Source organism: Aliivibrio friggae, assembly GCF_057368515.1.
On the sequence record NZ_CM170648.1, the window covers coordinates 2,075,279 to 2,951,277 of the forward strand.

The 875,999-nt window shown below is 40.4% G+C and carries 740 protein-coding genes, 46 tRNA genes, 28 rRNA genes, 3 other RNA genes, 1 pseudogene and 1 riboswitch (1 of these 819 cut by a window edge); of the genes and pseudogenes, 289 read left to right on the forward strand and 529 right to left on the reverse strand.

Going from position 1 to position 875,999, the window contains the following annotated elements; all coding sequences use genetic code 11:
- From norR to purB, 4 genes are all read left to right on the forward strand, one after another.
- Positions 1–1,285: the 3' portion of a nitric oxide reductase transcriptional regulator NorR gene (gene norR / locus AC2INI_RS09640; protein WP_122034018.1), read on the forward strand. It extends 254 nt beyond the left edge of the window; 1,285 of the gene's 1,539 nt are visible here — the last part of the coding sequence; the start codon falls outside the window, past its left edge; it ends in the stop codon at positions 1,283–1,285.
- A gap of 116 nt (positions 1,286–1,401) precedes the next feature.
- Positions 1,402–2,526 (forward strand): tRNA 2-thiouridine(34) synthase MnmA, encoded by a 1,125-nt coding sequence (gene mnmA, locus AC2INI_RS09645; RefSeq protein ID WP_045102564.1) that lies wholly within the window; start codon positions 1,402–1,404, stop codon positions 2,524–2,526.
- A gap of 12 nt (positions 2,527–2,538) precedes the next feature.
- Positions 2,539–3,156, forward strand: a complete 618-nt coding sequence (gene hflD / locus AC2INI_RS09650; RefSeq protein WP_045102565.1) for a high frequency lysogenization protein HflD — start codon at positions 2,539–2,541, stop codon at positions 3,154–3,156.
- A 70-nt stretch (positions 3,157–3,226) separates the two neighbouring features.
- The gene (gene purB, locus AC2INI_RS09655; protein ID WP_122034020.1) at positions 3,227–4,597 is read left to right on the forward strand and encodes an adenylosuccinate lyase; all 1,371 of its coding nucleotides are present in this window, start codon (positions 3,227–3,229) and stop codon (positions 4,595–4,597) included.
- Between the two features lie 122 nt (positions 4,598–4,719).
- Here purB and AC2INI_RS09660 read toward each other — a convergent pair whose 3' ends face one another.
- Entirely contained in the window at positions 4,720–5,148 is a 429-nt protein-coding gene (locus AC2INI_RS09660) for a hypothetical protein (protein WP_486304713.1), read from the reverse strand.
- A gap of 230 nt (positions 5,149–5,378) precedes the next feature.
- Here AC2INI_RS09660 and AC2INI_RS09665 point away from each other — a divergent pair, with 230 nt between their 5' ends.
- The 5 genes from AC2INI_RS09665 to AC2INI_RS09685 all read left to right on the forward strand — a co-directional run bounded on the left by AC2INI_RS09665 (position 5,379) and on the right by AC2INI_RS09685 (position 12,225).
- Positions 5,379–7,472: a methyl-accepting chemotaxis protein gene (locus AC2INI_RS09665; RefSeq protein ID WP_486304714.1), complete on the forward strand. Its 2,094-nt coding sequence runs from the start codon at positions 5,379–5,381 to the stop codon at positions 7,470–7,472.
- A gap of 290 nt (positions 7,473–7,762) precedes the next feature.
- Positions 7,763–8,740, forward strand: a complete 978-nt coding sequence (locus AC2INI_RS09670; RefSeq protein WP_122034027.1) for a tripartite tricarboxylate transporter substrate binding protein — start codon at positions 7,763–7,765, stop codon at positions 8,738–8,740.
- Between the two features lie 120 nt (positions 8,741–8,860).
- On the forward strand, positions 8,861–9,361 hold the full coding sequence (locus AC2INI_RS09675; protein ID WP_045102570.1) for a tripartite tricarboxylate transporter TctB family protein: 501 nt from the start codon (positions 8,861–8,863) through the stop codon (positions 9,359–9,361).
- Between the two features lie 16 nt (positions 9,362–9,377).
- Positions 9,378–10,904, forward strand: a complete 1,527-nt coding sequence (locus AC2INI_RS09680) for a tripartite tricarboxylate transporter permease (RefSeq protein ID WP_045102571.1) — start codon at positions 9,378–9,380, stop codon at positions 10,902–10,904.
- Between the two features lie 124 nt (positions 10,905–11,028).
- A complete protein-coding gene (locus AC2INI_RS09685) occupies positions 11,029–12,225 on the forward strand; it encodes a DEAD/DEAH box helicase (RefSeq protein WP_122034030.1) in 1,197 nt (398 codons plus the stop codon).
- 110 nt (positions 12,226–12,335) lie between these two features.
- Here AC2INI_RS09685 and AC2INI_RS09690 read toward each other — a convergent pair whose 3' ends face one another.
- Genes AC2INI_RS09690 through AC2INI_RS09705 form a run of 4 tightly spaced genes read right to left on the reverse strand, consistent with a single transcriptional unit; the run spans position 12,336 to position 16,059 of the window.
- A complete protein-coding gene (locus AC2INI_RS09690; protein ID WP_122034032.1) occupies positions 12,336–13,220 on the reverse strand; it encodes a patatin-like phospholipase family protein in 885 nt (294 codons plus the stop codon).
- A 20-nt stretch (positions 13,221–13,240) separates the two neighbouring features.
- The gene (gene ybaK, locus AC2INI_RS09695; protein WP_486304715.1) at positions 13,241–13,711 is read right to left on the reverse strand and encodes a Cys-tRNA(Pro) deacylase; all 471 of its coding nucleotides are present in this window, start codon (positions 13,709–13,711) and stop codon (positions 13,241–13,243) included.
- 26 nt (positions 13,712–13,737) lie between these two features.
- Positions 13,738–14,412: a response regulator gene (locus tag AC2INI_RS09700; protein ID WP_122034036.1), complete on the reverse strand. Its 675-nt coding sequence runs from the start codon at positions 14,410–14,412 to the stop codon at positions 13,738–13,740.
- Between the two features lie 45 nt (positions 14,413–14,457).
- Entirely contained in the window at positions 14,458–16,059 is a 1,602-nt protein-coding gene (locus AC2INI_RS09705) for an ATP-binding protein (protein WP_486304716.1), read from the reverse strand.
- Between the two features lie 215 nt (positions 16,060–16,274).
- Here AC2INI_RS09705 and AC2INI_RS09710 point away from each other — a divergent pair, with 215 nt between their 5' ends.
- Positions 16,275–18,029, forward strand: coding sequence for a formate--tetrahydrofolate ligase (locus tag AC2INI_RS09710; protein WP_486304717.1), 1,755 nt, complete (start codon positions 16,275–16,277; stop codon positions 18,027–18,029).
- A 103-nt stretch (positions 18,030–18,132) separates the two neighbouring features.
- On the forward strand, positions 18,133–18,633 hold the full coding sequence (locus AC2INI_RS09715) for a YfbU family protein (protein WP_486304718.1): 501 nt from the start codon (positions 18,133–18,135) through the stop codon (positions 18,631–18,633).
- Positions 18,634–18,836: 203 nt separating this feature from the next.
- Here AC2INI_RS09715 and AC2INI_RS09720 read toward each other — a convergent pair whose 3' ends face one another.
- On the reverse strand, positions 18,837–19,877 hold the full coding sequence (locus AC2INI_RS09720) for a porin (RefSeq protein WP_486304719.1): 1,041 nt from the start codon (positions 19,875–19,877) through the stop codon (positions 18,837–18,839).
- 504 nt (positions 19,878–20,381) lie between these two features.
- Here AC2INI_RS09720 and rlmA point away from each other — a divergent pair.
- Both rlmA and AC2INI_RS09730 read left to right on the forward strand, forming a co-directional pair.
- Positions 20,382–21,191, forward strand: a complete 810-nt coding sequence (rlmA, locus tag AC2INI_RS09725; protein ID WP_122034044.1) for a 23S rRNA (guanine(745)-N(1))-methyltransferase — start codon at positions 20,382–20,384, stop codon at positions 21,189–21,191.
- 260 nt (positions 21,192–21,451) lie between these two features.
- Positions 21,452–22,054: an outer membrane beta-barrel protein gene (locus AC2INI_RS09730; RefSeq protein ID WP_162922510.1), complete on the forward strand. Its 603-nt coding sequence runs from the start codon at positions 21,452–21,454 to the stop codon at positions 22,052–22,054.
- Here the strand turns inward: AC2INI_RS09730 and clcA are convergent.
- Positions 22,031–23,443 (reverse strand): H(+)/Cl(-) exchange transporter ClcA, encoded by a 1,413-nt coding sequence (clcA, locus tag AC2INI_RS09735; RefSeq protein WP_486304720.1) that lies wholly within the window; start codon positions 23,441–23,443, stop codon positions 22,031–22,033. The two genes, AC2INI_RS09730 and clcA, sit on opposite strands and share 24 nt — an antisense overlap.
- A 223-nt stretch (positions 23,444–23,666) precedes the next feature.
- On the reverse strand, positions 23,667–24,608 hold the full coding sequence (gene lpxM / locus AC2INI_RS09740; RefSeq protein ID WP_122034050.1) for a lauroyl-Kdo(2)-lipid IV(A) myristoyltransferase: 942 nt from the start codon (positions 24,606–24,608) through the stop codon (positions 23,667–23,669).
- A gap of 78 nt (positions 24,609–24,686) precedes the next feature.
- On the opposite strand from lpxM, the gene AC2INI_RS09745 reads away from it, so the two are divergent.
- Entirely contained in the window at positions 24,687–25,112 is a 426-nt protein-coding gene (locus tag AC2INI_RS09745) for an HIT domain-containing protein (protein ID WP_122034053.1), read from the forward strand.
- A gap of 89 nt (positions 25,113–25,201) precedes the next feature.
- Here the strand turns inward: AC2INI_RS09745 and AC2INI_RS09750 are convergent, their stop codons facing one another.
- The gene (locus AC2INI_RS09750; protein ID WP_122034055.1) at positions 25,202–25,462 is read right to left on the reverse strand and encodes a YfcL family protein; all 261 of its coding nucleotides are present in this window, start codon (positions 25,460–25,462) and stop codon (positions 25,202–25,204) included.
- Between the two features lie 7 nt (positions 25,463–25,469).
- Complete coding sequence (locus AC2INI_RS09755) at positions 25,470–26,000, reverse strand: elongation factor P hydroxylase (protein ID WP_122034057.1); 531 nt, start codon at positions 25,998–26,000, stop codon at positions 25,470–25,472.
- A 173-nt stretch (positions 26,001–26,173) separates the two neighbouring features.
- Between AC2INI_RS09755 and AC2INI_RS09760 the strand changes: the two genes are divergently transcribed.
- Positions 26,174–26,701 (forward strand): MgtC/SapB family protein, encoded by a 528-nt coding sequence (locus AC2INI_RS09760; protein ID WP_122034059.1) that lies wholly within the window; start codon positions 26,174–26,176, stop codon positions 26,699–26,701.
- Positions 26,702–26,812: 111 nt separating this feature from the next.
- Positions 26,813–27,451 (forward strand): trimeric intracellular cation channel family protein, encoded by a 639-nt coding sequence (locus AC2INI_RS09765; RefSeq protein WP_122034061.1) that lies wholly within the window; start codon positions 26,813–26,815, stop codon positions 27,449–27,451.
- Between the two features lie 184 nt (positions 27,452–27,635).
- Here the strand turns inward: AC2INI_RS09765 and aroC are convergent, their stop codons facing one another.
- Both aroC and prmB read right to left on the reverse strand, forming a co-directional pair.
- Positions 27,636–28,721, reverse strand: coding sequence for a chorismate synthase (aroC, locus tag AC2INI_RS09770; RefSeq protein ID WP_122034063.1), 1,086 nt, complete (start codon positions 28,719–28,721; stop codon positions 27,636–27,638).
- A gap of 611 nt (positions 28,722–29,332) precedes the next feature.
- Positions 29,333–30,265 (reverse strand): 50S ribosomal protein L3 N(5)-glutamine methyltransferase, encoded by a 933-nt coding sequence (prmB, locus tag AC2INI_RS09775; RefSeq protein WP_446704373.1) that lies wholly within the window; start codon positions 30,263–30,265, stop codon positions 29,333–29,335.
- Positions 30,266–30,317: 52 nt separating this feature from the next.
- Here prmB and smrB point away from each other — a divergent pair, with 52 nt between their 5' ends.
- On the forward strand, positions 30,318–30,851 hold the full coding sequence (gene smrB, locus AC2INI_RS09780) for an endonuclease SmrB (RefSeq protein WP_122034067.1): 534 nt from the start codon (positions 30,318–30,320) through the stop codon (positions 30,849–30,851).
- Positions 30,852–30,925: 74 nt separating this feature from the next.
- Here smrB and sixA read toward each other — a convergent pair whose 3' ends face one another.
- On the reverse strand, positions 30,926–31,396 hold the full coding sequence (sixA, locus tag AC2INI_RS09785) for a phosphohistidine phosphatase SixA (protein ID WP_122034069.1): 471 nt from the start codon (positions 31,394–31,396) through the stop codon (positions 30,926–30,928).
- 154 nt (positions 31,397–31,550) lie between these two features.
- On the opposite strand from sixA, the gene AC2INI_RS09790 reads away from it, so the two are divergent.
- Positions 31,551–34,328: an insulinase family protein gene (locus tag AC2INI_RS09790; RefSeq protein WP_486317270.1), complete on the forward strand. Its 2,778-nt coding sequence runs from the start codon at positions 31,551–31,553 to the stop codon at positions 34,326–34,328.
- 111 nt (positions 34,329–34,439) lie between these two features.
- On the opposite strand, the gene fadJ is transcribed toward AC2INI_RS09790, so the two are convergent.
- Together fadJ and fadI are read right to left on the reverse strand one after the other, a co-directional pair.
- Complete coding sequence (gene fadJ, locus AC2INI_RS09795; protein WP_486304722.1) at positions 34,440–36,539, reverse strand: fatty acid oxidation complex subunit alpha FadJ; 2,100 nt, start codon at positions 36,537–36,539, stop codon at positions 34,440–34,442.
- Positions 36,539–37,867 (reverse strand): acetyl-CoA C-acyltransferase FadI, encoded by a 1,329-nt coding sequence (gene fadI, locus AC2INI_RS09800; RefSeq protein WP_122034075.1) that lies wholly within the window; start codon positions 37,865–37,867, stop codon positions 36,539–36,541. Before fadI ends, fadJ begins: the two co-directional genes overlap by 1 nt.
- Before the next feature lie 857 nt (positions 37,868–38,724).
- Here fadI and AC2INI_RS09805 point away from each other — a divergent pair.
- From AC2INI_RS09805 to AC2INI_RS09815, 3 genes are all read left to right on the forward strand, one after another.
- Positions 38,725–40,023 carry an outer membrane protein transport protein gene (locus AC2INI_RS09805; RefSeq protein WP_486304723.1) on the forward strand — a complete coding sequence of 433 codons (1,299 nt, stop codon included), beginning with the start codon at positions 38,725–38,727 and terminating at the stop codon, positions 40,021–40,023.
- Between the two features lie 563 nt (positions 40,024–40,586).
- The gene (locus AC2INI_RS09810) at positions 40,587–41,918 is read left to right on the forward strand and encodes an outer membrane protein transport protein (protein ID WP_486304724.1); all 1,332 of its coding nucleotides are present in this window, start codon (positions 40,587–40,589) and stop codon (positions 41,916–41,918) included.
- 165 nt (positions 41,919–42,083) lie between these two features.
- On the forward strand, positions 42,084–42,686 hold the full coding sequence (locus AC2INI_RS09815) for a DUF2238 domain-containing protein (protein ID WP_486304725.1): 603 nt from the start codon (positions 42,084–42,086) through the stop codon (positions 42,684–42,686).
- A 48-nt stretch (positions 42,687–42,734) separates the two neighbouring features.
- On the opposite strand, the gene AC2INI_RS09820 is transcribed toward AC2INI_RS09815, so the two are convergent.
- The 22 genes from AC2INI_RS09820 to flhA form a co-directional block, all read right to left on the reverse strand.
- The gene (locus AC2INI_RS09820) at positions 42,735–43,520 is read right to left on the reverse strand and encodes an MlaA family lipoprotein (protein ID WP_486304726.1); all 786 of its coding nucleotides are present in this window, start codon (positions 43,518–43,520) and stop codon (positions 42,735–42,737) included.
- Between the two features lie 106 nt (positions 43,521–43,626).
- Complete coding sequence (gene ccmI / locus AC2INI_RS09825; protein ID WP_486304727.1) at positions 43,627–44,841, reverse strand: c-type cytochrome biogenesis protein CcmI; 1,215 nt, start codon at positions 44,839–44,841, stop codon at positions 43,627–43,629.
- Positions 44,838–45,353: a cytochrome c-type biogenesis protein gene (locus AC2INI_RS09830; RefSeq protein WP_486304728.1), complete on the reverse strand. Its 516-nt coding sequence runs from the start codon at positions 45,351–45,353 to the stop codon at positions 44,838–44,840. Before AC2INI_RS09830 ends, ccmI begins: the two co-directional genes overlap by 4 nt.
- A complete protein-coding gene (locus tag AC2INI_RS09835; RefSeq protein WP_122034090.1) occupies positions 45,353–45,904 on the reverse strand; it encodes a DsbE family thiol:disulfide interchange protein in 552 nt (183 codons plus the stop codon). The genes AC2INI_RS09830 and AC2INI_RS09835 overlap by 1 nt, the downstream gene beginning before the upstream one ends.
- 3 nt (positions 45,905–45,907) lie before the next feature.
- The gene (locus AC2INI_RS09840) at positions 45,908–47,866 is read right to left on the reverse strand and encodes a heme lyase CcmF/NrfE family subunit (RefSeq protein ID WP_486304729.1); all 1,959 of its coding nucleotides are present in this window, start codon (positions 47,864–47,866) and stop codon (positions 45,908–45,910) included.
- Positions 47,863–48,348 (reverse strand): cytochrome c maturation protein CcmE, encoded by a 486-nt coding sequence (gene ccmE / locus AC2INI_RS09845; RefSeq protein WP_486304730.1) that lies wholly within the window; start codon positions 48,346–48,348, stop codon positions 47,863–47,865. Before ccmE ends, AC2INI_RS09840 begins: the two co-directional genes overlap by 4 nt.
- On the reverse strand, positions 48,345–48,551 hold the full coding sequence (gene ccmD, locus AC2INI_RS09850) for a heme exporter protein CcmD (RefSeq protein ID WP_005420294.1): 207 nt from the start codon (positions 48,549–48,551) through the stop codon (positions 48,345–48,347). The genes ccmE and ccmD overlap by 4 nt, the downstream gene beginning before the upstream one ends.
- On the reverse strand, positions 48,551–49,297 hold the full coding sequence (locus tag AC2INI_RS09855) for a heme ABC transporter permease (RefSeq protein WP_122034097.1): 747 nt from the start codon (positions 49,295–49,297) through the stop codon (positions 48,551–48,553). The genes ccmD and AC2INI_RS09855 overlap by 1 nt, the downstream gene beginning before the upstream one ends.
- 42 nt (positions 49,298–49,339) lie before the next feature.
- Entirely contained in the window at positions 49,340–50,008 is a 669-nt protein-coding gene (ccmB, locus tag AC2INI_RS09860) for a heme exporter protein CcmB (RefSeq protein ID WP_045102604.1), read from the reverse strand.
- Positions 50,009–50,623 (reverse strand): cytochrome c biogenesis heme-transporting ATPase CcmA, encoded by a 615-nt coding sequence (ccmA, locus tag AC2INI_RS09865; protein ID WP_045102605.1) that lies wholly within the window; start codon positions 50,621–50,623, stop codon positions 50,009–50,011.
- 275 nt (positions 50,624–50,898) lie between these two features.
- Positions 50,899–51,360 carry a DUF2802 domain-containing protein gene (locus AC2INI_RS09870; RefSeq protein ID WP_486304731.1) on the reverse strand — a complete coding sequence of 154 codons (462 nt, stop codon included), beginning with the start codon at positions 51,358–51,360 and terminating at the stop codon, positions 50,899–50,901.
- Complete coding sequence (locus AC2INI_RS09875; protein ID WP_122034102.1) at positions 51,360–51,854, reverse strand: chemotaxis protein CheW; 495 nt, start codon at positions 51,852–51,854, stop codon at positions 51,360–51,362. Before AC2INI_RS09875 ends, AC2INI_RS09870 begins: the two co-directional genes overlap by 1 nt.
- 29 nt (positions 51,855–51,883) lie before the next feature.
- On the reverse strand, positions 51,884–52,993 hold the full coding sequence (locus AC2INI_RS09880; protein ID WP_486304732.1) for a chemotaxis protein CheW: 1,110 nt from the start codon (positions 52,991–52,993) through the stop codon (positions 51,884–51,886).
- Complete coding sequence (locus AC2INI_RS09885; RefSeq protein ID WP_486304733.1) at positions 52,993–53,760, reverse strand: ParA family protein; 768 nt, start codon at positions 53,758–53,760, stop codon at positions 52,993–52,995. The genes AC2INI_RS09880 and AC2INI_RS09885 overlap by 1 nt, the downstream gene beginning before the upstream one ends.
- 9 nt (positions 53,761–53,769) lie before the next feature.
- Positions 53,770–54,906, reverse strand: coding sequence for a protein-glutamate methylesterase/protein-glutamine glutaminase (locus tag AC2INI_RS09890; protein ID WP_486304734.1), 1,137 nt, complete (start codon positions 54,904–54,906; stop codon positions 53,770–53,772).
- 15 nt (positions 54,907–54,921) lie between these two features.
- Positions 54,922–57,096 (reverse strand): chemotaxis protein CheA, encoded by a 2,175-nt coding sequence (locus AC2INI_RS09895; RefSeq protein ID WP_486304735.1) that lies wholly within the window; start codon positions 57,094–57,096, stop codon positions 54,922–54,924.
- A 9-nt stretch (positions 57,097–57,105) separates the two neighbouring features.
- On the reverse strand, positions 57,106–57,822 hold the full coding sequence (locus tag AC2INI_RS09900) for a protein phosphatase CheZ (protein WP_122034112.1): 717 nt from the start codon (positions 57,820–57,822) through the stop codon (positions 57,106–57,108).
- A 33-nt stretch (positions 57,823–57,855) separates the two neighbouring features.
- Positions 57,856–58,224 (reverse strand): chemotaxis response regulator CheY, encoded by a 369-nt coding sequence (gene cheY, locus AC2INI_RS09905; protein ID WP_011262352.1) that lies wholly within the window; start codon positions 58,222–58,224, stop codon positions 57,856–57,858.
- A gap of 48 nt (positions 58,225–58,272) precedes the next feature.
- Positions 58,273–59,004, reverse strand: a complete 732-nt coding sequence (locus tag AC2INI_RS09910) for an RNA polymerase sigma factor FliA (protein ID WP_122034114.1) — start codon at positions 59,002–59,004, stop codon at positions 58,273–58,275.
- Positions 58,997–59,887, reverse strand: coding sequence for a MinD/ParA family protein (locus tag AC2INI_RS09915; protein WP_122034117.1), 891 nt, complete (start codon positions 59,885–59,887; stop codon positions 58,997–58,999). Before AC2INI_RS09915 ends, AC2INI_RS09910 begins: the two co-directional genes overlap by 8 nt.
- The gene (gene flhF, locus AC2INI_RS09920) at positions 59,884–61,374 is read right to left on the reverse strand and encodes a flagellar biosynthesis GTPase FlhF (RefSeq protein WP_486304736.1); all 1,491 of its coding nucleotides are present in this window, start codon (positions 61,372–61,374) and stop codon (positions 59,884–59,886) included. The genes AC2INI_RS09915 and flhF overlap by 4 nt, the downstream gene beginning before the upstream one ends.
- Positions 61,375–61,407: 33 nt before the next feature.
- A complete protein-coding gene (flhA, locus tag AC2INI_RS09925) occupies positions 61,408–63,501 on the reverse strand; it encodes a flagellar biosynthesis protein FlhA (RefSeq protein ID WP_122034121.1) in 2,094 nt (697 codons plus the stop codon).
- A gap of 263 nt (positions 63,502–63,764) precedes the next feature.
- Between flhA and AC2INI_RS09930 the strand changes: the two genes are divergently transcribed.
- The gene (locus AC2INI_RS09930; RefSeq protein WP_486304737.1) at positions 63,765–64,439 is read left to right on the forward strand and encodes a flagellar brake protein; all 675 of its coding nucleotides are present in this window, start codon (positions 63,765–63,767) and stop codon (positions 64,437–64,439) included.
- Positions 64,440–64,450: 11 nt separating this feature from the next.
- Here AC2INI_RS09930 and flhB read toward each other — a convergent pair whose 3' ends face one another.
- The 41 genes from flhB to AC2INI_RS10135 form a co-directional block, all read right to left on the reverse strand.
- On the reverse strand, positions 64,451–65,581 hold the full coding sequence (flhB, locus tag AC2INI_RS09935; RefSeq protein ID WP_122034127.1) for a flagellar biosynthesis protein FlhB: 1,131 nt from the start codon (positions 65,579–65,581) through the stop codon (positions 64,451–64,453).
- A gap of 30 nt (positions 65,582–65,611) precedes the next feature.
- Positions 65,612–66,394: a flagellar biosynthetic protein FliR gene (fliR, locus tag AC2INI_RS09940; protein WP_486304738.1), complete on the reverse strand. Its 783-nt coding sequence runs from the start codon at positions 66,392–66,394 to the stop codon at positions 65,612–65,614.
- An 18-nt stretch (positions 66,395–66,412) separates the two neighbouring features.
- Positions 66,413–66,682 (reverse strand): flagellar biosynthesis protein FliQ, encoded by a 270-nt coding sequence (gene fliQ, locus AC2INI_RS09945; protein ID WP_122034131.1) that lies wholly within the window; start codon positions 66,680–66,682, stop codon positions 66,413–66,415.
- Between the two features lie 10 nt (positions 66,683–66,692).
- A complete protein-coding gene (gene fliP, locus AC2INI_RS09950; protein WP_122034133.1) occupies positions 66,693–67,562 on the reverse strand; it encodes a flagellar type III secretion system pore protein FliP in 870 nt (289 codons plus the stop codon).
- Positions 67,549–67,935, reverse strand: a complete 387-nt coding sequence (gene fliO, locus AC2INI_RS09955; protein WP_122034136.1) for a flagellar biosynthetic protein FliO — start codon at positions 67,933–67,935, stop codon at positions 67,549–67,551. Before fliO ends, fliP begins: the two co-directional genes overlap by 14 nt.
- Before the next feature lie 28 nt (positions 67,936–67,963).
- Positions 67,964–68,353 (reverse strand): flagellar motor switch protein FliN, encoded by a 390-nt coding sequence (fliN, locus tag AC2INI_RS09960; protein ID WP_122034138.1) that lies wholly within the window; start codon positions 68,351–68,353, stop codon positions 67,964–67,966.
- A 22-nt stretch (positions 68,354–68,375) separates the two neighbouring features.
- Positions 68,376–69,410: a flagellar motor switch protein FliM gene (fliM, locus tag AC2INI_RS09965; protein WP_122034140.1), complete on the reverse strand. Its 1,035-nt coding sequence runs from the start codon at positions 69,408–69,410 to the stop codon at positions 68,376–68,378.
- Between the two features lie 7 nt (positions 69,411–69,417).
- Entirely contained in the window at positions 69,418–69,903 is a 486-nt protein-coding gene (gene fliL / locus AC2INI_RS09970) for a flagellar basal body-associated protein FliL (RefSeq protein ID WP_122034142.1), read from the reverse strand.
- 70 nt (positions 69,904–69,973) lie between these two features.
- Positions 69,974–71,182 carry a flagellar hook-length control protein FliK gene (locus AC2INI_RS09975; protein ID WP_486304739.1) on the reverse strand — a complete coding sequence of 403 codons (1,209 nt, stop codon included), beginning with the start codon at positions 71,180–71,182 and terminating at the stop codon, positions 69,974–69,976.
- Positions 71,183–71,316: 134 nt separating this feature from the next.
- Positions 71,317–71,757, reverse strand: coding sequence for a flagellar export protein FliJ (gene fliJ / locus AC2INI_RS09980; protein ID WP_486304740.1), 441 nt, complete (start codon positions 71,755–71,757; stop codon positions 71,317–71,319).
- Positions 71,758–71,790: 33 nt separating this feature from the next.
- Entirely contained in the window at positions 71,791–73,110 is a 1,320-nt protein-coding gene (fliI, locus tag AC2INI_RS09985) for a flagellar protein export ATPase FliI (protein WP_122034149.1), read from the reverse strand.
- A complete protein-coding gene (gene fliH / locus AC2INI_RS09990; RefSeq protein WP_486304741.1) occupies positions 73,111–73,908 on the reverse strand; it encodes a flagellar assembly protein FliH in 798 nt (265 codons plus the stop codon). It lies immediately after the preceding gene.
- A gap of 97 nt (positions 73,909–74,005) precedes the next feature.
- Positions 74,006–75,058 carry a flagellar motor switch protein FliG gene (gene fliG, locus AC2INI_RS09995; protein ID WP_122034153.1) on the reverse strand — a complete coding sequence of 351 codons (1,053 nt, stop codon included), beginning with the start codon at positions 75,056–75,058 and terminating at the stop codon, positions 74,006–74,008.
- Positions 75,051–76,781, reverse strand: coding sequence for a flagellar basal-body MS-ring/collar protein FliF (fliF, locus tag AC2INI_RS10000; protein ID WP_122034156.1), 1,731 nt, complete (start codon positions 76,779–76,781; stop codon positions 75,051–75,053). Before fliF ends, fliG begins: the two co-directional genes overlap by 8 nt.
- 17 nt (positions 76,782–76,798) lie before the next feature.
- Entirely contained in the window at positions 76,799–77,110 is a 312-nt protein-coding gene (fliE, locus tag AC2INI_RS10005; RefSeq protein ID WP_060991566.1) for a flagellar hook-basal body complex protein FliE, read from the reverse strand.
- A 100-nt stretch (positions 77,111–77,210) separates the two neighbouring features.
- Positions 77,211–78,647, reverse strand: coding sequence for a sigma-54-dependent transcriptional regulator (locus AC2INI_RS10010; protein ID WP_486304742.1), 1,437 nt, complete (start codon positions 78,645–78,647; stop codon positions 77,211–77,213).
- Between the two features lie 2 nt (positions 78,648–78,649).
- Entirely contained in the window at positions 78,650–79,711 is a 1,062-nt protein-coding gene (locus AC2INI_RS10015) for a sensor histidine kinase (RefSeq protein WP_486304743.1), read from the reverse strand.
- A gap of 126 nt (positions 79,712–79,837) precedes the next feature.
- Entirely contained in the window at positions 79,838–81,319 is a 1,482-nt protein-coding gene (locus tag AC2INI_RS10020; protein WP_122034162.1) for a sigma-54 dependent transcriptional regulator, read from the reverse strand.
- Between the two features lie 189 nt (positions 81,320–81,508).
- Positions 81,509–81,919 (reverse strand): flagellar export chaperone FliS, encoded by a 411-nt coding sequence (fliS, locus tag AC2INI_RS10025; protein WP_122034165.1) that lies wholly within the window; start codon positions 81,917–81,919, stop codon positions 81,509–81,511.
- Positions 81,920–81,934: 15 nt separating this feature from the next.
- Complete coding sequence (locus AC2INI_RS10030) at positions 81,935–82,225, reverse strand: hypothetical protein (protein ID WP_486304744.1); 291 nt, start codon at positions 82,223–82,225, stop codon at positions 81,935–81,937.
- A 33-nt stretch (positions 82,226–82,258) separates the two neighbouring features.
- Positions 82,259–84,226: a flagellar filament capping protein FliD gene (gene fliD, locus AC2INI_RS10035; protein WP_486304745.1), complete on the reverse strand. Its 1,968-nt coding sequence runs from the start codon at positions 84,224–84,226 to the stop codon at positions 82,259–82,261.
- A 24-nt stretch (positions 84,227–84,250) separates the two neighbouring features.
- A complete protein-coding gene (locus tag AC2INI_RS10040; RefSeq protein WP_486304746.1) occupies positions 84,251–84,670 on the reverse strand; it encodes a flagellar protein FlaG in 420 nt (139 codons plus the stop codon).
- Between the two features lie 125 nt (positions 84,671–84,795).
- Positions 84,796–85,932, reverse strand: coding sequence for a flagellin (locus AC2INI_RS10045; protein ID WP_122034172.1), 1,137 nt, complete (start codon positions 85,930–85,932; stop codon positions 84,796–84,798).
- 242 nt (positions 85,933–86,174) lie between these two features.
- On the reverse strand, positions 86,175–87,302 hold the full coding sequence (locus tag AC2INI_RS10050) for a flagellin (RefSeq protein ID WP_122034174.1): 1,128 nt from the start codon (positions 87,300–87,302) through the stop codon (positions 86,175–86,177).
- Between the two features lie 438 nt (positions 87,303–87,740).
- Complete coding sequence (locus AC2INI_RS10055; RefSeq protein ID WP_122034176.1) at positions 87,741–88,874, reverse strand: flagellin; 1,134 nt, start codon at positions 88,872–88,874, stop codon at positions 87,741–87,743.
- A gap of 312 nt (positions 88,875–89,186) precedes the next feature.
- Positions 89,187–90,320: a flagellin gene (locus tag AC2INI_RS10060; protein ID WP_486304747.1), complete on the reverse strand. Its 1,134-nt coding sequence runs from the start codon at positions 90,318–90,320 to the stop codon at positions 89,187–89,189.
- A 56-nt stretch (positions 90,321–90,376) separates the two neighbouring features.
- Positions 90,377–90,757: a hypothetical protein gene (locus tag AC2INI_RS10065; protein ID WP_486304748.1), complete on the reverse strand. Its 381-nt coding sequence runs from the start codon at positions 90,755–90,757 to the stop codon at positions 90,377–90,379.
- Between the two features lie 251 nt (positions 90,758–91,008).
- Positions 91,009–92,148 carry a flagellin gene (locus AC2INI_RS10070; protein WP_122034182.1) on the reverse strand — a complete coding sequence of 380 codons (1,140 nt, stop codon included), beginning with the start codon at positions 92,146–92,148 and terminating at the stop codon, positions 91,009–91,011.
- Between the two features lie 738 nt (positions 92,149–92,886).
- Complete coding sequence (flgL, locus tag AC2INI_RS10075) at positions 92,887–94,080, reverse strand: flagellar hook-associated protein FlgL (RefSeq protein ID WP_486304749.1); 1,194 nt, start codon at positions 94,078–94,080, stop codon at positions 92,887–92,889.
- 17 nt (positions 94,081–94,097) lie between these two features.
- Positions 94,098–95,978, reverse strand: a complete 1,881-nt coding sequence (flgK, locus tag AC2INI_RS10080) for a flagellar hook-associated protein FlgK (RefSeq protein WP_486304750.1) — start codon at positions 95,976–95,978, stop codon at positions 94,098–94,100.
- Positions 95,979–96,249: 271 nt separating this feature from the next.
- Positions 96,250–97,254 (reverse strand): flagellar assembly peptidoglycan hydrolase FlgJ, encoded by a 1,005-nt coding sequence (gene flgJ, locus AC2INI_RS10085; protein ID WP_486304751.1) that lies wholly within the window; start codon positions 97,252–97,254, stop codon positions 96,250–96,252.
- A gap of 137 nt (positions 97,255–97,391) precedes the next feature.
- A complete protein-coding gene (locus AC2INI_RS10090; RefSeq protein ID WP_122034190.1) occupies positions 97,392–98,513 on the reverse strand; it encodes a flagellar basal body P-ring protein FlgI in 1,122 nt (373 codons plus the stop codon).
- Between the two features lie 2 nt (positions 98,514–98,515).
- The gene (gene flgH, locus AC2INI_RS10095; protein ID WP_122034192.1) at positions 98,516–99,307 is read right to left on the reverse strand and encodes a flagellar basal body L-ring protein FlgH; all 792 of its coding nucleotides are present in this window, start codon (positions 99,305–99,307) and stop codon (positions 98,516–98,518) included.
- A 12-nt stretch (positions 99,308–99,319) separates the two neighbouring features.
- Positions 99,320–100,108: a flagellar basal-body rod protein FlgG gene (gene flgG / locus AC2INI_RS10100; RefSeq protein ID WP_486317271.1), complete on the reverse strand. Its 789-nt coding sequence runs from the start codon at positions 100,106–100,108 to the stop codon at positions 99,320–99,322.
- A gap of 54 nt (positions 100,109–100,162) precedes the next feature.
- On the reverse strand, positions 100,163–100,912 hold the full coding sequence (locus tag AC2INI_RS10105) for a flagellar basal body rod protein FlgF (protein WP_045102651.1): 750 nt from the start codon (positions 100,910–100,912) through the stop codon (positions 100,163–100,165).
- Positions 100,913–101,125: 213 nt separating this feature from the next.
- On the reverse strand, positions 101,126–102,424 hold the full coding sequence (gene flgE, locus AC2INI_RS10110; protein ID WP_122034196.1) for a flagellar hook protein FlgE: 1,299 nt from the start codon (positions 102,422–102,424) through the stop codon (positions 101,126–101,128).
- A gap of 164 nt (positions 102,425–102,588) precedes the next feature.
- Complete coding sequence (gene flgD, locus AC2INI_RS10115; protein WP_122034198.1) at positions 102,589–103,299, reverse strand: flagellar hook assembly protein FlgD; 711 nt, start codon at positions 103,297–103,299, stop codon at positions 102,589–102,591.
- A 15-nt stretch (positions 103,300–103,314) separates the two neighbouring features.
- Entirely contained in the window at positions 103,315–103,731 is a 417-nt protein-coding gene (gene flgC, locus AC2INI_RS10120; RefSeq protein WP_005420405.1) for a flagellar basal body rod protein FlgC, read from the reverse strand.
- 2 nt (positions 103,732–103,733) lie between these two features.
- Positions 103,734–104,129: a flagellar basal body rod protein FlgB gene (flgB, locus tag AC2INI_RS10125; RefSeq protein ID WP_065593831.1), complete on the reverse strand. Its 396-nt coding sequence runs from the start codon at positions 104,127–104,129 to the stop codon at positions 103,734–103,736.
- Between the two features lie 192 nt (positions 104,130–104,321).
- Complete coding sequence (locus AC2INI_RS10130; RefSeq protein ID WP_122036092.1) at positions 104,322–105,149, reverse strand: CheR family methyltransferase; 828 nt, start codon at positions 105,147–105,149, stop codon at positions 104,322–104,324.
- Between the two features lie 86 nt (positions 105,150–105,235).
- Positions 105,236–106,156, reverse strand: a complete 921-nt coding sequence (locus AC2INI_RS10135; protein WP_122034200.1) for a chemotaxis protein CheV — start codon at positions 106,154–106,156, stop codon at positions 105,236–105,238.
- 74 nt (positions 106,157–106,230) lie between these two features.
- Between AC2INI_RS10135 and flgA the strand changes: the two genes are divergently transcribed.
- The 3 genes from flgA to AC2INI_RS10150 all read left to right on the forward strand — a co-directional run bounded on the left by flgA (position 106,231) and on the right by AC2INI_RS10150 (position 107,982).
- Positions 106,231–106,977 carry a flagellar basal body P-ring formation chaperone FlgA gene (gene flgA, locus AC2INI_RS10140; protein ID WP_486304752.1) on the forward strand — a complete coding sequence of 249 codons (747 nt, stop codon included), beginning with the start codon at positions 106,231–106,233 and terminating at the stop codon, positions 106,975–106,977.
- Positions 106,978–107,192: 215 nt separating this feature from the next.
- Positions 107,193–107,504 (forward strand): flagellar biosynthesis anti-sigma factor FlgM, encoded by a 312-nt coding sequence (flgM, locus tag AC2INI_RS10145; protein ID WP_122034204.1) that lies wholly within the window; start codon positions 107,193–107,195, stop codon positions 107,502–107,504.
- 49 nt (positions 107,505–107,553) lie between these two features.
- The gene (locus AC2INI_RS10150; protein WP_122034213.1) at positions 107,554–107,982 is read left to right on the forward strand and encodes a flagella synthesis protein FlgN; all 429 of its coding nucleotides are present in this window, start codon (positions 107,554–107,556) and stop codon (positions 107,980–107,982) included.
- A 346-nt stretch (positions 107,983–108,328) separates the two neighbouring features.
- On the opposite strand, the gene AC2INI_RS10155 is transcribed toward AC2INI_RS10150, so the two are convergent.
- Positions 108,329–108,760, reverse strand: coding sequence for an LPP20 family lipoprotein (locus AC2INI_RS10155; RefSeq protein WP_122034215.1), 432 nt, complete (start codon positions 108,758–108,760; stop codon positions 108,329–108,331).
- Positions 108,761–108,771: 11 nt separating this feature from the next.
- On the reverse strand, positions 108,772–109,407 hold the full coding sequence (locus AC2INI_RS10160) for a FlgO family outer membrane protein (protein WP_122034217.1): 636 nt from the start codon (positions 109,405–109,407) through the stop codon (positions 108,772–108,774).
- 168 nt (positions 109,408–109,575) lie between these two features.
- Between AC2INI_RS10160 and AC2INI_RS10165 the strand changes: the two genes are divergently transcribed.
- Positions 109,576–110,712, forward strand: coding sequence for a flagellar assembly protein FlgT (locus tag AC2INI_RS10165; RefSeq protein WP_122034219.1), 1,137 nt, complete (start codon positions 109,576–109,578; stop codon positions 110,710–110,712).
- Between the two features lie 142 nt (positions 110,713–110,854).
- A complete protein-coding gene (locus tag AC2INI_RS10170; protein ID WP_486304753.1) occupies positions 110,855–112,795 on the forward strand; it encodes a tetratricopeptide repeat-containing diguanylate cyclase in 1,941 nt (646 codons plus the stop codon).
- 117 nt (positions 112,796–112,912) lie between these two features.
- Here the strand turns inward: AC2INI_RS10170 and gltX are convergent, their stop codons facing one another.
- The 7 genes from gltX to zipA form a co-directional block, all read right to left on the reverse strand.
- Positions 112,913–114,340 carry a glutamate--tRNA ligase gene (gene gltX / locus AC2INI_RS10175; RefSeq protein ID WP_486304754.1) on the reverse strand — a complete coding sequence of 476 codons (1,428 nt, stop codon included), beginning with the start codon at positions 114,338–114,340 and terminating at the stop codon, positions 112,913–112,915.
- A 148-nt stretch (positions 114,341–114,488) separates the two neighbouring features.
- Positions 114,489–115,253, reverse strand: a complete 765-nt coding sequence (locus tag AC2INI_RS10180) for a YccT family protein (protein WP_486304755.1) — start codon at positions 115,251–115,253, stop codon at positions 114,489–114,491.
- 78 nt (positions 115,254–115,331) lie between these two features.
- Positions 115,332–116,426, reverse strand: coding sequence for a porin (locus AC2INI_RS10185; RefSeq protein WP_486305718.1), 1,095 nt, complete (start codon positions 116,424–116,426; stop codon positions 115,332–115,334).
- Between the two features lie 441 nt (positions 116,427–116,867).
- Complete coding sequence (locus tag AC2INI_RS10190; protein WP_486304756.1) at positions 116,868–117,647, reverse strand: YccT family protein; 780 nt, start codon at positions 117,645–117,647, stop codon at positions 116,868–116,870.
- A 78-nt stretch (positions 117,648–117,725) separates the two neighbouring features.
- On the reverse strand, positions 117,726–118,826 hold the full coding sequence (locus tag AC2INI_RS10195; RefSeq protein WP_486304757.1) for a porin: 1,101 nt from the start codon (positions 118,824–118,826) through the stop codon (positions 117,726–117,728).
- Positions 118,827–119,352: 526 nt separating this feature from the next.
- A complete protein-coding gene (ligA, locus tag AC2INI_RS10200; protein WP_486304758.1) occupies positions 119,353–121,359 on the reverse strand; it encodes an NAD-dependent DNA ligase LigA in 2,007 nt (668 codons plus the stop codon).
- A 90-nt stretch (positions 121,360–121,449) separates the two neighbouring features.
- Complete coding sequence (zipA, locus tag AC2INI_RS10205; RefSeq protein WP_486304759.1) at positions 121,450–122,412, reverse strand: cell division protein ZipA; 963 nt, start codon at positions 122,410–122,412, stop codon at positions 121,450–121,452.
- A 288-nt stretch (positions 122,413–122,700) separates the two neighbouring features.
- Between zipA and cysZ the strand changes: the two genes are divergently transcribed.
- The 5 genes from cysZ (at position 122,701) to crr (ending at position 127,499) form a co-directional block, all read left to right on the forward strand.
- Complete coding sequence (gene cysZ, locus AC2INI_RS10210; RefSeq protein ID WP_486304760.1) at positions 122,701–123,453, forward strand: sulfate transporter CysZ; 753 nt, start codon at positions 122,701–122,703, stop codon at positions 123,451–123,453.
- A 133-nt stretch (positions 123,454–123,586) separates the two neighbouring features.
- Positions 123,587–124,555 carry a cysteine synthase A gene (cysK, locus tag AC2INI_RS10215; protein ID WP_122034239.1) on the forward strand — a complete coding sequence of 323 codons (969 nt, stop codon included), beginning with the start codon at positions 123,587–123,589 and terminating at the stop codon, positions 124,553–124,555.
- 319 nt (positions 124,556–124,874) lie between these two features.
- Entirely contained in the window at positions 124,875–125,132 is a 258-nt protein-coding gene (gene ptsH / locus AC2INI_RS10220) for a phosphocarrier protein Hpr (protein WP_045102671.1), read from the forward strand.
- A gap of 56 nt (positions 125,133–125,188) precedes the next feature.
- Entirely contained in the window at positions 125,189–126,913 is a 1,725-nt protein-coding gene (ptsI, locus tag AC2INI_RS10225; RefSeq protein WP_122034241.1) for a phosphoenolpyruvate-protein phosphotransferase PtsI, read from the forward strand.
- 76 nt (positions 126,914–126,989) lie between these two features.
- Positions 126,990–127,499: a PTS glucose transporter subunit IIA gene (crr, locus tag AC2INI_RS10230; RefSeq protein WP_045102673.1), complete on the forward strand. Its 510-nt coding sequence runs from the start codon at positions 126,990–126,992 to the stop codon at positions 127,497–127,499.
- 318 nt (positions 127,500–127,817) lie between these two features.
- Here crr and AC2INI_RS10235 read toward each other — a convergent pair whose 3' ends face one another.
- The 3 genes from AC2INI_RS10235 to AC2INI_RS10245 form a co-directional block, all read right to left on the reverse strand.
- Complete coding sequence (locus AC2INI_RS10235) at positions 127,818–128,723, reverse strand: Dyp-type peroxidase (RefSeq protein WP_486304761.1); 906 nt, start codon at positions 128,721–128,723, stop codon at positions 127,818–127,820.
- An 82-nt stretch (positions 128,724–128,805) separates the two neighbouring features.
- Entirely contained in the window at positions 128,806–129,198 is a 393-nt protein-coding gene (locus AC2INI_RS10240) for a hypothetical protein (protein WP_122034246.1), read from the reverse strand.
- A gap of 13 nt (positions 129,199–129,211) precedes the next feature.
- The gene (locus AC2INI_RS10245) at positions 129,212–129,661 is read right to left on the reverse strand and encodes a DUF2919 domain-containing protein (RefSeq protein ID WP_122034248.1); all 450 of its coding nucleotides are present in this window, start codon (positions 129,659–129,661) and stop codon (positions 129,212–129,214) included.
- Positions 129,662–129,861: 200 nt separating this feature from the next.
- On the opposite strand from AC2INI_RS10245, the gene AC2INI_RS10250 reads away from it, so the two are divergent.
- The gene (locus AC2INI_RS10250) at positions 129,862–130,221 is read left to right on the forward strand and encodes a DUF2956 domain-containing protein (protein ID WP_486304762.1); all 360 of its coding nucleotides are present in this window, start codon (positions 129,862–129,864) and stop codon (positions 130,219–130,221) included.
- 78 nt (positions 130,222–130,299) lie between these two features.
- On the opposite strand, the gene AC2INI_RS10255 is transcribed toward AC2INI_RS10250, so the two are convergent.
- The 6 genes from AC2INI_RS10255 to napF form a co-directional block, all read right to left on the reverse strand.
- Complete coding sequence (locus AC2INI_RS10255) at positions 130,300–130,431, reverse strand: TIGR02808 family protein (RefSeq protein ID WP_122034252.1); 132 nt, start codon at positions 130,429–130,431, stop codon at positions 130,300–130,302.
- 9 nt (positions 130,432–130,440) lie between these two features.
- Positions 130,441–131,016 (reverse strand): NapC/NirT family cytochrome c, encoded by a 576-nt coding sequence (locus tag AC2INI_RS10260; RefSeq protein WP_060991610.1) that lies wholly within the window; start codon positions 131,014–131,016, stop codon positions 130,441–130,443.
- 32 nt (positions 131,017–131,048) lie between these two features.
- A complete protein-coding gene (locus tag AC2INI_RS10265) occupies positions 131,049–131,522 on the reverse strand; it encodes a nitrate reductase cytochrome c-type subunit (protein ID WP_122034254.1) in 474 nt (157 codons plus the stop codon).
- A 76-nt stretch (positions 131,523–131,598) separates the two neighbouring features.
- Positions 131,599–134,088 (reverse strand): periplasmic nitrate reductase subunit alpha, encoded by a 2,490-nt coding sequence (napA, locus tag AC2INI_RS10270; protein WP_122034256.1) that lies wholly within the window; start codon positions 134,086–134,088, stop codon positions 131,599–131,601.
- The gene (locus tag AC2INI_RS10275; RefSeq protein ID WP_254052651.1) at positions 134,085–134,357 is read right to left on the reverse strand and encodes a chaperone NapD; all 273 of its coding nucleotides are present in this window, start codon (positions 134,355–134,357) and stop codon (positions 134,085–134,087) included. Before AC2INI_RS10275 ends, napA begins: the two co-directional genes overlap by 4 nt.
- Before the next feature lie 11 nt (positions 134,358–134,368).
- A complete protein-coding gene (gene napF, locus AC2INI_RS10280) occupies positions 134,369–134,887 on the reverse strand; it encodes a ferredoxin-type protein NapF (RefSeq protein ID WP_486304763.1) in 519 nt (172 codons plus the stop codon).
- Between the two features lie 188 nt (positions 134,888–135,075).
- Between napF and narQ the strand changes: the two genes are divergently transcribed.
- From narQ to AC2INI_RS10295, 3 genes are read left to right on the forward strand one after another with little or no spacing between them, the layout of a single operon-like run.
- Positions 135,076–136,767: a nitrate/nitrite two-component system sensor histidine kinase NarQ gene (gene narQ, locus AC2INI_RS10285; RefSeq protein WP_122034258.1), complete on the forward strand. Its 1,692-nt coding sequence runs from the start codon at positions 135,076–135,078 to the stop codon at positions 136,765–136,767.
- Between the two features lie 20 nt (positions 136,768–136,787).
- The gene (locus AC2INI_RS10290; RefSeq protein ID WP_486304764.1) at positions 136,788–137,399 is read left to right on the forward strand and encodes a response regulator; all 612 of its coding nucleotides are present in this window, start codon (positions 136,788–136,790) and stop codon (positions 137,397–137,399) included.
- 1 nt (position 137,400) lies between these two features.
- Positions 137,401–137,730 carry a DUF4156 domain-containing protein gene (locus tag AC2INI_RS10295; RefSeq protein WP_122034262.1) on the forward strand — a complete coding sequence of 110 codons (330 nt, stop codon included), beginning with the start codon at positions 137,401–137,403 and terminating at the stop codon, positions 137,728–137,730.
- A gap of 100 nt (positions 137,731–137,830) precedes the next feature.
- On the opposite strand, the gene AC2INI_RS10300 is transcribed toward AC2INI_RS10295, so the two are convergent.
- Entirely contained in the window at positions 137,831–138,112 is a 282-nt protein-coding gene (locus AC2INI_RS10300) for a winged helix-turn-helix domain-containing protein (protein WP_122034264.1), read from the reverse strand.
- Between the two features lie 271 nt (positions 138,113–138,383).
- On the opposite strand from AC2INI_RS10300, the gene AC2INI_RS10305 reads away from it, so the two are divergent.
- The 4 genes from AC2INI_RS10305 to AC2INI_RS10320 are packed head-to-tail and all read left to right on the forward strand — an operon-like array spanning position 138,384 to position 140,845.
- On the forward strand, positions 138,384–138,731 hold the full coding sequence (locus AC2INI_RS10305; protein WP_486304765.1) for an ArsC family reductase: 348 nt from the start codon (positions 138,384–138,386) through the stop codon (positions 138,729–138,731).
- 54 nt (positions 138,732–138,785) lie between these two features.
- A complete protein-coding gene (gene dapE / locus AC2INI_RS10310; RefSeq protein WP_486304766.1) occupies positions 138,786–139,919 on the forward strand; it encodes a succinyl-diaminopimelate desuccinylase in 1,134 nt (377 codons plus the stop codon).
- A gap of 54 nt (positions 139,920–139,973) precedes the next feature.
- Positions 139,974–140,642: a M15 family metallopeptidase gene (locus AC2INI_RS10315; protein WP_486304767.1), complete on the forward strand. Its 669-nt coding sequence runs from the start codon at positions 139,974–139,976 to the stop codon at positions 140,640–140,642.
- Positions 140,643–140,644: 2 nt separating this feature from the next.
- The gene (locus tag AC2INI_RS10320; RefSeq protein WP_486304768.1) at positions 140,645–140,845 is read left to right on the forward strand and encodes a DUF2897 family protein; all 201 of its coding nucleotides are present in this window, start codon (positions 140,645–140,647) and stop codon (positions 140,843–140,845) included.
- A 36-nt stretch (positions 140,846–140,881) separates the two neighbouring features.
- Here the strand turns inward: AC2INI_RS10320 and bamC are convergent, their stop codons facing one another.
- Together bamC and dapA are read right to left on the reverse strand one after the other, a co-directional pair.
- Complete coding sequence (gene bamC, locus AC2INI_RS10325; RefSeq protein WP_486304769.1) at positions 140,882–141,934, reverse strand: outer membrane protein assembly factor BamC; 1,053 nt, start codon at positions 141,932–141,934, stop codon at positions 140,882–140,884.
- 11 nt (positions 141,935–141,945) lie between these two features.
- On the reverse strand, positions 141,946–142,827 hold the full coding sequence (gene dapA / locus AC2INI_RS10330) for a 4-hydroxy-tetrahydrodipicolinate synthase (protein WP_122034276.1): 882 nt from the start codon (positions 142,825–142,827) through the stop codon (positions 141,946–141,948).
- Positions 142,828–143,100: 273 nt separating this feature from the next.
- Between dapA and AC2INI_RS10335 the strand changes: the two genes are divergently transcribed.
- Together AC2INI_RS10335 and bcp are read left to right on the forward strand one after the other, a co-directional pair.
- Positions 143,101–143,631 (forward strand): glycine cleavage system transcriptional repressor, encoded by a 531-nt coding sequence (locus AC2INI_RS10335; RefSeq protein ID WP_486304770.1) that lies wholly within the window; start codon positions 143,101–143,103, stop codon positions 143,629–143,631.
- A gap of 27 nt (positions 143,632–143,658) precedes the next feature.
- Positions 143,659–144,126, forward strand: coding sequence for a thioredoxin-dependent thiol peroxidase (bcp, locus tag AC2INI_RS10340; RefSeq protein WP_486305719.1), 468 nt, complete (start codon positions 143,659–143,661; stop codon positions 144,124–144,126).
- 83 nt (positions 144,127–144,209) lie between these two features.
- Here the strand turns inward: bcp and AC2INI_RS10345 are convergent, their stop codons facing one another.
- Both AC2INI_RS10345 and AC2INI_RS10350 read right to left on the reverse strand, forming a co-directional pair.
- Entirely contained in the window at positions 144,210–145,280 is a 1,071-nt protein-coding gene (locus AC2INI_RS10345) for an AI-2E family transporter (RefSeq protein WP_122034282.1), read from the reverse strand.
- Positions 145,281–145,288: 8 nt separating this feature from the next.
- Complete coding sequence (locus AC2INI_RS10350) at positions 145,289–145,510, reverse strand: sulfurtransferase TusA family protein (RefSeq protein ID WP_486304771.1); 222 nt, start codon at positions 145,508–145,510, stop codon at positions 145,289–145,291.
- Positions 145,511–145,680: 170 nt separating this feature from the next.
- Between AC2INI_RS10350 and bepA the strand changes: the two genes are divergently transcribed.
- From bepA to AC2INI_RS10365, 3 genes are read left to right on the forward strand one after another with little or no spacing between them, the layout of a single operon-like run.
- Positions 145,681–147,135 (forward strand): beta-barrel assembly-enhancing protease, encoded by a 1,455-nt coding sequence (bepA, locus tag AC2INI_RS10355; RefSeq protein ID WP_486304772.1) that lies wholly within the window; start codon positions 145,681–145,683, stop codon positions 147,133–147,135.
- A gap of 15 nt (positions 147,136–147,150) precedes the next feature.
- Positions 147,151–147,501 carry an arsenate reductase (glutaredoxin) gene (gene arsC / locus AC2INI_RS10360; RefSeq protein WP_486304773.1) on the forward strand — a complete coding sequence of 117 codons (351 nt, stop codon included), beginning with the start codon at positions 147,151–147,153 and terminating at the stop codon, positions 147,499–147,501.
- A gap of 20 nt (positions 147,502–147,521) precedes the next feature.
- Complete coding sequence (locus AC2INI_RS10365; RefSeq protein ID WP_486304774.1) at positions 147,522–147,953, forward strand: DUF2069 domain-containing protein; 432 nt, start codon at positions 147,522–147,524, stop codon at positions 147,951–147,953.
- An 82-nt stretch (positions 147,954–148,035) separates the two neighbouring features.
- On the opposite strand, the gene AC2INI_RS10370 is transcribed toward AC2INI_RS10365, so the two are convergent.
- Entirely contained in the window at positions 148,036–149,202 is a 1,167-nt protein-coding gene (locus AC2INI_RS10370) for a DUF2066 domain-containing protein (protein ID WP_486304775.1), read from the reverse strand.
- A gap of 205 nt (positions 149,203–149,407) precedes the next feature.
- Here AC2INI_RS10370 and AC2INI_RS10375 point away from each other — a divergent pair, with 205 nt between their 5' ends.
- Positions 149,408–150,658 (forward strand): uracil-xanthine permease family protein, encoded by a 1,251-nt coding sequence (locus AC2INI_RS10375; protein WP_122034295.1) that lies wholly within the window; start codon positions 149,408–149,410, stop codon positions 150,656–150,658.
- 118 nt (positions 150,659–150,776) lie between these two features.
- Here AC2INI_RS10375 and upp read toward each other — a convergent pair whose 3' ends face one another.
- A complete protein-coding gene (gene upp / locus AC2INI_RS10380; RefSeq protein WP_045102702.1) occupies positions 150,777–151,403 on the reverse strand; it encodes a uracil phosphoribosyltransferase in 627 nt (208 codons plus the stop codon).
- A 225-nt stretch (positions 151,404–151,628) separates the two neighbouring features.
- Here upp and purM point away from each other — a divergent pair, with 225 nt between their 5' ends.
- Together purM and purN are read left to right on the forward strand one after the other, a co-directional pair.
- Positions 151,629–152,669 (forward strand): phosphoribosylformylglycinamidine cyclo-ligase, encoded by a 1,041-nt coding sequence (gene purM, locus AC2INI_RS10385; RefSeq protein ID WP_486304776.1) that lies wholly within the window; start codon positions 151,629–151,631, stop codon positions 152,667–152,669.
- A gap of 138 nt (positions 152,670–152,807) precedes the next feature.
- A complete protein-coding gene (purN, locus tag AC2INI_RS10390; RefSeq protein ID WP_174213445.1) occupies positions 152,808–153,446 on the forward strand; it encodes a phosphoribosylglycinamide formyltransferase in 639 nt (212 codons plus the stop codon).
- A 52-nt stretch (positions 153,447–153,498) separates the two neighbouring features.
- Here the strand turns inward: purN and AC2INI_RS10395 are convergent, their stop codons facing one another.
- Together AC2INI_RS10395 and lpcA are read right to left on the reverse strand one after the other, a co-directional pair.
- Positions 153,499–154,326, reverse strand: coding sequence for a class II glutamine amidotransferase (locus AC2INI_RS10395; protein WP_486304777.1), 828 nt, complete (start codon positions 154,324–154,326; stop codon positions 153,499–153,501).
- A 74-nt stretch (positions 154,327–154,400) separates the two neighbouring features.
- Positions 154,401–154,982 carry a D-sedoheptulose 7-phosphate isomerase gene (gene lpcA, locus AC2INI_RS10400; protein ID WP_045102705.1) on the reverse strand — a complete coding sequence of 194 codons (582 nt, stop codon included), beginning with the start codon at positions 154,980–154,982 and terminating at the stop codon, positions 154,401–154,403.
- Between the two features lie 352 nt (positions 154,983–155,334).
- Between lpcA and fadE the strand changes: the two genes are divergently transcribed.
- The gene (gene fadE, locus AC2INI_RS10405; protein WP_486304778.1) at positions 155,335–157,782 is read left to right on the forward strand and encodes an acyl-CoA dehydrogenase FadE; all 2,448 of its coding nucleotides are present in this window, start codon (positions 155,335–155,337) and stop codon (positions 157,780–157,782) included.
- A gap of 71 nt (positions 157,783–157,853) precedes the next feature.
- On the opposite strand, the gene AC2INI_RS10410 is transcribed toward fadE, so the two are convergent.
- The 3 genes from AC2INI_RS10410 to dnaQ all read right to left on the reverse strand — a co-directional run bounded on the left by AC2INI_RS10410 (position 157,854) and on the right by dnaQ (position 160,208).
- Entirely contained in the window at positions 157,854–158,033 is a 180-nt protein-coding gene (locus AC2INI_RS10410) for a hypothetical protein (RefSeq protein ID WP_122034302.1), read from the reverse strand.
- Positions 158,034–158,207: 174 nt separating this feature from the next.
- Positions 158,208–159,470: a TIGR03503 family protein gene (locus AC2INI_RS10415; protein ID WP_486304779.1), complete on the reverse strand. Its 1,263-nt coding sequence runs from the start codon at positions 159,468–159,470 to the stop codon at positions 158,208–158,210.
- A 9-nt stretch (positions 159,471–159,479) separates the two neighbouring features.
- Entirely contained in the window at positions 159,480–160,208 is a 729-nt protein-coding gene (gene dnaQ, locus AC2INI_RS10420) for a DNA polymerase III subunit epsilon (protein WP_122034306.1), read from the reverse strand.
- Positions 160,209–160,245: 37 nt separating this feature from the next.
- Between dnaQ and rnhA the strand changes: the two genes are divergently transcribed.
- The gene (gene rnhA / locus AC2INI_RS10425; protein WP_486304780.1) at positions 160,246–160,719 is read left to right on the forward strand and encodes a ribonuclease HI; all 474 of its coding nucleotides are present in this window, start codon (positions 160,246–160,248) and stop codon (positions 160,717–160,719) included.
- On the opposite strand, the gene AC2INI_RS10430 is transcribed toward rnhA, so the two are convergent.
- Positions 160,716–161,456, reverse strand: coding sequence for a methyltransferase domain-containing protein (locus AC2INI_RS10430; protein ID WP_486305720.1), 741 nt, complete (start codon positions 161,454–161,456; stop codon positions 160,716–160,718). The genes rnhA and AC2INI_RS10430 overlap by 4 nt on opposite strands.
- A gap of 51 nt (positions 161,457–161,507) precedes the next feature.
- Here AC2INI_RS10430 and gloB point away from each other — a divergent pair, with 51 nt between their 5' ends.
- The 3 genes from gloB (at position 161,508) to AC2INI_RS10445 (ending at position 164,634) form a co-directional block, all read left to right on the forward strand.
- A complete protein-coding gene (gene gloB, locus AC2INI_RS10435; protein WP_486304781.1) occupies positions 161,508–162,266 on the forward strand; it encodes a hydroxyacylglutathione hydrolase in 759 nt (252 codons plus the stop codon).
- A gap of 113 nt (positions 162,267–162,379) precedes the next feature.
- Entirely contained in the window at positions 162,380–163,945 is a 1,566-nt protein-coding gene (locus tag AC2INI_RS10440) for a LysM peptidoglycan-binding domain-containing protein (RefSeq protein WP_486304782.1), read from the forward strand.
- A complete protein-coding gene (locus AC2INI_RS10445; protein WP_486304783.1) occupies positions 163,942–164,634 on the forward strand; it encodes a YIP1 family protein in 693 nt (230 codons plus the stop codon). Before AC2INI_RS10440 ends, AC2INI_RS10445 begins: the two co-directional genes overlap by 4 nt.
- Here AC2INI_RS10445 and AC2INI_RS10450 read toward each other — a convergent pair.
- The 21 genes from AC2INI_RS10450 to rpsB form a co-directional block, all read right to left on the reverse strand.
- The gene (locus AC2INI_RS10450; RefSeq protein ID WP_486304784.1) at positions 164,615–165,481 is read right to left on the reverse strand and encodes an endonuclease/exonuclease/phosphatase family protein; all 867 of its coding nucleotides are present in this window, start codon (positions 165,479–165,481) and stop codon (positions 164,615–164,617) included. The two genes, AC2INI_RS10445 and AC2INI_RS10450, sit on opposite strands and share 20 nt — an antisense overlap.
- An 89-nt stretch (positions 165,482–165,570) precedes the next feature.
- The gene (gene glnB / locus AC2INI_RS10455) at positions 165,571–165,909 is read right to left on the reverse strand and encodes a nitrogen regulatory protein P-II (RefSeq protein WP_060991646.1); all 339 of its coding nucleotides are present in this window, start codon (positions 165,907–165,909) and stop codon (positions 165,571–165,573) included.
- A gap of 92 nt (positions 165,910–166,001) precedes the next feature.
- Positions 166,002–166,319, reverse strand: coding sequence for a c-type cytochrome (locus AC2INI_RS10460; RefSeq protein ID WP_486304785.1), 318 nt, complete (start codon positions 166,317–166,319; stop codon positions 166,002–166,004).
- A gap of 52 nt (positions 166,320–166,371) precedes the next feature.
- On the reverse strand, positions 166,372–167,715 hold the full coding sequence (gene tilS / locus AC2INI_RS10465; protein WP_486304786.1) for a tRNA lysidine(34) synthetase TilS: 1,344 nt from the start codon (positions 167,713–167,715) through the stop codon (positions 166,372–166,374).
- Between the two features lie 72 nt (positions 167,716–167,787).
- Positions 167,788–168,747, reverse strand: coding sequence for an acetyl-CoA carboxylase carboxyl transferase subunit alpha (gene accA, locus AC2INI_RS10470; RefSeq protein WP_486304787.1), 960 nt, complete (start codon positions 168,745–168,747; stop codon positions 167,788–167,790).
- A 51-nt stretch (positions 168,748–168,798) separates the two neighbouring features.
- Entirely contained in the window at positions 168,799–172,278 is a 3,480-nt protein-coding gene (dnaE, locus tag AC2INI_RS10475) for a DNA polymerase III subunit alpha (RefSeq protein ID WP_486304788.1), read from the reverse strand.
- Entirely contained in the window at positions 172,278–172,901 is a 624-nt protein-coding gene (gene rnhB, locus AC2INI_RS10480; protein ID WP_122034329.1) for a ribonuclease HII, read from the reverse strand. Before rnhB ends, dnaE begins: the two co-directional genes overlap by 1 nt.
- A gap of 4 nt (positions 172,902–172,905) precedes the next feature.
- Positions 172,906–174,057: a lipid-A-disaccharide synthase gene (lpxB, locus tag AC2INI_RS10485; protein WP_486304789.1), complete on the reverse strand. Its 1,152-nt coding sequence runs from the start codon at positions 174,055–174,057 to the stop codon at positions 172,906–172,908.
- Between the two features lie 74 nt (positions 174,058–174,131).
- Complete coding sequence (gene lpxA / locus AC2INI_RS10490; protein WP_122034333.1) at positions 174,132–174,920, reverse strand: acyl-ACP--UDP-N-acetylglucosamine O-acyltransferase; 789 nt, start codon at positions 174,918–174,920, stop codon at positions 174,132–174,134.
- A gap of 2 nt (positions 174,921–174,922) precedes the next feature.
- Positions 174,923–175,375: a 3-hydroxyacyl-ACP dehydratase FabZ gene (gene fabZ, locus AC2INI_RS10495; RefSeq protein ID WP_122034335.1), complete on the reverse strand. Its 453-nt coding sequence runs from the start codon at positions 175,373–175,375 to the stop codon at positions 174,923–174,925.
- A gap of 127 nt (positions 175,376–175,502) precedes the next feature.
- Complete coding sequence (gene lpxD / locus AC2INI_RS10500; RefSeq protein ID WP_122034338.1) at positions 175,503–176,522, reverse strand: UDP-3-O-(3-hydroxymyristoyl)glucosamine N-acyltransferase; 1,020 nt, start codon at positions 176,520–176,522, stop codon at positions 175,503–175,505.
- 8 nt (positions 176,523–176,530) lie between these two features.
- On the reverse strand, positions 176,531–177,046 hold the full coding sequence (locus AC2INI_RS10505) for an OmpH family outer membrane protein (RefSeq protein ID WP_122034340.1): 516 nt from the start codon (positions 177,044–177,046) through the stop codon (positions 176,531–176,533).
- Positions 177,047–177,119: 73 nt separating this feature from the next.
- The gene (bamA, locus tag AC2INI_RS10510; RefSeq protein WP_486304790.1) at positions 177,120–179,546 is read right to left on the reverse strand and encodes an outer membrane protein assembly factor BamA; all 2,427 of its coding nucleotides are present in this window, start codon (positions 179,544–179,546) and stop codon (positions 177,120–177,122) included.
- Positions 179,547–179,575: 29 nt separating this feature from the next.
- Complete coding sequence (rseP, locus tag AC2INI_RS10515) at positions 179,576–180,934, reverse strand: sigma E protease regulator RseP (RefSeq protein WP_486304791.1); 1,359 nt, start codon at positions 180,932–180,934, stop codon at positions 179,576–179,578.
- Positions 180,935–180,936: 2 nt separating this feature from the next.
- Positions 180,937–182,139, reverse strand: coding sequence for a 1-deoxy-D-xylulose-5-phosphate reductoisomerase (ispC, locus tag AC2INI_RS10520; protein ID WP_486304792.1), 1,203 nt, complete (start codon positions 182,137–182,139; stop codon positions 180,937–180,939).
- 272 nt (positions 182,140–182,411) lie between these two features.
- Positions 182,412–183,251, reverse strand: a complete 840-nt coding sequence (locus tag AC2INI_RS10525) for a phosphatidate cytidylyltransferase (RefSeq protein WP_486304793.1) — start codon at positions 183,249–183,251, stop codon at positions 182,412–182,414.
- 3 nt (positions 183,252–183,254) lie between these two features.
- Positions 183,255–184,028: an undecaprenyl pyrophosphate synthase gene (uppS, locus tag AC2INI_RS10530; RefSeq protein WP_122034351.1), complete on the reverse strand. Its 774-nt coding sequence runs from the start codon at positions 184,026–184,028 to the stop codon at positions 183,255–183,257.
- A gap of 123 nt (positions 184,029–184,151) precedes the next feature.
- A complete protein-coding gene (frr, locus tag AC2INI_RS10535) occupies positions 184,152–184,709 on the reverse strand; it encodes a ribosome recycling factor (RefSeq protein ID WP_122034353.1) in 558 nt (185 codons plus the stop codon).
- 35 nt (positions 184,710–184,744) lie between these two features.
- The gene (pyrH, locus tag AC2INI_RS10540) at positions 184,745–185,476 is read right to left on the reverse strand and encodes a UMP kinase (protein ID WP_122034355.1); all 732 of its coding nucleotides are present in this window, start codon (positions 185,474–185,476) and stop codon (positions 184,745–184,747) included.
- A 189-nt stretch (positions 185,477–185,665) separates the two neighbouring features.
- Entirely contained in the window at positions 185,666–186,511 is an 846-nt protein-coding gene (tsf, locus tag AC2INI_RS10545) for a translation elongation factor Ts (protein WP_122034357.1), read from the reverse strand.
- Positions 186,512–186,645: 134 nt separating this feature from the next.
- Entirely contained in the window at positions 186,646–187,374 is a 729-nt protein-coding gene (gene rpsB / locus AC2INI_RS10550; protein WP_122034359.1) for a 30S ribosomal protein S2, read from the reverse strand.
- Positions 187,375–187,730: 356 nt separating this feature from the next.
- Here rpsB and map point away from each other — a divergent pair, with 356 nt between their 5' ends.
- The 3 genes from map (at position 187,731) to AC2INI_RS10565 (ending at position 191,741) form a co-directional block, all read left to right on the forward strand.
- Positions 187,731–188,558: a type I methionyl aminopeptidase gene (map, locus tag AC2INI_RS10555; RefSeq protein WP_122034361.1), complete on the forward strand. Its 828-nt coding sequence runs from the start codon at positions 187,731–187,733 to the stop codon at positions 188,556–188,558.
- Positions 188,559–188,611: 53 nt separating this feature from the next.
- Complete coding sequence (gene glnD / locus AC2INI_RS10560; protein WP_486304794.1) at positions 188,612–191,233, forward strand: bifunctional uridylyltransferase/uridylyl-removing protein GlnD; 2,622 nt, start codon at positions 188,612–188,614, stop codon at positions 191,231–191,233.
- Positions 191,234–191,360: 127 nt separating this feature from the next.
- Complete coding sequence (locus tag AC2INI_RS10565; RefSeq protein WP_486304795.1) at positions 191,361–191,741, forward strand: DUF3461 family protein; 381 nt, start codon at positions 191,361–191,363, stop codon at positions 191,739–191,741.
- Between the two features lie 82 nt (positions 191,742–191,823).
- Here AC2INI_RS10565 and secF read toward each other — a convergent pair whose 3' ends face one another.
- The 5 genes from secF to queA form a co-directional block, all read right to left on the reverse strand.
- A complete protein-coding gene (secF, locus tag AC2INI_RS10570) occupies positions 191,824–192,774 on the reverse strand; it encodes a protein translocase subunit SecF (RefSeq protein ID WP_486304796.1) in 951 nt (316 codons plus the stop codon).
- A 13-nt stretch (positions 192,775–192,787) separates the two neighbouring features.
- The gene (gene secD / locus AC2INI_RS10575) at positions 192,788–194,644 is read right to left on the reverse strand and encodes a protein translocase subunit SecD (RefSeq protein WP_486304797.1); all 1,857 of its coding nucleotides are present in this window, start codon (positions 194,642–194,644) and stop codon (positions 192,788–192,790) included.
- A 53-nt stretch (positions 194,645–194,697) separates the two neighbouring features.
- Positions 194,698–195,030: a preprotein translocase subunit YajC gene (gene yajC / locus AC2INI_RS10580; RefSeq protein ID WP_122034371.1), complete on the reverse strand. Its 333-nt coding sequence runs from the start codon at positions 195,028–195,030 to the stop codon at positions 194,698–194,700.
- 95 nt (positions 195,031–195,125) lie between these two features.
- Entirely contained in the window at positions 195,126–196,253 is a 1,128-nt protein-coding gene (tgt, locus tag AC2INI_RS10585; RefSeq protein ID WP_486304798.1) for a tRNA guanosine(34) transglycosylase Tgt, read from the reverse strand.
- Positions 196,254–196,449: 196 nt separating this feature from the next.
- A complete protein-coding gene (gene queA, locus AC2INI_RS10590; RefSeq protein ID WP_122034376.1) occupies positions 196,450–197,502 on the reverse strand; it encodes a tRNA preQ1(34) S-adenosylmethionine ribosyltransferase-isomerase QueA in 1,053 nt (350 codons plus the stop codon).
- 244 nt (positions 197,503–197,746) lie between these two features.
- Between queA and AC2INI_RS10595 the strand changes: the two genes are divergently transcribed.
- Positions 197,747–198,190: a CBS domain-containing protein gene (locus tag AC2INI_RS10595; protein WP_486304800.1), complete on the forward strand. Its 444-nt coding sequence runs from the start codon at positions 197,747–197,749 to the stop codon at positions 198,188–198,190.
- Between the two features lie 96 nt (positions 198,191–198,286).
- On the opposite strand, the gene aceA is transcribed toward AC2INI_RS10595, so the two are convergent.
- From aceA to AC2INI_RS10610, 3 genes are all read right to left on the reverse strand, one after another.
- On the reverse strand, positions 198,287–199,615 hold the full coding sequence (gene aceA / locus AC2INI_RS10600) for an isocitrate lyase (RefSeq protein ID WP_486304801.1): 1,329 nt from the start codon (positions 199,613–199,615) through the stop codon (positions 198,287–198,289).
- Positions 199,616–199,629: 14 nt separating this feature from the next.
- Positions 199,630–201,234, reverse strand: coding sequence for a malate synthase A (aceB, locus tag AC2INI_RS10605; RefSeq protein ID WP_486304802.1), 1,605 nt, complete (start codon positions 201,232–201,234; stop codon positions 199,630–199,632).
- A gap of 573 nt (positions 201,235–201,807) precedes the next feature.
- Positions 201,808–202,707, reverse strand: a complete 900-nt coding sequence (locus AC2INI_RS10610) for a hydrogen peroxide-inducible genes activator (protein ID WP_122034385.1) — start codon at positions 202,705–202,707, stop codon at positions 201,808–201,810.
- A 148-nt stretch (positions 202,708–202,855) separates the two neighbouring features.
- On the opposite strand from AC2INI_RS10610, the gene AC2INI_RS10615 reads away from it, so the two are divergent.
- Positions 202,856–203,464: a peroxiredoxin C gene (locus AC2INI_RS10615; RefSeq protein WP_122034387.1), complete on the forward strand. Its 609-nt coding sequence runs from the start codon at positions 202,856–202,858 to the stop codon at positions 203,462–203,464.
- 250 nt (positions 203,465–203,714) lie between these two features.
- Positions 203,715–204,458 carry a copper homeostasis protein CutC gene (locus AC2INI_RS10620; protein ID WP_486304803.1) on the forward strand — a complete coding sequence of 248 codons (744 nt, stop codon included), beginning with the start codon at positions 203,715–203,717 and terminating at the stop codon, positions 204,456–204,458.
- A gap of 84 nt (positions 204,459–204,542) precedes the next feature.
- Here AC2INI_RS10620 and AC2INI_RS10625 read toward each other — a convergent pair whose 3' ends face one another.
- Both AC2INI_RS10625 and AC2INI_RS10630 read right to left on the reverse strand, forming a co-directional pair.
- Positions 204,543–204,908 (reverse strand): YgiW/YdeI family stress tolerance OB fold protein, encoded by a 366-nt coding sequence (locus AC2INI_RS10625; RefSeq protein WP_122034391.1) that lies wholly within the window; start codon positions 204,906–204,908, stop codon positions 204,543–204,545.
- Between the two features lie 44 nt (positions 204,909–204,952).
- Positions 204,953–205,591 carry an AcfA family outer membrane beta-barrel protein gene (locus AC2INI_RS10630; protein WP_486304804.1) on the reverse strand — a complete coding sequence of 213 codons (639 nt, stop codon included), beginning with the start codon at positions 205,589–205,591 and terminating at the stop codon, positions 204,953–204,955.
- 132 nt (positions 205,592–205,723) lie between these two features.
- On the opposite strand from AC2INI_RS10630, the gene AC2INI_RS10635 reads away from it, so the two are divergent.
- From AC2INI_RS10635 to AC2INI_RS10645, 3 genes are all read left to right on the forward strand, one after another.
- On the forward strand, positions 205,724–206,650 hold the full coding sequence (locus AC2INI_RS10635; RefSeq protein ID WP_486304805.1) for a LysR family transcriptional regulator: 927 nt from the start codon (positions 205,724–205,726) through the stop codon (positions 206,648–206,650).
- 184 nt (positions 206,651–206,834) lie between these two features.
- Complete coding sequence (locus tag AC2INI_RS10640) at positions 206,835–207,755, forward strand: YadA C-terminal domain-containing protein (RefSeq protein ID WP_486304806.1); 921 nt, start codon at positions 206,835–206,837, stop codon at positions 207,753–207,755.
- A 327-nt stretch (positions 207,756–208,082) separates the two neighbouring features.
- Positions 208,083–208,577 carry a hypothetical protein gene (locus tag AC2INI_RS10645; RefSeq protein ID WP_486304807.1) on the forward strand — a complete coding sequence of 165 codons (495 nt, stop codon included), beginning with the start codon at positions 208,083–208,085 and terminating at the stop codon, positions 208,575–208,577.
- Between the two features lie 89 nt (positions 208,578–208,666).
- On the opposite strand, the gene AC2INI_RS10650 is transcribed toward AC2INI_RS10645, so the two are convergent.
- The 8 genes from AC2INI_RS10650 to phoB all read right to left on the reverse strand — a co-directional run bounded on the left by AC2INI_RS10650 (position 208,667) and on the right by phoB (position 217,831).
- The gene (locus AC2INI_RS10650) at positions 208,667–209,227 is read right to left on the reverse strand and encodes a VC2662 family protein (protein WP_122034402.1); all 561 of its coding nucleotides are present in this window, start codon (positions 209,225–209,227) and stop codon (positions 208,667–208,669) included.
- Positions 209,228–209,415: 188 nt separating this feature from the next.
- Entirely contained in the window at positions 209,416–210,114 is a 699-nt protein-coding gene (phoU, locus tag AC2INI_RS10655; RefSeq protein ID WP_122034404.1) for a phosphate signaling complex protein PhoU, read from the reverse strand.
- Between the two features lie 37 nt (positions 210,115–210,151).
- The gene (gene pstB / locus AC2INI_RS10660; RefSeq protein ID WP_122034406.1) at positions 210,152–210,970 is read right to left on the reverse strand and encodes a phosphate ABC transporter ATP-binding protein PstB; all 819 of its coding nucleotides are present in this window, start codon (positions 210,968–210,970) and stop codon (positions 210,152–210,154) included.
- A 4-nt stretch (positions 210,971–210,974) separates the two neighbouring features.
- Positions 210,975–212,498: a phosphate ABC transporter permease PstA gene (gene pstA, locus AC2INI_RS10665; RefSeq protein ID WP_486304808.1), complete on the reverse strand. Its 1,524-nt coding sequence runs from the start codon at positions 212,496–212,498 to the stop codon at positions 210,975–210,977.
- 25 nt (positions 212,499–212,523) lie between these two features.
- Positions 212,524–214,737, reverse strand: coding sequence for an ABC transporter permease subunit (locus tag AC2INI_RS10670; protein WP_486304809.1), 2,214 nt, complete (start codon positions 214,735–214,737; stop codon positions 212,524–212,526).
- A 70-nt stretch (positions 214,738–214,807) separates the two neighbouring features.
- Positions 214,808–215,788 carry a PstS family phosphate ABC transporter substrate-binding protein gene (locus tag AC2INI_RS10675; RefSeq protein WP_486305721.1) on the reverse strand — a complete coding sequence of 327 codons (981 nt, stop codon included), beginning with the start codon at positions 215,786–215,788 and terminating at the stop codon, positions 214,808–214,810.
- 16 nt (positions 215,789–215,804) lie between these two features.
- Positions 215,805–217,103, reverse strand: a complete 1,299-nt coding sequence (gene phoR, locus AC2INI_RS10680; protein ID WP_486304810.1) for a phosphate regulon sensor histidine kinase PhoR — start codon at positions 217,101–217,103, stop codon at positions 215,805–215,807.
- A 35-nt stretch (positions 217,104–217,138) separates the two neighbouring features.
- A complete protein-coding gene (gene phoB, locus AC2INI_RS10685) occupies positions 217,139–217,831 on the reverse strand; it encodes a phosphate regulon transcriptional regulator PhoB (protein ID WP_130044007.1) in 693 nt (230 codons plus the stop codon).
- Between the two features lie 213 nt (positions 217,832–218,044).
- Here phoB and rdgC point away from each other — a divergent pair, with 213 nt between their 5' ends.
- The 3 genes from rdgC (at position 218,045) to AC2INI_RS10700 (ending at position 220,914) form a co-directional block, all read left to right on the forward strand.
- Entirely contained in the window at positions 218,045–218,956 is a 912-nt protein-coding gene (rdgC, locus tag AC2INI_RS10690; RefSeq protein WP_207215638.1) for a recombination-associated protein RdgC, read from the forward strand.
- A gap of 308 nt (positions 218,957–219,264) precedes the next feature.
- Positions 219,265–220,653, forward strand: coding sequence for a prephenate-dependent tRNA uridine(34) hydroxylase TrhP (trhP, locus tag AC2INI_RS10695; protein ID WP_130044005.1), 1,389 nt, complete (start codon positions 219,265–219,267; stop codon positions 220,651–220,653).
- Between the two features lie 3 nt (positions 220,654–220,656).
- Positions 220,657–220,914 carry a YfhL family 4Fe-4S dicluster ferredoxin gene (locus AC2INI_RS10700; protein ID WP_486304811.1) on the forward strand — a complete coding sequence of 86 codons (258 nt, stop codon included), beginning with the start codon at positions 220,657–220,659 and terminating at the stop codon, positions 220,912–220,914.
- A 92-nt stretch (positions 220,915–221,006) separates the two neighbouring features.
- Here AC2INI_RS10700 and AC2INI_RS10705 read toward each other — a convergent pair whose 3' ends face one another.
- From AC2INI_RS10705 to grpE, 5 genes are all read right to left on the reverse strand, one after another.
- Positions 221,007–222,101 carry a DUF3541 domain-containing protein gene (locus AC2INI_RS10705; RefSeq protein ID WP_486304812.1) on the reverse strand — a complete coding sequence of 365 codons (1,095 nt, stop codon included), beginning with the start codon at positions 222,099–222,101 and terminating at the stop codon, positions 221,007–221,009.
- 182 nt (positions 222,102–222,283) lie between these two features.
- On the reverse strand, positions 222,284–223,429 hold the full coding sequence (gene dnaJ / locus AC2INI_RS10710; protein WP_122034427.1) for a molecular chaperone DnaJ: 1,146 nt from the start codon (positions 223,427–223,429) through the stop codon (positions 222,284–222,286).
- Between the two features lie 444 nt (positions 223,430–223,873).
- A complete protein-coding gene (gene dnaK, locus AC2INI_RS10715) occupies positions 223,874–225,778 on the reverse strand; it encodes a molecular chaperone DnaK (RefSeq protein WP_060991700.1) in 1,905 nt (634 codons plus the stop codon).
- A gap of 218 nt (positions 225,779–225,996) precedes the next feature.
- Positions 225,997–226,956 (reverse strand): hypothetical protein, encoded by a 960-nt coding sequence (locus AC2INI_RS10720; RefSeq protein WP_486304813.1) that lies wholly within the window; start codon positions 226,954–226,956, stop codon positions 225,997–225,999.
- A 224-nt stretch (positions 226,957–227,180) separates the two neighbouring features.
- Positions 227,181–227,765: a nucleotide exchange factor GrpE gene (gene grpE / locus AC2INI_RS10725; protein WP_122036415.1), complete on the reverse strand. Its 585-nt coding sequence runs from the start codon at positions 227,763–227,765 to the stop codon at positions 227,181–227,183.
- 174 nt (positions 227,766–227,939) lie between these two features.
- Here grpE and nadK point away from each other — a divergent pair, with 174 nt between their 5' ends.
- The 3 genes from nadK (at position 227,940) to bamE (ending at position 231,190) form a co-directional block, all read left to right on the forward strand.
- The gene (nadK, locus tag AC2INI_RS10730) at positions 227,940–228,824 is read left to right on the forward strand and encodes an NAD(+) kinase (RefSeq protein WP_162922568.1); all 885 of its coding nucleotides are present in this window, start codon (positions 227,940–227,942) and stop codon (positions 228,822–228,824) included.
- A gap of 126 nt (positions 228,825–228,950) precedes the next feature.
- Complete coding sequence (gene recN / locus AC2INI_RS10735; RefSeq protein WP_486304814.1) at positions 228,951–230,618, forward strand: DNA repair protein RecN; 1,668 nt, start codon at positions 228,951–228,953, stop codon at positions 230,616–230,618.
- A 215-nt stretch (positions 230,619–230,833) separates the two neighbouring features.
- A complete protein-coding gene (gene bamE, locus AC2INI_RS10740; RefSeq protein WP_122036411.1) occupies positions 230,834–231,190 on the forward strand; it encodes an outer membrane protein assembly factor BamE in 357 nt (118 codons plus the stop codon).
- Positions 231,191–231,275: 85 nt separating this feature from the next.
- On the opposite strand, the gene AC2INI_RS10745 is transcribed toward bamE, so the two are convergent.
- Both AC2INI_RS10745 and AC2INI_RS10750 read right to left on the reverse strand, forming a co-directional pair.
- Positions 231,276–231,587: an RnfH family protein gene (locus AC2INI_RS10745; RefSeq protein ID WP_122036409.1), complete on the reverse strand. Its 312-nt coding sequence runs from the start codon at positions 231,585–231,587 to the stop codon at positions 231,276–231,278.
- On the reverse strand, positions 231,574–232,011 hold the full coding sequence (locus AC2INI_RS10750; RefSeq protein WP_122036407.1) for an SRPBCC family protein: 438 nt from the start codon (positions 232,009–232,011) through the stop codon (positions 231,574–231,576). Before AC2INI_RS10750 ends, AC2INI_RS10745 begins: the two co-directional genes overlap by 14 nt.
- Before the next feature lie 101 nt (positions 232,012–232,112).
- Here AC2INI_RS10750 and smpB point away from each other — a divergent pair, with 101 nt between their 5' ends.
- The 10 genes from smpB (at position 232,113) to AC2INI_RS10800 (ending at position 241,928) form a co-directional block, all read left to right on the forward strand.
- Positions 232,113–232,598: an SsrA-binding protein SmpB gene (smpB, locus tag AC2INI_RS10755; RefSeq protein ID WP_122036405.1), complete on the forward strand. Its 486-nt coding sequence runs from the start codon at positions 232,113–232,115 to the stop codon at positions 232,596–232,598.
- A 71-nt stretch (positions 232,599–232,669) separates the two neighbouring features.
- Positions 232,670–233,036, forward strand: a transfer-messenger RNA (tmRNA) gene (gene ssrA, locus AC2INI_RS10760).
- A gap of 428 nt (positions 233,037–233,464) precedes the next feature.
- Positions 233,465–234,076 carry a transcriptional regulator BetI gene (betI, locus tag AC2INI_RS10765; protein WP_486304815.1) on the forward strand — a complete coding sequence of 204 codons (612 nt, stop codon included), beginning with the start codon at positions 233,465–233,467 and terminating at the stop codon, positions 234,074–234,076.
- A 23-nt stretch (positions 234,077–234,099) separates the two neighbouring features.
- Positions 234,100–235,560, forward strand: coding sequence for a betaine-aldehyde dehydrogenase (gene betB, locus AC2INI_RS10770; protein ID WP_486304816.1), 1,461 nt, complete (start codon positions 234,100–234,102; stop codon positions 235,558–235,560).
- A gap of 59 nt (positions 235,561–235,619) precedes the next feature.
- Positions 235,620–237,320: a choline dehydrogenase gene (gene betA, locus AC2INI_RS10775; RefSeq protein WP_486304817.1), complete on the forward strand. Its 1,701-nt coding sequence runs from the start codon at positions 235,620–235,622 to the stop codon at positions 237,318–237,320.
- Between the two features lie 77 nt (positions 237,321–237,397).
- Positions 237,398–238,339: a choline ABC transporter substrate-binding protein gene (locus AC2INI_RS10780; RefSeq protein ID WP_486304818.1), complete on the forward strand. Its 942-nt coding sequence runs from the start codon at positions 237,398–237,400 to the stop codon at positions 238,337–238,339.
- Between the two features lie 45 nt (positions 238,340–238,384).
- Complete coding sequence (gene choW, locus AC2INI_RS10785; protein ID WP_486304819.1) at positions 238,385–239,227, forward strand: choline ABC transporter permease subunit; 843 nt, start codon at positions 238,385–238,387, stop codon at positions 239,225–239,227.
- A gap of 2 nt (positions 239,228–239,229) precedes the next feature.
- Positions 239,230–240,417 (forward strand): choline ABC transporter ATP-binding protein, encoded by a 1,188-nt coding sequence (choV, locus tag AC2INI_RS10790; protein WP_486304820.1) that lies wholly within the window; start codon positions 239,230–239,232, stop codon positions 240,415–240,417.
- Between the two features lie 200 nt (positions 240,418–240,617).
- Positions 240,618–241,091: a MarR family winged helix-turn-helix transcriptional regulator gene (locus AC2INI_RS10795; RefSeq protein WP_122036392.1), complete on the forward strand. Its 474-nt coding sequence runs from the start codon at positions 240,618–240,620 to the stop codon at positions 241,089–241,091.
- A 297-nt stretch (positions 241,092–241,388) separates the two neighbouring features.
- Positions 241,389–241,928, forward strand: a complete 540-nt coding sequence (locus AC2INI_RS10800) for a DUF3332 domain-containing protein (RefSeq protein WP_122036390.1) — start codon at positions 241,389–241,391, stop codon at positions 241,926–241,928.
- Positions 241,929–242,017: 89 nt separating this feature from the next.
- On the opposite strand, the gene AC2INI_RS10805 is transcribed toward AC2INI_RS10800, so the two are convergent.
- From AC2INI_RS10805 to AC2INI_RS10830, 6 genes are all read right to left on the reverse strand, one after another.
- Positions 242,018–243,478: a glutathione synthase gene (locus AC2INI_RS10805; RefSeq protein WP_486304821.1), complete on the reverse strand. Its 1,461-nt coding sequence runs from the start codon at positions 243,476–243,478 to the stop codon at positions 242,018–242,020.
- Positions 243,479–243,503: 25 nt separating this feature from the next.
- Positions 243,504–245,321: an ABC transporter ATP-binding protein gene (locus AC2INI_RS10810; protein WP_486304822.1), complete on the reverse strand. Its 1,818-nt coding sequence runs from the start codon at positions 245,319–245,321 to the stop codon at positions 243,504–243,506.
- Complete coding sequence (locus AC2INI_RS10815) at positions 245,314–247,113, reverse strand: ABC transporter ATP-binding protein (RefSeq protein ID WP_486304823.1); 1,800 nt, start codon at positions 247,111–247,113, stop codon at positions 245,314–245,316. Before AC2INI_RS10815 ends, AC2INI_RS10810 begins: the two co-directional genes overlap by 8 nt.
- 4 nt (positions 247,114–247,117) lie before the next feature.
- Positions 247,118–248,716 (reverse strand): glutamate--cysteine ligase, encoded by a 1,599-nt coding sequence (gshA, locus tag AC2INI_RS10820; protein ID WP_486304824.1) that lies wholly within the window; start codon positions 248,714–248,716, stop codon positions 247,118–247,120.
- A 152-nt stretch (positions 248,717–248,868) separates the two neighbouring features.
- Positions 248,869–249,414, reverse strand: a complete 546-nt coding sequence (gene sigZ / locus AC2INI_RS10825) for an RNA polymerase sigma factor SigZ (protein ID WP_486304825.1) — start codon at positions 249,412–249,414, stop codon at positions 248,869–248,871.
- A 209-nt stretch (positions 249,415–249,623) separates the two neighbouring features.
- Positions 249,624–250,253, reverse strand: a complete 630-nt coding sequence (locus tag AC2INI_RS10830) for a magnesium transporter (RefSeq protein WP_122036378.1) — start codon at positions 250,251–250,253, stop codon at positions 249,624–249,626.
- A gap of 407 nt (positions 250,254–250,660) precedes the next feature.
- Between AC2INI_RS10830 and AC2INI_RS10835 the strand changes: the two genes are divergently transcribed.
- Both AC2INI_RS10835 and AC2INI_RS10840 read left to right on the forward strand, forming a co-directional pair.
- Entirely contained in the window at positions 250,661–251,710 is a 1,050-nt protein-coding gene (locus tag AC2INI_RS10835; RefSeq protein WP_486304826.1) for a hypothetical protein, read from the forward strand.
- On the forward strand, positions 251,710–252,783 hold the full coding sequence (locus tag AC2INI_RS10840; protein WP_486304827.1) for a hypothetical protein: 1,074 nt from the start codon (positions 251,710–251,712) through the stop codon (positions 252,781–252,783). Before AC2INI_RS10835 ends, AC2INI_RS10840 begins: the two co-directional genes overlap by 1 nt.
- A 49-nt stretch (positions 252,784–252,832) precedes the next feature.
- Here AC2INI_RS10840 and AC2INI_RS10845 read toward each other — a convergent pair whose 3' ends face one another.
- The 4 genes from AC2INI_RS10845 to cadB all read right to left on the reverse strand — a co-directional run bounded on the left by AC2INI_RS10845 (position 252,833) and on the right by cadB (position 259,103).
- A complete protein-coding gene (locus AC2INI_RS10845) occupies positions 252,833–254,218 on the reverse strand; it encodes a cytochrome-c peroxidase (protein WP_486305722.1) in 1,386 nt (461 codons plus the stop codon).
- 348 nt (positions 254,219–254,566) lie between these two features.
- On the reverse strand, positions 254,567–255,436 hold the full coding sequence (gene pdxY / locus AC2INI_RS10850; RefSeq protein ID WP_486304828.1) for a pyridoxal kinase PdxY: 870 nt from the start codon (positions 255,434–255,436) through the stop codon (positions 254,567–254,569).
- 76 nt (positions 255,437–255,512) lie between these two features.
- Positions 255,513–257,651, reverse strand: a complete 2,139-nt coding sequence (locus AC2INI_RS10855; protein ID WP_486304829.1) for a lysine decarboxylase CadA — start codon at positions 257,649–257,651, stop codon at positions 255,513–255,515.
- A gap of 117 nt (positions 257,652–257,768) precedes the next feature.
- A complete protein-coding gene (gene cadB / locus AC2INI_RS10860; protein ID WP_122036361.1) occupies positions 257,769–259,103 on the reverse strand; it encodes a cadaverine/lysine antiporter in 1,335 nt (444 codons plus the stop codon).
- 656 nt (positions 259,104–259,759) lie between these two features.
- Between cadB and AC2INI_RS10865 the strand changes: the two genes are divergently transcribed.
- On the forward strand, positions 259,760–261,229 hold the full coding sequence (locus tag AC2INI_RS10865) for an alanine/glycine:cation symporter family protein (RefSeq protein WP_122036359.1): 1,470 nt from the start codon (positions 259,760–259,762) through the stop codon (positions 261,227–261,229).
- A gap of 94 nt (positions 261,230–261,323) precedes the next feature.
- Here the strand turns inward: AC2INI_RS10865 and cadC are convergent, their stop codons facing one another.
- A complete protein-coding gene (cadC, locus tag AC2INI_RS10870; RefSeq protein WP_486304830.1) occupies positions 261,324–262,952 on the reverse strand; it encodes a lysine decarboxylation/transport transcriptional activator CadC in 1,629 nt (542 codons plus the stop codon).
- Between the two features lie 579 nt (positions 262,953–263,531).
- On the opposite strand from cadC, the gene AC2INI_RS10875 reads away from it, so the two are divergent.
- Positions 263,532–263,951, forward strand: a complete 420-nt coding sequence (locus tag AC2INI_RS10875; protein ID WP_122036355.1) for a VOC family protein — start codon at positions 263,532–263,534, stop codon at positions 263,949–263,951.
- Positions 263,952–264,027: 76 nt separating this feature from the next.
- Here AC2INI_RS10875 and AC2INI_RS10880 read toward each other — a convergent pair whose 3' ends face one another.
- Both AC2INI_RS10880 and AC2INI_RS10885 read right to left on the reverse strand, forming a co-directional pair.
- Positions 264,028–264,459 (reverse strand): DUF6691 family protein, encoded by a 432-nt coding sequence (locus AC2INI_RS10880; RefSeq protein WP_486304831.1) that lies wholly within the window; start codon positions 264,457–264,459, stop codon positions 264,028–264,030.
- 12 nt (positions 264,460–264,471) lie between these two features.
- Entirely contained in the window at positions 264,472–264,885 is a 414-nt protein-coding gene (locus tag AC2INI_RS10885) for a YeeE/YedE family protein (RefSeq protein WP_486305723.1), read from the reverse strand.
- Positions 264,886–265,113: 228 nt separating this feature from the next.
- On the opposite strand from AC2INI_RS10885, the gene metA reads away from it, so the two are divergent.
- On the forward strand, positions 265,114–266,052 hold the full coding sequence (gene metA, locus AC2INI_RS10890) for a homoserine O-acetyltransferase MetA (RefSeq protein WP_122036350.1): 939 nt from the start codon (positions 265,114–265,116) through the stop codon (positions 266,050–266,052).
- 254 nt (positions 266,053–266,306) lie between these two features.
- The gene (locus tag AC2INI_RS10895) at positions 266,307–267,635 is read left to right on the forward strand and encodes an anaerobic C4-dicarboxylate transporter (RefSeq protein WP_122036348.1); all 1,329 of its coding nucleotides are present in this window, start codon (positions 266,307–266,309) and stop codon (positions 267,633–267,635) included.
- Positions 267,636–267,712: 77 nt separating this feature from the next.
- On the opposite strand, the gene AC2INI_RS10900 is transcribed toward AC2INI_RS10895, so the two are convergent.
- Positions 267,713–268,927 carry a NupC/NupG family nucleoside CNT transporter gene (locus AC2INI_RS10900; protein WP_122036345.1) on the reverse strand — a complete coding sequence of 405 codons (1,215 nt, stop codon included), beginning with the start codon at positions 268,925–268,927 and terminating at the stop codon, positions 267,713–267,715.
- 424 nt (positions 268,928–269,351) lie between these two features.
- Between AC2INI_RS10900 and AC2INI_RS10905 the strand changes: the two genes are divergently transcribed.
- Entirely contained in the window at positions 269,352–269,912 is a 561-nt protein-coding gene (locus tag AC2INI_RS10905; protein WP_122036343.1) for a DUF2301 domain-containing membrane protein, read from the forward strand.
- Between the two features lie 96 nt (positions 269,913–270,008).
- On the opposite strand, the gene rpoS is transcribed toward AC2INI_RS10905, so the two are convergent.
- From rpoS to rlmD, 14 genes are all read right to left on the reverse strand, one after another.
- Positions 270,009–270,974, reverse strand: a complete 966-nt coding sequence (gene rpoS, locus AC2INI_RS10910) for an RNA polymerase sigma factor RpoS (RefSeq protein WP_122036341.1) — start codon at positions 270,972–270,974, stop codon at positions 270,009–270,011.
- Between the two features lie 55 nt (positions 270,975–271,029).
- Entirely contained in the window at positions 271,030–272,013 is a 984-nt protein-coding gene (locus tag AC2INI_RS10915) for a peptidoglycan DD-metalloendopeptidase family protein (protein ID WP_162922570.1), read from the reverse strand.
- A gap of 14 nt (positions 272,014–272,027) precedes the next feature.
- Positions 272,028–272,654, reverse strand: coding sequence for a protein-L-isoaspartate(D-aspartate) O-methyltransferase (locus tag AC2INI_RS10920; protein ID WP_122036337.1), 627 nt, complete (start codon positions 272,652–272,654; stop codon positions 272,028–272,030).
- Positions 272,654–273,406, reverse strand: coding sequence for a 5'/3'-nucleotidase SurE (gene surE, locus AC2INI_RS10925; RefSeq protein WP_486305724.1), 753 nt, complete (start codon positions 273,404–273,406; stop codon positions 272,654–272,656). Before surE ends, AC2INI_RS10920 begins: the two co-directional genes overlap by 1 nt.
- 39 nt (positions 273,407–273,445) lie before the next feature.
- Positions 273,446–274,492, reverse strand: coding sequence for a tRNA pseudouridine(13) synthase TruD (truD, locus tag AC2INI_RS10930; protein WP_122036332.1), 1,047 nt, complete (start codon positions 274,490–274,492; stop codon positions 273,446–273,448).
- 15 nt (positions 274,493–274,507) lie between these two features.
- Entirely contained in the window at positions 274,508–274,987 is a 480-nt protein-coding gene (gene ispF / locus AC2INI_RS10935) for a 2-C-methyl-D-erythritol 2,4-cyclodiphosphate synthase (protein WP_122036330.1), read from the reverse strand.
- Complete coding sequence (ispD, locus tag AC2INI_RS10940) at positions 274,987–275,703, reverse strand: 2-C-methyl-D-erythritol 4-phosphate cytidylyltransferase (RefSeq protein ID WP_122036328.1); 717 nt, start codon at positions 275,701–275,703, stop codon at positions 274,987–274,989. The genes ispF and ispD overlap by 1 nt, the downstream gene beginning before the upstream one ends.
- Positions 275,704–275,706: 3 nt before the next feature.
- Entirely contained in the window at positions 275,707–275,991 is a 285-nt protein-coding gene (ftsB, locus tag AC2INI_RS10945; protein WP_122036326.1) for a cell division protein FtsB, read from the reverse strand.
- A gap of 173 nt (positions 275,992–276,164) precedes the next feature.
- Positions 276,165–277,463, reverse strand: coding sequence for a phosphopyruvate hydratase (gene eno / locus AC2INI_RS10950; protein ID WP_122036324.1), 1,299 nt, complete (start codon positions 277,461–277,463; stop codon positions 276,165–276,167).
- Positions 277,464–277,541: 78 nt separating this feature from the next.
- Positions 277,542–279,182 carry a CTP synthase gene (pyrG, locus tag AC2INI_RS10955; RefSeq protein WP_122036322.1) on the reverse strand — a complete coding sequence of 547 codons (1,641 nt, stop codon included), beginning with the start codon at positions 279,180–279,182 and terminating at the stop codon, positions 277,542–277,544.
- A 131-nt stretch (positions 279,183–279,313) separates the two neighbouring features.
- Positions 279,314–280,174 (reverse strand): nucleoside triphosphate pyrophosphohydrolase, encoded by an 861-nt coding sequence (mazG, locus tag AC2INI_RS10960; protein WP_486305725.1) that lies wholly within the window; start codon positions 280,172–280,174, stop codon positions 279,314–279,316.
- A gap of 70 nt (positions 280,175–280,244) precedes the next feature.
- Entirely contained in the window at positions 280,245–281,378 is a 1,134-nt protein-coding gene (locus AC2INI_RS10965; protein WP_122036320.1) for a flagellin, read from the reverse strand.
- 202 nt (positions 281,379–281,580) lie between these two features.
- On the reverse strand, positions 281,581–283,818 hold the full coding sequence (gene relA / locus AC2INI_RS10970; RefSeq protein WP_486304832.1) for a GTP diphosphokinase: 2,238 nt from the start codon (positions 283,816–283,818) through the stop codon (positions 281,581–281,583).
- 77 nt (positions 283,819–283,895) lie between these two features.
- The gene (gene rlmD / locus AC2INI_RS10975; RefSeq protein ID WP_486304833.1) at positions 283,896–285,212 is read right to left on the reverse strand and encodes a 23S rRNA (uracil(1939)-C(5))-methyltransferase RlmD; all 1,317 of its coding nucleotides are present in this window, start codon (positions 285,210–285,212) and stop codon (positions 283,896–283,898) included.
- 174 nt (positions 285,213–285,386) lie between these two features.
- On the opposite strand from rlmD, the gene barA reads away from it, so the two are divergent.
- Positions 285,387–288,176: a two-component sensor histidine kinase BarA gene (gene barA / locus AC2INI_RS10980; RefSeq protein WP_486304834.1), complete on the forward strand. Its 2,790-nt coding sequence runs from the start codon at positions 285,387–285,389 to the stop codon at positions 288,174–288,176.
- 6 nt (positions 288,177–288,182) lie between these two features.
- On the opposite strand, the gene acpS is transcribed toward barA, so the two are convergent.
- From acpS to rpoE, 11 genes are all read right to left on the reverse strand, one after another.
- Positions 288,183–288,563 (reverse strand): holo-ACP synthase, encoded by a 381-nt coding sequence (gene acpS, locus AC2INI_RS10985; RefSeq protein ID WP_446704626.1) that lies wholly within the window; start codon positions 288,561–288,563, stop codon positions 288,183–288,185.
- Positions 288,563–289,294, reverse strand: a complete 732-nt coding sequence (pdxJ, locus tag AC2INI_RS10990; RefSeq protein WP_122036309.1) for a pyridoxine 5'-phosphate synthase — start codon at positions 289,292–289,294, stop codon at positions 288,563–288,565. Before pdxJ ends, acpS begins: the two co-directional genes overlap by 1 nt.
- Positions 289,291–290,007 carry a DNA repair protein RecO gene (recO, locus tag AC2INI_RS10995; RefSeq protein ID WP_486304835.1) on the reverse strand — a complete coding sequence of 239 codons (717 nt, stop codon included), beginning with the start codon at positions 290,005–290,007 and terminating at the stop codon, positions 289,291–289,293. Before recO ends, pdxJ begins: the two co-directional genes overlap by 4 nt.
- A gap of 175 nt (positions 290,008–290,182) precedes the next feature.
- A complete protein-coding gene (gene era, locus AC2INI_RS11000; protein WP_122036305.1) occupies positions 290,183–291,148 on the reverse strand; it encodes a GTPase Era in 966 nt (321 codons plus the stop codon).
- Complete coding sequence (gene rnc, locus AC2INI_RS11005; RefSeq protein WP_122036303.1) at positions 291,148–291,819, reverse strand: ribonuclease III; 672 nt, start codon at positions 291,817–291,819, stop codon at positions 291,148–291,150. Before rnc ends, era begins: the two co-directional genes overlap by 1 nt.
- A 10-nt stretch (positions 291,820–291,829) precedes the next feature.
- Positions 291,830–292,732: a signal peptidase I gene (lepB, locus tag AC2INI_RS11010; protein ID WP_486304836.1), complete on the reverse strand. Its 903-nt coding sequence runs from the start codon at positions 292,730–292,732 to the stop codon at positions 291,830–291,832.
- Positions 292,733–292,850: 118 nt separating this feature from the next.
- Complete coding sequence (gene lepA / locus AC2INI_RS11015; RefSeq protein WP_061003173.1) at positions 292,851–294,644, reverse strand: translation elongation factor 4; 1,794 nt, start codon at positions 294,642–294,644, stop codon at positions 292,851–292,853.
- 89 nt (positions 294,645–294,733) lie between these two features.
- Positions 294,734–295,219, reverse strand: a complete 486-nt coding sequence (locus tag AC2INI_RS11020; RefSeq protein WP_486304837.1) for a SoxR reducing system RseC family protein — start codon at positions 295,217–295,219, stop codon at positions 294,734–294,736.
- Positions 295,220–295,224: 5 nt separating this feature from the next.
- On the reverse strand, positions 295,225–296,202 hold the full coding sequence (gene rseB, locus AC2INI_RS11025) for a sigma-E factor regulatory protein RseB (RefSeq protein WP_486304838.1): 978 nt from the start codon (positions 296,200–296,202) through the stop codon (positions 295,225–295,227).
- Positions 296,202–296,819, reverse strand: coding sequence for an RseA family anti-sigma factor (locus AC2INI_RS11030; protein WP_486304839.1), 618 nt, complete (start codon positions 296,817–296,819; stop codon positions 296,202–296,204). The genes rseB and AC2INI_RS11030 overlap by 1 nt, the downstream gene beginning before the upstream one ends.
- 30 nt (positions 296,820–296,849) lie before the next feature.
- Complete coding sequence (rpoE, locus tag AC2INI_RS11035) at positions 296,850–297,428, reverse strand: RNA polymerase sigma factor RpoE (RefSeq protein WP_122036448.1); 579 nt, start codon at positions 297,426–297,428, stop codon at positions 296,850–296,852.
- A 316-nt stretch (positions 297,429–297,744) separates the two neighbouring features.
- Here rpoE and nadB point away from each other — a divergent pair, with 316 nt between their 5' ends.
- Entirely contained in the window at positions 297,745–299,364 is a 1,620-nt protein-coding gene (gene nadB, locus AC2INI_RS11040) for an L-aspartate oxidase (protein WP_486304840.1), read from the forward strand.
- Positions 299,365–299,767: 403 nt separating this feature from the next.
- Here nadB and AC2INI_RS11045 read toward each other — a convergent pair whose 3' ends face one another.
- The gene (locus AC2INI_RS11045) at positions 299,768–300,028 is read right to left on the reverse strand and encodes an FAD assembly factor SdhE (protein WP_122036290.1); all 261 of its coding nucleotides are present in this window, start codon (positions 300,026–300,028) and stop codon (positions 299,768–299,770) included.
- 181 nt (positions 300,029–300,209) lie between these two features.
- On the opposite strand from AC2INI_RS11045, the gene ygfZ reads away from it, so the two are divergent.
- Together ygfZ and AC2INI_RS11055 are read left to right on the forward strand one after the other, a co-directional pair.
- Positions 300,210–301,166 carry a tRNA-modifying protein YgfZ gene (ygfZ, locus tag AC2INI_RS11050; RefSeq protein ID WP_122036288.1) on the forward strand — a complete coding sequence of 319 codons (957 nt, stop codon included), beginning with the start codon at positions 300,210–300,212 and terminating at the stop codon, positions 301,164–301,166.
- A gap of 456 nt (positions 301,167–301,622) precedes the next feature.
- Positions 301,623–301,826 (forward strand): DUF1107 domain-containing protein, encoded by a 204-nt coding sequence (locus AC2INI_RS11055; protein WP_122036286.1) that lies wholly within the window; start codon positions 301,623–301,625, stop codon positions 301,824–301,826.
- A gap of 72 nt (positions 301,827–301,898) precedes the next feature.
- On the opposite strand, the gene AC2INI_RS11060 is transcribed toward AC2INI_RS11055, so the two are convergent.
- The 3 genes from AC2INI_RS11060 to AC2INI_RS11070 are packed head-to-tail and all read right to left on the reverse strand — an operon-like array spanning position 301,899 to position 304,884.
- Complete coding sequence (locus AC2INI_RS11060; protein WP_486304841.1) at positions 301,899–303,113, reverse strand: FAD-dependent 2-octaprenylphenol hydroxylase; 1,215 nt, start codon at positions 303,111–303,113, stop codon at positions 301,899–301,901.
- 2 nt (positions 303,114–303,115) lie between these two features.
- On the reverse strand, positions 303,116–304,303 hold the full coding sequence (gene ubiH, locus AC2INI_RS11065; protein WP_486304842.1) for a 2-octaprenyl-6-methoxyphenyl hydroxylase: 1,188 nt from the start codon (positions 304,301–304,303) through the stop codon (positions 303,116–303,118).
- An 11-nt stretch (positions 304,304–304,314) separates the two neighbouring features.
- Positions 304,315–304,884: a YecA/YgfB family protein gene (locus AC2INI_RS11070; RefSeq protein WP_122036280.1), complete on the reverse strand. Its 570-nt coding sequence runs from the start codon at positions 304,882–304,884 to the stop codon at positions 304,315–304,317.
- A gap of 259 nt (positions 304,885–305,143) precedes the next feature.
- On the opposite strand from AC2INI_RS11070, the gene zapA reads away from it, so the two are divergent.
- The 5 genes from zapA to serA all read left to right on the forward strand — a co-directional run bounded on the left by zapA (position 305,144) and on the right by serA (position 308,570).
- The gene (gene zapA / locus AC2INI_RS11075) at positions 305,144–305,470 is read left to right on the forward strand and encodes a cell division protein ZapA (protein WP_486304843.1); all 327 of its coding nucleotides are present in this window, start codon (positions 305,144–305,146) and stop codon (positions 305,468–305,470) included.
- Between the two features lie 31 nt (positions 305,471–305,501).
- A non-coding RNA gene (gene ssrS / locus AC2INI_RS11080) (6S RNA) lies at positions 305,502–305,682 on the forward strand.
- Position 305,683: 1 nt separating this feature from the next.
- Complete coding sequence (locus AC2INI_RS11085; RefSeq protein WP_122036275.1) at positions 305,684–306,265, forward strand: 5-formyltetrahydrofolate cyclo-ligase; 582 nt, start codon at positions 305,684–305,686, stop codon at positions 306,263–306,265.
- A gap of 229 nt (positions 306,266–306,494) precedes the next feature.
- On the forward strand, positions 306,495–307,151 hold the full coding sequence (gene rpiA, locus AC2INI_RS11090) for a ribose-5-phosphate isomerase RpiA (protein ID WP_122036273.1): 657 nt from the start codon (positions 306,495–306,497) through the stop codon (positions 307,149–307,151).
- A 189-nt stretch (positions 307,152–307,340) separates the two neighbouring features.
- Positions 307,341–308,570, forward strand: a complete 1,230-nt coding sequence (gene serA, locus AC2INI_RS11095; RefSeq protein ID WP_486304844.1) for a phosphoglycerate dehydrogenase — start codon at positions 307,341–307,343, stop codon at positions 308,568–308,570.
- A 73-nt stretch (positions 308,571–308,643) separates the two neighbouring features.
- On the opposite strand, the gene AC2INI_RS11100 is transcribed toward serA, so the two are convergent.
- The 4 genes from AC2INI_RS11100 to AC2INI_RS11115 form a co-directional block, all read right to left on the reverse strand.
- Positions 308,644–309,339, reverse strand: a complete 696-nt coding sequence (locus tag AC2INI_RS11100; RefSeq protein WP_486304845.1) for an oxidative stress defense protein — start codon at positions 309,337–309,339, stop codon at positions 308,644–308,646.
- 312 nt (positions 309,340–309,651) lie between these two features.
- Positions 309,652–310,512 carry a small-conductance mechanosensitive channel MscS gene (mscS, locus tag AC2INI_RS11105; RefSeq protein ID WP_122036267.1) on the reverse strand — a complete coding sequence of 287 codons (861 nt, stop codon included), beginning with the start codon at positions 310,510–310,512 and terminating at the stop codon, positions 309,652–309,654.
- A gap of 256 nt (positions 310,513–310,768) precedes the next feature.
- Complete coding sequence (yaaA, locus tag AC2INI_RS11110) at positions 310,769–311,548, reverse strand: peroxide stress protein YaaA (RefSeq protein WP_122036265.1); 780 nt, start codon at positions 311,546–311,548, stop codon at positions 310,769–310,771.
- A 112-nt stretch (positions 311,549–311,660) separates the two neighbouring features.
- Positions 311,661–313,094, reverse strand: coding sequence for an alanine/glycine:cation symporter family protein (locus AC2INI_RS11115; protein WP_122036263.1), 1,434 nt, complete (start codon positions 313,092–313,094; stop codon positions 311,661–311,663).
- A gap of 749 nt (positions 313,095–313,843) precedes the next feature.
- Here AC2INI_RS11115 and AC2INI_RS11120 point away from each other — a divergent pair.
- Positions 313,844–314,023, forward strand: a complete 180-nt coding sequence (locus tag AC2INI_RS11120) for a DUF3545 family protein (protein WP_122036261.1) — start codon at positions 313,844–313,846, stop codon at positions 314,021–314,023.
- Between the two features lie 64 nt (positions 314,024–314,087).
- Here the strand turns inward: AC2INI_RS11120 and AC2INI_RS11125 are convergent, their stop codons facing one another.
- From AC2INI_RS11125 to nfo, 3 genes are all read right to left on the reverse strand, one after another.
- Positions 314,088–314,615 carry a hemerythrin domain-containing protein gene (locus tag AC2INI_RS11125; protein ID WP_486304846.1) on the reverse strand — a complete coding sequence of 176 codons (528 nt, stop codon included), beginning with the start codon at positions 314,613–314,615 and terminating at the stop codon, positions 314,088–314,090.
- Between the two features lie 96 nt (positions 314,616–314,711).
- Positions 314,712–315,380: a uracil-DNA glycosylase gene (ung, locus tag AC2INI_RS11130; protein WP_486304847.1), complete on the reverse strand. Its 669-nt coding sequence runs from the start codon at positions 315,378–315,380 to the stop codon at positions 314,712–314,714.
- The gene (nfo, locus tag AC2INI_RS11135) at positions 315,380–316,228 is read right to left on the reverse strand and encodes a deoxyribonuclease IV (RefSeq protein ID WP_122036255.1); all 849 of its coding nucleotides are present in this window, start codon (positions 316,226–316,228) and stop codon (positions 315,380–315,382) included. The genes ung and nfo overlap by 1 nt, the downstream gene beginning before the upstream one ends.
- A gap of 363 nt (positions 316,229–316,591) precedes the next feature.
- Here nfo and grcA point away from each other — a divergent pair, with 363 nt between their 5' ends.
- Complete coding sequence (gene grcA / locus AC2INI_RS11140; RefSeq protein WP_045102834.1) at positions 316,592–316,969, forward strand: autonomous glycyl radical cofactor GrcA; 378 nt, start codon at positions 316,592–316,594, stop codon at positions 316,967–316,969.
- Between the two features lie 168 nt (positions 316,970–317,137).
- Here grcA and thrC read toward each other — a convergent pair whose 3' ends face one another.
- The 4 genes from thrC to AC2INI_RS11160 all read right to left on the reverse strand — a co-directional run bounded on the left by thrC (position 317,138) and on the right by AC2INI_RS11160 (position 322,717).
- Positions 317,138–318,421: a threonine synthase gene (gene thrC, locus AC2INI_RS11145; RefSeq protein WP_486304848.1), complete on the reverse strand. Its 1,284-nt coding sequence runs from the start codon at positions 318,419–318,421 to the stop codon at positions 317,138–317,140.
- Complete coding sequence (gene thrB / locus AC2INI_RS11150) at positions 318,418–319,374, reverse strand: homoserine kinase (protein WP_045102836.1); 957 nt, start codon at positions 319,372–319,374, stop codon at positions 318,418–318,420. The genes thrC and thrB overlap by 4 nt, the downstream gene beginning before the upstream one ends.
- A 2-nt stretch (positions 319,375–319,376) precedes the next feature.
- Positions 319,377–321,836: a bifunctional aspartate kinase/homoserine dehydrogenase I gene (gene thrA / locus AC2INI_RS11155; RefSeq protein ID WP_122036249.1), complete on the reverse strand. Its 2,460-nt coding sequence runs from the start codon at positions 321,834–321,836 to the stop codon at positions 319,377–319,379.
- A 404-nt stretch (positions 321,837–322,240) separates the two neighbouring features.
- A complete protein-coding gene (locus tag AC2INI_RS11160; protein ID WP_122036248.1) occupies positions 322,241–322,717 on the reverse strand; it encodes a putative 4-hydroxy-4-methyl-2-oxoglutarate aldolase in 477 nt (158 codons plus the stop codon).
- Positions 322,718–323,163: 446 nt separating this feature from the next.
- On the opposite strand from AC2INI_RS11160, the gene arcA reads away from it, so the two are divergent.
- A complete protein-coding gene (gene arcA / locus AC2INI_RS11165; protein ID WP_045102839.1) occupies positions 323,164–323,883 on the forward strand; it encodes a two-component system response regulator ArcA in 720 nt (239 codons plus the stop codon).
- 92 nt (positions 323,884–323,975) lie between these two features.
- Here the strand turns inward: arcA and AC2INI_RS11170 are convergent, their stop codons facing one another.
- From AC2INI_RS11170 to mnmL, 3 genes are read right to left on the reverse strand one after another with little or no spacing between them, the layout of a single operon-like run.
- Positions 323,976–324,425 (reverse strand): membrane lipoprotein lipid attachment site-containing protein, encoded by a 450-nt coding sequence (locus AC2INI_RS11170; protein ID WP_486304849.1) that lies wholly within the window; start codon positions 324,423–324,425, stop codon positions 323,976–323,978.
- A 5-nt stretch (positions 324,426–324,430) separates the two neighbouring features.
- Positions 324,431–326,794 carry an aerobic respiration two-component sensor histidine kinase ArcB gene (arcB, locus tag AC2INI_RS11175; RefSeq protein WP_486304850.1) on the reverse strand — a complete coding sequence of 788 codons (2,364 nt, stop codon included), beginning with the start codon at positions 326,792–326,794 and terminating at the stop codon, positions 324,431–324,433.
- Between the two features lie 54 nt (positions 326,795–326,848).
- Positions 326,849–327,790 (reverse strand): tRNA modification radical SAM protein MnmL/YtqA, encoded by a 942-nt coding sequence (gene mnmL, locus AC2INI_RS11180; RefSeq protein WP_122036242.1) that lies wholly within the window; start codon positions 327,788–327,790, stop codon positions 326,849–326,851.
- A gap of 569 nt (positions 327,791–328,359) precedes the next feature.
- Here mnmL and gltB point away from each other — a divergent pair.
- The 3 genes from gltB to AC2INI_RS11195 all read left to right on the forward strand — a co-directional run bounded on the left by gltB (position 328,360) and on the right by AC2INI_RS11195 (position 334,924).
- Positions 328,360–332,907 (forward strand): glutamate synthase large subunit, encoded by a 4,548-nt coding sequence (gene gltB, locus AC2INI_RS11185; protein ID WP_486304851.1) that lies wholly within the window; start codon positions 328,360–328,362, stop codon positions 332,905–332,907.
- Positions 332,907–334,379, forward strand: coding sequence for a glutamate synthase subunit beta (locus tag AC2INI_RS11190; RefSeq protein WP_045102844.1), 1,473 nt, complete (start codon positions 332,907–332,909; stop codon positions 334,377–334,379). The genes gltB and AC2INI_RS11190 overlap by 1 nt, the downstream gene beginning before the upstream one ends.
- A gap of 113 nt (positions 334,380–334,492) precedes the next feature.
- Complete coding sequence (locus AC2INI_RS11195) at positions 334,493–334,924, forward strand: DUF1499 domain-containing protein (RefSeq protein WP_174213463.1); 432 nt, start codon at positions 334,493–334,495, stop codon at positions 334,922–334,924.
- A gap of 123 nt (positions 334,925–335,047) precedes the next feature.
- On the opposite strand, the gene AC2INI_RS11200 is transcribed toward AC2INI_RS11195, so the two are convergent.
- From AC2INI_RS11200 to AC2INI_RS11220, 5 genes are all read right to left on the reverse strand, one after another.
- Positions 335,048–335,124 (reverse strand) — tRNA-Asp (locus tag AC2INI_RS11200).
- A gap of 92 nt (positions 335,125–335,216) precedes the next feature.
- Positions 335,217–335,332 (reverse strand): 5S ribosomal RNA (gene rrf, locus AC2INI_RS11205).
- Between the two features lie 123 nt (positions 335,333–335,455).
- Positions 335,456–338,346: ribosomal RNA gene (locus tag AC2INI_RS11210) — 23S ribosomal RNA — on the reverse strand.
- Positions 338,347–338,666: 320 nt separating this feature from the next.
- Positions 338,667–338,742 (reverse strand) — tRNA-Glu (locus AC2INI_RS11215).
- 65 nt (positions 338,743–338,807) lie between these two features.
- Positions 338,808–340,365, reverse strand: a 16S ribosomal RNA gene (locus AC2INI_RS11220).
- Together the 16S, 23S and 5S rRNA genes with 2 tRNA genes alongside form the textbook arrangement of a ribosomal RNA operon.
- A 463-nt stretch (positions 340,366–340,828) precedes the next feature.
- On the opposite strand from AC2INI_RS11220, the gene mtnN reads away from it, so the two are divergent.
- The 4 genes from mtnN (at position 340,829) to shyC (ending at position 344,686) form a co-directional block, all read left to right on the forward strand.
- Positions 340,829–341,524, forward strand: coding sequence for a 5'-methylthioadenosine/S-adenosylhomocysteine nucleosidase (mtnN, locus tag AC2INI_RS11225; RefSeq protein ID WP_486304852.1), 696 nt, complete (start codon positions 340,829–340,831; stop codon positions 341,522–341,524).
- 64 nt (positions 341,525–341,588) lie between these two features.
- Complete coding sequence (locus tag AC2INI_RS11230) at positions 341,589–342,542, forward strand: cobalamin biosynthesis family protein (protein ID WP_486304853.1); 954 nt, start codon at positions 341,589–341,591, stop codon at positions 342,540–342,542.
- A 44-nt stretch (positions 342,543–342,586) separates the two neighbouring features.
- Complete coding sequence (locus tag AC2INI_RS11235) at positions 342,587–343,198, forward strand: TRIC cation channel family protein (protein WP_486304854.1); 612 nt, start codon at positions 342,587–342,589, stop codon at positions 343,196–343,198.
- Positions 343,199–343,378: 180 nt separating this feature from the next.
- Positions 343,379–344,686, forward strand: a complete 1,308-nt coding sequence (gene shyC / locus AC2INI_RS11240) for a peptidoglycan DD-endopeptidase ShyC (RefSeq protein ID WP_174213462.1) — start codon at positions 343,379–343,381, stop codon at positions 344,684–344,686.
- A gap of 62 nt (positions 344,687–344,748) precedes the next feature.
- On the opposite strand, the gene AC2INI_RS11245 is transcribed toward shyC, so the two are convergent.
- The 3 genes from AC2INI_RS11245 to erpA all read right to left on the reverse strand — a co-directional run bounded on the left by AC2INI_RS11245 (position 344,749) and on the right by erpA (position 349,447).
- On the reverse strand, positions 344,749–347,844 hold the full coding sequence (locus AC2INI_RS11245) for an efflux RND transporter permease subunit (protein WP_486304855.1): 3,096 nt from the start codon (positions 347,842–347,844) through the stop codon (positions 344,749–344,751).
- Between the two features lie 9 nt (positions 347,845–347,853).
- On the reverse strand, positions 347,854–348,966 hold the full coding sequence (locus tag AC2INI_RS11250) for an efflux RND transporter periplasmic adaptor subunit (protein ID WP_486304856.1): 1,113 nt from the start codon (positions 348,964–348,966) through the stop codon (positions 347,854–347,856).
- 139 nt (positions 348,967–349,105) lie between these two features.
- The gene (erpA, locus tag AC2INI_RS11255) at positions 349,106–349,447 is read right to left on the reverse strand and encodes an iron-sulfur cluster insertion protein ErpA (RefSeq protein ID WP_045101254.1); all 342 of its coding nucleotides are present in this window, start codon (positions 349,445–349,447) and stop codon (positions 349,106–349,108) included.
- 233 nt (positions 349,448–349,680) lie between these two features.
- Between erpA and hemL the strand changes: the two genes are divergently transcribed.
- From hemL to AC2INI_RS11325, 14 genes are all read left to right on the forward strand, one after another.
- Complete coding sequence (gene hemL, locus AC2INI_RS11260; protein WP_122036194.1) at positions 349,681–350,976, forward strand: glutamate-1-semialdehyde 2,1-aminomutase; 1,296 nt, start codon at positions 349,681–349,683, stop codon at positions 350,974–350,976.
- A 265-nt stretch (positions 350,977–351,241) separates the two neighbouring features.
- Complete coding sequence (locus AC2INI_RS11265; RefSeq protein WP_486304857.1) at positions 351,242–352,327, forward strand: AI-2E family transporter; 1,086 nt, start codon at positions 351,242–351,244, stop codon at positions 352,325–352,327.
- A 125-nt stretch (positions 352,328–352,452) separates the two neighbouring features.
- Positions 352,453–353,472, forward strand: coding sequence for a 16S rRNA (guanine(1207)-N(2))-methyltransferase RsmC (gene rsmC, locus AC2INI_RS11270; protein ID WP_486304858.1), 1,020 nt, complete (start codon positions 352,453–352,455; stop codon positions 353,470–353,472).
- Between the two features lie 163 nt (positions 353,473–353,635).
- Complete coding sequence (locus AC2INI_RS11275; RefSeq protein WP_486304859.1) at positions 353,636–357,013, forward strand: response regulator; 3,378 nt, start codon at positions 353,636–353,638, stop codon at positions 357,011–357,013.
- Positions 357,014–357,627: 614 nt separating this feature from the next.
- Positions 357,628–359,301: an ABC transporter substrate-binding protein gene (locus tag AC2INI_RS11280; protein WP_122036202.1), complete on the forward strand. Its 1,674-nt coding sequence runs from the start codon at positions 357,628–357,630 to the stop codon at positions 359,299–359,301.
- A 147-nt stretch (positions 359,302–359,448) separates the two neighbouring features.
- Positions 359,449–360,435, forward strand: coding sequence for an ABC transporter permease (locus AC2INI_RS11285; protein ID WP_122036204.1), 987 nt, complete (start codon positions 359,449–359,451; stop codon positions 360,433–360,435).
- A 2-nt stretch (positions 360,436–360,437) separates the two neighbouring features.
- Positions 360,438–361,463 (forward strand): ABC transporter permease, encoded by a 1,026-nt coding sequence (locus AC2INI_RS11290; RefSeq protein WP_122036206.1) that lies wholly within the window; start codon positions 360,438–360,440, stop codon positions 361,461–361,463.
- A 1-nt stretch (position 361,464) separates the two neighbouring features.
- Complete coding sequence (locus AC2INI_RS11295; RefSeq protein WP_060994148.1) at positions 361,465–362,448, forward strand: ABC transporter ATP-binding protein; 984 nt, start codon at positions 361,465–361,467, stop codon at positions 362,446–362,448.
- Positions 362,449–362,470: 22 nt separating this feature from the next.
- Positions 362,471–363,466: an ABC transporter ATP-binding protein gene (locus AC2INI_RS11300; protein ID WP_151656421.1), complete on the forward strand. Its 996-nt coding sequence runs from the start codon at positions 362,471–362,473 to the stop codon at positions 363,464–363,466.
- Between the two features lie 48 nt (positions 363,467–363,514).
- Positions 363,515–365,233, forward strand: coding sequence for a glycoside hydrolase family 9 protein (locus AC2INI_RS11305; protein ID WP_486304860.1), 1,719 nt, complete (start codon positions 363,515–363,517; stop codon positions 365,231–365,233).
- 2 nt (positions 365,234–365,235) lie between these two features.
- Positions 365,236–366,111, forward strand: a complete 876-nt coding sequence (locus tag AC2INI_RS11310; protein WP_122036213.1) for a glucosamine kinase nucleotide-binding domain-containing protein — start codon at positions 365,236–365,238, stop codon at positions 366,109–366,111.
- A gap of 20 nt (positions 366,112–366,131) precedes the next feature.
- On the forward strand, positions 366,132–368,033 hold the full coding sequence (locus AC2INI_RS11315) for a beta-N-acetylhexosaminidase (protein ID WP_486305726.1): 1,902 nt from the start codon (positions 366,132–366,134) through the stop codon (positions 368,031–368,033).
- 38 nt (positions 368,034–368,071) lie between these two features.
- Entirely contained in the window at positions 368,072–370,477 is a 2,406-nt protein-coding gene (locus tag AC2INI_RS11320) for a glycoside hydrolase family 94 protein (RefSeq protein ID WP_122036217.1), read from the forward strand.
- A 79-nt stretch (positions 370,478–370,556) separates the two neighbouring features.
- Positions 370,557–371,969: a phosphoglucomutase/phosphomannomutase family protein gene (locus tag AC2INI_RS11325; RefSeq protein WP_486304861.1), complete on the forward strand. Its 1,413-nt coding sequence runs from the start codon at positions 370,557–370,559 to the stop codon at positions 371,967–371,969.
- 91 nt (positions 371,970–372,060) lie between these two features.
- On the opposite strand, the gene AC2INI_RS11330 is transcribed toward AC2INI_RS11325, so the two are convergent.
- The 6 genes from AC2INI_RS11330 to AC2INI_RS11355 form a co-directional block, all read right to left on the reverse strand.
- On the reverse strand, positions 372,061–373,101 hold the full coding sequence (locus tag AC2INI_RS11330) for an ABC transporter ATP-binding protein (protein ID WP_486304862.1): 1,041 nt from the start codon (positions 373,099–373,101) through the stop codon (positions 372,061–372,063).
- On the reverse strand, positions 373,101–374,732 hold the full coding sequence (locus AC2INI_RS11335; protein WP_486304863.1) for an ABC transporter permease: 1,632 nt from the start codon (positions 374,730–374,732) through the stop codon (positions 373,101–373,103). Before AC2INI_RS11335 ends, AC2INI_RS11330 begins: the two co-directional genes overlap by 1 nt.
- 67 nt (positions 374,733–374,799) lie before the next feature.
- On the reverse strand, positions 374,800–375,813 hold the full coding sequence (locus AC2INI_RS11340) for a Fe(3+) ABC transporter substrate-binding protein (RefSeq protein ID WP_486304864.1): 1,014 nt from the start codon (positions 375,811–375,813) through the stop codon (positions 374,800–374,802).
- 174 nt (positions 375,814–375,987) lie between these two features.
- A complete protein-coding gene (locus AC2INI_RS11345; RefSeq protein WP_486304865.1) occupies positions 375,988–377,217 on the reverse strand; it encodes an ammonium transporter in 1,230 nt (409 codons plus the stop codon).
- A 17-nt stretch (positions 377,218–377,234) separates the two neighbouring features.
- Positions 377,235–377,573: a P-II family nitrogen regulator gene (locus tag AC2INI_RS11350; RefSeq protein WP_045101235.1), complete on the reverse strand. Its 339-nt coding sequence runs from the start codon at positions 377,571–377,573 to the stop codon at positions 377,235–377,237.
- 169 nt (positions 377,574–377,742) lie between these two features.
- A complete protein-coding gene (locus tag AC2INI_RS11355; protein ID WP_045101234.1) occupies positions 377,743–378,111 on the reverse strand; it encodes a YacL family protein in 369 nt (122 codons plus the stop codon).
- 137 nt (positions 378,112–378,248) lie between these two features.
- On the opposite strand from AC2INI_RS11355, the gene AC2INI_RS11360 reads away from it, so the two are divergent.
- The 3 genes from AC2INI_RS11360 (at position 378,249) to AC2INI_RS11370 (ending at position 381,939) form a co-directional block, all read left to right on the forward strand.
- A complete protein-coding gene (locus tag AC2INI_RS11360; RefSeq protein WP_486304866.1) occupies positions 378,249–379,394 on the forward strand; it encodes a sugar diacid recognition domain-containing protein in 1,146 nt (381 codons plus the stop codon).
- A gap of 127 nt (positions 379,395–379,521) precedes the next feature.
- Positions 379,522–380,787: a GntP family permease gene (locus tag AC2INI_RS11365; protein ID WP_045101232.1), complete on the forward strand. Its 1,266-nt coding sequence runs from the start codon at positions 379,522–379,524 to the stop codon at positions 380,785–380,787.
- Positions 380,788–380,799: 12 nt separating this feature from the next.
- Positions 380,800–381,939 carry a glycerate kinase gene (locus AC2INI_RS11370; protein WP_486304867.1) on the forward strand — a complete coding sequence of 380 codons (1,140 nt, stop codon included), beginning with the start codon at positions 380,800–380,802 and terminating at the stop codon, positions 381,937–381,939.
- 162 nt (positions 381,940–382,101) lie between these two features.
- Here AC2INI_RS11370 and acnB read toward each other — a convergent pair whose 3' ends face one another.
- The 6 genes from acnB to AC2INI_RS11400 form a co-directional block, all read right to left on the reverse strand.
- Positions 382,102–384,690 carry a bifunctional aconitate hydratase 2/2-methylisocitrate dehydratase gene (gene acnB / locus AC2INI_RS11375; RefSeq protein WP_486304868.1) on the reverse strand — a complete coding sequence of 863 codons (2,589 nt, stop codon included), beginning with the start codon at positions 384,688–384,690 and terminating at the stop codon, positions 382,102–382,104.
- A 220-nt stretch (positions 384,691–384,910) separates the two neighbouring features.
- Positions 384,911–387,178, reverse strand: coding sequence for a patatin-like phospholipase family protein (locus AC2INI_RS11380; RefSeq protein ID WP_122036236.1), 2,268 nt, complete (start codon positions 387,176–387,178; stop codon positions 384,911–384,913).
- Positions 387,179–387,783: 605 nt separating this feature from the next.
- Positions 387,784–387,860 (reverse strand) — tRNA-Asp (locus AC2INI_RS11385).
- 67 nt (positions 387,861–387,927) lie between these two features.
- A 5S ribosomal RNA gene (gene rrf / locus AC2INI_RS11390) occupies positions 387,928–388,043 on the reverse strand.
- Positions 388,044–388,167: 124 nt separating this feature from the next.
- Positions 388,168–391,058 (reverse strand): 23S ribosomal RNA (locus AC2INI_RS11395).
- Positions 391,059–391,419: 361 nt separating this feature from the next.
- A 16S ribosomal RNA gene (locus AC2INI_RS11400) occupies positions 391,420–392,962 on the reverse strand.
- A gap of 695 nt (positions 392,963–393,657) precedes the next feature.
- Here AC2INI_RS11400 and AC2INI_RS11405 point away from each other — a divergent pair.
- Positions 393,658–395,283, forward strand: a complete 1,626-nt coding sequence (locus AC2INI_RS11405) for a methyl-accepting chemotaxis protein (protein ID WP_486304869.1) — start codon at positions 393,658–393,660, stop codon at positions 395,281–395,283.
- A 200-nt stretch (positions 395,284–395,483) separates the two neighbouring features.
- Here AC2INI_RS11405 and AC2INI_RS11410 read toward each other — a convergent pair.
- The 5 genes from AC2INI_RS11410 to hrpB form a co-directional block, all read right to left on the reverse strand.
- A tRNA-Asn gene (locus AC2INI_RS11410) sits at positions 395,484–395,559 on the reverse strand.
- A 30-nt stretch (positions 395,560–395,589) separates the two neighbouring features.
- Positions 395,590–395,665, reverse strand: a tRNA-Thr gene (locus tag AC2INI_RS11415).
- Positions 395,666–395,720: 55 nt separating this feature from the next.
- Positions 395,721–395,796, reverse strand: a tRNA-Phe gene (locus AC2INI_RS11420).
- 200 nt (positions 395,797–395,996) lie between these two features.
- Entirely contained in the window at positions 395,997–398,372 is a 2,376-nt protein-coding gene (gene mrcB / locus AC2INI_RS11425) for a penicillin-binding protein 1B (RefSeq protein ID WP_486304870.1), read from the reverse strand.
- A 24-nt stretch (positions 398,373–398,396) separates the two neighbouring features.
- Complete coding sequence (hrpB, locus tag AC2INI_RS11430) at positions 398,397–400,862, reverse strand: ATP-dependent helicase HrpB (protein WP_486304871.1); 2,466 nt, start codon at positions 400,860–400,862, stop codon at positions 398,397–398,399.
- Between the two features lie 59 nt (positions 400,863–400,921).
- Here hrpB and sfsA point away from each other — a divergent pair, with 59 nt between their 5' ends.
- The 7 genes from sfsA to panC all read left to right on the forward strand — a co-directional run bounded on the left by sfsA (position 400,922) and on the right by panC (position 406,846).
- Complete coding sequence (sfsA, locus tag AC2INI_RS11435) at positions 400,922–401,629, forward strand: DNA/RNA nuclease SfsA (protein ID WP_486304872.1); 708 nt, start codon at positions 400,922–400,924, stop codon at positions 401,627–401,629.
- A gap of 162 nt (positions 401,630–401,791) precedes the next feature.
- Positions 401,792–402,241, forward strand: coding sequence for an RNA polymerase-binding protein DksA (dksA, locus tag AC2INI_RS11440; protein ID WP_122033641.1), 450 nt, complete (start codon positions 401,792–401,794; stop codon positions 402,239–402,241).
- Positions 402,242–402,305: 64 nt separating this feature from the next.
- Positions 402,306–403,199, forward strand: coding sequence for a tRNA glutamyl-Q(34) synthetase GluQRS (gluQRS, locus tag AC2INI_RS11445; protein ID WP_486304873.1), 894 nt, complete (start codon positions 402,306–402,308; stop codon positions 403,197–403,199).
- Between the two features lie 50 nt (positions 403,200–403,249).
- A complete protein-coding gene (pcnB, locus tag AC2INI_RS11450; protein ID WP_371413435.1) occupies positions 403,250–404,656 on the forward strand; it encodes a polynucleotide adenylyltransferase PcnB in 1,407 nt (468 codons plus the stop codon).
- Positions 404,653–405,138 (forward strand): 2-amino-4-hydroxy-6-hydroxymethyldihydropteridine diphosphokinase, encoded by a 486-nt coding sequence (gene folK, locus AC2INI_RS11455; protein ID WP_486304874.1) that lies wholly within the window; start codon positions 404,653–404,655, stop codon positions 405,136–405,138. The genes pcnB and folK (AC2INI_RS11455) overlap by 4 nt, the downstream gene beginning before the upstream one ends.
- Before the next feature lie 22 nt (positions 405,139–405,160).
- The gene (panB, locus tag AC2INI_RS11460) at positions 405,161–405,955 is read left to right on the forward strand and encodes a 3-methyl-2-oxobutanoate hydroxymethyltransferase (RefSeq protein WP_045101221.1); all 795 of its coding nucleotides are present in this window, start codon (positions 405,161–405,163) and stop codon (positions 405,953–405,955) included.
- Positions 405,956–405,964: 9 nt separating this feature from the next.
- The gene (gene panC, locus AC2INI_RS11465) at positions 405,965–406,846 is read left to right on the forward strand and encodes a pantoate--beta-alanine ligase (RefSeq protein WP_486304875.1); all 882 of its coding nucleotides are present in this window, start codon (positions 405,965–405,967) and stop codon (positions 406,844–406,846) included.
- A 73-nt stretch (positions 406,847–406,919) separates the two neighbouring features.
- Here the strand turns inward: panC and AC2INI_RS11470 are convergent, their stop codons facing one another.
- From AC2INI_RS11470 to AC2INI_RS11480, 3 genes are all read right to left on the reverse strand, one after another.
- Positions 406,920–407,690, reverse strand: coding sequence for an ABC transporter permease (locus tag AC2INI_RS11470; protein ID WP_061005759.1), 771 nt, complete (start codon positions 407,688–407,690; stop codon positions 406,920–406,922).
- On the reverse strand, positions 407,690–408,607 hold the full coding sequence (locus AC2INI_RS11475) for an ABC transporter ATP-binding protein (protein WP_486304876.1): 918 nt from the start codon (positions 408,605–408,607) through the stop codon (positions 407,690–407,692). The genes AC2INI_RS11470 and AC2INI_RS11475 overlap by 1 nt, the downstream gene beginning before the upstream one ends.
- A gap of 151 nt (positions 408,608–408,758) precedes the next feature.
- Positions 408,759–410,414: a SulP family inorganic anion transporter gene (locus AC2INI_RS11480; RefSeq protein ID WP_122033644.1), complete on the reverse strand. Its 1,656-nt coding sequence runs from the start codon at positions 410,412–410,414 to the stop codon at positions 408,759–408,761.
- Between the two features lie 291 nt (positions 410,415–410,705).
- Here AC2INI_RS11480 and can point away from each other — a divergent pair, with 291 nt between their 5' ends.
- Positions 410,706–411,365 (forward strand): carbonate dehydratase, encoded by a 660-nt coding sequence (gene can, locus AC2INI_RS11485; RefSeq protein WP_162922495.1) that lies wholly within the window; start codon positions 410,706–410,708, stop codon positions 411,363–411,365.
- A 73-nt stretch (positions 411,366–411,438) separates the two neighbouring features.
- On the opposite strand, the gene AC2INI_RS11490 is transcribed toward can, so the two are convergent.
- Positions 411,439–411,690: a DUF1127 domain-containing protein gene (locus tag AC2INI_RS11490; protein WP_122033646.1), complete on the reverse strand. Its 252-nt coding sequence runs from the start codon at positions 411,688–411,690 to the stop codon at positions 411,439–411,441.
- A 515-nt stretch (positions 411,691–412,205) separates the two neighbouring features.
- Positions 412,206–412,736: a hypoxanthine phosphoribosyltransferase gene (hpt, locus tag AC2INI_RS11495; RefSeq protein ID WP_122033647.1), complete on the reverse strand. Its 531-nt coding sequence runs from the start codon at positions 412,734–412,736 to the stop codon at positions 412,206–412,208.
- 330 nt (positions 412,737–413,066) lie between these two features.
- Here hpt and AC2INI_RS11500 point away from each other — a divergent pair, with 330 nt between their 5' ends.
- Positions 413,067–413,672 (forward strand): TetR/AcrR family transcriptional regulator, encoded by a 606-nt coding sequence (locus tag AC2INI_RS11500; RefSeq protein WP_122033648.1) that lies wholly within the window; start codon positions 413,067–413,069, stop codon positions 413,670–413,672.
- 93 nt (positions 413,673–413,765) lie between these two features.
- Here AC2INI_RS11500 and lpdA read toward each other — a convergent pair whose 3' ends face one another.
- The 5 genes from lpdA to ampD all read right to left on the reverse strand — a co-directional run bounded on the left by lpdA (position 413,766) and on the right by ampD (position 421,676).
- The gene (lpdA, locus tag AC2INI_RS11505) at positions 413,766–415,196 is read right to left on the reverse strand and encodes a dihydrolipoyl dehydrogenase (RefSeq protein ID WP_060994114.1); all 1,431 of its coding nucleotides are present in this window, start codon (positions 415,194–415,196) and stop codon (positions 413,766–413,768) included.
- Positions 415,197–415,467: 271 nt separating this feature from the next.
- A complete protein-coding gene (aceF, locus tag AC2INI_RS11510) occupies positions 415,468–417,345 on the reverse strand; it encodes a pyruvate dehydrogenase complex dihydrolipoyllysine-residue acetyltransferase (RefSeq protein ID WP_486304877.1) in 1,878 nt (625 codons plus the stop codon).
- Between the two features lie 11 nt (positions 417,346–417,356).
- The gene (gene aceE, locus AC2INI_RS11515) at positions 417,357–420,020 is read right to left on the reverse strand and encodes a pyruvate dehydrogenase (acetyl-transferring), homodimeric type (protein ID WP_061030632.1); all 2,664 of its coding nucleotides are present in this window, start codon (positions 420,018–420,020) and stop codon (positions 417,357–417,359) included.
- 55 nt (positions 420,021–420,075) lie between these two features.
- A complete protein-coding gene (gene pdhR / locus AC2INI_RS11520) occupies positions 420,076–420,846 on the reverse strand; it encodes a pyruvate dehydrogenase complex transcriptional repressor PdhR (RefSeq protein WP_122033651.1) in 771 nt (256 codons plus the stop codon).
- A 278-nt stretch (positions 420,847–421,124) separates the two neighbouring features.
- The gene (gene ampD / locus AC2INI_RS11525; RefSeq protein ID WP_122033849.1) at positions 421,125–421,676 is read right to left on the reverse strand and encodes a 1,6-anhydro-N-acetylmuramyl-L-alanine amidase AmpD; all 552 of its coding nucleotides are present in this window, start codon (positions 421,674–421,676) and stop codon (positions 421,125–421,127) included.
- A 124-nt stretch (positions 421,677–421,800) separates the two neighbouring features.
- Between ampD and nadC the strand changes: the two genes are divergently transcribed.
- The 8 genes from nadC to yacG all read left to right on the forward strand — a co-directional run bounded on the left by nadC (position 421,801) and on the right by yacG (position 428,924).
- The gene (gene nadC, locus AC2INI_RS11530) at positions 421,801–422,688 is read left to right on the forward strand and encodes a carboxylating nicotinate-nucleotide diphosphorylase (protein WP_162922496.1); all 888 of its coding nucleotides are present in this window, start codon (positions 421,801–421,803) and stop codon (positions 422,686–422,688) included.
- A gap of 338 nt (positions 422,689–423,026) precedes the next feature.
- Positions 423,027–423,443 carry a pilin gene (locus AC2INI_RS11535; RefSeq protein ID WP_122033653.1) on the forward strand — a complete coding sequence of 139 codons (417 nt, stop codon included), beginning with the start codon at positions 423,027–423,029 and terminating at the stop codon, positions 423,441–423,443.
- A 3-nt stretch (positions 423,444–423,446) separates the two neighbouring features.
- Positions 423,447–425,135 carry a type IV-A pilus assembly ATPase PilB gene (gene pilB / locus AC2INI_RS11540; RefSeq protein WP_486304878.1) on the forward strand — a complete coding sequence of 563 codons (1,689 nt, stop codon included), beginning with the start codon at positions 423,447–423,449 and terminating at the stop codon, positions 425,133–425,135.
- A 20-nt stretch (positions 425,136–425,155) separates the two neighbouring features.
- Positions 425,156–426,394 carry a type II secretion system F family protein gene (locus tag AC2INI_RS11545; protein WP_486304879.1) on the forward strand — a complete coding sequence of 413 codons (1,239 nt, stop codon included), beginning with the start codon at positions 425,156–425,158 and terminating at the stop codon, positions 426,392–426,394.
- 53 nt (positions 426,395–426,447) lie between these two features.
- The gene (locus AC2INI_RS11550; protein WP_486304880.1) at positions 426,448–427,335 is read left to right on the forward strand and encodes a prepilin peptidase; all 888 of its coding nucleotides are present in this window, start codon (positions 426,448–426,450) and stop codon (positions 427,333–427,335) included.
- The gene (gene coaE / locus AC2INI_RS11555; protein ID WP_122033657.1) at positions 427,332–427,955 is read left to right on the forward strand and encodes a dephospho-CoA kinase; all 624 of its coding nucleotides are present in this window, start codon (positions 427,332–427,334) and stop codon (positions 427,953–427,955) included. The genes AC2INI_RS11550 and coaE overlap by 4 nt, the downstream gene beginning before the upstream one ends.
- A 5-nt stretch (positions 427,956–427,960) precedes the next feature.
- Complete coding sequence (gene zapD, locus AC2INI_RS11560; RefSeq protein ID WP_122033658.1) at positions 427,961–428,707, forward strand: cell division protein ZapD; 747 nt, start codon at positions 427,961–427,963, stop codon at positions 428,705–428,707.
- Between the two features lie 7 nt (positions 428,708–428,714).
- Positions 428,715–428,924, forward strand: a complete 210-nt coding sequence (gene yacG / locus AC2INI_RS11565; protein ID WP_486304881.1) for a DNA gyrase inhibitor YacG — start codon at positions 428,715–428,717, stop codon at positions 428,922–428,924.
- A gap of 84 nt (positions 428,925–429,008) precedes the next feature.
- Here the strand turns inward: yacG and mutT are convergent, their stop codons facing one another.
- Positions 429,009–429,407, reverse strand: coding sequence for an 8-oxo-dGTP diphosphatase MutT (gene mutT, locus AC2INI_RS11570; protein WP_122033660.1), 399 nt, complete (start codon positions 429,405–429,407; stop codon positions 429,009–429,011).
- 84 nt (positions 429,408–429,491) lie between these two features.
- The gene (secA, locus tag AC2INI_RS11575; protein WP_122033661.1) at positions 429,492–432,215 is read right to left on the reverse strand and encodes a preprotein translocase subunit SecA; all 2,724 of its coding nucleotides are present in this window, start codon (positions 432,213–432,215) and stop codon (positions 429,492–429,494) included.
- Between the two features lie 335 nt (positions 432,216–432,550).
- Between secA and AC2INI_RS11580 the strand changes: the two genes are divergently transcribed.
- The gene (locus tag AC2INI_RS11580; RefSeq protein ID WP_122033662.1) at positions 432,551–433,018 is read left to right on the forward strand and encodes a DUF721 domain-containing protein; all 468 of its coding nucleotides are present in this window, start codon (positions 432,551–432,553) and stop codon (positions 433,016–433,018) included.
- Positions 433,019–433,093: 75 nt separating this feature from the next.
- Here the strand turns inward: AC2INI_RS11580 and lpxC are convergent, their stop codons facing one another.
- The 16 genes from lpxC to rsmI form a co-directional block, all read right to left on the reverse strand.
- Entirely contained in the window at positions 433,094–434,011 is a 918-nt protein-coding gene (gene lpxC / locus AC2INI_RS11585) for a UDP-3-O-acyl-N-acetylglucosamine deacetylase (protein WP_122033663.1), read from the reverse strand.
- Positions 434,012–434,116: 105 nt separating this feature from the next.
- Positions 434,117–435,355 carry a cell division protein FtsZ gene (gene ftsZ, locus AC2INI_RS11590; protein WP_486304882.1) on the reverse strand — a complete coding sequence of 413 codons (1,239 nt, stop codon included), beginning with the start codon at positions 435,353–435,355 and terminating at the stop codon, positions 434,117–434,119.
- 32 nt (positions 435,356–435,387) lie between these two features.
- The gene (gene ftsA, locus AC2INI_RS11595) at positions 435,388–436,650 is read right to left on the reverse strand and encodes a cell division protein FtsA (RefSeq protein ID WP_122033665.1); all 1,263 of its coding nucleotides are present in this window, start codon (positions 436,648–436,650) and stop codon (positions 435,388–435,390) included.
- Between the two features lie 14 nt (positions 436,651–436,664).
- A complete protein-coding gene (locus AC2INI_RS11600) occupies positions 436,665–437,405 on the reverse strand; it encodes a cell division protein FtsQ/DivIB (protein ID WP_486304883.1) in 741 nt (246 codons plus the stop codon).
- Between the two features lie 226 nt (positions 437,406–437,631).
- Positions 437,632–439,095: a UDP-N-acetylmuramate--L-alanine ligase gene (gene murC / locus AC2INI_RS11605; protein ID WP_486304884.1), complete on the reverse strand. Its 1,464-nt coding sequence runs from the start codon at positions 439,093–439,095 to the stop codon at positions 437,632–437,634.
- A gap of 17 nt (positions 439,096–439,112) precedes the next feature.
- The gene (murG, locus tag AC2INI_RS11610; RefSeq protein WP_486304885.1) at positions 439,113–440,177 is read right to left on the reverse strand and encodes an undecaprenyldiphospho-muramoylpentapeptide beta-N-acetylglucosaminyltransferase; all 1,065 of its coding nucleotides are present in this window, start codon (positions 440,175–440,177) and stop codon (positions 439,113–439,115) included.
- Positions 440,161–441,363 (reverse strand): cell division protein FtsW, encoded by a 1,203-nt coding sequence (gene ftsW, locus AC2INI_RS11615; RefSeq protein WP_122033669.1) that lies wholly within the window; start codon positions 441,361–441,363, stop codon positions 440,161–440,163. Before ftsW ends, murG begins: the two co-directional genes overlap by 17 nt.
- 2 nt (positions 441,364–441,365) lie before the next feature.
- Positions 441,366–442,691 (reverse strand): UDP-N-acetylmuramoyl-L-alanine--D-glutamate ligase, encoded by a 1,326-nt coding sequence (murD, locus tag AC2INI_RS11620; RefSeq protein WP_486304886.1) that lies wholly within the window; start codon positions 442,689–442,691, stop codon positions 441,366–441,368.
- A 1-nt stretch (position 442,692) separates the two neighbouring features.
- On the reverse strand, positions 442,693–443,775 hold the full coding sequence (mraY, locus tag AC2INI_RS11625; protein ID WP_122033671.1) for a phospho-N-acetylmuramoyl-pentapeptide-transferase: 1,083 nt from the start codon (positions 443,773–443,775) through the stop codon (positions 442,693–442,695).
- Positions 443,775–445,133 (reverse strand): UDP-N-acetylmuramoyl-tripeptide--D-alanyl-D-alanine ligase, encoded by a 1,359-nt coding sequence (locus AC2INI_RS11630; RefSeq protein ID WP_486304887.1) that lies wholly within the window; start codon positions 445,131–445,133, stop codon positions 443,775–443,777. The genes mraY and AC2INI_RS11630 overlap by 1 nt, the downstream gene beginning before the upstream one ends.
- Complete coding sequence (murE, locus tag AC2INI_RS11635; RefSeq protein ID WP_486304888.1) at positions 445,130–446,611, reverse strand: UDP-N-acetylmuramoyl-L-alanyl-D-glutamate--2,6-diaminopimelate ligase; 1,482 nt, start codon at positions 446,609–446,611, stop codon at positions 445,130–445,132. The genes AC2INI_RS11630 and murE overlap by 4 nt, the downstream gene beginning before the upstream one ends.
- Positions 446,612–446,618: 7 nt before the next feature.
- Positions 446,619–448,358, reverse strand: a complete 1,740-nt coding sequence (locus tag AC2INI_RS11640) for a penicillin-binding transpeptidase domain-containing protein (RefSeq protein WP_122033674.1) — start codon at positions 448,356–448,358, stop codon at positions 446,619–446,621.
- On the reverse strand, positions 448,355–448,681 hold the full coding sequence (gene ftsL, locus AC2INI_RS11645) for a cell division protein FtsL (RefSeq protein WP_486304889.1): 327 nt from the start codon (positions 448,679–448,681) through the stop codon (positions 448,355–448,357). The genes AC2INI_RS11640 and ftsL overlap by 4 nt, the downstream gene beginning before the upstream one ends.
- Entirely contained in the window at positions 448,678–449,628 is a 951-nt protein-coding gene (gene rsmH / locus AC2INI_RS11650) for a 16S rRNA (cytosine(1402)-N(4))-methyltransferase RsmH (RefSeq protein ID WP_486304890.1), read from the reverse strand. The genes ftsL and rsmH overlap by 4 nt, the downstream gene beginning before the upstream one ends.
- A gap of 168 nt (positions 449,629–449,796) precedes the next feature.
- An RNA gene (gene rnpB, locus AC2INI_RS11655) (RNase P RNA component class A) lies at positions 449,797–450,203 on the reverse strand.
- Between the two features lie 56 nt (positions 450,204–450,259).
- The gene (rsmI, locus tag AC2INI_RS11660) at positions 450,260–451,123 is read right to left on the reverse strand and encodes a 16S rRNA (cytidine(1402)-2'-O)-methyltransferase (protein WP_486304891.1); all 864 of its coding nucleotides are present in this window, start codon (positions 451,121–451,123) and stop codon (positions 450,260–450,262) included.
- 136 nt (positions 451,124–451,259) lie between these two features.
- Between rsmI and AC2INI_RS11665 the strand changes: the two genes are divergently transcribed.
- The 4 genes from AC2INI_RS11665 to AC2INI_RS11680 are packed head-to-tail and all read left to right on the forward strand — an operon-like array spanning position 451,260 to position 454,609.
- Positions 451,260–453,071, forward strand: a complete 1,812-nt coding sequence (locus AC2INI_RS11665; RefSeq protein WP_486304892.1) for a penicillin-binding protein activator — start codon at positions 451,260–451,262, stop codon at positions 453,069–453,071.
- A complete protein-coding gene (locus AC2INI_RS11670) occupies positions 453,052–453,423 on the forward strand; it encodes a YraN family protein (protein WP_122033679.1) in 372 nt (123 codons plus the stop codon). The genes AC2INI_RS11665 and AC2INI_RS11670 overlap by 20 nt, the downstream gene beginning before the upstream one ends.
- 3 nt (positions 453,424–453,426) lie before the next feature.
- Positions 453,427–454,017 carry a phosphoheptose isomerase gene (locus tag AC2INI_RS11675; protein ID WP_122033680.1) on the forward strand — a complete coding sequence of 197 codons (591 nt, stop codon included), beginning with the start codon at positions 453,427–453,429 and terminating at the stop codon, positions 454,015–454,017.
- Positions 454,018–454,021: 4 nt separating this feature from the next.
- Entirely contained in the window at positions 454,022–454,609 is a 588-nt protein-coding gene (locus tag AC2INI_RS11680; RefSeq protein ID WP_486304893.1) for a BON domain-containing protein, read from the forward strand.
- A gap of 84 nt (positions 454,610–454,693) precedes the next feature.
- On the opposite strand, the gene sspB is transcribed toward AC2INI_RS11680, so the two are convergent.
- The 8 genes from sspB to zapE form a co-directional block, all read right to left on the reverse strand.
- Positions 454,694–455,152, reverse strand: coding sequence for a ClpXP protease specificity-enhancing factor (gene sspB, locus AC2INI_RS11685; RefSeq protein WP_122033682.1), 459 nt, complete (start codon positions 455,150–455,152; stop codon positions 454,694–454,696).
- Positions 455,152–455,787 carry a stringent starvation protein SspA gene (gene sspA, locus AC2INI_RS11690; protein ID WP_122033683.1) on the reverse strand — a complete coding sequence of 212 codons (636 nt, stop codon included), beginning with the start codon at positions 455,785–455,787 and terminating at the stop codon, positions 455,152–455,154. Before sspA ends, sspB begins: the two co-directional genes overlap by 1 nt.
- 144 nt (positions 455,788–455,931) lie before the next feature.
- A complete protein-coding gene (locus tag AC2INI_RS11695; RefSeq protein WP_122033684.1) occupies positions 455,932–456,669 on the reverse strand; it encodes a cytochrome c1 in 738 nt (245 codons plus the stop codon).
- Positions 456,666–457,934 carry a cytochrome b gene (locus tag AC2INI_RS11700; protein WP_122033685.1) on the reverse strand — a complete coding sequence of 423 codons (1,269 nt, stop codon included), beginning with the start codon at positions 457,932–457,934 and terminating at the stop codon, positions 456,666–456,668. Before AC2INI_RS11700 ends, AC2INI_RS11695 begins: the two co-directional genes overlap by 4 nt.
- Positions 457,934–458,527 (reverse strand): ubiquinol-cytochrome c reductase iron-sulfur subunit, encoded by a 594-nt coding sequence (gene petA / locus AC2INI_RS11705; RefSeq protein WP_122033850.1) that lies wholly within the window; start codon positions 458,525–458,527, stop codon positions 457,934–457,936. The genes AC2INI_RS11700 and petA overlap by 1 nt, the downstream gene beginning before the upstream one ends.
- A gap of 396 nt (positions 458,528–458,923) precedes the next feature.
- Positions 458,924–459,316, reverse strand: a complete 393-nt coding sequence (rpsI, locus tag AC2INI_RS11710; RefSeq protein ID WP_122033686.1) for a 30S ribosomal protein S9 — start codon at positions 459,314–459,316, stop codon at positions 458,924–458,926.
- A 15-nt stretch (positions 459,317–459,331) separates the two neighbouring features.
- Positions 459,332–459,760 carry a 50S ribosomal protein L13 gene (gene rplM, locus AC2INI_RS11715; RefSeq protein ID WP_122033687.1) on the reverse strand — a complete coding sequence of 143 codons (429 nt, stop codon included), beginning with the start codon at positions 459,758–459,760 and terminating at the stop codon, positions 459,332–459,334.
- A 278-nt stretch (positions 459,761–460,038) separates the two neighbouring features.
- Positions 460,039–461,145 (reverse strand): cell division protein ZapE, encoded by a 1,107-nt coding sequence (zapE, locus tag AC2INI_RS11720; RefSeq protein WP_162922498.1) that lies wholly within the window; start codon positions 461,143–461,145, stop codon positions 460,039–460,041.
- A gap of 125 nt (positions 461,146–461,270) precedes the next feature.
- On the opposite strand from zapE, the gene zapG reads away from it, so the two are divergent.
- On the forward strand, positions 461,271–461,726 hold the full coding sequence (gene zapG, locus AC2INI_RS11725; protein ID WP_122033689.1) for a Z-ring associated protein ZapG: 456 nt from the start codon (positions 461,271–461,273) through the stop codon (positions 461,724–461,726).
- A gap of 125 nt (positions 461,727–461,851) precedes the next feature.
- Positions 461,852–462,919, forward strand: coding sequence for an outer membrane-stress sensor serine endopeptidase DegS (degS, locus tag AC2INI_RS11730; protein ID WP_122033690.1), 1,068 nt, complete (start codon positions 461,852–461,854; stop codon positions 462,917–462,919).
- Positions 462,920–463,029: 110 nt separating this feature from the next.
- Here degS and parC read toward each other — a convergent pair whose 3' ends face one another.
- The 6 genes from parC to nudF all read right to left on the reverse strand — a co-directional run bounded on the left by parC (position 463,030) and on the right by nudF (position 469,833).
- Positions 463,030–465,309: a DNA topoisomerase IV subunit A gene (gene parC / locus AC2INI_RS11735; RefSeq protein WP_122033691.1), complete on the reverse strand. Its 2,280-nt coding sequence runs from the start codon at positions 465,307–465,309 to the stop codon at positions 463,030–463,032.
- A gap of 3 nt (positions 465,310–465,312) precedes the next feature.
- Positions 465,313–467,193 (reverse strand): DNA topoisomerase IV subunit B, encoded by a 1,881-nt coding sequence (gene parE / locus AC2INI_RS11740; protein ID WP_486304894.1) that lies wholly within the window; start codon positions 467,191–467,193, stop codon positions 465,313–465,315.
- Positions 467,194–467,336: 143 nt separating this feature from the next.
- Positions 467,337–467,921 carry an esterase YqiA gene (yqiA, locus tag AC2INI_RS11745; RefSeq protein WP_486304895.1) on the reverse strand — a complete coding sequence of 195 codons (585 nt, stop codon included), beginning with the start codon at positions 467,919–467,921 and terminating at the stop codon, positions 467,337–467,339.
- Positions 467,922–468,746, reverse strand: coding sequence for a 3',5'-cyclic-AMP phosphodiesterase (gene cpdA / locus AC2INI_RS11750; protein ID WP_486304896.1), 825 nt, complete (start codon positions 468,744–468,746; stop codon positions 467,922–467,924). It abuts the gene before it with no gap.
- A gap of 15 nt (positions 468,747–468,761) precedes the next feature.
- The gene (locus AC2INI_RS11755) at positions 468,762–469,193 is read right to left on the reverse strand and encodes a DUF1249 family protein (protein ID WP_162922499.1); all 432 of its coding nucleotides are present in this window, start codon (positions 469,191–469,193) and stop codon (positions 468,762–468,764) included.
- A 1-nt stretch (position 469,194) separates the two neighbouring features.
- A complete protein-coding gene (gene nudF / locus AC2INI_RS11760; protein WP_122033696.1) occupies positions 469,195–469,833 on the reverse strand; it encodes an ADP-ribose diphosphatase in 639 nt (212 codons plus the stop codon).
- 231 nt (positions 469,834–470,064) lie between these two features.
- On the opposite strand from nudF, the gene tolC reads away from it, so the two are divergent.
- A complete protein-coding gene (gene tolC, locus AC2INI_RS11765; RefSeq protein ID WP_486304897.1) occupies positions 470,065–471,390 on the forward strand; it encodes an outer membrane channel protein TolC in 1,326 nt (441 codons plus the stop codon).
- 99 nt (positions 471,391–471,489) lie between these two features.
- On the opposite strand, the gene hldE is transcribed toward tolC, so the two are convergent.
- The 3 genes from hldE to AC2INI_RS11780 form a co-directional block, all read right to left on the reverse strand.
- On the reverse strand, positions 471,490–472,920 hold the full coding sequence (hldE, locus tag AC2INI_RS11770; protein ID WP_122033698.1) for a bifunctional D-glycero-beta-D-manno-heptose-7-phosphate kinase/D-glycero-beta-D-manno-heptose 1-phosphate adenylyltransferase HldE: 1,431 nt from the start codon (positions 472,918–472,920) through the stop codon (positions 471,490–471,492).
- A gap of 139 nt (positions 472,921–473,059) precedes the next feature.
- Positions 473,060–475,921 (reverse strand): bifunctional [glutamate--ammonia ligase]-adenylyl-L-tyrosine phosphorylase/[glutamate--ammonia-ligase] adenylyltransferase, encoded by a 2,862-nt coding sequence (gene glnE, locus AC2INI_RS11775; protein WP_486304898.1) that lies wholly within the window; start codon positions 475,919–475,921, stop codon positions 473,060–473,062.
- 135 nt (positions 475,922–476,056) lie between these two features.
- Positions 476,057–477,658: a methyl-accepting chemotaxis protein gene (locus AC2INI_RS11780; protein ID WP_122033700.1), complete on the reverse strand. Its 1,602-nt coding sequence runs from the start codon at positions 477,656–477,658 to the stop codon at positions 476,057–476,059.
- A gap of 113 nt (positions 477,659–477,771) precedes the next feature.
- Between AC2INI_RS11780 and AC2INI_RS11785 the strand changes: the two genes are divergently transcribed.
- Complete coding sequence (locus tag AC2INI_RS11785; protein ID WP_486304899.1) at positions 477,772–478,533, forward strand: potassium channel family protein; 762 nt, start codon at positions 477,772–477,774, stop codon at positions 478,531–478,533.
- A gap of 74 nt (positions 478,534–478,607) precedes the next feature.
- On the opposite strand, the gene AC2INI_RS11790 is transcribed toward AC2INI_RS11785, so the two are convergent.
- Positions 478,608–480,125, reverse strand: coding sequence for a CYTH and CHAD domain-containing protein (locus tag AC2INI_RS11790; RefSeq protein WP_486304900.1), 1,518 nt, complete (start codon positions 480,123–480,125; stop codon positions 478,608–478,610).
- Positions 480,126–480,311: 186 nt separating this feature from the next.
- Between AC2INI_RS11790 and AC2INI_RS11795 the strand changes: the two genes are divergently transcribed.
- The 3 genes from AC2INI_RS11795 to AC2INI_RS11805 all read left to right on the forward strand — a co-directional run bounded on the left by AC2INI_RS11795 (position 480,312) and on the right by AC2INI_RS11805 (position 483,090).
- Positions 480,312–480,992: a TIGR00153 family protein gene (locus tag AC2INI_RS11795; protein ID WP_065594162.1), complete on the forward strand. Its 681-nt coding sequence runs from the start codon at positions 480,312–480,314 to the stop codon at positions 480,990–480,992.
- 27 nt (positions 480,993–481,019) lie between these two features.
- The gene (locus AC2INI_RS11800; protein WP_486304901.1) at positions 481,020–482,306 is read left to right on the forward strand and encodes an inorganic phosphate transporter; all 1,287 of its coding nucleotides are present in this window, start codon (positions 481,020–481,022) and stop codon (positions 482,304–482,306) included.
- Between the two features lie 172 nt (positions 482,307–482,478).
- Positions 482,479–483,090: a TIGR04211 family SH3 domain-containing protein gene (locus AC2INI_RS11805; protein ID WP_122033704.1), complete on the forward strand. Its 612-nt coding sequence runs from the start codon at positions 482,479–482,481 to the stop codon at positions 483,088–483,090.
- 111 nt (positions 483,091–483,201) lie between these two features.
- On the opposite strand, the gene AC2INI_RS11810 is transcribed toward AC2INI_RS11805, so the two are convergent.
- Positions 483,202–483,885, reverse strand: a complete 684-nt coding sequence (locus AC2INI_RS11810; protein WP_486304902.1) for a general secretion pathway protein GspB — start codon at positions 483,883–483,885, stop codon at positions 483,202–483,204.
- Positions 483,886–485,436 (reverse strand): AAA family ATPase, encoded by a 1,551-nt coding sequence (locus AC2INI_RS11815; protein WP_486304903.1) that lies wholly within the window; start codon positions 485,434–485,436, stop codon positions 483,886–483,888.
- Between the two features lie 139 nt (positions 485,437–485,575).
- Here AC2INI_RS11815 and AC2INI_RS11820 point away from each other — a divergent pair, with 139 nt between their 5' ends.
- Positions 485,576–486,799, forward strand: a complete 1,224-nt coding sequence (locus AC2INI_RS11820) for a multifunctional CCA addition/repair protein (protein WP_486304904.1) — start codon at positions 485,576–485,578, stop codon at positions 486,797–486,799.
- Between the two features lie 199 nt (positions 486,800–486,998).
- On the opposite strand, the gene AC2INI_RS11825 is transcribed toward AC2INI_RS11820, so the two are convergent.
- The 3 genes from AC2INI_RS11825 to folB are packed head-to-tail and all read right to left on the reverse strand — an operon-like array spanning position 486,999 to position 488,650.
- Positions 486,999–487,802: an undecaprenyl-diphosphate phosphatase gene (locus AC2INI_RS11825; protein ID WP_122033708.1), complete on the reverse strand. Its 804-nt coding sequence runs from the start codon at positions 487,800–487,802 to the stop codon at positions 486,999–487,001.
- A 9-nt stretch (positions 487,803–487,811) separates the two neighbouring features.
- Positions 487,812–488,300: a 2-amino-4-hydroxy-6-hydroxymethyldihydropteridine diphosphokinase gene (gene folK / locus AC2INI_RS11830; RefSeq protein ID WP_486304905.1), complete on the reverse strand. Its 489-nt coding sequence runs from the start codon at positions 488,298–488,300 to the stop codon at positions 487,812–487,814.
- On the reverse strand, positions 488,297–488,650 hold the full coding sequence (gene folB / locus AC2INI_RS11835) for a bifunctional dihydroneopterin aldolase/7,8-dihydroneopterin epimerase (RefSeq protein WP_122033710.1): 354 nt from the start codon (positions 488,648–488,650) through the stop codon (positions 488,297–488,299). Before folB ends, folK (AC2INI_RS11830) begins: the two co-directional genes overlap by 4 nt.
- A 145-nt stretch (positions 488,651–488,795) precedes the next feature.
- Between folB and plsY the strand changes: the two genes are divergently transcribed.
- Entirely contained in the window at positions 488,796–489,392 is a 597-nt protein-coding gene (gene plsY / locus AC2INI_RS11840; protein WP_122033711.1) for a glycerol-3-phosphate 1-O-acyltransferase PlsY, read from the forward strand.
- A gap of 59 nt (positions 489,393–489,451) precedes the next feature.
- Here the strand turns inward: plsY and tsaD are convergent, their stop codons facing one another.
- Entirely contained in the window at positions 489,452–490,471 is a 1,020-nt protein-coding gene (gene tsaD / locus AC2INI_RS11845; protein ID WP_060992596.1) for a tRNA (adenosine(37)-N6)-threonylcarbamoyltransferase complex transferase subunit TsaD, read from the reverse strand.
- Between the two features lie 227 nt (positions 490,472–490,698).
- Between tsaD and rpsU the strand changes: the two genes are divergently transcribed.
- From rpsU to AC2INI_RS11870, 5 genes are all read left to right on the forward strand, one after another.
- On the forward strand, positions 490,699–490,914 hold the full coding sequence (gene rpsU, locus AC2INI_RS11850; RefSeq protein ID WP_005421025.1) for a 30S ribosomal protein S21: 216 nt from the start codon (positions 490,699–490,701) through the stop codon (positions 490,912–490,914).
- Positions 490,915–490,940: 26 nt separating this feature from the next.
- Entirely contained in the window at positions 490,941–491,384 is a 444-nt protein-coding gene (locus tag AC2INI_RS11855; RefSeq protein ID WP_122033712.1) for a GatB/YqeY domain-containing protein, read from the forward strand.
- Between the two features lie 77 nt (positions 491,385–491,461).
- Complete coding sequence (dnaG, locus tag AC2INI_RS11860) at positions 491,462–493,222, forward strand: DNA primase (RefSeq protein WP_486304906.1); 1,761 nt, start codon at positions 491,462–491,464, stop codon at positions 493,220–493,222.
- Between the two features lie 98 nt (positions 493,223–493,320).
- The gene (gene rpoD, locus AC2INI_RS11865; protein ID WP_254052620.1) at positions 493,321–495,162 is read left to right on the forward strand and encodes an RNA polymerase sigma factor RpoD; all 1,842 of its coding nucleotides are present in this window, start codon (positions 493,321–493,323) and stop codon (positions 495,160–495,162) included.
- A gap of 152 nt (positions 495,163–495,314) precedes the next feature.
- A tRNA-Ile gene (locus AC2INI_RS11870) sits at positions 495,315–495,390 on the forward strand.
- A gap of 48 nt (positions 495,391–495,438) precedes the next feature.
- Here the strand turns inward: AC2INI_RS11870 and AC2INI_RS11875 are convergent.
- Positions 495,439–495,588 carry a hypothetical protein gene (locus AC2INI_RS11875; protein ID WP_122033715.1) on the reverse strand — a complete coding sequence of 50 codons (150 nt, stop codon included), beginning with the start codon at positions 495,586–495,588 and terminating at the stop codon, positions 495,439–495,441.
- A gap of 184 nt (positions 495,589–495,772) precedes the next feature.
- Between AC2INI_RS11875 and AC2INI_RS11880 the strand changes: the two genes are divergently transcribed.
- From AC2INI_RS11880 to AC2INI_RS11900, 5 genes are all read left to right on the forward strand, one after another.
- Entirely contained in the window at positions 495,773–496,372 is a 600-nt protein-coding gene (locus AC2INI_RS11880) for a porin family protein (protein ID WP_122033716.1), read from the forward strand.
- A 146-nt stretch (positions 496,373–496,518) separates the two neighbouring features.
- Positions 496,519–498,066, forward strand: coding sequence for a long-chain-fatty-acid--CoA ligase (locus tag AC2INI_RS11885; RefSeq protein WP_122033717.1), 1,548 nt, complete (start codon positions 496,519–496,521; stop codon positions 498,064–498,066).
- A gap of 89 nt (positions 498,067–498,155) precedes the next feature.
- Entirely contained in the window at positions 498,156–498,557 is a 402-nt protein-coding gene (locus tag AC2INI_RS11890; RefSeq protein WP_486304907.1) for a hypothetical protein, read from the forward strand.
- Between the two features lie 388 nt (positions 498,558–498,945).
- Complete coding sequence (pykF, locus tag AC2INI_RS11895) at positions 498,946–500,358, forward strand: pyruvate kinase PykF (protein WP_122033719.1); 1,413 nt, start codon at positions 498,946–498,948, stop codon at positions 500,356–500,358.
- 217 nt (positions 500,359–500,575) lie between these two features.
- Positions 500,576–501,238, forward strand: a complete 663-nt coding sequence (locus AC2INI_RS11900) for a GntR family transcriptional regulator (protein WP_122033720.1) — start codon at positions 500,576–500,578, stop codon at positions 501,236–501,238.
- Between the two features lie 347 nt (positions 501,239–501,585).
- Here AC2INI_RS11900 and AC2INI_RS11905 read toward each other — a convergent pair whose 3' ends face one another.
- The 7 genes from AC2INI_RS11905 to AC2INI_RS11935 all read right to left on the reverse strand — a co-directional run bounded on the left by AC2INI_RS11905 (position 501,586) and on the right by AC2INI_RS11935 (position 513,228).
- On the reverse strand, positions 501,586–503,481 hold the full coding sequence (locus AC2INI_RS11905; RefSeq protein WP_122033722.1) for a sensor domain-containing diguanylate cyclase: 1,896 nt from the start codon (positions 503,479–503,481) through the stop codon (positions 501,586–501,588).
- A gap of 117 nt (positions 503,482–503,598) precedes the next feature.
- Positions 503,599–504,093, reverse strand: a complete 495-nt coding sequence (ilvN, locus tag AC2INI_RS11910; RefSeq protein WP_122033723.1) for an acetolactate synthase small subunit — start codon at positions 504,091–504,093, stop codon at positions 503,599–503,601.
- Positions 504,093–505,814: an acetolactate synthase 3 large subunit gene (locus AC2INI_RS11915; RefSeq protein ID WP_486304908.1), complete on the reverse strand. Its 1,722-nt coding sequence runs from the start codon at positions 505,812–505,814 to the stop codon at positions 504,093–504,095. Before AC2INI_RS11915 ends, ilvN begins: the two co-directional genes overlap by 1 nt.
- 424 nt (positions 505,815–506,238) lie before the next feature.
- Positions 506,239–508,086, reverse strand: a complete 1,848-nt coding sequence (locus AC2INI_RS11920; RefSeq protein WP_486304909.1) for an AMP-dependent synthetase/ligase — start codon at positions 508,084–508,086, stop codon at positions 506,239–506,241.
- Between the two features lie 241 nt (positions 508,087–508,327).
- Positions 508,328–509,305, reverse strand: a complete 978-nt coding sequence (gene leuO, locus AC2INI_RS11925) for a transcriptional regulator LeuO (protein ID WP_254052621.1) — start codon at positions 509,303–509,305, stop codon at positions 508,328–508,330.
- Between the two features lie 339 nt (positions 509,306–509,644).
- On the reverse strand, positions 509,645–512,062 hold the full coding sequence (locus AC2INI_RS11930) for a bifunctional aspartate kinase/homoserine dehydrogenase II (protein WP_486304910.1): 2,418 nt from the start codon (positions 512,060–512,062) through the stop codon (positions 509,645–509,647).
- Positions 512,062–513,228, reverse strand: coding sequence for an O-succinylhomoserine (thiol)-lyase (locus AC2INI_RS11935; protein WP_122033727.1), 1,167 nt, complete (start codon positions 513,226–513,228; stop codon positions 512,062–512,064). Before AC2INI_RS11935 ends, AC2INI_RS11930 begins: the two co-directional genes overlap by 1 nt.
- A 253-nt stretch (positions 513,229–513,481) precedes the next feature.
- Here AC2INI_RS11935 and metJ point away from each other — a divergent pair, with 253 nt between their 5' ends.
- From metJ to AC2INI_RS11955, 4 genes are all read left to right on the forward strand, one after another.
- On the forward strand, positions 513,482–513,802 hold the full coding sequence (gene metJ / locus AC2INI_RS11940) for a met regulon transcriptional regulator MetJ (protein WP_005421050.1): 321 nt from the start codon (positions 513,482–513,484) through the stop codon (positions 513,800–513,802).
- A gap of 128 nt (positions 513,803–513,930) precedes the next feature.
- Positions 513,931–515,940 carry an alpha-amylase family glycosyl hydrolase gene (locus AC2INI_RS11945; RefSeq protein ID WP_486305727.1) on the forward strand — a complete coding sequence of 670 codons (2,010 nt, stop codon included), beginning with the start codon at positions 513,931–513,933 and terminating at the stop codon, positions 515,938–515,940.
- 396 nt (positions 515,941–516,336) lie between these two features.
- Positions 516,337–517,680 (forward strand): carbohydrate porin, encoded by a 1,344-nt coding sequence (locus AC2INI_RS11950; protein ID WP_486305728.1) that lies wholly within the window; start codon positions 516,337–516,339, stop codon positions 517,678–517,680.
- A gap of 71 nt (positions 517,681–517,751) precedes the next feature.
- Positions 517,752–518,576, forward strand: a complete 825-nt coding sequence (locus AC2INI_RS11955) for a MalM family protein (RefSeq protein WP_486304911.1) — start codon at positions 517,752–517,754, stop codon at positions 518,574–518,576.
- 94 nt (positions 518,577–518,670) lie between these two features.
- Here the strand turns inward: AC2INI_RS11955 and AC2INI_RS11960 are convergent, their stop codons facing one another.
- Both AC2INI_RS11960 and rpmE read right to left on the reverse strand, forming a co-directional pair.
- On the reverse strand, positions 518,671–519,918 hold the full coding sequence (locus tag AC2INI_RS11960) for a malic enzyme-like NAD(P)-binding protein (RefSeq protein ID WP_122033729.1): 1,248 nt from the start codon (positions 519,916–519,918) through the stop codon (positions 518,671–518,673).
- 198 nt (positions 519,919–520,116) lie between these two features.
- Positions 520,117–520,335 (reverse strand): 50S ribosomal protein L31, encoded by a 219-nt coding sequence (rpmE, locus tag AC2INI_RS11965; RefSeq protein ID WP_122033730.1) that lies wholly within the window; start codon positions 520,333–520,335, stop codon positions 520,117–520,119.
- A 238-nt stretch (positions 520,336–520,573) separates the two neighbouring features.
- Here rpmE and priA point away from each other — a divergent pair, with 238 nt between their 5' ends.
- The 5 genes from priA to hslU all read left to right on the forward strand — a co-directional run bounded on the left by priA (position 520,574) and on the right by hslU (position 526,798).
- Positions 520,574–522,775 (forward strand): primosomal protein N', encoded by a 2,202-nt coding sequence (gene priA, locus AC2INI_RS11970; RefSeq protein ID WP_486304912.1) that lies wholly within the window; start codon positions 520,574–520,576, stop codon positions 522,773–522,775.
- A 193-nt stretch (positions 522,776–522,968) separates the two neighbouring features.
- Entirely contained in the window at positions 522,969–523,976 is a 1,008-nt protein-coding gene (gene cytR, locus AC2INI_RS11975; protein WP_122033731.1) for a DNA-binding transcriptional regulator CytR, read from the forward strand.
- Positions 523,977–524,150: 174 nt separating this feature from the next.
- Positions 524,151–524,726: an SPOR domain-containing protein gene (locus AC2INI_RS11980; protein WP_486304913.1), complete on the forward strand. Its 576-nt coding sequence runs from the start codon at positions 524,151–524,153 to the stop codon at positions 524,724–524,726.
- A gap of 190 nt (positions 524,727–524,916) precedes the next feature.
- Positions 524,917–525,441, forward strand: coding sequence for an ATP-dependent protease subunit HslV (hslV, locus tag AC2INI_RS11985; protein WP_122033733.1), 525 nt, complete (start codon positions 524,917–524,919; stop codon positions 525,439–525,441).
- Positions 525,442–525,463: 22 nt separating this feature from the next.
- Positions 525,464–526,798 (forward strand): ATP-dependent protease ATPase subunit HslU, encoded by a 1,335-nt coding sequence (gene hslU / locus AC2INI_RS11990; protein WP_122033734.1) that lies wholly within the window; start codon positions 525,464–525,466, stop codon positions 526,796–526,798.
- A gap of 86 nt (positions 526,799–526,884) precedes the next feature.
- Here hslU and AC2INI_RS11995 read toward each other — a convergent pair whose 3' ends face one another.
- The gene (locus AC2INI_RS11995) at positions 526,885–527,286 is read right to left on the reverse strand and encodes an OsmC family protein (protein ID WP_122033735.1); all 402 of its coding nucleotides are present in this window, start codon (positions 527,284–527,286) and stop codon (positions 526,885–526,887) included.
- 245 nt (positions 527,287–527,531) lie between these two features.
- Here AC2INI_RS11995 and crp point away from each other — a divergent pair, with 245 nt between their 5' ends.
- Positions 527,532–528,164 carry a cAMP-activated global transcriptional regulator CRP gene (gene crp, locus AC2INI_RS12000; protein ID WP_005421074.1) on the forward strand — a complete coding sequence of 211 codons (633 nt, stop codon included), beginning with the start codon at positions 527,532–527,534 and terminating at the stop codon, positions 528,162–528,164.
- A 69-nt stretch (positions 528,165–528,233) separates the two neighbouring features.
- Here crp and AC2INI_RS12005 read toward each other — a convergent pair whose 3' ends face one another.
- From AC2INI_RS12005 to pilM, 17 genes are all read right to left on the reverse strand, one after another.
- Positions 528,234–529,028, reverse strand: a complete 795-nt coding sequence (locus tag AC2INI_RS12005; protein WP_486304914.1) for a 2-oxoadipate dioxygenase/decarboxylase family protein — start codon at positions 529,026–529,028, stop codon at positions 528,234–528,236.
- A gap of 12 nt (positions 529,029–529,040) precedes the next feature.
- Positions 529,041–530,498 (reverse strand): succinylglutamate-semialdehyde dehydrogenase, encoded by a 1,458-nt coding sequence (gene astD / locus AC2INI_RS12010; protein ID WP_122033737.1) that lies wholly within the window; start codon positions 530,496–530,498, stop codon positions 529,041–529,043.
- Between the two features lie 12 nt (positions 530,499–530,510).
- Positions 530,511–531,527: an arginine N-succinyltransferase gene (gene astA / locus AC2INI_RS12015; RefSeq protein WP_486304915.1), complete on the reverse strand. Its 1,017-nt coding sequence runs from the start codon at positions 531,525–531,527 to the stop codon at positions 530,511–530,513.
- Positions 531,528–531,678: 151 nt separating this feature from the next.
- Positions 531,679–532,893 (reverse strand): aspartate aminotransferase family protein, encoded by a 1,215-nt coding sequence (locus tag AC2INI_RS12020; RefSeq protein WP_486304916.1) that lies wholly within the window; start codon positions 532,891–532,893, stop codon positions 531,679–531,681.
- 308 nt (positions 532,894–533,201) lie between these two features.
- Complete coding sequence (locus AC2INI_RS12025) at positions 533,202–533,780, reverse strand: aminodeoxychorismate/anthranilate synthase component II (protein ID WP_486304917.1); 579 nt, start codon at positions 533,778–533,780, stop codon at positions 533,202–533,204.
- Between the two features lie 85 nt (positions 533,781–533,865).
- Positions 533,866–534,882, reverse strand: coding sequence for a tryptophan--tRNA ligase (gene trpS, locus AC2INI_RS12030; protein WP_060992628.1), 1,017 nt, complete (start codon positions 534,880–534,882; stop codon positions 533,866–533,868).
- Positions 534,883–534,988: 106 nt separating this feature from the next.
- Positions 534,989–535,672 carry a phosphoglycolate phosphatase gene (locus tag AC2INI_RS12035; protein ID WP_122033741.1) on the reverse strand — a complete coding sequence of 228 codons (684 nt, stop codon included), beginning with the start codon at positions 535,670–535,672 and terminating at the stop codon, positions 534,989–534,991.
- Positions 535,673–535,677: 5 nt separating this feature from the next.
- A complete protein-coding gene (rpe, locus tag AC2INI_RS12040) occupies positions 535,678–536,355 on the reverse strand; it encodes a ribulose-phosphate 3-epimerase (RefSeq protein WP_486304918.1) in 678 nt (225 codons plus the stop codon).
- Between the two features lie 149 nt (positions 536,356–536,504).
- Complete coding sequence (dam, locus tag AC2INI_RS12045; protein ID WP_122033742.1) at positions 536,505–537,335, reverse strand: adenine-specific DNA-methyltransferase; 831 nt, start codon at positions 537,333–537,335, stop codon at positions 536,505–536,507.
- Positions 537,336–537,418: 83 nt separating this feature from the next.
- Positions 537,419–538,882 (reverse strand): SPOR domain-containing protein, encoded by a 1,464-nt coding sequence (locus AC2INI_RS12050; protein ID WP_486304919.1) that lies wholly within the window; start codon positions 538,880–538,882, stop codon positions 537,419–537,421.
- 3 nt (positions 538,883–538,885) lie between these two features.
- Positions 538,886–539,974, reverse strand: coding sequence for a 3-dehydroquinate synthase (gene aroB, locus AC2INI_RS12055; protein ID WP_122033744.1), 1,089 nt, complete (start codon positions 539,972–539,974; stop codon positions 538,886–538,888).
- 38 nt (positions 539,975–540,012) lie between these two features.
- Positions 540,013–540,531, reverse strand: coding sequence for a shikimate kinase AroK (gene aroK / locus AC2INI_RS12060; protein ID WP_045101110.1), 519 nt, complete (start codon positions 540,529–540,531; stop codon positions 540,013–540,015).
- A 222-nt stretch (positions 540,532–540,753) separates the two neighbouring features.
- Positions 540,754–542,475 (reverse strand): type IV pilus secretin PilQ, encoded by a 1,722-nt coding sequence (locus AC2INI_RS12065; RefSeq protein WP_486304920.1) that lies wholly within the window; start codon positions 542,473–542,475, stop codon positions 540,754–540,756.
- A gap of 26 nt (positions 542,476–542,501) precedes the next feature.
- Positions 542,502–543,023 (reverse strand): pilus assembly protein PilP, encoded by a 522-nt coding sequence (locus AC2INI_RS12070; protein ID WP_486304921.1) that lies wholly within the window; start codon positions 543,021–543,023, stop codon positions 542,502–542,504.
- On the reverse strand, positions 543,016–543,597 hold the full coding sequence (locus AC2INI_RS12075; protein ID WP_486304922.1) for a type IV pilus inner membrane component PilO: 582 nt from the start codon (positions 543,595–543,597) through the stop codon (positions 543,016–543,018). Before AC2INI_RS12075 ends, AC2INI_RS12070 begins: the two co-directional genes overlap by 8 nt.
- On the reverse strand, positions 543,594–544,160 hold the full coding sequence (locus tag AC2INI_RS12080; RefSeq protein ID WP_486304923.1) for a PilN domain-containing protein: 567 nt from the start codon (positions 544,158–544,160) through the stop codon (positions 543,594–543,596). Before AC2INI_RS12080 ends, AC2INI_RS12075 begins: the two co-directional genes overlap by 4 nt.
- Positions 544,145–545,110, reverse strand: a complete 966-nt coding sequence (gene pilM, locus AC2INI_RS12085; RefSeq protein WP_486304924.1) for a type IV pilus biogenesis protein PilM — start codon at positions 545,108–545,110, stop codon at positions 544,145–544,147. Before pilM ends, AC2INI_RS12080 begins: the two co-directional genes overlap by 16 nt.
- Before the next feature lie 138 nt (positions 545,111–545,248).
- On the opposite strand from pilM, the gene AC2INI_RS12090 reads away from it, so the two are divergent.
- Positions 545,249–547,747, forward strand: coding sequence for a penicillin-binding protein 1A (locus tag AC2INI_RS12090; RefSeq protein ID WP_486304925.1), 2,499 nt, complete (start codon positions 545,249–545,251; stop codon positions 547,745–547,747).
- Positions 547,748–547,825: 78 nt separating this feature from the next.
- Here the strand turns inward: AC2INI_RS12090 and oxyR are convergent, their stop codons facing one another.
- Positions 547,826–548,722 (reverse strand): DNA-binding transcriptional regulator OxyR, encoded by an 897-nt coding sequence (gene oxyR / locus AC2INI_RS12095; protein ID WP_122033751.1) that lies wholly within the window; start codon positions 548,720–548,722, stop codon positions 547,826–547,828.
- 180 nt (positions 548,723–548,902) lie between these two features.
- Here oxyR and AC2INI_RS12100 point away from each other — a divergent pair, with 180 nt between their 5' ends.
- From AC2INI_RS12100 to AC2INI_RS12110, 3 genes are all read left to right on the forward strand, one after another.
- Positions 548,903–549,631, forward strand: a complete 729-nt coding sequence (locus tag AC2INI_RS12100; RefSeq protein ID WP_122033752.1) for a glutathione peroxidase — start codon at positions 548,903–548,905, stop codon at positions 549,629–549,631.
- Positions 549,632–549,811: 180 nt separating this feature from the next.
- Positions 549,812–551,278 (forward strand): dihydrolipoyl dehydrogenase, encoded by a 1,467-nt coding sequence (locus AC2INI_RS12105; RefSeq protein WP_486304926.1) that lies wholly within the window; start codon positions 549,812–549,814, stop codon positions 551,276–551,278.
- 103 nt (positions 551,279–551,381) lie between these two features.
- Entirely contained in the window at positions 551,382–551,639 is a 258-nt protein-coding gene (locus tag AC2INI_RS12110) for a DUF3624 domain-containing protein (protein ID WP_486304927.1), read from the forward strand.
- Positions 551,640–551,793: 154 nt separating this feature from the next.
- On the opposite strand, the gene argH is transcribed toward AC2INI_RS12110, so the two are convergent.
- From argH to argC, 4 genes are all read right to left on the reverse strand, one after another.
- A complete protein-coding gene (argH, locus tag AC2INI_RS12115) occupies positions 551,794–553,668 on the reverse strand; it encodes an argininosuccinate lyase (RefSeq protein ID WP_122033755.1) in 1,875 nt (624 codons plus the stop codon).
- Positions 553,669–553,967: 299 nt separating this feature from the next.
- Positions 553,968–555,179: an argininosuccinate synthase gene (locus tag AC2INI_RS12120; RefSeq protein ID WP_486304928.1), complete on the reverse strand. Its 1,212-nt coding sequence runs from the start codon at positions 555,177–555,179 to the stop codon at positions 553,968–553,970.
- Between the two features lie 78 nt (positions 555,180–555,257).
- Positions 555,258–556,037: an acetylglutamate kinase gene (gene argB / locus AC2INI_RS12125; RefSeq protein ID WP_486304929.1), complete on the reverse strand. Its 780-nt coding sequence runs from the start codon at positions 556,035–556,037 to the stop codon at positions 555,258–555,260.
- 15 nt (positions 556,038–556,052) lie between these two features.
- On the reverse strand, positions 556,053–557,057 hold the full coding sequence (gene argC, locus AC2INI_RS12130; RefSeq protein WP_486304930.1) for an N-acetyl-gamma-glutamyl-phosphate reductase: 1,005 nt from the start codon (positions 557,055–557,057) through the stop codon (positions 556,053–556,055).
- A 206-nt stretch (positions 557,058–557,263) separates the two neighbouring features.
- On the opposite strand from argC, the gene argE reads away from it, so the two are divergent.
- Both argE and ppc read left to right on the forward strand, forming a co-directional pair.
- Positions 557,264–558,400 carry an acetylornithine deacetylase gene (gene argE / locus AC2INI_RS12135; RefSeq protein ID WP_486304931.1) on the forward strand — a complete coding sequence of 379 codons (1,137 nt, stop codon included), beginning with the start codon at positions 557,264–557,266 and terminating at the stop codon, positions 558,398–558,400.
- A gap of 177 nt (positions 558,401–558,577) precedes the next feature.
- Positions 558,578–561,208 carry a phosphoenolpyruvate carboxylase gene (ppc, locus tag AC2INI_RS12140; RefSeq protein ID WP_486304932.1) on the forward strand — a complete coding sequence of 877 codons (2,631 nt, stop codon included), beginning with the start codon at positions 558,578–558,580 and terminating at the stop codon, positions 561,206–561,208.
- 132 nt (positions 561,209–561,340) lie between these two features.
- Here the strand turns inward: ppc and metF are convergent, their stop codons facing one another.
- The 8 genes from metF to nsrR form a co-directional block, all read right to left on the reverse strand.
- Positions 561,341–562,231: a methylenetetrahydrofolate reductase gene (gene metF / locus AC2INI_RS12145; protein WP_122033761.1), complete on the reverse strand. Its 891-nt coding sequence runs from the start codon at positions 562,229–562,231 to the stop codon at positions 561,341–561,343.
- A gap of 272 nt (positions 562,232–562,503) precedes the next feature.
- Positions 562,504–562,953 (reverse strand): 50S ribosomal protein L9, encoded by a 450-nt coding sequence (rplI, locus tag AC2INI_RS12150; protein WP_122033762.1) that lies wholly within the window; start codon positions 562,951–562,953, stop codon positions 562,504–562,506.
- Positions 562,954–562,992: 39 nt separating this feature from the next.
- Positions 562,993–563,220: a 30S ribosomal protein S18 gene (gene rpsR / locus AC2INI_RS12155; RefSeq protein WP_005421136.1), complete on the reverse strand. Its 228-nt coding sequence runs from the start codon at positions 563,218–563,220 to the stop codon at positions 562,993–562,995.
- Between the two features lie 15 nt (positions 563,221–563,235).
- Positions 563,236–563,538 carry a primosomal replication protein N gene (priB, locus tag AC2INI_RS12160; protein WP_486304933.1) on the reverse strand — a complete coding sequence of 101 codons (303 nt, stop codon included), beginning with the start codon at positions 563,536–563,538 and terminating at the stop codon, positions 563,236–563,238.
- Between the two features lie 8 nt (positions 563,539–563,546).
- Positions 563,547–563,927: a 30S ribosomal protein S6 gene (rpsF, locus tag AC2INI_RS12165; protein ID WP_045101091.1), complete on the reverse strand. Its 381-nt coding sequence runs from the start codon at positions 563,925–563,927 to the stop codon at positions 563,547–563,549.
- Positions 563,928–564,160: 233 nt separating this feature from the next.
- Positions 564,161–564,904, reverse strand: coding sequence for a 23S rRNA (guanosine(2251)-2'-O)-methyltransferase RlmB (gene rlmB, locus AC2INI_RS12170; RefSeq protein WP_122033763.1), 744 nt, complete (start codon positions 564,902–564,904; stop codon positions 564,161–564,163).
- Between the two features lie 70 nt (positions 564,905–564,974).
- Positions 564,975–567,491, reverse strand: a complete 2,517-nt coding sequence (rnr, locus tag AC2INI_RS12175) for a ribonuclease R (RefSeq protein WP_486304934.1) — start codon at positions 567,489–567,491, stop codon at positions 564,975–564,977.
- 88 nt (positions 567,492–567,579) lie between these two features.
- Positions 567,580–568,005: a nitric oxide-sensing transcriptional repressor NsrR gene (gene nsrR / locus AC2INI_RS12180; RefSeq protein WP_122033765.1), complete on the reverse strand. Its 426-nt coding sequence runs from the start codon at positions 568,003–568,005 to the stop codon at positions 567,580–567,582.
- Between the two features lie 107 nt (positions 568,006–568,112).
- Here nsrR and hmpA point away from each other — a divergent pair, with 107 nt between their 5' ends.
- Entirely contained in the window at positions 568,113–569,297 is a 1,185-nt protein-coding gene (gene hmpA, locus AC2INI_RS12185; protein ID WP_122033766.1) for an NO-inducible flavohemoprotein, read from the forward strand.
- A gap of 113 nt (positions 569,298–569,410) precedes the next feature.
- Here hmpA and motX read toward each other — a convergent pair whose 3' ends face one another.
- From motX to tsaE, 11 genes are all read right to left on the reverse strand, one after another.
- Complete coding sequence (motX, locus tag AC2INI_RS12190) at positions 569,411–570,043, reverse strand: flagellar protein MotX (RefSeq protein ID WP_122033767.1); 633 nt, start codon at positions 570,041–570,043, stop codon at positions 569,411–569,413.
- 220 nt (positions 570,044–570,263) lie between these two features.
- Positions 570,264–571,580 (reverse strand): adenylosuccinate synthase, encoded by a 1,317-nt coding sequence (locus AC2INI_RS12195; protein WP_486304935.1) that lies wholly within the window; start codon positions 571,578–571,580, stop codon positions 570,264–570,266.
- A 178-nt stretch (positions 571,581–571,758) separates the two neighbouring features.
- On the reverse strand, positions 571,759–571,944 hold the full coding sequence (locus AC2INI_RS12200) for a DUF2065 domain-containing protein (protein WP_060992657.1): 186 nt from the start codon (positions 571,942–571,944) through the stop codon (positions 571,759–571,761).
- A gap of 88 nt (positions 571,945–572,032) precedes the next feature.
- Positions 572,033–572,917, reverse strand: a complete 885-nt coding sequence (gene hflC / locus AC2INI_RS12205) for a protease modulator HflC (protein WP_486304936.1) — start codon at positions 572,915–572,917, stop codon at positions 572,033–572,035.
- Between the two features lie 2 nt (positions 572,918–572,919).
- Positions 572,920–574,137 (reverse strand): FtsH protease activity modulator HflK, encoded by a 1,218-nt coding sequence (gene hflK, locus AC2INI_RS12210; protein WP_486304937.1) that lies wholly within the window; start codon positions 574,135–574,137, stop codon positions 572,920–572,922.
- A gap of 18 nt (positions 574,138–574,155) precedes the next feature.
- Entirely contained in the window at positions 574,156–575,475 is a 1,320-nt protein-coding gene (gene hflX, locus AC2INI_RS12215; protein ID WP_486304938.1) for a ribosome rescue GTPase HflX, read from the reverse strand.
- 44 nt (positions 575,476–575,519) lie between these two features.
- On the reverse strand, positions 575,520–575,786 hold the full coding sequence (gene hfq / locus AC2INI_RS12220; protein WP_017022675.1) for an RNA chaperone Hfq: 267 nt from the start codon (positions 575,784–575,786) through the stop codon (positions 575,520–575,522).
- A gap of 103 nt (positions 575,787–575,889) precedes the next feature.
- On the reverse strand, positions 575,890–576,822 hold the full coding sequence (gene miaA, locus AC2INI_RS12225; protein ID WP_122033772.1) for a tRNA (adenosine(37)-N6)-dimethylallyltransferase MiaA: 933 nt from the start codon (positions 576,820–576,822) through the stop codon (positions 575,890–575,892).
- Positions 576,815–578,752: a DNA mismatch repair endonuclease MutL gene (gene mutL / locus AC2INI_RS12230; protein WP_122033773.1), complete on the reverse strand. Its 1,938-nt coding sequence runs from the start codon at positions 578,750–578,752 to the stop codon at positions 576,815–576,817. Before mutL ends, miaA begins: the two co-directional genes overlap by 8 nt.
- Before the next feature lie 11 nt (positions 578,753–578,763).
- Positions 578,764–580,506 carry a LysM peptidoglycan-binding domain-containing protein gene (locus AC2INI_RS12235; protein ID WP_486305729.1) on the reverse strand — a complete coding sequence of 581 codons (1,743 nt, stop codon included), beginning with the start codon at positions 580,504–580,506 and terminating at the stop codon, positions 578,764–578,766.
- Complete coding sequence (gene tsaE, locus AC2INI_RS12240) at positions 580,500–580,964, reverse strand: tRNA (adenosine(37)-N6)-threonylcarbamoyltransferase complex ATPase subunit type 1 TsaE (RefSeq protein ID WP_122033774.1); 465 nt, start codon at positions 580,962–580,964, stop codon at positions 580,500–580,502. Before tsaE ends, AC2INI_RS12235 begins: the two co-directional genes overlap by 7 nt.
- A 206-nt stretch (positions 580,965–581,170) precedes the next feature.
- Here tsaE and queG point away from each other — a divergent pair, with 206 nt between their 5' ends.
- Positions 581,171–582,283, forward strand: coding sequence for a tRNA epoxyqueuosine(34) reductase QueG (gene queG, locus AC2INI_RS12245; RefSeq protein ID WP_486305730.1), 1,113 nt, complete (start codon positions 581,171–581,173; stop codon positions 582,281–582,283).
- A gap of 567 nt (positions 582,284–582,850) precedes the next feature.
- On the opposite strand, the gene AC2INI_RS12250 is transcribed toward queG, so the two are convergent.
- From AC2INI_RS12250 to orn, 14 genes are all read right to left on the reverse strand, one after another.
- Positions 582,851–582,926, reverse strand: a tRNA-Gly gene (locus AC2INI_RS12250).
- 34 nt (positions 582,927–582,960) lie between these two features.
- A tRNA-Met gene (locus AC2INI_RS12255) sits at positions 582,961–583,037 on the reverse strand.
- Positions 583,038–583,118: 81 nt separating this feature from the next.
- Positions 583,119–583,194, reverse strand: a tRNA-Gly gene (locus AC2INI_RS12260).
- 34 nt (positions 583,195–583,228) lie between these two features.
- Positions 583,229–583,305 (reverse strand) — tRNA-Met (locus tag AC2INI_RS12265).
- 81 nt (positions 583,306–583,386) lie between these two features.
- Positions 583,387–583,462 (reverse strand) — tRNA-Gly (locus AC2INI_RS12270).
- Between the two features lie 34 nt (positions 583,463–583,496).
- Positions 583,497–583,573 (reverse strand) — tRNA-Met (locus AC2INI_RS12275).
- An 81-nt stretch (positions 583,574–583,654) separates the two neighbouring features.
- Positions 583,655–583,730 (reverse strand) — tRNA-Gly (locus AC2INI_RS12280).
- A gap of 34 nt (positions 583,731–583,764) precedes the next feature.
- Positions 583,765–583,841: transfer RNA gene (locus tag AC2INI_RS12285), tRNA-Met, on the reverse strand.
- 81 nt (positions 583,842–583,922) lie between these two features.
- Positions 583,923–583,998: transfer RNA gene (locus AC2INI_RS12290), tRNA-Gly, on the reverse strand.
- Positions 583,999–584,031: 33 nt separating this feature from the next.
- Positions 584,032–584,108, reverse strand: a tRNA-Met gene (locus tag AC2INI_RS12295).
- Positions 584,109–584,189: 81 nt separating this feature from the next.
- A tRNA-Gly gene (locus tag AC2INI_RS12300) sits at positions 584,190–584,265 on the reverse strand.
- A 34-nt stretch (positions 584,266–584,299) separates the two neighbouring features.
- A tRNA-Met gene (locus AC2INI_RS12305) sits at positions 584,300–584,376 on the reverse strand.
- 77 nt (positions 584,377–584,453) lie between these two features.
- Positions 584,454–584,529, reverse strand: a tRNA-Gly gene (locus AC2INI_RS12310).
- A 143-nt stretch (positions 584,530–584,672) separates the two neighbouring features.
- Positions 584,673–585,218 carry an oligoribonuclease gene (gene orn / locus AC2INI_RS12315; protein WP_274442367.1) on the reverse strand — a complete coding sequence of 182 codons (546 nt, stop codon included), beginning with the start codon at positions 585,216–585,218 and terminating at the stop codon, positions 584,673–584,675.
- A gap of 98 nt (positions 585,219–585,316) precedes the next feature.
- Between orn and rsgA the strand changes: the two genes are divergently transcribed.
- The 3 genes from rsgA to AC2INI_RS12330 all read left to right on the forward strand — a co-directional run bounded on the left by rsgA (position 585,317) and on the right by AC2INI_RS12330 (position 588,316).
- The gene (gene rsgA, locus AC2INI_RS12320; RefSeq protein WP_486304939.1) at positions 585,317–586,372 is read left to right on the forward strand and encodes a small ribosomal subunit biogenesis GTPase RsgA; all 1,056 of its coding nucleotides are present in this window, start codon (positions 585,317–585,319) and stop codon (positions 586,370–586,372) included.
- A gap of 58 nt (positions 586,373–586,430) precedes the next feature.
- Complete coding sequence (gene asd, locus AC2INI_RS12325) at positions 586,431–587,294, forward strand: archaetidylserine decarboxylase (RefSeq protein ID WP_122033778.1); 864 nt, start codon at positions 586,431–586,433, stop codon at positions 587,292–587,294.
- A 134-nt stretch (positions 587,295–587,428) separates the two neighbouring features.
- Positions 587,429–588,316 (forward strand): DMT family transporter, encoded by an 888-nt coding sequence (locus AC2INI_RS12330; RefSeq protein ID WP_486304940.1) that lies wholly within the window; start codon positions 587,429–587,431, stop codon positions 588,314–588,316.
- A gap of 16 nt (positions 588,317–588,332) precedes the next feature.
- Here AC2INI_RS12330 and epmA read toward each other — a convergent pair whose 3' ends face one another.
- Complete coding sequence (epmA, locus tag AC2INI_RS12335) at positions 588,333–589,307, reverse strand: elongation factor P--(R)-beta-lysine ligase (protein ID WP_486304941.1); 975 nt, start codon at positions 589,305–589,307, stop codon at positions 588,333–588,335.
- A gap of 407 nt (positions 589,308–589,714) precedes the next feature.
- Here epmA and frdA point away from each other — a divergent pair, with 407 nt between their 5' ends.
- The 4 genes from frdA to frdD are packed head-to-tail and all read left to right on the forward strand — an operon-like array spanning position 589,715 to position 593,029.
- Positions 589,715–591,526: a fumarate reductase (quinol) flavoprotein subunit gene (gene frdA / locus AC2INI_RS12340; RefSeq protein WP_486304942.1), complete on the forward strand. Its 1,812-nt coding sequence runs from the start codon at positions 589,715–589,717 to the stop codon at positions 591,524–591,526.
- The gene (locus AC2INI_RS12345; RefSeq protein ID WP_130043849.1) at positions 591,526–592,269 is read left to right on the forward strand and encodes a succinate dehydrogenase/fumarate reductase iron-sulfur subunit; all 744 of its coding nucleotides are present in this window, start codon (positions 591,526–591,528) and stop codon (positions 592,267–592,269) included. Before frdA ends, AC2INI_RS12345 begins: the two co-directional genes overlap by 1 nt.
- A 2-nt stretch (positions 592,270–592,271) precedes the next feature.
- Positions 592,272–592,655 carry a fumarate reductase subunit FrdC gene (gene frdC / locus AC2INI_RS12350; protein ID WP_045101069.1) on the forward strand — a complete coding sequence of 128 codons (384 nt, stop codon included), beginning with the start codon at positions 592,272–592,274 and terminating at the stop codon, positions 592,653–592,655.
- A gap of 11 nt (positions 592,656–592,666) precedes the next feature.
- Positions 592,667–593,029 (forward strand): fumarate reductase subunit FrdD, encoded by a 363-nt coding sequence (gene frdD / locus AC2INI_RS12355; RefSeq protein ID WP_162922502.1) that lies wholly within the window; start codon positions 592,667–592,669, stop codon positions 593,027–593,029.
- A 166-nt stretch (positions 593,030–593,195) separates the two neighbouring features.
- On the opposite strand, the gene efp is transcribed toward frdD, so the two are convergent.
- The gene (gene efp / locus AC2INI_RS12360; protein ID WP_122033784.1) at positions 593,196–593,762 is read right to left on the reverse strand and encodes an elongation factor P; all 567 of its coding nucleotides are present in this window, start codon (positions 593,760–593,762) and stop codon (positions 593,196–593,198) included.
- Between the two features lie 32 nt (positions 593,763–593,794).
- On the opposite strand from efp, the gene epmB reads away from it, so the two are divergent.
- Entirely contained in the window at positions 593,795–594,817 is a 1,023-nt protein-coding gene (epmB, locus tag AC2INI_RS12365) for an EF-P beta-lysylation protein EpmB (RefSeq protein ID WP_486304943.1), read from the forward strand.
- 106 nt (positions 594,818–594,923) lie between these two features.
- On the opposite strand, the gene pfkA is transcribed toward epmB, so the two are convergent.
- From pfkA to AC2INI_RS12380, 3 genes are all read right to left on the reverse strand, one after another.
- The gene (gene pfkA / locus AC2INI_RS12370; protein WP_486304944.1) at positions 594,924–595,886 is read right to left on the reverse strand and encodes a 6-phosphofructokinase; all 963 of its coding nucleotides are present in this window, start codon (positions 595,884–595,886) and stop codon (positions 594,924–594,926) included.
- Positions 595,887–596,103: 217 nt separating this feature from the next.
- Complete coding sequence (gene fieF / locus AC2INI_RS12375) at positions 596,104–597,009, reverse strand: CDF family cation-efflux transporter FieF (protein WP_122033787.1); 906 nt, start codon at positions 597,007–597,009, stop codon at positions 596,104–596,106.
- A 160-nt stretch (positions 597,010–597,169) separates the two neighbouring features.
- The gene (locus AC2INI_RS12380) at positions 597,170–597,661 is read right to left on the reverse strand and encodes a CpxP family protein (RefSeq protein ID WP_122033788.1); all 492 of its coding nucleotides are present in this window, start codon (positions 597,659–597,661) and stop codon (positions 597,170–597,172) included.
- A 196-nt stretch (positions 597,662–597,857) separates the two neighbouring features.
- Here AC2INI_RS12380 and AC2INI_RS12385 point away from each other — a divergent pair, with 196 nt between their 5' ends.
- The 3 genes from AC2INI_RS12385 (at position 597,858) to AC2INI_RS12395 (ending at position 600,533) form a co-directional block, all read left to right on the forward strand.
- Positions 597,858–598,541, forward strand: a complete 684-nt coding sequence (locus AC2INI_RS12385; RefSeq protein WP_122033789.1) for a response regulator — start codon at positions 597,858–597,860, stop codon at positions 598,539–598,541.
- An 18-nt stretch (positions 598,542–598,559) separates the two neighbouring features.
- Positions 598,560–599,936: an envelope stress sensor histidine kinase CpxA gene (gene cpxA / locus AC2INI_RS12390; RefSeq protein ID WP_122033790.1), complete on the forward strand. Its 1,377-nt coding sequence runs from the start codon at positions 598,560–598,562 to the stop codon at positions 599,934–599,936.
- A gap of 117 nt (positions 599,937–600,053) precedes the next feature.
- Complete coding sequence (locus tag AC2INI_RS12395) at positions 600,054–600,533, forward strand: tRNA (cytidine(34)-2'-O)-methyltransferase (RefSeq protein WP_122033791.1); 480 nt, start codon at positions 600,054–600,056, stop codon at positions 600,531–600,533.
- 100 nt (positions 600,534–600,633) lie between these two features.
- On the opposite strand, the gene cysE is transcribed toward AC2INI_RS12395, so the two are convergent.
- The 4 genes from cysE to AC2INI_RS12415 form a co-directional block, all read right to left on the reverse strand.
- Positions 600,634–601,455: a serine O-acetyltransferase gene (gene cysE / locus AC2INI_RS12400; RefSeq protein WP_122033792.1), complete on the reverse strand. Its 822-nt coding sequence runs from the start codon at positions 601,453–601,455 to the stop codon at positions 600,634–600,636.
- Positions 601,456–601,473: 18 nt separating this feature from the next.
- On the reverse strand, positions 601,474–602,505 hold the full coding sequence (gene gpsA / locus AC2INI_RS12405) for an NAD(P)H-dependent glycerol-3-phosphate dehydrogenase (RefSeq protein WP_122033793.1): 1,032 nt from the start codon (positions 602,503–602,505) through the stop codon (positions 601,474–601,476).
- A 161-nt stretch (positions 602,506–602,666) separates the two neighbouring features.
- On the reverse strand, positions 602,667–603,137 hold the full coding sequence (gene secB / locus AC2INI_RS12410; RefSeq protein WP_065592917.1) for a protein-export chaperone SecB: 471 nt from the start codon (positions 603,135–603,137) through the stop codon (positions 602,667–602,669).
- Between the two features lie 130 nt (positions 603,138–603,267).
- Positions 603,268–603,705 (reverse strand): rhodanese-like domain-containing protein, encoded by a 438-nt coding sequence (locus AC2INI_RS12415; protein WP_122033794.1) that lies wholly within the window; start codon positions 603,703–603,705, stop codon positions 603,268–603,270.
- Between the two features lie 237 nt (positions 603,706–603,942).
- On the opposite strand from AC2INI_RS12415, the gene AC2INI_RS12420 reads away from it, so the two are divergent.
- A complete protein-coding gene (locus AC2INI_RS12420) occupies positions 603,943–605,073 on the forward strand; it encodes a murein hydrolase activator EnvC family protein (protein WP_486304945.1) in 1,131 nt (376 codons plus the stop codon).
- Positions 605,074–605,172: 99 nt separating this feature from the next.
- On the opposite strand, the gene AC2INI_RS12425 is transcribed toward AC2INI_RS12420, so the two are convergent.
- Positions 605,173–605,706: an FxsA family protein gene (locus AC2INI_RS12425; RefSeq protein WP_122033795.1), complete on the reverse strand. Its 534-nt coding sequence runs from the start codon at positions 605,704–605,706 to the stop codon at positions 605,173–605,175.
- A gap of 433 nt (positions 605,707–606,139) precedes the next feature.
- On the opposite strand from AC2INI_RS12425, the gene aspA reads away from it, so the two are divergent.
- On the forward strand, positions 606,140–607,588 hold the full coding sequence (gene aspA / locus AC2INI_RS12430) for an aspartate ammonia-lyase (RefSeq protein ID WP_060992688.1): 1,449 nt from the start codon (positions 606,140–606,142) through the stop codon (positions 607,586–607,588).
- A 167-nt stretch (positions 607,589–607,755) separates the two neighbouring features.
- Positions 607,756–609,057, forward strand: a complete 1,302-nt coding sequence (locus AC2INI_RS12435) for an anaerobic C4-dicarboxylate transporter (RefSeq protein WP_060992689.1) — start codon at positions 607,756–607,758, stop codon at positions 609,055–609,057.
- A 68-nt stretch (positions 609,058–609,125) separates the two neighbouring features.
- Here the strand turns inward: AC2INI_RS12435 and AC2INI_RS12440 are convergent, their stop codons facing one another.
- The gene (locus AC2INI_RS12440) at positions 609,126–609,551 is read right to left on the reverse strand and encodes a universal stress protein (protein ID WP_122033796.1); all 426 of its coding nucleotides are present in this window, start codon (positions 609,549–609,551) and stop codon (positions 609,126–609,128) included.
- 228 nt (positions 609,552–609,779) lie between these two features.
- Here AC2INI_RS12440 and AC2INI_RS12445 point away from each other — a divergent pair, with 228 nt between their 5' ends.
- The 5 genes from AC2INI_RS12445 (at position 609,780) to AC2INI_RS12465 (ending at position 616,959) form a co-directional block, all read left to right on the forward strand.
- Entirely contained in the window at positions 609,780–611,630 is a 1,851-nt protein-coding gene (locus tag AC2INI_RS12445; RefSeq protein WP_486304946.1) for a protein-disulfide reductase DsbD, read from the forward strand.
- A 107-nt stretch (positions 611,631–611,737) separates the two neighbouring features.
- Entirely contained in the window at positions 611,738–612,538 is an 801-nt protein-coding gene (gene nagB, locus AC2INI_RS12450) for a glucosamine-6-phosphate deaminase (RefSeq protein WP_486305731.1), read from the forward strand.
- Between the two features lie 664 nt (positions 612,539–613,202).
- Positions 613,203–615,155 carry a PTS mannitol transporter subunit IICBA gene (locus AC2INI_RS12455; RefSeq protein ID WP_045101048.1) on the forward strand — a complete coding sequence of 651 codons (1,953 nt, stop codon included), beginning with the start codon at positions 613,203–613,205 and terminating at the stop codon, positions 615,153–615,155.
- A gap of 78 nt (positions 615,156–615,233) precedes the next feature.
- Positions 615,234–616,382, forward strand: coding sequence for a mannitol-1-phosphate 5-dehydrogenase (locus AC2INI_RS12460; RefSeq protein ID WP_486304947.1), 1,149 nt, complete (start codon positions 615,234–615,236; stop codon positions 616,380–616,382).
- Between the two features lie 46 nt (positions 616,383–616,428).
- Complete coding sequence (locus AC2INI_RS12465) at positions 616,429–616,959, forward strand: MltR family transcriptional regulator (protein WP_122033799.1); 531 nt, start codon at positions 616,429–616,431, stop codon at positions 616,957–616,959.
- A gap of 21 nt (positions 616,960–616,980) precedes the next feature.
- On the opposite strand, the gene arsJ is transcribed toward AC2INI_RS12465, so the two are convergent.
- The 4 genes from arsJ to AC2INI_RS12485 all read right to left on the reverse strand — a co-directional run bounded on the left by arsJ (position 616,981) and on the right by AC2INI_RS12485 (position 620,127).
- The gene (gene arsJ / locus AC2INI_RS12470) at positions 616,981–618,183 is read right to left on the reverse strand and encodes an organoarsenical effux MFS transporter ArsJ (protein ID WP_486304948.1); all 1,203 of its coding nucleotides are present in this window, start codon (positions 618,181–618,183) and stop codon (positions 616,981–616,983) included.
- Between the two features lie 68 nt (positions 618,184–618,251).
- On the reverse strand, positions 618,252–618,749 hold the full coding sequence (locus AC2INI_RS12475) for a phosphatase domain-containing putative toxin (RefSeq protein WP_486304949.1): 498 nt from the start codon (positions 618,747–618,749) through the stop codon (positions 618,252–618,254).
- Positions 618,750–618,779: 30 nt separating this feature from the next.
- A complete protein-coding gene (locus AC2INI_RS12480) occupies positions 618,780–619,781 on the reverse strand; it encodes an ArsJ-associated glyceraldehyde-3-phosphate dehydrogenase (RefSeq protein ID WP_486304950.1) in 1,002 nt (333 codons plus the stop codon).
- Positions 619,782–619,797: 16 nt separating this feature from the next.
- On the reverse strand, positions 619,798–620,127 hold the full coding sequence (locus tag AC2INI_RS12485; RefSeq protein ID WP_122033803.1) for a metalloregulator ArsR/SmtB family transcription factor: 330 nt from the start codon (positions 620,125–620,127) through the stop codon (positions 619,798–619,800).
- 258 nt (positions 620,128–620,385) lie between these two features.
- Here AC2INI_RS12485 and AC2INI_RS12490 point away from each other — a divergent pair, with 258 nt between their 5' ends.
- Together AC2INI_RS12490 and AC2INI_RS12495 are read left to right on the forward strand one after the other, a co-directional pair.
- The gene (locus AC2INI_RS12490) at positions 620,386–621,372 is read left to right on the forward strand and encodes a sensor domain-containing diguanylate cyclase (protein ID WP_486304951.1); all 987 of its coding nucleotides are present in this window, start codon (positions 620,386–620,388) and stop codon (positions 621,370–621,372) included.
- A 200-nt stretch (positions 621,373–621,572) separates the two neighbouring features.
- A complete protein-coding gene (locus AC2INI_RS12495; protein ID WP_486304952.1) occupies positions 621,573–622,799 on the forward strand; it encodes an NAD(P)/FAD-dependent oxidoreductase in 1,227 nt (408 codons plus the stop codon).
- 117 nt (positions 622,800–622,916) lie between these two features.
- Here AC2INI_RS12495 and AC2INI_RS12500 read toward each other — a convergent pair whose 3' ends face one another.
- The 3 genes from AC2INI_RS12500 to AC2INI_RS12510 all read right to left on the reverse strand — a co-directional run bounded on the left by AC2INI_RS12500 (position 622,917) and on the right by AC2INI_RS12510 (position 626,988).
- Entirely contained in the window at positions 622,917–624,104 is a 1,188-nt protein-coding gene (locus AC2INI_RS12500; protein WP_486305732.1) for a BamA/TamA family outer membrane protein, read from the reverse strand.
- Between the two features lie 166 nt (positions 624,105–624,270).
- Positions 624,271–626,103 carry a glutamine--fructose-6-phosphate transaminase (isomerizing) gene (gene glmS, locus AC2INI_RS12505; protein ID WP_122033807.1) on the reverse strand — a complete coding sequence of 611 codons (1,833 nt, stop codon included), beginning with the start codon at positions 626,101–626,103 and terminating at the stop codon, positions 624,271–624,273.
- Between the two features lie 120 nt (positions 626,104–626,223).
- Positions 626,224–626,988: a DeoR/GlpR family DNA-binding transcription regulator gene (locus AC2INI_RS12510; RefSeq protein WP_122033808.1), complete on the reverse strand. Its 765-nt coding sequence runs from the start codon at positions 626,986–626,988 to the stop codon at positions 626,224–626,226.
- A 225-nt stretch (positions 626,989–627,213) separates the two neighbouring features.
- Here AC2INI_RS12510 and AC2INI_RS12515 point away from each other — a divergent pair, with 225 nt between their 5' ends.
- The 4 genes from AC2INI_RS12515 to AC2INI_RS12530 all read left to right on the forward strand — a co-directional run bounded on the left by AC2INI_RS12515 (position 627,214) and on the right by AC2INI_RS12530 (position 630,733).
- Positions 627,214–627,843, forward strand: coding sequence for a response regulator (locus AC2INI_RS12515; RefSeq protein ID WP_446702662.1), 630 nt, complete (start codon positions 627,214–627,216; stop codon positions 627,841–627,843).
- Between the two features lie 90 nt (positions 627,844–627,933).
- Positions 627,934–628,557, forward strand: a complete 624-nt coding sequence (locus AC2INI_RS12520) for a MarC family protein (protein WP_122033810.1) — start codon at positions 627,934–627,936, stop codon at positions 628,555–628,557.
- A 195-nt stretch (positions 628,558–628,752) separates the two neighbouring features.
- Entirely contained in the window at positions 628,753–629,019 is a 267-nt protein-coding gene (locus AC2INI_RS12525; protein ID WP_122033811.1) for a DUF4212 domain-containing protein, read from the forward strand.
- 10 nt (positions 629,020–629,029) lie between these two features.
- A complete protein-coding gene (locus AC2INI_RS12530) occupies positions 629,030–630,733 on the forward strand; it encodes a sodium:solute symporter family protein (RefSeq protein ID WP_122033812.1) in 1,704 nt (567 codons plus the stop codon).
- Positions 630,734–630,846: 113 nt separating this feature from the next.
- On the opposite strand, the gene AC2INI_RS12535 is transcribed toward AC2INI_RS12530, so the two are convergent.
- Together AC2INI_RS12535 and AC2INI_RS12540 are read right to left on the reverse strand one after the other, a co-directional pair.
- On the reverse strand, positions 630,847–634,287 hold the full coding sequence (locus AC2INI_RS12535; protein WP_486304953.1) for a PAS domain-containing hybrid sensor histidine kinase/response regulator: 3,441 nt from the start codon (positions 634,285–634,287) through the stop codon (positions 630,847–630,849).
- Positions 634,288–634,415: 128 nt separating this feature from the next.
- Complete coding sequence (locus AC2INI_RS12540; RefSeq protein WP_486304954.1) at positions 634,416–635,561, reverse strand: 3-phenylpropionate MFS transporter; 1,146 nt, start codon at positions 635,559–635,561, stop codon at positions 634,416–634,418.
- 213 nt (positions 635,562–635,774) lie between these two features.
- Here AC2INI_RS12540 and AC2INI_RS12545 point away from each other — a divergent pair, with 213 nt between their 5' ends.
- From AC2INI_RS12545 to fis, 9 genes are all read left to right on the forward strand, one after another.
- Positions 635,775–637,607: a putative nucleotidyltransferase substrate binding domain-containing protein gene (locus tag AC2INI_RS12545; protein WP_486304955.1), complete on the forward strand. Its 1,833-nt coding sequence runs from the start codon at positions 635,775–635,777 to the stop codon at positions 637,605–637,607.
- 3 nt (positions 637,608–637,610) lie between these two features.
- The gene (locus AC2INI_RS12550) at positions 637,611–638,252 is read left to right on the forward strand and encodes a 3'-5' exonuclease (RefSeq protein WP_045103088.1); all 642 of its coding nucleotides are present in this window, start codon (positions 637,611–637,613) and stop codon (positions 638,250–638,252) included.
- A 200-nt stretch (positions 638,253–638,452) separates the two neighbouring features.
- Positions 638,453–640,402 (forward strand): acetate--CoA ligase, encoded by a 1,950-nt coding sequence (gene acs / locus AC2INI_RS12555; protein ID WP_486304956.1) that lies wholly within the window; start codon positions 638,453–638,455, stop codon positions 640,400–640,402.
- A 460-nt stretch (positions 640,403–640,862) separates the two neighbouring features.
- Positions 640,863–641,312, forward strand: coding sequence for a type II 3-dehydroquinate dehydratase (gene aroQ / locus AC2INI_RS12560; RefSeq protein WP_122033818.1), 450 nt, complete (start codon positions 640,863–640,865; stop codon positions 641,310–641,312).
- Between the two features lie 31 nt (positions 641,313–641,343).
- Positions 641,344–641,799 (forward strand): acetyl-CoA carboxylase biotin carboxyl carrier protein, encoded by a 456-nt coding sequence (gene accB / locus AC2INI_RS12565; RefSeq protein ID WP_486304957.1) that lies wholly within the window; start codon positions 641,344–641,346, stop codon positions 641,797–641,799.
- 11 nt (positions 641,800–641,810) lie between these two features.
- Positions 641,811–643,154 carry an acetyl-CoA carboxylase biotin carboxylase subunit gene (gene accC, locus AC2INI_RS12570; RefSeq protein WP_486317272.1) on the forward strand — a complete coding sequence of 448 codons (1,344 nt, stop codon included), beginning with the start codon at positions 641,811–641,813 and terminating at the stop codon, positions 643,152–643,154.
- Between the two features lie 117 nt (positions 643,155–643,271).
- On the forward strand, positions 643,272–644,156 hold the full coding sequence (gene prmA, locus AC2INI_RS12575; protein ID WP_486304958.1) for a 50S ribosomal protein L11 methyltransferase: 885 nt from the start codon (positions 643,272–643,274) through the stop codon (positions 644,154–644,156).
- Positions 644,157–644,351: 195 nt separating this feature from the next.
- Positions 644,352–645,320, forward strand: a complete 969-nt coding sequence (gene dusB, locus AC2INI_RS12580; RefSeq protein WP_162922509.1) for a tRNA dihydrouridine synthase DusB — start codon at positions 644,352–644,354, stop codon at positions 645,318–645,320.
- A 22-nt stretch (positions 645,321–645,342) separates the two neighbouring features.
- Positions 645,343–645,639 carry a DNA-binding transcriptional regulator Fis gene (gene fis, locus AC2INI_RS12585; protein ID WP_005421285.1) on the forward strand — a complete coding sequence of 99 codons (297 nt, stop codon included), beginning with the start codon at positions 645,343–645,345 and terminating at the stop codon, positions 645,637–645,639.
- Positions 645,640–645,799: 160 nt separating this feature from the next.
- Here fis and AC2INI_RS12590 read toward each other — a convergent pair whose 3' ends face one another.
- Positions 645,800–646,108: a hypothetical protein gene (locus AC2INI_RS12590; protein WP_122033822.1), complete on the reverse strand. Its 309-nt coding sequence runs from the start codon at positions 646,106–646,108 to the stop codon at positions 645,800–645,802.
- An 89-nt stretch (positions 646,109–646,197) separates the two neighbouring features.
- The gene (gene zntR, locus AC2INI_RS12595; RefSeq protein WP_122033823.1) at positions 646,198–646,617 is read right to left on the reverse strand and encodes a Zn(2+)-responsive transcriptional regulator; all 420 of its coding nucleotides are present in this window, start codon (positions 646,615–646,617) and stop codon (positions 646,198–646,200) included.
- A gap of 286 nt (positions 646,618–646,903) precedes the next feature.
- Here zntR and purH point away from each other — a divergent pair, with 286 nt between their 5' ends.
- Both purH and purD read left to right on the forward strand, forming a co-directional pair.
- Entirely contained in the window at positions 646,904–648,496 is a 1,593-nt protein-coding gene (gene purH / locus AC2INI_RS12600; protein ID WP_486304959.1) for a bifunctional phosphoribosylaminoimidazolecarboxamide formyltransferase/IMP cyclohydrolase, read from the forward strand.
- Positions 648,497–648,710: 214 nt separating this feature from the next.
- A complete protein-coding gene (gene purD, locus AC2INI_RS12605) occupies positions 648,711–650,003 on the forward strand; it encodes a phosphoribosylamine--glycine ligase (RefSeq protein ID WP_486304960.1) in 1,293 nt (430 codons plus the stop codon).
- Between the two features lie 76 nt (positions 650,004–650,079).
- On the opposite strand, the gene AC2INI_RS12610 is transcribed toward purD, so the two are convergent.
- Entirely contained in the window at positions 650,080–650,784 is a 705-nt protein-coding gene (locus tag AC2INI_RS12610; RefSeq protein WP_122033825.1) for a DUF1481 domain-containing protein, read from the reverse strand.
- Positions 650,785–650,824: 40 nt separating this feature from the next.
- Complete coding sequence (locus AC2INI_RS12615; RefSeq protein ID WP_122033826.1) at positions 650,825–651,097, reverse strand: HU family DNA-binding protein; 273 nt, start codon at positions 651,095–651,097, stop codon at positions 650,825–650,827.
- A gap of 220 nt (positions 651,098–651,317) precedes the next feature.
- Here AC2INI_RS12615 and AC2INI_RS12620 point away from each other — a divergent pair, with 220 nt between their 5' ends.
- Positions 651,318–652,379, forward strand: a complete 1,062-nt coding sequence (locus AC2INI_RS12620; protein ID WP_122033827.1) for a CNNM domain-containing protein — start codon at positions 651,318–651,320, stop codon at positions 652,377–652,379.
- Between the two features lie 99 nt (positions 652,380–652,478).
- Here the strand turns inward: AC2INI_RS12620 and AC2INI_RS12625 are convergent, their stop codons facing one another.
- On the reverse strand, positions 652,479–653,072 hold the full coding sequence (locus tag AC2INI_RS12625; RefSeq protein ID WP_122033828.1) for a YjaG family protein: 594 nt from the start codon (positions 653,070–653,072) through the stop codon (positions 652,479–652,481).
- Positions 653,073–653,143: 71 nt separating this feature from the next.
- Here AC2INI_RS12625 and AC2INI_RS12630 point away from each other — a divergent pair, with 71 nt between their 5' ends.
- Entirely contained in the window at positions 653,144–654,058 is a 915-nt protein-coding gene (locus AC2INI_RS12630) for a D-2-hydroxyacid dehydrogenase (protein WP_486304961.1), read from the forward strand.
- Between the two features lie 66 nt (positions 654,059–654,124).
- Here AC2INI_RS12630 and AC2INI_RS12635 read toward each other — a convergent pair whose 3' ends face one another.
- From AC2INI_RS12635 to nudC, 3 genes are all read right to left on the reverse strand, one after another.
- Entirely contained in the window at positions 654,125–654,580 is a 456-nt protein-coding gene (locus AC2INI_RS12635; RefSeq protein WP_162922505.1) for a tellurite resistance TerB family protein, read from the reverse strand.
- 114 nt (positions 654,581–654,694) lie between these two features.
- Positions 654,695–655,762 carry a uroporphyrinogen decarboxylase gene (gene hemE, locus AC2INI_RS12640; RefSeq protein WP_045103104.1) on the reverse strand — a complete coding sequence of 356 codons (1,068 nt, stop codon included), beginning with the start codon at positions 655,760–655,762 and terminating at the stop codon, positions 654,695–654,697.
- A gap of 106 nt (positions 655,763–655,868) precedes the next feature.
- A complete protein-coding gene (nudC, locus tag AC2INI_RS12645) occupies positions 655,869–656,648 on the reverse strand; it encodes an NAD(+) diphosphatase (protein WP_486304962.1) in 780 nt (259 codons plus the stop codon).
- 160 nt (positions 656,649–656,808) lie between these two features.
- Between nudC and rsd the strand changes: the two genes are divergently transcribed.
- From rsd to AC2INI_RS12675, 6 genes are all read left to right on the forward strand, one after another.
- Positions 656,809–657,291, forward strand: a complete 483-nt coding sequence (gene rsd, locus AC2INI_RS12650) for a sigma D regulator (RefSeq protein WP_486304963.1) — start codon at positions 656,809–656,811, stop codon at positions 657,289–657,291.
- Positions 657,292–657,473: 182 nt separating this feature from the next.
- On the forward strand, positions 657,474–658,019 hold the full coding sequence (locus tag AC2INI_RS12655) for a helix-turn-helix transcriptional regulator (protein WP_486304964.1): 546 nt from the start codon (positions 657,474–657,476) through the stop codon (positions 658,017–658,019).
- Between the two features lie 127 nt (positions 658,020–658,146).
- On the forward strand, positions 658,147–658,740 hold the full coding sequence (locus AC2INI_RS12660; protein ID WP_486304965.1) for a hypothetical protein: 594 nt from the start codon (positions 658,147–658,149) through the stop codon (positions 658,738–658,740).
- Between the two features lie 62 nt (positions 658,741–658,802).
- The gene (locus AC2INI_RS12665) at positions 658,803–659,498 is read left to right on the forward strand and encodes a fimbrial biogenesis chaperone (protein ID WP_486304966.1); all 696 of its coding nucleotides are present in this window, start codon (positions 658,803–658,805) and stop codon (positions 659,496–659,498) included.
- A gap of 62 nt (positions 659,499–659,560) precedes the next feature.
- On the forward strand, positions 659,561–661,882 hold the full coding sequence (locus tag AC2INI_RS12670; protein ID WP_486304967.1) for a fimbria/pilus outer membrane usher protein: 2,322 nt from the start codon (positions 659,561–659,563) through the stop codon (positions 661,880–661,882).
- 3 nt (positions 661,883–661,885) lie between these two features.
- Entirely contained in the window at positions 661,886–662,734 is an 849-nt protein-coding gene (locus AC2INI_RS12675) for a hypothetical protein (protein ID WP_486304968.1), read from the forward strand.
- A 221-nt stretch (positions 662,735–662,955) separates the two neighbouring features.
- Here the strand turns inward: AC2INI_RS12675 and rpoC are convergent, their stop codons facing one another.
- The 12 genes from rpoC to AC2INI_RS12735 all read right to left on the reverse strand — a co-directional run bounded on the left by rpoC (position 662,956) and on the right by AC2INI_RS12735 (position 676,652).
- A complete protein-coding gene (rpoC, locus tag AC2INI_RS12680; protein ID WP_122033837.1) occupies positions 662,956–667,161 on the reverse strand; it encodes a DNA-directed RNA polymerase subunit beta' in 4,206 nt (1,401 codons plus the stop codon).
- 71 nt (positions 667,162–667,232) lie between these two features.
- On the reverse strand, positions 667,233–671,261 hold the full coding sequence (rpoB, locus tag AC2INI_RS12685) for a DNA-directed RNA polymerase subunit beta (protein ID WP_486304969.1): 4,029 nt from the start codon (positions 671,259–671,261) through the stop codon (positions 667,233–667,235).
- Between the two features lie 232 nt (positions 671,262–671,493).
- Positions 671,494–671,862, reverse strand: coding sequence for a 50S ribosomal protein L7/L12 (gene rplL, locus AC2INI_RS12690; protein WP_105053812.1), 369 nt, complete (start codon positions 671,860–671,862; stop codon positions 671,494–671,496).
- A gap of 55 nt (positions 671,863–671,917) precedes the next feature.
- Positions 671,918–672,412 carry a 50S ribosomal protein L10 gene (gene rplJ / locus AC2INI_RS12695; protein WP_122033839.1) on the reverse strand — a complete coding sequence of 165 codons (495 nt, stop codon included), beginning with the start codon at positions 672,410–672,412 and terminating at the stop codon, positions 671,918–671,920.
- A 242-nt stretch (positions 672,413–672,654) separates the two neighbouring features.
- A complete protein-coding gene (gene rplA, locus AC2INI_RS12700) occupies positions 672,655–673,359 on the reverse strand; it encodes a 50S ribosomal protein L1 (protein ID WP_122033840.1) in 705 nt (234 codons plus the stop codon).
- A 4-nt stretch (positions 673,360–673,363) separates the two neighbouring features.
- A complete protein-coding gene (gene rplK, locus AC2INI_RS12705; protein WP_122033841.1) occupies positions 673,364–673,792 on the reverse strand; it encodes a 50S ribosomal protein L11 in 429 nt (142 codons plus the stop codon).
- Between the two features lie 118 nt (positions 673,793–673,910).
- The gene (gene nusG / locus AC2INI_RS12710; protein WP_060992739.1) at positions 673,911–674,456 is read right to left on the reverse strand and encodes a transcription termination/antitermination protein NusG; all 546 of its coding nucleotides are present in this window, start codon (positions 674,454–674,456) and stop codon (positions 673,911–673,913) included.
- A 12-nt stretch (positions 674,457–674,468) separates the two neighbouring features.
- On the reverse strand, positions 674,469–674,846 hold the full coding sequence (secE, locus tag AC2INI_RS12715; protein WP_023604471.1) for a preprotein translocase subunit SecE: 378 nt from the start codon (positions 674,844–674,846) through the stop codon (positions 674,469–674,471).
- A 228-nt stretch (positions 674,847–675,074) separates the two neighbouring features.
- Entirely contained in the window at positions 675,075–676,259 is a 1,185-nt protein-coding gene (gene tuf, locus AC2INI_RS12720; RefSeq protein WP_122033842.1) for an elongation factor Tu, read from the reverse strand.
- 84 nt (positions 676,260–676,343) lie between these two features.
- Positions 676,344–676,418, reverse strand: a tRNA-Gly gene (locus AC2INI_RS12725).
- A 34-nt stretch (positions 676,419–676,452) separates the two neighbouring features.
- Positions 676,453–676,536, reverse strand: a tRNA-Tyr gene (locus AC2INI_RS12730).
- A 40-nt stretch (positions 676,537–676,576) separates the two neighbouring features.
- Positions 676,577–676,652 (reverse strand) — tRNA-Thr (locus tag AC2INI_RS12735).
- Between the two features lie 194 nt (positions 676,653–676,846).
- On the opposite strand from AC2INI_RS12735, the gene coaA reads away from it, so the two are divergent.
- A complete protein-coding gene (coaA, locus tag AC2INI_RS12740) occupies positions 676,847–677,770 on the forward strand; it encodes a type I pantothenate kinase (protein WP_122033843.1) in 924 nt (307 codons plus the stop codon).
- On the opposite strand, the gene birA is transcribed toward coaA, so the two are convergent.
- Positions 677,771–678,730 carry a bifunctional biotin--[acetyl-CoA-carboxylase] ligase/biotin operon repressor BirA gene (gene birA / locus AC2INI_RS12745; protein WP_122033844.1) on the reverse strand — a complete coding sequence of 320 codons (960 nt, stop codon included), beginning with the start codon at positions 678,728–678,730 and terminating at the stop codon, positions 677,771–677,773. It lies immediately after the preceding gene.
- Positions 678,731–679,765, reverse strand: coding sequence for a UDP-N-acetylmuramate dehydrogenase (gene murB / locus AC2INI_RS12750; protein WP_486304970.1), 1,035 nt, complete (start codon positions 679,763–679,765; stop codon positions 678,731–678,733).
- Between the two features lie 70 nt (positions 679,766–679,835).
- Between murB and AC2INI_RS12755 the strand changes: the two genes are divergently transcribed.
- Together AC2INI_RS12755 and pssA are read left to right on the forward strand one after the other, a co-directional pair.
- The gene (locus tag AC2INI_RS12755; RefSeq protein WP_122033846.1) at positions 679,836–680,258 is read left to right on the forward strand and encodes a GNAT family N-acetyltransferase; all 423 of its coding nucleotides are present in this window, start codon (positions 679,836–679,838) and stop codon (positions 680,256–680,258) included.
- A gap of 79 nt (positions 680,259–680,337) precedes the next feature.
- A complete protein-coding gene (gene pssA, locus AC2INI_RS12760; protein ID WP_486304971.1) occupies positions 680,338–681,690 on the forward strand; it encodes a CDP-diacylglycerol--serine O-phosphatidyltransferase in 1,353 nt (450 codons plus the stop codon).
- Positions 681,691–681,960: 270 nt separating this feature from the next.
- Here the strand turns inward: pssA and AC2INI_RS12765 are convergent.
- From AC2INI_RS12765 to AC2INI_RS12870, 22 genes are all read right to left on the reverse strand, one after another.
- Positions 681,961–682,037: transfer RNA gene (locus AC2INI_RS12765), tRNA-Asp, on the reverse strand.
- Positions 682,038–682,104: 67 nt separating this feature from the next.
- Positions 682,105–682,220: ribosomal RNA gene (gene rrf / locus AC2INI_RS12770) — 5S ribosomal RNA — on the reverse strand.
- 124 nt (positions 682,221–682,344) lie between these two features.
- Positions 682,345–685,235: ribosomal RNA gene (locus tag AC2INI_RS12775) — 23S ribosomal RNA — on the reverse strand.
- Positions 685,236–685,505: 270 nt separating this feature from the next.
- Positions 685,506–685,581, reverse strand: a tRNA-Ala gene (locus AC2INI_RS12780).
- Between the two features lie 39 nt (positions 685,582–685,620).
- A tRNA-Ile gene (locus tag AC2INI_RS12785) sits at positions 685,621–685,697 on the reverse strand.
- Between the two features lie 70 nt (positions 685,698–685,767).
- Positions 685,768–687,310, reverse strand: a 16S ribosomal RNA gene (locus AC2INI_RS12790).
- A 400-nt stretch (positions 687,311–687,710) separates the two neighbouring features.
- Positions 687,711–687,826 (reverse strand): 5S ribosomal RNA (gene rrf, locus AC2INI_RS12795).
- 123 nt (positions 687,827–687,949) lie between these two features.
- Positions 687,950–690,840: ribosomal RNA gene (locus AC2INI_RS12800) — 23S ribosomal RNA — on the reverse strand.
- A gap of 268 nt (positions 690,841–691,108) precedes the next feature.
- Positions 691,109–691,184, reverse strand: a tRNA-Val gene (locus tag AC2INI_RS12805).
- A 31-nt stretch (positions 691,185–691,215) separates the two neighbouring features.
- Positions 691,216–691,291, reverse strand: a tRNA-Lys gene (locus AC2INI_RS12810).
- A 2-nt stretch (positions 691,292–691,293) separates the two neighbouring features.
- Positions 691,294–691,369: transfer RNA gene (locus AC2INI_RS12815), tRNA-Glu, on the reverse strand.
- Between the two features lie 96 nt (positions 691,370–691,465).
- Positions 691,466–693,008, reverse strand: a 16S ribosomal RNA gene (locus AC2INI_RS12820).
- Positions 693,009–693,408: 400 nt separating this feature from the next.
- Positions 693,409–693,524, reverse strand: a 5S ribosomal RNA gene (gene rrf / locus AC2INI_RS12825).
- 123 nt (positions 693,525–693,647) lie between these two features.
- Positions 693,648–696,538 (reverse strand): 23S ribosomal RNA (locus AC2INI_RS12830).
- Positions 696,539–696,808: 270 nt separating this feature from the next.
- Positions 696,809–696,884 (reverse strand) — tRNA-Ala (locus AC2INI_RS12835).
- Between the two features lie 39 nt (positions 696,885–696,923).
- Positions 696,924–697,000: transfer RNA gene (locus AC2INI_RS12840), tRNA-Ile, on the reverse strand.
- A 70-nt stretch (positions 697,001–697,070) separates the two neighbouring features.
- Positions 697,071–698,613: ribosomal RNA gene (locus tag AC2INI_RS12845) — 16S ribosomal RNA — on the reverse strand.
- A gap of 399 nt (positions 698,614–699,012) precedes the next feature.
- Positions 699,013–699,128: ribosomal RNA gene (gene rrf, locus AC2INI_RS12850) — 5S ribosomal RNA — on the reverse strand.
- Positions 699,129–699,251: 123 nt separating this feature from the next.
- A 23S ribosomal RNA gene (locus AC2INI_RS12855) occupies positions 699,252–702,142 on the reverse strand.
- Between the two features lie 268 nt (positions 702,143–702,410).
- Positions 702,411–702,486 (reverse strand) — tRNA-Ala (locus AC2INI_RS12860).
- A 39-nt stretch (positions 702,487–702,525) separates the two neighbouring features.
- Positions 702,526–702,602: transfer RNA gene (locus tag AC2INI_RS12865), tRNA-Ile, on the reverse strand.
- 70 nt (positions 702,603–702,672) lie between these two features.
- Positions 702,673–704,215 (reverse strand): 16S ribosomal RNA (locus AC2INI_RS12870).
- 570 nt (positions 704,216–704,785) lie between these two features.
- On the opposite strand from AC2INI_RS12870, the gene AC2INI_RS12875 reads away from it, so the two are divergent.
- Positions 704,786–705,265: an RNA recognition motif domain-containing protein gene (locus AC2INI_RS12875; protein ID WP_122036529.1), complete on the forward strand. Its 480-nt coding sequence runs from the start codon at positions 704,786–704,788 to the stop codon at positions 705,263–705,265.
- On the opposite strand, the gene murI is transcribed toward AC2INI_RS12875, so the two are convergent.
- From murI to AC2INI_RS12890, 3 genes are all read right to left on the reverse strand, one after another.
- A complete protein-coding gene (murI, locus tag AC2INI_RS12880) occupies positions 705,228–706,016 on the reverse strand; it encodes a glutamate racemase (RefSeq protein ID WP_486304972.1) in 789 nt (262 codons plus the stop codon). The two genes, AC2INI_RS12875 and murI, sit on opposite strands and share 38 nt — an antisense overlap.
- 63 nt (positions 706,017–706,079) lie before the next feature.
- Entirely contained in the window at positions 706,080–706,751 is a 672-nt protein-coding gene (locus AC2INI_RS12885) for a Dph6-related ATP pyrophosphatase (RefSeq protein ID WP_486304973.1), read from the reverse strand.
- Positions 706,752–706,807: 56 nt separating this feature from the next.
- Positions 706,808–708,658: a TonB-dependent receptor domain-containing protein gene (locus tag AC2INI_RS12890; RefSeq protein ID WP_486304974.1), complete on the reverse strand. Its 1,851-nt coding sequence runs from the start codon at positions 708,656–708,658 to the stop codon at positions 706,808–706,810.
- Between the two features lie 40 nt (positions 708,659–708,698).
- Positions 708,699–708,922: riboswitch (cobalamin riboswitch) on the reverse strand.
- 149 nt (positions 708,923–709,071) lie between these two features.
- On the opposite strand from AC2INI_RS12890, the gene trmA reads away from it, so the two are divergent.
- The gene (gene trmA, locus AC2INI_RS12895; RefSeq protein ID WP_486304975.1) at positions 709,072–710,178 is read left to right on the forward strand and encodes a tRNA (uridine(54)-C5)-methyltransferase TrmA; all 1,107 of its coding nucleotides are present in this window, start codon (positions 709,072–709,074) and stop codon (positions 710,176–710,178) included.
- 66 nt (positions 710,179–710,244) lie between these two features.
- Here trmA and AC2INI_RS12900 read toward each other — a convergent pair whose 3' ends face one another.
- Together AC2INI_RS12900 and fabR are read right to left on the reverse strand one after the other, a co-directional pair.
- Positions 710,245–710,619 (reverse strand): YijD family membrane protein, encoded by a 375-nt coding sequence (locus AC2INI_RS12900; RefSeq protein WP_486304976.1) that lies wholly within the window; start codon positions 710,617–710,619, stop codon positions 710,245–710,247.
- Between the two features lie 51 nt (positions 710,620–710,670).
- Complete coding sequence (fabR, locus tag AC2INI_RS12905) at positions 710,671–711,348, reverse strand: HTH-type transcriptional repressor FabR (RefSeq protein WP_486304977.1); 678 nt, start codon at positions 711,346–711,348, stop codon at positions 710,671–710,673.
- Between the two features lie 234 nt (positions 711,349–711,582).
- Here fabR and sthA point away from each other — a divergent pair, with 234 nt between their 5' ends.
- Positions 711,583–712,998 (forward strand): Si-specific NAD(P)(+) transhydrogenase, encoded by a 1,416-nt coding sequence (gene sthA / locus AC2INI_RS12910; protein ID WP_486304978.1) that lies wholly within the window; start codon positions 711,583–711,585, stop codon positions 712,996–712,998.
- Positions 712,999–713,097: 99 nt separating this feature from the next.
- Here sthA and dinF read toward each other — a convergent pair whose 3' ends face one another.
- From dinF to lexA, 3 genes are all read right to left on the reverse strand, one after another.
- Entirely contained in the window at positions 713,098–714,429 is a 1,332-nt protein-coding gene (dinF, locus tag AC2INI_RS12915; RefSeq protein ID WP_486305733.1) for an MATE family efflux transporter DinF, read from the reverse strand.
- Between the two features lie 92 nt (positions 714,430–714,521).
- Complete coding sequence (locus AC2INI_RS12920) at positions 714,522–715,316, reverse strand: class I SAM-dependent methyltransferase (RefSeq protein ID WP_486304979.1); 795 nt, start codon at positions 715,314–715,316, stop codon at positions 714,522–714,524.
- 143 nt (positions 715,317–715,459) lie between these two features.
- Positions 715,460–716,080, reverse strand: coding sequence for a transcriptional repressor LexA (gene lexA / locus AC2INI_RS12925; protein WP_122036521.1), 621 nt, complete (start codon positions 716,078–716,080; stop codon positions 715,460–715,462).
- Between the two features lie 240 nt (positions 716,081–716,320).
- On the opposite strand from lexA, the gene plsB reads away from it, so the two are divergent.
- Positions 716,321–718,744 (forward strand): glycerol-3-phosphate 1-O-acyltransferase PlsB, encoded by a 2,424-nt coding sequence (plsB, locus tag AC2INI_RS12930; RefSeq protein ID WP_486304980.1) that lies wholly within the window; start codon positions 716,321–716,323, stop codon positions 718,742–718,744.
- Between the two features lie 80 nt (positions 718,745–718,824).
- Here plsB and ubiA read toward each other — a convergent pair whose 3' ends face one another.
- Complete coding sequence (gene ubiA / locus AC2INI_RS12935; RefSeq protein ID WP_122036519.1) at positions 718,825–719,682, reverse strand: 4-hydroxybenzoate octaprenyltransferase; 858 nt, start codon at positions 719,680–719,682, stop codon at positions 718,825–718,827.
- Complete coding sequence (locus AC2INI_RS12940; protein ID WP_122036518.1) at positions 719,682–720,221, reverse strand: chorismate lyase; 540 nt, start codon at positions 720,219–720,221, stop codon at positions 719,682–719,684. Before AC2INI_RS12940 ends, ubiA begins: the two co-directional genes overlap by 1 nt.
- A 121-nt stretch (positions 720,222–720,342) precedes the next feature.
- On the opposite strand from AC2INI_RS12940, the gene AC2INI_RS12945 reads away from it, so the two are divergent.
- Positions 720,343–720,753 carry a flagellar basal body-associated protein FliL gene (locus AC2INI_RS12945; protein WP_122036517.1) on the forward strand — a complete coding sequence of 137 codons (411 nt, stop codon included), beginning with the start codon at positions 720,343–720,345 and terminating at the stop codon, positions 720,751–720,753.
- A gap of 84 nt (positions 720,754–720,837) precedes the next feature.
- Here AC2INI_RS12945 and glpG read toward each other — a convergent pair whose 3' ends face one another.
- The 6 genes from glpG to ftsY all read right to left on the reverse strand — a co-directional run bounded on the left by glpG (position 720,838) and on the right by ftsY (position 726,402).
- Positions 720,838–721,677 carry a rhomboid family intramembrane serine protease GlpG gene (glpG, locus tag AC2INI_RS12950; RefSeq protein ID WP_486304981.1) on the reverse strand — a complete coding sequence of 280 codons (840 nt, stop codon included), beginning with the start codon at positions 721,675–721,677 and terminating at the stop codon, positions 720,838–720,840.
- Between the two features lie 6 nt (positions 721,678–721,683).
- Positions 721,684–722,007, reverse strand: a complete 324-nt coding sequence (gene glpE / locus AC2INI_RS12955; RefSeq protein ID WP_122036515.1) for a thiosulfate sulfurtransferase GlpE — start codon at positions 722,005–722,007, stop codon at positions 721,684–721,686.
- A gap of 440 nt (positions 722,008–722,447) precedes the next feature.
- Positions 722,448–723,308, reverse strand: a complete 861-nt coding sequence (gene rpoH, locus AC2INI_RS12960) for an RNA polymerase sigma factor RpoH (RefSeq protein ID WP_274444720.1) — start codon at positions 723,306–723,308, stop codon at positions 722,448–722,450.
- A gap of 219 nt (positions 723,309–723,527) precedes the next feature.
- Positions 723,528–724,484, reverse strand: a complete 957-nt coding sequence (gene ftsX, locus AC2INI_RS12965; RefSeq protein ID WP_486304982.1) for a permease-like cell division protein FtsX — start codon at positions 724,482–724,484, stop codon at positions 723,528–723,530.
- A complete protein-coding gene (gene ftsE / locus AC2INI_RS12970) occupies positions 724,477–725,145 on the reverse strand; it encodes a cell division ATP-binding protein FtsE (protein ID WP_005421376.1) in 669 nt (222 codons plus the stop codon). The genes ftsX and ftsE overlap by 8 nt, the downstream gene beginning before the upstream one ends.
- 3 nt (positions 725,146–725,148) lie before the next feature.
- Positions 725,149–726,402, reverse strand: a complete 1,254-nt coding sequence (ftsY, locus tag AC2INI_RS12975) for a signal recognition particle-docking protein FtsY (protein WP_486304983.1) — start codon at positions 726,400–726,402, stop codon at positions 725,149–725,151.
- A 70-nt stretch (positions 726,403–726,472) separates the two neighbouring features.
- On the opposite strand from ftsY, the gene rsmD reads away from it, so the two are divergent.
- The 3 genes from rsmD (at position 726,473) to AC2INI_RS12990 (ending at position 728,082) form a co-directional block, all read left to right on the forward strand.
- Positions 726,473–727,075, forward strand: coding sequence for a 16S rRNA (guanine(966)-N(2))-methyltransferase RsmD (gene rsmD / locus AC2INI_RS12980; RefSeq protein WP_486304984.1), 603 nt, complete (start codon positions 726,473–726,475; stop codon positions 727,073–727,075).
- The gene (locus AC2INI_RS12985) at positions 727,076–727,348 is read left to right on the forward strand and encodes a DUF1145 domain-containing protein (protein WP_122036510.1); all 273 of its coding nucleotides are present in this window, start codon (positions 727,076–727,078) and stop codon (positions 727,346–727,348) included. It abuts the gene before it with no gap.
- 140 nt (positions 727,349–727,488) lie between these two features.
- A complete protein-coding gene (locus tag AC2INI_RS12990) occupies positions 727,489–728,082 on the forward strand; it encodes a YhgN family NAAT transporter (RefSeq protein WP_122036509.1) in 594 nt (197 codons plus the stop codon).
- Positions 728,083–728,153: 71 nt separating this feature from the next.
- On the opposite strand, the gene AC2INI_RS12995 is transcribed toward AC2INI_RS12990, so the two are convergent.
- Together AC2INI_RS12995 and AC2INI_RS13000 are read right to left on the reverse strand one after the other, a co-directional pair.
- Positions 728,154–728,396: a YecH family metal-binding protein gene (locus AC2INI_RS12995; RefSeq protein WP_486304985.1), complete on the reverse strand. Its 243-nt coding sequence runs from the start codon at positions 728,394–728,396 to the stop codon at positions 728,154–728,156.
- Positions 728,397–729,243: 847 nt separating this feature from the next.
- Positions 729,244–729,609 carry a DUF4145 domain-containing protein gene (locus AC2INI_RS13000; protein ID WP_486304986.1) on the reverse strand — a complete coding sequence of 122 codons (366 nt, stop codon included), beginning with the start codon at positions 729,607–729,609 and terminating at the stop codon, positions 729,244–729,246.
- Positions 729,610–729,931: 322 nt separating this feature from the next.
- On the opposite strand from AC2INI_RS13000, the gene AC2INI_RS13005 reads away from it, so the two are divergent.
- Together AC2INI_RS13005 and recG are read left to right on the forward strand one after the other, a co-directional pair.
- A complete protein-coding gene (locus tag AC2INI_RS13005; RefSeq protein ID WP_122036507.1) occupies positions 729,932–730,264 on the forward strand; it encodes a DUF2500 domain-containing protein in 333 nt (110 codons plus the stop codon).
- Positions 730,265–730,280: 16 nt separating this feature from the next.
- Positions 730,281–732,362 carry an ATP-dependent DNA helicase RecG gene (recG, locus tag AC2INI_RS13010; RefSeq protein ID WP_486304987.1) on the forward strand — a complete coding sequence of 694 codons (2,082 nt, stop codon included), beginning with the start codon at positions 730,281–730,283 and terminating at the stop codon, positions 732,360–732,362.
- Positions 732,363–732,455: 93 nt separating this feature from the next.
- Here recG and nfuA read toward each other — a convergent pair whose 3' ends face one another.
- The 15 genes from nfuA to gspC form a co-directional block, all read right to left on the reverse strand.
- Positions 732,456–733,040: a Fe-S biogenesis protein NfuA gene (gene nfuA, locus AC2INI_RS13015; RefSeq protein WP_122036505.1), complete on the reverse strand. Its 585-nt coding sequence runs from the start codon at positions 733,038–733,040 to the stop codon at positions 732,456–732,458.
- Between the two features lie 165 nt (positions 733,041–733,205).
- Positions 733,206–734,024: a 3'(2'),5'-bisphosphate nucleotidase CysQ gene (cysQ, locus tag AC2INI_RS13020; RefSeq protein WP_122036504.1), complete on the reverse strand. Its 819-nt coding sequence runs from the start codon at positions 734,022–734,024 to the stop codon at positions 733,206–733,208.
- Positions 734,025–734,029: 5 nt separating this feature from the next.
- Positions 734,030–734,581, reverse strand: coding sequence for an ADP compounds hydrolase NudE (gene nudE / locus AC2INI_RS13025; protein WP_122036503.1), 552 nt, complete (start codon positions 734,579–734,581; stop codon positions 734,030–734,032).
- 9 nt (positions 734,582–734,590) lie between these two features.
- Positions 734,591–735,352 (reverse strand): type II secretion system protein N, encoded by a 762-nt coding sequence (locus AC2INI_RS13030; RefSeq protein WP_486304988.1) that lies wholly within the window; start codon positions 735,350–735,352, stop codon positions 734,591–734,593.
- A gap of 2 nt (positions 735,353–735,354) precedes the next feature.
- Positions 735,355–735,840: a type II secretion system protein M gene (locus AC2INI_RS13035; protein ID WP_122036501.1), complete on the reverse strand. Its 486-nt coding sequence runs from the start codon at positions 735,838–735,840 to the stop codon at positions 735,355–735,357.
- Positions 735,840–737,102 carry a type II secretion system protein GspL gene (gene gspL / locus AC2INI_RS13040; protein WP_486304989.1) on the reverse strand — a complete coding sequence of 421 codons (1,263 nt, stop codon included), beginning with the start codon at positions 737,100–737,102 and terminating at the stop codon, positions 735,840–735,842. The genes AC2INI_RS13035 and gspL overlap by 1 nt, the downstream gene beginning before the upstream one ends.
- Positions 737,071–738,111, reverse strand: a complete 1,041-nt coding sequence (gene gspK / locus AC2INI_RS13045; protein ID WP_486304990.1) for a type II secretion system minor pseudopilin GspK — start codon at positions 738,109–738,111, stop codon at positions 737,071–737,073. Before gspK ends, gspL begins: the two co-directional genes overlap by 32 nt.
- Positions 738,111–738,788 (reverse strand): type II secretion system minor pseudopilin GspJ, encoded by a 678-nt coding sequence (gene gspJ, locus AC2INI_RS13050; RefSeq protein WP_486304991.1) that lies wholly within the window; start codon positions 738,786–738,788, stop codon positions 738,111–738,113. Before gspJ ends, gspK begins: the two co-directional genes overlap by 1 nt.
- Positions 738,775–739,152, reverse strand: coding sequence for a type II secretion system minor pseudopilin GspI (gene gspI, locus AC2INI_RS13055; RefSeq protein ID WP_122036497.1), 378 nt, complete (start codon positions 739,150–739,152; stop codon positions 738,775–738,777). Before gspI ends, gspJ begins: the two co-directional genes overlap by 14 nt.
- Positions 739,142–739,741: a type II secretion system minor pseudopilin GspH gene (gene gspH / locus AC2INI_RS13060; protein WP_486305734.1), complete on the reverse strand. Its 600-nt coding sequence runs from the start codon at positions 739,739–739,741 to the stop codon at positions 739,142–739,144. Before gspH ends, gspI begins: the two co-directional genes overlap by 11 nt.
- 26 nt (positions 739,742–739,767) lie before the next feature.
- Positions 739,768–740,220, reverse strand: coding sequence for a type II secretion system major pseudopilin GspG (gene gspG / locus AC2INI_RS13065; RefSeq protein WP_122036496.1), 453 nt, complete (start codon positions 740,218–740,220; stop codon positions 739,768–739,770).
- 63 nt (positions 740,221–740,283) lie between these two features.
- Positions 740,284–741,501 carry a type II secretion system inner membrane protein GspF gene (gene gspF / locus AC2INI_RS13070; protein ID WP_486304992.1) on the reverse strand — a complete coding sequence of 406 codons (1,218 nt, stop codon included), beginning with the start codon at positions 741,499–741,501 and terminating at the stop codon, positions 740,284–740,286.
- Positions 741,502–743,001 carry a type II secretion system ATPase GspE gene (gene gspE / locus AC2INI_RS13075; protein ID WP_486304993.1) on the reverse strand — a complete coding sequence of 500 codons (1,500 nt, stop codon included), beginning with the start codon at positions 742,999–743,001 and terminating at the stop codon, positions 741,502–741,504.
- Positions 743,001–744,986 (reverse strand): type II secretion system secretin GspD, encoded by a 1,986-nt coding sequence (gene gspD / locus AC2INI_RS13080; protein WP_486305735.1) that lies wholly within the window; start codon positions 744,984–744,986, stop codon positions 743,001–743,003. Before gspD ends, gspE begins: the two co-directional genes overlap by 1 nt.
- A gap of 77 nt (positions 744,987–745,063) precedes the next feature.
- Positions 745,064–745,972: a type II secretion system protein GspC gene (gene gspC, locus AC2INI_RS13085; RefSeq protein WP_486304994.1), complete on the reverse strand. Its 909-nt coding sequence runs from the start codon at positions 745,970–745,972 to the stop codon at positions 745,064–745,066.
- A gap of 280 nt (positions 745,973–746,252) precedes the next feature.
- Here gspC and hslR point away from each other — a divergent pair, with 280 nt between their 5' ends.
- From hslR to AC2INI_RS13105, 4 genes are all read left to right on the forward strand, one after another.
- Positions 746,253–746,654, forward strand: coding sequence for a ribosome-associated heat shock protein Hsp15 (hslR, locus tag AC2INI_RS13090; RefSeq protein WP_486304995.1), 402 nt, complete (start codon positions 746,253–746,255; stop codon positions 746,652–746,654).
- A 51-nt stretch (positions 746,655–746,705) separates the two neighbouring features.
- The gene (gene hslO, locus AC2INI_RS13095; RefSeq protein WP_122036491.1) at positions 746,706–747,581 is read left to right on the forward strand and encodes an Hsp33 family molecular chaperone HslO; all 876 of its coding nucleotides are present in this window, start codon (positions 746,706–746,708) and stop codon (positions 747,579–747,581) included.
- Positions 747,582–747,919: 338 nt separating this feature from the next.
- Positions 747,920–749,545 carry a phosphoenolpyruvate carboxykinase (ATP) gene (pckA, locus tag AC2INI_RS13100; RefSeq protein WP_486304996.1) on the forward strand — a complete coding sequence of 542 codons (1,626 nt, stop codon included), beginning with the start codon at positions 747,920–747,922 and terminating at the stop codon, positions 749,543–749,545.
- A 179-nt stretch (positions 749,546–749,724) separates the two neighbouring features.
- Positions 749,725–751,701, forward strand: coding sequence for an AsmA family protein (locus AC2INI_RS13105; protein ID WP_486304997.1), 1,977 nt, complete (start codon positions 749,725–749,727; stop codon positions 751,699–751,701).
- A 93-nt stretch (positions 751,702–751,794) separates the two neighbouring features.
- On the opposite strand, the gene AC2INI_RS13110 is transcribed toward AC2INI_RS13105, so the two are convergent.
- The gene (locus tag AC2INI_RS13110) at positions 751,795–753,012 is read right to left on the reverse strand and encodes an EAL and HDOD domain-containing protein (protein ID WP_122036488.1); all 1,218 of its coding nucleotides are present in this window, start codon (positions 753,010–753,012) and stop codon (positions 751,795–751,797) included.
- 338 nt (positions 753,013–753,350) lie between these two features.
- Between AC2INI_RS13110 and AC2INI_RS13115 the strand changes: the two genes are divergently transcribed.
- Positions 753,351–754,328, forward strand: a complete 978-nt coding sequence (locus AC2INI_RS13115; protein ID WP_486304998.1) for an alpha/beta fold hydrolase — start codon at positions 753,351–753,353, stop codon at positions 754,326–754,328.
- Between the two features lie 120 nt (positions 754,329–754,448).
- Positions 754,449–755,246 carry a Cof-type HAD-IIB family hydrolase gene (locus AC2INI_RS13120; protein WP_486304999.1) on the forward strand — a complete coding sequence of 266 codons (798 nt, stop codon included), beginning with the start codon at positions 754,449–754,451 and terminating at the stop codon, positions 755,244–755,246.
- Between the two features lie 170 nt (positions 755,247–755,416).
- On the opposite strand, the gene xerC is transcribed toward AC2INI_RS13120, so the two are convergent.
- The 5 genes from xerC to lptM form a co-directional block, all read right to left on the reverse strand.
- Positions 755,417–756,328: a tyrosine recombinase XerC gene (xerC, locus tag AC2INI_RS13125; RefSeq protein ID WP_122036485.1), complete on the reverse strand. Its 912-nt coding sequence runs from the start codon at positions 756,326–756,328 to the stop codon at positions 755,417–755,419.
- Entirely contained in the window at positions 756,321–757,022 is a 702-nt protein-coding gene (locus tag AC2INI_RS13130; protein WP_486305000.1) for a DUF484 family protein, read from the reverse strand. The genes xerC and AC2INI_RS13130 overlap by 8 nt, the downstream gene beginning before the upstream one ends.
- Positions 757,019–757,849: a diaminopimelate epimerase gene (gene dapF / locus AC2INI_RS13135; protein WP_122036483.1), complete on the reverse strand. Its 831-nt coding sequence runs from the start codon at positions 757,847–757,849 to the stop codon at positions 757,019–757,021. The genes AC2INI_RS13130 and dapF overlap by 4 nt, the downstream gene beginning before the upstream one ends.
- Before the next feature lie 78 nt (positions 757,850–757,927).
- Complete coding sequence (lysA, locus tag AC2INI_RS13140) at positions 757,928–759,181, reverse strand: diaminopimelate decarboxylase (protein WP_122036482.1); 1,254 nt, start codon at positions 759,179–759,181, stop codon at positions 757,928–757,930.
- A gap of 69 nt (positions 759,182–759,250) precedes the next feature.
- Positions 759,251–759,370: an LPS translocon maturation chaperone LptM gene (gene lptM, locus AC2INI_RS13145; protein ID WP_080889821.1), complete on the reverse strand. Its 120-nt coding sequence runs from the start codon at positions 759,368–759,370 to the stop codon at positions 759,251–759,253.
- A gap of 81 nt (positions 759,371–759,451) precedes the next feature.
- On the opposite strand from lptM, the gene cyaY reads away from it, so the two are divergent.
- Positions 759,452–759,766, forward strand: a complete 315-nt coding sequence (cyaY, locus tag AC2INI_RS13150; protein WP_122036481.1) for an iron donor protein CyaY — start codon at positions 759,452–759,454, stop codon at positions 759,764–759,766.
- A 158-nt stretch (positions 759,767–759,924) separates the two neighbouring features.
- Here the strand turns inward: cyaY and prlC are convergent, their stop codons facing one another.
- On the reverse strand, positions 759,925–761,967 hold the full coding sequence (prlC, locus tag AC2INI_RS13155; RefSeq protein WP_486305001.1) for an oligopeptidase A: 2,043 nt from the start codon (positions 761,965–761,967) through the stop codon (positions 759,925–759,927).
- 152 nt (positions 761,968–762,119) lie between these two features.
- Here prlC and AC2INI_RS13160 point away from each other — a divergent pair, with 152 nt between their 5' ends.
- Together AC2INI_RS13160 and gorA are read left to right on the forward strand one after the other, a co-directional pair.
- Positions 762,120–762,959: a 23S rRNA (adenine(2030)-N(6))-methyltransferase RlmJ gene (locus AC2INI_RS13160; protein WP_486305002.1), complete on the forward strand. Its 840-nt coding sequence runs from the start codon at positions 762,120–762,122 to the stop codon at positions 762,957–762,959.
- A gap of 247 nt (positions 762,960–763,206) precedes the next feature.
- A complete protein-coding gene (gene gorA / locus AC2INI_RS13165; RefSeq protein ID WP_486305003.1) occupies positions 763,207–764,562 on the forward strand; it encodes a glutathione-disulfide reductase in 1,356 nt (451 codons plus the stop codon).
- A 102-nt stretch (positions 764,563–764,664) separates the two neighbouring features.
- Here the strand turns inward: gorA and AC2INI_RS13170 are convergent, their stop codons facing one another.
- The 4 genes from AC2INI_RS13170 to AC2INI_RS13185 all read right to left on the reverse strand — a co-directional run bounded on the left by AC2INI_RS13170 (position 764,665) and on the right by AC2INI_RS13185 (position 769,125).
- A complete protein-coding gene (locus AC2INI_RS13170) occupies positions 764,665–765,393 on the reverse strand; it encodes a DsbA family protein (RefSeq protein WP_486305004.1) in 729 nt (242 codons plus the stop codon).
- 24 nt (positions 765,394–765,417) lie between these two features.
- Positions 765,418–765,921, reverse strand: coding sequence for a protein disulfide oxidoreductase (locus tag AC2INI_RS13175; RefSeq protein ID WP_486305005.1), 504 nt, complete (start codon positions 765,919–765,921; stop codon positions 765,418–765,420).
- Positions 765,914–768,010 (reverse strand): protein-disulfide reductase DsbD family protein, encoded by a 2,097-nt coding sequence (locus AC2INI_RS13180; protein ID WP_486305006.1) that lies wholly within the window; start codon positions 768,008–768,010, stop codon positions 765,914–765,916. The genes AC2INI_RS13175 and AC2INI_RS13180 overlap by 8 nt, the downstream gene beginning before the upstream one ends.
- A gap of 524 nt (positions 768,011–768,534) precedes the next feature.
- Positions 768,535–769,125, reverse strand: coding sequence for a hypothetical protein (locus tag AC2INI_RS13185; RefSeq protein ID WP_486305007.1), 591 nt, complete (start codon positions 769,123–769,125; stop codon positions 768,535–768,537).
- A gap of 238 nt (positions 769,126–769,363) precedes the next feature.
- On the opposite strand from AC2INI_RS13185, the gene AC2INI_RS13190 reads away from it, so the two are divergent.
- From AC2INI_RS13190 to AC2INI_RS13265, 16 genes are all read left to right on the forward strand, one after another.
- The gene (locus AC2INI_RS13190) at positions 769,364–769,927 is read left to right on the forward strand and encodes an outer membrane beta-barrel protein (protein WP_486305008.1); all 564 of its coding nucleotides are present in this window, start codon (positions 769,364–769,366) and stop codon (positions 769,925–769,927) included.
- A gap of 24 nt (positions 769,928–769,951) precedes the next feature.
- A complete protein-coding gene (locus tag AC2INI_RS13195) occupies positions 769,952–771,292 on the forward strand; it encodes a serine/threonine-protein kinase (protein WP_486305009.1) in 1,341 nt (446 codons plus the stop codon).
- Between the two features lie 12 nt (positions 771,293–771,304).
- Positions 771,305–772,732: a chromosome partitioning protein ParA gene (locus AC2INI_RS13200; protein ID WP_486305736.1), complete on the forward strand. Its 1,428-nt coding sequence runs from the start codon at positions 771,305–771,307 to the stop codon at positions 772,730–772,732.
- Positions 772,732–773,298: an ECF-type sigma factor gene (locus AC2INI_RS13205; protein WP_486305010.1), complete on the forward strand. Its 567-nt coding sequence runs from the start codon at positions 772,732–772,734 to the stop codon at positions 773,296–773,298. Before AC2INI_RS13200 ends, AC2INI_RS13205 begins: the two co-directional genes overlap by 1 nt.
- 163 nt (positions 773,299–773,461) lie before the next feature.
- Positions 773,462–774,958, forward strand: a complete 1,497-nt coding sequence (locus AC2INI_RS13210; protein WP_486305011.1) for a hypothetical protein — start codon at positions 773,462–773,464, stop codon at positions 774,956–774,958.
- A 24-nt stretch (positions 774,959–774,982) separates the two neighbouring features.
- Positions 774,983–777,193 (forward strand): hypothetical protein, encoded by a 2,211-nt coding sequence (locus AC2INI_RS13215; protein ID WP_486305012.1) that lies wholly within the window; start codon positions 774,983–774,985, stop codon positions 777,191–777,193.
- Positions 777,194–777,474: 281 nt separating this feature from the next.
- Positions 777,475–779,235 carry a hypothetical protein gene (locus AC2INI_RS13220; protein WP_486305013.1) on the forward strand — a complete coding sequence of 587 codons (1,761 nt, stop codon included), beginning with the start codon at positions 777,475–777,477 and terminating at the stop codon, positions 779,233–779,235.
- A gap of 337 nt (positions 779,236–779,572) precedes the next feature.
- Positions 779,573–779,920, forward strand: a complete 348-nt coding sequence (locus AC2INI_RS13225) for a transcriptional regulator (protein WP_060994039.1) — start codon at positions 779,573–779,575, stop codon at positions 779,918–779,920.
- A 1-nt stretch (position 779,921) separates the two neighbouring features.
- Positions 779,922–780,284, forward strand: coding sequence for a glycine-rich SFCGS family protein (locus AC2INI_RS13230; protein ID WP_061005510.1), 363 nt, complete (start codon positions 779,922–779,924; stop codon positions 780,282–780,284).
- Position 780,285: 1 nt separating this feature from the next.
- Positions 780,286–780,582, forward strand: coding sequence for a DUF4312 family protein (locus AC2INI_RS13235; protein ID WP_061005512.1), 297 nt, complete (start codon positions 780,286–780,288; stop codon positions 780,580–780,582).
- 61 nt (positions 780,583–780,643) lie between these two features.
- Entirely contained in the window at positions 780,644–781,423 is a 780-nt protein-coding gene (locus tag AC2INI_RS13240) for a DUF4311 domain-containing protein (protein WP_060994042.1), read from the forward strand.
- 14 nt (positions 781,424–781,437) lie between these two features.
- Positions 781,438–782,088, forward strand: a complete 651-nt coding sequence (locus AC2INI_RS13245) for a DUF4310 family protein (RefSeq protein ID WP_060994043.1) — start codon at positions 781,438–781,440, stop codon at positions 782,086–782,088.
- 60 nt (positions 782,089–782,148) lie between these two features.
- Entirely contained in the window at positions 782,149–783,285 is a 1,137-nt protein-coding gene (locus tag AC2INI_RS13250) for an amidohydrolase/deacetylase family metallohydrolase (RefSeq protein WP_486305014.1), read from the forward strand.
- Complete coding sequence (locus AC2INI_RS13255; RefSeq protein WP_486305015.1) at positions 783,269–784,372, forward strand: DgaE family pyridoxal phosphate-dependent ammonia lyase; 1,104 nt, start codon at positions 783,269–783,271, stop codon at positions 784,370–784,372. The genes AC2INI_RS13250 and AC2INI_RS13255 overlap by 17 nt, the downstream gene beginning before the upstream one ends.
- A gap of 12 nt (positions 784,373–784,384) precedes the next feature.
- A complete protein-coding gene (gene dagF / locus AC2INI_RS13260) occupies positions 784,385–785,125 on the forward strand; it encodes a 2-dehydro-3-deoxy-phosphogluconate aldolase (RefSeq protein WP_486305016.1) in 741 nt (246 codons plus the stop codon).
- 191 nt (positions 785,126–785,316) lie between these two features.
- A complete protein-coding gene (locus AC2INI_RS13265) occupies positions 785,317–787,239 on the forward strand; it encodes a BglG family transcription antiterminator (protein WP_486305017.1) in 1,923 nt (640 codons plus the stop codon).
- Between the two features lie 69 nt (positions 787,240–787,308).
- On the opposite strand, the gene AC2INI_RS13270 is transcribed toward AC2INI_RS13265, so the two are convergent.
- The gene (locus AC2INI_RS13270) at positions 787,309–787,572 is read right to left on the reverse strand and encodes a hypothetical protein (RefSeq protein ID WP_151655712.1); all 264 of its coding nucleotides are present in this window, start codon (positions 787,570–787,572) and stop codon (positions 787,309–787,311) included.
- Positions 787,556–788,437 (reverse strand): SPOR domain-containing protein, encoded by an 882-nt coding sequence (locus AC2INI_RS13275; protein ID WP_486305018.1) that lies wholly within the window; start codon positions 788,435–788,437, stop codon positions 787,556–787,558. Before AC2INI_RS13275 ends, AC2INI_RS13270 begins: the two co-directional genes overlap by 17 nt.
- A gap of 186 nt (positions 788,438–788,623) precedes the next feature.
- Between AC2INI_RS13275 and AC2INI_RS13280 the strand changes: the two genes are divergently transcribed.
- Positions 788,624–790,504, forward strand: a complete 1,881-nt coding sequence (locus AC2INI_RS13280) for a DUF294 nucleotidyltransferase-like domain-containing protein (RefSeq protein WP_122036461.1) — start codon at positions 788,624–788,626, stop codon at positions 790,502–790,504.
- A gap of 9 nt (positions 790,505–790,513) precedes the next feature.
- Positions 790,514–791,230, forward strand: a complete 717-nt coding sequence (locus tag AC2INI_RS13285; protein ID WP_122036460.1) for a 3'-5' exonuclease — start codon at positions 790,514–790,516, stop codon at positions 791,228–791,230.
- Between the two features lie 57 nt (positions 791,231–791,287).
- On the opposite strand, the gene AC2INI_RS13290 is transcribed toward AC2INI_RS13285, so the two are convergent.
- From AC2INI_RS13290 to AC2INI_RS13335, 10 genes and pseudogenes are all read right to left on the reverse strand, one after another.
- A complete protein-coding gene (locus AC2INI_RS13290) occupies positions 791,288–792,874 on the reverse strand; it encodes a BCCT family transporter (RefSeq protein WP_122036459.1) in 1,587 nt (528 codons plus the stop codon).
- A gap of 238 nt (positions 792,875–793,112) precedes the next feature.
- A pseudogene (locus AC2INI_RS13295) lies at positions 793,113–794,054 on the reverse strand (ABC transporter permease).
- A 2-nt stretch (positions 794,055–794,056) separates the two neighbouring features.
- Entirely contained in the window at positions 794,057–795,034 is a 978-nt protein-coding gene (locus AC2INI_RS13300; RefSeq protein WP_045103187.1) for an ABC transporter permease, read from the reverse strand.
- A 141-nt stretch (positions 795,035–795,175) separates the two neighbouring features.
- The gene (locus AC2INI_RS13305; RefSeq protein ID WP_122036457.1) at positions 795,176–796,729 is read right to left on the reverse strand and encodes an ABC transporter substrate-binding protein; all 1,554 of its coding nucleotides are present in this window, start codon (positions 796,727–796,729) and stop codon (positions 795,176–795,178) included.
- Between the two features lie 64 nt (positions 796,730–796,793).
- Positions 796,794–798,509: a dipeptide ABC transporter ATP-binding protein gene (locus AC2INI_RS13310; RefSeq protein WP_486305019.1), complete on the reverse strand. Its 1,716-nt coding sequence runs from the start codon at positions 798,507–798,509 to the stop codon at positions 796,794–796,796.
- 557 nt (positions 798,510–799,066) lie between these two features.
- Positions 799,067–799,143: transfer RNA gene (locus tag AC2INI_RS13315), tRNA-Pro, on the reverse strand.
- Between the two features lie 71 nt (positions 799,144–799,214).
- Positions 799,215–799,290: transfer RNA gene (locus tag AC2INI_RS13320), tRNA-His, on the reverse strand.
- Positions 799,291–799,332: 42 nt separating this feature from the next.
- Positions 799,333–799,409 (reverse strand) — tRNA-Pro (locus tag AC2INI_RS13325).
- 84 nt (positions 799,410–799,493) lie between these two features.
- Positions 799,494–799,569, reverse strand: a tRNA-His gene (locus AC2INI_RS13330).
- Positions 799,570–799,614: 45 nt separating this feature from the next.
- A tRNA-Arg gene (locus AC2INI_RS13335) sits at positions 799,615–799,691 on the reverse strand.
- Positions 799,692–799,971: 280 nt separating this feature from the next.
- Here AC2INI_RS13335 and AC2INI_RS13340 point away from each other — a divergent pair.
- On the forward strand, positions 799,972–800,379 hold the full coding sequence (locus tag AC2INI_RS13340) for a c-type cytochrome (RefSeq protein WP_122036455.1): 408 nt from the start codon (positions 799,972–799,974) through the stop codon (positions 800,377–800,379).
- A gap of 74 nt (positions 800,380–800,453) precedes the next feature.
- Here AC2INI_RS13340 and rep read toward each other — a convergent pair whose 3' ends face one another.
- Positions 800,454–802,469 carry a DNA helicase Rep gene (gene rep, locus AC2INI_RS13345; RefSeq protein WP_486305020.1) on the reverse strand — a complete coding sequence of 672 codons (2,016 nt, stop codon included), beginning with the start codon at positions 802,467–802,469 and terminating at the stop codon, positions 800,454–800,456.
- Positions 802,470–802,655: 186 nt separating this feature from the next.
- Here rep and AC2INI_RS13350 point away from each other — a divergent pair, with 186 nt between their 5' ends.
- From AC2INI_RS13350 to ubiK, 4 genes are all read left to right on the forward strand, one after another.
- Positions 802,656–803,222 carry a TetR/AcrR family transcriptional regulator gene (locus AC2INI_RS13350; RefSeq protein WP_080889822.1) on the forward strand — a complete coding sequence of 189 codons (567 nt, stop codon included), beginning with the start codon at positions 802,656–802,658 and terminating at the stop codon, positions 803,220–803,222.
- A gap of 18 nt (positions 803,223–803,240) precedes the next feature.
- Entirely contained in the window at positions 803,241–804,347 is a 1,107-nt protein-coding gene (locus AC2INI_RS13355) for an efflux RND transporter periplasmic adaptor subunit (protein WP_045103193.1), read from the forward strand.
- 11 nt (positions 804,348–804,358) lie between these two features.
- Entirely contained in the window at positions 804,359–807,430 is a 3,072-nt protein-coding gene (locus tag AC2INI_RS13360) for a multidrug efflux RND transporter permease subunit (RefSeq protein WP_045103194.1), read from the forward strand.
- A 108-nt stretch (positions 807,431–807,538) separates the two neighbouring features.
- Positions 807,539–807,790 carry a ubiquinone biosynthesis accessory factor UbiK gene (gene ubiK / locus AC2INI_RS13365; protein WP_486305737.1) on the forward strand — a complete coding sequence of 84 codons (252 nt, stop codon included), beginning with the start codon at positions 807,539–807,541 and terminating at the stop codon, positions 807,788–807,790.
- A gap of 243 nt (positions 807,791–808,033) precedes the next feature.
- Here ubiK and ilvC read toward each other — a convergent pair whose 3' ends face one another.
- Positions 808,034–809,518, reverse strand: coding sequence for a ketol-acid reductoisomerase (ilvC, locus tag AC2INI_RS13370; RefSeq protein ID WP_122036454.1), 1,485 nt, complete (start codon positions 809,516–809,518; stop codon positions 808,034–808,036).
- Positions 809,519–809,644: 126 nt separating this feature from the next.
- Between ilvC and ilvY the strand changes: the two genes are divergently transcribed.
- Positions 809,645–810,529: an HTH-type transcriptional activator IlvY gene (ilvY, locus tag AC2INI_RS13375; protein WP_486305022.1), complete on the forward strand. Its 885-nt coding sequence runs from the start codon at positions 809,645–809,647 to the stop codon at positions 810,527–810,529.
- A 49-nt stretch (positions 810,530–810,578) separates the two neighbouring features.
- Here ilvY and rrf (AC2INI_RS13380) read toward each other — a convergent pair.
- From rrf (AC2INI_RS13380) to AC2INI_RS13465, 18 genes are all read right to left on the reverse strand, one after another.
- A 5S ribosomal RNA gene (gene rrf, locus AC2INI_RS13380) occupies positions 810,579–810,694 on the reverse strand.
- A 17-nt stretch (positions 810,695–810,711) separates the two neighbouring features.
- Positions 810,712–810,788: transfer RNA gene (locus tag AC2INI_RS13385), tRNA-Thr, on the reverse strand.
- A 63-nt stretch (positions 810,789–810,851) separates the two neighbouring features.
- Positions 810,852–810,967, reverse strand: a 5S ribosomal RNA gene (gene rrf, locus AC2INI_RS13390).
- A 124-nt stretch (positions 810,968–811,091) separates the two neighbouring features.
- Positions 811,092–813,982, reverse strand: a 23S ribosomal RNA gene (locus AC2INI_RS13395).
- A 270-nt stretch (positions 813,983–814,252) separates the two neighbouring features.
- Positions 814,253–814,328: transfer RNA gene (locus AC2INI_RS13400), tRNA-Val, on the reverse strand.
- Between the two features lie 31 nt (positions 814,329–814,359).
- A tRNA-Ala gene (locus AC2INI_RS13405) sits at positions 814,360–814,435 on the reverse strand.
- Between the two features lie 25 nt (positions 814,436–814,460).
- Positions 814,461–814,536 (reverse strand) — tRNA-Lys (locus tag AC2INI_RS13410).
- A gap of 2 nt (positions 814,537–814,538) precedes the next feature.
- Positions 814,539–814,614 (reverse strand) — tRNA-Glu (locus tag AC2INI_RS13415).
- Between the two features lie 96 nt (positions 814,615–814,710).
- Positions 814,711–816,253: ribosomal RNA gene (locus AC2INI_RS13420) — 16S ribosomal RNA — on the reverse strand.
- A 399-nt stretch (positions 816,254–816,652) separates the two neighbouring features.
- Positions 816,653–816,768 (reverse strand): 5S ribosomal RNA (gene rrf, locus AC2INI_RS13425).
- A 124-nt stretch (positions 816,769–816,892) separates the two neighbouring features.
- Positions 816,893–819,783 (reverse strand): 23S ribosomal RNA (locus tag AC2INI_RS13430).
- Between the two features lie 270 nt (positions 819,784–820,053).
- Positions 820,054–820,129: transfer RNA gene (locus AC2INI_RS13435), tRNA-Val, on the reverse strand.
- Positions 820,130–820,160: 31 nt separating this feature from the next.
- Positions 820,161–820,236: transfer RNA gene (locus AC2INI_RS13440), tRNA-Lys, on the reverse strand.
- A 2-nt stretch (positions 820,237–820,238) separates the two neighbouring features.
- Positions 820,239–820,314, reverse strand: a tRNA-Glu gene (locus tag AC2INI_RS13445).
- Between the two features lie 96 nt (positions 820,315–820,410).
- Positions 820,411–821,953, reverse strand: a 16S ribosomal RNA gene (locus tag AC2INI_RS13450).
- 399 nt (positions 821,954–822,352) lie between these two features.
- Positions 822,353–822,468 (reverse strand): 5S ribosomal RNA (gene rrf, locus AC2INI_RS13455).
- A gap of 124 nt (positions 822,469–822,592) precedes the next feature.
- Positions 822,593–825,483, reverse strand: a 23S ribosomal RNA gene (locus tag AC2INI_RS13460).
- Between the two features lie 329 nt (positions 825,484–825,812).
- Positions 825,813–827,355: ribosomal RNA gene (locus AC2INI_RS13465) — 16S ribosomal RNA — on the reverse strand.
- A gap of 512 nt (positions 827,356–827,867) precedes the next feature.
- On the opposite strand from AC2INI_RS13465, the gene AC2INI_RS13470 reads away from it, so the two are divergent.
- Positions 827,868–828,413: a gamma carbonic anhydrase family protein gene (locus AC2INI_RS13470; RefSeq protein WP_486305023.1), complete on the forward strand. Its 546-nt coding sequence runs from the start codon at positions 827,868–827,870 to the stop codon at positions 828,411–828,413.
- Here AC2INI_RS13470 and AC2INI_RS13475 read toward each other — a convergent pair.
- From AC2INI_RS13475 to tsaC, 3 genes are all read right to left on the reverse strand, one after another.
- Positions 828,406–828,669, reverse strand: coding sequence for a DUF1488 family protein (locus tag AC2INI_RS13475; RefSeq protein WP_122033479.1), 264 nt, complete (start codon positions 828,667–828,669; stop codon positions 828,406–828,408). The two genes, AC2INI_RS13470 and AC2INI_RS13475, sit on opposite strands and share 8 nt — an antisense overlap.
- Positions 828,669–829,490 carry a shikimate dehydrogenase gene (gene aroE / locus AC2INI_RS13480; RefSeq protein WP_122033478.1) on the reverse strand — a complete coding sequence of 274 codons (822 nt, stop codon included), beginning with the start codon at positions 829,488–829,490 and terminating at the stop codon, positions 828,669–828,671. The genes AC2INI_RS13475 and aroE overlap by 1 nt, the downstream gene beginning before the upstream one ends.
- Positions 829,491–829,564: 74 nt before the next feature.
- Entirely contained in the window at positions 829,565–830,122 is a 558-nt protein-coding gene (gene tsaC, locus AC2INI_RS13485; RefSeq protein WP_122033477.1) for an L-threonylcarbamoyladenylate synthase type 1 TsaC, read from the reverse strand.
- 200 nt (positions 830,123–830,322) lie between these two features.
- Between tsaC and purE the strand changes: the two genes are divergently transcribed.
- Together purE and AC2INI_RS13495 are read left to right on the forward strand one after the other, a co-directional pair.
- Entirely contained in the window at positions 830,323–830,808 is a 486-nt protein-coding gene (gene purE, locus AC2INI_RS13490) for a 5-(carboxyamino)imidazole ribonucleotide mutase (RefSeq protein WP_045103202.1), read from the forward strand.
- Positions 830,809–830,810: 2 nt separating this feature from the next.
- Entirely contained in the window at positions 830,811–831,923 is a 1,113-nt protein-coding gene (locus AC2INI_RS13495) for a 5-(carboxyamino)imidazole ribonucleotide synthase (protein ID WP_486305024.1), read from the forward strand.
- 52 nt (positions 831,924–831,975) lie between these two features.
- Here the strand turns inward: AC2INI_RS13495 and AC2INI_RS13500 are convergent, their stop codons facing one another.
- The 4 genes from AC2INI_RS13500 to AC2INI_RS13515 are packed head-to-tail and all read right to left on the reverse strand — an operon-like array spanning position 831,976 to position 835,052.
- On the reverse strand, positions 831,976–832,548 hold the full coding sequence (locus AC2INI_RS13500) for a DNA topoisomerase family protein (RefSeq protein WP_045103204.1): 573 nt from the start codon (positions 832,546–832,548) through the stop codon (positions 831,976–831,978).
- An 11-nt stretch (positions 832,549–832,559) separates the two neighbouring features.
- Positions 832,560–833,033 carry a DUF494 family protein gene (locus tag AC2INI_RS13505; RefSeq protein ID WP_045103205.1) on the reverse strand — a complete coding sequence of 158 codons (474 nt, stop codon included), beginning with the start codon at positions 833,031–833,033 and terminating at the stop codon, positions 832,560–832,562.
- A gap of 2 nt (positions 833,034–833,035) precedes the next feature.
- On the reverse strand, positions 833,036–834,145 hold the full coding sequence (dprA, locus tag AC2INI_RS13510; protein WP_486305025.1) for a DNA-processing protein DprA: 1,110 nt from the start codon (positions 834,143–834,145) through the stop codon (positions 833,036–833,038).
- On the reverse strand, positions 834,138–835,052 hold the full coding sequence (locus AC2INI_RS13515) for a LysM peptidoglycan-binding domain-containing protein (RefSeq protein ID WP_486305026.1): 915 nt from the start codon (positions 835,050–835,052) through the stop codon (positions 834,138–834,140). The genes dprA and AC2INI_RS13515 overlap by 8 nt, the downstream gene beginning before the upstream one ends.
- A gap of 117 nt (positions 835,053–835,169) precedes the next feature.
- Here AC2INI_RS13515 and def point away from each other — a divergent pair, with 117 nt between their 5' ends.
- The 5 genes from def to AC2INI_RS13540 all read left to right on the forward strand — a co-directional run bounded on the left by def (position 835,170) and on the right by AC2INI_RS13540 (position 840,926).
- Complete coding sequence (gene def, locus AC2INI_RS13520) at positions 835,170–835,679, forward strand: peptide deformylase (RefSeq protein ID WP_122033472.1); 510 nt, start codon at positions 835,170–835,172, stop codon at positions 835,677–835,679.
- Between the two features lie 65 nt (positions 835,680–835,744).
- Entirely contained in the window at positions 835,745–836,692 is a 948-nt protein-coding gene (fmt, locus tag AC2INI_RS13525; RefSeq protein ID WP_486305027.1) for a methionyl-tRNA formyltransferase, read from the forward strand.
- A gap of 104 nt (positions 836,693–836,796) precedes the next feature.
- Complete coding sequence (gene rsmB / locus AC2INI_RS13530; protein WP_045103210.1) at positions 836,797–838,077, forward strand: 16S rRNA (cytosine(967)-C(5))-methyltransferase RsmB; 1,281 nt, start codon at positions 836,797–836,799, stop codon at positions 838,075–838,077.
- Between the two features lie 24 nt (positions 838,078–838,101).
- The gene (gene trkA / locus AC2INI_RS13535; RefSeq protein WP_060993495.1) at positions 838,102–839,478 is read left to right on the forward strand and encodes a Trk system potassium transporter TrkA; all 1,377 of its coding nucleotides are present in this window, start codon (positions 838,102–838,104) and stop codon (positions 839,476–839,478) included.
- A gap of 2 nt (positions 839,479–839,480) precedes the next feature.
- Entirely contained in the window at positions 839,481–840,926 is a 1,446-nt protein-coding gene (locus AC2INI_RS13540; RefSeq protein WP_122033470.1) for a TrkH family potassium uptake protein, read from the forward strand.
- A gap of 75 nt (positions 840,927–841,001) precedes the next feature.
- Here the strand turns inward: AC2INI_RS13540 and trhA are convergent, their stop codons facing one another.
- Positions 841,002–841,649: a PAQR family membrane homeostasis protein TrhA gene (trhA, locus tag AC2INI_RS13545; protein WP_122033469.1), complete on the reverse strand. Its 648-nt coding sequence runs from the start codon at positions 841,647–841,649 to the stop codon at positions 841,002–841,004.
- A 99-nt stretch (positions 841,650–841,748) separates the two neighbouring features.
- On the reverse strand, positions 841,749–842,534 hold the full coding sequence (locus AC2INI_RS13550; protein ID WP_486305028.1) for a sporulation protein: 786 nt from the start codon (positions 842,532–842,534) through the stop codon (positions 841,749–841,751).
- Positions 842,535–842,774: 240 nt separating this feature from the next.
- Here AC2INI_RS13550 and AC2INI_RS13555 point away from each other — a divergent pair, with 240 nt between their 5' ends.
- The 5 genes from AC2INI_RS13555 (at position 842,775) to AC2INI_RS13575 (ending at position 846,616) form a co-directional block, all read left to right on the forward strand.
- A complete protein-coding gene (locus AC2INI_RS13555) occupies positions 842,775–842,942 on the forward strand; it encodes a hypothetical protein (RefSeq protein ID WP_122033467.1) in 168 nt (55 codons plus the stop codon).
- Positions 842,943–843,035: 93 nt separating this feature from the next.
- Positions 843,036–843,299: a YihD family protein gene (locus AC2INI_RS13560; protein ID WP_122033466.1), complete on the forward strand. Its 264-nt coding sequence runs from the start codon at positions 843,036–843,038 to the stop codon at positions 843,297–843,299.
- 212 nt (positions 843,300–843,511) lie between these two features.
- The gene (ccoG, locus tag AC2INI_RS13565; protein ID WP_486305029.1) at positions 843,512–844,930 is read left to right on the forward strand and encodes a cytochrome c oxidase accessory protein CcoG; all 1,419 of its coding nucleotides are present in this window, start codon (positions 843,512–843,514) and stop codon (positions 844,928–844,930) included.
- Between the two features lie 58 nt (positions 844,931–844,988).
- Positions 844,989–845,972 carry a serine/threonine protein kinase gene (locus AC2INI_RS13570; RefSeq protein ID WP_486305030.1) on the forward strand — a complete coding sequence of 328 codons (984 nt, stop codon included), beginning with the start codon at positions 844,989–844,991 and terminating at the stop codon, positions 845,970–845,972.
- Positions 845,973–846,016: 44 nt separating this feature from the next.
- The gene (locus AC2INI_RS13575) at positions 846,017–846,616 is read left to right on the forward strand and encodes a thiol:disulfide interchange protein DsbA/DsbL (protein ID WP_174213440.1); all 600 of its coding nucleotides are present in this window, start codon (positions 846,017–846,019) and stop codon (positions 846,614–846,616) included.
- 65 nt (positions 846,617–846,681) lie between these two features.
- On the opposite strand, the gene AC2INI_RS13580 is transcribed toward AC2INI_RS13575, so the two are convergent.
- Positions 846,682–847,539: an acyltransferase gene (locus tag AC2INI_RS13580; RefSeq protein ID WP_122033462.1), complete on the reverse strand. Its 858-nt coding sequence runs from the start codon at positions 847,537–847,539 to the stop codon at positions 846,682–846,684.
- Positions 847,540–847,639: 100 nt separating this feature from the next.
- The gene (locus AC2INI_RS13585) at positions 847,640–849,166 is read right to left on the reverse strand and encodes a YifB family Mg chelatase-like AAA ATPase (RefSeq protein WP_486305031.1); all 1,527 of its coding nucleotides are present in this window, start codon (positions 849,164–849,166) and stop codon (positions 847,640–847,642) included.
- Between the two features lie 405 nt (positions 849,167–849,571).
- On the opposite strand from AC2INI_RS13585, the gene ilvG reads away from it, so the two are divergent.
- The 5 genes from ilvG (at position 849,572) to cspE (ending at position 855,370) form a co-directional block, all read left to right on the forward strand.
- Positions 849,572–851,218: an acetolactate synthase 2 catalytic subunit gene (ilvG, locus tag AC2INI_RS13590; protein ID WP_486305032.1), complete on the forward strand. Its 1,647-nt coding sequence runs from the start codon at positions 849,572–849,574 to the stop codon at positions 851,216–851,218.
- Positions 851,218–851,463 carry an acetolactate synthase 2 small subunit gene (ilvM, locus tag AC2INI_RS13595; protein ID WP_045103221.1) on the forward strand — a complete coding sequence of 82 codons (246 nt, stop codon included), beginning with the start codon at positions 851,218–851,220 and terminating at the stop codon, positions 851,461–851,463. Before ilvG ends, ilvM begins: the two co-directional genes overlap by 1 nt.
- A gap of 26 nt (positions 851,464–851,489) precedes the next feature.
- The gene (ilvD, locus tag AC2INI_RS13600; RefSeq protein WP_486305033.1) at positions 851,490–853,346 is read left to right on the forward strand and encodes a dihydroxy-acid dehydratase; all 1,857 of its coding nucleotides are present in this window, start codon (positions 851,490–851,492) and stop codon (positions 853,344–853,346) included.
- A gap of 5 nt (positions 853,347–853,351) precedes the next feature.
- On the forward strand, positions 853,352–854,884 hold the full coding sequence (gene ilvA, locus AC2INI_RS13605; RefSeq protein ID WP_486305034.1) for a threonine ammonia-lyase, biosynthetic: 1,533 nt from the start codon (positions 853,352–853,354) through the stop codon (positions 854,882–854,884).
- Positions 854,885–855,160: 276 nt separating this feature from the next.
- Positions 855,161–855,370 (forward strand): transcription antiterminator/RNA stability regulator CspE, encoded by a 210-nt coding sequence (cspE, locus tag AC2INI_RS13610; protein ID WP_005421580.1) that lies wholly within the window; start codon positions 855,161–855,163, stop codon positions 855,368–855,370.
- 161 nt (positions 855,371–855,531) lie between these two features.
- On the opposite strand, the gene glmU is transcribed toward cspE, so the two are convergent.
- The 23 genes from glmU to AC2INI_RS13725 all read right to left on the reverse strand — a co-directional run bounded on the left by glmU (position 855,532) and on the right by AC2INI_RS13725 (position 875,705).
- Positions 855,532–856,890: a bifunctional UDP-N-acetylglucosamine diphosphorylase/glucosamine-1-phosphate N-acetyltransferase GlmU gene (glmU, locus tag AC2INI_RS13615; protein ID WP_486305035.1), complete on the reverse strand. Its 1,359-nt coding sequence runs from the start codon at positions 856,888–856,890 to the stop codon at positions 855,532–855,534.
- A gap of 252 nt (positions 856,891–857,142) precedes the next feature.
- The gene (locus tag AC2INI_RS13620) at positions 857,143–857,565 is read right to left on the reverse strand and encodes a F0F1 ATP synthase subunit epsilon (RefSeq protein WP_122033456.1); all 423 of its coding nucleotides are present in this window, start codon (positions 857,563–857,565) and stop codon (positions 857,143–857,145) included.
- Between the two features lie 18 nt (positions 857,566–857,583).
- Positions 857,584–858,987, reverse strand: a complete 1,404-nt coding sequence (gene atpD / locus AC2INI_RS13625) for a F0F1 ATP synthase subunit beta (RefSeq protein WP_122033455.1) — start codon at positions 858,985–858,987, stop codon at positions 857,584–857,586.
- Positions 858,988–859,020: 33 nt separating this feature from the next.
- Positions 859,021–859,887, reverse strand: coding sequence for a F0F1 ATP synthase subunit gamma (atpG, locus tag AC2INI_RS13630; RefSeq protein ID WP_122033454.1), 867 nt, complete (start codon positions 859,885–859,887; stop codon positions 859,021–859,023).
- A gap of 45 nt (positions 859,888–859,932) precedes the next feature.
- A complete protein-coding gene (atpA, locus tag AC2INI_RS13635; protein WP_486305036.1) occupies positions 859,933–861,474 on the reverse strand; it encodes a F0F1 ATP synthase subunit alpha in 1,542 nt (513 codons plus the stop codon).
- A gap of 13 nt (positions 861,475–861,487) precedes the next feature.
- Complete coding sequence (gene atpH / locus AC2INI_RS13640; RefSeq protein ID WP_486305037.1) at positions 861,488–862,021, reverse strand: F0F1 ATP synthase subunit delta; 534 nt, start codon at positions 862,019–862,021, stop codon at positions 861,488–861,490.
- 17 nt (positions 862,022–862,038) lie between these two features.
- Positions 862,039–862,509: a F0F1 ATP synthase subunit B gene (atpF, locus tag AC2INI_RS13645; protein ID WP_162922486.1), complete on the reverse strand. Its 471-nt coding sequence runs from the start codon at positions 862,507–862,509 to the stop codon at positions 862,039–862,041.
- Between the two features lie 56 nt (positions 862,510–862,565).
- On the reverse strand, positions 862,566–862,823 hold the full coding sequence (gene atpE / locus AC2INI_RS13650; protein ID WP_004411110.1) for a F0F1 ATP synthase subunit C: 258 nt from the start codon (positions 862,821–862,823) through the stop codon (positions 862,566–862,568).
- Positions 862,824–862,869: 46 nt separating this feature from the next.
- Positions 862,870–863,667 carry a F0F1 ATP synthase subunit A gene (gene atpB, locus AC2INI_RS13655; RefSeq protein ID WP_122033450.1) on the reverse strand — a complete coding sequence of 266 codons (798 nt, stop codon included), beginning with the start codon at positions 863,665–863,667 and terminating at the stop codon, positions 862,870–862,872.
- Positions 863,668–863,675: 8 nt separating this feature from the next.
- Complete coding sequence (locus tag AC2INI_RS13660; RefSeq protein ID WP_122033449.1) at positions 863,676–864,065, reverse strand: F0F1 ATP synthase subunit I; 390 nt, start codon at positions 864,063–864,065, stop codon at positions 863,676–863,678.
- A gap of 182 nt (positions 864,066–864,247) precedes the next feature.
- Entirely contained in the window at positions 864,248–865,138 is an 891-nt protein-coding gene (locus tag AC2INI_RS13665) for a ParB/RepB/Spo0J family partition protein (protein WP_122033448.1), read from the reverse strand.
- Positions 865,131–865,928, reverse strand: coding sequence for a ParA family protein (locus AC2INI_RS13670; RefSeq protein ID WP_122033447.1), 798 nt, complete (start codon positions 865,926–865,928; stop codon positions 865,131–865,133). The genes AC2INI_RS13665 and AC2INI_RS13670 overlap by 8 nt, the downstream gene beginning before the upstream one ends.
- 17 nt (positions 865,929–865,945) lie before the next feature.
- Positions 865,946–866,578 carry a 16S rRNA (guanine(527)-N(7))-methyltransferase RsmG gene (rsmG, locus tag AC2INI_RS13675; protein WP_122033446.1) on the reverse strand — a complete coding sequence of 211 codons (633 nt, stop codon included), beginning with the start codon at positions 866,576–866,578 and terminating at the stop codon, positions 865,946–865,948.
- A gap of 1 nt (position 866,579) precedes the next feature.
- Positions 866,580–868,469, reverse strand: a complete 1,890-nt coding sequence (gene mnmG, locus AC2INI_RS13680; protein WP_122033445.1) for a tRNA uridine-5-carboxymethylaminomethyl(34) synthesis enzyme MnmG — start codon at positions 868,467–868,469, stop codon at positions 866,580–866,582.
- Between the two features lie 424 nt (positions 868,470–868,893).
- Positions 868,894–869,328, reverse strand: a complete 435-nt coding sequence (gene mioC, locus AC2INI_RS13685; RefSeq protein WP_122033444.1) for an FMN-binding protein MioC — start codon at positions 869,326–869,328, stop codon at positions 868,894–868,896.
- Positions 869,329–869,388: 60 nt separating this feature from the next.
- Positions 869,389–870,756: a tRNA uridine-5-carboxymethylaminomethyl(34) synthesis GTPase MnmE gene (gene mnmE, locus AC2INI_RS13690; protein ID WP_486305038.1), complete on the reverse strand. Its 1,368-nt coding sequence runs from the start codon at positions 870,754–870,756 to the stop codon at positions 869,389–869,391.
- A gap of 98 nt (positions 870,757–870,854) precedes the next feature.
- The gene (gene yidC / locus AC2INI_RS13695; RefSeq protein WP_122033442.1) at positions 870,855–872,480 is read right to left on the reverse strand and encodes a membrane protein insertase YidC; all 1,626 of its coding nucleotides are present in this window, start codon (positions 872,478–872,480) and stop codon (positions 870,855–870,857) included.
- A 2-nt stretch (positions 872,481–872,482) separates the two neighbouring features.
- Positions 872,483–872,740 carry a membrane protein insertion efficiency factor YidD gene (gene yidD, locus AC2INI_RS13700; RefSeq protein WP_122033441.1) on the reverse strand — a complete coding sequence of 86 codons (258 nt, stop codon included), beginning with the start codon at positions 872,738–872,740 and terminating at the stop codon, positions 872,483–872,485.
- Positions 872,707–873,060, reverse strand: a complete 354-nt coding sequence (gene rnpA / locus AC2INI_RS13705) for a ribonuclease P protein component (protein WP_012548914.1) — start codon at positions 873,058–873,060, stop codon at positions 872,707–872,709. The genes yidD and rnpA overlap by 34 nt, the downstream gene beginning before the upstream one ends.
- Before the next feature lie 16 nt (positions 873,061–873,076).
- Positions 873,077–873,211, reverse strand: a complete 135-nt coding sequence (rpmH, locus tag AC2INI_RS13710) for a 50S ribosomal protein L34 (RefSeq protein ID WP_012548915.1) — start codon at positions 873,209–873,211, stop codon at positions 873,077–873,079.
- Positions 873,212–873,395: 184 nt separating this feature from the next.
- Complete coding sequence (locus tag AC2INI_RS13715) at positions 873,396–874,133, reverse strand: amino acid ABC transporter ATP-binding protein (RefSeq protein WP_122033440.1); 738 nt, start codon at positions 874,131–874,133, stop codon at positions 873,396–873,398.
- Positions 874,130–874,801 (reverse strand): amino acid ABC transporter permease, encoded by a 672-nt coding sequence (locus AC2INI_RS13720; protein ID WP_486305039.1) that lies wholly within the window; start codon positions 874,799–874,801, stop codon positions 874,130–874,132. Before AC2INI_RS13720 ends, AC2INI_RS13715 begins: the two co-directional genes overlap by 4 nt.
- A gap of 151 nt (positions 874,802–874,952) precedes the next feature.
- On the reverse strand, positions 874,953–875,705 hold the full coding sequence (locus tag AC2INI_RS13725; RefSeq protein ID WP_486305040.1) for an amino acid ABC transporter substrate-binding protein: 753 nt from the start codon (positions 875,703–875,705) through the stop codon (positions 874,953–874,955).
- Between the last annotated feature and the right edge of the window lie 294 nt (positions 875,706–875,999).

Genomic DNA, 875,999 nt, shown 5'->3' on the forward strand with positions numbered 1-875,999 from the left:
TGTTCGCTTTCCTCCAGACAGTGATTTACCCGATCCTTATGACGGATTAATTAAAAATAAAAAAGAACTCCTTCATGTGCACTCTTGTATCGGGCTGCCTTTACTTGTTAATGAACGATTGATTGGCGCAGTAACTATTGATGCATTCGATCCTGCTCAATTTAATAGTTTTACCAATAAAGAACTTAGGATCATTAGCGCCTTAGCTGCAACCAGTCTGAACACCGCTTTACTGATGGAAAAATTAGAAAATCAGTCTTCAGGGGGATCAACTGGATCATCCTTTGAAAACGCGCAGCAGAACAATGTTGAGATGATTGGTGAATCAAAAGCGATGAAAGAGTTAAAAGCCAATATCAAAGCCGTCGCCAATACCGAGCTATCCGTTTTAATCACAGGAGAAACAGGGGTTGGTAAAGAGTTAGTGGCGAGTGCTTTACATGAGCAATCGTCAAGGGCAAATCAAAACTTAGTCTACTTAAACTGTGCCGCTTTGCCCGAATCTGTCGCAGAAAGTGAACTGTTTGGTCATGTAAAAGGGGCGTTTACAGGAGCTATTAGTAACCGTAAAGGCAAATTTGAATCGGCCGATAATGGCACGCTATTTCTAGATGAAATTGGTGAGTTATCTTTAGCGCTACAAGCCAAATTATTACGCGTTTTACAATATGGCGATATTCAACGAATTGGCGATGATAATCACATTAAAGTAAACACTCGTATTATTGCAGCGACCAATAAAACGTTAAGTGAAGAAGTTAAAGAAGGCAATTTTAGAGCTGACTTGTACCACCGTTTAAGTGTCTTCCCAATTTTTGTGCCTCCACTGAGAGATCGAGGAAGTGACATTACTCTTCTTGTTGGCTACTTTGCCGAAAAAAGCCGCGTAAAACTAAGAGCATCAAGCCTACGTATTACCCCAGAGGCCATTAGCGTACTTAATGCTTATCCTTGGCCTGGTAATGTTCGTGAATTAGAACACGTCATAAGCCGAGCGGCTGTTTTATCTAGAGCACAAAGTATTGATTCAGATTTAACCCTCTCTACTTCGCATTTTTCTATTCAAAAAGAAACCGACACTAAAGAGTCTGTACCACAATCAACAGAAGAAGTAAGTTTGGAATGTAATAAAGGATTACGCTTAGCAACCGATGAGTTTCAAGCCAAACTAATCCAAAAAACGTATCAAAAACATCAACAAAATTGGGCGGCGACAGCAAGAGCATTACAAGTTGATACGGGAAATTTACATCGTTTAGCAAAACGTTTAAATCTTAAGGAATAAATCCCAAAAATCATTTTTATTTCGCAGATATAATTATGTGATTTTGCTCTCGGATCTGTCCTGAGCATATTCTTTCTGTTAGAATCTGCCTCAAGTTTTATTAGTGGTGTTAAAGAATGTCAGACAACAGCCAAAAGAAAGTCATCGTCGGTATGTCCGGTGGTGTAGATTCTTCAGTATCAGCCTATCTACTTCAGCAACAAGGATACCAAGTTGAAGGTCTTTTCATGAAAAACTGGGAAGAAGATGACAACGAGGAATATTGTACCGCTGCCGAAGATTTAGCCGATGCACAAGCGGTGTGTGACAAATTAGGTATTCACCTTCACACCATTAACTTTGCATCTGAATACTGGGACAACGTTTTTGAATATTTCTTAGAGGAATACAAAGCGGGCCGTACGCCAAATCCTGATATTTTATGTAATAAAGAAATCAAATTTAAAGCTTTCTTAGAATTTGCTGATGAAGTGCTAGATGCAGATTTCATTGCTATGGGTCACTACGTTCGTCGTACTTTCCCAAGCGCAGAAGAAATCGCAAATGGTGCAAAACCAGAAATGCTTCGTGGTTTAGATTCAAACAAAGATCAAAGCTACTTCCTATACACATTAAGCTCAGATCAAGTGTCTCGCAGCCTATTCCCTGTTGGTGAGCTTGAAAAACCTGAAGTACGCCGCATTGCTGAAGAGCAAGATTTGATCACAGCGAAGAAAAAAGATTCTACTGGTATTTGCTTTATTGGTGAACGTAAATTTACTGAATTTTTAGGCAAATACTTACCAGCACAACCAGGTAATATCGAAACCCCAGAAGGTAACATCATTGGTCAACACCAAGGTTTGATGTACCACACTCTAGGTCAACGTAAAGGGTTACACATCGGTGGCTCTAAAGGCGGCGGCGGTAACGAAGACCCATGGTTTGTTGGTGAAAAAGATTTAAAACGTAATGTGTTAATTGCCGTTCAAGGTAAAGATCACCCATTACTAAAATCTCAAGGCCTATTAGCTTCTCAATTGCACTGGGTTGATCGCACTCCGATTAAAGCCCCATTGAGCTGCACGGTGAAAACACGTTACCGTCAAACTGATATCCCTTGTACCATCATCCCTATTGATGATGAAAACATTAAAGTGATTTTTGATGAAGCACAAATTGCAGTGACTCCAGGTCAATCTGCTGTTTTCTACTCAGGTGAAATTTGCCTAGGTGGCGGCATCATCGAAGAGCGTATTTAAGGAGTTCCGAGCGTGGCTAACACTTTATTTGACAGAACCATTGCATTTGCTGGCATTTGCCAAGCGGCAAGCTTAGTACAAAAAATGGCGAAAGATGGGCACTGTGATCAAGCTGCGTTTGATACTGCTATTCAATCAATATTAGAAATCAATCCAAGTAATACGCTTGCTGTTTATGGCAATGAAGCGAACTTACGTATTGGTTTAGAATGTCTGGTTCGAGATTTTGACAATACACCATCAGGCAGTGAATTAACTCGCTACTTGATCAGTTTAATGGCGTTAGAGCGCAAACTTGCAGGCCATCGCGATGGTATGAGCAAGCTTGGTGAACGCATTAGCACTATTGAGCGTCAACTTGAACATTTTGATATTCACGATGAACAAATGCTCAGTAACATTGCCAGCATTTATTTAGATGTGATCAGCCCTATGGGCCCTCGCATCCAAGTGACTGGTACACCATCTATCTTACAGCAACCGATGACACAGCATAAAGTGCGCTCCCTGCTCCTTTCAGGTATTCGTTCCGCTGTATTATGGCGCCAAACGGGTGGCAAACGTCGCCATTTAATTTTTGGTCGTAAGAAAATGGTAGAGCAAGCAAAAATTATTTTAGCTCGAATTTAAAAAATTAAAGCCTACTTGAATCTCAGGTAGGCTTTATCCTTTAACCTTTATAGATATCTAGGAGATTCACATGGAATTGTCAGCATTAACTGCTGTTTCACCTGTAGATGGTCGCTACGGAAGTAAAACAATTTCTCTACGCAGCATCTTTAGTGAGTACGGCTTACTAAAGTACCGCACTGTTGTTGAAGTTCGTTGGCTTCAAAAATTAGCAGCTACGCAATCGATTGCGGAAGTGGCTACATTAAGCGCAGAAGCGAATCAATTCTTAGATAATATCGCAGCTAACTTCAATGAAGAAGATGCTATGCGTATCAAAGAAATTGAACGCACTACTAACCACGATGTTAAAGCTGTTGAATATTTCCTTAAAGAAAAAGTTGCAGAGGTTCCTGAACTTCACGCAATTAATGAGTTCATCCACTTTGCATGTACTTCAGAAGACATCAACAACACATCTCACGCTCTAATGCTTAAAGAAGCACGTGATACTGTGATTCTTCCTGAAATCCGTAACGTTATCGATGCAATCAAAGCATTAGCTAACGAGTACCGTGACATTCCGCTTCTTTCTCGTACACACGGTCAGCCAGCTTCTCCATCTACTATGGGTAAAGAAATGGCTAACGTTGCGTACCGTATGGAACGTCAATATAAGCAAATCGAAAACGTTGAGATCCTAGCAAAAATCAATGGTGCTGTAGGTAACTATAACGCTCACCTTTCTGCTTACCCTGATGTTGATTGGCATGCATTTAGCGAAGAGTTCATCACTGAATCTCTAGGCGTTAACTGGAACCCGTACACAACTCAAATCGAACCTCATGACTACATTGCTGAGCTATTTGATGCGATTGCACGTTTCAACACTATCCTTCTTGATTTTGACCGTGACGTTTGGGGTTACATAGCTCTTGGTCACTTCAAACAAAAAACGATTGCTGGCGAAATCGGCTCTTCAACAATGCCGCATAAAGTTAACCCAATCGATTTTGAAAACTCTGAAGGTAACCTAGGTCTTGCTAACGCTATCTTTAGCCACCTAGCACAAAAACTGCCTGTATCTCGCTGGCAGCGTGACCTAACTGACTCAACGGTTCTTCGTAACCTAGGTGTTGGTTGTGGCTACGCTATCATTGCATACACATCGACTCTAAAAGGCATTAGCAAGTTAGAGATCAATCGTGCTGCACTTGAAGCTGAGCTAGATAAAAACTGGGAAGTTCTTGCAGAACCAGTACAAACAGTAATGCGTCGTTACGGCATCGAAAAGCCATACGAAAAACTAAAAGAACTGACTCGTGGTAAACGTGTAGATGGCGAAGGTATGCGTGCATTCATCGACGGTTTAGAAATCCCTGCAGATGAGAAAGTTCGTCTAAAAGAGATGACGCCAGCAAACTACATTGGTCAAGCTATCGAGCTAACTGACAAGCTGTAATCTTTACGGTTATTTTTAACCAGACAGATTAACAAGCACTAAAAAGCCCTGTATCAAACGCCTTTAAGCGTACTGTTACAGGGCTTTTTTATTCGGCTTTTATTTATTCGAGATGATACTAATTACATCACACACTCTTGCATTTCTTTTGCGCCTTCAACACCTTTCTCAATTAAGCTCTGCGCTTCTTGGTTTGAAATCGTCGACATCACTTTATCCAATAACTTCTCTGCATTAGATTCTGATGACGCTTCCACTAAACAACTGTACGCATTAGCAATGTGCTCTTGGATTTCAACCAGTGCTTTAGGGTTGCTGTAATCTGCATTTAACGCTTCATCAATTGATTCTGCAAACTCAGATGCAGAGCTGGCTGCATCACCAAATTGTTCAATATTAATCGCTTCTAGATCTACTGATTCTAGCTTTTCTTGAGCCATATCTACGGCCTTATTTGCAGCCTCTTGCGCTTTATCAATCGCTTGACTTGCGTCATCACACCCCATTAAAACCACAGAAAACAATAAAGGAACTAATAATTTTTTGTTCATTTTTTTCTCACTATAAAATTATAAAAATAACCAAAACAGACTAACAGAAAACCAATAAAATAAGAGAGTTAGCTTGTACCTAAGTATGAATATACAAGTATAAATCATCGCTTGTGAAGCCAATGTGAACAAGGCGATTAAATAATACGATTAATATCCATATTTAACTAAGGATTACCCGCTCTGAGTCGATAAGGAGTTCTCTAAAACACACTTCTATTGGAAAGATTATGTTTAAATCGATAAAAACACGTATAGCTGTCAGTGCGGGGCTTGCTATTTTTATTACATTAAGTACCGCAATGTTTTTTACCACGGTCTCTTATAACAGTGTGAATAAAGAGATTACTCAACATGTATCTGACCAGCTTGCTGATAACATTGATTACAAATTATTGTCTATTGCTAGCCAGCAAAGTGCTGAACTAAACGGGCTTTTTTCTCCTGTTATTAGTAACTTAACTCAATTAAAATCAATATTAGAACTATCAAATCAAGAAGGCGATAGTGCAAAGCGTCTAATCCAACAATTTACAGCATCATTAAAAATGCAAAATGAAAGTGTGTTTGCGGGTTATATGGTCTGGGAAGACGAAAACTTTATTAAAGATGACTCTGAACTAACCCAAAAAGCGTTAAACAAAAATGGCATTTTATCTCCGTTTTTTTCACCAATAGACTCTAGTTTTGAAGCTCTAGGAATGGATAGCTTTAGCAATACCGCTTTAAATAGTAATGGGGAACGCGTTGATGATTGGCACTTATCGCCATTTGAAACGGGTAAACGCTTTGTTATGGAACCTTATAATTACAATGTAAGAGGAAATGAAGAATTGATCACAACGATCAGCCTGCCTCTTATGAAAGACGGAAATATTGTTGGTTCATTGGGTTTTGATTGGTCTGTTAAAAACTTCCAAGCAATCAGTACTAAAGCTGCTAATTCTACAGGAATTTCAGGCACTGCCGTTTCCATTGTTTCTTGGGATAGTCGTTTCTTAGCCTTTAGTGCCGATCCTACTCTTGTTGGTAAAAAAGTTGAAAACGAATTTGCTCAACATTGGACATCAATCCAGCAACGAATCAAAAATGAAGATGCCTTCTTAGAAGACATTGGCCGCTTTAAAGTCGCTATTGCAAAAATTGATACTGGTGCAAATCCATGGATAGTAATGGTATCAATACCAAAAGAAACCCTAGGACAAGAAATTACTGATTTTAATTTATTCAGTACCGAGCTCAGTCATGATGCGCTTTCTAATGGCCTTTTAAGTGGTTTAGTTTCTTCAATTATCGGTATTGCTATTATCTTTATTTTAGCAAGACAAATTGGGAACACATTGATGAACTTAACATCACGCTTTGAAAATATAGCTCAAGGCGATGGTGACTTAACTCAACGTATTGAAGTCACATCTAAAGATGAAATTGGTCAACTTGCTTTCTGGTTCAATACCTTTATCGAGAAAGTTCAAAATACGCTTCATAATGCAAAAGAGACGGCTGAACTCGTCTCTCAATCATCGATGAATACCATGACTGAAACTGAAAAGTCACAAATAAAACTTCAAAATCAAGTCAATGAAGTGACACAGTTGGCAACTGCAATTAATGAGATGAGTGCAACAGCCCAAGAGGTAGCATCGTCGGCATTACAAGCCGCTACTGCTGCAAGTCAGATCCAAGCAAGCAGTGAAGAAGGTCAAAAAATCATGGATAACGCAGCAGCTTCAGTAGAAGAATTAGCGTCGTTCATTAATGAAGCCCAAGAGCAAGTCGTTAACTTGGCGGCATCGAGCAATGATATTCAAAAGATCCTGCTTGAAATCGGCGGAATTGCTGAACAAACCAATCTACTGGCATTAAATGCCGCGATTGAAGCCGCTCGTGCAGGTGAGTATGGCCGTGGGTTTGCTGTTGTGGCTGATGAAGTTCGTAACCTAGCAAGCCGCACACAAAGTTCAACTCAAGAAATTAATAATATGCTTGCTGTATTACAACAAAATACTCATAGCATTGTGACGGTAATGGACAGTAGCCAAAAGCAAGCATTCGCAACTAAAGAAGAAACGCTAATTGCACAAGAAAATCTGAAAGAGATCAGTACCGCTATTCTGGTAGCCAATGACATGAATAATCAAATTGCTTCAGCCGCAGAGGAACAAAGCTCTGTCTCTGAAGAGATAAATCGCAATGTGACAAGTATTAACGAAGCCGCTGATGAAGTTCTTTCTGATATGCAAACTTCGTTAAATGATACCGCAGAGCTAACAAAAGAAAGCCATTCACTAGCTCAGAAATTAAGTGAATTTAAAACTCAATAGATTTTAAAACCTAGAATCTACATTTAATTAAGCCATGCTTTTTCTCTATTGCATGGCTTTTTTATTTATCCAAATCCGCATGAACTTTATGAACAAAATTCATTTAATGTTCTAAATAGCCATTATCATCTCTATCTAGCCAAAACCCCCTCAAGTGAATAACATTTACGTAACAACCAAGAAAAAGCAGTATATATCGAACGATAACAGCTCATAGAAGCTGTAACCCCTACTCTCAAGTTTCACACCATAACGACAGAGAAACTTGGACACATAAGGACATGTTATTCATGCTTACTTCATTTAAAAAACAAATCACAGCCTCAATGATTGCTGCAACCTTTGCACTTTCAGGTTCAGCTATTGCAGCCGAGCTTGAAAAAATCCACTTCATCATTCCAGGTGGTGCTGGTGGCGGTTGGGATATGACAGCTCGCGGTACCGGTGATGTATTGCTTAAATCAGACATCATTGAACAAGCGTCATACCAAAACCTTTCAGGGGGCGGCGGCGGTAAAGCTATTGCTCATTTAATTGAAACTGCAGAGCGCCAGCCAGATACATTAATGGTCAACTCCACGCCTATCGTGATCCGATCGTTAAGTGGTATTTTCCCGCAGTCATTTCGAGACCTAACCCCAGTTGCTGCAACTATTGCCGATTATGGTGCGATTGTCGTAAATAAAGACTCTAAATATACCAGCTGGGAGCAAGTGGTTGCTGATTTTGAAAAAGACCCTCGTTCAGTAAAAATTGCAGGCGGTTCAGCTCGAGGCAGCATGGATCACCTAGTGGTTGCGGCAGCATTTAAAGGTGAAGGCTTTGATGCAAGAAAAGTACGTTACATTGCGTACGATGCCGGTGGTAAAGCAATGGCTGCACTGCTTTCAGGCGAAACACCTCTACTTTCAACAGGGTTAGGTGAAGTGCTTGAAATGTCGAAAAGCGGTCAAGTTCGTATTCTTGCTATCACAGCACCTAAACGTTTAGAAAGTGCGCCAGAAATCCCAACACTAACTGAATACGGCAATGAAACCGTCTTTGCTAACTGGCGTGGTTTCTTCGCAGCGCCTGGTACACCACAAGCGAAAATCGATGAGTACAGAGAAGCCTTCGATAAGATGTATGAAACGGATCAATGGGCGGTAGTTCGAGATCGTAATGGTTGGATTGATAACTACAAGGCGGACAAAGACTTTTATGCTTTCCTTGAAAATCAAGAATTGCTAATGGGTAACCTAATGCGTGAGCTTGGCTTCTTAAAATAACACAATCATTTCAGCTGCCTTGAATAATTAATGACTCTCCCGGATATGGCTCATTAATGTTCCTGTTACCTCCTCCTTGCACCTTATGTTCAAGGCAGCCTTTTTCTTACTCTTTTTTAAATGGATGAATGGAGAGAACTCATGTCGTACTCTAGCTCTTCTCTACTATGCCGAGATCGCGTTGGCGCAATCATTTTTTTACTGGTCTGCTTATGCTATGGCTACCAAACCAGTTTAATTCCTTTATTTCCTGGTGATGAATACGAACCCTTCACCGCTCGAACCCTACCTTACATGCTGACCTTTGCTGGTATTTTTCTTTCATTACTTCTTATTGTCTCAGCTCAACCTGATGAAAAAAGTGGTGCCGTATTAGGCTTTAACTGGAAGCTCTTAATTGGGTTTATCATTTTAATGGTGTTGTATGGCATTGGTTTAACATGGCTCGGTTTTGTTCTAGCTACAAGCCTATTTTTACTGGCAGGGTTCTATCTTTTAGGCGAACGTCGTAAACCCATTTTATTTGGCGCCTCGTTTCCTTTCGTTACTGGATTCTGGCTACTTCTTACCAAAGGTTTGGATATCTATCTAGAACCTGGTTATCTTTTTCTTGCTTGGTAAACCCTAGGACTTAATTATGTTAGATGGAATTTTAGCAGGCTTATCAACAGCGATTATGCCAACCAACTTGATGATGGTGATGATCGGCTGTTTTGTAGGTACATTCATCGGTATGTTGCCGGGTCTTGGCCCTATTTCTGCCATTGCCTTAATGATCCCGATTAGCTACGGACTTGATCCAGCATCAGGTATGATCTTAATGGCGGGTGTTTATTATGGCGCCGTTTTTGGTGGGTCTACCTCATCAATATTGATTAATGCACCGGGCTGTTCTTCAACTGTAGTTACTGCCTTTGATGGTTATCCAATGGCACAAAAAGGTCAGGCAGGTAAAGCCCTTGCGCTTGCTGCCTACTCCTCTTTTACCGGTGGTACACTTTCAGCCATCATGCTACTGATTGCAGCTCCAGCGCTTGCCAAGGTATCTCTTAGCTTCCAATCATCAGATTACTTTGCCCTAATGTTAGTCGGCTTATCCGCTGTTGCAGCATTCGCAGGTAAAGGCCAAGTGATTAAAGCTTGGATGATGACCATTCTTGGTTTAATGCTTTCAACCGTCGGCATTGATAAAGGCATTGGTGTCGAGCGCTTTACTTTTGGCTTAACTGATTTAATGGATGGATTCAGCTTCTTATTGCTTGCAATGGCAACCTTCGCATTAGGGGAAACCTTGATGGGAATATTAAAACCAGAGCAAGACACGCGAGATGATGAACAAAATAAAATGTCTGACCTAGGCAGCATGAAAATCACCAAAGAAGAATTTAAAGAGGTTGCTCCTGTTGCTGTTCGTTCATCTATCCTTGGTTTCTTTACTGGCGTATTACCCGGCGCTGGCGCAACTATTGCGGCATTCTTAAGTTACGGAATGGAGCGAAACCTAGCACCAAAAGATAAAAAAGAAGAGTTTGGTAAAGGCAGTATCCGTGGATTAGTGGCACCTGAATCGGCAAATAACGCCGCATCAAGTGGATCATTTGTTCCCCTACTTACCTTAGGTATTCCTGGCTCTGGAACGACCGCAATCATGCTTGGTGCCTTAATCGCTTATGGTATTCAACCTGGTCCAAGACTGTTTGTCGATCACCCTGATATCTTCTGGTCAGTTATTATCTCTATGTACTTTGGTAATATCGTATTAGTGATCCTAAATTTACCGTTAATTCCATACATCTCTAAATTACTTGCTGTGCCAAGAACCGTATTGATGCCGATGGTTTTATTCTTCTCAATTACTGGGGTGTATTTAGTCTCATTTAATACCGTTGATGTATTCATCATGATCTTTATTGCGATGGTGGCAATAGCCCTGCGGCTTGCCAATTTTCCACTAGCCCCCTTACTGCTCGGATTTATATTGGGTGGCATGATGGAAGAGAATTTACGTCGAGCATTAATGATCAGTGATGGTGAGTTGAGTTTCTTGTGGGAACGTCCTATTACCTTTAGTTTCACTGCTATTGCTGCAATTGTGCTTATTCTTCCAATGCTACTGACGTTTATCAATAACGTTATCCGTCCTAAGTTTGCAGTAAAGTCATAATCTTCTAATCTAACCGTCTAATATGGACACCAATACTAAGGATAGTATTGGTGTCTATTTCCTCTGCTGCCATTTCTTTTTTTCATGCTACAATCCCCTTCTATTCATATATCTGAGATTTCACATGCCATTTTCCAAACTTGGGTTAAGCGATCCAATTTTAAAAGCCATCGACGAACTGGGTTATAAAGCCCCAACTCCAATTCAAGAAAAAGCCATTCCCGTTGCGCTTACTGGAAAAAACCTAATTGCAGCCGCGCAAACAGGTACAGGTAAAACAGCCAGTTTTGTATTACCAATTTTAGAAATCCTCAGCGAAGATCCAACTAAGGTTCGTGCTAAACGTGTTCGTGCATTAATTTTAACGCCGACACGTGAGCTAGCGATCCAAGTTGAAGACAATATTCAAAAATACAGTAAGCATATCGATATTAGTTCACTGGCTATGTACGGTGGCGTTGATTATAAAAATCAAAAAGAACGTCTGATTGAAGGGGTTGATGTATTAGTTGCCACTCCTGGCCGTCTTCTTGATATGTACACGCAACGCGCAATTCATTTCGATGAAATTGAGATTTTAGTTCTTGATGAAGCTGACCGTATGCTCGATATGGGCTTTATTGAAGACATCAATAAAATCATCGAGCGTTTACCGCTTGATCGCCAAAACATGTTGTTCTCTGCAACACTGTCTGATCAAGTACGTTTTTTAGCGAAAACAGCGGTAAATAATCCAATTGAAATTACTATTTCGCCAAAAACGACATCAGCACCACAAATTGATCAGTGGTTAACCACGGTTGATAAAGACAGAAAATCAGCACTGCTTAGTCACTTAATTACAGAAAATGAGTGGGACCAAGCACTGATCTTTATTGAGACTAAACACGGTGCGGCTAAATTAGTTAGCCAATTAGAAAAACGCGGGATCAGAGCAGAAGCTTTCCACAGTGGCCGAAGCCAAGATGCTCGTGCAAAAGTACTAAATGACTTTAAAGAAGGTAAATTACAATACCTAGTTGCTACAGGTATTGCGGCTCGTGGTATTGATATTGATGAGCTAACACGAGTGGTTAACTACGACCTACCTTTCCCTGCTGATGATTACGTTCACCGCATTGGTCGTACTGGTCGTGCTGGTGCAAAAGGTGAGGCTATCTCATTTGTTTCTAAAGATGACTTTAAAAACTTATGCATGATTGAAAAACGTCTTGGACACTTAATTGTTCGTAAAGAAATAGAAGGCTTTGCACCACGTAAAGAAGTGCCTATTTCTATTTTGAATTTTAAGCCTGCAAGAAAACCAGCACCAAAGTTCTAACCACAACTTGGTTAGATTACTAAATTAAAAAACGCCCATACTTTTTACTAGAAAGAGAAGTGAAAAGTATGGGCGTTTTTATATCTATCTGTTGATTAAGATAAGAGGATTTATAGAAGATGCTTTAAGGCATGCCCCGCTCTTTCATAACCTAAGTCTATCATTTCAGCTGTGCGTTCAAACTCAAATGTGCCACACGCATCTCTTGCTATTTCAACCGTAATATCTGGCGGATAAGCCGCAAGCTTTTGTCTCGCAATAGTGCTTTGCATCGCATCGAACGCTTGGTTTGCAATATCATACATACCTAAATCTATTCGCGATGCCTTCTCCGTTAAAGAACCAAAATAATCACTCACTTTTCGATGAAATGGCATATCTTCTTCTGGCTCTTGTGCTGAAATATCCACTTGATTGATCCCAAAGTCATCAATTTTATGGCTAATTTCACCAGCTAAGTTTACCGCAAGAGTAATATCGGAATGATCAGCAAAAGTTGGAGCAATCGGAACAGGGTTTAATACTCCGCCATCAATTAATGTTTTTCCATTAAATTCAATTGGCATTAAGTAAAGCGGTAAAGAGATAGAAGCTCGAATCGCTTGCAAAAGTGACCCTTTTTGTAACCACACCTCTTTTTCATTGCTAATGTCTGCAGCAACTGCGGTATAAGGAATTGAAAGATCTTCAATATGTAAATCTCCCAAGATATGACCAAGACGATTCATAACTTTATCGCCTTTAATTAGTCCACCTTTACCCCAATTGAAATCCATCAAAGAGACAATATCGAGCTTGGTGATAGTTCGCATCCACGCTTCAAATTCATCTAACTTTCCGGCGGCATATACCCCTCCGACAACAGTACCAATAGAGCAACCAGAGACAGATACAATCTCAAAATCATGTTCTTCTAACCAACGGATCACGCCGATATGAGCAAGGCCTCTCGCTCCACCACTTCCAAGAACAAGCGATACTGTTTTTTTCTTCATGGGGTTTCTCCCTTCCATGATCACTCTGCTTTAATATCCATAAATTGTGCGTTTAACACTTGCTGTAAAGCCTTAGGGGCTAACCCAATATCTAGCCCTCTTTTACCACCACTGACATAGATGGTTTCAAACTGCTCAGCCGTATTATCAATCACTGTTTTCAATCGTTTCTTTTGGCCAAAAGGACTAACGCCTCCCATGACGTATCCGGTCGATTTTTGAACCAAAGCAGGATCGGCCATTTTTGCTTTTTTGCCACCAGCAGCTTTAGCAATTAATTTCATACTTAAATGGGCAGCAACAGGAATAATACCAACGACTAGCTCTTTCTCATCTACTTGAACCACTAAGGTTTTAAACACCTCTTCATCAGGTAATCCCAGTTTTTCGGCCGCTTCTAATCCATACGCTTGAGCTTTTGGATCATGGTGATACTCAAGCACTTGATGTTCAATTTTTGCTTTCTTTAATAATTTCGTTGCTGGTGTCATTGCTATTAATACCTTAAAAAATAGGGTTACGCCTTAAAGTACGTCCGCTCTGGTCGCCCAACACTGCCATAAGAGAGGTCGGCACTCAATTCTCCAGAGCTAATGAGATATTCTAAATAACGACGAGCAGTAGTTCGGCTTACACCAATTAACTCACCTGCTTGATCTGCCGTTAATTGCTTTTCATTCACAAACAGTTGGCGCACTTTTTCTAATGTTACGCTATCAATGCCTTTGGGTAATCTTGCCACAGGCGTTGTCGTGGTAGAATGCAGCATGGCATCAACCATGGTTTGATCAATATCAACTCGATTAATAAATTGTTCTTTTTGACTTAAATATTTATTAATTGACTCTTCTAAGCGACTAAATATAACAGGCTTTAACAGATAATCTACCACACCACCACGCATTGCTTCTTGCAGCGTATTCACATCTCTGTCAGCGGTAATTAAGATAACATCAGGGGACGACTCTTTTTGGCGTAACTCACGCAATATATCAAGCCCGTTACCATCAGGAAGATAAATATCCAATAGCACTAAGTCTGGGTTTAACACATCAAATAACGTCGTCGCTTCTTCCTTACTGGCTGCAATTCCTATGACCTCTACATAATCTATTTTATCCAGATTACGGCGATGTATTTCTGCGATGCCAATATCATCTTCTACGATAACGATCTTGATTTTACTGCTCACACAATATCCTTTTGTTTATTCTTTATATTTATAAGATTGGTTGCTCTATGAATGCAACTCTTTTGGCAAATAAATGGTCATCAAGGTTCCTTTTCCCTCATCACTTCTGACCGTAAACTCTCCGTGATAATGATCGACTAATTGCTGAATAAGATGCAAACCAACCCCACGCCCTTGTTCCGGTTTTGTAGATACGCCTCTTTGAGTTAACTGTTTAAAGCTAAATGCCTGCGGTAAGCCGCACCCTTTATCTTCTACTTCGATAATCACTTCTTGGCCAAAATCAGTCACACTGACAATAATAGGCTCAATTACTTCTTTTGATTGATTCAAGGTTGCATCAAACGCATTGTCGATTAAATTTCCGATAATCGTCACCATATCTTCAGCACGAATATGCTCAGGTAAATGCGTTAATTGCGTCCCTTCCTCTATATCTAAAACTAAACCAAGCTCTCTCGCCCTCTCACTTTTACCAAGCAGTACCCCTGCAATCATAGGTGCAGAGATACTTTCTCGTAAAAACTCAATTAACTTTTGATAGCGTAGGCTTTCTTGTCCGATGATCTGCTGTACTTCTTCAATCTTACCTAATTGGATCAAGCCGCTAATGGTATTTAATTTATTTCGATGCTCATGAGTTTGGGATCGTAATAAATCGGCATATTGCTTAACTTGAGAAAGTTGAGTCGTCAATTCACTGATTTCATCTTTACGTCGAAAACTAGATACCGCCCCAATCACTTCACCGTCCATCTTAATCAATTCTCGGTTAGCAATAACGGCTTGGCCATTTAGTATCAACTCAATATCATGCTCTGATTGTTGGGTAACCAAAAGCTTAGTCAAATCACTGTCTGGCAAGACTTCAATAAATAACCGATTTAAAGACTGCTTAGGATCTATACCTAATATGTCACAGGCGCTTTTATTAATAGATCTAAGCTTACCATTCGCATCAATACTCAAGACCCCTTCACGTAATGTTGAGAGTGTGACTTGTTGTTCTTTATATAAACGCCCAAATGCTTCTGGCTCAAAACCAAAAATAGGCTTTTGAAAGCGCCTAGCGACAAAGTTAGCAATGAGGGTATTAACAAAAATAACCAGCACAGCCATCCCAAGAAAAAAGCTGAGAAAGTGAGAAACTTTGCTATCAATAGTGGTTAGTAAATAACCGACTGAAACCACTCCGATAATCTCACCACGATCATTTACAATCGGTGTTTTTCCGCGTACAGAGTGACCTAATGAACCTTTGGCGTATGAGATATAGGATTCGCCTAACTCTAGCGCTTGCTGGTTATCTCCCCCCTGCATCGGCTTTCCTATCCGCTCTTTAATCGGATGAGCGATTCGTATACCTTCTTTGTTCCCCACAACAATAAAAGCCGCACCAATGGATGAGCGTAATCGTTCTATTTTTTCTTCGATTAACAAGGGAGCATTTTTCTCAATGGCCATCATCACTAATGGTGACTGAGCAATAAATCGAGCAACGCCTAACGCTTTATCTCCGCTGTCTTGTGATTCCCAGTGCTTGATATATAAGAACGCACACACAGACAAAATTAAAAGCTTACCTACGCCAGAAATGGTCATTACTGTTAATAATCGACGTCTAAAATTCAAATCACGCCAAGACATTCATTTTTCCTTGTTAATCTTGCCTTAACAAAGAGTATCACAAGTCATTAACCTATTCTTAAACCTTGTTCATACTCTTGATCACACCTTATAAATATTTTCATCAATTCCATCGTAAAGTTAGGGAATTAATTCAGTATCACCCCACTTATGTGGTATAAAAAGCGCGCTTCTTTTCAGCATTTTTAACTCTTTCCCAAAAGGTTTCCGTTACTATGAAAAGCGATATTGAGATCTGTCAAACTGCGACACTTATCAGAATGAAAACGATTGCGTCAAACTTAGGGCTGCATGATGATGACATTACGCCACAAGGTCGCTATAAAGCAAAAGTCAATATTGACGCCTTAAAACACCTTGAAAACAAACCAAATGGTAAGTTAATTTTAGTCAGTGCTATCACGCCAACGCCCCTTGGTGAAGGTAAAACAGTGACGACCATTGGCCTAGCTCAAGGCTTAGCAAAATTAGGCGAATCCGTCAGTGCCTGCATTCGTCAACCTTCAATGGGACCTGTGTTTGGGGTAAAAGGCGGGGCTGCAGGTGGTGGTTATAGCCAAGTCGCTCCAATGGAAGAACTAAACCTTCATTTAACAGGCGATATTCATGCTATTACCGCGGCACATAACTTGGCCTCAGCAGCCATTGATGCTCGTATTTATCATGAGCAACGTCTAGGCTACGAACTGTTTTCTGAAAAGAACGACCTTCCCGCATTGCGAATTGATCCTGAACGAGTCGTTTGGAAACGAGTAATGGATCATAACGATCGCGCCCTTCGCATGGTCACGATTGGCAATAATGAAGAGGGAAAAACCATTAACGGTTACCAACGTGAAGATGGTTTTGATATTACCGCCGCTTCTGAATTGATGGCTATTCTGGCACTGGCGAGCGATCTTCAAGATTTACGTCAACGTATTGGTCGCATTGTTGTTGCTTATAATCTGGATGGCGAGCCCGTAACAACAGAAGATCTGCAAGTTGCTGGCGCAATGACGGTAACAATGAAATTTGCTATCAACCCAACCTTAATGCAAACGCTAGAAGGCGTACCGACTTTTGTTCACTCAGGTCCTTTTGCCAATATTGCTCATGGTAACTCTTCTATTATTGCCGACAATATCGCATTAAAACTAACTGATTATACGGTAACCGAAGGCGGTTTTGGTTCAGATATGGGATTAGAAAAAGCCTGCAATATTAAAGCGCCATTAGCAGGTAAAGCACCTGATTGTGCAGTGCTTGTTGCAACACTTCGAGGCATTAAAGCAAACTCTGGTTTATTTCCATTATCTCCAGGTCAAGCCTTACCTAAAGCCCTATTTTCTCCAAACCAAGAAGCATTAAATGCAGGTTTAAATAATTTACAATGGCATATTAATAACTGTGCTAAATATGGTTTACCTGTTGTTGTAGCGATTAACCGTTTCCCTGAAGATACTCAAGAAGAGTTGGATTTCTTACAACAATGGATTGCTGCATTGTCATCAGAAACCAATGTCGATGTTTCTATTAGTGAAGCTTTCGTTAAAGGTGGTGAAGGCGCAAAAGAGTTAGCTTCAAAAGTGATTGCAGCTTGTAAAAAAACAACTCAATTCACACCGCTATACACCAGTGACATGAGTTTATTTGATAAATTAAATGCAGTCGCAATTAAAGGTTATGGTGCTGAGCGTATTGAGCTATCAGAAAAAGCGCAGCAACAACTAGAACAGTTTGAGAAGTTAGGTTACCAATCTTTATCTGTGTGTATGGCAAAGACACCGGCTTCTATTTCAACAGATGGCAATATCAAAGGTGCACCAACAGATTTCATTGTTCCTATTCGTGAATTGAAACTGTGTGCTGGTGCCGGCTTTATTTATGCACTGTGTGGCAATGTCATGACGATGCCGGGTTTACCAGAAAAGCCAGCATTTATGAATTTAGACATTGATACAGATGGAAACATAACTGGACTTAGCTAAGATCACATAACTTAATATAGATCATATTCTATGTGCTACATTTACTGTTAATCTAGCTTCAACTTTTTATACAAATTTACTTATAATTTTTGAGGTTATCCTGATGGATATGACAAATGCTCAACGCTTAATTCTTTCTAACCAGTATTATTTGATGTCACAGATGGATCCTGCAAATGCAGAAAAATACCAACGCCAACAACTGATTGTTGAACGTGGTTATGAACTACAAATTCGTGAATTAGATAAAGACTTTGGTTGCATTACAGAAGCAGAATGTCGTGAGATCATCGACTTCATGGAGATGTACCATGCAATGCAAGAATCTTACAATATGTTGGTTCCTGAATGCCAAGCAAAAGTAGACGCTCGTCGTCTTCAGTTTTTAGGCTTTGATATTGCTACAGAAGCGCAGCAAGTGAACTATGTTCGTTTCCTAACAACTTCTGAAGGTTTATACCCTCAGTTTGATAAAGCGGATCACCACTTCAATAGCCAAATGGCAATGACTGATAAATATCGTCGCATGCTAACAACATGGCGCAACTGTCCACGTCAATACCACTTATGTTCAACAGAGATGGCGCAAATCTTTAACGCTTAATGTCTATATAGCTAAGCGCTAAACATAAACAACCAATTAAAATCCTCGCTCTGGCGGGGATTTTTTATGCCTGTGTTTATTACTATATAAATAAAAAAATCCCCACTGACGGATCAGTGAGGATTTGGCTTTCTAACCTGATTGATAGTTAACTAAGAATCCACCCTTATAGATTTAAAGCAATATCAATATTGTTGGTCAGATTAGAATTCATAGCGAAGACCTAAGTGGTAGTAATCTTCTTCTGCATCGTTCCAGCCAGACCAGATATTTGTGTTACCTGTCCCGTTATCACCATTACGCATCACATAACTTGTGTAAATAGAAGAGCGAGCTGTTAAATGGTATTGAACTTCTAGCGTTGTATCTTTGTATTCTGCTTCATCACCACCGGTGTTTTCTAATGCGCGGTAACCAGCACGAGCTGTCCAATCATCATTAATATTATATACAGCTGTTAATTCGTAGCTCTTATCTTTTGATTTACCAGCATAAACACCTTCAATTTCATCTTGGTTATACATAGCACCAAGCGTTAATGCATTTAACTTATATTGAAGACCTGCGCCCCAGAATGTGTAATCAGCATCTGGATTATCTGCATTTTCACCAGTACTGTTTGCTTGATATGCTACGATAGGAATTAATTGTCCTGCATCACCCATATCAAATGTGTAACGACCTACCGCATTATAAGAACCATCTTGATCTGATTCAGAATTGCCTAAAATATACGCAACCGACATATCAAATGCACCAAAGCTATTTTGGTACTGTAATGTGCCATCTTGACGGAAGGTTTGAGCTGCTGAGTTATCAATAAGCTCCATTTGACGTCCAATCAGAACATCCGATGCTGCAAACACATCACCTACATCAGAAAGCATAATGATGCCTGAAGCAACACGACCAAAGGTCACTTTACCCGCTTCTGAAGCATCAATACCTGCCCATACATAACGAGGGTCTAGGCCACCATCACCACGAGCTTCTGCTGCATTAACTGAATACTCAGCCCAACCAATTACAGATACTTGATCGTTAACTACTTGAGAACCACCAAGACCGATACGAGCATCAAAATTACCAACCGCATCATCAGACTGACGATCAGTTATGTTAAAACCTAAACGGCTATACATATCAATCGTTGAACCGTCTTCTGCTGTATATACTGTTGCTGCTGTTGCTGAACCAGCCATTAAAAGTGCTGGTACTGCTAACGCTAAAAGTGTCTTTTTCATAAAATCGCCCTATATATTTAAATTGGTTTAGTTCTTTAATTGAGACCATCAATATTTTTAAGACCAAACTCTCAAAATTTTGTAATCCGTTAATGTTTCTCTAAATCCGTTGAGATGAATAATGCCCTATTAATTCGCGCTGAAAAATTAAGTCCATTCAGAATTTGATCAACTTCAAAAACAGCCTGCATGAAAATATATAAATCATTTAAAAACAATAATATATATAAAAGATGTGTTTTTTTAATTTAGGTTTTATGTTGTTTATTAATGGTGAGATCACATTTTTCACAACGATAATTAACAATTAGCGTGATCATGATCTCTCTATTTTGAGAACAAAAAAGGTCTTGTTAGCTTCTATTAGGGGGGGTATTTGAAGTGAGTCACATTATTAATTTTGAGACTAAAATTAAATAGCAGCAGAGATTTTTTATTAGTGGGTCTTTTTATTCTAGAAATGAAGAAGTACACTGCAGCCCTAATCTAATTTCAGGTCTGGTTATGTCTTATCAATGCCCTTTATGCCAATGCGAGTTGCATCTTACTAGCAACCAATATCGTTGTGAAAACAACCATCAGTTTGATAACGCAAAAGAAGGTTATGTAAACCTCATGCCAGCTCATCATAAGCGTTCTAAAAACCCTGGTGACAATAAAGAGATGATGCAAGCTAGACGCGCTTTTCTAGAGGCTGGGCATTATCAACCGATGCAACAACAGGTAGCTAGCTTATGTCAGCAATATATAACGGATGATTCAGCCAACCTACTTGATATTGGTTGTGGTGAAGGTTATTACACCTCAAAAATTGCAGAGCAACTTGATGGTAAAGATGCGAACGTCTTTGGCCTCGATATTTCAAAAGTTGCTATTAAATATGCTGCAAAACGTTATCTAAATTGCCAATTTAGCGTCGCTTCAAGCCACCGCTTGCCTTTCTCTGATCTAAGTTTAGATGGCATTGTACGTATCTATGCACCATGCAAAGCACAAGAGTTGCACCGTACAATTAAAGATAACGGATACCTAATTACCGTAACGCCAGCAAGTCATCATTTATATGAATTGCGTGAAGGGGTTTATGGTGATGTTCGCCTACATGATGAAGAAGCAGAAGATATTAGTGGATTTGATCTTATTGAAGAGAAAAAATTAACTTACGATATGCACCTAAATGGTCTAGAAGCCCTGCATTTATTGGATATGACGCCGTTTGCATGGAAAGCGACAGCAGAATTTAAAGCCGAATTGGAAGAGAAAACTGCATTTGATTGTAAAGCGGACTTTATGATTAGAGTTTATAAAAAATAAACATTGAGTCTCAAAAATAAGATGCCAAATAACTATTTAATTAATAAAAGTTATTTGGCATTTTTATATCTACAACCAATAACTCTTCCATTTTGCTCTCATTTTTAATCCATTCCTGCCTACAATATAAAAACGCAGCGTAAAAACTGATCTAAATCAAAATATATCGATAGGCACCATTTTATCGAACTCCGAGAGAACAACGAGGAGAAGTATTGTTTGGTCTGATACTTACATATTAATCAATATGGATGAATCTTATGAAGTGTTTACTTATTTGTATGTTGCTGCTTATTTCTAGCCATAGTTTCGCTAAACTAGATAATATTTACCTCTCATCTGGAGTCGAGAAATCATCATTAGCATTAAGCGGGGCTGAAATTGATTTAGAAAATGGGTTATTTGTAAAGATCGGTTACCCGTTTGTATTAGCGCCAGATTATAATCTTGTTGTTGAGTTTGAGTATAGCCAGATAGGAAGCTATGAACATCATTTAACTGATAATGTTGGTTATGATAATGTAGAAATAGAGGCTAGCTCTGTAGGTATGAATTTAAAATATCAATCTTATCTTTTTGATTCTGATTTCTATTTAGCAAGTATTCTTGGAGTTCATCAATATTCTTTAGATTTAATGGTAGATAGCTTATCGCAAACGAATGCAAACGGAACAACCTTACAAACTACCATCTCTGGTGAAAAATCAATAAAAGAAGTCGGACTATCTTATGGCGTGGAAATTGGATACTCACTGCCATATTCATTAAATATAGCAGCAAGTTATACTATGGGAAGAGTGATTTCTGATGGTGTCGCTATCGACCTTTTATCAAGCCAACTAATCTTGAGCTACATCTTTTAAAGGTGGCTGATGATCCGCCCTCAACTCTTTATCTTTCAACAAAGATTGCTTTAAAAGTGCAGAATACAATGGCTGACCACCAAGCGCTTGAGCAATAAAAGTGGCTCCTAGCGTGGTCACAAGTAGAGGCAGTATCAGCTGGTAATTATTCGTCATTTCTACAACAAGAATTACCCCTGTAACAGGCGCTCGAACCGTTGCTGCAAATAACGCCCCCATTCCCGCAATAGCATAGACCCCAGGCTCTGAAACCCATTCAGGGAACCAAGCAGCCATTACCACACCAAAAGACAAACCAAGTAATGTTCCCAACGCTAACATTGGTGCAAAAATACCACCCGGAGCACCCGATGAAAAACAAGCAACTGTTACAATAACACGCAGTACAAAGAATCCAACCATGATCATCCAAGCCATTGGGCTATAGAACATCTCTGTAATAATTTCCATACCACTGCCAGAGAGCTTTGGTGCGATTAGCTGTAATAAAGCAAATGTCCCACCAAATGCAGCACCCAATAAAACAAGACGTGACAATCTATTTTGGTGGAACTTTTTAACTTTACTGGTCCCTTTTAAAATCCACTTATTAAAATTAACACCAATAATGCCAAATATAATACCTAAAATAGCGAATAAGAGCAGAGATCGAAGTGGTGGAACCTCAAAGCTTGGGATCGTCAAAAATGCTTCTTGGCCATGTAAAGAGCGCATTACAATAGTTGCAACTGCCGTTGCCAAGGTGACACATTTAATTGAAGTAATGTTATATCGAAACTGGGGACGCATTTCTTCAACAACAAACAAGATACCCGCTAAAGGCGCATTAAATGCAGCGGCTAAACCTGCCGCAGCACCAGCTGCTGTTAATATATGAGAAGAGTGACTAAAGCGTTTACCTTTAGATGCGATCATTCGTCCAACCGCACCACCAATTTGAATCGATGGTCCTTCACGGCCAAGCACCATTCCAGAACCAATGGTTAGCGTGCCTGCAATAAATTTGATCGGTAATACACGAGCCCAACGAATATCATGAGTACCATCTAATGCCCCTTCAATATGAGGGATCCCACTGCCTGCCGCTTCCGGTGCAAATTTAAAGGTAAGCCAAAAACCAAAAGCCGCCATTGCTGCACCCGCAAGTACCGCCGCAACAGGAGCTAAGTATTCAGAATAAGGAAGAGAGTCAACAAAATGAAGACGTTGCTCTGTAATTAATCGAATTGATGCTTCAAATAAAGCAACGACAGAGCCAGCAATACCACCAACAAGGGCTGATAAGAAAAGCAGTGCATAGTAATCAGTTTGTGTAGTTAAGAATTTAGGGGTTGTGCGATGCTTTAACATCCCACCTTGAAAGAAACGAAAATTGGGTGATTTTGGCATTTATCGTATCAACTTAGCACTAAAGAGCATTATGAACGTTATAGAATAGAGATCACAAATAATTATACGCTCTGCACCTAAATAGACCCTAACCATTTGTAAAAACTTAGATTGATTAAATGACCAAGATCGAACTTTGATATAAATCAACAAAATATAAGGATACAAAAAAAGCTCATTTCATGATGAAGTGAGCTTTAAAATACATAAATGTTATTTACATTTAATATAAACGGCTACCGTCAGGTCGAGAACGCAGTAAGTTTAATACCCACATATATTGCTCTGGACGCTCTGTCACTAACTGCTCAATTGCAATATTCATTGCACGTGCATCGGTTTCTTCATCGCCAGATGGAAAATCAGCAATCGCAGGTAGAGTGATAATTTCAAACTGCCCTGTTTCTGCATTATAAGATGGCAACATTGGTACCACTTTCGCCTTCGATAAGCGAGCCAATTTACCAAAGCCTTTTAATGTTGCTTTTTGAGTCGCAAAGAAAGGTACGAACACACTGTTTTGCGGTCCATGATCTTCATCTGGTAAGTAATAAGCCAAGTAACCTTCTCTAATCGCCTTGATTAATGGTTTAATACCAGCACTACGAGCATAAATTTTACCCCCATACTGCATACGCTGAACATGCATTAACCAATCGGTAATAGGGTTCTTTTGTGGCTTCATCATGGTTGTCACATGATAACCGCGAGACGCGAGCAGAATAGCAGGGAAATCAATCGCCCACGCATGTGGAGCAAGAATAATAATATTCTCTTTTTGCTCTAAAAGCGGAAACAAGTTTTCTCCACCAACAAAAATACCTCTATTCTCGTTATGCTTACGACTGCGAATAATTAACTCAGAGAACCCAAGCATAACTTGAGCGCCTGTAATATAGGTATCTTCTAGTAACTTTTGTTGCTCTTGCTCTGACTTCTCAGGAAAACAAGTCGCAATATTTAACTTAGCACGTTTAATCCCACCACTTGGCTTCTTAAGTACCAATTTAACAATCTTTGCAGCTAATTTGTCACGTAATCGAAAAGGAACAAACGCCAAAATAACAGCGAAACCAACCCCTAACCATGTAGGCCAGTATCTAGGATGTAGAAACGCCCACTGAAATGTTGGGTTATATGCATTTTTATCGACTTTTTCACTCATGAATAGATTCACTTATTCTTTATTATGAACTGTTTATGATATAACAAAGCATTGCTGATAGAAACCAAGGAAATTCGAATGGCTTTTCAATTACACTCTCGTCTACAACAAGATTGCATTATTTTAGGTAATCTTCCTTTATGCCAAATTTTAATGATTAAAGAAGATATTGGTCCTTGGTTAATTTTAGTTCCTCGTATTGAGAATTTAAAAGAAATTCACCACATGACAACAGAGCAACAAATTCAGTTTATTCAAGAGTCGAGCGCCGTTGCACAGTTATTAGAAGATAACTTTACGCCAGATAAAATTAATATCGGCGCGCTTGGTAATTTGGTTCCTCAACTGCACATCCATCACATCGCACGCTTTACCACTGATTGTGCTTGGCCAGGACCGGTATGGGGCAACACTAATGGAATAATCAGAGAGCAATCAGCTCAAACAACATTAGTTTATCAATTGCGCGATAAGCTTGATGCGATCTCTGGTTTTAAACGTTAATTTGTTGGTTAATTAAAACAATAGACATAAAAAAGGCAGCTCTTATTCAAGCTGCCTTTCTATAACTCTACATTCAATACATCTATCGGTTATGCGTTTTGAAGCTCATCCCATAGATCAGCAACAATAATGCGATCAGCAGGTGCTAATTCTGATTTTGCAGCATCAAGACTGTCATTGATGTGTGCTTTTAATACTTCGATATCACTTACACCTTGCTCTTCACATTTAGCTACAGACAGTGAAATATGACCACGTAAATAGCCACCAGCAAATAACTCATCATCCGATGCTGTTTCGATACGAGCATCAATCAGTTCAAGCATTTTTTCTTCAAATTCAATGATCATCTTTTTCCTATTGGACAATAAATTGTTCTTTAGTTAGTGGGGTGACTTGATAAAACTCACGCAACGCATTAGATAGCGCCTCTACACGCGGAGGTAATCCATTATCTAAAATCCCCATCACTTCATTATGTACTTTAGCCATGAATGCTAAACGATCTGGTTCAAAATCGCCATTTAAGTTGTCACAACTGACGTTAAATTTTAACCCCGCACTTAATGAAAGGATCCACTCATACGCTTGAGGTCGAATTTCAACTTTCTCAAACTCAGATTGAACTTGCTCTGTTCTGCCATCCGGTTCATACCAATAGCCAAAATCTTCCAATAAACGACGTTCAGGACCAGCAACACACCAATGAGCAATTTCGTGCATACCTGATTGATAAAAACCACGAGCAAAAACAATTCTATGGTAATCAAACTCACTATCTGCAGGTAAATAAATCGGTTCATCGCCCCCTAATACGAGTTTCGTATTAAAAGACTCTAAGAAAGTAGCGTTAAAAATAGAAATTAAATCGGAGTATTGATGAGACATACGAAAAGCTTAGCTATAATAAAGAAGGTAACATTCTACCTTAAGCATAAACAAAGACCTATCTAGATAAATAATTTTTATCCTCTGTTTCAAAATTATTCATTATCTGTAAAAAGAGTGTCCTGATACTCTCAATAATTATCATTTCCCTTTTGATTGGAGTTTCACCTCCCGTGAATGACATCACTTTACAACTGGCTCAATTACTTGATTTAGGGCCTTTTTCTTGGACTGCTATTTCAGCTTGTGCTTTTAACGGTTTATTAATTGGTGTTGAAAGACAAACTCGAGGAAAACCAGTAGGAATAAGAACCTCTATTTTAATCATCTCAGGCACTTATTTCTTCTTAGCAATGGCCATGTCTTTATCTGTTAATTCCCTTGACCATGCTCGAGTTCTTGGGCAAATAATTACTGGTATTGGTTTTCTTGGCGCTGGTGTAATGATGACTTTAGATGGAAAAATCCACGGCGTTACCTCTGCCGCCATTATTTGGGTTTTAGCCGCATTAGGTATGATGATAGCACTGGGGTACATTCAACAATCAATCATCATTACTTTACTCGCTCTATTTGTTTTATTAGGCATTGATAAGCTTGAAAATACCTTTAAAAGTCTCCGTCGAGGTGTGCATCAAAAATTCCTTAATATAAGAACACATAAACCGAGATCTCAAAGCCTCGATAAAACGCATAAATAAAACTAATCTGAAAAATGTCGGAATAGTTTTTTTCATTCGTCATTATAGGTTTAATTTCATAAAATCCCTGCCTTATTATTTCGCCAACATAACACGGTATGGTATTAGTAAATGTTATTAACAATTCTTTATATTATAGGGATCACCGCTGAAGCCATGACTGGCGCATTGGCGGCAGGCAAGAAAAAAATGGATTGGTTTGGCGTCATGCTAGTAGCAAGTGCTACCGCTATTGGTGGTGGTACTGTGCGTGATATTTTATTGGGTCACTACCCTGTTGGCTGGGTAAAGAATCCTCACTTTCTTGTAATTACTTGTATTGCAGGCGTATTAACCACATGGATTGGCCCATGGGTTGCTAAAAACCACCGTTTCTTTGTGGTATTAGATGCTATTGGCCTTATTGTATTTAGTATTATTGGCTCACAAGTGGCGCTAGATATGGGCCTGCATCCATTAATATGTGTGGTAGCAGCCATTGTTACCGGTGTCTTTGGTGGGTTATTACGAGATCTATTCTGTCGTCAAATGCCAATGGTATTACATAACGAACTCTACGCATCGATTTCACTGCTTTCATCAGTCTTATACATTAGTTTGTTGCACTTCGGCGTAGATGAATTAATAACAACGGTTGTAACTATCACGATTGGTTTTTCTGCGCGTATGGCGGCGGTAAAATTTGGTTGGTGTTTACCTGTTTTTCATTTAGATATTACCGAAGATCAGCCAGAAAGCGTTAAGAAGTGATGAACGTTAAAGAGACTAGGGACGAGATCTTAGGGGCTAGGAAGAGCTAAATATCAAATACAAACAGAAAGAGCCAGATCGAATGTAACTTCAATCTGGCTCTTTTTATTTATGTCTATTAATAGTAGAGGAAGGTTCTTCCGCTCTTAACTCGTCCCTAAAAACTAGTCCCTATCTCCTACCACTAAATCTTAGGCGTTTCTGTTTGTACACCGAAGTTCTGACCACGGTGACGAACTAGATGATCCATAACCACAATCGCTAACATCGCTTCAGCAATCGGAACCGCACGGATACCAACACAAGGATCATGACGTCCTTTCGTAATTAACTCTGTTTTTTCACCGCTACGAGTAATCGTTTCACCCGGAACTGTAATACTAGAAGTAGGTTTTAACGCAATGTGAGCCACAATATCTTGGCCAGATGAAATACCACCTAAAATGCCACCCGCATGGTTTGAACTAAAACCTTCAGGTGTTAATGGATCACGATGCTCTGAACCACGTTGTTGAACCACTTCAAAGCCATCACCAATCTCAACACCTTTAACCGCGTTAATTCCCATTAAAGCGTGGGCAACATCTGCATCTAAACGATCAAAAACAGGTTCACCTAAACCAACCGGTACACCTTGTGCAACGACGGTAATTTTAGCACCAATAGAGTCACCCTCTTTCTTTAACTTACGAATAAGCTCATCAAAGGCATCAACTTTACTCGCATCAGGGCAGAAAAAGGCGTTATTTTCAATTTCATTCCAATCAACAGAATCAATGGCAACATCGCCCATTTGTGATAAATAAGCGCGGATCTCAATACCAAATTCTTGCTTTAAGTATTTCTTTGCTACAGCACCTGCCGCCACACGCATCGCTGTTTCACGAGCTGATGAGCGACCGCCACCACGATAATCGCGTTGTCCATATTTCTGATGGTAAGTGTAATCTGCATGTCCCGGACGGAACTTATCTTTAATTTCTGAATAGTCTTTAGAACGTTGGTCAGTATTTTCAATCAATAAACCAATTGAAGTACCTGTTGTTTGACCTTCAAATACGCCCGATAGAATTTTTACTTCATCGGCTTCACGTCGTTGAGTAGTGTATTTTGATGTACCCGGTTTACGACGGTCTAAATCAATTTGTAGATCCGCTTCGCTCAATTCCAAACCTGGAGGGCAGCCATCCACTATACAGCCTAAAGCTAAGCCATGACTTTCACCAAACGTTGTTACTCGAAAATGTTGTCCAATAGAGTTTCCAGCCATTACTTCCTCTGTAAATAAATTGATTCGCCACTATTAACTGACTAATAATCAGTTTTCAATAAAACCATATTGTCTTGAATCTCAGTAAGAGTAAAGCCCCTAGCAATGCTTTCTCTCTAAATTAGTGGATGCACCTTTTTCTTACTCCTAATTTTCTTTGCCATAATTATGGTTTTAAAAAATAAAAGCGGCAATTTGTGACCTCGATCCCAAAAGTAATTTTAATTGATAAGACTCTCAATTTGAGGAATATCCCTTTACTGACATCGATGCTACAACGTATAATTAACACTTGATTCATTAGTGAGCCAAAAACTTAAAATAAATACAAAGATGTTGATAAAACAAGCAATTCATGGATGAAGTTTTTAACGAAAGGATAGCAAAAAATAATTGGCATCATTCCTGCTAATTACTTAATACCATTAACGATTAAGAGAAGAAAATGAAACTACTTCGTCTAGTAAAAAAAGCATTGCGTAAAAATAATATCAGCGAAAAGCAACAAACTCTTCGTAATCGTCTTGATTTTGCTATGTCACAAAGTAAAAACGCATAAAAAAGCCCAATGCGAACATTAGGCTTTTTATCATGATTTAAGTATTTCTAACTTAATCGCGGTAAAGAGAAAACTCTTCAGCACAGTCAAGAAGCTGTTGTTTAGTTAACATGAATACACCATGTCCACCTTCAGCAAACTCAATCCATGTAAATGGAATTTCTGGGTACTGATCCATCATATGAACCATAGAGTTACCCACTTCACAGATCAAGAAACCGTCATCAGTTAAGTAATCTGGTGCATTCGCTAGAATACGACGAACTAATTTAAGACCATCAGTACCTGCTGCTAAACCTAATTCAGGCTCGTGCTCAAACTCATCAGGTAAGCTGTTCATGTCTTCTTCATCCACATACGGTGGGTTTGAAACAATGAAGTTATACTGATCTTTTGGAATGTCTCGTAATAGATCAGAACGCATTGGGAACACTTGTTGCTCCATGCCGTGATCTTGAACGTTTTGCTCTGCAACCATTAGTGCGTCAGTTGAAATATCAATCGCATCTACTTCTGCATCTGGGAATGCATGAGCACACGCGATAGCGATACAACCACTACCCGTACAAAGATCCATAATGCGAGTTGGTTCTTCTTTCAACCATGGTTCAAATTGTGCTTCAATCAATTCAGCAATTGGTGAACGAGGTACAAGTACACGCTCATCAACAAAGAACTCAAGGCCACAGAACCACGCTTTATTAGTTAAATAAGCTGTTGGAATGCGTTCGTTAATACGGCGAACAACACGCTCAACAATACGTAAACGCTCTGTTGATGTTAAACGAGATTCACGCACATGAGCAGGAACATCAATAGGTAAATATAACGTAGGAAGTACGAGTTGAACCGCTTCATCCCATGCGTTATCTGTACCATGGCCATAAAAAAGACCTGCTGCATTAAAGCGGCTTACTGTCCAACGCAACATATCCTGTAACGTATGAAGCTCAGAAACGGCCTCTTCTACAAAAATCTTATCCAAAATTGCCCCCAAAACAAGTTATAATACTGCTGTTAATTATTGGAATTTAAAAATGAGCAAAAACGACCACCTATCAGATGACGAACTTTCGCTGTTCCGTGAAGCAGTACAAGGCTCTAAAAAGTTGCAACAGGATACCATAATCCATCAACCGAGTAAGAACTTTAGCGAACAACAAAAGCAAAGAAAATCGTTAAAAGAAGGGAAAAATGAAGAGTTTTTCTTTTCTGATGAATTTGTGCCGCTTTTAGACGAAGAAGGCCCAGTTCGCTACGCTAGAGATGGCGTATCAAAATACGAAGTAAAACGCCTAAGACGTGGTGTTTATGTACCTGATGTCTTTTTGGATATGCATGGTATGAAGCAAGATGAAGCCAAACGAGAGTTAGGTTCAATGATTGCTTATTGCCTTAAAGAAAATGTTTCTTGTGCTAGTGTAATGCACGGGATTGGTAAACATATCTTAAAGAAAAAAGTGCCTTTATGGCTTGCTCAACATCCTGATGTAATGGCTTTTCATCAAGCGCCTTTAGAGTTTGGTGGTGCCGGAGCAATTTTAGTCTTACTCTCAATCCCAGACAGATAGATACAAAAAAGATCCCGAAAAGCATCATAATAGCCGATGCAAAGGGATCTTTTTTAGGGTACTTAGCTATTGTTTTATGGCTGTTGCAACCATAACAGTTCACTTTTCCCTGTCGTGTGAGAATACTCAACACAAGATATCGCTGATGTAGGAAACATTGGTGGCATGATCCCAGGAACAAAATCCGCCGTTAAATATCCAACAAGAGGCAAATGAGAAACAATTAAGATATTCTCAATCTCTGCAACACTACCTAACGCTTTCACGTATTCCACCACATCATCAGAATCACCGTATGGCGTGATCTCATCAGAGGTTTCAACTTTCGCATCCACCACATTCAAAATAGGCTTAATCGTTTGCCAAGTTTGCTGAGCACGAATGTACGGACTCACTAATACATAATCGAACGTGACATTATGTGTTTTCATTAACCAATGCGCTATTTTCGCAGATTGGCTCTCACCGTGTGACGTTAAATTGCGTTCTTCATCAGAAGGGGCGTACGCTTCTGCTTCGCCGTGACGCATTATGAATACTTTCATTTATTCATTCTCAAATCATTACTAACCTCACAATAGTAGCAAGCAAAACTAAAAAGAGGAAAGAGAGAGTTTGCTAGTCTGTGGTATCAGCGCCATAATTGTTCAAATAAATAGAATAATAACGTTAGTTTTCGCCTTCAAACAGGAGCACCCTGTGCATATCAGCCCTAATGATAAAAAACATTATCGTTTCATTGAACTCGATAACAAGCTGTCCGTACTACTTATTCAAGATGATGCAGCCCCTCGCTCTTCCGCTGCACTTTCTGTCAATGTTGGTCATTTTGATGATCCTAAACATCGCCCAGGTCTTGCCCACTTTTTAGAACACATGCTGTTTCTTGGCACTGAAAAATACCCAAAGGTCGGTGACTTTCACGCCTTCATCAATCAACAAGGCGGCTCAAATAACGCATGGACCGGCACTGAGAACACAACGTTCTTCTTTGAAATAGCTCACAATGCCTTTGAAGAAGGGTTGGATCGCTTTGGGCAATTCTTTTATGCCTCTCTGTTTAATGAAGAAGCGGTAGACAAAGAGCGTCAAGCCGTCGATTCTGAATACAAATTAAAACTGAAAGACGATGTACGCCGAATTTATCAAGTTCATAAAGAAACCATCAACCAAGCGCATCCGTTTTCCAAGTTCTCCGTCGGCAGTATTGATACTTTAGCAGATACCGAGACCTCTTCGATTCGTGATGAAATGCTGGCCTTTTATCAACAACACTACTCTGCTGATTTAATGACAGCGGTGGTCCTTGGTAATCGCCCACTATGTGAACTAGAGCTATTAGCAACCCAATCTTTCGCCTCGATCCCAAACCAAAATCTTGGTCATAAAGCCATTGATGTTCCTTATGTCACCGAAAAAGAACAAGGTTGCTGGATTAATATCGAGCCACTTAAAGAAGTGCGTAAACTGAGTCTTGCTTTTCACTTACCAAATCAAGACCATTCCTATAAAACCAAACCATTGAACTACATTGGTCATCTTCTTGGTTATGAAGGTGATGGAAGCCTAATGCTGTATTTAAAAAAATTAGGTTACATCAATTCATTAACCGCAGGTGGTGGTGTCAGTGGCAGTAATTTCAGAGAGTTCACTCTATCTTATAACCTGACAGAAAAAGGGCTTTCTCACACTGATGAGATAATTAAAACCACGTTTCAATACATTGAATTAATTAAACAGCAAGGGTTTGATGAGTGGCGTTACAGCGAGAAAAAAGCGGTTTTAGAATCGGCTTTTCAGTTTCAAGAAAAGAGTAAGCCTCTTGATTTAGTTAGCCATTTAGTGATGAACTTACAGCGTTATCATGCCGAAGATGTCATGTACGCTGATTACATGATGGAAGGCTACCATGAGCAACAGATTAAAGAGTTACTGAGCTTATTTACTCCAGAAAAAATGCGCATTACTTTGGTTGCTCAAGATCTAGAATATGATCGTAAGGATAAATGGTATCAAACGCCTTACTCTGTCTCCCCTATTAGCCAAGAGCAACTTCTTGCTTGGCGTGTCAAAGAGTTACATCCAGAGTTACATCTACCAGAGCAAAACCCGTATATTTGTTACGATCTTGAGCCGCAGCAACTCGAAGAAATAACAGAATATCCAACCTTAATCGAAGACTTACCCGGTTTTCGTTTATGGCATAAACAAGAGGACGAATTTCGAGTACCAAAAGGCATGGTCTATATTGCTATCGACAGCCCTCACTCAATTTCTGACCCAAGAAAAATTGTAAAAACTCGCTTATGTGTCGAGATGCTGATGGATGCGTTAAGTGAACAGACTTACCAAGCTGAAATTGCTGGCATGGGCTACAACCTCTATTGTCATCAAGGTGGCGTAACACTCACTTTATCTGGTTTTAGTCAAAAGCAACCATTACTGCTTGATGTGATTTTAGAGCGCTTTACCACTCGTGAGTTTAGTGTTGAACGTTTTAAATTCATTAAAGATCAGTTAATCCGTCATTGGAGTAACGCATCAAAAGAACGTCCAATATCACAGCTATTTAATGCGTTATCTGGGATCTTACAACCAAATAACCCTCCATACCCTGTGCTTCTTGAAGCATTAGAAAGTATTGAAGCGGATGATCTTCCTAATTTTGTTCAAGCGATGTTTGCTGAATTACACGTAGAGATGTTTGTTTATGGCGATTGGTCAAAACAACAGGCATTTGATTTAGGTGATTCGCTTCAAAATGCCCTAAGAATGCAAAACCAAACTTACGAAGAGTCTTTCCGTCCTCTTATCATGTTAGGTAATTCTGGCACATTCCAACGTGAATTATTTTGTGATCATTCTGATTCTGCACTCTTGGTTTACTATCAATCAGAACAAGAAGATCCACGAAGTTTTGCGCTGTATACCTTAGCAAATCATTTAATGTCAGCTTCTTTCTTCCATGAGATAAGAACCAAACAACAATTGGGCTATATGGTCGGGACTGGTAATTTACCGCTAAATAAACATTCAGGATTGATCTTGTATGTTCAATCACCAATGGCACCACCAGCGCTATTATTGGATTCGATTGATGAATTTTTAAATGCCTTTTATATGGTGTTATTAGAGTTAAATGAAGAGCAATGGCAAAGCAGTAAACAAGGCTTAATTGACCAAATATCAGATCCAGACACCAACCTGCGTGGACGCGCACAACGTTTGTGGGCTTGTATTGGTAATAAAGATTTAAATTTTGATCACAAAGAACGAGTGACAGAAAATCTAGAAAGCTTAACTCGTACTGAAATGCTACGCTTTGTCGTAGGTATTTTAAAACCAAGAACGGCGAATCGTTTGATCATGCATTGCCAAGGCACAGAGCACGAACAATATGATCGTCTAGATGTGGGTCTTGAGATTGATTCTATTGATGAGTTTCAACTTAGAGCCAAAGACATCACCCTTGGGTAAGCTTTAATAATCTCGACGTTATTAAGTAAAAAAAGCCATCATACTCCTTCGACTATGATGGCTTTGTACTATTGATGACTTACTCTCGGTTAATAAGAACTACCAACTTCTTTACTGAGAAAAACGATCGCCATATTTCTCAGCGTATTGTTTCATCAATGCGGCTAATTTCTCTTCGCCAAGGCTTTCCATATAAGTAAATGGGCCACCTAAGAAAGGAGGGAAACCAATCCCGAAAATAGCACCAATATCACCGTCTCTTTCTGAGCGAATAATGCCTTCATCTAAACAACGTTTTGCTTCAGATAGCATAGGTAATACGCAACGCATCGCTATTTCATCTTTAGTTAGCTGAGATTCAGGCTTAATGTTTAATAACGAATAGACCTCTTGATCTGGCTCTTTCTTCTTACCTTTATAGACATAGAAACCACGCTTAGTTTTCTTACCTAGACGCTTATCATCAATTAAGGTTTGGAACACATCAGGGCTGCGGAATCTATCACCCAATTCAGCTTCTAATATAGGCATGATCTTAGCGCCAATATCCACACCAACTTCGTCTAGTAATGAAATTGGCCCTACAGGGAAACCAAAGTCGAGTAAAGCTTCATCAATCACTTCTATTGGTTCGCCAGCTAATAGTAATCTTGCCGCTTCATTCATGTAAGGCGCTAAAATTCGGTTTACATAAAAGCCTGCACAATCTTTAACGACTATCGGGGTTTTACCTTGTTGCTTCGCTAAAGAGACCACGGTAGAAATCGTTTCATCACTGGTGGTTTCATGAGGGATCACTTCGACCAACGGCATTTTTTCTACCGGGCTAAAATAGTGCAAGCCGATAATGTTTTCAGGCTTTTGAGCTCCTTCCGCTATTTGGCCTATTGGCAGTGAAGAGGTATTCGTAGCGAAAATAACGTCCTCTTTTCCTTGCTCTTGTACTGCTTTCACCATCTCTTGTTTTAAAGTGAGATCTTCAAAGACAGCCTCAACCACCACATCTAATTTTTTAAACCCACTAAAATCCGTCACGCCCGTTAATTGCAGCATCTGTTGCTGTAATTTGGCTTTACTGATTATTCGACGTTTTCTTAATTTATCTAGACGCTGATAATGGTATTGGTAAGCGTTTAGTAACCCATCGTTACTAATGTCTTTTATCGTGACGTTCTTTTTAGCTTTAGCAATAGAGACATGAGCAATGCCACCCCCCATTAATCCACCACCTAATACACCAACTCGATGAATAACCTTAGGTTCAGCATCACTGCCTTTCTCTTTCTTCATCTCTGTCATTGCAAAAAATAACGATCGCAGTGCGGCGGATTCTTCTGTCATGGCAAGTTTGCCAAATTGCTCGGCTTCTCGCTGTAATCCTTTTTTAATCCCTTTATCTAAGCCGTGTTCAATGCTATCTAAAATCGCGGCAATGGCCGGATAGTTACCACGAGCTTTTTTCTGAGCTTGTTTTTCCGCCTGAGAAAAAATTACATTACGACCAATAGGGTTTCTTGATATCGCCCATTCTTTCGCAGCTAATTTTGTTTTTGATTTTTTCTTGAGTGCAAATTCAGCAGCCGTTCGAGATAAAATAGTTTGTGGTACTGACGCATTAACAACGCCTAGTTTTAGGGCTTTTTTAGGTCTTAATTGCTTGCCAGTCAAAATAATATCTAAGCTTGAAAGCAAACCGATTAATCGAGGCAATCGCTGTGTTCCACCAGAACCTGGAAGCAAGCCTAATTGCACTTCAGGTAAACCTAATTTGGTTTTATTATCATCACTACAGATACGATAATCACACGCCAACGCCAACTCTAATCCCCCCCCTAAGCAGGGACCATGAATAGCGGCAACCGTGGAAAATGGCAGATCTTCAATGCGTTGAAACAGTTGCTGACCTTTTTCAGCCAATGCTTGTGCCTCTGCTGCACTTTGGCAATCCGCTATCATGCTAATGTCGGCACCCGCAATAAAGTTATCGGCTTTACCAGATTGGATTACTAAGCCTTTAATACTTGAATGCTGTGCTTCAATGTCATTTAGAACTTGAGTGACCTGCTCTGCAAACGCCGCTTTTAAGGTGTTCATTTTTTCGTTAGGTACATCAATAGTCAGCCAAGCAATGTTTGCATCATCTTTATACCAAGTAAATGCACTGGTGTTTTCTACTGCTTCAATACGATTATTGTTAATTTCTGCCGTCATTATTCTGCCTCCAAGACCATTGCTGCACCTAATCCACCGGCGGCACATGCGGTATTTAATCCAAAACCACCACCGCGGCGTTTTAATTCTCGCAGCGTTTGAATGATCATTCTTGCTCCAGTCGCTGCAAAAGGATGCCCATAAGCCAGTGAACCACCAAGCACATTGAATTTATCCATGTCTATTTCGCCAATGGCTTTATCTCGCCCTAAACATTCTTTGGCAAATTTATCAGACGCAAACATTTTTACGTTAGACAAGGTTTGAGCTGCAAAAGCTTCGTGCATATCAATAAGCGTTAAATCTGATAAAGAGATACCGGCTTTATCTAGTGCCATTGGTGTGGCATAAGATGGCCCCATTAGCATATCGTTATGTACATCGATCGCGCTAAAGGCAAAAGAGCGAATATACCCTAATGGTTCATAACCTAATTCTTTGGCACGTTTTTCACTCATCAATAAGATCGCAGCTCCCCCATCGGTTAATGGCGTACTGTTGGCTGCGGTCACTGAGCCATATTTACGATCAAACGCAGGTCGAAGCTTGGCATAACTAGCAAGCTCAGAGTCATAACGAATATTGTTATCTTGCGCTATCCACGTTTTATACGGTTCTGGAAATGCAGTCATGACTTCATCTTGTATCAGCCCGTCTTGCCACGCTTTAGCGGCTAACGAGTGTGAACGGTGCGCTAATGCATCTTGTTCTTCACGCGTAATGCCGTGACTTTTTGCCATTTGCTCTGCGGTTTGTCCCATTGAAATCCCTGTTGAGTATTCCGCTACAGCAGGAGGAACAGGGGCAATGTCTTTCATCGATAAGGTACGAAGAAGAGAAAGTTTTTGACTCATGGTTTTGGTTTTACTGAGGGCAAGCAGAGTTGCTGCCATTTTTTTTGATACCCCAATAGGCAAAACAGAAGATGAATCAGCCCCGCCAGCAATACCGATATCAATGGTTCCTGCCATGATACTTTCAACCACGTTTGCCGTTGTTTGAAAACTGGTCGCACAGGCACGAGTCACACTGTAGGCATCAGTTCCGATGTTCATTCCTGTTCCCAACACAATCTCACGAGCAATGTTTGGCGCTTCTGGCATTTGTACCACTTGCCCAAAGACAACTTGGTCAATCAACTTAGGATCGATATCTGTTTTATCCATTAGGGCTTTTACTGCAAGCTTGCCGAGATCTACCGCAGGCGTAGAAATAAAAGCGGTTGATTGCTTTGCAAATGGGGTTCGAATGCCTGAAACAACCGCAATACGATCACCTTGTCGTGTCGTTAGTGGCTGATAGGTCTTTGAAAATTTGGCGTTTGACATTGCATCTCCTTGCATAATATCAACCTAAATTAGTGGTCAGACCTCAAATTGTAACTAATTTGTTAATTTTGAAAAGTGCGTTATAGTAGAAATGTGAGCGGCGGATTATTAATCACTAAAACAGAGATACTAGGAAGATTTGTGTGATGCAGCATGGAAGCGGTCAAAATGTCATCAACTGACAATTTTGATAAAAAAAAACCACATCAGTCGATGTGGTCAGAATAAAAAACAATTAACGATATAGCCAATTGTAAAATCAGTTTCACCTGATAAGGAGAAAGTAAAGTCAGCCTTCAAAAGGAAATGTTATCTTGCTCAACGGGTTGATTGCTCAACCAGATAACGAGAGCAACTATAACGCGTCTCAGAATTCATTTATTGAAATAGATCAATTTTATGTTCTTTTCCTACTTTAAGATAAAATCTATCAATTACGCTCAATTCAATGACTATTGAAATACCTGTTACCAAAAATTAACACACCCCTTAAAAAACCTCGAAAAATAATGAACTTATCTACAATTTAGCCCACTCAAGCCCCTAATGTAGAGCATAAGCTCTAATATTCATTCAACTTTAAAAATTAACCATAAAAATCAAAGATTTAAAACAAAGCCTAACACAGTAAAATAACCACAAAACTAGAGTTTTAACTCTAGTTAATTAATTGAGGATGATATTTACGCGCAAATCACGACCAGATCACGAATTTTAATGATTTTTTAGAAGTGGTCGGATTTGTCGTCTATGCTCTGATCGTTATTATCTCGTCATCGAGATTTCAGTCTCAACTAAAATAAATCTTTTCAGTCGTAAAATTGAAAGGAAATAACAATATATGGAATATAATAATTATGAATAAGAAGCGCTTGTTTACCAAAACACTTCTAGCTGCAACAGTTACTCTTGCAACGCAACAAGCTACTGCTGCTGGTTTCCAACTAAACGCACAATCAGCAACAGGCCTAGGCCGCGCATTTGCTGGTGACGCAGTAATCGCTGATAACGCATCAGTAATGTCACGTAACGCCGCCGCTATGGCCCTTTTCGATTCATCACAGTTTTCGACTGGCGTTAACTACATCAAAACAGATATTGATGTGACTGATGTAAACCACACATATGCTCCTGCTTTAGGTGGCACTTCTCAGTCTATAGATAATACAAATAATAGTAGCGGAACGCCTGTTCCAAATATCTATTATATTCATCGTTTAAATGACCAATGGGCATTTGGTGCAGGTATTTACTCTAATTTTGGTACTACTAATGAATTTGATAGTAGCTTTGGTGGCTCAGCCAACGCAGCTCCTACAGCAAAAAGATTTGGTGGTACAACTGAAGTTAAAAGCATTAACTATGCTCTAACTGTTTCTTATCGTATTAATGAACAATTCAGCTTAGGTGGCGGTTTAGATATCGTTCAAGGTAGCGGTAAACTAAAGCGTGATACTGGATTAAACAATGATATTCCTTTACCCCCTGCAGCAGGCGGGACTCTAACCAAAAATGCACTAGATATTGAAGCTGATGGTATTGGAATCGGCTGGAATGTTGGTGCTGTTTATGAGTTAGACGAGCGTAACCGTTTTGGTTTCTCATACCACTACAGCCCAGAAATTGAAGCTGAAGGTGATATGTTCTATAACGGTGGCCAAGGTGAAAACCAAATAGATGGTCAAAAATTATTAATGCCACTACCAAGTATGGCTGAGTTCTCTGGTTATCACGAAATAAAAGACACTAAATTTGCGGTTCACTACTCTGTACAGTGGATTGGTTGGAGTGCATTTGATGAGCTAAACACTTCTGGTGGTACAACACTTAATACTTATGAGTGGCAAGACGGTATGCATTACGCGATTGGTGGTACTTACTTCCTAAACGATGCATGGACACTACGTGCAGGCTACATGTACGATACTGCTGCTCAAGACGAAAAGACATCTATTTCAGTACCAGATTCAGATCGCCAATGGTTCTCTGGTGGTTTCAGTTACCACTTCGAGAAAAAACACACAGTTGATTTCGGATTCACTTATCTAGTGGGTAAGGATGTATCTGTTACAGAAACTGATGATGTAGGTACACTAACAGCAACAACACACGCAGATGCAATTCTTGCTGGTGTACAGTACAGCTACAGCTTCTAAGATTTACTCTTAAAAGTGTAAATTCAAAAAGGTCAGCATACGCTGGCCTTTTTTGATCGTCACTTACACAAAAATAATATTATACAAACTAGAAACGATACGCTGCGCTAACTAGAACGCTTCGCTCTATAAGAGCCCCCCTCTAACTCCCCTTTCTATTTACTTTATCGATCTCAATTATTCATCAACAAAGGGAAGAACAGTATTGTGATCGCGGTGGTTACAACAAATGATGGGCAGTCCCCTCCCCTGAAACCTGCAAGCGAAGCGATCTGAACCCTGCTCTTCCTAGTCCCTAAAAACTAGTCCCTGCTTCCACCACAATTTCAGCGTACACATATACCCTCAACCACCAATTCAAACCTACACCTGTACGCTCAATTAACACATCCGACCAGATTAATACAGAAAAAACCACTATTTTTGAAGTTTTTTACAAAAAAAAGCCCTTAAAACACGAATAAATCAATTTTTTGTTTGAAGTTTTTACTCTAAAACGTATTATCCACTCCTACTTATTACCACCAATTTCAGCGTACACTTGTACCAATATGGAAAAATCAATGAACAATAATAAAAATCGCCTATCTCTTGCTATCGCACTTGGTCTATTAGGCTCAGTAGCAAGCACAAATTCTATGGCAGCAGGCTTCCAATTGGCAGAGTATTCAGCAACAGGTTTAGGCCGTGCATACGCAGGTGAAGCAGCTATCGCTGATGGCGCTGACACACAATGGCGTAACGTGGCAATGCTAACGTACTTAGAAGGTACTCAAGTTTCTGTTGGTGGTATTTATGTAAACCCAAATATTGATGTTGAGGGTGAAACCAACCATCCTCATCCTCAAGTTGGAAAAAACCATGCAAGCTCTGAAGATTTTGCAGATGCAGCTTTCATTCCTAACCTTTACGTTTCTCACCGAGTAAACCAACAGCTAGCTATTGGTTTTGCCGTTGGTACTAACTACGGTATGGAAACTAATCTAGGTGATGATTTTAAAGCTTCTCATTTTGGTAATGAAGCGAGCGTTTTAACTAAAGAAATCAACGTAAACATGGCTTATCAAATCAACAATCAATTCAGTGTTGGTGGTGGTGTTCGTTATGTAATCGGTGAAGGTAGTTTTGGGGCAACAACACCGCCTCAACTTGGTTCAACTCCTATCCCTGTTGGTCCGGGAGTTAGCCTTCCAACAGCAGGAACAACCCTAAAATATATGGAAGGAACTGATGAAGCTTGGGGTTGGCAAGTAGGTAGTGCATGGCAAATTAACGATACTAACCGTATTGGTTTTAGCTATAAATCAGAAGTTAAATTAGAATTAACAGGTCATGCTGAAGGCATTGGATTTGATCTTGCTCCAGGTCAACGTAAAAACGGTTCAATGGAGCTTGTTATGCCAGCAACTGCTGAATTAGCAAGTTATCATCAACTAACAGATAAAGTCGCTGTACACGCTAGCTTTAACTGGACCGATTGGAGTGCTTTTGAAAAACTAGAAGCTCAATTCAATGATGGTACAAGCAGCATGGTTAAAGAAGAGCACTGGGAAGATAATTATCGCCTTGCTGTCGGTGGCACTTATCAATTAAATCAAAAATTAGCTCTTCGTTCAGGTGTTGCTTACGATACATCTGCAGTTAGCGATAAAAACCGTACAATTACCATCCCTGAAACAGACCGCTTATGGTTAAGCATTGGTGCTGGTTACGATTGGTCTGAAAATCTAAGCTTAAATGCTGGCTTTACTTATATTATAGCTAAAGATGCACCAATCACAGAGTCTCGTGGTTATGAATCTGATGATGTTGCAGAAGCTGTTGGTGGTCAATTCACTGGCGAAACCACAGGTAACGTATGGTTAGTGGGTGTTCAAGCGAACTATCGCTTCTAATCAGCACTGACTGAATAGATAGAAATTGCATTAGGCCTCTTAATTGAGGCCTTTTTTATTTATAGCTGTATCTAACATTCAAAAACTAGACCTTGCCGATATAAATCATCACGCTACACTCAATCTGTAACCTCTTTTACATTCCATTATTTGGAGTCAGTACCTATGTCTTTCATCAATGCATTTAAACAACAGCCAGTATTATTGTTGCTGACACTTATCTATAGTGCCGTCTTTTTATTCGCAGGCTTTGATCCGGTTTCTCGTGCCGTTTGGTTTGCAGAAATTCTTCCGGCGCTATTAATTTTAGTCGGTATCTTTTTCATAGCATCACGCTTTGAGTTCAGTACTACGGCATTGGTTTTAATGTTTATCTGGCTTATCTTACATACCATAGGTTCTAAATATACCTTTGCTGATGTGCCTTTTGATTGGTTTAATAACCTAATTGGTTCAGAGCGAAATAACTTTGATCGCGTCGCTCATTTCTCGATTGGTTTTTATGCTTACCCTATTGCAGAATATCTGATTAAAACCAAGAAATGCTCTGCACCACTCGCGATGGCATTTGGTTTATTTACCTTAATGAGTGTAGCTGCAGGTTATGAGATTATTGAATGGTGGTATGCGGCAGTTGCCGGTGGTGAAGAAGGGATTGCCTTTTTAGGATCACAAGGGGATATTTGGGATGCGCAGAAAGATATGCTGTGTGATACCGCAGGGGCATTAAGTGCTTTATTATTAATGCTAATCCAACGTGAAAAATAGACAGAGTTCAGGAAAATGGTGAATCCTGAACTCTGATAATACTAAATATTATTCGTCTATTTCATCTAAGTAATCGTCAAGATCGCCTTCTGCATCTAAGTCTACTTCTGGTTCAACTTCTGCTTTAAAGTCTTGGCGTTGTAAATACACATCACGCGTTAATACGTATGGATCGGGTGATGCTTCTAACATAGGTTCTTGAGAAATCAATTGAACGCGAGATTCCATACCCTCTAAGCCCCACTTCCCTAGGCCTTGCCAGAAGTTTAGATAAGAGAGCGGCATGTACAGCCCATCAACAAAGTCCCCTGCTTCACGCAGCGTCCAAGGTCCATAACCCGGTAGCATGAAATAAGGACCATTACCTACGCCATAATGACCAAGCGCATCACCAAAAGATTTACTGTCTGGTTTATTAATCTCGGCTGCACTCGCAATATCAATTAAGCCAACTAAACCAAGCGTGGTGTTTAACCAGAATCGATTGAAATGCACCATAGCAACACTGCCATTACCCATGATTAAATTGTTAATCATGCTCGAAGGTTCATCTAAATTGGCTAAGAAGTTAGCTATCCCCATACGAACTGGGGTCGGAGTATAGTCAACATAAGTAACAGAGACAGGACGCACTAAATAGGGGTCTAAAATATCATAATTTAGATCCCACATGACACGGTTAAACCCCTCTAGCGGATCACCACTATGAGAGTCATCGTATTCAACCTCTACGACTTCTGTTGTTTCTAACTCTTCATTATCTTGTTTTGGGGTTTGCGAACACCCAACAATTAAGAACAATAACGAAAAAGATATCCATATTCTTTTAAACACAATACACCTTCGCCTAACTTTATTAATATTATTATAGTTTATTCAAAAAAAACGGGCAGAAGCTCAATGCTCCTGCCCGTCATAGTATGACAGTTGTTAATAGATATTAGTATTGCTTATCAATCTCAAGCGATACATTTTCACCTAATGTGCTGACTGTACTTTCACCGTACCAATCACCTTCTTTAGTCGATACGTTACCATCTTGGTCGATACGAGCTCGAACAATAAAGTTTGGCATATCAGACAGTTTACGCTGCTCAATCATATTGTTGTCATCTGACATCATGATCTTCAACGGGAAACGGCTAAGTGGTATACGAGCCGCAGCAACTGGCATTGCAGAACCATCAGCAGGATGGATCGATACAATCACAACACCTTGCGAAGGTAGCGTTACATTGCTGCCTAAATTAACAGTAATAGGTACTTGCTTACCTATGTTCGCTTCAGGGTTCATCTTAGATTGAGCACGCTCAATACTACGAGTCAACATTTCATAACGAGAATCATCAGGACCAATCAGCATTTGCATTGCTTTCCATGCTGATACTGCACCTTTATAATCTTGACGCTCAAACGAGCTGAACGCTAATAACGATAAGGCACGTAAGTTGGTTGAATCACTACGAAGTACTTGCTTAAGCATTTTCTTAGCTTGATCCGCTTTAGCATCATCACCCGAAAGCATTAACGCTTGAGCATAACCCAATTTAATCTCAACATTTGTTGGCTCTAGTGCATACGCTTTTTTCATCGCACCTACCGACGTATCGATATCACGATTCGACATACCGATACGACCTAATAGGAACCAACCCATCGCATCCTTTGGTTCATTATGTAATTTAGTACGTAATGCCAATGTTAGGTTTGTCATTTCTGAATCACTAAGAGAAACACCTTCAGGATTCATTAATTGCTTAGATAGTTCAGGTAAGCGTGCACTTACTTCTTGCCACTTTTCAATTTTATCGATATTGCCAAACTTAAAGTACAAGCCATAAGAAATTACGATAAAGATAATGATCGAAGGCAGAATAAATAATCGTGCATTCAAGTTATCTTGCTCAGTTTTTTCTTTTGCTGGAATGTCATCTAACAAAGATTGCTTTAGCTCTGTAATTAACTCATCTTGGTTATTCACAAGGCCTTCGGCATCTTCTTCTTTCAATTCAGCTAAGCGATCTTTATAGAAGGCTTTATTCAATTCATCTCGGCGGGCTTCATCATCTTGGTCTTTTGCTTTCCATAAAGGAAGAATGATAAATACCACACCAACAAAAATTAGGGCTAAGGTCGAAATCCAAAACAAAGTCATTTGTTTACCTTCCCATCTTCATTTTTATTCTCATCTAATAGTGCGTTCAAACGTTCTTCATGTTCGTTATCCCACTCTTCTGAATTATCTTCTGCTACTACTTTTGATTTACGGCTACGAAGCACAATAAAACCAAAACCAAACACAAGCACACCTAATGGCCCTAACCATAGGATCAGTGTACCTGCTGTTAGTGGCGGATCGTACGTTACAAAATTACCGTAGCGATCGATCATGTAATCCACAATTTCTTGATCTGATTTGCCTGCTTTGGTCATTTCATACACTTTATGGCGCATGTCTTGAGCAAGCTCAGCACTTGAATCAGCAATATTGTTGTTCTGACACTTAGGGCAACGCAGGGTTTGGCCTAGTTCTTTAAATTGCTGCTCTTGTTCTGGTGAATCAAACTTATACAGATCAATAGTTGCGTAACTTGCTTGCACCGCAAAGAAACTCAATGCGATAGCAGCAAAGCTACGAAGTCCCCATTTACGTAAGCGACTATTCATTATTTAGCCTCCGCAACAAGCTGCTCATACATTGGCTTTAATACTTCATTCCAATTACGATCATTGACATCACCAACGTGACGGTAACGAACGATACCATTGCTGTCGATTAAGAAGGTTTCAGGTGCGCCGTACACACCTAAATCCATGCCTAGCATGCCATCACCATCAAACAGAGTAATCAAGTAAGGGTTACCAAGCTCTCTTAGCCATTGGATTGCCCCTGCACGATCATCTTTATAGTTCATACCAATAATTTTAACGCCTTGAGTTGCAAGGGTATTTAGGTATTTGTGTTCAGCGTAACAAGTTGGACACCATGTCGCCCATACGTTAAGCAATAAAGGCTCACCTTTAAAAATGCTTTGATCGTACAGTTTGCCTTCTTCTGCTAAATCTTCTAAACGAAACTCTGGTACGTGCTTACCAACTAATACTGACTCTAGCTTAGTTGGATCATCACCATTTGAGTTACGTGTTAACTGAGTAGCGAACACGGCAACTAAAATTAAAAACAGAGCTAATGGTGCAAATAAAAACTTCTTATTCATAATTTAAGCTTCCTGTTTTTTATCTGTTTTACGGAAACGGTAGCGCTTATCAGATAATGCTAATATGCCACCAATTGCCATAAATAATGTACCAGCCCAGATCCAACGCACGAATGGTTTGTAGTAGATACGTACAGCCCATGAACGGTTGTCATCTAAACGCTCACCCATTGCAATGTATAAATCACGAGTAAAGCCACGATCAATCGCTGCCTCAGTCATCATTGAACCTGCAGTTTCATAAAAACGTTTTTCAGCATGAAGCGTATTAATCGCTTTACCATCAAGAGTGATATCAAAATCAGCGGTATAACCATCATAGTTAGGACCATCTGTATCACGCACACCAGCAAAGTAGAACTGATATCCGTTCATTTCAATATGCTCACCTGGTGCTAAACGTACATCTTTTTCGATGCTGTAGTTTTGTACCATGGCAATACCGATAATACTCACAGCTAGACCAATGTGTGCAAACATCATTGCCCAGTGACTACGACCAAGTTTAGTTAGACCTACCGCAAAAGTATGACGGTGAGTAGCACGTTCATGCAATTCAAAGCCGTGTAAGATCACTATCCAAAGAGACATCATCCAGCCAAGGTATGGCATGAATTGGAATCTATCAGCAAAGATAACCATAAAGACGGCAGCCAGTGGGATCGTAATCGCACCAGTAATCACCATACGTTTTGCTAAGTGACTTAAGTTATCACGCTTCCAACGGATCAGAGGACCAATACCCATTAAGAAAGCAAATGGGATCATTAACCATGCAAATAACATATCAAAGAATGGCGCACCGATAGAAACCGAACCCAGACCTAATTGTTTATGTACTAGTGGTAATAAGGTACCCACAAGAACGACAACTAATGCCGTCATTAATAGAATGTTGTTAGCTAATAATGCATTTTCACGAGAGAACAGTGAGAAATTACCACGAACTCGTACTGATGCGCCTCTTAGTGCAAACAGCAGTAATGAACCACCGATCACCATGACGAGGAAACCAAGAATGAACATGCCACGAGAAGGATCAGACGCAAAGGCGTGAACTGATACTAAAATGCCAGAACGAACTAGGAACGTACCTAATAAACTTAATGAGAATGCTAAAATCGCCAGTAATACAGTCCACGCTTTAAACGTACCGCGTTTCTCTGTTACTGCTAGTGAGTGCATTAATGCGGTACCAGCAAGCCAAGGCATAAATGATGCGTTTTCTACTGGATCCCAGAACCACCAGCCACCCCAGCCAAGTTCATAATATGCCCACCATGAACCTAGAGAGATACCTACTGTTAGGAATGACCATGCAGCGATTGTCCAAGGACGAGACCAACGAGCCCAAGCCGTATCTAAACGACCAGCCATTAGTGATGCGATAGCGAAAGAGAAAGCAACCGAGAAACCAACATAACCCATATATAGCATTGGTGGGTGAATGATTAGACCCGGATCTTGTAGTAACGGGTTTAAATCACGACCATCAATTGGGAAGAATGGTAGCGTACGCAAGAATGGATTTGATGTAAGAATAATGAACAGTAAGAAACCGACGTTAATCCACCCCATTACTGCTAAAACACGCGCAACCGATTCTTGTGGCATGCCACGGCTAAAGGTAGCAACAGCAACAGTCCAACCTGCTTGGATAAGAACCCAAAGCAATAAAGACCCTTCGTGAGCGCCCCAAACTGCCGTTAAACGGTAATACCAAGGAAGTAAACTGTTTGAGTTACTTGCGACGTATTGCAGTGTGAAATCATTAATGTAGAAAGCCCACATTAAAATACCGAATGATAAGCTTAGGAGTAAAAACATACCCCACGACAATGGCCTTGCACTTTGCATTAACGCTTTATTGCCACGGCTTGCGCCATATAAAGGCAATATACTCAATAGGATAGAAAGTCCTAAAGAAGCTATTAAGGCAAAATGACCGAGTTCTGCGATCATTGACCTGTTCCTTGTTTTTGTTGTTCAGTGTATTGAAGTGGTTCATGAGTCTTTTTCATTGCTTCTGCAATTTCAGGCGGCATGTATTCTTCATCATGCTTAGCCAGTACTTCATGAGCCTTAACTGTGGTTGCATCGACAAGAACACCTTGCGCTACAATACCTTGTCCTTCACGGAATAAGTCAGGAAGAATACCGTTATAAGTAACCGTAACTTCTGGACCAATATCGGCAACTTTAAATGAAACTTCTAAAGATTCGCTATCACGCCTTACAGTACCAGCGACAACCATGCCACCAATACGAAGACGTTGACCAACCTCAGGTTTAGTGCCATCAGGTTTACCGTTAACGAGTTCCGTTGGGGTATAGAATAAATCCATATTTTGATTCAATGCATAAATCATCAAGCCGACTGTTGCACTGACCCCAAAGAATAGAGCAAGGATCAATCCTAGGCGCTTTTTACGTCTTGGATTCATAATGTGTTCTCCATAGTTTTTGCTTTTTTAATTCGTTCTTCTCGTGCCATTTTTTGTTCAATCTCTTTTAGCAATTGACGACGTTTGCCTAAGCTAGAAAATAGAATCCAAAATAATGAAAGAAACGTGGCACCGAATGCGCCCCACACATAAGTGGCGTATCCACCCATGGCTAAAAAATCACTGAATGTATCAAAATGCATTACAATAATTCCTTTTTCTTAACTAACGCTCTAACCCAAGGACGGTGGCTCTCTTTTGCTAAAATTTCATTCCTAAAACGAATAAGAGTCACAGAACCAAAGAAAGTTGCAAAACCAATGATATTTAATAACAAAGGCCACAACATATCGGCAGAAATAGAAGGTTTATCAAACTTTGTGATGCTTGCACCTTGGTGAAGCGTATTCCACCACTCTACTGAGAAGTGAATAATTGGCAGGTTAATCACACCAACAATAGCCAGGATACCTGCTGCACGAGCTGCTGTGCGTTGATCATCAAATGCGTTATATAGTGCCATTACACCTAGGTATAAGAAAAGAAGAATAAGTTCAGATGTTAGACGTGCATCCCATACCCACCATGCGCCCCACATTGGTTTACCCCAAACGGCACCCGTTAATAAGGCAATAAATGTAAATACTGCACCAACAGGAGCCATTGCTGCAGCTGCCATGTCAGAAAGCTTTAACTGCCACACTAAACCAATAAATGCCGCTATCGCCATCGACATATAAGCGCCCATCGACAAAATAGCAGAAGGGACATGGATATAGATAATTCTAAAACTGTCGCCTTGCTGGTAATCAGAAGGGGCAAATGCAAGACCCCAAATCGTACCTACAGTTAAACTGAGAATAGAGATCACCGCAAACCATGGCAGCAGTGTTGTACTTAATTGATACGCTTTTTCTGGTTTAGCGTAAGGATGTAGCCATTTCCACATTGGTTTGTCTCACTTACTTAAATATTAAAATTATAATTATATTTACTGAACACTCACTCGCAGTGCCGAACTAATGGCAAATGGAGTCAATGTTGCGGAGCCCATTAAAAGAGCACCTAAAATCGCTAATTGGCCATTATAAGCCATACCTAAGCTTGCAGCATCAATTGCAGATGTCGCAAAAATTAGAACTGGAATATATAACGGAAGAATAAGAAGACTCAATAATACGCCTCCTTTTTGAAGACCAACCGTTAACGCTACCCCAACCGCACCAAGAAAGCTCAAGGTTGGTGTTCCTAGCAGCAATGTCAAAACAATGGCTAACCATGTATTAAAATCTAATGATAATAGAACCGCTAATAACGGGCTAATGATGATCAATGGCAGACCGGTTAATAACCAATGCGCGACCACTTTAGCTAGAACAAGTATAGATAATGGACTTGGCATTAGCATCATCTGCTCTAGGGATCCGTCTGCAAAGTCATCTCTAAAAAGGCGCTCTAAAGACAATAATGCCGATAACAAAGCAGCAACCCAAACAATACCCGCAGCAATACGCGCCAGTAAATTTGGCTCAGGCCCGATACTTAATGGAAATAGCGTGATCACGATAATAAAAAACCAAAGCGGATTAAGAATATCGGCTTTACGACGAAACGCGATTAATAACTCACGTCGGATAATGGTTGTCATTGAAGCAAACATCTATTCACCTAACCTGATTTTTTTAAGCTCATTACTGTCAGTAAACAGATCCTGATGCGTTGTCAGCAAGACGATCCCACCTTGTTTTGCATGGCTCATAAACAACTGTTCAAGTACTTTAACACCTTGTTTATCAATCGCGGTTAACGGTTCATCTAATACCCATAACTTATGGTTACTCAACCAAAGGCGAGCTAAAGCAACCCGACGCTGTTGACCTGCAGATAATTGCCCTGCAGCTACATCTTCTCGTCCTGCTAAACCCACACGAGCTAATGCATCCCAAATGGCTTCTTCGTTATAATTGCTGTGCATCGATTGATAAAATGCAAGGTTTTCAAATGCCGTTAATTCACGCTTAACACCAGTATGATGACCTAAGAAAAGTAAATCACTATGAAACTCTTCGCGATTTTTCTTTATCGATTCACCATTCCAATAAATATCGCCTTCATCCGCATAACCTAACCCTGCAATAATACGCAGTAATGTGGTTTTACCTGCGCCATTTTGCCCTTCTATCTGAATTAACTCACCATCAGAGATAGTAAAACTTAATTGTTCAAATAGAACGCGTTCATCTCGAATACAGGTAACGTTACGAATTTCTAGCATAAGTATCTATTGTTGAAAAATATTAGGGGCATTCTAGCACAGCAAAAACGGCGAAACTTAGATATAAAACAAATCTATTTAGATAGATAAGTAAATAAGTATGTCATTTAGTTTCAAATTCTTTAATCCCGAAATCCACTAAGAATTCATAGAGTTATAACAATAGATAACCCCTACCACCTTGTGGGTATTTCTGGTTTTTTATACCGAATTCTATAACGAAAAAAGCCCCTTATAAATAAGGAGCTTTAAAATTCATTGGCTATGAGACGCAGTTAGTCTTCGTCTTCGAACCGTAATGGTGGAATCGAGCCTTTACCGCCAGCAATTTTAGCCTGTAAAGACATCATTAACTCAGCTTCTGCTTTTGGCAGCTCACATTCTTCCATTAGCTCGTTAATGCCCGCACCCAACTGAACCAACTTATTGGCTCTTGAATACAAACGACTGTCAGCATCTGTATTTTCAAGCTCGTTTAAGCGCTCATCAAAATGTTGACTCAATTGAGTAATATCCGCAACTTTCTGACCCATATTGATCGAGGCTGTGCGAAATTCAACAAACTGCTTATTAAGCTTTTGCTGCTCATCTTGAAGTTGTTGATTCTGCTTTTGAGCGTGCGTTAATTGCGCTGCTAACTGTACATTCTTGCGTTTTAAGATAACAAAAATTACAAGAACTAAAATTACAGCAGCCGCTGCTAATAGCTCTGAGAGCTGAGTTAAAATATCAACCATTATAGGCTTGCCATGTCATCCCATTCGTCTTCAGACAAAAGTTTGTTAAGGTCTACCAAGATAAGTAATTTGCCTTCACGGTTACTAACGCCCTGAATAAACTTAGAGCTTTCTTCCGTGCCAACACTTGGCGTCGTATCAATTTCTGATGAACGTAAGTATACAACTTCAGCTACGCTATCTACAAGGATACCAATAACCTGACGCTCAGATTCTATAACGATGATACGTGTATTATCTGTGATTTCACCTTGCATTAAGCCAAAGCGTGAACGAGTGTCAATCACGGTTACTACATTACCACGAAGGTTGATAATCCCTAGAACGTAGTCTGGCGCGCCTGGTACTGGTGCGATTTCTGTGTGACGTAATACTTCACGTACTTGCATTACATTGATGCCGTAAGTTTCTTCTTCTAGTTGAAACGTTACCCACTGTAATACTTCATCATTCACTTGATCCTTGCGGATCTCTACTTCATTAATCTGAGACATTCTATTTCCTCGTACTCTTAGAGTTATTTTTACTCTATTCCCTTAATGTCCAGACCGGCATTAAGCATCGTAATCATCGCCTCAACGTGAATTAAGGCACACATCTTCTCTTTTACCATTCCTGATAGCCATGGACGCTTTCCAGCGGTTTCTCGCCAACGAATTCGATCGCTCGTAAGGGTTTCAGTTCCGGCTAACGCATTACACGCTAATCCCCATTTGCTTTCTCCAAGCATAACAAGGTATTGGTAATCTTCTTTATAACTGTCATCTTTAATGCTTTGTGGCATGACCCACTTTGCTGTATCCAAGGCATCTATTTTTGTATCACGGTTATTTTGTAAACCAAGATACCAATCAGGACGACCAATTAAATGGTTTAATTCCGTTATCTGGTGAATACCGCCTAATTGTGCCAATGGAACCGCAAATGTCACGCCCATTACTTCAAAAAAGAGAACTTGAAATTCATCATCATGCTCTGAGTTTTCCCAATCTAGTCCGCTTAACGGCGGTGCTTTACCCGTTTGCGTTTCAAGTTGGATTTCAGTCTCATCACTGGTCTCTTTTTCATTATTCGGTATCACTTCTGAACTATCAATATTGAGCTCAGATGGAAGAGTCACTGTTATTTTATCTGAGATATCCCACGCAGATAAATCGGGCTCTTCTTCTGGTTCTTCAGCAACTAACGCTTCAACAACCGTTTCGGTTTCAACGGTTGTCTGAATAACTGGTTCAACGTCAACAACAGCTTGCTCAGTTTCAATATTGTTTGATACTAAAGCATCAATTTCAATTTGAGCATCAAGTTGTGAGTTTTCTAGCTGACTCAATAAACGCTGAACATCTTCTAATTGAGGTAGCTCAAACGGATAGTCTTCAAAATCATCCGTTTTTGTTGAAAATTGTGGCTGATATTGTGGTTCTGGTGATGCCATTACCACTGACTCTGAATGCCAAGTAATTTCTGGCTCTGGCTCTGGCTCTGGCTCTGGCTCTGGCTCTGGCTCTGGCTCTGGCTCTGGCAGAACAGTATTTACTGCTTCTGAATCCAGCTCAATGGTCTCTTCATCTAACAGTGATGAAAAGTAATCATCAAGAGCCTCTTCACTGGTAAATGCTTTAAAATCAGCCATTAAGCTAATCTCTCCAAATAATTTAATAATGTTTTATAAGCAAAAACACCACGACTATTTGGCGAGACAAATGACGGCGGCATTCTTTTTAGACTGGCATCTCTAAACTTAGTATCAATCGGCACAGCTGATGCCCATACTTGATCTGAATATGTCGATTTCAGTTCCATTAGTGTCTGTAATGACGCATTAGTTCGTTTATCGTACATGGTTGGAATAATGGTAACATCGAACAAAGACGGTTTATTTCTCTGCATGATGTTTAGTGTTCTCATCATTCTCTCTAGCCCTTTCATTGCTAGAAACTCAGTCTGTACTGGAATCAAAATACGAGTGCTTGCCGCTAGTGCATTAACCATCATTACCCCTAAAATAGGAGGACAATCAATCAATACATAATCGTACTCATCTTCTAATGCTTTTAAAGCGCGTTTAAGTACTAATCCCATGCCGTTACGGTTACCCATAACACGATCTAATGTTGCAAGAGACATATGTGCAGGGATAATATCTAACCCTGGAATGTCACTTTTTAAAACAAATGGCATAACGCTTGTTTTATTGATCGTTGGCAATTGGAACAACTCAAATAAGCTGCAAGGCAAATCGTCTGAATCATAGCCTAAATACGTAGTTAACGAACCGTGAGGATCCGTATCTACCATAAGCACACGCTTACCGCGCTGAGAAAGTAAACCAGCTAAGGTAATCGTTGTTGTTGTTTTACCAACCCCACCTTTCTGGTTTGCTACGCTCCAGACAATCATTGCTATTTCCTACTTTAATCCCACTTCAACGAGCATTCTTTCTGCTACACGTTCAAGTGGTAAACTTTCTGATGATAAGCCTGCTTTATCTATCGCTTGAGGCATACCATAAACAACACAACTTTGCTCATCTTGAGACCAGATAGTCGCACCTGCCGCTTTTAGCATTCGACAGCCTTCACGACCATCAGCACCCATTCCTGTCAGGATCATAGAAAGTACTTTATCGCCATACACCTTAGCAGCAGATCCAAAAGTAACATCTACGCAGGGCTTGTAGTTCATGCGTTCACCGCCATCTAAGATCTTCAAACGAGAAGACCCGGGACGACCATCAACCATCATCTGCAAGCCACCGGGAGCAAGATAAGCACAACCAGGTTTAAGAACATCCCCATCTTGGGCTTCTTTCACTTGGATTTTACACAAGTTATTTAATCGTGCTGCAAAGGCCGCGGTAAAGGTTGCAGGCATATGCTGAACCAAAATAATCGGATGCGGATAATTAGCAGGAATAGCGGTTAGTATCTTTTGTAATGCAACAGGACCTCCCGTTGAAGTCCCGATAGCCGTTAATTGATACTTTTTGCCTGTCGCTTTAAAACGCTGACCTACAGGAGCTACTGGTGTATTTTTGACTGGCGCTGCTGATGTTAAAGCCGCAGAACGAGTCGTTGTTGCTCGTGTTGTTGGTGCTATTGCTGCTGTTGCTGTCTGCGATGCCAATAAAGGACGACGCATAAATGACTTTTTACGTGCAATTTCAGCAATACGTTTTTGCAATAAGCTTACTGCTTCGTCTCTATTGCGTGCTATATCTTCAAATTTCTTAGGTAAGAAATCCAAAGCTCCAGCATCTAAAGCATCAAGTGTTGCCTTAGCGCCATCATGAGTAAGAGAAGAAAACATCAACGTCGGCGTTGGACAGACCTTCATGATTTCTTTCACCGCAGAGATGCCATCCATTACCGGCATCTCAATATCCATGGTGATAACATCTGGCTTTAGTAATTTCGCTTTTTCTACCGCTTCTTTACCGTTAACCGCAACATCGATCACCTCAAGACGAGGATCGGCATTAATGATTTCACTAACTCTACGACGAAAAAAACTTGAATCATCAACAACTAATACTTTTATTGCCATGTTAATCCTTGTTCATTAACACATACGAACTGCGTAACGTTTTAGCAAATTTGGAACATCAAGGATCAATGCAATATGTCCATCAGATGTGATGGTCGCACCTGCCATTCCTGGCGTACCTTGCAGTAGTTCATCAAGAGGTTTAATGACCACTTCTTCTTGACCAATCAGCGTATCCACAACAAAACCAACTCGTTGTGCTCCTAATTGAATAATAACCACATGACCTAGTCCTTTACGTTCTGTTTGGCGAGAACCTTTAACTAACCAGTCTTGTAAGAAGAACAGTGGAATCGATTTTTCACGGACAATCGTCGTTAACTGACCATCAACCATGTTTGTTTTCGATAAATCAAGATGGAAAATTTCGTTTACACTAGCTAAAGGTAATGCGAATGGTTGATTCGCAACACCTACCATTAGAGTAGGAAGAATCGCTAGTGTTAGTGGCACTTTGATTACGATCTTTGTGCCTTCACCCATACTTGAATCAATATCAATAGAACCGTTTAGTTGGTTGATTGCAGTTTTAACTACATCCATGCCTACACCACGACCTGAGATATCTGAAATTTCAGTCTTAGTTGAGAAACCAGGAGCAAAAATTAAGTTATAACACTCTTTATTGGTTAATCGAGATGCTGCATCTGTATCCATTAAACCACGTGTTACGGCAATGCCACGAAGTTTATCCGCATCCATACCACCACCATCATCAATGATGCTTAATAGAATGTGATCACCTTCTTGAGAAGCAGATAAGATCACTTTACCGGTGCGATCTTTACCTGTTTTAGCTCGCACGTCTGGCATTTCAATACCATGGTCCACAGAGTTACGTACTAAGTGAATCAATGGATCAGCAAGCGCTTCAACCAAGTTTTTATCTAAATCTGTTTCTTCACCGCGCATTTCTAGCACGATGTCTTTTTTCAATGCTCGAGCTAAATCACGTACAACTCGAGGGAATCGACCAAATACTTTCTTAATTGGTTGCATACGTGTTTTCATTACTGCACCTTGTAGATCGGCAGTAACGACATCTAAATTTGAAACCGCTTTTGACATTTCTTCGTCATTGCTATTCAAACCTAAACTAACCAAACGGTTACGTACTAATACAAGCTCACCCACCATATTCATGATGTTATCTAGTGTAGATGTATCAACACGAACTGTACTCTCAGCCTGTGGCTTAGACTGTGGTTTAGCCGGCGCTTTAGCTACAGGCTTGACTTCAGGAGCTTGAGTTCTTGTTGCTACAGGAGCCGTTGTTCGTGTTGGCGCTTCTTGTGCGACAGAAGCTGGTGCTACCGAAGCCATTGCTGCCGCTGGTTTTACTGCTTGTTCAAGCTCTTCATCTGTTGGTCCCTTACCTGAACCATGTAGCTGATCTAACAGTTTTTCAAATTCATCATCGCTCATGAGATCTGAATCACCGGCTAACACTTCATCAACAGATTTTACATCTGCAGCTGGTGCTACTGGCGACTTACTTGGGCTTTGGCCTGAACCATGAAGCTCATCAAGTAAACGTTCAAATTCATCATCAGTAATATCGCCATCTGACATACTACTATTTGAGATTGATACCGTAGGTGCTGCTGGAGCTGGTGTTGCTACGACAGCTGATGGCGCAGTACCTTTTCCATGTAATTCGTCTAATAACTTTTCGAATTCGTCTTCAGTAATGTCATCCACGGAATCGTGCAAATTATTAGCTGGACTTTCAACAACCACATCTTCAACAACAGGAACTGCAATAGCTTTTTCAACGGCTAATGCCGCTTCATCTTCTGATGTAGGCTTACTTAGTCGATGTAACTCATCAAGAAGTCGCTGCTCTGCAGGTTGTAATGCTTCGCCATTCTGAACCGAAACAAACATAACATTAACGTTATCTAAGGTTTCAAGAATAGTATCCATTAACTCAGAAGTAACTTTACGCTTACCAGTTCTAAGAATATCGAACACATTTTCCGCACCATGACACGCATCAACTAACTCAGTTAATGAAAGAAAGCCTGCGCCGCCCTTTACTGTATGGAAACCACGAAAAATAGCATTTAATAGCTCAGAGTCATCAGGACGCTGCTCTAATTCAACTAATTGTTCAGAAAGAAGCTCAAGAATTTCTCCTGCTTCAATTAAGAAATCTTGCAGGATGTCTTCATCCATTTCAAAGCTCATAATATTCCTCTAAAATCCTAGACTGGCTAATAGGTCATCAACATCATCTTGTGACGCAACAGCATCTTCACGTTCATGCGGGTTTAAGATAGGGCCTTCGGCTTTAGAAGGTTTTTCTTTCCCTTCTTCCTTACCAAGCTGCTCTTCAACTTTAAATAAAGTCAAAATATCAACCAGTCGGTCTTCAACTTCTTGAACTAGCGTAATAACTCGTTTAATAATTTGTCCGGTAAGATCTTGAAAGTCTTGTGCCATTAAGATATTAGTCAATTCATTACGTAACTCTGAACTATTACCTTCAACTTGAGTTAATAATCCATCAATGTTGTGACATAAGGCTTTAAATTGAGCGAGCTCAATACGGCCTTTCATTAAACTGTTCCACTGTGGGCGAACCTGCAACAAGCCTTCATGCAACTCGTCAGCAATAGGTAATGAACGGTCCACAGCATCCATAGTTTTATTGGCGGCCATCTCCGTTTTATCAATCACATATTGCAAACGATCACGTGCATCAGGTATCTCATCATTCGCAATAGCAACCACACGATGATCAAGCTTAAAGTTCTTTAATGACTCATGAAGATCACGAGTTAAAGACCCTATCTCTTGCAACATTGGAGGTTCACTAGAAACGGCGAATGAAGCGACAAATTGATCCGCTTCTTCTTGCTTGCCTGCTTCTAATAAAGCAACAAGCTCTTTGGCATCAGTTAATGAAATCATCTTATTAGTTAATCCTTACCGAGCAACATTGACTTATAAACGTTCAAAAATCTTGTCTAATTTTTCTTTCAATGTTGCCGCTGTAAATGGTTTAACAATGTAGCCATTTACGCCAGCTTGAGCCGCTTCAATGATCTGTTCGCGTTTTGCTTCTGCTGTGATCATTAATACAGGTAAATGCTTTAATTCGTCATCGGCACGAATTGTTTTTAGCAAGTCGATCCCTTGCATCCCTGGCATGTTCCAATCTGTTACTACAAAATCGAAACCACCTTTTTTAAGCAGTGGTAATGCTGTTAAACCATCATCCGCTTCTTGAGTGTTATTAAAACCTAAGTCACGTAATAAGTTTTTTACAATACGGCGCATTGTTGAGAAATCGTCAACAATAAGGATCTTCATGTTTTTATTCAAAATCGCCTCCAGTGAGGGCAAAGTAACGGGATTTAATTATTCTACTGTCCAAGTTGATAACTTGGCCCGTAGTCGTTGCATTGATTGGCTATGTATTTGGCTAACACGAGATTCGCTTACACCAATAACGGCACCAATTTCTTTTAGGTTTAACTCTTCATCGTAGTAAAGAGATAAAACCAAAGCTTCTCTTTCTGGAAGTGTTTTAATCGCTTCCACAAGAGCCACTCTAAAGTGTTCGTCGGCAACACCTTGAAATGGAATATTATCGTCGGCTTGTTCTTCTGTTGTTATTACATCATCAGAAACACCTAAATCTTCCATGCCGACCAGTTTACCGCAATTTACATCATTAAGTATCTGATAATACTGATCTAAGGGTAATTCTAAATGCTCAGCTATCTCTTTATCGGTCGGTTCACGAGAAAGTTTAGCTTCAAGAGCTTTAATTGCTGCATTTACCATTCGACTATTTTTATGAACAGAGCGAGGAACCCAGTCTCCACGTCGAATTTCATCCAACATTGAGCCACGAATTCGGATACCGGCGTAAGTTTCAAAACTTGCGCCCTTACTGCCATCATAATTTTTCTGGGCTTCTAACAGACCGATCATGCCAGACTGAATAAGATCATCAACCAATACACTCGCAGGTAATCTGGCCATTAAATGATGGGCAATGCGTTTCACTAAATCAGAATATCTTTCTAAAAATGCTTTCTGACTGTTTACATTGCCTTTATGATCGTATGTTAAGCCATCAGACATAATCGTCCTCTACTTCACTTGATTTTTCATTTCGTAATAATTTCTCTACGAAAAACTCCAAATGGCCACTTGGAACCTTTGGTACTGGCCAAGTCACCACTTTATTTGCTAACGATTTCATCGCTAACGCTGCTGGAGAGCGAGGATAAGCATCTACAACAACTTTTTGTTTTCTAACAGATAAGCGTACTTTCTCATCCAAAGGAATACAAGCGACAAGTTCCATATTTGCAGACAAGAAGCGATCCGTAACTAAAGTTAACTTAGCAAACAATTCTCGACCTTCTCGATAGCTTCTTACCATATTCGAAACAATTTTAAAACGTTGAACATTATGTTCTCGGTTTAGCAATTTGATCAATGCATAAGCATCAGTAATAGATGTCGGCTCATCACAAACAACCACAAGTACATCTTGAGCTGCGCGTGAAAAACTTGTTACCATATCAGAGATACCAGCAGCCGTATCGATTAGTAATATATCAATTTCTTCTTCTAAACTACTAAAAGCACGAATAAGTCCTGCATGCTGCGCTGGTGTTAGCTCTGCCATCGATTTTGAACCTGAAGTAGCAGGAATTAATTTAACTCCGTATGGCCCTTCAACGATAATATCTTGTAAATCACATTCGCCATCAAGTACATGGCCTAGGTTTTTATGTGCTCGTACACCGAGCATAATATCAATATTTGCTAAACCAAGATCACCATCAAGTACCATCACTTTCTTTCCTTGCTGAGCAAGTGATAATGCTAAATTCAATGTTACGTTTGTTTTACCTACGCCGCCTTTACCACCCGTTACGGCAACCACTTTGGTCAACGTAGGTTTAGTCAATCGTCGTAATCCACTAGCCTGATCGTATATATTATTATCAATCATAAGTTGTCTGCCTCTGGCGTGTCACTATTCCAGAAATGAGGGTCCTTTTCCGTCGTCTTTTCTAGTAATTCATTTGCTTTTGCTACTAAGTATTTTGGTTGTGCAAGTACAATATCTTCCGGCACTCGTTGTCCATTAGCAATGTAGGCAATAGGCAATCCGTTTTCAATAGTTACACTAATCAGCTCACCTAAACTTAGTGATTCATCAATCTTACTTAAAATGCATCCCGATAATGGAATACGTTTAAAATGATCTATCGTTTCTTGTAAAACTCGTCGCTGCGCTGTCGCAGGCATAACTAAATAGCTGCTGATCTGTGAGCCACTGTGTTCCATTAAAGTATCTAACTGCTCAGTCAATCGAACATCTCGTTGACCCATTCCTGCTGTATCAACAAGAATTAGTCGGCGATTACGCAGTTGATATAATACTGCAGCTAATTCATCGGCATCTTTTGCGATACGTACTGGGCACCCCATAATACGACCATAAATAGCTAATTGCTCTTGAGCACCGATTCTGAAAGTATCTGTTGTAACTAGCGCAACTTGGTCTGAACCATATTCCATTGCAGCTCTTGCTGCTAGTTTTGCAATTGTCGTTGTTTTACCGACACCTGTTGGGCCTAATAACGCAACAATGCCTCCACGAGATAAGGTATCTACTTTAGAGGTTGGGATCTGCTCTGCAAGTAATTTAAGTAAAGCTGACCATGCATCTTTAGGGTCGGTATCTTCTGGAATATAGCACGCAAGCTGATCGGCTAGCTCTGCTGATAAACCCATTTTCTCTAAACGTTTAATTAGCATCGCACGCAATGGCTCACGTCTTTCAACTTCTTGCCACATTAAGCCTGAAACTTGATGCTCTAATAAACGACGAATAGACGACATTTCTGAACGCATGTTTTCTAAATCTTCATTAGAGTCATGCATAGAGCGTCGACCTTTCTCATAACGAGAAGGGTCTAATTTTGGTTGTGCTGGTGCGTTTTTTTGCCCAATTGGATCATCTGAAATTAGGTGCGCTAAATTTGGATTATTTTGAATCGCACGAGTCATTCCTGATGTATCTAATTTAGAAATTTGGGGCTTTACTGATGAATAAGATTCTGTCGGTTTATTTTGAAATTTAGACTGACGCTTTAACAAAGCCGCTAAGCTGTCTTCTTCTCGCTCAGCATTTTTAGGCTCAGATACATTTGAGTCCGAATTAGACCCCGCATTTGAACCATATTGTTTGATCATATTTGCAAAACGACGTGTCATTGACCCTTTTCCAACACTCACTTTATCCTCTTCAATACGGCGAGGGGCTTGTGTTGATAACGATCCTTGCTCTGCACTAGGATCAATCGCTGCAACGATCTCAATACCACCAGTTACTTTTTTATTTGACATAATGACAGCATCGACGCCAAGCTCTTCTTTTACTTGAACCAGAGCTGAACGCATGTCTTTTGCAAAAAATCGTTTAATTTTCAATATCGTATTCCTGCGCTAAATAAGTCGACACAATTAATTACCAACGGCTTGAACTATTCTTATTTGCTTCTCATCTGGAATTTCTTGATAAGAAAGAACTCGTAAATTAGGAATAGTATTTTTAACAAACTTCGCTAGCGTCGAACGTAACACCCCTGAAGTCAATAAGACCGCGGCTTCTCCTTTTAACTCTTGCTCTTGAGTCGCAAGTGTTAAAGAAGTTTGTAAACGCTCAGCTAATCCAGGCTCAATACCAGTGCTTTCACCGCCTGATGCCTGCATGGTTTGATGCAATATTTGTTCCAACTCAGGAATTAAGGTTATAACAGGCATTTCTGCCTCTATACCATTGATTTCTTGAACAATTAGTCGTTTCAATGAAATTCGAACTGCCGCCGTCAAAATGTCAGGTTCTTGACTTTTTGGCGCATATTCCGACAAAGTTTGGACAATGGTTCGAATATCACGAACTGGAATTGCTTCATTCAATAAATTCTGAAGCACTTTCACCACAGCACCTAATGGTAATTGTTCAGGAACTAATCCTTCTACCAGTTTAGGTGAACTTTGTGAAAGCAGCTCTAATAAATTCTGAACTTCTTCATGCCCAAGCAGTTGTGCTGCATTATTGGTTAATAACTGGCTTAAGTGTGTAGCTAATACAGTTGCAGCATCAACTACCGTATACCCTAGTGCTTGAGCGTGTTCTCTTTGCTCAGCATTAATCCACACTGCTTCTAAACCAAAAGCAGGATCAAATGTTGGTTCACCTTCAATAGCACCATACACTTGGCCAGGGTTAATCGCTAATTCTTTGTCTGGTCTAATTTCCGCCTCACCTCCCGCAACCCCCATTAAGGTTATACGGTATACGTTTGGTGGTAGTTCTAAGTTATCTCGAATATGAACCGCTGGTACTAAGAAACCAAAGTCTTGGGATAATTTTTTACGAACCCCTTTAACGCGATCAAGTAATTCACCACCTTGCTCTTTATCTACCATTGGAATTAAGCGATAGCCCACTTCAAGCCCAATAACATCAACAGGTTGAACATCATCCCATGATAGCTCTTTTGGTTTTGATGATGATATTTCCATTGGCGGAGCGGCTTTTTTATCTTCACTTTCTTGTGTTTTCTTCTTCGTTAGATAATACGCCCAACCACCAGCAAGAAGTGCAAGTAAGATAAATGGAAAATGCGGCATCCCAGGGACAATACCCATTACAAACATAATACCTGCGGTTACCATTAGTGCTTTAGGGTTATCAACGAGTTGGAATACTAATTGTTCACCCATATCTTCATCTGTGTTCTGGCGAGTAACCATGATCGCCGCACCGATAGACAGTAGTAACGATGGGATTTGAGCAACTAGACCATCACCTATGGTTAACAATGTGTAGATTTGGATTGCTTCACCAAAACCTAAATCAAATTGCGCCATACCAATAGCAAGGCCACCAATAATGTTGATAAATAGAATAAGGATACCTGCAATTGCGTCCCCTTTTACAAATTTTGAAGCACCATCCATTGAACCGTAGAAATCAGCTTCTTTCGTAACTTCAAAACGACGCGTTCTTGCTTGTTCTTGATCGATTAATCCAGCGTTCAAATCCGCATCAATCGCCATTTGTTTACCTGGTAATGCATCCAAGGTAAAACGTGCGCTTACTTCTGAAATACGACCCGCACCTTTGGTTACAACCATAAAGTTAATAATCATCAAGATAATAAATACGATCAAGCCCACGGCATAGTTACCGCCAATAACTACATTACCAAACGCATCGATTACGTTACCCGCAGCTCCAGGCCCTTCATGACCATGCAGCAATACCACACGCGTAGATGCAACGTTTAAGGCTAAACGGAGTAACGTTGACACTAGAAGAATTGTTGGAAAGGCTGCAAAATCTAGTGGACGTCGGGTATAGATAGTTACTAATAAAACAACCATTGCGAGAGCAATATTAAAAGTAAACATCAAATCGAGTAAGAATGCAGGTATTGGTAAGATCACCATAGCTAAGGTGGATAGCACCAATATTGGAGCACCTATTGGTGGTAAACGCTTACCTTGTAAGAAAGATAACTTATTTGGGAGTGGCATTTGAAATTTCATTAATTCCGCTTCTTATACTCGATTCTACTGTCAGTGTTCTAACAATAAATAACTAATCACATGAACTCGATCCCTACAAAGCAAATTTCGAGCCAGATTAATGTCACTTTTTTGGCTTTGTGGTATCACTTTTCTGACAGATATAACAGTAATCACAAAACTTAAATTAAGCACTTAATTTTTAAGGAAAAAGATCAATCTAGATTGAATATTATCGCGTCATTTGTATAATTATATTAATTATTTCTTTATCTGGTAGTAGCATGGCTGATGTATCTCTTAGTACTAATCAAAATGTACTGAATAAAATGGATATCGGCGGTAGGGTCATTATCGAAGTTACATGTCCAAATGGGCAATCAGCTCAAGCAAGTTCAATATTAGTTGGGTTTAAAAAAGGCCAATATATATTTATTGATTATCCTGCATCTCCCCCATTAGAGTTCAACAAAATCTACTTAGAAGGGGCTGAAGTTACTTTTAGGGCTGTGACTAATACGACACATCGAGATGTTATTGCATTTAGAACTCAAATCCACTCGGTGATTTACCGTCCTATGGAGATGATCTGCCTTCATGCGCCAAGCAGTATCTCAATGAGACAGATCCGAACTCATCAGCGACTTGATACAGAGTTTTCATGTAACTTAGCGGTAGGAAATCATAATCTGACTGGGCGAATGGTCGACTTTTCTGCTGGCGGGTGTGCGGTTTCACTGCCTGCAAAACTCAACGCCAACAACCTTATTAATCAAAAGGTTACAATCTCAATTGAGCTTGACGGGGTAGAGCCAATCTCGGTAAAAGGAGAGATAAAAAATGTCGAAGCAAAAGAGAACCAATCAAAACTGGGAGTAATGTTTGAGCTAAATAGCCTTAGTGAATCCGAGTTACAAACCCTTCATCACCAATGCATTCTTAAAAGCTGGTCTGTATAAAAAGAAAATCACTACTTCTTTAGTTCATCAGGTATTGTTAGCGTATCTTTATCAAGCTCAGGTCGTGTTCCGCCCTTCTTCTTGTATTGCTTCATCTGAAATATATACGCTAAAATTTGTGCTACTGCAGCAAACAACCCATCAGGAATTTGCTGCTCCACTTCCGTCGAGTGATAAAGTGCACGAGCAAGCGGTGGCGCAGGTAAGATATCAATATTATGCTCACGAGCAATTTCTCGGATCTTCATTGCGATATGATCCACCCCTTTTGCAACCACAATTGGCGCGGAGTCTTTGCTTTGATCATAACGTAATGCCACAGAATAGTGCTCAGGGTTGGTAACAATAACGTCAGCTGATGGGACATCTGCCATCATTCTTCGTTGTGTCATTTCTCGTTGAAGCATACGGATACGCCCTTTTACTTCAGGCTTACCCTCTGTTTCTTTATATTCGTCTTTAATTTCTTGTTTAGTCATTTTCAATTGATTGGCGTGTTGCCAAATTTGAAATGGAATATCAATCGCCACCACTATCAATAATGTACAACTGATCAATAAGATAAAGTTTAATAGAATATCCAAAGAGTGAAAAATATTGGCTGGATAAGTATCTAGACTTAACTGGAAAAGATCCGCTTTACTTTTATCTATCAGATAAAACGCTGTTCCCCCTACTAAAGAGACTTTTAATATCGACTTTAAAAGCTCAACCCAACTTTGCATACCAAACATACGTTTAATACCAGACATAGGGTTCATTTTTGAGGGTTTTGGCATCGCAGCTTCTGCCGAAAAACTGATCCCACCAAGCCCTGCAGCTCCAAGCAAAGCAGCAACAAATAGCGTAATAAGGATTAAGAAAACAGGGAATACAAGTGCAATTAAGGCACCGCCAACAATTTCTAATAATTTATTGGTGTCATAAATCTCTTCTCGTGAAATAGAAAAGAAACGTTCCATTATAGAAAATAATGCTTTGGCTACATCTTCACCAAACCACATTAATGCAACTGAACCACATACCAATACAGATACCGACGCCAACTCTTTTGACCTTGCAACCTGCCCTTTGTCTTTGGCCTGTTGCAAGCGTTTGGCCGTGGCGTCTTCCGTGCGTTCTTGACCGTCACTTTCAGCCATAGCTGACCTCCATACTCTTAATTATAACCATTAACAGTCTAGCCTAATCAAACTACAGATCTGCTCTTCAGCACGGATCCAGTGCAATTCATAATGATTAAATAAGCCAAGTATAATGTAAGACGTTAGTAATAAACCGACGAGTAGTGCAAAAGCAAAACCTAATGAAAATATATTTAGTTGCGGCGCGGCACGAGTCATTACACCAAAGGATAAGTTTACGGTTAATAGGGCAATAATGGCAGATAAAGACATACTGAGGCCCGCTTTCATCATGATCCCAAGCCAACTAGCCAGAGATTGATAATCTACACTTGTGAGTTTTCCAACACCAACCGGTAGCGTAGTAAAACTTATCACTGCAAAGTTAATCATTTTTAAGTGTCCATCGGTTGCTAAAAAAAATAGAATCGATAAAAACATGAATAACTGGCCTAATAACGGTGTATTCTGACCATTCGCGGGGTCAACCATGGAGGCAAAGCCTAAGCTCGATTGCATACCAATAATTTGACCTAGTAATACAAAAGTTTGAGTAACAAAGACAGTTACCATTCCCATTGCAACACCAATAATTATCTGCTCTGCTGTAGTCATAAAACCTTGAAATGACATTAGCTTAATTTCTGGGGGCATTGCTGGGATCATAGGCATCACAGCAAAAGTGATACTTAATCCTAAATAGAGCCGAATTCTAGGCGAAACAAATCGAGCCCCAAATACTGACATCACCATTAGCATGGCGGAGATGCGCGTATAAGGCCAAAAATAGGTCGCAATAAAATCTAATACTATTTGAGTTGGGTATTCCATAATGTCAATTCATGGGTTTTAATAAAGTATTGTCGGCATTCGAGCGATAATCTCATAAAAATATTCCATTAACATTCGAGTCATCCAATGCCCGAACAGCATCAATGCCAATAGTGTTACGATTAAACGCGGTAAAAAGCTTAACGTTTGTTCATTGATAGAAGTTGCGGCTTGAAAAACGGCAACCACTAAACCAATTAATAGACTCGGTATGATAATGGCACACACCATGATAAGTACCATGTAGAGTGCACCACGAAATATCTCAATCGCCATTTCAGGGGTCATATTCGTGCTCCTACGTACTAAAACTGCCAGCAAGTGTTGAAAGTATTAAATTCCAACCATCAACCAATACAAACAACATCAGCTTAAATGGCAATGAAACAATCATTGGTGAAAGCATCATCATACCCATGGCCATCAAAACAGATGCCACAACCAAGTCAATAATGAGGAAAGGCAAGAAAAGCATAAAGCCAATCTGGAACGCTGTTTTCAATTCAGAGGTAATGAACGCGGGAATAACCACTGTAATAGGCACATCTTCAGGGTTATCAACTTCTACCCCAGACATATTTACAAAGGTTTCTAAGTCTTTCACTCGCGTTTGCGCCAGCATAAACTCTTTCATTGGGATTTGAGCGCTATCAAATGCTTCACGTGCGGTAATGTCTTCATTGATATAAGGTTGAATGGCCGTTTCGTTCACCTTATCAAACACGGGAGCCATGATAAAAAAGGTTAAAAACATCGCAATACCAATAATCACTTGGTTTGAAGGCGTTTGTTGTAAACCCATGGCTTGTCGTAATATCGACATGACTACAACAATACGAGTAAATGAGGTCATCAAAATAACCATTGCTGGCAAAAAGCCCAACATGGTCATTAACGCCAGTATTTGAAGATTTACTGAATAATCTTCACCGCCACTGGCATTGCTTGTCATAGTAAACGCAGGAATACCACCACCAGAGCTGCTACCTTGAGCAATGGTTTTAGCTGCACCCGAATCTTTTTCCATCGCCGTCACAGTCATGCTTTCACCACTGGCTGCGGTAGCTGGGATGGCGCTTGCTAAATCATCTACCGCCCACGCAGAAGATGCCATGAATAAGAGTGAAAAAACCGCCAAAGTGGCGGCAATTAAATTAGTTTTTAGCATCTTTTTTCATCAGTTGGCTTAGTTGTGCAGAGAATGGCGCTAGTTTGCTCTCGCTGATTTCCAGCGGTTTCTCGAGCTTACTCAGCATATTGATATTTTGAGAAGTAATCCCGATAAGGAATTGCTCTTCTCCAACTTGAACTACAGCAATACGCTCTTTAGTTCCTACTGGCAGTTGTTTAACAATACTCATCGCACTGCCTGAACCACCAACCACACCAGGTACTCTCATTCGCTTTAATAGCCATGCAAAAAATAGAATTAATGCGATGACAAAAACAAGTGACCCTAAAGTGGCCGCTAAATCTACATTAGCTGAACCTGCGGCAAATAAAGGAAAGGGCATCAATGCCAATAACCATAGCTGTTTCATACCCTTCCTTTTATTTAATATTGCTTAATTAGCGTAGTTTTTTAATGCGCTCAGTTTGGCTGATAACGTCAGTTAAACGAATACCAAACTTGTCATTTACGACAACCACTTCACCATGAGCGATAAGTGTGCCATTAACCATAACATCTAGTGATTCACCAGCGATACGGTCAAGTTCAACCACAGAACCTTGGTTAAGTTGTAATAAATTACGAATACTAATATGTGAACGCCCTACTTCCATAGAGATAGTCACTGGAATATCTAAAATAGTATCAAGCTTACGACGTTCATCTTCATTGAACGATGGTTCTTTCGCTTCTAAATCATCCAAAGGTGCTGCTACTGCCTGAGCATCAGCACTTTCACTTAGTGCAGCTGCCCATTCGTCAGCCATCTGTTGTTCATTTGAATCCATGATCCATTACCTTCTCTATTTCTTATTCGTCGTCATCTAGATCAAATAATACGTCTTTACCTAAGAAGGCTAAATCCGTCTTCACCATATCTGGACGTTTAATTTTTTCAGTGATCTGTACTGCTAATTTGTCGTTAGATTTTCCAACTTTACCGCGGTAAGTTGGTAATTCCTCGACAAATACAGTCGCAGCTTCAGGCATTTCAACCGGAATAATATCACCTGCTTCTAAATCCATTAGATCGCGCAATGAAATTTTGCTTTCTAATAGATTAACTTTCATTTCAACTGGAATATCCATGATCTCATCGCGAAGTGCTTTACTCCAACGAACATCAGTGTCCATCTTGTCACTTTGAACACCTGCATCAAGTAATTCACGGATAGGTTCAACCATTGAGTATGGGAAAACAACGTGGAAATCACCGCCGCCGCCATCAACTTCAATATGGAATGAGCTCACAACAATCACTTCTGTTGGGCTCACTATATTCGCCATGGTTGGGTTAACTTCTGAGTCTAAATACTCAAATTCAACCCCCATTACTGGTGACCATGCTTCTTTATAATCTTCGAAGATTACTTTTAATAGTAGCTGAATAATTCGACGCTCTGTTGGCGTAAATTCTCTACCTTCAATCTTAGCGTGGAAGCGTCCGTCACCACCGAAGAAGTTTTCAACCAAAATAAAGACTAAACGCGCTTCCATCGTAACTAAAGCCGTTCCTTTCAATGGACGAAAACGCACCATATTCAAACTGGTAGGTACATATAGTGTATTTTGATATTCACCAAACTTCACCATTGATACGCCATTAATTGATACTTCAGCGGTTTTTCTTAGCATATTAAACAGGCTAATACGCATATGGCGCGCAAAGCGTTCGTTGATCAATTCCAGTGTTGGCATTCGACCACGAACGATTCGGTCTTGTGATGAGAAATCAAAGTTCTTCATTGAACCTACATTTTCATCACTACCGACAACTTCATCTTCAACGTCATCTACACCGTGGAGTAGAGCATCAATTTCATCTTGGGATAATAGATCTGTCACATTTAACCTATTGCATTACAAAGTCAGTAAATAATACTTTTTCTATTACAGGTTTCGCTGTAATTTTAGTAAAGGCATCTTGAATATCTCGTGTCGCCTGTTCACGTAGTTCTATTCGTCCACGAGGCTCTCTTAATTGCTCAACAGTCGCAGCAGCAAATGTTGACAGTAAAGCGCTTTCAACTAAAGGCGTATGTTGCTGTGCAATGGCTTCATTATCAGTACCTCGCATCATCACTTGTACTTTCAATTGAACTAATCGGTCACGTTTATCACCCGTGACATTAAAAATAAAAGGTTGAGGCAGGTTTAAATATAGCGCCGGCATTTTCGCTTCTAATGCAGCAATATCTTGCTCTGTAGGTTCTGCTGCTGGCTCACCAGATAAAAAGAACCAAGCTGCTGCACCACCGCCACTCAGTAATAATACAATCAATGCGATGATAATGATCAGTTTCTTCTTATTTTTAGGCGCGTCACCTTGCTCTGCCATTGTACTTCCTCTTAGGTAAATCGTTAATTATTATTCTAAAATCACGGCCGATAATGGCGTAGCATAAAGTTTATGCGTAAAAACTGATGCCATCATTAGGTTTTGATACTTGCACACTGACTTCATGCTCTTCAGAAGACGCTTCACTAAAACCAGAACCTTGACGAGAAGACTCTTCTTTTTGATAACCATACTGTGAAGAATCACCTGAACTTTGCTGCTGTACTGAAGTATCGGCTAATTGAATACCTTGTTGAGCAAACATTTCTCGTAGACGAGGTAAACTTTGTTCTATCGCATCACGAGCTTGTTGGTTTGACACGGTAAATTGAACCCCTGCACTATCAGCGCCCATGTTTAGGCGAATATGCATGCGTCCCATTTCTGGCGGATCAAGACGAATATCAACATGCTTTAAGTTTTTCGCCATCATCATATTGATTCGTTCAGCCACTTCATCGCTAACTTGTTCTTGGCGAATGTTCAATGGCGCCGTTGCTGGATCCGTTTTCTGAGCGGCTGCCGCTTGCTGTGTCGCCGTGGTTCCAGATGCTGTTGCTAGTTGTTGAATAAAAGAGTCTGCTGTTTTTGATTCCGTTAAACTTACCGTTTCACCATTAGTAACGGCAGTCATACCCAATGCTGATATATCCATTTTGGCTTTTTGTGCATCGGCTAATTTACCTGATTCGGCTTCTGCCTTGCCAATAAGAGCCGTTGCTGTTAACAACTCTTTAGTTGATTCTTTATTTCCTGAGGCTTCACCTTTGGTTTGAGTTTCCTCATTAGCTACTTTGGATTGTTGCCCCCATTGGATCTCTTTTACAGGATCTGATTCATCTCCTGTTGTTTTACTGCTTTCCTTTCCTGTAACTACAGCAACACTTGCTTGAGTCATTACCAACTCTGATTCTTGTTGCTCTGTTTCTTCGCCAGTATTTTCGGCTGACTTATCACTCTCTTTCTTTAACGTGCCATTAGCTTGGTCAAGGCGAGATAATAACTCAGAGCCTTCACCTACTTTATCTTCGACCGTATCTTCTTTTGTTACTTCAGCGTCTGATTTTTCTTTTTTTCCAGTTAAAACGACCTCATTTGCTGCAGTTTTCTCTTCTGCCGCTACTTTTTTGGCGTCTTCTTTTTCACTCAATCCCATCAACTCTTTTAGCTCTTCAACAAAGCCTTCAGATTCAGTTTTGTCTGCGGCAGCCGTTTTGGTATCAGGCTTTACAGGCACATTTTTATTGATACTGTTTAATGATAGGTCATGACTGCTCATAGTATATTCTCTACATTGAGTGTGGATTTTTTGACAAGAGCAATAGTAGCTCAACGTTTGATATTTTAAAGCAAATATTAAGCCACTTTTAAAAATAGTCCGTATTTATAGATGATGAGCAGATAAGATGATCACTAAGGTTTAGAGCGACGAGCAAATTGTAGGGTCGAAAATTCATCCATCATATTTTGCTCTTGTTTATCGAGCATTTTTTGACGTTCTGTTTTCTTTTTATCAATCATCCACTCATACGATCGGCGTTGTTTTCGCGTTTCTTGCCAATAGGTTTGACAATTATCCACTTGAGATGTGAAATGCGACTCTGCACTTTTTTGCTTCGTTAGGGTTTCATCTAATTGAACTAAAAATTTATTCAAATGACTGTATTGGCTGGCAGTTAACCCTTGCTGGCCACGCTGCAACAACTGATTACAGTAATCAAGACGATACTTTTCAATCTGCTTTACTTGTTCATAGAAGTTATCAAGCTCTGCTTTAGCGCTGTTTAATGCCATCACAGCTTGATTCTCTCTTTCTTGAGATTGCTCTAATAAAAAATCAAAGGTAGTACTCATGAGTTTTCCTTTTTTTCGTCCTTTGTATATTCATTAGCCACCTAACAACATCTTAAGCATATTCTTACACATGTCATACGGTACTGTTTCTTTCATGCGCTGTTGTAGATACTCATCTAAGCGTGGTTTTAAAGTAAAGGCTTGATCTATTGCAGGATCTGTTCCTGGTTTATAAGCACCAATGGAAACAAGATCTTGATTCTTTCTACAAATTGAAAGAACTTGTCTTACCGCTTTCGACATTAACATATGCTCTTCGTCGGTAATTTGTGGCATCACACGACTGACCGATTTTTCAACATCAATTGCTGGGTAATGCCCCGCATCTGCCATTTCACGTGATAGAACAATATGCCCATCCAAAATTGCTCGTGATGCATCAGCGATTGGATCTTGTAAGTCATCCCCTTCAGTTAATACTGTAAAGAAAGCCGTAATAGATCCTTGATTTTCATTACCGTTACCAGCTCGTTCAACTAAGGCTGGAAGTTTTGCAAATACAGAAGGCGGATAACCTTTTGTCGCTGGTGGCTCACCAACAGATAGCGCAATTTCACGTTGAGCCTGAGCAAAACGCGTTAATGAATCCATTAATAATAAAACATCTAAGCCTTGATCACGGAAATATTCGGCAATTGTTAATGCCGTTTGACACCCCTTTAAACGCATTAATGCTGATGAATCGGCAGGAGCGGCAACAACAACAGAACGTTGGCGACCTTCAGGACCTAAGATTTCTTCAATGAACTCTTTTACTTCTCGGCCACGCTCACCAATCAGTCCAACCACAACTACTTGAGCGGTAGTACCACGAGTCATCATCCCTAGTGTTACTGATTTACCTACACCTGAACCAGCAAATAAACCTAAACGCTGCCCTTTACCGACAGTGAGTAGTCCATTGATCGCTTTTAAGCCAACATCAAGAGGTTCTGTAATTGGCTTTCGTGCTAATGGATTGATTGGCTCAGAAGTAAAGGAGGCGGTTTTTTCAGTATATAACTCGCCAAGTCCATCAATCGGATTACCCACCCCATCAACGACTCGTCCTAACAATTCCATACCAACAGGAATACCGCTGCCACCAACGATAGGCGTCACTTTCGCCCCAGGAAGCACCCCTGAAACTTGCTCATTAGGCATTAAAAATAGATTTTCACCTGAGAAACCAACAACTTCTGCTTCAATCTCACCATTAATGGTTTCAACTAAGCATGAGCTGCCAATAGGAGCTCGACAACCTGTTGCTTCTAAGGTTAAACCAACAACTCGCACTAACTTGCCAGAAGCGATCGCTCGCGTTGTTAGTCCCGTTGTCTTATATTGAGAAAGGCGTTCAGACAATGAAAGCATTTACTGATTTCCTTGATGACGATTTACACCACAAAACTTAGCTAATACGCTTTTAATACGCTCTTCAAGTAAGTAACTCACTTTAGAATCAGACGCTTGAATTGTAATATCACCAATATTCATTGATGGTTCAGAGGTTAATGTCCACTGTTTCTGCGCTAACGTTTCTTCACCATAAGCTTCAACGACACGCTGGTGATCATCTGGGTGAAGTGAAATACTGATTTCACGCTCGGTAATCGGTAACGTTTCAACAGACTCTCTAACTGTATCAAGTAATACTTGTGGGTTGGTTTTAACCTCTACATGGATCACTTCTTTTGTCAGAGCTAATACCATATCAATCAATTGTTTTTCAACTTGTGAATCCATTAATTCTAATGGTGCAGCAAACTTATCTGCCATCTCAATTAACTGTTTAATTCGCTCTTCTATTTCAGCTTGTCCTGAAGCAATACCTTCATCATAACCGGCCTGATAGCCTTCAGGTTTACCCGCATCAAAGCCTTCTGTTTGACCTTTTTCTAATCCTTCTTTGTAGCCAAACTCTTGCCCTTGCATCAAGCCTTCATTATAAGCACCTTGTTTGATCTGCTCGATAATTTCATCGGTAAGAACAAACTCTTCAGGCTCTTCTTCTTTGGGAATTGATGGGGTCCAGCTAGGATCATAATTTAAAGCAGTTTCACGGGCTGGTTTATCTGGGTCAGAATAATCAGGCGACTCCCAAATATTGGTTTTTTGTAGTTCGCTCTCATCGGTAATGCGAATAAAGCCACGTTTTTTGCTGATACTCATGATGATAACCCGTAAAAATAAGATGATTAGAATGCATAACGGCCATTCCAATCATTGAAATAGCCGTTTAATTATAACTTAAAGAACTGACAACGTATTATACGAATTCGTCTGCGCCACCCGAAAGCATTAGATCACCAGAATCTGCCATTCGACGTGCCACTGCCAGAATTTCTTTCTGTGCAGCTTCAACATCAGCAACTCGTACTGGGCCCATTGCTTCAAGATCATCACGCATAAGTTCCGCAGCACGTTTTGACATACACTTAAACATTTTCTCTTTAAGTGCATCATCTGCGCCTTTAAGTGCTTTTTGCAACACTTCTTGCGGAACATCACGCAATAGCATTTGAATACCTTGGTCTTGTACATCGATAAGGTTTTCAAACACGAACATAAGATCTTGGATTTGAGTTGCAGTCTCTTCATCTTGGTCGCGAATTTGATCCATCAACATACCTTCGATACTGTTATCTAGGTAGTTCATGATTTCAGCCGCCGCTTTCAAGCCACCAATTTTCGCCGCTTGCGCACCAGATTGACCCGCAAATTGTTTCTCCATGATTTCATTCAGTTCAGCAAGTGCTGATGGCTGTACTTCTTCAAGGTGTGCAATACGCATCATAAGATCAAGACGTACACGCTCAGGGAACTGAGATAAAATTTCCGCTGATTGGTCAGGATCTAGATAAGATAATACAATGGTTTGGATCTGTGGATGCTCATTCATGATGATGCTTGCCACTTGACGTGGGTCCATCCATTTCAATGAATCTAAACCTTTAGAACCGCTTCCTAGTAGAATTTGATCTACTAGATTGTTTGCTTTATCTTCACCAAGCGCTGCGACTAATGCATTACGCATAAAGTCTTCACTGCCCATACCAATACTAGTGTACTTCTGAATATCTTCTAAGAAAGCACGGTGAATCGCTGACACTTTTATCTGATTTAAATCAGATACAGTTGCCATTGCTGCACCGACTTTTTGAACCTGTTTAGGCTCTAAATGACGAATAATACTTGCAGCATCCTCTTCACTTAAACTCAGTAATAATATAGCGGCACGTTCAGATCCTGATAACGAAGAGAGATCAAACTCAGGAGCTTCTTCATCTTTCTTTTCTGCTTCTACGATGTCATTAGCCATTTTCAGATACCCAATTTTGAACTACTTGTGCTGCCAATTCTGGTTCATTTGCTACCAGCGCTCGAACTGCTTTCAATAAGTCTTCGTCTTTATGTAAATTAGGAAGATCGATACCTGAACCAAATTCAAATCCATCACCATCCAAATCACTACCGATTAAGCCCATCTCACCTTCAGCACCTTCACCTTTGGCAATGGCATCATCTTCAGCTTGATTAGGGAACAGCAATTTATTCATTGCTGGTCGAACAAGGATAAGCAGTACGGCAATAATTACAATCGCTCCGGCTAACCACTTAATCCAATCGTTAAAGTTTGGATGTTCCCAAATTGGCACATCAATCATTATTGGTTGTTCTTCAATGGCAAACTTAACGCCTAGTACGTTTAATAAATCACCACGTTGCTCGTTTAAGCCAACACTACCAATAATTATTTGACGAATTGTTTCAATTTGTTCTGCTGATACAGGCGTATAAGTTACTTCACCAGTTTCAGGATTCACACTTTGACGCTCTTTTACTGCAACTGAAACTGTTTGACGAGCAACCGTTCCCGTTTGTTTACGCTCATGACTAATTGTAGTATCTAGCTCAAAGTTACGTGTCGCTTCTTTATGAACAGAGCCTTGACCTAATACCGAGCCATCTTTAAGTTCAGCAATATCTTGAGGGATAGCTGAATCTACAGGAGGCTGATTACTTAATGCACCAGGAACACCCGCAATCACATTACCGTTATTATAATCTTCTAATGTGTACTCACTTCGTGTTGATGGTGTCTGTGGATCAAATTGCTTACGTGTTTGCTCAACCGCACTAAAGTCCATAGATACATCAACTTGAGCTGTGTAATTACCTAGCCCTAAAATAGGGATAAGAATTGCATCAATTTTATCGCGTAGTGATTGTTCTTGCTTACGCTCTAATTCTTGCTCTTTACGATGAGCTGTTGCCATTGGATCTTGTGTACCAGAGCTCAATAAGCGACCATGTTGATCTGTCACCGTAACACGCGTTGGTTTCATTCCTGGAACCGCACTTGCTACCATATCGACAATTGAATCAACTTCTTCTTGCTTTAGATTTGCTCCCATACGCATTGTTAAGAATACCGTTGCCGATGCTTCTTGGTTATGACGTACAAAAACACTTTGTTTTGGCATCGCTAATAATACTTGAGCTTTGCGTATTGGACGCATTTGTTCAAACGTACTGGCTAATTGACGTTCGCGACTTAGTTTTAGACGTTCTTGCTCTAAACGTTGTGAAACCCCAAATCCCATATCTTGCAGTAAGATATCATCGCCTTCAGCTTCTGTTCGATTTAAACCAGCTCGAGAAAGATTAAGTTTCATTTTACTGAATTCAGACGCTGGAACTAAAATGGTATTACCATCCAGTTTATATTCTGATTTCTGCGCATCAAGATGATCGAGAACTTGGATAAGCTCGTCGGTTTCATACACACCAAGAGGTCGCATTTCAGGTTCTTGAACCCAAAAGAAAAGCATAACAATTAATGCTACACAGATAGACACAGATAACACTAAAATCACTTGACGTAATAAATCAAGATTACCAAGAGCTGAATCTAACTTTGACGAACTTTGCTCATCAACATCTAAATTTTGACTATCAACAGAATTATCCAGTGCCATTGCACTTCCTGCTGACATCCCATCAGATACCGTTAAGTCTGTATTTTTGTTATCTTCTGACACGCTTTAATTCCTAGAAATTATACAGGCATATTCATGAGCGCTTTATAAGCATCAACAAGCTTATTACGCACTTGAATTGTGGCATCAAATGCAACACTTGATTTATTGCGCGCTATCATAACGTCAGATAATGAAACCCCTTCATCACCTCGGTCAAAACGTACAGCCAAATCACTTGATGCTTGTTGTAAGCCATTTACGTTATTTACTGCTTTTGCAAACATTGCACTGAAGTCCGCACCGACCTCTTTGCCTGTTGCTGGACGCGTTGTATTTGACGCGTCAAGCATCATTGCTTGCATTTCGTCTTGTAAACCACCAATCTTCATTTCTATTCTCCGACCCAGTCAACTAATTGACTTAATTTTACGACCCGAAGTATATAAAGCAATTTACATACCAAAATATCAATAACTATAAGTCACTGTTTTAACTTGGGATATCAATTCCAGCATCTCGCATTTTTGCAAGCTTATAGCGGAGTGTTCTAGGACTAATACCTAATTTATCTGCCACATCTTTACGCTTTCCGTCACACGCTTTTATCGTTTCAAGAATAATTATGTACTCTTGCTCACGTAATTCACCGCCTAGACCTGTTGATGAGCTAGGACTCTCTATATTGACACTTTCTGTGCCAGCGATTAATGGTTCATTTATTGACGGTACCTGTTGTTCTGGTTTGATCATTGGAGCTTCACCACTGACAACCCGTTGCAAACTGCTTGCATCAGCCCAATCGACACCTTCAAGTAAAACGTCGTCAGCCGTAATCAAATTTGATTCCGCTAAAATAAGCGCTCGTTGCACAACATTATCCAATTCACGAACGTTACCAGGCCAAGAATAGCTTTCTAATTTTATCGTTGCTTCCTCACTGATCTTTGGCACAGGCAGGCCTTGTTTTTGACAGTGACGTTCAATTAAGTGCTGGGCAATTGGAGCAATGTCTCCTTTACGCTCTTTTAACGCTGGCCACGCAATTGGGAATACGTTTAAACGATAATATAAATCTTCTCTGAAATTGCCTTCTTCTACGTATTTTTTCAAATCACGGTTACTTGTCGCCAAAATACGAACATCTAATTTGATGCTCTTGCGGCCACCTAAGCGCTCAACTTCACGCTCTTGTAATACACGCAATAGTTTCGCTTGTAGGTTAAGATCCATTTCACTGATTTCATCCAGTAAAATAGTGCCGCCTTGCGCTTGTTCAAATTTACCCGGACACGCTTGAACGGCACCTGTAAATGCGCCTTTTTCATAACCAAATAGAGTTGCTTCTAGCATATTATCAGGGATCGCTGCACAGTTAATTGCAACAAAAGGGCCTTCACTACGCTGTGAATTGTTATGAATATAACGAGACATCACTTCTTTGCCTGAACCACTAGGACCAAGCACCATCACGTTTGCGTCAGTTCGAGCCACTTTATCTGCCAATTTAAGTAATTTGAGACTTTTTTCATCAGCAACAATGGCATCGCCGGTTTGTTCATTTTTTACTGGAGCATAGCGACTTACCATGTTTAACAGCACTTCTGGCGCAAAAGGCTTAGCCATGTAATCTATTGCGCCTTCTTTCATTGCAGAAACCGCATCTTCAATATTGGCATACGCTGTCATTAGAAGAACCGGTAAATTTGGCCAATTTAATTTGATACTACGCAGTAATGCTAAACCGCCCATTCCAGCCATTTGAACATCTGAAACTACAATATCAACAGATTCTTTTTTCAAAATTAACAAAGCAGTTTCTGCACTATCTGCTTCAACCCATTCATAACCAGCTAATTCTAAGGTGTCGATCAACGCTTCGCGTAGGCCTTCATCATCTTCTACGATCAATACTTTACTTTGCGCCATGGTTATTCTCCAGATTCTGTTTGAGTTGCGGATTCAGCATAAGTTGCTGTTAGCGGGATCGACATGGTGAAGCACGCACCATCATCCGGTTCTGAATACAATTCAAGTTGCCCTTTATGTGCTCGGCATACCATTTGTACAACCGCTAAACCAAGGCCTGTACCTTGAGAGCGCGTTGTAAAAAATGGTTCCATTATTTTATCTTGCAGTTCCAACGGAATACCGGGGCCGTTATCTTGCACCGATATTTTTAAAAATCCATTTACAGGCCTGAAAAATACATCAATTTGACACTCTTTTCCTACTGCCTGAATCGCATTCATAATCAAGTTGCTAATCGCACTGGCAATAGCATTTGCGTTACCCATTAGGATAGTATCTTCATCTTCGATCTCTAAGTGATAGTCAACTTGATTCGACTGCAAAGCGGTTTCAACCATAGGTCGATATTCAGCAACAAGATCACTGATCGTAAACGGTTTAACGACTTTATTATCACCACCTTTCGCAAAAAGCAGCATATCATTCACTTGTTTTTCAAGATCATGAAGACGATCTACTAATTTAGTTTGAAAACGTTTATGTGTTGCAGCAGGAAGGTTAGGTGACCCCAAATTAGAAGCGTACAACATGGCACTTGATAGAGGAGTTCTTACTTGATGGGCAAGGGAGGCCACCATTTTTCCTAATGAGGATAAGCGCTGTAATCCACTCACTCGAGCCTGTAATAAGCGGGTCTCTGTAAGATCGGTAATAAGAATCAATTGACCCGTTTCAGAGGCTGAGATAGCTAAACGGACTTTACGACCGTTACGCAATGAGATCTCATGCCCGTCATCTTCTCTAGGATCAAATGAACGTTGAATCACCTCAAACCAACGCTCGCCAAGTAATGGTGGCCCTAGTAATTTTATCGCTTCTGGATTGACTTCACACACCACGCCTTGGGTATCCAGTAATATCACACCTGCAGGCATTACATCGAGCACTTGCTTATAACGCGTATTCTGTTCTTCTACTGTACCAAGAGGTGAATTAATTTCATCCTCAGAATTACCATGCATAATTTTATTCCCGCCAAAACAACAAAAGGGCTAATGCATTTTACATGCCAGCCCTTTTATTTCTTACTTTCAATAACTTACAAGTTACATTCAAGTTTGACGAGTCAATTATTTGTCATTCTAGAATTAACGAATATCATCTTTATTCAGATTATATTTACGCATTTTCTCTACTAATGTGGTTCTGCGCATTCCCAGCATATCTGCGGCACGTGCAACGACACCATTTTGAGCTTCCAGTGCTTGGCAAATCATATTCACTTCAACATCAGCCAGCATTTCTTTAAGGTTTAAACCATCTTCAGGTAAATCATTTGCTGACGGACCAAAGCTTTGTGCTGATTGCTGAGGCACACCACCATCATTGAAATTAGAGAACATATCAGCCAACGCTGCTTGCTCTTGCTCTTCAATTGTCTGTTGATTATTGTTCTCTGGTTGAAATTCAGGAATATCACTGTAACGATATTTCGTTGGCAGATGATTCACATCCACAGACTCTCCAGGGAACAAAATCATCAAGCGCTCAATAAGATTCGCTAACTCACGAACATTACCAGGCCAATGATGCTCCATTAACGAATTAACCGCACGAGGAGTTAAACGAACACGGGCACTGCCTTCCGCTTCCATTCTTGCTAGTAGCTCTTGCAATAATAGAGGAATATCTTGCTTACGCTCACGCAACGCTGGCATTTCGATTGGGAACACATTCAAACGATAATATAAATCTTCACGGAATGTTGATTTGTCAATCATGTCATCAAGATTACGGTGTGTTGCCGCTACGATACGAACGTCTGCTTTAATGCTTTGATTTCCACCAACACGTTCAAAACAACGTTCTTGTAATACGCGTAATAACTTCACCTGCATTGACATTGGCATATCACCAATTTCATCTAAGAAAAGCGTACCACCCTGTGCCAATTCAAATCGACCTTTACGTGCCGTAATTGCACCGGTAAAAGCCCCTTTTTCATGACCAAAAAGCTCACTTTCAAGAAGATCAGGAGGAATAGCACCACAGTTAACAGGAACAAACGGACCTTTACGACGAGGTGAATGATAGTGAAGATTTCGAGCAACGACTTCTTTACCTGTACCTGACTCGCCTAATACAAGAACACTGGCTTCAGTGCCTGAAACTTGTTCAATTAAGTGACGTACTGTGCTGATAGCTGAACTTTGCCCAACCATACTGCGAAATAAGGTGTTTTTTCGACCAAGGTGTGGAATACCAAGACCACGGCGCCCCATAAATTCTTGACAGTGACGTAATGCATCCGTTAATTGAGGATAATTAACCGGCTGGCTTAATTCCCCTACGTAATTCGTCAGATCGTCAAGATCATGCTTTGCCCCCGCAAGCATAATCACTGGGATGTGATTATTATTAACTAACGATTGTTTAATAAGGTCTTTATTTGATCCACTAGAAATCTGCCCTAAAAAACATGCACTCCAAGGATCACTCCACTCAAAAGTAGACAATTCTGAACTTGAAATGGCATGACAATGCTCACCGATAAACTCAAGAATTACCTTAAGATTATGTCGATTCTGCTCATCATCTTCAATAATTAGTGTCTTTGCTAAACCGTGCATAGAGGTGATATGTGCCTTAATTCTTTGATTTAATTGGCCAATTCATTGAACAACAACGAAATTATAGGCCTATTTTATAGCATAAGAAAAATAAGGCAACCATGACTGCCAATAAAACGACAGCCATACCGTAAATGAGAGGTTAGTATAAAAATCAGAAAAAGTAACTTGATTTATAAAACTATTTGATTAAATACCAACTTGATCAGCGGTAAGGTTGTGAAACTCCGCTGGGATTTGATCCCATGCCGATTTAATTTCACGTAACATATCAACCACATCATCAATCGGTTGAGGTTCATTGTTTTGATTTGCGTGTGAAATTTGACGGATCATAAAGTCATACAAAGAATCAAGATTGCTTGCGATATCACCACCATCATCCATTGAAAGGCAAGTACGTAGACTAATCACGATATCTAATGCTTTACCAAGACGTTCGCCCTTTACAGCTGTATTTCCTTGCTGCATAGCTGCTTTACCTTGGATTAATCGCTCAATAGCACCAGCCATTAGCATTTGAATTACCTTATGAGGTGATGCAGCACTTAATTGGCTATCAATTGATACCTTCTTATATGCTTGTAGTGAACCTCTCATCGTATTTCCTCAGTTTTATTGAAATTTTCTATATAGCTGAACCGATTTTTTTGCATGGTTCAACTTTTGATAATCTAAAGCAAATTGCTGCCCTAATTGATTCATGTCATCAACAATTAATTGGGTTCTAGCAATTGCGGCTTGCCATTCAGTGGAATGCACTATTTCTGACACCTGCATACACTGATGCAAGAGTTGTTCCCGATTTGATAAAAAAGTCGCCAACAGTTCAAAATTAATATCATCGATTTGATATAGACTTTGTAACTCACGGTCTAATTTTTCTAATTGTTGTAATAACATCATCGAAAACACCTAATATATGGTTTTACTATTCTTTTAGCCTAATGCGTTCATCATGCCAGATAACTGAGCTTTCATTTTTCCTGTGACGTCTTGCATATTGGCAAATTTATTACGAGTACGCTCTTGCATGCTGTCCATTCGGCGATCTAAATCCACTTGCTGATCATTTAAACGATAATTTTGATCTCGCATAGTATTCATTCGAGTACGAATAGGACCAGTCACTCCTGTCATACTTTGAATAACATCTTCTATTTTTTTAGCAAACCCTTTCGAACCGCCAAAAAAAGTGTGCAATTGACCAAAGTTTTCATTCAATTGACGATCGAGCATTGTGTGGTTTATTTCTAACGTTCCCTGGCGAGTCGTCGAAATACCTAATTCTATAAGCGTTTTCACATCTTTTGGAGCGGATTCCACAGGTGCCACAAAAGCGGATTTCAAACGCGATTCAGCAGAACGAACGACACTATCTCCAGCTAATGGGCCACTTTGCCCTGTCGCAGGATCAAAACCACTCAGTGCTTGAGTCGTTTCATAAAACTGATTATAGGTAGCAACAAATTGTTCAATCGCAGCTTTTACACCATCCCTATCAAACTGCACATCTAAATCGATACGCTTGCTGTTCTCAGTTGTTGTGCCTTTTAGCGTGATATCAACGCCATGAACAGCATCTTGAATCACATTAGTATCACTGCTTATTCTAGCCACACCATCAAGAACCACTTTAGCACTGCTCGCAGTTTGAACTTCTTGAAGACCTGAATATAAAGGCTTACGTGGAGCTTCAGGCTTAATCGCTTCTACGACTTTTTCTATCGGTTCTAATTTTTCTTTCGCTATTTCTTTGATCGTTGGCGGCAGCTGTTCAATCTTTTCTTTTGCTATATCAACAAGTTCTTTTTTAGGTGCAACTTGAGGGGCTTCATAAGTGATACCTGCAGATTGAAATACAGTATCTGGAGTTTGACCTATTTCAGCTAACGCTTCTGCCGCCGATTGATCACCCTGTTTTGCCGCTTTAGCTAATTCTACTTTTTCATCTTCGCTTGGTAGCGCTGCTTGTAATGTACCAGCGGTACGCTCACTCCAGCCAGACATGCCTGATGTTGGGTCTGTTGGATCTTCAAGTGTAGATAATGCAGCCGTTGCCTCTTGTTGAACTAAAATCTCTTTTGCCGCTTTTTCTTCACGCGCAAGTTCTCTATTAGCAACATCAATTAAAGGTTTAAAGTAAGCGTATTTTTCTTCATCACTTAATTCTGGAATTTGTTCTTGAGTTAGAGGAGCTCCAACTTGTTGAGCGGCAATCTCAGGCGTATTTTGATAATTAAGAAGTGTTGGTATATCAAACTTTGTTGATACTGATGAATCAAAATTTGGATTGAACGCGAGACGATGTAGCTGATCATTATATTCTGCATCAACTTCAATTTTAACTTTATGACTTTCGCCAGGCTTATCTGAGGCGAGAATAAGACGTGATCCGCCATCGTCTTTAACGATAGAGGCTTGTACGCCAGGATTTGATGGCGCACCGTTGATCTGCTTTAACAAATCGGTAACTTTGTTATTTTTACCAATAATTTCAATAGTGAACTCTTTATCACCTAATGAAATATCAAGCTTGCCAGGACCAAATTTAGCATCATCACGAATTGGCGATGATGCTAATTTTTGTGCTTGAGCTAATTGTAAAACATCAATTGTGTATCGACCGGCCAAGGCTTCAGGTGTTGCTGTAGCACTCACCACGGCATCATCACTACTTGAAATCGTTCGTGATGCAAACGTATCTTCTTGACGAAACGTCGACATTAAGTTTTTCATGGTATCTAACGATTCTTGCAGACGGCCGTAACCACTGATATTCATATCTATATCTGAGCGCTCACGGTCAATGCGCTGCTGCTTTGGTAAGCGCTCGCTTTCAACTATTTTGCTCACCATAGAATTAATATCTAGGCCACCACCCATCCCCATCGGGCTCATACTCATGAAGCTCTTTCCTCAATTAACGTTTTATATCCTCTCAGCTATCAATCCAGAAGCACTGGCAGCTAATTCTCTAGCAACTTCCAACATTTTTTCATCAGGGATCTGACGGATGATATCACCTGAGCTAACCTCAATGACGGTAATAACCTGCCGCCCTGATTCTTCATCTAGGTGAAATGATAATCCTCGATCCATGCTTTTAACGTATTCATTCAGCTCTTTTACTGCTTTATGAAGTTCTTCTTTCTTTTTCGTTTCAAGCTTTTGTTCTGCTTCTACCACTATAGCTTGGCTTTGCGTCATTGTTTCTGACGGTTCAGTGTTTGCTGTTTTATTTACGGTATTCACAGATAATGTTGGCTGCACATTAGATCTAGCAATTTGCGTGCCGTTATTTGGGGATAGAGAGGACAGGATTGATGAAGATACAGATGATGGATTCATAGTATTTTCCTCCTAATACGAAAAAAGACAGCAGGAGAGCGGTCCGGCTGTCATATTTCAGTAAGTGGGTTGACGATGAAGCCGCCCACCTACCTATTTAAGTATTATCAATTAATCAGAGTGGATTAACGTAATAGACCTAGAGCAGCATTTGGCGCTTGCTTAGCTTGAGCTAAGATAGAAGAGCTTGCTTGCTGTAGGATTTGTGCTTTAGTCATTTCAGTTGTTTCTTTCGCGAAATCAACGTCTTTGATTTGGCTCTTAGCTGCAGAAACGTTTTCGTTAATGTTGTCTAAGTTGTTGATTGTGTGACCCATACGGTTTTGAGCTGCACCTAGCTCAGAACGGTGGCTATCAACAAATTTCATTGCTGCATCAACAACTGCGATTGCGTCTTGAGAACCAGCTACTGAAGTAACATCGATGTTACCAACAGTTTTTTGAGCTTGAATTGCATCAGACATACCAGTTTCGTTAGCTAGAGCGCCAGAGAATTCGATTTCGCCTTCAATAGTGCCTTTTGCTGCGAATACTTGCAGTTTACCGTCTTCACCAACAGAAGCGCTAACTTTGTCAGTTTGGCCGTTGATGTACGTTGCAACTTCTTCAATATCATCGCCAGCTTTAGCGTTGATTGAAACAGATTGCTCTTCACCAGACTTATCTGTGAAAGAGATTGTCATGTTTGCATCTTTACCAGCAGTCCAACCAGCAGCAACACCTTCTTTCGCAGTGAAAGATTGGCCACCCATGTTTGACTCATCTGCACGTAGGTTGTTCAGAGTAAGCATTACTGCCTCACCAGAATCAGCACCAACTTGGAAAGATTTAGTACCGAAGCTACCGTTTAGTAGACGAGTGCCACCAAAAGAAGTTGTTTCAGCGATACGGTTCATTTCATCAGAAAGAGCCGTTACTTCTTGTTGGATTGCGCTACGGTCAGCGTCAGTGTTTGAACCATTTGACGATTGCAGTGCAAGATCACGTACACGAGAAAGGATGTTTGAAGTCTCTTTCATTGCGCCTTCAGCTGTTTGCATCATAGAGATGCCGTCGTTTGCGTTACGAACCGCTACGTCTAGACCACGAGTTTGCGTGTTTAAACGGTTAGAGATTTGTAGGCCAGCAGCATCATCTTTAGCACTGTTGATCTTGTTGCCAGAAGATAGACGTTCCATTGATTGGTTAACGTCAGATGTTGCGCTGTTTAAATAACGCTGAGCTGTCATTGCTGATACGTTAGTATTTACTGTAATAGACATAAATAGATCTCCTAAGGGATAATGCAATGGCGGTGTGGTCTCATCCTCCGCACCAACCATCGTTTCTCACATATATTTAAAAGCATATCTCTATGTATTAAGTAGACTCTCACCTCTACAAAATACATCGCGAGATAGCCTAAGTTTAATTTTATAAAGTAAGTCAGACTCACTTATAACCTGTTGGGATAGAACTTTGCAGATAGCTTAGCTCTCATTCTCACAAGTGTTTACTATGCTGATTAGCCCAACAGGCCTAATGCTGCATTTGGTGCCTGCTTAGCTTGAGCAAGAATAGACGAGCTCGCTTGTTGCAGGATTTGAGATTTCGTCATAGCTGTCGTTTCTTTAGCAAAATCAACATCTTTGATTTGGCTGTTAGACGCATTCACGTTCTCATTAATATTTTCTAAGTTGTTAATGGCATGACCAAAACGGTTTTGGAAAGCACCTAAATCAGCACGATTTGAATCTACGTATTGCATTGCTGAGTCAAGAATTGCTACCGCTTTTTGTGAACCACCAACCGTTGTTACATCAATGCTTTTTACTGTATCAGTAACCTTGTTACCCATACCTAACTCGCTGCTTAATGCGCCACTGAATGCAATATCAGTTGCTTCAGCTGCTGCAAATACTTGCAGTTTACCTTCTTCTGTAACAGAGGCGTTTACGGCATCGCTTTGACCATTGATGTAAGTAGCTACTTCTTCAATGTCATCACCTGCTTTTGCATTGATTGTGATGTTTTGTTCTTGGCCATCTTTATCAACAAAATTCATTGTTAATTCAGTGTTTTCTGCACTTACTGACCAGTTTGCATCTTTGCCTTCCGTCGCAGAATAAGTGTGACCACCCATCGCTGTTGTATCAGAACGCATGTTATTCAGTGTTAGCATTACCGCTTCGCCTGAATCCGATCCAATTTGGAAAGACTTAGTTCCAAACTGGCCATTTAGTAGACGAGAGCCACCAAACGAGGTTGTTTCTGCAATACGGTTTAATTCGTCATTCAAAGCAACCACTTCTTCTTGAATCGCAGTACGGTCAGCTGTTGTGTTTGAACCGTTAGAAGATTGAAGTGATAAATCACGCATACGTTGAAGGATGTTCGTTGTTTCGTTCATCGCACCTTCAGCAGTTTGCGCCATTGAGATACCATCGTTTGCATTTCGAACTGCAACATCTAAGCCGCGAGTTTGAGAAGTAAGACGGTTTGAAATTTGTAGGCCAGCCGCATCGTCTTTTGCACTGTTAATTTTAAGACCTGAAGACAAACGCTCCATTGAGCTGTTTAGGTCGCTAGTTGCGTTGTTTAAGTAACGCTGTGCAGTCATTGCTGATACGTTTGTGTTTACATTGATAGCCATAATTTATTTCTCCACTTTGGTTCCGAATCACTCCGCTCCTGGACCGGAAACCGTATTAATCATCGTTTGATACTTAACTTAACGACCTTGTTTTAAATTACTTTAGAAAAACTTTTTATTTTTTTAAGTTTTTCTTTTGTAAGCATTTTAAAAAACCTCAGTCGTAATGCCTTGTAATTAAGTTATCGCTCGCGATCGGAAACTCTTTAGGAAAAAAGATAAAAAAAATGAAATAAATTTAAATGAAAGGTAAAACGGGAGGAAGATCGCTATAAATAGACATAAATACAATGATATCGCTTGATTTTTGCACAGTCAAAATCAAAGTTAACCCAATATACGGAACTTCATTTTAATTACTTATATAAAAAAAGCCGAGGCAAGCCTCGGCTTTGGCATAGTGTGAGAGCACTACTACCTTAGAAGTTTATATATTACCTATCTTAATAAGCCAAGTGCAGCATTAGGCGCTTGCTTAGCTTGAGCTAGAATAGACGAACTTGCTTGTTGAAGGATCTGAGCTTTTGTCATCTCTGTGGTTTCTTTTGCAAAATCGACATCTTTGATACGACTATTTGATGCAGATACATTTTCATTAATGTTATCTAAGTTAGAAATAGCATGACTAAAGCGGTTTTGGAATGCACCTAAATCAGCTCGATTCTCATCAACAAATTGCATTGCTGCATCAAGAACTGCGACTGCCTTTTGTGAGCCACCAACCGTCGTTACGTCGATGCTCTTAACAGTTTCAGCTTGTGCTGCACCCATATTTAGTTCGCCAGCCAGAGAACCACCAAAGCTCACCTCACCTTGCACCTTATCATTAGAGGTAACAATTTGTAGTTCACCATCTTCAGATACTGATGCATTAATTGAATCTGTCTGGCCATTAATATAAGTTGCCACTTGTTCAATATCATCGCCTGATTTTGCGTTGATTGTCAGTTCTTTCTCTTCGCCTGCTTTATTTAAAAATGACACGGTTAATTCTGAATTTTCAGCATTAGCAGCCCAGCCAGCATCAAGCTTAGTTTCTGCTTTATAACTTGTTCCACCCATTGAGGCTGAATCAGAACGCATGTTATTTAAGCTAAGCATTACTGCTTCACCAGAATCAGCACCGATTTGGAATGATTTAGTACCAAACTGACCGTTAAGAAGACGTGAACCACCAAATGAAGTTGTTTCTGCAATTCGGTTTAACTCGTCATTAAGCGCACCAACTTCTTGCTGAATCGCTTCACGATCAGCAGAAGTATTTGAACCATTAGAAGATTGAAGAGATAAATCACGCATACGTTGTAAGATGTTTGTCGATTCATTCATCGCACCTTCAGCCGTTTGTGCAATTGAAATACCATCATTTGCATTACGAACAGCAACTTCTAACCCACGAGATTGAGACGTTAAACGATTAGAAATCTGTAAGCCTGCTGCATCGTCTTTTGCGCTATTAATTTTAAAGCCAGAAGATAGGCGTTCCATTGATTGATTAACGCCATCCGTTGCATTGTTTAAGTAACGCTGAGCAGTCATTGCTGATACGTTAGTATTTACTGTAATCGACATAGTGGTATCTCCGTTTAGTTTTCCGATTGTTTTCCGTAGTTCGGAAAACTGAGCTTTATTATTCGACACTAAATTAGTTGCTATTAGTGCCTGATACTTAATTTAGCGACGGTTAAAAATAAACCTTTATCGATTTTCTTATAAAATCATTGATTGCTTTATGAACTATGACCACGCTTCAATTTTTTAAATCTTTGACAAAAAAACAACTAAAGTTTTTACTATTCTGTCCGAGAAAAGCACCTTCTCCTTTTCTTTAGGCAAAAAAAACCAGCTTTCGCTGGCTTCTTACTATATAAACTAACTGATGTATTAACCAAGCAACTTCAGTGCAATATCAGGCGCTTGTTTGGCTTGAGCAAGTACAGTGGAACTTACTTGTTGTAAGATTTGCGCTTTCATCATCTCAACCGTTTCTTTTGCAAAGTCGGTATCTTCAATACGACTGTTTGATGCCGAGATATTTTCATTAATATTATTTAAATTATTAATTGCATGATCAAAACGGTTCTGGAACGCACCTAATGTCGCACGCTCTTTATCGACAAATCCCATGGCTGCATCTAACGTTGCAATCGCTTTTTGAGAACCACCTACTGTCGTTAAATCTAAGTCATTCACGGTATCAAATACAGCACCACCAATGGCTAATTCAGCAGATAATGAACCGCCAAAGGTCACCGCACTTGAGACTAAATCACCCGCGGTAAATAATTGCAATTGGCCGTTCTCATCCACTGACGCTTGAACGGTATCATTTTGCCCATTGATGTAAGTTGCCAACTCCTCAATATCATCACCCGCTTTCGCTTCTATCGTGATTTCTTGAGCTTTACCATTTTCATCAGCAAATGACATTGTTAACGTTTGGCCGCCCTCAGGAACTGTCCAACCTTTGTTTAACTGGCTTTGAGAGGTGTAATGAAATCCCCCCATAGCTAAAGTATCAGATCGCATACTGCCTAGCGTTAGTTGAACAGCCTCACCCGCATTAGCACCAATCTGGAAAGTTGATGTTCCAAATTGACCATTCAATAAACGACGGCCACCAAAAGAGGTGGTTTCTGCAATACGGTTCAATTCATCATTTAAGGCATCCGCTTCTTCTTGTATTGCCTGGCGATCTTGTTGAGAGTTAGAGCCATTTGATGACTGCAGTGCTAAGTCACGCATACGCTGAAGAATGTTAGTACTTTCATTCATTGCCCCTTCTGCAGTTTGGGCAATAGAAATACCATCATTAGCATTACGCACGGCAACATCTAATCCGCTCATTTGAGCTTGTAGTCGATTGGAAATTTGCAGTCCTGCAGCATCATCTTTAGCGCTATTAATTCGCTTACCAGAAGAAAGACGTTCCATCGATTGATTTAACTGCTCTGTCGCTTGATTTAAATATCGCTGTGCCGTCATTGCAGACACATTGGTGTTTACCGTTACAGACATAACAATCTCTTAATATATTTAATCTTAATAGTTATAGCGGCCAAATTACTCAAAGCTTAACTGATATTTTGATGATGGCAGCGGCTGCTGCTTTCTATTTGATAATGATTAGGATCAATACCTTCCGACTTCAATAAGTTAATAAAAGCAGGACTTGAGCATTCTTCTCCTAAATAATGTTTTAGATCTTTTATGGCCTTACGTTTTACTTTATGAATAGGAGAATTAAAGCATTCTCCATAGCCTTTAATATGGCTATTTCTAGAATTGATGCCTTTTTCTTTAAAGTAGCGCTCAACATCTGGATCGATGCATGATTTAGCTAAAATGAATGAATCATATTTCACATAAGATACAACATCATTATTGTGCAGCTGGGCACTAAGCGTAGAAAAAGATAAAGAAGTTAATAATAAAAATCGTAAGAATGAACTCATAGCATGACCTTACTTATAGAATAGACAGTAAGTCATCGACCGAAATAAGGTTTTCTAAATTAAAAAGAGTATTTTTAGAAGGGTAGCCCCAATGAAGGGGCATAAAGCTAGGCTGGTTTTTTATGAGGAGATCTGTGAGAAGAACACAAAAAACCAGTTACCTGAAGCTTGCCAACAATCAAATGAACAAGAGGATGATGAGAGATGAGAGCACCTCTTGTTCACTAAGATGACTGTTGTTAGTTACTCAATTACTGCAGTAAAGTTAGTGCAGCGTTTGGTAACTGTTTCGCTTGAGCAAGAATAGACGTACTAGACTGCTGAAGGATTTGTGCTTTTGTCATGTTTGTTGTTTCTTTAGCAAAATCAGTATCTTTGATTCGGCTGTTAGAAGCAGACACATTCTCTTGAATGTTAGACAAGTTGTTGATGCTGTGGCCTAAACGGTTTTGTTTAGCACCTAAGTCAGCACGCTCACGGTCGATATAAGCAAGTGCAGAGTCGATAACGCCGATAGAAACTTGAGCATCACCCACTGATGTTACGTCTAGTTTATCAACTGTTGCTTTGATACCAGCACCGCCAGCTAAACCTAACTCAGACGCAAGGTTACCTGATACTGCTAACTCACCTTCGATAGATGGTTCAGCAACAAACAGTTGAAGTTTACCTTCATCACCAACAGATGCAGAGATCTTGTCTGATTGACCGTTAATGTATGTCGCTAACTCTTCAATATCGTCACCAGCTTTAGCGTTGATATCGATAGAAACAGCTTCACCTTTTTGAGTTGTAAACTCTAATTTTAGGTCATTTTTGCCAGCTTCTACATTCCAAGATGCGCCTTTACCGTTTTCAGAAACAAAACGTTGACCACCCATGCGGCTGTCATCAGCACGTACAGACGTTAATTCAATAAGGATAGCTTCACCAGCATTTGCGCCGATTTGGAATGCTGACTCACCGAACGTACCGTTAAGTAGACGACGACCACCAAAAGAGGTTGTTTCAGCAATACGGTTTAATTCATCAGACAGTGCATGTACTTCTTCTTGGATAGAAGAGCGATCTTGATCTGAGTTAGAACCGTTTGCCGCTTGTAGTGATAAATCACGCATACGTTGAAGGATGTTTGTCGATTCGTTCATCGCACCTTCAGCTGTTTGAGCGATAGAAATACCATCGTTCGCATTACGCATAGCAACATCAAGACCACGAGTCTGAGCTGTTAAGCGGTTAGAAATTTGTAGACCAGCAGCGTCATCTTTTGCGCTGTTGATTTTAGTACCTGAAGACAAACGCTCCATTGAGTTGTTTAGATCGTTCGTTGCGTTATTTAGGTAACGCTGCGCAGTCATCGCAGATACGTTAGTATTTACATTTACAGCCATCGTTGCTCTCCTTGAGTTTCGTTTTCACGAAATCTACTTTCTGCTCTATTCAGAAATATTTAAAATTCATAGTTAAATATCAGCCACAATTGGCCAATGTTTTTCAATGTCATGTAATTTACATATCAAATCTCATGCCAAGATGAGAGAAACACATACATTAATGACTGACATGCAAAAGCAAAATGATTAACTCTACTTTGCAACTGCTATGTCACTATTTACCATTGGCAAACTGTGAACGTCTCAGTCATAGTTATTAATTAGCATAAGGTGTGCCAGTTTTAAAAATTGAAAGGAAAATATCAAAAAAATAAAATACAACCAATTAAAATCAAAGACTTAAGTGACCAATCAATACTCACCCACCATACTCTAAATACTTGAAAACCAACCTTCTTGCCGCTTTTTTATAAACATTGCCGCATTGTCTCTCAGTCAATATTTAAGAACTAACCAGTAGATTACATTTTACTAAAACGTCTATCTATGGCTTAAGTACAACCAATAAGAATAAAATAGGAAAATAACTGTGATTTTCAATAATAGGCGGCAAATATTTACAATATTCAAGTGAAGCGGCAAAGCTATTCCTATTAGGGTTTTATTTTATAGTTCATATAGTTATAGAGATTTCCATAAATCACCACATTCATCTTCCCACACCGATGGTAACGATAAATAGCAGGCATAAAAAAAGCCCAACATGTCTGTTGAGCTTTCAATATTATTTAATCTCTATACGTAATTAAATAATGTTATGTCTTTTACTTTACCAAAGGCTTGCTGAGAAGCCTGAAGTGCACGTGTATTCTCACTAAATTCAATCACGGCTTGAGCATAATCCAAATCTTCAATTGAGCTTAACGATTTAGAGATTGTTAAATCAAAATCTTGGTGCTGCATTTCTTGTTGATCAAGCGTATTTTGTCTTGTTCCTACTTCAGCCTGAGCTTGGCTTAAGTGAATAAATGCGGCATGAAACTCATCAGTCACTTGATGTAACTCAGCTGTACTTGACGCATCAGATACATGGTTTAGTGCCAGTTCTTGTGCTTTTTTGAAAGAATCAAAAACGCTAATCGTTTTCTTTGGTTCAAGAGTAATCGTATCGCCTGCTTTTAGCTGGCCACGGATCTGTATATCTATCCCTTCATATTTAATCCCTTCAGCAGGATCAAACAGGGCAGTTTTTACTGCACTACCATCTTTTGATAATTGGTAATTATATTTACCATCAGCACCAGCATTAAAACTGACTTCATACGTTGCAGGATCGGTATAATTTGTATTTGTCGCTTTGGACAGTAGTAATTCAGACCCTTCTTTTAGTGAATATTGCGGGTCGTAATCACCAAATGGGTTTTTAATTTCTGTAAATAATTTACTGCCCGAGTCATTTACAGCCACTTCTATTGAACCTGATACTTTCAAACTACGCTGATATTCATCACCAGCATAAGCAACAGTTCCATCATTCGATCGGAAGAATGGTTGTGTTTTTGACTTGGTACCAGAGAATAAATAATTCCCTGATTCATCTAACATGTTAGTTAGATTTAAAAAATTATCTGCAATGCCTTTAATGTCTTGTGCATGAGCATAACGATCTTCTGGTGCAAGAGAACCGTTAATCATTTCCATAACACTACGTTTAGCATCATCAGCAAACTGTTCAGCATTAGCGATGGCTACTTCATGACGCTCTAAACGGTTACGCGCTAAAACAATAGTATCGCTGTATTGACGTAACTCTTCTTTCTTTTGCGTTAAGTTTTGTGCATATAACGCAGCAACGGGGTCGTCACCTGCAGTTAATAGCTTTTTACCTGACGCCAATTGCGCGCTGTTTTGATGAACTTTCGCTTCTTGACGAGAAATATCATTTTGAACTGATTGGTAGTTATGAAAGCTTGAAATACGATTTAACATACTCTATTGCCTCCTAATTACGATAATTGCAAAATTGAATTAAACGTCTCATCTGCCGCTTTCATGATTCGAGAAGAAGCCATGTATGCTTGTTGAAACTTCATCATGTTTGCCGCTTCTTCATCTAAGTTTACGCCAGCAACAGAAGCAACACGACTTTGTGCAGCTTCATTCTCTACACGTGAAACTTCAGATAAACGAGAGGCTGTCGCTTTTTTAAGGCCAATCTCTGTATTTACGTTCTGATATAAATCAATAACGGTTGAGCGACCTTCGTCCATCACTTTACGTGTTTGCAAGCCTTGCATTAATAGCAAGTTACCATTATCACCTTCAGATGGAACTAAGTTAGCTGCAAATTTATCATTTGCTGCGGCACCACCAGTAAGTTCAAATGTTGTACCACCCACAGTTACTGCGCCTTTTGGCGGGTAAGTTTGTGGTTCAAGCAACATTTTGCCTTTCATATCCAAAACGGCAAATTGATTTGCAGCAGGAGAAATAACAACTTGAAACTCTTTTAATTCACCCGCTTGTAATACTTTAAATTTTGCATTACCTGTTGCGAATGTCGCTGAGCTTGCATAGCTTTGTGCGGCTATTTTCTCAGCTTCATTCATTTCAAGCTTCATTTCGCCAGCCGCTATACGCGTTGGACGAAGTAATACACGTTCACCGGCACCTAGTGGTTCACGAATTTCAACTCGCATACCGTCTAGGAAAAAGGTCGATGGGTTACCGGTTGGGTCTAAACGCTGTACTTCACCTGTAGGTCGGGTCACCGTATATTGGCTGCCATCATACTTTAGGGCATAATCGCCTGCTTTTAGTTGGCTAATATCATCAATGAATACACCAACTTCAGCAGAAGAGTCCCCAGGAATAATGGCGCGGCTACGAGCTGCTTGCTCTGAGTTAACATCAGAGAAAATGTTTGCACCAATCTGTCCACGCAGATCTATTGCTTGGCTTTGTAAACGGTTAACTTCACTGCTGAAACCAACTGCCACGCGGCCTAATTCATCCATGATGGTAGGAATTGTGCTATCACGCAATTCAAATAACGCTGACATTTTACCGCCAATACTATCATGTTGAATCGCTTTCATTCCCTTACCTTCAACCATAGCTAGTCGGCGCTGTAATGGGTCAGGAGTCCCTGCTATCATTTTCAATTCACTTGAATGAGTACCAGACACTAGCATGTGTCCACCACCAATTAAGACATTGAATGCATTCTCGTTATCACGCTTAGTAATGGTAACTTTTGTGTATTGAGACAGTTCTTTAATTAACTTTTCATGACGATCCATTAGGTCATTGTGCGGACCCGGGGTCTTGACCATCATTTGGTTAATTTCTTTTAACTCTAGAGCAATACCATTCATGCGCTCTACCGTTAGATCCATCTTTTTATTTACGTCTGAGTTTTGCTGACGTACGTTCTCATAAAAGTCATTTAAGCTTTGTGAAACAAGACGTGATTTTTCTAGGACTACTTTACGTGCACCGATTTCGTTAGGGCTGTCGGCAAGAGTTTTTACGGCATCAAACCAATCATTGATGTTTTCTGGAATACGCTTAGCACCAATAGATGACATCATATTCGTTAGAACATCAAGGTTAGCTTCTGTATCCATAGAGTAGCTTAGGTTGGTTGTAGAAAGGTTCAATTCGTTAGTTGCGAACTGATCAAACGAACGTCGCACAGCGGCAACGTGCACGCCTGCGCCGAGGTTTGCACCTGACACCCAATGAGGCATATTTGTGTCTTGAACTACCGATTGACGACTAAAGCCTTCAGTATTAACGTTGTTAATATTGTGACTGGTCGTATTCAGTTGACGCTGCGCCGTAAGCACACCTTGTGTACCTAGATGTAGCAGATCAAGTCCCATGTTGCCTCCAAAAACTCTATAAAAGATGCGATAAAAAATTTCCTAACAAAACTAATATAGCAATCAGTGTGCCAACTTTTAAACTCAGCATTTTCAATGAGATAGATAAACCCACAACCTTAAAGTCTCTCTTTGCCACTAGATTTCTGTATTTATCGCCTTTCTTTGCCTCTTTTGGTTTTTAAGCGGCAATAAAGCAAAAAATCCTGCCGCTCAGTGATATGACAACACTAAGCAGCAGGATTTTAGATATTTACTAATTCAGTAAGGTTTATTTAGTTAAGCTTTCTACGGTCTTCATTACACTCATGACTTTATTAGTGTAGTTTGGATCAGTTGCATAACCAGCACTGTGGATCCCTTTAATAAAACTTTCTGAACTTTCTGTTTGTTGTAATGCGCGCTCATAACGTGGGTTTTGATTTAAGAATCGAACAAAATCACTAAAGCTCTCTTCATAGTTATCGTATGAACGGAAGGCAGCATTCTCTGTCACTGCGACATTATCGTGATATTCCAACGTATTCTTAGCTATCTTATCGCCCTGCCAGCTTCTATCGGCTTTAATGTTGAATAAGTTATGGCTAGAATCCACTGAATTTTGAATAACTTTTTTACCCCAACCAGTTTCTAGCGCGGCTTGAGCAATTAATACATTTGAGTCAATGCCTAATGCTTTTGCGGCTTTCTCAGCATACGGCTTCATGGTTTCTACAAATTGCTGAGGAGAATCAAATTTCTCAGGTTGTTGTACCGGTCTTGCTGCCAATGCTTTTTCTAGCTGTGCAATACTTGCTGATTCAGTCTGTGATGCTTGTTTAGCTTCAGAACCCTTTGGATATGAGTAATCAACCGGCAAGCGTAACGTTTCATCGGTTGCCGCTTTGCGCATTGCCATGCGAGCATCTTGCTCTAAGTTTTTGCCGTTATGCACTGGTGGCTCTTGATTCATTGATGCGCCAAGTTGTGCAACAATCATATCAGCTAAGCCTAATGAGCCTTTTTTCGACAATTCTGTCGCCATTTGATCATCACGCATTTGCTCAAAGAACTGCTGATTATCACTGCTCATCATATCTGATTTGAATGAATTATTAGCATTACGCATTGATTTAAAAAGCATTTGCGTAAAAATAGATTCAAATTGTTCAGCCGCCGCACGCAGCGCTTTGTCTTGGCTTTCTTGATCGCCATTAACCGCACTTTTACGTAAGTTATCTAGGCCACCCACATCATGGATAAAACCTACGTCTGTCATATTTACTGAATTATTCATTTTTACGCTTACTCTTTTTAATCAGGGTAATAAATCGACTGTCTCTACATTACTAACAGAGCAAGTTTAATGCCAAAAAAAACGCACTTCCGAAGAAGTGCGTTTCCTGTAATTATTTTTCTGTTTATCAAGGAACATTAAATAATGATCAATTGACCTTCAATTGCACCAGCTTGCTTCAATGCTTGTAGAATCGCCATCAAATCCGATGGTGCTGCACCTACTTCATTTACAGCTCGGACTAAATCATCAAGGGTTAGTCCCGGCTCAAACTTAAACATTTTGCCTTGCTCTTCTGTCACTTCAATATCAGAGTCAGGTACAACAACCGTTTGACCATCACTAAATGGACCCGGTTGGCTTACTTGTAAATTTTCTTTAATCGCAACCGTCATACCACCGTGAGTCACTGCGGCAGCTTTTAATTTCACGTGTTTACCGACAACAATAGTACCAGTACGAGAGTTAACAATAATTTTTGCAGAACCATCTGCTGGATCAAAATCAACATTCTCGACGGCTGATAAGAAAGCCACTCGTTGGCTGATATCACGAGGTGCACGCACACGAACAGAAGTTGCATCAACCGCTGACGCCATGTTTGGACCTAGGAAGTTGTTTACTGCATCAGCCATACGTTGAGCAGTAGTAAAATCAGACTCTAATAAATTAAAGGTGATGAAATCACCACGGCCAAATGGAGATGGGATCTCACGTTCAACCATTGCGCCACCAGAGATACGACCTACGGTTGGGTTATTACCAACAATTTTAGAACCGTCAGCCCCCGTAGCACTAAAGCCACTTACAATTAAGTTACCTTGTGCAATAGCGTAGGTCTTACCGTCCAGACCTTTCAGGAAGGTTTGTAGCAAAGTACCACCACGTAAGCTTTTTGCGGAACCTACAGAAGAAACCGTCACATCAACTACTTGACCTTGTTTTGAAAATGCAGGCAAGGTTGCGGTAACCATCACTGCCGCCACGTTTTTTGTTTTTGGCTTTGTACCTGGTGGTAATTGAATACCAAAGTTTTGCAGCATGGCATTAAAGCTTTGATCGGTAAATGGTGTTGATTCACCAGTACCTGGTAAGCCTGAAACCAAGCCATAACCAATTAATTGGTTACTACGAACCCCAGCAACTTCTGCCACGTCTTTAATACGTGCTGCTTGTGCTGTAGAGATACTTAGGCATAACCAAGTAAAGATTAAAGTAACTAGGCTTTTATTCACGTCAAAACTCCAACGATTCGTCATTATTATAGTGCTACATTAAAGAATCGTGCCAAGAATCCAGGTTCTTGCATATCTTGTTGATCACCCGTACCTGAATACTGGATACGTGCGTTTGAAATTCGGGTTGATGCAATGGTGTTATCAAAACTAATGTCATCAGGACGAATAGTGCCACTCAATCGGATATATTCATCCCCAGTATTAAGTGTTAGCCACTTCTCGCCACGGATCAATAAGTTACCGTTAGCTAAAACTTCTACTACTTCTACCGTGATCGAACCACTTAAACTGTTACTTTGGTTAGCTGAGGTGTTTCCGGTGAAGTTATTATCGTTAGATAGCTCGTAAGAGAAATTATATTGGCCACCCATCTGTAACTCTTGACCACCGACTTGCAATGGGTCCATGCTTGAATCATTTGATTTTGATAATTCAGCATCGGCACTTTTTGCCGCTTTGGTATTCTCAGCTAAAGTCACAGTAACAATGTCACCTAAACCACGAGGCTTGGTATCGTCATACATGTCTTGAGCATGATCCATATTGAACAATGAACCTGTTGCCGCAGCGTAATGCTCTGGTTTCTCTTTAGGATGAATAGGAGCCCAAGCTGGATCGCCTGAAATAGGATCATTACGACCACGAAGTGTATCAATAATGCCCCCTCCCTCTTCTTTCGCTTTATCACCTTCTACTGCATCAACATTGGTGGTAGCAGAAGTCACTTCGCTATCTTGTAAGTTCGGGTTTTGAACTAATAGCGCTTCACAACCGGTTAGAGTCGTTAGCATTAGTAAACAAAGAAGACGTTTCATCCTAATCACCAATTACAGTTGTTGGTTAACAAAGCTTGCCATTTTATCAACAGCAGAAATTACTTTTGAGTTCATTTCATAAACACGTTGTGCTTCGATCATGTTCACTAGCTCTTCAGTTACGTTTACGTTTGATGCTTCAAGCATAGATTGACGAATAGCACCTAAGCCTTCTACACCAGGAACCCCTTCCTGTGGGTCACCACTAGCACCTGTTGGTAAGTAAAGGTTTTGACCTACAGGCTCTAAACCACCTGGGTTAATGAAATCAACCGTTGTGATTTGACCAATCACTTGGTTATCTTGTTGGCCACGTAGACGAACAGACACTTCACCATCCGTACCAACAGTTACATTAATTGCATCTTCAGGAACGATAATTTCTGGTTCTAAACGGTAACCAGCGCCTGTTGTTACGATTGCGCCTTCATCATTTAACGTAAATTGACCATTACGAGAATAACCAATGTTGCCATCAGGCATAGTCACTTGGAAAAAGCCTTTGCCTTCGATCATCATATCCATGCCGTTAGACGTGGTTTGAGCATTACCGTTAGTAAATACTTTTTGTGTTGCCACAACTTTAGAACCCGCACCTAGCATTAAGCCAGTTGGTAACTCTGTGTTTTGTGTTGACTGAGCACCGGCTTGGTTTACGTTTTGGTAAAACAGATCTTCAAATACGGCACGGCTCTTTTTAAAACCAACCGTTGAGGCATTCGCCAAGTTGTTTGAGATAGTCGCAATGTTAGTTTGCTGTGCGTCTAAGCCTGTTTTACTTACCCATAATGCTGGATTCATTGTGTATTCCTCTAAATTCTTTAATGTATTAAGTTAATCAAGTTAATTGTTCAATTAACCCATACGTAATAATGAGTCTGAAGCTTTATCCATCTCTTCAGCGGTACTCATCATCTTGACTTGCATTTCAAACTGACGCTGCAAATCAATTAAATTGGTCATCTCACCTACGGCATTAACGTTACTGCCTTCTAATGCACCTTTTAGTACGGTTACACCCGCGTCTGCTTGAAATGCATTATTAGGATTTTTCGAACGGAACAAACCATTCGTGTCTTTAAATAAATCGCGATTATCGGTACGAACTAATTTAATGCGGTCAACTTCTGCCATCGCTTCAGCTGGAGCACCTTGCTCAAGAACAGAGATAGTGCCGTCCTTTGCAATTTGAATCTTTGAGATCGGAAGCGGCAACGTAATTGGCGCGTCATTCTCACCTAATACTAGGTGGCCGCTGCCATTCATTAATAAACCTGTCTCATCTATTTTTAGATTACCAGCACGAGTCAAACCTTCACGACCGGTGTTGTCCATCACTGAAATCCAGCCATCGCCTTCAATTGTTAAATCTAAATCACGGCCAGTTGTAATTACTGAACCTTGAGAAAAGCTACTTCCTGGACGCTCTGTCATATTGAACACACGAGTAGGCAAACCTTCACCATACGCTTGCATTGAACGTGCTTGCTCTAAATCAGCACGGAAACCCGTTGTACTTACGTTGGCAAGGTTGTTTGAACGCAGCTGCATAGCTTGCATGTTTTGCTTTGCGCCACTCATGGCTAAAAATAATGCGCGATCCATAATGAACTCCAATAATCTATCTGAAGTTATAATAGCAATGAGTGTGCCAAGTTTTTTTAATGTTTCATATCAAAAGGTTAGAAGTGTAACAGTGAAGAAAAAGAAGAGGCATGGTACCGGGGAGGAAAAAGATTGAAACCAAGAGGCAACAATTCTGGGTAAAAAATTGCCGTCAATGTCGACGGCAATTTGATAAATAGATACTCGTTTAAATTAACGAATTTGTAGGATATTTTGTTGCAGTTGGTTATGTACATCCAATGAACGAGAGTTCGCTTGGAAGTTACGTTGTGCAGAAATCAAATCAACCAACTCTTGAGTCATATCGATGTTTGATTGCTCTAACGTACCACTTTGAATATCACCAAATGAACCTTGGTTTGCTTCACCCCAAATTGCAGCTCCAGATGCTTGTGTCGTTGACCATTGAGTGCCACCGTTTTGAGCAAGGCCTTGTTGGTTAGTTACACGAACCATTGCTACGCGACCTAATGTCACATCTTTACCATTTGAATAAGAACCAACAATGTTACCACTCTTATCAATATCTACTTTTGATAAGTAACCTGTTGTTGCGCCATCTTCACTGAAACGACGCATTTCAAACGGTGCTGAGAACTGCGTTGGGTTATCAAACTTCATCGTTAATGTCTGAGAAGGATCAGCACCATTTAAGTTTAAACCATTCTCACCTAGCGTTGTTGTTGCAACCGGTTGACCAGCATTGATACTTTGAGTTGTACCATCATTATTAAATATAATCGAATGACCAGTTTGACCTGCCGCATTTGTCGCATCACCTGCATTGATATTTACGGGTTTTTCACCATCAATATCTGTTGATGAATAGAACACATTCCAGCGGTTTGGTTGCGTTGCATCTTTCACATAATAAGTGGTCATTTTATATGGTTGACCTAATGAATCGTACGTCGTTACCGATGTCGACTTATTGTAAGTATCAGGATCGTTCATATCAAAAAGAGCAGGATCTTTTGGTACTTCAGTCGCAGGCAAGTTCATGCCAATCTCAACGTTTTCTGTTGGTTTTGGTTTACCAAATTGGTCTGGGATCTTCAGTGCTTTTGGCTCATAAGAAGATACATTGCCTGACTCAGGATCAACTTCGTAACCTAATAAGAATTCATCATTTGATGTAGTTACATAGTTTTCATTATCTAAGTGAAATGCACCGTTACGGCTTAATTCATTCGTTGCTGGCTGTAGGCGATCTTTTGCTACCGCAAAGAAACCTTGACCAGAAATACGTAAATCCATTGGGTTGTTAGTATAAATACTTGAGCCTTCATGGAATTGCTGAGCAATTTTCGTTGTTTGTGCACCACCACCTGTTGTGGTTTTGGCATTTGAAAACAACGATGATGAATAAACATCACCAAACTCTGCACGAGACTCTTTAAAACCAAACGTATTGGCATTCGCCAAGTTGTTTGATGTTGTGTTTAGATCTTTTTGAGCAGCGGCTAGACCACTTAATGCTACGTATGACATTTGATATCTCCTATCTAGCTACGCTGATGATTTCCAATTCCATTAACGATCACAGTCAATTGGGAATGTTAAAGGAATTGGCATAGCTCTATGTTTTAATGAATTTGTTACAGTAAATGGGAGTATTCAGGCAGCGATAAACTGCTGCACTGAATATTCGCCTTTTATGCCTTACCTACTTCTAGCACTTCTGCCAGTTTCATAGGTGAAGCAAAACCAGCAAGATTAAGCAGAACATTGCCATCGCCTTTGCCTAGAAGAACACTATTTACGTTAGCGTATGTTGATACACCAAACTCTTTGTTTTCTCCATCAAGCACACCAGCAGCTTTGATATTATAGCTACCAGCAGGCATTACATTGCCTTTTTCATCCTTGCCGTCCCACTCAACACGAGTATCGCCAGCAGGTTTAGCGCCCACATTCAAAGTACGAATTAATTGGCCTTGCTCGTTTTCAACACGAACCATTAGGTTATTAATTGCCTGTGGCAATTTAACCATTGCCGCCATACTTTTATCTGCTTCTTTTAGCCCTTTAGCGCCAGGTACTAGAACATCACGGCCAACAAGCGATGATGCTTGTAATGCTTGGTTAGATGTCATTGATGAATTCAAGCTATCAAACTGTGTATTCATCTTGCCAATACCATCAACGGTTGCAAATGATGCCATTTGCGCAATCATTTGATCGTTTTCAACCGGCTTAAACGGGTCTTGCTGAGACAACTGTTTGGTTAATAATGAAAGGAAGTCTTCTTGCTTCAGTTCATTTTTGCCACCAGTAGCCTTTTCAGGCTTATTTGCCTCTTGAAGACTTTTAAGCTGGTCGATGTAGGACAAGCCGTTTTGACCAACGTTATTGATTCCAGTCATAGCTACCTCCTATCCTTATTGACCCATTCGCAGAGTACTCTGCAACATTTGTTTACTCGCATCTGCTACTTGAACATTCGTTTGGTATGAACGAGAAGCAGAAATCATGTTTGCCATTTCTTCCATCACATTAACGTTTGGCTTAAAAATATAGCCATCGTCATTTGCCATAGGGTGATCAGGATTATATTCAGCACGTAATGGTTTTTGGCTTTCAACAATACCAAGAACTTTTACAGGAACTGTATGATCTTGTTTGTATTTTGCTTTACTCAATTCCGCACCAAAGACAGCTTGGCGAGCCTTATAAGTTTCAGCAGCAGAGCTACTTACACTGTCAGCATTTGCCATGTTACTTGAAGTGGTGTTAAGACGAACTGACTCTGCACTCATCGCAGAACCTGTAACGTTAAAAACATTAAATAAGCTCATCTCTATTCCCCTTTAATTGCTTTGGTTAGGTTTTTGAATTTGCTACCTAAAAATTCCAATGATGCTTGATGACGAAGTTGGTTTTGCATAAATAAATTACGCTCCAAATCCACATCTACCGTATTGCCATCTCCCGTATCAGGTTGAGTTGGTACGCGGTATTGAATTTCCCCTGCCACTCGTGTTGAGGCATTGATGTGCCGACCATCTGTACGGCTAAGACCCATGCTTGCCTTAGATGTTGCCGACTGCATTGCTTTTTGAAAGTCCATTCCTTTTGCTTTATAGCCCGGAGTATTCGCTTGAGCGATGTTCGTCGCTAGCATTTCAGCACGTTCAGAGCGAACTCCAACCGTATACTGGTGAATACCTAGTGCATTATCAAAAGAAATTGCCATTTCAAACCCTCCACAAGAACTGACTAGCAGTATATATATTTCATATTGCAACCTGTATGCCAACTTTTCAATTCACAGAACAGATTGACGATACTACTTGCATAAAATTAGCAATATTTATGCCGACTCTAAATAACAAGCACAAAAAAAGCGACCTAAGCCGCCTTTTGTATACTAATTAATCAATTTTAATTATTTTAGCTTATAAATGATACCTGGATTACAACGAACCATTTCAAACTTATCAGTTAAACCGGTTAGTGATTCAGAAGCACCCAGTAGTAAATATCCGCCGGGGTTAAGACTTGCCGCCATCTGATTTAACACTTTGGCTTTCATATCTGGTGAAAAGTAAATCAATACATTACGGCAAAAAATGATATCGAACTTGCCTAATAAGCTGTAGCTATCCATCAAGTTTTGCGGACGGAAGTTAACCATACGTTTAATTTTATCATTAATCTTCATTTTGCCATCACCAGCATCTTCAAAGAACGCACGACGACGCTCAGGAGACAGTCCTCGGCTTAATGCTAAATTATCATAAACACCGGCTTTACATGTATCTAGCATTGTCGGTGAAATGTCCGTTCCAGTAATACTAATATTTGGAAGAAAACCAGGCTTACGCGCTTGGATTTCTGAAATAATCATCCCCATAGAATACGCTTCTTGACCTGATGAACTTGCCGCAGACCAAATTTTAAGAGGTCGACGGTTTGCCGCTAACTCCGGCAATAATTTTTCAGATAAAACGGTAAATGGGTAGCCGTCTCTAAACCATAGCGTTTCATTGGTTGTCATCGCATCAACCGCGGCAACACGTAATTCACGGTTACGACCAGAAATTACTTGTTTTAATAGATCAGATAATGAAGCTAATGAAAACTTAGCAACTAAAGGACTCAGTCGACTTCTTACTAAATATTGCTTACTGTCACCAAGGACAATGCCACATTGAGATTCAAGAAAACGGCTAAAATCACGATACTCTTGTTCGTTGATAGTTATAGTTGTCATTAACGATTTTACTTCCAAATAAAAATGAATTGCCATGTCTTACCAAAGCCATGGCTAATATATTAACTTATTGTAAAAAGCGGGAGTTACTTTTCTACCGCTCTCTTAACTGCAGCACCCAATTCATCTGGGTTAAACTTTGCAATAAACTGATTTGCACCTACACGCTCAACCATTGCTTGGTTAAATACACCACTTAAAGAAGTATGCAATATAACATGTAAGTCTTTTAATGCTGGTTCACGACGAATTTCTGCTGTTAATGTATAACCATCCATTTCTGGCATTTCAACATCAGAGATTACTAGGCCAATTTGCTCATAAATACTGCCTTCATTAGCCATATCAACGAGTTTATCTAGTGCTTCTTTACCATCTTTTACCATGATAGTTTCAAAACCGATAGATTGTACTGCACGTTGAACTTGCTTACGAGCAACACTTGAATCATCTGCAATCAGTACTTTTCGCACAATTTCAGGGCTGATTGCTGCCATTTCTTCAACCAATGTTTCATTCATGGTTTCATCAATAGGCGCAATTTCCGCTAAGATTTTTTCTACATCCAAAATTTCAACGAGTTCATCGTCAATATTTGTCACAGCAGTTAAATAGTTTGCACGTCCAGTACCTTGAGGCGGCGGTAAAATCGCCTCCCAATGCATATTAACAATACGCTCAACAGATTTAACTAAAAAACCTTGAATAGTACGGTTAAATTCCGAAATAATAATAAAGCATTTATCTATTTCTGTGGTCGGACGACCGCCAGTAGCAAGGCTTAAATCAATTACCGAGATCGTTTGGCCACGAATATGAGCTACGCCTTTTACTAAAGGATTCAAATTAGGCATTGAAGTCAATCTCGGACACTGTAATACTTCTTTTACCTTAAATACGTTAATACCATAACGTTGGCGTCCCATAAGACGAAAAGTAAGTAATTCTAAACGGTTCTGCCCTACAAGTTGTGTGCGCTGATTCACCGAATCCAGTATGCCTGTCATATGTGACTCCATCTTGTGCCATTATAAATGAATCGCGAGCCTAACATAAACCTATTAAGAACACGATATACCACATGGCATTTTATATTAAAATTATGATGATAATAGAAAAACATAGTATGAATATCACCATTTATCGACTTATAAGCGTTATCGGCATATTTATAAGTTTCTTTAGCTTGAATGTCCATGCTGCCACAGATGAGCAATTAAAGGCAATTAAACAGGCAGCAGAATCATTTATTGAACAGAAAATTGATACACCAAAAAATGGAACCTTACAAGTGGAAGCTGTGCGTATTGATAGCCGTATTTATGCGACTGATTGCCCAACCCCACTAACCACCACCTTGCCAGGAAAGCTCAATACTAGCGGAAATACTTCTGTACTTGTTGAATGCCCAACTGATAATTGGAAAGTGTATGTTCCTGTAAAATCAGAACTTATGATGCCTTTAGCTACCGCTGTAACCTCGTTATCAAAAGGACATACAATCTCGAATAGAGATATAACACTGACCTTAGTTACGAGTCGAGTCTACCGCAGAGGTGGGTATGTTAATGTAAACGACCTTATTGGTTCTCGTATTAAACGCAGTGTCAGGGCCGGTAATGTTGTTGAAAAAAACGATATCTGCATGGTATGCCGTAATGACAGCGTTATAATTAAGGCAGTAAAAGGAGAATTAAGTATCATCACAAAAGGAACCGCTTTAGGTGATGGTGCGCTTGGTGATAAGATCAATGTGAAAAATGATAAATCCAACCGTATAGTCAGTGGGATAGTAACTAATGTAGGTGTGATTAGTATTCGCTTCTAATAATACCGAATTTAGACCAATCAAAATTATTTTTTCTAAACTATCCCTGTTTACTGCCGATATGATTTTTGTGGCACTAATTATGCTTATATTATCCACAGTTTAAAAATAATGAAAAAAGCGTCAAAAAATTTCATTATTTACTTAAGTTATTTTTTTGACAGCCGATAGATAGATTAAGAGAATGTATTAACCGGCTAAAAAGGCTTGAATATATGACAAGTATTGACCAACTACGTGCTAGCCAAGCTATGGCGACATTACGTAATCAAGCTCGTGTTGATTCTGGTGATAAGTCACCTGCAAGTTCAACACCTGCTATGTCTGCGAAAATGGATGCCGTTTCTTTGAGTAATCAAGGTAAAGAAATTGGCCAAATGCACCAACAATTAGCAACAGAACCTTCGTTTAACGAAGATAAAGTTGCTGCAATTAAAGCAGCTATCGCAAATGGCTCTTACTCTGTTGATCCTGAGCGCCTAGCAGACAACATGATTAAATTTGAAGATGAATTAGCCGGCCTATAATCTTAGGCTGGTGATTTTTCTCATCATATCTATTTAATAAAGAGACACTATGGCTCAAACATTAACTGAATTATTAGATCTACAGCGTAGCGTTGCCCTCTCTCTTTCGACTGTTCTTAGTCGTGAGAAGGTTGCTATCGCCAGTAGAAAACCGGCTGAAATGGAAAGCGTTGCACATGATAAACTTGGCTTGCTAAACCAACTACGCCAATATGACCAGTTATTAGGTAGCCACGCAGAAAGACAGCTTCTTTCTGAAGATAGTGCATTAACAGAAAAAGTCACTGAAATAAAATCTATTATTCATGATTGCAAAGAAGAAAACGCCGTTAACGGTGAAGCACTTCAACGCGCACAACTTAGTTTTAATAAACTAAATAACCTGATGCAACAAAGTCGTGGTAAAAATGGCATGACTTACACCGCTGAAGGTCAAACTCGTAATATCACGACATTAGGTACTAACGTAAAAGCCTAATCTCCCCAACGCCCAAAAATCTTAAGTATCGATAATTTCTATCGATATACGGCACAGTGCTATCTGAACTTTTGTCTTTGTCTAAATATCTAGCCCCTGCCATTCCTATTTCTTACTCCCCCCCGCCTAAACTCTAGGCCTAGCTCTATCTATCCTTACTGTCCTCTAAACTCTAATTTCTGCTCTACCCATTTCTTACTCGTCCCTAACATCTAGTCCCTTTTACTCTTTCTCTTTCTCTTTCTCTGCTCAATAAAAAAGCCCCCGGAGCTAAAAACACCAAGGGCAAATATGTTGAATGAGAGTGTATTAATAAACGGTTATTAAATAACAGTCTATCCGCTATTTAGAACAGCGTGGTTTTTCTTTGTGTTGATGGTACGTCGTAAACCTGGCCTTGGTTTTTCATTCGTTCCATTTTTTTCAAATCTAATTTCAATTCAGTTACGTAGCTGTCACCAACTGGGTAAGTCCTCACGACTTCAGCTCCGCGAATGATACCATCAACACCAGCACTAGTTGTTTCTTCTCCTAGCTGTTGATCGTTCATTTCAACTTTACCGCTAATACGCATGCCATAAACTTGCTCAGCCAATTCTCTATAAGCGTCAACTTTTGAAGCGCGCATTGCTCGAATTCTCTGCTCATCTATATTTTTTCCGGCTTGCTCGCTAATACTGGCATAACCAACAGCATTTAGATGATCATCTTGTCGCATTGTTCCAAGAGGCTGACAACCGACTAGAACAAGTAGTGCTAATAGAAACCAATGTTTCATCGCAATTCTCCTTATGGACGTAGAATAATAGTATTACGCTCTGCTTTTTTCACATCAGAACGAATAAGAACACCATCTTCCATACGCATAGTATTTAAGGTATCTAAATCACGGCCAATTCGATCCGCAGGTAGGAAACCTTGTGCCGATGCCACAACAACTCGTGTTTGCATACCAATAACACGAGCATTAACTAACACACCACCATCTTGACGAAGCATGGTACCTGTTAATACATAATCAACTTGCTGCTCTTGTACTAACTCTTTCCAGTCTCGACTAAAGGCAAAATCACCTTGTTGAGTTACTCGAATGTTACCTGTCGTTTTATAGTCAATAACTTTAAAGCCACGACGTTGCAGCTGAAAGATAAACCCTTCAGTAACAGAGTTGCCTAACCAGTTTGTTTGATCCATTTGCTGTAAATCAACAAAAGACGTAATCGCAATTGGAGAACGTGCCGACAATGTCGTGTTCGATGTAACCAACTGCTCTGTTAAACTTTCAATAAAGTAATCCATTGTGTGTCGAGGAGTGTCCGCCAACATAAATGGGCTGCCATTATAAGGTTCTTTACCATTATAAATTGGTGAGTAAGCGCATGCACTAACCACCATTGACAGCAAAATTACAACTAATACTCTCATTCTATTATCTCCAGATAATGTTTTAATGTACTTACTCGCTTGATTTAAGCGTCAAATTTAAACTAGGAACAAAAATTGCAGTAGTTTATGAAACGCAATTTGTAAGTACTTTTATCAATCAACAAATAATAGTTAGCAAATTTCATACCCATTTGGCAGACAGCAGCAATGAAAAGAATATTTTTTTTACTTACATCATTATTAACAATAAGTTACGCACCATCAGCAAGTGCTGAATGGTTTGAGGTAACAGGGTCAGCGAGTGTGCTTACCAGTAAAAATGCGGCAAGATCTCATGCACTAGAAGATGCCGCTTACCAAGCTATGTTATTTTCAGGGGCTGACATTAGCCGCTTAAAAGATCTTAAAACCTTTTTAGAAAATGATGAAAAGCGTTATCAATTCAGCGGCAGTGAAATTCGCAGTATTGAAGTAGTAAAAGAGAAAAAGAAAAACGGCAAACTGTATCTTACTGCCCGTATTGATATCTATCCTTCGGCAAACAGTTGCCATATTGGTCAATACAAAAAAACCGTCATGACCAGTGAGATCACCATCGACTCTCCTCAACAAGCTGTCATGGGTAAAGTGTACAAAATGGGTGAAAGCCTTAGTACCGTATTTTCTCGTCAGCTAGATAAAGAGTCACAAAGTTTTATCTCTGTAGGAACGTCTCATTTGCGTATTGATAAACGCCAACCTGAAGTCGTTAAAATGATTGCAGAAGATCATGGTGCTCAATATATTTTCTCTGGAAACATCACAGATTTAAGTGCAACTATCGAACAAAACTTACTGCTGAAAGATACCATTAATCGTCAATTTGCTATTGAAGTTGCTGTACTGGATGGTAAAACAGGCCAAACTGTTTATAACAATAATTATCGTGAAGTGGCTCAGTGGGACTTCCCAAAAACCAGTGAAGTGGACACTCAAAGTGCTCGTTTCTGGACATCCGCTTATGGCGAGATGGTATTGCGAGTTAATCGCGATATGATGCTTGACTTAGAAAACCAATTTGCTTGTAAAATCACTCTTCCGCAAGTTGTTAGTATTCATAACAACCGTATCACGATGGATCTTGGTCGTATTCATGGAGTTAAAAAAGGCGATAAACTGGATTTATGGCACACTGGATCTTTCATTGATCAAAGTGGCTTACCTCGAAATAAGGTGGCCAAAACAAATATAACACTTACCGTTGATCGTGTTTATGAGCAGAATTCAGAACTAACTATTGATCAGCCTCAACTCATTAATAGTGTTCAAATTGGCGATGTAATGCATAAAACTGTCATTCAATAAAAATAGATGTAGATCATTAATATCTAAGAGAAACTATCAATGAAGGTAGTTTCTCTTTTTTTTATGAGCCTTGCCCTCGTTTTCCTTCTCCTCTTACGATACCCTTTACTAATAATTAGAATACTATACTTATTGAGTCATCATGCTAGGACACTTTCGACTACTTGTCGGCGCTTTTTTGCTACTGATCAGTACTTATCTATCCGCAGCTTCGGTTATGGAGGATGAGGAGTGGCAACAAAAATATCATCACAATAGGGTTTCTTCCCCAGAAAAAGCACTCGCTATGCTGCAAAGGGCCTATGACACTATAGACCCTAGTGCTGAACGTATCTATATCGCAAGTCGTATCCATGGCTTTGTTACCCGACGCGGTAATAATTATCGTCATAAAACGTCTAATAAAAGCCTAAACCCCTACGAACAAGTCGAATACTTTTCATTAATGGCAATGGATCATGATGATAGAGGGGAATACCAGAAAGTAATAGAATCAATAGAAGCCGCACTACACATTTCGAAATCACTGCATGACCCTGAATTGGATGCCGTATTATCTATTCAGCAATGCCGACTTAATTTAGATTTAGGTAATTATTATGTAGCTGAGTTTTATTGCCAATCAATCATTAAATATCTTGAAAAAACAAGCAGCCATTATATTGATAAAAAGTGGGTGTATCGCTTACTTGCAATGAGTTACCAAGGCAGCAGTAACTATGAAGCCGCATTACTAGCAAATGAGGAAGCACTTCGTCACAGCAAACCTTATGACATAAATGACACGACTTACTCAAACATTAGTCATTTATTGCTTAGTATGGGTCGATTACATAGCGCTAAAGAATTCGCTCAAAAAGCATTAGCCCTTCGTATTCAAAGAAACATCCCACAGAAAATAGCTCAGGCAAATATATTACTAGCGAGAATTCATCTTCAGTTATCACAATATGATGACGCTGAAATTCTTGCTCGCACTGCAATTGAAAACTTAAAAGAGTCAAATAACAGCTATACACGCAATATAGCCTACTTTACTCTTGGTTCTATTCTGCACAAAAAAGGCTTTCATGATGAGGCCATTGAATACTTATTGATTACATTGAATTCACAAGAAAAAGAATCAAATTCGATTTTTGTAATAAATACCTATCAAGTGCTTAGTCAGATTTATTTGCAGTATAAAAATCCAAACAAAGCGATTGAATACATTTTAATTGCCATTTCTAAATCAGAGACCTCACAAAGCCTTCAAGAACTCTCTGATTCTCTTTTGATATTGACTGATGTATATGAGTTTACTCAACAATATCAATTAGCTCTCAGCACACAAAAAAAACATCAAGCAGCAAAAAATAAAATTCATGCTCAAGATACAGCCAAGGCTTACGCTGCATTAAAGCTGAGAAATACTGTAATTCAAACGGAAAGAGAACTCATTGAAAGTCTTAAAGAGCAACAAGAACAGCAAAAAGAGCTCATTACCTCTCAACGCAATCGTGTTTATTCTCAGGTAATTATTATCGTTCTGGTTGTTTTTCTTATTTTCATTCTTCGCTCTCGCCAGAAACTAAATACATTGGCCTGTAAGGATGTACTCACAGGAGCAAACAGCAGACATCATATGTTTGAACTAATAAGAAAACGCCTTAGTGGATACCACCAACATACCGCTCTTGTTATGCTTGATATTGATAATTTTAAACAATTGAATGATAAATATGGCCACCCAAATGGTGATCTGGGCTTGAAGCATTTATATAAAACACTTGAAAGAGTAATACCGCTGCCACATCAGATTGGACGCGTTGGTGGAGAAGAATTTCTTCTGTTACTTCAAGAGGAAGGGAAAGATCACTGCCTCACCCTTATTGAGCAAGCTCGTCAAGCACTAGAGAGCTCAAGTTTTGATACGCTTGATGGGAAAAAGCTCTCTATTACAGCAAGTTTTTCTTGGATATACCTAGATAAAAATATGGATAATATTGATCAACTTTATTTCATCTTAGATGAAGGGCTATATCAAGCTAAGCAGAACGGTAAAAACTGTATCGTTAATGCGTTAGAAGACGAGATCACCTAACCCTCTTCTAATACCAACCGTAGTAAATTACTATCTAAAGTAATATTAAACTGGTATTAAAAAAGCCGCTGAATAATCACTTATTCAGCGGCCCTTGTATTTCATAATGACTAGATATTACTGAGCGTTAGCTTCACGTTCAGCAATAAATGCTAATGCCATCTTGATACGAGCAACAACACGCTCTTTACCAATGAATTGCATTACCGCGTCAACAGATGGAGATTGACCACCACCAGTAACAGCTACACGTAAAGGCATACCAATCTTGCCCATACCAATTTCAAGCTCTGCACATACTTCTTCAATCACATTGTGAAGGTTTTCAGTTGTCCACTCTTCTAGAGCTTCAACTTTAGTAAGAGCAAGCTCTAGTGGGCCTTTAGCAACGCCACGTAGGTGTTTCTTCGCTGCACCCGCTTCGAACTCTTCAAAATCTTGGTAGAAGTAGCGAGATTGCTCTGCTAATTCGATTAGCGTATTACAACGCTCACCAACTAAAGTAATTACATCAGTAATTGCTGGACCATTTTCAAGAGAGATCTCTTTTTGATCTAGGTGCCATTGTAGGTATTTTGCTACGTACTCAGGCTCTGATGTTTTAATGTAATGGTTGTTTAACCATAGAAGCTTATCAGTATTGAAAGCTGATGCTGATTTACTTACTGCATTTAAGCTGAATAAGTTAATCATCTCTTCTTGAGAGAAGATCTCTTGATCACCATGAGACCAACCTAAACGAACTAGGTAGTTGTTTAGTGCATTTGGTAGGTAACCTTCATCACGGTATTGCATTACTGATACAGCGCCATGACGCTTAGACAGTTTTGCACCATCATCACCTAGAATCATTGCACAGTGTGCAAACATTGGTACTGGAGCACCTAATGCTTCATAGATGTTAATTTGACGAGGTGTGTTGTTGATATGATCTTCACCACGGATTACTTGAGTAATACCCATATCCCAGTCATCAACCACTACTACGAAGTTATACGTAGGTGCGCCATCAGTACGACGGATGATCAAGTCATCTAATTGGCTGTTTGAGATTTCGATACAACCACGGATCTGGTCATCAAATACTACCGAACCTTCTTTAGGGTTACGGAAGCGAATAACACAAGCATCACCTTCTTTTGCTGCTGCATTAGCTTCAACAATTTTAGGGTGGTTTGCATCGTAGCGAGCCATCTCTTTGTTTTCTTCTTGCTCTGCACGAATTTCATCAAGCAGCTCTTTTGATGCGTAGCACTTGTATGCTTTATCTTCTGCAAGCAGTTGATCTACAACTTCGTTGTAACGGTCAAAACGCTTAGATTGGTAATAAGGACCTTCATCCCATTCCATACCCATCCATTGCATACCTTCTAGGATCGCATCAACCGCTTCCTGAGAGTTACGCTCAAGGTCAGTATCTTCGATACGAAGAACAAATTCGCCGCCTTGGTTTTTAGCAAAAAGCCATGAGTAAAGTGCAGTACGTGCACCACCAACGTGAAGGTAGCCTGTTGGGCTTGGAGCAAAACGAGTTTTAACCGTCATTGTTATTACCTTTTTGAAGAGGTTGCGCTGAATCTGTCAGCACCACATAATTTGTGGGCTATTTTAGCACCATAAGGTAAATCTACAATGATTGAGTGGCGTTAAGTTTCGTATTATCTAATTAACGCCTTAACAAGGATTTCATTACTTATTGTTCAAAAAGCCAAGAGATAACATTCTTCTTTTGCTCTGTGGTAGATTCATTATACCAATGCACCATCATATCTAATGCTTTAGAGTCATTTCCTTCGTCTAGATTAATGTTGTTTTTACGTGATTGGAAAGCTAATTCGGTAAACTCTTCCTTCTCTTTTCCTGATGCTTTTGAATACCAATGCTCGACCATTGCTACGGTATTAATACCACTTTCGTTCTCTACTATTTGTATAGTATCTTTATTCTCTACTTGTAATACAGCAGCTGAGACATCAGATAGTGCGATGTTGTTTTTTACATTATAACGAGCAATTTCTAATTCATAATCACGAGTAAAGCCCCCCGCACTAGGTAAAATACTTTGCTTTACAAGTAATCCAGTTTTCGCTTGTGGCTCTTTTAAGATAAATATAGGGTTCTTATTAAATATCACCGATTCTTTAACATTTTTAATATTCTTAGATGCTGATAACTGAAGATTTAAATCACTTGCATCAAATGTCATGATAACTGGAACTGAATTATATTTTTCTTTTTCGCCATATTCAGAAGTAATCAATTTTTCAATTCTTACAACAAGTTGGTTTACTCCATTTTTTAGTTCTAAATCACTATCCTTCAAAAGAGTGAAACCTAGAGATTCCCCATTTATTGCAACAACATGAATATCATTATCTAATTCCACATTCACTTCTGCCATTGCAGCTGAACATCCTAACAAAGAGGCAAGAGCTAATATTTGAACTCTTTTTTTCATCTTAAATACTCCATAAATGAAAAAAGCGAGCATCATAATCTGACGCTCGCCAATAAAATTATTTAATTACTATACTAACTAGAAGTAGTATTCAGCACCAACTAAGATTGAATTAGTCCAATCTTTGTTATCCATTTTATAGTTACGAGAATCGATATATAGGTAAGTACTTGGTAGTAAATAACCTAAACGAGCTGTAATTGCTGTATCACCCGTATCTTCTTTTTTTACTTTTGCTGTATCTTGGTCTGCATCTGTAGTCATAGAGTAACCAGCTTTGAAGACCCACTGATTATTAAGCATATATTGAGCAGTTGCTGATACTGCATCTTGACCATTAGTGCCTGTAGCTGTATCTGTTTCCATCATTTTATATGCAGCAGTTAATGTCACATCGCCTAGAAAAAAGCTACCACCGACGATTGCATAATTATTAGCATAATGAATAGTTGTTGCTCCACCTTCTACATACTCAGGGTTCGGAATAATTGAACTTCCATCAGGAGCAATAATATACTTAGGAACCTCACTAGCTAAAGATGTGTATTCTCCACGAGTATAGTAAGCAGCATGAACACTAAATAGATCTTGAGTATAAGAAGTTGCAATACTTGCAACAAGAGCATCTGTTGTTGTAGACATACCGCTTAATGTTGCTTGGAAATTAAAACCACCGAAATTAGCAGAATCAAATCTTAAGTTATTATCAGCACGATCTTCAAACGTTACGCCAAGATCATTGTTCCAATCAAATACATTACCTAAACCAGGGTTAGTGTGAGGCCAATCGACATAATTATACGCAGCTACCAGTTGACGACCAAACTTGAATGAACCAACACCATCAAAATCAAGACCTAGGAACGTATCACGAGCACCTAACTGGCCTGATTTTGCGCCGTTATTTGCATCGCCACCCTCAATTTGCCAGATTAAATCTGGACCAAAATCTTCAAACTCAACCGTACCACGAAAACCGATACGAGATTCAATAACTGCCCCAACACTATTTTCAGAGTCGCCATCACTAACAACAGTCATAAAGCCAGCAGCTTGGCCGTATACTTGAACCGCATCGCCAGCCAATTGAATAGCGGCATTTGCAGAGCCAGAAACTAATGTAGCAGCAGCAATTGCTGCACCTAAAAGTGTTTTTTTGAACATAGTCATAATTCCTTCATTTAACTAATTAAGTAATGCATAGATATTTAAGTTGGTCGCCGAAATGAACCATGCACTAGATTTGTTGTCTGAGGTGGACTATGACAATGTTTTTTCACAAAGAAAATATAGTTATGTTTTTTGAGTGACGAGCTTCAAACCTCAAGACTTATAAAAAAACATAATCAATAATAATCAACAACTTAATAAAATATATAAATAAACAACACCGATTAAAAATAAAACAAAAGAGACCGAAGTCTCAAAAATAACCCACACCAATATAAAACACACAGATCTATATCACATCACTTTTAGTAGCAATTAGATCTATTTATTTTAATTAAAAAAAAAGTGCGAACTAAGTCGCACTCATTTAGTTTATATAGATAGAAAAAGAAGGCATGAAACTAAATTTTACTTTCTTTTTTTATCTGATGTAATTAGTGTAATCTATTTCTCACGATCGAATAACCAGCTAATTATTTCTTTTTTCTCGCTATTATTTGATTCATTAAACCAATAGGCCATCATTTGTAAACTTTGTGATGATTCTGTTTTACCTATATTGATATTCGACTTTCTATTCTCAAATGCTAAGTCAGTAAATGCCGTTCTTTCACTTTCACTTGCTTTGTCATACCAATACTTGAGCATGTCTGTATTTTTTGAATCTGAATGATTTAGCTCTAACGGTTCTATTTTTTTCTGACTATCTACATTAGATATCGCAATTACTGATGTGGAATCTAGTTGAATGTTGTTTTTCTTATTAAAACGAACGATCTCTTTTTCGTAATCTCGAGTTATTCCACCAGAACTAGGAAGTACATCCTGCTGAATAATCGCAATTTCTTTATTTGTTTTAGTATTCTTTAAAATTAAGTTTGGATTTTTATCAAAAGCTGTAGATTGTTTTGTACGAGTTATTTCTTGAGGGGGAAGTAATTCGAGAGCCGAGTCTTGACTATCAAAAGTGATGATTATTGGTACGGAATTATATTTCTCTCGCTCTCCGTATTCAGAAACAACCAATTTCTCAACTCTAACAACTAATTGGTTAATACCATTATTTAGTTCTAAATCATTTTCTTTAAGAAGAGTAAAACCAAGGGACTCACCATTTACTGCTACAGGAGCAATATCACGATGAAGTTGAATATTCACATTTGCTTGAGAATACAAAGGCATTAATAATGAGGCACTAACCAAAACCTTTAACATCATTTTCATTTTATTTATTTTCCTTAAGTGAAAAAGCGAGCATCAATGATACTCGCTAATATACAACGGATTTACTCAATCTTTACACTAGAAGTAGTACTCAGCACCCACTAATACTGAAGACGTCCAATCATCTGAATTATTCATCTGATAATTACGAGAATCTACATATAAATATGTACTTGGTAGTAGGTAACCTAGACGAGCAGTTAACGCTACATCGCCAGTATCACCTTTAGCATGATCTGCTGTATCTTGGTCTGCATCAGTCGTCATAGCATAACCACCTTTAAAGACCCATTTGCTATTAAGTACATATTGAGCTGTTACAGAAAGCGCATCTTGACTATTAGTACCAGTTGCTGTGTCAGTTTCCATCATTTTATAGGCAGCAGTTAAAGTCACATCACCTAAGAATAAGTTACCACCAACAATTGCATAGTTATGCGCAAAATTAGTTTCAACAGCTCCGCCCTCTACATAATCAGGGTTCAGTATAATTGATTGACCATCAGGAGCTATAATATATTTCGGTTGTTCATCAAGTTGTGATTTATATTCTCCACGAGTGTAATAACCAGCATGTATGCTAAACATATCTTGAGAGTAAGAACCAGCAAAACTTGCAACCATGCGGTCTGTATCTTGTTCCATACCACTCAATGTAGCTTGAAAATTAAAGCCACCGAATGTTGCAGAATCAAATCTAAATGTATTATCTGCACGATCTTGGTAAGCAACACCTAAGTCATTATTCCAGTCAAATACATTACCTAAACCTGGGTTTGAGTGAGGCCAATCGACGTAGTTATACGCAGCAACTAGCTGACGACCAAACTTAAATTGACCAACACCGTCAAAATCAAGCCCCAAAAATGTATCTCGAGCACCTAACTGACCTGATTTAGCACCATTGTTCGCATCACCACCTTCGATTTGCCAAATTAAATTTGGACCAAAGTCTTCAAACTCTACCGTACCACGAAAACCGATACGAGATTCAATAACAGCACCAGCACTTTGCGATTTACTATCATCAATAACAGTCATATAACCCGCAGCTTGACCATAAAACTGTACGGCATCACCCGCTAGTGGAACGGCTGCGTTTGCTGAGCCTGCTACTGCTACTGCAGCTGTTGCGATTGCTGCACCTAAAAGAGTGCGTTTAAAAAATTTGTTTTCCATGGAATAAAACTCCTAAAAATGGATATAGCTGTGTTCGTTATTTACTGGCTTTAAGTTGGCCGCCGAAAGCAATAAATAACTCTCCTAATTCACACAATTTTTAAATAAGAAAAGGAAAATTTAAAAATTGTAATTACCTTATATTTTTTCCTGCATACACGCTGTGCATCCATGAAATAAATACTAAACCGATCAAAAAAAACATAAAACAAAAACTTAATTTTCTATAAAAAAAATATGAGCGAGCGCAAACTTCTTTCGCGTTAGTGATTAAGATCAAATTAAATAGATCAATAATCATCAAGAAACATCTTACAGAGCTAAAACAACAGGTTATAAATATAAAAAAAGACTCAATGCGACGCATATCTCGTTACTTTGAAAACAGTTGATCGTCTCATATAAATAGTTACAACGAGAATCGGTAGAAAGATTTAAGTTATACCAAACAATAAACCCATTAGTTTCAGGTGTAAAAAAAAGGAGCTCTAGGCTCCTTTTTACTTAATTAATGATTATTTAATTGTTAATTAAGTAACTCAATTAACTGTTCTTCATTCATTACTTCTATTCCAAGCTCTTCCGCTTTAGTTAATTTAGACCCTGCCGCTTCACCTGCAAAAAGAATATCGGTTTTTTTAGAGACGCTACCAGTAACCTTTGCACCTAATTCTTGCAGTGCTGCTTTGGCTTCATTACGTTTTAGTTTATGAAGCGTACCGGTAAGAACCACCACTTTTCCTGCTAATGGTTGCGGAACTGATTCATCAAGTGCTTTAATTTCAGGCCAATGAATGCCCATTGATTGTAAATCTTCGATTACGGCTTGGTTATGTGGTTCTGCAAAGAAGTTTAAAACATGTTTGGCAACGATATCGCCCACATCACTCACTTCTATTAATTGCTCAAGTGTCGCCGCCTGAACCGCTTCTAATGTTGAGAAATGCAAAGCTAAATTTGCTGCAGTAGCTTCACCCACTTCTCTGATACCTAAAGAATATAAAAATCGAGGTAAGGTTGTTGCTTTAGCTTTGTTTAATGCATCAACCACATTTTGAGCTGATTTAGGCCCCATACGCTCTAATACGGTTAATATTCCGGCTGAAAGCTTAAATAAATCAGCAGGGGTTTCTACCATTTCTTTATCAACTAGCTGTTCGACGACCTTGTCACCTAAACCATCGACATCAAGCGCTTTACGAGAGACAAAATGCTTTAGTGCTTCTTTACGTTGAGCTGGACAGACTAAACCAGCTCCACAACGAGTGACTACCTCGCCTTCCACTCTTTCAAGCTTAGAATCACAGGCTGGGCAGGTTGTAGGATAAATAATGGCTTTACTGTCTTCTGGACGACGAGCTTCAACAACTGAAACAATTTGTGGGATCACATCACCTGCACGACGAATAATCACAGTATCGCCAATATGAACGCCTAAACGTGCGATTTCATCAGCATTATGCAGTGTGGCATTACTTACGGTGACACCACCCACAAATACAGGTTCAAGTTTCGCGACAGGAGTAATAGCTCCAGTACGTCCAACTTGGAACTCAACATCATTAAGAACCGTCAGTTCTTCTTGTGCTGGAAACTTATAAGCAATCGCCCAGCGAGGAGCTCTAGCTACAAAGCCTAGTTGTTCTTGAAGTTCAATATCATCAACTTTAATCACCACGCCGTCGATTTCGTATTTCAATGCATCTCGGCGCTCAAGAATGTCTTTATAGTAGGCTTTTACTTCTGCTAAAGAGCCGCATTGCTTGGTCTCTTCACACATAGGTAAGCCCCAGCCTTTAAGCTGAACAAAACGCTGATAATGACTTGCCTCTAATTCACCACCATCAATCACACCAACGCTATAAGCATAAAAACTCAGTGGACGTGTTGCTGTGATCTTAGAATCTAATTGACGTAAACTGCCTGCTGCGGCATTTCGTGGGTTAGCGAATGGTTTTTCACCGCGCTTTAACGCTCGCTCATTTAAAGCATCAAAACCCGCTTTTGGCATAAAGACTTCACCACGCACTTCTAATCGTGTTGGCCAACCTTCACCTTGCAGTGTTAATGGAATGCAACGAATCGTTCTTACGTTTTCAGTAATATTCTCCCCCGTTGAACCATCACCACGAGTTCCTGCTTGTACTAATTTACCATTTACATAGAGTAGACTAACCGCAAGACCATCCAACTTAGGCTCACAACAGAATAGAGAAACAGGTTTAGCAATAAGACGATCGTTCATTCTTTTTTCAAAGGCTTCTAACTCTTCGTCACTGAACGCATTATCAAGAGAAAGCATTGGGATCTCATGCTGAACTTGAGTAAAACCATCCAACGCTTCACCACCCACACGTTGGCTAGGTGAGTCAACGCTCACTAACTCTGGATGTTCAGACTCTATAGATAGCAATTGTTGCATCATTCGGTCATATTCTGCATCAGGTAGCTCAGGGCTATCTTCTACATAATAACGATAAGCGTGGTAATTCAGTTGTTGTTTTAGCTCATCTAAGGTCTGTTCAATACTCATGATTCATCAACTTCTTGTTCTGTTTTCTAAAAATAAAAAAAAGGCTCCAAAAGAGCCTTTCTCATTAATACTAATTCTATAGTAGATAATCTATTTACGGCAAAAAACTTTCGCTCTTCCCTTATATTCATCTATTTTATTTGGTGTCAGCATGGCTCTTTTTTCATCGAGAACATTACCACCAAGCTCTGAGCTTACTAGCTGAGCCGTCTGTAACATCAGCTTAAAGTTATGTTCAGCATCACCAAAACAAGGTAATGGTAAGAAAAATGAAATACCTGGTGTTGAAAACTCTTCACCTTCAGGGACTTGAAAATGTCCTGGCGAAACCATATTTGCTGTACTAAATAACACTTTTCCAGATCCAGAGAGATCCGAATGGCGATGATAGATCCCCATATCACCAAACACTAATCCATTTTGTTCAAGACTATTGAACAAACGATTTCCGTTAAAGCGTTCTGTTCCCATACCATGAACATTAATTACAATAACGTCTTCTTCCGGTTCAGGCTCAGGTTCTTGCTCTGGTTTTGTTTCTATAATCGGCGCAACCACCGGCTCTTCTACTATTATTGGTTTTTCAATATGTAGCTCTGGCTGAGGCTGTTTTTCTTGAACGATAGCGGTATCATCAATTGCCGAAAAGGAGATCATTGGCTCTTCTTCGATGATTATTTCTTCTTTTACCGGTATCTCATTAACTACTGCCTCCTGTCTTTCAACAGGCTGCTCTTTAATCACTGCAATAGGCTCTTCAACCGTATTGTCTTTATGCTCAAAATCAAAAAGAGGATCCTTTGAAAAAGCCGGTTCTTCGCGTGTAAATGCAGGCTCTTTTCTTTCTTTTGGCGTATTAGCCTCTTCTTTTGCTTGATCAAAACCACGCATAGGAGCGACTTCTTCTTCATCAATGTCTGAATCAAAATCGATGTCTACTTTTTTCCCAAATTTTGAGTTTGTTTCTTTTCGACTTGTCCATAAGCCATGAAACAATAACGCCGCAATGGCCAATGCCCCAACAAGTATCAACACTAATCGCAATTCTTGCATCGCTAACTCTCTGCTCTTCTGCTTTATTGAACTCCCCTCTTTTATCGATAAAAAGAAAGAAGCTAACTTTAACTACTATATTAAAGTAGTTTAACTAATCACGTTAATCTACCACTACTTCTTGATAATGTACCAAATAATAGCCCCATTGTTGAATAACAAAATGAAAGTGGTGACATAAATCTTACATTTGAACAATTTGGACCGACTTTATTTACGGTAATTCCATTTATTTGTGCTTATTTTTGAGTATAGTGAATACATGATACACAACCGTAAATTTTGATTATGAATTCATTGAAACAAACTCAATCTGGTGTTCAGTACTTTTTTACTGGCATATCACTCGCAATGACACCAGGTATTCGTCGCTTTGTGTTTATCCCACTACTGATAAATTTTGTACTTTTAGGGGGATCGTTTTTTTATCTATTTAATCAAATTGGTGGCTGGATTGAACAGATCTTAGCTCAAATTCCAAGTTGGTTAAATTGGCTATCTTATATATTGTGGCCCCTTATTGTTATCAGTATTCTTGCCGTCTTCTCTTATTTCTTTAGTACCATTGCAAACTGGATAGCTGCACCATTCAATGGTTTATTAGCGGAACACTTAGAAGCAAAGTTAACCAATCAACCCGCTCCTGATGGTGGAGTTCTTGATGCTCTGAAAGATTTGCCACGGATCTTTACAAGAGAATGGCAAAAACTAAAATATTACCTACCAAAAGCATTAGGATTATTTATTCTATTTTTTATTCCTGCTATTGGTCAAAGTATCGCCCCTGTTTTATGGTTTTTCTTTACCGCTTGGATGATGGCAATTCAATATTGCGATTACCCATTTGATAATCACAAAGTGCCATTTGAAACTATGCGAGACGATTTAAAGACTAATCGTGGGAAATGCTTATCTTTTGGTGCTTTAGTTACCCTGTTTACTATGACTCCAATTTTAAACCTATTTGTGATGCCGATTGCGGTTTGTGGCGCGACCGCTATGTGGGTCGATGTGTATCGTAATGAACATACAAACCGTTAATCCATAACTTATAACCTTTTGATCCTTTCTCATTTAAGTAACTCTTCGTATTCTAAATAGGTAGAGTTACTCAAAAGAGTACAAAAATCATAACCCATATAATCACGCTTACCGTGAAATGAAGGAACAGATCATGACAAAGATTTACGAAGATAATTCTCAAACGATTGGTAATACACCGCTAGTTCGCCTTAATCGTGTAAGTAAAGGTAACGTATTAGCAAAAGTTGAAGCTCGTAACCCAAGCTTTAGTGTTAAGTGTCGTATTGGCGCCAACATGATTTGGGAAGCAGAAAAAGCAGGTACGTTAAAAGAAGGGATTGAGCTTGTTGAGCCGACGTCAGGTAATACGGGTGTTGCTCTTGCTTTTGTTGCTGCCGCTCGTGGTTATAAACTAACACTAACAATGCCTGCATCAATGAGTCTTGAGCGCCGTAAACTGCTTAAAGCACTAGGCGCAAACCTAGTATTAACAGAAGCACCTAAAGGTATGGGTGGCGCGATCGCAAAAGCAGAAGAAATTGTAGCAAGCGATCCAAGTAAGTACCTTCTTCTTCAACAGTTTAATAACCCTGCAAACCCTGAGATCCACGAAAAAACGACAGGACCTGAGATCTGGGAAGCAACAGAAGGTAATGTTGATGTATTCGTTGCTGGTGTTGGTACTGGTGGTACATTAACAGGTACAAGTCGCTTCCTTAAACACACTAAGAATAAAGCGGTACTTTCAGTTGCGGTTGAACCAGCTGAGTCTCCAGTGATTGCTCAAGCGCTTGCTGGTGAAGAAATCAAACCTGCTCCACATAAGATCCAAGGTATTGGTGCTGGCTTTATTCCTGGAAACCTAGATTTAGCATTAATCGATCGCGTTGAAGCCGTAACTTCAGAAGATGCTATTGAAATGGCGCGTCGACTAATGGAAGAAGAAGGCATTTTAGCTGGTATCTCTTCTGGTGCTGCTGTGGTTGCAGCGAACCGTATTGCTGAGCTTCCAGAGTTTGCAGACAAACAAATTGTAGTGGTACTACCGAGTTCAGGAGAGCGCTACCTAAGTACTGCACTTTTTGCTGGTTTGTTTACAGAACAAGAAAACGAACAATAAATCTACGTTTTTCACGTGTTCAAATCAATTTTTCCTCCAAAAAAGCCCCTTATGGGGTTTTTTTGTTGATTTCATTTCACTCCTTAGTAATAATCTAGCCACTTTATTTTTAGGTGTAAAATAATTACAATCCAAGATAAAGTATCAACATTAGACTCGTTTAATGTTACAAAATAAGAAAGAATATATAAATTACTGTCGTTAACCTATTTACTCTTAGACGGATTGTTTCTGAGGCTGTGATGTGCGAAAGTACATTCATAAACAGAATTGGTTAACGACATTAATTCAACATAAAATATAAATCGGGGTATACACAATGTATTCACAAGACGTAGTAATCACTGCAGAAAACGGCCTTCACACTCGTCCAGCGGCTCAGTTCGTTAAAGAAGCGAAAGGTTTTGATGCAAAAATCACTGTTACTTCTAACGGCAAAAGTGCAAGTGCTACTAGCCTTTTCAAACTTCAAACTTTAGGTCTAACTAAAGGTACTAACGTAACTATCTCTGCTGAAGGCGCTCAAGAGAAAGCTGCAGTAGACCACCTAGTTAAACTAATGGATGAGCTGCACTAATCAGCTTTTTCTTTATTATTCTCATTCTCTAATTTGATCAATGTTAAGGTAAAGCTATGATTTCAGGCATTCTAGCATCTCCAGGTATTGCTTTTGGTAAAGCATTATTACTTCAGGAAGATGAAATTGTCCTAAACAAAACTCCAATCTCTGAATCTCAAGTAGAAGCAGAAGTTAAATGTTTCTTTGACGCTAGAGCTAAGTCTTCTGAGCAATTAGAAGCGGTTAAAGCGAAAGCGCTAGCAACATTCGGCGAAGAAAAAGAAGCAATTTTTGAGGGGCATATAATGCTTCTTGAAGATGAAGAGCTAGAAGAAGAAATCTTAGCCCTTATCAAAGACGACAAGCTTGCTGCTGATTTTGCAATTTACTCTGTAATTGAAGAACAAGCTTGTGCTCTTGAATCTTTAGATGATGATTATCTAAAAGAGCGCGCTACAGATATCCGTGATATCGGTAGCCGCTTTGTTAAAAATGCACTAGGCATCAACATTGTTTCACTAAGTGATATCAATGAAGAAGTTATCCTAGTTGCTAACGATTTAACGCCTTCTGAAACAGCACAAATCAACCTAGACTACGTTCTTGGTTTTGCTTGTGACATCGGCGGTCGTACATCTCATACTTCTATCATGGCGCGTTCTCTTGAACTTCCTGCTATCGTTGGTACTAACGATATCACTAAGCAAGTGAAAAATGGCGACATGCTAATTCTTGATGCGGTTAACAACAAGATTGTTATCAACCCATCAGAAGCAGAGCTAGCTGAATCTAAAAAAATCCGTGACACTTTAGTTGCAGAAAAAGAAGAACTAGCAAAACTTAAAGACCTACCAGCTATCACTCTAGATGGCCACCAAGTTGAAGTTTGCGGTAACATCGGTACAGTTAAAGACTGTGACGGTATCATCCGTAACGGCGGCGAAGGTGTTGGTCTTTATCGTACAGAATTCCTATTCATGGATCGTGATGCACTTCCTACTGAAGAAGAGCAATATGTTGCTTATAAAGAAGTAGCAGAAGCGATGCATGGTGAGCCAGTGATCATCCGTACTATGGATATCGGTGGTGATAAAGATCTACCATACATGGATCTTCCTGAAGAGATGAACCCATTCTTAGGATGGCGTGCAATCCGTATCAGTTTAGACCGTCGTGAAATTCTACGTGACCAATTACGTGGTATTTTACGTGCATCTGCACACGGTAAACTGCGTATCATGTTCCCAATGATCATTTCTGTTGAAGAAATCCGTGAGCTGAAAAAAGCAATCGAAGAATACAAAGTAGAACTTCGAGCTGAAGGCCTAGCATTTGACGAAAGCATCGAAATCGGTGTAATGGTTGAAACGCCAGCAGCTGCTGCAATTGCACATCACTTAGCGAAAGAAGTTAGCTTCTTCTCTATCGGTACTAACGATTTAACACAATATACTCTTGCTGTTGACCGTGGTAACGAAATGATTTCTCACCTATACAACCCACTATCTCCAGCGGTTCTGCTTGTAATTAAGCAAGTAATCGACGCTTCTCACAAAGAAGGCAAGTGGACTGGTATGTGTGGCGAGCTAGCGGGTGATGAGCGTGCAAGTTTACTTCTTCTAGGTATGGGTTTAGACGAATTCAGCATGAGTGGTATCTCTATCCCTCTTGTTAAGAAAATCGTTCGTAACACAAACTTTGCAGCAGTAAAAGCAATGGCAGATGAAGCTCTTCAAATGCCTACAGCAGCAGAAATTGAAGCACACGTTGAAAAATTTATCGCAGAAAATACTAAGTAATAGTATAGTTGCAAAGAATTAAATATAGCCACTAAGTTTTAGTGGCTATTTAATATAAACTTTAGGGAGCTACACAATGGGTCTGTTTGACAAAATTAAAAGCGCATTTTCTTCTGAAAGCGCTGACGCTGGTGCTATCGACATCATCGCACCTCTTTCTGGTGAAATTGTAAACATCGAAGATGTGCCAGACGTAGTGTTCGCTGAAAAAATCGTTGGTGACGGTATTGCTATCAAACCTGCTGGCAACAAAATGGTTGCTCCAGTAAACGGTACAATCGGTAAAATCTTCGAAACTAACCACGCTTTCTCTATCGAATCTAACGACGGCATCGAGCTTTTCGTTCACTTCGGTATCGATACTGTTGAACTTAAAGGTCAAGGCTTTACTCGTATCGCTGAAGAAGGCCAAGAAGTTAAAGCTGGCGACACTGTAATCGAATTTGATCTTGCGTACCTAGAAGAGCACGCTAAATCAACGCTTACTCCAGTTGTTATCTCTAACATGGACGAAATCAAAGAGCTTACTAAGCTTTCTGGTGCTGTTACTGTTGGTGAATCTCCAGTTCTTAAAGTAACTAAATAACCTTTCCTAATCGATTGATTTAGTTTACACAAGACATTAAAAAGGCCGCTGTTATCTCTTAGAGAAAACAGCGGCCTTTTTGTATCTGCCCTAATATAAATAATCAAGCAAATACCATTATTTCTAATGGTACCTACTTATACCAATCGTAGTAAATAACTGATCACCCTAGCTGGTTAAAATGCTCGATAACTGCGTTGAATTTTTTGATTGTAGAATAACTACTTATCAAAAAAATTTGTCTTGTTCTCAAGCATTTTTCCTGCGCTATTTCTGATCACTTACTTACTGTGATTGGTATTAAACTTTAGAGCAAAATTATTTAACTTTTAGCTCAGCGAACATTTCTTGTGATGGTGCGAAGAAATAACCACCAGTAACAGCATCTGTAAAGCGTAGTAGTTGATCTGTTTTACCATCGATTTCACCGTACATGCTATCTAACATAACCTGGAAGTTATGAACAGAATGACAGTATGCGATGAACAATAAACCATGATCGCCAGAAACTGAGCCGTATGGCAAGCTATGACGTAAAATCTTAACGCCTTTACCATCTTCTTTAATATCTACTCGACCTACGTGAGAGGCTGCTGGAACGGCCTCTAGCTCTATTGAATCAGGCTTAGTACGACCAATAACTTTTTCTTGTGCAGATACAGATAAACGATTCCATGCCGGGATCTTGTGAATGAATCGTTGGCACATCATGTAACTGCCACCCGCAAATTCACCATCAGCAATTAATGCCACTTCTGCACGCGCTTCATTTTTTGGATTTTCAGTGCCATCAATAAAGTCGGTCATATCACGAGAATCTAAAAAACGATAACCAGACACTTCTTCTTTGATTTCAACATGCTCAGAAATCACATTCATCAGTTTACGTAAAATATAGAAGTGTAAATCGTGGCGGTTTGAGTGGATATGAATATAAACATCACCATGGGTTGCGGGAGCAATTATATCGCCTTTACCCAATTGCTTAAATTTAGCCAATTCAGAAGGCATAGGTGCGGATAATGTAGACCAGAAATCTGCGCCAAAAGAGATCGCGCTACTTAAATTTGCGTCTGGTTGCTCTTCGTTTAATTCAGAGATTAAAGATGGCAGTGATTGTAACTGCTCAAGAACAAGCTGAGGATTACTGTTAATATTTATCGTTACATATAATGCAAAGCGATCTGGTTCTGGCAGTAGTGCCGTTTGAGGGGTGTAAGACATGAACTCAGTTCCTTTCTATTTTGAATTAACTGAGTCCATTATATGTAATAAATCATGGGATTGTTTGATAATTAATAAGAGTTTATGAAGAAATCACTTCTACTGATAATTTTACGGTTTCTTTTGCTGAAGAATCAGAAACCATATAGGATTCTTGATTGTTAAGTTTAGTAATTATAGTGGGTGCACATAACACTCTCACCCGACCTTCACTCTCTTCTTCTACCACACGAAAAGCTATTTCTACATTCTCTGCGTCGATGTTCTTAATCTCAGCCCATGCTTTAACTTGAGACTGTTTATCAATTGAATTAAACACCAATGTTTCTTCACCCAATACCAATGAAGATGATGAATTTGTCATATATTGTAAATTAGGGCGATTAATCTCTAACCCAACATCTAATTGCCAATCCGCCATTGCTAACGGACTTAATAAAGCACTAAATAATAGCGCACTTGTTGATAAATCCATTGTCGACTCCTCTCTAAGTCAAACTAAAGCATATTTTTACTCTCTTACTACGAAGTAAAAAAATTAAAAACCAACTAAGAAGCAAGATAAGAACTGCACTGCTTAATTGAAACTCTCCTCGATTAATCACAACCGATTTAATTAACATTATGAGATCGATAAGTACCATCATAATAGTTAGCCATCGACCTTGCTTCCAAAGGGTGAGCATAAAAGGGCGTGTGGGCTTTTTAAAGCTGCTTAACCACATAAAAAATACAATCGGTAAGCTTAGATATAAACTTGTATACAGACTTGAATGGCTTGGATAAAACAGTGAAAGTAAATCTGCACCTTGTTCTCGACTCGCTCCTGCCATTACAAAAACAACAACAGAGCGGATTAATAGTGCCCAACCGAACCATAACCAGATCGGTGGTTTTAACCAGCCATGTTCGTCATATGCATCAAATGAATACTGCATTTTTCTACCTTAAAAATAACTATCTTCTTAGTAGACTTGTTCAGCTTACTAAAATGATTAAAAATAACGATTAGATAAAATTAAAACTTTGAGCTCACAACGGTTCAAAGATCAAAAGCAATGTTGCCATCACACTTTGCATCGCTTACTGTTTATGTATATATGCACATACTCCAAATTGTTTAAAATAAAGAATAATTATGACAAATAATAGAAAAACCAATGAGACCGTTTCAGTTGAATCCCAACAAGAAGCGATGAAGATAGCTAAAGCTACACAAAAACCGGCACAAACAAAAGAACAAACCAAATTGATTGCTCAAGGAATAGAAAAAGGAATTACTCTTTATAAGAAGCAGCAAAAAGAGAGAGCAAGAGAAGCGGATAAGTTAAAGAAAAAAACACAGCGTCAAAAGCAAAATAATTCAGCCTCTGCAACACTAGAAGAGAAGAAAATCCAGCAGGAAAATATCACCACAGAAACGAATAAAACCTTACCTTGGATTCTATTGGCTGTAAGCTGGGCAGGCTTTATTTATTATACTGTGCTTGGCATTTAACCCACTAAAAAACAATAAAAAAAGAGATGAACAATAAGCTCATCTCTTTTTTATTTTACTAATACGTAAGTAAATTAACTATTCTTTATCGGCTTTAAGTGATAACACCCAAATAGATAAAACAGCAACAGCAACAAACCCACCAAGGATAATACTAGGCATTGCAATGTAACCTAACGTATGCCAAATAACAGACTCTAATGTACTCATGCTATCTCCTTACCAACCTTCAACGCCAGACATGTCAGGCAGTTTATGAGCAATACCTTTATGACAATCTACACAGGTTTTATCGCCTGATGCTAATGCCGTTGAGTGTTGCTTCGCACTACGAGGTCCTTGCTCTGAGAAATCCATGTAGTTAAATTCATGGCAGTTACGACACTCTTGGGAGTTATTCTCTTTCATTCGGTGCCATTCTCGTTCAGCTAGATGACCACGACGTTCTTTGAATTTCTCTTCAGTATCAATCGTTTTAGTTACGTAATGCGCAAACAATTCTTTTGATGCTTGAACTTTACGTACGATTTTATCTGTCCAGTTATGAGGTACGTGACAATCAGAACAGATAGCACGAACTCCTGAACGGTTTGAGTAGTGAATCGTTTCTTGGATCTCTTTAACGATTGGTGCGTGACAGCCAGAACAGAATTCTTCTGTGTTGGTTGCTTCCATACCAGTGTTAAATGCGCCCCAGAAAAGTAAACCACCCATAAAGCCCATAAATAGGACAATACCTACTGCCGCTTTACTTGGAGATGAAAAACGCTTCCAAAATGCTTTTAATAATTTCATGTATAGCCTCTCTTAACTTTATTGGCTATCAACTAGCGCAATGAGTCCACACGTTCAAATTCATTCTCAACTAATGGTTTTGCATCAGCTTGAGGAACGTGACATTGTAGACAGAAGTAACGACGAGGCGATACATCTGAAAGTACAGCATCTTCACGATTCACATAGTGCGTAACACTGATCTTCGTTGCACCCATTTCTTTTGCATTTTTCCAGCTATGACATGATAAACATTTGTTCGCGTTTAATGACACTTCATAGTTACGAATCGTATGAGGAACTAATGGTGGCTGGTATACATAATCGCTTTCTAATGCATGATCACGAGGAAAACGTTTAAAATCATCTGCTGGACGCGTTGTTTCTAACTCAGACGCACCACGCAGTGACTCTACGCCACCGATGCCACCCGGATTATTTAACTCCGTAGTTTGTTCAGTTTCCGCTTGTACTGCGCCAGCAAACAAAAGTCCAACTGACATAAGCGCTATAATGAATTTTTTCATTCTAATTTCTCCGCCTTAAGGCAAACTCTTTGAAATAGGCTACTCACGTCTTAGTCAGTAACCTACCTATTAGTAATTAAGCAATTTTAGTGATCTTAACTGGGCACTTCTTATAATCTGTCTGTTTAGACAGAGGATCGGTAGCATCCAAAATCAATTTGTTAATTAAGATGCGAGCATCAAAGAATGGTACAAATACCAATCCTTTAGGCGGACGGTTACGACCTCGTGTTTCAACACGAACTCGAACTTCACCACGTTTATTAGAAATTAATACTTCATCGCCACGACGCAAATTACGCTCCTTCGCATCAGCAGGATGAATATAACAAAGCGCATCAGGAACAGCTTTATAAAGCTCAGGAACACGACGTGTCATAGTACCTGTATGCCAATGCTCAAGAACACGACCAGTACATAACCACATATCAAACTCATCACCAGGAACTTCTGGTGGCGCTTCATATGGTGCAGAGATAATTAATGCTTTACCATCAGGCTTTCCATAGAAGTCCCAATCAGACCCTTTTTTCGCGTATGGATCTGACCCCTCTTTAAAGCGCCATAATGTTTCTTTGCCATCAACTACAGGCCAACGTAAACCACGTACATTATGGTATGTATCATATGGTGCTAAATCGTGACCATGGCCACGACCAAACGTAGCGTATTCTTCAAATAGGCCTTTTTGTACGTAGAAACCTTGATCTTTCGCATCATCGTTTAGCTCTTGAGCTTCTGACAATGGGAAGGCATCAACATTACCGTTTTTGTAAAGTACGTCATACATAGTTTTACCACGGAATTCAGGTGCTTTAGCTAATAGCTCTTCGCCCCACACTTCTTCTACTGTGAAGCGTTTTGAGAATTCCATGATTTGCCATAAATCAGATTTAGCTTCGCCTTTTGCTTGTACTTGTTGGTACCAAGCTTGAGTACGACGTTCAGCATTACCATAAGCACCTTCTTTTTCTACCCACATTGCTGTTGGAAGAATAAGATCCGATGCTTGAGCTGTTGCAGTTGGGTATGGGTCAGAACATACAATGAAGTTTTCTGGGTTACGGTAACCTGGTAAACGTTCAGTGTTAATGTTTGGGCCCGCTTGCATGTTGTTATTACACATTACCCAATAAGCGTTAATCTTGCCGTCTTTAAGCATGCGGTCTTGAACAACGGCGTGTGCGCCTGGTTTGCCATTCAATGTACCTTCAGGTAGTTTCCAGATTTTTTCTGAAATTGCACGGTGCTTAGGATTAGCAACAACCATGTCTGCAGGTAGACGATGTGAGAATGTACCTACTTCACGAGCTGTACCACATGCTGAAGGTTGACCAGTCAATGAGAATGGGCTATTACCCGGCGTTGAAATTTTACCCGTTAACAAGTGAATGTTATAAACAAGGCTGTTCATCCAAACACCACGAGTGTGTTGGTTCATACCCATTGTCCATAAAGACATTACTTTTGTTTTTGGATCCGCATACTGCTTAGCTAGAGTGATCAGATCGTCTTCTGATACACCTGACATTTCAGATGCTTTTTTCGCTGTGTATGGTGCAACTGATGCTTTATATTCCTCAAAACTGATTGAGCTCATCGCTCCAGAGTTAGGATTTTCCGCTTTCATTTGTAGCGGATCAGTATCACGAAGACCATAACCAATGTCTGTTGTTGCTTGCTTGAAGTTCGTATGTTTATTTACGAAGTCCCAGTTTACTGCATCGTTTTGAATGATGTAGTTAGCGATGAAGTTAGCAATAGCAAGGTCAGATTGAGGTTCAAAAATATACCCTTTATCTGCTAACTCAAATGAACGGTGGTAGTAAGTAGATAATACGTTCACTTTAACGTGTGGATTACTTAAACGACGATCTGAAATACGAGTCCATAGTACTGGGTGCATTTCTGCCATGTTTGAGCCCCACAGAACAAAAGAGTCTGCGTGTTCAAAGTCATCGTAACAACCCATTGGTTCATCAATACCGAATGTACGCATAAACGCACCTACCGCTGAAGCCATACAGTGACGAGCATTTGGATCGATGTTATTTGAACGGAAGCCCGCTTTCATCAATTTAACGGCTGCGTAGCCTTCCATTACCGTCCACTGACCTGAACCAAACATACCAACACCTGTTGGACCATGTTTTTTCAGAGCGGCTTTCCACTTCTCAGCCATTGTGTCAAAAGCAACGTCCCAAGAAACAGGAGCAAAGTCACCTTCTTTATCGTATTGGCCATCAGTCATACGCAGCATTGGCGTTTGAAGACGATCTTTTCCGTACATAATTTTAGATAGGAAGTAACCTTTGATACAGTTAAGACCTTTGTTTACAGGTGCTTCTGGATCACCTTGAGTCGCAACAACGCGACCGTTTTGAGTGCCCACAAGAACTGAACAACCAGTACCACAAAAACGACAAGGCGCTTTATCCCATTTAATTTTTGTTTGGTCAGAACTAACGATTAAATTAGTTGCTGATGCTGGTAAAGTAATACCTGCTACAGCTGCAGCTGATGCTGCGGCGTTTGCTTTAACAAACGCACGTCTTGTCATTTTCATGATTCATCCTCACATTGCGAATCAAAGTGCTCGATTTGGTGGAAAACTAAAGCGACATTTAGAATCCCTTCGAAGTCATTTATTTTATCTATTGAATCTGTAATGTATCCTTGGTTTTCAGTTTCAAGAACAACAATTAATTTGCCCTCTTCACTTTCTCCATGGATCTCTGTATTCGGTAGTGCCAGTATTTTTTCTTTTGTTTGTTCTAAAAATTCAGGTTTAACATGAACCACTAAACTTGAAATATGAACTTCATTTTCAGGCAAATTTTCTAACATTATGTTTGCTCTTCCAGTGTCATGCTAATAGCAGAAGTAGGGCAAGCAGCAATACACCCCCCACAACCATTACACACATCTAAGTTAATTTGAGGCTGAGCGACATTTCCCAGCACCAATTGAAAACGTATAGCTTGTGTTTCACACATATCGCTACAACTACGACATTCAACCGATTGTTTCGCTAAACAACTTTCATTTATAAATACTTTATGAGAGAAAGCTGTAGCAACAGTTAAATCAAATAAGTTTTCAGGGCAACTTTGAGCACATCCTTCACAGAAGGTACATTCACCCTTGGTAAAGTCGACAATGGGAAAACCACCATCACCTTTAACAATTATGTTTTCTTCACAGGCAGCAATACATTTTTCACATTGAGTACATTGAGAAACAAAACTTGCTTCATTGCCTACCCAAGGTAGCCGCTGCTGTATTAAAGGATGTATCTTTTTCTTATTAGAGAAACGACTGAAAAGACCACGTTTAGAATGGTCAATTGTATTTTTTTGACTCATCTATTCACATCTCCTTTCGTCTATTCATATTTTTATATGTGGCATATTAAGTTTTGTCATATTTATTGATATACCTCATAATGGTTAAACAGTGGGTATACTTGTTCTGGATCAATTTTTAAAACAATTAAAAACAACAGAATAGGCCTAATTTGCCTTTTATTAATCATAGGTCACACATAACAAATATGAAACACAAGAAGACCTCAATTTTAACAAAAACCATTGCTCAAGTGATGTTATGGATTGTAATAATATCAATTGTGACAACTAGCCTAGCTTTGATGACGCTATCCTCCAGTATAAAAGATGCTGAGGCCGTTAATATTGCGGGGTCTTTACGTATGCAAAGCTACCGATTGGCTTTTGATATTGAAACCAACTCACCAGAACTTATAGCGCATTTAGAGAAATTTTCTGAATCGATAGAATCCCCTTCTTTTAAAACACTAGATCAATGGTTTGTTCCTGATGATATTGAAGGCTATTACGAAGATATTCGATTACAGTGGCATTCGTTGCATCCCTCGCTACTTAGTGATAATAAACAGATCTACCTTAATAAAGTCTCTAACTTTGTTGATGAAATTGATCGCTTTGTATTTCGTCTGCAAGAATTCTCAGAACGAAAATTGCAGCTTTTATCATTTATAGGTGCGCTTGGTTTATCGTTAATCGTCTTTTTAAGTGTTTTTATTATCTTCTTTACCCAACGAAAAATCGTAAGCCCACTTCATCATTTAGTTGCTGCAAGTAAAGCGATGACCAGCGGCAACTACTCTGTTCAGGTCAATTTAAAAAGTGACAATGAATTAGGTCAACTAAGTGATTCATTCAATCATATGGCAAAGCAAGTTGACCTTAGCTATAAAGAGCTAGAAAGCAGAGTTGAAGATAAAACAAAAAAACTGAGCCAAGCCAACCGTTCATTAACAACACTCTATCAGTGCTCCCAACAGCTATCCGCTTCTCAACTTGACGAACAGGTCTTTAAAAATATTTTAGATACCTTTGTTAATATCGAAGGGATTACCAGTGCTAGATTAATTGTTGAAGAAGAGTCTGGTGGAGATTGGGAAATTACGAGTGGAGAATCAAACACTTCACCTTGGAGCTTGCAAGAGCTATCTATTGATGGAGAACAACTTGGTTATTTACTGTGGCAATTTTCTCTTCCTTGTCCAGATCAAAAATTGATCATTAATATCGCAAATATTCTTGCTCGTGGCGTATTTTATAACCAAGTTCAAAAACAAACCCACCAATTAATTCTTTTAGAAGAGCGCTCAGCCATTGCTCGTGAACTGCATGATTCATTAGCACAATCTTTATCTTATTTAAAGATTCAAACCACCTTGTTGAAACGACGATTATCAGCATGCGATTGTAAAAATACAGGCAATACATTAATAGAATTAGATGAAGGGCTTAAAAGTGCCTATACTCAATTAAGAGAATTGCTTAATACCTTTAGGCTAACGATTAATAAAGCCCATTTTGGTGAGGCTTTACAAGAAATAACCACCACATTATCAGCACAAACCGAAATAAATATTAGAGTAAATAATGAGCTACCATCTTTACCCATAAATGCTCAACAGCATGTTCATTTATTACAATTAATTCGTGAAGCTACATTAAATGCCATCAAACACTCAAAAGCTGATAATATTATCATTACGTGTTTTCAAGAAGGTGAGCAAGGCTACATTAACATTGAAGACGATGGGGTAGGATTTGACCCTAGTAAAGAAAAAATAAATCATTATGGATTAAGAATAATGCAAGAGCGCGCTACCTGTGTTCGTGGCAATTTATCCATATCCTCTGAATTAGAACACGGTTGTACAGTGAACGTTACGTTTCCACTTAACCAATAAAGCAATAGAAGGTACAAATTATGTGGAATGTTGTAATCGTTGATGATCACCCGTTAATGCGTCGTGGTATTGGTCAACTACTCTCTTTTGAAGAAGAATTTACCTTAATAGGTGAAGCAAGTAATGGTACCGATGCCGTAGCTCTAATTTCTCAAGATGAACCTGACTTAGTTTTACTTGATTTAAATATGAAGGGAATGTCAGGTTTAGATACTCTTCATGCCTTAAGAAATGAAGGCGTTACTTGTCCAATCGTTATATTAACGGTTTCAGACAATAAACAAGATATCAAAACCTTAGTTAAAGCCGGTGCTGATGGCTACTTATTGAAAGACAGTGAGCCTGATGAACTGATTTCATTATTAAAAGAAGCGATGAAAGGCGGAAAAGCTTACTCTGAACAAGTAAAAGCATGTTTGGAACAAGAAAATAACGGTGATGATAAATTAGCTCACTTAACCGCTCGTGAATTAGAGATCTTACAAAATGTAGCAAAAGGGATGCGTAACAAACAAGTTGCAGACAAACTCTTTATCTCTGAAGCTACCGTTAAAGTTCACATGAAAAGTTTATTAAAAAAACTGAATGTAAAATCACGAGTTGCCGCGACATTAATTTACTTAGACTCATAATATGAAATTACTGATAACAGGACTGTTAAGTCTCTTTTTACTTAGTGGCTGCCAACTAACAACGCAACCAATGAGTGATGAATCCGAAACCATTGCACTTCATTACAATGATAATGCGGCTAAAGGCTGCACGGAAGTGGGAACAGTGACAGGAAGTGAAGGCCATTGGTATACCTTCTTCTTTATATCAAATAAAGACTTAATGATTGCTGCCGTTAATGACGTAAAAAACGAGGCTCAAACATTAGGAGCAAACACCGTAGTCCTTCAAGACCCAATGGCATTTAATACATCAGTAACCTTACTTGGCTCTGCTTATACTTGCCCATAGGTATTTTTAGTTCTAACTAAACCTCATTCATAAAAAATAAAAACGCCAACAATTATGTTGGCGTTTTTATTCAATCCTCAGCACAGTTAAAAGCACTGTGCTAATGATATAAAGTTGATGCGATCTCATCTTCTCGTGAGCATACCCAATCTGGATCATACGGCCCCCAATCTGAAAGACGATAATAACCGTCATTATGACGACGACCATCTTGCACAAACATTAACTCGATACCAATCCCAGGCAAAGCTTTCAATACATCTTGAATCGTACGACGAGGCCAACCTGTTAACTCGACAAGCTTAGGCACATTTGGCCTTTCTAAATTATGTACCAACAACGCTAAATATAAGCGCCTGGCAAATACTGGATTCAACTCCATTGATACCTCCTGATTTAATAAGAGTAATTATTAATCATTCAGTATTAATGATGTTGAGGTTGATCAACTAATTACGAAAATATACTTACAATTTCACTAATAAACACATAAATCTGCATTTCTTGTAATTAATTTTCATAACTATCATTACTCATAACCCTATAATCATCCAATATTAACCAGTAAAATACTAAATAACGCCTAGCCTCTGGCGTATTTGATCAAATCTAGTTATAAATAGACCATAATTAATAACATAATGAAGAAAGTCATGACTGCAATTTACGGAATTAAAAACTGCGACACCATTAAAAAATGCAAAAAATGGTTAGAAGCAAACGACATCAATTTTACTTATCATGATTACCGCACTGACGGTATTGATAAAGAAATGGTTACCACTTTTGTTCAACAATTAGGGTGGGAGAACGTAGTTAATAAACGTGGTACCACTTATCGTCAACTGAGTGACGAACAAAAAAACACGTTAAATGAAGAGAATGCGATTGAACTATTACTGGAAATGCCAGCAATGATCAAACGTCCTGTTCTTATTCATAATGATGTATACCATTTAGGCTTTAAGCCAGCTCAATACGAAGCGCTATTTAACGTTTAGTTTACTGTGCCATTTAACTCTATGGCCAATTTAAAAGAAGTAAAGGAATACATAATGTCAGATACCCCAACATTAGCACTTGCTAAAGATCTATTAAGCCGTCAATCCATCACTCCTGAAGATGCCGGCTGCCAAGAGCTAATGATTAAACGCTTAGAAGCACTTGGCTTTACTATTGAAATCATGGTTTTTGAAGATACAACTAACTTTTGGGCCCGCCGTGGTACAGAAGCACCCTTGTTTACTTTTGCAGGTCACACTGATGTCGTTCCTACTGGATCGTTAGATCATTGGAATACTGACCCGTTTGAACCAACGATTATTGATGGCATGCTATACGCACGTGGCGCAGCAGATATGAAGGGCTCACTGGCTTGTATGATTGTTGCCGTTGAGCGTTTTGTTGCTGAGCACCCAGACCATAAAGGTTCAATTTCTTTTTTGATCACTTCAGATGAAGAAGGTCCATTTATTAATGGCACAACTCGTGTGGTTGATACGCTAAAAGAGCGTAATGAAATTATTGATATGTGTATTGTTGGTGAGCCATCAAGCACAGATCATGTGGGTGATGTTGTGAAAAATGGCCGTCGCGGATCTCTAACTGGTAATCTAACGGTTAAGGGAATTCAAGGGCATGTTGCTTATCCGCATATTGCTCGAAATCCTATTCATCAAGCAATGCCAGTATTAACTGAATTAGCAATGACGGAGTGGGATAAAGGCAATGATTACTTCCCTCCAACCAGTTTCCAAATACCAAATATAAATGGGGGAACTGGGGCATCAAATGTGATCCCTGGCGATGTCGAAGTAATGTTTAACTTTCGCTTTAGCACAGAGTCAACAGTGGAAGGTTTGCAACAACGTGTTATTGATACATTAAATAAACACGATTTAGAGTATGACTTAAATTGGATCATCAATGGCCTGCCATTCTTAACCGATACTGGCGATCTACTTACTGCTGTTGTTGATGCTGTTGATACGGTTAATCAGCAAAAACCTCAACTATTAACCACTGGTGGCACATCTGATGGCCGTTTCATTGCACAAATGGGCTCTCAGGTTATTGAGCTTGGTCCAGTTAATGCTACGATTCATAAAGTAAATGAATGTGTAAAAGTAGATGATTTAGAAAAGCTAACGGATATGTATCAAGAAGTGCTTAATAATCTACTTGCCTAATCAATTTGGGTATATGATAAGAGGGTAACTCCTCTTATCATTGTTTGGTGATTTATGAATAATCAAGAACTTACCGGCTTATCTAGCCAACACCTCTCCTTTGTTGTGCCGCACCGTCAACTTCACCATGATTGTATTTTATCTTTCCAATCTTTAGAAAAAGCAGCATTAGAGGCTGGTTTTACCCTCACTATCGCGAGTAGTTTCCGTGATTTTGAACGCCAGTTGATGATTTGGAATAATAAGTTCAATGGTATTCGTCCAATTTCAGGTGAAGATGGTCAACCCATTGATAGCAGTAAAATGAGTGATATTGAAAAGATTCACGCCATTATGCGTTGGTCAGCACTTCCAGGTTCTAGCCGTCATCACTGGGGGACCGATCTTGATGTTTATGCCTCAAATACACTTCCAGAAGGGGTAAACCTTCAACTTGAACCTTGGGAGTACGATACCGGTCATCAAGCAACCTTCAGTCTCTGGCTAAAAGAAAACGCACCAACGCACGGTTTCTTCTTCCCTTACAATACTGACCGAAAAGGAGTGGCTATTGAACCTTGGCATATCAGTCATAGAGAGAAAAGTGCTGAGCTAATGACAATGCTAACGCCTGATGTACTTTTAAATGTTTGGAAAGACGTCGACTTGGCAGGAAAAGACACTATCATTAAACATATTGATACACTATTTGTACGCTACGTAACTAATATCAATAAGGAGTGAATATGGAATGGTTAATGAACCCTTGGGTTATCATCGTTATTGTTTTAAGTGTTGTCATTGGTAATCTTGCCGCTTTAAAAGCCACTGCGAATATGAAATTTAAGCACACCAAAAAAACGGTCACTCCTCAAGAAAAAGAGGATAAGTCAGAGCAAGAAACAACAGTACAGCAAAAAGAAGATGAAAAAAAAGACGCTCAGTAAAATGAGCGCCTTTTGCTGATATATTAACGGGTAAGTTTACTCTTCAGACTTTTCTTCTTTCGGCATATTATTTGATTTTTCGATCATCGCCGCTAGAACAGGAACCACTGAATCAAGCGTGGCTTCATCTACAGGTTTCCCTCCAGCATCGGTCACGTTAATTGAAGTACGGTTGCCTAAGTCACCCAATAGAAGATTATAAGTGCTGCCTTCAAAAGAGAGTGGTTTAGTTCCTATCTCTTGCCAGAACTCATCATCAGGTTCTTTATATTTAACTTCAATTGTTCCTTGAGAACGGTTTCTGTCTTCAATCGTTAGTCCCATCATTGGCAATAACTCACCAAGACGCTCCCAGAAGATATTATATGGTGCACGAGCAATAATGATTGGTAAACCACTTCTATCTTGCCCCATAGAGATAGGAATGCGCTTCACTAGCTCTTCCGCACGAATACGGGCTTCTTCACGTAACTGCTCATCATAAGCTGACGTCACTAAATTGGTCATTAGAATGTTATAACGAGCTTTATTGGCTTGAGTAACATCCATTTTCTTGCCATCTACTTGCCAATCAATCAGAGAAATTTGGAAACCAAAACGGTTATTCTGTTTTAATTTAACAATTTTATAGCGCGCACCAAACTCATGGTCTTCATCTTCTGAATTCCATTTTAGCCAATCGGTTTCTAATTCAGAGTCATTTTGTGTGATTAAACCAATATCACGCTTCTCAATTAAAGTTAACACCGTTTGCCAAAGCTTATCGACATCTTCTTTTTTAACAAGCCATACTGTCACCTCACCCTTTTGCTCTTCAATGCGAGCGCCAGGGATCAATTCAAGCACTTGCTGAGGCGGTCTAATATCGACATCCTTACCAATACCACCAACATACTCCCCTTTAGGGATATCATATTGAGGATAAAATTCAGGTTTTGCCTCTGCTGGTTGCTGCCACTCTTTTAAAGGTGGTGTTTCCAAGTACTTAAAATCTTGCTTAGCTTGGCGACGCTCTGTTGGACTGCTTGAACATGCTGATAAAACCGCAATCATCAATGATCCAACAACAAAGCGAGTGTTCACTTTCATTTTCAATCCTATTACTTCAACACACCTGAACGAATCAAAGCTTGCTCAACAATTGGTTGTGCTGACAGGCTTAATTCCGTAAGTGGTAAACGAATATCTGGGTGAGTAATCATACCTAAACGATGCGTAGCCCATTTTACAGGCATTGGATTCGCTTCAATGAATAAATCTTTGTGTAATGGCATTAAGCGTTGGTTAATTACTTCAGCTTCTTCAAACTTACCTTGAGCTGCTAACGCGAACATGGTTGCCATCTCTTTTGCAGCAATATTTGAGGTCACTGAAATAACACCGTGGCCACCTAATTTTACAAAATCAAGCGCCGTCGCATCATCGCCACTCAGTTGGATAAAGTTTTCACCACAAAGTTCACGAGTAAGTGCAATTCGGTCTAAATCTGCGGTCGCATCTTTTAACGCAACAATGTTTTCAAACTCTGACAGACGAGCAACGGTTTCAGGTAATAAATCAACCGCGGTACGACCTGGAACATTATAAAGAATTTGAGGAATATCTGTTGCTTCAGAGATCGCTTTATAATGTAGGAATAACCCTTCTTGTGTTGGCTTATTATAATAAGGTGTCACACTTAAACAGCCAGCAACGCCTGAGTCATGAAAAAGTTTACTAAACGTTACTGCTTCATGTGTTGCATTTGCACCAGTTCCTGCAATAACAGGAATGCGCCCATCAGCAAACTCAAGAGTCTTCATTACAAGCTTGACATGCTCTTCTACACTTAATGTCGCTGACTCACCTGTTGTACCAACAGCAACGATGCCATTTGTACCAGCATCAATATGATAATCAACAAGGTTTTTTAAACTAGTGTAATCGACTTCACCATCGGTATCGAGTGGTGTAACTAATGCGACAATGCTACCTGAGAACATATCCTTCTCCCTTTTTTCTTAGCCTGAATGTGCGAATAGATTCTGTTACTCATTAATATCATTGCAAAGAGTCATCATCCTTGACCATATAAAGCCATATGGTTTTCGTCTTCTATGCAATAAGCAGAATCATTCAATCAATATTCCTCAAGGATATTACATAAGAGCCTCTGTTGTAGAGTCTTTTTTTTGACGATTGTCCACTATTGCTTGCTTATCACACAATCACTTGCGTGTTAGTATTGGGTTATCTTTTTCAATAACGAGTTTTTTATGCCTCAACACCTTGTAATTACCGCTGTCGGCACTGACAGACCAGGTATCTCTAATAAGGTGACTCGTCTTGTCACCGACTCAAGCTGTAATATTGTTGATAGCCGTATTGCATCATTTGGTAGTGAGTTTACATTAATCATGTTGTTGTCTGGTACAGCAAATGCGATTTCTCGTATTGAAAATACCTTGCCTTTACTTGGGCAACAACACGATTTAATCACTATGATGAAGCGAACCTCTCCTCATCAAGATAGAGATATTTTTTATACCATTGATGCCTTTGTTGAATCAGAAGATCGCCCAGGCCTCACTGAGAAATTTACTGATTTTTTAGCCAATCGCGATATCGATTTAAAAACCTTAAGTGCTCAAACACTTAAAAAAGGCGAGAACCAAAACACATTTCAAATTCAAATTACCGCAGAAATTTTTAAAGAGTGCCACATCATTGAGATACAAGAGCAGTTTGAAGCGCTATGTGCCTCACTCAATGTAAGCGGTAAGATAAACTTTTATAAAACTAATTAGAAAACACAGTCAAAAGGAAATATCATGATAACGCCATTAGCTGCAGGCTCACCTGCACCCGACGTATCACTTCTTGATCAAAATGGAGAATCAATTTCTCTTTCTGATTTACAAGGAAAGAAAGTTCTATTTTATTTCTACCCAAAAGCAATGACGCCAGGATGTACCGTTCAAGCTCAAGGTCTTCGTGACATTAAAGCGGAGTTAGATGCCCATAACGTCGTTACACTTGGGGTAAGTATTGATCCTGTTAAACGTTTAGGAAAATTCATCGAACGTGATGAGCTGAACTTTACGTTGTTATCAGATGAAGATCATGCTGCTGCAGATGCCTTTGGCGTATGGGGTGAGAAGAAGTTTATGGGTAAAGTGTACGATGGATTACATCGTATTAGCTTTCTAATTAACGAAGAAGGCGTGATTGAACACGTGTTCAATAAATTCAAAACTAAGACTCATCATGAAGTCGTTTTGGATTATTTAAACAATAAATAAGCTAAACGAAAAGTAATCGTTTTTAAAAGCTCAAAACAAGAAAGGCGGTGCTCATCAAAAGCACCGCCTTTTATTTATTTACTTTATGATGCTTTATTAAATACTTCATCTGTCGCAGGTAACGCTTTCCAAACCGCTTTAACCAATGTCGCTAACGGAATAGCAAAGAAGACGCCCCAGAAACCCCACAAACCACCAAATACAAGCACCGATACAATGATCGCCACTGGGTGCAGATTAACGGCCTCTGAGAATAGGACTGGCACTAATACATTGCCATCTAATGCCTGAATGATCCCATAAGCAAGTACTAACCAATAGAAATCAGGGGTTAATCCCCATTGGAATAACGCCACAATCGCAATCGGCACAGTAACTGCAGCAGCACCTATATATGGGATAAGTACTGAGAATCCGACCATTACGGCTAATAGCAGTGAATAGCGCAAATCCATGATGAAGAAAGTAATGTAGCTCACCCCGCCAACAATGATAATTTCAACCACTTTCCCGCGAATATAATTACTGATCTGCTCATTCATCTCAACCCATACTTTGGTCGCTAAACGACGATTTTGAGGAAGGATGTTACTCATGGTTGCCACCATCTCTTCTTTATCTTTTAATAAGAAGAAAACCAGCAACGGAACAAGGATCAAATACACCCCTAACGCAGCAATACTAACTAATGATGCCAATGAGCCTTTAACCATGGTTTCACCCATACCAAGTACTTTGCCACGTAATGTATCTAATAAAGTATCAATCGATTGAGGCTGAATGAACTCAGGGTAACGTTCAGGAAGGCTTGATAAGAAATTATGCAACCCATTAAACATTGATGGCATATCATTAATTAAATTACCTATTTGATTCCAAATATTTGGCACCAATCCAAAAACAGCCATTAACATCACACTGATAAACAGAATAATCACTAACATTACAGAGAGGGTTCTTGGTATGCCAAGTTTAGTGAGCTTAACCACTGGCCATTCAAGTAAATACGCTAAAACGATGGCAACTAAAAGAGGGGCGATAAGATGGCCAAAGAAATAAATCGTAATAAAACCAACGATAAGAATGGCAACAAGGCTAACGGCGTGTGGATCTGAAAAGCGGCGTTTATACCACTTTGTAACCATATCTAACATATTAAGTTCTACTTCCTAGTAACAGTTAAAAACGAACATGAGTCTGTTTGTTCTAAATGAATATCAAATGAGTGTTGTTCAAAGTACCTCATGATATCGGCTAACGATGTTTTGTCGACGACTTTGAGTTGTAATTGTTCATCTTTACTCAAAGAGTGACTTTCTCGTTTTGCTAATAGTAATGACATTGGGCAACGATGTTGTGATAAATCTACGCTTCTGGTTTTCATTCTACGACTCTATAGATATGATAGATTCCAATTAAAAGAGTATAAATCACATAATTAAAACAAAAAAGAAACCAATTCCAAATGTGATACTCTTATATAGCTCAATTACGCTATTATTTTCTCTACGACTTATCCAGATTAGTATTGTTAAAAGGATTTGCAAAAACAACATGTTCAAACTAAAAAAAATGGCCAGCGCTTTATTGATCACATCAATACTGACAAGCACGCTTCCTGTTTATGCAAATAACGACCTTAATCTCCCTGATATTGGTACGACGGCAGCATCAACGCTGACCATAGACCAAGAGCTTATCTATGGCGATGCGTATATGCGTATGCTTCGCGCAAGCCAACCTGTTATTAATGACCCTGTTTTAGCAGAGTATGTCCAAGATCTTGGTCATCGATTAGTTGCAAATGCCAGTGATGTCAAAACACCTTTTCATTTTTTCCTAATTAATAACAGAAATATCAACGCCTTTGCTTTCTTTGGTGGTTATGTCGCGCTTCATTCTGGCTTATTTTTGCACGCGCAATCAGAAAGTGAACTTGCGTCGGTGGTTGCTCACGAAATCGCCCACATAACTCAACGTCACCTTGCTCGAAGTATGGAAGATCAGGCAAGACGTTCACCAGCAACCATGGCGGCTCTTATTGGGTCATTACTGCTCGCTATTGCCGCCCCAGAAGCAGGGATAGCCGCGATTCATGCCACTACCGCTGGTGCAATGCAAAGTTCGATTAACTACACCCGTAGTAATGAAAAAGAAGCAGATCGGTTTGGTATCGATACCTTGGCAAAGTCTGGTTTTGATGTCTCAGCAATGCCGCGTTTTTTCTCTCGCTTAGCGGATCAATATCGCTATGCAAGCACACCACCACCAATGCTGCTGACTCACCCATTGCCAACCTCTCGTATCACAGACAGCCGTGAAAGAGCGCAACAATACCCAATGCGTAGAGTGAGCACTTCATTACACTATCAACTTGCCCGTTCACGTATTGTGGCTCGTTACGCAGGAATTGATAGTAGTGCTGCTTTAGATTGGTTTTCACGTAAATCGAAAACGCATAATAGCGAGATTAAAAATGCCTTAAATTACGGTAAAGCATTAGTCTATATTGATTCAAAGCAATACGAGAAAGCACAGCCCTTACTTAGTGATTTATTAAAAAATGACCCTCTCAATGTTTTTTATATTGATGCAGCAACCGATTTAGATCTCTATACAAAAAAGAATGAGCAAGCCATTACGCGGTTAGAGAACGGCTTAGTTCAGCTACCAAATAACCCGGTATTAATCATTAACTACGCTCACGCCTTATCTGAAAGCAATAAGCCCGCAGAAGCGGTTCGTGTATTACAGCGTTATACACATGATAATCCAGACGATCCAACAGGATGGCAATTGTTGGCTAAGGCTTATCATGATAATGGCAGTGCTAATGGTGAATTAGCAGCAAGAGCAGAAGTCTACGCCCTTAAAGGTATGTGGAACAAAGCATTAAATAATTACACTCAAGCCAGTCAACTGGTTGAGTATGGAAGTTTAGATCAAGCAAGATACGACGCAAGAATCGATCAGCTTCGTCTATCAAGAGAGCGTTTCAGCGCTTTATAATCAAAAGGAAAAAGTATGTCTGTTATTATTTATCATAACCCTCGTTGCTCAAAAAGCCGTGAAACATTAGCGCTATTAGAAGCTCAAGGCGTGACCCCAAGCGTTGTGAAGTACCTAGAAGAAACACCAAGTGTTGATGCCTTAAAAACGCTATTCTCTCAATTAGAGTTCGATTCTGTTCGTAACATGATGAGAGTAAAAGAAGCTGAATATAAAGAACAAAATCTAGGAGATAGCTCAGTGACAGACGAGCAGCTCTTTGAAGCGATGGTACAAACACCAAAATTGATTGAGCGCCCTATTGTGGTTAACAACAACCAAGCAAAAATAGGTCGTCCACCAGAGCAAGTTTTAGAGATTTTATAGCATTAAGCAGGAAGCTAAACATGGATCCAGTTGAAATGAGCGCAGAAACAAAGCGCTATCGTTTTCTTGCACTATTTTGCAACTTAGCACTACTTGTCTTTGTCGCTCTTTGGCATAGTACTCTCTCTCCTCATCCGTTGATCAATCCATATGGCATTATGGTGGCATGGATTATTCCAATGCTTTTTCCACTAAAGGGGATCATTCAAGGTAAACCTTACACGCATGCATGGGCAAACTTTATTTTAATGTTCTACTTCTTGCATGGCTTAACCATACTTTGGCTTGATGAAGGGGAGCGTTATTTCGCGCTAGTTGAAGTCATCCTTACCTCAGGGGCGTTTATTGGTAACATTTATTATGCTCGCTTACGAGGCAAAGAATTAGGGTTAAAACTAAAACGCTTGTCTGAAGTAGAGAAAATAGAAAAAGCCAAATATACCGAAAAATAGTAAACTTACAGATACAAAAAAGGTGATTACATTCATTATGTAGTCACCTTTTTTATTTATATTTATCAAGGGTAGAAATGTCTTAACTTGCGCTCAATTGATACTCATGAACGACTGGCTGAACTTCTTCAGCTTCAGTTTGCATCTCTTCGCTCACGACAGGCATACCGTCGTCTACTGGGAGTTCTGCTTCTTGTGTCACTTCTTCTGTAATAACATCAGTTTTAATATCATCATCTACAGCAACAGCAATTGGCTCTTCTGGAATGAGTGAAATACGAGAGTTCTTACTTAAAAGTTCATCATTAAACTGTTGATAATCACCTAGCAAGCTTAATGTGTAAGTGACTTTATCACCTTGGATTGTATTTACCTGCACACTAGCTACTGAGTTCATTTGCTGTAATTGCTTCTCAATAGTGAAAAAAGAACGTGTTGTATGAACGCCTTTAATCGATACTGTTTCTGACTCACTAGCCACTGCAGCTAAGTTCTTAGTGTACGTTTTAGCAAAGTAATCACTCACTTCATTAACCATATCAGCTAACTGAACAGAGCCCGATGCTCGACCTTCAAGCGACTTTTTCGATGTCGTCACTAAATATTGAGGCGTAGAGTCAAATAGAGTCCATGTAGAGCTATTGCCACGTACTTTTACGACTAAAATAGCTTGTGGATTATAGCGCTCACTCGCATCAGCAATTGGTTTTTTAAAGTTACCCCATAAATCAGGGATCTCGATTGAGGTCACATCATCAAAATCCCCTACTGGGAACATGACAGGTAAGCCTCTTTCATTCGCAGCATCTTTAATTCGAGTGATTAAACTGTTGTTTGATTGCTCCCAAATAATACTTCTTTGGTAATTGTATTCATTCACAATCCAAACCAATACCGATTTACGTGGCGTCTCCCAAATACCGACTTCAGCTTGAGTTAACAAACTCAATACCATTTTCGAGTTGTACCCTAGTTTCATCGCACGTGGGGCATCATCATAATCAACAAAGCTCATTTGCGTTACGTAGCGATCACTCTGCGTTAATGCTTTTTTTATCACTTCATTATCAGCAATCGTTGGTTGCCCTGATACTTTAACTAATACATTAACTAGGCCTTCTTTTTTCGCTAAGCTTTCTGCTTTTTCAGAGCCAGTTAATTGTACTTCGGTATGATAAAGATCACTTTGCTGCTGTGCAAAAACAGGTCCTGCAATCAGACAAACAACTAAACATAAAATACGTAACATCAAACAACCTATAAATACTTTTATAATTACCGCTGATAATAAGGGCTATCCCATTATTCAGCAAGGATTCGAATTGACTCAGATCTAACTTTCAAGCTATTAGAGTGATACTTTCGTAAAAAGTTTTATTTTTTCACGAGCTAAATCAAGATATTTATTAATAAAATAGTGATAGAATCCCTCAAATTCATTACTGGAAATGGAAATGCTATACAATTTGTTCCAAGGCTTTCAAATGTTGTTCGTTGCATTTGGTGCACTCGTTCTTGTTCCCCTCCTGACAGGCTTAGATCCTAATGTTGCTCTATTTGGTGCCGGTGTTGGTACCCTTCTCTTTCAATTAGTTACTCGTCGCTCTGTCCCTATCTTTCTTGCTTCTTCTTTCGCTTTTATCGCTCCAATTATTTATGGCACCCAAACATGGGGCATTCCCGCTACGATGGGCGGACTAATGGTTGCCGGTTTAGTGTACGTTGCATTAGGCGCGGTCATTAAAGTTCGAGGGGTGGCGTTTATTCATAAATTATTACCTCCAGTGGTCGTTGGTCCTGTGATCATGGTGATTGGTCTAGGTTTAGCCCCAACCGCCGTTAACATGGCACTAGGTAAGACAGGTGATGGTGGATTCCAGCTTGTTGATGGGCAAATTGCATTTTGGATTGCTGCAGCGTCGTTATTTACCACGATTGGCGTCAGTGTTTTCTCTAAAGGATTCTTTAAATTACTGCCAATCCTTTCAGGTATCATTGTTGGCTATTCATTAAGCTTACTTTGCGGTATCGTCGATTTCACCCCAGTACATCAAGCCGCTTGGTTTGCTCTACCTAACTTTACTTACCCTGAATTTAATATCAATGCGATCTTATTTATGATCCCTGTGGCTATTGCGCCAGCAGTTGAGCACGTGGGTGATATGTTAGCGATTTCAAATGTAACTGGTAAAGACTATCTTAAAAAGCCTGGTTTACACCGCACGATCACAGGTGATGGTATTGCGACAATGGCAGCCTCTCTTATCGGCGCGCCACCAAATACGACTTACAGTGAAGTGACCGGTGCAGTAATGCTAACCAAAGCTTTTAACCCAGTTATCATGACATGGGCTGCTGTATGTGCCATTGTTCTTGCTCTGGTTGGTAAACTTGGTGCGATACTACAAACAATCCCAGTTCCTGTTATGGGTGGCATTATGATCTTGTTGTTTGGTTCTATCGCAACGGTTGGCCTAAATACACTGATTAAAAACCAAGTTGATTTACATAAAGCACGTAACCTAACGATTGTAGGTGTGACTTTAGTCTTTGGTATTGGTGGTATGGCGGTAGGTATTGGTGACTTTAACCTACAAGGCGTAAGTCTTTGCGGTATCGTTGCTATTGCACTTAATTTAATTCTTCCTGATGACCTAGGTGAAAGCCATGTTGTCGACAATGCACAGATGGAAGAAGATAAATAGCTCTAGGTTCTAGGTTCTAGGTTCTAGGTTCTAGGTAAGAAAAAAGGCTTGATGAGTATAATTCATCAAGCCTTTTTAAATTCTTAATTTTTAACTTTCTAAACTAGAAAATTATAAATTATTTAGTACCGAAGATCTTATCACCAGCATCGCCAAGACCCGGAACAATATAGCCCTTGTCATTTAGCTTCTCATCGATAGCCGCAGTATAAAGCTCAACATCAGGATGTGCTTTTTCTAGCGCTTCAATACCTTCTGGTGCAGCAACAAGTACAAGTACTTTAAAGTGCTTACAACCGTTCTCTTTTAGAAGATCTAGTGTTGCGATCATAGAACCACCCGTCGCAAGCATTGGATCAACAACAAGAGCAATACGCTCATCGATGTTAGACGCTAACTTGTTAAAGTATGGTACAGGCTCTAGTGTTTCTTCATCACGATAAACACCAACAACACTAATACGTGCACTTGGGATATGCTCAAGAACACCATCCATCATGCCAAGACCTGCACGAAGAATTGGCACTACTGTTACTTTTTTACCTTTAATTTGGTCAACTTCAACAGGGCCGTTCCAGCCATTGATAGTTACTTTTTCTGTTTCAAAATCTGATGTTGCTTCATAAGTCAGTAGGCTACCTACTTCAGTTGCTAATTCACGAAAACGCTTAGTACTGATCTCACCTTCACGCATTAAACCGATTTTATGTTTTATTAGCGGATGTTTTACTTCAACAACTTTCATTTCTGACTCCAGATATATTAATCAAACCTTTCAATTATACATGCTTTTTTCATTAAAAATAATTTCTAATAACAAAAAATGTGGTCATCTGACTAAAATAACTTACTTGCTTATTTTTAATTACAAAATTTCTTCAAATTTCCTTACGCAAACGTTTCCCTTTTTACATTGTGCTGTTAGAATGGCGCGGATTTTTGAAATCCAACCTATGGCGAGGACACCTCCGTGAGCGACAACAAAACTTCTCTTAGCTACAAAGATGCTGGTGTAGACATTGATGCTGGTAATGCACTTGTTGATCGAATTAAAGGCGTAGTAAAACGTACTCGTCGCCCTGAAGTAATGGGTGGCATTGGTGGTTTTGGTGCGTTATGTGAGCTTCCAACTAAATATAAACAACCTGTTTTAGTTTCTGGTACTGACGGCGTTGGTACTAAGTTACGTTTAGCGCTTGACCTAAATAAGCACGATACTATCGGTATCGACTTAGTGGCAATGTGTGTTAATGACCTAATTGTACAAGGTGGCGAACCTCTGTTCTTCCTTGACTATTATGCAACGGGCAAACTTGATATCGATGTGGCTGCTGAAGTAGTAACAGGTATCGGTGAAGGTTGTATTCAAGCAGGTTGTGCATTAATCGGTGGTGAAACTGCTGAGATGCCTGGCATGTACGAAGGCGAAGACTACGACGTTGCTGGCTTCTGTGTTGGTGTTGTTGAAAAAGAAGATATCATCGATGGCACAAAAGTCGCTGCTGGTGATGCACTAATTGCAGTTGGTTCAAGTGGCCCACACTCAAATGGTTATTCATTAATCCGTAAAATCCTTGAAGTTTCAAACGCGGATCTTAGCGAAGAACTAAACGGAAAAACCGTTGCTGACCATCTTATTGAACCAACAAAGATCTACATTAAATCAGGACTTAAAATGATTGCAGAGCATGATATTCATGCTATCTCTCATATTACAGGTGGTGGTTTCTGGGAAAATATCCCACGTGTACTTCCTGAAGGCACAAAAGCAGTTGTTGATGGTAAGAGCTGGGAATGGCCTGCTATCTTTAACTGGTTACAAGAAAAAGGTAACGTAGATACCTACGAAATGTACCGTACCTTTAACTGTGGTGTAGGCCTTGTTATTGCACTTCCAAAAGAACAAGCTGAACAAGCTGTTGCTCTACTAAATGCCGAAGGCGAAAACGCTTGGGTAATTGGTGAAGTCGCGGCGGCTGAACAAGGTGAAGAGCAAGTAGAGATCCGTTAATCGATTTCCACAAACTTTGAACTAGTTCATAAAGCATAAATAGAAAGGTGATCAATTATTCGATCACCTTTTTTATATCTGCCATTTGTGCTCGAATGGTTATCATTACTTAATATTAAACAAAATAAGATCATTATAATGAAGAACATTGTTGTATTAGTCTCTGGAAGTGGCAGTAATCTACAAGCGTTTATTGATGCCTGTGGTAATAATATTCCAAATGCCCGTATTGCTGCGGTCATTTCAAATAAAAGTGACGCTTATGGATTACAGCGAGCACTAAATGCAGGAATTAATGCTCACTGTCTAAGTGCTGTTGGTTATGAAAGTCGTGAACAGTATGATGAAGCCTTAGCGACACTCATTGATATCCATCAGCCAGATGTGATTATTCTCGCTGGATTCATGCGTATTTTAAGTGAAGACTTTGTTTTACGTTATCAAGGTAAGATGCTGAATATTCACCCTTCTCTTTTACCAAAATATACCGGATTGCATACGCACCAACGTGCTATTGATGCTGGAGATAAAGAGCACGGCACAAGCGTTCACTTTGTCACTCCTGAATTAGATGGTGGTCCGGTGATCCTTCAAGCAAAAGTACCTATTTTTGATAATGATAGCGCAGAAGAAGTCGCATCACGCGTGCAAGCTCAAGAGCACGTTATCTACCCTATGGTTGCCAATTGGTTAGTTGAAGAGCGATTAATCATGCAGGATGGTAAAGCCGTACTTGATGGTAATAGCTTAGGCCAATCAGGGTTAGAAACTGAATAATAAAAATGCCCATCAAGATGATATTGATGGGCATTTTTTTTATGCATAGTGCTTACGCATTAATTGGGCATTCTGATAGCGGTGGAGCCATATCAGGCACCGTATCATGATTACCTGCGGTTAATTCACCAAAATGAAACAGCGCATATTCGCCGACTTTCATTTTATGCCACTCTTCATTATCGGTTAATGGTCGAGTTACCACGACTGAAACCACATCATTCGGTGTCGTTTCTTTATGGAAATCTATCGTCACATCTTCATCAATCAATGAAGCTTGACCAAATGGCGCACGCCTTGTGATCCAATGTAAATTATTCGAACAGTAAGTCATCAGATACTCACCGTCACTCAAAAGCATATTAAACACCCCTAAGCTTCGCAGGTGATCACTACACTCAGTGACAAATTTAAACATCAGCATCATATCTTGAGGTGGCTCAGGATATTTATCTTCTAGTTGATTCAGCAACCAACAAAAAGCACGTTCACTGTCTGTTTCTCCAACAGGTCGAAAACGCCCTGTCGATAATTCATTAAAACCCGTTAATTGGCCGTTGTGAGCAAACGTCCAATACCTTCCCCATAACTCTCGTGTAAATGGATGGGTGTTCTCGAGATTAACATCACCACGGTTTGCTTGGCGGATATGGCTTATCACCGCTTTACTTTTTATTGGGTAATCTTGAACTAACTCAGCTATTTTTGAGTGACAACTTGGCTTTGGGTCTTTAAATGTGCGAAATCCTTTCCCTTCATAAAAAGTTATTCCCCAGCCATCACGATGAGGGCCAGTATTGCCACCACGTTGAACTAAGCCTTTAAAACTAAAACAAATATCGGTTGGTACATTTGCACTCATTCCGAGCAATTCACACATACTTGCGCAACTCCTTTATTCGCAATCAAACGGTTCACAACAACTAAAAATCATTACGAACCGTTTCAGATGAATTATTTTTCCATTTCTTTTTCAATTAATTGAATAACAATATGGATAATTTTAATGTGGATCTCTTGAATACGGTCAGCATATCCGAAATGAGGTACACGGATCTCAACATCAGCAAGACCCGCCATTTTACCACCATCTTTACCCGTTAGAGCGATGGTTTTCATGCCTTTCTCTTTTGCCGCTTCAATGGCTTTTAAAATGTTACCTGAGTTACCTGAAGTCGATAAACCAAACAACACATCCCCTTTAGAGCCGACAGCTTGAGTGTAACGAGAAAAAACATGGTCATAACCAAAGTCGTTACTCACACAAGATAAATGGCTAGGATCAGAAATCGCAATACCTGGGTAACCTGGACGGTTTTCACGGTAACGACCTGTTAGCTCTTCAGCAAAATGCATCGCATCACAGTGTGACCCACCGTTGCCACAAGACAATACTTTACCGCCTTGTTTAAATGAATCTGCAATAGTTTTGGCAGCTAACTCAATTTGAGCAAGGTTTTTATCGTCAGCTAAAAAGTCATTCAGTACTTGAGCGGCTTCTGTTAATTCAGAACGGATCAGATCTTGATAAGACATAGGATACTCTCTTTTATTATTTTCCCTAACTGGGGTTAATCTCAGTGTACCTATCCCGCTAAATCTTTAAAAGAGATTCACCTTATATTTCTTCTTTCTAGCGCATAAATTCTGCGATTCATCCCGGATTAAATTAGATATCGCGCACTCAAAAACAAATATTGTTTATTAATTACTCAAGCTAGATCACTTTTTAAGCATTAAGCTTATTTACTTTTTATTAACATTAGATCTACACTTAACATAACTGGTTAGACCTCTTATCAGGTTAAATTCAAAAATAACATTACGACCGAGTATCGTAACCACCTCTGTTCCTACAAACAGAGCAGCGCCGGAAAAGGAGAATCACATGGCCCTGACATTTTTAGCGACATTCATTGCACTTGCTGCATTAAGTTATCATAGACAATCCCTGCGAACCGCAACACTGGTCACCGCAGGTATTCTAGCGGTTAGTTCAGGGCTAGGTTATGCAGGCCTAATTACTTGGGGTATCTTCTTAGTCATTGCTGTGCCATTGAATATCCCTTCAATTCGACAATCTATTTTCAGTAATAAAGCACTCGCTATGTTTAAAGGCGTGATGCCTGAAATGTCGCAAACTGAAAAAGACGCGATTGAAGCTGGCACAGTATGGTGGGAAGCGGAGTTATTTAAAGGAAATCCAGATTGGAAATTTCTGCATAACATTCCAAAAAATACGTTATCAGCGGAAGAAGAGGCCTTTATGGATGGTCCAGTCGCTGAAGTATGTCGCATGGTAAATGATTACGAAGTGACGCATGAACTTGCCGATTTACCACCAGAAGTATGGCAATATTTAAAAGACCATAAATTCTTCGCCATGATCATTAAGAAAAAATACGGCGGTTTAGAGTTTTCAGCGTATGCACAATCTTCTGTTCTACAAAAACTAACTAGTGTATCAGGTGTTCTTTCTATTACCGTTGGGGTTCCTAACTCATTGGGCCCAGGTGAATTACTGCAACATTACGGTACTGAAGAACAAAAAAACCACTACTTACCTCGTCTAGCTGAAGGTAAAGAGATCCCATGTTTTGCGTTAACAAGCCCAGAAGCCGGTTCAGATGCAGGATCAATTCCTGACTTTGGTATCGTAACTAAAGGGATGTGGCAAGGCGAAGAAGTGATTGGTATGCGCCTTACATGGAATAAGCGTTACATTACCTTAGCTCCTGTTGCTACCGTTTTAGGCTTAGCGTTTAAATTACAAGATCCTGATGGCTTACTAGGTGATAAGAAAAACCTAGGTATTACTTGTGCTCTTATCCCTACAGATTTAGAAGGCGTTAAAATTGGCCGTCGTCATTTCCCATTAAATGTGCCATTCCAAAATGGTCCAACACAAGGTGACGATCTTTTTGTACCATTAGATTACATCATTGGTGGGCAAGAAATGGCAGGACACGGCTGGCGTATGTTGGTTGAATGTCTGTCTGTTGGTCGTGGTATCACTCTACCATCAAATGCAACTGGTGGTGCTAAAATGGCCGCGCTTGCAACAGGTGCTTATGCCCGAATTCGTCGTCAGTTCAAGCTTCCAATTGGTAAAATGGAAGGGATTGAAGAGCCATTAGCACGTATGGCAGGTAATGCTTACATGATGGATGCAGCAAGTGCACTGACGGTTGCTGGTATCGTTCAAGGTGAAAAACCATCAGTTATCTCTGCTATCGTGAAATACCACTGTACTCACCGAGCACAACGCATTGCTATTGATGGCATGGATATCGCTGGTGGTAAAGGGATCTGTTTAGGTAGCTCAAACTTCTTAGCACGTAGTTACCAAGGATCACCGATTGCGATTACCGTGGAAGGGGCAAACATACTGACTCGTTCAATGATCATTTATGGTCAAGGGGCTATCCGTTGTCATCCTTATGTTCTTGAAGAGATGGATGCGGCTTATTTAGAAGATAAACAAGAGTCTCTTGAGAAATTTGATGCCGCCGTTTTTGGTCACATTGGTTTTGGTATCAGTAACTTTGTACGCTCACTATGGTTTGGTTTAACCGATGGCCGTGGTTCTAAAACGCCATTCAGTGATGAAACAAAACGTTATTACCAACAAGTAAACCGCTACAGTACCAACCTTGCATTGTTATCTGATATTTCAATGGCAGTTCTAGGTGGTAGCCTAAAACGCCGCGAACGTATGTCAGCTCGTCTTGGTGATATTTTAAGTCAACTTTACTTAACTACATCGGTTCTAAAACGTTTTGATGATGAAGGTCGTCAGAAAGAAGATTTAGCATTAGTTCATTGGAGTGTTCAAGATTCACTACATCAAGCAGAGCAAGCAATTGATGGGTTACTAGCAAACTTCCCAAATCGATTTGTTGCAGGTGCTATGCGCTTTATCCTATTACCAACAGGTCTTCGTCGCCAACGCCCAAGTGATAAACTTGACCATAAACTGGCTCGTATCCTTCAAGAGCCATCAGGTGCACGTAGCCGAATTGGTCGTGGATTATTCTTAGAAGCAAGTCGATTTAATCCAGTTGGAAAAATGGAAGAAGCGCTAATTGATATCTTAACTGCCGAGCCAATTTATGATCGAGTATGTAAAGAGTCAAAACAGCGCTTACCGTTCATGCAATTAGATCGTGTCGCTAAAGTAGGGTTAGAACTAAATATCATCTCTGATAAAGAAGCACTGCTACTTCGCAAAGCAGAGAAGAGCCGCTTAGCAACCATCAGTGTAGAGGACTTCGACCCAAGTGAGCTTATCGTAAAGCCGCAAACTAATAACTTTGAGCACAGTAAAATAGCTTAAAATCACCATAAGTAGATAGCAAAAGGCCAGAGCAAATGCTCTGGCCTTTTTTAATTTAGCGATTAGGGAAATTATCTATTTAAGTTTACCACTAACTTTAAGTAAATAATTTCTTCGATGGATAAGTAATCAACGCTGTTATTATCAACACCTAGTAAGCCACAACCAATCAACTGGCTTAGTGTTACTTTCTTATTCTTCATCAGTAGATCATTAAACGTCTCTTCTAACGCCAGTCTATACTTATCCAAAATAGTCCCCCTATCAATAATTGACAGGATTATATTTAATAAAAAGATAGAATACAAACTTTATAAAAAAGCAATCGTTATCTATGTAAAAAATGTAACAAAATAAATAATTAACAATAAAAACCGCACTTATGCGGCTTTTTATACCAATGTAATTAGAATGAGAGTCTTACATTAGACTTTAGGTGGAGGTGGCATTGATAGCTTTTCTGATTTAGGCGATGCTGCTTTTTGTGCTTTAAATGCCTTTATCTTTTTCCAGCCAAAAATCCCCGCAAAAGTAAGAAGGATAATAAGTAAATTACCAACAGCAATATAAATCCAAAACCATTTACGAGCCTCAGCTCGCTCGATTTCTAATTTTTTCTGCTCTTCAATTTTACGTTGCGCCGCTTCTTCTTTAATTCTTGCTTCATAAGCCGCTTTTAAATCAATCGGCTCAGTAACACCATAATTATGCTTTCCAAGGTAAAATTGAAGCGGACGATTTGTCGCTAAGTCCGTTGCATATACCCAGCCAGACCACGTATTTTTGCCTGGTAAATAGCTATTAGGTAAATCAAAATAAAGTTTACTCTCTTCTTTCTCAGCTTGAGATTGAGTCACTGTTACAGCTTTATTTGGATCAATTTGTTCAATATGAGCGGCAAGTGAGCCCGCTTTAATCAATCCCCCCTCAGTATCAATACTCATCGAATGACTGCGATTTTCATTACGAGCCTGAGTAAAACTTGCACGAATAGGCGCAGGATAAACTAATACATCTTGCTCTACTGTTCTAAGAAAAACACCGTTACGAGATTGAATTCGAACCCAATATTTACCCGGTTTGATGTTTATTGGAAGATTAACGGTAAAAATACCATCGGCAGCAACTTCATCAAGATCTTGACCATCATCTTCAAAAGTCCCTAGAACCTCGGCTAAAGGGCGCGCCTCTTTCACTAACTCTTTTTCATTTGCAAGATAAGGTGTAAACGTGACATTCAACTTAATCCGATTTAAAAAATCACGCAATACAAGTGGTTTACCGTCTTGTAGCAAGCGAGCGGTAAACTTTAAACTTTCAGATTGGTACAGTTTTTTCGGTAGCGTATCTACATTAAGAGTCAAATTAGATAATATTTTTATTTTATTATCTGGAGTGATCTTACCTATCGCTTGCCATGGACCGGGCATTGGGTTTTCAATAGAAATGATGTCCATACCACTTTCTTCATACCAAGCAACATGTTCAGGGTGCTCCCACGCATAATACTTAGTGCCATCCGGACGAACGAGCGTTACGGCTTGAGATGCTTTCTCTCTATAAACTAAAAAAGAGACTTGTTTTATGGTTGGATCAACTCGAAAACGGTTATCCAGCCACGACATTTCAGTACTCTTTGCCCAAGAAACCATTGGGATAAACAGCACTATCATCAATAACCGCCACATATTACACTCCTAACTACGCCACAAACAGGCATCACCAACTATATCCAAACGCTTTTCATGCGCTTCTATTTCATCGGCCGTTGCACGTAAAACCTTTAATCCTTTTCTTCCTGAATTCAATCTTTTAATGCTTTCTTCAGAAGAATCTGATTGGTTTTCTGCATTAAAACTCAAACTGGTTTGCCCACCGGTCATTAGCAGATAAACATCAGCCAAAATCTCGGCATCGAGTAAAGCGCCGTGAAGTGTTCGGTGTGAGTTGTCTATTCCGTATCGGTCACAAAGAATATCCAGATTATTACGCTTGCCTGGGAAGATTTTCTTCGCCATGGCCAAGGTATCGGTAATTTTACAATACTGATCAGTCGTACCTATCAGCTTGTTTAATTTACTGAACTCATAATCCATAAAGCCGACATCGAAGGGCGCGTTATGAGCGACCAACTCAGCCCCTTTGATGAACGCTAAAAACTCATCATGGACATCTTTATATTCAGGTTTGTCATACAAAAATTCATCGGTAATACCATGTACATCAATCGCTTCAAGATCAATTAATCGATCAGGCTTGATGTACACATGGAAGTGGTTACCAGTTAACTTTCGGTTGATGATCTCGACCGCACCAATTTCAACAATACGGTGACCTTCATAAACTGGGCCGCCAGCAAAGTTCATACCGGTGGTTTCTGTATCGAGAACAATAATTCGATTCGGGGAATTGTCGCTAGTATTCATAGGCTCATTTGTGTCAGACTATTTCTAAATTCTTCTAATGATAACAGAGATAATGAAGCAGGTTGAAATTTTCACAGATGGTTCTTGCTTAGGCAATCCAGGTCCTGGTGGTTACGGTATTGTGATGCGCTATAAAGGCACAGAAAAAACCTTTGCCGAAGGGTTTAATCAAACCACCAATAATCGCATGGAAATGTTAGCGGCCGTAATTGCTCTACGTAATTTAAAAGAACCATGCTCTGTAATATTAACGACAGACAGCCAATACGTTCGTCAAGGGATCACCCAATGGATCCATGGGTGGAAAAAACGCGGTTGGATAAAAGCAGATAAAAAACCAGTAGTTAATGCTGATCTTTGGAAACAACTAGACTCAGAAGCGGAACGTCACACGATTGACTGGCGCTGGGTTAAAGGCCATGCCGGCCATCGCGAAAATGAAATGTGTGATGACCTAGCAAGAACAGCAGCTGAAAACCCGACTCAAGATGATACAGGCTATCCAGGTTAATTTGATTTAATCTTACTTTGACGTGTTTGAGCGACTGAAATAGGAGCCAATTTCGGCTTCTTTTTCCAAGCAGATTTAATCGGTCTCAATGGGTAAGTACGTTTTCTTGCTACGATAAAATAGATACCGCTGATTGGCTTAACAGAATCTCCACCTAAGTTTTCAAACCACGTCCATATTGTGCGATAGCGAGTCAAAGGCGCTAAAGCAAAGCAGTCACTGTATACCACCTCAAAATTTAATACGCTAAGCCAATCTTTAATTCGGTGAGGGGTAAACATACGCCCACTCCACGGTAAATTATTTTTTCGCCAAGGGAATAAACTCGCAATACCTATGGCACTCATAGGATTAAAGCCCGTTAAAATAATATAGCCGTCATTAATTAAAACTCGATCGACTTCCCTTAATAACTGATGTGGATCCGAGGAATAATCAAGCTGATGAGCAAGCACACACGCATCAATACTTTTCTCTAAAAAAGGTAGTTGAGGGAGCTCAGAAGTAATATTCTTTAATGAATTTTTGTTATCTAGGTTTACTTGGTGTTTAATATTACAAAAGCGACTATCAAGCTCAGCACTTAGCCCACCAATTTTAAGCATGTGGTAACCAAACAGTTTAGGGCACCATTCATCAAGACGAGACTGAATTAGCTCACCGATCCACTCACCGTGAGGGATGTCTGACCATGAATGCGGCCTTTCAATTTTTTTATCAAGCAGTGCTGGCTTAATCAATATCGTTACCTATAACTATTTATGATACAAAATTTGGAGATAAGGTTAATGCTATCAATAAAAAGCATACCTGCATTTAATGATAATTACATTTGGCTAATTCACAACACTGATAATCATTGTGTTGTGGTTGACCCAGGAGATGCAGCCCCAGTATTAGCATGTATTAAAGCACACAATTTTATTTTAGATGCTATTTTGATTACTCACCACCACCACGATCATATTGGCGGTGTTCCTGAGCTCGTACGTCAGTTTCCTAATATTAATGTGGTTGGCCCAGAAAATGAACCAATTCCAACCTTAACTCACCCTGTTAGTGACGGTGACTTCGTTGAAATATTTGACGAAAAATTCATGGTACTTGGTGTTGAAGGTCACACCAATGGCCATATTGCTTATGTCGGCGATGAAAAACTTTTTTGTGGAGATACTCTGTTTTCTGCTGGCTGCGGTCGTTTATTTGAAGGCACCGCAGAACAGATGTTTCATTCCCTACAAAAATTAGCGGCACTACCCGATGAGACAGAAGTGTACTGTGCTCATGAATATACCGCTTCAAACTTAGCATTCGCTCTCACTGTTGAGCCTGATAATGACTATTTACAGCAATACCGAGAAAAAGTTCTTAAGCTTCGCGCTAATGGTAAATCAACAATTCCATCAACAATGCAACGTGAAAAACTAATCAACCCGTTTTTAAGGACTAATGAAGCCAGTGTGAAACAGGCTGTTGCAAGTAAAGTACTTAACAATACAGAAGTTGAGACCTTTGCCGCATTAAGAAGATGGAAAGATGAGTTTTAAGTAGGAAACTTGTCTGAAGTGTGGTTGCAACGTATTATCCGTGTCCAAATAAAAAATATGAATGCCAATATCATCACTTGATGTTGGCATAAGCACACTGAAGGCACTACACAATGAAATTTAAACTCCATTGGATTGGATTAGCATTACTCGCTGGCTGTCAAACAGCTCCCCCACCTGAAGAGACTCCATCTGACAATAATTCAGGGAATTCATCAGCAGTAGTTGCCCCTTCAAAAACGGATACCACTCCTGCTAAAGTAGCCCCAGTTGAAAAACCAGCACCAACCCCTCAAGAACAGGAAGATGTTTGGCAACGAATCGCTATGCAATTGGATATGCCAATTCCTGATCATGAATCGGTTGATTACTACCGTAACTGGTACATCAAGCATCCAAGTCATTTACGTACAGTGGCAAAGCGTGCAAAACCTTTTCTATACATGATTACGGTTGAAATCGAAAAGCGCGGTTTACCAATGGAACTCGTTCTACTTCCAATTGTAGAAAGTGCGTTTGACCCATTTGCTTACTCTCATGGCAGTGCTGCTGGTTTATGGCAATTTGTTCCGGGTACTGCCGATCGTTTTAAATTAGAACGCAACTGGTGGTATGACGGTCGACGTGACGTTCCTGCAGCAACAAACGCGGCATTAGATTATATGGAATATTTTGACCGCCGTTTTGATGGTAACTGGCAGCATTCGATTGCTTCGTACAACAGTGGCGCAGGTCGAGTATCTCGCTCAATCACAAAGAATAAAAAGCTTGGTAAACCAACTGACTTTTTCTCATTAGATTTACCAAAAGAAACCAGCGGTTATGTACCGAAGTTACTGGCTTTGGCTGATGTAATTAAAAACCATGAAAAATATGGTGTTGAACTACCGCCAATTGCAAATAAACCAGTATTAGAAATGGTTAACCCAGAACAACAACTCGACCTTGCTATCGCGGCTGAGTTTGCAGGAATCACCATTACAGAGCTACAAGGCTATAACCCAGCTTATAATCAATGGGCAACCTCTCCTGATGGGCCGTATCATTTACTTTTACCAATTGAGCACGTCGCGCAATTTAAGGAAAATTTAAAGAAAAATGGCGATAAAACCATGAAAGTTGTACGTTACAAAGTACAACCAGATGACACCATTAGCCAGTTAGCAGTAAAACATAACACAACATCAAACATCATCGAACAAACCAATGATTTAAATGGTTCGAGTATTCGTGTCGGGCAATATCTATTAATCCCTACCGCTTCTCAAGGCAACAAAACGTATGCATTAAGTGCACCGCAACGCTTAAAGAAAACCCAAGAAAAAGCGAAGGGTAAATATAAGCTGAGCCATAAAGTAAAAGATGGCGAAAGTTTGTGGAGCATCGCGCGTGATAACTCTATTTCATACCGTGATTTAGCTAAATGGAATGGCATGGCACCAAAAGATTCTTTACGCGTTGGTCAAAACTTGGTGATTTGGAAAAACAGCTCAGATGGCGCAATCATCCGAACTGTACATTATCAAATCAGACAAGGTGACAACCTAAGCTCTATCGCACAGAAATTCAGTGTCTCTGTGACAGATATTATGAAATGGAATAACATCGAACGTGGCTCTTATATTAAGCCAGGACAAAAATTAAAACTTTACGTTGATGTTACTAAGGTAAACGTATGACACCTTCTTCAAATCCATTAATTTTATTGGTCGATATTTTCCGCTCTCCAGCCGATTGCTTTGCTGCATTATATGAACGTGGAAAATGGGCTTGGCTACCTTATGTTTTATTGATCTTCGCACCATTCATGTTTTGGGGAACCTATTTTGACCTCGTCAATTTTGAATGGGTTACCACTAACTTAACCGCACAAATCGAAAGCATTGGCGGACAAGTTCAAGGCGAATGGCTAACTAAAGAAATTTTATTAGCCGGTGAAGTGATTAATGATGTGATGGGCCGAACGGCAACTATTTTATTATTAGCACTATGGTTTAAGCTTGCAACCAAACAGAGCCAATATCAGCACGGTTACTTCAAATGGGTTGCAGCCAGCACTATCGTGATGTTCCCTGCGTTAATTGGCGATATTGCAAGTTATGCTAGCCTGCTACTTAATCATGCTAACATCATGCCTTATGCTGCCGATTTAAACAGCTTAAATGGGTTAATGAAGCTACCAATGACTGATCATTGGTCAGCTTATGCGAGCTCTTTCCCACTGCTTATGCCTTGGTATATCGCTTTAAGTTATGCCGCATTAGGTGCATGGACAGACTTAGAACGTTCAAAAGCGCTTATCATAGCAATCCTTCCTTGGGTTACTTGCTTTACTCTTTGGGGCTTTGTTACTGCTTTTTCAGGCTAAAACTTACCAGTAGTGGATTATGATCAGAAGCGTTACTCTTTATTGAGTGCGCTTCTTTTATTTCTAAGCCACGATAAAAAATATGATCCAAAGGCAACCCAGTAATAAAGCGCATTCTTTCATCTGGTGTAAATACCACTTCTTGTAAGTCCAGCGACTGCACTTGTTTTGTTAACTCAGTTAAGCGAGCATCACTCCAAGAATTAAAATCTCCAGCGACAATTAAAGGACCTTTATGTCCTTTCACTTCTTTAGAAAGTCCTTCAATTTGATTTTTATAATCTTCGGTTCCTAACGTAAAGTTAATCGCGTGAATATTGATTACCATCAGTTCTTCACCATTTGATAGCCGATATTCAGACAGCAACGCCGATTTAGGTAAACGAAGCCAAGGCTCTATGGCGGTATGCGCACACACTTTGGTCGCTGGCGCTTTTGCTAACGTTAATACCCCTGCGCTCGTATCAAAAATATCAAACGCACGTACTAGCTCTGCTGAATACGATTTATCAATGACAAATTGCTTTAGTTCCGGCATTAAGCTGGCTTCTTGCAATAGCACCAAGTCTGATTGAACTGATAATTTATTTAGTGCTATTTTCCAATTATCTTCTTGCTGTTTATAAATATTCCACACCAATACATTCAATTGACCATCACGATCAATTGGGGCAGAAACATCAAACTGAGCGCAGCCTGATTTATATTGAAGAGGTGTTTGTGATGAGGTATTAGAAAGCTCTATAAACTCAGGCTCTACTGGCACTGTGAAAATAATAGACTTTGCTGCTAATGTTAAACCAACAACAACTGCGGCACATGATAATAAGAGTGTTTTCTTTTTCATAAACAAAAAAGGAGTGAATAATCACTCCTTCCTTAAATAGTAATAATGCTAACTAGACTAGCAGATACTTTTGACCATTGAAATTACGATTAAATGGCATCTTCGTCTTCTTCACCCGTACGGATACGGATAACTCGACTAACATCTGTGATAAAAATTTTACCATCACCAATTTTACCCGTTTGTGCCGTTTCAATAATCGCATCCACACATTGATCAACGACATCATCAGTAACGACGATTTCTAATTTCACTTTAGGTAAAAAATCAACCATGTACTCTGCACCGCGGTATAGTTCAGTATGGCCTTTTTGACGACCAAACCCTTTCACTTCAGATACCGTCATACCTGTGATACCAACATCAGCAAGGCTTTCTCGTACATCATCAAGTTTAAATGGCTTAATAATGGCTTCGATCTTTTTCATATTAGTCCCTTAACATTCATATTTAATATCAGCCTATTATCGTTGAGCCAAAGCGAACATACAACCTAGGAATAGCATTACTTAATTGATGTTTACTTCATTGTCGAGTAATACGCCGCTAAATTCGCCATATCAGCATCATTCAACATTGCAGCCATCGGTTGCATTACTGCTGAATTACCACCACTACGTTGTTTGTTTTTATACGCTTTTAATGATGATTCAATATATTGAGCATTTTGCCCTTTTAGATTTGGGTAACCTGGGATAACAGCAATACCATCAACACCATGGCATGATGCACAAATAGCCGACTTTGCTTGGCCTGCTGCGGCGTCTCCCGCTGCAGCTGCAAATGTCGGTGCTGAGGCCAGTAATGCGATAACTGCTAATCCAATTGTTTTTTTCATTATATTGCTCCATTTATATTTTCAGTTATTTTGACAAGTTGGTCTAAAATGTCTATTTCGAGCCTGATTTCTTCCAGATCAGCTCACACTCTTTCCCTGAAAAGGTACGACAGACAAACAATCCAGCAATAGCGGCAAGCTCTTCATTATAAAAAATCATCGGTAGTCTGCTTCTTTGCCAACTCGGGATACCATACTCTTGATATAGCTTTTTCATTTTACGACGGCGTTCCCGTACCTCAGGGTGAGCTGTCAGCCCTAAAACATTGAAGCGTACTTCTATTTTTTCATCTTGATTTGGTGCTCTTAACAATAAACTTTGCTCATCATTTTTATTGTTTGAACCTATCTCTTCTACTCCCGTAGAAAAAATTAATCTACCAAGATCATCGGGCAAATCTAAGACATCACTCAGCTCTTTCTTCCAAGCCGAAAGATCTTGGTATTGAGGTAAACAATATAAATTATCTTGAAAACGCCTTAGCTGAATAGCGCCTAGCTCTAATTGTGGATTAGCGTCTTCTTTGGCTTTTGCTACTTCATTCCACAATATTTGTAATTGTACTTGGCTTGGTAAAGGGATAGCAAACTGCTTTAACCAAAGTCTTAATAACATATTACGAGCTAATTCCGATTCACTATTTAGCTGTGAAATAGAAATGCCTTGATACGCATTTTGAAACGCGATTAATTTAGGTTGAAGTAACTCACTTAGCAGACTTTCTTGTTCCGCACATAATTGAGCACTGCGTGACACAGCAGATGCAAAACTTGGCCAACGTTGTACCAAGTTAGGAACAATCTCATGACGCAAAAAATTACGATCAAATCGAGTATCCTTATTACTTTCATCTTCAACCCATTCAAGTTCATTATCTTGTGCGTATTGCTCAATTTCAGATCGAGAAATCGTGAGTAATGGTCGGCACTTATAGCCATTAGATAAAGGAATTACCGCAGGCATAGAAGATAAGCCTGCTGGTCCACTGCCTCTTTTTAATGCCAGAAATAAGGTTTCAACTTGATCATCTTGGTGCTGGCCAGTGAGTAATAAACTATTGGCTTGCATGTGCTTTTCTAAGGCTTGATAACGGGCTCTTCTTGCAACCTCTTCTAAACTGTCTTGCGCACTAACAACCAGCTGCACTCGTTCAATATAGAGCGGAATAGACAATAAATCACAATGTGCTTGGCATACAGCTTCCCAATCAAAGGCATGCTGACTCAATCCATGATTTACATGAACAGCAATGCATTCCAATTGTTTCTCTTTAGCATAAATTGAGGCAAGACGAAGCAAGACCATAGAATCAATACCACCACTTAAAGCGATTACTAGATGTGGTTTGGCTACAGGGTAAAAATCCAATTGGGATGAGAATTGAGAGTTAAGCATAACAGTATGTCCAGATAATAAAAAAGCGAGCACTTAGGCTCGCTTTCACTTTACTCTATCTGACAGAAATTATCAGCAGTAACCGTAGCTCATTAGGCGTTGGTAACGGCGATCAAGCAATGCTTCTTCGTCAAAACCTTCAAGTTCATTTAATTGTTCAATCAAACGAGCCTTAATGTTTTCAGCTGTTGCTTTATGATCACGATGCGCACCACCTAGTGGCTCATCAATGATCGTATCAATCAACTCAAGCTCTTTTAGACGAGGAGCAACAAGGCCCATCGCTTCAGCAGCTTGTGGAGCTTTATCTGAATCACGCCATAAGATTGAAGCACAACCTTCTGGAGAAATTACTGAGTAAGTAGAATATTGAAGCATGTTAACGTAGTCACCAACACCAATAGCCAATGCACCACCAGAACCACCTTCACCAACCACATTACAGATCACAGGAACACTTAGTTCTGACATGATTTTTAGGTTCATAGCGATCGCTTCAGATTGTCCACGCTCTTCTGCACCAACACCTGGGTAAGCACCAGCTGTATCGATAAAAGTAATAATAGGCATTTTAAAACGCTCTGCCATTTGCATTAAACGTTTTGCTTTACGGTAACCTTCAGGTTTTGGCATGCCAAAATTACGCAGTACTTTTTCTTTTGTACCACGGCCTTTTTGGTGACCAATGATCATCACAGGACGGCCATCTAAACGCGCCATACCACCGACTAATGCTTTATCATCAGCAAAAGCACGATCACCCGCTAGTTCATCAAACTCTGTAAACATATGTTCGATATAGTCTAGTACATATGGACGCTCTGGGTGACGAGCAAGCTGTGCAACTTCCCATGCGCCTAAGTCACTAAATGTTTTCTTTTTAAGCTCTAAACATTTATCTTCTAATTGCTTAATTTCTTTTTCTAGATCAAGCGTATTATCTCCACCACGACGAGAAATATCACGCAGTGCTTCAATTTTAGCTTCTAGTTCTGCAATTGGTTTTTCAAATTCAAGAAAATTTAGGCTCATCAAAGAATCCTTGTTAGTTCAAGGCCGCTCAAATTAGCAGCCTTAGTTATTCTAGTTAAATTCAAGCTCGACTTGCTGTTCGCCAAGCAACGACTTCAAATCATCCATCAGTTGGTCTGTTGGCGTAACTCGCCACTCTGTCCCTAAGACCAACTTAACACGAGCATCTGCTCGCTGATAATATACATTTACCGGAACAGTCCCTGCCCGATTAGGCTCTAGTATTTGACTAAAGCGCTCAAAAAATTGGTTATTAATTTGTGCTTCAGTAACAGAAACGGACAATCCACGAGCGTATTTTTCTCGTGCATCTCCCAATGACATCACTTCACGGGCAGACATTTTAAGCCCCCCGTTGAAATCATCAAAGCTGACCTGTCCAGAAACGAGCACTATTTTGTCAGTTTCTAGCAAATCGGCGTATCGATCAAGCGCATCAGAGAATAACATGACCTCCATTCGACCCGATCTGTCATCCAAAGTCATCAAACCAATACGACTGCCTCGTTTTGTTGTCATTACTCTAGCAGCAATAACTAAACCTGCAACCGTTACCGTTTGATCGCGCCTCGTAACGTGAGCATCATTCAAACGCCACGTGGTATATCGAGACAGTTCTTTAATGTACGCATTAACGGGGTGTCCAGTTAAGTAAAGCCCTAACGTTTCTCTTTCCCCTTCAAGCCAGACTTTTTCAGGCCATCTTGGAACATGAATATACGCTTGCTCTACCTCTTCTGGTGCTTGAGTTAATACCCCAAACATATCCGATTGACCAAACGATTCCGCTTGATGATGTTGCCCTGCCGCTTTCATTGCATCATCTAAAGAGGCCATTAATGCAGCGCGGTGTGGACCTAATCGATCTAATGCTCCAGAACGGATCAGTTTTTCAACCACTCGTTTATTGGCTTTCTTGGTATCAATTCGAGCACAGAAATCGAATAAATCACGGAAATGCCCGCCTTTATTTCGCGCCTCTATAATGCTTTCAATTGGGCCTTCACCCACTCCTTTGATTGCACCGATACCATAAACAATCGCGCCACTCTCATCGACATTAAAACGGTAAAGACCCGCATTAACATCAGGTGGTAACACTTTTAGTTTCATACGGAAACATTCATCAACAAGACCAATGATCTTATCGGTGTTATCCATATCTGCCGTCATTACCGCAGCCATAAACTCGGCAGGATAATGGGTTTTTAACCATAATGTCTGGTAAGAAACTAAGGCATAAGCGGCTGAGTGAGATTTGTTAAAACCGTAACCGGCAAACTTTTCCACCAAGTCGAAGATTTTCATCGACAACTCACCATCTACACCATTGGCAATCGCACCTTCTTTAAAAGTACCACGCTGCTTTGCCATCTCTTCAGGTTTTTTCTTACCCATCGCACGACGAAGCATATCTGCGCCACCTAGCGTGTAACCCGCTAAGATCTGTGCGATTTGCATTACTTGTTCTTGATACAAAATAATGCCGTAAGTTGGCTCTAGTGTTTCTTTTAATGATTCATGTTGCCATGTTGCATCAGGATAAGATACCTCTTCTCGACCATGTTTACGGTCAATAAAGTTATCTACCATGCCTGATTGCAAAGGACCCGGACGGAAGAGGGCTACGAGTGCGATAATATCTTCAAAGCTGTCCGGTTGCAGTCGTTTGATAAGATCTTTCATACCACGAGATTCCAGCTGGAATACCGCCGTTGTTTCTGAATTTTGAAGTAGCTTAAATGACGCGTGATCATCCAACGGGATCGACTCGATGCGTATTGGGTCTTTACCTTCTTTTTTCAAGCGTGGGTTAACAAGACCCAACGCCCAATCAATAATGGTTAATGTTCTTAACCCCAAGAAGTCGAACTTAACTAGACCCGCAGTTTCAACGTCATTTTTATCAAATTGTGTTACTGGAAAATTACCATCAGCATCACAATACAATGGTGCGAAATCAGTAATCGTCGTGGGTGATATAACAACACCACCGGCATGCTTACCGGCATTTCGAGTACAACCTTCCAAGATACGACACATATCAATCAAGGCTTTAACTTCTTCATCGGCCTCGTATAATTCTGGAAGTTGCGGCTCCGCTTCAAACGCCTTAGTCAGCGTCATCCCAGGATCTGGTGGTATTAATTTAGATAGGCGATCAACAAAACCATAAGGGTGACCAAGAACACGGCCAACATCACGAATTACCGCTTTTGCAGCCATGGTACCAAAGGTAATGATCTGAGATACCGCATCACGGCCATACATTTCAGCCACGTGCTCAATAACCTGATCACGTTTATCCATACAGAAATCGATATCGAAATCGGGCATAGATACACGTTCTGGGTTCAAGAATCGTTCAAACAGAAGATCATATTCAAGAGGGTCGAGATCGGTAATATCTAGTGCATAAGCAACTAATGAACCCGCACCTGACCCTCGACCTGGACCTACCGGAATATCATTATCTTTAGACCATTGGATAAATTCCATTACGATTAAGAAATAACCAGGAAAACCCATTTGGTTAACAACGTCTAATTCTATTTGTAGACGTTCATCATATTCTGGACGGCGCTCTAAGCGTACTTTTTCATCTGGAAATAAAAAGGCTAAACGTCTTTCTAGACCTTCTTGAGACTTCTTAACTAAAAAGTCTTCAATCGTCATCCCTTCGGTTGGGAAGTTCGGTAAGAAGTACTCTCCCAAGCGAACGGTAACATTACAGCGCTTCGCTATTTCAACACTGTTTTCTAACGCTTCAGGAATGTCAGCAAAAAGCTCACACATCTCTTCTTCTGAGCGTAAATATTGCTGTTCACTATAAAGCCTTGGTCTACGAGGATCGACAAGAGTAAAGCCGTCATGAATCGCTACACGAATTTCATGGGCATCAAAATCTTCTGCTTTAATAAAACGAACATCATTGGTTGCAACAACAGGCAACCCTTCTTTTTCTGCGAGATCTACAGCAAAGTGAAGATAACTCTCTTCATCAGGACGACCCGTTCGAGTTAACTCTAAATAATAATGTTCAGGAAAATGAGTTTGATAAAAATCAACACACTCAGTCGCTAACTCTTTGTTACCTTTAAGTAAGGCTTTACCTACATCACCACTTTTACCACCAGAAAGAAGTATTAACCCTTCTTTATGCTCAACTAACCACTCTTTATCCATAACGGGAGTATGTTGAACATGGCCTCGTAAATAAGCTTTAGATATTAATAATGTAAGATTTTTATACCCTTCATTATTTTTAGCTAAAACAGTTAAATTAAACAGCTCATTACCAAACTCTGCTGACTGAACTTTAAAGTCAGCACCAATGATCGGCTTAACCCCTGCTCCATGCGCTGCGTAGTAATACTTAACTAAACCACATAGGTTAGTAAAGTCCGTCAAGCCCATGGCTGGCATGTTCATTTCAGCCACTTTCTTCACTAATGGTGGAACTTTAGAAAGTCCATCTACTAATGAAAAGTCACTGTGTACTCTTAGGTGTACGAATTTAGGTTCTGACATTACTCAATTCCTAATACACGTTTCACTGGCTTAAAGCTACGTCGATGCTCTGAAATAACTCCATGCTCCTCAATCGCAGCAAAATGCGCTTTTGTCGGATAGCCTTTATGTTTAGCAAAGCCATATTGAGGAAATTCTTTATCTAGCACTTCCATTTCTCTGTCACGAGTTACTTTTGCAATAATAGATGCAGCACTGATCTCTTGAACTCGTAAATCACCTTTAACAACCGCTAAGCCATCCATAGGCAGTTCAGGAACTTTATTTCCATCTATTAAGGCAAAGTCTGGAGTTATCTTTAATCCAGCAATGGCTCTTTGCATCGCAACCATTGTAGCTTGAAGAATATTTAGTTCATCAATTTCATGCGCTTCACAGCGACCTAATGACCATGCTAGTGCTTTTTCTTGGATTTCAGGAAACAGTAAATCACGTTTTTTATCTGTTAATTTTTTAGAATCCGTTAATCCTTCAATTGGGTTATTAGGGTCTAAAATAACGGCAGCAGTCACAACTGCACCGACAAGCGGACCTCGGCCTACTTCATCAACCCCTGCAAATAACTGGTAACCTTCAGGATATTCAAATGGTGGTAATTCTTTAGCGTCTGTTTTTTTTGTCATGTGATTATTCTGCTGTTTCTTTATTAATTAGACGTAATACGGCCTGAGCAGCTTGCTTATCCGCGTCTTTTTTTATCCACTGATGCATTTCAGTGAATTTTTCAATGAGTTCGTGGTTATCGTTACTTAACACTTTTTCCATTGCGGGATAAAGAAAGTCTGAGTGACACTCTTCTTGAATAAATTCTTGAACCAATTCTTTTCCAGCTAATACGTTAGGCAAAGAAACGAATTCTGTAATAGACAACTTTTGAGCGATCCAACCCGTTAGTTTATTTACTTGATAACCAACAACCATTGGTCGCTTAACTAGCATACATTCTAGAGCAACGGTGCCAGAAGCAAGCAATACGGCATCAGCTGCTGTCATTACATTACGAGCTGTATCTTGAATAATAGTAAACTCTAATTCCGGTGCGGTTTCTTTCCAGATGGCTTCAAATTGTTCACGTCGTTTTTCATTAACTGCAGCAACGACAAAGCCCATCTCTGGATGTTGTTTATGGATGCGCTGGCAGGTTTCAATGAAGGGTTTAGCGATTAATGCCACTTCACCACCACGACTGCCCGGCAAGACAGCAAGCCATTGACGATCTTGCTCTAATCCAAGCAGTTCTCTTGCCGCTGCTTTATCACTTTGCATTGGAATAGCATCAGCAAGCGTATGACCAATAAATTCACAGGCCACATTATATTTATCATAAAATGCTTTTTCAAAAGGCAAGAACGCTAACACTAAATCAGTGGCAGCATCAATTTTAAAGATACGTTTTGGGCGCCAAGCCCATACAGAAGGGCTCACATAATGAACTGTTTTAATGCCTTTTTCTTTTAATGTTTTTTCTAAGCGTAAATTAAAATCTGGAGCATCAATACCAATAAAAACATCCGGTGGATTTTGCGTAAAATAACGTACAAGCTCAGCTTTAACTTTTAATAAGCGCGGTAAACGACCCAATACTTCCACCAACCCCATTACCGCCAGTTCTTCCATATCAAATAATGACTCACAGCCTTGAGCTATCATTTTTGGTCCACCGATCCCAACAAACTCTGCATCAGGATATTGCGCTTTAACTGACTTAATAAAGCCTTCACCTAGGGTGTCACCTGAAAGTTCGCCAGCCACAATGCCGATTCGTAATGGTTTGGTCATTTTTGCTCCAAAATAAAAAAGGCCTACATCAAGAGGCCTTTATAATATGCTTATATATTTTCTAAACGCCGTTATTAACGAATAATACCGCGCGTTGATTTCTCAAACAAATCTAAGAAGCCTTGAAGCACTGGAAATTCATCAATTTCTTTATTTATTTCTGCTTTTGCCTCTTCTAGCGTATTACCGTTACGATAAAGCGCTTTATAAGCACGGCGAATTGCATGGATTTCTGGTCTTTCAAAACCACGACGTTTTAATCCTTCGATGTTGATGCCGAAAGGTTTACAGTGGTTACCTTGCGCCATCACAAATGGAGGCACGTCTTGAACAACAACAGATGCGCCACCAATAAAGCTATGAGCACCAACTGTACAGAACTGATGAACAGGTGATAATGCAGAAACAATCGCATAATCTTCAACCGTTACATGCCCTGCTAACGTGGCATTATTACCCATGATGATATTGTCACCAAGGATACAATCGTGTGCGATATGAACATTTACACAAAGTAGATTATCACTACCAACAGTAGTCACACCACGGTCTTGAATCGTACCACGGTGAATCTGAACACTTTCACGGATAACGTTACGATCGCCAATAACGACGGTCGTAGCTTCACCACTGTATTTTTTATCTTGGCTTTCTTCACCAAGAATAGCGAATGCAAAAATACGGTTTCCTTTACCTATCGTCGTATCACCTTTGATAACTACGTGCGACATTACTTCCGTATCTTCACCAATCGTCACATTACCTGAGATATAAGTAAACGGACCAACAGAAGCATTAGCCCCAATGGTTACGTTTCCTTCAATCACAGCTGATGGATGAATTTTAGCCGTTTCATGAATCATAATTAAAACTCTCGTCTCGCACACTTAAGCTCTGCAGAACACACTACTGCACCATCAACTTTAGCCACACCATTAAATAGTGCGATACCACGACGGTCTTTAATGAATTCCACTTCAATCATTAATTGATCACCAGGAACTACTGGCTTACGGAATTTTGCTTTATCAATACTAGCAAAGTAATACAGTTCATTTTCAGCGGGTGCGCCAAATGATTTAAATGCTAGCAAACCTGTCGCTTGAGCCATCGCTTCAAGAATCAATACACCAGGAAAGATTGGCATCTGTGGAAAGTGGCCAGTAAATTGAGGTTCATTTACAGACACATTTTTGATCGCGTGTAGGTATTTTTCTTCTTCGAAATCGGTTACACGATCAATCAATAAAAAAGGGTAACGGTGAGGTAAAAGCGCTTGGATTTCTGTAATGTTTAATGTTTTATTTTCACGAGTCAAAATAATATTCCTGTAAAACAATATCGTATCTGAGTCTTAGTGTAGCTCAAATAGAGTAATAATAGATAGACAAAGGTCTGCAAAATGCAGACCAATACTTATTAATTAGAATGTGACAAAGGGATAACTAATCGACCAGTTTTCTCTCTACTGCCTTTAAGCGCTTGTTCATATCGTCAATCTTATGCACACGCGTTGCGGTTTTACGCCATTCTTTGTTGGTTTGCAGTGGGATACCTGAAGAATACATGCCCTTCTCAGCAATGCCTCTCATAACCATACCCATACCAGTAATGGTAACACCGTCGGTAATTTCAATATGACCGTTGATCACTGAACCACCACCAATAATGCAATGCTTACCAATTTTGGTACTGCCAGCAACAATTGTACCACCAGCCATCGCAGAACCTGATCCGATTTGTACGTTATGTGCTATCTGAATGTGGTTATCAATGATTACATTGCTTTCAATAACAGTATTATCAATCGCACCACGGTCAATTGCCGTATTAGCGCCGATCTCAACATTATCACCAATAATCACAGAACCTAGCTGTGGGATTTTCACCCATGTGCCACGATCATTTGCATAACCAAAGCCATCAGAACCAATGACTGTACCTGCTTGAACAAGACAAGATTCACCAATTTCGACACGATGATAAACAGATACGTTAGCCCATAACTTAGTATTTTTACCAATTTTAGCTTCTTGACCGATAAAACAGCCAGCGCCAATAATCGCACCATCTGCAATAACAGCTTTTGATTCAATAACTGCATTATGACCAATAGCAACACCTTCACCAATCACGGCATCATCAGCAATGAATGCTGACGCTGCAATGTCTTTTGCTGGTGCAGGTGTTGTATCTAACGCTTGCGCTGCTAATGCGAAACCCAAATACGGATCTTTCATTATCAATGCGTTTGATTGGCAAAATTCCACATCTGCTTCTTTAACTATCACAGCAGTGGCTTGGCAATCACCCATTTGCTTACGATATTTAGCATCAGAAAGAAACGTAATGTCCCCTTCGCCAGCTTTGCTCATCGAAGCGATAGAATGAACAACAACATCACCATTTCCGTGGACTGTTGCACCTAGTTTTTTTGCCAATTCAGCAAGCGTAATACGAGTCATGTTCAACCTTATTTAATTGCTTTAATTACTTTTTCAGATAGGTTGTCTTCTGGTTTTGCCCAAAGAAGTGTCGCTGCATCAACAACCATATCGTAACCTTCTTTATTTGCTACTTTTTCAACAGTTTGCTGCACTTGCATAATCAATTTCTGACGCTCTTCACCTTGACGACGACGGTTATCTTCATCTAATGCTTGTGCTTTTAATTTGTAATCTGATTGTAGAGAAGCGATCTCACGTTCTAGTTTAGTCTTACCAGATGCACCTAGTAGCTCACCGTCACGTTTGATTGTTTCTACTTTATCTTTGATTTTTGATTCTAAGCTGCGTAGTTCATCAATACGATCTTTAAATTCAGCACGAAGTTTTTCTGAAATAGCTTCACGCTGTGGCATCTGTTGAACGATTTGAGCCATGTTCACATAACCAATTTTAGTTGCTGCTTCTGCTGCATTAGCAAAAAAAGAACCACTTAACATTACTGCGCCTAAAGCGGCTACTTTTACTAATTTTTTCAAAATCATATCCTTACTTGATTATTATTGACCTAAATAGGTTTGTTTTACATTAACACTTTTCTATTAGAGCTATCAATACTTAGAAAGTTCGACCGATGGTGAAACTAAAGAATTCTTCATCATCACCTTCATAAATTTTCACAGGTTTCGCCACTGAGAATACCAATGGCCCCATCGGAGACATCCATTGAAGCGCGGCACCGTATGAAGAACGGAAGTTACTTGGGTCAGAATAATCATAGTAGTACTGACTACCACTTGCTATTTGACTGTCACTGTACTGAGCTTCGGTATCCCACACACTTGCCATATCAAAGAACACACTGGTTCGGATCTGACTTTGAGTTTCTTCACCGGCAAACGGAGTTGGTACAATCAATTCAACACTGGCTAGCGCTGTCGCATTACCACCGGTCGAATCATCCGTTACGATATATTCAGGGTTATTACCTCCAGCAGAACCAGAACCTTGGGCGTATACCGCTCTAGGACCTACTGAGTTTGAACCAAAACCACGTAAGGTTGTAAAACCACCTGCATAAAAGTTCTCATAGAATGGATACAGGTTATCATTACCATCGGTTTGACCGTAACCGTTACCATAGCCAGCCTTACCACGCATCAATAAAGCAAATTCATGCTTTTTAGTTAATGGGAAGTATTGGCGCACTTCATATTGTGCTTTAAAGTACTTAGCATCTGAGTTTGGCGTTGATATTTTATATGATGCACGCTGATAGTTACCTGCTGTTGGGAAGTACCCTTTATTCAGGTTATTACGCGTCCACGATAAAGTAATATCAAAGTCGTTTAAGTTTAGCTCATTGTTTTTGTCATCATAAGCATCACCAACTGATTGTTTAAACTTACTTACTTGTTCGTTCTCATCCAAGTTACCGATCTTATTATGAGTATAGCCAACACCAATCTCAAAATAATTCAGCTCATCAAATGGGAAACCCCAGGTTAAACTAGTACCATAACTTTGGTTGGTATAGTCAACAATACCTGCATCTGATGCTTCAAATTCGTTATAGAAAATCTTACCACCTAAACTGACACCATCAAGGTTCCAGTAAGGGTCTCGGTAATCTAAACTGATGTTCTTTTGGTAATCGTTCATCATTGCATTGATACCAACACGGTTACCAGAACCAATGAAGTTATCTTGCTGAAGGCCAACTTGGAAACTTACGCCTGATTCAGTACCGTAACCAACACCGAAGTTAACGCTGCCTGAGTTTGCTTCTTTTACAGAATAAACCAGATCAACTTGATCATCCGAGCCAGGAACACGAATCGTCTGTACATCTACCGTTTCAAAGAAACCAAGACGATTAAGACGATTTTTACCGGTTTCAATTGATTTTGAGTTTAACCAAGCGCTTTCCATCTGACGCATTTCACGACGTAACACTTCATCTTTAGTCGATGTATTACCAACAAACTTGATATCACGAACGTAAATACGGTTACCCGCTTCTACGTTAATGACTAATGATACCGTTTGGTTTTCATCATCAAATTCAGGCATGGTACGAACTTGAGGGTAAGCGTAACCCGCTTCACCTAAGATTCGTTTTACATTTTCTTCTAAGCGAGTAACTGCAGAGCCGTTATAAATATCACCGTCTTCAAAAGTAACTAGCTTTTTAAACTCTTCTTCTTTACCGATTAGCTCGCCTTGAAATTTTACACCACTAACCGTATAAGGAGCGCCTTCTTCAACCGTCAATGCAATATAAACGCCTTTCTTATCTGGCGATATTGATACTTGAGTTGAATCAACTTGGAACTTCAAATAACCGCGATCTAAGTAATATGAACGTAAAGCTTCAATATCACCTGCTAATACTTGTTTTTGGTATTTTTCATCCGCTAAGAAGTTCCACCAAGCAACATCAACACTTAGATTAAAGCGACCAAGCAATTGCTCATCCGTAAAAACTTCATTACCAATAAAGTTAATCTGTTGAATTTTAGCTGATACACCTTCTGTAAATACAAATTTCAAATCGGCACGGTTTCGAGGAAGTGGAGTCACTACCGCGTGTACCGTCGCATTGTATTTACCAACACTGTAATAGAAGTCCTCTAAGCCTTTTTCAATATTGCTTAGTGTCGTTCTATCTAAAGCTTCACCGACACGAATAGAAGAAGCTTCTAAGTTCTGCTGCATCTGCTCTTCTTTAATGGCTTTGTTACCAGAAAAAGAGATGTTTGCGATCGTTGGTCGTTCAGTAACTTTGATCAATAAAGCATTACCATCACGGTATACTTTTACATCTTCAAAGTTACCAGAAGCAAATAGTGCTTGAATGACTTGTGATACATCCTGCTGGCTCATTGAATCGCCAACTCGAACTGGAGTTTTAAGTAATGCGGCACCTAATGCTACACGCTGTAATCCCTCAAAGCGTATGTCATCAACCACAAAAGTTTCTGCGCTCTGCGCTGCTACACTGCTAAAGAGCAATGTAGCAATCAACAATTTTTTCATCGCCATAATACGTTTTATAATTCCCTTGCTACTACTTAAAGGCGCATAAAGTCGTTAAATAAAGCGACAGCCATTAATGACATGATCATTGCTGTACCTACTTTATAACCAATTTCCTGAACTCTTTCCGATACGGGTTTACGTGTAATGCCTTCAATAGCAAAAAAGAGTAAATGTCCGCCATCCAATACCGGAAGAGGTAATAGATTAATAATACCTAAATTAACACTAATTAAAGCTAAAAATCCTAAAAATGATACTAAACCATACTCAGCGGTGGTTCCTGCTCCTTTTGCGATAGAGATAGGGCCACTTAAGTTATTTAAAGCAACATCACCCGTGAATAATTTTTTAGTCATGGTTAATGTTAAATCAATAATACTGCCTGTTTTTTCAATCGCTTTTCCAAACGCAACAAATGGGCCGTACTGTTTTTCATAACGATAGCCTTCAGGCCATTGCTCAAAGACTGGTGAAACGCCAGCAAAGCCGATCACATCGCCTTTAGCATTTTCTTTACTATCTGGTGTTAATGCCAAAGTAGTTTCAACCCCATCACGAAGAACGGTTAATTCAATCGTTTTATTTGGGTTGGCTTGAATAGCATTCACCATCTCTTGCCACTTCGTTAACTGAGTTCCATTAATCGAAACTAAGCTATCTCCAGCAAGTAACCCTGATTTTTCAGCGGCACTGTTCGCACTAACATTCGCGATATCAAGCGTCAATTCAGGACGGTAAGGTAAAAAACCTAATGACACCATCGGTGAATCTTTTTCTGGGTCAAATGCCCACTCCGATAAATCAAGATATTTAGTAATATCTACACCAATATTATTTTTATCGCTGTAGGTTACCGTCATTGATTCATCACCGATATGAGAAACAATCGCCATGTTTACCGCTTCCCAATCGGAAGTTTTGATTCCTGAAATGGCTTTTAGTTCCACTCCTGATTCAATTCCTGCTTGAGAAAAAATAGAGTTATCATCAATATGACCGACAACAGGTTTAAGGGCTGTTACTCCGATCATAAAAGCAAGCCAGCATGCAATCACGGCAAAAATAAAGTTTGCGATTGGGCCCGCTGCAACAATAGCGCTTCTTTGCCATAGAGGGCGGTTATTAAAGGCGTGTTTTTTTAGCTCTTCAGGCACATCATCAACACGCTCATCCAGCATTTTCACATAACCACCAAGCGGGATCATTGAAATACTGTATTCAGTGCCATCTTTGCCTTTTTTACTCCAAAGTGCTTTACCGAAACCGATTGAAAACTTCTCAACAATTACACCACAACGGCGCGCAACCCAAAAGTGGCCGTATTCATGCACAGCAACAAGAATGCCTAGTGCAATAATAAATGATGCTAAATTCCATAGAAGTTCTGACATAGTTAAACCTTTTTAATTGCCTCATCGGCATAATGACGCGCCATTCTATCTAGGTCAATCAGGCTTTCCAAGCTATCTAGCTCAAGGTTTTGGAAGTTTGCACAGACTTTGTTCAAAACCAGCTCATTAATTCGAGCGATATCGGTAAATTTAATTTCACCGTTCAAAAAAGAAGCAACAGACTGTTCGTTTGCCGCATTCAAACCAGTCGTCGCATGCTGACCTAAGTAACATGCATCAATAGCTAACTTTAGACATGGATAACGAGAGAAGTCAGGAGTAATAAAACTAAACTCACCGACTTTAGTAAAGTCTAGCGGCTCAACACCCGCATTCACTCTTTCAGGATAAGACATGGTACACGCAATTGGTGTTCTCATATCTGGCAGCCCCATCTGAGCAAGCACAGAGCCATCTTTGTATTGCACCATAGAATGAATGACAGATTGTGGATGAATAACCACTTTCAACTGCTCTTTGCTCGCATTAAATAGCCAGCGAGCTTCAATATACTCTAAGCCTTTATTCATCATTGTTGCTGAATCGACTGAAATTTTAGGTCCCATCGACCAGTTTGGATGGGCAATTGCCATCTCAGGAGTGACCGTTTCAAGTTCACTTACATCGGTATAACGAAAAGGACCACCAGAGCCTGTTAATAAAATAGAGCTAATACCATTAGCATCTAAATCACAACGACCTAGCTTTGCTTGAATTGATTGAGGGAGGCATTGGAATATCGCATTATGCTCACTATCGACCGGAAGTAATTCAGCACCATACTGTTCAACGGCATCAATAAACAGTTGACCAGACATAACTAAAGCTTCTTTATTTGCCAGCAGAATACGTTTACCCGCTTTTACTGCTGACATTGTTGGTAATAGACCTGCAGCACCAACAATAGCGGCCATCACTGTATCAACTTCATCAAGCTGAGCTATATGACACAGGCCCTCTTCACCAGAGAATACTTCAGTCGTTATTTTACGCTCTTTTAGCAGCTCTTTTAGATTATCAGCAGCAGTCTTACATGCCATCGCAACGTATTTAGGCTGCCATTCACTGCAAAGTTCTAGCATCTTATCAACATTAGAACCCGCACCCAGAGCCACAATTTCAAATTGATCCACGTTCTGTTTTGCGACTGAAAGTGTACTACTGCCAATTGAGCCCGTAGCGCCTAAAATAGTTAACTTGCGCATAATAAAATTGCCATGATAAGTAAAAGATAGAAAAACGGTAGATAATAATATCTACCGTATAACTTAAAATTAATTAGGTGATATTCATTGCCGAATATCTAATGCCAGCGTATACCAATTCCATTAATTATCTGAACATTATTACTCGTTAAATCACTCGATAGTTGCGTTAAAAATTATTATTGTAGAATAACTACTTATAAGAATTTTTGCCTTACTCTTAAGTGATTTTCCTGCGTAATAAATAGAACATCTAATTAGTTACATTGGTATTAAAAGAAATATAAGAAAGCAAAAACAGGGAATGCCGCAGTTAAGCTATCGATACGATCTAAAATACCACCATGACCAGGAATGATGGTGCCGCTATCTTTAATATCAGATGCACGCTTAAACATGCTTTCTACTAAATCACCTAATACTGAGATGATTATAGTCGCTATAAATATTCCCATCATTGTTGCTGTGCTTTCAAAACGAATATCAAAGGCACTTGCTGCAGCCCAGCCAATAATAATTGCGGTGATAATGCCACCAATTAAACCTTCAATCGTTTTGTTTGGGCTTACCGCTGGTGACATTTTACGTTTACCAAAAGTTTTACCCGTAAAGTAAGCGCCACTATCAGCAGCCCACACTAGTAAACAAACTAATAAGACTAATTTCGCACCATAAAAGTTATCTAGTGCATAACTGTCTGCGCGAAGTAATAGAATACTCCACAAAAATGGGATCATGGTTAACCAACCAAAAAGGTGCTTTAAAAGGAGGTTGTTTTGCCATAATTTCTTACTGCTTGGAAACGTAAGTACGAGTCCTGACGCAACTAACCACCAAATAGTACCAATCAATAGTATCGCTTGGTGTCCATCACTTGGAATCATCAATTCAAGTGTTGATGTAGGAAGTAAAAATAAAGAGGCAGCAAGGGCTGCTACTGAAGGGATTAAAGCAACATAACGTGATTTTGATTCAGTAAACTGAGTCCACTCCCAAAAACCAACCAGAGTAATTGCAGTAATCGCAATTAAGAAGCCTTGCATTGGCAACATGAAAATGCCAGCAATGACTAGAGGGGCTAAGATAAGAGCAGTAATAATGCGCTGTTTCAAACTTTATCGATCCTTTTCGTTCATTAGAGCTTGGATTTGTTCACCCGTACAACCAAATCGTCTTTCTCGACTTACAAACCAAGCAACAGCATCTGCTAAGCTTTGTTCATTAAAGTCAGGCCAATATTGGTCGGTGAAATAGAACTCAGCATACGCCATTTGCCACAACATAAAGTTGCTAATACGACATTCACCACTGGTTCTTATCATCAAATCCACATCAGGCAAATCTGACATTGTCAGCTTAGAAGCAATCATTGCTTCATCTATATTATCTGCCTGTAAATTACCTTGCTCTACTTGATAAGCAAGACGTTTAACTGCTTGGGTAATATCCCACTTGCCGCCATAGTTTGCAGCAACATTTAACACTAAACCTGAATTTTCACAGGTTAATGCTTCAGCATCCACAATCTTCTTTTGAAGACGAGAGCTAAATTGAGAAGTATCACCTATCACACGTAATTGAATATTATTTTTATGAAGACGTTTTACCTCACGAGAAAGTACCGTGATAAACAACTCCATAAGAACGCTAACTTCTTCTTCGGGACGGCGCCAATTTTCACTACTAAAAGCAAAAAGTGTAATCGCATTGATGCCTAATTTACTCGCCGCTGATATGGTTTTTCTCACCGCGTCAACACCGGCTTTATGACCAAATACACGAGGTTTTCCCTGAGCTTTCGCCCAACGTCCATTACCATCCATAATTACCGCAATATGTTTTGGTAATACATCAAATGATAAAAACTCGCTGTTAGTTGGACTGGTCATATAACTCCCTTAAAAATAAAAGCGCTGATGTCTACACACAGCGCTTCTTATCGTGTTCATCGCCGATATCATATCATTAATTAAATGAAAAAATCAGTCTGAACAATGAGTAATAAAAGTAAATTATACTTCCATTAACTCTTTTTCTTTAACTGCAAGTACTTCATCAATGCTCTTCACTGCAATATCAGTTAGCTTTTGAATGTCGTCTTGTGTTCTGCGATCGTCATCTTCAGAGATTTCTTTATCTTTAAGAAGACCTTTAACATCACCGTTTGCATCACGACGAATATTACGAACAGCAACACGAGCACCTTCAGCTTCGCCACGTACGATCTTAACAAGATCTTTACGACGCTCTTCTGTTAGCGGTGGAAGTGGTACACGAATCACAGTACCAGCAGACATTGGGTTTAAACCAAGATCTGACATCATGATCGCTTTTTCAACAAGACCAGCAAGTTCTTTATCAAAAACAGTAATTGCAAGAGTACGTGAATCTTCAGCAATAATGTTAGCTACTTGATTGATTGGTGTTCTTGCACCGTAATACTCAACACTAAGGCCAGATAGTAGGCTTGGGTGAGCACGGCCTGTACGAATTTTTAACAGGTTATTTTTAAGTGCTTCAACACTTTTTTCCATACGCTCTTGAGCGTCTTTTTTGATTTCGTTAATCACAACTTCACCTTAATTGTTATTTTTATTTCGGACGATTATTTAGCGCTACTGATTAAAGTACCTTCAGTTTCACCCATAACAACACGACGTAATGCACCAGGTTTGTTCATATTGAACACACGAATAGGCATTTCATGGTCACGTGCCAGAGTAAATGCAGCTAAGTCCATAACTTTTAATTCTTTTTCAAGAACAGTGTTGTAATCCAGTTTATCATATAATTCTGCATCAGGGTTAGATACTGGATCTGCAGTAAACACACCATCTACTTTGGTTGCTTTTAATACTACGTCTGCTTCGATTTCAATACCACGTAAACACGCAGCTGAATCTGTCGTAAAGAATGGATTACCAGTACCTGCAGAGAAAATCACTACACGGCCTTGACGAAGCTGAGCAATAGCATCAGCCCAGTTGTAATCGTCACACACACCTTTAAGAGGAATTGCAGACATTACACGAGCATTAACGTAAGCACGGTGAAGCGCATCACGCATTGCCAAACCATTCATTACGGTTGCTAGCATACCCATGTGATCACCTACAACGCGGTTCATGCCAGCTTCAGCAAGACCTGCGCCACGGAAAAGGTTACCACCACCGATTACAACACCAACTTGTACGCCAAGTTCAATCAGTTCTTTTACTTCTTGAGCCATACGCTCAAGTGTTGCAGGGTCAATACCAAAACCCTCTTCGCCTTGAAGTGCTTCACCACTAAGTTTCAATAGAATACGCTGATATACTGGTTTCGGGTTCGTCGTCATGGTTCTTACCTTTTCACTAAGAGTTGTCGAAATAACTGTAGCCATTTGATATTAAATGTATTTCTGTAAAAGCAAATGGCTACAACTATCGTTTAATGTAATACAAGAGGCATTAAAACTAAGTTGATTCTTTATTCACAAAAAGACCGCAGCATGGCCACGGTCTTTTTTATCAACAATACGAAAGGATTAACCTTTTTGTACTGCAGCTACTTCGTCAGCAAAGCTCATTTCAGCCGCTTTCTCGATACCTTCACCAACTTCTAGACGTACGAAGTTAGATACTGATGCGCCTTTTTCTTTAAGAACTTCAGCAACAGTTTTCTTAGGTTCCATGATGAAAGCTTGACCTGTTAGAGAAACTTCGCCCGTGAATTTCTTCATACGGCCGATAACCATTTTCTCAGCGATTTCTTGAGGTTTGCCTTCGTTCATAGCGATTTCAACTTGAACAGCTTGCTCTTTTTCTACTACTTCAGCAGGTACGTCAGATGGGTTAACGTACTCAGGCTTAGAAGCAGCAACGTGCATAGCGATGTGCTTAAGTGTTTCAACTTCGCCTTCACCAGCAACAACAACACCGATTTTCTCGCCGTGACGGTAAGAAGCTAGTGCAGCACCTTCAACAAGTTGAACGCGACGGATGCTGATGTTTTCGCCAATTTTAGTAACTAGAGCGATACGAGTATCTTCAAATTTAGCTTGAAGAGCTTCGATTTCTAGACGCTCAGCTAAAGCTGCTTCAGCAACTTCGTTAGCAAATGCTAGGAAACCTGAATCTTTAGCAACGAAGTCAGTTTGACAGTTAACTTCAAGAAGAACGGCAACGCCAGCTTCTTCTTTAATAATGATTGTGCCTTCAGCAGCGATGTTGCCTGCTTTTTTAGCCGCTTTTGCTGCGCCAGATTTACGCATGTTTTCGATTGCTAGCTCGATGTCGCCTTCAGCTTCAACAAGTGCTTTCTTACATTCCATCATACCAGCAGCAGTACGTTCACGAAGTTCTTTAACTAGAGCAGCAGTTACAGTTGCCATTCTCAATTCCTCAATATAAATAGGTATAAAAGTTAAAAATCAGGGGCCAAATTGGGCCCCTGCTAACTATATTTAGTTTACTACGAAACTAAAAGACTCACTAGGAGCAAATAATAATTCGACGAGTCGAAAAATTACTCAGCTTCTACGAAACCGTCTTTTTCAGCTACAGCTGCAACGTCTTGGTTACGACCAGACTTTACAGAATCAGCAGCAGCGTTCAGGTAAAGTTGGATAGCGCGGATTGCGTCATCGTTACCTGGGATAATGTAGTCAACGCCATCTGGGTTTGAGTTAGTATCAACAACAGCAAATACTGGGATACCTAGGTTGTTTGCTTCTTTAACTGCAATGTGCTCATGGTCAGCATCGATAACAAATAACGCGTCTGGAAGACCGTTCATGTTTTTGATACCACCTAGAGATTTCTCTAGCTTTTCCATGCTACGTGTACGCATAAGCGCTTCTTTCTTAGTGATTTGCTCGAAAGTACCGTCTTGAGCTTGAACTTCAAACTCTTTTAAACGCTTGATAGACTGACGAACAGTTTTAAAGTTAGTAAGCATGCCGCCTAACCAACGGTTGTTCACGTAGTACTGGTCACTGTTGATTGCAGCTTCTTTAACAGCTTCAGATGCAGCGCGCTTAGTACCAACGAAAAGAACCTTACCTTTTTTGCTACCGATTTTAGCAAGTTCAGCTAAAGCTTCGTTGAACATAGGTACAGTTTTTTCTAAGTTGATGATATGAACTTTGTTACGAGCACCAAAGATGAATGGCTTCATTTTTGGGTTCCAGTAACGAGTTTGGTGACCGAAGTGAACACCAGCTTTAAGCATATCGCGCATTGATACAGTTGCCATTTGAGAATTCCTCTATTAAATGGGGTTAAGCCTCCACATACCCCGCTTGTAATCCGACCCTAACCATTTGATTGAAACAATCAAAAAATTGAGCACCCCGGACAGCGTGACGGTATGTGTGTGATTTAAAATTAAAGTATAGTCGGTATTGAGAACAAATTGTTCATCAATCCGGCGCGCTTTATACCATAAAAACGCCGCTAAAATCTACTATTTTCAAAAAAATCATTCTTAATTCCTTTGAAAGAAGAATTATTTTTCATTCTTCTTCATATTGAAAGATAAACACAGCCTAGGTAAACTAAGAACAATTATCGTTTAACCAGAACGATTTATTTCTAGATAGAGAAAAGCCCATGTCAGTAAATATTAAAAACGCTGCAGAAATTGAAAAAATGCGCGTTGCCGGCCAATTAGCCGCAGAAGTACTTGAAATGATTGAACCCTTCGTAAAAGCAGGGGTAACAACAGAAGAACTTGATCAAATTTGCCACAAGCATATTACTGAAGTACAAGGTGCTATTCCTGCACCACTGAACTACCATGGTTTTCCTAAATCTATTTGTACCTCAATCAATCACATTGTGTGTCACGGTATTCCAGCAACACAAGATGAGCAATACAATGGTTTTACTAAACCAGCAGTACTAAAAGATGGCGATATTCTTAATATCGACATCACAGTAATCAAAGATGGTTACCACGGCGATACTTCAAAAATGTTTTTGATTGGTGACGTTAGCTCTACAGATAAGCGTCTATGCTTAATTGCACAAGAAAGCCTGTATGTAGGTATGCGTAAAGTAAAACCTGGTGTAAAACTGGGTGAAATTGGTACTGCTATTCAAAAATACATCAAGGGAACAACACCAAAATGCTCTATCGTTCGTGATTACTGTGGTCACGGCATTGGTGCAAAATTCCATGAAGAACCACAAGTTGTTCACTATAAAAACAGCGATCGTACTGTATTAAAAGCAGGCATGACTTTCACTATCGAACCAATGATTAACCTAGGTAAATTTGGTTGTCTTCAAGATGATAACGATGGTTGGACTGTTTATACTGGTGACGGTAAAAATACCGCTCAATGGGAACATACCATTTTAGTCACTGAAACTGGTTGCGAAGTATTAACCCTTCGCGCAGAGGAAACTATTCCTCGCCATATGAAAAACAAATAATAAATATAAACAGAAGGCTTCGGTCTTCTGTTTTTTTATCAGCAGGGATTGCTATGAAATACACATCGCCTCTTGCTTTATCTGATCAGCAACTCACAATTACTGAATTAAAACAGCAACTCACTCTTTTCTCTCAACATCAAACGGATTGCTTCCATCAAAGCCTACTTGTTTCAGAGTTGGTTCTTCAGCGTGCCACCTATTTCGATCAGTTACTTTCACGTTTATGGCTATTTTTTAAATTTAATGAATCACCTAACTCCTCACTGATTGCTGTTGGTGGTTATGGCCGTAGTGAACTTCATCCTCTATCTGATATTGATATCCTTATCTTAACCAGTGACGCCACTAGCGATGATTTTTGTCAAAAAGTCAGTAACTTCGTCACGTTATTGTGGGATTTAAAACTAGAGGTTGGCCACAGCGTTCGCTCATTAGCAGAATGCATAGAGATAGGAAAAAATGATTTAACTGTAGCAACCAATCTACAGGAAGCTCGTTTAATCTGTGGTAATGAAGATCTTGCCCATCAGCTAAAATTAAACATTCATTCTGATAGTTTTTGGCCAAGCGAGGCGTTTTATCAAGCCAAAATTAAAGAACAAAAAAAACGTCACAGTCGCTACCACGACACAACCTACAATTTAGAACCAGACATAAAATCGAGTCCTGGGGGGTTGCGAGATATTCATACCCTAAGTTGGATTGCTCGACGTCATTTTGGTGCGACTTCTTTACTTGAAATGAGCCAAGCTGGTTTTTTAACCGACGCTGAATACCGAGAATTATTAGAATGCCAAGAGTTTTTATGGCGGGTAAGGTTTGCTCTGCATATCGAACTGAGACGATATGACAATCGCCTTACTTTTGGTCATCAACCACAAATTGCTGAACATTTAGGCTTTATCGGTGAAGGTAATCGTGGCGTTGAGCGCATGATGAAGGAGTTTTATCGAACTCTACGTCGCGTCGCAGAGCTCAATAGTATGCTTTTGAAAATTTTTGATCTTGCGATTATTAATCAAGGCGAGCAAGAAAAAGCCATTATTATTAATGATGATTTTCAGCGTCGTGGCCGATTCATTGAAGCAAGAAAACCTGCCTTATTTCAAGCTCGCCCTGACACCATTCTTGATATGTTCTTGCTCATGGCAAATGACTCGTCTATTGAAGGCGTTGCTCCACCCACTATGCGACAACTACGTACGGCTCGCCGACGATTAAATCGCTTTTTATGTGATATTCCAGAAGCGCGTGACAAGTTTATTCAACTAACACAGCACCCTAATGCTCTTCATAAAGCCTTTAGTTCAATGCATAAGTTAGGTGTACTTTCAGCCTACTTGCCTCAATGGAGTCACATTGTAGGGCAGATGCAATTTGATTTATTTCACGCTTATACCGTTGATGAACACAGTATCCGTTTACTGAAGCATATTAATACATTCTTAAATTCTGAAAATAGACCACAGCACCCAATTTGTTGTGAAGTTTATCCCAAGATAATCAAAAAAGAGTTATTGATCATTGCCGCCATTTTTCATGACATAGCAAAAGGCCGAGGTGGTGATCACTCTGAATTAGGTGCTGTTGATGCTTATGAATTCTGTATTACTCATGGGTTATCAAAGCCTGAAGCTAATTTAGTCTCTTGGTTAGTTAAAAGTCACTTACTAATGTCTGTGACAGCCCAACGCCGTGATATTTATGATCCTGACGTTATTACTGAATTTGCTAAACAAGTTCGAGATGAAGAGCGCTTAGATTACCTAGTTTGTCTTACTGTTGCTGACATTTGTGCTACTAACCCTGATCTTTGGAACAGTTGGAAACGATCTCTCATTGCTGATTTATACAATGCTACCCAAAGAGCGCTGCGTCGAGGATTAGAGAATCCACCTGACATGCGCGATCGTATTCGCCACAACCAATATATGGCTTCAGCACAATTACGCAGTGAAGGCTTTACTCAGTGGGAAATTGAAGATTTATGGCGCCGCTTTAAAGCCGATTACTTTTTACGCCACACTCACCAACAAATTGCATGGCACAGCAGTAATCTACTTCGTCATTCAGATAAAGAGTCATCACTCATATTGGTCAGTAAAAACGCAACTCGTGGCGGTACTGAAATTTTCATTTATAGTAAAGACCAAGCCCACTTATTTGCAACCGTTGCAGCAGAACTCGATAGACGCAGTATTACCATCTATGACGCTCAGATAATGTCGAGTAAAGATGGCTATGCTCTAGATACTTTTATGGTTCTGGATCAAAACGATGAACCAATAGATGAAGAAAGACAACAGCGCTTAATTGAACAGTTATATGCGGTTGAACTTGAAACCCAAGAAAGTCACATTAAAACCCGACGCCCACCACGTCAATTACAACATTTTACGGTCAAGACTCGTATGGAGTTCTTACCAACAAAAACAGGTAAACGTACCTTGATGGAATTTGTTGCTTTAGACACACCAGGATTATTGGCAACCGTTGGGGCGACTTTTGCACAGCTAGGCGTGAATCTTCATGCCGCAAAAATTACGACTATCGGAGAAAGAGCTGAGGATTTATTTATTCTTACCTCTGACCTAGGTGGTCGATTAGATGATGAAAAACAAGCTGAACTAAAGGCCGCATTAATTGAGAATGTCGATAATCTAATTAATTGATATTTATAAATGAAAGTGAGTGGGTCAACTAAACCGATCCACTCCACAAGTTTACCGTTCACTATTTGTGCTCATCCTTATCTTAGATAAAGATTGAAGCGACAACATAATAATAATGGAGTAAATAATGTACCCACACCTAGTTAGTCTTGGAATTTCAGAACCTGAAAAAATCGAACGTTACTCTCTACGACAAGAAGCTCAAAAAGATGTATTAAAAATTTACTTTGGCAAACAAAAAGGTGAGCTATTCGCTAAGAGCGTAAAATTCAAATATCCACGACAAATAAAGAATGTTCTAGTCGATAGCGGCAGTCATCGTTATAAAGAAACCACTGAAATTAACCGTAACCTTACGCTTATTATTGATGAGTTAAACAAGATCACACGCCCAGAAAAAGAAACAGCTGCCGATGTGAAAAAGAAAATCCTCAAAGATCTTCGTCATTTAGAAAAAGTAGTGGCAAGTAAAATTGAAGAGATTGAACGAGATCTAGATAAGCTATAACAATACCAATCTATATAAATACAGAAATAAAAATGGACCCGCGAAGGTCCATTTTTTATGAGAAAATGTTAAAGATCACCGATTAAGGCATCTCTTCAAACTCTTCCTCACCTTCTTTATCGATTGGTGTTGGCATTAGGTGCTCACGAGTGATTCCTAATTTAAGAGCCAATGCCGATGCTACGTAAATAGAAGAATACGTACCAACAGTAATACCCAATAGTAATGCAAGAGCAAAACCGTGGATCATCGCTCCACCTTGGGTAAACAATGCAATTACAACAAACAAGGTTGTCGCTGAAGTGATCAACGTACGACTTAATGTTTGAGTAACCGAATCATTCATAATATCTTCAGGCTCACCCTTACGCATCTTCAAGAAGTTTTCACGGATCCGATCAAATACAACGATGGTATCATTCAAGGAGTAACCGACTACCGTTAATAGTGCTGCGATAATCGTCAAATCCACTTCAATTTGTAGGAATGAAAAAATACCTAATGTAATTATGATATCGTGAGCCAGTGCCAATACAGCACCTGCAGCAAGACGCCATTGGAAACGCATCGAAACGTAAGCCAAGATACACAGTAAAGAAACAAGAATAGCTAAACCACCAGCTTCCGTTAGTTCGTCACCCACATTAGGGCCAACAAACTCAATACGACGCATCTCAACTTGATCACCAGTGCCTTCTTTAATCGCACTAATAATCTGGTTACCTAATTCTTCCCCTTTAATCCCTTCACGAGGTTGAAGACGAACAATAACATCACGTGCAGTACCAAAGTTTTGTACTGTTGCATCACCAAAGCCTTTTGCTTCTAGTGCACCACGAATATCGGTTAATTGAGCAGGTTGTTCAAAACCCACTTCAATTAATGTCCCACCCGTAAAATCTAAGCCCCAGTTCAACCACTTTGTTGATAGAGTAGCAATTGACGCTACAATCATCAGCATAGAGAAGAAAAAGGCAGGCTTAGACCAACGCATGAAGTCGATGGTTTTCTCTGCTTTCATTATTTGAAACATGACAAATATTCCCTTAGATCGACAGTTTGTCTACGCGCTTGCCGCCGTAAACTAAGTTAATAATACAACGAGTACCAACAATCGCAGTAAACATTGAAGTCAAAATACCAATAGACAGTGTTACCGCAAAACCTTTGATTGCACCAGTACCAACAGCAAATAGAATAATCGCAGTAATTAACGTGGTAATGTTAGCATCTGCAATCGTACTGAATGCATTCGCGTAACCTTGTTGGATCGCTTGTTGTGGATTACGTCCGTCTCTTAACTCTTCACGAATACGCTCAAAGATAAGCACGTTTGCATCCACCGCCATACCTACGGTTAATACGATACCGGCAATACCTGGCAACGTCATTGTCGCACCAGGGATCATCGACATAACACCAATAATTAATACTAGGTTAGCCCCTAGTGCTAAGTTAGCAACCAGACCAAAGCCACGGTAGTAAACCAGAGTAAACAGCATTACTGCAACCATACCCCAGATACACGCTTGAATACCCATATCGATATTTTGCTGACCCATAGATGGACCAATCGTACGCTCTTCAACAATCGAGATTGGCGCAATTAGTGCACCTGCTCGAAGTAGTAAAGCAAGATTGTGAGCTTCTGCTTGAGAGTCAATTCCTGTAATACGGAAACTACGACCCAATGCAGACTGAATCGTCGCTTGGTTAATTACTTCTTCTGTTTTAGAAAGAATAACTCGACCTTCAGGTGTACGACGACCGCTGTCTTTATACTCTGTAAATACCGTAGCCATTAGCTTGCCGATGTTTTTACGAGAGAACGCAGTCATCTTACTACCACCTTCACTATCTAGTGAGATGTTAACTTGTGGACGACCATATTCATCAGCACTTGAGCTTGCATCTGTGATACTCGCTCCGCCAAGAATAATACGTTTTTTCAGAACCACAGGACGACCATTACGATCTTCTTTAATCTCGCTACCTGCTGGTGCTCGACCATTTGCAGCTGCGGCTAAATCCGCTCTATCATCCACTTCGCGGAACTCAAGTGTTGCCGTCGCGCCTAAAATTTCTTTAGCACGAGCCGTATCTTGAACACCCGGTAATTCAACTACAATACGACTAGCGCCTTGACGTTGAACAAGAGGTTCAGCTACACCAAGTTCATTAACACGGTTACGAATAATGGTAATGTTTTGCTCAACCGCGTAGTTACGGATCTCTTGTAAACGTTGATCTGTGTACTTAGCAACTAATTTGTATTGACCATTTGATTCAGACTCAACAAATGTCATATCACGATGGATATCAGATAATACCTTTTTAGCTTCAGCTAGCTGCTCTTCGTTACGAAGAACGACTTCAACGGCATCTTTACCTGACTCACGAATCGCACGGTAACGAACTTTTGCTTCACGTAAATCAGTACGGAAGGACTCTTGCTGTTGACCAATAAGCTTACTCATTGCCGCGTCCATATCCACTTCCATTAAGAAGTGAACACCACCACGTAAATCAAGACCTAGCTTCATTGGAGCAGCACCAATAGAAGTTAGCCAATCAGGAGTTAATGCTGCAAGGTTTAGCGCCACTACGTAATCTTTACCTAGTGATTGATTGATAATATCTCGAGCACTGATTTGAGAATCAGTATCACTAAAGCGAACAAGTACACTGCCGTTTTCAAATGCAATAGACTTATAGGCAATATTATTCTTTTTTAGATTTTCAGCGACAACATCCAGCGTAGAGGTCTGAACCTCAGTACCACGGCTACCCGTGATTTGAACGGCTGGATCTTCACCATAGAGGTTTGGAAGTGCGTATAACGCGGCAATAAGTAGTACAGAGACTACCATCAAATACTTCCATAAAGGGAAACGGTTTAACACAGCGATGTCCTTAATGAAAAATACCCCCTAACCGAAATTAGAGGGCACAGTTTTTATAGTGATTTCAGAGTGCCTTTTGGCAGAACCGCTGAAACAAAATCCTTTTTAATTGTCACTTCGTTATTCGCGTTTAGCTCAATTACGATGTAATCATTTTCTTCAGATGCTTTAGTAATTTTACCTACTAAACCACCTGCAGTAAGAACTTCATCGCCCTTACCCATAGAAGACATTAGGTTTTTGTGTTCTTTTTGACGTTTCGCTTGTGGGCGATAAATCATAAAGTAGAAGATAACTGCAAACATACCAAGCATGATAAACATTTGCATACCACCGCCTTGTGGCGCCGCTTCACCAGCTGCATGAGCCTGAGAGAAAAAATTCATTTAATAACGTCCTCGTTAATCTAGTTTCTAATTTCCGGTTTCTAAAATGTGACCATACACATATCCCTTTAGATATATGGGTGATAACTCTGTTTTTAAAGGTCTTTTAATGGTGGAACTTCACGATCACGGCGTGCATAGAACTCTTCTACGAACTGCTCAAAACGTTCTTCTTCCAGTGCCTTACGAATGCTCGCCATAATACGTTGGTAATAACGTAAGTTATGAATCGTATTTAGACGCGCACCTAAAATTTCATTACAACGATCTAGGTGATGTAAGTAAGACTTGCTGTAATTCTGACAAGTATAACAATCACACTCAGGATCTAGTGGTGTTGTATCAACTTTATGTTTCGCATTACGGATCTTGATCACACCGCCAGTCACAAATAGGTGACCATTACGTGCATTTCGCGTTGGCATAACGCAGTCAAACATATCAATACCGCGACGAACACCTTCAACCAAGTCTTCTGGTTTACCAACACCCATTAGGTATCGAGGCTTATCTTCTGGTAATTGTGGACATGTGTGCTCTAAAATGCGGTGCATGTCTTCTTTTGGTTCACCTACTGCTAGGCCACCAACAGCATAACCATCAAAACCAATTTTCGTCAGCGCTTCAACAGACACATCACGTAAATCTTCGTATACACCACCTTGAACAATACCAAATAGTGCATTCGGGTTTTCTTGGCGATCAAATTCATTACGGCTACGATCAGCCCAACGGATTGAACGTTCCATTGAAATACGCGCTTCATCATGTGTTGCAGGATATGGCGTACATTCATCAAAAATCATAACCACATCAGAACCAAGATCGTACTGGATTTGCATTGATTTCTCTGCATCCATAAAGATCTTATCACCGTTTACCGGGCTACGGAAATGTACGCCTTCTTCAGTGATCTTACGTGTTTTACCAAGGCTGAATACTTGGAAACCGCCTGAATCAGTTAGGATTGGGCCTTTCCAGTTCATGAAGTCATGTAAATCACCGTGCAGTTTCATGATCTCTTGACCAGGACGCAACCATAAATGGAACGTATTACCCAGTAAGATCTCAGCACCAGTGCCTTTTACTTCTTCAGGAGTCATACCTTTAACAGTACCGTAAGTACCTACTGGCATAAATGCTGGAGTCTCAACCGTACCACGGTCAAATTGTAATTGACCACGACGTGCGCGACCTTGTTTTTTAAGTAGTTCGTATTTCACGAAACCTCCAATAAGCCAGAGAAACAATCTGACAATTTGTTTAATTTGCTCACATTAAAAGGGTAATGCAGCACCTCTGTATTACCACCTTTCGATTATAAATAATGGTGATAACACAGTCGAAAACGTCCTGTTTTCTATTTCACTGGCTCCGTGAGCGAAATCTAAATTTATCTTTGCGTTTAACGTGTCTTAATTACGCCGTTTTCTTCGTAATGAACATCGCATCACCGTAACTAAAGAAACGGTATTGATTATTTACCGCTTGATCATACGCCTTCATGGTATTTTCATAACCCGCAAAAGCACTTACAAGCATAATCAGAGTAGACTCAGGTAGATGGAAGTTTGTTACCAATGCATCCACAACTTGGAATTCGTAACCTGGGTAGATAAAAATTTCAGTGTCATCAAAAAATGGTGCTAACTCTGTACCTTGTTTTAACGCATGTTGCGCCGCACTTTCAAGTGAGCGAACCGAAGTCGTACCAACAGAAATAACACGACCACCACGAGCTTTGGTTGCTTTAATGGCATCAACTACTTCTTGAGAAACTTCCGCATATTCAGAATGCATGTGATGTTCTAAAATATTATCAACACGAACAGGTTGGAATGTACCCGCGCCAACATGAAGCGTAACGTAGGCAAATTCTACGCCTTTTGCGTTCATTTTTTCTAGAATCTCTGTATCAAAGTGTAAACCAGCGGTTGGGGCTGCAACAGCTCCCGGTTTTTCGTTGTAAACCGTTTGGTAACGCTCTTTATCTGCATCTTCATCTGGACGGTCAATATAAGGCGGTAATGGCATGTGACCAATTTCATCTAAAATATCTAATACTTTCTTTTCAGAAGTAAAACGAATTTCAAATAAAGTATCATGGCGGGCAACCATTTCTGCTTCATACTCTTGATTCTCGCCTAACCACAGTTGATTACCTGGCTTTGGTGATTTAGAGCAACGGACGTGGGCTAACACTGAATGCTCATCTAGAACACGCTCAACCAACACTTCTAGCTTACCGCCAGAGGCTTTAACACCAAACATACGAGCAGGAATAACACGCGTATTGTTGAATACAACAAGATCACCACTCTGTACTAAATCCAGTACATCAGTAAACTGACCATCATGTAATTCACCACTATTACCATTCATTTGTAATAGGCGACTTGCCGTACGCTCAGGTTGAGGGTAACGCGCAATAAGTTCATCAGGTAATTCAAAATGGAAATCGGATACTTGCATGGTTTACTTCTTCATCAAAAATGGCAGACAGAGTAGTATATTCACGCGAAGAGCAATAGCAAGGGATGAAGCAATATACCTCTCAAATTTTCAATAAATATACACTTTGCAGATTGAAATTGACTTTAAACAGAGAAAGTCCCATCAATATTTTTGTCTCTTCAAAAAATCTAGCCCGCTCGCACTTTTTTCTTTCATCTGCCTCTATATTTACTAAAGGATACATAAATCAGCAGGAGCAATTATGTTTACCATTAGCGACTTGATGACAACTCATCCTCATACTCTGCTTCGTTCTAATTCTTTAGAAGATGCCAAAGCATTAATGGACGAGCATGGTATTAGGCACGTACCTATTGTAGATACAGATCACTCATTGGTTGGATTAGTCACTCAACGAGATTTATTAGCAGCTCAGACATCATGTTTAGAAAAGCCCACCTTCGAAGATATCTCCACTCTCGATATTCCACTCAATGCAATCATGCATGAAAATATCATGAGTATTTCTCCACACGGAGGATTAAAATCAGCGGCAGTATTCATGCAAAAACACAAAGTAGGTTGCTTGCCAGTTGTTGATCATGGGAAGTTGGTAGGAATAATTACAGACTCAGATTTTGTTACCATTGCGATTAATCTATTAGAGTTGCAAGAGGAAGTCGATCCGATGGAGATCGATGAATAGCAATAATTAACAGACAAAAAGAAAGGGAGACTCCATTCTCCCTAAAACGTGATAATACGACTCTTTTTTATTATGTGGATATGGGGTTAGTATTAATTAAGCGTTGGTTTTAAATTGCTCTTCTTCTGTTGAGCCTGTTAGTGCGGTCACTGATGAATTTCCACCTTGAATGGTATTGGTCATAATATCAAAATACCCCGTACCTACTTCTTGTTGGTGCGCCACAAAAGTATAGCCCTTCGATGCCGCTTCAAACTCTTTACGTTGAACCATTTCAACATAATGACGCATTCCCTCACCTTGTGCATAAGAGTGCGCTAGTTCAAACATGTTAAACCACATGTTATGAATACCCGCAAGCGTAATGAACTGGTATTTATACCCCATGTCTGCCAGCTCTTGTTGGAACTTAGCAATGGTTTCTGAATCTAGGTTTTTTTCCCAGTTAAACGATGGTGAACAGTTATAGGCTAATAGCTGATCCGGGTATTCTGCATGAATAGCCTCTGCAAACTTACGAGCTTCTTCTAAACATGGCGTTGCGGTTTCACACCATACCAAATCAGCATAAGGTGAATACGCCAGACCACGAGAGATAGCTTGGTCAATACCTGCGGTTACTTTGTAGAAACCTTCAGCAGAGCGCTCGCCTTCAATAAATTCTTGATCATACGGATCACAATCAGAGGTCAGCAGATCTGCGGCATTAGCATCGGTTCTTGCAATAACCAATGTTGTTGTGCCTGCTACATCGGCTGCGAGTCGTGCTGCTACCAGTTTTTGAACCGCTTCTTGAGTTGGAACTAATACTTTCCCCCCCATGTGACCACATTTTTTCACTGACGCTAGCTGATCTTCAAAGTGAACCCCTGCCGCACCTGATTCAATCATATTACGCATCAACTCATAACCATTTAACACGCCACCAAAACCGGCTTCTGCATCGGCAACAATCGGTAGGAAGTAATCAATGCCCTCTTCTGGCGTTGTACCATTTGACCATTGAATCTGATCTGCTCGGCGAAAAGCATTATTAATACGTTTAACTACCGAAGGTACTGAATCTACCGGATAAAGAGATTGATCAGGATACATGGTCGATGCGGTATTGTTATCTGCGGCAACCTGCCAACCAGAAAGATAAATAGCTTCAATTCCGGCTTTTGCTTGTTGGACTGCTTGCCCACCCGTTAGCGCACCAAGACAGTTCACATAGCCTTTTTTAGATGTGCCATTCACTAGTTCCCATAATCTATCTGCACCTTTTTGAGCAATCGTATTTTCTGGTGCAAATGAGCCTCGAAGGTTGATCACCTCTTCAGCCGTGTAAGGACGAATTACGCCATCCCAACGTGGATTTTCTGCCCAATCTTTTTCTAGTGCATCAATTTGTTGTTGGCGAGTTTGCGGTTTAAATGTAGTCATAATAGTTCCCTCTCTTATAAATATTCATAGCCAGGTAGTGTTAAAAAGTCCGTTAGTTGATCACTGGTGGTTAGTTGCTCCATCAGTTTTGCAGCTTGGGTAAATTGTCCCGAGTCAAAACGCTCAGTTCCCAATTCATCCTCTATTACTTTTATTTCTTCCAATAACATGGTTCTAAACAAATCAGCCGTTACGGTTTCTCCGTTATCAAGTGATTTTCCATGTTGTATCCATTGCCAAATAGACGTTCGTGATATTTCAGCCGTTGCAGCATCTTCCATTAACCCATAAATAGGGACACATCCATTGCCAGTGATCCACGCTTCAATGTATTGAACCGCGACACGAATGTTATGACGCATTCCCTCTTCTGTTCTTTCACCTTCACAAGGTGCTAATAATTCTTCGGCGGTAATGGAGTTGTCATTTTCTCGACTGATATCTAGCTGATTGGTTCGATCGCCTAATACCTTGTCGAACTCTGCTCTCGCGGTGTCAGCTAATCTTGGATGAGCAACCCAAGTGCCATCATGTCCATTATTGGCTTCCAGTGATTTATCAGTTTGAATTTTATTCAACACCCAATCATTTTTTACCGGATCTTTCGATGGGATAAAGGCGGCCATTCCTCCCATAGCAAACGCTCCTCTTCGGTGACACGTTCTGATCAGTAATCGTGAATAGGCATTTAAAAACGGTTTTTCCATTGTCACTACTTGGCGATCAGGTAGCACGCGATCTGGATGATTTTTTAAGGTTTTAATGTAGCTAAAAATGTAATCCCATCGGCCACAATTCAATCCAACAATATGTTCTTTTAAGCTGTATAAAATTTCATCCATTTCAAATACAGCAGGCAGCGTCTCTATTAATACTGTTGCTTTAATAGTGCCTTGTTTTAAACCAAACTCACGTTCCGCAAAAGTAAATACATCACTCCACAACGCCGCTTCTTGGTAGGCTTGTAGTTTAGGAAGATAGAAATACGGACCACTGCCTTTTTTTAATGACGTCTGGTAGTTGTGATAGAAATAAAGCGCGAAATCAAACAAAGCTCCGGGAATAGCAACACCATTAAAAAGCACGTGCTTTTCTGGAAGATGCAAACCTCGAACTCGACAAATCAATACCGCTGGGTCTTGTTTAAGTTGATATACCTTTTGAGTTTGAGGGTTGGTGTATTGGATCGTGCCATTCATTGCATCTCTAAGGTTAATCTGTCCGTTTAATACCGCTTCCCATGATGGTGCTAGTGAATCTTCAAAATCTGCCATGAAGACTTTCACATTGGCATTCAATGCATTAATCACCATTTTTCGGTCCGTAGGCCCTGTGATCTCAACGCGTCTGTCTTGAAGGTCACTTGGAATACCTTGAATACTCCACTCAGACTCTCGAATAGATCGTGTCTCTGTCAAAAAGTCAGGTAGCTCTCCTGCGTCTATTTTTCGCTGTCTAGCTTGACGAGTTTCTAAAAGATCAGGCACTCGATGCGCAAATTTATCGACAAGATGAGTAAGAAAGCGAACGGCTCCAGCACTTAATACTTCGTCTACTTGGGGAAGACTAGGTCCAATAATGGATATCTCTTGTTCTTTCGTCGTCATGGTATCTGTCATGGTTTGCGCCTCCGGCAAAATTACATTTGTAACTAAAACACTACGATTTAGTATTCATGTTTCATCCTATTCATCGTTCTTACTGTTTACGTCTATTACATTCTCGAAAGAGCCAATGAATTACAACCCCTACCAAAGGCTAATATCACCTTGAATTTTCAATGAGATGTCGACATAAAACAGAAAGTTGAGTTATGAGTAAATGCTCTATAAAGATAATTGTCAAAGATTAATTTTTACATTTATTTAACACGGAAAGGTCGCTATGATCTGAAAATTACGTTATAAAATTACACAAATTAAACTTGTAAAATTGAACATGTAAAATTCACAGTTTTAATTTCACAAAGAAAACAGCGGGATAGAATAAAAAAGGGGTGATAAGTAAGCTTGTTTAGAGAGGAATAAAAAGAAAGTGGCGGTATACAACAAGAAGAAAAGAAATAAACTGGTCAGATCTGTTTGATGATAAATATAAAGAAGTGAGAATGCGGTCACTAATTGCTCTATTATTCAAAAGTAGAAAAGCGCTTATTTAAACAATAAATAAGCGCCTTAAATATGAAAATAAAATTATAAAATCTGTTTAACAACGTCTGCCAGCTGGTGAAAAGCTTGTAAACGAGATGAACTTGGACGCCAAACTAGCCCAATTTCTCGTGACGCTTCTTGACCCGGTGGCTCAACGACAACAAGATTTTGGTTATCCAACAAACCGTGCTTAATAGCCATTTGAGGAATAAATGTCGTCCCTAATCCATTAGCTACCATTTGAACTAAGGTATGTAAGCTGGTTGCAGTAAATGGATTTATTTTTTCTTTTTTAGTTAATTTACACGCTGATACCGCATGATCAGTTAAACAATGCTCTTTCTCTAGTAAAAAAACATATTCATCCGGTAGGTCATCATAACGAATAGGTGTAGAGATAGAACCCGCCTGATCTTTACTGATCACCATCTTAAACGGATCATTACCAACAACCAGACTGTCCATACCTCCAATATCAACAGGCAAGGCAAGAATAAGAACATCTAACTGTCCCTGACGTAAAGCGGCTAATAAATTGGTCGTTGTATCTTCTCTTAGTAACAAGGTCAGTTGTGGGTAGTTTTTATTGACCTCTTGTACTAAATCACACAATAAGAAAGGCGCAATAGTAGGAATACAGCCAACTCGAAGCTGCCCTTGCATAGCATCGCCTTGGCATAAAGAGCCGAGTTCGATTAAATCTTGACCTTTGGCTAGCAACTCGCGTCCTTGAGCAACGACTTTCTCTCCTATTGGAGTAAAAACTAATGTTTTTTTATCACGCTCATATAAAGGACAACCAATTAACTCTTCAAGGTTTTGTATCCCTTTACTTAAGGTTGACTGGCTAACAAAACATTTTTCTGCTGCATCACCAAAGTGACGAGTTTCATGTAGGGTAATAAAGTAGTGTAACTGTTTTAATGATGGCCACTTGTTCATCGCTTTTCTCGATTACATTAATCTATTTAATTCGCTTTTTTCTATCATACCTTTTGTACTATAGTTTGTCCTGTTGAAACAATTTATTGTTTTCAAAAACAAAGCCAAACACGAAGTTTGGGAAATCTAATTTTTAGGAGATTCAAAAATGGTACTAGTAGGTCGTCAAGCACCAGACTTTACTGCTGCAGCTGTTCTAGGTAATGGCGAAATCGTTGATAACTTCAACTTCAAAGAATTCACTAAAGGTAAGAAAGCGGTAGTATTTTTCTACCCACTAGACTTCACTTTTGTTTGTCCTTCAGAGCTCATCGCTTTTGACAACCGTCTAGCTGATTTCCAAGCTAAAGGCGCAGAAGTAATCGGTATCTCTATCGATTCACAATTCTCTCACAACGCATGGCGTAACACTGCTATCGAAGATGGCGGTATTGGCCAAGTTAAGTACCCATTAGTTGCTGACGTTAAGCACGAAATCTGTAAAGCATACGATGTTGAGCACCCAGAAGCTGGCGTTGCTTTCCGTGGTTCTTTCCTAATCGATGCTGACGGCCTTGTTCGTCACCAAGTAGTTAACGATCTTCCACTAGGTCGTAACATCGACGAAATGCTACGTATGGTTGACGCACTAAACTTCCACGAGAAGAATGGTGAAGTTTGTCCAGCACAATGGGAAGAAGGCAAAGCAGGTATGGACGCATCTCCAAAAGGCGTTGCAGCATTCCTATCTGAACACGCTGACGACCTAAGCAAGTAATTGCTGACCTAGAGTATTTACATCAAATACTCGACTGCACCTAAGCTCAACGGTGCATGTGGCTAGAATATTAAAAGCGTATAAACGCAGTAGCCTAAAATCAGAAAGTTTGCCTAATACTAAAAGCCCTGAAGTTTTCTTCAGGGCTTTTTTCTTTCTTCATAGAGCGTAATTCTGACGCCTTCTTCACACATCTAAAGATAAATATTCTTTATACTGACTAATTCTCCATTATTTCTATCTACATATCATGTCTATTAAAATTGAAGTCTGTATCGATAACTTAGAATCTCTGCATAATGCTATTAATGGTGGCGCAGATCGCATTGAACTCTGCTCTTCACTGGCGTTGGGGGGATTAACACCAAGCTTTGGTTTCATGAAAAAAGCAGCGGCTATCTCTTCTATTCCTGTTTATGCAATGATCCGTCCTCGCCAAGGAGATTTTCTGTATGACAACGACGATATCTCGGCAATGATTGAGGATATTCATGCAGCAAAATTAGCCGGCTTACAAGGGGTAGTTTTTGGCGTATTAAAAGCTAATGGCGATATTGATATGCCGCTGTCTGCACGATTAATGAAAATAGCTAATGACAATGATTTAGGTGTAACTTTTCACCGCGCTGTTGACCAATGTTCTAATTATAAAAAAGCCATTGAAAACATTGCAGAGCTAGGATGTGAACGTATTCTAACATCAGGCCTTGCAGCGAATGCTTATGATGGTATTGATGTTCTATCTGACATGGTAAAACTAGCAAATGGGCGATTTGAAATATTAGCAGGTGCTGGTGTCACCGCTGAAAATGCGAAAGAGATCATTGAAAAGACGGGTATAACTGAGATCCACTTATCCGGAAAATCAACTCGTCCAAGTAAAATGAAGTTAGTATTAGATGGCGTTAAAATGGGCGCTGGAGATTTAGATGATTTTATTGTCCCAGTGACTGACCCTAAAAAAATAGACGCAGTAAGACAACAAATTAGTTAATACGCTTTACTGTCATGACAAAAATGCCAGAGCTCATCACTCTGGCATTTCACTATAAATAACAATTAATTATTAAAATGGTTATTATTTTGCTAATTGAATAGAATTAACGTCAATCATTGTTTCAGTCCATTCTTTATCAACTTCACCATGAATTACAATTTTAGTTTCAGGTGTTGCTTCAATACCATTCCAATCTTTATGATCGATCTCTATTCTCACTTCACCTGTTTCATCTTTAAATTGGTACTCTTCATTACCTAATGAAGACGTGATGTAACCTGTCAATGTAACTGCTGCATCATCATCTGAATCTAAAGCAGCTCTAACTGTGCTCACTGACACTGAACTAGGGCCAGTAAAGCCACCTTTTACCACTTGAGTATTTTGAGCAGCAAAAGCTGTTGAAGATGCGAATACTAATGCGCTTGCTAAGATAATTTTTTTCATTTTATTGTGCCCTAAATTTATAATTAAATACTGATAACGCTATATTAGAAGTAGTAAGCTGAACTCAACATGAATGAGGTAGAATTAGCTACGCTATCTGCTTGATAACTTGCTGATGCACCTAACGCTAGGTTTGGGATCACCATGTATTCAATACCTACGCTTGCAATACCACCGAAGACACTTTCTGATTTAGATGCTCCATGTTCATAATCAGAAATTGATTCTTGATCTGTTAAATCATTTTCAATTTCTGTATATGCTGATGAGTCATATTTATACTGGGTATAAGTTAAACCTAAGCCCATTTTTAATTGTAATTTCTCATTAAAATTATGAAAATAGACTGGTTTAAACGTAAATTGACTTGCATCTAAATCGGCATTCCACTCACGTTCCGTTTCTACAGGTGGAACATAAGACAATCTCTTACTCTTCGAATCATCACTCTCAAATTTCTTATAGCCTAATTCTAGACCAAAATCGTTAAAACGATAGCCAACAAAACCACCAAAAGCTGAACTTGAGTCATCAGGAGTTAACGTTACATCTCCAGTAGTTTCTGAAAAAGTAGATGAATAATCATGACTCATGTTTGTTACGCCATATTCTAAGCCAACGTATGGAGCAGCAACCGTTGCTGTAGAAGTTGCAGCCATTAGCAAAAATAAATACTTTTTCATTATCAATTCAATCCTATAGTCATGGGGTTAAGCTTGGTCTTAATTCGTTATATAGGTACTATAGAGGGTAGTTCGTGAAGGAAGCGTGAAGAGTTATTAAATAATTCAGATTTTATAAGGAAATAATTCACCATGGCAAAAGATCTATTCGCCACATTAGATTTAAACTTATTGAGAACTTTTTTAATTCTTTCTCAAGAGTTAAATATGCGTAAAGCCTCTGAGCGATTATTTGTTTCTCAACCGGCAATCAGCCAAGCGTTACAAAAACTTCGTAACCATTTTGATGATGAGTTATTCATTAAAGTCCGTCATGGCCTGAAACCAACTCCTTTTTCTGAAGAGCTAGCCGAAAATATTCAACCCTATTTAGATGGTTTATCTTCTATCTTAAATTCATCTCAAAACTTTGAACCATACAAATTAGAAAAAACACTGACAATAGCCTTGGCACCTCAAGTATTGAGTTGTCTGTCTGGATCTCTATTTCACCAAATTCGTGAAGAAGCCCCTAGTGTTAACTTGCAGCTAGTTAATTGGTCCGAATCGACTTTTGATGATCTTATCAAAGGTAAAATAGATATCGCCGTCAATTACGAATTTAATGCCGTTCAAAAAGAGCTTATTTCGCACAAATTATTGGATATCAAAGGTTGCGTCATTGTGCGTCAAGATCATCCAATAACCAAAACACTCGCAACCCCTTATGATTTTGAAGGTTATGAAATCGCTTCTTTAATTATTCCTGGTTGGAACAATAATAAAAGCCTTGCCGCTGATGTTTTAGATGAACTTAATATAGATTATAAAGTGGGTTTTCGTTCTGAATTACCAATGGCATTAATTGATGTTGTGCAACATACGGATATGTACTTTCCGTCTACTTCTCTTTTCCCTACTCATCAATATTCATCACTTAGACGTATAGACCTAATTCTTGGTGATATTGTTTTAAATTACCCTATCTATAGCTTTTATCATCAAAGACATAAAAAGAATCCTCTCTACGTTTGGCTCAATAAATTGATTAAAGAACTCCTACTAAAAAGTAACACTTAACTTATCAATGGGGGCAGTATAAAACAGATACGATAAGGTTTGCTTATAATTAAAATAATTACAGGTGATTAGAAAGCAATCACCGAACTCAATATTATTCATTCCATCAAACGGAAACAGATTTATCGGTAAGCAAGGATGCTCATTACTGATCTAACTTATGATTAATATTGAGAGTTATAAAATGAAAAAATCTATCTTAGCACTATCCCTAACTGCCATCTTTTCTTCTTCTGTTATGGCTGAAACCATTCAGAACCCAGCAGAGCTTCCAGGAATTGACAACTCTATTCCATCTGTATCAGACCGACCAAGCCCTGATTTTGGAAGCACTCCCAACTGGGGATTAGGCCCAACTCAACCACCAATGGCAACAGAACCTGAATGGCAAGTTCCTTCAACACCGGTTGAACGTCCGCTGCCAGATACTCCTGTAGATCGACCACAACCGGCAGACCCAGACTTTGGTATTTCAGTTCCAACTCAACCACCACTTGATGACAATACACCAAACCGTCCAACTCCTGACTATGGTGATACACCTCACTGGGGAATTGGTCCAGATAAACCTGTCGATCGTCCAGAACCTGTAGACCCTGATTTTGGACAAGCGGTTCCTGAGCAACCACCAATGGATAATACTCCAGAAAGACCACAACCTCAGAAACCAACGCAACCGCCAGTTGATGATAATTCACCAGAACGTCCTCAACCTCAAGTTCCAGTGCAACCGCCAATGGATGACTCTCCTGAATGGGGGATCCCACACGTCACTGATGGTCAACGCATTACTTCATTAGAAAATGAATTCAAAGCCATGGCTGAAGAGAATAATCGTCGCTTCAATGAGCAAGACGAAAAGATTGATGGGGTTAGAGCAGGTTTGCATGCTGTAGCCAATGCTCGTCCATTTGTAACAAGTGGTGAGTTTGCAATCGGTGCAGGTGTTGGTTTCTCTGGTTCAAAAGAAGCATTAGCTCTAGGTGGGGCTTACGGTATCAATGAACAATTAAGTGTTTCTGGTACCTTCCACTATGAATCATCTGGTAACTACTCATCATCAGATGTCGCAGGTGGTGTTGGTGTTCAATACAGCTTCAAATAAATAACTCTCGCCCCGCCAAGGATTGGTAGGGCACTTTTATTTAATGCTTATACAACATAAATAATTTAATTCTACTGCAACTCTATTTCTGTCTTTGACAACTCACCATACCGGTAGTATCGCCTCTGCTCTCTCATACAGAGGCTTTTTTGTGTATTCCTTACAGTTCATCAAATCCATACCCATTAATAAGCTTTAGTTATGATTAAGATAAACACTAGTGATTAGTGAACTATGCAAGGATTTCTTACTATAGCTCCATCAAAACAATTAAAGATAAAACAAAGCACGGATGCTTTTTAAAACTATTATGAGAGAGTATCCAATATGAAAAAATCACATCTAGTTCTTGCTATTGCAACCCTATTTAGCGCAAACACTTTTGCTAATGACTTCCACCTTTCTCCTGAAATTAAAATCGGTCCTTACGGCGGCTTTGGTATTCAAGCAGGTGTGACTGATGCTCTAGGTTTTGATGCGGCATTTATCAGTTATGGACGTACTATTTATAGCAGTTCTATGTATGACGAAACTATCGATTCATACCGCTTTGGTATTCAACAGATGTTTGGCGCATCAAAAATGCATGGCATGCAGCTTGAGGTCGGTCTTGCAGATTATGATGGTAAGAAAACTAAAAGTGGTGAAACTACAAAAGAAAGTGCATTAGGTTCAAGCATTGGCGCATCTTATGTTTTCCAAGCAACGAACCATTTAGGACTAAGAGCCGGTGTTGATTTAAACTACTTCCCAATGAGCGATACTTATATTCCTTATGAGCTATCAACTAACTTTAATATCGGTATGACGTTCACTTTTTAAGTGAACCAATCACAGTAAGTGATCAGATACAAAAATGGCGCTGTTTATTTAAACAGCGCCATTTTTATTTAATATTGAATTGAATCAAATTACATCGCAAAGTTTACGATTGGGAAACAAGGTAGGAAACCATTTTCCGCACAGTTGATCAGACCAACTTGAACACCTTTGATTTCAGATGTCATGTTGAAGAAACCAACTTGAACGTGTGAATCATTTGAAAGATTAGCAACACCAACATCAACCATGGTGTAACCTTCAGAGTAGTTCACTGCAGATACGTTAGCACCTTTCACATTATTAGTGATGTTTACAAAACCTAGGTTCGCACCTAAATCATCACCCATATGCCAGTTAAACAGACCAAAAGATGCACCAGTCATGTTGCCATTAACTTTGTTCGCACCGATAAACAGTGGGAAGTTAACACCTGTTAGGTTATCACTCTCAGACATACCAAGTGCAAAATCGACACCTGTTACATCGCCAGTTTTACCATGAAGAGCTGCTAAGCGAACACCTTTTACTTCACTTGCCGCTGGTGCATTAAAACCATTCAGAGATGAAAACATCACTGGCGTACTATCCGCCATAGCGAATGATGAAACCATAGATAACGCCGCGCAAGTACCAACTAAAATCTTCTTCATAATATATTCCTTTATTACTATAATTTATGATTATTAAATGAATCTATTTTTGTATTATCAATCGCATTATGAATGCAATAGCTCATAATATACTCGTTAGTTGCGATAAATACAGCATAGCTCAAATTTTATTTGTTTGATTATTATTTTTAAGTCAAAGGCTTATTTCGAGTGAAGTATCACTCAACTTATTTAATCACATCATCAATATTTTGATCGCCGATATGACGTACATCCTTTCCTTTGACAAAATAGATAATATATTCACAAATATTCTGGCAACGATCGCCGACTCGCTCAATAGCACGAGCCGCCCACATTACCTTCATAACACTTGGAATTGAGCTAGGGTCTTCCATCATGTAGTTCATTAATTGACGAATAACCGCGTCATATTCTGCATCTATTTTATCGTCAAACTTATAAGCTTCGGTGGCCGCTTTTACATCCATACGTGCATACGCATCTAGTACTGAATGCATCATTTTTACTGATTGACGTCCAAGAGATTCAAGAGAAACTAATAAAGAATGATGTTTATTCGAAAAGTTTTCTAGCGATACTTTCGCTATTTGAGAAGCGACATCACCAATACGTTCTAAATCAGTAATCGTTTTAATGATCGCCATAACTAGGCGTAAGTCACTAGCGGTAGGCTGACGCTTTGCAATGATACGGGTGCACGCTTCATCTATTGCCACTTCCATGGCGTTCACTTTATGGTCTTCATGCATAACACGTTTTGCCAAATCGGCATCGTGATTATGTAATGCTTCTAATGCATAGGTAAGCTGCTGCTCAACCATCCCCCCCATGGTTAATACATGAGTGCGAATAGCTTCAAGTTCGGTGTTAAATTGGCCTGAAATATGTCGACCAAGTTGCATGGTATGTCCTTATTTTATCGTTAGCCTATCATAGGAATTATCCATAGCGGCCTGTAATGTAATCTTCAGTTTGCTTATGTATTGGTGATGTAAAAATCGTATTTGCATTACCGTATTCAACCAATTTACCTTGGTTGATAAAAGCGGTGTGATCGCTCACTCGTGCAGCTTGTTGCATATTATGCGTCACAATAACAACGGTATATTTACTTTTTAGCTCATAGATAAGCTCTTCAATCGTCAGAGTAGAAATAGGATCCAAGGCTGACGTTGGTTCATCTAGTAATAATACTTCTGGCTCAATAGCAATTGCTCTAGCGATAACTAAACGCTGTTGCTGACCACCAGATAATCCAAAAGCATTTTCATGCAATCTATGTTTCACTTCGTCCCATAGCGCTGCTGCTTTTAAGGCTTCTTCTACTGCTTCATCTAATACTCGCGCTTCTTTCACGCCCTGTAAACGTAAACCGTAAACAACATTCTCATATATTGACTTAGGAAACGGATTTGGCCGTTGAAACACCATTCCCACACGACGACGTAGTGAAGGTATGTCCGTATTTGGCTGATAAATATCATCACCAAATAATTTAATAGATCCTTGGATTTTGCAATTATCAACAAGATCATTCATGCGATTAATACAACGTAGCAACGTAGATTTACCACAACCAGATGGTCCAATAAACGCCGTTACTTGTCCTTTAGGGATACGCATCTCTATATTGGATAATGCGAATGTTTTATCGTATTTTAAACAAAGATTATTAATCTCTATTGCGGTATTTTCATCCGATAAATTATTTACGTCTATTGGCGATAGAAAAGAGAGATCCGGTGATAATGAATACATATAGTTATAACTCCAATGTTCGATATTTCTCTCGTAAATTATTACGAATTGCGATGGCCGTTAAATTTAATCCAATGATAACGGTTACTAATAAAAAGGCCGTTGCATACACAATAGGTCTGGCAGCTTCAACATTAGGGCTTTGAAATCCAACATCATAAATATGATAACCAAGGTGCATAAATTTTCTATCTAAATGCAAATAAGGAGCAACAGCATCCACCGGTAAAGAAGGCGCTAATTTTACCACCCCAACTAACATGAGAGGAGCAACCTCACCTGCGGCTCTTGCCACCGCTAAAATTAACCCCGTCATAATCGCAGGGCTTGCCATAGGCAAAACAATCTTCCATAAGGTTTCAAACTGAGTTGCACCTAATGCTAACGAGCCATGACGTACTGAATTAGGAATACGACTTAACCCCTCTTCGGTTGCAACAATCACAACAGGAAGAGTTAAAATAGCGAGAGTTAACGCTGACCATAACAACCCTGGTGTTCCAAACGTTGGTGTTGGTAATTCATTTGAGTAAAAAAGTTGATCAAGCGTTCCGCCCACCACATAAACAAAGAAGCCTAAACCAAAAACACCATAGACAATGGATGGTACACCCGCGAGATTTATCACCGCAATTCGAACTAACCTTGTTAACATATTAGGCTTTGCATATTCATGTAGATAAATCGCAGCAATGACACCTAATGGCATCACAATAACAGACATCAAAAGTACTAATAAAATCGTTCCGAAAATAGCTGGAAAAACGCCCCCTTCAGAGTTTGCTTCTCGTGGGTTATCAGAAATAAAGCCATACAATTCTTCAAACCAATGTTGTGTTTTCTCTTGTAATGACATCGCATTGGGAAACCATATATCAACGACATTATCACTGCTTAATTTATAAATCTCACCCTGACTATCTTTTAAAATTAAATAGCTATAGCTCAACTGGCTCGAAATCTCCTTAACTTGTTCATTAAGGCTTTCTTCTTGTTTTTTAAACTCACCATCAGTCAGTTCTGAGTTTAGTAATGCATCAAGCTGACGATACAGTTTATGTTGTTCTTGCTCTAATAAATCAATCTTAGCTTTTTCACTTCGAACCCATGATTCAACTTGCTGTCGATTAAGTTCAAGACCATTAGAGGTCTCAATAATCGTTCCAAAATATTTACCATGTTGAAGTCTATCCACCACCACAAGAGCTTTGGGCTTGCTTACTGATTTAATTTTGTTTTTATCTATATTAATAAAATCAAAACCATTAATGTCTCGATTCCCAACCTTAATCACTAACCGTTCTAATTTTTCAGTATTGGTATCATGCAACTTTTCAACATCATACAACTGTCCAATAATCACTTTTCCGTCTGTCGTGTGCCACTCTTGTAACGCCGTTGGCCAAAAATAAGATAATCCTTTCCAGCCAATCAATAATAGAATACCAAGAACCGCAATCATGCTAATACTCACAGAACCAGCTGTGAGCCATATCCAAGGTGAACCTGATTTAATCCAATGTTTCATTTATCTACCTTCATTAAGATCAAACCTACAAACTACGATACTTTTCACGTAACCCTTGGCGTATCCACTCGGCCAATGAGTTCACAAAAAAAGTAAATACGAACAGTAAGAATGCCGCTAAGAAAAGCATCCTAAAGTGAGAGCTGCCCATTTCTGATTCTGGCATTTCAATGGCAATATTTGCCGCAAGGGTTCTCATTCCCTCTAAAATATTGCCATCCATAATTGGGGTATTTCCGGTTGCCATCAATACAATCATGGTTTCACCAACCGCACGACCTAAGCCCATCATTACCGCTGAAAAAATACCAGGGCTTGCCGTCAGCAACACAACTTTGGTTAAGGTTTGCCATTGCGTTGCTCCTAATGCTAATGAGCCTTCAGATAAATGCTTTGGCACTGAAAAAATGGCGTCTTCAGCGATGGTGTAAATTGTCGGAATAATCGCCGCGCCCATGGCAATACCCACCACTAAAGCATTACGTTGATCGTAACCAACGCCTTTGTCACCAAGATAGCTGCGTAAATCGCCATGAAACAACCAACTTTCAATAATGTACCCGTATTGAAAAGTAAGGTAGCCAATCCCAATCAAAGCAGGGATAAGTAATATTGCGTGTTGCCCGCGCGGTAATTTTCGCATGATATGTGCAGGTAATATGTGCCAGATAAACGCAATAATAATCATACTTAGTGGAAAGAGTACAAATAGGCTAAATACGGCGACTAAATTATTTTCAACAATAGGAGCTAACCAAATACCCGCTAACAAACCAATAATCACCGTGGGTAACGCCTCCATTATTTCAATGGTTGGTTTGACATATCGACGAACATTGGAAGACATAAAGTAAGCGGTATAAATCGCACTGCCGATTGCAATTGGCCCCGCAAATATAAGCGCATAGAAAGCTGCCTTTAAGGTACCAAACGCCAAGGGCATTAGGCTAAATTTGGATTCAAAGTCATCATTGGCTGCAGTTGATTGCCAAATATATGCAGGATCAGGATACCCTTCATACCATATTTTACCAAAGACAGACTGCACACTCACTTCAGGGTGAGGATTGGTGACCTCAAAACATTGCCAACCTTTTTTCGTTAGCACGATAAGTTTTTCAGCATTTGGTGGTTGAGTTACTGCCAATACCTCTTCATCAAACAGATGCTGACTATAAAGCGCTTTCTCTGTTGTTGTGTGAACTAAAGATAAGTCACCTTTAGCATCAACAATCGCCACGCCTTTACGATATACCTCTGGTGCCACTTGTTTAATCTGGCCATCAACATTAAATGTACGGATTAAAGTTAAACTACGTTTCTCATTTTTAATCGTATCAAACCACTGCGATAAACTGCCATTCTCACTCTGTACTAATACCGAATGTGCACCAGATAATAACGTCAATTTTTGAGCTGATTCTTTTAATTCAATGCGTTCTCGTAAGTTGGCTTTATGATCTTTTAATGTCCAAACTTGCAGTTCATGTTGATACAAGAAATACAGAAAATCATTATTTGGCGTAATAACCATCGATAACAATTTTTTTGTCTTATCTAACGAAACCGTTTCAAATTCAATCGGGATCGCTTTCCAAACTGATTCACCTGTCATTTGGTTAATTACACTATCAAGTTCAACACCGAGTATTCTCTCATCTTGTGTTTGCGTTAAAACAACCCCTTCGACAGGAGTAAGACTTAGAGCAACTTGAGTTAAGGCTTGTTGTTTTTCATCAATTTGAATAAGAGGAAATGGCGTAAAACTTTCAACATAAGGGATAAGTTGACGCTTTCCTTGTGAATAGTTGGTTTGAAAGCCTATTTGAGCAAATTGAACTTGCCCTTTTGAATCACCAAAGGCAAACCAATCTTGGCTTTCAATGGTTGCAGCAAATGCAGTTGGGTTATCTATTATTTGAGTTTCACTGACTTGTTTCTTGCTTTGTAAATCAATGAATTGAACCTGACCTTTATCATCAATACGATAAGCCATTTTTCCTTGTTCATCAGATCCTATTGCCAATGTGACATTCTTATATGATGTAGGATATTGAGATAAAGGCTCAACCGTTACTGAGGTAAAAATAGGAGCAATGACCGCTAATAAATAGAAGCAAATAAGCATAAGAGCCGCAATGATCCCTACGCCGCTGGATTTCACCCAAATACGCATAATCAGATCTACAACATAGCGTTGTCTGTCTCGAAGTCTCTGATTAGGTTTGGCGTATGCCATGATGGGGTAACCTCTGCTCTTAAATTAATAGTAATTGGTTTTCTTTGTATTTTATTGCGTAAACAAGAGTTTAATATAACTCTAATTTAGATAATTCTTGTAAAACAAATCGTTCAGACAGGGCAATATAACCATCTTGTTCTACTCTCTTTTGACCATTCGATGAAAGCATATAACGAATAAATTCAGCTTCAAGCGGTTTCAGTTTAGCCGTCGGGGGCTTGTTAAGGTAGATATATAAGAATCGTGCTAATGGGTATTTCCCTGACGTTATATTACTTGTCGAGGGCTCAATATAATCTGCCCCTTCTACACTGATCGGTAATAATTTCACTCCAGACATTTGATAACCAACACCTGAATAACCAATGCCATTTAATGATGCTGAAACACCTTGAACTACAGAGGCTGAGCCCGGCTGTTCATTGACATTAACTTTAAAGTCACCATCACATAATGCATGCTGTTTAAAGTAGCCATATGTACCAGAGACTGAATTACGACCAAACAGTTGAATGCGATGCGTTGCCCAACGGCTAGTTATTCCTAAATCTTGCCAATGATTTACCGGCTTTAATGCACCACAACGCAACGTAGCGGAAAAGATAGAATCAATTTGAGTAAAGTTAAGCCCTTTAATTGGGTTATCCTGATGAACAAAAATTCCGAGAGCATCAATAGCGACTCGGAGTTCAGTTGGTGGATAACCAAATTGTCGTTCAAAAGCGGCTTTTTCACTTTGCCGCATCCGTCGACTCATTGGCCCAAATTGAGCAGTGCTTTCTATTAGTGCAGGAGGTGCAGTAGAAGAGCCTGATGCTTGGATTTGAATATTTACATTTGGATAAATACGTTGAAAATCTTCAGCCCATAAGGTCATCATGTTCGCTAACGTATCAGAGCCAATCGACGATAAATTACCCGAGATCCCAGCAACGCGCTCATAAGGTTCTAACTTTCCATCATAAGAAAAGGCATTTTGTATAAACCCCAGCCAAAGCAATCCCACAGAGATTAAACCCCGGATCCATCTTTGCTGCTTGCTATACATAACCTTCATGATGTCCTTATTTTAATATTAGTTTTTTTGGCAGAACAAATGAGAAAGTACTTCCTTTACCCAATTGGCTTTGTATTTCTAATTGTGAATCGTGGTGACTAAGTGCATGCTTTACTATCGCGAGTCCTAAACCACTGCCGCCAGTATCTCTTGAACGCGCCTTATCTACCCGATAAAAACGCTCTGTTAAACGAGGAATATGTTGAGGCTCAATTCCTTGCCCACTATCTGTTACTGTTAATACAGCCCCAGATCGTGCCTTTTTCCATTCAACAATAATCTCTGCGCCATCCGTAGTATGCTTAACTGCGTTATAGACTAGATTTGAAATTGCACTACGTAATTGGTCTTCATCGCCTAACACTTTAAGATCATGATCTATATTAAAGGTTACTTTGTGGTTTCTATTTCCACTTAATGCGATCGCTTCTTTTTCTAAAATATCTAACATGGATGGTACATCAACACGATCTTCTAGCATTGATGTTGCTGCGGCTTCTATTTTTGATAATGTAAGTAATTGCTCAACTAAGCCTTCCATTCGAGATAACTGCTCAGTCATCACACCATGTGCCCTATTCCACATTGGCCCAACAAGCATCTCAGGATCTTCTGACATTTCTAAATAACCACGAAGTACCGTCATTGGCGTTCGTAATTCATGAGAAACATTAGCAAAGAAATTACGACGCATACCTTCTAGTTGTTTAATTTGCGTAACATCACGTACCACCATCAAATATTCACCATCACTATACGGCACAATACGTATCTCAAGTGTCTTATCTGTGTTAATCGGTGATGGCATATCTAATGGAATATCAAAGTGTTGAGCCATTAAATATTGCACAAAATCAGGCGTTCGGATCAAATTAGTAATAGGTTGTCCTGAATCACTAGGCCAGCGAAAGCCAAGTAATGATTGGGCCAAGGTATTACACCAAACAATGTTGCCTTCATGACGAAAAACCACCACAGCATCAGGCAGAGCTTCAGCCCCTTGTCTAAAACGACGAATTAACGTGGATAGTTCTTTACGACGCTTTTTATGCCTTTTTTGCAGACGGTAAGTTTCATCAAAAATCGGTTCCCAGCTACCAGAAGCAGAGGGTGGCGTCGCTTTACGCCCTTCATGTAACCAGCGAGACATTTTAATTTGGTTATGCAAATGCCAAATCAATAATATAAACGAGGCAAGAAACAACAATGGCCATAACGCATCAAATAAATACCCAACGATAACCCAAGGTACGTAGAAAAAAGCCAATTCTCCAACGAGCTTTTTCCATGAGAGACGTTCAACCATGTATTTTACCTTTTGCTTCTATTTATATTTAAGAATTAAGACGTTTGAACAGAGAAACGATAACCCGCGCCACGAACGGTTTGCACTAAGCGATCATGCCCTTCCATTTCTAATGCCTTACGTAAACGACGAATATGAACATCAACCGTACGATCTTCTACGTATACATTCGTACCCCAAACATTATTCAATAGTTGTTCACGGCTGTATACACGCTCTTGATGAGTCATAAAGAAGTGCAGCATTTTAAATTCTGTCGGACCCATATCTAATGCTTTATCATTGGCTGTAACACGGTGTGATACTGGGTCTAATTTTAACCCTTGAACATCAATCAACTCTTCAACAGAGGTTGGAGATACTCGACGAATAACGGCCTTTAAGCGCGCCATTAACTCTTTTGGTGAAAATGGTTTGGTAATGTAATCATCTGCACCCACTTCAAGGCCGCGAACTTTATCTTCTTCTTCGCCGCGAGCTGTTAGCATAACTACTGGGATTTTTTTGGTAAATTCATCGCGCTTAAGGTGTTTGATTAAATTGATGCCTGAGCCACCTGGCAACATCCAATCCAACAAAATTAAATCAGGGTAAGGTTCGCAGAGTAAACCAAGTGCAGTGTCATAATCTTCTGCTTCTATCGGTTCATATCCTTTCTGCTCTAATACAAAACACAGCATCTCACGGATTGGCGCTTCATCTTCTACTACAAGTATCCTTCTAGACATTCTTTTTACCTAAATTAGCCAACAAAATTTATAACGCTATTATTAAAGCTAATTATGACACTTTTGTGACTATTGAAAAGAAAAGTTCATATTCTCATCAATGAAATACTATCTCAGTGTCATTTATCCAAGAACCTGAAATCTATACAAGCAATATTCAACAAAATCTCCTATCATAAGCGCACTTAAAAAAGACAGGAATTCAGCAGCATGATGTGGTTTAAAAATTGTTTAATTTATCGTTTTACTAAAGAAGTTGATCTCAACCCTGAGCAACTTGAAAAACAACTGAACGATTTCCGTTTCACACCTTGTGGTAGCCAAGATATGCAAAAGTTTGGCTGGGTAACTGCAATGGGCCGTCATGGTGATATGCTGACTCACGTCGCAAGCAAAAATATTCTTATTTGTGCAAAAAAAGAAGAAAAAATGTTACCCGCGTCAGTGATTAAAGAATCAATGAACGCAAAAATTGATGCCATGGAACTTGAACAAGGTCGCCCTCTTAAGAAAAAAGAGAAAGACTCTATCAAAGATGACATCGTTATTGATCTTCTTCCACGAGCATTTAGCAAGCACCAACAAACCTATGCATTAATTCTTCCAGAAGCTGGGTTTATTATTGTTGATGCTGGCAGTTACAAAAAAGCGGAAGACGTATTAGCGTTGCTTCGTAAATCTATCGGTAGTCTACCTGTTGTCCCTCTAACTTCAACTCAACCTATTGAAAATGCCTTAACTGAGTGGGTTAAAACAGGTACTACGCCTCAAGGTTTTGAGATGGGTGAGGAAGCGGAACTAAAAGCAATTTTAGAAGACGGCGGCGTGATCCGTTGTAAGCAGCAAGAATTAGTGTGTGATGAAATCCACGCTCATATTGATGCAAACAAAATGGTTACTAAGTTAGCGCTAACTTGGCAGGAACGCTTAGAGTTTATCCTTGCTGATGACCTATCGCTAAAACGCCTAAAGTTCAGCGATGAGATTAAAGACCAAAACGAAGACATTGGTTTTGAAGATAAAGCAGCACGTTTTGATGCAGATTTCTCTCTAATGAGTTCTGAGCTTGATGCGCTTCTTCCTGATCTATTCAAAGCACTTGGTGGCATTGAAGAGAAAGAGTAAAAGCAGGGTTCAGATCGGTCGCAAGCTCCCTTGAAGGGTTCAGAGGTGCTTGCGGCTATTTCTCAGCTCAAGAAAAATTATCTTGGATTCTTTACGTTCAGCGAATACCTCTGAAATCTGCTAGCGTAGCGATCTGAACTCTTTATCTCATATTTTCTTTGCTTTTCCCTGAAGCCTGCAAGCGAAGCGACCTGAAACCTTTCTTTATACCCTAGCACTTCTCTCACTTTACATGTAAAATCCGGCCTCCTTCATATCCTTGTGATATGACCTGACCTGAGATCAGAATACAACATTGGGAAGCAATCATGTTTAAGCCAGAACTACTTTCGCCTGCGGGCAGCCTTAAAAATATGCGTTATGCGTTTGCCTACGGTGCAGATGCCGTTTATGCAGGCCAGCCACGTTACAGCCTTCGTGTTCGTAACAACGAATTCAACCACGAAAACCTACAAATCGGTATTAATGAAGCACATGCGCAAGGTAAGAAGCTATATGTGGTATGTAATATACAACCACACAACTCAAAGCTAAAAACCTTCATTCGTGATTTAGCGCCAATCGTAGAAATGGGTCCTGACGCATTGATCATGTCAGATCCAGGTTTAATCATGATGGTTCGTGAAGCTTTCCCTGAAGTAGTTATTCACCTGTCCGTTCAAGCCAATGCGGTTAACTGGGCAACAGTGAAATTCTGGGCAACTCAAGGTGTTGAGCGTGTGATCTTATCTCGTGAATTATCACTAGAAGAAATTGAAGAGATCCGTGAGCACTGTCCTGATACTGAATTAGAAATCTTTGTACACGGTGCATTATGCATGGCGTACTCTGGTCGCTGCTTGTTATCTGGTTACATGAACAAGCGTGATCCAAACCAAGGCACATGTACGAATGCATGTCGCTGGGAATACAAAGCGGAAGAAGCAAAAGAAGACGAAAACGGTCAAATCGTTGAAGCTAACCCTACAGGTGTTGAGATCCAAGACGTTGAAGTTCAAAACGAACGTCCAGACAACACACTAGGCTTAGGTAAACCAACAGATGAGGTAGTTCTTCTTTCTGAAGCACACCGTCCAGAAGAGAAGATGGCAGCATTTGAAGACGAGCATGGTACTTACATCATGAACTCTAAAGATCTTCGTGCTATCCAACACGTAGAACGTCTAACTAAGATGGGTGTTCACTCTCTTAAAATTGAAGGTCGTACTAAGTCTTTCTACTACTGTGCACGTACTGCGCAAGTTTATCGTAAAGCGATTGATGATGCGGTTGCAGGTAAACCATTTGATGAAAGCCTAATGGGTACGCTAGAAAGCCTAGCTCACCGTGGTTACACAGAAGGTTTCCTACGTCGTCATACACACGATGCATACCAAAACTACGATTACGGTTACTCTATCTCTGATTCTCAACAATTCGTTGGTGAGTTCACAGGTAAACGCCGTGGTGATTTAGCTGAAGTTGATGTTAAGAATAAATTCTTAGTCGGTGACTCTGTAGAGATCATGACACCACAAGGTAACCTGACACTGACTCTAGATGTAATGGAAAACCGTAAGAGTGAAGCTGTTGATGAAGCAAAAGGCAATGGTCACTTTGTCTTCATTCCTGTTCCTGCAAACGTTGATCTAGAATACGGCCTGCTAATGCGTAACTTACACACGGGTGAAGATACTCGTAATCCACACGGCAAGTAAGTAATGGCGTTATTGATCAATAAAAAATGCATTAACTGCGACATGTGTGAACCTGAGTGTCCAAACGAAGCAATCAGCATGGGTGATGAGATTTACGAAATTAATCCAGATCTTTGTACTGAATGTAAAGGCCACTATGATGCGCCAACATGTCAGTCAGTTTGCCCTATCAGTAACTGCGTTATTTCAGATCCAAACAACGTAGAAACAGATGAAGAGTTATTAGAGAAATTCGTTAAGCTCCAAGGCCTAGCGAAATAATCTCTAATCACCTGATCTGATTCAAATAAAAATGCCCAGCGATATCACTATCTCTGGGCATTTTTTATTTACAGTGCAAATGGTTTACACGTTTATTTTTTCACAAGACCATACGGTTTACTTTTGAATACCTTTGGTTCATTTTGAATCGTCGGTGCGGCATGTGGCGTTTGCCAATCGAGTAACATTATCGCTAATACATTACGGTGCTCACCATCAGTTAAATCAGTACTGTTTGATGTTGATGGCACCATATTCTTCTCACGGTTAATCGCATCTTGAATGTGTTTTTGTGTTTTATAGACTACAGGGTCATCTTCTAACCCTGCCAATAAGAAGGTAATTCCTACTTCTGAAATAATGTCTTCTTTGGCTCTTTCTAAAATAGTATCAATATTATTACGCAGATAATCATATATCCATTGATGATCAGACTCTTTTAGGGGGTATTGATAATATTGAGAGTCGGCTAATAAAATATGCGTTAAGCCATAGATTTTATTGCCATACTGCTGCTTAGAAAGCGCTGCATCTTTATTATCTGGGTAGGCTAATTTGAATGCTTCAACAAACTCATCAACCACATCCTGCTCACCTAATTGACGTAACCAATAAACTTGGTTCGCTAGCTGAGCTGCCCATGCTTTAATCATCGCTTCATCAGTCGCGTATTTTTTAAAATCATAACGGCGGATAATTTCTCGCAGCTGTTTGTCATTACGATGCTTTAAACCGTATTCATTTGCACGAGCCATTGAGCCAAGTAAATCAACACCAAGATAGAGATACTCCGGCATAGTTTTAGTGGCTTGATAACGTAAAATACTACGGGTATCAGTATCATCTACGTAGGTGCTTAGCCGTTTATTGGAATACGCTTCAATCTGTTTTGGTGTATAAACTTCAGAAGAGAATTGATTAAGTCGACTTGCCACTCGTGCCATATCAGACCAAACGGCCGCTGAGTATTTAGGATCCATCGTTTGGCGATACATACGTAATCCGTAATGACCCGCTTTAAATGCCGACAGTGTATAGAGCTGGGTTTCATAGGTATGGCGAATTGAGGCGGCATCTTGCTTAAAGCTCGGGACCGTTCTCCCACCCTCCATTATTTCGGCATTGGCAGTAGTTGAACTAAGCAGTAAAACAATAAATAGCGATAACGTCCGTTTAAATAACCCCATACTCACTCTCTTCTACATTAAGAAACTAAAAACACAATTGGTTACATAATAAACGAGAAGAATAGGAAATAGTCAGCAATATGTAAATAAACGACATCTGATCATTTGTTGGCGGCATAAAAAAAGCCTAATGATATAAAATGAATATCATTAGGCTTAAATTTATTGGTTGATGGATTAACTTATTTAGTTAAATCATCAAAGAAGTTCTTAACGCCAGATAAGAAACCTTCTGATTTAGGGTTGTGCTTCATCGCATCTTTCCCATCAAATGATTCTTGGAATTCTTTAAGCAACTCTCTTTGGCGTTTGGTTAATTTAACTGGAGTTTCAACAATCAGTTTAACGATTAAGTCACCAGTGCTGTGTGTACGAACGCCTTTAACACCTTTGCCACGCATACGGAACATACGGCCCGTTTGAGTTTCTAGAGGCACTTTCAAGCTTACACGACCATCAAGAGTAGGGACTTCAACTTCACCGCCTAGTGCAGCCATAGTAAAGCTTACAGGCACTTCACAGTATAAGTTGTTACCGTCACGCTCAAAAATATTGTGCTCTTTTACATGTACTTGTACGTATAGATCGCCTGCCGGAGCGCCGTGCTCTCCCGCTTCACCTTCATTAGATAAACGAATGCGATCACCAGTATCAACACCTGCTGGGATCTTAACATTAAGCGTTTTAGTCTTTTGAACTCGACCTTCACCATGACAAGAGTTACATGGGTCTTTAATGATCTTACCTTTACCATGACAAGTAGGACAAGCCTGCTGTACAGCAAAGAAACCTTGACGCATTTGAACTTGGCCATGACCGTGACAAGTGCTACAAGTTGATGAAGAGGTACCTTTCTTAGCACCAGTGCCTTCACATGGATCACAAGAGACTAATGTTGGTACTTCAATCTCTTTATCACAACCACGAACCGCTTCTTCTAGCGTAAGTTCCATGTTGTAACGTAAATCTGAGCCGCGTTGTGCACGTTGTTGACCACCGCCACGACGGCCGCCACCAAAGATGTCACCAAACACATCACCAAAGATATCGCCAAAGTCACCTTGACCGCCGCCAAAGCCGCCGCCACCGCCCATACCACCTTGTTCAAAGGCTGCATGACCGTATTGATCGTAAGCTGAACGCTTTTGAGCATCCGTTAAGATCTCATACGCAACTTTTACTTCTTTAAACTTTTCTGGCGCTGTTTCATCGCCCTGATTACGGTCAGGGTGGAATTTCATCGCTAGACGCTTATAGGCTTTCTTAATATCACGCTCTGAAGCATCACGGCTTACGCCCAATACTTCATAGAAATCACGTTTAGACATGCTTTGGTCACCAATTCTTTTGATACTGCCGGCAGTGACACCATCAGTATGAGTTCAATCTAGATAATCAGGTTCAACGTTCGAGAATGATTATCTAGATTGACCTTAATAATATATCAACCTAAACAAGTACCGACTCATTCTTGCTTGTGAAAATTAATTATAACTTCGTTATAAATTATGTAATTAGAATACTAGTTAACACAATTTATGCCTTGTTCTAATCAATTTTTCCTACGCAATATCTGAATAGTTACTTATTCAGGTTGATATTACAAACTTGCGGGCGGTAGAGAAAACTCCAACGCCCGCAATATATTTTCTATCGAGAAACCGATAATTAATTCATTAAGTTATAAGTCGCTAGTTCAAGGAAAAAGCACGGAGTTTGCGAACGCAAATGAGTACTTTTAACGCCGAAATAGCGGCTTAAAACGACAGGAATTATTTATCCTTAACTTCTTCGAATTCAGCATCTACTACATCATCTTCTTGCTTAGGTTGCTCACCCGCTTCAGCACCTTGTTGTGCTTGAGCTTTCTGTTGAGCGATTTCCATTAGCTTTTGTGCTGCTTGCATTAGCTCTTGAGTTTTCGCATCGATTGCTTCTTTATCATCGCCTGACTTAACGTCTTCTAGAGCTTTGATTGCTGCTTCGATTTTTTCTTTCTCGTCAGCTGGAAGTGCATCGCCTGCTTCTTCGATTTGTTTTTTCGTACCGTGGATCATTTGATCCGCTTGGTTACGTGCTGTTACTAGCTCTTCGAACTTTTTGTCCGCGTCTTTGTTAGCTTCAGCTTCTTGTACCATTGCTTCGATTTCTTCGTCTGTTAGACCACCAGAAGCTTGGATTGTGATCTTCTGCTCTTTACCAGTCGATTTATCTTTTGCAGATACGTTTAGGATACCATCAGCATCTAGGTCGAATGTTACTTCGATTTGTGGCATACCACGTGGTGCTGCTTGGATACCTTCTAGGTTAAATTGACCTAGAGATTTGTTGTATGTCGCTTGCTTACGCTCACCTTGAAGTACGTGGATTGTTACCGCACTTTGGTTATCTTCAGCAGTTGAGAACGTTTGGTCCGCTTTAGTTGGGATCGTTGTGTTCTTCTCGATTAGTTTAGTCATTACACCACCCATCGTTTCGATACCGAAAGATAGAGGAGTAACATCTAGAAGAAGTACATCTTTAACGTCACCAGCTAGTACGCCACCTTGAACTGCAGCACCCATTGCTACTGCTTCATCAGGGTTTACGTCACGGCGAGCTTCTTTACCGAAGAAATCAGCAACTTTAGCTTGAACCATAGGCATACGTGTTTGGCCACCAACTAGGATTACGTCAGTGATTTCGCTTACTGATAAATCAGCATCAGCTAGAGCAACTTTTAGTGGTTCAAGAGTACGAACTACTAGGTCTTCAACTAGAGATTCTAGTTTTGCACGTGTAACTTTAACGTTCATGTGCTTAGGACCTGTTGCATCAGCAGTAACGTAAGGAAGGTTTACGTCAGTTTGTTGAGCTGAAGATAATTCAATCTTCGCTTTTTCTGCTGCTTCTTTAACACGTTGCATTGCTAGAGGATCAGTTTTAAGGTCGATGCCTTGCTCTTTCTTAAACTCATCAACTAGGAAGTTGATCATACGGTTATCGAAATCTTCACCACCTAGGTGAGTGTCGCCGTTTGTCGCAAGAACTTCGAAAGTTTGCTCGCCATCAACGTTGTCGATTTCAATGATAGAAATATCGAATGTACCACCACCAAGGTCGTATACTGCGATAGTGCGATCGCCGCCTTTTTTGTCTAGACCGTAAGCTAGCGCTGCTGCTGTTGGTTCGTTGATGATACGTTTAACATCAAGACCTGCGATACGACCAGCATCTTTCGTTGCTTGACGTTGAGCATCGTTAAAGTAAGCAGGTACAGTTACTACTGCGCCAGTTACTTCTTCGCCTAGGAAATCTTCAGCTGTTTTCTTCATTTTCTTAAGAATTTCAGCAGACACTTGAGGAGCAGCCATTTTTTGGCCTTGCGCTTCAACCCAAGCATCACCGTTGTCAGCTTTAACGATTTTGTACGGCATGATTTCGATATCACGTTGTACTTCTTCGTCTTCAAAACGACGACCAATAAGACGCTTAATCGCAAATAATGTATTTTGTGGGTTAGTAATCGCTTGACGTTTAGCTGGCTGACCTACAAGAGTTTCGCCATCTGTGTATGCAATTACCGATGCCGTTGTACGTTCACCCTCTGCATTCTCTAAAATACGTGGCGTGTCGCCATCTAAAACAGCAACACAAGAGTTAGTTGTACCTAAGTCAATACCAATGATCTTACCCATCAGGTTCTCTCCAATTATCTATTTAAACTTATCCAAAACAACTTGAATAAGGGTTGGGACTAAATCCCATAATTCATTCTATGACTAATTAATAAGGGCGCTAAATCACAATTCAAGGGAAACAATAAAAAAAAATCAATTTTATTTTCAACTGCACAAAAAAAAGCCTAACAATCATGTCAGGCTTGTCGTTCAGAATATTCTTAATCGATATCTACTTAATCAGAATCTTTGCAATTCATGACTTCAAAATCAATTGGCGGTGGATTTTGCTGCCACTCTTCTTTAGTTAAGTAGGTTTTACCACCCGATTTAATATATGGACTATTATCATCAACAATCAGTAAACCATCCGACGCAACGGTTCCCATGTAATACCATTTTGGTGTAGTGGTTAAATATTGAAAACGACTACCACCAGCACCGGGTAAATAATTGGCATTAGATAAATCACCATGAGAAACCGACGTATTCACTGTTGGGTAATAATCTGCTCCCGTACTGATTAACACTTTCGCCGTACTAATATCTTGCTTGCCTTGTGGTTTATCAGGAACCAACCATGCTTTCATTCGTACAAACGCGGCAAGGACATTTTCGCCATCAATAGCAACCTTACTGGTTCCACCATGCAATGGATAATGTTCTGAATGCAATTGATACTCTTTTAAACCATCGCTAGAGCGGCGATATGGGACATCTTCAATATATTTAATAATGTTGTGAGAGTAATAGGCAGCCCAAGAGACCGATGCTCTATTTACAGTAACATTGACCCATTCAGCCGTCAGTGGATCCATGCTTCCATCAGTCGATTGAAGTAACCACATATCAGCATCACCAATAACAACTCGAACATTTTTTGCTGTGTTTTTCTGCGCCTCAAATACCGTGAACCATTGTGTCATTCCCGTCCACGCATCAGAAGTGGTCATACTTTTATCAATGATCTCATTAGCCCAATATGACGGGGCAGCATCTCCACGAGGTATACCTTGAACAATAGTGGCTCCACGAGCCCAAGCTGAAGTCTCTGGTGCATTATATAATTTGGCATCATTTGCTAATGCCATTGAGGTATAAGTCTCAGACGCCACAACATGCTCAGCAAAACTTAACGGCGTGTAAAGACAAAGCGCGCCAACTAAAAGAGATTTAATGTTCAATTTGTTTTCCATTTATTTGTTCCTAACCATTCATCCATGATGAGTAAAATGTAGTAAAAAACAAAATAAATAACGATAGAAAAAATGATAAAATTTAAAAGCTTGAATCCCATTCCTTATTTACAACACACTTTCTAGAAAAGAAGACGGCCTATCTTAAAAGAAAGACAAAAAAAAGCGAACCCATTGCTGAATTCGCTTCATTTATCATCACTTAATTTAATTAAAAATAGTGATTATTGAGCAACCATTACCATTGCAGGACGCAGCACTTGCTCATTTAATGAGTAGCCTTTTTGCATCACAATCATCACGGTGTTTGACTCATGATCAGGGCTTGCTTGCATACCAATCGCTTGATGAAGTTCAGGGTTAAATGCTTCGCCAACTGGATTGATTACCGTTAAACCAAACTTTTCAACCGTTGAAATAAACGTTTGTAGTGTTAATTCAACACCTTCAAGCAACGCTTTTGCTGCTTCATTTTCTTTATCGCCATTCTCAAGAGCACGCTCTAGGTTATCGATAACTGGAAGTAGTTCACCAGCGAATTTTTTCAACGCATATTTACGCGCTTTATCGATATCGCCTTCCGCACGACGACGTACATTTTGCTCTTCTGCTTTTGCACGTAATACCGCATCTTGCTGATCTTTAAGTTGTGCTTGAGTAGCAAGTAATGCAGCTTCTAATTCTGCAATTTTTGCATCTTGGTTATCTTCAATAGATTCATTCCATTCAACATCACCTTCAGTGCCAACCGCTTCAATGTGATCTTCAACTACAACTTCTTCGTTTACTTTTTTCTCTTCGTTACTCATTACTGCTTCTCCAGAATGCTGATGACTAGCTATAAAGCGATCTTAATATAAACCAAGGCGTCGCTCTATACGCAAATTAAAACTTTGTCATTATTATGGGGACTAAATAAAGCGATTCAAGCATAATAGTGCTAATTGTAAAATTTGTTCCCCATTTAATGATGGATGATTGATATGAAAACCGCCTTTAACGTTATCGCAATCATTGGTAAGCCAAGAGATCCAAGCGCCGTAAAAACCCATTTAGCTCTTTATAATTGGTTAACTCAGCTTAATTATTCGGTATTACTTGATAATCGCTTACGTGAAGCTTTACCTGACATCCCTGATGATCGATTTAATCACCTCTTAAAATTAGGAGAACAAGCCGATCTCGCTATTGTCGTTGGTGGTGATGGTAATATGCTTGGCGCAGCTCGTGTTTTATCTCGTTTCGATATTTCAGTCATTGGCGTTAACAGAGGCAATCTTGGTTTTTTAACCGATCTTGATCCTGATAATTTTAAAGAGCCACTGCAAGCCGTCTTAAATGGTGAATTTGTTAAAGAAGAACGCTTTTTATTAGAAGCTGAAGTTCACCGCCATGGGCAAATAAAAAGCCACAATACCGCCTTTAATGAGGTGGTACTTCATCCGGGCCAAGTTGCCCACATGATCGAATTTGAAGTCTATATTGATGACAGCTTTGCTTTCTCTCAGCGCTCTGATGGATTGATCATTTCAACACCAACGGGATCAACTGCGTACTCTTTATCTGGTGGTGGTCCGATCCTTTCACCTAACCTGAATGCGATCTCAATTGTACCTATGTTTCCACACACCCTTTCAAGCCGTCCTCTGGTTGTTGAAGGTAAGCGTCATATCAAATTATTCATTTCACCAGAAAATCGTAGTGCATTGGAAGTGAGCTGTGACGGGCAAGTCTCATTACCTGTCAGCCCTGGTGATGAAGTGCATATTTTCCAAAGCCCTAGTCGATTAAAACTTATTCATCCTAAAGATTATAGCTACTATCATGTACTTAGAAATAAGCTTGGCTGGTCAAGCAAACTCTTCTAATCTCTAAATACAGATAAAGATAAGCCACTCACAAAAAGTTAATTTAAACTTTACTGTATAAAGAAACAGTATATACTGTTTCTTTATACAGTGTTTTTAGTGTTTAAATTTCACAGAGAATGGCTTATGTTGGCACATATCAAAATTACTCATTTCGCAATTGTAAAATCATTAGAGCTTGATTTAACCAAAGGCATGACCACCATTACCGGTGAGACAGGCGCAGGTAAATCTATTGCAATTGATGCTCTTGGTTTATGTTTAGGCGATCGCGCTGAAGCTTCTATGGTTCGCCAAGGAGAAGAGAAAGCTGAGATCACCGTACTCTTCACATTAGAAAATAATCTTAACGCCAAACGTTGGTTAGAAGATAATGAACTCTATGATGGCAATGAATGTATTTTACGCCGCGTAATCACTAAAGAAGGCCGTTCTCGTGGTTTTATTAATGGCAGCCCAGTTCCTGCGGCTCAATTAAAAACATTAGGCCATTTACTGATCAATATTCATGGTCAACACGCCCACCATGAATTAATGAAACCTGAATACCAACTAAATATGTTGGATCAATACGCAGGTCATGTATCTCTACTAAATAAGACACGCAGCCGCTACCAAGCGTGGCGCCAAGCTGATAACTCTCTTAAACAACTAATCAAAAACTCTCAGCAGAATGAAGCTCAAAAACAGCTGATCGAATATCAAATAAAAGAGTTAAATGATTTAGCACTAGGCGAAGAAGAGTTTGCTCAACTAGAAGAAGATCATAAACGTTTATCAAACTCTGGTGACTTGGTTGAATACTGCCAACAAGCCGTGTCGCTTCTTTATGAAAACGATGACGTTAACGCCCTTCAGTTACTGCAGTATGCAAATAATCATATTCAGCAACTTGGACAACTCGATCCACAGCTTGCTCCGTTATCAGAAATGCTTAATGAGGCAATGATCCAAGTAGAAGAAGCAAATCATGAAATTAAAAACTACTTAGATTGCATTGATGTTGATCCCGCACAAATTGCCTTTGTTGAGGAACGATTCAGCAAAGTTATGTCAATGGCAAAAAAACACCATGTACTTGCTGATGAATTATATGAGCACCATCAGCAGCTATTGGCAGAATACGAACGCCTTGATTGTTCCGATGAAAAACGTGAACAACGCGAGCAAGAAGTTGAAGAATTGAAACAACATTTCTTAGAAGCAGCCCATAAGCTCACGAAAAGTCGCCAGCGTTATGCTAAAGAGCTAAATAATAAGATCACCGAAAGCATGCAAACATTAAGTATGGAAAAAGCCGTATTTGATATTCAGATTGAAAGTGATGGTGTTAATAAAATTTCACCACTAGGAATTGATACCCTGTGCTTTAAAGTATCAACCAACCCTGGTCAGCCATTGCACCCAATTGCAAAAGTTGCCTCTGGTGGTGAGCTGTCTCGTATCTCTTTGGCTATTCAGGTTATTACCGCTCAGAAAGTCGATACGCCAAGTTTGATTTTTGATGAAGTTGATGTAGGTATTAGTGGGCCAACCGCTGCTGTAGTAGGAAAAATGTTGCGTACTTTAGGTGAATCAACCCAAGTGCTATGTGTTACTCACTTACCTCAAGTAGCTGGCTGTGGACACAACCAATTATTTGTCGCTAAGCACACTAACTCAGGAAAAACTGAAACCCAAATGCGAGCCTTAAGTACAGAAGAGCGCATTGAAGAGCTAGCCCGCTTACTCGGCGGGACACAAATAACAGACCATACGCTTGCTAATGCAAAAGAGCTACTAAGCGCTGCTTAATGGCTTGTAAATAGCTAAACTCACCTTTTAGTTAACGCCAATGTCGTCTTTGATGTTGGCGTTTTTATTCCCCCCTTCTTTTAAATTATGAATAGAATGCAACTTGATTCAAAATTTAGGGTCAAAACACAGCATAACAGGCTTAACCTTTTTACTTATTAGTCTAGCTTGTTTATCATCTGTTTAATTATTTTAAAGGCTAAGCTGTACGAACTATGCAATTCAAAAAATGGATCATTGCTCTACCCCTTGCTGTTGGGCTTCTGGGTGGTTGCTCGCTATTAGAACCGTTGGTATATCGAATTGATATTGCCCAAGGTAACTACGTCGAACAGGAAGCCGTCGATAAACTGCGATTTGGCATGACAAAACAACAAGTACAGTATGTTATGGGTTCTCCAATGCTTGTTGAATCAGGCTACCCAAATACTTGGTATTACGTCTACCTTTTCACTCATGGCCATGAAGAGTCGATTCAAAAGAACTTAATTGTTCACTTTGATGACAATGGTAATTTAACCAGCCTTGACGGTGTATTCCCAATGAGTGACAGTTTCTTTGAGAAAATCTAGTTTTCTTTAAGACGTTAAAACACAAAAAACCGGACATCGTTTAACGATCTCCGGTTTTTTATTATCTAACAATTCAGTAAATAAACTACTTTTTCGCCGCTTCTTTCTTCGCTTGTTCGGCTCTTTTTCGTCTAATTTCTTTTGGATCTGCAAGTAAAGGGCGATAAATTTCAATACGATCTTTATCTCTAATCGTTGCATCCAATTTTATATTACGACTAAATACACCAACTTTATTTACGTCTAAATCGATATCAGGGTATCGCTCTAGCACGCCAGATTGTTGGATAATCTCTTGTACTGTCTGTTCCGCTTTAACCGCAAGTTTAAAAACCACCTGCTCTGTTGGCAATGCGTAGACCACTTCAACATGGATCATCTCATTAATTATTGACATAAACCTGCTTCGCTCTTTGGGTAAATGAGTTCACCATATTATTAGTAAGCTCTTGAAATACTTTACCAAACGCCATTGCTACTAAGGCATTTGTAAATTCAAAATCTAACTTTAACTCCACTTTACATGCCGTTTCATCCAAAGCAGTAAAGTGCCAGCCACCAGTTAATGATTTAAATGGTCCATCAACTAAATTCATCCCAATCAATTGCGCATCAATTAGAGTATTTTTAGTCGTAAACGTCTTTTTTATGCCTGCTTTTGCTACATCAACTGACGCTACCATTGAACTTTCTGACTCTTCGATTACCTTAGAGCCAGAACACCCTGGTAAAAACTGAGGATAAGAGGCAACATCATTGACTAAATCATACATTTGCTTTGCGCTAAACGGTACTAATGCAGAACGGCTAACCTGAGGCATAAATTCTCCTTTACATAATAGAGGGTTGCATCATACCATCTTGATGTTAAGAGCCAAACTACTTCCCCTATTCTCAACTAATAACGTATAATGTGGGCATTATGGCAAAGAAAAAATCAAAAGATAAAGCGGGCAGTAATACCATTGCTATGAACAAGCAAGCTCGCCACGAATATTTCATTGAAGATGAAATCGAAGCTGGGGTTGAACTCCAAGGCTGGGAAGTTAAATCTCTTCGTTCTGGTAAAGTTAATATCGCGGAAAGCTACGTGTATGTTCGCGATGGTGAAATTTTTATTAGTGGTATGAACATCACACCACTGCAAGCCGCATCGACTCATGTTATAGCGAATCCAACACGTGTTCGTAAACTACTAATGAGCCGTAAAGAAATTGATAACCTTATTGGTCGTGTAAACCGTGAAGGTATGACACTCGTAGCAACAACAATGTACTGGGTTCGCTCTTGGGCAAAGATCAAAGTCGGCGTTGCTAAAGGTAAAAAACTGCACGATAAACGTACAGATTCAAAAGAAAAAGACTGGAATAGAGATAAAGCACGAATTATGAAGAGTAGTTTGCGTTAATTTCAACCAGTTAGACTGATACTAGCTAGACAGACGCTGTTTTTCTGTTAGTATCATCTGGTAACAACTTTGGGGCTGATTCAGGATTCGACGGGAATTTTGAAACCCGAGGAGCATGTCGTGGGGCGGTTGGCCACGTAAAAAGCCGCAAAAAAATAGTCGCAAACGACGAAAACTACGCACTAGCAGCTTAATAACCTGCTCAGAGCTCTCCTGCCCTAGCTTCCGTTTGTAAGACGGGGAATAACAGGGGATCAAACCCAAACGAACTAGAATGGATTCTCCCACCTGAGAGATGAAGTTCGAATTATAATTCAGGTTAGCCATAAGATAGCGTGTCGGTTCGCAGTTTTACGGTGAAATTAAAGATCGACTAAACATGTAGCGCCAACGGTGAACGGTTTTCGGACGGGGGTTCAAATCCCCCCAGCTCCACCAAACGTTTGGAAAAGCCCAACTTCGAAAGAGGTTGGGCTTTTTTATGTCTAATAGGTACCGTAATTTCCTCACTTCCTCTATCTTTACTCATTTTCCATCTCCCCTCCCTATTATCCTTAACATACTTAGTTACATCGAAGACCAACGTTTTTTAAATAATTTATATTCACTCAAAAAAACATTCCTTCACCTTAATAAACACTTCTGACATTCCGGTTAAATACCCATCAAATAACCATAACGACACAAATAATTACAGGTCTAACATTTAACTTAACCACAACATTAACCTCTTGTTTTAACTAAAAATAAAACTATCCATAATAAATAAAGACAACTCATAACCAAAATAATAATTTGAACTCTAACTATTTTTCTGTCATTTTATAATTAATTGAACGTTCAATAAAAAATAAAAGGACCGAAAGATGCCCAAGGTTGGGATGCCTGACATTAGAAAACCACAACTTGTAAAAGCGACTATGAAGGTCATTGATCGTGTTGGTTTGCACGCCGCTAGCATTGCTTTAATTAGTAAAGAGGCTGGTGTATCAACAGGGATCATAAATCACTATTTTGGTGGTAAGCACGGTCTACTTGAAGAAACCATGCGTGAGATCCTTCGCCAACTCTCCAATACCGTTACATCTCAATTAAAATCCTTACCTGTTGACGCTCATCAACTACGCATCAATGCCATTATCAATGGTAATTTTGAAGGCTATCAAGCAGAAAACGAAGTCGCTAAAACTTGGTTAGCATTCTGGTCTTACTCGATGCATGACGAACAACTAAAGCGTCTACAGCGTGTAAATGAAAGGCGTTTACTGTCCCACCTACGAATTGAACTAAAAGCCATGTTGAATAACCAACAAGCAGAACTCGTTGCTCACGGGATCGCATCATTAATTGATGGTGTTTGGTTGAGAGGTACATTAAACCCAGAAGGCATTAACGCTGACAAAGCACGTGCCATCATCAATGACTACCTTGAAAAGCAACTTTACTTTTATTCAAGTCAGCCAATAAATCACTCATAATAATTATTAAGTCAGATATTCAAATGGAAATTAACTCATTATATATCGATGGAAAGTCGATTCCAGCTACGTCTGGAGAAACCTTCACTAGCATTAATCCTGCTAATGGCGAACCAATTGCACAGCTAGGTCAAGCCTCTCAAGCCGATCTTGAGCTTGCTATTGAATCGGCAAAACGTGGTTTCGCGGTATGGTCTGCCATGACCGCCATTGAACGCAGTCGTATTCTTCTCAATGCGGTAAAAATACTTAGAGAACGAAACAACGACCTTGCTGCGCTTGAGGTTATGGATACCGGTAAACCGCTTCAAGAGGCATTAGAAGTTGATGTAGCCTCTGGTGCCGATGTCATTGAATACTTCGCAGGATTAGTTCCTGCAATGCAAGGTGATCAACAACCACTGGGTGAAAGCCAATTTTTTTACACTCGTCGTGAACCACTTGGTATTTGTGCAGGTATCGGTGCCTGGAACTACCCTATCCAGATCGCTATGTGGAAATCAGCACCTGCATTGGCAGCGGGTAATGCAATGATCTTCAAACCATCAGAAGAAACGCCATTAACAGCATTGAAACTGGCCGAAATATTTACCGAAGCGGGATTGCCAGATGGCGTGTTCAACGTCGTTCAAGGTGATTATCGTGTCGGTCAAATGCTGACTGCACACCCTGATATCGCAAAAGTGTCTTTCACAGGTGAAACAGGAACAGGCAAAGCAGTCATGGCTGACAGTGCAAAGACACTAAAATCTGTCACGATGGAGCTCGGAGGGAAGTCCCCAATGATCGTTTTTGATGACGCAAAATTGGATGATGCCGTATCCGCAGCGATGGTGGCAAACTTTTATACTCAAGGCGAAGTGTGCACCAATGGTACTCGTGTTTTTGTTCATGAAAATATTTATGACGAGTTCATTAGCCAACTTAAAGTTCGCACTGAAAAACTGATTATCGGTGATCCAATGGACATCGAAACCCAAGTCGGAGCTCTGATTTCAAAAGCACATTTAGCGAAAGTGCTAGAAGCAATTGAACAAGCCAAACAGTCAGGTGCAACTCTGCTTACCGGTGGCTATCAAGTGATTGATAAAGGGCTAGAAAACGGTAACTTTGTGATGCCTACCGTCTTTGTAAATTGCGAAGATGATATGCCACACGTTCAACAAGAAATCTTTGGCCCTGTTATGTCAGTCCTGAAATTCACTGACGAAGACGAGGTTATTCGCCGCGCAAACGACACTAAGTATGGGCTCGCTGCCGGTATTTTCACTCAAAACTTATCACGAGCTCACCGAGTAATTCATCAAATGCAAGCGGGTATTTGTTGGGTAAATACGTGGGGAGACTCTCCAGCAGAAATGCCAGTAGGCGGTTATAAACACTCGGGGGTTGGACGTGAAAACGGCCCTGAAACGCTACTGCATTACACGCAAACCAAAAGCATATTAATAGAGCTTGGTGATTTCGCTAGCCCTTACGCTTAATTTACCCTTCCAATAAAAACGTCTAGCCCTATGCGCTAGACGTCACGGAGAATACAGACATGGAACAACGCTACGATTATATTATCGTCGGCGCGGGTTCGGCCGGCTGTGTGTTAGCAGATAGACTAACCGAAAGCGGTCAACACAGCGTTTTATTATTAGAAGCAGGCGGGACGGATAAGAGTATTTTTATCCAAATGCCTACTGCTCTTTCTTATCCTATGAATTCTGAAAAGTACGCATGGCAGTTCGAGACTCAACAAGAATCAGGACTCGATGGACGCCAACTACACTGCCCTCGCGGCAAAGTTCTTGGTGGAAGCTCATCGATCAACGGCATGGTTTATGTTCGTGGTCACGCGTGTGATTATGACGAATGGGAAGAAAATGGCGCGACAGGTTGGAACTATCAAACCTGCTTACCTTACTTCCGTAAAGCAGAAACATGGAGTAAAGGCGCGGATCAATATCGCGGAGGCGAAGGCCCTTTAGGTACGTGTAATGGCAATAACATGACACTTAACCCTCTATATCAAGCCTTCATCAATGCAGGTAAAGACGCTGGATACCCAGAAACATCAGACTACAACGGCTATCAGCAAGAAGGTTTTGGTCCAATGCACATGACGGTAGATAAAGGCGTTAGAGCATCTACCTCAAACGCATATCTTCGTCGTGCTTTAAAGCGTCCTAACTTAACGCTAATGAAAGGAATTATCGCAAGAAAAATCCTACTTGAAGACAAGAAAGCCGTTGGTATTGAGTTTGAAAAATCAGGAAAAATCATCAATGTGCATGCGAATAAAGAAGTCATTTCAAGTGCAGGTTCAATTGGCTCAGTTCAATTACTTCAACTGTCAGGCATAGGCCCAAAAGCCGTCTTAGAAAACGCAGGCGTAAAGGTAAAACATCAACTCTCTGGTGTTGGTGAAAACCTGCAAGATCACCTTGAAATTTACTTCCAATACCACTGTAAAGAACCCATTACTCTTAACAGTAAACTGGGCTTGATAAGTAAAGGCTTAATAGGCACAGAATGGATACTAACTCGCAAAGGGTTAGGCGCAACAAACCACTTTGAATCGTGTGCTTTTATTCGCTCTCGTAAAGGTTTGAAATGGCCAAACCTTCAATATCATTTCTTACCTGCAGCGATGCGTTATGACGGACAAGCCGCGTTTGATGGTCATGGATTTCAAGTTCATGTTGGTCCAAATAAACCAGAAAGCCGCGGAACAGTATCAATAACCTCAGCGGATCCTCACGCAAAACCAAAGATCGTTTTTAACTACATTTCGACTGAACGAGATCGCCAAGATTGGCGCGATTGTATCCGCCTTACTCGTGAAATTTTATCCCAACCATCAATGGATTCATTCCGTGGTGATGAAATACAACCGGGTATCGAAATCACGTCTGATGAGGCAATTGATAAATGGGTTAAACAAAATGTAGAAAGTGCTTACCACCCTTCTTGTGGTTGCAAAATGGGTAAAGAAGAGGACCCAATGGCCGTACTTGACGAAGAGTGCCGTGTGCGTGGGATTGAAAATTTACGCGTGGTCGATTCTTCTGTGTTCCCAACGATTCCAAACGGAAACTTAAATGCTCCCACCATAATGGTTGCAGAACGTGCCGCCGATTTCATTCTTGGCAACCCTATGCTCACAGGGGAGCACGCCCCCGTTTGGATAGCACCAGAATGGGAAGAGAAACAACGAATAAACGCACCAATAAGAGAAGCAAACACGCTTTCTTAAATAATAAGAAACACAAAAAATACAGTCAGCAGCGCCGTTATACCCAATGGCGAAAGGAATCATTACAAGGAATTATTATGTCACTTACAAAAAAGACACTTGCCACATTAGCGATCAGCTCATTCGCTTTTAACGTGTATGCCAATCAATGTGAAACCGTACGTTTTGCAGATGTCGGTTGGACAGACATCACCGCAACAACCGCAGTAACCTCTGAACTACTTAAAGGCATGGGCTATAAAACCAAAACCGATCTTCTTTCTGTTCCCGTCACTTACTCTTCAATGGCAAATGGCGACATTGATGTCTTCTTAGGTAACTGGATGCCAACCATGGAAGGGGATATCGCTAAATACCGTGAAGCGGGCACAGTAGAAACCGTTCGTGCCAATTTAGAAGGCGCTAAATACACACTTGCCGTACCAAAATATGTGTACGATGCAGGTGTTACAAGCTTTGCAGATTTAGCGAAAAATGCCGACAAGTTCAAAGACCGCATCTACGGAATCGAACCGGGTAACGATGGTAACCGTATCATTCAATCAATGATTGATTCTGACGCGTTTGGTCTTAAAGAGTTTAGTGTTGTTGAATCAAGTGAAGCAGGTATGGTTTCTCAAGTATCACGCGCCGTTCGTCGCAGTCAATGGATAGTGTATTTAGGCTGGGCTCCACACCCAATGAACAGTAATGTAGAAATGGAATACTTATCAGGCGGTGATGACTTCTTTGGTGCTAACTATGGCGGTGCAAGCGTTTATACCAACGTTCGCTCTAACTACCTTTCAGAATGTAAAAATGTTGGACAGTTATTACAAAATCTAGAGTTCAGTCTTGAGATGGAGAATGAATTGATGGAAAACATTCTAAATCAAAAAATGACGCCAGAGAAAGCGGCTCAACAGTGGTTAAACAAAAATCCACAACAAGTAAAAGCATGGCTTGAGAATGTGAGATCACTGCAAGGTGACGCCGCAAATAAATCAGTAACCGAATACCTAAAACAAGTTAAAGCTTAATCAATAATGGTGGGTTTCGACCCACCTGTCATTTAAGGAAATATTGTGAATTTTATTACAGAGCACAAAATCCCTGTTGGGCAATGGATGGAAACAGGCGTTGACTGGTTAACTATCAATGCCGCTGGTTTTTTTGATGCCATTTCATTTTTTCTAGAAACTATTATCCTATTTTTAGTCGATGTATTTAAATGGATGCCTCCTGCGCTTCCTATTCTTATGACCGCTGCTATTGCGTGGTATTTACATAGAAAACCATCATTAGTGATTTTTGTCGTCATCGCATTACTCACTATTCTAAACCTTGGCTATTGGCAAGAAATGCTGGAAACCTTTGTCCTTGTTTTTGCAGCGACAACGATTTCCGTATTAATTGGCGTACCGATTGGGATCATGGCTGCGCACCGACCTTGGCTTTATACCGTGCTAAGACCGATCCTTGATTTAATGCAAACTGTACCAACTTTTGTTTACTTGATTCCAACTCTCGTTTTATTCGGTTTAGGTATTGTTCCTGGGTTAATTTCTACCATTATTTTTGCCATAGCCGCCCCTATTCGTCTTACGTATCTTGGTGTCACAAAAGTGCCGGGAGAGTTAATTGAAGCAGGCAAAGCGTTTGGTGCAAGCCGCATGAAGTTATTACTCAAAGTAGAATTACCTGCGGCACTTCCAAGCATTATGGCCGGCATCACCCAATGTATAATGTTGTCGTTATCAATGGTGGTTATTGCCGCACTTGTTGGTGCTGATGGCTTAGGTAAACCTGTTGTTCGAGCGCTTAATACCGTGAATATCTCACAAGGTTTTGAAGCAGGATTAGCCATTGTTCTTGTCGCTATTATTCTTGATCGCTTATGTAAAGCACCAAATCAGAAGGAAGTATAATCATGGATGCCATTACTATAAAAAACCTCGATGTGGTGTTTGGAAAAAAAACTAAACAAGCGTTGGAATTATTAGACCAAGGGAAAACTCGCCAAGAGATTATCGACGAGATAGGCCAAGTTGTCGGTGTTGATAATGTCTCTCTTTCAGTTAAAGAAGGCGAGATTTGCGTTCTAATGGGATTATCGGGTTCAGGGAAATCAAGTCTGCTTCGCGCCGTGAACGGGTTAAATGAAGTAAGCCGCGGTGAGCTCATGATTAAGAATGGCGACAAACTTGTTGATGTCGCTCTGTGTGATGAAGAAACTTTACGCCATTTACGTACTCAACGTGTTTCGATGGTTTTCCAAAACTTTGCATTAATGCCATGGCTTACTGTGCTTGATAACGTCGCTTTTGGTTTAGAAATGCAAGGCATCGCAAAAAACGAACGCCGAGCAAGAGCACGTGAACAAATTGAAATGGTTGGCCTTGCTGAATGGGAAATGAAATACCCTCATGAACTTTCAGGCGGTATGCAACAACGGGTTGGTTTAGCCCGTGCGTTTACGATGGATACCGACATTCTATTAATGGATGAACCATTTTCGGCACTTGATCCTCTTATTCGATCTCAGCTTCAAGATGAACTTCTTCTATTACAAACAAAGCTAAATAAAACCATTTTATTTGTTAGCCATGATTTAGATGAAGCATTAAAAATTGGCAATAACATTGCGATCATGGAATCGGGTAAATTAATTCAACACGGTAAACCAGAAGACATCGTGCTTAACCCGAAAACAGAATACGTGAAAGATTTTGTTGCTCACACAAATCCATTGAATGTATTAAAAGGCCGTTCATTAATGCAGCCTCTCGATTCACTTAAACAGGAAGATCAACGTTGGAAAATTTGTGATACTAAAAATTTATGGGTTAACCAACACCCATCGACGTTGAGTATTGAAGGGCAACCTGAGCTTACTTTAGTTAAGTGGGAGCAGACAAATAATGACTTTTCTGCAATAAATCAAACAACATTAGTTATCGCAAGCCCTGAGATCGGCATGCGAGATGCCATTAAGTTGAAACAATTAAGTAATCACCCTATCTTACTTGTCGAAGACAATCAGTTAGTCGGTATTCTTGATAATAATGAGTTTTACAGCGCCCTTATTGGTGATTTTCAATTAAATAACGCCGCATAAAAATACCGACCGCAGTGATGAGGAAAGTCCACTCCTCTTCACTGCCCCAATCAGTCGCTAGCACACAATATAGAGAAAAACTCATGATTGATGAGCCTGTAAAGTTATAAATGATTGAGAATCATCTGAACATCAGTACAATGCGGAAATCAACAACGTTGTAAACTATTCAATTTTGCATTTATACAAAGGTCTGTTACGTGGATAAACATGAAGAAGTACTGGTTGCTATTCGTCAGATAATTCGAGCTATCGATTTGCAATCGAAAAAACTGAGCAAAGAATATGGATTAACTGGTCCTCAACTTATTCTAATGCGTGCTATTCAAAGCATGCACAATGTAACGATCAAAGAACTGTCGAAACACACAAGTGTAAGCCAAGCGACAACGACAACTATTATCGATCGTTTAGAACATAATGGATATGTTCAACGTATTCGTAGTGAATCTGATCGACGAAAAGTACATGCTAATTTGACAGAAAAAGGCGAAGAATTACTTAGTAAAGCACCTCTTTCTTTACAAGATAACTTTGTAAACAAATTCCATAATTTAGAATCTTGGGAACAAAGCCTAATACTGTCTTCAATGCAACGCGTCTCTTCAATGATGAACGCTGAAGATATTGATGCGGCTCCAGTGCTGCAATTAGAAGGCATAGCAAAAAGTTAGTTTATGTAAGCTATTAGCCTACCATAGGCAAACTACTTATATTTAGAACATAAATGAAAAAGCCCAACATCAAATGACGTTGGGCTTTTTTGTGCTTATATATTGGATACTGATTTTTTATAGCAAAAAATTAAACATTCGCACTCATCTAAAGCATCATTCAATCTCATTAATTTTTTGCACTTCCGCACACAATAAAAAATAAACACTTAAAAATTAGCCACATTTCCTACTTATTGAAGAATTTACGACTATGTTAATAGTTCTAGTAAAATGCTTAATGCCAAGTGAGGGAACATGAAAAAAACATTTATTAAAGTTGTGGCAATGACCGCTGTGGCCATCAGTTTATCTGGATGTGTTGGCAGCATGGCAGTGACAGGAAAGCTAATGCAATTCAACGTTGAAGTCGTAGATAACCGATACGCTCGAGCTGGAGTAAACTTTTTATTATCACCCGTTTATGCAATTACAACCGCCGCCGATTATATCGTTTTTAACTCGCTTGAGTTCTGGACGGGGAAAAACCCAATTAATGGATCTCCACATATTTTTGATAGTAAAACAGAGACCATGCTAAATATTAATGACGATTTAGATGACTCATTAAAAACAGCACCTGTAGGACCAATCACCCTGCAAAGAACTTATGAAACAGGTCAATTTCAACAAATCGATGAAAACACAATTCAAATGGATATTACGTATTCAAACGGAGATAAAGCAACGCTTCTTGGTTTAAAAAATGACAATCAAGTAAGTTACTTTATTGATGGTGTACTTGTTGCGGAAACTACAATTGAACAACTACAAGAACTAGCAGCATCCAAAGCCTAATGCTTACTTAAATATACTCATTGATTTAATAAATAAAAAGCCCAATATTATTAGAGTGATATTGGGCTTTGTACTAATAATAAAGCTTATTAATCAATTAACACCAACGAATCTAAAATCCCTTTGCCGCTGTGGATCCCACCTTCATTTTCACTGGCAGGTTTACTGCGAATTAAATACCCTGCATAGCCTTCAAACTCTGTCACTGGTTTACCATTGTAATACGCTGTAAATAAACCAATTTCACTCACTAAATCATCCACCATAGTTTGTTCACCATCACGAACGGCAATGGTTGGCGTATCACGCTCATGTGGATATAAGCGTTGCATTAACGCCCATGCATCGTATTCTTCTGGTGCTAACTGAGTTAATTTTCCTGCGATATTCTGACCAAAGATACAATGACCACCACCTTCTCCTTGGTTTTTTAATACCCATTGATTTTGGTCTGCTTCGGTCGTAAACCAATCTATAGTTTGCGTATTAATCGGCTTCATCTCTGCCAGTACACTTTTAACTAATTGAGCCTCTTCTAACGTTAACCCCCAACGAGCATATTCAGTTTCTGGCATCATGGTTAATAACATTTGCATTGATTTACTGGTCGCTAATTGCTGACTGATCGTGGCATTCACGGCAACATGATGCTGCTCGATAAACAGTCTAATTTGACTCAATGTATGGCAGCACACTGGCTCATTTAATTCCGGTGCGAAATAATCCTCATATTGATAACCCGCACGTAAATAAACAACATCAATGGCCCCTACATTCTCAAGTAACAGTCGCTTATTCTCTCCACTAGAAAGTTGAGTACTTAACTGCTCAAAGGTGCGTCTTACGGTGCGTATTCCTTGTTTCTGCAGTTCAACTTCAAGTAAATGTTGGTCATAAACGTTATCTTCATTCTTCTGAACCACCATTAAAAACGTGGGTTTACTTTGGTCAGAAAAATCCGCTTTAATCGCTCTCGCAGTAGTTGCAATACCATAGGCCAATTGCTCCAAACCGTGGTTATCTGCAGAAATAGCTGAAGGGTCTTCAATCCATTGATTATACGTTTCTGGCCATTGGTGCTTCATAAAAGAGTGGAACTCAGCTGCTCGCTGCCCAAACGGCCCCATCCCTGCTGCGATTCCATTAAATTCAATTACCTTTGCTCCGTGCTGACGGTCATCCATAAAATCGGTACGCATCAATAATAATGGCTGACGCTCTGCGACAAGTTTATTGCCTGCATCACCATGTAATTGTTGATGCAATGACATTAACAAGCCAAAAAACGGATCGGCTTTCGCCATGCTGCTTAATGAGGCTTGAAGAAATTCATGATCTTCAGAGACGTTATTAATCAGCTTAGTTATCAATGGGGTTACCGTTAATAAATGATTATATACGTCACGCTCAATAGTCATTGGTGCGATACTAAATGGACAGTGTCGTGCTGTATTATCTGCCTGTCGAAAAGCCACACCATGCATAATCGCCCACTCACAAGCGTCTTCAATTATTTGTTGAGAAACAAACGGTTTTTTTTCTGTATTCATTTTAATTACTCTTAAATTCAATAATTCAAGCAGCGGTAATGCTAGCTAAACCAAGTGTGCTGTTCTGATGTTCATCTTCTTCTTGTGCTTTTTGTGTTAGGTACAACTCTCGATAATCTCCAGCTTGCACAATAAGTTCATCATGGCTGCCACTTTGAACCACTTTTCCTTTGTTCATTACTAATATTTGATCGGCGTTTTTAATGGTTGATAATCGATGCGCGACCATAATGACTGTTTTCCCATCTCGAATATTTTCTAATGCGGCTTTTACTGTCTCTTCCGTCTCACTATCAATGTTGGCCGTCGCCTCATCTAAAAGAAAAACACTTGGATCATGTGATAAAGCACGAGCCAGAGCTAACAGTTGTCGCTCTCCTACAGAAAATGAACCTCCACCGTGACCAGGATGATAATCATAGCCATCGGTAAGACGTTTAATAAAGTGATCAGCGTTAACTTGTTGCGCCGCTTGCATCACTTTTTCTTCGTTTGGCCTATCATGAGATAAGTCGATATTTTCTTTTATTGAACCACTAAAAATCGTTGGATCTTGAGAAACCAGACCAAATAATTTACGTAATTGGACTTCAGGTAAAGATTCAATCGGCTGACCTCCAATTAAAATAGAGCCTTGTTGCTGTTGATAGAATCGCATCAGCAAATTAATCACCGAACTTTTGCCACTGCCAGTATGACCAACTATCGCTGTAAACTGCCCTCCTTTAGCGACAAAATTCACATCAGATAAGACCAAATTACCTTCGTCATAACTTAAATCAACATGACGAAACTCAATGTCATGCGGCGCTGAGATTTCAACATGTTCTTGTGGATAGCGATTCTGTTCTGATTGCTCATCCAATAATTCAAATACACGTTTTGATGCAACCGTTGCCACCTGTAATTTACGTAGCTCCATTGAAAGTTGACGGAACGGGTCAAAGAAACGTTCGATGTAGTTCAAAAATGCGTATAACGTACCCACTTCAACCGCGGTAGTTAATGATCCATAAGCAAACCACGCCACAATTCCTGCTGCCGTTAGATTCGACACTAAACGGGTTAATGGGATCAGCATGAAGCTATCTATCGCGATTGATTTGGTTCTAAACTCAAACCAACGTTGGTTTTCTTGCTCAAATTTTTCTTTAAATGCTTTTTCTTGATTAAACGCTTGGATCAGCGCCATTCCTTGTAACGATTCATTAATCCGCCCATTGATATTGCTGATCTGCTCTCTAATCCCATTAAACACTGGCATTGAGATTTTTCGATACAAATGCATTGTTGTCAGTAATATCGGGATCAATACCAAACTCAATAGCATCAAGCGCCAATCCAAGATCGCTATCGCAATAAATATCGCAATGATGCGTAAGCTACCTTGAATGATCGTCGGTATCGTTGAAACAAACATATCGCGCATAGATTCAGTATCATTGGTAATATAAGAAACCAATTTACCGGCAGATAATTTATCAAAGCTACTGATCGAGAAATTCAACACATGATTAAACAGCTGTTTTCTCACGTCATTAATCACCAACAAGGCACTATGACGGAATGACACGGCTTGCAAATATGTAAATAACGCCGAGATCACATAAAACAACATCACCAAGCTAACAAGACCAATCAGGTGTGGCCACTCAAATTGTTGCGGTACGATTACCTCATCAAGGATAATCTTTGCTAGCCATGGAATTGCCATTTCAGCACTTATCGCTACCGTTAGCATCGTAAAGGCGACAATAAAACGTGCTTTATGAGGTAAAGAATAGGCTAATAATCGCTTAAATAAAAAGGCATCACTAGGCTGTTGTGCATTTTCTTCACGCATGAGATTCCCCCTCTGATTTTGACCCTTGAATACTCTCACTTGGGATATCTTCAATAACGGTGTTTAGCTGACTTTGTCGTTGGTAAACCATTGAATACCAACCTTGATTAGCCAATAGATCATGATGTGACCCTTGCTCTTCAATTTGCCCTTCATTTAATACAAAGATCCGATCAGCTTCGATTAAATTAGGTAAACGTTGAGTTACTAATAACATGGTTTTATGACTGTAATTTGCCTTTAGATTTCGACGAACAATCACTTCAGTTTTAATGTCTAACGCACTGAATGGATCATCCAACAACAGAATATCCGCATCAGATAGTAAAGCTCTTGCCAGTGTTAATCGCTGACGTTGCCCACCAGAAAGATTACTTCCTCCTTCTCGTAGTTGAGTATTAAACCCATCAGGCATCGCATCAATTTCGCTTTTAATTCCCGCCATCTCTGCAACATGTTTGATTTGCTCTTCTGTTGCATCCGGTTTAGCCAGTGCGATATTTTCAGCAATAGAGCCTGAAAAAAGAAATGGCTTTTGTGGAACCCACGTCATCTTGCTGCGTAATGAATGAAACGTTAATGATTCAACAGAATGACCATCAATACTTATATTTGATGAGCTTTGTAACTCGAACTGTCTTAGGATCAATTGTAATAAGGTACTCTTTCCACTGCCGGTTGGTCCGGTTATACCAACAAAACCACCTTCAGCTACCCTCATATTAATGTGCTCTAATGCTCGGCGATTCGAATTCTGGTAAGAAAATGAAGCGATATTAATATTCAGCGTTGCTTTCGCATCAGTTGGTAATATAACGGTCCCCTCTACCACTTCTTCTTTTTCTGAAAAAAGTGCTTCCAAGCGTTTCCACGACGTACTGCCACGCTGGAAAACATTAAACTGCCAACCAAATTGTAAAAACGGTCCCAATAACTGCCCAAGGTATAACGTAAACGTAGTAAACAAACCCACCGAGATCTGTCCATGGCTAATTAACCACGCCCCATAAGTCAATGAAATTACAAACGATAAGCCGTAAATTAACTGGATAGTTGGTGCAAATGCGGCATCCACTTTCGCAACGGCTAAATTTGCTTCTAATGTTTCATCCAGTGTTTTACCAAAGCGCTGCTCTTGACGCTGCCCAATACCATGAGAGCGAACGGCACGAATACCAGAAACAGTTTCACGCGCTTCTTCATTTAAATGAGCGAAACTTGCTTGCGCGCGACCAAATGTTTTATGCAGATTAGTACCATAATGTTTAGTGATATAAACCAATAACGGAAACGGTAATAGTGCAACAGCAGTAAGCTCACCACTCACAATGAATATCATGCCAAAAATAACAGTCAAACCGGCGATAAAGGAATCGACTAAAGTCATAACCCCCATTCCTGTTGCCTCTTCAACCGCATTCAAATCATTAGTGGCATGAGCCATTAAATCACCCGTACTTCGACGAGAATAAAATGACGGTGACAACCTTGAAAACTTTTTAAATAAGTCTCGACGCAGCACTTTCGCAATAGCAATAGAAGCCCCATACAATTGACTTTGCCACACATAACGTAAGCCATACATAGCAATCGCAGAGAGAGCAATACCACCAATATGAATCAATAAATACGCCATAGTTAGTTGGTTAGCACTGATACTATCGATGATCCTCCCAATTAACCAAGAAGGTATTAGACTGAGTAGCGCCACCACTTGTAATGCGATAATGGCGATAATATATTGGCGTGAAAACATCTTGATGTAACCGCGCAATTTCCACAAAATATTCATTAAATTACGCTACCGCCTCTTCTATTTCACAATCACACTGTAAATAATTTTTTTTCTGAATAAACTCATCAAAACTAATGTCTTGTTGTATTTCCATTTGCTGTTGTTTAACTAAAGACTCTGTCACTAAACGAGTTAAATTTTCCATTTCCTCTTCTTCAATCTTAGTGTCTTGATGCTGTTTAAAATGCACTATTGAGAGTCTCTGTGTTGCTCGTTTATATGAGAGTTTTTCCTCTTTCATCATTGCTAGCAGTTGTGCTGATGGCGTTAAATTACTATCTACAAACTTAGCTTTCTCACGTTCAATACCTTGTTTATGCCCTTGTGTAGCAAACGCATTATCTAGCCATGTTGCAACAGGTATCATTGCATCCAGTAATTCAGAACCAAGATCTTTAAGCTTAATACCTCCCTCTAACGTTGGTAATAATAGCCCATGTTTTCGCCCTTCTGTTGCTACTAACTCTTGACGACGGGCAATTAACTCTCGTTCATCATCGGTTAATTCTGGACTTGGTGCTAAAGCGTTGTAGGTAAGAAATGCATCAAGAAAATGACTTTGTTCTTCACTGATCCCTAATGGTAATAGTGGATTATTATCCAGACTGCGTAATTCAATGTATTGGATACCGTGATGGCACATTGCATATAAAGGACGCAATTGGTCATTAACGATTTTAGGTCTTACCGAACCATACAATTCATTTTCTAATTGTAAGACTGACCCATTTAATTGCTGCTCAGAATTTAGATGAGCATAACGTGCGCTTGGTGTTGTTAATGCATGACATAAATCAGTTAAATATTCTTGTTTACTATTAAAGCTCGTTGGATAAAGAGACTGCTCATTACTGCTATACCCCATATTGCTTAAACGCAGCGAAGTTGCCCATGGTAAATAATAAGTATCTTCGTCAAAAGTAGCTAAGGGGTGAGCTTGATCTGCTAAATAGCTTTTATCTACCGCTGGCGATGCGCCAAATAAATAAGGAATAACCCAACCGTTACGTAGAACATTACGGATCAGATGAAAGTAGCGATCTGAAATAAAATCATTTAATGGTAATTCACTACCTAGGTGTGCGTGTAATGTTGCCCAGAATGAATCGGGTAATGAAAAGTTATAATGAATGCCCGAAATTAACTGCATTCTTTTTCCATAACGATTGGCTAAGCCTTCACGGTAACGCACCTTATGTAGCCCAGTGTTCGATGACCCATACGCGGCAATCTTAATCTCATCATCATTTGGCAGTGCAGGTGGCATACTTGCCCCCCACATGATTTCATCTTCAGGCAAATGCGTCGCAACAAAATGATGTAAAGAAGCCAACGAATCAAACGTCGCTTTTCTTTCTGTCATTGCAGGGGTAACTAACTCTAATTGCGCTTCTGCAAAATCAGTCGTTATGTAAGGGTGCGTTAACGCAGAACCCAACACTTCTAGATGAGATAAGTTTGAAATACGGTTTTCAGGCGTAGTGCGGATCAACTCCCTTTCAATTCCACGTCGAATGTCATGCAACGTATTCATAGCATTGTCGTTATTTAAAAAAGAAAGCGCATTAGATTCTAGGTATTTCACATCTGTATTTTTCATTTATGTTCTTCATAAGAATATTTTTAACAACTTGAAGACGTACAAATAGAGAAAAAGACGCAAAAAAATTTAAATAAAATGAAAAAGAAAGAAAAGTAGATAAACGGAAAATAATGACTCTATTTACCGTTTATTTTAAATAGGAAATGAGACTACTTTTGATGTGGGGAGCAACTTGCTTTTTTAGGCGAATAACCCGTTACAATGCCCCCATCATTGAGTTCAAAATCACAACAGGTCATAAGATTTTCACGAAACTTTACTCGCCCACGTTGAATTCGACTTTTTGCCCCAGACAAGGATAACCCTAACTTATCAGCAATCTCTTGTTGAGGAACGCCTTCTAGTTCAGCTAAACGTAAAGGAATACTGTATTTTTCTGGAAGCTCATCAATTAGTGGACGGATACATTCAGCCATCTCTTTTCGAGCTTCCTCTACCGTATCTTCATCTTCTGCGACTAAATCTTCCGGTAGCTCATCATAAGGCAACTTATCACGGTAAAAATCCATGATGGTGTTATAGGCAATTTTATATAACCACCCTTTCAAGCTACCTTGAGATTTTAATTGGTGCAAATTGCTGCTGGCTTTTATATACACATCTTGAAGTATGTCATCTACCGCACTTGCATCATCCACTCGTTTGTAAACGTAATTACGCAATTGCGCTTTGTGATTTTGCCATTCTGACAGCATAAAAACGGAACCTCAAATAAGTGAATATGTTTAACCACTAAAGGAAAAATCATATTTTAGAACTGATACAAAATAAAATATTTACGATAGCTCATTGTAATCGATAACGCCTTATATAGGAAAAAAGCCCAACATCAAAAGTGATATTGGGCTTTTTAACGTCTTTAATCCATTCATCAATGAGCGAATATTTTAAAATAAGAGAGTGGTTAGCCTATCTCTAATACCGCAGAAGCTATCGCAAAATAAATTAATACGCCGGAAATATCGGCGATAGAGGTTATCATTGGGGCACTAGCAGAAGCGGGATCTAAATTGAGTTTATGTAAACCAAAAGGAAGTATAGTGCCAATTAAGCTACCTATAAGCACAATCGCTATCATACTTAAGCCAACCACCATCGCAATCTCATAGCCACCGCGATATAAACCTAAAAGATAAACGGCAGCAGCCATACTCAAACCAAGCCCTAGAGCGACAAATACTTCTCTGCCAAGCATTTTACCCCAGTCATTTGGTTTTACATCACCGGTAGCTAACGCTCGAACCATTAAGGTTGCAGATTGAGACCCGGCGTTACCACCGCTATCAATTAATAAAGGTAAGAAAAAAACCAACGCGACATAAGAGGTAATGATCTCTTCAAAGTAAGCGATACCTGCCCCTGAGAATACATTACCAAAAACAAGCAGCACTAACCAAAATACGCGTTTCTTATAAAGCACGCCAATTGACGCATTTTTTATGCTGATATTACTATCTTCAACACCAGAACCTTTATGCATGTTGTCTGCTGTTTTAATATGTTCGGTGTCTGTTTTTTGTTGTACAAATTCCATAATACGTCTCCAGGTCTGAAGACATATCACCCTCAGATCATCATGTAGAAAAAGAGTTAAACCACCAACTTGGGGGTTCCTGTTTACTTGTGTTCATGATGTGCTTCCTTGTATAAACAAGATGGGTTAATGGATAGCAGAAAAACTGCATTCAAAGACGGGCGGACTTTACCCAATAATAGTAAGAGATGCCATTATGGTGTGTAAGCAGGTATTGCAATAATCCCCTTCATTTACATTCAGCAATAAATACAGAAAAAATAATTAAAACGGCCATAAACTGATTAAATAATCAGCAATTAATGCGCATTGACTCATAAATGAGAACGCAATCGATATCACTATTTGCGAAAGTTAAGTTGAGCAATTACTCTATAAATATAATTACTCAAAAAGAGCCAACTCTTATGAAATTATTTTCACGTCTATTTTTATTCATTACTGCTATAACTTCTTTTTCTAGTTTGGCAGCATTAGGTGAACACCCAATAATCTTGATCCATGGCTTTCAAGCTGGTCAACTTCAAACCAAACCCAATCATGATGCGGTTGTTGCTGATGGAAAAACCTATTGGCAAGATTTTTGGTTAACTAAAGCCGATGAGCGTATCGACTGGCCTTCTCACGAACGTGTTGCAGGAAAAATTTCAAGCGATTACGTATGGCCAAAATTAAAAGCTCTTTCTGAAAATAACACCTGTCAAAATGGCTGTATTTTAGTGACTCATTCTACTGGGGATCTGGTCGCTCGCTATTTGTTAGACAATCAAGAAAACTGGCTGACCAATGCGGGGTTAGCTCCTCTTAATATTATTGCGACCTTTGATTTTGCTGGTGCAGGCGGTGGTTCTGAGCTGGGTGATATGGCGATTAATATCTCAGAAGGCAGTGGCGTATTAAATGCTCCGCTAAAATACGCAATGTCATTATGGTTAGGTGAAACACCTAGTGCAGGGAATACCGGCGTACTTAATGATTTAAAAATTACCAATGCACGCCAATTAGCCCCTTTACCTGATAACCGTATTCCTCGCATTCGCTTTGTCGGTAAAGGCAGTGACTATTTTGGATCAACCAGTGGATTTTTACCGGGTAAAGATGATGGCGTGGTATCAAGCCATTCTTCTTGTGGTTCAAGTCAATCTGGCTCATTTACAAGCTGTTCAACAACTCTCGCTTTTGATGGGAAAATAGAAAACCAGCCACAAGCGGTGACTAATTTTATGCCTTATCATTACCCACTATTGATGGGAGATGATTACAGCCATAGCGGATTAATTGGCACAAAACATCAAGGCAAAGTAACGGCAGTAAGCCAACAAAAAACACTGCTCGATGGCACAATCATTAAAGTAAGTACGACAGATTCTACTTATTGGTTAAGCGGCAATACATATCGTTACGTTGATAACTCAAAAAATGAAACCATGTCTGAACTGGTTAGTGATTTATTGTGATGAATAAGAATACTTTATTTATTGGTGCGCTGTTGATGACTTCAGCCACCACTTTTCATTGGATAATGCAGGATAACTCAGCCCCAACAATGGCAGGAGATCATTCTTCAGTAAAAGCTCACCAAAAAATAAAAACAGCTTCAGAAAGGCAATTAAAAAAAGAAGTCGTGCAAACAAAAACAGACCTTACACCTCCACAAGAACAAGATGAGATACCTCAGGCTTTCCCACAAGAGTTAACCAAACAATTTGCCTTATTATCTAAAGCTTACGCCGCAGATATTATTTATCCTTCATACTCAACGCCACTGCTTTCTAACGATAAAAGTTATCTTGAACCCAATCATTTTAGTGAAGTTAAGATCCCTGTATTAGATGGTTCTCATAAAGCTTCCCTCTCTTTAGATAAATATCGATTTTCTTACCCTGAGCCTATTACCATCACTCTTAATTCAGATCTCGCGGTTGATCATATCGAGTATGAGCTATTAGACCCAGAAACTCGCAAATCCCTCACAACTCAATACTCACAAGAGTTAATTACTGAGTTTTTACCTCAAAAAGAGTGGCCTCAAGAGATTAGAATTAAAGCGGTAATCTCTTTTTTAAATGGTGAAGATACTCTCACTACCGATATTCAATTCTCAAATCCAGTGGCTTATGTTAACTCAATAGAGCCTCCCTACTCTGCAGGAAGCGATATGATATTACCACTGAACGTTGAAGTGAAAGAGTCCGGTAACTACCGAATTAGAGCCAACTTATTTCAAAAAGATGGGAAGCCGGTTGCTTCCTTAACAAATAAAGGGAAACTCTCTCAAGGTGACGCTGTCTTTCAACTAAAAGCACATAGTTCGGTGCTTAAAAATGATGTAGCAGAGTTTGAACTGCGAAATATCACGGTGGAAAAAATGTCTAACTTTCCTGGAGAGAAAACGCGTTATGGCACAAGCCGAAAACCTGTTTTCCCAATTTCATCGTTTGATATTTCAAGCTTAAATGATGAACCCTATCAAATGTCAGAACAAGAAAAAGAGCGTCTTCAATTTTTAAATGACATCGCTCAGCAATAAAACGAAAAAAGGAGATCATATGATCTCCTTTTTATTATCAGTATTTGTTCTAATTCAGCATTTCACCATTATATTCACCGGTTAAGGTTTTTAAATAAGCACTGATATCAGCAACTTCACTCTTAGATAAGGTAACACCCACTTGGTATTGAGCCATAGCTGCAACTGCATCATCTAAAGTGTCTGCACTTCCATCGTGAAAATACGGTGCAGTTAATGCAATATTTCGTAAGGTAGGCACTTTAAAACGATTCATATCATGCGCTTTGTTGGTTACATTAAAGCGACCATTATCCACCTCAGATACATTGCCTCGCTCGCCAAAGTAATCCGCTTTTAAGCCCATAACTTCGAACGTTTGCCCACCCATTGCTTGACCAGCATGACACGTCGAGCATTTATTTTGCTTAAATAATTCATAACCGTGTTGCTCTTGCTCGTTTAACGCTAATGCATCGCCTTTTAAGAATTGGTCAAATCGGCTGTTTGGTGTAATCAAAGTTTTCTCAAATTCAGCAATCGCATCTGTAATGTTATCACCAGTGATCCCATCAGGATAAATCGCAGCAAAAGTCGCTTTCATCTCTTCATCAAGCTCAAGTTTACCTGTGATTTGATCCCATGAGGTTGATCCCATTTCAATAGGGTTCATCGGTGGCCCACCCGCTTGTTCTTGTAAATCATTCGCACGACCATCCCAGAATTGATGAATATTGTAAGATGAGTTAAACACCGTCGGCGCATTAATTGGGCCTTTTGAACCATTAATACCAGTTGAGGTGGTTAATCTATCCACCCCACCCGTTGATAATGAATGGCAGCTAGAGCAGGCTACCGTGTTATCACCAGACAGACGTTTATCATGGTATAGCGCATCACCTAATGCCACTTTTTGTTCATCTACCGTTATGTCAGCATTAATTGGTTGAACGGCTTCGTATTTAAACTCTGAGCTTGCCAATGAGTGCTTCTTCTTTTGTTCTTGCTTTATCCATGTGCGTAACGTTTGTTTTTCTTCGTTGGATAAGTTTGAGCGCCAGTGCATAGATAAATAGGCTTTTGGTGGCATAGAATTATCATTCAATACGCCACTGATCTTAGCCAATGCAACGTCTGAAATTTGATTACCCTCTTCAAAACTACTTAGTACTTCATCAAATTGAAAATGACGTAATCCACTTTCTACGTCTTTTTTCATCAATTGTTTAGCGATAGGAAGATTGGCATAAAAAGGCATTTCGCTATTTTCAGTATGGCAATAACCACAACCATTCTCTGTTAATACTTGAAACGCAGCTGAAGATATAGGGTCATCTTTAATTTGTGAGTTCGCTAGCTTTCTTTGACTCCGAGTGTCATCTGATGAGTCAACTACATAAACGGTACCAAGGTAGGCAATGACGCCAAGTCCTATAATTAATCCTATTTTTTTCATCATTCTCTCCTGCAATCTGAATATGCGCACACGATAGAGTGAAAAAAAAACGCTTTCCAAGGAAGAAATATCATCAGAATCATCGATTTAATCGATACCCCAACCTGATAACATTAAATAACCTTACTTTTCATAATGATAAATTACATCGGACTTTTATTTGTGTATTTTTTGTTAAATTACTAGCCGCTGGTTTCTTATTTTAGATCAATTTTATAAATCTTAATTTCAGGTGATGAACATAAAAAAGCCCGCTCATATTAACTACGAACGGGCTGCGCACTTTCTATCTATTATATTAGATAATCTCTTCTGTTCAGTTCTAGTTCTGTAGTGACTAGAACTTCACTAAGCGACTTTCTCTGCTTTCACTGTGATCTCTGGTGTATTAAAATGCTCTTGAGATGCGATAAGTTGCAGTTCATATGCTCCACGATTGAAGGTTTCTTGCATTACAGAATCAACCGCAGCATTGGTACGTTCAAACGCATCAATTGGAGAGTAACCCGCCATTAAGTTAGCAAGCATCACGCCACTGATTAAATCCCCAGCCCCTACTGGCTGACGCTTTGCATCAAAGTCATATAAAGGACGAGAAACGTGGTAGCTACCTTCTTTGGTGGTTAATAGCATTTCAAAGCGATCTTTTTTAATACCCGCACGACTTAAGTGTTTTACCACTACCATCTTAACGCCTTTTTCAAGCAGTTGATTATTCGCTTCAATCACTTGATCTAAGGTGTTGATCGTCATACCGGTTAAACTTTCTAACTCTAATAAGTTAGGCGCAATAATATCTGCTGATGCAAGTGCGGACTCTTTAAAAAAAGTAGTCACTTCTGGTGCAACAATGCAGCCTTTTTCAGGGTGACCCATTACTGGATCACAGAAGTAAATTGCGTTTGGATTGTCTTGTTTTATTTTCTGAACCGCAGTGATGATCTCTTCACCTTGCGCAGCTGATCCTAAGTAACCACTTAATACTGCATCACAAACGTGAGTTGCTTCAATTGCTGATAAACCACCAACCAATTCAGAAATATGACCTGCTGGCATCGCAATGCCTTTCCAGCCTTGTTGATATTGTGTGTGATTTGAAAACTGTACCGTGTTGATAGGCCACACTTCCATTCCCATTCTTCGCATTGGAAAAACCGCAGCACTATTACCTGCACAACCAAATACCACATGAGACTGAATGGAAAGAATACGTTTCATAACATCACCATAATTTAAAATAGAGTAAGGGCTTCCGTGCCCTAAAATAAACGATAATCCTTCAAAACCCTAGGGCTTAATCTTCTTTTAGTACTTTCACTGTGTAACTGCCATCTTTTTGAGCATATACACCGTGAATATCAGTTTCAAAGCCTGGGTAATGTGCGCCGATAGCACATAGCATTTCTAAGAAATCAAGTACTGGACGAGACTCTGTTGTTACCATTTCACCTGGAAGTACTAGTGGAACCCCTGGTGGGTAAGGAAGGATCATATTGGCACTTACGCGACCAACCATTTCTTCCAATTTCACTTCTTCCACATTACCGCGTAGCTCTTCTTGCCATGCTGCGTGTGGTGTTACTTTAAGCTCTGGTAATACATCAAACGCTTTAAACATCAGTTCTGGTAAACGGTATTGACGAGTTAGATCGTGAATGCCTTGTGCCAGTTCTTGAATACGCATACCTTCGTAGAAGCTTGGATCTTCGTTGTACAGTGAAGGAAGGAAGTTTTTCACTGTTAAGTTTAGATCAAAGCCACGTTTAAAGTCAGTTAATGCACGCAGTAGTTGCATTGCTTTTGATTTATCAATACCGATAGAGAATAGGAACAATAGGTTATATGGACCTGTTTTCTCTACTACGATACCGTGTTCATCTAAGTATTTAGCAACGATTGATGCAGGAATACCTGTATCACTCATTTCGCTATTTTCGTTCATCCCTGGAGTTAATAGCGTTACTTTGATTGGATCAAGGTACATGTGATCATCATCGATGTCCTTAAAGCCGTGCCATGAATCTTTAGGATCCAGTTTCCAACATTCTGTTGTATCGATGTTTTCTGGTTGCCATACATCAAAGAACCAGCTTTCACTTTCGCCTTGTAGACGTTTGATCTCTTTACGGAAACGAATAGCACGATCAATTGAATCTTGGATTAGTTTCTTACCAGTATTACCACGCATCATTGCCGCAGCGGTTTCAGTTGATGCAACAATACCGTATTGAGGTGATGTTGATGTGTGCATCATGAATGCTTCGTTAAATGACTCTTTATCAAACTCACCTTTTACGTGGATCATTGATGCTTGAGAGAACGCAGCCAATAATTTATGAGTTGATTGTGTTTCATAGAACACTTTACCTGGCATCGCTTCACCACTCATACCACATTTACCTTCGTAAATAGAGTTGAAGTTAGTGTAAGGAACCCAAGCGCTGTCGAAGTGAATGAATTTAGTGTCTAGCGTTTCTTTGATGTATTGAGTGTTGTACAACAGACCATCGTAAGTTGAGTTCGTAATAACTGCATAACCCGGCATTGTTGCGTTTGGTGTTGCTGCTACTTTTTGCTCAATCACTTCACGAGTGAATTCACTTTGTGGAATACCACCTAAAATACCGTAAGCGTTACGCGTTGGACGGAAGTAGATAGGTGTTACATCACTCATCATCATCATATGAGTCAGGGATTTATGACAGTTACGGTCAACAAGTACTGTGCTGCCTGCTGGTGCAGAGAACATACCTACAATCTTGTTTGATGTAGACGTACCGTTAGTTACGATGTAAGAGCTGTCGGCATTAAAGGTACGAGCAATGTACTCTTCAGCATCTTTATGAGGACCAGAGTGATCAAGCAATGAACCTAGTTCAGGCATTGAGATTGATACATCCGCTTTAAATGCATTTGGACCGTAGAAATCATAGAAGATGCTGCCTGCAGGACTTTTTTGGAAAGCAGTACCACCCATGTGACCCGGAGTACAGAACGTATATTTACCTTCTTCAACGTATTTGAATAACGCTTTAGTAAAAGGAGGCATGATTTGGTCTTTATACTCTTCAGTCGCTTGATTAATTTTCAACGCGATATCGTCAGCCATATCTAGGGCATATTCGAAGAAGTGAAGGTTTAGACGTAAATCAGTTAATGAAATATCTAATGTTGAATGTTGGTTTGCAAATGCGTACAAAGGCAATTTTTCATTCAAGGTATTAATTTCAGTACATAGGTCTAGTGAGTATTTATCCCAGTCAAATAACACACCACAAATACGTGGGTTCATTTCGACCATTTTGTATAAATCTTGCGCATCTACTGGGTAAACTACTTTGTAGCCTGCTTTTTCTAAAGAGGCATGTAATTCACGTACTGGCTCTTCTTTAAAGAAAACACCTGAGTGGTTTAGGATAGCAAAAATATTCATTTTATATCTCCAAGACGAAACAAGGCGCTCCCCATCTTTTTGATGGTGAGGTAGTGGAGCGCCTGAGGGTAAATTTATTAAGTTGGTAGCGTTAAGTATTCACGCTATCGAGTGATATTAATGGGCAGCAGCTTCATTGCTGATGTGTTGCTCTGATTGTTTCAAGCCCATTTTTTTTGCGTAGAACATTAAGATAACAAGTGACACGATGAAGGTTGCAGTCAGTGTTGCGCCTTCTGCACCAGCAAGAGCAATCATGCAGAACACACAAGCAATACCAGAGAAGAACATGGTGAAACCGCTGCGTGTTGTCATACCTTCGAATCGAATTAAGTTAATGCTTGAATAGAAGTAAGGAAGCATTGTTAGTAGTACGGCATCAGTCGTTAACTGATTAAATAAGTCAGCAGTATGTGCAGATTGAGAGCTAAATACAGTCAATACAACCATTAGCGCTGTCATTTTTAGCGAGGCAAGTACAAGACCTTTTTTCGCAACACCGTTTTTATCCGTTTCACCGTAGATTTTAGGGAAGTTACCATCGTGAGCGGCACGTTTACCGGCTTCACCAACTAACATCATCCAAGAACCCAGTGATGTGAAACATGCTAGGGCAGTAAATGCAGCAACAAATGGCGCTGACCAGCTACCGAAGATTTCTGTTGTCGCTAGCGCAAATGGTGCGCCTGATGCCGCCACTTCTGCTGCTGGGAACATACCGCTGATCACTTGAGTTGATAGGATATAAATCACACCCGCAATCGCAGTACCAAGCATTGTTGCTAGAGGAACGGTGCGTTTTGGATTTTTTACCATACCAGATGATACCGCTGCTGATTCAACACCAACGAATGACCATAGACAGATAAGAACCGCGCTAATAACAGCGTGACTGCTAGTACCTGAAGATACATTCCAGTTTTGGCTATATAAAGCAGGGTCGAAGTGAGTCCAGCCGACAACACCAGTACCCACAACAGGGATAAGGATAAGACCTAAACCTAAAGTACAAAGACGACTAACCCAGCTACCACCGAGTAAGTTAACTAGAGTAAATAACCATACTGATGCAATCGTCGCGGCAGCTGCAGGGATAGGGTCATTCAAAGCAGGGAAGAAAACAGATAAGTAAGAAACACCAGTAATGGCGATTGCTAAGTTACCAATCCAGTTTGCGTGGTAGTAAAGGACACCAGTTTGGAAACCAAACACCGGTGATACTTCACCAGCATAGGCAATAGGGCCACCTTCTTGCGGATTCTTAGTTGCTAAGCGGGCAAAAACAAACGCCAAACTTAATGCACCCACTAAACAAATGATCCAGCTAAAGATGGATACTGAGCCGACTGCCGCTAATGAAGAAGGTAATAGTGCAATACCACTCCCCATCATGTTGCCGGCAACAACACCCGTACAGGCAATTAAGCCAATTTTTTTTGTATTCGATTCCATAACATCTCCAGGGATTATCGAATGGGCTCTATTATTAGCCCGTTATGCGAAATTTTATTTAAGAGGGCGAGATGCTATTTAAACAGGTCATGCAAACTCTGTTGGGGTAGATAAACAACATCCCGCTCGAATGTTGAGATGAAGATTACGCCCAATGAATCGAAAAAAAATAAGGATAAAGTTATCAATAAAATAATGATAAAAAAATAAGGACATTTACTTGAATTAAAAAAACACAATATAGAAAACAACTTAATTTCAATAGGTTAAGTGATTTCATTTAGGTTTTATTTTAGATTAATAAAAAAGATAAACATCTCAAGGTGCTGTGTTTCCCCTCTTTAATTTAAATGTTTATCTCTTCTTTATAAGGAAAGAGAAAGAACAAAGACCATAATTATTTAATGGGTAATAAATATAAAAATCACAAGACTTAAATTGTAAATCTTTATACACATACGTAAAAAAAGTACGACATATTGTTTCATTATTATTGACTATACAACGCCCACTGAACTATATTAATCGCCGCAAATCCTTAGCAAACGATATTTCATACAACTTTATAACAAGGTTACTTATATTTCTTAAAGATTGGCGATTCGTTATCCATTTTTTAGGAAAAATAAATTAACGATTATTAATAAGGAAATTTCATGACAAACACAGATTCAACGCTAATTGAGTCAATGAACGAGGCATTAATGTCCGTTATTGGCGCGATCAATGGCCTTCTTTGGGGGCAAGTCCTCGTTTATCTTCTTGTTGGTGTGGGTGTGTACTTCACTGTACGCCTTGGCTTCATTCAGCTTCGCCAACTTGGTCATTCAGTTAAAATTTTACGCAGCGGTCAAGAGATCGACAGCGGAATCAGCTCTTATCAAGTATTTTGTACCTCTATGGCAGCTCGCGTGGGAACGGGCAACATGGCAGGTGTGGCAGTTGCATTAACCGTTGGTGGCCCTGGTGCTATTTTCTGGATGTGGGTGATTGCTCTATTTGGTATGGCGACAGCATTCATTGAATCAACACTAGCTCAAGTGTATAAAGTGAAAGACGTTGACGGTCAATACCGTGGCGGCCCTGCTTACTACATGGAGAAAGGTCTTGGTCAACGCTGGATGGGTACGCTTTTCTCTATCTTCCTAATCATTGCTTTTGGTTTAGTATTTAACGCCGTTCAAGCGAATACCATCACTGATGCTCTTAACCATTCATTTGGTTTTGATAAAACTATCATGGGTCTGGTTATTGTTGCTGTTTCTGGCTTCTTTATCATGGGTGGTTTACGTCGTGTTGCTAGTGCATCATCAAAAATCGTTCCTGTTATGGCAATTGGTTACCTTGCGATTGCACTGATTATTGTAGTAATGAACATTACTGAAGTTCCTGCAGTATTAACGCTTATCGTTAAGAGCGCATTTGGTTGGCAAGAAGCGGCGGCTGGTGGTGTTGCATATACTATCGCTCAAGCTATGCAATCTGGTATCGCTCGTGGTCTATTCTCGAACGAAGCGGGTATGGGTTCTGCGGCTAACATCGCGGCAAGTGCTACACCAAATCCTAACCACCCTGCATCACAAGGTTTTGTGCAAATGCTAGGTGTGTTTGTTGATACGCTAGTTATCTGTACGGCTTCTGCTGCAATGATTATGCTTTCTGGCGTAATGGATCAGCCAGATGCTGCAACAGGTATTAGCCTTCTTCAACAAGCGCTAACCAATGAGTTAGGCGGTTGGACAAGCTACTTTATGGCATTGGCTATTCTTCTATTTTGTTTCACTTCTATCATTGCGAACTACAGCTACGCTGAAACAAACGTAATGTTCTTGAATGGTAACTCTAAGAAAGGTCTGTTTGGTTTCCGTCTGTGTGTTCTAGCTATGGTTATGTTTGGCTCTGTAGCCTCACTACCAGTAGTATGGAACCTAGCTGATGCTTCTATGGGTATGATGGCATTAATCAACATCGTTGCGTTAATCCTACTCTCTAAGCTAGCTATCAAAATCATTAAAGATTACGAAACTCAACTTAAAGCGGGTAAAACGCCAGAGTTTGATCGCACTAAGTTCCCTGAGCTTGATGATTTAGACGGTGCATGGCACCCAAAGAAAAAGAAAGCATAATCTTTTTCTAGCTAACATTACTCTTAGCTAAAAACAAAAAGGCCTGTCAAACCTAGTTCGACGGGCCTTTTCTTATCTATCTATCTATCTATGACTAGATTAATCGAATACTACTTGGCTTAATCGCTTTATACATAAAATACGCAACCGTTTCGAGATCACTGTAAAACGCTAAGTTTTCACTCAACATGTATGTCTCTAACGATGTATCCATAAAAAACGCGCGACTATAAGCATCCCCTGCCAAATCTAGATTACCATTCAACTCTTCGAGTTTACCTTCTAGAATATAAGAGAAAGCCGACTCTCTACGCTTAAAAGCTAAGTTAAGATAATGCTGTGCAGCTTCTTTATTATCTTGCTTAATGGCATTCATCGCTAATGCTTCATAAATACGAGCAGGCAATCGTGCATCAGTTTCTAACCCGTATTTCTCCGTAAGGTTCTGACTTAAATTATCAATCTTAATCGTATTATCATTAAGTTCTAACGCCGGATTGAGTGCTGAAAATGCATTATAAGCAATATAAAGCTCAGCAGAAATGTAACCATTATTAGGCTCTGCTGCTGATATCTTTTCTAATAGTCTTATTCCCTGCTCAAACAATCTAGGATCTGGTTGATTAATGTAATGATTCGCTTGAATGAGCATCTCAAGTAACCCTGGCTCTTTTGGTAGCCCTACCATCAAATCATCCATCTGCTCTGTTGATACTTGCACTCCAAGTGCTTTCATCAAATCTAAAGAAGATTGACGCAATACCTGTTCAAGATTTGAGGTTGTCATTCGATACTGGCGACTGAACAATACTTTATTTGATGTATTACTGCGGTATTCAATATCTAAGTAGGTTTTATTCTGTTGCTCCTCTACCCGAACAGCAACCACTTTTCCCGGTAAAATTCCGGTGGTAAATGCTGTTTTATCTATCTGAACACGATAGTCACCAATACTGGCTAAATCTGCCATTAACTTTTGACTGATCCCATCCGCAAGAAACTCAGTTTCATCCTTTTGATTTCGACTCTCATGAAACGTAAATTCAATTAAATCAATATCAATTGCTTTGGTTATATGGGTACTGGTTTGTTGATATGTAGCCGACATGATCACTGCTATTAAAATACAGACAAGAAATGCATCAAACGCGAGTAATTTCCAGCGATAAAAAGAGTTAAAACTCGTTCCTTGTTTCTTTTTCTCGTTTTCAACATCTTTCGATATCGTTGTCATCGCACGAGTTAACGGTCCCGATGGAAAAGAGAGATCGGGCTCTGTCGATGGCTCTTTATCGTCAGTGAGTTCACTATCAATATTCTGTAATTCTATATTATTCGATACTAGTGGCTTTGTTGTTGCAGAGTGGTCGCAAGGCTTCCAAAACTCTGTATTTTCAAAATTAACAATTTGAGTTTCAGCAACCAACTTATAACCACGCTTTGGTACCGTAACTAAATATCTCGCGTTATCTAAGCGTCCATCTCTTAATATTTTTCGTAGTTCAAATATAGACTGAGTTACGACTTGATCCGTTACGAATGCTCCGTCCCAGACGTGCTTAATCAGCTCATCACGACAAAATACTTCACCTGAATGCTGAGCTAAAAACTGTAACAAGTTGACTAAACGAGGTTCGACTGAGACTTCCCTATCTTGGCGATACAACTTATTTTCCTCAACAACCAATGTCCAGTCATTAATTTGAAAACAGATCCCGACCATAAGATACTCATATTTGATTAGATATTAATATAAAACGAATGAAATAAACGCATCAAAAATAATAATCTTTAACGTGATATTTACGTCTATATATAATGAAAAATGGATTATAGATAACCCTTACTCTCTTTTATATGAGATTCCCCTTTCAAAAATGCAATCTTAGGATCCAAGTAAGAATCAGCATTAAAAAAACACCTACAAAATATCAGTAACCAAATGTTTTATAAGGCAAAAAATTACAACCTCTTAGGGTTACATCATGGGTAAACATTTGTCACTTTTTTTATCCACTAGATTAACAGAGCTGTTATTAGTATGAATAAAAGTCACCCAATATGAACACCACGTAAATAGAATATAAATAGATCAAGAAATCTCAACTCGTCATTTTCAAATCATTAAAAATAATAAGGATAAATAAAATCTAAAAAATTATTAATATATCCATCAGTTAAACGTTAATGAATTCGCCATACCTTAAAAATAAAACAAAAAATAAACTGTTGACCTAAAGTTAAGTTCAGGTTTTAGAGTGGACGGACATTAACAAAATAGACCAATGACAAGGAGTCACCTATGACACGATTTGAACACGCTAATATCACTGTACCTAATATCGATGCCGCTACTGCTTTTTTGTTAAACGCTGCGCCTGATTTTCGTATCAAGATAGATAAAACTCCTGATGGTGCTCATCGTTGGGCCCACATAGGCAATGCCAATTGCTATTTTGCTCTGCAAGAGCCACAAGAGATGAGTAATTCAAAAGACACACGCTATCCGTATAAAAATATAGGGATTAACCATATCGGCTTAATTGTTGAAGATTTAGATAAAATCCAGCAAAAATTACTGGCTTTAGGGTATGAGCAGAATGGAGATATCATGCAAGAAAAGCATGGCAGACGCCTATATTTTTATGATAAAGCGCATTTTGAATGGGAATTAGTCGAATACAGCAGTGATAAAGAAGAAGAGCGCTATTGTTATGAATAAAGAATAACTCATTAGAACTGGAGTAAATTCAAAGGAGCTAATGCTGAGATTAGCTCCTCTCTGACACTGTTTGATGTTACGTATTTTTATTAAGGATAAAGTGAGTACTTCCTAACCCTAACATCATGGCAAAGGTGAATATAACGACATCACTATTACCTAAAGCGAGACTCGATACTGCAGGTCCAGGACAAACTCCAGCAATACCCCAACCTAGCCCAAAGATCGCTGCACCTGATAGTAATTTGGTATCAATTTTTTTGCTGGTAGATAAACAAAATTCTTCAGCATTAAGTGGTTTTGTTTTTGGTTTAATTAGCAAGAAATAGGCAGGCATAAATACTAATAGCGCCCCTCCCATTACAAACATTAAGCTTGGGTCCCAGTTACCAGCGACATCTAAAAAACCAATCACTTTAGCAGGGTCAGCCATGCCTGATATTGTCATACCTAGACCAAATAGAAGACCAGAGATAAGAGCAGCTAAACGAAACAATACATTATTCATAACTACCCCTTATTAAAGTACATATAATCGAACAAACACAGTTACCGCAGCAACAAACATAAAGACCGCAGTAGCGACTATTGAGCGAATGGATAAGCGCCCAATGCCACAAATTCCATGACCACTCGTACAACCATTACCTAAGCGAGTGCCAATACCCACTAATAATCCGGCAACGATAAGCATGCTAGTGGTGGTTTCATACTCTTTTGGCACTTCAGCCCCTAAGAAATACACACCAATAGCACCACCACCAACCATACTAAGCACAAACAGCCATCGCCACGCATAATCACGTTTTTTCGGCGTCATTAACCCGGTAAGTACACCACTAATACCCGCAATTTTACCATTGAGTAAAAGTAGTAAAGTTGCAGATACACCTAATAGCATACCGCCAAATAAAGAGCTCCATGGAATAGTCATCATTCTTACTCATTAGTTTGTTTTTTGAACATATTGATAAGAATACGCACGAACCATATATTAGTCAATGCTTATTTAGCTTAAATGAAATTAGCTTTAGCTAAATTTATACTGATATAAATATAGAAAATGAATTAGACACAGTCTCGACACTCGATTCATAATAAGGTAAGTTTAGGAGTATAGACGTATAGAATGCTAGAAATTAAAATAACTTAAGGATAAGTTGTGCCGATAAAAATACCAGACCAACTCCCTGCTGCTGAAGTATTGCGTGAAGAGAATATCTTTATCATGCAAGAGTCTCGTGCCACCACACAAGCCATTCGACCTCTAAAAGTCATCATTTTAAATTTGATGCCAAAAAAGATCGAAACAGAAACTCAATTTTTACGCTTACTTTCTAATAGCCCATTACAAGTGGACGTTGAGCTATTACGCATTGACAATCGCACCAGTAAAAATACCCCGACAGAGCATTTAGATACCTTTTATCGCCAATTTGAAGGCATTAAGAATCGTAACTTTGATGGACTGATCATCACTGGCGCTCCATTAGGTTTAGTGCAATTTGAAGATGTGATTTATTGGGATCACTTACAAACCATCATGACCTGGGCAAAAGATCATGTAACCTCAAGCCTTTATGTTTGTTGGGCTGCTCAAGCGGGTTTAAAACTGCTTTATGACTTGCCAAAGCGGACACGTAAAGAAAAACTCTCTGGGGTATATCAACATAATAACCTTGATCAACACCACCCTATTTTACGTGGTTTCGATGATCAGTTTTTAGCTCCTCATTCTCGTTACGCTGATTTCTCGGCAGATTACCTGAATGAACACACTGATCTGGATATTCTAGCAACATCTGAACAAGCAGGTGTATACCTTGCTTCAACAAAAGATAAGCGAAATGTATTTGTCACAGGGCACCCAGAATACGATTCATTTACTCTGCATAATGAATATATTCGTGATTTAGGTGAAGGGATGGAACCTGTTATTCCTCTCAATTATTACCCAGATGATAACCCTGAGATCTCGCCAAAAGCAACATGGCGTAGCCACGGACATTTGCTGTTTTCTAACTGGCTTAATTACTGTGTTTACCAACAAACACCGTACGATCTTGACCACTTCTCAGAGCAAAACTTCACACGAGACTAGTCTTCTTTGGGTATTAGCGCCGAGTTAATACCCAAACCCCATCATATAATAACCAGTACAATCCGATAGATAGCGCCCATTTTTTCTTTTTTTGATAAAAAATGACCTTTCATTTAATTCAGATCAACCAAGCCTCTATTTATAAAACCAACAACAATCTAAATGAGAACTCCCTCAATTAAACCCTATGAAAAATAAGGTATTAATGCCTGTAGTTGATTTTAATTATAAATTGCATTTATGCAGGTGGTTCTATGTTGTATCTTGAATTTCTCTTTTTATTGCTCGTGCTCTATATCGGGTCTCGATTTGGCGGAATAGGTCTAGGGGTTGTCTCTGGTATTGGTTTGGTGATTGAAGTCTTTATCTTCAAAATGCCACCAACCTCTCCACCCGTCACGGTTATGTTGATCATTTTAGCCGTAGTGACCTGTGCTTCGATATTAGAAGCGGCTGGTGGTTTGAAATACATGCTACAAGTAGCAGAGCGGATCTTAAGAAAGAACCCTAAACGCGTTACTATTATTGCGCCATTTGTCACTTATGCGATGACCTTCTTATTAGGTACTGGCCATGCTGTGTATTCAATAATGCCAATCATTGGTGATGTTGCTCTTAAGAATGGTATTCGTCCTGAACGTCCAATGGCTGCGGCTTCTGTCGCTTCTCAAATTGCGATTACTGCCTCTCCACTTTCTGCTGCGGTAGTTTATTATCTAGCACAACTAGTCGATATCGACGCATCAATCACCCTAATGTCTATCTTAATGGTAACCGTGCCTTCAACTTTATTTGGTACGTTAATGCTAGCACTGTATAGCTTACGCCGTGGTAAAGAATTAGAAGATGACGAAGAGTACCAAGCTCGTTTAAAAGATCCTGTTTGGCGTGAAAAAATCTTAAATACAACCTCGACCTCTTTAGATGAACAACTACCAACAAAAGCGCGTAATGCGGTACTTATCTTTTTAGGTGCTATTGTTTCTATCGTTGTTATCGCAATGTGGCCAGAGGTTAGAACGATCACCGAAGGTGGCGCACCAATCAAAATGTCTGTTGTTATTCAAATGATGATGCTGGCGTTTGGTGGTGTCATTCTATTGGCAACGAAAACCGATCCTCGTGATGTACCTAATGGTGTGGTATTTAAATCAGGTATGGTTGCAGCAATTGCTATCTTCGGTATCGCGTGGATGTCTGATACCTATTTCCAATACGCAATGCCTCAATTTAGAGCGGGCATTGTAGACATGGTTACACTGCATCCTTGGACATTTGCTCTGGCACTTTTTATTGTCTCTGTTGTAGTAAACTCACAAGCAGCAACGGCTCGTATGATGTTACCTGTTGGCCTTGCTCTAGGATTAGAGCCTGCCTTGGTGATTGGTTTAATGCCTGCGGTATATGGTTATTTCTTCATTCCAAATTACCCATCAGACATTGCAACGGTGAACTTTGATAGCTCAGGCACGACTAAGATTGGTAAGTACTACTTTAACCACTCATTTATGTCAGTCGGTTTAATCGGGGTAATTTCTGCCTGTATGCTTGGTTATGTATTAGGCCAAATCGTGATCGGTTAATTAAAGTAGCCATTTAAAAAATAAAAAAGCCCATGCGTATTCTCATACTGCATGGGCTTTGTTTTAGCTTAAGATAATTACATCGATAAACTAAAGAATAGACCCGCTAAACATGCACTCATCAAGTTAGCTAACGTACCAGCCAGTACCGCTTTAAAGCCCATATTCGCTACTTCAGCACGACGCTCAGGAGCCATCACGCCAATAGAACCTAATTGAATCGCAATAGAACCGATGTTAGCAAAACCACATAAAGCAAAAGTAATAATCACTTGAGTATAAGCAGATAATTGGTCTTTATGTTGAACAAAGTCAATGAACGCAACAAACTCATTCAACACGACTTTTTGTCCAATGTAAGATCCTGCCATGATCATCTCATGCTTAGGTACACCTATAACCCAAGCCACTGGTGCAAATAGGTAACCAAATAGCGTTTGCAGTGTAATGCCCGCAAAACCAAACCACTCGCCAACCATTTCTAGACCACTGTTTACCATTGCGATAACACTTACAAACGCAATTAGCATAGTACCTACAGCAACAGCTACCTTCATGCCGTTCATTGCACCACTTGCTAGTGCATCTACTACATTACTTTGTTCGCTTTTATCAATCGTTAGTTCGTGTTGGTCAACTGGTGTTGATTGCTCAGGTACTAGGATCTTCGCCATTAATAGACTACCAGGAGCAGCCATGAAACTTGCCGCGATTAGGTATTTAAGCTCTACCCCTAAACCTGCATAACCACCAAGTACACTACCAGCAACCGATGCCATACCACCAGCCATTACAGCAAACAGCTCTGAACGGGTCATTTGAGCTAGGAATGGACGAATAAGAAGAGGAGATTCACCTTGAGAAAGGAAGATGTTACCAGTTGCGACGAGAGATTCTACTTTACTTGTACCGAGGAATTTTTGAATTGCACCACCAAGAACGGCGATGACTTTTTGCATGATACCTAAATAATATAGAGCAGAGATAAGAGCACTGAAGAAAATAATAATAGGGAGAACGCGAATTGCAAAAATAAAACCACTTGAAGCTAAATCACCAAATAAGAAAGCAATACCTTCATCAGCAAAACCAAGCAAACTGGCTACCCCATTACTTAATCCAGCCAGCGCAGCTTGTCCCCATGGAAAGTAAAGCACCAGAGCGGCAAAAGAAAGTTGTAATAAAAGGGCTCTAGATACGGTTTTCCAATTAATTGCTGAACGTTTCTCAGAGAATACCCATGCACAAAAAATAAGTGCACACATGCCTAATAGGCTAAATAAAATAGTCATCATTGCGCCTATGAAATTTTAGAATAAAAAGAAGAAACAAAAGGGGTTGCCATCGTAGATGACGAGATCGGTGAAGAGTGACTACACCAAGAGGAAGTGATGATAGAAATTAGTATGTTCATTGTTTACCCTTACAAGCTGTTTAACAGTAGCTGGTCCAAGTCCTTGGGGTCATTCACTGTTCCATGTGACGGCTTGTATTGGGGGAAGGAGTATACATACAGTAGATTTAAAATCACGAATTATGTGAGTTAAATCACAAAATTTTACTTATAAGAAAAGCCTTTGCAGCAAATAATCACAAATAAGAAACCAAATATCAACTAGCGTACTGAAATGACACATTCCCAACGAAATTCATACAAGGCCAACTTTATTAGACGTGCTAAAATCATAATTAAGTAATCTACATTAGGCTTAAAAAATGGCAAATCCAGAACATATCGAGAAGCTTGATCTTCTTGATAAACTCAGCGTGATCACTTATCGAGCTGGTATTACTTTATTTTCCTTGGCTTTATTTCTAAGTAGCATCGCTATTGCTGATGATATTTCACTCATTTTACTTAATGGACCAATAAAAGAGCTCGCGCTTATTTTTATTGCCCTCTCCTCAGCAATGAGTGCTGCTAACTTACATGTTTACGACAAGAAAATCAGAATGATCATTACTTGGTCTGCTTGGATAGGGTTAGTGTTATTAATTCAACTTGATAACTCTCAACTACTTTGGCTACCACTGGGCTTTCTTTTTGTGACTTTTTCAGGGATTGCGTTAAAAGAATCATTCTGTTTTAAAGTGATGGGATTAAAGTTAGTTCCTATTCTCTTATGCGTATCTACCTTTATGCTCGCGCTTGAAGTCTGGATTATTCCTATAATTTGCTTTGCTCTCTGCGGAATGATTTTTCTTTTTCTATCAATACAAAAATGGCGAATGCCACTTCATTTTGATATTGGCAATAAAGCGTATTATCAGAATTAACTGAAGCCAAAAATAGAAAAAGCCACAGGACATTATGTACTGTGGCTTTCTTATTATTTCATTATGTATATCAATCTAGGTTGATACTAATCGTGGTTAATATTCTTCAACCGCGAATAACGTTTCCATATTTAGGCCTTGTTGCGTCATTATTTCTCTTAAACGACGTAGCCCTTCGACTTGAATTTGTCTTACTCGCTCACGAGTTAATCCAATTTCTTTACCTACTTGCTCTAGTGTCGCTGTCTCATAACCCAATAGCCCAAAGCGTCGTGCTACCACTTCTTTCTGCTTAGGATTTAATTGACCAAGCCAACCAACAAGTGAAGCATTAATGTCCTCTTTCTGAGTTTCAGCTTCAGGATCAGCATGCTTAGTGTCAGGTAAGATATCAAGTAGTGCTTTATCTGATTCACCCGCAACCATTGAATCTACAGAGGCCACTCGTTCATTCAAACGTAGCATTCGACTTACATCACTAACGGGTTTGTCGAGTTTCTCTGCAATCTCTTCTGGTGTTGGCTCATGATCAAGCTTTTGTGATAACTCACGAGCGGCGCGTAGATATACATTCAATTCTTTTACAACATGGATAGGTAAACGTATGGTTCGAGTCTGATTCATGATGGCACGTTCAATCGTTTGACGGATCCACCATGTTGCATAAGTTGAAAAACGAAAGCCTCTTTCTGGGTCAAACTTTTCAACTGCTCGAATTAATCCAAGATTTCCTTCCTCAACTAAATCTAATAAGGCGAGGCCACGATGGTTATAACGACGAGCTATTTTTACCACTAATCTAAGGTTACTCTCGATCATTCGAGAACGAGCGGCTTCATCACCTTTTAATGCTAGGCGACTAAAGTACACTTCTTCTTCTGCCGTTAGTAGTGGAGAAAAACCTATCTCACCCAAGTAAAGTTGTGTTGCATCCATTACTTTTTGTGAGCTGCTTACCTCAAGACGTTCCGATTCATCTTCCACAATCGCTGATTCATTATCATTGATTGTCTCTAAATCGAATTCTTCAACTTCTTTAGTTACTGCATTGCTTTTACTCATAGCGCCTCCCCATGGCGAGCCAGCAAGACATTACAACTCAGCTATGTCATCCCTGTTAAGGTAAATACCGTTGTGGATTTACCGATTTCCCTCTAAAACGGATCTCAAAGTGTAAACGAACGCTGCTCGTACTTGAGCTGCCCATTGATGCAATTTTTTGTCCTGCACTCACACTTTGACCTTCTTTTACAAACAGTGATTCATTATGAGCATAAGCACTTAAATAGTCGTCGTTATGTTTAATAATTATTAAATTTCCATAACCTCGTAGTGCATTGCCTGCATAAACCACTTTTCCTTTTGCTGTTGAGATGATGTCTTGGCCTCGTTGACCTGCAATATCGATCCCTTTGTTTCCTTGCTCTCCTGTCGAAAACTTAGCAATAATTCGTCCTTTCGTTGGCCATAACCATGAATCTACTTTCTCTGATTTTTGTGGTACTGGTTTTGGCTTAGGAACAGGCTTTGGTTTTGGTTTAACAACCGGCTTAGGCTTAGAAGATGTTACCGATTTGTTATTATCAACATACTCCTTAGGTTTAGGGTTTTCAACCTTTTTCGTGCTTGTTTTTTGTGCTGAGGAGGTAGTAGAGCTCTTAGCTGCTGTTGATTTAGAACTACTTACCGGTTTATCAGCGACTACAGGAACAACCGCAACTGCTGTTGCAGTGGTCGTTGGGGAACCGTTCTTTTTATTTACAAGATGGCCATCATCACCATAAGCTGGGGCAACATATTTAGGTCCCCATAATTTAATTTTTTGTCCTGGATGAATTACATAAGGGGCTTTTAGCTCGTTATAAGCTATCAGTTCTTTAACATCTTTATTGGTAACATAAGAAATGAAATATAACGTATCCCCTTTTTCTACTCGATAATAACTGCCTCTATAGCTGCCGCGTTCTGCTCCTCCGTATGAAGTAGAAGAGCTATTAACACTTGATACAGGCGCAGGGCGATGTGGTCCCATAGAGCAACCAGAAAGCAATAAACTAAATATTGCAGCCATTAGCCACAAACGAGAAGAGATAACTGTCATTTTATTCATTATTATTATGCTAATTCACCTGCTACCAATGGAACGAAACGCACCTCTTCGATGGCTTCTGAGTAAAACTCATCACCCTGACGAACAATACGATATAAATGCTGTGTTTCTTCGCCAATAGGGATCACAAGTCGGCCACCCTCTTTTAATTGCCACAATAAATCATTTGGAATTGATTCAGCGGCAGCAGTAACAATAATCGCATCAAAAGGGCCTTTATTTGCCCAACCTTGCCAACCATCAGCGTGCTTAGTCGATACGTTATAAATATCCAATTGCTTTAATAAGCGCTTGGCATTCCATTGAAGCGATTTGATCCGTTCAACTGAGTTTATATGATCAAGCAATTGCGCCAACACTGCGGTTTGATAACCAGAGCCTGTACCAACTTCTAGTACATTAGAGTCACGCTGTAATCCTAATAGTTCAGTCATTTTCGCAACAATATAAGGCTGAGATATGGTTTGTCCCTCACCAATAGGCAATGCGTTATTTTGATACGCTTGATGTCCTAATGCTTCTGGAATAAAACGCTCTCGCGGCAATGCTCGAATAGCAGCCAAAACTTGCTCATCTTGAATACCTTGCTGGCGTAAAAACTGTTCAAGTAATTCAGCGCGTGAATTAGTCATTATTTGGCACTCTCTATTGATAACCAATCAGCCATCATAGTTAATGAATCATGAGCGGTTAAATCAACTTGTAACGGCGTTATTGATACCTGATTATGCTTAACGGCATAAAAATCCGTTCCTTTACCAGCGTCTTGCTTTTTGCCAGGAGGACCTAACCAATAAATGGTTTCTCCGCGAGGATCGGTGTCTTCAATCATACTTTCTGAATGATGTCTTGCACCTAAGCGGGTCACCTCCCAAGAAGAGAGTTGAGCATATTCACAATCAGGAACATTAACGTTGAGTACTCTTTTCTTTGTTAACGGTTTTTCTAAATGGTTCTTAACCAATGTTAAAGCAACTTGAGCAGCCGTATCGAAATGTGTGCGTCCAACTAAAGATATCGCTATTGCGGGTAACCCTAGAAAATGCCCTTCTGTTGCCGCCGCTACGGTACCTGAATAGAGTGTGTCATCACCTAAATTTGCACCATGATTAATGCCTGCAATAATTAGATCAGGTAAGTTATCTTTCATTAATTCATTCAACGCAAAGTGCACACAATCGGTTGGTGTTCCTTGCACTGAATGAATATTATCCGCTATTTGACGAACTCGAAGTGGTGATTCCAAAGTCAGAGAATTTGATGCTCCAGAGCGATTACGATCAGGCGCTACAATGGTAATATCGGCAATATCCGAAAGCACATTTGCAAGCGTGTTTATTCCCTCAGCAAATACTCCATCATCATTACTTAGCAATATACGCAATTTACTCACTCAACTCTCCACTTCTCATTCTAAACGGTATTAAGCGTATGTACGCTCTACTTCGATTTCTTGCAGCAATTCACGCACAATCACAGTTGCAAAACTGCCTGATGTTAAAGAGAAACTCAGCGTTAACGTATCGCCTTCAGAAGACCACGTTAAATTCTCAGGATGTAATTCAACACTGCGACGTTCATGACGCATGCGGTTACCACAGATCAGCGCCATTAAATCAGGTTCAGCATCCAACTGAGGTTGCTCAAACGTAAGTGCTTTATCTGTCGTAGGAAGTTGGTTATCACCTGCTAGTGCAGCAGAGATAGACAATTCACCATTTTGAATTTTTTGAATGCTCTCTTCTGATGTCACATTCTCATTTACAATACGATCATTTTGATCTAGTAGAATATCACCATCAACAGGTTGAGAGAAGTAACCCTCTGTTATTCTTTGAGAAACAATATGATTGAAAATCCAAGAACGAGCAGCAGACAGGTAGAAGCTACGCTTAGTATTATCACGAGTGCGCACATTTTCACGGCCCCAACGGCGTGCTTCTGTTACGTTATTACCTTCATGACCAAAACGCTGAGCACCAAAGTAGTTTGGTACACCAGTTAACTTCACTTTTTCTAAACGAGCCAATACATCTTCCATGTCAGTCACTTCAGTTGCAATTAACTGAAAGCTGTTTCCTAGAAGATCACCTGGACGTAATTTTTTGTTGTGGCGTGTCATTTCTAAAATTTCAACACCTGGGTGTGTCGCCTCAAATAAGGCAAATTTAAGATGATCGCTTTTTGGTAAGTGAACACTTAACCATTGCTCTGTCACTGCATGACGATCTTTTAAGCCAGCCCAGCTGATGTCTTTTGATTTTACACCACAAAATTTAGCTAATTCATTGGCAACATATTTGGTATTTTCACCCGTTTTACGGATCTTAACCATTAGATGTTCACCTTTACCAGTGAACGAAAAACCTAGCACTTCTTTTACAATGAAATGCTCTGGTAGTTGCTTTAATTTACCTGTTGCTACTGGTTTTCCGTATAACCACGAAAAATTAGACATGATGTCTGACATAGAATGTATCTCTAATTAATAAGATGTTTTAACTAACAGCACCACCGCTTCACAAGCGATGCCTTCTTTTCTTCCAGTAAAACCTAAACGCTCTGATGTGGTTGCTTTCACGTTTACATTGTCTACACTGGTTTCTAAATCTTCAGCAATTGCACTACACATTGCTTCTATATGCGGTGCCATTTTAGGAGCTTGAGCGATGATAGTCACATCTGCATTACCTAAAACTAATCCTTTTTCTTTTACTCTGCGGTATACATCTCTCAACAAAGCTCGGCTATCAGCCCCTTTCCACTTGTCATCGGTATCAGGAAAGTGTCGTCCGATATCGCCTTCTGCTATTGCGCCAAGTAATGCATCACACAACGCATGAAGTGCGACATCACCATCTGAATGTGCAATTAAACCTTGCTCATAAGGAACACTGACACCACCGATAATGACTGGGCCTTCGCCACCAAATTTATGTACATCAAATCCGTGTCCAATTCTCATTATTTGGTTTCCTTTTTCATTTTGTGAAGATAGAACTCAGCTAAATCAAGATCTTCAGGTTGCGTGACTTTTAAGTTATCGGCACGCCCATGAACGAGTTTAGGCTGATACCCCATTAATTCGATAGCGGAAGATTCATCAGTAATCGATAAACCTTTTTCTAATCCTGTTTTTAATGCCGAATACAACAGCTCTGTTATGAAAAGCTGCGGGGTTAATGCATGCCATAACACACTGCGGTCAATGGTGGTTTCAATGGTCGACTCTGGATTGGCTTGTTTCATTGTATCCCGTACAGGAGAAGCCAGAATGCCTCCAATATGATGAGGGATAACTTCAGTGATCAATTTTTCAATGTCATTATGTCGAATGCAAGGACGCGCAGCATCATGCACCATTACCCACTCACTGAGTTGATGTTCTTTTAAATATACTAGGCCAGAAAGTACAGAATCTGCTCGTTCTATGCCTCCTGATACACGTATTACCCGCTTATTTTTTGATATTGGCAATTCATCAAAGTAAGGGTCGGTATCACTAATAGCCACTATCACTTTATCAATACTAGGAAAAGCCAGTAATTGCTCAATGGTATGTTCTAAAATGGTTTTTCCATCAAGTAATAAATACTGTTTTGGGCGATCCGCTTTCATACGGCTCCCCACTCCAGCAGCAGGAACAATAACGCTAATTGAAAAATCAGAAATTATAGACATCAATTATCCCTCACTGTCTTCATCAATAATTCGATAAAAAGTTTCGCCTTTTTTTATCATTCCCAACTCATGCCGAGCTCGTTCTTCTATCGCTTCTGAGCCTTTTTTTAAGTCATCAATCTCAGCAAACATCTGCTCATTACGGTTTCGTAATCCTTGATTAACCTCTTCTTGTAAGGTGACATCATCAGATACTGTTGCATAATCCGACAGGCCATTCTTACCAAACCATAACGTCGATTGAAGCCAGCCTAAGGTGATCAGTAATAAAAGGGCAAAAGCGCGCATGATTGCTCCACAAAATTGGCAATGATAAAAGAAAGCTAACTATATCAACCCCTCATTAGAACTTCACTAGCTGTCTAGCGGAAATAAAAAAAACCGCCTCAAATGAGACGGTTTTTGTATCAAAATTCTAATCGAACGATTAAAGAATTAAGTCATACTCTCAAAAAATGAGATTATTGACCTTTAACTTCTTTAAGACCGTTGAATGGCGCTAGTTCACCTAGAGCTTCTTCGATACGGATAAGTTGGTTGTACTTAGCAACACGGTCAGAACGGCTCATAGAACCAGTTTTGATTTGACCTGCAGCTGTACCAACTGCTAGATCAGCAATTGTTGCATCTTCAGTTTCGCCAGAACGGTGAGAGATAACTGCTGTGAAACCAGCATCTTTAGCCATCTTGATTGCAGCTAGAGTCTCTGTAAGTGAACCGATTTGGTTGAACTTGATAAGGATTGAGTTAGTGATGCCTTCTTCGATACCACGAGCAAGAATCTTAGTGTTTGTAACGAATAGATCGTCACCAACTAGTTGAATCTTGTCACCTAGAAGTTCAGTTTGGTGCTTGAAGCCAGCCCAATCAGATTCGTCTAGACCATCTTCGATAGATACGATTGGGAATTGCTCAACAAGACCAGCTAGGTAATGGTTGAATTCTTCAGCAGTAAATTTCTTACCTTCGCCTTTAAGGTCGTAGATACCGTCTTCTTTGTTGAAGAACTCAGAAGCAGCACAGTCCATAGCAAGAGTAACGTCTTTACCTAGCTCGTAACCAGCAGCTGCAACAGCTTCTGCGATAACTTCTAGCGCTTCAGCGTTAGATTTAAGGTTAGGAGCGAAACCGCCTTCATCACCAACAGCAGTGCTGTAGCCTTTAGACTTAAGAACTTTAGCTAGGTTGTGGAAAACTTCTGCGCCGATGCGTAGAGCTTCTTTAAGCGTTTTAGCGCCAACAGGTTGAATCATGAATTCTTGGATATCAACGTTGTTATCAGCGTGCTCGCCACCGTTGATGATGTTCATCATTGGTAGAGGCATAGAGAATACGCCTGGAGTGCCGTTTAGGTCAGCGATGTGAGCGTAAAGAGGCATAGACTTAGCAGCTGCAGCCGCTTTAGCATTCGCTAGAGAAACAGCAAGGATTGCGTTAGCACCAAAGTTTGCTTTGTTTTCTGTACCATCTAAATCGATCATGATTTGGTCGATTTCAGCTTGGTTTTTCGCGTCTTTGCCGATTAGAGCTTCTGCGATTGGACCATTTACAGCTGCGATAGCTTTAAGAACACCTTTACCTAGGAAACGAGATTTGTCGCCATCACGTAGCTCAAGAGCTTCACGAGAACCTGTAGATGCGCCAGATGGAGCAGCAGCCATACCTACAAAACCACTTTCTAGGTGAACTTCAGCTTCAACTGTTGGGTTACCACGAGAATCGATGATTTCACGACCTAGAACTTTAACGATCTTAGACATTGTGTTTCCTCTACTTTATCTTTAATTTAAAAGCTAAAAATAGCTACTACAACATTGAGCAGCTATCCGTAAATCCTATTACTTTTCGAATTCACCGCGAGCATTTTCGCCTGCTGCTTTAACAAAACCTTCAAATAATGGGTGACCATCACGAGGTGTTGATGTGAATTCTGGGTGGAATTGAGCAGCCACAAACCATGGGTGGTTAGGAAGTTCAATAATTTCCACAAGCTTCTTATCAGCTGATAGACCAGAAATTTTAAGACCGGCTTTTTCAAGCTGAGGAAGTAAATTGTTATTTACTTCATAACGGTGACGGTGACGCTCTTCAACAGTTGCGTTACCGTAAAGCTCACGAGCTTTAGAGCCTTTTGCAAGGTGACATAGCTGAGAACCAAGACGCATTGTACCGCCTAAATCTGATTTCTCAGTACGCTCTTCAACATTACCTTCGCCATCAATCCACTCAGTGATTAGACCAACAACAGGGAATTTAGTGTCTTTAGAGAATTCAGAAGAGTGAGCCCCTTCCATATTAGCAACGTTACGCGCATATTCAATCAGCGCAACTTGCATACCAAGACAGATTCCTAAATATGGTACTGCATTTTCACGAGCGTATTGAGCAGCAAGGATCTTACCTTCAATACCGCGGTCACCGAAACCACCAGGAACTAGAATTGCATCTAGACCTTCTAGGATTTCAGTTCCTTTAGACTCAACATCTTGTGAGTCTACATATTTAATAGTGACGTTTAGACGATTTTTCAAGCCCGCATGTTTTAATGCTTCATTTACTGACTTGTAAGCGTCTGGTAATTCAATGTATTTACCAACCATACCGATAGTAACTTCACCAGTTGGGTTAGCTTCTTCATAAATTACTTGTTCCCACTCAGACAGATCCGCTTCTGGAGCTGTGATACCAAAGCGTTGACATACTAATTCATCAGTACCTTGCGCTCGGATTAGTTGTGGGATTTTATAGATTGAATCTACGTCTTTCATTGAGATAACAGCTTTTTCTTGTACATTACAGAAAAGAGCAATTTTCTTACGTTCGTTTGCTGGGATAACACGGTCTGAACGACAAACTAGGATATCTGGTTGGATACCAATAGAAAGTAGTTCTTTTACAGAGTGTTGAGTCGGCTTAGTTTTAAGCTCACCCGCTGCACCTAAATAAGGAACAAGAGTTAAATGCATAAACATTGTGTGTTCACGGCCTAGCTCAACAGCAAGTTGACGAATCGCTTCCATGAATGGTAGAGATTCAATATCACCAACAGTGCCACCAACTTCTACGATTGCAATATCATGGCCTTCAGCGCCAGAGATAACACGTTCTTTAATCGCATTCGTGATATGAGGGATAACTTGGATAGTTGCACCTAAATAATCGCCACGACGTTCTTTACGTAGAACATCTGCGTATACTCGACCAGCTGTAAAGTTATTACGCTTAGTCATTTTGGTGCGGATGAAGCGCTCATAGTGACCTAAGTCTAGATCTGTTTCTGCGCCGTCTTCCGTGACGAATACTTCACCGTGTTGAGTTGGGCTCATAGTGCCTGGATCAACGTTGATGTATGGGTCAAGCTTCATCATAGTGACTTTTAAGCCACGAGCTTCAAGAATAGCTGCTAATGATGCTGCTGCAATACCTTTACCTAGTGAGGATACAACCCCGCCAGTTACAAAAATGTAATTCGTCGTCATACGTTACCTGAAATTGGTGTAATGAGGAATAAAAATGGATTTCATCTGGACGGGAAGTGAATATACCAGAACCGCTTTATCGCCACAACGTGAAAAGTATCACAGTTAATTGATTTATTTTTTGCTCCAAATCAATTCCGCTCACTTCGCTTCACATTTTCCCATTCTGAGTCTAGTTCATTTAAATCACATTGCTCTATTTTTTTATTCTTTTTGGCGACGTTCGCTTCAATTTGACGAAAACGACGTTCAAATTTATCATTTGCCTTGCATAAAGCTTGTTCAGGATTTTTTCCTAAATGACGAGAAAAATTTACTGTCGCAAAAAGTAAATCACCTAATTCTTCTTCAAGCTTCTTCTCATCTCGTGGATTTTTCAGTGCTTCCTCTAGTACCTCTGCAACCTCTTCATTTACCTTATCGGCAACCGGTTGCAACTCATCCCAATCAAAACCCACCTTTGCACACTGCTTCTGGATTTTATTTGCTCGTAATAAGCCCGGTAAGGCACTAGGAATCGAATCTAAGATGCTCTGCTGTGCTTGTGACGGGCTATCTAACTCTTCTTTTACCAACCGCTCTTGTTGCTTCACTTTATCCCAATTCGCTGTTATCTCTTCTTCTGATGAGAACACTTCATCACTAAAGACATGAGGGTGCCTACGAACTAATTTTTCATTTAATGTATCAAGCACATCATTAAAATCAAACAAACCGTCCTCTTTCGCCATTTGAGCATAAAAAACAACTTGGAATAGTAAATCACCTAACTCTTCTTTTAAGTTATCCCAGTCCTTCTTATGAATGGCGTCCACCACTTCATAAGTCTCTTCTATGGTGTGAGGAATAATAGAATCAAAGGTTTGCTTTCTATCCCACGGGCAACCAGATTCTTTGTCACGTAGTTGTGTCATGATTGAAAGCAATTGTTCAAGGTTATTTGAAACTGTAATAGATTTACCTTTGATTAAAAACAAAAAAGCGATGACCATTATAGTCATCGCTTTTTCAAAATTCATATACCTTAATACTAAGGTAGCTTAACTTTTTGCTTCATAAAGCCTAGCCTAATAAGCTCATTGCCATGCTTGGCGCTTGTTTTGCTTGTGCTAGGATTGACGAACTTGATTGACTTAAAATTTGCGTCTTAGTTAAGTTCGTTGTTTCTTTAGCAAAATCTGTATCTTTAATTTGGCTATTTGAATCCGTGATGTTTTCGTTAATGTTTGTTAAGTTTTTAACTGCACTTTCAAAACGGTTTTGGAATGCACCTAATGAAGCACGATTACCATCAACGTATTCTAGAGCGGCATCAATCACATCAATTGAACGCTGTGCGCCACCAACGGTTGTAAGGTCCATAGATGCAACTGTATCGTCCGACTCGCCACCCATTTTTAATTCATTTGCTAGAGAGCCATTGAACTCTAATGGAGAAGAGATAGTTTCGCCTGACATGAACACTTGAAGTACGCCATCTTCAGTCACTGAAGCACTTAGTTCGTTCGTTTGACCATTAATGTACGTCGCTAACTCTTCAATATCATCACCTGCTTTTGCTGAGATGTTGATTTCTTGAGGATTACCGTTTTTATCATTGTATGTCACATTAAACTGCGTGTTTTCTGCACCTACTTTCCAGTTGATATCGCGACCTTCTTCAGCGAAGTAAGATTTACCACCCATTGTCGACTCATCAGCACGCATGCTGTTTAGTGTCATTGCCACTGCTTCACCTGAATCAGCACCAATTTGGAAAGATTTTGTACCAAACTCACCGTTAATTAAACGAGTACCACCAAAAGAAGTGGTTTCAGCAATACGATTCAGCTCATCAGTTAATGAACTTGCTTCTTCTTGCATCGCTTTACGGTCAGCGTCAGTATTTGAGCCATTTGAAGATTGTAGCGATAAGTCACGTAAACGTTGAAGTACGTTGGTCGTTTCTTTCATTGCGCCTTCTGCCGTTTGCGCAATTGACATACCGTCATTAGCGTTACGAACAGCAACATCTAAACCACGAGTTTGTGCTGTCATACGATTTGAAATTTGCAGACCAGAAGCATCATCAGCAGCGCTGTTGATTTTTGAACCTGAAGACAATTTCTCCATTGAATCAGTTTGAGCAGCAGTTGCATTATTCATGTAACGTTGTGCTGTCATTGCTGAGATGTTTGTATTTACTGAAATTGACATAATGTTTGCTCCGGTCGGCTTCATTTATTGTTATAGGATAGAAGCCTATAATTCATCGTTGATACATTTATTTACGGCCTGAAATTTCAGAACTTGAATTATTTTTTCAAAAAAAAAGCCAAATGTTGTAAATAACATTTGGCTTTAAAATATAATTATTATGAATCAATAATTTAGCTATATATGCTTAATAAGTACTTTATTACGATAATCGCATCGCTTCCATTACGTCTTTCACTTGCTCAACACGAGTAATTAATCGACTAAGGATATCCGCATTAAATACTTCAAGATCAAAGTCCATGATCGTCAGCTGTTTTTTATGATCATTTCGGCTCTTCATTCCTGATACTTTTACTTTTTCATTCGCAAAGAGTGTCGTGAGATCTTTTAATAGACCTGAACGATCCATTGCTGTCACTCGTAGGGTTAAGATATAAGACCCTTCAAAACCACTGCCCCACACCGTATCAATAATACGCTCTGCGGCATGATGACGTAGCTCATTAAGCTGATCACAATCACTACGGTGAACTGAGATACCACGGCCTTGAGTAATATAGCCTGCGATTGGATCACCAGGGATCGGCTGACAACAACGGGCAAGGTGTGTCATTAAGTTATCGACACCTTCTACAACAACCGCATCATTACGTTTCTTATTCTGTGCTTGAGCATGAGCTTGTGCTTTGGCTTCAGACTCTTGCAATTGTTCTAGTGCTTTTTGATCTTCTTGCTCTGCCGTTGGCTTATTGATTAACGCATTAATATGATTAATCACTTGGTTAATACGAAGATCACCACTACCTACACCAGCAAATAACTCATCGGTTGAATTAACATTAAAACGTTTTAAAGCATATCGCTCTGCGTCTTTTAATGTGCCCCCAATCTTCGCTAATTCAGTTTCTAAAATCTCTTTACCTGCATCAAGATTTTTCTCACGACTCTGCTTTCTAAACCATGCGTTGATCTTAGCGCGAGCGCGGCCTGAATTAACAAAACCAAGAGTTGGATTTAACCAATCTCGTGATGGATTCGGTTCTTTTTGGGTAATAATTTCAACTTGATCACCCATAGTTAATTGATGCGTAAATGGAACTATTCGTCCACCTACTTTCCCACCAATACAACGATGTCCCACTTCTGAGTGAATGTGATAAGCAAAATCCAACGGCGTAGCACCCATAGGTAAATCGACTACATCACCGCGTGGCGTAAAGGCATAAACTCGATCATCAAAGACTTGGCTTCGTAGCTCATCCAGCATTTCACCTGAATCAGACATCTCTTCTTGCCAATCAAGCAGCTTACGTAGCCACGTGATTTTTTCATCATAGCCACTGCGACTGCTGTTTGATGAACCTTCTTTGTATTTCCAGTGCGCGGCAACCCCTAACTCAGAGTCTTCATGCATATCCTTAGTACGGATCTGGATCTCAATAGTTTTGCCTTCAGGACCAAGAACAACGGTATGAATTGATTGATAGCCATTAGGTTTTGGGTTCGCGACATAGTCATCAAACTCACTAGGTAAGTGCTTAAATTTAGTATGCACAACCCCAAGAGCGGCATAACAATCTTGCAGTTGGTCAGCGATAATTCGTACCGCACGCACATCAAATAGCTCGTCAAATGCTAAGCTCTTTTTCTGCATCTTGCGCCAAATGCTGTAGATGTGTTTTGGACGGCCGCTCACTTCAGCATTAATGTTGTACTCTTGCATTTCATCACTGAGCCCAGTGACAAAATCCTCGATATACTGCTCACGAACAATACGTCGCTCAGATAACTGTTTAGCTATTTTTTTATAGGTATCTGGATGTTGGTAACGAAAAGAGTAATCTTCGATTTCCCACTTTAATTGACCAATACCTAGGCGGTTTGCTAATGGAGCATATAAGTTATTACACTCTTTTGCTGCAGCACGACGCACTTCATCAGGTTCATTTTTAACTTCACGTAAATTACAGATACGCTCCGCTAATTTTATGATCACACAACGAAAGTCATCCACCATCGCAAGTAGCATTCGGCGGATATTATCCACCTGAGAAGATGCCGACTCCGCATCTACAGACGCATTCAATTGACCAATGGCATCCATCTCTTCAACGCCATCAATCAATTTTTCAATTTCTTTATTGTAGTGCTCAGTTAGCGTTTCTCTGTCTAAAACACCAGAAGAAACCAAAGGGAATAACTGAGCGGCAATAAGTGTTGGCTTGTCCATGCTTAAGGTGATCAATATTTCGATCATCTCACGACCACGCCACAGCAAGAGCTGTCCTTCTTTATGAGAAGCGACTAACTCTTCACATTGCTTATACACCTCAGTCAATTTTTTTGAGGTGTTTTTATCTTGCTCAAGGCTGGTGATCCATTCACCTAACTCGAACGCTTCATTTTCCTTAAGATGTGCTCCGCGAACTGCGACCATGTTCGTTTCCTATAATCCAATTTTATAATGATTCTGTTTGGCTTCCATTTAGCGTCTTTGGTATTTTTTACTACCAGTTATCGCTCAAACAAGGCCATAGATTCTAAATGTCCTGTATGTGGGAACATGTCAAGCATTCCTAGCCTAGTCAGCTTGTAACCGTGTTGAATAAGTAATTGGCTATCGCGTGCAAGTGTTGCCGGATTGCACGATACATAAACCACGGTTTCAGGTTTCAATTTTGCCACAGTTTGCATCACTCCTGCAGCCCCTGCTCTGGCAGGATCGAGTAAAATCTTTGTAAACTTTGTTCTAGACCACACTTGATCATCAATACTTTCTTCTAAATTAGCCTGATAAAATGTGACATTCGATAATTTATTACTTTTGGCATTCTGTTGCGCGCGTTGAACCATTTCATCAACACCTTCAATACCAATGACACTTTCTACTTTTTGAGCCAAAGGTAGACTAAAATTGCCTAAGCCACAAAATAGGTCTAATACGGTGTCATTTTCTTTTAGATCTAACCAAGAAAGAGCTTGATGAACCATCTTTGTATTCACATCACCATTAACTTGAATAAAGTCTTTTGGAGTAAAGTAAATTTTAGCACCATCAATAAGGTAATATGGCTCTTCACCATAAACATGGTTTAAGACATCTGATTCCGGCATTAAATACAAGATCAAATCACGCTCTTCACAATAAGAGAGTAATGCTTGATGGTCAGTTTTATTAAAATCAACCAAATGGCGGATCAATAAGACACTGCCATTATCAGCTTGAACTAACTCTACATGTCCTAGATGCTTTTTCGATTTAAATGAATTTAATAATTCATAAAGTGACGTTAGATGTTGATCAAGTTCATTCACTAATACTGGGCAATGGCGAACATTTACAATCGCTTTGCTTTGCTTCTTACGAAACCCAAAATCAAGCTGATTCGTTTGTTTATTAAACATCAAACTAATACGAGCTCGACGGCGATAGGCTTTGTCATCACCAACAATCGGCTCAACCATCTCACAAGGTTCAACGCCTTGTTTTTGCATTAGCTCTTGCAGCTTAATATTTTTTGCGACAATTTGCTCATCGTGTTGAAGGTGCTGTAAATTGCAACCACCACACTCATGATAATACTCACAAATCGCATCTTGACGCTTTGGGCTTTTTTCCGTCAGCTTGATAAGCTTAGCTCGAGAGTATTGTTTTTTCTGTTCGATAAATTGAATAATCGCTTTTTCTTCAGGTAAAGCACCTTCAATAAATACTGGTCTCTTATCTACAAAAGCGACACCTTCGCCATTGTGATCTAATCGAACCACATCAACAGATTGATGCTTTGTGTTTACTGAAGCTTTCTTTTTAGGTTTGAAGAATTGCGCCATGATTATTGCCTGATTTACCAAAATTAGCGCCATTATACCCAAACAATATTAAGATGTAGTGCAGAATGGGCATTGATTTGTGTTTCAACTTACGATTTCTACATAGAATAATTGAGCTTACTCGTTAACTTGATTAAGCTACGCGCTCAAGGAAGTTAATAAGAACGAATCAATATGACAAAATACGGTTTACGCGCACGTGTTATTACCCTGACACTGGCGCCTACATTAATTATCGGTTTGCTACTTAGTGGCTTCTTTACCATGAATCGATACAATGATTTGGAAGCTCAGCTCATTTCGAGTGGCACCAGCATTATTGAACCGCTAGCCATCTCAAGTGAGTATGGTATGACGGGAAAAAACCGTGAAGCCGTTCGTCGTCTAATAAGCTATGCGCATCGAAAGCACTCTAAAATTGTTCGCAGTATTGCCGTATTTGATGAGCATCACGAACTGTTCGTTACTTCTAACTTCCATCCTAATTTTGAAAGCTTAACGTTTCCTAAAGATAAACCGATCCCACTATTACTTAATATTTCTTTTCAAGAAGAGTCTTTAATATTACGAACGCCTATTCTCCCTGAAGGACAGTTCTCTGCCAATTTTGACGCCTCTCATATCAATGAGCCTCTAGGCTACATCGCCATTGAACTAGACTTATCCAGTCTACGCTTACAGCAGTACCAAGAAATATTCTCTGCCTTGATTGTATTAATCCTTGGATTGAGCTTATCAGGCGTCTTTGCTTATCGTTTGATGCAAGATGTCACTCAGCCTATTTCACACATGGTCAGCGTAGTGGACCGTATTCGTCGTGGCCATTTGAATGTACGAATTGAGAATAAATTGCATGGCGAGCTAGATACCCTTAAAAATGGTATCAATGCGATGGCTATCTCTTTGTCTGAGTATCATGTTGAGATGCAGCAAAGTATCGACCAAGCGACCTCTGATTTACGTGAAACCTTAGAGCAATTAGAAATTCAAAACGTTGAATTAGATATTGCAAAAAAACGTGCTCAAGAAGCGGCGCGGGTTAAGTCAGAGTTCTTAGCAAACATGTCTCACGAGCTAAGAACCCCACTTAATGGTGTGATTGGCTTTACCCGTCAAATGCTAAAAACATCACTGTCTAATAACCAACAAGATTATTTACAAACCATTGAACGTTCAGCAAATAACTTATTAACTATCATCAACGATATTTTAGATTTCTCGAAACTGGAGGCGGGTAAGTTATTACTAGAGAACCTGCCATTTAACTTCCAAGACAGTCTAGATGAAGTGGTTAGCCTACTTGCTCCAAGTGCGCATGAAAAAGGCTTAGAAATTACATTAAAAATTGATCAACGCGTACCTTCTGGGCTTATCGGAGATCCACTTCGAATCCAACAAGTACTTAATAATCTCGTTGGTAACTCAATTAAATTTACCGAAAAAGGCAACATCGATATTTCGGTTGAACTAAAACACTTACATAACGACAGCATTGATCTTCAATTTGTGGTTCGTGATACTGGCATTGGTATTTCAGAGCGCCAACAGGCTCAATTATTCCAAGCATTTAGCCAAGCAGATGCTAGCATTTCACGCCGTTATGGTGGTACTGGTTTAGGCCTAGTTATTACTCAAAAATTAGTGGCTCAAATGGGTGGAGAGATAGGCCTTAGTAGTCGTCTTCACCAAGGTTCAACCTTTTGGTTTACTATCAAAATGAACTCAACAGATCTGCCTATGATTGATGAACGTGATGTTGCCCAATTAGATAAGAAAAAACTGTTATTAATAGAACCAAATATGCAATCAGCTTCTATTTTACAACAGCAATTTATCAATCACGGTGTCTTTGTCACTTACCGCTCAACACTGCCCGATAATATTGAACCTCATGATTTCGCTCTAATCAGCTTAAGCTCGACCGCTAAGCCAACAGCGCAATCATTACAAAAGATCTCAAATAAACTCGCGCCTTATTGCCCAACCGTAATTATCGGCTTACCAAGTACAGAGCTTGCTCTCACTGAGGAGTTAAATCAACAGACTCACATTACTTGTTTATCAAAGCCATTCGCTAAGAAAAAATTGCTTGATGCTTTACTCAACCATAAGCAATTAGAACAAATACCTACTTTACCGGATTTAATGGCCTCTCACGAAGGACCTCAGCGTTTACCGATTAAAGTGATGGCGATTGATGATAATCCAGCAAACCTCAAACTTATTTCTGCTTTATTACACGAACAAGTAGAGACAGTGGTTACCTGTAAAAATGGTATCGATGCGGTGCAACAAGCCACAGAGCAAAAGTTTGATATCATCTTAATGGATATTCAAATGCCAAAAATGGATGGCGTAATGGCATGTAAAGAGATCCGTAAAACGGTCTTAAATGCACAAACTCCTGTGGTTGCAGTTACTGCCCATGCTATGGCTGGCGAACGAGAGCGATTAATCAGCGAAGGCATGGATGACTACCTTACAAAACCAATTGAAGAGCATGTGCTTCAACAAGTCATTATTCACTGGAGTCCGTTAACCGATACGACGGATGTTGAAAAAATAGAGATCTTAGCCGACGAAATTCCTGCACTGCATGTTGAAGAAGCAAGCAGTAATAAGAATAGTAGCATTGATTGGGAAGCCGCATTAAAGCAATCGGCAGGAAAAGAAGATCTCGCTAAAGAAATGCTACAGATGCTGATTGAATTTATTCCAGAGGTCGATGATTGGATTGAAAAGGCCATTGCAGGAAACTCTTCTACTGAAGAGCTTTGTCACTATATACATAAACTGCATGGCAGCAGCTCATATTGTGGTGTTCCAAGATTAAAGCAGCTTTGTAATTTAATTGAAACGGCTCTACGACAAGATAGTTCCATTGAAGAAGTTGAACCTGAACTATTTGAGCTGCAAGACGAAATGACTAAAGTTACACAAGATGCTTCTCAATGCTTGAAATAGCTTAATTCAGGATTCAAAAATAACAGTCGCTACAGCGTAATGACGCTCATCAGAGATAGTAAGGTGAATATGAGAGACACTCTTTTGTTGTGATAAAGCAAGCGCCTTACCTGAGAGTGTTAATAGCGGCTTACCATTCTCATCATTAGAGATTGTAAAATCATGAAAGGTAACACCGTGAGCAATACCGGTACCTAACGCTTTAGAAGCGGCTTCTTTTGCTGCAAAACGTTTAGCTAAGAAACGTCCTTTTTGCTTTAATGATTGATATTTATTAAATTCAGATACACTTAAGATGCGCTCAGCGAACGCATCTCCTGAACGAGAAAGGGCTTTCTCAACCCTTTCTATTTCAGCGATATCAGTCCCTAGACCAACAATTGCCATTACTTACGAGCACCAAGCATAATACGGTGCATATCCGCGACAGCTTTTTCTAAACCATCAAACACTGCACGCCCCATAATTGAGTGGCCGATGTTTAATTCGTAGATTTCTGGCAGAGCTGCAATCGCTTCAACGTTATGATACGTCAAGCCATGACCAGCATTAACAATGAGGCCTTTAGAAGCCGCATAACTTGCGCCTGCTGCGATTTTTTTCAGCTCATCTTGCTGCGCTTCTTCTGTTTTTGCATCAGCGTAAGCACCGGTATGAAGTTCAATATATGGCGCGCCACATTCAACCGCTGCATCAATTTGCTCTTTATCTGCATCAATAAATAGAGACACTTTAATACCTGCATCAGAGAGCGTTGTCGTTGCAGCCTTCACTTTCTCAAGCTGGCCTAAGACATTTAAGCCGCCTTCAGTGGTTAACTCTTCACGCTTCTCTGGTACTAAGCAAACAAATTCAGGTTGTGTTTCAAGCGCAATACCAACCATTTCATCCGTCACTGCCATTTCTAAGTTCATTCGCGTTTGTAGCGTTTCACGCAGAATACGTACATCGCGATCATTAATATGACGACGATCTTCACGCAGATGAATAGTAATACCCGCAGCACCAGCACGCTCTGCGATTTCAGCAGCGTGTACAGGATCTGGATATTTAGTCCCTCTTGCATTTCTAAGGGTGGCTACGTGATCGATATTAACGCCAAGTAAAATTGAACTCATTTTAGAATACTCCTTGTTCTTGGAAGAAACAGTTCCCTACTTTTTAGGGGCTTGCCGCCAAGATACGGCTTTAAGGCTATGCGTGTAAAGCGTTTTGCCGCTTTTAATTGCTCTGGTGTCACAAATCGTCGCTCACTGATAGCAATCAATTCGTTTCCTTTAAAGCTCATTAAGGGATCATGACGAATAGATGCCATAAAACCTTGTTGCTCTCGATAACGATACGTCATCTCTGGAGAAACCATTTCACCACTGCCCGAACAATGTAAAAAATCTACGCCGTAGCCCATTGAAGACAACAAAGCTAATTCAAAACGTCGTAAAGCTGGTTCTGGGTTTTTGGTTTGTGCTAACTCAGTTAACGCGGTGAGGTAGTCTAAAAAAAGAGCTGGATATGGGGTTTCTTGTTCAATCACACGCACCAACAGTTCATTGATATACATGGCTGAATAGAGATTAATACCGGAAAGAGGAATAGCAAGACTGATGCTCTCAGCTTGACGCAATGTTCGCATCGAACCTTTACCCGACCATTTCATAAGTAATGGGGTAAACGCTTGCAATACACCTTTGAGGTTGGAGCGCTTACTTCGCGCACCTTTAGATATAATAGATAAACGGCCATACTCTTCGCTAAATACATCTAAAATAAGACTGCTTTCACTATATGGTCTTCGGTGCAGGACAAAACAACGTTGTAAGCCTTCTTCCACGTTTCTTACCTATAAAAAAGAATGCACTATGCGCTTCGCTAACTATAAACGCTTCGCTTCTAGATACTATAAAAGATGTATTTCGCTATAATAAAAAATCCCAAACAACTTAAATTAATTTGATTAAGTTATTCGGGATCTTGTTCTAGATCTTATCGTTTCTAGTTTCTAGAAATTATAAATCGTCGATGTAGCCTAGAGAACGAAGTGCTCGCTCATCATCAGCCCAACCAGATTTAACTTTAACCCAAAGCTCTAAATACACTTTACGGTCAAACAAGCCTTCCATATCAATACGAGCTTCACGACCAATAACCTTGATCTTCTCGCCATTCTTACCAACAACCATTTTCTTTTGACCTAAACGCTCAACAAGAATAAGACCGTTAATATGGAAGCCATCCATCTTAGGGTTGTAATCAAAACGTTCGATTTCAACAGTAACAGAATATGGCAATTCTTCACCCGTAAAACGCATTAGCTTTTCACGAATAATTTCAGACGCCATGAAACGTTGAGAACGATCAGTTACATACTCTTCAGGGAAGTGATGTACTGCTTTTGGTAAATACTGACGAACCAACTTTTGCACAAAATCAACGTTTGAACCTGATTTTGCAGAGATTGGCACAACATCTACAAAGTCCATTTTTTCAGTCATGGTTTGAAGATGCTGCATAACGTCATTTTTATCTTTAACGTTATCCACTTTATTTACTAATAAAACCGTAGGGAATTCCGCTTTTCTCAGCTTGTTCAATACCATTTCATCATCAGGAGTCCAGTGAGTACCATCAACCAAAAATAGAACCAGGTTAACATCACTCAATGATGAGCTTGCTGCACGGTTCATTAAGCGGTTAATTGCACGTTTCTCTTCAATATGAAGACCTGGAGTATCAACGTAAATAGCTTGATAGTCTCCATCCGTATCAACACCCATAATACGGTGACGAGTCGTTTGAGGCTTACGTGAAGTAATCGAAATCTTCTGTCCCAAAATTTGGTTTAGAAGTGTTGACTTACCTACGTTTGGGCGACCAACGATAGCAATAAAGCCACAGTGTTGGTTGTCGCTAGATTCTGTTTTAGCTTCTGATGAGAAGTACGCATCTAGATCAAATTCTTTTTCATCTGACATTAGTTTACTTGTCCTAATGCTATGTCAGCAGCCGACTGTTCTGCCTTGCGGCGGCTACTTCCTTTGCCGATAACAGGCTCATCCAAGCCAGCTACGATACATTCAATAGTGAACTCTTGATTATGAGCTTCACCTTTAATCTTTGTTACTGTGTACGTTGGTAACGGCTTACGACGACCTTGTAGGTACTCTTGAAGACGTGTTTTTGGATCTTTTTGTGACACACCAGGTTCAATTGAATCTAAACGAGTCTTGTACCATGCCAAAATAATCCCACGGATAACTTCAGTGTCGCTATCTAGGTAGATGCCACCAATGATCGCTTCAACCGCATCCGCTAAAATCGAATCACGACGGAAACCACCACTTTTCAATTCACCAGGGCCTAAAAATAGGTAATCACCCAACTGGAATTCACGCCCTAGTTCAGCTAACGTATGGCCACGAACTAAGGTTGCACGCATACGACTCATATCACCTTCGTCCACTTTAGGGAATCGATGATACAACTCATCAGCAATAACAAAACTCAAGATTGAATCACCAAGAAATTCTAGGCGTTCATTATGAGTGCCGTTTGCACTACGATGTGTTAACGCTAATTTTAAAAAGTTTTCATCTTTAAATTGATAGCCAATTTTCTTTTCTAAGCGTTGTAATGAAGAATTCATAATCTTTCAATCAGTCTATGCCACCGATGCGGTTAAAACGCACACCAGTAGGAATAAAGGAAGGCAGCACACTATCGCTACCACGTTCAAATTCAAAGCTGATCCAGATCCCGACCGCTTTACCCACTAAATTCGCTTCAGGAACAAAACCCCAATAACGACTGTCGGCACTGTTGTCACGATTATCGCCCATCACAAAGTAGTTACCTTCTGGTACAACCCATTCATTGTAACCTGGTCGTGGTTGGTACATAGATACACGATCAGCTCTCATAGGGTTAACCAAAATATCATGCGTTGTCTCTTTTGCTAACTGCTCGGTATATTGAACTAAGTTAGTACGATCTTGCATGAATTCACTGTCTTTCATGTTCGTTAACGGGATGATATTACACTTGCTCTCGCCTTTTGGCTTAATACACAACTGTTTTGAAGAACTGTAAATAACAGTATCACCTGGTTTACCGACTACACGTTTAATATAGTCTATATTTGGTTGTGGCGGATATTTAAAAACAACAACATCACCACGTTCAGGCTTACCCGTCTCTACAAGTTGTGAACGCCAAACTGGATCTTTAATTCCATAAGAGAATTTTTCGACCAAGATAAAATCACCGACTAAAAGCGTCGGCATCATCGAACCGGATGGGATCTGGAACGGCTCATAAATAAATGAGCGCAACACTAAAACAAGGCCAATCACTGGAAAAATAGAAACAGATTGCTCTATCCATGCAGGTTGTGGGGCAACTTTTGCGAGTGTTGCTTCATCAACTTGTCCATTCGCTTGCTCACTTGCTGCTGCAATTTTTAGTTTGCGCTTTGGTGCCCATACGAATTTATCAATAGCCCAAACAACACCCGTAAATAGTGTTACTAGAACTAATATAAGTGAAAAAGTGTTAGCCATTTCATTCCCTTAAGTTAAGTGTTGCAATAACAAAGAAAGCGAAGACCATTGATCATCGCTTTCTTTGAGCTGTAATAAAGTTTAATTTATATCACTCTGAATAATCAGAAATAAAAAACTAATCTTTACCTACATGAAGAATCGCAAGGAAAGCTTCTTGAGGTAATTCAACATTACCAATCTGCTTCATACGTTTCTTACCTTCTTTCTGCTTCTTCAACAGTTTTTTCTTACGGCTGATATCACCACCGTAACATTTTGCGATTACGTTTTTACGTAATTGCTTCACTGTTGAACGCGCAATAATGTGAGCACCAATCGCAGCTTGAATAGCAATATCAAACATTTGACGAGGGATGAATTCTTTCATCTTCTCAACCAATAAACGACCACGGCTTTGTGCATTCTCATGGTGAGTAATGATCGCTAGTGCGTCAACTCTGTCGCCATTGATTAACACATCTACACGTACCATGTTAGATACTTCATAACGCTGGAAGTTGTAATCCAGTGACGCGTAGCCACGAGAGGTTGATTTCAAACGGTCAAAGAAATCTAGAACAACTTCAGACATAGGAACATCATACGTCAGTGCAACTTGGTTACCGTGATAAACCATATCAACTTGGATACCACGTTTTTCAACACATAACGTAATTACATTACCTAAATACTCAGCTGGAACTAAAATATTACAACGAGCGATAGGTTCACGAATTTCTTCTAAGTCGTTTACAGCAGGTAGTTTTGATGGGCTATCTACATACAGTAAATCACCATTATTCAATACTACTTCATAAACTACTGTCGGTGCTGTTGTTATTAGATCAAGATCATATTCACGCTCTAAACGCTCTTGAATAATCTCCATATGCAGCATTCCAAGGAAGCCACAACGGAAACCAAACCCAAGTGCTGCAGAGCTTTCTGGTTCATAGAAAAGCGATGCATCGTTTAGACTTAACTTACCTAATGCATCACGGAAGTTTTCGTAATCATCAGAAGATACTGGGAACAGACCTGCATATACCTGTGGTTTCACTTTTTTGAAACCAGGTAGGCGTTCTTCACAACCGCCTTTAGCGTGTGTTAGCGTATCACCTACAGGTGCGCCTAGAATGTCTTTAATACCACAAACAACCCAGCCAACTTCACCGGTATTTAATCCATCAGTATCAATTTGTTTTGGTGTAAAGATACCAATGCGGTCAATACCCCAAACTTGGCCTGTGCTCATTACTTTGATTTTGTCATTTTTCTTAAGTGAGCCATGTTTAACTCGAACTAAAGAAACAACACCTAAGTAGTTATCAAACCATGAATCAATAATTAGGGCTTGTGTTGGGCCTTCAGGATCACCTTCTGGTGCTGGAATTGATTTAACGATAGTTTCAAGAACTTCATCAACACCTAAGCCTGTTTTTGCAGAACAACGCGTTGCTTCCATCGCGTCAATGCCTACGATTTCTTCAATTTCTTCTGCAACACGTTCTGGATCAGCCGCAGGTAAATCAATCTTATTTAAGATTGGAACTACTTCTAAATCCATTTCAATTGCGGTGTAACAGTTTGCTAAAGTCTGTGCTTCTACACCTTGACCTGCATCGACTACCAATAATGCGCCTTCACAAGCGGCAAGTGAACGCGATACTTCATAAGAGAAGTCAACGTGTCCTGGTGTATCGATGAAGTTTAGTTGATAGGTTTCACCGTCTTTCGCCGTATAGTCTAGAGTAACACTCTGGGCTTTAATGGTAATACCACGTTCACGTTCTAGATCCATTGAATCAAGAACTTGTGCTGCCATTTCACGGTCTGACAGGCCACCACAAACTTGGATTAGGCGGTCAGATAGTGTTGATTTACCGTGATCGATATGGGCAATAATAGAAAAATTACGAATATGCTTCATGAATGACGTGACAAACTCAATTAGTTAATGGGATTGGATCGTGAGATCAAGTAATGGGATTCTACCCAATTTCCTCGCAAGTCGCTATCTTATCCTGCAGCATTTACTGAGATAGTGTCAGAAATCGGCTCACCAAGGATACGAACGAGGCTAACTTGTTGTTCTGTGTTCTGTTCAATTCGATGAGAAAGGCGTTTCGCAATAAAATATCCTCCCCACGCTGAAAGTGCTGAAATGGCAATGGTTGTGATTTCACCAATACCAATTAATGGAGAGATTAGCCACTCCGAAAATAGTGCACCAAACAGAAGAAAAAATAACGGCACCAGATAAACAATAGCGGCAGATTGCAGTAAATTCTTTTCTGGCAATCCGATTTCAACCATTTGCCCTACCGTCAGTTTCTTATCTGTATGAAAAGCCCAGTGGTGGACTTTTCCCGGAAGCACTTTTGATACGATACCAGTACCGCAGGAATCTTTAGAAGAACAATGATTACAGCTACTCTTCTGCTGGCAGCCGACAACGACTATATCGTTTTGGATTTCAAGTACCGTTGCTAATGCGGTCATCATTATAATTACTTCGCCTCGCTGTCTACTTCTGAAGTACGAAATACAATAGATTTAGCAATACGCTTTGCCGTTATCGCAGGAATATCCCCGACGACACTAATTTCATAGTCGCCTTGAACATAACTATATAACGAACGTCTGCCTTGTTGGATCGATTGCTCTGTATGGCTAAGTTTATCCGCTTCTGAAATATAGACCGAAAAATTAAATAAGCCATCAGAATACATTTGGCTCTCAACTGAACGTTGATTCATAGCCAAACGATAACGTTTGAAATCGCTCTCTTTAAAGCCATTTGGCACCCAACTAACACTCCACATCGCTTGGTCTTGCGTTGTTGGTAATGGCGATACCACTTTAGGTAACTCAGCATCACCTAAACGTTGCTTCATATAATCCGAAATTTGATCATTGACGGTATATGACACTACGCGATATTGCTCAATGATGTCACCATCACGGCTTACTAGGTCGGTACGTAGTGGTAAGTTACTACGCTCGTCAATCCATACTATATAAGAGTAACGCGTTCCATCCTTTGACACGATCCGTATCACTTGCGCAGGTGAACCCGCCTCTCTTGCTCTTCCCATTGAAACAAAATCATAATATTTATTAAGGGGGACTATATCCTTATGCAACAAAGGAATAATTGGAGCAACAATGGACTCAGATTGTATTGAAAAAGGTTTACTGCCCTGCTCTAAATATGAAATTTCGTCATTACGGCGAATAACTTCACGCATCGAACCACTTAAATAGACCAAGTGAGATAACGTCATGTTGTCAGTATGAGAATGACGGTACATAAAAGGTTCAATGCTATTTTTCTTAACTAAAATATAAGAAAGTTCATAATTTAGTTTATGACTCGCCTCTCCCATTTGATGCAACAAAGCCTCAGCAGAAGGCGTTTCTTCCGCTGAGGCTGTTATTGGAAAGAAGCTGATCAAAGCGATAAAGCTGATCAGGATACGTTTCATTATTCTGCCAATGTTGTATTTGTCTCTAATAAATTACGATCAATAGAACCATCGTGAGCATTTAAGCGAAGTTGTAATTCATAATCTTGCAGCATCGCATTAATGCGTTTACGCTGCTCCATCACATCTGCTTCTGTTGATGTTTTCTTAACCAAAGAGTCTCGAGTTAAGCTTACTGGCTCAGCCGTTCCACTAAATGGAATTGTATCAAGGACCTGAATATCTCCACTTGATGGGATAATACTCGAATCTGCCCCATTATATTGCTGTACACCAACAATAACGACTAATGAGAAGCATGCTGCCATCGCAACTTGGCTAAACTGAGTTAACCAAGTTGGCAACGTTTTCTTTGCCTCATTAGGGGTCGGCTGCGAAGGCATAAACTCCGTCACAGTCTCATTCATTTGATGAACAGGTTCATCCTCAAGAGCAAGCGCAACACTAGCGGAAATATCCCACGCTTTAGCTTCTGGCGCTTCGCCTCTCATTACATCACCAATTAAATGGTAATTTTTCCAGGTTTCTGTATTTTCTTCACGCGACAACGATTCAATGAACGCATTGTCCATCTCTTCATTATCAATAAACGCAGAAATTTTTTCTTTATCAGTCATTGTCTTCACCGTTTGACCGTTGGAAAATAATTAACGCTGCATCAGCGGTTGGATCTTTTTCTCAACAACTTCACGAGCTCGGAAAATACGCGAACGAACCGTACCAACCGGACACTCCATTACAGCAGCAATATCTTCATAACTTAAGCCTTCTAGCTCTCGCAGTGTAATTGCTGTTTTTAAATCTTCTGGTAAACCATCAATTGTCGAAAATACAATTTGTCGTAATTCTTCAGTTAATGATAAATTTTCTGGATTAGTGACTTCTTTTAGTGCACTAGCCCCTTCATAATATTCAGCTTCTTCGGCATCAACATCCGATGCTGGCGGTCTGCGTCCTTGAGCGACAAGGTAATTCTTTGCTGTATTCACTGCAATGCGATACAACCAGGTGTAAAATGCACTGTCACCACGAAAAGTCGGTAACGCTCGATACGCTTTAATAAACGCTTCTTGCGCGACATCTGGCACATCACCACTGTTTTTTACATAACGAGCAACAAGACTACATACTTTGTTTTGGTATTTAATTACCAAATGGTTAAAGGCTTGCTTGTCACCACGCTGAACACGCTCAATTAAAACTTGATCTGTTAACTGCTCACTCATTGGAGCGGGTACTCCCATGTTATTCTTCTTAGATGCGCATAAAGTTTAGATTACGCAAATAACTGACAGTAAATCAGCTATACCACGATTAACTTGAGCACTATGTATGAGTTTCTAATCTTTAGAAAGTTCCTTTATTATTACATTTTTTTATCAATTTAATAGTTCAATGATTGATTTAAGGATATTTTTACCTCGTTTTAACCTCTCACTTTCTATTTTTTATTCTTGATATTTAAGATTCCACCTCAAAATGTGACGCTGCTGTCTAGATTCTGATAAAATGATCGGATTATCACAGGAAAATGATGAATATATGAACATAACCAATGAACACAGTTGCGACGTTTTAGTCATAGGCAGTGGTGCTGCTGGTCTTTCACTTGCACTTAGAGTCGCACCACATGGAAAGGTGATCGTTTTAAGTAAAGGCCCTCGTAATGAAGGCTCTACCTACTACGCTCAAGGTGGCATTGCTGCCGTATTTGATGAAAGTGATACCGTAGAGTCTCATGTAGATGACACCCTTATTGCAGGTGCTCATATTTGTGATAAAGATGTTGTCACCTTTATTGCTGAAAATGCGAAGCATTGCGTTCAATGGTTAATTGATGGCGGAGTTCCTTTTGATCATGATGATGAAAAAGAAACCGACATTACCGATCCAAAATTTCATTTAACTCGTGAAGGTGGTCATAGCCATCGCCGCATTCTGCACGCCGCAGATGCTACGGGTAAAGCGATGCAAAATTCACTACAAGACAACGTCCTAAACCACCCTAACATCACTATTTTTGAACGCCACAATGCGCTCGACTTAATCACTGAAGATAAAGTTGGCGGAGAAGCAGATAAAGTCGTTGGGGCTTATATTTGGAACCGTGATGCAGAACATGTTGAAACCGTTCGCGCTAAGTTTGTGGTTTTAGCAACAGGTGGCGCCTCTAAAGTTTACCAGTACACGTCTAACCCTGATGTATCTTCAGGTGATGGGATTGCGATGGCTTGGCGTGCCGGTTGTCGTGTAGCAAACTTAGAATTCAACCAATTTCACCCTACGTGCCTATTCCATCCAGATGCACGTAACTTCTTGATGACAGAAGCTCTTCGCGGTGAAGGCGCTTATCTACGTCGTCCAGATGGTACACGTTTTATGCCTGACTTTGATGATCGTGGTGAGCTTGCTCCTCGTGATGTCGTGGCTCGTGCTATCGACTTTGAAATGAAACGTTTAGGTGCTGATTGCATGTACTTAGACATTAGCCATAAACCAAAAGACTTTATTCACCATCACTTCCCTACCATTAATGAAAAACTGCTTTCATTTGGTATTGATATGACTAAAGAGCCTATTCCAATCGTGCCTGCTGCTCACTATACCTGCGGTGGTGTTATGGTTGATAAACAAGGCCAAACAGATATTGATGGTCTATTTGCGATTGGTGAGGTGAGTTATACGGGTCTTCATGGCGCAAACCGTTTAGCTTCGAACTCTCTGTTAGAGTGCGTTGTTTATGCATGGTCTGCTGCAGAAAATATTATTAAAGACATGAATAACCGAGATCTTCCACCATCATTGCCAGCATGGGATGAAAGCCAGGTTGAATGCTCTGATGAAGAAGTTGTGATTCAACACAACTGGCATGAATTGCGTTTATTTATGTGGGATTACATGGGAATTGTTCGTACTGATAAGCGTTTAGAGCGAGCGCTTCGTCGTATTCAATTATTGAAACAAGAAACCCATGATTACTATAGTAATTTCCGCGTTTCTAATAACTTGATCGAACTGCGAAATCTGCTTGATGTATCTGAATTAATGGTACGTTGCGCGATGGAGCGTAAAGAAAGCTGTGGTTTACATTACACGCTAGATTACCCTGAAGCACTTGAAGAATCAGGTCCAACAATTCTAACACCTAAAAGCTTCAACTAATCATCTCTAAATACCACACTCTACGTATTGCTAGGGTGTGGTCTATCTTAAAAGCACACTGAATTGATGCTGTTCATTTATCCCCATCGAATCCTGAAATAGATAAAAATACTGCCCTACATAATCATTATGCGCATGAATAATAATTATATTTTTACTCACCCAAAAAACACGCGTAACAATCCAATCTCGATGATAATCAGAAGGATTTCTTACAAACGTGTAATCGCCTTGTCGTTCTAGTAATTGGTGATAAATAGACGTGATATGTCGATGTATAAAATAAAACAGGAGGGGGATCAGAGGAAATAGAATTGCATCCATCAATACCATCACCCACCCGATGCAAAAATAACAACCATGCAATGTAAGGTAGGCGATAGATGAAAAGTTAAGAGTGACCTTAACGGAGCTTACTGAGGTTATGCTCAACGATCTTATCAATCATAGACGCATGAGCAAGATTATCACTGCGTCCGTGGCCCATGATCCATGTAAATAAATCAGGATCATCGCACTCTAATAATGAAACAAAGTTTTGCTGTTCAGCTTCTGTTAGCTCCTCAAAACATTCGTCAAAAAATGGCATCACTACCACATCTAATTCCAGCATCCCACGACGGCAAGCCCACTTTACTCGTGCTTTCTCTTCGACACTATACATACTGTACCTAGTTTAAAAATAGAAATAACTCACTGGAGTCTACCAGTCTCTTTCTACGACAACCATGATCTAAAGTCACAAGATGAAGAAGATGAGACATAAAACTACTTGTTTCTTTTTACTGACATTTAAAATGCAGACATTTACTATAAGGGAAATGACCTAACCAAATAAGAATGTAATGATGAGCACTTTATTCCCAGAATTATCCATTAAAAAAGACGCTACCTTACCAAGCTTTGCCATTTCAGAATTGAATAATTGGGCATTAATTACCATGGTAGGTAACGATAAAAAATCCTATCTACATGGCCAAATTACTTGCGATGTAGTGGCGTTAGCTCAAGATGAGATAACGTTTGGTGGCCACTGTGATGCTAAAGGTAAGTTATGGAGTATCTTTCAGCTTTTCCATCACAACGAAGGTTATGCCTTATTTCAACGTAAAAGTGCGATTGAAACTGAATTAACTGAAATCAAAAAATATTCAGTATTTTCTAAAGTTGATATCACTATATCTGACGATGTATTACTAGGCTTTACCGGACAAGAAGCAGAAGCTTGGATTAATGAGAATACAGATTCACAAAGCTTTGTTCGTACCTCTCAATTTGGTACTTTTGCAAAAACAGGTGAGTCACAATGGCTACTAGTGACAACAAATGAACATAAAGAAGCTCTACTATCATCATTAACTCAAGCAACCCTATGTGATGAATCCTTGTGGGAGCTTTACACTATTCAACAGGGCCTTCCTCTACTTGATAAACCATTAGTTAATGAGCATATTCCTCAAGCAATGAACTTGCAGGCTATTGGTGGCATTAGCTTTAAAAAAGGCTGCTATACCGGCCAAGAAACTGTCGCAAGAGCTAAGTACCGAGGCATAAATAAGCGAGCAATGTATCTTGTTTCTGGTCAATCAGAACAAGCTCCAGTTGCTGGCGATGCCATTGAGCGTAGTGTTGGTGAAAACTGGCGTAAAGGCGGAACGATTGTTTCTGCTTTCCGTTACGAAGATGGCCATACCCTTGCCTTAGCTATTCTTCCAAATGATCTTGATGATGACACTCAATTCAAGCTTCAAGAGTCTATTTGGGAGAAAATGTCTCTTCCATACTCTCTTGATGACGAATAAGACGATTATTTTCGTATCAAAAATAAGATTAATTTACACGATTGCATTTTATTATTGATCTTAAACGCAGATTTCAGCCAACAAATATGAATTGTTATTTATTTTTTATGAATAAGTAGCAAGTTAGTTATTCTTTAGCTATCTTTACTGTGTTCTTTTCTTACAAAAGAACGCATAAATTGTTTAACTCCAAACAATTTACTCCAATGTATCTATATATTGGAAATGCATCTGTGACTGTTTGCCCGAATTTATTCGGGCTTTTTTTTATCTTTTTCTAGCTATTGATAGTGTTTAATATTGGATAAAGATCAAATTTAAGAACATAAAAACACAAAAACTGACTTCATCATCACTCTATCCTACATTTGTAACACAACCTTCATCTGTTCTGATTTATAATATGACTAAAGCACATAAAGCGCTTTGTTGTATTAATCACTAAAGGATAATGTGATGCGATTTTTTAAGCACTATGCACCAAGCATGATTGCTAAACATATTAGTCGACTGTTTAACGGAAAGATTCATATTCATGGTATTGGAGAGTTTAGGTTTGAAGCAGGGAAATTAATTATCCCTTCTCAAGCGGAACGCGAACAATATCGAATGATAAAAGAGATTAACTTGGAAGTAGCTCGATTACGACTTTCTTACTAGACCCATATGTAAAATCGATACAAATAAAAAAGGTAGCTAACGCTACCTTTTTTATATCTATAACAATGTAAATTATGCTTTATTCTGAGCTATTTTTGGTAATCGGCCAGACACACCTAATGCTCGTTTCAAACATTCATCTTTAACGGGAGTGACTTCATTAGTCAGAGACATACCGATCCCTCTAACTAACTTTTTAATCGGATTAGAACCTGAAAACAACTCTTTAAATCCCTGCATTGAGGCAATCATCTGTGCCGCTTCTGCTTTTCTCCAGCGCTCAAAAGGGCGTAAATTCATTTTTAGTCCGATATCTTTGCCTTCTTGATGCAACTCATTAATAGTTTCAGCTAATGCCGCGGCATCAGCTAAACCCAAATTCACCCCTTGTCCTGCTAATGGGTGAATGGTATGTGCAGCATCACCCACAAGGACAACGCGTTCTTTTACAAAGTCTTTGGCGTAGCGCATTTTTAAAGGAAATGCTTGTCGTTCACCTTCAACTTTGCATAAGCCCAGTTGATTATCAAATGCGGCGGTTAGCTGCTTATTAAACTCTTCTTCTGGCATTGACACTAAATTCTCTGCATGAAGAGGATCTAATGACCATACTATTGAATTTAAATTATCTTCACCTAATGGAAGGAATGCTAATGGTCCTTCTGGTCTAAATATTTGACGGGCTGTTTTATCATGAGGCTCTACAGTTCTAATATTAGCAACTAATGCACTGTGTCCGTAATCCCAATGGGTAAGAGGGATATCAACCTGCTGGCGTAACCATGAATTAGCACCATCTGCGCCAACAACAAGCTTAGCGGTCACCGCTTTTCCTGATTCTAAATTAAGCCACGCTTCGCTTTCACCAAACATAATATTACTGCAACGCTCTGGCGCTAATAGCGTTACGTTTTCTTGTTTTGATACTTTCTCAAGTAGTGAAAGCTGAATAACACGATTTTCAACAATATGCCCTAGATTACGCTGAGCTATCTGCTCTGCTTCAAATTCAATACGAGCAAAACTGTCTTGTTCCCATACTTTCATTGAAGAATAAGGAGAGGCTCTTCGAGCAACAATCCCTTGCCATGCGCCAACATGCTCTAAAATATTTTCACTTGCTCGACTAATCGCAGACACTCGCACATCCGGTAAATCGGCCAACTCAGTGTCAGGTAATTTACTTTCAATGATGGCGATTCGTAATCCACTATTTTCTAATGCAGCAGCAACAGTCAAACCAACCATGCCACCACCAATAATCGCAATATCTACACTTTGCATCATAATTATCTATTCACTCTACCCATAGCTCGTAATGTTAAGGGCTTTAAAAAAGCACGGAAAGTATCAACAGCACACAAACTTACATTTCTTCCTATAATCATGGGAAACGCATTATTTGCAAAAATAGAGATCAGCCCTGCTGTCATGCCTATTGTTTGTTGTTGATCAGGTTGGCGACGTTTTTGATATGTTGAAAGTACAGCATATTCACCGACATCACGACCCCGCTGATTGGCTTGAGAGATACATTCAGCTAAAGAAAAAACATCTCTAATCCCTAGATTAAAGCCTTGGCCCGCAATCGGGTGAAGCGTTTGAGCGGCATTACCTATGGCAGCAAAACGATGCGATACATGCTGCTTTTGGCGACGTAACCATAGTGGATAATGTGCACGCTTACCTGTTTTAATTAACTGACCTAAACGCCACCCAAAAGCACGTTGTAGATGCTCTAAAAAAGCAGCATCATCATAAGCTAGTATCTGTTGTGACTCTTCAGGGCTTACGCACCAAACTAAAGAGCTGCGTCCTTTGGACATAGGAAGTAAAGCCAACGGCCCATGCTCAGTAAAACGTTCAAATGCTTTACCTTGAGGATGAATATCGGTCGTGATATTTGCAATAATAGCAACTTGCTGAAAATCATCATTCTGACTCTCAATATTCATACTCTTACACGTTTTAGATTCCGCGCCATCAGCCGCAATCACTAACGATGTTGAAATCACCTCGCCCGTAGATAACGTTAAGGTAGAGACTGCCATTTCACGCTCGATATTAACAACGGAGGTAGGACAAAGCAGACTGATATTTTTAGAATTAGCTAGTTTTTGATGATAAAAACGACCAACATCAGCTAACTCCACCACATAACCTAGGCCATCAACATTAAGCTCTTTAGAGGTTAATTCTGTTAATCCCATATGATGCTGATCTGACACATGAATATGATGAATGGCCGTTGAAAATAATTCGATCTCCGACCAAAGACCAATATCTTGTAATAATTGAGCGGTGCCATTTGATAAGGCGATACTTCTCGAGTCATAACCTGGATGTTGATCCAAATTTGGCTCTAACGCTTCAATTACCGCAATCGATAATGTCTCTTGATTCATTTTTTCCAAAGCTAAAGCCAAGGTTGCCCCTGCCATTGCTCCACCCACGATCACTACATCATAATGTGTCATAGCATTGCCCGTTAATGTACTGTTTTCGATGCGTCTTTATGTACTTTCTGCCCTAACTCAGCATGAATGGTTAATACACAAATACGAACATGCTCTAATACTTGTTCAAATAGGTCTTCTTGCTCTTCAAGATCATCATCTTCATCAATACCTAAGCGTGCTATCTCTTCTAAATCTAAAAGCGCTTCTTTAAGTGAATCAGAGGCGTTATCCATTTTTAGACCGACTAAACCAAGCCCTGAAATAAAGTGGTTAACCCACTCACTTAAACCGTCTGCGCGATTCATTAGCGTTTCTTTTTCATCAGGAATTAATAGCGATAACGCCATTTTTTCCGACGTCAGTTCTTCTATTGTTGATTGGAAAGCCTGAGTCCCAACTTGAATAGCACTGTCTGGCCATCCCATCCCATCATTCGTGTAATCATAAATAAGAGGTTTCCAGGTTTGATCGTCTAACGATAATCCACCGCTGATCATTCCAGTCAGTAAACCATGTAATTCTGATGGCGTAACAGCCAGTCCGCTGTCTTTTAGAACTGACTCAACAGCCAGGAATTCAGGTATTTTAATTTCGCTCATAATTAGACGATCTCTGTATTTATAATTGATAGCGCAATGCTACCACTTTGAGCATACTCAGAAAACTCACTATCTCTCGCAATTGCGTATCTTTTCATCATATTGTTGTTTTATTAAGAATATAGTTAACCACTATCAACAAAGAGAAGGGAAATGCTTGAATCTTATTACTGCATTTCTTATAGTTTCATTTACTTATCACTGATGATGCTTTCCTATCAGTGTAATCCCATAGTTTAACGATGAGTAATGTATTGTGATGACAAGCCAAGCCGTGCAAGTCCAAATTTTAGGACGAGCCATCAAGGTTAACTGCCCTGCTGGCCAAGAAGCTGCATTAAAAGAGGCCGCTAAAGATTTAGATAACCGTGTAAATGAATTATCTGAACGAACGAAAGTAACCAATACAGAGCAACTATTAACTATTACCTCGTTAAATATCTGCTATGAACTGCATGTGGCGAAAAAAGAAGCAAATAAGCATTCTTCAGATGTTTATGAGCGAATGGGATTACTTGCTAACGCATTAGAAGCGGCAATTTCTACCGTAAAGCCTAGCCAAATAGAAGAAAATACGGCAGAATAGAGCTCTCGCTAAGGATAGCAAAAGAATAAAATTTACCCTGGAGTGTTTGTAGGCGGATCTATGTCCCTGAGCCGATAAGCACAAATTAGGGTTAGTATTTATTTACTATTGAGCATGCTCGGCTTGTACTGAGAAGCCTACGGTAAATTTTGCTGATCCGCCTTGAACCTAGGGTTCAAGGGCTACGACCACTACGGCACTTTGGGGTATTCCATGACATCTCGTCGACACATTCGACAATCCATTCGCCACACTCGTAATTCATTAACTCCTCAAGAACAACATCAAGCAGCCACAGACCTTGTCTTACAGTGCGCTAATGACCCTTATATTCAAAAAGCCAAATCGGTCGCTATTTATCTCTCTGTTGATGGTGAAATCAATACCTCACTTCTCATTGACTGGCTCTGGCAACAAGGTAAATCCGTTACTCTGCCTGTGATCCATCCTTTTAGTAAAGGGCATTTACTGTTTCTTGAATACACCAAAGACACCCCTCTTATTTTAAATAAATACCAAATCTTAGAACCTAAACTAGATAAAACTCAGGTCGTTCCAGTCAACCAGTTAGATGTTATCATCACGCCTCTTGTGGCTTTTGACCATTTGGGTAATCGCTTAGGTATGGGAGGTGGCTATTACGATCGCACTCTTGTTAATTGGGAGCAAAATCAAACAGGGCCAATGCCTATTGGTATTGCTCATGCTTGCCAACAAGTTGATGCATTGCCGATTGAATCTTGGGATGTTCCTCTACCACGGATAATTACGCCAACGCAGATCTGGCATTGGTAATACTCTTATTATCGTCCCCTCTATTCTCAATATTACTTCCAAATTAACCAACAACGAAAACGTTTGCATTTATTCTCTATTTTCTCCATTTATTGACTTCTTTTTTCTGACGAAGAAAAAACAGTACGTTATAATCACGCCGATTTCATTTAATGCCAATTTAACTAAACCTTTAATCAAAGGCTTAGTTAAATTGGTATAAACACTATTATTTCATTAGGAGAATGTCATGACTCAAGACGAGATGAAAAAAGCAGCCGGTTGGGCAGCGTTAGAATACGTACAAGCTGGCAGCATTGTTGGTGTGGGTACAGGATCAACAGTTAATCATTTCATCGACGCACTTGCGACCATGAAAAAAGAAATCAAAGGTGCAGTATCAAGCTCTGTAGCATCAACTGAAAAGCTGAAAGAACTAGGCATTCCAGTCTTCGAGTGTAATGATGTTTTCAGTCTTGATGTTTATGTTGATGGCGCAGATGAAATCAACGCTAAAAACGAAATGATTAAAGGCGGCGGTGCTGCTCTTACTCGTGAAAAAATCGTTGCTGCTATTTCTGAAAAATTCATTTGTATTGTTGATGATACGAAACAAGTAGACGTACTAGGTCAATTCCCTCTGCCTGTTGAAGTTATCCCAATGGCTCGCTCTTATGTAGCTCGTGAGCTAGTTAAACTTGGTGGTGATCCTGCATACCGTGAAGGCGTAGTTACCGATAATGGCAATATGATCTTAGACGTACATAATATGCAGATCACTAACGCTAAAGAATTAGAAGATAAAATCAATAGTCTTGCTGGCGTTGTCACTGTCGGTTTATTTGCTCACCGTGGCGCAGACGTACTGTTAGTTGGCTCTCCTGACGGCGTAAAAAAATTCGATTAGACAACAAATTACCTTTTTACCTCTTAGGTTGAGAGCTGAAAATGTCATTTGATTACAAACGGTGCTCATTAGCACCGTTTTTTATTAACTATTCCGTAATTTTCTTACCCAAACTGATTATTTTTTGATACTTTATAATCATTGAACATAAACTCCCCATTTAAATTTGTTTTTAAGGATAAGAACACCATGGCAAAAGTATCTCTGGAAAAAGAAAAAATTAAAGTTCTTCTTTTAGAAGGATTGCACCCATCTTGTGTTGAAGTCTTTCAAGCTGACGGCTATACCAACATTGAATACCACAAAGGTTCATTGTCGGAAGAAGAACTTCTTGAAGCAGTGAAAGATGTTCACTTCATCGGTTTACGCTCACGCACTCAATTAACTCAAGAAGTATTCGAGGCTGCAAACAAATTAGTGGCTGTCGGTTGTTTCTGTATTGGTACAAACCAAGTTGATTTAACCGCAGCGGCAAAACGTGGTATTCCAGTTTTTAACGCACCGTTCTCAAATACACGCAGTGTCGCTGAATTAGTACTAGGACAAATTTTATTACTACTTCGTGGCATTCCAGAAAAAAATGCACAAGCTCACCGTGGCGTTTGGAAAAAAAGCGCTGACTCTTCTTTTGAAGCACGAGGCAAACGTTTGGGTATTGTAGGTTATGGACATATCGGCACACAATTAGGGATCTTAGCTGAAAACCTAGGTATGCGTGTTTATTACTATGATATTGAAAATAAATTATCTCTAGGTAACGCCACTCAGATCTCAACCATGAGTGAGTTACTAAATAAGTGTGATGTTATCTCTCTTCATGTACCAGAAACCGCTGGCACAAAAGACATGATGGGCGCTGAAGAGTTTACTCGTATGAAGCCTGGAGCTATCTTTATTAACGCCGCTCGTGGCACGGTAGTGAAGATCTCTGATTTGTGTGATGCACTTGAGTCAGGACATCTAGGAGGGGCTGCTATCGATGTATTCCCTACAGAGCCAAAAACAAATGCTGAACCGTTTGAGTCTCCATTACAGAAGTTTGATAATGTTATTCTTACGCCGCATGTTGGTGGTTCAACTCAAGAAGCTCAAGAAAATATCGGCGTTGAAGTTGCTGGTAAATTAACGAAATACTCAGATAACGGTTCAACTTTATCATCGGTTAACTTTCCTGAAGTATCTCTTCCATTGCATACAGATACCTCGCGTCTACTTCATATTCATGAAAACCGCCCAGGTATCCTAACGAGCATTAACCGTATTTTTGCTGATGAAGGCATTAATATCGCAGCACAATATCTACAAACATCTGCTGAGATGGGTTATGTAGTCATTGATGTTGAAACGGCTCGTTCAGAAGAAGCACTCGTTCAACTAAAAGCAATCGAAGGCACAATCCGAGCTCGAATCCTGCACTAATAACCGTGTTTATTCTTTTTGATATAAAAAGGGTTACCATTACGGTAACCCTTTTTTCTGTCGCTATATATCTTTAATCTTTAAGACGATAAACAACTGATACCGAATCAGAAATCACCATTTGACTGTCTTGATAACTTTCAGCCACATTAGATGCCGCATCCATTCTCATACTTTTCATCATAACAGGTTGGCTGTAGTTATTATGGTAAGAGACTTTCCAAACACCTTTGACCTGAGTTCCAAACCCCTTTGCTAATGAATTGGCTTTTTCATTTGCATCTTTAATCGCCTCTAAGCGCGCCGCTTCAATATATTCTTTTTCTTTACTGGTTTTCAACTCAATCTGGTTAATGCGATTGATGCCATCACCTAGGGCTTTATCTAGATAGCTATTTAACTTATTTAAATCCATCACTGTAACCGTAATATTGCGAATAGCTTTATACCCTACAAGCTCTGGCTTTTTTCCTTTTGGATAACGATACTCTGGCGTTAAACGAATATTGCCACTGTTAATATTTTCACGTTTCACGCCTTGAACTTCTAAACGAGCCAGAAAACTAGTCACCGCTTTATCTGCTGCTTGTTTCGCTTTCTCTGCCGTTGCTTTACTTTCAACTACATCAACAGAGAACTGAGCCATATCAGGAACAACAAATACCTCACCTTTGCCCGACACTTCAAGATGAGGGAAATCAGGTGATGACGCAAAAGCCGCTGGAGTTAAACAAGCCGATAAACATAAAGCGCTGATTATTTTTTTCATTTTAAATTTCTCAAAGTAACATCATATAGTTATGACTGTCGTTGTTATAAATAATTCCCTTAGGTACTTTATATATTGATATGCATTAAATACCTAACAAAAAAAATGCTACCCGAAGGCAGCATTTCATGTTTTGATTTAAATAATACCAATCACAGTAAGTAAGTGTTCAGAAATAGCGCAGGAAAAATGCTTGAGAACAAGACGAAATTTTTCGATAAGTAGTTATTCTACAATCAAAAATTTCAACGCAGTTATCGAGCATTTTAACCAGCTAGGATGATCAGTTATTTACTACGATTGGTATAAAGCTTAATCCGCTTTATTTAAATGAACATCCATTTGTGGGAATGGGATCTCGATACCTTCGTTATCTAGACCTTCTTTAATCGCTTGAAGCGTATCAAAGTAAACATCCCAGTATTGCTCTGTTTTACACCAAGGACGAACAACAAAGTTTACTGATGAATCAGCAAGAGCAACAACACCTACTGTTGGCGCTGGTGTTTTTAGAACACGCTCATCAGACTCAAGAACCTTAGTGATTACTTCTTTTGTTTTCTTCAGATCAGCACTGTAAGAAACACCAATTACATGATCTACACGGCGAGTAGCATGACGTGAGTAGTTTGTGATTGGGCTGCCAATAACACCACCATTTGGAACTACAACCATTTTGTTATCAGGAGTAGTTAGAATGGTTTGGAAGATCTGAATTGACTCAACAGAACCTGCAACACCACCAATCTCAACGTAATCGCCAGATTTAAATGGACGGAAAGCAACAATCAATACACCTGCTGCAAAGTTTGATAGTGAACCTTGAAGTGCAAGACCAACCGCTAAACCAGCCGCACCAATAACAGCAACCACAGAAGCGGTTTGAACGCCTACTTTACCTAAAGCTGCAATTAATACGATAATGAATAGAAGGTAACGAACTAGAGTATGAACAAAGTCGACAACCGCTTTATCCATTTTCTTCTTCTCAAGAGCCTTGCTTACACCACCTGCGATTTTCTTAACGATAATATTACCGATAAAAAGAATAGCGAGTGCTGAAATAATATTTACCCCATAAGTGATAAATAATTCTGAATTATCTGTTAGCCAATGTTCTAAATTTGCTACTCCACTAGTAGCTAAATCAGTTACAGCGCCTTGATCTGCCATTTGATTTGTCCTTTATAGTTATTCTCAGTATAAATTGAGATGATTGCCATTATGTTGACGATTTATACCAATTCTAACACTCCGAGCGTCAGCTTGATGTAAAATCCTTTTTTAAAACACACGTATTTGGTCATATTCTCTTCAATAAGAAAAGGAAAACAACCTTAATTACAATAACCTACCCAATACTATCAGATAAAATAATTATCGAAACAGTTTAGTTACATAAAAGATACATTCACTTGTGTAATTACAATTATTTCTTCTGCTCTTCTCTTTTGAATACAAGTTCGCTGCTTGATGACTCTGCATCTACAAAGTAGTAACCATCAACGGTAAAGCTTTTTAGTTCTTCTATTGTTGATATTCTATTTTCAATAATAAAACGAGCCATTAAACCTCTGGCTTTTTTTGCATAGAAGCTAATGATTTTGTATTGTCCATTTTTACAATCTTTGAAAACTGGTGTAATCACCTTAGCCGTGAGCTCTTTTGGTTTAACCGCTTTAAAATACTCATTTGATGCTAAGTTAATCAAGATATCATCACCTTGCTCTGCAATAACTTGATTTAATTTTTGAGTAATTGAACTGCCCCAGAATTGGTATAGGTTTGTTCCTCGCTTATTCGCAAGCTTGGTTCCCATCTCTAAACGATAAGGCTGCATCAAATCTAATGGCTTTAATAAACCATATAACCCTGAAAGCATACGTAAATGTGTTTGAGCATAATCAATGTCACTACTGGTTAAGCTGTTTGCGTCTAAGCCGGTATACACATCACCTTTAAAAGCAAATAAAGCCTGACGAGCATTTTCCTGAGTAAAGCTCGTTGACCACTCTTCAAATCGTACCGCATTCAGGCTTGCAATTTTATCACTCACCTTCATTAAACCCGAAATATCTAATGGCGTTAGCTGCTTACAAACTTCAATAAGCTCCGCTGAATCTGTAATAAAATCAGGCTGAGTATGGATTTGTGTTGGTAATGGAGTTTCATAATCAAGAGTTTTTGCTGGAGAAACGACGATAAGCATGAGCAAGATATCCTATGTATTTTTATATACTAAGATAGTAACTATTCAGATATAAAAAAGCCACGCTAGGTTGCGTGGCTTTATCTATTTATTTAATGGGTGAAAGCAATGACTACTTTTGCTCTTTAGTATTATCCCAGATGCCTTCTTCAAGCTGAGAATGTAGCTCTGGATAATCCTTACTATCAAACGTAGGAACTTTTCCCTCACTCAGCTGCTTATTGTAATCTTTTGCAAGCTTAATAACGGTGCCTGACAATAGAGAGATAGCAATTAAGTTAACTATTGCCATTAACCCCATTGAAACATCAGCTAAGGCCCATACTGTTGGTAATGAGGATAATGCACCGAACATTACCATGCCCAATACAACAACACGGAAAATACCAATACCTGCTTTATGGTTATGCTCTAGGAAAATCAAATTTGTTTCTGCATAAGAATAGTTAGCAATGATTGAAGTAAACGCAAAGAAGAAAATCGCTACAGCAACAAAAATACCGCCCCAATCACCCACTTGGCTAGTCAATGCTAATTGTGTTAATTCAATCCCCGTAACTTCACCATGCGGCACGTATTCACCAGACATTAAGATAATAGCGACCGTTGCAGAACAAATCACAATGGTATCCATAAATACGCCTAGCATTTGTACATAACCTTGAGATGCTGGGTGTGGTGGATATGGTGTAGCTGAAGCTGCAGCATTTGGTGCAGAGCCCATACCTGCTTCATTAGAGAACAAACCACGTTTAATACCATTAATCATCGCTTGTGCAATCGCATAGCCTAAACCACCTGCAGCCGCTTCTTGCAAACCAAAGGCACTCTTAAATATTAAGGTAATCACACCTGGTAGTTTTTCTATATTAGTAACCATGATAAATAAGGCAATAGCTAAGTAAGCAAGAGCCATCACTGGTACTACGATTTCAGCCGTACGAGCAATCGTTCTAAAACCACCAAAAATAACCACTGCAGAGATAATTACAATGGCAATACCTACATATAATGGCTCCCAACCAAAGGCTGTTTGCATTGCTCCTACAATAGAGTTTGCTTGTACTGCGTTAAATACCAAACCAAAAGCGATGATCAAAAAGACAGAGAATAATACGCCCATCCAGCGCATCCCTAATCCTTTTTCCATATAATAAGCAGGGCCACCACGGTAGTTCCCTTCATCATCTTTGGTTTTATATAACTGTGCTAATGTACTCTCAGCAAAAGAAGTTGCCATACCTAGCATTGCTATCAACCACATCCAAAAAATAGCACCTGGACCACCAGCAGTTAATGCAACAGCAACCCCTGCCATATTACCAGTACCAACACGAGCCGCGAGACTTGTACATAGCGCTTGAAATGATGATATTCCTGATGGATCTGATTTTCTGCTGTTTTTCAGTACCGAAAACATATGACCAAAATGGCGGAACTGAATAAAACCTAATCGAATAGTAAAATAGATACCAATGGCAACTAATAGATATACAAGTACTGAACCCCATAATAGGTCATTCAGTAAATTAATAAGACTTGTCACATTTCCCTCTCAGTTACATCAATAGTAATGATTGCATACGCTTATACTATAAAGCGCTCCTACTAATCTTAATTGTTATTGTTGATTAATTATTTGGGTACAGTGAAGAGTTACCGTCATGCATTGCAAATTTATTCATTTATTAACAGTAAATCTAAATATTTACTCACCCAATAAGATTAGCGCGCTGAATGATGCTCAGTATTTACTAAAAAATCAATAAAAAACAGATGTTGAACTTATGACACTTTTTCTACAACTTTAGACTTCATACTTATTTAGCCAACAGAAAAAAAACAGATTACTGACATTTAAATCAATAAAAAAACATCAACGAACAGTAATTAACCTTATCTCAGCCGATAAAGATTCAGCCATGAGTAATAGAAAACAGTAGGATATCAATCTTATTTTATCTCTTTATTTTTTCTTGGTAATTCATCACAGCTAAAAATAGTTCATAAACAATCAAATGGAGAGCAGATAGAAATAGCTATGTTAGTTAACAAAAATCAAACAAAAAATCCGTCTGTTTTTTCTATCTAAATAATAAATATGGAGCAAATTGTACTTCCTAATTCTAAATTAAGATCATTTTAGTGATCGCCATCTCACATAAAATTCATCAAAAAGAAACAAATGCGAAACAGTTCAAGGTCATAATTCTCACTCTGTGATATTTAATAACACGCTAAATAAATACTTTTACTCTTTGTAATAATTAATTAATTTATAAAAATGAGGTGCTTATGGATGGGTACACACTAAATGATTTATTAGCTACGAAAACAACAACAACCAAAAAAAAACAAAAAAAGCGTCTTTGGCGTGAGATAGAAGAGATTCAAGATCGTCGCCAATTGCTACATGAACTAAAAGAACTGGACCCCTCATTTAAAGGCAGCATTGACGCCGCTTTTTTTAAGTAGTTTTTTAAAGTTAAAACAAATAAAAAGGAGAGACTAATGCTCTCCTTTTTCATTAAATAAACTATTATCTTACTTTACCTGCTAGCTCAAGATATCTCTTATTTACTTGATGACCAAAAACTGGATCCTCTTCCTCAACCCAGTTACTTTCGAGATACTTCCAATCATCCACTGTTAAATGTGCTTTCAAAAAAGGTAAGATCTCTTTTTCTTCTAGTTCAAGATGCTGCCGAATACGATAAGTGAATGCTTTCAGTTGCTCTTTAAACCGATCTTTTGGAACGATAGCATCATTTAGAATCATATCTACCGTAATAGAGAAGCCTTCAGTATCGTCAGATAACGTATGATGCTCGAGTAATAAATTCGTCAGCCCTTCATGCTCCCCATAATGATCAATATAATATTGATAGATCATGTCTTCTTTAGGGTGATGGACTTTCTCTGCAACCAATGATAAATAATCAATACTCTCTCGGATCACATTATAATTAACGTTCTTTTCATCTTCTAATCGAGAAAGCTTACTATCCAATAATTGAATAATGCGATTTATATATCCGTGCTCTTTATAAATACTTTCTATCAGCATCCTTTCCTCCCAAAGTACCTTAATGATTTAAGATACCTTAAGTGTATATCACTGATATAAGAGCACAGGATTTAGTTCAAAAATTATACAAAAAAGTTATGCAATTGGAGTCCAATTGATCTCTGATAAATTTTTCGACTTAAGCAGCTCATTGACTTGAGAGAAATGTTTACAACCAAAAAAGCCTCGATGTGCCGAAAGCGGAGAAGGATGCGGCGCTTTTAGAACAGAATGGCGAGTACCATCAATATTCGCCCCTTTCTTTTGAGCATGAGCTCCCCAAAGTAAGAAGATAACATTTTCTTTGTTCTTATTAAGCTGTTCAATAATGCTGTCAGTAAAGGTCTCCCAACCTAATTTAGCATGGGAGTGTGCCTTTCCTTCTTCTACGGTTAATACCGTATTTAGCAATAAAACCCCTTGTTTGGCCCAGCTCTCTAAGTAGCCGTGATCTGGAATAACAAAACCGTCAATGTCTTGCGCTAACTCTTTATACATATTTCGCAAAGAAGGTGGGGTTTTAATTTCAGGTAGAACAGAAAAAGAGAGGCCATGAGCTTGACCTGCTCCATGGTAAGGATCTTGACCCAGAATAACGACTTTCACGTCATCAAAAGCAGTTAAATCAAATGCAGTAAAAATATCCTTTTCTTTAGGAAAAATGATTTTACCAAGTACTCTCTCTGCCTCTATTTTGGCATTCATCGCTTGGTAATATGTTTTTTCTTTTTCAGCCGATAAAATCGAATTCCAAGTCGTTGTCATTACTTTTTCTCGCTTAATACTCTGAGTTGGGCTATTTCATCTTTCCAAATCTCAGGATCAATGGTTTCCAGTACAAGAGGGATATTATTAAATCGCTCGTCTTGCATAATATATTCAAAGCAATCCCAACCGATGTTCCCCTCACCTAATGACTGATGACGGTCAACTCGACTGCCTAATTCAATTTTTGCGTCATTAATATGCATACCACGTAAGTATTGAAAACCAACAATGCGCTCAAATTCAGAAAACGTATGCTCACACGCTTCTTTGCTACTTAAATCGTAACCTGCAGCGAAAGTATGACAAGTATCAAGACAAATCCCTACTCGTGCTTTGTCTTCCACTTGATCGATAATTTGCGCTAGATGTTCAAACTTCCAACCTAAATTTGTGCCTTGTCCTGCTGTGTTCTCGATAACAGCAACCACATCAGGAACCGCTTGATGCGCTAAATTAATTGACTCTGCAATCAAGGCTAAACATTCATCTTCTGAAATTTTCTTTAAATGACTTCCAGGATGGAAATTAAGTAACGTTAGACCAAGCTGATTACAACGTTCCATCTCATCAATAAATGCCGCTCGAGATTTCTCTAACTTCTCTTCTTCTGGAGAACCTAAATTAATTAAGTAAGAATCATGAGGTAAAATTTGATCACTAGAAAAGCCAAAACGCTTACAGTTTGCCTTAAAATCAGAGATGACTTTTCTTGTCAGTGGTTTTGCAACCCATTGACGTTGGTTTTTAGTAAATAATGCAAATGCATTAGCTCCAATTTGATAAGCTCGTTTAGGTGCTTGATCAACACCACCCGCCGCTGATACGTGAGCCCCAATATATTTCATCTCTGTACTTTCCTTTCAAAATTAACATCACGCTATTATTGCGGTAAACACTTTATTTGTCAGTAGTTCTCTTGCTTTGCCTAGCGATTTCCTTCCATTTCCCTGATTACATAAAACACCCATTTTGTAGTAATATTACTACAAAATGGACAAGTGACAATAAAGTGGTAGACTGCACTTTTCGTGCTACAGGCTAGCTATATGGTACTTTATTGATTTAAAGCAAAGTTTATAAGATGAAATAATTAGCACTTTTTGTAGTTTTTTGACCTATATCAATATACAAAGTAAGGGTATCATGTATATAATGTGACCCATTAGATATTTACAAAATAACCACAAAGTGGACTAGGAGAAAGTAAAATGATCACAGGTATCCAAATTACTAAAGCTGCAAATGACGATCTTCTTAACTCAATCTGGCTACTAGATAGCGAGAAAAACGAAGCTCGTTGTGTTGTTGCAACTGCTGGCTTTGAAGCTGACCAAGTTATTGCTGCAAACGAACTAGGCGAATACGAAAGCCGTGACGTTGCAATTGAAAAAGCACCAAAAATTGAAGGTGGTCAGCACCTAAATGTGAACGTTCTACAACGTGATACATTAGAAGATGCTGTTAAGCACCCAGAGAACTACCCACAACTAACTATCCGTGTTTCTGGTTATGCTGTGCGTTTCAACTCTCTAACTACTGAACAACAAAAAGACGTTATCGCACGTACATTCACTGAAACTCTATAATTTTAGAGTGAATTGAATTCAATAAAAACGGCACTCATTGCTCATGAGTGCCGTTTTTTTGTGCTTAAAAAAGCCTCTTAAATAACGACTTATTTAAGAGGCTTTTTCATAAATAGCACATCAATTAATTATGATGTGCTACTTGAGTTATATTATTAATGCTTTTAGTTACTGAACTTTACGAAGTACTGCTTTTAATGCATCAAAATCGTTAGCAAGATCTTCAGATAATAGTTCCATTGCATTATGTTTAGCTAATGGAGCTGGCAGTTCAAGATCGCTACCTAGAATATCATCGACGACTTCTTTAAATTTCGCAGGATGTGCTGTACATAAGAAAAGTCCGGTCTCACCTTCATTAAGCTGCTCTTCAAGAATGCGATAAGCAATTGCACCATGTGGCTCACATAGGTAACCTTCAGCATTCATCGCTTTTAATGTTTCAGCGCTTTGCTCATCCGTCACTGCACCTTTACCAAGCGTTTCTAAGCCCCAACCTAAACGCTGACATAGCTCTTCAATTCGAGGCCAATTGTTTGGTTGGCTCACATCCATTGCATTGGAAATCGTTGGGATCGTCGTTTTTGGCTCCCACTTACCTGTTTCAAGGTAGCGCGGTACGGTGTCATTAACATTAGTTGCAGCAATAAAACGCTTCACAGGCAAGCCAAGTGATTTCGCTAATAAACCCGCTGTTAAATTACCAAAATTACCACTTGGTACAGAGATCACGACCTCATTACGCTTTTCTTTTGGCAGCTGAGATACCGCTTCAAAGTAGTAACAAATTTGCGCCATTAAGCGGCTAATATTGATTGAGTTCGCTGAATTCAACCCTACTTCTTTACGTAACTCTGCATCATCAAAAGATTGCTTAACTAACGCCTGACAGTCATCAAAGTCACCATCAACAGCAACGGTGTGAATGTTCTTACCTAACGTACAAAATAATTTCTCTTGCAGTGGGCTGATCTTACCTTTCGGATAAAGGATAACTACTTTGATATTTTCCATACCATAGAATGCATGAGCCACAGCGGCACCAGTATCACCTGATGTTGCTGTTAAAATAGTAATTTGCTCATTACCTTCAGTTACCGCTGCTAAAGATTGCGCCATAAAACGGCCACCAAAATCTTTAAACGCTAACGTTGGACCATGAAATAGCTCAAGAGCATAAACACCCTCTTTTACAGCATGGATTGGTGCAGGGAATTGAAACGCATTTTCAACCATGCTCTTCACTGTATCTTGCGATAGTTCATCACCAATAAATGCAGATAGGATCTTAGTACTACGCGGTATAAAATCTTCAGCTAGAAGCGCATCAACATCATCAAACTTAGGTAATTCTGATGGAAAAAACAGTCCTTGGTTACGACCTAGACCTTGGCGAACCGCTTGGCCAAAAGAGACCTGTTCATCATTTTCTTTTATGTTATACAACTTCATAGTTTACTTCCTGTTACTTGTGAGCCTTGCTTATCTAAACGACAAACATGGACAAATCCTTCATCATTTTGAACATAATTTTCTTGTAGCCAACGAGAGACTCTATCTGCTACGTCTTTATCTTTACAGATACTAAATAGCGTTGGCCCTGAACCAGAAATACCGGTTGTCAGCGCACCTGCTGAAGCGGCGTATTCACGCGCTTGAGCAAAATTTGGTAACAGACGCTCACGGTAAGGTTCTGCCACCACATCTTTAATCATTTTTGCAGCTAACTCTGGTTGCTTTGAATAACATGCATGAATAAAGCCTGCTAAGTTACGGCCATGAGCTATCACATCCTGACGGCGATATTGAGAAGGTAGAATCTCACGCGCTTCTGCCGTTGATACTTTAATTCCTGGGTATGCCATCACCCAATACCATTCATCAAAACACGGAACTTCTTGGCTGATAATACCTAGTTCTTCAACCATTAATTGCAGACCACCAAGATAACAAGGGGCAACATTATCATAGTGAATACCACCAGATATCTGCCCTTCCATCTCACCCATTAGCGCCAACACTTCCATGTCAGTTAATGGTTTATCATGAAATACATTCAACGCATCTAATGCAGCTACAATCGAACAGGCACTAGAACCAAGCCCAGAGCCAATTGGCATGTTCTTCTCAAGCACCATATGAATCTGTTTAAGCTCAATGCCTTTTTTGGCAAGCTCTCTTGCAAATACACGCCAGCAGTCATAAACAATATTTTCTTTTGGATCTTCAGGTAGCTTATCTACAAAGCTACCTGCCGTTGCTAAGGTGAAAGCTTCCGTTCCTAATTCAACTAAAACACGATCACCCAACAATGTGCCATCAATTGGAGATACTGCGGCACCTAATACATCAAAGCCGACGCTAACATTACCAATTGATGCTGGAGCATAAACAACCACACTCATTTTTATACTCCTAATTTCCAACCAAGGGTACGCATTAAGTCCGAGAATACGCCAGCCGCTGTTACTTCAGTACCGGCACCGTAACCACGTAATACCAATGGGATCGGTTGATAGTAACGACTATAGAAAGCTAAGGCATTTTCACCATCTTTAATTTTAAACATAGGATCATCGCCATCAACAGCCGCGATACGAACCTTACATTTGCCTTCTAGGATCTCACCGACATAACGCAGTACCTTTCCTTCAGCTGCTGCTTTTTCCGACTCTTGAGCAAAATATGCATTCGCTTCAGGAAGACGAGCCATAAACTCTTCAACCGTACCTGAATCATCAAAACCTGGTGGTAAAGCTTGTTCTACTTCAACATCATCGAGTTCAATTTCAAGACCAGATTCACGAGCAAGAATGAGAAGCTTACGAGCCACATCCATACCAGAAAGGTCATCACGAGGATCCGGCTCAGTAAAGCCATTTTGTTTCGCAACATTAGTCGCATCACTCAATGACATACCTTCATCTAACTTACCGAAAATATACGATAAAGAACCAGATAAAATACCATTAAACTTCACCAATTCATCACCAGCAGCAATCAAGTTCTGAAGGTTTTCAATTACTGGTAGACCTGCACCTACTGTTGTCTCATACATAAACTTACGACGAGTACCACGAGCAGCATTACGCAACTGATGGTAATACGCCATTGAGTCTGTATTGGCTTTCTTGTTTGGGGTAATTACATGGAAACCCGCAGATAAGAAATCAACATATTGAGCAGCTATGCCATGATCTGACGTACAATCAATAATGACAGGGTTGATAATATGGTTACGCTGCACTAAGGCAATTAAACGGGCAAGGCTAAACTCTTCTGTTGTATTATTCATACGATCACGCCAGTTATCTAACGGGATGCCTTTACTATCAAGCAGTAGTCCACGACTGTTTGCTAAACCACAAACACGGATCTCAATGCCTTTTTCTGCAAGTTTTGGTTGCTGACGTTGAATCTGATCAACTAACTCACCACCAACACCACCAACACCAACCACGAATACATCTAAGAAATGCTTACTGTTAAACAGGTTTTCATGACACGCTTTAATTGATTCTGAGATTTTATCTTCAGGAATAACGGCTGAAATCGCACGCTCAGATGAACCTTGAGCAATGGCAATAATATTAACGTTTACTTCAGTTAATGACGTAAAGAATTGAGAAGCGACGCCTTTTGATGTGCGCATACCATCACCAACTAAGGTCACAATAGCTACGTTATCAGTGAATTCTACCGGCTCTAATAAGCCATCTTTCAATTCAAGTTCAAATGCTTCTCTTAATACTTGCTCTGCTTGAGACTTATCTTCTGCTTCAATACAAAAGCTGATGCTGTACTCTGAAGAAGATTGCGTAATAAGAACAATAGAGATACCAGAAGTAGACATCGCACCAAATACACGGCTTGCCATGCCAACCATGCCTTTCATACCTGGACCACTAACATTAACCATTGTTAAGCTATTTAATGTAGTAATACCTTTAATGGCAAGATTATCTTCACCTGTATCTTGACCAATTAATGTACCTGGACCTTGAGGGTTAAAGCTGTTTTTAATTAAACAAGGAATATGGAATTGCGCGATAGGAGCGATGGTTTTTGGATGCAGAACAGACGCACCAAAATAAGAGAGCTCCATGGCTTCCTGATAGCTTAATGATTTTAATAAACGTGCATCATCAACTAAACGAGGGTCACAATTGTAAACACCATCAACGTCAGTCCAAATTTCACAGCATTCAGCTCGAAGGCAAGCAGCAAGAACCGCTGCTGAATAATCAGAACCATTACGACCTAAAGTAACCAGTTCACCTTTCGCATTACCCGCAGTAAAGCCCGGCATAATGTTTACATGACCAGAAGGTAAAGGTTCATTTTTAAAATTGAGCGTTGAGATATCGACATCAACAGCACCTTCAAGGAAGTCACCGCGAGCGTATAGATATTTAACAGGGTCAATCAGACTTGCCGGCTGGCCTTTGGCCTCAAGAACGGTTTTCATCGTAACGATTGATATGCGTTCGCCTTTACTGATGATTTTTGCGTATACGTTATCAGGACACATACCTAACAGGGTTATGCCATGAACGTACTGACGAAGTTGAGAAAGCGAATCTTTTAGTTTATTTTCAAGCGCTTTAAGATCAACTTGTGGTAAAGCGACAGCAATTCCATTAAATAACTGAACAAAAGCAGATTCCAGTTCTAAAATCTGTAATTCAGCTTCCCCATTGGTAAGAACATTATCCACCACTGAGACTAATTTATTGGTTACTTTTCCTGGTGCCGATAAAACAACAGAAACTTCTTGCTGCTGTGCATTATTGGCAATGATATCTGCGGCACGTAAAAAACGATCTGCATCGGCTAATGACGAACCACCAAACTTTAATACTCGCATTTCTATCCTCCCTAAAAACGAGTGTTACTGCAGTATCCTTACTGCTTCTTAGCATAATAACCATTTCGGTAAAGAATGAAAGAATACAGTTAAGAATTAGTAACTAAATTGCAAAAAAAAGCCCGCTCTGATTAATCAGGGCGGGCTTTTTTTAAATACTTACGCGTATCAGCCCACCCCAGCAACCATGGTGCCGGTAATTGTTGTGGTGATAATCATTGAGCTGATAGTGAACATATAATAAAAACTCTAAAATAAATGATTGCGATATACAATAATTACCTTACTTTCCTCTTACAAGTCAATGAAAACTTTATTCATTAATTTAACAAAAGAAGAATATATCGCCTCAAGTCATTGAGTATCATCTATAAAATAAGCTTTTATAATTTTAATCTTTACCGTTAAATTAGTAATTCTTTACTCATCAAAACCCCATTAAGATCGGCATAAATATAATCGCCTGGAGAAATGATCTGTGTATTAATGGTGACGGACACCTGCTGCTCTCCTGCCCCTCTTTTCTCTGTTTTAAAAGGGGAGGTACTTAACGCCTTTAATCCTAATGGCATATTCTGTATAGCGCCAACATCGCGCACCGCACCATAAACGACGACGCCTTCCCACTGGTTGTTCACCGCAAGCGTTGCAACTTGATCGCCTAGTAACGCTTTTTGGCAAGAGCCATTGCCATCAATCACTAACACTTTGCCTTTACCATTGGTTTGTAATACTTCTCTCACTAACGAGTTATCTTGGTAGCAACGTACCGTTACAATCTCACCATAAAAGCACACTTTTCCACCATAATTTTTAAACTCAACATCAATGAGCTGTACTTTGTCTTCAAATTGGTCACAAATATCAGGTAATAAATCCATTTTATTTTCTCCTTGTTTGTAAAGTTGACTCTACAATAACAACATTCGTTAAAATACTTCGCGATTATTCGCATAGTTATTTACAAATTTAATATAGCTATGTCTCTATATTTATTACTACACGCTATTGATATCGATTACTATTGACCTAAATCAATAAAATGTATGGAAATAAAAATCGCTTATTGTTAGAGTGGTGTTAAGGGATTAAAATCTCCCTTCTAATGGAGTTTCAGCTAGTAGCTCACGAAATTAGAGCTTTATCATGTTATTGGGTATATATTCAATAACAACCACCAAGGATGGCGTACCGTTTAGGTTTCTGTTCTTCTCTTAAACATTTTAGTTGAGTATTGAAGAATCTATTCCTATTTGTAAATTTTTTATTATAGAATTAACACCCTTAATTCTACTTTTGACTTTAATCAGTTAGTTAGGTACCGCCCATGCAAACCCCTCAGATCCTAATCGTTGAAGATGAACACGTAACTCGTAATACACTAAAAAGCATTTTTGAAGCCGAAGGCTACAATGTTTTTGAAGCGAGTGACGGCGAAGAAATGCACAATGTGCTTTCTGAGCAACAACTTAACCTTGTGATTATGGATATCAACCTACCAGGTAAAAATGGCCTTCTTCTTGCTCGTGAACTTCGTGAGCGTGGCGATATGGCTCTAATGTTCCTAACAGGTCGAGACAATGAAGTTGATAAGATTTTAGGTCTAGAAATTGGCGCTGATGATTACATCACTAAGCCGTTTAACCCTCGCGAACTAACTATTCGTGCGCGTAACTTATTAACTCGTTCAATGAACCAAAGCACAACAGTTGAAGATAAGAAAACTGTTGAACGTTATGCGTTCAATGGTTGGACAGTTGAAATCAATAGCCGTTCTCTTGTAAGCCCAAGCGGTGAGAGCTATAAGCTTCCTCGTTCAGAGTTCCGTGCTCTTCTTCACTTCTGTGAAAACCCAGGTAAGATCCAGACTCGTGCTGATCTTCTGAAAAAAATGACAGGTCGTGAGCTTAAGCCACACGATCGTACGGTTGATGTGACAATTCGTCGTATCCGTAAGCACTTTGAATCAGTAACTGATACTCCAGAGATCATTGCTACGATTCACGGTGAAGGTTACCGTTTCTGTGGTGATTTAGAAGAGCTATAAGCCTCTTTTAATTTACCAATAAAAAATGCCCAGCTAGTAATAGCTGGGCATTTTTAGTTTATACAAAGCAACTAGCCTCGAGTTGAGGTTGACTAGTAAACCGTGTCGATCTGAACGTCAGTTTCAACAATCCACTCATTATTTGCTTCAATTGCGATATCAACAGGCTGTGCTGCGTCTATATCGTAAAAAGATTGTCCTGCGATTTCCCAAGTATGGTTATCATGAACCCGTACTTCAAACTCTTCATCAGATAGCGGCCATGAATTATCACCTTGACGAAGAAGTACTTTATCAATAACCAACTCAGGAGCAATTACCTGTTCTGATGTTAACGCCAGAGAAAAATTAACTTTACTCTCATCTCTTTCTTCACCAATGGTAGGCATCTGGTCAACCCATACCGCTGAATTAAGCTGAATTTTAGCATCCATCACTTCAATTTTATTATCTTGCTTCCAATCAGCTTGTGGCTGAGATGTCATTTGACAACCTGATAATGCGACCATCATTACTGAGGCTAATAATACCTTTCTCATCATATCCCTTATTTATCTTGCTGCTCTAGCCAGCTTTTTAATATTTGAATATCATTTTCATATTCATTTTTGATTTCTTCAACCCAATCATCAATGTTTTCCCACCATGCAGGTAAATCTGGCGATTGTGCTTTTTGAGCGACTTGTTGAATATGCTTCAATCCAATAGAGCCCGCCGCGCCTTTCATTTTATGAGTTTCAAACACAATACCGTCTTGATCTCTTGCTGTCATGTTTGTATCTAGAATTTGAATGTATTCTTTCATGCTTTTTTCAAACATTTCAATACTAGCGTGGACAGGTTTAGTCCCTACAATATCAATGTATGACTCTAACATCTCTATATCTAATAAACGCTCAATCAGCTGTTCATTCTCTAATTGTTCCGCTGTTTTTACTGGTTGTTTTAATTTCTGTTGTACTATTTTCTTATCTGACATCGAGAATAACTCAAGCACTTCGGTTAATGCTTTCACACTAAGAGGTTTGCTTATCGCCTCATCCATGCCCTTTTCAAAGTATTCATCTTTCTCTTTTAATAAATTAGCCGTCAATGCTACTAATGGCGGTAACTCATCGAACTTCTCTCTCAATGCCTGAGCAACATCAAAACCTGTCATATCTGGCAATTGAATATCCAGTAAGGCTAGGTCGTATTTGGTTGGGTCAAATTGATTAAGAGCGTCTTCACCACACATGGCAACATCCACTGTATGCCCAAGACTTTCAAGCAATGAGCGAGCTACTGTCACATTCAACTCAATATCTTCCAACATAAAGATACGCAATGACTTAGCACTTTTCTTTTCTGGCATCGCTTCTTCTTCTTTTACAGAATCCACTAATGGCACATTAATCGTTACTGTAAATGTACTGCCAAAGCCTAGTTCACTGCTTACGGTAATATCTCCATCCATAAGGTTTATAAGCTCTTTAGATACAGCTAAGCCAATCCCTGTTCCGACGGCATGCAGATTGTCTTTGCCTTGTTTTACTTGATAGTACATTGCAAATACATTATCTAACTCTGATTCAGGGATCCCAATGCCAGTGTCTTCAATCTCAAAGGTTATTTCTGCACTGTCAGAATATATATCTGCGCCCACAGACATTACGACACTGCCTTCTTTAGTGAATTTAGTCGCATTACCAATTAAATTCCAAAGCACTTGGCGTAGGCGCGTACTATCAACACTAATATTTGCGGGTAAATCAGAGAGTCTTTCAAGATCAAAGCGCAATCCTTTCTGCTCAGCCATTAAGCCTGAAATATTTTCCATCTCAGTAACAAAGCTTATGAAATCAAGCGGCTTAGGTAGCAGTTCTAATTTACGACGATCAAATTTATCCATATCAATAATATCGTTAAAGATATTACCAAGGGTGATCGCACTGACATTAATGGTTCGCATATAGTTATGCTGTTCATCATCAAGACGGGTATCTAACAACATACGACTTAAACCAACAATGCCATTCAGTGGAGTGCGTAACTCATGGCTTATTGTAGAAATAAAGGTGGTTTTATCACGACTGGCTTTTTGTAATGCATCTTCATATTCTTTACGTTCGGTAATGTCTCGTCCAAAACCAACCAAACCAAGATGACGGCCTGACTTACTGTAGAACGGGATCTTACTTAGCTCAAAACACGCTTTACGACCATCAGGGTAATCTAACCACTGCTCATAAGTTAAGGCTTTGTCGTCTCTCAATACTTGTCTATCAGTATCAATAACTTTGGCAGCGACTTCTGCGTTATAGACGTCTTTTGGAGATAAACCGATCAACTCTTTTTCTGTTTTACCCGTAAGATCTTCCATCGCTTTATTACAGCCAGAAAAAAGACCAAGGTCATTTCGATAATAGATAATGTCTGGAGAGGTATCTAGGTAAGATCTAAGTAATGCGGTTTGTTCTGCTAATTCTAATTGCGCTTTTTCTCGTTGAAAGACTTCATTTTCAAGATCTTCCATCGCTTCTTTTCTGCCATCTTCTGCTTTTTCACGCTCTTCAATTTCTTGATTTAGCTTCTTTACGTTGCCTTGTAATTTTTTATTTAAATCTAAATCACGAGTGCGCATCTCTTCCATCTTACTGACTAATTTAGAAAGTCTTTGACGAGAGTCTTCTAAATGCTCAACGACGACGGATAAGAAAAAGACAGCCCATGGTGTAATTAATAACCCAAAGAACACTGAACGAACAATATCCAAATCATTAACTTCACCACTTAATACAAGCGTAACGCCAACTTGAACAATAACGGCCAATGCAACTAAAGCAATGGCAAGTAAGAGACTAAAACGAACGATGCCAAGTCTCACCATGAGATCGACATAAAATTGCGCGAGAATTTTTAACTGCTTCATAAACACACCCTGATAGTATTCAGCTAAATAATATCAGGGTTAGCTCTATTTGAGTTATTTTTTCAATACTGGGGCGGTATATTTGAAGGGTTGGTTAATCAAAGAGCCTTGTGCACCTTTGTTATTTAAAGCCATACCAACATTTGTTAAACCTAACCAACGCGGTTCGCACCATAATGGCGAAAGAAGGGTTGGTCTTCTTGCTGTCGCTGATACTCGGTGATACACAATCTCTGGAGGGGTTAATCGAATTAATTCACAAGCAACATCGACATAATCATCCATCTCTGGCGCTTCTATTTTTCCCGCTCGCCACGCTTTGGCCATAGTACTGCCTTCAACAATATGCAAAGGATGTAATTTAAGTCCATCCGTTCCTGTTTCAAGTACTTTAGCCAAGGTAGTGCGGTAGTCTTCCTCGGTATCGCCGGGTAAACCAATAATTAAGTGCGTACACACCTTAATCCCAAGCGCTCTTGCTTTACGAGTAATCGCATCATAACAAGCAAAGTCATGACCTCGATTAATACGTTTTAGGGTTTTATCATTGGCCGTTTGCAACCCAAGCTCTAGCCAAACTTCATAACCATCATCAACATAGCCCTTCAATAAGTCTAATACGGCATCAGGCACACAATCAGGACGAGTTCCAACGCATAGCCCTACAATATTTGCAGATTTAAGCGCTTCTTCGTACATGTTTTTAAGAACTTGAACTTCAGCAAAGGTATTCGTATAAGCCTGAAAATAAGCAAGGTACTTTTTAGCACGCTGCACTTCTCCTGCTCTATCTACCAACTGATCATGAATCGATTTGAACTGCTCTTGTTCATCAGAAAATGAAGCTACATTACAAAAGGTACACCCACCCTTTCCTATCGTTCCATCCCTGTTTGGACAACTGAATCCACCGTGAAGGGTCAGCTTATGTACTTTTTCACCATAACGGCGCTGTAAATCCTGTCCAAATGTATTTGCTAGTTCATGAAGTTGCATCGCGATAACCAATTAAGTAAATCAAACACTTAGTTCACAAATAAAAAGAAGTCTCAATTCTATTTGTGAAAGTTGCTAACTCGTTTGTAAAAAAAGACCGTAAATAATAGCGAAAACCGTCACTCGCAATTGTAATTTATATCAATAAAAGACGCATAAAGTGGCGGTTAAATGCGAAAAAAGCCGAATTATTATAAATACTTATTCATTTTGAGTAAAAAAAGTGAAAATTACGTGCAACTTTCGTTGGTATTTAATATGACAAAAATGTAGGATAGTTACATCGTAAAATAGTTTAATTTGCCATCAACATGAATGTTGTGGTGTTTCGATAGTGATATCTACCCTCAGACAACAAATACAACGGATAAAAATGTATTTGATAGATATCACAATGGATTGGGTTCGTTTGCACGTCATATTAAGTGATGCCAGCAAGCGCCAGAATGGATTCAAACTTGCTACCTCTTGAGACTAACTCACAGCAAGTTCGATTAAAATTTAGCAAAGGACTAGACAGAAACTTACGTAGAGAAGTTGTGTCTGCATAATACTGGAAGGATGTATCTATGGTAGATAGAGAGCAGAATACACAAGGCATGTATACTCCCGAGTTGGAGCATGATGCGTGTGGTATCGGTTTTGTCGCTCACCTCAAAAACCGTAAATCTCATGATGTGGTTACTCAAGCGCTTGATATGCTTGCTCGTATGGAACACCGTGGTGGTCAAGGCTGTGATCCATGCAGTGGTGACGGCGCGGGTATTCTTTTACAAAAGCCTCATGAGTTTTTATTAGAAGAAGCCGTAAAACTTGGTATTAAACTGCCATCTTTTGAGAAATACGGTGTTGGTGTTGTCTTATTCCCTAAAGATGAGCATAAACGTCAACAATGTAGAGATATTTTAGAGCGCAATGCTCAACGTCTTGATTTAGAAATCATTGGCTATCGCGTTCTTCCTGTCGATAATTCAATGCTAGGCGACGATCCACTAAGTACAGAGCCTCAATTTGAGCATGTATTTATTTCTGGTGGCCCATCAATTACCCCAGAAGAGCTTGAACGTAAATTGTATGTTCTACGTAACTACACCGTTCGAGTCTGTTTGGAAAGTATTTCTAATATTGGTGATGATTTCTACATCAACTCTCTATCGTACAAAACACTTGTTTATAAAGGCCAATTAACGACTGAGCAAGTTCCACAGTACTTCCTAGACTTACAAAATCCAACGATGGTGACGGCATTAGCGCTGGTTCACTCTCGTTTCTCTACGAATACTTTCCCTCGCTGGCGTCTAGCTCAACCATTCCGTTACATTGCCCATAATGGTGAGATCAACACAGTTCGTGGTAACTTGAACTGGATGAAAGCCCGTGAAGCGATTATAGAGTCTGATCTATTTAGCCAACAAGAAATGGATATGCTACTTCCGATTTGTCAGGAAGGCAGCTCAGATTCATCGAACTTTGATATGGCGCTAGAACTGCTTGTTCTGTCTGGCCGTAGCTTGCCACACGCATTAATGATGATGATCCCTGAAGCGTGGCAAGAAAATAAAAACATGGACCCTACCCGTCGCGCGTTCTATCAATACCACGCGAACGTAATGGAACCTTGGGATGGCCCTGCGTCTGTTTGTTTCACTGATGGTGTTCAAGTAGGTGCAACACTTGACCGTAATGGTCTGCGTCCTTCTCGTTATACCGTGACAAAAGATGACTTCCTTGTGATGGCATCTGAATCTGGTGTTGTAAAAATAGCACCAGAAAACATTGAATTCCGTGGTCGTCTACAGCCAGGTCGTATCTTTGTTGCTGACTTAGAACAAGGCCGCATTATTTCTGATGAAGAAGTAAAAGATGGTATTGCGAAATCACAACCTTATGAAAAATGGGTTGAAGAGAACCTTCTAAGCTTAAATAAACTGCCTGAAGCGACAAACCAATTCAGCCAGCCTTCTCCTGAGCGCCTACTCAATCGTCAACAAGCGTTTGGTGTTACCTCTGAAGAAGTGAATGAGATCATCCTACCATTAGCGAAAACGGCTTATGAGCCACTAACAGCAATGGGTGCCGATTGGCCACTAGCGATCCTTTCTCATCAATCTCAGCATTTATCTAACTATTTTAAGCAGTTGTTTGCCCAAGTAACTAACCCACCGATCGACCCGATCCGTGAGCGTATGGTTATGTCGCTAAACACCTACTTAGGTAAAGACCAAAACTTACTTGCTGAAACGCCTGAGCACTGTCAGAAAGTCGAACTTGAATCACCGGTTCTTTCTAACTCTGAACTAGAAAAACTGCGTGCTATTGATAACGAACATCTACAAGCAAAAACACTAGATATCGTTTTCCAAGCCAATGAAGATTCAGGAAAGCTTGAGCGTGCACTTAAACGTATCTGTCAGTATGCTGAAGATGCCGTCGTTGATGGTTACTCTATCATTCTACTAACAGACCGCGCTGTAAACTCAAACCACGCTGCTATCCCTGCAATGCTTGCGGTTGGTGCGGTTCATCATCACCTAATCCGTAAAGGGTTACGTGCTAAGTGTGACATCGTGATTGAAACGGGCGATGCTCGTGAAACTCATCACTTTGCAACCTTGGTTGGCTATGGCGCAAATGCGGTTAACCCATACCTAGTGATTGAAACTATTGTTGAACTTCAACGTGTTAAAAAGCTAGACCCGACGGTACATCCAAAAGTATTGTTTGATAACTACCGTAAAGGGGTTAATGGCGGCCTACTTAAGATTTTCTCTAAGATGGGCATTTCAACACTACAGTCATACCATGGCGCTCAAATCTTTGAAGCACTTGGTATCAGTAAATCAGTGGTTGATAAGTACTTCACAGGGACAGTTTCTCGTATCCAAGGTCTAACGATTGATGATATCGCAAAAGAAGTGTTAATCCGTCACCGTGTTGGCTATCCAACTCGTGAAATCCCAGTTCAAGTACTTGATGTGGGTGGCGTATATCAGTGGAAACAACGTGGTGAGAAGCACCTGTTTAACCCTGAGACAATTTCACTGCTTCAAGAGTCAACTCGTAATAAAGATTACGGGCAATTTAAGAAATACGCGAAGGCGGTTGATGATCAAGGTGATGATGCAGCAACATTACGTAGCCAATTAGATTTCATCAAAAATCCAGCAGGATCTATTCCTTTAGAAGAAGTAGAGCCAATTGAGAATATTCTAAAACGCTTTGCCACTGGTGCAATGTCGTTTGGTTCTATCTCACACGAAGCTCACTCAACACTTGCTGTTGCAATGAACCGTATCGGCGCTAAATCTAACTCAGGCGAAGGTGGTGAAGACCCGATTCGTTTTGAGAAAAAAGACAACGGTGACTGGGAACGTTCAGCAATCAAACAAGTGGCTTCTGGTCGTTTTGGTGTAACGTCTTACTACCTAACTAACGCTGATGAGCTACAAATTAAGATGGCTCAAGGTGCAAAACCTGGCGAAGGTGGTCAACTACCTGGTGATAAAGTCGATGATTGGATCGGTGCGACACGTCACTCAACTCCTGGAGTTGGTCTGATTTCACCACCGCCACACCATGATATTTATTCAATCGAAGATTTAGCACAACTTATTTACGATCTGAAAAACGCCAACCGTAAAGGTCGCGTTAACGTTAAGTTAGTATCTGAGGCGGGTGTTGGTACTATCGCCTCTGGTGTAGCCAAAGCAAAAGCAGACGTCGTTCTTATCGCTGGTTTTGATGGTGGTACGGGTGCATCGCCAATGTCATCTATCCGTCATACAGGCCTTCCGTGGGAACTTGGTCTAGCAGAAACACACCAAACACTACTGAAAAATGGGTTACGTAACCGTATCGTTGTTCAGTCTGATGGCCAAATGAAAACACCTCGAGATCTTGCAGTAGCAACGCTTCTTGGTGCTGAAGAATGGGGCGTAGCAACCGCAGCTCTGGTTGTTGAAGGTTGTATAATGATGCGTAAGTGTCATAAGAATACTTGCCCTGTTGGTATCGCAACACAAAATAAAACCTTGCGTGAGCGCTTTGACGGCCGCGTAGAAGACGTAGTTACGTTCTTCCAATACATGGCTGAAGGTCTACGAGAAGTGATGGCTGAACTTGGTTTCCGCTCTATCGATGAAATGGTTGGTCAATCTCATAAACTGAAAGTTCGTGATGATATCGGCCATTGGAAATACAAAAACTTAGATTTAACTCCAGTACTCCATGTTGAACAACCTCGTGCTGAAGATGGAATTTATAACCAAATTCAACAACAGCATAATCTTGAAGATGTTCTGGATCGCAAGCTTATCCAAGCTGCTATTCCTGCTCTAGAGAAAGGTGAAGCCGTTACTGCTGAGTTCGATATCCTAAATACCGACCGAAGTGTAGGTACTATGCTGTCGAATGAGATATCAAAAGTGTATAAAGACCAAGGCTTAGCACAACCGATGAACGTGAAGTTCAATGGCTCTGCTGGTCAAAGTTTAGGTGCATTCCTTGCAAAAGGCGTGAAGTTTGAAGTCGAGGGCGATGCGAATGACTATTGGGGTAAAGGTTTATCTGGCGGTACGCTAGTGCTTTATCCAAACGCAAAATCAACGATTGTCGCTGAAGATAACATTATTGTCGGTAATGTTTGTTTCTACGGCGCAACTTCTGGTGAGTCGTATATTCGTGGTATGGCTGGTGAGCGCTTCTGTGTACGTAACTCAGGTGCAAAAGTCGTTGTAGAAGGGGTTGGTGATCACGGTTGTGAATACATGACTGGTGGTGTTGCACTAATCCTTGGCTCTACAGGTCGTAACTTTGCGGCAGGTATGAGTGGTGGTGTTGCCTATGTTTGGGATAAGTCTGGTGATTTTGAATCGAAACTCAATTCTGAACTTGTTGACCTAGACCCTATTGAACAAGAAGATAAAGATCTTCTATTAGAAATGCTAACTAAGCATGTTGAATTCACAGGAAGTGAAGTTGCTCAGTCTTTCCTAGATAACTTTGAAGCAAACTTGGCCTCTCTGGCTAAAGTGATGCCGCGTGATTACAAAGCGGTTCTTCAAAAGCGTAAAGCTGAAGCACAACAGGCACAAACGGAAGAAGTGGAGGCAGTATAATGGGTAAGCCTACTGGATTTTTAGAACATGGTCGTGAGCTACCAAAGAAACTCGACCCAACAGTTCGAATTCAAGACAATAAAGAATTTGTATTGAATGATGAATTTGCTGACAAGATTGGTACACAAGCATCTCGTTGTATGGATTGTGGCGTGCCGTTTTGTCACAACGGTTGCCCTATTGGTAACATCATTCCTGAGTTTAATGATGCGGTATATCGTGATAGCTGGGAAGAAGCGTGGAAGATCTTAAGTTCAACCAATAACTTCCCAGAGTTCACAGGCCGAGTGTGTCCTGCTCCTTGTGAAAGTGCCTGTGTTCTTGGTATTAACCAAGACCCAATCACTATCTGTAATATCGAAAAAACGATTGTAGAAACCGCGTACCGTGAAGGGTACGCGCAGCCTAAAAAACCTCGTTCTCGTACAGGTAAAACAGTTGCTATTATCGGTTCAGGTCCTGCAGGTTTAGCCGCAGCAGAACAACTAAACAGTGCAGGCCACTCTGTAACTGTATACGAACGCGATGAAAAAGTCGGTGGTCTACTACGCTTTGGTATCCCTGACTTCAAGTTAGGCATGGACATCATTGATCGTAAAATCAACTTAATGGCTGATGCCGGTATCAAGTTTGAAGTTAATGCTCACATTGGTGTCGATATTAATGCACTGCAATTACGCCAAGACTTCGATGTCGTTCTACTCACTGGTGGCTCTACAGTACCAAGAGATCTACCTATTCCAGGACGTGAACTCAATGGCGTTCACTTTGCTATGGAATTCTTAGGTCAAAACAACCGTCGCGCTAATAACATGGATCTTAAAACTAAAGAGATCCATGCTAAAGGTAAGCATGTTGTTGTTATTGGTGGTGGAGATACGGGTTCTGACTGTGTAGGTACGTCGAATCGTCATGGCGCAGCAAGCATTACTCAGGTTGAGATCATGCCGATCCCACCAGAGAAACGCCCTGCAAATATGCCTTGGCCTCAATATCCAATGATCATGAAAACAACCACTTCTCACGAAGAAGGCTGTGAGCGTCATTGGAATATCTTAACCAAAGAGTTTATCTCTGATGATGCTGGTAATGTAACTGGTCTTCGTATTGCTGATATCGTTTGGCAAGACGCGAAACCAGGTGAACGTCCAGGATTTGATGAAGTCGCTGGTAGTGAGCGAGTGATCCCTTGTGATCAAGCATTCTTAGCGATGGGCTTCTTACACCCTGAACCTACAGGTGTATTAGCTCAACTAGATATTAAACTGGATGACCGTGGCAACGTAGCAACAGATGGCTATGCAACCAATCAAAAAGGTGTATTTGCTGCTGGTGATATGCGTACTGGTCAATCCCTGATTGTACGTTGTATTAATGAAGGCCGTGAATGTTCTAGAGAAGTAGATGCTTATCTTATGGGTAACTCGAATCTAGAAGCAAAAGCGGATTCGCTAATGCTATCTGCATCCTAGTTTTTGATATAGATTAATTCAGGTTTCCTTCCAAACCTTTGGCCAACATTTCGATGTTGGCCTTTTTTATTCTATACTAACAACGCCTATTCAAAATAATGAACTGACCTATGATAAAAATAATCTCCATATTTTCAATATTGCTAACACTTACCGCCTGCAGTAAAGGAATCGATAATATGCCTGATAAGTCAAAAATGATGTGTGCTGATAAACCTAACTGCATCTCGACATTAGAAACTAGAGCTGATTTCAACGCTGCCCCTTTCACACTTAATAACCCCGATACAAAAATAGAGACTATCGCTCAAATAGCAGAGCAGCTCAAAGGTGCAAAGATTGCAGTTATGAGCGAAAACTACGTCAGAATAGAATCGACAAGTACTGTCTTTCGCTTTGTTGATGATTTAGAGCTTAGAATAGAAGGGAGTAACCTTATTGTTCGTTCAGAGTCTCGTACAGGACACTCTGACTTTGGTGTAAATAAAAAGCGCGTTGAAAAATTAAGAACGATGCTACTAGAGCAAAACATAATTTCTCAATAAAAAGCTCTCCAATAGAAAGTCTAACCAACTGAACTACCACTTCACAGTGTCTATTCCGCATCATTTTACTTTTAGATAGACGTAAAAAAGCCCTAATCTTTCGATTAGGGCTTTTTCAAATAGTGGCGGAGTGGACGGGACTCGAACCCGCGACCCCCGGCGTGACAGGCCGGTATTCTAACCAACTGAACTACCACTCCGCAGTGTCTATTCAGCATAATGCTATTACTTAAATAAAACATATTATGTTTTATTCTGTTTTTATCTTTAAAAAGATAAAAACTAATTTAAAGCCTGGCGATGTCCTACTCTCACATGGGGAAACCCCACACTACCATCGGCGCTATTACGTTTCACTTCTGAGTTCGGCATGGGATCAGGTGGGTCCATAACGCTATGGTCGCCAAGCAAATTCTTTCTATCTACCTCAATAAGAGATAAATAATAATCAGGAAAGCTGGTATGTGTTCTTAATCACATTCAATACGTTTCTTGCAATTTCAAATCCGTTCAAAACCCCTTGGGTGTTGTATGGTTAAGCCTCACGGGCAATTAGTACAGGTTAGCTCAATGCCTCACAGCACTTACACACCCTGCCTATCAACGTCGTAGTCTTCAACAACCCTTTAGGATACTTAAAGTATCAGGGATGACTCATCTCAAGGCTCGCTTCACGCTTAGATGCTTTCAGCGTTTATCGATCCCGAACTTAGCTACCGGGCAATGCTACTGGCGTAACAACCCGAACACCAGAGGTTCGTCCACTCCGGTCCTCTCGTACTAGGAGCAGCCCCTTTCAATCATCCAACGCCCACGGCAGATAGGGACCGAACTGTCTCACGACGTTCTAAACCCAGCTCGCGTACCACTTTAAATGGCGAACAGCCATACCCTTGGGACCGACTTCAGCCCCAGGATGTGATGAGCCGACATCGAGGTGCCAAACACCGCCGTCGATATGAACTCTTGGGCGGTATCAGCCTGTTATCCCCGGAGTACCTTTTATCCGTTGAGCGATGGCCCTTCCATTCAGAACCACCGGATCACTATGACCTGCTTTCGCACCTGCTCGAATTGTCATTCTCGCAGTCAAGCGGGCTTATGCCATTGCACTAACCACACGATGTCCAACCGTGTTTAGCCCACCTTCGTGCTCCTCCGTTACTCTTTGGGAGGAGACCGCCCCAGTCAAACTACCCACCAGGCACTGTCCGCAATCCCGATAAGGGACCAACGTTAGAACATCAAGCATACAAGGGTGGTATTTCAAGATTGCCTCCACCAATACTAGCGTACTGGTTTCAAAGGCTCCCACCTATCCTACACATGTAGGGTCAATGTTCAGTGCCAAGCTGTAGTAAAGGTTCACGGGGTCTTTCCGTCTAGCCGCGGGTACACTGCATCTTCACAGCGATTTCAATTTCACTGAGTCTCGGGTGGAGACAGCGTGGCCATCATTACGCCATTCGTGCAGGTCGGAACTTACCCGACAAGGAATTTCGCTACCTTAGGACCGTTATAGTTACGGCCGCCGTTTACTTGGGCTTCGATCAAGAGCTTCGACCGAAGTCTAACCCCATCAATTAACCTTCAAGCACCGGGCAGGCGTCACACCGTATACGTCATCTTACGATTTAGCACAGTGCTATGTTTTTAATAAACAGTTGCAGCCACCTGGTATCTGCGACTCCCGGCAGCTTAGAGAGCAAGTCTCATCACCGCTAGGAGCGTACCTTCTCCCGAAGTTACGGTACCATTTTGCCTAGTTCCTTCACCCGAGTTCTCTCAAGCGCCTTAGTATTCTCTACTCGACCACCTGTGTCGGTTTGGGGTACGATTCCTTATAATCTGAAGCTTAGAGGCTTTTCCTGGAAGTATGGCATCAATAGCTTCACATCCGTAGATGCTCGACATCGTGTCTCAGCCTAACAAGAGTCCGGATTTACCTAAACTCTTAGCCTACGCACTTGAACTTGGACGACCGTCGCCAAGCCTACCTAGCCTTCTCCGTCCCCCCATCGCAATTATAAGAAGTACGGGAATATTAACCCGTTTCCCATCGACTACGCTTTTCAGCCTCGCCTTAGGGGTCGACTTACCCTGCCCCGATTAACGTTGGACAGGAACCCTTGGTCTTCCGGCGAGGGGGTTTTTCACCCCCTTTATCGTTACTCATGTCAGCATTCGCACTTCTGATACCTCCAGCAGCCCTTACAGACCACCTTCAACGGCTTACAGAACGCTCCCCTACCCAGCACAATAAATTGTACTGCCGCAGCTTCGGTGTATAGCTTAGCCCCGTTACATCTTCCGCGCAGGCCGACTCGACCAGTGAGCTATTACGCTTTCTTTAAATGATGGCTGCTTCTAAGCCAACATCCTGGCTGTCTGAGCCTTCCCACATCGTTTCCCACTTAGCTATAACTTTGGGACCTTAGCTGGCGGTCTGGGTTGTTTCCCTCTCCACGACGGACGTTAGCACCCGCCGTGTGTCTCCCGGATAGTACTTACTGGTATTCGGAGTTTGCAAAGGGTTGGTAAGTCGGGATGACCCCCTAGCCTTAACAGTGCTCTACCCCCAGTAGTATTCGTCCGAGGCTCTACCTAAATAGATTTCGGGGAGAACCAGCTATCTCCAAGTTTGATTGGCCTTTCACCCCTAGCCACAAGTCATCCGCTAATTTTTCAACATTAGTCGGTTCGGTCCTCCAGTTGATGTTACTCAACCTTCAACCTGCCCATGGCTAGATCACTTGGTTTCGGGTCTATATCCAGAGACTGAACGCCCAGTTAAGACTCGGTTTCCCTACGGCTCCCCTAAACGGTTAACCTTGCCACTGAATATAAGTCGCTGACCCATTATACAAAAGGTACGCAGTCACATAACAAGTATGCTCCTACTGCTTGTACGTACACGGTTTCAGGTTCTATTTCACTCCCCTCACAGGGGTTCTTTTCGCCTTTCCCTCACGGTACTGGTTCACTATCGGTCAGTCAGTAGTATTTAGCCTTGGAGGATGGTCCCCCCATATTCAGACAGGATATCACGTGTCCCGCCTTACTCGTTTTCACTGATGATGAGATGTCGGTTACAGGACTATCACCTTGTATCGCGGCACTTTCCAGAGCCTTCACCTGTCTCATTAAAAGCTTAAGGGCTAACCCAATTTCGCTCGCCGCTACTTTCGGGATCTCGGTTGATTTCTCTTCCTCGGGGTACTTAGATGTTTCAGTTCTCCCGGTTTGCCTCGCTGCGCTATGTATTCACGCAGCGATACTAGCTTATGCTAGTGGGTTTCCCCATTCAGAAATCGTAGACTCAAATGGTTTTTACTACCTAATCTACGCTTATCGCAAGTTAATACGTCTTTCATCGCCTCTGACTGCCAAGGCATCCACCGTGTACGCTTAGTCACTTAACCATACAACCCCAAGAGGTTTCGTATGGACCGTTTGCTTTCACTTTTCAAAGTGAAGACAAAACAGCAACCAAGGTTGAACTCGTCATTGCGAGTTCTGGTTTTTCGCCGGATTCAAAATACAAGAACACTTGAATGTGTTTTTAATTTGTTTATCTAAAAGATAAACAAAAGATATTAAGAACTTTTAAATTTTGATTTATCTAACTCTTAAGTTAGTTAAATCAGTCAGCTTTCCAAATTGTTAAAGAGCGATTTCACGCTAATGCGTGTAACCATTTTTAAAGACTCTTAAAGGTGTTACCTAAAAGAACGTTTAAAGATGGTATCCCGTAGGGGAGTCGAACCCCTGTTACCGCCGTGAAAGGGCGGTGTCCTAGGCCTCTAGACGAACGGGACACTGGATACTCTAAATTAAAACCTAATTAATCTGTGTGAACACTCATAAATCGCAATCTATCGTTTAAGGAGGTGATCCAGCCCCAGGTTCCCCTAGGGCTACCTTGTTACGACTTCACCCCAGTCATGAACCACAAAGTGGTGAGCGTCCTCCCGAAGGTTAAACTACCCACTTCTTTTGCAGCCCACTCCCATGGTGTGACGGGCGGTGTGTACAAGGCCCGGGAACGTATTCACCGTGACATTCTGATTCACGATTACTAGCGATTCCGACTTCACGGAGTCGAGTTGCAGACTCCGATCCGGACTACGACGCACTTTTTGGGATTCGCTCACTATCGCTAGCTTGCAGCCCTCTGTATGCGCCATTGTAGCACGTGTGTAGCCCTACTCGTAAGGGCCATGATGACTTGACGTCGTCCCCACCTTCCTCCGGTTTATCACCGGCAGTCTCCCTGGAGTTCCCACCATTACGTGCTGGCAAACAAGGATAAGGGTTGCGCTCGTTGCGGGACTTAACCCAACATTTCACAACACGAGCTGACGACAGCCATGCAGCACCTGTCTCACAGTTCCCGAAGGCACAAGTCCATCTCTGGTCTCTTCTGTGGATGTCAAGAGTAGGTAAGGTTCTTCGCGTTGCATCGAATTAAACCACATGCTCCACCGCTTGTGCGGGCCCCCGTCAATTCATTTGAGTTTTAATCTTGCGACCGTACTCCCCAGGCGGTCTACTTAACGCGTTAGCTCCGAAAGCCACGGCTCAAGGCCACAACCTCCAAGTAGACATCGTTTACGGCGTGGACTACCAGGGTATCTAATCCTGTTTGCTCCCCACGCTTTCGCATCTGAGTGTCAGTGTCTGTCCAGGGGGCCGCCTTCGCCACTGGTATTCCTTCAGATCTCTACGCATTTCACCGCTACACCTGAAATTCTACCCCCCTCTACAGCACTCTAGTTCACCAGTTTCAAATGCGGTTCCGAGGTTGAGCCCCGGGCTTTCACATCTGACTTAATGAACCACCTGCATGCGCTTTACGCCCAGTAATTCCGATTAACGCTCGCACCCTCCGTATTACCGCGGCTGCTGGCACGGAGTTAGCCGGTGCTTCTTCTGTCGCTAACGTCAAGATATGCAGCTATTAACTACACACCCTTCCTCACGACTGAAAGTACTTTACAACCCGAAGGCCTTCTTCATACACGCGGCATGGCTGCATCAGGCTTTCGCCCATTGTGCAATATTCCCCACTGCTGCCTCCCGTAGGAGTCTGGACCGTGTCTCAGTTCCAGTGTGGCTGATCATCCTCTCAGACCAGCTAGAGATCGTCGCCTTGGTGAGCTCTTACCCCACCAACTAGCTAATCTCACCTGGGCTAATCTTAGCGCGAGAGGTCCGAAGATCCCCCTCTTTGGTTCCTGTCCGTAATGAACAAAAACATTATGCGGTATTAGCTATCGTTTCCAATAGTTATCCCCCACACTAAGGCATATTCCCAGGCATTACTCACCCGTCCGCCGCTCGTCAGCAAATTAGCAAGCTAATTTCTGTTACCGCTCGACTTGCATGTGTTAGGCCTGCCGCCAGCGTTCAATCTGAGCCATGATCAAACTCTTCAATTAAAGTTTTTTGGTTGCTCTGTCTTTTCTATAAGGAGAAGCAGAAACAAAACCGGCTCAATGATTAATACTGATTGTTACATAAAAGTAATTTTGTGTAGTCACTCAGTTCATTGATTATTTTGTTTGAATTCACTTCGAAAAGTAAAAGCAAACTAGTGATTATCAACTCACAAGTGCCCACACAGATTAATAGGTTTCAAATTTTTAAAGAGCAAACTAACAAGGCATACTGTGATTTGAATCACTCGCTCCGTGTCAGTGGATGCGCAGTATAGGCAATTAAGAATTTCGTGCAAGGCTTTTTATTAAAAATAATATCGTTCGAATAATAATTAAACAATCCGAGCAAATATCAATCTAAAAACACCATTTTATACGTGATTAACCTCATTACTCTTAGCTCCTCACTCTTTAATAGCTATGTTACAATTATCATCTATTCAAACTTTATTGAGATATACACATGAAAATCGGCATTATTGGTGCAATGGAACAAGAAGTTGCCATTCTAAAAGAACAGATTGAAGGCTTAACGACAACAACAAAAGCAGGATGTACTTTCCATACAGGTACATTATCTGGCACTGATGTTGTATTGCTACAATCTGGTATTGGTAAGGTTGCTGCTGCAGTAGGTACAACATTACTTATTTCAGATCATAATGTAGATCTTGTACTAAACACAGGTTCAGCTGGTGGGTTTGATTCATCACTAAATCTTGGTGATGTCGTAATTTCAACAGAAGTACGTCACCATGATGCAGACGTAACTGCTTTTGGTTACGAAATGGGTCAAATGGCACAGCAACCAGCTGCTTTCAAAGCCGACGAGAAATTAATGTCTGTGGCAGAGCAAGCATTAACACAAATGGAAAATAAACACGCTGTACGTGGTTTAATCTGTACTGGTGATGCTTTTGTATGTACTCCGGAGCGTCAAGCATTTATCCGCACTCACTTTCCATCAGTTATCGCTGTTGAAATGGAAGCATCAGCAATTGCTCAAACTTGCCACCAGTTTGAAATTCCATTTGTTGTTGTTCGTGCAATTTCAGATGTCGCTGATAAAGAATCACCAATGAGCTTTGAGGAGTTTTTACCTCTTGCTGCGCAAAGCTCATCAGAAATGGTGACTAAAATGGTCGCATTGCTAAAATAATTGCAACGTAATTGAGCTAACAAATTAGTTAGCTCAATTCTTTCCCTCTATATAGTAAACATATATGTCTGAAAAATTATCTCTACTCATTGCTGATTACTCTCTATTGGTTTTATGGGGAGCATTATTATTTCATTTACTTCTACCGATTCCCGTACATGCACACCCAATGACTATCTGGCGGAAATTCGCTGAACTGTTAGCCACAAAAGTAAATACAGCTCGCTCTTACCAACAACGCCTTCTTTCTGGCTTTCTAGCTTGGACGTTAATGATCATTCCTGCATTTATTGTGTGTATTGCCGCTCAACCAATCGCTTGGAACCTTCCGCTATTTAATTTAGGTCTATTGCTTATTTCATTAGAATGGCGAGGGGTTGAAAAACTCTGCAAAGCAACGATTCAAGCAATTAATCAAGACAATAAGAAAGACGCAAAAAAAGCACTACAACCGTGGATCAATAGAGAGGTTGAACCTTTATCTTTATTGGGCTTAGGTAAAGCAAGTGCAGAAGCAATAATTTTAGGCTATGCAAGAACGGTTATCGGTGTTTTATTTTGGTACGGTATTGCAGGAGGAATAGGTGCATTTATCTATCGCCTATCATTAGAATTAGCAAGAGCTTGGTCTCCTTCAAGAGATTCATTCAGACCTTTTGGTAATCCCGCATTAACTATACAAACCTTTCTTGATTTTATTCCTCTCAAACTTTTTAGTTTGCTGTGCCTTATTGGAAAGCATTTCCAAATAACACTTCAAACACTCAACCAACAACGTAAGAGTTGGGCAAATACAAATAATGCGTGGCTACTTATCATTATTGGTAAAAAATTTGAGCTTTCTCTAGGCGGTCCTGTTATTTATCAAGGCAAGAAAATCAGTCGTCCAAAACTTGGAGGGAAAATTGCGCCTTCAGCGATTCATTTAGCGCAAATACATCGTTTTTTAAGTTGGAGAATCGCTATCTGGTTAATTCTTCAAAGCACCCTAATGGTTATAATCAAACATGGGTTATAACTTTTTATTTCAACGACATCATGCAGTAAGTCATAGAGGACAAGATGTTAATCTATATAATTGATATGTTTGGTACCGCCATTTTTGCTATTTCAGGAGTGTTATTAGCAGGAAGATTAAAAATGGACCCTTTTGGGGTCACTGTACTTGCTAGTGTTACCGCTATTGGCGGAGGAACGATTCGAGATATGGCGCTTGGCGCTACCCCTGTTTTCTGGATTACGGATACCAACTATTTATTAGTCATCTTTGTTACCTGCATTTTAACCATGTTAATCATCAGAAAGCCCAAACGTCTTCCTTGGTATATCCTGCCAGTATCAGATGCCATTGGTTTAGCGGTCTTCGTTGGCATTGGTGTCGAAAAGGCACTGAAATATAATGCTGACCCTATGGTTGCAGTCATAATGGGAGTAATTACTGGTTGCGGTGGCGGTATTATTCGCGATGTACTTGCTCGTGAAGTGCCTATGGTTCTTAGAAGTGAAGTCTATGCAACGGCTTGTATACTAGGAGGCATTGTACATACTTCATCATTAGCCTTTGATATTGAAGGGTCAACCTCAATGCTTTTAGGCGTAGCTACAACACTAATCATTCGACTCGCAGCCATTCGCTGGCACTTATCCTTACCGACCTTCGCTCTTAATAAATAAAACGTTAAGCCAACTCTTTTCCATTATTGAGTTGGCTTTTCTTGTTTATTTTAAATTTATTGAACTTTTTTTTATTAAAAGGTGACAAAACGATAACTTCATCACATAGCAGTTAACCTAAAAACAAGCTAAACTCCTATGTCGTTATTTTTATGAATTCTTTACCTAATTAGTCGAATGATATTATCTAAATTAACTCGCATTCCTGTTATCCATCGCATTCTTATTGGTATTTGCAGTGCTGGAATAGTTGCTGCTGTAGCGACTATCCCAGATTCTGTCGCACCAGACTCCGGTTTTTATAAATTATCCGTTGGACAAACATACCCGATTGAAATTCGCCAAGAGTCCCTTATTTCTCATGAGCAAGCCTCTAAAAATAAACAACTCTCTTGGGAAACTTATACTGTAAAGTCTGGTGAAAGTGCTTCTGTACTATTCAGCCGCGTCGGTTTAACTGCTCGTCAACTTTATAACTTAACCAGCAGCGATAAAGAGATAGAAAATCAGCTCACTCGGCTTCGCCCAGGAGACAAATTAAAATTTGGCTTCAACAAAAACCAAGAAATAATTCAACTTATCCGTCCAATCAGTAAATTTGAGACATTTCGGATCAGCAAAGTAGGTGATAGCTATCTTGGTTTATTTGAAAAACAAGATATCGAAACACAACTTAACTACACCAAAGCAACGATTACATCCAACTTCTGGAATGCTTCAATAACTGCAGGTTTAAATGCCAACCAAATTATGGAACTGGCGGGGATTTTTGGTTGGGATATCGATTTTGCATTAGATATTCGTGAAGGTGACAACTTTAAAGTTCTTTATGAAGAGCGATATGTAGAAGGCGAATACGCAGGCAAAGGTAATATCATTGCTGCTTCTTTTACCAACCGTGGAGATACTTTTACCGCTATTCGTAATGATAAAAATGGCAATTTCTACGAGCCAAATGGCAGAGCAATGAAAAAAGCCTTTTTACGCTCTCCAATTAACTTCCGTTATGTAAGTTCTAACTTTAATCCTCGTCGCTTACACCCAGTGACTGGCCAAAGAAAAGCACATAGAGGTACAGATTATGTCGCACCGGTTGGTACGCCTATTTGGGCTGCGGGTGATGGTGTCGTAGATAAGTCGGGTTACAATAGATTTAATGGTAACTATGTCTTTATTCGCCACAGTAATACCTACATTACTAAATATTTGCACATGACTAAACGTTATGTAAAAGCAGGCCAACGAGTAAAACAAGGTGATACTGTCGGTACGCTTGGTGGTACAGGCCGAGTTACTGGCCCTCACTTACATTATGAATTCTTAGTTAACGGTGTTCATAAAGACGCTAGAACAGTCTCGTTACCACAATCAAAATCATTAACAGGTAACGATAAGAAAGAGTTTGAACTTGTAGCAAAAGAACGCCTAAAGCAACTTGAGCAGTACAGCCAATTTATCGTTGGCAAGCCCCCTGTACTAACTCACTAGTAAGTTAAAGTACGATAATGCCCTACGACGTCATGATCTGATGACATCGTAAGGCATTATTTTTATCTCTCGTTTGAGTATGCTTTATCTCTGCCTAACATCAGTAAACAAGGCGTTAATACTAACGTTAATACCGTCGCAAATGCTAAGCCCCCAGCAACTGCCGTTGCTAATTGTGACCACCACTGAGTACTAGGTGCACCAAACTCCACTTTTTGACTTACCAGATCAATATTCATTTCCAGTACCATTGGCATTAAACCTAAGATCGTTGTCACCGTAGTCAATAGCACTGGTCGTAAGCGTTGAACACCGGTTTGTAATATCGCATCTACTTTTTCAAGCCCTTCTTTACGTAACGTATTGTAGGTATCAATAAGCACAATATTATTGTTTACGACGATCCCAGCCAAAGATATCACCCCTATTCCAGACATGATGATCCCAAATGGGCGCTGGAATATCAGCAAGCCAGCAAAAACACCAACGGTTGAAAATAAAACTGCGCTCAGAATAAGAAAAGCCTGATAAAAACTATTAAATTGCGTTACCAAGATAATTGCCATTACAGCCAAAGCGACAATAAAGGCATTTTGAAGAAATTTAGCTGAATTATTTTGCTCTTCATTTTGCCCTCTTAATTTAAACTCAACATCCTCAGGTAAATCTAAAGAATTCAATGCTGATTCAATCTTTGGTAACTCAATACTTAAGTTATAGCCATCACTCATATCTGCTTTAACAGTTAAGATCCGATGACCATCAATTCGATGAATCGTATCTTGTTTATGAGTCGGAATGATCCGCGCAAAATTCGTAATGGGAACCAGCCCATTTGCCGTTTTTACTCTTAACTCATCAAAGCGCCCAATATCTCGATGCTCTTCAGGGAAACGAACAAGAATATCGACTTGTTCATCATTATCATCTGGTAAGTAATCACCAATTTTGAGCCCATTCGTAACAAATTGCACCGTATTACCAACCAGTGTCGCATCAGCACCAAAGCGCGCAGCATCATCTCGACGAATATCTATTTTCCAATCAATTCCTTGTTTATTCGAGGTATCACTTACATTGGTAAAGGCTGGATTAGCGTCAATCCACTCTCTCACTTTCATGACTGATTGATTAAGCTTCTCGCCATTTCTAGCACTGAGTTCGATAACTAAATCATGCTCACTCGGAGGCCCTGCATTTGGCGTACTGAACTCTAATTCAATACCTGCAATACCCTTTGTTTGCGCCCTTAAATCACTAATGATCTCTTTTACTGGTCGACGATATTGCCAATCGACTGGGGTGATCTGTATTTGTCCAATCTCATCATCACCTCCAGTTCGAGTGTAAATACTGTCTAACTCTTTCATCCCTAGTATTTGGTCTTGCACCTCAACCATTAATTTATCTTTTTCATTAATAGAGAGATCACCATGAGAGCGCACTTTGACCGTTAAGAACGGAGGGTCAACATCAGGGAAGAAGACGACACCTAAACCGGCTTTAGCGTAAGTAAAACCAATCCCAACCGCTAGCACAATTGCCAACAGTAAAATTTTAAACGGGTGTTTTAATGCCATCGATAGCGTATGGAAGTAGAGTTTTGTAATTCCTTCAGCCTGACTATAATCTCCCTGACTCAGGGCATACAAGCTCTCTCTCTTTTGTGGCAATACTTGCTGTGGCTTCCCAAATAAGCTCCCCAAAACAGGGACAAACAGCAGAGCCATAACAAGAGATGCACTCAATGTCGCGATTAAGGTGAGAGGCAAGTACTTCATGAACTCACCCGTAATATCTGGCCAAAATAGCAAAGGAGCAAAAGCGGCTAATGTCGTTGCTGTAGAAGCGGTGATCGGCCAAGCCATTCGCTGTGCTGCTTCTCGATATGCATCAATGCGATGCGACCCTTCTTGCATTCGTCGATCAGCATACTCTGTAACTACGATCGCTCCATCAACCAACATCCCTACGGCCATAATAAGAGAAAACAACACCACGATATTGATGGTTAATCCCGACAATGCCAGCATTAATAAGCCGGTAAGAAATGATCCTGGGATCGAGATCCCTACAAGAAGTGCTGTTCTTGCTCCCAAGATTGCAATAATAACAATCACAACCAGTAAGATAGCCGAAAGAATATTATTTTGCAGATCATTAAGCATGATCTTAACGTCTTTTGATTCATCCCATGTGTATTTTACCAATAGATTATTTGGCCATGAATCAAGCTCTTGAGCACCAGCTAAAACCGCTTTTACTATCTCAACAGTTTCAATAATATTTTCGCCTGAGCGTTTTTTGATATCTAAAACAATCGCCTTTTCACCATTTAGCCGGGCGTAACTGTTTGGGTCTCTAAAGGCTTTTCGAACCGTTGCAATATCTCCAAAGGTAACAACTTGCTTACCATCCACTTTAATCGGTAGCTCAAGGACATCTTTTAATGAATCAAAAACAGAAGGCACCTTAACTGAGAATCGTCCATAACCGGTATCAACAAACCCTGCGGCTACCACTCGATTATTCAGTGCTATCAGGTTATAAATAGCGGCTTGATCTAATCCGTAACTTTCCAATAAAAGAGGATCGACAATAATTTCGACCACATCTTCCCGATCACCAGCAATATCAACTTCTAGTATTTGCTTATAGCTTTCAAGCTTATCTCGTAATTTACGAGCTATTTGTACTGTTGTTCGCTCAGGAACGGTTCCATATAAGACAACAGACAACACCGCTTGTTCTGCTGCTAAAGTAACTTCATTGACAGTTGGTTCATCACTCTCTTCTGGTAAATCTGGCTTTACCAAATCAACCGCATCCCTTACATCCATTAACGCTTTATCTAAATCAGTACCCACGTTAAATTCTAATGTCACTGAACCATGCCCTTCACCAGCAACAGCTGTCATTTCTTTAATTCCTTCAATAGAGCGTAACTCTTGCTCCATTGGACGAACTAATAAACGTTCTGAATCTTCAGACGAAATGCCTTGGTGACTCATCGACACATAAATAATAGGTATCGTGATGTCTGGATTAGATTCTTTTGGAATGACTATATACGTAGATACGCCAGCCACAAGCAGTAACACAAGTAGCATCAACATAGTTCGAGCACGGCTTAATGCCGCATTAATAATAGCTAACATATGACGTCCCTACTTACGTTGAGCGTGAATGAAATCATCATCACGGACAAATCCTTGCCCAACAGTAATAATGTCGACTTCATCACCAAGTCCTGTTAACCAAATACCATCATCTTCTGCTTTTACTAATTGGATCGGCACAAATTTTACTTTCTGATCACTCTCAGGGTTCCCTTCACTCTGAATAACCGTTTTTACTCCTAAATCCCCCGCTTCATTTAGCGCTAACATGGCAGGAGAGACTTTTAACGCCAACTGAATATCGAGGTTTATTTCTACTTCAGAACTCATGCCTGCATAGATCTCTGCTCCAACATTCGGTATTTCAACCTCAACAGAAAAAGTGTTGGTCGACAATGAGGAAACACTCGATATATAACGAACATAACCCTCAATTGAAGAACCATTAATAAAGAATACCTCTGCTTTTTGACCTTTATTAATCTGCTCAATATGCCTTTCACTGGCGTTAACTTCGATAACTAAAGGATCTAATACCACCACTTTTGCCATAGGGTCACCACGACTGACAAAGTCACCTACTTCAACAAAGAGGTGTTCAACAATGCCATCAAAGGGTGCTGTGATTGTGGTATTTTTTAAGATGAGTTCAGCATTTCTTACGCTTGCTCTGGCTTCTGCCAAAGAGGCCTCTGCCTGACTAAAAGCCACTTCTCCTTGTAGACCTTTACGACGAAGCTCTTTTGCTGCTTTAAATTCTTTCAGACGAACAGAATAGATGGCTTTAGCTTGGCTTAAACGCAAATCAAGATCTGCCATATCTAGATGAGCAATCGGTTGACCTTTTTTAACCCTAACCCCTTTTCTTACTAATAAATCTTCAACTTGAGCAGCAACTTGAGCCCCTAATATCGTTTTACGATCAGGCGCTGTTCTTCCATATAATGAAATCGTTTTATGGGTGGGGGTTGATTCGAAGCGCTCAACAATAACATTCGCTAAAGGTACTTTTAAGGCTACGTTATCTGACTTTTTTTCTGTATTTTCAGCATGAGAAGGACCGCTCATTATCCAGAGAAATAAGCTCAAAAATAAAAAAGAAGAAATAATCCAAGGGCGGTGAATAAGATAGGAGAAAAATGCAGATGTGTATTTACCCATAGCAACAATCCTTAGTGCTTAGAAGGTAGGTAAACAGTAATACATCCTGATTTACTGTAAGTTTGAGTTATCTTTTATATCGTAAGTTTATAAAAAAAGGTAAGTAGAGAGTACTCAACTTACCTTTCTATCTCAGTAGTTACACACTAAATGATGCGCCACAACCACATGTTGTTGTCGCATTTGGGTTATTAATAAAGAAGCGAGAACCCTCTAGGCCTTCTGTATAATCAACAACACCGCCAATCAAGTACTGTAAACTCATTGGGTCGACAACTAAAGTTACGCCATCATTTACTAGCGTCATATCGCCTTCGTTTACGTCTTCATCAAAAGTAAATCCGTATTGGAAACCACTACAGCCACCACCTGTAATATATACACGTAGTTTTAGATTTGGGTTTTCTTCTTCTGCTATTAACGTTTTTACTTTTGCTGCAGCAACATCAGAAAACGTTAACGGCACAGATACATCACTCATTTCAACCTCTCAGATTGGTTTCCAATTCTATTTTAATTCTGATTATCTAATACCTGACTGTTTCATTCAAGTATTCAATACATCCATCACGCTTAACAGAGCTAGTTAGCTCTCATTCAGCATAATTATTTACTTATTAGATGGGGATTAATACGATCAACTCAAGCATTCTGATTCAATTTAGGTACAATAACTGCCAACTGGTCCAATTGATTACTACGAGGATATAAGTAATGACCAAATCAGCAGAACTATTTGCAAAAGCGCAAGAGAAAATCCCTGGTGGCGTTAATTCACCTGTTCGTGCTTTTGCTGGTGTTGGTGGCTCACCAATTTTCATTGAGCGTGCCGATGGCCCATTAATTTTTGATGCCGATGGAAAAGCTTATATTGATTACGTTGGCTCTTGGGGTCCAATGATCCTTGGCCATAACCATGCTGCTATTCGTGAAGCCGTAATATCTGCTGCACAACGTGGTTTAAGTTTTGGTGCTCCTACTGAAACTGAAATCAATATGGCTGAGCTTGTCTCTGAACTAGTACCATCAATGGAACAAGTTCGTATGGTAAGTTCAGGTACGGAAGCAACAATGAGCGCAATTCGTCTTGCTCGTGGTTACACTAGCCGTGATAAGATCATGAAGTTTGAAGGCTGTTACCACGGTCATGCCGATAGCTTACTTGTAAAAGCAGGTTCTGGTGCATTAACGTTGGGTCAACCTAGCTCTCCTGGCGTACCTGCTGATTTTGCTAAGTACACACTAACTGCAACGTTTAATGACTTAGCGTCTGTTCGTGAACTCTTTGCTGCAAATAAAGGTGAGATCGCTTGTATTATTGTTGAGCCTGTTGCTGGCAACATGAACTGCATTCCACCAGTAGAAGGTTTCCATGAAGGTCTTCGTCAGATCTGTGATGAAGAAGGCGCGTTATTGATTTTTGATGAAGTAATGACGGGTTTCCGTGTTGCAGAAAACTGCGCACAAGGTTACTACAACATCAAACCGGATCTAACTTGTCTTGGTAAAGTTATTGGTGGCGGTATGCCTGTTGGCGCTTTTGGTGGCAGCAAAGAAGTAATGCAATACATTGCTCCGACGGGTCCTGTATATCAAGCGGGCACCCTTTCTGGTAATCCTGTTGCAATGGCGGCTGGTTTTGCTTGTTTAAAAGTACTAACAGAAGAAGGCAATGAAAAACGCCTTGCTACTACAACGAAGCAATTAGCACTAGGCTTAAAAGAGCTAGCAAATAAACACGGTATCCCAATGGTTGTAAATTACGTTGGTGGTATGTTTGGTTTCTTCTTTACTGAGCAAGAAACAGTAACAACCTACGAAGACGTAACTAAGTGCGACATCGAACAATTCAAACGTTTTTTCAATCTAATGCTAAAACACGGTGTTTACCTTGCTCCTTCTGCATTTGAAGCTGGATTTACTTCTTTAGCTCATGGTCCAAAAGAGATTGAAGCGACACTAGAAGCCGCTGATCGTTGTTTTGCTACAATGGCTTCAGAAGCAAAATAAATCTAAAACGATAAGAAATTAATCAATGGTCGACTCTGTATTGAGAAGGCCATTTTTATTGCCAGAAATACACCACCATTACTATTAGTCCAATCATAATTACAGGAACAACTGGTAATTTTCTTTTTTTATTACTACTGCACGTCTCTTTATCACAACAGCCCATCGTTACTCTCCATTATTCTTGCTAAGCTAACCAAGTACCTATATAACTTAACTAACTATCAGTATTTATAAATAGCTAACCGCATCATAAGGGAATAATGTGTCTCATTTCAATAAACTAAATTCTAGCCATTGGGTTTTAATTGCTGCTTTACTTGCCGCGGGTTATGCGTGTTTTCTATTAATTCAGCCGTATTTAAATCCTATTATTCTCGCCTTTATTATGTCTTTGTTATTTGCACCTCTGCATAATAAAATCAGCGAAAAACTACCGAATAGCCCAAATAGTGCGGCTATTTTATCTTGTACTGCCCTGACCTTTATTATTGCTATTCCCTTATTTTTTGTCTTTGTTGCCATTGTGCAGCAAGGAGCAACCTTCTCTAAAGACGCTTATCACTGGGTCACAGAAGGTGGCGTTCAGACTTTATTTGAACACCCGATTGTCGCGCAAATATTAGCGTTTATTAATAAGCATCTCCCTTTTGATGCTATTGACCCTGCTGAAATCACTCAAAAAGTGGCTCAACTTGCTTCTCAAGTAGGAACAAAAGTGGTTGGCGTCAGTGCTCAAATATTGGGTGATGTGACAAATGTACTCGTGAATTTCTTCTTAATGCTATTCGTTCTCTTCTTCTTATTACGAGATCAAGACAAAATTATCTCAGCATTTCGCCATGTATTGCCTCTTTCAAGAAGCCAAGAAGATCGCTTATTGAATGAAATTGAAGAGGTTTCAAAATCAGCGATTCTTGGATCATTCTTAACCGCTATAGCCCAAGGTTTAGCTGGTGGTTTTGCTATGTGGTTAGCTGGTTTCCCTGGCTTATTCTGGGGAACAATGATGGGATTTGCCTCTTTCATTCCTGTTGTTGGTACTGCTCTTATTTGGGTACCTGCAACGATTTATCTACTTTTAACGAACCAATGGGAATGGGCTATTTTCTTAACCGCGTGGGGAGTTCTGGTTGTAGGTTCGATTGATAACATCGTACGACCATTATTGATGCAAGGTAACTCAGGAATGAATACGTTACTCATTTTCTTCTCTTTATTAGGCGGTATTCACTTATATGGCTTAATTGGTTTAATTTATGGCCCTATTATTTTCGCTTTAACTTTAGTTCTTTTTAATATGTATGAGACTGAATTTAAAACATTTTTAGACCAACAAGATAAGAATTAGCACCGTAAACTTTATCAGATAGAGGCTGGATTTCTTTACTCACGTAAACAGCCTCTTACTTTTCTTTTCCTTCCCCTTTCTTTGTGGGACAATCTCGTCAGTTTTTGTATTCTTTCGAGGCCATTATGTCTTACTCAGCTCCAAGTCAAATCACTCAACGTCAACTTGCTTATTTTGAAAGCAAACACGTTCTCATTGCTGGTGAACTTACTGATGATTTCCCACTTGAGTTAGTCAAACATTGTGCTTCAACGTCAATTTTCACGACTAACTATGGCTACTATAAGCAGTTTGAAAACAATGACAGTATTGACTGCCATTTTGGTTCTGAGTTAACTGAAGATACCAATGCCGATATGATCCTACTTTATTGGCCAAAAGCAAAAGCTGAGGCTGAGTATCTACTGACTATGCTTCTAGCCAAGCTAGGTAAAGATACTGAAATCGCTGTCGTTGGTGAAAACAGAAGTGGTGTAAAAAGCATTGAAAAAATGTTTGCCGATTTTGGACCAATCACTAAATTTGATTCTGCTCGTCGTTGCAGCTTTTACTGGGGGCAATGCACTGAATCAGTACCAAGTTTCAATCAACAAGATTGGTTTAAAGAGTACCAAGTTCAATTTGAAGAGCACACTATTGAAGTAAGAAGCCTACCTGGCGTATTTAGCCATGGTGAATTTGACAAAGGTTCTGAATTACTACTACAAACACTGCCATCATTGCGTGGACACGTCCTTGATTTTGGTTGCGGTGCCGGTGTTTTAGGCTCAGTAATGAAAACATTAAATCCTAAGATTCATTTAGATATGGTTGATATCAGCGCGCTCGCTATTGCCTCATCAATTGAGACTTTAAAAGCAAACGATCTTGAAGGTAATGTCTTCGCCAGTGATGTTTATTCTAATACTAAAGAAAATTACCAATTTATTGTGAGTAACCCTCCGTTTCATGCCGGTTTGAAAACTCACTATTCTTCAACAGAAGAGTTACTAGCAAAAGCACCACAAAATTTAACCCATCATGGGCAATTAATTTTAGTGGCAAATAGCTTCTTACAATATCCTCCAATTATTGAAAAAGCCTTTGGTGAATGCACAACATTAGCTAAAAATAATAAATTTAAGATCTACTCCGCACAAAAATAATCTAGCACCCCGCCGCAACTTACTATTCTGCTGCTTGATTTTTAACGTAACTTACGTATAAGAAGCAGCAGAGTTTCTCGTTAAAATTTCACTACCAAATACTTACTGACACGTTAATTGTGTCAATTCCGCTGAATGGACAACAGTGTAAATCAGGCTTAACATGGATAAAAAACAACACTTTAAACGTCTTCAACATACGTTAATGATTGCATTTCTTGCATTGAGTATTACCCCCCTATCAATTATCGCTATCTTCTTTCTTCAATCGCACAGCCAAGATCTAGCGACTCAAAGTACAGCTCACCTTGTTTCTTTGAGAGACAATAAAGAACAGCAAGTAACAAACTACTTTAAAGCTCGAAAGTCAGAAGTTTTAGGCTTTGCACGTTCAGAATTAGCCAATGCGAGTGGTGGCCGATTTTATGGCTTAATCAGTGCGTTTCCGCATTTAGGCTCATCGATTGAGAATGCGAGAAAAAACGCACAATTAAGATATATAGAAGGGTCAGGAAATAAGATTCGCACCAGTATTTTGCCAGAATCAGATTCTTATATTGGCAGTGAACGCTATCGTCTTTTGCATAAACGATATCACTGGGCTTACCAAGAGTTACTAAAACGTTCTGATTTTACCGATATCTTATTAGTGGATATTGATGGCAATGTTGTGTACTCAACTAAAAAAGAAGACAACTACGGTACTAATTTACTCAGCGGTAAATATAAAGGCACCGCACTTGAGCATACGTACAGCAAAGTACGTAAAATGATGGATAAACCAAACAACCAAGACAATATTCCCGTTATATTCTCTGATTTCTCTTACATTAATGATGAAAGTACCGCATGGTTTGCTGCACCTATCGTTCAACAAGGGTACTTACATAGCTTTGCTTTATTTAAATTACCGAATACAGGTCTATCTACGCTGCTAGATAATAAAGAAAATAGTTCAACTAAAACCTATTTTGTTGGTGAAGATTCTTATTCTCGAATTAGCAATAACGACACGAACAAAAACTTAACTCAAAATATAATAGCGGCACTGTCAGGTAAAACTAACGTTGGCAGTTTTATAGATAAAAATGGTCAGAAAGTATTAGCTGCATTTGCTCCAATTAATATTGATAATCATGTTTGGGGGTTATCTGTTGAGTTACCTGAAAATGAAGCCTTTGCTCGTATTCAGCAATTAGAGCACATTTTTATTATTGCTATGATCATCGCTATCGTCAGTGTTGTCATCGCCTCTCATTTCTTATCTAACTCAATTACGGCTCCTTTGCTACGTCTTACTTGGGCTGCAGAACGAGTATCCGCAGGAGATTTAGATCAAGATATGATCAGTACCGATAGAAAAGATGAGATTGGCCGTCTTGCGGTAAGTTTTGCACGAATGCAACGATCAATAAGAGAAAAGATTCAACTGATCAAAGCTCAAAATAAAGAGCTAGAAGCAAACCTTGCTATTATCAAAAATAAAAACAGTGAATTAGAAGCCGCTGATAAATTAAAAGATGAATTCTTAGCAACAACCTCTCATGAGCTAAGAACCCCACTGCATGGCATGGTTGGTATTGCAGAAGCTCTTTATACTGGCGCTAATGGCCCTATATCAGCCTCTCATCGTCATCAATTAGAAATCATAATTAATAGTGGTCAACGACTCACTAACCTAGTTAATGATTTATTGGATTATCATAAAATGCGCCATGGTAATTTAGATATTCACCGTCATGTCGCTGATCTTTCTTCTGCCACAAGTCTCGTTCTTGAATTATCGCAGCATTTACTTGGTAATAAACCCATCCGTATTATTAACCAAGTTGATAAATCATTACCTTCTGTTTATGCCGATGAACAGCGCCTTGAGCAAGTTCTGTATAACTTAATTGGTAATGCGATTAAATATACTTCAGAAGGGAAAATTGTTATTTCAGCCAGTGTTGTTGACCAATTCTTGCGTGTGCAAGTGGTTGATACAGGGCATGGGATCCCAGCCGATGAATTAGAACATATTTTTGAACCTCTGATCCAAGCAGGTCATGACTCTAATCGCTACAGACAAGGCTCTGGGTTGGGTCTATCTATTAGTCGTCAACTTATTGAGTTAATGGGTGGTTCTTTATATGTAAGTAGTCAGCCAATGGTTGGTGCTACTTTTAGCTTTACTGTACCTTTAGCCAGTAAAGAACAGATACAACAACATAAATTATTAACCAAAGAAGATATCGCTCATTTCCAAAACCCTGAAAAATTAGAATACAACTTAGATGATCTGACAGAAGAACTCCCAGAGAACCCTGATGGTCCTCTGCTATTAGTTGCTGATGATGAACCTATCAACCTACAAGTATTAAGTAGCTTCCTCAAAGTTGAAGGCTATCGCGTGAAAACAGTTAATGATGGTCCTGAAACCCTGCAAGCCTTAGAAGAAGAAAAACCAGAATTGCTTCTCTTAGACGTAATGATGCCAGGAATGAGTGGCTATGAAGTTTGCCAATCAATTAGGCAAACATACAACCACTCCCAGCTGCCTATTATTATGCTCACCGCATTAAATCAAACCCAAGATAGAGTACGAGGCTTTGAATCAGGGGCCAATGACTACTTAACTAAACCATTCAATAAGCAAGAACTGGCCGCTAGAATTAAAGCTCACTTACAAGCCAGCCAAGCCGAGGGAAGGTTGACTGAAAATGACAGACTACAACAAGAGATCCGTCATCGCGAGAAAGTAGAAACCAGCTTACTTGAAACCCAAGGTCATATACTAGGACAGTTAACTCACGCACAAGAAGCCATCATTTGTGCGAAATCTGATGGCAAAATTCAATATGTGAACCAAGCGGCAGCAAAACTTTTCTTACGAACAGAAGAGCAACTGTCTCGATATTCTATTGATGAGTTAATCGCTAAACGCAGCTTAATTGAAAGTGAGCAAAATTATAGAGGTAATATTGACGTCTATATTGATGGTGCAATAAAGCAAATTAATGCTGACCTATTGCATCTTCCTGTCGCTTCAGGCTTATCTATCATGCTTGTGGTGAGCCATAAAAATGAAGCTAGCGATCAACGTATTCATGACTTAGAAAGTGCCGTAGAAGCGCTCTCTGCGTTTGCTTTTGATGGCGATAAACAGAAACTTGATTCTTTATCTATTATGGGGGGCGATATTGCTCAGTTAGCCATTAAAGCCAATGAGAATAAAGAAGATAAAGGAACGATTATGCGAGAGCTCATTGTTGATGGAATGATTTCTGCTCTTCAATATTGGGAAGACTCAACAGGACAAACTAAATTTACTCTTGCAGAGGAAAGTGGTTTATGGCGCGTTTATCTTGATAGAAGCACACTGCAAACTCGAACTTTAGATAAGTACTTACGAGTAGAGTCTTTGCCTAAAACACCGCGATGGCGAACTGTTGTGAGTACATTAGAATATATCCTTACACACTGTAGTGAGCATAACCAAGAAAGAGAAAAACTAATAAGAATAAAGGATAAACTTCAGGCTTTAATCTCATCGAGTTAATCATTAAAGTAATTAAATTAAACCCGTATTTTTATACGGGTTTTTTTATATCCATACTATTTCACAGCACAAATTAACTGCTTTTACATTCGTTAAAAACAACAAAAAATATAATAAAAAACCGTGTTTTACTCAGTGAAATCTATATTTGTCGTAAGAATGAGAAGCGAATCACAACAAACCTAACCTGATAATTTTAGCGATAAATTTACGGACCTAAGTCACACGTGATCGCAATCACTCTCTATCAAACAAGTAGGGAAACCATATACACATCATAATAAAGGGGGTAAGTACACACTAACTTTTGCCTTTACAGTACTTCATATATTGAACATGCATCACACTGGTGTTAGTGTGCGAAATATGGGCAAAACATAGGAAAACAACAATTTTAACGTAGCAAAACCCAACTTTGACGTTTTTAACGGGAATCTAAATTGACGTTTTAAGCAGAAAACGTTTTCCTATACATGCCCAAGGCCTACAGACCACTCAAAAACCATGGTAAAGGTAATTTAAAAAATGGATTTGAGGTAAGCCTAAAATGTGTGTTTATCAGATTGATAAAGACGTATATATCGTGAAACTAAAGCAAAGAGTAAGGAACAGCTATGCTTGCCAATATTAAAAAAACTACACTAGCTGCTGCAGTATTAGCAGCAACAACTGGTTTTGCTGCTACAGATGCAGCAGCTCGCAGTGAGCTAACAGTAGTACCTGATTTCTACCCTACAATGATTCAAAACTTTAACCCATACTTAGCAACTAATCTTCGTACAACAACTGATTTTGTTTACGAACCATTAGTTATCTTTAATGAGATGCATGGCAATGAACCAGTAATGCGTCTTGCGGAAGACTTCCGTATGTCTGATGACCTAATGAGTGTAACTTTTGACATTCGTAAAGGCGTTAAATGGTCTGATGGTGAAAAATTCACAGCTGACGATGTTATCTACTCTTACCAACTATTGAAGGACAAGCCAGAGCTTGACCAACGTGGTATTAATAAGTGGGTTACAAAAGTTGAACGTTTGAATGAATACCAAGTTAAATTCAGCCTATCTGAAGCTAACTCAAACGTACCTTATGAAATCTCATTGGTACCAGTAGTTGCAGAACATATTTGGTCTAAAGTTAAAAACCCAACAACATTTACCAATGAAAATCCAGTAGGTACTGGTCCTTTCACTGAAATCGATACGTTTACACCACAACTTTACATTCAGTGTCGTAACCCGAATTACTGGGACAACGATAACCTAGATGTTGACTGTTTGCGTGTTCCTCAAATTGCAAACAACGACCAACTACTTGGTAAAATCGTAAACTCTGAACTGGATTGGACTTCATCTTTCATTCCAGATATCGATCGTACTTACGCTTCAGCAAATCCTAATCACCAATACTGGTACCCGCCATCAGGTACACAAGCATTGATGGTTAACTTTAAAAACCCAGATGCAGCAAAAAATGAAGCGTTAACTAACGTTGAATTCCGTCGCGCTATGGGTATGGCACTTGACCGTCAAACTATCATCGACATCGCATTCTATGGTGGCGGTACTGTCAATGACTTCGCATCTGGCCTAGGTTATGCGTTTGAAGCTTGGTCTGATGAAGATATTCATAATAAATACAAGAAATTCAATACTTACAACGTTGAAGCAGCTAAGAAACAATTAGCTAAAGCTGGCTTTAAAGATGTAAATGGCGATGGTTATGTTGATACTCCATCTGGTAAATCATTTGAGCTTCTAATTCAATCACCAAATGGTTGGACTGATTTCAATAACACTGTACAACTTGCTGTTGAGCAATTAGATGAAGTGGGTATTAAAACAAAAGCGCGTACTCCTGAATTTGCGGTTTATAACCAAGCAATGCTAGAAGGCACATACGACTTAGCTTATACCAACTACTTCCACGGTGCTGATCCACACCTATACTGGAACAGTGCATATAACTCAGCACTACAAGAAGGCGATGGTATGCCTCGTTTCGCAATGCATTACTTCAAAGATGCGAAACTAGATGCCCTACTTGATAGCTTCTACAAAACAGCTGATAAAGACGAGCAAATCGAAATCGCTCACGGTATTCAGAAAATCATCGCTGAAAACCAAGTAACTCTTCCTATTATGTCTGGTGCTTACATGTACCAATATAATACACAACGCTTCACTGGTTGGTGGAACGAGAAGAATCCTAAGGGCCGTCCAAACATCTGGGCTGGTATTCCTGAGCGTCTTCTACACGTTCTTGACCTAAAACCTGTTAAGTAATATGTAACAACTTTTGCGGTGCATATCTTGTGCACCGCCTATTCTCCCCTTCCCTACTAGCTAAAGGATTGGCGCTTGTCGTCAGGGGATTTTGCGTCCTGATTTCCAGGTCAGGCAAATAACATCTGGATGAGTAAGGTGTGAGTTATGGGATTTTTTCTAAGACGTTTATCGTTCTATTTTATTGCGTTGGTCGTTGCTGCAACGATTAACTTTATCATTCCGCGAGCAATGCCAGGTGACCCTGTTGTCATGATGTTTGCGAATGCCACCACTCAGGTAACTCCTGAGCGTATCGAAGCTATGAAACAACTGCTAGGTTTTGTTGATGGCCCTCTTTATCAACAATACTTTATCTACATCAAAAACATTCTAACTTGGGAACTAGGTACTTCTATCAAATTCTACCCTCTAAGTGTAAACACACTATTAGGTGGCGCATTTGGTTGGTCTCTTTTCCTAGCTGGTACAGCAGTTATTCTGTCTTTCTCTCTAGGTTCAATCTTAGGTATTTTTGCTGCTTGGAAACGCGGTAGTGCATATGACACATTTATCTCTCCAGGGATGCTGGTTATTCAAGCCGTGCCGCAAGTGGTTATCGCAATGCTTGCCATGTTTACCTTTGCCGTCGGATTAAAATGGTTCCCTACAGGGTATGCGTATACTCCCGGAGTTATTCCTGACTGGACTAGTTGGGTATTCATAAAAGACGTCGCTTATCATGCCATTCTTCCATTGATCTGTGCTTCAGTTGTTCAAATTGGTGGTTTCTTAATCAACATGCGTAACAACATGATTAACCTGTTAGGTGAAGATTACATCACCATGGCAAAAGGAAAGGGATTAAGCGAAAACCGAGTTGTATTTAACTACGCAGCACGTAACGCAATGCTTCCAAGTGTTACCGCTCTATCTATGTCTCTTGGTATGGCTATTGGTGGTCAACTTATCGTTGAAATTATCTTTAACTACCCAGGCCTTGGTTCAGTATTGTTTAATGCAATTACGTCTCGTGACTACCAAGTTCTTCAAGGTCAGCTACTTATCATGACTCTGTTCATGTTGTTCTTTAACCTTCTTGCTGACATGTTATACGTTGTTCTAGACCCTCGCCTACGCAAGGGAGGAAAATAATAATGAAAGGCTTAATTAAACTTCTTTCTGGTAACCCTAAGTCACTGTTTGGTTTAGGTATCCTATTCATGTTTATCTTTGTTGCTGTGTTCGCCCCATTTCTTAGTGACCACGCTCCAGATAAACGCACAGGTAAACCACATGAATACCCAAGTTTCGTTGTAACGTCTGCACAAAACAACCCAGATGGTTGGGTTTCTGAAAACTTAGCAACTGACCGTCGTACATTATTGATGTCTAAAAAGGCAGACCACGTAATGGGAACGACACGTATGGGTCGTGATGTTTGGTCTCAACTTGCTCATGGTGCTCGTGTATCACTAGCGGTTGGCTTTAGTGCAGGTTTAGTGGTGTGTTTCTTAGCAACTGTTATCGGGATCTCTGCGGGTTACTTCGGTGGCAAGGTTGATGACATCTTAACGGCTGCAATGAACATCATGCTGGTTATTCCTCAGTATCCATTGTTGTTCGTGCTTGCTGCCTTTATTGGTGAAGCTGGCCCTATGACCATAGCCCTCATAATCGGGTGTACGTCCTGGGCTTGGGGCGCACGTGTAATACGCTCTCAGACCTTAGCATTACGTGAAAAAGAATTTGTAAGAGCTGCTGAAGTACTAGGTGAATCATCATGGCGCATCATCTTTGTTGAGATTCTGCCAAATCTTATCTCAATCGTAGGTGCAAGCTTCATTGGCTCTGTAATGTACGCAATCATGATGGAAGCAACGATTTCATTCTTAGGTCTAGGTGACCCAAGTACGATTAGCTGGGGCATCATGCTGTACAACGTACAAACGTCTTCATCTATCTTAATTGGCGCATGGTGGGAACTAATCGCTCCTTGTATGGCACTGACTCTTCTAGCTGTCGGCCTTGCAATGCTTAACTTCGCTGTTGATGAAATTGCTAACCCACAACTTCGTTCTCACAAAGGAATGAAACGTTGGAAGAAATTAGCCACTCAAGATACGAATGAACGTAAACCAGATTTAGCTAAACCAGTATTAAATTGGAACAGGGAAGATTGATATGACTGACCCACAAATTTCTATCCGCAATCTATGTGTGGATTACATTACTGAATCAGGTGATGTGCGTGCTGTAAACAATGTGAGTTTTGACATCGGTAAAGGTGAAGTCTTTGGTCTAGCTGGTGAATCAGGTTGTGGTAAATCAACTATTGCATTCTCTTTAATGCGCCTACATAAGCCGCCAGCATTCATCACCGGTGGTGAGGTTATATTTGATGGACAAGACATCTTAAAATATAGCGACCCACAAATGCAGGCTTTCCGTTGGAGTGAGATGTCAATGGTATTCCAAAGTGCCATGAACGCATTAAACCCAGTACTTCCGATGGAAGAGCAGTTTTGTGATGTAATCATGCGCCATACCACAATGACTCGTGAGCAAGCAATTACTCGCGCTCAAGGTTTATTGGAAATTGTTGATATTCATCCGAGTCGTTTAAGTGATTATCCTCACCAATTCTCTGGTGGTATGCGTCAGCGTTTGGTTATTGCAATTGCATTAGCACTAAACCCTAAAATGATCATCATGGACGAACCAACAACGGCACTAGATGTTGTGGTTCAACGTGAGATTTTACAGAAAATTTATGCGCTAAAAGAAGAGTTTGGTTTCTCTATTCTATTCATTACGCATGATTTATCACTAATGGTTGAGTTCTCAGATCGCATTGGGATCATGTACTCAGGTGAATTGATCGAGGTTGCTTCTTCAAAAGAGATCTTAACCTCTCCTTACCACCCATATACAAAAGGGCTGGGTAGTTCATTCCCACCACTAACGGGACCAAAAACCAAATTAACAGGTATCCCTGGAAACCCTCTTAATTTATTAGAGATTCCGCAAGGTTGTCGCTTCCAGTCTCGTTGTGATCGTGTACACGAAGCATGTCGTACGATTCCTACGCAGCTTCGTCAGATTGAGCCTGGTCACTTGTCAAATTGCCACCTTTACGGTGAGACAATTGCACAAGCAAAAGCATAAAACGGATTTTCTGGAGTAAATTATGAGCAAAGCATTTGGCGAACTACTGATTGAAGGCAAAAATCTAGTTAAAGATTTCCCTGTAAGTAGTAACGCACTTAAAAACCCAATGATGCGAGCAATCAACGACGTATCATTCAAGATGTACAAAAGTCGTGGTCTTTCTGTTGTAGGTGAATCTGGTTCTGGTAAATCCACCACTGCAAAAATGATCGCAAAAATGTACGCACCAACAGACGGCGTTATTGAATACAAAGGACGTGATATTCAAGATATCGTTAAGAAAAATGATCTCATGAAATATCGTGAAGGCGTACAAATGGTATGGCAAGACCCATTTGGTTCTTTAAACCCAACCCATAATATTTTCCATCATATTGCTCGACCACTTCTTATTCATAAGAAAGTCACATCTGGCAATCAAAAAGAACTTGAAGATCGTGTTTATGATCTTCTAGAGCAAGTTGGTTTGATCCCACCAAAAGAAACCGCGGCTAAGTTCCCGCACCAGCTTTCAGGTGGTCAACGTCAACGTGTCAACCTTGCTCGAAATATTGCTGTAGGTGCTGAAGTTGTTCTTGCTGATGAGCCTACATCAATGCTTGATGTTTCTATCCGTGCAGGTGTTCTTAACCTAATGGAAGAGATGAAGTTTGAGAAAGAAATGTCTCTACTTTACATCACGCACGATATCGCAACCGCTCGTTATATCGCAGAAGATCTCGCGGTAATGTACGTAGGGCACATGGTTGAATGGGGTGACACTGATGAAATCATTCACGATCCTCAGCACCCATATACACAGCTATTAGTGTCAGCGGTGCCAGATCCAAGCAAATCGATCCACACCAAGTTGAAGGGAAATAAAGGGGAGATCCCTCTTTGGACTCCAGAATCAGCAGGCTGCCCATTTGCTGGCCGTTGTACTCACGTAACAGAAAAATGTAAAGAACGTATGCCTGGCGTAACAAAACTGTCAGACAACCATTTTGTTCGTTGTTACTTATACGAAAATTAATTTCATTAGTAATATCGAACAGCAGTAATTGGTATTTTGGAGAAATAGATGCAACTGTTAACTAACCATATTGGATATGAAACAAACGGACCGAAATCAGCGGTATTATTGGCTACCACTGCCCTAGCGCAGCCAATCTCTGGTCAAATTGTTTGTACTCAAACACAACAGGTAAAACACCGTTTTTCTATTTCTTCATCAAACCAAGTTGCTCATTGGCATCAAGGTTACTTTGCTGAGATTTCATTTAATGAATTCTCAGAACAGGGAGAGTTCATTCTTGTAATCGAAGGGGCGATTTCTCATCCTTTTATTATCAAATCAAACCTATTAATGAGTCATACATTCTCTGATGTTATGCACTACTTTAAATCGCAACGTTGTGGTGGAATTTTTGATAAACAAGATAAGCAAGCTCCTGTATTAAACAGTAATGAAACCGTCGATGTTCATGGTGGTTGGTACGACGCATCTGGTGATGTAAGTAAATACTTCAGTCACCTTTCTTATGCTAATTACTTAAACCCTCAACAAATTCCAATGGTTGTTTGGAATATGCTGAAAGGGCTTGAATTAACTCAAAACCTATCGAGTTTTGCTGCATTCTCTCGCACCCGTCTCACGGAAGAGGCATTGTTTGGTGCTGACTTTTTAGTTCGAATGCAAAATCCGACAGGTTTCTTTTACATGACCGTATTTGATAAGTGGAGTAAAGATATCAATCAACGTGATATCTGTGCTTACGCGACCCAAGAGGGTCTGAAATCTGATGATTACCAAGCAGGTTTCCGTCAAGGTGGAGGAATCGCAATTGCGGCTCTTGCTTCTGCTGCTCGCTTAGATATTGATGGTGAATTTACTAGTGAAAACTATTTAGACGCAGCGGTAAAAGGTTATTGGCACCTAAAAGAACATAACCTTAATTATTTAAATAATGGCGAAGAGAATATCATTGATGAATATTGTGCTCTTCTTGCTGTTATCGAGCTATTCAAAACAACTCAAGATAATGCCTTTTTACTGGAAGCTCGTTCATGGGCAGAAAGATTATCAGCTCGCCAACAAAGTGATGAGCAGCAAAGCAACTTTTGGTCTGCAACTCAAAATGGCGAACGTCCTTATTTCCATGCAGCAGAAGCTGGTCTTCCTGCGATTGCACTATCTCAATACTTAGAAATAGAAACTGACAATAGCCGTAAAGCTCATACTCAATTAATTATCAACAAAGCTGTTGAATTTGAATTAACTATCTCTTCAGAAACATTCAATCCATTTGGTTATCCAAGACAATACGTTAAGCCGGTTAAGGGTGAAAAACGCAGTGCCTTTTTTGTCGCTCATGACAATGAGTCTGGCTACTGGTGGCAAGGAGAGAATGCTCGCCTAGGTTCGTTGGCGAGCATGAGCTATTTAGTCCTACCTCATATTACTTGTACTGATATTAAACAGAAATTAGAGATCTTTGCTCAGAATAATTTGAACTGGGTATTAGGATTAAATCCTTATGATATGTGTATGTTAGATGGTCATGGTCATAACAACCCTGATTACCTTCCTCATCTTGGTTTTTTTAATGCTAAAGGTGGTGTTTGTAATGGCATTACTGGTGGTTTTGATGATGAAGAAGATATCGCTTTCAATCCTGCACCACACGGTGAAGATATGCTACAAAACTGGCGTTGGGGTGAACAATGGATCCCTCACGGCGCATGGTATTTATTAGCAATTATGACTCAATCATCTTACCAAGCGAAACTAGGAGAATAGTCATGAGCTATTTATATGTTGGAATTGATGGTGGTGGTACTTCTTGTCGCGCTCGAATTCGCAATGCACAAGGTGATTTATTAGGTGAAGCTAAAAGCGGCAGTGCCAATATCTTATTAGGTATTGAAGTTGCAATGGATTCAATCATTACTGCGATTACCCAAGCGGCAGCACAAAGTAAATTATCACAAAATGATTTTGCCACAATGCACGTTGGCCTTGCCCTTGCTGGTGCAGAGCAAAAATCAGCTTGGCATAAATTTATGCAATTAAAACACCCTTTTGCCTCAATGACATTAAACACAGATGCTTACGGCGCATGTTTAGGTGCCCATAAAGGCAAAAATGGAGCAATCATGATAGCTGGAACTGGCTCTTGTGGTATCTACATCCAAGATGGTCAACAGCATGTTGTTGGCGGTCGAGAGTTTCCAATATCAGACCAAGGTGGTGGCGCAATTATGGGCCTTCATTTAATTCAAAATACGCTTTTGGCTTCTGATGGTATAAAACCTATGACAGCTCTAACCGAGCATGTATTAGCGCATTTTAATCATGATATCGATAGCATCGTTGATTGGTCTAAAACGGCTCGCCCATGCGATTACGGACAGTTCTCTCCAACTATCTTCGCTCTTGCGTTAAAAGGGGATGATCTTGCTATTGAGCTGTTACAACAAACAGCCAGTGATATCGAAATGTTTTTAACGGCTTTAAATAAGAAAGGCGCAACACAAATTGCGTTAATGGGAAGTATTGGTGAGCGCATTGTTGAGTGGTTATCCCCTTCTATTCGCCAATATTTAGTACAACCACAATGTGATGCGATTGAAGGTGGCATCATGATGGCAGGAAAAGCAGAACATAACCTGTTCTAGCATTTTATAAGGAAAAGATGATGGATTATCGTGTAGATCTTGTTGTTTTGTCAGAAAAAGACAATCTAAGCCGCTTTGGCTTAACGTTACACAATTTAAGCGATGTGGATCTTCATCATTGGCAGTTTCATTTTACGATTGATCGCTTCATAGCTCCGCACAGTAATACTCAAGGTACTTTAGAGCAAATCGGTAGTTTCTGTAAGCTGATTCCAAATGCTAACCAAGTACTGAAAGCAAACAACCATTACTATGTAGAATTCAGCATTGGAACGGCCCCTTTTCGTTTTATTTCTGATGGTCTTGATGATGCAGCTATATTCATTACCGATAGCGAAAAGCCTCAATTTTTAGAGGTTTCAATCTCTCCAATAGTATTAGCATCACCACACACGGAACGCACTCAAATACCAAGAGTTGCACCTGCTGAATTATCGTTAATTCCAAAACCAGAATCAGTACAACGCCTTGATGGGTTATTTAATTTAACGAACTCCTCACTTGAGATTCAAACTCATTTAGCAAAAGGCCCTGCAACATGGTTAAGTGAAGAGTTAGAGGTAATTACATCAAAAAGTCATCCTCTTAGTGATAATGGACAGATCCTATTTATTGCTAATCCAACACTAGATAGAGGGGCTTACCAAGTCTCAGTGGTGGAAGATAAAGTCACTCTTCATGCTGGTTCAAATGAAGGTTTTGCTCATGCTTGCGCTACATTACTGCAATTAATTAATGAAAACACACAACTAGTACCATGTGTAAAAATTAAGGATCAACCACGCTTTCACTACCGTGGCATGATGCTAGATTGCGCAAGACACTTCCATCCACTTGAACGAGTAAAGCGTTTAATCAATCAATTAGCTCAATACAAATTCAATGTTTTCCATTGGCACCTCACTGATGACGAAGGATGGCGCGTTGAGATCAAAGCATTTCCAGAATTAACTCAAGTTGGTGCTTGGCGTGGTTCTAACCATCTTTTAGAGCCTCAATATACGCATGTTGCTAGCTCTCATGGTGGCTTTTACTCACAAGAAGAAATTAAAGAGGTGATCGCTTACGCTGAAGTTCGTGGTATTACCGTGATCCCTGAAATTGATATCCCAGGGCATTGTCGCGCAGCTATTAAAGCACTACCTCATTTATTAGTTGATACCGACGATCACTCAAATTATCGCAGTATCCAACATTACACAGACAATGTACTTTCTCCTGCATTAGAAGGAACTTACACCTTTATTGATACGGTACTTGAAGAAGTTGCTGCACTTTTCCCTGCTCCATATATTCATATCGGAGCTGATGAAGTTCCAAAAGGCGTTTGGACAGACAGCTCAAAATGCCAAGAACTAATGGAACAACAAGGCTATAGCGATCCAGTAGAACTTCAAGGCCACTTACTTCGTCACGCTGAAACAAAATTGAAACAGCTTGGTAAAAGAATGCTTGGATGGGAAGAAGCTCAACATGGCAATAAAGTCAGTAAAGATACGGTTATTTATTCTTGGTTAAGCGAAGAAGCGGCACTTAATTGCGCTAAACAAGGCTTTGATGTGGTACTTCAACCAGGACAAACGACTTACTTAGATATGGCTCAAGATTATGCTCCTGAAGAACCGGGGGTTGATTGGGCTAATGTACTTCCTCTTGAAGATGCATATAACTATGAACCATTAGCAGAACTTGCTGATAACGACCCTATTCGTAAACGAATTCTTGGCATTCAATGCGCGCTTTGGTGTGAAATCATCAATAACCAAGCGCGTATGGACTACATGATTTTCCCACGCCTTTTAGCAATGTCTGAAGGTATGTGGACACAAAAACAACACAGAAACTGGACAGACTTTTTATCAAGGTTAAATGGACGATTACCAACCCTAACACGTCAGGGTATTAATTTCCGTCAACCATAAGTCACCCAATTATTAGTATTTTAGTTAAGGATAAAACAATGAAATACGGCTTTTTTGATAACGATAACCGTGAATATGTAATCACTCGCCCTGACGTACCAGCACCATGGACTAACTATTTAGGTACAGAGAAATTCTGTACGGTTATTTCTCACAATGCTGGCGGTTACTCTTTCTATAACTCTCCAGAGTACAACCGTGTTACTAAATTCCGTCCAAACGGCACATTTGATCGCCCTGGACACTATGTTTACTTACGTGATGATGAAACAGGCGATTACTGGTCAATCTCATGGCAACCTGTAGCAAAAAGCTTAGATGAAGCAAGCTACGAAGTTCGTCACGGCCTGTCTTACTCTAAATTCAAATGTGATTACAACGGCATTGAAGCGACTAAAACCTTATTTGTTCCAAAAGGTGAAGACGCTGAAGTGTGGGATGTGGTTATTAAGAATACTAGCGATAAGCCTCGTGTTATCTCTGCATTCTCTTTTGTTGAATTCTCATTCAGCCATATCCAATCAGATAACCAAAACCACCAAATGTCATTGTACTCTGCAGGTACTTCTTACAATGAAGGTGTGATCGAATACGATCTTTACTACAACACCAATGATTTTGAAGGTTTCTACTACTTAGCATCTACGTTTGATCCTGACTCATACGACGGTCAACGTGACAGCTTCTTAGGCGCATACCGTGACGAAGCAAACCCAATTGCGGTTGAAAAAGGTCAATGCTCTAACTCAGCACAAACCTGTTACAACCACTGTGGTTCGCTTCATAAGCAATTTACTATTCAACCTGGTGAAGAAGTTCGTTTTGCTTACGTACTTGGTCTAGGCAAAGGCAACGGTGAGCGCCTACGTCAAAAATACCAAGACGTTGCTAATGTTGATGCCGCTTTCCAAGAGATTAAAGATCACTGGAGCGAGCGTTGCGATAAGTTCCAAGTTAAATCACCAAACGAAGGTTTGGATACAATGATCAACACTTGGACACTATATCAAGCAGAAACTTGTGTGGTTTGGTCTCGTTTTGCTTCATTCATCGAAGTGGGTGGACGTACTGGGCTTGGTTACCGCGATACCGCTCAAGATGCGATCTCTGTACCTCACGCTAATCCAAAAATGACTCGTAAACGTATCGTAGACTTATTACGTGGCCAAGTAAAAGCCGGTTACGGTCTACACTTATTTGATCCTGACTGGTTCGATCCTGAAAAAGCAGACGTTGTTCCATCAAAATCACCAACAGTGGTTCCTACTCCATCGGATGACGATAAGATCCACGGCATTGAAGATACCTGTTCTGATGACCATTTATGGATTGTTCCGACGATCATCAAATATGTAATGGAAACTGGTGAACATTCTTTCTTTGACGAAGTGATCCCATACGCTGATGGCGGTGACGCAACAGTTTATGAGCACATGAAAGCGGCGTTAGATTTCTCTGCAGAATACGTTGGTCGTACTGGTATTTGTAAAGGTTTACGTGCTGACTGGAATGACTGTTTGAACTTAGGTGGTGGCGAATCATCAATGGTTTCATTCTTACATTTCTGGGCATTAGAAGAATTCTTAGATTTAGCTAAATTCCGTAACAATGATGCTGATATCTCTAAATACTCAGAAATGGCAGCTAACGTACGCGAAGCGTGTGAAACTCACCTTTGGGATGAAGAAGGCGGCTGGTACATTCGTGGTCTAACCAAAGATGGCGACAAAATTGGTACAGCACAGCAAACTGAAGGCCGTGTTCATCTTGAATCAAACACATTAGCGGTTTTATCTGGTGCGGTATCTCAAGAGCGCGGTGAGAAAGCGATGGATGCTGTTGATGAGAACTTATTCTCTGAATACGGTTTACACCTAAATTCACCTTCATTCTCAACACCAAATGATGACATTGGTTTTGTTACTCGTGTTTACCAAGGCGTAAAAGAGAATGGCGCAATCTTCTCCCACCCAAACCCATGGGCTTGGGTAGCAGAAGCAAAATTAGGTCGTGGTGACCGTGCAATGAAATTCTATGATGCATTAAATCCATATAACCAAAATGACATGATTGAAAAGCGTGTTGCAGAACCATACTCATACGTACAGTTTATCATGGGTAAAGATCATCAAGATCATGGCCGTGCTAACCACCCTTGGTTAACAGGTACTTCTGGTTGGGCTTACTTCGCGGTAACTAATTTTATTCTAGGTGTTCGTGCTGGCTTCGAAGGCTTAACGATTGATCCTTGTATTCCAACTAATTGGCCTGAGTTCTCCGTGACTCGTCAATGGCGTGGTGCTACATACAATATTCAAGTTAAGAACCCTAACTCAGTAAGTAAAGGCGTTCAATCAATCACGATTAATGGCGAAGAAGTTAATGGCGCAGTCCCTGTTCAAGCAGAAGGCAGTGTGAATAACGTTATCGTAATCATGGGTTAAGTACGTTTAATTAACGCTTAATTTAAATGATAAAAGTAAGGAGCTTATAGCAAGCTCCTTACTCTAAAAGGAATTTACAATGATTCAATTTGGTACTGGCGGATGGCGTGCTTTCATTGGTGAAGAGTTCACTAAAGACAATGTACGTCTTGTCGCACAAGCGTTATCTAATATTATGATCAATGAACAAGCGCAAGAAAAAGGCTTTGTTATTGGCTATGACCGCCGCTTTCTTTCAGATAAAGCAGGTAAATGGTTTGCTGAAGTCGTCGCGGCAAACGGTATTAAAGTTAGCTTTATTGACCGATTCGTTCCAACCCCGATTGTTATGTTTCAAGCAAAAGAGATGGGATGTATTTACTCGGCTTGTATTACTGCCTCTCACAACCCTGCAGATTACAACGGCGTTAAAGTCTTCATTGAAGGCGGACGCGATGCTGATGAAATAATCACTCAAAAAATTGAACAACAAATTGCTCATTTAACGCAGCAAGATGTAAGCAGTGTTGATTTTGAAGAAGCGCTAAACGATGGTTGTATTGAGATAATTAATCCAATGAACGCATTCGTTGATTCCATCGTTAACTTTATCGATATGGAAGCCATTAAAAAAGCGAATTTACGCGTACTGATCGACCCTATGTTTGGAGTTGCAAAAAATGCCTTACAAACCGTATTAATCAGTGCTCGCTGTGATGTTGATGTTATCAATGACGGTGAAAACCCTTCATTTGGTGGTCTAATGCCATCGCCTAACGCAGCAACATTATATCGTTTAAAACACTTGGTTGCTCATGATGGTTATGACATTGGTATTGGCACCGATGGTGATGCTGACCGTCTAGGTATCATTGATGAGAAAGGTAACTTTATTCATCCAAATGAAGTGCTATTGCTACTTTATTATTACCTACTTGAGTACAAAGGTTGGAAAGGTTCTGTTGTTCGTAATATTGCTACCACTCACCTACTAGATAAAGTCGCAGCCGATCATGGTGAAAAGAGCTTTGAGGTTCCGGTAGGCTTTAAGCATATCAGTTCACAAATGGAAGCGGATGATTCTTTACTTGGTGGTGAAAGCTCGGGTGGCTTAACTATTCGTGGTCACATTAAAGGTAAAGATGGCGTATTCGCTTCAAGTTTACTCGTTGAAATGATCAGTGTGACGGGTAAAAAACTCTCTGAAATGCTTGATGAAATTTATGCTAAATATGGTTATGCCTACACTGCCGAAGGCGACTGTACATTCAAAGCAAGTGAAAAAGAAGCGCTGTACAATAAAATTTATATTGAAAAACAACTGCCTGAATTTGAACATGAAATTGAAAAAGTGAGCTATGAAGATGGCGCTAAAGTTTATTTCAAAAATGGTGGCTGGGTAATTGCTCGATTCTCAGGAACAGAACCGTTACTAAGAATTTTTGCTGAGATGGAAGACAAATTAACAGCAGAAAAAGTATTGAATGAAATGAAAGCTTTCCTTTCTCTTTAGTTTCCAATGTATTTTTAATAAAAATACACTTCTAAAGACTTAACCCAGCTAATTCTTGAGTCGATTAGCTGGGTTCTTTTTATCTAAAAGCTTAATTATTTTCTTGAAGGAATACGATTGGACAATGAGGCTTAATCTCAACTCTTACCTTTTCACCATTAGATAAAGAGTCATTAGAAACACCAATCAATTGCGTCCCATCATCTTCAATCACATATCGGCACGTATCACCCATAAATTGTAATTCTTTAACAATAGCACAGCCTGATGCGTCTCTATATAACGTAATATTTTGTGGTCGAAGTAAAACATCGGCTTTCTTATTTGCATCTTCAGTACTACGACCACAAGAGATCAAACCAACCGCAGTTTCAATGTTTCCATCATTGCCAATCATACCTGAAACATAAGAACCACCACCTAGGAAGTCAGCAACAAAGCGGCTGTTTGGCGAATAATACAAATCATTAGCACTGCCAAATTGCTCAATTACACCATGGTTCATTACTGCCAATTTATCAGAGAAAGCGAATGCTTCTTCACGGCTATGAGTAACGAAAATAGCCGTCACACCTTGCGCTTTAAAGATACGGCGGATCTCTTTGATTAAATCGTGACGAACCTGTGTATCAATATTAGAGAATGGTTCATCTAATAACAGAAGATCAGGCTCACTGGCTAGTGCTCTTGCAATCGCGACACGCTGCTGCTGACCACCCGATAGTTGATGAGGATAACGATCACCAAAACCACTTAAGTGCACAAGATGAAGCATAGATTCTACTTTATCTATTGCTCGCTGCTTTTCCCATTTTTTTAAGCCAAACCCGATATTTTCGCTTACCGTAAGATGTGGAAACAACGCATAATCTTGAAAGATCATACCTATATTTCGCTGCTCTGGCGGCAACCATGTATGACTGCCGGTAATAACTTTACCATTAAGATTCATCTCACCTTCAGACAGAGGCAAGAGACCTGCAATCGCTTTTAGAAGAGTGGTTTTTCCGCAGCCACTCGCACCTAGCAAACAAACAATTTCACCCGATTCAACGTCTAAAGAGAGCTGAGATAAAATATCCTGATCATGATAGCGACAGGTTAAATTAGATATAGATAATGCAGAATTCATTAATGCTGTTGCTCCAAAGAACGGTTAACAATGATCAATGGGATCAATCCAACCAATACCAATAATACCGCAGGCATTGCTGCAATCTCTAATTGCTCATCAGAAGCAAAATTAAATACATAAGTGGCTAGTGTTTCAAAGTTAAATGGGCGTAATAATAAGGCCGCATTTAACTCTTTCATGGTTTCAATAAAGACTAATAACCCAGCAATCAAGCAACCCCGACGAATTAATGGAAAATGAACTCGACGTAACATAGACCACGTTCCACAACCTAAAGTGCGCGATGCCATATCCAATGACGGTGGAATTTTATTTAAATTACTTTCAATCGATCCAATAGCCACTGCTGAAAAGCGAGTCACAGATGCAAAAATTAACGCAAAGATTGAGCCTGAGAAAATTAAACCAACCATCCCAAAACCCAGTTGTTTTGAAATATCATTAACTAAATGATCCAAACCAATCATAGGTAACATTACGCCAATCGCTAGCACTGTTCCGGGAACTGCATAACCAAGTGATGCTAAGCGCATCGGGATCACACTCCACTTACTGCTAGGTTGCAGACGGTGTAAGAAATTAACCACAATTGCAATAATTACAGCAATGATCGCCGCAATAGATGAGACATATAAACTATTGACTGCATACTCTTGAAACTCTGCCGTCCAACTCTCTTCAAAGTAATGAAAAGAATAACTAATGAGCTGCAATAATGGAAAAATAAAAGCAATCGAGACTAATCCCCAGCACCAAGTAAATGCACCCCACTTTTTCCAACCATGAAGTTCATATTGAAACTCTTCGTTGGTATTAAACTTCTCTTGGAACATTTTTTGTTTACGGCGGCTATAACGCTCACCACTGATCAACAATAAAATACCCATCAACATAAACGCTGACACTTTAGCTGCGGCATTCAAATTCGAATAACCTAACCACGTATCATAAACCGCCGTCGTTAATGTATTTACTGCAAAATAGCTAACCGTACCAAAATCCCCTAACGCTTCCATCGCAACTAAAGATAAAGCAACCGCAATAGAAGGTCTTGCTAGAGGTAGCGATATGCGTTTAAAGCTCTCCCAAGGAGTACATTTTAATAATCGCGCCGACTGTAGCAAACTGATGTTTTGCTCCATAAATGCAGCACGAGCAAGTAAATATACATATGGGTATAGCACCAAAGACATTACAAGAATGGCACCAGTTAAGGTTCGAATATCTGGGAACCAATAATCACCGTAAGATTGCCATCCAGTGATATCGCGGAGTAATACTTGGATTGGTCCTGCAAAATCAAGCCAATCGGTATAGATATATCCCACAATATAAGCTGGCATAGCCAAAGGAAGAACTAAAGCCCATTGTAAAACTGACGAGGAAGGTATACGACACATGGCCATAAACCATGCAGAAGGGACCCCTAAAATTAAGGAAAAGAACATCGCACCAAAGACTAATAACACCGTATTCAGCGTATAGGTTGGTAATACGGTATTAAACAGATGAGTAAAGATATCATCTGTGTTACCTAGTGCGGTATATAGGATCGCTAAGATCGGCAAAACCAGTAGTAGAGATACACTCCAACTACTGGTTTTCCAGAATAATAATTTTTCTTTCATTGCCTAAACTGCAAGGCTCTTTTTAAAATGGTGAGGTATTGTTACCTCACCAATAGTAAATATCAAATTAAAGATCAAATTTAACTTCATCTAAAAGTTTAATCGCTTTAGTGTGGTTATCAGCAATCGCATCTAAAGATAGCGTATCTGCTTTGAAATCACCCCAAGATGCAACTAACTCAGAACGCTTAACACCAGGTTTTACTGGGTATTCGTAGTTCACTTCAGCGTACATACCTTGTGCAACATCACCCGTTAAAAACTCCATTAATTTCAAGGCATTGCCTTTATTAGGTGCGTATTTAGCCATTGCCATACCACTAACATTTACGTGAGTACCATCAGTGTTTTGGTTAGGGAAGTTAATGTATACAGACTCAGCCCATGCAACTTGCTTAGGATCATTAACCATTTTACCTAGGTAGTAACTGTTACCTAAAGCGACATCACAAAGACCTTCTTTAATTGCTTTAACTTGTGCACGGTCATTACCTTGTGGCTTACGAGCAAGATTATCTTTTACGCCTTCTAACCATGTTTTTGTTTCAGCTTCACCATGATGAGCGATCATAGATGATACAAGAGAAACATTGTAAGGGTGCTTACCGCTACGAGTACAAATTTTACCTTTCCACTCTGGGTTTGCTAAATCAGCATAATCAAAATCAGCACCTAATTTACCAACACGGTCACGAGATGAATATACGTTACGAGCACGTAGAGTTAATGCGAACCACTCATCGTCTGAATCACGATATTGAGCAGGAACGTTAGCATCAATCGTTTTGCTATCTACTGGTTGTACTAGATTTTTATTTGTTAGTTCAGCAAGACGGCTAATATCAGTTGTTAAGATAACATCAGCAGGACTTAATTCACCTTCTTGAGCTAGCTTTTCAGCCAAGCCTTTTTTAGCAAATTTCACGTTAACTTTAATACCAGTCTCTTTGGTAAACTCTTTAAACATTGGCTCAACCAAGAAAGGTTGACGGTAAGAGTAAACATTGACTTCTTCAGCAGCCATAACACTTGGTGCAAACATACCTGCGATTAGTGCAGAAACTGATAATAACTTTTTCATGATATTCCTTTAAATTTTTTCTAGTTACAAATGGTAATAAGAATACTTATCAATATCGCTATTATACAAAGCAATTATTAAATGGCAATGATCTCACGCATTATTTACTAAAAAAGCCTCAACACAGGCGGTGTTGAGGCTTCATATTTTGTAAATAAATATTAATAATGTTATTTATTTCACACTAACAAACTCTGGATAAGCATCTATTCCACAATCGTGAACATCCATCCCTTCAAGCTCTTCATCTTCTGTTACTCGGATCCCCATGGTTGCTTTTAATATTGCCCAAACCACAAGACTTGCACCAAATACCCAAGCAAAGATAACGACAGCTCCAAACAGTTGAGCGCCAAACGTTGCATCTGCATTATTTAGTGGAACTATCATCAAACCAAATAACCCACATACACCATGAACTGAAATAGCCCCCACTGGATCATCAATCTTAATTTTATCAAACCCAACAATACTAAAGACAACCAATGCACCAGCCACAGCACCGACACTCACAGCGGCCAATGGAGACGGGGATAAAGGATCCGCAGTAATCGCTACAAGCCCAGCTAATGCACCATTTAATACCATAGTTAAATCCGCTTTGCCCCACGTAGTTTTACACACGAATAACGCTGTGATGGCACCAGCTGCTGCTGCTGCATTGGTATTTAAAAAGATTTGGCCAACTGCAGTTGCATTCTCAAAGTCTGAAATCATTAATTGAGAACCGCCGTTAAATCCGAACCAACCAAACCATAAGATAAAGGTACCTAATGTTGCCAGTGGCATATTAGAACCAGGAATTGGGTAAATTTGACCTTTCTTACCGTACTTACCTTTACGAGCACCAAGTAATAGTACGCCAGCTAATGCGGCTGAAGCACCAGCCATATGAACAATACCAGAACCGGCAAAGTCACTAAATCCTGCTTCAGATAAGAAGCCACCACCCCATGTCCAATACCCTTCCATTGGATAAATAAAGGCCGTTAAAATGGCAGAGAACACAAGAAAAGACCAAAGTTTCATACGTTCAGCCACGGCACCAGATACCACTGACATCGCTGTAGCAACAAAAACCACTTGGAAAAAGAAATCCGATTCTAATGAATGATCAGCCCCTTCTGATTGAGTACCAATTAAGGCACCAATAGAAGGCATGATCCCACCCGCTGTATTATCGACATACATGATGTTATAACCGACAACTAAATAAGTTGTACAAGCAATCGCATACAAACATAAGTTCTTAGTTAAAATTTCAGTGGTATTTTTTGAGCGAACTAAACCGGCCTCTAACATGGCAAAACCTGCTGCCATCCACATGACCAAAGCACCTGACATTAAGAAGAAAAAGGTATCTAAGGCATAACGAAGTTCTGATACTGTTGTTGAAAGTTCCATAATATTGTCCTCTATCCTTAAAGTGCTTCTGTATCAGTTTCACCAGTACGAATACGCACGGCTTGCTGAAGGTCATAAACAAAAATCTTTCCGTCACCAATTTTTCCGGTATGTGCAGCTTTTGTAATCGCCTCAATAATATTGTCTACATGCTCTGCTTGAACTGCTATTTCAAGTTTTACTTTAGGTAGAAAGTCGACTTGATACTCTGCACCTCGATACAATTCAGTATGTCCCTTCTGACGTCCGAACCCTTTCACTTCCGATACTGTCATTCCATCGACGCCTGCTTCTGCGAGAGCCTCACGAACATCGTCTAATTTAAATGGCTTTATAATGGCATTGATTATTTTCATACTTCAGTCCTTGAATTATTTGTAACTTATAATTAACAATCCAATTCGTGTGCCAACTTTAAAAACATAAAAAATTCAATGCGTTAATTAATCTCCATCAAAAAAATGAAAAAAGGCTGCACTAAATAAGTGCAGCCTTTCCCTAGTATTGAGCAATAAATGGCTCAGATCAGAAGCGTCGAATAAACGCCTCCCAACTTTGGAGCATGGTTTCAAAATCTTCTAATCCGCATACAGAAATACATTCATCGTCATACATATGAATATCTTCTTCAAATTCTTCTTCTGAATTTTCAAATAATGCGTTTTCTTGGACGATAACTTCTTGATCCGTCAGAATTAGAGTCATTACCTGACCTGAGCGTTTCCATTCGTCTTGAGTATTTTTTACTGCTGCTATTTGCTGATACAGCTCCGCCAATAGTTCGGTATCTTTTGCGACATCTTCTACCAACCAACGTCCCATGGCTTCATGCCCCATAGAAAAGTTTGCATGATAAGTGCCATCGAGTGTATTTTTCTTAAATTCGTAATCCATCGGAAACCCTTACGATAATTGACGTTAGCTCACACGTTTTTAACCAAAGACAATGCTGAGCTATTTTCCTCCAGTATAATCCTATCCCTAGTATTTTTATAGTTAAGCCCTTATCCCATGATGAAAGAGATCCAACCATGCAACTAACCACCGTGATCGCAAAGCAAATCGTTGAGCGCTCAATGAAAATCATCAAGCATTCTGTCAATGTGATGGATGAATATGGCGTAATTATTGGCTCTGGCGATCCATCTCGCCTTAATTGCCGTCATGAGGGGGCTATCTTAGCCATTAATGAAAATCGTATTGTCGAGATTGATCACGCAACCGCCCAGCAATTACGAGGGGTAAAAGCTGGGATCAATCTACCAATTATCTTTCAAAATCACATTATTGGTGTGGTCGGTATTTCAGGTCAACCTGCTGAAATTCACCAATATGGAGAATTAGTTAAGATGACGGCAGAGTTGATCATTGAACAAGCCGCATTGATGACAGAGATACAGTGGTCAAAACGACACAAAGAGGAGTTAGTTTTACAGCTTATTCAACCTTCGGAGCTCAACACTCAACAACTGTATTCGATTGCTGAACGCTTAGAGCTCGATCTTCATCAACCTCGGATCGCTACCATCATTAAGGTTGATTCATTTAACGGAGAGAACCTGTCTCTTACTCACCTACAAAAGCTCGTTCATTTACTTGAATACCCTGAACGCGATAATTTGGTGGCGATCAGTTCAGTGACATTAAACGAAGTTGTGGTGTTAAAACCAATTACACTGACGGATACAGGGTGGAATAGATCTCACGAAGAAAAACGTATTCGCCAACTTTTCCAACGAATATCCCATGATGAGAAATTCACGATAAAAATAGCACTTGGTGATTACTTTCCTGATTTAAAAGGTCTTGCACAATCTTATATGACGGCAAAGGCCACCATGAATACCGCAGACTCCAAAAGCCGCATTCTTTTTTACCAAGATAATATCTTGCCTGTTTTAATTGATGGCTTACGACCTGATGCATGGCGATCGGAACAATTGGCGCTTCCGATTCAAAAGCTGATGGCCAGTGATACAAAACATATTTTAATTAAAACACTACGTGCCTTTTTTAATCATAATTGTGATTCAGCTCAAACCTGTAATGCGCTTCATATACATCGTAATACTCTCCGCTATCGACTAGACAAGATACAACAAGAAACCAACTTAAATATCAATAAGATAAACGATCGTACTTATTTATATTTAGCAATACTATCAAGCAACAAGTAAATGTGAATTTGTGCAGCTGCACAATCAAAGCTACACCCCGGCGATAAAATTTGTTCATTCGTCTAAAGCTTATTTCTACTCTTAAAGATAGATTACTGGCATCTTAATTATTAAATGGAACATTAATATGATCGAAGTATCAACTTTAGGTGCACTCGCCGCCTTGACCGTTGCAATTACACTCATTTTGAAAAAAGTACCGCCGGCTTATGGCATGATCATTGGTGCTTTAATCGGTGGTATTGTTGGTGGCGTATCACTTACCGATACCGTGAACTTAATGATAGGTGGTGCACAAGGTATCGTTACTGCTGTGCTTCGTATTCTAGCTGCTGGTGTTCTTGCTGGTGTTCTAATCGAATCAGGCGCGGCAACCTCTATTGCAGAAACCATTGTAAAGAAAGTCGGTGAAACTCGTGCTTTATTTGCTTTAGCCGTCGCGACAATGATCTTAACCGCCGTTGGGGTTTTTGTGGATGTTGCTGTTATCACCGTAGCTCCTATTGCACTTGCCATTGCTCGTCGTGCTGATCTTTCAAAAATGGCGATTCTATTAGCTATGGTTGGTGGCGGTAAAGCGGGTAACGTTATGTCTCCTAATCCAAACGCCATTGCAGCTGCTGATGCCTTTAATGTTCCTTTAACTTCGGTAATGGCAGCAGGTGTGATCCCTGGCTTATTCGGCCTAGTCTTTGCCTATTTCATCGCTAAGAAATTAGTCAATAAAGGCAGTAAAGTTCAAGAGCACGAAGTCGTGGCAGTTGATCACTCTCGTTTACCAAGTTTCGTTACTTCAATCGTCGCTCCTCTTGTTGCTATTAGCCTTCTTGCGTTACGCCCTATCGCAGGGATTAACGTTGATCCACTCATCGCACTTCCACTTGGTGGTTTATTAGGTGCTGTTGCTATGGGACGTTTTAGAGACACCAATCACTTTGCAGTATCTGGCCTTTCCCGTATGGCTCCAGTGGCGGTAATGCTACTTGGTACAGGTACTCTTGCAGGAATTATTGCGAACTCGGGACTTAAATCAGGCTTAATTGAAGTATTAACCGCATCAGGTCTTCCTTCTTATTTATTAGCGCCTATTTCAGGTGCAATGATGTCACTCGCAACGGCATCAACGACCGCGGGTACAGCAGTTGCAGCCAGTGTCTTTAGTCATACTATTTTAGAGCTTGGTGTTCCCGCTCTTGCTGGTGCTGCAATGATCCACGCAGGTGCGACAGTATTAGATCACATGCCACACGGCAGCTTCTTTCATGCAACAGGTGGCGCAGTTCACATGGACATGAAAGAACGTTTAAAACTTATCCCATATGAATCAGCGGTTGGTCTTATGATCGCAACTGTTTCAACTCTCATCTTTGGTGTCTTCGGTTTATTTGTTTAATAAGGCTTTATTATGAAAATTGTTATTGCTCCTGATTCTTACAAAGAAAGTTTAACAGCGATGGAAGTCGCTACGGCAATTGAAGCTGGATTTAAACAGGTATTACCTAACGCTGAATATATTAAATTACCGATGGCCGATGGCGGTGAAGGGACAGTTCAATCTCTAATTGACGCTACTGGTGGGTCTATAATTGAACATACGGTTACCGCTCCTCTTGGTGAGAAAGTAACTGGATTCTATGGATTACTTGGGGATGGCCAAACCGCAATTATAGAAATGGCTGCGGCATCAGGCTTACACCTTGTTGAACCCAATTTCCGCAACCCTTTACACACTACAACCTATGGTACTGGCGAGTTAATTAAAGCGGCTCTCGATAAAGGTGTAAAACATATTATTGTCGGAATTGGTGGCAGTGCGACTAATGATGGCGGCATTGGCATGGCTCAAGCACTTGGTATTAAGTTGCTGGATAACGATGGTAATGATCTTACTTTTGGTGGCGGTTCATTAGCACACCTTGCAACGATCGATACTTCAAATAAAGATCCTCGTCTTGATGATATTACGCTTGAAGTCGCGTGCGATGTTGATAACCCATTATGTGGCCCCAAAGGTGCATCTTTCGTGTTTGGCCCACAGAAAGGGGCAACACCTGAAATGGTCAAAACATTAGATTCAAACCTAAACCATTACGCTGATGTGATGAAATCACAATTGAATAAAGACGTAAAAGATACAGAAGGCGCAGGTGCTGCAGGTGGTCTTGGTGCGGCGTTACTTGGTTTATTTAATGCGACGCTTCGACCTGGTATCGAAATTGTAATGGACGCGGTTAATTTAAGTAATGTGTTATCTAAAGCAGATTTAGTGATTACAGGTGAAGGCCGAATTGATAGTCAAACCATCCATGGTAAAACGCCTATTGGTGTAGCAAGAACCGCGAAAAAGTTTGATTTACCCGTTATTGGCATTGCTGGTTGTCTATCTGATGATTGCGCTGTTGTTCATGAATATGGCATTGATGCGGTATTTAGTGTCGTACCTCGCTCTGTATCTTTAGAAATAGCCCTAAAAGAAGCTGCAATCAATGTTGAAAATACAGCAAGAAATGTCGCTGCGATTTACTCGATGAATATAAAAAAATAGCATGATTTTTTATACCAATGTAACCAATTAGGTAAGTTATTTAACCAGCAATAATGATCATATAATTAATGGAATTGGTATTATTGAATAGGTTATTAATATAAAGTTATACGCAATAAAAAAGCAGCCAATTTGGCTGCTTTTTTCATTTATAAACAAAGATTAAGCGGGTTCTTGGAAAATAACTGTGTCTGCTTTATCTGTATACTGACCCATTTTATGGAAGTTCAGGTAACGGTATGTATCTGCAGCTGTTGCATCTATCTTCTCTGCGTACTCTAAGTACTCTTCTTTTGTTGGAATGCGGCCAAGAATCGCACCAACAGCAGAAAGTTCAGCAGAAGCCAGATAAACGTTCGCACCTGTACCCAAACGGTTCGGGAAGTTACGAGTAGAGGTCGACATTACTGTCGACTTGTCAGCAACACGGGCTTGGTTACCCATACATAGTGAACAGCCAGGAGTTTCGATACGTACCCCAGCGCGACCGAAGATGCCGTAGTAGCCTTCTTCTGTCAGTTGGTCTTTATCCATCTTCGTTGGCGGAGCAACCCATAGACGAGTATTTAGTGAGCCGTTAAACTCCTCTAACATCTTACCTGCAGCACGGAAGTGGCCAATGTTCGTCATACATGAACCGATAAACACTTCTTGAATCTCAGTGCCTTGAACATCAGATAGAAGACGAGCATCATCTGGATCGTTTGGCGCACATAGGATTGGTTGGTCGATATCAGCAAGATCAATCTCGATAATATGAGCATATTCAGCATCTGAGTCAGCAGCTAACAACTCAGGGTTCGCTAACCACTCTTCCATTGCAATTATGCGACGTTCAATCGTACGAACATCACCGTAACCTTCGGCAATCATCCATTTAAGCATGACGATATTCGAGTTTAAGTACTCAGAGATAGACTCTTGAGAAAGCTTCACTGTACAACCAGCTGCCGAACGTTCAGCCGATGCATCTGAAAGCTCAAATGCTTGCTCTACTGATAGGTGGTCAACACCTTCAATTTCTAGTACACGACCAGAGAATTCATTGATCTTACCGGCTTTTTCAACGGTCAGTAGACCTTGCTTGATACCGTAAAGAGGAATTGCATGTACCAGGTCACGTAGCGTGATACCCGGCTGCATTTCACCTTTAAAGCGAACCAAGATTGATTCAGGCATATCAAGAGGCATAACACCTGTTGCTGCAGCAAATGCTACTAAGCCAGAACCCGCAGGGAATGAAATACCTAGAGGGAAACGTGTGTGTGAATCGCCACCAGTACCTACAGTATCTGGCAATAACATGCGGTTTAGCCATGAGTGGATAACACCATCACCCGGACGCAGTGAAACACCCGCACGGTTCATGATGAAATCAGGTAGCGTATGGTGAGTGTTTACATCAACTGGTTTTGGGTATGCCGATGTGTGACAGAAAGACTGCATTACAAGATCAGCAGAGAAACCAAGACATGCTAGATCTTTAAGCTCATCACGAGTCATAGGACCGGTCGTATCTTGAGAACCTACCGTTGTCATTTTCGGTTCGCAGTACTGACCAGCACGCACACCTTCAACGCCACACGCTTTACCAACCATCTTCTGAGCTAGCGTGTAGCCTTTATCAGATTCAGATGGATCGATTGGTTTAGCAAATAGATCCGTCTCAGCTAGGCCTAGAGCATCACGAGCACGGCCAGTTAAGCCACGACCAATAATCAGTGGAATACGGCCACCAGCACGCACTTCATCGAGAAGTACTTTGCTTAGCTCAAAGTTTGAAATTACAGAACCGTTCTTGTGAACAACACCTTCATAAGGGTAGATATCAATCACATCACCCATGTTCATATCTTGTACGTTCAACTCAATTGGTAGTGCACCTGAATCTTCCATTGTGTTGTAGAAGATTGGTGCAATTTTACCACCAAGACAAACACCGCCAGTACGCTTATTTGGTACGAATGGAATATCTTCGCCCATAAACCAAAGCACTGAGTTTGTTGCCGATTTACGTGAAGAACCGGTACCAACAACATCACCAACGTAAGCCAGTGGAATGCCATCTTTCTGCATTTCTTCAATTTGATTGATTGGACCAACGCTACCTTGCTCATCAGGAGTGATACCATCACGCTCCATCTTCAGCATCGCTTTTGCGTGTACTGGAATATCAGGTCGTGACCACGCATCTGGCGCAGGAGATAAGTCATCGGTGTTGGTTTCACCAGTAACTTTAAATACTTTAACGGTGATCTTTTCTGCTACTTTGTTTTTCGCTGTAAACCATTCAGCATCAGCCCAAGATTGAAGTACTTGTTGTGCAAATACATTACCAGCTTTCACTTTCTCTTCTACATCGTAGAACGCATCGAACATAAGTAGAGTATGAGACAGTGCTTTTACAGCGATAGGAGCAAGCTCAGCATCATCTAGTAGAGAAACTAGAGATTCAATGTTGTAACCACCTTGCATAGTACCAAGCAGTTCAGTCGCTTTTGCTTTGCTAACTAATGGGGACTCCACTTCACCCTTTGTAATTGCTGTTAAAAAACCAGCTTTAACATAAGCGGCTTCATCAACACCAGGGGGAATGCGATTTTCTAGTAAATCAAGAATGACCTCTTCTTCACCTTGTGGCGGATTTTTTACTAGTTCAACTAATGCTGCTACCTGTTCAGCATTTAATGGTCTTGGGACCACACCTTCAGAAGCACGTTCTTCGACGTGTTTACGATAAGCTTCAAGCACGACTTAATTCCTCACTTTCTGGTCTACTCTTAATGAGTAAACATCCTTGGAAACGATTCAGTTTATATCCATTAACTTTTTAATTCTGTTATAAATCTCAATAAAACAAGAGAATATGTATCGGTATAGACTAAAATGTGGCCAGATGATATCAAATTTAACTTAAAATTAAAATCTCACCACATCAAACAACATACGACTTATAGCGCAATTTTAAACATTATAATGTTGCACCAATGCTTAAATATACTGATTCATGATTTTGCTCTGTACGACCATAAGCTAAAATAATTGGTCCTAATGGCGAGTCTATTCCTGCGAAAATAGAACCTGAGGTATAAATAGGTGCGTCATCAAAATGCTCATCATTCCATAGCCCTCCATTTTCGACTGAAGCCCCTAAATATATAGGGGATTGAAATAATCCAAAATCGTTATCCATTAAACGATATCGATATACAAGACTAGCAAACGCCAAGTTTTGCCCTGTTAAGCTATCTTTTGGTGTGCCTGATAAGCGTAAAAATCCGCCGAGAGATTTGGGTTCTAACTGTAAATCTCCATTCTTATTTTCGACAACACCATATTCAAAATTACCGACGAAAGTATGACGAGAATAAGTCCAAGCAGCTCTGGTATTCACAGAAAACTCTATAACTGAATCTTTAGTTCCATCAATATCAATAACGCTGTCATCTACATTATCATGAGAATAAAGGTACTCTGAACGAACATAGAAACCTTTAGTTGGAAAGGTATAGTTATCTAATGTATCAAGGCGATACTGAGCAAAAACACCTTCTCGCGTGTAACTTGCATCGATACTTGAGATGCTACTAAAAGCGACGTCACCTTTAGTGTATCGCCCACCAATTCTAAAATCACTCCATAAACGACCTTGTAGCCCAAATGCAGCTTCAAAAACTAAGTCACTGTATTCCAATGGAAAATCATTATCAATTGAGCTTAATTCATTACCTGATAAAGAGAATTTTTTCTGCTCTACACTATAAGTAGACTTAAATGATGTAAATAATAGTTGGTTAATTAAAAATGGGGTGTATAGCTCTGCAGAGATTAATTTATCTGTTCCCAACTCAAAGTTAGTTCTTAATTCTGAACGGTTATCTCTAAAGCCAGTTAACTCAATATCAGTAAAATTAATCGACATCCCTAATGAATATTTACTCTGATTATCAAAGTCATCTTCTAATGCAAATCGAAAATCTAAATAATTTGGTCCCCAACTCTTTTCCTTCACTTCAACAACTAGATCATGAGTTCCAGCTTCATTCTCTTCATAGTAATAATCGACCCTCTCAAATCTATCTATCACATATAAATCTCTTACATGTTCCTCAAGCTCACTCGCGCTATACGCTTTGTTTTCTTTTAAATTCAATCGATCACGCAGCATCTTCCCTGTATATAAACTGTTGTTTTTAATTACAATTTCATTAACTTGAATAGTTTCACCACGAACAAGTTGTTCTGTTTTATGTGTTTTCTCATCTAAATATGATTTATAAGCACTTTTAGACAAGACTAACTTATCTAATGCTTTATGCTTCTCATAAGCGATATCGTAGCCTTTTTCATAGGCAAACGACATTTTATCAAACTCAGCGGTTTCCATTTTACCAACATGAGGTGAGAGCAAAATATCTTGTTCTTCTAATAATTTCTCTTGTTGAAGGGTACTGTTTTTTACAATGTAATTTGTTAATTGTCCCATTACAGATAGATAACTAGAGATATCTTTTGCTTCTAAGTAATCAGAACCGATATCTACCGCAATGATAATATCTGCTCCCATCTCCCTTGCTATATCAACAGGCATATTATTTACACTACCACCATCAACTAACAAGCGTCCTTCATATTCAACGGGTGGAAGGGCTCCAGGAACCGACATACTTGCCATCATTGCTTCAGCTAAATTGCCATGATCTAATATAACAGGCTCTAGCTTTTCTATATCGGTGGCAACGGCTCTGAATGGGATAGGAAGATCATCAAATGACTCTAAATAAGGAACATTTCCTGAGGTTGTTCTCAGAATTTTCGCCATATTCTGACCTTGAACAAATCCTTTTGGTGCTTTTAGTTCTGTGAATGAGAAGCCGATATCAGTTCCTATTTGATAACGATCTTCATATTCTTTGTCTCTAATTTGTCTTTCACTTCGTTCAACTTTATCTACAAAGCCACTATTCCAGTCAATAGAATCAATAAATACTTCAATTTCATCCGCACTTAACCCAGACGCATACAAGCCTCCAATATAAGCTCCCATACTAGTGCCTGTAATATAATCAATTGGAATATTCATTTCTTCTAATGCTTTAAGTACACCAATATGGGCAGCACCTTTTGCACCGCCTCCCGCCAATACAAGACCGATTTTAGGGCGAGCTTCAGCAGCCAGCGATGCTGACGAAAATAGATATAGAGCAATAGAAGAAAATAAGAGAGGTTTGAAATGCATGATGTCATCCTTGAAATAGCAATATTAAAAGAATACAGGATGAAAGGTGATAGAGAAAGATAAGTAGCTGAGTTTTGTTTTAATTGATTATGTTAATGAATAATTTTATACCAGTGTAAAAAACCTAGCCAACTGAATTATCACTTCGCAGTGTCTATTCTGCATCATTTTACTTTTATATAGACACAAGAAAGCCCTAATCTTCCGATTAGGGCTTTCTTGGTATAGTGGCTGAGTGGACGGGACTTTCTATTAACCTTAAAAACGACACGTCCCCCGGAGTGACAGGCCGCTAAGCTCTCCAATAAAAAGCTAACCAACTGAACTGCCACTCCACAGCGTCTAGTCTGCATCATTCAACTTTTATACAGACGTAAAAAAGCCCTAATCTTTCGATTAGGGCTTTCTTGGTATAGTGGCGGAGTGGACGGGACTTTCTATTAACCTTGAGAGCGACACGTCCCTCGGCGTGACAGGCCGCTAAGCTCTCCAATAGAAAGTCTAACCAACTGAACTACCACTTCACAGTGTCTATTCCGCATCATTTTACTTTTAGATAGACGTAAAAAAGCCCTAATCTTTCGCTTAGGGCTTTCTTGGTATAGTGGCGGAGTGGACGGGACTCGAACCCGCGACCCCCGGCGTGACAGGCCGGTATTCTAACCAACTGAACTACCACTCCGCAGTGTCTATTCAGCATAATGCTATTTTTGATTTTACTTTTTATTAAAAAGTAAAAATAAATAGGAGCCTGGCGATGTCCTACTCTCACATGGGGAAACCCCACACTACCATCGGCGCTATTACGTTTCACTTCTGAGTTCGGCATGGGATCAGGTGGGTCCATAACGCTATGGTCGCCAAGCAAATTCTTTCTATCTACCTCAATAAGAGATAAATAATAATCTGGAAAGCTGTGTATGCGTTCTTATTCACATTCAATATCGTTCTTGCAACTTCAAATCCGTTCAAAACCCCTTGGGTGTTGTATGGTTAAGCCTCACGGGCAATTAGTACAGGTTAGCTCAATGCCTCGCAGCACTTACACACCCTGCCTATCAACGTCGTAGTCTTCAACAACCCTTTAGGATACTTAAAGTATCAGGGATGACTCATCTCAAGGCTCGCTTCACGCTTAGATGCTTTCAGCGTTTATCGATCCCGAACTTAGCTACCGGGCAATGCTACTGGCGTAACAACCCGAACACCAGAGGTTCGTCCACTCCGGTCCTCTCGTACTAGGAGCAGCCCCTTTCAATCATCCAACGCCCACGGCAGATAGGGACCGAACTGTCTCACGACGTTCTAAACCCAGCTCGCGTACCACTTTAAATGGCGAACAGCCATACCCTTGGGACCGACTTCAGCCCCAGGATGTGATGAGCCGACATCGAGGTGCCAAACACCGCCGTCGATATGAACTCTTGGGCGGTATCAGCCTGTTATCCCCGGAGTACCTTTTATCCGTTGAGCGATGGCCCTTCCATTCAGAACCACCGGATCACTATGACCTGCTTTCGCACCTGCTCGAATTGTCATTCTCGCAGTCAAGCGGGCTTATGCCATTGCACTAACCACACGATGTCCAACCGTGTTTAGCCCACCTTCGTGCTCCTCCGTTACTCTTTGGGAGGAGACCGCCCCAGTCAAACTACCCACCAGGCACTGTCCGCAACCCCGATAAGGGGCCAACGTTAGAACATCAAGCATACAAGGGTGGTATTTCAAGATTGCCTCCACCAATACTAGCGTACTGGTTTCAAAGGCTCCCACCTATCCTACACATGTAGGGTCAATGTTCAGTGCCAAGCTGTAGTAAAGGTTCACGGGGTCTTTCCGTCTAGCCGCGGGTACACTGCATCTTCACAGCGATTTCAATTTCACTGAGTCTCGGGTGGAGACAGCGTGGCCATCATTACGCCATTCGTGCAGGTCGGAACTTACCCGACAAGGAATTTCGCTACCTTAGGACCGTTATAGTTACGGCCGCCGTTTACTTGGGCTTCGATCAAGAGCTTCGACCGAAGTCTAACCCCATCAATTAACCTTCAAGCACCGGGCAGGCGTCACACCGTATACGTCATCTTACGATTTAGCACAGTGCTATGTTTTTAATAAACAGTTGCAGCCACCTGGTATCTGCGACTCCCGGCAGCTTAGAGAGCAAGTCTCATCACCGCTAGGAGCGTACCTTCTCCCGAAGTTACGGTACCATTTTGCCTAGTTCCTTCACCCGAGTTCTCTCAAGCGCCTTAGTATTCTCTACTCGACCACCTGTGTCGGTTTGGGGTACGATTCCTTATAATCTGAAGCTTAGAGGCTTTTCCTGGAAGTATGGCATCAATAGCTTCACATCCGTAGATGCTCGACATCGTGTCTCAGCCTAACAAGAGTCCGGATTTACCTAAACTCTTAGCCTACGCACTTGAACTTGGACGACCGTCGCCAAGCCTACCTAGCCTTCTCCGTCCCCCCATCGCAATTATAAGAAGTACGGGAATATTAACCCGTTTCCCATCGACTACGCTTTTCAGCCTCGCCTTAGGGGTCGACTTACCCTGCCCCGATTAACGTTGGACAGGAACCCTTGGTCTTCCGGCGAGGGGGTTTTTCACCCCCTTTATCGTTACTCATGTCAGCATTCGCACTTCTGATACCTCCAGCAGCCCTTACAGACCACCTTCAACGGCTTACAGAACGCTCCCCTACCCAGTACAATAAATTGCACTGCCGCAGCTTCGGTGTATAGCTTAGCCCCGTTACATCTTCCGCGCAGGCCGACTCGACCAGTGAGCTATTACGCTTTCTTTAAATGATGGCTGCTTCTAAGCCAACATCCTGGCTGTCTGAGCCTTCCCACATCGTTTCCCACTTAGCTATAACTTTGGGACCTTAGCTGGCGGTCTGGGTTGTTTCCCTCTCCACGACGGACGTTAGCACCCGCCGTGTGTCTCCCGGATAGTACTTACTGGTATTCGGAGTTTGCAAAGGGTTGGTAAGTCGGGATGACCCCCTAGCCTTAACAGTGCTCTACCCCCAGTAGTATTCGTCCGAGGCTCTACCTAAATAGATTTCGGGGAGAACCAGCTATCTCCAAGTTTGATTGGCCTTTCACCCCTAGCCACAAGTCATCCGCTAATTTTTCAACATTAGTCGGTTCGGTCCTCCAGTTGATGTTACTCAACCTTCAACCTGCCCATGGCTAGATCACTTGGTTTCGGGTCTATATCCAGAGACTGAACGCCCAGTTAAGACTCGGTTTCCCTACGGCTCCCCTAAACGGTTAACCTTGCCACTGAATATAAGTCGCTGACCCATTATACAAAAGGTACGCAGTCACATAACAAGTATGCTCCTACTGCTTGTACGTACACGGTTTCAGGTTCTATTTCACTCCCCTCACAGGGGTTCTTTTCGCCTTTCCCTCACGGTACTGGTTCACTATCGGTCAGTCAGTAGTATTTAGCCTTGGAGGATGGTCCCCCCATATTCAGACAGGATATCACGTGTCCCGCCTTACTCGTTTTCACTGATGATGAGATGTCGGTTACAGGGCTATCACCTTGTATCGCGGCACTTTCCAGAGCCTTCACCTGTCTCATTAAAAGCTTAAGGGCTAACCCAATTTCGCTCGCCGCTACTTTCGGGATCTCGGTTGATTTCTCTTCCTCGGGGTACTTAGATGTTTCAGTTCTCCCGGTTTGCCTCGCTGCGCTATATATTCACGCAGCGATACTAGCTTATGCTAGTGGGTTTCCCCATTCAGAAATCGTAGACTCAAATGGTTTTTACTACCTAATCTACGCTTATCGCAAGTTAATACGTCTTTCATCGCCTCTGACTGCCAAGGCATCCACCGTGTACGCTTAGTCACTTAACCATACAACCCCAAGAGGTTTCGTATGGACCGTTTGCTTTCACTTTTCAAAGTGAAGACAAAACAGCAACCAAGGTTGAACTCGTCATTGCGAGTTCTGGTTTTTCGCCGGATTCAAAATACAAGAACACTTGAATGTGTTTTTAATTTGTTTATCTAAGATAAACAAAAGATATTAAGAACTTTTAAATTTTGATTTATCTAACTCGTAAGTCAGTTAAATCTGTCAGCTTTCCAAATTGTTAAAGAGCTTAAAGCAAAAAGCTTTAATCAATAATCGAAATCATTAATTAAAGCTCTGTCACTTCAACTTATTAAAACCTAATCAATCTGTGTGAACACTCATAAATCGTAATCTATCGTTTAAGGAGGTGATCCAGCCCCAGGTTCCCCTAGGGCTACCTTGTTACGACTTCACCCCAGTCATGAACCACAAAGTGGTGAGCGTCCTCCCGAAGGTTAAACTACCCACTTCTTTTGCAGCCCACTCCCATGGTGTGACGGGCGGTGTGTACAAGGCCCGGGAACGTATTCACCGTGACATTCTGATTCACGATTACTAGCGATTCCGACTTCACGGAGTCGAGTTGCAGACTCCGATCCGGACTACGACGCACTTTTTGGGATTCGCTCACTATCGCTAGCTTGCAGCCCTCTGTATGCGCCATTGTAGCACGTGTGTAGCCCTACTCGTAAGGGCCATGATGACTTGACGTCGTCCCCACCTTCCTCCGGTTTATCACCGGCAGTCTCCCTGGAGTTCCCACCATTACGTGCTGGCAAACAAGGATAAGGGTTGCGCTCGTTGCGGGACTTAACCCAACATTTCACAACACGAGCTGACGACAGCCATGCAGCACCTGTCTCACAGTTCCCGAAGGCACAAGTCCATCTCTGGTCTCTTCTGTGGATGTCAAGAGTAGGTAAGGTTCTTCGCGTTGCATCGAATTAAACCACATGCTCCACCGCTTGTGCGGGCCCCCGTCAATTCATTTGAGTTTTAATCTTGCGACCGTACTCCCCAGGCGGTCTACTTAACGCGTTAGCTCCGAAAGCCACGGCTCAAGGCCACAACCTCCAAGTAGACATCGTTTACGGCGTGGACTACCAGGGTATCTAATCCTGTTTGCTCCCCACGCTTTCGCATCTGAGTGTCAGTGTCTGTCCAGGGGGCCGCCTTCGCCACTGGTATTCCTTCAGATCTCTACGCATTTCACCGCTACACCTGAAATTCTACCCCCCTCTACAGCACTCTAGTTCACCAGTTTCAAATGCGGTTCCGAGGTTGAGCCCCGGGCTTTCACATCTGACTTAATGAACCACCTGCATGCGCTTTACGCCCAGTAATTCCGATTAACGCTCGCACCCTCCGTATTACCGCGGCTGCTGGCACGGAGTTAGCCGGTGCTTCTTCTGTCGCTAACGTCAAGATATGCAGCTATTAACTACACACCCTTCCTCACGACTGAAAGTACTTTACAACCCGAAGGCCTTCTTCATACACGCGGCATGGCTGCATCAGGCTTTCGCCCATTGTGCAATATTCCCCACTGCTGCCTCCCGTAGGAGTCTGGACCGTGTCTCAGTTCCAGTGTGGCTGATCATCCTCTCAGACCAGCTAGAGATCGTCGCCTTGGTGAGCTCTTACCCCACCAACTAGCTAATCTCACCTGGGCTAATCTTGACGCGAGAGGTCCGAAGATCCCCCTCTTTGGTCCGAAGACATTATGCGGTATTAGCTATCGTTTCCAATAGTTATCCCCCACATCAAGGCATATTCCCAGGCATTACTCACCCGTCCGCCGCTCGTCAGCAAATTAGCAAGCTAATTTCTGTTACCGCTCGACTTGCATGTGTTAGGCCTGCCGCCAGCGTTCAATCTGAGCCATGATCAAACTCTTCAATTAAAGTTTTTTGATACCTTTCAGCAGAAAGGATATCGACTCAATGATTAATACTGATTGTTACATAAAAGTAATTTTGTGTAGTCACTCAGTTCATTGATTATTTTGTTTGAATTCACTTCGAAAAGTAAAAGCAAACTAGTGATTATCAACTCACAAGTGCCCACACAGATTAATAGGTTTCAAATTGTTAAAGAGCTTTTCTTCTACTTTCAAAGCGTTTTCGCTTTTCTGTGAAGAGGACGGTCATTTTATCGATTTAAGTCTCAGTGTCAAGCACTTATTTGAAACTTAATTTCTAAACCATCTTACTAACTCTGATTGCTAACCCCTTATGGGATGGGCTCTCCGTGTCAGTGAGGTCGCATTATAGAGAGTTCGAACACATTGGCAAGGCTTTTATCTTATTATTAAATATCCATTTAAATGCACAAATAGGCATCAGATCGAACATTTATCCCCCACTTTACTACTGGAAATGTCTCATTATATGAATAAACCCTTTCAATCATCTTAAATAAAGCTAAGTCTATCTATTCTAAAATCCAATTAAATGATGATTTAGATCCATTCATTAAAAATACAAATGCTATATAAATGAAAAATCATTAACTGGTTACTTATTTATTAATCTTATATATTGTCTAGCCAATAGATAAATTACACCATAGTTACAACTATTCTTAGGATAAACTGGCATGAAGCTAAAAACACAATCTTATGTTCTCGCTACCATTATTTTATGTTCATTAATTATAATGACAGCTACTGGGCTGTGGACATTACGTATAGCAAGCACTCTTGATAATAAAGCGCGAGTAACTGAAATCTTTCAAACCACTTATAACTTGATTACCAATATGGAAGAAATGGTTAAACAAGGAAAGATTGAAGAAGCAAAAGCCAAAGAGCTTACTATTACTATCTTACGTAATAACATTTATAAAGATAATGAATACGTTTACGTAGCAGATGAGAATTTAATGTTTTTAGCCGCCCCTCTTGATCCTCAACTTCACGGAACTAGTTTCCATGAATTTCGAGACAGTGAAGGAAAAAGTGTTGGTCAAATATTAGATAATGCCATTTCTAAAAATCCAACAGGAATTGCAGAATACACTTGGTCTTTAAAAATGCCTGATGGCAGCATTGATAAAAAACTTTCTATCGCAGAAAAAACTCAGGACTGGAATTGGATTGTCGGAACAGGTATTGGCGAAACAGAAGTGAACGACCGCTTTTGGGCAACTGCTCAATGGCAATTTGGTTTAGCCTTCATCATTGCTAGTTTAATTTTCAGTATCCTAATGATATCGATGAAACGCATGATCTCATTACTTGGTGGAGAGCCTCGTGATGTCCATGCAGCAATTCAAACGGTTGCAGCTGGTGAGATCGTAACTCAGTTTGAAACAAAAGCACCTGAAGGCAGTATTTACCAAGCGGTTCAAACCATGAATATCTCATTAGCTGATCTAGTTCAGCATCTAACTCAATCGATGTTAGCGTTAAAATCAGAACTATCAGATGTGCACTCACGAGCAGGTACAGTTAGCCAACTAACAGAGAACCAACACCAATCAACAGAAATGATAGCAACGGCAATTACTGAAATGGCGTCATCAGCCAACAATGTTGCTGAGTCAGCACAAGAAACCGCAATCAATACAGACGAAGCCGACAAACAAAGTGTTCGAACTCAAGATCTCATCAATGCTACTGTTTATAATATCGAGGGACTCGCTGAACAACTAAATACAGCAAGTACCGCTGTTGCCGAGCTAGATAGTGATGTTAATAGTATCGTTAAGGTTCTTGATGTCATTGGAGATATTGCAGAGCAAACAAACCTACTTGCTTTAAACGCCGCAATTGAAGCTGCTCGAGCAGGAGAGCAAGGACGTGGTTTTGCTGTTGTAGCAGATGAAGTACGTAACCTAGCAGGAAGAACTCAAGGCAGCACTAAAGAAATACAACAAATGATATCTAACTTACAAGAAGGATCTCGTAACGCTATTTCAACAATGGTGATTTGTGCTGAGACAAGTAAAAATACCGTTTCAGAATCTAAAAATGCGTCCGATGCTCTACAACAAATCGTTACCGCTCTTGAATCGATATCAAGTATGAGTCATCAAATTGCCAGTGCTTCTGAAGAACAGAAACACGTAAGTGAAGATATCACTCAACGAGTAAATATGATTGAAGAGAGTGGTCAACAGTTGGCAAATGTTGTTGCTGAGAGTAAAGAAAGCACTCATACCCTAACTGAATTAGCTGATGATTTAGAAACTTGGTTAAACAAGTTTCGAGTGAAAAACTAGTTAACCAACATTGAATGATAAATAGCACACCTCCTTGGTGTGCTTTTTTTATAACTAAATATTTATAGCTAAACAAATGTAGCTTCTAAATAGCGATGACAAACCGGTTATTCAAATAACTTTTATGTATGAAGATGGGCATCATTTTATTATTACCAAAACGAAAAAAGCCTCGTCATTTCTGACGAGGCTTTCGTGTATGGCTCCCTTTGCTGGACTTGAACCAGCGACATACGGATTAACAGTCCGGCGTTCTACCAACTGAACTAAAAGGGAACAGGTGTTGCGTCTCACTAGGAGAATTAATGGTGCCGACTACCGGAGTCGAACTGGTGACCTACTGATTACAAGTCAGTTGCTCTACCTACTGAGCTAAGTCGGCACACTAATTTTTTATTGCTCGTGTTAATAATTTACTAAGCACTAACAATCTAATATGGTGCCCGGAGGCGGAATCGAACCACCGACACGAGGATTTTCAATCCTCTGCTCTACCGACTGAGCTATCCGGGCAACGAGGTGTATTAGAATGCTTTTCGGCATTAAGGTCAACTAATAATTACAAAAAAAAGTTTGTTTGATGAAAATATACACTGAATGCTTATTTTTATGACATTTCGTCAAACAAAACATTGATAGACAACACCAAACATCACTTTTTTTCGCAATTACTTAATTCTTATTAATCGCCATTAATGATAGAAAGTACTTATTTACAGCCCAAAAATATCAGTTAGCCAAGCTGCAGGGCTATTTTTCTTCTCACATTCAGTTTTATATTGACCGCTTTTATCCCAAATGGGTAATTTCACATTACCAGTACAATCTGTTTCTAGTGTTTTATTACTTTCTAAATCAAAACCAGCAGTAGTGATCTTATTAGGCCATGGTAATTGATAGGCTTCTGGAGTTCTCATACTTAAATAATCAGCATAAACTCTTAACGCCCCACTAGAGCCTGTTAATTTCATCGGTTTATTATCATCCCGACCAAGCCAAGTGATCGCAACCTCTCTGCCATCAATACCGGCATACCAACTGTCTCGAGAATCATTACTGGTTCCTGTTTTACCGGCTAAGGCAGCCCAACTGTATTTACTATTCAAAAATCTAGCCGTTCCTTCACTTACCGTTTTTTTCATTCCATAAATCGTCAGCCACGTCGCTTGCTCAGGAACCACACGTGACGAGCGAGGGAAATTTTCATACAGTAATTCCCCGTCTGTATTTACAACGGCTTTTAACGCAGTTAAAGGTGACTTACGTCCGCCATTACCTAATGTTTGATACATTTGAGCCACTTGATATGGCGATAAACTAATAGACCCCAGTAACATTGATGGAACCTGATTAATCTCCTGAGCATCAACACCCAACTGAACTAAAGTATCACTGACTTTACTCAGACCAACCATTAAACCTAAATTCACCGTTGGCACATTTAATGAACGAGAAAGCGCATAGTACAAAGGAACCTGACCTCTAAATTTACGATCGTAATTTCTAGGTGTCCACGTTGTTCCTTTACTGCCTTTTAATGAAATTGGTTTATCATCTAATGTTGTGGCTAATGAATATTTTTCTGGATTTTCCAATGCAGATAAATAAATAGCAGGTTTAACTAAAGACCCAATTGGGCGCTTCGCATTAATTGCCCTATTAAATCCATCAAATCCAGTTCTACTGCCACCGATCATCGCTCGAATTTCACCACTTTGGCGATCCACGATCACCATAGCAGACTCTAATCCTTTACCTGCTCGTTTCTCTAACTGAGGCACTGTTCGCTCAATGGCTTTTTCTGCTTTTTGCTGCGATAACGGATCAAGTGTCGTGAATACTCGTAATCCTTCACCTCTTTGATAAGCCTCTCCCGCCTTCTCTTTTAACTCCCACTTTAGCTGCTGAAAATAAGCAGGTTGCCTGGTGGAAATACTTGCACGCTTTTTAACATCCAATGGACGACTCGCTGCCATATCATATTGGCGAGGAGAAAGTATTTCCTCTTGCATCATTAAGCGTAATACCAAATCACGACGATCTTTTACACGATCAGGAAAACGCATAGGATTGTAATACGATGGTCCCTTCACCATACCGACTAACATAGCTAATTGATCGATCCGTAACTCTTCAATTGGACGTCCGAAATAGACCTGAGCAGCCAATCCAAAACCATGAATAGCCTCTCCACCCGTTTGTCCTAGATAGACTTCATTTAGATAAGCTTCTAATATTCTGTCTTTGCTATAACGATAATCTAAAATCAGAGCAATATACGCTTCTCGAATTTTACGCCATAACGTTCTCTCACGAGACAGGAATAGGTTTTTCGCCAATTGCTGAGTTAATGTACTCCCGCCTTGAACTGTTCTTCCTGCTTTTGCATTCACTACAACCGCACGAGCAATCGCTAAAGGTGAAACGCCATCATGTTGATAAAAGTCTCTATCTTCTGTCGCTAATAGTGCATCAACCATGACTTCTGGAAATTGCTCTCTACGTAAAAATAGACGTTGTTGATCGTCATCAGCATCCAACATACCTAAAAATTGAGGTTCAATTTGTAAAAAGCCCATTTGTTTTTTCACTGTTCTGTTCTCAATTTTTTGTAAGCCATCAGAGTTAAAGTACAACATCACATGACGATCTGGTTCTGGTCCTTGCTGAAACTCAAATGGGCGACGGATTAATTCAATTTTTGTCGACGATGACGAATACTCTCCAGATCGCTGAGGTTGACGCACTTTCTGATATTTTAATAAATCTAACTCTCTCGTTACGGTTTGTAAGCTAATATTCTGCCCAGGCGATAGCGTCAATACTCGGCTATAGACAACCGTTGGCAAGCTAAACAGCTGACCATCAAAACGCTTCTTAACCACTGTATCTAAATAGATGCCCGCGATAAGTAAGATAGCAAGCATAACAAGGCTTAATTTAAAACCTAGTATCATTAACCCTTTCCAAAAAGGACGTGGCGTTTGTACTTTTTTCTTACTCACTGATTTTCTTTTTGTTGGCGCTTTCTTCTTTGCGGTCGCCTTTTTAGGCGCAGCCTTTGCTGGTGCTTTTTTCTTTTCAGCCATGAGAGATCTTTTTTAGTTAGAGAATTAATTAAAGTGACGTTTTGTTTTTTTAGTCGCTTGATGAGTTGCAGGATCATCAGGCCAAATATGCTTTGGATAACGCCCTTTCATTTCTTTTTGTACTTCTTTATACGAACCTTGCCAAAAGCCCGCTAAATCACTGGTGGTTTGTAGTGGTCTTTGTGCTGGAGATAGCAATTCCATCACCAACTTCTTTTTTCCTTGAGCCAATAACGGAGTTTGAGCTTCGCCATACACCTCTTGCATTCTAATAGAAATCTTTGGTTCAGACTGTAACCCATAACGGATCTTTGCTTTTGTCCCTGTCGGTAATAAATAATGAGTAGGTAAATATTCATTAATACGTTTCATTTTATCCCAACCAACATAGGCCTCTAATGCATCAATAATATTGAGGTTCTTAAGTTGTTTATCATTTTTGATGCCGTTCATAAATGGCAATAACCACAGTTCTGCACACTCAAGTAATTGCACCTCCTGCATAGGAGGAAGACCTACATCTGGTAGCCACTCTTCACAACAAATAAGACGAGAATGCAAAGCTTGCACTTCTTTATTCCAATCTAAAACCATCATCCCTTTGCGCTTGAGCATACTAATCAATGCTAACGATATTTTGTCAGGATCAGGTGAACTCATCCGCTCTTTGTGAAGAATAATCTTTCCTAAATAGGTTCGTTTCTCGGCAAGCATTCTGCCCAATTTTTCATCCCAATCTACGTGCTCTTTTTCTGTTATCAAATGAGATGAAACATTCATTAAAGATGCTTTAGATAACGGTGCTGCAAGAAAAACGTAGCTGCGATTTTGACTGCCTTTTAATAAATCCACCACGACCAAACAATCACTTTGTGCTATCAATTCAACTTCATCAACTTGCACACCATGACCATTAGCTAATTGAAACTGACCTAATGCGCCTTTTGCCATTGCTAATCTATCTGGAAAACCTGCAGCTAATACTTCACCAATAAGCTCAACCGAAGCCAACGCTTTATCTAATTTTACCGAAAGCAAATAGGCTAAACGCTGAACTCTTTGTTGATAATAATTCTGTTTTGGGTATCGACCCTCAAGAAATAACGAAAGATGGTGACTAAGATCTTTCGATGAAACTGATTTCGCAGCTTCTTCTATTATTGGTAGTGCATATAACGCAGTCTGTAAGTGTGCCGCTGATTGGGTACTCGCTTGCAATAGCACCGTAGCAAGACGAGGTTCTATGGCCAATTGTTGTGATTTCTCACCGACGACAGAAAGCTGAGCATGCTTATCAATAAGCCCTAGCTGTGATAATAGGGTACGAGCTTGTTGAATATTTGCATTAGGCGGTGGAGTTAACCATTGAAGAGATTTAGGATCCGTCACTCCCCATTTTACCAATTCCAAAACTAAGGATGAAAGATCTGATGATTCTATCTCTGGTGTTTGAACAGCGGCTTGTTGCTGATACTGAGACTCACTGTATAAACGAATACAGACTCCCGGTTCTAAACGCCCAGCACGGCCTTTTCTCTGTTCCGCTGAAGATTGTGCAATCCGCTTTTTTTCTAATTTCGTAATGCCCGTTTTGGCATCAAACGTGGCTTTTTGCTCATAACCACTATCAATGACAATTCGAATACCTTCAATCGTTAAACTGGTCTCAGCTACATTGGTCGCTAATACAATTTTTCGTGTTCCCTTCAATGCAGGCTGCAACGCGTGTTGCTGCTTTTTCGCATCAAGTTGTCCATATAAAGGGGCAACTATTACGTCTGATGATAAATCCTTTAATCGCTCTTCAAGTTGCTTTATTTCACCCACTCCCGATAAAAACACAAGCATCGAGCCAGTTTCATTTAATAGCGCTCTACGAATTGCTTGTTCAGTCGCCTCAACGATTCGTTGGTTTGTTTTAAGAGGGCTATAAAACGTCGTCACCGGGAACATTCGTCCATCAGATTCAACATATGCTGCATTAGGAAGTAAATTTTGTAATGCCGTCTGATCTAATGTAGCCGACATCACCAACAACTTAAGATCATCTCTTAGCGCTTCTTGTACTTCTAAAGCAAAAGCTAATGAGGTATCGGCATGAATACTTCGCTCATGATATTCATCAAAAATGAGTAACCCAATCCCTGTCAGTTCAGGATCAGATTGGATCATTCGAGTCATAACCCCTTCAGTGACAATTTCTAATCGTGTTTGAGCGCTAACTTTAGTCTCACCTTTGATCCGAAAGCCAACTTGCCCTCCCACCTTTTCTCCCAATTGAGATGCAAGATAGCTCGCAATATTTCGAGCCGCCAATCGTCTTGGTTCTAGCATGATAATTTTGCCGTCAATCACCTTCTCTTTTAATAGCATTAAAGGCAGGTGAGTTGACTTACCTGCCCCAGTCGATGCTTTTAAAATAAGCTGAGAATAGCGTTGTAATTTATCAATCAGTGATGGGATCACTCTTTCAATCGGTAACTGTGACAATGGGTTCGCCTTGTGGCATTATCTCGAATTAAACCATTGTACAAAAAAACAGTAGTTAAATGAAATTTGAACCTGAATTAGAATCTGGAATATTAATAAAACGCTATAAACGCTTTTTAACTGACATCAAATTACCAGATAACAGCGAACGAACTATCCATTGCGCAAATACCGGAGCAATGACTGGTTGCGCTGACACTGGCAACACGGTGTTTTTTTCAACATCCAGTAACCTAAAGCGTAAATACCCTAATAGTTGGGAGCTTAGCGTCACAGAAAATGCTCATACAATATGCGTTAATACCATTCGAGCAAATCAATTGGTCGTGGAAGCGATTAACAATAAGCAGATTGATGAGTTGAATGAGTACAACACACTCAAAACAGAAGTGAAATATGGTTCAGAAAACAGTCGTATTGATATTCTACTTAGTGAAGAATCTCTACCTGACTGCTATATTGAAGTAAAGAGCGTTACTTTATTAGATAAGGAAGGTCAGGGTTATTTTCCTGACGCAGTGACCACTCGAGGACAAAAACACCTACGAGAACTGAATGAAATGGCACTAAATGGAAAAAAATCCGTTTTATTTTTCGCTGTTTTACATTCAGGTATTGAAAAAGTATCAATCGCACACCATATAGACCAACAATATAATTCTTTATTAATAGATGCGATTGAAAGTGGGGTTACGGTTCTCTGTTACCAAGCAGAGATGTCACCAAAAGAGATGAAGATCGTACGTAAGCTACCTTTTAGTATTTAGTTGCTTTAATAAGCAATCATTACATTCTTTTTAAGAAAAGTGCTACGTTCTTGCTACTAGATCTCAATTGGTGTATTCAATATTTGATTGCCCCTTTTCTTTCTGTTATAGATAGCGCCCTCATTGGCTAGTGAGAGTCAAAGACGTTTAGGAGAAGCTGTAATGCCTGAGAGCAATACAAAAAGAACGCTAGGTATTCTAGCTATCGCTGGTGTTGAACCTTACCAGGAAAAAACTGGTGAAGAGTACATGGGCCAAGCTCAAGTTGAACACTTTACTAAGATTCTAGAAGCTTGGCGTAATCAACTTAGGGACGAAGTTGAACGCACAGTAAATCACATGAAAGACGAAGCTGCGAACTTCCCAGATCCAGTAGATCGCGCAGCTCAAGAAGAAGAATTTAGTTTAGAACTGCGTAATCGTGATCGTGAACGCCGTCTAATTAAAAAAATTGAGAAAACACTAAACAAAATTGAAGACGAAGATTTCGGATTCTGTGATTCTTGTGGTGTTGAAATCGGTATTCGTCGCCTAGAAGCGCGCCCAACCGCTGACCTTTGTATTGACTGTAAAACACTTGCAGAAATCAAAGAAAAGCAAATGGCTGGCTAATACCAATCAAAATAATAAAAAGGGAGCACTGGCTCCCTTTTTTACGTTTATACAGTGATATACGATGACTACTCAATACATAGGTCGCTTTGCACCATCCCCATCAGGCCCATTGCATTTTGGCTCTCTTGTTGCCGCTTTAGGTAGTTACCTGCAAGCGAAATCACAGCAAGGTAAATGGTTGGTTCGTATTGAAGATTTAGATCCACCACGAGAAATCGCTGGAGCCTCTTCCTTAATCATCCAAACCTTAGAAGCTTATGGCTTTGAATGGGATCATGACATTGTTTACCAAAGCCAACGTCATGATATTTATCAGTCTCAAATTAACCAATGGGTTGATAAGGGTGATGCGTATTTTTGTCAATGTACTCGTAAACAAATCAAAGAAGATGGTGGGTTTTACTTAGGCCATTGTAAACATAAACACCTTTCAGAAAAAAATGCTTCTGTACGTTTAGTTATGCAGCACCCTGTTGAATCATTTTATGATATAAAGCATGGGACGATTCACATACCAACGCAGCTTGCTCAAGAAGACTTTATTATAAAACGTCGAGATGGCTTATTTGCCTATAACCTTGCCGTTGTATTGGATGATATTGACCAAGGCATTACTGAGGTGGTCCGTGGCGCTGATTTAATAGAACCGACGGGGCGTCAAATATCACTTTATCGTCAACTAAATGCAAGAGAAGTCAGTTATCTTCATTTACCACTTGCTGTTGATGAGTTAGGAAACAAATTATCCAAACAAAACTATGCGCCAGCTATTGATAACTCAAACCCAATACCAACGCTGCTTGAAGCCTTGAAGTTTTTAGGTTTTGTTTTACCAAGGGACATAGAAACCGTAACATTGAATGAAATTCTTCAATGGGCAATCAAAAATTGGCAACTAAAACAGCTTCCAACTGGGCTCGAGATCACTACCCCATTCTCAAAACCCACAATTTAAGCTATGATGCACGCCTATTTTTGACTGCTCACTTGAATATCGAGGTCATTATCTTTAATCAAGTTGCCCGTTTTTGTCGTAATTTACTCAAAAACAACAGTGATATTTGCTCTACAGAGGATTTGAAACTGAACGTAATCACACGCCAAGAACATAATATTTCACGTAAAGACCTAAGCGATAATGCGCTAAAAGTTCTTTACCGTTTAAGTAATGCTGGATACGACGCCTATCTCGTAGGTGGAGGTGTGCGCGACATTCTTCTAGGTCAAGAACCTAAAGATTTCGATATCGCAACCAACGCAACACCAGAGCAGATCAAAAAACTATTTAGAAACTGTCGATTGATTGGCCGAAGATTCCGTCTTGCTCACATTCTATTTGGCAGAGATGTCATTGAAGTCGCTACTTTTCGTGGTCACCACAAAGAAGAAGATGATGATAAATCTGAGAAGAAAAATATCTCAGCTCAGTCAAAAGAAGGCATGCTGTTACGTGATAATGTCTACGGGACTGTTGAAGAAGATGCTCAACGCCGTGACTTTACGATTAATGCGATGTATTACAATATTGCCGATTATTCAATCCACGATTACGCCAACGGTATTGAAGACTTAAACAATAAGATTGTTCGTTTAATTGGTGATCCTGAAACTCGTTATCGCGAAGATCCTGTTCGTATGCTTCGAGCAGTTCGTTTCGCAGCCAAATTAGACATGACTATTTGTGATAAAACAGCAGAACCTATGGTTGAGTTGTCTTCTTTATTACAAGATATTCCTGCCGCTCGCTTATTTGAAGAATCATTAAAATTATTGCAAGCAGGCAAAGGGCTCGATACTTATTACATGCTGCGTAAATTTAATTTATTTCAGCAACTGTTTCCTGCACTAACTCCTTACTTAACAGAAGAAGGAAATAGTTCAACAGAACAGATGATCGAATTAGTATTACGCTCAACAGATAAACGTATTAATAGTGGTAAACGAGTTAATCCAGCCTTCATGTTTGCTGCAATGCTTTGGTACCCATTAACGGTTAAAGCGCAAGAAATTCAAGATGAAAATCCAAAGTATGATCATTACGAATCCATCATGGAAGCGTCTAATATAATTCTTGATATCCAAGTGAAAAGTACTGCAATTCCACGCCGACTAACCGCGACAATTCGTGATGTTTGGCAGCTTCAATTGCGCTTACCTCGTCGCAATGGCAAAAGAGCATTTGTTCTTATTGACCAACAAAAATTCCGTGCAGCCTATGATTTCCTTGAAATGCGCGGAGCGGTAGAAGGTGGCGAAACAAAAGCACTTGCAGACTGGTGGACAGAATTTCAAGATGCACCGGCACCACATCGTAATAATATGATCCAAGCTCTACACGGTGGTCGCTCTACAGGGACACGCAAACGTCGTAGCCCATATCGTAAGAAAAAACGCACAAATAACGACTCATGATCAAAGTAATTATTGCGATTGGGAGTAATCTAGGCAACCCAGTGGAACAGGCTAATGTTGCTATTGAAGCACTCCATCACCTGCCTGACTGTAAAGTGACTGCAATTTCATCACTTTACAGTAGCTCTCCAATGGGTCCTCAAGATCAACCTGATTATATTAATGCGATTGTTGAAATTGAAACTAACCTTGAACCATTAGACCTACTTGACCTCACTCAAAAAATTGAGCTTGAGCAAGGTCGTGTGCGTAAAGATGAACGTTGGGGACCAAGAACCCTAGACCTCGATATTATTTTATTTGGCGATCAAGTGATCGACAATGAGCGATTAACAGTGCCTCATTACGGCATGAAAGAACGTGAATTTGTTCTATATCCGCTCTCAGAAATTTATAACGATTTTACCTTTCCTGATGGCACAACACTTTCTCAACTACTCACAAAAGTAGATAGAAATGGCTTAACTATCTGGCAAGCGTAATCGCTTTTAGTAAGGATGTTTTATGAAAAAAATCTCTATTAATGACTTAATGAAATGGAAGCAAGAAGGTCGTAAGTTTGCAACAGTAACCGCTTATGATGCTAGCTTCTCTCAACTATTTGAACAGCAAGAAATGCCTGTTTTACTTGTTGGTGATTCATTAGGTATGGTTTTACAAGGTAAAAATGACACCTTACCTGTAACAACCGAAGAGATCGCTTACCATACTCGCTGTGTTCGTGCAGGGAGCCCAAATAGTTTAGTGATGGCTGATATGCCATTTATGAGCTATGCAACCCCTCAACAAGCCTGTGAGAACGCTGCTAAATTAATGCAAGCTGGCGCTAACATGGTAAAAATTGAAGGCGGTGAATGGATAGCAGAAACAATTAGTATCCTTGCTGAACGCGCTGTACCTGTTTGTGCACATCTTGGTTTAACACCTCAATCAGTTAATATTTTTGGTGGTTTTAAAATCCAAGGTCGTGATCAAGAAAAAGCAGACCAAATGGTAAAAGATGCCCTAACGCTTGAAAAAGCTGGCGCTCAAATTATTTTACTAGAATGTGTTCCAGCCTCTCTTGCTGAACGTATCACTAAAGCATGTACCGTTCCGGTAATTGGTATTGGTGCAGGTAATAGCACTGACGGTCAAATCTTAGTTATGCACGACATGTTCGGTATCTCTGCAAACTACATGCCTAAATTCTCTAAGAACTTCTTAGCTGAAACTGGCGACATGCGTACTGCTGTCACTAAATATATTCAAGATGTTGAGCAAGGGGTATTCCCAGCAGCTGAACATACATTTAATTAAGGGCCCGTAATGGACATTTTTGCTGATATTCTACCATTACGTGAACAAATTAAGACTTGGAAACGCGAAGGCAAACGTATTGCTTTTGTGCCTACCATGGGTAACTTACATGAAGGTCACCTTACGCTTGTTCGCACTGCACGTGAACACGCTGATATTGTTGTTGCTAGTATTTTTGTTAATCCTATGCAATTCAATAATAATGATGACCTAAACAACTACCCTCGCACTATTGATGAAGATATTGAAAAGCTAACTGTTGAAAAAGTAGATTTAGTTTTCACTCCAACACCTGAAATTATGTATCCAGAAGGATTAGATAAGCAGACTGTTGTCGATGTTCCTGTTATTTCAACTATCTTAGAAGGCGCGTCACGCCCTGGACACTTTAAAGGTGTCTCTACGGTAGTAAACAAACTGTTCAACATCGTTCAGCCTGATGTGGCTTGTTTTGGTGAGAAAGATTTTCAACAGCTTGCTCTTATCCGCCAGATGGTGATTGATATGGCATTAGACATTGAGATTGTAGGCGTTGCTACAGTACGTGAAGCTGATAGCTTAGCAATGAGCTCACGTAATAATCTTCTAACATTAAATGAACGTCAGCGAGCTCCCGTTCTAGCGCGTACAATGCGCTGGATCAGCAGCCAAATGCGTGGCGGACGTACTGATTATGAATCGTTAATTGAAGATGCTAGTGACCAGTTGCGTGCGGCTGATTTGCAACCTGATGAAATCTTCATTCGTGATGCAAGAACGCTTCAAGAACCAACAGAAGAAACAACTCAAGCTGTAATCTTAATGGCGGCCTTTCTTGGTCAGGTACGATTAATTGATAACTTGGTTGTTGAACTTCATATTGCAGCAAGCGAAGAAGAGACAGAAGAATAATTCTGATTCTACTACCATATTAAAAAAGGGCTGATGATTATGAATCATCAGCCCTTTTTTTAAGAGTTCTACTTTAGCTTCTTAAGCCGGTTCCCTTTGAGATTAAACGCAAAGCAATAGCATATAAAGCAAGAATGAAAATAGATAACACAGCAAAAGCGGTTCCAATTCCTACATCTGACACTCCTAAAAAGCCATAACGGAATGCGTTTACCATATAAACGATTGGGTTTAGCTTAGAAACCCCTTGCCAGAATTCAGGCAATAAATTAATCGAGTAAAACACGCCACCTAAATACGTTAATGGCGTTAAAATAAAGGTAGGGATAATACTAATGTCATCAAATGTTCTCGCGAACACCGCGTTAATTAATCCACCTAAAGAGAACACAATCGATGTCATTAATACTGTTAGCATAATGACACCAAGATGGGCTATTTGAATATCAACAAAAAATAGAGATACACAAGTAACCAAAGCACCCACTAATAAACCACGAACAACACCACCACCAACAAAACCAGCAATAATGATGTAGTTAGGCACAGGAGCAACTAATAGCTCTTCTATATTTTTTTGAAACTTGGCACTAAAGAATGAAGACGCGACATTAGAATAAGAGTTAGTGATAACAGACATCATGATCAAGCCTGGAACAATATATTCCATATAGCTAAAGCCACTCATTTCCCCAATGCGAGAACCAATCAAGTTACCAAAAATAATAAAATAAAGAGTCATTGTGATCGCAGGTGGTACTAGGGTTTGTACCCAAATACGAGTAAATCGATTTATCTCTTTAGATATAAGGCTTTTAAATGCCGTCCAATATAAGTTCATCATTATTTAGCTTCTCCACTACGGACGATACTGACAAATAGCTCTTCTAATCTATTCGCTTTATTTCTCATAGAAAGTACGTTAACGCCTTGATGATTTAGTTGCTCAAAAAGATAATTTAATCCTTGAGATTTATCGATTTCAACCTCTATAGAGCCTTCTTTACTGCTTGTCACTTTCGCGCCTTCCAGTTGAGGAATAGGACTACCTTCCGCTAAATCTAAAATAAAGGTCTCTACTTGAAGTTTATTAAGCAGCAGTTTCATTGAGGTATTTTCAATGACTTCACCTTTATTAATAATACCGATATTCCGACATAGCATTTCTGCTTCTTCAAGATAATGCGTAGTAAGAATAATAGTGACGCCTTGTTCGTTGATCTGCTTTAAAAATTCCCACATAGAACGACGCAGTTCAATATCAACACCGGCGGTTGGTTCATCAAGAATTAATAGCTTTGGCTCATGCATTAATGCGCGAGCAATCATTAAACGACGTTTCATGCCACCAGATAAATTACGTGCTCGCTCATCTTTCTTACCCCAAAGATCAAGCTGCGATAAGTATTTTTTAGCTCGTTCTTTAGCAAGAGTTCGAGATACACCGTAATAACCAGCTTGTTGGATAACTATCTGCTGCACGGTTTCAAATGGATTAAAATTAAACTCTTGAGGTACTAATCCAATCTGTTGCTTTGCTTGAACCAGGTGAGTATCGATATCATAACCAAACACCTTAACTCGGCCAGAGGTTTTATTCACAAGTGAACTGATAACGCCAATCGTCGTTGATTTACCCGCTCCATTTGGTCCTAACAAGGCATAAAAATCACCTTGTTCAACCGTTAAATCTACGCCCTTTAGAGCTTCAAAGCCCCCAGCATAGGTTTTTCTTAATTGTTCTATTTCTAATGCGTACATATATTTACCCAGCACCTAGATTAAGCATCTATTAATAACAACTAGCTTATCGTTGAATGACGATTAAAGCAAATTTGAAAAACAGTAAGCCAATAAAAAACCGCAGAGTTTGTCACTCTGCGGCTTAACTTATACCTATTGAATTAATGAGTTACTCTTCACTAGGCGAAACGTATTTAATCGCAGACTTAAGTGCCTCATAACGAAATTTAAACGTATTCTCATCAGGAACTAAGTCCGTCACATGAAACTTCTCTAGTTGCTCTCTTGTTTGCTTATTTGGGCACAGTAAATACACTTTACAATTGGCATCCAATGCATCATTAATCGCATTCTCTAACGCTAATCCTACCGTGACATCAATCATAGGGACATCGGTTAAATCTAGAATCATCACTTCATAATCAGAAATACTTGTATGCTGACGAGAGATCGCTTTTGAGACACTGAAGATCATTGGGCCAGATAAGTAGAAGAACAACACTTTTCCATTCGCTTTATCCAACAAACCTCTTTCACTCTCAGTAAGAGGCACGTCATCTTCATCAGCATCACTAATCGCTTTGACTTGGCGAGCTTGCTCACGACTTAAACGTTCAATAATAATGATATTTGAAATAAAGACACCAAGACCAACCGCGACAATTAGATCAACAAACACAGTCAATAACATTACGCCATACATAATGGCCATGCCCTGAACGCTCACTTTATGCGCGCGTTGAATAAAACTCCAATCAAGAATATTAAAACCAACATAAACAGCAATACCGGCAAGTACCGCCATAGGGATAGGTTCTGTCAGTCCTCCAGCGACTAATACCACTAGAGCTAATACTGCAGCTCTAAACACACCAGACAAAGGCGATCGCGCCCCCACTTGAATATTCGTTACCGTTCCCATAGTGGCACCCGCACCAGGTAGCGCACCAAATAGACCCGAGATCATATTTGCCAACCCTTGGCCTCTAAGCTCTTTGTCTGAGTCATGCTCTTTACGTGTTAAGGAATCTCCGATAACCGCTGTTAATAGTGTATCAATACAACCTAATGTACCTAGTACCAATGCGTCGATTACCATTGTCATAAACATATCGCTATTAATCGTAGGAATAACGATAGAAGGTAAACCTGCGGGGATCTCTCCAATCCGGCGAATAGAGTCCATATCAAAAATGATGACAGAAATGAGGGTTACCGCCACTAAAGCAACTAATTGCGCTGGCACATATTTACGATAATGTTGGGGAAAAAGAAACAGAACAGCCAGAGTCAGTAAGCCCAGAAATAGTTCTTTAATATCTAGGTTACTCAACGTATCAGGTAAGGCGCTGAGCGTGCCTATTACGCCCCCAGATGGTGCAGCATGGCCCAGTAAAGGTGAGAGCTGCAAGATAATAAGAATAACGCCAATCCCAGACATAAAGCCTGAAATAACACTGTAAGGCATTAAGGTAATGTATTTACCTAGTTTTAATGTACCCAATAGAATTTGAAAAGCTCCGGCCATCATCACAACGGTAAAGGTCATTGCAATTCCAGTCTCAGGGTATTTAGCAACCATACTCGTTAAGACCGCGGTCATAATGACCGTCATTGGCCCGGTAGGCTCAGAGATAAGTGTTGAAGAACCACCAAATAGGGAAGCGAACAGCCCTACCATGATAGCTCCCCAAAGACCCGCTTCTGCCCCTGCTCCCGAAGCAACACCAAAGGCTAATGCTAAGGGTAGTGATATGATGGCTGTTGTTACCCCACCAAAAAGATCACCTTTTAAATTTATGTTTTCAAATCGTTGCCCAAACACCGTTAGCTCCTTGCTATACACATTGACTTCATTAATTTAACAAATGTTATTCTTCTCTCATAACAGTTAATTAGAACTAATCACTTCTGCTTATGTCTTATCTATCTAGTTCATGTTTCAAATCCTACTTTTAAAAGCATCTACTCGTCAGATGAGTACTTTTAACGCTAATTTTTAGCAGATTGAAATTGTAACATTGTGTATAGTAAATAGACCTGTTGACGTTTTTAACAGAAAGAAGTTTAGGGAATACCCTACCTTCTTATGCATTTAAGGGATGAAAAATTTAAAATGCCAGAAATTAAAGAGCTTTTTGAAAACAATTCTAAATGGGCAAAATCAATTAAAGCGGGACGCCCTGAATACTTTTCTCAGCTTGAGGAAGGGCAAAATCCTGGGTTTTTATGGATTGGTTGCTCTGACAGTCGAGTTCCTGCTGAACGTTTAACAGGGCTTCATTCAGGCGAATTATTTGTTCACCGTAATGTCGCCAATCAAGTTATTCATACCGACTTAAATTGCTTATCCGTATTACAATATGCCGTCGACGTATTAAAAATCAAACATATCATCGTTTGCGGCCATTACGGTTGTGGTGGTGTAAATGCTGCCATTGATAACCCCCCATTAGGGTTAATCAATAACTGGCTGCTGCACATTCGTGATTTATACCTAAAGCATCGTACTGTATTTGGTAGTTTACCTCGTGAGAAATGGGGCGATAAATTATGTGAAATCAATGTCGCAGAACAAGTATATAACGTAGGTAATTCAACCGTAATGCAAACCGCGTGGGAGCGAGGACAAGACGTTCAAGTTCACGGCGTTGTTTATGGTATGGGTGATGGTGTTTTAAATAATCTTGGTGTTAAAGGCCACAGCCGAGAATCATTAGAGATCTCATATCAAGCCGCAATGTCTGTTATAACACAGACTACTGGTGAAAAATAAAAGGGCAATAACACCCCTTTATTATAAAAATATAGCCAGAGAAAAATTCACCTCTACTTTCTCTGGCTTAATATTACGTTGCTATTCTCAAACGGACGAGTCGACGAAGATGACGAATTTGGCGTTCAGTCTTGATTGCCGGAACCTCAAGATCACTGATTGTTCGACCATCAATATGCAAACCAATATCTTTAAGTAGATATTCATTTCCCCATGGGATCTCATACTGAACTTTACGTACTTTCCGCTTCCATTCGCGCTCTTCTCGAGCAAAATCGGCTTTAATTAATAAAGTAGCTAAACGTAGATATAGTGAATGACGCATAATATTTCTCCAATAGATTAAGCTGAGAAATAGAGCGACTAATAGTATAAAGATAGGAAGTTCCCTTCTTAGGTAGCCGCAATATTCGCAGCCAAAGAAGGTTACGAATTAATTAATCGTTTCGATCGTTAATGGGTGTAAACGACATAGTGGTGGCGCAACACATTTTGTATGAATGAATAACTGTCATGTTGACCTCCTAAAACTTAAAATTAATTCTTTAAATGGGTAAGTTGTAAAATTTATTTACGGTTAAATTGTAACCACTACAGGTTAATAATCAAGCACAAATATGCAACATAAAAAAAACAAAATAAAAACCCAGTAACACTCGAACTAGATCGCCATACACTACGTAGAAATATTAGATTTATAATATAACACCGAACTTTAAGCTATATTACATAAGTGATAGATATAACAATAATAAAAAAGCCGAAGGCACAAATGCATCTTCGACTTTTTATATTTAAAATAACCTAGTTACTTTAAATTACTGTAATTCAATATTGATATTACTCTTGTGGTACCACTTTACCAATATAAGGTAAATTACGGTATTTTTGAGCGTAATCAATACCCACACCCACAACGAATTCATCAGGTATAGAAAAACCAATCCAATCCACTTTAACATCAACTTCACGTCGAGAAGGCTTATCAAGCAGTGTACAAATCGTAATTGAGTTTGGCTCACGAATAGATAAGATTTCACATACCTTGCTTAGTGTATTACCCGTATCGATAATGTCTTCCACTAATAAGATGTCTTTGCCTTTTATATCATCATCAAGATCTTTCAAAATACGAACATCACGCGTACTTTCCATACTGTTGCCATAACTTGATGCTGTCATGAAATCAACGGTCATTGGTGCTTCAATAGCGCGAGCTAAATCGGCCATAAATACAAACGAACCGCGTAGTAAACCAACCATAACTAGACCATCAGACTCTTTATAGTGTTCTGCAATCTGCTGCCCTAATTCTTTAACGCGTTGGCTAACCTCTTGCTCAGAGATCATTACTTCTACTGTATGTTTCATACCATCTCACTTAATTCATTGAACCTACCGACGGTAGGGTTTAGACCTATACAGTTTACAACAAAAACTACAAATAAAATGCGTTCAATTACAAAAGTTTTTTATACTACTTTGTGATTAACTCACAATACTTTATAAAACAGATACTGTTAAAATAAGTTTATACGGTAAATAATTGCAATTTCTAAAAATAACCTTTAACTCCGTCATATTTTTAATTGATTTGGTGAATAGTTGTTGAATATATAAGCAGCCTTATGTAAGGTTATTGAGAATAATAATAATAAAACCCTATAAAAAATAATAATTTGTTGGCAAGGATATAATAAAATGGATACGATCCAAAAAAGGCCTAGAACAAGGCTATCTCCAGAAAAGCGTAAAGAACAACTGCTTGATATTGCAATCGAGGTATTTTCACAACGTGGTATTGGCCGTGGCGGTCATGCTGATGTTGCAGAAATCGCGCAAGTATCGGTCGCAACGGTTTTTAATTACTTCCCAACAAGAGAAGATCTTGTTGATGATGTATTGAATAAAGTTGAAGAGCAGTTCCACCAATTTGTACAAAACTCAATTTCTCTAGAACTTGATGTCCGTACAAACCTTAACACCCTTTTAATGAACATTATTGATTCAGTTCATTCTGACAATAAATGGATTAAAGTTTGGTTTGAATGGAGTACATCAACACGCGAAGAAGTGTGGCCTTTATTCTTAAGTACTCATGTGAATAATCAAAAGATCATTCGTACTATGTTTGCTGAAGGTATTGAGCGAAATGAAGTATGTAACGATCATACTCCTGAGAACTTAGCAAAAATGCTTCATGGCATTTGTTACTCCGTTTTCATTCAAGCGAATCGAAGTAATTCTCCTGAAGAGTTAGAAGAAACGGCAAATTGTTTCTTAAACATGCTGTGTATTTATAAATAATATTCAGAATAAAATTCAGGAAGTGATAATAAAAAAAACCGCTGATTAATCAGCGGTTTTTTTATATTTAAACTCTAATGGTTTGAGAGAAAATTATTTTTTTCTCTTAACTGCTTTTGCATTTGGAAGGTCTGTAATAGAACCTTCATAGATTTCAGCAGCCATACCAATTGATTCGTGCAATGTTGGGTGAGCATGGATAGTTAGTGCGATATCTTCTGCATCACAACCCATTTCGATTGCAAGACCAATTTCACCAAGAAGTTCACCAGCATTAGTACCAACAATAGCACCACCGATAACACGGTTAGTGTCTTTATCAAAAAGAAGCTTAGTTAGACCATCAGCACAATCTGAAGCGATTGCACGACCTGATGCAGCCCAAGGGAAGCTTGCAGCTTCGTAGTTAATGCCTTCAGCTTTTGCTTCTTTCTCAGTTTTACCAACCCACGCGACTTCTGGTTCAGTATAAGCAATTGAAGGAATAACTTTAGGGTCGAAGTAGTGCTTCTTACCAGAAATAACTTCAGCAGCTACGTGACCTTCATGCACACCTTTGTGAGCAAGCATAGGTTGACCTACGATATCACCAATAGCGTGGATATGAGGTACGTTAGTACGCATTTGCTTATCAACATTAATGAAACCACGTTCATCAACAGCAACACCCGCTTTCTCAGCGTCTAGTAAACTACCGTTTGGAACACGACCGATTGCAACAAGAACAGCATCATAGCGCTCAGCTTCTGCTGGTGCTTTTTTGCCTTCCATTGAAACGTAGATACCATCTTCTTTCGCTTCAACTGCTGTCACTTTCGTTTCAAGCATTAGGTTAAACTTGTTTTTGATACGCTTAGTATAAACCTTAACGATATCTTTATCTGCCGCAGGGATAACTTGGTCAAACATCTCAACAACGTCAACTTGAGAACCCAGAGCATGATAAACCGTACCCATTTCTAGACCGATGATACCACCGCCCATAATAAGCAGTTTCTTAGGAACTTCTTTAAGCTCAAGCGCATCCGTTGAATCCCAAATACGTGGGTCTTCATGTGGAATGAACGGTAGCTTAATTGGACGAGAACCAGCAGCAACAATCGCATTATCAAAGTTGATTGTTGTGTTGCCATCTTCACCAGTTACTTCAATAGTATTTGCGCCAGTAAATTTACCAAGGCCATTTACTACTGTTACTTTACGCATCTTAGCCATACCGCCAAGACCGCCAGTCAGTTGAGTAACTACTTTTTCTTTCCATAAACGGATCTTATCGATGTCCGTTTGAGGCTCACCAAATACGATGCCGTGATCTGCCATCGCTTTTGCTTCTTCAATAACTTTAGCTACGTGAAGTAATGCTTTTGATGGGATACAACCAACGTTTAAACATACGCCACCAAGTGTGTTGTAACGTTCAACGATAACTGTTTCTAAACCTAAATCTGCACAACGGAATGCTGCAGAGTAACCAGCAGGACCGGCACCAAGTACCACAACTTGGGCTTTAATTTCTTTGCTCATTTTGACCTCGTTATAGTCATTTCCCTAACAGGCTGACCGATGTTCTAGTATTGTTTTCAGACTGACTTTATTTTACATATATGTTAACAGTGTGAAAGCAAGATGGGGTTAGCCTGTGAGCTAGACAACAATTCACGTTAATACACTTCATATGAAAAGTATGTAAGACCCGTAAATTGTATTTAATTCTAAAAACTGAAGTTAACCTTCAATTTATGAAGCAATAAGGCGGCTTATTTGCCACCTTATTGTTTATTTCAATTACCGCTAATTACAGTACTAAACGACGAATGTCTGATAATGCACTGTTTAAGAAAGTAATGAAACGAGCGCCTTCTGCACCATCAATCACACGGTGATCGTAAGATAGAGACAGAGGAAGCTGTAGGCGTGGAGCGAACTCTTTGCCATTCCAAACTGGTTTAATTTCAGATTTAGATACACCTAAGATACCTACTTCTGGAGCATTTACGATTGGTGTAAATGCTGTGCCACCGATACCGCCAAGGCTTGAGATTGTGAAACAACCGCCTTGCATATCAGAAGCCATTAATTTACCAGCACGTGCTTTCTTAGAAATAGCCATTAGCTCTTCAGATAGCTCGTAAATGCCTTTTTTGTTCACGTCTTTAAATACAGGAACAACAAGACCGTTTGGCGTATCAACAGCGATACCTACGTTTACATACTTCTTAAGGATGATGCTTTCGCCGTCATCAGATAAAGAAGAGTTAAACGATGGGAATGCTTCAAGTGCTTTCGCAACTGCTTTCATGATGAACACAAGTGGCGTGATCTTCATACCAGTATCATTTTTCGCTTCGATTGCATTCTGCTCTTTACGGAATGCTTCTAGCTCAGTGATATCAGCGTTGTCCCACTGTGTAACGTGCGGGATCATTACCCAGTTACGGTGCAGGTTAGCACCAGAAATTTTCTTAATCTTAGAAAGTTTCTTAACTTCTGTTTCACCAAACTTGCTGAAATCAATTTTTGGCCATGGAAGTAAACCAAGAGCTGAACCGTCACCGCCTTTACCTGATGCAGCAGCACCAGATTCAAGACGCTTAAGTGCATCTTTAACAAAGCTTTGAACATCTTCTTTTAAGATACGGTCTTTACGGCCAGTACCTTTAACTTTAGCAAGGTTTACACCAAACTCACGAGCTAGACGGCGAACAACTGGAGACGCGTGTGCGTATTCGTTGTTTGCTTCAAATTCACCCGTAGCTGCTGGAGCAGAAGCCGCTGCAACTGCTGCAGGAGCTGCTTGTGCAACTGGTGCTGCTGTCGCTTGTGCAGCAACTGGTGCTGCACCTTCAACAACAAATGTCATGATTAGAGAGCCAGTTGATACTTTATCGCCAGCTGCAATCTTAATCTCTTTGATAGTACCAGCAAAAGGAGCTGGTACTTCCATTGATGCTTTGTCGCCTTCAACAGTAATTAGAGATTGCTCTTCTTCTACTGTATCGCCAACAGCAACCATGATTTCAGTTACTTCAACTTCATCACCGCCGATATCTGGAACGTTTACTTCTTTCTCAGCAGATACTGCTGGAGCCGCTGCAACTGGTGCTGCCGCCGCTTGAGGAGCAGCTACTGGAGCAGAACCTGCAACTTCAAAGATCATAACTAAAGAGCCAGTTGACACTGAATCACCAGAAGCGATTTTGATTTCTTTAACTGTACCAGCGAATGGTGCAGGAACTTCCATTGAAGCTTTGTCGCCTTCAACAGTTAAAAGAGATTGCTCTTCTTCTACTGTATCGCCAACAGAAACCATGATTTCAGTTACTTCAACTTCATCACCGCCGATATCTGGAACATGAACTTCTTTAAGCTCAGCAACAGATGCCGCAGCAGGAGCAGCTACTGGAGCCGCTTCAACTACTGGAGCTGCAGGTGCAGCAGCACCCTCAGCTTCAAAGATCATGATTAGAGAACCAGTTGTTACTGAATCGCCTTCAGAAATTTTAATTTCTTTAACGATACCCGCTTGAGACGCAGGAACTTCCATTGAAGCTTTATCGCCTTCAACAGTGATCAGTGACTGCTCTTCTTCAACTCGGTCACCGACCTTAACTAGAATCTCAGTTACTTCAACCTCATCTGCACCGATGTCAGGTACATTAATTTCGATTGTCATTGTTTTCTACCTTATGCGTATTGCGGGTTAGTTTTTTCAGTATCGATATTGAATTTAGCAATTGCTTCTGCAACAACTGATTTCTCAATATCACCACGTTTCACAAGTTCAGTTAGAGCAGCAACAACTACGTAGCCTGCGTTAACTTCGAAGTGACGACGTAGGTTCTCACGGCTGTCTGAACGACCAAAGCCATCAGTACCAAGTACTTTGTATGATTCAGTTGGCATAAATGCACGTACTTGCTCAGCGTAGTTCTTCATGTAATCTGTCGCAGCGATTGCTGGTTCGTTACCAAGAACAGTTGTTATGTACGGTACTTTAGCTTCTGCTTCTGGGTGTAGCATGTTGTAACGCTCTGCATCTTGACCATCACGAGTTAGCTCGTTGAAAGAAGTAACAGAGAATATGTCCGACGCTACGCCGTAATCTTCACTTAGGATCTGTGCTGCCTTACGTACTTCGTTCATGATAGTACCAGAGCTCATTAACTGAACTTTAGCTTTAGAACCAGCATGAGACTCAAGCTTGTAGATACCTTTACGGATGCCTTCTTCAGCGCCTTCAGGCATTGCTGGCATTGCGTAGTTTTCGTTCATTACTGTTAAGTAGTAGTAAACGTTTTCTTGGTTCTCACCGTACATGCGACGAATACCGTCTTGCATGATTACCGCTAGCTCGTAAGCAAACGTTGGGTCATAAGAAATACAGTTAGGAACTGTGTTTGCCATGATGTGAGAGTGACCATCTTCGTGTTGTAGACCTTCACCGTTTAGCGTTGTACGACCAGCAGTAGCACCTAATAGGAAGCCACGTGCTTGTTGGTCACCCGCTAACCATGCCATGTCACCAATACGTTGGAAACCGAACATTGAGTAGTAGATGTAGAATGGGATCATTGGTAGATCGTTGGTGCTGTATGATGTTGCAGCAGCAACCCAAGACGCCATTGAGCCTAATTCGTTGATACCTTCTTGAAGAACTTGACCAGAAGTTGCTTCTTTGTAGTAAGAAACAATACCTTTATCTTCAGGAGTGTAATCTTGACCGTGTGGGTTGTAGATACCAACCTGACGGAATAGACCTTCCATACCGAATGTACGCGCTTCATCACAAATGATAGGAACGATGTTCTTACCAATGTTCTTATCTTTAAGTAAGATATTTAGTGTACGTACGTAAGCCATTGTTGTTGAGATATCACGCTTTTGCTCACCTAATAGAGGGGCAAATGCATCAAGCTCAGGCACTTTGAATTCTTGAGTAAATTTAGGCAGACGCTTAGGTGTGTAACCGTGTAGCGCATCACGACGAGCGTGTAAGTAGTTGTACTCAGCAGAACCTTCTTCTAGTTTAAGATAAGGAAGCTCTTTGATTTTTTCATCAGAAAGAATGTCTTCTAGACCTAAACGATCACGTAGGTGTTGAACATGAGTCATGTCCATTTTCTTAACACCGTGTGCAATGTTCTTACCTTCAGCAGCATCGCCCATGCCGTAACCTTTAACAGTTTTAGCTAGGATAACTGTTGGCTTACCGCCTGTTTCTTTTGCATTGTTGAATGCAGCGAACAGTTTAGATGAATCATGACCACCGCGCTTAAGAGCGAAGATTTCGTCATCAGTCATATCAGCAACAAGTGCTGCAGTCTCAGGGTATTTACCAAAGAAGTTCTCACGAACGTAAGCGCCATCTTTAGATTTGAATGTTTGGTAGTCACCATCGATAGTTTCGTTCATTAACTGAAGAAGTTTACCAGTCGTGTCTTTAGCAAGTAGTGAATCCCAGTTGCTACCCCAAATAACTTTAACAACATTCCAACCAGCACCTTTAAATAGGCCTTCTAGTTCTTGAATGATACTACCGTTACCCATAACAGGGCCGTCTAGACGCTGTAGGTTACAGTTGATTAGGAAACATAAGTTGTCCAGTTTTTCACGAGCAGCGAAAGAGATCGCACCGCGTGATTCTGGCTCATCCATCTCACCATCACCTAGGAAAGCGTATACACGCTGAGCGCCAGTCTCTTTCATGCCACGGCCTTCAAGGTACTTAAGGAAGCGCGCTTGATAGATAGCAGAAATAGGACCAAGACCCATAGATACTGTAGGGAACTGCCAGAATTCAGGCATCAGTTTAGGGTGAGGGTAAGAAGGAATACCTTTACCATCAACTTCTTGACGGAAGTTATCTAGTTGCTCTTCAGTTAAACGACCTTCAACGAAAGCACGAGAGTAGATACCAGGAGAGATGTGACCTTGGTAATAAACTAAATCACCACCGTCCGTCTCATTCGGAGCACGGAAGAAATGGTTAAAACATACTTCGTAGAATGCAGCTGCAGATTGGTAAGACGCCATGTGGCCACCAAGATCCAAATCTTTCTTCGAAGCACGTAGAACGATCATGATTGCGTTCCAACGAATAATTGAACGGATACGACGCTCAAGAGTAACATCACCTGGGTACGCAGGTTCTTGCGTTACAGGGATGGTATTGATGTAGTTAGTATTGATGCCAGTTGGCATATCAACACCATCTAAACGAGCTTTATCAAGAACTTGCTCTAATAGATACTGGGCGCGTTCAACACCCTCTTCACGTACAACTGACTCAAGAGCTTCTAACCAATCTTGAGTTTCTAGTGCATCAACGTCATGCTTCATGTCAGACATGCGAGCTATCCTTTTATTTGTTGGTTCAAATAGGGTGACAATGAAATGAATCGAATTAATCCATATCATTACTTTGTTGAATTCGACGAAGCGAGCACTCTCTGCGGCTCTCTTCTTTTGTCAATTCCAACAATGTTTCTTCAATATAGGCTAAATGAGAATGAGAGGCCAAACGTGCCTTTTCAGGCTCTCCTGACACTATCGCTTCTACCATTTCAGCTCTATGTGCTCTCACCTTTTCCACCACCGCATCACGGCGATTTAATAAGGTAAAGTTTTGTAATACATTTTGTTCAAGCAAGGGTTCTAAACTACGGACCATGTGTAGTAATACCACATTGTGCGCCGATTCAGTCACCGTGATAAGACAGTTCATAACCGCAGAAGCTTCTGCTTTTAAATCACCGTCTTGTTGTGCTTGTTGGATTAACTTATGTGACTCTTTAATCCGTTTAAAATCTTCGTCGTTACCACGTAAAGCAGCGTAATAAGCAGAAATGCCTTCTAACGCATGGCGTGATTCAAGTAAATCAAATTGAGTTTCAGGATGCGTTGCTAATAAATCTAGCAAAGGCTCTGAAAAACTTTGCCATAAACCTTTATTAACAAACGTTCCACCACCTTGGCGACGAGTTAATAGGTGCTTTGCCTCTAAACGTTGTATCGCTTCTCGTACTGATGGACGGGAAACATCAAACTGTTTTGCTAACTCTCTTTCTGCTGGTAATTTTTGCCCAGGAGAAAGGGTTCCTTCTAAAATCAGCCGTTCAAGCTCTTGCTCGATTACATCGGACAACTTCGGCTGACGTATCCTTTGATATGTCATCGTAGCTCAACCCAATTTAAGTTGATTACTTCCCACATTACCGTGAGTCATTCGTCACTTTAAATAATTGGTATTACCAATTTTATTTGAGGTGCAATTTATCATTAAAAAAGGGAATTTGTCTAGGTAAAAGTTGATTTGAATCATGGAATGGAGTCTCTTTATATTGTTAATTAACAATATATAAACATAACAAACACAATTGGTCAGACCAATTTTTATTTATATTAAATACTAATGTGCCAAATTTAAGAAATTCAGTCATATAGACTTTAAAGCTAACCTCTTAATTTATGGTATTTTTCCCAGTCAAATGACAACCCTGGATCTGTCTTTCTTAACGGCGCAATGTACTGGTGGCCAGTGATACGCTGATCAACAATCAATGGGTAAGTATCTTGTAGCACGTTTGTTACAGCAGCCAAACTATCATATTGGTCTTGAGTATAGGCTGTAAAATCAGTCCCTTCCAACTCAATACCAATACTATAATCATTACATCGAGCACGCCCTGCAAATGATGACATTCCAGCATGCCAAGCTCTAGCATTAAAAGGAACAAACTGTATGACAGTACCATCCCGACGGATCAAGCAGTGGGCTGATACTCTGAATTTATGAATCACTTTAAAAAATGGATGAGCGGTAGGATCCAATGTGCCAGTAAACAATTGTTCGATATAAGGCCCACCAAATTGCCCCGGTGGTAAACTAATATTGTGAACAACAAGCAGAGAAATATCTTCATCATCAGGACGCTCGTCATAGAACGGTGACACTAAGTGTCTTGCTTCATTAAGCCAATGATCTGTTGATAAAGTGAATTTCATCATCTATTCCTCTATGAATTAAAGTAACTTGTGTAACTTACGTATATCTTATGATGAAATTCTGCTCTAGCGCGAGTATTATTGTCGCCATAAACTTATTTCAAATCATTCAATGGACCTCACCATGATCAAAACCCATGATAGCGCCTCTCGTCTTGAATATTTAAAGCAACAACTTCCTACAGAAATCACTCGTGCCGTTTCAGATACACTACGTGAGGATTTAGGTGGAACACTAGATGTAAGTACTGACATAACAGCAAGTTTAATCGCTGAAGATACTCAATCTGTTGCAACAATCATCACGCGTGAACATGGTGTATTTTGTGGAAAGATGTGGGCCGACGAAGTCTTTAAACAGCTAGGTGGTACCGTTGCTATCGAATGGCACGTTCAAGATGGTGACAAAGTAGAGCCAAACCAAACGCTTTGCACCTTAACAGGCCCATCACGCACACTATTAACCGGTGAGCGTAATGCGATGAACTTCATTCAAACACTCTCTGGTTGTTCTACCATCACAGCAATTTACGCTGAAAAAATTGCACACACCAAATGTCGTCTACTTGATACTCGCAAAACCATTCCGGGTTTACGCAGTGCATTAAAATATGCCGTAGCTTGTGGCGGTGGTTTCAATCACCGTATTGGTGTGTTTGATGCTTATCTAATTAAAGAAAATCACATTATTGCCTGTGGCGGTATTGAAAAAGCGATTTCTACAGCCAAAGAACTTAACCCAGGAAAGCCTGTTGAAGTAGAAACAGAAAGCCTAGAAGAGCTACAACAAGCGATTGACGCTGGTGCTGACATTATTATGTTAGATAACTTCACTACCGATATGATGCGTGAAGCTGTAAAACTAAATGCTGGTCGCGCCGCATTAGAAAACTCAGGTAATGTCACTTTAGATACTATTGCAGAATTTGCTGAAACTGGAGTTGATTACATCTCTGTTGGTGCATTAACTAAGCATCTAAACGCAATGGATTTATCAATGCGCTTTAAATAAGTCATTTAAGCGAATGCTAACATTTCAAAGGGCTGGTTCTTCATCAGCCTTTTTTGTATCTATACATAAGCTTCAATTCAAATACCTCGATACTCTCCACAAATTCCGCCTCTCATTCTTCTTTTTTCTTCACTCGCTTAATAATAAGAATTGCGACTCATACTAGATAAGAAAAGTTATCTTCTTGAAGTGAACCGTAATTGAAATCCATCACTATCATTCACTTACATGAAACCTTCTAGCAACTCGAAAGCTCATTGCTTATCTCTTCTTTCTCTCTAATTTCCTTCTATGCTTCTCTTACTGAATGAACATGATAAATAGTAAAGGAGAAGATAATGAAAGAGCGTCAAAGGCAAAGAGGTTTTACCCTGATAGAGTTAATGATCGTCGTTGCCATTATTGGTGTGTTATCAGGCGTAGCTGTCCCGGCCTATAAAAATTATGTCGCTAAAAGTGAAGTCATAGCAGGATTAGCAACAATGAAAGCACTATTAGCCCCTGCTGAATTAATCTATCAGGAGAAAGGAAAGCTAGCATCAGGAACAAACTTAAATGATTTGGGTATCACAGGTACATCAAATAAACTTGGCACTATATCTATCTCAGCAGATAACAAAATCAAATTCCTTTTTAATGCTGAAAGCGCAATTAAAGATGCATATTTAACTTTTGAAAAAACAGATACCGGGTGGGCATGTCAAATAGTCTCTGGTGGCGTGAGCTCTTTTCCTTCTATTGATGGTTGTTCATAGTCAATGCATACCAATCTAGCCTCAATCCTACGTCAAGCTGAGCTAATCAGTTTGACGCAAGAAAGTGCCATCATAGAATTAATCCAAGCAAAAACACATACAGTGACTTCTGCACTTTTGACTCAAGGCATATTTAGCTCTAATGAATTACTTGATCATCTTGCACGTATTTTTGGTCTGGAGAGTGTTGATATCACTCAGCATAATTATACCGAGACATGCCAAAAGCTAGGGCTGCGAGAACTAATCATCCAATACCAAGCCCTTCCTATTTGTCATGACAACAACACGATTCGTTTAGCGATTTCAGATCCAAGCATTAGCCACATTGAAGAGGATTTTCGTTTTACTAGTGGAAAACAGATCGACATTGTTCTAGCAGATCAAGAACAGATCAACGCAGCAATTCGCCGAGTTTATGGCTGCACACTTTCTGAAAACGCTGCGCAATATAAAGAGATCACTCAAGACGAGCTTGCTTCTCTTGTCGAACTCTCTTCAGATGAAATCGAATTAACGGAGGATCTCAGTAAAGACGATGCTCCAGTCTCTCGCTTTATTAATCAAATCTTAATTGAAGCGGTTCGAAAAGGAGCATCCGATATTCATTTTGAACCCTATGAAGACAGCTATCGAGTTCGCTTTCGTTGCGATGGGATCTTAATAGAAAATAGCACCCCGTCCTCTCACTTGAGTCGACGTCTTTCTGCTCGTTTAAAGATAATGGCAAAACTTGATATAGCAGAGCGTCGCCTGCCTCAAGATGGCCGAATCAAACTCAAGTTAAATAATGACACCGCCGTTGATATGCGCGTTTCTTCTTTACCGACATTGTGGGGTGAAAAAGTAGTCTTGCGTTTATTAGATAGCAGCTCTGCATATTTAGATATCAATCAACTCGGCTACAGTAAAAAGCAACAACAACTCTACCTCTCTGCACTAAAACGCCCCCAAGGGATGATTCTAATGACGGGGCCGACAGGCAGTGGAAAAACAGTTTCCCTTTACTCTGGGCTCAATATTTTAAATACCCCAGATAAAAACATATCTACCGCTGAAGATCCCGTAGAGATAAACCTTACTGGCATTAATCAAGTCCAAGTAAATCCCAAAATAGGGTTTGATTTTTCTCATGCATTACGCTCATTCTTACGACAGGATCCTGATGTCGTGATGGTAGGTGAAATTCGAGATCTTGAGACCGCTGAAATCGCAATCAAAGCCGCCCAAACAGGGCATTTAGTGCTTTCAACGCTTCATACTAATTCAGCCGCAGAGTCCATTGTTCGTTTAGCTAATATGGGGATAGAGCAATTCAATCTTGCTTCATCTCTAAGCTTAATCATTGCACAACGTTTAGTAAGAAAACTGTGCCCACATTGTAAACACGTTGACCCTCTCAGCTCAGGTATCAGAAATAAGTATGCCATCAAATTAGAAAGTACCCTTTTTAAAGCCAACCAAAATGGCTGCAACAAATGCACTCATGGCTATTCAGGCCGCATTGGGATTTATGAAGTCATGCCTTTTAGCAAAGAATTATCCGCCGCTATTTTAAAAAGAGCCTCAGCTAATGAAATAGAGGAACTTGCCATTAAACAAGGGATGGATAGCTTAGCAACCTCAGGAATTCATCGATTAGAAGATGGAACAACAAGCTTACAAGAACTCACTCGAGTGCTCTATTTCTAACACTTTAATGGCACCAGACTATGCAGAACTCAGTAAATAAAGCCAACTTCCCTCGCTTAACACGTTTCTACTGGAGGGGCCTTAATCAGAAAGGTCAGAACGTTTCCGGCACACTATTGGTATTGAATGAGCAAGAAGTTAGAGCAAAACTAAGCACACAACAAATACGAATAAAGAAAATAAAAAAACGCCATATTTCTAGCATGGAAAGAATAAAGCATTCGATAAAAGGTAAGGACATCACTCTATTAACGCGTCAGTTAGCAACGATACTAAATGCGGGAGTACCGTTAGTTCAATCTTTGCAGCTTATCGCAGAAAGTAATCCCAAAGCAGAAATGAAATCTATATTAAATCAAATAATTTTATCCGTAGAATCAGGAGAGCCTCTTTCCAAGGCCATGCTAAGAAGTAGCCCTTTCTTTGATCCCTTTTATATTGATATGCTTGCTACTGGAGAGGAAACAGGATGCTTGCCCCAAACCTTTAAGCGTTTAGCGTCTTATAGAGAAAAAAGCGAACAATTAAGATCGAAAGTCATCAAAGCGATGATTTACCCAACCATGGTTTTACTTGTTTCCATTATCGTGGCCATTTTAATGCTTACTCTCGTCATTCCTGAATTTGAAAATATCTTTAGTGGCTTTGGCGCTGAACTTCCTTGGTTTACCCAGCAAATAATTCAAGCATCATATCTATTACAGCACTATGGCCTATGGATATTGATCCTAATGATCATCGGCAGTTTTATTTTTAAGTCTGTTCATAGGCGATCTTATACGCTGCAACTGATACTCAGTAAAAACAGTCTACGCATTCCGATTATTGGTTCTATTTTATCCAAAGCGGCTATCGCAAAATTTAGCCGTACTTTAGCAACCAGTTTTAGCTCAGGATTACCTATTTTACACAGCTTACAAACCACCAGTAAAACCGCAGGAAACCTATACTATCAACAAGCAATTTTTTTAGTGCAACAAAGCACGGCGGCAGGAATGCCTCTTTATCTTGCTATGCGTCATTCTCAAGCTTTCCCCGAGATGGTACTTCAGATGATTATGATTGGTGAAGAGTCAGGACAACTTGACGATATGCTCAATAAAATAGCGCTGATCTATGAAGAAGATATTGATAATACGGTAGATAATTTAGGCAAGTTATTAGAACCATTAATCATCATTTTCCTAGGTGGTATGATTGGTGGGTTGGTCGTTGCTATGTATCTTCCTATCTTTAATTTAATGAGTGTAATAGGATAAAATTCTGATACCATCTCTGTACTTATGCTCTTCTAATACTGGACGCTTTTTACATGGCTGTTTTTGATTACTATCCTTGGCTCTTCCCACTCTTTGCTACACTATTTGGTTTATTAGTCGGTAGCTTTCTTAATGTCGTGATCTATCGCCTTCCTATCATGATGGAAAAAGAGTGGAAAAAAGAGTGCATTGACTGTTTTCCTGATTTAGAACCAAAGAATAAAACAGCTAAGAAAGAAGAAGTCTTCAACCTTAGCGTGCCTCGTTCTCGCTGTCCGAAATGCAACACTCAAATTAAATTTTATGACAATATTCCAGTTATTAGCTGGTTGCTCTTAAAAGGAAAGTGCCGTCAATGCAGTAATCCTATTAGCTTTAGATACCCTGCTATTGAGCTTTTATCCGGCGCGATGTGTTTTGCCGTCTCTTACTTACTTCCCTTCTCATACTTTGCTGTCGCCGCCATCCTATTTACCTTAGTTCTCATCGCACTAACCTTTATCGATATTGATACGATGTTGTTACCCGATCAAATTACCTTACCATTAGTATGGTCTGGTATTTATTTGGCTTTAGTTGGATGGAGCCCTGTTAGCTTGATTGACTCTGTTATTGGTGCAATGGCTGGCTATCTTATTCTGTGGTCTATTTATTGGGGCTTTAAGTTATTAACCGGTAAAGAAGGCATGGGGTATGGTGATTTTAAATTACTGGCTGCCATTGGCGCTTGGTTAGGTTGGCAACAGCTGCCCTTAGTGGTTTTACTCTCTTCCGTTGTCGGTGCCATTATCGGCATTGCGATGTTAAGTGCACAAAAAAAAGGCTTTGATAAAGCGATCCCTTTTGGTCCGTATTTAGCCATAGCTGGCTGGATCTGCCTATTGTGGGGACAACAAATTGGCCAATGGTATTTCACTACAATTTTAGGTTTCCCACTATGAGTTATGTTGTCGCAATTACTGGCGGGATAGGCAGTGGAAAAACCACTGTTGCTGATACTTTTCAGAAAAACCATGCTATCGATATTGTGGATGCAGATATCATTGCTCGTGATGTTGTAAAACCTAATACAAAAGGCTTAACCTCTATCGCTGAACATTTTGGTCATTCCATTCTATTACCTAATGGAACTCTAAATCGAGCAGAGCTTCGACAACGCATTTTTTCAAACACCAATGAAAAAACATGGCTTAATAATTTACTTCATCCATTGATCCGTGAAGAGATGCAGCATCAACTGTCATTATCCACATCACCTTACGCACTGCTTGTTGTTCCACTTTTAGTTGAAAATCAGCTGCAATACCTAGCAAATAGAGTCCTTGTTGTTGATGTTTTGGAGCAAACTCAAATTAATCGTACCATTACCCGTGATAAAGTAGATACTGAACAAGTTAAAGCTATTCTTGCTTCGCAAGCCTCACGAGAAGAGCGACTGGCACTTGCTGATGACATAATTAAGAATGATCTCAATATTTGCGATCTCGATAATGAAATAGCTCTGCTACATAATAAATATCTGTTATTGTCTCAGGCATCTATAAATAAAGAGAATCAATAAAGACTATGAATGGATTGGGTATGCAAAAATTTGAACACCCTTTAAATGAAAGGACTCGAATTTATTTACGAATAGAATCCCTATTTCGTAAGCTTGGGCATTCTGCTGATTTAACTCAACCATTTGAGTATCAGGTATTCTTTAGTTCTCTTTTTAATATGCTCGATATTTTAGAGCAAGTTCAGGTGAAGGCCGATTTAGGCAAAGATCTAGAAAAGCTGCGTTTACAATATCGCGCTTGGATGGATATCGAAGGAGTTGACCAATCGGCTTTACTTTCTGTTTTAGAGCAAATTAGTCAAGTGCATTATAATCTAATGCAAACCACTCGACCGGGTCACTCTTTAAAAGAAGATCGCTTTCTATCTGCATTAAAACAACGATTTTTTATTCCTGGTGGCGATTGCTGCTTTGATTTACCCGCATTGCACCATTGGTTACACCTCCCTTTAGAAGTTCGATGCCGTAATACTCATAATTGGATGTCTCAGCTACTTTCGTTATCAGACGCCTTATCATTGTGGCTACGACTAACGCGAGAAACCGCTCGTTTTGAACCTCAAATTGCCCGTAATGGATTTATGCAAAGTGAAATGGAGAATTCCAATTTATTGCGCCTAGAGATCCCTATTGAGCAAGGAGTTTATCCAATGATCTCTGGGCATAAAAGTCGTTTTGCGTTACGCTTTATGTCTTTCGAAACCAACAAGAATTGTGAAAAAGACATTGAGTTTACGCTTGCTGTCTGTTGAGGAATCCATGTCAGAATCAAATAATATCCAACTAACTACGGTAAAATGTCCAACTTGCCAAGCTCCAGTTATCTGGAACGAAGAGAGTCAATTTCGTCCATTCTGTAGTAAAAAATGCCAAATGATTGATTTTGGTGAGTGGGCTGATGAAGAAAAATCCATTGCTGGCGCTCCTGATATGTCAGATTCAGATGGCTGGTCTGAAGACCAATATTAATTCGATATTATCTGCTCCAATAAAATTCAAAAAAAGCGATCATTTATGATCGCTTTTTTTATGTTCACAGACCACAGCATCAGACTAACTAAAGCATTTAAGTACTTGATTTAAAATAGGCACATTTGCTTCAGGGAATTCATAAGAAGCGAGTTCTAAAATAGGAACCCATAACCCTTGTTGTCCTTCCTTTCCATAAGGTTCACCTGCAAACTGAGTAACGGTGAAAAAATCAAAATAGAGAGATTTATCAGGGTAGTCATAATTTAACGACTCGAAAATGGTTAACTCCGTAGTTTCAATGCCAATCTCTTCATATAACTCTCTGATTAACGCCTGCTCTGCACTTTCCTCTTGCTCTACTTTCCCACCAGGAAATTCCCAGAATCCGCCCTTATGTGCTTTATCTGGGCGCTTAGTAATAAATACTTGGCTCTTATCTGCATTTAAAATAATGGCAGCAACTATATGTAATCGTTTCATTTATGGCCTTTATATCAATGATATACCTATAAAAAAGCCGCTAAAAATAGCGGCTTTCGATTATGAATCAACAGTGTATATCAACTAGATTTTACCGTGACACTGTTTGTATTTTTTACCTGAGCCACAAGGACAAACTTCATTACGCCCTACTTTTCGCTCATCGCGAACCATTGGTGTATGAGCTTCTTCTGCCGTTTCACCATCGTCTAATTGGCTTTCAGCATTTTGATGCTGCAGCTTCTGACGACGAGTCATTTCTTCCGCTTGTTGACGACGTTGCTCTTCCATGCGCTCAACATCTTCTTGTTGTTGTACACGCACTTTACTTAAAATTGAAATTACATCAAATTTTAACGTATCAAGTAAGCCTTCAAACAACTCAAACGATTCACGCTTGTATTCTTGTTTCGGGTTCTTCTGAGCATAACCACGTAAATGGATACCTTGACGAAGATGATCCATCGCCGCTAAGTGCTCTTTCCACAAACCATCAAGTGTTTGTAGCATAACTGCTTTTTCAAAGTTACGCAGAACTGATTCACCAACAGACTCTTCTTTATCTTTATAAACTTGAATCGCAGTTTCAATCACTTTTTCACGTAGATTATCTTCATGAAGTTTATCATCGCTATCTAACCACTCTTGAATTGGAATATCCAAATCAAAATCAGCACGTAGACGTGTTGTTAATCCTTCAACATCCCACATTTCTTCTAATGACTGTGCAGGAATATATTGACCAAATAGCCCTTCAAGGACATCTTGACGGTTATAAGCAATCATCTCGCTAATATCATCAACATTCATCAGCTCATCACGTAGCTCATAAACGACTTTACGTTGATCATTGGCAACATCATCGTATTCAAGCAATTGCTTACGAATATCGAAGTTACGACCTTCAACTTTACGTTGTGCATTTTCAATCGCTTTTGTTACCCAAGGATGTTCAATTGCTTCACCTTCTTCCATGCCTAACTTCTTCATCATGTTAGATACACGATCCGAAGCAAAGATACGCATTAGAGCATCTTCCATTGATAGGTAAAAGCGTGAAGAACCCGCATCACCTTGACGACCAGCACGACCACGTAATTGGTTATCGATACGACGAGACTCATGACGCTCTGTACCAATAATATGAAGACCACCAGCGGCAAGTACTGCATCGTGAGCTTCTTTCCATTTAGCTTTCGCTTCTTGGATTTGTGCATCAGTAGGTTCGTTTATTTTAGCAAGCTCTGCCTGCCAGCTACCACCAAGAACGATATCCGTACCACGGCCTGCCATGTTAGTAGCAATAGTTACCGCACTTGTTGTACCTGCATTCGCAACGATGTCTGCTTCTTTTTCATGGAATTTAGCATTAAGTACGTTGTGCTTAATTTTTGCTTTTTTCAATGCATTTGAAAGCAGTTCTGATTTTTCAATCGAAACGGTACCAACCAATACTGGCTGACCACGTTCAGAACAGCCTTTAATGTCTTCAATGATAGCTGCAAATTTTTCTGCTTCTGTCATGTAGACTAAATCACCCATATCATTACGAGTCATTGGACGGTTAGTTGGAATTACTACCGTATCAAGACCATAAATAGATTGGAATTCAAAAGCTTCCGTATCAGCAGTACCCGTCATACCTGACAGTTTGTCATATAGACGGAAGAAGTTTTGGAAAGTGATTGATGCTAATGTTTGGTTTTCGTTCTGAATTTTAACACCTTCTTTTGCTTCAACAGCTTGGTGTAGACCTTCAGACCAACGACGACCTGGCATTGTACGACCAGTATGCTCATCAACAATGATAACTTCATCGTCTTTTACAATGTAGTCCACGTCTTTTTCAAACAATACATGTGCACGTAATGCTGCATTGATGTGATGAAGTAAGCTGATGTTAGCTGGAGAATACAAGGTATCATCCGCTTCCATTAAGCCTTCATCTTTTAATAGCTGTTCAACAAACTCTTGACCGTTTTCAGTCAGGTGCGTTTGTTTTCCTTTTTCATCTAATGTGTAGTGACCTTCACCGCGATACTCTTCACTGTCTTCTTCATCTTGTTTCACAAGTTGAGGGATCAGTGTATTAATTCGCGTATAAAGCGCAGAGCTATCTTCCGCAGGACCAGAAATGATAAGAGGGGTACGAGCTTCATCGATTAAGATTGAATCCACTTCATCGATTACTGCGAAATAGCGTTCACGTTGAACACGATCTTCAGCACGGAAAGCCATGTTGTCACGTAGATAGTCAAAACCAAATTCGTTATTTGTGCCATATAAAATATCGCATAAATACGCTTGTTTTTTCTCTTGAGGTGGCATGTTTGGCACGTTGATACCAACAGTCATGCCTAAGAATTCAAATAACTCTCGGTTAGTTTCAGCATCACGCTTTGCAAGGTAGTCATTCACCGTTACGACGTGAACGCCTTTACCTGTTAATGCATTTAAATAACATGGCAGCGTTGCTGTTAATGTTTTACCTTCACCAGTGCGCATTTCTGCAATTTGGCTATCGTTCAGAACCATGCCGCCAATCATTTGAACGTCAAAGTGGCGCATACCATACAGACGCTTAGATGCTTCACGTACCGTCGCAAACGCTTCTGGCAGTAAACTATCTAAATCTTCACCTTGCTCTAAACGTGCACGGAACTCGATTGTTTTCGCTTTTAATTCTTCGTCTTGTAATGATTCGAATTGTGGTTCGAGTTTATTAATTTGATCTACGATTTTACGTAGCTTACGTAATGTACGATCATTACGGCTACCGATAACTTTTGTTAGAATTTTAGAAAACATGATTCCGTTGCTTCTCTTATCTCTATGATCATTTCTGATCGGTTTATCTGAAATGTGAATCAATCACCTAGAGAAATTACTCTAAGAAAAAAACTTCTTTATATACTTATCTTATGGGGATTCGACTTTGATTTTTCAAGGCCTATCATGATAGTTGTGTTGCTAGTCATCATAAGTAATAATTAGGAAAGTATAAGCGATAATGTAAAGCAATCCTAAGCTAAATCCGTAGAGTTTGATTTCAATTCTGAAAAATTCAGATCTAATTGGCATTTATGACTTTTTCTTTGGTGTTAGCCTATTAAATAGCACTCTATATATGAGAATTACTAACGATGCGAGACCACAGACCCCAGCCTGCGAATGATTTTTTTAATAATACTCGCTTTAAAGATATTCAAGAAAAGGCGATTATTCTATCTAAATTATCGCATGTACTAAAAGATGCGTTACCCGCGGGTTGTGAAGATCATTGCCGCGTGGCAAATTACCGCCAAGGATCTTTAGTGATCGAAGTCTCGGGTAGCGTTTGGGCAACACGAATAAACTATGAAAGATTAGCCATATTATCTGCTTTTCGCCGCCATGGATTACCTGGATTATCGAATCTAGAAATTAAAATCAATCCGGATCTTGCTCGATCTTTTGTTGGTGAAAAGCCGGCGGTGTACAAAACTGAAAAACAAGCAAAGCGAGAATTATCGGCAGCAGCAGCAAGTGCTTTGGAAATGGTCGCAGAGACTGCATCACCAAAACTTAAAAAGAGATTAGAGAGCTTAGCTGCATTAGCAAATAAGAAATAAGAAATAAGAAATAAGAAATATTACAGACAAAAAAAAAGCCAAGCACAATGCTTGGCTTTTTAATTTTATGATGGATTAAGCAAGTACCATTCCTGGCTGCATAAATGCAACTGGTGATTCTTGTTCATCTTCAATGGTTGTCCACTCCCATGCTTCTTGATCGGCAAGAACAGCACGAAGTAACTGATTATTCAGAGCGTGACCTGATTTATAAGCGCTTATTTGACCCAAGATACTATGACCACACATATATAGGTCACCCACAGCATCTAGAACTTTATGCGTTACAAATTCATTATCAAAACGTAATCCGTCTTCATTTAGAATACGGTAATCATCTAGTACGATTGCACAATCAAAGCTACCACCTAAACATAGGTTTTGCGATTGTAAGTACTCGATATCACGCATAAACCCGAAAGTACGAGCTCGTGAGATATCTTTGATGAACGATTGGCTTGAAAAATCAAACACTAACTTTTGGTCATCTGAGTCAATTGCTGGGTGATTGAAGTCAATAGTAAAATCTAAGCGGAAACCGTTATAAGGACGAATTTCTGCCCACTTATCACCATCTTCAATGCGAACAGGTTTCTTAATACGAATGAATTTCTTCGCTGTATTAAGTTCTTCAATACCCGCTGACTGTAAAAGATATACAAAAGGACTTGCACTGCCATCCATAATTGGAATTTCAGGAGCATCAACTTCGATAACTACGTTATCAATGCCCATGCCTGCCAATGCAGCATTTAAGTGTTCAACCGTTGAGATTCTTACGCCTTCATCATTAACTAACGCTGTACATAGCATTGTATCGCGTACTGACTCTGGGTCCGCAGGGAAATCAACAGGTGGGTTAAGGTCGGTACGACGATAAATAACACCTGTGTTAGCTGCTGCTGGACGAAGAGTAAGCGTGACCTTACGGCCTGAGTGCAAACCCACGCCTGTCATTTGTACGATACTTTTCAGTGTACGTTGTCTGATCATATGCTCATCTCAACTATAAATATGCTTGATTTCAAACCAATTCTAAGAACTGGTCTGATATTCTAGCACACAATTTTCTATAAAACCAAATCGTTTGATGATTAATTAGTCAGCTTGACGTCGTAAAAACGCAGGGATATCTAAATAATCTTCTTTCTGATCTGGCTTAGCTTGCGCTGCACCAGCATTCTGAACACCTGCCGCTGGCGACGTTGATGGTGTAGTTTGCGGTGCTGCTGATTTAGTTACCTGCACATTTTGTGCCGCTTTCTCAACCGTTGGCTCAACAACTGGAGCTTTCGCTTGAACTACCGGTTGTGCTGCAGGTGCTGACTGAGCCGGAGCTGTCGTTGTTTTATTTGTTACTAACGTGATTTCTGGTTTCTTTTCAGAACCAATACCCGTAGCAACAACCGTTACTCGAATTTCATCCGTCATATCAGGGTCAAGAGAAGTACCAATAACCACTGTTGCATTATCAGATGCAAAAGCTTTTACTGTGTTACCAACAGTTTCAAACTCATCAAGGCGCATATCAAGGCCAGCAGTAATGTTAACAAGAACACCACGAGCACCAGCAAGATCGATATCTTCAAGTAATGGACTTGAAATCGCTTCTTCTGCAGCTTGTTCAGCTCGGTCTTCACCGACTGCAATACCACTACCCATCATTGCATGTCCCATTTCAGACATAACTGTACGAACATCGGCGAAATCGACGTTGATCATACCTGGGCGTGTAATCAGCTCAGCAATACCTTGAACCGCATTACGAAGAACATCATTTGCTTTTGCAAATGCTTCTAATAATGTAATCCCGCGGCCAAGTACTTTTAACAGTTTCTCGTTTGGAATCGTAATTAATGAGTCAACGTGTTTAGATAACTCTTCAATACCTTGCTCAGCAAAAGCAAGACGTTTACGTCCTTCAAAACTAAACGGTTTTGTTACAACAGCAACCGTTAGAATATTTAATTCTTTTGCAACTTCAGCAATAATTGGCGCAGCACCTGTACCAGTACCACCACCCATACCAGCTGCGATAAATACCATATCGGCACCAGCTAATACTTCTTTAATTGCTTCACGATCTTCTAGCGCAGCATCACGACCAACTTGCGGGTTTGCACCTGCACCTAAGCCTTTTGTGATGTCTCCACCAATTTGAATAACTGTATTTACACTAGTCTTACGAAGAGCTTGCGCATCAGTATTTACACTAATGAATTCAACACCTTCAATTGACTCACGTACCATGTGCTCGATAGCATTACCGCCACCACCACCTACACCGACTACTTTAATTACTGCTTCGTCGGACATTTCCATCATCGGCTCAAACATCTGTTCTCTCCGTTTCTTCCTGTTCGCTCAGGTTAAAACTCTTTTAGTATCCAATTTTTAAATTTCTTCATTACAGTTGTAAAAGATTGCTGCTTATTCGGCACATAATCTTCATCGTCATGTAATTGACTTTCTTTACCGTAATGCAAAAGCCCTACCGCTGTTGCTTGATAAGGCTCTTTTACGTAATCTGTTAGGCCTGTTACCTCTAAAGGTTGGCCTATTCTAACTTGGGTCTGGAACACGCGCTCAGCACAATCTACCAAACCATTAATTTGTGATCCGCCACCAGTTAATACAATACCTGCGGCAAGATGGTGCTTTGTACCTTCAGCGCGTAATTTATCTTGAATAGCAAGAACACGCTGGTTTACAAGCCCGAGTAGCTCAGAATACCTTGGTTCAATCACTTCTGCTAGCATTCTTCGCTGTAAACTTCTAGAAGGTCGACCGCCAACACTCGGTACGTTAACCGTTTCATCACGATTAATGTGTTCACTAATGGCACTACCGTATTTTACTTTTAATTTTTCAGCATCGTTGAATGGCGTACCAAAAGCGTAAGCAATGTCACTTGTTACTGCATTTCCAGCATAAGGAAGGACCTCTGCATGGCGCAATGAACCATCGGTCCAAATCGCAATATCCATTGTTCCGGCGCCGATATCAACGACACAAACACCAAGATCTCGCTCATCTTCTGTAATAACTGCATTACTTGATGCTAAACCAGAAAAGATGATGTGTTCAACTTTTAAGCCACAACGCTCTACCGCTTTAACGATATTACGCGCCATATCATTATGGCAGGTAATAAGATGAACACTCACTTCCATTCTCATACCCGATAACCCAATAGGATTACGAATACCTTTTTGAACATCAATAGAGAATTCCTGAGGGATAACATGTAGTGTGCGTTGTTCATCACCAATCTTAACTGATTTAGCGGTATGAATTACACTATCCATATCATCTTGGGTTACTTCTTCTTCAGAAATAGATCCCATACCTTTCTCTATTTGACTAGCAATGTGTTTACCCGATAAAGAAATAAACACAGAGGTAATGGTGCACTCTGCCATCAATTCAGCTTGGTCAATCGCTCTTTGAACCGATTTAACTACCGATTCAAGATCGTTAACGCCACCTTTATCCATTCCGCGAGAGGGACATGAACCAGAGCCAATAACGCTCACTTGGCCATCAGGTAAAACTTCGCCTACTAGTGCTGAGACCTTGTTTGTACCGATGTCTAAACCAACAATAATACTGCCTTCTGGCGTTTTACTCATGTCAATTCTCTTCTTTAATCTTCTACATTATCAGGCTTCCACCCAACTGCAGCGCCAGTATCATAACGAAGATCTATATAATCTATCGAATTCTTTTTATCATCTAATTGCTTATATAAAGCAATAAAACGTTGTACTCTTTCTTCTCTAGCATCACGACCAAGCTCTAGTCTAATACCATTATCCAATACAACCTGCCACGATAAACGTTCAGTTAATGCAACACTATGCACTGTTGTATTTATTACTGTAAATTGAGCCTGTAACTGATGCCAAAAATCGAGCACCTCTTTACTATTTGCTTCTGGACCAAATAACGCAGGTTTAGGTTCTAACAAATCACTCATTGGTGCATTAAAAACTACACCTTCAGGATTAACAATGACTTTGTTATTCCATGTTGCTTCTGGCTGGTTTTCCACCACAAACACTTTTATCGTTTCTGGCCATTGCTTACGAACAGAAACCTGAGCGATCCACGGCAAAGACAATAAGGCATCTTGCAACTTATTAACATCCTGCGTCATGAAGGTACCAATAGAGTCCATTGAGTCTATCGCTTCACGAATATCATCTGCCGTAATATGCTTCAACTGCCCTTGGATAATCATATGAGATAAAGGCAATCTATCTTCATCTGTCATCCAACTTATCGTTGAGGCAATCAGCCATAATGAAATCATCACAACCAAAGAAAGAAAAAGCGCACCTGGCAGGTGTTTTCTTATTTTTTCTTTATCAAATGAAGTATTCATTTTGACCGTCTTAATCATATTATTTTCACAACAGAGCCAAAATCTCGTCATCACTTTTATATTACATAAAATGACTGCGTTTTGATGGCATTAAAATAAATTCATCTAATAACTATAGGGTGCAAAAACCCTCTATCCCAGTTTCTGATAGGATATTATTAATACAATGAGGATTCTATCTCATTATTCGTGTTTTTATTAGAAGTTCTAACTAATTAAACAATTATTACCCTAATGTTTTCATTGTTTCAATATTTAACTCTAATGAAGCTAACTGTTTTGCTAGTTTACCAACATCACCAGCACCCTGTGTCAGGACTAAATCACCTTCTTGAATGATATTAGCTAATACTGGTGGTAACGCTTCTATATTTGGCACAAAAATAGGATCAATTTTTCCACGGCCACGAATAGTTCGGCATAATGCTCGACCATCGGCACCTACAATTGGGGTTTCACCTGCAGAGTACACATCAAGCATGATAAGAACGTCTACATTATCCAATACATTCGCAAAATCATCATATAAATCACGAGTTCGGCTATAACGATGCGGTTGGAAGATCATAACTAAACGCTTATCAGCCCAACCTGCACGGGCAGCTTTTATCGTTACATCAACTTCTGTTGGATGATGACCATAATCATCCACCAACATTGCAGAACCATTACCCGTTTCAAATTCACCTAATTGGTCAAAACGACGACCTGCGCCTTCAAAATTCAACAGTGCGGATAGAATTGCTTCATCTTCTACTTCCTCTTCTGTTGCCACTGCAATCGCAGCAGTTGCATTCAAGGCGTTATGCTTTCCTGGAATATTAAGAACAATATCTAAATCAGTACGATCTTTTCTTTGTACTGTGAAGAAACTTTGTTGAGCAACTTGACGATAGTTAACTAAACGAACATCCGCATCTTCTGAAAAACCATACGTAATAACCTGACGACTGACTCGAGGTAATAGCTCTCTTACCACATCATCATCAATGCACATTACCGCTTGACCATAAAACGGCAGATTATGAAGGAAATCAATAAACGTTTGTTTTAATACTTCAAAGTCACCGCCATAGGTATCCATGTGGTCAGCTTCGATATTAGTAACAATACTAACCATTGGTTGAAGGTGCAAAAATGAAGCATCACTTTCATCGGCTTCTGCAATAAGAAAACGACTAGAACCTAAACGTGCATTTGTACCTGCATTTTTAACCAAACCACCATTAACAAACGTTGGATCCAAACCTGCTTCTGAGTAGATTTGAGTCGTTAATGCTGTAGTCGTTGTTTTCCCGTGAGTTCCGGCAACCGCAATACCATGACGGTAACGCATCAGCTCGGCCAACATTTCTGCACGGCGGATCACTGGAATACGATTTTCTTTCGCAGCTACAATTTCAGGATTCATTGGATCAATCGCGGTAGATACCACAACAACACTGGCTTTTTCTACATTGCTTGCTTGGTGACCAAAAAAGATCGTTGCGCCTTTTTGAGCTAAACGAACAGTGACTGTATTTTCAGCCATATCTGAACCACTGATGTTATAGCCTTCGTTTAAAAGTACTTCGGCAATACCACTCATGCCTGCGCCACCAATACCAACAAAGTGAATGCATTCTACACGGCGCATTTCAGGGATCATGGTTCTAATTTCAGCTAATTGCAGTTTCTGATCTTTCATCATTCTAAATCTCAATTCTTCTATTTTGCGAGGTCTTTAATCGCACTGGCAACACGTACGTCAGCATCAATAATGGCTGCCTTACGAGCATTACATGCCATTTCTAATAATTCTTTTCGCTCTAAACCATTCAGTGTATCAACCAAACCCTGAACTGTTAAATCTTGTTGTTCAATCATTTGCGCTGCGCCACACTGTACAAGGTGATCCGCATTTAATGCTTGTTGACGATCTTTGTGCATAAAGGGAATAAATACAGAGCCAACACCAGCAGCTGAAACTTCAGATACCGTTAACGCACCTGAACGGCACACCAATAAATCAGCCCATGCATAAGCCGCAGCAACATCATCAATAAACTCTGTTACGTTCGCGTCTGTCATTCCATTATCACAATATGCTTGATGAACCGTTTCTTGATTGCCTTTACCTGCTTGATGCCAAATTTCAACAGAGTGATTCAGTTTTGGCAATGCTTCTGGCAATGTCGTATTAAGAATACGAGCACCTTGACTGCCTCCCATGATTAATACACGAATAGGGCCACTACGTTCAGCAAATCGTTCGCTTGGATGAGGCAGTTGACATACATCTTCCCTTACTGGATTACCAACGACGTCTGCATTTGGAAAAGCACCCGGAAACGCTTGAAATACACGTTTAGCAATTTTAGATAACCACTGGTTGGTTAAGCCAGCAACGGCATTTTGTTCATGTAATACAACAGGGATACCAGATAACCAAGCAGCAATACCACCTGGGCCACTTACGTAGCCACCCATACCAAGTACAACATCTGGCTGCCATGCTTTGATATGCTTTTTAGCTTGAGAGATCGCGCCCAATATTTGAAACGGCGCAGCAAGCAACTTTTTAAAGCCTTGTCCACGTAAGCCTTTTACTTTGATAAAGTCGATTTCAATACCATGTTTGGGTACTAAATCCGCTTCCATTCTATCTTCTGTACCTAACCAGCGAATTTCCCATCCTTCACTTTGTAGCTGTTTTGCTACTGCTAACCCAGGAAATACATGACCGCCAGTACCACCAGCCATCACTAATAAACGTTTATTTTTGTTCTTCATTTTCGCTCCGTGGAGGCTCGTTTTCTAAAAAGACGCGACATTCATGATCAATACGAATAAGCAGAGATACTGCTACTGACATAATAATTAAACTGGAACCGCCATAACTGATAAGAGGTAACGTTAATCCTTTCGTTGGCACAATACCCGCTGCCGCACCAACATTAACTAACGTTTGAAACGCAAACCAAATGCCGATACCAAAAGCTAAAAAACCACCAAAACGCTGATCATGTTGTAGACACTTACGTCCAATAAGCAGTGCTTTTAATACTAAGGAAAAAATCAAAACAAGGACAAGAGTAACACCAACGAATCCTAACTCTTCAGCCACTACCGCAAACACAAAGTCGGTGTGAGCTTCTGGAAGATACTCTAATTTTTGAATTGAGTTACCTAATCCCTCACCAAACCAACTACCTCGACCAAATGCCATTAGCGATTGAGTTAGCTGATAACCACTGCCAAACGGATCTTGCCATGGGTCTAAGAAAGAGGTGACACGACGCATACGATAAGGTTCAGCCACAATCAATACGATAACTAATGAGATACCACTCATCACTAACGCTATAAATTGCCACAACTTAGCACCTGCAATAAATAGCATGCCGATAGTGGTAACAAACATTACGATTGTTGTCCCTAGATCGGGCTGTAGCAGTAAGAAAAAAGCAAGACCAATAAGAACGACTAACGGTTTTACAAATCCTTTAAAACTGTCTCTCACCTCACCATGGCGACGAACAAGATAACCAGAAATAAAGACAAATAAAGAGAGTTTAGCAACCTCTGCTGGTTGTAAGTTAAAGATCCCTAACGGCAACCAACGCGCTGCACCATTAACAGATTTACCCACCACTAAAACAGCAGCCAATAACAAAAAAGAAATCAATAATAGGTGACTACTGTACTTCAACCAGTCATCTAATTTAATACGCAATACTATTGATGATGCACCCAACGCCAAACATACAAACAGCATATGTCGCATCATAAAATGAAATGGCTGACCTGTTAAGCGAGTACTAATAGGGAACGATGCAGAACCTACCATAACAAGGCCGGTCAACATCAAAGCAAGAGCAATCCAAATCAACTGACGATCAAACATCACTTTAGGTGACGGGGTTAAACACCACTCTTGAACAGGAGATGTCCATTGTTTAATACGATCAATTATCAAAATTAACTCTCAGTTGAATATTGTTTTGCTAGTTGAGTGAACGCGTCACCTCTAGCCATAAAATTTGCGTACTGATCAAAACTCGCACATGCTGGAGATAACATCACCATGTCACCAGCGCCTAACGTAGGAAATAGCGTTTCAATGGCTTCATCCATTGTTTTACATAAACAAGATCGAGGATCTAACGAAATGAATTGGTTTCCATCTTCCCCAAAGCAATACATCATTACATTTAATGCTTTTAATGCTGGTGCTAGCTCTGAGAAATCAGCCCCCTTACCAACACCACCGACCAACAGATGTAATTTGCCATCAATTTTCAAACCAGATAATGCAGCCAATGTGCTTGCCACATTCGTTGCTTTAGAGTCATTGACCCAGCGAATATCTTGATTATCAGCGACAACTTGGCATCTATGTGTCAATCCATTGTAAGTTCTTAATGTTTCTAGGGTTAAATCAAGATTAATTCCAACCGCATCCAATAAAGCAATCGCAACTAAGCTATTGGCTATATTGTGTTTACCCACTAAACCCAATTCATTGGTTGCAAGAATTGTTGTTGCGCCTTTTGCTAAGTAATGAGTTTGATTTACTTCGATACAACCATAATCACCTTGATCAAAGCCAAAACTCTTAACGGTTTTATCTTGTGCGTCTGGATAGGTAGCTCTGTCATCACGATTCACAATACACACTTCTGCGTGATCAAAAATACGTAACTTAGCTTGACGATAATCGGCCATTCCTTGATATCTATCCATATGATCTTCAGATAGATTTAAGAATGCTGCCGCTTTTAGTTTTAATGATGAAGTCGTTTCGAGTTGAAAACTTGATAACTCAAGCACATAAAGATCGGCGTCTTGCTCTAAAAGATCCAGAGCAGCAAAGCCAATGTTACCACCCACAGCCGTTTTAACACCGGCAGCATTAGCCATTTCACCGGTTAAATCTGTGACGGTACTTTTACCATTTGAGCCCGTAATGGCAATCACTGGTGCCGTAACCGCCCAAGCGAACAACTCAATATCACCAACAATAGGCGTGCCTTGCTCTATCGCAGGTTGTAATTGTGATGAGGCAAGTGCGATACCAGGGTTGGTTACAATAAGATCAGCTTCTAAAAGCCACTCTTGCTGCCAACCACCGGCGTGTAACTCAACCTGTTCAGGCAATTGATCTTGGCCTGGCGGTGTATCACGAGTATCAATAACCTTTATTGTTAACGCTTCAGGTTGTCGTAGTAGATGCTTAACAACAGATAAGCCTGTCATACCTAAGCCAACAACAACAACATTTTTAACACCACCAAAACCAGTCATATTAACGTACCTTCAATGTCGCTAATGCAATAAGAACCAATAACATAGAGATAATCCAAAAACGTACAATAACACGTGGCTCTGGCCATCCTTTCAGTTCGTAATGGTGATGTATTGGAGCCATACGGAAAATACGCTGACCACGTAGTTTATATGAACCTACTTGAAGAATTACCGATAAGGTTTCAACAACGAATACACCGCCCATGATCACTAATAAGAACTCTTGACGAACAAGAACAGCAATCGTACCTAATGCACCACCTAGTGCTAATGAACCTACATCGCCCATAAATACTTGTGCTGGGTAAGTGTTAAACCATAGGAAACCAAAGCCAGCACCAACGATTGCGGCACAAACAACCACCAGTTCACTTGCTTGTGGAATGTGTGGAATGTGTAAGTAATTCGCAAACTGTACATTACCTGTTGCCCATGCAATAAAGGCAAAACCTGCAGCAACGAATACCGTTGGCATAATCGCTAAGCCATCAAGACCATCGGTTAAGTTAACCGCATTACTTGTTCCGACAATAACAAAGTAGGTTAATAGGATATAAGTCAGACCAAGCTGAGGCATGATGTCCTTAAAGAAAGGAACAACAAGCTGAGTTGCCGCAGTATCTTTACCGTAAGCGTACAGTGCAAAAGCAACAACAAGCGCGATTGCAGATTGCCAAAAATATTTCCAACGAGCGATAAGCCCATCGGTATTTTTACGTACCACTTTGCGATAATCATCAACAAAACCGACAGCGCCATAGCCTAATAACACAAACATAACCGCCCATACATAAGGGTTTGTAAGGTCTGCCCATAAGAGAACGGTTACCGAAATGGCGGTTAAAATCATGATACCGCCCATCGTTGGGGTACCACGTTTACTAAAGTGAGATTCAGGACCATCATCACGAACCACTTGACCAATTTGCAGGCTCTGTAACCATCTAATTAGTTTAGGTCCCATCCATAATGAAATAGATAATGCCGTGATAATACTTAAAATAGCTCGGAAGCTAAGGTATTCAAATAAACGAAAAAACGGAAAATATTGCTCTAGAAAGTTTGATAACCAGATGATCATTACTGACACTCCTTAAGAGCAGAAACCACTTCGCTCATACGTGAACTATTGGCACCTTTTACTAACACGGTAACCTCATTATGTTTAATTAATTGTAATTGTTGCAGTACATAGCTATTTAATGCATCACGAGACTCAAAATGATGCCCCTCACATAACTCACTAATTACCTTTGTGTCGTCGCCAAAAGTAAGTACTTGCTCAAATTGATATGGGGCAGCATATTCACCAACTTCACGATGAAGTGCAAGGCTTTCTTCTCCAAGCTCTGCCATATTTCCTAAAACAAGCCAACGATTGCCGCTAAATCCGCCTAATAAATCCACTGCCGCTTTCATAGCAGGAACACTGGCATTGTATGTATCATCAATCACCTTAAGCCCTGACGGTAAGATCTCCACAGCGACTCTACCTTTAACATTACCTAACGCTTGTAAACCTTGCTGAATATCATCCAATGTACATTTTGCTTGAATTGCTAATGCTGCTGCTGCAACGGCATTGGCAACATTATGTTTTCCAATAATCGCTAAAGAAACACTGATACTGCCAATTGGAGTATTCAATTTGAATGACGGTTCACCCAGTGCATTCACCTCTATACTACTGGCATAAAAGTCTGCTTGGTGATTGTCTTGAGAAAAACTAAATACCGTTTTACCTGCAAATAAAGCGTTCCAATCAGGTAAGCCGTTACTATCTAGATTATAAATAGCGGTACCGTTCTCTTTTAGACCTTCAAAGATCTCACCTTTTGCCTTAGCAACTCCCTCTATCGAACCAAAGCCTTCTAGATGCGCCGCCGCGATATTATTAACCAAGGCCACATTAGGTTGAACAAGCTGTGTGGTATAGGCGATTTCATTTTGATGATTAGCCCCTAATTCAATAACGGCAAAATCATTACTTGGTTGAGAGCGTAATAAGGTTAATGGAACACCAATTTCATTATTAAAATTACCCGCCGTCGCCAGTACTTCTCCTGAGAATTTCAAGATAGAGGCTAACATCTCTTTTACGGTTGTTTTTCCACAACTTCCTGTTAGCGCCAGCGTAAATGTATTGCATTGCTGATGAACGTATTGACCTAATAAGCCTAGCGCTTTTTCGGTATCATCAACGAGGATTTGAGGTAATAGAGAGTCAACCTCACGCGAAACTAATAGCGCAACGGCACCTTGTTCTTGAGCAACAGAAATAAAAGAGTGAGCATCAAAACGCTCACCAATAAGTGCAACAAACAACCCTTTTTCTGCCATATTTCGGCTGTCAGTAGACACACTTAAAATTGTGGTGTCAGAGCCAATTAAGCGCCCATGACACGCTTGAGCAATCTCATTTAATGACATTAACATCATGATGATAATCCTAATAATTTCTGGGCGGTTTCACGATCTGAGTAATGGATAGTCTCATTAGCAAGCACTTGATAATCTTCATGGCCTTTGCCTGCGAGTAAAATAATATCCTTTTCATTCGCTTGAGAAAGTGCAAACTGGCACGCATCAAATCGATGATGAATAACATGAGCGGCTTCAGGTTGCTTCAAGCCAGCTAACATATCATTGGTAATAAGCGTAGGATCTTCAGAGCGAGGATTATCATCACTTAAAATAACAACATCTGCTTGCTGCTCAGCAATAGCGGCCATCATCGGGCGTTTACCCGTATCTCTGTCTCCACCACAACCGAAAATACACCATAACTTACCATCACAATGTACTCGTAATGCTTGTAGTGCTTTCTCTAGAGCATCAGGGGTATGAGCATAATCAACAACAACTTTCGCTCTGTTTTCTGAACTAAAAAGCTCCATTCGACCAATAACTGCTGTTAACTTTGGTGCGGCTTCGGCTAGTTTTTTAATATCGTAACCAAGAGATAAAAGCGTCGCAAAAGCAACCAATATATTACTGGCATTAAATGCGCCAATTAATGGTACAGAAAGCTCTGTATTTCCCCAATCAGATACCAATGTTAATTGAATACCATCGGTAGAATACGCAACAGAGGTAGCAAATACTTTTTGACCAGAATGACCAACGAGCTGTTCTTCATTAAGTGATACACCAACAACATGAGGTAACTCTTTTAACCAAGAGAGACCAATCGCATCATCTGCATTGATAATTGAGTACTTAGGTTGATGAGCGGTAAATAATAGTTTTTTCGCTTCAGCGTAATTCTCCATAGAGCCATGATAATCAAGATGATCACGACTTAGATTGGTAAATACAGCAGCATCAAAAGACAACGCGTTAACACGACCCTGAACTAAACCATGAGAAGAGATCTCCAATGCGGTTAATTCAGCACCTACACTTTCAAGTTCACTTAATGTTTGTTGAATTTCAATTGGGCTTCCCGTGGTATTTAGCGCCGGTTTTAAATCCGTTAATAAACCATTTCCCGTTGTGCCCATTACTCCCGCTGCCGTATCTAATAAGCTAGCCCACTGTGCAATGATCTGTGAAATGGTTGTTTTACCGTTAGTTCCCGTAATACCAACCAATTGCATCTTTCGTTTATCTGCTTGATAAAAACGTCCTGCAATAGCACTTAGCTTTTCTGATAACGAATCAATATAAACCACAATAGTTTGATCTATAGTTATCACTTTTCCTGCGACATTGTCGGCATCAGCATCGGCAATTACGGCAACAGCTCCATTAGCGATTGCTGAAGAAATGAACTGTCGGCCATCAACGGCATGACCTTTAATTGCCACAAATAAACAACCCGCTGAAACTTTACGACTGTCCAATGTCATGGATGAAATTGCCACAGCTTGAGTTAACTCGCACCAAGGCAACAGTAATTCAGATAACTGCATCATCAATATCCTAATTCAATACATCAATATGTTTTACGGTACTTTCGTCCGGCGCTACGTTCAATATTTGCAGCGCATCTTTCATTACCTGACCAAAAATAGGTGCCGCAACTTGTCCGGCGTAATATTCATCGCCTTGTGGTTGGTTAACGATAGTAACTAAAGCAATTCGAGGGTTACTTACTGGTGCGACACCGGCCGTCACCGTCATGTATTCATCACTGTAACCACCACGAACCGCTTTACGAGAAGTACCAGTTTTTGCGGCGACTCTATATCCAGGGACTGCGGCTTTGGTCGCAGTGCCTCCAGGTTGAGTTACGGTTTCCATCATTTCCAATACGGCTTTAGCGTGTTGACGATTGACGACTTGTTTACCCGGAGTTGGACCTGTCGTTTTCAAAATAGACAATGGACGATATTCGCCATAAGCACCTAAGGTGGCATAAGCATGAGCCAGTTGAATTGGCGTTACCGATAAACCATAACCAAAAGCAAGTGTTGCGATCTCAAAATCAGACCAACGACGACGATCAGGGAAGATACCTGTTGCTTCACCAATCAAATTTAAACCTGATGGGTCAGCAAGACCAACTGCCGCGTACTCTGCTAGCAGTTCTTGTAATGGCATCCCTAACGCTAAATGAGCCACACCGATATTACTTGATTTCTTTAAGATGGTCGTTAAATCAGCCTTGCCGACTTTAGAGCTGTCACGCACACGACTACCACCAATTCTCATAATGCCATTACCGGTATCTACAATAGTGTTTAAGTTTGCAGAACCACCATCTAACGCTGCTAATACGACAAATGGTTTTACTGTTGAGCCAGGTTCTAACGTATCGGTAATCACGCGATTTCGCATTCTAAAGCTTTGTAACTGGCTTCTATCATTTGGGTTATATGACGGCGCATTCACCATCGCAAGCACTTCGCCCGTCTTAATATCAATCATCACAACTGAACCTGACATCGCTCGATAATCAGCAACCGCTTGTTTGATTGCACGATAAGCAATAGCCTGTAAGCGTTGATCAACACTCAGTACTAGCGGCTTACCTTCTTGCTTCTCTTTTAATGAAATATTTTCAACAACACGCCCATAACGGTCTTTACGAACGGTTCTTCTACCAGGCTCTCCCGTTAACCAACCATCATAGCTACGCTCAACACCTTCAAGACCATGGCTATCAATACCGGTCACACCAATAACGTGCGCACTGATCTCTCCCGTTGGATAATAGCGACGAGATTCCGCTTTCAACCCAATGCCGGCTAATTTTAGTTTTCGAATATATCCCGCAACTGCCGGTGAAATTTGACGTTGAAGGTAAATAAAGCGACGCTTTTTATTCTTCTCAATTTTAGAGAGTAACTCTTTGCGTTTTAGACCTAATACATCAGCAAGCGCATACCAGCGCTCAACTTCAACTAGACCGCCTGCCTTATAAATGGCAACGGGATCGGCCCAAACGGCATCCACAGGAACACTAACCGCAAGCTGTTCATCATTACGATCAGAGATAATGCCACGAGCAGAAGGAAGGGATTTGACTCGGATTGAACGCATATCGCCTTGTTTAATCAAATTATCAGGTTCAATAACTTGAATATAAGCCGCTCGTGCTATCAAAATCGCTAATGCGAGAAAAACGAAGAAAACAATAACGCCAAAGCGCCACTGAATTAGAGTCGGCGGCGCTTTGGTTATGCGTTTATTATTTTTTTTTCTATTTGGTAGTTTCATCGTAGTTTAATTATGACTTCTTTATCTGGTGCTGGTCGTTCCATATCCAACTCTTGAACGGAACGAGACTGAACTCGACTGTGCTCAGCTAATGCACTTTCTTCTAGAATCAAATTACGCCACTCACCATCTAGTATGTCCTTTTCAAGCAACAAATTTTCTCGCTTAACCGCCATTTGACGAGTGCTATGAGTTGCTAACACCACCCCGATGGCGCTGAAAAAAACACAAAATAACAAAATCGTATGAAGTCGGCCTACATTAAAAAGGTCTAGGCCAATCATTTTTGTTAAATTAGATGTTGGAGAGGTATCTTGACTCATAAGCGCTCAGCAATACGCAAAACAGAACTGCGTGAACGAACATTCACATCAACTTCGTTATCAGTCGGTTTAATTGCTTTACCAACCGCTTTCATTTTAGCACTGCCTAACGCACTAATTTGAGCTTCAGTTAGCGGTAGACCATGAGGAACTTGTGGGCCTCGGCTTTCTTTACGAATGAAGTGCTTAACCATACGGTCTTCTAACGAATGGAAGCTGATCACCGATAAACGGCCACCTTCAGCAAATACATCTAGTGCGCCATTCAATGCAGTATCAATCTCATCCAATTCACTATTAATGTAAATACGGAAAGCTTGGAAAGCTCGAGTTGCAGGGTGTTTTTTCTCTTTAAAATTCTTTGGAGCCACATCAGAAATTAGCTTAGCTAATTGACCGGTACGCGTTAATGGCTCATTTTCTTCATTTTCACGATAAGCAACAATGCCTTTTGCAATGCGCCATGCGTGTTTATCTTCACCAAACTCACGGATAACCCAAGTAATGTCTTCAACATCAGCATCTTGTAGCCATTGAGAAACAGGCATTCCAGAGGTTGGGTCCATTCGCATATCCAAAGGACCGTCTTTCATAAAGCTGAAACCACGATCGGCATCATCTAATTGTGGTGATGACACACCTAAATCCAATAAGACACCATCAATTTGTCCAACCAGACCAAGCTCTTCAACGTACCCTTTTAATCCTGAAAAAGGACCATGGATAATAGTAAAGCGTGGGTCGGTAATGGTTTTCGCTTCAGCAATCGCTTGTGGATCACGGTCAATACTGTACAAACGTCCATTATCACCTAATCGCGATAAAATTTGACGGCTGTGACCACCACGACCAAAAGTACCATCAATGTAGATACCATCAGGTTTAATAGCTAAGCCATCAATAGATTCATTAAGAAGTACAGATACGTGTTGAAATTGTTCAGACATAGTGAGTATTTACTACCGTAATTATGAGAATAAGCGACTGAATTTTAGTTTTAAAGTGTAAACTAAAAATACAGGGATGTGTGTCAAATTAGTGATAATTCTAAACCAATGTTGCAGAAAGCACAAAGCCCACCATAACACTACCGAAATAGTACTATGGTGGGCTAAGTTAGGAGCCGACATATAAGCCGGGTTCTGTCCCGCTTGCGCGGTGGTAACCATTCGTCTAGGCCTGCAATCGCTCACAGGCTCAAGCAATCTACCCGCCCCCAAACACGAGCAATGCTATGTGAGGGCCTATTTGATCTTGCTCCGGGTGGAGTTTACCTTGCAACGCACTATTACTAGACGCCCGGTGCGCTCTTACCGCACCCTTTCACCCTTACCTGTGCTTACTTCCTATCCCGAAGAATAAAGAAGATTAAGCCATCGGCGGTTTTCTCTCTGCTGCACTTGTCGTGGGCTTGCGCCCCCCAGGCGTTACCTGGCACCCTGCTCTATGGAGCCCGGACTTTCCTCCCCTCCATCAGTCTCCCGAAGGACATCAATGAAGCAGCGATTACCGAGTCAGCTCCTGAAGCGAATGATATAAGAGTCAGTAATAAGTTACCACCCCTTTTTCTCAATTCTCTTAATCTAAATGCTCTAAACCCCATTTATATAGGGCATTTTTCTTCACGCCATGAATTTCAGCCGCCATTGCTGCTGCTTTTTTAAGCGGAAGCTCTTTTACAAGGATAGAAACTGTACGAGTTGCTTCAAATGGCAATTCATCTTTCGCTTCACTTCTAAAGCCATGGATCAATAAAACCATCTCTCCACGCTTACGATTTGAGTCCTCTTTTATCCATTCAATCAGCTCACCAAGCGGTGCACCATAAATGGTTTCATAGGTTTTAGTTAATTCACGAGCAAGAACAACTTGTCGCTCAGCACCAAGAACCGTTAGCATGTCGTCTAATGAATCCATAATTCGGTGCGGTGATTCATAAAAAATACACGTACGTTCTGCTTGTGCAATTTCTTCAAATTTATCACGACGCCCTTTGCTTTTTGGCGGCAGAAAACCTTCGAAGCTAAAACGGTCTGAAGGCAGGCCCGCTGCTGATAACGCAGTAATTACCGCACAAGCACCAGGTAATGGCACAACATTGACGTTCGCTTGACGACAACGATTCACTAAATGATACCCTGGATCACTAATTAACGGCGTTCCAGCATCTGAGACAAGCGCAATAGATTTGCCTTGTTGTAATTTACTGATCAACAAGTCTGCTTTATGCTGTTCGTTATGATCATGTAACGCAAATGTTTGACTAGAAATACCAAAGTGAGACAATAACTTGCCTGTATGTCGAGTATCTTCAGCAGCAATTAAGTCAACGGATTTTAACACTTCTAAAGCGCGTTGCGTTATGTCACCTAAATTACCGATTGGGGTAGGTACAATGTACAAAGTTGCAGTCTCTACCACAGATAAATTGTGATCTGTCATTTGTTTACTATCTCTTCTGCGATTAATATAGGGAATATAGATAGACACCACTATAATCAAAATAATATTTTAGCTGTTCGGGTGATTAGCATCCATAGTAAAAACAGCCCTTTTAAGTAGGACCAGTATATTACCCATGGCAAATATGACCCTTAGAAAGAACAGTGTAACACGCCTGATAGCTCCTGTAGCCTTAGCACTAACATTGGCAGCATGTTCGAGCTCACCAAAAGCGCCTGATCATCTTGATATTACACAATCACCATCAGAAACCAGCAGTGCTTATATTTTAAAAGCAGACCAACAACAAGGTACGCTTCAGGCTGATTTTCTGATCATGGCATTAAAAGCTGCCGTGCAAGAACAGAATATAGATTTAGCAAATAAGCTATTAACACGCTTAGCAAGCATGCAACTCTCTCCAGCTCAAACCGCAGAAATGCAGCTAAGCCACGCAAACATGCTAAAAACACAGAGTAAGTATGAAGAAGCTCTTCAAGTACTCAACTTTCAAACATGGTGGAAGCTAGAAGACAGTCAGTGGATTCAATACCATAAACTACGTCATGAGCTTTACTTATTCAGTGGCGACAATCTTAACTCTGCTCGTGAGTTAATTGAATTAGACACCTTCACGCCTAACGATCAAAAAGAACAGCTTTGGGCTCAAGTGTGGACCAATGTCTCATCGCTAAATAGTACCAACCTGCAAGACGTTAAGTTAGATGAGAGTGAAACAAACTTACATGGCTGGGTACAACTGGCGACTTATTTAGATACGTTAAAACACTCTCCTGCTCGTCTTCAAGAGACATTGAATGAGTGGCTACAAGCAAATCCAAGCCATCCTGCAGCGACTTATACACCTCAAGCAATCCTCGATATTCTGGCGCTAGAAATTGTACGCCCTGATAATGTCGCACTGCTACTGCCGCTTACGGGTCGATTTGGGCCGCAAGCAATACGTGTTCGAGATGGCTTTATTAATGCCATGATGGAAGATAAAGAGCGTGGCGAATTTACCAAATTTAAAGTCATTGATACTGAAGCGACACCAATGACTGAAATTATCGCCACATTAAACCAAGAAGATATTCAATTTGTTGTTGGGCCACTTCTACGCAGTAAAATTGAAGAATTTCAATCATTAAATGAATCTGAAATTCCTCAGTTAGCACTGAATATCCCAAGTGTTATTGATACTGACAAGAACAGCTGTTATTTCACTCTTTCACCAGAACAAGAAGCTGAACAAGCGGCTATCCACCTATTTAAACTAGGTCATAAGCACCCACTATTCTTAGCACCGCAAGGCACTATGGGCGAACGTCTTAGCCAAGCATTTAGTGACAAATGGTATCAATTAACAGCCAAGAAACCATCGATCAGCTACTTTGGTAAAAAATCACAATTACAACAGAAAGTGAACAGTGTGTTTGGCCTTGAAAGCAGCCAAGCCCGTATTTATCAAATGAATGCCCTGACGAAAATAGAGCTAGAATCTCAACCTCGTAGCCGTCGTGATATTGATTCTGTTTACATGGTTGCAAGAAGCAGTGAATTAGTACTATTAAAACCTTTCATTGATGTCGCAATTAACCCAGGAATTACCGTACCAAAATTATACGCAAGTTCACGCAGTAATAGTGGTAGCCAAACTAAATTGGTAGAAATTCATGGTATTGAATTCAGTGATATTCCACTATTAATCAATGAAGATAATAAGTTTAAAGCACAATATGATGAGCTTTGGCCAAAAAGCAGTAATGGCGAAACTCGACTTCACGCATTAGGGATGGATGCTTACCAATTGATTGCCGAATTACCACAAATGAAAGCCTTAGATGATTATCATATGGAAGGTAAGACCGGCGAGTTGAGTATTAACCAAGAATGCGTTATTCAACGACAAATGAGTTGGTCTATTCATGGAGAAAAAGCAGAATAAGCGAGCAAAAGGTGAATATTATGAGTTGATGGCTCAAGGCTATTTAGAGCAACATCAACTCATATTCATTGATCGTAACTTCCATTCAAAGACAGGTGAACTCGATCTCATCATGCGAGATCGAGATAGCTTTGTATTTGTCGAAGTAAAATATCGCGCCACTTCAAATTACGGTTCCGCGCAAGAAATGGTAACATGGCAGAAACAGCGCAAATTACAGCGAACCGCTCTCTTTTGGCTCATGAAGAATGGGCTCTCTGTTGAACATACATCTTTTAGATTTGATGTAGTTGCTATCCACTCCCAAGGTAAGGAAATCAACTGGATCAAAAATGCAATTGTTGAAGGGTAAACAATGCTAGAACATATTAAAGAAAGCTTTACTGAAAGTATCCAAATCCAGATAGCAGCAGCTGAAGCGCTTCCTGACCACATTATGCACGCCTCTCAAGCGATGGTTTCTACCTTATTAAAAGGAAATAAAATCTTATCCTGCGGTAATGGTGGTTCTGCATCTAACGCTCAACAATTTGCATCCTGCCTATTAAATCGTTTTGAGACAGAACGTCCTAGCTTACCAGCTATGGCTTTAACGGCTGACACTTCAACTTTGACAGCGATTGCCAATGACTATAATTATGATGAGATTTTCTCTAAACAAGTGAGAGCTCTAGGTCAACCTGGGGATATTTTACTTGCTATCTCCACCAGTGGTAATAGCCAAGATATCTTAAAGGCGATGGAAGCTGCAGTAAGTAGAGACATGACTATCATTGCTTTAACAGGTATGGATGGTGGCGTTATGGCTGGTCTATTAGGTGAGTCTGATGTTGAAATTAGAATTCCATCTCACCGTGTTGCCCGAATTCAAGAGGTTCATCTTTTAACCTTACACTGTATTTGTGATCTTGTTGATCAAGTACTGTTCCCACAACATTCAGAGTAATACGATGAAATTAGTAAAACTAAGTGCTCTTTTACTTTCCGCCGTTTTATTACAAGGCTGTGCTGGCTTATTCATTGCTGGCGCGGCAACAACCGCTTCTGTTGTGACAGATAACCGTTCAATGAAAGAGCAGCTATCTGATAAGAATCTATCTTTAGAAGCGACAGGCCTAGTCAATAAAGCCCCTTATCAATATAACATGCGCGTAAGTGCTGTTACTTACAATGGTAAAATATTACTAATGGGGCAAGCAAAAGATGCACAACTCAATCAAAAATTTGAGCAACAAATTAAAAACATGAATGGTGTAAATACCGTTTATAACCAAATTCGAATTCGTCCTTTATTAACCTTTACTCAGATTAATAACGATAGCTGGATCACCACAAAAGTGAAGTCTTCATTGCTCGCTAAATCAGAATTGAATGGGATAAAGATCAGTGTATTCACTGAAGCACAAGAAGTCTTCCTTGTTGGTTTTGTCACAGAAGAGCAAGGTAATATTGCCGCAGAAGTCGCACGCAATATTAAAGGCGTTAAAGAAGTGATTAAGGCCTTTGAATACGGCCAAGGTGGCGATGTAGAAAAATAACCTTATTTCTATGATTTCTATTCAAAAAAAAAGCCTGCAATGATATGCAGGCTTTTTTATTATGCTGGATGTAAATAGTATAAACTACTTAACTACTCGTAAACTTGGTCGACCTGTTGGTCGTGGTGGCTCAGGCTTATCATCTGATGATGTTTCATCTTCAGATACAGAAGAAAGTGTCTCTTCAAAAATCCCTTCGTCCGTAGTCAACTCATAAGCCTCTTCTGGTTCAAACATAGTTCCAGCGCCGTTTTCACGCGCATAGATAGCTTGAATCGCATATAGAGGAAGAATAAGCGAATGTGGGCGACCACCAAAACGGGCATTAAATGTTACCGCTTCATTACCCATTTCTAAATTACCAACAGAATGTGGTGCCACGTTTAAAACGATTTGACCATCTTGAACAAAGTCTTCAGGTACTCGAACACCATTCATAGTTGCATCAACAACAAGATGGGGTGTTAGCTCGTTATCAACGATCCATTCATAAAATGCTCGTAATAAATATGGGCGACGCGGCATCATTGAACTAATATCCATTAGTTTGTTAGACGCAGTTCACGTTCAGCTTCTGTTAGCGAAGCTAGGAATGAATCACGTTCAAATACACGAGTCATATAAATTTTAAGTTCTTTAGCACCTGGGCCTGATAATTCAATTCCCATTGATGGCAAACGCCATAGCAGCGGAGCTAAATAACAGTCAACTAGGCTAAACTCATCACTCATGAAGTAAGTGTATTCAGCAAAAATTGGACCTAACATTAGTAAGTCATTACGCAGTTTTGCACGAGCAGCTTCAGATTCTTCAAAAGAACCAGACTCAACAATTTTTGCTAATGAGTACCAGTTAGTTTCAACGCGGTGCATCATTAGACGACTATTACCACGAGCGACTGGGTAAACAGGCATCAATGGAGGATGAGGAAAACGCTCATCTAAATATTCCATAATGATGTTTGAATTGTATAGAGCAAGCTCACGGTCAACTAGCGTTGGTACAGTTTTGTAAGGGTTTAATTCTACAAGTTCTGCAGGCAAGTTAGATGGTTCAACCAATTCAACTTCAACACTTACACCCTTCTCAGCAAGTACAATGCGTACTTGATGACTGTACATGTCAGAAGCGTCTGAAAAAAGCGTCATTACTGAGCGTTTGTTGGCAGCAACAGCCATTGAGCCCTCCGGTATTTATCTAGGAGCAAAAAGCACCATATTGTTGGTGCTTGTCAGCTACCATTCAATCTAGAATAATAGTGACACAAAAACAATGGAGGCTAAGCCTCCATTGCGTACAATTAACGATCTAGAATATCACGATTAGTGGACATCGCGCCAATATTCTTTCTTAAGCAGGTAGCAAACAAAGGCAAATATCACTAAAAAGCCCATCACCCACCAACCTAAACGGTGACGTTCAAGCTGTACAGGGTCACCTGAATACTCTAAAAAGTTAACTAAATCACGAACTGCCACATCGTATTCACCCGTGCTAAGTTCACCAGTACCATCAGACTCAACACCCACTACCACTTTATGCTCAACGCCATCAACTGTGGTCGTTTCATAAATAGGAGTAGTTACGCCTTGTAGCTCTTGAAATACGTGAGGCATACCAACACTTGGGAAAACCATATTATTCACACCAAATGGGCGCGTTGGATCAGCATAGAATGTACGTAAATACGTATATAACCAATCCGTGCCACGAACACGAGCAACAAGAGTTAGATCTGGTGGCGGAGCACCAAACCAGTTCGCCGCTTGTTTTTCAGGAATTGCGTTTTCCATCAAATCGCCAATTTTAGCGTTCGGATCAAAAACAAGGTTATCCATCATTAGATCAACAGGGATGCCTAAATCTTCTGCTACTCGACCATAACGTTGGTACTGAGTTGAGTGACAACCAGCACAATAGTTCATGAATAACTTAGCACCATTTTGAAGCGATGCTTGGTCACGTATATCATTGTTTGCTTTATCTAATGGAACGCCAGCCCCAGCAGCCATTGCCATTGATGGCAACAAAGCAAAAAGTACTAAAATCAACTTTCTCATTTGAATGTCACCCTCTCTGGTAATGGTTTTGTCACTTCGTTTTTGCTGTAAACAAACAAAAGAACAAAAAACATAAAGTAAGTTAAGCTGAATATTTGCGCCAGTAACGTATATAGCGCCGTTGCTGGTAATGCACCTAAAATACCAAGAGCAATAAAGCTAATAGTGAATTGTGCAATATTCAATAAATGTAACTTACTACGGTAGCGATATGAGCGTACTTTACAACGATCTAACCATGGTAGAAGGAACAGAACAACAATCGATGCACCCATTGCAGCAACACCGATTAATTTATCAGGTACCGCACGCAAAATTGCGTAGAATGGTGTGAAATACCAAACAGGGGCAATATGCTCTGGTGTTTTCAGTGGGTTTGCTGCTTCAAAGTTAGGCCCTTCAAGGAAGTAACCGCCCATTTCTGGATTAAAGAACAACACATAACAGAAGAAGAATAAGAAACCAGCCACACCGATCATATCTTTTACCGTTCCATACGGATGGAAAGGAACAGAATCAATAATGTTATATTTCTTAGTGTAGTATTCGTGAAATTTAAATTGGGTTGTATGATCGCCTTTGTCATCTTTTGCTTTTGGTATTTTAAGCTCGATACCATCAGGGTTATTTGACCCAACTTCATGTAAAGCCAGTACATGTAGTACAACCAATAGCAGCAATACAATAGGTAAAGCAATAACATGCAGAGCAAAGAAACGGTTCAGCGTTGCACCGGAAATTACATAATCACCACGGATCCACAGTGTTAAGTCATCACCAATAACAGGAATTGCACCAAACAGTGAAATGATTACTTGAGCACCCCAGTAAGACATTTGACCCCATGGTAATAAATACCCCATGAAAGCTTCAGCCATTAACACTAGGAAGATCAACATGCCAAATAGCCATAAAAGCTCACGAGGCTTCTGGTATGAACCATAAATCAAACCGCGATACATATGAAGATAAACGACAACAAAGAACGCTGACGCACCAGTGGAGTGCATATAACGCAATAGCCAGCCGTAATCAACATCACGCATAATGTATTCAACAGAAGCAAACGCACCCTCACCTGAAGGTACGTAGTTCATCGTTAGCCAAATACCAGTAATCAACTGATTAACTAAAACCAGCATTGCTAGTGAGCCAAAGAAATACCAAAAGTTAAAGTTTTTCGGCATTGGATATTCTGATAAATGCTTTTTATAAGCATTCATTGCAGGTAGACGTTTTTCTACCCAATCAAGTAATGGTTGCATTAGGCTTCCCCTCCTTCATCAACCCCAACAAGGATACGAGTATCACTAAGGTACATATGCTTAGGAACAACAAGGTTTAGTGGTGCAGGTACGCCTTGGAATACTCGGCCAGCCATATCAAATTTAGAACCATGACACGGACAAAAGAAACCAGAATTAACCCCTTCAACTTGCTCACTAAAACTGTCAGGTAAATAGGTAGGTGAACAACCAAGGTGGGTACAAATCCCAACGGCTAAAAATATCTCAGGCTTAATTGAACGGTATGCATTTTGAGCATAGTTCGGTTGTTGCTCTTCCCCTGAAGAAGGATCTCGTAGTTGACCATCAATTTCAGTTAACGATTGCAGAAGTGCCTCTGAACGACGTACAACCCATACAGGTTTACCTCGCCACTCAACACGAACCATCTGCCCATCTTCAAGCTTACTGATATCGACTTCAACCGGAGCACCTGCAGCTTTCGCTCTTGCACTCGGGTTCCAAGATTTAATAAAAGGTACGGCCACCGCTGCTGCCCCTAATCCACCAACAACTGCAGTTGTTGCGGTTAAGAAACGACGTCGACCATTACTCACTGGCGCATTGCTCATCCAACTTTCTCCCATGTGCTCTTTATATAGTTTTTATTATGTCCATACATTTTCGAGCTACGGCTAACTTTAAGGTGTGATACAACAGAGTTTTGATACCTCAAACTCTAAATAAAGCTAAAGAATTTGTTCATATTTTTAACGCTGTCGTTTTAACCCATAAATGATAAAGAAAACCTTACTTTTTGACAAGGTAAAGCTACTTTTTTGCAACATTTGTGAAGTAGGTATACTTTTTAAAGCGAGAGGGAAGAAAAGACAAGAAAAGATAAGGAAATTCAAGTGATGAAGAGTATGTGAACTCACAAAAACAAAAAAAGCCCAGCATAAAATGCTGAGCTTTTTCCACAATAACCAAAATGACTTTGAAACCAAAGCCACTTGGCAAGCGTAATATTAACGCTTAGAGAATTGTGGTTTCTTACGAGCTTTACGTAGACCAACTTTCTTACGTTCAACGCAACGAGCGTCACGCGTAACATAGCCAGCAGCACGTAGTGCAGGACGTAATGTTTCATCGAATTGCATAAGAGCACGTGTGATACCGTGACGGATCGCACCAGCTTGACCAGAAATACCACCACCAGAAACAGTGATGAATAGGTCTAGTTTATCAGTCATTTCAACTAGCTCTAGAGGTTGGTTAACAACCATACGTGCTGTTGGACGACCAAAGTAAACGTCAAGGCTGCGCTTGTTGATTACGATGTTGCCAGTACCCGGTTTGATAAAAACACGAGCTGCTGAACTTTTACGGCGACCAGTGCCGTAGTATTGATTCTCTGCCATTGCCATGATCCTCGGTTAAATGTCTAGTACTTGTGGTTGTTGAGCAGTGTGGTTATGCTCAGCGCCAGCGTAAACTTTAAGTTTACGGTACATAGCACGACCAAGAGGACCACGTGGAAGCATACCTTTAACAGCTAATTCAATAACCATTTCAGGTTTACGAACAATCAGTTTCTCGAAAGAAATAGATTTTAGTCCGCCTGGGAACTCTGAGTGGCGGTAGTAGATCTTGCCAGCTGCTTTGTTACCAGTTACGCGTACTTTCTCTGCGTTGATAACGATGATGTAATCACCAGTATCTACGTGAGGAGTGTATTCTGCTTTATGCTTGCCACGTAGGCGAGATGCGATTTCAGTTGCGATACGACCAAGAGTTTTACCTTCAGCGTCTACAACATACCAGTCACGCTTTACAGCGGCTGGTTTAGCAACGAAAGTTTTCATGCTAATGATACCCGTTTTAAAATAAATTCACTGATTAGGAGCTTTCGCTCCCACTGTATATTTTCGAGCCCAGTCATCACCCCTTCGAGTGGTTGGCACTCTTGGCTATTAAGCCAGTACAGTAACGGTGGGTCGGAGGATTATAGTGAAGCGTGAAGAAAAAATCACCTTTTTTTTGAAGATATTTCACATATTAGGGAAAAAAGATAAAAAAAATGAATTTTGAACCTCATCACATCAAATAAACCCCTTAAATTATAAAAACAAGGGGAAAATGATTAGGATAAATGTTCTTTTGCTAGGTATTCATGGCTTTGCATTTCAATCAACCGAGACTGACAACGTTTAAATTCAAACGTTAAACGCCCTTTTTCATAAATACAGGCTAAATCCACCTCTGCAGATATGATTAATTTGACGTTTCGCTCATAAAACTCATCAACCATCGCAATAAAACGACGAGCCGCATCATCATTCAACTCGCCCATCACCTTAACATTAGAAAGTAAGACCGTATGGTACAAACGAGACAACTCTATATAGTCATGTTGACTTCGTGCACTCTCGCATAATGCTGAGAATTCAAAATGAACAACCCCATCACCCTCTGCTTTTACCTGTAATTGACGATGGTTAATTTCAATAACTGTTGGTTTGTATTCACTTTCAGATGTGAGCTTTTCAAAATATGTTTTCATATTCTGCTCTGCTTTATCATCTAATGGAAAATGAAAGATCTCTGCCTGCTCTAATGTCCTTAAGCGATAATCAATACCACTATCCACATTAACAATGTCACAATGTTCTTCTATAAGGGCAATAGCAGGGAGGAAACGCGCACGCTGTAATCCATTGCGATACAAATCTTGAGGTAAAATATTTGATGTTGCCACCAACGCGATCCCTCTTTCAAATAAAGCCTCTAATAAAGTAGCTAAAATCATCGCATCGGTAATGTCAGAGACAAAAAACTCATCAAAACAGATAATGTCCGTTTCTTGTTTAAATTTGTCCGCCACAATTAATAGGGGATCAGCCTGCTGTTGCAATTCCCCCAACTCATCATGAACGCGCTGCATAAAACGATGAAAATGCACTCGCATCTTTCGCTCTGTTGGCAGTGCATCATAAAAAGTATCAACTAAATACGTTTTGCCTCGCCCTACCCCGCCCCAAAAATACAGGCCTTTTTCAGGGATTAGCTTTTCAGGCGTCGTTTTCTTAAAAAAAGTGCGCCATGATTTTTTCACTTCTGGCTGAGGAACTTTTTGAGTAGATAAGCGTCGATATAATGCATCAAGGTGCTCAACCGCATTTAATTGAGCACTGTCTTGATGAAATCCATTCTGTTGTAGGTCGAGCTGATATTTTTCTAATGGTGTCATCAGTTTTAATCTTTTCTTTTGTTGATTGACTCTCTTCATAGTAGCATGATCTCAATATACCCGATGAGTGGGCTGACTCACACTTATGCCGACTCACTCTAAATAAAAATGATAAGGAGCACTTCATGGCTTGGACCTATGCCTTAATTGGCTTAGCTGTTGGGATTATAATTGGTTTTCTAATTTCTCGCGTTACAGTGCCAGGTATAAAACACCAAAAGACACTGAAACAAGACTTAGAAAAATCAAAATACGAGCTAGAGCAATACCGACAAGAGTTGGTCGATCATTTTGCAACCAGTGCTACCATGCTAGAAGCATTAGCAAAAGACTTTAATAAAATGTACGACCATATGGCATCAACTTCAAAAGAACTCATGCCAAATCTACCTGAGCAAGATAACCCTTTCTCTGCTCGTTTAGATGAAATGACTCTTTCACCAGAGCTGAATAAAAAAGTGGCTCACATTAAAGAAGAAATTGATAGCCAGCCAAAAGATTACGCTAATGGCGCTTCAGGTTTGTTAAAGGATGAACCACTAAGTGATATAAGTGCGAATAAAGAAGAAAAAATCGCATAAGCTTACAATCAGCACTCATCGAAGCTTTAATCCTATGAGTGCTGATTTTCAATCTCTACTTTTTATTTACGTTCAATGTTATCCTAACTAATTATTGTTTTATTCATTTAAAGGTTAGGAAGGCAATGCTTTCATTCTTATTGCGCTCAGCTATTATCGGAACAGCAACCGCTGCTGTGCTGTTATTTGCATTCCCTAATCTGCGCTCTTCTATTACTACAGAACAAAATCAAACTGTTCAAGGTTCTCAGCAGATCAATAATCAGATCTCATTTAATTATGCTGTTCGTCGAGCCGCTCCTGCTGTTGTTAATATCTATAGCCGTAAATACAATGATAAAGACCGACTACGATTAGACACAGAAGGCCTTGGTTCTGGCGTTATCGTTAGTGACAAAGGGTATATCATCACAAATTACCATGTCGTTGCCGATGCTGACCAAGTCATTGTCGCTCTTCAAGATGGGCGGTTATTTAATTCTCAATTGGTCGGAAAAGACAAACGCACCGATCTCGCTGTACTACAGATAAAAGACACTAATCTTCCTGTGATCCCTTTAAATCCAAATTATCAAGCAGATATTGGTGATGTGGTATTAGCGATTGGCAATCCTTACAACTTAGGACAAACCACCACTTTTGGTATTATTTCCGCAACAGGCCGTGCGGCTTTAAGTGCTGATGGTACTCAAGGATTAATCCAAACCGATGCAGCAATTAACCGTGGTAATTCTGGAGGTGCTTTAGTTAATACTCGTGGTGAATTAGTGGGTATCAATACCGCCTCTTTCCAACAAGCCACAGAATTAGAAACCTACGGAATTTCTTTTGCAATCCCTTACGATCTCGCCGATAAAATCATGCGTCGTTTAATCGCTGATGGGCAAGTTATCCGTGGTTACATCGGCGTTGATGGCCGAGACATTAACCCTGCAATGGCTCGCCTTATGAATGCAGATAACATCAACGGTATCTTAGTATTAGGCGTTGCACCAAATAGCCCAGCAGAAAAGAGTGGCATTGTTTCACAAGATATCATTACGAGTATAAATGGTGAGAGTGTGATTAACCGCCAGAATGTCACTGACATTGTCACTGAGCTTCGCCCGGGAACTGAGGTCGATGTTGATATTATTCGTAAAGGAATAGCTCAAACAATTAAAGTTACAATAGAAGAAGCTCCAGAAAGTTAATTCTATATTCAATCATTAATAGATAAAAAAATAGCGCATGATGAATGCGCTATTTTTATATGTGTATCAAACTTAAAGAAGATACCGACTAATTCCAATCGAAATTGATATTACTCTTTTTCTTCTACTTCAACTGAAGTACTTTCACCATTAACATCAATACGAGTCACTCGCTGTAAACCTCTAGGTAATAAAGAACCACGACGGCCTCGTTCACCTCTGAAGTTATCTAAGTCACTTGGTTTCAAACCTAACTTACGCTTACCCGCATACAAGGTAATAGTTGCACCTTGTGGCAATGGCAATAAGTGAGATAAGAACTCTTCACGAGACTTAGAACGTGCTGCTGGAATGTTGATGATCTTGTTCCCTTTGCCTTTACCTAATTGTGGTAAATCTTTAATTGGGAACAGTAGCATTCTACCTTCATTTGTAATCGCTAAAATTTCATCATTCTCTAAATCAGAAACAGACTCAGGATTCATCACTAGCGAATTTTCAGGAAGCGTCAATAACGTCTTACCATTCTTATTCTTCGATAGTAAATCACTTCCCTTACAAACAAAGCCATAACCCGCATCAGAACTAATTAACCAGGCTTGATCTTCTTCACCCATAACAACATGGGTAATTTGGCTACCTGCTGTTATATTCAATCGGCCTGTAATTGGCTCACCTTGGCTTCTTGCTGAAGGCAAAGTATGTGATTCCAGTGCGTAACTGCGACCGTTACTGCCCATGAAGACGGCAGGAGCATTACTCTTACCACGCGCATGAGCTAGGTATTTATCACCCGACTTATAGTTTAACGTGGTTGGGTCAACTTCATGCCCTTTCGCATGACGGATCCAACCTTTATCAGAAAGAACAACAGTAATCGTTTCGCTTGGAATTAAATCACGCTCTGTTAATGCTTTAGCTTCTTCACGCTCAACCAATGGAGAGCGACGATCATCACCAAACTTCTCTGCATCCGCTAAGATTTCTTTCTTAATTAACGTATTTAGACGACGCTCAGAACCTAATAACTTCTCAATTTGATCTCGTTCTTTCGCTAATTCATCTTGCTCACCACGGATCTTAATCTCTTCCAGTTTTGCTAACTGGCGAAGTTTAATCTCTAAGATGGCTTCCGCTTGAATTTCAGTTAAGTCAAAGCGCGTCATTAGCTCGTGTTTTGGATCATCTTCGGTACGAATGATTTCGATAACTTCATCGATATTCAAATACGCAGCCAATAGACCATCTAAAATATGCAAACGAGCTAAGATTTTATCAAGACGATGCTGTAAACGCTTACGAACGGTCGTGCGACGGAATTCAATCCACTCATTAAGAATGCTAACTAAGCCTTTAACTTGTGGGCGTAAGTCCAAACCAATCATATTTAGGTTCACACGGAAGCTTTTTTCAAGATCCGTAGAAGCAAATAGATGATTCATTAACGGCTCAGCTTCAATACGATTTGAGCGCGGAACAATCACGATACGCGTCGGATTTTCATGATCAGATTCATCACGAAGATCGTCTACCATTGGTAACTTTTTCGCTCGCATTTGACTTGCAATTTGTTCTAATAACTTACTGCCTGACACTTGGTGTGGTAACGCAGTAATAACGATATCACTGCCTTCTTTATGCCACACTGCACGCATTTTAATGCTGCCACGGCCAGTACGATAAATTTTCTTAATATCGGTATGAGATGAAATGATTTCAGCTTCAGTTGGGTAATCAGGCCCCTGAATGAAATCCATAACTTGATCCAAATCTGCTTTTGGATTATCCAATAAATGCACTGTCGCATTCGCGACTTCACGCACATTATGAGGAGGAATATCCGTCGCCATACCAACCGCGATACCCATGATGCCATTCAGCAATATGTGAGGAAGACGAGCAGGTAAGATCTTAGGCTCTTTCATCGTACCATCAAAGTTTGGCTGCCATTCAACCGTACCTTGGCTTATTTCACCAAGTAATACATCAGCAAACTTCGATAATTTTGATTCGGTATAACGCATTGCTGCGAACGATTTCGGATCATCTGGCGCACCCCAGTTACCCTGACCATCTACCAATGGGTATCGGTAAGAGAAAGGCTGAGCCATTAGTACCATTGCTTCATAACAAGCAGAGTCACCGTGTGGGTGGTATTTACCTAATACATCACCAACCGTACGTGCCGATTTTTTGTATTTTGCATTCGCAGATAAACCAAGCTCTGACATCGCATAAATAATACGACGTTGAACAGGTTTCAGGCCATCACCGATATAAGGCAATGCGCGATCCATGATTACGTACATGGAGTAATTTAGATAAGCGTCTTCTGTAAACTTGCGCAGCGGCAGCTGTTCAACACCTTCCAAGGACATTTCTGAACTCATATCTTATACCTCTGCCTGATCGCCGTTAGATTGTAGCCAAGCACGACGATCGTCTGCACGTTTTTTGCCTAAAAGCATATCCATCATTTCATTGGTCTTTTCATCATCATCAATGGTTAATTGCACCAAGCGACGAGTATTTGGATCCATCGTTGTTTCACGAAGTTGAAGTGGGTTCATCTCACCCAATCCTTTAAATCGTTGCACGTTAATTTTTGCACGTTTATTACTTAAACGATCTAACACGCCTTCTTTTTCTGCTTCATCAAGGGCATAAAAGACCTCTTTACCACAGTCAATACGATACAGCGGTGGCATTGCCACATAGACGTGTCCAGCACGAACCAGAGAAGAGAAGTGCTTCAGGTATAACGCACATAGAAGGGTCGCAATGTGCAGACCATCTGAATCGGCATCGGCAAGGATACATACTTTACCGTAACGTAAGCCTGATAAATCATCCGAATCAGGATCAATCCCTAACGCAACAGAAATATTATGTACTTCTTGAGAGGCTAATACTTGGTCTGCAGAAACTTCCCATGTATTTAGAATTTTACCACGCAGTGGCATTACCGCTTGGAATTCACGATCACGAGCTTGTTTTGCAGAACCACCCGCCGAGTCCCCTTCCACTAAGAAAAGTTCGGTACGAGCTAAATCTTGAATTGAACAATCTGTCAATTTACCAGGCAATGTAGGACCTGACGCAATCTTCTTACGAACGACTTTCTTAGCCGCTCGCATACGACGGTGTGCATTGGCAATACACGCTTCAGCAATCAGTTCTGCGATTTGTGGTTTTTCGTTCAACCATAAACTAAAGGCATCTTTTACAACACCAGAAACAAATGCAGCACATTGACGTGAAGATAAACGTTCTTTGGTTTGGCCTGCAAACTGAGGATCTTGCATTTTAACCGACAAAACGTAAGCACAGCGATCCCAAATATCATCCGCAGTTAATTTCACACCACGTGGTAATAAGTTTCGGAACTCACAGAATTCACGCATTGCATCTAAAAGACCTTGGCGCATACCATTGACGTGCGTACCACCTTGAGCCGTAGGGATAAGGTTTACATAGCTTTCAGAAACAAGCTCTCCACCTTCAGGCAACCAAGTTACGGCCCAATCAGCGGCTTCACCTTTACCTAAGAATGCGCCCGTAAATGGGTCTTCAGGTAATAATGTATAACCACTAACGCCCTCTAATAAATAATCTTTAAGACCATCTTCATAACACCATCTATGCTCTTTATCGTTTACTTTGTCTTTAAAAACAATCTCTAAACCTGGGCATAATACGGCTTTAGCTTTTAGATTATTAATAAGACGAGTCACTGAGAACTTCGGTGAATCAAAATAGCTTGTATCAGGCCAGAAATGTACGCTAGTACCACGATTACGACGGCCACAAGTACCTACAACCGTTAAATCAGAAACCTTATCGCCATGTTCAAACGCAATTTCGTAGATCTCACCATCACGGCGAACCGTCACTTCTACACGCTTTGACAAGGCATTTACTACCGAGATACCAACCCCGTGCAAACCACCTGAGAATTCGTAGTTTTTACCTGAGAATTTACCACCAGCATGTAACTTACAAAGGATCAGTTCAACACCTGATACTTTCTCTACCGGATGGATATCAACAGGCATACCACGTCCATCATCAATCACTTCTAAAGATTGATCGGCGTGTAAAATTACTTCAACTTTTTTCGCATGTCCGGCTAAGGCTTCATCGACACTGTTATCTATAACTTCTTGCCCTAAATGGTTTGGGCGAGTAGTGTCGGTATACATACCAGGACGGCGACGAACGGGCTCAAGGCCATTTAGAACCTCTATGGCTCCTGCATTATATTGTTCAGTCATATCTCGGAAGGCTTCTTAAAATTTGTCACATAGTCTGAAAGGGAAGGAGGAAAGTCAAGTAAACGACCCTATTCCACTCTAAATATGTGGCTTTGTATTAAAGATTGTATAGATACTGTGTCTCTAGCGTAGAGAAAGCGTAACTATAAATTTAGAAATTGAATAATTTGTTCGGGGTAACGCTCAAAATCAACAAAACTGTGGTCACCCTCTTTTTCTATTGTTTGTTTACAGGCTGAATATTTGTCTACTGCTTGTCGATAATCAAGCACTTCATCGCCTTCTTGCTGTAATAACCACAAAGAACTAGGGGTATCGATCGTATCGACACGTAATGAAGAGAGCTCTTTCATGTGCTTTTCTTCAAGGAAATATTCTTCTTTTGTATACGGGTTTACTTGAGTTCCTAAATAGTCCGCAAGTAATTCATAAGGTTTTACTGCAGGGTTAACTAACACCGCTTTAAATCCATAACGATGATTTAACCACGTTGATAAATACCCTCCAAGCGAACTGCCAACTAAGCCTATTTGATATTCAGTTTGATATGTTTCAACAAGTTGAATTAAATATTGAGCGGCTTCTTTTGGATAAGAAGGCAATCGAGGTGTTATCACTTTAATGTCTGGACGTTGCGCTTCACAATAACGAGTCATGACTTGCGCTTTATGAGATAACGGAGAGCTGTTAAATCCATGAATATATAAGAGTAGGCTTGGTTTTTTCACTTAATAACCTCCAGCATCACTGTCAGCAGAAAAATCACAATTCTCTAAACGGTATACTTGCGTCTCAATTTTCCCATCAGGCAATAAGTCCAATGTTCTCCAACCTGGAGCTTGTGAGTCTAGAGCAAAATCGTCTGAATCAGGAAGAAATTGAACACAAGTTGAAGGGGTAGCAAGTAATCTGACACCATTAACAATACGATCAAGTTCTTGATGAATATGACCACAAACAATACCACTTACATTGTTATGCTGACCAACAACAGTCCAAAAGTCATCATTGTCTTTTAGCTGATGCTGATCAAGCCACGCGCTACCAGCAGGTAGTGGATGATGATGCAGTAGTATTAATGAGTGACGATCTGGATTTTGAGATAATGCGCTATCAAGTAAGTCTAATTGCTGTTGTGACAAGGCACCATGAGGCACGCCTACCACTTGACTGTCCAAGATGATTAATTGCCAATGCTGACCAATAAATAAATGTTCACAAGCTTGGATTTGAGAGGATGGCAGTACCCCACCCATACTAGGTTTATAGTCATGATTACCAGGCAACCAATAACATGGTTTAATCAATGGTTTAATTCCATCAACGAAATGCTGATATGACGGCACAGTATGATCTTGAGATATGTCGCCCGTTGCGATAATCGCATCAAAATTTGGCGTGCGTTGCTGTACCTGTTCAACAACAGTTTGAAAACTTTTTAATGTAGGTACACCAAGAAGCGCCCCATTTTCAGGCGCAAACAAATGCGTATCTGTTATCTGTAACAACCGAACTGGGCCGTTTTCGTTATTTAATAATGTTTCCGAGAGCAAAATAGCTACAACCTTTTAATTCTTTTCTAAAAAAATGGGCTCTTGGCTAATCCCATTTTTCAAACAAAACGTTAGCCAGTCACTTAAGAACTGGTTTAATTGATGCTTTTCATCTTTTTGAAGCATCTTCCCATTCGGGTAATCATATTTCGCTTTAATATACGCAAGCTGCTGGCTTGCACACACTTCTGCTACTCTGGCATCGTGATAAAGTCGAACCGTTAACTTTGGAAGTGGGTATATTGGCTGTTCATCTATTTGATAAACTTCAACTAATGTTGTATATACCGTCACCTCGAGTACCTTAATCTGATACTGCTGCTTACATACTTTATAACTTGCAAGTTCGCCAATTATTTCATTTCTTGGCAAAAGTGAAACTAATTTCGCGTAATTAGTTTCATATATACGCATCAAGCTCGATAAATCGACGTGATATTTACGCATGTTATAGTGAATTCCACTGTGATCGTAAGCGTGAAACATTCAATTCTAACCATTGAAGCGCAATAATTGAGGCCGCATTCTCAATTATGCCACGAGTGACTAGCTCATAGGCTTTCTCTCTTGTCACAACGTGTACTTTAATGTCTTCGCCTTCTTCTTCTAAACCATGAATACCTGTTGCTTTAGAAGCGTCAATACAACCAACAAATACATCTAACTGTTCTGAACACCCGCCAGATGAAGGATAAAAATGCGAGATTTTTTCTAAACAAGACACGCTAATACCGGCCTCTTCATTCGCCTCTCGAATCGCAACTTGCTCGGCAGTTTGGTCTTTATCTATCATTCCTGCCACGATTTCATATTGCCAAGGAGAATTAGAGCCTAAGGCACCAACGCGAACCTGTTCAATCAGAACGACTTGGTCTGTGATAGGGTCATAAGGCAATAAAGCCACAGCATGGCCTCGTTCAAAAAGCTCTCGCTCTATCACTTCGCTCCAGCCACCACGAAACAGTCGATGACGAAAAGCGATATTAGTCATTTTAAAAAAACCGTTATACAAAGATTCTTTCGACAAAACGTCAACATCATCAGCGGTAAATTGATTTGATAGTGCGATATTCGATGATGTTTTCATTCTTATTCCCTAAATCTTCTGTTCCGTTTTATCACTCATCATACAGAGCAACAATTTTTTAACTCGTTTTTTTTGATAATGCTTACATTTTTTTTAGAGGCTTTCCACAATATTTAGATGATACTAATCGTACAAACGTAAAAAAACGTAATCTTTACAGCCAGAGTCTAGAGAGATAAGGTACACTCTATAGACTATATTATATAAAACAATTTTGCGGGACAAACCACCATGAGAAAACTGCTTCCACTCTTTATTGGAATGGCACTAGGTAGTTTCAGCTCTTTAGCTGCTGCCGATGACCTTGCGCAAGTATACAATCAAGCTAAAGAAAACGATCCTCAATTACTAAGAGCTGCTGCAACTAAAGATGCGGCTTTTGAAGCGGTAAATTCTTCGCAAAGTTCTCTATTGCCACAGATTGATTTAACTGCGGGTTACAACATCTTACGTAGTGATGAAGATCGCCGTGATAATGATCGCTTAACAGCAGGTATTAATTTATCCCAAGAGCTATACCAACAATCAAGCTGGGTTAGTTTAGACATTGCAGAAAAAAGTGCTCGTCAAGCCGATTCTGCTTATGCAGCAGAACAACAAGGTGTAATTTTACGAGTTGCTCAAGCGTACTTTGATGTATTACGTGCTAATGATAGCCTTGAATTTGTTCGCGCAGAAAAAGCAGCGGTTGGTCGTCAACTAGAACAAACTAAACAACGTTTTGATGTGGGTTTGTCTGCAATTACCGATGTTCATGATGCTCAAGCGCAGTACGACAGCGTATTAGCTAACGAAGTATTAACTGAAAACCAATTGGTTAATAGCTACGAAGATCTTCGTGTTATCACAGGCCAAGGTCACACTAAGCTAAGTGTGTTAGATACTGAACGTTTCTCTGCAAGTCCTTCAACACAAAGTTCTGATAGCCTAATTGACGAAGCTCAACAGAAGAACTTAAGCCTATTGGCTGCTCGTATCAGTGCTGATGTAGCTAAGGATAATATCTCTCTAGCAAGCTCTGGCCACATGCCATCATTAACATTTGATGCCGGTTATAACTACACAGACCAAAGCAACTCAGGTACGCCAACACAAGATGGTAATTACGGCGATATCAATGCTGGTATTAACTTGTATATTCCATTGTATTCAGGTGGCAACACAAGTTCATTAACTAGCCAAGCTGAATTCCAATACGTTGCAGCAAGCCAAGATTTAGAAGCGACTTACCGTGATGTAACTAAAAACGTTCGCGCTTACAACAACAACATCAATGCCTCTATTGGCGCATTGAAAGCGTACGAGCAAACAGTTATCTCTGCAAAATCAGCATTAGAAGCAACAGAAGCTGGTTTTGATGTTGGTACACGTACTATTGTTGATGTATTAGATTCAACACGTCGTTTATATGATGCAAACCGTAACCTAGCAAACGCTCGTTACGACTACATCTTAAGTGTCCTTCAACTAAAACAAGCGGTTGGTACACTAAGTGAGCAAGATATCATGGATATTAATGCTGGCTTAAAAGCGAATAAAACGACTCAAGCACAATAAGCTTATTTCACCTACATTATTGTTAATGTAGGTGATAATAGAAAAAGAAAAGCCACATTAATCACTTAATGTGGCTTTTCTTTTTAGGCTTAGTAGAGGTTAACCTCTACCACCTTTAATCGCTTCAATAATACCTGTAGTTGAGCAGCCATCTTCAAAGTTCAAGACTTTTACTTCGCCACCCGCAGCAATCACCTCTGCACCACCCGCAATGTCTTCAATCGCATAATCGCCACCTTTCACCAACATCGTTGGTAATACCGCCGCGATTAAGCGTTGTGGGGTATCTTCTGAGAAAGGAACAACCCAATCAACCGCACCTAAACCAGCCAATACCGCCATACGACGATCCGTTGGGTTAATAGGGCGACCAGGGCCTTTCAAGCGCTGTACTGATTCATTCGTATTAACCGCAACAATTAAGCGGTCACCTAATTCTGCTGCATGGTTCAAATAAGAAACATGACCGGCATGTAAGATATCAAAACAACCGTTTGTCATGACAACTCGCTCACCACGCTCACGCGCTTGTTTTACTGCATTGATTAATTGGTCTTCACCAATAATGCCAAAACCAGAATCTTGACTACCGTGAATCGCTTCTGCTAATTCAATCGTTGATAATGTTGATGTACCCAGTTTACCAACCACAACACCAGCAGCAGCATTGGCTAATGCACACGCTTCATCAAGTGGTTTGCCAGTAGATACAGAAGCGGCTAATACCGAAATAACCGTATCACCCGCACCAGTAACATCAAATACTTCACGCGCTTGCGTAGGTAAATGTAACGGAGCCATATCACGGCGAAGCAAAGTCATACCGTGCTCACTACGTGTTACTAATAGCGCTTCAAAATCAAATTCTTCAATAATTTGCTGGCCTTTAGCTACTAAATCATCTTCGTCTTTTACTTTGCCAACAACCGTTTCAAACTCCAGCATGTTTGGTGTTAATAATGTAGCACCACGGTAGCGTTCAAAATCAGCCCCTTTTGGATCGATAAATACAGGAACATTGACTTTACGTGCTTCTTGGATCATTAACTGAACGTGCTCTAATGCCCCTTTGGCGTAATCCGATAATACAACCGCTTTTACTTTTGATAGCGTTGCTTGCATACGGCTGATTAACGGTTCCGCAGGTACGTCATGGAAGCTTTCTTCAAAATCCAAACGAATCAGCTGTTGACCACGGCTCATTACTCGTAATTTTGTAATTGTTGGAAACTCAGGAAGCGCCACAAAATCACAATGTACTTTTAATGATGCTAATGTCGCTGTTAATGCTTTGGCTGGTTCATCATCACCAACAAGACCAACAAGGTGAGCATCGCCGCCTAACGCTGCAATATTCATCGCTACGTTCGCTGCGCCACCTGGACGCTCTTCAATATTATTAACTTTAACCACAGGTACTGGAGCTTCTGGTGAAATACGAGTTGTTGGTCCGCCCCAATAGCGGTCAAGCATTACATCACCAACAATCAATACACCGGATTGATCGTAATTAGGAAGTGTTGGTTTCATTCTTTTCTCCGGGTAATAAACAGCAAATCATCTACCATTATTGGTTTGTGCTATCTATCAAAATCATCTGTTATAAATGGTAGCATTTACGCAAGTTCTGCGCCAACTTAGAAATAATAAACTCAAGATTAAGTAATATTTACTCACCAAACCATTGATTCCAAGCGGTAACGACTGCTTGTCGCTCTTCGATAAAACTGGCATCAGCAACATCGGCATCGAAACCCAATAAGTTACGATGATGGATCTCATTTCTCATAACACAGTAAGCATGGATCAAAGACAAAGATAACTCCTCACTCATCACATCCTGCTCAGCAAAGCTTTCAAAAATACGAACATTGTCAGACCATCGGGTTAGTTTTGGCGCTTGGTGAGCGTGATTTAACACTAAGTATTGGGCTAAAAACTCAATATCAGTAATACCACCCGCATCTTGCTTCAACATAAAGCGTCCCGTTTTCTTTCCGCCTAAATGATCTCGCATTTTTTCACGCATTTCGACAACATCTTTCTGTAGTTTCTTCTCATCTCGCTCTAAACAGAGGATCTCATGTCGCGTTGTATTAAACGCCGATTGTAACGCCGTATCACCATAGATCATACGAGCACGAACTAAAGCTTGATGTTCCCATGTCCACGCATCTTCTCGTTGGTACTCATCAAAGGCTTCGCTAGTACTGACTAACAGACCTGATGCCCCTGATGGACGTAAACGAGTATCGACTTCATACAAAATACCAGAAGAGGTACGTACAGAGAAAATATGAATAATACGTTGCGCTAATCGTAAGTAGAACTGACGGCCATCGATCTCTTTTTTACCATTGGTGTACGTATTCACATCGCAATCGTGCATAAATACGATATCAAGATCGGAGTTATACCCTAACTCCCAGCCTCCCACTTTACCGTAGCCAATCACCGCAAACCCTTTGCTATCTCGCCCCTCAAGATGAGTTGGCTCACCAAATTTTTCAGTCACTTGTAACCAAGCTTGATTAACCACCGCTTCAACGAGCGCTTCTGATAAGTAAGTTAAGTGGTCACTTACTTTCATTAAAGAAAGTCCGCCAGCAATATCTGAGGCGGCTATTCTTAATAAACAGACTTGCTTAAATTGACGTAAAGCCTCCATCTGCTGTTCCATATCATCTTCTGGAATACGGGCAAGAAACTCATTTAATTCAATTTTATATTGGCTCAACTCAATTGGGTTATAGAGTTGATTTATATCCAATAATTCATCCAAGAGTATAGGATAACGAGTCAGTTGTTCTGCCACCATAGGACTTGCAGCACACAAACGAACTAGGTGTTGTAATGCCCCATTATGCTCATCAAGCAATTCTAAATAGGTGGTTCTAGTCGCAATCGCTTGGATAAGCTTAGTTAAACGCGGTAAGGTATCACTTGCATCTTCTCGGCCAATCACAATACTGAACAATTTAGGCATTAAATGAGTGATCGCTTCACGCCCTCTTGGTCCTAATGTTTTCTTCTTCAAGTCCCCTTTGAATTCAATAATATGGCAAGTTAGTTGTTCTGCTTGGTCAGCGTTCAATTCTTGTAAAATACTCTCAAGCACTTCAGGGTTATGCGCCATGTCCCACAGCTCTACATACGACTTATCAATGCTGTTTTCGGACTCTTCTTCATCATGGCCAATTAAATTTTCAAACACAGCATGTATGGTATTCATGTGCTTTTCAATCGCACTATATAGCTCATCCCAATTAGCCATTCCCATAGCAAAAGCAAGGCGAGATTGATCTCTCTCGTCCATTGGTAATGTCTGAGTTTGCTTATCTCCAATCGCTTGTAGTAGGTTCTCTAAACGACGTAAGAAGCAATAACCCGTGGTTAAATCATCGACCTCTTGAACTGATAGCTGCCCTAACTCTTTAATTGCTACAAGTGTTTCTAATAAGCCACGCCCACGTAAAGATGGCTCTCTGCCACCACGAATAAGTTGGAATACTTGAGCGATAAATTCAACTTCTCGAATTCCACCTGAGCCAAGTTTAATATTATCGTTCAATCCACGACGACGAACTTCAGTGGTGATCATCGACTTCATACGACGCAACGCTTGAATTGCACCAAAATCAATGTAACGGCGAAAAACAAATGGGCGCAACATTTGACGAAGTTCTTGGTAATGACTGTAAGTCTCTTTCCCCATTACGCGTGCTTTGATCATTGCGTAACGTTCCCAGTCTCGACCTTGCTCTTGATAATAATCCTCTAACGCAGCGTAACTCATGACTAACGGCCCACTCTCACCAAATGGGCGTAAACGTAAATCAACGCGATAACAGAAGCCATCCAATGTCATTTGGTCTAATGCTTTAATGATCTTTTGACCTAAACGAGTAAAAAATTGAGCATTAGCAAGGCTTCGACGAGCGCCCTCAGTCTCACCATTTTCTGGATAAGTGAAAATCAAATCAATATCAGACGAAAAGTTTAACTCTCCACCACCTAGTTTACCCATACCAATAATAAGCATAGGTTGCTCTTCACCTTGAGCATTCTTAGGTGTACCCCAATCAATACACGCTTGCTTATAAAGCCATTGATACGACTCTACAATCAAGGCTTCAGCTAATAAAGAAAGATGAGACAAACTGGTTTCTAAAGACCAATCACTTGCTGGGATATGAGAAAAGGTAAAATCACGCCATGCAATGTAAGCCATTTCATGTCGTCGAAAATAGCGAAGCTCTCGCATCAACGCATTTTCATCATTGCATTGCGATAAGCGATCTTGTAATCGAGAGCGATATTCTTCACTGCGATCAATGACTTCAAACATTGATGGGAAGCTTTGGCATAACACTTCATCTTGCTGAAATGCCTCATGCAAAAAATCACTACAACCTAAAGCGATTGATAGCTGATCCTGCAATAAATTAGGCCACTGCTCAATATGAGAAAGATGAGTTAACTCTTGTTGACGACGTTCTGCTAATGACGCTAGTGAGGATGGCAAAGACATGATATTCCTTATCGAAAATTCCTTATGATCGCCAAGTACGATCAGACTCTTGATACTGTGCCAAAAATTGTTTTTCGCCGCAAACAAAAACGCCTACAACTGAGTGTAGGCGTCAATTAAAATCAAGCGAGTGATTTAAATTTTGAAGACTTTCATCTTCGCTTCTAACTCTTCTGCATTTTTTTGCATCTCTTCAGACGTTTCAGTCAATTCAGTCATAACAACCACAGAAGCCTCAACCAATTCTCTAACATTAGTTAAGTTTTGATCCATCTCTTCTGCCACTGCACTTTGTTGATCAGCAGCGCTTGCGATTTGGAAGTTCATTTCATTAATATGGTTCACTTGATTCACAATGCTGTCTAACTCAGTGCCTGCATTAGTTACAAGCTCTACGCCTTCTGCCGCCTCAACAACACTTTTTTCCATTAACTCAACAGCCTGATTCGCACTGTTTTGCAACTGAGTGATCATCTCTTGAATTTCAACCGTTGCACCTTGTGTACTCTGCGCTAAGTTTCTCACCTCATCGGCAACAACCGCAAAACCTCGCCCTGCATCACCGGCACGAGCTGCTTCAATCGCCGCATTCAACGCAAGTAAATTTGTTTGCTCAGAAATACCGCGAATCGTTTCAACAACTGAACTAATCGACATTACTCTTTCTTCAACTTGATTTACCACTTCAGCAGACGCGGCAATATCACCTGATAGCGCTTGAATTTTAACGATAGTACCTTCAACAAACTCTTGACCAACTTTCGCTTGTACTTGAGCTTGCTCTGTTCCTGTTGATGCATTACGAGCATTATCCGCTACATTTTGTACGGTTGAATTCATTTCGCTCATCGCTGTTGCTAATTGATCAATTTCAGCAAATTCTTCTTGAGCGGCTTCTTTTGTTCCTTCCATACTAATCGTCATCACTTCAGTTAAACTAGCCAACTCTTGAGACGCTGATAATTGAGTTTCCACGACTGATTTAAGCTGAAGGCGAGTTTTATTTAGCTCTCTTGCTAAATCACCAAATTCATCTTTACAGCTCATCTCTACTGGTTCAGAAAGATTTTGAGCGGCAATCTGTTTCATTGAAGTGTTTAAATACTTCATTTGACGCAACATAATGCTTGAGGCACCTAATAAAATAACCATGAAAGCGACAATCATGACTATCGTCTGCCAAATCACTTGGTATAAGTAATCTTGATAATACTGTTCTGCACCGTCTGAGCTTTGAGAGGCAACCACCACCCAGTTATGATTAGGCACTTTAACTGCAAATTCATAACGAGAATAATCATTCATCGAATACGCTTGCTGAGAAGATAAGCTACCAATAAGCTGCTTTAATGAAGCGCCATTATCTAGAGAGTCAGACAGTGAAGAGAGAGATTGAATTGATTTATGACCAAAAACGGTGCCGCTATCACGATCAATCACATAGATATAATTGCCCTGAGACCATGCTTTTGCTTGAACACTGATCGCTTCACCAGCCAATTCTTTACCATTAGGCTTATGATTTAAAATTCCATTAATCAATTCAGCGTTAGCAATGGCGGATTCTTGAGCTTTTTCTTTCTGAATAGCAATTACTGATTGGTAAAAGGTATTTGCATCCCACAGCTGCTTGGTTACTAACAGTGCAGTACTAAATACCATTAAAATGACCAATTTTGGCACTAATTTAATATCAGTGACCAGCCTTTCCCATGGCCTAAACGTTATTGCAGACATAGTCTTTCCCCACTACCTTTCAGAATCGATTTTTTTAGTGCATGATTAATAGCTTCAATCATCATTTAAACACTCTTTAATATTATATCGATGGATACCCATAAATAATTAGTATGAATCATAACAAAATTGACCTTAACCCCATGAGCTTAATGTCGCTGATACTCTCCTTTTTATCCTTAATTGTGATCTCAAGCCTGCTGTTTGTACCGCTAGATCACGCCAGTCGTACTATGTTAATCACACTCGACACCATTATCTGTGCCCTCTTTCTCTTTCAGCTCAGCCTTGATTTGTTTCGCAGTAAGCACCGTCTCCAATATTTAAAAGAACATTGGATCGATTTCGTAGCAAGTATTCCAATCATTGAACCCATTCGTTATGCACGCATTTTTCATATCTTACGTATTTTTCGCTTACTTCGCTCTAGCCAGTCTGTATTAAAGCAGATCCAATCCAATCGAAAAGAAGCCACTATTGCCTCTATTTTAGTTTTAATGGTTACTCTTATTTCTTTAGGCTCTGTTTTTATGCTGATGTTTGAAGGGTCAAATCCTGATGCCAATATACATACCGCAGGAGATGCCATATGGTGGGCCTTTGTCACTATATCAACCGTTGGTTATGGTGATCACTATCCTGTCACTGTTGCGGGAAAAGTTTTAGCGGTGTTGATTATTTTATCTGGTGTGGGGATTTTCGGTATGATCTCAGGCTTAATAACCTCAATTATTACCGAGCCGGCAAAAAATGAAGAACGCAAGAATAGAGAAAAAGAAAAGCAGTGTCGAGATGAGAAATTAAACTTACTTTTACAGCAGCAGAATGAGATCCTAAAAAGATTAGCATCCATTGAGAATAAAAAAGAGAAGTAATTACATCAGAATAATTTAATCACTTCTCTTTGTATTTAGGGTATCAACCTAAAAATGTAGGTTGGAATAAACCATTATTGCCAATAAGGGGGGTACTCTAAGCCTGCTTGGCGAGTTTGTTCCATAGCATGTAAAATAGAGCGTTCTTGTCTTAGTAACCAGCGCTCTAACTGCTCTCGCTCTTCAGCATCATCTAATAACTGAACACGAGTCCGTAAAGGCTCTAAACTCATTAAATCATCAATACCTTGTAAAAGATCAAGCCAAGGTAAGCGGAAACCTTTTCTTCGGTCATCATCATAAATAAGCGCAAAACAAGTGCCCGTCATTAAGTTACGACGTAAACGCATTTTTAATTTGAAGTAATCGGTCGGTAATAGCTGATTGGATACAGAGAAAGCCTCATCTAACGCTTCCCAAGTTCGATCCAGTAACACCCTAGAATGACTGTCTATTGATTCTTGTAATTGCTGACGCTTTTTATCATCTAAGAAAGGCTGCCAATCTCGCGTTAATATCCAACGACTCAAATCAAGCAATAACCCACAGTAACGAGATGAGACTAATAACATCAGCATCTCTTCTGTATTCGGCAGTGATTTCTCACTCTCTTTCAGGCTGGCTACCAAGAATTTACGTGCATCTAGCTTTCGTAATACATGCCCTTTTTCTTCAATTAAATAAGCTAAGTGGTCTGATTCATCAAGCCAATGCAACTCTTCTTCTAACCATTTAAGCTCTTGGCGTAATCGCTCACTAGCACGCTTTGGTACCATTTCGCCAAAAACTAGAAAAATTTGACGTAAAAATGCGATCGCAATACGAATTTCTTGTAGCGCTAATTGGTTTTGAGTATCGATGTAAATTTGTTCATGATAATGCCAATGAGAAAGTGCATACTCCAACGAATTAACAAAGCACGTCTCCACACTATCTGTTGATTCTGTTTTGACCAATGAAAGTGGTTTGACTTTATCCGCAGGTGCGTTCATTGCTAAACGGTAACCTTTTGCAGCTTTACTTTGATTGCCTAAACGCATCCCACCAGAACTGCATAAGTCTCTAGCCAGAGTAAATAACGCATCGGTCTGGCCTGATTTTAATTCTAATTCTACTTCGCAGATAGGAGTCGTTCGATCGCCTGCAATTACTTCACCTTGATCAAACGCCAGTTCAATCTCACTACCATCAGGCATTTCAATTAACCACTGCTTACGAACAAAGTTCGTTGAAAACAAAGGAGAAAGTTGTGATTGAAGATCTGCCAAAGCGATATCACTAGGCCAAGCATCTTGAGGATGTAAATACACATTAGGGACATCACAGTCATGTTCAGCATTGTATTCTGGACGCTGGTGCAACCCTGCTACCACACGACCTGCCGTTTTTAATGTTTGTGTTCGTTCATCATTAAATCGACGAATACGTAACCCAGTATCGTGTTTACGAAGATGCTGCTCTGGGGTGTCAAAATAGATGTTTCCTAAATTTAAGCAACTATGCTCAATGACTTTTGCTCCTGATATTTTGTCTATAATTGTGTCGACAAACTCAGGAAAAACAAAAAATTTTAGTTCGATTTCAGTTTCCATAATGACCTCATAACCGTTGTCTTTCCAAGGATATGGCTTAAACTGTTCGGTATCAAGCTAGAAATAACGCCCAAACCATGATCTAAAGTAGTTTTATTGATAGTGGGATTGGGTTAACATTCGCGCCTTTGTGGCCATCGTCTAACAATTCACCATTAGGTGTTTGTTTTATTAGGTTAAGAAACCATGCCAGTAAATACTATTATGGGGTTATTCGCCAAGTCCCCAATGAAACCTTTGCAGCGTCACGTTGTTTGTGTCAATGAATGCTGCTCACTTCTTGTTCCGTTTTTCGAAACGTGTGCAAAAGGTGACTGGGAAAAAGCGAGTGAACTTCGTGCGCAAATTTCTCATCTAGAGAAAGAAGCGGATGTTCTAAAACGTGAAATTCGTTTAAAACTTCCTCGTGGGTTGTTTATGCCAGTTGATCGTACCGACATGCTCGGTCTGTTAACTCAGCAAGATAAACTCGCAAACCTGGCTAAAGACATCGCAGGTCGCGTTGTTGGTCGTCAACTTGAAATTCCAAGCTCTATGCAGGATGCATTTTTAGCTTATGTTCAACGCTGTTTAGATGCGGCTAATCAAGCGCAAGAAGTAATCAGTGAATTGGATGAGCTATTGGAAACAGGCTTTAAGGGACGAGAAGTCACTTTGGTTGCTGAGATGATCAATAAGTTAGACATCATTGAAGATGATACTGACGAATTGCAAATTCAACTGCGCCAGCAACTCATGAGCATCGAGCACAAATACAACCCAATCGATGTTATGTTCCTTTATAAAATTCTTGAGTGGGTTGGTGGCATTGCTGACCAAGCACAGCGTGTAGGTTCTCGTTTAGAACTCATGCTATCTCGCTCATAAGTTTCTGATTCAGTAACAGGTAATACAATGGATATTCTTGCTAACTACGGCACGACCCTTATTTTAGTTGCGGCCTTCTTCGGCTTCCTTATGGCGATTGGTATTGGTGCAAATGATGTTGCCAATGCGATGGGCACCTCAGTTGGGTCTAAAGCACTAACAGTAAAACAAGCGATCATCATTGCAATGATCTTCGAATTTGCAGGGGCATACCTTGCAGGTGGTGAAGTTACAGATACAATTCGTAAAGGGGTAATTGATACCTCTCTTTTCGCCCATCAGCCTGAAGTATTAGTTTACGGCATGATGTCAGCGCTTCTTGCTGCAGGTACTTGGTTATTGCTTGCGTCTTACATGGGCTGGCCGGTATCAACAACTCACTCTATTATCGGTGCAATCATCGGTTTTGCGTGTGTTGCAGTAGGTACTGAAGCGGTTGATTGGAACTCAGTTCAAGGTATCGTAGGGAGCTGGTTAATCACTCCTCTCATATCCGGTATTTTTGCTTACATGATCTTTATCAGTGCTCAGCGACTGATATTTGATACTGATAAGCCATTAATGAATGCTAAGCGTTTTGTTCCGGTATACATGTTCATCACCACTATGGTTATTGCACTTGTTACTATCAAGAAAGGTCTAAAACACGTTGGTCTACATTTAAGTAATGGCGAAGCATGGGTTGCATCTGCAGGCGTATCAGCATTAGTAATGGTTGGTGGTTATCTGTATATCTCTCATAAATTTGCAAATACGGTAAATGATGAGAAAGACAGCCGTGGCTTTACTGGCGTAGAAAGTATCTTCAGTACATTAATGGTTATTACCGCGTGTGCTATGGCATTTGCTCATGGCTCTAACGATGTTGCTAATGCGATTGGTCCACTATCTGCTGTTGTTTCAACCGTTGAGCACATGGGTGAAATCACAACGAAAAGCACAATTGCTTGGTGGATTCTTCCTCTAGGTGGTATTGGTATCGTTGTTGGTCTTGCAACATTAGGCCACAAAGTAATGGCAACCGTTGGTACAGGTATTACTGAACTAACACCAAGCCGTGGCTTTGCTGCACAGTTAGCAACTGCTTCTACTGTGGTATTAGCATCAGGTACTGGTCTTCCAATCTCAACGACACAAACGTTGGTTGGTGCTGTACTAGGTGTAGGTTTTGCTCGTGGTATTGGTGCCCTAAACTTAGGTGTTGTACGTAATATCGTAGCGTCTTGGGTTGTTACCCTACCAGCAGGTGCATTGCTAGCCGTAGTTTTCTACTACGCAATGCAAGCAATCTTCGGTATCGGCGTTAGCGCATAAGCTTAATCAATTTTGAAACAATTGCACAAAGAGGAGAGTAAAATCTCCTCTTTTCTTGCATCTGGGCCCAAATATTTTTAGTATCTATACCTTCGTTTGAATCGATGATAATGCATGAATTAATAAATTGGTGTGTAACGGTTCAGGATCCATTTTTCAAAGGAATATTATTGTGAAGCATTTTATTAGCCTAATTTTACTCGCTTGGGCTATTGCTACGCCAGCGCAAGCTCAAACTCGTTATATTTCTGATAACCTGTTTACGTACATGCACTCAGGTCCAAGTAATCAATACAAGATCATTGGTAGCGTAAATGCGGGTGAACGCATTACTCTATTAAGCAGCAATAAAAACTCTGGTTTCACACAAATCGTGGATACCAAAGGCCGTAAAGGTTGGGTTGAAACTAAGTTTGTTTCTCGTCAAGCAGGTCTTGGTGAGCGTTTACCTAAAGTTGAAGCCGAACTGACGTCAGTTAAAACACAACTGGCCAATGCTCGTAAAGCGGCAAATGATGAGAAAGCAGGTTTAGCTGATAGCCTGACTCAACGTAACCAACAAATGCAAGATTTAGAGCAAAGCTACAGCGATGTTAATAACCAATTGGTTAGCTCTCAATCTGAAATTCGTGAATTACGCGCTAAGCTAGATACACAAAAAGAAGACTTATTACTTAAGTACTTCATGTACGGCGGTGGTGTTGCTGGTATTGGTCTATTATTTGGCCTTTTACTTCCTCACATGATCCCAAGCCGTAAGAAGAAACAAAACGGTTGGTCTTAATCACTCTTGATAACTAACAACTATTGATAACTAATCAATAAATGATAGATACAAAAAAGCTCAGATAATTCTGAGCTTTTTTATGCCTGCTAAACAATAATCCCTTATCCCTTATCCCTTCCATTCATACAATGCGGGAATCTCTATTTTCTGACCTTTAAACTCAATCACTACATTTCTAGGATTAATTTCTAATAGAGAAATAGACGGTGTAATGCTGCCTCCAACATTCACTTCTTTGCCATTCACCTTGATCCAGCGGCGACTTGGTTTTGAAGTATAGTTATGAGTTTGAAAATTTAACGCAGGTAAACGACCCACAAGCTGAGAACCGCTTTTCTCTAATTGAAGATAACCATCACTTTGTATTGGTTCTGGGTTTTCTTCCATTTCGTATTCTGATGGCTCACTTAAAATAGATTCAAATCGTGCCGCTAATTCTGGTGACAATCCTGATAAATCAAGGGCATCAATATCCAATAATTGCTCTGGCTCTGATGTTGAACTTTCAGAAACCTCTTTACTCTTTGGTGCTGAAGTTGCTCTAAACGACTCAATTGAATTTACTTTTTTTGGCGATTCTTTCAAACCAGTTAATGATAGTTCTTGAGCTCGTAGTGGTAACTTCACCGTTGCTAGTATTGGTAATGACAATACCGTATAGGTCGGCTTATAAGGCTCTAATTCCTGTTGAGACGCTTTATAATGAGGCAATGAAAGGTAGCTAGATATCATCAACGGAGGAAACACCACAATTGAGCCTAATACCCATAAAGGAAAGCGAGAAGACGACATTTACTTATCTCCTTGAAGCAAAGGCGCATCAATATTAACAACACTGTCTAACCACATTAAGGTACTTGATCCTACAACTCCATCAGTAGCTAACCCAAATATTTCTTGGAATTCTTTCACTTGTTGCTCTGTCTCTTGATTAAATTTGTCTGAATCACTAAACGGTTGTTCCAATGCAAAAGACAGTAAACGATTCAACTCTAGGATCGCTTTTCCTTTATCACCACGCTTCATCGCTCGTTCAGTAATGATTGGTTTTTTCCACAACTGGATATAAGCGCCATTCCAATGTTGTTCAAACCATTGATGAGAAACTTCAACATGTTTAGACGGTAAAAGTAACTCCACCCCTTTAGAGTGAACACGATAAACGAGTACTAGTAAGTCCTCACCCGTTTGTTGTTGTAACCAAGCCACCGCAGGTCTATTAATCGCTAATAAATCACTCAAACTGCCATTGCTATCTAAACAATATAGTTGCGCCCTTTTTGCATTAGTACAATTCGCTTGGAACTCATTTACTGAATAACCCCATACCGACAATAACGATTGAAAAGCCTCTGATTGCGAGGAGAACCCCTCTAATGGCACCTCAATAGCAGGCTCTATAATTGGATAATGAGCATCTAAATATCGAGGTAAAAAATGATAACTTCCCACACTCAACACTAAAGATAACCCTACCGCGATCATCGTTGGTGCCCATGATGCAGGATTTTTATGTCTTACCCCTTCACTTTCAACCTGCCAATCTAGCACTAATTCACAAGCTCGAATAACAGCTTGGTTATCTACACTCTGCTTGCCCTTTTGGTAGCTAACCCACAATGCTTTATCACACAGTAGGTTGATCACTCGAGGGATGCCATTAGAGTGACGAGCAATTTTCTTTATGGCAGAAGATGGAAACAGTGACAGCTCTCCGCCTGCAATCGTCAAACGGTGCTGTATATAAGATTCAATCTCTTGAGGTGTTAAAGGCAATAAATGATATCGTGCCGTAATACGTTGTGCGAGCTGACGTAAATTCGTTTGCTGTAACTTCTGTTGTAACTCAGGTTGGCCAATCAATAACACTTTTAATAACTTATCACGGTCTGTTTCAAAGTTAGTGAGTAAACGTAATTGCTCCAATACATCTGGGCCTAAATGCTGCGCTTCATCAATAGCAACGATAGTCTGAAAACCTTTCTCTCGCTCTGCTTTAAGAAAATAAACAATATTGTCGGTTAACTGTTTTAACGACGCCTTTTCAGAATAAGAAATCTCAAGCTCATCACAGATCGCCTCTAATAACTCTTGAGCGCTGAACATAGGGTTCAAAATTAAAGCAAGATGCACATTACTGTCTAATTGAGAGAATAGTGCGCGTGATACGGTCGTCTTACCCGTACCGACTTCTCCGGTTAATAACGCAAACCCACCGCCTTCTCCTAATCCCGACAATAAATAATTCAGCGCCTCTTTATGACGTTCACTCAAATAGAGAAAACGTGCATTAGGAGTCATTGAGAACGGAAGCTCATTAAAGCCAAAAAAATCTTGGTACATAAGAATGGTGTTTGTCCTATCAGGAAAATTCCAAGAATAAATATGGAATAAAAAGTCGAAAAGCTATGATTGCACGGTATCATTGGAACTAAGAAAGTAAAGAAAGTTCTCTTTATCTTGGCAACGAGTAGGGCAAAACGTGAATATTTATTTAGTTGGTGGTGCAGTTCGAGATTCACTTCTCAATATTGATGTAAAAGATAAAGATTGGGTTGTCGTTGGATCTAGCCCTAACGAGATGGGTTCACTTGGCTATCAAGCCGTTGGGCAAGATTTTCCTGTATTTCTACACCCGAAAACTAAAGAAGAATATGCACTAGCGAGAACTGAGCGAAAAAGTGGCCAAGGTTATAAAGGCTTTACTTGTTATGCCGAACCAGATGTCACTCTAGAAGAAGACTTGCTGCGCCGTGACCTTACCATTAATGCTATCGCTCAATCCGATAGTGGTGAATTGATTGACCCTTATAATGGGCAAGATGATGTAAATAATCGTCTACTACGCCACGTATCTGATGCCTTTATCGAAGACCCATTGCGTGTACTACGCGTCGCTCGATTTGCCGCCCGTTTTCATTATCTTGGTTTTACTATTGCACCAGAAACAATGGCATTAATGAAAACCTTAGTAGACAGCGGTGAGTTGTCTCACTTAACGCCAGAGCGTGTATGGCAAGAATGGGAGAAGTCTCTTTCGAGTCAGCACCCTGAGATCTTTCTTTCGGTATTAAAAGAGTGTGGTGCTCTCGCCGTTGTATTACCAGAACTGGATGCATTGTTTGGTGTACCTCAACCAGAAAAATGGCACCCTGAAATTGATACGGGGATTCATACTTTGATGGTAACGCAACAAGCTGCCCTATTAAGCCAAGATTTACCGACTCGCTTCGCAGCTCAAGTTCATGATTTAGGAAAAGGCGTCACGCCAGAATCAGAATGGCCAAATCATAAAATGCATTGCCATACTGGTATTAAACTGATTAAAACGCTCTGTGCACGAATTAAAGTTCCTAATGAGTACCGAGATTTAGCACTACTGGTTTGCGAACACCACACCAATATTCATCGAGCACCTGAATTACGAGCGCAAACCTTCATTAAGATATTCGATAAAATGGACGTATGGCGTAAACCAGAGCGCTTAGAGCCTATCTTACTCTGCTGCCAAGCCGATCATACGGGCCGATTAGGATTAGAGTCTGAGCCATACCCACAAAAAGCACGTTTTGAAATGGCGTTTGATGCTGCAAAAAGTGTGGAAGTGAAAGAAGTGGTTGCTGCTGGATTTAAAGGCGCTGAGATTAGAGAAGAGTTGAATAAAAGACGAGTTGAAGCAGTGAAGAGTAAGTTAGATATCAAATAAACTATACGCTACGCTAACTAGAACGCTTCGCTCTAGAAACTATAAAAGCAAAAGCTAAGGTTTCAGGTTTCAGGTTTCAGGAAGATCAAAACCGAGCACACCTGAAACCTGTAAGCGTAGCGTCCTGAAGCCTAGAAAATTGCCACTCTAGCCATACTGCTCTTATCGTTTCTAGTTTCTAGTTTCTAGTTTCTAGTTTCTAAGCAAAGCTTAACCACATAAGTAAACTCGTACCTAATAGTAAGCGATAAATAACAAACGGCGTCATTCCCATGCTTGAAATCAGCTTTAAGAAAAAGTGAATACAGATATAAGCACTAATAAAAGAAACCACCACACCAGTACTTAATAAACCAAAATTAATTGAAATATCACTCAGAGCCAATTTTAAACCAAGATAAGAACCCGCTAAGGTAATGATTGGGATAGACATTAAAAACGAAAAACGTGCAGCAGCTTCACGGGTAAAACCAAGGTAAAGTGCAGCGGTAATCGTAATACCAGAACGAGAAGTGCCCGGGATCATCGCCATTGCTTGAGCAACACCTAAAAATAACGCTTTTTTCCACGTCATCTCATATTCACCTTTGGCTAGTTCTGAGTTTTTATCAACCCACCAAAGCAATAAGCCAAATACGATCGTTGTCGTTGCAATAACCCATGCGCTGCGCAAATAGATCTCAATAAAATCTTTAAGTAACAGACCACAAAGTGCCGCTGGAATGGTTGCTAATATAATCAACCAAGCCAGTTTAGACTCTTTATTGTGTTCCTTTTTAGTAATCGAGCCTACCCACGCTGTTAATAACGTCACGACTTCTTTTCTAAAATAGATAATAACCGCCGCTAATGTTCCAACATGAACAGCGACATCAAAGGCTAAGCCTTGATCAGACCATCCAAGAACTGCAGAAGGGAGTATAAGGTGGGCAGAACTTGAAATAGGTAAAAACTCAGTAAACCCTTGCAACAAAGCAAGAAAAAAAGCTTCAAAGTACGTCATGATAGTCCATTAGAATGTTAAATTTAATAAAGCAGGTTTTAACGATTGAGAATAAGGGAACTCTGCCCATATTTCACTGATTGTACGTTCTGTACTTGGAATAATAAGATCTGGATTCAATTCCACCATAGGTAAAATAGCAAACGCGAACTTAAAAAGATCCTCTCTCGGTAACTTAGGATCTGATTCAGACACCAAATCACCATACAAAAGAATATCCAGATCTAATGTTCGATCTTGATTCTTCTGCGCATTAAGCTCTCGACCCCATTTAATTTCGATTGCACGTAATAGTGAACCTAATTCAGTCAATGAATGAGCAACGTTTAATTCCACCACTAAATTAAAAAAATTATGGCTTGAGAATCCAACAGGCTCAGCTTCATAAACCGTCGAAATCTTAGTTACGTCACCTAACGCTTTTAATTCATCAATCGCTGCTTTTACGTGTTTTTCAGGGGCAATATTGGAACCAACGCCAATATAGGTGGTGATCATTTGCTTCCTCGCTCAATCACAACCCCAACACTGTGTGCATTTACCACTGCTCCTGGTTTAGATAAATGAATGCGGATCCAAGGCACTGAAAAACGAGTCATAATAAGATCTGCGATCTCCTCTGCAACACGCTCAACTAATAAGAAGCGACCGTTTTGAATATGAGCCGTCACCGCCTCACTCACTTCTGCGTAATTTAAACAATGTTGAACATCATCAGATGCTGCTGCGGGTTTATTGTCGTGAGCCATATCAATATCTAATACGAGCTTTTGTTTAATGCCCTGTTCCCACTCATAAACGCCAATGGTTGTAATAACTTCAAGCTGTTTTATAAATACTAAATCCATCTTTGATCACACTTTTTATTAAGAGGTCGGATACCCATCAAAAGAAAAACAACGTAATATTGATATTACCTTGCTCAATATGCTGAGCAATATACTATAAAAATGATTTTTGATCGCTCCTGATCACCTAAATAAAGGCTCATTCATGACCCCTCTTGCACTAATTATGATCATCATCGCCTATCTTCTAGGATCGATCTCTAGTGCGGTTTTAATTTGTCGATTAAAAGGCTTACCCGACCCAAGAAATTCAGGCTCTCATAATCCAGGGGCAACTAATGTCTTTCGTCTTGGTGGTAAAGGAGCGGCAGGGTTAGTTCTACTTTGTGATATTTTAAAAGGCATGTTACCGGTATGGGGAGGCTACTTTCTTGAAATCAACCCTCTACTATTAGGCATCATTGCAATTTCAGCCTGCTTAGGTCACATGTACCCACTATTTTTTCACTTTAAAGGTGGCAAAGGGGTCGCAACCGCTCTTGGCGCATTAGCTCCGATAGGATTAGATCTAACGGGAATGTTATTTGGCAGTTGGGTTATCACGGTATTAGTGACTGGCTACTCTTCTTTAGCGTCAATGATCACCGCTTTACTTGCGCCTTTATTTACTTGGTTAGTCAAACCTCAGTATACCCTTCCTGTTGCTATGCTTTCTTGTTTAATCGTTCTAAAACATCACGAGAATATTCGTCGATTTTTTGCAGGTGAAGAGAAGAAAATTTGGCAAAGAAAAAGGGACTAATTTAGTCCCTTCTATACAAACCAGAAATAAAGATCATTTACGATCTTTGCTGATCACTACTATTTTGCAATTGGTTTAAGCTGATCGATAGGCCAACGTGGCTTAGCTTGAACCGCTAAATCTGTTGTCTCACCATTCTTCAAACGCTGCATACCTGCATAAGCAATCATGGCGCCGTTGTCGGTACAAAATTCAGTTCGAGGATAAAACACCTCACCACCAATTTTCTTCATCATCGCTTCTAGTTCTTGACGAAGGTAAGTATTCGCACTTACCCCACCCGCCATCACTAAACGTTTCATACCAGTTTGCTTTAATGCACGACGACATTTAATTGCTAAGGTATCCGCCACGGCTTCTTGGAAAGCAAACGCAATATCTGCACGAGTCTGCAAATCATCATCATTAGCACGAATGGTGTTTGCGGCAAATGTTTTTAGACCAGAGAAGCTAAAATCTAAACCAGGACGATCAGTCATTGGACGAGGGAATTTAAAACGACCTTTAGTGCCACTCTCTGCTAATTTTGATAGCAAAGGACCACCAGGATAATCAAGCCCCATTAATTTAGCTGTTTTATCAAACGCTTCACCTGCGGCATCATCCACAGATTCACCAAGAATTTGATATTCACCAATGCCTTTTACTTCAACCATCATGGTGTGGCCGCCTGACACAAGTAGTGCTACAAACGGAAATGCAGGAGGCTCATCTTCAAGCATTGGCGCAAGTAAATGGCCTTCCATGTGATGAACAGGAATAGCAGGAACATCCCACGCATACGCAATACTACGGCCAATAGTCGAACCAACTAATAATGCACCGACTAAACCTGGACCTGCCGTATAAGCAATACCGTCGATATCGTCTTTGGTCATGCCCGCATCATTTAATGCCGCTTGGATTAATGGAATTGTCTTTTTAACATGGTCACGAGAGGCCAATTCAGGGACAACACCACCGTAATCTGCGTGCAGTTTTACTTGGCTATAAAGTTGATGAGCTAATAGCCCTTTTTCATCATCATAAATCGCAACACCCGTTTCATCACACGAGGTTTCAATGCCTAAAATTCGCATATTTTTCTCAGTTACCTGTTAATTTAACGCCATATTACCTACATCACTAAGCTACCTCAAGCGACGTGATGACTAGAGAAGGTAAAATAAACAAAGAAATTACTCAATTCTTAATCAAGAATGCTTTACAAAACGCCTCGATCGGATTAAAATTCGGCACCAATTTGAATAATAGCTGGTTAATTATAACTACCAGCGAATTGACTAACACCTGAGGTGAAAGGCATATGCCAGTAGTTAAAGTACGTGAAAACGAACCGTTCGACGTTGCACTACGTCGTTTCAAGCGCTCTTGCGAAAAAGCAGGTATTCTTTCTGAAGTTCGCCGTCGTGAGCATTACGAAAAACCTACTACAGTACGTAAACGCGCTAAAGCAGCAGCTCAAAAGCGTCACGCTAAGAAGTTGTCTCGCGAAAACGCACGTCGCGTTCGCCTGTACTAATAACTTACCTAATTTAGGACTAAGTTATGGCTCTAATTGAAAAACTCAAAGACGAGCAAAAGTTAGCGATGAAAGCCAAGGATAAATTACGCCTTGGCACAATTCGTTTAGCTTTATCTGAAATTAAACAACGTGAAATCGATGGTCATACTACCTTGTCTGACGATGATATCATTGCTGTTTTAACGAAGATGGTTAAACAACGTCGTGATTCAGTATCGCAGTTCACTGCTGCTGGTCGTGATGATCTTGCTGAGAAAGAGAGTGCTGAAATTTTAGTACTTGATGACTTTATGCCGCAAGCACTAACTGATGAAGAAGTTGCTAAGTTATTAGACGAAGCAATTATCGAATCTGGTGCTGCAGGAATGCAAGATATGGGCAAGGTGATGGGCGTATTAAAACCTCAAATCCAAGGCCGCGCTGACATGGGTAAAGTAAGTCAATTAGTTAAATCTAAACTGGCTTAATAATACTCTATTTATAAAGCAAGCCGTGCTATCTTTGATATGCACGGCTTGTTTGTATCTACAGGAAAAGAAAAAAGATGTCTGGACATATCCCTCGCAGTTTTATTGATGAGCTTTTAAATCGACACGATATTGTCGATATCATTGACACAAGAGTAAAGCTGAAGAAACAAGGGAAGAACTACGGTGCTTGCTGTCCATTCCATAATGAAAAATCCCCTTCTTTTTCTGTTAGCCAAGAAAAACAGTTTTATCACTGCTTTGGCTGTGGTGTTCATGGTAATGCCATTGACTTCCTCATGGAGTTCGACCGTTTAGAATTCGTCGAAGCCATTGAAGAACTCGCCTCTATGCTTGGTCTTGATGTTCCTCGCGAACAACGTAGTGGCTTTAACGCCCCTTCAGGTCCAACGGCCAATTCAGAACAGAAACGAAGCCTATATGATTTAATGGGCGGTATCAGTCAATTTTATTGCTCCCAATTAAAATCTGCCACCAATATTCATGCTATCAACTACCTTAAAGATCGTGGCCTTTCTGGCGAAATAGTTCAGAAATTTGGTATCGGTTATGTGGCTGATGAGTGGGAATTAGTCAAAAATAACTTTGGCCGAGACAAAACATCACAAGATGCTTTAGTCAGCGGTGGGATGTTAATTGAAAGCGATAATGGCCGTCGTTATGACCGTTTTCGTGGTCGAGTCATGTTCCCAATTAGAGATCGTCGAGGTCGCGTTATTGGCTTTGGTGGTCGCGTAATTGGTGAAGGCACTCCCAAATATTTAAATTCACCTGAAACACCTATTTTCCATAAAGGCAAAGAGCTTTATGGTTTATATGAAGCGCTGCAAGCTTATAAAGATTTACCCCAAGCTCTCGTTGTTGAAGGCTATATGGATGTCGTAGCTTTAGCTCAGTTTGGCGTAGATTACGCTGTCGCCTCTCTAGGTACAGCAACGACAGGCGATCATATACAACTTCTCTTTCGCCAAACAAGCACTGTCGTGTGTTGTTATGATGGTGACCGAGCAGGTCGAGAGGCTGCATGGCGAGCAATGGAACAAGCACTGCCATACTTAAATGATGGCCGCCAATTAAAGTTCATGTTTTTACCTGACGGTGAAGACCCTGACACCTATATTCGCCAACACGGTAAAGTTGCCTTTGAACAAGCCGTAACTCAAGCTGAATCATTAATTGATTTTATGTTTAGAACGCTGGTCGATCAGATAGATACGAGTAGTCGAGAAGGAAAAGCGAAGTTAACAACACTTGCCGTTCCTTTAATCGATAAAGTGCCCGGTGGGACTCTGCGTCTTTATTTACGTGAGCAACTTGGCAAAACGCTCGGAATTATGGATGAAAGCCAATTACAGCAACTAATATCTAAGCAAGGTGCTCCAGAAACAAAGCGCCAAGCTCAACCAGAGATGAAACGCACAGCCATGCGTGAAGTGATCACGCTGCTGTTACAAAATCCAAATTTGGCGCAATTAGTCCCAGATTTAAGCAGTGTTCAAGACATTCCACTGCCTGGCTTAAGTTTATTTCTACAATTACTTGAAAATTGCAGACATAATCCCCATATCTCTACAGGCCAATTATTAGAACATTGGCGTGGGGATAAAAGTGAAAAACTATTATCGCGCTTGGCAGTATGGGAATTACCCATAGATCAAGACAACACCCAAGATGTATTTATGGATTCACTGGACAATGTTTTGGCCCAGTGCATCAATCAACAAATTGAAAGTTTACAGACGAAAGAAAGAACGCTTGGCTTATCAGTCGAAGAAAAGCGGGAGCTACTAGCCTTAATGCTAGAATTAAAAGCATAGAATCCCTGCATCGTCATCAACACATAAATTTGTTATTATTAATGGTTTGCATTTCGCATACTAATTCCTTCACACAGACCAGAAGTAGGATACCGTCTATGGATCAAAATCCGCAGTCACAGCTAAAATTACTTGTAATCAAAGGCAAGGAACAAGGCTATCTGACCTACGCAGAAGTTAACGATCACCTACCAGAAGAAATTGTAGATTCTGAGCAGGTTGAAGATATTATTCAAATGATCAATGACATGGGCATCAAAGTGGTAGAAACCGCACCTGATGCCGATGATATGTCATTGAATGATGATGATGCCGTAACTGATGAAGATGCAGCAGAAGCAGCTGCAGCCGCACTATCAAGTGTAGAAAGTGAAATTGGCCGTACAACGGATCCTGTTCGCATGTACATGCGTGAAATGGGTACTGTTGAACTTCTTACTCGTGAAGGCGAAATCGACATCGCTAAACGTATTGAAGAAGGCATTAATGAAGTTCAGTGTTCAGTTGCTGAATTCCCTGGCGCAATTTCATACTTATTAGAACAGTTTGATAAAGTTCAAGCCGAAGAGATTCGACTTACTGACATCATTTCTGGTTTTGTTGATCCTAATGATGATGGTTCAGCAGCACCAACAGCAACTCACATCGGTTCTGAACTGAGTGAATCTGATCTTGAAGACGAAGATAAAGAAGCTGAAGATGATGAAGACGAGGAAGAAGAAGATGTAGGTATTGACCCAGAGCTTGCTTTGGAGAAATTCACAGAACTTCGTACGTCTTACCACAACATGCAACTTGCTTTTGAAGAACATGGTCGTGATAACGCAAAAGCACGCGTAGCGATTGGCGAGTTAACGGATGTATTCCGTGAATTTAAACTGATCCCTAAACAGTTTGATTACCTAGTTCGTGAAATGCGCGGCAGCATGGATCGTGTTCGTACACAAGAACGTTTAATTATGCGTATGTGTGTTGAATACGGAAAAATGCCTAAGAAATCATTCATTTCTCTTTTCTCTGGTAATGAATCTTCTGACGAATGGTTCAACGAAATCATCGCATCTGACAAACCATACGTGGAGCGTCTAAAGCGTTACGAAGAAGATATTCGCCGTTCAATTAAGAAAATTGACAGCATTGAGAAAGAAACTGGATTACCAGTTCTAAATATCAAAGACATCAGCCGTCGCATGTCTATCGGTGAAGCAAAAGCTCGTCGTGCGAAAAAAGAAATGGTTGAAGCGAACTTACGTCTTGTTATCTCTATTGCTAAAAAATACACAAACCGTGGTCTACAATTCTTGGATCTTATTCAAGAAGGTAACATCGGTCTGATGAAGGCTGTAGATAAATTTGAATACCGTCGTGGTTACAAATTCTCTACTTATGCGACATGGTGGATCCGTCAAGCGATCACTCGTTCAATTGCCGACCAAGCACGTACAATCCGTATTCCAGTTCACATGATCGAAACGATCAACAAACTGAATCGTATTTCGCGTCAAATGCTACAAGAAATGGGCCGTGAGCCATTACCAGAAGAACTTGCTGAGCGCATGCAAATGCCTGAAGACAAGATCCGTAAGGTTCTGAAAATCGCTAAAGAGCCTATTTCAATGGAAACACCAATCGGTGATGATGAAGATTCGCACCTAGGTGATTTCATCGAGGATAATACCCTTGAACTTCCTGTTGATTCTGCAACTTCAACAAGCTTGAAATTTGCAACTAACGACGTTCTTGCAGGCCTAACTCCTCGAGAAGCAAAAGTACTTCGTATGCGTTTTGGTATCGATATGAATACCGACCATACTCTTGAAGAAGTAGGTAAGCAGTTTGATGTAACGCGTGAGCGTATTCGTCAAATCGAAGCGAAAGCACTTCGTAAATTGCGTCACCCAAGTCGTTCGGAAGTATTACGTAGCTTCTTAGACGAATAATTAAACATAATTATTTGTTAATAGAATCAAAAAGGTGAGCTTAGGCTCACCTTTTTTCGATCTAGATGCATATTTTCAATCAAGTGATTAAAAAGCAAACGCCTTATGGCTAGACACTGTTTTCATCTTCCCCTATAATCACCACCTACAACGGCCCCTTAGCTCAGTGGTTAGAGCGCACGACTCATAATCGTTCGGTCCCCAGTTCAAATCTGGGAGGGGCCACCAAATTAGAAAAGGCTGATAAGTATTTTTACTTATCAGCCTTTTTGCTTTTTAATTTATCTTTTTTTTCTTGATGATTAGTAAGTACCCAATCAGAAGTAAAAATATAGATAGCTCTATTGCCGCCCTCATCAACCCTGAAGTACATACGGCAGCAATAATTAATGCAATAACAATCGCTAACAGTCCTTTTTTATTCATATACTCCATCCTAGAAATTATTCGAATACTATTATTCAGGATCTATCGCGCAATGAAAAATAGCGAATAGCACTATCAAAGAACCAATTGCACTATCAATGGATCACAAAAAAGCATTAATAATTGGGATATTAAATAAAGCTACCTATACTAATTGATAATTATTTTGATCATGGAGCTATCAATGAAACGACTACTTTTACCCCTTCTTATCTCTAGCACCTCTTTCTATGCTCTTGCTAACGATCAACCTAAGGTTAGCGGCTTTTATGTTGGGGCAGGTTTCGGAACATTTGGTTACTCAGAGGAAGACTCTTGGAATGACAATAATAATAACCTTCTCTCAGCAGAAGCTGATGGCAACTCAACAAAAATTTATCTCGGCTATCAATTCAATAAAATTGTTGGTATTGAAGGAACATATACCGACTATGGCACAGCCAAAGCAAAAGTGGGTAGTTATTCAATGAAACCTACCTCTATTTCCTTAGCTGCCAATTTAGGTTACACCTTTGGAAATGGCCTTAGACCTTTTGGCTTAGTTGGTATGTCGAGTTTAGATTTAAATCAAAATGAAGAACAGTTAACCGACGATAACGGAGCCGCTTTTAAGGTTGGGTTCGGTGTTGAATACACACCAAAAGCATTAAGCGGGGTTCAAATTCGAGCAGCCTATGAAGTGGATATGTATGCAGTTGAATATGAGTCAACGAATGGGTTTTACTCAGAAACCAATCTCTACGCCTTAGACTCTTTATACCTTGGTGCTTCTTATAAATTTTAATGACTAAACAGAGCATTGGTACCCCAACCTTTGCTCTTATTCTTAATAAATGAGTAAAATCTTTTTTTCCTCTCAGCTTTTATATCTTTCTTGATATACACTCCCCTTGTATCCAACACTAACTAATAAAAAAATAAAGGTTATCTATGTATAATTTAGCCAATAATCTTGAGCGTAACGCAACTTTTCGTCCTAATAATATTGCCCTCATCTTTCAAGATCAGAAAATTACTTACCAAGAATTAAATCAAAAAGTAAACGCCATTGCTGATCACTTGAGTCAACTCAATATAAAACCTGATGAGAAAATTGCTCTATCTTGTCCTAACACGCCTGAATTTGTTATTGCTTATTATGCCATTCAAAAAATTGGAGCTATCGTTGTTCCTCTGAATGTAATGCTAAAAGGTGAAGAAGTTGCTTATCACCTAAAAGATTCTGATGCGGTAGCCCTGATTTCATACCAAGGTTCGGATGCAATGCCTATCGGTCAGTTTGGCTATGAGGGCTACAGTAAAGCGGACTTTTGTGAACACTTCATCCTAATTGAAACAACACCAAACTCTCAAGAAGCAGCCGTCGCTCACTCATTTAACCAATGGTTAGAAAGCGGAAGAAAGTCTTTTGAAACAGTCTATCGTTCAGCAGAAGATAGTTGTGTCATTCTATATACCTCAGGGACTACTGGTGCAGCCAAAGGGGCTGAATTAAGTCAAAGTAACATGCTGTGTAACGCACAAGCATGTCAGTCATTGACGAATCAAAAAGGGACTGACGTGAGTATTGCGATACTTCCGCTATTTCATACCTTCGGTCAATCTCTGATCATGAACACTTCGATTCTTGCTGGTAGTGCGCTCGTTCTTATTTCTCGATTCGTACCAAAAACCGTTCTTCAACAAGTTTATGAACACAAAGTGACTCATCTTGCGGGTGTTCCAACCATGTTCATTGGTTTACTGGCTTATGCTGAAAAGCATCCAGGAGAGCACCTAAAAGAGATCGCAAAAAATCTTAAAGTCGCTATTTCAGGTGGTGCATCAATGCCAGTTGAAGTGCTAAAACAATTCGAAGAAAAACTTCAAGTACCGGTTATTGAGGGCTATGGATTATCTGAATCATCCCCTGTCGCCGCATTCAACCATTTAGAGTTTGAAAGAAAGCCAGGAAGCATTGGGCAGCCTTTACCAGGTGTCACCATGAAAGTGGTAGACAAAAATGGGCATGAACTACCAACAGGACAAGAAGGTGAGCTTGTAATTCGTGGCCATAACGTAATGAAAGGCTATTACAAAAAACCACAAGAGACCGCAAAAACAATTGTAGATGGTTGGCTTCATACGGGCGATATTGTTCGCTTCGACGAGGAGGGTTATATCTATGTCGTTGATCGCTTAAAAGAACTGATCATTAGTGGCGGCTATAATGTCTATCCACGTGAAGTAGAAGAAGTATATATGAAACACCCTTCAGTACATTTAGTTGCTGTCATTGGTGTTGAGCATCCGCGTTTTGGTGAAGAAGTAAAAGCCTTTATTATTCTTAAAGAAGGCCATTCTATTTCAGAAAAAGAACTGATTAAATGGAGTAAACAACACCTCGCTGATTATAAGTGCCCTAAACATCTCGATATTGTAGAAGCATTACCAATGACAGCAACAGGCAAAATTTTAAAGCGAATGCTAAAAGCATAAAGGTAGAGTCTACCTTCTATAATTGCAGGTATATTCCCATATAAAAAATAGGTATATACTTGCGTATCACTCCCTGATGGATACCTACTATGTCAAACAAAACAAATAAAGGCATTTGGTTTGCCTATATTGCTAGCCTACTTACCCCCTTAACTTTAATGCTATCAGGCATCATAGCCATTATTTTTGCAGGCTATCAGATGAATAAAGGCACAAATGATGAAGTTGTCGATAGCCACTACTATGCGATCATCAAAAGTTTCTTTCTATTTCTTACTTTTTTCGTCGTCCTTGGTGTTACAGCCGCAACGATGAGCGGCATGGTTGCAGGTTTAGAGTATTGGGTCCACAGCTCTATTCTTGATAAAATCTATTCAGCTATACCGGTTATCGGCGCTGTCATTTCATTACTTGCTATTGGTACTTGGTTTATAAAACTGGCCAAAGGAATGCAAAAACTTAAAGCATATCAAGCAATTGAAAATCAATAATATAAAGGCACTTTAAGTGCCTTTTTTATTTCGAGTAACAAAATAAACATTTAGTAAATATCATCACAACAAGAAAGTGATCTTCATCAGTTTTACTGTTAGAATTTGCCACCAAAAGCGATAGAAACTTACAAAAAAGATCCGACTGAAACGATGTTGAGTAATGTAAATTTGTTTTTAATATTGTGATTAAAGTGCAAATTGTTTACCTGAATCAATAATCCATTACTCTTTTCAGTCTAAACTACAGGTAATTATTAAATTTATATGCTTAGCCATAAAGATTTTGAAGATAAAACTGTTGTTATATTTCAACACTTCATCCCATTTAGGCTGAGCATTACTGCGTTTATCATTTTAAATATACTCATCTGGAGAGATTTCTCACATGAAAAAGACCAAAATCGTTTGTACGATTGGCCCAAAAACTGAGTCAGTAGAAAAACTAACTGAACTTGCAAATGCTGGCATGAACGTAATGCGCCTTAACTTCTCACACGGCGATTTCGCAGAGCACGGCAACCGTATCGATAATCTTCGTCAAGTAATGAAGAACACAGATAAGCAACTTGCTATCCTTCTTGATACTAAGGGTCCTGAAATCCGTACTATCAAACTAGAAAACGGCGATGACGTTGCTCTAGTTGCTGGTCAAGACTTCACATTTACAACTGATATTTCAGTTATTGGTAACAAAGACGTTGTTGCTGTTACTTACCCAGGTTTTGCTAAAGACCTTGAAGTTGGTAACACTATCCTTGTTGATGATGGCCTAATCGAAATGGAAGTTGTTGCAACAACTGAAACTGAAGTTAAGTGTAAAGTTCTTAACAACGGTGACCTAGGCGAAAACAAAGGTGTTAACCTTCCTGGCGTTTCAGTTAAGCTTCCAGCTCTTTCTGAAAAAGATAAAGCTGACCTTAAGTTTGGTTGTGAGCAAGGCGTTGATTTCGTTGCAGCTTCTTTCATCCGTAAAGAAGAAGATGTTAAAGAAATCCGTGAACTACTTGTTGCTAATGGCGGCGAGAACATTCAAATCATCTCTAAGATTGAAAACCAAGAAGGTGTTGATAACTTCGATTCAATCCTAGAAGCTTCTGACGGTATCATGGTTGCTCGTGGCGATCTTGGTGTTGAAATCCCAGTTGAAGAAGTAATCTTCGCTCAGAAGATGATGATCGAGAAATGTAACCGCGCACGTAAAGTTGTAATCACTGCAACTCAAATGCTTGATTCTATGATCAAAAACCCACGTCCAACACGCGCAGAAGCGGGTGATGTTGCTAACGCAATCATGGATGGTACAGATGCAGTAATGCTTTCTGGTGAATCGGCTAAAGGTAAATACCCTGTTGAAGCAGTAACTATCATGGCTCAAATCTGTGCTCGTACAGATAGAGCTCTTAAAGCAGAGCTAGGTTCTCGTCTAGACAGCCCACGTCTACGTATCACTGAAGCGGTATGTAAAGGCGCTGTTGATACAGCTGAGAAACTAAACGCTCCTGTAATCGTTGTAGCAACTGAAGCTGGTAAATCTGCTCGTTCTATTCGTAAGTACTTCCCAACAGCTAAAATCATCGCTGTAACTACTAATACTAAGACAGCTGCACAGCTTTGTCTTTCTAAAGGTGTTACTCCAATGGTTGTTGATGCTATCGATAGCACTGACGCATTCTACCTACGCGGTAAAGAGCTAGCTCTTGAGTCTGGTATTGGCGCTAAAGGCGACATCGTTGTTATGGTTTCTGGTGCTCTAGTACCATCAGGCACAACAAACACAGCATCGGTACACGTATTATAATTCATCTGAATTTATAATCGGTTATACGACATTCAATAAAAGAGGGCTTAGGCCCTCTTTTTTTATGAAATTTTATTGGCAGTAAAGATACGATACGTTATACTCGAAATCATTAACAGAACTGCAGATGGTATATATCATTCTTGGTATCTAATATATTTATAAGCCAAGTTGACATCATTCATTGCAATCAAGATTTATTAAAGAGAGTAGCGAAGTGTCTAGCCCAACCCTTACAGATAAAGTATCAAAAATGATTCACCAAGATATTCTTAATGGTGATCTGCACCCAGGTCAAAAATTGGTTGTTGCCGAACTAAAAGAACGTTACAGCGTTGGCGCATCTCCAATTCGCGAAGCACTTGTTCAGTTATCTTGGAATAAATATGTAAAACTTCAACCTCAAAAAGGCTGCTGGGTTGCTGCTATTTCATCAGAAGAACTAAAAGAATTATTCGAAGGTTTATCTGTTATTGGTAAGGTTTTACTGTCAAAAGCCATCAAAAATGGCAATGAAGCATGGGAGCTAAGTGTTCTAACTACCTTCCATAAATTAAGCAAAGTAAATCTAACTGAACCGTCATTAGAAGTTATGCTTGAATGGGAAGAACGATATTCAGCATTTCATAGTACCCTTCTTGAAGGGGCTAATGCGCCAATTATGCACCAATTCCACCAAGAGTTAACAAACCAAATTAAACGCTATCACCATCTTCAAAGTAATTATAATGAAGCGTGTAAAGAATATACTGATTTCCTAAAAGAACATGAAAGCATTATGAAACTGGCATTAGCTCGCAATGAAGAGCAAGCGATTGAATTACTAGAAAAGCACTATGTCACTACAATGGATTTACTATCGGGCTCATTTGAAGCCTAACATTCATTTATGACTAAAATAGAAAACCAGACACTATCGTCTGGTTTTTTGTTTTATGCTATATCTATTTACGACTCGGCGATTACCAACCAAAAAACTCTTTATTATGAGTACCTATCAGTAATACCATTAATAAAAAATAAATCGCACTCAGTTGAAATCCTAAAATAGCCAGGCTACCTACTGTTAGTCTTACTAAAAAATCAGTAAACATAAAGACCTCGTACTATCCTCAGCCCATTCGCTTACTCCCTACTAACGTATAGCATCCTACTATAGGCTTATTTATCAATAAGAGTAAGTATAGCTAAGCTTCTACTTTAGTCTAATGAGAAGCCAATAACTAATTAGGCTAAATCTTCCAAACTGGTGCATATTGAGATCGTATTACGACCATTAGCTTTTGATTCATACAAAGCAAGATCCGCACATTTATACGCATGATCGGTAGAAATACCGATATCCGTTAAGCCGCCGCTAACCGTCACTTGATATTTTTCTATTTGAGATACCGCAACACGAAGTCTATTGACTACCATTTCTGCATCTTTCAACTCAGTATGAGGCATAATAATAGCAAACTCCTCACCACCAATACGAGCAACAAAATCGGTATCTCTGCTCCCTCCTTTCAAAACAGATGCAACTAATTTAATAACTTCATCACCAACGTCATGGCCTTTGCTGTCATTAATTCGTTTAAAAAAATCAATATCAAAAATAACTAAACAGCATTGATGTACAGGGTAATAACGCTTAGTCAGTAACGTTTGGTTCTCTAATTCAAACTCAAATTTTCGTCTATTCCAGCAATCTGACAGCGAATCTTTTTCACTTAAATAGCGCAACTCTTTTTCTAATAATTTTCGCTGAGTAATATCGATATAAGAGATAATATAATATTGAATATCTTTACGCTTATTCTTAACCGATTGAATTCTAACTAGTAAACTTAATTCTTCTTGAGCCTTACTTAATACATCGATTTCACCTTGCCAAGCACCTAACTCTTCAACTTGTTTCCAATTATTCAATCTTTTTTGCGATTGTTCACAATTTGATGCTAATACATCAAACGTACTTTTCCCTATTGCATCGGCTGATGTATAACCACAAATTGAAGTGAATGCGGTATTTACTTTAATAATTCGCTGGTGTTTATCTGTAATAACAACGGCTGACATTCCTTCCAATGCCGATTTCGCAAGTTGGCTCTCTAAGTTTGATCGATCCCATAGCGTTAATAATATTCCAAAAGGAATAACGATTAGCCCTAGCAAAAGAAAAATAATCATAGCCTCTTCAACAACCTCTATTTGCAGGTTATAAAAGAACACATCAAGTTCTGAAGCCGGATAACATAATAAAAAATAAGCATCTTTATTCGGTTCACTTTTATCAATTGAGAAACGATAAAAAGAGTAAATATTGCCATTTAGATAAGTACTTCCTACCTGCATTTCAGACATAATACTCCACAGTTCAGGCTCTTCTGCCTTGAGTGTTTTATCCGCTCGACCATTAACTAAATGACCAAATACTTCTTCTGATTTATCAGTTAGAAGATAGTATCCATCTTGGTTAATCATCGAAGGTGAAATACTAAGCGTTGGTGAAAACTTCACAACATTAACAATACTAGCGTCACTCAACTCTGCTAATACATAGCCTTTTCTTAAACCAACAACATCAATAGGAATAAAGATCTGCATCATTGGCTTATAAACACCTGAATTAGCCAATTTACGATTAAGCACAACACCTTCCGAAAAAATGTGACCTTCTGGTAATGTTGCCAACCTCTCTAGAAGTAGATCGTTAATTGAGCTCTCATTCGTAATTCGTTTTGTCGCTTTCCCTGTTTTAGCGTCATAAGTAAACAGAAATAAACTCTCCCCACTCTCATCAACTAATTCCAATTTCGAAAAGAATTTTTCTGCTTGCATAAGGCGCAGCCAAGAAAATTCAACAGCTAGCTGAACTCGCACAGAGGGGTATAAAAAGTAGTCATATAAAGGGCGGCTTTTAGAGACAAGATCTAATGTATTCGCAATACGATTTGAAAGCTCATTAAATTCATTATGGGTATAAGCTAATTGTTGAGTCGATTCATTTTGAATTTTCTCTACAACAACTGCTTTTCTTTTTTGAAAGTCATTATAAAAATACAGTGAGGCTATGATAGAAAAAAATAGATATACGCATATTGAATAAACAACTATTTTAAGTTTTTTATGGCGCATATATTCCCTCTTCAATTTGCGGATAGTCATTCTATATTTAATTTATATAACAAACAATAAAGCCCTCTTTATAAAAAGAAGGCTTTATTAAATAAATAGCTTAGACAATATGATGCTCTACACTCTTAAGGATTTTTCTCCTCGAGCGATACCAACAACACCACTTCTCGCCACTTCCACGACTTCAGTCACTTCTGCTACCGCTGTAATAAACGCGTCAAGTTTTTCAGAAGTACCTGCTAGCTGAATCGTATATAGTGAGCTTGTTACATCAACTATCTGGCCTCGGAAAATATCAGCCGTACGTTTTACTTCTGCTCTTGCAAAGCCACTTGCTTTCACTTTAATCAATAGCAATTCACGTTCAACATGCTCTGTCTCAGTAACTTCTTGAACTTTAATGACATCAATTAATTTATGCAACTGCTTCTGGATCTGCTCAAGTTCCATCGCATCACTCGCCGTTGTAATATTTAAACGAGAAAGCGTTGGATCTTCTGTTGGTGATACCGTTAGCGATTCAATATTGTAACCACGTTGAGAGAACAAGCCAACCACACGAGATAATGAACCTGATTCATTCTCTATTAATAGTGAAATAATATGTCTCATTAGGTTCTCTCCGTTTTACTTAGCCACATTTTATCCATTGCTTCCCCTTTGATCTGCATAGGGTAAACGTGCTCTGTTTCATCAACATTAATATCAACAAAAACCAAACGGTCTGTTAATGATAGTGCTTTTTCTAATCCAGCCTCTAATTCGTCAGGATGATTGATTCGAATACCTACATGCCCATAAGCTTCTGCAATCGCGGCAAAATCAGGCACTGACGTCATATAGGAATTAGAGTGGCGGCCTTGATAAATAATATCTTGCCACTGCTTAACCATTCCCAAAAAACGGTTATTCAGGTTGATAATTTTAACTGGGATATCATATTGTAGAGCAGTTGATAGCTCTTGAATATTCATTTGAATACTGCCATCACCAGTAACACAAACAACAACCTCATCAGGGTGAGTAAACTTCACGCCAAGTGCTGCTGGTAAACCAAAGCCCATGGTGCCAAGGCCACCAGAGTTAATCCAACGTCGCGGTTTATTAAACGGATAATACAATGCCGCAAACATTTGGTGCTGACCTACATCAGAGGCAACATAAGCATCACCATTGGTTAGTCGATGAAGAGTTTCAATGACTTGCTGAGGCTTAATTCGATCAGGAGATGTTTCATAAGATAGACACTTACGATCCTGCCACACTGAAATATCTTTCCACCATGCATCTAAAGCCGCTTTATCATTGCAATCACCTTGCTCAGAAAGCAACTTAAGCATTGATTCCAAAACAATTTCCGCAGAACCTACAATAGGCACATCAACTCGTACATTTTTAGATATTGATGATGGGTCAATATCAATATGCATGATGGTCGCATCTGGGCAGTATTTATCTAGGTTGTTGGTGGTACGATCATCAAAACGAACACCAACACCAAAAATAAGATCGGCATTATGCATCGCCATATTAGCTTCATAAGTACCATGCATCCCTAACATACCTAATGCATTTTTATGGGTACCAGGAAAAGCACCTAAGCCCATAAGCGTACTGACTACAGGTAAATTAAGTGATTCAGCTAATTTAATAACGTGTTGCTCGGCTGATGAGATAACAGCTCCACCACCAATATAAAGAACTGGTTTTTTTGCAGCCAAAAGAGTTTTAAGGCCTTTTTTAATCTGACCTTTATGCCCTGTTGTCGTTGGATTATACGACCGCAATGACATCGACGTAGGATATTGATAAGGGAATTTAAACGCAGGACTCATGACATCCTTTGGGATATCAATAACAACAGGTCCAGGACGACCTGTGGATGCGATATAAAATGCTTTTTTTATAATTTCAGGAATGTCTTCGGCTTTTCTAACTAAAAAGCTATGTTTAACTATCGGGCGAGAAACACCTACCATGTCACACTCTTGAAAAGCATCAGTGCCTATCATGCTGTTTGGTACGTTTCCAGAAAGCACAATCATAGGGATAGAATCCATATAGGCTGTTGCTATTCCAGTAATTGTATTTGTTGCTCCAGGGCCTGAACAAACAAGAACCACACCCGGTTTACCTGTTGCTCGAGCAAATCCATCAGCCATATGTGTTGCCGCTTGTTCATGCCTTACTAGCACATGCTGAATATCATCAGCTTTCATGTGTAGTGCATCATAAATATCCAACACAGAGCCACCAGGGTAGCCAAATATGTGTTCAACACCTTCATCAATCAGAGATTGTACAATCATCTCTGCGCCAGATAACATTTCCATATTTATCTCCAGACATAAAACCTTTAAATTAACGAAATGAATTATCGCTAAATTAGTGGTTTACATAGTTAGGGCTTATTTTTAGCCTAAACCGACATTAATCAGATTAAAATCCTATGTAGATGCTCGTCATTAGTAACAAAAACCAACATCACGAAACAACTTTAACCTTTTATTAGCACTTTGGTCTAGAGGCTATTTATTGAAACCGATAATATGTTCAACCTTAAAAGATGAAGTAGTGATTTACTCTCATTTCGAATAACAAATAAAGAATTAAAAGCTAACATTAGTCAAATAATGAAAGATAATAAATTGTTAGACAGAACCTAATTAGGTGTTTTAGATCTCACTTTAAAGGCATAAAAAAACCAGCCTATAAAAGACTGGTTTTCTGCTTATTTAAAAAAATAGAAACGTATGATTATTTATCTTTTTTCTCTTTTGTTTCTTTTTTATCGTCATACATCTCTTCAATCTCGTCTTGGTAACGCTCATTGATCACTTTACGACGTAATTTTTGTGTTGGTGTTAATTCGCCTTTATCCATCGAAAACTCTTTAGACAATAAAGTGAATTTTTTAACTTGTTCAAAACGAGCGAGTTCTTTTTGCAGATTAGCAACACGCTTCTCAAGCATCTCAACGATTTCGCTGTTTTTCACCAACTCCATACGGTCATGATAAGCAATGTTCAACTCTTTCGCATACTCTTCTAGCGCATCGTAACAAGGTACGATAAGTGCTGATACGAATTTACGAGTATCTGCAATGACAGCAATCTGCTCAATAAAATGGTCTTTACCGATAGCGCCTTCAATAACTTGTGGAGCGATGTATTTACCACCAGAGGTTTTCATTAACTCTTTAATGCGGTCGGTAATATATAAGTTACCTTCTGCATCAAACTCACCAGCATCACCTGTTTTTAAGAAACCATCTTCTGTAAAGTTCAATGCCGTTTCTTCCGGTTTATTGTAGTAGCCTTTCATAACCATTGGACCACGTACAAGGATTTCGCTGCTTTCACCAATCTTAACTTCAGCACCTGGCATTAATGTGCCAATAGAGTCAGGGTGAAACTTACCATCTTCCCAGCATGAGATCGTTGCTGTCGTTTCTGTCATGCCATAACCTAATTTTACATTAACACCTAAGGCATGGAAAAAACGTCCAATAGTCGCATCAAGCTTTGCGCCACCACATGGCATGAAATTAATATTTCCACCGAGGATCATTCTAAGCTTTGACAGCACTAATTTATCAGCCACTTTGTGTGACTGTTTAAGTAACCATGATGGTTCACGCTGCTCTTGGTGACATGCTGACATTTTTGCCCCCATGTTTACCGCCCAAGTAAACATCACTTTACGATGCGCAGGAGCACGAGATACTTTTTCATGTACGGTAGAGAAAATCTTTTCATAGAAACGAGGAACGGCACACATCACCGTAGGTTTCACTTCGGTTAGCGCTTCTTTAATTAGGTTTGTATTTGGTAGGTAGCAGTTTGTCGCCCCTTTATACAAGACATAAAAGGTCCATGCGCGTTCAAATACGTGCGATAACGGTAAGAAACACAGTGACACGTCTTTTTCTGTTAATGCCAAATTAGTGTTGTGTCCCTCTAGCTGTGAACCAACATTAACATAATCTAGCATCACACCTTTTGGCTCTCCCGTTGTACCTGAGGTATAAATCAACGTGAGTAGGTCATCCATTTGTGCACTATCTAGACGAGCTTGCAACTCATCTTTGTGCATGTCATCGGCTTTAGCAATGAAATCATTCCAAGAAATACCCGCTTGGTGATCATTTAAGTCAATATCATCACTTAATGCCACAATATGAGTCAGCTGAGGACATTGATCAAAAATAACCACAGCAGCATTGTATTGCGCCTGCTCACCAACAAATAAAATACGGATATCCGCGTCATTAAGGATATAAGCGGCTTGCTTTGGCGTGTTAGTTGGATAGATAGGTACAGGAACTGAACGCAATTGCATAGTAGCAAAATCAGCGATTGTCCAGCGAGGCATGTTATTTGAGAATATACCCACCTTTTCTTGCACATTTAACCCATGAGCCAATAGCGCTAATGATAGCGTATCCATCTGCTCTCCAAATTCACCCCAAGTAATGTCACTCCATGCAGCGCACTGAGTGTCACTCCAAGCACCACATTTACGTTCACGTAATGCTGTTGCATTGGGTTTATTTGCGATATGTTTGCGGATCTCTTTTACAATATGTAGGTTTTGAATAGTCATCTCGAATTCACCTTTAGGCTTACACTTGTAAGCTATAATCTGCACAAAGTGTACAAGTGGCAGTAAAAAAGGCAACTATTTCTCTGTATAAAATGTAAGTATTGTTGTGTGAAACTCATTTCCGCTTGCTCTATTAACAAATTGATTATTTAAAATCTACATTTTGTTTATATCGTACAGCTACCTACAAAAAAGGCAGCGTCAATTCGCTGCCTTTCTATTTATTACTTTTATTATAGCTTTAAAACATCATACCTTTGCTTGAAGCTACAACTTCTTCACCACAAATAAGCATTAGTTGATCTCTCATCCAGATATGCCCTTTGTCTTTTTGGTATGAATCATGCCAGCTTAAATAACCACTGATGCCTTTTGATTCAATCGGTAATGGAAGGATCGCAAGTTGATCACGATTAGGCATAGAATTCACCAACCATTTTGGAGCTACGGTAATTAATTCAGATTGAGAAACAACATATAAGATATTACTGATACTTGCGCCTTTATACGCTTGCTCATACAGTGAATCCATATAAATGTGATCCGCAAATCCTTTCGTATTTTCAAGACGAGCTGGCACTGCATGTTTTTCATTTGCCAATTGCTCTTTAGTAATACCGCCTTGAATACGAGGGTGATTAACTGAAGTCACAACAACAAGTTCATCCGTAAATAACTCAGTACTCATATAACCAGGTTCATCAAAGCGCACATAATCAATCACGAAATCCACTTCTTGATAACGTAGTTTTTGAGCAATTTCTGGATCATGCTCACCTGATAATTTCAGATTAATGTATGGCGATTTTTGTTGAATATCTCGCATGATGCGCGGGGCAAAACGAATATCTGATGGACTACAAATGGATAGCTTAAATTGTCTTGCTGATGTTTCAGGAGAAAAAGTAGAGCTTGGCAGCTCGTTCTTCACTAACTGCAGAGCTTGTCGCATTGGAGCAAACAGTTGACGTGCTCGCTGAGTTGGCTGAATACCTCTTCCATGACGAATAAATAGTTCGTCGTTGAACATCACTTTCAAGCGAGAAACCGCATTACTTACCGCAGGTTGCGACATCCCTAAATTTTGCGCAGCACGAGTAATATTTTGCTCCTGCATTACGGCATCAAAAACAGTTAATAAATTTAAATCAACACTGCGTAATACTTGTTCTGAACTTGCAACAGGTACGGAAATAGGGCTAGGTTCTGACATATTCATTTAATGACTCTCTCAATCGGCCAATCGGCAATTTTATTCAAATTAATAGTTAATCATGGCTGCATATTTTTATTATTATTTCGAGATATTGATCTCATATATGTTAGCCAGTTCTTAATCATCATTACTGAATAGATTTACAAAATCCATAGCACCTACAGAATTTTAATTTTAATTTATGCTTAATGAATTTAAATAACAAAATAAAACTTATGGATCAGATAATTAGCAATAAATATAAATTTATCTAAAGCCATATTGAATCCGTTTTTTCCTACAAACCAAAAAAAACCATGCAATATTGCATGGCTTAATAATAAGAAACATCAATCAATTATGTTAAAAAAGTGACGATATTCGATTTAAGTCTGATTGTATTGCACCCGCCGTTACTTCCCTACCTGCGCCAGGTCCTCTAATAACTAATGGATTATCTTTATACCATTTGCTTTCAATGGCAAAGATATTATCGCAAGGGAGTAAATTAGCTAATGCATGATGCTCTGCAAGTGCTTCGATACTCACAGTAGCGCTCCCATCTTTGTTTAAACGAGCAACATAACGCAAAACCTTTTGCTCTTTTTGTGCTTTCTCTAAACGCTCAAGCAAGGCAAGATTAATTAGCTCTCCTTTTGCGAGAAAGTCATCCAAGCTAACATCTTTTAACTCCGCAGGAACCAAAGACTCAACTTTTACTTGCGTTGGTTCAATCTTCAATCCAGCTTCACGCGCTAAGATCACCAATTTTCTCATGACATCAGAACCATCTAAATCATTTCTAGGATCCGGTTCAGTTAAGCCTTGTTGCCAAGCCAGATCGACTAACTCAGTAAAAGGGACATCACCATTATACTGTTGAAATAACCATGATAAAGTTCCAGAAAAAATGCCTGATAACGCAACTATTTCATCACCGCTTTCTCGTAAATCTCTAACGGTGTGATTAATAGGAAGACCGGCGCCTACTGTTGCATTATACAACCAGTGACGCCCTGTTTTTGCAAACGCATCCACCACTGCTTGATATTCTTCGCTTGGCGCTGAACCCGCCACTTTGTTTGCAGAAATAAGATGAATCCCCTGCTCTGCAATTTTCGTATATTGTTGTGACAGCTCGGCACTTGCGGTGACATCAAGCACGACAACATCATCGTAGCCTTGAACTAATCCAAGCTTTTCTATCCAATCAAAATTCTGATATGAAATCGCTTCATCATCAAATTTTTCAACTACTGACGTTGAATCTAGTCCATCAAAATCTAACCAATGACGATGACGGTCAATGACACCAACAAGTGAAAACTGCATACCATGACGTTTTTCAAGGTTACGTTTTTGCTCAGTAAAAAGAGACAGCCATTGAGAGCCAATATTGCCATGCCCACACAATACAAGCGCAACACGTTTTTGAGCTTGGAATAAGTGAGTATGGATATCATTAATTACTGGCGTCGTATCCACTTTACGTAATATCGCAACCAAACTTAAACCAGATTCAGATTCACACACAAACTCTAATGGGCAGTTCTTTAATTGATGGTAAAAACCATGACTATGAATCGCATTACTCGTCACGCCAGCACCAACCGCCGCAATCATCGAGTAGCCTTCTTTAAGCTTGATTTCAGCATGAACCGCAGAGTTCTGTAACACCTCTAATGCTTCATGAACGACTTCTGAGGTATAAGTAAGTAATAGCGTAAACTGATCAGCCTGCGCTTCTAATGCCAAAGGTTGAAGTTGAGAACGAGTAAGAAGAGAAAGTACCTCTTGTTTCGCACGTTCAAAATCTTGTCCACGACCAAAACCTAATTGGATCAAATACACATCTTCTAATGAGGTAACAATTTTTGCACCACGACCAGAAGCCAATACACGTTCAATACGAGTCGAGCCAGATTCTGGCTGGTAACTACAACGTAAGCTTAAATCCAATGCACTTTGAGCAACAGGTTGCAGGGTTCGGCTGTGTAATACTGGTGCTGCTAATCGAGCCAACTCACTCGCTTCATCTAAACGAAGCAAAGGCAATAAGCAAGCATCTGCCACTTTTCTAGGATCGGCACTAAATACCCCAGCGACATCACTCCAAATAGTAACGCGAGAGACTTCAGCTAATGCCCCGATCATGGTCGCTGAATAGTCAGAGCCATTACGACCAAGTAGAACGGTTTCTCCTTTTTGATCGCGAGCCATAAAGCCGGTGATCACGATTCGTCCATGAGGATGCTGAGCCATTTGCTCTTTAAATAGTGGCCACGACAGTGAACGATCTACTTCAGGTTGAGCAGCTCGCTCCGCACGTAAAAAAGTTCGAGAATCGAGTGGCGCTGCCTGTAAATCTATTTGATTTAAATACGCAGAAAGCAGTCGAGATGACCATACCTCACCATGCCCAAGAACATCAGCCTGTTGAACTTCAGTTAATGGCGCGTGCAATTGACCAATAGCAATCAGTTCTTTATGCAGTAGTTCAAGTAATGGCTCCGCATTTTCAGCGCTAAGTAATTCTGAAATCAGCTCTTGTTGGTACTTTCGTAAAGACTCCAAGACTTCATGTGCTAATCGGCCATCTTTTAATAAACCATCAAACCATTCTAAAATTCGGTTTGTGGTGTTGCCCGCAGCAGACACGACAACCAGATCATGCTCGCTTGAGTATTCTTTTAAAATAGTCGCGACACGGCGATAGCATTCTGGATCGGCAAGGCTGCTACCACCAAACTTATGTAATTGACGTGGTACTAATCCTGTCATTACTTCACCTCTGCAGCGATAACGAAGGCTTGTTTCAGATCCGCGATAAGATCACGGCTGTCTTCTAATCCAACCGAAATACGTAGCAGTGTTGGAACTAAACCCGCTTCGGCTTGTGCTTCATCTGACATTGCTCGGTGAGTCATAGTACCTGGATGCGCAATCAAACTTTCTACACCACCAAGAGATTCTGCTAAAGAGAAATATTTTAGCTCTTTCACAAACACTTTCAGCTGTTCTAGTGATCCATTTAGCTCAAAACTTAACATCGCACCAAAGCCTGCTTGCTGACGCTTTGCAATCTCATGTCCTGGATGTTCAGGTAAACTTGGGTGATAAATTGTTCCTACTAAAGCTTCTTCTTGAAGGCACTTAAGCACCTCCATTGCATTCTCTTCATGTACTCGCATACGAGCACTAAGGGTACGAATTCCACGTAAGGTTAAGTAGCTATCAAAAGCCGTTCCCGTCGCACCAATACAGTTTCCCCACCACGCAAGATCATCTGCGTGTTCTTGTGTTTTAGCGATTAATACACCGCCAACTACATCTGAATGACCGTTAATGTATTTGGTTGTCGAATGAAGGACAAAGTCAGCACCTAAAGTTAGAGGTTGCTGTAATACAGGAGAAAGGAAGGTATTGTCGACAGCGACTAAAGCGCCGACTTTTGCAGCTTTTTGACAAATCTCAGCAATATCAACCACTCGAACTAATGGATTAGAAGGGGTCTCTAATAGAATAAGCTTTGGCTTTTTAGCAATCGCAGCATCAAGTGCGTCGGTATCAGATTGGTCGACAAATAGAGTTTTGAAGTCACCTTTATTAGCACGAGTATTAAATAAACGATACGTACCGCCATAACAGTCATGAGGCGCAACAATAAGATCATCTGGGCCAAGCAGAGCTGAAACCATTAGATTAAGTGCTGAAGTTCCGCAGTTTGTAACAACCGCACCAGCACCACACTCTAAATCAGATAAAGTGGTTTCTAATTGAGTTCGGGTTGGGTTACCTGAGCGAGCATAATCGTATTTTGGTACATCACCAAATTCAGGGAAGCTGTAGTTAGTTGATAAGTAGATAGGAGGTACAACCGCATTGTGTTGTGAGTCAGTCTCAATACCGGTACGAACAGCAATAGTTGCAGGTTTTCTCTCGCTCATAATTTCCCTTCCAAACTGCTAGGCAGTGGTCTGATACCAATCACCTTAATGAGATATAAAGCGGTAATTTTCTACTCATCTATCTCAGATGACTGATATAATCTAATCCATAAGTTATATTCTTCTACTTTACCATCACAAAATGAGACGTCAATACTTCTAGACGTCTATATATCTTTGCTTATAGCCGTAAATATCGCTAGAATTAGCCTATCGTATTTTAAACAACAATAATCCAGAACGAAGGTGAACAATGGCTGATTGGAATGGTGACTATTTAAGTCCTTATGCCGAACACGGTAAGAAAAGCGAACAAGTAAAAAAAATTACTGTTTCTATTCCAACAAAGGTACTACAAATCCTTACTGATGAACGTACGCGTCGCCAAGTAAGTAACCTACGTCACGCAACGAACAGCGAATTATTATGTGAAGCATTCCTTCATGCTTACACTGGCCAACCTTTACCAACAGATGAAGACTTACGTAAAGATCGCCCAGATGATATTCCAGCAGAAGCAAAGGCCTTAATGACTGCAATGGGTATTGAGTTCGAAGCATTTGATGAAGAGTAAATAACTTTCATCTCCACCTCCTACCTCCTCCTTATTTTTTATAAATCAGGAGGATTACATTTCTACTTGCTTAATAAATAATCACAGTACCCTACTATAATTATAAAGGACTTACTGTGAAAAATAACATGGCAAAAACAGCGATAGCACTCGCTATTACCTCTCTATTGAGCGCCTGTACCTCAACCTCAGAAACAGCACAAATAACCTCAACTTATCAATGTAATCCTCAAATGATGGAAGAAAGTAATCATTTACGCATCTATCAAATCATGGTGGAAAGCTTTGTTGATGGTGATAACAGCATTGGTCATGGCACAGGTTACGGCCCGAGTCATCATAATGGTGATCTACAAGGGATCATTGATTCATTAGATTATATTCAATCATTAGGCATGAACGCCATTTGGATGACACCTATTTTTGAATCCGCACCAATTGAGGGCCAAGAGCATTGGGCTGATAAACTAGATGCTACTGGCTATTTCGCGACTGATTTCTTCAAAATTGATCCTCGCTTTGGCACATTAGAAAAAGCAAAAGAATTAGTAGAAGAAGCACATAAACGCGGAATGTATGTCTTATTTGATGGTGTATTTGGTCACCATAAAGAAGGCCTAATTAAGCCATCACCATCAGGCTTACTACCGAGTGGGAGTAATAATCCTGTTGATTACCCTGAGAGCGAAGATTTTTACTCTGAAGTAGCTGCATATTGGATCACTGAATTAAATATTGATGGTTGGCGACTAGATCAAGCTTACCAAGTACCTACTGAATCTTGGATAAACATTAGAAAAGCCGTTGATACCGCATCACAAAATACGACGTATATTAATAATAAAGGCGAACAAGTTAACCCGCTCGGTTACATGGTGGCTGAGATCTGGAATAACGAAAACTACATTACAGAAACCGGATACGGAGAGGAGAACAATCCAGCTCTTTGTTCGGCATTTGATTTTCCCTTACGCTTTCGTATTACCGAGACCTTCGCCGTCAATGAGAGTGGAATAGGAAATAAAGGAGGTGATTGGCTTAACGAGGGAATGCAAATGCATGAACTCTACCCTTCACACGCAACTCCAAATCTAATGCTAGGTAACCATGATGTGGTTCGCTTTGGTGATTTATTACAACGTGGTGATATTGCAGAACCAAGTGACAATAATTATTGGTTACGTCACAAAGCAGCCCTTTCATTTCAAGCAGCTTATAGCGGTCCTATCACTCTTTATTACGGAGATGAAATTGGCGATCAAGTTGATGGTTTCTCTAACAAAGAAAATAAAGATACCTGTGCTATTAAAGGATTATGTGATGATCATATCGCTCGCTCATCCGCCAAAATTGATGGCCTTACCGCAACACTAACACCTGACCAACTTAAGCTAAAAACCTACGTCTCAAAGCTAATGACTTTACGTATTGAAAACCCTGCATTATCGGAAGGCGTCAGAACCAATATTATCGCTAATAAGGCGGTATATGTAGATCATAAGCAAGCAGAAAATAATACGATTCTATTCATGGTTAGCACTCAAGAGCAAAGCCAAACGCTTTATCTTGAAGCTGAACAGATAGGATCAAAAGGTAATTTAGTCGATTTATTAACAAGCCAAATATTTAGCCCTAACGAAGGTGTATATACAATTCCTCTATCTAACTTTGAAAGCCGATTTTTAAAGATAGAAAAACCAAACTCTATCGGTCCTAAAGCAACAGTAAAAGAAATTGCTCTGTATGGTAGTGGTTTTATGGCCCAATGTGATAATCCGACAATACCCACCACTAACGCTCCAATCAAAGACACTCTATATCTTGTAGGTGATTTCTCAGATTCTCGCTGGGGTCATAAAGAACCTAGAGCCTATCAATACAAAGGGAACGACACCTATCAAGTTGTGATAAACGAAAAACGAGGCTCTTATAAAATGCAATACGCAACAAGAGATTGGGGAGCTCAATATACTGCTGAGGGATTATCTCCAAAATTAGGCCAATTGAATGCATTAATTAACGGTGGCTACGGCCAAGATACTGCGATCTATCTTCCTGAAGATGGTAACTATGTATGGAGTTTAAAGTTTACCCCTCAAGGAGAACCAAAATCGATGATGATTTCGAAGTGTAAATAAATGAATATAAACTGAACTACTTCTAGCTAATGAGGTCTATCATTAGCTAGATCACATTTCTGATTATTTCCTATTTTCTTTATTCCCTCCATTTTTACATTAATTCCTATTTTGAAATATCTTCGCACGTGAGCATTATCTCATTTATGCTCTGAATACATCCTACCAAGTGTGATTATTATCAACAGAAGACCTATAGCTAATTTTTCTCATCCCTAACTCTACGCCCTCTCTTTTATAAAAAGAGGAGGAGTTAAATATCGTGATTTATTTTTAATCTGTCTCTCGTTCAATAACGACGACGATGTTTACTTTTCTTCCCTACACTGCCTTAGTTGAGTAAACATTTTCAAATCAAAATATCCTTTAAAAAGGAAATAGGATTTTAAGATGAAAATGAATAAATACACATTACTTGCTGCCGCTGTTTCTACAGCATTACTTTCTGGTGCTGCATTTGCTGAAACAGAAGTTGCTTTAGATGTAATTTCTGGTGATGAAGCCGCACCTAAAGTTGAAAAAGTAAATGGAACGGATGTATTAACAGATGGTTGGGAAGTACACGGTTACGGCTCTTTTAATTATCGACTACAAGATGGTGAAACGGTTAATTCTGAATTTGGTAAAACCAATTATCATTCTGCTGGTACTTCAGGAAAAAGCACTAACCAAGTTGAATTCGTATTAAAAAAACATACAGAACATCAAAACGGTGTTTGGTCTGATTTTGTTTTAAGAACTGAGTATGGTAATGGTAATTCTTTCGCTTACAGTTCAGAAGGTTCACAAAAAAAGAATGACCAAGCACAACTTGAAGTAAAAGAAGCATTTGTTGAAATTGGTGGCTTATCTTATTTAGGTGACGACACATCAATTTGGAGTGGTCATCGTTATTTAAATCGTTCAGCGGGCCTTTTATCAGGTGAATTTTGGAACCAAACATCTGGTTTAGGTGCAGGTATACAATCTAAACTCGCAGGTCATACAACAGGATTTGCTGTTGTTTCTGCAGATATGAATGATGAAATAAATAATGATGTAAATAATGACCGTCAAACTGTTACATCTTATAACCTATACTACTATGGGGTTGAAGCGCTAGGTGGTAGCTTTAACTTCGATTTAAAATTCATGAGCCAAGCTAACCAAACTGGTGGTGAAGCTGAAACTGGAGTTGGTGGTGCAATTACATATAACCGTGATTTTTACGGTTTCGATGGTTGGTCTCAGACAGGTTTAGCATATGGGCAAGGTGTGGCAGCTAATAGAGGTGTAAACTTTGGTTCATGGAGTGGTGATGGTACATTTACTGATGACTCAAATAGCCTTTTCTTCACATCATATGGTGTAGCTAACCTTTCTAAAAACTGGCAATTAGGTACTGAATTTACCTATTGGGCTACAGAGGAAATATATGGCCAAGATGATTTTACTCGAATCATGTTTGCTGCTCGTCCATCGTATAAGATTAATGATAACCTACGTTTTGAAATGACCGGTAGTGTTTCTTCGGAAACACTAGCTGATGGACAATCTTGGGGTCGCCAAGATGATAATATGTACTACATGGCAGAAGTGGCATTACCATTTACAGTCAATGCCGACTACTTTGGTCGTCCACAAATTAAACCATATGTAACCTATTATCACACTGAAGATGAAAGTGCAGGTGGTTTAGAGTTGAATGGTAACGACGGTAGCGAATTTGTTGTTGGTATTCACACTGAAATTTGGTTCTAATTGCTTTAAAATTAAAGGCAGCCATATCGGCTGCCTTTTTGCGTTTATTTATCGAATCATGGAGAGTCTTGATGAACACCAAAAAATTATTACTTAGCTTACTTGTCGGGCTTTCTGTAACCGCGTGTACTTCAACTAAAGTCATTCAAGAACCAATAGTTCCAATTGCTTCCTCTGAAGTATGTTGCTCTGATTTTTCACAATTTCCATGGATACAACTTAGCAACACGGAAGAGTTCGACTTTCAATTAGATACTGATTCTCCTATTGGTCATTTCTCTGATGGAAATAGCTATTTTAATGCTTTTAAATTATCAGAACGTTCAGGAAAAGTGCAATTACGTCTGTCTAGTTTAATGATCAACGACTCGGTAGTTGCTCCGAAGCTAATTGCTCTTGATGACCAATTCAAAATTGTTAGTACGACAAATTTAGACCAATTTGACATTAAAACGTCTGATGCTTTTACTCGTACTCAATTTCAATTAAATTTTGACCTTGATGCTACAAAAACACCTTATTTTATTATTTATTCATCGGAAGCTTATTTAGGCCAATCAATAAAAATAAAGCACCCAGCAAGGGTCAGAGCTGAAGAACTAGGTGAAGCAATGCCAATGGTGACCGATCCGACTTATAAATATGAGCGTTTTGGAAAGCTAAAATTATCAGTAAAAACACTGTCTCTACAGGCGTATAAAGTACCAGAAAAACAAGTAAAACCTATTACTGCCTTAGCTCAACCAGAAACTCAAACATTTTATCAAAATGCCATTATTGAAGCTGTAAATACAAATAATATCACCAAAGCTCTTGCCTTATTAGAAGAGGCTAAAGCATTAGGAATTAAAAACGCTGAAACTGTTTTTGTTAACGCATTAGAGAGTAAAAAATAATTATTACTTTTTAACGAACCCCCAACAAAAAGGCTTCCTCATCAAACGATGTAGGAAGCCTTTTTTATGCTTACAAGAAAGACAAAAGCGACTTTTACGCTTCCATGTAGTTCTCTGGCATTTCAATACGTGCTACGCCTGAATCAACGGCTGCTTGTGCTACTGCTTTAGCAACGCGAGGAAGTAGACGAGGATCCATTGGTTTAGGAATGATGTAACCTTTACCAAACTCTAGCGCATCAACCCCTGCGGCTTTTAATACTTCAGCAGGTACAGGCTCTTTTGTTAACTGACGAATCGCTTCAACTGCAGCTAACTTCATCTCATCGTTAATCACGCTTGCACGAACATCTAATGCACCACGGAAAATGAATGGGAAACAAAGCACATTGTTTACTTGGTTTGGATAATCTGAACGCCCCGTACCCATGATTAAATCATCACGAACCTCATGAGCAAGTTCAGGTTTAATTTCTGGATCAGGGTTTGAACATGCAAATACAACGGGCTTGTCTGCCATTAATTTTAACGCTTCAGGTGGTAATAGGTTTGGACCTGATACCCCTAAGAATAAATCTGCACCTTCAATAACATCTTCAAGCGTGCGCTTATCCGTGTTATTAGCAAAACGTTGTTTGTATTCATTAATATCATCACGACGAGTGTGAATTACGCCTTTACGATCCAACATGTAGATCTTCTCACGCATTGCACCACACTTGATCAATTGCTCCATACACGCAACTGCAGCAGCGCCAGCACCAAGACAAACGATGATCGCATCTTCTAATTTTTTACCTTGTAGTTCAATCGCATTCAGCATGCCCGCCGCTGTTACAATCGCGGTGCCATGTTGATCATCATGGAATACAGGTACATCACAACGCTCAATCAGGCGACGTTCAATCTCAAAACAATCAGGTGCTTTGATATCTTCTAAGTTGATACCACCAAAAGTATCTGCGATGTTCGCAACCGTATCAACAAACTCATCGATAGTGCGGTGTTTTACTTCGATATCAATAGAATCCAAACCAGCAAAGCGTTTGAAAAGTAATGATTTACCTTCCATAACAGGTTTTGAAGCCAAAGGACCTAAGTTACCTAAACCAAGAATAGCAGTGCCGTTTGAGATAACTGCAACCATGTTGCCTTTTGATGTGTACTTATAAACATCGTCTGGATTCTTTGCGATTTCACGTACTGGTTCAGCAACGCCTGGGCTATACGCCAAAGCTAGATCTTCTGCAGTATTTGCAGGCTTCGTCAGTGCTATTTCAATTTTACCCGGAGTTGGATAAGCGTGATAATGGAGAGCTTGTTCGCGAAAGTCGTCAGACATGATGTTTTCCTGAATGCTAATAATTATAAGAGGATTGTTTCAAAACAGTGAATTATATAATAGTTGATCTAGTTCAAACTTCATAGTCTTGGCATACACATCGTACCAACAAGAATGAGGGATAAAATGGTCAAACGCTGTTTTACAGGCATAAAAAAAGGAGCCCTATAGGACTCCTCTTTTATCGGAAATTGGTAATTATTTCTTAGAACCAATTGCACCGAAACGTTTGTTGAAACGATCAACACGGCCGCCAGTATCTACGATACGTTGCTTACCAGTGTAGAACGGGTGACATTCGCCACATACGTCTAGGTGGATTGTGTCTTTGCCTAGCGCAGATTTGAATTCAAATTCGTTGCCGCAAGAACAAGTAGCTTGAACAGCTTTGTATTCTGGGTGGATACCTACTTTCATGGGGAAAACCTTATAGTTTAGGCCGTGTCGCCATCCGAATCTAAGCCGAACACCACACGTAGTTTAACAAAAATAGTAAGCGTAAACAGATTACACCTACTTAAGGTCGCGTATAATAATGAATCCTGAACGATCAATCAACTAATCTGTTACTTTTTTCACCGATTATTTTACTCCGTTGCGATATTCTTATCTAAGAGTAGACTATTCCCTATCTTATTCCTTACTGATGTTAGCCATGCCGTATTCAATCGCCCACATTGCACTGCCTGTTCCTCTTGACCGCACCTTTGATTATTTAATCAAACCGGGTCAAACACCTGCCATTGGCGGTCGTGTAAAGGTGCCTTTTGGTCGTCAACGTTTGATTGGCATCGTTGTGAAGCTCAGTAATGAATCTGAATTTTCTCGTGAAAAATTAAAAGGCATTGCTGCGGTACTTGATAACAGTTCATTGTGGCCTCCTCATCTTTATAAGCTACTTAATTGGAGCAGTACCTATTATCAATATCCTTTAGGGGAGACCTTAGCTAACGCAATGCCTGCATGGTTACGTAAAGGCCGAGAAGCCAGTTTTTCCGCATTAAAAGCATGGCAAGTCACTGAGCTAGGCAAAAACCAAGATCTCAATAAACTGACTCGTGCCCCTAAGCAAGCTAAAGCTCTCAATTTAGTGCGCCATCAACAATGCAGCCATGAACAAATGCTTGAGGAAGAAATTACCCCTGCCACGTTAAAAGCGGTAGCAGATAAAGGTTGGATAGAAGAGATCTCTCTTGCTCCAAAACCGAGTTATTGGCAGCGCAATGTTGAAGTTACCCAAGAGAAACCACAACTCAATGAAGAACAAGCCATTGCGATTGCAACCGTCAATGCAAGTCCTGAATTCGGCTGTTACTTATTAGATGGCGTAACAGGTTCAGGAAAAACCGAAGTTTATTTGCAATTATTAGAGCCCATTCTAAAAGCAGGTCGCCAAGCTCTGGTTTTGGTTCCTGAAATTGGCTTAACCCCACAAACGATTAATCGCTTTAAACGTCGCTTCAATGTTCCTGTCGATGTAATTCACTCAGGTCTAAATGACACTGAACGCTTAAATTCATGGTTGGCAGCACGAGACAATCACGCTGGCATTATCATAGGCACTCGCTCAGCCCTTTTCACTCCATTTAATGATCTTGGTATTATCATTGTGGATGAAGAGCACGATGCTTCTTATAAGCAACAAGACAGTATGAGATATCACGCTCGTGACTTAGCCGTAATGCGTGCCAATTTAGATAACATCCCTATTATTTTAGGTTCAGCAACGCCTGCGCTAGAGACGTTACACAACGCTAAAGTTGGAAAATATCATCACTTAACACTAACGAAACGTGCAGGTACGGCAATTCCAGCTCGTCATGGAGTATTAGACGTAAAAGGCCTGTATTTAAATAGTGGATTATCTGCACCCTTGATCGCTCAAATGAGAAAACACTTATCTGAAGGCAATCAGGTCATGCTGTTTTTAAACCGTCGAGGCTTCTCTCCTGCCTTAATGTGCCACGAATGTGGTTGGATGGCAGAATGTAAACGTTGCGATGCTTTCTACACCTTCCACCAGCACAGTAGCGAGATCCGTTGTCACCATTGCGGCTCACAACAGCCAATTATGCATCAATGCGGTGGATGTGGCTCAACTCAGTTAATCTCAGTTGGTGTCGGCACAGAGCAACTTGAAACTCAGTTAATGAACTTATTTCCTGAGTACAAGACGGTACGCATTGATAGAGACAGTACTCGTCGAAAAGGCAGCCTAGAGAATTATTTAGAAGCGATCAAAAATAATGAATATCAAATTCTGATTGGCACTCAAATGTTAGCTAAAGGCCACCACTTTCCTAATGTTACTTTGGTAGGGCTAATTGATGTCGATAGCTCGCTATTTAGTAGTGATTTTCGAGCACCAGAACGCCTAGCTCAGTTATTTATTCAAGTGGCAGGCCGTGCTGGACGTGCGAGTAAGCCAGGGGAAGTGATTTTACAGACCCACCACCCTGAACACTCCCTATTACAGAGCTTATTACATCAAGGCTATGGGCACTTTGCTGAGTATGCTTTACAAGAGCGTAAATTTGCACAATTGCCACCTTACACCCATTTGTCTCTGTTTAGAGCAGAATCAAATAACAATGAAAATGTAGAACAGTTTCTACGCCAAGTGCGTGATATTTTAGAAAGTCACCCACAGTTTCATGATGCAACTCCTGTACTCGGTCCCATTCCAGCACCTTTAGCACGACGCGCTGGAAAATACCGTTGGCAACTGCTTTTTCAAGCTCCGAATAGAACCGTTATGCAATCCATGTTACGTGGTGCAAAAACAGCGATTGAATTGCTTCCTCTCGCAAAAAAAATTCGCTGGACGCTAGATATAGAGCCACAAGACCTTAGTTAATTTAAGGAATTACATGGCGATTGTTTTTGCACAAAAAGAAAACAATCGGCCTTCATGTGAGTCAAGTCACAATATAGATGTAACTTTTGTTAAATCACCCGTATTTAAATCTTTATTTTGCACATAAAATATCTCTTAAAATAATTAGGCAATCGTTTACTTTAGATTTAATTTTAGTTGGGAGAGGAATATTATGGCGACAATGAAGGATGTTGCTTTATCGGCAGGTGTATCAACAGCTACCGTATCACGAGCGTTAATGACTCCAGAGAAGGTTTCACTATCGACCCGTAAGCGCGTTGATGATGCCATTTCAGAAACGGGATATTCTCCAACGACATTAACACGTACGTTGCGCCGTAATGAATCAAAAACAATTGTGACTATTGTTCCTGATATTTGTGACCCTTACTTCAGTGACATCTTACGAGGTATTGAAGACGCCGCAGTAGAGAATGGTTATGTCATTTTAGTTGGCGACAGCAGCCAACAACAAAAACGTGAGCAGTCTTTTGTAAATCTTGTTTACACTAAGCAAGTGGATGGAATGGTATTGCTAGGTTCCGATCTTCCTTTTAATGCCAGTCGTCAAGAACAAAAGAACTTACCTCCTCTTGTAATGGCATGTGAATATGCACCAGAACTCGAACTGCCAACCGTACATATCGATAACCTCACTGCCGCATTTGAAGCCGTAAACTACCTAACCAAATTAGGTCACAAACGAGTGGCTGAATTATCAGGCCCTGAAAGCTCTTCGTTATGTCAGTTTAGACATCAAGGTTACCAACAAGCCTTACGCCGCGCAGGTATCGCAATGAATAATGCCTATATTCATTATGGTAACTTTACTTTTGAAGCAGGCGCTGCAGCAATAACTCAACTACTCTCTCTCTCTTCACCACCAACGGCTGTTTTTTGTCACAATGACATCATGGCTATTGGCGCAATTCAAAAAGCAAAACAGATGGGCTTTCGTGTTCCACAAGATATTTCAATTATGGGTTTTGATGATATTGAATTCTCACAATACTGCGATCCGCCATTAACCACTATTTCGCAGCCTCGCTATGAAATTGGTCGTCAATCCATGCTCATGCTACTAGAGCTATTAAAAGGCAATGATGTTCGTTCAGGCTCGCGATTATTAGAATCATCTTTAGTTGTCAGAGAGAGTACCGCACCACCAAAAAATCGTTAAACTTAAGATTAAAACGATAGATAATGAGAATGATTCATTAGAAATGGTTCTTTAAAGTAATCTATTTGTCTAAATAGTGACTTTTTGCGTACTTTTTTACACAAGTACTGGTATGAGTTCATACAACTGATTACCATGAACTACTCTCTTTAAAATCTAGTAAAGTAAAGAACTGTGGCTAATAAAGATTACGTAAAACGTGGACGCTCTCCTAAGAAAGCGACAAAAAAAACAACCAAGAAAAAAGGCGCTAAGCAACCTGTATCGACAGGTTCAACGCCATGGAAAGCCGTGGCTGTTGCAGGCCTCTTAGTTGCTGTTTTTGGCTATGCACTTTACTTTTTAAACGACGCTCCAACACCAGAGAAAAAAACAACGGTAACGGAAGTCGCTCCAGTAAAAACGAAAAAGAAAACCAATAGTGAAGATATCCCTCCAATGCCAGAAGAGCAATGGAGCTATATGGATGAACTGCCAAATAAAGAAATTGAAGTCGTACAAAAAGATCTGAAAGTCTCAGAGATCCCTTACATTATGCAATGTGGTGCCTATAAATCGAGCTCGCAAGCTGAAGAACGTAAAATGGATATCGCTTTTCAGGGTTTAAGCTCAACGGTACGAAAAAAATCAGGAAGCAGCTGGTATCGTGTCGTTCTTGGCCCATACAAATTTAAACGTGATGCAGAAAAAGATCGCCATAAATTACAACGCGCTAAAATTGAGCCTTGTGCAATTTGGAAAGATCAATAATCACGTAGCATAAGAACAGCGATTAAAATCGCCAATAGCATCACACATTTAAAAAGGAGCGCATTGAGTGCTCCTTTTTTCTATCCATTCAACTTGAAAACCCTTCCCCTTCCCCCCATTACAGTAGTAATAATCATGAAGATGGTGCCATGCTTTAATTAATGACATTATCGAATAAGAGGTTTTACTCGTGACTACAATTGTTTCTGTACGCCGTGAAGGCAAAGTCGTGGTTGCTGGCGATGGCCAAGCATCTCAAGGTGATATGATCGCCAAAGGTAACGTTAAAAAAGTACGTCGCCTATACAATGATTCAGTACTTGTTGGCTTTGCAGGCAGCACTGCCGATGCCTTTATTCTGTTCGACCTGTGTGAACGTAAATTAGAAATGCACCAAGGCAACCTAACTAAAGCTGCGGTTGAGTTAGCAAAAGAGTGGCGCAGTGACCGTACTCTACGTCGTCTTGAAGCAATGTTAATCGTTGCTGATAAAACGACCTCTTTAATCATCAGTGGTACAGGTGATTTAATCAATGCTGATAATGATCTATTAACTATTGGTTCTGGTGGTTACTTTGCTCGCTCTGCAGCGACGGCATTACTAGAAAACACCGATTTAGATGCTCGTGAAATTGCCACAAAAGCACTGACTATTGCTGGCGATATTGACGTCTACACTAACCATAATCATACCGTTGAAGAACTGAACGTTTAACGACAAATAATAAGGAATACCCATGTCTGAGATGACTCCTCGTGAAATTGTACACGAATTAGATAGCCATATTATTGGTCAAGATAAAGCAAAGCGTTCAGTGGCAATCGCATTGCGTAACCGCTGGCGTCGTATGCAACTTAACCCTGAGCTTCGCTCTGAAGTAACGCCTAAAAATATTTTGATGATAGGTCCAACAGGTGTTGGTAAAACTGAAATTGCCCGCCGTTTAGCTAAATTAGCAAACGCGCCATTCATTAAAGTTGAAGCGACTAAGTTCACCGAAGTTGGCTATGTTGGCAAAGAAGTTGATAGCATCATTCGTGACTTAACTGATGTGGCAATGAAAATGACCCATCAACAAGCGGTAGAAAAAGTAAAATTCCGCGCTGAAGAGCAAGCAGAAGATCGCATCCTTGATATTTTATTACCACCAGCACGCGATGCATGGGGTAAAAATGAAGAAGGTGATAATAACTCTGGCACTCGCCAATCTTTCCGTAAGAAATTACGTGAAGGCAAACTAGACGACAAAGAAATTGAAGTTGATGTTGCAGCCCCTCAAGTTGGCGTAGAGATCATGGCTCCTCCTGGTATGGAAGAGATGACAAACCAACTTCAAGGCATGTTCCAGAATCTTTCTGGCGGCGACACCACTAAAAAGCGCAAAATGAAGATTAAAGATGCGCTTAAAGCACTGACTGAAGAAGAAGGTGTGAAGCTGGTTAATCCTGAAGAGCTAAAAGAACAAGCCATCTTCAATGTTGAAAACCATGGCATTGTCTTTATCGATGAAATTGATAAGATCTGTAAAGGCTCAAACTCTCAGTCTGGTGATGTTTCCCGTGAAGGTGTACAACGTGATTTACTTCCGTTAGTTGAAGGTAGCACAGTAAGTACTAAACACGGCATGGTAAAAACAGACCACATGCTATTTATCACATCGGGTGCTTTCCAAATGGCAAAACCATCTGATTTAATCCCAGAACTACAAGGTCGTTTACCGATCCGAGTTGAGCTTGAAGCACTTACAGCTAATGACTTTAAACGTATTCTAACAGAGCCAAATGCATCGTTAACAGAGCAATACATTGCTTTATTGGCGACAGAGAATGTGAATGTTGAATTTACTGAAGATGGGATTAGCCGTATTGCTGAATCTGCATTCCAAGTGAACGAAAGCACAGAAAATATTGGTGCTCGTCGTCTGCATACCGTGATGGAGCGTCTGATGGAAGAGATCTCTTATGACGCATCAGAAAAAGACGGTGAAAGCCTTGTGGTTGATGCAGATTATGTCACTTTGCGTTTAGGTAAATTAGTTGCAGATGAAGATTTAAGCCGCTTTATCCTGTAATAAATAATTATCACACCAAAAATAAAGCCTTACTCTATAAAATGAGTAAGGCTTTTTCTTGATTGTCATTTAATCAAAAATAGCGATTAAGCTAAAATCTCCCAAGAATGTGTCATTTCAATGCCTTCCCCCAGCATTAGACACACAGAACAATATTTTTGTAATGAATCCGCAGTCACCTTCTCAACAACTGCCTTATCAAGATCATGACCTGATACTTCGAAGTGAATATTTACATGAGTAAATATTTTTGGTGCCGTTGCTCTGCGCTCACTTGATACTTTTGCGATGCAAGCTGTGACTGCTTGATCTGCTGATTTCAAACCATCAACAACATCAACTGAACTGCAGCCACCCGCAGCCATTAGCACTAATTCCATTGGGCTTGGTGCCTTTTCTCCACCATTACCATCCATTACAACAGAGTGACCAGATTGAGATTGACCTAAGAAAGTAAATCCATCAATCCATTTAACTTCAGCGTTCATAAAAGCCTCTTTACTATATAAAAGGAAAACTCGTGATCCATTTCACGAAATTGTGCCCTTGGTCGCACATTTCATACGATCAAAGTCAAGAAATCAACGGCGAAACAGGGTATGATTTTATCAATTATCTCAACGAACATGCAGCCTTGTTCCGATAACCATATTGTATAGGCCAAACTGATATTTGGCTCAGTTATTTTAAAATGGACATCGCCTACTTGGCAAACGCAGAGGAAGTATAAAGTATGGTTCTAGGTAAACCTCAGACAGATCCAACATTAGAGTGGTTCTTATCTCATTGTCACATTCATAAGTATCCTTCAAAAAGTACTTTGATCCACGCTGGTGAAAAAGCTGAGACTCTTTACTACATCGTAAAAGGTTCTGTTGCTGTACTAATTAAAGATGAAGAAGGAAAGGAAATGATCCTTTCTTACCTTAACCAAGGTGACTTCATTGGTGAGCTTGGCTTGTTTGAAGAAGGTCAAGAACGTTCAGCATGGGTTCGTGCAAAAAGTCCTTGTGAAGTTGCTGAGATTTCATTTAAGAAATTCCGTCAACTTATCCAAGTAAACCCAGATATTCTGATGCGTCTTTCTGCTCAAATGGCAACTCGTCTACAAATCACTAGCCAAAAAGTAGGTGATTTAGCATTCCTAGACGTTACAGGCCGTATCGCTCAGACTCTATTGAATCTAGCTAAACAACCAGATGCAATGACTCACCCAGATGGCATGCAAATTAAGATCACTCGTCAAGAGATCGGTCAAATTGTAGGTTGTTCACGTGAAACTGTTGGCCGTATCTTGAAGATGCTTGAAGAGCAAAACTTGATTTCTGCACACGGTAAAACAATTGTAGTTTACGGTACTCGTTAATTTAACGCTACCTTAAACAAATAAAAACGCAGCCCTTGAGCTGCGTTTTTTTATGCCTAAATTTTAGAATTAACTGTCTGTGCTTTCAAAAATCTTATCAGCAGATGCAGCGACAAATCCTGTATATATCTTGCCATTAGGTAGCGAATAACGCTTAGCAAACTCATAAAATCCACCAGGAATTTCAAACTCACCCTCAGTAAAATTCACTTTCACTTTATCCGCCATTGTTGATGACTGCTCTAAGTAAACCTCAGGAGAGCCTTTCACTTCACCACCCACTTCGTTCATTGCAAAACCTGCATCACGTAAGTGTTGGTTCACATCAACCACTTCAGCAAAGGCTTCAAGCTGATTAACGTAAACCGTAAAGTGATTAGCGCCATAACCATGAGCCGCTAACCAAGAAGCGTACTCACTTTCCTTCGCTAATACTTGATAGTCTTCGAAACTTAATGTCCAAGGCCTACCGGAAGAAAGAAAATCACTGGTGGCAAAATAGTGGGCTGGTACTTGTTCAACCAAGCCATGAATAATGTCCTGTATTTCAGGTGATAGCTCTTCTACTAATAATTCACTAATAAAAACGAGTGGTGCATTAGGATCTGGGTGTTCAAAATGCTGCGCTTTCAGTTTTTTAGCTTCAAAGTCATAAGTCTCACACGCTTTATAGCCTATTGCTAAAAATGGTGCAGCAAGAGTCTGTAGTCCAACTTTAGGTAAATTAAACGTACGTAGCGCAATATGATCGTTAATCAGTTCATCGTTATTAGATAGTAATTGATGAACCTTCCCAGCAGATGGGGATAAGCGCGCAATATAATCTTGCCACAATGACGAAAATAAAGAGTTTACATTATTCATGTTTATCGCCTCTTATAGAGTTAAACCCGGAGAGAGTTGAGCTGGAATTTCACACGCATCTCCTTCCATTGATGCCATTGGGTATGCACAATAATCCGCAGCGTAATAAGCACTTGGTTTCATGTTTCCTGATGCACCCGGACCACCAAATGGCGCGTCACCACTTGCTCCAGTCAGTTGACGGTTACGGTTTACAATACCTGCACGAATATGCTCTACAAAATATTCCCACTCACTGTCATCCGTTGAAACAAGGCCTGCCGATAAACCATAACGAGTGTCATTAGCAAGCTCTACGGCTTCTTCTAATGTCTCGTAACGCACCACTTGCAGTAATGGTCCAAAGTATTCTTCATCTGGTAATTCAGCAACCTTAGTCGCATCAATAATACCGGGTGAAACGAAGGCATGACCTAAGCTTTTGGCTTCGAGTAAAGACTCGCCACCCAAGTCTTGTAAACTCTTCTGGGCGTTTAGAATAAATTCTGCCGCTGCGACTGATATTTGCGAGCCCATAAACGGAGCGTTATCAGCAAACGGTTGGTCAACAACGATACTTTTTGCCACTTCAACAAGGCGAACTAACAATTCATCGCCTGCTTTTCCAATAGGAACATATAAGCGACGAGCACATGTACAACGTTGACCCGCACTAATGAATGCCGATTGAATAATGGTGTAAACTGCCGCTTCTTGATCACCAAAATCTTTTGAAATAACCATCGGGTTATTGCCGCCCATTTCTAGAGCCAGCATTTTTCCTGTGTCTCCTGAGAATTGACGATGCAGGATATGTCCAGTATTCGCACTACCGGTAAATAACAGGCCATCAATACCTTTAGCGCCCGCTAACGCTTCACCTGTTGCACGAGCACCTTGTACTAGGTTAATCACACCATTTGGCAAGCCTGCTTGTTGCCATAATTTCATGATCACTTCACTGGTCCATGGCGTCTGCTCTGAAGGTTTTAGCACGACTGTGTTACCGGCAAGCAGTGCTGGAACAATATGACCATTAGGAAGGTGCCCAGGGAAGTTGTACGGCCCAAAGACAGCCATAACACCTAAAGGGCGATGTCTAAGTACAATTTTATTTCCTGCGGCTTCTCGCTCTTTATAGGGCGTTCTTTCATGATAAGCACGAATAGAAATGGCGATCTTACCAACCATCGCACCGGCTTCCGTTTTGGTTTCCCAGAATGGTTTACCGGTTTCTTTAGCAATCACTTCTGCTATTTGATCTGCATTTTCTTTTACTAACTCAGCAAAACGCTCAATGATCACTTGGCGCGCTTCAAAAGGCTGTTTTTTCCACTCAATAAAGGCATGGCGTGCCGCACCAACGGCTGACTCAACCTGTTCTTTGGTTGCGCTGTTCCCTTCCCACACCACTTCACTGTTGTACGGGCTTACTGATTGTATTGTTTCACCATTACCTGAAACCCAATCCCCTGCAATCCAATGTGTCATATCCTTTGTCCTCTATTGAGCTAATAAACGTACGTAATCATCCACTTCTACTTGCAATGCCGTTGCCGCTTCTTGTGTTAAATGAACGGTATCGGTCGCTTTATCATAAGCGGCGGTGGTTGCTGTTGCTCTGAAATTCTCAAACGATGTATTTGCAATTAAATACTGCTGCGAGCTGTTATGCTCAGTGATGATCACTTTAGCTTTAAATGAATTTCGCACTGATTCAATGCTGCGCAAATCACATTCAACCGTCGGCCCTGCATCAAAAATATCGACATAACCTCGACAGCGGAAACCTTCATTTTCTAATAGTCTTAGAGCCGGTTTAGTATTGTCATGTACCTTACCAATCACCGCTTGCGCTTCTTTACTTAATAAGCTGACATAAATCGGTAATTTAGGCATAAGATCCGCAATAAAACCTTTATAACCAATCCCCGTTAGGTAATCAGCTTCGGTAAAATCGATCGAAAAAAAGTGCTTTTGTAGCCATTTCCAAAAAGGAGATTGCCCCTCCTCATCTGAGACACCACGCATTTCAGCAAAAATGGTATCTGAGAAACGGTGCGGGTGCTCTGCCATCATTAAAAAACGCGCTTTAGACATTAAGCGGCCATTAAGACCTTCACGAAATTCGGGACGTAAGAAAAGCGTACAGATCTCTGTGCTACCAGTATAATTACTACCAAAAGTCAGTACTTTCACGACATTATTAACATTGAGCTTACGTGAGAAATGAACCACTTTACTGATGTGATAATTATAGAAAGGTGAATCCAAACCAACTGCGGCTTCTATCCCTGTCGTTCCCGTAACCTCACCGGTGACCGAATCTTCCCCAACCATAAGGTAACCTTCCGTGCCAGGGGATTGAACTTCTTTTTCAAAGCTCCCAATAGAGTGATCAATTCGATTTCGTAATTGCTCTTCATTGACAGGTAGTGAGGTAAAGCCGTGGCCAGATTCTACGGCACACTGATGAAGTGCAGGATAATCTTCCTGAGTGATAGGACGAATAACAAGCATCAATATTCCCTCCGATGCGATGTTTCATAGACTGTGCTAAGTCCAATAGATAAAACTTCAAGGCTATCTATTGGAATGAACACCTAGGTTTTAAATCTAAATAAAAAGAGGGCAACCCAAACTCCGGAGTTGCCCAAATCCCTATATGAATCTATTTATTTAATGACGCAAGTGCCTTATCTAAACGAGTAAAACCAAGCTCAACGTCTTCTTTTGTGATCACTAATGATGGTGTAAAACGAACTACATTCACGCCAGCCACAAGTACCATTAGGCCTTGTTCTCCTGCGGCAACAAGGACATCACGAGCACGACCTTGCCATGCTTCATTTAATGCTGCGCCAAGTAGTAAACCTTTGCCACGGATCTCTGCGAACATATCGTATTTTACATTTAACGCTTCTAATCCATCGCGGAACCATTGCTCACGCTCTTTTACGCCAGCCAATGTTTCTGGTTTGGATACTTCTTCAATCACAGCTTCAGCCACTGCACACGCTAATGGGTTACCACCATAGGTTGAACCGTGAGTGCCCACTTTTAAATGTTGAGCCAACTCTGTCGTTGTTAACATGGCACCAATAGGGAAACCACCACCTAACGATTTTGCTGTACTTAAAATATCAGGGGTAACACCTAGACCTTGATAAGCATAAAAGTCACCAGTACGACCATTACCGGTTTGTACTTCATCAAAAATAAGCAGCGCGTTGTATTTATCACACAGGGCTCTTACACCTTCTACAAATTCTGATGTAGGTGAGATCAGTCCACCTTCACCTTGCAATGGTTCCATCATAATTGCACAAGTCTTTTCTGACATGTGCGCTTCTAGTTCTGCAAGATTATTGTATTCAAGGTGAGAAATATCACCTGGTTTAGGCCCAAAACCATCAGAATAAGCGGCTTGACCACCAACCGTTACTGTAAAGAAAGTTCGACCGTGAAAGCCTTGTTTAAATGCGATGATTTCACTTTTCTCTGCACCATGAACATCAACTGCCCAGCGTCGAGCTAATTTCAATGCTGCTTCGTTCGCTTCTGCACCAGAATTCGCAAAAAATACTTTTTCTGCAAATGACACTTCAGTTAATTTTTTCGCTAAACGAATAGCAGGTTCATTGGTCATTACATTACTAAGATGCCACAGCTTTTGTGACTGCTCTTGCAAGGCATTAACCATGATAGGATGACAATGCCCTAAGCAACTCACGGCAATACCACCAGCAAAATCAATGTACTCTTTTCCTACTTGATCCCATATACGAGCCCCTTCCCCTTTAACTGGAATAATTTCCATTGGGTTATAACAAGGTACCATTACATCATTAAAATCGTTACGTTCGACGTTTGAATTGGTCGTCATCACACTTTCCTTCTGCGTATGCCGTTTTTCAGCATAGTATTTACAAACCATTAACCTTTTCAATAGCACAAAATTCTTTTTTTGAACTAAAAAAGTTCCATTTTATATCGACAAATGACTGAAGAGTCAGTTTATTAGAATAGTTATAATTCAAAGCTATAGTAGGTAAGTAGATAAGTAAACGAATTTATAAGAATAGAAGGCATAGCTCTTATGCATAAATCATCAGATAAAAAATATACTGAAGAGACAAAAGAAAAAGTAAGAAGGGTGAACTAGATCGCTCTAGGGAATTGAGAAGATATTAATTATTTATTAAAAAAATTAGCAAGAATATCGTGACCTTGCTCTGTCATTATCGATTCAGGGTGAAATTGTACCGCTTCTATCGGTAATGTTTTATGGCAAAATCCCATAATTTCATCCATATCTCCCGCTTCATTTTCCGTCCATGCAGTGATTTCAAAACAGCTAGGTAAGGTCTCAGCTTTAACAACAAGAGAGTGATAACGAGTAACAGTAAGAGGATTATTCAACCCTTGGAATACACTTTGATTGGTATGAATAATTGGGGAGGTTTTTCCATGCATCACTTTTTTAGCACGTACCACATCACCACCAAACACTTGAGCAATGGCTTGATGACCTAAACACACGCCAAGAATTGGTAATTTTTCTGCGAAATATTCAATGGCTTGCAAAGAAATGCCAGCCTCGTTAGGAGTACAAGGGCCGGGAGAGATAACTAAGTGAGATGGGTTAAGTGCTTCAATGCCTGCAATGTCAATTTCATCATTACGAACCACTTTTACCTCTGCACCTAACTCACAGAAATACTGATATAAGTTATAGGTAAACGAATCATAATTGTCGATCATTAACAGCATAAAAAACTACTTAGGAAGATAAATAAGAAATAAAAATTGCCCGTAAGGAAACCCTACGAGCAATCTATTTTATCAGAGCGACAGACTATGGGCGAGTAACAAAACCAACCGCTTCAAACGCTTTTTTCAATGTCACTGCTGCTCGCTCAGAGGCTTTCTCTGCACCCGCTTTCATTACAGAATCCATGTAGGCACGATCTTCTCGAATACGCTTGTATTCAGATTGAATCGGCTCAAGCATAGTCACAATTGCTTCACCAACGTCTTTCTTGAATGGACCGTACATTTCAACACCTTGGTATTGAGCTTCGATCTCTTCAAACGTTTTACCTGATGCCGCAGAGTACAGACCCATAAGGTTTGAAATACCCGCTTTATTTTCCCAATCATGAGCAATACGCGGTGGCATTTCTGCATCTGTTTGTGCTTTATTAATCTTCTTAAGAATCGACTTAGGATCTTCTAGCAGCGTAATAACGTTCTTACGGTTATCATCTGATTTAGACATTTTCTTCGTCGCATCTTGCAGGCTCATTACACGCGCATTCACTTGTGGAATGTACGGTTCTGGCACGGTAAATAATGGCGCTTCAGGGCTGTAGATATTGTTAAAACGGTTGGCAATATCACGCGCTAATTCTAAATGTTGCTTTTGATCACTACCTACAGGCACTTGATGTGCGCCATAAAGTAGAATATCTGCCGCCATTAATACTGGGTAATCAAACAAACCTACGTTAATGTCATTAGCATAACGCTTTGATTTATCTTTGAATTGAGTCATACGATTCAATTCACCCATTTGAGTGTAACAGTTAAGAAGCCAACCAAGTTGAGCATGCTCTGGTACGTGCGACTGAACAAATAGCGTGCTCTTCTTTGGATCAACACCAACCGCTAGACAAATTGCCAGTGCATCGAGTGTTGCTTCATGCAGTGCTTTAGGATCTTGGCGAACCGTAATTGCATGAAGGTCTACTACACAATACTGACAATCATAATCGTCTTGCATCTGTTGCCATTGACGTAGAGCACCCAAGTAGTTACCGATACTTAGTTCACCTGATGGTTGAACACCACTTAATACGATGGGCTTGCTCATGGTTATGATTCCTTGTTTAACTGTAAAAATTAAATGATCCACGATGGGATCATTTAATGGTTATTCTATTGTATTGATAGTCTTTATTTGTACTTATCAATGAATACTATCTTGCCACACTCATCACGGCTAATAAATGATTAAATTCATCACTTACTACATCTGGCTTACTGTCTGCTATTGGCTCGCCATGGTTATAGCCATAAGTCAGGCCAAAGCTATAACAACCCGCCGCTTGTGCCGCTTGAATATCATTTCTTGAATCACCCACCATCAACATCTCAGAAGCGCTTAATTGATGCTTATCGAGTAACCAATTTAGTGCAAATGGGTTTGGTTTTTTCTCAACGAAGGTATCGCCACCAATAACATCAACAAAAAGGTGAGCCAATTGATGTTGCTCAAGCAATTCTGGAACAAATTGCGCAGGTTTATTAGTCACTAAAGCTAAGGTGTATCCTTGCTGATGAAGTGCTTCTAGTGTCTCTTTTACCTTTGGATACAAGTGACTTAACTCATGTCCACCATCATGGTAGTGATGATCTAAACGAGCACGAGCTTGCTTAATCAATTCAGGGTCTAGTCCTTCTTGAACGGTAACACTTTGGCTTAGTGCACGAGAAACAAGAACATCAGCACCGTTACCAATCCAATGAGACGCTTGTTCTAGCGTTACTCTTGGGTAACCTACATCTTGCATAGCAAGGTCAACTGCGCGAGCTAAATCTGGAACACTATCAAGCAGCGTTCCATCTAAATCGAAAGCGATCAGTTTGATGTTTTCAAACATGAATTCTAGTTACCTTTCACTTTTGCTAATTCAGCACGCATTTCATCCATCACTTCTTTGTAGTTTGGTTGATTGAAAATAGCAGAGCCTGCAACGAACATGTCTGCACCGGCTTCAGCGATTTCACGAATGTTATCAACCTTCACACCACCATCGATTTCAAGACGAATATTACGGCCTGATTCATCGATAAGTTTACGAACTGCACGCAGTTTATCTAGAGTATGAGGAATGAATGATTGACCACCAAAACCTGGGTTTACAGACATAAGTAAGATCATATCTACTTTATCCATAATGTAATCAAGGCAAGATAATGGTGTTGCTGGGTTTAATACCACACCAGCCTGACAGCCGTTTTCTTTAATTAATTGAAGAGTGCGATCAACATGTTCTGATGCTTCTACATGGAAAGTGATCATTGTTGCGCCTGCTTTAGCGAACTCAGGAACAATGCTATCTACTGGCTTAACCATTAAATGAACATCGATAGGAGCAGTAATGCCGTAATCACGCAGTGCTTTACAGATTGGCGCGCCAAACGTTAGGTTTGGTACATAGTGGTTATCCATTACGTCGAAGTGAACGACATCGGCACCTGACGCTAATACTTTTTCAACGTCTTCACCAAGACGAGCAAAATCAGCAGAGAGAATAGATGGTGCGATCAAAAAATCTTTCATGTTGAGCCTCAGGTTAATCATTATTTAAGTACCGCTATAACGATATAGCGCAATCGATTAAATCGACGGCGCAATTCTACCTGATAATTACAAACCTGTCTTAGGCTCTGTTAACCTTTTGAACGGAATTTTGAAGGGGAATGTTCTATTTACTCAGTACATTTAGGCGCATAAAACAGAGCCATTAGCTCATCTACTTTATTTCTGCTACCGCCATTTCGACTAATAGTGCGTTTCACCTTAATCGTATTCAAGGTTGCACCATGGTACAAACGTCGTGTGAGTGTTGTATCGTGGTTAGAAATAAGAACTGGGATATCACGCTCAAATGCTGCTTTTTCAGCGATATCAGCCAATGCAGCCTGATCATCTAATGAAAAACCATTACCGGCATAAGAGGTAAAATTCGCGGTTGTTGATAATGGTGCATAAGGAGGATCACAATAAATCACGCAGCCTTTACGAGCACGCTTAAATGTTTCTACGTATCCCTCACAAACAAACGTTGCTTTCTTAGCTTTTTCAGCAAAAAAGTACATCTCTTTCTCAGGGAAATACGGCTTCTTATACGAACCAAAAGGCACATTAAAACCGCCTTTTTTATTATAACGGCATAAACCATTAAAACCATGACGATTCATGTATAGGAAAAGTAACGATCGACGATAAGTATCTGTGCATTGATTAAATTCAATACGTAGATCGAGATACACTTCTTTTTGATTGTATTCTGGTTGGAATAACGCACGAGCGTCTTCAACAAAACGTTCTGGGTCATCTTTAAGGTGATTATAAAGATTAATCAAATCAGGATTGATATCGGCAAGAAGGTATTGATCATAGTCAGTATTCAAAAAAACTGAGCCCGCACCGACAAAAGGTTCGATCAGTTTTCTAGCATCGGGAAGATGGCGTTGAATTTCTTCTACCAGGCTATATTTACCGCCAGCCCACTTGAGAAATGCACGATGCTTTTTCATACGTCTTTTACGCCCTATTACCTTGATCCAGAAAGCGGGGGATTGTACCCTATTTTTTCACTATGGTCTGTTTATCTTAGCGCTTATTTTACAGAATCAATCTCTCGATGCACCTGCACTAAAGATTTCGCCCAAGGCCCTAAGCTTTGTACTGAACTTGGTAATGTTTGCACTGCACCACGCGCTGCTGAGATTGAAGCATAATCACCAAAAGTAACGATGTACCAAATAGAACCATTCCGCAATGCTTGATAGATTCGAGCTGATTTTTCAATCTGGTGCTCAAGTAGAAACTCTTGTACTGCTTCTTCATTAGTTAACGCTGCTAGCTGTAAGATATAACGTTTTTGAGAAATACCTTTTAACTCGCTATTCGCCAAACTAAATGTGATGTTTGAACTAGCTTCCTGTTTAACTTCAGGCTCAGTTATTGACTCTTCTTTTACTGTTTCAACAGTCACGGCGCGAGGCTCATCTTTCACCGTCGCATCTTCTTGCTCTAATGCATCTTCTGAATCACCAACTAAAGAGTCGACCAACTCTGAAGGAACAACAACACGCTTACCCTCTTCAACAGTCGTCTCAGCAATGATAGGTGTATCGATCACTTCGGGAGGAATAGTATGAGTATCATCTTCTGGTAAGTTCACACTTTTTAATTCGGTACTATTAATCGCACCGCTAATTTGATTATCTAATCCAGCCGCTAGTTTTGTGTCGTGTTCTAGTGCCGTATCTACCACAGAAGATATAGGTACTGTGGTTGCTTGATTTAACCACCAATAGCCACCCGCAGCTGCCAATAATAGAACCCCTGCCACGCCTAAGATACCAATAGGAGAACTTGTCACTGAGCGAATAATAACTCGGCGTTCTTTTTTCTTTTCACCTAATGCAATTAACTCTGCAGGAAGACGATTACTTTTATCTACCAAATTACGGATACGACGCTTCTCTTCGCCATTTGCTTTAAAGCGAACCACCAACATTTCAGTAAACGTTGCGGCTTCTTCAGCGCTCAATAATTCAATATCAATATCGATAGGTTTATTATCTTGCCCATAAGACATTCTTGATAATGCTGGTATTAATTTCCCAGCCTCTGAAAAGAGCAGAACGTTGATTTGCCAATTTGGCGTTGATTGTGCTTTTTGCACTAAAAGCCAAAGTTCACTGAGTAATTCGGTAGAAAGTAAATGTGCGTCATCAATAACCAACAATAAGTTACACGTTTCGCCAGCTAACATACGACCAATACTGTCGACAACAGTATCAAACTCATTAAAAAGTGGGTCTCGGACCACTTGTTTTAAGATGATCCCACGCTGCTGTTGAATCGATTGATTTTTGTGGCACATAAGCAGAGCTTGATTGGCATCATCACTCCACTTTTCAAGATAGCGCTGAGCAAGCCATGACTTTCCAGAGCCTTTGACTCCTTCAATATGCACTAAATTAGAACCAAAACGAGACACAAATTGAATGCGTGATAACACATCAATTTGGCTTTCTAATTCCAACACAGTTAAATCATGACCAATACTCATATTTTACGCCTTACATTGCTCAATTACATCAGCAAGCACATCTTCAGAAACACCAGTTACGACTTCAGAACTGCCAATTGATGTTGGCAATACCAAACGTAACTTACCTGACAACACTTTCTTGTCACGCATCATGTGCTTCATAAATGCATCTACTGTCATCTCTTTGGGTGCTTTAAGTGGCAACTTCGCTTTTTCTAATAGAGCACAAATACGCTCTACGTCATTTTGCGAAATTAACCCTTCTTTTTGAGCTGTTACTGCCGCCATTACTGTGCCAGCAGAAACCGCTTCACCGTGAAGCCAATTACCGTAACCCATTTCAGCTTCAATCGCATGACCAAAAGTATGACCTAGGTTCAAGAGTGCACGCATCCCTGATTCTTTTTCATCTTTTGCTACAACATCTGCCTTAATTTGACAACAACGTGAAATAGCATAAACCAACGCATCATGATCCAATGCATACAGTTTATCCATGTTCTCATCAAGCCAGTCAAAGAATTCACGGTCAATAATAATGCCGTATTTAATCACCTCAGCCATCCCTGCTGCGAATTCACGCTCAGGTAATGTTTTCAGGCAATTAATATCAATAATAACGGCTTTTGGTTGATAAAATGCACCCACCATATTCTTACCAAGCGGATGATTTATTGCAGTTTTACCACCAACAGATGAATCAACTTGAGAAAGAAGTGTTGTAGGTATCTGAATAAAATCAACGCCACGTTGATAACATGCGGAAGCAAAACCAACCACATCACCAACAACTCCGCCCCCTAAGGCTACAATCGTTACGTCACGACTGTGATTTTCCTCAAGCAGAAAAGTTAGGATTTTATTGAAAGTGTCTAGATTCTTATATTGCTCACCATCGTCTAATTCCAACAATGATACTTGGCATTCAAACGTGTTTAATGTGTCGATGACTTGCTGAGCATACAACGGTGCAACCGTTACATTACTGATAACGACAACACGTTTTTTGGCAGGTATTACAGATGAAAAATGCGCCGGGTTGCAAAACAACTCGGCGCCGATAGAGATGGGATAGCTACGTTCTGCTAAATCTACATGAATCGTTTCCATGATTCGTTCCCAGTATCTGTCTTAGTAAATGACTTGAATTAACGCTCTTCAAGCATTTGGATGATTTGATTTGCAACTACTTTTGCACTTTGATCATCGGTGCGAACAACGTAATCAGACACTTCTTCATAAAGTGCGTTACGCTCTTTCGCTAGTGCTTCTAACACTTCACGAGGTTCATCAGTTTGAAGCAACGGACGTTTTTTATCGCGTTGTGTGCGAGCTAATTGCTTCTCAATTGTAGTTTCAAGATATACAACAACACCACGAGCAGATAAACGATTGCGACTCTCTTTACTAATAACAGAGCCACCACCCGTCGCAAGTACAATGCCTTGCTCTTGAGTTAAATCGTTAATTACACCTTCTTCACGTACACGGAATCCTTCTTCACCTTCCACGTCGAATACCCAAGCAATATCTGCGCCTGTGCGTTCTTCGATTACCGTGTCAGAATCAAGAAACTCCATATGAAGTTGCTGTGCTAAGTGTCTACCAATTGTACTTTTGCCGGCGCCCATTGGGCCAACAAGGAAAATATTTCGTTTTTCAGCCATTTTTTAGAAATTATGCAAAGTTCATTAACGACATTGCCAACAGTTGTCTCTTCTAGACATGCTTCTGTGGCACCATATTCCTCACAGATATTTTGTGATCAGACTAAAAATTATCTCAGTTAATAGCTAGTGATTGCAATAGCTAGATGAAAAGTTCAGCATAATAATTTTTTTTACCCCTTATTTTAATAACATTTCACACCTTAAAATAACGCTATCTTATTACTGTATAACAACTTTTGGGGTAACGAAGATTAATAATTCTTTTTTACCTATATTTTCTGAGCTACGACGAAATAGTGCTCCTAGCAGAGGAAGATCTCCTAATAAGGGAACTTTTTCTACACTATTTGATAATGAATGCTGATAGATACCACCTAAAACCACCGTCTCACCATTATCTACTAACACTTGAGTTCCAATTCGCTGAGTATCAATTGCTACCGCCTCACCTGTTCCTGTTTTGACGACCTTACCGGGTCTATCTTGCGTCACAATCAAATCAAGAACCAAGCGATTATCTGGGGTAATTTGTGGTGTCACCATTAAACTTAACACTGCTTTTCTAAAAGAGACCGATGCAGCTCCACCCGAAGAGGCTTCTAAATATGGAATTTCGGTTCCTTGCTCAATATAAGCTGGTTGTTTGTTGGTAGTGATCAGTCGAGGGCTCGAAATTATTTCAGCCTTAGACTCAGCTTGCAGCGCCGAAAGTTCCAGATCCAACAATAAGTTAGAACCTAATTTGGCGACCTGAAAAGCAATACTCGATGCTGCCGGATTGACTAAACCAAGATTTACATTTAAAAAATCATCAACAGGAAGGCCAGACTTACCACCATCATAGAGCCCAATCGTCGCTAAGTTATTTTCAATTGAACCGCCAATCGTAGTACTGCCATTAATATTCGTTACTCCCCAACGAACGCCAAGTTCATCTAAGTGACCTTCATTAATAGTGACAATTCTTGCTTCAATCTGAACTTGTTTGATGGGTACATCTAAGGTTTCAATAATATCTTTAATAACGTCAATACTTTCTGGTAAATCACGCAGTAATAGTGAGTTGGTTCGCTCATCAACGGTGATACTACCGCGCTGAGAGAGCATAGTTACCTCACCATCTCCAGTGAAAAGTTCGGCAATATCGGATGCTTTAGCATAGCTAATTGGAAGTATGACAGAAGAAAGCTCCGTTAATTCCGAGGCCATTTTTGCTTGCTCTAAACTCTTTTTCTTTTGTATATCAAACTCTGATGTTGGAGCTACCAAGACCACATTACCTTCAACGCGTTTATCCAAATGCTTGGCTTTTAGAATGATATCTAAAACTTGTTGCCACGGTACGCCATCTAAACGCAGTGTTAAATTGCCTTCAACCGAGTCTGATACCACTAAATTAAAATCATTATAATCCGCGATCAACTGCAATACATGCCGCACTGATATATCTTGGAAGTTAATCGAAATCGGTTTGTTTTTATGATTATTTAATAAGAGATCATTCGAGCCCGTTGATTTCTTAGACTTAGAAACGATAACCCTCACTTGTTTATCTATTACATCGTAATCGTATTGATAAGTGTCATTCACCTCCACCGATAATCTTGTGCTACTCCCTTCTCTAAAGGTTTCAATTCGAGAAACTACTGTAGAAAAATCGTCAACATCCAAGATAACTAACTTATCATCGCTGATCTTCGTATCATGCAACTCAATAATTAATTTACGATCTTCTTTTTTAAAATCAACCAAAGCCGATGAAGAAGCGAGATCAATAGTAATCTCCCCCTCTTTTTTCTGACCCAATTTAAAATCCACATTCAAAAGTTGATTCGTCACTATTTGATTCGCCTGAACCGCCAAACTCACCCAACTGACAATAAAAATGGCACTACATTGAATACTGAACAATTTGATACTTTCTCTGCATCCTTGCAACATGCCTAATCCCTATTTTTGTTCCGCACTTATCTTAATACCAAGGCGAACTTTCTTTTCTTCCAGCAACCCAAACCATCACTTAAGATCTCTTTGATAATGATTTTATTTGATTGAATACTGATGAACTTCCCATTGTTCTGTCCTATATATTGGCCTTTACGGACATTAACCACGTCGCCACTTGGGGTTTCTATTAAGGCAATAACATCAGACTCAAACCCCATCATTCCCTTCAATCTCAACTGTTCCAAAGAGTAGTGTTCCAGTGGATCTTTTTTCTTTCTAAGCAGTGGCTGCCAACAGTCCTTTGTCTCTAACGGTTGTGAGGTTATCTCTGTTTGATTTGGTAATGAAAAGGGAGAGCGGAGATTCGCTTTACTATATGACTCAACATCAAAAGAGATTGCGGGAGATAGGCCTTCTATTTCAGCACCTCCTTTTTGTTTCGCTTCACTATAAAAGAGATCCAGAGGTTCTTTATTCGCTTTGCAACCAATAAGAGTGAGCATAAAAATAATGAGGGTTATCAACCTAAATCGATTATTCATAAGCACTCTTAAGCTGATAGGTGTTTGCCATCACTCGGACGTGCAACATATCACTCTCTGGCGTGACTCTTTGAATATCCACCACATCTAAGCTAATCATCCGCGGCAGATCGGCAATGGCTTCTGAAAATGCACCTATGTCATGGTACTTGCCTGTTGCTTCAATATTCAGTGGTAACTTATAGAAGAAAGGCTGTTCTTCTCTCTCACCCCAATCAATTCGCGTCAAGCTTAATTGATGATTAATACCAACCTGATTAATAGACGAAAGCACACTTGCTAACTCTTTCTGTTCTGGTAATTGCCGCGCTAAAAAATCATAGCGTAAGTTCAACTCACTAAGTTGATGATTTATTTGAGGCTCCACTGCCATTTGGCTATATTTATATTCAACTGCACTTCTTAACGAGAGTTCTTCTGCTTTCAACTGCTCGATATCATCACTAAGGGGCTGCAAAAAAAACCAATATCCGGCACTTTGAACCACAAGACATAACAGTAAAATAACCAATATTTTTGGCAGCAGTGGCCACTCTGCTATTTCATCCAAATCCAACGCTAACCAGTCAGTCATAATCCCTCAAAGCCCACAAAAGGAAGTAGCGAAAATGAAACGTCAAAACGGTTAACCTCGCTATCAAATACAGATCGTTCAGAAACAATAGAGTGCATTTTCACTGATGTTATATATTGCGATTGTTCTAATTTATCTAACATACTGGCAAGGTGAGCATGACTGTCACTCACCCCATTTAGTTCCACCTTCCTTTCATGGATACGAACTCTATTAAGATAAATACCCTCTGTAATAATCTCAGGTAACGTATTCAGTAATTGAGTGGTTTTATTTTTATTCTGTTGCAGTTCTTCCACCGCCGTTAAGCGCTGTAATCTCTCTTGATACTGTTTTTTGATGGTGTTTAATTGTATTAACTCTTGTTCCAGTTTCTCTATATGCGCTTCTAGGGATCCATTTCTCTTCGCTTGCTGTGAGTACTGGCTGTGCAAATAATTAAAACCACGCCATTGGATCATTGCAGCTAAGACAATGACAACAATCAATACCAATACAAACTGGTGCTTATGCTTGGTTCGCTCTTTCTCCCTCCAAGGCAATAAGTTTATTTGGTAAGCCATTCAATTCCTCTTAATCCCAAACCTAAAGCCGAGGCATATTGATTAATAGGTGTATCTACAGAAGGCAGTGACTTACTTGATGGTTGAAATAAGGAGAGAAGATTAAATTCTAAAATCGGCAATGATATTTCATCACTCAATAAATAAGCTAAATCGGGATACAGGGAGCCACCACCAGTAATCCACACGCCTTCTACTTTGTGATCGTGAATTGAAGAATACAGAGTGATTTGACGACGAATATGTTCGGATAATTGAGCGATGTATTGCTCTCTATTATTTGTATTTTGAACCATTGATGCACCAAAAGTAACTTGCTTACTGTATAAGTGCTGATTAGGAGAGGCGATACAAAATATGAGTTGTTGATATCCAATATCGACTAACATCCAGTTATTTTTATCCGGATAGGCCATCACCCCTCGCTGCCATAACGCTAATAATGAGTGCGAATGTATTTCTGCGAGTACCGTCAGAAAGCCAGCACTTTCTATCCACTCCTGACGAGAGTGAACAATCTCTTTACGGGTAGCGAATACTTGATAATTCGTTATTTTTAAATCATCACTTTCCAACGGTTTTATCATAGAGAAATCGATATTTAATTCAGCAGAAGAGAGCGATGTTTGTTTTTCAAACGCATGAGTCAGAGTAAATTCTATTTCTTTGTCATCCAATTGGCTGTCTATCTGAATTAACTTACTCATTATGTGATGATCAGGAATAGAAAAAGCGACCCGTTTTTGATTTGATTTTACTCTTCTTTTTAATTGAGATAACTGCAGTTTTACACTTTCATTTAATAATCGACCTCCCTCAACAAATACTGACGCAGACAATGGTATTTCATGATAGCCAACCAATTCTAATTGACCTCTTTTTAACCTTACTGAGACGGCTTTAATGCTATGATGCCCTATATCTAAACCGGTAATGGTGGGATAGTTCATCTTGGGTTAACTCCAGGTAATAAATAAATATCTCAAATTTAAGCGTTTATTTGCGTTATCTTTTGTTGTGTTATATTTATACTACTCAGTTACGGGTTAGAAACGACAATACAGATTAAAGTAAACGGGAATTATCAGGTGAAGTTCATAAAGGCACTGCTTATAGCTACATTGGTTTGCATTATTCTTGGGGTCACAACAATTTTTGGTTTTTACCAATATGTGAAACCAGAATTACCAGACGTGGCAACATTGAAAGATGTACAACTACAAACACCAATGCAGGTATATAGCCGCGATGGTAAATTAATTGCTCAATTTGGCGAGAAGCGTCGTATTCCTCTTAAATTAGAAGAGATGCCTCCTCATTTACTTGAAGCGATTATTGCAACCGAAGACAGTCGCTTTTATAGCCACTATGGTTTTGACCCTATCGGTATTACTCGTGCTGCTTTTGCTGTTTTAGCTTCTGGCTCAGCAAAACAAGGGGCGAGTACCATTACTCAACAACTTGCGCGTAATTTCTTCTTATCTAATGAGAAGAAAATCATGCGTAAGATTAAAGAGATTTTTATTGCCGTTCATATCGAGCAATTACTAACAAAACAAGAAATCTTAGAACTCTATCTAAATAAGATTTATCTTGGTTACCGCTCTTATGGCGTTGGCGCAGCAGCTCATGTTTATTTTGGTAAAGAAATTGGACAGCTCACTTTAGGTGAAGTTGCCATTATTGCAGGCCTACCAAAAGCCCCATCAACTATGAATCCTATCTATTCTGTTGATCGTGCAACGACTCGTCGCAATGTTGTTTTAGCTCGTATGCTTGATGAAGGTTACATTACTAAGCAAGAATTTGACGATGCTAAAGCTGAAGTGATTATCTCTAAATACCACGGGGCAGAGATTGAACTTCAAGCACCTTACATTGCAGAAATCGCTCGTGCTTGGATGGTGAATAAGTACGGTGAAGAAGCCGCTTATACTTCTGGTATGAATATCTACACGACTGTCGATTCAAAAATGCAAGCGGCAGCAAACAAAGCATCCATTGATAATCTACTGGCTTATGACGAACGTCATGGCTTCCGTGGTGCAGTGAAAACAGTGTGGGAACCAAAAGCGACACCATTCGATGAAGATGCAATTGCTAAGCATTTAAGAAATGAACCTTCTTATGGTGATCTAATGCCCGCTGTTGTTCTTTCTGTTAAAGGAAAAACAGCAACGGTTGATATTAAAAATACAGGTATTGCAACTATCCCTTGGGACGGTTTGAAATGGGCTCGTCGCTTTAAAACAGACAAACGCCAAGGCCCTGCGCCTCGTCGTGCCGCTGATATCTTAGCTGCAGGTGAGCAAGTGTATGTTCGCCCATTAAGCCAAGAGACTACCGATGACGTAACAACAACGGTGTGGAAGCTAAGCCAAGTGCCTGCTGCAAATACCGCGTTTGTTGCTATGGACCCAACCGATGGAGCTATCACCTCTTTAGTAGGTGGTTTCAACTTTGTTCACAACAAATTTAACCGTGCTACTCAGTCTGTGCGTCAAGTTGGTTCTAGTATTAAGCCATTTATCTACTCTGCTGCTCTTTACCACGGTAAAACACTAGCAAGCTTAGTAAATGATGCTCCGATCAATACTTGGGATCAGAGTCAAGGTACAGCATGGCGACCTAAGAATTCGCCACCAACTTATGTTGGCCCTGCTCGCCTACGTATTGGTTTAGCTCAATCTAAAAACGTAATGGCTGTTCGTGTGTTACGTGAAGTCGGTTTAGATGAAACCATTGATTACCTGACTCGCTTTGGCTTTAAAAAAGAAGACATCCCACACTCTGAAACCATTGCACTAGGTGCGGGTAGCTTAACGCCAGTACAAATGGCACAAGGCTTCTCTGTATTTGCCAACAATGGTTACTACGTAGAGCCTTACTACATTGACCACATCAATGGTCCATTTGGTGATGAAGTTTATAAAGCAACGCCAAAAACCATTTGCCAAAGTGATTGTTCTCAACAAAATGATGACGACTCTCCTTATGCTAAAAAAGTTATCTCAGCGCAAAATGCATTCTTAGTTAAACAAATGATGTATAGCAATATCTGGGGTGGCGGTAGCTGGCGTAAAGGCACTGGCTGGAATGGTACTGGCTGGCGTGCACAAGTTCTAAAACGTCGTGATATTGGTGGTAAAACAGGGACAACTAATGACTCAGTTGATGCATGGTATAACGGCTATGGCCCAAATGTAGTGGCAACTGCATGGGTTGGTTTTGATAATCCATCACACCGATTAGGCTATACCACTAAAAACGACAACATGACCAAAGAAGAGATGCCTACCGGTGGCGAAGCTGGCGGTAAAACGGCTATTTACGCTTGGGTTAATTTTATGAAAGTTGCGCTTGATGGTGTTCCAGAAGAGAGCCAACGTCTTCCTGCTAATATCATCAAGGTAAAAATAGATCGCGAAACAGGTCTATTAACCAATAAAAATGATGAAACCAGTATGTGGGAATATTTTGCTGGTGGAACTGAGCCGACAGAATACGTAAAACAAGATTTCCAAGATACGCTTTATTCATCTGGTGATACGGATGGTGATGGTGAAGAAGACGAAAGTTTATTCTAAATCAGTTATCTAAAGAAAATAAAAAGGGACGCTACTTAAGCGTCCCTTTTTTATTCTTAACAGCCTAGAGTTAGAGGTTTAATTAATAACGGCTGTCATTTTATGTTCTATTTCTTTCGCTAGCGCTTCGTAACGACTTCTTAATGGCGAACCCGGACGATAAGCCAATACGATTTGACGATGCGGGATCGGCGCTTTAGCGGGTAAATAACACACCCCATCTCGCTCTTTTTCTTTTGGTACAGAAAGGTATGGCATCAATGTTATCCCACTACCCGCAGCAACCATATTACGCAAGGTTTCTAAACTAGTGGCCTTGAAGTGATCATCATCTTTAGCTCCTGCAGCAAAGCAGAATCCTAAAGCTTGATCTCGTAAGCAATGACCATCACCTAGCATTAAGACAGATTCCCCACTTAAACGCGACATATCAATTGACTCTTCAGACGCCCATTTATGATCTTTAGGAACGGCTAAAACCATTGGCTCGTCATAAACAGGGACTTCAATAAAATTATTTGTTTCATCTACAGAAGCCAATATCATGCAGTCAATTTTACCTTCTTCAAGCATCTTAACTAATTGATGAGTTTGCGCTTCATGAAGATATAAGTTTAAATCAGGAAACTGTGCTTTTAGTGTTGGAACAATCCAAGGTAAAACATAAGGCCCAACAGTAGGTATAAAACCTAGATGTAATGGCCCCGTCATTTCCTTGCCTTGTTGGTTAGCAAGTTCAGAGAAACGTTTAACTTCAATGAGGATCCGTTTAGCCTGCTCTACTAATTGTAAGCCTGCATCAGTAAATAACACCTTACGACTGGTTCTTTCCAATAAGGTTAATCCAACCTCTTCTTCTAGCTTCTTGATCTGTCCACTTAATGTCGGCTGACTAACAAAACAAGACTCTGCCGCCTTACGAAAATGTTTATGCTCAGCAAGTGCGACCAAGTACTCAAAATCACGGATATTCATGTATTACACTCCTGACAGCTTTGATTCATAATATGACAATATAGTTGATAGATTTTAACGATTGAAACGATAACACCAAACGATTAGAACTATCAAGCAAGCTTTTGCATAATAGCTACATCAACCGGGCAGACCCCGAATAAGAAATTCAAAATTAATTAAAATTTAAAGGACATCATTATGTTTACATCTAAAGAAGGTCAATCAGTTCCTCAAGTTACTTTTCCAACACGTAAAGGCGATGCTTGGGTTAACGTAACAACAGAAGAACTATTTAAAGACAAAACCGTTATCGTATTTAGCCTTCCAGGTGCATTTACTCCAACGTGTTCTTCAAGCCACCTACCTCGTTACAACGAGCTGCATTCTGTATTTAAAGAGAATGGTGTAGATGACATCTTATGTGTTTCTGTAAACGATACGTTTGTAATGAACGCATGGAAAGCAGACCAAGAAGCTGAAAACATTACTTTCATTCCAGATGGTAACGGTGAGTTCACAGATGGCATGGGTATGCTAGTTGAGAAAAATGACATCGGTTTTGGTAAGCGTTCATGGCGTTACAGCATGCTAGTTAAAAACGGCGTAGTTGAAAAAATGTTTATCGAGGAAGATGTTGCAGGCGACCCGTTCAACGTATCTGATGCTGATACTATGCTGAACTACCTAGCTCCTGAACACAAAGAGCAAGAGTCAATCACTGTATTTACAAAACCAGGTTGTCCTTTCTGTGTGAAAGCAAAACAAAACCTAATCGACAAAGGTCTTAACTACGAAGAAGTTGTATTGGGTAAAGATGCAACAACAGTAAGCTTACGTGCAATTACTGGTCGTTCTACCGTTCCTCAAGTATTCATCGGTGGCAAACACATCGGTGGCAGTGAAGAACTAGAAACGTTCCTAGGTTAATCCATTAAGATAGACCATCAACTAGCCCACCACTTTGTGGGCTAGTTAATCACTTCAAAGATTAGAAAACACAGCAACGCCAAACACTCAAACTAACCTATTATCTGACTGACTTAAAAATAATAATAAAAGTCGGAGGGGTTCGTTCACTCAAAATAAAGCGATTACGAGAGAATTATTATGAAACAAGTCAATGTAGATGTAGCTGTTATCGGTGGTGGTACAGCAGGTTTAGGCTCTTACCGTGCAGCAAAAGCACATACTGACAGTGTTGTCATGATTGAAGGCGGACCTTATGGTACCACTTGTGCTCGTGTTGGTTGCATGCCATCAAAGCTATTAATTGCAGCAGCAGAAAGCGTTCACCAAATTGAAAAAGCACCTCAATTTGGTATTCACCCTCAAGGTGAGATCGTTATTAATGGCCGTGAAGTCATGGACCGAGTAAAATTTGAACGTGACCGTTTTGTTGGCTTTGTTTTAGAAGGCGTTGATGAAATACCAGCAGAAGATAAAATCTCTGGTTACGCTAAATTTTTAGATGACAACACGTTACAAGTTGACGACCACACTATCGTCACTGCAAAACGCATTATTATCGCAACAGGCTCTCGCCCTGCTTACCCTGCAGTATGGAATGAGTTAGGTGATCGTTTGATCATCAATGATGATGTATTTAATTGGGATGATTTACCAAAATCAGTCGCGGTATTTGGCCCTGGCGTTATTGGCCTTGAGCTTGGTCAATCGCTTCACCGTTTAGGTGTTGAAACCAAGCTGTTTGGTTTAGGCGGCCAAGTTGGTCCAGTAACAGACCCTGAAGTAATGGCGTATGCAAACAAAGCCTTTAATGAAGAGTTTTATCTTGATGCTGATGTAAAAGTAGAAAGCATGAAGCGTATTACGACTGAGTCAGGTGAAGATCGTGTTGAGATTATATTCATCAACAAACAAGGTGAACTAGAAACTAATCTTGTTGAATATGTATTAGCCGCAACAGGTCGTCGCCCAAATACTGATAAATTAGGTCTAGAGAATACCTCTCTTGAACTAGATGCTCGTGGCGTACCAACCGCTGATCACTACACATTACAAACATCACAACCAACCATTTTCATTGCGGGTGATGCAAGTAATCAACTGCCACTATTACACGAAGCAGCAGACCAAGCTCGTATTGCGGGTGATAACGCCGGTCGTTTCCCCGAGATCCGTGCAGGCCTTCGCCGTTCGAAAATCTCAGCGGTTTTCTCTGACCCACAAATTGCGATGGTTGGTGAAACGTATAAAGAAATTACAACACGTTTAGGCACTTGTGGTTGTTTCGCAACAGGCGAAGTCTCTTTTGAAAACCAAGGTCGCTCACGAGTGATGCTACGTAATAAAGGGATTCTTCATGTATACGGAGAACAAGGAACAGGTCGTTTCCTAGGTGCTGAAATGATGGGCCCAAATGCGGAGCACTTAGCACACCTATTGGCTTGGGCACATCAAAATAAGATGACGATATCAGACATGCTCGATATGCCTTTCTACCACCCAGTGATTGAAGAAGGCGTTCGTACTGCCCTTCGTGATTTAAATGCTAAATTACACTTAGGCCCAGAGACGATCAAACATTGTATGGATTGTGGCCCAGGTTGTTAATCTGATTCAATAATGCCTAAAAAATAAAAGACCAATGTTTGCGCATTGGTCTTTTTGCATTTAAAGTTCAGATCATTACGTATTAGTCTAAGAATCTATCATCATGTCATGTAAAACTTGCCGTTCAGACATCTTTAAACAAAAGCTCGGTCGTTGCTCTCGTTGCATGAAACAGCTGACTTTTCTCTCTATCGGTGGCTGGCTTACCTGGCTAGAGTTCTTTCAATCAACCCCCTATCAAATAGAAGCGATTACTACTTTTATGATAAGTAGTGCTTTTACTGGGTTACTTAGTCTGCATCTATTAATGATGTTCTACTATCGATTAACATCAAAAAACACTATGACGTACAAAAAATAAAGCCCCGATATCAAAATAGATATCAGGGCCTCTTAGAATCTTTCTAAGAAAAAGCAGTATTAATAAGACTAGTATCTAATTAAAAAGTTCACCACATTTTCTTTTTTATTTTGAGTATTTAGTTAACTGTCTCGCATAACTATTGTAATACTCATTAAGCAACACTGGTTTTAATGATCACTTGTTCTTGTAGGTTAACTTCAAGTGCAACCTCATCACATGCGTGTTGACGAGGACACTGATCGCAATCTTTCAGAACTTTCTCAGGCAACAACGAGCGAGAGGTTGGAATAAAGTCTTGCTTCATAAAGAACTCAGGAACACGAGTTAGTACAAAGACTTTCTTAATCGCCATCTCACGAGCTTTCTCAACTAAGTGTTGAACAATCGCCTTACCTTGACCTTGGCTCTGCCAACCCGCTTCAACACCGAGTGAGCGAATCTCTGCTAAGCCAGAATCGTATACATATAAAGAGGCACACCCTGTAACCTCGCCATGATGCTCTGATACAGCAAACGAGCCGATATCACGCACCAATTCATTACGATTACGAGGTAAGTTCTCACCAAGGCCAGCCCAATACGCAACCATTCCTTCTAACGCATCTAAATCAGTTAAACGAGCTGGACGTACTTTCACGCCAGTTGAATCGCGCTCTTCTAAACGTTTACCTGCTTGCTCTACAGCATAAGCGACCTGCTCTGGTGCAACGCCACCAAGAGCACAACGTTTAGCTAAACAAGATTCAATGGTTAAGATCTCATATACATCGTCTTCAATTACATCAGAGAATGCTTTTAATTCTGCGATAGAAAGCTCTTCTAGTGCACAACCTTTCTCAATCGCTCCGACAACAGCTACACCGACAATATGGTGCGCTTCACGGAATGGGATACCTTTTGCTACTAAGTAATCCGCTAACTCTGTTGAGTTTGCATAGCCTTGTTTTGCCGCTTCAAGTGTACGCTCACCATTGATTTTGATGCCTTCAAAACATAAAGCGGCCATTTCGATACAATCAGACCAGCTGTCTAGGGCATCAAATAAGCCTTCTTTGTCTTCTTGCATATCCTTGTTGTAAGCCAGAGGTAGCGCCTTTACTGTCATCATCATGCCAGCCAATGCTCCGTAGACACGGCCACATTTACCACGAATCAGCTCTAATGCATCTGGGTTTTTCTTTTGTGGCATTAACGATGAACCTGACGTTACCGTATCTGCCAACTCAATGAAGTTTGATTCACCTGAGTTATAAAAAATCATATCTTCTGCAAGACGCGATAAATGAACCATTGAGATTGAAGCAATCGACATTAGCTCCATCACATGATCACGATCCGATACCGAATCTAAACTGTTACGCGTTGCACGTTGGAAACCAAGGTTACGAGCCAGTTTCTCACGATCCATTGGATAAGCAGTGCCTGCTAGCGCGCCTGACCCTAATGGACAAGTATCTAAACGATTAATCGCATCTTCAAGACGAGAGTGATCACGCTCAATCATTTCAACGTAAGCTAAACACCAATGAGCAAATGTCACCGGTTGCGCACGCTGTAAGTGTGTATAGCCCGGTAATACCGTTGCTTGATGCTCAGATGCAACATTAACTAACTGATTAAGAAGTAGATCAAGAGTACGAAGTAATTGGTGGCCTTGTTGACGACACCACAGTTTTAAATCCGTCGCGACTTGGTCGTTACGCGAACGACCTGTATGTAATTTCTTGCCTAGGTCACCAACTTTACCAATCAGTTGTGTTTCTACCCAGCTATGAATATCTTCAGCATCAGACAATAAAATCTGCTCTGGATCTTCCATCACCTCTAATTTTAATTCATTCAGTGCTAATTCAAGCTTTTGCTGCTCAAGATCATTAATAACATTGACAGAAAGTAGTGCTTTAGACCATGCAATAGAACCAACAATATCTTGTTCTGCAAGGCGATAATCGATACGAAGTGAATCGTTAAACTGTTTAAATCTTGTGTCTGCTGCTTGACTAAAACGTCCGCCCCATAATGCCATGGTGTTTCTCCTAAATGCACAGTGCTCACTGCTTTTTGCAAATATTAATTCTGATTCAATTCAGTATTTTTCTTGATGGTTCAAACTTACGGCAATTCACGACAAAAATAAAGGTTTAATTCACTTTATTTACATATTTATTCATTAAACCGTGAGGTATCTTTATTGTAATCGTTTAGACAAAAAAAATCGAAGCGCATTTAGTAACTAAATGCGCTTCGACTAGTGTAAATCAAATTGTTTAACAGTTGTTATTAATTATATTTTAGCCACTGACGTCTGTTAATGGGAACCTTAGCCTATTTACTATTTAGTGCACGAATACGGCTTGATAGTGAGTAAAGACGAATAAAGCCTTCAGCATGGCTTTGGTCATACACTTCATCTGCACCAAACGTTGCAAACTCTTCAGAGTATAAACTGTTATCAGAATGCTTCTGAGTTACTGTCGCTTGACCTTTATATAGCTTAATCACAACATCACCATTCACATCTTGTGCTAGCTCTTCAGTCGCCGCTAAGATTGATTTACATAGTGGAGTGAACCAACGGCCATCATAAACAAGATGAGACGCTTTAATGCCTAGCTCTTCACGGAACTCAAACGATGCTTTATCTAGAACCAATTGCTCAACAGCACGCAACGCTTCATTAATAATCGTACCGCCCGGAGTTTCATAACAGCCACGAGATTTCATGCCAACTAAACGGTTTTCTACGATATCAATACGACCAACACCGTGCTTGATGCCTTTCTCGTTTAGGTAAACAACCACTTCATAAGGGGTCATCGCTTTACCATCAACAGCAACAACCGCGCCTTTTTCTACTTTAATTGATACTGTTTCTGATTCATTTGGCGCTTGTTCTGGATCAACCGTCCATGCCCAGCAATCATCATTTGGCGCATTCCATGTATCTTCAAGCACACCACCTTCTGTAGAGATATGCCATGCATTCGCATCACGAGAATAAATCTTAGTTAATGATGCTGAACAAGGGATATTACGCTCAGCTAGGTAATCAAGACACTCTTCACGACTCACTAAATCCCACTCACGCCATGGCGCAATTACGTGTAGATCTGGTGCTAATGCAGCAAAGGCACCTTCAAAACGGATTTGGTCGTTACCTTTACCTGTACAACCGTGACAAAGTGCATCAGCACCCACTTGGCGCGCTACTTCTACTTGTGCTTTTGCGATAATAGGACGAGCCATTGAAGTACCTAGTAGGTACTTACCTTCATAAAGCGCACCCGTTTTTAATGTTGGGAAGATATATTCTGATACCATTTCTTCTTTTAGATCAGCGATATAACATTCAGAAGCACCCGATGCGATGGCTTTTGCTTCAATGCCTTCAAGCTCTTCTTCACCTTGACCAACATCGGCAACAAAAGCGATAACTTCACAGCCGTAGTTTTCTTTTAACCATGGAATAATTACTGACGTATCTAGACCACCAGAGTATGCAACAACAACCTTGTTTACTTCTACTTTCTTGCTCATTCTATTCTCCTTGATCCGCATACTCGCGGTGACTGTATTCTTAAAAATTTAAACTTAAAAAATGGGACTTATTGCCTATTAAGGCTGAAACTGGGTACCAATGCTGTTTCCAATAAACAACTCAGCTAATTTTTCTGGAGAGCGCCATGATGCCACTTCTATCGCTCTTCCTAATTCTTGTGCCGCTTCTAGTGCCGCACGAACTTTAACAATCATGCCATCGGTAATGACATCTTGTTGGATCAATAACTCAGCTTGCTCTGAATCCAAATGGGTGATCAGTTGTTTTTCACTATCCAAAACACCAGCCACATCCGAAAGTAAGACTAAATCAGCATCTAATGCCGCCGCAACAGCGACTGCGGCTTGATCGGCATTAACATTCATTAACTCACCTTGAGCTGTAATACCAATCGAACTAATAATAGGAGTCACTTGAGTCGCTAAAATAGCATTCAACACCGTAGCATCACCTGCGGTCGCTAAACCTACATTACCTAACTCAGGGTTCAGTTGAGTGATATGACATAAACCGCCATCAGCCAAACTAAGTCCAATTGCCTTTACACCATTCTTCATCGCTTGGCCTTGCAGCATTTTATTTGCCGTACCAGCCAGAGCACCAGTGATATAACCAATTTGATCTTTTGGTGTAACGCGTAAGCCTTCTTTTTTAATGGTTTTAAGTTGAAGTTTGTCCATCAACTCGTCCACTAAATAGCCACCACCATGAACAATCACTAATGCTCGGTTTGCTTGCTGTTGATAGTTTGAAACCGTTTTAAACAATTGTGTTAACGTTTCGGTTGATGACAATACCGCACCACCTAACTTAATCACTAAAGGACGTTGCTTCATACTAAATACCATACTTTATATTAAAGACGTTAACATTGGAAAGCCAAAACGAATATTAATGCATTGCATTGCTTGGCTTGATGCACCTTTTAATAAATTATCAATCGCAGAGACAACAATTAGATGCTCACCTTGCACTTTCCAGCCAATATCACAGAAAGGCGTTTTTTCAACAGATTGAATTTTTGGCATCTCATTACCAAGTAAACGAACCACAGGTGTTTCTGCATAGGCGCTATTAAATGCCTTTTGAATGTCTGCTTCTGTTACGCCTTTCTCTAACTTGGTTGTAATCGTCGCTAAAATGCCACGTTTGAAATTACCAAGATGAGGGGTAAAAATAACATCACAACCTAAATGCGCTGCGATTTCAGGCTGATGACGGTGATTAAAAACACCATAAGGTTGAAGGCTAACCTCACAAAAGCTGCTGACTAAATTCGCTTTACGACCCGCCCCAGTAACGCCACTGGTTGCATTAATAACAGGCCATTGATTTTTATCTAATAAGTTAGATTCTACTAATGGTTTTAGTGCTAATTGTGACGCCGTTGGATAACAACCCGGAACCGCAACCAATTGAGCTTGAGCAATCGCTTCAGCATTCCACTCAGCCAACCCATAAACGGCTTTATCTAACCACTCTTCATATTGATGCTCAAAACCATAATACTCAGAATAGAAACCTTCTTTTTTTACACGGAACGCACCAGATAAATCAAAAACGACGCAATCATGCTCTAAAAATGTCGCCGCTAAGTCGTGGCTAACTTCATGAGCAGTCGCAAGTAACACAACATCAGATTCTTTAGCAACTTGAGTTATATCCAACAACGGCTGTAATGCGTCATCGACAATACCCTTTAGTGAACCATAAAGATCACTGATCGCTTTTCCTTTATCCAAGCTATTTTCTGATACGTACAAACCCGCTAAAGAAAGGTGTGGGTGCTTAAATATCATCAGTGCCAATTCTGCACCTGTATATCCGCTTGCTCCGATGATGGTTGTTTTCAACATAATACGTCCGTTTATCTCTTCATCTATTGAAGGAAAATGCCATTCAGGGTAACTTGAGCGTTACACATATTCGATACTGACTTTCCTTTTTATAATTTAGTTTATTCATTAAAATTAAACTAAACTGTATTTCTATTCACTTTATGTGATTTAATATGTGTTTTACAGGGTTCTATCTTTTGTGTCAACAGTGGATGTATGAATAAATGAAATTTCCAGAATTTAAAGAGTATTATCAGCAACTCATTTCGACCTCATCGATCAGCTCAACTGACTCAAGTTGGGATGAAGGCAATGCCGAAGTCATCCATAAATTAGCGCAATGGTGTGAAGATTTAGGGTGTGAAGTCGAAATTGAAGAGATTGAAAAAGGCAAACTCAATCTATTGGCTAAATTAGGTTCAGGCGAAGGTGGGTTATTACTCGCAGGACATACAGATACCGTGCCTTATGACCAAGGACGTTGGAACTATGAGCCTCATGCCCTAACCGAAGCCAATGACCGATTTTATGGTTTAGGTACTGCCGATATGAAGGGCTTTTTTGCTTTCATCTTAGAGGCGATTAAAAATATCAATTGGAAAGACCAATCTAAGCCACTTTATATTCTAGCAACCTGCGATGAAGAAACGACCATGCTAGGGGCTCGTCACTTTGCCTCAAACACTCAAATCAAACCGGATTACTGCATCATTGGTGAACCGACGAGTTTAAAACCTATTCGTGGGCATAAAGGGCATGTTGCTAATGCCGTTCGAGTTACAGGAAAATCGGGGCACTCTTCTGACCCTGCTCATGGTGTGAATGCATTAGAGATCATGAATGAGATCATGTTTGCCTTAATGAACCTAAAAAACAAACTGGTTAAGGAATACCATAACCCTGGATTCTCGATTCCATACCCAACATTAAACCTAGGCCATATCCATGGCGGCGATAGCCCTAACCGTATCTGTGGCTGTTGTGAGTTGCACTATGATGTGCGTCCATTACCAGGGATCAGCCTTGATGGGTTAGACAATATGCTGCGTGATGCATTAAAAGAGGTTGAAGCTAAGTGGCCTGGTCGTATTGATATCACCCCTCTTCATGAGCCTATTCCAGGTTACGAATGTAGCGCAGACAGCCCAATTGTGACGAGTACTGCTGAGATTTGTGGACAAGAAGTAGAGACAGTGAACTATTGTACCGAAGCTCCTTTCTTACAAGATCTTTGTCCAACGCTCGTTTTAGGTCCTGGTTCAATTGAACAAGCGCACCAACCTGATGAATTTTTAGCGTTTTCTTTTATTGACCCAACGATCAATGTATTGAGCAAGTTAATGTACAAGCACTGTTTTTAGATGAAATAAATTTACAAAAACCGTCAATATCAAAATGAATATTCGATGATCTACGGCAAGATATTGTTTAAAAAGTCATCGTTTATTCTTCAATATTTGACGAAGCGCCGTAAATTCGGATAGATTGGTGGTAGAAAAAACTTAGGATGTAACAAAATTACAGTATAGGAAGTATGTATGAATGAAAAGTACGCTGCTTTAAAAAGCAATGTCAGCATGTTGGGTCACTTACTTGGAAACACGATTCGAGACGCACATGGTGAAGAGCTATTAGCAAAAGTTGAAACCATTCGTAAGCTGTCTAAAACAGCACGCGCAGGAAGCGACGATGACCGTAATGCACTGATTGAAGAAATTAAAAGTCTTCCAGATGATCAACTGACTCCAGTTGCTCGTGCATTCAGTCAGTTCCTAAATTTAACCAATATGGCAGAGCAGTACCATACGATTTCACGTCATTGTGAAGCACACGTATGCGAACCAGATACCATTAGCACCCTATTCTCTAAACTAAGCCAAAATGACGTTAGTAAGTTGGATACAGCACAAGCGGTTCGTGAATTAAACATTGAGCTTGTTTTAACGGCACATCCGACCGAAATTGCACGTCGCACTATGATCAACAAGTTGGTGAAAATCAACGAATGTTTATCAAAACTTGAGCTTGGTGATATCTCTTTCTCTGAACGTGATAAAACGGAACGTCGCCTTGAACAACTGATTGCTCAAGCGTGGCACTCTGATGTTATCCGTCAAGAACGCCCAACCCCATTAGACGAAGCAAAATGGGGCTTTGCCGTTGTTGAGAACTCTTTATGGCAAGGTATTCCGGATTTCTTACGTGAATTCGACCAACGTTTAGAAGGTCACCTTGGTGAAGGTCTTCCAATTGATGCTCGTCCTGTGCATATGTCCTCTTGGATGGGCGGTGACCGTGATGGTAACCCGTTCGTAACACACACGATCACTCGTGAAGTAATGCTTCTTTCTCGCTGGAAAGCCGCTGACCTGTACTTAAAAGATATTAACGAATTGATCAGTGAACTTTCGATGGTGAAATGTTCTGATGAAGTTCGTGAACTAGCAGGTGATCAACACGAACCTTACCGTGCGATCCTAAAACAGCTTCGCGTACTACTAGGCGACACACTTGAAAGCCTAGATGCACAAATGAAAGGTGAACGAGCGCCGAATAAAACTATTCTGACCGATGCTGACCAACTGTGGGCACCACTGTATTCGTGTTATCAATCACTGCATGCTTGCGGTATGGGTATCATTGCAGAAGGTTCACTATTAGATACATTACGTCGTGTGAAAGCGTTTGGCGCACACCTTGTTCGTTTAGATATTCGTCAAGAAAGTACTCGTCACTCAGATGTTCTATCAGAGCTGACTCGTTACTTAGGCATTGGTGATTACGATCAGTGGAGCGAGCAAGACAAAATCTCTTTCCTTGTGAACGAGCTAAGCTCTAAGCGCCCTCTTCTACCTCGTAATTGGGAGCCATCTCCTGAAGTTCAAGAAGTTATCGACACCTGTAAAGTCGTTGCTGAGCAATCTAAAGAAGCGTTAGGCTCTTATGTTATTTCAATGGCTCGAACTGCATCTGATGTATTAGCGGTTCACTTATTACTTCAAGAAGCTGGCTGTCCATTCCGTATGGATGTATGCCCACTGTTTGAAACTCTGGACGATTTGAATCGCTCAAAAGAAGTAATGGAACAGCTATTCTCTATTGATTGGTACCGTGGATTTATCCAGAACCATCAAATGGTAATGATCGGTTATTCTGATTCTGCAAAAGATGCTGGTGTAATGTCAGCAGGTTGGGCGCAATACAGCGCGATGGAAGCACTGGTTGAAGTGTGTGAGAAAGAGAGCATTGAGCTTACTTTATTCCACGGCCGTGGCGGTACTATTGGCCGTGGCGGCGCTCCAGCGCATGCAGCTCTTCTGTCTCAGCCACCGAAAAGTTTAAAAGGCGGTTTACGCGTAACAGAACAGGGGGAAATGATCCGCTTTAAATTGGGTCTACCTGAAGTTGCTGTAAACAGCTTTAACCTATACGCAAGTGCGATCCTTGAAGCTAACCTTCTGCCACCACCAGAGCCAAAACAAGATTGGCGTGATCTGATGGAAGTGCTGTCTGAAGTGTCATGTGAAGCCTACCGTAATGTGGTTCGTGGCGAAAAAGACTTTGTTCCTTACTTCCGTGCAGCAACACCGGAGTTAGAACTAGGTAAACTTCCGCTAGGATCTCGCCCTGCTAAGCGTAACCCAAATGGTGGCGTTGAAAGCTTACGTGCTATTCCATGGATCTTCTCATGGAGTCAAAACCGTTTGGTTCTTCCTGCGTGGCTAGGTGCTGGTGAAGCAATTCAATATTCAATTGATAAGGGTCATCAAGAGCTATTAGAAGAGATGTGTCGTGAATGGCCTTTCTTCTCTACGCGCCTTGGTATGCTTGAAATGGTTTACACCAAGTGTAATCCACAGATGTCTGAATACTATGACCAACGTTTAACAGATAAGTCTCTATGGCCTCTAGGTGAGCGTCTACGTAATCAATTACAAGCGGATATTAAAGCGGTATTGAACGTAGAGAACAGCGATCACTTAATGGAAAGTGACCCATGGGGTTCTGAATCAATCAAGCTACGTAACATCTATGTTGATCCACTAAACATGCTGCAAGCTGAACTGCTGTTCCGTACCCGTCAGCAAGAAGATACGTCACCAGAGCTTGAAGAAGCATTAATGGTTACGATTGCAGGTATATCTGCAGGTATGCGTAACACGGGTTAAGCCTAAGCGTTAAAACCCCCTTCCTATTATTCAAAGGTCACTTCGGTGGCCTTTTTTTTATCTTTTAGAAAGATACCGACATAAAAAAACCGCTACAGTGAGCGGTTCTTTATCAATGATTCTTAGGCAATTTTAGCCTTTAGGACGAACACCTAGTGTATGACACAGTGCGTAAGTATGTTCTGCACGGTTTAGCGTATAGAAATGGAAGTCTTTCACACCTTCACGACTTAGAATACGCGTCATATCAATCGCATGACTTGCACCAACCATTTGACGAGTCACTGGATCATCATCCAAGCCTTCAAACTGCTGTGCCATCCAACCAGGGATCTTCACATTGTTCATTTTCGCAAAACGAGAAGCTTGTTTGAAGTTTGATACAGGTAAAATACCTGGAATGATCTCAACATCGATGCCAGCAGACACACAACGGTCACGAAAACGCAGGTAACTTTCTACATCAAAGAAGAATTGAGTAATCGCACGATTCGCACCTGCATCTACTTTACGCTTTAAATTAAGTAGATCAGCTTGTGCACTTTTCGCTTCAGGATGAACTTCAGGAAATGCCGCTACTGAAATATCAAAGTCATGTTGAGACTTTAACAACTCAACCAAATCTGATGCATACATTTCTGGAGCACCGCCGCCAGCTGGAATATCACCACGTAATGCAACGATATCTTTAATGCCATTTGCCCAATAGTCATTAGCGATATCAACAAGCTCTGAACGGCTTGCATCAATACAGGTTAAATGCGGCGCTGCAATAAGACCTGTTTGTTCTTTGATTTCTTTAATGATTGAGTGAGTACGATCACGCTCGCCAGAGTTTGCACCATAAGTAACGGAGACAAATTTTGGTTTCAATGTTTTTAAGCGGTGAATCGAGTTCCACAATGTTTCTTCCATCTTCTCTGAACTTGGCGGAAAAAACTCAAAAGAGACATTGATATTACCATCAAGCTCAGCAATATTTTGATTTAGTGATTCTAGGTGGCTTGCGTGTGAATAGGCCATATCTTGCTCTCCCTGCTGTAATGCTAAACATAGTGCATTACAAAAATATATCATCCGTGTTGACATCATTTAGACGTCTATATGTCTACAGAATGTATGTTATAGCGTTCAATGTCAAGGGGCTGATTATGAATTTTTCTCAAGTTGTTATTGAGTTATTTTCAAGATAGAAAAAAGTGATAGGGAGAATAGAAAGGATATATGAATGTAATTGAAAGACAAAAAAAACGCCAGCACTAAGGCTGGCGTTTAAATTATAAGTTAGCTAGTGATTACTCAGCAGCTGTAACTTCTAATTTCAATGTAGCAAATACTTCAGAGTGAAGTTGGATGCTAACTTCGAAAGAACCAGTTGTACGTAGAGCGCCTTCAGGAAGACGAACTTCGCTTTTCGCGATTGCAACGCCAGCAGCTGTAGCAGCGTCAGCGATGTCACGAGTACCGATTGAACCGAATAGTTTACCTTCGTCACCAGATTTTGATGCGATAGTAACTTCTAGAGCGTTAACAGACTCAGCACGAACTTCAGCAGCAGCTAGTTGCTTAGCAACGTTAGCTTCTAATTCAGCACGACGAGTTTCAAACATCTCTACGTTAGCTTTAGTTGCCATAACAGCCTTACCTTGTGGGATAAGGAAGTTACGTGCGTAACCAGCTTTAACGTTAACTTGGTCGCCAAGGCCACCTAGGTTACCGATTTTATCAAGTAGAATAACTTGCATTATCTTAGTCCTCTATAAACTTATTAAACCGCTATCGACTTACAGATGCTTATCTGTGTACGGTAGAAGTGCAAGGTAACGAGAACGCTTGATAGCGCGAGCTAGCTGACGTTGGTATTTAGCACGAGTACCAGTGATACGGCTAGGTACGATTTTACCAGCTTCAGTGATGTAGTTTTTTAGAGTTGCTACGTCTTTGTAGTCAATCTCTTGTACGCCTTCTGCTGTAAAACGGCAGAATTTACGACGACGGAAGAAACGAGCCATGGGCTATCTCCAGATCTAAATTAATTTAATATGCTCAGCATGTAACACTACTCTCGCCACGCCATTTCGGCCTGTCTGATAAGTGATAAAACCACCTACCGTAACGTTACTGCTTTGAGCCAAGTTTGCAGTTAAAGCTTGAGACCCTTGTCCACTAACTACCACGCTCATTCTGCAATAGACTTCACGTGATAAGCCAGCTTCCTGTTTAATCGAACGATGCTCAATGACAAAATGACAATGAGGTATGCCCGCAGGACTAAGACTTCGAACCGGAGCCTTGGCGATAATACCGCTCAACTCCAATCGATTGGTCATCAAATCAATTACTCAGCAGCAGCTTCTTCAGCGCGTGGTGCAGCGTCTTCACGCTTAGCAGAACGCTCTTCTTTAGCTTTCATCATTACTGATGGCTCAGTGATCGCAGCTTTAGTACGCATGATCATGTTACGTAGAACAGCATCGTTGTAACGGAATGCAGTTTCTAGTTCATCAATAACAGATTGCTCAGACTCAACGTTCATAAGAACGTAGTGTGCTTTATGCAATTTGTTGATTGGGTAAGCCATTTGACGACGACCCCAATCTTCTAGACGGTGGATAGTACCACCAGCTTCTGTGATTGAACCTGTGTAACGCTCGATCATGCCAGCAACTTGCTCGCTTTGATCAGGATGCACCATGAATACGATTTCATAATGACGCATTGGTTGCTCCTTACGGATTATTCAGCTTCCACGATTGGCTCAGTCATCCAAGGGAAGCAAGGAACTAAAAAAAAGACTGAGAATTAAGAACGGCGGATAGTATAGAAAAACAGCGTTATTGGCAAGAAAAAGATATCTAAATCACAAAAATATTTTCTTTGATTCAGTTAAAAAAAAGAAGGTAATGGAATACTCATCACCCTCACTCTTAGCCACTTGTTTTTATAGACTATTTAGCCTTGTAACGAACGTTGACGTACTGCTTCAAATAAACAGACACCTGACGCTACAGAAACATTTAAACTGCTTACAGAGCCTGCCATTGGGATTTTAATTAGGTCATCACAGGTCTCGCGAGTTAGGCGACGCATACCGTCCCCTTCCGCTCCCATAACGATAGCTAATGGGCCTGTTAACTTAGCTTGGTATACATTATGTGTCGCTTCACCAGCAGTACCGACAAACCATACGCCTTTTTCTTGCAGAGCACGCATAGTACGAGCTAAGTTAGTCACACGAACCAAAGGAACCACTTCCGCAGCACCACAAGCGACTTTACTTACTGTTGCTGTCATTGATGCCGACTTATCTTTAGGAACGATAACCGCCGCTACACCAGCACCATCAGCATTACGTAGACAAGCGCCTAAGTTATGAGGATCAGTAACACCATCAAGAACTAGGAACAACGGGTTCTCAGTCTTGTTGATGATGTCATCTAAATCATGTTCATTAAGCTGCTTAGCAGGAGTAACACGAGCAATAATACCTTGGTGATTCGCACCATTTGCTTTGTCATCCAACGTTTTACGTGGAAGCTCTTGGATTTTAAACCCAAGATCAGTTAGCTCTTTGATGATAGGTAGCAAACGATCGTCTTCACGACCTTTCAATACAAATATTTCAATAAAACGGGCCGGATCACGCTCTAATACTGCTTTGGTTGCGTGGATACCAAAAAGAAATTCATTACTCATGTTATCGCTTCTTTCTATTACAAATTAGTGGTTCTAATGAGGCACGTTTGCCTCATTATCGAAGGGTTGCTTATTCCGCTTTTGGCTTAGGCTTTCTTGCGCGCACTTTTTTCTTGTGCTTAGGTTTTGGCTTTCTTTTTGCCTTAACCTCTTCAGCAGAACCGTCTGGGCGTTTTGTTGGTTCAACCATGGCTTGAGCTTTTGATTTCACTTTGCTCTTACCTTTGGATTTACGTTCACCTAATTGACCACGACCTTTTGGCTCCGCTTTATCCCCTTTTTTCTTCGCTTTGAAGTTTGGATCACGGCGCGGTTCTTTTTTGCCATCGCGTTTCTTCGCATTGTCTTTGGCAGTTTTACCGTGACCACGCGCTTTACGCATTGAACTTGTGCATTCAAAGTCAATATTGCGATCATCAAGATTTACCGCAACCACTTTAACCGTGACTTGGTCACCAAGACGGAAAACTTGACCCGAACTTTCACCCGTTAAGCGTTGACCAGCAGCATCAAACTGATAGTAATCATTCGCTAACGATGAAATATGAACCAAACCATCAATGTGTAGATCATTCAATCGAACAAAGAAACCGAAGCCGGTGACATTGGCAATCACACCTTCTAGCTCTTCACCGATATGATCTTGCATGTATTCACATTTAAGCCAATCAGCAACATCACGTGTAGCATCATCAGCGCGGCGCTCAGTCATTGAACATTGCTCACCAAATACATCCATATCATCGAATGAATAGTGGTAACCACCTGTTGGTGTCCAACGATCGTTGTTTTGACCTTTCTCTTTGGCAATGAGATATTTAATTGCACGGTGTAATAGTAGATCAGGGTAACGACGAATTGGCGACGTAAAGTGCGCATAACGCTTCAATGCGAGACCGAAGTGGCCTTGATTATCTGCGTTGTATACCGCTTGCTTCATTGAGCGTAGCAGCATAGTTTGAATCAATTCTTTGTCAGGACGATCGGCAATCAAATGCACCAATTGACCGTAATCTGTTGGTGATGGAGTTAATCCACCCGATAAGCTTAGACCAAGCTCTCCTAAGAAATCACGGAAACCTTGCAGACGTTCTTCACCTGGAGACTCATGTACACGGTACAGCGCAGGCTCTTTCGCTTTTTCTACAAAGCTTGCCGATGCGATGTTAGCTAAGATCATACACTCTTCAATGATCTTATGCGCGTCGTTACGAATAACAGGTTCAATACGATCAATTTTACGATCAGCATTAAAAATGAACTTGGTTTCAATCGTTTCAAATTCAATTGCACCACGTGCTTCACGTGCCGTTTTTAGCACCTGATACATGTTGTGTAATTCTTTAAGATGCGGAACTAATGGCTCATAACGTTGAGTCAGTTCTTCATCTCCATCTAGAATGTCACTTACTTTGTTGTAAGTTAGACGAGCGTGTGAGTTCATCACCGCTTCGTAATGTTTAAAGCCTGACAATTTACCAGATGCTGAGATGGTCATCTCACACACCATACATAAACGGTCAACTTGTGGATTCAATGAACACAGGCCATTCGATAATACTTCTGGCAACATTGGAACCACTTGCGCAGGGAAATAAACCGAGTTACCACGCTGAATCGCTTCTTTGTCTAATGCATTGTCTGGACGAACGTAATAACTAACATCGGCAATCGCAACCCATAAACGCCAGCCACCAGAGGCTTTCGCTTGACAGAATACCGCATCATCGAAATCTCGAGCATCTTCACCATCAATGGTTACTAATGGTAGTTCACGAAGATCAACACGGCCTACTTTTGCTTCTTCTGGTACTTCTTCTGCTAAGCCTTCAACTTGTTTTTCAACTGCTGTAGGCCATACATGAGGAATATTGTGAGTACGCAGTGCAATATCAATCTCCATTCCTGGCGCCATATTCTCACCAAGCACTTCAATAACCTGACCTGACATGCCACGAGCACGGCCACCACGGTCAGTAATATTAATCACAACGACATTACCCATGCGAGCACCCATTTTGTGCTCAGTAGGAATGAAGATATCTTGATTAATACGTGAATCATCAGGTACAACAAAACCTTGACCATCTTCAATAAAGAATCGACCAACAATGCCGTCATTGTGAGGTTCTAATACTCGTACTACGCGACCCTCTTTACGGCCTCGCTTATCTGTACCAGTTGGCTGAGCTAGTATCACATCACCATGAATGAGTTTCTTCATTTGGTGGAAAGGTAAAAGCACATCATTGTCTTTACCAACACTGCCTTCAGGACGGATCCAACCGAACCCATCACGGTGTCCAAGTACAACACCTTTTAATACTTCAATGCGTTCTGGTAATGCATAACACTGACGACGAGTGAAAACTAATTGTCCGTCACGCTCCATCGCTCTTAAACGACGACGTAAGCCTTCATAGTTATCTTCACCAGATAAACCTAGGGCTTCGAATAAGTCATTACGATTTAAAGGCGCTTCTGCTTTTTGGAAAAATTCAAGAATGCACTCACGGCTTGGAATTGGATTCTCGTATTTTTCTGCTTCTCGATCTTTGAAAGGATCGTTTTGAATAATCTTAGACATAGGCTGACCTGCTTAGTCGGAGGAGATAATAAGGTAATTGTACCTGAGTATAGAAACAACAGATAGGAAAGGATCTTGAATTACAAGCTTAAACTCGCTTTAACAAAATCAGTAATTCACTGTTATCTGTAAGCATATCTTGAATCGTATAGTTATCTAACTCATCCAAAAACGCTTGCTTGGCTTTAGCAAGGGCACTCTTCAATCGACATGCTGATGTAATATGACAAAAATCAGGTGCACAATTAACGACTTGTAATGGTTCAATCGAACGAATAACGTCACCAATAATGATCTGCTGAGCAGGCTTACCTAAGCAAATCCCCCCGTTCTTTCCTCGAACGGTTTTTACGTAACCTTCTTGACCCAGTTTATTGATAATCTTCACCATATGGTTACGCGAGACATCAAATGTTTCAGTCACTATTGTAATGCTAGTCAATTCATCTTTCGGTAATGATGCTAGGTATATCAAGGCTCTTAAGCCAAAATCAGTAAAATTTGTAAGTTGCATATCCTCTCCCTATCTCTTTTTTATTGTAATTCTTCTCTTGACTAAAAGATATATTTTAGATACAACTTATAACATATATAATAAATACACCTTTAAAGGTAACTACTATGCTCAACAAAAATACTATCGACATTATCAAATCAACTATTCCATTACTTGCACAAACTGGTCCTGCATTAACCGCTCATTTCTATGATCGTATGTTTACTCATAACCCTGAGTTAAAAGATATTTTCAATATGAGCAATCAGCGCAATGGCGATCAACGAGAAGCGCTATTCAATGCGATCTGTGCTTATGCCGGTAATATTGAAAACCTAGCCGTTTTACTGCCTGCGGTTGAAAAAATAGCACACAAGCACACGAGCTTTATGATCACAGCCGAGCAATACAATATTGTTGGTGGCCACTTAATTGCGACGCTTGATGAAATGTTTTCTCCAGGCCAAGAAGTATTAGATGCATGGGGCGAGGCTTATGGCGTACTTGCTAATGTATTCATTCAACGTGAAGAGCAGATCTATCAAGATAACAACGCTCTTGATGGCGGTTGGCGTGGATTGCGCGAGTTTGAATTAGTCGCCAAAGAAAAAGAGAGTGAACACATCACTAGCTTCACGTTTATGCCGACAGATGATCAACCTGTTTCACACTTCAAACCAGGTCAATACATAGGTATCTACTTAAATCCTGAAGAGTTTGAAAACCAAGAAGTTCGCCAATACAGCCTATCTTCTGCACCACAAGAAAAAACATATCGTATTTCAGTAAAACGAGAAGACGGCGGTAAAGCATCAAATTACCTACATGCATCTCTGAATATTGGCGATAAGGTAAACCTTACTGCCCCTGCTGGAGATTTCTTCTTAGAAGTTGAAGCATCAACACCTGTTACGCTTATTTCTGCTGGTGTTGGCTTAACTCCGACACTTTCTATGCTAGAAACACTTACTCAACATGAAGAAAAAGTAACGTGGTTACACGCAACGGAAAATGGCTCTCAACATGCATTTAAACAACACATTTCTGCTTTAGCTGAGAAACATGAACATATCTCTGCGTATACTTGGTATAACCAAGCACAGGAAACAGATACGCTAAATCAAGACTTCCAGTTTAACGGTCTAATTAATTTAACTGAGGTTAAAGAAGCGATCGTCTCTGATAATGGCCACTACTACTTCTGTGGTCCTGTTGGCTTTATGCAACATGTCGCTAAGCAATTGATTGAACTTGGTGTTACTGAAGATCGTATTCATTATGAGTGTTTTGGCCCTCATAAAGTTCTATAAATTAATAGAGTCTTAAATGCAAAAACGCCCAGCGATAATTTATCACTGGGCGTTTTTTTGAGCTGATGAAATTACATATCTAACAAAAACAGTTAACTATTAAACTTTAGGTTCTACCAGAAGGTATCTCGTCTTTTTGCTCTCGCAATCACATTGCCAGGCATACGCATTTCTAAACCATCTCTTAAGTTAGCAATTCGTTTATGTTTACGTCCATCGGCAGTAACCGTGTTATATAACCATCGATACGCATCTTCGTAATCTAACGGGCTACCGTAATCACTCAGAAGTAACTCAGCGAGGTGAATACGAGCGTTTACATTTCCCATTCCTGCGGCTTCGCGTAAATATGGAATTGCTCGCTCTCTATCTTGTTGCACTAATGTGCCCTTGGCATAGTATCGGCCAATTTGCTCAAGTGCCGCTGGTAAGCCTTGCCTTGCTGCATTTTCCATATAGTAAAGCCCTAGCTCTACATCACGGTCCACACATACTCCCCACGCTAACATGTCTCCATAAAGGAACTCATAAGCGGGAGAATCAATTTTAGTTGCTCGTGCAACGATATCTTCAACTAATTGACAATTGTCCACGTTCTTCACACGAGTTAACTGTGAATTAGTATCAAACAACCGGAATAATTGGTTTTCGGTGTAAATTGGGATCGGTTCCCCGATCTCTTCGCTAGAAGCATGCATGGGTACAAGGGCTACCATACAAGCTGCTACGAGATGTCGTAGTTTCATAATTCATCAACTCTTTATAACTGTATTTATTGTATCGACGTCAGCGGCAAGTTCTTTAGACAAAATTTGCCCTAAGTGGCAATTTTTTGCCCATACTTTATAAGTTGTTGATTAAATGAAATTTAGAAGCTTAATGGGGAAGAGGTAAGGGCTAGGGACTAAAACAACAGATATAAAAAAACCAGCTACATGAGCTGGTTTTTCTTCATTCTCTAAGCGATTACGCTTGGAATGGGTGTGCTTTGATGATTGTCTCGTTACGGTCAGGACCAGTAGAGATAATATCAATAGGCACGCCTGTTAACTCTTCGATGCGCTTAACATAATTTAGAGCAGCTTGTGGAAGCTCTTCAATTGTTTTCGCACCAAATGTGTTTTCAGACCAACCAGGCATAGTTTCGTATACTGGTGTTGCTTCTTCAAATGCTTCAGCAGCCATTGGAGAAACTTCTAGTACAGAACCGTTATTCATCTTGTAACCAGTACAGATTTTAAGTTCTTCTAGGCCATCTAATACGTCTAGCTTAGTTAGACACATACCAGATAGTGAGTTGATTTGAATTGCACGACGCATAGCAACGGCATCGAACCAACCAGTACGGCGTAAACGGCCTGTTGTTGCGCCAAATTCATGACCAACATCGCCTAAGTGCTTACCAACTGGGTCTTGTTTTTCTAGACCGTCATATAGCTCTGTAGGGAACGGACCTGAACCAACACGAGTACAGTATGCTTTGGTAATACCTAGGATATAACCTAAGTGACGAGGACCAAAACCAGAACCAGCAGCAACACCGCCAGCAGTCGTGTTAGAAGACGTTACATAAGGGTAAGTACCGTGGTCGATGTCTAGAAGTGTACCTTGAGCACCTTCAAACATAATCTTGTCGCCACGCTTACGTGCAGCATCAAGAGTATCAGTAACATCAATAACCATTGAAGTAAGTAGATCAGCATAGCTCATTGCTTGCTCAAGAACTTCTTCATAGCTTACAGCGTCTACTTTGTAGTAGTTAACTAATGCGAAGTTATGGTATTCCATTACTTCTTTTAGTTTCTCTGCAAAAGCAACTTTATCAAACAGATCGCCAACACGTAGGCCACGACGAGATACTTTATCTTCGTACGCAGGACCGATACCACGACCAGTTGTACCAATTGCTTTGTTACCACGTGCGATTTCACGCGCTTGGTCTAGCGCTACGTGATAAGGAAGAATTAGAGGACAAGCTTCAGAAATGAATAGGCGTTCACGAACTGGAATACCGCGCGCTTCAAGTGGCGCCATTTCTTTTAGTAAAGCATCAGGTGAAAGTACTACGCCATTACCAATAATGCATTCAACATTATTACGTAAGATACCTGATGGAATTAAGTGTAGAACGGTTTTTTCACCGTCGATAACTAGAGTATGGCCTGCATTGTGACCGCCTTGATAGCGAACCACATACTTTGCATCTTCAGTTAAAAGGTCTACTATTTTACCTTTACCTTCGTCACCCCATTGGGTGCCCAGAACGACTACGTTATTTCCCATCTTTCCAAAGTCTGCTTGTTAGTTAAAAATGGATTCTAGCATTGATAGACAAATGTTTCATTTATTTTTAAGCGAAATCTCACTTTCACAATAAAGCGCTGTCAATATAAACAAATTTATCATTTATTTTCTCAATAAAATCAAAAACAAGTTTATGACTTTACATTTATCGTAAAATTCAAAGCATCACACTACAGATAACAACACCAGCCACCACTAAACAACCGCCAATGCGTCGTAAAGTATTATCTGGTTGCTCACTCAACTGAGCCACCATATTACGCCATCCATTGGGAGCAATTAAAGGACCTAATCCTTCAACGATGAGTACACCACCAATCGCTAACCATATTGCATTACTCATCACTTATCCTTTCAATATCTATCGAGCAGAAACAAAACAAGGCCCCGAAGGACCTTGTTAATTAAGATAAATCATAATCTACAGGTGATTATTTTCCACCTTTTGGATCATTCATGTATTTGAAGAAGTCAGTCTTAGGATCAAGTACTAAGATATCACTCTTACTGTTAAACGATCTCTCATAGGCTTTTAATGAACGAATAAAGCTAAAGAACTCAGGCTCTTTATTAAACGTATCAGCATACAGTTTTGCGACTTTCGCATCGGCATCACCACGAGTAATCTGTGCTGTTTTATCTGCTTCTGCAATAATAGTTGCTACTTCAAGTTCTGATTGAGCACGAATAACTTCGGCTTTTTCACGACCTTGAGAACGTAGTTTACGAGCAACCGCTTCACGCTCTGCACGCATACGACGGTAAATCGATTCAGAGATTTCTTCTGGTAGGTTGATTTTCTTGATTCGTAAATCAATCACTTCAATACCTAAATCACCCGTACCTTCTTGAGAATCAAGAAGTACAGTTGCCATTACTTGTTCACGCTTCTCAGAAACGATCTCTTTCACGGTTTTATTACCAATCTCAGCACGTAGGCCATCAGATACACGACGTTGTAATAGTGACTCTGCTGTTAAAATATTACCACCGCCAGTCGCTAGATAGAATTGACCAAAATCTTTGATCTTCCATTTCACGTATGAATCGATAATAACGTCTTTTTTCTCAGAGGTTACGAAACGGTCTGATTGATCATCCATTGTTTGAATACGAGCATCTAACGTATTAACACGATCGAACATTGGCATTTTAAAATGCAAACCAGGTTCATAGATACGTGTAATATTATTATCATCTTTAATCAAACGACCAAATCGAGTAACAATACCGCGCTCGCCTTCTGGGATCACAAACAGTGACATTAAGAAAATAGCGATAACAACGATAAGCGTTGGGATCATTAACTTACGCATGATTAATATCTCCCTTCACGAGTTGAGTTACGACCAGTTGTATTAGTCTGTGAATCTGGCTGACCATTCTTCTCTAACTCAAAATCATAATTCTTAGACGATGATGTTGATGTTTTAGGAGATGACTTCACTGAGCCTTGCTGATTACCTGTAATTTTATCTAGTGGAAGATATAACAAGTTACCATTTGATTCAGAGTCAATCAGAACCTTACTTGTATTACCGTATACTCGTTCCATTGTATCTAGGTACAAACGAGTACGAGTAACTTCAGGTGCTCTATTGTATTCAGGCAATAGTTTTTCAAACTGTGCAATCTGACCAATCGCTTCGTTGACTGTACGCTCTGTATAACCTTGAGCCTCTTTCTTCAAACGCTCAGCACGACCTGTTGCTTTTGGAAGAATATCATTGCTGTAGGCCTCAGCTTCACGAATGAAACGCTCTTCATCTTCTCGAGCTGCAATCGCATCATCAAATGATGCTTTTACTTGCTCTGGCGGACGAGCTAGCTGGAAGTTGACATCAACAACAATTAAACCCATGTCGTATTTATCAATAATACGATTAAGTGTTTCTTGTGTACGTTGACGAATAACTTGACGACCACTGGTCAAAATATCATCCATCTTCGCATCACCAATAACGGCACGTAGTGCAGAGTCAGTTGCTTGGCGTAAGCTGTCATCTGCATTAGTTACTGTGAATAGGTATTTTCTTGCATCAGCAACACGGTACTGAACACCCATTTCAACAGTTACAACGTTCTCATCTTTCGTTAGCATTAAGCCTTTTGAGTTTAATGAGCGAATTGATTGAATGTTTACTGGCGTCACTTGGTCAATAAATGTTGGTTTCCAGTTTAGACCTGGATCAACCATACGATCATATTTACCTAAGCGTAAAACGACACCGCGCTCACTCTCACCAATAGTGTAGAAGCCTGAGAATACCCAAATACCAATAGCAACAACTGCAATAAGACCTAAGCCAATTGCGCCGCCATTGCCAAATGAAGGTAAACCGCTACCACCTTTATTGTTTCCGCCTTTATTGCCACCACCGAACTTACCGCTCAGTTTTTGGCTTAGTTTATTAAAAACTTCATCAAGATCTGGTGGACCTTGATCACGACCGCCACGATTTTTATTACCCCAAGGGTCTTTATTATCGCCGCCGCCATTATTATTGTTGTTATTTCCAGGCTCATTCCACGCCATTAGAAAACTCCAAAGTAATTATGAAGACAAAGAATTCTGTGAACTCTCATTAGTAATAATAAAATTACTTAATGGAGTCTCTTCACGTTTTTCTAACTTAGACCAATCAACTTGCTGCATACGTACATCAATCAACAAGCTGCCATCATCCTGATATTTTTCTTTTACAATGCTTTGCATTTGAAAGAACTTACTTCGAAGACGCCCAACCGACTCTGGAGGTAGCTGCAATGTATGCATTACCATCTGCCCAGCTAATCGTTCCGTTAATGCTTGAAAAAGTAATTCAATGCCTTGGCCTTCCATTGCTGAAACCCAAACACATCGAGGAACTCCCTCCTCATCACGTTCGATTCGTGGCTGTTGATCTTCTAAGCTATCAATTTTATTCATTACGAGAAGATAAGGCACCTCATGGGCATCAATCTCTTCAAGAACAATATCTACTGCTTCAATATTCTCACGAAAACGCTCATCACTGGCATCAACAACATGTAACAAGATATTTGCTTCTTGCGTTTCTTGTAATGTCGCCTTAAAAGCAGCAACAAGATCATGTGGTAAATGACGAATGAACCCTACCGTATCTGCAAGTATTGAAGTACCAACATCAGCGACATCAATCTTACGCAATGTAGGATCGAGTGTTGCAAATAATTGGTCAGCGGCGTAAACCCCAGCTTCGGTAATTCGATTAAATAACGTAGATTTCCCTGCGTTGGTGTATCCGACTAACGAAATGGTTGGAATTTCAGCTCGGAGCCTTGCTCGGCGACCTTGCTCTCGCTGCTTTGCAACTTTACCTAATCGACGTAGAATTGCTTTGATACGATCTCGCAATAATCGTCTATCGGTTTCTAATTGAGTTTCACCGGGACCACGTAAACCAATCCCGCCTTTTTGACGTTCAAGGTGTGTCCATCCGCGGATCAACCGAGTAGATATATGACGTAATTGTGCTAATTCAACCTGCAACTTACCTTCATAGGTTCGCGCACGTTGAGCAAATATATCCAGTATTAGGCCTGTACGGTCTATTACTCGACATTGACATATTTGTTCTAAATTTCGTTCTTGAGCAGGGGACAGTGCATGATTAAAAATCACGATATCCGCATTATTAGCTCGAACAGCATCGGCAATTTCTAGTGCCTTACCCTCACCTACATAATATTTAGGGAGTGGAGATTGACGGGTTCCCGTCACAACACTTAGTGTGTTTACCCCCGCAGAAGATACCAACATCTTACATTCGTCGAGATCTTCTAACTCCCCTTCATAAGTGAAGTTAATATGCACAAGAATAGCCTGTTCACCGGATTCATAACGGTCAAACAAGCATTAACTCCTTAATAGACCCTCTATTCAATAATAGAATAGGACTATTCTTCCGTTGTTTCTTGTGGACGCTCGCCTTGTGGGCGATCACTTGCAGTGTGATGGCTTACAGCACGAGCTGGAACTACAGTAGAGATCGCATGCTTATATACCATCTGGTTTACTGTGTTCTTCAATAGGATAACAAATTGATCAAATGATTCGATTTGTCCCTGTAATTTAATCCCATTCACTAAATAGATAGACACTGGAATCCTTTCACGACGCAGCGCATTCAAAAATGGGTCTTGCAAAGATTGCCCTTTAGCCATTTTTTTTTCCTTTTTGGTTTGTAATTGTAATTTTATTTAGCTATTAGTCTTTAGCTTATGACTAAATGCTCTGAAGTTAAACAACATTGATACGTTTTTGTGCTTATTTTTTCTCTAAACGATCAGAGATCATATGTAGGGCACCATCAATGTCATCACTATCCAGCCAAGTTAGTTCTTTCCAGCTACGTAGCCAGGTGATTTGTCGCTTGGCTAATTGACGAGTAGCGCACACGCCGCGGAAAATCGCGTCATCTAATGTACCCTCCCCATCAAAATAGTCCCACATTTGTCGATAACCTACGCAACGAATAGAAGGAAGGTCAGCATGAAGATCATCGCGCTCATACAAGGTACGAGCCTCTGCTTCAAAACCGGCGTCCATCATCATCTTGAAACGCAGTTCAATTCGACGGTGAATTTCCGCTCTCTCTTTCGGTGCTATCGCAAATTGATGCACTTCATAAGGTAGAGGATCACCTTTAATCTGGGTTAATTCTGTTAAAGTTTTACCCGAAATTCGAAATACTTCCAACGCTCGGGAAAGTCGTTGTGGATCATTTGGATGAATTCTCTCTGCCGATACAGGATCAATTGTTTTTAATTGATCATGCATTGCTTCCCATCCAAATTGCACCGCTTCTTGCTCAATTTGAGCTCTAATATCAGCATCCGCTGCTGGTAATGGTGAAAGACCTTCAAGTAGCGCTTTGTAGTACAACATGGTACCACCAACCAATAAAGGTATCTTTCCTTGAGCAACAATGTCATCCATTTCTTTCAGGGCATCACGACGAAAGTCAGCCACTGAATAGCTCTCTTTTGGGTCAAGAATATCAATAAGACGATGAGGAGCCTGTAAAAGTTCCTCTTCATTTGGTTTTGCCGTACCAATATCCATTCCCTTATAGATAAGGGCTGAGTCTACGCTTATCAACTCTACAGGAAAACGTTTTCGCAATTCAATTGCTAAGTTTGTCTTTCCTGATGCTGTTGGTCCCATCAAAAAGATGGCTTGAGGTAATGCTTTATTCATGACTAAATGCTTGTACCGCTTGAGTAATATCGATATTTTTTAACAGTTTTTTATTAAACTTGGGTAGTTCACTTCCCCATAACTGTTCTAATTCCATCACTAGCTGTATCGCCTGAGCGGTACTGTAACTGGCTTCTTCATGCTGAATTTGATGAGAAAGCCAAATTATCACCTGTTCAAGTGATGGGTTAATGCTATCTAGATACCTTAACAGATTCGGGATCAATTGTTGTAAATTCTGCTGTCTAATCGGCTGACAAACCGCCATAACGATTATATTTGTCTTGTTTTTTACTTTAAGATCAATACCAAGAGGTTTCAAGAATAAAGCATAATCCAATACTTTATTACAAATTTCTTCTTCTATACCAATCGAGATAGGTATTAATAACGGTTGAGCCTTCAAAGGTTCAAAATGAACACTGTTTAACTGGCCATAACTTTTTACAAATTCAGCATATCGCAAGTCCAATAATTGCAATTGCCCATCTTGCTGTAGCAAGGCAAAGACCTTCTCAACAATCGTTAATACTTTACCAAGAGGGGCCGCTTCATTTGAAGTAGCCGAAACCATAGGTACACACTTCTCAACAATCTCTGGCACAACTTGATTTAAGCGAGCTTCTTTTACCTGATTATATAACGAAGCTTTGCTTTCATTAGCAGGGCTTAATAATGCCTTATACGTGTTCAGCTCTTTTTGAGAAGGCTTATTAGAAACCCAAGAATCTGAGGGGGCTTTATTTGGATAACTTGGTGTCGAATCTACCGCCTTTCTTAATTGTTCCGTCTTATCAATACTCTCTTGATACGGTTGACGAACGTACTCTTTCATTGGCGGAAAATACGTTTCTTTGTTGTTAGGTATAACGATTTCAGATTCGACTTCATGGTCATGAGTCAATTCACTCATTGGCATATTCGACAAGCTTGCACTTTGCTGTAATGCACCATAAATCGCTTGATAGATAAAATCATGCACTAAGCGAGCTTGATGAAAACGCACTTCATGTTTTGCAGGATGAACATTCACATCGACATCATGAGGACTAATCTCAATAAATAGAATATATGCCGCATATTGATTGGCTAGTAGAGACGATTCATAACCTTGTCGAATAGCATGATTGATTAACTTATCTTTCATCATACGGCCATTCACATAACAGTATTGGATATCACCTTGTGCTCGCGCCCCTTCTGGTGCAGAAATCCAACCATGAAATTTAAGTTCACCATGCTCCAGTTCAACTTCTAATGCATGCTGTAGAAAATTAGAACCACATACCGCAGCAAGGCGCTTTTCAACTTGAACTTTCGTTTGAGCCGCTCGATATTGACGAATTTGTTTGCCGTTATGACGCAGATTGATCGTAATATCCAATCGACTCAAGGCTATTCGCTTTAATAGCTCATCAATATGAGTGAATTCCGTTTTTTCTGTTCGGAGGAATTTTCGACGAGCTGGAGTATTAAAGAAAAGATCAACCACATCGATAGTCGTACCAATTGGGTGAGCTGCTGGTTTTAACTTTACCGTCATATCTCGACCTTCAGCATACGCTGACCATGCTTCTTCTTGAGCAACGGTTCGAGAGGTTAACGTTAGGCGAGAAACTGAGCTGATCGAAGCAAGCGCTTCACCACGAAAACCAAGACTAACAATGGCTTCTAGATCATCAAGAGTGGTTATTTTTGAGGTCGCATGTCGACTTAAAGCGAGGGTTAATTCATCTTTTGCGATACCAAACCCGTTATCACGGATACGAATTAACTTACTGCCGCCTTTTTCAATCTCAATATCGATGCGAGTTGCCCCCGCATCGATACTGTTTTCTACAAGCTCTTTTACAACAGAAGCAGGGCGCTCAACAACCTCACCCGCCGCAATTTGGTTGGCTAATCGAGCTGGTAAGATTTGAATTGGCATAACCCGGTCCTTTAACTGGTTGGTATAACGAGTACCTGTCCGATTGCCAATTCATCTGAACGTAATTTATTGGCCTTTCTAAGACTGGATACAGACACTCCATATTTAGTCGCAATTTTACCTAAGAACTCACCACGTTTCACCGTATGTTTCTTAACTGGCGCAACAATACTCACTTTCAATTTTTGACCGACAAATAAGGTATCTGACTTCAATCTATTTAATGAGCGAATGCTACTGGTTGATACTTTATATCTAGATGCAATTTTTCCTAAGTATTCACCAGAGCGTACTTTATGAGTAATAATCGTGCGTGCTTGCGCTGAACTTGATGTTGTCGCTTTTGATGTCGTCGTTTTCGGAGCAACATACACAGGTTTATTACTTGGAATTATCAGCACTTGCCCTACCGCTAAACCAGTACTCTTAAGCTTATTGGCACTTTTTAGCTTAGTCGTCGTGGTACCGTACTTTTTAGCGATAACTGACAGTGATTCACCAGAGCGTACTTTGTGTTTCTGCTCCTGTCCTTTTGCTGCCAGCAAAGTACCTTGCGGAGGGTTATCTTTAAAGTAACGAGTAATAGCCCTTGAGATCGCTCGAGCAATCTTATCCTGATGAGCACGCTGGAACAGTTGCTTCTCTTCAGTAGGGTTCGACATAAAACCCGTTTCAATTAAGATTGATGGAATATCTGGTGATTTCAAGACAGCCAAACTCGCATGTGCAGGTTTAGATTTATGCAGTTTAATCACTTTACCCATTTCAGAAAGTACATTAACCGCTAATTTATAGCCTTCTTCCGTTGAGTTTTGAAACTGCATATCTAAAATAGTTTGGCTTACGTTTCTGTCTTTATTATTTTTAGATAGCACATCTCCTGCGCCTCCTAAAAGCTCTGATTGCTTCTCATGTTTCTCTACCCAGCGACCAATTTCGGTATTTGCACGACGTGTATTTAACACAAAAACAGAACCACCTCGTGGCTTTGGAGAGCTAAAACTATCGGCATGGATCGACACTAAAAAGTGAGCTCTATTTTTTCTCGCTAATTCAGTTCGTTGGTTTAAATTAACAAAGTAATCACCGCTACGAGTAAGTATTGCTCTCATGCCCGGTTGAGCATTAATTTGCGCGACCACTTTCTTTGATATAGCGAGAGTTGCATGCTTCTCATATTTTCTTGTCGGTCCAATAGAACCAGGATCTTCCCCACCATGTCCAGCATCAATGGCAATAATAATCTCACCACTTCCAATAATTTGATTGGCTTGGGAATTAATAATTGGTTTTGAAGAAGCGGTAGGTTTACTTTGAACTGGTTTTGAATTTCCTTTAGATTTATGAGGTAAATCCATTACTAAACGGTGTCCATACTGGCCACCAGGAGTTGGTGCTAATTTAAAAATCTCTGCTGTAACGGAATGTTTTAATTCAAAAACAAGTCGAGTCGTCCCTTTTGATGGCGCAGAGCTCTTTCTTATTTTTGATAACACCTTACTATCACTAACGGTAAGTGGTAGTTTTGCTTTTACATTGGTATTTTTAAGATCAACCACTAAACGATAAGGGCTACTAAGCGTAAAATAGCTATAGTTAGCTTCTGAGTTTAGATCTATAACTATGCGAGTTTCATCTGGCGATGGCCAAACTCGAATTCCCTCTAGGGTATTAGCAGACACAAAAAAGCTACTTGTTGATAAAACAACAAATAGCGCATACCAAATAACTCTAAAATATTTACCGATTAACACAAATCCAACCGCTGTACTAAACCACATCCATACTCATTATTACCCGTGATCACAACATGACGAGCTTCACCATCATAGCGAATATCAATATCAATATCAGGACTTGGTAATAACCCTTCCCCTCTTTCTGGCCACTCAACTAAACAAATTGCATCATCAGTAAAGTAATCACGGATCCCCATAAACTCGAGTTCTTCAGGATCAGCCAAACGATACAGGTCAAAATGATACACTTGCCATTTATCCAATTCATAAGGTTCAACTAAGGTATATGTTGGGCTTTTTACATTACCAACATGACCTAATGAACGAATAAAGCCTCGGCTAAAGGTTGTTTTACCAGCGCCAAGATCACCATGTAAATAGATGGTGGTTTGTTGAGTACAAGCTTGAGAGAGCTGTCTACCAAATTCAACCGTGTCGTCTTCAGTAGCTAAATTAAATTCAAAGCGTTCCATTATTCACTAATTTCACTATTTTAATTGTCTAAATTGATGGACTTGGTATCAGATTCACAATTTATTTGCTGAATATTTACACACAAGTTCGCATAGATTGCGTTGATTCAATGTCTTTTGAGTTCATTGAAGTACGTCTTATCAATCCTATATGATAAACTTTTACTCATAATACTGTAATAAAAAAATGTACTCTCTCTGTGAATATCGATTATCAAGCACTCGCAAATAACATCAAACTATGGGCACAAGAACTCGGCTTTCAAAAAGTTGGGATCTGTGACGTTGATTTATCTCAGCACGAAGCCGCTTTAGAGCAATGGCTTGATGCCGGCTATCATGGGTCTATGGACTGGATGGCTCGTCATGGCGTCATGAGAGCAAGACCCGATGAACTTCATCCTGGCACCATTAGAGTCATCAGTGCCCGTATGGATTATTTACCTCCTCAAGCGGGTTTTGCAAGCAATTTAAGCGATCCTACACAAGCTTATATCAGTCGATATGCGCTCGGTCGTGATTACCACAAACTCATTCGTAACCAACTTAAAAAACTAGGTCAAAAAATCGAGGCTGAAGTTGAGCAACTTGGTTATCGTCCCTTTGTTGATTCTGCACCAATCTTAGAGAGGCCTTTAGCAGAAAAAGCGGGACTTGGTTGGACCGGAAAACATTCGCTTCTACTTGATAAAGACGCAGGGTCTTGGTTTTTCTTAGGCGAGCTCTTAGTTGATATCCCACTGCCGGTTGATTCTCCGGTTGAGAACCAATGTGGTAAGTGCACCGCCTGTGTCACATCATGCCCAACAAATGCGATATTAGAAAATGGAGTGATTGACGCCCGTCGTTGTATTTCTTATTTAACCATAGAAAACAGCGAGGTTATTCCTGAAGAGTTTCGTTCATTGATGGGCAATCGAATTTATGGCTGTGATGACTGCCAACTCGTTTGTCCTTGGAACCGTGAAGCCGATATAACACAACAAAATGATTTTCATCGTAGAGAGTCTCTAGACAACGCTAACTTACTCTCTCTTTTTGCATGGGATGAACCTACCTTTTTAAAAAATATGGAAGGCTCTGCAATCCGTCGTATTGGTCATTACCAATGGCTGCGTAACATCGCAATCGCAATGGGTAATGCGCCACACTCTGAAATGATCATATCAGCATTACATGAGCGCCTTGGGCTTAATGACAATCTCGATATTCACCTTCTTTGGGCAATAGAGCAGCAGCAGTCTCAACAAGTAAATACAAATAGAAAAGAGCAACGTCTCATCCGAATTATCGAAAAAGGCTTACCTAGAGATGCATAAATGGCTCATGAAGCCTTATGCTGCGGTTCATTAAGTCAATAAAGTTGAAGTGTATCGAAAAAAATGTGGAAAAGATTATTAGACAGGGTAAACAATAGGAATAATCGAAAAGTTAAACACAAGACAGGAATATGATTAGGATCAAAGAAGTCAAGCAAAAAGATCTTTTAAATCACTAAGAATAATGCATGCAAAACAATAATTCCTTATTTATCATAAAGATACAGTTACACCAAAATATCTTCGATCATAAAATAGAAATAAGATCTTTATTTAAACTCTTTTTTGGAAGGCAATTTCCAAACAACTAACAGAGTTATCCACAAAAACTAATGTGTGGATAACTCTGTTAGTTATATGGTAATTAACAGATATAACTGTTCCTCTGCGGCTGTATCTAATTAAAGAGACAATAATATATGCAGATAAATAGACGGTTCGATTCTTTAATTTATAGGAATCAGAATATTCTAAAGAGCAGGGATTTTTTCGTGGGGTTAATGCTTCACAGCATTAATTTTAAAGAAAATAAAAGCGCTGAATATAATTCAGCGCTTTTATTTTGTTTGGAGCGACACACGAGGCTCGAACTCGTGACCTCAACCTTGGCAAGGTTGCGCTCTACCAGCTGAGCTAGTGTCGCATGATCAACGCTTATAAAGCATTCAATCTAAATGTGGTTGCGGGAGCAGGATTTGAACCTACGACCTTCGGGTTATGAGCCCGACGAGCTACCAAGCTGCTCCATCCCGCGTCCGGATGCATTGTTTAAGACAATGAGACTATAAACCAAACTCTCTTTTCGAGAAGAACCATTAGGCTCTTAAAGAGAAATTGGAGCGACACACGAGGCTCGAACTCGTGACCTCAACCTTGGCAAGGTTGCGCTCTACCAGCTGAGCTAGTGTCGCATGATCAACGCTTATAAAGCATTCAATCTAAATGTGGTTGCGGGAGCAGGATTTGAACCTACGACCTTCGGGTTATGAGCCCGACGAGCTACCAAGCTGCTCCATCCCGCGTCCGGATGCATTGTTTAAGACAATGAGACTATAAACCAAATTCTCTTTTCGAGAAGAACCATCAGGCTCTTAAAGAGAAATTGGAGCGACACACGAGGCTCGAACTCGTGACCTCAACCTTGGCAAGGTTGCGCTCTACCAGCTGAGCTAGTGTCGCATGATCAACGCTTATAAAGCATTCAATCTAAATGTGGTTGCGGGAGCAGGATTTGAACCTACGACCTTCGGGTTATGAGCCCGACGAGCTACCAAGCTGCTCCATCCCGCGTCCGGATGCATTGTTTAAGACAATGAGACTATAAACCAAACTCTCTTTTCGAGAAGAACCATCAGGCTCTTAAAGAGAAATTGGAGCGACACACGAGGCTCGAACTCGTGACCTCAACCTTGGCAAGGTTGCGCTCTACCAGCTGAGCTAGTGTCGCATGATCAACGCTTATAAAGCATTCAATCTAAATGTGGTTGCGGGAGCAGGATTTGAACCTACGACCTTCGGGTTATGAGCCCGACGAGCTACCAAGCTGCTCCATCCCGCGTCCGGATGCATTGTTTAAGACAATGAGACTATAAACCAAACTCTCTTTTCGAGAAGAACCATCAGGCTCTTAAAGAGAAATTGGAGCGACACACGAGGCTCGAACTCGTGACCTCAACCTTGGCAAGGTTGCGCTCTACCAGCTGAGCTAGTGTCGCATGATCAACGCTATAAAGCATTCAATCTAAATATGGTTGCGGGAGCAGGATTTGAACCTACGACCTTCGGGTTATGAGCCCGACGAGCTACCAAGCTGCTCCATCCCGCGTCCGGATGCATTGTTTAAGACAATGAGACTATAAACCAAATTCTCTTTTCGAGAAGAACCATCAGGCTCTTAAAGAGAAAATGGAGCGACACACGAGGCTCGAACTCGTGACCTCAACCTTGGCAAGGTTGCGCTCTACCAGCTGAGCTAGTGTCGCATGATCAACGCTTATAAAGCATTCAATCTAAATATGGTTGCGGGAGCAGGATTTGAACCTACGACCTTCGGGTTATGAGCCCGACGAGCTACCAAGCTGCTCCATCCCGCGTCCGGATGCATTGTTTAAGACAATGAGACTTTAACCAATTTCAATTTTCGAGAAGTATCTAAATACTAAAAAGAAATTGGAGCGACACACGAGGCTCGAACTCGTGACCTCAACCTTGGCAAGGTTGCGCTCTACCAGCTGAGCTAGTGTCGCATACTGATATTCTGATAAGGAGTAGCTCCTCGTTCAGAGGCTGCGAATTATACGAGTAAAACGTGATGATGCAAGCGGATTTTGAAAAAAAACTAAAAAATCTTTAAAATCCGCCACTTTCGCTCAACAATTCATCAAAAGAACTAGATTGTGAAAATATGTTGACGGTAATACTTCAACTCAGCAATAGATTCTCTAATATCATCCAATGCTAAATGTGTTCCTGTTTTCTCAAAGCCATCAAGAACTTCAGGTTTCCAACGACGAGTGAGCTCTTTAATCGTACTTACATCAACGTAGCGATAATGAAAATACTCTTCAAGCTTAGGCATATGCTTATATAGGAAGCGGCGATCTTGACCAATACTGTTACCGCAAATTGGGGAAATACCTTTTGGTACCCACTTTTCAAGAAAAGCGATAGTCTCTTCGATCGCAGCAGCTTCATTGTATTCACTTGCTTGTACACGAGCGACTAATCCACTATTAGTGTGTGTGTTTGTACACCAATCATCCATCTTAGCTAACTCATCTTCTGGCTGATGAATAGCAATAACCGGCCCTTCTGCTAAAATATTTAGCTGAGCATCAGTTACAATGGATGCGATTTCGATGATTTTATGAGTTTCAGGATCCAATCCTGTCATCTCCAAATCAACCCAAATCAGGTTTTGATCATTAATTGCCATAGAGAGCTGCCTATTTTGTAACTAAAAAGGGTATGATACTCGGGCCGATTTATCTTTCAACATAAAACTGAAAGCCAACCTACAAGTGAAATCATTTCGTGGCAAAAAAGACAAAGTTAACTAAAGGCCAAGTTCGCCGAGTACGTTCTAATCAAAATAAACGTATAGAAAAGATAAAGACCACCATTGAGTGGGATGAATCCTCATTAGAAGCAGCCAAAGAAGGGCTAGTAATTACTCGCTTTGGCCAACATGCGGATATCGAAGATCCAGAAAGCAAAGAAATACATCGTTGTAACTTACGTCGAGGTATTGAAAGCTTAGTGTCTGGTGATCGTGTTATTTGGCGTCCGGGTACAGAAGTACTTGCAGGTATATCTGGTGTAGTGGAAGCCGTTCAACCACGTACATCTATGTTAACTCGACCTGATTATTACGATGGCATTAAACCGGTTGCAGCCAACGTTGACCAAATGGTCATTGTCTCTTCTATCCTTCCTGAGTTGTCATTAAATATTATTGACCGCTACCTTATTGCTTCAGAGACACTAAAAATAAAACCACTTATCGTTTTAAATAAAGTGGATTTACTTTCTGAAAAAGAGTTCTCTGATGTAAAGCAGCTGCTTAGCTTGTATGAAGACATCGGCTATAAAGTTCGATACGTCAGTAAAGAGTCGGGCTACGGTGTAGAAGAGCTTGAAGCAGAGCTAAGAGACCATATCAATATTTTTGTTGGTCAATCAGGTGTGGGTAAATCAAGTTTAGTGAATGCGTTAATGCCTGAATTAGAAATAATGGAAGGTCTTGTTTCTGAAAACTCCGGACTTGGGCAGCACACAACAACCGCTGCACGTTTATACCATTTCCCTCGTGGCGGCGATCTTATTGATTCCCCTGGCGTTCGAGAGTTTGGCTTATGGCACTTAGAAAAAGATGAAGTAACGGCTTCTTTTGTTGAATTTAAAGACTTCTTAGGCGGTTGCAAATTTAGAGACTGTACGCATAAAGATGACCCAGGCTGTATTCTTCAAGAAGCGGTATCAAACGGAAAAATAGCTAAACTTCGCTTTGAAAGTTACCACCGAATTATTGAAAGTATGTCTGAGAATAAGGCTAATCGCCAATTTTCTCGTAGTAAAAAAGCGGATTAATAAACCATGTTAATATGTGGTAATATCTATCTTAAGTGATAACTAGTAGGCAAATAACGTGTCAGATAATTTAAAAATTGGGTTACAGTATTTAACCCCAAAACATGCACTTACTCGTTTGGCTGGCAAATTAGCATCAGCAAAAATGGGTTGGTTAACAACAGCGGTAATTAAGTGGTTCATCAAACAATATAAAGTTGATATGAACGAAGCTAAAAACCCAAATCCAGAAGCATATTCTACGTTCAACAACTTTTTTGTTCGCGAATTAGAAGATGGCGCTCGCCCAATTGATGACGATGTGAATGTTATTTCTCATCCAGCTGATGCATGCGTAAGCCAATTTGGCCCGATTACTGATGGTCAATTAGTTCAAGCTAAAGGTCATGTATATTCAGCTCAAGAGCTGCTTGGTGGCGATGAAGATCTAGCTGAAGAATTTATGGGTGGCGAATTCGCAACTCTATATTTATCACCACGCGACTACCACCGTGTACACATGCCTTGCGATGCTACATTACGTAAGATGGTTTACGTTCCTGGTGATCTTTTCTCTGTTAATCCATTAACAGCAGAAAATGTACCAAACCTATTTGCACGTAACGAACGTGTGGTCTGTATTTTTGATACTGAATTTGGCCCAATGGCTCAAGTTCTTGTTGGTGCAACTATCGTTGGTAGTATTGAAACAACATGGGCTGATACAGTAACGCCACCGACAGGACCAGCTGTTAAGACATGGCACTACCCATTAACCGGTGATGATGTCATTCGCTTTAAGAAAGGCGAAGAAATGGGTCGCTTTAAATTGGGCTCAACGGTTATTAATTTATTTGCACCAAACTCAGTGAAGTTTGATGCATCAATGGAAAACGGAGCTCCAACTCGTATGGGTACTCCATTTGCGCATATCGTAAAATAATTAAATCCATTAATAAATCATAAAATAGCGAACCTTGTGTTCGCTATTTTTTTATCTATTTTATTCTTTAGTTGAACAATAGCCCAGTTCAGATAATCTGGAGGGATGGGCAATTACAATCAACGGAATGATTAATGGGATATGAATGGTTAGCACTTGGCGCTGCTTGTTTATGGGCACTATCAAGTATGATATCTGTCGCTCCTGCTCGCCACCTTGGTGCATTCGCTTATAGCCGCTGGCGCATGGGCTGCGTAACAATAATGCTCTCCACGCTCGCTTGGTTTACAGGCGGCTGGCTCTCTATTGATCCTTCTCACCTTTATCCAATGATGCTTTCAGGTTTGATAGGCATTTTCATTGGCGATACCGCCTTATTTGCCTGCTTTAATCGCATGGGACCTAGACAAGCTGGGTTACTCTTCTCATGCCACGCTCTATTTTCGGCTATCCTTGGTTACTGGCTATTTAATGAAACCTTACAAGGTTGGGAGCTAGCTGGTGCTATTTCTGTTTTCTCAGGCGTCTCTATTGCCATTTTCTTTGGTAAAAAAACAGATAATCAAGGGACATGGGAAGAAGTCAGAGGCAATATTTGGATAGCCATATTTTTAGGGCTACTTGCTGCTTTTTGCCAAGCTCTTGGAGGGGTAATAGCAAAACCAGTGATGTTAACCAGTGCTGATCCTATTGCTGCATCAGCGATTCGAATGGCCTCAGCATTTGGTGCTCATAGTTTACTAAGAATGACTAATTTCCCTCTGGCACGCCCAATTACTCCGATTAACTTACGTATTCTTGGTATTGTGGCACTAAACGGATTTCTTGCGATGACCGTCGGCATGACCTTAATCTTATATGCTCTACAAAAAGGCAATGTAGGTATGGTTGCCCTACTCTCTTCAACGACTCCCATCATGATCTTGCCTTTACTGTGGCTATATACAAAAAAAGCACCTAACCGTTTTGCTTGGTTAGGTGCTTTTTTAGCGGTCATTGGTACCGGATTAATCGTCAGCTAATGAACGATCCAAATAACTAGGCTCTATCAAAAGGAAAAGCCATCACTTGATCGATGTGCTTTTCTCCCATTGCCAACATAATAAGACGATCAATCCCTAGAGCAACGCCTGCGCAATCAGGAAACCCTGCTTCTAGTGCCGCAATCAAATGATAATCAATCGGCTGTTCAATTAAGCCCATTGATTTACGTTTCGCATTGTCATCTTTAAAGCGAGTAAGCTGTTCTTTGGCATTATCTAGCTCATGAAAACCATTCGCTAGTTCAATCCCTTTAAAGTACACCTCAAAACGTTCAGCCACTCGTGGATCCGTCGGATTAATCTTAGCAAGAGCCGCTTGAGACGCCGGAAAATCATAAACAAAAGCAGGAACGTCTAAACCAATTTTCTCTTCTACACCCATACTGAATAATAACTGCAGTAATGTATCTCTATCTTCTTCAATGTCTGCAATATCTGATAGTCCCAACGGAGCTGCAACTGCTCTTAATTCATCCATAGAAGCCTCTAATGGGCAAACTCCAAGCACCTTAATAAAGGCGTCTTGATATGTCATGCGTTCAGAATCATTGCACTTTAGCACTAACATCAGCAGTTCATTCATTTCATCCATCAGTTGATGATGATCGAACATTGGTTGGTACCATTCCAGCATCGTAAATTCAGGGTTATGAAAACGCCCCGCTTCTTCATTACGAAATGCCTTATTAATTTGATAAATCGCACCACTTCCTGCCGCCAATAATCGCTTCATATGAAACTCAGGGCTGGTCATAAAATATAAGTGAGCGCCATCAGCATAACCAGGCCCAACAAAATCCGTTTGGAAAGTATGAAGATGCACGTCCGTCACAGTGGCATGGCTCATTGCAGGGGTATCCACTTCCATCACTTTTCGCTCAGAAAAGAACAAACGAATCGAAGCAAGAATATCAGCGCGTTGGTGTAATTGTTCAATTGATGCACTAGGCATCCAAGATTGGCTAGTCATAATTTTATACATTAGAAAAACTTATCCAAAATGATACCTGATAACCCATTTTAAGGTTACCTATTTTTTAACTTTATAAATACCCTTACCCATCAAGGGGATACGAAGCCGATAAGAATCATTATCACTTATAAAGCAACAACTTACCTACAACCACTGGCGAATATTAACAGCTTTAACTAGTTGACGGAGATCACATTATTCATAACAAACCACCCCATTAGTGGTACTTGCACGACAAAACTTTATCCATATCAATTTTTATTACAAAAGCTCACATAGAATAGGCATCAGAATTTTTAAGTTTTATTTGCTCTTTATTTGTCACACGAGCAGGCTAGATTCTCATAATTAATCACATTTAGGTGGTTAATTTAATTTTTTATCTTTTATCCCGGAGAATAACTGTGAAAACGATAACCACAGATATTGCAGTGATCGGCGCGGGCGGTGCAGGTCTACGTACTGCCATTGCAGCAGCAGAAGCTAACCCAGAGCTAGAAATTGCTCTAATCTCAAAAGTTTACCCAATGCGTTCGCACACTGTTGCCGCAGAAGGTGGGTCAGCAGCCGTGACCAAGGAAGAAGATACACTAGACAATCACTTCAACGATACTGTTGGTGGTGGTGATTGGCTGTGTGAACAGGATGTTGTTGAATACTTTGTAAAAAATGCATACCGCGAGATGACTCAACTAGAACAGTGGGGTTGTCCTTGGAGCCGTAAAGAAAATGGCGAAGTAAACGTTCGTCGTTTTGGTGGTATGAAAGTTGAACGTACGTGGTTTGCAGCCGATAAAACGGGCTTCCACATGCTTCACACCCTATTCCAAACTTCAATGAAGTACCCTCAAATCAATCGTTTCGACGAGTACTTTGTTGTTGATATTTTAGTTGAAGATGGCCAAGTTCAAGGTCTGATTGCTATTCATATGGCTGAAGGCGAACTTATCTGTATTAAAGCAAAATCTGTTGTTCTTGCAACGGGTGGCGCAGGTCGTGTTTACCACTGTAATACCAATGGCGGTATCGTTACTGGTGATGGTATGGCAATGGCATTCCGTCACGGTGTGCCTCTACGTGATATGGAATTCGTACAATATCACCCAACAGGTTTACCAGGTACTGGCATCTTGATGACTGAAGGTTGTCGTGGTGAAGGCGGTATCATGGTTAATAAAAATGGTTACCGTTACCTACAAGATTACGGTATGGGCCCAGAAACGCCTATCGGTGAGCCAAAGAACAAATATATGGAACTGGGTCCTCGTGACAAAGTTTCTCAAGCATTCTGGCATGAACTGCAAAAAGGCAACACTATCAAGCACCCTCTTGGTGATGTAGTGCATTTGGATCTTCGTCATCTAGGTGAAGAGTACCTAAATGAGCGCCTACCGTTTATCTGTGAACTTTCAAAAGCTTACGTTAACGTTGACCCAGCAAAAGAGCCAATTCCAATTCGTCCAACGGTTCACTACACCATGGGTGGTATTGAAACGGATAAGAACAACGAAACAAACATCAAAGGCCTATTTGCTGTTGGTGAATGTTCTTCTGTTGGTCTTCACGGTGCAAACCGTTTAGGTTCAAACTCGCTTGCTGAATTAGTCGTATTTGGTCGTCTTGCTGGTGAAAAAGCGGCTGAGCGTGCTGCTGAATTTACGGCTTGGAACGATGACGCAATCAAAGCTCAAATTGAAGAAGTTCAAGGTCGCATTGATGCACTATTAGCTCAAGAAGGCGATGAAAACTGGGCTGATATCCGTACTGAAATGGGTCACTCAATGGAAGCAGGTTGTGGTATCTACCGTAAAGAGCACGAAATGCAAGATACGGTTGATAAACTGGCTGAGCTGAAAAAACGTTACAAAAACATCAGCATCAAAGACAAAGGCAAAGTATTCAACACTGACCTATTGTACGCAATCGAAGTTGGTTACGGCCTTGAAGTTGCAGAAACAATGGCTCACTCTGCGATTCTACGTAAAGAGTCTCGCGGTGCACACCAACGTCTAGATGAAGGTTGTACTGAACGTGATGATGTGAACTTCCTAAAACACTCATTAGCGTATTACAACAAAGATGCAGCGCCGACGATTAAATACAGCGATGTAACTATCACTAAATCTCAACCAAAAGCTCGCCTATACGGTGAAGCAGCAGAAAAAGCAGCAGCGGCAGAAGCTGAAGCAGCTAAGATCCCAGAGGAGCAAGCATAATGACAGCTGGTAAGAGAGTTCAAAAAGTAAGCATTATGCGTTACGATCCAATGGTAGATGAGAAACCTTATCTACAAGCATTCGACGTGCCTTGTGATGATACAACTTCTGTTCTGGATGCAATTGGTTACATCAAAGATAACCTAGACAAAAACCTATCTTACCGTTGGTCTTGTCGTATGGCGATCTGTGGCTCTTGCGGCATGATGGTAAACAACGTACCTAAGCTTGCTTGTAAAGCGTTCTTACGTGATTACCCGAATGGCTTAACACTAGAACCATTAGCAAACTTCCCTATCGAGAAAGACTTAATTGTTGATATGACGCCGTTCATCGAACGTCTAGAAGCAATCAAGCCTTATATTCTAGGTAACGACCGTACTCCAGATCAAGGTCCTAACACTCAGACTCCTGAGCAAATGGCAAAATACAAGCAGTTCGCTGGTTGTATCAACTGTGGTCTATGTTATGCAGCGTGTCCTCAATTCGGTCTAAACCCTGAATTCATCGGTCCTGCAGCACTGACTCTTGCACACCGTTACAACCTTGATAGCCGTGATAACGGTTCTGCTGAACGTATGAAGCTTATCAATGGCGACAATGGCGCATGGGGCTGTACGTTTGTAGGTTACTGTTCTGAAGTATGTCCAAAACACGTTGACCCTGCAGCAGCAGTTAACCAAGGTAAGATCGCATCGTCTCAAGACTTTGTTATCGCAATGCTTAAACCACAGGAGGCATAAGGATGAGCAACCGTAAACCTTACGTTCGCGAAATGACACGTACTTGGTGGAAAGATCACCCTTTCTACCGCTTCTACATGGTTCGTGAAGCAACAATTTTACCGCTAATTTTCTTTACTATCTGTCTGCTTGTTGGTCTAGGTAGTTTAGTGAAAGGTCCACTAGCTTGGGCTTCTTGGTTAGATTTCATGGCAAACCCAATCGTGGTTGCTCTGAACATTGTTGCTTTAGCGGGTAGCTTATTCCATGCTCAAACTTTCTTTAGCATGATGCCGCAAGTAATGCCTATTCGTATCAGTGGTAAAACACTAGATAAGAAAGTCGTTGTTCTTGCACAATGGGCAGCTGTTGCTGCAATCACATTACTTGTACTGGTTATCGTTTAAGGAGAATAATTGTGGTAAATCTTAATCCAAAGCGTTCTGACGAACCAGTATGGTGGGGCTTATTCGGTGCCGGTGGTACTTGGTTTGCAATGCTAACACCTGTAACTATCTTAGTTCTTGGTATTTTAGTTCCACTAGGTGTGATTGGTCCTGAATCAATGAACTACCTACGTGTTGCTGGCTTTGTTACTAGCATCATTGGTGCATTATTTGTTATCGGTTCTATCTCTATGCCTATGTGGCATGCGATGCACCGTTTACATCACGGTATGCACGACCTGAAATTCCATACAGGTACAGCAGGTAAAATTGCTTGCTACACAACAGCAGCGCTATTTACTGTGCTTTCTGTTGTATTCATCTTTATGATCTAATCTAAAGTTGAAGCAATAAAAAAGGTTGGCTCTGATGCCAACCTTTTTTGTATCTACGATACCCATAATTCCTATTTCTATTCCATTAATTATCTAATAGTGTAGATAATAAAAAAGGCCACCGAAGTGACCTTTTGTATAAAGCTAATCTCAATATAAATCGAAATTACTTAACACGACCTACATATTCGCCTGTACGTGTATCAACTTTAACTACTTCACCGATAGCGATGAATAGTGGAACACGAACAACAGCACCTGTTGCTAGTGTTGCTGGTTTACCACCAGTACCTTGAGTATCACCTTTCAGACCAGGGTCTGTTTCAGTCACTTCAATCTCAACAAAGTTTGGCGGTGTCACTGTAATTGGATTATCATTCCAAAGAGTCACAGTACATGTGTTGTTTTCTACTAGCCATTTAGCCGTATCACCAACCGATTTAGCATCAGCAGCGATTTGCTCAAAGCTTACGCTGTTCATGAAATGGAAGAATTCGCCATCGCTGTACAAGTAGTCAAGTTCTACGTCGACAACATCAGCAAGCTCAAAGCTTTCACCTGATTTAAATGTTTTTTCTAGTGTTTTACCAGAAAGCAATTTGCGAAGTTTTACACGGTTGAATGCTTGGCCTTTACCAGGTTTAACATATTCATTGTCGATAATTGAGCATGGCTCGTTATCAAACATAAATTTCAAACCGCCTTTGAATTCATTGGTACTTACTGACGCCATGATTTCCTCTTAACATCGTTGAGTTATAAATAATGTCACACATAATAACCCGAAATGACGCTCCTGTTGAGCAAAACTGGCTCAAAGAGATCTCAAATGCGATCTCAGATCCTCATCAACTGCTTTCAACTCTAGGGATTGATAGCTCTCCGTGGGAGAAAGGATTAGAAGCGAAAAAGTTATTTGCGTTACGTGTGCCGACAAGTTTTGTCGATCGAATGGAGTTTGGCAACCCTTTTGATCCTTTATTACGTCAAGTATTGCCTTTAGATCAAGAATTCGAAGTACATGACGGATATTCGAACGATCCTCTCGATGAGCAAGACAACGAACAACCTGGATTACTGCATAAATACAAAAACCGTGTTTTGCTAATATTGAAAGGAGGCTGCGCTGTAAATTGCCGTTATTGCTTCCGTCGTCATTTTCCTTATCAAGATAACAAAGGCAGTAAGTCCATCTGGCAAAAATCCATTGATTATATTGCTGAACATCCAGAATTAAATGAAGTGATTCTTTCTGGTGGTGATCCACTAATGGCAAAAGATCATGAGATTGATTGGTTAATTCAACACTTAGAAGCCGTCCCTCATATTAAACGACTGCGTATTCATAGCCGTTTACCTGTGGTGATCCCCAACCGCATAACGGATACTCTATGTCAGCTATTCAAACAAACACGACTGCAAATTATTATGGTCACTCATATTAATCATGCTAATGAAATCAGTGTTGAGCTCGAAAATAAAATGACTCAGCTAAAACAAGCTAACGTCACTCTATTAAATCAAAGTGTCTTACTCAAAGACGTCAACGATACAACAAAAGCGTTAACAGATTTAAGCGAAGCCTTGTTCGATGCAGGCATCCTACCTTATTACCTTCACGTGTTAGATAAAGTGCAAGGGGCGGCTCATTTCTTTGTCTCAGATAAAGAAGCAAAGCGATTAATGGGAGAGTTAATTGAAAACGTTTCAGGTTATCTAGTGCCTACTTTAGCGCGAGAGGTGGGAGGAAGAAAAAGCAAAACCCCACTCGATCTGTATTTAGAGTAAAAAAACATCTCAATTCAACTAAATTAAAAAATACCTCATTTTTCAAACATAAAAAAACCGAAGCCTAAACTTCGGTTTTTCTTTTATAGCATTGGTCTATTCTAAATTAGAATAACTCTTCTGCTACTTTATAAAGTTCTAGTTTCTCTGGACGACGCATGTTTTCGATTGCATCGATGATATCGTGGTGAACAAGCTGTTCATTTTGAATACCAACACAACGACCACCATGACCTTCAACAAGCAGTTTAACGCCGTAGTTACCCATACGAGATGCTAAGATACGGTCAAACGCACCAGGTTGGCCGCCACGTTGAATATGACCAAGAACTGTTGCACGAGTCTCACGACCTGTTTCTGCTTCAATTTCTTTTGCTAATGCGTTCGTATCTGTCATTAACTCAGTAATCGCGATAATTGCGTGTTTCTTACCTTTCGCAATACCATCTTGAATGTTTTGAATTAACGCTTCTTTGTTTAGGCCAGTCTCTGGAGTAATTACGTACTCACAACCACCTGCAATTGCAGCCATTAATGTTAGATCGCCACAGTGACGACCCATAACTTCTACAATAGAAATACGTTGGTGAGAAGAAGACGTATCACGTAAGCGGTCAATTGCATCAATAACAGTGTTTAATGCCGTTAAGTAACCGATCGTGTAATCCGTACCTGCGATATCATTATCGATAGTACCTGAAAGACCGATACATGGGTAACCCATTTCAGTTAGCTTCTTAGCACCCATGTAAGAACCATCACCACCGATAACGATTAACGCATCAATGTCGTGTTTCTTAAGGTTTTCAATCGCTTTTTCACGAACTGCTACTTCTTTAAATTCAGGAAAACGTGCTGAACCTAGGAATGTACCGCCGCGGTTGATCATATCAGATACGCTATGGCGCTCTAATTTCTCGATACGATCTTCAACAAGACCTAAGTAGCCATCATGAATACCAAATACTTCTAGGCCTTCGGTTAATGCTGTACGAACAACACCACGAACTGCCGCATTCATACCTGGCGCATCGCCACCACTTGTTAAAACACCAATCTTCTTGACCATGGTTACCCTCTAATATGGTTGGGAATTTCAATTTCAATTTCTAATACAGCAAGTAAACTCCCTAATCTACTCACCATTAATAATCTGTAATTTTTTTTCTTATGTAAGAGTATTACCAGTTTACTGAAAAAGTTCGTTGATTCACATCAGAATCAATCACGACTATTTCATTTTTCTGTTACCAAAAAACAATAACTGCTAATAATACTACTAATTCTTACTGAAACTGTGTTTGCTCTCTGTCTGAGTCTAGCACAACTGAAAGTGGGTCTTGATGAATTATAATATCAGAATGTGGGAAAACTGTTAAAAGTTCATCTTCCACTTTATCCGCAATTCGATGCGCTTCAACTAATGGCATCTGATCTGGCAGCTCTAAATGCAATTGAATAAATCGGGTTGGGCCAGCTAAACGAGTTCGTAAGTCATGGATACCTTTAACACCATCGACACGACAGCACGCTTCTCTTATCTGCTCTAATTCTTCCTTTGGCAGTTGTCTATCAAGTAACAATTGGATTGCTTCATACGCCATTTTAAAGGCGCTAATTAAGATATACACCCCAATGACTAGAGCGAAAATAGCATCCGCTTGATGCCAACCATACCAGCTTAACCCAAGTGCTAACATAATAGCCGCATTCATAAATAAATCGGTTTTGTAGTGTAATGAATCAGCAGCAATGGCTTGGCTTCCGGTTTGTTTAACGACCCATTGTTGAACCATTACCAAACCAAAAGTTAATACAATCGCAAAACCACTAACATAAACCCCTAATTCAGGAGAAACAACATCTTGAGGGCGGAAAAAACGCTCAACCCCATTCAATAATAAGAAACAGGCAGAGCCAGAAATAAACATCGCCTGAGCTAATGCCGCTAACGACTCCGCTTTACCATGACCGAAACTATGCTCTTCATCGGCAGGTTGTAATGCGTAGCGCACCACCAAAAGATTGGTAATAGATGCCCCCATATCAAGCAGAGAATCAACTAATGACGCCAATAAACTTACAGAGCCGGTTACCCACCAAGTTCCTAATTTGAACAACATTAAAATTGTCGCAACAATGGTTGCAAGCCATGCAGCCATGGTGACTAAAGACGCATATCGTTGGGTCATCTTTTTTCCAATACTTAAAAAATCAGTCCTTAGTATAAAGCCTTAATCTAATGATCGTTATTCCATTTATTAATATATTTACAACAAAAAAAGTATAAACGAAAAAGCGGGCCTCTATTTATCATAAAGGCCCGCTTTCATTTACTACAGATACTTAAGATTATTTAGCGCAATCTGCGATGTATTTATCTTGGTTTGCTTTAAATTCTGCTTTTTGATCTGGAGTTAGAATATTCATCATTTCATGACGTTTCTTCATCATCTCAACACGGCGATCAATTTGACGCTGTGACATTTTTTCAGCCAAATCTCGTACCGCTTGCTCATCAAAGTTATCAGCTAACATTAAGTTTTGCATTGCTTCATGATCCGCTTTCATCTCAGCTGTTGGTTGACGTTTTTGACCTTTTTTCGCTTTCATTTCAGCTTTACGAGCGTCACGCATTTCATCGAATTGGTCTTCTTGAGCATCAGTAAGATCTAAATCTTTAAACGCTTTTTTATTGGCTTTCATCATGCATTTGCCACCGTGCATGCCTTCGCCTTTCATTCCGCCTTCATGATGGCTTCCACCTGCAGCAAACGCTGATGCAGAAGCTAAAGAAAGAGGAAGAACAACTGCGCCTAAAACCATTTTTTTAATCATGTTCATTGTGTTATCTCCGTTACAGAAAATTTATTTCAATCAAAGGCAGCTCGTTGCTGCTTGGTATGGGATAAGAATAGCTCAGTCAACGTAAATGTGTGTATTTTGAGCGTAAAGCAACGTAAAGGTCATTATCAAGGTTGGTATTCATTCGTTTATTTGGCGATACTATATTCAGAAAATATTACGCAGGTAAATGAGAATGGCAAAAATTTTATTGGTTGATGACGACGTCGAGCTAACCGCATTATTAAAAGATATCCTAAGTCTAGAGGGCTATCATGTTGTAGAAGCAAATAATGGTATTGAAGGCCTTGAAGCGGTTACCGATGATTTGGATCTTATCCTGCTTGATATCATGATGCCAAAAATGAATGGCATGGACATGCTACGAAAGCTACGTGAAACCAATGAAACGCCGGTACTAATGCTAACAGCAAAAGGCGAAGAGATTGACCGCGTCATTGGTTTAGAGCTCGGTGCAGACGACTATCTACCAAAGCCTTTCAGTGATAGAGAGTTACTAGCGCGTATTCGTGCCATTTTGCGCCGAACACAAAGTAAAACCAAAGAGAGCAGTAGTAGCAGTATTAAATATCAAGGAATTGAAATATTCGTAGGCAAACAAGAGGCCTACAACCATGGTGAATTACTGGATTTAACCGGCACAGAGTTTGGATTATTATCTCAATTTATTCAAAAACCTGGTGAGATCATCTCTAAAGAAGAACTCAGCCTAGAAGTACTTGGTAAACGACTTGCTCCTTTTGATCGCGCTATTGATATGCACGTATCAAATCTACGTAAAAAACTGCCTCCTTTATCAGAAGGAAAGCCTCGAATTAAAACCTTACGTGGCCGCGGCTATCTGTTTGTTGAGGAATAATCCTTGTTTAACAAGAAAATGAAATTCCCTCTTATTTCGAGCCTATATGGTCGTATCTTTGCCATATTTTGGTTTACCTTACTATTGGTTTTAATTGGGGTCGTTATCGGCCCTAATTTTGACCCACGCGCTCGCCATAATATTGCAACAGAGCATCTGACTAAGATGACGCAAATTGCAGCTTACATTACCGGTAAATATTCAGAACGCGATGATCTCAAGGCCACATTAAGAGTTATCAGTCATAAAGCGCATAAACACGACGAAAATCTAGACCTATTTTTCACCACACCAACTGGTGAAATTTTAGATAAACCAAAAGAATTACGAGGTAGAAAAAAAGCCTTACTTAATTTTTTAACTTTATCTGATGATCCAAAGCTACCACAACAAAAGCTCTACGGCAGAACTATGATGGCTGGCCCGTTTGATATTGTGATCGCTCATGAAACGGTTTACATGTACGTCGGGAGATATTGGAAAAAGCCTCCTCCTTTTATCCTTCGTATTTTAGATAAACCAATACAGCTCTTATTAGTAACTATGCTCGTTAGCACCCCATTTTTATTATGGTTAGCTTGGGCATTAAGCCAACCTGCAAGACGATTACAAAAAGCCGCGGAAAGGGTTGCCAGAGGTCAATTTGAAAAAGACGAAGCTTTAGAAAAAGGCCCTAAAGAATTCAGAAAAACAGGACAAAGCTTTAACCAAATGGTGGGGTCATTAAACACCATGATTTCAGGTCAACAGCGATTACTTTCTGACATTTCACATGAATTGCGTTCACCATTAACTCGCTTACGAATGGCCACCGCACTTGCTACCCGTAAACAAGGGGAAAGCGCTGAATTATCTCGTATTGATATGGAAGCAGATCGACTTGAGCAGATGATTTCAGAACTATTAGAGCTATCTCGTATTCAAGTGAACAGCCATCAAGAACGAGAGAAAACAGATGCCTACACACTTTGGTTTGATATTTTAGAAGACGCCAAATTTGAAGCGGAGCACATGAACAAAACACTCTCATATGTAGGGTTAACAGAAACCCCTATTTTTGGTAATCCTAATCTATTGATGAGTGCGATAGAAAATGTCATAAGAAACGCGATTAAATATGGTAATGATGTCATCACCATTCATCTCGCCGTGCATGAAAACTCCCTAATTATTCATGTTGATGACAATGGTGATGGTGTTCCAGAAGATGAACTGAATGATATTTTTAAACCTTTCTATCGTGTATCAACCGCCAGAGACAGAAGCAGTGGTGGCACCGGTTTAGGTCTTGCTATTACTGAGAGTGCAATGCACCAACATAGCGGAACCATCATTGCGAGTAAAAGCCCTCTTGGTGGATTACGAATGACGATCACCTTGCCTATCGAACAATAATGATCTCTAACAACATGGCTTACCTCAAAGTAAGCCATGTTGTTACGAGTACGCCCTACCCCGATACCAATCAATTAGATATACTGCGTTTAATTTCCGTTTATTCAAGAGTTCACTATGTTTGATATTGCGTTGTACGAACCTGAGATCGCCCCAAATACGGGTAACATCATTCGCCTGTCTGCTAACTGTGGTGCAAATCTGCATTTAATTGAACCGTTAGGATTCGATTTAGAAGAGAAAAAACTTCGCCGTGCTGGGTTAGATTATCATGAATTAACTCATGTAAAACGCCACAAAAATTACGCAGCCTTTCTTGATTATTTAGAGAATGAGAGTGAAGGTGAGCACCGTATCTTTGCCTGCACCACTAAAACCACCGGTCATCATACAACCCCAAGTTACCAAAAAGGTGATGTGCTACTATTTGGTCCAGAAACTCGTGGATTACCCGCGGATTTGATTGATGGCTTACCAATGGAGCAACGTGTTCGCATTCCTATGATGCCAGACAGCCGCAGTTTAAACTTGTCTAACTCCGTTGCTATTATTGTATTTGAAGCATGGCGTCAAATGGGATTTGAAGGCGGGTTATAATTTCTCTTTTCTCATAGTCAAAATACAAAAATAGCCACGATTAAGTGGCTATTTTTTATCGATAAAGATAAGTAATAAAATGGATTAACTGGATCTAATATTAAATACCATCACCAGAAATAAACGTCTGAGATTTCCCATTAAATTGCTGATCCATATCTAAAGACGGCATTTCAGAACTTGGACGTCCAACGATTTTTGCAGGAACTCCCGCCACTGTTGTATGAGGAGGCACCGCCTGTAAAACAACGGAACACGAACCAATCTTCGCGCCAATGCCCACTTCAATATTACCTAAAATCTTCGCACCAGCGCCAATCATAACGCCTTCACGGATCTTAGGGTGACGATCACCACACTCTTTACCTGTACCACCAAGCGTTACGTCTTGTAAAATAGAAACGTCATTTTCAACCACCGCGGTTTCACCAATAACAATGCCCGTAGCATGGTCAAACATGATCCCTTTACCAATGGTTGCCGCTGGGTGAACATCTACCTGACAAGCGACTGAAATTTCATTTTGAAGATACGTCGCAAGTGCAACACGTCCTTGCTTCCACAACCAATTTGACACACGATAACCTTGCAGAGCGTGATACCCTTTTAAATACAACAAAGGCATCGAATACATAGAAACAGCAGGATCTCGATTGACCGTCGCACAGATATCGCAAGCAGCCGCATCCGTTAAACTAGGATCTGAAGCAAATGCCTCTTCTACAACTTCTCGTACCGCCATAGCAGGCATAGATGCCGTGGCTAATTTATTAGCAAGAATATAACTTAATGCCGCAGCAAGGTTTTCATGTTTAATAATGGTGGCATGATAAAAGCTTGCAAGCATGGGTTCTTGTTCTGATTGCTCACGCGCTTCTTGAACAATACATTCCCATACTTTATGTTTCTTACATTCTTTCATTTTCATACCATCCTTGAATTATGATTCTGATTTTTTGTCGCGTGCTAATAAATCCTGCGCAGCAACTCTTGCATCTTTCCCTTGATACAATACTTGATAAATTTGCTCAACTATAGGCATTTCCACACCCATACGTTCTGCAAGTAAAAAGACTTCTTTAGTATTTCTATAACCTTCAACAACTTGGCCAATTTCTTCCTGTGCACTATCAACATCACCACCTTTACCTAACGCTAAACCAAAGCGACGGTTACGTGATTGATTATCGGTACAAGTAAGAACTAGATCACCAAGACCCGCCATGCCCATAAAGGTTTCAGCTTCAGCTCCTAACGCTACGCCTAAGCGCGTCATTTCAGCCAAACCACGAGTGATCAATGCCGTACGAGCATTAGCACCAAAACCAATACCATCAGACATACCAGCACCAATAGCGATCACGTTTTTCACCGCACCACCAAGCTGCATGCCAGTGAAATCATTGTTTGCGTATACTCGGAACGTTTTTGAACAGTGGATCTTCTCTTGAAGATCTTTTACAAATTGCTGATCAGGTGATGCAACTGCAATCGCTGTTGGCATACCAGAAGCAAGTTCTTTAGCAAAAGTAGGTCCAGAAAGTACGGCCAGTGAGTGTGATTCACCTAAAGCCTCTACTGCCACTTCTTTTAATAAACGACCTGTTTCAGGCTCTAGCCCTTTTGTCGCCCAACACACACGAGAATCTTCACGTAAGAATGGTTTCACATTACCTAACACCAAACCAAATACATGACTTGGAACCACAACAAGTAAATCACGACTTGCTTGCACTGATTTTTCAAGATCAGTAGACATGATTAATGATGGTGGGAAAGCAACACCAGGTAGAAACTCTTCATTCGCACGGTCCGCTTCTAAACGAGCCATGTGCGTCTCTTCATGTCCCCATAAAATGACTTTTGCGCCATTACGAGCAAGAGAGATAGCAAGAGAAGTTCCGTATGAACCGGCACCAAGCACGGTCATTGAAATATCAGAGTAATCAGTTTGTGTTGTCATAGTGACCATCCAAAACAAGTATCAAAAGATACTAGGTAATAAAAACAAAATGCACTTGTTATCAAAATATAGAAGCTATACAAAAATATAGGACCATATTAGATAAAAAAGTGCATTTATTCTCTACAAATTAATCAATAGCAAATACTATCAACTTATTATATTCAAGATTACGCTTGAGCTGGTGCTTCTGCGTTTTCTTGAGCTTGGTTTTGTAGGTAGTTCATGAACAATGCGTCAAAGTTAACTGGCGCAAGGTTAAGTTGTGGGAACGTACCTTTAACCACTAAGCTTGAAATAGTTTCACGAGCATATGGGAAAAGGATGTTCGGGCAGAATGCACCTAGGCAATGTGCTAGTTGAGCTTCTTCCATTTGACCAGCAGTAAAGATACCACCTTGTTGAACTTCACATAAGAATGCAGTTTCTTCTTCGTTCTTAACAGTAACTGTTAGACGAAGAATAACTTCATAAACACCTTCGCCTAGTTCACGGCTTTGAGTATCAAGATCCAGTTTAACATCTGGATTCCACTCTTTTTGGAACATAGTTGGTGAGTTAGGCGCTTCAAAAGAAACGTCTTTTAGGAAGATACGTTGAATTGCAAAGTTTTGTTGTTCTTGTTGTGCTGCTTCAGCCATGGGAAAAGTCCTTTCTATTTAAATATGTATGAACGCAGAATAACGATGTAATATTACTCTGCATTCGTGATATCTAAAAAATGAGCCAGATATCACATCAATATGAATCAGTTGCCTAGGAAATCAGCAATTACTTTTTACCTTTAACTAACGGTAGGTTAGCTTCATTCCAAGAGATTAGGCCATTCTTAAGTAATTTAACTTGCTCAAAGCCTGCAGCATGCAAATCATTTGCAGCAGTTTGAGCCGTTTGGCCTGTTTTACATACCACAATAATTGGGGTTGTTTTTGAGTTTTCAAGACCAGATAAGTTACCCGCTTTGATATCGCTTGGTAAAATGTGACGTGCATCCGTAATGTGACCTGATTTGAACTCATCTTTAGAGCGAACATCTACAACAATCGCGTCTTCACGATTCATTAAGGTTGTTGCTTGTGCAGGATCAACCTCTTGGTAGCCTGATGTTTTTTGCTTTACTACGTTCTGAATTAACGCAACAATAATACCAACCCAAACAACAGCTAAAATCATGTTGTTGGTTACAAAATCGATGATTGACGTTTCCATATTCTTTATCTCTAATGTTTTAGATAATCTGATGCGTTCACGCGATTCAGTTACCGTGGGCTCTAAAATTAAGTCGAAAGTATACCCTAGGGTTTGTTCCGAGACTAGCGAGGATAAAAAAACAGGCCGACACAACGAAAATGCTGTGATATTGGTTTTACAATTGAGACCAAACATCAACTCAGTCTAGTCAGACTCAACTCTATCTGAAATAATGCAATGATGAAAATATCCCTTATGAATACGCTTTTCTCTTGTCGTCAAATTTGTACGACGGCGTTAGTGTGCCTGACACTTACTCTTCCGATTTCAGCTCATGCTAACGACGCAGAGTTAAAAGGGATGAAACAAGAAATATCACGCCAAAACTCAGTATTAAGCAAACAAAAAAAAGAACTGACCAGTCTGCAATCGAGTCTTAAAAAACATGAACTCTCAATCGCTAACGCCTCAAAGAAAGCTCGTCGTGCCGAAAAAGATCTGGATGACGTAAAATTGTCCATTTCAAAACTAAAACAACAGCAATCTGAATTAGCTCAACAACAAATTGGGCAAATCGAGATATTAAAAGATTTACTGGTTAACTATTATCTTACTAGCCGTAACAACCAATTATCCAACGTATTGAGTGGCGACGATGTCACTAAAATAGATCGTATGACTCAATATGCACAACGAATTTCTGAAGCCAGAGTCGGCGCTATTTCTCAACTAGAATTCACAACCATGCAACTAAAAGAGAAAGAAGCGTCTCTTCTTAAACAGCAGCAGCGACAAAGTGAGTTACTTGCTCAATACAAAAAAGAGAAAACGACCCTTCAAACATCGCAAAACAAACGTAAGAGCACCGTTTCAAGTATCAAAAAACGCATTTCAAACGAAAATGGCTATTTAAATGAACTACAGCAAAATGAAAAACGCTTAAAAGTTGCCATCGCAAAAGCAAAGGCAAAAAACAACGTGCCTATGGATGGCATCGCCCGCCAAAAAGGTCGCTTACCTTGGCCTATCAGCAACCCAAAAACACTACACAGTTTTGGGACGAAACAAACTGGCCAATTAACTTGGAAAGGCATGGTGTTAGCGAGTGAATATGGCGCACCAGTAAAAGCTGTTGATTCAGGAAAAGTTGTTTTTGCTGATTGGTTACGTGGTTATGGCTTAATGGTTCTGATTGACCACGGTAAAGGTGATATGACCTTATATGGCTATAATCAAAGCTTAATGAAGAAGGAAGGCGATAAAGTACGCGCAGGTGAAACCATTGCCGTCGTTGGTGACAGTGGCGGTCAAGATAGACCTTCCCTGTACTTTGAAATCCGCCGTAACAGCAAAGCACAAAATCCTCGTTCTTGGTTAAAACGTTAGGGCTTAATTAATCAGTAAGTTCAGACAGTAAAAAAGCCGCGTTCTCAATTCATATAGAAAGAGAGCGCGGCTTTTTTAATTCAATTTATATATCGGTGATTATTTTAGGGTTTTATTCGGATCGTCTTCTTTACGCTGAAACTCACCTTCAAATACATCGCCTTGCTGATCATTGTGGTTTGCCTGATCAAATGGATTGCCTTGATTAAAAGGCCCGTTTTGGTCAAATCCACCGCCGAAACCTGCATGGAATCCACCTTGTGATGCTCCCATACCATTCACTTTTACACGACTCATTAATTGTTTTGCTAAATATGCTCTTGGTGCCGGCAATAACACCAACATACCTAATGCATCTGTCATAAAGCCAGGAACAAGCAATAACACGCCAGCAACCGCCAACATAACGCCTTCTACAATTTGTTGTGCAGGTAACTCGCCTTGTTGTAATTTTGATTGTACTGACATTAACGTTTGAATACCTTGGCTTCGCACTAATGATGCACCAACAAACGCAGTGATAATTACCAACCCAAGCGTCGGCCACATACCCAACATGCCCCCCACTTGCACAAACAGTGCAATTTCAATAATGGGAACAAAAATAAACATCAGTAATAAAATAGGAAACACAACACACCTCGATTGGATTTAAGACGATCTTTCGCTTTATATTTCTTTATTTAGTGTAGCAGGCATTAACCGCAAACCACTTTTTATCTCTCTATTATGATAGATGCGGCACTTCTGTTCAATTTTCAAGAAAGAACTCTGTAAAAGAGTGTAAACAGCCACCAAATTCATTAACTCAAGTAGCAGTTATATAACCTATAAAGTAAAGATATTAACAACTAGTGAGAGCATTATCTCAATTTGAAATATTTTGCAAAAACTAGACTTAAAAAGTGATCAACTTAACACTTTTACCCCTAAAGAGGTGTATGATGACGTTAAAACAAGGCATCAGGTACGATATTGATCACCTTCTGACGAACGGATTCTACTCGCAGATATGGTCACTTGGACAGAATCCAATAATTAAAATATAGAACCTTAAAGGCTTACTATGACTCAGATGCTTGATTTAGAAAAAACAAATACCGCTACTCGTATTGAAGAAGATTTGCTAGGTGAACGTCACGTTCCTTCAGAGGCTTACTACGGTATTCATACCCTTCGCGCTATGGAAAACTTCAACATTTCAAATGTAACTATTTCTGATGTTCCTGAGTTTGTTCGTGGCATGATCTACACTAAAAAAGCAGCCGCTTTAGCTAACAAAGAATTAGGTGCTATCCCTTCACAAGTTGGTGAGTACATCATCAAAGCATGTGATTTAATTCTTGAAACTGGCAAGTGCATGGATCAATTCCCATCAGATGTTTTCCAAGGCGGTGCTGGTACTTCAGTTAACATGAATGCTAACGAAGTTATTGCTAACGTTGCTCTTGAACTTATGGGTAAAGAGAAAGGCGAATACGATATCATTAACCCTAATGATCACGTAAACCGTTCTCAATCAACTAACTGTGCATACCCAACTGGTTTCCGTATTGCTGTATACAACAGCATGATGAAACTAATTGAAGCGATTGAATACCTAAAAGGTGCATTCGATCTTAAAGATCAAGAATTCCGTAACGTTCTGAAAATGGGTCGTACTCAGCTTCAAGACGCTGTTCCAATGACTGTTGGTCAAGAGTTCCACGCTTGGGGTGTTCTACTTCAAGAAGAAGTGAAAAACCTTAACTACACAGCGCAACTTCTTTTAGAAGTAAACATCGGCGCTACAGCAATCGGTACTGGCTTAAACGCTGCGACTGGTTACCAAGAAGCGGCAGTTCGTCACCTAGCTGAAGTTACAGGCCTAGAGTGTGTTGCTGCTGAAGACTTAATCGAAGCAACATCTGACTGTGGTGCTTACGTTATGATCCACGGTGCGCTAAAACGTACTGCGGTTAAAATGTCTAAAATCTGTAATGACTTACGTCTTCTTTCTTCTGGTCCTCGTGCTGGCCTTAATGAATTGAACTTACCTGAGCTTCAAGCTGGTTCTTCAATCATGCCTGCTAAAGTAAACCCAGTAATTCCAGAAGTTGTAAACCAAGTATGTTTCAAAGTAATTGGTAACGATACTACAGTGACTTTCGCTGCTGAAGCTGGTCAACTGCAATTAAACGTAATGGAGCCTGTTATTGGCCAAGCTCTTTTCGAATCTATCGAAATCTTGAAAAATGCATGTGTAAACCTACGTGACAAATGTATCGACGGTATTACTGTAAACAAAGAAGTATGTGAAGCTCACGTATTTAACTCTATCGGTATCGTTACTTACCTAAACCCATTCATTGGCCACCACGAAGGTGACATTGTTGGTAAGATTTGTGCTGAAACAGGCAAAAACGTTCGTGATGTAGTTCTTGAACGTGGCCTTCTAACAGAAGAACAGTTAGATGACATCTTCTCAGTAGAAAACCTGATGCACCCGCAATACAAAGCAAAACGTTACGATTAATCCGTAACACCTCAAATAGCGAGCTCACTGAAGCTCGCTTTTTTTATCTTCTCAATATTTTATTTATAAAAAGATAAGTAATCATTCATACTTTTATTGGTTTGCTGTATATAGCTGTGCAATAAAAATCTGAATAATTATTTTAAATTTAAACACTGGAGTTATCTATGATTGCTGTACAGCTTCTTGTCGTACTACTGTTCATCTATTTAGGTGCACGTATTGGCGGTATCGGTATCGGTTTTGCGGGTGGTGCGGGCGTACTTGTTCTTACCATGATCTTAGGACTAGACGCAGGTTCTATCCCTATCGACGTTATTTTAATCATCATGTCTGTAATTACTGCCATTGCTGCTATGCAAGTGGCTGGTGGTATGGATTGGTTGGTTGACCTAGCAGAGAAATTCTTACGTAAAAATCCAAAACGCATTACTTTCTACGCACCAATCGTGACTTATTTCATGACGATGCTAGCAGGTACAGGTCACACTGCATTCTCTACACTTCCTGTTATTGCAGAAGTAGCTAAAGAACAAGGTGTTCGCCCTTCTCGCCCACTTTCTATCGCTGTTGTTGCTTCTCAAATTGCAATCACTGCGTCTCCAATCTCAGCGGCGGTTGTTTTCTTCTCTGGTATCCTTGAGCCATTAGGTGTGGATTACTTAACGCTATTAGCAGTATGTATTCCATCTACATTCCTAGCGTGTATGGTTGGTGCATTCGTTGCTAACTTCCTAGGCTGTGAATTGAAAGATGACGTCGTTTATCAAGAGCGTCTTGCAAAAGGCCTAATTAAAATGAACGGCGCAGGTAAACGTGAAATCTTACCTACGGCAAAAGCATCTGTTTATATCTTCTGTGTTGCTATCGTTGCGGTTGTTGCTTATGCAACCATGATCAGTGGCAGTGTTGGTCTGATTGAACACCCAACCATTGGTCGTAACGAAGCTATTATGGCATTAATGCTAACCGCTGCTGCTGCTATCGTGACGTTCACTAAAATTGATGCATCTAAAATTGCTAACGCGGCAACATTCAAATCAGGCATGAGTGCGTGTGTGTGTGTTCTTGGTGTTGCGTGGCTTGGTGATACGTTTGTCTCTTCTCACATTGGTGAAATCAAAGAGTTCTCAGCAGAGATCCTTGCACAATACCCGTGGATGCTAGCAATTGTTTTATTCTTTGCTTCAATGCTTCTTTACTCTCAAGGCGCGACAACTACCGCTCTAATGCCTGCAGCCCTTGCGATTGGTGTTGCTCCAATTACGGCAGTTGCTTCGTTTGCTGCAGTAAGCGCACTGTTCGTTCTTCCTACTTACCCAACGCTACTTGCTGCGGTTGAAATGGATGACACCGGTTCAACACGTATTGGTAATCTTGTATTTAACCACCCATTCTTTATTCCGGGTGTTGCAACGATTTCAACGTCTGTTGCACTAGGTTTTGTATTCGGCGGTATTATTCTTTAATTAAGAAAATGCATATATACCTCCCAAAATGGCAGCTAATATTAGCTGCCATTTTTTATGCCCGTTCTTTATGAGCTGATCGGGACAACTAAAATATCGACTGGAGTATGATGAATTAACGGTCGAGAATACGAAATTATTTTACTTAAAAAGTCATGATGATGCCCACAAATCAATAAATCGATCTCATGCGCTTTCACTGCAGCTTCAACTTTATGGCTCAGATCCCCCGTCCCTACCCAAAAGCTTTCAATCGGGAAATCGGTATATTGCTGAAAGTCAGTCAACCATTTATTTGATGGTTCATTTAATGGCTTACGCTCAGGGTCAGCCTGTATATCAATTAAATCTGGATAAATCTCACCATGAGTTCCATCAATGTGAATAAAAGAAACTTTTGCATTTAATAACTCCGCCATTGAAACGGCTCTATCAATCAACACATGACTCTCTTTGGAAAGATCTAATGCAACAAGGATATGTTTGTATTTCATCACGCAGTCCTCTTATGGCTCATTCTATTAATTAATCATCGCAACAAGCATAGTTTCTAAGCAGACAAAAGAGTGTCGTAGGGATCTCGAAACCGTGACAAATAAAAAATAATTACACCAAGTACCGAAGAGAAATGAGCAGATCATTAACGTAATTGATACTATACTTGCCGAACTCTTGACCATTTCGATAGTCATATCCATATCTATTTTTATAAAGACTTTCACATGACGAACTTACTCCGTTTTCGAGCAGCCCTTTTATCATTTTTCATTCTATTCAGCTCCTTTGCTCCTCAAGCTGTCGCGTCTTTTGACCTGACTAAATTACAAGGTGAGCAAACCTCTTCTTTTGTGACAGTGAATGAAGCTTTCCCATTTAATTTCATGCAGCAAGGGGATCGTGTCTATTTAGATTGGCAAGTAATGCCTGATTACTACCTTTATCAACAACGAATTTCAGTTACTGCGAATGGCGCTGAAATTGCGAATTTAGTCATGGAAGAAGGTACACCTCATAACGATGAATTTTTTGGTAATGTAAACATATATACAGAACCGCTTACGATCACAGTTCCTCTTATCTCGGTTAGTGATAATGCAGAGTTAACCGTGCGATACCAAGGCTGTGCCAAAGCCGGATTCTGTTATCCACCTGAGATCCGTAAAATTCCACTATCCGCACTAACAGGGTTAAGTTCGTATCAAGATGAAACGGCCAACACCCATGTTGTGGCAAAAAGTGATAGCGCACCGGTTAGCGTAGAAAAGAACACATCGTTGGCTCCTGAACCAAAAGTAGTCTCTCAAACTCAACAGCAAGAACTGGCTGACAACTTGGGTGATGCTTGGTGGACTCCATTTTTATTCTTAGCGCTTGGTATTGGACTTGCGTTCACACCTTGTGTACTGCCTATGTACCCTATCTTAACGGGTATTGTTTTAGGTGGCGGTAAACTGTCTCATGGCAAAGCTTTCAAGCTCTCTTTTGTTTACGTGCAAGGCATGGCATTAACTTACACCTTACTTGGGTTGGTGGTTGCTTCGGCGGGCATGCAATTTCAAGCGGCACTACAGCATCCTTATGTATTGATTGGTTTGAGCATCATGTTTGTTCTGCTTGCCCTATCAATGTTTGGGGCTTACACCATTCAACTGCCAAGTAGCCTACAAACTAAATTAAATGACATTAGTAACCAGCAAAAAGGCGGTAACCTAGGTGGCGTTTTTGCAATGGGCGCAATCTCAGGTTTAGTCTGCTCACCATGCACCACTGCACCACTGTCTGGAGCCCTGTTGTACGTTGCCAAAAGTGGAGACTTACTAACGGGTGCTGTTGCCCTTTATGCTCTGGCTATTGGTATGGGTATCCCACTAATTCTAGCCGCTGTATTTGGTAATAAACTGCTACCAAAAGCCGGTGTTTGGATGACTCATGTAAAAACACTGTTTGGTTTTATTTTACTGGCTGTTCCTGTTTTCCTACTAGAGCGTATTCTTCCTCATAGCATCACACCATTTATTTGGTCTGCTCTTGGCGTTGCTGCGTTTGGTTGGCTCTATCATGTCAAAGCAACCATGCCTCAATCTTGGAAAACAAGTGTTGCTGGGATCATCGCGATCTTAGGTATTGTTGGCTCAGCAATTCCGGTGATTGATGCTATTTCAGGGAAAAGCAATACAGAAGTAAACACCACCACTCAAGCAGTGACGTTTAAAAAGATAAGTACGATTGAAGACTTAAACAGAGAGTTGGAAGCAGCCAAAGCCCAAGGAAAACCAGTCATGCTCGACTTTTATGCTGACTGGTGCGTCGCGTGTAAAGAGTTTGAAAAATACACCTTTCACAATGAAAAAGTAGAACCACTTTTAGGTGAGTTTATTTTACTGCAGGCAGACGTAACCAAAAATAGCCCTGAAGATATTGCACTGCTACAACAACTAAAAGTTCTTGGTTTACCAACCATCGATTTTTGGAATGAAAATGGGAATTATTTATCTGACGCTCGATTAACAGGATTTATGAAAGCAGAGCCATTTATACAGCATTTGCAGCAAAGTGTGAGCTCGGTTAAATAATTTAGGTCCTTTATTGACCAAAATCATTAGCATTACGAAGATACTTATTTTACAATGCGAATTAACGCAATTAAGCAAACTATTACATTAATTTTTTGAGGTATATGATGAGACTTATTCCATTAAACCAAGCAGAACAAGTAGGCGCATGGTCAGCACAGCACATTGTTAACCGCATCAATGAGTTTAACCCAACAGCAGATCGTCCATTCGTTCTTGGTCTTCCAACTGGTGGTACTCCTCTTAATACTTACAAAAAGCTAATCGAACTGCATAAAGCGGGTAAAGTAAGCTTTAAGAACGTAGTAACATTCAACATGGATGAGTACATCGGTCTTGATGCTAACCACCCTGAATCTTACCGTACTTTCATGTTTGAAAACTTCTTCAACCATGTAGATATCCAAGAAGAAAACATTAACCTTCTAAACGGTAACACTGATAACCACGAAGAAGAATGCCAACGTTACGAAGACAAAATTAAGTCTTACGGTCGTATTAACTTATTCATGGGTGGTGTTGGTAACGACGGTCACATTGCATTCAACGAGCCTGCTTCTTCTCTAGCATCTCGTACTCGTATCAAAACACTGACTGAAGATACCCGTATTGCTAACTCTCGTTTCTTCGATGGCGATATCAACCAAGTACCTAAGTACGCGTTAACAATCGGTGTTGGTACTCTACTTGATTCTGCTGAGATCATGATCCTAATTACTGGCCACAATAAAGCTCTTGCACTACAAGCTGCTGTTGAAGGTTCAGTAAACCACCTATGGACAGTTTCTGCGCTTCAACTTCACCCTAAATCAGTAATCGTTTGTGATGATGCATCACAACAAGAACTGAAAGTGAAAACAGTTAAGTACTTTAAAGAATTAGAAGCTGAAAACATCACTCACGTGTAATTTTTGACTTCAATTAAATAAAAAAAGGAGAACATAATGTTCTCCTTTTTTTTAATTTGATTAACCACATCGTCTCATATCCCCTAGTTAGTAAATTCATCCGCTTTTATTTTCCTACGTCCTTCTTCTATTCAGAACATTCACAGTCTTTTTAAAACCTAAATTCTTTGCTTTTGGTAAACGACACCCATGATTAACCAAGATAGACCTTAATACCCCTCACCCCTTAAGGGGTAATTATATTTGTAATAAAGTTTCACTTTAAGGTATTAACAATGAAGCCATTTAATTCGAATCGTGAAAGAAATATCAAAGTGAGATCTAGATCTTGTTGGGGTTTTATTATTTAAATATAAATTCAAAATAAGTGATTCGCATCACCTTTTTCCCTCTAGGTGGATACCAATAAATGTGACGTTGCACGATTTATTATTATTGACAATATTGCTTTTAACTATTTGTTGTAAAGTTTCATATCAATAACGTTATGGAGATCTACTTTATTTGGATTAGTTGCTGAGGTTTTGTGGAGAGAATCACGAATTTCCCGTTATCGGTTCTATTAAAAAATCTATGGTAAATTATGTCTGTACTTAGAAATTAACCAATGGCTTTGGCGAGCCATTTTAGAATATTTAATAAAACCTCAAACGGGGAATCACTTATGATATCACCAGATGCAAAGATCAAGATACAAAATTTTGGTCGTTTTTTATCAAATATGGTAATGCCTAATATCGGTGCGTTTATCGCATGGGGCTTTATCACTGCTTTATTTATCCCAACAGGTTGGATCCCTAACGAAGCATTAGCGAAACTTGTTGGCCCAATGATTACATATCTACTTCCACTACTAATCGGTTATACCGGTGGTAAATTAGTTGGCGGCGAACGTGGTGCTATCGTTGGTGCTATTACAACAATGGGTGTCATTGCCGGTACTGATATTCCAATGTTCATGGGCGCAATGATGGTTGGTCCTATGGGTGGCCTAGCGATTAAACTGTTCGATCAAAAAGTCGATGGTAAAATCAAAAGCGGCTTTGAAATGCTAGTAAACAACTTCTCAGCCGGCATTATTGGTATGCTATGTGCGATTGTTGCTTTCTACTTTATTGGTCCTTTTGTTAAAGTATTATCAGCCGGCCTTGCAGGGGGCGTAAATTTCCTAGTAGAAGCTGGTCTTCTTCCGCTGACTTCTATTTTTGTTGAACCCGCAAAAATTCTATTTCTAAATAACGCGATTAACCACGGTATTTTCTCTCCTCTTGGTATTCAACAAGCAAACGATGTTGGTCAATCTATTTTCTTCTTAATTGAGGCGAATCCAGGTCCAGGCTTAGGTATTCTTCTTGCTTACATGTTCTTTGGTAAAGGTTCTGCAAAACAAACAGCTGGTGGTGCATCAATAATCCATTTCTTTGGTGGCATCCATGAAATTTACTTCCCATACATTTTAATGAATCCACGTCTAATCCTTGCTGCTATTGCAGGTGGCATGACAGGAGTATTTGTTTTAACTCTATTTAATGCAGGTATGGTTGCTCCAGCGTCTCCAGGTTCTATCTTTGCTATTTTATTACTAACACCAAAAGCATCAGCTATCGGGGTTATCTGTTCAATTTTATCAGCAACAGCAGTTTCATTTACTGTAGCTGCACTACTAATGAAAATGCAGACAACATCAGATGAAGATGACGGTACGTCATTAGATGACGCCACTGCAGCAATGCGTGATATGAAATCAGGCTCAAAAGGCAAGGCTTCTGGCATTACTGCTGAGAAAAGTAATTCACCTAAATTAAATAATATCCAAAAAATCATCGTAGCGTGTGACGCCGGCATGGGTTCAAGTGCCATGGGTGCCGGACTTCTTCGTAAAAAAGTCCAAGCAGCAGGCCTAAACATTAGCGTAACAAACTGTGCTATCAATAACTTACCTACGGATGTCGATATTGTGATTACTCATAAAGATTTAACGGACCGTGCACGTAAGCACGCAGAAAATGCAGAGCATATTTCACTTACTAACTTCTTAGATAGCCATATCTACAACGATTTAGTTGCACGTATCATGGCATCAACTTACCCAGAAGCCGCGAACGATGATGAAATACCACAAGTCTCTCCAGTAGCAGCGAATGATGAGTTTTTTGAACCACAAAAAGCACAGCCATTTCAAATTGAAGAAAAAAATATTCACCTTGGACTAACCTTCAAAACAAAAGAAGAAGCCATTCAATACGCCGGAGAACAACTTGTATCTCTTGGCTACGCAGAACCAGAATATGTAGCAGCGATGTTTGATCGTGAAAAACTAGTACCAACCTATCTTGGTGAATCTATTGCCGTACCACATGGAACAATAGAAGCCAAAGACCGTGTAATCAAAACAGGCATCGTCATCTGTCAGTATCCATCAGGTGTTCAATTCACTGAAGACGAAGATGATGTAGCTAAATTGGTTATCGGTATCGCAGCTAAAAATGACGAGCACATACAAGTAATTACCTCTATTACCAATGCGCTTGATGAACCTGGTGCCATTGAAAAACTAACATCCACTAACAGCGTTAGTGAGATTTTAGAAATTCTTTCAGGCGAACAAGCAGCATAACAATCATATAGAAATATAGATCAGCTCTCCCCCTATAGGGTTGATCTATCTCCTAATATCAAATTGAAGGTAATTATTATGAAAGCAGTACATTTTGGCGCAGGCAATATCGGTCGTGGTTTTATTGGTAAAGTTCTTTCTGATTCAAACGTCGCTGTTACATTTGCAGACGTTGATGCTCCATTAGTTGATCAACTATCTCATGACCAATCATATAAAGTGAAAGTCGTTGGTTCTGAGTGCCAAATAGACACAGTTACACACGTAACTGCTGTAAATTCGGCAAGTGCCGATGTAATTGACCGCATTGTACATACCGATTTACTAACAACCGCGGTAGGTCCTAACGTATTAAATATTATTGCGAAAACCATCGCAAAAGGCTTAACCAAGCGTTTTGAAGCAAACAATAGCTCACCACTGAATATCATTGCTTGTGAAAATATGGTTAGAGGTACCACTCACCTTAAAAACGAAGTCTACTCTCATCTTGATGAATCTTTTCATGCCCGTTGTGATGAGCTAGTTGGTTTTGTTGATTCTGCGGTTGACCGTATTGTTCCGCCGTCAGAAGCGGCGAATGACGACTTACTTGAAGTGACTGTAGAAAGCTTCAGTGAATGGATTGTTGATGAACAACAATTCAAAGGTGGCGTACCTAATATTGCAGGAATGGAAAAAACAGACAACTTAATGGCGTTTGTTGAGCGTAAGCTTTTCACCTTAAATACAGGTCACTGTATCACCGCTTATCTTGGTGCGTTAAAGGACCATGAAACTGTACGTGATGCTATTCAAGATCCTGAAATTAGAGCTGAAGTAAAAACAGCAATGGAAGAAAGTGGCGAAGTACTTATTCGTCGCTACGGTTTTGATAAAGAATTACACGCTGCTTATATTGAAAAAATTCTAGGCCGCTTTGCGAATCCATACTTACGAGATGAGATTGATCGTGTTGCACGCCAGCCAATTCGTAAATTAGGTGAAAATGATCGCTTAATCAAACCCTTATTAGGTACAATAGAATATGGCACCAAGAACAAAACATTACTAAAAGGTATTGCCGCTGCATTTAAATATGTCAATGAAACAGACCCTCAAGCAGTTGAACTACAAGATTATCTAAAAGTGTCAGGATTAAAAGCAACATTAGCTCATTACACAGGGCTAGATGAAAACGGTATCGAAGCGATGGAAATTGAAAAAATATTCAACGCACTAAACTAATAATAAAAATAAGAGAGGCGACGGCCTCTCTTCTTATGGCTATTTTATGACAGAAGTAATTAATGAATCTTACATTATTGAGCGATTAGACAACGCCCCATCAATGCGTGGTTTTTTTATTATTGCCGTCGATATTCTAAATGAATCTATTGACGGTTTAATTCAGCGCATTTTCCAAAAAGATAACTTTGCGGTTCAATCTGTAATTGGTCCTTTACTACAAGATTCTGGCCCACTGGGTGATTTAAGTGTGCGTTTAAAGCTGCTCTTTGGCTTAGGTGTTCTACCGAATAAAACCTATCATGATATTGAAGGCATCATTAAAATACGCAATGCCCTTAATTCAGCAATGGAAGATGTACAATTCACAGATCCTCAAATAATCACCCCAATAAACAAGCTTAATTTAATTACAAGAATGGGAATGATGCAGTTAGAAATACTACCGCTAAATGATGATACTGATTTGATTTTTTATCAGATGCAAGTCGATAGACAAAAGCAAATGATCCGTTCAGGACTCTCACTTGCTATTGTAGATATTTGTTCTGAATTACAAAAAGAAAGTCCATTTTAACGGCTTTCTTTTTGCAAAAATTTATCTCTTAGGCAACTTAATCGATATCACCGTAGCCAATAGCAAGAACCCAAACGACACCCATAAACAGGCAGCTAGCCCTGCTATCTGAAATACCAATCCCGATAAAATAGTCCCAATTAAGCGTCCCATCGCATTTGCCATATAATAAAAACCAACATCCATCGACACCCCATCACCTTTGGCATAGCTGACAATTAAATAAGAATGTAGCGATGAGTTAATCGCAAACACAGCACCAAAGATTAATAATCCAATGACGATAACATATTGAGCTTGCCACCCTATTTGCACACCATAGGCAATAAGCCCAGTAACCAGAGTTAATAAGCCAGCCCACCACATTGCAGCGCGTCCATCCGGTACTTTACCTTCTGCTTTACCTGTTATTTTTGGTGCGAAGCCTTGTACAAATCCATAACCAATCACCCACAGAGCGAGAAAACCACCAACCCACGAATGGTCCCAGCCAAAGGTTGTGCCTAAGTAAATCGGTAATGCGATCACAAACCAAACATCTCTCGCACCAAATAAAAATAAGCGCGCAGCGGAAAGAATGTTGATCTCACTCGATTTAGAAAACAGCTGTGTAAATTTAGGCTTAGATTTGGCTTTACCCATATCTCCATCAAGAAAAGCTAAACTACCAATCAATACCACAAAAAGAACCACAGCCATGGCGATAACTGCCGCTTTAAATCCTATGGTAGAAAGTAGAACCCCTCCTAAGAAGAAACCCGCTCCTTTTAGTGCATTTTTAGATCCCGTTAAGATAGCAATCCACTTGTAGAGAGCTCCTTCTTGATCGCTTGGCACTAATGTTTTTATCGCACTTTTAGCACTCATTTTATTGAGATCTTTTGCGATACCAGAAAGAGCTTGAGCCGCCATTACCCAAGGGATAGTTAGCCACACAGTAGACACAGCAAGCATCAATAATGCAAATACCTGCATCCCTAAACCGACGTTCATGGTTTTATTTAACCCCAAACGTGCACCAAGCCAACCACCAATTAAGTTAGTCACCACACCAAAAAATTCATAAAACAAAAAGAGCGAAGCAATGGCTAAGGTGCTGTAACCTAAATCATGAAAATAGAGCACCACTAACATGCGTAATGCGCCATCGGTAATAGTGAAGTTCCAGTAATTGAACGTCACTATCATGTACTGTCGTACACTATGACTTAATTGAGAAAACATAAAATTCATCCGTTCAAATAAAAAAGCCCCAGAAGATAATCACTTTCTGAGGCCTTATCTAAAATTGATTATTTGCTAGCAAGCGCATCAATATATTCAATTTGTACTGGCTTCGTGAAAGCGCCTGGACGTAATGCTTGAACCTGCTGCTTAATCACATCCAGATCCCAACCTAAGTCCAACAATAAATGCCCAGCAAGCAAACCTGTGCGACCAGACCCGCCCATACAATGCATTGCTACCTTGCCATTATTTTCTAATACTTGTTGCAGCTCAGGAGTCGCTGATTTCCATTGTGCTGCAAACTCATCACCCGGTGCGCAATCGTCTTCAATTGGTAAATAAAACCATTTCATGCCTAGACGTTGCACTTCTTCACCAAGAGAGCCTACGCCTTTTTCTGTTAACTCATCTTGGTTTAATGCCGTTGCTACCGCTTCAACACCTTGTGCTTTTAATTGCTCTAATGAGGCCGTTAACTCAACCCCTTTTGTTCCCGGACACGGAGTCAAAATTAATGCGCCATTAGTGCCAGTAACCGGTAGTTCCCAAATAGGATGTGTCATTTTAGATTCCTTAAAACAATGCCATTAATATTAAGCTAAACCAACGTTACGAACCAACTCAGCAGTACGAGTTGCATAGCCCATTTCGTTGTCATACCAAGCGTAAATCTTCACCATGCGCTTACCCACAAGCATAGTAGATAGCGCATCCACAATCGTTGAGCGCTGGTCGCCTTTGTAATCAATCGATACAAGTGGACGCTCTTCGTATCCTAAAATACCGTTTAGATCACCTTGTGCTGCATCCTTTAATAACTGATTTACTTCTTCAACCGTGGTGTCTCTTTTTACTTCAAAGATAATGTCAGTCAGTGATGCATTAGCTAAAGGAACGCGTACCGCATGACCATCAATTTTATCTTTTAGCTCAGGGAAAATTTCTACAATCGCTTTAGCAGAGCCTGTTGTTGTTGGGATCAAACTCATGCCACACGCACGTGCACGGCGAAGGTCTTTATGGGGAGCATCTAAAATGGTTTGTGTATTGGTCAAATCATGAATAGTGGTAAATGCTGCATTTTCGATACCCAACCCTTTATTGATAACTTTAACAATTGGAGCGAGGCAGTTGGTTGTACAAGATGCTGCAGTCACAATTTGGTGAACAGCTGGGTCAAAAATATCGTCGTTCACACCAACTACAATGTTCGCAACGCCTTCTTCTTTGACCGGAGCAGAGACAACTACTCGCTTAACACCTTGTGCTAAGTATTTATCTAAAAATACGCGCTTACGGTGCACGCCCGTCGCTTCAATCACAACATCACAACCTGACCAATCAACCGCGTCGATGTCTTTTTCTTGCGTGGTTTTAAGCTTTTGGTCACCGATGATCATAATACTTCCATCAGTAGTCACTTCATGCCTCCAACGCCCTTGAATTGAATCAAACTCAAGTAAATGCGCCAATGTATGGGTATCTCCTGCCACATCATTGATTTGTACAAACTCCAGTTCAGGCCAATCAAATGCCGCTCTTAATGCTAAGCGTCCAATGCGGCCAAAACCGTTAATACCTACTTTAATTGTCATCGTCTTAATCCTTAATTTAGCAACACACTTTCATTGCGTTTAATTTATCAGTGTCTTTTTTGTATTGAGCTTGCAAACAATTCGATTGCTTCAAACCCTCTATAATTTTGTTTAACCAGCCTGGTAATTCGGTGCTGATTTGGTAATACACCCACTGACCTTCACGCGTATCAACCAATACACCTGATTGACGTAGCAAAGCTAAATGACGTGAGATCTTCGGTTGGCTTTCATCTAATGCTTCTGTCAGTTGATTTACGCATAAACGACTTTCACGAGCGATAAGTAACAGACAGCGCATGCGCGTTTCATCAGACAGCAGTTTGAAAAATTGATGAGGTAACATAAAAAGCCTTAAATATGGATATATGCATTTCCATATATAATAGATAAAAAATGGGAAAGATCAAGGATAGAAAACTAAGTGTCATAAAAGATTCATATAAGAAAAATAAAACAAAAAATAGCGCTTCAGCAATCACTTTCCTAAACTAAAAGATAAATAGTGTGGTTTTAAAGTTAATTCAAAGAAATTAATATTAAATAGTGATAGTTTTATAACTATATAAAGTTCAAATAATAATCGCTTTACATGGATGTGCGTATGACAGCATTTTTGACTTCTCGTTTTGATTCACAAGATAACATTATTGACCTATCAAAATGGCAAGAACTTGCAGATTTAATTGTTGATATTTTTGATGCTGATTGTGGTGCTATTATCGAATTTACAGGCCGTTCTTTTCATACTCTTGTAAGCAGTAATAATGACACAAACTTTCTTCATCAAGGCTCTCAATGGTCTAGTGACAGTAAAAGTTTTTGTCGTACGATTGTTGAAACAGGTAAAGAGCTATACGTTCCGAATGCATTAGAGAGTGAATATTGGATAAATGCACCCGCGGTTGAGAATGGCCCTGTAAGATCATATTGTGGAGTTCCCGTCTTTCACCCTGATGGTTCTATTTATGGGACTGTTTGTGCGATAGATACAAAACATACCAATTATAAAAATGCATTAATTAAACTATTACTTCACCTTTCAAAGCTCATCACTGCTGACTTAAAAATGGCATACGAAGCTGAACAACATAAACAAATGGCCCTGACCGATTCAATGACAGATCTACTTAATCGTCGCGGTTTAGACGTTTTAGGTAAGCAAAAACGAAAAGATGCAAAACGATACCAAAAAACTATTGGTATTCTTTATCTTGATATTGATAACCTAAAACAAGTAAATGATAATTTTGGTCACTCAACTGGAGATCAATGCATTCAAGTCTTGGCAGATATTCTAAAAAGCGAAGTCAGAGAGTCAGATCTTATCGCTCGTACGGGTGGCGATGAATTTATTGTCTTAACGTTATTAAATAAAGAACAAGAAACTGAATTAAATGCCCTTTCATTACGCATTCGTCAGCGTTACCAAAAGAAAACACAACACCAGCCAGGTCTAAATATCAGTAGCATCAGTATTGGCCTGCACCTTGAATCCCATAACTCAACAACCTCACTAAAAGACATGTTCATGAATGCTGATGCCTCTATGTATAAAGAAAAAGAGCAGAAAAAAAACACCATCGAATAATGTAATTCAAACAAACTGCCAACTATTACGTATTAGTAAAAGTGATTTTCTTTTTATGGCTATTATCACGGTTTAAGAAATAAATATAATGCTCACATCCAAGCAGAGTGCACTATTTAAATACTCTGTTAAATAATACATTCCGGCCTTTGCCAACGCTTTGAATTGATTTCAAAGTTTATATTATGTGAGTAAAAATTATGTCCCGAATCATTGTGGTTGGTGGTGGCGCTGCTGGCCTAGAATTATCAACCCTATTAACTAAATCAACCCGTAAACAAGATGAAATCATTTTAGTTGAACCAGAAACACATCATTATTGGAAACCTCGTTTACATGAAATCGCTGCAGGTACGTTCGATAGTGATTTAGATTCGGTCTGTTATTTTACTCACGGTGCTCACCATGGCTATCAACATTACCAAGGGGCAATGACAGATATCGATCGTGAAAATCAAACCCTCTTCGTTCGTCGCCCTGATGGTACAAAATCAGGCCTAAGTTATGATTATCTTGTGGTTGCTATTGGTGCAATCAGTAATGATTTTAATACCTTAGGCGCTCAAGATAACTGTTTATTTTTAGATTCAGCAGGACAAGCTCGCCAGGCGTGGAACCAAATTAGTCAAATATTACGTGAAGGTAAAAACAGCACTATTAATATAGTTGGTGCAGGTGCAACAGGCGTAGAGCTGTCAGCAGAATTAGCTCGAGTAAGTAAAAAACTAAAACGTTATAACGCCTCATCTTTAAACATTAATTTGATTGAAGCAGCGCATCGAGTTCTACCAAATAGTCCACAAAAAATGTCTGACAAAGTATTAAAAGAACTAGAGAAAAGCGGTGTCAATGTATTACTTGAAACTCGTATTAGTGAAGTAACGACTAATGGAATGAGAACCAATACTGATAAATTCTTGGGTGCCAATATTCAATTCTGGGCCGCTGGTGTAAAAGTACCTGATTGGCTAAATGGGATTGGGAACTTAAGCTACAACCATATGAACCAAATTAACGTAAACCAAAATCTGAGCTCAACAGAAGATCCTCGCATCTTTGCTATTGGCGATTGTGCTGCTATTCCACAATCTGATGGTTCTTTTGTACCACCAAAAGCGCAGGCGGCTAACCGTGCAGCTGTTCACTTAGCAAAAAGCTTAGGTCGTTATTTACGTGGTAAAGAGTTAACTGATTTTACCTTCCAAGACGGTGGTATGGTGGTTGCTGTAGGTCATCACTTTGCCGTTGGTACCTTTGCTCCAGGTACGCGTTTAGAAGGGAAATTAGTATTACAAGGTCGATTGATTCGTCGTTTATACGATACTATTTTCCGCCTACACCAGAGAACAGTAACGGGTATGTTTACCGTTTCACGATTAATGATAACTAAGCGATTAAAGGCTTTCTTTAAACCTGCTGGTATTTAAGTTATATCGATTCGACTTCTGATAAAAAGTGATACAAATAAAATGGCAGTCAATTATAGACTGCCATTTTATGATTATAATCTTATTACTTTCACTATTTAGCTAAAATAATGAACACTATATTCCCATCCCAACCTGGAAATAAAGCGCGGTATCTTCTTCGCTAAACGCTAAATCAATACCTGTTTTCATGCCATAGCGACGAGCAATTAAATAGCGAAATCCGACACCGTAAGCGTATTGTTCATCTTCTTTAAGTAATGAATTATGGTGTGAGGATGCGTAGCCCAATCCAGCAAATAGATTGCTTGACCAACGCGTTGTCCATTGATAATTAACTTGTCCTTCAAGCGATAGCGTCTGCTCACCTTGATATCTATTTCTTGCGATACCCCGGAGTTCAATATCAGGGTAGGCAGGAGGAGGTAACACGGTTTCATCAGTGAACAACGATTTATAGTAGCCTCTAAATGCTAAAGACCATTGTGGGCTTAACGTCCAATAATGATGACCTTTCACATTAAAAGTATCAAAGTCGTAGTCACTGCCAATATCATCCCGAAACCAAAGATATTCAACCGTGTAGTTAAGCCCTTCTGTTGGATTTAAAAAATTATTCTTACTATCATATTCCATCAAAAAACCAACACCTGATGCTGTTGGCGTTGTATTCCCTAATCGATTTAAAATTTCATCGGCTTTTGGGTAACTATTAATACTTAACTCTGGCTGAAAATATTTCTGCACGACCCCAATAAACAACGGCGTATCCTCAACTCGAAACTGAAGCTGCTGCATTCCACCGCCGCCATTCATTCCAAACTCCACACCACTATTTTCAGCAATAGGGCTAAGTGCCCCGGATTTATTATCTTGGCGATAAAACGTCATATTCATATCGCCATAAGCTAACCCTCCCGTATAACGGATAGAATCTTTATTCCACGTTCTTCTGTGCCCTATAAACCCCATCCATGTACCATTCTCTGTTGCAAAGCCACCAGCAATGGTAATCGCAGGAGTTAATAACTGAGCGCCACCGTCTAATGATGTTGCAGCTAACTGCTTACGTTTTTCTCTTTGAGCATCGGACTCATGTAAAAACACACCAGCAAAACCAAAACCATAACCAAGGGCTGGTTCCGTAATTAAAATAGGTACCGGCAGAAAACCATACGCATTTTCAGCAAGATACTCCCCCATATCGAGATTCCCATCAATGGGATCAGTAAACTCAACCGCGAGAGAAGAAAAGGAAGTCAGAAAACTAATAAGTGTGCAGTGTTTCCATGAGATAAAACGCATCATAAACATCCATATTTAAGAAGCTGAGCATAGGTAATACGGTAAGTATGGCTAAAAGTCATTCAAAAACAAAATATTAAATAAAAAATGGCGATACCCATCATTGGATATCGCCATTCGAATTATATTTTTGTATTTACCCGTTAGTGGGGTCGACTTAACAAAATTACTCTACCGTTACCGCTTTCGCTAGGTTACGAGGTTGATCGACATCCGTCCCTTTAATTAAGGCAACATGGTACGAAAGTAACTGCATCGGTACTGTGTAGTAGATAGGTGCTGTTACTTCACTTACGTGAGGCATCTTGATGATCTTCATGTTCTCATCCGCTTCAAAACCTGCTTGTTCATCAGCAAATACATAAAGTAAACCACCACGAGCACGCACTTCTTCTACGTTTGATTTTAGTTTCTCTAATAAATCATTGGTTGGTGCAACCACAACCACTGGCATGTCAGCATCAATTAATGCTAATGGGCCATGTTTTAATTCACCGGCGGCATAAGCTTCAGCGTGAATATAAGAGATTTCTTTAAGTTTCAGAGAGGCTTCAACGGCAATTGGATAAAACTCACCACGCCCTAAAAATAGCGTGTGTTGTTTGTCTGCAAAGTCTGGGGCTAACGCTTCAATCTCTTTATCAAACGATAACGCTTGTTCGATTTGAGCAGGCAATGCATGCAAGGCTTCTACGATCTCTTTTTCTTTTTCTTTTGAGATACGGTTTTGCTGTTTACCTAATGCCGTAACTAACATCAATAACGCGGCAAGTTGTGTGGTAAAGGCTTTCGTTGATGCAACGCCAATCTCAGTTCCTGCACGTGTCATGAAAGCAAAATCAGATTCACGAACCAGAGATGAGCCTGCCACGTTACATACTGTCATTGCGCCCATGTAGCCACGCTCTTTGGCTAAACGAAGTGCTGCTAAGGTATCTGCCGTTTCACCTGATTGAGATAAAGTGATCAATAAGCTATTTGGACGCGTCACAAATTTACGGTAACGGAATTCAGAGGCGATTTCGACATCACAACTCACGCCCGCCAATGATTCAAACCAATAACGAGCCGTCATGCCTGCATTGTAAGAGGTACCACAAGCAATAATTTGTACATGTTCTACTTTATTTAGTATCTCAACCGCGTTAACACCAATACTTTCAGTCACAACAGAGTCATTGGTAATGCGGCCTTCCATGGTATTAATTAACGCTTTTGGCTGCTCAAATACTTCTTTTTGCATAAAGTGACGATATTGCCCTTTATCACCCGCATCGTGCTCAGCATTTGATTCTGTTATTTCACGCTCTACTCGTTCACCGCGGGCATCGAAAACCACCACATCACGACGAGTGATCTCTGCAACATCACCTTCTTCAAGATACATAAAGCGACGAGTCACATTAAGTAAGGCAAGTTGATCAGAAGCCAAGAAGTTTTCACCAACACCACGGCCAATCACAATTGGGCTACCAGAACGAGCAACAACAAGACGTTCTGGATCACGACGATCCATAACCACAGTACCGTAAGCACCATCTAATTGTTTTGCTGTTTTTTGTACTGCTTCAATTAATGAATCTGAAGTACGTAGCTCCCATTCAACTAAATGAGCAATCACTTCAGTATCGGTTTGAGATTCAAAAACATAACCACGCTCTTGCAATAAAGAACGCAATGTTTCATGGTTTTCAATAATGCCATTATGAACAATCGTAATATCACCAGAGACATGAGGGTGCGCATTAATTTCAGAAGGCTCACCATGAGTTGCCCAACGGGTATGAGCGATGCCTGTACCGCCAACGACATGAGATTCTTCTACTGCATTCGCCAGTTCTTTTACTTTACCCAAACGACGTAAACGAGTGTAGTTACTGTCTGCATCAACAACCGCAACCCCTGCAGAATCGTAGCCGCGATATTCTAAACGACGTAATCCTTCAACTAAAATTTCAGCTACATCTCTTTGTGCAACTGCACCTACGATCCCACACATGGCAATACTCCAATTATTCTAATTTTAAATTCTAGGTTTTAAGAAGCCTCTTATTGCTTCTTAAGTTATAAATAACCGCTGATCGGCAGCAAAAATGTCAGCGGTATCGTATAAATTAAATCACTGAGCTCTGATGACTCGTACATTATGTGATTCAATTTTCTGTTGTTGTTCTTGGCTTAAATCATTATTGGTGATCAACACATCAATGCTGTCCCATGGCAATTCAACGTTAGGGATTTTTCGACCAATTTTTTCAGATTCCACCATTAAAATAACTTCACGAGCCACTTCAGACATCACGCGGCTTAAACCCACTAATTCATTAAATGTGGTTGTTCCGCGTTCCAAATCAATCCCATCAGCACCAATGAACAGCTGATCAAAATCATAGGATCTTAAAACCGATTCGGCCACTTGACCTTGAAATGAATCAGAGTGACTGTCCCATGTTCCACCTGTCATCAATAACGTTGGTTCGTTTTCAATTTCTTGCAGTGCATTAGCAACAGGTAATGAGTTGGTCATTACAACTAAGCCATTTCGTTTCGATAATTGATTAATTAATGCTGCTGTTGTACTGCCACTATCAATAATGATCCGATTATGATCTTTAATCAGTTCAACGGCGGCAGTAGCAATAGATAACTTTCGTTTCGAAACTTCTTCACAGCTATCTTCTTGAATGATATTTGATGGCATTAAAACTGCGCCGCCATATTTACGCATCAGTAACCCATTTTTTTCTAATTCTGTTAGGTCTTTTCTGATGGTAACTTCTGATATATCAAACAAATCAGAGAGAGATTCAACACTCACCTCACCTTGCTCCGTTAATAGAGAAAGGATCATATGGCGGCGTTGTTTAGTGTTTCTTTTTGACATAACAAACTCAATAAGTTTCGATTTGAAAGAAGTTTAGTTTCGTTTCATTCGATTGTCTATAGCAAGAAATTAATTCGTTTTAAATAATAAGATCCTCAATATCATTATTTTTCCTGCAAACCACTAATAAGTAAGAGAGGCAGCGCAGACTTTAGCGCCTAAAAATTGCTCAAGAGAAAGTAAGATGTTAATTTTGCTTTATAACTTATAAGGAATTTTGTAGCTATGGACGACAACTACACTATTATTATTGCGGATGACCATCCCTTATTTCGCAATGCACTTTTTCAATCTATTCATATGGCGATCAGTGGGGCTAATTTACTTGAAGCGGATTCTCTTGAAGGCTTATTCGCGGTATTAAACAAAGAGCCTGATCCTGATTTACTCCTATTGGATTTAAAAATGCCCGGCAGTAACGGAATGTCTGGATTAATACAGCTTCGCTCTCAATATCCAGATCTGCCTATTGTTGTTGTCTCGGCCAGTGAAGAAGCCAGTATTGTTTCTCAAGTCAAAAGCCATGGCGCTTTCGGTTTTATTCCTAAATCCAGTGACATGAAATCACTCATTGCGGCCTTAAACCAAATTCTTGCTGGTGATTCCTATTTTCCAGAAGGCTCAATAAAAAACTCAGCAGCTTGTGATGATTTAGCGACAAAAATAGCAGCCCTTACCCCTCAGCAATATAAGGTGCTTGGCATGCTATCTGACGGCTTACTCAATAAACAAATCGCCTATGATTTAGAAGTATCAGAAGCCACGATAAAAGCACACATGACGGCAATATTTAGAAAATTGGGCGTTAAAAATCGTACTCAAGCGGTTATTTTGTTGCAACAAACGGAAAGTTAACCTTGATATAACACTCTAGCCGTTAAAATCAGTTAGGTTACCCACTCATTATTTTAATCCCTCTGCGTAACCTAACCTCTGGGAGAACCCATGATAAGCATCCTCATCACTCAATTTGTTGTTCTTTGGGCGGTCATTGATCCTATTGGATCCGTTCCTGTCTATCTTTCACAAACTCAGCACCTAACCGCCAAGCAGCGTAAAGTAGTGGCACTTAAAGCCGTTGCGATCGCGACTGCTGTACTTTTATTTTTCCTTGTTATTGGGCAACTCCTCTTAGAAGCCATGCAAATTCCTCTACCAGCCTTTCAAGTCGCTGGTGGATTAGTTCTGTTAATCTTTGCTCTTACTATGATTTTTGGTGAGAGCAAGCCAGACCAAGAACAGAAAATGAGTGAAGAGCTAAGTCATTCAGACCTGGCTGATTTAGCCGTTTATCCTTTAGCTATTCCGTCAATTGCATCGCCTGGTGCCATGATGGCTATTGTTATGCTGACAGATAATTCTCGTTATTCTTTTTTAGATCAATCAATTACCGCTGCAGTAATGATTGTGGTTCTCGTCATTACGTTATGCTTATTACTTGGCGCAACATTTATCCATAAGATAATTGGTAACGTCGGTGCTGCTATTATTAGCCGCGTGATGGGGTTAATTCTAGCGGCGGTTGCTGTCAATAATTTACTTCTTGGGATTAAGAACTTTTACTTTTAGTCCTTTATAAAGTCTTAGACCTTGGTATTAATTAACATAATATCAACATAATAAAAAAGCTATCCACTTCACATAAAACGCTCATATTTTGGGCGTTTTTCTTTATCTGCTCGACTAAAGTTGCACTGTTTTCTTCTCTTCTCACTGCTAATCTCTTTTTGGTTACATATTTTTAACATTAAAAAGGAGCTGGCTATGGCGTTCGAAACAAAAGAACAAGCACAAGCCTATTGGAAGGAAAATCTAGGGATCATGGGCGGACTGCTCACGATCTGGTTCTTAGTCTCATATGGCGCAGGGATATTATTTGTTGATGCACTTAATGCATTTCAATTTGGAGGATTCAAATTGGGGTTCTGGTTTGCACAACAAGGTTCAATTTATACCTTTGTGGCACTGATCTTTATCTACGTTGCACGCATGAATGCACTAGATAAAAAATACAACGTACAAGAAGACTAGAGGAATTAGCATGGATATCCAAACTTGGACGTTTATATTAGTAGGTATCACTTTTACCCTTTATATCGGTATTGCGATATGGGCTCGCGCTGGATCAACCAGTGAATTCTATGTCGCGGGCGGGGGCGTTCACCCTATTGCCAATGGCATGGCAACAGCCGCTGACTGGATGTCGGCAGCATCGTTTATTTCAATGGCGGGTATCATTTCCTTTGTTGGTTATGATGGCGCTGTATATCTTATGGGTTGGACCGGCGGCTATGTGTTATTAGCGCTTTGTCTTGCGCCTTATCTACGTAAATTTGGTAAGTTCACCGTGCCAGATTTTATCGGTGAGCGTTACTATTCTCGAACTGCTCGTATGGTGGCGGTTTTCTGTGCCATCTTTGTCTCTTTCACTTATGTGGCAGGACAAATGCGTGGTGTGGGCGTTGTATTCTCTCGATTCCTAGAAGTTGATATTAATATCGGTATCATCATTGGTATGGGTATCGTATTTTTCTATGCGGTACTAGGTGGCATGAAAGGCATCACTTATACGCAGGTTGCTCAATTCTGTGTCCTCATTTTCGCCTTCCTTGTTCCTGCGGTTTTCACCTCAATCATGATGACTGGTAATGTATTCCCTCAAATAGGTATGGGCTCAACCGTTACTGGTTCAGAAGTCTACTTATTAGATAAGTTGGATGGATTAACCACTGAACTTGGCTTTACGCCATATACTGACGGCTCTAAGAGCATGGTTGATGTCTTCTTTATCTGTGCGGCTCTTATGGTAGGTACTGCGGGTCTCCCTCATGTAATCATTCGTTTTTTCACTGTACCTCGTGTTAAAGACGCACGTATCTCTGCTGGTTGGGCATTACTATTTATCTCATTCCTATACACAACTGCACCTGCGGTAGCCGCATTTGCTCGTGTAAATATGATTGAAACCATTAATGGTCCAGATAGCCAAGGGGTTGCCGCTGCTGATGCTCCAAGCTGGTATAAAAACTGGGAAGACACTGGCCTAGTCGGTTGGGAAGATAAAAACGGTGATGGCAAAATGTTCTATTCTGGTGATGAACGTAATGAAATGGACATCAACCGAGATATCATCGTTCTAGCATCACCTGAACTAGCAAATTTACCAAACTGGGTTGTTGCATTGTTGGCTGCAGGTGGCTTAGCTGCTGCATTATCAACGGCTGCTGGTCTACTACTGGTAATATCGACCTCTATCTCTCATGATTTATTGAAAAAAGGCTTTAAGCCAAATATGACAGATAAACAGGAGTTGCTCGCCGCCCGACTTGCCGCCGTTGTTGCCATCGTTGGTGCTGGTTACTTAGGGATTAATCCGCCAGGCTTTGTTGCACAGGTGGTTGCGTTCTCCTTCGGTTTAGCCGCCGCATCCTTCTTCCCTGCGATTATCTTAGGTATTTTCTATAAGAAGATGAATAAAGAAGGGGCGATTGCAGGTATGGTTTCAGGTGTCGCATTCACTACCGCTTATATCGTTTACTTTAAATTCATTAACCCTGCAGCAAGCACACCTGATAACTGGTGGTTTGGTATCAGCCCTGAAGGGATCGGTACGCTAGGTATGTGTCTGAACTTCATTGTCTCGATTGTAGTGAATAAAGTAACCGCTGAAGTACCACAAGATGTGCAAGATCTGGTTGAGTCTATTCGTTACCCTAAAGGGGCAGGTGAAGCTCACGATCATTAATATCTTATTAATTAAATAGATAACGTCAGATATTGATTAATAATCTAGGCTAGAAAAAGGGAGTTAGTGAATGCTAACTCCCTTTTTATCTACACTGGATTAAACCTAATTACTTACGCTTTTACATGCCGATTTAATACCGCCCTAAGCTTTAACGGCTTAACTGGCTTTGCTATAAATCCAAAGCCATTGCTTTTAATACTTGCCAATAAATCATCGGTTTTGTCGGCACTGATCATCACTCCTTCAAACGTATTCCCTAAACGTAAACGGCATTGTTGTAATACCTCAAGGCCCGTTCTGTCGTTATCCAATCGATAATCTGAAAAGATAACATCAGGAGTCCAACCTTCTTCCAAACACTGTAAACTGCTCATTAAATCTGTTGCCGTTTTCACTTCGCAACCCCAACGAGACACCAATGATTCCATACCGATAAGAATGTCTGGTTCATTATCCACGCATAACACGCGAACGAAACTTAATGGCAATTCAGGCTTTTGCTCTACCGTAGGCTCATTGCTCTCAAGCAATACACCTCTATCAAGCGTAACAGAAAATACCGAGCCTTGATTAAGCCATGAACGTAATGAAATCGTATGACCAAGTACATGAGAAATACCGCGAGCAATGGCAAGTCCCAACCCTAATCCTTGATCTGCTCGATTTTGATCAACACGGGTAAACTCATCAAAAATAGCCTGTTGTTTCTCTTCTGGAATACCAATACCGCTGTCCCATACGTCCACACGGATCTTGCCTTCAACTCTTCTCGCACCAAGAACTACTTTACCTTGTGGATTATATCTAAATGCATTGGTTAGAAAGTTTTGTACCACTCGGCGCAGTAATTTGGGATCAGATTCAACGATCACATTCGAATGAATAACAGAGAACTCAATGCCTTGCTGTTTTGCTAAAGCACCAAATTCGGCTTCTAAATTTGAGAACAGACTGCTCAATGAAAAACCTTGAACATGTGTCTCTAACTTACCGGCTTCTAGACGAGAAATATCTAATAAGTCACCAATCAGCTCTTCTGCTGCACCTAAAGCACTCTCAATGTGACCGGATATTTTTTTGGTTTCTGCTTCTTTTGCTACTTCACTCAATGAAGACGCAAACAAACGCGCTGCATTTAAAGGTTGCATTAAATCATGACTAACGGCGGCGAGTAGACGACTTTTTGATTGAGAAGCCAATTCTGCACTTTGGGTGGCGCTAACTAATCGCTGATTTAATTTTTCTAACTCTTTGGTTCGCTCATGAACTCGAAACTCCAAGCTCTCATTGGTTTCTTTAAGTGCTTTTTCTGCTTGTCTAAAAACGGTGATATCTGTAAAACTCATCACAAATCCACCATTAGGCATCGGGTTACCCTGTACTTCAATAACCTGTCCATCCGCTCGAATTCGAGAAGACACGTGTCGGGTCCCACGTTCTAAATGCTCAACCCGTCGCTTAACATGCACTTCAGGATCTCCGGGCCCACAAAGACCTTGCTCTGCGTTGTGTCGGATAACATCTGCAATGGGTCTTCCTACTTGAATTAACGCTGTTGGGAAGGTGAATAATTCCAAATAGCGTTGATTCCATGCAACCAACTTCATCTGCTTATCAACTACTGCAATTCCTTGGCTAATGTGCTCAATCGCCCCTTGCAATAAACCACGGCTAAAATCATACAACTCAGAGGCTTCATCAACGATTGTTGCGACCTCTTCCAATTGCATATTTCTGCCTTGCAATGCTGAAGTAAGAACTAAACGAGAAGAAGATGCGCCAAAGACTCCGGCCAATACTCGCTCAGTATGACGGATCAACGCAGAGCTCGCTTGTTGTTGTGGCAATAAGGATTCATCATGTTGGTGAGAGAACTGGCGAAAGGCTTTTTGAGCTCGGCGGCGACCAACAAATCGCGAAGCCAACATTTCCAACTCACCAACCGTCACTCGAGTTTGATAAACACTAACATCTTCATTTTCAGGTAAAGGGGCTCCAACAAAAGAGGCCGCTTGTAAGCGCTCACTTAACGATGCTCGAGTGATTGATGATACAAAAATAAATAATAGGGTATTAAGTCCTAAACTGAGCATCATACCCCAATCCGAGGTCTGCACCTCAAGCGTTTGCAACCACTGCGGCGGCGTAATAATCCATAACAAAAGATTATTTTCGGCACTGCCTGCAAGTATCTGAGTCTGGCTCATTAACGTGATTAACCACATTAAAAAACCAATCATTAAGCCTGCATATACCCCTTTCTTATTGGCATTGCGCCAATACAATCCACCAATCAAAGCGGGTGCAAATTGGGCTATCGCCGCAAAAGCTAATAAGCCAATGACCGACAGTGAATCAATTGAATCAAGCGCTTGATAAAATCCCCACGCGGCTAATAACAATAAGAGAATGAGTACGCGTCGAATAGTGACTAATAAGTTTGAAAAGTGCCCAAATGAGCGTCCTGTGGTTTTGACTCGACGTAATAATAAAGGCAGAACTAAATCATTCGATACCATAATGGCAAGTGCGATAGTAGATACGATAACCATGCCGCTGGCTGCTGAGGTTCCACCAACAAAAGCCAGTAATGCCATATTCTCAGCACCTACCGATAGCGGCACGCTAATAACAAAACTATCACTAACCTCACCAGAGAGCAGAGCTTGTCCCGCCCACGAGATAGGCAGTACAAATAGACCAATCAAAAACAAGTAGAGTGGAAATACCCAACGCGCCGTGCGTAGATCTTGCGCCTGTTCATTCTCCACTACCGTAGTATGAAATTGGCGCGGTAAACAGATTATCGCCGCCATCGTTAAGATCGTATGAAACAAAAGCGTAATGATATTTGGGGATTGGTAAGTTTCTTTGGCAATTGAAATTAAATCAACATTACTATCAGAATACGCTAAATAAAGAATGAAACCTCCGACCGCAAGAAAAGCGACCAATTTCACTATCGATTCAAACGCGACCGCCATCATCAAGCCACGGTGATGCTCTGTGGTATCAATGTGTCGAGTACCAAAAAGAATCGTAAATACCGCAAGGGCACCACCAACAAACCAAGATATATGCCCATCTTGATAGCCTAAATCCAGAGCTAAATTAGGGGCAACAAGATCGAGTCCCATCGTGATCCCTCTTAATTGCAATGCAATATAAGGAAGTATCCCGACCACCGCGATAATCGTAATAACACCAGCTAAACCTTGAGATTTTCCATATCGAGCCGCGATAAAATCAGCAATAGAGGTGATATGCTCTCGCTTTGCAATCAAGATAATTCTGGCTAAAAAACGCCATGCAAATACAAACACAAAAATGGGAGCAAGATAAATGGGAAGGAAAGACCACGGGTTACTGGTGGCTTGGCCTACGGTGCCATAAAAGGTCCATGACGTGCAGTAGACTGCAATAGAAAGACTATAAATCCACGGGCGATACTGAGCTAACCACCCTTTTTGCCTATCGCCATACCAGGCAATTAAAAATAATAATCCTAAATATGCCAGCGACACTGGCACCACTACCCATCCTTGTGTCATCACTCATCCTTGGTGATACCATTCTAGTGCCATAAAAAAACGCTAGAAGGGTACAAATACTCTGTAGCACCATTCTAGCGTTATATTGTCGCTTGTTTTTTACTCAAGCTAACAAATGTGATTAAGACCTATTTATCTTTCACTTTATCCAATTTAATCAGCAGAGCAAAGGCTCCCATCACAGCCATGAACCAGAAAATATTCGCTCCCCATGCTTCATAACCCCAACCACTTAATGTCGTCATTAGTGCAATAAATGCACCTAAAGGAATCGCATTATATAAGGCTTGCAGAGGGATCATTTTATTTTGAGGGAATCGCTGAATATATTGAATTGCCGCTAGGTGCGCCATCGCAAAAGTCACACCATGTAAAGCCTGAACGAGCACTAAAGCAAACAGTTCTGTCGTTGCTGCGGTTAACCCCCAACGGACCATGACCCCAACAGCCGCAACTTTAAATAGTGTTGATATTTTCCATCCTGCAAACAGTTTTTTACTGAAAGCAAATACCATTACCTCTGCAACAACCCCTAAACTCCATAGATAGCCAATGGTACTTTCTTGATAGCCCGACTCTTTCCAGTAGATAGAACTAAAACTGTAATACGCTGCGTGACTGCCTTGAATTAAAGAAACCAAAATAATGAATTTTAATACTGGTGCTTCACGAAGTAAGGCCAATAATTTGGGACGTGTTTGGTCTTCTTCAGAGACCGATACTGGCATTGGATTAGGGTTTCGCATCACTAAAAACAGTGCCGCTAATATCCCAGCAATCGCGGTATACACGATCATATCGGTACCAAAGCCTGACACTAAATAACCCACTACCGTAGAGCCGGCAATAAAACTCACCGAACCCCATAAACGAGTTCGACCGTAATCTAATAAATTATTCTTCGCGTAATAGTTTGTCATCGCATCAGACAATGGAACTGCAGGACCACAGGATAAATTAAAGAGCACCGTGACAAATGCCATCCACCAGAAACTTCCCCCATTAATTAAAAATAGACCAAGTGCAATTAACGAGGCGAGAGTAAGAATTCGTAACGCGGGAATTAAGTATTCAACCTTATGCAAACGAGGAGTTATTACCAAGTTCGCTACACAACGCGTCGCAAAACCTAAACCAATTAAGACTCCGATATCTCCAGCAGATACGCCTTGATCTTCAAACCACAGCGCCCAAAATGGTAAATAGACACCATAGGCGAAAAAGAACCCACCAAAGTATTGAGAGATCCAAGCAAAAGGAGAAACGCGAAACATGACAATTTCCAAAGGGAATAAAAAGAGACGCTCATTATGGCATTGTATTTGTTTATAAAAAGGGAAAACAAAAGAGAAGAAAAGTGCACCTTTTAAAATGTGACTTCGCCTTCAAATTTCACACCTTTTATGAAAACTCTAGACTAAAGTCGTCTTCATTCTTAGTTCATTTCTAGCGAGAATAGAAAAAATCGTCGATTAAAGGATGGAGTTATGCCAACTGAACTCAATTTCTCAATAGCCCCATTCAATATTCTGACAGCTGCACAACAAGAACAATTATCTCGTCATGTCGATATCGCTTACTTCCGCTCAAATGACATTATTTTGCATCAAGGGCAATCCTCAGAAAGCTTATACATTATAATAAAAGGCGTAGTTGAAGAGCGATCTAATGACAGTGGGGAGATCTATGCTCATTATACTCATGATGATATTTTTGATGTTCGTTCTCAATTAGATCACTGCGTAAAACACAATTATCACGCCCTTGAAGACACCTTATGTCACCTTATTCCTACTGAACTATTTCTCTCTATTTATCATGAGAATCCAGATTTCTCCGCTTACTTCAATGGCAGTTTAGCAAAACGAAAAGCGCTTCTAGCCCAAGCAAATCAACAACAAAATTTGGCTGAATTTATTCTCACAAAAGTTGATGATGATACGATTCACAAATCAATTACGGTAGATTGGAATACCTCATTAAAACAAGTCACTCACCTGCTTAAAGAAAATAATATTGATGCGCTTTTTGTAGCATTAAATCAGTATGACCCAAGGCATAAAGAAAGTGAAAATCCGTTACCCATCGGGATCATTACTCGTACCGATTTATTACACGCGTTGGTACTTGGTGATCATGAACAAAATCATCCTGTCGGCCCAATAGCAACCTACCCAATCGTGTATATTCAAAAACATGACTATCTATTTAATGCCATGACCCTTATGACTCGCCACCACGTAAAAAGAGTTGCAGTGTTAGAAGAAAACAAATTAATTGGTATGCTCGATATGACACAGGTATTGAGTCTTTTTTCTACTCATTCTCATGTATTAACTCTGCGTATCGCCCGCTCAAAAAGCATTGAAGAGCTAGCAATAGCAGCCAACAGTCAAACCCAACTCATTAATACTTTAATAAATAATGGCATTCGCACACGATTTATTATGGAGCTAATATCTACCGTTAATGAACAGATCATTGAAAAGGCATTTACGTTAACTATTCCAAAAAGCCTTCATGATCATTGCTGTTTACTGGTTATGGGATCAGAAGGACGTGGGGAACAAATTTTAAAAACCGATCAAGATAATGCCTTAATCATTAAAAACGGGTTGGAATGGCATCAAGTTGGTGAGCTGATGACACAATTTACCCAGACATTACTGCAACTTGGCTACCCTTTATGCAAAGGCAATGTTATGGTCAGTAACCCCCACTGGGTAAAAACAGAACAAGGGTGGCAGTATTATATTCATCAAATATGTACTGAACATAATGGCGATAATATGATGAATTTAGCCATTTTTTCTGATGCCCAAGCCATTGCTGGTAACCGAGCTTTACTCTCTCCATTAAAACAGATCCTTAGTGAGAAATTAAAAGACAACGAACTTGCATTAAGTCTTTTTACTCGACCCGCCTTACAATTCACAGTGCCACTCACTCTGTTTGGTAACGTCAAAAATAAAAAAGAAGGTATCGATATTAAACAAGGAGGGATTTTCCCTATTGTTCATGGCATTCGCGCCCTTTCTTTAGAGCAAGGAATAGAAAAAACCAACACCTTCCAACGTATTGAAGAATTAAGTTCACGCAGAGTATTAGAGCCATCAACCGCCGATAATTTAACTGAAGCATTGAAATTATTTTTTAAATGGCGACTTCGTCATCAACTGCAAGAAAGCCAAAATAGAATTTCCAATTATATTCATATTGAACAGCTCGATAGAACAGAAAGAGACTTACTGCGCCATAGCTTACATGTGGTAAAAAAGTTTAAAGAGTGGCTTGGTTACCATTATCAAATAAGGGATTAAGCGATGAATATTCTGCAACGATTATGGTGGCGATATAAATTACAAAATCATGCACACCACCCTCTCTTTTCATCCTATTCTGGTGATGAGTTAGTCTCTATTGATTGTGAAACCACCAGTCTTGACCCTAATCATGCTGAATTGGTTTCGATCGCGGCCATTAAAATTAAACATAATCGAGTATTAACCAGCCAAACAATCCATTTAAAGCTGACACCACCACAAAGTTTGAACTCTGATTCCATTAAAATTCATCAACTTAGACATCAAGATCTCACTTATGGTCTATCAGAAAAAGAAGCGCTCAATCAGTTAATTCAATTTATTGGCAATCGACCAATCGTCGGCTATCACATTCACTATGATAAAAAGATTTTAGATCGTGCTTGCTTACGCCACTTTGCTCATCCTTTACCTAATGCACTCGTTGAAGTGTGTCATATCTACCATCATAAATTAGAACGACTATTACCAAACGCCTATTACGACCTAAGCATTGAAGCTATTTCTAGACATTTAGACCTACCGCAGGCCGAACGCCATGACGCATTGGAAGATGCCATTGCCGCCGCATTAATCTATGTTCGCTTAACTCATGGTGATTTTCCTGATTTACCTAAAATAAGAAATGCACACAGTTACTGATCTACGTCTCAAAAATCAACACTCACTGCCCTGAAAATTCAGTAAACCCTTCTTTCTCTGACTAAAGTCTAATTGTTGAAAAACCATTTCTAACCGAAAGTAATATCAACCCTACCAATAAAAAAGCAGAGCCAATGACGGTGCTGCAATGAAATCCAGTCATAAATTGGATATTTGCTGTATTCACAAGGAGAAACAACATGAGTGACATTCACGTATACCCAGTCAATCAAGACATCGCAATCAATGCCCATGCCGATGAAGATAAATACCGTGAAATGTATCAGCAATCCGTGATTAATCCCGAAGGATTTTGGCGTGAACATGGACAAATTGTGGATTGGATGACTCCTTATACCAAAGTAAAAAACACCTCTTTCGATACTGGTCATGTAGACATTAAATGGTTTGAAGATGGCGAATTAAATGTCTCAGCAAACTGTATTGATCGCCACCTTGCTACTCGTGGTGACGACGTTGCAATTATCTGGGAAGGCGATGATCCTCAAGATGATGCCTCAATTACCTTCAGTGAACTTCATGAACAAGTATGTAAATTTTCAAATGCACTAAAAAGCCAAGGGGTACGCAAAGGCGATGTGGTCTGTATTTATATGCCGATGGTGGCAGAAGCCGCAGTCGCAATGCTTGCTTGTACCCGTATCGGCGCGGTCCATACCGTTGTTTTTGGCGGCTTCTCCCCTGAAGCACTAGCAGGACGAATTGTTGATTCCGATGCAAAAGTCGTGATCACGGCAGATGAAGGCGTTCGTGGCGGACGCACGGTTCCACTAAAAAATAACGTGGATGATGCTTTAAATAACCCAGCAGTTACCACGATTGAAAAAGTTGTTGTGTTCCAACGTACAGGTAATGACATTGAATGGACTGAAGGTCGTGATGTTTGGTGGCATGAAGCAACCGCGATTGCTTCTTCACATTGTGAACCTGAAGCGATGAATGCAGAAGACCCTCTATTTATTCTTTATACTTCTGGCTCAACAGGAAAACCAAAAGGCGTATTACATACCACTGGCGGCTATCTTGTTTATGCAGCAATGACCTTCAAATATATTTTTGATTACCAAGAAGGCGAAGTATTCTGGTGTACTGCCGATGTTGGTTGGATCACAGGGCACACTTATCTGATTTATGGTCCATTAGCGAATGGGGCAAAAACCATTTTATTTGAAGGCGTACCTAACTATCCAAGCACGAGCCGCATGAGCGAAGTGGTAGATAAACACAACGTAAATATTCTTTATACTGCACCTACTGCAATCAGAGCATTAATGGCTCACGGTAAAGAAGCGATAGAAGGTACATCAAGAAGCTCTCTTCGAGTGATGGGCTCGGTAGGTGAACCTATAAACCCTGAAGCATGGGAGTGGTATTACAACACTATTGGTGATGCTCGCTGTCCAATCGTTGATACATGGTGGCAAACTGAGACCGGTGGAATATTAATATCTCCACTACCTGGTGCAACGGCATTAAAACCAGGCTCAGCAACTCGTCCATTCTTTGGCGTTCAACCTGCTCTGGTTGATAACATGGGTAACCTCATTGAAGGTGCTGCCGATGGTAATTTAGTTATTACTGATTCTTGGCCGGGGCAAATGCGCACCATCTACGGTGATCATGAGCGTTTTGAACAAACTTACTTCTCAACCTTTAAAGGTATGTACTTTACCAGCGATGGCGCTCGACGTGACGAAGATGGATATTATTGGATCACTGGCCGTGTTGATGACGTATTAAATGTCTCAGGTCACCGAATGGGAACCGCTGAAGTTGAGTCAGCCTTAGTCGCTTTTGATAAAATAGCAGAAGCCGCGATTGTTGGCGTTCCTCATGATATTAAAGGGCAAGCCATTTATGCCTACATCACACTAAACTCTGGTGAAATACCAAGTGCAGAACTGCATAAAGAAGTAAAAGATTGGGTTAAAAAAGAAATAGGCCCTATCGCTACACCTGATTTTCTACACTGGACCGACTCATTACCAAAAACACGTTCAGGAAAAATCATGCGTCGTATTCTTCGTAAAATTGCCACTGGTGATACTTCAAATCTAGGAGATACCTCTACTCTTGCCGATCCAAGTGTGGTTGATAAACTGATTGAAGAACAAAGAAAAATTGCCTAAGTGAATCTATTTACCAACACCAACCTCTAGAGTAAAAACTCTGAACAAGGTATTTAGTCGCTATTAGCTATAATAGCGACTTTTTTCTTGTGACTTCTAGCTCAAATTTACAGAACTGTTAGCCCTTTCCTCATTAACTTGCTAATAAACAAAATTAAAAACTGTATAATTACTCAACAAATTAGAAAGTATTTGTTAACTAACAAGTAAAATTACGGAACTTAACTGCCCTCTTTGCTTCTTATTATCACATTTGAGTCAAAATATGTTTTATTCTCTTCTCATAAAGTGAGAACTTAGAGCTGATAAGACCAGTATTTTGCTGCGATTTGCTGTGATATTGTCTATAATTGCTTTTTATGAGTATTTGTAAGCCAATATTTGCAAAAACTCATTAGATCGAATATAAAAATTATGCTTTTTTTACTTCAATCGCAAGAACAAGGAATTTAGCATCACAATGTCGACTCAATCACGAATTTTAGTTCTCAATGGCCCGAATCTAAACTTATTAGGTCTTCGAGAGCCTGCACATTATGGCAATCAAAATTTAGAACAAATTGTTAATTCTCTAACTATTCAAGCCAATGCATTGAATATTGAACTTGAGCATTTACAGTCAAATCGTGAATATGAGTTGATTGAAGCAATTCATAATGCTTATCAAAACATTGATTTCATTATCATCAACCCAGCAGCGTTTACGCATACTAGTGTCGCTTTACGCGATGCATTGCTTGGGGTTGATATTCCTTTTATTGAAGTACATTTATCAAATGTCCATGCTCGCGAACCTTTCCGCCATCACTCTTATCTTTCAGATAAAGCGGTTGGTGTGATTTGTGGTTTAGGCGCTGATGGCTACGAATTTGCTTTGAATGCAGCAGCAAAACGCCTGCGTTCAAATTAATCACTGAATATAAAACAGAAGAGATTACACAATGGATATCCGCAAAATTAAAAAACTGATTGAACTAGTTGAAGAATCTGGCATTGCTGAACTTGAGATCTCTGAAGGTGAAGAATCAGTACGCATCAGCCGTGCTGTTGCACCAATGGCTCAATTAGCACCAATGCAAGCAGTTGCAGCTCCTGCACCTGTAGCGGCTCCAATCGCAGCACCTGCGGCAGCTCCTGTTGCTGAAGCACCAGCTGAAGTTGCTGGTCATAAAGTTTGCTCTCCAATGGTTGGTACGTTCTATGGCGCTTCAAGCCCTGACGCAAAACCATTTGTTAAAGTTGGCCAACAAGTAACTGCTGGCGATACATTATGTATCGTTGAAGCAATGAAAATGATGAACCAAATTGAAGCAGACAAATCTGGTGTTGTTACCGCGATTCTAGTTGAAGACGGTAACCCGGTTGAGTTTGATCAACCTCTTGTTATCATCGAATAATAGAGGTCTCTATGTTAGATAAATTAGTTATCGCAAACCGTGGTGAAATTGCACTACGTATCTTGCGAGCATGTAAAGAACTTGGCATCAAAACCGTTGCTGTACACTCTACAGCTGACCGTGACTTGAAACACGTTCTACTTGCTGATGAAACGATTTGTATTGGTCCTGCTCGTGGTATCGACAGCTACTTAAATATCCCTCGTATTATCAGTGCAGCTGAAGTTACTGGCGCTGTAGCGGTTCACCCTGGTTATGGCTTCCTGTCTGAAAATGCAGATTTCGCTGAACAAGTTGAACGCTCTGGCTTTATCTTTGTTGGTCCAAAAGCGGAAACTATCCGCATGATGGGTGACAAAGTGTCAGCAATCACTTCAATGAAAAAAGCTGGCGTACCTTGTGTACCTGGTTCTGACGGCCCATTAGATGATGATGCCGCTAAGAACAAAGCTCACGCAAAACGTATTGGTTTCCCTGTAATCATCAAAGCCTCTGGTGGCGGCGGTGGTCGTGGTATGCGTGTTGTTCGTGCAGAAAAAGATCTTGTTGAAGCAATTGCAATGACTCGTGCAGAAGCAAAAGCATGTTTCAATAACGACATGGTTTACATGGAAAAATTCCTTGAAAACCCTCGTCACATTGAAGTTCAAATTCTTGCTGATGGCCAAGGTAATGCTATTCACCTTGGTGAGCGTGATTGTTCTATGCAACGTCGTCACCAAAAAGTGGTTGAAGAAGCTCCGGCTCCTGGTATCACTGAAGAGATGCGTAAATACATCGGTGATCGTTGTACTCGTGCGTGTATCGAAATTGGTTACCGTGGTGCAGGTACGTTTGAATTCCTATATGAAAATGGCGAATTCTACTTCATTGAGATGAATACACGTATTCAAGTTGAGCACACGATTACTGAAATGGTAACGGGTATCGACTTAGTAAAAGAGCAACTGCGTATTGCTGCTGGCCAACCATTATCTTATACCCAAGATGATATTAAGCTACGTGGCCACTCTATTGAGTGTCGTATTAATGCTGAAGACCCAGTTAAATTCTTACCGTCTCCAGGTAAGATCACGCGATTCCATGCTTCAGGTGGTATGGGTGTTCGTTGGGAGTCTCACATCTATACTGGCTATACAGTGCCACCACACTACGATTCAATGATCGGTAAGCTAATTACTTACGGTGAGAACCGTGATGTTGCTATTGCTCGTATGAAGAACGCATTAAGTGAAATGATTATTGAAGGTATTAACGTAAATACGTCTCTTCAACTATCAATCATGAACGATGAAAACTTCCAACACGGCGGTGCTAATATTCATTATCTTGAGAAAAAATTAGGTCTTCAATAAGACGCTAATTTTATTCTTTTAAGTTAAAGAAATAAATAAAGGCCGTGAGTGATTACACTCACGGCCTTTTTCTATGATAAAATTCGCCGATATTTCCAACTAAAAAAAGTGATCCCCATGCCTTGGATTCAAGTAAAACTAAACGCAACCTCTGAAAATGCTGAACAAATCAGTGACATGCTAATGGAAGAGACCGGTGCTCTTTCTGTAACTTTTTTAGATGCTAAAGACGTACCTATTTTTGAGCCTCTTCCTGGAGAAACTCGTTTATGGGGCGAAACGGATATTGTTGCTCTTTATGATGCAGAAACCGACATGGATTTAGTGATTGCACAGTTAAAATCAAGCTCAGTACTTGATGATAATTTTGCTTATAAAGTAGAGCAATTAGAAGACAAAGACTGGGAACGCGAGTGGATGGATAACTTCCACCCTATGAAATTTGGTGAGCGTTTATGGATTTGCCCAAGCTGGCGTGAAATCCCTGAGCCTGATGCTATTAACGTAATGCTTGACCCTGGTCTAGCGTTCGGTACAGGCACACACGCAACAACCGCACTTTGCCTTGAATGGTTAGAGAGTATCGACCTAACAGGTAAAACCGTTATCGACTTTGGTTGTGGTTCTGGCATCTTAGCGATCGCGGCGATCAAACTAGGCGCAGCGAAAGTGGTTGGGATCGACATTGATCCTCAAGCGATCACCGCTTCAAAAGAGAATGCCGCTCGTAATGGCGTTGTCGACCAATTAGAATTATTCTTACCGGAAGAGCAACCAGAGAACCTTGTCGCAGACGTAGTTATTGCCAATATTCTTGCTGCTCCCCTACGTGAACTTTCAAGCATTATCACTGCTCACGTTGCCCCTGGCGGCGCTCTAGCAATGTCTGGTGTACTTGATACTCAAGCTCTCGATGTCGCTTCATATTATTCTGAGAACTTCACTCTTGATGCGATTGCAGAGCAACAAGAATGGTGCAGAATCTCAGGAATTAAGAAGTAACGTCGCCTCAGACCTACTCCTCCTAGAAAAAACTTCAATGCCTCAATACTAAATTTGAGGCATAAAACCGTCTAATTGACTGAAATATAAACAAATTGCATAAACTATTTGTAAATGCTCAAAATTTGCTCTTTTCAGGCGGACAAAAAATGCGTAAAATGCGCGCCCTTGCTGACACAAACGTGTGTGGATGTTTTGCAGATAGGTAAATATACATTAAAGAACAATCTTATCGTTGCTCCTATGGCTGGTGTAACTGATAGGCCCTTTCGTGAGTTGTGTATGCGTTACGGCGCAGGTATGGCTGTGAGCGAAATGATGTCTTCTAATCCAAAACTGTGGAAAACATCTAAGTCCCAAAATCGCATGGTACATGAAGGTGAATCTGGTATTCGCTCAGTACAAATTGCAGGGGCAGATCCAAAGTTAATGGCGGAAGCAGCGCAACACTGTGTTGAAACTGGTGCGCAAATCATCGATATCAATATGGGATGCCCTGCTAAAAAAGTGAATAAGAAGCTTGCAGGCTCAGCGCTTCTACAACGACCAGATTTGATTGAAGAGATCTTACTGGCTGTGGTGAATGCAGTTGATGTTCCTGTCACTCTGAAAACGCGCACAGGCTGGGATCCAGACAATAGAAACTGTGTTCAGGTTGCAAAAATGGCAGAACAGTGTGGCATTCAAGCTTTAGCGCTCCATGGGCGAACCAGAGCTTGTATGTACAAAGGTGATGCTGAGTACGACAACATTAAAGCGGTAAAAGAAGCGATTTCTATTCCGGTTATAGCGAACGGTGATATCGACTCGCCGGAGAAGGCTCGTTTTGTGCTTGATTACACAGGCGCTGACGCTTTAATGATCGGCCGTCCTGCACAAGGTAGGCCATGGATTTTTCAAGAAATCCAACATTATTTAGAAACGGGCGAACTTATGCCACCTCTTCCAATTGAAGAAGTGAAGGCCACTTTACTTGGCCATGTTCATGCGCTTCACCAGTTTTATGGTGAGTTTTTAGGCCCTCGCATTGCTCGTAAGCATGTGGGTTGGTATTTAAAAGAGCATGAGCAAGCAAATGAGTTCCGCCGCGGCTTTAATGCGATAGAGGACGCCTCACAGCAACTCCATCAGCTTGAAAGCTATTTCGACCACGTTGCATCATAATAACAGAAGAGCTAAACAGAATATGTTCGATCAATCTATGACTTCAGAAGCATTAACAGTTACAACAGTTACAGCACAAGACCAAATTACTCAGAAACCACTACGTGACTCTGTTAAGGCTTCGCTGAAAAACTACTTAGGCCAATTAAACGGTCAAGAAGTTAACGACTTATATGAATTAGTATTAGCTGAAGTAGAGCAACCTCTACTAGACATGATCATGCAGCATACTCGCGGCAACCAAACAAAAGCAGCAAATATGATGGGTATCAACCGTGGTACACTTCGTAAGAAACTTAAAAAATACGGCATGAACTAATATAAATTCATATCTTATTGAAAAATTTAAAGCAGTGTTAAGCAATTAACGCTGCTTTTTTTATGCCTAAAATAAACACATTCATATCTTTCTAGGGACAATAGGTATAAAAAAACCGATACTACATTTCTGTAATATCGGCTTTTAAATCTTTTACCTACTATGGCGGCCAAGCTCGTTTCTTGCCACCACCAGCCCCAGCTCCTGAGCGAATAAGCTCAACAGCTTTTGCTGTTTTCTCTTCAATTCCTTTCAAACGCTCATCAAGTTCACTTAAATCAGCAGAGGCTCCTGCAGTACTCGTACCTTGAGTAGCAACACCATCAATCATTTTACCGATCTTGGCATTCTGAGCTTCAATACGCTTAATACGAGCATCAAGCTCCATTACTGCTTTGCCTTGCTCACTGATTTTTTTATCGATAACTTTCAGAGCGGAAAGCAATTTCATTACGTATTGTTTTTCCATTAATTGGCTCTCACCTAATTTTTGCTCGTATTCTTATACATAAACTATCGACCATTTTATCAACATCTTGAGTAAACAGGCATAATAATTTACGCTTTTTTCTCTTCTAGCTCAGCCAAGGCTGAAAGAATCGAACAATGTGAGGCATCATCATCAATATGACCACAACATGCATCATTAATACTTTTTAATGCGGTACGAATATCTGTTAACTGCGCAATTTTTTCATCAATGGTATTCAACTTAGCTTGGGTGATCGATTTAACCTCAGCACAACTATGTTTAGTGGCCTCTAAACGGATCGCAAGTAATTCCTGGATCTCATCTAACGTTAACCCTAGCTGCTTTGATTTTAAAATAAACCGAATTTGAGCCAAATTTTCTTCATTATAAAGACGATAACCACTGCTACTTCTTCCTGATGGAATAAGTAAGCCATTTTTCTCGTAGAAGCGTAACGTATCACTGGTTACCTTACACAGTTTTGCCAATTCACCAATCAAATACATTTTATTTTGCCTCATCCCTCTTTATACAGGCCTATTTTTATTCTTTTTTTAGAGAAATGGCATCTTTTTTTTACCAGTGCAAACGATTGCGCGAGCTTTTTTGTTTAACTTTAGTTAGAATATGCGCCATTGCGTTGATGTGATGTTTCTAACTTCACTCTCGATTAGGGTATTTCCCAAAACTGGCCAATTACTGTTTATTACTTTTACTACTTAATAAAAGACAAACAGAACAAGTTCATTTTTGGCAAAAATCCTAACTTAATTCTAAAGGAAGAAAGTAGCAATGAATAACCCACGTCCGATCCGTCGCGCGCTAATTAGCGTATCTGATAAAACTGGTATTGTAGAATTTGCTCAAGCACTGACTGAACGTGGTGTTGATATTTTATCTACTGGCGGCACAGCTCGCCTGCTGGCAGAAAAAAATATCCCTGTAACAGAAGTATCTGATTACACAGGCTTCCCTGAAATGATGGATGGCCGCGTTAAAACTCTTCATCCTAAAGTACATGGTGGTGTTCTTGGTCGTCGCGGTCAAGATGATGACATCATGGCTCAACATGGTATCAACCCAATCGATATTGTTGTTGTTAACCTTTATCCATTCGCTGAAACCGTAGCAAAAGAAGGCTGTACTCTAGCTGATGCTGTTGAGAACATCGATATCGGTGGCCCAACAATGGTTCGCTCTGCGGCTAAAAACCATAAAGACGTTGCTATTGTCGTTAATGCTCACGATTACGATCGCGTAATTTCTGAAATGGACGCTAACGACAAATCACTGACTCAAGCAACGCGTTTTGACCTTGCGATTGCAGCATTTGAGCACACGGCCTCTTACGATGGCATGATCGCTAATTACTTCGGCACCATGGTTCCTTCTTATGGAGAGAATAAAGAAGGTGATGAAGAGAGCAAGTTCCCTCGCACCTTCAACCAACAATTCGAGAAAAAACAAGACATGCGCTACGGTGAGAACAGTCATCAAGCTGCTGCATTCTATGTTGAAGCAAATCCTGAAGAAGCGTCAGTATCAACTGCTCGTCAGATCCAAGGTAAAGCGCTTTCTTACAACAACATTGCAGATACAGATGCTGCTCTAGAGTGTGTGAAAGAATTTGACGAACCTGCATGTGTTATCGTTAAACACGCAAATCCATGTGGTGTTGCCCTAGGTAAAGATGTTCTTGAAGCTTATGACCGCGCTTTCAAAACAGACCCAACCTCTGCATTTGGCGGTATCATCGCATTTAACCGCGAACTAGATGCAGCTACAGCAACAGCAATTACTGAGCGTCAATTCGTTGAAGTTATCATTGCTCCTTCTGTTTCTGCTGAAGCAATTGAAATCGTAGCGGCTAAGAAAAACCTTCGTCTACTTGAATGTGGTGAGTGGGCGACGAAAACAACTGGCTTTGACGTGAAACGCGTTAACGGCGGTTTACTAGTTCAAGATCGCGATCAAGGCATGGTATCTGAAGATGAGCTTAAAGTGGTTTCTAAGCGCCAACCAACGGCTGAAGAATTAAAAGATGCATTGTTCTGCTGGAAAGTAGCTAAATACGTTAAATCTAACGCGATTGTTTACTCTAAAGGTGACATGACTATCGGTGTCGGCGCTGGCCAAATGAGCCGTGTTTACTCTGCAAAAATCGCAGGCATTAAAGCCGCTGACGAAGGTCTTGTAGTTGAAGGCTGTGCAATGGCATCTGATGCGTTCTTCCCATTCCGTGATGGTATTGATGCTGCAGCTGAAGCAGGTATTAAATGTGTTATCCAACCGGGTGGCTCTATGCGTGATGACGAAGTTATTGCTGCCGCTGACGAACATGGCATGGCGATGATCTTTACCGGTATGCGTCACTTCCGTCACTAATCAGAAAAGGCTCTAGGTTTTCCTAGCGCCTTTTTTATTCGTTTAACAGTTCATCAATGTTGGCTTTTTACTCATCAACATTAATAGAAGTTTTAATTTTTAGAGCAAAATCAGATTGCCTAGTTCAAGGAAAACACGCGGAGCTTATGACTATAAGTGAGCATGTTTGACGCCGAAATCGGTAATCTGATGAAGCTATCAAAGGTAAAATAAAATGAATGTATTAATTATCGGCGCAGGCGGTAGAGAGCATGCTTTAGGCTGGAAAGCGGCACAAAACCCAAACGTTGAAACGGTATTTATCGCTCCAGGTAATGCAGGTACAGCGCTTGAACCAAAATTAGAAAACGTGGCGATTGATGTTGAAGATATTACTGCTCTTGTTGCGTTTGCTAAAGAAAAAGAAATTGAACTGACTATCGTTGGTCCAGAAGGCCCATTAGTGATTGGTGTGGTTGATGCATTCCGTGAAGCCGGATTACCTATCTTTGGTCCTACGAAAGCGGCAGCACAACTAGAAGGCTCTAAAGCGTTTACTAAAGACTTCTTGGCTCGCCATGATATTCCAACAGGCTACTACGCTAACTTCACTGAAATTGAGCCAGCATTAGCTTATGTTCGTGAACAAGGTGCACCGATTGTCGTTAAAGCCGACGGCCTTGCTGCTGGTAAAGGCGTTATTGTTGCAATGACGCTTGAAGAAGCAGAAGAAGCAATTAAAGATATGCTTGCTGGTAATGCCTTTGGTGACGCCGGTAGTCGTGTCGTTATTGAAGAGTTTTTAGAAGGCGAAGAAGCAAGCTTTATTGTTATGGTTGATGGCGCAAGTGTTCTACCAATGGCGACTAGCCAAGATCACAAACGTGTAGGCGATAAAGACACTGGCCCTAACACGGGTGGAATGGGTGCATATTCTCCAGCGCCTGTTGTTACTCCTGAAATCCATAATCGTATTTTAGAAGAAGTTATCTATCCTACGGTTCGTGGAATGGATGCTGAAGGCGCGCCTTACACTGGATTTTTATATGCTGGTTTGATGATTGATGCTGATGGCACACCAAAAGTCATCGAATATAACTGTCGCTTTGGTGATCCAGAAACACAGCCTATCATGATGCGTATGGAATCAGATCTTGTTGAGCTATGCCTAATGGCGATCGATGAGAAACTGGATGAAGCTGAATCTAAATGGGATCCACGCGCTTCTATCGGTGTTGTCCTTGCTGCTGGTGGTTACCCTTCAGATTACGCAAAAGGAGATATCATCTCTCTTCCAACGACTGAAGTTGAAGGCCAGAAAATATTTCATGCTGGCACAAAAAACAACGACGCTGGTGATGTAGTTACAAATGGCGGACGTGTGTTATGTGCAACTGCATTAGGTAATACCGTCTTAGAAGCTCAGGAACGTGCATATGAGCTTACAAAGCAAGTTAGTTGGAATGGAATGTTCCACCGCAATGACATTGGTTACCGTGCCATTGCTCGCGAATTAGAAAGCAAATAAACATCACTTGTCTACAAATAGCAAAAAGGCGCTGATGATAGCGCCTTTTTTATTGTGCAATAATCGACAACTGGTATTAATCTTCAATAAGATTTGGACGTTCTACACACTTATAACTGTCATCGGTTAATAATAATAACTCCGACATTTTTAAGATTTTCTTATCTCGATTTTTCTCTTCACCTAAAAATGAAATAAAGCTATCTAAACCAGACAGTCTTGCCACGACAAAATTAGGTAAAATCTGATTAAACTCTAATTGACTGTATTGCTTCCCATCACAAGAATTAAATGTCTCGCCGTCCCACTCACCTTGAAATAAAGAAATGTTATCTTTATTTAACCCTTCAACTTTAGCAATTAGATACGTTGATTGATCTTGAAATTGAGCTAACTGGGTTGGCATTAATGGAAATATACGGCCGTTTTTACGGTAGCGTTGATACACGGCTTCTCCGTTACCGTTATAACGAACGTGCATCATGTATGGGATAAGTCCATCGGTACTATCCAGCATTTCGCCTTCACGAACCGCTTCAACCAGTATGTTTTTTTCCCAACGGTAAGTCGTTTGATACCAACCATAATCACCCATGGTCACGTAATCAGACGCATTAATAGATTGTTGTAGTCGACGGGTATACCAATAAAAACTGGTCGCATCACCTTGTATTTGACCACCCGTTAAAGTGACCGATTTGATGCGTTGCTCATCTGAAGGATTTGATGAACAGCCAAAGAGAAATAAAGAAAGAAGTAAGGTAGAGAGAATGCGCTTCATAAAAAATGCCGAGTTAAGGGTTAACTCGGCAAAGTATATCTTAGTTCACTGATTCTTTCAGTGCTTTACCTGCAACAAATGCTGGTACATTAGCCGCTTTGATTTGAATCTCATCGCCAGTCTTAGGATTGCGACCAGTACGAGCTGCACGGTGATTTACTTTAAACGTACCGAAGCCAATAAGTTGTACCTGTTCGCCATCTTTAAGTGCGCCAGTTACGCCTTCTAGAGTCGCTTCAAGAGCTGCTTTTGCTTGTGCTTTTGATAGGTCTGCTTTTTCAGCAATAGCATCAATTAACTGGGTTTTATTCATTAGGGTTTCCCTTCTATTTTTTTGAAATCTTGTTCACTCTAATGCATAAAGACCCTATCTGGCAAAGGTTTGTCACGCTTCTTGCTACAGAATGCGTGTTCTTTAGGCACAAACTGAGTAACGTCTCACAAATTGTTACTATTTTTCACTTATGAGTCATTGTATTTTGGTCAATCAGCACCCATTTTATAAGGGCTTGCTTACTTTTTTGAGATTAATAATGTTTATTTTATCCATCTATATCGCCATTTCTATTAGCGTATCTTTCATTTGTTCTGTTCTTGAGGCTATTTTACTGAGTATTAGTCCAAGTTATTTAGCCCAAATGCGTCAGGAAAATCACCCTGCAGCAGAAAGGTTAACGAAACTTAAAAATAATGTAGACCGTCCTTTAGCGTCTATTTTAACGCTAAACACTATCGCTCATACTGCGGGTGCCGCGGCATCTGGTGCTCAGGCCTCTATTGTTTTTGGTAGTGAATGGTTAGGCGTATTCTCAGCGTTCTTAACGTTCGCTATCCTATTATTCTCAGAGATCGTACCTAAGACGATTGGTGCCACTTACTGGCGTCAACTAGCACCAATGGCAGCAAGAATGCTTTATTGGATGGTTCTATTACTGACTCCTGTTGTTTGGGCTTCAGAGCAACTGACCAAACGTTTAGCTCGTGGCCACCAAGCGCCAAAATTAAGAGATGAAATTGCAGCAATGGCGACGCTTGCAAAAGAGAATGGTGAGTTCGCTGAAGGTGAATCAAAAATACTAACAAATATCTTAAACATTAAAGATATCCCTGTGACACAGATAATGACACCAAGAACAGTATTGTTTCGCGTTAATGCAGAAATGACGGTTGAAGGCTTCCTAAAGGAACACATGAATACGCCATTCTCTCGTCCTTTGATTTACAGCGAAGACAGCGACAATATCATTGGCTTTACTCACCGCTTAGAATTGTTCTCTGCAATGCATGAAGGGCAAGGAAAACGCCCTCTTGGCTCTATCATGCGCCCTATCCAGATTGTCATCAGCACATCAACCTTACCAAAGGCATTTGAACACTTGATGAAGCACAGAGCGCAGCTTGCTCTAGTCATTGATGAATATGGCACGGTTCAAGGTTTATTAACGCTAGAAGATATCTTTGAATACATGGTTGGCGAAGAGATTATTGATGAAGCTGACAAAACAACAGATATGCAGCAACTTGCTCAACAACGTTGGACAAATTGGAAAACTAAACACGGTGTTATCGATAATACAGATAAAGAAGAACACTAAGTAAATTCAAAAATAAATATAAAGGTGTTAGCAAGCCCCTTTAGATTAAAACAAAAAAACCGATGAATTATCATCGGTTTTTTTATGCAAGTAAGAGTATTAGTAGCTCAGTTCAAGTCCAATATTACTTACATTTTCATCTCGTAACTCTTGGCGTAGATCTTTAATTAAATCGATATCACGCTCTTCTGCTTCACGAAGAGGACGGAAAATAGCCCACTGGACATCCCACTCTTCACAAATCACTTCAATTTCTTTTTGATTTTCGTCTGTTACTTCTTCACCCGTTTCCGCTTCAACTAGTTGAGCAACCGTCATCACAGATAATTGACTGATCTTAAACATCGCGTCTTCTAATACATCACGATCTAAGATCCCGTGTAAGAAAGTCGATAGCGCAACACACGCATCAATAGCCGGATAAGTTAGGTAAATTGAGTCATCATCTAACTCAGGGATCATTTCTTCTAGCTTTTCTAATTGACGTTCAAAATTAATCTTGGCATTTTTAACGGTCAATAGTTCCCAAATACTATCTAGTATAACGCGATAGGTTTGAGGCTCAGCAAAGCCTGTAGCTTCACAATAATGGGCATAGTTTGGATACATACGCTCACATAAAGAAGCCATAAAAGTAATTTGTTGCCATGGTTCAAACTTTTCTAAACGAACTTGGATAGGATTGCGTAACATATACGATTCTACACTATAAAAAAATGACGCTTTAAGTGTACTTGATAACCACGAATGACAAAAGGAAGGTTATGAATAAATTACTTATCATTTCAAAAGAAAAAGAGAAATACCTCTCACTTTTCAAGCAATCGGATCTTCCTGATCTCGAAATTTGTCACGATCTTAGAAAGGCTGACATTGTTCTTGCCGACCCACCACTCATTCTGGACTTACTTAACCAATTTGAATCTATCGACTGGGTTCAATCTACCTTTGCGGGTATTGACGCTTTAACACACCCAGACTTACGACAAGACTACAATCTGACCAATGTAAAAGGGATCTTTGGTCAACAGATCTCTGAGTATATCTTGGGTTATTGCATTCAATATTTTCGTCACTTTACATTGTATGAGCAACAACAACAGCAAAAACAATGGCAACCTCATAGCTACTCATCACTCACCGATAAAGTCATGGTCATTCTAGGTACGGGATCGATTGGTTGCGCTCTTGCAAAAACGGCAAAAGCATTAGGTTTTACTACTTATGGTATTAATCGTTCAGGCATTCCACCCAAAGATTCTCCCTTTGAAAGAGTATTTCACATTACTGAAATGAGCAGCGCTTTTAAGCAAGCAGACGTGATTGTCAGTACTTTACCTAAAACAGAACAAACCGTTGGCTTACTTAATATTGATACGTTAAACGACTGTAATGGCGCATTACTATTTAACGTTGGACGTGGTGATGTCATCGATAACTATGGCTTATTGCATGCCCTAGAGTCGCAATCCCTCTCCCATGCTTTTCTCGATGTGTTTATTAACGAGCCCTTATCTCAAGAATGTCCCTATTGGCACCACCCTAACATCACAGTGACTCCACATATTGCTGCAATCAGTTTTCCTGAGCAGGTTTTTGAGCAATTTTCTGAGAATTACTTACGATGGCGTGATGGGTTTTCATTATTGAACTTGGTGGATTTTGATAAGGGTTATTAAGATCATTTAGTAAAAAACAAAGCCTGTTTATGCGCAGGCTTCAATATTCTGTTAATTAATGTTCAATTACTGATGTTTTGGTGCGGCGGCAAGTTTTGCTCGTATAAACTCTAAATGATCAAGATAGATCAAATCGGAGACTTGGCGAATAACAGCCTCTTCCATCGGTTCAATAATGCCATCGGCATACGCAACAGCCCACATCGCTTCGATTAAATCATAACGCTCATTTGGCATTAAGGCTCTCAGCTTAGTCGTAAACTCATATAAAGACGTCGACGCTTTACTTTTAGCTACCGCTTCCAGCAATAATTGCTGTGCTTGTTCTTCACTAATATCGAGCAGTTTTACCAATAACTGTAGTTTCGCGCTATCTTCACGCTCATCACTTTGATGATCAGCGCCCGATACTTCGCAAAGTAATGAGGCCATTGCTAAATGCATCGAGGTCGTATCATTTGAGCCGCTTTCTGCCGCTTCATTGATGACTTTTTTTAATAAGGTACGTAATTGTTTAAACATAACTGGCTCTTTATTGCTTTCATCTAATTTATGACAATAAAATTATAGCTCTGTTCCAATAAAAAAGGAGACTACAATGAGTCTCCTTTCTATCTAGGATCTTAAACTAAGATTTTATTTATGGTAAGGCTTAGATAAATCATGAACCGCTTCCACAAATACACCTGCATTTTCTGGCGGAACGTCTAAGTGAATACCATGACCTAAGTTAAATACGTGGCCTGTTCCTTCATTACCAAAACCTTCTAGAATAGTACCCACTTCTTGGCGAATACGTTCAGGTTGTGCGTAAAGGATTGATGGGTCCATATTACCTTGTAGAGCCACTTTATCACCAATGCGAGCTTTCGCATCTGCAATATTGATTGTCCAATCAAGGCCTACGGCATCACAGCCTGTTGCTGCAATTGACTCTAACCACATACCACCATTCTTGGTGAATAGCGTTACGGGTACACGACGACCTTCATTTTCACGAATTAAGCCATCAACGATCTTATGCATGTACTGCAAAGAGAATTCGTTGTAATCACGAGGCGTTAATACACCACCCCATGTATCAAATACCATCACTGATTGTGCACCCGCTTTAATTTGCGCGTTTAGGTATTCAATAACTGTATCAGCTAATTTATCTAGCAATAGGTGCAATGTTGCTGGCTCTGCATACATCATCTTTTTGATCTTAGTGAATGCTTTTGAGCTTCCACCTTCAACCATGTATGTCGCTAGTGTCCAAGGACTACCAGAAAAACCAATCAGTGGCACTTCGCCTTTTAGATCTTTACGGATCTGACGCACTGCATTCATTACGTATTGCAGCTCACCTTCAGGATCTGGAAGGCCAATTTTAGTTACGTCAGCTTTACAAGTAATTGGGCGTTCAAACTTAGGGCCTTCGCCTGTTTCAAAGTACAGACCTAAACCCATTGCATCAGGAATAGTCAGAATATCTGAAAATAGAATCGCTGCATCTAGAGGAAAACGACGTAAAGGCTGAAGAGTCACTTCTGAAGCAAGCTCTGCATTTTTGCACAGAGACATGAAATCACCAGCTTCTGCTCGTGTCGCCTTGTACTCTGGAAGGTATCGACCTGCTTGGCGCATCATCCAAACTGGTGTGTAATCTACTGGTTGTTTTAATAACGCACGTAAATAGCGGTCATTTTTTAATTCTGTCATGATCTTTCCTTATATTAGCTCCCGCTATTGTAGCACTCAATCTCTGGAACAAAAGCTTACCTTTGTTATCAAGATCATATTTACTTAATCTTCTACTAAATGCGAATTATTCAATTCTTTGCTGGACTTCTATTTCGTCAAAGGTCGCCTCGATTAACGAACGAGCTATTGTGCCCTTTGGTGCTAACTCTGGCAGATTATCTTGATGGTACCAATCCGCTTTTATTAACTCATTTTTATCTACTTTGATCTCTCCAGAGTCATAATCAGCCATATACCCCATCATTAAACTGGAAGGAAAGGCCCATGGCTGACTACCAAAGTAGCGAATATTAGAGATGTTAATCCCCGTTTCTTCAAACACCTCACGCGCGACAGCCATCTCTAACGTTTCGCCAACCTCAACAAAACCAGCAAGAACAGTGAATAATCCACCTTTATGTCGTTGGTGCTGTGCTAATAAGATGGTGTCATCTCGACGTACCGCAACAATAATTGAAGGAAAAATACGAGGGTAATGCAATTTTCTACATTCATTACATTGCATGGCTATTTGGTTGAGGTTTAATTGCGTTCGGCCACCACATTGAGGGCAAAAGCGAAATTCACGAGCCATGAACCCATATTGAATCGCTTTACTTATCATTAGAAATAACGGTTCTTTGATCTGTAGTAGATCTCTCAAGCTAGTATACTCAACGGTTTGCTCTATGTGTTCATCATTGATCCACATCACAGGGAAACCGTCATAATCACCAATGCATACCGCTTGCTCAAAAGGTAAATTAAGTTCAATGGCACTCCCGCAAGGAAGGTTACTGCCCTCTAGCCAAATTGCTGAATCATTTACGACACACCAGTGCGCGTTTGTATGTTGGTTTAACATCTTTATCACAACCCTCTTGCAGCCATCAATATTTACTGGCAATCTTAAAGAACATAGTAATGAGTGTATACCCAACCGATCTTCTCTGAAACTGTATTTTAATATGTTGGGTATAGATATAAGACGTTGGTTTATTGCTTGCAACTACAAGGATATCGTTATGCTTACTAAACTAAATCAATTCCAAGAACAATGGGGTGGGAATAACGATGTTATTGACCACTGGCTCTCTACTAGACAAGATTTGTTGGTTGAATACTGTAAATTAGCAGGGCTTCCTCCATTTGAAAGTTCAGCAACCTCTCTGCCTTCTTTTTCTTCCATTCAATCATTTACTCAACATCTGATTGATTACATTTCAGAAGGGCATTTTAAGATCTACAATATGGTAATGGCAAAGTGGGACGCAACAGGGTTCTCTCCAACAGAGGAAATGAGCCTCTCCTACGCAAACATCACTAAAACAACGGATCCTATCCTTAATTTTACGGATAAATACGCCAAAGAAGATGAAGATCTTCTGCTAATCAATTTTGATAACGATTTTTCCACTCTCGGTGAAATTATTGAAGCAAGATTTGAATTAGAAGATGGGCTGATAGAGCAAATTTCAAGTAGCCTAGCACATCCTCCGGGGGCGTAAGCCTTAAAATACGAGGATCTTTATTAAATGGCAGACCCAACTATACTTACTAATCAACAAACCGTTGAAAGGAATTCACTTTGTATAGTAAAGATGCCTTACGGCTATTGTTCATCACAAAAAATCAAAAACTAAGCACGTTGATTTCTGACATATTAATCGAAACGCTGCCAAGAGTAGTCATGAACTCAAGTCTTGACTACTCAATGCTGCCTAAGATATCCAACTTATCTCTCGCGATTATAGATTATAAAACAACATCGCTCTTCGTCTCTGATGTTTACACGCCAAAATCAACACCCTATCCTTGGTTAATCATCAACACTAACCAAAGCTTTGAACTTTCGACTCAATTAATAGAACAAGGATATTGTGGTGAGATTTATCAAACACAGGTCATCGAGCAAATTACCAAAGCCGTAAAATCCATCCTTTGTGGTGAGTTATGGTTTTCTCGCCATACACTATCAAAGGCCCTAAAAGAATCAGTAAAACCCGCATTTGAGAGCGCTTTTATCTGTCAAAAATATGCATGTCACTATGATTTAACTAAAAAAGAAATCCACATTTGTAAGTTACTAATTCAAAATAATACCAATGCTCAAATATCTGAACGATGCTTCATTAGTCAAAACACCGTTAAAACTCATTTATCAAATATTTACCGTAAATTAAATGTTCACTCACGAAGAGAGGTTCTAACTCTGTTTCAAGCCCTATCTCATTAAATCACCCATAAATCCCCCTATAAAGACAATAAATCTCACCCCTTGGTATGACGTGGAAAAAGCCGGCACTAACTAGACTTCTTTTGCGAACATGTGAATTCACATATGCATAGACGAGGGATTGAATATGAAAACAACATTATTAGCAGCAACCGTTGCTTTAATATTTTCGCCAGCATTAATGGCAGCCACTCTTTCAACAACAGAAGCTGAAACATTTACAGGCTCTAGTGATACTGTTGTTTTAGATATATCGGGGAACATTCCGGTTAAGTGCGTTATGACATTTATGGACTTATCTGCAGCAAGTAATTTTACATCTTTAGATTTGTCAGTGACGGGGGCTGGAAAAACACAAGTGGGTGAAGTACTCGTATGGTGTAACGATGGACACGGTAGAGCCAATATCAATGTAACATCACTAAATGATGGTCAATTAATGAATGATGATGGTGGCAGTATCGATTACTTATTCCGTTTCCATGAAAATAACAATAATACAGGGATTGTCAGTGATAAATTCTTCCCTATTGACGAACCTACCGATTTGGTTGAAAGCATTTGGACAAGCTCAAATGGATCGGCATTTGATCCAGCAGTCGTCGCGCTTTCACCTCAATCGAAAAAATTATACGTAAAACCTATTGGCTTAACCGGAATGGAAAGAGCTGGTGATTATAACGATGTCATCACTTTAACAATTTCTCCAGTAAGTCTTTAAATAGTCACTATACTTAAAGCGAACCTGTTCAGGTTCGCTTTTCTTTTGAAAGGGACTTTACTATGAAATATATTCTTTATTATCTGTTATTTTTCTTTTCTCTTAATGTTTCTGCTTTTCAAGTTGAACCCTTTGTTCAGGTTATGGAACCGATAGGTCAAAAATCCAATGCTGTTTTTAAAATAACAAATACTTCCGAAGAGTCATTACCTATAGAAACTGAACTATTAAAATCGATGTTAAATGATAATGATGTGGAACAAACGACTGTTAGCGATGATTTTTTCATCATGCCTCCTCAAGCATTAATCAAACCCAATAGCTCTCAAATATTTCGGGTTCGTTATTTAGGCGATCCAAGCATTACCTACACCTACCCTTACCGAGTAATATTCAAACAATTATCCCTCGATAAAGATGCCATCACAGGTTCTCATATTAAAGTGTTATTTAATTTTAGTGCCTTGATTTTAATCAGCCCAAAAGACGCTGAAGAAGAGTTAAAAGTCAGCATAACTCCGTCAGATAAAAACTATAAAATCACAATAGAAAATCAAGGGAACAAGTTTATAGACCTTTCTCAAAAGAAATTAAAAATAATAGGAGAGAAGAAAACCTTAACGCTAAATTGGCAAGAATTTTCAGATCTGACTCAATTCCAATTCATATTACCAAATAGAAATAAATTTTTTTTCTTAACACCTTCAGCCATACCTTCTATTGGTAACTTTCAAAATATTGAATTCATATCAATGTAACTATGCTTCGAATATTGTGTCTTCTTTTGCTCATATCACACAATGTTACCGCTAATTGGATTATGGCATTTCCAATAGAAATGAATGAGCGTAATATTTCATCGATTCAAGCAACGACAAACGGCATCACAATCATAGGGTTGGATACGTTAGAACTGAAATTGGCGCTGCATGGAATCGTCACCGATGATGTACTCGAAGACATCCGCCGTAAAGAAGGAGATTCAACAACGCTACTGTCGTTAGGAAATTATGGTATTCAAATGACATTTGATACCCAATCTCTAGTTTTAAGACTCTCTCTATCTCCACAATTAATGGCGCTTTCCCGTCTCGATTTTAATAAAAACTATCAAGTTCCAAACTATACCATTCCTGCAAATTATACGTTTCAAAATGCATTCAATCTTGTCTCTTCGTATAGCCCCGATAGCCATCAGCACTCAAACAGTTTAGAGCTTGTTGGTGCCCTAAATATAGGTGGGGTTTATGGTGCAAATCTTATTTGGAATGGCTATGTCGATTGGGAAGATGATAATCAAACGACGACAGGCCGAGGTCCCATCCAACTTTATTTTGATAATCCAGATTCACCCTATCGCTTAACTCTAGGCGAGGTTGATACCTCCTCTTCTAGTCAACTGTCCTCTTTAACCATTGCAGGTATTGAAGTATCAAGAGCAAGAAGCCAATTAAGACCTACAGAGCAAGTTACCTCATCACCAAATCAGGAATTTCAATTAACAGAAAGTGCAGATGTAACCATCACGGTTAACGGGCTCTTTATAACCAAGATTCGTTTAGCTCCAGGGCGTTATTCTCTTAATGACTTACCTGTATCCGCGGGTGCTAACGATGTCGTTCTGACACTTGAGTACTTATCAGGAAAGGAAGAAAACCTAACTTTTAGTAACTTCTTTTCTCATCAGATTTTAGCTAAAGGATTCGATGACTTTAATTTTTCTTTAGGGATAGAAACAGATTACTCTTCTACATTACAGGCAACTTATACCGAAAATATTATTGCATCTGGTAATTATCTATATGGTTTAACTAACGAAGTGACAATCGGGTTAAATAGTACTTATCATCCTAATGGACAGATCTTAGGTGGGAATATGACAGTTAATCATCCTATTGGAGTTATCACTATTCGCCCAAGTTTTGCGTATTCAGAAGGATCGATATCCTCAGTTGCAGCCATTGATTATTCGAATACTTTTTTTTCGACTCCAACCTATTCAGGAACTGATATTCGGTTCAATGTAGAGCATTTATCTAACTACTCGAGCTCACCTTGGGATGATAATGAAGCGGTCACTGTAAATCGTTATAATATGAACATTAATCAATCTATCATGCAGCAATTAAGCTTTGATTTTATTGGTAATTATGATGACTACAAGGAAAGTGACAACTATCGTATCCAAGCAGCTTTAAATTGGTCAATTCATAATATTACGTTAAAGCTTGGATCGAGTTATGAATATATTGGCGAAAACAATTTTGATGAAACGCTTTATTTTGCCAATATTCGTTGGAGGGAATCGATTCCTAATACAGAATTTCAATCACTCATAACTTATGACAGTCGGTATGACTATACTAGAGCTGAAGTAAGTAAAAATACAGATTCATATGTTGGCAGCACAGGAGGGCTAATTGCCTACAATCAATATGAAGACACCTCCAGCACAGAAGCAGAAGTCCGCCACATAGCCAATCGTTTTAGAGCATCTGCCTATTATTACCAGAACAATACTAATAAGACATCCAATGTCAGTACTAACCTATCTTCAACCTTGGCAATTGTTGATAATTCAGTTTCAATATCACCCCAACCTATTGCACCTATTGCGATAGTTTCTGTTCATCCGTCACTAAAAAGTGCTGTAAATATAAACCCCACCATTGAACGAAACATCGAAGCGATTGCAACACCTACATTGTCTTCACATATATCACTAGCACCCCATATGAAAAACCAGCTAATTACAGAGTCACCAATGGCCCCTCTTGGCTATAATTTAGGTTCTGGCTCTCATCAAATCACCCCAGGAAGCCTTACTGGTTATAAAATAATGGTGGGCTCTGACTATTCAAAAACAATTATTGGTACTCTAAAGCACATTAATGGGGAGCCAGTTATATTACAAAGTGGTATTGCGAAGAAAAATGAGCACAGTGTTTCATTTTTTACAAATAGTCAGGGCCGATTTGTTCTTGAAGGTATGAGTTCAGGGAGATATTTATTAAGCATTACGACAATGAAAAATAGTGAAGGCGAATTACTCATTCCTGACACCCCTGAGCTATTGCTTAATATAGGAGATGTGATGCTAAGGGCAAAGAACACTCCGACCCAACTTCGTAATAAGGAGTAAATTATGACGTATTTAAAAATCATGATACTACTTGTTTGTTTACCACTTTATGCCGAAGCCCAATGCAATATAAAATGGTCCATTCAACAAAAAGTAGCTCAAAAATCATCCCTGCAGAAGAATGAACACTACATACCTGTTCATATTTCCTTTCATCAGAGCTCTCTCTCTTGCGCTGATTATATTATTGTAAAAGTAACTCGCCCATTCGATTTCTCTCACATAAATTATCGAGCATCCGATTCATTATTTAATAACTCATTAAATCCTCTTAAAAAATTGCAGTCTCAGCAGTACCTACTACCTATTAGTACAAAAAACACGACTCAATTGATGGTAAAGGTTCCTAGTCAATTATTATTATCACCAAAAACTTACCGACAAAACTTAGAAATACTCGTTATGGAAAGCAATAAAGAAAGGCCTATTAAGCAGAAAAAATTAGACCTTCTTTACGTTGTTGAGCCTATCGCCACACTCAATATTCACTCAGGAATAAGCGGCAATATTTTATCGAAGCATTCCCTAGATTTTGGAGAGATAAAAGAAGGAAAAAGTAGAAAAGTTCAACTAATTGCACAAAGTAATACTAAAACAAATCTACTTATAACATCACAAAATGCAGGATTAACTCACACCCGATATAATTCGTCGAAAATTGAATACCAAATAAAAATCAAAGAAAATAAATTTATTCCGACTCAATATGAAAAGAGTAAAAAACTCTATAGATTCACTCAATTTGGGAAAATAGCCATCCCAATTGAAATTCTAATTACTGATAAAGCAAAAATACATAGAGCCGGAAATTACACCGATCAACTAACAATTAAACTTGAAGTAAAGCTATAAAATCTGATTGGTTTCTGATGCGTATTTACGAAAAATAGGATTTTTTTTGCTGTCTGAATTTGCTGGGCGCCATAACTCTTGATTTAGTCACCGGTACAGCCTCAGCAAATAACAACAATAATGCCACTATAGATCAGTATTAGATCACTAAAATTTTTAATTGTATAAAAAAAGCCCTGCATCTCTGCAGGGCTTTTTATTTAGCGATTATTAAATCTCAATTACTCTTCAGAAGAGAAACCTGCATTTAATAGTGCTGCTAAGTTGTCCGTCGCTTGCTCAGCAGATGGAGCTGCTTGCTCTGCTGTTTTTTGCTTTTGACGTTCTTGGTGGTAAGCGAAACCTGTACCCGCTGGAATTAGACGACCAACGATTACGTTTTCTTTCAGACCACGTAGTTCATCACGCTTACCAGAAACCGCAGCTTCAGTAAGTACGCGCGTCGTTTCTTGGAACGATGCAGCAGAGATGAACGACTCAGTAGCAAGAGACGCTTTAGTAATACCTAGTAGATCACGACCGAAACGTGCTGGTTGCTTGCCTTCTGCTTCAAGCAGACGGTTTGCAATCGTTACGTTAGCGAATTCTAGTTGCTCACCTTCAAGGAAAGTAGAATCACCAGAATGTGTAATCGTACACTTACGTAGCATTTGACGAACGATAGTTTCAATGTGCTTATCGTTAATCTTAACGCCTTGTAAGCGGTAAACTTCTTGAACTTCGTTAGTGATGTATTCAGTAACTGCATGGATACCACGTAAACGTAGGATATCATGTGGAGTTTCTGGACCATCAGAGATAACGTCACCACGTTCAACTTTATCACCATCAAAGATGTTAAGTTGACGGTGCTTATGAATCATTTCTTCATAAACTTCGCCGTTATCGTCACGAGTGATCAATAAGCGTACTTTACCTTTAGTTTCTTTACCAAACGCAACAATACCTGCGTGCTCAGCAAGAATTGCTGGCTCTTTAGGTTTACGAGCTTCAAATAAGTCCGCAACGCGTGGAAGACCACCGGTAATATCTTTAGTACCACTTGAAGCTTGAGGAATACGAGCTAGTGTTTCACCGATACCTACGTTACCGCCATCTGCAAGGTTAACAATCGCCTTACCAGGTAGGAAGTATTGTGCTGGCATTTCAGTGCCAGGGATCATGATGTCACGACCATTCGCATCAACAAGTTTCACTGTTGGACGCATGTCTTTACCAGCAGAAGCTCGCTCAGCCGCATCAAGGATTACAATTGAAGATAGACCAGTTAACTCATCAGTTTGAGTTGTGATCGTAACACCATCAATCATGTCCACGAATTGAACTTGACCTTGTACTTCTGTAATGATTGGCATTGTATGCGGGTCCCAAGAAGCGATCTTATCGCCTTGAACCACTGCATCACCATCTTTCTTAGAAAGAATAGTACCGTAAGATAGCTTATAGCTCTCTTTCGTACGGCCATGCTCATCAATAACTGTTAATTCAGAAGCACGAGAAGTAATAACTAAGTTACCTTCGCCATTCGTTACGTGCTTAGCATTATGAAGTTTAATCGAACCAGTCGTTTTAACTTGAATGCTGTTATCTGCTGCTGCCGTAGATGCCGCACCACCGATGTGGAACGTACGCATCGTTAGCTGTGTACCTGGTTCACCGATTGATTGAGCAGCAATAACACCTACTGCCTCACCTTGGTTTACCATATGGCCACGAGCCAAGTCACGACCGTAACAGTTTGCACAACAACCGAAGTCAGCTTCACAGCTTACTACTGAACGTACTTTAATTTGGTCAACTGAGTTATCTTCAACGATTTGACACTGCTTCTCATCAAGAAGCGTGTTACGTGGAAGAAGGATTTCATCTGTACCAGGTTTCAATACATCTTCAGCAACCACACGACCTAGAACACGCTCGTGTAAAGGTTCTTTAACATCACCACCTTCAATTAGAGGGGTCATGGTCACACCTTCGTATGTACCACAGTCATCTAAGTGAACAACTACATCTTGAGCAACGTCTACTAAACGACGAGTCAGGTAACCTGAGTTCGCTGTTTTAAGTGCTGTATCGGCAAGACCTTTACGCGCACCGTGCGTTGAGATGAAGTATTGGTTTACGTTTAGACCTTCACGGAAGTTCGCCGTGATCGGTGTTTCGATGATTGAACCATCTGGTTTCGCCATCAGACCACGCATACCTGCTAGCTGACGAATCTGAGCTGCAGAACCACGAGCACCTGAATCGGCCATCATGTAAACGCTGTTAAACGATTCTTGTTGCTCTTCTTCACCATCGCGGTTAAGCACAGTTTCTGAAGACAAGTTATCCATCATCTCTTTAGCAACTTGTTCGTTCGTTGCTGCCCAGATATCGATAACTTTGTTGTAACGTTCGCCCGCAGTTACAAGACCAGATTGGTACTGTTCTTGAATTTGCTTAACTTCTTCTTCTGCATCAGCCACTTTAGTGTACTTAGCATCAGGAATAACCATGTCGTCGATACCAACAGACGCACCAGACAATGCTGCGTATGCGAAACCTGTGTACATGATTTGGTCAGCAAAGATTACGGTCTCTTTCGAACCAAGAGTACGGTACGCTTCGTTTAGTAGGTTAGAGATTTGCTTCTTACCTAACTTCTGGTTAATGATGCTGTAAGGTAGACCTTCAGGAACGATCTGCCATAGCATTGCACGACCAACAGTCGTATCAACCAGTTTAGTTTCACGAGTTTCAATACCGTTTTCATCACGAAGTACTTCTGTGATTCGAACTTTAACGCGAGCATGCAGCTCTGCACAACCTGTACGGTATGCTTTCTCAGCTTCAGCAAAACCTTCAAGGTACATGCCTTCGCCTTTCGCGTTAATTTTGTCACGTGTCATGTAGTACAGACCTAATACAACATCCTGAGAAGGAACGATGATTGGGTCGCCTGATGCTGGCGACAGAATGTTATTCGTCGACATCATTAGGGTACGTGCTTCTAATTGAGCTTCCAGAGTTAGAGGTACGTGTACCGCCATCTGGTCACCATCGAAGTCGGCGTTATATGCCGCACACACTAGTGGGTGAAGCTGAATCGCTTTACCTTCGATTAGTACTGGTTCAAACGCTTGGATACCAAGACGGTGAAGTGTTGGTGCACGGTTAAGCAGTACTGGGTGTTCACGAATTACGTCATCTAGGATATCCCAAACGATCGCTTCTTCACGCTCTACCATTTTCTTAGCAGCTTTGATTGTCGTAGCAAGACCACGACCTTCTAGTTTGCTGTAGATAAATGGCTTAAATAGTTCAAGTGCCATCTTCTTAGGAAGACCACACTGATGTAGACGAAGGTATGGACCTACTGTAATTACAGAACGACCAGAGTAATCTACACGTTTACCAAGTAAGTTCTGACGGAAACGACCTTGTTTACCCTTGATCATATCAGCAAGAGATTTCAGAGGACGCTTGTTAGAACCTGTAATCGCACGACCACGACGACCGTTATCAAGCAGCGCATCAACAGACTCTTGCAGCATACGTTTTTCGTTACGTACGATGATGTCTGGTGCAGCTAGGTCTAAAAGACGCTTCAAACGGTTGTTACGGTTAATCACACGACGGTATAAGTCATTTAGATCAGACGTAGCAAAACGGCCGCCATCTAGTGGTACTAGAGGACGAAGATCTGGCGGAAGTACTGGTAGAACAGTTAAGATCATCCACTCTGGGTTATTACCAGATTGAACGAATGCTTCTACAAGTTTCAAACGCTTAGTCAGTTTCTTACGTTTTGTTTCAGAGTTAGTTGTTTCTAGCTCTTCACGCATGTTCTCGATTTCAGCTTGCATGTCCATAGAACCAAGCAAGTCTTTAATCGCCTCAGCACCCATTTTAGCTGTGAATTCGTCACCGAACTCTTCTAGCTTATCAAGGTACTCTTCTTCTGAAAGAAGTTGGCTGCGCTCTAAGTCAGTCATACCTGGCTCTGTAACCACATATGATTCAAAGTAAAGTACACGTTCGATATCACGTAGAGGAATGTCCATTAACAAACCAATACGAGATGGAAGTGACTTAAGGAACCAGATGTGTGCAACAGGAGACGCAAGTTCAATGTGGCCCATACGGTCACGACGAACTTTAGTTTGCGTTACTTCTACGCCACATTTTTCACAGATAACACCACGGTGCTTCAGGCGCTTATATTTACCACATAAGCACTCGTAGTCTTTAACTGGGCCAAAGATACGTGCACAGAAAAGACCGTCACGTTCTGGCTTAAAGGTACGATAGTTGATTGTTTCTGGCTTTTTAACTTCACCAAAAGACCATGAACGAATTTGGTCAGGTGAAGCAAGACCGATTTTGATTGCATCAAATTCTTCAGTCTTATGTTGTGCTTTCAGAAACTTTAATAAGTCTTTCACATTCGGCTCCTGTAAGGAGAAAAAAGGCGCTCGGCGAGCGCCTTATATTCTACCGGACAATCTCAATGAGATTATTCTTCGTCTTCTAACTCGATGTTGATACCAAGTGAACGGATCTCTTTCAACAATACGTTGAATGATTCCGGCATACCTGGTTCCATACGATGATCGCCATCTACGATGTTCTTATACATCTTAGTACGACCGTTCACGTCATCCGACTTAACGGTTAGCATTTCTTGTAGAGTATATGCAGCACCATATGCTTCAAGTGCCCATACTTCCATCTCACCGAAACGCTGACCACCGAACTGAGCTTTACCACCAAGTGGTTGCTGAGTTACAAGGCTGTAAGAGCCGGTAGAACGTGCGTGCATCTTGTCATCAACTAAGTGGTTTAGTTTTAGCATGTACATGTAACCAACAGTTACAGGACGCTCAAACGCATCACCAGTACGACCATCAAACAGTTTCAACTGACCAGATTCTGGCAGATCTACAAGTTTTAATAGTTCTTTAATTGATGCTTCTGGAGCACCATCAAAGATTGGTGTTGCGATTGGTAAACCACCGCGTAAGTTCTTAATTAATGTACGAACTTCGTCATCAGACAATGCAGCGATGTCTACTTCTTGGCGAGTTTCACCAAGATCGTATACTTTTTGTAAGAAGTTACGGAACTTATGTAGTTCTTGTTGCTCTTTAAGCATTTGGTTGATCTTATCACCAACGCCTTTCGCAGCAAGACCCATATGAACTTCAAGGATTTGACCGATGTTCATACGAGAAGGTACACCCAGTGGGTTCAGTACGATATCTACTGGCTGACCTTTTTCATCATAAGGCATGTCTTCAACAGGGTTGATCTTAGAGATTACCCCCTTGTTACCGTGACGACCCGCCATCTTATCACCAGGCTGAATACGACGTTTTACCGCTAGGTAAACTTTAACGATTTTCAGTACGCCCGGTGCAAGATCATCACCTTGAGTGATCTTACGACGTTTAGTTTCGAATTTCTTATCGAACTCTGCTTTAAGCTCATCATATTGCTCAGCAAGCTGCTCAAGTTGATTTTGTTGAGATTCATCATCAAGAGTGATTTCTAACCACTGCTTACGATCCATCGCATCAAGCTTAACTTCAGAAGTACCTGCAGCAAGTAGAAGTGTGCGAACACGTGCTAATAAGCCACCTTCAAGAATCTGGAATTCTTCAGTGATGTCTTTCTTAGCTTCTTTAAGCTGCATTTGTTCGATTTCTAGAGCACGTTTGTCTTTTTCAACACCATCACGAGTAAATACTTGTACATCAATGATAGTACCTGAAACAGAGTTTGGTACACGTAGAGAAGAATCTTTAACATCAGATGCTTTTTCACCGAAGATAGCTCGTAGTAGCTTCTCTTCAGGAGTCAGTTGAGTTTCACCTTTAGGCGTTACTTTACCAACTAGGATGTCACCACCCTTAACTTCAGCACCAATGTAAACAATACCTGATTCATCAAGTTTAGACAGTGCAGCTTCACCTACGTTAGGGATATCTGCAGTGATCTCTTCTGAACCAAGTTTAGTATCACGAGCCACACAAGATAGTTCTTGAATATGGATTGTCGTGAAACGGTCTTCCTGAACTACACGCTCAGATACAAGGATTGAATCCTCGAAGTTATAACCATTCCAAGGCATGAACGCGATACGCATGTTCTGACCAAGTGCAAGCTCACCAAGATCCGTTGAAGGACCATCAGCAAGTACATCACCACGAGTTACAGGTTCACCAGGAAGTACTGTAGGACGTTGGTTGATACACGTATTTTGGTTAGAACGAGTGTATTTAGTTAAGTTGTAGATATCGATACCAGCTTCGCCAGGTACCAATTCTTCTTCGTTCACTTTAATAACGATACGAGAAGCATCTACTGACTGAACCATACCGCCACGTTTAGCAACAGCAGTTACACCTGAGTCAACAGCTACATTACGTTCAATACCAGTACCAACTAAAGGCTTATCAGCTCTTAGTGTAGGAACGGCTTGACGTTGCATGTTCGCACCCATTAGGGCACGGTTCGCATCATCGTGTTCTAGGAACGGGATAAGCGATGCAGCTACAGATACAACTTGGTTTGTCGCGACATCCATATATTGGATGTGTTCACGTGGGTGCAGTCCAGATTCACCTTTCTGACGAGCGATGATTAATTCATCAGCGAAAGTACCTTCTTCTGTTAACACGGCATTCGCCTGTGCAATAACAAAAGTACCTTCCTCGATAGCAGACAGGTAATCAACATCTTCAGTAACAACACCATCAACAACACGACGGTATGGAGTTTCTAGGAAACCATACTCGTTACATTGTGCGAATGCTGATAATGAGTTAATTAGACCGATGTTTGGACCTTCAGGTGTTTCGATTGGACATAGGCGACCGTAGTGAGTCGCGTGTACATCACGAACTTCGAAACCAGCACGCTCACGAGTTAGACCGCCAGGACCTAATGCAGAAATACGACGCTTATGCGTAACTTCTGACAATGGGTTATTCTGATCCATAAACTGAGATAGCTGTGAAGAGCCAAAGAATTCTTTAACTGCAGCTGAAATCGGCTTAGCATTGATAAGATCTTGAGGCATAATTGCATCAAGGTCACCAAGACTTAAACGCTCACGAACAGCACGTTCTACACGAACTAGACCAACACGGAATTGGTTCTCTGCCATTTCGCCAACAGAACGAATACGACGGTTACCAAGGTGATCGATATCATCAACCTCGCCTTTACCGTTACGAATATCGATCAGCTTACGCATAACCTCGATGATATCTTTCTCATCAAGAATACCATTACCTTCGTCATTATCACGGCCAATTGAGCTATTAAACTTCATACGACCAACAGTCGATAAGTCATAGCGATCTTCAGAGAAGAATAGGCTTTCAAATAATGATTCAGCAGCTTCTTTTGTTGGTGGCTCGCCTGGGCGCATCATTCGGTAAATTTCAACTAGAGCCGATAAACGGTCAACAGTTGAATCAGCACGTAATGTGTCTGAAATGTATGCACCATGATCAAGATCATTGGTAAATAATACTTCGATCTTCTTATGGCCAGCTTGAGATAAATTAGCAAGATCTTCTAAGCTAAACTCTTGGTTAGCTGCGATAATGATCTCACCTGTGTCTTCATTCACATAATCGTGAGAAGCCACTTTACCTACGATATAATCCACTGGTACTTCGATATAATTTACTTCGTCTTTCGTCAATTGACGAATGTGACGCGCAGTAATACGACGACCGGCTTCAACATAAACCTTGCCGTTCGATTCGATATCAAATGTTGCAGTCTCACCACGTAAACGCTCAGGAAGTAATTCCATCATTAGCGTTTGATCTTTCACTTCAAATACAACTTTATCGAAGAATAGATCTAAGATTTCTTCAGTTGTCTTACGAAGTGCACGTAAGATGATCGTTGCTGGTAATTTACGACGACGGTCGATACGTACGAATAAGTTATCCTTAGGATCAAATTCGAAATCTAACCATGAACCACGGTAAGGAATTACACGTGCGTTATAAAGAACTTTACCAGATGAATGGGTTTTACCCTTATCGCTGTCGAAGAAGACACCTGGGCTGCGGTGCAGCTGGGATACGATAACCCTTTCAGTACCATTGATTACAAAAGTACCGTTGTCTGTCATAAGCGGAATTTCGCCCATGTAGACTTCTTGTTCTTTAATGTCTTTTACCGTGCCTGCAGGTGCATCTTTATCATACACAACTAAGCGTAATTTAACGCGTAGTGGTGCAGAATATGTAACACCGCGGATTTGACATTCTTTAACATCAAATTCTGGCTCACGGAGATTGTAGCTAACGTATTCTAGCTTAGAGTTGCCGTTGTAGCTCTGAATTGGAAAAACAGAACGGAAAGCAGCCTCAAGACCGTATTGCCCTTCAGGATCTTGCTCGATAAACTTAGTAAAAGAATCAAGCTGGATCGATAGCAAGTATGGTATGTCCAACACTTGTGGACGCTTACCAAAATCCTTACGGATGCGCTTTTTCTCTGTATAAGAGTAAACCATGGGGTTCCTCAGCTCGCTGATAAGTGACCCGAACCATCCGCCTTCGAAAGGTTGGGACAGTAACTAATAACACTGTTTTCTGTAGGACATAATCTCTGATTGAGACTATGTTTTTTGCTCGGATATAGGGACTTTAAACAGTGTGAAATTACCCTAAACCCTACAGCGCAAAAAGGCCGGTGGTTAATAAACCACCAGCCATTAGCCGTTAGGCTATGAAACTAAGTAATAATTACTTGATTTCAACAGTCGCACCAGCTTCTTCTAACTGTGCTTTAAGACCTTCAGCTTCAGCTTTGTCAACGCCTTCTTTTAGAGGTGCTGGAGCTGAGTCTACAAGACCTTTAGCTTCTTTCAGGCCAAGACCTGTAGCGCCACGTACAGCTTTGATTACAGAAACTTTGTTTCCGCCAACAGCAGTTAGGATAACGTCAAATTCAGTTTGCTCTTCAGCAGCGTCAGCGCCTGCAGCACCACCAGCAACTACTGCAGCAGCAGCAGTAACACCGAATTTTTCTTCCATAGCTTCGATAAGCTCAACAACTTGCATTACAGACATTTCTGCAACTGCGTCTAGGATTTGCTCGTTAGTAATAGACATAACAATTCTCTTTTAAGTCAACAATAATTTATTTTGTAATCAAATAAAGCAGGGCTTATGCCGCAGCTTCTTCTTTTTGATCACGAACAGCAGCGATAGTACGTACCAGTTTACCAGCAGAAGCTTCTTTCATGCACATCATTAGGCGTGCGATAGCTTCGTCGTAAGTTGGTAGTGTCGCTAGTACATCAGCATCAGTAACTGCGCCTTCAAATGCAGCAGCTTTAATCTCGAAGTTTTTATTCTCTTTAGCAAAATCTTTAAAAAGACGTGCTGCAGCACCTGGGTGCTCATTAGAGAATGCAAGTAGAGATGGACCAGTAAATGTGTCTTGTAGACACTCATACTGAGTACCTTCTACTGCACGACGTGCTAGTGTGTTACGAACAACTCTCATGTAAACACCCGCTTCACGCGCTTGTTTACGTAGAGAAGTCATTGCGCCAACAGTAACGCCACGAGAGTCAGCTACAACTGCAGAAAGTGCACCACTGGCTGCTTCGTTGACTTCAGCAACAATTGCTTTTTTGTCTTGAAGATTTAAAGCCATTTGGATTAACCTCTGGTTGTGATTACACCACTCACTACAAAATTGTAGGAGAGTAATTACGATGCATTCCCAGAAAACTAATATAAAAAAAGTTTTTAGTTCGGGCACCGTCTACGCAGGTTTTATTAAGCTCTTTCGAGCGCCTACGGTCTTGGACGGAGACTATTTAATTAAAAATTAAACAGCCCCAACCATAAATTTGATAAGCGAAGAATTATACACAAACTCTACGCTTTTGCAAATTAGTTTGTAGCAGTATCTAGAGTCGTTTGATCTAGAGATACGCCAGCACCCATTGTAGTTGAGATGCTTACCTTCTTCAGGAAAGTACCTTTCGCTGAAGTTGGTTTTGCTTTCTTAAGTGCAACTAGAAGAGATTCTAGGTTCTCTTTAAGTTGAGCAGCATCAAAATCCACTTTACCAATAGTAGTGTGGATGATGCCGTTTTTGTCGTTACGGTAACGAACCTGACCAGCTTTAGCATTTTTAACTGCTTGAGCAACGTTAGGAGTTACAGTACCAACTTTAGGGTTTGGCATAAGACCGCGAGGACCTAGGATTGTACCTAGTTGACCAACAACGCGCATTGCATCTGGAGAAGCAACAACAACGTCAAAGTTCATTTCGCCTTTCTTAACTAGTTCAGCAAGATCTTCCATGCCTACTAGATCAGCGCCTGCTTCTTTAGCAGCTTCTGCGTTTGCACCTTGAGTGAACACAGCAACACGGATATCACGACCAGTACCGTGAGGTAGCACAGTTGCGCCACGTACGTTTTGATCTGATTTACGTGCATCAATGCCAAGGTTGATAGCAACATCAACACTTTCATTGAATTTAGCAGTAGCTAATTCTTTAAGAAGAGCAACAGCTTCGTTGATTTCGTAGTCTTTAGTAACTTCCACTTTTTCGCGGATATTACGCATACGCTTAGTAAGTTTAGCCATTTTATTAACCCTCTACCACTAGACCCATTGAACGAGCAGTACCAGCAATTGAACGCTTCATAGCTTCAATGTCAGCACCAGTCATGTCCGCAGCTTTAGTTTCTGCGATCTCTTGTACTTGAGCGTCAGTAATAGTACCAACTTTCTCAGTGTTTGGACGACCAGAACCAGACTTAACGCCAGCAGCTTTCTTTAGAAGAACAGCAGCAGGTGGAGTCTTAGTAATAAACGTAAAAGAACGGTCGCTGTATACAGAGATAACAACTGGAGTAGGTAGACCTTTCTCAACAGATTCTGTTCTTGCGTTAAACGCTTTACAGAATTCCATGATATTCACACCGTGTTGACCTAGAGCAGGACCAACTGGTGGACTTGGGTTCGCCATACCTGCTGCAACTTGCAGTTTGATATAAGCTTCAACTTTCTTAGCCATAATATTTCCTAATTTTGGGTTCAATCGCCATCCAACTGGATTAGCTCCCCGTTAACAAAAACGCGCGAAATTATAATAATAATTCGCGCGCTTTACAATAGCTTTGATGATTTTTCGATCAGTTTTTTTCTACTTGGCTAAACTCTAGTTCAACTGGAGTTGCACGGCCGAAGATAGAAACAGATACTTTGATGCGACTCTTCTCGTAATCGACTTCTTCAACAGTACCGTTAAAGTCAGCAAATGGGCCTTCTGTAACACGAACCACTTCACCAGCTTCAAATAACGTCTTAGGACGAGGAGCTTCGCTCGCTTGTTCAAGACGATTCAAAATAGCATCAGCTTCTTTATCTGTGATAGGTGCTGGGCGATCTGAAGTACCACCAATGAATCCCATAACACGTGGAATACTACGTACCAAGTGCCATGATTCATCATTCATGATCATTTGCACTAACACGTAACCTGGGAAAAATTTACGTTCGCTTTTACGACGTTGACCGGCACGCATTTCTACCACTTCTTCAGTTGGTACAAGTACTTCGCCAAATAACTCTTCCATGTTATGAATTTTAATATGTTCGCGTAGCGATTGTGATACACGACCTTCAAAACCTGAAAAGGCTTGAACTACATACCAACGTTTCTTTGGAGCTTCACTCATGATCACTTATCCTCAAACACCTGTGATTAAGCCAATTAGTCTTACCATGATACCATCAATACCCCATAAAATAAGGGCCATAACGATACATACAGCAAGAACAATGAAAGTTGTCTGTGTTGTTTCTTGGCGTGTAGGCCAAACAACTTTACGTACTTCCATTCTTGATTCACGAGCAAATGCAATTGCAGTTTGACCTTTTGCTGTGAAAGCAGCAATACCACCAGCAGCAGCAATTAATGCAACTACACCGGCAGCTCGAATAACAACAGACAGATCAGCTAGTAAATAATTACCAATTACCGCAGCAGAAAGTAGAACTAAAACTAGTAACCACTTAATTGTATCAACTGCGCCTGAAGTTTCTGTCGTCTCAGTATTTGTTTTCATAAACCAACCTGTGACATAACTAAAATCATTTTCCATCATTAGACAGAAATTCAAAAACAAGAGTAAATATACCCTACTCTCTTCATCCTATAAACCAGCTATTTGCTAATTTGTCTGCGCTGTACTCTATATTTTCTTATTAATTTAGATGAAAAATAAAACAACACACAATACAACGCAGAAAAAGGGCATCAAATGATGCCCTTTTTACTAGTACTTCGTCAAATCTTACGCGAAGATTTTAGCAACAACACCAGCACCAACTGTACGGCCACCTTCACGGATTGCGAAGCGTAGACCTTCGTCCATAGCGATTGGAGCGATTAGCTCAACCGTCATTTGAACGTTGTCACCAGGCATTACCATTTCAACACCTTCAGGAAGTGTGATATCACCAGTTACATCCGTTGTACGGAAGTAGAACTGTGGACGGTAGCCTTTGAAGAAAGGAGTATGACGGCCGCCTTCATCTTTAGAAAGAACGTATACTTCTGACTCAAATTTAGTGTGTGGGTTGATTGAACCTTTAGCAGCAAGTACTTGGCCACGTTCAACGTCATCACGCTTAGTACCACGTAGAAGTGCACCAACGTTCTCACCAGCACGACCTTCGTCAAGCAGTTTACGGAACATTTCAACACCAGTACATGTAGAAACTGTAGTTTCTTTGATACCAATGATTTCTACTTCGTCACCTACACGTAGGATACCACGTTCGATACGACCAGTAACAACAGTACCACGACCTTGAATTGAGAATACATCTTCAATTGGAAGTAGGAAAGGCATGTCTACAGCACGCTCTGGAAGTGGAATGTAAGTATCTAGAGCTGTTGCTAGCTCAACGATTTTATCTTCCCACTCTTTTTCGCCGTTTAGAGCGCCAAGAGCTGAACCTTGAATTACTGGTAAATCATCACCTGGGTATTCGTATTCAGAAAGAAGTTCACGAACTTCCATTTCTACTAGCTCAAGAAGCTCTTCATCGTCAACCATGTCACATTTGTTCATGAATACAACGATGAAAGGGATACCAACTTGACGACCAAGTAGGATGTGCTCACGTGTTTGTGGCATTGGACCATCTGTTGCAGCAACAACTAGGATACCACCATCCATTTGAGCAGCACCAGTGATCATGTTTTTAACATAATCGGCGTGTCCAGGACAGTCAACGTGTGCATAGTGACGCTCAGGTGTATCATACTCAACGTGAGAAGTTGAGATTGTGATACCACGCTCGCGCTCTTCTGGAGCGTTATCGATTGATGCGAAATCTTTAGCAACACCACCGTACACTTTTGCAAGTGTAGTACAGATAGCAGCAGTTAGAGTTGTTTTACCGTGGTCAACGTGGCCGATAGTACCAACGTTTACGTGCGGTTTCGTACGTTCAAATTTTTCTTTAGACATGATAGTCCCTCTAGGTACGGCATTGGTGGTTATAAATGACCACGTAACCAAAAAATATATTTGAAATATAAGGAAAATAGGAGATGGAGCGTGCAGCGGGAATCGAACCCGCATCATCAGCTTGGAAGGCTGAGGTAATAGCCATTATACGATGCACGCAATGTAACTCGACAGAGCTATTTTACCTTGAAAATGGTGGAGGGGGACGGATTCGAACCATCGAAGCTTTCGCGGCAGATTTACAGTCTGCTCCCTTTGGCCACTCGGGAACCCCTCCAAATTTTATATCTATTCTTTAATATAATTTAAAAATAGAATGGTGCCGACTACCGGAGTCGAACTGGTGACCTACTGATTACAAGTCAGTTGCTCTACCTACTGAGCTAAGTCGGCACAATTGGTGCGCATTCTAGTTAATCTCTAAATATCATGCAACCGAAAAATCAAATAAAATGATTTTTTTTACCTTTTCACTCCAATTTAGCGAATTCTAATCAGTTCTATGACTGAAAAAGAGCAACTACTCTTTTTTCTTATACTTCCTTATTGTATTGTTTGCCCTTCATTAAATCCCTCTGGTAAACAATGTGAGCACTTACTTAACTTTTTCTCGTAAAGAATGGGCTGAATTACGCAATTCAACTCCTTTGACATTAAGCGAACAAGAATTAACTAGCCTGCGTGGGATAAATGAGAATATCAATATTATGGAAGTGGAAGAAATTTACTTACCATTAATTCGATTACTTCAACTTCACATAGAAAGCCATAAAGAAAAAAACATCATTTTAGAAAATTTCTTATTAAACAATACCATCAACTCACCATTCATTATCGGAATCGCTGGTAGTGTTGCTGTTGGGAAGAGTACAACCGCGAGAATCATTCAAACGTTATTACGTCAATTAATACCAAATTTAAGCACACAATTAGTGACCACTGACGGCTTTTTATATCCAAATCAGGTACTGATTGATAAGGGGATCATGCACAAGAAAGGGTTTCCTGAATCATATGATATGAAATCTCTCGTTTCATTTGTCGCTGACGTTAAAATGGGAAAACGTTCTGTTGAAGCTCCCATTTATTCGCATTTAACTTATGATATTACTGATGAGAAAAAAATTATTTCAAATCCCGACATTTTAATTATTGAAGGATTAAATGTTTTACAAAATAATTATGACTATCCAGGGCAGCAGCATAACCAATTCGTTTCTGATTTTTTAGACTTTTCTATTTATGTTGATGCTACCCAAGAACAGTTAAAACTTTGGTATACCGAGCGTTTTTTAAAACTAAGAACCAGTGCCTTTAGACAAAAAGGAGCTTATTTCTCGCACTATACTGAACTGTCTATTGATAAATCAAAAGAAAAAGCAGAGCATATTTGGGATACTATTAATGGTTTGAATTTAAGAGAAAATATACTACCAACAAAAATGCGTGCTAGTTTGATATTATCAAAAACTAAAAACCATTCAATCAATCAGGTCTCAATAAAAAAATAGTTACTCTTTCTTAATCGATATCTCACCACCAATGAAGGATAGTATCTCTCCATTAATTTCAACTAATATTGCGCCTTGTTCATCAATCCCTTTGCAAATACCCGTCACTCCATTACTGCCGGTTTGTAAAGTAATTGTTTTATCCATAAAATTATCCAACGTCTTCCATCTTTCAATAAATGGACGTAGCCCAGATATTTGAAACTCCTCCATAGTTTGATGCATTGACTTTAATAAAGTATTTGCAAGCTTATTTCGTTGGTTTTCTTTATTAAGGACCTCTTTCAAATCAGTCCATGGTTGATCTATCTCAGCATTAAAACGATCATCAAGATCTACGTTTATACCAACACCAATAACAACATGGGCGGCACCGCCTGACTGAGCCGATAACTCAATAAGTACTCCCGCTAATTTTTTCCCATTCCAGTAAATATCATTAGGCCATTTAAGTTTTAAATCTTGGCAGCCAAGTGATTCTAACGCATTAACAACAGCAATCCCGATAGCAAGGCTCAAACCCATTGCGCCGGCTAATCCGCTTTCAAGCTTCCAATATAAAGAAAAATAGATATTACTTCCGAATGGCGAAACCCAAGTACGACCGCGGCGCCCTCTTCCTGATGTCTGATATTCAGCAAAACAAGATTGTCCCGATTTCAACGTCTTCATTTCGTCGAGTAAATACTGGTTAGTAGAGTCAGTAACACCTAATAAAATAGGAATAGGCAATTTTTCATAGCCTACCTTATCAGGGGATAACAGTTCGAGGGGCTCAGATAACGAATAACCCTTACCTTTGATTTTATATATGACTAGTCCCCACTCTTGCAGAGCAGAAATATGCTTGCTGATTGCAGATCGTGAAACATTAAGACTCACACCTAGGTCTTCACCTGAATGAAAGCGTCCATCACTAAGTTGACGAAGTATCGCAAGTTTCTTTACGTGTTCTTTCACTTAAAATAACTCCGTTAAAGATGTTTCTTTTGAACCGGAATAGAATCTAACTTCATGCTCCAAGTCAATTTGATACAGATCGTATACTTTCGTTTTAATATGATTCGCTAAACTTAATATATCGCTTGAGGTCGCATTACCATTATTAACAAGAACAAGAGCCTGATCTTTATGAACCGATGCATCATTAATTTGAAATCCTTTTAATCCAGCATTATCGATAAGCCAACCTGCCGCAATCTTTTTATTCTCCCCAAACTCATACGCAGGAAGTTCCGGGTATTTCTCCTTCAAAAGACAATAATGATCATTTGAAATGATAGGATTTTTAAAAAAGCTTCCTGCATTACCTAATAATCTAGGATCCGGCAACTTATTAGACCTAATATCACAAACTTTCAAAAAAATATCTTTTGCTGTATTACTCGTAGCATTAAATTGAGAGAGTGGGCCATACGATAGAAGGGGCTGCCATATTTTAGACAAACGTAATGTTACAGCTGTGATTATGACCTGATCTTTAAGCTCTTGTTTGAAAATTGAATCTCGATAACCAAATCGACATTCAGAATGCTCAAGTTTTTTAATTGTTAGTGTATTAAGATCTAAATATTCGACAGATTCACAAATATCTTTTAACTCTAATCCATAAGCTCCAATATTTTGAATCGGTGATGAACCGACACAACCAGGAATCATTGCCAAGTTTTCGATGCCGTAGTAATCATGATCTACACACCATTCAACAAAGCTAGGCCAATCTTCACCACTTGCAACCGTAATTAAATAATCATTACCCTTTTCTTCAACTTCTTTTCCTAAAAGACGATTAAGAACAACAATCCCTTCAAATGGACCACAAAAGAGAGTATTACTCCCTCGACCTAAAGGAAGCTTTACTGATTTTGAATACTTTTCTGATGACCAAATATCAATTAAATCTTGAGTCGTTTCAGCTTCTATGATCAGTTCAGCATTTTCATCTATCGAAAAACTGTTATATGGCTTTAACATTTTTGTAGGTAAAATTTTCATATCGACTATATTTAAAAGACTAAATTAAGTACATTCTAACTTAATATTAAAAAACTATATAGAAAACCCCATGAATCTTACTGTGTCTTACCTAGAGAAATTACGACTCCCCCTTCTACATAAGCTATATAAAGATAACTACCCCTCAGGAAAACCAAAAGGGAAAGAAGACATAGTCATTCTAGAAGAGGATAAAAAAATAATCGGCTCAATCCGAATAAAAACTTATGACGACTGTCATTTCTTGACTGGAATGATGATAATAAATGAAAAAAGACAACAAAATTATGGCAGCATATTATTAAAAAACTTGCCTCAATTCTTAACTTTAGATGCAGCTTACTGCCTATGTGAACCTAGCCTAACTCCATTTTACATTAAAAATAAATTTAACTACGCTAACAGTTCTGAAGTTCCACATATTGTAAAAAACAAATATGAACGTTATACAAAAGATGGAAAACTCTTAGACATTTTAGTATATCAAGGCTGACTCTTTGATATTACTCTCGGCAATATCACTTTATTTTGCTAAAATGATTGATCTTATATTGATAATTTAATGACTTGTTATGAATACAAAACCTCTAGAAAGTAAAGAACAGCTATCTATGCTTCCAATGTTGTCTCAAAATCCTGAGAGTTTAAAGACTCTTCATACTGCAGAAGATTTTCGCTATGAGCTATTAAAGCAAATTGAGAATGCGAAACAACGGATCTATATTGTTGCGCTTTATTTAGAAAATGATGATGCTGGTCGCGAAATATTTACCGCATTATACGAAGCAAAACAGAAGCAGCCGACACTTGATATAAATGTCTTAGTTGATTGGCATAGAGCTCAACGTGGGCTTATTGGTGCTGAATCTAGCGATGGTAACGCGGCTCTTTATAGAGAGTTTTCAGAAAAATACAAACACTCAATTAATGTTTTAGGTGTTCCAGTCCGTAATAAAGAAGTGTTTGGGGTGCTACACCTTAAAGGTTTTATTTTTGATGATACTGTAGTGTATAGCGGAGCTAGCTTAAATGATGTCTATTTGGCTCATAAAGAGAAATACCGCTGCGATAGATACCATTTATTGAATAATCAATTTCTAGCAAACTCTATGGTGTCGTTAATTAAAAAAACATTAATAGCGAGCCCTGCTGTAAATTGTTTATCTCAACAAAATAGACCAAATACCAAATCATTAAAACCTGCGATCAAAGAACTTCGCAAACAACTAAGTGTAGTTAATTACCAATTTACTCCTCAAATGCGAAAGTCAGGAGAAATAGGTATAACCCCACTTATTGGTCTGGGTAGAAAAGGCAATAAGCTTAACAGTCATATTCTGCTTCTATTGGCTTCTGCTGTATCAGAAATAACAATTTGTACTCCATATTTTAATTTCCCTAAACCTATTGCTAAAGAACTTAAGAAAGCCTTACGCAGAGGTGTGAAGGTAACCGTTATTGTTGGTGATAAAACAGCTAATGACTTCTACATAGCTCCAGAAGAAGAGTTTAAAACCATTGCTGGTTTACCGTATTTATATGAGATCAACCTTCGAAATTTTGCTAAAGCGAATGAAACCTACATAGCAAATAGACAATTATCTCTTCGCCTTTGGAAGCATGAAAATAATAGTTTCCATTTAAAAGGTGTCTGGGTTGATAACGAATTCACGTTGATTACTGGTAGTAATTTAAATCCAAGAGCTTGGAAGTTAGATCTAGAAAATGGCTTGCTTCTTCAAGATCCTGAACAGCTATTACTAGGTGAGAAACAAGCCGAACTTGAAGTTATCTTAAAACATACTCAGCTTATAGCTACTTATAAGCAAGTTGATAAATTAGATAGTTATCCGCTAGAAGTTAAACGTTTGATAAAACGAATCAAACGAATCAAAGCTGATCATATTTTAAATCAAATCTTATAATTAATTTGATGCCTAGCGTGAGTTTGAAAGAACTCATGCTATTTACTGTCTTCGCCTCTTCACTGAATATCCACCTTATCTAACGCAATCGATACTAAAGGTTTGCTTAACGATAGAGATGGAAGAACAGCCCTCTATAACCGCTCACTAAGCTCTCCATAGACAGCCTAACCAACTGAGCTACCGCTTCGCTGTATCTATCCTGAGTCATTTTACTTTTAGACAGACGTAAAAAAGCCCTAATCTTTCGATTAGGGCTTTTTAAAATAGTGGCGGAGTGGACGGGACTCGAACCCGCGACCCCCGGCGTGACAGGCCGGTATTCTAACCAACTGAACTACCACTCCGCAGTGTCTATTCAGCATAATGCTATTTTTGATTTTACTTTTTATTAAAAAGTAAAAATAAATAGGAGCCTGGCGATGTCCTACTCTCACATGGGGAAACCCCACACTACCATCGGCGCTATTACGTTTCACTTCTGAGTTCGGCATGGGATCAGGTGGGTCCATAACGCTATGGTCGCCAAGCAAATTCTTTCTATCTATCTCAATAAGAGATAAATAATAATCTGGAAAGCTGTGTATGCGTTCTTAATCACATTCAATATCGTTCTTGCAATTTCAAATCCGTTCAAAACCCCTTGGGTGTTGTATGGTTAAGCCTCACGGGCAATTAGTACAGGTTAGCTCAATGCCTCGCAGCACTTACACACCCTGCCTATCAACGTCGTAGTCTTCAACAACCCTTTAGGATACTTAAAGTATCAGGGATGACTCATCTCAAGGCTCGCTTCACGCTTAGATGCTTTCAGCGTTTATCGATCCCGAACTTAGCTACCGGGCAATGCTACTGGCGTAACAACCCGAACACCAGAGGTTCGTCCACTCCGGTCCTCTCGTACTAGGAGCAGCCCCTTTCAATCATCCAACGCCCACGGCAGATAGGGACCGAACTGTCTCACGACGTTCTAAACCCAGCTCGCGTACCACTTTAAATGGCGAACAGCCATACCCTTGGGACCGACTTCAGCCCCAGGATGTGATGAGCCGACATCGAGGTGCCAAACACCGCCGTCGATATGAACTCTTGGGCGGTATCAGCCTGTTATCCCCGGAGTACCTTTTATCCGTTGAGCGATGGCCCTTCCATTCAGAACCACCGGATCACTATGACCTGCTTTCGCACCTGCTCGAATTGTCATTCTCGCAGTCAAGCGGGCTTATGCCATTGCACTAACCACACGATGTCCAACCGTGTTTAGCCCACCTTCGTGCTCCTCCGTTACTCTTTGGGAGGAGACCGCCCCAGTCAAACTACCCACCAGGCACTGTCCGCAATCCCGATAAGGGACCAACGTTAGAACATCAAGCATACAAGGGTGGTATTTCAAGATTGCCTCCACCAATACTAGCGTACTGGTTTCAAAGGCTCCCACCTATCCTACACATGTAGGGTCAATGTTCAGTGCCAAGCTGTAGTAAAGGTTCACGGGGTCTTTCCGTCTAGCCGCGGGTACACTGCATCTTCACAGCGATTTCAATTTCACTGAGTCTCGGGTGGAGACAGCGTGGCCATCATTACGCCATTCGTGCAGGTCGGAACTTACCCGACAAGGAATTTCGCTACCTTAGGACCGTTATAGTTACGGCCGCCGTTTACTTGGGCTTCGATCAAGAGCTTCGACCGAAGTCTAACCCCATCAATTAACCTTCAAGCACCGGGCAGGCGTCACACCGTATACGTCATCTTACGATTTAGCACAGTGCTATGTTTTTAATAAACAGTTGCAGCCACCTGGTATCTGCGACTCCCGGCAGCTTAGAGAGCAAGTCTCATCACCGCTAGGAGCGTACCTTCTCCCGAAGTTACGGTACCATTTTGCCTAGTTCCTTCACCCGAGTTCTCTCAAGCGCCTTAGTATTCTCTACTCGACCACCTGTGTCGGTTTGGGGTACGATTCCTTATAATCTGAAGCTTAGAGGCTTTTCCTGGAAGTATGGCATCAATAGCTTCACACCCGTAGGTGCTCGACATCGTGTCTCAGCCTAACAAGAGTCCGGATTTACCTAAACTCTTAGCCTACGCACTTGAACTTGGACGACCGTCGCCAAGCCTACCTAGCCTTCTCCGTCCCCCCATCGCAATTATAAGAAGTACGGGAATATTAACCCGTTTCCCATCGACTACGCTTTTCAGCCTCGCCTTAGGGGTCGACTTACCCTGCCCCGATTAACGTTGGACAGGAACCCTTGGTCTTCCGGCGAGGGGGTTTTTCACCCCCTTTATCGTTACTCATGTCAGCATTCGCACTTCTGATACCTCCAGCAGCCCTTACAGACCACCTTCAACGGCTTACAGAACGCTCCCCTACCCAGCACAATAAATTGCACTGCCGCAGCTTCGGTGTATAGCTTAGCCCCGTTACATCTTCCGCGCAGGCCGACTCGACCAGTGAGCTATTACGCTTTCTTTAAATGATGGCTGCTTCTAAGCCAACATCCTGGCTGTCTGAGCCTTCCCACATCGTTTCCCACTTAGCTATAACTTTGGGACCTTAGCTGGCGGTCTGGGTTGTTTCCCTCTCCACGACGGACGTTAGCACCCGCCGTGTGTCTCCCGGATAGTACTTACTGGTATTCGGAGTTTGCAAAGGGTTGGTAAGTCGGGATGACCCCCTAGCCTTAACAGTGCTCTACCCCCAGTAGTATTCGTCCGAGGCTCTACCTAAATAGATTTCGGGGAGAACCAGCTATCTCCAAGTTTGATTGGCCTTTCACCCCTAGCCACAAGTCATCCGCTAATTTTTCAACATTAGTCGGTTCGGTCCTCCAGTTGATGTTACTCAACCTTCAACCTGCCCATGGCTAGATCACTTGGTTTCGGGTCTATATCCAGAGACTGAACGCCCAGTTAAGACTCGGTTTCCCTACGGCTCCCCTAAACGGTTAACCTTGCCACTGAATATAAGTCGCTGACCCATTATACAAAAGGTACGCAGTCACATAACAAGTATGCTCCTACTGCTTGTACGTACACGGTTTCAGGTTCTATTTCACTCCCCTCACAGGGGTTCTTTTCGCCTTTCCCTCACGGTACTGGTTCACTATCGGTCAGTCAGTAGTATTTAGCCTTGGAGGATGGTCCCCCCATATTCAGACAGGATATCACGTGTCCCGCCTTACTCGTTTTCACTGATGATGAGATGTCGGTTACAGGGCTATCACCTTGTATCGCGGCACTTTCCAGAGCCTTCACCTGTCTCATTAAAAGCTTAAGGGCTAACCCAATTTCGCTCGCCGCTACTTTCGGGATCTCGGTTGATTTCTCTTCCTCGGGGTACTTAGATGTTTCAGTTCTCCCGGTTTGCTTCGCTGCGCTATGTATTCACGCAGCGATACTAGCTTATGCTAGTGGGTTTCCCCATTCAGAAATCGTAGACTCAAATGGTTTTTACTACCTAATCTACGCTTATCGCAAGTTAATACGTCTTTCATCGCCTCTGACTGCCAAGGCATCCACCGTGTACGCTTAGTCACTTAACCATACAACCCCAAGAGGTTTCGTATGGCATAAACAACCAAGGTTGAACTCGTCATTGCGAGTTCTGGTTTTTCGCCGGATTCAAAATACAAGAACACTTGAATGTGTTTTTAATTTGTTTATCTAAAAGATAAACAAAAGATATTAAGAACTTTTAAATTTTGATTTATCTAACTCGTAAGTCAGTTAAATCAGTCAGCTTTCCAAATTGTTAAAGAGCAATGTTTCTTTCGAAACCATTTTTAAAGACTCTCAAGGAGAATACTTAAAGATGGTGGAGCTATGCGGGATCGAACCGCAGACCTCCTGCGTGCAAGGCAGGCGCTCTCCCAGCTGAGCTATAGCCCCAAAATATAATGTCATCACCAATACTTACTGGAAAAGTATTGGTGGGTCTGAGTGGATTTGAACCACCGACCTCACCCTTATCAGGGGTGCGCTCTAACCAACTGAGCTACAGACCCAACATTATGTCTCTTTTATTTTTTAACCTAATCAATCTGTGTGAACACTCATAAATCGTAATCTATCGTTTAAGGAGGTGATCCAGCCCCAGGTTCCCCTAGGGCTACCTTGTTACGACTTCACCCCAGTCATGAACCACAAAGTGGTGAGCGTCCTCCCGAAGGTTAAACTACCCACTTCTTTTGCAGCCCACTCCCATGGTGTGACGGGCGGTGTGTACAAGGCCCGGGAACGTATTCACCGTGACATTCTGATTCACGATTACTAGCGATTCCGACTTCACGGAGTCGAGTTGCAGACTCCGATCCGGACTACGACGCACTTTTTGGGATTCGCTCACTATCGCTAGCTTGCAGCCCTCTGTATGCGCCATTGTAGCACGTGTGTAGCCCTACTCGTAAGGGCCATGATGACTTGACGTCGTCCCCACCTTCCTCCGGTTTATCACCGGCAGTCTCCCTGGAGTTCCCACCATTACGTGCTGGCAAACAAGGATAAGGGTTGCGCTCGTTGCGGGACTTAACCCAACATTTCACAACACGAGCTGACGACAGCCATGCAGCACCTGTCTTACAGTTCCCGAAGGCACTAAGCTATCTCTAGCGAATTCTGTAGATGTCAAGAGTAGGTAAGGTTCTTCGCGTTGCATCGAATTAAACCACATGCTCCACCGCTTGTGCGGGCCCCCGTCAATTCATTTGAGTTTTAATCTTGCGACCGTACTCCCCAGGCGGTCTACTTAACGCGTTAGCTCCGAAAGCCACGGCTCAAGGCCACAACCTCCAAGTAGACATCGTTTACGGCGTGGACTACCAGGGTATCTAATCCTGTTTGCTCCCCACGCTTTCGCATCTGAGTGTCAGTGTCTGTCCAGGGGGCCGCCTTCGCCACTGGTATTCCTTCAGATCTCTACGCATTTCACCGCTACACCTGAAATTCTACCCCCCTCTACAGCACTCTAGTTCACCAGTTTCAAATGCGGTTCCGAGGTTGAGCCCCGGGCTTTCACATCTGACTTAATGAACCACCTGCATGCGCTTTACGCCCAGTAATTCCGATTAACGCTCGCACCCTCCGTATTACCGCGGCTGCTGGCACGGAGTTAGCCGGTGCTTCTTCTGTCGCTAACGTCAAGATGTGCAGCTATTAACTACACACCCTTCCTCACGACTGAAAGTACTTTACAACCCGAAGGCCTTCTTCATACACGCGGCATGGCTGCATCAGGCTTTCGCCCATTGTGCAATATTCCCCACTGCTGCCTCCCGTAGGAGTCTGGACCGTGTCTCAGTTCCAGTGTGGCTGATCATCCTCTCAGACCAGCTAGAGATCGTTGCCTTGGTGAGCTCTTACCCCACCAACTAGCTAATCTCACCTGGGCTAATCTTGACGCGAGAGGTCCGAAGATCCCCCTCTTTGGTCCGAAGACATTATGCGGTATTAGCTATCGTTTCCAATAGTTATCCCCCACATCAAGGCATATTCCCAGGCATTACTCACCCGTCCGCCGCTCGTCAGCAAATTAGCAAGCTAATTTCTGTTACCGCTCGACTTGCATGTGTTAGGCCTGCCGCCAGCGTTCAATCTGAGCCATGATCAAACTCTTCAATTAAAGTTTTTTGGTTTGTTTCAGCAGAAACAAAACCGGCTCAATGATTAATACTGATTGTTACATAAAAGTAATTTTGTGTAGTCACTCAGTTCATTGATTATTTTTGTTTGAATTCACTTCGAAAAGTAAAAGCAAACTAGTGATTATCAACTAACAAGTGCCCACACAGATTGATTTGGTTAAATTGTTAAAGAGCTTGTCTTTCAACCACTTAGCGTTACCGCTTCGTCGCTTCAGGCTGCGTATAATACGCTTTCTGATTTGAAAGTCAAGATAATATTTTCAACTTTTTCATTTATTTATGAAAGACTTAAAAACGTTATGTTGACTTGGCTCACAGTGACAAACTGGGAGCGAAATAAAAGCCCGTTCTATTGAACGGGCACTTATTCAAATTCAAGCCTGGCGATGTCCTACTCTCACATGGGGAAACCCCACACTACCATCGGCGCTATTACGTTTCACTTCTGAGTTCGGCATGGGATCAGGTGGGTCCATAACGCTATGGTCGCCAAGCAAATTCTTTCTATCTACCTCAATAAGAGATAAATAATAATCTGGAAAGCTGGTATGTGTTCTTAATCACATTCAATACGTTTCTTGCAACTTCAAATCCGTTCAAAACCCCTTGGGTGTTGTATGGTTAAGCCTCACGGGCAATTAGTACAGGTTAGCTCAATGCCTCGCAGCACTTACACACCCTGCCTATCAACGTCGTAGTCTTCAACAACCCTTTAGGATACTTAAAGTATCAGGGATGACTCATCTCAAGGCTCGCTTCACGCTTAGATGCTTTCAGCGTTTATCGATCCCGAACTTAGCTACCGGGCAATGCTACTGGCGTAACAACCCGAACACCAGAGGTTCGTCCACTCCGGTCCTCTCGTACTAGGAGCAGCCCCTTTCAATCATCCAACGCCCACGGCAGATAGGGACCGAACTGTCTCACGACGTTCTAAACCCAGCTCGCGTACCACTTTAAATGGCGAACAGCCATACCCTTGGGACCGACTTCAGCCCCAGGATGTGATGAGCCGACATCGAGGTGCCAAACACCGCCGTCGATATGAACTCTTGGGCGGTATCAGCCTGTTATCCCCGGAGTACCTTTTATCCGTTGAGCGATGGCCCTTCCATTCAGAACCACCGGATCACTATGACCTGCTTTCGCACCTGCTCGAATTGTCATTCTCGCAGTCAAGCGGGCTTATGCCATTGCACTAACCACACGATGTCCAACCGTGTTTAGCCCACCTTCGTGCTCCTCCGTTACTCTTTGGGAGGAGACCGCCCCAGTCAAACTACCCACCAGGCACTGTCCGCAATCCCGATAAGGGACCAACGTTAGAACATCAAGCATACAAGGGTGGTATTTCAAGATTGCCTCCACCAATACTAGCGTACTGGCTTCAAAGGCTCCCACCTATCCTACACATGTAGGGTCAATGTTCAGTGCCAAGCTGTAGTAAAGGTTCACGGGGTCTTTCCGTCTAGCCGCGGGTACACTGCATCTTCACAGCGATTTCAATTTCACTGAGTCTCGGGTGGAGACAGCGTGGCCATCATTACGCCATTCGTGCAGGTCGGAACTTACCCGACAAGGAATTTCGCTACCTTAGGACCGTTATAGTTACGGCCGCCGTTTACTTGGGCTTCGATCAAGAGCTTCGACCGAAGTCTAACCCCATCAATTAACCTTCAAGCACCGGGCAGGCGTCACACCGTATACGTCATCTTACGATTTAGCACAGTGCTATGTTTTTAATAAACAGTTGCAGCCACCTGGTATCTGCGACTCCCGGCAGCTTAGAGAGCAAGTCTCATCACCGCTAGGAGCGTACCTTCTCCCGAAGTTACGGTACCATTTTGCCTAGTTCCTTCACCCGAGTTCTCTCAAGCGCCTTAGTATTCTCTACTCGACCACCTGTGTCGGTTTGGGGTACGATTCCTTATAATCTGAAGCTTAGAGGCTTTTCCTGGAAGTATGGCATCAATAGCTTCACACCCGTAGGTGCTCGACATCGTGTCTCAGCCTAACAAGAGTCCGGATTTACCTAAACTCTTAGCCTACGCACTTGAACTTGGACGACCGTCGCCAAGCCTACCTAGCCTTCTCCGTCCCCCCATCGCAATTATAAGAAGTACGGGAATATTAACCCGTTTCCCATCGACTACGCTTTTCAGCCTCGCCTTAGGGGTCGACTTACCCTGCCCCGATTAACGTTGGACAGGAACCCTTGGTCTTCCGGCGAGGGGGTTTTTCACCCCCTTTATCGTTACTCATGTCAGCATTCGCACTTCTGATACCTCCAGCAGCCCTTACAGACCACCTTCAACGGCTTACAGAACGCTCCCCTACCCAGCACAATAAATTGCACTGCCGCAGCTTCGGTGTATAGCTTAGCCCCGTTACATCTTCCGCGCAGGCCGACTCGACCAGTGAGCTATTACGCTTTCTTTAAATGATGGCTGCTTCTAAGCCAACATCCTGGCTGTCTGAGCCTTCCCACATCGTTTCCCACTTAGCTATAACTTTGGGACCTTAGCTGGCGGTCTGGGTTGTTTCCCTCTCCACGACGGACGTTAGCACCCGCCGTGTGTCTCCCGGATAGTACTTACTGGTATTCGGAGTTTGCAAAGGGTTGGTAAGTCGGGATGACCCCCTAGCCTTAACAGTGCTCTACCCCCAGTAGTATTCGTCCGAGGCTCTACCTAAATAGATTTCGGGGAGAACCAGCTATCTCCAAGTTTGATTGGCCTTTCACCCCTAGCCACAAGTCATCCGCTAATTTTTCAACATTAGTCGGTTCGGTCCTCCAGTTGATGTTACTCAACCTTCAACCTGCCCATGGCTAGATCACTTGGTTTCGGGTCTATATCCAGAGACTGAACGCCCAGTTAAGACTCGGTTTCCCTACGGCTCCCCTAAACGGTTAACCTTGCCACTGAATATAAGTCGCTGACCCATTATACAAAAGGTACGCAGTCACATAACAAGTATGCTCCTACTGCTTGTACGTACACGGTTTCAGGTTCTATTTCACTCCCCTCACAGGGGTTCTTTTCGCCTTTCCCTCACGGTACTGGTTCACTATCGGTCAGTCAGTAGTATTTAGCCTTGGAGGATGGTCCCCCCATATTCAGACAGGATATCACGTGTCCCGCCTTACTCGTTTTCACTGATGATGAGATGTCGGTTACAGGGCTATCACCTTGTATCGCGGCACTTTCCAGAGCCTTCACCTGTCTCATTAAAAGCTTAAGGGCTAACCCAATTTCGCTCGCCGCTACTTTCGGGATCTCGGTTGATTTCTCTTCCTCGGGGTACTTAGATGTTTCAGTTCTCCCGGTTTGCTTCGCTGCGCTATGTATTCACGCAGCGATACTAGCTTATGCTAGTGGGTTTCCCCATTCAGAAATCCCAGACTCAAAAGGTTTTTACTACCTAATCTGGGCTTATCGCAAGTTAATACGTCTTTCATCGCCTCTGACTGCCAAGGCATCCACCGTGTACGCTTAGTCACTTAACCATACAACCCCAAGAGGTTTCGTATGGCATAAACAACCAAGGTTGAACTCGTCATTGCGAGTTCTGGTTTTTCGCCGGATTCAAAATACAAGAACACTTGAATGTGTTTTTAATTTGCTTATCTAAGATAAACAAAAGATATTAAGAACTTTTAAATTTTGATTTATCTAACTCGTAAGTTAGTTAAATCAGTCAGCTTTCCAAATTGTTAAAGAGCAATGTTTCTTTCGAAACCATTTTTAAAGACTCTCAGGGAGAATACTTAAAGATGGTGGGCGATACCGGGCTCGAACCAGTGACCCCCTCCTTGTAAGGGAGGTGCTCTCCCAACTGAGCTAATCGCCCACGAAAGTTTTAATTCCTTCGTGAGAAAGAATGGTGGGTCGTGCAGGATTCGAACCTGCGACCAATTGATTAAAAGTCAACTGCTCTACCAACTGAGCTAACGACCCAATGGTATCCCGTAGGGGAGTCGAACCCCTGTTACCGCCGTGAAAGGGCGGTGTCCTAGGCCTCTAGACGAACGGGACACTGGATATTTGAAGGTGTTGGGCACCTTCTATTGCTTCTTTACGTTTTTAACCTAATCAATCTGTGTGAACACTCATAAATCATAATCTATCGTTTAAGGAGGTGATCCAGCCCCAGGTTCCCCTAGGGCTACCTTGTTACGACTTCACCCCAGTCATGAACCACAAAGTGGTGAGCGTCCTCCCGAAGGTTAAACTACCCACTTCTTTTGCAGCCCACTCCCATGGTGTGACGGGCGGTGTGTACAAGGCCCGGGAACGTATTCACCGTGACATTCTGATTCACGATTACTAGCGATTCCGACTTCACGGAGTCGAGTTGCAGACTCCGATCCGGACTACGACGCACTTTTTGGGATTCGCTCACTATCGCTAGCTTGCAGCCCTCTGTATGCGCCATTGTAGCACGTGTGTAGCCCTACTCGTAAGGGCCATGATGACTTGACGTCGTCCCCACCTTCCTCCGGTTTATCACCGGCAGTCTCCCTGGAGTTCCCACCATTACGTGCTGGCAAACAAGGATAAGGGTTGCGCTCGTTGCGGGACTTAACCCAACATTTCACAACACGAGCTGACGACAGCCATGCAGCACCTGTCTTACAGTTCCCGAAGGCACTAAGCTATCTCTAGCGAATTCTGTAGATGTCAAGAGTAGGTAAGGTTCTTCGCGTTGCATCGAATTAAACCACATGCTCCACCGCTTGTGCGGGCCCCCGTCAATTCATTTGAGTTTTAATCTTGCGACCGTACTCCCCAGGCGGTCTACTTAACGCGTTAGCTCCGAAAGCCACGGCTCAAGGCCACAACCTCCAAGTAGACATCGTTTACGGCGTGGACTACCAGGGTATCTAATCCTGTTTGCTCCCCACGCTTTCGCATCTGAGTGTCAGTGTCTGTCCAGGGGGCCGCCTTCGCCACTGGTATTCCTTCAGATCTCTACGCATTTCACCGCTACACCTGAAATTCTACCCCCCTCTACAGCACTCTAGTTCACCAGTTTCAAATGCGGTTCCGAGGTTGAGCCCCGGGCTTTCACATCTGACTTAATGAACCACCTGCATGCGCTTTACGCCCAGTAATTCCGATTAACGCTCGCACCCTCCGTATTACCGCGGCTGCTGGCACGGAGTTAGCCGGTGCTTCTTCTGTCGCTAACGTCAAGATATGCAGCTATTAACTACACACCCTTCCTCACGACTGAAAGTACTTTACAACCCGAAGGCCTTCTTCATACACGCGGCATGGCTGCATCAGGCTTTCGCCCATTGTGCAATATTCCCCACTGCTGCCTCCCGTAGGAGTCTGGACCGTGTCTCAGTTCCAGTGTGGCTGATCATCCTCTCAGACCAGCTAGAGATCGTTGCCTTGGTGAGCTCTTACCCCACCAACTAGCTAATCTCACCTGGGCTAATCTTGACGCGAGAGGTCCGAAGATCCCCCTCTTTGGTCCGAAGACATTATGCGGTATTAGCTATCGTTTCCAATAGTTATCCCCCACATCAAGGCATATTCCCAGGCATTACTCACCCGTCCGCCGCTCGTCAGCAAATTAGCAAGCTAATTTCTGTTACCGCTCGACTTGCATGTGTTAGGCCTGCCGCCAGCGTTCAATCTGAGCCATGATCAAACTCTTCAATTAAAGTTTTTTGGTTTGTTTCAGCAGAAACAAAACCGGCTCAATGATTAATACTGATTGTTACATAAAAGTAATTTTGTGTAGTCACTCAGTTCATTGATTATTTTTGTTTGAATTCACTTCGAAAAGTAAAAGCAAACTAGTGATTATCAACTCACAAGTGCCCACACAGATTGATTTGGTTAAATTGTTAAAGAGCTTGTCTTTCAACCACTTAGCGTTACCGCTTCGTCGCTTCAGGCTGCGTATAATACGCTTTCTGATTTGAAAGTCAAGATAATATTTTCAACTTTTTCATTTATTTATGAAAGACTTAAAAACGTTATGTTGACTTGGCTCACAGTGACAAACTGGGAGCGAAATAAAAGCCCGTTCTATTGAACGGGCACTTATTCAAATTCAAGCCTGGCGATGTCCTACTCTCACATGGGGAAACCCCACACTACCATCGGCGCTATTACGTTTCACTTCTGAGTTCGGCATGGGATCAGGTGGGTCCATAACGCTATGGTCGCCAAGCAAATTCTTTCTATCTACCTCAATAAGAGATAAATAATAATCTGGAAAGCTGGTATGTGTTCTTAATCACATTCAATACGTTTCTTGCAACTTCAAATCCGTTCAAAACCCCTTGGGTGTTGTATGGTTAAGCCTCACGGGCAATTAGTACAGGTTAGCTCAATGCCTCGCAGCACTTACACACCCTGCCTATCAACGTCGTAGTCTTCAACAACCCTTTAGGATACTTAAAGTATCAGGGATGACTCATCTCAAGGCTCGCTTCACGCTTAGATGCTTTCAGCGTTTATCGATCCCGAACTTAGCTACCGGGCAATGCTACTGGCGTAACAACCCGAACACCAGAGGTTCGTCCACTCCGGTCCTCTCGTACTAGGAGCAGCCCCTTTCAATCATCCAACGCCCACGGCAGATAGGGACCGAACTGTCTCACGACGTTCTAAACCCAGCTCGCGTACCACTTTAAATGGCGAACAGCCATACCCTTGGGACCGACTTCAGCCCCAGGATGTGATGAGCCGACATCGAGGTGCCAAACACCGCCGTCGATATGAACTCTTGGGCGGTATCAGCCTGTTATCCCCGGAGTACCTTTTATCCGTTGAGCGATGGCCCTTCCATTCAGAACCACCGGATCACTATGACCTGCTTTCGCACCTGCTCGAATTGTCATTCTCGCAGTCAAGCGGGCTTATGCCATTGCACTAACCACACGATGTCCAACCGTGTTTAGCCCACCTTCGTGCTCCTCCGTTACTCTTTGGGAGGAGACCGCCCCAGTCAAACTACCCACCAGGCACTGTCCGCAATCCCGATAAGGGACCAACGTTAGAACATCAAGCATACAAGGGTGGTATTTCAAGATTGCCTCCACCAATACTAGCGTACTGGTTTCAAAGGCTCCCACCTATCCTACACATGTAGGGTCAATGTTCAGTGCCAAGCTGTAGTAAAGGTTCACGGGGTCTTTCCGTCTAGCCGCGGGTACACTGCATCTTCACAGCGATTTCAATTTCACTGAGTCTCGGGTGGAGACAGCGTGGCCATCATTACGCCATTCGTGCAGGTCGGAACTTACCCGACAAGGAATTTCGCTACCTTAGGACCGTTATAGTTACGGCCGCCGTTTACTTGGGCTTCGATCAAGAGCTTCGACCGAAGTCTAACCCCATCAATTAACCTTCAAGCACCGGGCAGGCGTCACACCGTATACGTCATCTTACGATTTAGCACAGTGCTATGTTTTTAATAAACAGTTGCAGCCACCTGGTATCTGCGACTCCCGGCAGCTTAGAGAGCAAGTCTCATCACCGCTAGGAGCGTACCTTCTCCCGAAGTTACGGTACCATTTTGCCTAGTTCCTTCACCCGAGTTCTCTCAAGCGCCTTAGTATTCTCTACTCGACCACCTGTGTCGGTTTGGGGTACGATTCCTTATAATCTGAAGCTTAGAGGCTTTTCCTGGAAGTATGGCATCAATAGCTTCACACCCGTAGGTGCTCGACATCGTGTCTCAGCCTAACAAGAGTCCGGATTTACCTAAACTCTTAGCCTACGCACTTGAACTTGGACGACCGTCGCCAAGCCTACCTAGCCTTCTCCGTCCCCCCATCGCAATTATAAGAAGTACGGGAATATTAACCCGTTTCCCATCGACTACGCTTTTCAGCCTCGCCTTAGGGGTCGACTTACCCTGCCCCGATTAACGTTGGACAGGAACCCTTGGTCTTCCGGCGAGGGGGTTTTTCACCCCCTTTATCGTTACTCATGTCAGCATTCGCACTTCTGATACCTCCAGCAGCCCTTACAGACCACCTTCAACGGCTTACAGAACGCTCCCCTACCCAGCACAATAAATTGCACTGCCGCAGCTTCGGTGTATAGCTTAGCCCCGTTACATCTTCCGCGCAGGCCGACTCGACCAGTGAGCTATTACGCTTTCTTTAAATGATGGCTGCTTCTAAGCCAACATCCTGGCTGTCTGAGCCTTCCCACATCGTTTCCCACTTAGCTATAACTTTGGGACCTTAGCTGGCGGTCTGGGTTGTTTCCCTCTCCACGACGGACGTTAGCACCCGCCGTGTGTCTCCCGGATAGTACTTACTGGTATTCGGAGTTTGCAAAGGGTTGGTAAGTCGGGATGACCCCCTAGCCTTAACAGTGCTCTACCCCCAGTAGTATTCGTCCGAGGCTCTACCTAAATAGATTTCGGGGAGAACCAGCTATCTCCAAGTTTGATTGGCCTTTCACCCCTAGCCACAAGTCATCCGCTAATTTTTCAACATTAGTCGGTTCGGTCCTCCAGTTGATGTTACTCAACCTTCAACCTGCCCATGGCTAGATCACTTGGTTTCGGGTCTATATCCAGAGACTGAACGCCCAGTTAAGACTCGGTTTCCCTACGGCTCCCCTAAACGGTTAACCTTGCCACTGAATATAAGTCGCTGACCCATTATACAAAAGGTACGCAGTCACATAACAAGTATGCTCCTACTGCTTGTACGTACACGGTTTCAGGTTCTATTTCACTCCCCTCACAGGGGTTCTTTTCGCCTTTCCCTCACGGTACTGGTTCACTATCGGTCAGTCAGTAGTATTTAGCCTTGGAGGATGGTCCCCCCATATTCAGACAGGATATCACGTGTCCCGCCTTACTCGTTTTCACTGATGATGAGATGTCGGTTACAGGGCTATCACCTTGTATCGCGGCACTTTCCAGAGCCTTCACCTGTCTCATTAAAAGCTTAAGGGCTAACCCAATTTCGCTCGCCGCTACTTTCGGGATCTCGGTTGATTTCTCTTCCTCGGGGTACTTAGATGTTTCAGTTCTCCCGGTTTGCCTCGCTGCGCTATGTATTCACGCAGCGATACTAGCTTATGCTAGTGGGTTTCCCCATTCAGAAATCGTAGACTCAAATGGTTTTTACTACCTAATCTACGCTTATCGCAAGTTAATACGTCTTTCATCGCCTCTGACTGCCAAGGCATCCACCGTGTACGCTTAGTCACTTAACCATACAACCCCAAGAGGTTTCGTATGGCATAAACAACCAAGGTTGAACTCGTCATTGCGAGTTCTGGTTTTTCGCCGGATTCAAAATACAAGAACACTTGAATGTGTTTTTAATTTGTTTATCTAAAAGATAAACAAAAGATATTAAGAACTTTTAAATTTTGATTTATCTAACTCGTAAGTCAGTTAAATCAGTCAGCTTTCCAAATTGTTAAAGAGCAATGTTTCTTTCGAAACCATTTTTAAAGACTCTCAAGGAGAATACTTAAAGATGGTGGAGCTATGCGGGATCGAACCGCAGACCTCCTGCGTGCAAGGCAGGCGCTCTCCCAGCTGAGCTATAGCCCCAAAATATAATGTCATCACCAATACTTACTGGAAAAGTATTGGTGGGTCTGAGTGGATTTGAACCACCGACCTCACCCTTATCAGGGGTGCGCTCTAACCAACTGAGCTACAGACCCAACATTATGTCTCTTTTATTTTTTAACCTAATCAATCTGTGTGAACACTCATAAATCGTAATCTATCGTTTAAGGAGGTGATCCAGCCCCAGGTTCCCCTAGGGCTACCTTGTTACGACTTCACCCCAGTCATGAACCACAAAGTGGTGAGCGTCCTCCCGAAGGTTAAACTACCCACTTCTTTTGCAGCCCACTCCCATGGTGTGACGGGCGGTGTGTACAAGGCCCGGGAACGTATTCACCGTGACATTCTGATTCACGATTACTAGCGATTCCGACTTCACGGAGTCGAGTTGCAGACTCCGATCCGGACTACGACGCACTTTTTGGGATTCGCTCACTATCGCTAGCTTGCAGCCCTCTGTATGCGCCATTGTAGCACGTGTGTAGCCCTACTCGTAAGGGCCATGATGACTTGACGTCGTCCCCACCTTCCTCCGGTTTATCACCGGCAGTCTCCCTGGAGTTCCCACCATTACGTGCTGGCAAACAAGGATAAGGGTTGCGCTCGTTGCGGGACTTAACCCAACATTTCACAACACGAGCTGACGACAGCCATGCAGCACCTGTCTTACAGTTCCCGAAGGCACTAAGCTATCTCTAGCGAATTCTGTAGATGTCAAGAGTAGGTAAGGTTCTTCGCGTTGCATCGAATTAAACCACATGCTCCACCGCTTGTGCGGGCCCCCGTCAATTCATTTGAGTTTTAATCTTGCGACCGTACTCCCCAGGCGGTCTACTTAACGCGTTAGCTCCGAAAGCCACGGCTCAAGGCCACAACCTCCAAGTAGACATCGTTTACGGCGTGGACTACCAGGGTATCTAATCCTGTTTGCTCCCCACGCTTTCGCATCTGAGTGTCAGTGTCTGTCCAGGGGGCCGCCTTCGCCACTGGTATTCCTTCAGATCTCTACGCATTTCACCGCTACACCTGAAATTCTACCCCCCTCTACAGCACTCTAGTTCACCAGTTTCAAATGCGGTTCCGAGGTTGAGCCCCGGGCTTTCACATCTGACTTAATGAACCACCTGCATGCGCTTTACGCCCAGTAATTCCGATTAACGCTTGCACCCTCCGTATTACCGCGGCTGCTGGCACGGAGTTAGCCGGTGCTTCTTCTGTCGCTAACGTCAAGATATGCAGCTATTAACTACACACCCTTCCTCACGACTGAAAGTACTTTACAACCCGAAGGCCTTCTTCATACACGCGGCATGGCTGCATCAGGCTTTCGCCCATTGTGCAATATTCCCCACTGCTGCCTCCCGTAGGAGTCTGGACCGTGTCTCAGTTCCAGTGTGGCTGATCATCCTCTCAGACCAGCTAGAGATCGTCGCCTTGGTGAGCTCTTACCCCACCAACTAGCTAATCTCACCTGGGCTAATCTTGACGCGAGAGGTCCGAAGATCCCCCTCTTTGGTCCGAAGACATTATGCGGTATTAGCTATCGTTTCCAATAGTTATCCCCCACATCAAGGCATATTCCCAGGCATTACTCACCCGTCCGCCGCTCGTCAGCAAATTAGCAAGCTAATTTCTGTTACCGCTCGACTTGCATGTGTTAGGCCTGCCGCCAGCGTTCAATCTGAGCCATGATCAAACTCTTCAATTAAAGTTTTTTGGTTTGTTTCAGCAGAAACAAAACCGGCTCAATGATTAATACTGATTGTTACATAAAAGTAATTTTGTGTAGTCACTCAGTTCATTGATTATTTTGTTTGAATTCACTTCGAAAAGTAAAAGCAAACTAGTGATTATCAACTCACAAGTGCCCACACAGATTGATTTGGTTAAATTGTTAAAGAGCTTGTCTTTCAACCACTTAGCGTTACCGCTTCGTCGCTTCAGGCTGCGTATAATACGCTTTCTGATTTGAAAGTCAAGATAATATTTTCAACTTTTTCATTTATTTATGAAAGACTTAAAAACGTTATGTTGACTTGGCTCACAGTGACAAACTGGGAGCGAAATAAAAGCCCGTTCTATTGAACGGGCACTTATTCAAATTCAAGCCTGGCGATGTCCTACTCTCACATGGGGAAACCCCACACTACCATCGGCGCTATTACGTTTCACTTCTGAGTTCGGCATGGGATCAGGTGGGTCCATAACGCTATGGTCGCCAAGCAAATTCTTTCTATCTACCTCAATAAGAGATAAATAATAATCTGGAAAGCTGGTATGTGTTCTTAATCACATTCAATACGTTTCTTGCAACTTCAAATCCGTTCAAAACCCCTTGGGTGTTGTATGGTTAAGCCTCACGGGCAATTAGTACAGGTTAGCTCAATGCCTCGCAGCACTTACACACCCTGCCTATCAACGTCGTAGTCTTCAACAACCCTTTAGGATACTTAAAGTATCAGGGATGACTCATCTCAAGGCTCGCTTCACGCTTAGATGCTTTCAGCGTTTATCGATCCCGAACTTAGCTACCGGGCAATGCTACTGGCGTAACAACCCGAACACCAGAGGTTCGTCCACTCCGGTCCTCTCGTACTAGGAGCAGCCCCTTTCAATCATCCAACGCCCACGGCAGATAGGGACCGAACTGTCTCACGACGTTCTAAACCCAGCTCGCGTACCACTTTAAATGGCGAACAGCCATACCCTTGGGACCGACTTCAGCCCCAGGATGTGATGAGCCGACATCGAGGTGCCAAACACCGCCGTCGATATGAACTCTTGGGCGGTATCAGCCTGTTATCCCCGGAGTACCTTTTATCCGTTGAGCGATGGCCCTTCCATTCAGAACCACCGGATCACTATGACCTGCTTTCGCACCTGCTCGAATTGTCATTCTCGCAGTCAAGCGGGCTTATGCCATTGCACTAACCACACGATGTCCAACCGTGTTTAGCCCACCTTCGTGCTCCTCCGTTACTCTTTGGGAGGAGACCGCCCCAGTCAAACTACCCACCAGGCACTGTCCGCAATCCCGATAAGGGACCAACGTTAGAACATCAAGCATACAAGGGTGGTATTTCAAGATTGCCTCCACCAATACTAGCGTACTGGTTTCAAAGGCTCCCACCTATCCTACACATGTAGGGTCAATGTTCAGTGCCAAGCTGTAGTAAAGGTTCACGGGGTCTTTCCGTCTAGCCGCGGGTACACTGCATCTTCACAGCGATTTCAATTTCACTGAGTCTCGGGTGGAGACAGCGTGGCCATCATTACGCCATTCGTGCAGGTCGGAACTTACCCGACAAGGAATTTCGCTACCTTAGGACCGTTATAGTTACGGCCGCCGTTTACTTGGGCTTCGATCAAGAGCTTCGACCGAAGTCTAACCCCATCAATTAACCTTCAAGCACCGGGCAGGCGTCACACCGTATACGTCATCTTACGATTTAGCACAGTGCTATGTTTTTAATAAACAGTTGCAGCCACCTGGTATCTGCGACTCCCGGCAGCTTAGAGAGCAAGTCTCATCACCGCTAGGAGCGTACCTTCTCCCGAAGTTACGGTACCATTTTGCCTAGTTCCTTCACCCGAGTTCTCTCAAGCGCCTTAGTATTCTCTACTCGACCACCTGTGTCGGTTTGGGGTACGATTCCTTATAATCTGAAGCTTAGAGGCTTTTCCTGGAAGTATGGCATCAATAGCTTCACACCCGTAGGTGCTCGACATCGTGTCTCAGCCTAACAAGAGTCCGGATTTACCTAAACTCTTAGCCTACGCACTTGAACTTGGACGACCGTCGCCAAGCCTACCTAGCCTTCTCCGTCCCCCCATCGCAATTATAAGAAGTACGGGAATATTAACCCGTTTCCCATCGACTACGCTTTTCAGCCTCGCCTTAGGGGTCGACTTACCCTGCCCCGATTAACGTTGGACAGGAACCCTTGGTCTTCCGGCGAGGGGGTTTTTCACCCCCTTTATCGTTACTCATGTCAGCATTCGCACTTCTGATACCTCCAGCAGCCCTTACAGACCACCTTCAACGGCTTACAGAACGCTCCCCTACCCAGCACAATAAATTGCACTGCCGCAGCTTCGGTGTATAGCTTAGCCCCGTTACATCTTCCGCGCAGGCCGACTCGACCAGTGAGCTATTACGCTTTCTTTAAATGATGGCTGCTTCTAAGCCAACATCCTGGCTGTCTGAGCCTTCCCACATCGTTTCCCACTTAGCTATAACTTTGGGACCTTAGCTGGCGGTCTGGGTTGTTTCCCTCTCCACGACGGACGTTAGCACCCGCCGTGTGTCTCCCGGATAGTACTTACTGGTATTCGGAGTTTGCAAAGGGTTGGTAAGTCGGGATGACCCCCTAGCCTTAACAGTGCTCTACCCCCAGTAGTATTCGTCCGAGGCTCTACCTAAATAGATTTCGGGGAGAACCAGCTATCTCCAAGTTTGATTGGCCTTTCACCCCTAGCCACAAGTCATCCGCTAATTTTTCAACATTAGTCGGTTCGGTCCTCCAGTTGATGTTACTCAACCTTCAACCTGCCCATGGCTAGATCACTTGGTTTCGGGTCTATATCCAGAGACTGAACGCCCAGTTAAGACTCGGTTTCCCTACGGCTCCCCTAAACGGTTAACCTTGCCACTGAATATAAGTCGCTGACCCATTATACAAAAGGTACGCAGTCACATAACAAGTATGCTCCTACTGCTTGTACGTACACGGTTTCAGGTTCTATTTCACTCCCCTCACAGGGGTTCTTTTCGCCTTTCCCTCACGGTACTGGTTCACTATCGGTCAGTCAGTAGTATTTAGCCTTGGAGGATGGTCCCCCCATATTCAGACAGGATATCACGTGTCCCGCCTTACTCGTTTTCACTGATGATGAGATGTCGGTTACAGGGCTATCACCTTGTATCGCGGCACTTTCCAGAGCCTTCACCTGTCTCATTAAAAGCTTAAGGGCTAACCCAATTTCGCTCGCCGCTACTTTCGGGATCTCGGTTGATTTCTCTTCCTCGGGGTACTTAGATGTTTCAGTTCTCCCGGTTTGCCTCGCTGCGCTATGTATTCACGCAGCGATACTAGCTTATGCTAGTGGGTTTCCCCATTCAGAAATCGTAGACTCAAATGGTTTTTACTACCTAATCTACGCTTATCGCAAGTTAATACGTCTTTCATCGCCTCTGACTGCCAAGGCATCCACCGTGTACGCTTAGTCACTTAACCATACAACCCCAAGAGGTTTCGTATGGCATAAACAACCAAGGTTGAACTCGTCATTGCGAGTTCTGGTTTTTCGCCGGATTCAAAATACAAGAACACTTGAATGTGTTTTTAATTTGTTTATCTGAGATAAACAAAAGATATTAAGAACTTTTAAATTTTGATTTATCTAACTCGAAAGTTAGTTAAATCAGTCAGCTTTCCAAATTGTTAAAGAGCAATGTTTCTTTCGAAACCATTTTTAAAGACTCTCAAGGAGAATACTTAAAGATGGTGGAGCTATGCGGGATCGAACCGCAGACCTCCTGCGTGCAAGGCAGGCGCTCTCCCAGCTGAGCTATAGCCCCAAAATATAATGTTACCACCAATACTTACTGGAAAAGTATTGGTGGGTCTGAGTGGATTTGAACCACCGACCTCACCCTTATCAGGGGTGCGCTCTAACCAACTGAGCTACAGACCCAACATTATGTCTCTTTTATTTTTTAACCTAATCAATCTGTGTGAACACTCATAAATCGCAATCTATCGTTTAAGGAGGTGATCCAGCCCCAGGTTCCCCTAGGGCTACCTTGTTACGACTTCACCCCAGTCATGAACCACAAAGTGGTGAGCGTCCTCCCGAAGGTTAAACTACCCACTTCTTTTGCAGCCCACTCCCATGGTGTGACGGGCGGTGTGTACAAGGCCCGGGAACGTATTCACCGTGACATTCTGATTCACGATTACTAGCGATTCCGACTTCACGGAGTCGAGTTGCAGACTCCGATCCGGACTACGACGCACTTTTTGGGATTCGCTCACTATCGCTAGCTTGCAGCCCTCTGTATGCGCCATTGTAGCACGTGTGTAGCCCTACTCGTAAGGGCCATGATGACTTGACGTCGTCCCCACCTTCCTCCGGTTTATCACCGGCAGTCTCCCTGGAGTTCCCACCATTACGTGCTGGCAAACAAGGATAAGGGTTGCGCTCGTTGCGGGACTTAACCCAACATTTCACAACACGAGCTGACGACAGCCATGCAGCACCTGTCTCACAGTTCCCGAAGGCACAAGTCCATCTCTGGTCTCTTCTGTGGATGTCAAGAGTAGGTAAGGTTCTTCGCGTTGCATCGAATTAAACCACATGCTCCACCGCTTGTGCGGGCCCCCGTCAATTCATTTGAGTTTTAATCTTGCGACCGTACTCCCCAGGCGGTCTACTTAACGCGTTAGCTCCGAAAGCCACGGCTCAAGGCCACAACCTCCAAGTAGACATCGTTTACGGCGTGGACTACCAGGGTATCTAATCCTGTTTGCTCCCCACGCTTTCGCATCTGAGTGTCAGTGTCTGTCCAGGGGGCCGCCTTCGCCACTGGTATTCCTTCAGATCTCTACGCATTTCACCGCTACACCTGAAATTCCACCCCCCTCTACAGCACTCTAGTTCACCAGTTTCAAATGCGGTTCCGAGGTTGAGCCCCGGGCTTTCACATCTGACTTAATGAACCACCTGCATGCGCTTTACGCCCAGTAATTCCGATTAACGCTCGCACCCTCCGTATTACCGCGGCTGCTGGCACGGAGTTAGCCGGTGCTTCTTCTGTCGCTAACGTCAAGATATGCAGCTATTAACTACACACCCTTCCTCACGACTGAAAGTACTTTACAACCCGAAGGCCTTCTTCATACACGCGGCATGGCTGCATCAGGCTTTCGCCCATTGTGCAATATTCCCCACTGCTGCCTCCCGTAGGAGTCTGGACCGTGTCTCAGTTCCAGTGTGGCTGATCATCCTCTCAGACCAGCTAGAGATCGTCGCCTTGGTGAGCTCTTACCCCACCAACTAGCTAATCTCACCTGGGCTAATCTTGACGCGAGAGGTCCGAAGATCCCCCTCTTTGGTCCGAAGACATTATGCGGTATTAGCTATCGTTTCCAATAGTTATCCCCCACATCAAGGCATATTCCCAGGCATTACTCACCCGTCCGCCGCTCGTCAGCAAATTAGCAAGCTAATTTCTGTTACCGCTCGACTTGCATGTGTTAGGCCTGCCGCCAGCGTTCAATCTGAGCCATGATCAAACTCTTCAATTAAAGTTTTTTGGTTTGTTTCAGCAGAAACAAAACCGGCTCAATGATTAATACTGATTGTTACATAAAAGTAATTTTGTGTAGTCACTCAGTTCATTGATTATTTTTGTTTGAATTCACTTCGAAAAGTAAAAGCAAACTAGTGATTATCAACTAACAAGTGCCCACACAGATTGATTTGGTTAAATTGTTAAAGAGCTTGTCTTTCAACCACTTAGCGTTACCGCTTCGTCGCTTCAGGCTGCGTATAATACCGAGCCAAACTTTTAAGTCAAGTTTTATTTAAAATTAATTTAAACACCTCAAAACTTAATGTTCTCAATCGTTTCTGCTTTCGCTTTTCTCTTGGGAACGAGGCGCATTATAGGGCGCTTAAAGTTATTCGCAAGCACTTTTTGAATAATATAGTTCAAGTGATTATTTTCTACACAGATCACTTTTTTTAACACAAAACCCCTACAAGAAAAGCACAATGACTTAATTAGTTGGCAATTGATAAATAATATAAGTAGTATCAATGTGATTTTATTGTTAATTCATCACTTTCCATTTATTTACTAGACATTACTTATCATGAAATCTACTAACTCAAATATTATTATCATTGCTATTGCTGCACTAGGTGCAGGTGCAATCTCGTTTTTTCCGGTATCTCCCGCTTTTGCTTTCGCTTTTGGCGCAGTAATTACAGGTTTTACACTATTAACCATTAATAAAGCGCCAACCAAGGCAAGTACTACGGCTTCTGTTGATGATACTCAAACAACAGACCAAGCAAGTACGACTCTTTATGTTGGTAATCTTCCTTACCGAGCAAATGAATCAGATGTAAAAGATTTATTTGCAGAGTTTGGTGACGTATTTGCCGTTCGTTTAATGAAAGACAAACGAACAGGTAAAAGAAGAGGCTTTGGTTTTGTTGTTGTTGCAAGTAAAGATGCGGATAACGTTATCGAAAACTTAAACAATAACGAATTTGATCAGCGTACACTTAAAGTACGCATTGCTAATGATCCTAAAACTTCGGGTAATCCAAATATTGAAGAGGACTAAACCCTAGTTCTTGAAATGTTTTATTAAGTGCCTCTTCATTCTTTGTTGAGGCACTACAAAATACCTCTCCCTTTATAGCTTCATTTCCTTTCTCTTTATAATCCCCTAATAATTGTTTTACTCTTCTTGCTATCGCCTCACCTGAATCAATAAGCAATACATTACCATTCAATACTTTTTTAATTTCGTTTCTCAAAAATGGAAAATGAGTACAACCAAGGACAATTGTATCCACCTTATCTTGCCAAGGAGATAAAATGACTTTTAACTCTTCAAGGTCAACATCCACCCCTATCATTTTTTCTTCCGCCATTTCAACCAATCTAGTTGAACCTAATAGCTGAACATCAGAAATTGGAGCAAATGATTTAATCAAGTCATAAGTGTAGCTTCGTTTTACCGTCGCAGGAGTCGCAAGAAGTCCAATCTTAGTTGATACTAGCGCAGCTGGCTTTATCGCAGGAACCACACCAACCACTGGAATGGTTAACTTTTCTCTAAGTGTAGGCAAAACAATCGTACTTGCTGTATTACAAGCGATCACCACTATATCTATAGAAAATTTGCTAGAAAGCTGAGAAATGATATGGGCCGTTCTTTCAATTAAAACTGATTCAGTGAGTTCACCATATGGAAACGCCGCATTATCAAAAGCATAAATATACTTCGCTAGAGGTAATTGGTATTGGATCTCTTTATATACAGATAACCCACCGATACCTGAATCAAAAATCAAAATATGTTTTGGCATAACTGAAACCACAGACTCTTTTAAGTCGATATGAAGATTGGGGCTCTAATCATACCTTTAATGCTATTTTTGTAAAACAGAAGCCTGATAACGTAAATGAGTAAACCTTTCTTGTTCATCGATTCTTATATCAGATAACTCTATAGAGCCACTAAAACAAGGAGCCTCTATTACTAATGTATGAAACTCCCCGTCTTCTCCGCATGGATCAACGTGTATTGGTAACTCAGAAAGTAGCTGCGTTGTGTATTCTTGACTACAAAATTGATTATCTAATTGAGTTCCATCCGTTGTAACAAGAATGGTTTTAATTCCACAGTTAATGATTTCTTCTGCTAGCTCACGACTTGATTGCCCTACCAATGGAAAAACACACTCCCAACCGGCTGTTTCTATATAGCTTTTACGGTATTCGACAATGCCATTACAAAACATATCGCCAAAGGCTACTGCATCAAACTCAATACCACATTCCTTTAAACCAGTTACGACTAAACTTTGATATTCATTGTTGGCAGGGAACACGGTAGGTAATTCAATTGCTATTAATGATAAACCCGCTAAATCAGCCTGCATTTGAACAACTGAAAGAGGAGTAACTTGAAAAGGTACTTCATTTGCGACATGGGTTGTATATAAAGCAACAACCTCATAATCAGGATTTTGAAGTAGACGGATAAGAGTGAGTGTTGAATCTTTACCAGAAGACCAACTGATGATGACTTTCTTTTTCATAGATACCTCAGAAAAGAAAAAACCGCCGATGAAGGCGGTTTAAATGAATATACGGTTTAGAATTTGTATGTTGCTGTTCCGTAATAGCTACGTTCTTGGGTATTATAACCGCCAGCAGTTTCATATTCTTCATTAAACATATTAGCTATTCGAGCACTTACAGAGAGAGAGTCCGTTATAAAATAGGTTCCTGCAAGATCAAAAAGTGAATATGAATCAAGCATATCACCGCCAGAGTAATCTAGACGTTCACCTTGATATAAATAGCTTAAATCAAACAAGAAATCATTCACTGCATATGAACTATTCCACTTACCACTTTTTTTCGCTCTTCGTGCTAAAACTTCACCTGTTTCTTCATTTTTAGGGTCCATCCAATCAAAGCTCACTTGATGGAAAATTGGTCCCGTGTCAAAACTACTTGATATTTCTATTCCTTCAATTGTTGCTTTATCTACATTCTCACTCGGAGTGCCATACACAATTAAATCTGTAATTTTATTTTTATATGCAGCTAAACGAACAGTAGCTAAAGAATAATCAACAATAAGTGCAACTTCCATATTTTCTGATTGTTCCGGCTTTAAATTTGGGTTGCCACTATCGCCATAAATAGGATTAGTTGCATAAAGATCATTAAATGTAGGAGCTCTAAATGCAGTCCCAGAATTAAAAGTAAGTTTATAATGTTCTATAACTTGATAGCCAATACCAAATTGCCACGTTGTATTATTACCATAACGCTGATTATCATCATTTCGTAAACTAGCTTCTAATTGGAGGTCATCTTTTTGATAAACTCCCGTTACAAACCCTGCTAAATTTGTTCTTGAGGTTTCATCAAATGTTGCGGCATCTGTTGAATTAGATACATCATCTTTATACCAATCAATACCACCGCCAACATTTAACTCATTAGTTAATTGATAAAAACTATTCAAATAAATAGAGTCACGCTGAGTTTCAAAAATAGCATCAGTATAAACACCGGTCCAAGAACTGTAAGAATGCTCATCATTATGATCCTGGTTAGTAGCTACAACTAATGACGTTGCCCACTTATCCGTTTTGTATTCATTACTCAAAGCTACATTATAGTTCTTACTATCTTTAGATGACGCAGCTGGATCATAATCAACTGAACCTTCGCTATAATCTATATTGACTCTGCTAGTAAATGATTCTGAGAATTTATATGCTAATTCTAAAGATAAATTATTACTTTCAAATCCATCATTATCATTATCTTTAGTCGGGTCATAACTACTATTCGATTCACTGTATGCAGAAAACCCGTCTTCTTTTTCTTGGCTAACTGCTACTTTTACATATAAATTATCATTTACTTTTGTACTTGTTACTGCACTTAGTTGTTGATATTGATTAGAACCAAAACCACTACTAATTTCTGTATATTCATCAGTTGTTGATGTAATGATATTAATAACACCACCAATAGCATCTGCACCATAAATAGCAGTACGAGGGCCTCTAATATACTCAACCCTTTCTACACCATTTAATGAAATAGAATTAATAGCCGCAACCCCTGAAGTTGCACTACCTAATCTCACCCCATTCATTAAAATAAGTACATGATCAGATTCTGTACCACGAATAAATAAACTCGTTTTCTGACCATAACCACCATTTTTTCCAATTTGAACACCAGGAAGTCGACGTAATACTTCATCAAGAGATTTAGCTTGCATCGCTTCTATTTCTTCTTTAGTAACCACTTCAACAGGTGCAATAACATCTTTAGCTGACTGCTCAAATCGATTAGCAGTAACAACCATAGTTTCATCAGTTTCAGTTGTGGTGTTTTGGGCAAATACAGGGGAAGTATAGGCGTGAGAAAGCAGCGACACTATTGCAGTCGCAAGGGCAGTTTTTTTCATTTCCATTGTTTCCTAAAATCGCGTTAAGTCCATATAGCAATACCTTATGTATTGCATATTGCTGGCAGGTCTTCGGACTTGAGAGCAGTTAGCCTACGGTACTCACTTCCCATTCCTTCTCTTTACATCCTTTAATAAAGAAAAATAATAGTGTGGTTCGTGTACCTTCGTTCTCTCTTACCGCTGCGCGTCAGTTCTGGATTTTCACCAGATTCCCTTTTCAGGCTATTCTCAAATATGAAAATAGCGCACCAACATGGGCGAAATAGTAATGGCGTACGCTATATTTGTCTAGGTTTATGCGCTTAATATCACAACACTGAAGCAATTAGTTTCGACCAATAACACACAAAGACTGGACAACAAATCTCTATCGCATAAAATCGGCGCTCTTATTTTGAGCAGCGTGAGGCAAGACAATGACACAATCCGTCATGAACCCAGAAAATTATCAAGTACAACTAGATGAAAAAGCAGAAGCACTGTCTGCAATGTTTTCTGAATTCGACGTTCCTGAACTTGAAGTCTTCTCTTCTCCTGCTGAAAACTACCGTATGCGAGCGGAATTTCGAATTTGGCATGAAGGTGACGATATGTATTACGTCATGTTCAATCAAGAAACCAAAGAAAAATACCGCGTAGATTACTTCTTACCTGCAAGTCGCATCATTAACGATTTGATGCCGCTACTAACTGAAGCGGTAAAAGAAAGTAAAACACTGCGTTATAAAATGTTCCAAGTGGATTTTTTATCAACTCTAAGCGGTGAGATTTTAGTTTCTATGCTTTATCACCGTCAATTGGACGATGCATGGAAAGAAGAAGCAAAAGCCCTAAAGCAGCGCTTAAATGATGAAGGCTTTAACTTAAATCTTATTGGTCGTGCTCGTAAGATGAAAATCGTACTAGACCAAGAGTTTGTAATTGAAAAACTTAAAGTAAACGATGATATCCTGACTTATAAGCAAGTTGAAAACAGCTTTACTCAACCAAACGGTGTTGTCGCACAAAAAATGTTGGAGTGGGCGGTAGACTGTACTCAAAACAGTCAAGGTGATTTATTAGAACTGTACTGTGGTAATGGTAACTTTTCTTTAGCCTTAGCTAAAAACTTTGATCGCGTATTAGCTACTGAGCTAGCAAAACCCTCTGTTGAATCTGCACAATACAATATCGCAGCAAACAATATTGATAATGTTCAAATCATTCGTATGTCAGCAGAAGACTTTACCGATGCGATGGAAGGTAAACGTGAGTTTAGACGCTTAAAAGATCAAAACGTAGATTTAAAAAGCTATAACTGCAATACCATTTTTGTCGATCCACCACGCTCTGGTATGGATGAAGGCACTTGTAAAATGGTACAAGGTTATGAGCGTATTATGTACATCTCTTGTAATCCTGAAACATTGAAAGAAAACCTAGAGATTTTAGGTAAAACTCATAACATCACTCGTTTTGCTTTATTTGATCAATTCCCATATACACATCATATGGAAGCCGGTGTTTTCTTAGAAAGAAAATAATCATTAATAATAGATAGAAAAAAGGCTCAGAACACTACATTCTGAGCCTTTTCTTTTTTGAACTAATTAAACTTCTGCTGGTTCATCTTTCTTTTTTAAAAGACCCATTTTAACGCCAACCCAAAGTAACAAGCTAAGTACAACAACAATAGATAGGAAGTTACCTCCCATTTCTGGATATTGCGCTTTCACAAATGCTGAATGGCCAAATAAACCGACAAAGAAACAAGCCGCAGCAATCAAAGAAGTATCTTCACTTTCTGGTTGACGTAAATACTCTTGATATAAACCTTGAGCCGCAAGAACCAACGCTATAATTGGAAAAATTGAAAATGCAACTTCCGTCGCCGTAAACCCAACCCAAACGGCATTCAAACAAAGACCAGTCACTACGGATAGCACTAACGTCTTACGTTCATTTCTACTATTTTCATGTGTCATTTTCATTACCTCGTATAGACATTGATTCACTGCGATCAATGCATCTAAATTCTATTCTTCATTCTCTTTACGATACAAATAAGCCCCTTTGGACAACATTCGTAATTGGAATATCAATCGTTTTGACAATTCATCTCTGTGCGGTGCATCCAGATCTAGTGCTTCCGCTCCAGAACTAAAAACCAATGTTACTGATGCTTCAGCCTGAACCGACGCCTCTTCACGAGCAACTCCTGTTGTGGCAACCAAATATTCAGTTAGTTCCGCAACAAAATGTTGGATCTCACGTGCAACTGCCGCCCTAAATGCAGGAGAAGTACCTGAGCGTTCACGCAATAGCAATCTAAATACGTTTGGGCTGCCTTCAATAAATTCCATAAAGGTTTCAACCGACGTTCTGATCACACTGCCTTCAACCACTATCCGTTGACGAGCTTGACGCATCAACTGGCGTAGAATCAAACCGCCTTCATCGACTAACGTTAATCCTAATTCATCCATGTCTTTAAAATGACGATAAAATGAAGTGGGTGCTATCCCCGCCTCTCTTGTTACTTCACGCAGACTCAAACTCGTAAAGCCTCTTTCGGCACACAGTAGGCAAAAAGCAGCATCAATAATGGTTCTGCGTGTTCTCTCTTTTTGCTGCGCTCGTACGCCTTTGGCGCTTACTGGTCGTTTTACTTCAGACACTGTATTGAGATCATCAGCTTCAAATTCAGGATACATATATTTTACCGTATATTGAACAATTTAATTAAATGGGTACCACAAACTTTTCGCTAGCTCACATTATCGATTTCTCACTGGCTATGTAAATAATGAAATACATAATCGAGTACATTTCCATAAACAACGTGATCCTCTCCACTCTATCTTACTCACTTGATTTACCAAACGAATGAAAAGGTTAAGATAGTTCACTAGCAATGTTGCGAGATTGATAATAATAAGGCGTTAATAATGACTAACTCGACCCCTACACATTCGACCCATTTTGATGCCATTGTAATTGGCAGTGGCCCAGGGGGAGAAGGCGCTGCAATGGGACTCACCAAAGCAAACCTGAATGTAGCCATTATTGAAAGAGAAGCAAGTGTCGGTGGCGGCTGTACTCACTGGGGAACCATACCATCAAAAGCACTGCGCCATGCCGTTAGCCGTATTATTGAGTTTAATTCAAACCCTCTTTATTGTAAGAATAATACCAGTCTTCATTCTACTTTTTCAGATATTTTAGGCCACGCCAAAAGTGTTATTGATAAGCAAACGAGAATGCGACAAGGATTTTATGATCGTAACCAATGTTCATTGATTTTTGGTGAAGCCAGCTTTGTTGAAAAAAATACTATTGCGGTAACGACAAAAGACGGTTCTATTGAAACTTACACCGCTGACAGATTTATTATCGCAACGGGATCACGCCCTTATCGTCCTGCTGGCGTGAACTTCAATCATAGCCGAGTCTACGACAGTGATTCAATTCTATCTCTTAAGCATGACCCACGACATATCATTATTTATGGTGCAGGGGTTATTGGTAGCGAGTATGCCTCTATCTTTCGTGGATTAGGCGTTAAGGTTGACCTCGTCAACACTCGAGATCGTTTACTTTCATTCTTAGACAACGAAATGTCTGACGCCCTCTCCTACCATTTCTGGAACAGCGGTATCGTAACACGCAACGATGAAACATTTGAGAGCATTGAAGCGCATGACGAAGGCATTGTAATGTACCTAGAGTCCGGTAAGAAAATGAAAGCGGATTGCATTTTATTTGCCAATGGACGAACCGGTAATACCGATAAACTTAATTTATCCGCGGTAGGCTTGGAAGCTGACTCTCGCGGTCAACTCAAAGTAAATGGAAGCTATCAAACTATTGTTGATCATATCTATGCCGTTGGTGATGTCATTGGCTATCCGAGCCTAGCTAGCGCCGCTTATGACCAAGGACGCTTTACTGCACAAGCAATAACAAAAGGCAAAGCAGAAGCTCAATTAATTGATCATATCCCTACTGGCATTTATACCATTCCTGAAATCAGCTCAGTAGGTAAAACAGAACAAGAATTAACGGCGGCAAAAGTACCTTATGAAGTAGGAAGAGCATCCTTCAAGCATTTAGCTCGCGCTCAAATTGCGGGAATGGATATCGGTAGTTTAAAAATTCTTTTCCATCGTGAAACCAAAGAAATTTTGGGCATCCATTGCTTTGGTGAGCGTGCTGCTGAAATCATTCATATCGGTCAGGCCATTATGGAACAAAAGGGGGAAGCAAATACTATTGAGTATTTTGTTAATACCACATTTAACTACCCAACAATGGCTGAAGCTTATCGTGTTGCGGCTCTAAATGGATTGAACCGCCTCTTTTAAATCAAAAAATAGAGCTATATACATCAGCAGATAACAAAAGGGATTAAGCATGACTTAATCCCTTTTTAGTTTAACTATCAATACAATAAAGTATTTGGCCTATGATAGGAAAATTGCTTTTTTCCATTGAATAGAAAAGGTAATTGCTAAGCTGATACCACGCATCGCCATAAAAGATAACATCGCCGCCCACAAAGCATGATTGCCATAATCCTGCATGAACCACCACGTAGTAAAGAACGTCAACATAGCGATAAACATGGAATTTCTCATCTCAGAGCCCTTGGTTGCCCCAACGAAAATACCATCTAATAAGAAGCACCACATCGACACTAATGGCATAGCAACAAGCCAAGGAAGATAAATAAGTGCTGTTTGTTGTACCGCTTCAATAGAAGAAATCATCGAAATTAATTGATAGCCACCAAACCCAAAGACTAAGCTAAGTATCAAACTAATAATGAAGCTCCAAAAAGTAGTACCAATTAAAGAATCAGATAACTGAGATTTACTCTTCGCTCCGATGGCTTTTCCTACCATCGCTTCCATTGCATAGGCAAAACCGTCCATCCCATATGAAATCATCATCAAAAAACTCATCAATACGGCATTAGCTGCAACAATATCTACTCCTAATGATGCCCCTTGGAAAGTCATAAAAGTAAAACAAGCTTGTAAGCATAATGAGCGTAAGAAAATATCTCGGTTCAATTTAAATAAACGCTTAAAGCCAGAAAGAAGATCTGCAATTGGCATAATGAAACGAGGCAATTCTAATTTTTTACTTTGCTTAAGAACAAAGAACAGACCAATTACAAACGCTGAATAATCAGCAATAACAGAAGCGAATGCGGCCCCTTCTACCTTCCAGTTAAATCCGACAACAAAGAGTAAATCGAGAATAATATTAATGCTGTTCGTTATAATAACAAGCCACATAGGATAACGAGCATTCTGCGTTCCGAGTAACCAGCCCATGATAACCAAATTACTCAACGCAGCTGGTGCACTCCATATCCGAATAGAGAAATATTGCTCGGCATACAACTTAACTTCAGGTGCTGCGTCACTAAAAGAAAAAATAGCGTAAGAAAGTGGTTGATGAAAGATAAGAAGAATAAAAGAAAAACAGAGAGCTAAGAAAATACCCTGAGAAAATGTTTGGCTCAGCAGCATTTTATTTTCAGCACCATACGCTTGTGCAGATAAACCCGTGGTTGCCATACGTAAAAAGCCCAACAGCCAAAACGTCACGCTGATCATGGTACCGCCTACTGCAACCCCTCCTAAATACCATGCGTGTTCAAGATGGCCAATTACAGCTGCATCAATTAAACCTAATAATGGAATAGTGATATTTGAAAGCACCATAGGAATAGCTAGCGCTAATACCTGTCGGTGTAAAGAAAGGTTTTTTAATGCCTGTAACATGAATGGATACCAAGATTGAAAAGTAATCATATTATTACTTACTTTCTTTCAATCCAAAACCTTTGGCTTAGCTCAAGTTACTTACAGCATCATTACCAATTCATATGGATTAGCAGTGGCGTAACTCTGTGCTTAAACAGTGGGAACTTAGACAACCAACGTTGCCACGCTTTCCACCGTGTGCAGTCATGCTCAAGAGGCGATGTCACAGATAATTTTTCTATCCACGGTAGCCAACCCGTAAAATGTTGCTTTGGTTGATATAAACCATGTTGATATTCAATACTGCCAAGCTTTTTGCCTATCATGGTATTACAGCGATCCCCCGCCACCACAAACAATGCTTCTGCATGATGAAAACGACGGCCTAATAACTGAACAAATTTCGCTAACTGTCTTTCATTACATTCTAATAATGCATGCTCACAGACAATCATGACAGGTACATCATGTGGCACAGGAAGATTATCTACCCAACTTTCTTCTGTTACAGAGCCACAGCGTAAATAATAACGCTCATTAGTATGAAACAGCTTTTGTCGCCAGAGAAGATTTTCATTGATATCAAGTTCAAGCCAATGACAACGGCCATTATCTAATCGATAAAAACGCGTGTCTAACCCTGCCCCGACATTCACAACCCAACCCGATGGATTAGATTTTAAAAATAGAGAAACCTGTTGGTCACACTGAACAGTAAGAGTGGCATGGAGTAATTGCTTTTGATCGATATCTCCAGAGAGACATTCAGAAGAAAGGTGACAATGTCGACATGCAGCAGCTGCAATAGGATCGTAAATTAATCCATTATCGATCATACTTTCACGGCTTCTCAACCAAAGAGGTTGCAGTAGGCGAGAAGGAATTTTATGGCCGAGCTGTGTCATTATCATCTCCTATGAAAGAGACTAGATGATAATAACTATCATTACCACTTGTAAAGTTCTATTTAAGAAAAACAAGCGATAATGACAATTTAATAATACCCATCAATAAAATTATTTAAATGAATATTAATTATGCGTAAGTATTACATCCAAGTGGTACTGCGAATAACGCCAACAGCAAGACCTTCAATACTTAAGCTTTGTGATGTTAAATCTACTTCAATTGGCGCAAATTCTTCATTTTCGGCATGAAGAAAAACCATAGACCCTTTACGCTCTAAACGCTTAACAGTTACATCATCATCTACTCGTGCGACAACTACTTGTCCATCGCGAACATCTTGAGTCTTATGAACCGCTAATAAGTCACCATCCATAATCCCGATGTTTTTCATGCTTTCGCCATTCACGCGCAATAAGAAATCAGCTTGCGGCTTAAACATACCAGGATCCACTTGATAATGGCTCTCTACATGTTCTTGAGCAAGAATCGGCTCTCCTGCTGCAACTTGGCCAATCAAAGGAACACCAAGCTCTTCGTTCTCAGCTTCTTGCAGAAGAATACGGATACCTCGAGAGGCTCCTGGAATAATCTCAATAACCTGTTTACGAGCAAGTGCTTTTAAATGCTCTTCTGCGGCATTCGCAGAACGAAACCCCAACTCACGAGCAATCTCTGCACGTGTTGGTGGCATGCCAGTATCATCAATTTTTGCTTTGATTAACTCAAAGACTTCTTGCTGTCTTGCCGTTAGTGGCTTCATAACTCACCTGTTTGTTTATACAGTTAACTGTGAGTATATACAGCTGTGCTATTCTTTGAAAGACCTACTGATTAAAAATAAAACAAAACTGGGCACATTTATGTCATATAAGTCGTACTATTGGGGATAATCTGTTCATTCCTATTAAAAGGTTTGACCAGTTCTGCTATTCTTGCCGTGAAATTGTAAGCAACTATATAAACCGGCTGATCGGTACATAACTAAGGCGTTATTGTCATTATGTCTACAGGACAAACTATCTATCACTCTTTGCTAAAACTGCCATTGTCAGTAATGGTGAAGAGTACCTCGATTCCATCAAATCCAATTGAAGACCTTAAGATCGATCTTGAGCGTCCAATTATCTATGCACTGCCATTTCGATCACATGTTGATTTACTAACATTACAGAAAAGTGCATTAGAATTAGGATTACCCGATCCTCTTTCTCCAATAAAAATTGATGACGTTGAATACCCGCGCTACGTATTTACCTCTATCGGCCCAAAAATGTTCGATACAGATGAAGACCTACCGCAAGAATCATTAGATCTATTTAAAATAGTTCTAAAACATCACGAAGAAAACTCAGCAGCAGATTTCCAGTTGATCCCAACATCAATCCTATGGGGAAGAAAACCAGGTAAAGAAGGTACAAGTAAGCCTCATTTAATGCCGCTTAATGGTCCAGAAAAATTCATCACGTTAATTAAAGCCGGTCGTGATTCAACCGTTCGTATCAGTCCAGTCGTCTCTTTACGTTACATGGCAGATAACCACGGTGCAGATGAAGCGATTGCCCATAAGTTAGCTCGCGTTGCTAAGATCCACTTCTCTCGCCAAAAACTAGCGGCATCAGGACCTAATCTTCCTAATCGCCAAGCACTCTTTAATCGCTTATTAAAATCTCAAGCGATAGAGAAGGTGATTTTAGAAGAAGCCAAAATACGAAATGTAGATGTAGAAAAAGTGCGTAAAGAAGCCATGGGTATCATGGAAGAAATCGCAACTAACTTCTCTTACTCATTAATTAAAAACGGTAATCGCCTACTTAAATGGTTATGGAACCGTTTATACCAAGGCTTAAACATCAATAATGCGGCAACGGTGCGTAAATTAGCGCAAGAAGGTCACGAGATTGTTTATGTTCCTTGTCATCGTAGCCACATGGATTACTTGTTACTTTCTTATGTGCTTTATCATGAAGGGTTAGTGCCACCACATATTGCGGCAGGTATTAACTTAAACTTCTTCCCTGCGGGTCCTATCTTCCGTCGTGGCGGAGCCTTCTTCATTCGTCGTAGCTTTAAAGGTAATCGTCTTTACTCGACTATCTTCCGTGAATATTTAGCAGAGCTTTTTGCTAAAGGTTATTCTGTGGAATATTTCAGTGAAGGTGGGCGTTCACGTACTGGTCGCTTATTGGAAGCTAAAACCGGAATGTTAGCAATGACAGTTCAAGCGATGCTACGCGGCCTAAATCGCCCTGTTACGCTAGTCCCTGTTTACATTGGCTATGAACACGTAATGGAAGTAACCACTTACGCTAAAGAGCTTCAAGGCAAACGCAAAGAAAAAGAAAATGCAGGGCAAGTGTTACGCACACTTCGCAAACTGCGTAACTTTGGTAAAGGTTATGTCAACTTTGGTGAGCCAATTTCATTAAACCATTACTTAAATGAGCATGCGCCAAATTGGTCTGAATCAATCAATCCAATTGAACCACAAAGACCAGAATGGATGGTCCCTGTCGTTAATGGTATTGCTAATAAAATGATGACGCACATTAATGATGCGGCAGCAGCGAACGCCTTAACATTATGTGCAACTGCTTTACTTGCTGCTCGTCAGCGTGCGTTAAGTAAAGAAGATCTAACTGAACAACTGGATTGTTACTTACAGTTACTGCGAAATATCCCTTATTCTGATACAGCAACAGTCCCAACAGACAGCGCTGAAGAGTTATTGGATCATGCTATTGCTCTCGATAAATTTGTTATTGAGAAAGATACGCTTGGTGAAATCGTTTCATTAGACAGAAACCAATCGATTCTAATGACGTACTATCGCAATAATATTATCCATCTATTTGCATTGCCTTCATTGATTGCAAAATTAGTGGTTCAGCATCGTTCGATTTCTGTTGATGATATCCAACAACAAATTCAAAAAATCTATCCATTCCTCAAAGCTGAATTATTTTTACATTATGAAGAAGATGGATTGGACACTGTGGTTACTCAACATATTGATGAACTGGTTCGTCAAAAATTAATCACACTAGAAAATGGGCTTTTACAGCTTAATTCAACCAATATTCGTAAGCTTCACCTATTGGCTCACACTATTTCAGAAACACTGCAACGCTATGCCATTGCTCTTACGCACCTGCAAGCGTCACCTGAATTAGATAAAAGCGAATTAGAAGAGCAAAGCCAGATCATGGCTCAACGTCTCAGTCGTCTACATGGTATTAATGCACCTGAGTTCTTTGATAAAGGGGTTTTTGGTATCTTGTTTAATAGCTTAAAAACGGAAGGTTACCTAGACAGCGATGGCAATGCCGTACTTGAGAAAGTCGCGCCATTCGCACACGATATCTCTAAACTGTTAACGCCAGAGATTAAGTTAACCATCCAAGCGGTGATGAATAAAGAAGACTAGTTTTCTTTTGATACAAAAAAGCCAGTATGATATTTCTTATTGAAAGTCTCATACTGGCTTTTCTTTTTAATAAAGATAATTTAAATCAGAACCGTTGCGCTAATAGCAGCAAACACCAAACCACCCACATAATTATTGTTTAGAAACGCTTTAAAACACGCCTCTCTTTCGCGACCTTTAATCAACCATTGTTGATAAACAAAAAAACCTGCCGCCGCTAACACTCCCCAATAGTACACACTCGAAAGTGCTAACTGAGAACCAAGAATAATCAATAGCGTCAGGACACTTAATTGCAGTAGGCCTATGATGAGCTTATCGAAACGACCAAATAAGATCGCCGTTGATTTAATTCCTATCTTAAGGTCATCATCTCTATCTACCATGGCATATTGCGTATCATAGGCAATTGTCCATAACGCGTTAATCACAAACAATAACCACGCTTCTGGTGGTACTTGATTAGACTCTGCGGCATAAGCCATAGGAATAGCCCAGCTAAATGCTAACCCAAGAACAAATTGAGGTAAGTAAGTGACTCGCTTCATAAATGGATAAGCAACAGCAAGTACAATACCTATACCTGACAGCATAATGGTGAGCGTATTCATGGTTAATACGAGTAAAAATGAACATACAACTAAAACTGCAAAAAGCGTAAGGGCTTCTTTAGAAGAAACAAGTCCTGAAGGTAACGGGCGATTCGCGGTACGCTTAACATGGCCATCGACTTTACGATCAGCAAAATCGTTAATCACACACCCAGCAGAGCGCATAAATAAAACCCCTAATACAAATACAATCAGTACATGCCAATCAGGTAATCCATCCGCAGCTAAAAATAGAGCCCATAGTGTTGGCCATAAAAGCAATAAAGAACCAATAGGTCTATTCATGCGAGTTAATTGCCAAAACGCCAGTGCTTTTGACTTGGTCATTAATCCATTTCCTTTGAGTAAATAGGTGCGTTTGGTAAAAATAATTCCGCAACCAACATTGGCTTTTCATTCATCCATAAACGAGAGCGGCGAGCAAATAACTCTCCTCTCTCTGTCATGACTTTTGCAACTTGTAGCTTATCCCTATGTACACTCTTAGCACTAAAGACCGTAATACCTAAAGGAACATGACCTTGACGCGTTAAATCGTGTGGTTGGTCTTGAAGCGACGATAATGGGATCAAAGTACGGCCATAGACCCATGATGCTTGATCTCCTTTTAATATAACTTTTCGACGCAAGCACACCTCTCCGCTAAGAAGCGCTATTTCTTCTTCGGTTAATGCGTTTGGATTAACATGGGTATTATCTAAAACCGATACAGACAACACTTGGCAATGTTGCTCTAAACGACGTGATAATGAATCTAGTCCGAGCAGCCAATATTGCTGCCATTCATTATGACACTTGAAGGTATCGGCCTCTTGCCACTGCACTTTTTTAAGTACTGAAGCACACCAAGAATTGATATCTGACATATTCTCTATAACATCTCTCACATATATCGATTATATTGAGAGATAACGGTTAATTTTTTCTCACAACTGCCGACTATTGTAACAAGTAATAAAATAAATTGACTGACGAATGGATTAGAAAATGACAAAGAAATCATTATTTGTAGGGTTACTGCTAATTATTAGCCAACTTTTTGCCCCTACTGTTTTTGCTGAAGAAGAAGGTAGCCCTCAAATGGGATACTTTACTTTAGCTCCAGACTTAACAACAAACTTTGTTACCGCAGGAAAGAGACTCGGATACATTCAAATCCGTGTTGATATTCTAGTGGCCGATAATCGTGAATTACCTAGTTTAGAGCATCACAATCCACAGATTAGAAATGCATTAGTAGAAGTTCTAGGCCAACAGCCTGAGCAGAGAATTAAATCTCTCGCAGGTAGAGAAGAGATCAGAAAAGAGTGCTTAACAGCAATCAATGAACTCTTACTCGCTGAGACAGGAAAAACTCTTGCGGTAGATTTACTCTTCACTAAATATATCTATCAGTAATAGTGATTTGATCTCATCGCCTTAAATTAAATAGAAATAAAAATGAGCAAGACAGTTGATGTCTTGCTCATTTTTTTATGATCTCTATTTCGATGCGTTTTTCAGCTTACTGTCTATTGCCGCAATAACACAACCAGTGACTAAACCCGCTAAATGGGCGGTATTGGCTATTGCCATGAAAGGTTGTGCGTACCCTAATACTATCCATACCAACATAAAGCCGACAATCGGTTTAGATACAGATATTCCTCTCTCTGGAGCTAACCACCCAATAAACCAAGAATACCCCAGTAACGCATATACTACGCCAGACAAGCCACCAAAATTTGCCCCTTCAATCCAATACTGCCCTAAACCAGAAAACAACGCTGAGAATAAAAATAGTTGAACCAGCTTCGTTCGGCCTAAACGTAATTCAATATCCCCTCCCAATTGCCACCACCACAATAAATTAAAGATGATGTGCATAGCAGAGAAATGAAGCAGTGCATGAGAGAACCAACGCCACACTTCAACGCTCTGCGCTTGGCTTGCGGGAAAATGTAACGCTTGAAAAATCGAATTATTCCAACCTAATTGCTGCAATGCAAAAATAACAATACAAACCGCCATGATGAATAAAGTAAAGAACCCTGCTTTTGCTTTAATCATTTTCATGAGATCGGGCGAACCATAAGCAAACTTTGCCGTTCGCGTATCAGCCATATCCCATGATGCTAATTGATATTTCGTATCATTCGGATTTCTTAAAAAAGCGTGCAGTTCAGATTCAACTTCCAGCAAATAAGCATCATCAGATACCACCCATAATGCAAACTGGCCGTCTCCTTCTGGCATCATTTGAATATCTATTTGGCGCGATGCCATATAATCGATAAACGCCTGCCCAGCTCTTGGGTTAGATAATGCGATTAATCTCTGCATATAATTTTACTTCTCCACAGGTAACCCTGCTTTATGCCAACCTTCAAAGCCACCATCAACACTATAAACCTCATCATAACCTTGATTAATTAAGTATTGGGCAGCGCCTTGGCTACTATGTCCGTGATAACACATCACTAATACAGGTTGTTCAAAATCAACGGTATTCATTAATTCAACAATTGTGTCATTGGTTAAATGAAATGCATCAGTCACATGGCCACGTGAAAAGGATTGGGGATCTCGAGTATCAACGATCACCGCATTAAGATCTTTATTTTGTAGTTTTTCTTGAGCATCTACTACTGAGATATGTTGAAACTGTTCCATTTTGACTTTTCTCTCTATTTTTCTTCATTGTACTCTGGATTAATCACAAGAAAAACACAGAGTATGTAAGGGTTAAACAAAGTTATGCACAAGGTTATTATCCACATTATTTTTACGCCAAAAGAAAGGTGTCTATTTTTTAATCAGCTGTGGAAAAGCTTGTGGATTACGTTGATAAAGTAGATTAAATAAAATGGATCCACTACATGTAGTAACGATCCTTTTTAAGGTGTGGATAGTAATAGCTACTTAAACCTATACTCCACCTAGCTTTTAGATTAAATCATGAAGATCTAAACAGATAACTCCCTACTTATACACAAGATTCTATCTTGCAATTATATCAACCCATACAAGTATTCATCACTATGGGAGCAACTCTTTCAGATAAAAAAAAGGCTGACCTCTTTCGAGATCAGCCTTTCTTTTTAATTTTTTAACTAGAAAACATCACCAACGGCATCTTTTAGCTTTTTCATCGCGTTCTTTTCAAGTTGACGAATACGTTCTGCAGACACTTCATAAGTATCAGCCAATTCTTGCAAGGTTACCTTTTCATCCGCTAACCAACGAGATTGCACAATGTGCTGGCTACGATCATCTAAGGTAGCAATTGCATTTGCTAAACGATTATTAGTGTAATCTTCCCAGTTATCTTCTTCTAGAGAATGTGCAACATCAGATTGCTTATCTTCTAAATAATAAACGGGAGCAGTAAATGCCATATCACGATCATCATCTTCTGCTGGCGCTTCAAACGTTGAATCTTGCGCAGCAAGACGAGATTCCATTTCTCTAACTTCAGAAGGAGATACACCAAGATCTCTTGCTACCGCCTCAACTTCACCGTTATTAAACCAGCCAAGACGTTTTTTATTCTTTCTTAAGTTAAAAAACAATTTACGCTGTGCTTTTGTGGTTGCCACTTTCACAATACGCCAGTTTCTCAACACGTATTCATGAATTTCAGCTTTAATCCAATGCACGGCGAAAGAAACCAAACGAACACCCACTTCAGGGTTGAAACGTTTTACTGCTTTCATAAGACCGACATTACCTTCTTGGATAAGATCCGCCAAAGGTAAGCCATAACCAGAATAACCACGAGCAACATGCACGACGAAGCGAAGATGAGATAAAATTAGCTCTTTCGCAGCTTCTATTTCTTCTTTGTAGTGTAAACGCTCAGCCAGTTCACGTTCTTCTGTCACTGTTAGCATCGGATAACTATTAACAGAACGCAGATAGCTATCAATACTATCTTGTGAAACGGCTGCCATTGAATACATCTCTTTCGACATTCAAATCCCCATTTATATCTTGGTATTACTTAACTTAACCTTGCAATGATGTACTTAAAATAAACAGACTGCAAGTGAAAGGCGGAAAATTATCCACACTTTATGGACTAAATTCTGTTAACTAAGTTCAACTTTTAACAAAATGAATACAAAAAAACCGCTAATTCAATGAATTAACGGCTCATAAGATCTTAGTTCATGTAGATATGATCTTTGTTATTAAACAGGCTCTATCTCTTTTAAATGACGCAATACTGAAATACGAGCAGCTAATAAACCCAAAAATGACGATAACATTAACAATAACAAGCTTTCATCCCATGTCAGGCCAATCAATCGAAATACACTGTCGTAAAGTACAGCGACATTATCTACCGCCCCATTAAGCGTTACGGTAATGATCGCGGTTAATAGCCAAGCAACAAAGCCCCCCAGCAAACCAAACCACATTCCTGTATATAAGTATGGGCGTAAAATAAAAGTATTGGTGGCTCCAACGAGTTTCATTACTTGTATTTCATCTTTTTGCTCTAATACATTAAAGCGTAGGGTATTACCCACAATTAAGAAAACAGCAATAAACATCAAAATCGCCAAGGTAGTCGCAACCACTACCGCGACATGCTTAATCGCATCTAAACGCTGTAGCCAATCATCATCTAAGCGCACTTCACTCACATTAGATTGAAGTTTAAGACGGCTGACTAACTGATTTACATTATCTGTACTTTGCCATTCACTCTTAGGAGAGACAATCAATACCGATGGCAGTGGATTCGTATCAAGTAGTGTTAACGCTTGTTCAAATCCAGAATGCTCACTCAGCTCATTTAACCCTTCTTGTGGTGAAATATATTGAACGGCTTCAATCTCTTTCCACCCTTCAAGTTCAGATTGTAAACTCTTTACTTTTGATTCTGGTGTTTCTTGCTGTAAGTACAAACTTACTTGTGAAGGTGCTTGCCACTTAGAAGCAACCATCGTTAAGTTTTTACCGACTAAATACATACTCGATGGCAACGTTAATGACATCGCAATCACTGCTAACGTCAGCATGTTACCTAGAGGACGGCGTAATAACTCTTGAAAAGAAAGTTTAGCCTGTTTCTTATGAGTAGCCCAAAAGCCATCGCTTGATGCCCCTTGAGTATTTTTTACTTTGCTACGCTTAGCCATGATCTGCAACCTCACGTAAACACCCTTGGTGTAAATCAAAACGGCGATATTTATTACCACCAATTAATGACAAATCATGCGACGCCATTAATACACTCACACCAACGCGATTAAACTCAGCAAATAAATTAAATACTTGGCGAGATAATTGTGGGTCTAAATTACCTGTTGGTTCATCAGCTAACAACAACATTGGCTTATTTACTACCGCTCTCGCGATGCCGACACGTTGTTGCTCACCACCAGATAACTGCATTGGATAACTTTTGGCTTTATCTAATAAACCGGTTTTATCCAATGCTGCAGACACACGACGTTTAATGTCATTCTCTCTCACCGATTCAACACGCATTGGCAGTGCCACGTTGTCAAATACGGTTCGGTTCATCAATAATTTATGATCTTGAAAAACAATACCAATATTACGACGTAGAAAAGGAATGTCTTGATTAGAGATCTTAGTAATGTCATGACCATTAAATAAGATCTTTCCATCACTTGGGCGTTCAATGGCACAGATCAATTTCAGCAAAGTACTTTTACCCGCACCAGAATGACCACTTAAAAAAGCCATTTCACCTCTATTAAGGTGGAAGTTTACTTTTTGTAATGCTGGACGACCGCCACGATAGGCTTTCGACACTTGCTGAAATCGAATCACGCGTTATTCCTCACGACTAAATAATGCATCAATAAAATCTTGCGCCACAAATGGACGTAAATCATCAATTCCTTCACCAACACCAATATAACGAATTGGGATTTGAAATTGATCGGCAATAGAGAAAATAACACCACCTTTTGCTGTGCCATCTAATTTCGTTAACGTAATGCCTGTTACTGGCGCAACATCACTAAATAATTTGGCTTGGCTAATGGCATTTTGTCCCGTACCCGCATCAAGCGTTAACATCACTTCATGTGGCGCTGTTGGGTCAATCTTCTGCATTACACGAACGATTTTACGCAATTCTTCCATTAAATTGCTCTTATTTTGGAGACGACCCGCAGTATCTGCGATAACGACATCTACTTTTCGTGCTTTTGCCGCTTCAATTGCATCATAAATCACAGAAGCACTGTCTGCTCCTGTGTGTTGTGCAATCACAGGAACATCATTACGTTGACCCCATACTTGAAGTTGCTCAACCGCAGCAGCACGGAACGTATCACCCGCCGCTAAAATGACAGATTTACCATCATTCTGGAATTGTTTCGCTAGCTTACCAATTGTCGTTGTTTTACCAACGCCATTAACCCCAACCATTAAAATCACGTGAGGCATGTTTTTTTCATCGATTTCTAACGGTTTTTCTACTTTAACTAAGATCTCAGCCATTTCTTCTTTTAATAGACCGTATAAAGCTTCACCATCTTTTAAATCACGCTTGCTTGCTTTCTCGGTTAAGCTATTAATGATTTTCACTGTGGTATCCATGCCCACATCAGCAATCAATAACTGCTCTTCTAATTCTTCAAATAGATCTTCATCTATTTTTTTACCGCTGAATAAACCAAAGAAACCCGCACCGATATTTTCTTTAGTGCGTTGTAAGCTGCGCTTTAAGCGAGCAAAAAAGCTTTCTGTTGGCTTTTCCTGCACTTCTTCAATTACAGGCTCAGATTCAATCTTTGATTCAACAGGCTCTATTAGCGTGTTTTCTTTTACCTCATTAGAAGTCGTGTCACTTTCTTCTTTTTCACTCACTTCTATTGACGTTACTTCAGTCTCTTTAGACTGTTCAAGTTCAGCGTCTTCCACTACACTCTCAACAACACTGTCTTCTTGAGACGGTGCTTGAGATAAAGTATCAGTGTCTTCTTGTGCTGATTGTTGTTCTACTGTTGGTTGTTCGGCTTTTTCTTCATCACCAAAACCTAACCAAGACAATAATCCGCGTTTCTTTTTGCCTGTCATTGGGAAATCCTAGAATTAAATTGGTACAATTTTCTCGTATACTATCACTTTCTGAGCGGTCAAAATATCTATGCTTAAACGTAAACAACACTCATCTCGCACTTCTGGTACAAATGGTCGCTCTGGAAGCATTCGTATTATCAGCGGACGCTGGCGTGGACGCAAACTTCCTGTGCATGATGCAGAAGGATTAAGACCAACCACAGACCGAGTAAAAGAGACGGTTTTTAACTGGCTAGCTCCTGATATTCCACGCGCTCGCTGTTTAGATCTTTTTTCTGGTAGCGGTGGTTTAGGGTTTGAAGCGGCCTCTCGTGGTGCAGAACAAGTAATAATGCTTGAACTTAATAAGCAAGCTTATTCACAACTAAAACAAAATGCCGAAAGCTTAAAAGCCGATAATATTGAGCTTCATCATACCGATGCTCTCACTTTTTTAGATAAAACGGCAACACCCTTCGATGTGATTTTTATCGATCCTCCTTTTAGAAAAGATTTATTAGAAGCAACATTAACAAAATTAGAAAATAATGGATGGTTAGCGAAAAATGCCATGATATATATTGAAGCAGAGAAAGAGCTCAGTGCCTTGCCTGTTCCTGCTCATTGGCATTTACATCGAGATAAGACCGCTGGACAAGTTACTTTTAAATTATATGAGAGAGAAGAATAGATGAAAGGATTGATCATTCTAGCCAAAATTGCGATTGGGTTTGTTTGGCTAATACTATTACTTAACCTATTTATGCCTTTCCCTGGAACAGGCGCGATTGCACTTTATATTCTGACTGCATTTTTATTTATGATGCACGGCTTACAAATGCTTATTTTCATTGGCGCATTCGGCGATAAAATTTCAATGAGTCGATGGGAAAAATGGTCAATCCTGATATTCGGGGTTTTTGCCTTACTGGATATCAGAAAAAAACACATGATGGATAAATAGCAGATCATTACATCATTTTAATTAGGAGCAGTTATTGCTCCTTTTTTACACTTCTATATATTCCATCCCCCCGTGCCCGATAACTATCTATGTTATGATCTTCCCCCTATTTCTTACGATTTTAATTTTGGTACTCATTTATGGAAACTCTATCCGCAGCAGTCATGCTTTTTCTGATCATGGATCCAATGGGTAACTTACCTGTTTTCACCTCTATTCTTAAACATGTGGAAAAGAAAAGAAGACGTATTATTTTAATTCGAGAACTTCTTATTGCTCTTGCCATTATGATGTCCTTTCTCTTTATGGGAGAACAGATACTGAATTTCCTAAGTTTAAAAAAAGAGGCCGTCTCAATCTCAGGCGCAATTATCTTATTCCTAATTGGCTTAAAGATGATCTTTCCGCCAGAAGGGGGATTAGGCGCGAGTTTAGGTGCAGGTGATGAACCTTTAATTGTTCCTCTGGCAATACCTATGATTGCTGGTCCTTCTATTCTTGCTACTTTACTACTACTTGCTCACCAAGAGCCTGACCGCATGGTTGATTGGAGCCTAGCACTCATCGGGGCTTGGTCTGTCACGACGGTTATTTTGATGTTCTCAGAACTATTCCAACGCATCGTTGGTGAAAAAGGCCTCGCAGCCATTGAGAGATTGATGGGTATGCTACTACTGATGATTTCAGTACAAATGTTCTTAGATGGTATTACGAGCTATTTCACACACATCTAACTCATAATTCATGCTGAAATAAAAAAGGTCGCACGTCAATGCGACCTTTTTTATTATCAATACCACCATTCTTAATGATTGCAGATCCGATCAGGGTTAGCCGTTAATCCAGCCTCTAACTCAATCACTTTCTTTTTAGATAAAATAAATTCAAGCAATTCCGTTAATGTTAGTCCCTGCTGGCTACACGTATGAAAACACACGTCATGACCAAATTCACTTTCAACCATATCTTCCAATTGCGAGCGAGAAAGGGGCTTTTCAGAATCCAATAAAATATTTAATACCGTGTGACCATGAATGTCTTTTTTCATAACCTGCCTAATTTCTTTAAATGTAAAAGTAGAGGGTATCAAAGAGGATAAAATAAACATTGCGAACGATCTATTTCATTGTGATTGTTCTTTTTCATAACCATATAAAACCTCCCTTTCTCCTTCCTATAGACTCAAAACACCAAAACCGCAAGAAAACAGAGTGAGCAACATAAAAAAAACAGAATAAAAACAACAAAAAAGAAGAGTAAAAACCTTAATTAACAATGAGATAGATTAATTAAGTTATAAATTTATAGAAAAAAAACAATAAATAAACCCTACTAGATATAGGATTTAGGTGAAATTTAATAGCATTCAATGGCTTAATAACATAAACCTCAATAATAAAGCCTCTATATAACTTTATAAAAAATAGAAAACAGATAGTAGAGTGACATCTAGAGGATAAGGGGTGAAATGAGAACAAAAATAGATGGTCAATTATCAAACCATTAAAAAACAAGTAAAAATCATTAATTTCAACAACTTAAGACAAGCAATCAATAAATTAACATAATAAAGCACAATATCAACAGACAAAAGAACACCTAAACACGCGAGTAAACCGCCACTTTTGTCATAGAAAAGTTATTTTTTCAAGCTTTAGAGCATTCAGCACTTGATCAACAACTAAAAACAGTGCTATTCTATTTGTCAAGCAATGATAGAATACATTAAAGGAGAACGGTAATGATTACTTCATCGCAAAAACAAGGACTTATGATGATCGCTGTAGTTGTTGGACTAATGACTCTGCCAATGATGTATTAATCTACATTCAAATAAGTTTATATAAAAAAACGGACGCATTTGCGTCCGTTTTTTTATGCTTACAATAAATACATCAAAACAAATGCTTTATATTATCCCAATGAATCAAATAGATAGCTAAAGATGCTAATGTAGAAAGCAATACAATTGCCCCCACAAGTTTCCACAAGAAACGGTTGGCTCTAGGCGTTAATATATCCGTCATATCTTTGCATGTTGCTTTGAAGCCCGCCTTATCCTCCAACTTATACCCCTCTTCATGCACTACCTTATTTCTCATAGTTGCAATAAAGCGTAATTTTCCAATCACCTCATGAGGCAAGCGCTCCTCACAACTAGTAATAAGTTGGTGAAGTCCTTTTCCTTCAGCGTGATAATGCGTCTTTAAAAGCGATTCAATATTTCGACTTTGTTTTACAACAAGATCAATGTCAGACATCTCACTCTCCTATCCTACGTTTTGAACGTCTCTTTGTATTTATACCACTCTAACGCCCGTTTCTCTTTCCGATCCTTAAGATTATTTCTTTTTAAACCTGACTTATCTCTTAATTCCTTAACTCATAAAATAATAGGAGATATTTAATCAATAGTATTCGAGCCAGATCTCAGTTCCAAATTCATTTTATACGTAGCCAAGCAATATCTATAAGATAACGAGAAAACCCGCACAAACTGAACAAATACTCCTTATCTATCTATAGAGAGAAGATTAGAATACTTATGTTCATATGTATTACTCGCAAGTTTAAGGACAAATCATGCCTGTTACTTATATCGTTATTTTGATCGCATTTATTCTAATTGCTGCCGTACTGTTCCAGCGCTTCCAAACAAAATTTATTTTGGGAGATAACGCGCCAGAAATGAAAGCAGAAGTCACTATTTTAGATAAACAGATTATTGAAATCCCAGATACACAACCAGGAGAAGACGACCAAGAGTTTTGGATTTACGTTCAGAAAGGGAAATTTGGCCCAAAACGAGAGTTTGAAATCGGTGTGCACTATTTTCATGCTCTAAATCCAGGAGATAAAGGTATAATGACTTATCAAGGGCGTAAATTTCATCACTTTGCTTTAAAGCGAGATTAACACTAGGACAATAATTATGACCAACACAATGCTTTCTGCGATTCCATTAACCTCTCTTGCTGGTGTTGGAGCCAAAGTAGCAGAAAAGCTCGAAAAAGTTGGGTTGGTCACCATTCAAGATCTTCTTTTCCATCTTCCTCTTCGCTATGAAGACAGAACTCGTGTTTATCCAATGGCGCGAGTTCACTCCGGTTTATTTGCTGCCGTTCAAGGCAAGGTGATGTCTTGCGATATGCAATTTGGCAAACGTAAAATGTTACTGGTTAAAATTAGTGATGGTAATGGCACAATTACTTTGCGCTTTTTCAATTTCAATGCCGGTATGAAAAATAGCTTCAGTGAAGGAAAATTAGTTCACGCTTACGGCGAAATTAAACGTGGCGGAAGCGGTTTAGAAATTGTTCATCCTGAATACCAATTTCATACCCCTTCTAAAGCTTTAGATATTGAAGCAACATTAACACCGGTTTACCCAACCACTGATGGGCTTCGTCAAAATACATTACGTAGTTTGACGGATCAGGCTTTAGAGCTATTAGATAAAGCCGCCGTTAGCGAATTATTACCTCAAGGCTTGTACAACAACCAAATCACCCTTAATCAAGCACTGCATATTATTCATCGCCCTGATCCTTCTATTAATCTAGATGCGTTTGATGAAGGAAAGCATCCCGCTCAACAACGTTTAATTATGGAAGAATTGTTGGCTCAAAATCTTTCAATGCTTTCGGTACGTAGCAAAGGCCAACAAGAAGACGCACTCCCATTGGCTACTGTGACCAATCTAAAACAAAAATTATTAGACCAATTACCTTTTACCCCAACGGGAGCTCAGCAACGAGTTGTGGCAGAAATAGAACAAGACTTAGCAAAACCGCACCCGATGATGCGATTAGTTCAAGGAGATGTTGGATCAGGTAAAACTCTCGTTGCAGCCTTAGCCGCAGTACAAGCGCTCGAACATGGATATCAAGTGGTGCTAATGGCCCCAACCGAATTATTAGCAGAGCAACACGCAGTAAACTTTGGTAATTGGTTTGAAAGCATGGGAATTCCTGTTGGCTGGTTAGCAGGAAAGCTCACCGGTAAAGCAAAAGAGAAGGAATTAGCTCGTATTGCCAGTGGTGAAGCCAAGATGATAGTCGGTACTCACGCCCTATTTCAACAGCACGTTGAGTTCCACCACCTTGCTTTGGTTATTATTGATGAACAACACCGCTTTGGGGTTGATCAACGTCTAGAGCTACGAGAGAAAGGCGAGAAAGACGGTGCTTACCCACATCAGTTGATCATGACAGCAACGCCTATTCCAAGAACCTTAGCCATGACGGCGTATGCAGATCTAGAAACCTCAGTCATCGATGAGCTTCCACCAGGTCGAACGCCAATTCAAACCATTGCTTTGCCTGATACAAGACGCGATGAAATCGTCAATAAAGTAAGAAGCGCCTGTGTGAACGATGGACGACAAGCCTACTGGGTTTGTACTTTAATTGATGACTCCGAAGTACTTGAAGCTCAAGCCGCCTCAGATACGGCTGATGCGTTACGACTGCAGCTGCCCGAGCTGAATATTGGCTTAGTCCATGGTCGAATGAAATCAAAAGAAAAACAGCAGATCATGCAGGAGTTTAAAGAAGGTAAATTGCATTTGTTAGTGGCTACTACGGTTATTGAAGTCGGGGTTGATGTTCCTAACTCAAGCTTAATGATTATCGAGAACCCTGAACGTCTTGGTTTAGCCCAACTGCACCAACTACGTGGTCGAGTCGGTCGTGGCTCTGTTGCTAGTCACTGTGTACTGTTGTACCACTCTCCACTCTCTAAAACAGCTCAAAAGCGCTTGAGTGTTCTACGTGAAAGTAATGATGGCTTTGTGATTGCCCAACGAGATTTAGAGATCCGAGGCCCTGGTGAATTATTGGGGACAAAACAGACCGGATTGGCTGATTTTAAAATTGCAGACTTGGTTCGAGATCAGCATTTAATTCCTGAAGTACAACGCATTGCACGTCATTTACATGATAATTACCCTACCCATGCTAAAGCGATTATTCTTCGTTGGTTAGGTGAGCGAGACATCTACTCAAATGCATAAAAATCATGGCTTTCATGCTAGGAGCCAAGAATAACAGGCACAAAAAAGGTGAGTACCTACTCACCTTTTTAACTCGTTGATTAAGCTAAACGCTTAGTAGTAAGAGTGCTCACCACGATCATGTTCAGTTAAATCTTTAACTGCGGTTAGTTCACCTTCAAATTGAACTAACAATTCTTTTTCGATGCCTTCTTTTAGGGTCACATCTACCATTGAACAACCATTACAACCACCACCGAACTGAACAATTGCAATGCCTGCTTCAGTGATTTCCATCAGACTAACGTGACCACCGTGGCCAGCAAGCTGTGGGTTAACTTGAGTCTGAATTGCGTATTCAACACGTTCAAATAAAGGAGCATCATCGTTTACTTTACGCATTTTTGCGTTTGGTGCTTTCAATGTTAATTGAGAGCCCATCTTGTCAGTAACGTAATCGATATCAGCATCTTCAAGAAAAGGTAAGCTTAACTCATCAACATACGCTGATAATTTTTCAAATTTCAGCTCAGTATCATTCGCTTCGATTGCTTCTGGTGGACAATAAGATACGCCACACTCTGCGTTTTGAGTACCCGGATTAACCACGAATACACGGATGTTTGTCCCTTCTGGCTGTTGTACCAGAAGTTTTGCAAAATGCTCTTGAGCACTTTCAGTAATATTGATTGAAGACACAAGTAATACCTGACTAAATTAGTATGATTAAGGATTGTACTCTGAAATACAATTTTTTTCGAGTAGAATTCTTTTCGAGTCGAGTTCTTTTAAAATCAAATTGTTTAGAGCTACCTACTAGCAGTATAGCAATCTTAATAATCTATTTATCAAGATTGGCTCTAATTATTTACACGTTAAGATCGTATTCCAAGGTAAGTTTTCATCACCTAACACAATAAAATTAGGGTTCTCTAATGACTCTCTTTCGTTATAAGAGAGTGCTTCAAGTTCTGTCGATAAAATACGACCACCCGCTTCTTGAACAATGCACTGTGTTGCCGCAGTATCCCACTCACCTGTCGGACCTAAACGTAAATAACAATCCACCGCCCCTTCAGCCACAAGACAGGCTTTTAATGCCGCAGAGCCAAGAGGGACTAAATCGTAATTCCATTCAGCACTCATACAACGGGTAATATTATTAATGTTTTGACGACGACTAATTGCGATGGCTATCGGCTGTTTTTCTTCTTCATGCTTAAGGGTGCTAATACGAACGCTTTCATCCATATCTGGAATTTTCCACGCCCCTTTCCCTTCATAAGCATAATAGGTAACACCCGAAACGGGACCATAAACCACGCCCATCACAGGACGATTATTTTCAACCAAAGCGATAACCGTTGCAAAATCCCCACTGCGAGCGATAAATTCTTGAGTGCCGTCTAGAGGATCTACCAACCAATAGCGATTCCATTGTGCTCGTTGCGCTAAAGCAATATCCGCATCTTCTTCTGATAAAATAGGAATATCAGGCGTCAATTGAGCCAACTTTTCCATGATTAACTTATGTGCCGCTAAATCAGCACTGGTCACTGGTGTTTCATCTGACTTAGTAAACTCTTCAAAATCACCCTTCTCATAAATATCGAGAATAAGCTGACCTGATGCACGTGCAATATTGATCACTTCAGGAAGTAGGTGCGAAAGTGTTGAATCCATCAATATTACTCCTTAGATAAAAATTGTTGAGCAAGCAAGAGCGCACTGATGCTCCTTGCTTCTGAAAAATCAAGGTGATGTAAAAGCTCAGAGGCTTGAGCTAAAGGCCATCGAACAATATCTAATGGTTCTGGCTCATCGCCTTCCAATCTCTCAGGGTATAAACCTTGAGCGACAAATAACGTCATCTTACTTGAAAAATAAGAGGGAGCGAGAACCAACTCTTTTAATGGAGTCAACTTCTCAGAACCAAAACCAATCTCTTCTTTTAATTCACGATTTGCCGCTTCTAGCGGAGATTCCCCTTGGTCGATCAAGCCTTTTGGAAACCCTAATTCATAGCTTTCAGTTCCCACCGCGTACTCTCGCACTAACAGTAGATCGCCTTGCTCAGTAATAGGTACCATCATAACGGCATGACGACCACTCGGTTTCATTCGTTCATAGGTACGCTCAACCCCATTAGAGAAGCGTAAATCTACCGATTCAATACAAAACAACTTTGATTTTGCTTCAATGCGTTTATCTAAAATTGTCGGCAATTGTTTTTTAGCCATTGTATTTCCTTACAGACGTCCTGAATAAGTTACTTTATATTGCCCTTTTGAATCAGGCTTGCCTAGCCATTTAAGTTGGCTTCTTAAGCTAGATGGGAAGTTTTCCTCAGGTTTGAACCAACCCTTAACCTGATAAGAACGATTTGGATTAAGCACCACATCGAACTGGCTGCCCACATCTTTTGATGATTGCTTACTGATCAAGGTTATCTTGTTATCCACACAAGTGACATCAGCAATGGCAGTATTAGGATCTATGTTACCTAAAGGAGAAATAATCTTACCCGCAGACCAAACTACCTCACCCGTTGCTTGTTTACACCAAGGTTGCCCTTGTTGAACATAACTAATATTGAGTTCGGCTTGCCCTTGTAAAGACACAGGTAACGCCATTGGTACTTTATTCATAATGCTGGCGACAGGAAGTGATACCACCATATTTTCAGCATACGCCCCTTTTGATACGCTATAACCGACCGTGCCTTTACCGCGCAACTCTAATTCGCTACCACGACCAAAGCGCACCGCAAACACCGCATGCCCTTTTAGTATAGCCATTGGATCTATCTGCCATTGTAATTGCCCATAATTCACTCGTTGCCATGATAGTGAATCAACTTGGCCTTTCCACGGCGTGCCTGATAACCCCGTTAATGCCAACCCTCTGATAGTAGGTGCTTGCTCAACAACCCACTGAATTGGTATATGCAACAATGCACTGGCGGTAAAAAAGGTAGAGAAGACCGTTGCGATTAGTAATTTAAACTTCATGATCACTCTCTACTTAATTGAAGGCGGTTTACTTCAACCATACCTTCTACATCGGTTTTATTTAAATCTAAAAACTGAGCATGAATGCCTTGGGTATCTCTCAAATACGCCAACCAATTAATTAATGAATTAAAAGGCAGAGGTTTAACCCACACCTGCATTTGCTCGCCACGAGGCTGCATACGAATCAACTCAATTTGGAATTGGCGCGTACTGCTTGGGATCACTTGATTCATAGGACGGTTCGCCACTTGCGATCCTCCTGATGCTCCACCGCGAAGTGTCACAATCGTATCAGCTTTCTTTTGCACCCAAGTTAATAAACTGCGTTCACTGTTAATCCGATTCTGCGCTAATTCTGCTCGATCATTTAATGGCTTAATGCCTCCCCAATAAATAACAGCAATCAATAACGCAACACTGCCACCACTAACCAAAATTCGTTCTCTTGGTGAGATACTTTGCCACCATGTCGTAAAGGCTTTCATTATTTTCTCCTAATAACAATCGCACCAAATACTTGGTTTTGGTTTTTATTCAGTTGGCCTTGCTCAACCTCAAATTTAGCACTTAACTCTGAAGTCAATTTTTCAAAATAAGGAAAATCTGACGCACTGGCTTGCAATCGCAGTTCATCTCGTTTGCCATCAAATTTTAGGCTTTGTAATTTCACTTGAGGCACTTTTGCTAAGTATGGTGCAAGCTCTGCCATCCAAGCCAATAAATCATCCCCACCCGAACCACCTTGTAAGCGTGCTTCTTCGTTTTTCATTTGAGATTTTAAATAACTCACCGTTGGGATCTTACGTTTACCTGGGAAAATATCTCTAAAAATTCGTTCACTTTCAGTTCGAAGCGCAATACTGTGCTGCTCCAGTTTTTGTACTTCAGTAATATGTTGAGCAACAAAAGCCACCATCACTAAACCAAAAGCCAAAATTACTTTCTGCCAGATACGCCAATGCTTGCGCCATGAAGATTGAGGACGATACTTACCATTCAATACATTCACTTTAGAGTTAAGAGTCCCTTCAGCCAGTAATTGCATCACTAACTCTGGCGTCTCTTTTATATGCTTGGTATTCGCTACGTTAATTTCACAAGGCGAATAGCTATGAAGAACATAACTCTTTGAGTCTTCTACATCCTCATTATCAGTATCTTGTTCTTCCGTATCGACAACTGATTTAGCGCTATTGGTAACGAGCCCCTCCAATAGCATTGGTAGCCACTCAGATTCCGCAATCGCGCCTTGATACTCACTAAAACGCAACAACCATTGTTGATTAAACTCAACCATAGACGTTCCATCTTGGTGAAACGGCAACGCCAATACATCAGGTAAGAAACGCTTAGTTTGAATACCTGCCTCACTAAGTTGCCCTAACCATTTCACCATTTTTTGATGTTCAACAATGGCGACCTGAGCAATTTTGTTGGTTTTCTTCAAAATAACGATATGTAAATCATCGACATCTTGAGCTAAATCGTCTTCAACTATAAAAGGCAGCATCGACGAAAATTGTCGAGCCGCCCCTTCAGGTATCACCACTTCTCTCAATAACACATCACTGCTAGGCAATAGAGCTGAGACGGTACGCTGATCGCTGTATTGCGATAACGATGATAACTCTTCCGCAGAACTTAACTCTCCAGACGCTATCACTTCTTTATTTTCTGGTGACCAGACTATCCATTGAATGGGATCTGATGGCTGACTATTCAGCCTTAGTATCAGATGTTCGCTCATTCATTCCTCCATACTGGCGACGGACTACGTTCACCACCTTTTTATCACTACTGTGTAATAAAGAACGCACACGTACGCGCGAATCTTCTACTAATACTTGAGCATCTAACTCAAAAAACTGACTATCTATCGATAAATACGGTTTTGCTTGCTTGCGTGTATTGGCGTCAACTTGGCTTATTGCCCCTTCCGCTAAAAAATCATCAATACTAGCCCAGCCATCAAAAGGTCTATTTTCTAATACTTCTCGAGCATTCTCTTCGCTTAACCCAGGAGAAAACAGAGCCACTAAAATATTGGCATTTTCAGGTGCTAAGGTATTTACGTTTAAATAAAAATTACTGCTTGGTATCGCACATACCAAAGGTGAAACGGCCTCAATCACTTGCGCCGTTACCCCGTTAATTGCTCGTAACTCACTGGCATCGCCTATCCAACCATTTGGCGCTAAATAGGCAGGTTTAAACGATTGATAAGTACTGTCTTCAACACCTGAGATAGATTGAACCGTGTCGTTCTCATCCATGAACTCCCAGGTAGAATCCGCAATGACTTCTGCAAGGTAATTTTCAACCTCAACCGATTCTAATAAGTTCATCCATACTTTAACTAAAAATGGACGCTGAGATGGATCACTACTCGGTTTCACACTGCTCAATGCATTCAAATTAAAACACGCTTGTTTATCTTTCACCCCACCAAAGGCTTCGCCGTAATCAAGTGGGTAGCTCGTTTCTTCTATAGCCCATGCTTGGCTCAAATTAATGGTGTCACCATCTTTATACGCCTCTTCGATGCCCGCCTTCGCCAATGCTTCAACCCCTATTGAGTACCAATAAGCCTGCTGATGATTGACTTGATTCTGCGCCCGATGAAACTGAATAAACAAGCGCTCAGACATTTGAGCCGCAATGGTCACCATAATGGCGAGTAATAACAAAACTACGATCAGTGCAACGCCTTGCTGTTTTTTTGAGTGGCGACTTAAATGCACTTTTTTATTTCCCATTATGACTCACCTTGTTCTTGTGATGCGTCACCGTTTTGATCTGAATTTTCTTCGATTTTAAATCCTGAGGTTAAATAAATACGCTCAACATCGCCATAATCTTTAAAAGTAATAATAACCTTAGTGGCTTTAGGCAATTGGTTTTTCACATCCCATATTTTCACCCATTTTTTGCCGTCATAAAATTCAAACTTAAGCTCTTCAATCCCATCAATTAAAGGGGTAACAACGGGCTTTTGTCCTACAGGAGTATCCGGATAACGCCACCACAAACGCTCAATGGTATTTTCAACGAGACGATAACCAACTTTAGTTATCTCACCACGAGGGAAAGCCTGTTGTGGATTTTTCCATCCTAAACGTACAAATAAAATACCTTGAGATTCAGAGTCCAATAAATACTCATCGGCAGACAATAATTTATCTGACACTTTTTCACCATTGGTGCGAAATGGACGAGCAACAATTTGACGAAAGTCGTTATCTAAAAAGACCAAGCTGCGTTGAAGTTGCTTAATGCGCTCACTCTTTTCTAGGGATAATTCATTACTGCGCTGAACTTGGTTCACCACTTGATACGCTGAAAAACTCAAAGTGGCAAAAACCGCAATGGCTACCATCACTTCAATCAGCGTAAACCCTTTGACTGAGCCGCGAGAAGAGTTATGGCGCAACATACGTTCGTACCGTAATTAATGGGGATTGTTGATCTTTACTGGTCGATACCGATACATCCACTGACTTTAAAATATCAGAAGTTGTTTTTACCGGAGCAATGGTCCAATACCATGTTTGACCAGCCAACTCTGTTTCACCTTTTTTGGTCGATGTTGGTGGCTTATCTAACATCATCAATGCCATTTGATTATCTACCACCATTCCTGCGAACGTCTTTTCTTCTAAATAACCTAAGGTATTAATATGCTGAGTTACCGCTCTTAATACACTCAAGGCTGCGGTCGCAAAAATAGCAAGCGCCACTAACACTTCCAATAAGGTCATGCCTTGCTTGGTTCTTCGTAAAGAAAAGTTACTCTTCATCTCGTTCATCTCCCGGAGCAAATAAACGGATCAAACCAGACTCATCGGCTTTAACTTCCCACGTTTTATCATCGAGATTACCGCGTTCATTTTCAGGAAAAAAAGTCACTATAAAAGGCGTCACTTCGCCACTTGATAGCACCATCACCTGCGGAGGAATTGGTTTTTTGTCTTCTTCGAGATCAGCAAACATCTCTTCATCAAATAGGGAACCCGGTTCAAATAAGCGATCATCATCAGCCCATGCTGAACCACCTAGCTCCATCTCAAATTCTACGGATGAGTCTTCCATTTTTACTTCGGTAAAAAAGCGACTTTGCTCCATTGGCTGCCAACCATCGACATTTAATTGCATAAAGCGATATTCTTGTCGCTCTTGATTAAAGTAAATGCCGTAATCCATCCCATTGAGCAAAGCATCTTCATTGAGAAGCTGAACTAACTGATAAAAACGTGAGGCTTGTTCTTCCACTTGATCATCTTGACTATCAGGAAGGCTCATAATTACTGCCATCGAACTGACCGATAGCAGTACCAATACCAACATAATTTCGATTAGGGTAAACCCAACCTCACGTTTTATCTTCATCATTGTTATTATCTAGCGCTTATGACTTATTGAAAGTCTTGCATGTTCCAGTTACCAATATCAGCATTGGCACCTTCACCGCCTTCTTGACCATCTGCACCTAATGAGAAAATATCAATTGTGCCGTTATCGCCAGGGCTTAGATATTGGTACTCGTTACCCCATGGGTCATTTGGTAAACGACGAATATAACCATCAGCGCGGTAATTACGAGGCTCAGGACTTGACGTTGGTTTAGATACTAATGCTTCTAAACCTTGGTCTGTGGTTGGATAAACACTGCTATCTAACTTGTACATATCCAATGAATTTTCTAATGCCACGATATCAGTAATCGCTTTTTGTTGATCGGCTTTCTCTTTGTTACCAAGTAAATTTGGTACGACTAAACTTGCTAAAACACCAAGAATAACGATAACAACCATCACTTCTAACAGTGTGAAGCCACCTTGTTTACGTTGAGCTGAATTGACTTGCATGGAATGACTCCTGAGATTAAAAATCAATATATTAATAAAAAGAAAAAGGATAGTAACTACTTACTACCCGACTAAATTATTTAGTTCAATGATTGGCATTAATGTCGCGACAACAATAAAAAGTACGATGCCGGCCATAAAAACAATCAGTAAAGGTTCAAAAATACCCAGAGCCATATTAACCAGAGATTCAAAATCACGATCTTGGTTATCAGCTGAACGCGTTAACATTTGCTCTAATTCACCACTTTGCTCACCACTTGCGATCATATGAAGCATCATTGGTGGAAACAACTTTGTTTGTTCTAAAGAGATACGTAAGCTCGCCCCTTCACGCACATTATCTGCCGCTTCTAATACCTGCTGCTTAAAGTATTGATTACTCATTACATCTGCCGCCACTTTCATCCCATCCAATAATGGAATTGCACTTGAGGTACAGATCGATAACGTACGAGCAAAACGAGAGGTATTCAATCCACGAACCACCTTGCCAACAACAGGTAAGCGTAAGATTTTTTTATCCCACGCTAAACGCAAATGAGGCTTAGTGAGTAACCACTTCACGCCAACAATAAAGAGCACCACCACAATCACAACCAATAAACCCCAATGAACAACAAAGTTACTGGCTGCCAATAATATTTCAGTTACTGTCGGTAGGCCTTGTCCCATTTGCACAAATTGGTCAACAATTTTCGGTACTACCGTCGCAAGTAAAAAAGAGATAACCGCAATCGCAATTAACGTCAGCATGATTGGATAAATCATCGCTTGTTGTAATTTACTGCGCATCTTTTGCCGATTCTCAGCGTAATCAGCCAAGCGGTTTAACACCGTATCTAAATGGCCTGATTTTTCACCGGCAGCCACCATTGAGCAAAACAGTTCATCAAAGACATGCGGGTAATCAGCAAAGCTTTCTGCCAACGGATACCCTTCTATCACTTTAGAACGAACTCCCATCATCATGCTGCGAATGTGGGCTTTTTCACCTTGCTCTGCGACGGCTTTTAAACACTCTTCTAATGGCATTCCCGCTTGAACTAAGGTCGCTAATTGGCGAGTGATCAATGATAAATCATTAACACTAATCCCACGCTTAAAGCTTAACCCTTGAGAGGCACTCTTTTGCTGCTTTGATTTGGTTTCAATCACTTCAACCGGAATTAAGCCTTGCTCTTTTAACCGTTGGCGAACTTGACGTGCATTATCGCCTTCCATGACGCCTTTTTTCTGCTTGCCTGTTTTTTCTAATGCTTTGTATTCAAAGGCTGCCATTTACCCTTCCCGAGTGACTCGCATCACCTCTTCCAGTGTTGTGATCCCTTGTTGTACTTTTAATAAACCATCTTGCTGAATCCCACGAGTGGTACCACGAACTTCTTTTTCAATCTCTTGCTCGCCAGCCTCTTTGTGGATCAACTCTTGAACTTTCTCATTTACAACCAGTAACTCATGAATGCCGGTACGCCCACGATAGCCCTTACCATTACAGTGATCACAGCCCTTCGGTTTATAAAGAACCAAGCTATCTGAAGCGGATAAATTAAAGAGTTTTTTCTGCTCGTCATCGGCTTCATAAGGCGTTTTACACTCCTTACATAAAGTACGGACCAGACGTTGAGCAAGTACACCAAGCAGAGAGGATGAAATTAAGAAAGGTTCGATTCCCATATCACGCAGACGAGTGATCGCCCCCACAGCCGTATTGGTGTGAAGTGTCGACATCACTAAGTGGCCGGTTAATGAAGCTTGAACGGCGATTTCTGCGGTTTCTAAATCACGGATCTCACCGATCATTACCACATCTGGATCTTGACGAAGAATGGCACGTAACCCACGAGCAAACGTCATGTCTACTTTTGGATTAACTTGGGTTTGACCAATGCCATCAATATCAAATTCGATTGGATCTTCTACGGTTAGAATATTCGATTGAGAACTGTCTAACTCCCCTAAACCGGCATATAACGTGGTTGATTTACCTGAACCTGTTGGACCAGTAACCAAAATAATGCCGTGAGGACGCTTGATGATGTGCTGAAAGTTTTTATGGTTTTCAGCCGACATACCTAAGCTATTTAAGTCCAAACGAGTCGCATTTTTGTCTAATAAACGCATTACCACACGTTCGCCATGGGAAGATGGCATGGTAGAAACACGTACATCAACCGCTCGACCACCAATACGCAATGAAATACGGCCATCTTGAGGGACACGCTTCTCCGCGATATCAAGTTTCGACATCACTTTTACACGCGATACCAACAGTGGCGCCAATTTACGGCTTGGACTCAAAACATCACGCAATACACCATCAACACGGAAACGAATCGACAATATTTTTTCAAACGTCTCAATATGAATATCTGATGCACCCTCTTTAATTGCTTCACCCAACATGGCGTTGATCAATTTAATGATGGGAGCATCGTCTTCTGATTCTAATAAATCATCATTATCAGGCAGCTCTTCAGCCAGAGAGAAGAAATCATCATTATCGGCACCAATATCTTCCATCAGCTGTTGCGCTTCTGACGAGTTACGTTGATAGACTTGAGTTACCTTGGTATCAAATTCTTCTTTGGTTAATTGAATTAACGAAAAACCTGATTTACATACTCGACGAATTTCACACAGTACCATTGGCGAAGGGGTGAGCGCGTAATACAGCACCCAGCCTTCAGAACTTGCTTCAATAACTACAGAATGCCTTTTTGCAAAAGAAAAAGGCAAACGCAGCATTGCTGAAGATTCAGGAAATAACGTATCCGCCATTATTTTTCCTTATCTTCACTAAATTGTTCGAAGAACGCTTGGATCTCTGCTGGATGATTAACCTCTTTACCAAATTTAGGTAATACCGGAATATGGGCGTCATCCATCAACTTCAAACCTTTCTCAGCGTTATACAATTGCTCTGCTCGAATGTAGTTATATTTACGTTGAGTGATCCCATCAGCCGTCATGCCATCACGAATAATGGTTGGCTTGATGAACACCATTAGATTTTTCTTCTCAACTTGCGTACTGGTTGATTTAAATAGGTAACCTAAGATAGGAATATCACCCAAGAAAGGAACTTTCGATTCACTCTCTAGTGCTCTCTCATCAATCAAACCACCAAGAACAAGCATCTTGCCATCTTCAACCATCACTGACGTATTTAGCTGACGTTTAGCAAAACGCACATCAACCGCACCATTAGCACCTAATACGTTAGACACTTCTTGTTCGATATCTAAACGAACTGAGTTACCTTCGTTTATTTGTGGCACAACTTTAAGCTTGATACCGACTTCTTTACGATCAACTGTTTGGAATGGATTTTCATTATTTGAGCCTGATGTAGATCCCGTTAATACTGGAACTTCTTCACCAACAATAAATGACGCTTCACCATTATCCATTACGGTAATACTCGGTGATGACAGAATGTTAGAGTTTGAATCAGTCGATACGGCAGTAATCAATGCCGCCCAATCCCCCATCATGACACTGACTGCAGCACCTTGAACGCCTTTAAGAGCAGTAGCTAATGAGTCATAGCTACCTTTTTCAGTCGTCGTTTCATTTCGTAAAAAGTTATTATTTTCATCATAAACAGCGGTTGTTGTTGTTGTGTCTTTAGCTTTTTCTAAACCAACCATGGTGGCACCAATCGATGCTCCCGTATTGCTATATTGGATCATAGCACCCGTTTCGAGGTTACCCCATTGTACGCCAAGGTTTACGCCATCTCCTTCGGCTAATTCAACTATCAAGGCTTCAATCAAGACTTGAGCACGACGAATATCTAACTGAGCAATCACATCTTTTACTGCACGCATTACATCTGGCGGCGCAGTGATCACTAAGGCATTGGTATCAGCATGAGCAGAGATCATCACATCACTGCGATTACTTGAACCACCTTTTTGAGAACCACCTTTACTCGCGGTTAAGTTATCAGAAACCCCTTTTAGTACATCAACCAAATCTTCTGCTTTGGCATAACGTAAATAGACAACTTGGTTATTACCTTTAGTCGCCATTTCAACATCAAGCTGCTTAATTAATTTTTTAAGACGATTACGTACCTTTGGATCACCCGAAATAAGAATCGAGTTAGTGCGCTCATCTGCAACCAATTTAGGCTGTAAAAAAGCAGGGGTATTTTTCGCTTCTGTGGTTTTATTTAGCGCATCAACAATACGTACCATTTCAGCGGCAGAGGCATTTTGTAAATCCACTACTTCAATTTCTTTATCGCCAGCTTGGTCAACACGTTCAATAATTTCCGCTAAGCGATTTACCACCGCCGCACGACCTGTGATCATAATGATATTGGCAGGATCATAGTGCACAACGTTACCCGCACCGGCATTATCATTTAGCTGACGTAACAAAGGAGACAACTCACGCACAGAGACATTACGAACGGCAATAACACGAGTAATTACTGCATCACCTGTAATTTTGTCTTTTGCACCAAGTACTGGAACGGCTGAGGTTTTAGCGTCTTTATCTTTAATGACTTTTAAAATGCCACTGTCCATCTCAACAACAGCGTAGCCATACACTTCAAGTACACTTAAAAAGAACTGATAGTATTGCTCTTCATTTAATAAGTCATAGCTACGAACATCTACTTTGCCACGAACAGAGGGATCAACAATAATGGTCTTTTCTAAGTTTCGACCCACAATATTGATGAACTCTTGAATATCCGTCCCTTTGAAGCTAGCACTAAAGTCATTTGCAATAGCCGATGTCCACATCATGCTGCCCGCAAGTAATAAGGCTCCCTTGCCTATGCACTTTTTCACAATATACCCTTATTCATTTTCTTATTTATCCGTTATAAACCGATAAAAATGTCATGTAGTTGACCGTCACGCTGAACGGTTAAATTAAGCTCTGTCATTTCCGACATGTTTTTCCACAATGCACTCATTGCGGCAGGATCAGTTAAATCAATCCCATTTAAGCTGGTCGCTATATCACCTGGCTTAAGGCCAACTGAATCAAATAATTTACGGTCTTTACCTGGATTAACACGATATCCCGTGATTTTTCCATTATCAGACACTTGAGAAAGACGAATGTATTTCAATACCGATTGTGGGTTTTTCGCTATCTCTTTACGAATATTATCCAGTTCGTCTTGATTAGAATTTTGACGATTATTTCCCAACACAGTGCCAGAACTACCCGTACTATTTCTCTCTGTTGATATTTTTGTGTACTCAATGCCTTCTAACATTAAAGTTTCATCACGGCCATTATTAGAGATAATAATGCGATCCACACTGATCGCTTTTACGGTTGCACGCGTTCCATCAATCGTCTCGTCAATACCGTACGTATTCTGTTTTCCTCGATTCGCAATAACCGCCAAACTCAATGTAGGCTTAGAACTGGCAACGACACCTGCTAGGGTTAAATTTAAGCGAGTCTTAGGGGCGTCTTTCACTTCAACTATTTTTGGCTGCTCAACTTTTTTCTCTGTATTAAAATGCCCAAACACTTGGCTATTCAATAAACCAGATAAAGAGTCATCTCCATTTTTCTTTTGCGTATTAGCGACAACCACAGCTTTAGGCTGCCATTGAGAAACAGATGTTTGAGGAGCAAGCATCGACCAAAAGAGAGAGCCACAAATCCACGCAAAACAAGCAACCAACACAACAGTTAAACTTTTAGATATCGTAGATTGATATACCGACCAATATTGAGAAATTTTTTCTATTTTCATATTAGCTATCATTAGGCTCAGAGCTTCCTTTCTATGTTACAAAGTCAATTAAATAGTTGATGTCAGTATGAATTATAAAATATCACCGCATAATTACCGAGAATAATGTCGTTTTATTGAATTACTCGAAGACATATCACGTAATTAAAGAGGGGGAACTCGTTATTAGAGCATTATTTCTCATTAATGACTCTAGTTGCTTATCAATTTTGATTAATTCTCCTCAAAAGATTGAAAAAAAAATTCCTGACACCATTAAATAAGCAGAGAAGTAAGACATTAGGTAGGCATAATGAGTTCAAAATCTAATACCAACGATGGCATCAGACTCGATAAATGGCTCTGGGCTGCTCGTTTTTACAAGACTCGCTCTATTGCGAGAAATATGGTTGATGGCGGTAAAGTTCATTATAATGGCCAACGAGCTAAACCAAGTAAATTAGTCGAAGTTGGTGCGGAAGTTAAACTTCGCCAAGGCAACAACGAAGAAATCGTCGTGGTTATTGAAATCCTTTCAGATCAACGTCGCGGTGCCCCTGTTGCACAAACGCTTTATAAAGAAACAGAAAGTAGCATTAAGCATCGTGAAGAGAATGCAAAATTACGCAAACTCAATTCTCTTGGCAGCCCACATCCTGATAAACGTCCAGATAAAAAACAGCGACGTGATATCATGAGATTCAAGCAACAATAATCACTATACTGTGAGCGACAACAACCCTTAATACAATTGCTGGAGTATTTCATGGCAAATAACACATTGCATCGTTACCTATTTGAAGATTTATCTGTTCGTGGTGAACTTGTTCAATTAGACGATGCTTACCAACAAATCATTTCTAGCAAGGAATACCCTAAAGCAGTACAAAACCTTTTGGGTGAGCTATTAGTTGCAACCACACTATTAACTGCAACATTAAAATTTGAAGGCTCAATTACCCTTCAACTTCAAGGTGACGGTCCTGTTTCTCTTGTAGTAATTAATGGCGATAACGATCAAAAGGTTCGTGGTGTCGCTCGCTTTGATGGCGAAATTTCTGATGATGCCACACTGCACCAATTAATGGGTAAAGGTTATCTAGTTATTACTATCGCACCAAAAGATGGTGAGCGTTACCAAGGTGTTGTTGCACTTGACGGTAAAGATTTAGCTGCTTGTTTTGAAGGTTACTTTGAACGTTCTGAGCAATTAAAAACTCGCTTATGGTTACGCCTAGGTGAATTTGAAGGCAAACCTCACGCTGCTGGTATGCTACTGCAAGTTATGCCTGACGGCACTGGCTCTGCAGATGACTTCGAACATCTAGAACAACTGACTGATACGATTAAAAACGAAGAGCTATTTGGCCTAGAAGGCGAAGACGTTTTATATCGTTTATACAACCAAGATAAAGTGCAATTATTTGAACCTCAACATGTTGAGTTCTTCTGTGGTTGTTCTCGTGAGCGCAGCGCAGGTGCAATTGTTACGATTGAAAGAGCTGAAGTTGATGACATCGTAAAAACAGAAGGCAAAGTTTCTCTTCATTGTGATTACTGTGGCACAAGCTACGATTTTGACAGTATCGATGTTGCGAATATTTTTGAAGACGCGACAAAAGGTAATGACACCGTTCATTAATTTACCATACAGAATAAGTTACTTATTTTGTCGAAAAGCCAGCCATTAGGTTGGCTTTTTTTATAACTAAATTTGATATCAAACACCTTTTTAATTCCACTTATCCACACTTAATTTTGTTTAAATAATAATCAATTACATCTAGCGCAAACGATTTCTTTAAGAGTAGAATAGGGCTATTGCTATTTTGTGATGGTGATTAAATAACCACTACTACTTTATGGTTATTTTATGATTCATCTCCCTGTTTTCAATTTACCGCATTGTTAGCATGATTAGCAGAATACAAATAATTAGAAATATTAAAAATCCCTACAAAATTCCTTTAAGGAGCTCCTATGACTGTTATGGAACATAAAAAGGCTGCACAGCTCGATCTTACTCAACATGGTCTAACCAATGTTACTGATGTTCTCCGTAACCCAAGTTATGACCAACTGTTCGAAGAAGAAACACGTCCTGACCTAGAAGGTTATGAGCGTGGTGTAATGACAGAGCTTGGCTCAGTTGCGGTAGATACTGGTATTTTTACTGGCCGTTCACCAAAAGATAAATACATCGTAAAAGATGACACGACAAAAGATACACTGTGGTGGTCTGATCAAGGTAAAAACGACAATAAAGCTATCACACCAGCAGTTTGGGATGATCTAAAAGCCCTAGTCACAGAGCAACTTTCTGGTAAGCGCCTATTTGTTATTGACGGTTATTGTGGTGCAAACCCTGATACTCGTTTGAGTGTTCGAGTCATTACGGAAGTGGCATGGCAAGCACACTTCGTAAAAAACATGTTCATTCGACCAACAGAAGAAGAACTAGCAACGTTTGAACCCGATTTTGTGGTAATGAACGGTGCAAAAGCAACCAACCCTAATTACGTAGAACACGGATTAAATTCGGAAAACTTTGTTGCTTTCAACTTAACAGAGCGCGTACAAATCATCGGTGGTACTTGGTACGGCGGTGAAATGAAAAAAGGCATGTTCGCAATGATGAACTACCTTCTTCCACTGCAAGGCATTGCATCAATGCACTGTTCTGCAAATGTGGGTGAAGAAGGTGATGTTGCGGTATTCTTTGGTTTATCAGGTACAGGTAAAACTACGCTTTCAACCGATCCAAAACGCCAACTCATTGGTGATGATGAACACGGTTGGGATAATGACGGTATCTTCAATTTTGAAGGGGGCTGTTACGCAAAAACAATCCGCCTATCGAAAGAAGCTGAACCTGATATTTTCAATGCGATCCGCCGTGACGCTCTACTTGAGAATGTAACTGTTCGTAGTGACGGCACTATTGATTTTGATGATGGCTCTAAAACTGAAAACACTCGTGTTTCTTACCCAATTTATCACATCGATAATATTGTTAAGCCAGTATCAAAAGCAGGCCATGCAAATAAAGTTATTTTCTTAACCGCAGATGCATTTGGTGTTCTACCTCCTGTAGCAAAACTAACGCCAGAACAAACTAAGTATCACTTCCTTTCAGGTTTTACTGCTAAGTTAGCAGGTACTGAACGTGGTATTACTGAGCCGACACCAACGTTCTCAGCAGCATTTGGCGCGGCGTTCTTAACACTGCACCCAACACAATACGCCGAAGTTCTTGTAAAACGAATGGAAGCAGTTGGCGCAGAAGCATACATTGTAAATACAGGGTGGAATGGCACAGGTAAACGTATCTCTATCCAAGATACTCGTGCAATTATTGATGCGATTTTAGATGGTTCAATCGACCACGCTGAAAGCAAAAACATTCCAGTATTTAACCTAGAAGTACCAACATCATTACCAGGTGTTGATACCTCAATCTTAGATCCTCGTGATACTTACACTGACCCACTACAATGGGACAGCAAAGCGGAAGATCTAGCTCAGCGTTTCATTAAAAACTTTGCTCAATACACAGATAATGACGAAGGTAAGGCGCTAGTTAAAGCAGGTCCTCAACTTAACTAAGTTATCTAGTAAATACATCGATAAATTCAAGCCCTTCCATTGTGAAGGGCTTTTTTATGCAATCAGTTCAAACAACAGTGCAAAACAGTGATTACCTCTAAGTAAACCATCACAATAACTTGATTGCATTTGATTTTTACTCCACTCTTTCTATTCCTATTTCTCTTTTGGAGTTAACAATGTACACCACACTGAAAAGCCTTGGTTGGCTTATCTCTTTTTGCCTACTACTTGTGGTCGCATTTTTATCCCTTTTGCATACACCTTACGCACAGCCGGTATTAACCCCCCTTATCAATAAGATCACTGATCAAAAGGTCACTTTTGGTGGCATAGATTACTCTATTCAATCTCCTTTATATCTCACGCTCTCTGACGTCACGATTATTCAAGAAGATCACTTATTACAGATCCAACAGGTTGATTTTTGGCTTTCTCAACATCCAATAAAAAAAGGAAAATTGGCTTTTGATAGTATCAAAATTGATGGTTTGAGCTTACAAAACGGACTTCCAACAAATGAAGGTATTCATTGGATTTCAATAGACCAATTAAATATTTCTAACTTGGACTTTGCTAATGAAGACGTCGTGCTTCGTGACGCACAAATCCAACTCACCAATTGGTCAGTACAAGAAAATACGACAATTCCTTTTGAAGGCAGTTTTCAGTTTTCAACACAACAATTGTACTGGCAAGGCGAAGCACTTAATGACGTATTAATCGATGGCTATTACAGCGAAAATTACACCGCGTTACATGGCCTTTCTTTTATTTGGCGAGACAGTACGATTACCGCTCAAGCAGAACTAAAAGAAAATACCTTATGGGTTATCCCTCAATTTACGCTACGTAATTTTAATTTAGAATCTGATAATGCAGACATAATAGGAAAACCATTAAATTGGTTAACTCAACAAGGTTTCACCTACCAATTTGAGCGTATTGATTTACTAGACATTAATGTGGAGTTACCCCAATTTAGCGTAAACAATTTAAGTTTATCTGCTGAAAATGTACTGCTTCCTTATCATTTGTGGCAACAAAGCGAGGCTGCGATTTCCTTTAATGCCGACAGCGTGGTTTGGAATCAACATCTTATTGAAAACCCAATTGTTAATTTAACTCTTAATGGTAAAAAAGCAGACATCACTAATCTGTCTTTCGATATCTTTGATGGCAATATTCAACTTTCAGGTCAGGTGTCTCCAAATGCCATTAACCTAAAAACCTTTACGGCGGAACAAATAAAGTGGATCGTCACTGATGAGGAAGCCCAAGCGTTTAGCCAATATATAAAGCAGTTAACAGAAGTAAAAGTAGCTAAAATAGATCTCAATAATGTTCAGTTGATTCAATTAAATAGTCTTTACCCTTACCAATTATCGGGCGTAAACGTTGAAGGTAATGATCTCGATTTATTGCGTTATGCACAATGGGGGTTATGGGACGGAAAGCTTTCAATTAGCGCCTCTAATGCAAGTTTCAATTACTTGTTAAGTCAGCAATTATTGATAGAAATGAATACTGTAAATGGATTATGGTCAATTGAACGTGCACTACTTCCTTTACCTGAAGGACTTATTGGCTTTACTGGTAGCATTCAATTGATGCAAGACAGTCAACCTTGGCAACTTGAGGCGTATGGCGATGGATTACCCGTTAGTTATCTTAGCCATTTTATCTCAAATCCAATCCCTCTTGATGGACTCACTGAATTCACTTTTAATGGCAATGGATTAGCTGTAAATAGAGACAGTTTTAACTACAGTTTTAATGGTGAATTGAATGTCATCCCAAGAGAAATGCTCACAACAAAGACAGCAAAAGAATTGTGGCAATATAAGTTAGGATTAATTCCTGATAACGATCAACCTAATGCCTCTCTCGAAACTAAAGAAAAGATTCAAGAAAAAGTACCAGTAGCACAATATCCAATACATGTTGACCCGATCACGGTTACAGCAAACCGTGGGCGTATTACCATTGAGCCGATTATGATTACTGGGGAAGGTTTTAACTACAACATTGAAGGGGATTACGATTTAGTAAACCCAGAGCAGGCAGAAGCCATCACTTCAATTACACAAGAGTGCCACCAATTAAAACAAAAACTCTTTTCAAAAGAAGTTCAAATTATCAATTATTGCCAGTAATAAAAAATCATAATTCCTAAATAACAAAGCCCCATTAATCGCACACTTAAATAAGATGTACGATTAATGGGGCTTTTTTGTCTAGTTATTTAACTACTTAGCGAGAATTGATTGATACCACTGCTCTGCATCTTGATAGGTTTTCTCTACCGTTTTAGATGAAAAACCCAATAATCGACTCGTTTTATCTATCTCTTCCCAATCACCGACATCTAAACTTTCATACAGCTCTAGCATTGAACCAAGCAAACCAACACGAAGTAAAATCGCTTGTTCAATTTCGTGACTTAAAGATAACTGCTCTAAAACATCATCAAGCTTGCGATCAAGTAGTGCATCAAGCAGTGAAAATAAGCCCACAATAAAGGCTTGCTGTCCTGGCGTACCATTTTGAATACGACAGATCATTAATTCACAAAAACGCCCTTTCACTAACGACTGCTTATAAAGCTCTTTTGGTTTATTTATCGCAGCATGAGCTGTCGCAATTAAGGTTACAAACATTTTTATTTGTTCTTCACCAAGATAAACCAGTGCTTGCTTAAACGATGAAATAGGATTCTCTAATCGTGCTGACGCTGTATTTACAAATTTCAGTAATTGATAAGACAAAGAAACATCTTGCGCAATAAGCTGTTCTATTCGGACAAAGTTAACCTCTTCGCGGCACACTTCTTGAAACAGCTGCATCGTAAGGAATTCTTCTGGTTTTACAACGCGATTTTTAATGATCTCAGGCTTACTGAAGAAGTAACCTTGATAAAAATGAAAACCAGCATCAAACGCCAATTGAAACTCTTCATTAGTTTCCACTCTTTCGGCTAAGTAATGACGCTTACAGCCCTGCTGTTTTCGTTGTTTAACGTATTCACATGCGACTTCAATGCCTAATTGCATAATGTCTAGCTTAACGATATGTGAATAAGGTAAAAAACGGTCCCATGCGGTATCTAAACTAAAATCATCCAGAGCAATAATGTAACCCATTCGATGTAAATGCTTAATCGCACTAAACAGCTCATCATTAGGGGTACAAGTTTCTAATACTTCGACGACAATCTTACGTTTAGGGAAAGACGTTGGAACTAGAGATATCAATGACTCTTGGGGGAAATTAATAAAACTACGTGGCGATTCTAATGCAGGATTACAACCCGTCGACATAAAGTTTTCAACTAACAATCGACTCGTTGCTTGATTTGCTTCTATATTAGGAAACGCATTACTTTCACCATCACGGAAAAGTAGCTCGTAGCCTATCGTTTGTTTTTTCCGACTCAGGATCGGTTGTCGGGCAACGTATGCATACATAACTTAAAAGCGATATCCTGTTACAAGTACAAGTGTCATAAAGATAATTATCGGCATAATCATCCAAATCTTAAGAAAAAGAACGACAAATGGTAAGTTTATTTATACGCATCATAATCGAATAGCATAAAAAAAAACATACGTTTGGTTAATTAACAGCCAAGAAATAGTCAGAATGTGCGATTACTGCTATAGAAACTGGATTAAAAATTGCGAATAAGAGATTTTGTCCTTTTTCTTGGAGTAACAAAGAGGGATAAACCCCGAATTCTCCAACTTAACTTCACTTGGGTATATAATAACAACAACCCACTATTTACTGTTATGTTGTGAGCCTAATGAAAGAAACCACCTTTATTCAAGAATCACATTATCTTGAAACCATGAAAAATGACGTTACTCCTTTTTGGGAAAGACGCCAACACGGCTTTTATCAAGGTGAAAAATCGACACAACTGCATTGGGTAAGTTTTACCAGTCCAGCCAACCGCAAAGCTATTATGATCGTCAACGGACGCATTGAAAGTGTTCATAAATACCAAGAGCTGTTTTATGACCTTTTCTGTCAGGGTTATGATATTTATTCATTTGATCACCGCGGGCAAGGCCTGTCAGAACGACTAACAGACAATCAAGATATTGGGCATATCGAAGACTTCAATGATTATATTCTCGACCTAAACAACATGACTCAATACCTAATTACACCTGAAGACTACCAAGATTGTTATTTACTTGGTCACTCGATGGGCGGTGCAATTGCTACTCAATATGTAGAAACTCACTCACATCCATACTCCGCAATGGCATTAAGCGCACCAATGCACGGCATTCATATTCAGCCTTGGTTAAAACCAATTGCAGGCCCAATAAGTCGCTATTTAAGTCGTTGGGCTTCACAGCCTTCTTACGCTTTAGGTCAAGCTCCCTACCAGGAAAAACCGTTTTTAGATAACACATTAACCACCTGTGAAATTCGCTATCAATGGTTCCGTGAATTATACAACCTAAAGCCTGAGCTTCAGATCGGTGGACCAAGTAATCACTGGGTAAATCAAAGTTTAAAAGGGTCAAAACTTTGTGTCGAGCAAGCCGCATTTTGCTTGGTGCCTACTTTATTACTTCAGGGAGAAAACGATCGCATTGTAGATAATAATGCTCATGTCGCTTTTCAAAAAAAAGCCCCAGATTGCCAATTAATCACGATTAAAAAAGCAAAACACGAATTACTTTTTGAATCCGATAGTTGCCGTAATCAAGCACTCTCGGAGATCCTCAATTTTTTCCAACATCATAGTTCATCATCAGAAATGTGATGCCTTACTAAAGTAAAAAGAGGAAAAGCAATATTGTTATCTTTACCCTCTTTTTTCTTTATAAAGTGACGTAAACTGAACTCAGTTATTTTTAAATCTATTCTTTATTTCTGAGGCTTTATGATTACTATCGTTGCATCTGATCTTGACGGCACGCTACTGACTCCTGAACACAAAATTGCAGACTTCACAAAAAAAACACTTAATAAACTGCACCAACAAGACCTGACCTTTATTTTTGCAACGGGTCGTCACCACATTGATGTGGGCAATATTCGTAACGATGTGGGCATTCCTGCTTACATGATCACATCCAATGGTGCTCGCGTTCACGATGCTGATGACACTCTTATTTACAGTAAAAACCTGCCTGAGCATTTAGTTCCGCAAGTATTAGACCTACTAAAAAATGATGACTCTTTATCTATTCATATGTATTCCGACGATAAATGGTTTATGCATAAAGAAGATGAAAGCTTAAAAGAATTCCATGACAGTGGTTTCACTTACACTTTATTTGATGTTGAAAACCCACCGGTTGAAAACATGGCAAAAATTTTCGTGACCATGCCAGAGCATGAATATTTGGTGCAATATGAAGCTAAGCTAAAAACACAATTTGGCGATCAATTAATGGTCGCTTTTTCAACCCCTTGGTGCTTAGAAGTGATGGCTTCAGAAGTCTCTAAAGGCGCAGCATTAGAGGCTGTTGCTAAGTTACTTGGTAAGACATTAGATAACTGCATCGCGTTTGGTGATGGCATGAATGATTATGAAATGCTGCATATGGCTGGTAAAGGGATCGTGATGGGAACATCGCATGAGAAAGTAAAAAAAGCCCTACCAAATAATGAAGTTATCGGCTCATCTGCCGACGAAGCCGTTGCTCATTACTTAGAAAACCTACTGTTAAAATAAGCGTACAGACTACTTAGCCGATCATAGGCCAAATAGTTAACTGTTATTTAAAAACAAATGGTTACCTAAGTTCATAGTAAAAACAATCAAGTATAAAAAAGCCAGATACGTAATAATACGCATCTGGCTTTTTTATACTTGATATCAATCTAGATACCCCGTTGAATAAATTATTTTTTCTTCGCTCTTGGATGCGCTTGGTCATACGCTTGAGCAAGATGTTGAAAATCTAAATGGGTATAAATTTGCGTAGTAGAAATATTTTCATGCCCAAGTAACTCTTGAACGGCACGTAAATTTCCACTCGATTCAAGCATGTGGGTTGCAAATGAGTGACGTAATTTATGTGGGCTAATATGACTATTGACCCCCTGTTTCATTCCCCACTCAGCCATTCTTTTTTGCACATTTCGATGCGAAATACGAACACCCAATTTAGAGACAAATAACCCTGGCTCTTCTGGTTTTGCTAGTTGATTTCGAACTTGTAACCAATGCCCTAACCACTCTTTCGCTTGACCTGAAAAAGGAACTTTACGTTCTTTATCGCCTTTACCAATGACGCGTAATTCGCCTTGGCGTAATTGAATATCACGAACATCAATACCCACTAATTCAGCCAAACGTAAACCAGCACCATACATGAGTTCCATCATGGCACGATCACGAATCGATAATGGATCATCTTCGTTTACTTCAAGTAACTGCCCCATCTCATCCACATCGATATTTTTTGGTAATGGACGAGATTTACGAGGTGCAGAAACCCCTTTCGCAGGGTTGGCCGCTAATATGTTACGTAATACCAAAAAATCAAAAAAACTGCGCAGTGAAGATAATCGAGTGGATAAGCTACTCGCTTTCAGTCCTTCTCGCATGCCTTTACTGGTAATTTGACGCACCCAACCCGCATCGACGTCTTGCCAAGACTCTACGCCTAACTCAACCAGTTGCTCTGCAATCGTGGTGAGTTGGCGTTTATAACTGCGTTGAGTATAAATACTTAAGCCTTTTTCATTGCGTAAGAATTCATAAAAGGCATCAAGGTGTTTTGAATATTGAAGAGGAAGTACATCACTCATGAGAAGATTTCGACCATTGCATTAATAAATAATGGAAAACACTAACCAGCTGTTCTAAAAATAAGGTATCCATATTTGGTTCGAAATGCCGGCCATCACGACTAGCAAACGCCATCACACCAATAGGTTGAGATTGACCTAATGGAAGGATAGCAAACGAACCTAACTCTGCACTTGAGTGGTCAAGCCCGCCATAGGCCAATAAGCTATCACGCTCAGCCTTACGTAAGCGACCTAAATACGCAGAGTGTCCATTCAAAAACTTTTTAATAAAATTATCGAGTGCGGTTTTATCCACATGATACTTAGGATGAGCATGATCAATGATTTTAATATGCGCGGTTAAATCTAGAGAAAGTGCTTTTTGCTCGATAATTTTTGCCGCTTGAGAAAAATCCTTACACAGTAATAATTGTTTTTGTATATTAGCAAAATCATGAAATAGACGATCATTTTTTGCTGCAAGTGACATGAGTTGAGTAATTTCTTCTTCTAAGTCACCGATACGATCACGCAATTTACTGACTTGAACTTCAACTAAAGAAACCACGCCTCGCTCAGGCGTGTCTACTTTAATTCGTCCAAGTAACTCTGGATGCTGCTGAAAAAAATCAGGATGGTCCATTAAAAATTGAGCAACAACGTCTTCAGTAAGTTGAGTGGGTTGCGGCTCGATTGATGTTACGTCATTCATATTGATAATTGACCATCATAAACATGGGCTGCAGGACCAGTCATGAACAATGGGTAACCTGGACCTTTCCATGAAATCTGCAAATCACCGCCAGGCAAAGAGACTTTAACGTCTTCACCTAATAATTCTTGCATGATACCAATAGCAACCGCACCACACGCGCCACTTCCACACGCTTGAGTTTCACCAGCGCCACGCTCATAAACACGTAATTTCACTTCATTCGGTGAAATAACTTCCATAAAGCCCGCATTCACACGATCAGGAAAACGCTCATGCCCTTCGACTAACGGACCATATTTATCAACGTCATAATTATCAACATCATCAACCACGGTGACACAGTGTGGATTCCCCATACTTACCGCACCACAGAAAAGTGTTTTATCTTCTGCTCGTAGTAAATAGGTTTTCTCAGCTTGAGTGGCTTTAAATGGAATTTTATTTGGTTCAAATACTGGTTCACCCATGTTTACCGTTATTTGATCATCATCTTCCACTTTTAACGTCATTTTGCCTTTTTTGGTGCTCACTGAAATGCTGATTTTATTGGTTAAGCCTTTCATTCGAACGAAACGTGCAAAACAGCGAGCGCCGTTACCACATTGCTCTACTTCTGTACCATCGGCATTAAAAATACGATAGTGAAAATCAGTTTCAGGATCATAGGGAGCTTCAACCACCAATAGCTGATCAAAACCAATACCACGGTTACGATCCGCTAGGCGACGGATTAAATCTGGTGAAAAGAAAATATTTTGAGTTAAGCAGTCAACCACCATAAAGTCATTGCCAAGCCCGTGCATTTTAGAAAAATGAAAGTGCATAGTTGTTCTTCTTTTTTATATTTTAGGTTGAATACCAAAAGAGCAAGTAACGTTAAGCTGCTTGCTCTTTAATCTAAGTTAGTTTGGTAAGATGGATTCTAGTTCCCATAAAGAACTTAACTCTTCTCGTTTACGAACAAGATGAACTTGGTCCCCATCAACCATTATTTCTGCGGCGCGAGTGCGCGTATTATAGTTTGATGACATCACAAAACCATAGGCTCCAGACGAACGAACCGCAAGCAAGTCATCAGCTTCGAGAACTAGATCACGGTCTTTACCTAAGAAGTCACCAGTTTCGCAAATAGGCCCAACTAAATCATAGCTTTGCGCTTCACCTTCACGAGGAGCCACAGGCACGATATCTTGCCACGCTTGATATAATGCAGGACGCATCAAGTCATTCATTGCCGCATCAATAATGGCAAAGTTTTTATGCTCAGTGTGCTTTAAGAATTCAACTTTAGTCACCAAGATACCTGCATTTGCTGCAATCGCACGACCTGGTTCAAAAATCAATTCAAGATCTTCACGGCCCACTAACCGACTTAATAATGCGGTTGCGTATTCTGATGGCTGCGGCGGTAACTCATCACGATAAACCACACCTAAACCACCACCCACATCAAGGTGACGAATATTGACACCTTGTGCTTTTAAGTCATCAATCAAGGCAAGAAGACGATCTGTGGCATCAATGAATGGCGTAATATCCGTTAACTGAGAACCGATATGGCAATCAATACCTTGGATATCTAAGTTCGATAGGGTTTGTGCAAATTTGTATACTTCAGGTGCACGATCAAACGCGATACCAAATTTATTATCACGCAAGCCCGTTGAAATATATGGGTGTGTTTTCGCATCGACATCTGGATTAATACGCAGTGAAATTGGTGCAATTACCCCCATTTCAGCAGCAACCGCATTTAAGCGCTCAAGCTCTGGTTCTGATTCAACATTGAAGCATTTAATTTTTAGTTCTAGTGCTCGGCGCATTTCATCAGCCGTTTTACCAACGCCAGAAAAAACCACTTTAGTTGGATCGCCACCGGCAGCCACAACACGCTCAAGTTCACCTTGAGACACAATATCAAACCCTGAACCTAGACGGGCAAGTGCATTTAACACGCCGATATTTGAGTTCGCTTTTACGGCGTAACATACAAGATGAGGTTGTTCACCTACCGAGCTATCAAATGCATTCCAGTGGCGCTCTAATGTCGCACGAGAATATACATACAATGGCGTGCCATACTGCTCAGCTAATTGTGCAACCGGTAACTCTTCAGCCCAAAGTTGTCCATCATCCTTATAATTGAAATAATCCAATGTCGTCTTCCTTGTCTAGTTCAGTGTTTATTAGCCAGTGATTATTCAAATACACTGACTACAAATAAATTATTCTGCTACTTCTGTTTTTGGTGCGTCATCTGCAGGCATGTACAACGAACCCGTTTGACCACAACCTGCCAGCGTTAAGGCACTCAATAGCATTAACGCCATCACTCTTTTTTGCATAAGATTTTACCATTAGTGTTAATATCTGGTTATGCTCTCTATAATCGCACCACAGCCAAGAAAAGCAATAGGATAAATAAGATGAATAACACTGAATTTCACGAGTTAGTCGATGCAAAACTGCAATTAATCGAAGATATGATTGATGAATCTGGTGCCGATATTGAACCAGTTATCACGGGTAACGTTTTAACATTAGAATTTGAAAACCGCAGCCAAGTCGTGATCAACAAACAAGAACCAATGCACGAAATCTGGTTAGCGTCAAAATCTGGCGGCTTCCACTTTGCTTATACTGATGAGAAATGGACATGTTCTAAAACAGGCATGGAATTTATCGAAATGGTAAAAGAAGAGTGCCAAAAGCATGCAGATGAAGAGATTGAGTGGGCTTAAAGCAGAGTTCAGATCGGTCGCAAGCTCCCTTGAAGAGTTCAGAGGAGCTTGAGATTCAGGATTCAGGATTCAGGATTCAGGATTCAGGATTCAGGATTCAGGATTCAGGAGGATTTTATTGCTCTTCCTGAACCCTGCAAGCGAAGCGGCCTGAAACCTTAAGCTCCAATACCCGCATGACGCAGCATTGCATCTACTTGTGGCTCACGACCACGGAAGCGTTTGAACAGTTCCATTGGCTCTTCACTGCCACCCATTTCAAGAATATTATTCAAGAAACTTTGGCCTGTTTCTGTATTAAAAATGCCTTCTTCTTCAAAACGAGAGAATGCATCCGCTGATAATACTTCTGCCCATAGGTAGCTGTAATAACCCGCACCGTAGCCACCCGCAAAAATATGACCGAAGCTGTGAGAAAAACGGTTCCACTCAACACTTGGTAATACCGCTACTTTCGCTTTTACTTCAGCTAGCGTTTCTAATACTTTTGCACCTAAATCAGGATCATAATTTGTGTGCAACGTGAAATCGAACATACCGAACTCTAGCTGACGCAGGATAAACATCGCTGATTGGAAGTTTTTCGCAGCAAGCATTTTATCTAGCATCTCTTTTGGCAGTGGCTCACCCGTTTCATAGTGACCAGAAATAAACGCCAACGCTTCTTCTTCATAACACCAGTTTTCTAAGAACTGACTTGGCAATTCAACCGCATCCCAAGGCACGCCATTGATACCAGACACTGACGCCACATCAATTTGCGTTAGCATGTGGTGAATACCGTGACCAAATTCGTGGAATAAAGTAACCACTTCATCATGAGTAAATAGCGCTGGTTTACCACCAACAGGCTTATTGAAGTTACACGTTAGGTACGCCACTGGCGTTTGCAGTTCGCCATTTTCAGTAATACGACGCACACGACACTCGTCCATCCATGCGCCACCACGTTTGTGCTCACGCGCGTATAAATCTAAGTAAAAACTACCACGTAAGGTATTGGTAGAATCAAAGATATCAAAGAAACGCACTGACTCATGCCATACATCAACACCCTCACGCTCAACTACCGTCATACCAAACAAACGGTTTAATACTTCAAATAGACCAGAGACGGCTTTTGATTCAGGAAAATAAGGACGTAGCTCTTCATCAGAGATTTGGTACAGCTTTTGTTTTAGCTTTTCAGAGTAATAAGTCACATCCCACAGATCTAACTCATCAATATCAAACTCTTCTTTTACAAAGGCTTTTAACTCTTCAACTTCGCGCTCACCTTGTGGTTTCGCTTTCGCTGCTAAATCATTTAAAAAGCCCAGTACTTGAGTTGGGCTTTCTGCCATTTTGGTTGCTAATGATTTTTCACTGTAAGAAGCAAAGCCCAATAAACGTGATACTTCATGACGAAGTTGCAGTTCTTCAGAGATTAAATCGGTGTTATCCCACTTACCTGCGTTTGGACCGCGATCCGATGCACGAGTCACGAACGCTTCGTAAATTTCACGACGCAGTGGTTTATTATCAGCATAAGTCATGATTGGAATGTACGATGGCATTTCTAGTGTCAGTAACCAACCGTCTAACTCTTTCGCTTCTGCCGCGGCTTTTGCTGCTGCCATTGCAGATTCTGGTAAACCTGATAATTCAGCTTCATCGGTAATGTGTTTTGACCAACCCATGGTTGCATCAAGCACGTTGTTACTGAAGTTTGAGCTTAATTCTGAGGTACGCTTACTGATATCACCGTAACGTTTTTGTTGATCTGCCGGTAGGCCAATGCCTGATAATTCAAAATCACGCAGCTCATCAACGATGGTTTTTTGTTGAGCTTGAGACAGGGTTGCAAACGTCTCACTCTCTTTAATTGATTTATACGCTTCGTACAATCCTTTATGTTGGCCTACCCACGTGCCGTACTCAGATAACGCAGGTAAACACGCTTCGTACGCTTCACGTAAGGCTTCACTATTTTGTACAGAATTCAAATGGCTTACTGGTGACCAAATACGACTTAGGCGATCATCGGTTTCTGCCAGAGGAATAATTATGCTCTCCCAACTTGGCGCAGCATCAGACGCTAATACTTCTTCCACTTTAGCGCGACAATCAGCAATGGCTTGCTCTACCGCAGGCTGAATATGCTCAGCCTTAATTTGAGAAAATAGCGGTAAATCAGTAAAGGTTAATAACGGGTTAGACATATTCATTCCTTTTCTATTTTTCATTTTTAGGATCGGCTTATCCCTTAAAGATGGTGCTTAATGGATAAAATTTCAATGGCTGATGCAAGAGTACACACATTGAGCGATAAACTTGGGTATAATCATGTGATTCCAATAGTGAGAGTTCATCCATGCTAAGTTATCGTCACAGTTTTCATGCAGGCAACCATGCCGATGTGGTTAAACACATTGTACAAAGCCTTATCCTTAATTCATTAACACAAAAAGATAAGCCATTTGTTTATCACGACACCCACTCAGGGGTTGGTCGTTACGATTTAACGCATGAATGGTCTGAAAAGACAGGCGAATACAAGCAAGGTATCGCTCGCATCTGGGAGCAAACTGATCTTCCTGAAGAGATCACAAGCTACCTAAATGCCATCACTGAATTAAACGACGGTGAAGAACTGCGTTACTACCCAGGTTCACCTCGTGTTGGTCGTGCTCACCTGCGTCGTCAAGACCGCATGGTATTAACCGAACTTCACCCTGCCGATCACCCTCTGCTTGAGCAAGAGTTTCACCGTGATCGCCAAGTGTCTATTTATAAAGAAGACGGCTTTGCACGACTAAAAGCAAGCCTTCCACCAAAAGAGCGCCGAGGATTAGTCCTAATCGACCCACCTTATGAGCTTGCAAAAGAATACCGTGATGTTGTGACTGCAATTGCTCAAAGCCATAAACGCTGGGCAACGGGCATTTATGCAATTTGGTATCCTGTGGTTAATCGCTGTGATATCGAAGATATGATCGAAGGATTAAAAGGTCTTGGTATTCGTAATATCCTACAAATTGAATTAGGTGTTTCTGCTGATACTAACGAGCGTGGCATGACCGCATCTGGCATGATCGTCATTAATCCACCATGGAAATTAGAAAACCAAATGAAAGAAATTTTGCCTTTCTTGAAAGAAGCAATTGCACCAGCAACAGGTCACTTTAAAGTCGAGTGGATTGTTCCGGAATAAGATCTAAGAATTCAGTTCGGTCGCAAGCTCCCTTAAAGAGTTCAGAATAGGTAGCGGGAGGCGCTCACTCTCAACAAACACCTCTGAACTCTGCAAGCGAAGCGATCTGAATTCTCAAGCTTTTGAAACCTCGTAGGCCTTGAAAAAGAAAAATTTGGTCGCATTTCATACATAGTATTAAAAAAATTAACACCAATATAATTAGATAATTATTAGCATTGGTATAAAACCTATCGGAGAGAAAGTAATGGCTACGCATTTTGATTATATCTGTATCGGCGGTGGTTCTGGCGGTATCGCATCAGCAAACCGTGCGGCTATGCACGGCGCAAAAGTTGCTCTTATTGAAGCACAAGAGCTTGGCGGCACGTGTGTAAACGTGGGCTGTGTTCCTAAAAAAGTAATGTGGCACGGTGCACAAGTTGCTGAAGCAATTAATTTATACGCTGAAGATTACGGCTTTGATGTTGAACTGAAAAAATTCAACTGGAGCAAAATGGTTGAAAACCGCCAAGCGTACATTGGTCGTATTCACCAATCTTACGATCGCGTTCTTGGTAACAATAAAATAAACGTAATTAAAGGCTTTGCTAAGTTTGTTAATGCAAACACAGTTGAAGTAAATGGCGAGCACTACACAGCGGATCATATCCTTATTGCTGTTGGTGGCCGTCCATCAATCCCAAATATTCCAGGTGCTGAGCACGGTATCGATTCAAACGGTTTCTTTGAGTTAATGGAGCAACCAAAACGTGTTGCTGTTATTGGTGCAGGTTACATCGCAGTTGAAATCGCAGGTGTTCTTCACTCTCTAGGCACTGAAACTCACCTTTTCTGCCGTAAAGAATCACCATTACGTAGCTTTGATCCAATGATCATCGATACGCTAGTTGAAGTAATGAACACAGAAGGCCCTACACTTCATACTCACTCTGTACCAAAAGCAGTGGTTAAAGAAGCCGATGGTAGCCTAACACTTCACCTAGAAAATGGTGAAACACAAAACGTTGATACCCTAATTTGGGCAATTGGTCGTCACCCTGCGACTGACGCAATCAACCTAGAAAAAACAGGCGTTGCTACTAACGATCGCGGTTACATCAAAGTTGATGAATACCAAGAAACTAACGTGAAAGGCATCTACTGTGTAGGTGATATCATGGAAGGCGGCATTGAGCTAACACCTATCGCGGTTAAAGCCGGTCGTTTATTGTCTGAGCGTCTATTCAACGGTCAAACAAACGCAAAAATGGACTACACATTAGTTCCTACTGTTGTGTTTAGCCACCCACCAATTGGCACAATTGGTCTTACTGAACAAGAAGCTGATGAGCAATACGGCAAAGACAACGTGAAAGTGTACACATCAGGCTTCACAGCGATGTACACAGCGGTAACTAAGCACCGTCAGCCTTGTAAGATGAAGCTAGTATGTGCTGGTGAAGACGAGAAAGTTGTTGGCCTACACGGTATCGGTTTCACCGTTGATGAAATGATCCAAGGTTTTGCAGTAGCGATGAAGATGGGCGCAACTAAGGCTGATTTCGATGCAGTTGTCGCTATCCACCCAACAGGTTCTGAAGAATTTGTAACGATGAGATAGTCTATTTTTAGACTGTTTTGACTATAAAAAACGCCGCCAATAGTTAATATTGGCGGCGTTTTTGTTTTATTTAATCAGGTTTAATTCAATTAAATATGATGTTTACTTGCCTGACTTTTCTGCAATTTTATCTTCAACCATTGGTGCTAACTTTTCATAAGGTAAATAGCCCGGAAGAAGTTGGCCATCGATCAACATAGCAGGAGTCCCCCTTGCGCCTAAATCCGTAAATAATTGGCGGTTTTTTGCCACCATATCTTCCACTTCTTTATCCGTTGATACGTACTTTTCAGCATCATTCGCTTTTGCTACTTTCATCACAGAGCGCACATTGTGAATGCCGGGTTTACTCCATAAGGTTTCGTTAATTTTATTAAATTTTTCAGGGCTTTCTTTCCATACTCTCATTGCAAAGGTGGCAGAGTTAATCGGGTTCAAGCGCTCTTTAAGTGGTACATAAATATTTATCACTTTAAGATCATCTGGGTGCTCATCGACCAACCTCATTAACACTGGATCTAGTTTTTTACACCAAGGGCAACTTAAATCCGTTAACACCACAATAGTTAACTTAGGATCTTTGGCACCAAACGACGGAAGGTTCGGGTTGTTGTACATATAATCATGATAATCCGCTAATGTTTTTTGGTAGTTACCTTGTTGAACAATATACATAGCTAAACTTTCATGAAGACTGTCAATAATTGCAGGATTCCCTTTAAGCATCTCATTGATATCTTGAATTTTCTCCGACTGAGTCATTGCAGAAGCAAGGGGAGAAAATAAGCATGCCATTACCAGTGTTGTGATTAATTTCGTTTTAAATTTCATTTTTTATTGTCCGTATATATTTGTTTAGATAAGCCATAAGCGAGCAAGTAATCCCATCGGAGTTGTTATCCCCGTAGTGATGTTTTTTATCTCGCCTTTATCAATAATGACGATCGTTGGAGTCACTCTAATGCCCCACTCTCTTGAAATATTGCCGCGCGTATCATTAATATTTTTAAAGGTATATTCGTGGGATTTCATATAGCCGGAGACTCTTCTATCCTCTCCAGAACTCGTACTCACTCCAACAACCTGATAAGAATCACTGAACCAATTAATTGTTGGTGTTACGAATCGACACGCTGCACACCACGTCGCCCAAAAATAGACCACTACAGGTTTTTCTTGGCTCATCGCAATAACATCTATCGACTCTCCTGTAGTGCTAATCCCTGCAACTGCAGGAGTTGCATTAACAGGCATGTCTTTGGTTCTCCACATATCAACAGCAAAGCTAAGAGTAATGATCATAACCAGGTAAATAAGCGCTTCTTTACCCCAACGTTTCATTTTTTTACTCTTACCCATCACTATTCCCTCCTGCTTTTTTAATCGCATCCATAACGGCTTTTTCATTCAAAATCACAGGAAGTTCGATGCCGTTTGGCGCTCCTGGGCCATAAACCACATTAAATGGCACCCCAAATCGGCCATGATCTTGTAGGTAAGAAGTAATTTCTTCATTCGGAACCGTCCAATCTCCCTCCATAGGAACAACATTGGCTCTGTTTAACTCGCTATAAACCGGCTCTTGAAGCATCACACCAATCTTGTTTGCCTTACATGTCACACACCAATCGGCGGTAACATCAACAAAGACCACTTTTCCTTCATCGACATGTTGCTGAATAGATTCACTCGATAAAGGAACCCAATTGGGCTCGGCAGGTAAAAGATCCGTTGACGTCATGCTGTCTATCACGGTGCCAAAACCAAATGCGATAGCAAACAAAATACTCAGCCACCCCGCCGCTTTCTTACTATGCACTTGAACCGTTCGCAGCAAAATTGCACCACCTGCTATCACTGCAATGGCATAAATCCAAAGCTCTGATAAATGATTAGACAGTAAATTCAGTAACCAAATACTGGTGATAAGCATCATCGCACCAAAAAGAAACTTAACCTTACTCATCCATGGACCAGGTTTTGGTAGCGAAAGAGCAATCGATGGGAAGATCGCAACCAATATCCACGGTAAGGCCATACCAAGCGCTAACGCAGTAAAAATGCCGTACATGGTTGGGATATTTGTCGCTAAAGCAAAAGCAACCGCAGTTCCTAAGAAAGGAGCGGAGCAAGGCGTGGCAAGTAAGGTGGCAAACATACCTTGAATGAAGTGACCAAAGTAAGAGTTGTTCCCTTTTGATGCGATCCAAGTGTTGGTGTTTGATGATAATCGGATTTCAAATAAGCTCAGCATATTGGCACCAAACAACACGGTAATGAGTGTCATTGCCCCAATAAACCACGCACTCTGAAATTGAATCCCCCATCCAATTGCATTACCCGATAACTTAAGCACCACTAAGAAAGAAGCAAGAAGCCAAAACGAAAAAATAATCCCACTTGCAGAGGCTAAAAACTGCAATTTAATCTGTTTTTTCTCAAGGCCTTGGGCAGAGATAACACTACTTAATTTCATACCCAGTACAGGGAAAACACATGGCATGATATTTAAAATAAAACCACCAAATAAAGCAAACAGGACCATTTGTACAATAGATTGCATACTGCTTGCGATCATTCCATCACGAATACTTGCGGGTTGCTCAGCAATAAACGCCTTATCTTTTAAGGTAACACTGATATTTTCACCGATTAGATTAGGAGTTCCCATCCAACTGCTGACATCGAATGTTGCGGTGATATCATCACCATCCACATCAATCTTTGGACGAGAAAAGTTATCGTCCTGCATCTCATCGGAAGGACCATCAACCAATACATCGGGCGCTATCCACCCCATTTTTTTGGTTGCTGTCACCTGAAGCTGCATTTTTGTGGCATCCCACACCGCTTTCACATCACTGATCAATGCCGATTCCTTTGGAACCTGACTTAACCCTTGGGCATAAACATGCATCGCTTCTTTGGAAAGCGTTAGATCGGTAGGAGTGAACGTAAGTTCAAATGGATAGTCAGTCAGTACGCAGATAGTGGTACAAGATGACAAGGTGAGATCAGCCTTAAAGGTAACAGGCTTATTGAGATCATCAATATGAAGTGTCATAGGAAAAATAACACTTCCCTTATAGCCTAAGGTTTCAATACCAAGTAAATCGAAGCGTTTCGGATATGGCCAATACCAATCGATACTGCGAATGTTTTGAGAATCCTCCCACGTCATGCTCGGGGCAATTCCCCCTTCTCCAGGGCTTCTCCAATAGGTTTTCCAATCACCGGCAAGACGAACTTCTAAGAATCCGGCAACGGTTTGATCAACTTTATTGATTTGTCCAGTAAGAACAAAACGCGTTTCGATTGGGGTGTGGTTGGGGTTTTTAATCCATCCAGTATTTGGCGTTTCTGCATGGGCAACAGATATAAATACGCTGCACAATACCGCGAATAGCCCAAATAAGACTATACGCGCTGTCATTGCTGATTTTTGCATGTGTGTTTCCTTTAAAAATAAATATACGTCGAATGTCGATAAAACATTCGATTATTTATTCTCTAAAGACACATAACTTGAGATGAAGCCGCCTTCCTTTGTGAAGGATTGGCTCTGTAAATAGGGAGGTATAACTAAAAGATAGCAGCAACCCTATCACTAGGAGGACTGTAAATATCTGTACAATAAGTACATGCTCGCCAACTTGATGTAATTCAAAATGAACTAAATGATCTGATAATTCGCATTTATCACTTAATCCGTTTTTATCTTGCTCTACTTTTGATCCCTGCTGAACAGAAGCAGACTCCAAATCAGTTAACGGCAAAGAACATGAATTCAAGAAACCAATATTATTTGCCGCACAGACAAAGATAACCCAACATACGAGAATGAGGGGCCATCTAAAAAATTTATGTCTGTGAAACGCAGATTTCATCAACCGGTTAACTACAAATAATAAGGAACGAGTGCAATTAGGACACACGCTCCTTTAAATAGTTTCCTAGTTTACCTATTTAAATTTAATGCGAGTGATCATGACGATGGTTATGACCGCAACCACAAGTCGGGGCAGCGATCACACTTTGTAGGGGATGAAACTCCATATTTTCTTGCAGAGCTTCTGGCGTTAACGAGTTTATTAACTGCATATTTTCCATATTCACCGCATCCACATTACCCAACTCACGCTGCGCCTTAACCACTTCAATAAACTGACGGCTTAATACTTCTGGCAGTGTAAACTCTCGAACAGCGACGAGTAAATTCGTTGCACTATCTACCGCTATCATAGAAACAGATAGAGCTTTCTCTTCTGTCAGTGTGAAATAATCTTCAGGAATAGCGGCTGAGTTTAATTGCATCTCAAATGCTAGATCACCAAAACTAACCACAACCAAGCAACCCCCATTATCAGAGGTAATGACACTAAGTTGCGCGTCAGTTTGACCTAAAACCGCTTGTTCATCAGCGGTGATATTACCAAGGCCAACATAAAGCATATTTGGTAAATCATTACGGAACAACTCAAGCATTGCACCATCACCTTCTTGAAACGGGTGATCTGTAAACGTTTGTCCAACTTGAAATTGCAGAGTGTTGTGTTCAGCCATAATAATTACCTTCTATGCATTAACTCGATTTGATGAGACTAAGTGTAAGCTTTATTTGAAAAATGACTATCCCAGTAAAAAGCAAATGACTATTACGTGAGTGTAATAATGAAAGTAACACTCTAAAAATAAAGAAGTTATTCTACCCCTCAACTTTCATACAATATAGCCACCTTTAAATTGACTTACAGGCCTAAACATATAGAATGCGCCAAATTTATAAATATGCATTCCCCCAATGAATAAGTCAGCCTCTCGACTAGCCACTATCCTTATTGGATTATTAAGCACATATACTTATGCGAATAACATAGGTCATCTTTACTTTGGTGCCAGTCTTAGTGTCAATAATGAAACCAAATTAGATGGTTTTTTAGCTCCTCTTAGTGAAGCATCCGATATCGGTTACAACGCTCATTTAGGTTTTCTATTTAATGTACACGAATTAATAAACTTAGGTATTGAAGCTGAATATCGACAACTAGGACAAAGCAATTATTCAAATCTAGTGCTCTACGAAGGATCGGCCACTTTTGTAAATATAAAACCTAAATTTGTTAATTCAAATACACAACTTTATTCAGCGGTATTATTAGGAATAGGGAAAATAAACTCTAATTTTCAAACCTATGACACAACAATTAGTTATCGCAGCACTGGTTATCAATATGGTATTGAAGTTGGCTATGATTTCAAATCTGGCCTTTCTTCCTACCTTGGATATAAAGCACTAAAAATCGATGAAGAGATCATTAAATTGGCCAGTGCTGGTCCTTATGTTGGAATGAGCTACTCATTCTAATACCATAATAATAAGAAAAAACACATGGCACTAAGTAGTACCGCAACAGATATTTTCTATCAATTAATGGATTATAACTCTGTACAAAAGCAAAACTATTTACAACAACTTGAAATCACTAATCCTGCACTCTACCAAGAATTACTCCCCCTTCTGGAACAGGAAGAATCAGAACAAGTAGCTGAACTATTTAAATTTTCTATCCAAAAAACGGATTTTAATGATTGGGATTTTAGCCATCAAATAATTGATAAATACAAGCTCACCCATGAACTGGGCCGTGGCGGAATGGGAGTGGTTTATTCTGCGCATCGTGCTGACGACACCTTTGAGCAAGAATTGGCCATTAAATTCATTCAGCCAATACTAAATAACGTATTAAGTAAACATGCGCTTTTTGAAGAGGCGCAGTTATTAGCACGCCTCAACCACCCTTACATTGCCAAAGTGTTTGATGGCGGGCGATATAAAGAATACGTTTATGTGGTCATGGAAAAAATTCATGGCTCGACTTTAGATAACTATCTCATTAGTGAAGTACCCTCGAAAAAACAAAAACTGCTGCTTTTTCAGCATATTTGTAAAGCCATTGAACACGCTCACCAGCACCAAGTATTACATGCAGATTTAAAGCCTGAAAATATTTTAATTGATGAACAGAAAACACCAAAATTGATCGATTTTAACTTAACGCAAAAAGTTCAACATCAGATGGATAGTCGTAATATAAATGTACTTGCTTACAGTAAAGAATACGCTAGCCCAGAACAGAAAATTGGCGACTATTTAACCCAACAGAGTGACGTTTACTCGTTGGGTAAAATTTTAACTTTGCTGTTTCCAAATGAAATGCCTGATTCCGACATTCTTATCGTGCAACAGAAAGCAACGCGAGCAGAACTAAAGGAACGCTATATTTCTGCGCTTGAACTGCGTCAAGAAATAACAAAAATAATAGAGTCTCGACCGATCACCGGTAAAAAGTCGACTCCATTTTATACATTACACTGCTTAATAAAACGTAGACCATTGCAATCAATATTGGCTAGCGCATTAATCGTATTAAGCCTCAGTTTTTCTATTGTATTGGTCTTACAAAACCAAAAATTAGCACAAGAAAAGCAAATTGCAGAAAATATGATGTATGAAGTGACTCGCTTACTATTTCATGCGAAAGGCACAAAATCTGCACAGGTTTCTATAGGGTCCATCTTGGAACTGACTCGCCGCCGCATACTCTCAAATCCCGACTTACCGACCCATATCAAACAAAAAATGTTATTAGCGATGATGACTCCTGTGCCAAGAAGAGCTACAGAAGAAAACCAAATCACTACCAATAATGCATCATATTTAGAAGAATAAATCATGAAAAAAATGAAATGGATTCCATTTATACTATTAAGTATCACGACCATTAGTCATGCTAATTCCGAAGTAAAAACGGGCTTTTTTATTGATTCTCCCGTTACAGGGCTATATTACGAAACCAGCTCAAACCTCTCAGGTGTTACCAACAAAGGAGCCTTTGATTATCGCTCTGGTGATGTGGTGCATTTTTTCCTTGGTAAAGACAATTCTGGCTATTTGATTAGTACGATGTCTGCTCAAGAGGTGATAACTCCAACTCTAGCTAGCACTACACCAAGTAAAAGCATTAATCTTACACGCTTATTACTTTCATTAGACAGCACACCAAATAACCGTGACGAGATAATTTTAGCTAGCCGCGCTTTATCCGATACCGTGTTTCAACAACAATTAAAAAATATTGACCTATCCACGCTTGACCAATCTGCACAACAATTAAATTTAGAATTAGTGTCCATAGAAGACGCGGTAGAGCACCTCAATCAAAGCCAACAGTACATTGAAAAAAACTTCACTTCTAATGAGATTATTTACCGCCCTTTAAATAAGCGTTTAATTGCTATTTATATTCAAAAACAAGACTGGAAAGGGCGTCGTTGCTATTACGACTTAAAATACAAAGATCACCCTAAATATTCTCCCCCACTAGGGAGAATTGAATACTCCATTGGGGAAGACTACCTAACACAATATCCAAGTATTGGTGATTACTTTAAAGGCTGCCAATTAATAAAAGAAAAGGCCTTAACCCATGACCAAATTCCAATAAAAAAAGCCTTCGGCTGGGGAGGACTGATTGATTGCGCTTCATCTGGTTGTACTCGTAATGATCTTAATGGTTTTAATGTAGAAAATCGTAAAGACGACGACAGTTGGAAATACCGCTCTATCGCCATGAACTTTGATCCTGAAACTCAACTATTCATGAACAAAACACAAGGCTTGGGGAAGAACGAACATATTCAATACCTTAATAGAGGTGAGTCATTTGGTTTTGTTTATGAAAAGAAAAAAGGAAGCAGCATCGCCTTTGAAGGTATCTGGCAGCAAACCCAATACGAAGGGGTACAGATAACACAATCTTGCCTACTCATTGAAGATAAAAAAATATTTGCTACGCCGTCGAAAAAAGATATTTGCCCCACTAGCAGGGCCTCATACATGAATGATGTAACTAAACTGTATGGAGATATGTGGTGGGTGCAAAATCCGACACCTTATGCTGAATTAGAGCAAATGAATTTACTTGTTCGTTGGCATGAAAAAGGAAAAAAACCTCAATATACCTCTTGGGAATACCTTCCTGCCGGATCAACCTGGGACCAAGGTCTACTCTATCGCTACCAACAAGAGAAACATAGATACCCTAACGGAACAGAAGATATGAATACCTTCCGAATCTCAGAGTTTAGAAAAATAACAGGACAAATATAATGACAAGTTCATCTGGATTAACCCTAATAATTCATCAATGGCAATCAGGTAATAAAGAAGCAGAAAACCAACTATATCAATTTGCTTATCTACATTTGCGCCGCATCGCCAAGGAAGAGCGCCAGCGTAGTGCCAAAAAATATGGTGAGAGTAATAATGTTATTAGTGACAGCATGAACAGCACAACTGCCTTAATTCATGATGCTTATATTAAATTATCCAACTTTGATCTAGAAGACATAAGCTCACAACGTGAGTTTTTTCTCATGGTCGCTAAAATCATGCGTCAAATATTGATCGATAACGCGCGCGCTTTACAGGCAAAAAAGCGCCAACAACTCACCAATATAGAGCAAGATAGTGACCGATTTGAGCTGTTTGTCATCATGGATAAGGTGCTCGATAATTTCAGTATTCGATACCCTCGCCAATCAAACGTAATCAAACTTAAATATTTGATGGGTTTACAAAACAAAGAAATTTGTACCCTTTTAGAATGCAGCGCCAGTCTGATTGAAAAGGACCTCAAGTTCTCTCGCTGCTGGTTGCAATCAAGAATGGCGTAATGCTCATTATTCTTCTTTTTTATCTTATTGCATGTATTATTTTTAGGTCTTCAAAATGAACCTTCCTTTTTCATTATCTTCCTTCTCATGCGTTTCATTGACTATTATTTCACTCACAAGTGGCTATTTTTTTTATATGGTGCCCTTTTCAAAAACGGAGAAAATGGAAAGTAGTGTAACGCATAAAAACGATATAAATCAAAGCAATAACAATCAAAATTCAGCTTGGCCTACAGTAGGCCAAACCGATTCTAGATCAAATAAAGTAACGTCGAAAAATAAAACACAGCAAGTATTGGCGCCACTGCCGATAGTCTCTTCTACAAATAAAAAAAATAGTGACCATCCATTACCCATCTTGGTTTCAAATCATAGTCATTCATTAATCACAGCCTCAACACCGTTAAAAAACAAATTGGATTTATCACAAGAAAACCAAAGACCCAGCATAAATAGTGATACACAACAACGCCTTCAAGAGCACCTAAACAACTGGGAATTTGCTCAATCAACACCTGTAAATTATGTCTTTAATTTTAACGGATTATTTGTCGACCCTGAGAGGGACTTTATTACTACTCGCGTGAATTTTTTCTCTGAAGGTTTAAGCCTAAAAAACAGAGGGGCTCTACGCATTACCGGTATACCAAAACCAAGCGAGCACCCAAGCGTCTTCACTATCTCTGCCAGAGACGATCAACATGGTGAAAGTGAAGAAGCTTGGGTACATGCTACTTTCGAGCTTCCTATCCTCAATGGCGCCCCAATAGCAGAAAAGAGGCATCCTCTTTTGGATCAAATATGGTACCGATTAGAAAGTAGTTACTTCTTTTTAGATGAAGGGTTTGAGTATGAAACGGTTTATTGTGAAGCGTTTAAGTTTAGCGAAAATCAAGCCTATTATGCCAAAAGTACAACAAAGCAAACCTGCCCTAATGACGAACAATTGCAACAAATTGGCAGCTACCATTTAGAAGACAAAACCTTAGTAGTGTTCAGCAATCGCTCTGTATTTGATAACAATCTAACTTGGGATATCAAGCATTCATACCTTTCAAAAAAAGGCAAAGGAGAAAGTCACTTAACCACTGTATCCAGTGGTAAACATGTTGAAACATATACACTATTAAAAGATAAAACAGCAATGGAGAGTCGCTTAAACATCACTACCGGAAAAGAACAATATCAAATGGAAAAATTTGAATATCTCTTACCTATACGGAGTAACAAGGATACAACCATACAAAATAAATACACTTATTTACCAGTAACAGCAGGAATTTACATTTTTGATAATAGGAAAATTGATTCACTCTATTATCAGACAGACTCTGATCTAAATATTAATTCTCAAACTCATAATATGAAGTGTGAGGACATCACTTATTTTTATCAAAGCTCGATAATGGGAGGTCAAGGTGTATTCAGTGAGATAATTTCCACATCCTTAGATGACCACAATGGCAGTCCGATTGAATGTGAAATGAGAACCAACACAGACATTAATAAAACCTTTGCTTATCTCGATTTAGATTACGACGACTACCATGAATTTATTGAAGGAGAGGTGTACAGCTACGTTCTCAAACCAAAGGTCGAATACGCTCACATGGTGGAAGAACTTAAATTAAATTTGATCTATCACGACCCAAACAAATAATACTAATAAATAACAGAGATCCATATGATAAAAAAATACATTCTTACCGTTACTATTCTTTTCTCCTTAATAGGATGTAACGATGATGTCTTACTTGATACTGCACATCAAACCGTACCAGCAATGCCAAACGCAATTATTTTTGATGATATAAACCATGACGGCGTGCAAAACACGGATTCAGAACCAACGCTAACCACAACAGACATGAAAGGTAAATTTCGTTTACCACCAAGAACCAAACTAACGGGAGATCTCGCGGTTAAATCACAAGATAATGCATTGGTTTTACGTACCCCTAACAATGAAAAAATCATCTCATCACTTACTGATTTAGTTGTGATTGAGATGAATAAAGAGAGATTGTCGGCGAGAGTAATAAAAGAAGAAGCGGTACGAAAACACAACGCGGTAAACAAAGTTGAATCCAAGCTAGGAATCATTAGCGCTAACACAGAAAATAGTGAACTTTTCTCTCACTTTATCAATGACAAAAATAATGTGTTAACAGATACCGCAGAGTATTTAACTGCGACCAAAATCAGTGACCCAATAGCCTATGAAAAGAACTCATTACTTATTGCATCAACCGCAAGTCAGTTAGCCAATAATCCTATTAAGTGCAGTATCGCAGAACAAACCTTAAGTATAACGGCCAAAGGAGAGCGAGTATGTAATGCCCCCATAACCGTAAACCCTAGTCTTGCAGCCTATTTACAACAAAGTTTACCAAGCCCAATAAAGGGCATGGCTTTTGATGGGTTTGAAGCATCTCTTTTCAACTTATTTAATAACGATATCGACCTCGGTAGTAACAGTAACTCATCGCCAATCACTCTTCATAGTCCAACTTTATCGGCGACGGGTATTACTGCGAGTATTCTATGGGGTAGCAACCTTAAATTATCATCGACGAACCTAGTTTCTGGTGGAGGAACGCACCTTATCACCTTAACTATGGATGATATTGGTTTGAATTTAGGTACCCTTGATAACCCTAAAAGTAACTACGAAAAAGTCAGTACAACGAGCGTCATATTTGAATTAACCATTCTTCAAAATGATAACAATCTAAGTGTCAATGCTGAGAATTACGCACAACTGCAAAACACCATTAATCAGTGGGATTTGTCGGTTAATGAGCCATTTAGCGCCACACTCACGTTAAGCTCATTATTTAATGACCCCACAGATACCTTTAGTCATGTAGAACTAAAACACATTGATATTCATGGCCTTGATTCTTTTGACCAAAACACCTCATCAATGACCATCGAGGGCATACCTTTATTTGCGGCCGAAGCAGGAAAGAAGCTGATTATTTCAGGAATCGATAAACAAGGTGAGCATGTTGATGCTATTTTTTCTCTTCCCGAAGTAAAGTTAAATTACTTACCACCAGAAATAGAATACGGTACTAACCTTGAAGATTACTTTATTTATATCAAGCCCATAGAATCATTAAGAGGTGAATCAGGAAATCACCTTGGAGCTGGTGTGGTGTGTGAAATTCGCTATTTTAATTCTATTGATACAAGCCTGTATTCTTATGTTCGTATCTTAGAGAGTTATAGCCAATGCCCTGTTTTTTCTGAAGGCACAATCCCAAGTAAAAGTAATGGGTTTGAGAATTATGGTCAATATAAGCGAGATCCTATCTCAAACCGTCTTACTTTTGAGTTAGAAGAGGATGGTGAATTTATGACAATAACTTATCAAGCCCAAGAGATAACCATTGATGGTAAGACGCATTTACTTATGCATAACAGCGAAAGCATGGAAGATGAAAGTATGTATAGCCTCAATACAGGATATTCATCAACTGTAATCATTAATTCGGTGCTCTCGCAATCACTCGATACAGACATTACAAGTAAGGTGAGTTTTTTAGGTGATGATAATCAACCACAGCAATTAAGCGTGACGGCCTCTATTCCCTCTAGAGTACCAGCTGGCGAAACGGGCAATGCCGACGCTAATTTAATTTTACATAATATGAAATGCGTCCAAGCGACCAGTATCTATTCATTTACTGCTGACTATTCCATTGCGGGTAATCCGATGATGTGGGATTTAGAGACTACATATGAGGATAAAGGGGGCGATTGTCATGTAGATTTTTCAAGCCAATCACGACTCTCTTCGGCCATTCATACATTGTATGGTGAAGTAAGGACTCCATACGTGGCAAAATATGAAGACATCTCTTTTAGTTTTAATCACTTAAGAGATTAACCCACACTCACTTCATTGCTGTAACATAACAAAACCCCGATGCAATATCGGGGTTTGCTTTACGTCTTTAATTCCTTTCTCATCCCATAAAAAAATAAACTCTTTATTTAAAATAATAATAAAATTTTACGGTTTTTTCCCTATTTTTCGTATCTTGAAAGCAGATGTTATTAAGCGTAAAAACGCGCATAAATAAAAGCCAATCATTGGCTTACTTTATACAATCACATTATTAAAAAATGAGAATTGGCTAGTTCTCGTTTCAAAAAGGATCCTTGAAAATGAAAAAAATTAGTTTACTTGCAGCGTCAGTGGCATTCGCGTTAATGGGTTGTGGCGGCTCAGATGGTGGTTCATCAGATAACTCAAATACAACAGCTAAAGCTCAAAAGCCAAGCATTGCTGTACCAACAAAAGGCGAATTTATTGATGCTAAGGTTATTGGATTAGATTACGTTTCTGGTGGAACTATTGGGCAAACAGATGAAACTGGTGGCTACACTATTGATCCTAGTAATCCTGAAGTGTCTTTCTACCTTGGTGGTCAAGACGGTTTATTTGTTGGTTCAGTTTCTGGTCGTCACATCACAACCCCATTTGAAGCAGCAGGCACACATCAACGCGCAGTAAACCTAGCAAGATTGCTGCTGACAATTGATGAAGGGACAAGTACTTTAATTAACTCAGGGCAAGCAGAACTGATTACTGAAATAACGTTACCTACAGATTTCGCTGCTGCCGCTGATAAATTAAAAATAGCAATGCTTGATGATGAAGGCTCTCTCCAAGAGATTGCAACTGCTTTAGGTAAAGGAGCATTAATAACAGAAAAAGATGCCACAACACACATGGAAGCATCATTAGCAAATATTGAGCGTGGTTCTGCTGTTAACCTATCTCATTGGTCTCGTGGTTCAAACTGGACATTTGTATCGAGAGATTCAACGCAACGTATACGCAATGCCCCTTATACTGGAAACAATAACCCTGAATTCGATCTTGTTATTAATGTTGACCGCACTTTAACAGATCGAGAGGGTAACCCTCGCGATTTGTTTGAGCAAACATCAAGCATGACTTTTACCTTAGCTGATAATAATTTAATTGTGCGCAAAGGAAGTAATGATTCATCAATTAGTGGTGGATATGTTGCGGATTATTTAACTTGCTTAGATGATAACGGTACTTTCAATATCGAAGAAGATGAAAACGGAAACGACAAACGTACATGTGATGGCGAAGGAATAACACCAAACCATGATAAGTATGACTACTTTTTCAACCAAGAGAGCAAATTTCAATATTCATTCATAAACCCAATCAAAGAACAAACATCAGATGAAACTGAATCATGGGCTGAAATGGAAGAAATGGGTGGAGCATTTGAGTGTATGGCCAATAAAGACTGTACAGAACAAGCGCTAAGTAAATTTAGAGTTCTTGAAAGAGACGATTCAGATGAACAAGATGGTTCTGCTATGCAAAAAGAAACCATCTCAGGCTCTTATGACCCAATTACAGATGTCTACACAAATACAACTCAAAAAGAATACCTAGATGGGGAGCATAAAGGCCGCATTAGTGAAAGCATTTCTTTCCTATACCCAGTAGAAGCAGTAGGCCAAGATCGTTATGTTAATTTCATTGGCACATGGGAAGCTCGTGAATTATGTGGCAACGATGTTGCTGTTGCTCAGATGACATTCACTGCAACTGGCTTAACGATGACAGGTGAAGAATGTAATGGCAATGGTAGTATTTCTGAGGACTTAGATGAAACCAACTCATATAACGAGCTACCTAAAGATTTATGGTGGTTTGGTACAAATGCTGCTGGCGACTCAAAAGCAACGCTTGATCAACTAAACAGCACTGTTCGTTGGAATGATAAAGACTCTGCTGAAGAGCCTGATGACATCAAAATCAACCGCTTCACTTATATCCCTGCTGGCGCAAACTGGGATAAAGGCTTGTTGATTCGTGATACTCTAAATTTAGATGGCACTAAGAAATCGACCATCACAATGAAAAAAATTAACTAATTATTTCCCTTAACATAGTTTAAATAAAACCCCGCGTCGCGGGGTTTCTTTTATCTACGACCTGAAACCCTCACTTCCAACTCCAACAAAAAATCCAACCAAAATCACAAAACTCATCACTCTCAATTTAGCTTCCACTTTCCATTACTGCGATTTCCAGTTCATAACCCTATAATAAATAAGTGAATAAATTTAAAACTTTGAACTCATCCCACCAACGCCTTCCTATTTCCACTTCAAAGTGGAAAAACTCTCCCTGTTCACTTTTTCTTTCCACTTATATTATTAAACCATCAAGTTAAACATTAAAACTTATTATGTAGAGGGAACAACAAACGTGGATAGTCCTACTCTAGAAATTAATGAAGAGTTATTCACTGAAGAAGTAGATTCAACGTTCAATAAAGTAATTTCTATTTTAAGAGCTGAGAAAATATTTCCAGACAGTGTTCAAAAACAAATGCTTTATTCTCATTTAAAAGCAATGGTAATTAGATCTCATACTCATGAACCATTACCAGAAGTTGAAATTGACATGTTTGATGAAATCTCAAAATCATCACACAAATTAGCAGAAGATGTGGTTAATTTATTTCCAACATTAGCGTACGAAGAATCTTATTTATTATCTGTTCACTTTGAAGTGGCAAAAGAAAACGAATTAACCGAAGAATTTGGAGCATAACATGACAAATATAACAGTAGTGATTGGCGACCGTTTAGGTAAAGGGCAAAAAGTAGGTTTAGGTGTTGAAGCGGCGGGTGGCATTGTCACTGTGATCCCAGGAATGGCTGCAGACATGAAACTTGGTGACATCATGAACCAAGAACAAGCAGACTTCGGTATCTCTTTCTGTGGCAGCGGCGGCGCTGGTGCAATCACAGCTCAAAACAAATACGGTTACAAAGCAAAATATGGTATGCGTTCTGTTGAAGAAGGCGTGACCGCTATCAATGAAGGCTACAACGTTTTAGGTTTTGGCTTCATGGATAAAGAAGAACTTGGCCAAAAATTGGTTGAAGCATTCGTTAAAAAATACAGAAGCTAATATGAAAGAATCTATTACAACAACTGTAACAGTTAGTGGTGATGGAAATACAAAACAATCAGCTTTCAGTGCCGCATTAAATAATATTCAAAAAACAATTCTTAAAGATAATGAACAAGTTATTTTACGTATAGAACCTGTTGATGTGAAATTAATTACTGCGGACAAAAAAGAAAGAATAGAAAAGTTTATGTTTTTCTTTTTACCACGAAATAAAGCCACGTATTCAGTAACGTTAGATGTCACTGTTAATGTCACCATTATTAATATTGACCAGCTGGATTTTAAATCAATATAAACACCTATTCGCTTTAAATAGTAAAAAATTATTTAAGTATATAAATGGAAGGTATATATAGATGTTCTTAATTATATTAATGAAGTCTCTAATAATAGGGGCTTTAGTGGGCGTAGGCGTCGGTGTGGGTGCCGCTCGTATGTTCCACGCTCCAACCGTTCAAGGTATGGGTGCATTCCGTACTCTTGGTGAACTTAACTCTTGTGAAGGCGATCCTGCATCTCACTTTTCTTTTGGCCTTGGCTTCTTCTTTAACGCATGGGCGTCTTCTGTTGCAGCGGGTGCCTTCACTCAAGATGTTGACCATCGAATCATCCCTCACTGGGGTGCTGCGGCTCTAATGTTTAAAAATAAAAATGTTGCAGAGACAATGCATGACCCGAAAAAAATGGGTATTGCGTGTGGCATCATCGGCATGATTGTCGTGGCATTTTTAAACTCAACAGCATCTGCTGTTCCTGAAAGTCTACAAATTACCGCAGTGAAAGTACTGGTTCCAGCAGCCAACCTACTCGTAAACATTGCGATGCCAGTTATCTTCTGGTTAGCCGCTATCGAAGCAGGTCGTCGCTCTGGTTTTTGGGCAACTATTTTTGGTGGTCTTGCTCAAATGATCATGGGTAACGCTGTACCTGGCCTTGTTCTTGGCATCTTAATCGGTAAAGGCGTTGAAGATGGTGGATGGAATAAAGTAACCAAAATTATGCTGGCAGCGGTTATCACTCTGTTTGTTATGAGTGCCTTCTTCCGTGGATTCGACATTGAGCTTATCGAGTCTTTCAGACTCACCGTTCCTACTTGGTTAGAGAATGTTCATACCACCCTTAGCGGCAATCAGTAAGTCTGGAGTTGAAAATGGATGACAAATTAAAGAATAACTTTTGGTACGCAGATTGGTCTTTTCCTTTCTTCGTAGGTCTGCTGTCTTCAGGCGTGTTTGCTGGTACACACATGTACTATTTATACGGCATTGGCGCATTTAATGAAGTGGCATTCGTATCGATGTTACGCGCTGGAATGGACAGTGGTGTATATGGTGCAGTAGCAGCCTTTGGTGCAAGCTTCCTGTTTGCTCGAATCATTGAAGGTTCACTGGTTGGTATTTTAGATATAGGTGGTGCGGTTCAAACGGGTGTTGGTTTAGGTGTTCCAGCCCTGCTACTTGGTGCTGGTATTGTTTACCCATTAGAAAACTTCGTCGCTTCATTGATTGTCGGTTTCTTACTAGGCTTAGCGATTGGCTACATCATTATCTTGGCTCGTAAATATACCATTGGTCAAAGTAACTCAACTTATGGCGCTGACGTCATGATGGGTGCTGGTAATTCATCAGGTCGATTCTTAGGCCCACTGATTGTTCTGTCTGCAATTGCCGCGTCAATTCCAATTGGTATCGGTTCATTAATTGGTGCGCTTGCATTCTATCAATGGCAAAAACCAATTACTGGCGGCGCAATTATCGGTGCAATGGTATTTGGTTCTCTATTCCCAGTCGCTATTGGCTAACTCTCTCCACATTAATGCTCTTTCAATAAGAGAGAGCATTACGTAATACAGGTAAGAATTATGTATGACTTACTGATAAAAAACGGAAAACTGACAAATGGTGACATTGTTGATGTCGCTATTCTAAATGGGAAAATCGCTGAACTTGGCTCTAATATCAACGAAGTAGCGACAAAAGCAATAGATTTACAGGGTTTACACTACCTTAGTGCTGGTTGGATTGATTTACACACTCATTGCTATCCGTCATCTCCAATCTACAACGACGAACCAGATTTAATTGGTGTTAATCATGGCGTTACTACCGTGGTTGATGCTGGCAGTGTTGGTGCTGATGACGTAGATGATTTTTATCGTTTAGCTCAAAAAAGTACCACGAATGTATACAGTATTTTAAATATCTCTCGTATTGGCTTATTACGACAGGATGAACTGGCTGATATGAGCGACATTAACTTAGATGCTGCAAAAACTGCCATTACTAAGCATTCTGATTTTGTCGTTGGCATTAAAGCAAGAATGAGTGGCAGCGTTGTAAAAAATAATGGATTAGCACCATTGATTAGAGCCAAAGAAATGCAGGCTCAAAATAACAACTTACCTTTAATGGTACATGTTGGGAATAATCCACCAAATTTAGATGATATTGCCGGGCTACTAACAAAAGGCGACATCATTACACACTGTTATAACGGTAAACCAAACCGAATCTTAACTCCTGATGGTGAGTTAAAAGAGTCGATGAAAAAAGCCATTAAGCGTGGCGTTATTTTGGATGTAGGCCATGGCGGTGCAAGCTTCAGTTTTGATGTAGCTGAACAAGCGATTAAAAAAGGGATTTATCCTGACACCATTAGCTCTGATATTTATTGTAAAAATAGAATTTCAGGCCCTGTACGTAGCTTATCTCACATTATGTCTAAGTTTTTAACTATTGGCTTACCAATGGAGAAAGTGATCGAATGTGTCACCATTAATGCGGCCAATGCTCTAAAAATGGACACAAAAGGCACATTAAAAGTAGGAAAAGACGCAGATATAACGATTTTTAATGTTCTCAATGAAGCCTGCACCTTTGAGGATTCAGAACAAGGGTTTCGCCAAGGAACTGAGTCATTTTTACCTTTAGCCAGCATTGTTGCAGGCAAACTAATTGCAACACAACACGGAGAACAAGCCAATGTCTTTAATGCATGAAAAGTACGGTCTTACTGAAGTAATTAATGCGTCAGGTCGAATGACTGCATTAGGGGTATCAACGCCAAACGAAGACGTTGTTAATGCAGTGAAAGAAGGCCTTGGCCAATATTTTGATATGAAAGATCTGGTGATAAAAACCGGTGAATATATTGCAAATATTCTTAATGTCGACGCGGCAGTCGTTGTTTCTTGTGCCTCTGCGGGCATCGCTCAATCTGTTGCTGCTGTGATTGTGAAAGACAGCCAATATCGATTAGAAAACTTACATGCGCACGCCCATGATGTACCTTCTGAAATTGTTCTTCCAAAAGGTCACAATGTAAATTTTGGCGCGCCAGTCGGCACCATGGTGACATTAGGTGGCGGAACAATTAAAGAAGCAGGTTACGCTAACGAATGTTCCGCTGAGCAGCTCGAAGCAGCAATCACAAAGAATACCGCAGCTATTTTATATATAAAGTCTCACCATTGTGTTCAAAAAAGTATTTTAACCGTTGAACAAGCCGTTGTTGTCGCACAAAAGCATAACTTGCCATTAATTGTTGATGCTGCCGCTGAAGAGGATTTACACGGCTATTTTGCAATGGGGGCTGATTTAGTCATTTACAGTGGCGCTAAAGCAATTGAAGGCCCGACAAGTGGCTTAGTTGTTGGTAAAACGCAATATGTAGATTGGGTACGAAAACAATCTCAAGGTATTGGTCGAGCAATGAAAGTCGGTAAAGAAGGCATTCTAGGCTTAACCCATGCCATTACTGATTACCTGACAATTGAAAAAGAAACAGGCCAAGAGATGGTCACTAAGATGGAAAAATTCATCTTTGATATCAATACCATTAACGGCGTTAAATCTCGTGTGGTATGGGACAGCGCAGGTCGTGATATTGCAAGAGCAGAAATCGCATTTGACCATGATATTTTAAGTACCACCACCACAGATATTGTTAAACGATTAAATAACGGTAACCCAGCGATCTACTGCCGCGGTTACAAAGCCAACGAAGGCATTATCGAAATTGACGTTCGCAGTGTTAATGCAACTCAACTTAATACTATTTTCCTAAAAATTAACGCATTATTTTAAGAGAGACATCCCATGAGTTTAAAAGCTAATTTCTACAAAAATCGTGTATGCCTGAACGTATTAGCAGGCTCTGTTGATAATGCTGGTGAAATTTATGACGCTGCAGAAGGTCATGTTTTAGTTGGTGTTTTATCTAAAAACTATCCAGATGTTGATACCGCGGTTAGCGACATGAAAAAATACAGTGAAGTCACCAACAATGCCGTTTCTGTTGGCTTAGGTGCTGGTGATCCAAACCAATCAATGATGGTGTCTCTTATTTCTCAGCACGTACAACCACAACACATCAACCAAGTATTTACGGGTGTAGCCACAAGCAGAGCACTAGCTGGACAAGATAAAAGTATCGTTAATGGCTTAATCTCACCAACTGGTACTGTTGGTATGGTGAAAATCTCAACGGGTCCACTAAGCTCTCGCGCTGAAGATGCAATTGTTCCTGTTGAAACAGCCATTGCAATGCTAAAAGACATGGGCGGAAGTTCAGTAAAATACTTCCCAATGGGTGGATTAGAAACCCGTGAAGAGTTTGCTTATGTAGCCAAAGCTTGTGCAGAACAAGACTTTTGGTTAGAACCAACTGGCGGTATTGACCTTGAAAACTACGAAGAAATCATGCAAATCGCATTGGATGCAGGCGTGAGCAAAATCATCCCCCACATCTATAGCTCAATCATTGATAAAGCGACAGGAAATACCCGTCCAGCAGACGTAACAACTCTACTTGAGATGACAAAAAAATTGCTTAACTAAGTTTGCTCCTCCAAAGCCGGAACCCTGCCCCCAGGTTTCTGGCTTTTTTATTTTCTTAAAAAGAACTTATTTCGAACCAAAAAAAATAACTCAAGATAACAATCACACATTCAATAAATATTGATATCTAGTTACTTAAAACTGGTTGATATTATTGTTAATAAAAATCAACTCACTTTATCGGTTTTCTTATGATTCAATTGCCTTATCCGCGCCTTAATACCATCTTTGAAGCTCTTAGATACGAAGCTCTTCCTCAACAGGAGCTTGCACAGCGTTGTGATATTTCAACTCGAACCATTCGCACTGATATCTCTGCATTAAACGATATTTTAGCGTCTTATGGAGCTCAAATTCAGCATCAACGCGGAAAAGGCTATCACTTCGATATTTACGATGAAACACGATTCTCTGATATTGAAAAACAAACAAAAAAGATGAAAACCTCACCGCGAAACGCAAAAGATCGCGTGGTGTATTTAATTATGCGTCTTCTTTCTCAAGAGGAGGAATGCAAATTAGATGATTTAGCAAACCAGTGGTTTGTTAGCCGAACCTCTTTGCAGGCTGACATGGCTGAGATTAGAGAGATATTAGAGCAGTATAATTTAGAGATTGTCAGCAAAGCTCACCATGGATTGAAACTGTTTGGCGAAGAACAAGCCATTCGTGCATGCATTGCTCATGTCTTATTTCAATTTAAACCCAGTGATCGTACGTTTGTAGATGTATGCGAACACTTTTTCCCTGAAATAAACCTTCCTTCTTTACGAGAAGATTTATTGCATTTAATTAATCAAAATCACATAAGATTAACCGATGAGGGATTACATCATTTATTAGTGTATTGCGGTATCACCTTACATCGACTTAAATTAAATGCCATTATTCATCATGTTCATCAACCACAACTCAGCAGTGAAGCACAGAGTGCCGCATTAGATCTGAGTAAAATGATTGAAACCTTACTTGGAACTCGTCTACCTCAATCAGAGATAGATTATTTAAGTATTCAAATTGCAGCTCGTCGAGTTACAGGGGTCACTGTGATCGACACAGAAAAGCATACAGAACAGTTAGAATTAACGAATTTTTTATTGGATTACGTTAACAAGCATTATAATTACGATTTACGTAACGACGGATTACTTAAGCGTGATTTATTGTGTCATATCACGACAATGATATTACGAGTAAAATACCAAATCACCATTCCAAATCCATTAGTCGATCATATCAAACGTTATTACCCACTCGCTTATGATATGACCGTTGCTGCCATTTCTCATTGGGGAAAACATTTAATTCCTGATGGCGAGGTTGGTTATCTAGTCATGCATATTGGGGTTGGATTAGAGCGAAATTTTGCCTTAGAAGAACAGCAACCACCTAGAGCTTTATTGGTGTGTGATTCTGGTACCTCGATTATGCGCCTACTTGAATCTCAATTACTTAGATCTTTACCGCAATTAGATATCCAAAAAATAGGCTCAGTCAGAGAATATGAAACGTTAACAAAAGTAGATGCTGACTTTGTTATCTCTACAGAAAAAGTATCACAAAAAAATAAACCAACGATCGCAGTATCACCAATACCAACCAGTTTTCAGGTAGAGCAAGTAAATAAATTAATCCTGATGAATCGGTCTCATCCTTACATGCTGGATAAATTTTTTGATCATCGTTATTTTTCAGTACTCGAAAAACCAACCACACAAGCAGAGTTATTAAAAACCTTCTCTAGTCACTTAACTCAAGACAATATCACCCCGACTGAGTTTTATAATTCAGTGATCGAGCGTGAAAATATTACATCGACTATTTTAGGGGAAGGTATCGCTATTCCTCACTCTCTAGGGTTATTAGCCAATGAGACCAAGGTATACACCATTATTTCACCTCATGGTGTTGATTGGGGCAATGGAAAAATAGCGCATGTAATTTTCCTTTTTGCTATCAATAAAGACGACTATGAAGAAGCAATGAGTCTCTATGATTTATTTGTGACTTTTATGAATGGTAAAGCTGTAGATACGATTTTAGGCTGTTCATCTTATGAAGAGTTTCAATATGTGGCAAAAGAGTGCTGGTTTAATCGAAAAAAAGATTGGTAATTAAGTACATTAATATAATAAAAAATCCCAGACAGTCTGGGATTTTTTATCGATAACAGAAATAGATGATTAACCGCGAGGCTTAAACTCCAGCACCGGAGCTTTCTCACCGTCATTTACATCTTTTGGATTATTAATAACCAAAAAATCCAGCGCTCGTCCGGTTGGGCTTAATAACGCTAACTCTTCTTTATGTTCATCTTCTAAACAAATATTCAGTGTTATGTTTGATAGCGCTTTAACACCAAACTCATCTTCTAATGTCTCTAATGCTTCTTGTAAATTTTCCGCCAGAGACTTACTGTCCCAGCGACCTTTAAATTGGATTTCCAACGACTTTATCCTCTGCTTTTTTCGTACACATCACATTGAGCATGGATGCATTTTTTAATTGTCTTGTTGCACCATCTTTAAAGAGGCCTAAATCATCAGCGCCCCAATAAGGTAATAATATCGGCCATTTATCTTCTTTCATGATGTTGGAATCAATCAATATTTGCCATTGTTCTTTTGATACTAAATTCATATCTATACGCTGACAAATCTCTTGGCTACCTTTTGAGCTTGCTCGTAACCAAGGTAAGGAATCTTCCATATAAAAACCATAATCATCACTCTGAACAAATGGCACTGCAAATTGTTCGCCATTAATAATGACTTGTTTGCGAATAGTAACAGGATCAGGTGTTGGCTCAACGGCTATTTTAGGTAATTCACTTTTTTCAGCTTTAGACTCCACCTTAGGCAACGAAGCAAGAGCGACTTCTCTTAATGCTGACTGTCTAAACAGTAAATCCTTTTGTAATGCTTTTAATTGCTTTTTAGCGACCGAAAAATTGTTATATGGGCCGATTAAACAACGCTTACCTTTACTTTCTGCTTTCATGTTTATTGGTGCGTCAACTTTCGATTGAATTCGGCTCACCTTATCAGCACCAAGTGGTTTACTAAATACACCACATTGGATCCAAAACTCACTCTCACCTTGTGCCAATTTTGCGGCTTGATTACCCCAAAGTGCTTCTCCAATAGGGCAAGAATCAGGTAAATAACCCGACGTGGAACAAACAGAAGTGAGCGCACTATTATTACTCTCAAGATACTGAGTTAACTCATCAGCCGCCTTGGCTTGAGATATTGTCGCCAATAACATTAACGGCATTAATAACGTATTTGTTTTTTTAACGATTGCCATCATGGAAGTACCTTAAAGAAATGTATCTATTAATGTTAGCAAAAAGTCAGTTGAAAATCTGAGATTCTACTGTGTATTTTTGTCTATAAATCACGCTTATTTTCAAAAAATAAACACAATTCAGATAGATATCGTCATGATGATAAACTACACTAAATCCTTACTTTCTACATTACTATCGAGCCCTACATGGAAGTTGAACTGCTAGAGATCCAACACTTTTTATCCCAATACCCTCCTTTTAATTTGCTACCTGAAGAGGCGATTAAAGAAGCGGCACAAAGTGTCGAAATTTCTTATTATCGAGCAGAAAGTATGGTGATTGGTTTTGGTGATGAGATCAAAGATTTATACATGGTTCGCAGTGGTATTATCGAAGTCTACCGTCGAAACGGTGAGCTCTATAATCGATTAGATGAAGGCAGTATCTTTGGCCAAATGGGGCTATTGATGAATAATAAAGTACGTTTTCCAGCGAAGGCTTTAAACGATTCTTTATTATATTGTATTCCTGAATCGGTATTTGATGATTTCTGTGAGCGCTATGATGAATTCTCAGACTTTGTTGAAGTAGAAGATGCAACTCGCCTAAAACAAGCAGTAGAAAGTAACCATGATGATGCGAATGATTTAACCACCTCGAAAGTAAAAACCTTACTGACTCGTGAAGCGGTCATGATCACCAAATATGAAACCATTCAATCAGCCGCAAAAACGATGGCTGAAGAGAATGTCTCTGCGGTGTTAATTACCGATCCTGAAATCGATACCGACGAAGAAGATAATGACTTTGTGGGTATTATTACCGACCGAGATTTATGCACCAAGGTACTGGCGTGTGGTTTAGATTCTGAAACCCCTGTATCTGAAGTCATGTCGACAGAGCTTATTTCACTAGACCATAACGCTTACGTATTTGAAGCAATGCTGATGATGCTTCGCTACAACGTCCACCACCTTCCTGTGTTACGAAATAAACAGCCTATTGGTGTCCTTGAGGTGTCCGACATTGTTCGCTATGAGTCTCAAAACAGTCTGTTGTTTGTAAGTAGCATCTTCCAACAGCAAACCATTGAAGACTTGGTTATTCTATCGACTCAGCTTAAAGATTGCTTTATCCGAATGGTGAATGAGGATGCAAACTCACACATGGTTGGTAGTGCAATGTCTGAGATTGGGCGAAGCTTTAAACAGCGGCTATTAGAATTAGCAGAAGAAGAGCTTGGCTCACCACCAGTGCCTTATTGTTTCTTAGCACTTGGCTCTATGGCTCGTGATGAACAATTAATTGTTACCGACCAAGATAACGCAATTATTTTAGACAATGACTACAACGAAAAAGAACATGGTGAGTATTTCAAAGCGTTATCTGCTTTTGTTTGTGATGGCTTAGCTGCCTGTGGTTACACCTATTGTACTGGCGATATCATGGCAACCAACCCTGAATGGCGCAAAACTCAGTCAGAATGGGAAGAGTGCTTTGCTGATTGGATCGATAATCCAGACCCTCAAGCCTTGTTAAACAGCTCTATTTTCTTTGATTTAAATGGCGTTTATGGTCGTACAAAATGGGCAGAGCAACTTAATGGTTTTATTGTCCGTCGAGCGAAAAAGAATACTCGTTTCTTAGCCTGTTTAGCGAGAAATGGATTACGCCGAACACCGCCTCTAGGGTTCTTTAAAGACTTCGTGATGGAAAAAGATGGTCGTCATAATAACTCGATCAATCTAAAACGTCGTGGTACTGCTCCACTAGCAGATTTGATCCGTGTTCATGCTCTGGCGATTGGTTCTCAAGCTCAAAACTCATTTGAACGTTTAGATGACATCATTGAGGCGGGTATTTTACCTAAATCAAAAGGGGGCGATTTACACCATGCGATGGAATTAATCTCATTGGTACGTCTGCGTCACCAAGCACTAGATGTAGAAGCGGGGATTGAACCTGATAATAATATCGAACCTGAGAATATGTCTGATTTTGAACGTCGAAATCTAAAAGATGCATTCCAGGTACTGAGTAATGCTCAAAACTTTTTAAAATATCGCTACAGCGCGAATAAATTCTAGGAGCTAATGATGTTTCCCCATTCTCCTCAAGAAATTTTAAATTGGGCCTCTTTTTTTAAGCATAAGTTTAAGATCAGTAAAGATAAAAGACTTAAGAACTTCTATCAGTCTGGTACGTATGAAGAAGAAACCCCGCTCAGTGACATTGATTTTGTTGCCTTAGATTTTGAAACAACAGGATTAGATGCAAATCAAAACAGTATTATTAGTATTGGGTTGGTTCCATTCACATTGCAGCGTATTCGCTGTCGTGAGTCTCAACATTGGTTTGTAAAAGCACAAGACAGTTTAGAAGAAAACTCAGTAGTTATTCATGGTATCACCCATACCGATCTACAAGGGGCTCCTGATTTACGTCGTATCTTAGAAAAGGTATTAGACTCTTTAGCAGGTAAGGTAGTTGTGGTTCATTATCGTAGAATCGAGCGTGACTTCTTTGATATAAACCTACGAAATTTGATTGGTGAGGGTATTGTCTTTCCAGTTATAGATACAATGCAGATAGAGGGTGACTACCAACAAGAGCAATCAAAGGGCTTAATTAATTGGCTTAAAGGAAAGCGCCCAGAGTCAATACGCTTAGCAACAACTCGTTTACGCTATGGATTACCCGCTTATCCTCCTCACCATGCATTAACAGATGCGATTGCGACGGCGGAGCTATTTCAGGCTCAAGTCCATCACCACTTTTCACCAGATGACCCAATCAAGAAGCTGTGGTTATAAACACAAAAAAGCCGATGAAGATAATGACTCTTCATCGGCTTTTTATTTAGCTTCTATTTAGTGTGAAGAACTATTATGTTTCTCTGTTCTCATGCCCATCAGTAAGCTGACACACATTACTAATAGAATAATGGTGAATGGTAGAGCCGTTGAAATAGCACCAGCTTGCAATGCTTGAATTGCTTGAGTACCACCAACCCATAGTAGAGCTACCGCAATAGCACCTTCCATGAAGGCCCAGAATACACGCTGTGGAATTGGTGCATCCACTTTACCACCCGCAGTAATACTATCGATAACAAGTGAACCTGAATCTGATGAGGTAATAAAGAACACCAGAACAAGAACAACCGCAATCATCGAAAGAATATTACCCATAGGTAACGCATCAAACATTTGGAACATTGCTAAAGATACATCAGTTAAGCCCTCAGAGCCCAATGTACCAATATTATTCACAACTTGATCAATCGCGACGCCACCAAAGATAGACATCCACAACACAGTAAATATCGTTGGTACAATCAATACAGCAGTCAAGAATTCACGAACAGTACGACCACGCGATACACGTGCGATAAACATACCTACAAATGGAGACCATGAAATCCACCATGCCCAGTAGAACACAGTCCAACCGTGCATCCACGCTTCATCTTCACGGCCATGAGGATTACTCAATGGAATAATATTCTCAACATAACCCATGATGGTTGTTGGAATCGTCCCCATAGAAACGGCAAACGTCACCAAAGCAACAAAAGCGACCAATACAATCGCAATGATCATATTAATGTTACTGATCACTTTAACGCCGCCATCAATACCGCGCATTACCGAAATAACAGCTAATAAAGTAACAACAAAAATAATCGCAACTTGAAGCCCTAGACCACCATCAATACCAAATACATGTTGAAAACCACTTGCTGCTTGTTGAGCGCCTAGACCTAATGATGTAGCTAGGCCAAACAAGGTCGCTAACACCGCTAAGATATCAACAATGTGTCCTGGAATACCCCACGTTTTATCACCAAGAATTGGGTAGAAGATTGAACGCATTGAAAGTGGTAAACCTTTGTTGTAAGCAAAGAATGCTAACGACAAAGCAACAACACCATAAATAGCCCAAGGATGAAGACCCCAGTGGAACATGGTTGCACCTAATGCAAGCTTTGCAGCTTCTGGTGTATTTGCTTCAACCCCTAATGGCGTTTCAAACCAACCAGTAAAGTAAGCAACAGGCTCTGCAACTCCCCAGAACATAAGACCAATACCCATACCCGCAGCAAATAGCATAGAGAGCCAAGATATCATCGAATAATCAGGTTTTGCTTTATCTCCGCCAAGACGGATTTTACCAAATGGCGATACAATCAACGCCAAACAGAAAATAACAAAGATGTTTGCAGACCACATGAATAAACCATCAAACGCATTAATGATTTTCCACTTAAAACCATCTAAAACGGTTTTTGCTGCTTCAGGGTCAGTTACTGCAACAGCAACTAAGAAGAGAGCGATCAGACCTGCGCTGATGCCGAAAACGGGATTGTGTACATCGAATCCCCATTTTTGAACGTTATCCTGTCCAACAGTATAATCCGTGTTATCTATACTGTACTTGTCCTTATTTCTACTCATTATTCCTCACTTCGAACCGAAGTTCTCTGTTTTGGTTTAATTCAAATACTCACTTTAAAATATTTAAACACACTCTATGATCCTAACAACTGAGTAAATTATTACCAGTAAAAGCAGCAAATTAGTCAGAAAAACAACAAAATAAGCCTAAGATTCTTCTCTGTAATACATAAACAGTGTTTTACAAGTATAAAAAAAGCGATGAGAGAATCACCGCTTTTCTATCTATTTCTGCTTATTAACCCTTATAAATTTTCGGGTTAAATACATCTCTTAACCAATCTCCAAGTAGGTTAATTACCAAGACTAGAGTAACCAAAACTCAGCCTGGGAATGCCGTGATCCACCACGAACCAGAGAAGATATAGTTAAATCCAATACTGATTAACGAACCTAAAGAGGGTTGGTCTACCGGTAGACCTAAACCTAAGAAAGAGAGTGCCGCTTCTGACATGATAGCGTTGGCAATCTGTACTGTTGAAATAACCAAAATTGGAGATAAACAGTTAGGTAAAATATGACGGAACATGATGCGTGGAGAACGAAATCCCATCACCTTTGCCGCTTCTACATATTCTTTTTTCTTCTCTGCCAGTACTGACGCACGGATCGTACGCGCATATTGTGGCCATTCGGCAACACCAATGATCACAACCAACATAATCACCGCATATTGACTGAAGAACTCAGTGCCAAAGCTTGCTTTAAAGATCGCAGAAACAATGATCGCAACCATCATGGTCGAGAATGATAACTGCACATCCGCAAATCGCATTAAGAAGCTATCAATTTTCCCACCAAAGTAACCAGCCGATAAGCCAATAACAATACCGAGAGTCAGCTGTACTGCAACGGCTAGGAAACCAATCGTTAAAGATAAACGCGAGCCATAAAGAATGGTTGATAGTACATCTCGACCTTGGTCATCGGTACCCAGAAGAAAACGTTCATCCCCTTCTTCCATCCAAGATGGAGGCAACTCTGAATCCATAATGTCTATCGAGCTCAGATCATACGGATTACTTGGTGCAAGTACGGGAGATAAAAGTGCGCCTAAAAGAAACACCATAAAAACAGCAAAACTGAACATTGCTACTTTATCGCGTAAAAAATAATACAAAAAATCTGATGATTTAAATCGTTCCCAACGTGTTGGAACGTGGTTAGTCGTTACATCCATGATTACGCTCCTTTTCCTGTGATATCTACGGTTGGGTTAATTAGTCCATATAACAAATCAACAATGGTATTCGTTACCACAAAAATTAGACCTACAAAGATAACGTAAGCAGTAATCAGTGGTGTATCTACACGGTTAATTGCCTCTAAGAATAAGAAGCCTGTTCCCGGCCACTGGAATACAGTTTCTGTCAAAATGGTATAAGCAACCATGGTACCAATCTGAACACCACCCACGGTTAATACCGGTAACATGGTATTTTTAAGTGCATGCTGATAATAAATCTTGTTTGTTGCGATACCTTTCGCTTTTGAAAACTTAATGTATTCAGAGCTCAGCACTTCTAACATTTCAGAACGAACCAAACGAATAAACAGAGGTAACATGATTGAAGCTAATGAAATACAAGGCAATACTAAGTGAGCTAATCCATCAAGAGTAAAGAACCCTGACTCCCAGCCTAATAGATTATAGGTTTCCCCTCGTCCATAAGACGGTAACCAATTTAATTCAATGGAGAAAACATACATCAGCATTATGGCGGTTAAGAAGACGGGTACCGAAATACCAATACTACTGAATGCCATGATAGCTTTCGTGAAGAAACTTTTTGGATGAATAGCCGAATAAACACCCAGAGGTATAGAAAGAAATACAATAATAATTGCGGCTCCTAATACTAGTTCTAGGGTTGCAACAAGCTTATCAAGAATGACTTCTACCGCTGGTTTTTTGAAGAAATAAGACGTGCCCAAGTCACCTTGAACCGCATTAGTAATAAAACGTGTGTATTTTGTGATGAATGGGTCGTTTAACCCTAAATCATCTCTCAGAGCTTGACGCTCTGCTTCTGAAACTGATTGTCCAACCAATTCACGTAACGGGTCACCCAAATTATCTTGGATGGAAAACGCAACCAGACTGATCACAAACATCACTATCAGTGCCTGAAACAGGCGCTTGACCAGAAACGTAAACATTCCTTGTCCCCTCTTAATCCTAAAAATGATATAGAAAATATATCCATATCTAACAAATTGTTGGTATTACTTTTTTATCAATGAATCTCTTATGACGAACAAAGGTTGCCCTGAATATCAGGACAACCTTTTTACAGACAGTTACTTAACAACTAAATCGCCAAAGTATGGGTACTCCATTGCATTTACGATTGGTTTGATATCAATGTTAGATTTCGCGCCCCATGCAAGGTTTTGCCAATGTAGTGGAACAAACGCAGCATCGTTATACAGCGTGTCTTCTACTGTTTTTAGCATTTGGCTACGTTTCGCAGGATCAGTTTCCACATTTGCAGCTTCAACTAAACGGTCAATCTCAGGGTTTGAGTAATGACCACAGTTGTACTGGCCTTTACCTGTCTCTTCATTACGAGTCATTGTTAGGAATTCAGAGAAGTTTGCTGAATCTTCTGTATCTGAGTGCCAACCGATCATCATCATGTCCGCAGAACATAGATCAAACTCTGGCCAGTATTGCGCTTTTGGCAAGGTTTTTAGATCAACCTTAATACCAATTTTTGAAAGCATTGCTGCAGATGCTTGTGCTACTTTTGCATCATTAACGTAACGGTTATTTGGAGCCATCATGCTAAGTTTGAAGCCTTTCTCGTAACCTGCTTCTTTCATTAGCTCTTTAGCTTTTTTAAGATCGTAACGTGGAACTAGATCAGCATCGTAGCCAGAATAACCAGATGGACCTTGTTGACCAGCTGCTGTAGCAAAGCCTTTCATGATCTTCTTAACAATACCTTCATTATTGATTGCATGAACGATTGCCTGACGAACACGGACATCTTTAAGCGCTTCATTGCTGTTTTGGTTCATTTGGAAAGTAATGATACGAGTACCCGGTAGCGTAACTAAATCGATACCTTTTGTATTTTTCACTCGTTTGTGATCATTTGGAGCCACTGGAGCGATAATATCTACATCACCAGAAAGTAGAGCTGCAACACGTGTTGCATTTTCTTTGATTGGAACAAGAGTTAATTCATCTACGTTACCTGGAGAATTTTTATCCCAGTAACCATCAAAGCGATCAAAGACAACTTTTACGCCTTGCTCACGAGATTTAACGACAAATGGACCTGTACCAGAAATGTGCGTTGAAGCGAATGAATTACCGTGTTTTACGATTTCAGACTTGTCTTTACCATCTTCTGTTTTGCCAGAATAGAACTTACTGTCCATTGGGAAAAGGTATGTTGCTGTCTGTAAAACTAACGGATAAGCACCTTTAGAAACAAGTTCAACCGTGTAATCATCAATTTTAACTAGTTTTTCATACGGTTCGAAAATCGCTTTAAAATCAGGAGAGTCTTTTAAACGATCAAATGTCCATACGACATCATCAGCCGTCATTTCATTGCCTGAATGAAATTTCACACCTTTGCGTAGATTAAAACGGAAAGTTTTGTCATCAATACGCTCCCACTTTTCAGCAAGACGCGGTTCAAAGTCAAATGACTGCGTATAACGAACTAGGGGATCAAACACCATATGAGAAAGTTGTAGTGTACCGCCAGACAATTGCTCATGTGGATCAAGTGATACTGGATCGGCATCATAAGCAACAGTAATATCTGCTGCTGCTGCACTAAAACTTAGGCCTGCAGCCATAAGCGCGATAGCCAATTTGGTCTTTATGGTTTTCATTGCATAACTCCTTATGCGGGAATATATCCCTAGTTTGTTGTATTTATACTTATTATTTGACGGTTTATACCGCTGTTATATTTTCTCTTAAGCCTTTAAATTCAGGCATAAGTGAAATTAATTGCTTGCTGTATTCATTCTGAGGATTGGTATAAAGATTTTCAGTTGGAGCCACTTCCAGTAGCTTACCCATCTGCATCACACCAACTCGATCACACATTTGACGAATGACAGGTAAATCATGACTGATAAACAACATGGTTAAATTTAACTCACTTTGTAAATCTTTTAATAAGTTGAGGATTTGCGCCTGAACCGATACATCTAATGCAGAGGTTGGTTCATCACAAATTAATAGACGTGGGCGCGTTGCTAATGCACGAGCAATCGAAATACGCTGACGTTGACCACCAGAAAACTCATGCGGATACTTCAATGCCGCCATTCTCCCCAAACCTACGTGATCAAGAAGATCATTCACGATCTGTTGCGTTTCAGCTTCTGAGCCTGTTAGCTTATGAAAACGGATAGGTTCTGCGATGATATCGAAGATTTTCATACGCGGATTCATCGAAGTGTATGGGTTTTGGAAAACCATTTGCATTTGACGGCGCATTGGACGACGTTCTTTCTCTGATTTCAATGCGGTCAGATCAATACCTTCAAAAGTAACCGTTCCTTCATTTGGCGGATATAAACCAGCAATAACGCGGGCAATGGTTGATTTGCCCGAACCAGATTCTCCTACAAGGCCAAAAGTTTCACCTTCATGGATCTCAAAGCTAACATTGTTTGAGGCTTGAACGTATTCACGACGACTTTCAAACATAGAATCTTTCGTCACAAAACGAAGGCTAACGTTATCTACTTTTAATAATGGACCAGAATATTCACGATGATCTTGGCTTTGCCCTAACCAATGCGTTTTTACATCGATACATTCATGCTCAACGGCTTCTTCGATGTAACTTACCAATGGAAAGCGATCTAATTTAATATCTGAACGTGGTACTGCTGAAATTAAACTACGAGTATAAGAATGGTCAGGATCTCCTAGTACTTTTTCTGTTTTACCAAACTCGACAAGATCACCACGGAACATTACCGCCACTTTATCAGTAACGTTTGATACTACGCCCATATCATGGGTTACTAACATACAGCCTACATTTTTCTCAACGCAGAGATCTCGGATCAGAGTTAGAATTTGATCTTGAATAGAAACATCAAGTGCCGTCGTTGGTTCATCAGCAATGATAAGATCCGGTTCGCCAGCCAAAGCGATAGCGATAACTACACGCTGACGCATACCACCTGAAAATTGATGTGGGTACTGCTTAAGACGGTTTTCAGGCTGCGGTATACCTACTTGCTTCATTAGAGATAAAGCACGCTCATAGGCTTCTACAGCTGATACTTTTAAATTCGCGTGAATGGTTTCTGTAATTTGCTGTTCGACAGTAAATAGAGGATTTAGGGATGTCATTGGATCTTGGAAGATGAATCCGATTTTAGAACCTCTAACTTTACGCATCGCCTCTGTAGATAGGCCAGAGATTTTCTCTCCATCTAGAAAAACCTCTCCGCTAGCAATAACGCCTGGAGGGCTTAATAGATCAATAACAGCATTACCTACTGTTGATTTACCCGCTCCAGATTCACCAACAACCCCTACAATCTCACCACGTTCTATTGAAAACGATAATGATTTAACAGCAGCATGAACTCCATGACGAGATGGGTATTCGATACGTAAATTTTTAACTTCTAAAAGTGACATTATCAGACTCCGACTACTCGGCAGCATCCTGCCCTGTCTGCACATTGATTCCATTCGAAACAGCAAGAAACACTGCAACATGATTAGGACACCAATGTAGTCAATTATTCACATAAAAGCAACAAACAAAGAGTATAAAACTGATATATGTCATTATTCTGCATAAAAAGTCATAAAACAAGCTGTTAACAGAAATCTATGACTAATAATGACAAACACAAGATTCAAATAAAACAGTCAGTTAGTGACAAAAACATAATTAACGACTTAACTTTCAACACCTCAGAATTTAGATAAATAAACATAAATATATTTAACATTTAAAATAACGTTTTAATTGGGGTAAATGATGAAATACAGAGTTTTATGCAAGAGATCCAATAAACAACTAGTGTAAACAATCAAAATAAACATAAAACAAAGTAATAGAAACTTGAGATGAAAGATGAAATTCTAGAATAGATCACCATGTAAAATAGTGATTTTGTGATGACGGTTAGAATAATATAAAGCAGAAACGAAAAAAGCCTCGTCATTTCTGACGAGGCTTTTAAATGTGGTCGGTGAAGAGGGATTCGAACCCCCGACCCTCTGGTCCCAAACCAGATGCGCTACCAAGCTGCGCTATTCACCGAGTTTTTATTTGATTCTTGGGATGTCACTTGAATCAAAAGGGAAACTGTTTTTACAGTTGCCAAAAATTAATGGGGTGGCTAACGAGATTCGAACTCGCGACCACCGGAATCACAATCCAGGGCTCTACCAACTGAGCTATAGCCACCACTAACTTTTTATATAACCGCTATTGCGATTATTGAAATAGTGGTCGGTGAAGAGGGATTCGAACCCCCGACCCTCTGGTCCCAAACCAGATGCGCTACCAAGCTGCGCTATTCACCGACAAATTTCGTTTCGATTCTTGGGATGTTTCTTGAATCAAAACTGGAAACCTTATTTACTACGTAAAATCAGTCACCAAAATAATGGGGTGGCTAACGAGATTCGAACTCGCGACCACCGGAATCACAATCCAGGGCTCTACCAACTGAGCTATAGCCACCACTACTTTATTACGTTTTCTGTGCCTTTTAATTTCTATTCCGGATGGCACGCCCGAAAGGATTCGAACCTTCGACCTTTGGCTCCGGAGGCCAACGCTCTATCCAACTGAGCTACGGGCGTATACCCTATCGGCGGAGAAGAATAATACGGATCTGAGTCACCTTCGTCTAGTGTTTTTTTTACTTTTTTTATCGTTTGGTCTCTTTTTCGACAATTCCTTGCTATTTATCCTCATTTTCTTTGGGTCTAGTGGTTTATTGCAACAATTTAAGCAGATATAATCACTCAATATTTACACGAGATTAACGCGACTCTTTTTCTAAGTACGTTTTTTACCTCGGTAAATACAATAAAATGGGCTTTAGCCAATAATAATAACTGGGAGTGTAAAGTGAGCTTTATGGAAAAATCTATTCGTAACATCATTATTGCAACGGTTGCTGCATTAACTTTTTCAACTACCTCTTTTGCAGCAGGTAATTCTGACGATGCAATTGCTGAACGAATTAAGCCCGTTGGCCAAGTTTATCTAGCAAGTGATGTCGCTGTTGTAGAAGAACCAACAGGACCTCGTTCAGGAGATCAGGTTTACAATACTTTTTGTATTGCTTGTCACTCTACTGGTGCGGCTGGGGCTCCAAAAACACAAAATGCAGCAGATTGGGCTCCTCGTATCGCGAAAGGTATGGATGTACTAAACAATCATGCATTAAATGGCTTTAATGCTATGCCAGCTCGTGGTTCTTGTATGGACTGTTCTGATGATGAAGTACTTGCAGCGGTTGAGCATCTTATTAAAGGACTATAATTTAATTATTATCTCCCTTTAACTCAATCATAAAAAATGCCCACTGTATTATCAGTGGGCATTTTTATATCGGTTTACTTCTTCAGCATGGCTCTAAGGTTAGCAATGTTGGCTTTCCCTCTTTCCATCCTTTCTTCTTGAGTGGGTTTTGGCTTTTTCATTTCCCAATCCAGATCATCATGTGGCAGCTCTTCAAGAAAACGACTTGGCTCAGGACGAATTAACTCTCCATACTGACGACGCTCTTTACATAGGGTAAACGTCAGCTCTTTTTGTGCTCGTGTTATTCCTACATAAGTCAAACGACGCTCTTCTTCTACATTATCTTCATCAATGCTCACTTGGTGAGGTAAAATCCCCTCTTCTGCACCAATCAAGTAAACATAAGGGAACTCTAAGCCTTTTGAAGCATGCAAGGTCATTAACTGAACCTGATCTGCACCGTCCTCATCTTCTCCTCGCTCCATCATGTCACGCAAAGTAAGACGCTGAACCACTTCTTTTAATGTCTTTTCTTCTTTGTCATAGTTATCACCCTCAAGATCAGCAACAATCCATGAATATAAGTCCGAGACATTTTTCATTCTCATCTCTGCCGCTTTTGAGCTGGTAGATGTTTCATATAACCAATCTTCGTAATGAATATCTTTCACTAACGAACGAACCGCTTCAACCGTGTTACCACGCTCAGCATTTTCTGAAATAGACACAACCCAATGAGAGAAACGGCGTAAAGATTCTAACCCTCGTCCCGACAGAGTTTGCTCTAATCCCATTTCAAAACTGGCTTCAAATAAACTTTTACCACGCATATTGGCATAGGTACCGAGCTTTTCTAATGTTACAGGGCCTATTTCACGGCGCGGAGTGTTCACTACACGTAAAAAGGCATTGTCATCATCAGGATTTGTCAGCAATCGAAGATAAGCCATGATGTCTTTTATTTCAGCACGGGAGAAGAACGATGTCCCTCCAGAGATCTTATAAGGTACTCGGTTTTGCATCAGTGATTTTTCAATCAAACGAGATTGGTGATTACCGCGGTATAGCACGGCGTAATCTTTATAATCTGTTCGGTTTAAAAAGCGATGGGCAATGATCTCTCCAACAACTCGCTCTGCTTCATGCTCATCATCTTTTGCTGTTAGTACCTTAATTTGCTCACCGTCTGGAATTTCTGAAAACAGACGCTTTTCAAATACGTGAGGATTATTGGCAATCAATATATTAGCCGCACGTAAAATTCGACTGGTCGAACGGTAATTCTGCTCTAGTTTTATCACTCGTAAAGCAGGGTAGTCTTCACTCAGCAGTACAAGGTTTTGAGGTTTTGCCCCACGCCATGAGTAAATAGACTGATCATCATCACCCACCACGGTTAATCGCCCTCTTTCACCAACTAATAGCTTAACTAACTCATATTGGCTGGTATTCGTATCTTGGTATTCATCCACTAAAAGATAGCGGATCTTCATCTGCCAACGTTCACGTACGTCTTGATTGTTGCGGAGTAATAATACTGGCAATGAAATGAGATCATCAAAATCAAGGGCGTTATAGGCTTTCATTTGAGTTAGGTACATTTCATAACAAAAGGCAAATAGCTGATCTTGCTCAGAGCGAGCAAAGCCTTTGACTTGAGTTGGTGTCAGCATCTCATTTTTCCAGTTTGAGATACTGCTCAATAACTGACGTAATAAATCTTTATCACCATCGATCTGCTTTTCTGTTAATTCCTTTAGTAAAGCGAGCTGGTCCTGATCATCAAATAAAGAGAAACCCGCTTTTAATCCTAATACTTTGTACTCTCGACGAATAATATCCAGACCTAACGAGTGAAAAGTAGAGACCATTAAACCACGAGACTCTTGCTTATTCAGTGTTTGCCCTACACGCTCTTTCATTTCACGAGCGGCTTTATTGGTGAATGTCACAGCGGCAATATTTCTGGCTTTATAGCCACATTGCTGTACGAGGTAAGCTATTTTGTTGGTAATCACACGAGTCTTACCAGACCCTGCACCTGCCAATACTAAACATGGCCCAGAGACAAACTTTACTGCTTCATCTTGCTGTGGATTGAGTCTCATGAATCACCTATAAAATCGATAATGAATATTTGTGTCTATAATAAAGCTGTCGATGATGGAATACCATGTAAACCATCGATGAAAAATTGTGATCTTTACGTTTCTTGACACAAAAATAGATTACATTTTATTCATCGTAGCCTAAAATAATGAATGAACGTTCATTCATTTCATAAGGACCAATTTATGAAGGAAAAGCGTCAGCTCATTCTTGAATCTGCTGAGCAATTATTAGCTACCGATGGATTTCGTGGCTTGTCTATGCAAAAAGTAGCTAATCAAGCAGGCGTTGCTGCCGGCACGATATATCGCTACTTTGATGATAAAGAAGCCTTAATCGAAGAAATAAAACTGAATATCATGCAACGTGTTGCATTTGCCATCCAAGAGAATGTGCAAGATTCAGATCCAATTAAAGTTCGATTTCGTACTATGTGGTTAAACATTTGGTACTTTGCTATTTCAGAGAAGAATACTTTTTTGAATCGTAATCAATACGACTCTCTCCCTTCTACTGACCTAGTGAAATTTAAGGAACTAGAGGAGAAAATGTTTGCCCAAGTAAATCAACTCTTTGTCGATGGACTTGAACAAGGTGTATTTAAACCTCTTAGCGTAGAAATATTAACTGGCCTTAGCTTAGAAGCGAGTGTTTGTTTAGCTCGAAAACATGCTCAAGGTTTTTTTACTTTAACAAACGATGATCTCGATGCGGCAATTGAAGCCAGTTGGGACGCTATTATTAAACACTAATTTGGAGTTCTAATCAGAATGAAAAAGTGGACTTTCTTTATGTTACTTCTTGCACTACTTCTTTTCGGTAGTGTGATTGGTTTTAACATGTTTAAACAACAAAAAATCGCTGAATATATGGCTAACCGACCAGAACCTGAATTCCCTGTTACGGTTGAAACCATTGCCTCATCTCATTGGACTCCAACCATTGAAGCTATTGGTTTTATTGAACCTAACCAAGGCGTTACATTAACAACTGAAGTTAACGGTATTATTGATAAAATTTCATTTGATTCTGGTAGCCAAGTAAAAAAAGGCCAAGTATTGGTTTCTCTTGATTCTAAAGTAGAAAAAGCTAACTTGAAGAGTACTCAAGCTCGCTTGCCTGCAGCGGAAGCAAAATATAAGCGTTATAAGGGCCTATATAAGAAAGGTTCTATTTCAAAAGAAGCATACGATGAAGCTGAAGCAAACTACTTCTCTCTTGCTGCTGATATTGAAGGAATGAAAGCATCTATCGATCGTCGTGAGATCAAAGCACCTTTCAGTGGTGTTATCGGTATTCGTAATGTTTACCTAGGTCAATACCTACAACCAAGCACTGATATCGTTCGTCTAGAAGATACAAGTGTAATGCGCTTACGCTTTACTGTTCCTCAAACTGATATCTCGCGCATCAATATTGGACAAGAAATCGATATCTCAATTGATTCTTACCCTGCGGACATCTTCAAAGGTTCTATTAGCGCTATTGAACCTGCGGTAAACATCCAAAGTGGCTTAATCGAGGTTCAAGCTGATATCCCTAATAATGGTGGAAAATTACGTAGCGGCATGTTCGCTCGTGCTGAAATCATTCTACCGACATTAGAAAACCAAGTTGTTATTCCTCAAACATCAATCACCTATACTCTTTATGGCGATAATGTTTATCTTGTTACAGAAAAAGATGGTGTAAAACGCGTTCAACAACATGTTGTGAAAGTAGGTGAGCGCTCAGAAGCGATTGCTCATATCCTTGAAGGTGTTAAAGCTGGCGATATGGTGGTAACCACAGGTCAGGTTCGTCTAAGTAATGATGCGAAAGTTCGCATTGTGGAAAGCGATGCAACAACACCACCTGCTGAAACACCAATGCTGTAATCGGAGGAACTATGCGCTTTACTGATGTTTTTATTAAACGTCCAGTTTTAGCGGTATCAATCAGCTTTTTGATTGCTTTGCTTGGGATTCAAGCAATTTTCAAAATGCAGGTTCGTGAATACCCTGAAATGACGAATACCGTTGTAACGGTAACAACTAGCTACTACGGGGCGAGTGCTGACCTTATACAAGGTTTTATTACTCAACCCTTAGAGCAAGCCGTGGCTCAAGCCGATAATATCGACTTTATGACGTCACAATCAGTAATGGGTAAATCTACCATTACTGTAACAATGAAGTTGAATACTGACCCAAATGCAGCCTTGTCTGATATTTTGGCTAAGACAAACTCTGTTCGCTCTCAGTTACCAAAAGAATCTGAAGATCCGACAGTAACCATGTCTACAGGCTCAACAACTGCGGTACTTTATATTGGTTTTACTAGTGATGAATTAGTATCAAGCCAGATTACCGACTACTTAGAGCGAGTTATTAACCCTCAGTTATTCACTGTTAACGGTGTTTCAAAGGTAGATCTTTACGGTGGTATGAAGTACGCGTTACGTATCTGGTTAGATCCAGCACGTATGGCTGCTATAGATATGACTGCAACTGATGTTATGGGCGTGCTAAGCGCGAATAACTTCCAATCAGCAGCAGGTCAAGCTACCGGTGAGTTTGTTCTTTATAACGGCAGTGCTGATACTCAAGTATCTAATGTTGAAGAACTAGAAAATCTTGTTATCAGAACGACTAATGGGGAAATTGTTCGCCTAAGTGATATTGCGAAAGTCTCTCTTGAAAAAAGCCATGATGTCTATCGAGCAAGTGCGAATGGTAAGGAAGCCGTTGTTGCTGCAATCAATGCTGCACCAAGTGCTAACCCAATTAACATTGCCTCTGATGTTCTTGCGTTGTTGCCTCAATTAGAGAAAAACTTACCAACGAATATCAAAATGAACATCATGTATGACTCTACGATTGCGATCAACGAGTCTATTCATGAAGTAATTAAAACCATCATTGAAGCTGCATTAATCGTACTGGTTGTAATTACCTTATTCTTAGGTTCATTCCGAGCGGTAATCATTCCAATCGTTACTATTCCATTATCACTTGTTGGTGTGGCAATGGTTATGCAAGCGATGGGTTTCTCATGGAACTTGATGACACTACTCGCAATGGTACTCGCCATCGGCTTGGTAGTAGATGATGCTATCGTTGTTTTAGAAAACGTTGACCGTCATATTAAGTTAGGTGAAACACCTTTCCGAGCAGCGATTATAGGTACTCGTGAAATTGCGGTTCCTGTTATAGCAATGACATTAACGCTTGGTGCGGTATATGCTCCAATTGCAATGATGGGTGGTATTACCGGTTCTCTATTTAAAGAGTTTGCCTTAACCCTAGCTGGTGCCGTATTTGTTTCCGGTATCGTAGCATTAACACTATCTCCAATGATGTGTTCAAAAATGCTCGTTGCAAATGAAGAACCAAATCGTTTTGAGAAAAAAGTACATCATATCTTAGATAATATGAGTGATCGTTATGAGCGTATGCTAAATGCCATCATGACTCGTCGCCCTGTGATTATTGGTTTTGCTGTTATTGTTTTTGCTACTCTTCCGCTTCTGTTTAAGTTTATTCCAAGTGAACTTGCCCCATCAGAAGATAAAGGTGTAATCATGTTGATGGGTACCGCGCCTTCAACTGCAAACCTTGATTACATGCAAAACACCATGAACGATGTAAATAAGATCCTATCAAATCAACCAGAAGTTGCATTTGCACAAGTATTTACCGGTGTTCCTAATGCGAACCAAGCCTTTGGTATTGCTTCTATGGTTCCTTGGAGCCAACGAACAACAAGCCAAGCTGAGGTTGCTAAACGTGTTGGTGAACTAGTTAAAGATGTACCAGGAATGGCAGTAACGGCTTTCCAAATGCCTGAACTTCCAGGGGCTGGCTCTGGTCTTCCAATTCAATTTGTTATTACGACACCAAATAGTTTTGAAAGCTTGTTCCAAATAGCAACCGAAGTACTGACTAGTGTTAAAGGTAGCCCACTGTTTGTCTATTCTGATCTTGATTTAAATTTTGATTCAGCAACAATGAAAATCAATATAGATAAAGATAAAGCAGGCGCTTACGGTATTACCATGCAAGATATTGGTATTACACTAAGTACGATGATGGCTGATGGTTACGTAAACCGTATTGATCTTAGCGGACGCTCATATGAGGTTATTCCTCAAGTAGAACGTAAGTTCCGTCTAAACCCTGAATCAATGAATCACTATTACGTTCGTTCAACCAGTGGTGAAGCTGTTCCTCTAGGAAGCCTAATATCTATCGATGTTGTTGCTGAACCTAGATCACTGCCTCACTTCAACCAATTGAACTCAGCGACTATTGGTGCAGTACCATCACCAGGTGTTGCTATGGGTGATGCGATCATATGGTTTGAAGACTTAGCAACGAGTACATTACCAAGTGGTTATAGCCATGACTATATGGGTGAAGCTCGTCAGTACGTAACTGAGGGTAGTGCTCTATATGCTACGTTTGGTTTGGCACTCGCTATCATCTTCTTGGTTCTTGCTATTCAATTTGAATCAGTACGAGATCCATTAGTAATCATGGTATCTGTTCCGCTAGCAATTTGTGGTGCTTTAATCGCTCTTGCTTGGGGCGCTGCAACAATGAATATCTACTCTCAAGTTGGTTTGATCACACTTGTAGGCTTGATTACTAAGCATGGTATTCTTATTTGTGAAGTAGCAAAAGAAGAACAACTTCATCACCTCAAGAATCGTATGGAAGCCGTAACCGAAGCTGCTAAAGTTCGTCTACGCCCTATCCTAATGACGACTGCTGCGATGATTGCAGGTCTTGTTCCTCTAATGTATGCAAGTGGTGCAGGTGCGGCTCAACGCTTTAGTATTGGTATCGTAATCGTAGCTGGTCTAGCGATTGGTACGTTATTTACACTGTTCGTACTGCCCGTAATTTATAGTTACTTAGCAAGTGAACACAAACCATTACCTGTTTTTGAAGAAGGTAAAGAGATTAAAGAATCTTAATGGTTAATTGTTATTAAAGGCTACTTCGGTAGCCTTTTTTTTATTTCGATAGCGACAATTGGCAAGGCTTTACTTAGAATAAAGAAAATATTCAATTAAGGGTAAATGATGTTTGATCCAAAGAAACTAGAACAAGTAGCAAAACAAATTCATGACTCAATGCCTCAACCAGTAAAAGAGCTAGGTACTGATGTTGAGCAAAAAGTTCGCCAAGTTATCCAAGGCCAATTAAATAAGCTCGATGTTGTAGGTAGAGAGGAATTTGATGTTCAAACTCAAGTTCTACTACGCACTCGCCAAAAACTAACGGCAATGGAACAAAAACTGGCTGAATTAGAAGAGAAACTATTAGAAAAGTAATACCAATCACAGTAAGTAAGTGAGCAGAAATAGCGCAGGAAAATGCTTGAGAACAAGACGAAATTTTTTGATAAGTAGTTATTCTACAATCAAAAATTTCAACGCAGTTATCGAGCATTTTAACCAGCTAGGATGATCAGTTATTTACTACGATTGGTATAACTCGATAGAAACATAATTTACGCATAAAAAAATGGCTTAACCATCACTGGTTAAGCCATTTTTATATTCATTTGGTATTAATTAGCCACCAACGGCAATACGCTTCATATCACTCATATAGCTACGTAGCTCTTCACCGATATATTCTACTGGGTGGTTACGAATTGCTTCATTAACAGCGATTAACGTTGCATTATCAACTTGATTTGATGTTTCACCCAAGCCACGGCCAATTACGTTAGTCTCAACTGATGTCATAAACTTCTCACGAAGTAGTGGCGTTGCTACATTAGCAAATAAATAGTTACCATATTCAGCCGTATCAGAAATTACTACATTCATTTCATACAAACGCTTACGAGCAACTGTATTTGCAATTAGCGGTAGCTCATGCAGTGATTCGTAGTATGCAGATTCATCAACAATACCTGATGAAGTCATTGCTTCAAAGGCTAATTCAACACCAGCACGAACCATAGCAACAAGTAGAATACCGTTATCAAAATATTCTTGCTCTGAAATCTCTACGTCTGACTCAGGGTAATTTTCAAATGCAGTTTGACCTGTCTCTTCACGCCAGCCTAATAGATTCACATCATCATTAGCCCAATCAGCCATCATTGTACGAGAAAATTCACCTTGAATAATATCATCCATATGTTTGTTATATAGAGGACGCATTAACTCTTTTAGCTCTTCAGATAATTCGAATGCCTTCACTTTTGCAGGATTAGATAGACGATCCATCATGTGAGTAACACCACCGAACTTAAGTGCTTCGGTAATTGTTTCCCAACCAAACTGTAGCAATTTACCGGCATAACCAGGTTCAATGCCATCAGCGATCATTTTCTCATAAGATACAATTGAACCCGCTTGTAGCATGCCACAAAGGATTGTTTGCTCACCCATTAAATCAGATTTAACTTCAGCGACAAAAGAAGACTCAAGACAACCAGCTCTGTGACCACCAGTACCTGCAGCCCATGCTTTTGCAATATCCCAGCCTTCACCTTTTGGATCATTTTCAGGGTGAACAGCTATCAATGTAGGTACACCAAAACCACGCTTATATTCTTCACGTACTTCTGTACCAGGACATTTAGGAGCGACCATAACAACCGTTATATCTTTACGGATCTGCATCCCTTCTTCTACAACATTAAAGCCATGAGAGTAACCTAGTGCAGCGCCTTCTTTCATTAGTGGCATTACCGTTTCAACAACATTTGTATGTTGTTTATCTGGCGTCAGGTTAACAACAAGATCTGCTTGAGGGATTAGTTTTTCATAGCTAGCAACTTCAAAGCCATTTTCTTTGGCATTTTTATACGACTGACGTTGTTCATCAATCGCAGCTTGACGTAGCGCATATGCTACATCTAAGCCTGAGTCACGCATATTAAGACCTTGATTAAGACCTTGAGCACCACAACCTACAATAACCACCTTCTTTCCTTTAAGGTAATCAGCTTCTGTTGCAAATTCCTCACGGTCCATAAAGCGACAACGACCAAGTTGATCCAACTGCTCGCGTAAATTCAGTGTGTTAAAGTAATTAGCCATGATAAAACTCCATAAATATCATTTAATCCATTAGGATGATCTTGTGTATAAAAAGATAATAACGAAAGATTAACATTGTCAAAAGTGATATATTAGCAATACATGATTGCAATATAGGCAACATAAATGAACATAAAACTTCTACAAACTTTCCTACATCTTTGTGAAAGTCATAGCTTTACTCAAACATCAAAAGCGATGCATTTAAGTCCCTCAGCTTTAAGCCGACAAATTCAAAAACTAGAAGATGACGTTGGACATCCACTTTTTATTAGAGATAATCGAAGTGTTGAACTAACAACGGCGGCTAAGCAACTTATACCTATAGCCTTGAATATATGTGCGGAATGGAGTGGTTACAAAGCAAGCTCTAATACTGTGAATAATACACTTAAGGGTCAGCTTAATTTATTTTGCTCAGTGACGGCAAGCTACAGTCATTTACCTCAATTATTAAACGACTTTAAAGTTAACTATCCCCATATAGACATTAAACTATCTACCGGTGATCCAGCTCAAGCGATCAATAAGATTGAAACATCAGAAGTCGATATTGCAATATCAGCTCTTCCAGAAACCCTATCAAATAAACTCGCCTTTGAAATTATCAGTGAAATTCCACTTTCGATCATTGCTCCAATTGGTAACAATCACTTCGTCAGTGAAATTAATAAAGAAAATACAAATTGGAAGTCATTGCCTTTTATTTTGCCTGAATCAGGGACTGCGAGGAATAGAGCGAATCAATGGTTTAAGGAGCAGAAAATCAAACCCACAATTTACGCTCAAGTATCAGGGCATGAAGCAATTGTTAGTATGGTGGCGTTAGGCTGCGGTATAGGTATTGCTCCAGACGTAGTAATCAATAACAGCCCAGTTAAAGACAAAGTTCAACGCCTAAATATATCGCCTATAGCGCCTTTTAAATTAGGATTATGTTGTAAAAAATCAAAACTAAACGACTCTGTCATTCAGGCTCTTTGGCAAGTCGCAGAAAATACATTTATTTAGCGATTAAAACGAAAAAAGGCTTCCCAATGGGAAGCCTTTTAAAATTTGAGCCTAGCGATGTCCTACTCTCACATGGGGAAACCCCACACTACCATCGGCGCTATTATGTTTCACTTCTGAGTTCGGCATGGGATCAGGTGGGTCCATAATGCTATGGTCGCTAAGCAAAATCTGTCAGTAAATGGTGCTGATACCCAGACTCGAACTGGGGACCTCACCCTTACCAAGGGTGCGCTCTACCGGGCTGAGCTATATCAGCAATAAACTATTTACTTTTGTAATCGAAAAAAAGCCATCCTTTGGATGGCTTTTTAAAATTCAAGCCTGGCGATGTCCTACTCTCACATGGGGAAACCCCACACTACCATCGGCGCTATTACGTTTCACTTCTGAGTTCGGCATGGGATCAGGTGGGTCCATAACGCTATGGTCGCCAAGCAAATTCTTTCTATCTACCTCAATAAGAGATAAATAATAATCTGGAAAGCTGTGTATGCGTTCTTAATCACATTCAATATCGTTCTTGCAACTTCAAATCCGTTCAAAACCCCTTGGGTGTTGTATGGTTAAGCCTCACGGGCAATTAGTACAGGTTAGCTCAATGCCTCGCAGCACTTACACACCCTGCCTATCAACGTCGTAGTCTTCAACAACCCTTTAGGATACTTAAAGTATCAGGGATGACTCATCTCAAGGCTCGCTTCACGCTTAGATGCTTTCAGCGTTTATCGATCCCGAACTTAGCTACCGGGCAATGCTACTGGCGTAACAACCCGAACACCAGAGGTTCGTCCACTCCGGTCCTCTCGTACTAGGAGCAGCCCCTTTCAATCATCCAACGCCCACGGCAGATAGGGACCGAACTGTCTCACGACGTTCTAAACCCAGCTCGCGTACCACTTTAAATGGCGAACAGCCATACCCTTGGGACCGACTTCAGCCCCAGGATGTGATGAGCCGACATCGAGGTGCCAAACACCGCCGTCGATATGAACTCTTGGGCGGTATCAGCCTGTTATCCCCGGAGTACCTTTTATCCGTTGAGCGATGGCCCTTCCATTCAGAACCACCGGATCACTATGACCTGCTTTCGCACCTGCTCGAATTGTCATTCTCGCAGTCAAGCGGGCTTATGCCATTGCACTAACCACACGATGTCCAACCGTGTTTAGCCCACCTTCGTGCTCCTCCGTTACTCTTTGGGAGGAGACCGCCCCAGTCAAACTACCCACCAGACACTGTCCGCAATCCCGATAAGGGACCAACGTTAGAACATCAAGCATACAAGGGTGGTATTTCAAGATTGCCTCCACCAATACTAGCGTACTGGTTTCAAAGGCTCCCACCTATCCTACACATGTAGGGTCAATGTTCAGTGCCAAGCTGTAGTAAAGGTTCACGGGGTCTTTCCGTCTAGCCGCGGGTACACTGCATCTTCACAGCGATTTCAATTTCACTGAGTCTCGGGTGGAGACAGCGTGGCCATCATTACGCCATTCGTGCAGGTCGGAACTTACCCGACAAGGAATTTCGCTACCTTAGGACCGTTATAGTTACGGCCGCCGTTTACTTGGGCTTCGATCAAGAGCTTCGACCGAAGTCTAACCCCATCAATTAACCTTCAAGCACCGGGCAGGCGTCACACCGTATACGTCATCTTACGATTTAGCACAGTGCTATGTTTTTAATAAACAGTTGCAGCCACCTGGTATCTGCGACTCCCGGCAGCTTAGAGAGCAAGTCTCATCACCGCTAGGAGCGTACCTTCTCCCGAAGTTACGGTACCATTTTGCCTAGTTCCTTCACCCGAGTTCTCTCAAGCGCCTTAGTATTCTCTACTCGACCACCTGTGTCGGTTTGGGGTACGATTCCTTATAATCTGAAGCTTAGAGGCTTTTCCTGGAAGTATGGCATCAATAGCTTCACACCCGTAGGTGCTCGACATCGTGTCTCAGCCTAACAAGAGTCCGGATTTACCTAAACTCTTAGCCTACGCACTTGAACTTGGACGACCGTCGCCAAGCCTACCTAGCCTTCTCCGTCCCCCCATCGCAATTATAAGAAGTACGGGAATATTAACCCGTTTCCCATCGACTACGCTTTTCAGCCTCGCCTTAGGGGTCGACTTACCCTGCCCCGATTAACGTTGGACAGGAACCCTTGGTCTTCCGGCGAGGGGGTTTTTCACCCCCTTTATCGTTACTCATGTCAGCATTCGCACTTCTGATACCTCCAGCAGCCCTTACAGACCACCTTCAACGGCTTACAGAACGCTCCCCTACCCAGCACAATAAATTGCACTGCCGCAGCTTCGGTGTATAGCTTAGCCCCGTTACATCTTCCGCGCAGGCCGACTCGACCAGTGAGCTATTACGCTTTCTTTAAATGATGGCTGCTTCTAAGCCAACATCCTGGCTGTCTGAGCCTTCCCACATCGTTTCCCACTTAGCTATAACTTTGGGACCTTAGCTGGCGGTCTGGGTTGTTTCCCTCTCCACGACGGACGTTAGCACCCGCCGTGTGTCTCCCGGATAGTACTTACTGGTATTCGGAGTTTGCAAAGGGTTGGTAAGTCGGGATGACCCCCTAGCCTTAACAGTGCTCTACCCCCAGTAGTATTCGTCCGAGGCTCTACCTAAATAGATTTCGGGGAGAACCAGCTATCTCCAAGTTTGATTGGCCTTTCACCCCTAGCCACAAGTCATCCGCTAATTTTTCAACATTAGTCGGTTCGGTCCTCCAGTTGATGTTACTCAACCTTCAACCTGCCCATGGCTAGATCACTTGGTTTCGGGTCTATATCCAGAGACTGAACGCCCAGTTAAGACTCGGTTTCCCTACGGCTCCCCTAAACGGTTAACCTTGCCACTGAATATAAGTCGCTGACCCATTATACAAAAGGTACGCAGTCACATAACAAGTATGCTCCTACTGCTTGTACGTACACGGTTTCAGGTTCTATTTCACTCCCCTCACAGGGGTTCTTTTCGCCTTTCCCTCACGGTACTGGTTCACTATCGGTCAGTCAGTAGTATTTAGCCTTGGAGGATGGTCCCCCCATATTCAGACAGGATATCACGTGTCCCGCCTTACTCGTTTTCACTGATGATGAGATGTCGGTTACAGGGCTATCACCTTGTATCGCGGCACTTTCCAGAGCCTTCACCTGTCTCATTAAAAGCTTAAGGGCTAACCCAATTTCGCTCGCCGCTACTTTCGGGATCTCGGTTGATTTCTCTTCCTCGGGGTACTTAGATGTTTCAGTTCTCCCGGTTTGCTTCGCTGCGCTATGTATTCACGCAGCGATACTAGCTTATGCTAGTGGGTTTCCCCATTCAGAAATCGTAGACTCAAATGGTTTTTACTACCTAATCTACGCTTATCGCAAGTTAATACGTCTTTCATCGCCTCTGACTGCCAAGGCATCCACCGTGTACGCTTAGTCACTTAACCATACAACCCCAAGAGGTTTCGTATGGCATAAACAACCAAGGTTGAACTCGTCATTGCGAGTTCTGGTTTTTCGCCGGATTCAAAATACAAGAACACTTGAATGTGTTTTTAATTTGTTTATCTAAAAGATAAACAAAAGATATTAAGAACTTTTAAATTTTGATTTATCTAACTCGTAAGTCAGTTAAATCAGTCAGCTTTCCAAATTGTTAAAGAGCAATGTTTCTTTCGAAACCATTTTTAAAGACTCTCAGGGAGAATACTTAAAGATGGTGGGCGATACCGGGCTCGAACCAGTGACCCCCTCCTTGTAAGGGAGGTGCTCTCCCAACTGAGCTAATCGCCCACGAAAGTTTTAATTCCTTCGTGAGAAAGAATGGTGGAGCTATGCGGGATCGAACCGCAGACCTCCTGCGTGCAAGGCAGGCGCTCTCCCAGCTGAGCTATAGCCCCATATTTTTATTTCCTTGGGAGGAAATGGTGGGTCGTGCAGGATTCGAACCTGCGACCAATTGATTAAAAGTCAACTGCTCTACCAACTGAGCTAACGACCCAATGGTATCCCGTAGGGGAGTCGAACCCCTGTTACCGCCGTGAAAGGGCGGTGTCCTAGGCCTCTAGACGAACGGGACACTGGATATTTGAAGGTGTTGGGCACCTTCTATTGCTTCTTTACGTTTTTAACCTAATCAATCTGTGTGAACACTCATAAATCGCAATCTATCGTTTAAGGAGGTGATCCAGCCCCAGGTTCCCCTAGGGCTACCTTGTTACGACTTCACCCCAGTCATGAACCACAAAGTGGTGAGCGTCCTCCCGAAGGTTAAACTACCCACTTCTTTTGCAGCCCACTCCCATGGTGTGACGGGCGGTGTGTACAAGGCCCGGGAACGTATTCACCGTGACATTCTGATTCACGATTACTAGCGATTCCGACTTCACGGAGTCGAGTTGCAGACTCCGATCCGGACTACGACGCACTTTTTGGGATTCGCTCACTATCGCTAGCTTGCAGCCCTCTGTATGCGCCATTGTAGCACGTGTGTAGCCCTACTCGTAAGGGCCATGATGACTTGACGTCGTCCCCACCTTCCTCCGGTTTATCACCGGCAGTCTCCCTGGAGTTCCCACCATTACGTGCTGGCAAACAAGGATAAGGGTTGCGCTCGTTGCGGGACTTAACCCAACATTTCACAACACGAGCTGACGACAGCCATGCAGCACCTGTCTCACAGTTCCCGAAGGCACAAGTCCATCTCTGGTCTCTTCTGTGGATGTCAAGAGTAGGTAAGGTTCTTCGCGTTGCATCGAATTAAACCACATGCTCCACCGCTTGTGCGGGCCCCCGTCAATTCATTTGAGTTTTAATCTTGCGACCGTACTCCCCAGGCGGTCTACTTAACGCGTTAGCTCCGAAAGCCACGGCTCAAGGCCACAACCTCCAAGTAGACATCGTTTACGGCGTGGACTACCAGGGTATCTAATCCTGTTTGCTCCCCACGCTTTCGCATCTGAGTGTCAGTGTCTGTCCAGGGGGCCGCCTTCGCCACTGGTATTCCTTCAGATCTCTACGCATTTCACCGCTACACCTGAAATTCTACCCCCCTCTACAGCACTCTAGTTCACCAGTTTCAAATGCGGTTCCGAGGTTGAGCCCCGGGCTTTCACATCTGACTTAATGAACCACCTGCATGCGCTTTACGCCCAGTAATTCCGATTAACGCTCGCACCCTCCGTATTACCGCGGCTGCTGGCACGGAGTTAGCCGGTGCTTCTTCTGTCGCTAACGTCAAGATGTGCAGCTATTAACTACACACCCTTCCTCACGACTGAAAGTACTTTACAACCCGAAGGCCTTCTTCATACACGCGGCATGGCTGCATCAGGCTTTCGCCCATTGTGCAATATTCCCCACTGCTGCCTCCCGTAGGAGTCTGGACCGTGTCTCAGTTCCAGTGTGGCTGATCATCCTCTCAGACCAGCTAGAGATCGTCGCCTTGGTGAGCTCTTACCCCACCAACTAGCTAATCTCACCTGGGCTAATCTTGACGCGAGAGGTCCGAAGATCCCCCTCTTTGGTCCGAAGACATTATGCGGTATTAGCTATCGTTTCCAATAGTTATCCCCCACATCAAGGCATATTCCCAGGCATTACTCACCCGTCCGCCGCTCGTCAGCAAATTAGCAAGCTAATTTCTGTTACCGCTCGACTTGCATGTGTTAGGCCTGCCGCCAGCGTTCAATCTGAGCCATGATCAAACTCTTCAATTAAAGTTTTTTGGTTTGTTTCAGCAGAAACAAAACCGGCTCAATGATTAATACTGATTGTTACATAAAAGTAATTTTGTGTAGTCACTCAGCTCATTGATTATTTTGTTTGAATTCACTTCGAAAAGTAAAAGCAAACTAATGATTATCAACTCACAAGTGCCCACACAGATTGATTTGGTTAAATTGTTAAAGAGCTTGTCTTTCAACCACTTAGCGTTACCGCTTCGTTGCTTCAGGCTGCGTATAATACGCTTTCTGATTTGAAAGTCAAGATAATATTTTCAACTTTTTCATTTATTTATGAAAGACTTAAAAACGTTATGTTGACTTGGCTCACAGTGACAAACTGGGAGCGAAATAAAAGCCCGTTCTATTGAACGGGCACTTATTCAAATTCAAGCCTGGCGATGTCCTACTCTCACATGGGGAAACCCCACACTACCATCGGCGCTATTACGTTTCACTTCTGAGTTCGGCATGGGATCAGGTGGGTCCATAACGCTATGGTCGCCAAGCAAATTCTTTCTATCTACCTCAATAAGAGATAAATAATAATCTGGAAAGCTGTATATGCGTTCTTAATCACATTCAATATCGTTCTTGCAACTTCAAATCCGTTCAAAACCCCTTGGGTGTTGTATGGTTAAGCCTCACGGGCAATTAGTACAGGTTAGCTCAATGCCTCGCAGCACTTACACACCCTGCCTATCAACGTCGTAGTCTTCAACAACCCTTTAGGATACTTAAAGTATCAGGGATGACTCATCTCAAGGCTCGCTTCACGCTTAGATGCTTTCAGCGTTTATCGATCCCGAACTTAGCTACCGGGCAATGCTACTGGCGTAACAACCCGAACACCAGAGGTTCGTCCACTCCGGTCCTCTCGTACTAGGAGCAGCCCCTTTCAATCATCCAACGCCCACGGCAGATAGGGACCGAACTGTCTCACGACGTTCTAAACCCAGCTCGCGTACCACTTTAAATGGCGAACAGCCATACCCTTGGGACCGACTTCAGCCCCAGGATGTGATGAGCCGACATCGAGGTGCCAAACACCGCCGTCGATATGAACTCTTGGGCGGTATCAGCCTGTTATCCCCGGAGTACCTTTTATCCGTTGAGCGATGGCCCTTCCATTCAGAACCACCGGATCACTATGACCTGCTTTCGCACCTGCTCGAATTGTCATTCTCGCAGTCAAGCGGGCTTATGCCATTGCACTAACCACACGATGTCCAACCGTGTTTAGCCCACCTTCGTGCTCCTCCGTTACTCTTTGGGAGGAGACCGCCCCAGTCAAACTACCCACCAGGCACTGTCCGCAATCCCGATAAGGGACCAACGTTAGAACATCAAGCATACAAGGGTGGTATTTCAAGATTGCCTCCACCAATACTAGCGTACTGGTTTCAAAGGCTCCCACCTATCCTACACATGTAGGGTCAATGTTCAGTGCCAAGCTGTAGTAAAGGTTCACGGGGTCTTTCCGTCTAGCCGCGGGTACACTGCATCTTCACAGCGATTTCAATTTCACTGAGTCTCGGGTGGAGACAGCGTGGCCATCATTACGCCATTCGTGCAGGTCGGAACTTACCCGACAAGGAATTTCGCTACCTTAGGACCGTTATAGTTACGGCCGCCGTTTACTTGGGCTTCGATCAAGAGCTTCGACCGAAGTCTAACCCCATCAATTAACCTTCAAGCACCGGGCAGGCGTCACACCGTATACGTCATCTTACGATTTAGCACAGTGCTATGTTTTTAATAAACAGTTGCAGCCACCTGGTATCTGCGACTCCCGGCAGCTTAGAGAGCAAGTCTCATCACCGCTAGGAGCGTACCTTCTCCCGAAGTTACGGTACCATTTTGCCTAGTTCCTTCACCCGAGTTCTCTCAAGCGCCTTAGTATTCTCTACTCGACCACCTGTGTCGGTTTGGGGTACGATTCCTTATAATCTGAAGCTTAGAGGCTTTTCCTGGAAGTATGGCATCAATAGCTTCACACCCGTAGGTGCTCGACATCGTGTCTCAGCCTAACAAGAGTCCGGATTTACCTAAACTCTTAGCCTACGCACTTGAACTTGGACGACCGTCGCCAAGCCTACCTAGCCTTCTCCGTCCCCCCATCGCAATTATAAGAAGTACGGGAATATTAACCCGTTTCCCATCGACTACGCTTTTCAGCCTCGCCTTAGGGGTCGACTTACCCTGCCCCGATTAACGTTGGACAGGAACCCTTGGTCTTCCGGCGAGGGGGTTTTTCACCCCCTTTATCGTTACTCATGTCAGCATTCGCACTTCTGATACCTCCAGCAGCCCTTACAGACCACCTTCAACGGCTTACAGAACGCTCCCCTACCCAGCACAATAAATTGCACTGCCGCAGCTTCGGTGTATAGCTTAGCCCCGTTACATCTTCCGCGCAGGCCGACTCGACCAGTGAGCTATTACGCTTTCTTTAAATGATGGCTGCTTCTAAGCCAACATCCTGGCTGTCTGAGCCTTCCCACATCGTTTCCCACTTAGCTATAACTTTGGGACCTTAGCTGGCGGTCTGGGTTGTTTCCCTCTCCACGACGGACGTTAGCACCCGCCGTGTGTCTCCCGGATAGTACTTACTGGTATTCGGAGTTTGCAAAGGGTTGGTAAGTCGGGATGACCCCCTAGCCTTAACAGTGCTCTACCCCCAGTAGTATTCGTCCGAGGCTCTACCTAAATAGATTTCGGGGAGAACCAGCTATCTCCAAGTTTGATTGGCCTTTCACCCCTAGCCACAAGTCATCCGCTAATTTTTCAACATTAGTCGGTTCGGTCCTCCAGTTGATGTTACTCAACCTTCAACCTGCCCATGGCTAGATCACTTGGTTTCGGGTCTATATCCAGAGACTGAACGCCCAGTTAAGACTCGGTTTCCCTACGGCTCCCCTAAACGGTTAACCTTGCCACTGAATATAAGTCGCTGACCCATTATACAAAAGGTACGCAGTCACATAACAAGTATGCTCCTACTGCTTGTACGTACACGGTTTCAGGTTCTATTTCACTCCCCTCACAGGGGTTCTTTTCGCCTTTCCCTCACGGTACTGGTTCACTATCGGTCAGTCAGTAGTATTTAGCCTTGGAGGATGGTCCCCCCATATTCAGACAGGATATCACGTGTCCCGCCTTACTCGTTTTCACTGATGATGAGATGTCGGTTACAGGGCTATCACCTTGTATCGCGGCACTTTCCAGAGCCTTCACCTGTCTCATTAAAAGCTTAAGGGCTAACCCAATTTCGCTCGCCGCTACTTTCGGGATCTCGGTTGATTTCTCTTCCTCGGGGTACTTAGATGTTTCAGTTCTCCCGGTTTGCCTCGCTGCGCTATGTATTCACGCAGCGATACTAGCTTATGCTAGTGGGTTTCCCCATTCAGAAATCGTAGACTCAAATGGTTTTTACTACCTAATCTACGCTTATCGCAAGTTAATACGTCTTTCATCGCCTCTGACTGCCAAGGCATCCACCGTGTACGCTTAGTCACTTAACCATACAACCCCAAGAGGTTTCGTATGGCATAAACAACCAAGGTTGAACTCGTCATTGCGAGTTCTGGTTTTTCGCCGGATTCAAAATACAAGAACACTTGAATGTGTTTTTAATTTGTTTATCTAAAAGATAAACAAAAGATATTAAGAACTTTTAAATTTTGATTTATCTAACTCGTAAGTCAGTTAAATCAGTCAGCTTTCCAAATTGTTAAAGAGCAATGTTTCTTTCGAAACCATTTTTAAAGACTCTCAGGGAGAATACTTAAAGATGGTGGGCGATACCGGGCTCGAACCAGTGACCCCCTCCTTGTAAGGGAGGTGCTCTCCCAACTGAGCTAATCGCCCACGAAAGTTTTAATTCCTTCGTGAGAAAGAATGGTGGGTCGTGCAGGATTCGAACCTGCGACCAATTGATTAAAAGTCAACTGCTCTACCAACTGAGCTAACGACCCAATGGTATCCCGTAGGGGAGTCGAACCCCTGTTACCGCCGTGAAAGGGCGGTGTCCTAGGCCTCTAGACGAACGGGACACTGGATATTTGAAGGTGTTGGGCACCTTCTATTGCTTCTTTACGTTTTTAACCTAATCAATCTGTGTGAACACTCATAAATCGCAATCTATCGTTTAAGGAGGTGATCCAGCCCCAGGTTCCCCTAGGGCTACCTTGTTACGACTTCACCCCAGTCATGAACCACAAAGTGGTGAGCGTCCTCCCGAAGGTTAAACTACCCACTTCTTTTGCAGCCCACTCCCATGGTGTGACGGGCGGTGTGTACAAGGCCCGGGAACGTATTCACCGTGACATTCTGATTCACGATTACTAGCGATTCCGACTTCACGGAGTCGAGTTGCAGACTCCGATCCGGACTACGACGCACTTTTTGGGATTCGCTCACTATCGCTAGCTTGCAGCCCTCTGTATGCGCCATTGTAGCACGTGTGTAGCCCTACTCGTAAGGGCCATGATGACTTGACGTCGTCCCCACCTTCCTCCGGTTTATCACCGGCAGTCTCCCTGGAGTTCCCACCATTACGTGCTGGCAAACAAGGATAAGGGTTGCGCTCGTTGCGGGACTTAACCCAACATTTCACAACACGAGCTGACGACAGCCATGCAGCACCTGTCTCACAGTTCCCGAAGGCACAAGTCCATCTCTGGTCTCTTCTGTGGATGTCAAGAGTAGGTAAGGTTCTTCGCGTTGCATCGAATTAAACCACATGCTCCACCGCTTGTGCGGGCCCCCGTCAATTCATTTGAGTTTTAATCTTGCGACCGTACTCCCCAGGCGGTCTACTTAACGCGTTAGCTCCGAAAGCCACGGCTCAAGGCCACAACCTCCAAGTAGACATCGTTTACGGCGTGGACTACCAGGGTATCTAATCCTGTTTGCTCCCCACGCTTTCGCATCTGAGTGTCAGTGTCTGTCCAGGGGGCCGCCTTCGCCACTGGTATTCCTTCAGATCTCTACGCATTTCACCGCTACACCTGAAATTCTACCCCCCTCTACAGCACTCTAGTTCACCAGTTTCAAATGCGGTTCCGAGGTTGAGCCCCGGGCTTTCACATCTGACTTAATGAACCACCTGCATGCGCTTTACGCCCAGTAATTCCGATTAACGCTCGCACCCTCCGTATTACCGCGGCTGCTGGCACGGAGTTAGCCGGTGCTTCTTCTGTCGCTAACGTCAAGATGTGCAGCTATTAACTACACACCCTTCCTCACGACTGAAAGTACTTTACAACCCGAAGGCCTTCTTCATACACGCGGCATGGCTGCATCAGGCTTTCGCCCATTGTGCAATATTCCCCACTGCTGCCTCCCGTAGGAGTCTGGACCGTGTCTCAGTTCCAGTGTGGCTGATCATCCTCTCAGACCAGCTAGAGATCGTCGCCTTGGTGAGCTCTTACCCCACCAACTAGCTAATCTCACCTGGGCTAATCTTGACGCGAGAGGTCCGAAGATCCCCCTCTTTGGTCCGAAGACATTATGCGGTATTAGCTATCGTTTCCAATAGTTATCCCCCACATCAAGGCATATTCCCAGGCATTACTCACCCGTCCGCCGCTCGTCAGCAAATTAGCAAGCTAATTTCTGTTACCGCTCGACTTGCATGTGTTAGGCCTGCCGCCAGCGTTCAATCTGAGCCATGATCAAACTCTTCAATTAAAGTTTTTTGGTTTGTTTCAGCAGAAACAAAACCGGCTCAATGATTAATACTGATTGTTACATAAAAGTAATTTTGTGTAGTCACTCAGCTCATTGATTATTTTGTTTGAATTCACTTCGAAAAGTAAAAGCAAACTAATGATTATCAACTCACAAGTGCCCACACAGATTGATTTGGTTAAATTGTTAAAGAGCTTGTCTTTCAACCACTTAGCGTTACCGCTTCGTTGCTTCAGGCTGCGTATAATACGCTTTCTGATTTGAAAGTCAAGATAATATTTTCAACTTTTTCATTTATTTATGAAAGACTTAAAAACGTTATGTTGACTTGGCTCACAGTGACAAACTGGGAGCGAAATAAAAGCCCGTTCTATTGAACGGGCACTTATTCAAATTCAAGCCTGGCGATGTCCTACTCTCACATGGGGAAACCCCACACTACCATCGGCGCTATTACGTTTCACTTCTGAGTTCGGCATGGGATCAGGTGGGTCCATAACGCTATGGTCGCCAAGCAAATTCTTTCTATCTACCTCAATAAGAGATAAATAATAATCTGGAAAGCTGTATATGCGTTCTTAATCACATTCAATATCGTTCTTGCAACTTCAAATCCGTTCAAAACCCCTTGGGTGTTGTATGGTTAAGCCTCACGGGCAATTAGTACAGGTTAGCTCAATGCCTCGCAGCACTTACACACCCTGCCTATCAACGTCGTAGTCTTCAACAACCCTTTAGGATACTTAAAGTATCAGGGATGACTCATCTCAAGGCTCGCTTCACGCTTAGATGCTTTCAGCGTTTATCGATCCCGAACTTAGCTACCGGGCAATGCTACTGGCGTAACAACCCGAACACCAGAGGTTCGTCCACTCCGGTCCTCTCGTACTAGGAGCAGCCCCTTTCAATCATCCAACGCCCACGGCAGATAGGGACCGAACTGTCTCACGACGTTCTAAACCCAGCTCGCGTACCACTTTAAATGGCGAACAGCCATACCCTTGGGACCGACTTCAGCCCCAGGATGTGATGAGCCGACATCGAGGTGCCAAACACCGCCGTCGATATGAACTCTTGGGCGGTATCAGCCTGTTATCCCCGGAGTACCTTTTATCCGTTGAGCGATGGCCCTTCCATTCAGAACCACCGGATCACTATGACCTGCTTTCGCACCTGCTCGAATTGTCATTCTCGCAGTCAAGCGGGCTTATGCCATTGCACTAACCACACGATGTCCAACCGTGTTTAGCCCACCTTCGTGCTCCTCCGTTACTCTTTGGGAGGAGACCGCCCCAGTCAAACTACCCACCAGGCACTGTCCGCAATCCCGATAAGGGACCAACGTTAGAACATCAAGCATACAAGGGTGGTATTTCAAGATTGCCTCCACCAATACTAGCGTACTGGTTTCAAAGGCTCCCACCTATCCTACACATGTAGGGTCAATGTTCAGTGCCAAGCTGTAGTAAAGGTTCACGGGGTCTTTCCGTCTAGCCGCGGGTACACTGCATCTTCACAGCGATTTCAATTTCACTGAGTCTCGGGTGGAGACAGCGTGGCCATCATTACGCCATTCGTGCAGGTCGGAACTTACCCGACAAGGAATTTCGCTACCTTAGGACCGTTATAGTTACGGCCGCCGTTTACTTGGGCTTCGATCAAGAGCTTCGACCGAAGTCTAACCCCATCAATTAACCTTCAAGCACCGGGCAGGCGTCACACCGTATACGTCATCTTACGATTTAGCACAGTGCTATGTTTTTAATAAACAGTTGCAGCCACCTGGTATCTGCGACTCCCGGCAGCTTAGAGAGCAAGTCTCATCACCGCTAGGAGCGTACCTTCTCCCGAAGTTACGGTACCATTTTGCCTAGTTCCTTCACCCGAGTTCTCTCAAGCGCCTTAGTATTCTCTACTCGACCACCTGTGTCGGTTTGGGGTACGATTCCTTATAATCTGAAGCTTAGAGGCTTTTCCTGGAAGTATGGCATCAATAGCTTCACACCCGTAGGTGCTCGACATCGTGTCTCAGCCTAACAAGAGTCCGGATTTACCTAAACTCTTAGCCTACGCACTTGAACTTGGACGACCGTCGCCAAGCCTACCTAGCCTTCTCCGTCCCCCCATCGCAATTATAAGAAGTACGGGAATATTAACCCGTTTCCCATCGACTACGCTTTTCAGCCTCGCCTTAGGGGTCGACTTACCCTGCCCCGATTAACGTTGGACAGGAACCCTTGGTCTTCCGGCGAGGGGGTTTTTCACCCCCTTTATCGTTACTCATGTCAGCATTCGCACTTCTGATACCTCCAGCAGCCCTTACAGACCACCTTCAACGGCTTACAGAACGCTCCCCTACCCAGCACAATAAATTGCACTGCCGCAGCTTCGGTGTATAGCTTAGCCCCGTTACATCTTCCGCGCAGGCCGACTCGACCAGTGAGCTATTACGCTTTCTTTAAATGATGGCTGCTTCTAAGCCAACATCCTGGCTGTCTGAGCCTTCCCACATCGTTTCCCACTTAGCTATAACTTTGGGACCTTAGCTGGCGGTCTGGGTTGTTTCCCTCTCCACGACGGACGTTAGCACCCGCCGTGTGTCTCCCGGATAGTACTTACTGGTATTCGGAGTTTGCAAAGGGTTGGTAAGTCGGGATGACCCCCTAGCCTTAACAGTGCTCTACCCCCAGTAGTATTCGTCCGAGGCTCTACCTAAATAGATTTCGGGGAGAACCAGCTATCTCCAAGTTTGATTGGCCTTTCACCCCTAGCCACAAGTCATCCGCTAATTTTTCAACATTAGTCGGTTCGGTCCTCCAGTTGATGTTACTCAACCTTCAACCTGCCCATGGCTAGATCACTTGGTTTCGGGTCTATATCCAGAGACTGAACGCCCAGTTAAGACTCGGTTTCCCTACGGCTCCCCTAAACGGTTAACCTTGCCACTGAATATAAGTCGCTGACCCATTATACAAAAGGTACGCAGTCACATAACAAGTATGCTCCTACTGCTTGTACGTACACGGTTTCAGGTTCTATTTCACTCCCCTCACAGGGGTTCTTTTCGCCTTTCCCTCACGGTACTGGTTCACTATCGGTCAGTCAGTAGTATTTAGCCTTGGAGGATGGTCCCCCCATATTCAGACAGGATATCACGTGTCCCGCCTTACTCGTTTTCACTGATGATGAGATGTCGGTTACAGGGCTATCACCTTGTATCGCGGCACTTTCCAGAGCCTTCACCTGTCTCATTAAAAGCTTAAGGGCTAACCCAATTTCGCTCGCCGCTACTTTCGGGATCTCGGTTGATTTCTCTTCCTCGGGGTACTTAGATGTTTCAGTTCTCCCGGTTTGCTTCGCTGCGCTATGTATTCACGCAGCGATACTAGCTTATGCTAGTGGGTTTCCCCATTCAGAAATCCCAGACTCAAAAGGTTTTTACTACCTAATCTGGGCTTATCGCAAGTTAATACGTCTTTCATCGCCTCTGACTGCCAAGGCATCCACCGTGTACGCTTAGTCACTTAACCATACAACCCCAAGAGGTTTCGTATGGCATAAACAACCAAGGTTGAACTCGTCATTGCGAGTTCTGGTTTTTCGCCGGATTCAAAATACAAGAACACTTGAATGTGTTTTTAATTTGCTTATCTAAGATAAACAAAAGATATTAAGAACTTTTAAATTTTGATTTACCTAACTCGTAAGTTAGTTAAATCAGTCAGCTTTCCAAATTGTTAAAGAGCTTAAAGCAAAAAGCTTTAATCAATAATCGAAATCATTAATTAAAGCTCTGTCACTTCAACTTATTAAAACCTAATTAATCTGTGTGAACACTCATAAATCGCAATCTATCGTTTAAGGAGGTGATCCAGCCCCAGGTTCCCCTAGGGCTACCTTGTTACGACTTCACCCCAGTCATGAACCACAAAGTGGTGAGCGTCCTCCCGAAGGTTAAACTACCCACTTCTTTTGCAGCCCACTCCCATGGTGTGACGGGCGGTGTGTACAAGGCCCGGGAACGTATTCACCGTGACATTCTGATTCACGATTACTAGCGATTCCGACTTCACGGAGTCGAGTTGCAGACTCCGATCCGGACTACGACGCACTTTTTGGGATTCGCTCACTATCGCTAGCTTGCAGCCCTCTGTATGCGCCATTGTAGCACGTGTGTAGCCCTACTCGTAAGGGCCATGATGACTTGACGTCGTCCCCACCTTCCTCCGGTTTATCACCGGCAGTCTCCCTGGAGTTCCCACCATTATGTGCTGGCAAACAAGGATAAGGGTTGCGCTCGTTGCGGGACTTAACCCAACATTTCACAACACGAGCTGACGACAGCCATGCAGCACCTGTCTCACAGTTCCCGAAGGCACAAGTCCATCTCTGGTCTCTTCTGTGGATGTCAAGAGTAGGTAAGGTTCTTCGCGTTGCATCGAATTAAACCACATGCTCCACCGCTTGTGCGGGCCCCCGTCAATTCATTTGAGTTTTAATCTTGCGACCGTACTCCCCAGGCGGTCTACTTAACGCGTTAGCTCCGAAAGCCACGGCTCAAGGCCACAACCTCCAAGTAGACATCGTTTACGGCGTGGACTACCAGGGTATCTAATCCTGTTTGCTCCCCACGCTTTCGCATCTGAGTGTCAGTGTCTGTCCAGGGGGCCGCCTTCGCCACTGGTATTCCTTCAGATCTCTACGCATTTCACCGCTACACCTGAAATTCTACCCCCCTCTACAGCACTCTAGTTCACCAGTTTCAAATGCGGTTCCGAGGTTGAGCCCCGGGCTTTCACATCTGACTTAATGAACCACCTGCATGCGCTTTACGCCCAGTAATTCCGATTAACGCTCGCACCCTCCGTATTACCGCGGCTGCTGGCACGGAGTTAGCCGGTGCTTCTTCTGTCGCTAACGTCAAGATATGCAGCTATTAACTACACACCCTTCCTCACGACTGAAAGTACTTTACAACCCGAAGGCCTTCTTCATACACGCGGCATGGCTGCATCAGGCTTTCGCCCATTGTGCAATATTCCCCACTGCTGCCTCCCGTAGGAGTCTGGACCGTGTCTCAGTTCCAGTGTGGCTGATCATCCTCTCAGACCAGCTAGAGATCGTCGCCTTGGTGAGCTCTTACCCCACCAACTAGCTAATCTCACCTGGGCTAATCTTGACGCGAGAGGTCCGAAGATCCCCCTCTTTGGTCCGAAGACATTATGCGGTATTAGCTATCGTTTCCAATAGTTATCCCCCACATCAAGGCATATTCCCAGGCATTACTCACCCGTCCGCCGCTCGTCAGCAAATTAGCAAGCTAATTTCTGTTACCGCTCGACTTGCATGTGTTAGGCCTGCCGCCAGCGTTCAATCTGAGCCATGATCAAACTCTTCAATTAAAGTTTTTTGATACCTTTCAGCAGAAAGGATATCGACTCAATGATTAATACTGATTGTTACATAAAAGTAATTTTGTGTAGTCACTCAGTTCATTGATTATTTTGTTTGTATTCACTTCGAAAAGTAAAAGCAAACTAGTGATTATCAACTCACAAGTGCCCACACAGATTAATAGGTTCAAATTGTTAAAGAGCTTTTCTTCTACTTTCAAAGCGTTTTCGCTTTTCTGTGAAGAGGATGGTCATTTTATCGATTTAAGCCTCAGTGTCAAGCACTTATTTGAAACTTAATTTCTAAACCATCTTACTAACTCTGATTGCTAATCCCTTATGGGATGGGCTCTCCGTGTCAGTGAGGTCGCATTATAGAGAGTTCGATCACATTGGCAAGCTCTTTTTTAAGATTATTTGATATTTATGTTTTTATGGTTAAAGTACGTACAAATCAATGCTAAATTAGCTTTTTAGGCTCATTCTATTAACAGTAACTTATCATTTTTAAGTGAGATCATATGAAATCGTCATTACGTCGCTATAAATCGACCTTTCCTGCTATTAGTTCTAATGTTTATATAGATTCATCGAGTGTTTTAATTGGTGACATTACCATTGGTGAAGATTCAAGTGTTTGGCCGTTAGTTGTCGCTAGAGGAGATGTTAATCATATTTCAATTGGTGAGAGAACAAATATTCAAGATGGCTCTATTCTTCACGTTACTCACAAAAATACAGACAATCCAAAAGGTGCGCCTTTAATCATTGGCAATGATGTCACTATCGGTCACAAGGTTATGCTTCATGGCTGCATCATTGAAGATCGCGTACTAGTAGGTATGGGAAGTATCATTTTAGACAACGCACGAATTGAAGAAGATGTCATGATTGGGGCCGGTAGCTTAGTTCCGCCAAATAAAACATTAAAAAAAGGCTACCTTTATATAGGTAGCCCAGTAAAACAGGTTCGTCCTCTATCTATAGAGGAAATAGCATCACTTAAAAAATCAGCAATGAATTATGTCTCATTTAAGAATTACTATATAGAAGAAGAAACTATCTGATATCTATACCACCAGAAGCATTGAACTCTTCATCTTCAATCAATGCTTCTGCTTTATCTTCTATATCAAAACGCAATTGAAGAAATGCCTCTTCTGCTTGCTGACTTGTACTTACTGTCTCTCCACTTTCTTCCGTTAACCACAAGAAGGATACCGAGCACTTAATTAGACTTCCCATTTGCTGAGCAGAAAAAACCACTTGTTGCTTTTCTTTCTCTACCAATAAGTCATCAGAGAAAATAATAGATTGATTCATTACATACCTTCTAAGTTCTTTCTTAATTCTCGTAAGATTTGCTTACTTCCAGGGCGCAATCCTCTCCAAACAGTAAAGCTCTCCGCAGCTTGGCCAACTAACATACCTAAACCGTCATAAGCCTGATAAGCATTATTGTCCAATGCCCACTGACTAAAGACCGTTTTCCCTGAACCATACATCATGTCATAACTAATCGTATTATTAGAAAAGATACTTGAACTGATTAGAGGAAGCTGACCAGTAAGGCTCGCTGATGTCGAATTAATAACGATATCAAATGAGCGATTAACCTCACTCATCATCATCGCTTCTATCTCACCATATGGAGAGAATAATTCAACAAGCTCTTGAGCTTTTTCATAAGTACGGTTAACGATAGTAATAGATGCAGGGTTTTGCTTTAATAAAGGATGAATGACACCTCGAGCCGCTCCACCAGCACCTAAAAGTAAAATTCGCTTATCTTTAAGTAATACTTGGTATTGCAGTAAGTCTTGAACTAACCCTTCGCCATCGGTGTTATCTCCCAGAATAATTCCATCATCCAGTTTTTTTAGCGTATTAACAGCGCCTGCCAATTTTGCTCTTTCTGTAAGCTGATCTGCAAAACGAAATGCCTCTTCTTTAAAAGGCACAGTGACATTGCATCCTTTCCCTTGGTGGCTGAAAAAAGCAGTTACTGTCTCAATAAAGTTATCAACTGGTGCTTCAATCGCTTCATATTCTAAATTTTGCATTGTTTGACGAGCAAATAAGGTATGAATAAATGGAGATTTACTCTGCTTTATCGGGTTACCAAAAACCGCATACTTATCCATGTTGCAATTCCCTCTAAAAATAATGACGAAAGTAAAAATTAATCTCACCTTACCTCAAAGAAAGAGTTGATGCATTAGCCTTGGCGTAAGGTATTACCTGTTCTAGCATCTCGAATTTCTGTTGGTTGAGTTCTATTACCAACCTCACCTTGAAAAATAACAACTCCGCTATCACCTAATTGATATTCCACTTCATCAACGCTGCGACAAGGCTCAAGTCCGGATAAATTTGCACTGGTTGATGTGATCGGTTTTCCAAAAGCAGAGCAAATCGCTTTCACTTGCGGATGATTTGTTACTCGCACAGCGATGCTATTAAATTGTCCCGTCACTAGAGGCAAAGTTTTAGAGCTAACAGGGACAATCCAAGTAACCGGTCCCGGCCATGATTCTTTAATTGCATTCACTTGCTCTAAACTAAGATCACCTAGCTCGATATATGGCTCAAGTTGCTCCATAGATCCTGCAATTAAAATCAACCCTTTTTCTTGTGGTCTCTTTTTTACCTCTAATAACTTTAAAAGAGCTTGCTCATTATCTGGATCACAACCGACCCCAAAAACCCCTTCGGTAGGATAAGCAATCACATCACCACGTTTTAGAGCTTCTACGACTTGATTTAGATTCTTCACATTTACACCACTCTTCTATCTATATAGCTTCTATTCTATTGATCTACTCAAATCACACAACTGCTTTCCTTTTTTGAATTGTCAACAATCGTGAATAACTTATATTTTTACCGACGCAAACGTTTTCCTTAACAAAAAATAACCGTATAATGCCTGCAACTTTTTCTATATTGCCAATATCTTTATCCAAGGAGTTCACAATGAAAGTCGGTATTATCATGGGTTCAAAATCAGACTGGCCTACAATGAAACTAGCCGCAGAGATGCTTGAGCGCTTTAATGTTCCTTATGAAACAAAAGTGGTTTCGGCTCACAGAACTCCACAACTGCTTGCTGACTATGCTACACAAGCAAAAGATCGTGGTATTAAAGTAATTATTGCAGGTGCAGGCGGTGCGGCTCATCTACCTGGAATGGCTGCCGCATTTACAAGCATTCCTGTTCTTGGTGTTCCAGTACAATCTCGTGCTTTAAAAGGTATGGATTCACTTCTTTCAATTGTACAAATGCCAAAAGGTATTGCTGTTGGTACGCTTGCTATTGGTGAAGCGGGCGCTGCAAATGCAGGTATTCTTGCTGCTCAAATTCTTGGTACATACAATGAAGATGTCATGGCAGCAGTAGAAGCGTTCCGTAAAGAACAGACTGAAATGGTATTAGAAAATCCAGATCCATCAGAGGATTAATCATGAACGTTCTTGTTTTAGGCTCAGGACAACTAGCTCGAATGATGTCACTGGCTAGCGCCCCATTAAATATTGATCTTATTGCTTATGATGTGAATAACAAACAAATTGTTCACCCTCTAACTCAGCAGGTAATTGATTTATCATTAGAACAAGCGATTAACGACGTTGATGTCATTACTGCTGAATTCGAACACATCCCACATGATATTTTAAATACATGCAGTCAAAGTGGTAAGTTCCAACCAAACCCTAATGCAATTAAAGCAGGGGGAGATCGCCGATTAGAGAAGTCTCTGTTAGATAATGCTGAAGTAAGCAATGCGAAATACCACATCATAAATTCAAAACAAGATTTCCTAGATGCAATCGATACTGTTGGGATCCCAATGGTATTAAAAAGTGCACTCGGTGGTTACGATGGCAAAGGGCAATGGCGCTTAAAAGATAAATCTCAAATAGAACAAATTTGGGAAGAAATGAATGAATTAATCCAGAGCACACCAAATCAAGCCATGGTTGCCGAACAATTTATTCCTTTTAATCGTGAAGTGTCTCTCATTGGCGCACGCAATAAAAATGGGGAACTTGTAACTTATCCTCTTACTGAAAACGTTCATGTTGATGGCGTACTTGCACTCTCTACTGCATTAGAAGGCACAAGTGAGTTACAAGAACAAGCTGATCGCATGTTTTCAGCAATTGCTGATGAGTTAGATTATATCGGTGTGTTGGCTATTGAGTTTTTCGACGTTGAAGGTAAGTTGCTGGTTAATGAAATTGCTCCACGCGTTCATAATTCAGGTCACTGGACGCAACAAGGTACAGATGTATGTCAATTCGAAATGCATATTCGTGCGGTTTGTAATCTTCCATTGATAGGCTCTACATTATTACGCTCTACGGCAATGATTAATATCTTAGGTGAAGATACTTTGCCTTCTGAGCTATTAACCATGCCTAACTGCCATATTCATTGGTACGGAAAAGAAAAAAGAGCAGGTAGAAAAATGGGTCACATTAATGTGTGTGCCTCATCTCCTGAGGAGTTACAAAAAGAGCTAATCAAACTATCTAGCATATTAGATAGTGAGGTTTTTCGAGTTCTTTCGTAAGAGTTGTAAACTTAAAGAGTAACTCACTCTATTTTAATGAATCGAGTTCGAGTTACTCTTTATTCTCTTGCGTTGCGCCACATTTTTTATCCGCACAAACAATCTTGGTGCCTGAAGCCATTTCTTTTTTTAGTAATAAAGAAAAATTGCATTTCTGGCAGCTCCCTTTTACTGGTTCTTGATTAACAGCAAACCGGCAAATAGGGTAGCCATCACACGCATAAAAAACCTTTCCAAAACGTGATTTTTTCTCATGTAATAAACCTTTTTTACAGCTAGGGCACTCAATTAGTTCTTTCGATTCGTCTTCTTTTTTTTGTTCTAAAGATTCAATATGCGAACATTCAGGATAAGAAGAACAACCAATAAACATTCCATAACGGCCTTGCCTTAGTACTAATTCATTTTCACACTCAGGGCAAGGGATCCCTAATTCTTTAACAATGTGCCCATCATTACTTTTTAATGGTCGAATATAATCGCATGCAGGATAATTTTGACAGCCTAAAAACGGACCTCTTTTACCATAGCGAATCGTCAATTCACCACTGCATTGAGGACAGTTTTCATGTTCTAAAGCGTGCTCATGAGCTTTAAATAATTGTTTATCAATCTTTCCAGACATTCAATGAAACCTTAATGCGTTATACCAACATCTGCAGTATAAAGTAATTCTTCCATCTGCGTATAAGCGCTCTCTTGACCAGGAACGTTAAATAACACCATCAGCACAACCCATTTCAGGTCATCTAATGATAATTCTTCCGTTTCTAAGGCCATCACTTGCTCGATAACCATTTCTCGAGTTTCACTCGTCAGTACTTTAATTTGCTCTAAGAAAAGTAAAAAACCACGACAATCTGTATCGATCCCATCAATTTCTTGTTGCGTATATACACGCATTGACGTTGATGTACTTTGCTCTACGTGCGTATAAGAATCATCTTCTTGTAAGCGTGCTAAATCTTCCAGCCAATCTAATGCTTTATATACCGCATCTTGATGAAAGCCAGCTTTAAGTAATTCGTCTTCTAATTTCTCTTGGTCTACACTCAGTTCAACATCACTATGGATATATGTTTCAAATAGATACATAAGAACATCCATCATGGCTAGCCCCTCCGCTTTTTAATGTAACCCCCTGGGACTGCAGCGATGAAACCTTGCAACTCTAATTCAAGCAATTGCATCATGATTTCATGTACAGGCGTCTGACATCGCTCTGCGATTATATCGACAGGCGTCGCCTCACTGCCTACGGTAGCGAACACTTCGGGAAATGGCAATTGTTCTGTGATAACTTCTTGCTCAAACAACGATGGTTGATGAGATATTGCACACTCCGTTAGGGCTCCAATTTCATCAAAAATATCATCAGGTGAAGAGACTAACTTTGCTCCTGCCTTTATTAACCCATTTGTTCCTTTCGCCGTCGGATTTTGTATCGAGCCAGGAAGCGCAAAAACTTCTCGCCCTTGTTCGTTTGCATATCTTGCTGTAATCAAAGAACCTGACCGCTCCGCCGCTTCGACCACAAGAACCCCGGTCGATAATCCACTAATAATACGGTTTCTTCTTGGAAAGTTATCCGCTCTTGGCGGGGCATCTGGTCGAAACTCAGAAACCAAAGCACCGTTATCTATCACTCGATGAGCAAGAGTACGATGTTTGGCAGGATAGAGTTTCTCCAACCCGGAACCAAGCACTGCAATTGTCTTTCCTTTCGCTTCAATGGCTCCATGATGCGCATACCCATCAACACCTAATGCCAAACCACTCGTCACCACATAATTATGCTGAACAATCGCGCCTGCAAATTGCTTCGCACAATCAAGCGCCTCCAAACTGGCATTGCGACTACCAACAATGGCAACTTGAGGCTCTGATAACGTAAGCGGATCTCCTTTCACAAATAGTACCGGCGGTGGGGCGCTTATTTCTGAAAGTAGCTTGGGGTACAAAGAACTCGTTAGTGGCAGGATGACATTAATATCACTTTCATTTTGCCACTCTAAACACTTTTCAACCTCTGCATTCATTGGCTGTTGTAGATAAGAAATTTGGGCTGAAGACAAACCAAGAGAGCGAAGTTTATCGTTGCTGTATTGCAGTATATTTTCAGGAGAATCAACAGCGAGTAGGCGGGTCATAATTTTCCCTCCAACTCGTGGGCAAAAACAGAGTGTTAGCCAAGCCGATAAATGCGCTTCAGAGTTATTCATAATCGATTCCTTTTTTTGGTGAGATCACCAACGTATTTTTATTTATTGGCCTTTCACCTCGAGTAATCAATGCCAAGCTAAATTGCTTATAAGGTCTAATAACAATCAATTCCCCGATCTCTATTTTTGGTAATTGAAATCCTTCTTTCTCAATATTATTAGAATCATAGTAATACTCCCCCCGATGGCCATTAACCTCTCGTCCTTCTTCTTTTAAAAGATACCTACTTCCTTGCTGTAACCCATCATCACTTCCTCTATCAATAATCGTCACTTGATTAACCGCGAGATAATCTCCGCCATGAATAGAACCTAATATTGATATATTAATGTCTGCCGGCCCAGGCTGCGGATAGAATGTAGTTTTAAGCTTGCTGTTAACGTCATCAGCAGGAATAGGGAGCACAACGTCATTCATTAATATTTCTTGTTGCTGTTTAGTCACTCTTAAACCACTTATTTTGTCATTATTTTCAGCAAGCTCAGCAACTGCTATCAATCGAAGTGCATGAGCATTTTTTTTATGGCCATGTCTAGAGAACACCTTCACGGACCGATAAATGCCCCATTCTTTATCTATTAATTTAGCATCCACATAGACGCGTTCATTGCGACTCAAAAACTGCCTACCATCACTCGTACCAAGCACCCGATATGCATGCAAATAATCCTCTTCGTCAATTAACCTATCTGATTGCAAATAATGAGCGACTAAACTAGCGGGGACTGCTGGGGCTGGTTCTTTAACGATAATATGGACTTTAGGCGACAGTTTTTTTAATGGTTTGAGATCATTATTGGTTGGGGAATCCTTTTTTAACATCAACTTATCATCAGATGAAAGAGACGCTGACGAATAGGTAATAAAACTCAATAACGAGCTAAACAAGAGTAATTTTTTAAACACGGTCCGCTTTCCTTGTCAGACATTTAAACCGATGCTGTCATTTGCCTAATAAAATGTCTAGAATTGGAACTATTAGGTTCATGCCGTTTTCGGCGCAGTTCAACATTTAGAGTAATTATGGCTTTATTAGAAGTATTAACGTTCCCGGACGATCGTCTACGTACCGTAGCAAAACCGGTAGAAGCAGTAACACCTGAAATCCAAAAATTCATCGATGACATGATTGAAACCATGTACGACGAAGAAGGTATTGGCCTTGCTGCTACACAAGTTGATTTCCACCAGCGTATTGTTGTGATCGATGTTTCTGACACTCGTGACGAACCAATGGTATTAATCAACCCTGTTATCACACAAAAAAGTGGCGATGATGGCATTGAAGAAGGTTGTTTATCTGTTCCAGGCGCAAAAGGAATGGTTCCTCGTTCTGCTGAAGTATCAGTAACGGCTCTTGATCGCGATGGTAAAGAATTTAGCTTTGATGCTGATGACTTATTAGCTATCTGCGTTCAGCACGAATTAGATCACCTTGATGGCAAACTTTTTGTTGATTACTTATCGCCGTTAAAGCGTAAACGTATCAAAGAAAAGTTAGAGAAGATCAAAAAATTCAACGCTAAAAACTAGCCATAACAATCCAAATAATTACTACGCTACTTATTTGGATTGATATTAGAGATACCGAGGTCAACTTGAATAAACCATTACGCATTATTTTTGCGGGCACGCCCGATTTTGCCGCTCGCCATTTATCAGCACTTATCGACTCTCACCATGAAGTGATAGGCGTATATACTCAACCGGATCGTCCTGCGGGCCGTGGTAAAAAGCTGACGGCAAGCCCAGTAAAAGAGCTGGCTCTTGAACACAACATTCCCGTGTTCCAACCAGAAAACTTTAAAACTGACGAAGCAAAGCAAGAACTTGCCGATCAAAATGCAGATTTAATGGTTGTGGTTGCCTATGGGCTACTATTACCACAAGCGGTACTTGATACACCTAAATTAGGTTGTATTAACGTTCATGGTTCAATTTTACCTCGCTGGCGTGGCGCTGCTCCAATTCAACGCTCAATCTGGGCTGGCGATGCCGAAACTGGCGTAACCATTATGCAAATGGATATCGGTTTAGATACTGGTGACATGCTAAGTATTGCAACGCTACCAATTGAAGCAACAGATACCAGCGCATCAATGTACAACAAGTTAGCTGAACTTGGTCCAGTTGCTTTAGTTGATTGTTTATCTACGATTGCGAATGGCACTGCGGTTGCACAAAAGCAAAACGATGAACTGGCTAATTACGCGAAGAAACTGAGCAAAGAAGAAGCTAAGATTGATTGGACTATGGATGCAGATGCTATTGAGCGTTGTGTTCGTGCTTTTAATCCTTGGCCGATGAGCCATTTCTCTGTTGAAGATAAAGCGATTAAAGTATGGCAATCTCGTGTAGAAACCTACACAGGGAACGCAACGCCAGGCACTATTATTCAAGCAGATAAAACAGGGATCTATGTGGCAACTGGTTCAAACGCGATTGTATTTGAACAACTGCAAGTTCCTGGAAAAAAAGCGATGGGCGTTCAAGATATCTTGAATTCTCGTAAAGAATGGTTCGAAGTGGATAATACACTTAACTAATTCTTCAAAACATAAAAAGGTGGCATAATTGCTACCGTTATTTTTTAAATGGCAAATATCATATTTGCCATTTTATTTTTGCCAATCATATTTTAGGTGATGACATGAACGTTCGTGCTGCGGCAGCAAAAGTTATTTATCAAGTTGTCGATCAGGGTCATTCTCTCTCTTCTGCACTTCCAAAAGCTCAAGCCGAGATAAAACCTCGTGATCAGGCTTTACTGCAAGAGATTTGTTATGGCGTATTGCGCTTTCTTCCTCGTTTGGAATCGGTTGCTCAATCTCTTATGGATAAACCGCTAAAAGGGAAGCAACGTGTTTTTCACCACCTGATCTTAGTCGGTATTTACCAATTAAGCTTCATGCGTATCCCTGCTCATGCCGCGGTTGGCGAAACCGTTGAAGGCACGAAAAACCTAAAAGGCCCAAAACTACGTGGCTTAATTAATGGTGTTCTTCGTAGCTATCAACGTAACCAAGAAGAGTTGGATGCCAAATCTATCAGCCACGACTCTGGTAAATATGGTCACCCAGGTTGGTTACTAAAAATGCTAAAAGAAGCGTACCCAGACCAATGGGAATCGATTGTTGAAGCCAACAACAACAAGGCACCAATGTGGTTACGCGTAAACAGTCAGCACCATACTCGCGATGAATACATCGCTCTACTTGAAAAAGAAGAGATCGAAGTAACCCCACACAGCCAAGCAACCGACGCATTATTATTAGATAAAGCGCGTGATGTATTTACCTTGCCTGGTTTTGAGCAAGGTTGGGTGTCAGTTCAAGATGCTGCCGCTCAATTATCGGCTGAGTACTTACAGCCACAAGATGGCGAACTAATCCTTGATTGCTGTGCTGCTCCTGGTGGCAAAACTGCACATATTTTAGAGCGAACAAAAGACACAAACGTTGTTGCTATCGATTGTGATGAAACACGCTTAACTCGCGTGTACGAAAACTTAGAACGCCTTAACTTAACAGCAAAAGTTATTTGTGGTGATGCTCGTTATCCTGAACAATGGTGGAAAGGCGAACAGTTTGACCGTATTTTATTAGATGCACCTTGTTCTGCTACTGGTGTTATTCGTCGTCATCCAGACATCAAATGGTTGCGTCGTTCAGAAGATATTAAAGCGCTTGCTGAACTGCAAAGTGAAATCTTTGATGCAATGTGGCTACAGTTAAAATCTGGCGGCACCATGGTGTATGCGACGTGTTCAATCACACCGCAAGAAAACTGCGATCAAGTAAAAGCCTTTTTAGAGCGCACAGAAAATGCCTCTTTGGTAGATAATACTGATCCAGCAAAACCTGGGCGTCAAATTCTTCCTGGTGAAGAAAATATGGACGGCTTCTATTACGCTGTTCTACAAAAAGCATAATCTATATACGAGCGAGCAAGCGGTATGAAAATCATAATCTTAGGTGCAGGGCAGGTTGGCGGCACATTAGCTGAAAACTTGGTTGGCGAAAACAACGACATTACGGTTGTTGATAAGAGTTCAGAGCGACTGCGTGAGTTACAAGATAAATACGACTTACGCGTAGTTCAAGGATTTGCCAGTCACCCAGATACCTTAAGAGAGGCTGGTGCACAAGATGCTGATATGTTGGTTGCCGTAACCAACTCTGACGAAACCAATATGATTGCTTGTCAGATAGCCTTTACTATTTTCAATACTCCTAACCGTATTGCTCGTATTCGCTCACCTGAATACCTAAAAGAAAAAGAGCGTTTATTTCAATCAGATGCTATTCCTGTTGATCATCTCATCGCACCAGAAGAGTTAGTTACGGGCTATATCGAGCGTCTAATTGAATACCCTGGCGCACTCCAAGTGGCGAGTTTTGCTGAGAAAAAAGTTAGCTTGGTAGCAGTAAAAGCCTACTATGGCGGCCCACTTGTCGGAAACGCACTATCTGCACTTCGTGATCATATGCCTCATATTGATACTCGTGTTGCGGCAATTTTCCGTCAAGGTCGTCCTATTCGACCTCAAGGAACAACTGTTATTGAAGCCGATGATGAGGTTTTCTTTGTTGCAGCAAGTAATCACATTCGTTCAGTAATGAGTGAACTGCAACGTTTAGAGCGTCCATACAAACGAATTATGATTGTTGGTGGCGGTAATATCGGTGCAGGTCTTGCGAGACGTTTAGAGCAAAACTACAGCGTTAAGCTCATTGAACGTAACATGAAACGCGCAGAGCAATTATCAGAGTTGCTTGAAGAAAGTATTGTCTTCTGTGGCGATGCAGCCGATCAAGAGTTACTTAGTGAAGAGCATATCGATCAAGTTGATGTCTTCATTGCGGTAACCAACGAAGATGAAGCCAACATCATGTCGGCCATGCTTGCGAAACGCATGGGTGCCAAAAAGGTAATGGTACTGATCCAACGTGGTGCTTATGTCGATTTAGTTCAAGGAGGCGTGATTGATGTTGCTATTTCTCCGCAACAAGCAACGATCTCAGCACTATTAACTCATGTTCGCCGTGCTGATATCGTAAATGTCTCTTCTCTTCGTCGTGGCGCAGCTGAAGCGATTGAGGCAATTGCTCATGGTGATGAAACGACCTCTAAAGTGGTTGGTAAAGAAGTACAACACATCAAGCTACCACCAGGTACAACTATTGGTGCGATTGTTCGTGGTGAAGAGGTTCTCATCGCACACGATAAAACTGTGATCGAACAGGATGATCACGTTGTTATGTTCCTAGTGGATAAAAAATACGTTCAGGATGTTGAACGTTTATTCCAACCGAGTCCGTTCTTCTTGTAATTATGGTTAACTACAAACCGATCTTATTTGTTATAGGGCTTGTGCTGTCTAAGCTAGCCCTATTCATGTATATCCCAACCCTTGTTGCCTTATTTACTGGTACTGGCGGTTTTATCGAATTTGCACAAGCGGTTGCTATTACACACATAGTGGCATTTGCTTGTTTAACTTTGGGCCGCAGTAAGCAGTTTAAAATGAACGTACGGGATATGTTTCTTATCACTACACTCGTATGGACAATAGCCAGCGCCTTTGCAGCTCTGCCTTTTGTATTCATTAACCACATTAGCTTTACTGACGCTTACTTTGAAACCATGTCAGGGATAACAACGACAGGTTCAACGGTTCTCAGTGGCTTAGATGATATGGCGCCAAGTATTCTACTGTGGCGATCGACTCTGCAATGGCTTGGTGGTGTCGGCTTTATCGTAATGGCAGTAGCTATCTTGCCGATGTTAAATGTAGGTGGCATGCGATTGTTCCAAACAGAATCCTCTGATTGGTCAGAAAAAAGCGCCCCAAGAACCAAATACGTAGCCAAATACATAGTCAGTGTCTATTTAAGCTTAACGCTCTTATGTTTTTTAAGTTACTTGGTTACAGGGATGACACCGTTTGAGGCAATAAACCACGCTTTTACCACGTTATCCACGGGTGGTTACTCAACATCAGACAGCTCTATGAATCGATTTTCCAATAGTACTCATTGGGTCGCTTCTTTCTTCATGTTTGCTGGTGGTTTGCCTTTCTTGTTATTTATTCAGGTTCTTAAAAAGCGCGATCCTAAAGTTCTATTTAAAGATGCTCAAGTCGTTGGCTATTTAAAGCTCGTTTTAATCACGAGTTTATTTGTGGCGACATGGTTAGTCATTCATAACGATTACGAGGTTATGGATGCATTACGAGTGTCTGTATTTAATATTATCTCGGTAATCACGACCACTGGATTTGGCTTAGACGACTTCACCGCATGGGGCGCATTCCCAGCGATTATTTTTGCATTTGTCATGATGGCAGGGGCTTGTTCAGGTTCAACTGCTGGTGGGATTAAAATCTTCCGCTTCCAAATTGCAGCAACCATGCTTAATAAACAGATGATGAAACTCATTCATCCATCAGGTATTTTTGTTCAGCGTTATAATGGCCGCCCAGTAACCGATGATATTGCACGTTCAGTGGTTGCTTTGGTGTTTACCTTCTTCTTAACCATCATCGTTATCTCTGCATTGCTAGGCAGTTTAGGTCTTGATCCTGTCACAAGCATTACCAGTGCAATAACAGCCGTCGCCAACGTAGGTCCGGGAATGGGTCACATTGTCGGGCCAACCGGAAACTTTGCCACATTACCTGATAGTGCTAAATGGATATTAAGTATTGGTATGTTGATGGGACGCTTAGAAATATTGACGGTATTAGTTCTGTTCTTCCCTGCATTTTGGAAGGGTTAACACCTATTACCGTAATATAAAAAATGGCCTAGTGTTTACGCACTAGGCCATTTTTTTGTGATTAGGAAATCGTATTTAAACGGGTTTTACGTAGTAATAGATAGATAAAAACTGGGTAACACAACCACCGAGTACAAACAGATGCCAAATTGCATGGTTATATGGGATCTTCTTCGCGACATAAAAAATAACCCCTAAAGAGTAAATTACCCCACCAAGTCCTAACAAAATAACGCCATTAATATCAATATGTATCACTAATTGATAAACCGCAATCACCGACAACCATCCCATGATCAGATAAGTAATCAGTGACAATTTTTTAAATCGATACACAAAGATAATCTTGCCAATAATACCGATTAACGCAATCGCCCAAATCACCCCCATTAACCAATAAGCTAATGGTGTACGTAAACTAACAAGAAGATAGGGGGTGTAACTGCCAGCGATGAGCAAAAAAATGGCACAGTGATCAAGCGTTTTTAATACCCGTTTTGCTTTAGGTGCGGCAATAGAATGGTATAGCGTCGAAGCGAGAAACAGCAAAATAATACTGGCGCCATAAACAGACATACTTGTTATTGTTAACCAATCAGCATCAACCGAATTTGCTTTTACTAATAATAGTATTAAAGCAACGACACCAAAAATCATACCTAACGCATGACTTAAACTATTGGCTAATTCTTCTTTTTTTGAATATGTAGTAGAGGTAGACATCATTATCTCATAAAGTGATTACTCGATAAGGGAAGTATGCCACATTTAGGCGTACACTTGTAAGCTTAAATGTGAGGTTTTTTATTTACTCGTACTTAGCTATGTCGTTTGATTTAAAAAATCAATTACTTGCTGTCCAGCATCTTCAGGACTCAGTGTAGACGACAAAGAAAGAGTCCGCTTTAGTTCACCGCTTCCTAGCAAGTTTGATAGTAAACCAGAAATCCCTTTTTGCTGCCTATCAATCTCAAACCATAGCTGTAACTTCTCAGCATCTCGATAAGCAATAATTTCTAGCTCACGCCAACGACCATGGTAAGGGCCATCAAAAGGAACAAATTCAAACTCTTGCACGAAAGGGAGTTCAAAGTCTTTTGCATACTCACATTCAACTTGTCGAATTCGTAGCCCCTCAGTCTCTAATGCCGTTAATACTCCATCAAGTAACGGATCAGGCCTTACCGTAATAGGGTCTTTATCTGTAGGGTCTAATCCAAGAGCAATATCTAGCCCAGTTTGAACCCAGACTTTTGCATCACCAATCGTAACTGGCGTGTTTAATGGCAGATCTAACTCAACCTCAAACTTTCTCTCTTGCCTAGGCTCTATCGTGAAGGCATAAGGCAAACTCCAATCCGCTAAGACATGAGTTTGTTTGATGACTTCAGTCCGGGAACCATTGTCACGATTACGCTTAACCTCTTTTTTATACTGGCAGCACAAGGTTAAATCGATATTATCTATGTTTTGCGCCGTGGCTCCACCTGTTACCTCTATAGTGACATTAACCTTTTGGCCTGGGATCAAAACTTCGTGATGAATAATCGTATCAACATTTGCAGAACCAATGCCTAATGATGCCAATGTTTTCTTAAAAAAAGACATTTTTACTCTCCTGAGTCATCCATGTTTCATCGTTATAGTATTGCTTAATAATTAAAATTACGCTGAGATGCACCTCGACTAATTGACAGTTTATGATACTCTTAATGGGTGTTTTATGAACACATCCCCTGACTATTTATTTGGATTGGCGAAAGCTAAAAAGAGTCTCATCTCGATGTAACTCATAGATAGTTAGGTCATTAATTTGGCCAAGGAAGTGCCTGACTATAGAGATAACCAATGCGTCCTATGACTGTCAGGTTTTCACGCTCTGCTTCAACGCATAGTGTGGATCGTCGTCGCAGCCACTTTGTAAAAGTAGCCGTAGCGAAAAAAAACGTACCAGAAATGACTCTAGTAGTTTCAGAAAAAACTGAAGCCCCAGCTGAAGTTTCTTGTGCGGCATAATTTAAAAGCGTGGCCTTTGGGTTGCGCTTTTTCTTTTAATATCCGATATAACTTCGATATACTTGCCCTTAATAATAATAGGGAGAATGCTCAATGAAATGCCATCGCGTTAATGAACTTATCGAATTAATCCATCCAGAATGGAAAAAAGAACCTGAACTTAATCTTATGCAGTTCATAGTGAAACTTGCAGAAGAGACCAAGTATGAAGGTAAATTAGAAGATCTTACGGATGATGTTCTTATCTATCATCTAAAAATGCGCAACAGCGAAAAAGATGAAATGATCCCTGGTTTAGCAAAGGATCAAGAAAACGATTTTAAAACCGCTATTCTAAAAGCACGCGGACTTCTATAAAAATCAACAATAGCGATCTGATTTATAATGAATCAGATCGATTTACCCTCAAATAAAACACACTTTTTTAACTAACTTTGAACCTTCCTACGTATTCTAACCACTCATCAAGCTATAATTCAGCCGACAATGTCTTATATCACCGACCTCGAAATGGTTCAGCTCAATAAAACCATCGTTGGGATACCTCATAAAAATAATTAGGAAGAATAATGAGTCAGGATAAGATCGACATCAAAGATGTGACTCCAAAGCAATTTAACCCAAAAACACACAAATCCAGCAGTGATCGTTTTAATCCGAGCTCAGGAATTTATGTTCGTCAAAGCAAAGGAACATTCCAAAAACTACGCCGCTATGGTGGGTGGTTTTTATTAGCGTTATTTGTTCTTACCCCATGGATTTCATTTGGCGACAGACAAGCGATTTTATTAGATATTGGTAGTCAGCAATTTAATTTCTTTGCCACCACTTTATTTCCTCAAGATCTCACCTTATTGGCGCTTCTTTTTGTCATCGCCGCATTCGGACTCTTTTTTATTACGACCTTTTTAGGCCGAGTATGGTGTGGTTATCTTTGCCCTCAAACCGTTTGGACATTTATGTACATCTGGTTTGAAGAAAAACTAGAAGGTCCGGCAAACAAACGTCGCAAGCAAGATCAGCTAAAGATGACATCAAACTTACTTGCCAGAAAAGCCTTAAAACATCTCGCTTGGGTTGCGATTGCCATTGCTACAGGCCTCACCTTTGTTGGTTATTTTGTCCCAGTGAAAGAATTAGTGGTCGATGTATTCACTTTTAATAGTGAGTTCTTACCTGCCTTTTGGGTGCTATTTTTTGCTGGCTGTACTTATGCGAATGCTGGATGGATGCGATCTATTGTTTGCTTGCATATGTGTCCTTATGCTCGCTTCCAATCTGCGATGTTTGATAAAGATACTTACATTGTTGGTTATGACACAAAACGAGGAGAGTCTCGCGGTCCAAGATCTCGTAAAAAAGAGCCTAAAGAACTCGGATTAGGCGACTGTATTGACTGTAATTTATGTGTTCAAGTGTGTCCAACAGGGATTGATATTCGTGATGGCCTACAATACGAATGCATTAACTGTGGTGCTTGTATTGATGCTTGTAATGAAACCATGGACAAAATGGGCTATGAAAAGAATTTAATCAGTTACACGACAGAGCATAAATTGGCAGGTCATAAAACTCATATCATGCGCCCTAAGCTCATCGGTTATGGCATCGTAATGGTCTTAATGATAGGTCTGTTCATTGCTCAAATAGCCACAGTTGAACCAATGGGACTTGATGTACTACGAGATAGAAACCAATTATCACGTATCAACAATACAGGCCTTATTGAAAATACGTACACTTTGAAAATCATCAATAAAACACAACAAGAGCAAAACTACCTATTATCGGTAACTGGCCTTGAAGGGGTTACTTGGTATGGCGCTCAAGATATAAATGTAGATCCTGGTGAAGTATTAAGTTTACCAATTAGCCTAGGCACAAATGGTGATGAGTTATCCGCACCAATTACCACCATTACTTTTGAAATTAAAAATAATGACCAACAAGTGATAAAAGCAGAAAGCCGTTTCTTTAAACCGCTATAATCACTCTATTATTGACTCAAAGGGCTCATAATGAGCCCTTTTTATTTGAGAAAACATTATGTCTGAATACGCCTTTAACTTCAGTACGCTTACCCCTGACTTATTGTGGCATGCCCTTGCTGAGATAGGCGTAAGAGCAGAGTCTGGCTTTCTAGCGCTAAATAGTTATGAGAACCGTGTTTATCAATTCAGTGACGAAGAAAAACGCCGCTATGTTGTGAAGTTCTATCGTCCTCAACGTTGGTCTGAAGCTCAAACCTTAGAAGAGCACTTATTTGCTAAACAGCTTGTACAACAAGATATCCCAGTAGCTGCTCCAGTAGAAATAAACGGTAAAACGCTTCACTTTGCTAAAGGCTATTGGTTTGCGCTGTTTGACAGTTTAGGTGGCCGCACATTTGAAGTAGATAATTTTGATCAACTTGAATGGGTCGGGCGCTACTTAGGTAGAATACATAAGGTTGGGGAGTCTGAGCTATTCACTCATCGTCCAACTGTCGGACTGGATGAATACTTATATCAACCAAGAAAACTATTAGAAAACAGTTCATTCATCCCGCCTTATTTAGAGAATAGTTTTTTCTCTGATCTTGATATGTTGATTGGAAAAATCGAGCAGCACTGGCAGCCAAGTAAAGCGATTCGTTTACATGGTGATTGTCACCCAAGTAATATTTTATGGCGTGATGGCCCATTATTCGTCGATTTAGATGACGCGAGAAACGGTCCTGCAGCTCAAGATATCTGGATGCTTTTGAATGGTGACCGTCAAGATAAGTTGGTTCAACTCGATATTCTGGTTGAAGCTTATTCTGAATATTGCGATTTTGACCACAATCAACTGAAACTAATTGAGCCATTGCGTGGTCTACGAATGGTACACTACATGGCATGGCTAGCAAAACGTTGGCAAGATCCTGCGTTTCCTATTGCATTCCCATGGTTTGCCGACGCAAAATACTGGGAAAGCCAAGTGCTTGGGTTTAAAGAACAAATAGCCGCTTTAAACGAAGCACCTTTAGAATTAATGCCTCAATGGTAATAACAATAAAACAAACACAAATGGATTGGAGAAAGTTACACATGATGAAGAAAATGATGGCACTGTTTGGTGCTTTAGTTCTAAGTTTTTCTGTCAACGCAGCAAACTTTACGGAAGGGGATTACTATAAAGTTTTAAACCTTCCTGAATCAAAAACACCAACAGTAAACGAGTTCTTCTCTTTCTACTGCCCACACTGTAATAGCTTTGAACCTCTAATTCAGGGCTTAAAGAAAACATTACCTGAGAATGCAACCTTTAAGAAAACACACGTTTCATTCATGGGCGGAAAAATGGGCCTATCAATGAGTAAAGCTTACGCTACGATGGTGTCTCTTGGTGTTGAAGATAAACTGGTTCCTGTTTTTTTCAATCGTATTCATACCATGAACAAGCCACCACGTAATGAGCAAGAAATTCGTCAAATCTTCCTAGATGAAGGCGTTAACGCTGATGAATTTGATGGTACTTACAATAGTTTTGCGATTAACTCTATGGTTAACCGCTTTGATAAAGCATTCCAAGACAGCGGTCTAACAGGCGTTCCTGCTCTTATCGTTAATAACAAATATCTTGTTGAAACAGGTAAGATTCAAAGTGCTGAAGAGTACTACGAACTCGTTAACTGGTTACTTAAGAAGTAATAAAACGGTCTCGCTTTAAAAGCAATAGATACTAAAAGGGAGCGATTATTCGCTCCCTTTTTATATCACTTATTTAATATGCCTTGCAGATATTCATCTTTCTCTTTCCACAAATCATTTATCCATTTATGAAAACCACGCTTAAAGGCTTTATCACCAAAATAGTCGCCATTAACCTGCTCATCATTAGGGTGAAGGTTTATCCGTACCACTACCTTAGTTAACTTACCTTGTAGCATATCAATAAATGGCGATGTTTGATTCTCAGGGTATGCCAAAGTCACATCAACAATCCCATCAAACAATTCACCCATCGCAGACAACGTAAAAGCAATACCACCAATTTTTGGTTTAAACAGGTGCTGATAAGGTGTGCGAGCTTCTTTTAGTTTTTCAGGCGTTGCACGAGTACCTTCAACGAAGTTAACTACGGTTGTTGGCACTGCTCGAAAGTTTTCACACGATTTTTGAATCGCTTTAAAATCATCATCACGACGCTCAGGATCTCGGCGCATGAATGGCATGTCAGCGCCCCAACAGGCTAAACCGACAAAGGGAACGAAAAGTAACTCATACTTCAAAAAGAACTTCGTCATTGGTATTTTATCTTTCATTACCGAAGATAAAATAACAATATCAGCCCAACTTACGTGGTTAGAAAGCAGCAAATACCAATTCTCTTGAGAAAGCTCATCTCCCCCCTCAATTTCCCATTCAATGCTGTTATTTAGGTTTAACATCCAAAGGTTCAGCGTTGCCCATCCCCATAGTGTTTTATTTGCCATTGAAACGGTGATCTTTTTTATCACCGCAAAAGGGAGAATAAGCTTAATTACAGCAAAAAAACTGATAATTAAAGAGGTCAATGCCGTATTGAGCATCACAAGCAAAACGCTAGCAACCAGTCGGATATTCGCAAACATAGGGGGTCTTCATTCGTTAACAGGGTGAAAATTGCCCATATAATAACAAGCCTGACCTTTTTTTGTTAAGAAACTTTATTTCCGTCTATATAAAAAGACACTAAATCGCTTGAGCGGTTAATTGCTTTAAGAGACGATCCATTGCCCTATAACCCACGGCTTCTGCTAGATGAATGCGTTGGATGTTATCTTCACCATTCAGATCAGCAATGGTTCTTGCGACCTTAATGATCCGATGATAAGCCCGAATAGAAAGACCTAGTTGATGAAGCGTGTTCTCCAAGAAAGCAGCATCTTCTTTCGCTAACGGACAATACTTATCTATTTCTCTGCTGCCTAACAATGCATTAATTTTGCCATTTCTTTCCAGCATCCGTGAGCGAGCTAATAAGACTCTTTCTTTTACCTCTTGGGTTGATTCCCCTCGATCGCCTCCTTCCGTTAAAGTGCCTTTAGGCAGTAAGGGGATCTCTAAAGACATATCAAATCGATCCAGCAATGGCCCTGAAATTCGGCTCAAATACCGCAGAATCAGTTGAGGATTAGTTCTGGTATTATTTCCTTCGTAATACCCAGTAGGACTTGGGTTTAAGGCTCCAACCAATTGGAAACGAGCCGGAAATCGAGTTTTACTCGCAGCTCTCGAGATGACAATTTCTCCAGACTCTAATGGCTCTCGCAACGAATCGAGTACTTTTCTTTCAAACTCAGGCATTTCATCTAAAAAAAGAATGCCATTATGAGCAAGAGAAATCTCTCCCGGTCTAGGTATCGAACCACCACCGACTAATGCAGCCATAGAGCTAGAATGGTGAGGTGAACGAAAAGGGCGAGAGCGCCAATTAGATTCATCTATATGCTGATGGGTTAGGGAAGCGACTGCCGCGGTTTCAAGCGCTTCATCGTTCGTCATTTTGGGTAATAAATCACTCATACGAGAGGCCAGCATAGTCTTTCCTGTTCCAGGGGGACCTAGATACAATAAATTGTGCCCACCAGCCGCAGCTATTTCTAAGGCACGCTTACCTTGTTGCTGACCAATAATATCTTGTAAGTCTCGATCCATCCCCTCGACTTCTTGTTCGATTTTTTCAGAGGTTAATAATCCCAACTGCTGCTGGCCACATAAAAACCCGCACACCGCCAGCAAGTGAGGTGCGGATTTATGAATATCTTTGCCCACTAATGCCGCTTGATCGCCATTTTCATCAGGCACCACTAAGCATCGATTAGACTTTAATGAGGCTAATGCTGCGGGTAACACACCTTTCACTTTGCGAAGCTCTCCCGAAAGGGCAAGCTCTCCCACAAACTCATGCCCTGCCAATTTTATTTCTGGGATCTGATCAGATGCAGCCAAAATACCAAGAGCGATTGGTAGATCAAAACGGCCTCCTTCTTTAGGTAAATCCGCCGGAGCTAGATTCACAGTGATCCGCTTTGATGGAAATTCAAAGTTCGCATTAATAATGGCGCTTCTTACTCTATCTTTAGCTTCTTTAACTGTGGTTTCTGGTAACCCAACAAGACTAAACCCCGGCATCCCATTGCTGATATGAACCTCAACGGTTACTTCTGGTGCCTCAACTCCTACGCACGCTCGACTGTGTATGATTGCTAATCCCATTTCCCTACCCAATGATTTATAAAGCGACTATTTCTGCGCTTTTTATTGATTTGTTATATATAAGCGCTAAATGAACGAGAATTGTGAATAAAATGAGAGTTTTTTCTTGTCATGAGAGCCATGTCTGTGTTACCACTAAGTTAATGTAACGAATTATCAAAAAAAACACGATTACGGACAGATTAAATGACCTTGCTTGCTCAACTGAATATTCTAATTATTAACATTCTCGTGGTGATTCTAGTCACCGCGCGGGGATGAGTGAGCAAAAAGTCGCAATAGCAACGCACACTTAAAACCCCCAAGCTCATCAGCAAGGGGGTTTTTTTATGAATTCAGGAAGAAATGGGAGCACATGATGTGCAAGAATAGACAAATAATCACTCACGCAGGGAGCGACAGTGTATGAATGGCTCACAGTTAGTAGTTAAAGCCTTAAGAGATGAAGGAATTAAAACTGTTTTTGGTTATCCTGGCGGGGCAATCATGCCTATCTATGATGCCTTGTATGATGGTGGTGTTGAGCATATCCTCTGCCGCCACGAACAAGGTGCAGCCATGGCCGCTATTGGGATGGCCCGAGCAAGTAAAGATGTTGCCGTTTGTCTTGCAACATCAGGTCCTGGAGCAACCAATCTAATTACTGGTCTTGCTGATGCCATGCTTGATTCCATTCCTCTTGTTGCTATCACAGGTCAAGTCGCAAGTCATTTAATCGGTACTGATGCCTTCCAGGAAATGGATGTCATTGGTATGTCTCTCTCTTGTACTAAACACAGCTACCTTGTTACTGACATCAACGAACTTGCTCCAGTGATTGCTGAAGCTTTTGAAGTAGCAAAATCAGGTCGTCCAGGCCCTGTATTAATTGATATAGCTAAAGACGTACAAGTTGCTGAAGCACCAGTAACGACCCTCCCATACTTTGAACCACCAGCTATTCCTGTAGCCTCTCAAGAAAGTATTGAAGCCGCTGAGGCCATTCTAAAAAACAGCGCTAAACCTGTTCTATATGTCGGTGGTGGTGTGCAGCTTGCCCATGCTACGGATTCAGTTCGTGAGTTTTTACGTAATAATCCAATGCCGTCAGTAAGTACACTTAAAGGCCTAGGTTCGATAGAAAGGCACGACCCACATTATTTAGGCATGGTCGGGATGCACGGTACTAAGGCCGCCAACCTTATCGTTCAAGAGTCAGATCTATTGATTGTGGTTGGTGCTCGTTTTGATGATCGTGTAACAGGAAAGCTAGAAAGTTTCGCCCCACATGCCAAAGTCATTCATATCGATATTGATGCTGCTGAGTTCAATAAGCTTCGTCATGCTCACTCGACATTGCGTGGTGATATCAATGTTATTTTACCGCAACTGAATACCACTCAAGACCTAACACCTTGGTTAGAACATGTGTCAGCACTACGTACTGAATTTAAATGGCGTTATGACCATCCTGGAGATCTAATCTATGCTCCTCTGCTACTAAAGCAATTATCAGACATGATGCCAGACAGCTCCATTGTTGCGACTGACGTTGGTCAACATCAAATGTGGGCAGCTCAGCATATTCAACCTCGCGCGCCAGAAAATTATTTAACCTCTGCAGGTCTTGGCACGATGGGCTTTGGTTTGCCTGCTGCAATAGGAGCTAAAGTTGCTCGCCCTGATGATGAATCGGTTCTTATTACTGGTGATGGCTCATTTATGATGAACGTTCAGGAGCTGGGCACAATAAAGCGTAAACAAATTCCTGTAAAAATGGTGCTACTTAATAACCAGCGTTTAGGTATGGTTCGTCAATGGCAATCTCTATTCTTTGATGGTCGCCACAGCGAAACGATTTTAGACGACAACCCTGATTTTGTTGCATTGGCTGCTGCCTTTAACATTCCAGGAAAAACCATTACTCGTAAAGAAGAAGTTCAGCCAGCATTACAAGAGATGTTAGAAAGCAAAACCGCTTATATGCTGCATGTACTTATTTCTGAAGAAGAAAACGTATGGCCACTTGTTCCACCAGGGGCTGCAAACCAAGACATGGTGGAGGGTGAATAATGCAACGTTATATTTTAGAAATTGAAGCAACTGACAAACCGGTATTATTAGAACGCGTATTACGAGTGATCCGTCACCGCGGTTTTGCCATCAAACAGGTACTTGCGACTCAAAACCAAGCAAGTGGTATCGCTGCGGTTGAGATTATCGTCGAAAGTGATCGTCCTATCAGCCTGCTTACGAATCAAATTGAAAAACTTTGGGATATTACCGCCGTTCATGTCTCTACATTGAATCGCGCATAAGATTAAAATTTAAAGGATTAATAACAATGCCTACAGCACCTAAAAACAGATACCGTTCAGCCACCACAACTCATGGTCGTAACATGGCTGGAGCTCGCGCACTATGGCGCGCAACTGGCGTAAAAGAAGAAGATTTTGGTAAACCTATCATTGCCGTAGTTAACTCATTTACCCAATTTGTTCCGGGTCATGTTCATCTAAAAGACATGGGACAATTGGTTGCTGGTGAAATTGAAAAAGCAGGCGGTATAGCTAAAGAATTTAATACCATTGCGGTTGATGATGGCATTGCAATGGGTCACGGTGGCATGCTTTATTCTCTACCATCACGTGAACTTATTGCTGATTCAGTTGAATACATGGTTAATGCTCACTGTGCCGATGCAATGGTATGTATCTCTAACTGTGACAAAATCACTCCGGGAATGATGATGGCAGCAATGCGCCTTAACATTCCAGTGATCTTTGTTTCTGGTGGCCCAATGGAAGCAGGTAAGACCAAGCTTTCAGATCAAATAATCAAGCTTGATCTAGTCGATGCAATGATCCAAGGCGCCGACCCAACAATTTCAGATGAACAAAGTGAACAAGTAGAACGTTCTGCGTGTCCAACCTGTGGCTCATGTTCAGGTATGTTTACCGCGAACTCAATGAACTGTTTAACCGAAGCATTAGGATTATCTCAACCAGGTAACGGCTCAATGCTTGCTACTCACGCCGATCGAGAAGAACTGTTTATCAATGCAGGTAAACGTATCGTGACTCTAACTAAACGCTATTACGAGCAAGGTGATGATTCCGCTCTACCACGCAATATTGCCAACAAAGCAGCATTTGAAAATGCAATGGCGCTAGATATTGCGATGGGTGGTTCAAGTAATACGGTTCTTCACCTAATTGCCTCAGCTCAAGAAGGCGAAATCGATTTTGATATGGATGATATTGATGAGATGTCTCGTCGAGTACCTCATCTATGTAAAGTAGCACCTTCAACACCAAAATATCACATGGAAGACGTTCACCGTGCAGGTGGAGTAATGGCTATCCTTGGCGAGCTAGATCGAGCAAATCTACTTAATAGTGATACCAATACCGTGCTTGGCTTAACGATGAAAGAGCAACTGGCTCAATACGACATCATGCAAACCGAAAATGAAGCGGTACTTAAATTTTTCCGTGCTGGTCCTGCTGGTATTCGAACCACTAAAGCTTTCTCACAAGATTGTCGTTGGGATCGTCTTGATGATGACCGTGAAAATGGCTGTATTCGTACCAAAGAAAATGCCTTTAGCCAAGAGGGTGGTCTAGCCGTTCTTTCTGGTAATATCGCTGTTGATGGATGTATTGTAAAAACAGCTGGTGTTGATGAAGATAACCTTAAATTCCAAGGTCCAGCCATTGTATTTGAAAGCCAAGACAGTGCAGTAGAAGGCATCTTAGGTGGCAAAGTAAAAGCCGGTGATGTTGTCGTTATTCGCTATGAAGGCCCTAAAGGTGGTCCGGGAATGCAAGAAATGCTGTACCCAACCACTTATTTAAAATCAATGGGATTAGGCAAAGCTTGTGCGCTTCTTACTGATGGTCGATTTTCTGGTGGTACATCAGGTCTCTCTATTGGTCATGTCTCACCAGAAGCTGCAAGTGGTGGCACCATTGGTTTAGTAAATACTGGCGACATCATTACCATCGATATCCCAAGTCGCTCTATTACTCTTGATGTTTCAGAATCTGAACTGGCTGATCGTCGAGTGAAACAAGACCAATTAGGCTGGAAACCAGTAAATCGCCAACGTGAAGTTTCTTTTGCACTAAAAGCGTACGCAAGTATGGCAACCAGTGCAGACAAAGGCGCAGTACGTGATAAATCTAAGTTAGAAGGATAAGGCTTATGACAACACCTTCTAATCAAACTGGCGCAGAATATCTGCGTCAGATCTTACGAGCCCCCATCTATGAAGTTGCCACTGTTACGCCACTTCAAGGGATGCCACGTTTATCGGAACGACTTAATAATCACGTACAGTTAAAGCGAGAGGATCGCCAACCGGTTCACTCATTTAAGCTTCGTGGTGCTTACAATATGGTGGCAAACTTAACTGAAGAACAGAAGCAAGCTGGCGTTATTGCAGCTTCTGCAGGTAATCATGCTCAAGGTATGGCGCTTTCAGGCACTAAGCTTGGGATCCAAACCACCATCGTTATGCCAAAAACAACCCCTGACATCAAAGTAGAAGCGGTGAAAGGGTTTGGTGGCCGAGTCATTCTTCACGGCCGTAACTTCGATGAAGCAAAAGCCGAAGCAGAGCGTTTATCTGAGCTTCACGGCTATACCTTTGTTCCTCCATTTGATCATCCTTTAGTGATTGCAGGGCAAGGAACGATAGGAATGGAAATGCTGCAACAAAATGGGCATTTAGATTATATTTTTGTTCCTGTCGGTGGTGGTGGCTTAGCCGCTGGTGTTGCCGTTCTTATCAAACAATTAATGCCAGAAATTAAAGTAATCGCAGTTGAACCTGAAGACTCAGCCTGCTTAAAAGCCGCATTAGATGCAGGAGAACCAGTAATACTGGATCAAGTAAGTATGTTCGCCGATGGTGTTGCCGTTAAACGTATTGGTGATGAAACCTTCCGTTTATGCCAAAAATATCTTGATGGCCATATCACCGTTTCTAGCGATGAAATCTGTGCCGCCGTCAAAGATATTTTTGAAGACACTCGTGCGATTGCTGAACCATCAGGTGCATTAGCATTAGCAGGTTTGAAAAAATTTGCTGATAAAAACCAACTTAATAATAAACAACTTGGGGCTGTACTTTCTGGTGCAAACACTAACTTCCATGGTTTACGCTACGTTTCCGAGCGTTGTGAACTTGGTGAGAAAAGAGAAGGTTTATTAGCTGTCACGATTCCTGAGCGCCAAGGTGCTTTTTTTGAATTCTGCAATTTAATTGGTGGCCGAGCCGTTACTGAGTTTAACTATCGATACAACGACAATAAACTAGCAAACATCTTTGTTGGTGTCCGCTTACAAGAGGGACAAGAAGAGCTCAATAACATTATTAATGACTTACAACAGAGTGAATACCCTGTTGTTGATCTCTCTGATAATGAAATGGCAAAGCTTCATATTCGCTACATGATAGGAGGTAAACCCTCTAAGCCATTGAAAGAACGATTATACAGTTTTGAATTTCCAGAATATCCTGGTGCCCTAGTCAAATTTCTCAGTACATTAGGCACTCATTGGAATATCAGTTTATTCAATTACCGAAATCACGGGGCTGATTATGGACGTGTTTTGTGTGGCTTTGAATTAGATGATTCTGATCTCCTTGTTTTCTCTAAACATCTAGAAGAATTAGGTTATCGATGCAAAGATGAAACTGATAATCCAGCTTATAAGTTCTTTTTATCTTAATAGCGTATGGCATTTGTAAGGCTACTATTTTTTTAGCCTTATTTTCATTCATTTTTGAAATTCTGCTATACAATCGTTTAAAAAATGCTATTATTTTTCTCGGCCTGTAAACAGACCTATTTATCTGTAATATTATGCTTTTGAAACCTTCGTTATACTGCTTTACCAGTTATGCTTGAAGCTTTTTATACATATGTTTTACCTCAATAAATAATTCTTTATGGCTACAACTTCGCATTATGCGAATTATTTAATTAAAAAAAATTAGGATTTATTATGTCTAAATCAACTGGTATCGTTAAGTGGTTCAACGAAGAGAAAGGTTTCGGTTTCATTACTCAAGATAACGGCGGCGCTGACGTATTCGTTCACTTCCGTGCTATCGCAACTGAAGGTTTCAAAACTCTGAAAGAAGGCCAAGCGGTAACTTTCACTGTTGAACAAGGTCAAAAAGGCCCACAAGCTGCAGACGTTACTCCAGCTTAATTCGAATTTTCGAATAAAATTTTTAAATGCTGACTTCGGTCGGCATTTTTTTTGTCTGTCATTTGTAGTATCAAATTTCAGATACAAAAAAAGAAGCGATAATCGCTTCTTTTTTTATGAACAAATACCTATAAAAATAGGAATAAGCATTTAAATATTAACTATTTTTTTGTTGGACGCTGCCAATTAGCAATACGACGATCTTTAGCTCGGCTAATGTAAAGTTCATTTTCAGCCACATCTTTCGTCACTGTAGAGCCCGCGCCAACTGTCGCGCCATTAGCGATAGTAACCGGAGCTATAAGTTGGCTATCAGAACCAACAAATACATCATCACCAATGATTGTTTTAAATTTATTAGCACCATCGTAATTACATGTAATGACACCAGCACCAACATTTACACGTTGACCAATTTCAGCATCACCAAGATAAGTTAAATGATTCGCTTTAGAGCCTTCCCCAAGACGAACATTCTTCACTTCAACAAAGTTACCTACGTGAGCATCATTGCAAAGCTCAGCGCCTGGGCGTAAGCGAGTAAATGGACCAACCGTACAATCTTCACCTACTGTAGCGCCTTCAATCACACTGTAAGGACGAATAATCGTATTATCATCAATCTCACAGTCTTTCAGTACACAACCAGCTCCGATAACGACGTTATCACCAATCGTTACATTACCTTCAATGATCACGTTTGCGTCGATCTCAATATCCATACCACACTGCAGAGATCCTCTAAGATCAAAGCGGCTTGGATCACGAAGCATTACACCTTGCTCTAATAGTTTTTGTGCTTGTGCTGATTGATAAGCTCTTTCTAAACGAGCTAATTGAGCGCGATCATTCACACCTTCAACTTCAATCGGACTAACAGGATGTACCGCTTCTACAGCACGACCTTCATCATGTGCAGCTGCGATGATATCTGTTAGATAATATTCACCTTGTGCATTTTCATTCTTTAATGCAGCTAACCAACGCTTTAAATCACCGCCAGTAGCAACCATTACACCGGTGTTTATTTCTTTAATAAGCTTCTGCTCTTCCGTTGCATCTTTCTGCTCTACAATCGCGATTACAGGGCCATTACGACGAATAATACGGCCATAACCCATAGGGTTATCAAGAACAACAGTCAGTAATGCAATACCACCTGTTGGCTGAGAGTCTAGTAAATTTTCTACCGTTTCAGCACTAATCAAAGGTACGTCACCATATAGAACTAACACTTTCTCATCATCAGAAAATTCAGGTGCTGCTTGGTTAACCGCATGGCCTGTACCTAGTTGATCGGCTTGAAGTACCCAAGTTACTCGCTCTTCACCTAGTTCAGCTTTCATTTGATCACCACCGTGACCATAAACTAGGTGGATATTTTGAGCACCAAGACCTTCACATGTATCAATTACATGCTTTACCATTGGTTTACCCGCTAAAGTATGAAGCACTTTAGGTTTGTTTGAGTACATGCGAGTGCCTTTACCCGCTGCTAAAATTACTGCACTGAATTTCATGAAAAGCCCATTCTATTATTATGCTAACTGATATCGACTCTGCATCGATAGCATTTACCTAGCTAGTGGAAATCAAAATATTAAATCCATTACTTACTACTGAGTTACATACAAAGTAATGATTAATGGGATTAATATGCGGATTAAATTATAAGCTAAAAGCAGCCGCTTTGGGTAAGAGATAAGTAAGAATACTTAGATAAAAAAGAAAAGGCGACCCAAATAGGTCGCCTTCTTTCTAATGGTGCTTGATTAACGCGAACGTCTTGTCAGTTCGATAACTCGAAGCTGTGCGATCGCTTTAGCCAAATCACTGGCCGCTTGAGCGAAGTTAATGTCGCCATGCTGATTCTTAATATTTTCCTCAGCCTTGCGTTTAGCTTCTTCTGCCTTAGCTGCGTCTAGGTCTTCACCACGGATTCCGGTATCTGCCAAAACAGTTGCCGAACCAGGTTGAACCTCAACCATGCCACCCGAGACATAAATGTACTCTTCGTGACCGTGTTGTTTAACAATACGCACCATACCAGGCGTGATAGCGGTCAGCAGCGGTGCGTGACCATGGAAAATACCAAGTTCACCTTCGCTTCCGCTCACCTGCATCGTTTCAACAAGTCCTGAGAATAATTTTTTCTCAGCACTTACAACGTCCAGGTGAAAGGTCATTGCTGCCATATCGCCTCCTAATCAGCCTTATAGCTTCTTCGCATTCTCAAGCGCATCTTCAATCTTACCGCAGTACATGAAGGCTTGCTCAGGAACGTCATCGTAATCACCAGCTAATAACCCTTTAAAGCCAGCTAATGTGTCTTTAAGTGGTACGTAAATACCTGGGTCGCCAGTGAATACTTCAGCTACGTGGTAAGGTTGAGTTAAGAACTTCTCAATCTTACGGGCACGAGATACAACTTGCTTATCTTCTTCAGATAGCTCGTCCATACCTAGGATAGCAATGATGTCTTTTAGCTCTTTATAACGCTGTAATGTAGATTGTACATTACGTGCGATATCATAGTGCTCTTGACCAACAACAAGTGGATCAAGTTGACGAGATGTTGAATCTAACGGGTCAATCGCAGGGTATAAACCCATTGAAGCGATATTACGGTTAAGTACAACTGTCGCATCTAAGTGAGCAAACGTTGTTGCTGGAGATGGATCCGTTAAGTCATCCGCAGGTACATATACCGCTTGAACTGAAGTGATAGAACCACTACGAGTTGAAGTGATACGTTCCTGAAGAACACCCATCTCTTCAGCTAGTGTAGGTTGGTAACCTACCGCTGATGGCATACGACCTAGTAGAGCTGATACTTCAGTTCCGGCTAGTGTATAACGATAGATGTTATCAATGAATAGTAAAACGTCACGACCTTCGTCACGGAAACGCTCTGCCATTGTTAGACCAGTCAAAGCAACACGTAAACGGTTACCTGGTGGCTCATTCATTTGACCGTAAACCATTGCTACTTTTGATTCTTCAGGTTTTTCGATGTTTACAACACCAGCTTCCTGCATTTCAAAGTAGAAATCATTACCTTCACGAGTACGCTCACCTACACCTGCAAATACAGATAGGCCAGAGTGTTGTAATGCGATGTTGTTGATAAGTTCCATCATGTTGACGGTCTTACCTACACCAGCACCACCGAATAGACCGATTTTACCACCCTTAGCGAATGGACAAATTAAGTCGATTACTTTAACACCCGTTTCTAGAAGTTCAGTCGAGTTAGACTGCTCTTCGTAGCTAGGCGCTTCGCGGTGAATTGAATAATGCTCTTCAGCACCAATATCACCACACTCATCAATCGCGTCACCAAGAACGTTCATGATACGGCCTAATGTTTTAGTACCCACTGGAACTGTAATTGGCGCGCCAGTATTTTCTACTGCTAAGCCACGACGTAAACCATCTGAGCTACCCATAACGATTGCGCGTACAACGCCACCGCCGATTTGTTGTTGAACTTCAAGAACAAGACGTTCTTTTGCATCAACAACATTCAGAGCATCGTATACACGAGGTACACTGCCTTGTGGGAACTCTACATCGACTACCGCACCGATGATCTGTACGATCTTACCTGTAGTCATCGTTAATCCTCTAAACTGTTTAAATACCTATGCTTAAACCGCTGATGCGCCTGAAACAATTTCTGAAAGCTCTTGTGTAATCGCCGTTTGACGGGCTTTGTTATACACAAGTTGCAGTTCATCAATAATGTCACCAGCGTTATCAGTTGCCGCTTTCATCGCAATCATTCGCGCTACGTGTTCGCAGGCTAAATTCTCAACCACACCTTGATACACTTGTGATTCGACATATCGAACCAATAAGGCGTCTAGTAATGGTTTTGGCTCGGGCTCATAAATATAGTCCCAAGAATGAGTGCGTTTCATTGCTTCATCTTCAGATTTAGGCAAAGGAAGTAATTGGTCAATTGTTGGCTCTTGTACCATTGTATTAATGAACTTATTACTCACTACATACAGGCGATCCAACTGGCCTTCATCATATTTCTTAAGCATCACACCAACAGTACCGATCAATTCTTCTAAACTAGGTTTATCACCTAGACCAGAGTTTTGAGCAATAACGTTGCCGCCATAACTATTAAAGAATGCTGTTGCTTTAGAGCCGATAACGGCTAAATCAATTTCAACACCATCTTCTGACCATGTTTTCATTTCTGCCATGACTTTTTTAAACAAGTTAATGTTTAAGCCACCACATAAACCACGATCACTAGAAATAATAATGTAACCAACGCGCTTAGCTTCGCGCTCCTCAAGGTATGGATGTTTATACTCAAGGCTACCAAGCGCTAAATGACCGATTACTTTACGTATTGTCTCAGCATATGGACGAGACGCTGACATCGACTCTTGCGAGCGACGCATTTTAGAAGCGGCTACCATTTCCATTGCTTTCGTGATCTTTTGAGTGCTTTTTACACTCCCGATCTTGTTACGAATTTCTTTCGCACCGGCCATCGTTACTCTCCGTTTTCGGGTGACCTATTACAGGCCACCAACGAATTACCAGGTCTGGGTTGCTTTAAAGTCTTCAACCAGTTTAACAAACTGAGCTTCAACTTCTTTGTTCCAAGCACCCGATGAGTCGATCTCTGTTGCTAGATCGGCAAATTGACCACGAGCATACGACAGCAATGCTTCTTCGAAATCAGCAAGCTTAGAAAGCTCAACATCATTCAAATAGCCTTTCTCAGCTGTAAAGATAACTAAAGCTTGATCAAAAACAGACATTGGAGCGTACTGCTTTTGTTTCATTAGCTCAGTTACTTTCTCACCATGATCAAGTTGCTTTTTAGTCGCTTCATCAAGATCAGATGAGAACTGAGCAAACGCTGCAAGTTCACGGTACTGTGCAAGAGCAGTACGAATACCACCAGACAGTTTCTTAATGATCTTAGTTTGCGCAGCACCACCTACACGAGATACAGAGATACCTGGATCTACTGCAGGACGAACACCAGCGGTGAACAGTTCTGTTTGTAGGAAGATCTGACCATCAGTAATCGAGATTACGTTGGTTGGTACGAATGCAGATACGTCACCAGCTTGAGTTTCGATGATAGGTAGAGCAGTTAAAGAACCAGTTTTACCTTTCACTTCACCATTAGTGAATTTCTCAACATACGCTTCGCTTACACGAGCAGCACGCTCTAGTAGACGAGAGTGTAAATAGAAAACATCACCAGGGAATGCTTCACGACCCGGTGGACGTTTCAATAGTAGAGAAATCTGACGATAAGCTACCGCTTGTTTAGATAAGTCATCATAAACAATTAGAGCATCTTCACCGCGGTCACGGAAGTATTCACCCATCGCACAACCTGAGTACGGTGCAAGATATTGCAGCGCAGCAGATTCAGAAGCAGATGCAACAACAACGATAGTGTTAGCTAACGCGCCGTGCTCTTCTAATTTGCGAACTACGTTAGCAATTGTTGATGCCTTTTGGCCAATCGCAACATAGATAGAGAAAATACCAGAATTCTTCTGATTAATGATCGCATCGATCGCCATTGCTGTTTTACCAGTCTGACGGTCACCGATGATTAGCTCACGCTGACCACGGCCGATTGGGATCATTGAGTCAACTGACTTATAGCCAGTTTGTACAGGTTGGTCTACTGATTTACGATCGATTACACCAGGTGCAATCACTTCTACTGGAGAAGTCAATTTCGCATCAATAGGGCCTTTACCATCAATTGGCTCACCAAGTGTGTTTACAACACGACCTAGCATTTCAGGACCTACTGGTACTTCAAGGATACGACCAGTACCTGTTACTTTCATGCCTTCCTGTAGGTCAGCATATGGGCCCATTACAACAGCACCAACTGAGTCACGCTCAAGGTTTAGTGCTAGCGCGTAACGGCCGCCCGGTAATTCAATCATTTCGCCTTGCATAACGTCTGCAAGGCCGTGGATACGAATGATACCGTCGCTTACCGAAACGATTGTACCTTCGTTGCGAGCTTCACTTACAACGTTGAATTTTTCAATACGTTGTTTGATTAGATCGCTAATTTCCGTGGAATTAAGTTGCATGCTCCATTCCCCATCAAGACTGCAATGTTTCACTCAGGCGGTTCAAACGACCACGTGCTGAGTTATCAATGACTAGGTCTCCGGCTCGAATTATGACCCCAGCTAGTAGGGCCTCATCTACGCTACAATTCAGCTTCACTTTACGCTCTAAACGAGCTTCAAGTTTGGCACTAATGTCAGCTTTTTGCTGTTCTGTTAGCTCAACAGCTGAAGTAACTTCAGCATCAATCATTTTTTCAAACTCATGTTTTAAAAAGATATATTGTTCTAACACATCAGGTAGAACCTTCAAACGGCTGTTTTCAGCCATTACATGAATCAGGTTCTGTCCAAACTCGTTTAATTGTTCACCACAAATTGAAATAAAGATTTCTGCCAGTTTCTCTGGTGCAATAGCACCATCAAGTAACTGAGCAACGTCTTCATTCTTTGTGACTTCTGAACAAAAAGTTAGCATTTGAACCCATTGGTCCAATTCATTCTTTTCGACCGCAAAGTCAAAAGCTGCTTTCGCGTAGGGGCGTGCGATGGTTGTCATTGTCGACATATCTTGGCCCCTTTTACTTACAATTTCGCAGTGATGTTATCAAGAATATCTTTCTGAGCTTCTACATCAATAGAACGCTCCAAGATTTTCTCGGCACCAATCACAGCCAGAGTTGCAACTTGTTTACGCAGTTCATCGCGAGCGCGTTTGCGTTCAGATTCAAGTTCAGCTTCACCTTGCGTAAGAATCTTCTGACGTTCTGTCAGAGCTTCTTCACGAGCTTCGTCTAAAATTTGACCTTTACGTTTGTTCGCTTGTTCGATGATCTCAGTTGCAGCGCGCTTTGCTTCTTTCAGTTGATCAGAAGCATTGGCTTGTGCCAAATCAAGGTCTTTAGCTGCGCGTTCAGCGGCAGATAAACCGTCAGCAATTAACTTCTGACGTGCCTCGATCGCTTCCATGATTGGTGGCCATACATATTTCATGCAGAACCAAACAAACAGTGCGAAAGCGATTGCTTGACCAAGCAGAGTTGCGTTCATATTCACAACAGCTACCCCTCGTTAAGAATCAGCTACAAAAATTCAATTAGCAAAAGGCTAGATTAGCCTGCTAGTTGACCAACAAATGGGTTAGCAAATGTGAATAGTAGCGCGATTACGATACCGATCATTGGAACCGCATCCAATAGACCAGCGATGATGAACATCTTAACTTGTAGCATTGGAGCCATTTCAGGTTGACGAGCTGCGCCTTCCAGAAACTTACCACCAAGAATAGCAAAACCAATTGCTGTACCTACAGCACAAAGACCAACAATAATAGCTACTGCGATAGCTGAAAAACTAAGAACGGTTTCCATTTATATTCTCCAATTGAATAGATAGAGTTGTATTAAAAATTTAAGATTAATGATCGCCATCTTCATGAGCCATTGACATATAAACTATCGTCAACATCATGAAAACAAATGCTTGGATTAAGATAACCAAAATATGGAAAATAGCCCAAGGTAACGCACCGACCCATTGTAAATACCAAGGTAACATTGCAGCGATTAGAATAAACACCACTTCACCAGCGAACATGTTACCAAACAGACGCATGCCTAAAGAAAGAGGTTTAGCAAGTAGCGAAACAACTTCAATAAGTAGGTTGAAAGGGATCATAATCCAGTGGTTAAACGGGTGTAATGCTAATTCTTTTGCAAAACCACCTAGTCCTTTTACTTTAATGCTGTAATAAATCATTAAAGCGAACACACCAAGAGCCATTGCCATTGTAATGTTTACATCAGCAGTAGGAACCACCTTAAGATAAGGAAGGCCTAACAACTGTTCAGCTGAGTAAGGTAAGAAGTCAATTGGAACTAAATCCATGACGTTCATAATTATTACCCAACAAAATATGGTTAAAGCTAGTGGAGCAACTAGAGGGTTTCGACCATGGAAAGTCTCTTTTACGTTGGTATCAACGAATTCAACTACCATTTCAACGAAACACTGTAATTTACCTGGTACTCCAGTTGTTGATTTCTTAGCTACAGAGCGAAATACCCAAAGGAATAACATCCCTGTTAGCACAGAAAAAAACAAGCTGTCTATATGCACATTCCAAAAACTTAATTCATCAACAATGCCAAATTTCCCTAATGAGAGATTTTGCAGGTGATGATTAATATATTCAGTAGGCGTTGACGCAGACATAACTTTTCCTATTTCCTGTTGTTAATAAAGAAAACTGGTGCAAAGATATTACTACCCAGTACCAGCAAATAGGTTAGTTTGAGGGGAACAAGTTCCACCTCCGTATACACGTAAACAATAGAAAATAAGACAATTGTTATAAGAATTTTAAGCACTTCACCCAGATAGAAAAAAGCAGCAACCATTTTAGCGGCTCTTGCCCCACTGAACATAAATGCACATTTTGAAAACACTGAATTAGCGATAATAAAAATACTACCACCAACTAATGCTGACATTCCCCAACTAGCACTAACGGCTATGCTCATCCCTATTGCCATAACTGTAGTGACACTAAGCTGAATCAATAACAATCGCTTTGCAAGCAAACGCCCTGGTTTCGCTAGCGTAACTACCATGTATTCTTCCTTTAAAGCATCTTTGCCTTGATATAAATCAACACAAGACGAAGATTTTGCAAAAATTATACGTTGCACCCATATGAATGCAATCAAATAGCATTAAAAAGTTACATTTATGAGAACAATGCAGTAACTTTTACGACGTAAAATACGATTTCACTTTGAAACACTGTTTTATATCACACTTCGCTTTCTAGCTTTGCGATTAGTAGCTCTAATTTGTGAGCCTCGTCAAAGGTAATCGTTACCTTGCCTTTACCTGATGAATTTCGGCTTATCATTACTTTTGAGCCAAGTGTTGATGATAGTTTATCTGAAATCGCCATCATTTCGGTATCAATAGCTTTAGGTTGCTCTTCTTTTTCTGGCGCAAGTAACTCTTTTACTTTTTGCTCAGTTTGACGAACCGTCAGCTTTTTCTCAATGACCAAATGAGCAAGTTCGATCTGTTGTTCGCTCTCTAATGCTAATAACGCACGAGCATGGCCCATCTCTAGTAATTTCTGTTCAACCAGTTTTTTAACTTCACTTGTAAGTGCATTAAGGCGCAACAAGTTGGTTACCGTTGTACGAGACTTACCAATGACTTCTGAGATTTGTTGATGAGTTAATTCAAACTCTTGCTGTAAGCGCTCTAGTGCTTGCGCTTCCTCAATCACGTTCAAATCTTCACGCTGAATATTTTCAATTAATGCCATCGCAATAACCGCTTTATCTTCAACAGATTTAACAACACAAGGAACCTGTTTTAAGCCGGCTTTCTTTGCGGCACGAAAACGTCTTTCGCCAGCAATGATCTCATATTGTTGTTCAGCAACTTGGCGGACAACAATCGGTTGAATAATTCCTTGAGAACGAATGGAAGCTGAAAGTTCTTCTAATGCGTCTTCTTCCATTGTTTTTCTTGGTTGATATTGTCCAGCACTAAGCTGATGAATACCCAGCTCAACCAATTGAGTATCTTTTGAAAGTGTTTCACTTTTTTCGGCACTCGCTTGTTTCTCACGAGCCAGTGAACTTGTTGCTAATAGCGCATCTAATCCTTTGCCTAAACCACGTTTATTACCCATGAATTTCTGTTTCCCTTTCTTTTTCCATTTCGTCACGGCGAATTATCTCTCCGGCAAGAGCTAAGTAAGCTTTTGCACCATTTGAGTATTTATCATAATACATTGCAGGTTTACCATGACTAGGCGCTTCTGCTAAACGCACATTTCGAGGGATGACAGTGCGATACACTTTATCACCAAAATGCTTTTTTAATTGATCAGAGACATCATTGGCTAAACGATTGCGAGGATCGAACATGGTTCTTAATAATCCTTCGATCTTTAAATCGGCATTCACAACAGCGGCCAATTTACCAATAGTGTCAATTAAAGCGGTTAGCCCTTCGAGTGCATAATATTCGCACTGCATAGGAACTAATACAGAATCCGATGCTGCCATGGCGTTAATTGTAAGGAGATTTAGAGCAGGAGGGCAATCAATAAAGATGAAATCATAGTTACCACGAATTGGGTAGATCATGTTGCGCAAGCGAACCTCTCGCGCAAACACTTCCATTAATTTGATTTCAGCAGCGGTGATATCACCATTTGCTGCTATCAAATCATAACCGCCAGAGGTCTCCTCAATTACGACCTTTTCAAAAGGAACTTCGTCAACCAACAACTCATACGCAGTTGCATCCACATCGTATTTATCAACACCACTAGCCATAGTGGCGTTACCTTGAGCATCAAGGTCAATAAGTAACACTTTTCGATGTGTTGCAGCCATAGATGCAGCTAAATTTACAGCTGTTGTTGTCTTACCTACGCCACCTTTTTGGTTCGCAATCGAGATAACTCTTCCCACACTAACCTCTTATTCCATTATTTTTTTCCGATTAGAGTCACTAAATGCCTTTCGCCCTCTAACTCGGGAACAATTAAAGCGGCAACGTCTTTGACTGAGCACCATTCAGGAAGATCATTTGCTTCATCTTCTGAGTAGATCCCTTTTAATGCCAAAAACACACCATCTTCTTCTTTTGGAAGATGATGACACCAATTCACCATGTCTGTCATTGATGCAAACGCACGACTTAGGACTGCATCAAATTTTTCTTCAGGTTGAAACTCTTCAACACGACTTTGGATTGGCGTAACGTTGGTAATTTTTAATTCGTGAATCACTTGTTTAATAAAACGAATTCGCTTACCCAAGCTATCTAGCAAAGTAAATGATTTCTCAGGATTCATAATCGCTAATGGGATCCCAGGTAAACCAGGACCCGTACCAACATCAATAAAACGCTCACCAGATAGTTTTGGACTAACCACAATACTATCTAAGATATGTTTAATAACCATTTCACTTGGGTTTCTAACCGACGTTAAGTTATACGCTTTATTCCATTTATGAAGTAGAGCAACATAGCCAAGTAATTGTTCTTTTTGCAATTCAGAGACAGTTAGCTCTGTTTGAGCAATTAATAGATCGAATTGTTGTGATAAATCGGTCATGTTATGCCCCTTTCTTTAATAAACCGTGTTTCTTTAAATGAACCAATAAAATAGAAATTGCAGCCGGTGTGATGCCTGAAATACGAGAAGCAATACCAAGCGTTTCTGGTTTTGCATCACTTAATTTAGCAACAACTTCATTCGACAACCCTTTCACTTTACTGTATTCCAAATCAAGTGGCAGTTTTGTATTTTCATGGCGTAATGATTTTTCAATTTCATCACGTTGACGCTGAATATAACCCGCATATTTTACTTGGATTTCAACTTGTTCAGACGCTTGAGAATCTTCAATTGCAGGTGCAAAGTTTTCCAGTGAAACCAATGTTGAATACGTTACTTCAGGACGGCGAAGAAGATCCTCTCCACTTGCTTCACGTACGATCGGTGTTTTCAGGATCGAATTCACTTGATCAATGTTTTCTGATTTAGGGTTGATCCAAATATCTTTTAAGCGTTGACGCTCTTTTTCAATATTTTCCACTTTTTCATTAAATCGAGCCCAACGAGCATCATCAACTAAGCCAAGTTCACGACCTTGTTCTGTTAAACGTAGATCCGCATTATCTTCACGTAAAGACAAACGATATTCGGCACGCGATGTGAACATACGGTAAGGTTCTTTAGTACCAAGCGTTGATAAATCATCAATTAATACTCCCATGTACGCTTCATCACGACGTGGGCTCCAGCCTTCTTTGCCTTGAGCAAACAAACTTGCATTAAGACCGGCCATTAAACCTTGAGCAGCTGCTTCTTCGTAACCGGTTGTACCATTGATTTGGCCAGCAAAGAATAAACCTTCAATAAATTTGGTTTCGTAAGTTGATTTTAAATCACGAGGATCAAAGAAATCATACTCAATTGCGTAACCTGGACGCACGATGTGTGCATTTTCAAACCCTTTCATTGAGCGAACAATTTGTAATTGAACATCGAATGGTAAGCTGGTTGAAATGCCATTTGGGTATAATTCGTGAGTCGTTAAACCTTCTGGTTCAATAAAAATTTGGTGACTGTCTTTGTCTGCAAAGCGCATCACTTTATCTTCAATTGAAGGGCAATAACGAGGACCAATACCCTCGATAACGCCAGCATACATAGGGCTGCGATCAAGGTTTTTACGAATTACATCGTGTGTTTTTTCATTGGTATGCGTGATAAAACAGTTGATCTGTTTTGGCTGTTGCTCACGGCTACCCATAAATGAAAATACAGGGGTAGGGTTGTCACCTGGCTGTGCTTCTAAATTTGAAAAATCTACAGTACGAGCATCAATACGTGGTGGAGTACCTGTTTTTAGGCGATCGATCCTAAATGGACGATCTCGTAAACGTTGAGCAAGAGTGATCGAAGAAGGATCCCCTGCGCGGCCTCCTGAGAAGTTTTCCATGCCAATATGTATCTGACCCCCTAAAAAGGTACCAGCCGTTAATACAACGGATTTAGCACGGAATTTAAGGCCCATTTGAGTAACAGCACCGATAACTTTATCGTTTTCAATGATCAGATCATCTACTGCTTGCTGAAATAGGGTTAGGTTTGGTTGATTTTCCAATACTGAGCGAACATACGCTTTGTATAAGGCTCTATCTGCTTGAGCGCGTGTTGCTCGAACCGCTGGGCCTTTAGAAGCATTTAGTGTTCTAAACTGAATACCGGCATGATCAGTGGCTTGTGCCATTAATCCACCTAAAGCATCCACTTCTTTTACCAAATGGCCTTTGCCGATCCCACCGATAGCAGGATTACATGACATTTGACCTAATGTGTCGATGTTATGCGTGAGTAGAAGTGTCTTTTGTCCTGTTCTTGCAGCTGCTAATGCTGCTTCAGTACCAGCATGACCACCGCCAATAACAATGACATCAAAGTTTTCTTGGTAAAACATGAGTTGACCTTAGGTGTTATGAAAATAGTGAGAAGAATTTAATTTTAAGAGATCCATTTTACCCTTTTTCTAGCTTGGAAAGAAATGAAAAAGTGACGAAGTTCAAAAAATAAAGATCACTTAATATATATAAGATCTTTTAAAGAGATCTCTTATTAGATCTATTATATAGATCGTCGAACTCTGTGGATAAGTAGTAAATGATCAATAGGATCATATACTTTAGTAAGATCCTAAGTTGTGATGAATCTTTGATCTTCGATCGGACTGCTTGAGGATAAAAGAAGTACTTATCCACAAGGGGGTAGGGCGTTAGATCTTATTCAATGGATAACTATAACTTGATCACTGGATCATTGCCTAGTTATCCACATAGTAGCAGTTTTCTATTTAATAACTTTAACTGATAAATACATACAAAAAATTAACAAATATGTTGTTTTAACCACAATTCAGCAGGCTCTTCAGGAATACTATGTTGAGTTACATCTATCTCTAAAAGTGGGAATTTCTCTATCGCACCTAATTCAATCAATGTATTTTGTAATGATTTTCCTGCTGCACAGAAGGTGTCATAGCTTGAATCACCAATAGCAACGATAGCAAACGAGACTTTTGAAAGATGTTGAGCTTGTTCTGTGAGTTGTTGAATAAAAGGCTTTATATTGTCTGGATAATCACCAGCACCATGGGTGGATATGGCAATAATCCAGAGACTATCTATGTCTATTTCATTCAAATTTGGTTGATTATGGATATCTGTAGCAAACTCCATCTCTTCTAATAAATCGGCAAGGTGATCGCCAACGTACTCAGCGCCACCAAGGGTGCTTCCTGTAATAATAGATACGTTTTTCATGAATTTTTCCTATAAAAAATGGGCCATAATAGCCCATGATTGTTGGTGTGATTTGGGGGATTATTTACCGATACAGAAAGAGGTAAATATTCGACCTAGTAGATCATCTGAAGTAAATTCTCCTGTGATCTCGCTAAGATGCTGTTGTGCAATTCTAAGCTCTTCTGCCAGGATCTCACCGGCCATGTAACCTTCAAGTTGTTGTTGGCCTATATCAAGATGCTGAGCCGCTTTCTCTAACGCTTCTAGGTGACGACGGCGAGCCATAAAGCCACCTTCTTGATTACCTGAGAAACCCATACATTCTTTTAAATGCAGACGTAAAGCATCGACACCTTCACCCGTTTTTGCAGACAAACGAATAAGGGTAGGATCGTTAACGTGGCAAATACCTAGATCTTCACCTGTTTGATCCGCTTTATTTCTGATCACTGTCATGCCCATGTTTTTAGGTAAGCGATCAAGAAACTCTGGCCAGATTACTTTAGGGTCTGTTGCGTCAGTGGTTGTGCCATCAACCATAAATAAAACGCGATCGGCTTGAGCAATTTCATCCCATGCTCGTTCAATACCAATACGCTCTACTTCATCAGAGGCTTCACGAAGGCCTGCAGTATCAATGATATGCAAAGGCATACCATCAATGTGAATGTGCTCTCTGAGTACGTCACGCGTGGTCCCTGCGATATCAGTAACGATAGCGCTGTCTTTACCTGATAAGGCATTTAGTAGGCTAGATTTACCTGCATTAGGGCGTCCAGCAATAACTACTTTCATCCCTTCACGCATGATCGCCCCTTGATTGGCTTCTTGGCGAACGGCATTAAGGTTATCAATGATCCCTTGTAAGTCACCACTGACTTTGCCATCAGCTAAAAAGTCGATCTCTTCTTCTGGGAAATCAATGGCGGCTTCAACATAAATTCGAAGGTAAATAAGGGATTCAACTAAGGTGTTAATTTTATTTGAAAAGACACCTTGTAGTGAATTTAACGCAGATTTTGCTGCTTCTTCAGAACTTGCATCGATTAAATCGGCAATGGCTTCGGCTTGAGCTAAATCCATTTTATCATTCAAAAAAGCTCTTTCTGAAAATTCGCCAGGTCGAGCAGGGCGAAGGCCATCAATTTTTAAGATGCGTTTAATCAGCATATCCATGACAACAGGACCACCATGTCCTTGAAGCTCTAGAACATCTTCACCGGTAAATGAATGAGGGTTAGGGAAGTAAAGTGCAATCCCCTGATCGAGTTCAAGGCCATTATCATTTTTAAATGGGGTGTATTCTGCATAGCGAGGTTTAAGGGTCTTTCCTACCACTTCTAAAGCGACTTGTTGAGCTTTAGGTCCGGATACACGGATGATGCCTACGCCGCCTCGGCCTGGTGCTGTTGCTTGTGCAACGATGGTGTCTGTATGTAATGTCATGATTATTCTTAATGTCTATTGCTTGAGCATATTGTAAGCCGATAAAACAAAAAAGGCGACCATAGGCCGCCTTTTGTTTGCTTCTTTAGAAATTCAACTTACTTAGAATGTAAGCCTTTTTTCTCAAGAGCACGGTAAATCAGCGTTTGCTGAATTAACGTTACGATGTTTGAAACTAACCAGTAAAGAACTAGGCCAGCTGGGAACCATAAGAAGAATACAGTGAACATTACAGGCATGAATGTCATGATCTTCTGTTGCATTGGATCCGTTACTGTCGTTGGGCTCATCTTCTGGATTAAGAACATACTTGCACCCATTAGTAATGGCAGGATGTAGTATGGGTCTTGTGCTGATAAATCCGTGATCCAACCAAAGAATGGAGAATGACGAAGTTCAACTGATTCCATTAGTGCCCAGTACAGAGAAATGAAGATTGGCATTTGAAGAACGATTGGTAAACAGCCACCTAGTGGGTTTACTTTTTCTTTCTTATAAAGCTCCATCATTTCTTGGCTCATACGTTGGCGGTCATCACCAATACGTTCACGCATTGCAGTCAACTTAGGTTGAAGCATACGCATTTTAGCCATTGACGTGTATTGTGCTTTCGTTAGTGGGTACATTGCACCACGAACGATGAACGTTAAGAACATGATCGCAAGACCCCAGTTCCCAACAATACCGTGAATGAAAGACAGTAGTTTGTGAAGAGGAGAAGCGATGAACCATAACCAACCGTAATCAACACTTAAATCTAAGTATTTAGCAGTTGCAGCCATTTCTGGTTGAAGTTTTGGACCAGTCCAAAGCGTTGCTGTAAGCGTCGCTTCTTGACCTGCTGGAATTGTTACCGAAGGCATACGAACGCCAATGTAACCGTAATCGCCAGCAACACGTGATGTTAGTGTTGCGTCATTCACGTTACGTGGGATCCAAGCTGATGCGAAATAGTGTTGTAGCATACCCGCCCAACCTTGACCATTTGTCATGTCGATAGATAAGTTCTTATCTTCCATGTCGTCAAAGCTGTATTTTTTATAGCGTGTATCTTCAGTAGAGTAAGCACCACCACGGTACGTAGGCATTGTTAAACTGCCGCCGTCATCCAATAAGTTTTGCTTTAGGTTTGCGTACATTTCTACTGTTGCTGGTGCTGAAGATTGGTTATCAACCGTATAATCAACATCAATAGCGTAGCTGTCACGTTTAAGCACTAGTGTTTTAGTATAAGTAATACCATCTTTCACTAATGTTAACGGAACGCGTAATTCGTTTTGACCATCCGCTAAAACATAATCTGTTTTTTGCGCTGTAAATTGTGCACGACCAGCGTTTGAATCGATGCCTTGAGGACCGATTAAACCACTTTGAGCAATATAGCTGTGATCCGCATCGTTTCTAAGAAGAACGAATTTTGCTTTAGAGTCTAGTTCTGCATCGTATTTATTAAGAACAGATTCAATGATGTCACCACCCAACGTATCTACTTTTAAAGTAAGCACATCAGTTGTGATTGTAATCAGCTTATCAGACTGTGCTGAATCTGCTGGAGTATCACTGTTTGCTGTTGAAGAAGTTGGAACATCACCATCCGTCTGTGTTTGTTGAACGGTACTAACTGTAGCTGGTTGCTGCGGATTAGTTTCTACTTGCCATTGTTGGAAAAGTAAAAAAGAAACTAAAGCCAGTGCTAGCAACAGAATATTACGTTGGGTATCCATCGTTATTGTTCTCTGTCTTTATGCTGCTTGGGTGGGATGGGGTCATAGCCCCCATCATTCAAAGGATGACATTTTAATAGACGTTTGCCAGTTAGCCAACACCCTTTTACTAAACCGTGTGACTTTAGTGCTTCAATTGCATAATGTGAACACGTTGGAGTAAATCGACAGCGAGGTCCAATCATTGGACTGATGACGAGTTGATAAAAACGGATTAGACCGATTGCTATCCACGAGAAGGGCGAGACAGGCGATGCCATAATTTATCTAATAGCTTGTTAAAGTCTTCGTTACTCAGTTCTTGAGCACTCTTTTTAGCGATAACCACAAAGTCTTTCGCAGGTAAGGAATGTTGCTTATTGCGGAAACTTTCACGTGTAATACGTTTAAACTTATTGCGACCAACAGCAGTTTTAATTTGCTTCTTAGGAACAGCAAGACCTAAACGAGGGTGTGATAGTGAGTTTTCTCTGGCAAGAATGGTGAAGTGAGGTGAGCCGGCTCGATGAGCTTGCTTGAAGACTGATTTGTAATCTTCGGGAGTTAACAAGCGTAACTCCCGAGAGAAGTCGTAATTCATCAAAATAATCTATTGATTACTTAGATAGACGCTTACGGCCTTTAGCACGACGAGCGTTGATTGTGTTACGACCGTTCTTAGTTGCCATACGAGCACGGAAGCCGTGAGAACGTTTACGCTTAAGAACTGAAGGTTGGAAAGTGCGTTTCATGGTATTACCTTATTACTGATCAGTAGTTATAGGTTTAATTTAAACCCGGCGTGGGACGTACATTCCGACGCCTCTCAACAAAGAGGCGGAATTGTAATCATTGACAGAAAAATAGTCAATAAGAGGTTCCACGTATTTTCCGGACGATGAATTATACGTTTTGTGAGCGAGAGCGCAAGGATCTTTATGCGATCCCGACTTGATTCAAGAATTTTTGTAATTTTGGATCCTGTGGATAACCAAAAATTTGTTCAGGAGTCCCTTGTTCGACGATCTTTCCATCGGCCATATAGATAACTCTATCGGCGACTTCTTTGGCAAATTGCATTTCGTGAGTTACAACCAGCATCGTTTGGTGTTGAGTCGCTAATTTTTTCATTAATGCGAGAACCTCGCTAACCCACTCAGGATCGAGTGCTGACGTGGGTTCATCAAACAATAATAGCTCTGCTTCAAGAGCCATTGCACGACCAATACCTACTCGCTGCTGTTGGCCTCCAGAGAGGGCCGCAGGGTAGTTATCGCCCTTATCGCCAAGGCCTATATCATCTAATATTTGCTGGGCTTTTCTAAGAGCATCAGCCTTGTTCCACTTGTGGACAGTTATTAGGCCTTCAGCAATATTTTGTCGAGCGGTTAAATGAGAGAATAAGGCATAGTTTTGGAAGATAAAGCCTGTTTTTCGTCGTAAAGCTAATATTTCTGCTTTGGTATTTTTTTCACTGTCCACACTGACATCATCAATACTTATGATGCCCTTGTCTGCAGTTTCAAGAAAATTCACACATCTTAGTAGGGTTGATTTCCCCGTACCACTAGAGCCGATAATGGCAATTATCTCACCTTTATTGATCGTTAGGTCGATACCTGAAAGAACTTCGGTATCACCAAAGCTTTTATGTAGATTCGTTATTTTTATCATCGTACATAGGCCTTATTAAGTTTGGTTTCAGCCCAAGTTTGTACTCGGGTAAGAATAACGACGACACCCCAATAGATTAGAGCGACTGCTAGGAAGGCTTCAAAAAACTTAAAGCTGGAAGAGGCTTCCATTTGTGCTTTAGCCATGATTTCAGACACCCCAAGCGTAAAGGCTAAAGAGGTGGATTTGATCATATCAATGAAATAATTCATTAAAGAGGGCAAAGCCACTCGAGTCGCTTGAGGAAGAATAATACGACGCATCGCTTGAGGCGTTGTCATGCCGATAGATAAGCTAGCTTCCATCTGACTGCGATCAACGCCAATGATAGCGGCACGAATACTCTCAGCCATATAGGCAGCAAAGTGAAGAGTTAATCCAATAACTGCCGCACTAAAGGCATCTAAGCCAACAAAAATTGGAAATACCTGCGGTAAACCATAATAAAGTAGGAACAACTGAACCAGTAGTGGTGTTCCTCGAAAAAAGCTGATGTACAGCTGGCTAAGTTGATCCAATACAGGCACTTTAAATACTCTTAAGTTAGCCAGTACTAACGCCAGAGCCAGTGCAAAGAATAACCCCCATATCGCCATTTCTAATGTCGTACCTAAATACTTAAATAGTATAGGTAGGAGTTCAATCATATACGCTAAATCAAATCCCATGATGTCTCTCTGTTATTTAGTATAAGAAAAGTGATGAGTAAACAGTGTTGACTATATATATTTGATAAGCAATAAACACAAAACCCACTACGTTATGATAGTGGGCTTTATTGTTTACGAAAGTAAATGCTTACTTAGTAATGAGTATGGCTTACTTTGTTACATCAGCATCAAACCATTTTTGAGATATTTTAGCGAGTGTTCCGTCTTCACGCATCTCAGCTAAAGCCTTATTTACTTCTTGTTGAAGCTTTTGGCCTTTTTCATTTTTTACGAACGGCCATGCATTCTCGATCGTTTCAAATGGTTCACCTGCAAGCTGCAGTGGTAAACCTGATTTTTTAATCAGTTGAGCTGCTGATAGACGATCCATCACAAATGCATCTGAACGGCCTAGTGCCACATCATGTTCAATACCAGTATCGTACGTTTTAATGTTTATTTGACCTGATTTGTCGTTATCTCGCAGTAACTTCTCAAAATTAGAGCCTAAGTTTACAGCAACTGTTTTACCCGCTAAGTCATCAATGCCCTTGATACTGTCGTTACCTTTACGAACGGTAATTTGCGCACCATCGACAACATAAGGGTCTGCAAAAAGGTATTTTGCTTCACGCGCTTCTGTTTTGGTAATCTGGTTTGAAATTGTATCAATACGACCGGTTTCTAATAAACCAAATAAGCCCGAAAAGCTCGCCGTTACGTATTCAACTTGATAGTCATTACGGCGACCAATCTCATTCCATAAATCGACTTCAAAACCTTGCAGTTTATCTTGCTTAACAAAGGTGAATGGGAAATAACGACCAGACATCCCTACTTTTACTTCAGTTGCCGCTTGTGCAAATTGTGTCGCGGCTAAGGTTAACGCTAATCCTGTAAGAATGTTCTTTGTCCATTTCATGATTGATACTCCCATTATTCATCAGTAGTGAACATAATACTTTTTTTGCGATTGACCTCTAAATACCCTCTGGTTATTTATAATAACTAAACGATTAATAGCGTTTGTTTTTTATCCATTGTTGATGGTTTTGGGTATAACTCAGGTAAAAAGTGTGTTGATCTAGGTAAAAAAGCGTGATCAGTGTGAATAACTCCGATCTTATTCACTGGATCATCGATCTAACACTGGCACAATAGTTATCCACAGTATAAAATTAGCGACCTTTTTTAATATTTATGAGTGGGGTTGTCC

Excerpts from the sequence above, each read along its gene's own strand:
- AC2INI_RS11475 (WP_486304876.1), bottom strand. The coding sequence starts at position 408,607 with ATGTACGCATTAGAAATAGAACAATTAAGAAAAACCTATGCTGGGGGC.
- xerC (WP_122036485.1), bottom strand. The coding sequence starts at position 756,328 with ATGAGTGATGTACTTCCTCTTCAATATTCAAAACACCTTGATGCCTTT.
- AC2INI_RS13290 (WP_122036459.1), bottom strand. The coding sequence starts at position 792,874 with ATGAGTAGAAATAAGGACAAGTACAGTATAGATAACACGGATTATACT.
- AC2INI_RS13660 (WP_122033449.1), bottom strand. The coding sequence starts at position 864,065 with ATGGTAGTTACGCTAGCGAAACCAGGGCGTTTGCTTGCAAAGCGATTG.
- AC2INI_RS10880 (WP_486304831.1), bottom strand. The coding sequence starts at position 264,459 with ATGAATAATGTATTGTTTCGTTTAGCTGCTCTTATCTCTGGTCTTCTA.
- murE (WP_486304888.1), bottom strand. The coding sequence starts at position 446,611 with ATGATGCAGTTATCTGAATTACTGTTGCCTTGGTGCGAGTTAACTCAA.
- folK (WP_486304874.1), top strand. The coding sequence starts at position 404,653 with ATGATCAAAGTAATTATTGCGATTGGGAGTAATCTAGGCAACCCAGTG.
- AC2INI_RS10045 (WP_122034172.1), bottom strand. The coding sequence starts at position 85,932 with ATGTCTATTACAGTAAATACTAACGTATCAGCAATGACAGCTCAGCGT.
- AC2INI_RS12515 (WP_446702662.1), top strand. The coding sequence starts at position 627,214 with ATGGACGACAACTACACTATTATTATTGCGGATGACCATCCCTTATTT.
- AC2INI_RS11955 (WP_486304911.1), top strand. The coding sequence starts at position 517,752 with ATGAACACCAAAAAATTATTACTTAGCTTACTTGTCGGGCTTTCTGTA.
- ptsH (WP_045102671.1), top strand. The coding sequence starts at position 124,875 with ATGTATTCACAAGACGTAGTAATCACTGCAGAAAACGGCCTTCACACT.
- AC2INI_RS09930 (WP_486304737.1), top strand. The coding sequence starts at position 63,765 with ATGGCTGATGTATCTCTTAGTACTAATCAAAATGTACTGAATAAAATG.
- AC2INI_RS10265 (WP_122034254.1), bottom strand. The coding sequence starts at position 131,522 with ATGAAAAAATTCATTATAGCGCTTATGTCAGTTGGACTTTTGTTTGCT.
- AC2INI_RS13360 (WP_045103194.1), top strand. The coding sequence starts at position 804,359 with ATGCGCTTTACTGATGTTTTTATTAAACGTCCAGTTTTAGCGGTATCA.
- aroE (WP_122033478.1), bottom strand. The coding sequence starts at position 829,490 with ATGGATAAGTATGCGGTTTTTGGTAACCCGATAAAGCAGAGTAAATCT.
- hslU (WP_122033734.1), top strand. The coding sequence starts at position 525,464 with ATGTCTGAGATGACTCCTCGTGAAATTGTACACGAATTAGATAGCCAT.
- dam (WP_122033742.1), bottom strand. The coding sequence starts at position 537,335 with ATGAAAAAGCATCGTGCATTTCTCAAGTGGGCTGGCGGTAAATATAGC.
- lpxM (WP_122034050.1), bottom strand. The coding sequence starts at position 24,608 with ATGAGTGAAAAAGTCGATAAAAATGCATATAACCCAACATTTCAGTGG.
- acs (WP_486304956.1), top strand. The coding sequence starts at position 638,453 with ATGAGTGACATTCACGTATACCCAGTCAATCAAGACATCGCAATCAAT.
- cheY (WP_011262352.1), bottom strand. The coding sequence starts at position 58,224 with ATGAAGATCCTTATTGTTGACGATTTCTCAACAATGCGCCGTATTGTA.
- mscS (WP_122036267.1), bottom strand. The coding sequence starts at position 310,512 with ATGGCAGATCAAGGCGCTGTAACTGATTTAGCTACTAGTGGAGTAGCA.
- dnaG (WP_486304906.1), top strand. The coding sequence starts at position 491,462 with ATGTCTGGACATATCCCTCGCAGTTTTATTGATGAGCTTTTAAATCGA.
- prmA (WP_486304958.1), top strand. The coding sequence starts at position 643,272 with ATGCCTTGGATTCAAGTAAAACTAAACGCAACCTCTGAAAATGCTGAA.
- AC2INI_RS12670 (WP_486304967.1), top strand. The coding sequence starts at position 659,561 with ATGGCATTTCCAATAGAAATGAATGAGCGTAATATTTCATCGATTCAA.
- flgC (WP_005420405.1), bottom strand. The coding sequence starts at position 103,731 with ATGAGCTTATTTAATGTTTTTAACGTTACAGGTTCTGCGATGAGTGCA.
- rnpA (WP_012548914.1), bottom strand. The coding sequence starts at position 873,060 with ATGAATTACGACTTCTCTCGGGAGTTACGCTTGTTAACTCCCGAAGAT.
- AC2INI_RS10105 (WP_045102651.1), bottom strand. The coding sequence starts at position 100,912 with ATGGATCGCGCATTATTTTTAGCCATGAGTGGCGCAAAGCAAAACATG.
- gspC (WP_486304994.1), bottom strand. The coding sequence starts at position 745,972 with ATGATAGCTAATATGAAAATAGAAAAAATTTCTCAATATTGGTCGGTA.
- AC2INI_RS13310 (WP_486305019.1), bottom strand. The coding sequence starts at position 798,509 with ATGTCACTTTTAGAAGTTAAAAATTTACGTATCGAATACCCATCTCGT.
- AC2INI_RS12490 (WP_486304951.1), top strand. The coding sequence starts at position 620,386 with ATGACAGCATTTTTGACTTCTCGTTTTGATTCACAAGATAACATTATT.
- argH (WP_122033755.1), bottom strand. The coding sequence starts at position 553,668 with ATGGCATTATGGGGCGGACGTTTTAGTCAAGCAGCAGACACAAGATTT.
- fliO (WP_122034136.1), bottom strand. The coding sequence starts at position 67,935 with ATGAAACAGCTATGGTTATTGGCATTGATGCCCTTTCCTTTATTTGCC.
- rplL (WP_105053812.1), bottom strand. The coding sequence starts at position 671,862 with ATGTCTATTACTAACGAGCAAATCCTAGACGCAGTTGCAGAAATGTCT.
- AC2INI_RS13275 (WP_486305018.1), bottom strand. The coding sequence starts at position 788,437 with ATGATGGCAATCGTTAAAAAAACAAATACGTTATTAATGCCGTTAATG.
- trpS (WP_060992628.1), bottom strand. The coding sequence starts at position 534,882 with ATGAGCAAGCCCATCGTATTAAGTGGTGTTCAACCATCAGGTGAACTA.
- flgM (WP_122034204.1), top strand. The coding sequence starts at position 107,193 with ATGACAAGTATTGACCAACTACGTGCTAGCCAAGCTATGGCGACATTA.
- AC2INI_RS11335 (WP_486304863.1), bottom strand. The coding sequence starts at position 374,732 with ATGAAAGAAAAATTATTATTCTGGAAAACCAGTAGTTGGAGTGTATCT.
- hldE (WP_122033698.1), bottom strand. The coding sequence starts at position 472,920 with ATGAAACCAACACTTCCTAATTACGATCAATCCGGTGTATTGATTGTT.
- gspK (WP_486304990.1), bottom strand. The coding sequence starts at position 738,111 with ATGGGAAATAAAAAAGTGCATTTAAGTCGCCACTCAAAAAAACAGCAA.
- AC2INI_RS13235 (WP_061005512.1), top strand. The coding sequence starts at position 780,286 with ATGAAAGAATCTATTACAACAACTGTAACAGTTAGTGGTGATGGAAAT.
- AC2INI_RS11340 (WP_486304864.1), bottom strand. The coding sequence starts at position 375,813 with ATGAAAAAGTTATTATCAGTTTCTGCACTAATCGCAGGTATGTTTGCA.
- AC2INI_RS10030 (WP_486304744.1), bottom strand. The coding sequence starts at position 82,225 with ATGATGTTATTACAACAATTAGAAAAATTAGACCGTGAGTTACAAAGT.
- ubiH (WP_486304842.1), bottom strand. The coding sequence starts at position 304,303 with ATGACACATTATGATGTAGTGATCGTGGGTGGAGCAATGGCAGGGGCA.
- cysK (WP_122034239.1), top strand. The coding sequence starts at position 123,587 with ATGACAAAGATTTACGAAGATAATTCTCAAACGATTGGTAATACACCG.
- AC2INI_RS11330 (WP_486304862.1), bottom strand. The coding sequence starts at position 373,101 with ATGAATTCTGCATTATCTATATCTAATTTAACCTGTCGCTATCATGAT.
- AC2INI_RS10630 (WP_486304804.1), bottom strand. The coding sequence starts at position 205,591 with ATGAAAAAGTATTTATTTTTGCTAATGGCTGCAACTTCTACAGCAACG.
- AC2INI_RS10135 (WP_122034200.1), bottom strand. The coding sequence starts at position 106,156 with ATGACAGGCATACTGGATTCGGTGAATCAGCGCACACAACTTGTAGGG.
- AC2INI_RS10620 (WP_486304803.1), top strand. The coding sequence starts at position 203,715 with ATGTCTATTAAAATTGAAGTCTGTATCGATAACTTAGAATCTCTGCAT.
- gorA (WP_486305003.1), top strand. The coding sequence starts at position 763,207 with ATGGCTACGCATTTTGATTATATCTGTATCGGCGGTGGTTCTGGCGGT.
- AC2INI_RS11355 (WP_045101234.1), bottom strand. The coding sequence starts at position 378,111 with ATGGATTACGAATTTAAGAAAAATACACTCGATGGCACTTATCATGCA.
- AC2INI_RS09680 (WP_045102571.1), top strand. The coding sequence starts at position 9,378 with ATGTTAGATGGAATTTTAGCAGGCTTATCAACAGCGATTATGCCAACC.
- fliL (WP_122034142.1), bottom strand. The coding sequence starts at position 69,903 with ATGGCAGAGCAAGGTGACGCGCCTAAAAATAAGAAGAAACTGATCATT.
- AC2INI_RS12385 (WP_122033789.1), top strand. The coding sequence starts at position 597,858 with ATGGCAAAAATTTTATTGGTTGATGACGACGTCGAGCTAACCGCATTA.
- rsmD (WP_486304984.1), top strand. The coding sequence starts at position 726,473 with ATGCTTAAACGTAAACAACACTCATCTCGCACTTCTGGTACAAATGGT.
- AC2INI_RS13220 (WP_486305013.1), top strand. The coding sequence starts at position 777,475 with ATGAAAAAAATTAGTTTACTTGCAGCGTCAGTGGCATTCGCGTTAATG.
- AC2INI_RS11945 (WP_486305727.1), top strand. The coding sequence starts at position 513,931 with ATGGCAAAAACAGCGATAGCACTCGCTATTACCTCTCTATTGAGCGCC.
- gpsA (WP_122033793.1), bottom strand. The coding sequence starts at position 602,505 with ATGGTCACTATGACAACACAAACTGATTACTCTGATATTTCAATGACC.
- AC2INI_RS10250 (WP_486304762.1), top strand. The coding sequence starts at position 129,862 with ATGACAAATAATAGAAAAACCAATGAGACCGTTTCAGTTGAATCCCAA.
- zapG (WP_122033689.1), top strand. The coding sequence starts at position 461,271 with ATGGCTTGGACCTATGCCTTAATTGGCTTAGCTGTTGGGATTATAATT.
- AC2INI_RS09755 (WP_122034057.1), bottom strand. The coding sequence starts at position 26,000 with ATGTCTCATCAATACTCCGATTTAATTTCTATTTTTAACGCTACTTTC.
- dnaK (WP_060991700.1), bottom strand. The coding sequence starts at position 225,778 with ATGGGTAAGATCATTGGTATTGACTTAGGTACAACTAACTCTTGTGTT.
- yidC (WP_122033442.1), bottom strand. The coding sequence starts at position 872,480 with ATGGATACCCAACGTAATATTCTGTTGCTAGCACTGGCTTTAGTTTCT.
- AC2INI_RS11680 (WP_486304893.1), top strand. The coding sequence starts at position 454,022 with ATGAAATTAGTAAAACTAAGTGCTCTTTTACTTTCCGCCGTTTTATTA.
- nsrR (WP_122033765.1), bottom strand. The coding sequence starts at position 568,005 with ATGCAACTTACAAATTTTACTGATTTTGGCTTAAGAGCCTTGATATAC.
- fliP (WP_122034133.1), bottom strand. The coding sequence starts at position 67,562 with ATGCTAAAAACTAATTTAATTGCCGCCACTTTGGCGGTTTTTTCACTC.
- AC2INI_RS11120 (WP_122036261.1), top strand. The coding sequence starts at position 313,844 with ATGGATGGGTACACACTAAATGATTTATTAGCTACGAAAACAACAACA.
- betI (WP_486304815.1), top strand. The coding sequence starts at position 233,465 with ATGCCCAAGGTTGGGATGCCTGACATTAGAAAACCACAACTTGTAAAA.
- AC2INI_RS13350 (WP_080889822.1), top strand. The coding sequence starts at position 802,656 with ATGAAGGAAAAGCGTCAGCTCATTCTTGAATCTGCTGAGCAATTATTA.
- gltB (WP_486304851.1), top strand. The coding sequence starts at position 328,360 with ATGGTAGATAGAGAGCAGAATACACAAGGCATGTATACTCCCGAGTTG.
- panC (WP_486304875.1), top strand. The coding sequence starts at position 405,965 with ATGGACATTTTTGCTGATATTCTACCATTACGTGAACAAATTAAGACT.
- AC2INI_RS11295 (WP_060994148.1), top strand. The coding sequence starts at position 361,465 with ATGACTGACCCACAAATTTCTATCCGCAATCTATGTGTGGATTACATT.
- rdgC (WP_207215638.1), top strand. The coding sequence starts at position 218,045 with ATGTGGTTTAAAAATTGTTTAATTTATCGTTTTACTAAAGAAGTTGAT.
- AC2INI_RS13540 (WP_122033470.1), top strand. The coding sequence starts at position 839,481 with ATGGTTAACTACAAACCGATCTTATTTGTTATAGGGCTTGTGCTGTCT.
- AC2INI_RS10805 (WP_486304821.1), bottom strand. The coding sequence starts at position 243,478 with ATGAATACAGAAAAAAAACCGTTTGTTTCTCAACAAATAATTGAAGAC.
- AC2INI_RS11085 (WP_122036275.1), top strand. The coding sequence starts at position 305,684 with ATGACATCTCGTCGACACATTCGACAATCCATTCGCCACACTCGTAAT.
- hfq (WP_017022675.1), bottom strand. The coding sequence starts at position 575,786 with ATGGCTAAAGGGCAATCTTTGCAAGACCCATTTTTGAATGCGCTGCGT.
- AC2INI_RS09885 (WP_486304733.1), bottom strand. The coding sequence starts at position 53,760 with ATGATTGTCTGGAGCGTAGCAAACCAGAAAGGTGGGGTTGGTAAAACA.
- zapE (WP_162922498.1), bottom strand. The coding sequence starts at position 461,145 with ATGACACCATTAGAAAAATATCAGCTCGACCTACAACAGAATGGATTT.
- aceB (WP_486304802.1), bottom strand. The coding sequence starts at position 201,234 with ATGACAGATACCATGACGACGAAAGAACAAGAGATATCCATTATTGGA.
- AC2INI_RS09750 (WP_122034055.1), bottom strand. The coding sequence starts at position 25,462 with ATGATCATTGAATTTGAAGAAAAAATGCTTGAACTGATTGATGCTCGT.
- AC2INI_RS12050 (WP_486304919.1), bottom strand. The coding sequence starts at position 538,882 with ATGAGTATTGGTCATGATTTAACTGTGTTGGAATTAGAAAGCCAAATT.
- dapA (WP_122034276.1), bottom strand. The coding sequence starts at position 142,827 with ATGTTCTCAGGTAGCATTGTCGCATTAGTTACACCACTCGATACCGAT.
- AC2INI_RS13170 (WP_486305004.1), bottom strand. The coding sequence starts at position 765,393 with ATGAAATTTAAAACGAAATTAATCACAACACTGGTAATGGCATGCTTA.
- AC2INI_RS12005 (WP_486304914.1), bottom strand. The coding sequence starts at position 529,028 with ATGAATAATGTAAACTCTTTATTTTCGTCATTGTGGCAAGATTATATT.
- rpiA (WP_122036273.1), top strand. The coding sequence starts at position 306,495 with ATGACTCAAGACGAGATGAAAAAAGCAGCCGGTTGGGCAGCGTTAGAA.
- AC2INI_RS12630 (WP_486304961.1), top strand. The coding sequence starts at position 653,144 with ATGAATAAATTACTTATCATTTCAAAAGAAAAAGAGAAATACCTCTCA.
- AC2INI_RS10055 (WP_122034176.1), bottom strand. The coding sequence starts at position 88,874 with ATGTCGATTACAGTAAATACTAACGTATCAGCAATGACTGCTCAGCGT.
- AC2INI_RS12495 (WP_486304952.1), top strand. The coding sequence starts at position 621,573 with ATGTCCCGAATCATTGTGGTTGGTGGTGGCGCTGCTGGCCTAGAATTA.
- recG (WP_486304987.1), top strand. The coding sequence starts at position 730,281 with ATGACCAACACAATGCTTTCTGCGATTCCATTAACCTCTCTTGCTGGT.
- motX (WP_122033767.1), bottom strand. The coding sequence starts at position 570,043 with ATGAAACTACGACATCTCGTAGCAGCTTGTATGGTAGCCCTTGTACCC.
- flgB (WP_065593831.1), bottom strand. The coding sequence starts at position 104,129 with ATGGCAATTTCTTTTGATAATGCACTAGGTATTCACCAGTATACGGTT.
- AC2INI_RS09675 (WP_045102570.1), top strand. The coding sequence starts at position 8,861 with ATGGATGAATGGAGAGAACTCATGTCGTACTCTAGCTCTTCTCTACTA.
- AC2INI_RS09900 (WP_122034112.1), bottom strand. The coding sequence starts at position 57,822 with ATGATTTCATTAACTGATGCCAAAGAGCTTGTTGCTTTATTAGAAGCA.
- ccoG (WP_486305029.1), top strand. The coding sequence starts at position 843,512 with ATGAGTCAGGATAAGATCGACATCAAAGATGTGACTCCAAAGCAATTT.
- tilS (WP_486304786.1), bottom strand. The coding sequence starts at position 167,715 with ATGCTTAACTCTCAATTCTCATCCCAATTGGATTTTTACCCTGTAGCC.
- dagF (WP_486305016.1), top strand. The coding sequence starts at position 784,385 with ATGAGTTTAAAAGCTAATTTCTACAAAAATCGTGTATGCCTGAACGTA.
- AC2INI_RS09835 (WP_122034090.1), bottom strand. The coding sequence starts at position 45,904 with ATGAATAAGAAGTTTTTATTTGCACCATTAGCTCTGTTTTTAATTTTA.
- AC2INI_RS12610 (WP_122033825.1), bottom strand. The coding sequence starts at position 650,784 with ATGAAGCGCATTCTCTCTACCTTACTTCTTTCTTTATTTCTCTTTGGC.
- pdhR (WP_122033651.1), bottom strand. The coding sequence starts at position 420,846 with ATGACATATCAAAGGATACGTCAGCCGAAGTTGTCCGATGTAATCGAG.
- AC2INI_RS11370 (WP_486304867.1), top strand. The coding sequence starts at position 380,800 with ATGAAAATTGTTATTGCTCCTGATTCTTACAAAGAAAGTTTAACAGCG.
- parE (WP_486304894.1), bottom strand. The coding sequence starts at position 467,193 with ATGACTGAACAATATAATGCAGGAGCCATAGAGGTTCTAAATGGCCTT.
- rpe (WP_486304918.1), bottom strand. The coding sequence starts at position 536,355 with ATGAAAGATTTTTTGATCGCACCATCTATTCTCTCTGCTGATTTTGCT.
- queA (WP_122034376.1), bottom strand. The coding sequence starts at position 197,502 with ATGCAAGTATCCGATTTCCATTTTGAATTACCTGATGAACTTATTGCG.
- arcB (WP_486304850.1), bottom strand. The coding sequence starts at position 326,794 with ATGAAGCAGTTAAAAATTCTCGCGCAATTTTATGTCGATCTCATGGTG.
- flgA (WP_486304752.1), top strand. The coding sequence starts at position 106,231 with ATGGCATTTTATATTAAAATTATGATGATAATAGAAAAACATAGTATG.
- yaaA (WP_122036265.1), bottom strand. The coding sequence starts at position 311,548 with ATGCTTATCGTCGTTTCTCCAGCAAAAACTCTTGATTATGAAACTCCA.
- ccmB (WP_045102604.1), bottom strand. The coding sequence starts at position 50,008 with ATGTTTGCTTCAATGACAACCATTATCCGACGTGAGTTATTAATCGCG.
- degS (WP_122033690.1), top strand. The coding sequence starts at position 461,852 with ATGCTTTCATTCTTATTGCGCTCAGCTATTATCGGAACAGCAACCGCT.
- AC2INI_RS12660 (WP_486304965.1), top strand. The coding sequence starts at position 658,147 with ATGAAAACAACATTATTAGCAGCAACCGTTGCTTTAATATTTTCGCCA.
- argC (WP_486304930.1), bottom strand. The coding sequence starts at position 557,057 with ATGTTGAAAACAACCATCATCGGAGCAAGCGGATATACAGGTGCAGAA.
- AC2INI_RS13190 (WP_486305008.1), top strand. The coding sequence starts at position 769,364 with ATGAATAAGTCAGCCTCTCGACTAGCCACTATCCTTATTGGATTATTA.
- AC2INI_RS10900 (WP_122036345.1), bottom strand. The coding sequence starts at position 268,927 with ATGACTATTTTATTTAGCCTATTAGGCATGTGTGCACTTATTTTTTGT.
- AC2INI_RS10375 (WP_122034295.1), top strand. The coding sequence starts at position 149,408 with ATGCTATACAATTTGTTCCAAGGCTTTCAAATGTTGTTCGTTGCATTT.
- lexA (WP_122036521.1), bottom strand. The coding sequence starts at position 716,080 with ATGAAGCCACTAACGGCAAGACAGCAAGAAGTCTTTGAGTTAATCAAA.
- cyaY (WP_122036481.1), top strand. The coding sequence starts at position 759,452 with ATGAATAACACTGAATTTCACGAGTTAGTCGATGCAAAACTGCAATTA.
- nagB (WP_486305731.1), top strand. The coding sequence starts at position 611,738 with ATGAGACTTATTCCATTAAACCAAGCAGAACAAGTAGGCGCATGGTCA.
- ftsL (WP_486304889.1), bottom strand. The coding sequence starts at position 448,681 with ATGAGTCAAGATACCTCTCCAACATCTAATTTAACAAAAATGATTGGC.
- AC2INI_RS13005 (WP_122036507.1), top strand. The coding sequence starts at position 729,932 with ATGCCTGTTACTTATATCGTTATTTTGATCGCATTTATTCTAATTGCT.
- trmA (WP_486304975.1), top strand. The coding sequence starts at position 709,072 with ATGACACAATCCGTCATGAACCCAGAAAATTATCAAGTACAACTAGAT.
- arcA (WP_045102839.1), top strand. The coding sequence starts at position 323,164 with ATGCAAACCCCTCAGATCCTAATCGTTGAAGATGAACACGTAACTCGT.
- AC2INI_RS09720 (WP_486304719.1), bottom strand. The coding sequence starts at position 19,877 with ATGAAAAAGACACTTTTAGCGTTAGCAGTACCAGCACTTTTAATGGCT.
- pfkA (WP_486304944.1), bottom strand. The coding sequence starts at position 595,886 with ATGGTCAAGAAGATTGGTGTTTTAACAAGTGGTGGCGATGCGCCAGGT.
- folK (WP_486304905.1), bottom strand. The coding sequence starts at position 488,300 with ATGATCACCACCTATATTGGCGTTGGTTCCAATATTGCCCCTGAAAAA.
- AC2INI_RS09890 (WP_486304734.1), bottom strand. The coding sequence starts at position 54,906 with ATGGCAATAAAAGTATTAGTTGTTGATGATTCAAGTTTTTTTCGTCGT.
- napF (WP_486304763.1), bottom strand. The coding sequence starts at position 134,887 with ATGAGTCAAAAAAATACAATTGACCATTCTAAACGTGGTCTTTTCAGT.
- rseB (WP_486304838.1), bottom strand. The coding sequence starts at position 296,202 with ATGAAACGTATCCTGATCAGCTTTATCGCTTTGATCAGCTTCTTTCCA.
- nudF (WP_122033696.1), bottom strand. The coding sequence starts at position 469,833 with ATGAAAACATCATCGAATATCGCACTATCAAATCAATTTACCGCTGAT.
- oxyR (WP_122033751.1), bottom strand. The coding sequence starts at position 548,722 with ATGAATATCCGTGATTTTGAGTACTTGGTCGCACTTGCTGAGCATAAA.
- AC2INI_RS12110 (WP_486304927.1), top strand. The coding sequence starts at position 551,382 with ATGTCATGTAAAACTTGCCGTTCAGACATCTTTAAACAAAAGCTCGGT.
- AC2INI_RS10345 (WP_122034282.1), bottom strand. The coding sequence starts at position 145,280 with ATGTTAGATATGGTTACAAAGTGGTATAAACGCCGCTTTTCAGATCCA.
- AC2INI_RS10255 (WP_122034252.1), bottom strand. The coding sequence starts at position 130,431 with ATGAGTACATTAGAGTCTGTTATTTGGCATACGTTAGGTTACATTGCA.
- AC2INI_RS12415 (WP_122033794.1), bottom strand. The coding sequence starts at position 603,705 with ATGGAAACGTCAATCATCGATTTTGTAACCAACAACATGATTTTAGCT.
- mnmA (WP_045102564.1), top strand. The coding sequence starts at position 1,402 with ATGTCAGACAACAGCCAAAAGAAAGTCATCGTCGGTATGTCCGGTGGT.
- AC2INI_RS11995 (WP_122033735.1), bottom strand. The coding sequence starts at position 527,286 with ATGAACGCTGAAGTTAAATGGATTGATGGATTTACTTTCTTAGGTCAA.
- pstB (WP_122034406.1), bottom strand. The coding sequence starts at position 210,970 with ATGTATTCATTATCACCGGATCTCTCTTTTCTATCGCCAATAGACGTA.
- sigZ (WP_486304825.1), bottom strand. The coding sequence starts at position 249,414 with ATGCTGTCAGAATGGCAAAATCACAAAGCGCAATTGCGTAATTACGTT.
- AC2INI_RS12635 (WP_162922505.1), bottom strand. The coding sequence starts at position 654,580 with ATGTTTAAACAATTACGTACCTTATTAAAAAAAGTCATCAATGAAGCG.
- AC2INI_RS11045 (WP_122036290.1), bottom strand. The coding sequence starts at position 300,028 with ATGTATAGTGTCGAAGAGAAAGCACGAGTAAAGTGGGCTTGCCGTCGT.
- AC2INI_RS10875 (WP_122036355.1), top strand. The coding sequence starts at position 263,532 with ATGACACGATTTGAACACGCTAATATCACTGTACCTAATATCGATGCC.
- ftsB (WP_122036326.1), bottom strand. The coding sequence starts at position 275,991 with ATGCGCGCTTTTGCCCTTTTATTACTGATCACCTTAGGCTGGCTTCAA.
- lepA (WP_061003173.1), bottom strand. The coding sequence starts at position 294,644 with ATGAAGCATATTCGTAATTTTTCTATTATTGCCCATATCGATCACGGT.
- AC2INI_RS10845 (WP_486305722.1), bottom strand. The coding sequence starts at position 254,218 with ATGAAAAAAATAGGATTAATTATAGGACTTGGCGTCATTGCCTACCTT.
- murC (WP_486304884.1), bottom strand. The coding sequence starts at position 439,095 with ATGATGAAAGATCAGAAACTGCAATTAGCTGAAATTAGAACCATGATC.
- fliR (WP_486304738.1), bottom strand. The coding sequence starts at position 66,394 with ATGGAATACCCAACTCAAATAGTATTAGATTTTATTGCGACCTATTTT.
- dprA (WP_486305025.1), bottom strand. The coding sequence starts at position 834,145 with ATGAATAACTCTGAAGCGCATTTATCGGCTTGGCTAACACTCTGTTTT.
- AC2INI_RS11290 (WP_122036206.1), top strand. The coding sequence starts at position 360,438 with ATGAAAGGCTTAATTAAACTTCTTTCTGGTAACCCTAAGTCACTGTTT.
- AC2INI_RS13120 (WP_486304999.1), top strand. The coding sequence starts at position 754,449 with ATGATTACTATCGTTGCATCTGATCTTGACGGCACGCTACTGACTCCT.
- AC2INI_RS09715 (WP_486304718.1), top strand. The coding sequence starts at position 18,133 with ATGGATATGACAAATGCTCAACGCTTAATTCTTTCTAACCAGTATTAT.
- AC2INI_RS10020 (WP_122034162.1), bottom strand. The coding sequence starts at position 81,319 with ATGCACGGTTTAGCAAAGACACTAATTATTGAAGATGATGAGCAGAAT.
- nfo (WP_122036255.1), bottom strand. The coding sequence starts at position 316,228 with ATGAAATATATTGGGGCTCACGTATCAGCGGCGGGTGGTGTTGATCAA.
- AC2INI_RS10365 (WP_486304774.1), top strand. The coding sequence starts at position 147,522 with ATGGATCCAGTTGAAATGAGCGCAGAAACAAAGCGCTATCGTTTTCTT.
- AC2INI_RS09975 (WP_486304739.1), bottom strand. The coding sequence starts at position 71,182 with ATGAGCAGTCATGACCTATCATTAAACAGTATCAATAAAAATGTGCCT.
- phoB (WP_130044007.1), bottom strand. The coding sequence starts at position 217,831 with ATGTCTAGAAGGATACTTGTAGTAGAAGATGAAGCGCCAATCCGTGAG.
- plsB (WP_486304980.1), top strand. The coding sequence starts at position 716,321 with ATGTCTACAGGACAAACTATCTATCACTCTTTGCTAAAACTGCCATTG.
- zapA (WP_486304843.1), top strand. The coding sequence starts at position 305,144 with ATGACAAGCCAAGCCGTGCAAGTCCAAATTTTAGGACGAGCCATCAAG.
- AC2INI_RS10920 (WP_122036337.1), bottom strand. The coding sequence starts at position 272,654 with ATGACTAATTCACGCGCTGAATTACTTGAACAGTTTTTACGCCAGCAA.
- AC2INI_RS13105 (WP_486304997.1), top strand. The coding sequence starts at position 749,725 with ATGTACACCACACTGAAAAGCCTTGGTTGGCTTATCTCTTTTTGCCTA.
- aceE (WP_061030632.1), bottom strand. The coding sequence starts at position 420,020 with ATGTCTGACATGAAGCATGACGTTGATGCACTAGAAACTCAAGATTGG.
- AC2INI_RS11875 (WP_122033715.1), bottom strand. The coding sequence starts at position 495,588 with ATGAATAAAAAAGGACTGTTAGCGATTGTTATTGCATTAATTATTGCT.
- AC2INI_RS12545 (WP_486304955.1), top strand. The coding sequence starts at position 635,775 with ATGCCAACTGAACTCAATTTCTCAATAGCCCCATTCAATATTCTGACA.
- AC2INI_RS12675 (WP_486304968.1), top strand. The coding sequence starts at position 661,886 with ATGACGTATTTAAAAATCATGATACTACTTGTTTGTTTACCACTTTAT.
- panB (WP_045101221.1), top strand. The coding sequence starts at position 405,161 with ATGAAAAAAATCTCTATTAATGACTTAATGAAATGGAAGCAAGAAGGT.
- ubiK (WP_486305737.1), top strand. The coding sequence starts at position 807,539 with ATGTTTGATCCAAAGAAACTAGAACAAGTAGCAAAACAAATTCATGAC.
- rpmE (WP_122033730.1), bottom strand. The coding sequence starts at position 520,335 with ATGAAAGTAGGTATCCACCCAGAATACAAAGCTGTTCAAGCTACTTGT.
- pckA (WP_486304996.1), top strand. The coding sequence starts at position 747,920 with ATGACTGTTATGGAACATAAAAAGGCTGCACAGCTCGATCTTACTCAA.
- AC2INI_RS12920 (WP_486304979.1), bottom strand. The coding sequence starts at position 715,316 with ATGACACAGCTCGGCCATAAAATTCCTTCTCGCCTACTGCAACCTCTT.
- AC2INI_RS13280 (WP_122036461.1), top strand. The coding sequence starts at position 788,624 with ATGGAAGTTGAACTGCTAGAGATCCAACACTTTTTATCCCAATACCCT.
- AC2INI_RS09830 (WP_486304728.1), bottom strand. The coding sequence starts at position 45,353 with ATGAATAGTCGCTTACGTAAATGGGGACTTCGTAGCTTTGCTGCTATC.
- AC2INI_RS13180 (WP_486305006.1), bottom strand. The coding sequence starts at position 768,010 with ATGCAAAAATCAGCAATGACAGCGCGTATAGTCTTATTTGGGCTATTC.
- AC2INI_RS11890 (WP_486304907.1), top strand. The coding sequence starts at position 498,156 with ATGTCAAACAAAACAAATAAAGGCATTTGGTTTGCCTATATTGCTAGC.
- AC2INI_RS12480 (WP_486304950.1), bottom strand. The coding sequence starts at position 619,781 with ATGACAATTAAAGTAGGTATTAACGGTTTTGGCCGCATTGGACGCTTA.
- tolC (WP_486304897.1), top strand. The coding sequence starts at position 470,065 with ATGAGAAAACTGCTTCCACTCTTTATTGGAATGGCACTAGGTAGTTTC.
- rnhA (WP_486304780.1), top strand. The coding sequence starts at position 160,246 with ATGATAACAGAGATAATGAAGCAGGTTGAAATTTTCACAGATGGTTCT.
- AC2INI_RS11190 (WP_045102844.1), top strand. The coding sequence starts at position 332,907 with ATGGGTAAGCCTACTGGATTTTTAGAACATGGTCGTGAGCTACCAAAG.
- choV (WP_486304820.1), top strand. The coding sequence starts at position 239,230 with ATGGATGCCATTACTATAAAAAACCTCGATGTGGTGTTTGGAAAAAAA.
- nudE (WP_122036503.1), bottom strand. The coding sequence starts at position 734,581 with ATGGCTAAAAAACAATTGCCGACAATTTTAGATAAACGCATTGAAGCA.
- AC2INI_RS12020 (WP_486304916.1), bottom strand. The coding sequence starts at position 532,893 with ATGACGACCAATTCAAACGTCGAACGTAACGATTTTAATGATGTAATG.
- fliH (WP_486304741.1), bottom strand. The coding sequence starts at position 73,908 with ATGAGTATCAGCAAAAAACGTGGCTTTATTCGCATTACCGATGAGAGC.
- AC2INI_RS12995 (WP_486304985.1), bottom strand. The coding sequence starts at position 728,396 with ATGAAAAAAGACATTCATGGTCACACGGTATTAAATATTTTATTGGAT.
- AC2INI_RS10060 (WP_486304747.1), bottom strand. The coding sequence starts at position 90,320 with ATGTCTGTAACGGTAAACACCAATGTGTCTGCAATGACGGCACAGCGA.
- AC2INI_RS10865 (WP_122036359.1), top strand. The coding sequence starts at position 259,760 with ATGACAAACACAGATTCAACGCTAATTGAGTCAATGAACGAGGCATTA.
- AC2INI_RS13240 (WP_060994042.1), top strand. The coding sequence starts at position 780,644 with ATGTTCTTAATTATATTAATGAAGTCTCTAATAATAGGGGCTTTAGTG.
- AC2INI_RS13175 (WP_486305005.1), bottom strand. The coding sequence starts at position 765,921 with ATGGGTAAGAGTAAAAAAATGAAACGTTGGGGTAAAGAAGCGCTTATT.
- rlmD (WP_486304833.1), bottom strand. The coding sequence starts at position 285,212 with ATGGCGCAATTCTTCAAACCTAAAAAGAAAGCTTCAGTAAACACAAAG.
- AC2INI_RS09895 (WP_486304735.1), bottom strand. The coding sequence starts at position 57,096 with ATGAGCTTTGAAATGGATGAAGACATCCTGCAAGATTTCTTAATTGAA.
- fliN (WP_122034138.1), bottom strand. The coding sequence starts at position 68,353 with ATGGATTCAAATGAACAACAGATGGCTGACGAATGGGCAGCTGCACTA.
- AC2INI_RS12590 (WP_122033822.1), bottom strand. The coding sequence starts at position 646,108 with ATGGAAAAACAATACGTAATGAAATTGCTTTCCGCTCTGAAAGTTATC.
- trhP (WP_130044005.1), top strand. The coding sequence starts at position 219,265 with ATGTTTAAGCCAGAACTACTTTCGCCTGCGGGCAGCCTTAAAAATATG.
- cspE (WP_005421580.1), top strand. The coding sequence starts at position 855,161 with ATGTCTAAATCAACTGGTATCGTTAAGTGGTTCAACGAAGAGAAAGGT.
- AC2INI_RS10040 (WP_486304746.1), bottom strand. The coding sequence starts at position 84,670 with ATGAATCCATCATCTGTATCTTCATCAATCCTGTCCTCTCTATCCCCA.
- AC2INI_RS11950 (WP_486305728.1), top strand. The coding sequence starts at position 516,337 with ATGAATAAATACACATTACTTGCTGCCGCTGTTTCTACAGCATTACTT.
- phoU (WP_122034404.1), bottom strand. The coding sequence starts at position 210,114 with ATGCAACTTGGTCGACATATTTCAGGCCAATTTAACACCGAACTTGAA.
- gspG (WP_122036496.1), bottom strand. The coding sequence starts at position 740,220 with ATGCAAGTCAATTCAGCTCAACGTAAACAAGGTGGCTTCACACTGTTA.
- AC2INI_RS12885 (WP_486304973.1), bottom strand. The coding sequence starts at position 706,751 with ATGAAAAAGAAAGTCATCATCAGTTGGTCTTCTGGTAAAGATTCAACA.
- AC2INI_RS11285 (WP_122036204.1), top strand. The coding sequence starts at position 359,449 with ATGGGATTTTTTCTAAGACGTTTATCGTTCTATTTTATTGCGTTGGTC.
- AC2INI_RS12875 (WP_122036529.1), top strand. The coding sequence starts at position 704,786 with ATGAAATCTACTAACTCAAATATTATTATCATTGCTATTGCTGCACTA.
- ligA (WP_486304758.1), bottom strand. The coding sequence starts at position 121,359 with ATGAGTATTGAACAGACCTTAGATGAGCTAAAACAACAACTGAATTAC.
- AC2INI_RS12035 (WP_122033741.1), bottom strand. The coding sequence starts at position 535,672 with ATGTTTGAAAACATCAAACTGATCGCTTTCGATTTAGATGGAACGCTG.
- AC2INI_RS10370 (WP_486304775.1), bottom strand. The coding sequence starts at position 149,202 with ATGTTACGTATTTTATGTTTAGTTGTTTGTCTGATTGCAGGACCTGTT.
- rplI (WP_122033762.1), bottom strand. The coding sequence starts at position 562,953 with ATGCAAGTTATTCTACTTGATAAAATCGGTAACCTAGGTGGCCTTGGC.
- AC2INI_RS09810 (WP_486304724.1), top strand. The coding sequence starts at position 40,587 with ATGAACAATAATAAAAATCGCCTATCTCTTGCTATCGCACTTGGTCTA.
- AC2INI_RS10830 (WP_122036378.1), bottom strand. The coding sequence starts at position 250,253 with ATGGAATTTGTACAACAAAAAACAGACACCGAACATATTAAAACAGCA.
- rlmB (WP_122033763.1), bottom strand. The coding sequence starts at position 564,904 with ATGAGTAATGAATTTCTTTTTGGTATCCACGCAACCAAAGCAGTATTA.
- fabR (WP_486304977.1), bottom strand. The coding sequence starts at position 711,348 with ATGTATCCTGAATTTGAAGCTGATGATCTCAATACAGTGTCTGAAGTA.
- aroQ (WP_122033818.1), top strand. The coding sequence starts at position 640,863 with ATGTCGACTCAATCACGAATTTTAGTTCTCAATGGCCCGAATCTAAAC.
- zntR (WP_122033823.1), bottom strand. The coding sequence starts at position 646,617 with ATGTATTTGATTGGTGAATTGGCAAAACTGTGTAAGGTAACCAGTGAT.
- AC2INI_RS11160 (WP_122036248.1), bottom strand. The coding sequence starts at position 322,717 with ATGGATTTATTACCTGATATTTGTGACCAATTTGAAGACAAAGTACAG.
- bamA (WP_486304790.1), bottom strand. The coding sequence starts at position 179,546 with ATGGCGATGAAAAAATTGTTGATTGCTACATTGCTCTTTAGCAGTGTA.
- AC2INI_RS10505 (WP_122034340.1), bottom strand. The coding sequence starts at position 177,046 with ATGATTTTGAAAAAATTAGTAAAAGTAGCCGCTTTAGGCGCAGTAATG.
- coaE (WP_122033657.1), top strand. The coding sequence starts at position 427,332 with ATGAGTTATGTTGTCGCAATTACTGGCGGGATAGGCAGTGGAAAAACC.
- flhB (WP_122034127.1), bottom strand. The coding sequence starts at position 65,581 with ATGGCTGAAAGTGACGGTCAAGAACGCACGGAAGACGCCACGGCCAAA.
- AC2INI_RS12550 (WP_045103088.1), top strand. The coding sequence starts at position 637,611 with ATGAATATTCTGCAACGATTATGGTGGCGATATAAATTACAAAATCAT.
- ybaK (WP_486304715.1), bottom strand. The coding sequence starts at position 13,711 with ATGACACCAGCAACGAAATTATTAAAGAAAGCAAAAATTGAACATCAA.
- secA (WP_122033661.1), bottom strand. The coding sequence starts at position 432,215 with ATGTTTTCTAAAATTCTAACAAAAGTTATCGGTAGCCGTAATGATCGT.
- AC2INI_RS12075 (WP_486304922.1), bottom strand. The coding sequence starts at position 543,597 with ATGACTGACTGGTTAGCGTTGGATTTGGATGAAATAGCAGAGTGGCCA.
- AC2INI_RS10595 (WP_486304800.1), top strand. The coding sequence starts at position 197,747 with ATGTTTACCATTAGCGACTTGATGACAACTCATCCTCATACTCTGCTT.
- AC2INI_RS10160 (WP_122034217.1), bottom strand. The coding sequence starts at position 109,407 with ATGAGAGTATTAGTTGTAATTTTGCTGTCAATGGTGGTTAGTGCATGC.
- AC2INI_RS10445 (WP_486304783.1), top strand. The coding sequence starts at position 163,942 with ATGACACCTTCTTCAAATCCATTAATTTTATTGGTCGATATTTTCCGC.
- AC2INI_RS11930 (WP_486304910.1), bottom strand. The coding sequence starts at position 512,062 with ATGACAGGATTAGTACCACGTCAATTACATAAGTTTGGTGGTAGCAGC.
- AC2INI_RS09705 (WP_486304716.1), bottom strand. The coding sequence starts at position 16,059 with ATGTCTTGGCGTGATTTGAATTTTAGACGTCGATTATTAACAGTAATG.
- AC2INI_RS13715 (WP_122033440.1), bottom strand. The coding sequence starts at position 874,133 with ATGATAAAAATAACGAATCTACATAAAAGCTTTGGTGATACCGAAGTT.
- AC2INI_RS13245 (WP_060994043.1), top strand. The coding sequence starts at position 781,438 with ATGGATGACAAATTAAAGAATAACTTTTGGTACGCAGATTGGTCTTTT.
- AC2INI_RS11230 (WP_486304853.1), top strand. The coding sequence starts at position 341,589 with ATGTCTGAAAAATTATCTCTACTCATTGCTGATTACTCTCTATTGGTT.
- AC2INI_RS13475 (WP_122033479.1), bottom strand. The coding sequence starts at position 828,669 with ATGAATCAATCTATTATTTTCTCTGATGACTTATTGGTAGAGAAAGAA.
- AC2INI_RS10905 (WP_122036343.1), top strand. The coding sequence starts at position 269,352 with ATGGCAAATCCAGAACATATCGAGAAGCTTGATCTTCTTGATAAACTC.
- AC2INI_RS12615 (WP_122033826.1), bottom strand. The coding sequence starts at position 651,097 with ATGAATAAAACCCAGTTAATTGATGCTATTGCTGAAAAAGCAGACCTA.
- ftsY (WP_486304983.1), bottom strand. The coding sequence starts at position 726,402 with ATGACAGGCAAAAAGAAACGCGGATTATTGTCTTGGTTAGGTTTTGGT.
- AC2INI_RS10670 (WP_486304809.1), bottom strand. The coding sequence starts at position 214,737 with ATGGCATACGCCAAACCTAATCAGAGACTTCGAGACAGACAACGCTAT.
- betA (WP_486304817.1), top strand. The coding sequence starts at position 235,620 with ATGGAACAACGCTACGATTATATTATCGTCGGCGCGGGTTCGGCCGGC.
- erpA (WP_045101254.1), bottom strand. The coding sequence starts at position 349,447 with ATGAGTGATGTATCTGTGCCGTTAACGTTTTCTGATGTTGCTGCAGCA.
- ptsI (WP_122034241.1), top strand. The coding sequence starts at position 125,189 with ATGATTTCAGGCATTCTAGCATCTCCAGGTATTGCTTTTGGTAAAGCA.
- AC2INI_RS11855 (WP_122033712.1), top strand. The coding sequence starts at position 490,941 with ATGGCTCTAATTGAAAAACTCAAAGACGAGCAAAAGTTAGCGATGAAA.
- frdC (WP_045101069.1), top strand. The coding sequence starts at position 592,272 with ATGAGCAACCGTAAACCTTACGTTCGCGAAATGACACGTACTTGGTGG.
- rsd (WP_486304963.1), top strand. The coding sequence starts at position 656,809 with ATGCTTACTAAACTAAATCAATTCCAAGAACAATGGGGTGGGAATAAC.
- AC2INI_RS13110 (WP_122036488.1), bottom strand. The coding sequence starts at position 753,012 with ATGTATGCATACGTTGCCCGACAACCGATCCTGAGTCGGAAAAAACAA.
- AC2INI_RS10855 (WP_486304829.1), bottom strand. The coding sequence starts at position 257,651 with ATGAATATTTTTGCTATCCTAAACCACTCAGGTGTTTTCTTTAAAGAA.
- pssA (WP_486304971.1), top strand. The coding sequence starts at position 680,338 with ATGAATACAAAACCTCTAGAAAGTAAAGAACAGCTATCTATGCTTCCA.
- AC2INI_RS09685 (WP_122034030.1), top strand. The coding sequence starts at position 11,029 with ATGCCATTTTCCAAACTTGGGTTAAGCGATCCAATTTTAAAAGCCATC.
- glmU (WP_486305035.1), bottom strand. The coding sequence starts at position 856,890 with ATGAAATTCAGTGCAGTAATTTTAGCAGCGGGTAAAGGCACTCGCATG.
- fis (WP_005421285.1), top strand. The coding sequence starts at position 645,343 with ATGTTCGATCAATCTATGACTTCAGAAGCATTAACAGTTACAACAGTT.
- bamE (WP_122036411.1), top strand. The coding sequence starts at position 230,834 with ATGCAATTCAAAAAATGGATCATTGCTCTACCCCTTGCTGTTGGGCTT.
- grcA (WP_045102834.1), top strand. The coding sequence starts at position 316,592 with ATGATCACAGGTATCCAAATTACTAAAGCTGCAAATGACGATCTTCTT.
- arsC (WP_486304773.1), top strand. The coding sequence starts at position 147,151 with ATGTCTGTTATTATTTATCATAACCCTCGTTGCTCAAAAAGCCGTGAA.
- glnB (WP_060991646.1), bottom strand. The coding sequence starts at position 165,909 with ATGAAAAAGATCGAAGCCATTATTAAGCCATTTAAACTTGATGATGTA.
- AC2INI_RS12485 (WP_122033803.1), bottom strand. The coding sequence starts at position 620,127 with ATGTTACCTCATCAATTTTTCAAACTGCTGTCTGATGAAACGCGCATG.
- dnaJ (WP_122034427.1), bottom strand. The coding sequence starts at position 223,429 with ATGTCTAAACGTGATTTCTATGAAGTATTGGGCGTAAGCCGTGATGCT.
- flgK (WP_486304750.1), bottom strand. The coding sequence starts at position 95,978 with ATGGGACTTGATCTGCTACATCTAGGTACACAAGGTGTGCTTACGGCG.
- gspD (WP_486305735.1), bottom strand. The coding sequence starts at position 744,986 with ATGATGTGGACATCGGCTATTGCAAATGACTTTAGTGCTAGCTTCAAA.
- AC2INI_RS12625 (WP_122033828.1), bottom strand. The coding sequence starts at position 653,072 with ATGTTACGCAATCCTATCCAAGTTCGTTTAGAAAAGTTTGAACCATGG.
- AC2INI_RS10450 (WP_486304784.1), bottom strand. The coding sequence starts at position 165,481 with ATGAAAAAGAAAACACTCTTATTATCATGTGCCGCAGTTGTTGTTGGT.
- nadC (WP_162922496.1), top strand. The coding sequence starts at position 421,801 with ATGATCAAAACCCATGATAGCGCCTCTCGTCTTGAATATTTAAAGCAA.
- sspB (WP_122033682.1), bottom strand. The coding sequence starts at position 455,152 with ATGGATATTAGTTCAATGATGCCGCGTCGCCCATATTTATTACGAGCA.
- AC2INI_RS11795 (WP_065594162.1), top strand. The coding sequence starts at position 480,312 with ATGCCAGTAAATACTATTATGGGGTTATTCGCCAAGTCCCCAATGAAA.
- flgD (WP_122034198.1), bottom strand. The coding sequence starts at position 103,299 with ATGACTGGAATCAATAACGTTGGTCAAAACGGCTTGTCCTACATCGAC.
- AC2INI_RS11920 (WP_486304909.1), bottom strand. The coding sequence starts at position 508,086 with ATGACTATTCAAAACCTACATATTGTAAAAGAGATCCGCAAACATATC.
- flgL (WP_486304749.1), bottom strand. The coding sequence starts at position 94,080 with ATGTTAAATCGTATTTCAAGCTTTCATAACTACCAATCAGTTCAAAAT.
- AC2INI_RS12755 (WP_122033846.1), top strand. The coding sequence starts at position 679,836 with ATGAATCTTACTGTGTCTTACCTAGAGAAATTACGACTCCCCCTTCTA.
- AC2INI_RS10090 (WP_122034190.1), bottom strand. The coding sequence starts at position 98,513 with ATGACGAATCGTTGGAGTTTTGACGTGAATAAAAGCCTAGTTACTTTA.
- ispC (WP_486304792.1), bottom strand. The coding sequence starts at position 182,139 with ATGCGCAAGTTAACTATTTTAGGCGCTACGGGCTCAATTGGCAGTAGT.
- AC2INI_RS10650 (WP_122034402.1), bottom strand. The coding sequence starts at position 209,227 with ATGAAGAAGATTTTAGTTGGTACTTGCGCGGCGTTATCTATGGTTTCA.
- cadC (WP_486304830.1), bottom strand. The coding sequence starts at position 262,952 with ATGGTCGGGATCTGTTTTCAAATTAATGACTGGACATTGGTTGTTGAG.
- AC2INI_RS10010 (WP_486304742.1), bottom strand. The coding sequence starts at position 78,647 with ATGGCGCAAAGTAAAGTATTGATCGTAGAAGATGATGAAGGCCTACGC.
- AC2INI_RS11755 (WP_162922499.1), bottom strand. The coding sequence starts at position 469,193 with ATGCGTAAATATCACGTCGATTTATCGAGCTTGATGCGTATATATGAA.
- murG (WP_486304885.1), bottom strand. The coding sequence starts at position 440,177 with ATGAAGAACAAAAATAAACGTTTATTAGTGATGGCTGGTGGTACTGGC.
- prlC (WP_486305001.1), bottom strand. The coding sequence starts at position 761,967 with ATGTCTAACCCGTTATTAACCTTTACTGATTTACCGCTATTTTCTCAA.
- AC2INI_RS10460 (WP_486304785.1), bottom strand. The coding sequence starts at position 166,319 with ATGAAAAAAACAATTGGATTAGCAGTTATCGCATTACTGGCCTCAGCA.
- AC2INI_RS13665 (WP_122033448.1), bottom strand. The coding sequence starts at position 865,138 with ATGGGTAATAAACGTGGTTTAGGCAAAGGATTAGATGCGCTATTAGCA.
- smpB (WP_122036405.1), top strand. The coding sequence starts at position 232,113 with ATGGCAAAGAAAAAATCAAAAGATAAAGCGGGCAGTAATACCATTGCT.
- thrC (WP_486304848.1), bottom strand. The coding sequence starts at position 318,421 with ATGAAGTTGTATAACATAAAAGAAAATGATGAACAGGTCTCTTTTGGC.
- efp (WP_122033784.1), bottom strand. The coding sequence starts at position 593,762 with ATGGCGTCAGTAAGTACCAATGAATTCAAAGGCGGTTTGAAATTTATG.
- astD (WP_122033737.1), bottom strand. The coding sequence starts at position 530,498 with ATGACACATTGGATTGCAGGGGATTGGGTTTCAGGTAATGGTGAAACA.
- zipA (WP_486304759.1), bottom strand. The coding sequence starts at position 122,412 with ATGCAAGAATTGCGATTAGTGTTGATACTTGTTGGGGCATTGGCCATT.
- AC2INI_RS11780 (WP_122033700.1), bottom strand. The coding sequence starts at position 477,658 with ATGTCTGCAATAACGTTTAGGCCATGGGAAAGGCTGGTCACTGATATT.
- AC2INI_RS12535 (WP_486304953.1), bottom strand. The coding sequence starts at position 634,287 with ATGACACAAGGATGGGTAGTGGTGCCAGTGTCGCTGGCATATTTAGGA.
- AC2INI_RS10240 (WP_122034246.1), bottom strand. The coding sequence starts at position 129,198 with ATGGATTTATCAACAAGTGCGCTATTATTTAGTGCTTTATTAAGTCCG.
- AC2INI_RS11500 (WP_122033648.1), top strand. The coding sequence starts at position 413,067 with ATGGATACGATCCAAAAAAGGCCTAGAACAAGGCTATCTCCAGAAAAG.
- nudC (WP_486304962.1), bottom strand. The coding sequence starts at position 656,648 with ATGTTAAACCAACATACAAACGCGCACTGGTGTGTCGTAAATGATTCA.
- tsaE (WP_122033774.1), bottom strand. The coding sequence starts at position 580,964 with ATGGAACGCTTTGAATTTAATTTAGCTACTGAAGACGACACGGTTGAA.
- aroB (WP_122033744.1), bottom strand. The coding sequence starts at position 539,974 with ATGGAAACGATTCATGTAGATTTAGCAGAACGTAGCTATCCCATCTCT.
- ubiA (WP_122036519.1), bottom strand. The coding sequence starts at position 719,682 with ATGACCAAGTCAAAAGCACTGGCGTTTTGGCAATTAACTCGCATGAAT.
- gluQRS (WP_486304873.1), top strand. The coding sequence starts at position 402,306 with ATGACTACTCAATACATAGGTCGCTTTGCACCATCCCCATCAGGCCCA.
- rplJ (WP_122033839.1), bottom strand. The coding sequence starts at position 672,412 with ATGGCTTTAAATCTTCAAGACAAAAAAGCAATTGTTGCTGAAGTCAAC.
- AC2INI_RS10800 (WP_122036390.1), top strand. The coding sequence starts at position 241,389 with ATGAAAAAAACATTTATTAAAGTTGTGGCAATGACCGCTGTGGCCATC.
- AC2INI_RS09765 (WP_122034061.1), top strand. The coding sequence starts at position 26,813 with ATGTTATTAACAATTCTTTATATTATAGGGATCACCGCTGAAGCCATG.
- gspI (WP_122036497.1), bottom strand. The coding sequence starts at position 739,152 with ATGAAGAGTAACTTTTCTTTACGAAGAACCAAGCAAGGCATGACCTTA.
- narQ (WP_122034258.1), top strand. The coding sequence starts at position 135,076 with ATGAAACACAAGAAGACCTCAATTTTAACAAAAACCATTGCTCAAGTG.
- flgE (WP_122034196.1), bottom strand. The coding sequence starts at position 102,424 with ATGTCATACGTAGCATTAAGTGGTCTAGCCGCTGCTCAAAAAGATCTA.
- AC2INI_RS13130 (WP_486305000.1), bottom strand. The coding sequence starts at position 757,022 with ATGAATGACGTAACATCAATCGAGCCGCAACCCACTCAACTTACTGAA.
- AC2INI_RS11580 (WP_122033662.1), top strand. The coding sequence starts at position 432,551 with ATGCGAGACCACAGACCCCAGCCTGCGAATGATTTTTTTAATAATACT.
- rseP (WP_486304791.1), bottom strand. The coding sequence starts at position 180,934 with ATGTCAGAACTTCTATGGAATTTAGCATCATTTATTATTGCACTAGGC.
- plsY (WP_122033711.1), top strand. The coding sequence starts at position 488,796 with ATGACCCCTCTTGCACTAATTATGATCATCATCGCCTATCTTCTAGGA.
- glmS (WP_122033807.1), bottom strand. The coding sequence starts at position 626,103 with ATGTGTGGGATCGTAGGTGCAGTTGCACAAAGAGATGTAGCTGAAATT.
- ftsX (WP_486304982.1), bottom strand. The coding sequence starts at position 724,484 with ATGGCTAAGCGTAGCAAAGTAAAAAATACTCAAGGGGCATCAAGCGAT.
- AC2INI_RS09665 (WP_486304714.1), top strand. The coding sequence starts at position 5,379 with ATGTTTAAATCGATAAAAACACGTATAGCTGTCAGTGCGGGGCTTGCT.
- ispD (WP_122036328.1), bottom strand. The coding sequence starts at position 275,703 with ATGTCTATAATTTCTGATTTTTCAATTAGCGTTATTGTTCCTGCTGCT.
- arsJ (WP_486304948.1), bottom strand. The coding sequence starts at position 618,183 with ATGTTTTCTCAATTAAGTCATAGTGTACGACAGTACATGATAGTGACG.
- pyrG (WP_122036322.1), bottom strand. The coding sequence starts at position 279,182 with ATGACGACGAATTACATTTTTGTAACTGGCGGGGTTGTATCCTCACTA.
- dnaQ (WP_122034306.1), bottom strand. The coding sequence starts at position 160,208 with ATGAATACTAGCGACAATTCCCCGAATCGAATTATTGTTCTCGATACA.
- gspF (WP_486304992.1), bottom strand. The coding sequence starts at position 741,501 with ATGGCAGCCTTTGAATACAAAGCATTAGAAAAAACAGGCAAGCAGAAA.
- rsmC (WP_486304858.1), top strand. The coding sequence starts at position 352,453 with ATGTCTTACTCAGCTCCAAGTCAAATCACTCAACGTCAACTTGCTTAT.
- folB (WP_122033710.1), bottom strand. The coding sequence starts at position 488,650 with ATGGATTTAGTATTTATAAAACAGCTTGAAGTTATTACAACCATTGGC.
- AC2INI_RS12105 (WP_486304926.1), top strand. The coding sequence starts at position 549,812 with ATGAAACAAGTCAATGTAGATGTAGCTGTTATCGGTGGTGGTACAGCA.
- AC2INI_RS11960 (WP_122033729.1), bottom strand. The coding sequence starts at position 519,918 with ATGTCTGACGACTTTCGCGAACAAGCTCTCCATTATCACGCTTATCCA.
- AC2INI_RS11815 (WP_486304903.1), bottom strand. The coding sequence starts at position 485,436 with ATGTACCAAGATTTTTTTGGCTTTAATGAGCTTCCGTTCTCAATGACT.
- AC2INI_RS13300 (WP_045103187.1), bottom strand. The coding sequence starts at position 795,034 with ATGTTTACGTTTCTGGTCAAGCGCCTGTTTCAGGCACTGATAGTGATG.
- AC2INI_RS11320 (WP_122036217.1), top strand. The coding sequence starts at position 368,072 with ATGAAATACGGCTTTTTTGATAACGATAACCGTGAATATGTAATCACT.
- rpsF (WP_045101091.1), bottom strand. The coding sequence starts at position 563,927 with ATGCGTCATTATGAAATCGTATTCATGGTGCATCCTGATCAAAGCGAG.
- mutL (WP_122033773.1), bottom strand. The coding sequence starts at position 578,752 with ATGCCAATTCAAATCTTACCAGCTCGATTAGCCAACCAAATTGCGGCG.
- AC2INI_RS11545 (WP_486304879.1), top strand. The coding sequence starts at position 425,156 with ATGCAGAACTCAGTAAATAAAGCCAACTTCCCTCGCTTAACACGTTTC.
- AC2INI_RS10705 (WP_486304812.1), bottom strand. The coding sequence starts at position 222,101 with ATGGGGTTATTTAAACGGACGTTATCGCTATTTATTGTTTTACTGCTT.
- pilM (WP_486304924.1), bottom strand. The coding sequence starts at position 545,110 with ATGAACTATCCCACCATTACCGGTTTAGATATAGGGCATCATAGCATT.
- AC2INI_RS10335 (WP_486304770.1), top strand. The coding sequence starts at position 143,101 with ATGCCTCAACACCTTGTAATTACCGCTGTCGGCACTGACAGACCAGGT.
- AC2INI_RS11020 (WP_486304837.1), bottom strand. The coding sequence starts at position 295,219 with ATGATGACCGCATTAGCAACGGTACTTGAAATCCAAAACGATATAGTC.
- lepB (WP_486304836.1), bottom strand. The coding sequence starts at position 292,732 with ATGGCTAACACTTTTTCACTTATATTAGTTCTAGTAACACTATTTACG.
- AC2INI_RS11675 (WP_122033680.1), top strand. The coding sequence starts at position 453,427 with ATGCTAGAACATATTAAAGAAAGCTTTACTGAAAGTATCCAAATCCAG.
- AC2INI_RS10635 (WP_486304805.1), top strand. The coding sequence starts at position 205,724 with ATGGCAAAAGATCTATTCGCCACATTAGATTTAAACTTATTGAGAACT.
- rpsU (WP_005421025.1), top strand. The coding sequence starts at position 490,699 with ATGCCAGTAGTTAAAGTACGTGAAAACGAACCGTTCGACGTTGCACTA.
- flgJ (WP_486304751.1), bottom strand. The coding sequence starts at position 97,254 with ATGAATAATTCAGTAAATATGACAGACGTAGGTTTTATCCATGATGTG.
- AC2INI_RS10070 (WP_122034182.1), bottom strand. The coding sequence starts at position 92,148 with ATGGCTGTAAATGTAAATACTAACGTATCTGCGATGACTGCGCAGCGT.
- AC2INI_RS10290 (WP_486304764.1), top strand. The coding sequence starts at position 136,788 with ATGTGGAATGTTGTAATCGTTGATGATCACCCGTTAATGCGTCGTGGT.
- flgG (WP_486317271.1), bottom strand. The coding sequence starts at position 100,108 with ATGAATCCAGCATTATGGGTAAGTAAAACAGGCTTAGACGCACAGCAA.
- AC2INI_RS12330 (WP_486304940.1), top strand. The coding sequence starts at position 587,429 with ATGGGATATGAATGGTTAGCACTTGGCGCTGCTTGTTTATGGGCACTA.
- aroK (WP_045101110.1), bottom strand. The coding sequence starts at position 540,531 with ATGGCTGAAAAACGAAATATTTTCCTTGTTGGCCCAATGGGCGCCGGC.
- secB (WP_065592917.1), bottom strand. The coding sequence starts at position 603,137 with ATGGCTGAAGCAGCACAACAAGAACAACAAAACTTTGCAATTCAACGT.
- AC2INI_RS13585 (WP_486305031.1), bottom strand. The coding sequence starts at position 849,166 with ATGGGATTAGCAATCATACACAGTCGAGCGTGCGTAGGAGTTGAGGCA.
- bepA (WP_486304772.1), top strand. The coding sequence starts at position 145,681 with ATGTTCAAACTAAAAAAAATGGCCAGCGCTTTATTGATCACATCAATA.
- AC2INI_RS13255 (WP_486305015.1), top strand. The coding sequence starts at position 783,269 with ATGTCTTTAATGCATGAAAAGTACGGTCTTACTGAAGTAATTAATGCG.
- tuf (WP_122033842.1), bottom strand. The coding sequence starts at position 676,259 with ATGTCTAAAGAAAAATTTGAACGTACGAAACCGCACGTAAACGTTGGT.
- ilvN (WP_122033723.1), bottom strand. The coding sequence starts at position 504,093 with ATGAGACATATTATTTCACTATTAATAGAGAATGAATCAGGTTCATTA.
- AC2INI_RS11695 (WP_122033684.1), bottom strand. The coding sequence starts at position 456,669 with ATGAGAAAGTTGATTTTAGTACTTTTTGCTTTGTTGCCATCAATGGCA.
- AC2INI_RS12420 (WP_486304945.1), top strand. The coding sequence starts at position 603,943 with ATGAATACGCTTTTCTCTTGTCGTCAAATTTGTACGACGGCGTTAGTG.
- fliD (WP_486304745.1), bottom strand. The coding sequence starts at position 84,226 with ATGAGTATGAGCCCGATGGGGATGGGTGGTGGCCTAGATATTAATTCT.
- dapF (WP_122036483.1), bottom strand. The coding sequence starts at position 757,849 with ATGCACTTTCATTTTTCTAAAATGCACGGGCTTGGCAATGACTTTATG.
- hpt (WP_122033647.1), bottom strand. The coding sequence starts at position 412,736 with ATGAAACATACAGTAGAAGTAATGATCTCTGAGCAAGAGGTTAGCCAA.
- AC2INI_RS13555 (WP_122033467.1), top strand. The coding sequence starts at position 842,775 with ATGCGTCCTATGACTGTCAGGTTTTCACGCTCTGCTTCAACGCATAGT.
- AC2INI_RS12445 (WP_486304946.1), top strand. The coding sequence starts at position 609,780 with ATGACGAACTTACTCCGTTTTCGAGCAGCCCTTTTATCATTTTTCATT.
- rnr (WP_486304934.1), bottom strand. The coding sequence starts at position 567,491 with ATGTCTAAGATTATTCAAAACGATCCTTTCAAAGATCGAGAAGCAGAA.
- hmpA (WP_122033766.1), top strand. The coding sequence starts at position 568,113 with ATGCTCAACAAAAATACTATCGACATTATCAAATCAACTATTCCATTA.
- rep (WP_486305020.1), bottom strand. The coding sequence starts at position 802,469 with ATGAGACTCAATCCACAGCAAGATGAAGCAGTAAAGTTTGTCTCTGGG.
- AC2INI_RS13355 (WP_045103193.1), top strand. The coding sequence starts at position 803,241 with ATGAAAAAGTGGACTTTCTTTATGTTACTTCTTGCACTACTTCTTTTC.
- rsmB (WP_045103210.1), top strand. The coding sequence starts at position 836,797 with ATGAACGTTCGTGCTGCGGCAGCAAAAGTTATTTATCAAGTTGTCGAT.
- argE (WP_486304931.1), top strand. The coding sequence starts at position 557,264 with ATGAAATTTCCAGAATTTAAAGAGTATTATCAGCAACTCATTTCGACC.
- tsaD (WP_060992596.1), bottom strand. The coding sequence starts at position 490,471 with ATGCGAATTTTAGGCATTGAAACCTCGTGTGATGAAACGGGTGTTGCG.
- gloB (WP_486304781.1), top strand. The coding sequence starts at position 161,508 with ATGCTATCAATAAAAAGCATACCTGCATTTAATGATAATTACATTTGG.
- rnhB (WP_122034329.1), bottom strand. The coding sequence starts at position 172,901 with ATGACAAAAAAAACAGACGCTAAAGAATTACCACCATTTGAATATCCT.
- AC2INI_RS10440 (WP_486304782.1), top strand. The coding sequence starts at position 162,380 with ATGAAATTTAAACTCCATTGGATTGGATTAGCATTACTCGCTGGCTGT.
- AC2INI_RS12500 (WP_486305732.1), bottom strand. The coding sequence starts at position 624,104 with ATGCGTTTTATCTCATGGAAACACTGCACACTTATTAGTTTTCTGACT.
- AC2INI_RS13035 (WP_122036501.1), bottom strand. The coding sequence starts at position 735,840 with ATGAAAGCCTTTACGACATGGTGGCAAAGTATCTCACCAAGAGAACGA.
- ung (WP_486304847.1), bottom strand. The coding sequence starts at position 315,380 with ATGACAACGACTTGGAATTCGATTTTATCGGCTGAAAAAGAAAAAACA.
- AC2INI_RS13725 (WP_486305040.1), bottom strand. The coding sequence starts at position 875,705 with ATGAAATGGACAAAGAACATTCTTACAGGATTAGCGTTAACCTTAGCC.
- mutT (WP_122033660.1), bottom strand. The coding sequence starts at position 429,407 with ATGAAACGATTACATATAGTTGCTGCCATTATTTTAAATGCAGATAAG.
- AC2INI_RS11880 (WP_122033716.1), top strand. The coding sequence starts at position 495,773 with ATGAAACGACTACTTTTACCCCTTCTTATCTCTAGCACCTCTTTCTAT.
- AC2INI_RS09915 (WP_122034117.1), bottom strand. The coding sequence starts at position 59,887 with ATGATTGATAATAATATATACGATCAGGCTAGTGGATTACGACGATTG.
- AC2INI_RS12455 (WP_045101048.1), top strand. The coding sequence starts at position 613,203 with ATGATATCACCAGATGCAAAGATCAAGATACAAAATTTTGGTCGTTTT.
- AC2INI_RS10640 (WP_486304806.1), top strand. The coding sequence starts at position 206,835 with ATGAAAAAATCTATCTTAGCACTATCCCTAACTGCCATCTTTTCTTCT.
- mnmL (WP_122036242.1), bottom strand. The coding sequence starts at position 327,790 with ATGCAACTTCATGAACTAGCAAATACATTTGGACAGGATTTACAGCGC.
- gshA (WP_486304824.1), bottom strand. The coding sequence starts at position 248,716 with ATGAAAAATACAGATGTGAAATACCTAGAATCTAATGCGCTTTCTTTT.
- metJ (WP_005421050.1), top strand. The coding sequence starts at position 513,482 with ATGGCTGATTGGAATGGTGACTATTTAAGTCCTTATGCCGAACACGGT.
- atpG (WP_122033454.1), bottom strand. The coding sequence starts at position 859,887 with ATGGCCGGTGCGAAAGAAATTCGTAACAAGATCGGGAGTGTAAAAAGC.
- atpB (WP_122033450.1), bottom strand. The coding sequence starts at position 863,667 with ATGTCTGCGTCAACGCCTACTGAATATATTAATCATCACCTGCAAAAT.
- dapE (WP_486304766.1), top strand. The coding sequence starts at position 138,786 with ATGTCAGATACCCCAACATTAGCACTTGCTAAAGATCTATTAAGCCGT.
- nadK (WP_162922568.1), top strand. The coding sequence starts at position 227,940 with ATGAAAACCGCCTTTAACGTTATCGCAATCATTGGTAAGCCAAGAGAT.
- AC2INI_RS13215 (WP_486305012.1), top strand. The coding sequence starts at position 774,983 with ATGATAAAAAAATACATTCTTACCGTTACTATTCTTTTCTCCTTAATA.
- AC2INI_RS11360 (WP_486304866.1), top strand. The coding sequence starts at position 378,249 with ATGCAACTAACCACCGTGATCGCAAAGCAAATCGTTGAGCGCTCAATG.
- AC2INI_RS11350 (WP_045101235.1), bottom strand. The coding sequence starts at position 377,573 with ATGAAAATAATCAATGCCATTATAAAGCCATTTAAATTAGACGATGTT.
- AC2INI_RS10815 (WP_486304823.1), bottom strand. The coding sequence starts at position 247,113 with ATGAATATTTTGTGGAAATTGCGCGGTTACATCAAGATGTTTTCACGC.
- AC2INI_RS10915 (WP_162922570.1), bottom strand. The coding sequence starts at position 272,013 with ATGACAGTTATCTCTTCTCGTTTGTGGCTAATGGCTGCAATATTTAGT.
- epmB (WP_486304943.1), top strand. The coding sequence starts at position 593,795 with ATGTCACACATAATAACCCGAAATGACGCTCCTGTTGAGCAAAACTGG.
- AC2INI_RS10015 (WP_486304743.1), bottom strand. The coding sequence starts at position 79,711 with ATGCATGGTAATTCTGAGGATGAAATTAATTCACCTCTTGGTACAGTA.
- AC2INI_RS10395 (WP_486304777.1), bottom strand. The coding sequence starts at position 154,326 with ATGTGTGAATTGCTCGGAATGAGTGCAAATGTACCAACCGATATTTGT.
- hemL (WP_122036194.1), top strand. The coding sequence starts at position 349,681 with ATGACCAAATCAGCAGAACTATTTGCAAAAGCGCAAGAGAAAATCCCT.
- AC2INI_RS10065 (WP_486304748.1), bottom strand. The coding sequence starts at position 90,757 with ATGAGTTCATTCTTACGATTTTTATTATTAACTTCTTTATCTTTTTCT.
- petA (WP_122033850.1), bottom strand. The coding sequence starts at position 458,527 with ATGAGCAATGCGCCAGTGAGTAATGGTCGACGTCGTTTCTTAACCGCA.
- lpdA (WP_060994114.1), bottom strand. The coding sequence starts at position 415,196 with ATGAGCAAAGAAATTAAAGCCCAAGTTGTGGTACTTGGTGCCGGTCCT.
- AC2INI_RS10155 (WP_122034215.1), bottom strand. The coding sequence starts at position 108,760 with ATGAAACATTGGTTTCTATTAGCACTACTTGTTCTAGTCGGTTGTCAG.
- purB (WP_122034020.1), top strand. The coding sequence starts at position 3,227 with ATGGAATTGTCAGCATTAACTGCTGTTTCACCTGTAGATGGTCGCTAC.
- AC2INI_RS12655 (WP_486304964.1), top strand. The coding sequence starts at position 657,474 with ATGAACTCAAGTCTTGACTACTCAATGCTGCCTAAGATATCCAACTTA.
- rsmH (WP_486304890.1), bottom strand. The coding sequence starts at position 449,628 with ATGTCTGAACAATTTCAACACGTATCTGTACTTCTTAATGAATCTATT.
- fadJ (WP_486304722.1), bottom strand. The coding sequence starts at position 36,539 with ATGACGGCAGAAATTAACAATAATCGTATTGAAGCAGTAGAAAACACC.
- mnmG (WP_122033445.1), bottom strand. The coding sequence starts at position 868,469 with ATGTTTTACCAAGAAAACTTTGATGTCATTGTTATTGGCGGTGGTCAT.
- ppc (WP_486304932.1), top strand. The coding sequence starts at position 558,578 with ATGAATGAAAAGTACGCTGCTTTAAAAAGCAATGTCAGCATGTTGGGT.
- uppS (WP_122034351.1), bottom strand. The coding sequence starts at position 184,028 with ATGACCAGTCCAACTAACAGCGAGTTTTTATCATTTGATGTATTACCA.
- AC2INI_RS11070 (WP_122036280.1), bottom strand. The coding sequence starts at position 304,884 with ATGAGCGAAATTAAAATACCTGAATTCCTGGCTGTTGAGTCAGTTCTA.
- mioC (WP_122033444.1), bottom strand. The coding sequence starts at position 869,328 with ATGAAAAACGTATCTATTATTACAGGAAGCACCCTTGGTGGCGCTGAG.
- aspA (WP_060992688.1), top strand. The coding sequence starts at position 606,140 with ATGACTCAGATGCTTGATTTAGAAAAAACAAATACCGCTACTCGTATT.
- AC2INI_RS13470 (WP_486305023.1), top strand. The coding sequence starts at position 827,868 with ATGAAATCGTCATTACGTCGCTATAAATCGACCTTTCCTGCTATTAGT.
- AC2INI_RS12460 (WP_486304947.1), top strand. The coding sequence starts at position 615,234 with ATGAAAGCAGTACATTTTGGCGCAGGCAATATCGGTCGTGGTTTTATT.
- AC2INI_RS10840 (WP_486304827.1), top strand. The coding sequence starts at position 251,710 with ATGAATAAGAATACTTTATTTATTGGTGCGCTGTTGATGACTTCAGCC.
- murB (WP_486304970.1), bottom strand. The coding sequence starts at position 679,765 with ATGAAAATTTTACCTACAAAAATGTTAAAGCCATATAACAGTTTTTCG.
- nadB (WP_486304840.1), top strand. The coding sequence starts at position 297,745 with ATGAACATAACCAATGAACACAGTTGCGACGTTTTAGTCATAGGCAGT.
- AC2INI_RS11060 (WP_486304841.1), bottom strand. The coding sequence starts at position 303,113 with ATGATGCAAAGTGTAGATATTGCGATTATTGGTGGTGGCATGGTTGGT.
- fadE (WP_486304778.1), top strand. The coding sequence starts at position 155,335 with ATGGCCCTGACATTTTTAGCGACATTCATTGCACTTGCTGCATTAAGT.
- sthA (WP_486304978.1), top strand. The coding sequence starts at position 711,583 with ATGACTAACTCGACCCCTACACATTCGACCCATTTTGATGCCATTGTA.
- AC2INI_RS13500 (WP_045103204.1), bottom strand. The coding sequence starts at position 832,548 with ATGTCTGGAAAGATTGATAAACAATTATTTAAAGCTCATGAGCACGCT.
- pdxJ (WP_122036309.1), bottom strand. The coding sequence starts at position 289,294 with ATGAGTTCAATTTTACTTGGCGTTAATATCGATCACGTAGCCACCCTT.
- AC2INI_RS10780 (WP_486304818.1), top strand. The coding sequence starts at position 237,398 with ATGTCACTTACAAAAAAGACACTTGCCACATTAGCGATCAGCTCATTC.
- AC2INI_RS11885 (WP_122033717.1), top strand. The coding sequence starts at position 496,519 with ATGTATAATTTAGCCAATAATCTTGAGCGTAACGCAACTTTTCGTCCT.
- atpA (WP_486305036.1), bottom strand. The coding sequence starts at position 861,474 with ATGCAACTTAATTCCACGGAAATTAGCGATCTAATCAAACAACGTATT.
- purH (WP_486304959.1), top strand. The coding sequence starts at position 646,904 with ATGAATAACCCACGTCCGATCCGTCGCGCGCTAATTAGCGTATCTGAT.
- AC2INI_RS13205 (WP_486305010.1), top strand. The coding sequence starts at position 772,732 with ATGACAAGTTCATCTGGATTAACCCTAATAATTCATCAATGGCAATCA.
- AC2INI_RS12475 (WP_486304949.1), bottom strand. The coding sequence starts at position 618,749 with ATGACACATCCTATTTGGGAACTACCGGTTACTGGCACTAATGGCGCA.
- fliS (WP_122034165.1), bottom strand. The coding sequence starts at position 81,919 with ATGAGAGGTTCACTACAAGCATATAAGAAGGTATCAATTGATAGCCAA.
- ampD (WP_122033849.1), bottom strand. The coding sequence starts at position 421,676 with ATGAAATTCACTTTATCAACAGATCATTGGCTTAATGAAGCAAGACAC.
- AC2INI_RS11300 (WP_151656421.1), top strand. The coding sequence starts at position 362,471 with ATGAGCAAAGCATTTGGCGAACTACTGATTGAAGGCAAAAATCTAGTT.
- AC2INI_RS10195 (WP_486304757.1), bottom strand. The coding sequence starts at position 118,826 with ATGGAAAACAAATTTTTTAAACGCACTCTTTTAGGTGCAGCAATCGCA.
- ilvD (WP_486305033.1), top strand. The coding sequence starts at position 851,490 with ATGCCTACAGCACCTAAAAACAGATACCGTTCAGCCACCACAACTCAT.
- nusG (WP_060992739.1), bottom strand. The coding sequence starts at position 674,456 with ATGAGTGAAGCTCCAAAGAAACGTTGGTATGTAGTTCAAGCCTTTTCA.
- AC2INI_RS10170 (WP_486304753.1), top strand. The coding sequence starts at position 110,855 with ATGCTAGGACACTTTCGACTACTTGTCGGCGCTTTTTTGCTACTGATC.
- AC2INI_RS11905 (WP_122033722.1), bottom strand. The coding sequence starts at position 503,481 with ATGCGCCATAAAAAACTTAAAATAGTTGTTTATTCAATATGCGTATAT.
- AC2INI_RS11825 (WP_122033708.1), bottom strand. The coding sequence starts at position 487,802 with ATGACGTACTTTGAAGCTTTTTTTCTTGCTTTGTTGCAAGGGTTTACT.
- AC2INI_RS10050 (WP_122034174.1), bottom strand. The coding sequence starts at position 87,302 with ATGGCTATCAATGTAAACACAAACGTATCAGCAATGACTGCACAGCGT.
- cysZ (WP_486304760.1), top strand. The coding sequence starts at position 122,701 with ATGAATTCATTGAAACAAACTCAATCTGGTGTTCAGTACTTTTTTACT.
- AC2INI_RS09840 (WP_486304729.1), bottom strand. The coding sequence starts at position 47,866 with ATGATCGCAGAACTCGGTCATTTTGCCTTAATAGCTTCTTTAGGACTT.
- phoR (WP_486304810.1), bottom strand. The coding sequence starts at position 217,103 with ATGGTTGAACGTCTCTCATGGAAAAAGCTCGTTGGAGAATTGGCTTTT.
- lpxD (WP_122034338.1), bottom strand. The coding sequence starts at position 176,522 with ATGACTCGTATTACGCTTGCTGAATTGGCAAAAAAACTAGGTGCAACA.
- AC2INI_RS11535 (WP_122033653.1), top strand. The coding sequence starts at position 423,027 with ATGAAAGAGCGTCAAAGGCAAAGAGGTTTTACCCTGATAGAGTTAATG.
- AC2INI_RS10165 (WP_122034219.1), top strand. The coding sequence starts at position 109,576 with ATGAAAAGAATATTTTTTTTACTTACATCATTATTAACAATAAGTTAC.
- acpS (WP_446704626.1), bottom strand. The coding sequence starts at position 288,563 with ATGGCAATTGTTGGTCTAGGGACTGATATCGCTGAAATAGAAAGGGTT.
- murD (WP_486304886.1), bottom strand. The coding sequence starts at position 442,691 with ATGACTGGTTTTGGTGGTGTTAAAAATGTTGTTGTTGTTGGCTTAGGT.
- sfsA (WP_486304872.1), top strand. The coding sequence starts at position 400,922 with ATGAAATTTGAACCTGAATTAGAATCTGGAATATTAATAAAACGCTAT.
- AC2INI_RS11100 (WP_486304845.1), bottom strand. The coding sequence starts at position 309,339 with ATGAAAAAAATAATCAGCGCTTTATGTTTATCGGCTTGTTTAACTCCA.
- AC2INI_RS11600 (WP_486304883.1), bottom strand. The coding sequence starts at position 437,405 with ATGAATACTTCATTTGATAAAGAAAAAATAAGAAAACACCTGCCAGGT.
- fliE (WP_060991566.1), bottom strand. The coding sequence starts at position 77,110 with ATGAAGATTGGTGGTTTACAAGACGAAATGCAAGCAATGATGCTTGAC.
- def (WP_122033472.1), top strand. The coding sequence starts at position 835,170 with ATGGCTTTATTAGAAGTATTAACGTTCCCGGACGATCGTCTACGTACC.
- crp (WP_005421074.1), top strand. The coding sequence starts at position 527,532 with ATGGTTCTAGGTAAACCTCAGACAGATCCAACATTAGAGTGGTTCTTA.
- AC2INI_RS10180 (WP_486304755.1), bottom strand. The coding sequence starts at position 115,253 with ATGAAAAAAAGAGTTCAAATATTAGCTCTTGCCTCTTTGTTAGGATGT.
- relA (WP_486304832.1), bottom strand. The coding sequence starts at position 283,818 with ATGGTCGCAGTTCGCGGAGCACATCTTAAGGAAAATGAAGCGTTCGAG.
- murI (WP_486304972.1), bottom strand. The coding sequence starts at position 706,016 with ATGCCAAAACATATTTTGATTTTTGATTCAGGTATCGGTGGGTTATCT.
- fliG (WP_122034153.1), bottom strand. The coding sequence starts at position 75,058 with ATGGCTAATGACATCGTAGAAGCAGAAAAGAAAGATGAAGAAGCTCCT.
- AC2INI_RS11380 (WP_122036236.1), bottom strand. The coding sequence starts at position 387,178 with ATGCATTTCAAACCTCTCTTATTTTCTTCTATTGCTCTATATCTATTT.
- purD (WP_486304960.1), top strand. The coding sequence starts at position 648,711 with ATGAATGTATTAATTATCGGCGCAGGCGGTAGAGAGCATGCTTTAGGC.
- AC2INI_RS13570 (WP_486305030.1), top strand. The coding sequence starts at position 844,989 with ATGTCTGAATACGCCTTTAACTTCAGTACGCTTACCCCTGACTTATTG.
- AC2INI_RS09660 (WP_486304713.1), bottom strand. The coding sequence starts at position 5,148 with ATGAACAAAAAATTATTAGTTCCTTTATTGTTTTCTGTGGTTTTAATG.
- AC2INI_RS13250 (WP_486305014.1), top strand. The coding sequence starts at position 782,149 with ATGTATGACTTACTGATAAAAAACGGAAAACTGACAAATGGTGACATT.
- AC2INI_RS12525 (WP_122033811.1), top strand. The coding sequence starts at position 628,753 with ATGGCGTTCGAAACAAAAGAACAAGCACAAGCCTATTGGAAGGAAAAT.
- AC2INI_RS13160 (WP_486305002.1), top strand. The coding sequence starts at position 762,120 with ATGCTAAGTTATCGTCACAGTTTTCATGCAGGCAACCATGCCGATGTG.
- AC2INI_RS09670 (WP_122034027.1), top strand. The coding sequence starts at position 7,763 with ATGCTTACTTCATTTAAAAAACAAATCACAGCCTCAATGATTGCTGCA.
- AC2INI_RS10150 (WP_122034213.1), top strand. The coding sequence starts at position 107,554 with ATGGCTCAAACATTAACTGAATTATTAGATCTACAGCGTAGCGTTGCC.
- betB (WP_486304816.1), top strand. The coding sequence starts at position 234,100 with ATGGAAATTAACTCATTATATATCGATGGAAAGTCGATTCCAGCTACG.
- metF (WP_122033761.1), bottom strand. The coding sequence starts at position 562,231 with ATGGCCTATTCACACGCAAGCCACCTAGAATCACTAAATCAAAATATT.
- mtnN (WP_486304852.1), top strand. The coding sequence starts at position 340,829 with ATGAAAATCGGCATTATTGGTGCAATGGAACAAGAAGTTGCCATTCTA.
- aroC (WP_122034063.1), bottom strand. The coding sequence starts at position 28,721 with ATGGCTGGAAACTCTATTGGACAACATTTTCGAGTAACAACGTTTGGT.
- fliQ (WP_122034131.1), bottom strand. The coding sequence starts at position 66,682 with ATGACCCCTGAAATGGCGATTGAGATATTTCGTGGTGCACTCTACATG.
- AC2INI_RS12070 (WP_486304921.1), bottom strand. The coding sequence starts at position 543,023 with ATGAATAATCGATTTAGGTTGATAACCCTCATTATTTTTATGCTCACT.
- clcA (WP_486304720.1), bottom strand. The coding sequence starts at position 23,443 with ATGCCAAAATCACCCAATTTTCGTTTCTTTCAAGGTGGGATGTTAAAG.
- serA (WP_486304844.1), top strand. The coding sequence starts at position 307,341 with ATGGCAAAAGTATCTCTGGAAAAAGAAAAAATTAAAGTTCTTCTTTTA.
- fliI (WP_122034149.1), bottom strand. The coding sequence starts at position 73,110 with ATGCTTTCATTGTCTGAACGCCTTTCTCAATATAAGACAACGGGACTA.
- AC2INI_RS10305 (WP_486304765.1), top strand. The coding sequence starts at position 138,384 with ATGACTGCAATTTACGGAATTAAAAACTGCGACACCATTAAAAAATGC.
- smrB (WP_122034067.1), top strand. The coding sequence starts at position 30,318 with ATGAGCAAAAACGACCACCTATCAGATGACGAACTTTCGCTGTTCCGT.
- trkA (WP_060993495.1), top strand. The coding sequence starts at position 838,102 with ATGAAAATCATAATCTTAGGTGCAGGGCAGGTTGGCGGCACATTAGCT.
- rpoB (WP_486304969.1), bottom strand. The coding sequence starts at position 671,261 with ATGGTTTACTCTTATACAGAGAAAAAGCGCATCCGTAAGGATTTTGGT.
- AC2INI_RS11670 (WP_122033679.1), top strand. The coding sequence starts at position 453,052 with ATGGAGAAAAAGCAGAATAAGCGAGCAAAAGGTGAATATTATGAGTTG.
- lpxB (WP_486304789.1), bottom strand. The coding sequence starts at position 174,057 with ATGACCAAACCATTACGAATCGGCATTGTGGCTGGCGAACTTTCAGGT.
- mraY (WP_122033671.1), bottom strand. The coding sequence starts at position 443,775 with ATGATCATCTGGTTATCAAACTTTCTAGAGCAATATTTTCCGTTTTTT.
- AC2INI_RS12990 (WP_122036509.1), top strand. The coding sequence starts at position 727,489 with ATGGAAACTCTATCCGCAGCAGTCATGCTTTTTCTGATCATGGATCCA.
- AC2INI_RS12465 (WP_122033799.1), top strand. The coding sequence starts at position 616,429 with ATGACAGAAGTAATTAATGAATCTTACATTATTGAGCGATTAGACAAC.
- AC2INI_RS10895 (WP_122036348.1), top strand. The coding sequence starts at position 266,307 with ATGTTGTATCTTGAATTTCTCTTTTTATTGCTCGTGCTCTATATCGGG.
- ygfZ (WP_122036288.1), top strand. The coding sequence starts at position 300,210 with ATGATGAGCACTTTATTCCCAGAATTATCCATTAAAAAAGACGCTACC.
- AC2INI_RS13495 (WP_486305024.1), top strand. The coding sequence starts at position 830,811 with ATGAACGTTCTTGTTTTAGGCTCAGGACAACTAGCTCGAATGATGTCA.
- AC2INI_RS10260 (WP_060991610.1), bottom strand. The coding sequence starts at position 131,016 with ATGAAATTATTAAAAGCATTTTGGAAGCGTTTTTCATCTCCAAGTAAA.
- AC2INI_RS11490 (WP_122033646.1), bottom strand. The coding sequence starts at position 411,690 with ATGCGTCATTCACTATATCTACGTTTAGCTACTTTATTAATTAAAGCC.
- astA (WP_486304915.1), bottom strand. The coding sequence starts at position 531,527 with ATGCTTGTTATTCGTCCTATCACTCAGGAAGATTATCCTGCACTTCAT.
- AC2INI_RS11785 (WP_486304899.1), top strand. The coding sequence starts at position 477,772 with ATGAATCATAACAAAATTGACCTTAACCCCATGAGCTTAATGTCGCTG.
- AC2INI_RS10835 (WP_486304826.1), top strand. The coding sequence starts at position 250,661 with ATGAAATTATTTTCACGTCTATTTTTATTCATTACTGCTATAACTTCT.
- aceF (WP_486304877.1), bottom strand. The coding sequence starts at position 417,345 with ATGACAATCGAAATTAATGTACCTGACATCGGTGCAGATGAGGTTGAA.
- AC2INI_RS11700 (WP_122033685.1), bottom strand. The coding sequence starts at position 457,934 with ATGCAACCATTACTTGATTGGGTAGAAAAACGTCTACCTGCAATGAAT.
- sspA (WP_122033683.1), bottom strand. The coding sequence starts at position 455,787 with ATGGCTGTTGCTGCCAACAAACGCTCAGTAATGACGCTTTTTTCAGAC.
- AC2INI_RS10615 (WP_122034387.1), top strand. The coding sequence starts at position 202,856 with ATGGTACTAGTAGGTCGTCAAGCACCAGACTTTACTGCTGCAGCTGTT.
- dnaE (WP_486304788.1), bottom strand. The coding sequence starts at position 172,278 with ATGTCAGAACCTAAATTCGTACACCTAAGAGTACACAGTGACTTTTCA.
- AC2INI_RS13185 (WP_486305007.1), bottom strand. The coding sequence starts at position 769,125 with ATGGCTGAACACAACACTCTGCAATTTCAAGTTGGACAAACGTTTACA.
- ilvC (WP_122036454.1), bottom strand. The coding sequence starts at position 809,518 with ATGGCTAATTACTTTAACACACTGAATTTACGCGAGCAGTTGGATCAA.
- ccmE (WP_486304730.1), bottom strand. The coding sequence starts at position 48,348 with ATGAATCCAAGACGTAAAAAGCGCCTAGGATTGATCCTTGCTCTATTC.
- AC2INI_RS10675 (WP_486305721.1), bottom strand. The coding sequence starts at position 215,788 with ATGTATAGCAAGCAGCAAAGATGGATCCGGGGTTTAATCTCTGTGGGA.
- AC2INI_RS12940 (WP_122036518.1), bottom strand. The coding sequence starts at position 720,221 with ATGTCAGATATCAATTCTTGGTGTGCTTCAGTACTTAAAAAAGTGCAG.
- AC2INI_RS09805 (WP_486304723.1), top strand. The coding sequence starts at position 38,725 with ATGAATAAGAAGCGCTTGTTTACCAAAACACTTCTAGCTGCAACAGTT.
- rpoS (WP_122036341.1), bottom strand. The coding sequence starts at position 270,974 with ATGAGTAAAAGCAATGCAGTAACTAAAGAAGTTGAAGAATTCGATTTA.
- cytR (WP_122033731.1), top strand. The coding sequence starts at position 522,969 with ATGGCGACAATGAAGGATGTTGCTTTATCGGCAGGTGTATCAACAGCT.
- AC2INI_RS09880 (WP_486304732.1), bottom strand. The coding sequence starts at position 52,993 with ATGGCTGATTTTAAAGCATTTACCAGTGAAGAGGCTCTTGATGATTAC.
- AC2INI_RS12065 (WP_486304920.1), bottom strand. The coding sequence starts at position 542,475 with ATGTTGCAAGGATGCAGAGAAAGTATCAAATTGTTCAGTATTCAATGT.
- AC2INI_RS11275 (WP_486304859.1), top strand. The coding sequence starts at position 353,636 with ATGGATAAAAAACAACACTTTAAACGTCTTCAACATACGTTAATGATT.
- thrB (WP_045102836.1), bottom strand. The coding sequence starts at position 319,374 with ATGAGTGTGGTTGTTTATGCTCCAGCATCAATTGGTAATGTTAGCGTC.
- gspL (WP_486304989.1), bottom strand. The coding sequence starts at position 737,102 with ATGAGCGAACATCTGATACTAAGGCTGAATAGTCAGCCATCAGATCCC.
- parC (WP_122033691.1), bottom strand. The coding sequence starts at position 465,309 with ATGAGTTCAGAAATGTCCTTGGAAGGTGTTGAACAGCTGCCGCTGCGC.
- AC2INI_RS11935 (WP_122033727.1), bottom strand. The coding sequence starts at position 513,228 with ATGAGCGAGAGAAAACCTGCAACTATTGCTGTTCGTACCGGTATTGAG.
- ispF (WP_122036330.1), bottom strand. The coding sequence starts at position 274,987 with ATGAGAATTGGACACGGATTTGATGTACATAAATTTGGTGGCGAAGGC.
- AC2INI_RS11310 (WP_122036213.1), top strand. The coding sequence starts at position 365,236 with ATGAGCTATTTATATGTTGGAATTGATGGTGGTGGTACTTCTTGTCGC.
- flhA (WP_122034121.1), bottom strand. The coding sequence starts at position 63,501 with ATGAAATTTCAAATGCCACTCCCAAATAAGTTATCTTTCTTACAAGGT.
- AC2INI_RS13505 (WP_045103205.1), bottom strand. The coding sequence starts at position 833,033 with ATGATGGATGTTCTTATGTATCTATTTGAAACATATATCCATAGTGAT.
- glpE (WP_122036515.1), bottom strand. The coding sequence starts at position 722,007 with ATGGAACAGTTTCAACATATCTCAGTAGTAGATGCTCAAGAAAAACTA.
- AC2INI_RS10745 (WP_122036409.1), bottom strand. The coding sequence starts at position 231,587 with ATGTCAATAATTAATGAGATGATCCATGTTGAAGTGGTCTACGCATTG.
- yidD (WP_122033441.1), bottom strand. The coding sequence starts at position 872,740 with ATGGCATCGCCTGTCTCGCCCTTCTCGTGGATAGCAATCGGTCTAATC.
- glnD (WP_486304794.1), top strand. The coding sequence starts at position 188,612 with ATGAAATACACATCGCCTCTTGCTTTATCTGATCAGCAACTCACAATT.
- era (WP_122036305.1), bottom strand. The coding sequence starts at position 291,148 with ATGTCAGATGAAAAAGAATTTGATCTAGATGCGTACTTCTCATCAGAA.
- grpE (WP_122036415.1), bottom strand. The coding sequence starts at position 227,765 with ATGAGTAACGAAGAGAAAAAAGTAAACGAAGAAGTTGTAGTTGAAGAT.
- AC2INI_RS11365 (WP_045101232.1), top strand. The coding sequence starts at position 379,522 with ATGATCGAAGTATCAACTTTAGGTGCACTCGCCGCCTTGACCGTTGCA.
- AC2INI_RS13580 (WP_122033462.1), bottom strand. The coding sequence starts at position 847,539 with ATGTTTGCGAATATCCGACTGGTTGCTAGCGTTTTGCTTGTGATGCTC.
- trhA (WP_122033469.1), bottom strand. The coding sequence starts at position 841,649 with ATGTCTACCTCTACTACATATTCAAAAAAAGAAGAATTAGCCAATAGT.
- AC2INI_RS13265 (WP_486305017.1), top strand. The coding sequence starts at position 785,317 with ATGATTCAATTGCCTTATCCGCGCCTTAATACCATCTTTGAAGCTCTT.
- AC2INI_RS12200 (WP_060992657.1), bottom strand. The coding sequence starts at position 571,944 with ATGAGTAATGCAATATGGTTAGCGATTGGTGGTGTACTCATCGTTGAA.
- cysQ (WP_122036504.1), bottom strand. The coding sequence starts at position 734,024 with ATGGATTCAACACTTTCGCACCTACTTCCTGAAGTGATCAATATTGCA.
- hemE (WP_045103104.1), bottom strand. The coding sequence starts at position 655,762 with ATGACAGAATTAAAAAATGACCGCTATTTACGTGCGTTATTAAAACAA.
- fieF (WP_122033787.1), bottom strand. The coding sequence starts at position 597,009 with ATGACCCAACGATATGCGTCTTTAGTCACCATGGCTGCATGGCTTGCA.
- AC2INI_RS12395 (WP_122033791.1), top strand. The coding sequence starts at position 600,054 with ATGTTTGATATTGCGTTGTACGAACCTGAGATCGCCCCAAATACGGGT.
- AC2INI_RS13550 (WP_486305028.1), bottom strand. The coding sequence starts at position 842,534 with ATGTCTTTTTTTAAGAAAACATTGGCATCATTAGGCATTGGTTCTGCA.
- epmA (WP_486304941.1), bottom strand. The coding sequence starts at position 589,307 with ATGACTAGCCAATCTTGGATGCCTAGTGCATCAATTGAACAATTACAC.
- cysE (WP_122033792.1), bottom strand. The coding sequence starts at position 601,455 with ATGAAAGAATGTAAGAAACATAAAGTATGGGAATGTATTGTTCAAGAA.
- AC2INI_RS09815 (WP_486304725.1), top strand. The coding sequence starts at position 42,084 with ATGTCTTTCATCAATGCATTTAAACAACAGCCAGTATTATTGTTGCTG.
- can (WP_162922495.1), top strand. The coding sequence starts at position 410,706 with ATGCCAGAAATTAAAGAGCTTTTTGAAAACAATTCTAAATGGGCAAAA.
- zapD (WP_122033658.1), top strand. The coding sequence starts at position 427,961 with ATGAATGGATTGGGTATGCAAAAATTTGAACACCCTTTAAATGAAAGG.
- AC2INI_RS10295 (WP_122034262.1), top strand. The coding sequence starts at position 137,401 with ATGAAATTACTGATAACAGGACTGTTAAGTCTCTTTTTACTTAGTGGC.
- AC2INI_RS10235 (WP_486304761.1), bottom strand. The coding sequence starts at position 128,723 with ATGTCTTACACCCCTCAAACGGCACTACTGCCAGAACCAGATCGCTTT.
- tsf (WP_122034357.1), bottom strand. The coding sequence starts at position 186,511 with ATGGCAACTGTAACTGCTGCTCTAGTTAAAGAACTTCGTGAACGTACT.
- AC2INI_RS13115 (WP_486304998.1), top strand. The coding sequence starts at position 753,351 with ATGAAAGAAACCACCTTTATTCAAGAATCACATTATCTTGAAACCATG.
- AC2INI_RS10810 (WP_486304822.1), bottom strand. The coding sequence starts at position 245,321 with ATGCGTGAAGAAAATGCACAACAGCCTAGTGATGCCTTTTTATTTAAG.
- rpsR (WP_005421136.1), bottom strand. The coding sequence starts at position 563,220 with ATGGCTCGTTTCTTCCGTCGTCGTAAATTCTGCCGTTTTACAGCAGAA.
- AC2INI_RS11235 (WP_486304854.1), top strand. The coding sequence starts at position 342,587 with ATGTTAATCTATATAATTGATATGTTTGGTACCGCCATTTTTGCTATT.
- ilvY (WP_486305022.1), top strand. The coding sequence starts at position 809,645 with ATGAACATAAAACTTCTACAAACTTTCCTACATCTTTGTGAAAGTCAT.
- pilB (WP_486304878.1), top strand. The coding sequence starts at position 423,447 with ATGCATACCAATCTAGCCTCAATCCTACGTCAAGCTGAGCTAATCAGT.
- barA (WP_486304834.1), top strand. The coding sequence starts at position 285,387 with ATGACAAAATACGGTTTACGCGCACGTGTTATTACCCTGACACTGGCG.
- AC2INI_RS11630 (WP_486304887.1), bottom strand. The coding sequence starts at position 445,133 with ATGATGTTAATGTCATTAAATGAGATTGCTCAAGCGTGTCATGGGCGC.
- AC2INI_RS10130 (WP_122036092.1), bottom strand. The coding sequence starts at position 105,149 with ATGACAACTATAACTATCAACGAACAAGAGTATCGTGATTTTAGCCGT.
- flgH (WP_122034192.1), bottom strand. The coding sequence starts at position 99,307 with ATGAAACGTCTTCTTTGTTTACTAATGCTAACGACTCTAACCGGTTGT.
- hslR (WP_486304995.1), top strand. The coding sequence starts at position 746,253 with ATGAGTTCAAAATCTAATACCAACGATGGCATCAGACTCGATAAATGG.
- bamC (WP_486304769.1), bottom strand. The coding sequence starts at position 141,934 with ATGAAAGTGAACACTCGCTTTGTTGTTGGATCATTGATGATTGCGGTT.
- ilvG (WP_486305032.1), top strand. The coding sequence starts at position 849,572 with ATGAATGGCTCACAGTTAGTAGTTAAAGCCTTAAGAGATGAAGGAATT.
- AC2INI_RS10625 (WP_122034391.1), bottom strand. The coding sequence starts at position 204,908 with ATGAAAAAAATTATCTTAGCAAGCGCATTAGTATTCGCATCTTCAACA.
- ccmA (WP_045102605.1), bottom strand. The coding sequence starts at position 50,623 with ATGCTAGAAATTCGTAACGTTACCTGTATTCGAGATGAACGCGTTCTA.
- hslO (WP_122036491.1), top strand. The coding sequence starts at position 746,706 with ATGGCAAATAACACATTGCATCGTTACCTATTTGAAGATTTATCTGTT.
- eno (WP_122036324.1), bottom strand. The coding sequence starts at position 277,463 with ATGTCTAAGATCGTTAAAGTTCTAGGTCGTGAAATCATCGATTCTCGT.
- ftsZ (WP_486304882.1), bottom strand. The coding sequence starts at position 435,355 with ATGTTTGAGCCGATGATGGAAATGTCCGACGAAGCAGTAATTAAAGTA.
- AC2INI_RS09855 (WP_122034097.1), bottom strand. The coding sequence starts at position 49,297 with ATGTGGAAATGGCTACATCCTTACGCTAAACCAGAAAAAGCGTATCAA.
- cpxA (WP_122033790.1), top strand. The coding sequence starts at position 598,560 with ATGAAATTCCCTCTTATTTCGAGCCTATATGGTCGTATCTTTGCCATA.
- AC2INI_RS11665 (WP_486304892.1), top strand. The coding sequence starts at position 451,260 with ATGGCAAATATGACCCTTAGAAAGAACAGTGTAACACGCCTGATAGCT.
- AC2INI_RS09690 (WP_122034032.1), bottom strand. The coding sequence starts at position 13,220 with ATGAAGAAAAAAACAGTATCGCTTGTTCTTGGAAGTGGTGGAGCGAGA.
- napA (WP_122034256.1), bottom strand. The coding sequence starts at position 134,088 with ATGAAAATGACAAGACGTGCGTTTGTTAAAGCAAACGCCGCAGCATCA.
- rlmA (WP_122034044.1), top strand. The coding sequence starts at position 20,382 with ATGTCTTATCAATGCCCTTTATGCCAATGCGAGTTGCATCTTACTAGC.
- purN (WP_174213445.1), top strand. The coding sequence starts at position 152,808 with ATGAAGAACATTGTTGTATTAGTCTCTGGAAGTGGCAGTAATCTACAA.
- lpxC (WP_122033663.1), bottom strand. The coding sequence starts at position 434,011 with ATGATCAGACAACGTACACTGAAAAGTATCGTACAAATGACAGGCGTG.
- AC2INI_RS10320 (WP_486304768.1), top strand. The coding sequence starts at position 140,645 with ATGGAATGGTTAATGAACCCTTGGGTTATCATCGTTATTGTTTTAAGT.
- AC2INI_RS09870 (WP_486304731.1), bottom strand. The coding sequence starts at position 51,360 with ATGGTTGATATTTTAACTCAGCTCTCAGAGCTATTAGCAGCGGCTGCT.
- AC2INI_RS10610 (WP_122034385.1), bottom strand. The coding sequence starts at position 202,707 with ATGAACAAGTGGCCATCATTAAAACAGTTACACTACTTTATTACCCTA.
- rpmH (WP_012548915.1), bottom strand. The coding sequence starts at position 873,211 with ATGAAACGCACTTTCCAACCTTCAGTTCTTAAGCGTAAACGTTCTCAC.
- AC2INI_RS12945 (WP_122036517.1), top strand. The coding sequence starts at position 720,343 with ATGACAAAGAAATCATTATTTGTAGGGTTACTGCTAATTATTAGCCAA.
- AC2INI_RS12080 (WP_486304923.1), bottom strand. The coding sequence starts at position 544,160 with ATGGCTTACCAAATAAACTTATTGCCTTGGAGGGAGAAAGAGCGAACC.
- AC2INI_RS12100 (WP_122033752.1), top strand. The coding sequence starts at position 548,903 with ATGTTTACATCTAAAGAAGGTCAATCAGTTCCTCAAGTTACTTTTCCA.
- AC2INI_RS13575 (WP_174213440.1), top strand. The coding sequence starts at position 846,017 with ATGAAGAAAATGATGGCACTGTTTGGTGCTTTAGTTCTAAGTTTTTCT.
- thrA (WP_122036249.1), bottom strand. The coding sequence starts at position 321,836 with ATGCGAGTATTAAAGTTTGGTGGTTCGTCATTAGCCGATGCAGATCGT.
- AC2INI_RS11315 (WP_486305726.1), top strand. The coding sequence starts at position 366,132 with ATGGATTATCGTGTAGATCTTGTTGTTTTGTCAGAAAAAGACAATCTA.
- AC2INI_RS13000 (WP_486304986.1), bottom strand. The coding sequence starts at position 729,609 with ATGTCTGACATTGATCTTGTTGTAAAACAAAGTCGAAATATTGAATCG.
- AC2INI_RS10645 (WP_486304807.1), top strand. The coding sequence starts at position 208,083 with ATGAAAAAATCACATCTAGTTCTTGCTATTGCAACCCTATTTAGCGCA.
- accB (WP_486304957.1), top strand. The coding sequence starts at position 641,344 with ATGGATATCCGCAAAATTAAAAAACTGATTGAACTAGTTGAAGAATCT.
- AC2INI_RS12435 (WP_060992689.1), top strand. The coding sequence starts at position 607,756 with ATGATTGCTGTACAGCTTCTTGTCGTACTACTGTTCATCTATTTAGGT.
- accC (WP_486317272.1), top strand. The coding sequence starts at position 641,811 with ATGTTAGATAAATTAGTTATCGCAAACCGTGGTGAAATTGCACTACGT.
- leuO (WP_254052621.1), bottom strand. The coding sequence starts at position 509,305 with ATGAATATGTCAGAACCTAGCCCTATTTCCGTACCTGTTGCAAGTTCA.
- AC2INI_RS11405 (WP_486304869.1), top strand. The coding sequence starts at position 393,658 with ATGAAGCTAAAAACACAATCTTATGTTCTCGCTACCATTATTTTATGT.
- AC2INI_RS13305 (WP_122036457.1), bottom strand. The coding sequence starts at position 796,729 with ATGAAAACCATAAAGACCAAATTGGCTATCGCGCTTATGGCTGCAGGC.
- AC2INI_RS11470 (WP_061005759.1), bottom strand. The coding sequence starts at position 407,690 with ATGATGAACTTATATTGGACGGCATTTAAAAGCCTTATATCTAAAGAG.
- AC2INI_RS12195 (WP_486304935.1), bottom strand. The coding sequence starts at position 571,580 with ATGGGAAATAACGTAGTCGTTCTGGGCACCCAATGGGGTGACGAAGGT.
- AC2INI_RS13030 (WP_486304988.1), bottom strand. The coding sequence starts at position 735,352 with ATGAAGTTTAAATTACTAATCGCAACGGTCTTCTCTACCTTTTTTACC.
- AC2INI_RS13195 (WP_486305009.1), top strand. The coding sequence starts at position 769,952 with ATGGCACTAAGTAGTACCGCAACAGATATTTTCTATCAATTAATGGAT.
- AC2INI_RS12025 (WP_486304917.1), bottom strand. The coding sequence starts at position 533,780 with ATGCTGTTAATGATCGACAATTATGATTCGTTTACCTATAACTTATAT.
- AC2INI_RS10415 (WP_486304779.1), bottom strand. The coding sequence starts at position 159,470 with ATGTGGCGGTTATTGATGATAGTGCTGTTTATCCCAATGGTTTCTTGG.
- rplK (WP_122033841.1), bottom strand. The coding sequence starts at position 673,792 with ATGGCTAAGAAAGTTGAAGCTTATATCAAACTGCAAGTTGCAGCAGGT.
- rplA (WP_122033840.1), bottom strand. The coding sequence starts at position 673,359 with ATGGCTAAACTTACTAAGCGTATGCGTAATATCCGCGAAAAAGTGGAA.
- rpoH (WP_274444720.1), bottom strand. The coding sequence starts at position 723,308 with ATGTCGAAAGAGATGTATTCAATGGCAGCCGTTTCACAAGATAGTATT.
- fliJ (WP_486304740.1), bottom strand. The coding sequence starts at position 71,757 with ATGAGTACTACCTTTGATTTTTTATTAGAGCAATCTCAAGAAAGAGAG.
- gltX (WP_486304754.1), bottom strand. The coding sequence starts at position 114,340 with ATGACGGTTAAAACTCGTTTTGCTCCAAGCCCAACAGGCTACCTTCAC.
- dksA (WP_122033641.1), top strand. The coding sequence starts at position 401,792 with ATGCCTGAGAGCAATACAAAAAGAACGCTAGGTATTCTAGCTATCGCT.
- AC2INI_RS13620 (WP_122033456.1), bottom strand. The coding sequence starts at position 857,565 with ATGGCAGCAATGACCTTTCACCTGGACGTTGTAAGTGCTGAGAAAAAA.
- yajC (WP_122034371.1), bottom strand. The coding sequence starts at position 195,030 with ATGAATTTTTTCTCTCAGGCTCATGCAGCTGGTGAAGCGGCGCCACAA.
- upp (WP_045102702.1), bottom strand. The coding sequence starts at position 151,403 with ATGAAAGTTGTTGAAGTAAAACATCCGCTAATAAAACATAAAATCGGT.
- AC2INI_RS13200 (WP_486305736.1), top strand. The coding sequence starts at position 771,305 with ATGAAATGGATTCCATTTATACTATTAAGTATCACGACCATTAGTCAT.
- AC2INI_RS10720 (WP_486304813.1), bottom strand. The coding sequence starts at position 226,956 with ATGGAAAACAAATTGAACATTAAATCTCTTTTAGTTGGCGCGCTTTGT.
- pyrH (WP_122034355.1), bottom strand. The coding sequence starts at position 185,476 with ATGACGACGAACCCGAAACCAGTATATCAGCGTATTCTATTGAAACTT.
- sixA (WP_122034069.1), bottom strand. The coding sequence starts at position 31,396 with ATGAAAGTATTCATAATGCGTCACGGCGAAGCAGAAGCGTACGCCCCT.
- AC2INI_RS10700 (WP_486304811.1), top strand. The coding sequence starts at position 220,657 with ATGGCGTTATTGATCAATAAAAAATGCATTAACTGCGACATGTGTGAA.
- recN (WP_486304814.1), top strand. The coding sequence starts at position 228,951 with ATGTTGGCACATATCAAAATTACTCATTTCGCAATTGTAAAATCATTA.
- rnc (WP_122036303.1), bottom strand. The coding sequence starts at position 291,819 with ATGAATTCTTCATTACAACGCTTAGAAAAGAAAATTGGCTATCAATTT.
- AC2INI_RS11325 (WP_486304861.1), top strand. The coding sequence starts at position 370,557 with ATGATTCAATTTGGTACTGGCGGATGGCGTGCTTTCATTGGTGAAGAG.
- AC2INI_RS11125 (WP_486304846.1), bottom strand. The coding sequence starts at position 314,615 with ATGCTGATAGAAAGTATTTATAAAGAGCACGGATATATAAATCGCATT.
- AC2INI_RS11055 (WP_122036286.1), top strand. The coding sequence starts at position 301,623 with ATGCGATTTTTTAAGCACTATGCACCAAGCATGATTGCTAAACATATT.
- truD (WP_122036332.1), bottom strand. The coding sequence starts at position 274,492 with ATGTCAGACATCATGTCTAATTTTTCGTGGTTATACGGAAAACCAGTA.
- pdxY (WP_486304828.1), bottom strand. The coding sequence starts at position 255,436 with ATGAAACGTATTCTTTCCATTCAGTCTCATGTGGTATTTGGTTGTGCA.
- miaA (WP_122033772.1), bottom strand. The coding sequence starts at position 576,822 with ATGAATAAAGCATTACCTCAAGCCATCTTTTTGATGGGACCAACAGCA.
- AC2INI_RS11345 (WP_486304865.1), bottom strand. The coding sequence starts at position 377,217 with ATGGAACTTTCAACAACAGTATCAGAACTTCGTTATGCCTTAGATACC.
- AC2INI_RS09910 (WP_122034114.1), bottom strand. The coding sequence starts at position 59,004 with ATGTCTGATGGCTTAACATACGATCATAAAGGCAATGTAAACAGTCAG.
- secE (WP_023604471.1), bottom strand. The coding sequence starts at position 674,846 with ATGAAAACAAATACTGAGACGACAGAAACTTCAGGCGCAGTTGATACA.
- AC2INI_RS12120 (WP_486304928.1), bottom strand. The coding sequence starts at position 555,179 with ATGAGCAAGAAAGTAGAAGTAAACAAGGTTGTTGTTGCATACTCTGGT.
- AC2INI_RS11280 (WP_122036202.1), top strand. The coding sequence starts at position 357,628 with ATGCTTGCCAATATTAAAAAAACTACACTAGCTGCTGCAGTATTAGCA.
- gspH (WP_486305734.1), bottom strand. The coding sequence starts at position 739,741 with ATGAAGATAAAACGTGAGGTTGGGTTTACCCTAATCGAAATTATGTTG.
- glpG (WP_486304981.1), bottom strand. The coding sequence starts at position 721,677 with ATGCAGAGATTAATCGCATTATCTAACCCAAGAGCTGGGCAGGCGTTT.
- pykF (WP_122033719.1), top strand. The coding sequence starts at position 498,946 with ATGAAAAAGACCAAAATCGTTTGTACGATTGGCCCAAAAACTGAGTCA.
- AC2INI_RS09875 (WP_122034102.1), bottom strand. The coding sequence starts at position 51,854 with ATGTCTCAGATTAATGAAGTAGAGATCCGCAAGGATCAAGTGAATGAT.
- AC2INI_RS09745 (WP_122034053.1), top strand. The coding sequence starts at position 24,687 with ATGGCTTTTCAATTACACTCTCGTCTACAACAAGATTGCATTATTTTA.
- rpoD (WP_254052620.1), top strand. The coding sequence starts at position 493,321 with ATGGATCAAAATCCGCAGTCACAGCTAAAATTACTTGTAATCAAAGGC.
- ilvA (WP_486305034.1), top strand. The coding sequence starts at position 853,352 with ATGACAACACCTTCTAATCAAACTGGCGCAGAATATCTGCGTCAGATC.
- AC2INI_RS11250 (WP_486304856.1), bottom strand. The coding sequence starts at position 348,966 with ATGGGTAAATACACATCTGCATTTTTCTCCTATCTTATTCACCGCCCT.
- AC2INI_RS10350 (WP_486304771.1), bottom strand. The coding sequence starts at position 145,510 with ATGAAAACCAGAAGCGTAGATTTATCACAACATCGTTGCCCAATGTCA.
- AC2INI_RS12345 (WP_130043849.1), top strand. The coding sequence starts at position 591,526 with ATGACAGCTGGTAAGAGAGTTCAAAAAGTAAGCATTATGCGTTACGAT.
- atpE (WP_004411110.1), bottom strand. The coding sequence starts at position 862,823 with ATGGAAACCGTTCTTAGTTTTTCAGCTATCGCAGTAGCTATTATTGTT.
- ccmD (WP_005420294.1), bottom strand. The coding sequence starts at position 48,551 with ATGCATTTTGATACATTCAGTGATTTTTTAGCCATGGGTGGATACGCC.
- AC2INI_RS12890 (WP_486304974.1), bottom strand. The coding sequence starts at position 708,658 with ATGGAAATGAAAAAAACTGCCCTTGCGACTGCAATAGTGTCGCTGCTT.
- priA (WP_486304912.1), top strand. The coding sequence starts at position 520,574 with ATGCCGTATTCAATCGCCCACATTGCACTGCCTGTTCCTCTTGACCGC.
- AC2INI_RS10245 (WP_122034248.1), bottom strand. The coding sequence starts at position 129,661 with ATGCAGTATTCATTTGATGCATATGACGAACATGGCTGGTTAAAACCA.
- AC2INI_RS11170 (WP_486304849.1), bottom strand. The coding sequence starts at position 324,425 with ATGATGAGAAAGGTATTATTAGCCTCAGTAATGATGGTCGCATTATCA.
- ftsA (WP_122033665.1), bottom strand. The coding sequence starts at position 436,650 with ATGAGTAAAACGCCAGAAGGCAGTATTATTGTTGGTTTAGACATCGGT.
- AC2INI_RS10885 (WP_486305723.1), bottom strand. The coding sequence starts at position 264,885 with ATGACTATTCCATGGAGCTCTTTATTTGGCGGTATGCTATTAGGTGTA.
- secF (WP_486304796.1), bottom strand. The coding sequence starts at position 192,774 with ATGTTTCAAATAATGAAAGCAGAGAAAACCATCGACTTCATGCGTTGG.
- glnE (WP_486304898.1), bottom strand. The coding sequence starts at position 475,921 with ATGTCTTTGCCATCCTCACTAGCGTCATTAGCAGAACGTCGTCAACAA.
- ilvM (WP_045103221.1), top strand. The coding sequence starts at position 851,218 with ATGCAACGTTATATTTTAGAAATTGAAGCAACTGACAAACCGGTATTA.
- mazG (WP_486305725.1), bottom strand. The coding sequence starts at position 280,174 with ATGGTCATCGCTTTTTTGTTTTTAATCAAAGGTAAATCTATTACAGTT.
- AC2INI_RS12530 (WP_122033812.1), top strand. The coding sequence starts at position 629,030 with ATGGATATCCAAACTTGGACGTTTATATTAGTAGGTATCACTTTTACC.
- AC2INI_RS11030 (WP_486304839.1), bottom strand. The coding sequence starts at position 296,819 with ATGACTGATAAAGAAAAAATTTCTGCGTTTATTGATAATGAAGAGATG.
- gspE (WP_486304993.1), bottom strand. The coding sequence starts at position 743,001 with ATGGCGGATACGTTATTTCCTGAATCTTCAGCAATGCTGCGTTTGCCT.
- ccmI (WP_486304727.1), bottom strand. The coding sequence starts at position 44,841 with ATGACTTTGTTTTGGATTTCGACCTTAGCCCTAATTTTTGTTGGTGTG.
- map (WP_122034361.1), top strand. The coding sequence starts at position 187,731 with ATGTCAGTAAATATTAAAAACGCTGCAGAAATTGAAAAAATGCGCGTT.
- AC2INI_RS12380 (WP_122033788.1), bottom strand. The coding sequence starts at position 597,661 with ATGAACATGATTAAAAAAATGGTTTTAGGCGCAGTTGTTCTTCCTCTT.
- hflC (WP_486304936.1), bottom strand. The coding sequence starts at position 572,917 with ATGCGTAAGTTAATGATCCCAACGCTTATCGTTGTTATCGCTATTTTC.
- AC2INI_RS13210 (WP_486305011.1), top strand. The coding sequence starts at position 773,462 with ATGGAAAGTAGTGTAACGCATAAAAACGATATAAATCAAAGCAATAAC.
- rpoE (WP_122036448.1), bottom strand. The coding sequence starts at position 297,428 with ATGAGTGAGCAGTTAACAGATCAAGTTTTAATTGAGCGTGTTCAGCGT.
- lpcA (WP_045102705.1), bottom strand. The coding sequence starts at position 154,982 with ATGTCTTATCAAGATCTGATCCGTTCTGAATTAACAGAAGCCGCTCAA.
- rsmG (WP_122033446.1), bottom strand. The coding sequence starts at position 866,578 with ATGACCGATTTATCACAACAATTCGATCTATTAATTGCTCAAACAGAG.
- AC2INI_RS12440 (WP_122033796.1), bottom strand. The coding sequence starts at position 609,551 with ATGAAATACAAACATATCCTTGTTGCATTAGATCTTTCCAAAGAGAGT.
- AC2INI_RS12985 (WP_122036510.1), top strand. The coding sequence starts at position 727,076 with ATGAAAGGATTGATCATTCTAGCCAAAATTGCGATTGGGTTTGTTTGG.
- AC2INI_RS13340 (WP_122036455.1), top strand. The coding sequence starts at position 799,972 with ATGGAAAAATCTATTCGTAACATCATTATTGCAACGGTTGCTGCATTA.
- AC2INI_RS11915 (WP_486304908.1), bottom strand. The coding sequence starts at position 505,814 with ATGGAAATGTTATCTGGCGCAGAGATGATTGTACAATCTCTGATTGAT.
- AC2INI_RS12900 (WP_486304976.1), bottom strand. The coding sequence starts at position 710,619 with ATGACACATGAAAATAGTAGAAATGAACGTAAGACGTTAGTGCTATCC.
- AC2INI_RS13720 (WP_486305039.1), bottom strand. The coding sequence starts at position 874,801 with ATGGGATTTGATTTAGCGTATATGATTGAACTCCTACCTATACTATTT.
- AC2INI_RS10565 (WP_486304795.1), top strand. The coding sequence starts at position 191,361 with ATGTACCCACACCTAGTTAGTCTTGGAATTTCAGAACCTGAAAAAATC.
- yacG (WP_486304881.1), top strand. The coding sequence starts at position 428,715 with ATGTCAGAATCAAATAATATCCAACTAACTACGGTAAAATGTCCAACT.
- dinF (WP_486305733.1), bottom strand. The coding sequence starts at position 714,429 with ATGTTACAGGCATTAAAAAACCTTTCTTTACACCGACAGGTATTAGCG.
- priB (WP_486304933.1), bottom strand. The coding sequence starts at position 563,538 with ATGACCAATCGATTGGAGTTGAGCGGTATTATCGCCAAGGCTCCGGTT.
- atpH (WP_486305037.1), bottom strand. The coding sequence starts at position 862,021 with ATGTCGACAATGACAACCATCGCACGCCCCTACGCGAAAGCAGCTTTT.
- AC2INI_RS11550 (WP_486304880.1), top strand. The coding sequence starts at position 426,448 with ATGGCTGTTTTTGATTACTATCCTTGGCTCTTCCCACTCTTTGCTACA.
- atpD (WP_122033455.1), bottom strand. The coding sequence starts at position 858,987 with ATGACTACAGGTAAGATCGTACAGATCATCGGTGCGGTAGTCGATGTA.
- AC2INI_RS12510 (WP_122033808.1), bottom strand. The coding sequence starts at position 626,988 with ATGTCAAAAAGAAACACTAAACAACGCCGCCATATGATCCTTTCTCTA.
- argB (WP_486304929.1), bottom strand. The coding sequence starts at position 556,037 with ATGAAGCAACGTCCTTTAGTGATTAAGTTAGGTGGTGCGGTATTGTCA.
- AC2INI_RS12665 (WP_486304966.1), top strand. The coding sequence starts at position 658,803 with ATGAAATATATTCTTTATTATCTGTTATTTTTCTTTTCTCTTAATGTT.
- AC2INI_RS11790 (WP_486304900.1), bottom strand. The coding sequence starts at position 480,125 with ATGGAAACTGAAATCGAACTAAAATTTTTTGTTTTTCCTGAGTTTGTC.
- rpsI (WP_122033686.1), bottom strand. The coding sequence starts at position 459,316 with ATGGCAGAGAATCAATACTACGGCACTGGTCGCCGTAAAAGTTCAGCA.
- purE (WP_045103202.1), top strand. The coding sequence starts at position 830,323 with ATGAAAGTCGGTATTATCATGGGTTCAAAATCAGACTGGCCTACAATG.
- gspJ (WP_486304991.1), bottom strand. The coding sequence starts at position 738,788 with ATGTTGCGCCATAACTCTTCTCGCGGCTCAGTCAAAGGGTTTACGCTG.
- AC2INI_RS13285 (WP_122036460.1), top strand. The coding sequence starts at position 790,514 with ATGTTTCCCCATTCTCCTCAAGAAATTTTAAATTGGGCCTCTTTTTTT.
- lpxA (WP_122034333.1), bottom strand. The coding sequence starts at position 174,920 with ATGATTCATGAAACGGCTAAAATTCATCCATCAGCTGTGATTGAAGGA.
- aceA (WP_486304801.1), bottom strand. The coding sequence starts at position 199,615 with ATGACTACATTTAAACCGCAAACTCGCCAACAACAAATTGATGCACTA.
- pstA (WP_486304808.1), bottom strand. The coding sequence starts at position 212,498 with ATGAAACATTGGATTAAATCAGGTTCACCTTGGATATGGCTCACAGCT.
- AC2INI_RS11800 (WP_486304901.1), top strand. The coding sequence starts at position 481,020 with ATGGATATTCTTGCTAACTACGGCACGACCCTTATTTTAGTTGCGGCC.
- lptM (WP_080889821.1), bottom strand. The coding sequence starts at position 759,370 with ATGCAAAAAAGAGTGATGGCGTTAATGCTATTGAGTGCCTTAACGCTG.
- AC2INI_RS09710 (WP_486304717.1), top strand. The coding sequence starts at position 16,275 with ATGAAAAGCGATATTGAGATCTGTCAAACTGCGACACTTATCAGAATG.
- AC2INI_RS12520 (WP_122033810.1), top strand. The coding sequence starts at position 627,934 with ATGATAAGCATCCTCATCACTCAATTTGTTGTTCTTTGGGCGGTCATT.
- AC2INI_RS09730 (WP_162922510.1), top strand. The coding sequence starts at position 21,452 with ATGAAGTGTTTACTTATTTGTATGTTGCTGCTTATTTCTAGCCATAGT.
- AC2INI_RS10965 (WP_122036320.1), bottom strand. The coding sequence starts at position 281,378 with ATGTCAATTTCAGTAAATACAAACATCTCAGCAATGACAGCACAACGT.
- AC2INI_RS11245 (WP_486304855.1), bottom strand. The coding sequence starts at position 347,844 with ATGTTAGCTATTATTAATGCGGCATTAAGCCGTGCTCGAACTATGTTG.
- AC2INI_RS12540 (WP_486304954.1), bottom strand. The coding sequence starts at position 635,561 with ATGTTTCGCGTTTCTCCTTTTGCTTGGATCTCTCAATACTTTGGTGGG.
- AC2INI_RS11640 (WP_122033674.1), bottom strand. The coding sequence starts at position 448,358 with ATGAAACTACCAAATAGAAAAAAAAATAATAAACGCATAACCAAAGCG.
- fadI (WP_122034075.1), bottom strand. The coding sequence starts at position 37,867 with ATGTCAAACGCCAAATTTTCAAAGACCTATCAGCCACTAACGACACGA.
- mrcB (WP_486304870.1), bottom strand. The coding sequence starts at position 398,372 with ATGGCTGAAAAGAAAAAAGCACCAGCAAAGGCTGCGCCTAAAAAGGCG.
- accA (WP_486304787.1), bottom strand. The coding sequence starts at position 168,747 with ATGAGCCTAAATTTTCTTGAATTTGAAAAACCAATTGCAGAACTAGAA.
- AC2INI_RS11810 (WP_486304902.1), bottom strand. The coding sequence starts at position 483,885 with ATGTCGTCTTCTCGCTTTCCTTTATGGGTATTAGGCTCAATTGTGGTG.
- AC2INI_RS11305 (WP_486304860.1), top strand. The coding sequence starts at position 363,515 with ATGCAACTGTTAACTAACCATATTGGATATGAAACAAACGGACCGAAA.
- rpsB (WP_122034359.1), bottom strand. The coding sequence starts at position 187,374 with ATGGCAACTGTATCAATGCGCGATATGCTTAAAGCTGGTGTTCACTTC.
- AC2INI_RS13560 (WP_122033466.1), top strand. The coding sequence starts at position 843,036 with ATGAAATGCCATCGCGTTAATGAACTTATCGAATTAATCCATCCAGAA.
- mnmE (WP_486305038.1), bottom strand. The coding sequence starts at position 870,756 with ATGACATTACATACAGACACCATCGTTGCACAAGCAACAGCACCAGGC.
- hflK (WP_486304937.1), bottom strand. The coding sequence starts at position 574,137 with ATGGCGTGGAATGAGCCTGGAAATAACAACAATAATAATGGCGGCGGC.
- AC2INI_RS12620 (WP_122033827.1), top strand. The coding sequence starts at position 651,318 with ATGTTTATTTTATCCATCTATATCGCCATTTCTATTAGCGTATCTTTC.
- AC2INI_RS13230 (WP_061005510.1), top strand. The coding sequence starts at position 779,922 with ATGACAAATATAACAGTAGTGATTGGCGACCGTTTAGGTAAAGGGCAA.
- rplM (WP_122033687.1), bottom strand. The coding sequence starts at position 459,760 with ATGAAAACTTTCGTTGCTAAACCAGCCGCTGTAAAGCGTGACTGGTAT.
- crr (WP_045102673.1), top strand. The coding sequence starts at position 126,990 with ATGGGTCTGTTTGACAAAATTAAAAGCGCATTTTCTTCTGAAAGCGCT.
- AC2INI_RS10300 (WP_122034264.1), bottom strand. The coding sequence starts at position 138,112 with ATGGAGTTGAATCCAGTATTTGCCAGGCGCTTATATTTAGCGTTGTTG.
- AC2INI_RS10315 (WP_486304767.1), top strand. The coding sequence starts at position 139,974 with ATGAATAATCAAGAACTTACCGGCTTATCTAGCCAACACCTCTCCTTT.
- rsmI (WP_486304891.1), bottom strand. The coding sequence starts at position 451,123 with ATGACAGATCACAATTTATCTGTGGTAGAGACTGCAACTTTGTACATT.
- orn (WP_274442367.1), bottom strand. The coding sequence starts at position 585,218 with ATGGCAATTAATGATCAAAACCTGATTTGGGTTGATTTGGAGATGACA.
- AC2INI_RS10750 (WP_122036407.1), bottom strand. The coding sequence starts at position 232,011 with ATGCCTCAGGTTAGCCGTTCTGCATTAGTACCGTTTAGCGCAAAGCAA.
- AC2INI_RS10190 (WP_486304756.1), bottom strand. The coding sequence starts at position 117,647 with ATGAAAATGATGTTAAAGGTTTTGGTTAGTGCCTCATTATTAATGCCT.
- cadB (WP_122036361.1), bottom strand. The coding sequence starts at position 259,103 with ATGGAATCGAATACAAAAAAAATTGGCTTAATTGCCTGTACGGGTGTT.